This is a genomic window from Nocardia brasiliensis ATCC 700358 (genome assembly GCF_000250675.2).
GTDB classification, from domain to species: Bacteria; Actinomycetota; Actinomycetes; order Mycobacteriales; family Mycobacteriaceae; genus Nocardia; species Nocardia brasiliensis_B.
In genome coordinates this window covers 3,787,274-4,710,019 of record NC_018681.1, presented here as the reverse complement: position 1 = coordinate 4,710,019, position 922,746 = coordinate 3,787,274, and the positions used below count along the sequence as shown (strand labels likewise).

At 67.9% G+C, this 922,746-nt stretch carries 768 protein-coding genes, 1 tRNA gene, 3 rRNA genes, 6 pseudogenes and 3 riboswitches (1 of these 781 running past the window's edge); of the genes and pseudogenes, 406 read left to right on the top strand and 372 right to left on the bottom strand.

Annotation, left to right across the window (positions count from 1 at the left end; translation table 11 throughout):
- The first annotated feature begins 59 nt into the window (after positions 1-59).
- Positions 60-197, top strand: coding sequence for a hypothetical protein (locus O3I_RS46385; protein ID WP_014984976.1), 138 nt, complete (start codon positions 60-62; stop codon positions 195-197).
- A gap of 223 nt (positions 198-420) precedes the next feature.
- On the opposite strand, the gene O3I_RS20965 is transcribed toward O3I_RS46385, so the two are convergent.
- The gene (locus O3I_RS20965) at positions 421-972 is read right to left on the bottom strand and encodes a TetR/AcrR family transcriptional regulator (protein ID WP_014984975.1); all 552 of its coding nucleotides are present in this window, start codon (positions 970-972) and stop codon (positions 421-423) included.
- Between the two features lie 577 nt (positions 973-1,549).
- Positions 1,550-2,437: an alpha/beta fold hydrolase gene (locus tag O3I_RS20960; protein ID WP_014984974.1), complete on the bottom strand. Its 888-nt coding sequence runs from the start codon at positions 2,435-2,437 to the stop codon at positions 1,550-1,552.
- Positions 2,438-2,562: 125 nt separating this feature from the next.
- Here O3I_RS20960 and O3I_RS20955 point away from each other — a divergent pair, with 125 nt between their 5' ends.
- Positions 2,563-4,416 (top strand): Na+/H+ antiporter, encoded by a 1,854-nt coding sequence (locus O3I_RS20955; RefSeq protein ID WP_014984973.1) that lies wholly within the window; start codon positions 2,563-2,565, stop codon positions 4,414-4,416.
- Positions 4,417-4,419: 3 nt separating this feature from the next.
- On the opposite strand, the gene O3I_RS20950 is transcribed toward O3I_RS20955, so the two are convergent.
- Complete coding sequence (locus O3I_RS20950) at positions 4,420-4,968, bottom strand: TetR/AcrR family transcriptional regulator (protein ID WP_014984972.1); 549 nt, start codon at positions 4,966-4,968, stop codon at positions 4,420-4,422.
- Positions 4,969-5,205: 237 nt separating this feature from the next.
- On the opposite strand from O3I_RS20950, the gene O3I_RS20945 reads away from it, so the two are divergent.
- Both O3I_RS20945 and O3I_RS20940 read left to right on the top strand, forming a co-directional pair.
- Positions 5,206-5,844 (top strand): TetR family transcriptional regulator, encoded by a 639-nt coding sequence (locus tag O3I_RS20945; RefSeq protein WP_014984971.1) that lies wholly within the window; start codon positions 5,206-5,208, stop codon positions 5,842-5,844.
- Between the two features lie 9 nt (positions 5,845-5,853).
- The gene (locus O3I_RS20940; protein ID WP_014984970.1) at positions 5,854-6,513 is read left to right on the top strand and encodes an enoyl-CoA hydratase-related protein; all 660 of its coding nucleotides are present in this window, start codon (positions 5,854-5,856) and stop codon (positions 6,511-6,513) included.
- A 68-nt stretch (positions 6,514-6,581) separates the two neighbouring features.
- On the opposite strand, the gene O3I_RS20935 is transcribed toward O3I_RS20940, so the two are convergent.
- The 7 genes and pseudogenes from O3I_RS20935 to O3I_RS20905 form a co-directional block, all read right to left on the bottom strand.
- Positions 6,582-7,832 carry an MFS transporter gene (locus O3I_RS20935; protein WP_014984969.1) on the bottom strand — a complete coding sequence of 417 codons (1,251 nt, stop codon included), beginning with the start codon at positions 7,830-7,832 and terminating at the stop codon, positions 6,582-6,584.
- 8 nt (positions 7,833-7,840) lie between these two features.
- Positions 7,841-9,004: an AI-2E family transporter gene (locus tag O3I_RS20930; RefSeq protein WP_014984968.1), complete on the bottom strand. Its 1,164-nt coding sequence runs from the start codon at positions 9,002-9,004 to the stop codon at positions 7,841-7,843.
- 614 nt (positions 9,005-9,618) lie between these two features.
- Entirely contained in the window at positions 9,619-10,338 is a 720-nt protein-coding gene (locus O3I_RS20925; protein WP_014984967.1) for a dienelactone hydrolase family protein, read from the bottom strand.
- Between the two features lie 460 nt (positions 10,339-10,798).
- A pseudogene (locus O3I_RS20920) lies at positions 10,799-11,326 on the bottom strand (HAD-IC family P-type ATPase); the annotation flags it as partial.
- A 614-nt stretch (positions 11,327-11,940) separates the two neighbouring features.
- Complete coding sequence (locus O3I_RS46380) at positions 11,941-14,538, bottom strand: FHA domain-containing protein (RefSeq protein WP_014984965.1); 2,598 nt, start codon at positions 14,536-14,538, stop codon at positions 11,941-11,943.
- On the bottom strand, positions 14,535-14,978 hold the full coding sequence (locus O3I_RS20910; protein ID WP_014984964.1) for a hypothetical protein: 444 nt from the start codon (positions 14,976-14,978) through the stop codon (positions 14,535-14,537). Before O3I_RS20910 ends, O3I_RS46380 begins: the two co-directional genes overlap by 4 nt.
- A 4-nt stretch (positions 14,979-14,982) precedes the next feature.
- The gene (locus tag O3I_RS20905; RefSeq protein ID WP_014984963.1) at positions 14,983-16,524 is read right to left on the bottom strand and encodes a hypothetical protein; all 1,542 of its coding nucleotides are present in this window, start codon (positions 16,522-16,524) and stop codon (positions 14,983-14,985) included.
- A gap of 160 nt (positions 16,525-16,684) precedes the next feature.
- Here O3I_RS20905 and O3I_RS20900 point away from each other — a divergent pair, with 160 nt between their 5' ends.
- The 14 genes from O3I_RS20900 to nuoN all read left to right on the top strand — a co-directional run bounded on the left by O3I_RS20900 (position 16,685) and on the right by nuoN (position 33,491).
- Positions 16,685-17,080, top strand: coding sequence for a hypothetical protein (locus tag O3I_RS20900; protein WP_014984962.1), 396 nt, complete (start codon positions 16,685-16,687; stop codon positions 17,078-17,080).
- A 561-nt stretch (positions 17,081-17,641) separates the two neighbouring features.
- Positions 17,642-18,010, top strand: a complete 369-nt coding sequence (locus O3I_RS20895; protein WP_424769573.1) for an NADH-quinone oxidoreductase subunit A — start codon at positions 17,642-17,644, stop codon at positions 18,008-18,010.
- A 50-nt stretch (positions 18,011-18,060) separates the two neighbouring features.
- Positions 18,061-18,615 (top strand): NuoB/complex I 20 kDa subunit family protein, encoded by a 555-nt coding sequence (locus O3I_RS20890; protein ID WP_014984960.1) that lies wholly within the window; start codon positions 18,061-18,063, stop codon positions 18,613-18,615.
- 101 nt (positions 18,616-18,716) lie between these two features.
- Positions 18,717-19,433 (top strand): NADH-quinone oxidoreductase subunit C, encoded by a 717-nt coding sequence (locus tag O3I_RS20885; RefSeq protein ID WP_041564097.1) that lies wholly within the window; start codon positions 18,717-18,719, stop codon positions 19,431-19,433.
- Positions 19,433-20,812: an NADH dehydrogenase (quinone) subunit D gene (gene nuoD, locus O3I_RS20880; protein ID WP_014984958.1), complete on the top strand. Its 1,380-nt coding sequence runs from the start codon at positions 19,433-19,435 to the stop codon at positions 20,810-20,812. The genes O3I_RS20885 and nuoD overlap by 1 nt, the downstream gene beginning before the upstream one ends.
- On the top strand, positions 20,809-21,537 hold the full coding sequence (gene nuoE / locus O3I_RS20875) for an NADH-quinone oxidoreductase subunit NuoE (RefSeq protein WP_014984957.1): 729 nt from the start codon (positions 20,809-20,811) through the stop codon (positions 21,535-21,537). Before nuoD ends, nuoE begins: the two co-directional genes overlap by 4 nt.
- Before the next feature lies 1 nt (position 21,538).
- The gene (nuoF, locus tag O3I_RS20870; protein WP_014984956.1) at positions 21,539-22,849 is read left to right on the top strand and encodes an NADH-quinone oxidoreductase subunit NuoF; all 1,311 of its coding nucleotides are present in this window, start codon (positions 21,539-21,541) and stop codon (positions 22,847-22,849) included.
- Positions 22,850-22,924: 75 nt separating this feature from the next.
- A complete protein-coding gene (locus tag O3I_RS20865; RefSeq protein WP_014984955.1) occupies positions 22,925-25,435 on the top strand; it encodes an NADH-quinone oxidoreductase subunit G in 2,511 nt (836 codons plus the stop codon).
- A complete protein-coding gene (gene nuoH, locus O3I_RS20860; protein ID WP_014984954.1) occupies positions 25,428-27,263 on the top strand; it encodes an NADH-quinone oxidoreductase subunit NuoH in 1,836 nt (611 codons plus the stop codon). The genes O3I_RS20865 and nuoH overlap by 8 nt, the downstream gene beginning before the upstream one ends.
- Positions 27,260-28,069 carry an NADH-quinone oxidoreductase subunit J gene (locus O3I_RS20855; RefSeq protein WP_014984953.1) on the top strand — a complete coding sequence of 270 codons (810 nt, stop codon included), beginning with the start codon at positions 27,260-27,262 and terminating at the stop codon, positions 28,067-28,069. The genes nuoH and O3I_RS20855 overlap by 4 nt, the downstream gene beginning before the upstream one ends.
- The gene (nuoK, locus tag O3I_RS20850; RefSeq protein WP_014984952.1) at positions 28,066-28,365 is read left to right on the top strand and encodes an NADH-quinone oxidoreductase subunit NuoK; all 300 of its coding nucleotides are present in this window, start codon (positions 28,066-28,068) and stop codon (positions 28,363-28,365) included. The genes O3I_RS20855 and nuoK overlap by 4 nt, the downstream gene beginning before the upstream one ends.
- A gap of 1 nt (position 28,366) precedes the next feature.
- Complete coding sequence (gene nuoL, locus O3I_RS20845; protein ID WP_014984951.1) at positions 28,367-30,253, top strand: NADH-quinone oxidoreductase subunit L; 1,887 nt, start codon at positions 28,367-28,369, stop codon at positions 30,251-30,253.
- Positions 30,250-31,866: an NADH-quinone oxidoreductase subunit M gene (locus O3I_RS20840; RefSeq protein ID WP_014984950.1), complete on the top strand. Its 1,617-nt coding sequence runs from the start codon at positions 30,250-30,252 to the stop codon at positions 31,864-31,866. The genes nuoL and O3I_RS20840 overlap by 4 nt, the downstream gene beginning before the upstream one ends.
- Positions 31,863-33,491 carry an NADH-quinone oxidoreductase subunit NuoN gene (nuoN, locus tag O3I_RS20835; RefSeq protein WP_014984949.1) on the top strand — a complete coding sequence of 543 codons (1,629 nt, stop codon included), beginning with the start codon at positions 31,863-31,865 and terminating at the stop codon, positions 33,489-33,491. The genes O3I_RS20840 and nuoN overlap by 4 nt, the downstream gene beginning before the upstream one ends.
- Before the next feature lie 177 nt (positions 33,492-33,668).
- Here the strand turns inward: nuoN and O3I_RS20830 are convergent, their stop codons facing one another.
- Positions 33,669-34,649 (bottom strand): NAD(P)/FAD-dependent oxidoreductase, encoded by a 981-nt coding sequence (locus O3I_RS20830; RefSeq protein ID WP_014984948.1) that lies wholly within the window; start codon positions 34,647-34,649, stop codon positions 33,669-33,671.
- Positions 34,650-34,761: 112 nt separating this feature from the next.
- On the opposite strand from O3I_RS20830, the gene O3I_RS20825 reads away from it, so the two are divergent.
- Positions 34,762-34,941, top strand: coding sequence for a hypothetical protein (locus O3I_RS20825; protein WP_041562747.1), 180 nt, complete (start codon positions 34,762-34,764; stop codon positions 34,939-34,941).
- 9 nt (positions 34,942-34,950) lie between these two features.
- Here the strand turns inward: O3I_RS20825 and O3I_RS20820 are convergent, their stop codons facing one another.
- Complete coding sequence (locus O3I_RS20820; protein ID WP_014984947.1) at positions 34,951-36,639, bottom strand: SMI1/KNR4 family protein; 1,689 nt, start codon at positions 36,637-36,639, stop codon at positions 34,951-34,953.
- 304 nt (positions 36,640-36,943) lie between these two features.
- On the opposite strand from O3I_RS20820, the gene O3I_RS20815 reads away from it, so the two are divergent.
- The 4 genes from O3I_RS20815 (at position 36,944) to O3I_RS20800 (ending at position 41,514) form a co-directional block, all read left to right on the top strand.
- Positions 36,944-38,668, top strand: a complete 1,725-nt coding sequence (locus O3I_RS20815) for a hypothetical protein (RefSeq protein WP_014984946.1) — start codon at positions 36,944-36,946, stop codon at positions 38,666-38,668.
- A 232-nt stretch (positions 38,669-38,900) separates the two neighbouring features.
- Positions 38,901-39,488 carry a TetR/AcrR family transcriptional regulator gene (locus O3I_RS20810; RefSeq protein WP_041564093.1) on the top strand — a complete coding sequence of 196 codons (588 nt, stop codon included), beginning with the start codon at positions 38,901-38,903 and terminating at the stop codon, positions 39,486-39,488.
- Positions 39,485-40,336: an alpha/beta fold hydrolase gene (locus O3I_RS20805; RefSeq protein WP_014984944.1), complete on the top strand. Its 852-nt coding sequence runs from the start codon at positions 39,485-39,487 to the stop codon at positions 40,334-40,336. The genes O3I_RS20810 and O3I_RS20805 overlap by 4 nt, the downstream gene beginning before the upstream one ends.
- Before the next feature lie 185 nt (positions 40,337-40,521).
- Positions 40,522-41,514: an aldo/keto reductase gene (locus tag O3I_RS20800; RefSeq protein ID WP_014984943.1), complete on the top strand. Its 993-nt coding sequence runs from the start codon at positions 40,522-40,524 to the stop codon at positions 41,512-41,514.
- A 761-nt stretch (positions 41,515-42,275) separates the two neighbouring features.
- On the opposite strand, the gene O3I_RS20795 is transcribed toward O3I_RS20800, so the two are convergent.
- On the bottom strand, positions 42,276-42,836 hold the full coding sequence (locus O3I_RS20795) for a TetR/AcrR family transcriptional regulator (protein ID WP_041562746.1): 561 nt from the start codon (positions 42,834-42,836) through the stop codon (positions 42,276-42,278).
- Positions 42,837-42,940: 104 nt separating this feature from the next.
- On the opposite strand from O3I_RS20795, the gene O3I_RS20790 reads away from it, so the two are divergent.
- Positions 42,941-43,426, top strand: a complete 486-nt coding sequence (locus O3I_RS20790; protein ID WP_014984941.1) for a DUF4383 domain-containing protein — start codon at positions 42,941-42,943, stop codon at positions 43,424-43,426.
- 9 nt (positions 43,427-43,435) lie between these two features.
- Here O3I_RS20790 and O3I_RS20785 read toward each other — a convergent pair whose 3' ends face one another.
- The 5 genes from O3I_RS20785 to O3I_RS20765 all read right to left on the bottom strand — a co-directional run bounded on the left by O3I_RS20785 (position 43,436) and on the right by O3I_RS20765 (position 47,394).
- Positions 43,436-43,738 (bottom strand): hypothetical protein, encoded by a 303-nt coding sequence (locus tag O3I_RS20785; protein ID WP_014984940.1) that lies wholly within the window; start codon positions 43,736-43,738, stop codon positions 43,436-43,438.
- A 64-nt stretch (positions 43,739-43,802) separates the two neighbouring features.
- Positions 43,803-45,056, bottom strand: coding sequence for a DUF418 domain-containing protein (locus O3I_RS20780; protein WP_051066990.1), 1,254 nt, complete (start codon positions 45,054-45,056; stop codon positions 43,803-43,805).
- Positions 45,057-45,172: 116 nt separating this feature from the next.
- Positions 45,173-45,919: a hypothetical protein gene (locus O3I_RS20775; protein ID WP_014984938.1), complete on the bottom strand. Its 747-nt coding sequence runs from the start codon at positions 45,917-45,919 to the stop codon at positions 45,173-45,175.
- 170 nt (positions 45,920-46,089) lie between these two features.
- Complete coding sequence (locus O3I_RS20770) at positions 46,090-46,692, bottom strand: DUF308 domain-containing protein (RefSeq protein WP_014984937.1); 603 nt, start codon at positions 46,690-46,692, stop codon at positions 46,090-46,092.
- A 90-nt stretch (positions 46,693-46,782) separates the two neighbouring features.
- Entirely contained in the window at positions 46,783-47,394 is a 612-nt protein-coding gene (locus O3I_RS20765) for a maltokinase N-terminal cap-like domain-containing protein (RefSeq protein WP_014984936.1), read from the bottom strand.
- Positions 47,395-47,563: 169 nt separating this feature from the next.
- Between O3I_RS20765 and O3I_RS20760 the strand changes: the two genes are divergently transcribed.
- Entirely contained in the window at positions 47,564-49,045 is a 1,482-nt protein-coding gene (locus O3I_RS20760; RefSeq protein ID WP_041562745.1) for a dolichyl-phosphate-mannose--protein mannosyltransferase, read from the top strand.
- Positions 49,046-49,054: 9 nt separating this feature from the next.
- Here O3I_RS20760 and O3I_RS20755 read toward each other — a convergent pair whose 3' ends face one another.
- A complete protein-coding gene (locus tag O3I_RS20755) occupies positions 49,055-49,489 on the bottom strand; it encodes a VOC family protein (RefSeq protein ID WP_041564092.1) in 435 nt (144 codons plus the stop codon).
- 128 nt (positions 49,490-49,617) lie between these two features.
- On the opposite strand from O3I_RS20755, the gene O3I_RS20750 reads away from it, so the two are divergent.
- Together O3I_RS20750 and O3I_RS20745 are read left to right on the top strand one after the other, a co-directional pair.
- Positions 49,618-51,063 carry an amidase gene (locus O3I_RS20750; protein WP_014984933.1) on the top strand — a complete coding sequence of 482 codons (1,446 nt, stop codon included), beginning with the start codon at positions 49,618-49,620 and terminating at the stop codon, positions 51,061-51,063.
- 84 nt (positions 51,064-51,147) lie between these two features.
- On the top strand, positions 51,148-52,038 hold the full coding sequence (locus tag O3I_RS20745) for an LLM class flavin-dependent oxidoreductase (RefSeq protein WP_041562744.1): 891 nt from the start codon (positions 51,148-51,150) through the stop codon (positions 52,036-52,038).
- Between the two features lie 125 nt (positions 52,039-52,163).
- Here O3I_RS20745 and O3I_RS20740 read toward each other — a convergent pair whose 3' ends face one another.
- A complete protein-coding gene (locus O3I_RS20740; RefSeq protein ID WP_014984931.1) occupies positions 52,164-53,114 on the bottom strand; it encodes a hypothetical protein in 951 nt (316 codons plus the stop codon).
- 520 nt (positions 53,115-53,634) lie between these two features.
- On the opposite strand from O3I_RS20740, the gene O3I_RS20735 reads away from it, so the two are divergent.
- Both O3I_RS20735 and O3I_RS20730 read left to right on the top strand, forming a co-directional pair.
- Positions 53,635-54,132, top strand: coding sequence for a GNAT family N-acetyltransferase (locus O3I_RS20735; protein WP_014984930.1), 498 nt, complete (start codon positions 53,635-53,637; stop codon positions 54,130-54,132).
- 102 nt (positions 54,133-54,234) lie between these two features.
- Positions 54,235-55,497 (top strand): hypothetical protein, encoded by a 1,263-nt coding sequence (locus O3I_RS20730; RefSeq protein ID WP_014984929.1) that lies wholly within the window; start codon positions 54,235-54,237, stop codon positions 55,495-55,497.
- 39 nt (positions 55,498-55,536) lie between these two features.
- Here O3I_RS20730 and O3I_RS20725 read toward each other — a convergent pair whose 3' ends face one another.
- Complete coding sequence (locus O3I_RS20725; protein WP_014984928.1) at positions 55,537-56,388, bottom strand: LysR family transcriptional regulator; 852 nt, start codon at positions 56,386-56,388, stop codon at positions 55,537-55,539.
- A gap of 152 nt (positions 56,389-56,540) precedes the next feature.
- Between O3I_RS20725 and O3I_RS20720 the strand changes: the two genes are divergently transcribed.
- Both O3I_RS20720 and O3I_RS20715 read left to right on the top strand, forming a co-directional pair.
- Positions 56,541-57,368: an EamA family transporter gene (locus O3I_RS20720; protein ID WP_014984927.1), complete on the top strand. Its 828-nt coding sequence runs from the start codon at positions 56,541-56,543 to the stop codon at positions 57,366-57,368.
- 51 nt (positions 57,369-57,419) lie between these two features.
- Positions 57,420-58,688 (top strand): alpha/beta fold hydrolase, encoded by a 1,269-nt coding sequence (locus tag O3I_RS20715; RefSeq protein WP_014984926.1) that lies wholly within the window; start codon positions 57,420-57,422, stop codon positions 58,686-58,688.
- Positions 58,689-58,711: 23 nt separating this feature from the next.
- Here O3I_RS20715 and O3I_RS20710 read toward each other — a convergent pair whose 3' ends face one another.
- Entirely contained in the window at positions 58,712-59,908 is a 1,197-nt protein-coding gene (locus O3I_RS20710; RefSeq protein ID WP_014984925.1) for an FAD-dependent oxidoreductase, read from the bottom strand.
- A 154-nt stretch (positions 59,909-60,062) separates the two neighbouring features.
- On the opposite strand from O3I_RS20710, the gene O3I_RS20705 reads away from it, so the two are divergent.
- From O3I_RS20705 to O3I_RS20690, 4 genes are all read left to right on the top strand, one after another.
- Positions 60,063-60,644 (top strand): TetR/AcrR family transcriptional regulator, encoded by a 582-nt coding sequence (locus O3I_RS20705; protein ID WP_014984924.1) that lies wholly within the window; start codon positions 60,063-60,065, stop codon positions 60,642-60,644.
- Positions 60,645-60,906: 262 nt separating this feature from the next.
- A complete protein-coding gene (locus O3I_RS20700; RefSeq protein ID WP_014984923.1) occupies positions 60,907-61,710 on the top strand; it encodes an SDR family oxidoreductase in 804 nt (267 codons plus the stop codon).
- A gap of 240 nt (positions 61,711-61,950) precedes the next feature.
- Positions 61,951-62,844 carry a helix-turn-helix transcriptional regulator gene (locus O3I_RS20695; protein WP_041562743.1) on the top strand — a complete coding sequence of 298 codons (894 nt, stop codon included), beginning with the start codon at positions 61,951-61,953 and terminating at the stop codon, positions 62,842-62,844.
- 280 nt (positions 62,845-63,124) lie between these two features.
- The gene (locus tag O3I_RS20690) at positions 63,125-63,862 is read left to right on the top strand and encodes an SDR family oxidoreductase (protein WP_014984921.1); all 738 of its coding nucleotides are present in this window, start codon (positions 63,125-63,127) and stop codon (positions 63,860-63,862) included.
- Here O3I_RS20690 and O3I_RS20685 read toward each other — a convergent pair.
- Positions 63,849-64,769 carry a LysR family transcriptional regulator gene (locus O3I_RS20685; protein ID WP_041564090.1) on the bottom strand — a complete coding sequence of 307 codons (921 nt, stop codon included), beginning with the start codon at positions 64,767-64,769 and terminating at the stop codon, positions 63,849-63,851. The genes O3I_RS20690 and O3I_RS20685 overlap by 14 nt on opposite strands.
- Positions 64,770-64,827: 58 nt before the next feature.
- The gene (locus O3I_RS20680; protein WP_202804988.1) at positions 64,828-65,286 is read right to left on the bottom strand and encodes a DinB family protein; all 459 of its coding nucleotides are present in this window, start codon (positions 65,284-65,286) and stop codon (positions 64,828-64,830) included.
- A gap of 183 nt (positions 65,287-65,469) precedes the next feature.
- On the opposite strand from O3I_RS20680, the gene O3I_RS20675 reads away from it, so the two are divergent.
- Positions 65,470-65,832, top strand: coding sequence for a DUF1062 domain-containing protein (locus O3I_RS20675; RefSeq protein WP_014984918.1), 363 nt, complete (start codon positions 65,470-65,472; stop codon positions 65,830-65,832).
- A gap of 131 nt (positions 65,833-65,963) precedes the next feature.
- On the opposite strand, the gene O3I_RS20670 is transcribed toward O3I_RS20675, so the two are convergent.
- Positions 65,964-66,524, bottom strand: a complete 561-nt coding sequence (locus O3I_RS20670) for a hypothetical protein (RefSeq protein WP_014984917.1) — start codon at positions 66,522-66,524, stop codon at positions 65,964-65,966.
- A gap of 54 nt (positions 66,525-66,578) precedes the next feature.
- Complete coding sequence (locus O3I_RS20665) at positions 66,579-67,838, bottom strand: alpha/beta hydrolase (protein WP_014984916.1); 1,260 nt, start codon at positions 67,836-67,838, stop codon at positions 66,579-66,581.
- A gap of 94 nt (positions 67,839-67,932) precedes the next feature.
- On the opposite strand from O3I_RS20665, the gene O3I_RS20660 reads away from it, so the two are divergent.
- Complete coding sequence (locus O3I_RS20660) at positions 67,933-68,373, top strand: MarR family winged helix-turn-helix transcriptional regulator (protein ID WP_014984915.1); 441 nt, start codon at positions 67,933-67,935, stop codon at positions 68,371-68,373.
- Between the two features lie 818 nt (positions 68,374-69,191).
- Here the strand turns inward: O3I_RS20660 and O3I_RS42800 are convergent.
- The 3 genes from O3I_RS42800 to O3I_RS20645 all read right to left on the bottom strand — a co-directional run bounded on the left by O3I_RS42800 (position 69,192) and on the right by O3I_RS20645 (position 72,400).
- Positions 69,192-70,691 (bottom strand): hypothetical protein, encoded by a 1,500-nt coding sequence (locus O3I_RS42800; RefSeq protein ID WP_014984914.1) that lies wholly within the window; start codon positions 70,689-70,691, stop codon positions 69,192-69,194.
- Positions 70,673-71,002, bottom strand: coding sequence for a hypothetical protein (locus O3I_RS20650; RefSeq protein WP_141691940.1), 330 nt, complete (start codon positions 71,000-71,002; stop codon positions 70,673-70,675). Before O3I_RS20650 ends, O3I_RS42800 begins: the two co-directional genes overlap by 19 nt.
- A gap of 219 nt (positions 71,003-71,221) precedes the next feature.
- Positions 71,222-72,400 (bottom strand): citrate/2-methylcitrate synthase, encoded by a 1,179-nt coding sequence (locus tag O3I_RS20645; protein ID WP_014984912.1) that lies wholly within the window; start codon positions 72,398-72,400, stop codon positions 71,222-71,224.
- Between the two features lie 88 nt (positions 72,401-72,488).
- Here O3I_RS20645 and O3I_RS20640 point away from each other — a divergent pair, with 88 nt between their 5' ends.
- Positions 72,489-73,703 (top strand): citrate synthase, encoded by a 1,215-nt coding sequence (locus tag O3I_RS20640; protein WP_014984911.1) that lies wholly within the window; start codon positions 72,489-72,491, stop codon positions 73,701-73,703.
- Here O3I_RS20640 and O3I_RS20635 read toward each other — a convergent pair.
- A complete protein-coding gene (locus tag O3I_RS20635) occupies positions 73,670-74,164 on the bottom strand; it encodes a GNAT family N-acetyltransferase (protein WP_014984910.1) in 495 nt (164 codons plus the stop codon). The two genes, O3I_RS20640 and O3I_RS20635, sit on opposite strands and share 34 nt — an antisense overlap.
- Positions 74,165-74,229: 65 nt before the next feature.
- Here O3I_RS20635 and O3I_RS20630 point away from each other — a divergent pair, with 65 nt between their 5' ends.
- Positions 74,230-75,054: an aminoglycoside adenylyltransferase domain-containing protein gene (locus O3I_RS20630; protein WP_014984909.1), complete on the top strand. Its 825-nt coding sequence runs from the start codon at positions 74,230-74,232 to the stop codon at positions 75,052-75,054.
- Between the two features lie 241 nt (positions 75,055-75,295).
- On the opposite strand, the gene O3I_RS20625 is transcribed toward O3I_RS20630, so the two are convergent.
- Complete coding sequence (locus O3I_RS20625) at positions 75,296-76,342, bottom strand: hypothetical protein (protein WP_141691941.1); 1,047 nt, start codon at positions 76,340-76,342, stop codon at positions 75,296-75,298.
- Between the two features lie 270 nt (positions 76,343-76,612).
- Between O3I_RS20625 and O3I_RS20620 the strand changes: the two genes are divergently transcribed.
- Positions 76,613-77,821, top strand: a complete 1,209-nt coding sequence (locus O3I_RS20620) for a site-specific integrase (RefSeq protein WP_014984907.1) — start codon at positions 76,613-76,615, stop codon at positions 77,819-77,821.
- 161 nt (positions 77,822-77,982) lie between these two features.
- Here the strand turns inward: O3I_RS20620 and infA are convergent, their stop codons facing one another.
- From infA to O3I_RS20605, 3 genes are all read right to left on the bottom strand, one after another.
- Positions 77,983-78,216, bottom strand: coding sequence for a translation initiation factor IF-1 (infA, locus tag O3I_RS20615; protein WP_014984906.1), 234 nt, complete (start codon positions 78,214-78,216; stop codon positions 77,983-77,985).
- Entirely contained in the window at positions 78,213-78,992 is a 780-nt protein-coding gene (locus O3I_RS20610) for a GNAT family N-acetyltransferase (protein WP_014984905.1), read from the bottom strand. Before O3I_RS20610 ends, infA begins: the two co-directional genes overlap by 4 nt.
- A gap of 209 nt (positions 78,993-79,201) precedes the next feature.
- Positions 79,202-79,621, bottom strand: coding sequence for a VOC family protein (locus tag O3I_RS20605; RefSeq protein ID WP_014984904.1), 420 nt, complete (start codon positions 79,619-79,621; stop codon positions 79,202-79,204).
- 187 nt (positions 79,622-79,808) lie between these two features.
- Between O3I_RS20605 and ligD (O3I_RS20600) the strand changes: the two genes are divergently transcribed.
- The gene (gene ligD, locus O3I_RS20600) at positions 79,809-80,753 is read left to right on the top strand and encodes a non-homologous end-joining DNA ligase (protein ID WP_041564085.1); all 945 of its coding nucleotides are present in this window, start codon (positions 79,809-79,811) and stop codon (positions 80,751-80,753) included.
- A gap of 305 nt (positions 80,754-81,058) precedes the next feature.
- Positions 81,059-81,370: a hypothetical protein gene (locus O3I_RS20595; RefSeq protein WP_014984902.1), complete on the top strand. Its 312-nt coding sequence runs from the start codon at positions 81,059-81,061 to the stop codon at positions 81,368-81,370.
- A gap of 77 nt (positions 81,371-81,447) precedes the next feature.
- Here O3I_RS20595 and O3I_RS20590 read toward each other — a convergent pair whose 3' ends face one another.
- The 3 genes and pseudogenes from O3I_RS20590 to O3I_RS46365 all read right to left on the bottom strand — a co-directional run.
- Entirely contained in the window at positions 81,448-81,795 is a 348-nt protein-coding gene (locus O3I_RS20590) for a hypothetical protein (protein WP_014984901.1), read from the bottom strand.
- A 278-nt stretch (positions 81,796-82,073) separates the two neighbouring features.
- Complete coding sequence (locus O3I_RS46370) at positions 82,074-82,556, bottom strand: SRPBCC family protein (protein WP_041564084.1); 483 nt, start codon at positions 82,554-82,556, stop codon at positions 82,074-82,076.
- A gap of 3 nt (positions 82,557-82,559) precedes the next feature.
- Positions 82,560-82,898: pseudogene (locus tag O3I_RS46365) on the bottom strand (ArsR/SmtB family transcription factor); the annotation flags it as partial.
- A 217-nt stretch (positions 82,899-83,115) separates the two neighbouring features.
- Here O3I_RS46365 and O3I_RS20580 point away from each other — a divergent pair.
- The 4 genes from O3I_RS20580 (at position 83,116) to helR (ending at position 89,278) form a co-directional block, all read left to right on the top strand.
- Positions 83,116-83,865, top strand: a complete 750-nt coding sequence (locus tag O3I_RS20580) for an alpha/beta fold hydrolase (RefSeq protein ID WP_041562742.1) — start codon at positions 83,116-83,118, stop codon at positions 83,863-83,865.
- Positions 83,866-84,667: 802 nt separating this feature from the next.
- Complete coding sequence (locus O3I_RS20575) at positions 84,668-84,865, top strand: hypothetical protein (RefSeq protein WP_014984898.1); 198 nt, start codon at positions 84,668-84,670, stop codon at positions 84,863-84,865.
- Between the two features lie 952 nt (positions 84,866-85,817).
- Positions 85,818-87,053, top strand: a complete 1,236-nt coding sequence (locus tag O3I_RS20570; RefSeq protein ID WP_041562741.1) for a glycosyltransferase — start codon at positions 85,818-85,820, stop codon at positions 87,051-87,053.
- 29 nt (positions 87,054-87,082) lie between these two features.
- Positions 87,083-89,278 carry an RNA polymerase recycling motor ATPase HelR gene (gene helR / locus O3I_RS20565; protein WP_014984896.1) on the top strand — a complete coding sequence of 732 codons (2,196 nt, stop codon included), beginning with the start codon at positions 87,083-87,085 and terminating at the stop codon, positions 89,276-89,278.
- On the opposite strand, the gene O3I_RS20560 is transcribed toward helR, so the two are convergent.
- A complete protein-coding gene (locus O3I_RS20560) occupies positions 89,275-90,168 on the bottom strand; it encodes an alpha/beta fold hydrolase (RefSeq protein WP_014984895.1) in 894 nt (297 codons plus the stop codon). The genes helR and O3I_RS20560 overlap by 4 nt on opposite strands.
- A 338-nt stretch (positions 90,169-90,506) precedes the next feature.
- The gene (locus O3I_RS20555) at positions 90,507-91,085 is read right to left on the bottom strand and encodes a winged helix-turn-helix transcriptional regulator (protein ID WP_041562740.1); all 579 of its coding nucleotides are present in this window, start codon (positions 91,083-91,085) and stop codon (positions 90,507-90,509) included.
- A 92-nt stretch (positions 91,086-91,177) separates the two neighbouring features.
- Here O3I_RS20555 and O3I_RS20550 point away from each other — a divergent pair, with 92 nt between their 5' ends.
- On the top strand, positions 91,178-92,392 hold the full coding sequence (locus O3I_RS20550; protein ID WP_014984893.1) for a pyridoxal phosphate-dependent aminotransferase: 1,215 nt from the start codon (positions 91,178-91,180) through the stop codon (positions 92,390-92,392).
- 12 nt (positions 92,393-92,404) lie between these two features.
- On the opposite strand, the gene O3I_RS20545 is transcribed toward O3I_RS20550, so the two are convergent.
- Positions 92,405-93,178: an SDR family oxidoreductase gene (locus O3I_RS20545; protein WP_014984892.1), complete on the bottom strand. Its 774-nt coding sequence runs from the start codon at positions 93,176-93,178 to the stop codon at positions 92,405-92,407.
- Between the two features lie 89 nt (positions 93,179-93,267).
- Here O3I_RS20545 and O3I_RS20540 point away from each other — a divergent pair, with 89 nt between their 5' ends.
- Positions 93,268-93,552, top strand: coding sequence for an ArsR/SmtB family transcription factor (locus tag O3I_RS20540; RefSeq protein WP_041564082.1), 285 nt, complete (start codon positions 93,268-93,270; stop codon positions 93,550-93,552).
- Between the two features lie 3 nt (positions 93,553-93,555).
- On the opposite strand, the gene O3I_RS20535 is transcribed toward O3I_RS20540, so the two are convergent.
- From O3I_RS20535 to O3I_RS20525, 3 genes are all read right to left on the bottom strand, one after another.
- Positions 93,556-94,419 (bottom strand): NAD-dependent protein deacetylase, encoded by an 864-nt coding sequence (locus O3I_RS20535; RefSeq protein ID WP_014984890.1) that lies wholly within the window; start codon positions 94,417-94,419, stop codon positions 93,556-93,558.
- A 23-nt stretch (positions 94,420-94,442) separates the two neighbouring features.
- Complete coding sequence (lexA, locus tag O3I_RS20530) at positions 94,443-95,093, bottom strand: transcriptional repressor LexA (protein ID WP_014984889.1); 651 nt, start codon at positions 95,091-95,093, stop codon at positions 94,443-94,445.
- Positions 95,094-95,166: 73 nt separating this feature from the next.
- Positions 95,167-95,547, bottom strand: a complete 381-nt coding sequence (locus tag O3I_RS20525; protein WP_014984888.1) for a VOC family protein — start codon at positions 95,545-95,547, stop codon at positions 95,167-95,169.
- Positions 95,548-95,867: 320 nt separating this feature from the next.
- Between O3I_RS20525 and O3I_RS43390 the strand changes: the two genes are divergently transcribed.
- Together O3I_RS43390 and O3I_RS42795 are read left to right on the top strand one after the other, a co-directional pair.
- The gene (locus O3I_RS43390; protein ID WP_141691942.1) at positions 95,868-97,109 is read left to right on the top strand and encodes a matrixin family metalloprotease; all 1,242 of its coding nucleotides are present in this window, start codon (positions 95,868-95,870) and stop codon (positions 97,107-97,109) included.
- Between the two features lie 154 nt (positions 97,110-97,263).
- Complete coding sequence (locus O3I_RS42795) at positions 97,264-97,809, top strand: hypothetical protein (protein ID WP_051066693.1); 546 nt, start codon at positions 97,264-97,266, stop codon at positions 97,807-97,809.
- A 29-nt stretch (positions 97,810-97,838) separates the two neighbouring features.
- On the opposite strand, the gene O3I_RS20510 is transcribed toward O3I_RS42795, so the two are convergent.
- Complete coding sequence (locus tag O3I_RS20510; protein ID WP_014984885.1) at positions 97,839-99,011, bottom strand: epoxide hydrolase family protein; 1,173 nt, start codon at positions 99,009-99,011, stop codon at positions 97,839-97,841.
- A gap of 174 nt (positions 99,012-99,185) precedes the next feature.
- Here O3I_RS20510 and O3I_RS20505 point away from each other — a divergent pair, with 174 nt between their 5' ends.
- A complete protein-coding gene (locus O3I_RS20505) occupies positions 99,186-99,770 on the top strand; it encodes a CGNR zinc finger domain-containing protein (protein ID WP_041562739.1) in 585 nt (194 codons plus the stop codon).
- Between the two features lie 65 nt (positions 99,771-99,835).
- On the opposite strand, the gene O3I_RS20500 is transcribed toward O3I_RS20505, so the two are convergent.
- Complete coding sequence (locus O3I_RS20500) at positions 99,836-102,115, bottom strand: molybdopterin guanine dinucleotide-containing S/N-oxide reductase (RefSeq protein WP_041564078.1); 2,280 nt, start codon at positions 102,113-102,115, stop codon at positions 99,836-99,838.
- Between the two features lie 74 nt (positions 102,116-102,189).
- Positions 102,190-102,828 (bottom strand): nitroreductase family deazaflavin-dependent oxidoreductase, encoded by a 639-nt coding sequence (locus O3I_RS20495; RefSeq protein ID WP_237748338.1) that lies wholly within the window; start codon positions 102,826-102,828, stop codon positions 102,190-102,192.
- On the opposite strand from O3I_RS20495, the gene O3I_RS43895 reads away from it, so the two are divergent.
- Entirely contained in the window at positions 102,827-103,402 is a 576-nt protein-coding gene (locus O3I_RS43895) for a nitroreductase/quinone reductase family protein (protein WP_014984881.1), read from the top strand. The genes O3I_RS20495 and O3I_RS43895 overlap by 2 nt on opposite strands.
- Before the next feature lie 23 nt (positions 103,403-103,425).
- On the opposite strand, the gene O3I_RS20485 is transcribed toward O3I_RS43895, so the two are convergent.
- Positions 103,426-103,902, bottom strand: a complete 477-nt coding sequence (locus O3I_RS20485; protein ID WP_014984880.1) for a hypothetical protein — start codon at positions 103,900-103,902, stop codon at positions 103,426-103,428.
- Positions 103,903-104,171: 269 nt separating this feature from the next.
- Between O3I_RS20485 and O3I_RS20480 the strand changes: the two genes are divergently transcribed.
- The 4 genes from O3I_RS20480 (at position 104,172) to O3I_RS20465 (ending at position 109,408) form a co-directional block, all read left to right on the top strand.
- Complete coding sequence (locus tag O3I_RS20480) at positions 104,172-106,487, top strand: MMPL family transporter (protein ID WP_014984879.1); 2,316 nt, start codon at positions 104,172-104,174, stop codon at positions 106,485-106,487.
- Between the two features lie 87 nt (positions 106,488-106,574).
- Positions 106,575-107,513 (top strand): TIGR03621 family F420-dependent LLM class oxidoreductase, encoded by a 939-nt coding sequence (locus tag O3I_RS20475; RefSeq protein ID WP_014984878.1) that lies wholly within the window; start codon positions 106,575-106,577, stop codon positions 107,511-107,513.
- 372 nt (positions 107,514-107,885) lie between these two features.
- Positions 107,886-109,211: a family 1 glycosylhydrolase gene (locus tag O3I_RS20470; protein WP_014984877.1), complete on the top strand. Its 1,326-nt coding sequence runs from the start codon at positions 107,886-107,888 to the stop codon at positions 109,209-109,211.
- Positions 109,208-109,408: a hypothetical protein gene (locus O3I_RS20465; RefSeq protein ID WP_014984876.1), complete on the top strand. Its 201-nt coding sequence runs from the start codon at positions 109,208-109,210 to the stop codon at positions 109,406-109,408. Before O3I_RS20470 ends, O3I_RS20465 begins: the two co-directional genes overlap by 4 nt.
- Positions 109,409-109,414: 6 nt before the next feature.
- On the opposite strand, the gene O3I_RS20460 is transcribed toward O3I_RS20465, so the two are convergent.
- A complete protein-coding gene (locus tag O3I_RS20460; RefSeq protein ID WP_014984875.1) occupies positions 109,415-110,113 on the bottom strand; it encodes a TetR/AcrR family transcriptional regulator in 699 nt (232 codons plus the stop codon).
- 164 nt (positions 110,114-110,277) lie between these two features.
- On the opposite strand from O3I_RS20460, the gene O3I_RS20455 reads away from it, so the two are divergent.
- Entirely contained in the window at positions 110,278-111,999 is a 1,722-nt protein-coding gene (locus tag O3I_RS20455) for an FAD-dependent oxidoreductase (protein WP_014984874.1), read from the top strand.
- Between the two features lie 99 nt (positions 112,000-112,098).
- Here O3I_RS20455 and O3I_RS20450 read toward each other — a convergent pair whose 3' ends face one another.
- Genes O3I_RS20450 through O3I_RS20420 form a run of 7 tightly spaced genes read right to left on the bottom strand, consistent with a single transcriptional unit; the run spans position 112,099 to position 124,356 of the window.
- Positions 112,099-112,404 (bottom strand): hypothetical protein, encoded by a 306-nt coding sequence (locus O3I_RS20450; protein WP_014984873.1) that lies wholly within the window; start codon positions 112,402-112,404, stop codon positions 112,099-112,101.
- Between the two features lie 28 nt (positions 112,405-112,432).
- On the bottom strand, positions 112,433-113,242 hold the full coding sequence (locus O3I_RS20445; RefSeq protein WP_014984872.1) for an ESX secretion-associated protein EspG: 810 nt from the start codon (positions 113,240-113,242) through the stop codon (positions 112,433-112,435).
- A complete protein-coding gene (locus tag O3I_RS42790) occupies positions 113,239-115,794 on the bottom strand; it encodes a hypothetical protein (RefSeq protein ID WP_014984871.1) in 2,556 nt (851 codons plus the stop codon). Before O3I_RS42790 ends, O3I_RS20445 begins: the two co-directional genes overlap by 4 nt.
- Positions 115,787-121,738 carry a hypothetical protein gene (locus O3I_RS20435; RefSeq protein WP_014984870.1) on the bottom strand — a complete coding sequence of 1,984 codons (5,952 nt, stop codon included), beginning with the start codon at positions 121,736-121,738 and terminating at the stop codon, positions 115,787-115,789. Before O3I_RS20435 ends, O3I_RS42790 begins: the two co-directional genes overlap by 8 nt.
- Before the next feature lie 12 nt (positions 121,739-121,750).
- Positions 121,751-122,245, bottom strand: coding sequence for a YbaB/EbfC family nucleoid-associated protein (locus O3I_RS20430; protein WP_014984869.1), 495 nt, complete (start codon positions 122,243-122,245; stop codon positions 121,751-121,753).
- Between the two features lie 34 nt (positions 122,246-122,279).
- Entirely contained in the window at positions 122,280-122,657 is a 378-nt protein-coding gene (locus tag O3I_RS20425) for a WXG100 family type VII secretion target (protein WP_014984868.1), read from the bottom strand.
- Positions 122,658-122,700: 43 nt separating this feature from the next.
- Positions 122,701-124,356: a hypothetical protein gene (locus O3I_RS20420; protein WP_014984867.1), complete on the bottom strand. Its 1,656-nt coding sequence runs from the start codon at positions 124,354-124,356 to the stop codon at positions 122,701-122,703.
- A 237-nt stretch (positions 124,357-124,593) separates the two neighbouring features.
- Between O3I_RS20420 and O3I_RS20415 the strand changes: the two genes are divergently transcribed.
- The 3 genes from O3I_RS20415 (at position 124,594) to O3I_RS42785 (ending at position 173,531) form a co-directional block, all read left to right on the top strand.
- A complete protein-coding gene (locus O3I_RS20415; protein ID WP_014984866.1) occupies positions 124,594-125,058 on the top strand; it encodes a YbaB/EbfC family nucleoid-associated protein in 465 nt (154 codons plus the stop codon).
- Between the two features lie 57 nt (positions 125,059-125,115).
- Entirely contained in the window at positions 125,116-172,653 is a 47,538-nt protein-coding gene (locus O3I_RS20410) for an ADP-ribosyltransferase (protein ID WP_041562737.1), read from the top strand.
- Between the two features lie 86 nt (positions 172,654-172,739).
- Positions 172,740-173,531, top strand: a complete 792-nt coding sequence (locus O3I_RS42785) for a hypothetical protein (protein WP_014984862.1) — start codon at positions 172,740-172,742, stop codon at positions 173,529-173,531.
- 188 nt (positions 173,532-173,719) lie between these two features.
- Here the strand turns inward: O3I_RS42785 and O3I_RS20395 are convergent, their stop codons facing one another.
- Complete coding sequence (locus tag O3I_RS20395; protein ID WP_014984861.1) at positions 173,720-174,628, bottom strand: helix-turn-helix transcriptional regulator; 909 nt, start codon at positions 174,626-174,628, stop codon at positions 173,720-173,722.
- Positions 174,629-174,922: 294 nt separating this feature from the next.
- Here O3I_RS20395 and O3I_RS20390 point away from each other — a divergent pair, with 294 nt between their 5' ends.
- Positions 174,923-176,089 carry a glycosyltransferase 87 family protein gene (locus O3I_RS20390; RefSeq protein WP_014984860.1) on the top strand — a complete coding sequence of 389 codons (1,167 nt, stop codon included), beginning with the start codon at positions 174,923-174,925 and terminating at the stop codon, positions 176,087-176,089.
- Between the two features lie 31 nt (positions 176,090-176,120).
- Here the strand turns inward: O3I_RS20390 and car (O3I_RS20385) are convergent, their stop codons facing one another.
- Positions 176,121-179,621: a carboxylic acid reductase gene (gene car, locus O3I_RS20385; protein WP_051066691.1), complete on the bottom strand. Its 3,501-nt coding sequence runs from the start codon at positions 179,619-179,621 to the stop codon at positions 176,121-176,123.
- A gap of 238 nt (positions 179,622-179,859) precedes the next feature.
- On the opposite strand from car (O3I_RS20385), the gene O3I_RS20380 reads away from it, so the two are divergent.
- The 4 genes from O3I_RS20380 (at position 179,860) to O3I_RS20365 (ending at position 185,398) form a co-directional block, all read left to right on the top strand.
- Positions 179,860-181,311 carry an MFS transporter gene (locus tag O3I_RS20380; protein WP_141691944.1) on the top strand — a complete coding sequence of 484 codons (1,452 nt, stop codon included), beginning with the start codon at positions 179,860-179,862 and terminating at the stop codon, positions 181,309-181,311.
- 216 nt (positions 181,312-181,527) lie between these two features.
- Complete coding sequence (locus tag O3I_RS20375) at positions 181,528-182,577, top strand: LLM class flavin-dependent oxidoreductase (RefSeq protein ID WP_014984857.1); 1,050 nt, start codon at positions 181,528-181,530, stop codon at positions 182,575-182,577.
- A gap of 15 nt (positions 182,578-182,592) precedes the next feature.
- The gene (locus O3I_RS20370) at positions 182,593-183,957 is read left to right on the top strand and encodes an NtaA/DmoA family FMN-dependent monooxygenase (protein WP_014984856.1); all 1,365 of its coding nucleotides are present in this window, start codon (positions 182,593-182,595) and stop codon (positions 183,955-183,957) included.
- A gap of 88 nt (positions 183,958-184,045) precedes the next feature.
- Complete coding sequence (locus O3I_RS20365) at positions 184,046-185,398, top strand: cytochrome P450 (RefSeq protein ID WP_014984855.1); 1,353 nt, start codon at positions 184,046-184,048, stop codon at positions 185,396-185,398.
- Positions 185,399-185,468: 70 nt separating this feature from the next.
- Here the strand turns inward: O3I_RS20365 and O3I_RS20360 are convergent, their stop codons facing one another.
- The 9 genes from O3I_RS20360 to O3I_RS20320 all read right to left on the bottom strand — a co-directional run bounded on the left by O3I_RS20360 (position 185,469) and on the right by O3I_RS20320 (position 194,592).
- Entirely contained in the window at positions 185,469-185,954 is a 486-nt protein-coding gene (locus O3I_RS20360) for a glutathione peroxidase (RefSeq protein ID WP_014984854.1), read from the bottom strand.
- The gene (locus O3I_RS20355) at positions 185,951-187,177 is read right to left on the bottom strand and encodes a cytochrome P450 (protein ID WP_014984853.1); all 1,227 of its coding nucleotides are present in this window, start codon (positions 187,175-187,177) and stop codon (positions 185,951-185,953) included. The genes O3I_RS20360 and O3I_RS20355 overlap by 4 nt, the downstream gene beginning before the upstream one ends.
- Positions 187,178-187,262: 85 nt before the next feature.
- Entirely contained in the window at positions 187,263-188,855 is a 1,593-nt protein-coding gene (locus O3I_RS20350) for a succinic semialdehyde dehydrogenase (protein ID WP_014984852.1), read from the bottom strand.
- A 110-nt stretch (positions 188,856-188,965) separates the two neighbouring features.
- A complete protein-coding gene (locus O3I_RS20345) occupies positions 188,966-190,570 on the bottom strand; it encodes an acyl-CoA synthetase (protein WP_014984851.1) in 1,605 nt (534 codons plus the stop codon).
- A gap of 24 nt (positions 190,571-190,594) precedes the next feature.
- The gene (locus tag O3I_RS20340; protein WP_041564068.1) at positions 190,595-191,839 is read right to left on the bottom strand and encodes a hypothetical protein; all 1,245 of its coding nucleotides are present in this window, start codon (positions 191,837-191,839) and stop codon (positions 190,595-190,597) included.
- 5 nt (positions 191,840-191,844) lie between these two features.
- A complete protein-coding gene (locus O3I_RS20335) occupies positions 191,845-192,393 on the bottom strand; it encodes a hypothetical protein (RefSeq protein WP_014984849.1) in 549 nt (182 codons plus the stop codon).
- The gene (locus O3I_RS20330; protein WP_014984848.1) at positions 192,393-192,599 is read right to left on the bottom strand and encodes a ferredoxin; all 207 of its coding nucleotides are present in this window, start codon (positions 192,597-192,599) and stop codon (positions 192,393-192,395) included. The genes O3I_RS20335 and O3I_RS20330 overlap by 1 nt, the downstream gene beginning before the upstream one ends.
- Positions 192,596-193,390, bottom strand: coding sequence for an SDR family oxidoreductase (locus O3I_RS20325; protein ID WP_014984847.1), 795 nt, complete (start codon positions 193,388-193,390; stop codon positions 192,596-192,598). Before O3I_RS20325 ends, O3I_RS20330 begins: the two co-directional genes overlap by 4 nt.
- A complete protein-coding gene (locus tag O3I_RS20320; protein ID WP_014984846.1) occupies positions 193,390-194,592 on the bottom strand; it encodes a cytochrome P450 in 1,203 nt (400 codons plus the stop codon). The genes O3I_RS20325 and O3I_RS20320 overlap by 1 nt, the downstream gene beginning before the upstream one ends.
- A gap of 300 nt (positions 194,593-194,892) precedes the next feature.
- On the opposite strand from O3I_RS20320, the gene O3I_RS20315 reads away from it, so the two are divergent.
- The 7 genes from O3I_RS20315 to O3I_RS20285 all read left to right on the top strand — a co-directional run bounded on the left by O3I_RS20315 (position 194,893) and on the right by O3I_RS20285 (position 202,196).
- Entirely contained in the window at positions 194,893-196,362 is a 1,470-nt protein-coding gene (locus O3I_RS20315) for an aldehyde dehydrogenase (protein WP_041562735.1), read from the top strand.
- A gap of 12 nt (positions 196,363-196,374) precedes the next feature.
- On the top strand, positions 196,375-197,124 hold the full coding sequence (locus O3I_RS20310) for an SDR family oxidoreductase (RefSeq protein ID WP_014984844.1): 750 nt from the start codon (positions 196,375-196,377) through the stop codon (positions 197,122-197,124).
- Positions 197,121-197,996, top strand: coding sequence for an NAD(P)-dependent oxidoreductase (locus tag O3I_RS20305; RefSeq protein ID WP_014984843.1), 876 nt, complete (start codon positions 197,121-197,123; stop codon positions 197,994-197,996). The genes O3I_RS20310 and O3I_RS20305 overlap by 4 nt, the downstream gene beginning before the upstream one ends.
- The gene (locus O3I_RS20300; RefSeq protein WP_014984842.1) at positions 197,993-198,397 is read left to right on the top strand and encodes a carboxymuconolactone decarboxylase family protein; all 405 of its coding nucleotides are present in this window, start codon (positions 197,993-197,995) and stop codon (positions 198,395-198,397) included. The genes O3I_RS20305 and O3I_RS20300 overlap by 4 nt, the downstream gene beginning before the upstream one ends.
- Before the next feature lie 11 nt (positions 198,398-198,408).
- Entirely contained in the window at positions 198,409-199,878 is a 1,470-nt protein-coding gene (locus tag O3I_RS20295) for an FAD-dependent oxidoreductase (protein WP_014984841.1), read from the top strand.
- A 24-nt stretch (positions 199,879-199,902) separates the two neighbouring features.
- Positions 199,903-200,481, top strand: a complete 579-nt coding sequence (locus O3I_RS20290) for a TetR family transcriptional regulator (RefSeq protein WP_014984840.1) — start codon at positions 199,903-199,905, stop codon at positions 200,479-200,481.
- Between the two features lie 128 nt (positions 200,482-200,609).
- Positions 200,610-202,196 (top strand): GMC family oxidoreductase, encoded by a 1,587-nt coding sequence (locus O3I_RS20285; protein ID WP_041562734.1) that lies wholly within the window; start codon positions 200,610-200,612, stop codon positions 202,194-202,196.
- 8 nt (positions 202,197-202,204) lie between these two features.
- Here O3I_RS20285 and O3I_RS20280 read toward each other — a convergent pair whose 3' ends face one another.
- Positions 202,205-202,552 (bottom strand): DoxX family protein, encoded by a 348-nt coding sequence (locus O3I_RS20280; protein ID WP_014984838.1) that lies wholly within the window; start codon positions 202,550-202,552, stop codon positions 202,205-202,207.
- 89 nt (positions 202,553-202,641) lie between these two features.
- Between O3I_RS20280 and O3I_RS20275 the strand changes: the two genes are divergently transcribed.
- A complete protein-coding gene (locus O3I_RS20275) occupies positions 202,642-203,556 on the top strand; it encodes a sigma-70 family RNA polymerase sigma factor (protein WP_014984837.1) in 915 nt (304 codons plus the stop codon).
- A 95-nt stretch (positions 203,557-203,651) separates the two neighbouring features.
- Positions 203,652-204,872: a PucR family transcriptional regulator gene (locus O3I_RS20270; protein WP_041562733.1), complete on the top strand. Its 1,221-nt coding sequence runs from the start codon at positions 203,652-203,654 to the stop codon at positions 204,870-204,872.
- 9 nt (positions 204,873-204,881) lie between these two features.
- Here O3I_RS20270 and O3I_RS44530 read toward each other — a convergent pair whose 3' ends face one another.
- Positions 204,882-205,685 (bottom strand): hypothetical protein, encoded by an 804-nt coding sequence (locus O3I_RS44530; RefSeq protein WP_141691945.1) that lies wholly within the window; start codon positions 205,683-205,685, stop codon positions 204,882-204,884.
- Between the two features lie 243 nt (positions 205,686-205,928).
- Between O3I_RS44530 and O3I_RS20260 the strand changes: the two genes are divergently transcribed.
- The 6 genes from O3I_RS20260 to O3I_RS20235 all read left to right on the top strand — a co-directional run bounded on the left by O3I_RS20260 (position 205,929) and on the right by O3I_RS20235 (position 212,611).
- Positions 205,929-210,008, top strand: a complete 4,080-nt coding sequence (locus O3I_RS20260; RefSeq protein WP_014984834.1) for an FtsK/SpoIIIE domain-containing protein — start codon at positions 205,929-205,931, stop codon at positions 210,006-210,008.
- Positions 210,001-210,906, top strand: coding sequence for a hypothetical protein (locus O3I_RS20255; protein ID WP_014984833.1), 906 nt, complete (start codon positions 210,001-210,003; stop codon positions 210,904-210,906). Before O3I_RS20260 ends, O3I_RS20255 begins: the two co-directional genes overlap by 8 nt.
- On the top strand, positions 210,903-211,124 hold the full coding sequence (locus O3I_RS20250) for a hypothetical protein (RefSeq protein ID WP_014984832.1): 222 nt from the start codon (positions 210,903-210,905) through the stop codon (positions 211,122-211,124). Before O3I_RS20255 ends, O3I_RS20250 begins: the two co-directional genes overlap by 4 nt.
- Positions 211,125-211,144: 20 nt before the next feature.
- Positions 211,145-211,408, top strand: coding sequence for a hypothetical protein (locus O3I_RS20245; protein WP_014984831.1), 264 nt, complete (start codon positions 211,145-211,147; stop codon positions 211,406-211,408).
- 3 nt (positions 211,409-211,411) lie between these two features.
- Positions 211,412-211,957 (top strand): hypothetical protein, encoded by a 546-nt coding sequence (locus O3I_RS20240; protein WP_014984830.1) that lies wholly within the window; start codon positions 211,412-211,414, stop codon positions 211,955-211,957.
- A 216-nt stretch (positions 211,958-212,173) separates the two neighbouring features.
- On the top strand, positions 212,174-212,611 hold the full coding sequence (locus O3I_RS20235; RefSeq protein ID WP_141691946.1) for a hypothetical protein: 438 nt from the start codon (positions 212,174-212,176) through the stop codon (positions 212,609-212,611).
- A gap of 12 nt (positions 212,612-212,623) precedes the next feature.
- Here the strand turns inward: O3I_RS20235 and O3I_RS20230 are convergent, their stop codons facing one another.
- Positions 212,624-212,902, bottom strand: coding sequence for a LuxR C-terminal-related transcriptional regulator (locus tag O3I_RS20230; RefSeq protein WP_014984828.1), 279 nt, complete (start codon positions 212,900-212,902; stop codon positions 212,624-212,626).
- 285 nt (positions 212,903-213,187) lie between these two features.
- On the opposite strand from O3I_RS20230, the gene O3I_RS20225 reads away from it, so the two are divergent.
- A complete protein-coding gene (locus O3I_RS20225; RefSeq protein ID WP_237748337.1) occupies positions 213,188-214,396 on the top strand; it encodes a TetR family transcriptional regulator in 1,209 nt (402 codons plus the stop codon).
- Here O3I_RS20225 and O3I_RS20220 read toward each other — a convergent pair.
- Positions 214,359-215,729 carry an alpha/beta hydrolase family protein gene (locus O3I_RS20220; RefSeq protein WP_014984826.1) on the bottom strand — a complete coding sequence of 457 codons (1,371 nt, stop codon included), beginning with the start codon at positions 215,727-215,729 and terminating at the stop codon, positions 214,359-214,361. The genes O3I_RS20225 and O3I_RS20220 overlap by 38 nt on opposite strands.
- A 74-nt stretch (positions 215,730-215,803) precedes the next feature.
- Here O3I_RS20220 and O3I_RS20215 point away from each other — a divergent pair, with 74 nt between their 5' ends.
- On the top strand, positions 215,804-216,265 hold the full coding sequence (locus tag O3I_RS20215; RefSeq protein ID WP_014984825.1) for a nuclear transport factor 2 family protein: 462 nt from the start codon (positions 215,804-215,806) through the stop codon (positions 216,263-216,265).
- 20 nt (positions 216,266-216,285) lie between these two features.
- Here O3I_RS20215 and O3I_RS20210 read toward each other — a convergent pair whose 3' ends face one another.
- From O3I_RS20210 to O3I_RS20195, 4 genes are all read right to left on the bottom strand, one after another.
- On the bottom strand, positions 216,286-217,368 hold the full coding sequence (locus O3I_RS20210) for a ThiF family adenylyltransferase (RefSeq protein WP_014984824.1): 1,083 nt from the start codon (positions 217,366-217,368) through the stop codon (positions 216,286-216,288).
- Entirely contained in the window at positions 217,365-218,801 is a 1,437-nt protein-coding gene (locus tag O3I_RS20205) for a phenylacetate--CoA ligase family protein (protein ID WP_141691947.1), read from the bottom strand. The genes O3I_RS20210 and O3I_RS20205 overlap by 4 nt, the downstream gene beginning before the upstream one ends.
- A 71-nt stretch (positions 218,802-218,872) precedes the next feature.
- Positions 218,873-219,994 carry an esterase/lipase family protein gene (locus O3I_RS20200; RefSeq protein ID WP_014984822.1) on the bottom strand — a complete coding sequence of 374 codons (1,122 nt, stop codon included), beginning with the start codon at positions 219,992-219,994 and terminating at the stop codon, positions 218,873-218,875.
- Between the two features lie 253 nt (positions 219,995-220,247).
- Positions 220,248-221,408 carry an esterase/lipase family protein gene (locus O3I_RS20195; RefSeq protein ID WP_041564063.1) on the bottom strand — a complete coding sequence of 387 codons (1,161 nt, stop codon included), beginning with the start codon at positions 221,406-221,408 and terminating at the stop codon, positions 220,248-220,250.
- Between the two features lie 322 nt (positions 221,409-221,730).
- Here O3I_RS20195 and O3I_RS20190 point away from each other — a divergent pair, with 322 nt between their 5' ends.
- Positions 221,731-222,750, top strand: coding sequence for an FAS1-like dehydratase domain-containing protein (locus O3I_RS20190; protein WP_014984820.1), 1,020 nt, complete (start codon positions 221,731-221,733; stop codon positions 222,748-222,750).
- A gap of 4 nt (positions 222,751-222,754) precedes the next feature.
- Here O3I_RS20190 and O3I_RS20185 read toward each other — a convergent pair whose 3' ends face one another.
- Genes O3I_RS20185 through O3I_RS20170 form a run of 4 tightly spaced genes read right to left on the bottom strand, consistent with a single transcriptional unit; the run spans position 222,755 to position 226,830 of the window.
- The gene (locus O3I_RS20185) at positions 222,755-223,777 is read right to left on the bottom strand and encodes an LLM class flavin-dependent oxidoreductase (protein WP_014984819.1); all 1,023 of its coding nucleotides are present in this window, start codon (positions 223,775-223,777) and stop codon (positions 222,755-222,757) included.
- 39 nt (positions 223,778-223,816) lie between these two features.
- Positions 223,817-224,854, bottom strand: coding sequence for an alpha/beta hydrolase (locus tag O3I_RS20180; protein ID WP_014984818.1), 1,038 nt, complete (start codon positions 224,852-224,854; stop codon positions 223,817-223,819).
- Positions 224,851-225,801 (bottom strand): acyl-ACP desaturase, encoded by a 951-nt coding sequence (locus O3I_RS20175; protein WP_014984817.1) that lies wholly within the window; start codon positions 225,799-225,801, stop codon positions 224,851-224,853. Before O3I_RS20175 ends, O3I_RS20180 begins: the two co-directional genes overlap by 4 nt.
- A 57-nt stretch (positions 225,802-225,858) precedes the next feature.
- A complete protein-coding gene (locus tag O3I_RS20170) occupies positions 225,859-226,830 on the bottom strand; it encodes a transcriptional regulator (protein WP_141691794.1) in 972 nt (323 codons plus the stop codon).
- A 536-nt stretch (positions 226,831-227,366) separates the two neighbouring features.
- Here O3I_RS20170 and O3I_RS20165 point away from each other — a divergent pair.
- Positions 227,367-228,914, top strand: coding sequence for an acyl-CoA carboxylase subunit beta (locus O3I_RS20165; protein ID WP_014984815.1), 1,548 nt, complete (start codon positions 227,367-227,369; stop codon positions 228,912-228,914).
- A gap of 208 nt (positions 228,915-229,122) precedes the next feature.
- Here the strand turns inward: O3I_RS20165 and O3I_RS20160 are convergent, their stop codons facing one another.
- The 6 genes from O3I_RS20160 to O3I_RS20135 all read right to left on the bottom strand — a co-directional run bounded on the left by O3I_RS20160 (position 229,123) and on the right by O3I_RS20135 (position 235,658).
- On the bottom strand, positions 229,123-229,707 hold the full coding sequence (locus O3I_RS20160; RefSeq protein ID WP_014984814.1) for an Rv1733c family protein: 585 nt from the start codon (positions 229,705-229,707) through the stop codon (positions 229,123-229,125).
- Positions 229,704-230,348, bottom strand: a complete 645-nt coding sequence (locus tag O3I_RS20155) for a TetR/AcrR family transcriptional regulator (RefSeq protein ID WP_014984813.1) — start codon at positions 230,346-230,348, stop codon at positions 229,704-229,706. The genes O3I_RS20160 and O3I_RS20155 overlap by 4 nt, the downstream gene beginning before the upstream one ends.
- Positions 230,349-230,406: 58 nt before the next feature.
- Positions 230,407-231,345, bottom strand: a complete 939-nt coding sequence (locus O3I_RS20150) for a helix-turn-helix domain-containing protein (RefSeq protein ID WP_014984812.1) — start codon at positions 231,343-231,345, stop codon at positions 230,407-230,409.
- A 106-nt stretch (positions 231,346-231,451) separates the two neighbouring features.
- A complete protein-coding gene (locus O3I_RS20145) occupies positions 231,452-232,519 on the bottom strand; it encodes a fused (3R)-hydroxyacyl-ACP dehydratase subunits HadA/HadB (RefSeq protein WP_014984811.1) in 1,068 nt (355 codons plus the stop codon).
- Between the two features lie 214 nt (positions 232,520-232,733).
- On the bottom strand, positions 232,734-234,188 hold the full coding sequence (locus O3I_RS20140) for a lipase family protein (protein ID WP_041562731.1): 1,455 nt from the start codon (positions 234,186-234,188) through the stop codon (positions 232,734-232,736).
- Between the two features lie 228 nt (positions 234,189-234,416).
- Positions 234,417-235,658, bottom strand: coding sequence for a lipase family protein (locus tag O3I_RS20135; RefSeq protein ID WP_141691793.1), 1,242 nt, complete (start codon positions 235,656-235,658; stop codon positions 234,417-234,419).
- 277 nt (positions 235,659-235,935) lie between these two features.
- Between O3I_RS20135 and O3I_RS20130 the strand changes: the two genes are divergently transcribed.
- A complete protein-coding gene (locus O3I_RS20130) occupies positions 235,936-236,178 on the top strand; it encodes a hypothetical protein (protein ID WP_014984808.1) in 243 nt (80 codons plus the stop codon).
- 179 nt (positions 236,179-236,357) lie between these two features.
- On the opposite strand, the gene O3I_RS20125 is transcribed toward O3I_RS20130, so the two are convergent.
- A complete protein-coding gene (locus tag O3I_RS20125) occupies positions 236,358-237,467 on the bottom strand; it encodes a lipase family protein (protein ID WP_041562730.1) in 1,110 nt (369 codons plus the stop codon).
- A gap of 183 nt (positions 237,468-237,650) precedes the next feature.
- Here O3I_RS20125 and O3I_RS20120 point away from each other — a divergent pair, with 183 nt between their 5' ends.
- The 4 genes from O3I_RS20120 to O3I_RS42780 all read left to right on the top strand — a co-directional run bounded on the left by O3I_RS20120 (position 237,651) and on the right by O3I_RS42780 (position 239,767).
- The gene (locus O3I_RS20120) at positions 237,651-238,181 is read left to right on the top strand and encodes a DUF2599 domain-containing protein (protein WP_014984806.1); all 531 of its coding nucleotides are present in this window, start codon (positions 237,651-237,653) and stop codon (positions 238,179-238,181) included.
- Between the two features lie 32 nt (positions 238,182-238,213).
- Positions 238,214-238,903 carry an SDR family oxidoreductase gene (locus O3I_RS20115; RefSeq protein WP_014984805.1) on the top strand — a complete coding sequence of 230 codons (690 nt, stop codon included), beginning with the start codon at positions 238,214-238,216 and terminating at the stop codon, positions 238,901-238,903.
- A gap of 34 nt (positions 238,904-238,937) precedes the next feature.
- Entirely contained in the window at positions 238,938-239,240 is a 303-nt protein-coding gene (locus O3I_RS20110) for a putative quinol monooxygenase (protein WP_014984804.1), read from the top strand.
- A 359-nt stretch (positions 239,241-239,599) separates the two neighbouring features.
- Positions 239,600-239,767, top strand: a complete 168-nt coding sequence (locus tag O3I_RS42780; protein ID WP_237748336.1) for a hypothetical protein — start codon at positions 239,600-239,602, stop codon at positions 239,765-239,767.
- Between the two features lie 442 nt (positions 239,768-240,209).
- On the opposite strand, the gene O3I_RS20100 is transcribed toward O3I_RS42780, so the two are convergent.
- Positions 240,210-241,097 carry a helix-turn-helix domain-containing protein gene (locus tag O3I_RS20100; RefSeq protein ID WP_014984802.1) on the bottom strand — a complete coding sequence of 296 codons (888 nt, stop codon included), beginning with the start codon at positions 241,095-241,097 and terminating at the stop codon, positions 240,210-240,212.
- Positions 241,098-241,185: 88 nt separating this feature from the next.
- Positions 241,186-241,407: a DUF397 domain-containing protein gene (locus O3I_RS20095; RefSeq protein ID WP_029899630.1), complete on the bottom strand. Its 222-nt coding sequence runs from the start codon at positions 241,405-241,407 to the stop codon at positions 241,186-241,188.
- 858 nt (positions 241,408-242,265) lie between these two features.
- On the opposite strand from O3I_RS20095, the gene O3I_RS43880 reads away from it, so the two are divergent.
- From O3I_RS43880 to O3I_RS20080, 3 genes are all read left to right on the top strand, one after another.
- On the top strand, positions 242,266-242,502 hold the full coding sequence (locus O3I_RS43880; RefSeq protein WP_014984799.1) for a hypothetical protein: 237 nt from the start codon (positions 242,266-242,268) through the stop codon (positions 242,500-242,502).
- Between the two features lie 206 nt (positions 242,503-242,708).
- Entirely contained in the window at positions 242,709-243,971 is a 1,263-nt protein-coding gene (locus O3I_RS20085; RefSeq protein ID WP_014984798.1) for a PucR family transcriptional regulator, read from the top strand.
- A gap of 91 nt (positions 243,972-244,062) precedes the next feature.
- Entirely contained in the window at positions 244,063-244,497 is a 435-nt protein-coding gene (locus tag O3I_RS20080; RefSeq protein WP_014984797.1) for a CBS domain-containing protein, read from the top strand.
- 19 nt (positions 244,498-244,516) lie between these two features.
- On the opposite strand, the gene O3I_RS20075 is transcribed toward O3I_RS20080, so the two are convergent.
- Positions 244,517-244,939 (bottom strand): pyridoxamine 5'-phosphate oxidase family protein, encoded by a 423-nt coding sequence (locus tag O3I_RS20075; RefSeq protein ID WP_014984796.1) that lies wholly within the window; start codon positions 244,937-244,939, stop codon positions 244,517-244,519.
- Positions 244,940-245,105: 166 nt separating this feature from the next.
- Between O3I_RS20075 and O3I_RS20070 the strand changes: the two genes are divergently transcribed.
- The 10 genes from O3I_RS20070 to O3I_RS20025 all read left to right on the top strand — a co-directional run bounded on the left by O3I_RS20070 (position 245,106) and on the right by O3I_RS20025 (position 256,637).
- Positions 245,106-246,371, top strand: a complete 1,266-nt coding sequence (locus tag O3I_RS20070) for an aminotransferase class V-fold PLP-dependent enzyme (protein ID WP_014984795.1) — start codon at positions 245,106-245,108, stop codon at positions 246,369-246,371.
- Positions 246,368-247,657: a heavy-metal-associated domain-containing protein gene (locus O3I_RS20065; RefSeq protein ID WP_014984794.1), complete on the top strand. Its 1,290-nt coding sequence runs from the start codon at positions 246,368-246,370 to the stop codon at positions 247,655-247,657. The genes O3I_RS20070 and O3I_RS20065 overlap by 4 nt, the downstream gene beginning before the upstream one ends.
- On the top strand, positions 247,654-249,141 hold the full coding sequence (locus O3I_RS20060; RefSeq protein WP_014984793.1) for a decarboxylase: 1,488 nt from the start codon (positions 247,654-247,656) through the stop codon (positions 249,139-249,141). The genes O3I_RS20065 and O3I_RS20060 overlap by 4 nt, the downstream gene beginning before the upstream one ends.
- Positions 249,141-250,466, top strand: a complete 1,326-nt coding sequence (locus O3I_RS20055; RefSeq protein ID WP_041564061.1) for a pyridoxal-phosphate dependent enzyme — start codon at positions 249,141-249,143, stop codon at positions 250,464-250,466. Before O3I_RS20060 ends, O3I_RS20055 begins: the two co-directional genes overlap by 1 nt.
- A gap of 108 nt (positions 250,467-250,574) precedes the next feature.
- Entirely contained in the window at positions 250,575-250,982 is a 408-nt protein-coding gene (locus O3I_RS20050; RefSeq protein ID WP_014984791.1) for a hypothetical protein, read from the top strand.
- Between the two features lie 126 nt (positions 250,983-251,108).
- The gene (locus tag O3I_RS20045) at positions 251,109-251,738 is read left to right on the top strand and encodes a TetR/AcrR family transcriptional regulator (RefSeq protein WP_014984790.1); all 630 of its coding nucleotides are present in this window, start codon (positions 251,109-251,111) and stop codon (positions 251,736-251,738) included.
- A 101-nt stretch (positions 251,739-251,839) separates the two neighbouring features.
- Positions 251,840-252,010, top strand: a riboswitch (M-box (ykoK) riboswitch).
- A gap of 319 nt (positions 252,011-252,329) precedes the next feature.
- The gene (locus O3I_RS20040) at positions 252,330-253,049 is read left to right on the top strand and encodes an MgtC/SapB family protein (RefSeq protein ID WP_041562729.1); all 720 of its coding nucleotides are present in this window, start codon (positions 252,330-252,332) and stop codon (positions 253,047-253,049) included.
- Positions 253,046-254,782 carry an ABC transporter permease gene (locus O3I_RS20035; protein ID WP_014984788.1) on the top strand — a complete coding sequence of 579 codons (1,737 nt, stop codon included), beginning with the start codon at positions 253,046-253,048 and terminating at the stop codon, positions 254,780-254,782. Before O3I_RS20040 ends, O3I_RS20035 begins: the two co-directional genes overlap by 4 nt.
- 85 nt (positions 254,783-254,867) lie before the next feature.
- Positions 254,868-256,205, top strand: a complete 1,338-nt coding sequence (locus tag O3I_RS20030) for an AAA-associated domain-containing protein (protein ID WP_014984787.1) — start codon at positions 254,868-254,870, stop codon at positions 256,203-256,205.
- Between the two features lie 66 nt (positions 256,206-256,271).
- Complete coding sequence (locus O3I_RS20025) at positions 256,272-256,637, top strand: hypothetical protein (protein ID WP_041562728.1); 366 nt, start codon at positions 256,272-256,274, stop codon at positions 256,635-256,637.
- A 28-nt stretch (positions 256,638-256,665) separates the two neighbouring features.
- Here O3I_RS20025 and O3I_RS20020 read toward each other — a convergent pair whose 3' ends face one another.
- From O3I_RS20020 to O3I_RS42770, 3 genes are all read right to left on the bottom strand, one after another.
- Positions 256,666-257,283 (bottom strand): Uma2 family endonuclease, encoded by a 618-nt coding sequence (locus O3I_RS20020; protein ID WP_041562727.1) that lies wholly within the window; start codon positions 257,281-257,283, stop codon positions 256,666-256,668.
- A 238-nt stretch (positions 257,284-257,521) separates the two neighbouring features.
- The gene (locus O3I_RS42775; protein ID WP_014984784.1) at positions 257,522-260,782 is read right to left on the bottom strand and encodes a tetratricopeptide repeat protein; all 3,261 of its coding nucleotides are present in this window, start codon (positions 260,780-260,782) and stop codon (positions 257,522-257,524) included.
- Positions 260,783-260,812: 30 nt separating this feature from the next.
- Complete coding sequence (locus O3I_RS42770) at positions 260,813-263,845, bottom strand: tetratricopeptide repeat protein (RefSeq protein ID WP_081594045.1); 3,033 nt, start codon at positions 263,843-263,845, stop codon at positions 260,813-260,815.
- Positions 263,846-264,069: 224 nt separating this feature from the next.
- Between O3I_RS42770 and O3I_RS20005 the strand changes: the two genes are divergently transcribed.
- The 5 genes from O3I_RS20005 (at position 264,070) to ligD (O3I_RS19985) (ending at position 268,078) form a co-directional block, all read left to right on the top strand.
- Complete coding sequence (locus O3I_RS20005) at positions 264,070-264,303, top strand: hypothetical protein (protein WP_014984782.1); 234 nt, start codon at positions 264,070-264,072, stop codon at positions 264,301-264,303.
- Between the two features lie 19 nt (positions 264,304-264,322).
- Positions 264,323-265,423, top strand: a complete 1,101-nt coding sequence (locus O3I_RS20000) for an SPFH domain-containing protein (protein WP_014984781.1) — start codon at positions 264,323-264,325, stop codon at positions 265,421-265,423.
- Between the two features lie 34 nt (positions 265,424-265,457).
- Positions 265,458-265,862, top strand: a complete 405-nt coding sequence (locus tag O3I_RS19995) for a cold-shock protein (RefSeq protein ID WP_014984780.1) — start codon at positions 265,458-265,460, stop codon at positions 265,860-265,862.
- A gap of 135 nt (positions 265,863-265,997) precedes the next feature.
- Entirely contained in the window at positions 265,998-267,080 is a 1,083-nt protein-coding gene (locus O3I_RS19990) for an ATP-dependent DNA ligase (protein WP_193364896.1), read from the top strand.
- Positions 267,077-268,078 (top strand): non-homologous end-joining DNA ligase, encoded by a 1,002-nt coding sequence (gene ligD, locus O3I_RS19985; RefSeq protein WP_014984778.1) that lies wholly within the window; start codon positions 267,077-267,079, stop codon positions 268,076-268,078. The genes O3I_RS19990 and ligD (O3I_RS19985) overlap by 4 nt, the downstream gene beginning before the upstream one ends.
- A 47-nt stretch (positions 268,079-268,125) precedes the next feature.
- Here ligD (O3I_RS19985) and O3I_RS19980 read toward each other — a convergent pair whose 3' ends face one another.
- Positions 268,126-268,896 carry a DUF4190 domain-containing protein gene (locus O3I_RS19980; protein ID WP_014984777.1) on the bottom strand — a complete coding sequence of 257 codons (771 nt, stop codon included), beginning with the start codon at positions 268,894-268,896 and terminating at the stop codon, positions 268,126-268,128.
- Positions 268,897-269,149: 253 nt separating this feature from the next.
- Here O3I_RS19980 and O3I_RS19975 point away from each other — a divergent pair, with 253 nt between their 5' ends.
- Positions 269,150-269,509, top strand: coding sequence for a hypothetical protein (locus tag O3I_RS19975; RefSeq protein WP_014984776.1), 360 nt, complete (start codon positions 269,150-269,152; stop codon positions 269,507-269,509).
- 21 nt (positions 269,510-269,530) lie between these two features.
- Here the strand turns inward: O3I_RS19975 and O3I_RS19970 are convergent, their stop codons facing one another.
- The 3 genes from O3I_RS19970 to O3I_RS19960 form a co-directional block, all read right to left on the bottom strand.
- Positions 269,531-270,184, bottom strand: a complete 654-nt coding sequence (locus tag O3I_RS19970) for a TetR/AcrR family transcriptional regulator (RefSeq protein WP_014984775.1) — start codon at positions 270,182-270,184, stop codon at positions 269,531-269,533.
- Positions 270,168-271,313 carry an acyl-CoA dehydrogenase family protein gene (locus tag O3I_RS19965; RefSeq protein ID WP_014984774.1) on the bottom strand — a complete coding sequence of 382 codons (1,146 nt, stop codon included), beginning with the start codon at positions 271,311-271,313 and terminating at the stop codon, positions 270,168-270,170. The genes O3I_RS19970 and O3I_RS19965 overlap by 17 nt, the downstream gene beginning before the upstream one ends.
- A 105-nt stretch (positions 271,314-271,418) precedes the next feature.
- Entirely contained in the window at positions 271,419-272,105 is a 687-nt protein-coding gene (locus O3I_RS19960; RefSeq protein ID WP_041564057.1) for a TetR/AcrR family transcriptional regulator, read from the bottom strand.
- Between the two features lie 172 nt (positions 272,106-272,277).
- Between O3I_RS19960 and O3I_RS19955 the strand changes: the two genes are divergently transcribed.
- The 6 genes from O3I_RS19955 (at position 272,278) to O3I_RS19930 (ending at position 277,797) form a co-directional block, all read left to right on the top strand.
- Complete coding sequence (locus O3I_RS19955) at positions 272,278-273,207, top strand: alpha/beta fold hydrolase (protein ID WP_014984772.1); 930 nt, start codon at positions 272,278-272,280, stop codon at positions 273,205-273,207.
- A gap of 61 nt (positions 273,208-273,268) precedes the next feature.
- Positions 273,269-273,484, top strand: coding sequence for a hypothetical protein (locus tag O3I_RS19950; RefSeq protein WP_014984771.1), 216 nt, complete (start codon positions 273,269-273,271; stop codon positions 273,482-273,484).
- Positions 273,481-275,004 carry a hypothetical protein gene (locus tag O3I_RS42765; protein ID WP_014984770.1) on the top strand — a complete coding sequence of 508 codons (1,524 nt, stop codon included), beginning with the start codon at positions 273,481-273,483 and terminating at the stop codon, positions 275,002-275,004. The genes O3I_RS19950 and O3I_RS42765 overlap by 4 nt, the downstream gene beginning before the upstream one ends.
- A gap of 45 nt (positions 275,005-275,049) precedes the next feature.
- A complete protein-coding gene (locus tag O3I_RS19940; RefSeq protein ID WP_014984769.1) occupies positions 275,050-275,856 on the top strand; it encodes a hypothetical protein in 807 nt (268 codons plus the stop codon).
- A gap of 97 nt (positions 275,857-275,953) precedes the next feature.
- The gene (locus tag O3I_RS19935; RefSeq protein WP_014984768.1) at positions 275,954-277,384 is read left to right on the top strand and encodes an SDR family NAD(P)-dependent oxidoreductase; all 1,431 of its coding nucleotides are present in this window, start codon (positions 275,954-275,956) and stop codon (positions 277,382-277,384) included.
- Positions 277,385-277,407: 23 nt separating this feature from the next.
- On the top strand, positions 277,408-277,797 hold the full coding sequence (locus O3I_RS19930) for a DUF2784 domain-containing protein (RefSeq protein WP_014984767.1): 390 nt from the start codon (positions 277,408-277,410) through the stop codon (positions 277,795-277,797).
- A gap of 28 nt (positions 277,798-277,825) precedes the next feature.
- Here O3I_RS19930 and O3I_RS19925 read toward each other — a convergent pair whose 3' ends face one another.
- Positions 277,826-278,593, bottom strand: a complete 768-nt coding sequence (locus O3I_RS19925) for a thioesterase II family protein (RefSeq protein WP_014984766.1) — start codon at positions 278,591-278,593, stop codon at positions 277,826-277,828.
- Positions 278,594-278,639: 46 nt separating this feature from the next.
- On the opposite strand from O3I_RS19925, the gene O3I_RS19920 reads away from it, so the two are divergent.
- Positions 278,640-279,986 (top strand): CoA transferase, encoded by a 1,347-nt coding sequence (locus O3I_RS19920; RefSeq protein WP_014984765.1) that lies wholly within the window; start codon positions 278,640-278,642, stop codon positions 279,984-279,986.
- Positions 279,987-280,388: 402 nt separating this feature from the next.
- The gene (locus tag O3I_RS19915; protein ID WP_014984764.1) at positions 280,389-281,984 is read left to right on the top strand and encodes an MFS transporter; all 1,596 of its coding nucleotides are present in this window, start codon (positions 280,389-280,391) and stop codon (positions 281,982-281,984) included.
- A gap of 21 nt (positions 281,985-282,005) precedes the next feature.
- Here the strand turns inward: O3I_RS19915 and O3I_RS46810 are convergent, their stop codons facing one another.
- A complete protein-coding gene (locus tag O3I_RS46810; protein ID WP_014984763.1) occupies positions 282,006-282,590 on the bottom strand; it encodes a TetR/AcrR family transcriptional regulator in 585 nt (194 codons plus the stop codon).
- Between the two features lie 97 nt (positions 282,591-282,687).
- Here O3I_RS46810 and O3I_RS19905 point away from each other — a divergent pair, with 97 nt between their 5' ends.
- Together O3I_RS19905 and O3I_RS19900 are read left to right on the top strand one after the other, a co-directional pair.
- On the top strand, positions 282,688-283,734 hold the full coding sequence (locus O3I_RS19905) for a nucleoside hydrolase (protein WP_014984762.1): 1,047 nt from the start codon (positions 282,688-282,690) through the stop codon (positions 283,732-283,734).
- 11 nt (positions 283,735-283,745) lie between these two features.
- Positions 283,746-284,633: an amidohydrolase family protein gene (locus tag O3I_RS19900; RefSeq protein ID WP_014984761.1), complete on the top strand. Its 888-nt coding sequence runs from the start codon at positions 283,746-283,748 to the stop codon at positions 284,631-284,633.
- A gap of 3 nt (positions 284,634-284,636) precedes the next feature.
- Here the strand turns inward: O3I_RS19900 and O3I_RS19895 are convergent, their stop codons facing one another.
- Complete coding sequence (locus O3I_RS19895; RefSeq protein WP_014984760.1) at positions 284,637-285,278, bottom strand: NAD(P)-dependent oxidoreductase; 642 nt, start codon at positions 285,276-285,278, stop codon at positions 284,637-284,639.
- Positions 285,279-285,385: 107 nt separating this feature from the next.
- Between O3I_RS19895 and O3I_RS19890 the strand changes: the two genes are divergently transcribed.
- The 3 genes from O3I_RS19890 to O3I_RS19880 all read left to right on the top strand — a co-directional run bounded on the left by O3I_RS19890 (position 285,386) and on the right by O3I_RS19880 (position 286,758).
- Positions 285,386-285,880, top strand: coding sequence for a MarR family winged helix-turn-helix transcriptional regulator (locus O3I_RS19890; protein ID WP_041562725.1), 495 nt, complete (start codon positions 285,386-285,388; stop codon positions 285,878-285,880).
- An 82-nt stretch (positions 285,881-285,962) separates the two neighbouring features.
- Complete coding sequence (locus tag O3I_RS19885; protein ID WP_202804950.1) at positions 285,963-286,298, top strand: type II toxin-antitoxin system Phd/YefM family antitoxin; 336 nt, start codon at positions 285,963-285,965, stop codon at positions 286,296-286,298.
- A gap of 7 nt (positions 286,299-286,305) precedes the next feature.
- A complete protein-coding gene (locus tag O3I_RS19880; RefSeq protein WP_014984757.1) occupies positions 286,306-286,758 on the top strand; it encodes a type II toxin-antitoxin system VapC family toxin in 453 nt (150 codons plus the stop codon).
- Here O3I_RS19880 and meaB read toward each other — a convergent pair.
- From meaB to O3I_RS19865, 3 genes are read right to left on the bottom strand one after another with little or no spacing between them, the layout of a single operon-like run.
- A complete protein-coding gene (gene meaB / locus O3I_RS19875) occupies positions 286,717-287,796 on the bottom strand; it encodes a methylmalonyl Co-A mutase-associated GTPase MeaB (protein WP_014984756.1) in 1,080 nt (359 codons plus the stop codon). The two genes, O3I_RS19880 and meaB, sit on opposite strands and share 42 nt — an antisense overlap.
- Positions 287,793-290,072 carry a methylmalonyl-CoA mutase gene (scpA, locus tag O3I_RS19870; protein WP_014984755.1) on the bottom strand — a complete coding sequence of 760 codons (2,280 nt, stop codon included), beginning with the start codon at positions 290,070-290,072 and terminating at the stop codon, positions 287,793-287,795. Before scpA ends, meaB begins: the two co-directional genes overlap by 4 nt.
- Entirely contained in the window at positions 290,072-291,928 is a 1,857-nt protein-coding gene (locus tag O3I_RS19865) for a methylmalonyl-CoA mutase family protein (RefSeq protein ID WP_014984754.1), read from the bottom strand. The genes scpA and O3I_RS19865 overlap by 1 nt, the downstream gene beginning before the upstream one ends.
- Positions 291,929-292,110: 182 nt before the next feature.
- On the opposite strand from O3I_RS19865, the gene O3I_RS19860 reads away from it, so the two are divergent.
- Positions 292,111-292,791, top strand: coding sequence for a TVP38/TMEM64 family protein (locus tag O3I_RS19860; protein ID WP_014984753.1), 681 nt, complete (start codon positions 292,111-292,113; stop codon positions 292,789-292,791).
- 71 nt (positions 292,792-292,862) lie between these two features.
- On the opposite strand, the gene O3I_RS19855 is transcribed toward O3I_RS19860, so the two are convergent.
- Together O3I_RS19855 and O3I_RS19850 are read right to left on the bottom strand one after the other, a co-directional pair.
- Entirely contained in the window at positions 292,863-293,813 is a 951-nt protein-coding gene (locus O3I_RS19855) for a S1C family serine protease (RefSeq protein ID WP_051066685.1), read from the bottom strand.
- Positions 293,814-293,869: 56 nt separating this feature from the next.
- On the bottom strand, positions 293,870-294,157 hold the full coding sequence (locus tag O3I_RS19850; protein ID WP_106387040.1) for a hypothetical protein: 288 nt from the start codon (positions 294,155-294,157) through the stop codon (positions 293,870-293,872).
- A gap of 290 nt (positions 294,158-294,447) precedes the next feature.
- Here O3I_RS19850 and O3I_RS19845 point away from each other — a divergent pair, with 290 nt between their 5' ends.
- The 3 genes from O3I_RS19845 to O3I_RS19835 are packed head-to-tail and all read left to right on the top strand — an operon-like array spanning position 294,448 to position 297,802.
- On the top strand, positions 294,448-295,326 hold the full coding sequence (locus O3I_RS19845; RefSeq protein ID WP_014984750.1) for a metal-dependent hydrolase: 879 nt from the start codon (positions 294,448-294,450) through the stop codon (positions 295,324-295,326).
- On the top strand, positions 295,323-296,861 hold the full coding sequence (locus O3I_RS19840) for a flavin-containing monooxygenase (RefSeq protein WP_014984749.1): 1,539 nt from the start codon (positions 295,323-295,325) through the stop codon (positions 296,859-296,861). The genes O3I_RS19845 and O3I_RS19840 overlap by 4 nt, the downstream gene beginning before the upstream one ends.
- The gene (locus O3I_RS19835) at positions 296,858-297,802 is read left to right on the top strand and encodes an SDR family NAD(P)-dependent oxidoreductase (protein WP_014984748.1); all 945 of its coding nucleotides are present in this window, start codon (positions 296,858-296,860) and stop codon (positions 297,800-297,802) included. The genes O3I_RS19840 and O3I_RS19835 overlap by 4 nt, the downstream gene beginning before the upstream one ends.
- A 1-nt stretch (position 297,803) precedes the next feature.
- Here the strand turns inward: O3I_RS19835 and O3I_RS19830 are convergent, their stop codons facing one another.
- The 3 genes from O3I_RS19830 to O3I_RS19820 are packed head-to-tail and all read right to left on the bottom strand — an operon-like array spanning position 297,804 to position 299,717.
- Positions 297,804-298,523: a TetR/AcrR family transcriptional regulator gene (locus O3I_RS19830; protein WP_014984747.1), complete on the bottom strand. Its 720-nt coding sequence runs from the start codon at positions 298,521-298,523 to the stop codon at positions 297,804-297,806.
- Between the two features lie 57 nt (positions 298,524-298,580).
- Positions 298,581-299,525, bottom strand: coding sequence for a CorA family divalent cation transporter (locus tag O3I_RS43875; protein ID WP_014984746.1), 945 nt, complete (start codon positions 299,523-299,525; stop codon positions 298,581-298,583).
- 3 nt (positions 299,526-299,528) lie between these two features.
- Positions 299,529-299,717, bottom strand: a complete 189-nt coding sequence (locus O3I_RS19820; RefSeq protein ID WP_014984745.1) for a hypothetical protein — start codon at positions 299,715-299,717, stop codon at positions 299,529-299,531.
- Positions 299,718-300,165: 448 nt separating this feature from the next.
- Between O3I_RS19820 and O3I_RS19815 the strand changes: the two genes are divergently transcribed.
- Positions 300,166-300,510, top strand: coding sequence for an ArsR/SmtB family transcription factor (locus O3I_RS19815; protein ID WP_237748335.1), 345 nt, complete (start codon positions 300,166-300,168; stop codon positions 300,508-300,510).
- Positions 300,511-300,614: 104 nt separating this feature from the next.
- Positions 300,615-301,136 carry a DUF3558 family protein gene (locus O3I_RS19810; protein ID WP_014984743.1) on the top strand — a complete coding sequence of 174 codons (522 nt, stop codon included), beginning with the start codon at positions 300,615-300,617 and terminating at the stop codon, positions 301,134-301,136.
- A gap of 16 nt (positions 301,137-301,152) precedes the next feature.
- On the opposite strand, the gene O3I_RS19805 is transcribed toward O3I_RS19810, so the two are convergent.
- The 7 genes from O3I_RS19805 to O3I_RS19775 all read right to left on the bottom strand — a co-directional run bounded on the left by O3I_RS19805 (position 301,153) and on the right by O3I_RS19775 (position 306,641).
- Positions 301,153-301,746, bottom strand: coding sequence for a DUF4291 domain-containing protein (locus O3I_RS19805; RefSeq protein ID WP_014984742.1), 594 nt, complete (start codon positions 301,744-301,746; stop codon positions 301,153-301,155).
- Between the two features lie 56 nt (positions 301,747-301,802).
- Positions 301,803-303,524, bottom strand: a complete 1,722-nt coding sequence (locus tag O3I_RS19800) for an urease subunit alpha (RefSeq protein WP_014984741.1) — start codon at positions 303,522-303,524, stop codon at positions 301,803-301,805.
- A gap of 73 nt (positions 303,525-303,597) precedes the next feature.
- Complete coding sequence (locus O3I_RS19795; protein WP_014984740.1) at positions 303,598-303,912, bottom strand: urease subunit beta; 315 nt, start codon at positions 303,910-303,912, stop codon at positions 303,598-303,600.
- Between the two features lie 15 nt (positions 303,913-303,927).
- Positions 303,928-304,230 carry an urease subunit gamma gene (locus O3I_RS19790; RefSeq protein WP_014984739.1) on the bottom strand — a complete coding sequence of 101 codons (303 nt, stop codon included), beginning with the start codon at positions 304,228-304,230 and terminating at the stop codon, positions 303,928-303,930.
- Positions 304,231-304,311: 81 nt separating this feature from the next.
- Positions 304,312-304,758 carry a PaaI family thioesterase gene (locus tag O3I_RS19785; protein WP_014984738.1) on the bottom strand — a complete coding sequence of 149 codons (447 nt, stop codon included), beginning with the start codon at positions 304,756-304,758 and terminating at the stop codon, positions 304,312-304,314.
- A 43-nt stretch (positions 304,759-304,801) separates the two neighbouring features.
- Positions 304,802-305,584 (bottom strand): carbonic anhydrase, encoded by a 783-nt coding sequence (locus O3I_RS19780; RefSeq protein ID WP_014984737.1) that lies wholly within the window; start codon positions 305,582-305,584, stop codon positions 304,802-304,804.
- A gap of 346 nt (positions 305,585-305,930) precedes the next feature.
- Positions 305,931-306,641: a hypothetical protein gene (locus tag O3I_RS19775; RefSeq protein ID WP_014984736.1), complete on the bottom strand. Its 711-nt coding sequence runs from the start codon at positions 306,639-306,641 to the stop codon at positions 305,931-305,933.
- A 109-nt stretch (positions 306,642-306,750) separates the two neighbouring features.
- Between O3I_RS19775 and O3I_RS19770 the strand changes: the two genes are divergently transcribed.
- The 13 genes and pseudogenes from O3I_RS19770 to O3I_RS19710 all read left to right on the top strand — a co-directional run bounded on the left by O3I_RS19770 (position 306,751) and on the right by O3I_RS19710 (position 321,642).
- Positions 306,751-307,797 (top strand): FecCD family ABC transporter permease, encoded by a 1,047-nt coding sequence (locus O3I_RS19770; protein WP_014984735.1) that lies wholly within the window; start codon positions 306,751-306,753, stop codon positions 307,795-307,797.
- Positions 307,794-308,879: a FecCD family ABC transporter permease gene (locus O3I_RS19765; RefSeq protein ID WP_014984734.1), complete on the top strand. Its 1,086-nt coding sequence runs from the start codon at positions 307,794-307,796 to the stop codon at positions 308,877-308,879. The genes O3I_RS19770 and O3I_RS19765 overlap by 4 nt, the downstream gene beginning before the upstream one ends.
- A complete protein-coding gene (locus O3I_RS19760) occupies positions 308,876-309,751 on the top strand; it encodes an ABC transporter ATP-binding protein (protein ID WP_014984733.1) in 876 nt (291 codons plus the stop codon). The genes O3I_RS19765 and O3I_RS19760 overlap by 4 nt, the downstream gene beginning before the upstream one ends.
- Positions 309,752-309,822: 71 nt before the next feature.
- Entirely contained in the window at positions 309,823-310,212 is a 390-nt protein-coding gene (locus O3I_RS19755; RefSeq protein WP_029899854.1) for a BlaI/MecI/CopY family transcriptional regulator, read from the top strand.
- Between the two features lie 40 nt (positions 310,213-310,252).
- Entirely contained in the window at positions 310,253-311,191 is a 939-nt protein-coding gene (locus tag O3I_RS19750; RefSeq protein WP_041562723.1) for a M56 family metallopeptidase, read from the top strand.
- A gap of 220 nt (positions 311,192-311,411) precedes the next feature.
- Positions 311,412-312,824 (top strand): annotated as a pseudogene (locus O3I_RS19745) (DEAD/DEAH box helicase); the annotation flags it as partial.
- A 299-nt stretch (positions 312,825-313,123) separates the two neighbouring features.
- Positions 313,124-313,969: a DMT family transporter gene (locus O3I_RS19740; RefSeq protein ID WP_014984729.1), complete on the top strand. Its 846-nt coding sequence runs from the start codon at positions 313,124-313,126 to the stop codon at positions 313,967-313,969.
- Positions 313,970-314,093: 124 nt separating this feature from the next.
- Complete coding sequence (locus tag O3I_RS19735; RefSeq protein ID WP_014984728.1) at positions 314,094-315,530, top strand: GuaB1 family IMP dehydrogenase-related protein; 1,437 nt, start codon at positions 314,094-314,096, stop codon at positions 315,528-315,530.
- 293 nt (positions 315,531-315,823) lie between these two features.
- Positions 315,824-317,257, top strand: coding sequence for a hemolysin family protein (locus O3I_RS19730; protein ID WP_014984727.1), 1,434 nt, complete (start codon positions 315,824-315,826; stop codon positions 317,255-317,257).
- Positions 317,250-318,314, top strand: coding sequence for a hemolysin family protein (locus tag O3I_RS19725; protein ID WP_014984726.1), 1,065 nt, complete (start codon positions 317,250-317,252; stop codon positions 318,312-318,314). Before O3I_RS19730 ends, O3I_RS19725 begins: the two co-directional genes overlap by 8 nt.
- A 31-nt stretch (positions 318,315-318,345) precedes the next feature.
- Positions 318,346-319,233 (top strand): hypothetical protein, encoded by an 888-nt coding sequence (locus O3I_RS19720; protein ID WP_014984725.1) that lies wholly within the window; start codon positions 318,346-318,348, stop codon positions 319,231-319,233.
- Between the two features lie 172 nt (positions 319,234-319,405).
- Positions 319,406-320,980 (top strand): LVIVD repeat-containing protein, encoded by a 1,575-nt coding sequence (locus tag O3I_RS19715; protein WP_014984724.1) that lies wholly within the window; start codon positions 319,406-319,408, stop codon positions 320,978-320,980.
- 2 nt (positions 320,981-320,982) lie between these two features.
- The gene (locus O3I_RS19710) at positions 320,983-321,642 is read left to right on the top strand and encodes a DUF305 domain-containing protein (protein WP_014984723.1); all 660 of its coding nucleotides are present in this window, start codon (positions 320,983-320,985) and stop codon (positions 321,640-321,642) included.
- Between the two features lie 93 nt (positions 321,643-321,735).
- On the opposite strand, the gene O3I_RS19705 is transcribed toward O3I_RS19710, so the two are convergent.
- Positions 321,736-322,494, bottom strand: a complete 759-nt coding sequence (locus O3I_RS19705) for an NAD(P)H-dependent oxidoreductase (RefSeq protein ID WP_014984722.1) — start codon at positions 322,492-322,494, stop codon at positions 321,736-321,738.
- A gap of 150 nt (positions 322,495-322,644) precedes the next feature.
- Between O3I_RS19705 and O3I_RS19700 the strand changes: the two genes are divergently transcribed.
- Positions 322,645-323,379: a PaaI family thioesterase gene (locus O3I_RS19700; RefSeq protein WP_014984721.1), complete on the top strand. Its 735-nt coding sequence runs from the start codon at positions 322,645-322,647 to the stop codon at positions 323,377-323,379.
- Positions 323,380-323,387: 8 nt separating this feature from the next.
- Here the strand turns inward: O3I_RS19700 and O3I_RS19695 are convergent, their stop codons facing one another.
- Positions 323,388-324,422 (bottom strand): chitinase, encoded by a 1,035-nt coding sequence (locus O3I_RS19695; protein ID WP_237748382.1) that lies wholly within the window; start codon positions 324,420-324,422, stop codon positions 323,388-323,390.
- 153 nt (positions 324,423-324,575) lie between these two features.
- Between O3I_RS19695 and O3I_RS19690 the strand changes: the two genes are divergently transcribed.
- A complete protein-coding gene (locus tag O3I_RS19690; RefSeq protein WP_141691790.1) occupies positions 324,576-325,715 on the top strand; it encodes a hypothetical protein in 1,140 nt (379 codons plus the stop codon).
- A gap of 63 nt (positions 325,716-325,778) precedes the next feature.
- Here the strand turns inward: O3I_RS19690 and O3I_RS19685 are convergent, their stop codons facing one another.
- Positions 325,779-327,869, bottom strand: coding sequence for a phosphocholine-specific phospholipase C (locus tag O3I_RS19685; protein ID WP_014984718.1), 2,091 nt, complete (start codon positions 327,867-327,869; stop codon positions 325,779-325,781).
- Between the two features lie 75 nt (positions 327,870-327,944).
- Entirely contained in the window at positions 327,945-328,832 is an 888-nt protein-coding gene (sigJ, locus tag O3I_RS19680) for an RNA polymerase sigma factor SigJ (protein ID WP_014984717.1), read from the bottom strand.
- Between the two features lie 106 nt (positions 328,833-328,938).
- Here sigJ and O3I_RS19675 point away from each other — a divergent pair, with 106 nt between their 5' ends.
- Positions 328,939-329,517 (top strand): NADPH-dependent FMN reductase, encoded by a 579-nt coding sequence (locus tag O3I_RS19675; protein ID WP_014984716.1) that lies wholly within the window; start codon positions 328,939-328,941, stop codon positions 329,515-329,517.
- A 10-nt stretch (positions 329,518-329,527) separates the two neighbouring features.
- A complete protein-coding gene (locus O3I_RS19670; protein WP_014984715.1) occupies positions 329,528-330,019 on the top strand; it encodes a nuclear transport factor 2 family protein in 492 nt (163 codons plus the stop codon).
- Between the two features lie 129 nt (positions 330,020-330,148).
- Here the strand turns inward: O3I_RS19670 and hrpB are convergent, their stop codons facing one another.
- The 3 genes from hrpB to O3I_RS19655 all read right to left on the bottom strand — a co-directional run bounded on the left by hrpB (position 330,149) and on the right by O3I_RS19655 (position 334,330).
- On the bottom strand, positions 330,149-332,590 hold the full coding sequence (gene hrpB / locus O3I_RS19665) for an ATP-dependent helicase HrpB (RefSeq protein WP_014984714.1): 2,442 nt from the start codon (positions 332,588-332,590) through the stop codon (positions 330,149-330,151).
- A gap of 70 nt (positions 332,591-332,660) precedes the next feature.
- Complete coding sequence (locus O3I_RS19660) at positions 332,661-333,320, bottom strand: response regulator (protein WP_014984713.1); 660 nt, start codon at positions 333,318-333,320, stop codon at positions 332,661-332,663.
- Positions 333,317-334,330, bottom strand: coding sequence for a sensor histidine kinase (locus O3I_RS19655; protein WP_014984712.1), 1,014 nt, complete (start codon positions 334,328-334,330; stop codon positions 333,317-333,319). Before O3I_RS19655 ends, O3I_RS19660 begins: the two co-directional genes overlap by 4 nt.
- A gap of 177 nt (positions 334,331-334,507) precedes the next feature.
- Here O3I_RS19655 and O3I_RS19650 point away from each other — a divergent pair, with 177 nt between their 5' ends.
- From O3I_RS19650 to O3I_RS45575, 5 genes are all read left to right on the top strand, one after another.
- A complete protein-coding gene (locus O3I_RS19650) occupies positions 334,508-334,780 on the top strand; it encodes a hypothetical protein (RefSeq protein ID WP_014984711.1) in 273 nt (90 codons plus the stop codon).
- Positions 334,781-334,818: 38 nt separating this feature from the next.
- Positions 334,819-335,277: a CBS domain-containing protein gene (locus tag O3I_RS19645; protein WP_014984710.1), complete on the top strand. Its 459-nt coding sequence runs from the start codon at positions 334,819-334,821 to the stop codon at positions 335,275-335,277.
- Between the two features lie 29 nt (positions 335,278-335,306).
- The gene (locus tag O3I_RS19640; protein WP_014984709.1) at positions 335,307-336,590 is read left to right on the top strand and encodes an SLC13 family permease; all 1,284 of its coding nucleotides are present in this window, start codon (positions 335,307-335,309) and stop codon (positions 336,588-336,590) included.
- 212 nt (positions 336,591-336,802) lie between these two features.
- On the top strand, positions 336,803-338,008 hold the full coding sequence (locus tag O3I_RS19635; protein ID WP_141691789.1) for a hypothetical protein: 1,206 nt from the start codon (positions 336,803-336,805) through the stop codon (positions 338,006-338,008).
- 127 nt (positions 338,009-338,135) lie between these two features.
- Positions 338,136-338,273, top strand: coding sequence for a hypothetical protein (locus tag O3I_RS45575; RefSeq protein WP_167829157.1), 138 nt, complete (start codon positions 338,136-338,138; stop codon positions 338,271-338,273).
- Between the two features lie 22 nt (positions 338,274-338,295).
- Here the strand turns inward: O3I_RS45575 and O3I_RS19630 are convergent, their stop codons facing one another.
- From O3I_RS19630 to O3I_RS19600, 7 genes are all read right to left on the bottom strand, one after another.
- A complete protein-coding gene (locus tag O3I_RS19630) occupies positions 338,296-339,885 on the bottom strand; it encodes a flavin-containing monooxygenase (protein ID WP_014984707.1) in 1,590 nt (529 codons plus the stop codon).
- Entirely contained in the window at positions 339,882-340,436 is a 555-nt protein-coding gene (locus tag O3I_RS45570) for an SRPBCC family protein (protein ID WP_337587891.1), read from the bottom strand. Before O3I_RS45570 ends, O3I_RS19630 begins: the two co-directional genes overlap by 4 nt.
- A 103-nt stretch (positions 340,437-340,539) precedes the next feature.
- Positions 340,540-342,102 (bottom strand): flavin-containing monooxygenase, encoded by a 1,563-nt coding sequence (locus O3I_RS19620; protein WP_041564040.1) that lies wholly within the window; start codon positions 342,100-342,102, stop codon positions 340,540-340,542.
- Positions 342,103-342,130: 28 nt separating this feature from the next.
- Positions 342,131-343,165 (bottom strand): alpha/beta hydrolase, encoded by a 1,035-nt coding sequence (locus tag O3I_RS19615; protein WP_014984704.1) that lies wholly within the window; start codon positions 343,163-343,165, stop codon positions 342,131-342,133.
- On the bottom strand, positions 343,162-344,706 hold the full coding sequence (locus tag O3I_RS19610; RefSeq protein ID WP_014984703.1) for a flavin-containing monooxygenase: 1,545 nt from the start codon (positions 344,704-344,706) through the stop codon (positions 343,162-343,164). The genes O3I_RS19615 and O3I_RS19610 overlap by 4 nt, the downstream gene beginning before the upstream one ends.
- Positions 344,707-344,714: 8 nt before the next feature.
- Entirely contained in the window at positions 344,715-345,575 is an 861-nt protein-coding gene (locus tag O3I_RS19605) for an SDR family NAD(P)-dependent oxidoreductase (protein ID WP_014984702.1), read from the bottom strand.
- The gene (locus O3I_RS19600; RefSeq protein ID WP_014984701.1) at positions 345,572-346,429 is read right to left on the bottom strand and encodes an SDR family NAD(P)-dependent oxidoreductase; all 858 of its coding nucleotides are present in this window, start codon (positions 346,427-346,429) and stop codon (positions 345,572-345,574) included. The genes O3I_RS19605 and O3I_RS19600 overlap by 4 nt, the downstream gene beginning before the upstream one ends.
- A 212-nt stretch (positions 346,430-346,641) precedes the next feature.
- On the opposite strand from O3I_RS19600, the gene O3I_RS19595 reads away from it, so the two are divergent.
- The 4 genes from O3I_RS19595 to O3I_RS19580 all read left to right on the top strand — a co-directional run bounded on the left by O3I_RS19595 (position 346,642) and on the right by O3I_RS19580 (position 349,917).
- Complete coding sequence (locus tag O3I_RS19595) at positions 346,642-347,316, top strand: TetR/AcrR family transcriptional regulator (RefSeq protein WP_014984700.1); 675 nt, start codon at positions 346,642-346,644, stop codon at positions 347,314-347,316.
- The gene (locus O3I_RS19590; RefSeq protein ID WP_237748334.1) at positions 347,228-348,763 is read left to right on the top strand and encodes an AarF/UbiB family protein; all 1,536 of its coding nucleotides are present in this window, start codon (positions 347,228-347,230) and stop codon (positions 348,761-348,763) included. Before O3I_RS19595 ends, O3I_RS19590 begins: the two co-directional genes overlap by 89 nt.
- 110 nt (positions 348,764-348,873) lie before the next feature.
- The gene (locus O3I_RS19585) at positions 348,874-349,164 is read left to right on the top strand and encodes a hypothetical protein (protein ID WP_014984698.1); all 291 of its coding nucleotides are present in this window, start codon (positions 348,874-348,876) and stop codon (positions 349,162-349,164) included.
- Between the two features lie 219 nt (positions 349,165-349,383).
- Positions 349,384-349,917: a hypothetical protein gene (locus O3I_RS19580; protein ID WP_141691788.1), complete on the top strand. Its 534-nt coding sequence runs from the start codon at positions 349,384-349,386 to the stop codon at positions 349,915-349,917.
- 52 nt (positions 349,918-349,969) lie between these two features.
- Here the strand turns inward: O3I_RS19580 and O3I_RS19575 are convergent, their stop codons facing one another.
- Together O3I_RS19575 and O3I_RS19570 are read right to left on the bottom strand one after the other, a co-directional pair.
- Positions 349,970-351,454 carry an amidase gene (locus O3I_RS19575; RefSeq protein ID WP_014984696.1) on the bottom strand — a complete coding sequence of 495 codons (1,485 nt, stop codon included), beginning with the start codon at positions 351,452-351,454 and terminating at the stop codon, positions 349,970-349,972.
- Between the two features lie 59 nt (positions 351,455-351,513).
- Complete coding sequence (locus tag O3I_RS19570; RefSeq protein ID WP_014984695.1) at positions 351,514-352,155, bottom strand: TetR/AcrR family transcriptional regulator; 642 nt, start codon at positions 352,153-352,155, stop codon at positions 351,514-351,516.
- Between the two features lie 110 nt (positions 352,156-352,265).
- On the opposite strand from O3I_RS19570, the gene O3I_RS19565 reads away from it, so the two are divergent.
- Positions 352,266-353,072, top strand: a complete 807-nt coding sequence (locus O3I_RS19565; RefSeq protein WP_014984694.1) for an SDR family NAD(P)-dependent oxidoreductase — start codon at positions 352,266-352,268, stop codon at positions 353,070-353,072.
- A gap of 63 nt (positions 353,073-353,135) precedes the next feature.
- On the opposite strand, the gene O3I_RS19560 is transcribed toward O3I_RS19565, so the two are convergent.
- The 3 genes from O3I_RS19560 to O3I_RS19550 form a co-directional block, all read right to left on the bottom strand.
- On the bottom strand, positions 353,136-354,119 hold the full coding sequence (locus O3I_RS19560; RefSeq protein WP_014984693.1) for an NADP-dependent oxidoreductase: 984 nt from the start codon (positions 354,117-354,119) through the stop codon (positions 353,136-353,138).
- 376 nt (positions 354,120-354,495) lie between these two features.
- Positions 354,496-354,858: an STAS domain-containing protein gene (locus O3I_RS19555; RefSeq protein WP_051066983.1), complete on the bottom strand. Its 363-nt coding sequence runs from the start codon at positions 354,856-354,858 to the stop codon at positions 354,496-354,498.
- A 142-nt stretch (positions 354,859-355,000) separates the two neighbouring features.
- On the bottom strand, positions 355,001-355,435 hold the full coding sequence (locus O3I_RS19550; protein ID WP_041562719.1) for an Hsp20/alpha crystallin family protein: 435 nt from the start codon (positions 355,433-355,435) through the stop codon (positions 355,001-355,003).
- Positions 355,436-355,566: 131 nt separating this feature from the next.
- On the opposite strand from O3I_RS19550, the gene O3I_RS19545 reads away from it, so the two are divergent.
- Positions 355,567-355,920, top strand: a complete 354-nt coding sequence (locus O3I_RS19545) for a MerR family transcriptional regulator (protein WP_041562718.1) — start codon at positions 355,567-355,569, stop codon at positions 355,918-355,920.
- A 120-nt stretch (positions 355,921-356,040) separates the two neighbouring features.
- On the opposite strand, the gene O3I_RS19540 is transcribed toward O3I_RS19545, so the two are convergent.
- The 4 genes from O3I_RS19540 to O3I_RS19525 form a co-directional block, all read right to left on the bottom strand.
- Positions 356,041-357,267: a DUF2201 family putative metallopeptidase gene (locus O3I_RS19540; RefSeq protein ID WP_014984689.1), complete on the bottom strand. Its 1,227-nt coding sequence runs from the start codon at positions 357,265-357,267 to the stop codon at positions 356,041-356,043.
- A complete protein-coding gene (locus tag O3I_RS19535; protein WP_014984688.1) occupies positions 357,264-358,469 on the bottom strand; it encodes an AAA family ATPase in 1,206 nt (401 codons plus the stop codon). The genes O3I_RS19540 and O3I_RS19535 overlap by 4 nt, the downstream gene beginning before the upstream one ends.
- A gap of 48 nt (positions 358,470-358,517) precedes the next feature.
- Positions 358,518-359,900 (bottom strand): hypothetical protein, encoded by a 1,383-nt coding sequence (locus O3I_RS19530; protein WP_041562717.1) that lies wholly within the window; start codon positions 359,898-359,900, stop codon positions 358,518-358,520.
- Between the two features lie 169 nt (positions 359,901-360,069).
- A complete protein-coding gene (locus O3I_RS19525) occupies positions 360,070-360,711 on the bottom strand; it encodes a TetR/AcrR family transcriptional regulator (protein WP_014984686.1) in 642 nt (213 codons plus the stop codon).
- A gap of 108 nt (positions 360,712-360,819) precedes the next feature.
- Here O3I_RS19525 and O3I_RS19520 point away from each other — a divergent pair, with 108 nt between their 5' ends.
- The 4 genes from O3I_RS19520 to O3I_RS19505 all read left to right on the top strand — a co-directional run bounded on the left by O3I_RS19520 (position 360,820) and on the right by O3I_RS19505 (position 364,262).
- Complete coding sequence (locus tag O3I_RS19520; RefSeq protein WP_014984685.1) at positions 360,820-361,866, top strand: medium chain dehydrogenase/reductase family protein; 1,047 nt, start codon at positions 360,820-360,822, stop codon at positions 361,864-361,866.
- 63 nt (positions 361,867-361,929) lie between these two features.
- A complete protein-coding gene (locus O3I_RS19515; protein WP_014984684.1) occupies positions 361,930-362,532 on the top strand; it encodes a hypothetical protein in 603 nt (200 codons plus the stop codon).
- A 231-nt stretch (positions 362,533-362,763) separates the two neighbouring features.
- Positions 362,764-363,660 carry an NAD(P)H-binding protein gene (locus tag O3I_RS19510; RefSeq protein WP_014984683.1) on the top strand — a complete coding sequence of 299 codons (897 nt, stop codon included), beginning with the start codon at positions 362,764-362,766 and terminating at the stop codon, positions 363,658-363,660.
- Positions 363,657-364,262, top strand: coding sequence for a CPBP family intramembrane glutamic endopeptidase (locus tag O3I_RS19505; protein ID WP_014984682.1), 606 nt, complete (start codon positions 363,657-363,659; stop codon positions 364,260-364,262). The genes O3I_RS19510 and O3I_RS19505 overlap by 4 nt, the downstream gene beginning before the upstream one ends.
- Before the next feature lie 48 nt (positions 364,263-364,310).
- On the opposite strand, the gene O3I_RS19500 is transcribed toward O3I_RS19505, so the two are convergent.
- The 4 genes from O3I_RS19500 to O3I_RS19485 form a co-directional block, all read right to left on the bottom strand.
- Entirely contained in the window at positions 364,311-365,687 is a 1,377-nt protein-coding gene (locus tag O3I_RS19500) for a cytochrome P450 (RefSeq protein WP_014984681.1), read from the bottom strand.
- A gap of 116 nt (positions 365,688-365,803) precedes the next feature.
- A complete protein-coding gene (locus tag O3I_RS19495; protein WP_014984680.1) occupies positions 365,804-367,201 on the bottom strand; it encodes a pyridoxal phosphate-dependent decarboxylase family protein in 1,398 nt (465 codons plus the stop codon).
- 23 nt (positions 367,202-367,224) lie between these two features.
- Entirely contained in the window at positions 367,225-369,222 is a 1,998-nt protein-coding gene (gene asnB / locus O3I_RS19490; RefSeq protein ID WP_167829156.1) for an asparagine synthase (glutamine-hydrolyzing), read from the bottom strand.
- A gap of 47 nt (positions 369,223-369,269) precedes the next feature.
- Positions 369,270-370,580, bottom strand: coding sequence for a glutamine synthetase family protein (locus O3I_RS19485; RefSeq protein ID WP_014984678.1), 1,311 nt, complete (start codon positions 370,578-370,580; stop codon positions 369,270-369,272).
- A 232-nt stretch (positions 370,581-370,812) separates the two neighbouring features.
- Between O3I_RS19485 and O3I_RS19480 the strand changes: the two genes are divergently transcribed.
- Together O3I_RS19480 and O3I_RS19475 are read left to right on the top strand one after the other, a co-directional pair.
- Positions 370,813-372,300, top strand: coding sequence for a cytochrome P450 (locus O3I_RS19480; RefSeq protein WP_014984677.1), 1,488 nt, complete (start codon positions 370,813-370,815; stop codon positions 372,298-372,300).
- A gap of 5 nt (positions 372,301-372,305) precedes the next feature.
- Positions 372,306-373,646: a glutamate-1-semialdehyde 2,1-aminomutase gene (locus tag O3I_RS19475; RefSeq protein WP_041562716.1), complete on the top strand. Its 1,341-nt coding sequence runs from the start codon at positions 372,306-372,308 to the stop codon at positions 373,644-373,646.
- 25 nt (positions 373,647-373,671) lie between these two features.
- On the opposite strand, the gene O3I_RS19470 is transcribed toward O3I_RS19475, so the two are convergent.
- Positions 373,672-374,670 carry a GlxA family transcriptional regulator gene (locus tag O3I_RS19470; protein WP_014984675.1) on the bottom strand — a complete coding sequence of 333 codons (999 nt, stop codon included), beginning with the start codon at positions 374,668-374,670 and terminating at the stop codon, positions 373,672-373,674.
- 72 nt (positions 374,671-374,742) lie between these two features.
- On the opposite strand from O3I_RS19470, the gene O3I_RS19465 reads away from it, so the two are divergent.
- Complete coding sequence (locus tag O3I_RS19465) at positions 374,743-376,140, top strand: MFS transporter (protein WP_014984674.1); 1,398 nt, start codon at positions 374,743-374,745, stop codon at positions 376,138-376,140.
- 10 nt (positions 376,141-376,150) lie between these two features.
- Here the strand turns inward: O3I_RS19465 and O3I_RS19460 are convergent, their stop codons facing one another.
- A complete protein-coding gene (locus O3I_RS19460; RefSeq protein ID WP_202804986.1) occupies positions 376,151-377,281 on the bottom strand; it encodes an epoxide hydrolase family protein in 1,131 nt (376 codons plus the stop codon).
- Between the two features lie 352 nt (positions 377,282-377,633).
- On the opposite strand from O3I_RS19460, the gene O3I_RS19455 reads away from it, so the two are divergent.
- The 6 genes from O3I_RS19455 to O3I_RS42755 all read left to right on the top strand — a co-directional run bounded on the left by O3I_RS19455 (position 377,634) and on the right by O3I_RS42755 (position 390,588).
- The gene (locus tag O3I_RS19455; protein ID WP_014984672.1) at positions 377,634-378,590 is read left to right on the top strand and encodes a zinc-dependent alcohol dehydrogenase; all 957 of its coding nucleotides are present in this window, start codon (positions 377,634-377,636) and stop codon (positions 378,588-378,590) included.
- 73 nt (positions 378,591-378,663) lie between these two features.
- Entirely contained in the window at positions 378,664-381,750 is a 3,087-nt protein-coding gene (locus O3I_RS19450) for a type I polyketide synthase (RefSeq protein ID WP_014984671.1), read from the top strand.
- Positions 381,747-388,166, top strand: a complete 6,420-nt coding sequence (locus O3I_RS42760) for a type I polyketide synthase (protein WP_014984670.1) — start codon at positions 381,747-381,749, stop codon at positions 388,164-388,166. Before O3I_RS19450 ends, O3I_RS42760 begins: the two co-directional genes overlap by 4 nt.
- Positions 388,163-388,606, top strand: a complete 444-nt coding sequence (locus tag O3I_RS19440; protein WP_014984669.1) for a DUF3291 domain-containing protein — start codon at positions 388,163-388,165, stop codon at positions 388,604-388,606. The genes O3I_RS42760 and O3I_RS19440 overlap by 4 nt, the downstream gene beginning before the upstream one ends.
- Positions 388,607-388,609: 3 nt before the next feature.
- Complete coding sequence (locus O3I_RS19435; protein ID WP_014984668.1) at positions 388,610-389,797, top strand: acyl-CoA dehydrogenase family protein; 1,188 nt, start codon at positions 388,610-388,612, stop codon at positions 389,795-389,797.
- Between the two features lie 11 nt (positions 389,798-389,808).
- Positions 389,809-390,588: a thioesterase II family protein gene (locus O3I_RS42755; protein WP_081594038.1), complete on the top strand. Its 780-nt coding sequence runs from the start codon at positions 389,809-389,811 to the stop codon at positions 390,586-390,588.
- Positions 390,589-390,716: 128 nt separating this feature from the next.
- Here O3I_RS42755 and O3I_RS19425 read toward each other — a convergent pair whose 3' ends face one another.
- From O3I_RS19425 to O3I_RS19410, 4 genes are all read right to left on the bottom strand, one after another.
- The gene (locus O3I_RS19425; RefSeq protein ID WP_014984666.1) at positions 390,717-391,955 is read right to left on the bottom strand and encodes an MFS transporter; all 1,239 of its coding nucleotides are present in this window, start codon (positions 391,953-391,955) and stop codon (positions 390,717-390,719) included.
- On the bottom strand, positions 391,952-392,542 hold the full coding sequence (locus tag O3I_RS19420) for a winged helix-turn-helix domain-containing protein (protein ID WP_014984665.1): 591 nt from the start codon (positions 392,540-392,542) through the stop codon (positions 391,952-391,954). The genes O3I_RS19425 and O3I_RS19420 overlap by 4 nt, the downstream gene beginning before the upstream one ends.
- Positions 392,543-392,605: 63 nt before the next feature.
- The gene (locus tag O3I_RS19415) at positions 392,606-393,103 is read right to left on the bottom strand and encodes a hypothetical protein (RefSeq protein ID WP_014984664.1); all 498 of its coding nucleotides are present in this window, start codon (positions 393,101-393,103) and stop codon (positions 392,606-392,608) included.
- Positions 393,104-393,178: 75 nt separating this feature from the next.
- Positions 393,179-394,108 (bottom strand): LysR family transcriptional regulator, encoded by a 930-nt coding sequence (locus tag O3I_RS19410; RefSeq protein ID WP_014984663.1) that lies wholly within the window; start codon positions 394,106-394,108, stop codon positions 393,179-393,181.
- Positions 394,109-394,228: 120 nt separating this feature from the next.
- Here O3I_RS19410 and O3I_RS19405 point away from each other — a divergent pair, with 120 nt between their 5' ends.
- Positions 394,229-395,500, top strand: coding sequence for an MFS transporter (locus tag O3I_RS19405; protein ID WP_014984662.1), 1,272 nt, complete (start codon positions 394,229-394,231; stop codon positions 395,498-395,500).
- On the opposite strand, the gene O3I_RS19400 is transcribed toward O3I_RS19405, so the two are convergent.
- Positions 395,416-396,921, bottom strand: a complete 1,506-nt coding sequence (locus tag O3I_RS19400) for a YfcC family protein (RefSeq protein WP_014984661.1) — start codon at positions 396,919-396,921, stop codon at positions 395,416-395,418. The two genes, O3I_RS19405 and O3I_RS19400, sit on opposite strands and share 85 nt — an antisense overlap.
- A gap of 250 nt (positions 396,922-397,171) precedes the next feature.
- Between O3I_RS19400 and O3I_RS19395 the strand changes: the two genes are divergently transcribed.
- A complete protein-coding gene (locus O3I_RS19395) occupies positions 397,172-398,761 on the top strand; it encodes an ABC-F family ATP-binding cassette domain-containing protein (RefSeq protein ID WP_014984660.1) in 1,590 nt (529 codons plus the stop codon).
- A 48-nt stretch (positions 398,762-398,809) separates the two neighbouring features.
- On the opposite strand, the gene O3I_RS19390 is transcribed toward O3I_RS19395, so the two are convergent.
- On the bottom strand, positions 398,810-399,862 hold the full coding sequence (locus O3I_RS19390) for an alpha/beta fold hydrolase (RefSeq protein WP_014984659.1): 1,053 nt from the start codon (positions 399,860-399,862) through the stop codon (positions 398,810-398,812).
- Positions 399,863-399,990: 128 nt separating this feature from the next.
- Entirely contained in the window at positions 399,991-402,702 is a 2,712-nt protein-coding gene (locus O3I_RS19385; protein ID WP_014984658.1) for an AAA family ATPase, read from the bottom strand.
- Positions 402,703-402,834: 132 nt separating this feature from the next.
- Between O3I_RS19385 and O3I_RS19380 the strand changes: the two genes are divergently transcribed.
- From O3I_RS19380 to O3I_RS19320, 14 genes are all read left to right on the top strand, one after another.
- Positions 402,835-403,263 (top strand): hypothetical protein, encoded by a 429-nt coding sequence (locus O3I_RS19380; protein ID WP_014984657.1) that lies wholly within the window; start codon positions 402,835-402,837, stop codon positions 403,261-403,263.
- Positions 403,264-403,326: 63 nt separating this feature from the next.
- Positions 403,327-403,449: a hypothetical protein gene (locus O3I_RS46805; RefSeq protein ID WP_272944300.1), complete on the top strand. Its 123-nt coding sequence runs from the start codon at positions 403,327-403,329 to the stop codon at positions 403,447-403,449.
- Positions 403,450-403,503: 54 nt separating this feature from the next.
- Entirely contained in the window at positions 403,504-404,697 is a 1,194-nt protein-coding gene (locus tag O3I_RS19375; RefSeq protein ID WP_014984656.1) for a PucR family transcriptional regulator, read from the top strand.
- 156 nt (positions 404,698-404,853) lie between these two features.
- A complete protein-coding gene (gene lpdA, locus O3I_RS19370; protein ID WP_014984655.1) occupies positions 404,854-406,302 on the top strand; it encodes a dihydrolipoyl dehydrogenase in 1,449 nt (482 codons plus the stop codon).
- A 9-nt stretch (positions 406,303-406,311) separates the two neighbouring features.
- Positions 406,312-407,403: a pyruvate dehydrogenase (acetyl-transferring) E1 component subunit alpha gene (gene pdhA / locus O3I_RS19365; RefSeq protein ID WP_014984654.1), complete on the top strand. Its 1,092-nt coding sequence runs from the start codon at positions 406,312-406,314 to the stop codon at positions 407,401-407,403.
- Positions 407,404-407,439: 36 nt separating this feature from the next.
- On the top strand, positions 407,440-408,423 hold the full coding sequence (locus O3I_RS19360; RefSeq protein WP_014984653.1) for an alpha-ketoacid dehydrogenase subunit beta: 984 nt from the start codon (positions 407,440-407,442) through the stop codon (positions 408,421-408,423).
- A gap of 2 nt (positions 408,424-408,425) precedes the next feature.
- Entirely contained in the window at positions 408,426-409,772 is a 1,347-nt protein-coding gene (locus tag O3I_RS19355) for a dihydrolipoamide acetyltransferase family protein (protein ID WP_014984652.1), read from the top strand.
- Positions 409,773-410,104: 332 nt separating this feature from the next.
- Positions 410,105-411,445 (top strand): DegT/DnrJ/EryC1/StrS family aminotransferase, encoded by a 1,341-nt coding sequence (locus O3I_RS19350; protein WP_014984651.1) that lies wholly within the window; start codon positions 410,105-410,107, stop codon positions 411,443-411,445.
- Positions 411,442-412,602 (top strand): MFS transporter, encoded by a 1,161-nt coding sequence (locus O3I_RS19345; RefSeq protein ID WP_014984650.1) that lies wholly within the window; start codon positions 411,442-411,444, stop codon positions 412,600-412,602. Before O3I_RS19350 ends, O3I_RS19345 begins: the two co-directional genes overlap by 4 nt.
- The gene (locus tag O3I_RS19340; RefSeq protein ID WP_014984649.1) at positions 412,599-413,534 is read left to right on the top strand and encodes a sulfotransferase; all 936 of its coding nucleotides are present in this window, start codon (positions 412,599-412,601) and stop codon (positions 413,532-413,534) included. The genes O3I_RS19345 and O3I_RS19340 overlap by 4 nt, the downstream gene beginning before the upstream one ends.
- A gap of 2 nt (positions 413,535-413,536) precedes the next feature.
- Positions 413,537-414,343 carry an SDR family NAD(P)-dependent oxidoreductase gene (locus tag O3I_RS19335; protein ID WP_014984648.1) on the top strand — a complete coding sequence of 269 codons (807 nt, stop codon included), beginning with the start codon at positions 413,537-413,539 and terminating at the stop codon, positions 414,341-414,343.
- A gap of 37 nt (positions 414,344-414,380) precedes the next feature.
- Positions 414,381-415,256 carry a family 3 encapsulin nanocompartment shell protein gene (locus O3I_RS19330; RefSeq protein WP_014984647.1) on the top strand — a complete coding sequence of 292 codons (876 nt, stop codon included), beginning with the start codon at positions 414,381-414,383 and terminating at the stop codon, positions 415,254-415,256.
- A gap of 9 nt (positions 415,257-415,265) precedes the next feature.
- On the top strand, positions 415,266-416,567 hold the full coding sequence (locus tag O3I_RS19325; RefSeq protein ID WP_202804948.1) for an NAD(P)/FAD-dependent oxidoreductase: 1,302 nt from the start codon (positions 415,266-415,268) through the stop codon (positions 416,565-416,567).
- Positions 416,564-417,289: an aspartate/glutamate racemase family protein gene (locus tag O3I_RS19320; protein ID WP_014984645.1), complete on the top strand. Its 726-nt coding sequence runs from the start codon at positions 416,564-416,566 to the stop codon at positions 417,287-417,289. Before O3I_RS19325 ends, O3I_RS19320 begins: the two co-directional genes overlap by 4 nt.
- Positions 417,290-417,321: 32 nt before the next feature.
- On the opposite strand, the gene O3I_RS19315 is transcribed toward O3I_RS19320, so the two are convergent.
- Both O3I_RS19315 and O3I_RS19310 read right to left on the bottom strand, forming a co-directional pair.
- On the bottom strand, positions 417,322-418,317 hold the full coding sequence (locus O3I_RS19315) for an alpha/beta hydrolase (protein ID WP_014984644.1): 996 nt from the start codon (positions 418,315-418,317) through the stop codon (positions 417,322-417,324).
- A gap of 186 nt (positions 418,318-418,503) precedes the next feature.
- Positions 418,504-419,934 carry a CYTH and CHAD domain-containing protein gene (locus O3I_RS19310; RefSeq protein WP_014984643.1) on the bottom strand — a complete coding sequence of 477 codons (1,431 nt, stop codon included), beginning with the start codon at positions 419,932-419,934 and terminating at the stop codon, positions 418,504-418,506.
- 131 nt (positions 419,935-420,065) lie between these two features.
- Between O3I_RS19310 and O3I_RS19305 the strand changes: the two genes are divergently transcribed.
- Both O3I_RS19305 and O3I_RS19300 read left to right on the top strand, forming a co-directional pair.
- Complete coding sequence (locus O3I_RS19305; RefSeq protein ID WP_014984642.1) at positions 420,066-421,076, top strand: DNA topoisomerase IB; 1,011 nt, start codon at positions 420,066-420,068, stop codon at positions 421,074-421,076.
- Positions 421,077-421,086: 10 nt separating this feature from the next.
- Complete coding sequence (locus O3I_RS19300; RefSeq protein ID WP_014984641.1) at positions 421,087-422,193, top strand: glutamate--cysteine ligase 2; 1,107 nt, start codon at positions 421,087-421,089, stop codon at positions 422,191-422,193.
- Positions 422,194-422,203: 10 nt separating this feature from the next.
- On the opposite strand, the gene O3I_RS19295 is transcribed toward O3I_RS19300, so the two are convergent.
- The 6 genes from O3I_RS19295 to O3I_RS19270 all read right to left on the bottom strand — a co-directional run bounded on the left by O3I_RS19295 (position 422,204) and on the right by O3I_RS19270 (position 427,356).
- Positions 422,204-422,848, bottom strand: a complete 645-nt coding sequence (locus O3I_RS19295; protein ID WP_014984640.1) for an endonuclease — start codon at positions 422,846-422,848, stop codon at positions 422,204-422,206.
- 11 nt (positions 422,849-422,859) lie between these two features.
- Positions 422,860-424,203, bottom strand: a complete 1,344-nt coding sequence (locus O3I_RS19290; protein WP_014984639.1) for an NAD(P)/FAD-dependent oxidoreductase — start codon at positions 424,201-424,203, stop codon at positions 422,860-422,862.
- A 39-nt stretch (positions 424,204-424,242) separates the two neighbouring features.
- Entirely contained in the window at positions 424,243-424,704 is a 462-nt protein-coding gene (locus O3I_RS19285) for an SRPBCC family protein (RefSeq protein WP_014984638.1), read from the bottom strand.
- Positions 424,705-424,782: 78 nt separating this feature from the next.
- Entirely contained in the window at positions 424,783-425,421 is a 639-nt protein-coding gene (locus tag O3I_RS19280) for a UdgX family uracil-DNA binding protein (protein WP_014984637.1), read from the bottom strand.
- Between the two features lie 12 nt (positions 425,422-425,433).
- A complete protein-coding gene (locus O3I_RS19275) occupies positions 425,434-426,891 on the bottom strand; it encodes an aminotransferase class I/II-fold pyridoxal phosphate-dependent enzyme (protein WP_014984636.1) in 1,458 nt (485 codons plus the stop codon).
- A 66-nt stretch (positions 426,892-426,957) separates the two neighbouring features.
- On the bottom strand, positions 426,958-427,356 hold the full coding sequence (locus tag O3I_RS19270) for an STAS domain-containing protein (RefSeq protein WP_167829155.1): 399 nt from the start codon (positions 427,354-427,356) through the stop codon (positions 426,958-426,960).
- 362 nt (positions 427,357-427,718) lie between these two features.
- On the opposite strand from O3I_RS19270, the gene O3I_RS19265 reads away from it, so the two are divergent.
- The gene (locus O3I_RS19265) at positions 427,719-429,062 is read left to right on the top strand and encodes an alpha/beta fold hydrolase (protein ID WP_041562713.1); all 1,344 of its coding nucleotides are present in this window, start codon (positions 427,719-427,721) and stop codon (positions 429,060-429,062) included.
- Positions 429,063-429,131: 69 nt separating this feature from the next.
- Here the strand turns inward: O3I_RS19265 and O3I_RS19260 are convergent, their stop codons facing one another.
- Positions 429,132-430,322 (bottom strand): alcohol dehydrogenase catalytic domain-containing protein, encoded by a 1,191-nt coding sequence (locus tag O3I_RS19260; protein WP_014984633.1) that lies wholly within the window; start codon positions 430,320-430,322, stop codon positions 429,132-429,134.
- Between the two features lie 98 nt (positions 430,323-430,420).
- Positions 430,421-431,032, bottom strand: coding sequence for a flavodoxin family protein (locus tag O3I_RS19255; RefSeq protein WP_014984632.1), 612 nt, complete (start codon positions 431,030-431,032; stop codon positions 430,421-430,423).
- Between the two features lie 163 nt (positions 431,033-431,195).
- Here O3I_RS19255 and O3I_RS19250 point away from each other — a divergent pair, with 163 nt between their 5' ends.
- Positions 431,196-431,660, top strand: a complete 465-nt coding sequence (locus O3I_RS19250; RefSeq protein WP_041564026.1) for a CinA family protein — start codon at positions 431,196-431,198, stop codon at positions 431,658-431,660.
- A 5-nt stretch (positions 431,661-431,665) separates the two neighbouring features.
- On the opposite strand, the gene O3I_RS19245 is transcribed toward O3I_RS19250, so the two are convergent.
- From O3I_RS19245 to car (O3I_RS19235), 3 genes are all read right to left on the bottom strand, one after another.
- A complete protein-coding gene (locus O3I_RS19245) occupies positions 431,666-432,598 on the bottom strand; it encodes a cytochrome c oxidase assembly protein (RefSeq protein WP_014984630.1) in 933 nt (310 codons plus the stop codon).
- 177 nt (positions 432,599-432,775) lie between these two features.
- Positions 432,776-433,024, bottom strand: a complete 249-nt coding sequence (locus tag O3I_RS19240; RefSeq protein WP_014984629.1) for a hypothetical protein — start codon at positions 433,022-433,024, stop codon at positions 432,776-432,778.
- A gap of 295 nt (positions 433,025-433,319) precedes the next feature.
- On the bottom strand, positions 433,320-436,817 hold the full coding sequence (gene car / locus O3I_RS19235; protein WP_014984628.1) for a carboxylic acid reductase: 3,498 nt from the start codon (positions 436,815-436,817) through the stop codon (positions 433,320-433,322).
- Between the two features lie 235 nt (positions 436,818-437,052).
- Between car (O3I_RS19235) and O3I_RS19230 the strand changes: the two genes are divergently transcribed.
- Positions 437,053-437,874: an LLM class F420-dependent oxidoreductase gene (locus O3I_RS19230; RefSeq protein WP_014984627.1), complete on the top strand. Its 822-nt coding sequence runs from the start codon at positions 437,053-437,055 to the stop codon at positions 437,872-437,874.
- Between the two features lie 8 nt (positions 437,875-437,882).
- Here the strand turns inward: O3I_RS19230 and O3I_RS19225 are convergent, their stop codons facing one another.
- A complete protein-coding gene (locus tag O3I_RS19225; RefSeq protein ID WP_014984626.1) occupies positions 437,883-438,680 on the bottom strand; it encodes an SAM-dependent methyltransferase in 798 nt (265 codons plus the stop codon).
- A 214-nt stretch (positions 438,681-438,894) separates the two neighbouring features.
- A complete protein-coding gene (locus O3I_RS19220; RefSeq protein ID WP_014984625.1) occupies positions 438,895-439,758 on the bottom strand; it encodes an alpha/beta fold hydrolase in 864 nt (287 codons plus the stop codon).
- A 101-nt stretch (positions 439,759-439,859) separates the two neighbouring features.
- Between O3I_RS19220 and O3I_RS19215 the strand changes: the two genes are divergently transcribed.
- The gene (locus O3I_RS19215; RefSeq protein WP_014984624.1) at positions 439,860-440,864 is read left to right on the top strand and encodes a hypothetical protein; all 1,005 of its coding nucleotides are present in this window, start codon (positions 439,860-439,862) and stop codon (positions 440,862-440,864) included.
- A 4-nt stretch (positions 440,865-440,868) separates the two neighbouring features.
- Here O3I_RS19215 and O3I_RS19210 read toward each other — a convergent pair whose 3' ends face one another.
- Positions 440,869-441,657, bottom strand: a complete 789-nt coding sequence (locus O3I_RS19210; protein WP_014984623.1) for an IclR family transcriptional regulator — start codon at positions 441,655-441,657, stop codon at positions 440,869-440,871.
- A gap of 127 nt (positions 441,658-441,784) precedes the next feature.
- On the opposite strand from O3I_RS19210, the gene O3I_RS19205 reads away from it, so the two are divergent.
- The 3 genes from O3I_RS19205 to O3I_RS19195 are packed head-to-tail and all read left to right on the top strand — an operon-like array spanning position 441,785 to position 445,547.
- Positions 441,785-443,347: a bifunctional 3-(3-hydroxy-phenyl)propionate/3-hydroxycinnamic acid hydroxylase gene (locus O3I_RS19205; RefSeq protein ID WP_014984622.1), complete on the top strand. Its 1,563-nt coding sequence runs from the start codon at positions 441,785-441,787 to the stop codon at positions 443,345-443,347.
- A gap of 20 nt (positions 443,348-443,367) precedes the next feature.
- Positions 443,368-444,312: a VOC family protein gene (locus tag O3I_RS19200; protein ID WP_051066980.1), complete on the top strand. Its 945-nt coding sequence runs from the start codon at positions 443,368-443,370 to the stop codon at positions 444,310-444,312.
- Positions 444,309-445,547 carry an MFS transporter gene (locus O3I_RS19195; protein ID WP_014984620.1) on the top strand — a complete coding sequence of 413 codons (1,239 nt, stop codon included), beginning with the start codon at positions 444,309-444,311 and terminating at the stop codon, positions 445,545-445,547. Before O3I_RS19200 ends, O3I_RS19195 begins: the two co-directional genes overlap by 4 nt.
- A 262-nt stretch (positions 445,548-445,809) precedes the next feature.
- On the opposite strand, the gene O3I_RS19190 is transcribed toward O3I_RS19195, so the two are convergent.
- The 8 genes from O3I_RS19190 to O3I_RS19155 are packed head-to-tail and all read right to left on the bottom strand — an operon-like array spanning position 445,810 to position 457,240.
- Positions 445,810-447,525 carry a fatty acyl-AMP ligase gene (locus O3I_RS19190; protein ID WP_014984619.1) on the bottom strand — a complete coding sequence of 572 codons (1,716 nt, stop codon included), beginning with the start codon at positions 447,523-447,525 and terminating at the stop codon, positions 445,810-445,812.
- The gene (locus O3I_RS42750) at positions 447,522-448,280 is read right to left on the bottom strand and encodes a 4'-phosphopantetheinyl transferase family protein (RefSeq protein ID WP_014984618.1); all 759 of its coding nucleotides are present in this window, start codon (positions 448,278-448,280) and stop codon (positions 447,522-447,524) included. The genes O3I_RS19190 and O3I_RS42750 overlap by 4 nt, the downstream gene beginning before the upstream one ends.
- Complete coding sequence (locus O3I_RS19180; RefSeq protein WP_014984617.1) at positions 448,259-449,017, bottom strand: thioesterase II family protein; 759 nt, start codon at positions 449,015-449,017, stop codon at positions 448,259-448,261. Before O3I_RS19180 ends, O3I_RS42750 begins: the two co-directional genes overlap by 22 nt.
- Positions 449,014-450,081, bottom strand: a complete 1,068-nt coding sequence (locus tag O3I_RS19175; protein WP_041564021.1) for an HAD-IIIC family phosphatase — start codon at positions 450,079-450,081, stop codon at positions 449,014-449,016. Before O3I_RS19175 ends, O3I_RS19180 begins: the two co-directional genes overlap by 4 nt.
- Before the next feature lie 35 nt (positions 450,082-450,116).
- Positions 450,117-451,241 carry an acyl-CoA dehydrogenase family protein gene (locus O3I_RS19170; RefSeq protein ID WP_014984615.1) on the bottom strand — a complete coding sequence of 375 codons (1,125 nt, stop codon included), beginning with the start codon at positions 451,239-451,241 and terminating at the stop codon, positions 450,117-450,119.
- Positions 451,241-451,504 carry an acyl carrier protein gene (locus O3I_RS19165; RefSeq protein WP_014984614.1) on the bottom strand — a complete coding sequence of 88 codons (264 nt, stop codon included), beginning with the start codon at positions 451,502-451,504 and terminating at the stop codon, positions 451,241-451,243. The genes O3I_RS19170 and O3I_RS19165 overlap by 1 nt, the downstream gene beginning before the upstream one ends.
- 40 nt (positions 451,505-451,544) lie before the next feature.
- Complete coding sequence (locus tag O3I_RS19160) at positions 451,545-452,387, bottom strand: 3-hydroxyacyl-CoA dehydrogenase family protein (protein ID WP_014984613.1); 843 nt, start codon at positions 452,385-452,387, stop codon at positions 451,545-451,547.
- The gene (locus O3I_RS19155) at positions 452,384-457,240 is read right to left on the bottom strand and encodes a type I polyketide synthase (RefSeq protein WP_167829154.1); all 4,857 of its coding nucleotides are present in this window, start codon (positions 457,238-457,240) and stop codon (positions 452,384-452,386) included. Before O3I_RS19155 ends, O3I_RS19160 begins: the two co-directional genes overlap by 4 nt.
- A gap of 470 nt (positions 457,241-457,710) precedes the next feature.
- On the opposite strand from O3I_RS19155, the gene O3I_RS19150 reads away from it, so the two are divergent.
- The 10 genes from O3I_RS19150 to O3I_RS19105 all read left to right on the top strand — a co-directional run bounded on the left by O3I_RS19150 (position 457,711) and on the right by O3I_RS19105 (position 468,635).
- Complete coding sequence (locus O3I_RS19150) at positions 457,711-458,937, top strand: 4-hydroxyphenylacetate 3-hydroxylase N-terminal domain-containing protein (RefSeq protein WP_014984611.1); 1,227 nt, start codon at positions 457,711-457,713, stop codon at positions 458,935-458,937.
- Between the two features lie 36 nt (positions 458,938-458,973).
- Positions 458,974-459,987, top strand: a complete 1,014-nt coding sequence (locus O3I_RS19145; protein ID WP_014984610.1) for a methyltransferase domain-containing protein — start codon at positions 458,974-458,976, stop codon at positions 459,985-459,987.
- Positions 459,980-460,960 (top strand): arginase family protein, encoded by a 981-nt coding sequence (locus O3I_RS19140; RefSeq protein WP_014984609.1) that lies wholly within the window; start codon positions 459,980-459,982, stop codon positions 460,958-460,960. The genes O3I_RS19145 and O3I_RS19140 overlap by 8 nt, the downstream gene beginning before the upstream one ends.
- Positions 460,953-462,071 (top strand): pyridoxal phosphate-dependent aminotransferase, encoded by a 1,119-nt coding sequence (locus O3I_RS19135; protein ID WP_014984608.1) that lies wholly within the window; start codon positions 460,953-460,955, stop codon positions 462,069-462,071. Before O3I_RS19140 ends, O3I_RS19135 begins: the two co-directional genes overlap by 8 nt.
- Positions 462,058-463,194, top strand: coding sequence for an ATP-grasp domain-containing protein (locus tag O3I_RS19130; protein WP_141691786.1), 1,137 nt, complete (start codon positions 462,058-462,060; stop codon positions 463,192-463,194). Before O3I_RS19135 ends, O3I_RS19130 begins: the two co-directional genes overlap by 14 nt.
- Positions 463,195-463,278: 84 nt before the next feature.
- Complete coding sequence (locus O3I_RS19125; RefSeq protein ID WP_014984606.1) at positions 463,279-463,875, top strand: GNAT family N-acetyltransferase; 597 nt, start codon at positions 463,279-463,281, stop codon at positions 463,873-463,875.
- Complete coding sequence (locus tag O3I_RS19120) at positions 463,856-465,148, top strand: cytochrome P450 (protein ID WP_014984605.1); 1,293 nt, start codon at positions 463,856-463,858, stop codon at positions 465,146-465,148. Before O3I_RS19125 ends, O3I_RS19120 begins: the two co-directional genes overlap by 20 nt.
- Complete coding sequence (locus O3I_RS42745; RefSeq protein WP_014984604.1) at positions 465,148-466,101, top strand: NAD(P)-dependent oxidoreductase; 954 nt, start codon at positions 465,148-465,150, stop codon at positions 466,099-466,101. Before O3I_RS19120 ends, O3I_RS42745 begins: the two co-directional genes overlap by 1 nt.
- Before the next feature lie 21 nt (positions 466,102-466,122).
- Positions 466,123-467,319: an MFS transporter gene (locus O3I_RS19110; protein ID WP_014984603.1), complete on the top strand. Its 1,197-nt coding sequence runs from the start codon at positions 466,123-466,125 to the stop codon at positions 467,317-467,319.
- A complete protein-coding gene (locus O3I_RS19105; protein WP_014984602.1) occupies positions 467,319-468,635 on the top strand; it encodes a cytochrome P450 in 1,317 nt (438 codons plus the stop codon). Before O3I_RS19110 ends, O3I_RS19105 begins: the two co-directional genes overlap by 1 nt.
- A 97-nt stretch (positions 468,636-468,732) precedes the next feature.
- Here O3I_RS19105 and O3I_RS19100 read toward each other — a convergent pair whose 3' ends face one another.
- Positions 468,733-470,646, bottom strand: a complete 1,914-nt coding sequence (locus O3I_RS19100; RefSeq protein ID WP_014984601.1) for a M61 family metallopeptidase — start codon at positions 470,644-470,646, stop codon at positions 468,733-468,735.
- Positions 470,647-470,886: 240 nt separating this feature from the next.
- Positions 470,887-471,480: a cysteine hydrolase family protein gene (locus O3I_RS19095; RefSeq protein ID WP_014984600.1), complete on the bottom strand. Its 594-nt coding sequence runs from the start codon at positions 471,478-471,480 to the stop codon at positions 470,887-470,889.
- A 109-nt stretch (positions 471,481-471,589) separates the two neighbouring features.
- Between O3I_RS19095 and O3I_RS19090 the strand changes: the two genes are divergently transcribed.
- A complete protein-coding gene (locus O3I_RS19090; protein ID WP_014984599.1) occupies positions 471,590-472,039 on the top strand; it encodes a TIGR03618 family F420-dependent PPOX class oxidoreductase in 450 nt (149 codons plus the stop codon).
- A gap of 48 nt (positions 472,040-472,087) precedes the next feature.
- Here O3I_RS19090 and O3I_RS19085 read toward each other — a convergent pair whose 3' ends face one another.
- Together O3I_RS19085 and O3I_RS19080 are read right to left on the bottom strand one after the other, a co-directional pair.
- Positions 472,088-472,309 (bottom strand): hypothetical protein, encoded by a 222-nt coding sequence (locus O3I_RS19085; protein WP_014984598.1) that lies wholly within the window; start codon positions 472,307-472,309, stop codon positions 472,088-472,090.
- A 392-nt stretch (positions 472,310-472,701) separates the two neighbouring features.
- A complete protein-coding gene (locus O3I_RS19080) occupies positions 472,702-473,127 on the bottom strand; it encodes an Hsp20/alpha crystallin family protein (protein WP_014984597.1) in 426 nt (141 codons plus the stop codon).
- A gap of 237 nt (positions 473,128-473,364) precedes the next feature.
- On the opposite strand from O3I_RS19080, the gene O3I_RS19075 reads away from it, so the two are divergent.
- A complete protein-coding gene (locus O3I_RS19075) occupies positions 473,365-473,730 on the top strand; it encodes an MmcQ/YjbR family DNA-binding protein (RefSeq protein ID WP_014984596.1) in 366 nt (121 codons plus the stop codon).
- A 4-nt stretch (positions 473,731-473,734) separates the two neighbouring features.
- Here the strand turns inward: O3I_RS19075 and O3I_RS19070 are convergent, their stop codons facing one another.
- The 9 genes from O3I_RS19070 to O3I_RS19030 form a co-directional block, all read right to left on the bottom strand.
- Positions 473,735-474,508, bottom strand: a complete 774-nt coding sequence (locus O3I_RS19070) for an ATP-binding cassette domain-containing protein (RefSeq protein WP_014984595.1) — start codon at positions 474,506-474,508, stop codon at positions 473,735-473,737.
- A complete protein-coding gene (locus O3I_RS19065) occupies positions 474,505-475,326 on the bottom strand; it encodes an ATP-binding cassette domain-containing protein (RefSeq protein WP_014984594.1) in 822 nt (273 codons plus the stop codon). Before O3I_RS19065 ends, O3I_RS19070 begins: the two co-directional genes overlap by 4 nt.
- On the bottom strand, positions 475,323-476,219 hold the full coding sequence (locus O3I_RS19060; protein WP_014984593.1) for an ABC transporter permease: 897 nt from the start codon (positions 476,217-476,219) through the stop codon (positions 475,323-475,325). The genes O3I_RS19065 and O3I_RS19060 overlap by 4 nt, the downstream gene beginning before the upstream one ends.
- Positions 476,216-477,166, bottom strand: coding sequence for an ABC transporter permease (locus O3I_RS19055; RefSeq protein WP_014984592.1), 951 nt, complete (start codon positions 477,164-477,166; stop codon positions 476,216-476,218). The genes O3I_RS19060 and O3I_RS19055 overlap by 4 nt, the downstream gene beginning before the upstream one ends.
- Before the next feature lie 10 nt (positions 477,167-477,176).
- A complete protein-coding gene (locus O3I_RS19050; RefSeq protein ID WP_014984591.1) occupies positions 477,177-478,736 on the bottom strand; it encodes an ABC transporter substrate-binding protein in 1,560 nt (519 codons plus the stop codon).
- Between the two features lie 108 nt (positions 478,737-478,844).
- A complete protein-coding gene (locus tag O3I_RS19045) occupies positions 478,845-479,861 on the bottom strand; it encodes a TauD/TfdA family dioxygenase (protein ID WP_014984590.1) in 1,017 nt (338 codons plus the stop codon).
- Between the two features lie 18 nt (positions 479,862-479,879).
- A complete protein-coding gene (locus O3I_RS19040; RefSeq protein ID WP_014984589.1) occupies positions 479,880-481,151 on the bottom strand; it encodes a hypothetical protein in 1,272 nt (423 codons plus the stop codon).
- Complete coding sequence (locus tag O3I_RS19035) at positions 481,138-482,751, bottom strand: NAD(P)/FAD-dependent oxidoreductase (RefSeq protein WP_014984588.1); 1,614 nt, start codon at positions 482,749-482,751, stop codon at positions 481,138-481,140. Before O3I_RS19035 ends, O3I_RS19040 begins: the two co-directional genes overlap by 14 nt.
- A complete protein-coding gene (locus O3I_RS19030) occupies positions 482,748-483,179 on the bottom strand; it encodes a hypothetical protein (RefSeq protein ID WP_141691784.1) in 432 nt (143 codons plus the stop codon). Before O3I_RS19030 ends, O3I_RS19035 begins: the two co-directional genes overlap by 4 nt.
- A 326-nt stretch (positions 483,180-483,505) precedes the next feature.
- On the opposite strand from O3I_RS19030, the gene panC reads away from it, so the two are divergent.
- The 3 genes from panC to O3I_RS19015 are packed head-to-tail and all read left to right on the top strand — an operon-like array spanning position 483,506 to position 486,274.
- Positions 483,506-484,354 (top strand): pantoate--beta-alanine ligase, encoded by an 849-nt coding sequence (gene panC, locus O3I_RS19025; protein ID WP_014984586.1) that lies wholly within the window; start codon positions 483,506-483,508, stop codon positions 484,352-484,354.
- Positions 484,355-484,378: 24 nt separating this feature from the next.
- A complete protein-coding gene (locus O3I_RS19020) occupies positions 484,379-485,386 on the top strand; it encodes a hypothetical protein (RefSeq protein ID WP_014984585.1) in 1,008 nt (335 codons plus the stop codon).
- A gap of 12 nt (positions 485,387-485,398) precedes the next feature.
- The gene (locus O3I_RS19015) at positions 485,399-486,274 is read left to right on the top strand and encodes a P1 family peptidase (protein ID WP_041562709.1); all 876 of its coding nucleotides are present in this window, start codon (positions 485,399-485,401) and stop codon (positions 486,272-486,274) included.
- Between the two features lie 16 nt (positions 486,275-486,290).
- Here O3I_RS19015 and O3I_RS19010 read toward each other — a convergent pair whose 3' ends face one another.
- Genes O3I_RS19010 through O3I_RS18975 form a run of 8 tightly spaced genes read right to left on the bottom strand, consistent with a single transcriptional unit; the run spans position 486,291 to position 502,543 of the window.
- Positions 486,291-487,013: a response regulator transcription factor gene (locus tag O3I_RS19010; protein WP_014984583.1), complete on the bottom strand. Its 723-nt coding sequence runs from the start codon at positions 487,011-487,013 to the stop codon at positions 486,291-486,293.
- A complete protein-coding gene (locus tag O3I_RS19005; RefSeq protein WP_014984582.1) occupies positions 487,010-488,425 on the bottom strand; it encodes a cation:proton antiporter in 1,416 nt (471 codons plus the stop codon). Before O3I_RS19005 ends, O3I_RS19010 begins: the two co-directional genes overlap by 4 nt.
- A 56-nt stretch (positions 488,426-488,481) precedes the next feature.
- Positions 488,482-488,958: a PaaI family thioesterase gene (locus O3I_RS19000; RefSeq protein ID WP_014984581.1), complete on the bottom strand. Its 477-nt coding sequence runs from the start codon at positions 488,956-488,958 to the stop codon at positions 488,482-488,484.
- Positions 488,955-489,755 carry an alpha/beta fold hydrolase gene (locus O3I_RS18995; RefSeq protein ID WP_014984580.1) on the bottom strand — a complete coding sequence of 267 codons (801 nt, stop codon included), beginning with the start codon at positions 489,753-489,755 and terminating at the stop codon, positions 488,955-488,957. The genes O3I_RS19000 and O3I_RS18995 overlap by 4 nt, the downstream gene beginning before the upstream one ends.
- On the bottom strand, positions 489,752-491,542 hold the full coding sequence (locus O3I_RS18990; RefSeq protein WP_051066676.1) for a long-chain-acyl-CoA synthetase: 1,791 nt from the start codon (positions 491,540-491,542) through the stop codon (positions 489,752-489,754). The genes O3I_RS18995 and O3I_RS18990 overlap by 4 nt, the downstream gene beginning before the upstream one ends.
- Before the next feature lie 2 nt (positions 491,543-491,544).
- Positions 491,545-492,462, bottom strand: a complete 918-nt coding sequence (locus O3I_RS18985; RefSeq protein WP_014984578.1) for an SDR family oxidoreductase — start codon at positions 492,460-492,462, stop codon at positions 491,545-491,547.
- 21 nt (positions 492,463-492,483) lie between these two features.
- Positions 492,484-494,061, bottom strand: coding sequence for an NAD(P)/FAD-dependent oxidoreductase (locus O3I_RS18980; protein ID WP_014984577.1), 1,578 nt, complete (start codon positions 494,059-494,061; stop codon positions 492,484-492,486).
- Positions 494,062-494,086: 25 nt separating this feature from the next.
- A complete protein-coding gene (locus tag O3I_RS18975) occupies positions 494,087-502,543 on the bottom strand; it encodes a type I polyketide synthase (RefSeq protein ID WP_014984576.1) in 8,457 nt (2,818 codons plus the stop codon).
- A 726-nt stretch (positions 502,544-503,269) separates the two neighbouring features.
- Here O3I_RS18975 and O3I_RS18970 point away from each other — a divergent pair.
- The 4 genes from O3I_RS18970 (at position 503,270) to O3I_RS18955 (ending at position 508,107) form a co-directional block, all read left to right on the top strand.
- A complete protein-coding gene (locus tag O3I_RS18970; RefSeq protein ID WP_014984575.1) occupies positions 503,270-503,854 on the top strand; it encodes a hypothetical protein in 585 nt (194 codons plus the stop codon).
- Between the two features lie 777 nt (positions 503,855-504,631).
- Entirely contained in the window at positions 504,632-505,174 is a 543-nt protein-coding gene (locus O3I_RS18965) for a hypothetical protein (RefSeq protein WP_014984574.1), read from the top strand.
- Between the two features lie 3 nt (positions 505,175-505,177).
- Positions 505,178-506,389 carry a DUF6545 domain-containing protein gene (locus O3I_RS18960; protein WP_014984573.1) on the top strand — a complete coding sequence of 404 codons (1,212 nt, stop codon included), beginning with the start codon at positions 505,178-505,180 and terminating at the stop codon, positions 506,387-506,389.
- Between the two features lie 203 nt (positions 506,390-506,592).
- Positions 506,593-508,107 (top strand): flavin-containing monooxygenase, encoded by a 1,515-nt coding sequence (locus O3I_RS18955; RefSeq protein WP_014984572.1) that lies wholly within the window; start codon positions 506,593-506,595, stop codon positions 508,105-508,107.
- 57 nt (positions 508,108-508,164) lie between these two features.
- Here the strand turns inward: O3I_RS18955 and O3I_RS18950 are convergent, their stop codons facing one another.
- The gene (locus O3I_RS18950) at positions 508,165-509,142 is read right to left on the bottom strand and encodes an LGFP repeat-containing protein (protein WP_014984571.1); all 978 of its coding nucleotides are present in this window, start codon (positions 509,140-509,142) and stop codon (positions 508,165-508,167) included.
- A gap of 61 nt (positions 509,143-509,203) precedes the next feature.
- Entirely contained in the window at positions 509,204-509,464 is a 261-nt protein-coding gene (locus O3I_RS18945; protein WP_014984570.1) for a hypothetical protein, read from the bottom strand.
- Positions 509,465-509,837: 373 nt separating this feature from the next.
- Here O3I_RS18945 and O3I_RS18940 point away from each other — a divergent pair, with 373 nt between their 5' ends.
- Both O3I_RS18940 and O3I_RS18935 read left to right on the top strand, forming a co-directional pair.
- Positions 509,838-510,281 carry a hypothetical protein gene (locus tag O3I_RS18940; RefSeq protein ID WP_141691783.1) on the top strand — a complete coding sequence of 148 codons (444 nt, stop codon included), beginning with the start codon at positions 509,838-509,840 and terminating at the stop codon, positions 510,279-510,281.
- A gap of 71 nt (positions 510,282-510,352) precedes the next feature.
- Positions 510,353-511,480: a serine hydrolase domain-containing protein gene (locus O3I_RS18935; RefSeq protein WP_041564008.1), complete on the top strand. Its 1,128-nt coding sequence runs from the start codon at positions 510,353-510,355 to the stop codon at positions 511,478-511,480.
- Between the two features lie 8 nt (positions 511,481-511,488).
- On the opposite strand, the gene O3I_RS18930 is transcribed toward O3I_RS18935, so the two are convergent.
- From O3I_RS18930 to O3I_RS18920, 3 genes are read right to left on the bottom strand one after another with little or no spacing between them, the layout of a single operon-like run.
- Complete coding sequence (locus O3I_RS18930; RefSeq protein ID WP_202804985.1) at positions 511,489-512,508, bottom strand: SIS domain-containing protein; 1,020 nt, start codon at positions 512,506-512,508, stop codon at positions 511,489-511,491.
- Between the two features lie 53 nt (positions 512,509-512,561).
- Positions 512,562-513,464 (bottom strand): N-acetylglucosamine kinase, encoded by a 903-nt coding sequence (locus O3I_RS18925; RefSeq protein ID WP_014984566.1) that lies wholly within the window; start codon positions 513,462-513,464, stop codon positions 512,562-512,564.
- Positions 513,461-514,864 (bottom strand): sugar porter family MFS transporter, encoded by a 1,404-nt coding sequence (locus O3I_RS18920; protein WP_014984565.1) that lies wholly within the window; start codon positions 514,862-514,864, stop codon positions 513,461-513,463. The genes O3I_RS18925 and O3I_RS18920 overlap by 4 nt, the downstream gene beginning before the upstream one ends.
- Positions 514,865-514,985: 121 nt before the next feature.
- Between O3I_RS18920 and O3I_RS18915 the strand changes: the two genes are divergently transcribed.
- Positions 514,986-515,711 carry a GntR family transcriptional regulator gene (locus tag O3I_RS18915; RefSeq protein WP_014984564.1) on the top strand — a complete coding sequence of 242 codons (726 nt, stop codon included), beginning with the start codon at positions 514,986-514,988 and terminating at the stop codon, positions 515,709-515,711.
- Positions 515,712-515,779: 68 nt separating this feature from the next.
- The gene (locus O3I_RS42740; protein WP_014984563.1) at positions 515,780-516,439 is read left to right on the top strand and encodes a GNAT family N-acetyltransferase; all 660 of its coding nucleotides are present in this window, start codon (positions 515,780-515,782) and stop codon (positions 516,437-516,439) included.
- Here O3I_RS42740 and O3I_RS18905 read toward each other — a convergent pair.
- The 4 genes from O3I_RS18905 to O3I_RS18890 all read right to left on the bottom strand — a co-directional run bounded on the left by O3I_RS18905 (position 516,367) and on the right by O3I_RS18890 (position 519,615).
- A complete protein-coding gene (locus O3I_RS18905; protein ID WP_014984562.1) occupies positions 516,367-516,747 on the bottom strand; it encodes a low affinity iron permease family protein in 381 nt (126 codons plus the stop codon). The two genes, O3I_RS42740 and O3I_RS18905, sit on opposite strands and share 73 nt — an antisense overlap.
- Positions 516,748-516,866: 119 nt before the next feature.
- The gene (locus O3I_RS18900) at positions 516,867-517,781 is read right to left on the bottom strand and encodes a bile acid:sodium symporter family protein (protein WP_041562707.1); all 915 of its coding nucleotides are present in this window, start codon (positions 517,779-517,781) and stop codon (positions 516,867-516,869) included.
- A 173-nt stretch (positions 517,782-517,954) separates the two neighbouring features.
- Positions 517,955-518,992: a hypothetical protein gene (locus tag O3I_RS18895; RefSeq protein WP_014984560.1), complete on the bottom strand. Its 1,038-nt coding sequence runs from the start codon at positions 518,990-518,992 to the stop codon at positions 517,955-517,957.
- Between the two features lie 155 nt (positions 518,993-519,147).
- A complete protein-coding gene (locus tag O3I_RS18890; protein WP_337587885.1) occupies positions 519,148-519,615 on the bottom strand; it encodes a helix-turn-helix domain-containing protein in 468 nt (155 codons plus the stop codon).
- Between the two features lie 398 nt (positions 519,616-520,013).
- Here O3I_RS18890 and O3I_RS18885 point away from each other — a divergent pair, with 398 nt between their 5' ends.
- Together O3I_RS18885 and O3I_RS18880 are read left to right on the top strand one after the other, a co-directional pair.
- Complete coding sequence (locus O3I_RS18885) at positions 520,014-520,853, top strand: MerR family transcriptional regulator (RefSeq protein ID WP_014984558.1); 840 nt, start codon at positions 520,014-520,016, stop codon at positions 520,851-520,853.
- A gap of 2 nt (positions 520,854-520,855) precedes the next feature.
- Positions 520,856-521,320 (top strand): DUF1707 and DUF4190 domain-containing protein, encoded by a 465-nt coding sequence (locus O3I_RS18880; RefSeq protein ID WP_014984557.1) that lies wholly within the window; start codon positions 520,856-520,858, stop codon positions 521,318-521,320.
- Positions 521,321-521,360: 40 nt separating this feature from the next.
- Here the strand turns inward: O3I_RS18880 and O3I_RS18875 are convergent, their stop codons facing one another.
- The 9 genes from O3I_RS18875 to O3I_RS18835 all read right to left on the bottom strand — a co-directional run bounded on the left by O3I_RS18875 (position 521,361) and on the right by O3I_RS18835 (position 530,540).
- Positions 521,361-521,846: a pyridoxamine 5'-phosphate oxidase family protein gene (locus O3I_RS18875; protein WP_014984556.1), complete on the bottom strand. Its 486-nt coding sequence runs from the start codon at positions 521,844-521,846 to the stop codon at positions 521,361-521,363.
- Positions 521,847-521,895: 49 nt separating this feature from the next.
- Entirely contained in the window at positions 521,896-523,356 is a 1,461-nt protein-coding gene (locus tag O3I_RS18870; protein ID WP_014984555.1) for an alpha/beta hydrolase, read from the bottom strand.
- A gap of 184 nt (positions 523,357-523,540) precedes the next feature.
- Positions 523,541-524,161 (bottom strand): response regulator transcription factor, encoded by a 621-nt coding sequence (locus O3I_RS18865; protein ID WP_014984554.1) that lies wholly within the window; start codon positions 524,159-524,161, stop codon positions 523,541-523,543.
- Positions 524,158-525,291, bottom strand: a complete 1,134-nt coding sequence (locus O3I_RS18860; RefSeq protein WP_014984553.1) for a sensor histidine kinase — start codon at positions 525,289-525,291, stop codon at positions 524,158-524,160. The genes O3I_RS18865 and O3I_RS18860 overlap by 4 nt, the downstream gene beginning before the upstream one ends.
- Positions 525,292-525,296: 5 nt before the next feature.
- Complete coding sequence (locus O3I_RS18855; RefSeq protein WP_014984552.1) at positions 525,297-526,112, bottom strand: ABC transporter permease; 816 nt, start codon at positions 526,110-526,112, stop codon at positions 525,297-525,299.
- Positions 526,109-527,086 carry an ABC transporter ATP-binding protein gene (locus O3I_RS18850; RefSeq protein ID WP_424769572.1) on the bottom strand — a complete coding sequence of 326 codons (978 nt, stop codon included), beginning with the start codon at positions 527,084-527,086 and terminating at the stop codon, positions 526,109-526,111. Before O3I_RS18850 ends, O3I_RS18855 begins: the two co-directional genes overlap by 4 nt.
- A 113-nt stretch (positions 527,087-527,199) precedes the next feature.
- Positions 527,200-528,339: a hypothetical protein gene (locus tag O3I_RS18845; RefSeq protein WP_014984550.1), complete on the bottom strand. Its 1,140-nt coding sequence runs from the start codon at positions 528,337-528,339 to the stop codon at positions 527,200-527,202.
- A complete protein-coding gene (locus O3I_RS18840) occupies positions 528,339-529,418 on the bottom strand; it encodes a hypothetical protein (protein ID WP_014984549.1) in 1,080 nt (359 codons plus the stop codon). The genes O3I_RS18845 and O3I_RS18840 overlap by 1 nt, the downstream gene beginning before the upstream one ends.
- Before the next feature lie 111 nt (positions 529,419-529,529).
- Positions 529,530-530,540, bottom strand: coding sequence for a heavy-metal-associated domain-containing protein (locus O3I_RS18835; protein WP_065652195.1), 1,011 nt, complete (start codon positions 530,538-530,540; stop codon positions 529,530-529,532).
- 199 nt (positions 530,541-530,739) lie between these two features.
- Here O3I_RS18835 and O3I_RS18830 point away from each other — a divergent pair, with 199 nt between their 5' ends.
- Positions 530,740-531,063, top strand: a complete 324-nt coding sequence (locus O3I_RS18830) for a hypothetical protein (protein ID WP_014984547.1) — start codon at positions 530,740-530,742, stop codon at positions 531,061-531,063.
- Positions 531,064-531,107: 44 nt separating this feature from the next.
- Here O3I_RS18830 and O3I_RS18825 read toward each other — a convergent pair whose 3' ends face one another.
- The 4 genes from O3I_RS18825 to O3I_RS18810 form a co-directional block, all read right to left on the bottom strand.
- Positions 531,108-531,494 carry a VOC family protein gene (locus O3I_RS18825; protein WP_014984546.1) on the bottom strand — a complete coding sequence of 129 codons (387 nt, stop codon included), beginning with the start codon at positions 531,492-531,494 and terminating at the stop codon, positions 531,108-531,110.
- Positions 531,495-531,506: 12 nt separating this feature from the next.
- Positions 531,507-531,851, bottom strand: coding sequence for an ArsR/SmtB family transcription factor (locus tag O3I_RS18820; protein ID WP_014984545.1), 345 nt, complete (start codon positions 531,849-531,851; stop codon positions 531,507-531,509).
- A complete protein-coding gene (locus O3I_RS18815; protein ID WP_014984544.1) occupies positions 531,838-532,272 on the bottom strand; it encodes an SRPBCC domain-containing protein in 435 nt (144 codons plus the stop codon). Before O3I_RS18815 ends, O3I_RS18820 begins: the two co-directional genes overlap by 14 nt.
- Positions 532,273-532,370: 98 nt before the next feature.
- On the bottom strand, positions 532,371-534,572 hold the full coding sequence (locus tag O3I_RS18810; RefSeq protein ID WP_237748331.1) for an MMPL family transporter: 2,202 nt from the start codon (positions 534,570-534,572) through the stop codon (positions 532,371-532,373).
- A gap of 344 nt (positions 534,573-534,916) precedes the next feature.
- Here O3I_RS18810 and O3I_RS18805 point away from each other — a divergent pair, with 344 nt between their 5' ends.
- Positions 534,917-541,261: a type I polyketide synthase gene (locus O3I_RS18805; RefSeq protein ID WP_014984542.1), complete on the top strand. Its 6,345-nt coding sequence runs from the start codon at positions 534,917-534,919 to the stop codon at positions 541,259-541,261.
- Positions 541,258-542,652 carry a condensation domain-containing protein gene (locus O3I_RS18800; RefSeq protein ID WP_014984541.1) on the top strand — a complete coding sequence of 465 codons (1,395 nt, stop codon included), beginning with the start codon at positions 541,258-541,260 and terminating at the stop codon, positions 542,650-542,652. Before O3I_RS18805 ends, O3I_RS18800 begins: the two co-directional genes overlap by 4 nt.
- Positions 542,653-542,657: 5 nt before the next feature.
- On the opposite strand, the gene O3I_RS18795 is transcribed toward O3I_RS18800, so the two are convergent.
- The 3 genes from O3I_RS18795 to O3I_RS18785 form a co-directional block, all read right to left on the bottom strand.
- On the bottom strand, positions 542,658-543,104 hold the full coding sequence (locus tag O3I_RS18795) for a nitroreductase family deazaflavin-dependent oxidoreductase (RefSeq protein ID WP_014984540.1): 447 nt from the start codon (positions 543,102-543,104) through the stop codon (positions 542,658-542,660).
- A 78-nt stretch (positions 543,105-543,182) separates the two neighbouring features.
- A complete protein-coding gene (locus O3I_RS18790) occupies positions 543,183-543,863 on the bottom strand; it encodes a hypothetical protein (protein WP_014984539.1) in 681 nt (226 codons plus the stop codon).
- Between the two features lie 138 nt (positions 543,864-544,001).
- A complete protein-coding gene (locus tag O3I_RS18785) occupies positions 544,002-545,066 on the bottom strand; it encodes an alpha/beta hydrolase (RefSeq protein ID WP_014984538.1) in 1,065 nt (354 codons plus the stop codon).
- 290 nt (positions 545,067-545,356) lie between these two features.
- Between O3I_RS18785 and O3I_RS18780 the strand changes: the two genes are divergently transcribed.
- The gene (locus O3I_RS18780) at positions 545,357-547,462 is read left to right on the top strand and encodes an AMP-binding protein (protein WP_014984537.1); all 2,106 of its coding nucleotides are present in this window, start codon (positions 545,357-545,359) and stop codon (positions 547,460-547,462) included.
- On the opposite strand, the gene O3I_RS18775 is transcribed toward O3I_RS18780, so the two are convergent.
- Positions 547,455-548,876, bottom strand: a complete 1,422-nt coding sequence (locus tag O3I_RS18775; RefSeq protein WP_014984536.1) for an MFS transporter — start codon at positions 548,874-548,876, stop codon at positions 547,455-547,457. The two genes, O3I_RS18780 and O3I_RS18775, sit on opposite strands and share 8 nt — an antisense overlap.
- Complete coding sequence (locus tag O3I_RS18770; RefSeq protein ID WP_014984535.1) at positions 548,873-549,883, bottom strand: alpha/beta hydrolase; 1,011 nt, start codon at positions 549,881-549,883, stop codon at positions 548,873-548,875. The genes O3I_RS18775 and O3I_RS18770 overlap by 4 nt, the downstream gene beginning before the upstream one ends.
- Positions 549,884-550,118: 235 nt before the next feature.
- Here O3I_RS18770 and O3I_RS18765 point away from each other — a divergent pair, with 235 nt between their 5' ends.
- From O3I_RS18765 to O3I_RS18735, 7 genes are all read left to right on the top strand, one after another.
- The gene (locus tag O3I_RS18765; RefSeq protein ID WP_424769585.1) at positions 550,119-550,535 is read left to right on the top strand and encodes a Fur family transcriptional regulator; all 417 of its coding nucleotides are present in this window, start codon (positions 550,119-550,121) and stop codon (positions 550,533-550,535) included.
- Between the two features lie 35 nt (positions 550,536-550,570).
- Entirely contained in the window at positions 550,571-552,796 is a 2,226-nt protein-coding gene (gene katG, locus O3I_RS18760) for a catalase/peroxidase HPI (protein WP_014984533.1), read from the top strand.
- A 132-nt stretch (positions 552,797-552,928) separates the two neighbouring features.
- Positions 552,929-553,930, top strand: coding sequence for an Acg family FMN-binding oxidoreductase (locus O3I_RS18755; protein ID WP_014984532.1), 1,002 nt, complete (start codon positions 552,929-552,931; stop codon positions 553,928-553,930).
- 90 nt (positions 553,931-554,020) lie between these two features.
- Positions 554,021-555,529: an alpha/beta hydrolase gene (locus O3I_RS18750; protein ID WP_041562705.1), complete on the top strand. Its 1,509-nt coding sequence runs from the start codon at positions 554,021-554,023 to the stop codon at positions 555,527-555,529.
- A gap of 112 nt (positions 555,530-555,641) precedes the next feature.
- Entirely contained in the window at positions 555,642-556,289 is a 648-nt protein-coding gene (locus O3I_RS18745; RefSeq protein WP_014984530.1) for a response regulator transcription factor, read from the top strand.
- A gap of 79 nt (positions 556,290-556,368) precedes the next feature.
- On the top strand, positions 556,369-558,126 hold the full coding sequence (locus tag O3I_RS18740; RefSeq protein WP_014984529.1) for a GAF domain-containing protein: 1,758 nt from the start codon (positions 556,369-556,371) through the stop codon (positions 558,124-558,126).
- 67 nt (positions 558,127-558,193) lie between these two features.
- Positions 558,194-559,273 carry a PQQ-dependent sugar dehydrogenase gene (locus O3I_RS18735; protein ID WP_014984528.1) on the top strand — a complete coding sequence of 360 codons (1,080 nt, stop codon included), beginning with the start codon at positions 558,194-558,196 and terminating at the stop codon, positions 559,271-559,273.
- Positions 559,274-559,284: 11 nt separating this feature from the next.
- Here the strand turns inward: O3I_RS18735 and O3I_RS18730 are convergent, their stop codons facing one another.
- The 4 genes from O3I_RS18730 to O3I_RS18715 all read right to left on the bottom strand — a co-directional run bounded on the left by O3I_RS18730 (position 559,285) and on the right by O3I_RS18715 (position 564,015).
- Positions 559,285-560,676, bottom strand: a complete 1,392-nt coding sequence (locus O3I_RS18730) for a PQQ-binding-like beta-propeller repeat protein (RefSeq protein WP_041562703.1) — start codon at positions 560,674-560,676, stop codon at positions 559,285-559,287.
- Positions 560,673-562,019 carry a hypothetical protein gene (locus O3I_RS18725; RefSeq protein ID WP_014984526.1) on the bottom strand — a complete coding sequence of 449 codons (1,347 nt, stop codon included), beginning with the start codon at positions 562,017-562,019 and terminating at the stop codon, positions 560,673-560,675. The genes O3I_RS18730 and O3I_RS18725 overlap by 4 nt, the downstream gene beginning before the upstream one ends.
- Before the next feature lie 193 nt (positions 562,020-562,212).
- The gene (locus O3I_RS18720) at positions 562,213-562,584 is read right to left on the bottom strand and encodes a hypothetical protein (protein ID WP_141691780.1); all 372 of its coding nucleotides are present in this window, start codon (positions 562,582-562,584) and stop codon (positions 562,213-562,215) included.
- A gap of 174 nt (positions 562,585-562,758) precedes the next feature.
- The gene (locus tag O3I_RS18715; RefSeq protein WP_051066668.1) at positions 562,759-564,015 is read right to left on the bottom strand and encodes an ROK family transcriptional regulator; all 1,257 of its coding nucleotides are present in this window, start codon (positions 564,013-564,015) and stop codon (positions 562,759-562,761) included.
- A 101-nt stretch (positions 564,016-564,116) separates the two neighbouring features.
- On the opposite strand from O3I_RS18715, the gene O3I_RS18710 reads away from it, so the two are divergent.
- Entirely contained in the window at positions 564,117-565,646 is a 1,530-nt protein-coding gene (locus O3I_RS18710) for a carboxylesterase/lipase family protein (RefSeq protein WP_014984523.1), read from the top strand.
- Between the two features lie 5 nt (positions 565,647-565,651).
- Here the strand turns inward: O3I_RS18710 and O3I_RS18705 are convergent, their stop codons facing one another.
- Together O3I_RS18705 and O3I_RS18700 are read right to left on the bottom strand one after the other, a co-directional pair.
- Positions 565,652-566,044, bottom strand: a complete 393-nt coding sequence (locus tag O3I_RS18705) for a VOC family protein (RefSeq protein ID WP_014984522.1) — start codon at positions 566,042-566,044, stop codon at positions 565,652-565,654.
- A 47-nt stretch (positions 566,045-566,091) separates the two neighbouring features.
- A complete protein-coding gene (locus O3I_RS18700; protein ID WP_029900973.1) occupies positions 566,092-566,505 on the bottom strand; it encodes a VOC family protein in 414 nt (137 codons plus the stop codon).
- A gap of 101 nt (positions 566,506-566,606) precedes the next feature.
- Here O3I_RS18700 and O3I_RS18695 point away from each other — a divergent pair, with 101 nt between their 5' ends.
- The 3 genes from O3I_RS18695 to O3I_RS18685 all read left to right on the top strand — a co-directional run bounded on the left by O3I_RS18695 (position 566,607) and on the right by O3I_RS18685 (position 568,223).
- The gene (locus O3I_RS18695) at positions 566,607-567,491 is read left to right on the top strand and encodes a sigma-70 family RNA polymerase sigma factor (protein WP_014984520.1); all 885 of its coding nucleotides are present in this window, start codon (positions 566,607-566,609) and stop codon (positions 567,489-567,491) included.
- Complete coding sequence (locus tag O3I_RS18690) at positions 567,488-567,907, top strand: VOC family protein (protein ID WP_014984519.1); 420 nt, start codon at positions 567,488-567,490, stop codon at positions 567,905-567,907. Before O3I_RS18695 ends, O3I_RS18690 begins: the two co-directional genes overlap by 4 nt.
- 233 nt (positions 567,908-568,140) lie before the next feature.
- Positions 568,141-568,223, top strand: a tRNA-Tyr gene (locus O3I_RS18685).
- Positions 568,224-568,233: 10 nt separating this feature from the next.
- On the opposite strand, the gene O3I_RS18680 is transcribed toward O3I_RS18685, so the two are convergent.
- From O3I_RS18680 to O3I_RS18660, 5 genes are all read right to left on the bottom strand, one after another.
- Positions 568,234-568,479: a hypothetical protein gene (locus O3I_RS18680; protein ID WP_014984518.1), complete on the bottom strand. Its 246-nt coding sequence runs from the start codon at positions 568,477-568,479 to the stop codon at positions 568,234-568,236.
- Positions 568,480-568,644: 165 nt separating this feature from the next.
- Entirely contained in the window at positions 568,645-568,890 is a 246-nt protein-coding gene (locus O3I_RS18675) for a hypothetical protein (RefSeq protein ID WP_014984517.1), read from the bottom strand.
- Between the two features lie 11 nt (positions 568,891-568,901).
- Positions 568,902-570,440 carry an ADP-ribosyltransferase gene (locus tag O3I_RS42735; protein ID WP_014984516.1) on the bottom strand — a complete coding sequence of 513 codons (1,539 nt, stop codon included), beginning with the start codon at positions 570,438-570,440 and terminating at the stop codon, positions 568,902-568,904.
- 37 nt (positions 570,441-570,477) lie between these two features.
- Complete coding sequence (locus O3I_RS18665) at positions 570,478-572,121, bottom strand: M14 family zinc carboxypeptidase (protein WP_014984515.1); 1,644 nt, start codon at positions 572,119-572,121, stop codon at positions 570,478-570,480.
- A gap of 202 nt (positions 572,122-572,323) precedes the next feature.
- Positions 572,324-572,665: a MazG nucleotide pyrophosphohydrolase domain-containing protein gene (locus O3I_RS18660; protein WP_014984514.1), complete on the bottom strand. Its 342-nt coding sequence runs from the start codon at positions 572,663-572,665 to the stop codon at positions 572,324-572,326.
- A gap of 122 nt (positions 572,666-572,787) precedes the next feature.
- Between O3I_RS18660 and O3I_RS18655 the strand changes: the two genes are divergently transcribed.
- Positions 572,788-574,227 (top strand): FAD-binding oxidoreductase, encoded by a 1,440-nt coding sequence (locus tag O3I_RS18655; RefSeq protein WP_014984513.1) that lies wholly within the window; start codon positions 572,788-572,790, stop codon positions 574,225-574,227.
- A 153-nt stretch (positions 574,228-574,380) separates the two neighbouring features.
- Here the strand turns inward: O3I_RS18655 and O3I_RS42730 are convergent, their stop codons facing one another.
- The 3 genes from O3I_RS42730 to O3I_RS46355 form a co-directional block, all read right to left on the bottom strand.
- The gene (locus O3I_RS42730) at positions 574,381-575,049 is read right to left on the bottom strand and encodes a DUF6304 family protein (protein WP_141691779.1); all 669 of its coding nucleotides are present in this window, start codon (positions 575,047-575,049) and stop codon (positions 574,381-574,383) included.
- 115 nt (positions 575,050-575,164) lie between these two features.
- On the bottom strand, positions 575,165-575,650 hold the full coding sequence (gene coaD, locus O3I_RS18645; protein WP_014984511.1) for a pantetheine-phosphate adenylyltransferase: 486 nt from the start codon (positions 575,648-575,650) through the stop codon (positions 575,165-575,167).
- The gene (locus O3I_RS46355; protein ID WP_014984510.1) at positions 575,650-576,060 is read right to left on the bottom strand and encodes a hypothetical protein; all 411 of its coding nucleotides are present in this window, start codon (positions 576,058-576,060) and stop codon (positions 575,650-575,652) included. Before O3I_RS46355 ends, coaD begins: the two co-directional genes overlap by 1 nt.
- Before the next feature lie 114 nt (positions 576,061-576,174).
- Here O3I_RS46355 and O3I_RS18635 point away from each other — a divergent pair, with 114 nt between their 5' ends.
- Positions 576,175-576,642, top strand: a complete 468-nt coding sequence (locus O3I_RS18635; protein ID WP_141691778.1) for a hypothetical protein — start codon at positions 576,175-576,177, stop codon at positions 576,640-576,642.
- Positions 576,643-576,674: 32 nt separating this feature from the next.
- On the opposite strand, the gene O3I_RS18630 is transcribed toward O3I_RS18635, so the two are convergent.
- Entirely contained in the window at positions 576,675-577,640 is a 966-nt protein-coding gene (locus O3I_RS18630) for an alpha/beta hydrolase (RefSeq protein ID WP_014984508.1), read from the bottom strand.
- 242 nt (positions 577,641-577,882) lie between these two features.
- Between O3I_RS18630 and O3I_RS18625 the strand changes: the two genes are divergently transcribed.
- The 5 genes from O3I_RS18625 to O3I_RS18605 all read left to right on the top strand — a co-directional run bounded on the left by O3I_RS18625 (position 577,883) and on the right by O3I_RS18605 (position 582,602).
- Positions 577,883-578,761, top strand: coding sequence for an ATP-grasp domain-containing protein (locus tag O3I_RS18625; RefSeq protein ID WP_014984507.1), 879 nt, complete (start codon positions 577,883-577,885; stop codon positions 578,759-578,761).
- 54 nt (positions 578,762-578,815) lie between these two features.
- Complete coding sequence (locus O3I_RS18620) at positions 578,816-579,637, top strand: acyl-CoA thioesterase (RefSeq protein WP_014984506.1); 822 nt, start codon at positions 578,816-578,818, stop codon at positions 579,635-579,637.
- 90 nt (positions 579,638-579,727) lie between these two features.
- Positions 579,728-580,747, top strand: a complete 1,020-nt coding sequence (locus tag O3I_RS18615; RefSeq protein WP_063632334.1) for an alpha/beta hydrolase — start codon at positions 579,728-579,730, stop codon at positions 580,745-580,747.
- Positions 580,748-580,910: 163 nt separating this feature from the next.
- Positions 580,911-581,366, top strand: a complete 456-nt coding sequence (locus O3I_RS18610; protein ID WP_014984504.1) for an RrF2 family transcriptional regulator — start codon at positions 580,911-580,913, stop codon at positions 581,364-581,366.
- 9 nt (positions 581,367-581,375) lie between these two features.
- Positions 581,376-582,602, top strand: a complete 1,227-nt coding sequence (locus tag O3I_RS18605) for a globin domain-containing protein (protein ID WP_014984503.1) — start codon at positions 581,376-581,378, stop codon at positions 582,600-582,602.
- A gap of 10 nt (positions 582,603-582,612) precedes the next feature.
- Here O3I_RS18605 and O3I_RS18600 read toward each other — a convergent pair whose 3' ends face one another.
- From O3I_RS18600 to O3I_RS18555, 10 genes are all read right to left on the bottom strand, one after another.
- The gene (locus O3I_RS18600; RefSeq protein ID WP_014984502.1) at positions 582,613-583,980 is read right to left on the bottom strand and encodes an L-serine ammonia-lyase; all 1,368 of its coding nucleotides are present in this window, start codon (positions 583,978-583,980) and stop codon (positions 582,613-582,615) included.
- The gene (gene glyA / locus O3I_RS18595; protein ID WP_014984501.1) at positions 583,977-585,299 is read right to left on the bottom strand and encodes a serine hydroxymethyltransferase; all 1,323 of its coding nucleotides are present in this window, start codon (positions 585,297-585,299) and stop codon (positions 583,977-583,979) included. The genes O3I_RS18600 and glyA overlap by 4 nt, the downstream gene beginning before the upstream one ends.
- Before the next feature lie 42 nt (positions 585,300-585,341).
- Positions 585,342-585,438, bottom strand: a riboswitch (glycine riboswitch).
- A 201-nt stretch (positions 585,439-585,639) separates the two neighbouring features.
- Positions 585,640-586,425 (bottom strand): IclR family transcriptional regulator, encoded by a 786-nt coding sequence (locus tag O3I_RS18590; protein WP_014984500.1) that lies wholly within the window; start codon positions 586,423-586,425, stop codon positions 585,640-585,642.
- Positions 586,426-586,437: 12 nt separating this feature from the next.
- Complete coding sequence (locus tag O3I_RS18585) at positions 586,438-588,279, bottom strand: putative nucleotidyltransferase substrate binding domain-containing protein (RefSeq protein ID WP_014984499.1); 1,842 nt, start codon at positions 588,277-588,279, stop codon at positions 586,438-586,440.
- A gap of 7 nt (positions 588,280-588,286) precedes the next feature.
- On the bottom strand, positions 588,287-589,843 hold the full coding sequence (locus tag O3I_RS18580; RefSeq protein WP_014984498.1) for a GMC family oxidoreductase: 1,557 nt from the start codon (positions 589,841-589,843) through the stop codon (positions 588,287-588,289).
- On the bottom strand, positions 589,836-591,365 hold the full coding sequence (locus O3I_RS18575) for an APC family permease (RefSeq protein WP_014984497.1): 1,530 nt from the start codon (positions 591,363-591,365) through the stop codon (positions 589,836-589,838). The genes O3I_RS18580 and O3I_RS18575 overlap by 8 nt, the downstream gene beginning before the upstream one ends.
- A gap of 62 nt (positions 591,366-591,427) precedes the next feature.
- On the bottom strand, positions 591,428-592,909 hold the full coding sequence (locus tag O3I_RS18570) for an aldehyde dehydrogenase family protein (RefSeq protein WP_014984496.1): 1,482 nt from the start codon (positions 592,907-592,909) through the stop codon (positions 591,428-591,430).
- 6 nt (positions 592,910-592,915) lie between these two features.
- Entirely contained in the window at positions 592,916-594,067 is a 1,152-nt protein-coding gene (locus O3I_RS18565; RefSeq protein WP_014984495.1) for an aromatic ring-hydroxylating oxygenase subunit alpha, read from the bottom strand.
- The gene (gene solA / locus O3I_RS18560) at positions 594,064-595,212 is read right to left on the bottom strand and encodes an N-methyl-L-tryptophan oxidase (RefSeq protein ID WP_014984494.1); all 1,149 of its coding nucleotides are present in this window, start codon (positions 595,210-595,212) and stop codon (positions 594,064-594,066) included. Before solA ends, O3I_RS18565 begins: the two co-directional genes overlap by 4 nt.
- Before the next feature lie 5 nt (positions 595,213-595,217).
- Positions 595,218-597,671, bottom strand: coding sequence for a GcvT family protein (locus tag O3I_RS18555; RefSeq protein WP_041562700.1), 2,454 nt, complete (start codon positions 597,669-597,671; stop codon positions 595,218-595,220).
- Between the two features lie 195 nt (positions 597,672-597,866).
- Between O3I_RS18555 and O3I_RS18550 the strand changes: the two genes are divergently transcribed.
- The 3 genes from O3I_RS18550 to O3I_RS18540 are packed head-to-tail and all read left to right on the top strand — an operon-like array spanning position 597,867 to position 600,468.
- The gene (locus O3I_RS18550; protein WP_014984492.1) at positions 597,867-598,214 is read left to right on the top strand and encodes a bifunctional 3-phenylpropionate/cinnamic acid dioxygenase ferredoxin subunit; all 348 of its coding nucleotides are present in this window, start codon (positions 597,867-597,869) and stop codon (positions 598,212-598,214) included.
- Entirely contained in the window at positions 598,211-599,374 is a 1,164-nt protein-coding gene (locus O3I_RS18545) for an NAD(P)/FAD-dependent oxidoreductase (protein ID WP_014984491.1), read from the top strand. The genes O3I_RS18550 and O3I_RS18545 overlap by 4 nt, the downstream gene beginning before the upstream one ends.
- An 8-nt stretch (positions 599,375-599,382) precedes the next feature.
- Positions 599,383-600,468 (top strand): S-(hydroxymethyl)mycothiol dehydrogenase, encoded by a 1,086-nt coding sequence (locus tag O3I_RS18540; RefSeq protein WP_014984490.1) that lies wholly within the window; start codon positions 599,383-599,385, stop codon positions 600,466-600,468.
- 6 nt (positions 600,469-600,474) lie between these two features.
- Here the strand turns inward: O3I_RS18540 and O3I_RS18535 are convergent, their stop codons facing one another.
- The gene (locus O3I_RS18535; RefSeq protein WP_141691777.1) at positions 600,475-601,041 is read right to left on the bottom strand and encodes a hypothetical protein; all 567 of its coding nucleotides are present in this window, start codon (positions 601,039-601,041) and stop codon (positions 600,475-600,477) included.
- 296 nt (positions 601,042-601,337) lie between these two features.
- On the opposite strand from O3I_RS18535, the gene O3I_RS18530 reads away from it, so the two are divergent.
- Together O3I_RS18530 and O3I_RS18525 are read left to right on the top strand one after the other, a co-directional pair.
- The gene (locus O3I_RS18530) at positions 601,338-603,419 is read left to right on the top strand and encodes a hypothetical protein (protein ID WP_014984488.1); all 2,082 of its coding nucleotides are present in this window, start codon (positions 601,338-601,340) and stop codon (positions 603,417-603,419) included.
- A 23-nt stretch (positions 603,420-603,442) separates the two neighbouring features.
- Positions 603,443-604,423, top strand: coding sequence for a hypothetical protein (locus O3I_RS18525; protein ID WP_014984487.1), 981 nt, complete (start codon positions 603,443-603,445; stop codon positions 604,421-604,423).
- 50 nt (positions 604,424-604,473) lie between these two features.
- Here the strand turns inward: O3I_RS18525 and O3I_RS45565 are convergent, their stop codons facing one another.
- Positions 604,474-604,629, bottom strand: coding sequence for a hypothetical protein (locus O3I_RS45565; protein ID WP_167829153.1), 156 nt, complete (start codon positions 604,627-604,629; stop codon positions 604,474-604,476).
- A gap of 633 nt (positions 604,630-605,262) precedes the next feature.
- Between O3I_RS45565 and O3I_RS18515 the strand changes: the two genes are divergently transcribed.
- Complete coding sequence (locus tag O3I_RS18515; RefSeq protein WP_014984485.1) at positions 605,263-605,889, top strand: peptide deformylase; 627 nt, start codon at positions 605,263-605,265, stop codon at positions 605,887-605,889.
- A gap of 31 nt (positions 605,890-605,920) precedes the next feature.
- Here O3I_RS18515 and O3I_RS42725 read toward each other — a convergent pair whose 3' ends face one another.
- Both O3I_RS42725 and O3I_RS18505 read right to left on the bottom strand, forming a co-directional pair.
- Positions 605,921-606,973: a JmjC domain-containing protein gene (locus tag O3I_RS42725; protein ID WP_237748330.1), complete on the bottom strand. Its 1,053-nt coding sequence runs from the start codon at positions 606,971-606,973 to the stop codon at positions 605,921-605,923.
- 134 nt (positions 606,974-607,107) lie between these two features.
- Positions 607,108-607,641: a hypothetical protein gene (locus tag O3I_RS18505; RefSeq protein ID WP_141691776.1), complete on the bottom strand. Its 534-nt coding sequence runs from the start codon at positions 607,639-607,641 to the stop codon at positions 607,108-607,110.
- 115 nt (positions 607,642-607,756) lie between these two features.
- Here O3I_RS18505 and O3I_RS44860 point away from each other — a divergent pair, with 115 nt between their 5' ends.
- From O3I_RS44860 to O3I_RS18495, 3 genes are all read left to right on the top strand, one after another.
- A complete protein-coding gene (locus O3I_RS44860; RefSeq protein WP_014984482.1) occupies positions 607,757-608,110 on the top strand; it encodes a hypothetical protein in 354 nt (117 codons plus the stop codon).
- 19 nt (positions 608,111-608,129) lie between these two features.
- Positions 608,130-608,441 (top strand): hypothetical protein, encoded by a 312-nt coding sequence (locus O3I_RS18500; RefSeq protein ID WP_141691775.1) that lies wholly within the window; start codon positions 608,130-608,132, stop codon positions 608,439-608,441.
- Between the two features lie 631 nt (positions 608,442-609,072).
- Positions 609,073-609,555 (top strand): DUF3558 domain-containing protein, encoded by a 483-nt coding sequence (locus O3I_RS18495; protein WP_014984480.1) that lies wholly within the window; start codon positions 609,073-609,075, stop codon positions 609,553-609,555.
- A 101-nt stretch (positions 609,556-609,656) separates the two neighbouring features.
- Here the strand turns inward: O3I_RS18495 and O3I_RS45560 are convergent, their stop codons facing one another.
- Both O3I_RS45560 and O3I_RS18490 read right to left on the bottom strand, forming a co-directional pair.
- A complete protein-coding gene (locus O3I_RS45560) occupies positions 609,657-609,812 on the bottom strand; it encodes a hypothetical protein (protein ID WP_167829152.1) in 156 nt (51 codons plus the stop codon).
- Positions 609,809-610,018: a heavy-metal-associated domain-containing protein gene (locus O3I_RS18490; protein WP_014984479.1), complete on the bottom strand. Its 210-nt coding sequence runs from the start codon at positions 610,016-610,018 to the stop codon at positions 609,809-609,811. Before O3I_RS18490 ends, O3I_RS45560 begins: the two co-directional genes overlap by 4 nt.
- Positions 610,019-610,316: 298 nt before the next feature.
- Here O3I_RS18490 and O3I_RS18485 point away from each other — a divergent pair, with 298 nt between their 5' ends.
- From O3I_RS18485 to O3I_RS18470, 3 genes are all read left to right on the top strand, one after another.
- Positions 610,317-611,684: a PepSY-associated TM helix domain-containing protein gene (locus O3I_RS18485; RefSeq protein WP_424769584.1), complete on the top strand. Its 1,368-nt coding sequence runs from the start codon at positions 610,317-610,319 to the stop codon at positions 611,682-611,684.
- On the top strand, positions 611,681-612,289 hold the full coding sequence (locus O3I_RS18480; RefSeq protein WP_041562697.1) for a DUF5134 domain-containing protein: 609 nt from the start codon (positions 611,681-611,683) through the stop codon (positions 612,287-612,289). Before O3I_RS18485 ends, O3I_RS18480 begins: the two co-directional genes overlap by 4 nt.
- Before the next feature lie 262 nt (positions 612,290-612,551).
- Entirely contained in the window at positions 612,552-612,755 is a 204-nt protein-coding gene (locus O3I_RS18470) for a hypothetical protein (protein ID WP_014984476.1), read from the top strand.
- Positions 612,756-613,158: 403 nt separating this feature from the next.
- Here O3I_RS18470 and O3I_RS18465 read toward each other — a convergent pair whose 3' ends face one another.
- Positions 613,159-615,753 (bottom strand): cation-translocating P-type ATPase, encoded by a 2,595-nt coding sequence (locus O3I_RS18465; protein WP_237748329.1) that lies wholly within the window; start codon positions 615,751-615,753, stop codon positions 613,159-613,161.
- A 307-nt stretch (positions 615,754-616,060) separates the two neighbouring features.
- On the opposite strand from O3I_RS18465, the gene O3I_RS18460 reads away from it, so the two are divergent.
- Genes O3I_RS18460 through O3I_RS18450 form a run of 3 tightly spaced genes read left to right on the top strand, consistent with a single transcriptional unit; the run spans position 616,061 to position 618,237 of the window.
- Positions 616,061-616,975 (top strand): universal stress protein, encoded by a 915-nt coding sequence (locus O3I_RS18460; protein WP_014984474.1) that lies wholly within the window; start codon positions 616,061-616,063, stop codon positions 616,973-616,975.
- A 42-nt stretch (positions 616,976-617,017) separates the two neighbouring features.
- Positions 617,018-617,890 (top strand): universal stress protein, encoded by an 873-nt coding sequence (locus tag O3I_RS18455; RefSeq protein WP_014984473.1) that lies wholly within the window; start codon positions 617,018-617,020, stop codon positions 617,888-617,890.
- Positions 617,891-617,901: 11 nt separating this feature from the next.
- Entirely contained in the window at positions 617,902-618,237 is a 336-nt protein-coding gene (locus tag O3I_RS18450) for a spore germination protein GerW family protein (protein ID WP_014984472.1), read from the top strand.
- A gap of 21 nt (positions 618,238-618,258) precedes the next feature.
- Here O3I_RS18450 and O3I_RS18445 read toward each other — a convergent pair whose 3' ends face one another.
- On the bottom strand, positions 618,259-619,962 hold the full coding sequence (locus O3I_RS18445) for a SulP family inorganic anion transporter (RefSeq protein ID WP_014984471.1): 1,704 nt from the start codon (positions 619,960-619,962) through the stop codon (positions 618,259-618,261).
- A gap of 124 nt (positions 619,963-620,086) precedes the next feature.
- On the opposite strand from O3I_RS18445, the gene O3I_RS18440 reads away from it, so the two are divergent.
- The 14 genes from O3I_RS18440 to O3I_RS18375 all read left to right on the top strand — a co-directional run bounded on the left by O3I_RS18440 (position 620,087) and on the right by O3I_RS18375 (position 634,702).
- Positions 620,087-620,521: a hypothetical protein gene (locus O3I_RS18440; RefSeq protein WP_014984470.1), complete on the top strand. Its 435-nt coding sequence runs from the start codon at positions 620,087-620,089 to the stop codon at positions 620,519-620,521.
- Between the two features lie 10 nt (positions 620,522-620,531).
- The gene (locus O3I_RS18435) at positions 620,532-621,059 is read left to right on the top strand and encodes a flavodoxin family protein (RefSeq protein ID WP_014984469.1); all 528 of its coding nucleotides are present in this window, start codon (positions 620,532-620,534) and stop codon (positions 621,057-621,059) included.
- A gap of 116 nt (positions 621,060-621,175) precedes the next feature.
- Positions 621,176-622,087 (top strand): universal stress protein, encoded by a 912-nt coding sequence (locus O3I_RS18430; RefSeq protein WP_014984468.1) that lies wholly within the window; start codon positions 621,176-621,178, stop codon positions 622,085-622,087.
- Between the two features lie 39 nt (positions 622,088-622,126).
- Positions 622,127-623,002, top strand: coding sequence for a universal stress protein (locus O3I_RS18425; RefSeq protein ID WP_014984467.1), 876 nt, complete (start codon positions 622,127-622,129; stop codon positions 623,000-623,002).
- Positions 623,003-623,023: 21 nt separating this feature from the next.
- The gene (locus tag O3I_RS18420; protein WP_014984466.1) at positions 623,024-624,097 is read left to right on the top strand and encodes a zinc-dependent alcohol dehydrogenase family protein; all 1,074 of its coding nucleotides are present in this window, start codon (positions 623,024-623,026) and stop codon (positions 624,095-624,097) included.
- 26 nt (positions 624,098-624,123) lie between these two features.
- Complete coding sequence (locus O3I_RS18415; protein WP_014984465.1) at positions 624,124-625,044, top strand: universal stress protein; 921 nt, start codon at positions 624,124-624,126, stop codon at positions 625,042-625,044.
- 14 nt (positions 625,045-625,058) lie between these two features.
- Positions 625,059-625,682 (top strand): DUF2267 domain-containing protein, encoded by a 624-nt coding sequence (locus O3I_RS18410; RefSeq protein WP_041563986.1) that lies wholly within the window; start codon positions 625,059-625,061, stop codon positions 625,680-625,682.
- Between the two features lies 1 nt (position 625,683).
- The gene (locus O3I_RS18405) at positions 625,684-626,346 is read left to right on the top strand and encodes a hypothetical protein (RefSeq protein ID WP_014984463.1); all 663 of its coding nucleotides are present in this window, start codon (positions 625,684-625,686) and stop codon (positions 626,344-626,346) included.
- 19 nt (positions 626,347-626,365) lie between these two features.
- Positions 626,366-629,554 carry a beta-phosphoglucomutase family hydrolase gene (locus O3I_RS18400; protein WP_014984462.1) on the top strand — a complete coding sequence of 1,063 codons (3,189 nt, stop codon included), beginning with the start codon at positions 626,366-626,368 and terminating at the stop codon, positions 629,552-629,554.
- 108 nt (positions 629,555-629,662) lie between these two features.
- Positions 629,663-630,394, top strand: a complete 732-nt coding sequence (locus O3I_RS18395; RefSeq protein ID WP_014984461.1) for an SDR family NAD(P)-dependent oxidoreductase — start codon at positions 629,663-629,665, stop codon at positions 630,392-630,394.
- A 32-nt stretch (positions 630,395-630,426) separates the two neighbouring features.
- A complete protein-coding gene (locus O3I_RS18390) occupies positions 630,427-631,317 on the top strand; it encodes an ABC transporter ATP-binding protein (protein WP_041562695.1) in 891 nt (296 codons plus the stop codon).
- A 6-nt stretch (positions 631,318-631,323) separates the two neighbouring features.
- Positions 631,324-632,118 carry an ABC transporter permease subunit gene (locus O3I_RS18385; protein ID WP_014984459.1) on the top strand — a complete coding sequence of 265 codons (795 nt, stop codon included), beginning with the start codon at positions 631,324-631,326 and terminating at the stop codon, positions 632,116-632,118.
- A gap of 19 nt (positions 632,119-632,137) precedes the next feature.
- Positions 632,138-633,544: a wax ester/triacylglycerol synthase domain-containing protein gene (locus O3I_RS18380; protein ID WP_014984458.1), complete on the top strand. Its 1,407-nt coding sequence runs from the start codon at positions 632,138-632,140 to the stop codon at positions 633,542-633,544.
- A gap of 72 nt (positions 633,545-633,616) precedes the next feature.
- Positions 633,617-634,702, top strand: a complete 1,086-nt coding sequence (locus O3I_RS18375; RefSeq protein WP_141692114.1) for a hypothetical protein — start codon at positions 633,617-633,619, stop codon at positions 634,700-634,702.
- 70 nt (positions 634,703-634,772) lie between these two features.
- On the opposite strand, the gene O3I_RS18370 is transcribed toward O3I_RS18375, so the two are convergent.
- From O3I_RS18370 to O3I_RS18365, 3 genes and pseudogenes are all read right to left on the bottom strand, one after another.
- A complete protein-coding gene (locus tag O3I_RS18370; protein ID WP_014984456.1) occupies positions 634,773-636,305 on the bottom strand; it encodes a carboxylesterase/lipase family protein in 1,533 nt (510 codons plus the stop codon).
- 283 nt (positions 636,306-636,588) lie between these two features.
- Positions 636,589-636,805 (bottom strand): annotated as a pseudogene (locus O3I_RS43865) (Tn3 family transposase); the annotation flags it as partial.
- A gap of 105 nt (positions 636,806-636,910) precedes the next feature.
- A complete protein-coding gene (locus O3I_RS18365) occupies positions 636,911-637,435 on the bottom strand; it encodes a hypothetical protein (protein WP_014984454.1) in 525 nt (174 codons plus the stop codon).
- A 170-nt stretch (positions 637,436-637,605) separates the two neighbouring features.
- Between O3I_RS18365 and O3I_RS46955 the strand changes: the two genes are divergently transcribed.
- The 6 genes from O3I_RS46955 (at position 637,606) to O3I_RS18340 (ending at position 641,766) form a co-directional block, all read left to right on the top strand.
- On the top strand, positions 637,606-638,016 hold the full coding sequence (locus O3I_RS46955; RefSeq protein WP_081594028.1) for a transposase: 411 nt from the start codon (positions 637,606-637,608) through the stop codon (positions 638,014-638,016).
- A gap of 430 nt (positions 638,017-638,446) precedes the next feature.
- Positions 638,447-639,010, top strand: coding sequence for a nitroreductase family deazaflavin-dependent oxidoreductase (locus tag O3I_RS18360; RefSeq protein WP_014984452.1), 564 nt, complete (start codon positions 638,447-638,449; stop codon positions 639,008-639,010).
- The gene (locus O3I_RS18355) at positions 639,010-639,606 is read left to right on the top strand and encodes a carboxymuconolactone decarboxylase family protein (RefSeq protein WP_014984451.1); all 597 of its coding nucleotides are present in this window, start codon (positions 639,010-639,012) and stop codon (positions 639,604-639,606) included. Before O3I_RS18360 ends, O3I_RS18355 begins: the two co-directional genes overlap by 1 nt.
- A 70-nt stretch (positions 639,607-639,676) precedes the next feature.
- The gene (locus O3I_RS18350) at positions 639,677-640,057 is read left to right on the top strand and encodes a winged helix-turn-helix transcriptional regulator (RefSeq protein WP_014984450.1); all 381 of its coding nucleotides are present in this window, start codon (positions 639,677-639,679) and stop codon (positions 640,055-640,057) included.
- Positions 640,051-640,863: an NADPH-dependent F420 reductase gene (locus tag O3I_RS18345; protein ID WP_014984449.1), complete on the top strand. Its 813-nt coding sequence runs from the start codon at positions 640,051-640,053 to the stop codon at positions 640,861-640,863. Before O3I_RS18350 ends, O3I_RS18345 begins: the two co-directional genes overlap by 7 nt.
- A gap of 33 nt (positions 640,864-640,896) precedes the next feature.
- Positions 640,897-641,766, top strand: coding sequence for an SDR family NAD(P)-dependent oxidoreductase (locus O3I_RS18340; protein WP_051066657.1), 870 nt, complete (start codon positions 640,897-640,899; stop codon positions 641,764-641,766).
- Positions 641,767-641,787: 21 nt separating this feature from the next.
- On the opposite strand, the gene O3I_RS46350 is transcribed toward O3I_RS18340, so the two are convergent.
- Positions 641,788-642,216 (bottom strand): excalibur calcium-binding domain-containing protein, encoded by a 429-nt coding sequence (locus O3I_RS46350; RefSeq protein WP_081594027.1) that lies wholly within the window; start codon positions 642,214-642,216, stop codon positions 641,788-641,790.
- Positions 642,217-642,472: 256 nt separating this feature from the next.
- Between O3I_RS46350 and O3I_RS18330 the strand changes: the two genes are divergently transcribed.
- Both O3I_RS18330 and O3I_RS18325 read left to right on the top strand, forming a co-directional pair.
- Positions 642,473-643,489: an Acg family FMN-binding oxidoreductase gene (locus O3I_RS18330; RefSeq protein WP_014984445.1), complete on the top strand. Its 1,017-nt coding sequence runs from the start codon at positions 642,473-642,475 to the stop codon at positions 643,487-643,489.
- The gene (locus tag O3I_RS18325; RefSeq protein WP_014984444.1) at positions 643,486-644,508 is read left to right on the top strand and encodes an Acg family FMN-binding oxidoreductase; all 1,023 of its coding nucleotides are present in this window, start codon (positions 643,486-643,488) and stop codon (positions 644,506-644,508) included. The genes O3I_RS18330 and O3I_RS18325 overlap by 4 nt, the downstream gene beginning before the upstream one ends.
- 9 nt (positions 644,509-644,517) lie before the next feature.
- Here the strand turns inward: O3I_RS18325 and O3I_RS46345 are convergent, their stop codons facing one another.
- Positions 644,518-644,967 carry a hypothetical protein gene (locus O3I_RS46345; RefSeq protein ID WP_237748327.1) on the bottom strand — a complete coding sequence of 150 codons (450 nt, stop codon included), beginning with the start codon at positions 644,965-644,967 and terminating at the stop codon, positions 644,518-644,520.
- Positions 644,968-645,578: 611 nt separating this feature from the next.
- On the opposite strand from O3I_RS46345, the gene O3I_RS18315 reads away from it, so the two are divergent.
- The 5 genes from O3I_RS18315 to O3I_RS18295 all read left to right on the top strand — a co-directional run bounded on the left by O3I_RS18315 (position 645,579) and on the right by O3I_RS18295 (position 651,581).
- Positions 645,579-647,114 (top strand): AAA family ATPase, encoded by a 1,536-nt coding sequence (locus O3I_RS18315; RefSeq protein ID WP_014984442.1) that lies wholly within the window; start codon positions 645,579-645,581, stop codon positions 647,112-647,114.
- 27 nt (positions 647,115-647,141) lie between these two features.
- Positions 647,142-647,789 (top strand): response regulator transcription factor, encoded by a 648-nt coding sequence (locus O3I_RS18310; RefSeq protein ID WP_014984441.1) that lies wholly within the window; start codon positions 647,142-647,144, stop codon positions 647,787-647,789.
- A gap of 78 nt (positions 647,790-647,867) precedes the next feature.
- Positions 647,868-649,634 (top strand): GAF domain-containing sensor histidine kinase, encoded by a 1,767-nt coding sequence (locus tag O3I_RS18305; RefSeq protein ID WP_014984440.1) that lies wholly within the window; start codon positions 647,868-647,870, stop codon positions 649,632-649,634.
- 121 nt (positions 649,635-649,755) lie between these two features.
- Positions 649,756-650,673 (top strand): universal stress protein, encoded by a 918-nt coding sequence (locus O3I_RS18300; protein ID WP_014984439.1) that lies wholly within the window; start codon positions 649,756-649,758, stop codon positions 650,671-650,673.
- A 29-nt stretch (positions 650,674-650,702) separates the two neighbouring features.
- Positions 650,703-651,581 carry a universal stress protein gene (locus O3I_RS18295; protein ID WP_014984438.1) on the top strand — a complete coding sequence of 293 codons (879 nt, stop codon included), beginning with the start codon at positions 650,703-650,705 and terminating at the stop codon, positions 651,579-651,581.
- Here the strand turns inward: O3I_RS18295 and O3I_RS18290 are convergent, their stop codons facing one another.
- The 3 genes from O3I_RS18290 to O3I_RS18280 form a co-directional block, all read right to left on the bottom strand.
- Positions 651,582-652,925, bottom strand: coding sequence for a wax ester/triacylglycerol synthase family O-acyltransferase (locus O3I_RS18290; RefSeq protein ID WP_014984437.1), 1,344 nt, complete (start codon positions 652,923-652,925; stop codon positions 651,582-651,584).
- A 27-nt stretch (positions 652,926-652,952) separates the two neighbouring features.
- Positions 652,953-653,765 (bottom strand): hypothetical protein, encoded by an 813-nt coding sequence (locus O3I_RS18285; protein ID WP_014984436.1) that lies wholly within the window; start codon positions 653,763-653,765, stop codon positions 652,953-652,955.
- 72 nt (positions 653,766-653,837) lie between these two features.
- Positions 653,838-654,260: an Hsp20/alpha crystallin family protein gene (locus O3I_RS18280; RefSeq protein ID WP_014984435.1), complete on the bottom strand. Its 423-nt coding sequence runs from the start codon at positions 654,258-654,260 to the stop codon at positions 653,838-653,840.
- 346 nt (positions 654,261-654,606) lie between these two features.
- Here O3I_RS18280 and O3I_RS18275 point away from each other — a divergent pair, with 346 nt between their 5' ends.
- From O3I_RS18275 to O3I_RS18250, 6 genes are all read left to right on the top strand, one after another.
- Positions 654,607-655,194: a phosphatase PAP2 family protein gene (locus O3I_RS18275; protein ID WP_014984434.1), complete on the top strand. Its 588-nt coding sequence runs from the start codon at positions 654,607-654,609 to the stop codon at positions 655,192-655,194.
- A gap of 90 nt (positions 655,195-655,284) precedes the next feature.
- Positions 655,285-657,675: a lysylphosphatidylglycerol synthase domain-containing protein gene (locus O3I_RS18270; protein ID WP_014984433.1), complete on the top strand. Its 2,391-nt coding sequence runs from the start codon at positions 655,285-655,287 to the stop codon at positions 657,673-657,675.
- 71 nt (positions 657,676-657,746) lie between these two features.
- Complete coding sequence (locus O3I_RS18265; protein WP_041562692.1) at positions 657,747-660,311, top strand: cation-translocating P-type ATPase; 2,565 nt, start codon at positions 657,747-657,749, stop codon at positions 660,309-660,311.
- A 53-nt stretch (positions 660,312-660,364) separates the two neighbouring features.
- The gene (locus tag O3I_RS18260) at positions 660,365-660,937 is read left to right on the top strand and encodes a flavodoxin domain-containing protein (protein WP_237748325.1); all 573 of its coding nucleotides are present in this window, start codon (positions 660,365-660,367) and stop codon (positions 660,935-660,937) included.
- A 129-nt stretch (positions 660,938-661,066) separates the two neighbouring features.
- The gene (gene ppsA / locus O3I_RS18255; RefSeq protein WP_014984430.1) at positions 661,067-663,343 is read left to right on the top strand and encodes a phosphoenolpyruvate synthase; all 2,277 of its coding nucleotides are present in this window, start codon (positions 661,067-661,069) and stop codon (positions 663,341-663,343) included.
- 45 nt (positions 663,344-663,388) lie between these two features.
- Complete coding sequence (locus O3I_RS18250) at positions 663,389-663,667, top strand: hypothetical protein (RefSeq protein ID WP_014984429.1); 279 nt, start codon at positions 663,389-663,391, stop codon at positions 663,665-663,667.
- 10 nt (positions 663,668-663,677) lie between these two features.
- On the opposite strand, the gene O3I_RS18245 is transcribed toward O3I_RS18250, so the two are convergent.
- The 4 genes from O3I_RS18245 to O3I_RS42720 form a co-directional block, all read right to left on the bottom strand.
- Positions 663,678-665,132 carry a serine hydrolase domain-containing protein gene (locus O3I_RS18245; protein ID WP_014984428.1) on the bottom strand — a complete coding sequence of 485 codons (1,455 nt, stop codon included), beginning with the start codon at positions 665,130-665,132 and terminating at the stop codon, positions 663,678-663,680.
- Positions 665,133-665,308: 176 nt separating this feature from the next.
- Positions 665,309-666,208, bottom strand: coding sequence for a universal stress protein (locus tag O3I_RS18240; RefSeq protein ID WP_014984427.1), 900 nt, complete (start codon positions 666,206-666,208; stop codon positions 665,309-665,311).
- A gap of 20 nt (positions 666,209-666,228) precedes the next feature.
- Complete coding sequence (locus O3I_RS18235; RefSeq protein ID WP_014984426.1) at positions 666,229-666,516, bottom strand: SHOCT domain-containing protein; 288 nt, start codon at positions 666,514-666,516, stop codon at positions 666,229-666,231.
- Between the two features lie 4 nt (positions 666,517-666,520).
- Entirely contained in the window at positions 666,521-667,117 is a 597-nt protein-coding gene (locus O3I_RS42720) for an Rv1733c family protein (protein WP_141692115.1), read from the bottom strand.
- A 242-nt stretch (positions 667,118-667,359) separates the two neighbouring features.
- On the opposite strand from O3I_RS42720, the gene O3I_RS46950 reads away from it, so the two are divergent.
- Complete coding sequence (locus O3I_RS46950) at positions 667,360-668,226, top strand: DUF302 domain-containing protein (protein ID WP_014984424.1); 867 nt, start codon at positions 667,360-667,362, stop codon at positions 668,224-668,226.
- Positions 668,227-668,332: 106 nt separating this feature from the next.
- Here O3I_RS46950 and O3I_RS18220 read toward each other — a convergent pair whose 3' ends face one another.
- Entirely contained in the window at positions 668,333-668,689 is a 357-nt protein-coding gene (locus O3I_RS18220; protein WP_014984423.1) for an Rv2640c family ArsR-like transcriptional regulator, read from the bottom strand.
- A gap of 101 nt (positions 668,690-668,790) precedes the next feature.
- Here O3I_RS18220 and O3I_RS18215 point away from each other — a divergent pair, with 101 nt between their 5' ends.
- From O3I_RS18215 to O3I_RS18200, 4 genes are all read left to right on the top strand, one after another.
- Positions 668,791-669,315 carry an ArsI/CadI family heavy metal resistance metalloenzyme gene (locus tag O3I_RS18215; protein ID WP_014984422.1) on the top strand — a complete coding sequence of 175 codons (525 nt, stop codon included), beginning with the start codon at positions 668,791-668,793 and terminating at the stop codon, positions 669,313-669,315.
- A gap of 182 nt (positions 669,316-669,497) precedes the next feature.
- Positions 669,498-669,767, top strand: coding sequence for an ArsR/SmtB family transcription factor (locus O3I_RS18210; protein ID WP_237748381.1), 270 nt, complete (start codon positions 669,498-669,500; stop codon positions 669,765-669,767).
- Positions 669,764-670,855: an ACR3 family arsenite efflux transporter gene (gene arsB, locus O3I_RS18205; protein ID WP_014984420.1), complete on the top strand. Its 1,092-nt coding sequence runs from the start codon at positions 669,764-669,766 to the stop codon at positions 670,853-670,855. Before O3I_RS18210 ends, arsB begins: the two co-directional genes overlap by 4 nt.
- The gene (locus O3I_RS18200) at positions 670,852-671,280 is read left to right on the top strand and encodes an arsenate reductase ArsC (protein WP_014984419.1); all 429 of its coding nucleotides are present in this window, start codon (positions 670,852-670,854) and stop codon (positions 671,278-671,280) included. The genes arsB and O3I_RS18200 overlap by 4 nt, the downstream gene beginning before the upstream one ends.
- Positions 671,281-671,319: 39 nt before the next feature.
- On the opposite strand, the gene O3I_RS18195 is transcribed toward O3I_RS18200, so the two are convergent.
- Both O3I_RS18195 and O3I_RS18190 read right to left on the bottom strand, forming a co-directional pair.
- Positions 671,320-672,306: an Acg family FMN-binding oxidoreductase gene (locus tag O3I_RS18195; RefSeq protein WP_014984418.1), complete on the bottom strand. Its 987-nt coding sequence runs from the start codon at positions 672,304-672,306 to the stop codon at positions 671,320-671,322.
- Positions 672,307-672,404: 98 nt separating this feature from the next.
- Positions 672,405-673,580 (bottom strand): 1-phosphofructokinase family hexose kinase, encoded by a 1,176-nt coding sequence (locus tag O3I_RS18190; protein WP_141692116.1) that lies wholly within the window; start codon positions 673,578-673,580, stop codon positions 672,405-672,407.
- A 78-nt stretch (positions 673,581-673,658) separates the two neighbouring features.
- Between O3I_RS18190 and O3I_RS18185 the strand changes: the two genes are divergently transcribed.
- Entirely contained in the window at positions 673,659-674,030 is a 372-nt protein-coding gene (locus O3I_RS18185; RefSeq protein WP_014984416.1) for a hypothetical protein, read from the top strand.
- Between the two features lie 106 nt (positions 674,031-674,136).
- Here the strand turns inward: O3I_RS18185 and O3I_RS18180 are convergent, their stop codons facing one another.
- From O3I_RS18180 to O3I_RS18165, 4 genes are all read right to left on the bottom strand, one after another.
- The gene (locus tag O3I_RS18180; protein WP_081594026.1) at positions 674,137-675,792 is read right to left on the bottom strand and encodes a SulP family inorganic anion transporter; all 1,656 of its coding nucleotides are present in this window, start codon (positions 675,790-675,792) and stop codon (positions 674,137-674,139) included.
- Positions 675,793-675,794: 2 nt separating this feature from the next.
- Positions 675,795-677,627, bottom strand: a complete 1,833-nt coding sequence (locus O3I_RS18175; protein ID WP_014984414.1) for a phosphoenolpyruvate carboxykinase (GTP) — start codon at positions 677,625-677,627, stop codon at positions 675,795-675,797.
- Positions 677,628-677,714: 87 nt separating this feature from the next.
- The gene (locus O3I_RS18170) at positions 677,715-678,014 is read right to left on the bottom strand and encodes an ArsR/SmtB family transcription factor (protein ID WP_014984413.1); all 300 of its coding nucleotides are present in this window, start codon (positions 678,012-678,014) and stop codon (positions 677,715-677,717) included.
- Between the two features lie 248 nt (positions 678,015-678,262).
- Positions 678,263-680,440, bottom strand: a complete 2,178-nt coding sequence (locus O3I_RS18165; protein WP_014984412.1) for a malate synthase G — start codon at positions 680,438-680,440, stop codon at positions 678,263-678,265.
- 245 nt (positions 680,441-680,685) lie between these two features.
- Between O3I_RS18165 and O3I_RS18160 the strand changes: the two genes are divergently transcribed.
- The 4 genes from O3I_RS18160 to O3I_RS18145 are packed head-to-tail and all read left to right on the top strand — an operon-like array spanning position 680,686 to position 684,441.
- Positions 680,686-681,426 (top strand): SDR family NAD(P)-dependent oxidoreductase, encoded by a 741-nt coding sequence (locus O3I_RS18160; RefSeq protein WP_014984411.1) that lies wholly within the window; start codon positions 680,686-680,688, stop codon positions 681,424-681,426.
- Positions 681,423-682,472: an alcohol dehydrogenase catalytic domain-containing protein gene (locus tag O3I_RS18155; RefSeq protein WP_014984410.1), complete on the top strand. Its 1,050-nt coding sequence runs from the start codon at positions 681,423-681,425 to the stop codon at positions 682,470-682,472. The genes O3I_RS18160 and O3I_RS18155 overlap by 4 nt, the downstream gene beginning before the upstream one ends.
- Positions 682,469-683,149 carry a TetR/AcrR family transcriptional regulator gene (locus O3I_RS18150; protein ID WP_014984409.1) on the top strand — a complete coding sequence of 227 codons (681 nt, stop codon included), beginning with the start codon at positions 682,469-682,471 and terminating at the stop codon, positions 683,147-683,149. The genes O3I_RS18155 and O3I_RS18150 overlap by 4 nt, the downstream gene beginning before the upstream one ends.
- 2 nt (positions 683,150-683,151) lie before the next feature.
- Positions 683,152-684,441: an acyl-CoA dehydrogenase family protein gene (locus tag O3I_RS18145; protein ID WP_014984408.1), complete on the top strand. Its 1,290-nt coding sequence runs from the start codon at positions 683,152-683,154 to the stop codon at positions 684,439-684,441.
- Positions 684,442-684,516: 75 nt separating this feature from the next.
- Here the strand turns inward: O3I_RS18145 and O3I_RS18140 are convergent, their stop codons facing one another.
- Complete coding sequence (locus O3I_RS18140; protein WP_014984407.1) at positions 684,517-685,206, bottom strand: winged helix-turn-helix transcriptional regulator; 690 nt, start codon at positions 685,204-685,206, stop codon at positions 684,517-684,519.
- Positions 685,207-685,296: 90 nt separating this feature from the next.
- Here O3I_RS18140 and O3I_RS18135 point away from each other — a divergent pair, with 90 nt between their 5' ends.
- Together O3I_RS18135 and O3I_RS18130 are read left to right on the top strand one after the other, a co-directional pair.
- Positions 685,297-686,427: an acyl-CoA dehydrogenase family protein gene (locus tag O3I_RS18135; RefSeq protein WP_014984406.1), complete on the top strand. Its 1,131-nt coding sequence runs from the start codon at positions 685,297-685,299 to the stop codon at positions 686,425-686,427.
- 386 nt (positions 686,428-686,813) lie between these two features.
- Positions 686,814-687,356, top strand: coding sequence for a DM13 domain-containing protein (locus O3I_RS18130; RefSeq protein WP_041563974.1), 543 nt, complete (start codon positions 686,814-686,816; stop codon positions 687,354-687,356).
- An 11-nt stretch (positions 687,357-687,367) separates the two neighbouring features.
- Here O3I_RS18130 and O3I_RS18125 read toward each other — a convergent pair whose 3' ends face one another.
- Complete coding sequence (locus O3I_RS18125) at positions 687,368-688,123, bottom strand: DeoR/GlpR family DNA-binding transcription regulator (protein WP_014984404.1); 756 nt, start codon at positions 688,121-688,123, stop codon at positions 687,368-687,370.
- A 77-nt stretch (positions 688,124-688,200) separates the two neighbouring features.
- Here O3I_RS18125 and O3I_RS18120 point away from each other — a divergent pair, with 77 nt between their 5' ends.
- The 4 genes from O3I_RS18120 to O3I_RS18105 all read left to right on the top strand — a co-directional run bounded on the left by O3I_RS18120 (position 688,201) and on the right by O3I_RS18105 (position 692,274).
- The gene (locus O3I_RS18120; RefSeq protein WP_337587884.1) at positions 688,201-689,367 is read left to right on the top strand and encodes an MFS transporter; all 1,167 of its coding nucleotides are present in this window, start codon (positions 688,201-688,203) and stop codon (positions 689,365-689,367) included.
- Between the two features lie 278 nt (positions 689,368-689,645).
- On the top strand, positions 689,646-690,191 hold the full coding sequence (locus O3I_RS18115; protein WP_014984403.1) for an HNH endonuclease: 546 nt from the start codon (positions 689,646-689,648) through the stop codon (positions 690,189-690,191).
- 24 nt (positions 690,192-690,215) lie between these two features.
- On the top strand, positions 690,216-690,491 hold the full coding sequence (locus tag O3I_RS18110) for a WhiB family transcriptional regulator (protein WP_014984402.1): 276 nt from the start codon (positions 690,216-690,218) through the stop codon (positions 690,489-690,491).
- Positions 690,492-690,603: 112 nt separating this feature from the next.
- Positions 690,604-692,274, top strand: coding sequence for a substrate-binding domain-containing protein (locus O3I_RS18105; protein ID WP_041562690.1), 1,671 nt, complete (start codon positions 690,604-690,606; stop codon positions 692,272-692,274).
- A gap of 124 nt (positions 692,275-692,398) precedes the next feature.
- Here the strand turns inward: O3I_RS18105 and gcvP are convergent, their stop codons facing one another.
- The 7 genes from gcvP to O3I_RS18070 form a co-directional block, all read right to left on the bottom strand.
- Entirely contained in the window at positions 692,399-695,221 is a 2,823-nt protein-coding gene (gene gcvP, locus O3I_RS18100) for an aminomethyl-transferring glycine dehydrogenase (protein ID WP_041562689.1), read from the bottom strand.
- Between the two features lie 152 nt (positions 695,222-695,373).
- A riboswitch (glycine riboswitch) is annotated at positions 695,374-695,466 on the bottom strand.
- A gap of 252 nt (positions 695,467-695,718) precedes the next feature.
- Positions 695,719-696,312 carry a MerR family transcriptional regulator gene (locus O3I_RS18095; protein ID WP_029901342.1) on the bottom strand — a complete coding sequence of 198 codons (594 nt, stop codon included), beginning with the start codon at positions 696,310-696,312 and terminating at the stop codon, positions 695,719-695,721.
- A gap of 224 nt (positions 696,313-696,536) precedes the next feature.
- Positions 696,537-697,010 carry a bifunctional nuclease family protein gene (locus O3I_RS18090; RefSeq protein ID WP_014984398.1) on the bottom strand — a complete coding sequence of 158 codons (474 nt, stop codon included), beginning with the start codon at positions 697,008-697,010 and terminating at the stop codon, positions 696,537-696,539.
- 248 nt (positions 697,011-697,258) lie between these two features.
- A complete protein-coding gene (locus tag O3I_RS18085) occupies positions 697,259-698,059 on the bottom strand; it encodes a MerR family transcriptional regulator (protein WP_014984397.1) in 801 nt (266 codons plus the stop codon).
- A gap of 100 nt (positions 698,060-698,159) precedes the next feature.
- On the bottom strand, positions 698,160-698,639 hold the full coding sequence (gene garA / locus O3I_RS18080; RefSeq protein WP_014984396.1) for a glycogen accumulation regulator GarA: 480 nt from the start codon (positions 698,637-698,639) through the stop codon (positions 698,160-698,162).
- A gap of 168 nt (positions 698,640-698,807) precedes the next feature.
- A complete protein-coding gene (gene gcvH, locus O3I_RS18075; protein WP_014984395.1) occupies positions 698,808-699,206 on the bottom strand; it encodes a glycine cleavage system protein GcvH in 399 nt (132 codons plus the stop codon).
- An 82-nt stretch (positions 699,207-699,288) separates the two neighbouring features.
- Positions 699,289-699,885, bottom strand: a complete 597-nt coding sequence (locus tag O3I_RS18070) for a CDP-alcohol phosphatidyltransferase family protein (RefSeq protein WP_029901340.1) — start codon at positions 699,883-699,885, stop codon at positions 699,289-699,291.
- 229 nt (positions 699,886-700,114) lie between these two features.
- Between O3I_RS18070 and O3I_RS18065 the strand changes: the two genes are divergently transcribed.
- From O3I_RS18065 to O3I_RS18055, 3 genes are all read left to right on the top strand, one after another.
- Positions 700,115-701,818, top strand: coding sequence for a GMC oxidoreductase (locus O3I_RS18065; RefSeq protein ID WP_014984393.1), 1,704 nt, complete (start codon positions 700,115-700,117; stop codon positions 701,816-701,818).
- A 120-nt stretch (positions 701,819-701,938) separates the two neighbouring features.
- Positions 701,939-703,336 carry a DUF2252 domain-containing protein gene (locus O3I_RS18060; RefSeq protein ID WP_014984392.1) on the top strand — a complete coding sequence of 466 codons (1,398 nt, stop codon included), beginning with the start codon at positions 701,939-701,941 and terminating at the stop codon, positions 703,334-703,336.
- A gap of 101 nt (positions 703,337-703,437) precedes the next feature.
- The gene (locus O3I_RS18055; protein WP_014984391.1) at positions 703,438-704,331 is read left to right on the top strand and encodes a nuclease-related domain-containing protein; all 894 of its coding nucleotides are present in this window, start codon (positions 703,438-703,440) and stop codon (positions 704,329-704,331) included.
- Between the two features lie 27 nt (positions 704,332-704,358).
- Here the strand turns inward: O3I_RS18055 and O3I_RS18050 are convergent, their stop codons facing one another.
- Positions 704,359-706,725 (bottom strand): ATP-binding protein, encoded by a 2,367-nt coding sequence (locus tag O3I_RS18050; protein ID WP_014984390.1) that lies wholly within the window; start codon positions 706,723-706,725, stop codon positions 704,359-704,361.
- Positions 706,726-707,046: 321 nt separating this feature from the next.
- Between O3I_RS18050 and O3I_RS18045 the strand changes: the two genes are divergently transcribed.
- The 3 genes from O3I_RS18045 (at position 707,047) to O3I_RS18035 (ending at position 709,444) form a co-directional block, all read left to right on the top strand.
- Positions 707,047-707,682, top strand: coding sequence for a phosphatase PAP2 family protein (locus O3I_RS18045; protein WP_237748324.1), 636 nt, complete (start codon positions 707,047-707,049; stop codon positions 707,680-707,682).
- A 79-nt stretch (positions 707,683-707,761) separates the two neighbouring features.
- Positions 707,762-708,526 (top strand): SDR family oxidoreductase, encoded by a 765-nt coding sequence (locus O3I_RS18040; RefSeq protein WP_014984388.1) that lies wholly within the window; start codon positions 707,762-707,764, stop codon positions 708,524-708,526.
- Between the two features lie 72 nt (positions 708,527-708,598).
- Entirely contained in the window at positions 708,599-709,444 is an 846-nt protein-coding gene (locus O3I_RS18035; protein ID WP_014984387.1) for an LLM class F420-dependent oxidoreductase, read from the top strand.
- A 236-nt stretch (positions 709,445-709,680) separates the two neighbouring features.
- On the opposite strand, the gene O3I_RS18030 is transcribed toward O3I_RS18035, so the two are convergent.
- The 3 genes from O3I_RS18030 to O3I_RS18020 are packed head-to-tail and all read right to left on the bottom strand — an operon-like array spanning position 709,681 to position 712,900.
- Complete coding sequence (locus O3I_RS18030; protein WP_014984386.1) at positions 709,681-711,315, bottom strand: ABC transporter permease; 1,635 nt, start codon at positions 711,313-711,315, stop codon at positions 709,681-709,683.
- Complete coding sequence (locus O3I_RS18025) at positions 711,312-712,247, bottom strand: ABC transporter ATP-binding protein (protein ID WP_014984385.1); 936 nt, start codon at positions 712,245-712,247, stop codon at positions 711,312-711,314. The genes O3I_RS18030 and O3I_RS18025 overlap by 4 nt, the downstream gene beginning before the upstream one ends.
- Entirely contained in the window at positions 712,247-712,900 is a 654-nt protein-coding gene (locus tag O3I_RS18020; RefSeq protein WP_014984384.1) for a TetR/AcrR family transcriptional regulator, read from the bottom strand. Before O3I_RS18020 ends, O3I_RS18025 begins: the two co-directional genes overlap by 1 nt.
- Positions 712,901-713,005: 105 nt before the next feature.
- Between O3I_RS18020 and O3I_RS18015 the strand changes: the two genes are divergently transcribed.
- Together O3I_RS18015 and O3I_RS18010 are read left to right on the top strand one after the other, a co-directional pair.
- The gene (locus tag O3I_RS18015; RefSeq protein WP_014984383.1) at positions 713,006-714,943 is read left to right on the top strand and encodes an acyl-CoA dehydrogenase; all 1,938 of its coding nucleotides are present in this window, start codon (positions 713,006-713,008) and stop codon (positions 714,941-714,943) included.
- 109 nt (positions 714,944-715,052) lie between these two features.
- Positions 715,053-715,523 carry an iron chaperone gene (locus O3I_RS18010; protein ID WP_014984382.1) on the top strand — a complete coding sequence of 157 codons (471 nt, stop codon included), beginning with the start codon at positions 715,053-715,055 and terminating at the stop codon, positions 715,521-715,523.
- Between the two features lie 12 nt (positions 715,524-715,535).
- Here O3I_RS18010 and O3I_RS18005 read toward each other — a convergent pair whose 3' ends face one another.
- From O3I_RS18005 to O3I_RS17995, 3 genes are all read right to left on the bottom strand, one after another.
- Entirely contained in the window at positions 715,536-716,246 is a 711-nt protein-coding gene (locus tag O3I_RS18005; protein WP_237748323.1) for a lysophospholipid acyltransferase family protein, read from the bottom strand.
- Between the two features lie 123 nt (positions 716,247-716,369).
- Positions 716,370-717,842 (bottom strand): MDR family MFS transporter, encoded by a 1,473-nt coding sequence (locus O3I_RS18000; RefSeq protein WP_014984380.1) that lies wholly within the window; start codon positions 717,840-717,842, stop codon positions 716,370-716,372.
- 287 nt (positions 717,843-718,129) lie between these two features.
- Positions 718,130-718,780 carry a TetR/AcrR family transcriptional regulator gene (locus O3I_RS17995; protein ID WP_014984379.1) on the bottom strand — a complete coding sequence of 217 codons (651 nt, stop codon included), beginning with the start codon at positions 718,778-718,780 and terminating at the stop codon, positions 718,130-718,132.
- A 68-nt stretch (positions 718,781-718,848) separates the two neighbouring features.
- Between O3I_RS17995 and O3I_RS17990 the strand changes: the two genes are divergently transcribed.
- Positions 718,849-720,534: an FAD-dependent oxidoreductase gene (locus O3I_RS17990; RefSeq protein WP_202804947.1), complete on the top strand. Its 1,686-nt coding sequence runs from the start codon at positions 718,849-718,851 to the stop codon at positions 720,532-720,534.
- On the opposite strand, the gene O3I_RS17985 is transcribed toward O3I_RS17990, so the two are convergent.
- Positions 720,531-721,499: a LysR family transcriptional regulator gene (locus O3I_RS17985; RefSeq protein WP_014984377.1), complete on the bottom strand. Its 969-nt coding sequence runs from the start codon at positions 721,497-721,499 to the stop codon at positions 720,531-720,533. The genes O3I_RS17990 and O3I_RS17985 overlap by 4 nt on opposite strands.
- 126 nt (positions 721,500-721,625) lie before the next feature.
- Here O3I_RS17985 and O3I_RS17980 point away from each other — a divergent pair, with 126 nt between their 5' ends.
- The 3 genes from O3I_RS17980 (at position 721,626) to O3I_RS17970 (ending at position 725,276) form a co-directional block, all read left to right on the top strand.
- The gene (locus tag O3I_RS17980; RefSeq protein ID WP_014984376.1) at positions 721,626-722,876 is read left to right on the top strand and encodes an MFS transporter; all 1,251 of its coding nucleotides are present in this window, start codon (positions 721,626-721,628) and stop codon (positions 722,874-722,876) included.
- 112 nt (positions 722,877-722,988) lie between these two features.
- The gene (locus tag O3I_RS17975) at positions 722,989-724,521 is read left to right on the top strand and encodes a threonine/serine ThrE exporter family protein (protein ID WP_014984375.1); all 1,533 of its coding nucleotides are present in this window, start codon (positions 722,989-722,991) and stop codon (positions 724,519-724,521) included.
- Positions 724,522-724,619: 98 nt separating this feature from the next.
- The gene (locus O3I_RS17970) at positions 724,620-725,276 is read left to right on the top strand and encodes a heme oxygenase (biliverdin-producing) (RefSeq protein WP_014984374.1); all 657 of its coding nucleotides are present in this window, start codon (positions 724,620-724,622) and stop codon (positions 725,274-725,276) included.
- 4 nt (positions 725,277-725,280) lie between these two features.
- Here O3I_RS17970 and O3I_RS17965 read toward each other — a convergent pair whose 3' ends face one another.
- On the bottom strand, positions 725,281-726,792 hold the full coding sequence (locus tag O3I_RS17965) for a sugar transferase (RefSeq protein WP_014984373.1): 1,512 nt from the start codon (positions 726,790-726,792) through the stop codon (positions 725,281-725,283).
- A 489-nt stretch (positions 726,793-727,281) separates the two neighbouring features.
- On the opposite strand from O3I_RS17965, the gene O3I_RS17960 reads away from it, so the two are divergent.
- From O3I_RS17960 to O3I_RS17935, 6 genes are all read left to right on the top strand, one after another.
- Complete coding sequence (locus tag O3I_RS17960; protein ID WP_051066972.1) at positions 727,282-728,568, top strand: class I SAM-dependent methyltransferase; 1,287 nt, start codon at positions 727,282-727,284, stop codon at positions 728,566-728,568.
- Entirely contained in the window at positions 728,565-729,341 is a 777-nt protein-coding gene (locus O3I_RS17955; RefSeq protein WP_014984371.1) for a sugar phosphate nucleotidyltransferase, read from the top strand. The genes O3I_RS17960 and O3I_RS17955 overlap by 4 nt, the downstream gene beginning before the upstream one ends.
- A complete protein-coding gene (locus tag O3I_RS17950; protein WP_014984370.1) occupies positions 729,338-729,988 on the top strand; it encodes a PIG-L deacetylase family protein in 651 nt (216 codons plus the stop codon). The genes O3I_RS17955 and O3I_RS17950 overlap by 4 nt, the downstream gene beginning before the upstream one ends.
- Before the next feature lie 2 nt (positions 729,989-729,990).
- Positions 729,991-731,037: an NAD-dependent epimerase/dehydratase family protein gene (locus O3I_RS17945; protein ID WP_014984369.1), complete on the top strand. Its 1,047-nt coding sequence runs from the start codon at positions 729,991-729,993 to the stop codon at positions 731,035-731,037.
- Complete coding sequence (locus tag O3I_RS17940) at positions 731,021-732,178, top strand: methyltransferase domain-containing protein (protein WP_081594024.1); 1,158 nt, start codon at positions 731,021-731,023, stop codon at positions 732,176-732,178. The genes O3I_RS17945 and O3I_RS17940 overlap by 17 nt, the downstream gene beginning before the upstream one ends.
- Positions 732,179-732,371: 193 nt before the next feature.
- The gene (locus O3I_RS17935; RefSeq protein WP_141692119.1) at positions 732,372-733,010 is read left to right on the top strand and encodes an MspA family porin; all 639 of its coding nucleotides are present in this window, start codon (positions 732,372-732,374) and stop codon (positions 733,008-733,010) included.
- A gap of 47 nt (positions 733,011-733,057) precedes the next feature.
- On the opposite strand, the gene O3I_RS17930 is transcribed toward O3I_RS17935, so the two are convergent.
- From O3I_RS17930 to O3I_RS17920, 3 genes are all read right to left on the bottom strand, one after another.
- A complete protein-coding gene (locus O3I_RS17930; RefSeq protein WP_014984366.1) occupies positions 733,058-733,897 on the bottom strand; it encodes a glycosyltransferase family 2 protein in 840 nt (279 codons plus the stop codon).
- 3 nt (positions 733,898-733,900) lie between these two features.
- Positions 733,901-735,280, bottom strand: a complete 1,380-nt coding sequence (locus O3I_RS17925) for a polysaccharide pyruvyl transferase family protein (RefSeq protein WP_014984365.1) — start codon at positions 735,278-735,280, stop codon at positions 733,901-733,903.
- Positions 735,281-735,406: 126 nt separating this feature from the next.
- Positions 735,407-736,102, bottom strand: coding sequence for a TetR/AcrR family transcriptional regulator (locus O3I_RS17920; protein ID WP_014984364.1), 696 nt, complete (start codon positions 736,100-736,102; stop codon positions 735,407-735,409).
- Positions 736,103-736,203: 101 nt separating this feature from the next.
- On the opposite strand from O3I_RS17920, the gene O3I_RS17915 reads away from it, so the two are divergent.
- From O3I_RS17915 to O3I_RS17855, 13 genes are all read left to right on the top strand, one after another.
- Positions 736,204-738,009, top strand: coding sequence for a hydroxysqualene dehydroxylase (locus O3I_RS17915; RefSeq protein WP_041562686.1), 1,806 nt, complete (start codon positions 736,204-736,206; stop codon positions 738,007-738,009).
- Between the two features lie 150 nt (positions 738,010-738,159).
- Positions 738,160-739,230, top strand: a complete 1,071-nt coding sequence (locus O3I_RS17910; protein WP_014984362.1) for a glycosyltransferase family 4 protein — start codon at positions 738,160-738,162, stop codon at positions 739,228-739,230.
- The gene (locus O3I_RS17905) at positions 739,227-740,408 is read left to right on the top strand and encodes a glycosyltransferase family 4 protein (RefSeq protein WP_014984361.1); all 1,182 of its coding nucleotides are present in this window, start codon (positions 739,227-739,229) and stop codon (positions 740,406-740,408) included. The genes O3I_RS17910 and O3I_RS17905 overlap by 4 nt, the downstream gene beginning before the upstream one ends.
- The gene (locus tag O3I_RS17900) at positions 740,401-741,774 is read left to right on the top strand and encodes a lipopolysaccharide biosynthesis protein (RefSeq protein ID WP_014984360.1); all 1,374 of its coding nucleotides are present in this window, start codon (positions 740,401-740,403) and stop codon (positions 741,772-741,774) included. The genes O3I_RS17905 and O3I_RS17900 overlap by 8 nt, the downstream gene beginning before the upstream one ends.
- A complete protein-coding gene (locus O3I_RS17895; RefSeq protein ID WP_014984359.1) occupies positions 741,771-742,775 on the top strand; it encodes a CgeB family protein in 1,005 nt (334 codons plus the stop codon). The genes O3I_RS17900 and O3I_RS17895 overlap by 4 nt, the downstream gene beginning before the upstream one ends.
- Before the next feature lie 12 nt (positions 742,776-742,787).
- Positions 742,788-744,173, top strand: a complete 1,386-nt coding sequence (locus O3I_RS17890) for a hypothetical protein (RefSeq protein ID WP_014984358.1) — start codon at positions 742,788-742,790, stop codon at positions 744,171-744,173.
- Positions 744,164-745,444, top strand: a complete 1,281-nt coding sequence (locus tag O3I_RS17885) for a protein tyrosine kinase (RefSeq protein ID WP_014984357.1) — start codon at positions 744,164-744,166, stop codon at positions 745,442-745,444. The genes O3I_RS17890 and O3I_RS17885 overlap by 10 nt, the downstream gene beginning before the upstream one ends.
- A gap of 40 nt (positions 745,445-745,484) precedes the next feature.
- On the top strand, positions 745,485-746,852 hold the full coding sequence (locus O3I_RS17880) for a glycosyl hydrolase family 28-related protein (protein WP_041562685.1): 1,368 nt from the start codon (positions 745,485-745,487) through the stop codon (positions 746,850-746,852).
- 5 nt (positions 746,853-746,857) lie between these two features.
- Positions 746,858-748,234, top strand: coding sequence for a GNAT family N-acetyltransferase (locus tag O3I_RS42715; RefSeq protein WP_014984355.1), 1,377 nt, complete (start codon positions 746,858-746,860; stop codon positions 748,232-748,234).
- A gap of 116 nt (positions 748,235-748,350) precedes the next feature.
- A complete protein-coding gene (locus tag O3I_RS17870; protein ID WP_014984354.1) occupies positions 748,351-749,232 on the top strand; it encodes an SDR family NAD(P)-dependent oxidoreductase in 882 nt (293 codons plus the stop codon).
- 90 nt (positions 749,233-749,322) lie between these two features.
- Positions 749,323-749,793: a winged helix-turn-helix domain-containing protein gene (locus O3I_RS43385; RefSeq protein ID WP_014984353.1), complete on the top strand. Its 471-nt coding sequence runs from the start codon at positions 749,323-749,325 to the stop codon at positions 749,791-749,793.
- A 158-nt stretch (positions 749,794-749,951) separates the two neighbouring features.
- Positions 749,952-751,322, top strand: coding sequence for a glutamate-1-semialdehyde 2,1-aminomutase (locus O3I_RS17860; protein ID WP_051066970.1), 1,371 nt, complete (start codon positions 749,952-749,954; stop codon positions 751,320-751,322).
- A gap of 166 nt (positions 751,323-751,488) precedes the next feature.
- A complete protein-coding gene (locus O3I_RS17855) occupies positions 751,489-752,598 on the top strand; it encodes a glycosyltransferase (RefSeq protein ID WP_014984351.1) in 1,110 nt (369 codons plus the stop codon).
- Between the two features lie 3 nt (positions 752,599-752,601).
- Here O3I_RS17855 and O3I_RS17850 read toward each other — a convergent pair whose 3' ends face one another.
- Positions 752,602-753,078: a hypothetical protein gene (locus O3I_RS17850; protein ID WP_141692121.1), complete on the bottom strand. Its 477-nt coding sequence runs from the start codon at positions 753,076-753,078 to the stop codon at positions 752,602-752,604.
- Between the two features lie 133 nt (positions 753,079-753,211).
- The gene (locus O3I_RS17845) at positions 753,212-754,270 is read right to left on the bottom strand and encodes an endonuclease/exonuclease/phosphatase family protein (protein WP_237748322.1); all 1,059 of its coding nucleotides are present in this window, start codon (positions 754,268-754,270) and stop codon (positions 753,212-753,214) included.
- 177 nt (positions 754,271-754,447) lie between these two features.
- On the opposite strand from O3I_RS17845, the gene O3I_RS17840 reads away from it, so the two are divergent.
- Entirely contained in the window at positions 754,448-756,151 is a 1,704-nt protein-coding gene (locus O3I_RS17840) for a bifunctional metallophosphatase/5'-nucleotidase (protein WP_051066969.1), read from the top strand.
- A 316-nt stretch (positions 756,152-756,467) separates the two neighbouring features.
- Entirely contained in the window at positions 756,468-758,492 is a 2,025-nt protein-coding gene (locus O3I_RS17835) for an SDR family oxidoreductase (protein WP_014984347.1), read from the top strand.
- Between the two features lie 54 nt (positions 758,493-758,546).
- Here O3I_RS17835 and O3I_RS17830 read toward each other — a convergent pair whose 3' ends face one another.
- The 3 genes from O3I_RS17830 to O3I_RS17820 form a co-directional block, all read right to left on the bottom strand.
- Positions 758,547-758,765: a hypothetical protein gene (locus O3I_RS17830; protein WP_014984346.1), complete on the bottom strand. Its 219-nt coding sequence runs from the start codon at positions 758,763-758,765 to the stop codon at positions 758,547-758,549.
- Between the two features lie 186 nt (positions 758,766-758,951).
- A complete protein-coding gene (locus O3I_RS17825) occupies positions 758,952-759,608 on the bottom strand; it encodes a cutinase family protein (RefSeq protein ID WP_051066968.1) in 657 nt (218 codons plus the stop codon).
- A 163-nt stretch (positions 759,609-759,771) separates the two neighbouring features.
- Positions 759,772-760,797, bottom strand: a complete 1,026-nt coding sequence (locus O3I_RS17820) for a zinc-binding alcohol dehydrogenase family protein (RefSeq protein ID WP_041563962.1) — start codon at positions 760,795-760,797, stop codon at positions 759,772-759,774.
- 214 nt (positions 760,798-761,011) lie between these two features.
- On the opposite strand from O3I_RS17820, the gene O3I_RS45915 reads away from it, so the two are divergent.
- The 3 genes from O3I_RS45915 to O3I_RS17805 all read left to right on the top strand — a co-directional run bounded on the left by O3I_RS45915 (position 761,012) and on the right by O3I_RS17805 (position 764,223).
- A complete protein-coding gene (locus O3I_RS45915; protein ID WP_014984343.1) occupies positions 761,012-761,653 on the top strand; it encodes a TetR/AcrR family transcriptional regulator in 642 nt (213 codons plus the stop codon).
- Positions 761,650-763,341 carry an FAD-binding dehydrogenase gene (locus tag O3I_RS17810; protein ID WP_014984342.1) on the top strand — a complete coding sequence of 564 codons (1,692 nt, stop codon included), beginning with the start codon at positions 761,650-761,652 and terminating at the stop codon, positions 763,339-763,341. The genes O3I_RS45915 and O3I_RS17810 overlap by 4 nt, the downstream gene beginning before the upstream one ends.
- Before the next feature lie 147 nt (positions 763,342-763,488).
- On the top strand, positions 763,489-764,223 hold the full coding sequence (locus tag O3I_RS17805; RefSeq protein ID WP_014984341.1) for a hypothetical protein: 735 nt from the start codon (positions 763,489-763,491) through the stop codon (positions 764,221-764,223).
- Positions 764,224-764,230: 7 nt separating this feature from the next.
- Here the strand turns inward: O3I_RS17805 and O3I_RS17800 are convergent, their stop codons facing one another.
- Entirely contained in the window at positions 764,231-765,157 is a 927-nt protein-coding gene (locus tag O3I_RS17800) for an expansin EXLX1 family cellulose-binding protein (RefSeq protein ID WP_014984340.1), read from the bottom strand.
- Positions 765,158-765,388: 231 nt separating this feature from the next.
- On the bottom strand, positions 765,389-766,528 hold the full coding sequence (locus O3I_RS17795; RefSeq protein ID WP_014984339.1) for an acyl-CoA dehydrogenase family protein: 1,140 nt from the start codon (positions 766,526-766,528) through the stop codon (positions 765,389-765,391).
- Positions 766,529-766,663: 135 nt separating this feature from the next.
- On the opposite strand from O3I_RS17795, the gene hemC reads away from it, so the two are divergent.
- Complete coding sequence (hemC, locus tag O3I_RS17790) at positions 766,664-767,593, top strand: hydroxymethylbilane synthase (RefSeq protein ID WP_041562682.1); 930 nt, start codon at positions 766,664-766,666, stop codon at positions 767,591-767,593.
- A gap of 39 nt (positions 767,594-767,632) precedes the next feature.
- On the opposite strand, the gene O3I_RS17785 is transcribed toward hemC, so the two are convergent.
- On the bottom strand, positions 767,633-768,469 hold the full coding sequence (locus O3I_RS17785) for an IclR family transcriptional regulator (protein WP_014984337.1): 837 nt from the start codon (positions 768,467-768,469) through the stop codon (positions 767,633-767,635).
- A gap of 355 nt (positions 768,470-768,824) precedes the next feature.
- Here O3I_RS17785 and O3I_RS17780 point away from each other — a divergent pair, with 355 nt between their 5' ends.
- A complete protein-coding gene (locus O3I_RS17780) occupies positions 768,825-769,823 on the top strand; it encodes a serine hydrolase (protein ID WP_041563959.1) in 999 nt (332 codons plus the stop codon).
- A gap of 5 nt (positions 769,824-769,828) precedes the next feature.
- Positions 769,829-770,278: an ArsR/SmtB family transcription factor gene (locus O3I_RS17775; protein WP_041563958.1), complete on the top strand. Its 450-nt coding sequence runs from the start codon at positions 769,829-769,831 to the stop codon at positions 770,276-770,278.
- Between the two features lie 59 nt (positions 770,279-770,337).
- Here the strand turns inward: O3I_RS17775 and O3I_RS45555 are convergent, their stop codons facing one another.
- Positions 770,338-770,595 carry a three-helix bundle dimerization domain-containing protein gene (locus O3I_RS45555; protein ID WP_167829151.1) on the bottom strand — a complete coding sequence of 86 codons (258 nt, stop codon included), beginning with the start codon at positions 770,593-770,595 and terminating at the stop codon, positions 770,338-770,340.
- A gap of 150 nt (positions 770,596-770,745) precedes the next feature.
- On the opposite strand from O3I_RS45555, the gene O3I_RS17765 reads away from it, so the two are divergent.
- The 3 genes from O3I_RS17765 (at position 770,746) to O3I_RS17755 (ending at position 775,076) form a co-directional block, all read left to right on the top strand.
- Complete coding sequence (locus tag O3I_RS17765) at positions 770,746-771,228, top strand: nuclear transport factor 2 family protein (protein ID WP_014984333.1); 483 nt, start codon at positions 770,746-770,748, stop codon at positions 771,226-771,228.
- Positions 771,229-771,247: 19 nt separating this feature from the next.
- Positions 771,248-774,361: an ATP-binding protein gene (locus O3I_RS17760; RefSeq protein ID WP_014984332.1), complete on the top strand. Its 3,114-nt coding sequence runs from the start codon at positions 771,248-771,250 to the stop codon at positions 774,359-774,361.
- Between the two features lie 76 nt (positions 774,362-774,437).
- A complete protein-coding gene (locus tag O3I_RS17755) occupies positions 774,438-775,076 on the top strand; it encodes an MBL fold metallo-hydrolase (protein ID WP_014984331.1) in 639 nt (212 codons plus the stop codon).
- Positions 775,077-775,130: 54 nt separating this feature from the next.
- Here O3I_RS17755 and O3I_RS46335 read toward each other — a convergent pair whose 3' ends face one another.
- The 3 genes from O3I_RS46335 to O3I_RS42710 all read right to left on the bottom strand — a co-directional run bounded on the left by O3I_RS46335 (position 775,131) and on the right by O3I_RS42710 (position 779,390).
- Entirely contained in the window at positions 775,131-775,307 is a 177-nt protein-coding gene (locus tag O3I_RS46335) for a DUF6011 domain-containing protein (RefSeq protein ID WP_014984330.1), read from the bottom strand.
- Between the two features lie 72 nt (positions 775,308-775,379).
- On the bottom strand, positions 775,380-776,138 hold the full coding sequence (locus O3I_RS17750; RefSeq protein WP_014984329.1) for a DUF2071 domain-containing protein: 759 nt from the start codon (positions 776,136-776,138) through the stop codon (positions 775,380-775,382).
- A gap of 165 nt (positions 776,139-776,303) precedes the next feature.
- Positions 776,304-779,390 carry a tetratricopeptide repeat protein gene (locus O3I_RS42710; RefSeq protein ID WP_167829150.1) on the bottom strand — a complete coding sequence of 1,029 codons (3,087 nt, stop codon included), beginning with the start codon at positions 779,388-779,390 and terminating at the stop codon, positions 776,304-776,306.
- 72 nt (positions 779,391-779,462) lie between these two features.
- On the opposite strand from O3I_RS42710, the gene O3I_RS17740 reads away from it, so the two are divergent.
- Entirely contained in the window at positions 779,463-782,300 is a 2,838-nt protein-coding gene (locus O3I_RS17740; protein ID WP_014984327.1) for a tetratricopeptide repeat protein, read from the top strand.
- A 58-nt stretch (positions 782,301-782,358) separates the two neighbouring features.
- Here O3I_RS17740 and O3I_RS17735 read toward each other — a convergent pair whose 3' ends face one another.
- The gene (locus O3I_RS17735; RefSeq protein ID WP_014984326.1) at positions 782,359-782,613 is read right to left on the bottom strand and encodes a hypothetical protein; all 255 of its coding nucleotides are present in this window, start codon (positions 782,611-782,613) and stop codon (positions 782,359-782,361) included.
- Positions 782,610-783,125, bottom strand: coding sequence for an HNH endonuclease family protein (locus O3I_RS17730; RefSeq protein WP_202804945.1), 516 nt, complete (start codon positions 783,123-783,125; stop codon positions 782,610-782,612). The genes O3I_RS17735 and O3I_RS17730 overlap by 4 nt, the downstream gene beginning before the upstream one ends.
- Before the next feature lie 403 nt (positions 783,126-783,528).
- Between O3I_RS17730 and O3I_RS17725 the strand changes: the two genes are divergently transcribed.
- A complete protein-coding gene (locus tag O3I_RS17725) occupies positions 783,529-784,578 on the top strand; it encodes an aminotransferase class V-fold PLP-dependent enzyme (RefSeq protein WP_014984324.1) in 1,050 nt (349 codons plus the stop codon).
- 3 nt (positions 784,579-784,581) lie between these two features.
- On the opposite strand, the gene O3I_RS17720 is transcribed toward O3I_RS17725, so the two are convergent.
- Together O3I_RS17720 and O3I_RS17715 are read right to left on the bottom strand one after the other, a co-directional pair.
- The gene (locus tag O3I_RS17720) at positions 784,582-785,433 is read right to left on the bottom strand and encodes a fumarylacetoacetate hydrolase family protein (protein WP_014984323.1); all 852 of its coding nucleotides are present in this window, start codon (positions 785,431-785,433) and stop codon (positions 784,582-784,584) included.
- Positions 785,430-786,311, bottom strand: a complete 882-nt coding sequence (locus O3I_RS17715) for an amidohydrolase family protein (protein ID WP_237748321.1) — start codon at positions 786,309-786,311, stop codon at positions 785,430-785,432. The genes O3I_RS17720 and O3I_RS17715 overlap by 4 nt, the downstream gene beginning before the upstream one ends.
- 41 nt (positions 786,312-786,352) lie before the next feature.
- Here O3I_RS17715 and O3I_RS17710 point away from each other — a divergent pair, with 41 nt between their 5' ends.
- Positions 786,353-787,021 (top strand): FadR/GntR family transcriptional regulator, encoded by a 669-nt coding sequence (locus O3I_RS17710; protein ID WP_014984321.1) that lies wholly within the window; start codon positions 786,353-786,355, stop codon positions 787,019-787,021.
- 65 nt (positions 787,022-787,086) lie between these two features.
- On the opposite strand, the gene O3I_RS17705 is transcribed toward O3I_RS17710, so the two are convergent.
- Genes O3I_RS17705 through O3I_RS17685 form a run of 5 tightly spaced genes read right to left on the bottom strand, consistent with a single transcriptional unit; the run spans position 787,087 to position 792,950 of the window.
- The gene (locus tag O3I_RS17705; protein WP_014984320.1) at positions 787,087-788,007 is read right to left on the bottom strand and encodes an aldo/keto reductase; all 921 of its coding nucleotides are present in this window, start codon (positions 788,005-788,007) and stop codon (positions 787,087-787,089) included.
- 2 nt (positions 788,008-788,009) lie between these two features.
- Entirely contained in the window at positions 788,010-789,041 is a 1,032-nt protein-coding gene (locus O3I_RS17700) for an ABC transporter permease (protein ID WP_014984319.1), read from the bottom strand.
- The gene (locus O3I_RS17695) at positions 789,041-790,534 is read right to left on the bottom strand and encodes a sugar ABC transporter ATP-binding protein (protein ID WP_014984318.1); all 1,494 of its coding nucleotides are present in this window, start codon (positions 790,532-790,534) and stop codon (positions 789,041-789,043) included. The genes O3I_RS17700 and O3I_RS17695 overlap by 1 nt, the downstream gene beginning before the upstream one ends.
- A complete protein-coding gene (locus O3I_RS17690; RefSeq protein WP_014984317.1) occupies positions 790,531-791,625 on the bottom strand; it encodes a sugar ABC transporter substrate-binding protein in 1,095 nt (364 codons plus the stop codon). The genes O3I_RS17695 and O3I_RS17690 overlap by 4 nt, the downstream gene beginning before the upstream one ends.
- Complete coding sequence (locus O3I_RS17685; RefSeq protein ID WP_041563952.1) at positions 791,622-792,950, bottom strand: enolase C-terminal domain-like protein; 1,329 nt, start codon at positions 792,948-792,950, stop codon at positions 791,622-791,624. Before O3I_RS17685 ends, O3I_RS17690 begins: the two co-directional genes overlap by 4 nt.
- A 212-nt stretch (positions 792,951-793,162) precedes the next feature.
- On the opposite strand from O3I_RS17685, the gene O3I_RS17680 reads away from it, so the two are divergent.
- Both O3I_RS17680 and O3I_RS17675 read left to right on the top strand, forming a co-directional pair.
- On the top strand, positions 793,163-793,942 hold the full coding sequence (locus tag O3I_RS17680; protein ID WP_014984315.1) for an SDR family NAD(P)-dependent oxidoreductase: 780 nt from the start codon (positions 793,163-793,165) through the stop codon (positions 793,940-793,942).
- A complete protein-coding gene (locus O3I_RS17675; protein WP_041562680.1) occupies positions 793,939-795,171 on the top strand; it encodes an alpha-hydroxy acid oxidase in 1,233 nt (410 codons plus the stop codon). Before O3I_RS17680 ends, O3I_RS17675 begins: the two co-directional genes overlap by 4 nt.
- On the opposite strand, the gene O3I_RS17670 is transcribed toward O3I_RS17675, so the two are convergent.
- Entirely contained in the window at positions 795,153-796,235 is a 1,083-nt protein-coding gene (locus O3I_RS17670; protein WP_041562679.1) for a diacylglycerol kinase, read from the bottom strand. The genes O3I_RS17675 and O3I_RS17670 overlap by 19 nt on opposite strands.
- A 1-nt stretch (position 796,236) precedes the next feature.
- Positions 796,237-797,028, bottom strand: a complete 792-nt coding sequence (locus tag O3I_RS17665; protein WP_014984312.1) for an SDR family oxidoreductase — start codon at positions 797,026-797,028, stop codon at positions 796,237-796,239.
- Between the two features lie 117 nt (positions 797,029-797,145).
- Between O3I_RS17665 and O3I_RS17660 the strand changes: the two genes are divergently transcribed.
- Entirely contained in the window at positions 797,146-798,015 is an 870-nt protein-coding gene (locus O3I_RS17660) for a helix-turn-helix domain-containing protein (protein WP_014984311.1), read from the top strand.
- 638 nt (positions 798,016-798,653) lie between these two features.
- On the opposite strand, the gene O3I_RS17655 is transcribed toward O3I_RS17660, so the two are convergent.
- From O3I_RS17655 to O3I_RS17615, 9 genes are all read right to left on the bottom strand, one after another.
- Complete coding sequence (locus tag O3I_RS17655) at positions 798,654-799,238, bottom strand: class I SAM-dependent methyltransferase (RefSeq protein WP_041562678.1); 585 nt, start codon at positions 799,236-799,238, stop codon at positions 798,654-798,656.
- Positions 799,239-801,233: 1,995 nt separating this feature from the next.
- Positions 801,234-802,367: a hypothetical protein gene (locus O3I_RS17650; protein ID WP_141692278.1), complete on the bottom strand. Its 1,134-nt coding sequence runs from the start codon at positions 802,365-802,367 to the stop codon at positions 801,234-801,236.
- A gap of 161 nt (positions 802,368-802,528) precedes the next feature.
- Positions 802,529-802,645: ribosomal RNA gene (rrf, locus tag O3I_RS17645) — 5S ribosomal RNA — on the bottom strand.
- Positions 802,646-802,828: 183 nt separating this feature from the next.
- Positions 802,829-805,963: ribosomal RNA gene (locus tag O3I_RS17640) — 23S ribosomal RNA — on the bottom strand.
- Between the two features lie 318 nt (positions 805,964-806,281).
- Positions 806,282-807,800: ribosomal RNA gene (locus O3I_RS17635) — 16S ribosomal RNA — on the bottom strand.
- The 16S, 23S and 5S rRNA genes sit together here, the layout of an rRNA operon.
- Positions 807,801-808,363: 563 nt before the next feature.
- Positions 808,364-809,359, bottom strand: coding sequence for a TAXI family TRAP transporter solute-binding subunit (locus O3I_RS17630; RefSeq protein WP_041562677.1), 996 nt, complete (start codon positions 809,357-809,359; stop codon positions 808,364-808,366).
- A gap of 106 nt (positions 809,360-809,465) precedes the next feature.
- On the bottom strand, positions 809,466-810,461 hold the full coding sequence (locus O3I_RS17625; RefSeq protein WP_014984307.1) for a TAXI family TRAP transporter solute-binding subunit: 996 nt from the start codon (positions 810,459-810,461) through the stop codon (positions 809,466-809,468).
- Positions 810,458-812,485: a TRAP transporter permease gene (locus O3I_RS17620; RefSeq protein ID WP_041563951.1), complete on the bottom strand. Its 2,028-nt coding sequence runs from the start codon at positions 812,483-812,485 to the stop codon at positions 810,458-810,460. The genes O3I_RS17625 and O3I_RS17620 overlap by 4 nt, the downstream gene beginning before the upstream one ends.
- A gap of 66 nt (positions 812,486-812,551) precedes the next feature.
- Positions 812,552-813,517: a helix-turn-helix transcriptional regulator gene (locus O3I_RS17615; protein WP_014984305.1), complete on the bottom strand. Its 966-nt coding sequence runs from the start codon at positions 813,515-813,517 to the stop codon at positions 812,552-812,554.
- A 62-nt stretch (positions 813,518-813,579) separates the two neighbouring features.
- Here O3I_RS17615 and O3I_RS17610 point away from each other — a divergent pair, with 62 nt between their 5' ends.
- The 5 genes and pseudogenes from O3I_RS17610 (at position 813,580) to O3I_RS17590 (ending at position 819,872) form a co-directional block, all read left to right on the top strand.
- Positions 813,580-815,865 (top strand): ATP-binding cassette domain-containing protein, encoded by a 2,286-nt coding sequence (locus O3I_RS17610; protein ID WP_041563950.1) that lies wholly within the window; start codon positions 813,580-813,582, stop codon positions 815,863-815,865.
- Between the two features lie 25 nt (positions 815,866-815,890).
- The gene (locus O3I_RS17605; RefSeq protein WP_237748320.1) at positions 815,891-816,778 is read left to right on the top strand and encodes a glycosyl hydrolase family 32; all 888 of its coding nucleotides are present in this window, start codon (positions 815,891-815,893) and stop codon (positions 816,776-816,778) included.
- A gap of 42 nt (positions 816,779-816,820) precedes the next feature.
- A complete protein-coding gene (locus O3I_RS17600) occupies positions 816,821-818,314 on the top strand; it encodes an FGGY-family carbohydrate kinase (RefSeq protein ID WP_014984302.1) in 1,494 nt (497 codons plus the stop codon).
- Between the two features lie 59 nt (positions 818,315-818,373).
- A pseudogene (gene trxA, locus O3I_RS17595) lies at positions 818,374-818,730 on the top strand (thioredoxin); the annotation flags it as partial.
- Between the two features lie 113 nt (positions 818,731-818,843).
- Complete coding sequence (locus O3I_RS17590) at positions 818,844-819,872, top strand: glycoside hydrolase family 172 protein (protein ID WP_014984300.1); 1,029 nt, start codon at positions 818,844-818,846, stop codon at positions 819,870-819,872.
- On the opposite strand, the gene O3I_RS17585 is transcribed toward O3I_RS17590, so the two are convergent.
- Entirely contained in the window at positions 819,848-820,351 is a 504-nt protein-coding gene (locus tag O3I_RS17585) for a hypothetical protein (RefSeq protein WP_014984299.1), read from the bottom strand. The two genes, O3I_RS17590 and O3I_RS17585, sit on opposite strands and share 25 nt — an antisense overlap.
- A gap of 124 nt (positions 820,352-820,475) precedes the next feature.
- On the opposite strand from O3I_RS17585, the gene xylB reads away from it, so the two are divergent.
- The 4 genes from xylB (at position 820,476) to O3I_RS17565 (ending at position 825,047) form a co-directional block, all read left to right on the top strand.
- The gene (gene xylB / locus O3I_RS17580; RefSeq protein WP_014984298.1) at positions 820,476-821,879 is read left to right on the top strand and encodes a xylulokinase; all 1,404 of its coding nucleotides are present in this window, start codon (positions 820,476-820,478) and stop codon (positions 821,877-821,879) included.
- 101 nt (positions 821,880-821,980) lie between these two features.
- A complete protein-coding gene (locus tag O3I_RS17575) occupies positions 821,981-823,705 on the top strand; it encodes an N-acyl-D-amino-acid deacylase family protein (RefSeq protein ID WP_014984297.1) in 1,725 nt (574 codons plus the stop codon).
- Positions 823,706-823,850: 145 nt separating this feature from the next.
- A complete protein-coding gene (locus O3I_RS17570; protein ID WP_014984296.1) occupies positions 823,851-824,501 on the top strand; it encodes a maleylpyruvate isomerase family mycothiol-dependent enzyme in 651 nt (216 codons plus the stop codon).
- Positions 824,502-824,525: 24 nt separating this feature from the next.
- Complete coding sequence (locus O3I_RS17565; protein WP_014984295.1) at positions 824,526-825,047, top strand: DinB family protein; 522 nt, start codon at positions 824,526-824,528, stop codon at positions 825,045-825,047.
- A 7-nt stretch (positions 825,048-825,054) separates the two neighbouring features.
- Here O3I_RS17565 and O3I_RS17560 read toward each other — a convergent pair whose 3' ends face one another.
- On the bottom strand, positions 825,055-827,340 hold the full coding sequence (locus O3I_RS17560; RefSeq protein ID WP_065652229.1) for an ATP-binding protein: 2,286 nt from the start codon (positions 827,338-827,340) through the stop codon (positions 825,055-825,057).
- A gap of 78 nt (positions 827,341-827,418) precedes the next feature.
- Positions 827,419-828,750 (bottom strand): annotated as a pseudogene (locus O3I_RS17555) (2-isopropylmalate synthase); the annotation flags it as partial.
- Positions 828,751-828,990: 240 nt separating this feature from the next.
- Between O3I_RS17555 and O3I_RS17550 the strand changes: the two are divergent.
- The 5 genes from O3I_RS17550 to O3I_RS17530 all read left to right on the top strand — a co-directional run bounded on the left by O3I_RS17550 (position 828,991) and on the right by O3I_RS17530 (position 832,669).
- Complete coding sequence (locus tag O3I_RS17550; RefSeq protein ID WP_014984292.1) at positions 828,991-829,662, top strand: FadR/GntR family transcriptional regulator; 672 nt, start codon at positions 828,991-828,993, stop codon at positions 829,660-829,662.
- The gene (locus O3I_RS17545) at positions 829,659-830,465 is read left to right on the top strand and encodes an ABC transporter ATP-binding protein (RefSeq protein ID WP_014984291.1); all 807 of its coding nucleotides are present in this window, start codon (positions 829,659-829,661) and stop codon (positions 830,463-830,465) included. Before O3I_RS17550 ends, O3I_RS17545 begins: the two co-directional genes overlap by 4 nt.
- A gap of 123 nt (positions 830,466-830,588) precedes the next feature.
- A complete protein-coding gene (locus tag O3I_RS17540; protein WP_014984290.1) occupies positions 830,589-830,894 on the top strand; it encodes a hypothetical protein in 306 nt (101 codons plus the stop codon).
- 115 nt (positions 830,895-831,009) lie between these two features.
- Positions 831,010-831,360, top strand: a complete 351-nt coding sequence (locus tag O3I_RS17535) for a YciI family protein (RefSeq protein WP_014984289.1) — start codon at positions 831,010-831,012, stop codon at positions 831,358-831,360.
- A gap of 13 nt (positions 831,361-831,373) precedes the next feature.
- Positions 831,374-832,669, top strand: coding sequence for an RNA polymerase sigma factor (locus O3I_RS17530; protein ID WP_014984288.1), 1,296 nt, complete (start codon positions 831,374-831,376; stop codon positions 832,667-832,669).
- On the opposite strand, the gene O3I_RS45550 is transcribed toward O3I_RS17530, so the two are convergent.
- From O3I_RS45550 to O3I_RS17510, 4 genes are all read right to left on the bottom strand, one after another.
- Complete coding sequence (locus O3I_RS45550; RefSeq protein WP_167829149.1) at positions 832,663-832,827, bottom strand: hypothetical protein; 165 nt, start codon at positions 832,825-832,827, stop codon at positions 832,663-832,665. The genes O3I_RS17530 and O3I_RS45550 overlap by 7 nt on opposite strands.
- Before the next feature lie 125 nt (positions 832,828-832,952).
- Positions 832,953-833,717, bottom strand: a complete 765-nt coding sequence (locus tag O3I_RS17520; RefSeq protein ID WP_171904483.1) for an alpha/beta fold hydrolase — start codon at positions 833,715-833,717, stop codon at positions 832,953-832,955.
- Positions 833,718-833,783: 66 nt separating this feature from the next.
- Entirely contained in the window at positions 833,784-834,302 is a 519-nt protein-coding gene (locus O3I_RS17515; protein WP_014984285.1) for a hypothetical protein, read from the bottom strand.
- Complete coding sequence (locus O3I_RS17510; protein WP_014984284.1) at positions 834,299-834,667, bottom strand: hypothetical protein; 369 nt, start codon at positions 834,665-834,667, stop codon at positions 834,299-834,301. Before O3I_RS17510 ends, O3I_RS17515 begins: the two co-directional genes overlap by 4 nt.
- A gap of 21 nt (positions 834,668-834,688) precedes the next feature.
- On the opposite strand from O3I_RS17510, the gene O3I_RS17505 reads away from it, so the two are divergent.
- Positions 834,689-835,297, top strand: a complete 609-nt coding sequence (locus O3I_RS17505; protein ID WP_014984283.1) for a TetR/AcrR family transcriptional regulator — start codon at positions 834,689-834,691, stop codon at positions 835,295-835,297.
- Positions 835,298-835,309: 12 nt separating this feature from the next.
- Here O3I_RS17505 and O3I_RS17500 read toward each other — a convergent pair whose 3' ends face one another.
- Positions 835,310-835,966: an HAD family hydrolase gene (locus tag O3I_RS17500; RefSeq protein ID WP_041562674.1), complete on the bottom strand. Its 657-nt coding sequence runs from the start codon at positions 835,964-835,966 to the stop codon at positions 835,310-835,312.
- Positions 835,967-836,118: 152 nt separating this feature from the next.
- Here O3I_RS17500 and O3I_RS17495 point away from each other — a divergent pair, with 152 nt between their 5' ends.
- Positions 836,119-836,793, top strand: coding sequence for a PaaI family thioesterase (locus O3I_RS17495; protein ID WP_014984281.1), 675 nt, complete (start codon positions 836,119-836,121; stop codon positions 836,791-836,793).
- A gap of 46 nt (positions 836,794-836,839) precedes the next feature.
- Here the strand turns inward: O3I_RS17495 and O3I_RS17490 are convergent, their stop codons facing one another.
- From O3I_RS17490 to O3I_RS17480, 3 genes are read right to left on the bottom strand one after another with little or no spacing between them, the layout of a single operon-like run.
- Positions 836,840-838,003, bottom strand: a complete 1,164-nt coding sequence (locus tag O3I_RS17490; RefSeq protein ID WP_014984280.1) for a sulfotransferase family protein — start codon at positions 838,001-838,003, stop codon at positions 836,840-836,842.
- Between the two features lie 46 nt (positions 838,004-838,049).
- Positions 838,050-838,826, bottom strand: coding sequence for an SDR family oxidoreductase (locus O3I_RS17485; protein WP_014984279.1), 777 nt, complete (start codon positions 838,824-838,826; stop codon positions 838,050-838,052).
- Positions 838,826-839,989: a hypothetical protein gene (locus tag O3I_RS17480; RefSeq protein ID WP_014984278.1), complete on the bottom strand. Its 1,164-nt coding sequence runs from the start codon at positions 839,987-839,989 to the stop codon at positions 838,826-838,828. Before O3I_RS17480 ends, O3I_RS17485 begins: the two co-directional genes overlap by 1 nt.
- A gap of 99 nt (positions 839,990-840,088) precedes the next feature.
- Here O3I_RS17480 and O3I_RS17475 point away from each other — a divergent pair, with 99 nt between their 5' ends.
- The 13 genes from O3I_RS17475 (at position 840,089) to O3I_RS17420 (ending at position 854,675) form a co-directional block, all read left to right on the top strand.
- Positions 840,089-840,988: a helix-turn-helix domain-containing protein gene (locus tag O3I_RS17475; protein WP_014984277.1), complete on the top strand. Its 900-nt coding sequence runs from the start codon at positions 840,089-840,091 to the stop codon at positions 840,986-840,988.
- Between the two features lie 49 nt (positions 840,989-841,037).
- Entirely contained in the window at positions 841,038-841,970 is a 933-nt protein-coding gene (gene cysD / locus O3I_RS17470; RefSeq protein WP_014984276.1) for a sulfate adenylyltransferase subunit CysD, read from the top strand.
- Positions 841,970-843,805, top strand: coding sequence for an adenylyl-sulfate kinase (gene cysC / locus O3I_RS17465; RefSeq protein WP_014984275.1), 1,836 nt, complete (start codon positions 841,970-841,972; stop codon positions 843,803-843,805). The genes cysD and cysC overlap by 1 nt, the downstream gene beginning before the upstream one ends.
- Before the next feature lie 144 nt (positions 843,806-843,949).
- On the top strand, positions 843,950-845,071 hold the full coding sequence (locus tag O3I_RS17460; protein ID WP_014984274.1) for a CaiB/BaiF CoA transferase family protein: 1,122 nt from the start codon (positions 843,950-843,952) through the stop codon (positions 845,069-845,071).
- Between the two features lie 76 nt (positions 845,072-845,147).
- Positions 845,148-846,944: an acyl-CoA dehydrogenase gene (locus O3I_RS17455; protein WP_014984273.1), complete on the top strand. Its 1,797-nt coding sequence runs from the start codon at positions 845,148-845,150 to the stop codon at positions 846,942-846,944.
- A 45-nt stretch (positions 846,945-846,989) separates the two neighbouring features.
- Positions 846,990-847,616, top strand: a complete 627-nt coding sequence (locus tag O3I_RS17450) for a QsdR family transcriptional regulator (RefSeq protein WP_051066965.1) — start codon at positions 846,990-846,992, stop codon at positions 847,614-847,616.
- Between the two features lies 1 nt (position 847,617).
- Complete coding sequence (locus O3I_RS45545; protein ID WP_014984271.1) at positions 847,618-847,758, top strand: hypothetical protein; 141 nt, start codon at positions 847,618-847,620, stop codon at positions 847,756-847,758.
- 188 nt (positions 847,759-847,946) lie between these two features.
- Entirely contained in the window at positions 847,947-848,732 is a 786-nt protein-coding gene (locus O3I_RS17445; protein WP_014984270.1) for a GntR family transcriptional regulator, read from the top strand.
- Positions 848,733-848,960, top strand: coding sequence for a 4Fe-4S dicluster domain-containing protein (locus tag O3I_RS17440; protein ID WP_014984269.1), 228 nt, complete (start codon positions 848,733-848,735; stop codon positions 848,958-848,960).
- A gap of 12 nt (positions 848,961-848,972) precedes the next feature.
- Positions 848,973-850,394 (top strand): ABC transporter substrate-binding protein, encoded by a 1,422-nt coding sequence (locus O3I_RS17435; RefSeq protein ID WP_014984268.1) that lies wholly within the window; start codon positions 848,973-848,975, stop codon positions 850,392-850,394.
- Positions 850,391-851,257, top strand: coding sequence for an ABC transporter permease (locus O3I_RS17430; protein WP_014984267.1), 867 nt, complete (start codon positions 850,391-850,393; stop codon positions 851,255-851,257). Before O3I_RS17435 ends, O3I_RS17430 begins: the two co-directional genes overlap by 4 nt.
- Positions 851,254-851,991, top strand: coding sequence for an ABC transporter ATP-binding protein (locus O3I_RS17425; protein ID WP_014984266.1), 738 nt, complete (start codon positions 851,254-851,256; stop codon positions 851,989-851,991). Before O3I_RS17430 ends, O3I_RS17425 begins: the two co-directional genes overlap by 4 nt.
- On the top strand, positions 851,988-854,675 hold the full coding sequence (locus tag O3I_RS17420; RefSeq protein WP_014984265.1) for a fumarate reductase/succinate dehydrogenase flavoprotein subunit: 2,688 nt from the start codon (positions 851,988-851,990) through the stop codon (positions 854,673-854,675). Before O3I_RS17425 ends, O3I_RS17420 begins: the two co-directional genes overlap by 4 nt.
- Positions 854,676-854,720: 45 nt before the next feature.
- On the opposite strand, the gene O3I_RS17415 is transcribed toward O3I_RS17420, so the two are convergent.
- A complete protein-coding gene (locus O3I_RS17415) occupies positions 854,721-855,341 on the bottom strand; it encodes a TetR/AcrR family transcriptional regulator (protein WP_014984264.1) in 621 nt (206 codons plus the stop codon).
- A 106-nt stretch (positions 855,342-855,447) separates the two neighbouring features.
- Between O3I_RS17415 and O3I_RS17410 the strand changes: the two genes are divergently transcribed.
- Both O3I_RS17410 and O3I_RS17405 read left to right on the top strand, forming a co-directional pair.
- On the top strand, positions 855,448-856,140 hold the full coding sequence (locus tag O3I_RS17410; RefSeq protein ID WP_014984263.1) for an SDR family NAD(P)-dependent oxidoreductase: 693 nt from the start codon (positions 855,448-855,450) through the stop codon (positions 856,138-856,140).
- A gap of 62 nt (positions 856,141-856,202) precedes the next feature.
- A complete protein-coding gene (locus O3I_RS17405; RefSeq protein ID WP_041562673.1) occupies positions 856,203-857,351 on the top strand; it encodes a MarP family serine protease in 1,149 nt (382 codons plus the stop codon).
- Between the two features lie 36 nt (positions 857,352-857,387).
- Here the strand turns inward: O3I_RS17405 and O3I_RS17400 are convergent, their stop codons facing one another.
- Together O3I_RS17400 and O3I_RS17395 are read right to left on the bottom strand one after the other, a co-directional pair.
- Positions 857,388-857,972: an NAD-dependent epimerase/dehydratase family protein gene (locus O3I_RS17400; protein WP_014984261.1), complete on the bottom strand. Its 585-nt coding sequence runs from the start codon at positions 857,970-857,972 to the stop codon at positions 857,388-857,390.
- A 48-nt stretch (positions 857,973-858,020) separates the two neighbouring features.
- Positions 858,021-858,566 carry a hypothetical protein gene (locus O3I_RS17395; protein WP_014984260.1) on the bottom strand — a complete coding sequence of 182 codons (546 nt, stop codon included), beginning with the start codon at positions 858,564-858,566 and terminating at the stop codon, positions 858,021-858,023.
- Between the two features lie 165 nt (positions 858,567-858,731).
- Between O3I_RS17395 and O3I_RS17390 the strand changes: the two genes are divergently transcribed.
- The 4 genes from O3I_RS17390 to O3I_RS17375 all read left to right on the top strand — a co-directional run bounded on the left by O3I_RS17390 (position 858,732) and on the right by O3I_RS17375 (position 862,086).
- A complete protein-coding gene (locus O3I_RS17390) occupies positions 858,732-859,193 on the top strand; it encodes a hypothetical protein (RefSeq protein ID WP_014984259.1) in 462 nt (153 codons plus the stop codon).
- Between the two features lie 219 nt (positions 859,194-859,412).
- Positions 859,413-860,147, top strand: a complete 735-nt coding sequence (locus O3I_RS17385) for a DUF6882 domain-containing protein (RefSeq protein WP_014984258.1) — start codon at positions 859,413-859,415, stop codon at positions 860,145-860,147.
- A gap of 224 nt (positions 860,148-860,371) precedes the next feature.
- A complete protein-coding gene (aspS, locus tag O3I_RS17380) occupies positions 860,372-861,664 on the top strand; it encodes an aspartate--tRNA(Asn) ligase (RefSeq protein ID WP_014984257.1) in 1,293 nt (430 codons plus the stop codon).
- Positions 861,665-861,729: 65 nt separating this feature from the next.
- Positions 861,730-862,086: a hypothetical protein gene (locus O3I_RS17375; RefSeq protein WP_014984256.1), complete on the top strand. Its 357-nt coding sequence runs from the start codon at positions 861,730-861,732 to the stop codon at positions 862,084-862,086.
- Here O3I_RS17375 and O3I_RS17370 read toward each other — a convergent pair.
- Entirely contained in the window at positions 862,083-862,457 is a 375-nt protein-coding gene (locus O3I_RS17370) for a hypothetical protein (RefSeq protein WP_041562671.1), read from the bottom strand. The two genes, O3I_RS17375 and O3I_RS17370, sit on opposite strands and share 4 nt — an antisense overlap.
- 349 nt (positions 862,458-862,806) lie before the next feature.
- Here O3I_RS17370 and O3I_RS17365 point away from each other — a divergent pair, with 349 nt between their 5' ends.
- Positions 862,807-863,301, top strand: a complete 495-nt coding sequence (locus O3I_RS17365) for a phosphoribosyltransferase (protein WP_014984254.1) — start codon at positions 862,807-862,809, stop codon at positions 863,299-863,301.
- Positions 863,302-863,320: 19 nt separating this feature from the next.
- Here O3I_RS17365 and O3I_RS17360 read toward each other — a convergent pair whose 3' ends face one another.
- The 6 genes from O3I_RS17360 to O3I_RS17335 form a co-directional block, all read right to left on the bottom strand.
- Entirely contained in the window at positions 863,321-863,857 is a 537-nt protein-coding gene (locus tag O3I_RS17360; RefSeq protein WP_141692031.1) for a MarR family winged helix-turn-helix transcriptional regulator, read from the bottom strand.
- A gap of 35 nt (positions 863,858-863,892) precedes the next feature.
- Complete coding sequence (locus tag O3I_RS17355) at positions 863,893-864,885, bottom strand: pyridoxal phosphate-dependent aminotransferase (RefSeq protein WP_014984252.1); 993 nt, start codon at positions 864,883-864,885, stop codon at positions 863,893-863,895.
- A 12-nt stretch (positions 864,886-864,897) separates the two neighbouring features.
- Positions 864,898-865,920: a 3-oxoacyl-ACP synthase III family protein gene (locus O3I_RS17350; protein WP_014984251.1), complete on the bottom strand. Its 1,023-nt coding sequence runs from the start codon at positions 865,918-865,920 to the stop codon at positions 864,898-864,900.
- A complete protein-coding gene (locus tag O3I_RS17345) occupies positions 865,920-866,576 on the bottom strand; it encodes a hypothetical protein (protein WP_014984250.1) in 657 nt (218 codons plus the stop codon). The genes O3I_RS17350 and O3I_RS17345 overlap by 1 nt, the downstream gene beginning before the upstream one ends.
- On the bottom strand, positions 866,573-868,441 hold the full coding sequence (locus O3I_RS17340; RefSeq protein ID WP_237748319.1) for a thiamine pyrophosphate-binding protein: 1,869 nt from the start codon (positions 868,439-868,441) through the stop codon (positions 866,573-866,575). Before O3I_RS17340 ends, O3I_RS17345 begins: the two co-directional genes overlap by 4 nt.
- A 198-nt stretch (positions 868,442-868,639) precedes the next feature.
- Entirely contained in the window at positions 868,640-868,918 is a 279-nt protein-coding gene (locus O3I_RS17335; protein WP_041563941.1) for a hypothetical protein, read from the bottom strand.
- A 497-nt stretch (positions 868,919-869,415) separates the two neighbouring features.
- Here O3I_RS17335 and O3I_RS17330 point away from each other — a divergent pair, with 497 nt between their 5' ends.
- Positions 869,416-870,237 (top strand): SAM-dependent methyltransferase, encoded by an 822-nt coding sequence (locus O3I_RS17330; RefSeq protein ID WP_014984247.1) that lies wholly within the window; start codon positions 869,416-869,418, stop codon positions 870,235-870,237.
- A gap of 30 nt (positions 870,238-870,267) precedes the next feature.
- Here O3I_RS17330 and O3I_RS17325 read toward each other — a convergent pair whose 3' ends face one another.
- On the bottom strand, positions 870,268-871,287 hold the full coding sequence (locus O3I_RS17325; RefSeq protein ID WP_014984246.1) for an NADP-dependent oxidoreductase: 1,020 nt from the start codon (positions 871,285-871,287) through the stop codon (positions 870,268-870,270).
- 109 nt (positions 871,288-871,396) lie between these two features.
- Here O3I_RS17325 and O3I_RS17320 point away from each other — a divergent pair, with 109 nt between their 5' ends.
- The 9 genes from O3I_RS17320 to O3I_RS17285 all read left to right on the top strand — a co-directional run bounded on the left by O3I_RS17320 (position 871,397) and on the right by O3I_RS17285 (position 879,161).
- Positions 871,397-872,143 (top strand): LGFP repeat-containing protein, encoded by a 747-nt coding sequence (locus tag O3I_RS17320; RefSeq protein ID WP_014984245.1) that lies wholly within the window; start codon positions 871,397-871,399, stop codon positions 872,141-872,143.
- A gap of 98 nt (positions 872,144-872,241) precedes the next feature.
- Positions 872,242-872,979, top strand: coding sequence for an LGFP repeat-containing protein (locus O3I_RS17315; protein ID WP_014984244.1), 738 nt, complete (start codon positions 872,242-872,244; stop codon positions 872,977-872,979).
- A 16-nt stretch (positions 872,980-872,995) separates the two neighbouring features.
- Positions 872,996-873,889: a class A beta-lactamase gene (gene bla / locus O3I_RS17310; protein ID WP_424769583.1), complete on the top strand. Its 894-nt coding sequence runs from the start codon at positions 872,996-872,998 to the stop codon at positions 873,887-873,889.
- 33 nt (positions 873,890-873,922) lie between these two features.
- Entirely contained in the window at positions 873,923-874,414 is a 492-nt protein-coding gene (locus O3I_RS17305) for a glycosyl transferase (protein ID WP_014984242.1), read from the top strand.
- A 33-nt stretch (positions 874,415-874,447) separates the two neighbouring features.
- A complete protein-coding gene (locus tag O3I_RS17300; RefSeq protein ID WP_014984241.1) occupies positions 874,448-875,302 on the top strand; it encodes a MerR family transcriptional regulator in 855 nt (284 codons plus the stop codon).
- 501 nt (positions 875,303-875,803) lie between these two features.
- Positions 875,804-876,262 carry an SRPBCC family protein gene (locus O3I_RS17295; RefSeq protein ID WP_014984240.1) on the top strand — a complete coding sequence of 153 codons (459 nt, stop codon included), beginning with the start codon at positions 875,804-875,806 and terminating at the stop codon, positions 876,260-876,262.
- 39 nt (positions 876,263-876,301) lie between these two features.
- Positions 876,302-876,832: an O-acetyl-ADP-ribose deacetylase gene (locus O3I_RS17290; RefSeq protein WP_014984239.1), complete on the top strand. Its 531-nt coding sequence runs from the start codon at positions 876,302-876,304 to the stop codon at positions 876,830-876,832.
- Between the two features lie 1,222 nt (positions 876,833-878,054).
- Positions 878,055-878,264, top strand: a complete 210-nt coding sequence (locus O3I_RS43850) for a hypothetical protein (RefSeq protein ID WP_014984238.1) — start codon at positions 878,055-878,057, stop codon at positions 878,262-878,264.
- 300 nt (positions 878,265-878,564) lie between these two features.
- Positions 878,565-879,161: a DUF6636 domain-containing protein gene (locus tag O3I_RS17285; RefSeq protein ID WP_237748318.1), complete on the top strand. Its 597-nt coding sequence runs from the start codon at positions 878,565-878,567 to the stop codon at positions 879,159-879,161.
- 19 nt (positions 879,162-879,180) lie between these two features.
- Here O3I_RS17285 and O3I_RS17280 read toward each other — a convergent pair whose 3' ends face one another.
- Positions 879,181-879,900, bottom strand: coding sequence for a haloacid dehalogenase type II (locus O3I_RS17280; RefSeq protein ID WP_014984236.1), 720 nt, complete (start codon positions 879,898-879,900; stop codon positions 879,181-879,183).
- 350 nt (positions 879,901-880,250) lie between these two features.
- Positions 880,251-880,649 (bottom strand): NUDIX hydrolase, encoded by a 399-nt coding sequence (locus tag O3I_RS17275; RefSeq protein ID WP_041562670.1) that lies wholly within the window; start codon positions 880,647-880,649, stop codon positions 880,251-880,253.
- A gap of 166 nt (positions 880,650-880,815) precedes the next feature.
- On the opposite strand from O3I_RS17275, the gene O3I_RS17270 reads away from it, so the two are divergent.
- A complete protein-coding gene (locus tag O3I_RS17270) occupies positions 880,816-881,607 on the top strand; it encodes a DsbA family protein (protein ID WP_014984234.1) in 792 nt (263 codons plus the stop codon).
- A 79-nt stretch (positions 881,608-881,686) separates the two neighbouring features.
- Here O3I_RS17270 and O3I_RS17265 read toward each other — a convergent pair whose 3' ends face one another.
- From O3I_RS17265 to O3I_RS17255, 3 genes are all read right to left on the bottom strand, one after another.
- Entirely contained in the window at positions 881,687-882,058 is a 372-nt protein-coding gene (locus O3I_RS17265) for a hypothetical protein (RefSeq protein ID WP_014984233.1), read from the bottom strand.
- 11 nt (positions 882,059-882,069) lie between these two features.
- Positions 882,070-882,507, bottom strand: a complete 438-nt coding sequence (locus O3I_RS17260; RefSeq protein WP_014984232.1) for a roadblock/LC7 domain-containing protein — start codon at positions 882,505-882,507, stop codon at positions 882,070-882,072.
- Between the two features lie 66 nt (positions 882,508-882,573).
- The gene (locus O3I_RS17255) at positions 882,574-882,891 is read right to left on the bottom strand and encodes a hypothetical protein (protein WP_014984231.1); all 318 of its coding nucleotides are present in this window, start codon (positions 882,889-882,891) and stop codon (positions 882,574-882,576) included.
- A 450-nt stretch (positions 882,892-883,341) separates the two neighbouring features.
- Here O3I_RS17255 and O3I_RS17250 point away from each other — a divergent pair, with 450 nt between their 5' ends.
- The gene (locus O3I_RS17250; protein ID WP_081594021.1) at positions 883,342-884,238 is read left to right on the top strand and encodes an aromatic prenyltransferase; all 897 of its coding nucleotides are present in this window, start codon (positions 883,342-883,344) and stop codon (positions 884,236-884,238) included.
- 100 nt (positions 884,239-884,338) lie between these two features.
- Positions 884,339-884,539 carry a hypothetical protein gene (locus O3I_RS17245; protein WP_014984229.1) on the top strand — a complete coding sequence of 67 codons (201 nt, stop codon included), beginning with the start codon at positions 884,339-884,341 and terminating at the stop codon, positions 884,537-884,539.
- Positions 884,540-884,689: 150 nt separating this feature from the next.
- Here O3I_RS17245 and O3I_RS17240 read toward each other — a convergent pair whose 3' ends face one another.
- Positions 884,690-885,085, bottom strand: coding sequence for a nuclear transport factor 2 family protein (locus O3I_RS17240; protein WP_014984228.1), 396 nt, complete (start codon positions 885,083-885,085; stop codon positions 884,690-884,692).
- 244 nt (positions 885,086-885,329) lie between these two features.
- On the opposite strand from O3I_RS17240, the gene O3I_RS17235 reads away from it, so the two are divergent.
- Positions 885,330-885,836, top strand: coding sequence for a hypothetical protein (locus O3I_RS17235; RefSeq protein WP_014984227.1), 507 nt, complete (start codon positions 885,330-885,332; stop codon positions 885,834-885,836).
- A 4-nt stretch (positions 885,837-885,840) separates the two neighbouring features.
- Here O3I_RS17235 and O3I_RS17230 read toward each other — a convergent pair whose 3' ends face one another.
- Genes O3I_RS17230 through O3I_RS17175 form a run of 12 tightly spaced genes read right to left on the bottom strand, consistent with a single transcriptional unit; the run spans position 885,841 to position 911,493 of the window.
- A complete protein-coding gene (locus O3I_RS17230) occupies positions 885,841-886,632 on the bottom strand; it encodes an ABC transporter permease (RefSeq protein ID WP_014984226.1) in 792 nt (263 codons plus the stop codon).
- Positions 886,619-887,578, bottom strand: a complete 960-nt coding sequence (locus tag O3I_RS44835; protein ID WP_063632258.1) for an ABC transporter ATP-binding protein — start codon at positions 887,576-887,578, stop codon at positions 886,619-886,621. Before O3I_RS44835 ends, O3I_RS17230 begins: the two co-directional genes overlap by 14 nt.
- On the bottom strand, positions 887,541-889,088 hold the full coding sequence (locus O3I_RS43845; protein ID WP_014984224.1) for an SDR family NAD(P)-dependent oxidoreductase: 1,548 nt from the start codon (positions 889,086-889,088) through the stop codon (positions 887,541-887,543). The genes O3I_RS44835 and O3I_RS43845 overlap by 38 nt, the downstream gene beginning before the upstream one ends.
- On the bottom strand, positions 889,085-889,333 hold the full coding sequence (locus tag O3I_RS17215; protein ID WP_063632255.1) for an acyl carrier protein: 249 nt from the start codon (positions 889,331-889,333) through the stop codon (positions 889,085-889,087). The genes O3I_RS43845 and O3I_RS17215 overlap by 4 nt, the downstream gene beginning before the upstream one ends.
- The gene (locus tag O3I_RS17210) at positions 889,323-891,062 is read right to left on the bottom strand and encodes an HAD-IIIC family phosphatase (RefSeq protein WP_014984222.1); all 1,740 of its coding nucleotides are present in this window, start codon (positions 891,060-891,062) and stop codon (positions 889,323-889,325) included. Before O3I_RS17210 ends, O3I_RS17215 begins: the two co-directional genes overlap by 11 nt.
- Before the next feature lie 2 nt (positions 891,063-891,064).
- A complete protein-coding gene (locus O3I_RS17205) occupies positions 891,065-892,021 on the bottom strand; it encodes a hypothetical protein (RefSeq protein ID WP_014984221.1) in 957 nt (318 codons plus the stop codon).
- Positions 892,018-893,784: a fatty acyl-AMP ligase gene (locus O3I_RS17200; protein WP_014984220.1), complete on the bottom strand. Its 1,767-nt coding sequence runs from the start codon at positions 893,782-893,784 to the stop codon at positions 892,018-892,020. Before O3I_RS17200 ends, O3I_RS17205 begins: the two co-directional genes overlap by 4 nt.
- Positions 893,781-899,420, bottom strand: a complete 5,640-nt coding sequence (locus O3I_RS17195) for a non-ribosomal peptide synthetase (RefSeq protein ID WP_014984219.1) — start codon at positions 899,418-899,420, stop codon at positions 893,781-893,783. Before O3I_RS17195 ends, O3I_RS17200 begins: the two co-directional genes overlap by 4 nt.
- Complete coding sequence (locus O3I_RS17190; protein WP_014984218.1) at positions 899,413-902,391, bottom strand: type I polyketide synthase; 2,979 nt, start codon at positions 902,389-902,391, stop codon at positions 899,413-899,415. The genes O3I_RS17195 and O3I_RS17190 overlap by 8 nt, the downstream gene beginning before the upstream one ends.
- On the bottom strand, positions 902,388-907,421 hold the full coding sequence (locus O3I_RS42700) for a non-ribosomal peptide synthetase (protein WP_014984217.1): 5,034 nt from the start codon (positions 907,419-907,421) through the stop codon (positions 902,388-902,390). Before O3I_RS42700 ends, O3I_RS17190 begins: the two co-directional genes overlap by 4 nt.
- Complete coding sequence (locus tag O3I_RS17180) at positions 907,405-910,716, bottom strand: type I polyketide synthase (RefSeq protein WP_081594019.1); 3,312 nt, start codon at positions 910,714-910,716, stop codon at positions 907,405-907,407. The genes O3I_RS42700 and O3I_RS17180 overlap by 17 nt, the downstream gene beginning before the upstream one ends.
- A 15-nt stretch (positions 910,717-910,731) precedes the next feature.
- Positions 910,732-911,493 carry a CPBP family glutamic-type intramembrane protease gene (locus O3I_RS17175; protein WP_167829148.1) on the bottom strand — a complete coding sequence of 254 codons (762 nt, stop codon included), beginning with the start codon at positions 911,491-911,493 and terminating at the stop codon, positions 910,732-910,734.
- A 771-nt stretch (positions 911,494-912,264) separates the two neighbouring features.
- Here O3I_RS17175 and O3I_RS17170 point away from each other — a divergent pair.
- Positions 912,265-913,689, top strand: a complete 1,425-nt coding sequence (locus tag O3I_RS17170) for an MDR family MFS transporter (protein ID WP_014984214.1) — start codon at positions 912,265-912,267, stop codon at positions 913,687-913,689.
- 24 nt (positions 913,690-913,713) lie between these two features.
- On the opposite strand, the gene O3I_RS17165 is transcribed toward O3I_RS17170, so the two are convergent.
- Positions 913,714-914,700, bottom strand: coding sequence for an endonuclease/exonuclease/phosphatase family protein (locus O3I_RS17165; protein WP_014984213.1), 987 nt, complete (start codon positions 914,698-914,700; stop codon positions 913,714-913,716).
- Between the two features lie 218 nt (positions 914,701-914,918).
- Between O3I_RS17165 and O3I_RS17160 the strand changes: the two genes are divergently transcribed.
- Positions 914,919-916,880 (top strand): ABC1 kinase family protein, encoded by a 1,962-nt coding sequence (locus O3I_RS17160; RefSeq protein ID WP_041563929.1) that lies wholly within the window; start codon positions 914,919-914,921, stop codon positions 916,878-916,880.
- Here the strand turns inward: O3I_RS17160 and O3I_RS17155 are convergent.
- Complete coding sequence (locus O3I_RS17155) at positions 916,858-918,108, bottom strand: FAD-dependent monooxygenase (RefSeq protein WP_014984211.1); 1,251 nt, start codon at positions 918,106-918,108, stop codon at positions 916,858-916,860. The genes O3I_RS17160 and O3I_RS17155 overlap by 23 nt on opposite strands.
- 65 nt (positions 918,109-918,173) lie before the next feature.
- Here O3I_RS17155 and O3I_RS17150 point away from each other — a divergent pair, with 65 nt between their 5' ends.
- Positions 918,174-918,770, top strand: coding sequence for a TetR/AcrR family transcriptional regulator C-terminal domain-containing protein (locus tag O3I_RS17150; RefSeq protein ID WP_014984210.1), 597 nt, complete (start codon positions 918,174-918,176; stop codon positions 918,768-918,770).
- On the opposite strand, the gene O3I_RS43840 is transcribed toward O3I_RS17150, so the two are convergent.
- Genes O3I_RS43840 through O3I_RS17140 form a run of 3 tightly spaced genes read right to left on the bottom strand, consistent with a single transcriptional unit; the run spans position 918,753 to position 921,346 of the window.
- Complete coding sequence (locus O3I_RS43840; RefSeq protein ID WP_081594018.1) at positions 918,753-918,989, bottom strand: 2Fe-2S iron-sulfur cluster-binding protein; 237 nt, start codon at positions 918,987-918,989, stop codon at positions 918,753-918,755. The genes O3I_RS17150 and O3I_RS43840 overlap by 18 nt on opposite strands.
- Complete coding sequence (locus tag O3I_RS17145) at positions 918,986-920,323, bottom strand: oxygenase MpaB family protein (protein ID WP_014984209.1); 1,338 nt, start codon at positions 920,321-920,323, stop codon at positions 918,986-918,988. The genes O3I_RS43840 and O3I_RS17145 overlap by 4 nt, the downstream gene beginning before the upstream one ends.
- Positions 920,324-920,326: 3 nt before the next feature.
- Positions 920,327-921,346, bottom strand: coding sequence for an oxygenase MpaB family protein (locus tag O3I_RS17140; protein WP_014984208.1), 1,020 nt, complete (start codon positions 921,344-921,346; stop codon positions 920,327-920,329).
- Positions 921,347-921,393: 47 nt separating this feature from the next.
- On the opposite strand from O3I_RS17140, the gene O3I_RS17135 reads away from it, so the two are divergent.
- Positions 921,394-922,059, top strand: a complete 666-nt coding sequence (locus O3I_RS17135) for a TetR/AcrR family transcriptional regulator (protein WP_202804943.1) — start codon at positions 921,394-921,396, stop codon at positions 922,057-922,059.
- 55 nt (positions 922,060-922,114) lie between these two features.
- On the opposite strand, the gene O3I_RS17130 is transcribed toward O3I_RS17135, so the two are convergent.
- A protein-coding gene (locus O3I_RS17130) for an amino acid permease (protein WP_014984206.1) crosses the window boundary here: on the bottom strand, positions 922,115-922,746 show its final stretch. Its footprint extends 793 nt past the window's final position; the window shows 632 of its 1,425 coding nt (coding positions 794-1,425); its start codon lies off the right edge, out of view — the gene reads right to left on this strand; the stop codon is at positions 922,115-922,117.

Here is a 922,746-nt window from a genome sequence, read left to right as displayed (position 1 = left end):
GCAACGTGCGACGACGCACGACGGCCGCAGCCTCCGTCACGTGCTCGGACAAAGCGCTCGTGTTCTTCGCGGTGCACCAGGGACTTTTCGGCCTGTACATGGGCTGCATCTTCGCCCCGAACCACGAGGGGATGCCGACCCTGACCACGCGCTATGCTGCGCTGCCTGCCCGGATGCAGGACTTTGCGACCACCTGAACGGGCACGGCGCGCGGGTAACCGAGCACGGCGAAATGGGCAGCCGTTGGGATGGCGCGATAAACCGCAGGCGGGGTGCTTGCCGCGGTCCGATGCCAGGCGGGCAGCACCGACCGTAGGTGTGGCGCGGCCGTCATCAGATGCGGGGCGGGGCCGCGATGACCGCACGTGTTGTGCGGCTGTCATCAGGTGCGGGGGGCGGCTGCGACGACTTCGGCCGTCGTCAACTGCTGGGGCGGGCCGCGACGAGTAGGTCGTGTAGTTCCTGGACGATGTCGTCGAGGGGGGTCAGGGTGCGGCGGGCGCGGCTCAGGGCGATCGCGCCTTCGAACGAGGTGACGGTGAGGGTGGCGAGGCGGGCGGCACGCGCTTGCGGGATGCCGTCGCGGACGAGCATGCCGGCCAGGGCGCGTTGCCAGCGGTCGAAGGAGTCGGCGGCGGCACGCGCGAATTCGGGGGCTTCGTCGTTGGTTTCGACGGCGACCGCGAACACCGGGCAGCCGGCGCGGAAGTCGCTGTCGAGCAGGGTGCGCCGCCACATGTCGGCGAACTGTTCGAGCGCGGAGGTCGGGTCGTGTTCGAGGGTGAGGCGTTCGATGTATTCGGACATGAACGTGCCCGCCGCCACCACCGCGTCGTTGATCAGCTCGGTGCGTCCGCCGGGAAAGTGGTGATACACCGATCCGCGCGGTGCGCCCGTGCTGGCGAGCACCCGATCCACACTGGTCGCACTGGCCCCCCGTACCCGCAGCGAGTCGATCGCCCCCTCGACCATCCGGCGTCGCGCATCCCCGGGACGCGGACGGACGGAACCTTCACCTCGAGCTCGGCGTGTCGCTGCCATACCGCCATGTTATGGGACGTGCCATAAACCCGGCACATCCCCAGCCCCCAGACGCATGCACCGCGCGTTCCGCTGGACGCGTGGGTGCGCTCCGCAGTGAGCAGGCCCCGATCGAGACTGCCTGCGCATGCCGATCAGCAGGATTGCACGGTGTGCCGATTCGTGCCGTTGCGCAGTCCGCGGACCTTGCCGACCAGTCCCGCGCCGCGGCCCTCGACCCAGACCAGGCAGCCGTACTCGCCGCAGCTCGTGTACGACGTACTCGGACGTTACTGCGCCGTCGACCAGTGGCGCGCTCCCGGTTATCCCAGGCCGGCCACCTCGGCCATCGGACCGTGTCCTGCTCAGCGCCACGCCTCGAACCGGACGGGCCGGTGCGCTCCGCAGTAAGCAGCCCGCGATCGGCACTGCCTGCCACATTGCGTCCAGTGCTCGACGGCGCGGGTGACGACTTCGTCCCGGGCGGATCTGCACTCTCGGCCGTGAGGGCCGGCGTCCCGCCCCTCGCCTATTTCGTCGCGTGGGTGTGGAAGTCGAGGAAGGCGTTGAGGGTGTCGGTGGGGGCTTCCAGTTGCGGGTAGTGGCCCACCTCGAGTTCGACGATGTCGGGGTTGGGGATGAGTTCGCGGTAGCGGCGGGCCATGTGGGCGCCGGAGACGGGGTCGCGCAGGCCGTCGATGAGCCGGATCGGGACCTGGGTGTCGCGCAGGGCGCCGACCCAGCGTTCCCGGTACTTGCGCCGCTCGCCCATGTAGCGGATCAGCTTGTGCCCGTTGCGTTTACCGTGCCGGCTACACCACAGCAGCCAGAACTGGTTCATTTCTTCTTCGCTGGGGCGGGTGTCGGGGCCGAACACCGCGGCCAGGCTGGCGGCGAAAACGCGTTCGGTGCCGAACACGCCGGCCAGCGGTCCGAGGGGTCCGGCGAGCAGTCGTTGCGCGGGACGGGCCCGGTGCGTCTCGGGGAACAATCCACCGTTGAGCAGGCACACCGAGGCGATGACCAGTGATTCGTCGCCGGCGGCGCGGCGTTCGGCATCGCGGGCCAGCAGTTCCTGGGTGACGGTGTCACCGTAGTCGTGGGCCAGGATGTGAAAGCGGTCGATCCCCTGCCCCCGTAGCAGGGCTTCGTGCAGATCGGCCTGGTCGGCGATCGTGTAGGTGTAGCTGAGCGGTTTGGCCGACCAGCCGAAGCCGATCATGTCCGGCGCGAGTACCCGGGTGAACCGCTCGCACAGTCCGGGCCAGAGCCGATGCCAGTCCCAGGACGCGGTCGGGAAACCGTGGATGCAGAGCAGTGTGCCGTCGGCTCCCGAGCCGCCGTCGCGATAGAAGATCTGGTGGCCGCGGTGGGTGAACCGTCGGCCGTTGGCCCGCCAGAACGCGAATTCCTCCATGCCTACCTCCCTGTCGCCGACAAGCATGGACCCTCGACCGGTCCGGCACAGGAAATCCGTCGACACCGGACACATCATCTACCGCGGGCCAGGTTGCCGCACATGCGCTCTGCGAGAATGCGACGGTGCATGTCGCGATCGGCTTGGTGGTTCTCGTGGCGTCGGCGGCGGCGTTGGCGGCGCTGGCGCGCCGGTTCGGATTGTCCGAACCGCTGGTGCTGACGCTGGCCGGGGTGGCGGCGTCGTATCTGCCGTTCGTGCCCGAGATCCATCCCGATCCGGAGATCATCCTGCTGGGTCTGCTGCCGCCGCTGCTGTACACGGCCGCGATCCGGACCTCGCTGGTGGATTTCCGCGCGAACGTGCGGGCGATCGTGTCGCTGTCGGTGGGGCTGGTGCTGTTCACGACGTTCGCGGTCGCGGCGGTGGTGTGGTGGCTGCTGCCGGTGCCGTTCGCGGTGGCGGTGGCCGTGGGTGCGGTGGTCGCGCCGCCGGACGCGGTGGCCGCGACCGCGGTGGCCCGCCGGATCGGGATGCCGCGCCAGATCGTCACCATCCTCGAATCGGAGTCGCTGTTCAACGACGCGACCGCGCTGGTGGCGTTGCGGACCGCGATCGCGGCGTCGGCCGGTGCGGTGTCGGTGTGGACCGCGGGCGGCGATTTCCTGCTCGCCGCCGGCGGTGGCGCCGCGGTGGGTGTGGCGGTCGCCTATCTGCTCGCGCTGCTGCGCCGCCGGATCAGCGACCCGGTGCTGGACACGACGCTGTCGTTTCTCGCGCCCTTCGCCGCCTATCTGCCCGCCGAGGGGATCCACGCCTCGGGTGTGATCGCGGTCGTCACCTGCGGGATGATTCTCGGTCACGGCGCACCGGTGTGGCAGAGTGCGGCGTCGCGGATCGCCGAACGCACCAATTGGCGCACCATCCAGTTCATTCTGGAGAGTTCGGTCTTCGTCATCATCGGATTGCAGGTGCGCGCGATCCTGGAGGGGGCGTGGAGCAGCGGGCTCGATCACCGCACCCTGGTGATCACCGCGGTGGCGGTGCTGGTGACGGTGATGCTGGCGCGGCCGCTGTGGATCTTCCCGTGGTCGTTGCTCGTGCGCCGGCTCGGGCGTTCGGGCACTGTGCCGCTGGAACATTCGACGGTCGTGTCCTGGGCGGGCATGCGCGGGGTGGTCACCCTCGCCGCGGTGCTGTTGCTGCCCGAGGACACCCCGCAACTGCCGGTACTGAAGTTGCTGGCCCTGGTGGTCGTCGCGGGGGCCCTGCTGATGCAGGGTACGTCGCTGCCGTGGCTGGTGCGCCTGATCCGGCTGCGCGGACCCAGCCGCGCCGAGGACGCGCTGCGCAAGGCGAGCCTGCTCCAGCAAGCCACCTCCGCGGGACTGGCCGCCCTCGACGAGGCGACCACTCCCGACACGCCGCCGGGAGTCGTGCAGCAACTGCGGGACCGGGTGGCATGGAAGGCCAATGCCGCGTGGGAGCGGTTGGGGCGCGCGGAATCCGAATCGGTCACTCCCACCGCCGAATACCGCCGACTGCGCCTGGCGATGCTCGCCGCGGAACGGGAAACCGTGCTGCGCGTACGGGATTCGGGCAGTCTCGACTACGAGATCCTGCAACATGTGCTGGCTCGGCTCGACCTCGAGGAATCGATGATCGACCGCTACGACGAAGCCGACGACGAGCGCGTCGAACCCCTCGCCGTCCCGATGGCGGACAGCTGCGCGCATCTGCGGGCCGCGCCGCTGGTCATGAACCCCGACGAGCCCGACGAATGCGCCGAATGTCTGGCCGAAGGCCTCAGCTGGGTGCATCTGCGAATGTGCCTGGCGTGCGGGCACATCGCGTGCTGTGACTCCTCGGAGGGCAATCACGCGACCAAGCATTACGCCGGCAGCGGGCATCCGGTGATGCGCAGCGTGGAGCCCGGTGAGGCGTGGCGCTGGTGCTACGTCGACGAGCTGCTGGGTTAGGTGTCAGCGGCGTGCGTGTGAATAGATCAGCCGCGCGTACTCGGTGAGCAGCTTGTCCAGCGAGACGTCCTCGCCGCCCGCGGCGATCTGCTGGTAGCCGATCAGCATCGACATGCCGAGCGAGGTGACGGTGGCGGCGGTCTCCTCGTCGCCGACCACGCCCATGATCGCCTTGTGGACGGTGCGCCTGCGGGATTCGTCGACCCGCTTGAGCGCGAGGTTCACCGATTCGTCGTTGGCGGCCCAGGCGCGGATCGCGGCCTCCGCGGCATGATGCAGGCCCGCGGCCAGGTCGGACATGGCGCGGATGTCGTCGTCGGGATTGCCCTGGTTGAACTTCAGCGTGCGCAGGATCAGCACCTGCCGGTTCTCCCAGTGCTCGAGCAGCGCGTCCACGAAACCCTGCCAGCTGCCGAAATGATGGTAGAACGACCCGCTGGTGACACCGAGCCGACGGCACAGCACACCGATGTTGAGACCCTTGAACCCCAGTTCGGCGAGCACCTCCAGAGCGCTGTCGAAGTACTGCTCCTTGGTGACCACACGTGACATGCCGGGCGCCGTTCTGTTCGTTCGGGCAAGGGTGGGAGGACCGAACAGTACCCCATTGCCGGGTCGGCGCGTACGCGGATATCCGAAGGACGGAACAGCCTGTTCCAGCGACCCGCAGTAGCTGTTACCGTGCGAAATACGTAGTGCGCGTGGGTAATCGGCGCATGCGGTCAGGGGTGAGCCGGGTCGAACGCCATCGCCCGAGTAACAGAGCGAACGCTCTGTTACGATGAACGCGTGCCCCGCCCCCGGACCCACGACCCCGACGCCGTGCTCGACGCCACGGAGTCGCTGGTGGTGCGCTCCGGGCCGGCCGCGGTCACCACCCGCGCGGTCGCGGCGGCCACCGGGATGTCCAACGGCGCGATCTATCACACCTTCGGTTCGCGCGCGGAACTGCTCGCACGCACCTGGTTACGTGCCGCATACCGCTTCCAGGCCCTGCAAACCGGCCTGGTCGACGCGGCGCTCGGCAGCGCGACTCCCGATGCGGTCGAAGCGGTCCTGGCCGCCGCCGAAGCACCGCTGGACTTCGCCGGACAGTTCCCGACCTCGGCGCGACTGCTGCTGATCGTCCCCCGCGACGAACTGCTCGGCCAGGCCCCCGGCACCGTCGCCGCCGAGCTGGCCGCCGCCGACAAGGCGCTGGTGGATTTACTGATCCGGCTGACTCGTCAGCTCTGGGACCGGCGCGACCGGCGCGCCGTCGACGTGCTCACCCTGTGCCTGGTCGACCTGCCGACCGCGATCCTGCTGCGCCGCGACCGCCTCACCAATCCCATTGCCCGCGAACAACTTCGAGCGGCGGTCCGGGCTGTGCTCGCGATCGGCCCGCCGCCCGGTGCCACCGACCGTCCGGTAACCCGCAACAGTTAGGAACCCTCGATGCCGAGCCTGAGCTACCACGACAAGATCGCCGTCCTCGATCTGGGCGACAACGAGAACCGTTTCTCACCGGAGTTTCTCGTCGAGGTGAACACTCACCTCGACGCTGCCCTCGACGCCGACGCGCAAGGGCTGGTCACCACGGCCGGTGGAAAGTTCTACTCCAACGGTCTGGACCTGGACTGGTTGAGCGCCAACAGTGATCGCGGCGACTGGTATGTGGCCCAGGTGCAGGCGCTGTTCACCCGGGTGCTCACCCTGCCCGTGCCGACCGCCGCCGCGCTGCCCGGGCACGCCTTCGGCGCCGGCGCCATGCTCGCCATCGCGCACGACTACCGCGCCATGCGCGCCGACCGCGGCTACTTCTGCTTCCCCGAAGCCGATATCCGCATCCCGTTCACCCCGGGTATGGCGGCGCTCATCCAAGCCAAGCTCACCCCCAAGGCCGCGATCGCGTCGATGACCACCGGCCGCCGCTTCGGTGGCACCGACGCACTCGCCTACGACATCGTCGACGCCACCGCCGCCGAGGGCGCGGTCACCGACGCCGCCCTGGCTATGCTCGCCCCCTTGGGCGGTAAAGATCGCGGCACCCTCACCGCCATCAAGAACACCATGTTCGGCCCCGCCATCACCGCCCTCGCCGCAGGCCGCGCCTGACCGCATCCGGCTCGAGGGCGCCACTGCCCGGCGCCCTCGGATCGGACAGCACGATTCGGCCGCACCGTCTATCGCTGACCCTCCTCGGCCGCCTCATGTCCCCTGGCCACGCGGGCAGCCGCAATCGAGTGGTCGGCGAACGTGCGCCAGGCCAGCAGGGTGAACACCACCGCGCAGACGACCCCCAGCCAGAGGGGTGCGGCGAGACCGAACCGTCCGGCCAGCAATCCGCCCAGCGACGCACCGAGGAACAATCCGCCCGCGCCGATGAGGCGATACGCGCTGTGCACCCGCCCGAGCAACTCCGGCGGCACGAGCGACTGACGCAGCGAGGCGCCGATCGTGGAGAACACCGACAGGTGCACAGCGAAAGGCACGAGGATACCCACAGCGACGACAACGCTGTGCGTCGAAGCCATCCCGGCATAGGCCGCGATCTCGATGAGCAACCCCACCCGCAACGTCGTGCCCGGCCCCAGCGCGGCAATGATCCGCGGCGCGGTCAAGCCGCCGCAGACACCGCCGAGCGCGGCAGCGACGAGCAGCACCGCATAGCCGGTGTCGCCGACCCCCAAACGTTCCTGCGCGATCAGGACCAGCAGCGAAAAGATCGCGCCGAGACCGATATTGGACAGTCCCACGGTGAGCGTGAGGGTGCGGATCAAGCGATGCCGCCACAACCAGCGCGCCCCGTCGGCGACCGCGGCAGTGAGCCGAGGCCGGCCACTGTCGGGCACGCGTCGGCCGACGGCCGCCGGGAGCGTGCCCGCCAGCACGGCGACCGCGACCAAACCCGCGGTGTCGACCACGAACGGTGTCCACGCGGTGATGCCGAACAACACGACACCGAGCGGGCGCGCGAGTACCTGTTCGATGACCGCCCGGGTCGCTTGCATGCGTCCGTTGGCGCGATCGAGATGTGCGGGTGCGACCACTGCGGGAATCGCGGTGACCGAAGCGTTGTCGAAGACCAGGCCCGCGCAGCCCACCACGAAAAAGGCCGCATAGAGCAACGGTAGTCCCGCATGACCGGTCGCGACCGCGACGCTGACCGTACCGAGCACGGCGATGCGGACGATCGTCGCGAGGGTCATCAGCCGCCGTCGATCGAACCGGTCCACCAGCACGCCGCTGGGCAGACCGAACACCAGGAACGGCGTCACCTGGGCGATCATCAGTCCCGAGACCGCGATCGGGTCGCGGGTGATCGACACCGCCAGCAGGGTGGCGCCGATCTGGGTCACTCCGTCGCCGAAGCTCGAAATCGTTGCCGCCGACCACAATCGGGCGAACGCGGCATCGAGGCGGTCAGCGGGCATCGGCGGGGTTACTCGGGGGCGGGTCGGACTTCGTCGTCGGATTCGGGCGGTGCGGTGGTGACCACGTCGATCTGTTCACCGATGTAGCGGACCACGACGGCGACGATCGCGGCGACCGGCACGGCCAGGAACGCGCCGACGATCCCGTACAGCGACCCGCCCGCCGTCACCGCGAGCAGCACCACCACCGCGTGCAACTGCATGCTGCGACTCTGCAGCACCGGTTGCAGCACATTGCCTTCCAGCTGCTGCACCGCGAGCACGATGGCCAGCACGATCAACGCCGTGGTCAACCCGTTGCCGACCAACGCGACGAGCACCGCCAGCGCACCCGCCACGAACGCGCCCACGATCGGCACGAACCCACCGATGAACGTGATCACCGCCAGCACCAAAGCCAACGGCACACCCAGGATCACCAGACCGGCGCCGATGAACACCGCGTCGATCAAGCTGACCAGCGCCTGCGTGCGAATGAATCCGCCGAGGGTCACCCACACCCGGTTCAGCACCTCTTCGACGTGGCGTCCGCTGCGGCTGCCGAGCACGGCGTGCAACCAGGGCAGCAGGCGCGGGCCGTCCTTGACGAAGAAGAACGCCAGCACGAGCACGAGGAACAGGGTGATCAGGGCCGAGGTCGCGGTGCTCACGCCGGTGAACACGCCGGTCGCGATCTGCTCGGCGCTCGACTGCAACCGGGACACGATCGCATCGACCGCCGAACTGAGCTGTTCGTCGCGGATACGCAGCGGCGGGCCCTGCAACCAGTCGCGCACCTTGTTCACGCCCGCGGTGGATTTGTCGGCCAGCTCCGGCGCCTGATCCACCACCGAGGGCACGATCAGCGCGATCACGCCGGCCAGCGCGGCGATGAAGCCGACCACGGTGATCGTCGCGGCCAGGCCCGGCTTCAAACCGTGCTCGACCAGCCAGCGCGTCGGCGGCCACAGCACCGTGGCGACCACGATCGCCAACGCCACCGGCAGGATGACCACCCACAGTTTCCCGATCAGATACAGCAGCACCCAGCTGCCCGCCGCGATCGCGACGATGCACAGCGCCCACTTCGCGAGCCACAGCAGACCCGACCCGATCACCTCACCGCGATCCCTGCCCGGCCGCCGACCACGGTCCGCGGGGATCTCCTCCGCCGTTTCCTTCGGCTCACTCATGCCTGCGCCTCACTGCTCCTCGACTCCAGCACCGGTGCGCCTTTGCTCGACGCTGCCCGTCATGCGGCCACCGACGCCGCCGGACGTTGCCGCCCGAACGATGCCGACGCTCGATCACGGGCACAGTCTCGCACGGCACCCCACGTCCGACGCGTCCACAACGCGCCGGAAACCGGTAGGAGCCCGTCACACTCGGCGGAGCTGTGCGCGGTCGTCCGAGCACAACACTCGAACTGGTCGAGTGGTCACCAGGTGTAAAGGTCGCGGAAGCCTCTCGGCCGAGGCCGCCACCATTACCTGGTGATCAACTGACCAGCGCGTGCCGCCGGGGCGGTGTGTGAGGGATGTGTTCCCAGCGGCGAAATCCCGTCCCGCTCACCGGGATCCGGGCAGTCGTGGTGGACGCGCCCGGTAGGTTCGCGTGACCGACCTCGAAGGAGGGCCCTCGTCCGCCGCCACCCTGGAACGCCCGGGGCTATATCGCCGTCATCACGTTGAACCGTCCCGAGGCGATGAACGCCGCGCTGGCCACCGACCCGCAGCTGCGGTCGGGGTGATTACCGGTGCCGGGCGCGCCTAATGATCCGCGCGCGATGCATCGCAACGCCGTTGACCTACGAGGATTCGGCGACCGGGGGTTTGTCGGCGGACAGGTGGGTGTCGAAGAAGGCGAAGATGCGCTGCCATGCGTCGCGGGAGGCGTCCTCGTTGTAGCCCAGGCCGGTGACGCGCAGGACCGGGTCGGCCGCGGTCAGGTTGGCGAACGCGTGGGTGACGCCGGGGTAGACCTTGATGTCGTGCTCGACACCGAACTCGGTCAGGGTCTGTTCCAGTTTGGCGGCCTTGCCGATCAACACGGGGTCGCGCTGGCCGAAGCTGGCCACCACCGGGCAGGCGCCGTCGAGCACGGACCGGTAATCGGCGAACAGTGACGGATAGAACGGCGCCGACGCGTCGAACCCCTTGGGCGCCACCAGCAACGCGAACCCGCCGCCCATGCAGAATCCGACGACGGCGGTGCGCCCGGTGCAGTCCGGTTGGGCGACGAGGTGATCGCGCGCGGCCAGCACGTCACGCACCGCCGGTCCGTCGCCGGTGGACACCAGCGCCCGGTAGATCGAGCGCACGCACCGTACCCGGCCGCGGGAGAACAGGTTCGGCGCGACCGCCAGATACCCGTAGTCGGCGAGCATGCGCATCGTGCGCCGCAGATCGGCGCTGAACCCCACCGCATCGTGGATCACCACGACCCCGGGCCACGGGCCCTGTCCCGACGGCCGGGCGATCATCGCCTCCAGCCGTCCATCGGGGGTGGTGAGTTCAATCGTGTCCATGACCACCGAATCTAGGCCAGTGTCTCAGACATGTACAGGGCGGTTTGTCTGTGCACAGGCCGGTCGATCGTCAGGCTGTGGCGGCGTGGAACCACGGGCACTGACGTCAGGCGCAAGGGAGTCGGTGCGCAGACTGCCGCGCACTTCTCGTCGTCCCGCGCGCATGTCGGTCGGCTGACACGCGCGCGGGGTGACGAGAAGTGCGCGGGAGCGCGCAGTCGGTGGCGGCGTCGCGGTGGGCGGCGCCTATCTCGGCCGGCGCCCGCTCACCACCACTCGGTGCCGCGGGCGAAGCGCCATGGTGGCGCGCTGTAGTTGGTGGGGTGCAGCGGCCGACGGCGTGGGTCCTGCCGCCGCAATCGCGGAGGCGGTCGTGACGGTAAGCCGGGCCGATAATCCACGCCGCCCCAGATCCGTTCCAGCGGCACGTGACCGGTCGGCCGGAACGATCCGCGGGCGATCAGTGATGGGCGGGGCGCTCCTCCGCTGACTGGGCCGGACTCTGTCCCGGCAGTCGAAGTCGCTTGAGCGACACCGCATTCAACGCCACGATGATACTGGAACCCGACATCGACATGGCGGCGATCTCCGGCCGCAGCGTGAACCCGAACGCCGGAACGAACACGCCCGCCGCGATCGGCAGCGCGATCGTGTTGTAGCCGACCGCCCACGCCAGATTCTGGTGCATCTTGCGCAAGGTGCCGCGACCGATGCGCAGAGCGGTCGGCACATCCAGCGGGTCCGAACGCATCAGTACCAGATCGGCGGTCTCGATCGCGACGTCGGTGCCCGCACCGATCGCGATCCCCAGATCGGCCCCCGCCAGCGCGGGCGCGTCGTTCACACCGTCGCCGACCATCGCGACCTTGCGGCCCCCGCGTTGCAGCTCGGCGATCTTCGCCGCCTTGTCGCCGGGCAGCACCTCCGCGATCACCGTGTCGATGCCGAGCCCGGCCGCGATCCGCTCCGCGGTGCTCGGGGAACGCCCGCACCGCTCCGCCCACCATGACGAGATCGAACGACTGGTTCGCCAGCAGCTTGCGGATTTCGGATTCAGCTTCCGCGGGTGAGGTGTGGACCATGCACGGCGTGACGTCGAATTCGGTGTTCTGTAGAGCGGCATTGGCGACGTCGACCCTGGACGTGAGTTGTGCCTCGTCCAGATCGGGGAAACGACTGTAGTCCATGGCCCGTGGGTGCAATCCGATGGTCAGTGCGCGCAGGCGTGCGGCTGGTTCGGTCACTTGTCTCTCCTCCATGAAGGGTTGCGCCCGCCCGCATGGAAAGGCCGACCCTGTTCATCTTGATATAACTTTGAAAGCAAAGGTATTTTAGAGAGAACGGTATGTCAACGGAGGACGGGCTATCCCTGGACGACCTGTTCGGGCTCGGCAACCAGATCTGCGACTGGGCAGACCCGTTCGGCAAGCTGTTCGTGCGAAACCCTCGCCATGGTCGCCGAATTCGAGCCGACCTCGGCCATCTGCGCACCCGCGAGGGCGTGGGCCGAAGCCCGCAGACCTCCTCGAGTGGTCTCGATGGCGGCACTCGCGAGTTAGCCGGGACCTCGCGCCGTGCCCGGTGCGGTGCTCCCGATTGCACCTAGAGTTGGCCGTGTTGGGAGTCGAAAGTTACTACGCGGCTGCCTAATTGGACTTGGGCGCCGGGGATGAGTTTGACGGGGTGGCCGGGGATGGCGCGGGACCAATCCTGGTGGCCGGGTTGGCGGATGTGGGTGCCGTTGGTGGAGCCGCCGTCGACGACGGTGACATCCCAGTCGACCAAGCGGATCTCGGCGTGCGCGCGAGACATGCCGCCGGAGCGATCTTCCAGGCGGACCGGGCGGGCTCCGCGCGAAACCGCCTCGGCGTGTTCGGGTTCGCGGCCGAGGACGCAGTCGGCATCGAGAACATAAGAGGTGCCGTCGTCGAGCAGTAGCAGTCCCAAGGGTGGGCGCACGCCGTCGGTCAGCACACAGGTGAGCTGATCCATCCGAATGCCGCACACCGCGCAGAACGACACCCGCGGATCGTTGAGATGGTCACGGGCACACTTGAACCCCTTGATCACCACCCCCGGATCGCTCGACTCCACCTCGGGTACGCGCGGAGTCCGCGCCGAGGTCGGCACCATGGTCTCCTGCATATCGATGTCCGACGCCGCACCGCCGTAATGCACCGGCCCGGAACCCCGGTCGTGCACCACCCGCTCCTGCGGGTCCGTGCTCGACGGACGCCCTTCTTGCGGCGCAACCACATTCGGCTTCACCAGACGCGGCGGCGTGACACCTGCCGGCGGCATATACGACGTCGGCCGCTCATCGGCCACCCCGGAGTCCTGGCCGGCGTCACCCAAGACGGTCGACGCCCCACTGTCAGCACCGCCGCCAGCGACCGCATCACGTTCTCCGACCGCCCCGCTGTCACCACCGCGACCCATAGCACCTGCGTCGGTGCCGCGCGTCGCGCTATCCGCCGACGCAACGTATTCGGCGGGGGCATCATCCGCAGAGGACCTCCGTCGGTGCTCGTCTCCCCCGGGCGCGACACTTAGCCCCGACCCGCGAGAACCACGCAGGGCAGAGCCGATCGCCCCACTGTCGACATGTTCCGTCGGCGCGTCCCCGCCGCCCGCCGCTCCGCCCCCGGCTCGCTCGTCTCGTTCCGGACCGCCCAGGGCAGACTTCACCGCTCCACTGTCCGCATATTCAGTCGGGACGTCACCACCTGGCGGTGACATCGACGTCCCGGGGCGCCCGTCACCGCTCGGCGCGACGCCCTCCATCGAATTACGCTCCGCCGCAACGTATCCCGACGGCACGTCCCCGTCACCCGGCTTGCTATCTCGGGCCGCCCCCTCACTGCGACTCGAACCGCGTGGCACGGCATCACTGTCCACGTAATCCGCCGGAGCATCACTACCCGACGACGGCATATCCTTCGAAGGCCGCTTACCGCCCCGAGGCACCACACTTCCCGCGAATGCTGACAAACCACCATCAGCAGCCGCGACATACTCCGTCGGCGCGTCACCGCGCCCGGCCACCACGTCACTGCGATCCGTACTACGCCCCGCACCCCGTACTCCACCGGGCGCAGCACTTTCACTCCTGGCAGGCGGCATGTATGTCGTCGGCCGCTCATCGTCGCCGGACGCACCGCTCCCCATAGCCGCGGCTGTCCCGCTCTCAGCGGACGCGGCGCGATCGCTGCCTGCAGGCGGCATGTACCTGGTGGGACGATCGTCTGCACCGACCGCACCGCGCGGCACGAAGCCGGACGAGCCCGCGCCCGATGCCGAACTTTGTGGGGCACCGCTGAATCCGTCTACCGGCCCACTGCCCGAATCGGATTCGGGTGCAACTCCTGCCGGATCGCCACCCGCAGCCGCGCCGCGGGACGCACCGGCACCGGTCGCGCCATCGCCTGCCCCGTGATCGCGCGCTGGATCGGGGTGTTTGCTGAAGTCTGTGGCGGTGGGCCGGGCCACTCGCGGTGCGGTGCCGGGCCGGACGTCCTTGGGCGGGTGGGTAATTCCGGTCGGAACAGGTGGGGGCTGGGCTGCGCCGGCCGGTGCGTCTCCGAGGGCGACCGGCAGTCCGGTGTGCCGTGCGGCAGCGGTCTCCGCCGCACCTTCCGCGTGCGGGACACCAATACTGCCGAGCGCCGCCTCGTTCGCGCCGAACCACAGGACCGCTCCAGCCCCCGGTGTCGTCCCTTCGGTCAACGTGAAAACCCCACGGGTCGGCAAGGTTTCGATATCGAGGCCGACTTCGTCGACGAACAACCCCGCACCGACGGACGGGGCGGGTAGCACCACGCGGTCGACGGTGAATCCGGCTTCACGGCCGCGCAGTATTTCGGTCCGCGGACCTGCGTCCAGGACGGCGCTCACCCCGCCGTGCAGGAAGACCGCGACGCCGGTGTCGGTCGGTGTGAGCACACCGAATTCGACGTCGTCCTCGTCGCCGTTCTCCAGGCTCATCAGCCAGTTGGTGGCCAGCCGCGCGACGGTTCGCCCGCTGCGGCGGGGTTCGTCGGCGGTGACCCGCCGGACGATCCCGAGCAGCGCCGTCATGGTGCGGCCCGCGATCGATGCGGGGGTCACCGGTGTCACGGACCGGTGGGCGACGACAACGACCACGCCGCCGGCGCTCGCCACCAGGTGCGCGCCGGGAAGGACCTCGATCTGCCTGTTCACAGGAACCTGCCACCTTGGAATCGCCAACGATGGAACGGCACCCGCAGCGGCCCGTTCACGATGAGCCAGAACACCATCCAGGTGAGGACGAACTGGATGAGGAACGCGGTGAGCGAGGGGTGCAGGTGCTCGGGGAGCACGAGGGTGGTGCGGTCTACGAGCACCCACATGAGTGCCCCCTCGTTGATCACGGTCAGGAAGCCGAACAGCGTCGGCCAGTCCTTTTCCCAGCGGAACTGTTGCAAGAAATGGTAGAGCAACTCCCACAGCACGCCGACCAGAACGGTGGCGAGCAGCACCGACAGCGTCACCCGGTAGGCCTGGCCCAGGCTCAGCGAACCGGTCGGCAGCAGCGGCGTGATGAGCACAGCGACGAAGGCGCCGATCACACTCAACGCGAGCACACGGGTCTGGATACGCCCGTTCAAAGTTGGCAGCATCAGCTCAGATCTTCTTGTTCGTAACCCATGACCACCACTGGCTCGTCGAGCGCAGCGGACCCATCCGGCGGCAGAACCCCAGCGCCGCAAGATCGTCGGCGATCTCCTGCGCGGCGATCTGCAACCCGAGGAACGTGTCGACGCCGATGAACGGCCCGCCCAGTGTCGCGCTACCGGATGCATAGATGCGTCCGGTGCCACTTCGGGTGCCGATCAATTCGAAGGTGGTGTCGACGTCCAACCGCCCGACCGGATTACGCCCGGCCCCGGTGTGATCGAGCAGATCGGCGAGCAGGCGATGTTCCCGGATATCGGCTTCGAGTCCGGTGCAGTCGATGATGTAATCGACCGTCGTGTCGAACGGCTGGGTCGGCGGTGGCACCGGCAATTCGGCAGTCACGTCCGGCATGATCGTCGCGACCACACCCTGACGTCCTGCGGCGGGCCGCGGCGCGCGCATGGTCCCGGCCATTACCTGATACCACCCTTCGGCCCGGCCGCGCCGCAGCTGTTTCTGCCACGAATTCCGGATCGGGGTGTTGGTTCCCGAGATCTCCTTGTAGGCCTCGGCTCGTTGTTCGCCTTGCAGGTTGCGGATCTTCTGTTTGAGCTGTCCGCCCCACACCGATTTCGGATAGTTGAACCCTTGATACGCCCAGCCGTGCGAGCCGGGTCGCCGGTTGAACACATTCTTGCCGTGCGCTTTGGCGACGTAGGTCCGGAACAGATGCAGGATCTGCGTATTCAGCTGGAGCCGGTCGCGATCGTCGATGAGCCGCTGCAATACCCGGCTCGCGACGATCCCGCTCCCGCGGATCATCACTGTCCCCGGTCTGCGCTGCAACGCCTGGTAGACGTGCTCGTGCGGCTCGTAGGCGTTGACCACGCGGGTGGGATCGCGATGGGTCTCGCGATATTCCTGGAGATCGGGCAGCAGCTTGAGCCCGGGATATCCCACGGCCACATGCACATAGGTGCTGCGGAACGCGATCCGCTTGGTCGGCGTGGAATCCGCGGGCGGGGTCAGGATCGTGAAATAGCCCCCGCCGTGCCGTTTGCGCACCATGCGAACATGCCCGCGATGCAACGAACTCGCGTACCCGATGCGATGGAATTCGCGTTCCATCCCCACGAACGCCTGCCCGGCCCGCGGCGTGTAATAGTTCGCGAAGATGGGCTCCACGAACACATTCCACAGCGGCTTGATCGACTTGTCCGCGATCGCCTCACGCACCGCGTACGAGGGAAAGCCCCACATGTTGTCCGGCTCGGACGCGGAATCGCTGCGCAGTCGCTCGCCGCGCGGAATCTGCGAGACCCGGGTGAGATATTCGTAGGAGGACCACGGATGTTGCTGCGGCCCGAGCACGGCCATCGCCTGTGCGGGCACCCCGAAGATGCGCAGCGTGTCGTAGGTGACGAACGAGCCGATCCCACTGCCGATCGTCACGAACGGCACATCGATCACCGGTATCCCGGCACTGTTCAGCATGTCATCGGTCCACACGTCGGTATCGACGAGGACCTGTGTGAGATCGCCCCGCATTGCGGGGATGCTACCGGCCGATTCTTATGGACAACTTGCGATTACCCTGCGGGCGCAAGCACTCCCGGCGACGCGCGGTGCGGGCTGTACGACGCGCGAGAAACCCCGGATCTGATCGAAGATGCCACGGGGGTGGGCTCGGCGGAAGTAGCATGCGGTCGTGGCCGACTCACTGCGGGTCCTCGTGTACAGCAACGACGCCGATACGCGGCGCCAGGTGATCCTGGCGTTGGGTAAACGGCCGCATCCGGAGCTACCGGCGTTGGACTACCTCGAAGTGGCCACCGGCCCCGTGGTGATCCAGCACATGGACGCCGGCGGCATCGATCTCGTCATCCTCGACGGCGAGTCCGCCCCGACCGGCGGGCTGGGTATCGCCAAGCAACTCAAGGACGAAATCGAGCACTGCCCACCGGTGCTCGTGCTCACCGGCCGCCCCGACGATGCCTGGCTGGCCAATTGGTCGCGCGCCGAGGCGGCGGTCTCGCATCCGATCGATCCGATCCGGCTCACCGAGGCCGTGGTCGGGCTGCTGCGCAACCGTTCGGCAGCCTGAGCGGTTCTCCCGTACCACTTTCAGTGCGAGCATTGATGCATAGCCTGCATTAATCGAAAACCGGCCTGCCGCTGCGTAAGACGACTCCCGGTTGCGGACTTATCGCCGACGTCGCTTATCGGCCTCCCGTCCAGGTCGGGCGGAGTGATGGATGTTGGGGTGAGGCTCACCTAAGAGCAAAAGCCTGGCCACCACCCGAAACATGCTCCGAGGAGCGGTTTTTCGCGACACCGACTGACCGGTCGACCAACGTCACGTGACAGGCCTTGCGATTACCACCGTTTCAGTCATGAATCCGCGTCACGAATTAGATCAAACGCAGCAGTCAAAGCTGCGGCACCCAGACATATCGGTTGTAGGCTGTGCCCTAGCTCACAGGTGCGCGGGCACAGCCATCACCCCGCGCCGAGCTGGCCATGGGGCGAGTCTGGCCGAGGCGGACAACGACGTCAGCCCGCCTCGGAAGCTGCCGTCCGGCTAACGGACGGCCCACCCGCAGGCTCCAGCCCACCAGGAAGGGGCCGGCTCACACCAAGGGAGAGGGCAGTCGTGAATATCGAAATGCCGACTCTTGTACTAGGCGCGGTCGCTGCGGCGTTCGCGGTGTTCACCATCGTCATGGCGGCCCTCGTCGGCCCGAAGCGGTACAACCGGGCCAAACTCGAGGCCTACGAGTGCGGTATCGAACCGACCCCGCACGCCGTGGCCGGCGGCCCGGGAAACGTGACGGGCCAACGCTTTCCGGTGAAGTACTACCTCACCGCCATGCTGTTCATCATCTTCGACATCGAGATCGTGTTCCTCTACCCGTGGGCAGTCCACTTCGATGCACTCGGTCTCTTCGGTCTCGCCGCGATGGCGCTGTTCATCTTCAACGTGTCCGTGGCCTACGCCTACGAATGGCGGCGCGGCGGACTCAGTTGGGACTGACTGCCGCACAGCGTGTTCGGGCGACGAGTGGAAGTGAAGGTTAGTCGGATATGGGACTCGAGGAAAAACTGCCCAGCGGCTTTCTGCTGAGCACGGTCGAAGATTTCGCCGGATATCTGCGTAAGGGCTCACTGTGGCCCGCCACCTTCGGTCTGGCCTGCTGCGCCATCGAGATGATGGCCACGGGCGCAGGCCGTTTCGACATTGCCCGCTTCGGTATGGAGGCGTTCCGCGCCTCGCCGCGGCAGGCCGATCTGATGATCGTCGCGGGCCGGGTCAGCAACAAGATGGCGCCGGTGCTGCGACAGGTCTACGACCAGATGACCGAACCGAAATGGGTTCTCGCCATGGGGGTTTGCGCGTCATCGGGCGGAATGTTCAACAACTACGCCATCGTGCAGGGCGTCGATCACGTGGTACCGGTCGACATCTACCTGCCCGGCTGCCCACCGCGGCCGGAGATGCTGTTGAACGCGATCCTGACGCTGCACGCCAAGATCCAGGAAATGCCGCTCGGGGTCAACCGGGAGGAGGCCGTGCGTGCCGCCGAGCAGGCGGCCCTGGCTTCGACACCCACCATTCGGATGGAGGGGCTGCTGCGATGAGCTCAGCGTCGCAAAGCGACTCGATGAGGGGTGGTGGCCGGGTGGCGGGCGGGCCGTTCGACTCCCCCGACGACAACACCACCACCGCGGCGCACGACGAGATCGATGCCGCCGCGACGGCGGGCCCGGAAGGCACGCGGCCGATCCCGGAACAACCCGACGAGGTGATCGGCACCCGGCACGGCATGTTCGGCGTGCGCGGCAGCGGCGACACCTCCGGCTACGGCGGGCTCGTCCGCCCGGTCAGCCTGCCGGGCAGTTCGCCCCAGCCCTACGGCGGCTACTTCGACGAGATCGTCGACGCGCTGCGCACCGCGCTCGATCAGGGCGGCCTGCGGCTGGAGACGGCGCTGGAGAAGGTCGTCGTCTTCCGCGGCGAACTCACCCTGCACGTGCGGCGCGAACACCTCGTCGCCGTCGCGCGCGCGTTACGCGACACGGCCGCACTGCGTTTCGAGCTGTGCCTCGGCGTCAGCGGGGTGCACTATCCGGACGACGCCGACCGCGAACTGCACGCCGTGTACCCGCTCATGTCGATCACGCACAACCGGCGCCTGCGCGTGGAAGTGGCTGCGCCGGACGCCGACCCGCACATCCCGTCGCTGTACGACGTGTATCCGACCACCGACTGGCACGAGCGGGAAACCTACGACTTCTTCGGCATCCTCTTCGACGGGCACCCCTCGCTCACTCGAATCCTGATGCCCGACGACTGGCGCGGTCATCCCCAGCGCAAGGACTACCCGCTCGGCGGGATCCCGGTCGAGTACAAGGGCGCGCGGATACCGCCGCCCGACGAGCGGAGGGCGTACAACTGATGACTGCATCGCACAACGATTCCGTGCGCAGTGGCGGCCCGGTGACGGGTGAGGCGCACGAGACCGAGATCGAACCCCGCGCCGCCGGACCCGAACCCACCGTGGTCACCGTCGCCGGACAGGACTGGGAAGAGGTCGCCGACTCGCTGCGCGGCGCCGGCGAGGAACGCATCGTCGTCAACATGGGCCCGCAGCATCCGTCCACGCACGGCGTGCTGCGCCTGATCCTGGAGATCGAGGGCGAAACCGTCACCGAGGCGCGCTGCGGCATCGGCTATCTGCACACCGGTATCGAGAAGAACCTGGAATTCCGCAACTGGACCCAGGGCGTCACCTTCGTCACCCGGATGGACTACCTGTCCCCGTTCTTCAACGAGACCGCGTACTGCCTCGGAGTGGAGAAGCTGCTCGACATCACCGACGCGATCCCGGAGCGGGTCAACATCATTCGCGTCATGCTGATGGAGCTGAACCGCATCTCCTCGCACCTGGTGGCGCTGGCCACCGGCGGCATGGAACTGGGCGCGCTGACCCCGATGCTGTTCGGATTCCGGGAGCGCGAGCTGATCCTCGACGTCTTCGAGACGATCACCGGCTTGCGGATGAACCACGCCTACATCCGGCCCGGCGGCCTGGCCCAGGATCTGCCCGACGACGGCGTGACCAAGGTCCGGGAACTGCTGGCGCTCATGCCGAAACGGTTGCGTGACATGGAGCAGCTGCTCACCGCCAACCCCATCTGGAAGGCCCGCACCCAGGACATCGGCTACCTCGATCTGCAGGGCTGCATGGCGCTGGGGATCACCGGCCCGGTGCTGCGCGCCACCGGCCTGCCGCACGACCTGCGCAAAGCCCAGCCCTACTGCGGGTACGAGAACTACGAATTCGACATCCCCACCACCACGGGCTGTGACTGCTACGGCCGCTACGTGATCCGGGTGGACGAGATGAAGGAGTCGCTCAAGATCGTCGAGCAGTGCCTGGACAAGCTGCGGCCCGGCCCGGTGATGGTGGACGACAAGAAGATCGCCTGGCCCGCCGATCTGCAGATCGGCCCGGACGGACTCGGCAACTCCCCCAAGCACATCAGCAAGATCATGGGCAGCTCGATGGAGGGCCTGATCCACCATTTCAAGCTGGTCACCGAGGGCATCCGGGTGCCGGCGGGTCAGGTGTACACCGCCGTCGAATCGCCCCGCGGCGAACTCGGCGTGCACATGGTCAGCGACGGCGGCACCCGGCCGTTCCGGGTGCACTACCGCGACCCCTCGTTCACCAATTTGCAAGCGGTGGCGGCGACGTGTGAGGGCGGCATGGTCGCCGACGTCATCGCGTCGGTCGCCAGCATCGACCCCGTGATGGGCGGAGTAGACCGATGACGGAAATCTTGTTGAAGCTCAGCACGCGGCCCGAACCGTTCCAGCCGTTCATCCGGGAGCGGCTCGAACTCGACGCCAAGCAGATCATCGCCCGCTATCCGGAGCCACGCTCGGCCCTGCTGCCGCTGCTGCACCTGGTGCAGGCCGAGGAGGGCTGCGTCACCGGCACCGGCATCGACTTCTGTGCCGACCAATTGGGTTTGACCGGCGCCGAGGTCACCGCCGTCGCCACCTTCTATTCGATGTACCGGCGCACCCCGACCGGCGACTACCACGTCGGCGTGTGCACCAACACGCTGTGCGCGGTGATGGGCGGTGACGCCATCCTCACCGCGCTCGAACGGCATCTGGGCATCGCGCACGGCGACACCACCGCGGACGGCAAGATCACCCTCGAGCACGTCGAATGCAACGCGGCCTGCGATTTCGCCCCGGTGATCATGATCAACTGGGAGTTCTTCGACAACCAGACACCCGAATCGGCGCAAGCCCTCGTCGACGCGCTGCGCGCGGGGCAGCAGGTGACGCCGACCCGGGGCGCGCCGCTGTGCACGTTCAAGGAAACCGCGCGCATCCTCGCCGGCTTCCCGGACGAACGGCCCGGCGTGCTCGACGGCGCGGCGGGGCCGGCCACCCTGGCCGGACTGGAAGTCGCGCGGGAGCAGCGCATGACGGCCCCCGATCCCGCGCAAACCTCGGTACTGCCACAGGATTCGGAGGCCTGACATGACGTTGACCCCCGTACTCACCCGGTACTGGGACGACCCGCAGTCCTGGACGATGGACACCTATCGCCGCCACGACGGCTACCAGGCGCTGCGCAAGGCGCTGGCGATGCAGCCGGACAACGTCATCCAGACCGTCAAGGACGCCGGGCTGCGCGGCCGCGGCGGCGCGGGCTTTCCCACCGGCATGAAGTGGAGCTTCATCCCGCAGGGCCCGGGCCCCGACGGCGTCACCAAACCGCACTATCTGGTGGTCAACGCCGACGAGTCGGAACCCGGTACGTGCAAAGACATTCCGCTGATGCTGTCGAGTCCGCACGTGCTGATCGAGGGCGTCGTCATCGCCGCCTATGCCATCCGCGCCGCCCACGCGTTCATCTATGTGCGCGGCGAAGTGGTCCCGGTGCTGCGCCGCCTGCAAGCCGCCGTCGCGCAGGCCTACGAGGCAGGCTTTCTCGGCACCAACATCCTCGGTTCCGGCTACGACCTCGAACTCATCGTGCACGCGGGCGCGGGCGCCTATATCTGCGGTGAGGAAACCGCGCTGCTCGACTCGCTCGAAGGCCGCCGCGGCCAGCCTCGATTGCGGCCGCCGTTCCCCGCCGTCGCCGGGCTGTACGCCTGCCCGACCGTGGTGAACAACGTCGAATCCATTGCCAGCGTGCCCTCGATCATCCTGCACGGCACCGAGTGGTTCCGCGCGATGGGCACCGAGAAATCGCCGGGCTTCACGCTCTACTCGCTGTCGGGTCACGTGCATCGCCCCGGGCAGTACGAGGCGCCGCTGGGCGTCACGCTGCGCGAATTGCTCGGCTACGCCGGCGGTGTCCGCCACGGCCACAAGGTGAAGTTCTGGACGCCCGGCGGGTCGTCCACGCCACTGTTCACCGCCGCCCACCTCGACGTGCCACTGGACTACGAGGGTGTCGCCACCGCCGGATCCATGTTGGGCACCAAGGCATTACAGATCTTCGACGAGACCACCTGCGTCGTGCGCGCGGTGCTGCGCTGGACCGAGTTCTACGCGCACGAATCCTGCGGCAAATGCACCCCGTGCCGCGAGGGAACCTACTGGCTGGTGCAACTGCTCGAACGGATCGAACAGGGCCGCGGCACCGAGGCCGACCTGGACAAGCTGCTCGACATCAGCGACACCATCAACGGCAAGTCGTTCTGCGCGCTCGGCGACGGCGCGGCCAGCCCGATCATCTCGTCGCTGAAGTACTTCCGCGACGAATACGTCGACCATCTGCGGCTCGGCGGTTGCCCGTTCGACCCGGCGCGGTCCACCGCCTGGGCAAAGGAGGCATAAATGACTGCATCACAGAGTGATTCGATGCGGGGTGGTGGCCGGGCGGCGGGTGGGCCTGCATCACAAAGTGATTCGATGCGGGGCAGCGGCCGGACGACGGGTGCGCCCGCAGCCGAGGACAAGAGCGCACCCGCGGCTGTGCCCGCGGATCTGGTGTCGGTCACCATCGACGACGCGACGGTGAGCGTGCCCGCGGGCACCCTGGTGATCCGGGCCGCCGAGCTGATCGGCATCCAGATCCCGCGCTTCTGCGATCACCCGCTGCTCGATCCGGTCGGCGCCTGCCGTCAGTGCATCGTCGAGGTCGAGGGCCAGCGCAAACCGGTCGCCTCCTGCACCATGACCGTCACCGACGGCATGGTGGTACGTACCCAGCTCACCTCGCCGGTCGCGGACAAGGCGCAGGAGGGCGTGATGGAGCTGCTGCTCATCAACCATCCGCTCGACTGCCCCGTCTGCGACAAGGGCGGTGAGTGCCCGCTGCAGAACCAGGCGATGTCCACCGGCCGCGCCGAGAGCCGTTTCGAAGGCGAGAAGCGTACGTATCCCAAGCCGATTCCGCTGTCCAGCGCGGTGCTGCTGGATCGGGAACGGTGCGTGCTGTGCGCGCGGTGCACGCGGTTCTCCCAGCAGGTGGCCGGTGACCCGTTCATCGAACTGCTGGAACGCGGTGCGCTGCAACAGGTCGGCACCGCGCAGGCCGAACCGTTGGATTCCTACTTCTCCGGCAACACCGTGCAGATCTGCCCGGTCGGCGCGCTCACCGGCACCAGCTACCGGTTCCGGGCCCGGCCCTTCGATCTGGTGTCGAGCCCGAATGTGTGCGAGCACTGCGCCTCCGGCTGCGCCCAGCGCACCGACCACCGGCGCGGCAAGGTGCTGCGCCGCCTGGCCGGGGACGATCCGCAGGTCAACGAGGAATGGAACTGCGACAAGGGTCGCTGGGCCTTCGCCTACGCCACCGAACGCGACCGCCTCACCACCCCGCTGGTCCGCGGCTGGGACGGCAATCTGGCCCCCGCCTCGTGGTCCGAGGCGCTGGCCGCGGCCGCGGAAGGTTTGGCCGCCGCGCACGGCAGCGCGGGCGTGCTGGTCGGCGGCCGGGTCACCCAGGAGGACGCCTACGCTTACGCCAAGTTCGCCCGAATCGCGCTGGGCACCAACGATATCGACTTCCGGGCCCGGGCCCACTCGGCGGAGGAGGCGGACTTCCTCGCCGCTCGCGTCGCCGGGCAGGGCATGACGGTCGGATACGACGATCTCGAGACCGCCCCGGTCGTGCTGCTCGTCGGATTCGAACCCGAGGAAGAGTCGCCGATCGTCTATCTGCGGTTGCGCAAAGCCGCGCGGCGCCGCCGCCTGCCGATCTATTCGCTGGCCCCGTTCGCTTCCCGCGGCTTGGAGCGGATGGCGGGCAAGCTGGTGCGCGCGATGCCCGGGGCCGAACCCCATCTGCTCGACGCCGTGCGCGGCGGCGAAAACGGCACGCCGGGAACCGATCCCGGGCAGCTCGCGGACCTCGCACGGTTGTTGCGCATACCCGGCGCGGTGATCATGGTCGGCGAGCGGATGGCAGGCATCGCCGGTGGGCTCTCGGCCGCGGTTCGTCTCGCCGACGAGACCGGGGCCGCGCTGGCCTGGGTGCCGCGGCGGGCCGGCGAACGCGGCGCGGTGGAGTCGGGTGCGCTGCCCGGCCTGCTGCCCGGCGGCCGGCCGGTTGTCGATCCGCTTGCCCGGCAACAGGTTCGGGCCGTCTGGAACGTGGCGGACCTGCCGTCCGCGCCCGGCCGGGACACGGCGGCGATCCTGGAGGCCGCGCCCGGTCTCGGCGCCTTGGTGATCGGCGGCGTGGACGTCACCGATCTACCGGACCCGGACGGCGCCCTCGCCGCCATCGACGCGGCCCGGTTCGTGGTCAGCCTGGAACAGCGGCACAGCTCGGTGACCGAGCGCGCCGACGTGGTCTTCCCGGTGGCCACCGCGATGGAGAAGGCCGGCACCTTCCTCACCTGGGAGGGCAGAGCGCGTCCGTTCGCGGCGGCACTCGGCGACGACATGGTGCGCCGCCAGTCCGCGCCGCTGTCGGATCAGCGGGTGCTGCAAGCCATCGCGGAGGAGATGAAGGTCGTGCTCGACCTGCCCGACACCGACGCCGCGCGTGCCGAACTCGCCGAACTCGGCGTATGGGACGGCGCACCGGTCGCCGCGCCCGCGCATCGGCCGCACCCGCTCACCCAGCCGGCCGCGGGCACCGCGGTACTGGCCAGCTGGCGGATGCTGCTCGACGACGGCCGGATGCAGGACGGCGAACCCGACCTTGCGGGCATCGCCCGCCCGGCGGTGGCCCGGCTGTCCGCCACCACCGCCGCCGAAATCGGCGCGGTCACCGACGATCTGGTGACCGTCGCCAGCGCACACGGCAGCATCACGCTGCCCCTGATGATCAGCGACCTGCCCGACCGGGTGGTCTGGGTACCGCAACACTCCCCCGGCAGCGCGATCGCCGAACAGTTGGCCACCCAGCCCGGCGGCATCGTCACCCTGCGACGCGCCGACGAGCGGATGAAGGAGCACCGGCATGAGTGACCTCAGTCTTTTCGGCCACGATCCGTTGTGGCTGGTGATCGCGAAGTCCCTCGCCATCTTCGTCTTCCTGCTGCTCACTCCGATGATCGCGGTCGTCGCGGAGCGAAAGATCGTGGCGCGCATGCAGATGCGCATCGGCCCGAACCGGATCGGGCCGTACGGGATGTTGCAGAGTATCGCCGACGGCGTGAAGATGGCGCTCAAGGAAGACATCATCCCGGCGATCGTGGACAAGCCGATCTACATTCTGGCGCCGGTCATTTCGCTGATCCCGTCGGTGATGGCGTTCGCGGTGATCCCGTTCGGGCCCGAGGTGTCGGTGCTCGGGCACCGCACCGCCCTGCAGCTGACCGACCTGCCGGTGGCGGTGCTCTACATCCTGGCGATCACCTCGATCGGGGTGTACGGGATCGTGCTCGCCGGCTGGTCGTCGGGCTCCACCTATCCGCTGCTCGGCGGGCTGCGCTCGACCGCGCAGGTGATCTCCTACGAGATCGCGATGGCGCTGTGCTTCGCCACCGTGTTCCTGCTCGGCGGCACCATGGCCACCTCCGGCATCGTCGAGGCGCAGGAGGGCACCTGGTATGTCTTCCTGCTGCTGCCCTCGTTCCTCATCTACTGCGTGTCCATGGTCGGCGAGACCAACCGGGCGCCGTTCGACCTGCCCGAGGCCGAAGGCGAACTCGTCGGCGGCTTCCACACCGAGTACTCCTCGCTGAAGTTCGCCATGTTCATGATGGCCGAATACATCAACATGGCAACGGTTTCCGCGCTCGCGACCACCCTGTTCCTGGGTGGCTGGCACGCGCCGTGGCCGCTGAACATGTGGGACGGCGCGAACAGCGGCTGGTGGCCGGTGCTGTGGTTCACCGCCAAGGTGTGGATGTTCCTGTTCGTGTTCATCTGGCTGCGCGGCACCCTGCCCCGCCTGCGTTACGACCAGTTCATGAACCTGGGCTGGAAGCTGCTGATCCCGACCTCGCTGCTGTGGGTGATGCTGGTCGCAACCGCCCGCGTGCTGCAAGCCGAGGGCTACGAGGTGCAGACACCGTTCCTGGTGATCGGCGGACTACTGCTCTCCGGGCTGATGATCGGCCTGTTCCTGCGGGCGGGTCGCCGCGGCGGCGCGGCGCCGCCGGTCGAGCCGGAACCCGCTGTGCCCGCGCCGGATTCGGCTGTGTTCCTGGGCTTCCCGACACCGCCGCTGCCCGAACGGCCGCGTGAACCCGCCAAGGCCGGCCTGCTCGATCCGCTGGCTGGGTTCGCGGTCACCGCGGCGACCATGTTCAAGAAGCCCAACACCGAGTTCTATCCGGAACAGAAGGTCCCGACGGCGCCGCGCTATCACGGGCGACACCAGCTCAACCGGCACCCGGACGGACTGGAGAAGTGCATCGGCTGCGAGCTGTGCGCCTGGGCCTGCCCCGCCGACGCGATCTTCGTCGAGGGCGCGGACAACACCGAGACGGCCCGCTTCTCGCCCGGGGAACGGTACGGGCAGGTCTATCAGATCAACTACCTGCGCTGCATCGGCTGCGGTCTGTGCATCGAGGCGTGCCCCACCCGCGCGCTGACCATGACCAACGACTACGAGATGACCGACGACAACCGCGCCGACCTCATCTACGAGAAGGACCGCCTGCTCGCACCGCTGCAGCCCGGCATGACCGCGCCGCCGCACGCGATGTACCCGGGCACCGACGAGGGCGACTACTACCGGGGCAACGTGCCGGGCAACGCGTCGGAAACCAATGGGGCGCACGCGGTCGACGGCTCCGACAGTCCGAAGCAGCCCGCCGTCGCGGGCGTGGAAGGAGGGGCGCGGTGAACGAATTCATCCTTGCCGCAGAGCCACTCACCCGCACCTCCACCGGCGAGGCGGTGAACTTCTGGGTGCTCGCCCCGCTGGCCACCGTCGGTGCGCTGGGCATGGTGTTCGCCCGCAAGGCGGTGCACTCCGCGATCTGCCTGGCCGCGACGATGGTGATCCTGGCCGTGTTCTACATGGCGCAGGACGCGCTGTTCCTCGGCGTGGTGCAGATCGTGGTGTACACCGGCGCGGTCATGATGCTGTTCCTGTTCGTGCTCATGCTGGTCGGCGTCGACTCCGCGGAATCGCTGAAGGAGAATCTGCGCGGCCAGCAGCTCGCAGCGGCCGCGGTGGGTCTCGGGTTCGGGCTGCTGCTGATCAGCGGTATCGCCCGCGGTATCCGCGACTCCGGAATCACCTTCCCGGCCACCGGTTTCGCCGGGCGCGACGTGATCGGCGAACTGGCCGAGCTCATCTTCGTCCGCTACGTGTGGGCGTTCGAACTCACCGGCGCGCTGCTCATCACGGCCACCATCGGCGCGATGGTGCTGGCGCACCGCGAACAGTTCGGGCCGCGGATCGGGCAGCGGGAGATGTCGATCCGCCGCTTCCGCGAAGCCGGGCACCGGGCCACCCCGCTGCCCACCCCCGGCGTGTACGCCAGGCACAACGCGGTCGACATCCCGGCCCGGCTGCCCGACGGCTCCTTCGAGGAACTCTCGGTCAGCACCATCCTGCGGCACCGCCGCACCCGGGCGTTGACCGAGGCGGCAGTCATCTCGGTCGGCGCCGAGACCCCGAGCGACGAGGAAGGCAAGCGGTGAATCCGGAGAACTACCTGTTCCTGTCGGCCCTGCTGTTCACCATCGGCGCGGCGGGAGTGCTGTTGCGGCGCAACGCCATCGTGGTGTTCATGTGCATCGAACTGATGCTCAACGCGGTGAACCTCGCGTTCGTCACCTTCGCCCGATTGCACTCGAACCTGGACGGGCAGGTGTTCGCGTTCTTCACCATGGTGGTCGCGGCGGCCGAGGTCGTGGTCGGCCTGGCCATCATCATGACCATCTTCCGTGCCCGCCGCTCGACCTCTGTCGACGCCGCCAACCTGCTGAAGTTCTGACATGGACACGACAGCACTCTGGCTGCTGCCAGCACTGCCGCTCGCCGGCGCCGTCGTCCTGCTGCTGAGCGGACGGCTCAGCGACAAATGGGGGCACCTGCTCGGCACCGCGATGGCGCTCGGGTCGTTCGTGGTCGCGGGCATCGCGTTCTTCGGCATGCTGGGTCGCGACGGTGACCAGCGCGCGGTACACACCGACCTGTTCCAATGGGCGCCGGTGGCGGGACTGCAGGTCGACTTCGGCTTGCAACTCGATCAGCTCTCGATGTGTTTCGCGTTGCTGATCACCGGCGTCGGCTCGCTGATCCACATCTACTCCATCGGTTACATGGCCGACGATCCGGGGCGACGCCGGTTCTTCGCCTACCTCAACCTGTTCCTCGCGGCCATGCTGCTGCTGGTGCTGGCGAACAACTACCTGGTGCTCTATCTCGGCTGGGAGGGTGTGGGCCTGGCGTCCTACCTGCTGATCGGGTTCTGGCACGAAAAGCCTTCGGCGGCAACGGCGGCCAAGAAGGCGTTCGTCGTCAACCGGGTCGGCGACATGGGGTTGGCGATCGCCATGTTCGTGATGTTCGCGACCTTCGGCTCGATCGACTTCGGCACCGTGTTCGCCGGGGCGCCGCAGGCCGGGGAAGGCACACTCACCGCGATCGGGTTGCTGCTGCTGCTCGCCGCGTGCGGTAAGTCCGCGCAGGTGCCGCTGCAGTCCTGGCTCGGTGACGCGATGGAGGGCCCGACCCCGGTGTCCGCGCTCATCCACGCGGCGACCATGGTGACGGCCGGTGTCTACCTGATCACCCGTTCCGGTCCGATCTTCGACCTGTCGCCGGACGCGCGGCTCGGCGTGGTCCTCGTCGGCGCGGTGACCCTGCTGTTCGGTGCGATCATCGGCTGCGCCAAGGACGACATCAAGAAGGCGCTCGCCGCGTCCACCATGAGCCAGATCGGCTACATGATGCTGGCCGCGGGGCTCGGGCCGGCCGGTTACGCGTTCGCCATCATGCATCTGCTCACGCACGGCTTCTTCAAGGCGGGGCTGTTCCTCGGCGCCGGTTCGGTGATGCACGCGATGGACGACGAAACCGATATGCGCCGCTACGGCGGCCTGCGCACATTGCTGCCGGTCACCTACATCACCTTCGGGCTGGGCTATCTGGCGATCATCGGAGTGCCGCCGTTCGCCGGGTTCTTCTCCAAGGACAAGATCATCGAGGTGGCGTTCAACCAGGGCGGCACCAGCGGTGTGGTGCTCGGCACGGTGACCCTGCTCGGCGCGGGCCTCACCGCGTTCTACATGACGCGGGTGATGCTCATGACGTTCTTCGGCGAACGACGCTGGAAACCCGACACCCACCCGCACGAATCACCCGCCGTCATGACCGGACCGATGGTGCTGCTGGCCTTCGGCTCGGTCGCCGCCGGCGCGCTGTTCGTCTTCGGTTCCGCGCTGCAGAACTGGCTCGAACCGGTGGTGGGCGCCCACCACGGCGAGGAGACCGTCCCGGCGGCCGTCGTGACCGCACTCGCGCTCGTCGTGGTCGCCGCCGGCGTGGGCTTCGCCTACTACCAGTACGCGCAGCGCACCATCCCCGAGACCGCACCGCAGGCCGTGTCCGCGCTGACCGTCGCGGCCCGCAAGGACCTCTACGGTGACGCGCTCAACGAGGCCGCCTTCATGCGGCCGGGCGGCTACCTGACCCGCGCGCTGGTCTTCCTCGACAACCGGGGCATCGACGGAATCGTCAACGGCACAGCGGCTTTGATCGGCGGGCTGTCCGCACGCATCCGCCGGGTGCAGTCCGGGTTCGTGCGTTCCTATGCCCTGTCCATGTTCACCGGCGCGGCCCTGGTGGCTGCTGCCCTGCTGGCGGTGAGGTTGTGGTGACGGACTTTCCCTGGTTGACCATTCTGTGGTTGGCGCCCGCACTCGGCGCGGTGGTGGTGCTGATGCTGCCCGCCGGGCAGCGGCTGTTCGCGCGGATACTCGCGTTGAGTGTGTCGGTGGCGGTGCTGATCCTCGCGGTGGTGCTCGCCGTGCGCTTCGATCCCGGTGGGGCGCAATACCAGTTCGTCGAGGACCACGAGTGGATCCCGGCGTTCGGCGCGGGCTACACCGTCGGACTCGACGGCATCGCACTGGTCCTCGTGCTGCTCACCACGGCCTTGGTGCCGCTGCTGATCCTGGCGGGCTGGCGCGACGACCGTGAGGTCGGCAGCGGCCGCCGGGTCGCGCACACCTACGTCGCACTGACCCTGGTGGTCGAGGCGATGGTGCTGATTTCCTTTGTCTCGCTGGACATTCTGCTGTTCTACGTGTTCTTCGAGGCGATGCTCATCCCGATGTACTTCCTGATCGGCGGCTTCGGCCCCCGATCGGCCGACGCGCAGCTGCGACAGCAGCGTTCGCGCGCCGCGGTGAAGTTCCTGCTGTACAACCTGTTCGGCGGCCTGATCATGCTGGCCGCGGTGATCGGGTTGTACGTGGTCACCGCGCGGGACGGGCTCGGCGAGGGCGGCTCGGGCACCTTCGACTTCCGCGTCGTGGTGGCCGCCGCGAACTCCGGACAGCTCGGCGCGGCGCCGGCGGTGCTCAACGCGCTGTTCCTCGGGTTCATGTTCGCGTTCGCGGTGAAGGCGCCGCTGTGGCCGCTGCACACCTGGCTGCCCGACGCCGCCGTCGCCGCGACACCGTCGAGTGCGGTGCTGATGATGGCGGTGGTCGACAAGGTCGGCACCTTCGGCATGCTGCGCTACTGCCTGATGCTGTTCCCCAGCGCCTCGGACACCTATGCGCCACTGGTGATCACGCTCGCGGTGATCGGCATCATCTACGGTGCGCTGCTCGCGATCGGCCAGACCGACGTGATGCGGTTGATCGCCTACACCTCGATCTCGCACTTCGGCTTCATCATCCTCGGCATCTTCGCGATGACCAGCCAGGGCCAGACCGGGGCGACGCTCTACATGGTCAACCACGGCATCTCCACCGCGGCACTGTTCCTGATCGCCGGATTCCTGGTGTCGCGCAAGGGCACCCGGCTCATCGCCGACTTCGGCGGTGTGCAGAAGGTGGCGCCGGTGCTGGCGGGCACGTTCCTCATCGCGGGCCTGGCCACCCTCTCGCTGCCCGGACTGGCGCCGTTCGTCAGTGAATTCCTGGTGCTGGTCGGCACGTTCAGCCGCTACCAGTTCGCGGCCGTAGTCGCGACCGGTGCGCTGGTGCTGGCCGCGGTGTACGTGCTCTGGCTCTACCAGCGGATGATGACCGGGCCGGTCAAGGAGGGCAACGAGCGCCTCTACGACCTGGTGCCCCGCGAACTCGCGGTGGTGGTGCCGCTCATCGCGGCACTGCTGTTCCTGGGCGTCTATCCGAAACCGGTGCTGAACTTCATCAATCCCGCGGTGAGCCAGACGTTGACGACCATCGGCAAACACGACCCCGCGCCGACCATTCCTGAAGCGGGCAAAGCCGATCAGCCCGGAGGTGTCCACAAATGAGTCAGCTGACCTCCCACGGAACCTCGCTCGCCGCGATACCGGCGCCGAGCATCGAGTACGGCTACCTGTCGCCGATGCTGATCGTCTTCGGTGCGGCCGTGCTCAGCGTGCTGGTCGAGGCGTTCGCCGGGCGGCGCTTCCGATTCGGCGGCCAGGCGCTGCTGAGCCTGGCCGGGCTGATCGTCGCGTTGGTCGCGGTGATACTGCTGGCCGGCACGAACGCCACCGCCATCGGCGGTGCCGTCGCGGTCGACGGGGTGACGCTGTTCCTGCAGGGCACCATCCTCGTGGTGGCGATCCTCGGCGTGCTGTTCATGGCCGAGCGCGGTGCCGATCGACCGGCGACTCAGGTACGCAGTGGGCCGGGCACCTGGAGTGCGGCCGCGGCCACCCTCGGGCGCGGCGTGGACGCTTTCACGCCGCAGGCCTCGTCGGTGCCGGGCAGCGCGAGCGAAAAGGTCGCGCTGCGCGCGGGTATCGCGACCACCGAGGTGTTCCCACTGACCCTGCTCGCGGTCGGCGGCCTGCTGTTGTTCCCGGCCGCCAACGACCTGCTCACCATGTTCGTCGCGCTCGAGGTGCTCTCGCTGCCGCTGTATCTGCTGTGCGGGCTCGCGCGGCGCAAGCGGTTGCTCTCCCAGGAAGCGGCGCTGAAGTACTTCCTGCTCGGCGCGTTCTCCTCGGCGTTCTTCCTCTACGGTGTCGCGCTGCTGTACGGGCAGGCCGGGACCGTGAAACTGGCCGGGATCGCCGATGCCATCGCGGCGCACCCGGACAACGCGCTGCTCGCACTGCTCGGCGTCGCGTTGCTGGCCGTCGGGCTGCTGTTCAAGATCGGCACGGTGCCGTTCCAGTCCTGGGTGCCCGATGTGTACCAGGGCGCGCCGACCCCGGTGACCGCGTTCATGGCGGCCGCGACCAAGATCGCCGCAGTCGGTGCGCTGTTGCGCGTGCTGCACATCGCGGTGCCCGGGCTGCGCGATGACTGGCGACCGGTGCTCGGCGCCATCGCCATCGCCACCATGGCGGTCGGCGCGGTCATGGCCATCACCCAGACCGACGTGAAACGGATGCTCGCGTATTCCGCTGTCGCCCATGCCGGTTTCATCCTCACCGGGTTGGTCGCCGCCAACACCAAGGGCGTCGCCGCGGTGCTGTTCTATCTGGTGGCCTACGGTCTCGGCACGCTCGGTGCGTTCGCGCTCGTCAGCCTGGTGCGCGACGCCGCGGGCGAGGAAGCGACCGCACTCAGTCAGTGGGCCGGGCTCGGGCGGCGCTCCCCCTGGTTGGCCAGTGTGTTCGCGCTGTTCCTGCTCTCCTTCGCGGGACTGCCCCTCACCAGTGGATTCGTCAGCAAGTTCGCGGTGTTCGAAGCCGCGGCCGCCGGGGATTCGACACCGCTGGTGATCGTCGGTGTCATCTGCAGTGCGATCGCCGCGTTCTTCTACGTCCGCGTGATCGTCCTGATGTTCTTCACCGACCCGCCCACCGACGCCCCCGTCGTGGTGACGCCGTTCCTGACCACCGCCGTCGTCACCTTCGGCGCCGGCGCCACCGTCATCCTCGGCATCTTCCCCCAGGTCCTCCTGGACCTCGCCGACCGCGCCGCCACCTTCGCCCGCTGATCGACCCACCCCGAGCCGCACACCTGCACCAGGTGTGCGGCTCGGTCGTTACTGCCCTGGCGGTGCAGCCACCCCGAACCCGCACGTGATCGTCTCGACCGACTCCGTTCTCGGCACTTCCCTTGTCACCGACCACCACCCGACCTAGCACCTGAGACCCAACCGCAGCCCCGGCGGCTAGGTGACTTCACGCTCCCTCTCCGTCGAGAACGGTGTTCCCGTGACGGCACGGCGTACGTCTTCATCGACCAGGTCGATGTTCATCATCGCCGCGGTAAGCCCGCCCTGCGCAGCCGCGTCGATTACCTGTGCGCGGTGGCCGCGAACGTTTCCTGCCGCCCAAACTCCGGGAACGGCGGTCTTCCCCACCTGGGTGTCGGCATTCAGGGTCGCGCCGATGACCTGACCATCCATCTCCTTCTGCTCGGCCTCCAGCCCCAACTCGGTTAACAGGTCGTCCACCTTCGCCACCGAAACCGGGAAGACGACCGCAGCCTGAACAGCGGTGACATCGTCACCGACCCGGATGCCGCCGAGCTCGTCGTCGGTGATCTCGATGCCAGTGACCCGGCCAGGAACCACGGTGATCTGGCGCGCCGCGAGTTCGGCCCGCTGGGGCTCGGTCAGTTCGACCGCCTCGTTCGTGAACAAAGTGACCTTGTCGCTCCACTGGCGCCACAACTGCGCTTGGTGAAGTGAGGCGACCCCACTGGCGATGAGGCCGATGGCTTTGTCTCGCACCTCGTATCCGTGGCAGTACGCGCAGTGCAACACGTCGCGGCCCCAGCGGTCGGCCAGCTGAGGAATGTCGGGTAGTTCATCTACGACGCCGGTGGCGATGAGCACCCTCCTGGCGTCGAGGGTCGTGTTGTCCGAGAGGGTGATCTTCAGGGTGGATTCACTGACTCGTTTCACGCCCACCGCGGTTCCGCTGCGCACGACGCCGCCATACTGCTCGACCTCTGAGCGGCCGATCGCCAACAGCTCGCGTGGGTCGATACCCTCACGGCCGAGGTAGCTGTGGACCGCTGTGGCGGCCGCGTTACGAGGCGAGCCTGCGTCGACGACCAGGACCTTCCGTCGGGCACGGCTCAGGGTCACGGCTGCCGCGAGCCCTGCAGCACCACCCCCGATAACGACAACATCGAATTCATGCATGCGGCGATGCTGCGTGTCCTCGGTCGCTTCCGGCAAGGAAACTTGCCGAAATAGCAAATCCCAGTGTCCAGGGAACGGACGGCGAGTTCGTCGAATCTGGTCCCCAGCCTCGTTGCAGTCCGCAGTCCGCCGGAACCGGATCGAAGACACTGTCGGGGCCTACCGTGCCCTGCTCGACACCGGCAGGGATCCCGCGACCATCGTCTTCGCCGGCACCCTGGACGAGGCGGACGAGGCCCTCGATCGCGCGGCTCTGTTTCTCGCCCAACACATTCGCGCCGGGCAGCGGTAGGTCAGGCTGCTACGCGCCGGACTCCGGCTCTCGGCGCAGTTGGAGCAGCAAGTTCCAGGGAACGTCCGCTACGACGTCGGCTATCCGCGCTTCCGAGTCGTCGGGCTCGGGTTGTGGCCGGACTCGAATTTCGGTGAGGGTGCCGCGGATGACGGGCAATTCGGCACATTCGGCGCCGAAGGTGCCGGCCCAAGCCGCTTCCTCTGCGAACGAGGCGTCTCCGGCCAACTCCGCTGCGGCGAGATTCGCGGGGACGGCGTCGAGTTCGCGCAGCCGACGCCACTGCCGCAGGTTCGCCACCAGGACGCGGAGATCCGCCAGTTCGGCGATGATCTCCGGATCGGCGATGTCGATTTCGGAGATGTCCAGTCGCTGCAGGTTTTTCAGCGCAGCCAGCGGCGCGATGCGCACCGGATGCTGCGCTCCGGCCAGGTGCACGTCCCACAGCACGGGGTGGCCCGACAGCGGCTCCAGGTCGATGTGCGGGGCACTCGCCGACAGTGATTCGAGAGGGATATCCTGCGGCACTGCAAGATTCAAGGTTCGGATGCCGTCGATCCGCAGCCGGCGCAGCAGCGGCAGAGCCGCGAGTTCGGCCGCATCGAAGGAGTCGCGGGAGCGGAGGTCGAGTTTCTGCACGGCGAACTTGTCGGGCAGATCTTCGATCGTCTCGGCAGGGTCGTGCAGTCGACGAGTGTGGGCGGGTTGCGCTGTGTCGTAAAGACTGTCGAAGTTCTCCTGCGCCCGCTGCGACTCGATCGACTTCTGCAGTGCCTCGGTGACGGATTCGGCCCAGCGCGTGGCAGACTCGTACCCGAGGCCGACTTCGATCAGCTGCCCGCGGCGACCGGCCGGGCCGGGATCCAGGTCGACCGCGTGTGCGTTGCGGTCGCTGGTGCCGATGAAGACCCACCCTGCACTACGCGAGATCCGTTGAATCGTGCTGTGCGGCCAGCCTTCCAACACCACCCGGTCGCCAGTGAACAGCGAGTCGTCCCCCACGGATCGACTGTCCGCCGACAACCCCATCACCGTCGGATTGTCGGACAGATGACTCGCGGCGACATCGCTGAGCGGCGACAGGCGACTGATACCGAGCACGCCGCGGTCGTCGTGGTCGTAGCCGACCAGCCGGTACAGTGCCCGCAGATCTTCCGGCAGTCGCCGGCCGATCCGCGCCTCCGCCGCGGCGATGTCGCCCTCGGCCATGCCCGCCGCCAATTCGGGTGCACGCGAATGGGCCGCCGTGTAGGCATCGATGTACTCGCGTACCAGCTCACGCACTGTCGCCAGGACCGCCGGGTCGGTGCGCCGGTCGTCGGGCACCGTGTCGGCCGCGGCGATCGGTTGCTGATGGCCCGGATACCGATAGTCGGGGTCGAAGACCAGCCGTCGCACGGCGTCCCAATAGTGCTCGCTGGAGCCGGGGGTGCACTGATATTGGAACTCGTAGCTGTCGCCCGCCAGCCGAAGCCGCATTTCCACTACGCCGTCCATACCGACGCCGAGTTCGGAGCGCACCGCGTGGGCCAGTTCGCGTCTGCCGGTCACCCCGTGCACCCGATCGGTGCCGACCACGTATGACGGATCTATTCCGTTGCTCCACTGGCTGTGGTGCATGCGCAATGTCCCGCTGGTCGCGCCGGATTCCGCGAACTCTTGCGCGAGGCGTTCGACCCTTTCGGCCAGCTCCGTCATGTCCTCGACACTGTGCGAAGCGGCGCACGAGTTCCCTGCGTTGGGAAACGCCGTCGGAGCGCGCATGCCACGCCTGACCCGCCAGCCGACTTCTGCCGTCTGGGTCGCAGGATCCGTGCGGGTACGAAAGTTGTTGAAATGCACTAGGTGGGCGGCGATCTCCTGACAAATGCACCAGTGACGCGGAACACGGTGGGTGGCAACGTGACTAACCGTGGCAAGAGCGACACGGCGTCTCGGACGGCCGGAACAGCAGGGGCGGGGGCGCGGCGGGCGCCGAAACGGTTGGGCGGCAACGGTAGCGATGACGGTGGTCGCCGCCGGTCTGCTACCGCCCGGCTCGGCGGCGGCCGACAATCCTCCCGCCTCGGCGGCTACGGACCGGCAGGAGCAGCAGATCGCGACCCGCGACGGTATCGCGGTCTCCTACGTGAGCTTCCTGCTTCCGCTACCGGCAAACGCCGCACCGCATCCGGGGTCGTGCGAGCGCACGGGATATCTGCGTTACCGCGCGGTGGGCAGTCCGCAGGACGCGCGGGACGCGGACGCCGTGGTGGTGCAGCAGGGCGGAATGATCGGCGGCGCAATCAATTCCGACGGCGTCGCGGCGAACACGGTGCGTTCGGCGAAATCGCTCGGTCGCAACGTCGAATTCTGGGCGCTGGCCCGGCGCGGCTCCTGCTTGGATGAGACAGTCGGCTTCGACTACGCACTGCAGTCGGGCAACTATCTCGACGCGGTCGACTACTACTTCAACGGCAAACCGCTCGAGGGCCGCACCTTCGCCGGATTCAAGGCGTCGGCGGATCTGCCGATCCTGGATGCTTTCGGCCTGGAGCGAGTGGTGCGCGACCAGTACGAGATCATGCTGCACGAGCTCCCGGATCAAGCTGAGCGGCAACGGAAATACATCTGCACCGGTATCTCGATGGGCGGGTTGGTCACCGGGTTCTTCTCGGACTGGGATTTCGACGGCAACCCGGGCACGCAGGCCGACGCCGGCTACAACCAGTGCGCCGCGTTCGCCGCGCAGGACTCGATGGTGTCCTCGGATCCGGCCGCGATCCAGAACACGCCGTTCTTCCGCGATGTCACCGAAGCCATCACCGGACCCACCAACGGGGTGCTCAAGGCCGGCTTCGACAGCGGTGTGCTGCCGATGCGCACACTCGGCCCGATGCCGGTGATCGGCACCAAAGCCATGATGCTCTACCGGTTGGCCGGGCTCGCCGCGCATCTGGAGCCGGACGCGGAAAGCCAACTGCTCGCGCACATCCACGATCCCGATATCGAGGCGACGCTCACCACCCTGTTCAGCCCGAGCTGGGCGGCCGCCGTCACGGGCGGCGCGAACGGTGAGGGCACCATCCGCGACTACCGGTTCACCAATGCGGCGTTGCTCGGCACGTTCATCGACAACAACTCGGGCAACTTCGCGCTGCTCCAGCAAGGTGTCGGAGCGTTGGCGGGCGGCCCGGTGGCCGAGAAGACGTTCCCGAATCACGGTGGGCTGACCCAGGTTCCGGTGCTGGGCAACTATATGCGGATGAGCGCCGGACCGCAGACCCGGGTGGGTCCCACCGATCGCACGGCGCTGTATTCGTGGCGCAACTACAACGACGTCGTCGGCGTCCCGTGGACGGCGCCGAACCGGGAGATCGCCGATATCCACGAGGTGGCAAGGCAATTGGGCACCGGCTGGCCGACGGCGTACTGGGAGACATACTTCCCGTTGCGGATGATCATCGATATCGGCGCCGGTTTCGGCGGCGCGCGCACCGGCGACATGGTGAACCTGCGCTACCACAACATGAGTCGCACGAAGCCGAACTTCATCGCCTACGCCGGTGACAGCGTCGTCCAATACGGCGTCGGCACTTGGCTTCCCGCGCCGCCGACCGCACAGGTGGAGCAGCTGCCCGGCTACACCCACGTGGATACGATCGGGGCGGCCGCGGTGCAGAACAACGGAAAGCCGGACTACAGCGGGCAATATCTCGCCGAGTTCATCCGGGGCTTGACCCCGTAGGCGTTGGTGATCGAGGCGCCGGACCGCCTCGATCACCAACGCCGGGCGCCTTCGTCTCGGGCCGCCCGGTGCTCGTCCTGGGCGGCGGTGAGGGCAGCGCCGCCGCCCAGGTACCGGGTCCAGCCGAACCGCGGCCCGGTCTCACAGCGCACCTTCGACTATCGCCGGTTGCGAAACCTAATATTATTAGGTTATAAACTAGGCGACCTAGTTTTGAGGAGGTATGCCGGTGATGGCACGAGCGGGTTTGAGCGCGGAACGGATCACGCGCGCGGCCGCCGATCTCGCGGACGCGATAGGCTTCGACGGCGTCACCATGTCGGCGCTGGCCAAGCAGTTCGGCGTCAAGGACGCCAGCCTCTATTCGCACGTCAAGAACCTGCAGGAACTGCGGGCGCGGGTGACGGTGCTCGCCGCGGCGGAGAAGACCGAGCTGATCGCGGCCGCCGTCGCGGGACGCGCGGGCCGCGACGCCCTCGCCGCATACGCGCACACCTGGCGCGACTACGCCCTGCGCCACCCCGGCCGCTACGCCGCGACCCAGTCACCGGTGCCACCCGGTCTGGTCGACGCCGGTCCAGGCGCGGCCCGCGCCGTCGAACTCACCTACGGCATGTTGCGCGCCTACGGGTTGACCGAACCGGACCTCACCGACGCGGTTCGCTTGCTGCGCAGCACCTTTCACGGCTACGCCGCGTTGGAGGCCGGCGGCGGTTTCCAGCACTCCCGCGATACCGCCGCCTCCTGGGAACGCATCATCGACGCCTTGCACGTCGCGCTGGAGCAGTGGCCGTCACCCGAGAAGAAGGATGAATCATGAAGTCCGGTACGCTGAAAGTCCCCGGCGCGACACTGTTCTACGAAGTGCGCGGCAGCGGGCCGCTGCTCGTACTGCTGCCCGGCAGCGGCGCGGACGCGGCGATGTTCGATCACCTCGCGGAACTGCTGGTGCCGCATTTCACGGTGCTGGCCGCCGATCCCCGCGGTTATTCGCGCAGCCCGCTCGACGGTCCGCCGGTGGATCAACAGGTCGAGGTGATGAGTGAGGACATCCACCGCCTCATCGAAGATCGCGCTCCCGCAGGCGAATCGGTGTATGTCTTCGGCGCCAGCGGCGGTGCGGTCGTCGCGCTCGACTTGCTCGCCCGGCATCCCGATCGGCTCGCCCTCGTTGTCGCCCACGAACCGCCTTCGTTCGGCCTGCTGCCCGACGCGGCCGACCATCGCGCGTTCGTCGACGAGGTCTACGAGCTGTTCCATCGGGAAGGCGCGGCGGTCGCCGGTGCGCACTTCGCCGCCGGCGTCGGCGCACAGATGCGGGGCCTGCCGGACCCGGCGACGCTGCCGCCGCGCACCGCCGACATGGTCGCCCGCGTCATGGCGAACCTGCCGATCATGCTGGAACACGAACTCCGCCAGATCACTTCGTATCTGCCCGACGAAGCGGCCCTGGCCGCGGTCGCCGACCGCCTCGTCCTCGCCGTGGGCGCGGAATCCCCCGGCACCCTGCCGTACCGCCCGGCCGCAACGCTGGCCGAACGCCTCGGCATCCCACTGGTCGAATTCCCCGGCGGTCACGGCGGACTCAACCAGCATCCGGAAGCCTTCGGCCGCAAGCTCTTCGACGTCCTGCAGTCCGCCCGCGCGAAGTCCAGCGCCGTGGACTGAATCCCGCCCGAGCACGCTGCTCCGCGAATACCGGTGCGCGCCTGCGCTATCGCTCAGCGCTGACCGAGGGCAACCCCCGGCCGGTCCGACGGCTTGACTTGGAGTGCACTCCAAGTCCTAGTGTCGAGGCGGTCTTCAGGTTTCGAGGTACCGCCCGGTCCGCCAGGCAGGAGGAGGATCTGCGCATGATCACCCGAACCACGCTGAACTCGCCCGGTCTCACCGTCAGCGCGATGGGGCTGGGCTGCATGGGGATGAGCGAAAGTTACGGCGCCGCCGATTGGGACGGCGGCATGGCCACCATCGACCGGGCCCTGGAGTTGGGCATCACGTTCCTGGACACGGCCGACGCCTACGGCACCGGGCACAACGAGGTGCTGGTGGGCCGGGCCATCCACGGTCGCCGGGATCAGGTGCAGCTGGCCACCAAGTTCGGCATCGACCGCAGCGCCGGCGACCGGTCACGCCGCATCCGCGGCGCCCGGGACTTCGTGCTGCGTTCCTGCGACGCCTCGCTGCTGCGGCTGGGTGTGGAGGTGATCGATCTGTACTACGCGCACCGCCCGCCCCAGGATGTGGAGATCGAGGAGACCGTCGGGGCGATGGCCGAGCTGGTCGAGGCGGGCAAGGTCCGCCATCTGGGACTGTCCGAGGTCGACGCCGAGCTGCTGCGCCGGGCGCACGCGGTGCACCCGATCACCGCGGTGCAGAGCGAGTACTCGCTGTGGACCCGCGACGTCGAGGCCCTCACCCCGGTGATGGCCGAGCTGGGGGTCGGGTTGGTGCCGTACTCGCCACTGGGGCGGGGATTCCTGACCGGCACCCTGGACCGCTCCACGTTGGGCGAGAAGGACTTTCGGCGCAGCAACCCGCGGTTCGCCGGCGCGGCGGGCGAAGCCAACGAGAAGATCGCGCAGACCGTGCGCGAGGTGGCCGACCGGCTGGGCGCCACCCCGGCCCAGGTGGCGCTGGCCTGGGTGTACGCCCAGTCCGAGCGGCTCGGGGTGGCGGTCGCCGCCATTCCGGGCACCCGCAGCCCGGCCCGGCTGGAACAGAACGCGGCCGCACTGGAACTCACCCTGGACGCCGAAGCCCTGGCCACGCTGGACCCGCTGAGCGACCAGGTGACAGGCGAGCGCTACACCTCAGCGCATACCGCCGAGGTCGCTCGGAGCTAGGCTCCGTCTCGAAGTCCCATCCGCGCCTGCCTAGTCCGGTATACCTGCTGCGGGAGTTACCGGGATAGTGCTGAGCACGTCGTGTGCCGTACCCGGCTTTAGGTGCGGGTCAGGTGCGCGGGGTGGGGTTCCGGCGTGGTCATCTGGCTGTGGTGGCGTCTCGAGCGGCTTGGGAAAGACAGGGGCGGTTGGGTAGCGGGCCGGGTGGTGTGGACCAAGCGACAGATAGGTTGGGGTCACAGAGTTTTCGTACTGCTCACAGGGGCTGTAGCTGCTGTGAACCGTACGGAAGGTCTGTGACCCCGCGACTCACCCAGCAAAACACGCCGAGCCACAACCCCACCCACCCGAAACCGCTGACACCTCGTCAAGGAACTCTCGAAAACAGCACCACAGCCAGACGACCACGCCGGAACCCCACCCCGCGCACCTGACCTGCGCCTAAAGCCGGGAACCCCACCTGACGCGCCCAGCACCATCCCTGTAACTCCCGCGGCAGGCACACCAAACTGGGAAGGTCACACTTCGGCAGCCAGCCGACAAGCCCGAACGCGAGCAAACCAAGCGACAGTTAGCCCCGTGCCGACACGCGAAAGCCACACATCTGCAAATGGCCCCGCCTCACCACTCCGAGACAGAACCAAGCCGGTCGAGCGTCGTGCCCGGCATCGAGGACGCCACGCTCGACTTCTGGGCACGAGTGATCGTGGTCAACCAGACCGACCCGCTGGCAGTTGCCACCGCAGGACCGGTGCGAAACTTCAGCGCGCCAACGCGTATTCGAGTGCCGCCGCCACCCGGTCGATCGGCTCGGTAGTCCCCTCGGCGCGACAGAGCACCAGCGCCCCTTCCATGCCCGCGATCAAGAGGGTCGCGAGATTCTTCGCGTCGCTTTCGTCGAAACCGTTGCGCTGCAAGCAGTCCTGGAACGGCTGTTGCCACCGCCGGAAGATGGCGCGGGTGGCCTCGTGCAGGGAGTGGTCGTCGGGTCCGGCGCCCAGGGTGACGGCGGCGACCGCGCAGCCGGGCGGTTGCTCGCCGCCCGCCATCACGACCTTGGCTCCGGCCAGGATCGCGTGCATGGCCGGTACGGGTTGCTGGTCGGCGCAGACCGCGGCGATGAGCGGGCTGACGGTGGTGTCGAGGTAGGCGAGCACCTCTTCGGCGAGTTCGGTCTTGCCGCGCGGGAAGTGATGGTAGGTCACTCCCCGGTGGGCGCCGGCCGCGGCGGTGACTTCACGTAATCCCGTTCCCGCGTAGCCCTGGCCACGGAACAGCAGCGTCGCTTTCCGGATCATCCGGGCGCGGGTATCGCCTGCCACCTGCGGTCCACCTTTCTCGGCCCTTGACTAAGCCGATCGGCTTAAATCATACTCACCGTACTTTCTAAGCCGATCGGCTTAGAACCGACGAGAGGCCGATCCCGATGCTCGACACCGCCCGTGGCGCCCTGACGCGTTACCTCGCCGATGTCCGGCGCACCCCCGGTCAGCTGTTGTTGTTGCTGCTGTCGCTGTGGTTCGTCAGCAACGGTCCGGTCGCGTTCGCGATGTGCTCGAGTTTCTCGTTCGGGGCGCACATGAAGTCGTGCACGGTGATGGTGTTCGGGTTCATTCCGGTCACCGTCAACGGCTGGCACGCGCTGTTCCATCTCGTCACCGGTGTCGCCGGGTTGTTCCTGGTGCGTACGCCGCGCAAGGCCTTCGCGTACGGGATCGGTTGCGGCTGGTTCTATCTCGTCATCGCCGGCTTCGGATTCTTCGGCGGGGACAACGTCCTGCGCTTCATGGCCGTCGACACCTTCGGCAACTATGTGCACGCAGTCGAGGGCGGCCTGGCGCTGACCATCGCCGCGCTCATCGCGTTCGGCACGCAACTGCGCACCCGGCCCGGCACGGCGGCGGTGCGCTGAGACCGAGCCTCAGATACGCCGCGCGCCGGTGACGTGGACCGCCGGAAACCGTCCGGTGGCGCACGTTCCGCTCATGCGGTCCCCCTCGGTGGTCATGGCGAAGGCGAGGTCGAGGCGCATCAAGCGGCGGGTGAGGGTTTGACGCCAGCTCAGCAGTTCACCGTCGAACTCGAGGTCGTCGAGCGGCCGCTTCTTTCCGGAGGCGCGCGCGGTACCGGTGAGCACCCCGTTGTCCTGCTGGATTTCCAGGACGACTTTGATGTCACCGAGGCGGGTGGCGATGGTCAGGTCCCAGATCCCTGCTACAGACATGCTTCGCTCGTCCTTCCGACGGACCGGTACCGCAGGCACGCTATCCCGTGCCTGATCGTGAACCCTAGCGACGCCCGGTATCGTCCGGCTGTCGCGCGAGTCTTTCCTGGTGTGCGGGAAAGGATTCCGGGGTCCGCCGCCACGCCGGGATCGACAGGTAGGTGGCGGCTCGGAGCAACCACTCCACCGGGCCGTAGCGGTGACCCCGCAACCACCAGTGGCTCAGCAGCACCTGCACGGCAAAGGTGAGCAGCGCGATGCCGATGACACCGGCGGGCGGCACCTTGTCGATGAGCGCGAACCCGTAGCCGGTGTAGACGACCATGAGCACGATCGATTGGAAGATGTAGTTCGAGGCGGCCATGCGCCCGGCCGGCGCGAGCCGGCCGATCCAGGGCGCGGTGCGCGCCCATCTGGTGAGGCAGATGATGCCCGCGACGTAGGCGAAGGTCATCAACGGATTGACCAGTTCCTGGATCCCGGCCCAGTAGAAGGGCGGCACGAACCAGTTCTGGGCGGCGGCGAAGGTCACCGCCGAGACCGGCAGGCCGACGGCGAACCCGCCGATCAGCACGCGAGGCGCCCAGCGCCGCAAGGTATCCGGATCGTCGAACAGTTGCCGTTTGCCCGCCGCCATGCCGATCAGGAACATGCCGAGGCTGGTCGCGCCCTGGGTGAACCAGATCAGGCCGATGAAGATCGGCGCGATCCACATCTGGTTGGCGAAGGTGTCGCCGAACGATCCGGCGTATCCGTCGTGCATCCGCTGCAGGTCGAAGAAGATGTTGAGCCCAGACAGGTCATCGCCTTCGCTGCCCGGGATGAACATCCACCCGCACCACACGATGTAGAGCACCGCGCCGGTGATCACCGCCGTGCGCGGCTTCAGCTTCTTCAACGTGATCAGGATCAGGCACAGGAACGCGTAGAGGGTGAGGATGTCGCCGATCCACAGCAGGAACACGTGCGCGAGCCCGACGATCAGCAGTGCCGCGCAGCGCCGGAGCAGTCGCGCGTTGGCCGACACCCCGGCCCGCTGCGCCGCGGCGATCTGCAAGGTGAACGAGTAGCCGAACAGGAACGCGAACAGCAGATAGAACCGGCCGGTGAAGAAGGCGTCGACCAGACCGCTCACGACGTGGTCGACCGGCCCGTCCCAGCCCGGTCGCGGATCGTCGGCGGGTCCGGTGAACGACCACAGGGTGGTCGCGACGATCACATTGGTGATGAGGATGCCGAACAGCGCGAAGCCGCGCAGGATATCGACCTCGGCGATCCGTCGATTCGAGGTCCCGGCAGGGGCAACCGATTCGGACATACTGTGAAAGTAGACGTCCGTACCGGTTCCCGCGTCCGCCACCGGATCTATCGGGGTGCTGAACCGGACATACCGTATCCGCGACCTCCGGCGTATTGACATCCGCCATTGGTCGGTCACACCAGGTCGCCGACCTCCAGATAGATCTGGCGCCGGACCGTGATCTCGGCCAGGAAGCCTTGTGCGCCACCGGGAAACGCCGCGACGGCCAGTTCGCCCGCCCGCAGCCGCGCGCCGGTGAAGTCGCGCTGCCCGAGCAGGATCGGCTGAGCGTGTTCGAAGCCGCGGCGCGCGACGTCGTCGGACAGCGCGGCGCCGAGCAGGTCCGTCACGGTGCCGGGCACCAGCTCGGCCGCGACGATCTGATCGAAGCTGGGGCGCCGGATGATCCGGTGCGCCAGATACATCCGGTCCGGCCGCCCGAAGCACAGGTGCGTCACGGTGCCGCCGTCGCCGTCCCGTTCGAGCGCCGCGAAATGCAGGACCCGGCTGACCGTGACCCGCACATCGTCGGCGATCGCGATGCCGCCGCGTTCACCGCGTCCCCGGATCAGCCTGCCGCGGAAGGACCGCCGGGGGTCGGCGCGGCCCGGATCGAGGTCGGCGATCGGAAAGTCCTCCGGGTCGAAGGTGTGGATGCCGGTGTACCCGACCCGGCGGTCCGCGCCGAGCGCGCGACGCCCCCGCTCGTCGAATTCGACCGCGAGCAGCACCTGAAAGTTGTAGGGGGCGTCGAACGTGGGCCGGTAGGAGAGGTAGCAGTCGAGTCCGGTCCCGAAAACCACCATGCCGTGCATGCCTGCGCCGCCTGCCAATTCGGGCCGATGGTGTGGTCCCGGCGCGCGCAGGTGTGCGATCTTCACGACGCCACCTCGCGGGTGCGCGGTCCGGTCTCGGCCGTGTCGTAGGTTCGCTCGAACATCTCGAGCTCCTTTCTCGCCACTCCTACAGTGGCCAGAACGAAGCCCGATGCCACGAGTGTCCGGCTACTCGAATCCCGCCGGACCGGCTACTCGATCGTTCTCGGTGCGGCTCAGGGGTCGAGGCGTACCGCGCGCGGCCGCGACAGCCCGGACAGATCGAGCACGCCCTGCCGGACCGCGGCGACGCTGAGCACCTCCATCGTCGCGATCACGATCAGCAGCAGGCCGACCACCAGTCCGAGCACGTCCAGCGAGTCGAACGGCAGCACGCCGACCACGAGACCGAGGAGCAGGGTGAACAGGCCGAACACCTCCTGCCTGCCGCTGCCGCGCAGCTCGGGCGCCCACACCGCGACGGTGGCGTGACAGATGCCGCGCACCGACCAGGCCAGGCCGACCCAGAACGACAGCAGCAGTGCCGAATTGCCGCCGCTGAAACACAGCACAGCGAGCAACGTCGAGATCAAGCCGCTGACGAAGACGAGCACGCGCAGGGCGGGCGCCATCCGCGCGCTGAACGCGATGATCACCTGCAACCCGGCATTGACCAGCAGATACGCGCCGAGCAGCAGTTCCGCGGTCGGCAGCGTCTTGTGTGGCCATACCGCTATGACCACACCCAAGATCATCGAGCAGGCACCGGACACCAGGATCGCCTGCCGGGCTGTCCCGGCCAGTGGGTCCGCACGCCCTTGAAGCTCGTCTTCGGGCATAGCTCCATGATATGAGCGCACGCCTCGGTTAGCCGGGTGTTTGCTTTCACTCGGTGCGGCGAGCAGGAATGGCCGAACGGCAGTTGCCGACTATGTCCCGGAGATGGCGGACAGCACCACGCTGCGAACCGACGTGCCGTCGGCCGATTGCCATGGCGCGCTGACCTGCCCCGCGCTCGGCGCACCCGCCGGCTCCAGCACGCGGTGCACCCGCAGCACTCCCCCGATATCGGTGTGCGCGCTCGCATCCACCGCCGTCGCCGCGCCGGGCAGTGCGAGTTCGGCGGGCGTGACCTGGATCGACGGATCGGGTGTGCCGCTTTCGTGCTGCGCCTGGGGCTCGGCGGTACCGGCGAGCAACGCCACGAGTTGCGCTACCACCACCGGGTCGCGGGTGCCGTCGTAGAGCCAGCGCTCACCGAGGACGCCGTGCATCGACGTGCCGACGAGCGCCTCCTCGGCGCCGTCGAGCGGTGCCCCGCGGTACGCGAACGGCACCAGATAGGCGACGGGCTCGGCGGCACTGTCCACGATCACCACGAACTCGATCCCGACCGCACCGGCGGGGTCGTCCAGGCGGAACCCGCCTGCGCGCCGCAGCACCGGCCGATCCGTGCCCTGGTACCACGTGCGGGTGGGCAACCACGCGGTCAGCAACTCCAGTTTCGTCGGCACCATCGTCGTCTCGTGGATGACAGCCATCCGCGCGTCCTCCTTCACCGCCCGGCTCGAACCGCCGGACGCTCCGCTCGAGCATAAGCGAGCACACTCGATGAACTATCGTGCGCCCATTGCCTTTCCACTTCTCCCGTAAGGTCGTGACGTGCTGGGTTCGGGGAGTGGATTGCTGTCACGGCCGCTGGTCGCCGGGATGACCGCGCAGCGAGGTGTCGACGAGGGGCCGCGCGACACCGCGCGCGGCTGGTGGGTCACGATCTTTCTCACGCTGGTGGCCGCGGTGCTGCGGTTCGCCGGTCTCGGCACGGCGACCGAGGGCGGCACACCTGTCTTCGACGAGAAGTACTACGCCCTGCAGGCGTGGGAGCTGCTGAACAACGGGATGGGCATCGAGGACAATCCCGGCTTCCCCGTCATCGTGCATCCCCCGTTCGGCAAGATGCTGATCGCGACGGGTGAGGCGTTGTTCGGCTTCACCCCGCTCGGCTGGCGGTTCGCCGCGGCGCTGGCGGGCACGGTACTGGTGTTGCTGGTCGTGCGGATCGTGCGCAGGCTGGCCCGCTCGACACTGATCGGCGCGATCGCCGGGATCCTGCTGATCGCCGACGGCGTCACCTTCGTCTCGTCCCGGATCGGCATGCTGGACATCTTCCTGACCGTGCTGGTCACCGGCGCGTTCGGGTGTTTGATCGTCGACCGTGACGAGGTACGGGCCCGGCTCGCGCGCGCCGCGACGACCGGCACACTGTGGGGTCCCCGGCTCGGCGTGCGGTGGTGGCGCTTCGGGGCGGGCGTCCTGCTCGGACTGGCCTGCGCCACGAAGTGGTCCGGGTTGTATTTCGTGGTGGCCTTCGCGATTCTGTCGCTCGGTTTCGATGCCACCGCGCGACGCGCGTACGGCGTGCCGCACCCGTTCGCCGGCACGATGATCCGGGACGCGTTACCGGCCACGTTCGCGCTGCCGTTCGTGGCGCTCGGGGTCTATCTCGCGTCGTACGCCGGCTGGTTCGCGAGCGAGTCCGGGGTGAACCGCCACGCGGTCGGCATCCAGGTGGGTCCGGACGGCTTCTTCTCGTTCGTGCCGGATGCGTTGCGGGCGTTGTGGTTCAACCATTCCAGAGTCCTGGATTTCCACACCCACCTCACCAACTCGGCGGGCAACCACCACGCCTGGGAATCCAAGCCGTGGACGTGGCCGATGGGCTTGCGCCCGATGCTGTACTACTACCCCGAAAACGCCCACGGCTGCGGGCAATCCGAGTGCGTGCGGGCGATCATGCTGATCGGCACCCCGGCCGTCTGGTGGTTGGCGTTCCCGGTGCTGGGCTGGGCGCTGTGGCAGTCGGCGACGCGGCGCGACTGGCGCTATCTCGCCGTGCTCACCGCGTACGGCGCCGCATGGCTGCCGTGGTTCGGGGCGCTGGACCGGCAGATGTACTTCTTCTACGCGACCGTCATGGCGCCGTTCCTGGTCATGCTGCTGGCGCTGGCACTCGGCCAGATCCTCGGGCGCGCAGCGGAATCCAGGGAACGCCGCGGCACCGGACTGCTCGCGGTATGCCTGTATCTGGGCTTGGTGGTGGCCAACTTCATCTGGCTCTATCCGATACTGACCGGCCTGCCGATCACACCGGCGAGCTGGCAGCACCATCTCTGGCTGCCGAGTTGGCGATGAGCGAGTAGTTCAGTCGAGGCAGAACTCGTTGCCCTCGATGTCCTGCATCACCAGACACGACTCGTTCTCCTCGTCGGCGAGCAGCAGTTCCAGCCGGGTCGCGCCGAGCGGGAGCAGCCGAGCGCATTCGGCTTCGAGCGCGGCCACGCGTTCCTCGCCAGTCAGTCCCGTGCCGACCCGCACATCGAGGTGCACACGGTTCTTCACGACCTTGCCCTCGGGCACGCGCTGGAAATACAGGCGCGGACCCACACCCGCGGGATCCATGGCAGCGGCCCCCGCGTTCTGGCGTTCCGGCGGCAACGTGCGGTTGTATTCGTCCCAGTCGGCGAAGCCCTCCGGCGCCGGCGGCACGACGTATCCCAATACCTCGCACCAGAACCGGGCGACGCGCTCGGGATCCGCACAGTCGAAGGTGACTTGAACCTTTTTCACCGATGCCATCGGCTCACCATAGAGGCGTGGCAGGTCGTCGCGCACATCTATTACGACAAGGCGCCGTTCGCGGGGACATTCGGGACGAACCCGCTCACGGGATCGAGGACTTCCGCGGCGTCGGTAGGGTCGCGGTCATGGAGCGGAGTTTTCATTCGGCGGAACAACTTTTGGCCGCCCTGCGTGCGGGTGCGGTGACGTCGGTCGAGTTGACCGAGGAGGCGATCGCTCGAATCGAGCGGGACGACAAGACGATCAATGCCATCTGTGTGCCGGACTTCGACCGGGCGCGGGCGGCGGCGCGGCGAGCCGACGAGGCGCGGGCACACGGCGAGGACCGTCCGCTGCTCGGTGTCCCGGTGACGGTCAAGGAGTCCTACGACATCGCGGGTCTGCCCACGACCTGGGGTGTGCCCGCGTATCGCGACTACGTGCCCGCCGAGAACGCGGTGCAGGTGTCGCGGATCGAGGCAGCCGGTGCAGTGGTACTCGGAAAAACCAACGTGCCGTTCATGTTGCAGGACATCCAGAGCTACAACGACATCTACGGCACCACCAACAACCCGTGGGATCACAGTCGCACACCGGGCGGATCCTCCGGCGGATCGGCTGCCGCCTTGGCCGCCGGCTTCGGCGCGCTCTCGCTCGGCTCCGATATCGCCGGATCGCTGCGCACGCCCGCGCACTTCTGTGGCGTCTACGCGCACAAGCCGACCCTCGGGCTGGTGGCCAGTCGCGGCATGGTCGCGCCACCGGGGCCTGCGCTGCCCACCGAGCGTGATCTCCCGGTGGTCGGTCCGATGGCCCGCACGGCCCGCGACCTCGCTCTCCTGTTGGACGTGATGGCGGGGCCCGATCCGCTCACGCACGGCATCGCCTATCAGCTGGCGCTGCCGCCCGCCCGCCACGAGCGCCTCGCCGACTTCCGTGTGCTGGTTCTCGACGAGCATCCGAATATTCCGACCGGGACCGCGGTGCGCGCAGGGCTACAGCGGGTCGCCGACGCGATGGTCGCCGCCGGTGCGCACGTGGCGCGGCAGAGTCCTTTGCTGCCCGACCTCGCCGAGGCTGCGACGCTCTACACCCAGCTGCTGGTGTCCGATCTCGCCGCGCGTTTCCCGGCGGACAGGTACGAATTGCTGCGCGCCGCCGCGGCCGGACTGGACCCGCACGACGACAGCTATCAGGCGGTGTGGCAACGCAGTGCGGTATTCAGCCACCGCGAGTGGATCGAAGCGAACAACCGCCGCGAACTACATCGCCACGGGTGGCGGCAGCTGTTCGCGGAGTTCGACGCGGTCGTGTGCCCGATCACGCCGACACCCGCGTTCCCGCACGACCACACGGGTCTGGGTGAGCGGCGCATCGCCATCGACGGCGTCGACTATTCGTTCAACGACCAGTTCGTCTGGGCGGGTCTGGCCACTATGCCAGGTCTGCCCGCCACCGCCATCCCCGCGGACCGCACCGACGCCGGACTGCCGGTCGGCGTGCAGCTCATCGGCCCGATGTTCGAAGACCGCACGCCGCTGCGGCTGGCCGAGCTGCTCGAGCAGGAGATCGGCGGCTTCCGCGCACCGTGACGGACAAGCGCGGGTTTCGCTGCCGGCAGGCCGTTCGGTCGCATCAAGATCATCCGCTGCGCCGGCGGGTGGCATGATCGCGAGGTGAGTTTGCGATTCGGTATTCAGTGGGCGCCGACGGCGACCGAACTGCCACGGCTGCGCGCGCTGGCGAAGGTGGCGGACCGGGAGGGCCTCGATCTGCTCGGCATCCAGGACCACCCGTACTCCGGCGGGCTGGCCGACACCTTCGCGGTGATCGCCACCGTGTTGGCGGAAACCGGACGGCTGCGGGTGTTTCCGGACGTGGCGAGCCTGCCGCTGCGCGGGCCGGCCATGCTCGGCAAGCAGGCGGCGACCCTGGACCTGCTCAGCGGCGGACGCTTCGAACTCGCGCTGGGTGCGGGCGCGTTCTGGCCCGCCATCCGCGCCATGGGCGGCCCGACCCGATCGAATCCCGAAGCGTTGCAAGCGCTCGAAGAAGCCACCGCCGTCATCCGCGCCATGTGGCAGCCCGGGACGAAAGCGAACGTCGACGGCACGCACTACACCGTGCACGGCGTGCAATCCGGCCCCGCGCCCGCCCATCCGGTCGGGATCTGGTTCGGCAGCGTCGGCCCGAAGGCGAACGCGCTCACCGGGCGCATCGCCGACGGCTGGGCCGCACCCATTCCGCACTACCTGCCCTACGAGAAATGGCAAGCGACGCAAGACATCATCTCGGCCGCCGCCGTCGACGCGGGACGCGCGCCGACCGACATCACCCGGATGGCGCAACTCGTCGGCACCATCACCGACGCGCCCGGCCCGGTCACCCTGCGCGGTGAAGAGAAGATCCGTACCGACGCCGCCGGCTGGGCCCGCATCCTGGCCGACCTCGCCACCGAAACCGGCTTCGACACGTTCGTGTACTGGCCGGAGTCCGAGGACGAAACCCAACTCCGCCGCTGGATCGGCGACGTCGTCCCGGCTGTCCGGGCCTTGTGCGGCGAGTAGGTGGCGCGACGACCGCCGCACGCTCCTTTCGAAATCATGCTGACGAGGTGCCGGTGACCCCCGCAAGGGTCGCCACCGACACTCCGGTTACGGAGCTCCCGCCCAAGTGGCCACTGGCATAGCGGCTACGAGGCGCCCGCTCGCGCTGGGCGGTCGGTGACCGGGCGACGGGCTTCGGCGAGTAGTTCGTCCAGTTGCGCCTCGGCGCGTTCGGCGCGCGCGAGTGTTTGCGCGCGAGCCTCGTCGAGTGCGTCGATTCGCTGGGCGGCTTCGGTGCGGACCTTCTCTATTGCGGCACTGGATTCGGCGCGGGCCGCCGCGATGTCAGCGGCAGCGGTGCGGCGGGTTTCGGTGAGTTCGGTGCGGGTGCTGTCGAGTTCGACGCGGACCCGGCGCCATTCTTCGCGCGCCTCGTTGGCGGCTTCGATCCGTTCCATCGCCGCCTGCTCGGCGCGTTCGGTCGCCCGTTCGGCGTCGGCGGCACGCTGCACGGCGAGGTCGCGCTCGGAGTGCGCGGCGCCGACCTTGGCCGCCGCTTCCCGTTCCGCGTGCGCGATGTCGGTGGCGGCCCGCCGTTCGGCGCGCTCGACCTGTTCGGTCGCCTCCTGTCGGATCCGTGCGATCTCCTCCGCGGTTTCGCGGCGCGCGGTGCGGACCTCGGCTTCGGCGTCGCTGCGCGCCGCGAACACGTCGTCGGCAGCCTGACGCGTGGCGCGTTCGACCTCGCGTAGTGCGTCGTCGCGGGTGCTGTGCGCGTCGGCGATCGCGGCTTCCGCCCGTTCGGCCGCACCGGCGGCGTCATCGGCCGCGGCTTCGGCCAGCGCTCGCGCTTCCTCGGCTTCGCGGCGCGCCTGTTCTGCCGCGACAGTAGCCATTTCAGCTTCCGCGATCCGGCGCGCCGCATCGGCTTGCACCGCCTGGACCTGCGCCTCGGCCACCGAGGGATCGCCGAGCGTGGACAGTTCGGCGACGGCGGCGTTCAGCGTATTACCCAGTTGATCTGCGAGACCACGGAATTGGGTGAGCAGCTCATCCGCGCGTAATCGAGCCACGGTGACCGGCCCCTGCTGCGTCACAGTGACGGAAGCGTCGGCTACCTCCGACTCCTGTTGTAGCCGTTGCCGTTCCCGCCACGCGCGCCATCGCGTGTGCTCCGGGTGATCACAGTATTCCGAAGGGCGGCCGGGCCCCCCGCCACGCGTGATGGGTCGAGCACAGCCCGGGTAGTTGCAGACGTTGGACACTCGAAAATCGTAGCGTTGGTTTCGTCAATAGTGACGTATTCATACGAAACGAAAGAGTTCGTGTCGCAAGAAGACTCGGTAATCGACCAGCAGTCCTGACCTCCGATAAGTGAACATTATCGGGGGTCAGGACTCGAGGCGGTCGCCCAACTCCCCTGCCCTCATTACGTTTACGTTTGGTTGGTGAACACGAAACGAAACTGCTACTAAACCCATCGAAAACTGGGCACCCCTGTACGCCGGTACCAATTCGGTGTTTCCTCGCGAGCCGTCCGAGTGGCGCGACGAGCCGAAGCCGGTACGAGTGGGAAGCAGGCGGAAGTCCTCCCCCGCCGCATGATGGAATCGGTGCATGGACGAGATCATCTTTCGGTCCGCGACGATCGAGGACCTGCCGGCGCTGGTGCGGATGCTTGCTGACGACACGTTGGGTAGTGCCCGTGAATCGGTGGACGATCTGAGCCCGTATCGCGCGGCGTTCGCCGTGATCGATGCCGATCCGCGCCAGGAACTGCTGGTAGCCGAACACCACGGTGCCGTAGTCGGCACCGCGCAACTCAGCTTCCTGCCGGGTCTTGCCCACAAGGGTGCGGTGCGGGCGCAGATCGAGGCGGTGCGCGTGGATCGGCCGCTGCGTGGCAACGGCCTGGGCGCACAACTCATCGAGGAGTGCGTGCGGCGGGCGCGGGCGCGCGGTTGTGCCCTGGTGCAGTTGACCTCGCACGGTAGCCGCACGGACGCGCACCGTTTCTACGGCAAGCTCGGCTTCGAAGCCAGCCACGTGGGTTTCAAACTGGCACTGGCCGAACAACATCCGCTGCCCACCTCGCCCCCGAAACCGGGGTGTTGAACGCGCCGACCGGCCGTGAAAAGGTTCACGACATTCCATGCTGCGGCAGTGTCCGTGGCCGGTGACCGCCCGTCACAGTGACACCATGAATCGAGTGATCTCGTGCTCGCCGAAGAATCGAACGACCGCAAGCGTCGTGGCACATTCGATTGGTACTGGCTCGCCTACTGTGGCGCAGCCTGCCTCGGTGTACTCGTTCCGCTGGTGCTGTTGTTCTCCGACGCCTGCTTCTACCTGGAGTGCAGCGAAGGGACGCGGTCGTTCGCTGCGCCCGCGATCGCCATCGGCGTCGCCGTCACACTGCTGGTGGCGGGGTGGATTCTCCGCTCGGACCGGCGGGGCAGTAATCGCCTGGCCGGGGTGGTGATAGCCGTGGTCGGGGTGCTCGCCTCGTCCTGTACCGGTTATGGCGTAGTGAATTTCGTCTTTCCCGGTAGTCGAGCACCCCTGGTGCGGGAGGCGGCCGAAACGCGAACCATGCTCGACCGGATGCCGGGAGTGCACGAGGTCACCACCCGTTCCGGGGACACGTTCTCGGTGGTCGTCGTGCTGACCGCAGACGCTTCGACCGATCAGGTCGCGCAGGTGGTCCGCGCGTTCCGCGAGCAGGTGACCGACGGACCGGACTTCCGCGAGTGGCAGGTGGACCTCGAGATTCGCCGGCCGGACACCGACAGCTCCTTCAAATCCGGTCACAAGGGTTTCGGCGATGCGCCCGGGCACGCGGCACGCTGGCTCGAGCTGAGTCGCGCGTTTCCCGCCGACCGGGTGCGCTGGACCACCCAGACCTGGACCTACTACTTCGCCTCCTTCATGAGCGACGGCGCGCCGAAGGGCGACATCGGGATGGGCGATATCACGGTACGGCTAACGGGCACAACCGATCCCGCCGCAGTCAGCGACACCTACCGACGGTTGGTGCGCGAGTTCCCGGATCTGTCGACAGCTCGATGGGACATCGGCACCTCGGCCAGCGACACCGGGGTGCTCAGTACCGCCGACTACTATCCGAGCGAACTGGAACTCTCGGTGTGGGACCGCGTCAACGCGGACCGGAATCCGCGCCGCACGGTGCTGATGCATCCGCGGTACGGCGTGGTCGAGCAACTCCACGCCCCGCGCGAGGGCGACGCGGAACGACTGGCCGACAAGCATTTTCCGATCGTCGGGGAGCTGACCCGGCCGGTCCGCTACCTGGTCACCGATATCGGCGACACCACCGTGAACCCGCGCTCTCCCTTGCACCACCCCATCACTCCTCTCGGAGCCGGGCCGATCGGCGAGACCGTCAGCCGCTGCACATCGCCGACCCAGACCCGCAGCGTGACCCAGCAGCGATTGCTGGATCGTCACGAGGTCTGTTGAGGGCCTTGACCCGACCGTTCGCGGTGTGGGTTTCGAGCTTCATGTGCGGTAGAGCTCGGTGAGCAGCTCGAGCACGGTGCGGGTGGCGGGGTGGGGGTCGTCGCGCCACCAGACCAGTTGTACGGCTACGGGTTCGGCGTCGCGTACCGGCAGGTAGGCGATGCCGGGGCGGGGATATTGGTCGACAACGGATTCCGCGGTGACTCCCACACAACGGCCGGTGGCGATGACGGTGAGCCAGTCGTCGATGTCGCGGCTCTGCTGTTCTGCGGGGCGCGCGTGGGCGGGCCACAGATCCGTGGTGGTCGTTCCGGTGCGCCGGTCGACGAGCAGGACGCGGTTGCTGAGGTCGGCCAGGCGTACGGAGCGGCGTCGCGCCAGGGGGTCGGTGGCGGCGAGCGCGCACCAGCGTGTTTCCAGGCCGATGATGGCGCTCTCGAAGCGGCGGTCCGTCAACGGTTTGCGGATGACTCCGAGGTCGGCGGTGCCCTCGGCCAGCCCGGCGCTCGGGGAGTTGATGCGGAGCAGGTGCAGTTGGGTTTCCGGGTGTGCTGCCTGCCAGCGGTGCTGAAAGGCGAGTGTGCGTCGGCCGAGTGCTGACCAGGAGTGACCGATACGTAGTTCGACGTGGCCCGATGTCGCTTCCTGGACCAGGTTTTCGACCTCGCTCAGCACGCGCCGGGCGTGCGCCACAACGCGTAGTCCGATCGTGGTCGGCGCGGTTTCGCGGGACGTGCGCCGCAGCAGCCGTACGCCGAGGCGCTGCTCGAGCGCCGAGAGGGTGCGCGAGACGGCTGCCTGTGAGACGCCGAGAGCGATTGCGGCATCGGTGAACGTGCCTTCGTCGACGATCGCGACGAGGCAACGCAACTGACGCAGCTCGATATCCATAACCAGATCGTATAGTTGGTGTGCGCCATGCATTTTGCGAATGTGCGGCGGCGGCACAGGATCGGTGGGTGCAAGCAGACCCCACTCGCCCGGCAGAGCTTGCCGTCCTGCCCGCGAAACCCGGTGCCGTGTCGATTGCCGGAGTCTGCACGATGCTCGCCAGCGGCCTTTCGAACCAGCTCGGTGCCGCGATCGGGTCGCTGGCCTTCCCGGTGCTTGGCCCGGTCGGCGTCGTCGCGGTCCGTCAGTGCGTCGCGGCGGCGGTGCTGCTCGCGGTCGGCCGGCCGCGCTTTCGGTCCTTCACGCGACGCCAGTGGGGGCCGGTGCTGCTGCTCGCGATCGTCTTCGGTGTGGTGAACCTGTCGCTCTATACCGCGATCGACCGGATCGGTCTCGGCTTGGCGGTGACCCTGGAGTTCCTCGGTCCCCTCACGCTCGCGCTGGCCGGCTCGCGCAGACGCGTGGACCTGGGCTGTGCCGTGCTCGCCGTCGCGGGGGTCGTCGTGCTGATGCGCCCGCGCCCCACCGCCGACTATCTCGGCATGGGGCTTGCGCTGCTCGCCGCTGCCTGCTGGGCAGGCTACATCCTGCTCAACCGTTCCCTCGGACAGCGCTTCACGGGGGCTCAGGGCACCGCGGCCGCGGCGGGGCTGTCCGCCTTGATATACCTGCCGCTCGGAGTGGGTGTCGTAGTGCATCACCCGCCTTCGATCGGTGCGGTCGGTGCGGCTGTCGCGTGCGGCATCCTCGCCTCGGCTGTGCCGTTCCTTGCGGACCTGTTCACGCTGCGTCGCGTTCCCGCTGCGGCGTTCGGGTTGTTCATGAGCGTCAACCCGGTGCTCGCCGCGGTCGTCGGTGCGCTCGTGCTGGGTCAGCGGCTCGACGTGGCCGCCTGGTCGAGCATCGCGGCGATCATCGCGGCCAATGCCATCAGCATCGGCACGAAGCCGAGTTCGACGCGGCGACAATGCTCGACGTAAGCCGAAACAACGCCCCTACCAAGATAACTCGTTGCCGCAAAGGAGCTTTCCATGCACGGTGTAACGCTGACCGACCACCACTTTTCCGTCCCCCTCGACCATGATCAGCCCGATGGCGAGCACCTCGAGATCTACGCTCGCGAGGTCGTGGCCACCGGACGCGAACGCGAGCAGCTGCCCTGGCTGCTGTTTCTGCAAGGCGGCCCCGGCATGGTGCCGCCGCGTCCGCTCGGCCGGGATTCCTGGCTGGACCGCGCGCTCGACGACTACCGCGTCCTGCTGCTCGACCAGCGCGGCACGGGCCGCTCCAGCCCGATCACCCGGCAAACGCTCCCCGCCCGTGGCGCGTCGGCCGCCCAAGCCGACTATCTCACCCATTTCCGTGCCGACGCGATCGTCCGCGACGCCGAACTGATCCGGCGAACACTGATCGGCGAACCATGGTCGGTGCTCGGCCAGAGCTTCGGCGGCATGTGCACCGTCACCTACCTCTCGTTCGCGCCCGAGGGTCTGCGCGAAGCAATAATCACCGGCGGTCTTCCCGGTTTGCGCGTCACCGCCGACGAGGTCTACCGCGCCACCTATCCGCGCGTGCACCGCAAGAACACCGCCTACTACCGCCGGTACCCGCAGGACGTCGCCGCGGTCCGGCGCATCGCCGCGCACCTGATCGAGCATCCGGCGCCGCTGCCCGACGGATCCTTGCTCACCGTCGAGGCATTCCAGTCGCTCGGACTGATGCTCGGTACCCGCGACGGCGCGGACGTGCTGCACTACCTTCTCGAAAACTCTTGGGCTGGAACAGAATTATCCGACAGCCTGCTCGCCCGCATCGCGGGTTTCCTCAGCTACGCCCAACTGCCGCTGAACCCGCTCATGCACGAACTCACCTACGCCCAGCGCTTCACCGGTGCCACCAACTGGGCGGCGCAGCGAATACGCGGCGAGTTCCCCCAGTTCGACGCGCGCGCTGCGCTGGCCGGGGACGATCCGGTGTTGTTCACGGGTGAGATGACCTACCCGTGCCACTTCGACCAGCCCTGCCTCGAGCCTCTGCGCGCGACCGCCGAGCTGCTGTTCGCCCGCGCGGACTGGCCCGACCTCTACGACCCGCAGCGCTTGGCCGCGAACGAGGTCCCCGTGGCCGCCGCCGTCTACCTCGACGACATGTACGTCGACGCCACATACTCGCTGCAAACCGCCGAGACCATCAAAGGTCTACGGCTGTGGGCGACCAACGAACACGAGCACGACGGACTGCGCACCAGTAGCGGACGCGTCCTCGACCACCTGCTGCGCATACTGCACGACCAGATCTGAACCGGAGCGCCCTGGTTTCCCGCCTATGAATTCTGTTGCCTGCGTCGATATTCGGCCGCCCGGGCCTGGTAGTTCTTGTGTTCCTGCGCATGGTCCGGGGGAAGGTGCGGCGTATCGGGGGATGTCGTGGCGAAGAACCGTGTGAGCGCGGAGTTCGAGCTCACGGCGAGTTCCCCGGATCGGGGGAACATCGTCGTCTCGTAGCGGGCGATCGCGTCGTCGAGATCGTTCTCTTTCGCGAGGGCGTGCGCGAGCTCCGCGCCATCGAGTAACGCGAGGTTCGTGCCGTGGCCGCCGAAGGGTGCCATGAGGTGGGCCGCGTCGCCGATCAAGGTGACACCCGGGACGTGGTTCCAGGTCAGCGGAGCGGGCAGGGCCCAGAAGCTGCGTGGAATGTAGTCGCCGTCGTTGTCGGTGATCAGTGGGCGCATGAGCGCGGACCATCGGCTGAATTCCCGCAGCAGGAAGGCCCGGACGGCGGCGCGGTCGGTGACGTCCACGACGGCCGTGACGTGCCAGTCGAGTTCGGCGCGGAACGCCACGTAACCGCGCATCACACCGTTGCTGTTGCGCTGGACGATCACCGCGCGGCCGTCGCCGTCGGTGGCGAACATGTGGCCGTCACCGACGATCTCGGCGATCTCGGGGTGCCTGGTGTCCACGTCGTCGAATCGGGCGTCGAAAAAGCTGACGCCGAGATACTGCGGGACCGCGGCGGTGAGCAGCCGGCGAACCGGCGACCACGCGCCGTCGGCACCGATGACGAGGTCGGCTTCCGTGCTCGCGCCGTTGGCGAATTCCAGTCGGTGCGTACCGCTTTCGAGCGGGGTCACGTGCACGAGTTTGTGTCCCCAGGCGACCGTGCCGGGCCGCAGGTGCGTATGAAGCATGGTTCGCAGTTGGCCGCGGTCGATCTCGGGCGCCGCGTCGTCGCCCGCGGCGGGAGTGAACTCGGCCAGGACGGTGCCGTGCTGGTCCCGGCGGCTTTTGGCTTGGCCCTCGACCCGCGCCAACGCCCGGAAGGCGTTCATCAGCCCGGCGTCCTCCAACGCGATCTGGCCGCTGTCGGCATGTAGGTCGAGCGTCCCGCCCGGGTCGCGGGCGTCCACGGCGGCGTCCGCGTCGTACACCGCGGGCTCGATGCCATAGCCCTGCAGCACACGGGCGCACATCAAACCCGCGGGGCCGCCGCCGACGATCGCGATACGGGGTGTGGTCATGGGGTGGATCCTTTCCGAACTTGTTGCGGCGGTGTGGTTGTCGCCGCTGGACGCAGGCCGGACGGTCTGGTCCGAACCAACGTAACTGATATCGTTCGAAAAGTATATCGGTTCTACTTATCAACTGGTTCTACCCATGCGCTAGGGTGAGCATATGACCGAACCGGGACGCCGCGAGCGCAAGAAGGCCGCCAACCGCCGAGCCTTGGCGGACGCGGCGCTGCGGCTGTTCCTGGAGCGCGGCTACGACGCGGTCGGCGTGCGGGAGATCGCCGACGCCGCCGATGTCTCGGTGGCCACGCTGTTCAAGCACTTCCCCGGCGGCAAGGAGGCCCTGGTGTTCGACCAGGACACCGACCGCGAGGCGGCGCTCGTCGCCGCCGTTCGCGAACGCCCGACCGGCCAGTCCATCCCGCAGGCGCTGCGCACACTGCTGCGCGACGAGCGCTCTCGACAGGTCCGCACCGACCCTCGCTTCCCCGACTTCCTCCACCTGATCGACACCACGCCGGCACTGCGCGAGCATGCGCGGCGCATGTGGTTGCGTCACGAAAACGCCCTGGCCGCAGCGATCGTCGCCGACGCCGGGCTACCCGACAACGACCCCGCCGCGCAGGCGCTGGCCCACTTCGCCCTCGAAGCAGTCAGCCTCGTCCACGGACGAGACGCCCCCGAGCAGGCGCTCGACCGGATCTTCACGCTCCTCGACACCGGCTGGACAGCCACGACGCAGTAGTCCACAAGTCGCGACAGCGCCTGACCGCACTGTCCGTTAGGGACGGCGTTCTTTGGATTGCCGGCGAGCCCAGGATGGGTACGGCGCGGGCCGATGCCGGATCGCACTACAGATCGCGAAAGTGGCTGTGCAGGAATGATTGTGGCAGGGTCATGCGAAAGGGGGTCGCGCAGTACCTGTATTGCCAGGCTCTCCCAGACGTCCGAAATGCCTGTCAGCCTGGTGGAGTCACATTCTTCCACGGCAGCAGGGACGGAGATCCATGTCGGACAACCAATTCACCACCCACGCAGAGCTTTTCGATCTGAGTGGGAAACGCGCCCTTGTCACGGGCGGCACCGGCGGCATCGGAATGATGATCGCGCGTGGCCTGCTCCAGGCGGGTGCCCACGTCCTCATCAGCTCGCGCAACCCGGACACGTGCGAGCGGGCGCAGCGTCTGCTGTCCGAATTCGGCGACGTTCGAGCAATCCCCGCCGATCTGTCCAAGCACGACGAATGTCGTCGCCTCGCCGATCTGGTCGAGGCCGACTCGCCACGCCTGGACATTCTCGTCAACAACGCGGGCGCGATGTGGCGCGAGCCGCTGGCGACGTTCCCGGACGAGGCCTGGGACACGGTGCTCGACCTCAACCTCAAGACGCCGTTCTGGCTGGTGCAGGCGCTGCTTCCCGCACTTCGCAAGGCGGGCGTCGCCGACGATCCCGCGCGCATCATCAACATCGGCAGCATCGCCGCCATCCACGTCGCCGAATCGCCCAACTATTCCTACGCCAGCAGCAAAGCGGCACTGCATCAACTCACCAGGGTGCTTGCCAGGGAACTGGGCCCCGAACACGTCACGGTGAACGCGGTAGCCCCGGGTCCGTTCCCGTCGCAGATGATGGCGTCCACCCTCGAGGCCGTCGGCGACACGATCGCGGCCAAGGCTCCGCTGCGCCGGCTGGGCCGCGACGACGATATGGCGGGTGTCGCCGTGTTCCTCGCCAGCCGCGCCGGGGCCTACCTCACGGGTGCCGTCATCCCGGTCGACGGCGGTATCGCGACGACCGCAACGGGTACCTAGTACCTGCGCGAAGCCTTCCGTCCAACGAGCACCACTGGATGCTGCCGAGTTCGATATCCCTGGTGAGATGGTGGGCTCAGCGACGGAGGTCGATTGCGGCAGTCTCGCGGATGACGCCCAGGACCGGAAAGGGTCTGGGCGCGGCGCCGATGACCGCGCCCCGAATCCCGGTCGCAACGCAGTCGTCAGGGGTACCCGCAGTGCCTCCCTCGAACTGCGGGACGGGCCTACGGTGAAAGGATGGCCACGATGGATCTACGCACCGACATCCGGGAGTTTCTCAGCTCGCGTCGCGCCCGGATCACACCAGAGCAGGCGGGCCTGCCCGCTTACGGCGGCAATCGTCGGGTCAAGGGGCTGCGTCGCGAGGAGGTAGCGCTGCTGGCTGGAGTTTCGGTCGACTACTACGTGCGCATGGAACGCGGCAGCCTCGCCGGTGCGTCCGATGGCGTGCTCGACGCGGTGGCCGCAGCCTTGCAACTCGATGAGGCCGAGCGCGACCATCTGTTCCACCTCGCGCGCCGATCCGCGACGTCCAGCGGTCCCCGCCGGCGCAGGTCTGCCGTGCCGGTGCGCTCGACGCTGCAGCAGATGCTCGACGCCGTCTCTGCCGCGCCGGCCTGGATCTGCAACGGCCGTTATGACGTGCTCGCCACGAATCAACTTGCCCGTGCGCTGTTTTCACCGATACTGGCCGACCCGCGCCGACCCGCGAACACCGCACGGTTCGTCTATCTGGCTCCCGAGGCAGCCAGAGATTTCTTCGTCGACTACGACCGGATCGCCGTTGACGTCGCCGCGAAACTACGGATGGAAGCCGGCCGCGACCCGCACAACGAGGACCTGATCGCGCTGGTCGGTGAATTGTCGACGTGCAGTGAGCTGTTCCGGCAACGGTGGGCATCTCGAGACGTGCGCCTGCGCCGATCCGGACGCAAGCGGCTGCACCATCCGATCGTCGGCCGCCTCGACTTGGACGTCGAATCCCTGGAACTCCCGGCCGAACCCGGCCTGCACCTCACCATCTACACCGCACCCCCGGGCACCCCCACCGCCGACAATCTGACGCTCCTGGCATCCTGGGCCGCCACCCGGCAGACACCGGCCACCGAACTCGAAGAACACCACGACTAGCCCTTACCCGCACTGGTCATTCGGTCGTGCGCCCCGGCTGGCCGAGCGCTGTCGTCGCATCCGCGCCTGTTGGGGCCGCATAGGAACTTTCTATGGTGCCTGCTGCTTATTCGTCTTTGCCGGTGGCTGTTTCGGCGGCATACGGTGAAACAGCTCGACGCGGTGCGCTCCGAAAGTCTTCGTGAATGCGCTCCGATCCTTGTTCGCCGAGTGAATACCCCTGTGGCCGAATGGGCAAGTTTCGGCGGCCGGTCCGACGACGATATGAAGGAGAACCGACATGTACCACGGCAAGACCGCGGTGATCACCGGTGGTAGCACCGGCATGGGCTTCGCGATGGCGAAGCTGCTGGTGGACGGCGGTGCGCGCGTGGTGCTCACGGGACGTTCCCAGGCGACGCTCGACACCGCACAGCAACGGCTCGGCGAGAATGCGATCGCCGTGCGCGGCGACGTCGCCGCACTGACCGATCTGGACGCGCTCGCGGATCGTGTGCGAAGCGAATTCGGCACGCTCGACGCGCTTTTCGTCAACGCGGGCATCGCAAAGGCCATGCCCTTCGAGTCGACGACCGAGGAATTCTACGACGAATTGTTCGCGATCAACGTCAAGGGTGTCTTCTTCACCGTGCAGAAGTTGTCACCGCTGCTGAGCTCGACGGCAGGCGTCGTGCTCACCACCTCGAACGCGAACGTCATGGGCATGCCCTCGGCGGGCGTCTACTCGGCGGGCAAAGCGGCGGTGCGTTCCATGGCCCGCAGCCTGGCCGGTGAGCTGCTCCCCCGCGGGATCCGGGTGAACGCGGTCAGCCCCGGCCCGGTCGATACCGGAATTCTGGGCAGCGCGATGACCGCCGAGGCCGCCGCGCAATTCAAGGCGGAGCGGATCGCGGAGAATCCGATGCGCCGTTTCGGCACTCCCGAAGAGATCGCCAGAGCCGCAGTGTTTCTCGCTTTCGACGCCACCTACACCACGGGTGCCGAGCTGGTGGTGGACGGCGGCGCTACCCAGCTCTGAGTTCGTCTGTTCGCACCGGCACGAACGATGCGGACTTGTGCCACGTTTCTCGCCGCAGCAGCTCGAGCAGGGCCGTTTCGGCCGGGCCGGCGTTGTGCCGGACAGCGGCGAGAATAGGCTGCGACACCACCGGGAACACCGGCCGGGCCAGGTGCTCGTAGCCCTGCGGCACCGCGGAGGCCGGGACCAGCGTCACCCCGAGTCCGTGCGAAGCCCAGCGCACCGCCGTCGCCGCCTGGGTAACCCGGGCGGCCGTGCTGGGAGTGAGTCCGTTGTCCCGCAGCACATCTCGGAGCACCGCATCCAGGGCGCTGTCTCGATCGAACCGCACCCACGGCTCGTCCGCCAGTTCGGGTAACTCGACCCGATCACCCGCGAGCAGACGGTGGCCGGTGCCCAGCACGACGACGAATTCCTCGTCGCCGAGGTGATGGGCGTCGGCCGAGCTCTCGTCGCAGGGCGCGGTCAGCAAGACGAGGTCCAGCACGCCACGCCGGCCCATCCGTTCCAGCTCGGCCGGATTCGGCTCTTCGAAGACGGTGACCTCGAGCCGTGGGTAGCGGCGGCGCAGCGCGGCCAGGGCACTCGGCAATTGCCGCGTGCCCAGACCCAGCTGCGCCGCCACGAGCAGTTCGCCCTCGAGTTCCTCCGCCCCGGCCCGGGCGGTCGCGCGCGCCCGGCGCGACGCGTTCACCGCGACCTCAGCCTCCCGCAGGAACGCGCGACCGACGACGGTGGGCACCAGCCCGGTCGGTGTGCGGGCGAACAGCGTCACGCCGAGTTCGCGTTCCAGGGCACGGATCTGCTGGGACATCGAAGGCTGTGCCACGTGCAGCAGTTCGGCGGCCGCCGTCACCGAGCCCACCTCGGCGACGGCCAGGGCGTACTCGTATTGCCGTAACGTCATCGACGCGCGTCCCTTCCTGCGGTGGACCGCGGTCCACATCGCGGCACTCGTGTCGATCCTAGGCTCGTTCGCCGTGGGCCGGTTCGCGCGCCTGGTCGATCTGTTCGCGCAGGATGTCACCGTGACCTGCGTGCCTGGCGAATTCCTCGATCATCGCGAGCAGGGTCCAGCGCATGCTGACCTTGCCTTCACGGGGATTGTCCTTGGTGTCGTCGAGATCGAAACGGGCGGCGATCTCGCGGGAGCGCCGGCTGGCCCGCTCGAATTCGGCGATGACGTCGGCCAGCGACTCGTCGTCGGCGACGGCGAAGGTGCCTTCGTCGCGGCGCGAGTAGCCGTCGCAGTCGGCCTCGCCGAGTCCTGCCCAGAACCGTTGGAACCAGATCCGTTCCGCGCCGGCGGCGTGCTTGATCAACGAGATCGGTGTGGTCAACGACGGGACGAGCTTGCGCCGGGCGTCCGCCTCCGACAGACCGCGCACGGTATCGATCAGCGCCTCACGGTTGCGGTCGAGCATGTCCTCGATGATCGCGCGCTCGTCACCATCGGTTATTCGGTTGATAGTCAAGGGTTTTCACTCCTTCTCAGGGCGTGCTCAAGGCACACGTAGCATGGGCACGGCACATGGCCGCGAGTCGGGGATTCGCGAAACGTCCGGTGTCGGGAGACAACCGGGAAAGAGAGGCTCTCGCCGCGAAGAATGCGGACCGAGCGTGGTGCGGGCCTACCGCACCGCAGATCCATCCAAGGACCTGCTGCCGATAACAGTACTCGATGCCGGGCGGCCCGTCTCGACGATGCGCGGGTCCGGCAGATCGACCGTAATCGCCTCTCCCTCGACTGGGACCAGCCCTGGCGTCTCGTCACCGACGGGTCCGACTACCTGAACCGCGCGGTGCACTTCGCCGCGCGTATCCCCGTCCGACCGGTTCGGTTGATCGCGCAGGGGTGCGGCCTGCCACGAGCCGAGGTCGAGCGGCTGCTCGGCGACGGACGGCTCGTCTCGGCAATTCGATTGAGCGGCACGGTCTCCGACGATTTCACCTTCACCCTGAAACGCTGAGCCCTGCCCTGCGGCATGGTCCTGCCCGGCGGTAGGGCCATGCCGCCGACTTATTTCCGGTTACGGAGGATCGATGTCGTTGCGGGACAACATCCTTGTCGATCACCAGCGAAGTATGCGACCGCGAGCGATCAGCCCCGGGGCGGGTCCGCCAGCAGCACCACGCGGTCGACGGCGGGGTCGAAACCCAGCACCGGGTGGTCGAAATCGCCCTCCGGGTTCATAGTCACCGGCTTGCCGAGTCGGCGGCCGAGTGCGCGGAGAAAGCCACACAGCGCGTCTACTCCCGCTTGGCCGTGTAGCTCACGTAGATCGACGTCGAAGTCGATCTCCGTGGCCGAGGCGGGCCGGAAGACGGCGTGCACCGCAAGGTCCGGCTGGACACGAAGCAGAACGTATTCCGCGTCGGCGGGCCGCGACAGCACTTCCGCAGCAGTCGGCAGCCGTCTCGGGACCCCGCCCGCGGAGAACTCCCAAACCCAGCCGCGGGAACGGACCAGGTCGAATACCGCCTGCCAGTCCTCGACCGTGGTGTCCGCGACCGAGCAGTCCGGCAATGCGCCCATCGAGTCGGGGTCGAAGAAACTCTCGACTTCGCTCCACAACAGATCCGGCACCGCCGTATTCTGCCGCGCGGCGATATCGGAGCGCAGCTCGATTTCCCGGCCGGAGGCGGCTTTTCGCGGTGTCACCGCCCAACGCTATTGCCGCACAGCAGCTCCTGGCGAGCGATGTTTCGCTGACGACTACTGGCCGGTGCGCAGGTCTTCGAGGGCGGAAGGGACTGCGCCGGACCACCATCGGGGGTCGGCGGTGCCGTCGGTGGTGCGGCCGTCGCGGTGGACGTAGTGGCGCACGTCGCGGCCGGCTTCGGCGAGTTCGCCGGAGAGGGCGCGTTCGAGCCATTCGGCGCCGAAGCGGAACACCTCGGCCGCGACACCGCCGAGGGGGTGGAATTCGCCCTCGTAGACTCGAATCTCCTTGGGCGCCTTGACTAGTTCATAGTTGGCCAGCGCCTGCTCCAGCGGGGTCAGCTCATCGAATTCGCCGAGGCCGAACAGTACCGGGCAGGTGATGTCGCCGACCGACCCGCCGAGCGGCATGCAGGAGGCCAGTTCACGGTCGAACGCCTCCTCGTCCTGATAGCCGGCCATGTACATGAAGTTGTTCTTGAAGGTCGGCTGGGCGCGCTCGAAGATGGTGCGGAAATCGCCGGTGGGCGCCTCGAAGGCGGCGAGCGCGGCCAGCCGCCGGTCCACCGCGGCCGCACGCGAACCCCAGTAGCCGCTCATGCTGATCCCGAACATTCCGATCCGCTGCGGATCCACCTCGGGCAGCTCGGTCAGGTAGTCGAGGTAACGGCCGACGGCGCGTTCGTAATTGGTGAGGTCGACGGTCAGCCCGTTGGCCCGGGACTCCCCCTGCCCCGGTCCTTCGATGGACAGCGCGACGATCCCGCGTGCGGTGTAGTAGCGCTCGGCCGCGTGGATGTAGTCCTCTTTGATCATGTCCATACCGGGGCCGAGGATCACCGCGGGCGCGGCGCGCACCACCCCTTCGGGCAGGTGCAGCAGCGCGTAGATCTGCTTGCCCTCGAAGTCGAGGACCACCCGCCGGACCAACCCGCCGCGCAGGGCCCCTAGCCGCTCCACGCAGTGATCGGCACGCGTGCGGAAGGCGCGTTTGCGCGGATCGGCGGCCTCGAAGATCGAGTACTGCGCCCGGCCCCACATCACCGCGGCCCGGTTGTACAGGTCGGCGGCGGTGCGCGCGAAACCGTGTCGCTCGTGGTGGGCGGCGCGCTCCTCGGCCTGCGCGGCGACGGTCGCCCACGCTTTCGGCAGCATCGCCGCGCTCTGCACCAGGTCGAAGACCTTGTCGAAGTCGGTGTGGTCGTGGCCGAGCTGTTCCATGGTGCCCTTGGCCGCCGGATGCAGAGCGTCGAAGCCGCCCTGGGCCAGGGCGATGTCGAGGGCCCAGCTCTGTCCGATCGAACGTGCGGTCATATCCTTCGATCCTCTCCATTAGCTAAGTACTTATCATTTAAGTACTTAGGTTAAGCTGTCGTCAACCCCATACGCCTCGCCGAAGGAGACGACCTTGCCGACGCGCGATACGGCCCTCGACCAACTCGCTCGCGCCGCCTATCGCCTCAGCGCGGCGGACTCCCGGCTACGCGGCCGCGCCACCCGCAGCCCGGACGCCCTCTCTCTCACCCACGCTCGCGCGCTGCGCGTACTCGCCGATCAAGGCCCGCTCACCATCGGCCAACTGGCGGCCGGTACCGAAACCACCGGCGCCGCAACAACCCAGCTCGTCGACGGCCTGGTCGCCGCGGGTTACGTCACCAAAAAGCGCTCACCCGAAGACAAACGCTCGGTCCTGGTCACCCTCACCGAAGCCGGCCGCACCCGCTGCGGCGAACGCATGGCCGCCATGCACACGGCCCTGCAGGAGGAACTGGCCGATCACGACACCGCCGCACTACATTCCGCGACCGAGGTGCTGCACAGATTGGTCGCGATCTATGACCGACTGTGACCCTTGTGACACATAGTCATCGACCCGAAGTGTCCGCCTCCTACGCGTCGCACGGGATCCGGTGGCGCATTCAGGATGGGCCGTATGACTTCGGTTCCGCTAGGTTCCGTCTCGAAGTGGTGAGGCGGGGCCATCAGCATCTGCACCACTTCTCGGTATCTTCACCCGTTCTGGGCGTCTGGAAGGAGTGTTGATCCCGAGAAGTGGTGCAGGTGTGCGGCTTTCGCGTGTCGACACGGGGCGAACTGTCGCTTGGTTTGGTTACGTTCGGGCTTGTTGGCTGGCTGCCGAAGTGTGACTTTCCCAGTTTGGTGTGCCTGCCGCGGGAGTTACAGGGATGGTGCTGGGCGCGTCGGGTGGGGTTCCCGGCTTTAGGCGCAGGCCAGGTGCGCGGGGGTGGGGTTCCGGCGTGGTCGTCTGGCTGTGGTGCTGTTTTCGAGAGTTCCTTGACGAGGTGTCAGCGGTTTCGGGTGGGTGGGGTTGTGGCTCGGCGTGTTTTGCTGGGTGAGTCGCGGGGTCACAGACCTTCCATACTGTTCACAGCAGCTATAAACCCTGTGAACAGCACGAAAACTCTGTGACCCCCAACCTATCTGTCGCTTGGTCCACACCAACTGGCCCGCTACCCAACCGCCCCTGTCTTCCCCGAGCCGCTCGAGACGCCACCACAGCCAGATGACCACGCCGGAACCCCACCCCGCGCACCTGACCTGCACCTGAAGCCGGGTACGGCACACGACGTGCTCAGCACTATCCCGGTAACTCCCGCGGCAGGTACACCGAACTAGGCAGGCGCGGATAGGACTTCCAGACAGAACCTAGCGGGGTGGTGGCGGCGGTTCCGGGGTGCGGCCCGGCGGCGCCGGGACGGGCTCCTTCTCCTCCGGCGGGGGTGGGGGTGAATAGGGTTCCACCACTACGACTTTCGGTGGGTTGTCGACCGGACCGGCGACCGTCGGATAGTACGGTGGCAGGTGTTTCGGGCTGCTGTCGGTCGGCTGGGCCGGATACGACGACATCGGGGTGGGTTCCACCGTGCCGACCTTGACCGTGGGCGCGGGCAGATCCGTGGCCGCCGCCCATTCATCGGTGGACGCGCGCCGGTCGACCAGTTGAGTGGTCGACCCGTCGGAGCGGTAGTGGTACGCCTCTGTGCTCGGGTACTGGGTGACCTGTCCCCCGGCGACGACATCGTTGCCGTGACGGGTGATCGTCATGTCACCGTTCACTGTCGCAACGGGTTTGGCGATTTCCGGGGCGAAGGGGTCCACCGCGGAATAGTGCACCTTCAGTGAGCCGTCGGAGCCCTGGGCCACCCGGACGTCGGGAACGCCGGCCCCGGCTTGCCTGCCGTCGACCGATACCGTCGGATTCTGCCGGGCGATCAGGATGCCGTTTTCCATGTCGACGTAGAGCGAAACCCGCGAGGCTTCCACCGAGGCGTCGGCGGACGGACCGCGATTGTCTCCGCGCATCGGATAGACGAGCCGGCCCTCGAGCCAGTCGTTGATATTGAGCGCGATGTTGTTGACCTGGTCTACCGGAATGTACATGTTCTGCCGGTACAGTCCCGCTCCGGTGACCGGGTCGAACCGTACCGCCACGATATTGGCGTCGACGCCTTGATATTTGGGGTCGTAGGTGTGCGGGTCGAGCGCTTCGGCCATCCGCCAGTCGTTCTCGGACACCGGATCACGGTGATACACGGCGCGAAACGCGGCGATCTGGTTGGCGCGTTTCTGATCGGCCGTGCTCTGTATCGGGGCGACACCGGCGAACTCGGCATTCAGCGCGGCGCGGATGCCCGAGAGTTCTTGCTGGATCCGCGTATCCGCGGCCGCGACGGCATCGGCGGCTTCGACGATCCGGCGCTCCCACACGCCGCGGGCGCCCTCACGTTCGAGCGTCGGAACGGTACCCGGCGGATGGGTCACGGACACGGGTTTGGCGACGAACATACCCATGAACCCGCCCGGCACCACGAAACCGTCGCGCTCGGCGGAAGCGATGAGACTGCGCGCGGTGTTCAACGGCGCATGAATGTCCCAGTAGCCCTGCTCGAGTCGCCCCGCCGCGCCTTCCAAGGCATCCACCAGCGCGAAGGCCTTCTTACGGTCGCTCACCGCACGATCGTGCGCCGCCTCGGCGGCTTTGCCCCGCCACTCGGTATCGGTGACGACGGTGACGTAACGTTCGAACAGGCCCTCTATTTTCGTGCCGCAATCCCGCAGCCCGCCCGCGATGGTGAGCAGGGGCTGCGGGTCGTAGTCGTCGAGCTGGCGCCTGGACGGTGTTCCGGTCACCTCGGCGCCCCCCATTCGCCGGAGTCCTTGGTATAGGTCGCCGCCAAGATCTCCGCCGCGTTGTCCGCCTCGGCTTCCCGGAATTTGATCGTGGCCTGATGCATGAGGCCGCCGATCTCCCGCAGGCGCCCCGTCACCGCGGTGATCAAACGGTCTTCGACGTCGCCGGCCAGACCCTTCGCTTCGTCGACGGCGCGCAGTTTCTCGCCCCAGGAAAGCAGCGGAAGCATTCCGTCTGCTACTTCCAGCCGTGCGGCCTCGTCCCCCAATCCGTACATCTGATTGGACTTGACGCCCAGCTTTTCCAGATCGACCTGCAAGGTCATCGACATCCCCGTTTCGCCATCGGGGACGTGACGCTCAGCTGCCCCCAGCTGAATAAAGAACAAGCCGAACGGTATTCACGACGGCATGCAACTTGGCCGCAATGTTAGCCACCTGGAGGACATCTTGCCGAAATGTTGTGCGGATATGTCAAATTCGATGCTCGGACCCCCGAATTCTGTGGTCTTGTTCCACGATCCGCACCGTTGCGCCGGAGCAGATCACGCTCTCGACGGGATGGGTTGCGGCGCAGCCGGTCCCACGTACCGTGCGGACGGACGGATGATCTTCCCGGTTTCGGCTTGCTCGAGCATGTTCGCCGTCCAGCCGACCACTCGGCTCGTCGCGAAAGTGGGCGTGAACATGGTGCGCGGAATACCGCACAGTTCCATCACGACTCCGGCATAGAACTCGACGTTGGCGTACAGGTGGCGTCCGGGTTTGAGTTCGGCGAGCAGTTCGGTCACCCGCCGCTCCACGGTTGTCGCGAATTCGACGAGTTCCCCGCCCATTTCGGTGGCGATCGACCGAAGAAGCACCGAGCGCGGATCTTCGGTGCGGTAGACGGCGTGCCCGAAGCCCATGATGCGGTCACCCGCGGCGATCTTGCCGCGCACCCAGCTGTCGATGCCCTCGACACTACCGATCTCGTCCAACCCGTCGAGGGCTCGATCGGGCGCCCCGCCGTGCAGCGGCCCGCAGAACGCCCCGATGGCGGCGAGAACGGCTGAGGCGAGGTCTGCCCCGGTCGCGGCGACAACGCGTCCCGCGAAGGTGGAGGCATTGAAGCCGTGGTCGATGGTGGCGATCAAATACTGTTCGATCGCCCGCGCCGCGCGCGCGTCCGGCACCTCGCCGGTCAGCAGATACAGCCAGTTCGCGGCGGTGGACAGGTCCGCGCGCGGGGTGAGCGGCGCGAGTCCGCGACGCAACCGATGCAGTGCCGCCAGAATGGTCGGCGTCACCGCGCAGATCAGCAATGCATCGCCTGTGCGCTGGGCGGGGGCGCTGTCCCACATCGGCGGCAGATCGCGGAGACCGGCCAGCAAGGACAACGCCGTGCGCAATCCGGCCATCGGCCGGAACCGATCCCCGGCCGCGGCGATCGACGCCAACATCGGCGACAGGTCCGCGGGCAACGTGCGCAGCCGCGCCGTCTCGGCGGTGAACGCGGCCAGCTCCGCCGCATCGGGCAGCCGGCCCTCGAACAACAGAAACCACACCTCTTCGAAGGTGCACGTGGTCGCCAAGTCGATCGCGGAGTACTGGCGGTAGTGATAGAACCCCTCACGCCCGCGCACATCACCGAGCCGGGTATCGGCCGCGACAACATGCCGCAAACCGGCAGGTACCTCGATCAACTCAGCGATGTCGGTCAGTTCAGCAGCGTTGCTCGTCATCTTCAGACCTCCTCTTGACTGAACTGTGCGAGCACGGTCAACTAGAGTCAATATTGATCCAGTCAACATGAGGGCGGAGGGGCAGGTCGTGGCCGAGAAAAGTGACGCACGTTACCTGAGCACCGCCGAAGTGGCGGACCGTCTGGAGATCAAGCCCGCGACGGTCTACGCCTACGTGAGCCGCGGGTTGCTGACCAAGGTCCCGGCGGCGGACCGGCGCGGCAGCCTGTTCCGCGAGGACGAGGTGTCCCGCCTCGCCCGCGGCCGCCGCCGCGGCACCGGTCACCGCAGCACCATCGAAGACGTCACCACCGCGATCTCGGCCATCGACGAGGACCGGCTCTACTATCGAGGCCGCGATGTCGCCGAGCTGGCGGCCACGCATCCGGTCGAATCCGTCGCCGGGCTGCTCTGGACGGGCGAGGCGGTGGCCCAGGAATTCCGCGCGCCTGCAACGCTTCTCGCGACCACCCGCGCCGCGGTGGACGCGCTCGATCCCACGGTGCGGCTGACCGATCGCCTGCGGGTCGCGGTGACGGTGGCCGGCGCGAGCGACCCGCTGCGCTTCGATCTGTCCACGCCCGGCGTACTGCGCACCGCGCGTATACTTCTCGCCGTCGAGACAGCAGGACTCGGTGCGGCCCAAGATGATTCGGCAACGCTCGTCGAACGGATCACGCCGAGCCTGACCGACGCCGCCGTGCCGCCCGAGTTACTCGACACGACACTGACATTGCTGGCCGATCACGGGCTGGCGGTCTCCACGGTGGCGGCTCGGGTCGCGGCGAGCGCGCGCGTGCATCCCTACGCCGTGGTCTCGGCGGGCCTCGGTGCCCTCGACAGCCAATACCATGGCACCGCAAGCACTCTCGCCTACCGGTTCCTGGCCGAGGCGATCGCCGATCCGCTGGGCGCGGCGTCCGAACGCCTCCGCCTGGGTGCCGGGCTGCCCGGTTTCGGGCACCTCGTCTACCGGGCCGCCGATCCGCGCGCCGAAATCCTCTTGGACCGGCTGCGTGCGATACCGGCGGCGGCCCCGGCCCTGGCCGCCGTCGACACCATCACCGAGCAACTCGGCGCACCGCACACCACCGTCGCGAACATCGACCTGGCGCTGGCCGTACTCATGCACGCATACCGGATGCGTCCCGACGCGGGCGAGGCCCTCTTCGCCCTCGCCCGCACCATCGGCTGGATCGCGCACACGCTGGAGGAGTACACCGAGCCCCCGATGCGCTTCCGCCCCACCCGAACTCCCCCGGCCCGGAACTACGACGAGACCGGCAACATCGCCACCACGTAGGCGACGGGGCGCCCGTCCTGGATGCAGGAGTGTTCGGCACACTCGGCGAACCCCAGCTGGCGGACCAGCTGCCGACTGCGGGCGTTCCACGCCTGGATGACCGCGCGGACGGGCGTCGACGGGTGGTCGCGGCGGAGTTCGGTCAGCACCGCGCTGCCGAACTGTTTGCCGTGCCCCTTGCCGACCCAGTGCGGGTCCATGCCGACCCCGAGATCGAGGATGCCTGGATCCGCGGCGATGCCGGGTACCCGCGCTTCGGGACCGGTGCAGAAAAAGCCGACGAGGCGTCCGCTGCCCGCGTCGGCCACCGCCATGTACCCGTCGGCGGCGCTGGGTAGCTCGTCGTCGGCGGTCAAGTTGTAGATCTGCCACGGTCCGCCGTACTGCCACCCGACCACCTGGCGGGCATCGTCGACGGTCAAGGGACGCACCACCAGGTGATCGGACCATCCATCACTCATTCGATGATCGTCTCGCAAACTTGCGGCGTGTTCGATGCGTTTTCCGTTTCCGGCAGACTCGAACCATGCCGCTGCCCCCGCTCGTCGCACAAACCATCGACTCGTATCTGGCCTTGGCGGACGCCGAAGCGCCGGGACTGATCGAAGGCCTGTACTTGGAAGGCTCTGTCGCACTGGACGATTACCGTCCCGGCGCGAGCGATATCGATTTCATCGCCGTCACCGCCGCGCCGCCCGATCCCGCCGCGATAGCCGCGCTGGAACGGGTCCACGCCCGGCTCCGGCGGCAGCAACGTCGTCCGTTCTTCGACGGCAGCTATCTCACCTGGGCCGATCTCGCCGCAGGTCCGGACGCCGCGACCGGGCGACCGAGCATCCTCGAAGGAAAGTTCCAGCCATGCGGCACACACCAGACTCCGGTCACCTGGCACACCCTCGCCGGGCACGGCGTCACCCTGCGCGGGCCGGACAGCACCGAACTCGACATCTGGACCGACGCCGCGGCTCTGGCCGCCTGGCAGAACACCAACCTCGATGAATACTGGGCCCCCGGACTGGCCGCGGGTGCCCGTTTGGCGAGCAAGCACGGCCTCGGCCTGTTGACCGACTACGGCACCATCTGGACCGTCACCGGCATCGCACGCCTGCACTACACGATCGTCACCGGCGCCATCACCTCCAAGGACGGCGCGGGCCGGCACGCCCGCCAGTACTTCCCCGACCGCTGGCACCGCGTGATCGATGAAGCCCTGCGCTTGCGCCGCAACGACTCTCGTCGATCGCTCTACCGGAGTCCGTTCGCCCGCCGCCGCGAGATCCTCGACTTCGGGCACGCGATGATCGCCGACGCGCACGCCGTGTATGGGGAGCGGTGGGGCGTGGGCGGATGATCACCAGGTAATCCTGGCGGCATCGCCCGAGAGGCTTCCGCGACCATTACCTGGTGATCAATTGACCAGCAGCGCTCAGGCCGTCGGGGCTTGTTGGGCGGGACTGCGTGTGGAGGTGGGCCATGACGCACCCTGCGCGGGGGTTCGGTGCAGGTCGTCACCGAGGTCGGCAGTGCGGCTGGTGCATTGCGCGGGCGGCCTTCGCGCCAGGAACGAGCGGGTCTCCAGGAACGAGCGGATCTCAGGGGGCGATCGGCGCCTCCTCCGGGTCCGGACGGGCGGTCTGTATACCGAATTGTGTTGCCAGCCGGGCTTGTTCGTGCTCCAGGGCATGCCAGTTGTGTAGGTAGCCGGGGTGGTCGGCCACCTCGAGCAGCACCGCGTTACCGAACGCCGGGTGGGTTTGCGCGGCGCGGACCGTGGTGCGGCCGCCGCGCAGGTTGGCCTGCCCGCGCAGCACGAACAGGTGGGAGTCGACATGGAGTTCGGTGCCGGGAGCCGGTACGGGCGCCGGAACCCAGCCCTCGGACAACTGGCGGGCGGCCCGTCCGCCGTCGTCGCGCACGCGGAAGCGAACCTCCAGTCCACGCCCGCCCTCGGGGACCGACCAGCACACGTTCAGTCCCGCACCGGACGGGTCTTCGTGCAGGTCCGCCACCCCGACAGCGATCAGCACATGACCTTGCCCGGTCAGTTCCGCGCATGCCTGCGCGACATCCTCGACATAGGTGTCGCCGGGAAAGGTGAATTCGTAGTGGTGCATGTCGTTGATGGTGGACAGCACCGCCTCGACCGGAACACCCTTCGCGACCTCCCGCTCGACCAGCCGCTGCATATCGCCGACGCCGATGAGGGAATCCGGCGCGTCGGCGGGTTCTTCGAACAGCCGGTCGGTGTCACCGCGCGCGATCATCACCGATTTGGCGAGGAATCGGGCCGCGCGGGAGCTGACCTGATATACCGCCTGCGCCGGGTCGGGATCGTCGCCGCGGCCGAAGGTTTCGGCGATCGCCCGGCACAGTTCGTCCTCGAGCGGCACGCAGCGTGCGGCGATCTCATGGGTCTGGTCCTGCAGTGCCCGCGCATCACCGCTGTCGGGCACCTGTGTCTCGGCGAGAAACAATTCCAGCACGCGGTCGAGGATCATCAGCCCCTCAGCACCGCGAATCGGGATGTCGAGCACATACGCCAACCGATACGCCCGAGCCGCCGCTTCCTGCTCACCCAGCACCGCCGCACTCGAATAGCCCAACACCGCTGCGACCACACCCGCGTTGTCCATACCCACCTCTGCTCCTCGCGATCCCGATCGCCGCGAACCCCGACACCGTATCCGGCCGCTACGCTCCGCCGCGGTCCCAGCGGCAAAAGCCCTTGTCCGCACGGCGATCGCGGTGCGGCGTATTCCACCGCCACCCGCGTTCGCGCCCTCTCCGCTGCGGATTCACCCGAGGTATTACGGCCGTGTGGCGCTGCCCGACGCGCGGGGCCTGAGCTACCGCGAATTCGACTGGGGCGGCGGCAGAATGGGGGCGGTCGACGGACAGGGAGTTGATCGATGGAAGAGCGGTCTGCCGTGGTCGCCGTGCCGGAGTCGGTGCGTAACGAATTGCGTCGTGGTGTGCGCAGTGTCCTGGTGGACGCGGCGGCGTTGCGGTTGGTGCGGGAACGGTTCGATGACGTGCAGGCCGGGTCGCTGCGCCGCTACCTCGAGGCATCGCAGTCGGCTAATACGTTGCGCGCCTATCGAACCGACTGGATCGCGTGGTCGGCGTGGTGCCTGGCCGAGAGCAGGCAGGCGATGCCCGCCGATCCGCTGGATGTCGCCGTGTATCTCGCGGCTGCGGCCGACGCCCGCCGCGACACGGGCGGCTGGGCGTTCAGCGCGGCCACCCTGGAACGGAAGTCGGCCGCCATCGCCGCCGTGCACGCGGCCAACGGACTGCCCTCACCGACCCGTTCCGATGTGGTCCGCCTGACCCTGCGCGGTATCCGTCGCACCCGTCGCACCCAGCCCACCCGCAAACGCCCGGTCCTGCTGCACACCCTCGACCAGTTGCTGGCCGGGCTGCCCGAACCCGGTTGGCCGAACGAACCTGCCCGCCGCCGTGACGCACTCATGCTGTTGGTGGGGTTCGCCGGAGCGCTGCGGCGTAGCGAGTTGGCGGGCCTGCGGATCGCCGATGTGGAGGTGCGCGTCGATCACGCCACGGGCGAACCGGTGCTGCTGGTGCGGTTGCCGACGACCAAGACCGACCCCACCGGCGTTGCCGAACAGCGTGTCGCGCTGCCGCGGGGTCAACGCCCGCGCACCTGCCCGGTGTGCGCATTCGCCGACTGGGTGCGACTGCTCGAAATACTTGCCGCCGAGGGCACCACGGGCTTGCGGGCGTGGATCGCCGACGGCGGCGACACCGATCCGGCCATCCACCGCTGTCACGGTTTCACCGGTACCGCGCTCGCCGCCGATCCGGATCTTCCGTTGTGCCCCACCATCACTCGGCACGGCACGGTCGGCACCGATCCGATGTCGGGCCGGGCAGTCGCAGAACTCGTCAAACGGTATGCGGCTCGCGCGGGACTGGACCCCGACCTGTTCTCCGGGCACTCGTTGCGCGCCGGCTTCGCCACCCAGGCGGCGCTCGGTGGCGCCAGCGACCGCGAGATCATGCGTCAGGGCCGCTGGTCCAATCCGCGCACCGTGCACGGCTACATCCGTACGGCGAACCCGTTGGAGGACAACGCCGTAACCAAACTCGGGCTCTGAACGCAGCTGTCCCGAGCGCGCCCATCACAGCCGCGTGGGCCCGGTGCCTGTGCTCCGTGCCCTTCCTCGGCGTGCGACACATCGGCAGTTCGGATCGGCCGGGGTATCGCCGAAGCGCGGTGGATCGGTGCGGGTAGCACCGATCCACCGCGGCATCGAGGTTATGTTCTGTACCGGAACAGGATTCGACCGCGGGTGAGGTCATAGGGACTGACCTCCACCAGCACTCGGTCCTGCGGCAGGATCTTGATGTAGTTCTTCCGGATCTTCCCGCTGATGTGCGCGAGGACGGTGTGCCCGTTCGGAAGTTCGACCTTGAAGGTGGCGTTGCGCAGGCACTCCACCACCGTGCCCTCGATCTCGATGCCCTTGCCGGACTTTCGGGCGTTGGTCATCGCAGCACCAACTCCAGGTTGCTGCCCGCGCGGCGTGCCCCGCCGAGACTGTCGAACAGCGCGATCGCCGCGGTGGCGGTTTCGTCGACGAACGCGGAGACCGCGTCGATCCCGGACCGGTGCAGCGCGTCGAGCGCCTGGGCGAGCAGAGCACGTGCGATACCGCGTCTGCGGTGCGCGGCGCGCACGGCGAGCAGTTCGATCCGCGCGTGTTTGCGGCGCGTGGCGGTTCGCAGCAAACCCACATACTCCTGATCGGAGACAGCGACGGCGAAGTGCCCGCAGTCGAACGGGCGGTCGATGATCTCGGCGGGCATGGTGTCCCACCCGGCGGTGGCCTCGATCTCCGCGCGGATCGCCGCATACGCCGCGCGCAACGGAACCTGTTGTGCCGCACCGAATGGCAGTAACGTCACCCCTGCAGGGACCGCTGCCGATCCGAGCCCGATGTGCTGCGGATCCGCGGGTATCAGGTATTCCCACTCGCGGCGTCGGGTGGTGAAACCGGCGTGTTCCCAGCGCGACCGCAGATCCGCTTCCAGCTCGTCGACCACCGTGTGCAGCGGCGCCGGCAGATCGTTCAGTATGGCCGCGGCGAGGCGGTCGAAGACGGTGTCGTCCCAGGAGTCGATGCTCACGAAGGTCCGGCCGTCGGGGCGCCGTGCGGCGTCGGCGTGGCCGAGTACTCGACCGTCCGCGACTGCCTGCCATCGGGTGGGGGAAAGCCGCGTGATCTCGGGATCGCCCGGGTGCGCGGCGGGATGTAGTGCACTCATTGTACGTCGCCTTTCGGAATTGCCTTGTGACACAGGCACTCCCGGCGACGGCTACAGTGTTCGCCCAACCATGACGGCGAGCGGGAGGCCCCATGTCGAAACAGTGTTCACGGGTCTCACCTCCTCGGCTTGTGTCACGGTCTGCGCGAGACTAACAGTCCGAACCTGCTCGCGCCCAACCCTTTTTTGCGATCACGCCGCCGCAACTTTCAGGCGACGCAGAATTCGTTGCCTTCGGGGTCGGTCATGGTCACCCACTGGGAGGGGCCTTCCTTGCCTTCGTACACGACCTTTGCGCCGATTCCGGTCAGCCGTTCGACCTCGGCCGCTCGTTGCGCGGAGTCGACGCGGATATCGAGGTGCATCCGGTTCTTCACCGTTTTGGCCTCGGGCACCAACTGGAACAGCACGCGCGGGCGGTCGGCGTGGCGGATGGCGGCGCCGATCTTCCATTTCAGTTTGCCGTTATGGGTCGTGGTGTCCTCGTCGGTGGCGTGGCCCTGAGCGATCATGCTGCGGATGAAGTCCTCGTCCTGCGGCTCGACCTCCCACCGCAACGCCTCGGCCCACCAGTCCGCGAGCGTATGCGGGTCGGCACTGTCGACGACGACCTGAAATTCGTATCCCATGCCCAGGACCCTAGCCACGAGGTATGACAAGCCGCCGGACTTTCGAACCACAATCGATAACTGACCGATCACTGATCTGATCGAAATTGCGGCGGCTCAGCGGGAGGTTTGCAGTCTATGCACGTCAGATCGGTTTCTATCCAGATGCTGCGGATATGCTGATCTTGTGCAGTCTGTGCCGGCGCCGATGCTGGCCGTCTCCGGACGGCCACCGGTCGATCTCGGCCGCTGGGCGATCGAAATGAAATGGGACGGGATCCGCGCGGTCACCGTCACGCGGGATCGGCAATGCCGCTTCTACAGCCGCAACAATCGCGATATCAGCGCGTCTTTCCCGGAACTGACCGCCGCGTTCACCGAATTGCTCGGCGACCGCGAACTCGTCCTCGACGGCGAGATCGTCGCACCGGAACCGAGTACCGGGGCGCCCTCGTTCCGTCGGCTACAGCGACGCATGCACGTGCTGAACCCCGGGGCCGAATTGCTGCGTGAGGTTCCCGTGCAGTACCTGATATTCGATCTGCTCGACGACGGGACCGCGCTCACGTCGCTGCCGTATACCGAGCGCCGCGCGCGCCTCGACGAATTGGCACTCGACGCGAAATTGATCCGCACGCCGCCCTATTACACCGATGTCGACGCCGGCACCATGCTCGGTATCGCACGCGAACACGGCCTCGAAGGCATCGTCGCGAAACGCCTCGACTCCACCTATCAGCCCGGTCGACGGGCGCCGGTGTGGATCAAGACCCCGCTGCGGCGCACCACGGAGATCGTCGTGGCGGGGTGGCTGCCCGGCAGCGGACGCTTCACCGGGATCTTCGGTTCGATCGTGATGGGGGCCTACGACGACGCGGACCGCCTCGTCCATGTCGGCAACGTCGGCACGGGTTGGACCATGCGCGACCGTCGTGCCCTGCAAGCCCGGCTGAACGAAATCACGCGCCCGGAACCGCCTTTCGACGTCCCGCCGCCGCGTCAGGTGGCGAACGCGGCGCACTGGGTCGCACCCGAACTGGTCGCCGACATCGAGTTCCGGGAGGTCAGTTCCGACGGGCTGCGCCATCCCAGCTGGCGTGGGCTACGTCCCGACCGTGACCCCCGTGAAGCGAAGGTGCCCAGTCCGGACTGACTGGTACCGACGCATCGTGGGTGGCGTGGTCGAAGTCTGGCCCGAGCGACGGTCGTCGGCGACCACGCTGTTGCCGTGCAGCACCATCCGGATTTCGCTGGTGACGCCCAGCCGTCGACCAGGCGGAGTCGGCGCTACGAGTTGCCCCTCGGCAAGATCGGTGTAGGGCAGGATCCTTCGCCGTGAGGTGGGCGTTCGTGGGTGCCGCCGGTTTTGGTGGCTTTCGCCCGTTCTGCATAAAGTGTGCGCTTAGGGGTCGCGACCAGCGTGGTCGCGGATCTTCCTGCTGACACCGTGAGGGAACGTTGTACAAGATCTTTTCTGCCGCTCTGCTGACCGCCGCGGCCGTCGGCTCACTGGTGCTCGTGCCCGCTACGGCACACGCCAAATCGCCGGCCTGCGACACCGCCATCGCCTGGATCAACGCCGCCATCGACATGTCCCCCGACGGCAATCTCGATGCGGCCACCCTGCAGTCGCTGTCCGCGCGGTTGTCGGGGCTCCCGGCCGTCGGCGAGGAGAAGGCGGCGATCGACGCGTACGCGGCCGCCCTGCTCGACGACAGCGCCGACATGGACGCTGCCACCGACGCGTTCAACGCCGTCTGCGCGAGCTGACCGGTCGCCGCAGAGCGGGACCCGCGTAGTTCCCGCTCTGCGGCGGCTGGCCGCTTCGTGGACACCTGAGTGGCAGTTCAATACCGGAATTCACCGGTGTAGCCATCGGGCCGGACGACGTGCGGCGCGTCCTCGGCAGCCATGTCGCGCCGCGCGATCACCGCTTGCTCCAGCAGATTGCGTTGTCCGAGAAGCTTTTCGGTCTCTTCGACGACCATGGCCCACTGACTCGGCCGGACGACGCCGAACACATTCATCGTCTCGTACCCGATATCGTTGCCGTCGATCACGCCGAGATCCGCACGCGCCAAAGCTGTTTCGAGCGCGACTTCCAATCCCTGCAGGACGTCGATGTCGCCCCCGGCTCCCGTTCTGGGGAGCTGCACGATCAGCTGCCAGCTCTGCTCTTCTTCGAACTCGTCCACGCCACGGATTGTGCACGTCCGGTCCGCTGCCGCCAAGGGCCACCGCAACTCGAGTGGTCACCCCATCGAGTGCATAGAACGCGCTGAGTCACCACCGTTCTGGGACGTGCGCCGGGCCGCGCCAGATCAACGACGGGTTTGATGCGACGCAACGGAGATCGGCGACCGGCCCTTCGGGGCATGTCCAGGTAGACCGGCAAGGGCGCCGGGCTGCGCGGCCACGGCATCGCGTGACCGAAGAGCGAACAGCATTCGGTCACAACCATTCTGGGGCGGCGTCAAGCTTCCCGTCCGACGACATCGACATAGCGCTGCAGGTACAGCGGCCAGCCCGCATCGGTGCCGACGCCCGCGCGTACCGCGTCACCGGTGTCGCCGTGCCGGTCGAGATGCCGGTGTTCGAGGTCGACGCGGGTGCGGTCGGGGGTTTCGGCGGTGAAGCGGACCTCCACTTCGGACGTCTTGTCCGGGTCGGTCTCGATTTCCCAGCGGCCGTTGATATCCCAGCTGAACACCACCCGGTTCGGCGGTTCGTACGCGAGCACCCGCGCCCACCGGCATTCGCTGCCGTCTTCACCACGGTCGTAGATGTGCCCGCCGACCCGCGGTTCGAAGACGGTCTCGGCGATCGACACCGCCAGCAGGTTGTGTTCGCGCGGTTTGATCACATCGAAACGTGTTGTGAACAGCGTGAACGCGCGCTCGAGCGGCGCGTCGACCACGATCTGCAACCGCACGGGTTCGGTTCGGGTGTGGGTCATGACTTCTCCTGAATCTTGTTCGACCAGCTCCTGATACGTGGCGAGGGCGCGTCCCCAGAACCGGTCGAGTTGCGCGCGCAGCGCACCCATCCCGTCCGGATTCAACTGGTAGATCCGGCGTGTCCCGACTGCGCGGTCCAGCACCAGCCCCGCCTCCTTGAGCACCTTCAGGTGTTGCGACACCGCCGGCCTGCTGATCGGCAACGCTTGCGCGAGTTCGCCGACCGCCTGCGGTTTCTCCGCCAGACGCTCCAGAATCGTGCGCCGCATCCGATCGGCGAGCGCACCCCACTCATCTCCTGCTCGGTAAGTATCTACGAACCGTAAGTTTCCACTTACCAAAGGGTCCTGTCAATGCCGCACTTCCACCCGGGTACACGCAGACCGGAACCGGCACTCGATCCGACCGATCACCGGGTGTAATGCGGCATTGCCGAGCCTCGAGTGCGCGGCACTTCGGCTCGGCAACCGCGGCGCCGGACTGTTCCGCGGCCGTCGACCGGCCGGAGGGATCCCTGTTGCGTGGACTCGGGTGGGTCGGTGCACACATACTGCTCGGGTGAGTGAGCTTGTGGTGCGGGCGAGCGGGGCTGGGCCGGTGGTGGCGTTGGTGCATGGTGGGGCCGGGCCGAAATCGACTTGGGCGGGCCTGGATTCGCTTGCCGAGCGTTGGACGGTGCTGCACGTGTATCGGCGCGGATACGATCCGAGTCCTCCGCCGCCGGACGGACGGCAAGATTTCTTCGTGGACGCGACCGACCTCGGCGAGATCTTCCGGACCCATCGCCCCCACGTGGTCGCCCACTCCTACGGAACGCTGGGATCGATCCTCGCCGCGGCAGCAGATCCGCACACCGTCCGTTCCCTCACCCTGATCGAACCACCGTTGTACGTCGTCGCCCCCGACGATCCCGAAGTACTCCACCTGAAACGCCTCGGCGACGCGGTCCTCACCAACGGTCTCGACGCCGACCCCGAGGTGCTGCGCGAATTCCTGGTGCTCTCCGGCGCACCCGGCGTCGACGCGGGCCAACTCCCCGAAGCGGCGATCGCCTCGGTCCGCCGCGCACTGGGCGGCCGCCTCCCCGGCGAAGCCCACCCCGATTGGAAAGTCCTGCGCGCAGCCCAGATCCCCGCCCTCGTCGCGTCCGGCGGCCACACCCCCGCCCTCGAACGAATCTGCGACGCCCTCGCCGACCTCCTGAACGCCCAGCGCATCATCGCCCCCGGCGCAGGCCATTTCGTCGCCGCCGCCCCAGGTTTCGCCCACCAGCTCACCCGTTTCCTGGCGGCCCACGACGCCAGGTGAACCCGCCCGATCACCTAGCCGGACGTCCGTAGCAGCCCAGGCGCGGATCACGGGCGCCGCGGCACGGTGCAAGCCTGGGGCCAGGTAGGCCATGGCTCGGATGTCGTCGTCCGGGTCGCCCCGAATAGTGATCCGAAAGCCGCAGCTCAACGCCACCTCCGAGCACCAACGACGCTCGCCCACGCTGGTCACCCGATCAGGAGGAAAGGGTGGCGGTATCGCCCGAGAAGCCCCCGCCCCCCTTGCCTCCTGATCACTCGCCCAACATCCCGAGCGAGTGTCGCTCGGCGTGTCGGAGACTTCGGCCACCCGGAACAGCTCACTAGTGTCGTCGCCCTGGCTCAGGACGGGGCTCTGGGCACGGCTGCGCGCGCCACCGCCCAGTGCAGAACGGGTCGCTCTGCACTGGGCGTGCGGGCCGCCGCCACCGAGCTGCCAGGCGAACCGACGTCAGCGGCCCGCACGATGCGTTCCAGCCCCTGCCGCCCGCGCTGGCGTCCCGATTCACCGTGCAGCGCAAGCTCGGCAGCGGTGGCGAGGCGACGGTGGCTGTGCCGGGCCACCCACGGGCACGACTTCGCGATCAAACTGTTCCACCATGTGCCCCGCTACCGCGTGGATTTCGAGGCGCCGCAGTATCGGGACAGCTTCCAAGCCGAACGTTCGCAGCTCGGAGCGTCGCGGACGGTGTGTCGACGCCGACATGCAGAGCGGGCTCGCCAGAGACATTGCTGCCCAGCGTTGGACAGGCGGCTCGACACGACTGCGGTGCGAGCATCCGACCCACACTCGTCGCGCTGCCGTGAACACCGCCGAGGCTTCGCCGGAACTGCTGGCGCCGCACACCAGTGTCGACGCCGACGTCATCCGTGAGCTGGCGCGGGCGCACGCGAGCGCGCGTTTGCCGCACATGCGCTCCGGCGAACCCTGGACGATCACTCAGCCGAGTGCCGATTACCTGGTGACAGGTAACTCAGCGCCAACGCATCGCTGCTCCTGAAACCGATTGGCGCAAATCTCGCGCCCCCGCGCACTTTTCGTGGTCCCGCGCGCGTGTCGGTCAACTGACACGCGCGCGGGACGACGAAAAGTGCGCGGGATGGCGAAAAGGTGCGCGGCACGCCACCTGCTGACCCTTGCGGCTACTCGAAGCGGGTGGCGGCGGAGACCATTGCCGTCTCTCGAGGCGGGGGCACAGCCTCGCGAGCTGCGGCGTGCGGACGACGCACCGGTAATTGCAGAATTTCGTGCGGCGATTGCTGGTTTGCGGCCCTACGAACTGGGGTCGGTACGGTCGGCAGCCGTCGACCCGACGATCTCGAGGCGCCACGGTCAGCCAAGCCCTGCCAGTGCCGCGCTTGTCCAACACCTCGAACGAGTACCGCTCGGCAAGCCGGTGACTGCGGGCCGCTCGGCAAGCCGGTGACTGCGGCCCGCTCGGCAAGCCGGTGACTGCGGCCCGCTCGGCAAGCCGGTGACTGCGGCCCGCTCGGCAAGCCGGTGACTGCGGCCCGCTCGGCAAGCCGGTGACTGCGGCCCGCTCGGACCTACTCGAAGGACCTCGCCGAATACATCGGCCGCTGCGGGCGAGACGCCGAAGTTCCGGCAGACACCACAGCCCGGCACCCGTGCGCCATGATTCGGTTGTGCGACGGGCCACATGAACACGCATGAAACCGCGAGGCTCTCCGCCACCCCCGACCATCCCCCGCAGTAAATCCCCAACCCCCACCCCACCCGAACCCCCTTGCGCGCCAACACTTCACGCACGCACAGCCCACCAGCACGTCAATAAAACGAGAGGTTCTGAGTCCACCAGGGACCGGAAGCGAAAGAGATTCTTCTCTTTCCGCTATCTATTTTATATCGCACCCCCGGTCTTGCGGCAAGGCCGGGGTGATGCCGCACAATCGTCGGCCTGAGCTGTTGTCCATCGAATCGGGGGTAGGAATTTGCGGGTGTTGTTGTCGAGTTTCGGTTCGCGTGGCGATGTCGAGCCGATGGTCGGTCTGGCTGTGCAGTTGCGGGCGCGGGGCGCGCAGGTGCGGGTGTGCGCGCCGCCGGATTTCGCGGGGTTGCTGGACGAGGTGGGGGTGTCGTTCGTGCCGGCCGGTCCGTCGGTGCGCGGAATCACGGCGGGGCCCGATCGGTGGCAGCCCGCCGATATCAGGCAGCGCGCGACGGAGTTGCTCGCGATGCAATACGACACGGTGTGCACCGCGGCCGCGGACTGCGACGCGGTGGTGGCGACCGGTTTGTTCCCGGCGACGGCGGGTGCGCGGGCAGTGTCGGAGAAACTGGGCATCGGCTTCGTGTTCGTGAGCTTCTTCGCGACCTTGTTGCCTTCGCCGCATCATCGGCCGCACCCGTGGCCGGGTCGCCCGCTGCCGCCGGAGGTGACCGACAACGACATGCTGTGGGAGTTGAACGCGCAGCACATGAACGAGCTGTTCGGCGAGGTGGTCAACGAGCACCGCGTGACGGTAGGTCTGCCCGTCGTCGAGAACGTGCGCGATCACGTGTACACCGACCGTCCGTGGCTGGCCGCGGATCCGGTCCTCGGCCCGTGGCCGCACAGCGCGGATCGGCCGGTGGTGCAGACCGGTGCGTGGATCCGCCCGGACGACCGTCCGCTGCCTGCCGACCTGCTGGCGTTCCTGGCTGCGGGCCCGCCTCCGGTGTATGTGGGTTTCGGCAGTATGCCGATGCTCGCGTCGGCCGATGTCGCCGCGGTGGCGATCGAGGCGGTGCGCGGGCGTGGACGCCGTGTCGTTCTGTCGCGTGGTTGGGCCGATCTGTCGTTGGTCGATGACCGCGACGATTGTTTCGCGGTCGGTGAGGTCAATCAGCAGGCGCTGTTCGGCCGGGTGGCCGCGGTGGTGCATCACGGTGGCGCGGGCACGACGACGACCGCCGCCCGCGCGGGTGCACCGCAGGTGCTGGTGCCACAACTGGTGGACCAGCCGTATTGGGCCGAGCGGGTGGCGGATCTCGGCATCGGCGCGGCGCTGGCCGGCCCGGTGCCGACGGTGGCGTCGCTGTCGGCCGCACTGGAGACAGCGTTGGCCCCCGAGACCCGCAGCCGGGCCGCGGCGGTGGCGCACACGATCCGCGCGGACGGTGCCGCCGTCGCCGCACACCGGCTGGTCACCACCTTCAGCCGGGATATGCCGCCGGTATCGGCATGACTCACGTTATCCGAAAAAGTAAGGGGCACATGTCAACTCAGGGTTACGACGCGGAACTGGCAGCCGAGCGCGGCTATGTGGCCGAACTCTACGCGCGGCTCGACGCCGAGCGCGCCCGGGTCAAGGGTCAGTACGGTGCCGCGCTGCGGGGCCGGGAGGTGACCGCGATGGAGCGCGAGGATCAGGTGCGTGCGCTCGCGAAATCGGTGCAGCGCTACGACGTGGCGGACAACGGCCTGTGCTTCGGCCGGCTCGACACCTTGACGGGTGAACGTTCCTATATCGGCCGTATCGGGTTGTTCGACGAGGCGAACGAGTTCGAGCCGCTGCTGCTGGATTGGCGCGCGCCCGCCGCGCGCGCGTTCTATGTCGCTACGGCCGCGAATCCGGAGAACATGCGCCGGCGCCGCCAGTTCCACACGCGCGGAAGGCAAGTCGTCGATTTCACCGACGAGGTCCTGGGTCGCCCGGAAGGCGCCGAACGCGGTGACGCGGCACTGCTGGCGGCGGTGAACGCGCCGCGCGGGCCGGGGATGCGCGACATCGTGGCGACGATCCAGGCCGAACAGGACGAGATCATCCGCCACGAGCACCAGGGCGTGCTGGTGATCGAGGGCGGTCCGGGCACGGGTAAGACCGTGGTGGCCCTGCACCGGGTCGCCTACCTGCTCTACACCCAGCGGGAACGGATGGAACGTCAGGGCGTGCTCGTGGTCGGGCCGAATCCGGCGTTCCTCGACCACATCGCGCACGTGCTGCCCTCGCTGGGCGAGACCAACGTGGTGTTCACGACGACCGGCGACCTCGTGCCCGGGCTGCGTGTCACCGCCGAGGACGGCCCGGAAGCCGCACGACTCAAGGGATCACTGAAGATCCTCGACGTGCTCGCCGCGGCCGTGGCCGATTGCCAGCGACTCCCCCGGGAGCCGGTGCCGATCGAGTTGGCCGACGCGACGGTCCGGATCGACGCCGAGACCGCGGAGTGGGCCAGGGACGAGGCGCGTGCGAGCGGGTTGCCGCACAACGAGGCCCGTAAGGTGTTCCAGGAGATCGTCTCGTGGGTCCTCACCGAACGAGCGATCGCCCGGATCGGCAAGGGCTGGCTGACCCGCTCGGACAAGCAAGCCTGGGAGCAGTTGCGCGAGGATCTGCTCGAGGAACTCGCCACGCACGACACGTTCACCGCGACCCTGGACGAACTCTGGCCGATTCTCACGCCGGAATCGGTACTGGCGCAATTATATTCGTCGCACGACCGGCTCCGTGCGGCGGATGCCGGTGCGGCGCTGTGGCGGTCCGACGGTGCGGCGTGGACGGTGTCGGATGTGCCGTTGCTCGATGAGTTGTTCGATCTGCTGGGCCCCGACAGGCCCGTCGACGACAGCGCCGAGCGGGAACGCCGGCAAGAGGCCGAATATGCCGCGGGCGTCCTGGATGTCATGGTCAGCCGCGAGGACATGATGGACGACGAGGACCACCTCTTCGCCCAGGACCTCCTCTACGCCGAGGATCTGGCCGACCGGTTCCTCGAACGCGACACCCGCGATCTCGCCGAACGCGCTGCCGCGGACCGGGATTGGACCTACCGCCATGTCGTGGTCGACGAGGCCCAGGAGTTGTCCGAGATGGATTGGCGGGTGCTGATGCGACGCTGTCCGGGCAAGTCCTTCACGGTGGTCGGCGATCTCGCGCAACGTCGTTCGGCGGCAGGGGCGAGTTCGTGGGCGAGCATGCTGGAACCGTATGTGCCCGGACGCTGGGTCTACCGTTCGCTGACGGTCAATTACCGCACCCCGGCGGAGATCATGGCGGTCGCGGCTGCGTTGCTCGCCGAGTTCGCACCCGAGGTCCAGGCGCCGGAGTCGGTGCGGGCGTGCGGCGTGCAACCGTGGTCCAGGCTCGTCACAGATGACGAATTACCCTCTGCCATCGACGCATTCGTGCGTGATGAAGCCGACCGGGAAGGAACCAGCGTGGTGATCGGTCCGCCGGGCGTGCCGGGCGCGGTGCCCGCCTCGGAGACGAAAGGCCTGGAGTACGACGCGGTGCTGGTCGTGGCGCCGGAGCAGATCCTCGCCGACGGTCCGCGCGGGGCCGCCGAACTCTACGTCGCGCTCACCCGCGCGACGCAGCGCTTGGGCGTCCTGCATCAAGGTCCGCTACCGCAGGCCCTGTCCGGGCTCCTCGAAACCGGTGCGCCTGTGGGGAATCATCTGCCCGCCTAGCGGTTCCGTTCGACGCGGTGCACGAGGCCCGCGATGTGCTCGGCCAGGGTGGGCCACAACTCGCGAGACATGCTGTGGCCCATCCCTTCCACGACGACCAGTTCGGCGCCGGGGATGGCCTCGGCGGTGGCCCGGCCGCCACTGAGGTCGAAGGCGCGGTCCTCGGTGCCGTGGATCACCACGGTGGGCACGTGGACCGATTTCAGTTGCGCGGTGCGGTCGCCGGAGGCCAGGACCGCGACGAACTGGCGCATCATGGCCTCGGCGGAGAACCCGCGGTCGAAGCCGCGTCCGGCGCGCTCGATCGCGGCGGCCTCGTCGAAGGCGAACGCGGACGCGCCCACCGCCCGATTGGCGGCGACCCGCCAGGCGATGTAGTCGGCCCGTTCGGTGGGCGGCGCACCGGCTCGGCCGAAGGCGGCGGGATCGCTGTGCCCGACGTCGGGATTGCCGGTGGTCGACATCATCGACGTCAATGACCGTGCCCTGCTGGGGTATTCGATCGCAATCGTCTGGGCGATCATCCCGCCCTGGGAGGCGCCGACGAGGTGAGCACTGTCCAGGCCGAGCACGTCGAGCAGGCCGACGGTGTCGGCGGCCATATCGGAGAGGGTGTAGGCGGCCGAGGACACGTCACCGGACATGGCGGCCGCGATATCGGGTGCGGGTCCGCCGGTGATGTAGGAGGAACGGCCGGTATCGCGGCTGTCGAACCGGATGACGTGCAGCCCGCGTTCGACCAGTTCCGCGCACAGACCGTCCGGCCAGTCGATCAGCTGGCCCGCCGCGCCCATCATCAACAGCACCGGCGGCTGCCGCGGGTCACCGAGCCGCTCGTACGCCACGTCGATCTTCGACGGGCCTACCTTCGACGCCAGTTCCTCTGCCATTGCGCACTCCGTTCCGCTCGTCCGGCACAGCCCGTCCCCGCGCTGCCCTAGCGGCCCAGGAAACCGCTCAGACCAGCGATTATGCGGCATAGTCGGGCCCTTGCCACAAGCCCACCCGCGCGGTGTATGTTCCAGTGGGGAGGAATTCAACCGGCTCGCCGCGCCCACTCCTCGGCGGAGGAATTCGCGTTCCGGCAGGCCAACCGCCGACGGTTCACCCATCGCGGCCATCAGATCTCCATCGTGACGGCAGCTCGGGAGCCGACGGCACACTGCTCTGCACCCACGGTTCCCGACCGCGACCCAGGACCTGCATCGCCAGCGTCGCCACCCGGCGGTCAGCGACTCTCCGCGACCTCGGCCAGCGGCACGGCTCCGATGGCGACGGCGGTCGCGGTGTCCAGGTCGAGGTGCAGTGCGCGACCGGGTTCGGCAGCCGGGCCGTCGTGGTGTGAAACGTGTCCCGCGTCGTCGACGGTGACGTGAAATACCGTGTCGCCGATGAAAACAGTGACCGTCTCGTCCGGGAAGTGTTGTGCGACAGCCCGTCCCAAGGGCAGCGCGAACCAGTGGGCGCGCACCGCGTCGGTGGCGCGGCGTTCCCCGAGCAACGGTGTCCCCCACACCGACAGCGCGTCCAGGACCGGGCGTAATGCGGTTCCGGTGGCGGTGAGTTCGTAGACCGCGGTGCTCGCGCGCGGGCCGACCCGCTGCCGGGTGAGGATGCCGTCGCGTTCGAGGTCTTTGAGCCGGGCCGCGAGGATATCGGTGCTGATGCCGGGCAGGTCGGCGAACAGATCGCTGTATCGGCGTGGGCCCGAAGACAATTCGCGCACCAGCAGCAGGCTCCAGCGATCGCCGACGACATCGAGGGCGCGGCTGACGCCGCAGTAGTGGTCGTAGCTTCGGTGTGGCACGCCACCCACTGTAGCTTGCTACTTGGAAAATCCAAGTGCAGACTTGGATTTTCCAAGTACAGTGGTCGCAGTCGCCGCGAGAAGGGAAGTTCATGCAGGTCAAGCAGTCCAGCAAACTGTCAGGGGTGTCCTACGAGATCCGCGGACCGGTGGCCGAGCAGGCGGCGCGACTGGAGGCCGAGGGGCACCACGTGGTGAAACTCAACACCGGCAATCCCTTGCTGTTCGGATTCGAGGCGCCCCCGGAGATCTTGCAGGACATCGTGCGCACGCTGCCCGCCTCCAGCGGCTACTCCAGTTCCAAAGGCCTGCTGCCCGCCCGGCGCGCGGTGGTGCAGTACTACCAGACCCTCGGGCTCACCGAGGTCGACGTCGAGGAGGTGTTCCTCGGCAACGGCGTCTCCGAACTGGTGATGATGGCGATGACCGCGCTGATCGAGAACGGTGACGAAGTCCTCGTTCCCGCACCGGATTTCCCGCTGTGGACCGCCGCGACGACGCTCAACGGCGGCCGCGCCGTGCACTACATCTGTGACGAGGCCGCCGACTGGTATCCCGACCTGGCCGATATCGAAGCCAAGATCACCGACCGCACCCGGGCCCTGGTCATCATCAACCCGAACAACCCGACCGGCGCGGTGTACCCGCCGGAAGTGTTGCGCGAGCTGCTCGAGATCGCCCGCAGGCATCAGCTGATCGTGTTCGCCGACGAGGTCTACGACAAGATCCGCTACGACGGCTCCACCCACACCGCGGCCGCCGCCCTCGCCCCCGACCTGCTGTGCCTGACCTTCTCCGGGCTCTCGAAGTCCTACCGCTGCGCGGGATTTCGTTCCGGCTGGCTGGTGGTCTCCGGGTCCACCCAGCACGCGGGCAGCTACCTCGAGGGACTGACCATGCTGGCCGGGATGCGCCTGTGCGCGAATGTTCCAGCGCAGCAAGCGATTCAGGCCGCGCTCGGCGGGCACCAGAGTATTTTCGATCTCACCATGCCCACCGGGCGGCTACGCGAACAGCGTGACCGGGCCTGGGAGGCGCTCAACGCGATCCCCGGCGTCAGCTGCGTCAAACCCCAGGGTGCGATCTACGCGTTCCCGCGCATCGACCTGGACATGTATCGGATCAAGGACGACGAGCAGTTCGTGCTGGATCTGTTGCTGCAGGAGAAGATCCACATCGTGCAGGGCACCGGCTTCAACTGGCCGCACCCCGACCACTTCCGCATTCTCACCCTCCCGCACGCCGACGACCTGGAGGCGATCATCGAACGCATCGGACGCTTCCTGGCCGGCTATCGGCAGTACTGACCGCCCGATTACTCAGAGTTCCTTGCGCATGCCGCCGTCGATGACGAGATCGGCGCCGTGGATATTGGGTGCCGATCCGCCGGCCAGGAACACCACTAGGGCGGCGATCTCGGCCGGTTCGGTGATCCGGCCGGTCGACATGCCGAGGGTCGCGGGCAGGACGTCGAGGAATTCCTCGCGCGAGAGTCCGGCGCGGGCGGCGAGCGCGTCGCCGGTACTGCCGGGCTCGGTCCACACCGACGTCCGCACCGGCCCCGGCGAGATCGTGTTGACCCGCACTCCGCGTGGGCCGAATTCCTCGGCGAGCGCTTTGCCGAGCGCGGCCAGCGCGGCTTTGGCGGCGGCGATGTCCACCAGGTGCGGCGCCGGGCGGCGCGCGTTGATCGAGCCGATGTTGATGATCTGACCGCCACGCTCCAACAGGCTGGGCAGCGCGGCCCGGGTCGCGCGCACGGCGCTGAGCAGGGTCAGGTTCAGGGCGTGGTGCCAGTCGTCGTCGGTGACGGACAGAAATCCGCCCGGATGCGGGCCCGTGGTACCCGCGACGTTGTTGACCAGCAGGTCGATGCCGCCGAGTTCGCCCAGTGCGGCATCGATGAGCCGGCCGGGGCCGTCGGGAGTGCCCAGGTCGGCGGCGACGGCGAGCGAGGCGATGCCGGCCAGTTCGGTGCTGACCGATCGCGCGCAGGCCACCACCCGATAGCCCTGCTCGCGCAGCGCGGTGGTCACGGCCAGGCCGATGCCCTTGCTCGCGCCGGTGACGACCGCGTTCTTACCCTCAGGCACTGCTGCCCCTTCCTGGGAGATGTCGATCCCCCTGCCGATAGATACATCAGTATTCACTGATGTGTTCGGGAATGTATCATTGGCCACTGATGGATGACAATGACCCCGAAGATCGACTGTTCACACTCGGCCGTGCGCTGAGTTGCCGTGTGCGCCTTGCGGTTCTACAAAATCTGGCACGCGGCGACGCCTCCGTGGGCGAGCTGGTCGAACACACCGGGGCCACGCAATCCAACATGTCGAATCACCTGGCCGTGCTGCGCACCGCCGGGTTGGTCACCGCCGAACGCGAGGGGCGGGTGGTGCGCTACCGGCTCGCCTCGGCGACTGCCGCGGATCTGGTGCGCAGTTTGACCGTGCTGGCCGACCGCTGAACCCTATGTTCCAGCGAAAACCCTTACGCCGCCGAGGGTTTGCGCGAGCGCGGGCAGCGCCTCGGAGCACCCGGCGTCCAGGGTGCAGGTCGCCAGTTCGTCACCGCGGGTGACGCCCCGGTTGATGATCACCACGGGTTTGCCGTGCCTGGCCGCGTGCCGCACGAATCGCAGTCCCGACATGACGGTCAGCGACGAACCCGCGACCAGCAGCGCGTCCGCGGCGTCGACGAGGTCGAACGCGGCAGCCACACGGTCCTTCGGGACGTTCTCGCCGAAGTACACGATGTCGGGTTTCAGCATGCCGCCGCAGCGCGCGCAATCGACCATCCGGAAGCCCGCGGTGTCGGCGACCACCGCGTCGGCGTCCGGCGCGACCTCGACCCCGTCGGTCGTGACACCGTCGGCGAACCCGGGATTGGCCGCCTCCAGTTGCTCGGCCAACGCCATCCGCGACATCAAGGCCGCGCACCCGAGGCAGCGCACCTGCGCATAGGTGCCGTGCAGGTCGATGACCCGGCGATGCCCCGCCTTGGTGTGCAGCAGATCGACGTTCTGGGTGATCAACCCGGTCACCACGCCCATGCGCTCCAACTCGGCCAGCGCGCGATGCCCGGGGTTGGGCCGCGACGCGTCCATCCGCCGCCAGCCGACGTGGTTACGCGCCCAATACCGCTGCCGGAACACCGGATCGCCGACGAACTGCTGGTAGGTCATCGGGTTGCGCGGCGGCGAGGCCGGACCACGATAGTCGGGGATGCCGCTGTCGGTGGACAACCCGGCCCCGGTGAGCACGACGATCCGGCGGCCGGCCAGCACCTCGGCCGGCCGTCCGACGTCCGCGCGAAGTGACGTGCTGTCGGGCATGCAGTTCAGGGTACGTCGGGTGCTCAGACCCGCCGCATCACCGAGACCACCTTGCCCAGCACGACCGCCTCGTCACCGTCGATGACCTGGTAGGCGGGGTTGCGCGGCTCGAGGTAGACGTGCCCGTTGCGCCGCCGGTACACCTTCACCGTGGCTTCGCCCTCGATCATCGCGGCGATGATCTCCCCCGAATGCGCCTCGTTCTGTTTACGCACCACGACGATGTCGCCGTCGCAGATCGCCGCATCGATCATCGAATCGCCGCGCACCCGCAGCCCGAACACGGTGCCGCGGCCGACGAGCTGACGCGACATGGTCACCATGTCGTCGGAATGTTCCTCGGCCAGGATCGGCGTGCCCGCCGCGATATCGCCGACCACCGGCACCGCCACCGAATCCTCGTTCGTTTCCCGCGGCGCGCTCGCCTGCAGGAACATCCGCACATCGATCGGGCGCGACATCGTCTCGCTGCGCCGCAGGAACCCTTGCTCCTCGAGGCTGTTCAGATGTTTCGACACCGACGACGAAGACCGCAGCCCCACCGCGTCACCGATCTGCCGGGAGTTCGGCGCGTACCCGTGCCGCACCACCCAATCCCGGATCGTGGCGAGGATCCGCTGCTGCCGCTCCGGCAGCCTGGACGTGTCGAGATGCTCGAGGTCGTCGTAGGTCACGCGGGAATCCTAGAGGTCACCGCCGATCCGTCCGCCGCACAGGCCGATTCAGGGAGTGTCGGCCCCGCCACGGTCAGGCCGTGCCGCCACGTTCGGATGTGCTTCGCTCGACACAGAATTCGTTGCCCTCGGGGTCGAGCAGCGTCACCCAGCCCAGACCGTCCGCGGTGCGGTGATCCTCGTAGAGCGTCGCGCCGAGGGCGAGCAACCGGTCCACCTCCTCGTCGCGGGTGCGCTCGTCCGGCAGCCAATCGAAGTGGACGCGATTCTTCACCGTCTTGCCCTCCGGCACCTGAATGAACAGCAATCCCGGCACCGGAGCAGGCGCTTCGAGCAGGACTTCGTCATCACCCGCCTGATCCGCGTCGGACACCGGCCACCCGGTAGCGGTTGCCCAGAACGTCGCAAGCTTGTACGGGTCGGCGCAGTCGATACTCACATGCCGCAGGATCATGCGCGCGAGCCTAACGGTGCACCGAGTGCCATTGCAGCCCAATAATCTTCACCCGGTAGGCGTACAACGACGGCACCACAACCTCAACGGTCATATCACCGAACGCAACACCGCACCTGCTGCAAGCTATGAGTTCGAGATCGCCGCGCTCGGAGTCTGCTCAACCCGGCTCTTCGAACCCAGCAGCGGGCGAATCCTGCTCGGCGAAGCGTCGTTCGGATTGCTCCCCACTCGACGCTCTCCAGTCAATTCCACTGTCGCGGAACACCATCTTCCTGGTCCCATTGGACTTGACCGACGTAGGCAAAACGGGAGGGGCCATGGTCTTTGCTTGCAGAACGAACGTCAGAAAACGGCGCGATCAGCACCGCTACACTCGAATTGCGGCCATCCTCACGACGATCACAGCACTCGTTGCCGGTATGGCAGCTGTCGCCGCGAGTCCTGCGTTCGCCGACCCCCGGTGCCCGAACGACGACCCCTGGTACGGCCATTGCGTCGGAGGGGCCATACTCGCCGAGTTTCGCGCTGCCGGAGATTTTCCATTCTTCGGTAACGCGACCGATCCCGAGTCCGACGCCGCGCGCGGGGGACGGTGGCAAGCGTTCGAAAGAGGCAGTTCGATCTACTGGCACCCGCGCGTCTCGGATGGGCGAGCAAACCAGATCGGTGGCGCCATTCGCGATAAATGGGGCGAACTCGGCTGGGAGAACGGAGCACTCAGGTATCCGACAACACGCGAACTGCCAACCCGTAAACCTGGGCGCTTCAACAATTTCGAAGGCGGCTCGATCCACTGGTCCGGCCCGACCGGTGTGCACCCGACGTGGGGCCTGATTCGAGACAAGTGGGCGCAGTCGGATTGGGAGAACGGAGTGATGGGCTTCCCCAAGTCTGACGAGTACGTAACGAAAAATGACGGCCGTGGCCAAGGGTTCGAGGGCGGTCTGATCTATTGGCATCCAACGACCGGTGCTCGCATCGTCCGCACCCCGATCGCCGAGTACTGGGCACGGTCCGAATGGGAAAACGGTGTATACGGCTACCCGATCGAGGACACTCAGCAACCGGGCTGTGGTCAGTACGCGCAGAGATTCCAGGGCGGTATCCTGGTCACCGGCATCGAGGGATACCAACTGCCTTATAACTCGGTTGACGGACGGGAGATCGCGTATTCCGCCGCGTTCACCGATCAAAGATCGATCGATGCATGGCGCGGCGCCGTCGCTGAGTGGAACACCATGAGCGCGATCAACGTCAAACAGTCCGGCGCAGTGGGATACGACCTGACCGTCAACGAGGTGAACCTTCCGGATGAGACCTATTCTGGGCAGTACCAGAACTTCGGAGCGCTACCCGACCAGATCAAACTCAACCGCGCGTACACGGATCGATACAGTGATACCCAGCGCCGAGTGGTACTGATCCATGAGCTGGGACATGCACTGGGACTGGATCATTCGTGTGATTCGCAAATCATGGGGCCATCGGACGGCACCAGGCAGGTCAGCACGCTGCAGGGGCTCGACAAGGCTGTATACCGTTACAAGTGGGGGTGGTGAAGTGATCGGAAAGAGTGGTCGGCGTTCGGCGGGACGGGTGTCACTTGGAGTGCTCGCGGTCTTGGGAATGGCGGTAGCCTGTTCGCCGGAGGAAGGGCCGCCTCTGGTCCCGGGCGCGTCTCCGCCGTCCACCTCGTACCTCCAGTCCAGCAGCGTGATCGACCGTGATGATCCGGCGGCGGTTGCGGGGGCGGCAACCGACATCTTCTTCGGGCGGGTGGTCGAGTCGATCGGGTCGACCGAACGCCGGGGGCAGCTCGAGTCGCAGTTCTCGCTCGAGGTGAGCGAGCGACTCAAGGGCGACGTCGCCGGCCGTGTGACGGTCAATCAGCGTGGTGGGCTGAAGGATCGGACGATCGTGGTGGAGGCAGGAGACGAACTGCTGGTGCTGGGGCAGTCCTATTTGATCGCGGCGCGCTACAGCAAAGAAGAAGACTGGTACACGCTCATTCCGGTCGCCGGGGACATCCCCGTCACCGGCGACAGCACGCCACGTTCCGCCCTGCGTCGGCCACCTGAGGATCGGGACGCGGTGCGCTCCCGGATGAAGGACGCGATCGCACACCAGATTCCGCTCGGATCGACGAATAGTTCCCAGCCTCCCACGCCGTCGCGCGGGCCGACACCGCGTTCCCCGGAACACTCGAGCACCGTCGCGCCGACGACGTCGCAGACCCCCGGCGGCCGACCGCCGAGTTGACCCCGTGGGCGAACGGGTTCGGGGAAAAGTCAGCGGCTGGCGGCCAGGACTGCGGCGAGGCCCTGTTGCAGGTCCTTGACGAAGAAGTCGGGGACTTCCAGGGAGGGGAAGTGGCCGCCGGAGTCGGGGATCCGCCAGCGGACGATCTGGCGGTACCGCTGCTGGGCCCATGGGCGGGGGCACTTTTCGATGTCGCGGGGATAGATGGTGATGGCCGCGGGCACGTCGACGCGGAGTTCGGGGTCGAGCGAGTGGTGGCTTTCGTAGTAGATGCGGGCCGCCGACGCACCGGTCCTGGTCAGCCAGTACAGGGTGACGTCGTCCAGAATCCGGTCTCTGGACATCGTTTCGAACGGGCTGTCGTGGGTGTCGGTCCATTCGGCGAATTTGTCGAGGATCCAGGCGAGCAGGCCCACGGGTGAGTCGACGAGTGAGTAGCCGATGGTTTGCGGCCGGGTCGCCTGCTGTTTCGCGTATGCCGCGCGATGACGCCAGAAATCGCGGGTCTCCTCGGTCCATGCACGCTCGGTCGCCGTCAGCCCGTCGGCGGTCGCCCCGGGCGGCGCCTGTGCGAGGGTGGTGTGGATGCCGAGGACGTGTCCGGGGAACCGCCCGGCGAGGACGGTGGTGATCACGCCGCCCCAATCGCCGCCGTGCGCCACGAATTCGGGGTAGCCGAGCCGGTCCATCAGTTGCACCCAGGCGGCCGCGATCTTTTCGATGCCCCACCCGGTGTCGGCGGGCTTGTCGCTGTACCCGAAGCCGGGCAGCGAGGGGGCCACGACGTGGAAGGCCGGCGCGCCGGGATCGGTGGGATCCGCGAGTTCGTCTATCACATCGACGAATTCGGCGATGCTGCCCGGCCAGCCGTGGGTCATGATCAAGGGCGTGGCATCCTCGCGCGCCGAGCGCCGGTGCAGGAAGTGGATGCCCAGATCGTCGATGGTCGTGCGGAACTGGCCGATCCTATCGAGGCGCGTTGCGAACGCCTGCCAGTCGTAGTCGGTGCGCCAGTAGTCCACGATCTCGGAGAGGTCGGCGAGGGGCACGCCCTGGTCCCAGCGGTCCGGGCCGGGCGCGGCGCGATGGACGGTTTCGGGTTCCGGCAGCCGCGCCGCCGCGAGGCGTGCGCGCAGCTCGTCTAGCTCGGCCTCGGTGGTGGGTGCTTCGAACGCGTGCACGTCGCTGCTTCGACGGTTCATGCGACCACCCCCGCGACGTGAGCTGCTGCGCGGACGCCGCCCGATGCAGGGCCGGCCGCAGAACGATGTGTGGGCATGAGACCTCCTCCTAGAACCTGCTATGCCGGTTCTCGAACCGGCTAAGACGGTTCTAACATGCGTCGAACGAGCACCGCAACCGTCTATGGTGGTTCCATGAGCGCTCGGTTCCCGGAATTCCGTCTCGGTAACATGCTGGCAACCAGCTTCACGGGGACGCTGACGGAACGCCGTGGCGAACCCGTGGAACGCATTCCCACGCCGCGCAGACTCGTCGACTGGCTGGTGGTGAACGGTCTCCCCGTGGAGTCCTGCACCCCCAGCGAACACGAACTCGCCCGCGAACTACGCGAAGCGATTCACGCCGCCGCGACCGCGGCCGCACTGCACGAGGCGCTCCCGGCGCCCGCCCTCCGAATCATCAACGAGCGCAGCACACAGGGCCGGGCCACCGCCGTCCTGACACCCGAGGGCACTCGGCAGTGGCGACTCAGCTCGCCCACGAGCGTCACCGACGCCCTGGGCGTGATCGCCGCCGACGCGATCAGCATCATCGCCGGTGCCCGCGACGGAAAGCTGGCCCTGTGCGCATCACCGACCTGCCGCGCCGCGTTCTTCGACACCAGCCGCAGCCGCACCCGCAGATGGTGCGAGATGAACACGTGCGGGAACCGCGAGAAGAAGGCGCGCTTCAACGCCAACGAGCGCAAATCGCCGCAGCGGCAACACAACAGCGAATAGCCGCGAACCAGGGTGCTGTCCCGCCGGGCTCCTCGGCCACGCCGTCACAAAACCTGTCGCACCGCTTACCGAACGATGGCAGGCGCCTGCGTGACACTCAGCGGCGGGAGCGCACCTTCGTAACGTTCGACCTGCACCAGAGACAACTGACCGGTGCAACCTTGGGACAGGGCCGAGGAGGGCCGGTCCGGCGTCAAGGCGTTCGGATTGCCGTGCCGGCAGAAGGTCGAATCGGCGGGATCGGGGTCGTACCAGGCACCGGTCGACAGCTGCGCGACACCGGGCCGGACCGCGTCGTCGACGACGAGCCCGGCCAGGCAGCTGCCACGGCGACTGACGAGGCGGACCACGTCACCGGAACGCAGGCCGCGCGCGGCGGCGTCGTCCGGGTGCAACCGAACCGGTTCGCGCCCAGCGACTTTCGTGGACTGACTGAACTCGCCGACATCGAGTTGACTGTGCAGCTTCGACCGCGGCTGATTCGCGACCAACTGCAACGGGAATTCCGCGGCGTCCGGAGCCCCCAACCATTCCTCGGGTTCGAGCCACACCGGATGCCCAGGGCAATCGGCATACCCGAAACCGGCGATGGTCTCGGAGCAGATCTCGATCTTGCCGGTGGGCGTGCCCAGCGGAAACCGCTCCGGATCGGCCCGGAACTGCGCCCCGAGCACCTGGTCCGGGTCCGGAATCGGCAACTCCAATTGCCCACTCGCCCAGAAGGTGTCGAAATCGGGCAGCGCGTGCTCGGCGAACCGCAGCCGCCACTCCTCATACAGGTGCCGCAACCACTCCTCGACCGTGCGCCCCTCACCGAACTCCTTGCCGACCCCGAGCCGCTCGGCCAGGTCGGCGAAAACGGCGTAGTCGTCGCGCGCCTGACCGTGCGGCCGGGTGAGCGCCTTCATCGCGAAGAACACCCGGTCGTTCTCGCCCGCACCGTAATCGTCGCGCTCGATCGACATCGTCGAGGGCAACACGATATCCGCGTGCCGGGCGGTCGCCGACCAGAACGGATCGTGCACCACCACCGTCTCCGGCCGGGTGAACGCCTCACGCAAACGAGCCAGATCCTGGTGGTGGTGAAAGGGATTCCCGCCGCACCAGTACACCAGCCGGATATCGGGATAGACCAGACGCTGACCGTTGTAATCGAACGGCCGACCGGGCTCGAGCAGCATGTCGGCGATCCTGGCCACCGGGATGAACGTCGTCACCGGGTTCAGTCCCTGCGGCAACCGCGGCGGCGAGAACGCCCGCGCCGGCTCCCCCAGACTCGCCGCCGAACCATACCCGTGCCCGAAACCACCACCGGGCAAACCGATTTGGCCCAGCATCGCGGCCAGCACCACGCCCAACCACAGCGGCTGTTCCCCGTATTGTGCTCGTTGCAGCGACCAGCTGACCGTCACCAGGGTCCGCGCCGTCGCCATCTCCCGCGCCAGCGACCGGATCCGCTCGGCCGCCACCCCCGTGATCGGCGCGGCCCATTCCGGCGCTTTGACGATCCCGTCCGTGTCCCCGCGCACATAGCCGATGAAGCGGTCGTAGCCGACGGTGTACTTGTCCAGGAACTCTCGATCCGCCGACCCGTCCGCGTCCAGCACCTGCGCCAGCGCCAACATCAGCGCCGCGTCACTACCGGGCCGGGCCGCGATCCACTCCGGCTGCGCCTCGGCCGGAATATCGTCACGCAACGGCGACACCGACACGAACCGGCAGCCGCGCGTCCGCGCGGCCCCGATCCACCCCTTCGTATTGTGCCGAGACACCCCGCCCGGCGAGACCGCCGCGTTCTTCGGCGACAGCCCACCGAACGCCACCACCAGCTCCGAGTGTTCGGCCAGCACCGATTTCGAGGTCGCCTGCTGCATCACCCAGCCGAGATCGCCGATCACATACGGCAGCAGCACCTGCGAAACACCCAGGCTGTAGCTGTTGACGTGATATACGTACCCGCCGAGGCAGTTGAGGAACCGGTGCACCTGACTCTGCGCATGATGGAACCGTCCCGCGCTCGCCCACCCGTAGGACCCGCCGTACACCGACTCCGCCCCGTGCTCGCGATACACCCGGCCCAATTCGCCGGACAACAGCTCGAGCGCGGTCTCCCAGGACACCGGCACGAACGGCTCCGCGCCCCGCCCCGGCGCGCCCGGCCCGTGCTCGAGCCACCCCTGCCGCACATACGGTTGATCGATCCGCGTCGGATGATGCTGTGCGGAAGCCACATTGTCGATCAACGACATCGGCTCCGGATCCTCGCGCCACGGCCGCACCGCCGTCAGCCGCTCACCGTCGCTGTCCGCCTCGAAGGCTCCCCAGTGCGTCAGATGCGTGGTCATCACCTCACCGTAGCCGGGCCCGCCGCCGCACGGCATGCCACCGAATCCACCGGCGACACGCCTTCCGAGGCGAATCAGCGGCGACGCAACAAGAACATCCGGAACTGCCGGCCACCCGACAGCTCGTACTCCATCTCGTACCCCGGCCAGAACTCCACCGCCAGATCCCACGCGGGTTTGCGCTCGACACCGGTCAGCTCGGTGACCGTCACCTCGAACTGCTCACCCCGATGCCGGACCGTGGCCGTCGTCGCGGCGCGCAGATTCGCCGACCAGACCGGATGTTTCGCACTGCCCCAATTCGAGCCGATGACCAGGAAATCCGCGCCCAGCGGCACATACAGCAGCGACGTCGTGCGCGGGATACCGGTCTTTCGACCCGCGACGGTGATCTCGATCGAGGGCAACCCGGCCAGATCCAGCACGCCCTTACGTCCGCCGGTCCAGCGCCGAATCGTCCGCTCCACCGGCAACACGACCGGCGCGCCCCGCATCACCCAGCGTTGGCGGGCCAACTGTCGAGCGAACGACGGCAACGGATTCGACACCATCCTCGAATCCTGACACGTCTTCGTCCGGCACCGGCCCCGGCAGGCCGCGACGAGGGCGATCTCACATCCGCCCAGGCCCGCAAAGACGTTGACGGACAACACCGCCCGCCGATCGCCGAATCCGGCCCGAATCCCCGGCCCGGAGCGCACGATGGTAACCATGGACGACTCCGCCACCGGTCCCGCCGCGGCGGACAGCGCGCGCCGACACGACATCCGACGCGCCGCGGCGGCCGAAGCCGGTAAACACACCGTGCTCATCCGCACGCAACGCTCGGGCCGCATCCTCAGCGCCATGATGATGCCGTGGTTCCGGCTGCGTCCGCCGCGGGGCTACGGTGTCCTGACCACCACCGGCCGCAGTACCGGCAAGCCGCGAGCCAAATGCGTGCGCGTGTTCCGCCACGACAACCGGGCCTATCTGGTTCAACTCGTGCCGCCGCACCTGGCCGTCGATCGCCCCGCGGCCGCCAGCGGCTGGCTGCTCAATCTGCGCGCCGACCCCCGATGCCGACTTCGCCTGCCCGACGGCGTCTTCGACGGCACCGCCCGCGACATCACCGACCCCACCGAGCGGGTCATCGCCCGCACCATCCTGTGCGAACCGGTCACACCCACCGATTACGGCGAATGCGCCGTGCATCGGCGTGGCCTGCCGTCTCGCACGAAAATCCAAGCGCTGCACCGGTACTGGTTCGACACCGGCAACCCGATCGTGATCGAACTGCATCCCTGAGGGGCCGGGGCGCAGGCTCATGATCAGATCAGGGCGATCGCGGCGGTCAGTCCGCCGAGCGCGATGGTTTGCAGCGCGACCCGAGCGGGGATGACGCTGTCCCACTTGTCTTGCAGCGCACGCGCATTCGGCGGAGTGGTACCGGCCTGCGCGGCCGCGGTCTGCACCGTGTTGACCGGCTTGGCGACTCGCACGTAGACGAGCAACCAGATCACCAAGGCGGCCACCGCGATTCCCGCCGCGACCGCCGCGGCGAACTGGCCACCGATCGCCGCCAGCACGACCGTCAGCACCGCGGTGATCACACCGCCCGCACCGAACACCGGCATCCGGCGGTCGCCGTAGTAGTGCCCCCAACCCGCCGACGCCGTCAGGGTGCTGTCGTCCATCCGCGCGTACACCGCGCGCGTGACCAGGGCGTAGCACGCGTCGGTGCCGTAGATGACCGCGTTGGCGAGCACCGAGACGATGGCGACGACCTGGGCGACTGTGCTGAACATGAGTGGACTCCGTCTGTAGATCTAGCGTTGCTAATCAATCTAGCATCACTAGATCATTGCTGTGCAACCCAGAATCGAAAAGACGTCGGAGACACCACCTAGCTACCATCCGGCAACCACTTTCCGGCGAGCAGTCCCGCACCGCCGGTACTTTGGAGAGCGCGCACATCGGGCGCGACCCACCGGAAAGGACCCAGACACTTGACGATCGGTGCCTCGAGGCCGCACACCACCCACCCGTCCGGCCGGCACCGCCGGAGGGGCTGCTGATGTTCGCACGCTGGGGGGACCTCGTCCATCGATTCCGGTTCATCGTCATCGCCGTCGTCGGCGCGGGCATGCTCGCCCTCGGCGCCTACGGCTACGACCTCGGGAACCATCTCGGCGCCAGCGGCTTCGACGACCCGACCTCGGAATCCGCGCACGCCGCCCGCACCGCCGACGCGGCATTCGGCCGCGACCACAGCGCCGACGTCATCGTGCTCTACACCGCGCCACCCGGCGTATCACTCGACGATCCGGACTTCAGCGCAAAGATCATCGACAACCTCAACCGGCTCCCCCGCGAACATCCGCAGATCGACCGGGTCAACGGCGCCTACTGGCAAACCGAGAACGCGCCGGCCCAGCCGAGCTTCTTCGGCAAGCCGGAGAAAAACCGCGCCTTCGCCTCCATCGCCATCAAAGGCGAGAACGACACCGACATCGTCAACAACTTCCGCGCCGTCAAAGACGCCTTCTACATCCCCGGCGTCGACGTCCAGGTCGCCGGGCTGCAACCGGTCGCGGGCGCGCTCACCGACACCCTCGCCGACGACCTGCACCGCATGGAGCTGCTCGCCCTGCCCGCCGTCGCGATCCTGCTCTTCTTCGTCTTCGGCGGCCTCGTCGCCGCCGCGCTGCCACTGGTCCTGGGCGGCCTCACCATCATCAGCGCGAACGGCATCGTCCGCTTCATCACCGAATTCACCCAGGTCAACTCGTTCGTCTCCAGCGTCGTCACCATGATCGGCCTCGGCCTGGCCATCGACTACGGCCTGTTCATCGTCAGCCGCTTCCGCGAAGAGATCGCCGAAGGCTACGACACCCCCACCGCTGTGCGCCGCACCGTGATGACCGCCGGCCGCACCGTCGTCTTCTCCGCCACCATGATCGTCACCAGCCTCGGCGGCATGCTCTTCTTCCCGCAGGGCTTCCTGCGCTCGCTCGCCTACGGCTCCATCGCGACGGTCTCCCTCGCCGCACTCTCCGCGATCACCATCCTGCCCGCGATCCTCGGCATCCTCGGCCCGCGCGTCGATCTGCTCGGCGTCAAACGTTTCAGCCGCAGCAAAACCGCCGACGAAGTCGAGAACGGGCTCTGGGGCCGCAGCACCCGCTGGGTCATGCAGCACCCCACCAAGATCGCCATCCCGATCAGCATCGGCCTGCTCATCCTGATCATCCCGGTCAAGAACATCGCCTTCGGCACCTTCAGCGAAACCTACTTACCGCCCGACCACGCCACGCGCATCGCCCAGCACGAATTCGACACCACCTTCCCGCTGCGCAAATCCGACCCCGTCCAACTCGTCTTCGTCACCGAGGACACCGACGAGAACCGTCAAGCGCACCGCAACGCCATCGGCGCGGTGATCAAACAGGCGAGCCAGGCACCCGGCCTCGCCGAGCAAAGACCAGGTGTGCCAGGCCAATTCGCCACCCCGAAAGCCTCGACCAGCCAACCTGGTGTCTACCGCAGCGAAGCGACACTAGCCGACTCCACCGACACCGCCGCGGCCAACGCCACCATCGACTACCTGCGCTCGATGGACGTACCCGGCGACATCACCGTGCTCGTCGGCGGCCAGCCCGCGATCAAGAAGGACACCATCGACGGCATGCTCGGCCGCATCCCGTTCATGGTCGTCGTGGTGCTACTGCTCACCACCCTGCTCATGTTCCTGACCTTCGGCTCCCTGGTGCTGCCGATCAAAGCCGCACTCATGAGCGTGCTCGGCCTCGGCTCCACCCTCGGCATCCTCACCCTCATCTTCATCGACGGCCACGGCGCGAGCCTGCTCAACTTCACCCCGCAACCGATCCAAGCCAACGTGCTCATCCTGATCATCGCGATCATCTACGGGCTCTCCACCGACTACGAGGTATTCCTGTTGTCCCGCATGGTCGAAGCGCGCGCGAAGGGCGCCACGACCACCGAGGCCATCCGGATCGGCACCGCGCACACCGGCGGCATCATCACCGCCGCCGCGCTCATCCTGCTCGTCGTCACGGGCGCCTTCGCCTTCTCCGACCTGGTGATGATGCAGTACATCGCTTACGGCATGATCGCCGCGCTCTTCATCGACGCCACCATCCTGCGCATGCTCCTCGTGCCCGCGGTCATGAAACTGCTCGGCGACGACTGCTGGTGGGCACCGGCCTGGATGAAACGCCTCCAGCAACGCGTCGGCCTCGGCGAACCCGTTCTCGACGACGAACATCCCACCACGCGCGGCATGGCCGACCTGGTCGAGACCACACCGGTGACCGACCCGGTCACGGTCCGGCTCCCCGTCGTCGAGGCCGACCAGGTCCGGCGCTGACGACCCGAATCTGCTGTCAGCAGACCGACGTTCGGTTCGCGCGCGCGTCGAATTAGCGTGGGCACCCTTCGAAAAGGGAGGTCGAGTATGCCCACACCGATCAAGTTCTCCATGGCCGCGGACGTGGCCGGCATCGACTCGCTGCCGGACTTCGCCCGCGGCTGCGAAGCCGACGGTTTCGACGCGTTGATGGTCCCCGATCATCCTGGCGCGTTCGCCGCACCGTTCGTCGCACTCGCCGCCGCAGCGACCGCCACCGCGACGATCAAGCTCGGTACCAACGTCGTCAACGCGGGCATGTGGGAACCGTTCCTGCTGGCCGGCGAGGTCGCCACGCTCGACCTTCTCTCCGGTGGGCGCGCGGTCTTCGGGATCGGCGCCGGGCACACCCCGGCGGAATGGACCATGCAAGGCCGCGAACACCCTTCCGCGGCAGCGCGAGTCGCGCGGATGATCGAGGTCGGCGACACGACCAGGCGGCTGCTCGCCGGTGAAACGGTCACCTTCGCCGGCGAGCACGTGCGGCTCCAGGACGCGGTGCTCGACCGGCCGCGCCCGATCCAGGCGCCGATCCCGGTCCTCGTGGGCGGCAACGGAGACCGCGTCCTGCGCTACGCCGCCGACATCGCCGATATCGTCGGCTTCTCCGGGCTCGGCCGCACCCTGCCCGACGGGCACCGGCACGAAACCCGCTGGAGCCGGGCAGAGATCGACGCGCAGGTAGCGAAGGTGCACGAGGCCACGGCCGCGAACGGGCGCACACCCGCCCTCGAAGCCCTTGTGCAACACGTCGAGATCACCGACGACGCCGAGGCCGCCTGCGCGCGCTTGGCCGCGGAGATACCGACCACGACGGCCGCCGAACTGCTGAGTGCCCCGTACGTGCTGATCGGCACGGTGGACGAGCTGGTCACCGAGCTACGTGGCCACCAGCAGCGTTGGGGTTTCGATCGATTCGTGATGCGTGCGCCCGCACGAGAGGCTGGTGCACAGCTGTTGGCGGCGCTCGCCGCGAAGGCAAGTTAGCAGGCGGCCGCACCTCCTTTTCTGTGCTGGTGAGGTTGTGTGGGAGGTGCGGTGCGCTGGTAGGTGGTGTGTGGCGTCGGTTGAATGAGTGGCTTTATATGTTTAGATGCGCATATCTACGTAAGTAGATGTTTTTTCAGGTCTATAACCAGAGGTGCTCGCTCACTCATTCATTCGAAAGGATCGCCGGCCCAACACGCGCCTTCCGCCCAAGGAACCCCCTTCCTCCCCTGGCCCGCCGACCGACCCGACTGCTGCCCGCACTCCCCCACCACGGCTTCTACGACGGCGATCACCCCGAAACGGACATTCGACCAGTTACGCTGTCCCCCAAGGTTCCCAGCGCCCCCATCGCGTTGAACAGGAGTTCTGATGCGAGCACAGCGTCGTCGCTTCTCGGCCGGCCTGATCGTCGCCGCCGTCGCCCTGCTCGTCGCGGGCACGGCCACCGCAGGCGCCCGGCCGGAACCACCGGCACGGATCGCTCCGCTGGACGCCGAGTTCCTGTGGGGCGTCGCCGCATCCGGCTATCAGGCGGAGGGTCATGCTCCCGACAGCAATTGGTCGCGCTACGTCGCGGAGGGCAAAACCGCTGACCCGTACGGTGATTCGATCGACTTCTACACCCGGTACCGGTCGGACATCGCGTTGGCGGCGCAGCTCGGCGTCAAGGTGTACCGGATCGGCCTCGAATGGGCGCGCGTACAACCGCGGCCCGGCACTTGGGATCCCGCGGGTCTGCGTTTCTACGACGATGTCGTGGCCGCCATCGTCCAAGCCGGTATGCGGCCGATGCTGACGATCGATCACTGGGTGTATCCGGGCTGGGCGGTAGATCGCGGCGGCTGGCGCAATGCGGGCATCGTCGAGGACTGGCTGGCCAATGCGCGCGCCCTGGTCGATCGCTACGCGGCGCGCGACCCGCTGTGGGTCACCTTCAACGAGCCGACCTTCTACATCGTCAACGAACTGCGCAAAGGCGGGCTGTCGCCGCTCGACGTGCCCGCGATGCACGATCGAATCGCGCGGGCGCACAACGGCATCTACGACTACATCCATCAGGTGCAGCCGGGCGCGCTGGTCACCAGCAACGTCGCGTACATCCCCACCGGCGAGGACCTGATCAACAAGCCGCTCATCGATCGCATCGGCGCCCGCCTGGATTACATCGGCATCGACTACTACTACGGCCTGTCCCCGGAGACACTGCTAGCTGGCCCGCCCGACTTCGAGCGGCTCTGGACACAGCCGCTGCAGCCGGAGGGCATCTACTACGCTTTGCAGCACTACGCTCGGCAGTTCCCGGGAAAGCCGCTCTACATCGTCGAGAATGGCATGCCGACCGAGAACGGCGCCCCGCGCGCCGACGGGTATACCCGCGCCGACAATCTCCGCGACACCGTCTACTGGCTGCAACGCGCGAAAGCCGACGGCATGAATCTCATCGGCTACAACTACTGGAGCCTCACCGACAACTACGAATGGGGCTCCTACACAACGCGATTCGGCCTCTATACCGTCGATGTCCGCACCGATCCCACGCTCACCCGCAAGCCGACCGACGCGGTCGCCGCCTATACCGCCATCACCGGCGCCGGCGGAGTGCCACCGGACTACCGGCCCACCCGAGCACCCAAACCCTGCTCGCTCGTCGACGCCCTGGCCAGCTGCACCGACCCGGTCACGCTCCCCCGATGACCGAAACCCCGGATCCCACTTCGACTCTGCGCCGCTGGGCAGATTCCGGCGCGATCTGGCGGGTGCTCGCGCGCACCACCACACGGGTGACCGTCGGCCTGTTCGAGTGCACCGGTGGCCAAGAGGTCGACCGCATCACCTCCACCGACCCTGCCCTGCTGCGCTTCCTCGGCGATCGCTGGAGCAGCGAAGACTGACCTCGCTCAGCGCCGGTGGCCGAGCATGTCGAGCAGCGCGTCCACCTGCTGATCGAACAGGTCGGTGCGGTCGGTGAAGGTGTCCGTGCCGTACATGTCGAAGACGTCGGCGCTCACGGCACCGAAGAGGCTCGCCCAGAAGGTGATGCCGCGGGCGAACAGCCAATCCGGCAGGGGCAGTTCGAATTCACCGCGGATCCGGTCGAAATCGGCTGCGAGGGTGACCGATACGGTGGGCTCGGGCCGCGGGGTGGTCAGCTGACCGGCCAGGTAGGCGCGGGCGAACAGACCCTGCAAGGTGGTGATCACCCGGGTGCCGGGCGTCATCGTCTGCTCGGCGGGCGCGTCGTAGCCGGGCACGGGCGTGCCGAAAAGCAGTCCGTAGCGGGCGGGTTCGGCATGCGCCCAGCGGCGCACCGAGTGGCACAGGGTGCGGATCTGTTCGATCGGGTCGTCGGGCGCCGCCGCCAGGTCGGCGTCCACGGCGTCGCCGAGCGCGTTGTAGCCGTCGATCACCAGCAGCGTGAGCAGTTCGTCGCGGCTGCGCACATAGCGATAGACCGCCGAGGACACCACGCCCAGATCGCGCGCGACAGCACGCAAGGACAAGGCCGCGGCGCCCTCCGAGGCGAGATGCTCGCGGCCGATGCGGACTATGTCGTTCATGGTCTGCGCTCTGGCACGCGCACGCGGGGTCGTCGGCATACCCCACCGTGCAATATTCCGAGAGCACTGTCAACAACAGCGAGCGCCGCTCTGCAAAGTACCGGGCGCGGGGACGAATCGGCCGGACCCGCCCTGGTTCGGCGCACAAGCTACTCGGTAGTAGTGTTAGCCGAGTCACTGGCGACACTATCGAGGAGTTCACCATGGACCAGCGGACGACGGATTTCGACGTCCTCATCGTCGGCTCCGGCTTCGGTGGCAGCGTCACCGCACTGCGGCTGGTCGAGAAGGGCTACAAGGTCGGCGTACTGGAGGCGGGCCAGCGGTTCGCCGACGACGAACTGCCCAAGACCAGCTGGGAACTGAAGAAGTTCCTCTGGGCGCCCAAACTCGGCTGCTACGGCATCCAGCGCATCCACCTGCTGCGCGATGTCCTGATCCTCGGCGGTGCGGGCGTCGGCGGCGGCTCGCTGAACTACGCCAATACGCTCTACGTGCCGCCGGCGCCGTTCTTCCAGGACGCGCAGTGGCGCGAGATCACCGACTGGCAGGCCGAGCTGGCGCCGTACTACGAGCAGGCACAGAAGATGCTCGGCGTGGTGCGCAACCCGCACATGACACCGGCCGACGAGGTGTTCAAACAGGTCGCCGAGGACCTCGGGGTCGGCGACACCTTCGTGCAGACGCCGGTCGGCGTGTTCTTCGGTGAGCCCGGAAAGACCGTCACCGACCCGTATTTCGGCGGCGTCGGCCCGGAGCGCACCGGCTGCATCGAATGCGGCGACTGCATGGTGGGCTGCAAGTACGGCGCGAAGAACACCCTCGTGAAGAACTACCTCTACCTCGCGGAAAAGGCAGGCGCGCAGGTCATTCCGATGACCACAGTGACCGATCTGCGGCCACACCCGGACGGCACCTGGGACGTCTCCACCGCCCGCACCGGTGCCTGGCTGCGCAAGCAGCCCAAGACCTACACCGCCGCCAACGTAGTACTCGCCGCGGGCACCCGGGGCACCCAGAAGCTGCTGTTCGAGATGCAGGACAAGGGCGCGCTCACCGAGCTGTCGCCGCGCCTCGGCCAGCTGACCCGCACCAACTCCGAATCGATCGTCGGTGCCGCGACCAAAAAGGTCACGCCCGGTGTCGATTTCACCAAGGGCGTGGCGATCACCTCGTCCATCCATCCCACGCCGGACACCCATATCGAGCCGGTCCGCTACGGCAAGGGCTCCAACGCCATGGGCCTGTTGCAGACGCTGATGGTGGACGGCGGCGGCCGGATTCCGCGCTGGCTGCGCTTCCTGGGCCTGGTGCTGCGGCATCCGATGAACCTGCTGAGCTTCCTGAGCACCAAGAACTGGAGCGAGCGGACCATCATCTCGCTCGTCATGCAGCACTTGGACAATTCGATCACCACCTACACCAAGCGCGGGTTGTTCGGCCGCAAGATGACCAGCAAACAGGGCCATGGCGAACCGAATCCGACGTGGATTCCGATGGGCAACAACGTGACCCGGCGGGTGGCCGAAAAGATCGGCGGCATCGCGGGCGGCAGCTGGGGTGAGATCTTCAATATCCCGCTCACCGCACACTTCCTGGGCGGCGCGGTGATCGGCGCCGACGCCGAGCACGGCGTAATCGACGGTTACCACCGCGTGTACGGTTACCCGACCCTGAGCGTCGTCGACGGCGCGGCGGTATCGGCGAACCTCGGCGTCAATCCGTCGCTCACCATCACCGCCCAGGCCGAACGCGCCGCCGCCTACTGGCCGAACAAGGGCGAGCTCGACATCAGGCCGCCGCTCGGCGCCGGCTACCGGCAGATCCCCCCGGTCGCCCCCGCCAAGCCGGTCGTGCCCGCGAACGCCCCTGCCGCACTGGTACTTCCGATCGTGCAGATCAGGGAGACGCCGGCCGCGGGCTGAGGCTCCCCCGGACGCGCCGTCCGGATGCCTGATCCCACCGTGGATCTCTGCATCCGGACAGCGTGGCCCGTCAGCGCTCGTGCGCGAGCCGAGGCGCGATCACTTCCCGCCGTCCATGTCGTCCATCTTGGTCGCGGCGTCGCGCATGCCCTTACTGAACTTCTTCGCGGAGTCGGCCATGTTGTCGCCGCCGGTCAGCAAGTTCTTCGAGGACGTGCCGTAGCCCTTGTCGCCCTTGACGAATTTGTCGCCGTAGTCGTCACTGCCCCACGGTTCGCCTTGGGCGTTCAGGTTGTTCCGCAGGGTGGCGATGATGTCGCCGGTCTTGCCGCCGACCCCGTCCATTTTGGTTGCGGCCTGCCGTAACAGCGCGGTGTCCACGCGGATTCTGCGATTCTCGGTCATGATGCTCTCCTGCCTTGCTGCTCCGAACTCAGTATCGGTCCTCGGGACGTCCTGTTTCCCAATGTGATTCGACACGTTCCATCAGGTTGTCGATGTCCTGCTGGATCCGCCACGCCAGTAGCCGTCGGCTGATGGCGCGCGCGACCGGGTTCTCGTCCAGCGACATCACGTACCGGCCGTCGCCGGTCACGTCACGCCACATCACCGTCGTCTCTTGAATTCCGCGCGGACCGTACTTCGAACGGCCCTGCGCCACTGTGATCACACCGGTCAGGTCGGCCCGCTGTTCGAAGAATTGCTGGGTGCGGTACACCGGCCGATCCTCGATATCGTCCTGGACGAAGCTGCGCCCCCAGCTCGGTGCGATGTGCTCCTGCGGGTCGGTGACGATTGGAATGTCCGGCAGGCGACCGGCTTCCACATTCGGCAGGGAACGCACCACCGCGACGCCCAACGATTGCGGATCACACTCGGTGACCACGACCATCGGCGAGTCGTAGGTGAGATCACCCAACGCCTGTTCGAACACGAACCCGTGCAGACCTGCCCGTCCGGCATGCACGCGCAACGCCTTGCTCGTGTCGTTGGCGTCGTGCTCGTCCCAACTACGCGCCAGCACATACAGTTCGGGCGCGCTCAGCACCTGGACCACACCGTTGAACGAGCCGTCCAAACGACGCTGCAGCTCTTGCCACACCACGCGTTTACGGCGCTCCAACTCGTCGGTCATCATCGTCTCGTCGCTCTGGAAAAGCAGCGGCCGCGGCATCGAGCCACCGCGATACTGGTCGCACAGCACCAGGAATTCGAGCGCGGTGAACTTCCACTGCTGCGTCACGGCTCGATCACCGGCTTCGATCGCGCGATGTCCGGCCCGAGGGCGTCATCCATGTTGTTCACCGAATCGAGGAACTTGCCCCGCTTGTACTCCCCGCCCGCGCCCTGACCGCCGGGCCCAGGCCCAGGGCCCATGGGCATGCCCGCAGAGGAGGCACCGGGTCCGGGCGCGGATTGCGCCATGTTCACGCCGGGGTTGATCGCCGCCCGCGGGAACAACTTCGACGAATCGGCCGGGTTGGCTTGGGTGTGCGCGTTGAGCGGCGTATTGATGTCGCCACCGGGGCCGGGCCCCGGGCCGCCACCGCCGGCGAGTCCGGCACCGTTCTTCAGCAAGGTCGACAGATCGCTCGGGACCGCGTCGCTGTAGGACGCCATACTCATCGGCTGCAGTTCGCCGAGACCCGGGATGCCGAGCATGCCGTTGGACGCCAGTCCGGCGATCATCTCGGTGCCGGTCTTCACAACATCGCCGATCGTCTTCGTGATCCCGCTCAATCCGTCGGCCAGCGCCTTGATCAGGTCCGCGCCGCCCGGCGTCTGCGGCAGCACCCGGCCGAGATCGCGCAACGTTTCCGGGCTCAGGTTCCGCAAGGTCTCCGGATCCAGGTTCTTCAAGGTTTCCGGGTTCAGGTGCTTCAAGCCCTCGGGGCTGAGACCGTTCATGATGTCGGCCCCGAACCGCTTGAGGTCCTCCGGACTCATCCCCTTCAGCAGATCGGAACCCAGCTTCTGCAAGCCCTCCGGCGTCATCTGCTTGAGCAGTTCCGGGCTCAGGCCACCGAGCAGCCCCGCGCCGATCTTCTGCAACGCCTCCGGACTCAGATCCTTCAGCGGATTCTCGCCCCGGAGCAGCTTGTTCAGCAGGTCCTCGGGCGAGCCCTTGGGCGGCTGGACACCGTTCGGCTGCTTCGTCGGCGGATAGTCGGGCTTTCGTTGTTCCGGGACCTTCTGCTGCGGCTCCGGGATATTCGGGATGTTGTGGTTCGTGGGTCCGGGTCCGCTGCTGCCGCTCTGGCCCGAATTGCCGCTGCCACCGGAATTGTTGCCCGAGCTGTCCTTGCTGCCATCGCCGCCACCGTAACCGGAGGGGTTGACCTTCTTGTTCTCCGGACCCGGCCCGCTCGACCCGCCGCTGTTCTGGCCCGCGCTGTCGCCTAGCCCCTGCTTGTGACCGTCTTCGTAGCCGCCCTTGTAGTTGGGGCTGTTCTTGTCGATGTTGCCGGGACCACCGCTGTTGCCGCTACCCCCGCTGTTTCCACTGCCGCCGCTGTTGCCACTGCCACTGCCGTTGCCGTTCCCGTTGGCCTTGGCTTTGGCATCCTCCTGCCCCTGCTTGTAACCGTCCTGGTAGCCGGCCTTGTACTCGGGGCTGTTCTTATCGATATTTCCGTTGTTGTTCCCGTTGCCGTTGTTGTTGCCGCTGCCGTTGTTGTTGCCGCTGCCGTTGTTGTTGCCGTTCCCGTTGTTGTTGCCGTTGTTGTTCCCGTTACCGCCACCTTCGTTCTTCTTCTCCTCCGGCTTCTTCTCCTCCGGCGGCGGCTCCTTGACCTTGCCGACCCCGACCACCGGCGGCATCGCCTTCACCGCACCTTCGATGCCCGGCCGGTAGACGGCCGCGTAGGTCGCGCGATAGCCGTCGAGCCAGCCCTCCCGCTTGCAGTGTGGGTGGGAGCCCCCCCACGTATGACTGGGGGTGTCGTTGTACATGGCGTAGATCCACTTCGAGCAATACACCAGATTCGTGCTCAGATTCGTCATCGTGTCGACCAGAGCCTTGGAACCTTCGGTGAAACGCGTCACCGCCTTCATGGCGAGGTCGGCACCGTCACCGGTCCACATCTCAGCCTTGACCTGCTTCAGGTAGCCGTTCAGCTCCTCCAGGTCATCGCCGAGTTTCTCCGCCAGCCAGCTATACCGGAAACCGGCGTTGTATGCCGTGTGGTCACTACCTTCGAGCGCTTGGTGGAATTCATGGAACTTATCCCAACCCCAGCCTTCACCCGCCTCGATCGCAATCGGGTTGCCGCTGTCCGCGCTCGGCGGCGGTGCTGGAGCGGTGGGATGCTCGCCGCGTCCGGGCGGGCTCAGATTGCTCGGCGGGTCCGCCTTCGGCGCGATCTTATCGACCTTCTGCAGGTCACCGATCTTATCGAACCCGGCCTTGTTGGTGTCCTCGGTCGACAAGTAGAACTTGCACGAACGGATGAACGTGTCACCCATGTCCTCCATGGTCCATTTCATGAGATCCATGGCTTCGATGACATCGGTGGCCTTCTGTTCGAAACGTCGCGTCAGCGACTTACCACCGGATTCGTTGGAAAAGTCCCGCATCTTGTCCATGTACGAGTCATGGATGTACTGCTTGTACCAGTCGAGCTTGCCGATCATGTCGTGGCAGGCCTGCGCGCACAGGGCGAAGACTTTGGGGTCGAGCCCCACCGTGTTGGCCTTCAACCCGCCCGCGTCCGCCTTCGCGCGCAAGTCCTTCCAGTCCTGACGACTCGTCTTGCTGTCGTCGTCGATCGTCGAGCCCTTTTTTTCGTCAGCCATCTGTGGTGCTCCTTGTGGTCTTCGTCGTCGTTCGCGTGTCGATCACCGGTTCGGTTACCGCGGCCGAAGCCCCCAAAGTGAAGGGGACATCGGCGGTTTCGTCGGGTCCGGCACGCTGCTCGGGTGCCTCGAATGGCGAGGGCAGCAGAAACGGTTTCGGTGCTTTGCGCTGTTTGTCCTTCTTGCGCGGCCGGCGGGACTGTTTCGGCGGCGATCCGGCGGCATTGCCGGAAGATGCCGAGCCGGGCGGCGTCGCCCCCGGTGGCGTCATGCCGGGCGACGCCATGCCTGGAGACGCCGGAGTCCCGGTGGGCGAAGAAGATCCCGACTGCGCATGGCCGTCTTGCAGCGGGGACGCGGGCGGGCGCAGCGGTGTCGTCCCGTGCGTTCCGTCCCGCTCCGATGCGGAATCTCCGTGCTGCTCCGGGATTTTCGAATGCTCGGGTCCAGACGTTTGATCCGAGTTCCGCGCCCCGCCCGCATCGGTTCCGTGCGCGCCCGATCGCTCACCCGAGCCCGGTGTGTTCGACTGATCGCCACTACCGGTGCGCCCGGACGAGTCCGCGCCATCCTTCGTGGTCGAGCGATTGTCGGCCCCGGAGGCGTCCGCGTTGTCGCCGACACCGGAGTGCTTGCCGGGCGCATTCGAATTGCTCTCGCCACCAGTGTTTCTCGAATCACCGGGCTGTTGCCGATCCGAACCATGCTGCGCACCGGTGCGATCCGACGTCTTGCCGCCGTCGGTCGTGCCCGATCGCTCCGACGCACCCGTCCGGTCGGCGCCGGTCGAATCGTGCTGTTGGCCTGAGTTGTTTCCCGTGCCGGGGCGGTTCGAATAGCCCGACTGATTCGCTCCTCGCTGCTGGCCTGTCCCGTCGGTGCCCGCGCCGCCGGTACCCGCACCTGTCCCGCCGGTAACCGCACCGTTCAGGCGGTCGAGAGCGGCGCGCAGTGCGGACGGGTCAGGCCGGACCGGGCCGTTCGCGCCGCCGGCGGATGGCGAACCCGAATCGCCTTGGGAACCACCGAAGGGCGATTGCATGCCTGTTCCGGACCCCAGCCGCCAGAAGTCCGGCGACGGCCCGTCCTGCCCCGTCGTCTCCTCGCCCGAACCGGTCTGCTCCGACGGCCCGAGCGAGCCCTCCCCGCCCGGCGGCAGCATCCCGTCCGCGCCGTGCAGGTTCTGCAGCATCCGCGACAACATCTCCGGGTCCAGTTGCGGAGGTTGCTGCTCCTCCGGCGGCGTCTGGTCGTCGCCCGACGAGTCGCGATCGGCACCGCCGTCTCCGGATACCTCGCCGTCACCGGAATCGCGCGGACCGTCGGTGTTGGAACCGCCTCCGTCGCCCGATCCGCCGGAGGAACCACCGACGTCACCGGAACCACCGCCATCCCCCGACTGCCGGCGGTCGTCGTTCCTGCCCGGTCCAGAACTCCGAACGTGCTCCCCCGGACCAGGATTCACCGCCCCGTCGGCACCCGACGGCCCCTGCACCTCCGTGTTCGGCGGCCCCGACTCATTCCGATCCTGCGGCCCCCAGTAGTACTCGTCCGACGGACCCCAATAATCCTGATCCGGCGAACCCCAGTAGAACTGCTGCGCCGAATCCCAAGGGAGGTCGTCCGGCGGCACCTGCATGCCCTTGTACTTCAGCTCGTCCTTGTACTCCTGCGGAATCCAGTCTTCGGTGTCCGGCGCGGTCGGCGCGTTATAGGGATCGGGCATCGGATCGTTCTCGGTGATGCGAGGCGGTCGTGGTTTGGCAGTGAGGTCCTGGCCCTGGACGTAGCCGCTCGGCGGATCGGCCGGCGACGCGACGGTGCCGTCCGGATCGGCGACGTGCACCTTGTTCTTGTCGTCGACCGTCCAGGTGGTGCCGTCCGGCCTGCTGCCCCACGCGGTCTGGTTCTCCGTAACCCGGACCGCTCCGTCCCCGCGAATCTCGCACACCTCGGTACCGTCGACGAAAGCCGTTCCGTCCCTGCGAATCCCACGCACGGTGCCGTCGCCATCGGTAAAACGGACGCCGCGGGGCCCGATCTCGGAGACAGACCCGTCTTCGTGCACGACTCGCAGACCCTGCGGCGTGCGTTCCAACTGCGCGCCGTTCGACAGCTCGATCGGTTCGTTCAACGGTCGCGACTCGGTCTGTCCGTTCGGCGCGGTGACGCGCACCGAGCCACGCGGTCCCCGCTCGTACACCGTGCCGTCGCTGTCGAACACCTTGGTGCCCTTGGGCGAAGACTCGAAGCCGGTACCGTCGGGCCGGTCCATCTGGATGGTGCCCTGTTTGCGGGGGCCGTCCTGATCGAACCCGCCGAGCCGATCGCGCAACCCGATGTTCAGGGTGTCGTTCTGGTCGTAATGGAGAACTGTTCCGTCGGGATGCTCGGTGCGCCCGCCGCCCTGCACGTCCCTACCGTCGAACACCACATGTTTGGTGTTGTCGGGCAGTTCGACCGTGACGGCCCCATTGGGTTCGACGGTCTGCTTGGTCCCGTCCGGGCCGGTGATCACGGTGGGCCTGCCGGGCCCGGACTCGACCACGGTGCCGTCCACCTTGTACACGGTCTTCTCACCGGTTGGCGAGAGGAATTCCGTTGTACCGTCCGGCTTCACGGTTGTGGTCCAGCCGTCCGGCGACTTCGTCCGCACCGAGCCGTCCTCGAACAGGGTGTGCGAGACCTGATCCGGCCGGGTGAAGGTCGGCGACTGGATGCCGCCGCGCTCCCCTGCCTTGCCGCCGGTGCGGTCCGCCGGGCCGGTGCCATCCGGGCCGACGAACACGATCCCGTACTCGGCACCGATCTTCATCAGCTGCGGATCGTCGGGGCGACCCACCAGGATCGACCCGTCCTCGCCGATGACATGCCGGGTGCCGTCCGGCGAGGTGACGACGACGTTGCCGTCCCCGTCGCGTTCCCGACCGGCCTGGTCGTTCGGCACGACGTACACCGTGTCGTCTGGCTTGGTGACCACGGTCGGGCCGTCCGGGCGGGTCTGCACGCTGGTGCCGTCCGGATCGATCCGGGTCCGGTCGTCCCACGGCGAACGGAACTCCGCGCTCCCGTCGCGGTTGACGGTCGTCGTCGACCCGTCCGGTGCGGTCGTGCGCACCGAGCCGTCGGGCAGCACCGTGTGCTGGGTGCCGTCACCGCGGCCGAAACCGAACTCGCTGCGGGACGGCCCCTTCGGCGCATCGGACCGCGGACCAGGTTCTGCCACAGTGCGATTGCCGTTGTTGGGCACGAACTCGACCGAATTGTCCGGCCCGATCTTGACCAGGGTCGGGTCGTCGGGACGGCCGATGACGATGTTCCCCTGCGCGTCGACCCGATGTTCGGTGCCGTCGGGTGAGGTGATCCGCACCTCGTTCCCTTCGCGCACCCAATTGGGGTGTTCCCCATCGCCTTCGAAGACCCGGTCGCCACGGGCATCCGGGACATCGGTGTCGTGCCCGCGCGGTCCACCCGGGTCCGAAAGCTGGTCCGGTCGAACGGAGGGCCGCGGTGTGGGGCGGTCGCCCTCGGGTGCCGGAGTCGGGCGCTCGCCCGGCCGCTGCGCCGAACCGCTCGCCGACGAATCGGCATCATGCGATCGAGGCGACACACCCGCGCTCACGTTCGGCTCCGGCCCACGCCGCACCGGCGGCGACTGATCGCCGGGGCCAGGGTGCGGTAGTGCGGGACGCGGCTGCTTCGGGATGTTCGAATTCGGCTCCGAGGCGGGCGAACGATGTTGTTGCCCTTCGGGGTTCACGCCTACGGTGCGCCGTGGCGGCTGATCCGACCCGCTCGAGGTCTCCGAGCCGGCGGACGACCGCGGCGACTGACTCGAACCACCCGAACCCGATTCTGCGGCAACAGGTGACCGTGGCGGCGTATTGGTCGAGCCCGCTTCCGCAGCGACAGACGAGCGCGGCGGCTGCCCCGTACCACTCGAACTCGCCTCCGAACCGGCAGCGGACCGCGGTGGCTGACCCGACCCGGTCGAACTCACATCCGACACCGCGGACGACCGCGGCGACTGACCCGAACCCACCGAACTCACATCCGACACCGAAGCAGGCGGACGCGGCGGTTGGCCCGACCCGACCGAACTCACATCCGACACCGCGGACGACCGCGGCGACTGTCCCGAGCCCACCGAACTCACGTCTGACACAGCGGAAGACCGCGGCGGCTGTCCGGAACCCACCGAACTCACATCCGACACCGAAGCGGGCGGGCGCGGCGGTTGTCCCGAAACACTGCCCGTTTGCGAGGACGCCCCCGACGAAGACCGGCTGCCGTCCTCCGACGGCAGGCGTTGCCACTGCGACGAACCATCGCCACCGAGCACCGGACGTGCACCGAATTGGCCACCGCCACTGTTTCCGGAACTGCCCACCGACCGTTCGCTCGGCGGGCCGATCACCGACGAATTGCGGCTGTCGCCGGACAACGAGCCCGACGAGGACGAACCCGAGGGCGACGAGCCGTTCGAGACGGACGAATTACCGTTGTGCAACAACGGAGTCGAGGATGCGGGGAACGCACCGCGGCCGTCGCCGGAGCCGAACGACCGGTTCGTCGACGAACCCGACGACTGCCCGTCACCGTTGCGGCCGCCCTGGGATCCGTTGCCGGAGGACGTCGAGCCGTTCCGACCGGAATCGCCGAAACCACCCGGCTGGCTACCGTTGTGGGTATTCGCCGGGTATCCCTGCCCGTTGGTCCACGAGTTGCCGTTCGAGTCCCTGCGCAGGTCACCGTCCGGCGACGGATCAAGCGGTCCCCCGGTCCTGCTGTCGGACGACCCGGCGGGGAAGGTCGCGGGCGGCTCGTCGTAGCGCGATCCGTTCCCGCCGGGCCGCGGCTGGGACGAGGTACCGTCGCCGCCGAAACCATCACGGACACCGTTGTTTTCGAACCTGCCGGGGTCGAACGAGGAACCGTCGCGCCCGGGCACATGGCCCGCCCCGCCCGGAGACTTCCAATCGATCTCGAAGCTCCGGTTGTCGAGCCGGTTGATGCCGACGAAACCCTTGAAGCCGCCCGTGATCCCGCCGCGGGCGGCGCCGCCGACCCAGCCGGCCGGGTTGCCGAGCGTCCCCGCCCAATCACCGGTGACCACTGCGGCACCGATACTGCCGAAGCCGTATTCCACGGTGCCGGAACCGATTCCCACGACCGCGCCGTTCAAGCCCCGCACCCAGGGGTTACCGATCTTGTCCCCCGCGAACTTGATCGTGTATTTGTTGATGCCGTTGGCCGCGATCCGGCCGAACGGCGCACCGGCGCCGCCGGAGACCACCGCCGCGCCGAACTGCTCCCAGCCGAAATGCTTGCGATGCCCGGCGGCCATCTGACCGAGTTGCACGGCGGCGTCGATCCCGCCGGAGATCAGCATGGCCTCGAGGATCTTCAGGATCCAGTTCTTGCTGAGTCCGGCGAACTTCTCGCCGAAGACCGACAGCACCTTCGCCAGGATTCGATTCTGCAACTGGGTCCGCACGCGGCGTAGGGCGGTTTGGGTGGCCACTTGCGCGGCCGCCTCCTCTATCGGTGCGGTCGGCGGAAACCTCCACGCCCAAGCGATTTCGATGACCAACGCGATCAACGAGATGATCGTGGTGAGCTTCGCGGCTTCGATCTGCGTGCCGAAATCGAAGGTGGCGTCGGAGATTTGATCCATGAACTTCGCCAGCGACTCCATCGACTGATCACCGACGAGCATCTGGTCGAACATCGCGGCGATCTTCTCCCCGCCCGCGCCTTCGGGATAGGCGGCGACCGCGGTACGTTTGGCGTCCTCGATATCCGGAATCACCGTTCGCAGCGCGGTGGCGGCGTCCTTGTAGGCGTCCGAGACCGCCCAGACCTTGTCCTCGTCACCCTCGGGCCACGTACCACCGGCGATCCAACCCAACCAGCTCAACTCTGGCGGCAGATACAGACTCATCCCGCAACGACCTCAATCGTCGAGATCACTGACCACCGACCGGCGCCCGCGCGGCTGCACGTCCCCGAACACCGTGCCCTCGTCGTCGTACCGGCGTTCCGGGGAATTCGGCGGTGCGGTCGACACCACCGGTGGGGTCGGAATCATCGACCTGGTATCCGGGACACCCTCGATCAGGTCCGACAGGTGCGGCAACCTGGCCTTGCGCTCGCGCAACGGCTCCATCAGCAGTCGGCCCTGCTCGTGCACCTTCTTGGCGGCGGCCTGCACGGCCTCGGTCATCGCCCCGGCGATCTCGCTGTGGCTCAGGTCGCCGATATCGTCGGCGAACTTGGTTTCGATCAGAATGCCATCGGCATTGACGGTCACCGTGATCCGCTTGTCGCACGCGGTCACGGTCGCGGTGAGCCGGGCACGGTCGCGATGCAGCTTCGCCAGACCCTGCATCTGTTCCGACATCGCCTCCATCATCATCGCGGCATCGGCCCGCAACCGCTCATTCGCCACCAGAAGCCTTTCGATCGTTTCGGATCACGTCCGCCTAGCCGCGTTCCATTCGATCGGGCTGCGTCTGCCGCATGAGCGAGACCATTCGTTTGGCCCGCGGCCGCAGGTTGTCGGCCATTTCCTGCTCGTTCTCCTCATACAGTTTCGCCGAATCCCGCAGATTCCTCGCGTTCGCTTCGAAAACCTCGGCGACCTTGGCGATGGATTCGAAAATGCTGTCGCGGTTCTTCTTGTATCCCTTTTCGCCGTCGGCGAATTTCTTACCGCTCTTGTCGTTACCCCACGCCTCACCCTTGCTGCCGGTGGTCGACTTCAGCGTGTCCAGCAGGTGCTTCGTCTTGTCGGCGACGTCCTCGAATTTCGCAGCGGAAGCGCGCAGCCCGGTTACCTCGATCTTGACGGGTTTGGTCATCATGCTCCTTTGGTTGCGACGTCGTCGTGGGTCTGGCCTTCTGTCAGCTCATGAGAGCCAGGCCCGTCCTCGTCTGCCGCTCCATGAAGCGTTGTTCGAACCCTTCGGAGTAGACCGACGGTGGCATCGAGGAGGACGACTGTTCGATCACTCCGTCGTCGGCGATGTAGAAGAGGGCGCGGCCGATGGCGATCTCGTCCGGTTCGGTGGGCACGAAGACCATCCAGCCGACCTCGAGGCGCTCCGCGGTGAGCTGATCGAGCGGATAGCCGGTGGTATCGACACCGAGGCCGAGGATGTGCGCCCGCACCAGCGAGATCGCCCGGTCCTGCGGCAATCGCTCGATCACCGTCGCGGTGAGGCCGGCCAGCGACAGCTGGTACATGGCGCCGTCGATATTGTCGCCGGACCCATCGAACAGGGCGGTGAGGGTATCCCGGGTCACCACACCGGCTTCGGCGGCCGCGACGAGGGTGATCGCCGCCTGCCGCTGCTGCTCGGTCGGTTCGTCGACCGCCACGCCGCACACGATGTCGGCCACGGTCTGCGTCGTCCACACGCCCGGCACGGCGGCGCTGATCTGCTCGGCATCCGGTGAATCCGCGCGATGCCAACTGCCATTGGACCACCAGTAGCAAAACGACAGCATGCCTTGCGCCGCACGGGCATTGAGTACCTGATTGGCCACCCAGTCCGGCGCGCCCGCATACAGGTCGGGCAGTTCCGCGCCGTCGTTGTACGCCGCGTCGAGTTCGGGCGCGTTCCACACCCCGCCGGAGAGCACCGCCCGCCCGCCGGGCAGCACGAACAGGGTGGAGCCACTGCGCGCGGCGCCTTCGAAGATGCCGAGCGAGGGGCGAATTCGCGGGCCGAGCCCGGAGCCGACGGCGACGAAGGCCGCGGCGATCGTCGCCCAGCGGGCCCACAGCACCGGCAGCGGCGGCAGGTCGTCCCGCGAGAGCACAGCGGCGATGTTCGCGTCCCGGTCGGCGCGGGCCTGCGCGGCGGCCTGCTCGGGCGAACGCCACTGGCGCTCGTCATGGTAGACGTAGGCGGCCAGCCACACCGGGATTCGCTCGCGCGGAAACGCGGCGAGGTCGGCCTGATACGCCTCGGCGGTCAGCAGTTGATCGTCCGGGAACGGGTCGTCTCCATAGTCATAGTCGACCTCGACCTCGCCGGTGGCCTCGAGCTGGACCACCATCCGCCACCAGGGCCCGTCACCGAGCTGCGCGGAGACATCACGATGCAGCAGAACGAGTTCGGTGACCGCGGCAGGCGGCTCGGCGCGGGACACTTGCTCGTCGTCGTCGTAATACAGCACGTAAGCCACACCACCGGCGACCGTGAGCGCGAAGACCGCCTCCAGCGAGCGCCACCCTTCCGGGCCCGCCACGCCGAGTTCGCGCGCGATGCGGTGCGCGAGTTCGACCGCTTGCTCCTCGACGGCTCGCTCCGCGAGCGCCGCCGATTCGGTGGCCTGCTCTTCTTCGGCCGACCGCGCAGCCGCCGGCTGCGTCGCGTCGCCCGGGTCCGGTTCGGGTACGTCGGAATCGGCGGGCGGCTCGTGCCCGTCGGCCCCTGGTACGACGGGACTATCGGCCGCCTGCGCGCTGGGCGGGACAGCCCCGCCCAGCCGGAAGCCGACGTCGACAGCGTCGCCTTCCCCGGCCTGGTTCTGCTGCTGGGGATCGTTCATGTGCTGAATTCTTTCTCCGCAACGCCGCGTCGAGCATGTGCCACTGTTGGGATTCAACACCATGAAGGTCAGTCCGGAATAATATCCGCGTAACAGCGCACAGCCAGGGCATAACTATTACCTCATAAGGACATAATGGCGGTATTTCCGACAACACGTCGTGATAGGTTCACGCAGTAATCGATGCGTACCCGCGTATCGCGAACTCACATTTCTTCGCGGCAGGAGGAACTCGACGTGCACAACGAGCGAATCAAGGGCGACGTCACCGACCTGCTCGATACGGTCAATCAACACATTCGCTCGATCGCCGAGGTGCAGCAGAAGCGCGTCGAACTCACCGCCACCGCCACGGCGGGCAAGGGCCGGGTACGGATCACCGTCAACGCCGACGGCGTCGTGATCGACACCGAGTTCAGCGACGACATCGACGATTTGGACTATGACGAGATCGCCGACGCGGTCACCGAGGCCACCCAGGATGCCGCCGCCGAGGTCGCCCGCAAGGCCGAGGAGCTGATCGCGCCGATCCGCGATACCCGTTCCCGGCTGCCGAGCTTGTCGTCACTGGTGGAAGGCCTGCCCGACGTTCGGACGAAAACGCCGGAGCTGCAACGGGCGTCGTTCGAATCGCTCGCCGCGCGGCAGGAGCGTGCGGCCGAGCCGCAGGCCGGGCCGTGGTCGGTCACCGACCACGACTGAGGGTGGCCGGTTGTCGTCCATGACCGCGCGCACACGCGGCGCCGAAAGCGCTGATCGATGAGCATCGAGATGCCGGCTGAGCTGCAATGGCTCAGCTACCTGGCGGGTGCCGCGTGGCCGGAAGGCGACGAGGACAAGATGTTCGCGCTCAACGACGACTACAAGTCGGCGGCGGACACCCTCGACGCCGCCCTCGACCTCTTGCGCTCCGCGTGCGACACCGCGACCGCCAGTTATTCCGGCGACGGCGCGGACAAGATGAAAAGCCAGTTCGACCAATTCTTCACCGGAGAACAGTCGATCCCGAAGCTCATCGACACGATGCGCCAGGTCGGCAAGTCGTGCCGCGCGATGGGCGCCGAGATCGAGCACACCAAGTTGCAGGTCATCATCACCCTGGCGATCCTGGCCGCCGAGATCGCGTACGCGCTGACCACCTGGTTCGGTGCGGTGGTGATCCCGGCCCTGCAAGCCGAGACCGCCGGGATCATGGCGGTGATCGGTCGCACGCTGGCCACCCGGCTGGAATTCCTGGTCAACCATGCCGCCAAGATCGCGGCGATGCCGATGTGGAAGCTGGCCGCCATCAGCGGCGGGGTGCAGGGTGTGATCGGCCTGGGCACCGAGTTCGCGGTGGAGGCAATCCAGAAGAGCAAGGGGCACATCGACGACTTCGACCTGAAGCGGATTTTCGTCGCGGGCGCCGTGGGTGCGGTGTCCGGTGCGGTAGCGGCGCCGGTCGCCAGCATCATCGGTAAAGGGCTGGCCAACTGGGTCGGCAAGGAATCGATGACGTGGTGGAAGTCCGGTGGCATCGCGATCGGCGCCGGTATCCCTGGTGGATTGGTCGGCGCGGGTGCGGGTTTCGTCACCGGTGGCGCGCTCACCGGAGAGTGGGAATTCGACCCGGCCATGCTCGCCGGCGCGGTGGGTGGTGGCATCCTCGGTGGTCTGCACGGTTCGATCGGTCATGCGCGGGCCGGGGCGATGGTGAACGTCAAGGCAGTGACCGCCAAATCCGACCTGTCGCTTTCCGACGGTAGCTCCATTTACTCGGCGTCGGAGAAGGACGGCGGGGGCGCAGGCGCGCCGCGCGGTTCCGGCGACCGCACGGACAACGGGCAGCAGACCCGGGCGATGTCGCACACGGGCGACACGGGCAACGGCAACGGCCGGTCCACGACCTCGGGATCCGTAGGTGCGGAAGGCAATTCGCGTGCCGCATCGGTGCACGGCAACGGAAATGGCAGCGCGAATACCAACGGCAACGGCAACCGCGGCGCCAACGGCAACGCCAACGGGTCGACTCGATCGGCTTCTGTGCGCACCGGCAGCATTTCTGCGGCAAGCGTGCTACGGCCGCGCACGGACTCGATCAGTTCGAGTGCCAGCGACGGGTCTGTGTCGCGCGCGACGTCTGTGTCGGGCGGATCCTCGCACACCTCGATGACATCGTTCTCGGATGCCAAGGGCAGCGACGCGGCGCCGCGGACTGCCCATACGTTCGACGGCGCGTCGGAATCGGCCTCCGGTCCGGTATCGCGCGCGTCTTCACCGGAACCGCAGGGTATGCACAACCTCCGGACCGATGGGCTGCCGCAGGAGAAGATTTCGGCTGGACCCGAGAGCCTTTCGGGTGCATCCGTTTCCGGGAACTCGAGTCGCGAATCGGCGCAGCTCTCGGCAGGCCCGGACGCGCGGACGGTCTCGGATCAAGCGTCGAGGATCTCGGCGACCGACACCGGTAGCTCGACGAATCTGCGCGACGTCCGTCCCGTGACGGGAGCGTCAGGCGGCGAGAGTCGAAGCGGCAGCGAAACACCGTCGCGGTCGGGCACGCCCGATCCCGAGGCACGCGGCCGCTCGGCGGCGCCGAGTACTTCCTCGTCGGTGGGCGGCGGGTCACAGACCCGTATCTCCGCGGGGCCCAACGAGTCCGGGCCGCCAGGACCGCGCACAGTGACTGGGCGAGAAGATCAGTCGGTGTCGGGCTCGTCGTCACGGGCGGCCTCGCCGGAGCGCCCCCCCACTCCCCCGGCTGCGCGGTCCGAAAACCTGGCAGCGCACGATGGATCCAGCCCGGACGGTCTCGCTCGGTCGAAATCCGGCGACGACAGCGGTCCACATCCGGAAACCACCGGGCCGGAGCGCAAGAACGGCCAGGACGAAACCGGCGACCAGTCGATTCGGCGGCCCCGGGCGCACCTGACCGAAAACCCGGACACTCCAGCGCTTCCGGAACAACCCGGACGACGAGCGGCCGAAGAGCCGACGGACACCCGGGTGACGGAATTGCGAAACCGCTTGCGGGACAGCGACGAGGTCCAGGACCACCGCGACGTGACCGCGACCAGGGAGCGACTGAAGACCGCCGAGGCGGAGTTCGAGGACACTCGCCGCCTGGTAGAGCACGACCAGTCGCCGAAGGAAGGCGCGTCCGCGCTCGCGCTGCGCGAAATGCATGACGACGCCGCGACACAGCTGGAGCAAGCGCGCACGGCACACGATGCCGCGATCGATCGGGCGGTCGACGAGCGGTACGCGCAGTTGCAGGCCGAGGCCGACCAGGCCATCCTGACCGCGGACCGGGAAGCCGACACCGTACACACCGACACCGCGCGTCGGCTGCAGGAGGCGCAAGACAGCTTCCGCGACGCGCGGCAGCGGTGGGAGAACAGCCGCGACGAATACAACGCCGCGGCGGCCAACCACGAGGCGCGCGCGGACGGCGAACTGGTCAAGAGCATCACGGAGGCGCACAACCGGGTTCGCGAGGCGAATCAGGGGTTGGTGCAGGCCCGGCGGGAATACAACGCCGAAGCCCGCGCGTCCGAACCACGCGCGCAACGCCTGTCCTGGCTGCGAAACGACATCGAAGCGCGCACCCAAGGATTGCGCACCGAGCTGGTCGAGCGGGAAGCGTTGCTGCGTGCCGCCGCGAAGCACAATGCCGCGCTGAACGACGCCCGGGCAGAGCGGTGGGCGTTGGACCCCAACGAAAAGTCGAGCGTGGCAACGAGATTGCTGAACTGGCTGCAGTCGGGGTCGGGCGAGGGTGTCCGGACCGGGAAGGTGATCGGTGATCCGCGCCAGTTCGAGGCCGACGTCAGGACTCGGGCGCGCTCGCTGCAGGACGAGTTCGACAGCAAGGACTCGGCCGCGCGGGCCGATTCGTCCTTGGCGGAACTGAAACAACAGTTGGCGGACAGTACCGCTTCGTATCAGGCTGCGCGCGATCACCTTTCGGAGGTCGGTCTGCAGGCCATCGGCGACCGGACGGTGGTGCTGCGTAACGCCGGACTAGCGGACAAGGCGGCGTTCGATGGCGGGCTGGCCGAACGAGGTCCGGCGTTCGAGGCGATCGTGCGCAAGCAGATGGCCGCGGCCCGCGATGTGCTGGATGCGATTTCGGCCTACGACCACCAGCTGTTGTCCAAGGGACGCCCGGACGATCCGGTGACGGTGCCGCTGTCGGGTGAGCAACTGCGCAAGGTGATCGCCGAAGGCACGCCCGAGGAACGGCTGGCGCACCTGCGTGCGTTCGTGAAGATGACGCATCCCGAGGGCTTCGAGCCGCGGGAGAATCAGATGCTGGGGTATCTGCTGCGCGTCGGCAATCTGGGTACCGGTCAGGGCAAAGAGATGCTGATGGCGATGCGGTTGTTCACCGACGCCGTCGAGCAGGGCACCGCCTACGGGACCACGAGTAGCGACAACCTGGTGTCCTCGATGGTGGATCTGGTCAAGGCGTTCGCCAACTCTCGGTACGGGGACCTGCAGATCTCGGTGTCGCGGATGACCGATGAGGGGCCGATGCCCACCGGCGGTGTGATCATCGGGACCAAAGAGGACTTCGTATTCGCGGCATTGCGGAAGGCTCAGGCGGTACTGGATCGGATCGGCGCGGCGGGCGCGCCGGTGAAAGAGGTGAACGAGCTGCGGGATTGGCTCAACAACGAGCGCCCGAAGCTGGACGAGATGAAGCAGCGGCTGGACGCGGTGCTGGACAAATACAAGATCGGCGAGAAGTTCGAGCCGTTTCCGAAGGGGCCCTACACCGGCGACGAGTTCGACGCCGCGATGTTCGACGGGCAGGAGGGGGTGCTCACCCCCGGTGGGCAGCACGACGAGTTGCCGGCGGAAGCGCGCAGGATCGAGCAGGAGATGTATCGGGTCCTGGCGGCGGAGAAGCTGCACGGTTTGACGGCCAAGGACTTCGGCAGACCGGAGTTCACCAGGGGAATGTGGCGTGCGGAGCTGAGCGAGACCGCGATCGAGAAACTCAATCGTGTCCCCGGCGAACCGGTGACACCCCAGCAGGCCGAGTCGTATAAGAAGGCGGCACTTGCGCTTTGGGGCAAGCGACGCAACACCGACTGGATCAAATCGTTCGACCCCGACAATTCCAGCGATCCAGGCCGCACCGGTCTGCTCGCCGCCGACACCAACGACAAACTGATGGTCGACCGCACCAAAGGCAGCGCCAACGTCCGCGAGAACCGCCTTCAAGGCGTCGGGCAGTACCTCGACGTCCTGGCCGGGGTGCCGGTACGAGCCAATCACCCCGAAGGCACGCTGTACATGAGTTTTGACCAACTCATCGGCAGCAGCTACCTGCACTCACCATCGGGAGTGTCGGGGACGTTGAAGCAGGTGGAGAACGCACTATACGACCGCCACGGCATCGGTCCGGTACCCGAGATTCCGAACTTCTACAGAGACAAGATCGAAGATGTCCCCGACGCGGAATTCAAGACTCGCGAGGGAAAACTCGAGGCTATGGGGCTGTCGATCTTCGACGACCTGGTCAGGCCCGACGGCAAGATCGAGCTCATCGTCAAGGACGGTACGGTCGTCGGCGCGAAGCAACGCGGGCGCCCGCACTGGGTGGTGATGACCGACAACCGCGATATCGCCGGCGATGATGTGCGCATCGTGCGCGGTGACGACGGACGCGTCGTCGAGGAAATTCCCCTGAACTCTTGGAAAGACAAGAACCCCGAAGAATACGGAGTCGCCGACTGGATCAACAGGATCACCGAAGAAGAGATCCACGCCGAGGCTGCGGCCGCCGGACTGCCGGTGGCCGAGAAGATCAAACTCGACTACACCATGCGCGACGCGCGGTGGTACGAACTCCACGGCAATGGCGTCAAGGCCGAAGTACTCGCGAACGAGCAAACCAAGCAATGGGGCGCACCCGGCAGTTTGCACATCGGGCACAAGGCCGACGGACGCGGCGCGAGCCCGAAACCCACCCCGGAATCGGTCGAAATCGGTGGCACCGCAGTCAAATCCAGCGGCGGCCCGGCCTACGGAGAACGCAACCACATTCAGATCCGCGGCCGTGCACAGCGCGGCGGCGTCGGCGAAGACCACGAGAACGGCGGCTTCCCCGGCACCTTCCAGCGGTTCTTGTCCGAGGAAGACTATTACGGTGCGGTGGCCGATCACGGTGTGCGCGAACAGGTCATCCGATTCCACCGAGCGGTCGAGGAACACGAACAGGCGATTGCCGATCATCGGGCCGACGACACCCCCGAGACCCGCGCCCGCCTCGACGAAACCGATCAAGCCGTACGGCAAGCCGTACAGACCCTACGCGAGCAGACGGCTCCCGCTGTCGAACGTGCGGCAGAGCAACAACTGCTCTCGTCCGGGCGGCATGGCGGCTACCGAGCCAACGCGCCCCCGGTGCTCGACACCGGGCATGTCCCGCCGGGCATGGACTTCACCACCCCACCGCCCGCGGTGCAAACGCCCGACGTGGAAGCCGTCACACCGCCGCAAGATGCTGCCGACAGCCGCCAGGACACGGATACGCACGATGATCCGGATCGGCAGGCCGACAGCACGCCGAAGCGCACTCCGGGGGCACCGTCACTGCCGCCGCGGTTGGACGGCTCGGCGGATACCCTGTCGCCCAACCGATCCGACGCGTCGGGGCGTACCACGGCGAAGTTCGCGCCGCAGGTCGGCCCGGACAAGATCTTCGATGCGGCTGACTCGTACTCGGCGGCGCCCTCCGAGGGGCGAGCGATCCGTCATTCCGAGGGCAACGATCGCTATCCGGGCTTCGTCGAGACGTTCGAAGACGCCGAGCCGCGGCTCGGCCTCGGCCCCGACGACAACCGGGTCGATCCCAACGCGCTCCTCGAAAACCTCGTGGCCGAGAAGGTTTCGGAGGTGGGACCGGAGGCTCCGGTCGATGTGTTCGATTGGAGCACGTTCCGGGACAAGTTCTCCACGGTCGACTTCCCGGTGGGGACACAATTCGAATTCATCGACGGTGCCGGCGGAGTCGATTACGTGGCGTCGGTAGAACCTTCGGCAGATGGCACGCAGGTGCGGCTGATCGGTGCCGGCGATGTCGAGAATACGGGCGGACATGTGGTGGTCGGCGCCGAAGCCTTCCGCGAAGGCTTGCGTTCCGGATTGCCAGAACTGGGCCGCGGCAGTGTAGTCCGAGTCGTACAGCCCAGCCCGGAGCCAGGCACACACCACGTGTGGGAGACGGCTCGATTCCTGTTCGCGCTGGATGAGGGGGACCTCGGTGCGGGTACGCAGGTGTCGTGGCGCGAGCCCTCGGAGAACGGCGAGCAAGTGGCGTCGGCGGTGTTGCGCCCTGACGGCGGATTCGCTGTCCCTGCGAATGGTTCGACCGTGTCGGTGCCGGAATTGTCGGAACGACTGCGGGGTGTGGGGGCAGTAGAAGTGGTGACGACCCAATCCGGGTCGGCGCGGACGAGCACCTCGTCAAGGAATACGGGCTATGTATATTTCGGCCGAGAACCGAACACCGGTAAACCAGCTTTGTTCACTCCGAGCGAGATGGACCTGCTGACCCGGATTTCGCGACTCGGCCCCGGCCAAGGGCCGAAAGACCGCAAGGATATTGCCAAAGAATTGCGCGCAGCCGGTGACTCGCATGCGGATGGAAAGAAGGTGCAACAGCGGATCAACTCGCTGTGTGACAGGTTGTGGACGCTCGACCGTAGCCTGATCGAATTGGCACGAGCAGCTCGCCTATGGGGTTTGACGGCTAGGCAGCCGGAGTTCGGCGACGTGGATTACAAACTTTTCGGCTGGAATCCATCTGGCGAGCCGGTCCAGTTCTCGCTCGCTCAGGTGGATCTTCTGCAGCGATATGCACAGCGCAAACCGAACATGCAGCGAAAACAGGCAACCGATATCATCGCTGAACTCGAATCGATCGGCTACCTACGAGCCAACACAGTTTTGGCGCTCAAAGGGCGCCTCGTGCAACTTTACGATACATTACGGCTTGTCGGCGACGACCGTAACATTGTCGGCGCGGTTCGAGCGGCCCGTGCGTGGGGAATTCTGTCACCCCTGCCTGTGCCAGGTGATCTAGATTTCGAGCATCAAGGATTCGACCCGGTAACGAAGGCCCGTGTGTCTCTCACCGATGATTACATGAGTTTGCTCATCCGGCTTGTACGACCGCGACCGCGCGATGCGCCAACGATAGAAACAGAACTCGGCATATCCCGCCCAACCGTCGACAAGCGCATCACGGCCTTGTTCGCCGAATTTAATGTGGCGGAAAGTGCCGGTGTCGCCGAGTTGCGCCGGGTGGCACGGAAATTCGGGTTGCCGCCCCCGACGACCGACAAGGGTCGACTGAGCCTCGGTCTCGAAAAAACAGACACCTCGGTGGACGACGCCCGGGTCTACCGCCATACCGAGGAATTCTTCGACGCACTCACCCGCCACATCCACGCCCAGCAAACGGGAGCATTCCGCACCTACCTGCCCGGCACCCGCATCGACATCATCGACAGCCACGGACGACTTCGGCTGAACATCAACAACGACAACACATTCGCCCCCCAGTACCGCAGCGACCAAGACCCCGACAACGTCCTCCCGGGGCCACCCGTCAACGGCAACGACATCCTCACATTCCTCCGCCACCACATCGGCTACCACACCGTTACCTCGATCGTCGAACACCGCCCACATCCCGACACCTCCGGCCCTGCTACACACACCACTCCTGAAATTCAACTCCAGCACGCCACCGGATCACAAACCTTCGCCCGCACCGAATTCCGAGGGGCCGCAGCCACGGCAGCGCAGGTTCAGCTCCCGGCCGCCGCCGAGCTGGGCCCGGAGGCACTCCCACGAACCACCTTGACAACCACGCAGAAGGATGTGCTACACCGCGTCATTGCACGCTACAAAAATCAACAAATCGTCACTGATCTCAATCTCACTTACGCGGCGCTCGAACTAGTCTTGATTACCGCCGCCCACGATCTCGGACTCGGCGCGACTACACACCCCTTCGCCCGCCGTACCGACATAGCGAATACAGCCCTGCAGAAAGGCCGACTCGACCAAAACGCCATCAATTCTCTCGCGCCACCCACACTGCCCGAACGCCGTCCAGTCAAACTGGGCGATGATGCGGTTGAAGTAATACATTCCATTGCCGCAGGTTTCTTGACACCCTCTGACATAGCGAAGCATCGACCGAGGCCGGGAAATGATATCCCTACTGGAGGATCCTGGGCAGCGGTTGCTACCCAAAGAATCTACACCAAATTAGGTATCGCCGCCGGAAGGGGTATCAGCGACTTTTCGGCTGTCGTTGCACTCGCGTACGACTTGGATCTGCTCACACCTGACGCTGTCGCCGCGCGCGCAGAGTACATACCTCGCCCGCAACTCACCCAATCTCAAGTGACCCTCCAGCTCGTTGCGGCTGATATTACGGAGCCTCTTCATATCTGGGTCAATCTCAAGGAAATCTGGCCAAAAGCCTCTCAGAATTGGGTTTCATACCTAGCACGGCAGCTCTTCGAACTCCTTCCCGAGCACACCGCACCCGTTGTCGGCAAGGAAAAATGGCTGGTCGCCGAATTACATGAACAGGCACGGCGAGGTCAACTCGACAAGCACACCTTCCTCGCACTCATCACACCTTTTTCCGCACCACAAACCCGCCCCACCACCGACGGCAGCACCGCCTACCAGCCACCGCTCAGCCCTCGAGCCGGACCCTCCGGACTCGGCCTCATCCAAGGCGCAACCGCCGCGGACGGAAGCAACGACTGCGTCCGCCTCGCGTGCGTCGAAACCCTCAGCGACGGCGACACCACCGATACCCCCGTCACGATCCCCGACACACCAGCAACTCTGGCCGGACGCAGCGACGCCGAACTCGAACACCACGCCGGAGCACAACTGCAACCCCAACGAGACCACGACGAAATCCGCGACCGACTCCTCCGACTCGGCCACGGACACAAAGCAATCGTCGTCGACAACTATGCAGGCGAGCCCGATGGCCACGGCATCGGCGGACACGTCTACGTCCTGCGAAACGTCCACGGCACCATCCAGGTAGCCGACCGAGCACGACGGCGCTACCACCCCTACCCACCCGTACCCCTCCGCGAACTCTCGCACATCCGAGCCATCTACTTCACCCCCGACAACCAACCCATCCCACCCACCACACACACCACGCCCCGCCCCGGCAGACCAGGCAAACAACTCGGCCTCAGCACCCCAGAGGCCGAGGACGCGATGGAGGACGACACCTACGCCCCGAACCACGACGCCGAGAATCAGGGCCGGCTCGTCAACGGTGTGCGCGTGTTCGACACCGACGCCGCAGGAGCGAGCTTCGGCTTCCACCAGTTGCGCAATTGGGATGAGCTGTCCGACAGCCAACATCAATCGCTTTTCGCGTACGAGGACTCGGTCATCGTCAACTTCGCGATGCGGTTCTACCCTGATCCAAACGAACGATCCAGCTGGTTCACGCAGATCGAGCACAATGCCGCACTCGAAAATGTCGTGGCCGAGACCAATGGCCCTGAAGCAGACACCGCGACACTCAGCGATCGCTTCTACAGCGTGCAGGCCAGGGGCATTCACAACGCGGCGGAGGCCCGGGAAATGCAGGTGCTCAACAGCATTCTGAGCAGTGACGATCCGGACGACCTGTGGGAGGAGATCCAATTCGACGGCCGTCACTATCGCTCACTGGAACACCTGGCCGAGGAGTACTTCCACAACCAATTGACCCCACGCGAGGTCCTCGAGCATATGATCGAGGACCTGCGCCGCGCGACCGCGCGACCGCTGCGGCTGACCGAGCCGATCCAAGTCCGCCGTTCACTCCAAGGCATCGAATTCATGCTCGATCGAGACGGCCACCCGCTCGGCGAGCGCACCGATCTGAGCGTGCTGTCGAACGCTCAGCAAATTGACCTCGGATGCATGTCGACCTCCCTCACCGCCGAGACCGTCGACTTGAACGGCGAAGATCCCTACCTGCTGGTCCTCTCGGTCATGCCCGGCGCCCACGGCGCCTACATCGGCCACGACGCCGCCTTCCCCTGGCAGAACGAACTCATCCTGGCCGCAGGCACCGTCTACGTGATCACCAGCTACGACCAGGTCGACGGCATCACCAGACTCTTCGGTCACGTCGTGGTAGCCCCCGAACCGCGACTCGGCCTCGAAGAGGGGAACGACCCGCCCGACTACCCCACCACCGGCGCCGCCGCCCTCGGCGGTGTCAACATCGGTGCGGGCAGCCAAATCGAGGACGCCCGCGGACCCGCATCCGCGCAGCCCGAATCCGCCATGGGCACGACCGTGGATGCGCTGTCGTTCGGGGATCCGCATTCATCCGCTCTCCCCGATGAGCAAGTGCGTACTGATGGTCTTGGCGATACGGACGCGATGGATGGTGTGTTGTTCGCGGATTCGAACGTCGCTCAGGTCGTTCGAGTCACGGATGATCTCTCGGGTGGGGGGCTGTCGGCTCGGCAGCCAGAACCTGGCGATGTGGATTCTGGTGTGCAGCTTTTGGACCATGAGGTGGATTTGCTGCGACGGTTCTCTCGGCGCAAGCCCAACATGGAGAGAAAGAGTTACAAAGATATCTTGGCCGAACTGACCTCGGAAGGCACCCAGCTCACGAAAGAAATAGTCGGCCACCGTGTCAATCGCATCACCGACCAGCTACAACTTGTCGGGGATAACCGCAATGTTCTCGGTGCGGTGCGGGCGGCTCGCAGACGGGGGATACTTGCTCCCAACCCCGAGCCAGGTGATCTGGACTTCGAATACCACGGATCCGACCGGGTTTCGGGTGCTAGCGTCTCGTTCTTTGATGATCAGATGAGTGTGCTCGTCCGGCTCAACCGGCAACCGCCACTGGACAGAACTGCGATCGCTATAGAACTTGGCATTAGCCGCAAAGCTGTCAAGAACCGCATCGACACAATGCGTGCCGCGTTGCGATTGCCGGCAAGCGCGAGCATGACCGACCTGGTGGCGGAGGCACGGCGCTGGGAACTGCCGTTTCCGGCGCCCGGTGACCAATCACGCGACATCCACGCTCGCGAAGTACCCACGACTGGGGTTGAAGGTCGCATCCACGCCTTCCACGAGGAAGCAGAGGGGGGCGTTCGGGTTGATCCTGGTGTGCGGCTGAGGACTGTGCTGGATGAGAAGCGTCGAGAGGTCGGTGCGCAGGTTCGGGTCGATGTGTGGGGTCGGGGGGTGTTTCGAGACAAGTTCTCGGCGGTTGATTTCCCGGTGGGAACTCGATTCGAGTTCATCGATGGTGGCGGCGGGGTGAGTTATTCCGCGGTGGTGGAGGTTGCGGTGTTCCGAGAGACTTTGCGCGCGGCGTCACCGCAGTTGGGTGCTGGCGGTTGGGTGCGGGTTGTGCAGCCTGGTCCGGAGCAAGGGGCTTATCAGGTGTGGGATGTGGCTCGGTTCTTGTTCGCCTTGAACGCGAATGCCTTCGGGGCTGGAACACGGGTGTCGTGGCGTGAGCCTACTGACCACGGCTGGCGCGTGGTATCGGCGGGCTCCGATGGCATGTTCATCGATGAGGCTGGCGCGACGTTGTCGAAGTCAGGGCTGCTGGACCTTCTGCGCGATGTAGGCGCAGTAGGGGTCGGAACTGTCGGGCCGCGGTCGGAGATGTCGCAACTGGAACTGTTGCCCGGGAGCGCGGACTATTACGGTCGGCATCCGGGGACCGGTTCGCTGGTGGCGTTCGAGCCCGATGAAATGGATATCCTTTACCGGGCGTCGCGGTACGGGCCCGGCCTGATGCCTAAAAGCCATGGGGATATCGCCGAGGAATTGCGCGCGGCCGGTGACGAGCGCACTGACGCGAATTGGATGACAGCCCGGTTTTGGTCGATGGCCAAAAAGCTGGGGGTAAGGTCTCATCTCGATCTGCTCGGGGTCGTACGAGCGGCTCGGGAGTGGGGGTTGTTGGCTCGGCAGCCAGAAGCCGGCGATGTGGATCATGGATATTCCTTCAAGAATCCCGGATCTGATGTGCTTGTGCAGTTTTTGGACTATGAGGTGGATTTGCTGCAACGGCTCTCTCGGCGCAAGCCCACTATGGAGAAAAAGGTTTTCAAGGATATCTTGGCCGAACTGAAATCTGCCAGATACACCGAAATCACGGAAAGAGCAACCAGCAAGTATGTAAACAACATCTACACGAAGCTACAACTTGTCGGGGATAACCGTAATCCTCTCGATACGGTCCGGGCGGCGCGCCTCTGGGGGATACTTGCTCCCAACACCGAGCGAGGTGATCTGGACTTCGAATACCACGGATCCGATCCGGACTCGGATGCTCGCGTCACATTCTTCGACGATCAGATGAGTGTGCTCTTCCGGCTCAACCAGCAACCGCTACGGAGCCTGAATTCGATCGCTACAGAACTCGGCATTGCCCCCCTAACTGTCACGACCCGCATCAAGGCAATGCGTGCCGCGTTGCGATTGCCGGCAAGCGCGAGCTTGACCGACCTGGTGGCGGAGGCGCGGCGCTGGGAACTGCCGCTTCCGGCGCCCGATGACCAATCACGCGACACCCATACTCCCGAAGTGACAACGACCACGGTCGAAGACCACACCCACACTTTCCCTAACCCCGGCTTGTCTTCAGCTGCCCACGAGAGTGAGCAAGATTCTGATCTCGTTGTCGACGATATGGTTGGTGTGGTGTTCGCGGATCCTACGGACGCCGCGGTTGTTTCCGTGGCGGATGATTTCTCGGTGGATGGTGTGCGGTCTGTCGGCAGTTTGGAGCAATTATTCTCTCAGGTCGAAATTGATGTGCTGCTTGTTGAGGCGGGTGAGACGCAGACGCTGCGGGTGGGTAGTGTGGTCCGTATTCATGGCGAGGCGGGAATGCTGGAGCTCATCGTTGCGGGTGACCTCGATTTCACTATATTTTATGTCGAAGGAAGTAATGTTTCTGGGGTGGGGGAACCCGTTACCTTCGGTAGCGCCCGAGGGCGGGTGGAACATTTTTTCGGTGCAATGCCTGATGTTTCGTCGATAAAAGTGTGGCATGGTCCGGGTTCGTTGCAAGGGCGGGGTGAGGATTATCGCCTGGTAGGGGCGTTGGATTCGCAGTTGCCCGGTGCGCGTTCGGTGGGGACGGGTTTGCCTGGATTCCCGGGAGGCACCGAGATTTCTCTGGTCGATAATAACGGTGGGACTCTGCGGCTGCTGGTTACGGATGCAGGCGGTTTGTTTCCGCAGTATTCTGCTGCTGCTTCCAGGGATAGCCTTGACGGGCCCGTGTTCGAGGGCTTGCAGGCGCGGAATTTGGTAATCAACCATATCTCGAATTCGGCGCGAATGATTACTGGCGTGTCGGTGGATCGCCCTGTGTCCGGCCGCCCATACGAAAGTCGGGGTGGTGCTGCGGCTCTGGACTCGCGGGGTGCTGGAGCCGGGAATGATCGGTCGCCTTTCGGTCGGCTAAACGAGGATCAGAAGGAGTTGTTCACTTACCTCGCTTCCGGTTTCGGTTGGCATCGCGCACTGGTAGCTCTGGGGAGAACCACCCCAGCTGCAACTAGAATCGTTGAGCGCATGTATAGACGGCTCGGGGTCGGAGGGCTTCCTAGTGGGGAGAGGTTGTCGGCAGCGTTGGCGCTGGTGAGCTCTGCCCCTGAGTTTATGAAGATGATGTTGGAGGTTAAGTATCCGTCGAAAATTTGGACAGATGATGAGAGGCAGACCTTTTGGTTGGCAGTACGAGGCTACTCACCTGCACTGATAGGCGAATACCTGGGTTTCGAAACTAGCACGGCTAATACACATCTCGCCTCTATCAGGAAACTATTCGGTATCGAAGTCGACGTCGATGACCGGCGGTTCGGTTCGGTGTTGAAGAAGTATGCTGTGGCGCGCGGGGCATTGACCAATGCTGATTTGGCAGCGGTACAGGAAATCGCGCCATCGCCCCTGTTCACGAAAAAAGAAAGAACTATTCTTCTGACTCTCCGGGCGAATCCCGCCATGACGATGAAAGATGTATCCGAGTTACACGGCGGGACTACACGGGATGTAGGATCCCGGCAATTTGTTGGCAGGACGGTGCGGCGGATCGCTCGCCGTTACGGCATTGAAATGGGCGATAGAGAGCATATCAGTGAAGAAAAGGTCCGTCTGATTTTGGCTGCTGCCGCAACTGATTTGGCGGCGGGTGAGGCTGAGGCGCAGGCGTGGGGGGATGGTAGTGCTGCGGTCCCCGAAACTCCTCGTGGCGGGTCGGAGTGGACGAGGCCGGTCGTCGCCGAGCCTGGACCGCGCGCCAATGATTGCGCGCAACGGGCGCTGCGGCGCATCGCGGTCGGGACCTTCAACCGCGATCTCGTCAACTCGGCGCATCGAATCACCCCGCCCGAGGAACCGGTCGGCTTGGCAGGTATGAGCACTCATGCCTTCGAGGAGGCGGCCGGTGGGCGGCTGCAGCAGTTCGATTACTACATCGAGATCGCCCGTTTGCTACGCGCTTACGGTCCCGGATACTTCGCTGGTGTGGTCTACGGTGTTGCAAGCATCGACATCGAGCACAATATCGGCGCGCACACCGTCGTGTTCTATACGAAGCCGGTACGTTCCGAAGACCCATCGGTAGGTCCTAACGATAAGGCTGCCGGAGTGCAGGTCAGGGCTTACAACCCGGCGACCGAGGACGACCTGCCGATCGAAAGCAGCGACCGTGAGCAGTTCCCGACCTACTACCATCCTGCCGACGCCCATTCGCTCACCGCCATATTCTTCGCCCCGCCCACAACCGACGCTCACGGCATCGCATTCACCGCCCCCGGCTACCCCACCACCGGCGCCGCCGCCCTCGGCAATGTCAACATCGGCGCGGGCAGCCAAACCGACGACAACCGCGGACCCGCATCCGCGCAGCCCGAATCCGCCATGGACACGACCGCGGATGCGCTGTCGTCCATGGATCCGGCAAGTGTTCCGTTCATTTCCGCAACGGACGATCTCTCGGCGGGTGCGCCCGGAAGGGCCGCACACGTGGCGACCGGGTCGAACACCGAGAGAGCATTCTTCGGCCTCGGCCCTGATGATCCGGCTGGCATAGGCCCGGCTGATCATGAGTGGCGTGGAGGGGACGGTCTACCCGGTACGAACATCTTTACAGACGGCGACAGTTCGGTCGGCCCGGTCAAGGCAATCGATAATCTCGATTTATTGCTTGCCGACCTGGACTTCGACGTGACTTTTGCCGGTGGCGGGGCACTCCCGACATATTTGCCGGGTTCGATTATCAGTATCACTGATGCGACAGGGGGCGCGCTCGGGCTCGTTTACCCTGGTGGCAGCGAATTTGTTGCCTATTACCGCGGTGGCGGCGGTGCTGATTCGCGTGATAGGGATGCCATCGATGTCTCCCGCATCCGTGCCTATGTGGAAAACCATGTCCATGACGGGAATCGTTCTGTAACCGGAATTTTGGTCCGCAAGGGCCTGGGCTGGGCGGAACTGGATCAGCTTGTGGCGGCGGTAGAGTACGCCGGGACCGGGGCGGAGGAAGGGCTGCCCGGCTTCCCTGCTGGTACCGAGATATCTATTGTCGACGGCGATGGCGGAGTGCTGGAGGTGTGGGTCACCGATCGGGGTGGTCTGTTCCCGCAATACCGGTTCCCGCAGTACCGTGCGGAGAGCGCCTCGAACGCCAGCTTCGATGGACCTGTCTTCACGGAGAACGACGCGCGGCGACTCATCGTCGATCATTTGACGAATCCGCAGCGGGCCATCACAGAAGTATTCGTCGAACGTGCCGCTCTCGCCGTCTCGCACACGCCCGCGCGGGAACCGGCCTTGTTCGGCAGCCTGATCTTTGAGATGCAGCGGGCGCTGGTTCACGCCGCTTCGGGCTATAACTCGATACAAGCGAAGCTCGCCACGGACGACAGGTACGACTATTGGCTGAGGACCGCCTATGCGCGGCTCGGTGTCGATTCGCTCGAGCAGGCGCTCGAGAAAGTTGGTTCCGACGACGCTTTCAAGGGCATGAAGCGTAGCGTACGGCACCCGGTCAACTATTTTTCGGATATTCAGAAGAAAATCTTTCGTCACGCGGTCAGAGGCTACTGGCCAGGGTATATCAGCGAAGTCCTGAAAATAGATATGAGACGCAGCGGGCCATTTGTGTTCCGCTTGAGAGATTTGTTCGGCATCGATGTTGACGTAGATGATTGGAATAATTTCAGCCGTGCCCTGAAGAAGCGTGCTGTGGTGTCGGGTGCGCTGAGCAACGAAGACATAGTGGAGATACAGAAGATAGCGCCACCAGAGCTGTTGTCCCCTGAAGAACAAACGATCGTGCAGCACTACGCCGCAGGGTACAGCACCCTGGCCATAGGCCGTCTGATAGGCGTGTCCGGCCCGACCGTTGCGGGGCGTGTCAAAAATATCGCAGCACGCTTGGGCGTCGCGGTGGGCCGGGAGATCACCGCAGCGGTAGCCGACCAAATCGTGGCGGCAGCCGGGCCTGCGTTGGTGCCCGAAGCAATCGAGCGGTTGCGGGCGCAGCGTGTCGCCGCAGGCCGATCGGCACCGGACGTTTCCGGCTACGAGTCACGGCTGGCACCGTCCGAACCATCGGTGCCCGAGGGCGACGCCGGCGCCCCGGTACAGCACCTAGGCGACGATGCCCCCGAAGCCGAGTCCGTAGGCGTCTCCGCGATCGAAATCGAAGCGGCAGAATCACTTTCCCTCAGTGAGCAGGAAGAGGCAGCGGACTACTTCGCCGGTCCCGACCCAGAGGCCGCGGCCATCGCGGCGCAGTCTCGGCGCCTGGCCGCAGCTGAGCTGGCACTCCCACGAACCACCTTGACAACCATGCAGATGGACGTACTGCACCGCGTCAGCGCAGGCTACAACAATCAACAAATCGTCACTGCTCTCGATATCACTTACGCGGCGCTCGAACTAATCTTGATTACCGCCGCCCACGATCTCGGACTCGGCGCGACCGCTCACCCCTTCGCCCGTCGTACCGAGATTGCGAAAACGGCCCTGCAGAAAGGACGCCTCGACCAGAACGCCATCGGTTCCCTCGCACCACCACCCGTACTTCCCGAACGCCGTCCATTCGAACTGAGCGACGACGCATTTGAAGTGCTGCATTCCGTTGCCGCAGGCTACTCGACGCCCGCTGAAATAGCGAAGCATCGACCGAGGCCGGGAATGACAAAGGCTATCGGGACGTCGTGGGTACAGAGGGCTGTCAGGGAAATCTACGCTGCATTGGATATCGAAACCAGAAAAAGTGTAGGAAGTTTTCCGGCGTTCGTTGCACTTGCGTACGACTTGAATCTGATCGCACCTGACTCTGTCGTCACTCGCGCAGAAGGCGTGCCTCGCCCGCAACTCAGCCAATCGCAAGTGGCCCTCCAACTCTTTGCGGCGAATATTACGGAGCCCGGTGATATCTTGGTGAAGCTCAGGGAAACCTGGCCAGGTGTCACTGCGGCGAGCGTTTCAGAATTGTCCCGGCGGCTCTTCAAAAACTATCTCGAGCACAGAGTGCCCGTTGTCGGCAAGGAGACATGGCTGGTTGCCGAATCACACGAACTGGCACGGCAAGGACAACTCGACAAGCACACCTTCCTCGCACTCATCACACCTCTTTCCGCACCACAAACCCGCCCCACCGCCGACGGCAGCGCCGCCCATCAGCCGCCGCTCAGCCCTCGAGCCGGACCCTCCGGACTCGGCCTCGCCCAAGGCGAGATCGAAAGGTTGCGGGAGCAACGTGGGGGCGCAGGCCGATCGGCACCGGACGTTTCCGGCTACGGGTCACGACTGGCACCGTCCGAATCGCCGGCGCCCGATGGCTACGTCGGCACCCCGGCACAGCACCTCGGCGCCGGTGCCACCGAGGCCGAAGTCGTGTCCGATACCGAAACCGAAGCGGCGGAATCGCTTTCCGGCAACTACGCGGAGGACCCCGCTCCCGAGGAGCCGCGCCCCGGCCCCCTCACCTTCTCGGTGCCGCCGGATCTGGGTGTGCAGCAGGTGGGCATGATCGGAAACACCGGGAACACGGTGCTGATCGCCCGGAATGGTCGAGATGCGGTGGTGGTCGGCCCGGGCGACAGTATCGAGCTGGACAGAATCAGCCGGGACAACGCGCAGATCAGGGTGAGTTCAGACCCGCAGGTGACATACCGGGTGCATCCCGAACTACTCGGACGCGACTTCTGGGACTGGACTGAGGATCCCGCGGGCACGTGGGTGGGCACGCCACGGCGCGTGGATAACCAGCAGCGGACGCAGCTGTTGTTCTACCACGAGAATGCAGTCGTCGAGGTGGGTACAGGCGAGCTATTGGGGATCCAGCCGAAAGCCGACGGTGCGGTATCCGTCAAGAACCTCAGTTGGCGGGTCACGCTGGCGTCGAACGCTGTGCACGCGTTGGGTTTGGGTGCCCCCGCCGCGTCGATGGTCCCGCATACCGGCCCGGTGTTCGCGACGCGGAACTCGCAGCCGGTGCCTTCGGATGCTCGGGAGGGGACCCGGGCGGACTATGCGGTGCTGATGAACAACCTGAGCAGGGAGGCCGAGCGGGACCCGCAGGCCTTGGCGGAAATGTTCCATGAGTACCCCGACCAGACGGTCGCGGTGCGGTTCTTCATCGACGGTCAGCCGGAGTGGGTACGGGTCGATCGGACTCTGCCGCACGAGACGTCGCAGTCGTCCGGAGAGCCGATGCATGCCGGGCATACCGATGGTGAGCCGATGTGGGCGGCTTTGGCGCAGAAGGCATTCGCGTTACTGCGGCCTGATATCAATGGCACTGCCACGGTATCGATCCGCCCGTTCGGCGCGCCCGCCCATCCGTCGCCGATCGCCCCGATGCCGGGCTCATCGATCACCGCACCGGCGGGCCGGTTGAGCATCGTCGATCAGAATGGTGAGCTGCTCAGCGTCCGGCCTGGTGACGAGCTGCACGGCACGGTCGATCCAGCGAGCCCGGATCTGCTCACGGTGTGGATCGGTGACGAACCAACGGCCGCGCGGCACTCGGTGCACCGGAACCTGCTCGGTGAGCTGACGGTGTTTCCCCCCGAGAGCGACGGCATCTACCACTGGACGACGCCGACTACGCCGGCAGTCGAAGTCACCGGACTGCGCTGGCTGTCGCCGAGCAACGCTGCACGCCATGCGCCGGTCGGCGGGCCGGTGTCGCTGCGGGTCGGCAGCTGGGGTGATCTTCTGCTGGACGGGAACACCCGGGTTTCCCCGCCGGCGCTACAACAGCTCGGGCGCTCGATAGCGCGCGCGTCCGGTCCTGTCTTCGGTAGCGCGGGCCCCGTGCCCGCCGATGCGACCCAAGGCCAGGCCGGGGACTGCTATCTGATCGCGCCGCTGATGGATATCGCCGAGAACAACCCGCAAGCCATCAGGGACATGATCGTCGAATATCCCGACGGCACCGTTGCCGTGCGCTTCTTCACCGCACTCGGCGTACCACAGTGGGTACGGGTCACCAGAGACTTCTACACCGACGCACAGGGCCGGATGATCTACGCGGCCAACGACGCGCGTAACCCGTTGTGGCCCGCCTTGATCGAAAAGGCCTACGCGATCTGGCGCGGCGGTGACTACGCCATGATCAAGGGCGGATTCGCTGCGCACGTGATGGGCCAGTTGCTGCCGCCCTACGAGCTGAACGCGACCGGAACCGCTCATCAACCCGTCCGCGGCCTCGACCTGGCCACCTTCCTGCACCCGATGCGGTTCGGTGTGGACACGATCTATGACCTGATCATGGAACAGCTCGGTGCGAATGCCGATGCGGATACGGTATTCGCGTTCGCGCAACGACTCGGCCAACTCGAGCCGGTCTGGGACCGAGCCGACGTCGCCAGAAAACTCGACATCGAACACTTCCGGAATTTCCTGGGCTACCACCTGCAACCGGAGGAACAGGCGCAATGGCAGCCCGAGATCACCGCCGTGCTCGCCTATGTCCGCCAGATCAACGATCCCGCGCAACCCATGACCAGTTCTGTTGTCCAGCAACACTTCTCCGACCTGGTCCGGTTCCTGCGCAGTCGCGGCGATCAGATTCTGCTGAACACTCTCGGCTTCGGCACGGGCGCGGAGAACATAACCAAATATCCAGGGCTGGTGGGCATGCACACCTATGACGTGGTGGATGTGCGTTCTGCCGTCACCGGCCGTATCGAGATCGTGTTGCGCAATCCGTGGGCCGACAACCCGGCAGTGCCGCAGACGATCGATGGATTGACCTACGGCCCGGACCGCACCGTCATCCTGGATGCCACACATTTGACCAAATTCTCGCGTCTGTCCAGCCGCGGTACCGGCACACGCTTCGCATTCGGAAACACCACCGAACTACCGCCGGACAACAACCCCGCGCCCGCAACCAGCCCGTCTGCCGCACCCACGACACCCGACCAGCCCGCCGCTCGGTCGGCAGACAGTCCGGTCGACCACGAGGGTATGTCGTCGGCCGATGAGGCCAGCGAAAGCGATGCTGATCGCTTGTCTGTGGGTTCGTTTGTCAGTGAAGTTGCTGGTGAGGAGGGGGCGGATGTTCCGGGTCCGGTAAATGTGACTCGTCGTGCGCGGGTGGTTCATGAGACGTTGGAACTTCATGATCCCGATGCTCAAGGTCGTGTCCGCGATGACGGTGTTCGTGTTTTTGATTCCAATGAGGCTGGTGCTAGTTTCGGGTTCCATCAGCTCCGTACTTTTGACCGGCAGACGCCGGAGGAACGTGCCGCGTTGTCGGTTTATGTGGAACATTCTTTCGTCAACAACTTGTTGAGGTTGTCCGAGACCGAACGTGACGAAGCCCTTGCCCAGATCGCGCAGCACGCGAAGATCGAGACAGTGGTCATGACGGTGGGTACGGACGGTGATTCTCTCGATTTCGAGGCTTTGCAGGCCCGTCGAGACAACCTACGAGCCATTGTCGATCGGACGGAGGACGAATCAGCGGAACTGGGCGCGCTCGACACGCTGCTGAATCACCCGTACCCCGATAGTTACTGGACGACGATCCGCGACGACGCGAACTTTCATCGCCTGTGCGTGAACTTGTATCAGCACTATTTCCAGGAACCGTTCAATAGCGATACTGTTCGCGAGCACATCAGGCTCCTCGATCAGGCGACGGGGCAGCCCCTGCCGTCGACCGGACCGTTCCGTGTCTGGCGTGCGGTCGAGGATATCGACTTCCTGCTGGACCGGGACGGTGAACGGCTCGACGGAGGCGATCCGAGTGAGGCGCTGGGCGTCGTTCAGTCCGCTGACGCCTTCATGTCGACCTCGATTACCGAAGAGCCCGTTCATATCCACGACGACCCCGAGTTCTACCTCGACCTCGTCGTTCTGCCAGGGACGCGGGGTGTGTATCTGGGCCACGACGCACCTATGCTCTTGAACGAGCTTGTGTGCGCCCGCGGGACTTCTTTCGTTCTCGACTCCATCAGCGCACACCCCGACGATCCCGACATCACCGTCCTGCACGGCCGGATCGGACCCACGGTGACAACCACCACCGAACCACACATCAGTCCGGCGCCCGACCACGACAACAACGACTCCGACGAAACGGACGGGGCCAGCTACGTTTCGGGCACAACCGGTGAGTCGGAGGTGACCGGCTACGAGTCACGACTGGCACCGTCGGAATCGTCGGCGCCCGATGGCTATGCCGGCGTCCCGACACCGTACCTCGGCGCGGGTGCCACCGGAGACGCGGCCGTGTCGGGCACCGGAAACATAGCGGCGGAAGGGATTTCGGGCAACCGCGCCGGCCCGGCGCACTCTGGCGGCCAGGGCAAGGTCGATCCTGACGAAGAGCCCAAGTTGTTCTCGGCGCCGCCGGAGATCGACACAAACACCGAATCTGCCCCTGCGGCGCAGAGTTCGACATCCACGGCGCTGATCCAGACCACTTCGGCGAGCACCGGGCAGGTGAATCACATTGTCCGGGATCTGGGTTCGCAGCGCGACGGCCTGAAGGAAATCGTCGATATCGTCCCGGTGCCGGATACGACCGCCCAGTGGCTGCGCGAGCAGCTGTACCGGCAGGTGGTCGGAATCAACGGCGAGGACAAGAAGTTCCGGGCCGAGCTGAGCCGGGTACTCACCCCCCGTCTGATCAGCAGCGAGTGGTCGCGGCTGCTCACCAAGTCGGGCTTGCCGCTGCGCGTGACCTACCGTGGCCGCCTCTTTCCCGTTTCGATCCGCCTGCGTCTGCGCAACGCGCGGCCGGCCGCGGAGCAGCTGCCGCCGGTCGGCGACCGCGACGCCCCGGGCAACGGTCCGCCGGTCGTGCTGTGGCATTACGCGCGTGGGTGGAGCTCGATCAGCAACAGCGCCAGTGAGCACGATCTGCGATCGCTCTCGGGTTCCTACGGTGCGAAATGGCCGATGTACGAACGGGGCTTGCGCAGTCTCGATGGCACACCGCAAGCTTCGGTCATCCTGAACCAGTACGCCACGCGCATCGAGGCCGGCGCGACGGTCGAGTCGACGGTCAAGAAGTTGAGCAAGGGCCCGACCATTCCGCATACCTACGAACAGGAATGGCAGTTCAGCCTGAATCAGGGTATCGACGATATCCTGCCGACCGATAGCACAGCGAAAGTGTGGCATGATATCGCCGGGGCGGCGCCCGACCTACTGTTGATCTGGATTCCGAAATTCCTGGTCGACAATACCGAACTGCCACGCGTCGATCCCAATAATTTGGAAACGGTTCCGGCGGTCTTCCATCCCGAGCAAACCCAGGAAACCGCGCCGTCGTTGTCGAAGTTCCCTTTCTACTCGGCACTCAGCATGCCGAACCACGACGAACTGCTTATCGACGTATTCCAGGGTTTCCGCGAACGACTCGTAGGCATCTCCGACAATTCCCTCGGCGACCTGATGGATTTCTTCAAGGAAGAGAACATTCTGGGCAATATTCCATTGATGCTGGACGGGTGGCTGCCTTCCCCCTCCTGGCTGGACTCGGAGAACAAATCGCTCGGCTTCTTCTTGATGCAGGTCGATTTCGAAGGCGGCACCGAACTCACCGGACCTACCCATGAGAAATTCGGCCTGGAAGTCTATACACTCCGCGAGCTGGGCGTTACGGGCAAGTCGACGATCAGCAACGAGTCCGGTACGCACCCGGCATTCACCACAACCCTCGGTGCGGGGCCTTCCTTCCCTGAGACCAAATACCCCAGGCGCGGCGGCCAGATCACTTTCCCCCGAGGTGGCGTAGCCGACCACTCCAGTCATTCCCTCAGCTACGGCAGGAAGGCGCACACCTCTCGTTCGCTGCGTCTGCACGACGATATGCTGCACACGACACCCCGCATGCGCGTCCATCTCGTTCTGGTCCGGGACGGCAAGCGTTTCGGGCCCACTGCGGGAACACCACTGGCCAACGGGAGAACGTACCCGACCAACATGCTGGTGCCGTCGAAGGGAGCGCTGGGCACGAAGCCGACCGCGACGCCGCCTCCGCCCGCGAAGGAACCTCCGGCCGAGCAACCGACCGGAACCCGCTCTCCGGAACCGAAGGAAACCCCGGATAAAAAGCCGCCGCCCATTCGGTACCTGTCACCGAAGCTGTTGCATTTGCGTCAACTGAGCCTCGACACCACCCCGTTCAGGGTCACCGGTACCGCTCCCTTGTTCGCCGGTGCCGAAAAGTTCCTGTCCGAGACCGGCTTTTTCTCGAGCGAACACGATGACCCGGGTGTGCTGGACCTGGTCGAACAGAAGGCACTCGCGACCGCCCGCGAAACCAATATCGCCGCATTCGAGCGGATGAAGGCACAGTCCGACCTGGACGCCACTTTCCCGGAGATGATCGACGGCGAAGTAGACGAAACGAACCTCACGCTCGAAGGCGGTGCCATCCAATGGTTCAAAAAGCCCGGCCGATTCGGCACCGAGAGCATTTCGATCAGGATTGTCACGAAGCGTTACTACGCTTCCCCGGACCGTCCGAACGACGGGGTCAGCCATGACCTGACGCTGCCCAAATTCCAGACACAGAACCGGGCAGGGATCAACCTGCCCGGCAGCACGCAGTCCGACGCCACCTCGCTGCAGGCGAATTGGAACGGCGGCGGAAATGTGGCGATCACCAACCCGTTCGATGTGCCGAGCAATCAAATCCTTGCCAGCGTGACGCCGAGCTATGTCCACGCGTACCACTCCTCGGCGGGTGCGACATATGGTTTCGACACCGGCGCCACGAATATGATCATCAGCCCCGCCGACGACGGCACACAAAACTTCACCGTACCTGTCGTGCATTGGATGGAGATCTCCTACAGCGATGGCGAGGACCCGGACTTGATGCGCAGCGCGGGCGTGGTCCACCTCAATGTGCCCACCTATCGCACGGAGGACCAAGAGCCGACCGACCCGTCCCCGCCTCCGGTCGCGACCATTCGCAAGATCACGGACGAGGACATCGACCACCTCGCTGCACCGACCCGAGGCCTTCCCGAGCAGGCGGTCGTCCTCGACGCCGGCTCCAGCACAAAAATCCGCCAGGCCGTTTTCGCTCTCATCAACGGAACGAGGCTCGATACCGAGCAGGTCGAGCAGACCGAGCAGGTCGAGCAGGCCGTATCGGGAGCATTCCCAGTCGATCCCGAAGAGGATGCGGTCCTTCCGCGGTGGAATCCGCAACCGGCAGCCGAGCCCGAGCAGACCAGCCCGCCGACCTCCGACCTCCCGTCCTCGGAAATTCCCACGGTTGTCGTCACCGATCCATCCGGCGCGCTGCACACCGTTCTCCCGGTACCCGATACCGAGACCGCGCCTCCGCCCACACAGATACCCGGTGCATTCCCCGTCGAGTCACCCGAGCAAACCACGCCTCGCCGGACCGACACGCTGCCATCCGACGTGCCGGCGATCATCGTCACCGATCCCGCGGGCGCGCTGCACGATGCGTCGCGGGCGCTCAGCGACCCCGAATCGGAACCCGACGTACGCCCAGGCTGGGTCGAATGGGGGATCAACAAGATCGCCGTCGGCGGTAACTGGGTCTGGGAACAAACTTTCGGCGGACGCACCGCCAACCCGGAGTCAGCGCCGTACCAAATCATTCACACCGCCTTCTCTCCGCAAGCTCAGCTGGCGACGCTGGTGCAGACCTCACATGGCTCCGACGAGATCGAGGGCATCGGCACCGCGGGCGTCGTCGCGGGCACCGACTACATCGTTCGACTCGAGTCGTACCTCACCGACATTGTGGTGCTGCCGAAGTCGGCGAAGATCAACACCGAGAACTGGTCGCCATCCCAGGACCATGCGGACGAGAAGTCGCAAACTGTGCACAGCGACCAGTTCGGCCTCAGCGAGACACAGCGCTTCGGCGCCGAAGCCGACCACAGCACCATTCCCGGCGGAACCTACCAGCACGCGTTCTCCCGCCCGCGGCATGCCACGGCCGCCGAATCCATCGGCACCAATCGGATAACGACGATCGCCGCCAACGCGGCCGGAACGAACCCGGCGGGACCGCGCGGCGAGGCCTATCGGTTCACCGCGCGGGTCGTGCACGTGGTCACCGTCGAAACCGGTACCCGCAACCTCATCACAGGTACTGGGAAAGATCTCGCCGCCATGGTGCACCGCCGCTCCAAAGTGGCGAGATATCTGACCGACATGGCGCGAATCCTCGTTGGAGCAGCGGAGCCCACTGCCTACGGCGACAACACCCTCGTCGTCGACGACCCCGGCGGGACCGAATTCCTGTTGTACGACAAGGATCTACACCTGCATCCGCACCTCGCCCGCCTGGTCCGGGAGAGCGGCGTGCACAAGATCGTCAAGCAGCAGCGGGCCGATCTGTTCCTACCGATCGGCTACGTCCTGAGCAACGGCGCCCTCACCTACGGCAACGTCGTCAAAGCGAACATCGAAGGCGGACACAACGACTTCAAAGTGGCTACCAAGAAATTGGTGGAGTCGGTGGCGCCAGGTGTGCTCGATCCCAGCTCGGCCAATCACTTCCGCGGCGTCGTGGCGCAAATCAACAAGCACACCTCGATTTTCGGCACCCGCACCCTCGCCAACGGACCGGGCACCAAGTCGTTCGCGTTCGTCGACCGCAGCTACCCGTTCGTGCCGCGCCTGGTCGAGGTGGCCTTCGAAGCGCGGCCACATCCCAAAGCCGATCTCGACCGGATCCGCGGTCGGCGCCTGCCCAATGGCGTTGCGCTGGAGACCAATTTCCTGCACACGACCGCCAACGGCAACGCGCTGGGCGGCAAGGATACGGCGGTCGGCGCCGGCCGAAGCGGTGACGATCAGTGGAGCTTCAACCCCAGTTTCCAAGTGGAAGGCGGCGTACGCCCCACCTTCAGCTTCGCCGTCAAAGGCACCGGAAGCGCCAGTGGCACCAGGGATTCCAGCCGAGTGCTGAGTACGTGGCTGCGCGGCGACCACACCGCGCGATTCCCGGTGCCCTACGTGTACACGGTCACGGTCAGATGGTGGCTCCTCGAAGGTGCGCATGCGACCTACCTGACGCGCCTCGCCGCATCGACGGCGGGAATCCTGCTGGGACTGGATACCTCGCAATGGGGCCGACCGAACAGCTCCGTCTCGAAGTCCGTCAATTCCGTCAACCACATCCAGTTCCATGTCGACGACGCGAGAACCGCCGGCGACAGCGACACCGTCCTGCGCCGCGTCAGGCCCGACATCTATAAAGCCGATCCGTCGGTCCCCCGCCCTTCCCCGCCCGCGGGAAGTATGGCGATCGAGATGGAGAGGCCGGCCGGGCTCGGCCCGTTGCTCGCGCAGCCGTGGGTGCCGAGCAGACCGATCCAGGTCTACTGGTTCGACGCGATCGATCAGCTCGACCGAGCGCTGCGTGCCGTTGCCCCCTCGGTCGAGGCCAACCACCGGACCCGGTCCGTCGAGAGCGCGCTCCAGGTCTTGAACACGCTCGCCTGGACCGGTCTGCCGACCGTGCTCGGCCCGGGGTCCATCGCCGCATTCCTCGACAATATCGACGCATCGGACCGAATTCTGCCGATCCCGACGGCACACCCCCGTGGTCGGCGGGTCACCGACATCACCGCCGAGGTGACGCTCTACTCGCCAGAGATCGACCGAACCAGCGGGACAATCACGCTCGACGGCATGGAGGTCACGGCGGAGAGTTTCGAGTCCGAGGCAAGCCAGACCAATACCTTCATGCCCACTATCGGTGTGAGCGTCCCCGCCACCGCGGATGCGAGCAACCGCGGCGCCCCCGCGGGCTTGCCCCTGGGTGGCGGCGCCAAAGGCCACGGCATGTCCAGAAAGGTCGGCAACCAACGCCGCGCACTCACCCGCATCGGCACCGCGGCACTGAACGCCGACGGGCTCGGCTCGGACAACCATCGCGCATGGACCATCCTGCTGATCAAGCTCATCGGCCCCAAGGGCACCCTGTGGGTCATCGGCAACGCCGTCACCCGCACCACCGGTGCGTTGCACACACCCTTAGAGCCGGCTCCGGCCCCCGCCATCCCCGAGCAGTCCACCGCCCCGGAAACTGCGAAACAACCGGATCAGAGCATCGAGCCCACCGATTCTGCTGTGCCACTTGACCATTCGGTCGAATCGACGAGTCGGCCGGCAACTCCGGATGCGCCCAACGCCGAGCAGGAAACCACGGAGCCCGATCCCGCACCGAAGCTCGAAGCCAAGTCGGCGCAGCCCACCGACACCCACGAATCTGCGAAGCAGTCCGCGCAGAGCACCGATCCTGCTGTGGCACCGGACTCGTCCGAGCCGACGGATCGCCCGGTGGTACCGGATACTCCCGTCGCCGCGCAGCACACCACGGAGAATGAACGCGGTGCGGCACCCATCAATGACGTCACGTCCTCCCCCGGCGTCCGGTGGCGCGGACCGCGATCGGCCGTGGTGAACGGCATCCGTGCACCTGCCGGGCACGTCTGGGAATCCATGCGCGACGACGGCGACTGCCTGCCGCTACTGCTCGAGCGCATGGTCTACCCGAACGACCCGCCGTCGACACAGAAGATCATGGACCAGCGGCTCGCCGCGTTGCGCGCGGAGATCGCGACCGAGATCGAGACGAACGCGGACGACTACTTCGAGCAGTTCGTCGCCCTTGTCGACGCGGCCTCAGTAGCCCCACCCGAGGCGCCACTGCTCCGCTCCGAAGAAGTGGCTGCGCTGCAAACCGCGCGAGACAACAACCGGCTCCGCGCCGAGTTCGACCGGCAGGTACAGGCGATCAGGACACCGCGGGTCTGGCGAAACGCGGCCAGCCATTTGACTTCTCGGGCCGCGGGCACCACGTTGCAGCGGCGCGGACTCTTCCTGGCGTTGTACAACGATGAATACAGAACTCGCCCTGTGATACTCGGCGTGGAAACCACCGAGGCGGCTTCAGCCACCGCCCTGAACTACCGCAATCACTTCTACCTCGCGGTACCGCACGCACCCGACTCTTCGCTTCCGTCGCGCACACCCTTGTCGCCTGCTGCGCCACAACAGCGGGCGTCGGACGACAGTGCGAAGACGCCCAGCGACGAGACAGGACTCGAGCGCACCGAGGCGGACCGGTCGGACGTCGAAACCCCTGCGGCAGTACCGATCATCGTCGTTTCGCCGCCACAGGACGAAGCGCAGGTGACCCCGGACCGTCCAAACACGCCACCCACCATCACGATTTCCACTCCCGAGGGCACCACCCGGTCCGCCGTCACTGTCGAGGACGTAGCGCCGACCGAGTCCGAAACACCCATTCCCGCAATCGAATCGGTGCCGGAGCCCACGCAGACACTGTCCGCACCCCCGAGCCCACCGGTGCAACCGATCGCGCGCCGGTCGGAGTCGGTATTGTCGCGCGCCGCCGCGGAATTCGAGGGCATCTTCGACCGCCCGCGTACGTTGGCGGAGTTGTACCGCACGCTGCTGCCCGAGTGGCCGGACCTGTCGTTCGAGGACCTGGCAGAGCTGCGAACACACAGCTACGCCCACAACGGACAGCAAGCCCCCACCGTGTCGCGGGAAAATCTGGACGAGTTCCTGCATGCCATCTGGGCTGAGCGTGAGTCGATCGCGACCGCGAATCACATCTACAACGCGTATCTGAGTCGGGGCGCCGGAGATCGACCCGAGAACCCCCGCGCGTTCAGAAACGACATCGCGTGGGTCCTCACCCAGCGCACCCCCGGACCGGCGCAGCAGGGTTTCCTGGCGGAGGCCGGTGTGCTCACGCCGGACAATGCGGACCGCTGGGCGCCCGAAAACATCCCGGTCGTGCACTTCGACCGGCAGAACCGGCCGGACCTGCCCGCCGACGACAACGGCTTCAAGATCTACTTGAATGCCACGGGCGCCGCACGTTCCGACGTGGTGGCGCGTGTGGTGCACAAGGTGCTCGACAACCCCGAGCGCTTCCCCGGGGTCGGCGAGGTAAAGGTCTTCGGCCCGCTGGAGCGCCGAGCGGACGGGATCGTGGTCTACGTCAGCGATTTGGACACGGTGCAGCGGGTCGTCGCGTGGTTGCGGGAGTTCCAGGACGAGCACGCCGAAATGTTCCATTGGGACGTGCCCGCCGGGTCCGAACAGGTCTTGGCCGGTGTGGGCTTCGGCGCGGAAATCAAGCCAGGAGGTTTCGGGGCGAACCGCGCCATCGCGCTGTTCGACGCGCTGAACCTGCACCGCCACAACACGTTCGACGACTTCGTCGCCGAGGTGCGTGCGCAATTCCGCAGCCGCGGCATCGATCCCGAACAGGTACACCTCAACCTGCCCGCGCTCCGAACAGACGACCAGCAGACAGACCCCGCACCGGCTACCGAACAACAAATCCTGGAAGAGCCGGAACCGGCCGAGCAATCCCAGCTGCACGACGAGCAGCCCGTCGACCAGACGGCCCCATGGCAGCAGGAGATGCTCGACGCGCTCGCACGCGACCAGCTCAGCGCGACAGCGCAGACGGACACCGGAGACCGAGGGGACTCGACCGAGGCACCGCGGGGTCCGCCGTCGGAGATCATCCGACCCTCTTCGCCCACCGGCTCTGTCGAATCCACCGGCTCTGTCGAATCCACCGGCACCGTTCGGTTCGCACCGCTGCTCGACCAGGAGCCGCCGCACTACATCGACGAGACGGACTCCGATACGGCGTCCCGGCCCGGCTCACCGGCCGACAATGCGTCGATCTACAGCACCGACGCCGATCACCCTGCACGGTCCCAGGACTCCCCCGCCCACGAGCCGATCACAGACGAGCAGACGAGCCCGGTGATGCCGGTCAGCCTGGCGAACATCCGCCCCGCATTGCGCTGGGACGACGACGAATCCGTGCACAGCACCGACGAGCCGGACCGTGCGCCCGTTGCGTCCGAAACCATCGGCCAGAACAGGCTTCCCCGCACGTTCACGGTCGATATTCCGGGAAGGGGTGTCTCCGAGCCGCGGGAACAGCAGGACGAGCCCGCCGGGCGGAAGCGGTTGTCGTCCGGATCGCGAGTGCGGGCCGCAATGCCCGACACCTTCGACCTGTCCGGTGCTGGATGGGACGCGCACACCCTGGGCCGCTCGAAGAGCGACCCCGGCATCCGCACGCACGACCAGGGCGGCGAAACATCGAGGCCGACTGCGCAATTGGGTCCGGACGAGATGACACGCCACGTCGAGATGACACACATGACCCGACCGCCGGGGCAGTTCGAGGACGTCGCCGATCTCGTCCACGACGCGCCCGAGCTCGAACCGGCGGCACGCACCGACCAGGTTGTCGCCACCCCGCACACCGGTGACGCTTCCCAGTCACAAGACAGCACAACAACGTCCGCCTCCGAGCGGCGAAACTCATACGCTGGAACCGACGGCAGCACATCCGCCCATCCCCAGGCCGAGCGAGCTTCTCGCAGGTCCCAAGCGCTGCAACGGATGCGGGGCTTCGTCTCGCGCCTCCGTGAGCACGGCGATCCGCGCGACGCTACGACAGCGCCGCGCACAACGTCGACCGAAGGCAGCACAGCCCGTCAGCTCCGCACGGTCTTCCACCGGCTCGTGCGCCGATCGGCCAGCAGTGCAACGACTTCGGCCAGCCGTGCTACCGGGAGCGCTATCGCCGGCGACGGCACGGCTGCCCACACGGTTGCTTCCGACGCACCAGCCATCGCCGCCTACAGTTCCGAGCCTGACTTCGACTGCCTCACCACCGCACTCACCGACATCCAGCACGACAACAACAGTCGCGCGATCCGGCCGGATTACCGGTCGACCGCACTGCCTTTCCGCTCGAAGCGACACTTGCCAGGCCGCTCCCGGCGCGAAGCCGAGAAGGCCGCGGGCGGCAGACTGCGCGGCTACGCCGACGAACACCGGATCGCCAAGCAACTGCAAATTCTCGGCCCCGGCGCCCAAGCCCTGGTCGTCGGCGTGCATCCGGCCATCAACGCGAACGGCATAGGCGCACAAGCCTATCGGATGGTCAACGACCGCGGCGTCATCGTCGTCCGTGACGCCGCCGATCCGGCGCACCGCCTCCCTGGACAGGGCCGCGCCGCCCGCGTCTTCGCCGTCCTCTACTCCCCCACCGGCAACCAGACCCGGCCCCTTCGGCTGCGTGGCGAAGCGATCCCGGAGTTCCCGCGGGACATCCGCATCGGCGCACCCTACGAGGCGACCGGCACCCGGCGACCCGGCAGCCCAACGGCCGGTCCCACCCGCGCCGCCGACACGACACCGCGCCCGGCCGGGCGCGGCACCCCGAACACCGACGGCAGCACATCAGCCCACACCGGCGACGCGTCGCGCATCACCGGCGTACGGCCGCACGGCGACGGATACCGGATCGAAGCCGAAGTAGGCTCCAGCGCAACCGGTTCCGCGCCCGCACGCCGGTCGACGGACACTGACGACACAGACCACATCGAGGACGGCACCCGCGAGTTCGACACCGACAGTATCGTTTCGGCAGATTCCGACGCCTCGGCGGCGTGGCCCGGCGCGATCCGCGAAACGCGAACTTTCGACGGCGATACCGCCGACGAAGGCCGTATCGATGACGACGGGGTGCGCGTATTCGATACGGACACAGCGGGTGACCGGTTCGGAACGAACCATCTTCGGACCCTTTCGTGGTACGAACACGCCGAACCCGCGCGCAATGCGCTTGTCGCCCACGGCCAGAATTCGGTGCTCAACAACATTGTGCGGAGCCTGTCGGATATCGAACTCGACCAGCTCTGCGCGCGCATCGAGCACAGCGTCGCCCTCTATCGCGCGATCGTCGCGGAGTACGGCACCGAATTCGCCTTCGGAGCGCTGCGCACCACCCGCGACGAACTGGCGGGCCGAGCCGACCTCGACGAACGTGAAACGAAGCTGCTGGGCGCTCTCACCGAGATCCTGGGCAGTGAAAACCCGTTCCGCCGTTGGCAAGACATCACCGCCGATGCCTACATCCACCAGGACGCGTCCGGTCTCTATCGCCGTGCCTACGGTGCCGAGTTCGGCCCCGAGGTCGTTCGAAAGCACAGAGATTCGCTCGACCGGGCGACCGGCCGCCCGCTGCCCTCGACCGAACCGTTCCGCGTCCTGCGCACGCTCGAAAGCGTCGATTTCCTGCTTGCCCAGGACGGTGCACCGCTGAACGGGCGCAATGTCGCCCTCGCGGTCGGTGTTTCGCATCGAGACCCCGGTTACCTGTCGACGTCACTGACCGCCAACCCGATCCAGGTGTCGCGGTTCAACAGCAATTTCGTCCTCGAACTCGAGGTGCCGCCCGGGTCTCGCGGCATCTATGTCGGCAGCGACGGCGGTCTCCGGCAGAACGAACTGCTGTTCGCCCGCAATACCCGCTACCGGATCACCGGGATCGGCCCGACCATCCACGGCGTCACCATCCTGCGCGGTCGCATCGAGCCCGACGAAACAGCCGCCCGCCACCCGGACTGCGCGCCGCTGGCTTTGCGCTACGTCGCCGACCAGAACCCCCGTGCGCCGATCACCGCGCCGGCGCAGCACTCCGTCGGGCTCGACGGGATGAGCGCCGAACAGTTCAACCGCCATGCCGGAGGCGAACTGCGCACCTTCACCAGCCATGCCGAGATCGAGGACGAACTCCGGCAACTCGGCGCGGGAGCGTTAGCCCTCGTCGTCGACGCCTATCACGGTCCGGTGGACGTGCACGGAATCGGCGCGCACACAGTGGTTTTCGAGAACAACCAGATGATTGTCCACGGGTACGACCCGATCACCGAGGACTACTACCCGATCGACCGCCACCCGACCGCCAACGTTCGCGCGATCACCGCCATCGTCTACCGCCCGGACGGAACCGTGTACACCGCCGATCGGGAAGCCGACGGCGCGGCAGTCCTCGGCGAGACCCGCATCGGCGCGCCGGACCGAGGTGCGGTGGCTGCCGACAATCGTGCAACGGAGCCGATGGCTCCCACAGAGAAGCGCGACCACTTCGACATAGCAACCTTCCTCGGAAGTTTCGGCGGCGCGGCTTATTCACCCGGTACGAAGCTGAGTTTCCAAGCCACCGACCGCACCATGCACGCCGAGTTCGGTGCCACCGGGGTCGCCCTGTCCTGGACGGGCACCCGCGCGACGCCTGCACCATCCGAGCATCCCCTCGGCGAATTCTGGCATCTGCTCCGGACCGGTTACGAGCCGCTGGGATTCACTGTGGTGCGGGTGGCTCAGCCGCCGTTCCACGCCGCCGCCACCGCTCGGATACTCAGCACCCCCGAATTGCGAAATGTGCTGACCGCCAATGGTTTGGACACCGAAACCGAAATACATTTCCAGGACGGTGCCGACCATCGCGTAGCGGTGGTGCGGCGGGACGGGAACCTCGCGGTACGCGATCCGCACACCGCGGGCGATCTGCCACCCGACCCGCGGGCGATCATCAGCCGAGCGGAATTCCTGCACCGACTCGGCGAGCGCGGGACATGGCATGTCCGGGTCGCTGTTTCGACGCCACTGGAGTGGCATCGCATACCGTCCATCGGGCCGGACAACCTTTATCCGACACTGGCGCGGATTCTCACAGTAGATGCCGAAGTGATACGGCAAAAGACCGAGCGGAGGATGGCAGCGGCGAACATCGACTCCGCACTCGAGGCGGCAGCCCAGGAATACGCCCTCAATATCGTCTTCGAACGTCCGGGCGAACCTCGCACAACCCTCGTGAACAGTCCGAAGCTGCCGAAATTCTTCCTGCGCCAGACCCTTACCGGCTACGAAATCGGCATCACCGCCACCGGCCATTACGCCACCGTCGTCACACCGGACCTCGCCGCCGCACAGGTCAGCGTGCCGCGCGAGCAGATCCCGGCACCGCGGACCACCATACTGGCCGGCGGGCCGGAACCACCGCTGGAAGGCGCGGCGGTGCGCCGGAACTACATCCCGGAACGGGGGCCGGTCTCCGCGCGAGCCCCGGAGCCCGCAGTAGTCAAGAAACCCCGGCGGAAGCGGACGACCTGGATCCGGCACCGCACGGTCCCCGCCGCCAAACTCGCAGGACGCAACGTTCAGTCCGCGCATCTGCCTCGGCCGACCTTCACCGACCCCACACCGGTGCACTACATGGACGAGGTGGAGCGCGAAGCCCACCGGCTCTACGTGGACGAAACCGGCCGACTCCGGCACGCCCGCGACGGGTCGCTGTTCCAAGCGGAACGGAACGAGGATTACCTCGGCGATCGCAAGTACATCTTCGTCATGGACGAATTCGGCAATCTGTATGCGGGCGAGAAGATCAAAGGCCTGATCCAGCATTCGTCGTTCCTCGGCGGCCGGATCGTCACCGCGGCCGGGGCCATCTCGGCCAAGGACGGCATCGTCACCAGGATCGTGGACAGCAGTGGGCATTACGCGCCCGACGAGCAGACGAACGACTACGCACTGGCGTTCCTGGAAGCACAGGGTCTGCGCTTCTCCGATGATTTCCAGCGAGTCTATTATTCGAACAACGATCAGTTCCTGCTCCGGGCGCCGGCGGTCCAAGAACGCGTCCGCGCCGCCGCACTCGCGCGGGTACAGCGCATCCTGAACGAGGGGCCGACCTTCACCGCACCCTTCAAGGTCTATCGCACGGAAACAACGCAGAGGTACCTCTCCTGGCGTGATTTCCCACCCGGAACGACAATCGCTTTCCAGGACGCGCTTTTCGACACCACGGCCACGGTCACCGAGGACCTGACCTTCCGAGTGTTCGCCCGCAGTATCGATGGTTCGCAACCCGACCGTGCGCACGAACTGGACGGCGAGGCGTTGCGGGAGCTGGTGTTCCGGCTCGACGTGGGGTCCGTCCGGGTCGAGCGACCGGAAGTTCCGGTCTACACCTACTACGGCGAGGACCTGCTGCGCCGAATGGCGCAGGGCGAGGCAGACTTCCACGCCGACAACGCCATCCCGACGCCTGGCGATCAACGAGCGCCGCCGTCCCACCATGACCGACCAGTGGTGGACCGGACGATGCCGTCCCGCTGGGAGCCGGTACAGGTCCCCGGTGATCCAGGATTCGCCGCGATCGCGCAACTATTCGGGATATCCGAGGTCGCTCGGGTCCGCAGGCGCATTCTCGATCACCTCCGCGAAGAAGCGACGATCGAGCACGAACGCCGCGAGGACGTCGACGACAGCCGGGTGGCCGGCGACATCGACGACACGGAGTGGGGGGACGAGCTGCGGGACCGGCACGAGTTCGACCGCTGGCGTTCGACCGCGTACTGGGACCTGGTCGATCCCACCGCTGTGTGGCAGACACCGGATTTCGATGCCGGAGATCGCCTGCTCCGGCTGGTGGCGGCCGCCTACGAGGTGAACGTCGTCAGCGTGCACCCGGACGGTCAGGTGCGCGAAATCATCCATTCCGCCGAACGATTGACGGTGTTCCTACGTCGCACTGCGGCAGGGCATTTCGAGATCGGTGCCACCGCGACCGGCACACCGTTGGTGGAATGGCCGCAGCAGCGAGTGTGGGACGCACTCGCCACGCCTGGCGGACGGGTGCCCAGGAACCAGATCCCCGAACCCCTGCGGCTCGAGTTGACCAAGCCGCACATTCCACTGCTCTCCGCCGCCTTGCCGAGCAAATTCTCCGAGGAGGGGTCCGCGCGACCCGTCCATTACATGGATGCCGACGAATTGGAGTCGCATCGGCTGTTCCTCGGCCCGGACGGCCGACTGCACCGGGCCTCCGACGGGTCGCGGTTCGACACGACCAAGCTCCTCGATTGGCCGGGCGACAGCCGCATCATGCTGTTCGTGATGGACGAGTTCGGCAACCTCTATGCCGCCGCCACCGAACCGAGTGGCCGAATCCAGCACGCTTCGTTCTTGGGCGAGGGTGCGGTGACCGCCGCGGGCGAAATCGGGGCGGTCGACGGCATGCTCGACGAGTGGTCCGACAGCGAACGCCAAGGCCCGCCGCACCCTGAGCACAATGATTTCGCGCTGGATTGGCTGCGCCGCCGCGGTCTCGCGTTGGACCCCGGCTTCCGCAGGACGGACGCCGATGCCGAATCCCGCGATCGGGTCGGCGAACCGATGCGGCAACGCACGCAACTCACGTACCGCCGGATACTCGCCGACGCCACCGACAAAGCGTTGCACCGCATCGAAAACGCGCCGGCGCAGAGCCCGGCGGCGCGCGCGGTGGCGCAGGTCGCCCGCGAGCAGCTCGCCACCGAACAGCGACGGCTGCGCCGCTGGCAGCAACTGTTCCAGGTGCGCCGAATCTCCAAGACCGAGCAGATCAACTCGTTCGCCCATCCCCTACCCGTGGGCGCGCACGATCGTCTCGTGCCGCCCGGGTCGATCGATGCCCTGCGAAACGCCGAAGGGTCCGCCGGTGCACGCGCGGCCTGGTGGGTACAGCACGGACGCGCGTGGTGGGCGGCGCTACAGTTCGCGGACCTGGCACCGGACTATCAGGAGCGCCTGCTCGCCGATTTCCCCGGTCTGCGCAATGGTGACGGAATTCCCGCCGAGGTACGAAACACCCTGAACCGCAGGTACATTCTGCTCGAGAGTGCCCGCCTGAAGCAGGCTGCTGAAGCCGGCGTGCAGATGCCCTCCCAGCAACGTCGATCGCACAACCTCGAGACCACACTGGTCGCCTTGCACGGCGCGGAACTCGAAGCCGCCATAGCGGCACAACGATCCGGGGGCGTAGTCGCCACGGTGCGGTTGCTGTCGTTCCACCAAGACCTGCAAGGCCGCGCCGCCAAGGTGGCCATCGCGTTCGGTCCGGTGGACACCGCGGCGACCATCGACCGGCAGCAGACCGACGACGCCTCCGTCGGGTCATTGCTTCCGGCCGTACCCCCGATTGTGCGAGTCCACCAGCAAAACGCCGGTGCCAGAACGGATCACGCGACAGTTCTCACCCTCGGCCAAGACGACCTACCGAAATTCGACACTCTCGCAATAGGCGGCCCCGCCGCCTACGGCCTTTACGGACCCGAAACCCCCACCAGCGCAGAATCTTCCGCGTCGGCTACCGCAACAGGCCACACCGCGCCGCCCCCCACCGACCCCGGCCGCCCCGGCCCGAGCCGGACCGGCAACGCGACACCGGAGCTCGCACCGACAACCGGTGCCGCGCGCGCCGATCTGCGCCCGCCCGCCGGGTTCGACGATCCAGCGATGTCGGGTTCTTGGTGGCTTGATGTCGGTGAAACCTGGTGGAAAGAACTGCATTTCGATGAACTGCCGGACGCCGAACAGCTGCGTCTGCTGACCGAATTCCCGGCTTTGCGGGAGATTGTTCCCTTCCCGATCGATTATGAACTCGACCAGCGGATCTTTGTACTCGAGCTGAGCAGGCTCGAGGCGCTGGCGGGCGACAGTGGCGAGCTTTCGCTGGATGTGCTGCGGCAACTGGACGAGCTCGATTCCCCGTATACTTTTCCGGGGACCGGCCGAACGTGGTGGGACAACCTGCTTATCGAGCGCTGGATCAACGAGGACCGGCGCAAGCTGCTCGACAGGTTCCCCGCTCTACGTAACAGCGCGGTCGTCCCTGCCCCGCTCCGGCACGCACGCCATATCTCGCATCTCGCGGTCAGGAAGTGGTGGTTCCTGGAGTTCGAAGATGATTACGAGAATGGGTTCCCACCGGATCTGTTGCAGGTACAGCAAAACCTGAGCATTCCCCGTGCTTTCTTGCGCGCCGCGGTCAGGAACGCCGAGGTGGCCGCCGATCGTTCCGACGGCACGCCGGCGGCAGTACATCTGTTGTTTTTCGTCGATGACGATCTGGGTCGGCGCGGTACCATCGCCATCGGTTACGGACCCATCGATTCCGCGTCGACGGTGGACTGGTACGCGTATTCCTCCTCGTCTCCAGATTCGCTGTACGACATGGCGGGCCGGGTCGCGGGACTGCACGCCGACACCGTGCGCACCACTCCCGGCGCGGCGAGCGTCGTCTGGCTCGACTACGGCTCCGCGGTCTCCGATGATTCTGCCGGGCGCCTGAGTGCGGCGATCACCGAGTTCACCACATATCGTCGCGGCGCACCGCACATTCGCCTTTTCGCCACCGCAGAACTCACCGCCGCCTTGCCGGATACTGATTCGTCGGCGGTGGCGGTGCATCTCTCGGTGGTCGATACCCTGCTTCCATTCAACGGTGTGCGGGTGTTCACCAGCGACCAGGACGGTGCCGACTTCGGCCACAGCGTGCTACGCACGTGGCCTGAGTGGTCGACTGAAGTGCACACCGCGTTGCGGAATTACCAGAAGACTTTTGCCATCAACCTGATACTGCGTACTGCGGGCGGCAACTTCGACGAAAGATACGACCAGCTCCGGCAGCATGCCGGTATCAGTAAAATGCTCACCGAGGGGTTCGCTGAGGCACCCGATGCCAGTGCACTGGAAAATCTGCGCGAATCCCTGAACGAGAAAATGAGCAGCGGGGAAACTCTTGACGATTCAGAAACTCGGAAACTTGCCGCGCTGGAAGACATATTCAACCCTGGCGCCCAACGCTCCGACGAGCGTTGGAAGCAGATCTGGCAAGACGGAGAACTCTACAAAGACTTCATTGAAGATTATGAACGTTTCTTCAAGGTCTCGCCCACGCGGGACCTTGCCCGACGGTATCTCGAACTTCTCGACTTGGCGACCAGCCAGCCACTGCCGGCAACCGAACCGTTCCTCGTCATCCGTTCCCTCGAGAGTGTCGACTTCATGGCCATCGACGGACACGGAAACACCCTCGACGGCCGCGAAGACCTCAGCCTTATACTCAATATTCTTCAGCAGGAGTCCGCCCTGCTCTCCACATCGCTGACCGCCGAAACAGTGTCGTTCGACAAGATCAAGACAAAGTTCCGCCTCGAACTCGTCGTACCGCCCGGGACACGCGGCGTCTACATCGGTGCGGACGCGGACCGCAGAATGCGGGAACAGAACGAACTCGTCCTCGCGCGTGACACGTTCTACAGAATCACCGGAATCGGAACAGACCCCTTCACTCCCTCCGTCATCGTCCTGCGCGGACACGTCGAACCATCGACCCCACCAGCCACCTCGCATCCGGGCATCCCGAACCCCGCCCACACCCACACCGGTGGCGTGCGGCACGGCGACATCGACGGCTCGGCCGCCCAACTGCTGGGCTGGGAGCCGGACGTGGCGTTGCCCGCCGATGCCCCCGACTCACCGCGCACCGCCGTCCGCCCAGGCCGGCTTCCAAGCGACCGATCGCCCAGCGCCCCTTCGGGAACGGTCGGCACCGCCCGCACCAAGCCGTCGTTCGAGCCCGAGGGGGACGACACCTACTTCGGCGCCGATTTGCTGGCCTCGCTGCAGTCGGACCCGTACGAACGCTACGGCCTGACGCCGCGCACGCGACTCGACACCGGCGATCTGCGACCGCCGACCCTTGCGGAACACCGGGAATACCTCAAAACGCATGAATTTCCGACGATCCCGCTTCCGATCGCTACCAAGCGCATTGTCGATTCCGATGGCAAAGCCGCTCTCGTCCTGGTGAACGGTGACGGCGAGGTCGTCACGCTGTCGGCTTCCGGTCGTGCGGAAGCGGATCTGGTCGTCGCCGCGGATGGGGCTGCTCCTTACTACGACTTGACCATGCCGGACGGCAAGCACGTCACGGTTCCCGAGGCGCTGGCTCATGGTTTCGAATACCAGCCCGGCACTGCTACGACCCGCGGCACGGTGGCCTGGGATACCACCGGCGAAATCCGCATACTCGGTAATGACGGCCACGGCGACGAGGGGGTCATCACAGTGGCCGGCGGAAACGACCTCATCGTTTTTCCGACGTCGGATGGTTCGCGGGTTATCGGAAATCCGGAAAAGCTCATGTGGTGGCTGGCCGAAGTGCCGCACAACGTACTGCCCGAGACGCCGGAACTCGCCGACCGCAGCGCGGAGAAGTTGTTCGGACCATATGGACCGCAACCCCAAGACGCGCAGCAAGGAGAGGCCGGCTATTGCTCATTGATCGCGCCCCTACAGCGGATCGCCCAGCGTGACCCGCAGTTGATCGAAGAGATGCTGCACGACAACGATGACGGCACTGTCTATGTGCGGCTCCGCATAAACGGCCGCATCCATTGGGAACTGGTCAGCAAGGACATCGACGTCACGCCCGGCACCGACATCGGGCACTACGTCTATCATGTGCCCGGACAACCGTTGTGGCCCGCCATCATCGGAAAAGCGTTCGCACAATGCTTCGGCGGGATTCTCGGTTACTACGCGAGTCGCACCTCGGTCATGAGCGCGATGGACGTTCACACCTACCTGGACAAGCGGTACTACCGTTCCGGCGACGGCGCGTTGGCGCAACCCTCGCGCGTTGTGACGGATGCCTTCTACCCGGTCCATCTCGACTCGGAGACGCTCGGGAGCATCATCGGTGGCGACCCTGACTTCACCGCCCTCGCCGCCGAGGTCCTCGATGACCTCGAATCCGCTTGGCGGACAGTGCACGATGAGGCGCGGAATACGATCATGGCGGCTCATCCCGACAACCCAGCCGACGATCCGGACGTCCGTGCCCGCAGTGACGCCGCACGCGCGGCGGCGTGGGACCAGTTCGAACGCACCGAGGATCTGCGGTCGCCCGCGGGTTTCCGCCGTTATCTCGACAGTCGGTTCCCCGGTCGGTGGGAAACCGAGAAAACGGCTCTGGCAAGCTATTTCACCGCGATATATGGCGGACCGGCCGAACGCAGGCTGCTTCCCGCCCGCTACAGATTCGTCGCTGAAACCATCGCCGCCCGCATCGCCTGGGCGCTGCGGCGCGGTGTGGTCACCATCGGCACCTCCCATTTCGGGCAGGGCCGCGAAAACGCGACGGCTGTACCGGGTCTGGAGGGCGGTCACGCATACGGGGTCCTGGACGTCCTGCGCGACGAGCACGGCATACCGACCGGGCTCTTGCTCAGCAATCCCTGGGGATACAACGGTGACTACCCCACCCCTGTGTCGGGTGTCGAGTACCGTTTGCCCCCGACCGGATCCCGCTACACCACCCGCTCCGACGGCACCCGCGTCCGCGAGGATCAGGACGGCGGCCAGGAGCGGTTCTCCAAAGACTCCGGCAGATACTGGCGCGACGCGGACGGCGAGCAGCGCTGGACTTCCAAGGCCGGCATCAAGATGCGCAAACCCGCGGGCAGCACCAGTTGGCAGTATGACTGGAACCGCAAGGATCCGCCCGATGGCACGATTCCCGACTACGGCATCATCGCAGTCGATCTCATACACATACCGAAATTCGACACTCTCGCAATAGGCGGCCCCGCCGCCTACGGCCTCTTCGGGGCCGAAAAACCCACCAGCACAAAGGATGCCGCCCCGGCCCCGACGGACGGGCACGCTGCGTCACCCCCGGCGGGGAGACCCACACGGTTCGGTCCTGGCGGTGTGCCATCGGAATACACCTCGGCACCCGGGCACTTCATACCAGCACCCGTGCCAGGCGATGGATCTTCGCAGCCGTACCGCGAATCGAATCCCGGTGATCGCGGCCGGGATCCGCAGCAGCCACCGAACAGTGACGTCGGAAGGCGTCACGTCGCTGCCGACAAGGAATACTGGATCATTCATGGTATCGCCAAAGGCTATACAGATTGGGATATTCTGGAACATCTCAATCGCAACGGATTTCCCGATCTGAACATCGCGGAAGTCAGCTTCCTCGTTAATTCTTCCTACGCTTCGGCGGGAATCGAGCGCACGGCAAGTGTTGCCCGTGATCCGGGAACGGTACTCGAAGCGCTCATGGCGAGTTTCGGGGGGCAGATCGATCAAGAAACGCTCGACGCGCTTCCGCTGCGGTTGAGTCCACTGGAAAAGGCCGTATTCAAATACATTTACGACCATTCGGACGACGATGCATCCAGCGTGGATTTCTTTGATGAGGTCGGCACAGCTGTCGAGGGTCAACGCATAGACGGTAAAACGCTCGCCCGGGTATCCAAAGACACGGCGAAGACCGCGGGCAGGTCGATACTGACCAGGGCTGGGATTTTCCGGAGTGAGTGGAAGCGCGACAGTCGTGGGCGGCATAACCTGAGGGAGACTGTCGTGGCGCTCGCGCACAGTCTCGGGGGGCGGATCGATGCCGAGACGGTCGCCGCGTTCCGCAGGGCCGGTGGGGCTCGGCAATGGCGGGCACCGCCTGGGCCGCGTCCGGCGCGCGTGGTTGGCGGACGGAATATCGACGGCAGTAGCGTTCATCCCGGTGGTATTGCGGGCTCGCGGCCGGTCGGTCCGGTGGTCTCTGGTTCGGGTTCCGGTGTCGGTGGTCCGATCCGGCCGTCGCCAGGGGGTTGCGGAGTGCGGGCCCTCGAGTATGCCGCCGGGTTGAATCCCGCTGCTGGGATTCGGTCACCGGGGGTGTCGGTCGGGTTGTCCGGTATGACTGGCCCCCAGTTCGAGTTCGGTGCCGGTGCGCGACTGCAACCGTTCAGTACTCTCGTTCCGGCCGTCGGCCGGCTTCGTATGCTCGGTCCTGGTTCGTTGAGTCTTGTGGTGGGTGCGCATTTCGGTGTCGATGCGCGGGGATTCGGTGCCCATGTCATCGTGATGCACAATCGCGGCGGGGCGCTGTGGGTTTACGATCCAGAAACTCGGATCGATCAACCTTTGGAACAGCATGTCTTCGCCGAGGCTCGGGCATGGCTCGTGATCGTGTACGGCCCGGGCAGCGGCCCGCAGCCCATCGCGGGTCATCCCGACGACGGTGCCCTCGTTCTCGGTGACGCTCTGATCGGCGCGCCATTCGGTGCCGCAGCACCCCAACCAGGGATCGGTGCTCCAGATCTCCACACCACCTCGGCCCCCGCTGCGGGCAGCCCCCGCGGACCGATGGATTTCGCGATGGTGCCTCACCAGCCTATCGGCAGCCAGTTGCGTGAATGGGAGGAACTACCGGTCGAGCAGCAGGATGCGGTGCGTACGCACGTTGCGGAATATGATGTGGTGCAACGGGTTCTGGCCGAGCGAGGCGTGGCGGCGGAACAGCTGGAAGATCTGAACGCCGAGGGCCTTCGCGCCGAACTGGACGCGCACTTCCACGACCGGTTCGGGCGGCCATTCGATCTCGACGCGTTCCGGCGACGTGCCCAGATGGTGAGTGCGTTGATAGACAAACCACTATCGATCACGAAGCAGTTGTACATAGTGCACGATCTGGATACTCTCGATCTCCTGCCGTCGGATCCACTTCTTCATTCCGCAGCGATCGGTACCACGGTCCGGCGGCCAGCCCTCACCGTCGGCGCTCTCGCGGATTCGGCGCCCCCACAACAGACTCGGCACCGGCTCGAGCTGACCGTGCGCCCCGGGGCCCGCGGCCTGCTTTTCTCCGATTCCGATGATGCACAGACATTGTTCTCCGCCGTCGCCGGGCAGCCGCAGATCATGCTGTTCGGCGACGCCACCCATCCGAAGATGCTGCTGCCGCACGACTCGCCGCTGCACATCACCGGCATTTACCCGGACGGTGCCGGCTTCCGGGTGCAGGCCGAGGTGGGGCCGGATACGGAGAACCAAGGCCGTATCGACGAAAACGGCGTACGCATATTCGACACCGACGAGGCCGGCGCCAACTTCGGCTCCCACCAACTGCGCCGCTGGGACGACCTGCCGCGCGAGCAGCAGGTCGCGCTGCGCGCGTACGAGGAATCCCAGCACACCAACGACATTCTGCGGCATTTCTCGGACGACGAGCTCATCGAACAGTTCAACCGATTGCGGCACCATGCCGAAATCGAAGAATGCGTGAACCCGACCCACCGGCCGAACCTGAATGTCGTCCTGCTGCGGGCCCGCCGTAACGCGCTGCGCAGCGCATCCGACCGCACCGAGGCCGAATCGCGGGAACTGCTGATGCTCGACGAGATCCTCGCCGATCCACGCGCCGCGGCGCGCTGGGATGAGATCCGCGCCGACGCCGACCAGTACCGCGAGTTCAACGAGTACTACCAGGAATATTTCCAAGTTCCCTGGAGCCCCAAAGCCATTCGGGATCATATCGCCCTGCTGGACCTCGCGACCGACCGGCCGCTGCCGCTGACACAGCCGATTCGTGTGCTGCGCGCGCTCGAGGACATCGACTTCCTGCTCACCCAAGACGGCACCCCGCTCGGCGACAGGCAGGATCTCACCCTCCTGCCCGGCGGGTCCCAAGTGGAGCCCGCCCTGCTGTCCACGTCGATAACCGCGGAAACGGTACACAAGAGTCGTGTCATCAAATTCCGGCTGGAATTGATCGTGCCGCCCGGAACACGCGGGATCTACATCGGCAAAGATGGTGATTACCCACACCAGAACGAACTCGTGTTGGCGCGCAACACGCGCTACCGAATCATCGAGGTGGATCAGTCCGACCCCACCGTCACCGTCCTGAAAGCCGTGGTGGAACCCGGCGAACAACAGCGCTTGACCGCGGCGCAGGCGCGGCCGGTCGAGCGGCCGTCGGGCGGGGAGCCGGACGTCGAGTTGCTCACTGACACACCGGCGTTGCTGCGTATCGAGGACCCGTCGGAAGTCGGTGCCTACGCCGCGGCGGTGTGGCACGCTCCGTCCCCACAGGCCGCGCTGGCTATGGTCGCACGGTTGGACCCGCGCACGGTGGCGGCGGTGCGCGCCGCGTATCCGGGCAAGGACTTGGTCGCGGATCTTCATACCGGGCTGCCGGACGAAGCCGACTACATCGACCACGTATTCGCCGCTGCGCCGGACGAATCCGCGGCACCGCCGATGGAGCGGGAGCGTGGTGCCGCTGTTGAGGACGGGTCTGCAGCGTATGTCTCGGAGTCCGGCACGTCGAATGCTCGCGGAAACTGTGGGCCATTGGCTCTCCGGTACGCCGCGAACAAGAATCCCGACACACCGATTCGGCCGTCAGAGGTGAGTGTCGGGTTGTCCGGTATGCGTGGTGAGGATTTTGTAGACGCCGCTGCCGCACCGTTGCAACCGGTCGGCTCGCTGGCGGGCGTGGTAGCCGAACTTCGTATTCTCGGACCTCGCGCTTTGAGTCTTGTCGTCGATGTCCATGGCGATCCGGCTGCTCGCCGCATCGGTGCGCATGCCGTGGTGCTCTACAAGCAGGACGAAGAGCTATGGGTGCATGATCCGAAGACCGGCGACCACGCTTTGGCGGACCATCCCATCGCGCGTAGTCGTTCGCTGCTTGCGATCGTGTACAACGATGACGGGCTTGTGCGAACTCTGGCGCGTTTCTCGAACGACGGTGTGCGCGTCCTCAACGAGGCGCTGATCGGTGCGCCACCTACCGAGGACGGTATGGGTTACTCGGCGGGCCTCGAATCGGGCAGTTATCCGGAGTCGGACGGGCAAAGCGGGCCGCACGTCGAAGTATTCCACGGCAGCCCTGCGGAGTTTCCGAATAATTTCCGATTCGACGCTGAATTCGGTATATATTCGCCCGGCACTCTCGTTCATATCACCGACGATGCCGGAACTCTGCTGCTCACTGTTACTGGGAACGGCTTGGTCACCGCGAATTATGGGGACGGCGGTAATTCGGGGCAATGGGTGCAAACGTTCGAGGGCGACATTCAAAACGCTGCGGAATATTTGATCGGGTACCTGTCGGAGGTTCCGCCCACGCGAATCGAGATCCATCACCCGACTCCGCTGACCGCAGCCGCAACAGGGGCGTCCGCCGAGGAGTACGACACGGCTGGGTCCTTTGCCCACAGCGGGGCGCCACTCGGTGGGGACCACACCGACGCGCCGCCTGCCGGCACTCGCGCCGATCTGGAAAGCTGGGTAGCCCACTGCATCATCCGGGGTTACACGAATCAGGACATACTGGATCACCTCAAGGAAAGCGGATTTCCCGATCTGAGAAAGACACAGGTGGACGCCTGCGTGCAGGCCGCGTACGCATCCGCGCGAGTCGAGTTTCGGCTCGTAAGGGGTACAAGCAAAGGAATGCAGATAGAAATTTTCGCCAGGAATTATCCGGGTTACATCGATCAAGGCAGGCTGGATATCCTACCTCTGCGTGCGAGGCGCCTGGAGCGGGCAGTGTTCGCACATTTTCGGGACCACCCGAACATTGCGACGCCGAATAAAGAATATTATAAAGAAGTTGCCATCGCCCTGACTGGCGCAGAAGTGGACGGCGAGGTCCTCGGGAGCATATCCTCGGATATGGTCGCCATAGCTGTCTTCGAGCTACTGGCGAGAGCTGGGATCCCCAGGTCCCACTGGGTCAAGGATCCTGTACGCGATAATCCGGACCCGAGGGCTACACTCGCCGCGTTGGCGTATCGGCTGCGGGGTCAGGGGCGGCTCGACCGGGTCGCTATCGCCGAGTTCATGACGTCTGGTGGTCCCGCACAGTGGTCGAATCGGATGGGGCGGGCCCGCCCGAATCTCGCGAAGGAGATTTTCGAGTACCTTTACGAGAATCGCAATAATCACTTTAATGTCGGATATGAGAATATCAGCGCCCATCTAGCGAACAAGGGCCTCGGGAGCCTTTCCAGGTCGGCGGTGAACAACGCCATTTTCGATATACTGAACAAGATCGACGTGCCTTCCGGAGCCACGGAGTTCGTCGCCGCCGGGTGGCCGGCCGACAGGTTCTTGGAAATCGCTGCGCGGTGGCCTGCTGCCGTCGAGGCGTACCGGGTCTCGCGTAGCCGGTCGTCGACTGACGGACGTTTCGACGGCAGTAGCGCGCATCGTGGTGGCAGCGCGTAGCCAGCCCCGACCCGACTATGTCCTGCCTCGTATCCCGGAGGCCCTGCGCCGACAAAGGAATCCGCTATCGCTACATCGGAGCAAGCATGACCGGAACCCCGACCGCCTACAGTCGCTGGACCCGCCGCGCCGTCACCTACCTGCCCGTGCATCGGCAGGGCATGCTGATCGGCTATCTGTGGGCCTCGGTCGACCATTACGCCGCGGGCTTCGAACGCCATCTCGCCACGGCCGCTGACGATCTGGACTGTCTGCTCGTCTGGGAACGGCGGCTCGAAGACGCGGCCCGGCGCGGCCGCACACCGCAGGAGGCGGTCCAGGAGTGGGTCGGCGCACCCGAAGACGCGGTCGCCGGTGCGATTCCACCCGGCGTCAGGCACGGCGGCGCATCGGATCTGGCCGAACTGTGGGACCGGCTCAACCCCGACGGGCCACCCCTCGGTGACGGACCGCTCGTCCAGGACGGCGCCTATCCCGACGGCACCCCGGCGGACCGGCGGGACGGGTGGGGACCGTTGCACAGTGTTCCGTTGCGGACGTATGCCGACGACACCGATGCCCCCATCCGCTATCTCCCGGTCCGGATCGACGCCGCCGTGGTCGGCTATCTGTGGGCCGCCGCCACCGGAGAGGCCGGCGGCTACCTGCCACGAGCCGACGCGGGGCGGACCGGACAGATCGCTGCCGGACTGTGGCAATCGCGTTTCAGCGACGCCTATCTCGCCGGGCAACCCGCCACGACCGCACTGGCCCGCTGCCGCGATTTCCCCGCCGATCGGCTCTCGGGGGTCGTCGAGGCCAGCGACACCGAGCGTCAGGCACACGCCCTCGCCGAACTGCAACGCCTGGCCGCGGGAGCCGCCGACGACTCGCTTTGACGGGTTGGTACGACATCCGCATCACCGGCGTGTATCCGGACGGCGAGAAATGTCCGGTTCACCGCCGAAACACGGCCGGTCAGCACCGATTCCGGGGCCGAACTCGAGGCCGACCTCGCTCAGCTCCGCATCTCGGAGGAGCCGCGGGACGGCGATACGGGCGGATTACCGTAGTACCGACCCGAAACTCAGCCGGCCGCGGCGGGGGCGTGGTAGCGCTCGCGGTGCTCGATCCACGGCCGCTGCTGTTCCTCCTTGCTCATCGCGAGCAGCGCATGCAGTTGCGCCCACTGGGTTTCGTCGGTCGGTGTGTAGATCTGCACCCATGCGCCCTGCACGGCGGGCAGCGACATGCTGGTGACGAACATTTCCAGATCGCCGACGGCGAGATGGCGGATCTGTTTGATCCGCTTGTTCGGCACCGCGACGTCGTTGCGCGCCCACAGGGTCGCGAAATCGGCACTCTCGGTGCACATTTCCTCGATGAACTGCTGCCAGCTCGGATCGTCGAGGTTCTTCGCGTACGCCCCGCGCAGGTAGGCGACCATGCGGCGCAGGTCGTCCCAGCTGTGCCGGTAGGTGTTGCAGCACTGCGGCGTCATGAACACGAGGCGCGCGACATTGCGCTCCCCCACCAGGAAACCGGGGCACAGCGCCTCGTAGGCGGCGTTGTAGGCCAGCATGTCGTAGCGCGCGCTGAGCAGTGCGGCGGGCAGCGGCACAAGATGGTCGAGGATGGTCTGCATCTCCTCGGGCAGTGCGCTGTTCGTGTGCGCGTTCGGCACCGTCGGCACTTCGGCCAGCCGGTACAGGTGCGCCCGCTCGGCGTCGTCGAGGGCCAGCGTGCGTGCGACCGCGTCCAGCACCTGCACGCTGACGTTGATCTGCCTGCCTTGTTCGAGCCAGGTGTACCAGGTGACCCCGATGCCGGACAGCTGCGCCACTTCCTCGCGGCGCAGGCCGGGCGTGCGGCGCCGCGGCCCCGGGGGCAGCCCGACGTCGTCGGGCGAGATCTTGGCCCGGCGCGATTTCAGGAAGGTTCCCAGCTCCGCGCGGCGTGCTTTGCGCACCGCCCGAACGTCCAGCACATCGGTCATCGTTCGATCGTGCCCTATGCGGTTAACCGTATCCAGGTGCTGCTGGTACCCGTTTCAGCCGGGCCGCGCGGGCCGAATCGACCCCGTCCGAGCGCCGATCCACGCCCCGGCATGTCGCCCGAAAAATTGCTGTTACCAGCGGCGATTCACGCCGGTACCGGCCCCCGACAGTTCGGGTCATGCTCTGCGCGGACTTATTCTGTAAGTTACTCGCTTGTGCGCAAATCCCGGCAGCTGGACTTTCCACGCTCGGGCCCAACGCTTTTCATACTGACCGCAAGCGCGGTCCTAGCGGTGATCCTGCTGTTCACCACGGTCGATCCGTGGCTCGATCGGGCGGGCATCCTGGCCGGTGGGCTCGATGTACATGTGTATCGGGATGGCGCGTGGCGCATCCTGCACGGTCTTCCGCTCTACACGGAGCCGACGGTGGCGGGCCTGCTCTATACCTATACGCCCTTCTCCACCCTGGCCTTCATCCCCATCGTGTTGGTGCCGTGGTCGGCCGTCAACTACACCGGCATGGTCTTCAACCTGGTGGTGCTGTTCGGCTGTGTGCTGCTGAGCTGGCGGCTGCTCGGATACCGCAGCACCGCAAGGCTGGCCCTGATCAGCGCACTGCTGGCATTGACCTGCGCGTTCCTCGAACCGGTACGGACCACGCTGTTCTACGGGCAGATCAATCTGCTGTTGATGCTGCTCGTCCTGTGGGATTTCGCGCGGGCCGATCGCAGCCGGCTGCGCGGTATCGGCGTCGGCCTGGCCGCGGGCATCAAGCTGGTCCCGATCTATTTCATCGCACAGTTCGTGGTGCTGCGACAGTGGCGCGCGGCCGTGACCGCGGGCGCGGCGTTCGCCGCCACCATCGCCGTCGCCTGGCTCGTGCTGCCGACCGATTCGCGCGAGTACTGGACCTCCACCTTCTTCCAGTCCAACCGCATCGCCGACGATATGCATCCGTCCAATCAGTCCGTGCGGGGTGTGATCGCGCATCTGACCCACCATCCGGCGCCCATGTGGCTGTGGCTGCTCATCGCCGTCCCGCTCGCGCTGGTGAGCCTCGTACTCGTGGCCGGACTGTACGAGCACGGCGAACACCTACTCGCGGTCACCCTCGCCGGGCTCACGGCGTGCGCGGTGTCGCCGTTCTCCTGGGACCACCACTGGGTCTGGTACGTCCCGCTGCTCGTCTACCTGGTGCACCGGGCGCAGACGCGACCGGTCTGGTGGCTGGCCGCGGCGGCGCTTTTCGTCTCGGTCGGCGCATGGACCTGGGAGTACGACCCGAATTACGTTGTGGTCGGCCTGTTCCTGTTCCCGCCGTGGTGGCCACTGGCCCAGGTGCTGATCAACAGCTTCGTCGTCGTGTACGCCGTCGTGTTGCTCGGCACCGGGCTCCTGCTGCTCCGCCTGCGCCGCACCGGATCCCGGCACACCGAGCCGGAGCCGGCCGTCCGGTGACCGCCGCGCGACTACCTGTCCGATCGACGTCTCAGAGCAGGCCGAGGTGGCGCAGGTCGGTGACGTACTTGTCGATCAACTGCGGGGAAAGATGCGGGATGTCCTGATCGGGGCCGATCCGCGCGGACTGCACCGCCGCCTGGAAGTTCTTGGCGGGCAACAGCGAACCGCGCACCGCGCGCAGTGGCCGCCGGTGTGCGTCCAGCAGCGGTAGCAGCGAAGCATCGCGCTGCTTTTCGGGCAGCGCGCGGATCGCGGTCTCGAAACGCCGGAACCATTCGTCGTAGTCGTCGATCCGCTGGATCGGCACGCCGAAATCGCCGAGCCAGTCGACGAATTCGTCCAGCGAGATGCCGTCGTCGTACGGGTTCCACACGTCGTAGGTATGGAACCCCGACTCGGCTCGCGCGCCGAGGGTGGTGATCGCCTCGGCGACGAAATCGGCGGGCAGACCGTCGTAGTGGGCCCGCCTGCGCTGCCCGGCGCTGTCCGTCCCGTAGAACGAATACGGTGCGATGCCGGTGAGCGCCAGGCTCAGGATGAGCCGGGTGAACACATCGGGGACGTTGAGCTGACCGACGTATTTGCTGTGCGCCAGGATCATGTCCGAGCGGAACACGGCGACCGGCAGCCCGCACAGATCATGGGCCTCGCGCAGCAGCACCTCGCCGGCCCACTTGCTGTTGCCGTAACCGTTCGCGTACCCGGCGTCGATGGAGCGCACCGCGCTCATCTCCCGGATATCGCGCTCCTCGTCGAAGCCGGCGGGATCGACCTGTGCGGCCACCGCGACCGTCGACAGGTACGTCACGGGCTTACGGCGCTCGGTGATGGCCAGCCGGATGATCTCGGCGGTGCCGACCACATTCGGCCCGAACAGCTGGCTGTACGGCAGCACATGGTTGACGAGGGCGGCGGGGTGCACGATCAGGTCGACGGTCGCGGCGAGCCGCTGCCAAGTCGCTTCGTCCAGGCCGAGATTCGGGTCGCCGATATCGCCCGCGAGCACCTCGAGGTGCTCGGCGGCCAGCTTCCGGTAGTGGTCGAGCAGCTCCGGATCACCGCTGTCGAACACCGCATCCAGGCGCTTCCGCGCGGCGGCCGCGTCGGTACCGCGCACGATGCAGACCAGCGTGCCGCCGGTCTGGTCCAGTCGCTGCAGCCATTCCAGGCACAGGAAGCGGCCGAGATAGCCGTTCGCCCCGGTGAGCAGGACGGTCTGCGCCTGGGCCGGCGCGGCCGGAACCGCTTTCGCGGCAGCGAGGGTGCGCTCGTCGATGAACTTGTCCAGGGTGAGATCGGCGGCACGGATCTCGGTGCCGGGACCGTGCACCGAGATCAGGCTCGGCCGCCGCACCCCCGAATGCCGTTCGGCCTCGATGTATTTCGCCAGATCGGCGAGCGAGTTGGCGGGGCTCACGATGACACCGACCGGGACCTCGACCTCGAGCATGTCCTGCAGCAGGGTCGAAAACGACAGCGCGGACAGTGAATCACCGCCGAGATCGGTGAAATGCGCGTCCGGCCGCAACTCCGACGCGGCCAGTCCGAGCATCGAACGTGCAGCCCGCGTGACGGTTTCGAGCACCGGCAGCTCGGCCGCGGTGCGCCGCAGCTCGATCAGCTCGTCGTTGCGGTTCGCCTCGATATCGCGGTACAGCTGCTCGAGTCGCTCGCCGTAGTGCTCCTTGAGCTTGGGCCGCAACAGTTTCGCGATACCGGAGAGCAGACCGTTCTCGACGGTGAACGGTTCGGTTTCGACCAGGAACTCGCGCGGCAGCTCATAGGATTGCAGCCCGGCTTCTTTCGCGAGCTGTCGCAAGGATTCGGTCAGCGCCGTGTTCAGCGCGTCGGTGACACCGTCGGCCAGCGCGTCCGCGGTGGGCACGATCACCGCCAGCAGGAACGAGCGCTCGCTGTTGCCGTAGATGTAGATCTGCCGGATCAGCGGACTGGTCGCGAACACCGCTTCCAGATGGGCGACCGTGACGAACTCGCCCTGGGCCAGTTTCAGCACATTGTTGCGGCGGTCCAGGTAGATCAGCCGATCCGGTTCGAGTTCGGCGACGATGTCACCGGTCCTGTAGAAACCGTCCTCGTCGAAGATCTCCGCGGTCACCTCGGGCCGCCGGAAGTAGCCCGGAATCATCCCTTCGGTTTTCAACAGCAACTCACCGCGGGGATGCGGCTGGTCCGTCCGGAAGTAGCCCAATTCCGGCACGTCGACGAGCTTGTAATCGATGACCGGCGGACGCTGGACGATATTGTCTTGCAGTACGCCGATACCCGCCTCGGTCGAGCCGTAGCCGTCGTGCAGTTCCAGATCCAGCAGCGACTCCATGAACTCCCGCATCTCGGCCGACAGCGGCGCGCTGCCCGCGATCGCCCCGAGTAAGCGGTCCCCGACCGCGGACAAGCGCAGTTCGGTCTTCAGTTCCTGCTCGAGTTCCGGGCTCGCGGCCGCGGCGGGCGCGCGCCGCGACAGTTCGGCCTGATAGCGCTGGAAGATCATGTCGCACACGCGCGGGACGAAGAACATCTCGGTCGGCCGCACCAGGGCCAGATCTTCGAACAGCGTCGACATATCGCTGCGGGCGGTGAAGTAGACCGTGCCGCCGCGGGCCAGCACACCGGCGAACGAGGCCCGCCCGGCAATATGACTCATCGGCATGTAGCCGAGCGTGAGGCCGACGCCTTTCGCCCCGCTCAGCCACGTCGTGCGGTTCAGTCTTTCGGTGTACATGGCGCCCTTAGGCGTGCCGGTGCTGCCGGAGGTGTAGATGAGCAGAGCCAGCGGGTCCTCGTCCGCGGCGGGAACGAACAGCGGCGCGGCCGGCAATTCGCTGCCGCGGGCGCGGACCGCGTCGAGCGTCTCGACCACCACCGCACTGCCCGCGTCGCTCAACCGTCTGCGCGCGGACTCGAGCGCCGCCCGGTGATCGTCGTCCGCGGGGCGGTAGTCGAATACCACCAGCCGTTCCGGCGAGGCTCCCCCGGTCAGCAATTCGACGGCGATATCGAGATGGTCGGGTGTCGCGGCCAGCACCCGGGGCGTGGTCTCGGCCAGGATCGCGGCGAGTTGCGGGGCCGTGGCGCCGGATTGCAGCGGCACCGTGACGAGGCCGAGATGGATGTTCGCGAGATCGAGGGTGCCGTAATCGATGCCGGCGAAACCCAGCAGAGCAACGAAATCCCCGGCCCGCAAAGGCCTTTCGGCATCTCCGTGCCACGCGGCGGCCACCGCGCGGACGCGCGCCCACAGCTCGCGGTAGGTCAGGGTCTCGAATTCCGGGAGCAGCCGGAAGGTGGTGCGACCGCTCTCGGTGACCGGCTCGCTCGCCCGCTGTCCCACCGCGGGGCGGTCCGCATAGCGCTCCATCACGGTGGCCATGATCTGTGCCAGGCGCAGGCCGGGCGCCCGGATCGCCTCGACCACCTCCTGGTCCGGCACCGCGGCTTTCACCTGCTCGTCCTCGGCGAACAACTGTGCAATTCGACGCCGTAGCCGATCGCTTCGCGAATCAGTCGCCATGTCGCAAGTCTCCCTCGTTCGCATGTAGGAAAGCCCTGTATCCGCAAAACACGTTAGCCTATCTAAGTATTCCGCCGAACCCCGTCCACCACCGATAACTCCAGTGGCATTTCCCACAGCAGCCGGAATAATGTAGCGAAATTCGGACTATACGGACCGATCGGTTATCCGGGTGTTGCCGATACCAGTGTTATCGGGCTCCTGTTACCCGTGCCGCCGGGACCGCAAGATCAAAGCCATGACCCAGATCCTGTCGCCGGATTCGGCAGCGTCCCCCGCTGCCGCTTCACCTCCGGCTGCCCCACCTGCCGCGTACGGTGCGCGGCGCACCCTCGCCATGCTCGCCGTGATCCTGACCGGGCAGTTCATGGCGGTGCTCGACGCCTCCATCGTCAATGTCGCGATTCCGTCCATTCGCAGTTCGCTGCACACCTCCGGCGCCGCGCTGCAATTGATCGTCGCCGGGTACGTCATCTCCTACGCCGTGCTGCTGGTGACCGGGGCACGCCTCGGTGATCGATTCAGCCAGCGCCGCATGTTCATCGCCGGGCTCGCGGTCTTCACCCTCGCCTCGCTCGTCTGCGGGCTGGCCTGGAACGAGGTGTCGCTCATCGTCTTCCGGTTCGCGCAGGGCGTGGGCGCGGCGGCGATGGTGCCGCAGATCATGACGCTCATCCAGCGCAACTTCACCGGCAACGCCCGCGCCAAGGCGCTCAGCGTGTACTCCGCGATCATCTCTGGCGGCATGGTCGCCGGCCAGGTGCTCGGCGGGCTCATCGTAAATGCCGATGTGCTGGGCAGTAGTTGGCGCGGCGTGTTCCTGGTGAACGTGCCCATCGGCGTGCTGCTGCTGGTGGTGGCGCCGCGCATCCTGCCGACCGTGACCGAGCGTTTCGACCGCAAGCTCGACCTGGCCGGGCTCGGCATGCTCACCGCCGCGGTCCTCGCCCTGGTGCTGCCGCTGGTACTCGGCCGGGAGCTGGATTGGCCGCTGTGGTCCTGGATCTCGCTGGGCGCCTGCGTGTTCGGTTTCGCGGCCTTCGCCGGTATCGAGCGGGCCGTCGCACGCCGCGGCGCGGAACCCCTGTTCTCCCACCGGGTGCTGGCCGCGCCGGGCCTGCTGCTGGCCGCCGCGACCTTGTTCGTGATCATGGCGACCTTCGGCGGCTGGATGTTCGTCATGGCCATCCACCTGCAGAGCACCCTCGGCTACAGCGCGCTGCACGCCGGCCTGCTGTTCATTCCCATGGGCGTGACATTCGCGATCACCGGCCTCAACTGGGAACGGATCCCGCATCGCTGGCACGCGGCCATGATTCCGGCCGGTCTCGTGCTTGCCGCGGCGAGCATGGTCACGGTGGGCGCGCTGCTGCGCGACGGCGCCGACGTCGGGGTGCTCGCGTTGGTGCTGCTCGGGGTGTGCGGCGTCGGCAACGGGCTCGCATTCAGCCCGCTGATGACCAAGACCCTGGCGAAAGTCCCGATGCGGCTGGCCGCGGATGCCAGCGGCATCCTGGTGACCAACGTGCAGCTCGGCATCGTGGTCGGCATCGCCACGTTCGGCACCCTGTTCCTCGGGCTGGCCGGTAGCACCACACTGTCCGCGGCGCACGCGCTCGGTGGCACCGCAATCGCGGAGGGCGTCACGGTGCTCGTCGCCGCGGCGCTGTCCGTCCGCGCGGCCCGGTAGGAGCGGGTGCGCATCCCGGGATCTGCACGGCGGACCCGGGATTCGTGCCGCGGGCCTGGGATTCGTGCCGCGGACCCGGGATTCGTGCGGTCATCCTTCGAATCAGGGCGAGGCAAACCATCGCGCCCGGCGGGCGGCGGCAGCAAGCTCGAGGGGGCTGCTTCGCCCCGGCCACCGGGCGGCGGCGGAATTCTCGGAGATGGAAGTAGGTGCCGGATGGGCGTTTTCGCGCTCGGCGTAGAACTCGACGGCGAAGGTTTCCATCCCGAGGCGTGGCGTCACGCCGCGCACACGCCGGATCGGCTGCTCACCGGCGATACGGTCCGCGAGCGGGTCGCCACCGCCGAGAACGCGGGCTTCACCCTGGCGACCTTCGCGGACTCCATCCTGCCGCCCGAGCAGGTCGCGGGCCGGATCGACGCAGTCACCCGCGCGTCGTTCGTGGCCGCGACCACCAGCACGATCGGCCTGGTGCCCACCGTCGCCACCACCTATGCCGAGCCGTTCCACACCTCGTCGCAGATCGCCACGCTCGATTACGCCTCCCGCGGCCGGGCGGGCTGGATCGCCGAAGGCGTCGACGACCCCCGCGCCGCACGCGCGTGGGGGCGCGCTCAGGTAACCGGCGCCGCCGAATTGGCCAGGGAGCAACAGGATTCCATCGAGGTCGTGCGACGACTCTGGGACTCCTGGGAGGACGACGCGGTGATCCGCGACTACCCGAACGGCCGCTTCCTGGACCGGAACAGGCTGCACTACATCGACTTTCGCGGCGCGACCTTCTCGGTGAAAGGTCCGGCGATCGTGCCGCGACCGCCGCAGGGGCAACCGGTGGTCTTCGGCGCGGACGGCGAGGTGGACGTGCGGCTGCTCGCCGCCGATTCCGTCGCGGCCGCGATCGATGCGGCGCAGCGGTCACGGTCGGCAGGCACACCACTGTCCTTCGCCGAAATCGACGTCACCCTGGACACTCCCACCGCGACGGCCGAGCAGCGCTTCGGCGCCGCGCCGTCCAGTTCCCCTGCCCGACTGGCCTTTTCCGGTTCCGCGGCGGCGCTGGTCGAGCTGCTCACCCATCTCAGCGGCCATCTGGACGGCGTGCGCCTGCACCCGGCGGTCATCGACGAAGACCTGCCGGTGCTCGCCCGGCAGGTGCTGCCGGCACTGTTGCGGACCGGTGTCGCGCATCGGCCGGTCCCCGGCTCGACCCTGCGCACCAACCTCGGGCTGGGTCGCCCGGTCAACCGCTACGCCGCGACGAAATAGACAGGAACCAACGCGATGACAGTCCCGCCGCGCCCGGACGCCCAGGTCCACTTCGGTGTGTTCTTCCAGGGCGTCAACCACACCACCATCTGGTCCGATCCGGCCAGCGGTTCCCAGATCGACTTCGAGACCTTCCGCCGGGTCGCGCAGACCGCCGAGCGCGGGCTGTTCGACGCGTTCTTCCTCGGCGAGGGCCTGCGCCTGCGCGAACAGGACGGCCGGATCCTGGAACTCGACATCGCGGGCCGGCCGGACGCGATCACACAGCTGGCCGCGCTGGCGGGTGTCACCAGGCATATCGGCCTGGTCACCACGCAGAACACCACCTACAACGAACCCGCCGATCTCGCGCGGCGGCTCAGCGGACTGGACTTGATCTCCGGCGGTCGCGCCGGATGGAACGCGGTCACCACCGACAACGCGTGGACCGGCGAAAACTTCCGGCGCGGTGGCTATCTCGACCACGCACTGCGCTACGAGCGGGCGGGTGAGTTCCTCGCCGCCGCCCGGGCGATCTGGGATTCCTGGCGCGACGGCGCGATCGCCACGTCACCGCAGAGCCCCGGCTGGGCGGCGACGGACGCGGTGCACCTGGTCGAACGGTCCACCGATCATTTCCGCGTCTCGATCACACCCACCCTGCCGCGCAGCCCGCAGGGGCATCCCGTGATCTTCCAGGCAGGCGATTCCGCGACCGGGCGGGACTTCACCGCCGCCCATGCCGACGTCATCTTCTCCAGGCACGGCACCCATTTCGACGACGCGCTCGCCTTCGCGAACGATATCCGCGCCCGGCTGCGCACCGCGGGCAGGCCGGAGGACGATATCAAGATCCTGCCCGGCACCCAGATCGTGCTGGCGGAGAAGGAATCCGAGGTCGAGGAGAAGGTCCGCTGGGTCAAGGACGGCCAATACACCGGGCAGACCGCACTGTCACTGGCCGGTCAAGTGTGGGGCCGGGACCTCTCGCACCTGGACCCGGACGGCCCGCTGCCGAAGGAAGATCCGCAACCACGCCCCATCTCGGAGACCCGCGGCGCGCCCCGGCACGGCCAAGACCCGCAAAGCATCGCGCGCGAATGGCGCGCTCGCGCGGAAGCCGAAAACCTCTCGCTGCGAGCGGTGGTCATTGCGTCCACCGAGCGTTCGGGTTTCGCGGGCACGCCCACGCAGGTGGCCGACAAACTGGCGCACTGGGTCCGACAGGGTGCCGTGGACGGCTTCAACATCTCGCCCTACCTGGTCCCTGGCGGGCTCGACGAGATCGTCGACTGGCTGGTGCCGGAACTACAGGAACGCGGCGTCTATCGCACTGAATACACGGGCACCACACTGCGTCACCACCTCGGCCTGCGCGCTCCCCTCACCCGTCGCGGTTGACGCACAGTCTTGTCGGCACCCGACGGTCGTAGTACTGTCCAGACAGGTGTCCACATGAATAGCGGGCCATGCGCTTCGGAGGGTTCCCATGAGTCTCATTACTCCGCAACGGGTCTCGGGTGGGCAGGGCGAGCACGGTCATCTCGACGAGTTCCGGACCGATCCGATCGGTTTGATGCGGCGGGTGCGCTCCGAGTGCGGCGACGTCGGGGTGTTCGACCTGGCCGGGCGCCGGGTGATCCTGCTGTCGGGAGCCCTGGCCAACGAGTTCTTCTTCCGGGCCGGCGACGACGAACTCGACCAGGCCGCGGCGTATCCGTTCATGAAGCCGATCTTCGGCGAGGGCGTCGTGTTCGACGCGCCGCCGGAACGGCGCAAGGAAATGCTGCACAATCAGGCCCTGCGGGGCGAGCAGATGCGCGGGCACGCCGCCACCATCGCGCGGGAAGTAGCCCGAATGCTCACGGGCTGGGGTGAATCCGGCGAGATCGACCTGCTCGACTTCTTCGCCGAACTGACCATCTACACCTCCTCGGCGTGCCTGATCGGCCCCAAGTTCCGCGACGAACTCGACGAGCGATTCGCCCGGCTCTACCACGATCTCGAACGCGGCACCGACGCGCTGGCATACGTCGATCCATACGCGCCGATCGAGAGCTTCCGGCGGCGCGATGCGGCGCGCGTCGAACTCGTAGCACTGGTGCAGCAGATCATGGACCGCCGCGCCGCGAATCCGCCTGCGGGCAAGGAAGACCGCGACATGCTCGACGTGCTGATCTCGATCAGGGACGAACACGGCGCGCCCCGCTTCGGCGCCGGGGAGATCACCGGCATGTTCATCTCGATGATGTTCGCGGGCCACCACACCACCTCGGGCACCGCCGCGTGGACGGTGATCGAGCTGTTGCGTCACCCCGACTGGCTGCGCCGGGTGGTCACCGAACTCGACGAGCTGTACGCCGACGGCGCCGATATCAGTTTCGGTGCACTGCGCCGTATTCCGCAGCTCGAGGCGGTCGTCAAGGAGGCGTTGCGCCTGCATCCGCCGCTCATCGTGCTGATGCGGGTGGCCCGCGCGGACTTCGACGTGTGCGGGCATCGCATCGCACCCGGCGATCTGGTGGCCGCCACACCCGCGGTGTCCAACCGCATCGCGGCCGACTTCCCGCAGCCGGACCTGTTCGATCCGGCCCGCTACCTGGATCCCCGGCAGGAGGACATCGTCAATCGGTGGACCTGGATTCCGTTCGGGGCCGGGCGGCATCGCTGTGTCGGCGCGGCGTTCGCGCTCATGCAGCTGAAGGCGATCTTCTCGATCCTGCTGCGGGACTGGGAGTTCGAGATGGCGCAGCCTTCGGACAGCTACCGCAACGACCACAGCAAGATGGTCGTGCAGCTGCTGCAACCCTGCACCGTGCGCTATCGCCGCCGCTCGCGCTGAAACCACCGCCCCCGAACATGATTCGAGGCCCGGTCGCGCGGCGTGCGCGGCCGGGCCTCGAACAATGCACTCAGAGCAAGGATTCGATGCCCGCGACGAGCGCGGGAGCGTCCGGAGTGACGGTCGGCCGGAACCGGCCCGCCACCTTGCCGTCCCGATCGATCAGGAACTTCTCGAAGTTCCACTGCACCTCGCCCGCCGCGCCCTCGGCATCGGCGGTCTGCACCAGCGTCTCGTAGAGCGGGTGCTGCTGCTCGCCTTTCACGTCGGCCTTGGCCAGCAGCGGGAAATCGACCCCGTAGGTGGTCGAGCAGAATTCCTGGATCTCCGCGGCCGTACCGGGCTCCTGACCCATGAACTGATTACACGGCACGCCGATCACCGTGAAACCGCGCGGCGCATAGGTCTGCTGCAACTCGACCAGCCCGGAATACTGCGGGGTCAGCCCGCATTTGGATGCCACGTTGACCAGCAGCACCACCTTGTCCCCGGCCAGTTCGGCCAGTGTGGTCGCCTCACCGTTCAGCGTCTGCAACGGTACGTCTCGAAGAGTCATTCGTATCGGACCTGCCAATTCTTGATTCCGTTGATCCACCCCGACCGCAACCGTACCGGATCGGCGACCTGGGTGATCTCGGGCATCGCGTCGGCGATGGCGTTGAACATCAAGTCGATTTCCAGCCGGGCCAGGTTGGCGCCCACGCAATAGTGCGCGCCGGTGCCGCCGAAGCCGACATGTGGATTCGGGTCCCGCAGCACGTCGAAGGTGAACGGATCGGTGAACGCCGCCTCGTCGAAGTTGGCCGAGCCGTAGAACAGCCCGAGGCGTTCACCGCGACGGATCGCCTGGCCACTGATCTCGGTGTCCGCCGTCGCGGTGCGCTGGAAGGAGCTGACGGGGGTGGCCCAGCGCACGATCTCGTCGGGCGCGGTGCGCGGCCGCTGCTGCCGATACAGCTCCCATTGCTCCGGATTGTCCACGAAAGCTTTCATGCCGTGCGTAATGGCATTGCGTGTCGTTTCATTGCCTGCCACCGACAGCAGGATGACGAAGAAGCCGAATTCGTCGGAGCCCAGTCCGGCGCCGTCGACATCAGCGTGCACGAGTTCGGACACGATATCCCCCGCCGGATTCGCCCGCCGCTGCTCGGCCAGGTGCCACGCGTACCCCAGAATTTCGGCGGAGGCGAGCGCGGGATCACCGTAATCGGGGTCGTCGTAGCTGAGCATCTGATTGGACCAGTCGAAGAGTTTGCGCCGGTCGGCCTGCGGCACCCCGAGCAATTCGGCGATGGCCTGCAACGGCAGTTCGCAGGCGACCTGTTCGACGAAGTCGCCGCCGCCGGTTTTCCGCGCCTCGTGCACGATGGCGTGCGCGCGTTCGGTCAGCGCCGCGCGCAGGCCCTCGACCGCGCGCGGGGTGAAACCCTTCGTGATGATCTTGCGGAATTTCGAATGCTTCGGCGGGTCCATGTTGATCAGCAGCACGCCGTTCGCGGCCTGCTGTTCCGGGGTGATGTCGTCGCGCAGCCGGATGATCGAGCCGTTGCGTTCGGAGGAGAACAGCTCCGAATTGCGGGAGATCTCTTTGACGTCGTACAGGGTGCTCACCACCCAGTAGCCGCCGTCACGGAACCCGCCGGACTGTTCGTCCGGTTGCGGGTTCCACCACACCGGCGCGGTCCGGCGCAGCAGCGCGAATTCCTCGACGGGTCTTCGCCGCTCCCACAGCCCGGGATCGGTGAAATCGAATCCGGCGGGCAACGAAGGCGTCACCATGGGTACCTCCCTCAACGGCCGACCGCGCCGCGGCCGAATCCGGGCCCGGCCGAACGCATCTGCCCTCGACCGCGCCGGATCCGGCTCAGCGCAGCCTGGTTCGGCGCATCAGCCGCAGCGACATCAGCGTCGTCTTCACTTGCTTCTCGTAGGGCTGCCCCGCACGAGCGGCGAGCACCTGACGTTTGAGCACACCGACGTTCACCGTGTCGGTGTATTTGAGCAGCCCTTGATCGCCGTGCCGGGTGCCGACACCGGACTGCTTGAGCCCGCCCGACGGCGTCGCCTTGGCCGCGTAGGTCGCCACGAAACCGTCGTTGATGTTGATATTGCCCGCTTGCAGTTGCGCGGCAATCCGGTTGGCGCGGGCCAGGTCCCGGCTCCACACGCTGGCGTTCAAGCCGTAGTCGGTGGCATTGGCGAGCCGGACGGCCTCCCGTTCGTCGTCGAACGGATAGACGCTGACGACCGGTCCGAATGTCTCCTGCGTCGCATGCGCCATCTCGGGCGTGACGCCGGTGAGCACAGTCGCCTCGTAGAACGCCGGGCCGATGTCCGGGCGCGCCTTGCCGCCGACCAGGACGGTCGCGCCCTTCGCGCGGGCCTCGTCGACGTGCGCGGCCACCCGGTCGCGATGCTGGGGCGATACCAGCGAGCCGAATTCGGGTGTGTAGTCGTAGGCGGCGCCGATCTTCGTGTTCAACGCCGCGGCGGCGGCGACCAGGCCGCGCACGAAATCGTCGTACCGGCTGCGGTGCACGTAGATCCGCTCGATGTGCATGCAGGCCTGGCCGGAGTTGGCGAACACCGCGAACGTCGCGCCGGCGATCGCCTCGTCCAGGTTCGCGTCCTCGAGCACCAGCATCGGATTCTTGCCGCCCAGTTCCAGACTGCACCCGATCAGGTTGCGCCCGGCACGCTCACCCACCACCCGGCCGGTCGCGGTCGAACCGGTGAACACCACGAAATCCACGGCATCGATCAGGCTCGGCCCGATATCCGGCCCCTCCCCGCAGACCACCTGGACCAGCCCACGCGGCAGGCCCGCCCGATGCAGCAGCTCCACGCCGAACAGCACGCAGAGCGCGGTCTTGTTGTCCGGCTTGAGGATTACGCCGTTGCCCGCGATCAGCGCGGGCATCGCGTCGGAGAGCGCGATGGCGAAGGGGAAGTTCCACGGCGCGATGACCGCAACCAGACCTTTGGGGCGATGCTCCTCGGTCGAGGTCGTGAGCAGTGGCAGGGCGCCACCGCGCCGCTTCGGCCGCAGCACCCGGCGCGCGGTTTTCAGGTAGTGGCTGATGACCATCGGCACGTCACAGGATTCCTCGACCGCCATCCGGCGGGTCTTGCCGCAGCCGATCTGGATCAGATCGGCGATGGTCTCGACCTCGCTCAGGATCAGTTCGTGCGCCCGCTCGAACACCCGCAGCCGATCCCGCAGTGGCAGCGCGGCCCATTCCCGTTGCGCGGCACGGGCACTCACCCCGGCGACGCGGACGTCGTCGGGCGTGGACTGCGGCAGCTCGCCCAGCGCCGCACCGGTGTAGACCTCCGTCATCGGATACGGCGCGGCGGTGCCGTCGGCGGCGATCGAGCCGGTGAGGCGCTCGATCAACGCGGCGGTGATCCGGGCGGGCAACGCCGCCGCCGGGGTGTGGGTGGTCTCAGTGGTCATCGGGGCTTCTTCTCCATGACGTGCGTAAGCGCCGCAGTAGTCCGGCCGGGTGCGATCCTCGAATTAGAACACGTTCTTGTCTGGTGTCGTGGCGGTTCGGGGCACACGATTCAGTCCGCCCGATGGTCGGGCGCATGCTCCTCGGTGTGGCGCAGCGCCCAGTGGTAGTCGGGTTTGCCGCTCGGCGTCCGGCCGACCGCATCGACCAACCAGAGCTGCTTGGGCACCTTGTAGCCCGCCAGATGGCGGCGCACGTGCGCGTCCAGCGCCGCGAAATCCAGCGGTCCCGTCACCGACACCACGGCCGCGACCTGCCGTCCCCAGCGCTGGTGCGGTACACCGACGACCACCGCGTCATAGATCCCGGCGTAGGCTTTCAGCACACCTTCGACCTCTTCGACGAACACCTTCTCCCCGCCGGTGTTGACCACCATGTTGCCGCGCCCGAGCAGCGTGACCGTCCCGTCGGGCTCGACCCGCGCCCGGTCGTCGGTGACCACGATCCGCGCGCCGTCGACCGTCTTGAACAGCTTCGCGGACTTCACCGGATCCTTGTAGTAGCCCAGCGGCACCGAGCCGGACTTCGCCAGCCACCCCTGCTCGCCCGGCCGCACCGGCCGCCCGTCGTCGTCGACCACGAGTGAGCCGCGCCCGGTACGCACCCGCGGTCCCTGCCCCGGGTTGTCGTCCTTCTGCGCGAAACCGATACCGCCGAAACCGGTTTCGGACGAGCCGATCGAATCCGTCACAACCAGCGACGGAAACAGCTCCAGCATGGCGTTTTTCACCGGTTGCGAGAGCAACGCCGCGCCGGAACCGACCGCGAGCAGGCTCGACGCGTCGACCGGAGCCGCCCGATACGCGTCGAGCAAGGGCCGAGCCATCGCGTCGCCGGTGATCACCATGACCTGCGGACGGTCCCGGACCACCGTCTGCCACACCCGATTCGGATCGAAGCGCGGTTCGAACACCACCGCGTTGCCCGACCACAGCGCCGTGAACGTCGGCATCATGGCGGCCGCGTGGATCAGCGGCGGCAGTACCAGCCACCGGCTCTGCTCCCCCTGCGCCCCGGCCCTGGACTGTGCGTACTCGTCGGCGACCGGGACGCCGGTATTGAAATCGATCCCGCCGCCGAGCACCCGCCACATGTCCTCTTGGCGCCACATCACGCCTTTCGGCAAGCCGGTGGTGCCGCCGGTGTACATCATGAACAGGTCGTCGGCGCTGCGCTCCAGATCGACCCGGGCGGGCGCGCCCGCGGCCACCGCGTCCGCGTAGTGCACGGCGTCCACGGGCGCGTCGGCGTCCGCGCTACCGTCCGGGACCACGATCCGGTGGCGCAGCAAGGGAATCCGGGCCGCCGCGTGCTGCACGGCCTGCGCGTAGCCCGCGTGATAGACCAGGGCCTGCAGGTCCGCGTTCCGGTAGACGTAGTGCAGTTCCTCGACGCCGTAGCGGTAGTTGATGTTGATCGGCACGGCCCGGATCTTGAAGCAGGCCAGCAGCGTTTCCATGGTCTCGATGCCGTTGTGCATCTGGAAGCCGACATGGGTGCCCCGCCCGATGTCCACCGACGTCAGGAATGCGGCCAGCTGGTTCGCGCGGGCGTCCAGCTCGGCGAAGGTGCGGTTGCGCCCGCCTTCGAGCAGGGCCACGCGATCGGGCATCGCGTCGACGGCGTGCTCGAACAGGTCGGCGAAGTTACGGGCCACGGCAATTCACTCTCTCGATACGGGTTACACCACCGTCAGCGGCAGGGGTGTGCCGCGCTCGGCGAAGACGAAGGCCGCGCCGGTGCTGATCCGGGTCAGTGCGACCTCGGTCGACTCCCGGAACGGATGGTCGGCCCGGGAGAACTCGACGACCAGCGCGTCCGCCGTCACATCGGCTGCGCGCGCGACATATCGAGGGTTCACTCCGCGCGCGATCGCCTCGACGGCCGCCAAGTGCTCGGCGTCGATCAGCGCGGGCCACACGCCATCGGACATCGCGGCGCTGGAGCGGGGAAGCACAAGACGCACACCGGATTCCGCGTCGGCGACGTGCACGCCGGTGTAGGCCACCGGATTCCAGGCCGGGTGCAGCCGCAGCACCGTGGCGAGCGCGGCCGCGTCGTCGCCGAGATCGAGCGCCCGGCGTAGTCGTTCGGCGGTGAGCCCGGCGATCCCCGCGAACTGCTTGCGGCACAGCGCCGTCGCCGCGGCCGGATCGAGCCGGGAGCGCACGGCGATCACGAAACCGAGGGTCAGCAGGTGATGTTGCAGGCACACTTCCTCGGCCAGCCGCACCAGAGCGGACTTCGAGAAGTCGGCGAAGCGCAGATCGCTCAGCAGCGGCCCCGCGTAGTCCGCGCGTCCCTCCTCGTCCGGGTCGATCTCGGCCAGCGGAAGCCGAGCGGCGGCAGAACCCGCCACCAACTCGGCGTGCTGCGGTATCGGCGGCGGCGTATGCGCGGGATCTATGGTGACCGTCCACGCGCACATAGGTTTCCGGTCGGCGGGCGAGCGCGGCGGGCGATGGATCGGCCGCACCCGCGCGTGCGGGTTGGTGGCCAGCGCGGTCGCGTCGAACGTCGGATCCTCGATGTCATGACACATCGCCACTACGAAATCGGGGCCCAGCGGCTCCACGTCCATCAGCGCACCGCAGTGGTCGAGCCAGAACTCCCCGTGCGCGCTGTCCGCGACGCGGAACCGGAAATCCATGAATTGCGGCGGTGCGCCGATATCCAATTGCAGCCCTTTGAAGATCGTCGGCACATCCTCGCCGGCGAAGCCCAGTGCGCGTTGCATCCGTCGGGTGTAGACGGGGCTGGCCAGTTGCCACTCCTCGATGGCGACGGCGGTCATCCCGTCCTTGCCGAAGGCCGCGATGGTGTGTGCCATGCCCGATCGATCGATCAGGTGCCCGCACAGCAGCAATTCGGGCACCAGCACGGCGAGCTGCGCCCTGGTCAGCTGCGCGAAGTTGCTCTCCGGCATCGCATTCACCACAGGGCCGCCGGAGCTTCGCCGATGCGATACCAGCCGGGCAGCGGACCCGCGACCGACCGCTGGATGCGCTGCTGCATGCCCTCGGTGAGCGCGTTGTCCCCGATCATCTCCAGGAACATCTGCGAGACGTTGCCGTAGTCGAAGAAGTCACGCTGCCAAGACCATTGGAAGTCCCCGCCGTAGCGGAACCAGCTGCCGCCGATGCCTTCGGGTGAATAAGGCCGTCCATCGGGCCGTTTCGCCTCCGACACCTGTTTCCAGAAGCCGATGACGGTCCCGCTGCGATCGTCGACCACGAATTCCTGGTACGGATAGGTCCAGCCGTCGAGGCCCTGCATCTCCTGCCCGAGGGCGAGTTCGCGGATCTCGGCGCGGCCGACCGCCATGAATTCCTGTGCGGGGCCGTAGTTCCAACCGTAGGTCGCGTCCTCGGTGTACATCTCGGCGAGCGGCCGCCAATCGCCCAGTTCCTCGCAGCGCCGGTTCTCCAGCAGCCAGCGGCGCACCATCTCGTCCAGTTCCGCCCGGTCGAATCCGGCCATCACGACTCCTCTTTCGTCGACTCGATGGACAGCGCCCGGGTCGGGCAATACCGAACAGCGCGCTCCACCTCGGCGCGGTCGGCCGCGGTCAGGCGGTCGGCCAGGATTTCCACCTTGCCGCGTTTGGGAACCCGGAAGGCTTCCGGCGCCTCGTCCTGACACACCGCGTGGCCCTGGCACAGATCCATGTCCGCGACGACTCTCACTGTCGTTCCTCATCTCTCGGGCGCACCGGCGCTTCCGGCTGCACCTCGACGAGCACCAGGTGCGCGCCCCGCGGCGCCGAGACCACCGCCGCCACCGCGGCCGCGAGATGCTGCGGGCGCAGCATGTTCGGATGCCGGGCGAAACCCCAGTCTTTCCAGGACTCGAGCAGCGGTCCGACCACCTCCGGCGTCGAATCCATCCCCATGCCGGTGAGGGTCGGTCCCGGCCGCACCAGGGACGCGCGAACCCCCGTGCCCTCCAATTCCATGCGCAGCTGGGTGACCATCGCCTCCAGGCCCGCCTTGGCCGCGCTGTACGCGCCGGTGCGCGGGCGCGGTTCGGGCGCGCAATCGGAGCTGATCACGACGATGTCGCCGCGCCGGCGCGCGAGCATTCCGGGCAGCATCCGATGCACCAGCCGGTGCGCACCGCCCAGATGTACCTGGACCTGCCGCAGGAATTTCTCCGGATCCATCTCGTGTACCGGCGAGAACTCGATATCGCCCGCGCTGGAGACCAGGATCTCGATGGGGCCCAGGGCTTCTTCCGCAACCTGCACGAATTCGTCGACCGAGGCGGCGTCGGTGACGTCGAGCGGGTGGGCGAAGGCCGCGCCGCCGTCGGCCCGGATCTTGTCCGCCAGTTCCGCGCACCGGTCGGCGCGGCGCGCACCGAGCGCCACCGGATGCCCGAGCTCGGCCAGCGCGACGGCGGTGGCCGCGCCGATCCCCGAGGACGCCCCGGCCACCAGCGCCGGGCGCCGGACCGGATGCGCTTCGAAACGAGCCACTACCGCACCTCCACCGCGATCGGCAGCTGCGCGAAGCCGCGCACGTTCGACGAATGCACCCGCACCGCACCGGCCTCGTCCACCGTGTACGACCGCACGCGGGACGCGAACTCGCGCAACGCGACCGCGGCTTCCAGCCGGGCCAGGTGCGCGCCGAGGCAGTAGTGCACGCCGGCACCGAAACTGGCCAATCCGCCCTTGTCCGCGCGATCGATGCGGTAGCTGTCGCCGTCGGCGAACACCGCGGGATCGCGGTTGGCCGCGCCGATCAGCAGCAGCACTTTGGCGCCGGCGGGCACGGTCGCGCCGTGATAGTCGAGGTCGGTGGTGGCGGTGCGGGCGATCACCTGACTGGAGGTGTCGTAACGCAGGGTCTCCTCCACCCAGTCCGTGACGTGGGCCGGTTCCGCCGCGACCTTCGCGTACTCCCCCGGGTTTCGCGCGCCCCAATACAGCGCGTTGCCCAGCAGTTTCGTCGTCGTCTCGTTGCCCGCCACCACCATCAGGAACAGGAAGCCGATGATCTCCGCGTCCGACAGTGTGTCACCGTCGATTTCGGCGTCCAACAGCGCCGAGGTGAGATCGGCGGTGGGCTTGCGCCTGCGCTCGGCGACCATCTCGGTGTAGTAGGTGAGCAGCTTGATCGAGGCCTCGATCGAGGCCTGCGGGATATCGAGCACGCCGTCTTCGCGATGCACCACCAGATCCGCGAGCCCGCGGATATCGGCGCGGTCGATCTCCGGCACGCCCATCAGCTCGGAGATCACGTCCATCGGCAGTTTGCCCGCGACCTCGTCGATCCAGTCGAACGCCCCCGCGTCCAATGCCGGCTCGAGGTAGGAAAGCGTCAATTCCTCGATCCGGCCCTGCATTTCGGCCACCCGCTTGGGCGTGAAGCCCTTGTACACCAGCCTGCGCATGCGCAGGTGCCGCGGATCGTCCATCGCCAGGAACGACATCACCCGGTGCGCGTGCGGACCCCAGGCGGCCGGGTCGAGGGAGACCCCGTTGGCGCTGGAAAGCCTTGCGCTGTCCCGGAATCCGGCAGTGACGTCGGCGTGCCTGGACAGTGCCCAGAAGTCCAGGTCGGCGTTGTAGTAGAGCGGCGCCTCGGCGCGCAGCCGCCGGTAGGTCGGGTACGGGTCCTCGTGGAAGCGGTAGTCGTACGGGTCGAACGTCAAGGGTTCCAGGGCGGCAGTCATCGAGACCGCCGCTCATTCGAGAACAAGTTCCCCCGACCGATACGCTCCGACACAGCCACCGGAAACACATAACTGGACATGTGTCTGGACAGTACCATCGGCACCCACCTCCGACAACGGTTCCGCTGGAATACCACCACCATTGCGCACCGAGACGCCGACGCGCCCGAGAACGGCACAGATTTCGCGACACGGCCGTACCGGGTCGCGCAGAATGGTCGAAATAGAACGGGTTCTTGCCCATGATCGACGGTTCAGCTTATATTCCGTACACCTGTCCAGACAGCATCGGAGCAATGCATGAACAGCCTTATGCCCGGGGCCGGGACACGGCAGCTGATCGGCGGCAAGCTGGTCCCGGGCGGTAACGGGGTCTTCAGCACGGTGAACCCGGCGACCGAGCAGGTCCTCGGGCAGGCCGCCAATGCGAACGCCGCCGACCTGGACGCCGCCGTCGTCGCGGCCCGCACCGCCTTCGACGAGACCGACTGGTCGCGCGAGCACGGATTTCGCGCGCACTGCCTCGAACAGCTGCGCACCGCACTGCAATCCAGAATCGAAGACCTGCGCGAACTCACCATTGCCGAGGCGGGCGCGCCCGCCATGTTCACCCGGGGACCACAGCTGGAAGGGCCGATCGCGGACCTGACCTACTCGGCGGCGATGGCCGAAACATATTCGTGGGAAACCGATCTCGGCGCCGCCGCGCCGATGGGCATCAAGACCCGCAGGGTCCTGCGGCGTGAGCCGGTCGGCGTGGTCGGCGCGATCACCCCCTGGAACTTCCCGCACCAGATCGTCTTCGCCAAACTCGGCCCGGCCCTCGCCGCCGGGAACACGGTGGTGCTCAAGCCCGCTCCCGACACCCCGTGGTGCGCCGCGGCGGTCGGCGCGATCATCGCGGAGCAGACCGATATCCCCGCCGGCGTGGTGAACATCGTGACGTCGGCGGACCACGGTCTCGGCGCGCGACTCACCGAACACCCGCTGGTGGACCTGATCAGCTTCACCGGCTCCACCCAGACCGGCCGTGCCGTGCTGCACGGCGCCGCGGCGACACTGAAGAGGACTTTTCTGGAGCTGGGCGGCAAATCGGCGTTCGTCGTGCTCGACGACGCGGATATCGCGGCCGCCTGTGCGGTGGCGGCGTTTTCGGTGTGCGTGCACGCCGGACAGGGCTGCGCCATCACCACCCGGTTGCTGGTGCCGCGCGCCGCCTACGCCGCGGCGGTGGACGCCGCCGCCGCGACGCTCGCCGGGATCAGACCCGGCGATCCGGCCGATCCCCGCACGGTCTGCGGCCCGCTCATCTCCGAGCGGCAGCGGGCACGCGTGGAGCACTATCTGGAGATCGCGCGCGCCGAGGGCGGCCGCGTGGTGATCGGCGGCGGCCGGCCGCGGGACCGCGCACGCGGCTTCTACTTCGAGCCGACACTCGTTGCGGACGTGCCGAATTCGGCCACTGTCGCGCAGGAGGAGATCTTCGGCCCGGTCCTGGTGGTGCTGCCGTACGACGGTGACGAGGACGCCGTGCGGATCGCGAACGACTCCCCCTACGGCTTGTCCGGTTCGGTGTGGGGCACCGACCCCGAACGCATCCGCCGCGTCACCGAGGGGGTGCGGACCGGGACGCTGAGCGTGAACGGCGGCGTCTGGTATTCCGCCGACGCACCGTTCGGTGGCTACAAGCAGTCCGGCATCGGCCGCGAGATGGGCGTGGCCGGGTTCGAGGAGTACCTGGAGACCAAGCTCATCGCCACCGCCGGATAAAGGAGCACAGTCATGACCCGATTCACGGGAAGGTCCGTCATCGTCACCGGTGCGGCCCAGGGCATCGGCGCGGCCTATGCCGCGGCGCTCGCCACCGAGGGCGCGAAAGTCGTTGTCGCCGACAAGAATGCCGAGGCGGGCCGGGCCACGGCGGAAAAGATCACCGCCGACGGCGGCACGGCGGTCTTCGGTCAGGTCGATGTGGCCGATCCCGAATCCGCGGCAGCGCTGGCGGAATTCACTGTCGCGGAGTTCGGCGGCATCGACCACCTGGTCAACAACGCGGCGATCTACGGCGAAATGAAGGTCAACCTCCTGCTGACCGTGCCGTGGGACTACTACAAGACCTTCATGAGCGTGAACATGGACGGCGCGCTGACCATGACCAGGGCCGTCTGGCCGCACATGCGCAAGAAGGGCGGATCGATCGTCAACCAATCGTCTACGGCCGCATGGATGTACTCGAGTTTCTACGGGCTGGCCAAGGTCGGCGTCAACGGTCTCACCCAGCAGCTCGCGTTCGAGCTCGGCGGTTCGAAGATCCGGATCAACGCCATCGCCCCCGGACCGATCGACACCGCGGCGACGAAGGCCGTCACGCCGGAGCCGATCGTGTCGGAGATGGTCAAGCGGCTGCCGATCCAGCGCATGGGCACACCGGCCGATCTGGTCGGCGCGTGCCTGTTCCTGCTCTCCGACGAGGCGGGCTGGATCACCGGGCAGATCTTCAATGTCGATGGCGGGCAGGTGTTCCGGTCATGAATCAGCCCCGGATCGGCTTCATCGGGCTGGGCGCCATGGGCGCGCCGATGGCGCGGCGGCTGCTCGCCTGGCCGGGTGGACTGACGGTTTGCGACGTGCGTCCGGCGGCGGTACAGCAGTATGTCGAGGCCGGTGCCGCCGTGGCCCGGACCGCGGCCGAACTCGCCGAGCAGGCCGCCGTGATCTCGGTGGCGGTCGTGGACGACGATCAGGTGCGCGAGGTGCTCACCGGCCCCGACGGGGTGCTGCGCACCGCCGCGCCGGGCACCGTGGTGGCCGTGCACTCGACGATCAGTGACCAGACGGCGGAGCAGCTCGCCGCCGAATGCGCCACGCACGGTGTCGAATTCGTCGACGCGCCGATCAGCGGCGGTGCGCCCGGCGCGGCGAAGGGCAGGCTCGCGGTGCTCATCGGCGGCAGCGAAACTGCCTACGCCGCCGTGCGCGAGCCGTTCGGCTGCTTCGCCGATCTGATCGTGCACGCCGGGCCGGTGGGTGCCGGAACGCGAATGAAGCTGGCGCGCAACATACTCCATTTCGTCGCCTTCACCGCCGCCACCGAGGCGCAGCGGCTCGCCGAGGCGGCGGGCCTCGACCTCACAACCCTGGGCAAGGTGGTCCGCCACTCCGACGCCGTCACCGGCGGTCCCGGCGCCATCATGCTCCGCGACCGCACCGCCCCGATCGCCGAGGGCGACTTCTGGTTACCCATCCTGCGCCACGTGCGCGATCTCGGCGAGAAGGACCTCGGGCTCGCGCTCGAGCTCGGTGCCCGGCTCGACGTGGCGCTTCCGCTGACCGAACTCGCCCGCGCGCACCTGGGGACCGGGCTGGGCGTCGGCGCTTCGACCTCCGAAAGGGAATCCGCATGACCGACAACGGTTCCGCCGAGACCACGCGCCGGCGCGGCCTGGCCAAGATGGCCGAGGTCTACGGCACCGAATTCCAGGACTACCCCGGCAGTCACTTCGCCGTCACCGCCGACCATCTGTTCGCCGACATCTGGTCGCGCACCGCGCTGTCGATACGGGACCGCAGGCTGTTGCTGCTCGGCGCGCTCACCGCGCAGGGCGCCATCGACACCGCGGGCATCCAGATCGGCGCCGCGCTGCGCAACGACGAACTCACCGAGGAGCAGTTGCACGAGATCGCGGTGTTCCTCTGCCACTACGTCGGGTGGCCGAACGGCACCAAACTCGACCTGTTGGTGGGCAAGATTGTGGCGCAGCAGCAGAAGGCCGCCCGCGCCGAGCACGACGACCGCACCGAGTGAAGGAACGAAACATGACCGATGCCAATGCCCTTCGCCCCCTGCGCGCGAGCGCGGTCACCGAATGGGACCTGCGGGCCGACGTCGTCGTCGCCGGATACGGCATCGCCGGGGTCTGTGCGGCGATCGAGGCGGCGCGCGCGGGCGCCGAGGTGCTGATCCTGGAACGGACCGGCGGCTGGGGCGGCGCGGCGGCAATGGCGGGCGGATTCATCTACCTCGGCGGCGGCACCCCCTTGCAGCAGGCGCTCGGCTTCGAGGACACGCCGGAGAACATGGAGACCTTCCTGCTCGCGGCGCTGGGCCCCGGCGTGGACCAGGCCAAGATCGCCGACTACTGCCGGGGCAGCGTCGAGCACTACAACTGGCTGGTGGCCAACGGAGTGCCGTTCCGCGAAGCCTTCTGGGGCGAGCCCGGCTGGGAACCGCCGCACGACGAGGGGCTGATGTATTCCGGCGGCGAGAACGCCGCGCCGTTCAATGCCCTCGCCAAACCCGCGCCACGCGGGCATGTTCCGCAGATGGCGGACAAGAAGATCGGCCGCAAGAGCGGCGGCTACATGTTGATGAAGCCGCTCGCGGAGACCGCCGAATCCCTCGGCGTCCGAGTCGAATACGACCTGCGCATCGGCCGGTTGGTGGTGGACGACGACGATCGGGTGGTCGGGGTGATCGCCCGGCGTTACGGCAAGGAGGTGGCGATCCGCGCCGAGCGCGGACTCGTCCTCGCCACCGGCAGTTTCGCCTATCACCAGCAGATGATCGAGGGCTACGCGCCGCGGCTGATCGGCCGACCGGCCGCCGCGATCGAGGAGCACGACGGCATCGGCATCCGGGTCGCCCAGGCGCTCGGCGCGGAGCTGGCACACATGGACGCGACCGAGGTGGCGTTCTTCGGTGACCCGCAGTTGCTCGCGCGCGGCATCCTGGTCAACGGTCGCGGGCAGCGGTTCATCGCCGAGGACACCTATCCCGGCCGGATCGGGCAGGCGACGCTGATCCAGCAGGAGAACCAGGCGTTCCTCGTCATCGACGAGACGGCCTACGAGGCCGGACTCGCCACCGAGACGTCTACCCCGTTCTTCCGCCAACCCCCGACCTGGGCGGCGGAGACGGTCGCGGAACTCGAGGCCGACATGGGTCTGCCCGAACTCGCCTTGCAGGCGACGGTCGACTGCTACAACCTGCACGCCGCTTCGGGCAAGGACCCGCTGCTCGGGAAGAAGCCGGAATGGGTACGGCCGCTACGCGGTTCGCTGGCCGCGTTCGACATGCGGGGTTTCACCGCGGGTTTCACCCTCGGCGGGCTGCGCACCGACCTGGATTCGCGGGTGCTGCACGTCTCCGGCGCGCCGATCCCCGGGCTCTACGCCGCGGGGCGGTGCACCTCGGGGCTCTGCGCGGGCGGGTACGTGAGCGGCGCGTCGCTGGGTGACGGCAGTTTCTACGGCCGCAGGGCGGGTCTGGCCGCGGCCAAGAACTGACCGGCCGTAGTAGTATCCGGTCACATGTCCGAACCCGAGTCCATCACGCTCGAGGCGACCCGGCGCAGGTTGTCCGGGAAGCAGGCCGACACCGTCGACAAGCTCACCAGGTCGGCGGTGGAAGTGCTTGCCCGCGAAGGGTTTGCAGGCATGACCATCCGGTTGGTCGCGGCCGCCGCGGGAGTCGGGGCCGCGACCGCCTACACCTACTTCTCCTCCAAGGAGCACCTCGTCGCCGAGATCTTCTGGCGGCGTTTGATGTCGGCGCCCTCGCCCGCGAGCGAGGACCAGGACGCGACCGTTCGGGTCGTCGCCGAACTGCGCAACATCGCCATGCTGGTCGCCGACGAGCAGGAGCTGTCCGGCGCGGTCACCAGCGCGTTGCTCGGCCGCGACCCCGACGTCGAGCACCTGCGCGGCCGCATCGGCGCCGAGATCCGGACCCGGATCATCCGCGCTCTCGGCCCGGACCCGGACCTCGACGTCGTGGAATCTCTGGAACTGCTGTACGCGGGGGCACTGGTGCGCGCGGGCATGGGGTACGGCTCCTACTCCGAGATCGCCGACCGGATCGAGAAGTCGGCTCTGCTCATCCTGCGCTGAGTCCGGCACAGGTCGACGCATGCCGTCGGCCGCGCCGGTGTGACTTGGCTCCGGTTATAGCGAAATCGAACCCCGCGTCCCGTGTTGCTCGTATCTTGCTCATAGGCAGCGCGGATCGGAGTGGGACAGTGCAACCAGGTGGGCTTACTGCGGATTACGTGATCGTCGGTTCCGGATCCGCGGGGGCGGTGCTGGCGAACCGGCTCAGCGCCGACCCGGGCGTCTCGGTGGTGCTGTTGGAAGCGGGTCCGCGGGACAAGAACAAATTCGCGCACATCCCGGCCGGATTCGCGAAGCTGTTTCGTTCCAAGGTGGATTGGGACTACCTCACCGAGCCGCAACCGGAGCTGAAGAACCGGCAGATCTACTGGCCGCGCGGCAAGATGTTCGGCGGCTCGTCGTCGATGAACGCGATGATGTGGGTGCGGGGCTTCCGCGCCGACTACGACGAGTGGGCCTTGCTGGCCGGCGACGAATGGGGATTCGCGGCCGCCGTCGACCAGTTCCGGCGGATCGAAAAGGTCGAGGACGCACAGTATCCAGACGAGGGCGCCGACGGCCTGATCCACGTCTCCCGTCAGCGCAGCCCCCGCGCCTCCACCGCGGCTTACCTGACCGCGGTGCAGGAGGCCGGATTCGGGGTCGAACCGGCGAATCGGCCGGAGCCGGAAGGCTTCACCCAGACGATGGTCACCCAGCGCGGCGGCCGGCGGTGGAGCACCGCCGACGGCTATTTGCGCCCCGCGCTGCGCAGGCCCAACCTCACCGTGCGCTCCGAAGCGCTCGCCACCAGGGTGCTCTTCGACGGAACCCGCGCGACCGGCGTCGAATACCACCAGGGCGGCGGGCCGCACACGGTGACCGCGCGCCGCGAAGTGGTGCTCTGCGGGGGCGCGATCAACAGCCCGCAGCTGCTGATGCTTTCGGGCATCGGCGACCGGGACGAGTTGGCGCGCCAGGGTATTCGCGCGCTACATCACGCTCCGGAGGTCGGCGCCAACCTGCAGGATCATCTCGTCGCGGGCATCGGTTACGGCGCTGCGGGCGATACCCTGTTCGGCGCCGAGAAGCCGCGGCAGCTGCTCGACTACTTCCTCCGCCATCGCGGCATGCTCACCTCGAATGTCGCCGAGGCGTACGGCTTCGTCCGCAGCACACCGGATCTCGACATCCCGGACCTCGAGCTGCTCTACGCACCCGCGCCCTTCTACCACGAAGGTCTCGTCGACCCGACCGAGCACGGCGTCATCTTGGCGACGGTGCTGCTGCGCCCGCACAGCCGGGGCCGCATCACCCTCTCGGCGCCGGATCCGGCCGCCAAGCCGGTGATCGACCCGCGCTATCTCTCCGACAGCGCGGGCGCCGACCGGGCCGCGATCATGGCGGGGCTGCGCATCTGTGCCGATATCGCCGAAACCCCGGCAATGCGGGCGGTACTCGGCCCGCTGATCTATCCGCCCCAGGCGCCCAGCGACCTCGAGGCCACCCTCGAACTGACGCTGAACGGCTACTCGCACACCCTGTATCACCCGGTCGGCACCTGCCGGATGGGCACCGACGCCGCCAGCGTCGTCACGCCACGCCTGGAAGTGCGTGGCGTGCAAGGACTTCGCGTGGCGGACGCCTCGGTGATGCCGATGCTGATCCGCGGGCACACGCACGCGCCCGCCGTCTTCATCGGCGAGCAAGCGGCGCGGTTCATCCGCAACGGCTGAGCGGCGGGTCAGCTCAGCGCGTAGAGCGCGACCGAACCCGCGGCCAGCGCGAGATACGGCAGCGGGTAGCCGACATCGGCGTATGCGCGGGCGCGCAGCACGGTCGCGAGCGCGCCGAGGAAGTAGAGCACCAGGCAGATCCCCGCGGCCAAGCCCAGCGGCCGGAACACGAACCCGGCCAGCAGCCCCAGCGCACCGGCCGCCTTGATCGCCGCCAATGGATAGAGCGTCCACTCCTGCAAGCCGTAACTCTTCATGTTGGCGCGCACCCACTCCGCGCGGAACACGTCGATCCCGCCGGCGATCAGCATGGCCGCCGCGGCGGCCAGGGTGACGAGGACATAGGCAATGGACATGGTCGGACCCTCCTGTTTTCGGTGCGGGATCGGTCTGCGATCGTGGATCCCTCGAGCATGTGACGAGTGCCGGAACGGAAAGGTGACCGATGCCTAACCAGGACGTGCTGGCCCGGCGCTTCGAGTCGCACCGCGCCCGGCTCGGCGCGATCGCCTACCGCATGCTCGGCTCGGTCGCCGAAGCCGAGGACGCGGTGCAGGAAACCTGGCTGCGCCTGGTCAAGGACGACGCCGTGCAGCCCGACAACCTGATCGCCTGGCTCACCACGGTGCTGTCCCGGATCTGCCTGGACATGCTGCGTGCCCGCGCCACCCGCCGCGAGGACCCGCTGGATCTGCGCGCCGAGCTGGGCGATACCGCCTACGACGCCGATCCCGAGCAGGAAGCCCTGCTGATCGATGCGGTGGGCCGGGCCCTGCTGGTGGTGCTGGATACGCTGCACCCGGACGAGCGGGTGGCGTTTGTGCTGCACGATCTGTTCGCCGTCCCGTTCGAGCAGATCGCGCCGATCGTGGGCCGCACGCCCGCGACGACGAAGAAGCTGGCCAGCCGGGCCCGGCAGCGCACCCGCGGGGAAACCCGGGCGCCGGCAACCGAACTCGCCGAGCAGCGCCGCGTGGTCGAGGCCTTCCTCGCCGCCGCGCGCGAAGGTGACCTGGGCGCGCTGCTCGCCGTGCTCGCCCCCGATGTGGTCCGCGTGGCCGACCCGGCCGCGTTGCCCGCGGGCATGGCGGCGATCGTGCGCGGCGCGCAGGCGGTGGCGCGGGAAACCGTACTGCTGCAACGCCGTTCCCGGGTGGCGGCGCTCGCGCTGGTCGACGGCGCCGTGGGCCTCGTGGTCGCGCCGCGCGGGCAGCTGCTGCTCGCGCTCGTCGTCACGGTGCGCGCCGAACGGGTCGCGGGTTACGAGGTGATCGCCGATCCGGCGCGCCTGCGCGCCCTCGACTTGGGCGTATTGCCCGCTTGTGACCCGTCACAACCACCGACCGACCAGTCTCTGTGAGACGTAGAGAAGACGGCGATTCGTTCCGCTACCAGCATCGAACGATTAGTGTGAATGCGCCGCACAGCTATATCCGGGGGCGGAAGGAGTCGTCAATGTCGATCGACAGTTCGGCCCGGCAGAGCCTTACGCTCGCCGGGAAGCCGATGTCGTCCCCACTCAAGGACGTTCGCGCGTTATCCCGTCAAATGGTCGGCCACTTCGTGGCCAACGTCATCCCCTGCGGCACGTTACCCTCCGATGCCATCTCCGGCGATGTCACGACCATCACCCGGGTCTGCCTGGAGTTCGCGGTCAGCATGCTCGACGGCCAGGACATCCCGGAGAAACTGCAGCGGATCCAGGACGCCGCGGCGGGCTGGGCACGCGAGGGCGTGCCGATCGACACCATCCACCACTCCATCCACGAGGGCTTCAAGATGGGCCTGGACCTGGTGGTCTCGGACGCCTCGATCAAGGACTACGACAGCCTGGTCGACGGCGCCAAGATGGTCCTGGAAATCCTCGACATGATCAGCTCGGCGATCTCGGTCGCCTACATCAGGGAACTGCGTTCGGTGGTCAGCGAGCACCACACCGCGGTGCACACGCTGACCTCCGCGCTGCTCGGCGGGCATAGCACCTCCACCATGGCCCGCGAATGCGGGATCGCCATCGCGCCCTCGTACGCCGTACTCGCCGTGGCGATTCCGCCGCACCGCGAGGAACAGAACCCGATGATCGACAACCAGGTGGTGGCCCGCCGCAAACTGCGCCGGGTGCAGGCCGAGCTCGCGACCCGCTGTGGCGAGAGCGCGCTGTCGCTGCTGAGCGTCGACGGCGGCACCGTGCTGATCCCCTCGGCCACCTTCGACAACGAAGGCTATGACACCCTGGTGAACCAGCTGACGCACGCGGCGCAGGTCGGCATCACCGCCACCATGGTCGAGGCCACGCCCGAGCAGATCCCGAACGCCGCCGATCAGGCCCACGAACTGCTCGACATGGTGCAACGCCTGGAAGCGGTGGCGGGGCTGTACCGGTTCGACGAACTCGCGCTCGAGTACCAGCTCACCCGGCCCGGGCCCGGCCGCGAATACCTCGGGCAACTGCTCGACCCGCTCGACGAACACCCGGAACTGCTGGAGACGCTGCAGCGCCACATCGGCAACAACCTCAACCGGCAACGGACGGCGCGGGTGCTGCACGTGCACACCAACACCGTCGACTACCGGCTCAAACGGATCGGCCAGCTCACCGGCTTCGACCCGTCCCAACCCTCCGGCCTGTGGTACCTGCGCTCGGCGCTGGTGGCGCGCAGTTACCGGACGACCTGAGGCAGTGCCTCACTGATATCCGGTACTCCCCTCTACCGGATGGGTGGTGCTGATCAGCTTGGCGTAGCAGTGGTCGCGGTCGAATCCGTGGCCGGCACACCAGCTGATCGCACCACCCGCAGTCGGGAAGCCGATGCCGATGACGGTGATCCAGAAGTCCGGATAACTGAAGGTCGACCACGCGCCCGACCACAGCAGCCGCGCCCTCGGATAGCGGGCGCGCAATTCCTCGTGCTCGCGCAGGATTTCAGCGTGCCGCCAGGTGATGCCCTCGGCCACCAGCCCGTACCGCTTCGAACTCACCTGCGGCACCCACCGCTCGCCGAGATCGCGGGCGACCACCGGCTGGTCCGCCGCCGCCCGCGTCTGTAATCCGTTCAGCCCCGCCGTTTCCGGATCGACGCTGCCCGTGGTCGTCCCCACCCGTACCCCTGCCACCACCGAAGTCTCGACCACAACCGAACCTGCCGCGCTGTCCCCCCGCCCCTGATCCCGCACCCACAACACCACCGGCACCGCAAGCATGAGCGCGGCCACCAGCAACCCGACCAGAAGCCCAGAAGGTCTGCGCCGCAGATCCGTTCGAGGAGCGAAGGTCAACCGCGGCCCCGTCGGCACCGCCACGGGCGCATCGATACGCCCACTCTCCGGAAACGCCCCGGACGGCCCCGTCATCCGCGCCGCGACACCGGCACGGACCTGGGACGGTCCACCCGGGTCGGGCATCAACGGTGCCGATTCGGGGTGGGGCGGGGTTTTGTCCAGGGTGACGCGTGGTCGAGACGGGTTCGACGGGTCGCTGAGATCTTGCATGCGTTCCCCTCGGGTGCGCGCACGGAGCCGGGTGTTCGGCGGCCGCACTTCTATGTCTCGATGCTATGGGGAGCGCGCGGCTGCCGGTGTCGGTCGATCGCCGGACAGAGTGGTGCCGAATTGCCCTGGTCGGCAGCGTTGTCCGCTGTTCAGCGGACAGCCAGCACGGGTGCCGCCACCCGATAATCGGCAAGAACAACTAGGTGGTGTCCGCGAATCCGGACGCGCGCAGAAGGAGTCACGATGCAGCTGGCGAAGGGACAGAACACGCCGCTGCACGGCACCGCCGTCGATCTGCGGCTCAGCAGCGAGTCCGGCACCCCCGCACTGTATGTCGCGATGCTCGGTACCGACGACCGCGTCGCCACCGCCACCGACTTCCGCTACCCCGGCTCCCCCGATCCCGGACCGGTCTCTTTCGCCGAGTCGGCCGTGCACCTCGACCTCCTCGCAGTACCGAACCCGGTGCAGCGCATGGTGGTTCTGGCAGCGATCGCCGACACACCCCTACCCGCCCTCGAACTCACCGTGACCGGCCCCGCCGGCGCCACCGCCGCGACCTTCACGATGCCCCGCGCCACCGCGGAAACCGCGATCATCGTCTGCGAGGTATACCGCCGCAACGGACAGTGGAAACTCCGCGCCGTCGGCCAGGGCTACGAATCCGGATTAGCTGGCGCAGCATCAGATTTCGGCTTCGACGCCACCATCGCCCCACCCACCGAAGCGACAGACCGACCGCACACGGTCGACGCCGACACGCCACAGAGCCGCCTCGGGCCCGCGGCCGCCGCTCCCGTGCCTCCGTCTGCGACACCGACGACACCCGCAGGCACGACTATGCCCGCCACGCAGCCTCGCCGCGATCGCAGTAGCCGCGGGCTCCGCGCGACCGAGCGGCACGCATCCACCGCTGCGGCACTCTCGCCGTCCAGCGCGGCACCGCGAACGTCGATGACGCCGCCACCGCCCGCAGGGGCGTATGCCTCGGCAGCTTCGGGGGCAGCGTGGCAGGGGCACACGCCGGTGGGTGAAACCTTGGATGCGGCAAGGGTTCCCGTGCTGGCTCGGCGCACCGAGCTTGCGCCCGCGGTCGATCAGGTCAAGGGTGATGCGGCGGCTTCGATCGCGCGGTTGCTGCGCACCGTCGTCACGAATGCGGTGTCGAGTATGCCGTCGACGAGCAATGGGGTGCAGCGGATACAGCACGAGCTGGCGCAGGATCGCGAACTGCTGTGGAACGCGTACGAAACCGTGCGGGGCGACGTGCTGCACAAGTACCGCACGCAGGCGTTCACCAATCTGCTTCCGGCGAACTGGTATGAGCGCGAGCCGGCGCCGCGGCCCGGCTATTCCGGTAACCCGGAGGTCAGGGCCGAGCACTGGCTGATCGATGCGGCCGCGGCGACCGAGGCGGTGCGCGGCGCGGGGATCCGGGTGACGTCGAACGGCCGCGCGCAGCAACGCCGGGAGCTGATCGACACCGCCGCGACCGTGCTCGGCCGCTACGACGCCGCGGTCCGCGACGCCGAACTGACCGCGCAGCACAAGACCGCCAAGTTGTTCACCGACGTCTTCGCCCAGTTCCGCAGGCAGATGAGCGTCGCGATCACGCGCATGACCGATCAGTATGTCGCCGTCGAACTCGGTGCGATCACCCCGTGCCCCGGCGAGGCCACGCCCGTCTGGCAGGCGGTCGCGGACGCGACCACCATCGCGCCGTCCCCGCCGACCCGAATGGTCTTCCCGCTAGGGCTGATTCGGCTGACGCAGGCGCGCATCCACACCGAGCTGACGGTCCCGGCACCGCCGGGCGGAAAACACGAACACACTTTCACCCTTCCGCTGGAGGAGTCGACGCCACCGATCCCGGTGCTGCTCGATCTGGACGACACCGGCGGGATCGTCACGGATTCGACTGCGGTCGTGGAGAACCTGACCTTGGACATGCTCGCGACACTGCCCGCGGGCCGGTTGAAGATCGATGTGGTCGATCCCATGAAGGTCGGCGCGTCGATGAACTTCCTCTACGGCGTCGGCGAGGCGGGCGAGAAGATCTACGGCCAGAAGGTATGGGGCTCACACAATGTCAACGAGCTGCTCACCGAGCTGGAGAACCACGTCGCTTTCGTCACACAGAAGTACCTGCAGGGCACACACGAAACCCTGACCGCCTACAACCGGGCCGCGGGCGAGGTCGCCGAGCCTTACCGGTTGCTGCTGCTGTTCGATCATCCGCACGCGTTCACCCGCGACGGCCGGATGTACGACGACGAGTCGCTCAAACGCCTCGAACGCCTGGCGACCGTCGGCCGCCGCGCGGGGGTCTTGATCGCCGCCACCACCGATTCCGCCACCACCTCGCTCGATTCGCTCGCGACCGCGTTCACCGGACGCCAGGACACCGGGCTGGTGGCGCGGCTGCAACTGCCTACGGGCGTGCGACCGGCCCAGTACGTCACCCGCGGCGAACTGGACTGGCGGCTGCGCCCGTATCCGCTGCCGTCGGATCAGGTCCGGGCCGAGGTGCTGGCCCATATCGAACGCAGCCTCGCGACCTCGGGTGACACCCAGGTCGCGCCCAAACGCGTGCACGAGCTCGCGGTACAGGCGATGGAACGCGCGGTGGCCAGGGGCACGCAGGCACCGGAACTCATCGCCGATCCGCACGACCCGGCGACCTGGTGGCAGTCGAGCGTCGACGATCGGGTCGTCGCGCGCTTCGGCCGGATGGGCGCCACCGACGTCGCCGAGCTCCGCCTGGACTCGGGCGCACTGTCGAGCGCTCTGATCGGCGGGCGGACCGGCTCGGGCAAATCGGTGCTGCTGCACTCGATCATCCTCGGGATCGCGCTGCAGTACTCGCCGGCCGAGGTCGAGTTCTACCTGATCGATTTCAAGGAGGGCGTCGAGTTCAAGCCGTACGCTACGCCGGGCCTGCCGCACGCCAAAGTCGTTGCGATCGAGACGAACCGGGACTTCGGCATCAGCGTGTTGGAGAGCCTGGACAGCGAGATCGCCCGGCGCGCCGCGTTGTTCAAGAACGCCGGGCAGGGACAGATGGAGATCGGGCGCTACCGGCAGAGCACCGGCGAGCCGATGCCGCGCATCGTGCTGATCATCGACGAGTTCCACATGCTGCTCGAGCAGGACGACGCCACCGCGACCCGGGGCGCGGGACTGCTCGATCGAATCATCCGGCAGGGCCGCGCCTTCGGGGTGCACACGCTGCTGGCGTCGCAGTCGGTGTCCGGTGGCGGGCAGAAGATCCGCACCGCGCTCAACCAGATTCCCAATCGCCTGGTGCTGGCCAGTTCCACCCAGGACTCCGAACAACTGCTCGCGGAGGGCAATGCCGACGCGCAACTGCTGTCCAAACCGGGCGAAGGCATCATCAACGATCACGCGGGTCAGGCCGAGGCGAACAATCGCTTCCAATGCGCGTACTGGCCTACCGAGCTGCGCGCGACCTTGATCACGCAGTTGCGCGATCGAGCCGACGCGCACGGTTTCACCGGGCGCCCCGCGGTTTTCGAGGGCGATATCGCGGTAGCGCCGCAGGACTACCCGCTGGAGATATTCACCCGATCCGACCCCCGCAGCGCATTGGTGCTGCCCATGGGCGCGCCCATGTCGCTGGACCCGCCCCTGGCCCTGCGACTCGGCCGCGAGCCCGGCAACAACCTGCTCGTGGTCGATCCCAACGCACTCTCGAGCCTCGCATTGCAGATCGCGGTGCTGCGCGCGGCCGACATCCGGGTGGAGTACGTCGATTTCGCCGCGATCGAGCAGCACAGCGAGGCGCTGTTCGCCCGGCTGTGCACCGCGGGCGCGGTGGCCTGTCATCGGCGCAAGCTCGGCGATGTGCTCGACTCGCTGCTCGGCGAGCTCGCTGAGCGCACCGAACTCGACGAGTACCACGGACCCGCGCGTGTGCTGTTCCTCGTCGGTCTGCACCGTGCCCGGGAGCTGAACCCGGACGCCTTCGACGAAGACAGCGAGAGCGCCAAGCTGGCCCGCCTGCTCCGGCACGGACCGGAGGTCGGGCTGCACGTGGTCGGCTGGGCCGACCGGTACGCCTCGCTACAGCGGCGGCTCGATCCGGATGGGTTGCGCCAGTTCGGTTTCAAGGTGCTCGGACCGGCCAGCGAGGACGACTCCCGGGTGCTGATCGACTCGGAGGTGGCGGCGAACCTGACCGCCAACCAGTTCGCGGTGGACGATTACGACAACGCCCGCACCGATATCGTCCGGCGCTTCGCCGACCCCGGACCCGAGTGGCTCGACCTGCTGCTGCGAACCGAGCGCGGCCACGATGGCTGATACCGCACGCAACGATCCGCAGGTCGTGCGGCAGCTCGCCCGCGACCTCGACAAGTATCTGCGCGACGTCGAATCCAGCGAGCGCACCGCCGGTTACGCGCAGCGCCGGGTCGAACAAGAACTCGCCCAGGAGAACCGCGCACGTGAGCGCAAGCTGCGCGAGGCGCAGGCCGCCTACGACGCCTGCTGCCGCACCGAGGACGCGGACTGCTCCGGACCGCGCAGGGCGCTCGAACGTGCCGAGCGCGCGCTGGCCGCCGTCCACCGGGCCGAACGCATGTACGCCGCCGCCACCGCCGAATACTCCGCGGCCGCAGGGCGATTCGCACGGGTCCGGGTCGCGCTGAGCCTCGAGACGACGCAGCTGCTCGGCCTCATCGCCAAGGACCTCGACGCCTACAATCGCGCTTCGTCCGCGGTGGGCACCGTGCCCTCCGGCAACGGACCCGCGGTATCGGCCCCCAGCGGCGGCGCGGTCACCCCGACGGGCGCGACCGAACGCATCGCACTCGATACGCCCGCGGGCTTCCCCGACGGCTACGCGATGATCCCGCTCGCCGCGCTGGACACCGCCACGACCGGCGGAGCAAAGCCGCTGCCCGCCGACGTGTCGAAGTCCGATCTCGAGTGGGCGCTCAACGCCTTCCACACCGTGATCGTCCCGGCGCTGCGCCTCGGCAAGAATATCGAGTACTTCCGCGCCCGCGATCAGGACGAGCGGCGTTGCGGCGCGCGCAGCTACGCGGATACCTATACCTGGTTTCTCGGCAGCGACGAAGCCCTGCAGGTCGGCCGGCGGCCCGACGGCGGCTTCACGGTACACAACGGTTTCCACCGGATCGCCATCGCGCGACAGCTCGGCCTGGCGAGCGTTCCGGCCAGGGTGGTGGACGCATGAGCCGATTACGCCGGGCCAGAGACGAATTCGACGCGAACCGGCGCGCCAGGACCGCCGCCGAGCAGCGCGCGGGCCAGGTGTGGAACGACACGGTGCTGCGCAGGCTGTCCGAGCGCAAACTGCAACCCCTGGCCGACGAGGAACGCCGGTTCGTGCAGGCGCTCACCGCCTACGACATGGCCATCGACTTCGTGCTGACCGAGCTCTCCAACTACTGAGAACCCGACAAGGAGAAACGATGAGTTCCATTCAGGCGAACCCGGATTCGCTCAAGAAGCTCAAGGGCGATATCGATCGGTCGCAGCGGGAGATCAATCAGGCGATCACCCGGGTGCGCTCCTCGCTGCGCGGCGCCGAGTGGCGCGACAGCGTCAAGGACCAGTTCGAGCGTGATCTCGAACAGGTGCTGCGCTCGGTCGCCACCTTCGACAACAACGCGAACGTGCTGAAGCGCTACTTGGACAAGAAGATCCAGATCCTACAGAGCTACCAGGGGCGATGAGCGATGGCACTGTTCGGACACCGGCCGCGGACCGCACATCCGAGCACCGGACCCGGCCGGGTCGCGCTGCTCGATCCACGCGACGAGGGCAATCCCAAGCAGGCCACCTTCATCGGGCTCGATCAGGCCGGGCTCAGCCTCCTGATCTACGGCCCCGGTGATATCCGGCGCTGTTTCACGGCTCTCGCCGACGCGGCCCCCGCCTTCCACACCACCCGGCTCGCCTCGGAATCGCCGTATGTCGGCTGCTTTCCGGGCCGCAGCGCGATCATGTGGATGGCCTTGGACGGGCCCGGCGGATCAGCGGTCGCCGTCCACTGCTTCCCGCACTGCGACACCGATTTCACCACCACGCAGATCGCGAAGCGGGTGAGCGGGCCGCAGGGCGCCCTGCGGCCGCCGTGGCAGTTCGGTATCGGCACGGTGGGCGCGCGCGTACCGGTGGGTTTCGCCGACGTCTTCGTTGCCGCCCAAGCGATTCCGCTCGGCACGCTGCCCGGCCTGGAGCGGTTGCCGACACCGGTCACCGAGGGTCACGCTCCCCGATAACCCGAGCGGCGGTGTCGGACATTTGACCGACAGACAACGTTGCCGAATAGTGACAACGTCAAGTGTTAGCGGACGAAACGGAACGGGCATCCGGCGAGGACCGCACCGTCGTTGCAGACCAACGGCGCCCAAGGAATTCCCAGGGCATTGTTTATTCTGAACTCGGTCGCCGGGCCACTATCAACGCGACCGCAGGCGGAAGGTTTGGGCACCGAGGTGAACCGTCGACAAACGTATGAGGTGGCAGTTGCCGCCGCGGCGCTCAGCGAGCTCATTCTCGCGGTACACGCCGCCGCCGGACAGGCGGGCGGGCAGACGGGGCGCCGATGGCACTACGGCAACGTCGTCGGGATCAGTACGCCGCGGGTCCGGGATCTCACCCTGGCGAAGGTGCACGCCAAACATGTGATCGGCCGCCGGGCGATCGCCGCGATCACCGTCGCCGCACAGCGCGAGGTGGCCGTCGACGTGGTCTTCGGACTGGACGACAAGGTGGCCTCGGCTCAGTTCTTCTGCGCGACAACGCAGTCCGAGACCTTCGTGGAGCAGGAGAGCTCCTGGGCCGAGTATCTCGCCGCGTGCACGTCGGCGACGCTCACCGCGACCGATATCGCCGCGACGATGTCGGCGCAGTGCGCGACGATCACCGAGTGAAAGACGAGGTGCTCACAGATCATCGATATCGATGAGGCCGTCCTGCAGGGCGCGGGCCACCAGCGACGCTTTGGTCGGCGCGGGCCGGCCTGCCGCCGCGTACTTGTCCCTGATCCGGGACAGGTGCGTGTTCACCGTACCGAGCGCGATGAACAGCTGCGCCGCAACGACATTCTTCGAGTCCGCGTGGAACCAGGCGAGCAATACCTGGGTTTCGCGACTACTCAGCAACGGAGTGGTCTCGGCCGCGGCACGCTGCGGTTCGTTCTCGTTTCCGGCCACGGTACGCATCGCTCGTTCCTTCGCTTCACTATCCGAAATCCCCCGGTACACAACGAATCCATGGGGGCACCGCCTATGTAACCGCGCAATGATCCGCACGTCACTGCCAGCGCGCGGACCGATCGCCGTCACTCGAGAGCGATCACTCTCAGGTGTGGCGTAACGGCTCGCCGGTGTGTCCGGATCAACCCACCGACACCTCCGCGTCTCGCGACCGCGGGACAGCCAGTCAGGAGCACACTCATTCCCGTCGATGACCGCGCGGCTGCCGAACTCGTCCACGCCGGCTTGCAGGTGCTGCTCGAGCAGCCCGCCAAGCTAATGGACGGCGGGCTGCGCATCGAGGAGGTGATCGACCGCGCGAACTCCTCGAACGCCACCTTCTACCGCAAGTTCGCCACCAAATCCCGGTTCCTGGTCCGGGTGCTCGACCAACTGATCGACGACGCCAGGGTCCGCACGGCCGACGTCTGCGAGTGCGCGCGCCAGGCGCTCGACGCCGCGGACGGCGACCGCATCCGCGCGGTCCGGGAACTGGTGATCACTCATTTCGACGCCGCGTGTTCGGACCGGAATGCGACCACCCGGCTGCTCGCGCACACGCTCGGGCCGACCGCACCGCGCGGCGGCCTGCAGGCGACCTATCGGCACACCGATCAGCTCATCCTGGCGATCTTCGAGGTACTGTTCGCCAAATCCGGTGCGACACTGCGTAAACCGCTCACCAAAGAGAGCTTCTGCGTGGTGTTGTCCGCGCTGCTGGAGGGGTTCCTCATCCGGCGTCGGGTCGAGCCGGCGGCGGTACCCGCCGAACTCGTCGCCGCGGCGGTGCTCGGCGTGCTGAACGTCGCGGTGGACACCGAGCAGCGGCACGAGCACATCGAGGACGCGCTCACCGCGCTGGCCGCCGCACCCGCTTTGCCGACCGCATTGCCGAGCGAACCGCGCGCGGCGTTGCTGAGCGCCGCCCGGACGGAGTTCACCAAACGCGGCTACTTCATGACCGGTATCGAGGCGATCGCGACCGAGGCGCGAGTCCCGCTGGACAAGGCCAAACGGATCTTCCCGACCAAGACGCAGCTCATCCTGGACGCGCTGAAACCGGCGTACGCCTCGCTGCGACTCGATATCGCCGACGACGCGGCGATCGGCTACGACGCGGTGGCGATCGTGCACCGCCACTTCGTCCGCTGCGCCCGCCTGGTCGCCGCCGAGCGCGCGTTCATGGACGCGCTGATGGCCGCGGTCGCCCACGACACCTACGCCGAGGAGGACGGGTTGATCTCGATCCGGCGCGAACTCGACTTCCCCGGCCTCCTCGTCCCGATCCTCACCGAGGCCCAGGGCACGGGCGTGTTCGCCGACGATCAGCCCCCGCAGGAACTCGCCGCGCTCCTCACCAACACCCTGTTGCTGCGCTGTTTCACCCGCCGGTCGGTCGACCCCGACGCGAACGCCGAATTCGTCAGCACACTGGTGCTGAACGGGCTTCGGCGCCGATAGCGGGCTGTCCCACCCCGAGGTGGGCGGTCAGCCAGTGCAGGGCCATGTCCAGCCACTCCACGAAATGCGCTGGGGCACAGTGGTCGTCCCCTGGATACAGGCGCAAGGTGGCGTTCGGGACCGCGGCCGCGAGTTCCCGCGCGTCCCCGCTGTCGACCACCTTGTCGCAGTCACCGCCGATGACCAGCATGGGTATCCCGATGTCGGCATACCATCGGCGCAGCGACAGCGTGGCGAGCTCGGCCCCGATCCGGCGCAGGGTTCGCGCGCCGAGCGCGACGCCCATGGCCCGTAGCACGGGCTCCGGCACCCCGAACGCGCCGGCCGGGCCGAACGCGCGGTGCGCGGGTGCGCCGGAGCACACCACACACCGCACCCTGGCGTCTACGGCGGCCGTCCGTGCCGCCCAGTAGCCGCCGAAACTCATGCCGAACATCGCGATTCGGCCGGCGGCCACTCGACGGTGCGCGCTCAGATAGTCGAGCACCGCGCGGTAGACCTCGGGCGCTGCCACCGGACCCGGCCGCGCACCGGCGTAACTTCCCGGTTGTTCCATGATCAGCAAGCCGAGCCCGGTGTTCCGATACTTCAGCAGCGGCAGTGCCAGCTCCCCCACGGTGCCGTCCAGACCGTTCGTCACGAGCAACACCGGGCAACGCCGCGTGCCGCGCGGGAAAATCGTTACGGCACGGACGCTTTCGTTCCCGGCCGATATCTCGATTACGGCGATGTCCAGCCCGAGCGCGGGCCCGACCGCCGTGAGCAACAGTTCGGAGAGCGAGCGTGCCCGTCGATACGCCCGCAGCCGCGCCGGTGTCGCACCGGGCCAGGCGGCGACGATCTGGAAGGCGATGGCCTGCAACAAGCTGTCCAGCGCGATGATTCGCGCCGCATCGAGCGGCGCGGCCGCCTGCAGCGCCCCGTCGATCACGTCACGCCGCGGCGCAGGCCCCCGATCGCCGACGAACTCCGCGACCGGCCCCACCAGCCTGCCGAGTTGCTCGGCGCTGCGCGCGGCCCCGTGCCCGAACAGCATGAGCGGATCCGGCAGCCGCTCCCCCTGCTCCGCGGCCACCGTCGTCAGACCTCGGTACGCCGCCGCGAGCCGCTCGTCGGCCAGCCGCTGCCAGTATGCGGTCCACCGCACGTCGTCGAAGGCCCGGACCGCCGCGAGCTGCGCGGTGAACACCGTGGCGTCGAAACCGCCCAGCGCCGCGAACCGCGGGATCAGCACCTCGGGCACGAACCAGCGCGCGCCCGTGTACCCGGCCACCAGGTCCGTGGTCCGGGTGAGCGCGCAGGCGGTGATCACCGCGCGCCGCAGCGCGTTCATCGCCGCACCCCGCGCCGCGACCGTTGCGGACAATTACCTCGACGCGACCGCCCGGACTGCACTAGTTTGTCGACATGACGTCGAATGCCCGGCGTATCGAGGACCTGCTCGACCGCGCGGAACTGCACGATCTCGTCACCGCGGTCACCCAGTGCCTGGACACCAGGAACTTCGACGGCCTGGCCGCGGTGTACACCGCCGACGCGACGCTCGAGACGCCCGCGGGCCGGTCGAGCGGCGCCGCCGCGATCATCGAGCTCGCCCGGCGCAACCACGAGATATACGCGGCCACCCAGCATTTCGTCTCCGGACTGGTGATCGACGCGGACGGCGCCGCGGCGACGGTGACCGCCGACGTGCTCGCGGTGTTCGTCCCCGTGGGCGAGCGGCCCGACGAGCACCGAATGCTGGGCAGCCGGTATGTCTTTCGAGCCGAACGCCGCGAGCACGGATGGCGGATCAGCCGGCACGCCATCACGCCCATCTGGATTCACGGGCACACCGGCACGATGCCGCCGGTCGAGCCCGAAGACTGAACGCGCACACCGCCACTCGGTCACGATCGCTCACCTCCGCGCGCCATCGCGGCCCGAAACGCGGGCTCGCTCAGTTCGTTCCAGTTCCCGGCTGCCTCGGCGCCGCTCCCGAGCAGCGCCCGGTCGAGGTCGATCCGGTAGCGCCCGGACGGTAGCGGGTGCCCCGTGGCCACCAGCCGCGCGGCGTACGCGGCCGCCGCACCTGCCACCGCCGCGGCCGTGCCGAGCTGGGGCCACGAGTTGAGCGACCGGCCCACCTCGGTCAGCGAGAAGCGGGTGCGCGGCGTCAGCTCGGTGCCCACGATGCGCTGTGCCACGCGCGCCCGGGTGGCCGGGTCCGCGAGGTCGGCAGCGGTGAGGTCATCGAGGTCGCCGACCCTGCCGTGGAAGATCGGGTACCGCGGCTCGAGATCGAACCGTTCTATGTCGAGGATCGCGTTGTCCCCGTTGTCGGTGGCCATGACGACCGGAATGCCCGCGGCCCGGGCGCGCCGGCGGATATCGATCTTCGCCGGGAGATCGTCCATCTCTTCCACCAGCACAGTCAGCGGTTCCGCATTCGGCGCGGTGCCGAGGAATTGCGCGGCCGCCGCCGGGGTGTAACCGTCCGGAAAGGCGGAAACCTCACTGTACGGGTCGATTTCGAGCACCCGGCGGTGCGCGATGGTCAGCTTCGGCACCCCGAGATCGCACACCGACGCGGGCAGCCGGTTCAGGTTGGTGACCGACAGCCGATCGTGCTCGGCCAGCCGGAAGCGGCGCGCGCCGGTCAGCGCGCAGGCCGACAGGGCCGACCAGCCGACGCTCAGACCCGCGACGCCGACCAGCGCGGCCGACCAGGCACGCTGTTCGGGTTCGTCGAGCAGATACCGATTGCGCGCGGTACGCAGCCGCCAGAACGCCGCCGACTCGGGCAGGCGCACGATGGTGCGCCGCCACGGATAGACGACGAATCGGGTGGTGAGCGCCGCCGCGGCGGGGTCGATCGCGGCGAGCTCGGCCGCGGCCGCCGCGTGTGCGTCGACCAGGTGGTAGCGCGCGGCGGGCCGCAGCAGGTGCGCGATCCGCGCGGTATCGGCGAAGGGGTCCAGGATCTCGATCATCGGTTCTGCTCCAGGTACTTGTGCTTGGCGGTGTACCGGAAGGCGGTGCCGCCGAAGGGCTCGAGGGTGACCACGGGGTCGGCGGCCGTCCCGAGAACGGCACGCAGCCTGCGGTATTCGCTGTTGCTGCGTTCCAGTTCGGCGATCACGAGCTGCCGGAGGCGGGTGGTGAAATCGGCACCGGCTGCGGCCGCCGCCCGCAGCTCGACCCGCAGGGTCAGCGTCTGTTCGAAGGCGGCGCCGGTCACGGTGGCCAGCACGAACTTTCCGGTCACCTGCGCGGCGACCTCGGGCTTTTCCAGTGCCGCGCGGATGCTTTCCGGGTAGAGCTTCACGGCGTAGAAGCTGGCCGCGACGTCTCGCCGCCGGTGCAGTGCGAGAAAGCCCGCACCGATGGTGTTGGTGCGCACCGGAATCCGATGCCCGCAGCGCCGCAGCGCCGCGGCGACCTGCCACGGGGTCAGGATCGACCCTTCGTCGTTGATCCGGTACCGCACCAGCGGCAGGGCGCCGTCGACGGTGAACAGGAACCGGCCCTGCGCATCGGTCTCGGTGTAGCGCAGGTGCGGGTCGTACTCGACGAAGGTGGGCAACGCGGGATCGTCGTCGCCGAAAAGCGCTGCGCGCAAGCGGGCGTCGGTGCGCGCGAGCCGCCGGATGGCGATGGTGGTCGGCGTCTCGTGCCCCATCACGCCCGCGTCGGCGGTGCCGTAGATCGCACAGGTGCGATCCGGCCGATCCGGTTGCCCGGTGCGGGCGAGCACGTGATCGCGCCACGCCTCGGTGATGTTCTCCCCCGCGAGCAGCAGCGCGGGCTTCAGCGCGCGCACCTCGGCCGGCGCGTGGTCCAGCACGTCCTGGGCGAACGGCGGGTACGCGGCGAGCACCACCTGGTCGTAGTGCGGGCCGAGATCGGCCATGGTGGCGAGCACCGCGTCCACATCGATGCCGGGCGTGGCCACCGAGACCCGATGACCCCGGCGGCGCGCTTCGAGCACGCCGTGATGGGTGTAGGTGCCGCCGATCCACGTGCCCATCGCGAAACCGTTGACCAGCAACGTCGTCCGGCCCGGCGCGTCGAACGCGCGCAGGATGCGGTCGTAGTACTCCCGGCTGTGCTGCAGCGACAGCAGCTCCCGCGGCCAGTAGGTCGGCTTCCCCGTGGAGCCCGAACTGCTGGACCAGGTGCCCGCCTCGCTGACGTCGCCGTGCGGCATCAGTTCCGCGAGCGCGTGCGCCTTCAGGTAGTTGTCCTTGGTGACCACCGGCAGCTCGGCGAAATCCGCTGGAGTGCGGATGTTTTCGGGATCGATGCCGTGGCGGGCCAGATGGGCCGGGTAGGCCCGCACGTGCCGGACCGTGCGATGGAAGGTCGCCAGTGCCCCGCCGAATCCGGGCGGACCGTCGGGGACGAGCGACAGTGGTGCGGTCATGATGTGCTTCTCCTTCGTGAGCATCGGACCGGAGTCCTGTGCTCGGAGAAGCGATCCCCCGCGGGTGGGGTTTAGAGGCCGCCGCCACCGCCGATCAGCCACGGGTTGAACGTGCAGACGAGATCGGGGTGCCCGGCGGGGTCGAGCGCGCGCAACACGATCGAGAGCGCGCGCGGCGAATACATGAGCGTCTGGTGATCGGAGAGATCCTGCTCGCAGCCGTCCTGCAGGGTGATGTCCGCGACCGACGCGCCCGCGACCGGGCGCAGGAAGGTCGACTGGTAGGGCGTGACGATCTCGTCGTAGCGGGTGCCGACCACGGTGTAGTCGATCCCGGGCACCGTGTCGCCGTCGGCGTTCAGCCGTCCGACGAAGTTCGAACCGACCGTCTGCTGGATCGCCGCGTCGCCCACCACGACCCCGGCCGCGCCGATCACGTTCAGGCCGATGTTGTTGATCATCCGGCCGAGCAGGCCGATGCCGTCGAGCGTGGTCCCGTGGTGCGTGCCGCCGAAGCTGACCAGATGCCCGACTTTGTCCGCGCCGCCCTCGAACCTGGTGTACCAGTTCGCCATGGCCGCGCCCTGCGAGTAGCCGACGAAATCGACCTGCGCCGCGCCGGTGGCCGCGCGCACCCGGTCCACGAAACCGGCCAGCTGCCGGGCCGAATCCGCGATGTCACCGGTGCCCATCACGCCGGGCAGCAGCGGCGGCACGCCCCCGCCCTGGATCGGTCCGGAACGGCCGTAGTTGAAGGCGAAGGTGCACAAGCCCGCGTCCTGTAGCGGCCTGCTCATGTACGCGAAGCTGTTGTAGGCGTTCATCCAGGTGCCGTGCAGCAGCACGACCGGACGTGGATGCGCCGCGGTCGGCCGGCAGCTCCAGTCGTTGCTGCCCGGCGGGGCCGCGTCCGGATGGAACAGGCCGTAGCCGAAAGCCGCCAGGAACGAACGTTGCGGCGGACCGTGACCGACGGTGTCACTGGCGAATCCGCCGGACAGGCCGGAGATGCCGTCGGACGCGGCGATCGGTGCGGGCCGCCCGCGCACACCGATCAGCTCGGCGAGCCGCGCCGCCACCGACGGATCGGGCGGTGCGGCGCCCGCGGCCGGGGCCGTCACCCCGAGCACGAGCATCGCGACACCGACCAACACCGCGGCGATCGGCCACCGACCGGCGGACCTTCGTCTCATCACACGCCTTCCACTGCACACCTCGCCGAGAACTGCCGCACAACAACGCGATCCGGTGCGGGCGGGCCCGGATCCCCTGCACGTGGTCCCGGACCTGCCCGCACCGGATCGGCGCGACTTCGAGCAAAACAGCGCTCGATGGAGGCGATGCGACAGCCCGGCCAATGGCCGGTGAATCTCGTTCAGGTGCCCTACAACGAGTACAGACCGAGCGGCGCGTGCGATCGCCGCTCGGTCCGTCACCCGTGCGTTGCTACAGCGAACCGCCGCCGCCGACCACCCACGGGTTGAATGTGCACTCCAGGTTCGGATGACCGACCGGGTCGAGCGCGCGCAGCGCGATGGACAGCGAGCGCGGCGAATACATCATCGTCAAATGGTCCGAAAGGTCCTGTTCGCAGCCGTCCTGCAGGGTGATGTTCTGCACCGTGGCGCCCGGCCCGGGCTGCAGGAACGTCAGCGGGTACGGGTTGGTGACCTCGTCGTAGCGGGTACCGACGATCGTGTAGTCGACGCCGGGCACGGTGTCGCCGTTGGCATTGAGCTGATTGACGAAGTCCGAGCCGATCGTCTGCTGGATACCCGCGTGCCCCACGAAGATCTCGATGAAGCCGAGGATATCGATGCCGAGGTTGTTGATCGCCCGGCCGAGCGCGCCGATGCCGTCGAGCGAGGTGCCGTGGTGGGTGGCGCCGTAGGTGATCAGATTCTTCGTCTTCTCGGCCCCGCCTTCGAACTTGGTGTACCAGTTCGCCATCGAGCCGCCCTGCGAGTGCGCCACGATGTCGACTTCACTGGTGCCGGTGGCCGCGAGCACCCGGTCGACAAAGACGGCGAGCTGCTTGGCGGAATCCTGGATGTAGCCGGTGCCCATCACGCCGGGCAGCACCGCGCCGAGTCCGCCGCCCTGGATCACGCTGGAGCGGCCGTAGTTGAACGTGAAGGTACAGAAGCCCGCGTCCTTGATCGGCTGGCCCATGTACGCGTAACCGTTGTAGGCGTTCATCCAGGTGCCGTGCAGCAACACGACCGGTCGCGGATGCGCGGCGGTCGGCTTGCAGTTCCAGTCGTTGGCGCCGGGCGGCGCGGCGTCGGGATTGGCCAGGCCGTAGCCGAAGGCGGCCAGCCAGGAAGTCATCGGCGGTCCGTAACCGACTGTGTCACTGGCGTATCCGCCCGAGAGCCCCGAACTGCTCCCCGATCCGCCGTAGCAGTTGCCGGAGCCGTTGCCCGACCCCGCGCCACTGCCGGAGTTGCACGCGGAACCGGACGAGCTGCCCGAGTCCGCGACCGGCGCGGCCTTGCGGCCCGCCGCGATGTAATCGGCCAGCTCTTGTTCGGTCGGTTGCGCGGTGGGTTCGGCGTTCGCGCCGACACCGCCGACGCCGAGCACGAGCACCGAAACACCCAGCATCACCGCCGCCGCGAGCGACGAACGGCCTGAGGTACTTCGCTTCATTGCATACCTTCCTATTTCGAGCAAAAGAGTTCGGACGCGCTGCCGAATTCCGCTCGACAGCGTGGAAACTGCGCCAACGCTAAATCCGCCGGAAAGTGCGACCTAGCTCACGACGGGGTATCTGGACAGCTCACCAATGTCCTTGTCGGGCTTAGGTAAACGGCACAGTTCGCCGGTGCCGGAGCATTTCCCAAACACACCGGCCCGCGGATCGTGAATTCTCCAGAAAAGCTGCCGACCAGCAGCCTTCGGCCGCGCGCGGGCCGAGTATGGGCCGATGATCGAGGTGAACACGTGGACCCTGGCCGACCAGCGGTGCCGGGCGACGACGCCCTATCTGGTCGATGCCGCCCGGATTCGCGAATTCGCCCGGGCCGTCCAGGATTTCCATCCGGCGCACTGGAGTGCCGACGCCGCCGCCGAGCTCGGATTCACCGGCCTGGTCGCGCCCGCGACATTCGCCTGCGCCATTCTCGGCGATGTCCAGAGCGAATTACTGGATGCGGTGCTCGCCGACTATCGGCCGACCCGAATTCTGCACGCGGATCAAGTGTTCGACGCCATGCGGCCGTTGGTCGCGGGCGATCGCCTCACCGGCGATCTCATGGTCGAATCATTTCGGCAGTTCGCCGATTACGACGTCCTGACGATCAAGAGTGTGCTCACCGACCAGCACGGCGCGCCGGTGCAGACCGGCGCCACCTCGCTGCTCGCGCATACCGGGTCCAACGGCCCGCGCCTCGCCGAGACGGTCCGCGCGATCGGGACGCGTGCGCAGTCCTCGCCTCGCCCCCGGCCTACCGACCATCGTGTGCCCGCGCCGCGTCACTCTCCGCGTCGAACGTCATTTCCGCTGCGCCACAATACTTTCCATCCGTTGCGCGTGGGCACCAGACTGCCCGCGCAGACGGTTCGGCTCTCCCGCGACGACATCGCAGACTTCGCCGCGATCGTCGGCGACCGCGCCCCCGACACCCCCGGCGCAGCGTCGGCCACGGACTACACGCTGCCCGCGAGCACCGCACCGAGCATGCTGAAACTCGGCCTGGCCGCGGCCTTCGTCAGCGCACGTCTGGGCGACCCGGCCGCGATCACCGGGCTACGCGCCCAGTTCGCGCACTACACGCACTATCTGCGGATCGCACCGGCGACGACCTGCGAGATCGAATTCACCGGCCGGGTCACCGCGGTGGACGCGCGGCGCCGCCGTGCCACCATCGCCATCGACGCCCGGTCCCGCGGCCGCACGGTATTCGGCTATGCGGCCGCCGAAGTCGCGTTGCCCCAGCCCGACTGAGTGTTCAGGCGGCCGATTCCGTTCGCGCTGTGGTCAATCCGGCCACGCTGGCCAGCCGCCGGTGTGATTCCAGGCGCGCGGCGCGGTCGAAGGTGCTGGTGTGCACCAGGATCTCGTCGGCGCCGGTGGCCCCCACCCATTGCTCGAGTTGTTCGGCGACCTCGTCTTCGGTGCCGTGCACGTGCCCGGCCAACGAATCCTCGAAAAGCCGGCGTTCCCGTTCGGTCATGCTGATCGCCTCGATCTCCGCGGGCGGGATCAGAGCCGGGAACTCCCCGCGCGTGCGCGAGTACGCGGCCGACCACGCCTCCGGCAGCAGCAACCGCCGCGCCTGCTCGGTGGTATCGGCGATCACGACCGAGCCCGAGACCATGACGTACGGCTCGGCACCCCACGCGGTGGCCTGGAAACCGCCCCGGTACCGGGCGATCGCCTCGATCATCCGGTCCGGCCCGCCGACCGCCGCGATCACCAAGGGCAACCCGAACCGGGCCGCCCGCTCCGCTCCCGCCCCGGTGGCCAGCAGGAACGCCGGGACCCGCAGCCCCTCGGCCGGCCAGCCGTGCACACCGTCGCGGCCGTGGGTGAAGTAGTCCAGCACCTCGGTCAGCTGCGCGTCGAAGTCGTCGGCGTCGCGTTTGCCGTGCCCGAGCGCGCGCCGGACCCCGTCGGTGAAGCCGACCGAGCGGCCCAGACCCATGTCGATCCGGCCCGGATACAGCGATTCCAGCACGCCGAACTGTTCGGCGACGATCAACGGCTGATGGTTGGGCAGCATGACCCCGCCGGTGCCGATCCGGATGCGCTCGGTCGCCGCCGCGGCGGCCGCGGCCAGCACCGTCGGGGCCGACCCGGCGACGCCGGGCACGCCGTGGTGCTCCGACACCCAGAATCGGTGATAACCCCATTCCTCCGCGAGCCGCGCGAACTCGATCGTGTCGCGCAACGCCGCGGGATGGCTCTGGCCGCGCCGGACGCGGGAGCGGTCCAGGATGGAGAACCGGACGGAGGGAAGGGCCGAGGTCATACCTGTCTCAACGCGCGCGCCGAGCGGTGATTCCCCGGGTCATTTCGGCGACGGCAGCGCCAGCGCCTCGGCCAGTACCCGCCAGGCCCGCGGCAGCTGGGCTTCGAAATCAGGCCAGGTGTGCATGCCCTCGGGCGCGTACTCGACGACGGCGGGGATCTTCAGCTCGTCCAACCGGCCCGCGAAGCGTTCGGTGCAGGTGCGCGCCCCCGCTTCCAGCGCGGCGCCGCCGCCCGCCAGCCGCAGCGCGTCGGCGATCGACGGCGACTGCGCGATCGACACCAGATCGGCGCCGGTCGGCGTGCCGGTGGCGGCCGACAGATAGATCGCGGTGCCGCGCAGCGCCGACGCGCCGAGCAGGCTGTCGTGCGCCGCCCACTCCGGGGAAGTCGGTGGCCCCCAGAGGTTTTCGACATTACCGCCGCGCGAGGCCACGGTGATCGTGGTGACCGCGTGGCCGAGCGGGTCGGCGGTGGAATAGCAGCCGCTCATGCCCGCGACGGCGCGGTAGCGGCCCGGATGGCGCTGCGCCAGCATCATCGCCGCCTGCGCGCCCATGGACACGCCCGCGATCGCCCGGCGTCCGTCGGCCTTCAGCAGCGATTCCACGATCGGCGGCAGTTCCTCGGTCAGGAAGGTCTCCCACCGATTGAGTCCGAGCGCGGTGTCGTGACGGACCCAGTCGCTGTACATGCTGCCGGTACCGCCGCTGGTCAGCACCACGTCCACCGGCTTGTCCGCGAAGAACTCCGCCGCGCCGCCCTTGCTGAGCCAGCCCGAGGTGGTCTCACCGTCGACGCCGTCGAGCAGGTACAGCGTCGGGCGCGGCGCCGCGCCGGTGCCGCGCAACACGTCCACCTCGATCACCCGGCGCATGGCCGCGGACGCGATCTTCAGGTGGTCCCGCTGCGGTCCGGCGCTCTCGATGGACAGCAGACCAGTCCGGGTCATGGCGGGATCGATCGCGGGCGGCGGCGCGCTCGGCACACCGGGCACGTCGTCCGCCTGCGCGGGCACACCGGCCAGCACGGCGATGGCTACCATCGCCGCCGCGGTGATCGGCCCTCGGGTACTCATTGCGCCGCGGCAGCTCGTTCTGCCTGTCTGGCCGCTGCCCGGTCTCGGTGCTCCTCGAATCGCGTTGCCTGCTGCGCCAATTCGTCGAGGTAGGCCGCCAGCTCGTCGCGTGCGCGTTCGCCGTCGCCGGACAGATCGGTGCGCTCGAACACGCGCCACGCCCGTAAGACCGGCTGCACCACTGTGTCCAGGTGCTGCCGGAGGTCGTAGATGCCGTGTTTCGCCAGCACGACGGCGTTACGGCGGAAGTTCGGCTGGGTCAGGCCCGGCATCTGGAAGCGCGTGACGATATCCGTGACGGCACGCAGCATCTCGTTCGGCAGCAGATCGAGTGCCGCGGCGCTGAGGTTGCGATAAAAGATCATGTGCAGGTTTTCATCGGCGGCAATACGTTGCAGCATACGCTCGGCGACCGGCTCATTGCACGCGATACCGGTGTTCCGATGACTGATTCGAGTGGCCAATTCCTGGAGTGTCACATAAGCGACCGAACGCAGAAACTGCGGCCCTTTAACGGGTTTCGCGATACCGGTCGTCATGTGCGCCATCCTGGCCTGCTCCAGCGCCACCGGATCCACCGCGCGGGTGACCACCAAATAGTCGCGCATGACAATGGCGTGCCGGTTCTCCTCGGCGGTCCACCGCCCCACCCAGGTGCCCCACACTCCGTCCAGGGAGAACGATTCCGAGATCTCCCGGTGATAGGAGGGCAGATTGTCTTCGGTGAGCAGGTTGGTCACCATCGCGATCCGGGCCACCTCGGTGAGCTTCGATTGCTCGGGCGCCCAATCGATGCCGCCGAGTGCGGCGAAATTCCGCCCATCATCCCAGGGCACGTAGTCGTGCGGATGCCACGCCTTCGTCTTGCGCAGATGATCATTGAGCAGACGCTCGGCGACGGGTTCCAGTTCGCGGAGAATATCCGTATCGGTCGACGCGGTGGTCACTCGCACTCCTCTGCCCGGCGCGGTGTGCGCGCCGAATTCGACGATAACGCGGAAATATCAGGCGGAACGGCCTATTTCGTGATCATTGGCGGAAGTGACGACCGGCCCCCGGCCGTGCTGTTCCGCGTCACAATCGGGCGCGGCCACCGGCTCACACACGCGATAGAGCCCGGGCGGACGGCCCGCCGCGCGCATCCGGTCCAGCAGATCGTGGGTGTGCGCGGCCAGTTCGGGGATGCACGCCGTCTCGCCCGTGGCCACCACCGCGGTCAGCGACACCTCCGCGGCCTCGCTCAGCAGGGTGAGCACGTCGGCCGTCATCGCGGGCGCGCCGACCCGGGCGTGCGGGGCGTCGACCGGGACCAGGATCGTGCCGCCCGCCGCCGAGAGCAGCGGCAAGGCCCGGGAGCCGAGCGGATCGGCCAGCGCCGCCTGCAACCTGCGCAGTTTGCGCCGCGCGGCCACGGTGCCGGCACCCGGTCTTCGCTCGTCCGGGTGCGCCGGGATATGCAGCGCGACCACCTGATACCGCGCGGCGATCGCGATCCCGGTCTGCGCCGCCAGCTCCCCCAGCGCGTGCCCGCCGAGCAGCGCGGCGACCAAAGTCTGCGCGGCGGTCTGATGTTCGCGGGCCACCAGCCGATGTTCGTCCACGTAGGCGGTCGAGGCGGTGAGCGTGACCATTTCCAGTACCTGCAAGATCAATTGTGCGCCCGCGACCACCTCGTCGTTCTCGGCGCCGGCCGCGACGAATTCGAGGCCGGAACGGATTTCGTCGTGGTAGGCGCCGAGCACCGTTTCCAGTGCGACGCCCTCGCGCGCCGATCGCGTTGCGATACCCGCGATTTCGGGGGGTTCGCCCAGTGCCGCCTGCCACCGTGGCGTCCGCCGCTCCACCGCCGCCACCACGCAGTTGCGCGTGGTCCGCGCGACGTCGCCGTGCAGACCACCACCAGTGTGCTGCGCCAAGTAGTCCAGCAGTTTCGCCGCGAGACTCTCGGTGCCCGAACTCATCCGCATAGCCGTCATGACTGACAAAGGCTAGCGACGAATCGTGATCGAATCGGGATACGCCGGTGGAATCAGGTAAGTCATCAGCCTTCGCCGCTCTCATTGGGCGAAATCACAAGCCTGCGAGTGATTTTCGACATACCGGTCGCTTCGCGGCGGATTTCTTCTGTTGACCGGCAACACAATACGTTCACCGCGATATCCGGCCGATGCCCGATCCCCCTCGGCGCCAAAGTATGACGCAGCGCCGACCGCGCATTCCGGCGCTGCGTCGAGCCCACCCTAGAACCCGCCGCATGCCCTTCAAAAGGTGAAGCCGCGGCTGTCATGAACACTCATCGCAACCTGCGGCGGCGACTGGTAGTTCGCACAACTCGCGCCCGGGTACGCAGGTCGCACCGAGGCCGGCCGGACCGGAGCGGGAGCCGGATAAACCTGTGCACTGTCCCATCGGTAACGACCGGCAGGTGTGCAGCGACACGGTCCACGGATACCATCGAGCGCTGCGCCCCCGTCCGGCGACGCGGCAAAGTTTTCGAAGGGCTACACCACATATGAGCGGTACGCGAGACAAGCTGGAAGAGCTGCGGGGGATCCTGGAGCTGGCCGAGGAACCCGCGGGCGAGACCGGCATCGCGAAACGCAAGGCCAAAGGCATACCCAGCGCCCGGGAGCGGGTGCGCGCGCTGCTCGACAACGGCAGTTTCGTAGAGATGGGCAAGCTGGTCCGGCAGCCGGGCGCGAACAACGCGATGTACGGCGACGGCGTGGTCACCGGCCGCGGCACCATCGACGGACGACCCGTCGTGGTGATCGCGCACGACCAGACCGTGCACGGCGGCTCGGTCGGTGAGATGTTCGGCCGCAAGGTCGCGGCCGCGATGGAGTTCGCCTACGAGAAGGCCTGCCCCGTGGTCGCGATCAACGACTCCGGCGGCGCCCGCATCCAGGACGCCGTGACCTCGCTGGCCTGGTACGCGCTGATGTGCCGGCGCCAGGAGGAGCTGTCCGGGTACGTGCCGATGGTGGCGATCATGCTCGGCAAGTGCGCGGCCGGTTCGGTGTACGGCCCGGTCAACATGGACGTGCTCGTGGCGACCGAGAAGTCGTACATGTTCGTCACCGGCCCCGAGGTGATCAAGGCGGTCACCGGCGAGGTGGTCAGCGCCGAGGAACTCGGCGGCGCGGCCGTCCAGGCCGTGAACGGCACGCTGCACCACGTCGCGCCCGATGAGCAGGCCGCGTTCGACTGGGTGCGCAACTACCTGAGCTATCTGCCCACCAGCTGCCTGGAACAGCCGCCGCTGGTGAACCCGGGCCTGGAGCCGGAACTCACCGCGCACGACCTGGAGCTGAACTCGATCATTCCGGACTCGGACAAGGTCGGCTACGACATGCACGAGATCCTGCTGCGGATGTTCGACGACGGCGAATTCCACGAGATGGCCGCGGCCACCGCGCAGAACCTGATCACCGGCTTCGCCAGGGTCGACGGCCGCAGCGTCGGCGTGATCGCCAACCAGCCGCAGGTGCTCGGCGGCGCGCTGGACGCACAGTGCTCGGACAAGGCCACCCATTTCATCCGGTTGTGCGACGCCTTCGGTCTGCCGCTGGTGTTCGTCGTCGACACCCCGGGCGTGCTGCCCGGGGTCGAGGAGGAACGCAACGGTGTCATCAAGCGCGGCGGACGGTTCTTCCGCGCGGTGATCGAGGCGACCGTGCCGATCGTGACGGTGGTGACCCGCAAGGCCTACGGCGGCGGCTACGCCGTGATGGGCTGCAAGCAACTCGGCGCCGATATCAGTCTCGCCTGGCCGACGGCGCGGATCGCGGTGATGGGCGCGGAGAGCATGGTCGGCATCATCGGTCGCAAGCAGCTCGAGGCGACCCCGGTGGCGCAGCGCGCCGCCGCGCGCGAGCAGATGATCGACTTCTACAACGCGACCATCGCGACGCCCTGGATCGCCGCCGAACGCGGGTATGTGGACGCGGTCATCGAACCGGCGCAGACGCGCCTGGAGATTCGCAAGGCGCTGCGGTTGCTGCGGGAGAAGGACACGGCGAAGCCGAATCCGCGCAAGCACAGCCTGATGCCGGTGTGAGTTGACGTCCCCGGTTGTGTTGTCTCACAGCACAACCGGGTCTTCCTTGGTCAGATTTCCGGGGATTGTCCGGCCGGATTCCGGGGCGGCCGACCGCCCCTTAATGTCTATTTCGTGCCCGGTCGTCGTTCGCCGCGATGGAACCCGGCACCGCAGCGGGCCCGTCGCCTGCACCCTACCCTCGTCGGCGGGCGCGCTGCACTTTCGTTCAGCTGTGGCTACCCCAGCGCAGATCGGCTGTGGCCCATTCCATTTCCCACATCCGCAGGCGCTTGCGATCGAGGCGGTGACGCAGTGCGAGGTAGCACCCCACGAGGACCGTCACCGTGCCGAAGAGAGCGCCGCCGGTGAGCAGCACCGCTTTGCTGAGGGCCTGGGTTTCCGACGGCGGCTCGACGATCCGCCCGGCGCCGTTGAGCCAAATCGTCACGTTCTGACCGGGTTCCACCACCGTGGTGGATTGATAGTCCTCGGTGTGCGCGATGCCGTCGGCGTCGGTCCAGGCCACCTTCGCGGGCATGATCGGCGCGTACAGCGGCGCCTTGCCGGTCGCGGTCACCACCGCCTCGACCCGGTGCAGTTCGGCGATTTCCGCTTGCACCGCAGTGGTTTCGGTGCGGTACACGGTGGCGCCGACGGTCAGCACCAGCAGCGGCACGAGCAGCACGAACAACAGCAGCAATCCGGCGGCGACCCAGGTTTGCACGCGATCTTCTCTGCGGCGCATCGGGTTTCGATCCAGCCCGACGCGGCGGCAGGTCCTGCGGTACATATTCACCGACCCTGTGGTCATGACGGTGACTCCTCGTTCCGGAATTCGGTGGTGAGTGCGACCAGGGTGTCGAAGTACCCGTCGATCAGGTCGGGCAAACGATCCGGATCGTCGCCGGCGGCCCAGGTCTGCAATGCCGCCATCAACAAGCCCGCGCCCGCGGCGACCGCGGCGGCCGGACGCAGGTCGTGCACCGGGTCGACACCGAGCCGTCCGGCGATGATCCGCACCGATTCTCGCTGACCCTCGACCCGGATTCGCTGATATCCGGCGAACAATTCGGGCTCGTCTTCGAATCGCTGGAATAACGTCCACCGCCGGGCCAGCCGCGCCGACCGCGCGCCGCCGTATTCGGCGTCGAACCAGTCGTGCACGGCGTTGCGATAGGCGGCCAACGGCGATTCTGCGAGCGGGCGACGGCAGAGCGCCTCGTTGAAGATGTGCACGTCTTGATCGACCTCGCCCAGCACCGCCTCGGTGATGGACGCGAAATGCCGGCTGAAGGTGCGCCGGGTGACACCCGCCCGTACCGCGATGTCCTCGACGGCCACCGCGTCCAGACCCCGCTCGTTCAGCAGGTCGAACGCGGCGCGCGACAGCGCTTCCCGGCTGCGCCTGGTGCGCAGCCTACGGCCATCGAGATCGACACCGGTGTCGCTCATACCCGCAGCTTACCACCTTATTGTCCCGCCGAGACAATACTTCGCGGTCGGTTGCGGATCAGGCCGGACCCGCGGGCTGATCGAGAATCCGCGGCTGCCGCCTGCGCAGTGCCTCCAGCAGGCCGACGGTGTACTCCGGCGGTGCGGCATGCACCGAAAGCTGGTTCGCCACAGCGCGATACGCGTCCAGGTCGACCTGCTTCTCCAAATAGAGCGCGCTGGTGAGCTGCTGCAGATAGACGATGTCGGGCAGATCCGATTCAGCGAAGCGCAGCATGGTGAACGCGGCCTCGGCGAGCGCCGGGCCGCCGACATGGTCGGCCAGCACCTGCAGGGTGACATTCGGCCGGGTCACCGCCCGCAGCAGATGCTCGATCTGAGCGTTCCACACCGCGGAACCGCCGATCGGGCGGCGCAGCGCGGCCTCTTCCACGACCACCCACAGCTGCGGCGGATGCTTGCGGTCCAAGATCTCCTGCCGGCCCATGCGCAGCGCGACCCGTCGTTCGATCGCGGCCTGCGGCTCCCCCGAATGCGCCAGCGAGAGCAGCGCACGCGCGTAGTCCGGTGTCTGCAACAGTTCCGGCACCGCCCGCGGTTCGTACGAGCGGACCAGTGTCGCCGCCTGTTCCAAGCCCAGGTAGGTGTCGTACCACTTGGGCAGCCAATCACTGTCGCGATGCCACCAGCCCGACGCGTTCGCCTGCCGCGCGAGTTCCAGGTACTCGTCTATTTCCGCCGGATCGGTGACCTGGTAGAGGTTCAGCAGATCGATCAGGTCCCGCTCACGGAAGCCGGTACGGCCGAGTTCGAGCCTGCTGATCTTCGAATGCGAACCGCGAATCGCCTCGCCCGCGTCCTCCCGGCTGATGCCGGCCGTCTCGCGAAGTTTGCGCAGCCGACCGCCGAGCACCATGCGCAATACGGTGGGTCCGCCCGCCGGCGTCGCGCCGGCGCGCGACGTATCGGTCGACTGTCGTACCTCCGCAGCACGCATTCACCGAGTCTGCCATGTGAAGCTTGTCAGTTTCTACTGACCAAAGACCCTGGCGCTACTACGGCGAGTCGTGCTCGATTTGCGACGGATGCGCTGCGCCGATCCGTCAGCGTAGCGCGACGTCGGCAGTCGCACGGCCGAACAGCTTCCGGCCGTCACAGGTGGCGGTGAGCGCGATGGTTGCCGTGCGCCGTTGCGCGTCGAGATCTTTGATCTTGCCGCGGAATTCGAGCACGCTCGCCTTGGTCGCCGCGACGGGCGCGAACCCCGCGAACCGCACGCCGTATCCGGTGACGGCGGCCGGGTCGCCCAGCCACGAGGTGAGGTATCCGGCGCCGAGGCCCATGGTCAGCAGGCCGTGCGCCACCACATCGGGCAGCCCCGCGCTGCGCGCGACCTCGTCGCTGAAGTGGATCGGATTCGAATCACCGGACACGCCCGCGTAATTCACCAGATCGCCGCGCGAGAGCAGGACCGAACGGGGCGGCAGTTCCATGCCCACCGAGAGGTCCTCGACGCGGGGCACGGTGCGCGGGGTCCGGGCGCGATCGCGCGGATCGGCCACGGGCGCTTCGTCGAAGCACTCGACGATGCCGGATTCCTCGCCCAGGCTCGCCCGCCGCGCGGCCGCGTCCAGCCGGTCGGCCCCGGACTGCCCGGTCATGATGACGCCGTCGACGGCGCTGCGCAGCTCGGTGGCGATCGCCACGCCGGTCTGCGCCACGGCGGTCGAGGTCGCGGTCTGCAGCAGTTCCTTGTGCTGGTTGGTGAGCACGTTCTTGGTCACCATGAAGTCTTTGTCGCCGAACTGCCGGAACGACTCGATATACGACACGCACTCGAGCCGGTCGCCCGCCAGGACCGGCCGATGCACCTGGATCGCCTGCTCGGTCTGCAGCACCTGGCCGATGTCGTAGGCGGTCAGTACCGACTCGAACATCTTGCGCTGCATCAACATCAGCATGATCGAGGTGAAGGTCATCGGCGCGAGCAGGCCGTCGTAGCCGAGTTCGGCCGCGGCTTCCTCGTGCCAGTGCGCCGGATGCTGCTCCTGGACCGCCCGCGCGAACTCGCGGATCTTCTCGCGCCCCACCTCGTAGTGCTCGGTCATCCGATAGTGGCGGCCCACCAGGGCCTGTGCCTGTTCCGACGCGGTGATCATGATGTCGTTCATGTGCCTCTTTCGCGAATCCGAAGCGTCTAGCTCGCCCGGACCGGCCAACACTACCGAAACCGCGGCCGAGGCGCACAGCGCGGGCGGTGGGTCCGGACGCCGCCCGATCGCCCCCGTGGGTTGTGGGTCGTCCGTCATACATCGCGGCCGCGGCCGTGATCTGTAACAAAACCGTTCAGGGGGCTGGACAGCCCCTCGCTACCGCGGCAAACGTTCAGCACTCGTTCGGGGCGCTGATGCCTTGGAGCCGTTGATCCAGCCAGTGCATCGCCTCCGGGTAGCCGAGCCCGGCCGCGATGATGTGCTCGCCCGGCACGCTCCGATATACCGCCGGCACGCCGAGCGCGCACTGCTCGCGGTAGAGATTGCGCGCCCCCTCGGCGGGGATCCAGAACTCCTGTTCTCCGTTGTAGATGTAGAGCGGTGTCGCCGAAGGCATCCCGGACATCCTCGTCACCCGGTAGATCTCGGTCGCGAGCGCGGAATGCAAGGGATCAGGGATGTTCGCGGCGATATCGATCGGCAGCATCAGCACACCGATCGCCCCGTACGTGCTGCCGCAGGCGTTCTTCAGCGGCGAAGTAGCCACCCACTGCGCCAGATTGTTCATTCTGGTGAGGATTTCCGGTCGTTCGCGGCCGATCCCGAACACCGCGGCCAGGAAGACCGCCGAGGCGAGATTGCCGTTCATGCTGCGCGCGAGGATCTCGTAGTCGGCGGGCACCCCGCCCAGCGCCGCGCCGACGACGCGGTCGGTCAGCTCCGGCGCGTACCCCGCGATCAACTTCACCGCGCCGTGCGTCGCGATGGCGCCGCCCGAATAGCCGGTGAGCCCGAACCGGCTGGCGCCGAACTCTTCCGGCAGCAGCGCACGCACCGCACGGATCGCGTCCAGCACGGCATGGCCCGCGGTGACCGGCTCGGCATAGGCCATCCACGGACCCTCGTGATCCGGGATGAGCACCGCGTAGCCGCGCAGTGCCGCGACATGGGTGGTGGGCGGAATGAAATCGGTGACGCTGGTTTCCGAGTTCAGGCCGTGGGCCAGCGTGTATCCGGGCGTGCAGACCCGGCCGAGCGCATCGATCGGCAGGTTGTTCACCACCACGGGCCGCGGACCCGGACCGGGCCACGCCGCCGCGGGCACCACGAGGGTCGCGGTGGCGAAGGAGGGATTGCCGTGGGCGTCGGTGGTCCGGTACTTCAGCAACTGCGCGCGCTGAATCGGCAGCACCAGCAGGGGTGCGGTGGTCGCGGTGACGTCCCTGACCTCGATGACCTCGCCGAGCGCGAGGTCCGCCAGGTTCGCCGGCCACGCGTCGAAGATCGGATCGCCCACGTTCTCCGGCCGCACCGCGGCCCGCAACGCGAGCACCGGCGCCGGCGCGCCGGTCGCCTCCCATACCGGCGACGGTTCGATCGGCGCGGCCGCGATCGGCGGCGGCGGAATCACCTGATCGATCAATTCATGCAGGGGCACAGGCGCGTTCGGCGGCGGCGCGTCCGGCAGTGGCACGTCCAGAAGCTGCGGGAAGAGTTCGGGCAGCGACGGCAACTGCGGCAACGCGGGCAGGCCGGGTGGGGCAGGCGGCGGCTCGGCGGCCGCCTGTCCCGTCATGGCCGGATACATCAGCAGCAGTGCCACGGCAATGGCAGGAAAGCATCTCATGGCACGCGCCTTTGGGTGCGAACATCGGGTAACCCTGGCGCCCGGAGATGCGACCTTCGGCCCTCGGAAAGTCCCCTTTGCTACCGAGGCCAGATGGTCAGGCTAACCCGCCCGGTCCACGCGGTCCCCGCAATGCGGCCGAGTCGTAGGAGACACGTGGCCGAACCGCAACAACCGAGCCGAAGACCCGTTCCGGCACGGGCGTTCGGCTCGGTCGCGGCCGTTCGTTCAGCAGTTGCTCGGCGCCCGTTCCCCGCGGAAGCGTGCGTCCAGCCAGCCCAGCGCCGCCGGTATGCCCAGCACCGCCGCGGTCAGGTGATCGGGCACCGGAATCTGCTCGGACTGCACGGTCGCACCCGCTGCACACCAGCGCCGGTCGGTGTTCACCACCGCGTCCACCGGGATCAGGCCGTCGATCGGCGAATGCCACTCGAACACCGGCGTTTTCGGCACGCCGTCGTAGAGTTCCAGGCTGTTCTCCTCGACCACGCCGCGCGCGGTGCTGTCGTTGATCATCGAGGTGGTCTTCGCGAAATCGAGCGCACCGCGACCGGCACCCGCTGCCAAGATGTCGTTGGTGCAACTGTTCGCGATCTGCGCGCGGGCCGCGAGGCCCCGCTCGTTCAGCTGGTCACTGAGCGGAAAGCGGTCGGGGTATTCGCGTTCCAACCCGAGGCCGGCCGCCAGTGCCAGACCGAACACCGGATGCGAACTGAGCCCGAGCGCTTCGAGCATCTTGACCAGGTTCATCGGCACGCCGCCCATCGCGGCGCCCGCCAGCTCGAGCTCCGGCGCGTACTTCGGCGCCAGCGCGGCCGCCCACGCGGTGGCCATGCCGCCGCCGGAATAGCCGACCATCGCGGTCTTGCTGTGCCGCACACCGAGTTCGGCGACCTGTTTGATGGCACGGATGCCGTCGAGGGTGATCTGCCCGCCGAGTTTCGCGGCGCCGTAGGCGAAGTTGGGACCGAGATGGTCCGGTAACGCGACCGTCCAACCGCGCTGCAGCAGCACATTCCAGCCCGGCGCCTCCCGCACGACCAGGTTCGGGTCGCCGGTGTAGAGGACCTTGGACACCGAGCACTCGGCGCCGAGCCCGTTGATGATGTGCTGGAACGAGAGCAGCGGCCCGTCCGGCACGTGCGCACGCGGCGTGAGCACCGTGGTGGTCGCGGCGATGGGCTTGCCCTCGGAACTGGTGGAACGGAACCGCACCAGGGTCACCGTGGTGTCGGGGAAGATCGGTAGCGGCGGCATCGCCTTGGTGGCGAGCACATCGCCCGGCTGCCGGTCCGCGATATCCGCCGGTGTCGCGTAGAAGGGATCGGGATCGGGGGCCGGATAGAGCGGCGCGCTGTGGCCCGCTCCCGCCATGGTCGCCACCAACAGCACACCGGCGGCCATGGCGCCGAATGCGCGCCCGAGTCGGGTGCGGGACGCTCCCCCCGCCGAACGTGGGGCCTGGCTCATCGATCGGTACCTCTCGAATGGTCCAACGTTGTGATCATCCTCGACAATTTCTCCGTCGAGCGGCACCGGCTGCGGAGATCGTGTGGAGAATTCACAAGTTTGGAGCGACCGGTCTGTGAGGTGGCGGCGCATTCGCTCGTGACGGAGCCCCACCGGCCCCGGTCGCCCCTGTGACATGTCCAGCCAATAAGACGGAACATGTTCTAAGCCATGGTGTCCCCTTACCTTCACACTTACCGGAGCGGTTACCCGGCCGGCGGAAGAAGGAGACGGTGGCATGGACGGCACTGCACACAGAGTCGCTTACGACACGCACGTCGAGGAGGCGCCGACGCGGCGGGTCACCGTCTACTTCGACGGACCGACACCCGACGACGCGTTGATTCTCGAATACGCCGCGAGCAACACCGAAGCCTGGGAGTTCACCTCGGCCGCCCTGCATGCCGGACTCACCGTCACCGTGGACGGCAAAGTGCGCCCTGGATTACGCCGACTCCCCTGCCGATCCCTGTGGCACTGAATATCTTCCGCACCGAAACGGCCGGAAATTCGCCTTTTTCAACATATTCTGCGCATTAGCACGGTGTGCATCCGTGCACCGCGCGCACTTATTCCTCACATTTCCGTGAATTCCGAACATGGAAACGCGCAACGACCGCGCTCGAGTTCGAGCGCGGTCGTTGCACCCGGTGCGGATTGTCAGGCCGGATCGAGGACCCGATGCAGGAACGCCAGCGAATCGGGCAGCGAGGTCCGAGCTGCACCGAGATGGTCACCGGGATAGACGTGGGTCTCCAGGTCGGTGCCGGACAGAGACAGCTCGGCGATCAGCTTCGCGGTCAGCGGGGCGGGCACCTCCATATCGGTCAGGCCCTGGCCGATGAACAGCGGGACGGTGTAGCCCGAGGTCGGAATCTGCAACATGGCCCGGGCCGCGGACCACAGCGCCGGATCGTCGAGCGGCTTGGCCAGCATCGCCCCGATCGGCACCTCGGCCAGCCGCGCATTGGCGTCGGTGATGCATTCGGTCTCCACCACCCGCAAAGCCGCCAGACCGGTCGGTGTCAGATAGCTGTCGACGTCGAGTTCCGGTGCGCTGGCGCGCAATCCGGCCAGCAGCATCGCCACGTAGGCGGGCGTCTTCTCCAACGGCAGACGCGGAATCCACGGCCCCGCGATCGCGATCGCCAGCTCGAGATTCGACGGCGGCCCGGTGGCCGCGGCACCGCGCAGCTGCAGTTCCGGCGCGTCGGCCGGCGCGAGCGAGGCGGTGAACAGGGCCGCCTGCGCACCCTGCGATTGGCCGAGCGTCGCCCATTTGGTGCCGAGTTCCGGCCGGATCGATTTCGCGGCGCGGACCGCATCGATCACGCTGCGCGCCTGCGACGGTCCGTCCAAGTAGGGATGCGTACCGGGCGTACCGAGCCCGACGTAGTCCGTGATCACCACCGCGTAGCCGGCCCGCAGCAACGCGGGGTACAGCGTATCGAGATAGTAGGGGCGGGGTTCCAGGGTGAACGCGCACTGGTCGGCGATACCCGTGGTGCCGTGCGCGTAGGCGACGATCGGCCAACCGCCCGGCGGCATCGGTCCCGGGGGCAGGTAGACCACCCCGGTGCTCTCCATCGGTCCGCGCGGCCCGCGAGACCAATAGGTCAGCCGTTGCGCGGTCGCCGCGCCGTCCACTCGAAATCGCCCGGTGAGTTCCGCCAGTTGCGTCACCGTTCCCGGTGCCTCGCCTGTCCCCGCCGTCGCCGGCGTTGCCAGCGCGACCGCCACCGAGACCACGACTCCAACCGCCCCAGCCATGATCCGTGTACACATCATCGACCGACTATCCCCACCCGGCCGACCGACGGCAAGCCACCACAATCAGTGGCCTGAGCGGGGCTTCGAGCTCAGCGACTGTCGAAGGTACCGGGTGGTCGCTAGGCTCAAGTGGTCAGATAGAAGGACGCGACGGCCTTCGGCGCCGATGCGGAAGGAGCCCGAATGGAGTGCCCGGACCGGTCGGTTCGCGTCCACCGTCACACCGGCCCGGCACGTCGGGCCCGTGCCCTCGCGCCCCTCTGCGTCGCACTGCTGCCGGTTCTCGCGGGCTGCGGCTCGGACGCCCCGGCCGCGCTATCGCCAACCACCACAACAACTCCCCCGGCCGGCACACCGAGCCCGCCCCGCACACTCGCCGCCACGCCGACCGTCGATCCCTATGCCGGGCTGCCGCTGATCGACCACGTCACGTGGACCGACACCCTCGACGGCGCGCGGCTGCTCGTCGTCCCCACCGAGGCCGGCCGCAAGACCACCGCCGCCGACGCCGAGGCTCGGGCTTGGCACGAGGTGCTTACCCGATCGCCCGAAGCGGGTACTCCCGGAATGGACGACCAGTTCCGCTGCCATTGGATCTGGGCCCGCCTGATCCAGCCGGACAAGCCCAGCTGGAATTTGGAACCGTGGCGACCGGCGGTCGGCTACCAGGCCACCGTCGACGCCCAGTGCAACCCGGGCGGCCCCGAACGCTGAGGCGGACCGCTCGCTACCGAAAGGACGCAGGCATGCGCGTTGTCATCGCAGGTGGACACGGCAAGATCGCCCTGTTGCTCGCCCAGCTGCTCACCAGCCGTGGCGACCAGGTCGCGGCCCTGATCCGCAAGCCGGAGCAGGCCGACGACATCATCGCGACCGGTGCCGAACCCGTCCTGCTCGACCTGGAGCGGGCCGCGCCGGACGACCTGCTGGCCGTCGTGAACGGTTCGGACGCAGCGGTTTTCGCGGCGGGCGCCGGGCCGGGCAGCGGCGCGACCCGTAAGTACGCGGTGGATCGGGACGGCTCGGTCCGGCTCGCCGAGACCGCCGAACGCGCCGGCACCCGGCGCTTCGTGCAGATCTCCAGCATGGGCGCCGGCCAGCCGCCGGCGGCCGGTACCGACGACGTCTGGGCGGCCTATATCGACGCGAAGACACAGGCCGAGGACGACCTGCGCGGGCGCGAATTGGCTTGGACCATCTTGCGCCCGGGCCGCCTCGTCGACACCGCCGGTAACGGATTGGTCACGCTGGCCGGACCGCCGGTTCCCCGGGCCGATATCCCCAGAGCCGATGTCGCGCAGGTCATCGCCGCGCTACTGCCCGCGAGCCACACCGCGGGCGCGACGCTCGAGCTCGTCGCGGGCAACACGCCAGTTGACCGTGCGGTGGCCGCGCTCGCCGGGGGCGCGAACGGTGGTGCCGCCCTTACCGATTGACGTTGCAGTCGACGTTCTCGATAGGAGAGGAACTGTGTTCAGCCGCATCGTGTCCATGAAGATCCGGGAGGGCGCACGCGCCGACTTCCTCGACGCCATCTCGCGCAGTGCCGTGTCGTCGGTCCGCGACGAGCCCGGCTGCCTGCGCTTCGACGTCTGCGCCGACCGCCTCGACCCGCACCGCTTCTTTCTCTACCAGCTCTACACCGACGACGAAGCCGCCGAGGCGCACCGTTTCACCGAGCATTTCCTGGCCATGAGCGCCGCGGCCGATCGTTTCGTCGAGCCCGGCACGCAGATCGACTACAGCACCGATGTCGTTTTCGGCGCGAGCTGATCAATTCCGCGTAACCGCCGCTTCAGCAAACTTTCAGAAGCTAATCATGCACGTGCGCTTGCAAATCGATCGTGCAGATGTACTTGCATATGAAAGGTACAGCGACCTAAACTCAGTCCCGCAACGCTTTACAGGGGACAACCAGGGGAGGCCGCATGGGCGAGCCGAAGGCCGAAGTCGCCGTGGGTCCGCTGCCGCCAAACGTCAGGGGCGTTCGAATGAACCAACCACTTTCCGGCGTCCGGTTCGGCATAGCCGATGTCGCACTGGTCGACCAGCCAGCGAACGGTACAGAAATGATGAGCACACCGTCGGCCCGGAGCGGCCACAGGAACAGCGCATACTCCCGGGAGACCGCCGTGGCGTTCGTCATCGACGCCGTCGAGTCCACCGGCGCGGCCACCCGGCACGATTTCGATATCGACCGGATCGTCACCACCGCGCACGATGTCGTCGACGACTGGGATTTCCACACCATGCAGCCCGCGACGTTCTGGCGGATCGCGTCCAGTTTCATCCGGCAGTAGCTCCACCGGGCGGCTCGGCGCGCCACGCATGCCGAAATGCCTTGTCCCGCAAGCCCTGAGCCATCTTGCTCCACTGGCGATGATTCACCCTCGGGCACAGGGCTTGCGGCGCAAGGCCTTGCGGTAGGTAGTGCCGCCGAGCCGACCGACCCAGTTCGGACCGAGCAGCCCCTCGCTCGTGCCGAAACACGTACCGGCGCTCGCATCGATACCCTCGATGCGGGCGCTGCGTCGTTCGGCGCGCGCGCCGAATCTTGCGGCACCCGAGGCGAACAGCCGGGCCCGACTGTGATCACGTAGGCCGGCCGTGGATCGTCACGTGACAACACCCCCGCCGTGCTCGGCAACCGCCCGACACCGCGACCAGGGCCCTGAAAACCGGAAAACCACGCCCGTCCTCGTGGCGGTGCGTGGCGTTCTGGAAACCCCGGCGCGGGGTGGCTCATAGTTCTGCGGCGTAACCGGCGAGGATCTCCATCGACTTCTCCGGCCGCTCGGCCTGCACGCTCAGCCGGTCCATCACCGACAGGTACAACGCCAGATCCTGCCTGCGGTCCAGGTACAGCGCGCTGGTCAGATGCTCCAGGTACACGATGTCCGGCAGCTCGGCCTCGGCGAAGCGCAGAATGCTGAACGAGCTACCCGCGGCGGCGTGTTCACCCGCCGAATAGGGCAGCACCTGGACGGTGACATTGGGCAGCTGGGCCAGTTCGATCAGGTGCTCGAGCTGCTCGCGTTGCACGCGCGGCCCACCGACGGGCCGATGCAGCGCCGCTTCGTCGATCACCGCCCACACGACCGGCGGATCGGTCCGGTGCAGGATTTCCTGCCTGCGTTGCCGAACCTGAACCCGCCGATCGGTGTCGGCGTCCTCGTACCCGAGCGCCACCACTGCCCTGGCGTATTCGGGTGTTTGCAGGAGTCCCGGAACAAGATGCGCTTCGTACGTGCGGATCTTGCTCGCGGCTTGTTCGAGGCCCAGGTAGGTGCCGAACCACTGGGGCAGCAGGTCGCTGTAGCGATGCCACCAACCGGGCTCGTTCGCCTGCCTGGCCAACTCGAGGAACCGCTGGCGCTCCTCGGCGTCGGTGACACCGTAGAGGGTCAGCAGATCCCGGATATCACGTTCCTTGAAACCGGTGCGGCCCAACTCGAGACGGCTGATCTTCGCGTGCGAGCCACGGATAGCGTCGCCAGCGGCCTCGCGGGTGATGTTCTTGCTCTCCCGGAGCTTGCGCAGCTGACCACCCAACGCGATACGTAGTACCGTCGGGCCTCGTTCTGCGACAACGGCATCGACCTGACCATCGTCATTGGGTTCAGCGATCATTGAGTTCGTCTCCGATACTCGAGGTTGCCCACAGTGTGTCACAACCACCTGTCGCGAAACACACCGCACCGATCGCTAATGCTACCGCTCAGCTCGTCAAATAGTCGAACTCCCCCGCCTTCGCGCCGCGCACGAACGCGTCGATCTCCGGACGGGTGTAGAAGAGCGTGCCGCTCTCCGGGTCACGCGAGTTACGCACTGCGACCTGGCCGTTGGTCGCCTCGGCGACCTCGACGCAGTTACCGCTGGGGTTGCTGAACGAGCTCTTACGCCAGGTTCCGATGACCTTGTTCATGGCTGTATCCGACATGTTCCCCACTCCTCAGTATCGCCAGTTGTTGCAAATCGGTTCGTGCATCTGCACTCTCAAACGTTCTTGCATTTGCACCAACAGTTTGGACGATAGCACGATGTTCGCCGCCGCGCCTCTACTAATTCGGACCACTCGGTCCGAGATCTGAGGCAAGCCTGTTTCGACCCGGCGGTACGGACCGCGCCACTCGGCGCACACCCGCTTGACCTGCATGAATCACCAACGGCCACCAGGCGGATGGGTCCGATGGGACATGCACGCCAGAGCACGAATCGACCGCCCCGAGGCGCCGCCAGGGGCGTGCCAGGTCGCTTCACCCACCCACGGGAGCCATCGCCGGCCCAGTCTCCGCGCTCCGGGCGTCTCCGGTCTGAGGCACACCCGGAGCTACCGGACACACGGCGAAGACCGTTCCGTGATCAATCGGATCACGGGGCACCGACGACCGATTCGAGGCGGCCCCTTATATAGAGGACGGCCCGATCGAGCGGCCCGATCGCCGCAAAGTCCCCCGTCAGGTCCACCATCGACCCGCCGCGCCGGCTCGGCGGCCCGCCGACATCCAGAACAACCGACGTCGACTCGCCGCCCCGCGCGTCCGCGCGCCGGTGCCATCGAACAGCTATCGACACGGCCAATTCGCCCGATATGCCCCCAGGGTTCGCGACAGTTCGTCGCGAAGGCGTTTTCCGTCCCGTTCCCCCATGTTCATCGGCGGCGTCCGTGCAGATGTACTTGCATCTGTAAGCGACGGCGGCCTAGACTCGGTGCCATATCGGGGAGGTACGCAGGGAGTTCGAGCCGGCGGCGCCTACACAGCAACCTCCCCACACGCCACACGCGAGGGGCGGTCGAATGAGCCAGCCATTCCGGACTCCCCGCCGGGTCGCCGTCATCGGCGGCACCGGCGTCGAGCTGCCGCGGCAATGTCCAGCACCGGAGTTCCCGGTGTCCGACTGCGGTGTCGAACCGCCGGGCCTCACCTATCGACTGGCACGTGACATTTTGTCGGCCCATGAAGTTCATGGCCCGCAATGCCGGCAGTGGCTCGCTGCCGCCGCATACCTTTCCGCCGGGCTGGACGACGAGTAGCAGCCCGATCAATTTCCGCCAGAGTAGCGTCGTGACTGCCAAATGTCTTGTGCACTGTGCCAGGTCATGACCAGATGCCTCGATAATGTCGTAGGCTCCCAATAGATCTCATCGATAAGCCACCACGCGCAGCACCCTTTCGTATAGTGAGCCGAACGATTCGGGCACCGTTCTTTTCCGCCCGACGTGGCAATGGAGCGACCCGAATGACCTTCTCCGCGCTGGATCTTTCCGCTGATTCGTCCGACACAGCGCTCGAAATCGGCGGCCGGCCGGCCTCGATGCCGCTACAAAATACCGACCGGGTTGCTTCGCGAATGGTGGGATATTTCGCCACCTGCATGGCACCGTGTCGCACCCTGCCCGGCGAGCAATTACGCGGGGACGTCACCAAACTCACCCGCAGCTGCCTCGGCCTGGTCGCGGAAATGTTCGATCGCCGGGCCGTGCCCGGTGACGAACGGCTCGGCGAGGTCCGCGAGGCGGCCACCCAGTGGGCCCGGGAAGGCGTGCCGCTCAGCACCATTCTGCGCGGCTATCACGAGGGCGTGCGGATCGCGTTCGGTCTGGTCACCGCGCCCGCGAAGGCCGACGACGTGCGCGAGCTGCTCGTCGCCAGCGATCTCATGCTGGAACTGCTCGAGGCGGTCACCGCCGCGGTCGCCGACGCCTACGTCGAGGAACAGCATCTCGTCGCCAAGGAGCACCAGACCGCCACGCAGACGCTGGCCTCCGCGCTGCTCAGCGGACGCGGCAGCTCCGCCCTCGCCCGGCAGGCCGGCATCCCGATCGCCGACGCGTATCAGGTTGTCGCGCTGTCGCTTTCGGAACACGCCGACGAGCGCGACCCGCGGGTCGACGCGCATGTCGCGGCCCGGCGCAAGCTGCGCAGGCTGCAATCCGCGCTGGCGACGGTGTTCGCCTCGCGCGCGCTGGCGCTGCTCAGCACCAAGGGCGGCACCATGCTGGTCCCGATCGGCGAAGACGGCGAAACCACCATGACCGCAGAGACATTGGCGCGGCTGGCCGAGGCGGCCGAGGTACCGCTCACCGCGACCGTCGTGGCCAGCGACACCGACGAGGTGCCCGAATCCGCCGACCAGGCCCACGAATTGCTCAATCTGGTGCGGGTCGGTGGCAAGCCCCCTGGCCTCTATCAGATGGCCGACCTCGCGGTGGAGTACCAGCTCACCCGCGGCGGTCCGGCCACCCGGCGCATCGCCACCGTGCTCGCCCCGCTCGACGCCCACCCCGAGCTGTTCGAGACCATGCGCGCCTACCTCGGCAACGATATGAACCGGCAGCTCACCGCACGTCAGCTGTACGTACACCCGAATACCGTCGACTATCGGCTGCGCCGGATCGCCCAGCTCACCACGATCGATCTGGCCACCTCCGCGGGGATTTCGCAGGCCGCGATCGCCCTGCTCGCCCGCGATCTGGACCGCAGCGTCACCCGTCGCCTGTGACCCCGGCGTGACCCGTAACGGATTCGTGCTGGCCACCGGGACCTCGACTTGGGATCCTGAAACTGCCGCGCGGACGTCTGGATGGTGAAGCATGCGAATAGCCGAGATCTTGCGTAGAAAAGGATGCGACGTGGCCACGGTCGCACCCGACACGACGGTACGGAGCCTGCTGGCCACGCTGGCCGAGCACAATATCGGCGCGGTGGTGGTGACGCCCGACGGTGAGGGGATCGTCGGCATCGTCTCCGAACGGGACGTCGTGCGCACGCTGCACGCGCGGGGGGCCGAACTGCTGGACACGCCGGTCGCCGACATCATGACCACGGACGTGCGCACCTGCGGTCCCGACGACGAGGTGGACAGCCTGCGAAACACCATGACCGAGCACCGGATTCGACATCTGCCGGTGGTCGGCGAGGGCAGGCTGGTCGGCATCGTCAGCATCGGCGACGTGGTGAAGAGCGCGATCTCGGAGCTGGCCACCGAGCGCCAGCACCTCGTCGAGTACCTACAGGGTAAGTACTGACCCGAGCGCGAGACCGGGGCTAGATGCTGCCGAGGTCCTTGGACAGCCAGTGCTCGGGTCGCAGATAGACCACGACCTGTTCACCGAAGTTCGCGGCCTGCTTCAGGTATGCGTCGACCGCGTCGCCGCTCAGATAGCGTTCGACCATCTCGTGATGCAGCGCGTCGGTGATCGGGGTGATCCTGGCGACCGGCCCCTCCACCGTCACGTAGCGCACGCTCGGCTCGGTGCGCTGCACCATCAGGGTGAACCGCCCGGCCGCGTCGATGGCGCTCATCTTCTGCGAATCCGCCCCGGTGAGCAGCCACGGCTCACCGCCGGGTGTGTACTGATACCAGACGGGCACGGTCAACGGGCCGCGATCGGGACCCGCGGCCACCGACAACGCCGCGATATGCGGCTCGGCGAGGAACTCTTGACGCTCTTTCAAGGTCAAAGCCATGACGCCCAGACTAGCCGGAAACCGGTGGCGTGAAAGGCATTGCCCACGAGAAACCTTCGAGACCTCAGGAAAAGTGCGTATCGTTGGGGGCGTCCCAGCGCATCCGGCTCAGCCCTTTTTCGGAGGGAGCGTCACGTTGCGATCCCACGCCTCGCGGTCGCATGTCGTGCGACCACCGGCTGAGCGGTCCGCCGCCGCGCCCGCACAGGTCGCGGTCCGCAAGCTCTTTCCCGCGCTGGCCGAATCCACCGAGGTGTACCTGGACAGCGCGGCCACCACGCAGAAGCCGCGGCCGGTCATCGACGTGATCAACGACTATCACAGCTCGCGCACCGCCAACGCCGGTCGCGGCACCTACCCGTGGGCCACCAGCCTGAGCGGGCGGATCACCCGCATCCGGCAGCGCGCGGCCGCTTTCATCGGGGCCGCGCACGCCGACGAGGTGGTCTTCACCGGCGGGGCGACGGCCGCGCTCAATGCCGTGGCGCTCTCCTGGGGCCTCGCGGTGCTCGAGGACGGCGACGAAATCCTCTACAGCCCAGATGATCACGCGTCCAATGTGCATCCGTGGCATCACCTGCGCGGCCTGCTCGCCCGGTTCGGGCGGCGGCTGGAGCTGGTGCCGTATCGGGTGACCGCGGCGGGTGCGGCCGACACCACCGACATCCTGGCCAAGGTCGGCCCGCGCACCCGGCTCATCACCACCAGCCATCTGCATCACGTGTACGGCGGGCTGACCACCCTGGAAGAACTGCGCGGCCGGCTCGACCCCGAGATCCTGCTGTGCTTCGACTGCAGCCAGAGCGGCGGGCATCTGCCGGTGGACGTAACCGAGCTGAACGCGGATTTCGCGATCTTCGCCGCGCACAAGATGTTCGGCACGCCGGGCACCGGAATCCTGTACTGCCGCAGGCGGGTCCACGATCGGCTCGTGCCGTTCCTGCCCGGCGGTAATTCCGGGGTGCGGGTGAGCGCAGCCGGCCTGGTGCCGGCGGCGATGCCGGCGCTGCTCGAGGGCGGCACGCACAACATTCCCGGCATCCTCGCGCTCGGCAGCGCGCTCGAGGTGCTCGAATCGTTCGACGTCGCCGCCATCGCCGCGCACAATCGCATGCTGACGCTACGCCTCATCGAGGGCCTGCAGCCGATCCGCGGGCTCGAGTTCCGGCCGGGCCCCGCCTACGCGCCGGACCCGGTCGGTTACGGCATCGTCTCGTTCACGCTGGACGGGATCTCGGCGGCGGACCTCGGGTTCGTGCTGAGCGAGTTGGGCTTCCTGGTCCGGACCGGCCTGCACTGTACCGTCGCGCCCGAGGAGCACCCCGCGGGCCACGACGACTCGGTCCGGGTCAGCACGCACATCTACAACACCGCCGACGAGATCGACCGGTTCACCAAGTGCGTCATGACGATTGCCGAGGAGGTCACATGACCATGGACACCCCGCGCTACGACCGCAGGGCCGCGTCCCGGGTGCTGGCGGGTCTGGCCCAGCCCGGGCTGTTCAGCACGCCGGTACCGCTGCCCGATCGCCGCCGCTTCGAATACACCTGCACCGCACTGCATACCGAGCCGAACAGTCATCTCACCTACTCCCAGCGGCTGTACCTGGAGCGGTTCATGCGGCCGTGCCGGCCCTATCAGGTGACCAGTGCGACGCACCGGATCACCTGGACCGACAGCGACGGTATTCCCAACACCGGCCACTTCCGCGCGGACGGTCTCGGCCCGCTGGTGCCGATCGCCATGCGCGAGGCCGTGCTCGCGCTGTGGCACGCGTTCGAGGCGAATACCGCCTTCGCCGAACGTGTCTCGGCGCTGGGCCCGCGCGAGCACGCGGTGCTCGACGGGACCACCACCGACCACGAACCGACCGATATCTTCCGGGTCGGCATCGAGGCGGCGGGCCGCGCGCTCGCCCAGCACGCGCTGCTGGCCAGGCAGACCCCCTATCGCGGTGCCGCCGAATTCGCCAGGGGCGTCCACGAATCCGGCCTGTTCGCCGCGGTCGCGACCCGATGGTATTGGGAACTCCAGGCTTCCACGTACCGGCGCGGCATGATCCCGGTGACGCTGATCGCCCAGCCCGACGGCACGGTCCGGTACTCCGCGGAGACCGTGGCGACGCTGCGGGCGATGAAGGACGCCACCATCTCCGACGCGCACACGGTGATGCGGCGCGCCACCCACGTCGAGGGTCTGTCCATTCCCGAGGCGATCGCCAAATACCACGACGACCTCGACCTCATCTCCCGCCAGTACGCCCTGCTGCCCGCGGGCACCAGACCCGCCTGCCTGGCCGCGATGCCGCACCATCTCGGCGGCGGGCACTACAGCATCCTGCCGGTGGTGGTCGACCGCTTCGTCGCCGTGTTCGAGCAGCTGGTCGATCGCTGCGAGCTGGTCGAGGTGAGCGCCGAACCGAACGAGGCGACCGCCGACCGGGCGGCGACCGCCGAGGATCAGGTGTTCTACGTCCCGGACATGACCTGCAAGCACTGCGTGCGGACGATCGGCGGCGTGCTCGAATCGATGGACATCCGGGTGGTCGAGATCGATCTGATCAGCAAGCGCGTGGTGGCCGAGTTCCGTAGCCCACGCAACCGGGCGCGGGCGTTCGAGGCGATCCGCGACGGCGGTTACAACCCGGTCGCCGAGCAGCCGCAGAACTCGGCCGAAGACGCTGTCGCCGCCCAGCCGTCGGAATCCGCGGTATGACGGCAGCGCCACCGGCGCTACCCGCGAAGATCCATCCGCTGGTACGCGCCTATCTCGACACTCCCGGTGCGGTCACCGACACCGTGCGCCGGTTCGGCTCGCCGGTGCACCTGCTGTTCCCACAGGTGTTCGCGGAGAATCTGGAGCGATTCCGTGCACTGCTGGCACAGCGGCTGCCGGGCCATCGAATCTGCTACGCGCACAAGGTCAATCAGTCGCAGGCGTTTGTTCGCACCGCCGAGCGGGCGGGAATCGCCGTCGACGTCGCGTCGCCGCAGGAGCTGGCGAGCGCTGCCGGTGCCGGCTTCGGGCCGATGCGAATCGAGGTCACCGGGCCGAAAGGCGAAGTGTTCCTGCGTGATCTGATCGCCCGCGGTGTCACGATCAACGTGGACAACGTGTGGGAGCTGCGGCGGATCGTCGAACTCACCGAACCGCAGGCGGCCGTCCCGGTGCTGCTGCGCGTTTCCGGGTTCCACGACGCACAGGTCAGCCGATTCGGCGTGCCGCTGCCCGCGGTCGCGGACGCCTTCGACCTGCTCTGTGCGCACCAGGATCGAATCACCTTCCTCGGCTTCGCTTTTCATCTCGACTCGGGGGACGCGGGGGAACGCGTCCGGGCGATCGACGCCTGCCTGACGCTGATCGAGGAAAGCTACGCGCGCGGCCTGACGCCCTCGGTGCTCGATATCGGCGGCGGGTTCCGGCAGGTCTTCACGGCCGACGCCGATCGTTTCGACGAGTACGTGCAAGCGTTGCGCGATGCACTGCTCGGCCTGCGGGCACCGATGAGCTGGGGCAACAACACGTTCGGATATCACGTGGCCAACGGTGCGGTGCACGGGATCCCGGTATTCCACAAGTACGCCAACGCGATTCCGGCGACCGCGATGCTCGAGGACGTGCTCGCCGCCCCGCTGGAGCGGCACGGCGGACGCACCGTCGCCGAGATGCTCTCGGACAATCTGCTCGACCTGTGGCTGGAGCCGGGAAAGGCGCTGGCCGATCACGCGGGGGTGACGGTGGCCGAGGTGGAGTTCGTCAAGGAGATCGCCGACGGCAGTGTGCTGGTGAACCTCGATCTCAGCCGGGACTGTGTGACACCGGCGGACCAGGAGGTGATGGTCGATCCCGTGATTCTGCCCGGCGCCGGCCGGACCGCCACCGAAAGTGCCTCGGTGGGTGTGTATTTCGCCGGACGCCTCTGCCTGGAGCGCGATCTGATCACCAATCACCTGGTGTGGCTTGCCGAACGGCCGCAGCCCGGTGATCTGGTGGTGTTCCCGAACACCGCCGCCTACCACATGGATCTGTCCGCGGCGACCGCGTCCATGCGCCCACGCCCGGAGAAGCTCGTCGTGACCCACGACGACAGCGGTTTCCAGGTGTGCCACGACGCGGACTACCGCCCGGCACCCGCCCACACCCCACCGCGCGGGTCCCGGCCGTCGCCGGCGCCGCGCCTGAGCACCGAGGCGCGCTGATGCGCTACGACCACATCACCGAACTCATCGGCAACACTCCCCTGCTGCGCCTCGACCCGGCGGTCCACGGTCTGCGCAATGTCGAGTTGTACGCGAAGCTGGAGTCGCACAACCCCTTCGGCTCGGTCAAGGATCGGGTCGCGTGGGGCATGATCCGCGACGAACTCGACGATATCGTGGCGCGCGGCCAGAGCTTCATCGAGGCGTCGAGCGGCAATACCGCCAAGGCGTTGCGCATCCTGGGCGCGGTGCACGGCATCGGATTGCGTGCGGTCACCAATCGGATCAAGGTCGCCGAGGTGCGCGAGCTGCTGCAGCTGTTCGGCACCGAGATCGTCGAGCTGCCCGGGCTTTCCGAGTGCCCCGACCCGACGACGCCGAACGACGTCTACGCGGTGATCGAGGCGACCATGGCGCAGCGGCCCGGCGCGTACCACCACGCCTCGCAGTACACCAACGAGAAGAACATCGAGGCGCACCACCACGGCACCGGCCGGGAGATCCACGAGGATCTCGCCGCCGACGGGATCACCCGGGTCGACTACCTCATCGGCGGACTCGGCACCACCGGCTCGACCAGGGGCACCGCCACCTACCTGCGCAAGCACAATCCCGAATTGCGCACTGTCGCCGTGGTTTCCGAGCGCGCCGACTTCATCCCCGGGATCCGCTCGGAGAGCGAGATGTGGGAGGTGGGCCTGTTCCAGCCCGGCTTCTACGACAGCATCGTGACCGTCGAGGCCGCCCGCGCGGTCGACGCCACGCTGCGCCTGGCCACCGGCTACGGCGTCCTGGCCGGGCCGACCAGCGGCGCGAGCTACGCCGCCGCACTGGATACCCTTGCCGCCGAGGCGGATTCGGCGCGGCCCGCGGACGACCCGATCGTCGCGGTGTTCATCGTCTGCGACCGGCTGGAACCGTACCTTTCCTACATCAAGAAGCGCAGGCCCGACCTGTTCTCACCCGCCGCGCGCGCCGCCGCCCCGACCCCGGCCGATCTGACCGCGACGCCGACCGTGTCCCCGGACGAACTCGCCGAACTGGACCGCACGGGCAGGCCGACCATCGTCGACACCCGGGGCGCGATGGCCTATCGGATCGGGCATGTGCCCGGCGCGCTCAATATCCGTGACGATCAACTCGATGACATGTTCGCCCAAGGCATTCCGTTCCCGCGGTCGCGGCCGCTGGTGTTCGTGTGCCCGGTCGGCGAGCTTTCGCTGCGGTTCGCGGCCCGCGCGCGGCAAGCCGGGTACGACGCCACCAGTCTGGCGGGCGGGGTCGCCGCGTGGCGGGCCGCGGGCCTGCCGCTCGAGCGCGGCTGATCCATCGGCCGATTACGGGCGTGTCCCGCGGCCATCGCAGGCAAACTACCGGTGAGCGCAGCACCGTGCTGCAATTTCTCTGCCAATGCCCGAAAGAGATGGTTCATCATGTTCCGCTCGAACAAATCCATCGCCGCCGCCTTGACCTCGTTCGGCGCCGTGTCCGCGGCGCTGGTGGTCGCCGCACCGGCCGCGACCGCGACGGTCAATGCCGTCGGTGTGGCGCCCGGACTGAGCTTCGGCAGCTCCACCGCCTTCGGCACGAGTTGCACCTACATCGCCACGGCCACCGCCACACCCGGCGACGTCGTCGGCTTCTTCGACCCCACCGGCACCTTCGATCCCGGCGGCTGGATCACGGTCCCCAGCTCCGGCACCGTGACCGCGAAGTGGACGCCGCTGGCCCCCGGCAAGCACACCGTCTATGCGGTCCGCAACGAGGGCGAGTTCGTCTCGACGGAGGCGACCGTCGGCACCGGTGTCAACCTGGGCTTCGCGTGCCTGGTGCTGCCCTGATCGAACCGTGCGAGTCGCGGCGGTTACGCACCCGCTGACGACCGGCGCACCGATACCGGTATGCCGGTCGTCCTGCCGCGTCGCGGGTCGCCGTTGCCGGGAGCGACCAGGCACTAATGTGGTGCCGTGCAATCAGGCCAGGAATCAGACGACGACGCGGGCCCGCGGATCTGGGGCGGCACGACCCTCACCGAACGCCGGGAGGCGCGCCGCGGCGCGCTGCTCGAGGCCGCGCTCGATCTGATCGGCGAGGCGGGCGCGAGCGGGGTGACCATGCGCGCGGTCTGTCGCCGAGCCAATCTCACCGACCGCTATTTCTACGAAAGCTTCAGCAGCCGAGACGAACTGCTCGACGTGCTCTACCGCCAGGTCGCCGAGGAATTCCTGCAGCCGATGACCGCGTTCGCCGCGGCCGACGAGCCGTCCCGGGATCGCGAGCTGGCCCAGATCCTGGTCGACAAGGTGCTCGCCGATCCCCGCAAATCCCGGCTGTTCCTCGTCGAGCCGTACTCCAGCACCGGCCTCGGGCAGACCACCATCTCGGTGATGCCCGAATTCACCCGGTTGATGCAGGACCACCTGTTCGCCCACATCGACGACCCGGTCAAACGCAGGCTCGCCGCGGTCACCATGGCCAGCGGCAACGCGGGTATGTTCTCCGCCTGGCTGAACGGCTCGCTGCGCGCCACCCGCGACGAGATCGTCGACCACTGCGTCGCGGTGCTCACCGCGTACCGCGCGATGTACCGCGACTGAATCGCCGCGTGCGCGGCTCAGGCACAACGGGATTCGGAACTGCGACCGCGATCACATCGGGTTGCCAACGTTTCCATTCGGGTGTTTACTTGCCACCGCAAGGTGCCGATCGTTCGCTGAGGCTCCTTCACGGAAACAGGCCAGCGACCCCGAACGTCGAGAGACGCCCCGGGTCAGGACAGATCTCCCCGGCTTAAGGGGTGATCCCGATTGGCTCCCGGTCCGCCGGGTTCACGCCGTGAAGTGCCAAAGGTCTTACGAGGAGGGGTGCCCACCGGCGTTTTTGCCGGGTTCCCCTGCTGTGCTCTGCAACGATCAAGTCGTGACGCTCGGTGGATGCCGTGTGCCGAGAGGCGAGGGAGGTGAGCCGGATGCCCGGCGGTAACAGTCCGAATACCAGTTTGCCCATTATTCACCCAGCGACCACCCGGCCAGCGTTCCGAACGCGGCCACCGCGGCATACCCTCGCGCGATACCCGGCGCACGGGTGCCGGCGAGTACGCCACGTGGACAAAGCAACCTCGTGACCTAGCCGAACGTCGGCTCGGCGCGGGCACGAGCGGGCGGCGCTGATTGTTCAGGAGTGCGGTCATGACAACAGTGGAAATGATCCTCCGGCTGCTCACCGGCGTCGGTCTGGGCGCGGCCATCGGCTTCGAACGGCAATACCGGGCCCGCATGGCGGGCCTGCGCACCAACGCGCTGGTCGCCGCGGGGGCCACCCTGTTCGTGCTGCTCTCGGCGCACGGTTTCGCGGGCGGCACCGCCGACCCGACCCGGGTGGCCGCGCAGATCGTGTCCGGCATCGGCTTCCTCGGCGCGGGCGTCATCATCCGCGACGGGCTCAATGTGCGCGGCCTCAACACCGCGGCCACGCTCTGGTGCGCGGCCGCCGTCGGCGCGCTCGCCGGCGCCGGGATGTACAGCACGGCCGCGGCGGGCACCGTGGCGGTGGTGGTGGTCAACATCGCGCTGCGCGCCGCCGGACGCGCCGTCGACCGGCAGCCCGAAGCGGGCGGCGAACAGCCCGCGTCCTACGCGTTCGCCGCCGTCACCAACGACGACAACGAGGCGCACGTCCGGGCATTGCTCGTACAAGCGTTGACGCGCACCGACTTTCAGCTCGTCTCGATCTCCAGCGCGAACACCGGCACGCCGGGCCGGGTCGAGGTGCGCGCCGAACTGTTCGGCGATCAGCGCGACGACCGGCAGATGGAATCCGCGGTCAGCAGGCTGAGCCTGGAGCCGTCGGTGACCAGCGTCGGCTGGCACATCGCGGGTGCCGCCGAGGCGAAGGGACCGCAGGCATGACGCTGTTGCGCTCCTACTCCACCGGGGCCGCGCTCGACCGGCCCCGCAACCGGTACGCCGATGTCGTCGTGTTCGTCGGGGCGGCGGTCCTGGTCTGGCTGATCGTGCGCGTCTCCGCCAGTGCGAACGTGCCGTTCGACCAGGCCGCAGCGCCCGCCACGGTGTCCACCGATCCCGATCAGCTCCCCTACTACGCGGCCCGGTCGCTGCTGCGCATGTTCGCCGCGCTCGGGCTCTCGATCGTGTTCACCTTCGTGTACGCGACCGCGGCCGCCCGGCTGCGGCGGGCCCGCACCGTGCTGCTGCCGCTGCTCGACATCTTGCAGTCGGTGCCCATCCTCGGCTTCCTCTCGATCACCGTGGCCGGGTTCATCGCGCTGTTCCCCGGTTCGCAGCTCGGTCTCGAAAGCGCCTCCGTCTTCGCGATTTTCACGTCGCAGGCGTGGAACATGGCGTTCGCGTTCTACCACAGCCTCGCCGCGCAGCCGCGCGAGCTGGACGAGGCGGCGCGCAACCTGAGACTGTCGCGCTGGCAACGGTTCTGGCGGGTCGACGCGCCCAGCGGCATGATCCCGCTGGTCTGGAACGGCATGATGAGCTTCGGCGGGGGCTGGTTCTTCCTGGTCGCGTCCGAGGCGATCAGCGTCAACAACCACGAGTACGCGCTGCCCGGCATCGGCTCCTATGTCGCGACGGCGACCTCGGACGGCGACCTCGGCAAGGTGTTCATCGCGATCGGCGTGATGGTCCTGATGGTGGTCGGGGTGAACTTCCTGTTCTGGCGGCCGCTCACCGCCTGGGCCGAACGCTTCCGGGTCGAGGACACCGGCGCGGCCGACGCACCGCGCAGCATCGTGCTGAACCTGTTGCGGCGCTCGCATATTCCGCTGCTGCTCGGCAGGGTGTTCGGTCCCCTGGTCGCACCGCTGGATCGAGTGATGAGCATATTCGGGCTCGCCGAGTATCCGCTGCACAGCTCGCCGCTGCGGCGTCGGGCCGGTGATCTGGTGTTCGCCGCGGTGATCGCGGCCGCGGTCGCCTACGGGGGCTACCGGGTGGTCGGCTATATCGACTCGACCGCGGGGTTCGGCGAGGTCGGGCACGCGTTCGGACTCGGTTTCCTGACCCTGCTCCGGGTGGTGGTGCTGCTGGTGCTCGCGACCGTGGTGTGGGTACCCATCGGGGTGTGGATCGGGTTGAACCCCAAGGTTTCCCGGCTCGCCCAGCCCGTGGTGCAGGTACTGGCCAGCTTCCCCGCCAACTTCCTGTTCCCGTTCATCACCGCCGTGCTCGTCTGGAGCGGAGCCAGCCTGAACTGGGCGGGCACCCTCCTGATGGCGCTCGGGGCGCAGTGGTACATCCTGTTCAACGTCATCGCCGGGGCCAGCGCGGTGCCGACCGATCTGCGCGAGGCCGCCGCCAACCTGCAACTCCCGCGAAAACTGTGGTGGCGCAGGCTGATTCTGCCCGCCATCTTCCCCAGCTATGTCACCGGCGGGATCACCGCCGCCGGCGGTGCGTGGAACGCGTCCATCGTCTCCGAGGTCGTCGACTACGGCTCGACCACCCTGGTCGCCGCCGGACTCGGTTCCTACATCCACGAGGCGACCACCGTCGGTGACTCGCCGCGGATCCTGATCGGCGTGCTGGTCATGAGCATCTACGTGGTCGGCATCAACCGGCTGTTCTGGCGGCGGCTCTACGCACTGGCGGAGCGGCGGTACTCGCTGTGAGCACCGCACGGACGCTTGATCTTTCACCGGCTCGCCCACGGGATCACCTGGGCCGGTTCGCTCTTCGCTCGACAGGAGGTCGCTCATGACCACGTCCACCACGTCCGAAGTACTGCTCGACATCGCCGCGGTCGGCAAGCGGTTCACCGGCGCCGCGGGCGACGAGCTGCGCGTGCTGGACGGTATCGACCTGCAACTGCGCAGCGGTGAAATCGTTGCGCTGCTGGGCCGTTCGGGTTCGGGCAAGTCCACGCTGCTGCGCATCATCGCCGGGCTCATCGCGCCGTCCGACGGCGAGGTCCGGTACCGGGGCACGGCCCTGAACGGCAGCAATCCCGGTGCGGCACTGGTCTTCCAGTCGTTCGCGCTGATGCCGTGGCTCACCGTGCAGGACAACGTCGAGCTGGGCCTCGCGGCACGGAATGTGGCGCCCGCCGAACGCAAGCAGCGTGCGCTCGCCGCCATCGACATGATCGGCCTCGACGGCTTCGAATCCGCCTATCCCAAGGAGCTTTCCGGCGGTATGCGCCAGCGGGTCGGGTTCGCCCGCGCGCTGGTGCTCGAACCGGATCTGCTGCTGATGGACGAGCCGTTCTCCGCGCTCGACGTGCTGACCGCGGAGAACCTGCGCACCGAGCTCGTGAACCTCTGGGCCACCGCCGATTTCCCCACCAAGGCGATCTGCGTCGTCACGCACAACATCGAAGAGGCGGTGCAGCTGGCCGACCGGGTGCTCGTGCTCGGCTCCAACCCGGGACGGATCATCGCCGAGATCGCGGTATCGCACCCGCGTCCACGCGATCGGCGGGCGCCGTGGTTCGAGGCCATGGTCGATCAGATCTACGGGCTGCTGACCGGGCGGGATACCGAACCGGTGGTCACCGGACCGGACAAGGCCACACCCACCGCCCAACCGCTGCCCGACGCCTCGGTCGGCGGGCTCGCCGGCCTGGTCGAACTGGTCTATGCCGGCGGCGGGCGGGCCGATCTGCCCGATATCGCCGACGAACTCAACTTCGAGATCGACGATCTGCTCCCGCTGGTCGACGCCGCCGAGCTGCTCGGCTTCAGCACCGTCGAGGACGGCGATGTCCTGCTCACCGATATCGGCACCGCGTTCACCAGCGCCGACATCCAGGAGAGCAAGCGCATCTTCGCCGAGCAGGCCCGTCATCGCGCCCCGCTGGTCCGCACCATCTGCAAAGGCCTGGCGGGCAGCTCCGACGGCAGCCTGCGCGCCGGCTTCTTCCTCGACCTGCTGCGCCGCGGCTTCGGCCCCGACGACGCCCGCCGCCAACTCGACATCGCCATCGACTGGGGCCGCTACGCCGAGCTCTACGACTACGACACCGACTCCGACAAGATCACCGCCGACCCCGCCGCGAAGGTCTTCGCCGGCGTCCGCGGCCGCTGGACCGCATAGGGTCGTCCGGGTCGATTACCTCGGAGGTAATCGACCCGGTGCGGGTGTGCGGGGCAGGCTCGGGGTATGGGAATTACTAGTGCGCTACGCGGTCTCGCGGTGGGCCGGATTACCCTCGGGGTCGCGGCGCTGGCCGTCCCCGGGCCGTTCGCGAAGGCGTTCGGGATTCGGCCCACGCCGGAACTGACTTACATGACAAGGATTTTCGGTGCACGGGCAATCGCGCTGGGACTGGGGTATCTCGGTGCGGCGGAGGCGGAGCGGACGCGGTGGCAGCGGCTGGCGTTGCTGGTCGACCTCATCGACACGACGCACGGTGCCGCACACAGCGTGCGCGGCGACCTCCCGCGACCGGTCGCACTCACCATGACCGCCCTGACCGGCAGCTACTTCGTGGTCGGGGCCACCAAACTGGCCCGCGACCTGCGCTGACGGCGCGCGTTCCGCGCCGTGGACCGGATCAGGCGGGAAATCCGCGATCCAGCTGCGCCCAGGTCACCGTGATCTCCAGCGGATCGGACGTTTGCACGGCGAACAGATCCCGGTCGCGAATTGCCGAGCCCCCGCTGACATAGACCTGGTCCGCAGACAACCGAAGCCGTTCGACCGATACCGCGATTCCGTCATCGCCTGCCATTCGAATTATCCAGTAGTGCGGAATCCCGGCCTTCGCATACAGCTTGCGCTTCGTGATGAGGTCTTCGGTGATAGTCGAAGCAAAGACGACCTCGGCGACTACGACGACATCACCGGCGATCGGCTTGTCCTTCCAACAACCTCCCCGATCCCTCGGAACGCAGCGGTAGACAACCACGTCAGGCCGCCGGTAATTGAACCTCGGTACCTCGGCGAACAATACATCGAGCTCACCGTTGACCTCGTGACAGCTGTGGTTGTCCCGATCGTGCTTCTCGGTCGCGTCCAGCACCGCTTGAACCAGATTGCGCGAGATGCGTTGATGGCTCGGGCTCGGCGACTCGCAGTGAATGATCCGGCCATCTTCGACCTCGATCTGTCGAGACAGGTCCTCGGGCAAGTCGAGATACGAATCCAGCGTGATCTCCGGTACGGCGGTCACTTCCCGCAGCCAAGACCAATCGAATGTCTCGGACATATGCCTCCACACTCACCGCGGGCTGGTTCCCGCTGTCCTGCGGGCCCGTTCCCGCTGGCCGACGGTCGTCCGACGGCTGGTCTCAGCATACAAACCGCTGCTCGCTCGGAGGCCGAGCGACTCCTATGGGCCGAGCGATGCGCGGAGGTCGCGTCGTGGTCGGGGCGACCGAGCCGGCCGGGATCTGCGCTGATGTCCGCGGTCAGGGCGCGGGGCGGGACAGCCAGTGGGTGAGGTTTTCCCGGGTGCGGACGGTGTCGGGGTGGTCGGGGCCCAGGATGCGCTCGCGGTCGCCGAGCAGTGCGGTCAGTTCGGCGACCGCGCCCGGCACGTCGCCATTCCTGGCGCGATAGGCCGCGAGGTTGTTGCGGGTCAACAGGGTTTGCGGATGTTCGGGGCCGAGGACGCGCAGCTGATCCGCGAGCAGCGCCCGGCTTTCCGACTCCGCGGCCGCCACCTGCCCGGCCTTGGCTCGGAAGGCCGCGAGATTGCCGCGGGTGACGAAAGTGTCCGGATGGTCGCTGCCGAGGACCCGCAGCTGATCGGCCAGCACCAGCCGCGCCTCGCGCAGTCCGCTGTGCAGGTCGCCGTTCTTCGCCCGCAGATACGCGAGATTGCCTCTGGTGTAGAGGATCTCACGGTGATCAGGCCCCAGCACCTTGATCCGCTCGGTCAGCGCGCCGTACAGCTCCTGGATCGCCGCGTCCAGGTCCCCGCCGCGCGCCCGATAGCCCGCCAGATCGGCTCGGGTGCGCAGGGTGACGGGATCCTCGGGGCCGAGCACGCGCACCTGATCGGCCAGTAGCACCTCGCCCGCCGCGATCGCCCCCTCGGTATCGCCGCCACGGGCTCGCGCGGTGGCGAGTTTGGCCCGGGTGAGCAGCACGCGCGGATCATCGGACGGCAACACCCCCAACTGCTCAGCCAGCAGCGCCTGTAGCTCGCCGACGGTTGTGGCCGAATCACCGCCCATCACCCGGTATCCGGCGAGATTGCTCCGGGTCGCCAGGGTCTCGGGATGCGCCGGACCGAGCACTCGACGCCGAATCGCCAGCAGCTCTTCGGTTTCGGCGATCGCACCGGCCACATCGCCCTGTACCGCGCGCAATGACGCCAGCTTGCCGCGGGTACGCAGCGTATCCGGATCGTCCGCACCGAGAACCCGGCGCTGGTCCGCGAGCACGTCTTCCAGTTCCGCCGCGGCGCCCGCCGGATCGCGGATCTCCCCACGCGCGGCCGCGAGCCGATACCGGGTCGACAGGGTGTTGCGATGGTCGGCGCCGAAGATCGCGATCTCGTCGGCGAGCACCCGCTCGTAGTCGGCGACCGCTCCGCGAAAGTCACCGCTGTCCGCGCGCCGCGTCGCGAGATACTCCCTGGCGCGCAACGTATCCGGATGCCGATCGCCGATCACGGCCGCGATCGAGGGCACCCACGCCGCCCACATGTCCCGATTGTCGGCGGCGCGAACGGTTTCGAGTTCGACGAGGTGATCGACCGCCCGGCGGCCGTCGCCGCCGGCGAGGTAGTGCCGCGCGCCCGCCGCACGGGCGTACTCCGCGCTCCGCTCGCCGCCGCGCGTCCGGATCGCCAGCAGGATCGCCGTGTGCGCGTCCTCGATGCTCGCCTCCAGCGCATCGCAGGCCGCCGTCAACCCCGCGAGGAGAGCGTCATGGGCGATGCCGAGCGTTTCGTCCGCCGTCCCGGGACGGCTGCGCGTGAGCAGGGCACCGAGTCCGACCGCGGCGTCCCGGATTCCGGCGGTGCGCAGCGGCCGCTGCCATTCGGCCAGCGCGGTTTCCAGCACCTCGATGGGCAGGACCGGGCCCACGCCCGCCGCGACGAGAATCGCGACCATCCGGCCGATGGCGTCCGCGACCTCCGGTGCCGCCGACGCCGCGGCGCGCCGAAGACGTTGCGCGGCAAGAGTATCGATGCCGGCGCGCGAGGACAAGCGGGCGCTCGCGCTCGGATGGAGTTCACGGAGCAGCTTGGCCAGCAGCCAGCCGGCCGGAACCCGGGGATCGTCGGCGGGCCCGAGATCCCCGGCCATGTAGTCGATGCCCAGGTAACCGGTGTCGGCGGAGTAGGCCGGTCGATCGCCGCGCTGCACCTCGGCGGCGATCTCGCCGACCCCGGGCCCGGTGACGGCGATCGAATGCATGTGCCCCAGCCGGGGATCGGCCTGCGCCGCCGCTGCGGCCCGCACGCCGACGATGACGCGGACGTGCGGCAACTCGGGCCGTTCGGTCAGCTCGGCGACGGCGTCGATCAGCAGATCCCGGCTCCCCGGCTCCGGCAGATCGAGCCCGTCGAACACGAGCGTGATCCGCTGCCCCGCCCGGCGCAACCGGGCCAGCGGGGCGGCCAGTTCCAGCTCGAAGATGTCCGGCTCGCCCGTCCCGGTCCAGGGCACGCCGGCGGCCTGGACATACCCGGGCAGCCGATCCGACAGCTGCGCCGCCAACTCTCCGACCGCGGTCTCGAGCGAGCTGCTCGCGGTGAGAAACACTGCCGCGGTGACGTATTCGGGCACGATCGGCAGCCCCTCGGCCACACTCGGCCGGATCAGCAGTGCCAGCAGCGTCGATTTGCCCGACCCGGCCGGCCCGACCACCCCGCGCAGGCGCCGCCCGCCCGATTCGACGAGATCGATCAGGCTTTCGCGCAGCGCGTCGGTCACCACCACATCCCGCGTGAGCTGATCCAGCAGACCGGCCGCGGGCCGCCCGGTCAGCGCGTCGCGCCGCCGAGCGGCGTTGGGCACCAACCACAGTCCGGGATCACCGCCCGGCGTGCCGGACACCGCGCCCGCGGTGAAGGACAGGTGCTGCGGTTCCTGGAGCCGGCAGCTGCGCGCGATCGGGTCCACCAGATCATGGGCGAGCAGGGTTTCGCCGCGCAACGGCAGGCCGGTGTCGAACGTCGCCAGCACCGTGCGCGTGAAACATCCGGAATACGCGGGCCCGGCCCCCGACGCCACCAGCAGCTCCATCCGGCCCGCGGCGTCGGCGAGCAGATCGGTCCATCTGGTGGCCGCGCCCCGGACGCCCTGTTCGGTCTCGCAGGCGTCGATCAGCACGATCAGTCCGTCCAGCGTCGACTCGTTCAACCGTTCCCGGATGCCCTGGGCGAGGTGAAAGGCGTTGTGCGAGCGCGGCACCGCCGGGGAATCGTGCGCGAGCAGGAAGAAATCCCCGGCACCGGTCGCGACGCCGTGACCGATGAACGCGACGAGCAGGGTCGCCCGCTGCTCGGAGGCGACCCGGAACGCCTCGTCCATCACCGACACCAGTTCGGCGGCAGTGGGATTCAGCACCGGCCCGGTCGTACCGGTCGCCGCCGACCATCCGCCGGACCGGCGCAGGCCGCTGTACAGGTCGCCGGCCAGCGCCGCGGTGAACCCCAACTCCCCCAGCGCGACACACTCCGACCCCACCACCAGTGCGAGCCGTCCTCCCATGCAAGCAAGATACCCGGCGGCCGGATCGCGCTATCCCGCGAGACGAGCGCGCCAGTGCGCGAGGGTGGTCTGCGTACGGATCGTCGCGGCGTGGGTCGGACCCAGGGCGCGCAGTTCGGCCACCAGCAGGACTTCCAGTTCGGCGATCGCTTTGCCGAGGTCGCCGTGTTCGGCCTGCCGGGAGGCCAGGTCGTTGCGGGTGGCGAAGGTGTCGGGATGATCGGGACCGAGCACCCGCAGCCGATCGGCCAGCAGCTGTTCGAGTTCGGCGATGGCGCAGGGCAGATCACCCGCGTCGGCGCGATACGAGGCCAGCGTGCTCCGCGTGGTGAGCGTGTCGGGATGATCCGCCCCGAGCACGCGGAGCCGGTCGTCGAGCAGGTGCGTGAATTCGGCGCGCGCACCGGCGATATCGCCGCTGCGGGCGCGAAATGCCGCGAGATTGTCGCGGGCGCTGAGGGTGGCGGGATGGTCCGGACCGAAGATGCGCAGGCAGTCGGCGAGCAGCTGCTCGAATTCGTGCCGGGCCGCGGCGACGTCGCCGTGCTCACCGTGCCAGTAGGCGAGGCTGTTGCGAGTGCGCAGGGTTTGCGGGTGGTCGGGGCCGAGGATGCGGGCGCGGTCTGCGCGCAGGGCCTCGAAATCGACGATCGCACCGACCAGGTCGCCCTGGTCGGCACGATTGGACGCCAGGTCGTTACGGGTGCGCAGGGTATCGGGATGGTCGGGGCCCAGCAGCCGGATCTGATCGGCGAGCAGGCGCTGGTAATCCGCCCGGGCGCCGGGGTAGTCACCGCAGCGGGCGCGATAGGTGGCCAGATTGGTGCGTGTGCCAAGGGTTTTCGGATGATCGGGGCCCAGCACCCGGAGCCGGTCGACGAGCAGCTGCTCGAAAGCCGTGATGGCGCCGAGGTAATCACCGCTCTCGGCCCGGTGATAGGCCTCGCGGCTGCGGGTCGTCAGGGTGTCGGGATGATCCGGACCGAGGGTCTCGACGAACGCGGGCACCCAGGCCGCCCACAGGTCCCGGTTGTCGGCGGCGCGCGCGGTCTGCAACATCTCCAGGAAGTGCAGCGCGCTGGTGGAATCCCGGTAGGCCAGGCAGTGCCGCACCGCCGAACCGCGGGCATAGTCGGCGCCGCGATCGCTCTGACTGTGTTTGATGGCCGCGACGATGGCCCGGTGCGCGTCCTCGATCTCCACGCCCAGCTGTTTGCATTCCGCGCGCAGTCCGGGCAGCAACGCGCCGTGCGTCACGCCGATCGATTCGCGCAGCGTGCCGGGGTGACTGCGGGTGACCAGCGCGCCGAGCGCCACCGTGATATCGCGGATCCGGGCGATGTGCAGGTCGATGCCGAGCGAGGTCAGCGCCGCGTCGGCGAGCTCGAGCGGCAGCACCGGCCCGACGCCCGCGGCGATGAGCACACCGAGGTAGGTGCCCGCGGCGCGCACGGTGTCGGGCTGCATGCCGCGCAGCGCCGCGTCGACGCGCAGGGTGACGATCCGGTCCAGGCCGATCCCGGCGGCCACCGCGCCGTCGGTGATGCTCGGGGCCACCTCGAGCAGCATGCGTGCCAGCAGCCAGCCGCCGGAGACCACGTGGGTGTCGTCCTCGACGGCCGTCGGTGTTTCGGACAGCAGGCCCTGGATCCACCGCACCCAATCGGCGGGGTCGGCCGGCGCACCGGTGCCGCGCGCCGATCCCACGACGGTGGCGATGTCGTCGGCGGCGGGCTCGCCGACCTCGATCCGGTGCATGTGCGCCAGGGTGGGCTCGTCCTCCACGCCGGTTCCGTCGCGCACCCCGGCGATCACCCGAACATGGCGCAGGTCTTCGCGTTTCGTCAGATCGCAGATGGCGGCGCAGAGCAGGCGCCGGGTGCCCGGCTGGGGCTGGTTGAGCCCGTCGAACACCAGCGTCACCCGGCGGCCCGCGGTGGACAGGCGCGCCAGCGGATGACGCACCGCGATATCGAAGATGTCGAACTCGTCGCGCGATCGGTGCGCGCGTACGGACCGGGCGGCATCGGCGAAACCGGGTAGCCGCGCGCTCAATTGGGCGGCCAGCTCGGCCGCGACCGCCTCGATCGAGCTCGCGGCGGTGAGAAACACTGCCGCGGTGATGTATTCGGGGGTCACCGCCAGGCCTTCGACCAGGCTCGGCCGAATCAGCATGGCCAGCAACGTCGATTTGCCCGCGCCGGTCGGTCCGATCACCACGCGCAGGCGATGCGACCCCGCGTCGACGATGGCGTCCAGGTGTTCGCGCACGTCGGGGGTCACCAGCAACCCGCGGGTCAGCTGATCGACGAATCCCGCTGCGGAGCGCCCGCTCACGGCGTCACGGTGCCGGGCGGTGTTGGGCACCAACCAGAGTCCCGGGTCGGCACCGTGTTCCACCGACACCGCGCCGGAGGTGAACGAAAGATACTGCGGCTGTTGATGAACGCACTCGCCCGCGATCGGATCGACCAGATCGGCGGGCAGCAGGTTCTCACCGCGCAGCGGCAACCCCGCGCCGAAGGTGGACAGCATGGTCCTGGTGAAGCACCCGGAGAACGCCGGGCCGTCGCTCGCCGCGACCAGCATCTCCATCCGCCCCGCCGACTGCGCGAGCAGATCGGTCCACCGGCGCGCCGCGCCGAGCACGCCCTGCCCGGTCTCGCAGGCGTCGACCAGCACCACCAGCCCGTCCAGCGCCGACTGGTTCAGCCGCTCCCTGATCTCCTGCGTCAGATGAAAGGCATTGTGCGAGTTCGGGTTCGCGGGTGAGTCGTGGCCGAGCAGATAGAAATCCTCGGCGTTGGTCGCCACGCCGTGACCGATGAAGGCGAGCAGCAACGTCGCCTGCCGCTGCGCGGCCGCCGCGAACGCCTCGTCCACCGCCGTGACCAGTTGCGCCGCTGTCGGATTCAGTACCGGACCGTCCTCGTCCGTCGCCGCGCGCCACCCACCGGCCTCGGTCAGACTCCCGTACAACCCCGTCGCGAGTTCGCCGGTGAAACCCAGCTCCCCCAGCGCCACACATTCGGACCCGACCACCAATGCGAGCCGTCCTCCCATGCAAGCAACATACCCGCGCGCCCCTCGGCATACTGAGACACCCGCAACCTGGTCGTTCAGCCCCTACGCCCGCGCGCCGCGGCCGAGGCGACCGCGGCGGGCACCGGCGCGCGGAGCAACCGCCGCGGTCACGAACCGGATTCACCCGGCGCTGTCGCCTGGGAAACCCGCTGCCCGGGACGTAGTGTGGCCACTCGGAGTGTCAGTGGGAGGAGATCGGTGCGATGAGCGACCCCGTGGTCGGTTTGACGGGTACGCTCACCTCGCCCATCCGGGGTGCGGGCAGGTTGGGGGAGGTCTTGGTGGCGATTCGCGGGGGCAAAGAGCTGTACATCGCCCGTGCGGCCGAAGCGATTCCGGCCGGCGCCGCGGTGCTGGTCATCGAGGTGCACCCCGGACGCGTCGTCGATGTGGTGCCCTGGATCCCGCTGACGCCGGATCCGGCCGAAGGAATTTGAAACAACAAGGGAGACAACCGTGCTGGGCTACCACGTACCCGACCCGGACGAGGCGATGCTGATCAGCGGCGCCAAGAGCAAGGACAACACGCCGTTCAAGGTGGTGATCGGCCGCGGCAGCTGGGTGGTGCCGCTGTTCCGCAAAGTGCGCTACCTGTCGCTGGCCATGTTCGAGGCCGAGATCAAGGAGCGCTGCGTCACCAAGCAGGCGATCCAGCTCGAGGTGCGCGCGGTGATCGCGTTCAAGGTCGCCAACGACACCCAGTCGATCGTCAATGCGGCGCAACGCTTCCTGTCCGAACAGGAAAAGGAGATGTCGGTGCTCACCGGCCGCATCTTCTCCGGTCACCTGCGCTCGATCGTCGGCTCGATGACGGTCGAGGAGATCATCCGGGAACGCCAGAAGCTGGCCGACGAGGTCCTGGTCGCGTCGAAAGTGGAGATGGGCAATATCGGCCTGTGGGTCGATTCGTTCCAGATCCAGTCCATCGACGACGGAAATCTCGGCTACATTCAGGCGCTGGCCGCACCGCACAACGCCAGCGTGCAGCGGGACGCGCAGATCGCCCAGTCCCAGGCGGCACAGCTCGCGGCCCAGGCCGAACAGGAGTCGCTGCGCAGGCAGGCCGAGTACCAGCGCGAGACGGCGATCCTGCGCGCGCAGTACCAGCGCGATATCGACAAGGCGAATGCCGAAGCGGCACAAGCCGGTCCGCTCGCCGAGGCGATGGCGCTACAGGAGGTGCTCACCGCGCAGGCCGAGCAGGCGCGCAAGGAGGCCGAGCTGCGCGAGCAGCAGTTGCAGACCGAAGTCGTGAAACCCGCTCAGGCGGAGGCGGATCGGGTACGGATCCTGGCCGAGGCCGAGGCCGACCGCACCCGGATCCAGGCCGCCGCGGCGGCGTCGAACAACCGGATCGCGTTGGACCAGTTGTTGATCGAGCAGCTGCCCGAAATCGTGAAGCAGGCCTCCAACGGGCTGGCGAACGCCAATCTCACCGTGCTCAACGGGCCGGACGGCGTCGGCGAACTGGTGAACGGAATGGTCGGTCAAGGACTCACGGTTTTCAATTCATTGCAAAAGGCGCTTTCGTCCAACGACGAGGATAAGGCGGGCTAAGGTGACCGGGTAGTGACCGCGTGGCGAGGAGTGGGTGTTGGTGTCCATCGGGAAATTGGTCTCGTTCGACAGCTCTCGGGGATTCGGTTTCATTCGACCGGAGGACGGCGGTCCGGACGTATTCGTGCATGTCAACGACATCGGCCTGGATGAGGACGAGTTACGCCAGGGCCGGGTATTCGAATTCGACATGACCGAGGGCGATCGCGGGCCGAAGGCGGTGAACCTGACCGTCGTCGGCGGTCAGCCGAACCCGCCGGTGCTACCGCACAAATCGAAACACCGGTCGAACTCCGGGCACCTCACGGTCGCCGAACACAAACGCCTCATCACCGAGTTGCTGCTGGACGCCAGTCCCGCATTGACCGCCGGGGAGATCCTCACCATCCGCGACCGGCTCACCGCCTTCGCCGAGCAACACGGTTGGCTGGACAACTGACCCGTGTTCCGCCGCAGCCGCCAATTCCCGATCTTGTCGGCTGCGGCGCCTACGATCATCGGCAAGTGCCGATGAATTCTGCTCGAACATGCCGTCTGCATCGGTAAGGAACACGAACCGAGGAGGGTAGTTCGCGTGGACTTACCGGTGATGCCACCAGTCCGGCCGATGCTGGCCAAAACCGCGCCGGGCGTGCCCCGTGAACCCGGGCTCAGCTATGAGCCGAAATGGGACGGCTTCCGCTGCATCGTCTTCCGCGACGGTGCCGAGGTGGAACTCGGCTCCCGCAACGACCGCCCGTTGACCAGGTATTTCCCCGAGGTCGCCGAGTTGTTGCGGCAGGCGCTGCCGGACCGGTGCGTGGTCGACGGCGAGATCGTGGTGGTCACCGATCAGGGCCTGGACTTCGACACGCTGCAGAACCGGCTGCATCCCGCCGCGTCCCGGGTCAACAAGCTGGCGGTGGAGACGCCGGCCAGTTTCGTCGCGTTCGATCTGCTCGCCCTCGGCGACCGCGACCTCACCGAGGAGCCGTTCGCCGAACGCAGGCGACTGCTCGAGACCATCCTCGATACCAAACCCGCTCGGGTGCACCTGACTCCCATCACCCAGGACCCCGACGTCGCCGAGGACTGGTTCACCCGGTTCGAGGGCGCGGGCTTCGACGGCGTCATGGTCAAGGCCGACGGGCTGGCCTACCTGCAGGACAAGCGCGTGATGCTGAAGGTCAAGCACGAACGCACCGCCGACTGCGTGGTCGCCGGCTTCCGCTGGCACAAGGACGGCGAAGGCGTTGGCTCGCTGCTGCTCGGGCTCTTCGACGACGAGGGCAATCTGCACCACGTCGGCGTGGCGAGCAGCTTCACCGCGGCCCGGCGCAAAGAACTCGTCGGCGAACTCGCGCCGCTGCGGGAGAACGCGCTGGAGAACCATCCATGGCGCGAATGGGCCGACGCCGCGGCACAGGCCAGAGCCGACGGCAAGATGCCCGGCGGGGTGAGCCGCTGGACCGGCGGCAAGGACCTCTCGTGGGAGGCGTTACGCACCGAACTGGTCGCCGAGGTCCGCTACGAACACGTGCAGTCCGGCCGGCTCCGGCACGGCGGCAGGCTGGTTCGGTTCCGCACCGACCGCACCCCCGAGTCGTGCACCTACGCACAGCTGGACGAGGCGCCGCCCGCCGAGCTGAGTGAGATCTTCAGCGAGGCGAAATCATGACCGAATCGGTCGATATCGAGGTCGACGGCCGGACCGTCACCATCAGCAACCCCGGCAAGGTCTATTTCACCAAGCGTGGTGAGACGAAGCTGGACCTGGTCCGCTACTACCAGGCGGTGGCCGAGCCGTTCCTGAGTGTCGTCGGCGGGCGCCCGCTGCTGTTGGAACGGTATCCCGATGGCGCGTCCGGGAAGTCGTGGTTCCAGAAGCGGGTGCCCAAGTCGGCGCCGGACTGGTTGCACACCGTCGAGGTGTCCACACCGAACGGCACCACCAGCGACGCGCTCGTCGCGCACGACCTCGCGCACATCCTGTGGGCGGTGAACCAGGGCTGCCTCGGCTTCCACGTGTGGCCGAACCGGGCGGACAATCTGAAGATCGCCGACGAACTGCGCATCGACCTCGATCCGTCGCCCGGCATCACGTTCGACGATCTCAAACAGGCCGCCGTGCTCACCCGCGACCTGTGCACGGAACTGGGCATCGAGTCGCGGATCAAGACTTCCGGTTCGCGCGGCCTGCACATCTATGTCGCGCTGGAACCGAATTGGGACGGCTATCAGGTGCGTGCGGCCGCCGTCGCGCTGGCCAGGGAGCTGGAGCGCAGGCATCCGGACACGATCACCGCACAGTGGTGGAAGGAAGAGCGCGGCAATCGCGTGTTCGTCGATTTCAACCAGAACGCGCCGCACAAGACCGTTTTCGGCGCGTGGTGCGTGCGCCCGAAGGTCGGCGCGCAGGTGTCCACGCCGATCACCTGGGACGCGTTGGCCGAGGTGGTGCCCGACGAACTCACCATCGCCACCGTGCCCGCGCGGCTGGCCGAGTTCGGCGATCCGTGGGCCGGCCGTGCGCCGCAGTCGATCGCGCCGCTGTTGGCGATGTCGGAGCGGGATATGGCCTCGGGTCTGCTCGACGCGCCGTGGCCGCCGCAGTATCCGAAGATGCCGAACGAACCGCCCCGGGTCCAGCCGAGCCGGGCCAAGAAAGAAGAGTAGACCGGGCCGGGGCTATTCAGTGGTCCCCTGCTATTCGGTGGTCCCCGCTATTCAGTGGTCCACAGCGCCCAGGTGCCGTTGCGTCCGGGGTTCTCGCAGATCAGCGCGCGGCCGTCGGCGGTGCGGGCCGTCTTGCCGGTGGTGCCATCACATTTCGTGCCCGGCTGCTGCGTCGTCGTGGACACGTTGACCGGGCCGGACCACTGGTAGCTGCTCGCGTTTTGCAGGCAGAGCAGCGTCGTGCCGTCCGCCCCGGTGCCGATCTGCCCGGCCTGCGACTCGGTACAGGCCGAGCCCTTCTTCAGGTTGCTCTGACTCGCCGAGGTGGCGGTCACGCTCGGGGCCGCGGACGGCGGCACCACAGTGGTGATCGTCGTGGGTGGTGGTCGATCCGTCGTCGCCTGCGCCGACAGGTTCATTGTCGGCTTGTTCGCCCGGGTCACGCTGTCCGGCAACACGTTTCCGGCCAGCACGAAGAAACCGACCAGGGCCGTCACCTCGGCCACGCCGATCAGCAGTGCGAACAGCGCCATCACCCGGCCCCGCGGATGGGAGAACGCGATGAAACCGAACACGATGGCGACGGGGAACAATCCGAGCAACGCCGCCACCAGCGCGACGATCGCGTAGGGGTTGACGATGGGCGGGATCTCCACCCGCAGCCGTCCGGTGCGACGCCGGCTCGGCGCGGGCTCCTGCCACCGTTCGTCGGGGTCGGGTTCGGCCCAGCGCTCCTCCTCCGCCGCCTCCGGCCACCGATCGTCCTGCTGCGCTGCCGCAGGCCAGCGTTCCGTTTCACGGCGTTCAGCCCGTGCCATGCCAGGTTCCCTCTCCACACCACACACCGCGCAGGAACCTCGGACACTCCGGACCCGCCCCGATATCCCGACCCACAATAGGGGTCCGACGGCGGCCGGATCATCCGAAAGGTCGAAATACGGTGCGGCAACCGAAATAACGAACCGACAACGTTGCGCGCGGTTTCGTGCGACGACGGTTCATGCTGAGCACACCGTGCGGTCTCGCACGCGCTCCGTGTCACTGATCTTGCGCTGACTCCCAGGAGGAACCATGCTCGGTAGCACCGACCCCGACGGCCGCGACGAGCGGCCGTGGCATGCACAGGCCGGCGATCTGCTCGGCGACAACTACTACGTGCCCGGTTTGATTCTGTGCGCACTCGGCATCGTCGCGATGGCGTGCACGCTCACCGCGGCGGGGTACGGATTCAGCGAATGGGTCCAGATCGGCGCGATCGCGACCGCGACATTCTGGATCCTCGGTGTCGGCGCGCTGTTGGTCGAACACCGGCGCTCGGAAGTCATCGAACTGAAGTACGGGCGGCAGGGGCACGCGCCGGGCAGCCGGCGGCCGGTGCGCTACAGCGCGGCACCCCTGGCCGCCGAGGTAGCCCCCGAAACCGGCGGCTGATCCGCGCGACCGCGGGCACGCTCAATGCCTGCGGTCCACCCGCGGCAGCGATTCGGTGACCAGGGTCATCAGCATGTCGGCGAGCAGATCGTGCACCTGCGGCCGGGTCAGCGTGGCGCGGGTGATCCATTCGCGCCCCGCCACTTTCACCAGCCCGCCGTACGCGCGGACCATCGCGCGCAATGCCGCACTGCGTGCCGAATCGGCCAGGCCGATCATGAGCAGCAGCCGCTCGGCCGCGGCGTCGTCGGCCTGGTCGAGGATCTGCTGCACCTCGGGGTCGTCGCCGACGCCCTCGTGGCTGGTCACCTTCACCCAGGTGCTGCCGTGTTCGGCGATGGTGTCCAGCAGCCAGTGCACACTGGCATCGACCCGCTCGCGCTCCGTGCCGGTGGGCACGATCATGTCGTCCAGCTTGGGCAGCGTCACCATCCGGCGCACGACCGCGAGATACAGGTCGCGCTTGTTGCCGAAGTAGTGGTTGATCAGACCGCGCGCGACACCGGCCCGCTGCGCCAGCTCGGCGGTCGAGACCGCGGCGTAGGGCCGCTCGCCGAACATGTCGATCGCGCACGCGAGGATCTGCGCGCGCCGCTCGTCGGGTTCGAGCCTGCGGCGGCGCGGCGACGCAGCACCGTCCGCGGTCTCACTCGTGGTATCAGAGAGACCGGGCAATGAGATCCTTCATCACCTCGTTGCTACCCGCCAGGATGCGCAGGACGCGGGCGCCGGTGTAAAGCTGCGAAATCGGATACTCCGTCATGTAGCCGTAGCCGCCGAACAGTTGCAGGCAGCGGTCAACCACGATACCCAGCTGATCGGTGAGCCAGTACTTCGACATCGCCGCGGTGGGGATGTCCAGCTCACCGTGCAGGTGCTGCACGATGCAGTCGTCCAGGAACGTGCGGCTGATCTTGGCGAGGGTGGCGCACTCGGCGAGCTCGAACTTGGTGTTCTGCATCGCGAACAGCGGCTTGCCGAACGCCTCGCGGCCCTTCGTGTACTCGACCGTGAGCTGCACGGCCTGCTCCATCATCGCGACCGCGATGATGCCGGTGACCAGGCGTTCCTGCGCCAGCATCTGCATCATCTGATAGAAGCCGAGGCCCTCGGACTCGCCGAGCAGGTTCGTCGCGGGTACCCGCAGGCCGTCGAAGAACAGCTCGGCGGTGTCCTGCGCCTTGCCGCCGATCTTGTTCAGGATGCGGCCGCGCTTGAACCCGGGAGTGTCGTCGGACACGTCGGCGTAGATCAGTGAGACCCCGGCCGCACCCTTGGTCGGGTCGGTCTTGGCGGCGATGATGATGCCGTCGCACAGCCAGCCGTTGGTGATGAAGATCTTCGAGCCGGTGATGACGTACTCGTCGCCTTCGCGCACCGCGCGGGTCTTGATGTTCTGCAGGTCGGACCCGGTGCTCGGCTCGGTCATGCCGATGGAGAGCACGATCTCGCCCGCGGCCGCCTTGGGCAGCACGCGCCGCTTGAGTTCCTCGGTCCCGAATTCCTTGATGTAGGGCGCGATGATCGACGTGTGCACGGGCATGCCCAACGCGCCGTCGCCCGCACGGGTCTGCTCCTCGATGATCGCCGCCTCGTGCGCGAAGGTGCCGCCGCCACCGCCGTATTCGGCCGCAATGGCGGTGCACAGCAAGCCCAGCTCGCCCGCGCGGTTGTACAGCGCGCGGTCCGGGTGACCCTGCGCGACGAACTTCTCCTCGTGCGGGACCACCTCCCTTTCGAAGAACGCCTTCGCCAGGTCGCGAACCGCCTCGACCTCGTCGTCACTCCACGCGGCGCGTGCCATCTCGGATCCTTTGCTCGTTCTGTGCTTCTGCATCAGATTCGCGCACTATTGGCACACTGTCAACAAGGCTGGCACACGGGTGTGCCGGGGGAACACGAGACGCGATCAGCCCGTGGGCCGCTGCGCCTGATTGACGGCGGTGAGCGAGGCGAGAATCGGCGTGTCCGGATCCGCGGAGATGCCCTGTCTGCGCAGGAAGCCGTCGATCAGGCCCCACACGAATTCGGTGGCCTGATCGACGAATTCCGCGGTGCGCGTCGACGGCGCCGGATCGGCCAGCCAGAGGTCGGTGATCGAGACGACCACGCCGACCACCGCGCGCGACAGGTATTCGATGCCCGCGGTCTCGATCGGAATGGACTCGGCGATCTCGCGCGCCTGCCGCGCGAAACGATCCGAGGCGGCGCGGCCGAGGTCGAATTGCAGCACGGTGCCGTCGGACTGCTGGGTCACCTGCGCCTGGCCGAGGAAGCGAAAAACATTGGGATGCTGCAGAATACTGTCGGCATAACCCGTCAGCACCCGGCGCAGCGCGGCGCGCGGAGGCTGCAGCATGAGCGTCAGATCGTTACCCGCCGCGGCCGCCGCGGACTTCGCCATCCGGTTGCCGATCTCGGTGTAGAGATCGGCCTTGTCGGCGAACTGCCGATACAGGCGTGGCTTCGTCATCGCGGCTTCGCGAGCGATGTCGTCCATGCTCGGCCGCGGCCCGGCCCGGTCGATCACCCGGATCGCGGCATCGACGATCTCCGCGCGGGAGGTCGCCGAAGGACGAGAGCTGGGTCGGGGCACGACCGCAGCATACACGTACCGCTAGTACGGTTATCGGCGTGAGGTACGCCATAGTCTGGGCGTACCCCTCGCCTTGCCCGGGATTACTTCGTACTGTCGGTATCGGAAAACGTACTGGCGGTACGGCACCTGGTGACCGACCGGCAGCTCGCCCCCGAACGAGGCTGACAACATGACCAACCTGATCGACACCGATACGCCGCGCCCGGACCGCCAGTGGACGGTGACCGCCGACGGCGCCGATCTCGCCGTTTTCGAATGGGGCGACCCTGCGGCCGAACCACTGGTTCTCGTGCACGGCCTCACCGACACCCATCGCGTGTGGGCCACCGTCGCCGCGCTGCTGAGCGACGGCTTCCGGGTGATCACCTACGACGTGCGCGGGCACGGCAGATCGGATACTCCGGCCGTGCTCGCGGACTTCCGCCTGGACCGGCTGGCCGCCGACTTCTTCGCGGTGATCGACGCGGCGAGCCCGAAGCAGCCGGTGCACACCTGCGGCCACGGCTGGGGCGCGGTGCAACTGTGGGAGGCGGTGTGCGATCCGCGGGCCAACACCCGGATCGCTTCGTTCACCGCCATTTCCGGTCCCAACCTCGATCATCTTGGACTGTGGCTGCGCGCGGTCGCGCCGCACGCCAAAGGCATGCTCGGCGATCTCGGCTGGTGGCTGCACGGCGCACGCTGGACGTTGCGGCCGATCCCCGTCGCACGGCGGCTGTACCCGCCGCGGGTGCGGACGCTGCTGGTGGAGCGGCTCGGCGGGCTCTCGCCGATCCCCGCGCGGATCGCCCGCACCTGGCGCACCGACCTCGTCTCCGGCGGCCGAATCGCGCACGCCAACCTGCTGCATCATCTGCGCCGCCCGCGACTGCGGCGCACCGCGGTGCCGGTGCAGCTGCTGGTCGACTCCACCGATCCGTTCGTGCCCGCCGCCATCTACGACACCTCGACCCGCTGGGTGGATCGGCTCTGGCGCTGTGCCGTGCCCGCGGACCACTGGCTGCCGGTCACCGAACCGCTGCTGGTCGCCGAGGCGATCGCCAACTTCGTCGACGACCTGCGCGCCGACCGCGCCGCGATCACCCCGCGCCGCAGCTGACCCGCGCGCCCGCCGGAACACGGCCGCGCGCAACACAATTCGAAACCGATACGGAGATGCCATGCCGGACCCGGCGCACCCGCTGACCCAGACCCTCGGCGCACCGCTGCCCGACGAATTCGGCCGGCTCACCGAGGCCGACCTCGCCGAGCTCGACCGCCTGCTGCGTACCGCCGTCAGCGCCCGCGGCGAGCGCCTCGGCGCGGCGGTCGAATCCTCGCTGCAATTGATCCCCCGGCTGATGCGACCGGCCGTGAAGAAGGCGCTCGGCTTATGAGCGCACAGCTGATGGTGCGCGCGGAAACGACGAAACTCGCGCGACTGCTGGATATCGCCGACCCGGCGGATCTCGCGTTCCTGCACAGCCTTTCGCCCGAGGCGATCCGGGCGTTCCGGGAACGCGCCACCGACCTGCTCTTCGATCGCGACGCCGCGCGGATGCGGCGGGTCGCGGCGGCGACGAAATTGGTGCCGACCGTGATCAGCGCCAAGGCCGCCGAGCGCGCGTTCGGACCGGTGCTGTGCGCGGCCGTCGCCGGATCGGTCGAACCGGCCCGCGCGATCGATATCGCGAAGGCGCTACCCGCGCGCTTTCTCGCCGAGACCGCGGCCCAGCTGGACCCGCGGCGCACCGCCGACATCATCGCGTCGGTGCCGACCCGGCTGGTTGCCGACGTTGCCCGGGAACTACTGCGGCTCGACGACCACGTGACCATGAGCAGGTTCGTCGGCGTCGTGCCGGAGGAATCGATGCGCGCCGCGGCACCGGTGCTCGGCGATGCCGATCTGTTGCGGGTCGGATTTCTCATGGAGGACAAGTCCGCGCTGGACCGCCTGATGGGTTTGTTCACCGACCGCCTCGCCGGGGTGATCCGGGCCGCGCACGAACAAGACCTCTGGGCAGAGGGTCTCGATCTGCTCGACAGCGTCGGTCCCGAGAACCGGGCCGCGCTCGGCGATCTCGCGGCCGGACTCGGCGGCGCGGTGCTGGACGGCCTGATCGAGGCCGTCCGCGCGCTGGACGCCTGGGACGCGCTGCTGCCGGTGACCAGCGCGATGAGCCCGGACAGCTTGCGGGCTTTCGCCGAAAGACCTGCGGTACAGGAGGAATCGGTGCTCGCCTCGATCATGGACGCCGCGTTGCAGAAGGGCTTCTGGCTGGATCTGCTGCCGCTGGCGGTGCACCTGCAACCGGATCAGCTGGCCATCCTGGCCGCGCGCCTGGCCGACAAGCCGGACGACGAACTCGGCGAGCTGGTCGGCCGAGCCGACGCCGCGGGCCTGTGGAACGCGATGCTCCCGATCGCCCTGGCGATGACCGACACCGACCGCAGGCGCATGGCGGGCCTGCCGATCATGCAGGACCCGGACGTCCTGCGCGCGGTGATCGGCACCACCGCCGAACACGAACTCTGGTCCCAGGCTTTGCCTTTGGTCGACGCGCTGCCGGCGACCGCGACCCCGATCCTGGCGTCCTGCATCGGCGATCTGAGCCGCGCACAACTCTTGGCCGCGGTGCTCGTCGCGGCGCGCAGCGACAATATCGACACCCTCGTCGAGATCGCGCTCGCGCAGGATGCCGCCGGCCGCGCCCGGGTGCTCGACATCATCGACGGCATGGACGATCTCGACGAGTTCCTCGTCGCACTCACCGCGGACACCCCGAAAGTGGTGTGGGACGGGCTGATCGAGGTCCGCGCGGAGATCCCGGCACCGTTGCGCGCCCGTCTCGCCGAACGCGCGGACCAGCTCGGCCGCACCGCCGCTGCGGAAGAACTGCGCACCGGCCGACCCTGATCCGAACTTCCCCGGGACCTCGGACGAGGTGATATTTTCGGGGCGATGACGGGATCGGGGGGTTCGGGGCCCTCGCGCCCCGACTACACGGGCTGGCTGGACCAGCCGCTGACTCCGGCGGCACCACCACGGCCTTATCCGGACGGCACGGTGCCGCCACGACGCGCGCTGACCTGGCGCGGGTCCACCCACGGCAAGAGCTGGCAGTGGGCACTGGGCGCCGCGGCGGCGGTCTCGGCGCTCTGGTTCGTCGCCTCGCTCGATACCTCCGGTACCGACCGAGCCACCCCCGCCGCGCCCGATCTGCGGGGCTATCACCACGTCGACAACCTCTGCGCGATCACCGATACCGCGCCCTATCTGCGCGCCGGGTTCGCCCTCGCCCCCACGAGTGCGGCAGGCCCGAAATACCCACTGCACCAAACCCTTCTGCACCCGGCCGTGGACACGATGACGTGCACGATCCGGTTCAGCACGCCCGGCGCGCTCGATCGCGGCGACGACAGCACGGTGAAGGTGCGGGCGGTGGTGCACAAGCAGACCGATCCCGGCCCCGAATTCACCGCTCGGTTCCAGACCTGGACGCAGGCCCGGCTGTCCGAGGACGACGAGATCACCGCGCTGTCCGGCCTCGGCGACGAGGCGTATCTCGTACAACGCAAGAGCGCGGGTGGCACCCGGCCCACCAGCGTCACCCTCGCCGTCCGCCACGGGTGGACCACCTACGAGATCAGCTGGCTGCGCCTGTCCTCGGTCACCGCCACTCCCACCAGCAGGCCGCCGACCACCGCCGAAGCGATCGAGCTGCTGCGCGGGACCGCGGACACGACGCTGCGGCTGCTGCGCGCATAACCGCCCGAGCAGGCAACCGGGCGGCAACCCGGTTCACGCGTTTGCGACAATGAGCGGGTCGATTTCCCAGCTCAGCAAAAGGATGCCTGTACCACCGATGGCCGAAAGCATGATTGATCCGGACGAGCTCGCGACCTGTCTGCGCGTACTGGACGAGGCCGGGCAACTGGAGAAGGACCATCCCGACTCGGTGGCGGTGCAGCGCGCGGTCGGCCACATGTTCAAGAAGCTCAAGCAGCGGCGGCGCACCGAGGCCAGGGCGGCGGTGTCGGCCGCCGATCGCGAGGTCGTCGCCGCGACCGCGACCGGCTCGCCGCAGCGGATCGACGACGAGACCGCGGGCATCCCGCTCGCCTCTAACGCGGCGGGCGCCAGCGCGGGCACGCTGATCCGGCCGCGGCCCTGCTACATCTGCAAGCAGAAGTACACCCAGGTCGACGCGTTCTATCACCAGCTGTGCCCGGAGTGCGCCGCGCGCAGCCACGGCAAACGGAACGCACGGACCGATCTGAGCGGGCGGCGCGCCCTGCTCACCGGCGGCCGGGCCAAGATCGGCATGTACATCGCGCTGCGGTTGCTGCGCGACGGCGCGCACACCACGATCACCACCCGGTTCCCGAACGACGCGGTCCGCCGCTTCGCCGCGATGGAGGACAGCGCGGACTGGCTGCACCGGTTGCGCGTGGTCGGCATCGACCTGCGCGATCCCGCCCAGGTCGTCGCGCTCGCCGACGACGTGGCGGCGCAGGGCCCGCTGGACATCCTGATCAACAACGCCGCCCAGACCGTGCGCCGCTCCCCCGGCGCCTACAGCGCGCTGGTCGACGCCGAATCCGGGCCGCTGCCCGCGGGCCTGCTGCCCGAGCTGGTCACCTTCGGCAAGACGATGCAGGCGCACCCCACCGCGCTCACCGCCTCGCTCACCCCGACGCTGTCCGCGGCCGATATCGCCGAACTCGCGCTGGTCGCGGGATCGGCCACCCCCGAACGCATTTCGCGTGGCGTCGCGATCGACGCGGGCGGACTGGTGCCCGACCTCGCGCACACCAACAGCTGGGTGCAGACCGTCGCCGAGGTCGATCCCACCGAGCTGCTCGAGGTGCAGCTGTGCAATTCGGTCGCGCCGTTCATCCTGGTGTCGCGGCTGCGGCCGGCCATGGCCGCGGCCGCCGCGCGGCGCAAGTACATCGTCAACGTGTCCGCGATGGAAGGCCAGTTCTCCCGGGCCTACAAGGGCCCCGGCCATCCGCACACCAATATGGCCAAGGCGGCGCTGAACATGTTGACCCGCACCAGCGCTCGCGAAATGCTCGAGGCCGACGGCATCCTGATGACCGCGGTCGACACCGGATGGATCACCGACGAGCGCCCGCACTACACGAAGATGCGCCTCGCAGACGAGGGCTTCCACGCTCCGCTGGACTTGGTCGACGGCGCCGCCCGGGTCTACGACCCGATCGTGCAGGGCGAGCAGGGCACCGACCTCTACGGCTGCTTCCTCAAGGATTATCAGCCCTCACCCTGGTGAGGCGGAATCGCTAAGCTGGTGGTGTGCTGTATCGGTTGCTCGCCGATGTCACCGCCGCCGCGCATTTCGTGTTCGTGGCGTACGTGGTGATCGGTGGATACCTGGCGTGGCGGTGGCCGCGCACCCTCTGGCTGCACGTGCTCGCGTTCGGCTGGGGATTCGGCACGGTGCTGTTCGGCATCGACTGCCCGCTCACGCATCTGGAGAATTGGGCGCGCCACCGAGCGGACGAGGCGGGGCTGCCACCGAGCGGTTTCATCGACCACTACATCACCGGGGTGATCTATCCGGAGCACGCGCTCGGCGCGGTCCGGGTGCTCGTCGCGGTGGTCGTCGTGCTCTCCTGGGTGGGCTACGCCGTGCTGCGGCGACGGGCGGCCGGGCCGGCCACCCGCCTTCCGGCCGCTCGCTAGTTCCTTCCGCGGCAATACTTCTCGGCTATCACGCGGGCGAGCGATCTTCGCCGAGCCGGGCCGCGACGACCTCCGCCACCGCCGCCGGGCGTTCGTCCACGAAGAAGTGGCCGCCGGGAAAGGTTGTGCGCTCGAAGGTTCCGCTGGTGACCTCGCGCCACTCGTCGGCCTGCTCCGGTCGCATGGTGGGATCGCCGGTGCTGACGAGCGCGGCGATATCGACGGCCAGTGGGTCACCCGGCGTGTACCGATAGGTTTCGACGGCCTGGTAGTCGCCGCGAACGGCGGGCAGCACCAGTTCCGCGAGACTCGGTTCGTCCCGCAGCATTTGGATCGGCGCGGGGTCGGCGGCCAGGCGTTCCAGATCCTTGATCAGGTCTTCGTCCGACCCGAGGTGCAACCGCTGCGTCTCCACGAAAGCCGGTGCGGGACGGCCGGACACGAACAGGGCCGTGAGCGCTCGGCCGCCGCGCTCGAGCCGCCGCGCCGTTTCGAACGCCACCGTCGCGCCCATGCTGTGCCCGAACAGCGCGAGCCCGTCGAGGTTCCCGTGCCGCAGCACCTCTTCGGCAATCAGGTCCGCGAGCGCGCACAGATCCGTGATCGGCGCCTCGCCGAGGCGGTCCTGCCTGCCCGGATACTGCACCGCCAGCACCGCGGTGCCCGCGCCGAAACATTGTGCGAATTCACGATATGCGGTGGCGGGACCGCCGCCCGGCGGCAAACACAGCAGGTAGCGCCGGGGAGCCGGGTCGGCACGCAGCACCCGCAGCCACTCGCCCGACTCGATCTTCATGCCCACGTAGATCTCCTTCTCAGCTGGAACTATTACGCTCGTTCGCGTGAACGCGCACACACGGCTGGTCCACGACTACGAAGCCGGAATCGGTGTCACCCCCTCCGCCATTACGCCTGCCCCCGACCCCGGCAGCAATCTCGCTGCGACACTACCGGTCTGGGCACTGGCCGCCGGATCGGTCGCCGCGCTCACCGCCGCGGCCAACCGCCTGCGCACGATCCGCGGCCTCGATCCGGTGGCGCACCGCATCGACCCCGTCCGGATCACCGCCGCGTTCTCCAGCGAACGCCTGCTGCGCTTCCACGGTGCGCCCGCGACCATGTTCGCCGACCTGTCCGGGTTCTTCCCGACCTATGACGGATGGGTCCGCACGCACGCCAACTATCCGCACCACCGCGACCGATTGCTCACCGCGCTCGGGCTGCCGATCGACGCGCCCGTGGACCTCGCGGTCGCGCAGATGGCGATGAGCCGGGCCGTCGATATCGAAGACCACGCCGCCGCGCACGGCGCGATCGCGGTGCGGGTGCGCACCGAACAAGAGTGGGCGCAGAGCCCCGCGGGCCGCTCCGCAGCGGCCGGGCCGGTCGTCGCGATCGAACGCCGCCCCGACCGCGGCGAACCCGGATTGCCCATGGGCGCAGCACCTTTCCAGCCGCTGCGCGGCCTGCGCGTGCTCGACCTGACCCGGGTGATCGCCGGGCCCGTCGCCACCCGGACCCTCGCCCTGCTCGGCGCGGAGGTGCTGCGGGTCGACCCGCCGCACCTGCCCGAGATCCCGTGGCAGTACGCCGACACCGGGCAGGGCAAGCGGTCCACGCTGCTGGATCTGCGGGACCGGCTGCCTCAGTTCAACGACCTGCTCACCGCCGCGGACGTGCTGGTCACCGGCTATCGGCCCGGCGCGCTCGCGCACGCGGGCGTCACCGCGGCCAGACGCCCCGGGCTCATCCACGGGCGCGTCTCGGCGTGGGGCGAGTTCGGGCCGTGGGGTGGCCGGCGCGGCTTCGACAGCATCGTGCAGGCGGCCTCCGGCATCGCGATCGCCGAGGGCTCGCCCGCGGTGCCCGGCACACTGCCCGCCCAGGCGCTCGATCACGCGTCCGGCTACCTGCTCGCGGCGGGCGTGATCGACGCGCTCACCGCGCGCGCCACCGACGGGATCGGGCGCGACGTGCGAGTCTCCTTGGCGCGCACGGCCTCCTGGCTGCTCAACGCCCCGGATCGCACGCCACGCCATCCGCAGGCGGCCGCACCCGACCCCGCTACCGCGGTCTATCACGGGGAAGCGTGCACCGCCGCACCGGCGATCGCGGAGTACCCCGCGTATACGTGGCCCGCCCCCGCCTATGGCAACGATCGGCCCGCCTGGCCGTTGCGGACGCATTAGCCGCGGGGGTAGCTGTCAGACGGTCGGCGCTCGGTCGCCGCGGGCGGTGCGGGGCAGTCGCGGGCGACAGTCGGAGGCGGCAGTCGCGGTCGGCGCTCGGCAGTCGGAGGCGGCAGTCGCGTCGGCAGTCGGCAGTCGGAGGCGGCAGTCGCGTCGGCAGTCGGCAGTCGGCGGGCACGGTCGGCGCTCGGCGGGCACGGTCCGCGCTCGGCGGGCACTCGACACGCTGCGGGCTGCGGGCTGCGGGCTGCGGGCTGCGGGCTGCGGGCTGCGGGCTGCGGGCTGCGGGCTGCGGGCTGCGGGCTGCGGGCTGCGGGCTGCGGGCTGCGGGCTGCGGAAAATCGTTTGCGGTTTCCGGTCGGTGACCGATGAGATGGGACTGCCTGTTTCGTCAGAACAGGCATGACGCTCCTGGACATCGCAGCAGAAGGGCCCGACCCCGTGGACAGCACCCTCGACCGCCCACCGGGCGCGGCGCTGCCCCGAGCCGGGCGACGTGAGTGGATCGGGCTCGGCGTGCTCGCCCTCGCCTGTCTCGTCTACGCGATGGACCTCACGGTGCTGCACCTGGCCGTGCCGATGATCAGCGCCGACCTGCACCCCACCAGCTCGCAGCTGCTGTGGATCATCGACATCTACGGTTTCATGGTGGCCGGATTGCTGATCACGATGGGCACGCTCGGCGATCGCATCGGACGCCGCCGGTTGCTGCTCGCGGGCGCCGCGGCCTTCGCGGTGGTTTCGGTGATCGCCGCCTTCGCGCCCACCGCGGAGACCCTGATCCTGTGCCGGGCGCTGCTCGGCATCGCGGGCGCGACCCTGGCGCCGTCCACGTTGTCGTTGATCTTCAACATGTTTCGCGATATGCGGCAGCGCTCGGTCGCGGTCGGCGTGTGGATCGGCGCGTTCTCCGCGGGCGGCGCGGTGGGCCCGCTGTTCGGTGGCGTGCTGCTCGAATACTTCTGGTGGGGTTCGGTTTTCCTGCTCGCGGTGCCGGTGATGGCGCTGCTGCTGGTGATCGGGCCGAAGGTGCTGCCGGAGTTCCGTGACGATGCCGCCGCCACACTGGATCCGGTGAGCGCGGCGCTGTGTGTCGCGACCATGATCGCGCTGGTGTTCGGCATGAAGAAGATCGCGCAGGACGGCATCGGCGGCACCGCGCTGCTCGCGCTGGCGGCCGGCGTCGCGGCGGGAATCGTGTTCGTGCGCAGGCAGTTGCACCGGCCCGACCCGATGCTCGACCTGCGGCTGTTCCGGCTCGGCACGTTCCGGATCGCGTTGCTGATCAACGTGGTCGGCATCTTCGTCGCCTTCGGCTACTTCCTGTTCGTCGCGCAGTACTTCCAATTGGTGCTCGGGCTCTCCCCGCTCGGCACCGGTATCGCGATGGCGCCCTCGGGCCTGGGTTTCATCGTCGGTTCCCAGCTCGCGCCGCGCATCGTGCGGGTGGTGCGGCCCGCGTACGTGATCGGCGCCGGCATGGCCGCGACCGCGGTCGGCATGGTGATGATGACGCAGCTCGCCGTCACGGGCGGCCTCGCGCTCGCGGTCGCCGCGTCGATCGTCAGTTCGCTCGGGATGGCGCCGGTGTTCGGCATCACCACCGAGCTGATCGTCGGCTCCGCGCCGCCGGAGCAGGCCGGGGCGGCCTCGGGTGTGTCCGAGACCGGCGCGGAACTCGGCGGCGCACTGGGCATTTCGATCCTCGGCAGCATCAGTATCGCGCTGTACCGCGGCGATCTGGCCGAGAGCTTGCCCGCCGGACTGCCCGCGGAGGCCGGCCGCTCGGTGCGCGACACCCTGGGTGCCGCGGTGGAAACGAGCGCGGGGCTGCCCGGCGAGCTCGGCGAGGCGGTGCTGCTCGCGGCGCGGGCGGCGTTCCTGCACGGCGTGCACGTCACGGCGGGGATCACCGCGGTCGCGGCCGTTGTCCTCTCGGTGATCGCGGTGCTGCGGCTGCGACACGTCCCGGCGGGCGTGCTGAACGAAGAGCACTGAGCACCAGCGGGTTCCGGCCGGTCATGCACCTGCGGCGCGGTCGCCCGCGATCGCCGTCAGGGCTTCGGCCAGCCGGTTCCCGTCCGGCAGTGCGCCGTTCGGCGCGATGACCCAGAGCACGCCGAGCCCTTGCGCCAGCACGAAATACAGCTGGGCGATCGACTCGGCCTGCTCCTCGGTAAGGTTCGGGTGGGCCGTCCGCAGCGCCGCGCCCATCTCGCGGTAGATCGCCGGCAGGCTCTCGGCGTAGAAATCCTTCGCCTCGCTCGACCGCGCGACCCGCACGATGTTCTCCATGCTGGCGACCATGCTGTCCCGGTTCTGCGCGAACACCTCGGGCATGCCGTTCCACAGTTGCGCGAATCCGGCGAGCAGCGGGACACCGCTGCTCTCCCGGATCATCGACTCCATGTTGTCGCCGATCGCCGTGCCGAGCGCGTCGGCGAGCGCCTCGGTGATCAACTGTTCCTTGGAACCGAAGTGGTAACCGATCGCGGCCAGGCTCACGCCCGCGGCGGCCGCGATATCCCTGGCCGTGGTCTTGGCGACGCCGCGCTCGACGATGGCTTTGCGCGCACCCGCCAGCAGATCTTCCCGGTTTCCCATCCGGCCAGGTTACAACGTGATCAGACATTTGTGCCAGACGCATGTGCCAGCGGTCCCGGGCGGCGAGCGCGGGGCGCAGCGAGGCTAGTCTCGTGGAGTGCGGCAGAAGATCATCATGGATGTCGATACCGGGGTCGACGATTCCCTCGCGCTGCTCTATCTGCTCGCCTCTCCCGAGGCGCAGATCATCGGCATCGCGTCGACCGCGGGCAACGTGCCCGCGGCACAGGTCGCGGCGAACAACCTCGCCTGGCTCGACGTGTGCCGCGCACCCGAGATCGAGGTCGCGCTCGGCGCGCCGGCACCGCTCGCGATCCCGCTGCGCACCACCGAGGACACCCACGGTCCGCACGGTGTCGGCTATGCCGAACTGCCCACGTCTGATCGCACACTGTCGCCGCGCAGCGCCGCACAGATGTGGGTCGATCTGGTGCGCGCCCACCCCGGCGAGATCGTCGGACTCTGTACCGGCCCACTCACCAATCTGGCGCTCGCCCTGCGCTTGGCGCCCGACCTGCCGGCCTTGCTGCACCGCCTGGTGATCATGGGTGGCGCGTTCAACCACCCCGGCAACACCACGCCCACCAACGAATGGAACGTGCACGTCGACCCCGAGGCCGCGAAGGAGGTGTTCGACGCGTTCTCCGCCGCCCCGCCCGACCGCAGGCCGATCGTGTGTGCGCTGGACATCACCGAAACGATCGAGATGCGCCCGAAGCACCTGGCGTTGCTCGCCGAGCGCGCGGGCAGCCAACCGGTCGAAGCGGTTTCGCCCACCGATCCGGTCGGGACCAGGTCGGCGGCGAGCAATCCGATCGTCCGGCACGTTACGGACGCGGTCCGGTTCTACTTCGACTTCCACCAGCTCTACGACCTCGGCTATCTCGCGCACATGCACGACCCGTTCGCGGCGGCGGTCGCGCTCGACCCGGCTTCGGCCGTCACCCGGCCCGCGACCGTCGACGTCGAACTCGCCGGAACACTGACCCGCGCGACGACGGTGGCCGACTGGGCGGGCATGTGGGGCCGGGAACCCAACGCGGACATCGTGATCGGCACCGACCAGGACTTGTTCTTCGATCGCCTGATCAGCCGGATCGGCGATTTCGCGCGGGCGATCCACCCGCCCGCGCCCGAGCAGTGACAGGAGCGACCGTGAGCGGCGACCAAGACGACACCGCGTATCTCGCCGAGTTCCGCGCGCGGCTCGGCCTGCCCGGAATCATCGACGTGCACACCCATTTCATGCCTGAACCGGTGATGCAGAAGGTGTGGGCTTACTTCGACGCCGCCGGTCCGCTCACCGCCCGCGCCTGGCCCATCACCTACCGCGACGACGAGCAGGTGCGGTTGAAGACGTTGCGCGGCTTCGGTGTTCGCGCGTTCAGCGCGCTGGTCTACCCGCACAAACCGGAGATGGCGGCCTGGCTCAACGAGTGGACCGCCGAATTCGCCGAGCGCACACCGGATTGCCTGCACACCGCGACGTTCTATCCGGAGCCCGGCGCCGAAGTCTACGTGCGCACGGCGCTGGAGCGCGGTGCGCGCCTGTTCAAGGTGCACATCCAGGTCGGCCGCTTCCATCCCGGCGATCCGTTGCTCGATCCCGTGTGGGCATTGATCCAGGAGTCCGCGACACCGGTGCTGATCCATTGCGGCTCCGGGCCGGTCCCCGGCGAATTCACCGGGCCCGCACCCATTGCCGCACTGCTGCGCCGCTTTCCGCGGCTACGGCTCATCATCGCGCACATGGGTGCGCCGGAGTACACCGAATTCTTCGATCTGGCCGAGGAATACCCGCGGCTCCGGTTGGACACGACCATGACGTTCACCGATTTCTTCGAAGAAGTGGATCCGTTTCCCGACGCCGAACGCGGCCGCATGCAGGCCCTCGGCGACCGCATTCTTTTCGGCAGCGATTTCCCGAACATTCCCTACACCTACGACCACGCCGTGTACGCGCTGGAACGACTGGATATGGGCGATGATTGGCTGCGCCGGGTCTGCTACCGCAACGCGGCGGAACTGTTCGACCTCGAATAGCGGTCAGACGGCGGAGACGGTGAAACGGGCGCGCCGGTGCGCGGGGCGTTCCGCCTCGTCGAGCAGGGCGACCGCGAAATCCTCCATCGAAATGGTCGACACACCATCGGCGCGGGCGAGCAACTCGTCGGCACCGAGGCGATAGACGCCCGTGCGCTCGCCCGGCACGAGTTCCGCTGGCGGACTCAGATAGGTCCAGTCCGCGACCTCTTCGGCGTGCACCAGCGCGAACTGCTCGGCGCAGGCCTGCGCGATCGGTCGCAATTCGGCGGGGAAATCCGGGGTTTCGTGCAGCGTGACGTCATCGGCGCCGGGTACGCGCAGCGTCGAGGCGCCCCCGACCACGAGCAGCCGGACCCCGACGTGCGCCAGCGCCGTCAACAGCACCGAGGTGAGCGCGGGCAACTCGTGCTCCTGCCCCACCGGCGGGCGGGTCGCGGTGATCACCAGATCCTGTCCGGCACTGAGTGATACGACGTCGTCCAGGTTGCTCGCGTCACCGACCCGGACCTCGGCGGCCGAGGGCACGGCGGCCGCCTTCGCGGGATCGCGGACGACCGCGAGCACCTCATGCCCCCTGGCCAGGGCCTCGGCCACCACCCGGCTGCCGACGTCACCGGTCGCGCCGAACACCGTGATGCGCATGATCTCTCCTCCACCTCGGATTGCTTAGCTCTAAGAAATCTAACTTAGGGCTAAGCAATCCGGGCTATGAAGTATCTCACCGCTGAGGTATTCGCTAGAGTGCGAGAGTGACCGATCACGTCGACCGAGTGCTCGCGCAATGGCAGGCTCAACGCCCTGACCTGGATGTCTCTCCCATGTCGGTGTTCGGGCGGCTGTCCAGGCTGACCCAGCTCACCGGCGTCGAACTGCGCCGGACCTTCGCCGCCCACGACCTCGACCCGGCCTCCTTCGACGTCCTGGCCACCCTGCGCCGCAGCGAGCCGCCGCATACCCTGACCCCCACCGAGCTGATGCACTCCGCCATGGTCACCTCCGGCGCCATCACCCAGCGCCTGGACCGCCTCGAAGAACGCGGCCTGGTCCGCCGCTCCCGCAGCGAATCCGACGGCCGCGGCGTCCGCGTCACCCTCACCGCCGCCGGCCACACCCTCATCGACGCGGCCCTCCCCGACCACGTCTCGACCGAAGAGCGCCTACTCGCCCCCCTGTCGACCGCACAACGCGACCAGCTCGCCGCCACATTGCGCATCCTTCTCGAATCCCTGGGCGACGCAAGCTGATTCGCCACACCGCGAGATGCGCCCACCCAAACCGGCAGCCACACCACTCGACAGCCCTACTGTCTATGTCTAGACTGTCTAGATGCAGCCGATGACGATAGAGGCAGGAGACAGCACCATGCAGTGGCAGGTTCAGGAGGCGAAACAGCGTTTCTCCGAGGTGCTACGCGCCGCGGAGACGGAGCCGCAGACCATCACCCGGCACGGGGACGCGGTGGCCGTGGTCGTCGACATCAACGAATACCGCAGGCTCACCCGGCCCGACATCAGCTTCGTCGACCATTTGCTCGTCACCTTCGCGGGCCTCGGCGACGAGGTCGCCGATGTAATCGACGAGGTCACGGCCGACCGGCAGCACAGCAAGCCCCGCGACGTGGATCTGTTCGACGCACCCACCCCCGACTCCGCGGCCGGGTGATCACCGCATGACCTACCTGCTCGACACCAATGTGCTGTCCGAATTGATGCGCCCGAAACCCGCTCCCGCAGTACTCGACTGGTTCCGTGCGACACGACAAGCCGACCAGTGGCTCAGCGTGATCACCCTCGGCGAACTACGCCGCGGCGTCGCCCTCTTGCGCCGACGCGGCGACAACGCACGCGCAGACAAATTCGACACCGCCATCTCCGACATCGAATCCCGCTACAGCGACCGCATCCTCCCCGTCACCGCCGACATCGCCCGCACCTGGTCCCGCCTCAGCGCCCCCTCGATCGACATGGCCGACGGCCTCATCGCCGCAACCGCCCTGACCCACGGCCTCACCGTAGTAACCCGCAACGTCAAGGATTTCGAAGACACCGCGGCAATCGTCGTCAACCCGTTCGCAATACGCTCAGCGGGTGTCGAAGGCGCGCAGGAGTTGTTCGGCGGCTAGGGCGGCGGTGAGGGTTCCTTCGCGGACTTGGGCTTCGACTTCGGTGCGGATGGCTTTTACGTGGGGGTTGTCGGCGAGGCGGCGCAGGAGCTGGTCGTGGACCATGGTCCAGGTCCAGTCGATCTGCTGGCGGCGGCGTTTCTCGTCGAATTCGCCCGCGTCGGTGAGGACGCGGCGGTGCTGCAGGACGGTGTCCCAGAACTTGTCCAGGCCAACGCCTTCCAGGCCGCTCATGGTGAGTACCGGTGGGCGCCAAAGCGCGTCGTGCGGATGGATGAGGCGCAGGGCACCGGTCAGCTCGCGGGCGGCGGCTTTCGCCTCCATCTCGTGCTTGCCGTCGGCTTTGTTCACCGCCACCAGATCAGCCAGCTCCAGCACACCTTTTTTGATGCCCTGCAACTGATCTCCGGTGCGCGCCAGGGTGAGAAAGCAGAACACATCGACCATGTTGGCGACGGTCACCTCGGACTGGCCGACGCCGACGGTCTCCACCAGGATGACGTCGTAACCGGCGGCCTCGAGCAGCACGATGGTCTCGCGGGTCGCCTTCGCCACGCCACCGAGCGTGCCCGCGGTCGGTGAGGGCCGGATATAGGCGTTGCGCTCCACCGACAATCGCGCCATCCGGGTCTTGTCGCCGAGGATGGAGCCACCGGTGCGGGTGGACGACGGATCGACCGCGAGCACCGCGACGCGATGCCCCTTGCCGATCAGGTCCATGCCGAGCGCGTCGATGAAGGTCGACTTGCCGACACCCGGAACACCGGTGATACCAACCCGATTCGACACGTTCGCGGTCGCCGAACTGTGCGCGTCGGGGGTCAGCCGCAGCAGCAGCTGCTGGGCGAGGTCGCGGTGATCCGAACGGGTCGATTCGACCAGGGTGATCGCCCGCGCCAGCGCGGCACGCTCGCCGGCCTGGATCGACTTCGCCAACGCCTCGACATCGATCGCCCGACCGCGCGACGGACGGCGACCTTCGGCGGGCGAACCCGCCCGAAGGTCGCCGGCGGTCGCGGGAGTGTCCCGACCGGTCATTCGGTGGCGGCGGATGCGCCGGCGCCGCTGCCGATTTCGTGGCCGAGCTCGTGCGCGAGCTTCTTCAGCAGGTCGATCGCGGCATCGGCGATCACGGTGCCCGGCGGGAAGATCGCCGCCGCGCCCGCCTCGTACAGCGCGGCGAAATCGTCCGGCGGGATGACGCCGCCGACGATGACCATGATGTCGGGTCGCCCCGCCTCGGCCAGCGCCTGCCGCAGAGCGGGCACCAGCGTGAGGTGGCCGGCCGCCAGCGACGACACACCGACGACGTGCACGTCGTTGTCGGCCGCCTGCTGCGCCACCTCTTCGGGGGTCTGGAACAGCGGGCCCACGTCGACGTCGAAGCCGAGATCGGCGAAGGCGGTGGCGATCACCTTCTGACCGCGGTCGTGGCCGTCCTGTCCCATCTTCGCGACCAGGATGCGCGGACGACGACCCTCCGCCTCGGCGAACTCCTCGACCAGATCGCTCGCGGTGGTGATGTTGGTGACCTTGCCTGCCTCGTCGCGGTACACACCGGAAAGCGTACGTATCTCCGCCTGGTGCCTGCCGTACACCTGCTCCAGCGCGTCGGAGATCTCACCGACCGTGGCCTTGGCGCGGGCGGCGTCGATGGCCAGGGCGAGCAGGTTGTTCGCCATTCCTCCCTCGGAAGACGCCGCGGCCCTGGTCAATTCGGCGAGCGCCCGCTCGACCTCGCCCGAATCCCGTTCGGCGCGAAGCCGGCGCAGCTTCTCGATCTGCTCGGCGCGCACCCGCGAGTTCTCCACCTTGAGGACCTCGACCTGCTGATCCTCTTCGGCCTGATACTTGTTGACCCCGATCACCGGCTGCTGACCGGTGTCGATCCGGGCCTGGGTGCGGGCCGCGGCCTCTTCGATGCGCAGCTTCGGGATGCCCTCGCCGATCGCCTGGGCCATGCCGCCGTGCGCTTCCACCTCTTCGATGTGCGCACGGGCCCGGTTGGCCAGCTGATGGGTCAGCCATTCGACGTAATACGAACCGCCCCACGGGTCGACCGGACGGGTGGTGTTGGACTCCTGCTGGATCAGCAGCTGGGTGTTGCGCGCGATGCGCGCGGAGAAGTCCGTCGGCAGGGCCAGCGCCTCGTCCAGCGCGTTGGTGTGCAGCGACTGGGTGTGCCCCTGGGTCGCGGCCATCGCCTCGATGCAGGTGCGGGCCACGTTGTTGTAGGCGTCCTGCGCGGTGAGCGACCAGCCCGAGGTCTGCGAATGTGTGCGCAACGACAGCGATTTCGCGCTCTTCGGCTCGAATTTCGCGACCAATTCGCTCCACAGCAGCCGTCCGGCGCGCAGCTTGGCGACCTCCATGAAGAAGTTCATGCCGATCGCCCAGAAGAACGAGAGCCGCGGCGCGAACTTGTCGACCGCCATGCCCGCGTCGATACCCGCCCGGATGTACTCCACACCGTCGGCGAGGGTGTAGGCCAATTCCAGGTCGGCGGTCGCGCCCGCTTCCTGAATGTGGTAGCCGGAGATGGAGATCGAGTTGAACTTCGGCATCTTGGCGCTGGTGTAGGCGAAGATGTCGGAGATGATCCGCATCGAGGGCTTGGGCGGATAGATGTAGGTGTTGCGGACCATGAACTCTTTCAGAATATCGTTCTGAATGGTTCCGGCCAGCTGCTCGGGCGCGACGCCTTGCTCTTCTGCCGCAACGACATACAGCGCGAGGATGGGCAGCACCGCGCCGTTCATCGTCATCGACACGCTGACCTGATCCAGCGGGATGTGATCGAAGAGCTGACGCATGTCGAGAATCGAGTCGATGGCGACACCGGCCATACCGACGTCGCCCTGCACGCGCGGGTGATCGGAGTCGTAACCGCGGTGCGTCGCGAGGTCGAAGGCGACCGAGAGGCCCTTCTGCCCGGCCTGCAGATTGCGGCGGTAGAAGGCATTCGAGTCCGCGGCGGTGGAGAAGCCGGCGTATTGACGGATGGTCCACGGCTGATTGACGTACATCGTCGGGTACGGCCCGCGCACGAACGGCGCGACGCCCGGCACGGTGTCGAGCGGATACCCTTCGGCCACAACGGCATCCCGGTCGGCCCTGGTGAACACCGGTGGCACGTCGATACCTTCGGGCGTAGACCAGGTCAACTGCTCGGGCGCGTAGTGGTTCGCCGTGGCCGCCTCGCGCACGTAGGCGTCGACCTGCGCGGCGTCCACCGCGGCGGGTGCGGCGGCCGGGTCCGTCAACGGGACCTCTGCGAAACTGCCTACCACGTGTTTGATTTCCCTGGTCGTCATCAGGCTCCCACCTTCTCCAACAGGCCGGACAGCGCGGCGACCGCATCGATCTTGGCCGCGAGGAATCCATCAGGTCGTTGCGCGTCACTCAAATCCGCGACCGCCTTCGCGGCACCCGCCAGCAACACCGTTTCCACCCCGGCGGCGCGCAATTGCTCCACCGCCGCACCGGCTTCGGTGCCGTAGCGCTTGTCCGCACCGCAGAGCACCGCGATCGGCGCACCGGCTTCGGTTGCGGCGGCGGCGATTCCGTCGATCGCCAGCGGTCCCGGATTGATCGATTCGATCCCGCCGGAGGCCAGCAGGTTCGCGATGAACGTCACGCGCACATTGTGCTCGGCGACCGAACCCAGCGGCACCAGCAGCGCTTTCGGCCGGGCGCCGTGCGCGGCCAGGTAGGCGTCGGAGCGGTTGCGCAGCTCCTCGAACGCCGCGCCGTACCGGGCGACGCGACCGGGCTGCCGGGCGGCTTCGGACAGTGGCTGCTCAGCCAGGTTCGGGAATTCGTTGACCCCGGTGACGGCCGTCTTCCGGTGTGCGACATCGGCATCGCGGGCCGCCTTGGTGGCCGCGATGCGCTCGGCCAGCAGACCCGAGTCCAGCGCGGCGAGGTATCCGCCCGCGGCCTCGATCTCCTGCATGAATTCCCAAGCCTTCGCGGCGAGTTCACTGGTGTAGTCCTCGACGTACCAGGAGCCCGCCGCGGGGTCCTGCACGAAGCCGAGCCGCGACTCCTCGAGCAGCAGCAGCTGGGTGTTGCGCGCCATGCGGTCCGCGAACGACTTCGAGACGCCGAGTTCCCCGGTGGGCAATGCCGAATCGAACGGCAGCACGGTCACCGAGTCGGCGCCGCCGACTCCGGCGCCGAAGGCCGCGAGGGTGGTGCGCAGCAGGTTCACCCACGGGTCGCGCTGGGTCATCATGGCCGCGGAGGTCACCGCGTGCTGCGGTGCGCCACCGAAATCGGGCGCACCGCACACGTGCGCGACCCGGGCCCAGAGTTGCCGCGCGGCACGGAACTTCACGATCGTGGCGAACTGGTCGTCGGTGGCGGCGAACCGGAAGGCCAACTGCTCCAGCGCATCCGCGATGTCCAGGCGCTCGGTGAGCGCACGCAGATACGCCAGGCCCGCGGCGACGGCGGCACCCAGTTCCTGTGCGTCCGAGGCGCCCGCGTCGTGGAAGGCGGTGCCGTCCACGGTGATCGCGCGCACCGTCTCCGTACGGCCGGCCGCGGTCTCGGCCAGCGTTACCGTCTCGGTCAGGCCGAGATCGCCGCGCTCGGCGAAGCGACTGGTCAACGGTGCGGCGCCGAGCGAGACGCGAATGTCCGCGCGGTCGGTCGCGTCGTAGCCGTCCAGCGCCGCGAACACCTGCGCGGCCGCCTCGGCCGTGACCTCGCCCGCGTCCAGGGCGAGCGGCGCGAGGTCGAACAGCACACCGGAAAGGGCGGCGGGCAGGTCCGCGACCGCGACGCCACGCTCGCCCACGCCGAGCCACAGCGCGCTGATCCCGCTCTCCAACCCGGCCATGATCTCGCGATTGACCGCTGTCGCGTCGGAGCCGCCGAAGTAGGCGCTCACGTGCCAGCCGCGGTGCACGTCGCGGGTGGCGTCACCGCCCCGCACGAACGGGTACGTGCCGGGCAGCGGCTGTTCCGGCCGTTCGTTCCGGCGCGTGTACAACGGCGCTATCGTCAGCCCGTCATAGGTGGTTTCGTCGAGGAGCTGTTCGGGCTCCTCGGGCAGATCGGCGATCTCGACGCGCCGGATCTTCGCCAGCACCCCCGCCACACCCTTGCGCCACGCGGCATACTCGGGCACCGGTTCCGTCCCGGGCTCTGAAGCAATCGGCATAGCTTGCTGTTCCTCTTCCACTCGACTGCAGGCGCACCCGTGGTTTGGGCCGAAACCTCCGCGTTCGCCCTGTTCAGCGACCACTTTGGTTAACGAGCATTCGTCCCGTTTCTTCTGATGCTAGCGGCACCGGCCGCACGCGTTGCTCCCTAGTACCACTACCACCCGGTAATCTGGCCCCGGTGACCAGGCTGATCCGTGACCCGCGAGTGCTCGCGCTACTCGTCGGCGTGGCGGCGCTTTTCGTCGCGGCGCTGCTGGTTCCGCTGCCGAGTCCGCAGCAGATCCAGGACTGGGCAGGCTCGGTCGGGCCGGTCTTTCCACTGCTGTTCTTCGTGGTGCACGCGCTGGTGACGGTCGCGCCGATTCCGCGCACCGTGTTCACGGTCAGCGCCGGGCTGCTGTTCGGTCCGGTGCTCGGCATCGCCCTCGCGGTCGGCGCGACGACGGTCAGTGCCGCACTGGCCATCCTGCTGGTGCGGGCGCTGGACCGCGAACAGGTCGCGTCCCGGCTCACCCATCCGGCGGTCCGCGCCGTCGACGACCGGCTGCGGCGGCGGGGCTGGCTCGCGGTCGGCTCGCTGCGGCTCATCGCGGCCGTACCGTTCTCGGTGATCAACTACTGCGCCGGATTGTCCTCGATCCGCTTCTGGCCGTACATGATCGCCACCCTGCTCGGCGTGCTGCCCGGCACCGTCGGCACGGTGATCCTCGGCGACGCGCTCACCGGCAACACCCACCCGGCGATGATCGTGTTCTCCTGCGTCCTGATCGCGATCGGTATCGCGGGCCTGGTGATCGACGCCCGGATGACCACCGAGCCCATACCGGAACCGGAACCGGTCGCTGCGACCGCCGACTAGCCGCACTCCCACCGCGTTCCCGCACCCGCTCCGGCGGGCCAGCAGGAGTGCGGGAAGACGGAATCGGTGCGTCAGTCGACGGTGAGTTCGATGGGGACCGCGATCACGTCGACCATCGCGCCGTTGCGCAGCACCGTGACGGGGAGCTTGGCGCCGATCGCGTCGGCGAACAGCTGGCGTTGAATGCCTTGCGCGTCACGGACTTCCGCTCGCGCGACACTGAGCACCAGATCGCCGCGGCGCAGGCCGGCGGCGTCGGCGGGGCCACCGCGTACCACCTCCATGATGCGCACGCCGGCGGCCTGGCCGGTCCGCTCCGCCACCGGCGCGGGCAGCGGTGCGGGCATGCCGACGAGCCCGAGATACGCGCGGCGCACCCGCCCTTCGGTGTGCAAGGTGCCGATGATGCGGCGGGTGGTCGCGTTGATCGGAATGGCAAGGCCCAGACCGATACCGGCGACCGCGGTGTTGATGCCGACCACGCGACCCGCCGAATCCGACAGCGCCCCACCGGAATTGCCGGGATTGAGCGCGGCATCGGTCTGGATGACGTCTTCGATCACCCGCCCGGCGCGCCGGGACGCCACCGGCACAGCCCGCCCGAGCGCGCTCACCACCCCCGCGGTCACCGATCCCGCCAGGCCGAGCGGGCTGCCCACGGCGACCACCAGCTGCCCGACGACGAGTTCGTCCGCGTCACCGAGTTCCACCGCACCGGGTGCGCCGCTGCGCGAGCGCAGCACGGCGAGGTCGGAGAGCGGATCGATGCCGACCACCTCGAATTTCGCCTCCACACCGTCGGCGAAGACCACCTCGCCACCGGCGGCCGACCCGATCACGTGCGCATTGGTCAGCATGAACCCGTCATCGGTGAACACCACCGCCGATCCACTCCCCCGGCGCGTCCGCACACTCGCCACATGTGGCGTCACCGACGCGGCCACCGAGATCACCGTGCGTGAATAGGCATCCATCGCGGCATCGTCGTCCACGGCAGCCACCACCCCTGTCCAGGTCTGCATCAACCCTTACAGGATGCCCGCAGATCGCCGCGGCCGCACCGGCTTCGGGCGCGATCCTAGGTGCGCGGAGCTACCGTCGCGCCTTCGAAGAACTCGGCCTGGGTGATGGCGAGGCGGTTGGTCACCAGCTCGAGCGCCAGCTCTAGGACCTCGTGGGCGGTGGGCGCGACCACCTGGGACTGCTCGAGGCGGCTCGTTCCGCATTCGACGCGGACCCGGCAGCGCCAGCCCGCCCCGGCGGGATAGGGCTGCGGCCGGCCGATCGTCACGCCGAAGCGCACGCCGTCGCGCAGGAATTCATTGGTGGCCAGCAGGTCGTCCTGCGGCGTGATCATCATGGTCATGCCGTTCACGCCCTGCCATGGAGCAATGTTGCAGCTACAAGTCGGTTCCTCATCAGATGCTCCCGGGACTTCTCGAAAAGCTAGGGCACTTACGACTATCCGTCCTGGACGAACGTAACCCGTTTTCTGGAACTCTGCAACCTCTCAGCAAACATTTACCCACGGCCGCATCGCTCGGCGATTCCCGGCGGCGGACAGTCGGTCCCGAACACCTCTTGCCCAAACCGTCTGAGACGGTATCGTACTAGTAGTACCGCATACTGACGGTACCGAGCTCAATGAGGTGCGAAATGACCGAGCAACGGGTGCGCACAGCGCAACGCACAGGCAGCGGCTATCCGAAGGCACGGCGGATCAGATTCCGCTTCGGCGAGCCGGTACCGATGGCCAAGTACTACGCGGGCGGCGACATGGTCTTCAGCCATTTCATCGCCGGGCTCTCCGCCGGTTTCCCGCCCGGCGAGGAATCGTTCATCCGCTCGGTACGGCGGTTCGCCGACCAGATCACCGATCCGGTGCTGAAAGAGCGAGTGTCCGGATTCATCGGGCAGGAGGCGACCCACGGCCGGGAGCATCGCCGGCTCAACGACCGGCTCGTCGACATGGGCTATCCCATCAAATGGCTAGACGCCCCGAGCGTGATCGAACGGCAGAAGCGTTTCGAGCAGCGCATCCCCGCGCATCTGCACCTCGCGGCCACCGCGGCGGCCGAGCACTACACGGCGGTGCTCGCCGAACGGGTACTGTCCAGCCCGGAGATCCAGGCCCTGGCCGGTGACGAAGAAGTGCGAAACCTGTTGAACTGGCACGCTTTCGAAGAGCTGGAGCACAAGTCGGTCGCCTTCGACGTCTACCGCGCGGTGGGCGGCACCGAGACGATGCGTATCCTCACCATGGCCACCCTGGTCGCGCTCACCGTGCCGTTCACCGCGGTCAGCCTGACCCTGTCGCTCAGTCGCGACCCGGATGCCCGGCGGTATCCGCTGAGCCTGGTCAAAGAGGCGTTCACGCTGTTCCGCGGCCCGGTCTTCCGCGGCCTCGGCCGTGAACTGGTGCTGTATCTGCGACCCGGTTTCCACCCCGACGACATCGACTCGCGCGAGCTCTTGCAGCGCTGGCAGCAGGAGCTGTTCGGCGCCGAAGGCTCCCTCGTCGGCCACCTCCGATGAGCGCGGGCGGACCCGACCACGAGGTGATCGTGGTCGGCGCGGGCTTCGGCGGCATCGGCACCGGTATCGCGCTGCAGCGCAAGGGTATTCACGACTTCGTCATCGTGGACAAGTGGGATCGGGTCGGCGGCACCTGGCACGCCAACACCTATCCGGGTGTCGCGGTGGACATCCCCTCGTTCATCTACAGCTTCTCCTACGAGCAGCGCGGCGACTGGTCGCGAATCTTCGCACCCGGCACCGAGTTACGCGACTACGCCGAAGCCATGGTGGACAAGTACGGGCTGCGGCCCAAGCTGCGACTCAGCACCACCATCGTGTCCGCGGTGTACGACGAGGGCGACCGCGTGTGGCTGCTCGGCACCGACGGCGGGCGCACCCTCACCGCCCGCCACGTGGTGATGGCGATCGGCGGGCTGGAACGGCCGAAGCTGCCGGATATCCCGGGCCTGCACGAGTTCGGCGGCACCCTGATGCACACCGCGCTGTGGGACGACGATGTGGCGTTGGCGGGCAAGCGGGTGGCGGTGATCGGCACCGGTGCGACCGCGCTGCAACTGGTACCCGCGATCGTCGACGAGGTGGCTCATCTGAGCGTGTTCCAGCGCACGCCGATCTGGGTCTTCCCGAAAACCGATGCGGCGGTGGGCCCACTCGGCCGCGCGGTCCTGGGACGGCCGTGGTTGCGCTCGGGCATCCGCGTGCTCGGCACGGTCGCCACCGAGGTGGGCATGGGCGGGATGGTCGTCGGACCCACCTGGCTCTCGGACGCGGGACGCAGGCTGGCCGAGATCCCGGCCCGCCGCTGGATGCGCGCCCAGGTACACGATCCGGTCGTCCGGGAGAAGCTGATACCGGCCTACGGCCTGGGCTGCAAGCGCCCGTCCATGTCCAACGAGTACCTCGCCACGTTCAATCGCCCCGACGTCAGCCTGGTCACCGAGCCGATCGGCTTCATCGGCGAACGCGGTATCACCACCGTCGACGGCAACGAACACGCGATCGACGTGCTGATCTGCGCCACGGGATTCAAACTGTGGGAAAAGGATTCGGTCCCGCCCTTCCCCGTGACCGGCCGCGACGGGCGCGATCTCGGCGAATTCTGGGACCGGCACCGGTTCCAGGCCTACCAGGGGGTGTCGGTGCCCGGGTTCCCGAACATGTTCACGATCACCGGACCCTACGGTTTCGTGCTCGGTTCCTACATCTGGATGATCGAGGCCACCGCGGCGCACCTGAGCCGCGCCATCGCCGAGACCAAACGGCGCGGCGCGACCGAGTGCGAGATCAGTCAGCAGGCCCACGACGCGTACTTCGCCAAATGCCTGCGACGACAGGAGAAGAACTTCCTGTTCACCTCCGCCTGCGCGGGGTCGAACACCTATTACATCAACAGTCACGGCGATTCGCCGTTCCGCCCGTCCACGCACGGTGAGATGTACTGGCACAACCGGCATTTCGATCTCGACAACTACCACTACCGGCAACCCGCCCCTGCCCGGCGAACGGGCGCGATCCTCGAGGAATCCGCATGAGACGCACCAATATCCGGCCCGAACTGGTCGTGGTGACCGGGGCGGGCAGCGGCATCGGCCGGGCGATCGCGCTCCGTTTCGCCAAGGCGGGCGCACACGTCGTGGTCAGCGACCTCGACCCCGATTCGGCCCACGCCACCGCGGCCATGATCCACGCTCTGGGCAGGCGAGCCAGTGCGGCCGAACTGGACGTGACGGATCCGGACGCCTGGGAAACGTTCGCCCGCAACGTCTTGGCCGACCACGGCGTGCCCGATGTGCTGGTCAACAATGCGGGCATGCTGGTCAGCGGCGCGTTCGTGGACCTGTCCCCGGCCGACTGGGAACGCCAGCTGAGCGTGAACCTGTTCGGCGTGGTGTACGGCTGCCGGGTGTTCGGCAAGCAGATGATCGACAACGGCACCCGCGGCCATATCGTGAACATCGCCTCGGCGGCCGCGTTCACGCCGACGCCGGTGATGTCGGCCTATTCGGTGTCCAAGGCCGGGGTGAAGATGCTCACCGAATGTCTGCGACTCGAATTCGGGCCCAAGGGCATCGGCGTCAGCGCGATCTGTCCCGGGGTGATCAACACCAATATCGGCGAACACGCCGTGACGGTCGGCGTCGATCAGGAACTCGTCACGCGCGGAAAGGAACTGGCCAGGCAGGTCCAGGAGGTGGTCGCCAAACTGCCCTTCTCGCCGCTGAGTCCGGATCTGGTGGCGCGGGCGGCACAGCGGGCGGTGCGCTACGACCTCGCGGTCGTGCCGGTCCGGGCCGAGGCGTGGCTGGGTTACTTCCTGCTGCGCATCGCGCCGGGCGTGAATCGGCGGATCGCCCAGCCCCTGGATATCGCGCGGATGGAACGGATCGGGCGGCGGGCGTTGCGCTTGCTCGACCCAGGGCGCGCGACTCCGGCTGCCGCGCAGCAGGTTTCGGCACCGGTCGAGGTGTCGTGACTCATTCGGTCCGGAACGCGAGGTGCACCGGCTGATCGATGTCGATCGGCAGGTTGTTCAACCGGGCGACGCCGTCGAGCATGCCCTCGGCGATGATGCTGACATGGTCGGCGAACCGCTCGGTGGACATCACCTCGGTGCGAGCCCGGTTCGCGCCGAGCCACCAGTCGGTGGCCGAGCCGACCGCGCCGAAGATGGCGTACGCGGTCAGCTCCAGGCTGCCGGTGTCGACGTCCTGACCCACCAGGCGCTCCTCGATCAGCTGCGCGGCCAGCAGGGCCGAGCGCTGCGCCACCTCGATCGCACGCTCGGGCTGCTCGGCCTGCTGGGCCATCCTGCTGTGCACCAGGAAGCGGAAGACGTCGGGCTGTTCCTCGACCACCGCGACGTACTCGGCGATGGCGGTGTGCAGCAGGTGGGCGAGGGTATCGGTGGTCAGGCTGATCCGGGCCAGCACGCGCTCCCACAGTGTGCTCTGCACCCGTTCGAGGATCGCCAGGTACAGATCCGTCTTGTCCGCGAAATGCCGGTACAGCTTGGGTTTGGCGCAGCCGGCCGCCCGCGCGATATCGTCCATGCTCACGTCGGGCCCGTGCTCGGCTAGCGCCCGGAAGGCGGCATCGACGAACTCGCCGCGCACCTGCTCCCGGTGCGCACGCCAGCGTTCGGTCCTGGCGTCCGGGCGCGGCGCCGCGGGCGAGCTGCTACCGGCGGCCGTCATGCTTGTCATGATATGGAACGACGGGCCCGACCACGGCATTCAGGCCGGGAGCCGCGCTCAGCGCAGCCAGCCCTTCCGTTTGATGTAAGCCAGCGGGATCACGGCGGCCACCAAGGTCATCAGCGTGGTCGCCAGGAAGCCGTGCTGCCACTCCAGCTCCGGCATCCAGGTGAAATTCATGCCGTAGAAGGTGGCGATCAGCGTAGGCGGCAGGAAGACCGCGGTGATGATGGTGAACACCTTCACGATCTGGTTCTGTTTGACGTCGAGCCAGGTCATCACCGACTGCTGGAGATAACGCACCTTGTCGTGCTCGAAGCCGGCATGCTGCTTCACGCCGTCGATATCGGCGATCAGGATGGCGATCAGGCTCTCCAGCTCGGCGCTGTGCACGGCGATATCGGCCATCAGATGCCGTGCCGCACGGGCCAATTGGAGCTGGGTCTCCTGCGTGCGCGAGACGATCTCCTCCGCTGCGTTCATCCGGGACATGGTCCCGCGCATATCGGCGACGCCGATCTCGCGGCCGCGCTGGTCGTAACCGTTGGTGGCCATCTCGATCTCGTCGTTCATCGCCTCCAATGCGTCGCTTGCGTAGTAGATGACCCGCTCGGACGCCTCGTTGAGCGCCCACAGCAGGGCGTACATGACACCGTGCGCGGAACCGGTGAGCGCCGGATTGCGCCGCATCTTCGCGATGGCCTTGTCGAACGGCACGAAATGCTCGGCCGGTTGCAAGGTCACCAGGAACTCGGCGCCGAGCGCGAACACGATCGTCTCGCGTTCGATCGCGTCGCCGCGCTTGTAGTTGGCCACCACGGGCAGATAGAGGAAGTTGTCGGTTTCCCAGACCCGCTGGCGCGCGGCGGCGAAATCGACGCCGAGCCGCTCCCGCAGCACGGCGGCGGTGTCCGCGTCGGCCGCCGCGAGCGGGATCCAATGTTGTTGCAGGACTTCGGTATCGAAACGGTCGGCGGCCGCGACGCCGCTGGTGGGCCGCATCGGTCAGCGTCCGTAGGAGGAGTGGGCGGGCGAGACCGACGAGGAACCGACCGGCCCCTGCGGGTGCGCGTAGTGCATGGTCAGCAGTCCGACGCTGATCAGCAGGTAGAGCCCGATCGTGAACCAGATCGCCTGACGCTCCAGATTCGGTGCGCGGTGCGGTGTTTCGGCCCTCTTGAACATGGTCGCCATGGCGAACTCCAATACCTCGTGACGTCTGGTGTGGCTGCGGCCCGCTCCGCGCGAGTCCGGCGCCCGCGCGCACGCGGCATCGAGTCGCGCCCGGGCCCGGCGCGGCCGCGGGAGACGGACGCGCCTACTGCACAGGTCCGCGCACCATGCGCCGACCTGTCGGTCGAAGAATGTCGAAATCCGGTGCCGCGCCGGGCGATCGGGCGGCCGCTACCGGCCAGGATCGCGCTGGCAGATCAACGACGAACCGGCACAACCCGTTTCGCCGAGGCGGTCCGGCTGGAGACGTCGATACTGTCAACCGGCATCAGCCGCTCACCCCGCTTCGTTGGTTGCTCATCCACGCAGAATTGCGCATCCATAATTAGAAACCCGGTGACCGGTGTTCGTCAATCAGTTGCGCAAGTATTCGACTCCGTGCCACGCTACGGTCAGGTTGGAGGCGGACGTGACCGAACACGGCGAGCCGGACCTCATCCCGGCGGCGGAACTACAAGACGCGGCAGCGGTTTTCGGCATGCTCGCGGCTACCGCCCGGCTGCAGATCCTGTGGCTGCTGAGCCAGGGCGACCGCGATGTCGGCACCCTCGCCACCGAGATCGGTCAAACCGTACCCGCGGTCAGTCAGCATCTCGCAAAACTCCGACTGGCCGGTTTGGTGAATATGCGTAAAGCGGGCAGACGCAATGTCTATTCGATCGCCGATTCCGGCATCGCCGATATCGTGCGCCTCGCGTTCCGGCATCACCGGCTGCGCGGCGGCACGCTGCCGGGCTCCGCGACCCAGGGCTGACCGTACGGAGTGAGCAAGATCGCCCCTGCTCAGGTGGCCACGCTCGGCGTGTCTCGGTACCGTCACCTGGTCCGACCCGAGATCGATCCAGAAAAGGGGCGGTGATGAAGCCGTTCGCTGCCCGCATCGCCGGACTCGCCGCGCTCGCCGGCGTCCTGGCCGCATGCGGTACTCCCCCACCCGACGCCGCCCCCGCCGTCGCCGCCCACCCGTACGCCGACTGCGCGCCGGTGACCACGGATCAAATCCGCGACGCCGTGCGGGCCACCGCGCTGCTCGCCCACCACACGCCGCAGGCCTGCCTCTGGGACGCCCAGATCGGCGACGGCGACGCCGGTGTCAGCTTCACCTTCTCGGCCCGCGATTCGCTCCAGCAGATCTGGGACCGCGCCCGCGCCGACGGCTTCGAGACCGAGCACATGGTGATCACCAAGCACGTGCTCGGCACAGTGACCGCCACCGCCTTCTACATCCGCAACCCGCACGACCCCGGCGACTGCGCGGTCGCCGCGGCGGCCAACGGCGCCATCGTCTGGCGCATCCAGAACCGCACCCACTCCACCCAACTGAACCCTTGCGCCGCCGCCCTCCAACTGGCCACCCTCATGGTCGACCTCTCCCCCTAGAAAGATGATCGAGTCATCACGGACGAAGGTGGCTCAGCAGTTCGTCCGTTGCCGGGTAGGGCCGCTCCTGCGGCAATAGCCGGGCAGCAGAGTCGAATTCGCCGGCGCCGACCAGTCTGTGGATCTCGTGCGCGAGCGGCGTCACATCATCGATGGCGACCGTCCACTCGTCCGCGTAGAGCCGTGCGGCCTCCCCGCTGAGTCCGAGTTGCAGCGACCGATACGGCAGGGGCCGCAGGGACAGATCCCGTTCGGGATCCCATTGGACCCGGGCGGGAGCGCGTTTCAACTGGCTTCGCCAGGTGTCGAGGTCGGGATACCGACCGGGCTGATAGCTCGACAGGCACGCGTGCCGTAACGCCCATTCGAAGCCGCTACGCGAGATCTCCACGGCGAGAACGGTTTCCTGATCCCGCTTGGTACCCCAACCGCAGCGGTACATCATCCACAGAAACGACGGCTTGATCCATGTCATCCGATCCCGCTGCCATGCCGCGGGGAAGCGCCCGTCGCGGGCGGCGGGGCCGCCGATGGCAGGCGAGTACGCCTGATAGACAGTGATGGTGGATTCCGTGTGCAGCGCGCGGATCTCGCGCTGTGGTGCTTCCATGCCGTAGAGCGTGCCGTCGGACGACTCCGAGTGCGAGTGAATTTCGATGGACGCCCTCAGAAGAGGAAATAGCGTTGGGCCATGGGGAGTTCGGTCGCGGGTTGCTCGGTCCAGACCTCGCCGTCGATGCGGACGGTGAAGGTGTCGGGGTCCACCTCGATGCGCGGCATGGCGTCGTTGTGCGGCATGTCGGCCTTGGTGCGAGCGCGAACGTTCTTGACCGGGGCCAGTTTTCGGTGCACGCGCAGGCGGTCGGCGAGGCCGTCCTCGATCGCCTGCTCGGAGACGAAATGCAGGGAGGTGGCAGCGGCGGCCAGCGGGGCGGCGCCGAACATGGGGCGCGGCAGCACCGGCTGCGGGGTCGGGATGGACGCGTTCGCGTCACCCATCGCGGCCCAGGCGATCGCGCCGCCCTTGAGCACGGCGTGCGGGCGCACCCCGAAGAAGGCGGGCTCCCACAGCACCAGATCGGCCAGCTTGCCGACCTCGACCGAGCCGATCTCGTGGTCCAGTCCGTGCGCGACGGCCGGGCAGATGGTGTATTTCGCGATGTAGCGCTGCACCCGGGCATTGTCGGCGGCGCCGTCGCCGGGCAGCGCGCCGCGGCGGCGTTTCATCACGTGCGCGGTCTGCCAGGTGCGCAGCACCACCTCACCGATGCGGCCCATCGCCTGGGAATCGCTGCCGATCATGGAGATCGCGCCGAGATCGTGCAGCAGATCCTCGGCGGCGATGGTGGACGGCCGGATCCGGCTCTCCGCGAACGCCAGATCCTCGGGGATGGACGCGCTGAGATGATGGCACACCATGAGCATGTCGAGATGCTCGTCGAGGGTGTTGACCGTGTGCGGGCGGGTCGGATTGGTCGAGCTGGGCAACACGTTGAGATGCGCTGCGACCGTGATGATGTCGGGCGCGTGCCCGCCGCCCGCACCCTCGGTGTGATAGGCGTGGATGCCGCGGCCGGCGATGGCGCCGAGGGTGTCCTCGACGAACCCGGCCTCGTTCAAGGTGTCCGAGTGCAGCGCCACCTGCACCCCGGTGGCGTCGGCGACCCGCAGGCAGGCGTCGATCGCGGCCGGAGTGGAGCCCCAATCCTCGTGCAGCTTGAACCCTGCCGCGCCGGCGCGCAATTGCTCCCACATGGCGTCGGCGCTGACGGTGTTGCCCTTGCCGAGCAGCACGATGTTCAGCGGCCAGCCGTCGGTGGCCTCCAGCATGCGGGCCAGATGCCAGGCGCCGGGCGTCACGGTGGTCGCCTTGCTGCCTTCGGCCGGGCCGGTGCCGCCGCCGATCAGGGTGGTGATGCCGCCGCCGAGCGCCTCGTCCATCAGCTGTGGGCAGATGAAGTGCACATGGCAGTCGATCGCGCCCGCGGTGAGGATGCGTCCGTTGCCGGAGATGATCTCGGTGGACGGGCCGACGACGAGGTCGGGATGCACACCGCTCATCGTGTCGGGGTTGCCCGCCTTGCCGATGCCGCAGATGCGCCCGTCACGAATGCCGATGTCGGCCTTGATGATTCCCCAGTGGTCGATGATCACCGCGCCGGTGATCACGGTGTCCGGCGCCCCGTCGGCGCGGGTCGCGCGGGACTGTCCCATCGACTCGCGCAGCACCTTGCCGCCGCCGAACACGGCCTCCTCGCCCGCGAGACCCGGTCCGCCGCTGCGGTCTTCGGTGATCTCGATCAGCAGATCGGTGTCGGCCAACCGGATCCGGTCACCGGTGGTCGGCCCGAAGAGTTCCGCGTAGCGGGCCCGGCTCAATTCGGTCACGATGTCTCCCCTGCCCGGCGCGCATCCGAGTAGACGGGCGAATCCTGGTGCGGCACAGCCTCGATGTCGTTGCTCACTGCGCGTCCAACCGGCCCGGCGGGTTCGCGCTGATACCGTGCACCTCGCGCGTGCCACCCAGCGGCACCAATGAAACACGCTGCCCGAGACCGGGTTCGAAGCGCACCGCGGTGCCCGCCGGGATATCGAGCCGGTGGCCGTGCGCCGCCGCCCGGTCGAAGCGCAGCGCGGCGTTCGCCTGCGGGAAATGCACATGGCTGCCGACCTGCACCGGCCGGTCGCCGGTGTTGACCACGTCGAGTTCGATCCGCACCGCACCCGCGTTCAACGCGATAGTCCCCGCCGCGCAGAGGTATTCACCGGGAATCATGCTTTGCGCGTCCTTCTAGGCGATCGGGTGGTGGACGGTGACGAGCTTGGTGCCGTCCGGGAAGGTGGCCTCGACCTGGACGTCGTGGATCATCTCCGGCACGCCGTCCATCACGTCCGCGCGCGCGAGCACCGTGCGCCCGGAGGACATCAGTTCGGCGACCGAGCGACCGTCGCGCGCGCCCTCGAGCACGTGGTCGGTGATCAGCGCGACGGCCTCGGGATGGTTGAGCTTGAGTCCACGCGCCTGCCTGCGCCGGGCCAGTTCGGCCGCATAGCTCAGCAGCAGCCGTTCCTGCTCGTGCGGGGACAGGCGCATCCGGGCTCCTCACCGGGTCGGGTTCCAAGGGTGACGGTCATTCTGGCACGCCCGTTCCGGCGGCGCGGCGTGAGCGCCCGCTCAGCGCTCGGCGGGCAGGTTCTGCAACCGCACCTGGCCCCGGGCGACCACCCGCTGCTGGTCGTCGGTGATCACCACGACCCACAGCTGTTGCAGCCGGCCCCGGTGGATCGGCGTCGCTTCGCCGTAGAGAACGCCCTCGCGCACCGCTCGCAGGAAGTCGGTGTTGTTGTTCACGCCGACGACGGTGCCACGCCCGCCGTACCAGATGCCGCCGCCGACGCTGGCGAGCGTTTCGATGATCGTGCAGTACACGCCGCCGTTCTGGATGCCGGCGGGCTGGTAGAGCCGCGGCGCGACGGACCACTCGCCACGGACTCGGTCCGGGGTGGTCTCGGTGTAGCGCAGGCCGATCAGGTCGGTGAAGGTCCCCTCGCTCACCTTCGTCATCAGCTCGGGGGTGATGTCCGCCATGAACTCGCCCATGGTGGTCTGCTGCTCTGTCATGACGTCCACTTTTGCACAGCGGTTGCCGGAGATCTCCGCTGGCTCAATTGCCCGCCAGCGTGACGGCCCGGCCGTACAGCGGCTGCGTCGGACGGTTGCTGTGTGCGAACAACATCCGGTAGCGATCGACACCCGCGGACCCCACCGCGACCGGATGCTCGAGCACGGTCCAGGAGACGCCTTCACTACAGGGCGGCGTGGTGAGCGAGCCGCGATACCGGAACTGGTCCAGATCGGCGGGCAGCAGAGCGCGCAGGTCCAGACCGGCGGCCGCGGCCGGAACACCCGCCGCCGGTGCGGCCGCGAGGATCTGATCGAGGGGCGAAGGGCCGGCCCCGGCCTGCAGCAGCACGCCGAGTACCGCCAGGGCGCCCGCGCCGTTCTTGTGCACGAGGTGCAACTCCATCGCGGTGCCCGCGCCGTCGACGGTGTGTTCGCTCGGCAGGTGGAAGTGGAATTGGGCCAGTTCGAACTCCGCACCCCCGATGACGAGCCGATTCCCGTTGCCGGCGGGCAGATTCGCCTGGACGGTGTGCCCGTTGTTGATCAGTTCGAGCGCGGGCACGGTCGCGTAGTGGATATCGATGTGCTCGTCCGGTTCGAGCCGGGTATGGCTCGGCAGGTCGATCGGCGACTGTTCGTGGCCGTTCTGACAGGTCCGGTAGGCGTGGTCGAGGTCGGCCCAGTGGTCGGGGCCTTCGGCGTCGTAATCCCAGTGCGGGGCGACCGCCGGACCGCTCGGTGCCGCCACGTGACTGCGCAATCGGGGGTCGTGGCCACCGCACGCGGATACGAGCAGCAGCGCCGCTGCGGCGGTGAAACCCACGAGACAACGACGACGCGAGAATTTTCGGACGAGCACCCGGCACACTCCTCGGCACGCGATGAGTAGCCGAGAAGGTTTGCGGGACAGCGCAAACGGACGGTCGGCGACTCGAAATCGGACGAATCCCCCAGGGGTTCAGGAGAATTCACGTCCGTGACGGCGTCCGACACTAGACCTGAGAATTCGCGCCACGCCAGAGGCGAACCGAGCGACATAGGTCACAGCAGACAGAGCTGAGGGCCCCACCCGAAGGTGAGGCCCTCAGCGGCAATGGATCGGGGGTCACCGCAGCCCTCGGGACTCTCGCTCAATCCTTACGCCGGTTATGAGTATAGGTCAGGCTTACCTAAGTAAGCAAGCCCGTCGTGCGACGCACCGGCAAGCCCCGGCGCTCCAGCGCCGCCAACAGGCCTTGACCTCGCCGGGTGCCGACAACCGCGTCGGTCCGGGCCAGGTCCGGCACGTAAGTCGAAGCGCCCGCGATGGATTCGCCGACGAGCTGCCAGAAGCGCCGCGGGGTCAGGCCCGAGCACCGCGCCATGCTCGACTGGATGAGCGTCAGCGAGGGTTCACACCGATGCGCGAGCCAGACGTACATCGCACCCTCGCACGGCAGCGCCACCACACCCGGCTCACGCGCCAGATCGTCGCCGTCGACCACGCGAATCGTGGTGTCGCCCAGGCCCGCCCAATCGATGCCGCCGTCGTTGTCGGTGTGGATCCACAGGTTCTCCAGTCCCGGATCCCAGGCCCGCCCCTCCGACACCAGCAGCGCGGTCACCCGGCCGACCACCGCATGGATGAGCGCGGTGGCCACCACCTCCGCCGCCACGTCGGCGCGGATCATCTCGGCCGCGTGCCGCCGGTACATCAGCTCGATGCGCCCCTCACGCACCCCGTCGGCCAATCGCCACCAGCGCCGCTTGCCCTGCTCAGCCATCGCCGCCACCGCGTACACGCGCGGATGTTCAGGTTGCAACGCGCGCAACCTGGCACAGGCGTGATCGAACGCCATGGTCGTATGGCGTGGCGGGCAGGTGGTCATGAGCTCGGGCATTGCGCGAACCTCCTGAGGGGTTGGCCGTCGCGGTGGGTACAGCAAGATAGGTTAGGCTTACCAGACCAACCAGTACTGTGCCAGACCGAATCAGGAGTAGTTCGTCACCGTGACCACGCTTGGGACCGCACGGCGGCGGCGACTGACCGGACTTCTCGTCCTGACCGCCCTGCTCCTGCTCACCATGATCGCGAGCGTCGCGATCGGGACCAGGTCGCTCTCGCCCGGCACCGTCTACGACGCCGTGCAGCACGCCCTCACCTGCGCGGGCGGCCCGTTCAGCTGCCCCGCCGGATCCACCGCCGAGGAAATCGTACGGGGGCTCCGGCTGCCGCGCACGGCGCTGGCCCTCGCCACCGGCGTGGCGCTCGGCATGGCGGGCGCGCTGATCCAGGGCTACACCCGCAACCCGCTCGCCGATGCCGGTTTGCTCGGATTGAACGCGGGCGCAGGCTTTTTCGCGGCGCTCAGCATCTACCTCTTCGGCTTCACCACACCCAACCAGTACATCTGGTTCGCGTTCGCCGGGGCGTTGGTCGCCGGCGTCGTCGTGTTCGGCGCCTCGGCCGTCGGCGGCGGCAAGGCCAGCCCGCTGAGCCTGGTACTGGCCGGCGCGGCCGTCACCGCCTTCCTGCAAGCCATGACCCAGGCCGTGGTCCTGCTCGACGCCACGGCCCTGGATACCTACCGCTTCTGGGTGGTCGGCACCATCGCGGGCCGCGACGCCACGGTGCTGTGGCAGGTGCTGCCGTTCCTCGCGTTCGGCGTCCTGCTCGCCGTGATCGCCTCGCCCGGTTTGAATCTGCTGAGCCTCGGCGACGAGGTGGCGCGCGGACTCGGGGTGAACATCGGCCGCAGCCGTGCCCTCGGGCTGGCCGCGGTGGTGTTGCTGTCCGGCGCGGCCACCGCGGCGGTCGGGCCGATCGCCTTCCTCGGTTTGATCGTGCCGCATATCGCACGCGTCGTGACCGGACCCGACTTCCGGTGGATGATCCCCTACTCCGGGTTGATCGGCGCGATCCTGCTGATGCTTGCCGATATCGTCGGGCGGGTGGTCGCCCGGCCCGGCGAACTCCAGGTCGGCGTCATGCTCGCCGTGCTCGGCGCGCCCTGCTTCATCGCGTTCGTGCGCCGTCGAAAGCTGGTGAGCCTGTGACCGTCTCGTTGAAAACCCGCAGCGCGCGTCCGGCCCTGCGCGTCGGTCCGGTCTCGCTCGTGCTGCGCCCGGCCATGGTGCTGATCGTCGTCGCGCTGGCCGCGGCGATGCTGGTGCTGTTCTGCCTCGATATCGCGACCGGCGACTCGCACATTCCGCTCGGCCGGGTGCTCGACGTGCTGTCCGGCGGTGGCACCCGATCGCAGCGCTTCATCATCCTGGACTCGCGCCTGCCGCGTGCGCTGACCGCGCTGGTCGTCGGTGCGGCCCTTGGCCTTTCGGGCGCGATCACGCAGTCGATCCTGCACAATCCGCTGGCCGCGCCGGACATGCTCGGCATCACCACGGGCGCCAGTCTCGGCGCGGTGACGGTGCTCGTCGGCGCGGGCGGCACCGGCCTGGCCGCGACCATCGGCGCGCCGCTGGCCGCGCTGACCGGTGGCCTGCTCACCGCCGCCGCCATCTATCTACTGGCCTGGGGACGCAGTCCGACCGGCGATCAGGGCGTCACCGGCCTGCGGCTGGTCCTGATCGGCGTCGGCATCAATGCCGTGCTGCTGGCGGGCATCAGCTGGTTGATCACCCGGGCCACGCTGCAGGACGCGCAGCTGGTTCAGTTGTGGCTCAACGGATCGCTCAACAATGCCGATCGATCCCGTTTGCTCCCAGCGGCATTCGCGCTCGCCGTGGTGGTAGTGGTCGCGCTCGGTTCGGCGCGCACGCTGGCGGCCCTGCGGCTCGGCACCGACACGACCCGCTCGCTCGGCGTGCGCATCCAGACCCAACAGGCCATCCTGATCGGCGCGGCCGTGGTCAGCTCCTCGGTGGCGACCGCGGCGGTCGGGCCGGTGACCTTCGTCGCGCTGGCCGCGCCTCAGATCGCCCGGCGACTGCTGCGCACCCCCGGCGAACCGCTGATCGGGTCGGCGCTCGTGGGTGCCATCCTGGTGGTCGGCGCGGATATCGCATCCCGGTCGGTGTTCCCCGCCGACCTGCCGGTGGGCATCGTCACCGCCGGGCTCGGCGGTCCGTTCCTGCTCTATCTGCTCGTGCGAATGAATCGGAAGGCGACGCTGTCATGACCACAGAAGCCGCGGACGGCAGGCAGCCGGCGCCGACTCGGCTCGCCACCGTCGATGTCAGCCTCGGCTACGGCGACCGGGTGATCGTCGACGGACTCACCCTCGATATCGCTCCCGGCGTGATCACCACCGTGATCGGCCCGAACGGGTGCGGCAAGTCGACCCTGCTGCGTTCGCTCGGCCGGCTGCTGCGTCCGCAGCAGGGCCGAGTGCTGTTGGACGGCAAGGCCATTTCCACGATGAAGACCAAGGATGTGGCGCGGGTGATCGGCATGCTGCCGCAGTCGCCGATCGCGCCGGAGGGCCTCACCGTCGCCGATCTCGTCGCGCGCGGCCGGCATCCGCACCAGTCCTGGTTCCGGCAGTGGTCAGTGGACGACGAGGCCGAGGTGATGACCGCGCTGGAGCAGACCGGCATCGCCGATCTCGCCGATCGCGCGCTCGACGAGTTGTCCGGCGGCCAGCGCCAGCGCGCGTGGATCTCGATGGCGCTCGCGCAGGGCACCGACATCCTGCTGCTCGACGAGCCGACCACCTATCTCGACCTCGCGCATGCGGTGGACGTGCTCGACCTGGTCGACCGGCTGCATGCCGAGCTGGGCCGCACGGTGGTGATGGTGCTGCACGATCTCAACCTGGCGATCCGCTACAGCGACGAGCTGATCGTCATGCGCGACGGCCGGATCGTCGCGCAGGGCCGTCCCGCCGACATCATCGACGTGCAGTTGCTGCGCGAAGTCTTCGATCTGGATGCCTCGGTGCTGCAGGATCCGGTATCGGGGCGGCCCATGATCGTGCCGATCGGCACCCGGCATGTGGTGGGTAAAGCAGGTGGCCCTGCTATGTCCAAATCCGCCGCATATGACAAATGACACACCAGCTATTCCATAGTTACGACACCGTGTAGTACGCATCGGCGTCGTTGAGTCCCTAAAATTGTGGGATGGCAGGACTTGGTGAACTCGAGAAAGCGGTCATGGACCAATTGTGGTCAACCGACGAACCGCAGACCGTCCGGCAGGTGCACGAGGCATTGGCCGCACGCCGCGAGCTCGCGTACACCACGGTGATGACAGTGCTGCAGCGACTCGCGAAGAAGAACCTCGTGGTCCAGCAGCGCGACGACCGCGCGCACCGGTACGCGCCGGTGCACACCCGCGACGAGCTCGTGGCCAGTTTGATGGTCGACGCGCTGCAGCAGGCCGACGCCGCGGGCAGCCGCGCCGCGGCCCTGGTGCACTTCGTCGAACAGGTCGGCAAGGATGAGGCTGCCGCGCTGCGGGAGGCACTCGCTAAGCTCGAAGCATCCGAGGACACACCGCCACCGCAGTAGACTCCTCGCGACCTTGCCCCCAACGCAGTGAGCTGAGTCGATGAACGCAACCGCGCCGGTATTCGCCGGTCTCGCATTGCTTCTCGCGGGGCCTGCCCCGGCCCTGCTCAGCCGGGCGACCTGGACATACCGGACGCCCCGCGCAGCAGTCGTGCTCTGGCAGGCGATCGCGCTGGCCGCCGTACTCAGCGCGTTCGGCTCCGGACTGGCCATCGCGGCCGAACTGCTCGTACCGGGTTCGGACGGCCGGCCCACCACCTCCCCCACCCGAGAGATCGACGCGCTCGGTCTGCCGTTGTGGCTCGCCTACGTTTTCGTGTTCATGCTCACACTGCTGGTCGGTGCGCGGCTCATCTACGCGATCGTCCGGGTCGGTGTGCACACCCGCCGGCGTCGCGCCCGGCACCGGATGCTCGTCGACCTGCTCGACCAGAGCGGCCCGCACCGGCGCGCCGCCGATATCCGCGTGCTCGCCGCCACCGAGCCGATCGCCTACTGCCTGCCCGGCCTGCGCCAGCGCGTGGTGATCAGCGAGGGCACGCTGACCAACCTGGACGACGCCGAGATCACGGCGATCGTCAGCCACGAACGTTCGCACCTGCGCGCCCGGCACGACCTGGTGCTCGAGGCGTTCACCGCGGTGCACGAGGCGTTTCCCCGGGTGGTGCGCAGCAAGGCGGCGCTCGGTTCGGTGAAACTGCTGATCGAACTGCTCGCCGACGATTCCGCGGTGAAGGTGACCGGCCCCAAACCGCTGGCCCGCGCGCTCGTCGCCTGTTCCAAGTCGACCGCGCCGCAGGGCGCGCTCGCCGCGGGCGGACCCACCACGCTCATCCGCATCCAGCGGCTGACCGGGCGGATCGGGGACGTGCGCGTCGCCAGCGCCGCCTACCTCGGTTCCGCGGCCATTCTGGTCGTGCCGACCATGGCCGTCGCGGTACCTTGGCTGGTCGAATTGAGTCGGCTGTTCCGCGGCTGAACTCATGGGACGTATCCTGGACACTTGGCCTACCGAACGGTCGGCCGCATCGCCCCTTCGCGCTGCACCCTGAAACCCTCTGTCCGCAGCGCGCGCTGCACCGTAGCGTGCACCGCCCCGACCCACTCTGAACAGCGTGTTCTGCCCTGCGAACGCGCCGTCTTACGAAAGGCACACACCACTCGTGACCCCCTCGACCACCGTCGCCGCGGCGCCCACCGTGTCATTTACGGACCTGGGCCTGCCCGCCGTGCTCGTACAGGCACTGCGGCGCGACGGCATCGAGGCACCGTTCCCCATTCAGGCCGCAACGGTGCCGGACGCCCTGGCGGGCAAGGATGTGCTCGGCCGCGGCCCGACCGGATCCGGCAAGACCCTCGCCTTCGGACTGCCCATGCTGGCCCGCCTCGCCGGCGCCGCCTCTCAGCCCGGCCGCCCGCGCGGTCTGGTGCTCGTGCCCACCCGTGAGCTGGCCGCGCAGATCGAACGTGCGCTGGACGCACCGGCGCTCGCGCTCGGCCTGCGGGTCGCCTCGGTGGTCGGCGGCGCGCCGATCAAGCGGCAGGCCGACCGCCTCGCCCGCGGCGTCGATCTGCTGATCGCCACCCCCGGCCGCCTCGCCGATCTGGTGATGCAGCGCTCCGCCTCGCTCGCCGACGTGCGGATCACCGCCCTCGACGAGGCCGATCACATGGCCGACATGGGCTTCCTGCCGCAGGTCACCAAGCTGCTCGACCAGACCCCGAAAGACGGCCAGCGCCTGCTGTTCTCGGCCACACTGGACGGCGAGGTGGACAAGCTCGTCAAGCGCTACCTGCGCTCGCCCGTCACGCATTCGACCGCGCCGCCCGCCGCGTCGGTCGCGACGATGACCCACCACCTGCTCTTCGTGCGCGACAAGCTCGCCAAGCGCGCCGTCGCGTCCGAGATCGCCGCGCGCGAGGGCCTGACCATCATGTTCGTCCGCACCAAGCACGGCGCGGACCGGCTGGCCAAGCAGCTGCGCGGGGTCGGTATCCCGGCCGGTGCGCTGCACGGCGGCAAGGCGCAGAACAACCGGACCCGCACGCTCGCGGCCTTCGCCGACGGCTCGGTGCCGGTGCTGGTCACCACCGACGTCGCCGCGCGCGGCATCCACGTCGACGGCATTTCCCTTGTGGTGCACGTCGATCCGCCCGCCGAGTCGAAGGCCTACCTGCATCGCGCGGGCCGGACCGCGCGGGCCGGCGAGGACGGCGTGGTCGTCACGCTGGTGATGGACGAGGAGCGGCGCGACGTCGAATCGATGACCCGCAAAGCCGGCGTCGACATCAAGGGCATCGCGGTGCGCCCCGGCGACCGCACCCTGATCGAGATCACCGGCGCGCGTCAGCCCTCCGGCGTTCCGGTCGCCGCGCCTGCACCGCCGAAGCAGGCTGCGGCGGAAGGCGGTTCGACCACCGGACGACGGCGTTCCGGCGCCACAGGCCGCCGTTCCGGCGCCGCCGACCCCGCGGGCCGTCCGGCCCGTGCCGGCCGCTCTGGCGCCGGCTCGGGGCGCGGCACGGGCGGCCGGAGTGCCGGTGCCGCCAAGGGTTTCCGCGACGACGCGACGTCCGGCGGGACGAACAACAGCCGGAACGAAGGCTCCGGCAAGGGTTTCACGCGACGTGACGACGGCACGACCCGCGCCAACGCGGGTGCCACCGGGCGTGGCGCGGCTGCGCGCGGCGGGTCCACCGGCCGCGGCGCGGCCTCGGCCAAGATCGGCGCAGGTCGTGGTGCCGCACCCGCGAGCGCGGGCCGCACTACCGCGGGCGCGGCCGGATTCGCGGGCACCGGTGCCCGGTCCGGCGGCAACAGCACCGGCGACACGCCCGGCAGGGCACGGCGACGCGCCGTGCGCCCGGAACGTGCGCCGAGCACCCGCAATCACGGGGCAAACTAGCGCTCGTGACCGGCCATCCGGCGGGCGCCGTCGCCTGCGCACTGCTCGCCGCGCTGTTCTTCGCGGTGGCGGCGGTGGCGCAGCAGCGGGCGGCCGCGGCGGTGCCCGACGAGGTGCCGCTCGTCCGTGCGCTGCTGAGCAATCCGCGGTGGTGGGCCGGTGTGGTCGGCGATATCGGCGGTTACGCGATGCAGGTGGCCGCGCTCGCCCTTGGCGCGGTGCTGCTCGTGCAGCCGATCCTGGTGAGCGCCTTGGTGTTCGCGCTGCCGCTGGCCGCACGGCTGAACGAACGCCGAATCTCGGCCCGCACCTGGGCGATCGCGCTCGCGCTGGTGGGCGCGCTGGTCGTCTTTCTGGTCGTCGGCAACCCGTCCGAGGGGAATACCACTGCGCCGCTGCGTGATTGGCTGATCCCGTTGATCGCTCTGGTGGCCCTGGTCGGCAGCGCGGTCGGTATCGGCCTTCGATCGGCCGATACCGGCAGGCGCGCACTGTTGCTCGGCGCCGCGAGTGGTGCGCTCTACGGCTTGGCCGCCGCGCTCACCTCGTACGTCACGGATCTGTTCGAACACGGCCTGCTCGAGGTGCTGACCAGCTGGCAGACCTGGGCGCTGGTCGCCGCCGGGATCACCGGGGTCTACCTACAGCAGAAGGCATTCCAGGCCGGTTCGCTCGCGGCATCGCTGCCCGCGGTCACCATCGCCGAGCCGCTCGCGGCGGCCTTCGTCGGCGTCACCGTGCTCGACGAACGCTTCCGCACCAACGGTTTCGGGTTGCTGGTCACCGCGCTGGCCGTGCTCGTCATGTGCGTCGCGACGATCAGCCTGTCGCGCGCGCAGGCGGCCGCCTGACCCAGGCACAGCTCACACCGCCCGGACGCACCGCGACACGCCCGAGCCGCGGGCTGTGAGGTTCGTCTCGGCCGAATGCCGGCGGATTGCGCACCACCGCCCGGACTTGGTTATCATCGGTTAAGTGCAGTTTCTCCCTGGCCATCAGCCGCCGTATGACCTGACCTACGACGACATCTTTCTCGTCCCCAATCGGACGGACGTCGCCTCCAGGTTCGATGTCGACCTCTCCACCGTCGACGGCACCGGCACCACCATTCCCATCGTCGTGGCCAATATGACCGCGGTCGCGGGACGTCGGATGGCCGAGACCGTCGCCCGTCGCGGCGGCATCGTCGTGTTGCCGCAGGATCTGCCGATCAGCGCGGCCGCCGACACCATCGCCTTCGTCAAGAGCCGCTCGCTCACCGCCGACACCCCGGTCACCCTCGACCCGGAGCGCTCGGTGTCCGAGGCCGTCGCCTTGATGCACAAGCGCGCCCACGGCGCCGTGGTCGTGGTCGACGCGGGCCGCCCGGTCGGCGTCGTCACCGAGGCCTCGTGCACCGATGTCGACCGCTTCGCCCGGCTGCGGGACGTCGCGATCACCGATTTCGTCCAGGCCCCGGTCAGCACCTCGCCGCGCGACATCTTCGAACTGCTCGAGGCCAAGCATGCCCAGCTCGCGGTGCTCACCGCCGCGGACGGCACCCTGGCCGGCGTGATGACCCGCACCGGCTCGGTGCGCGCCGGGATCTACCAGCCCGCCGTCGACGACCGCAACCAGCTGCGCGTCGCCGCCGCGGTCGGCATCAACGGCGACGTGGTCGCCAAGGCCAAGGCCCTCGTCGACGCCGGCGCCGACGTGCTGGTCATGGACACCGCGCACGGCCACCAGGCCAAGATGCTCGAATCCCTCAGCGCCGTGCGCGATCTCGCCCTCGGCGTGCCGCTGGTGGCGGGCAACGTGGTCTCCGCGCAGGGCACCCGCGACCTGGCCGCCGCGGGCGCCGACATCATCAAGGTCGGGGTCGGCCCGGGCGCCATGTGCACCACCCGCATGATGACCGGCGTCGGTCGCCCGCAGTTCTCCGCGGTGGCCGAATGCGCCGCCGCCGCAAAGGAACTCGGCGTGCACATCTGGGCCGACGGCGGCGTGCGGCACCCGCGCGACGTCGCCCTCGCGCTGGCCGCGGGCGCGTCCAACGTGATGATCGGCTCCTGGTTCGCCGGCACCTACGAGTCCCCGGGCGATCTGCGCGTCGACCGCGACGGCAACGCGTACAAGGAAAGCTTCGGTATGGCCTCCAAGCGCGCGGTGGCCGCTCGCACCGCCTCCGACAGCGGCTTCGACCGGGCCCGCAAGGCGCTGTTCGAGGAGGGCATCTCCAGCTCGCGGATGCGGCTGGACCCCGAACGCCCCGGTGTCGAGGACCTGATCGACCACATCTGCTCCGGCGTGCGCAGTGCGTGCACCTACGCGGGCGCGCGCAGTCTCGCGGAATTGCACGACAAGGCCGTGCTCGGTGTGCAGTCGGCCGCCGGGTTCGCCGAGGGCCGGCCGCTGCCCAGCGGTTGGTGAACGCCGTTTCCTGATCCACCTGCCCGGCACGGCGTCCGACACGCCCGTGCCGGGACACCCACCGGCCCACGCGTCCACGACGTGGGCCGGTAACATGGGGGTTGCCGGCCTCCGGCAGCACATCACCGGCTTCGCGAAAGGATCCAGTTGTCACCCGCGTCCAAGGGCGCAGCACAGGAGGGCTCCTCTACCGAGCCGGGTGACAAACCCGGCGTCCTCCTACTCCCCCGCGTCCTCCGAGTCCGAGCTCCATTCCCGATCGGCGGGTCTCCGGCCATCAGGTGGTGCCGACGATGACCGTCGCGCTCACCGTGCTCAGTTTGCTCGGATTCATCGCTCTCACGGCAGGCACGGCGCTCTTCGTCGCCGCCGAATTCTCGCTCACCGCCCTGGAACGCAGCACCGTCGAAGCGCACGCGCGCGAGGGTGACGTGCGGGCCCGCATGGTCCGCCAAGCGCATCGCACGCTCTCGTTCCAGTTGTCCGGCGCCCAGCTCGGCATCACGATCACCACACTGATCACCGGCTATATCGCCGAACCGGTGCTCGCCCGGCTGCTCGATCCGCTGTTCACCGGCCTCGGGCTCAGCGACGGCGCCGCCCGCGGCCTCTCGCTCGCGCTGGCGCTCGTACTGGCCACCTCGCTGTCGATGATCTACGGCGAGCTGGTGCCCAAGAACATCGCCATCTCCAAACCGCTGGCCACCGCGCGCGTCACCGCAGCGCCGATGGTCGCGTTCTCCGTGGTGTTCAAGTGGCTGATCCACTTCCTCAACAACACCGCCAACTGGGTGGTGCGCCGCTTCGGCGTCGAACCCGCCGAGGAATTGCGTTCCGCGCGTTCGCCGCAGGAACTCGGCTCGCTGGTCCGCACGTCCGCGCTGCGCGGCGCGTTGGACTCGCGCACCGCGCAGGTCATCGACCGCTCCCTGCAGTTCGGTGAGCGCAGCGCCGAGGAACTGATGACGCCGCGGGTGAAGATCGAATCGCTGGACAAGCTCGACACGATCGCCGATCTCATCGACGCCGCCGGCCGCACCGGCTACTCGCGATTCCCGGTGATCGACGGCGATCTGGACAACACGCTCGGCGTGGTGCACGTCAAACAGGCGTTCACCCATCCGGCGGGGGTCCGGCGGACCGTCCCGCTGCAGATGCTGGCCCATCCCGTGCCGATCGTGCCCGCGAGCCTGGACGGCGACGAGGTGCTGGAGCGAATCCGCGCCGACGGCATGCAGGTCGCGCTGGTGGTCGACGAATACGGCGGCACCGCGGGCATCGTCACCATGGAGGACATCATCGAGGAGATCCTCGGCGACGTCCGCGACGAGCACGACGAGGAAGAACTCGACGTGCGCCGCGTCTCCGACGGCTGGGACTGCTCGGGTCTGCTGCGCATCGACGAGGTCTCGCGGGCCACCGGATACGACGCGCCCGAGGGCGAATACGAAACGCTCGGCGGCCTGGTGCTCACCCGCCTCGGCCGTATCCCGGAGCCGGGCGACGAGGTGCTCTTGCCCAATCCCCGTTCCCAGCAGTGGTCTTCGGAGGATTCCCCGGCTTCGGGTGGCTGGATCGCCCGGGTGGAACGCATGGACGGCCGTCGCATCGACCGGGTCCGGTTGATCCCGGTCGCCCCGGAAGAGCTTGCGCTGCGGCGCTTCCAGCACGAAGAAGCCGAGTCCGGCACGGCGGCGGATCGCGAACAGGAGCACAGTCATGGGTGACCTGTTCGGCGTGCTGCTCACCGTGGTGCTGCTCGCCAGTAACGCCTTCTTCGTCGCTGCGGAATTCGCCTTGATCTCGGCCCGCCGGGACCGGCTCGAAGCACTGGCAGCGCAGGGAAAACGCAACGCCAACACCGTGATTCGGGCAGGCGAGAACCTGTCGATGATGCTCGCCGCGGCACAGCTCGGCATCACCATCTGCTCGATCCTGCTCGGCCGGGTCGGCGAGCCGGCGGTCGCGCATCTGCTGGAGGGCCCGTTCGAGTTCCTCGGCTTGCCCGAACAGCTGTTGCACCCGGTGGCTTTCGCGATCGCGCTCGCCATCGTGGTGATCCTGCACATCCTGTTCGGCGAGATGATTCCGAAGAACATCGCGCTGGCGGGTCCGGAACGCAGTGCCCTGCTGCTGGTTCCGGTGCACCTGATGTGGTTGCGCCTGGCGCGTCCGCTCATCGCGGTCTACAACCTGGCCGCGAACCTCACGTTGCGCATGTTCCGGATCGAGCCCAAGGACGAGCTGGAGGCGACCGTCTCCTCCGTCGAACTCGCCGAGATGATCGGCGAATCCCGCTCGGAGGGCCTGCTCGACGAGGAGGAGCACCGCCGGCTCACCCAGGCGCTCGGCACCAGCGACCGCGTGGTCACCGATGTGATGGTGTCGCTCGCGACCACCCGCACAGTGCCGTTGCGGGGCAGCGGAACCACGCTCGGCGATATCGAATCCGCGGTCGCCGAAACCGGTTTCTCCCGCTACCCGGTCCAGGCGAGCGACGGTTCGCTGGTCGGTTACCTGCACGTCAAGGACGTGCTGGACAAGGTCGCCGACGAGACGGCGGGGCCGGAGACGCCGATACCCCGCACCGATATCCGGCCGTTGCCGACCGTCAGCATGCACACACCGCTGTACGAGGCGCTGGCCCGGTTGCGGCGCACCAACAGTCACCTGGGGCGCGTCGTGGACACCCGCGGCAACACCACGGGCATCGTGGCGTTGGAGGATCTGGTGGAGGAGTTCGTCGGCACAGTCCGCGACGGGACGCACCGGATCATCGAATGAGTTCGCGGTACGGCATTTTCGGGGTTCGGCGATGAGCACGGGGGCGACGGCGGTGCTCGCCGAGCACGAGTGGCGCGCCCGGGCGGCCGCGCACCTCGACCGCCTCGATGCGCTGGTGGGCCCGTATCTCGAACGGCGCGCGTCGGGTTCGACGCATCCGGTGATCGATTTCTTGTTCACCTACTACGGGCACAAACCCGCGCAGTTGCGCCGCTGGCATCCCGGCTTCGGCGTCACACTGGCGGGCGCCCGCGAGTACGACGGCGCCCGCGGCTACCACCGGGTCGGCGCGGCGCACACCGCCGACCCCGGGTATCTCACGCGCCGCCGCGACACCCTCGAGTTCATCGCGAAGTTGTTGCGCGCCACCGCGGCTCGTCCCGCTCAGCTGTCCTGCTTCGGGCTGCACGAGTGGGCGATGGTCTACCGCACCGACGACATCCGGCACCAGCAGGTGCCGCTGCGGCTCGGCCGCGCGGGCACCGACGCCGTCGTCGAGTCGATGTCGTTGCGCTGCACCCATTTCGACGCGTTCCGCTTCTTCACCCCGGCGGCGGTGGGCCGCAATGCCGAACCGCTCACCCGCGCCGATCAGCTGCGCCGGGAGCAGCCCGGCTGTCTGCACGCGAACATGGACCTCTACAAGTGGAGTTTCAAACTGGCCCCGCTGGTCTCGTCCCAGCTGATGCTGGACTGCTTCGAGCTGGCCTGCGCCGCGCGCGAACTCGATATGCGGGCCAGCCCCTACGATCTGTCTGAGTACGGCTACGCCCCGGTGCGCATCGAGACGCCGGCCGGGCGCGCGGAGTACGCCAGAGCCCAGTCGGCACTGGCCGACCGTTCGGCCGAGTTACGCGGCATTCTGCTCGACGTCTGCGATGCGCTGCTGACCCAGGAAACGCAGCTCACCAGCAGTTGAACACCCGTACCAGATCCCACGTTCCGGGACGGCACGCCGCGCGCCCTGCCAATTTCCGCGAAACCCTTCCCATAAGTTAACGGTAGTTACTACCATTCAGTCAGTTTGGTCGGCTGTCCCAGTCAGTTCGGTCGACCACGTAACAACTTGCTGAAGGTTGGGGAGTTCGACGATGCGCTCACTGCCACGCCTGCGCGGCACCAAACCGCTGGTCCTCGTCATGGTCGGGCTCGCGGCCGCCCTCATGGTGCCGAGCAGTGCGTCGGCCGACCTGCAATCCGATATCCAGACCGCCGTGCAGGAGTTCCTCGACGTCGGCCGCACCGCGGTCCCGCGCGCCGACTGCGGACCGGGCGCGGCGCCGGAGAACGGCATGCAGGGCGACGTGACCGCCGCCGACCGGGACAGCGGACGCAGCACGCAGGGCTACCGCTGCAACATGTCGTTCGTCGGCGGCTTCGCCGGCCGCGGCGCAGGCATCACCTCGACCAGCTTCGAACACTGCGCCTACATGGGCTCGTTCTTCCCCGGCGACCTGATCAGCGAGGGGCGCGGCGTTCAGGTGCTCGACGTGTCCGACCCGGCACACCCGCGGCCGACCGTCACCCTCACCGAACCCGCCATGCTCGCGGGCACCTGGGAGAGCCTGAAGGTCAACACCGCACGAAAACTGCTGGTGGGCACCGGCGTTCCGGTGGGCACCGGCGTCGGCTACCTGTCGGTCTACGATATCTCCGACTGCGCGCATCCGCGCCTGCTCAACCCCGGGCCCGGCACGAATATGCTGATGCCGCTGCCGATCACGACGCACGAGGGCGGCTTCTCGCCGGACGGCAACACCTATTGGGCCTCGGGCATCGTGCCCGGTTTCGTCAGCGCGGTCGACCTCACCGATCCGGCGAACCCGCGCGTCGTGTGGCAGGGGCTCACCGGTATCGAAGCGCACGGTTTCGGGATCAGCGCCGACGGCAACCGGATGTATCTGTCCGCGCTCGGCGGCTTCACCGTGCTCGATATCAGCGCGGTGCAGCGCCGCGACCCGAACCCGCAGGTGCAGCACATCGGCCGGGTGTTCTGGACCGACGGCTGGGCCACCCAGCACAGCATTCCGGTGACCTACGGCGGCAAGCCGTATCTCTACACGGTCGACGAAGGCGGCTCCGGCGGTGTGAAACTCATCGATATCGCCGACGACACCGCCCCCAAGGTCGCCGCGAAGATCAAGCTGGAGATCAACCTGCCGCAAAACATCGACGCCAATATCGGGTCGTCCATGGGCGGTTCGGCGTTCGCCTACGAATCGCACTACTGCACCGCCGATCGCCGCGACGATCCGACGGCGCTGGCGTGCGGGTGGATCTCCTCGGGCATTCGGGTTTTCGACATCCGGAATCCGCGCGATATCCGCGAGATCGCCTATTACAACCCGCCCGCCCGCACCGGGCAGAACCTCAGCCTGTGGAACTCGCCGCACGCGCTGGCGTCGATCATCGGTGTGCCGCTGATGAGTACCCCACCGGCGCTGCGCGCGGTGCTGGAGGGCCAGTTCAATCCGCTGGACGCGCTCACCCCGCGCACCGGCAGGCTCGCCTTCGGCGACGTGTCCACCGACTGGTGCCTCTCGCCGCCGGAATGGCGTGGCTCGCAACTGTTTGTCACCTGCTCCGACAACGGATTCATGGTGTTGCAGCTGGACAACGACGTGTATTCGCCGCCGGCGGACCAAGAGTCGATCGTCGGGTCCTAGCCGTGCCGCGCTGGATCCGGGGTGCCGCGTTCCTCTCCGCCGCCTTCGCCCTGCTCGTGCTCGGCGCCGCGTTGCGGCCCCTCGTGCTGCCGGAGAAGCACACGGCGACACCGGTTCTCAGCGCGGTGGAGATCGGTTTCACGCAGGACATGACCGCCCACCACCAGCAGGCGCTGATCATGGTGCAGCGGCTCGACCCGGGCGTCGACCCGACCGTCCTGCGGCTGGCCCAGCAGCTCGACAGCACCCAGCGCCTCGAGATCGGCACCATGCTGGGCTGGCTGCGGCTGGCGAACGCCGCCCCCATGTCGGCCCGTCCGATGGCGTGGATGCACGCGGACGAGACTGCTACGCATCAGCATTCGCTGCCGGTGGCGCAGACCGAGCCGAAAGCGCCGCCCGGCACCGGGATGCCGGGAATGGCGACGACCACCGAACTGGACGCGCTCGCCACGGCGCGTGGACGCGACGCCGAAATCCTGTTCCTGCAGTTGATGTATCGCCATCATCGCGGCGGCATCGCGATGGCGCAGGCGGCCGACCAGCTGCTCACCGCGGGCCCGGTGAAAGAAACCGCGCGCTCGATGATCCACGGGCAGGCGCAGGAGACAGGACTCATGGGGATGCTGCTCGCCGAGCGGGGTGCCGCTCCCCTGCCCTGATCAGTGCATCAGGTCGCGCCGCGAGTCCGGTCACGGCGCAAGCCCGGTCACGACGCGAGTTGCGTAGCGGCGCGAGCCCGGCCGCGACGCGAGTCAGCGCGCAATGTGCAGCTCGAATCCGCTGGCCCCGTTCGGCTCCCGCCCCGGCTCGAGCCGCAGGCTGCGGTCGTAGTCCCCGCCGCCCTGCGGCCGGAACCCGATCGGCTCGGTCTTCGGCAACTCCGTCATACGGGCGCGCAGATCCGCGGCGACGGCATCGAAGCGGGCCGAATCGAGCCGAATAGTGCCGTGCACCAGGAACGGCGGCAGTACGTCCATCCCCGGGTAGTAGAGAATGCCGTGCTGGATCGGAAACAGCAGATCCTCCACGGGGCCGTTGATACCGCGATCCGAATACGACGGCTCTTTGCCGCCGATCGACACCACGAGCATCGCGCGCCGTCCCGCGAGCACACCCGCGCCGTACCGCGGCAGCGCCGTGCCACCGGCCCCGTAGGCGAAACCGCAGGTGAAGACCCGATCCACCCATCCTTTCAGGATCGCGGGCATGCTGAACCACCACAGCGGAAAGTGCAGCAGAACGGCATCGGCCCAGAGCAGTTTCTGCTGCTCGGCCTGGATATCGGCGCTCAATGTGCCCTGCTGATACGCCGCACCCGAGGCGAGCATGAAGTTGGTTTCGGACACCGCGCCGAAATCTTCGGTGTCCGCGTGTGCCTTCCAGCCCATCGCGTAGAGATCGCTGATCCGGACCTCGTGCCCGTCGGCCCGTAACTGGTCGACGGCCACGTCTTTCAATGCACCCGAGAGTGAGTCCGGCTTCGGGTGCGCGTACACGACAAGTACGTTCATTCCTGCTTTCTTCACGTCCCGTGGCAACACACGGGCATCCGGGCTGATTCCGGCGCACCATTGCGCCGCAGCTCACGACGGGTACGCAAGGTGGATCGACGCGACGCCGGTATCGTCTACCCGGCAGCACGACGGAGGGGCGCAGATCACATGATTCGAACGGACACGATCGTCGTGCCGGAGCACGTGCACGGGTATCCCGGCGTCGCGTTCGGCGGGTATGTCGCCGGTTTGCTCGCGGCACAGTCCGGCGCGCCCGCCGTGCGAGTCGACTTCCGCCGCCGCGTTCCGGTCGAGACGCCGGTGACCATGCGGCGCAACGACTCCGACGGGTTGCTCTTGACCGATCTCGAGGGCCTGCCCCTCGTCGAAGCCGTGCCTGCCACCTTGACACTCACCGCGCCGCCCGCACCGTCCTGGGACGAGGCGCTCGCCGTCACCGCGTCCGCGGCGCCGCTGCGGCACGAATCCGACTGCTACGGCTGCGGTTCGCTGTGCGCGCCGGGGCAGGGCCTGCGCCTGTTCCCGTGGCCGGAACGGGAGCAGAACCGCGTCGTCGCCGCCTGGACACCGGACGAGAGCCTCGCCACCGACACCGGCGACCTACCGACCGAACAGGTTTGGGCCGCCATGGACTGCCCCGGTGGGTGGGTGGCGATGGCGCTGCACACGCTGCGCCACGGCACCGTCACCGCCGCGCTCACCGCCACCCAGCTCGCGCCGGTGCGTGCGGGCGAGGACTACATCTCCTACGCCTGGCCGATCGCCGAGGCGGGCCGCAAATCCACGGTGGGCGTGGCTCTCGCCGCTCGCGACGGCGCGGTGTGCGCCCTCGCCGAAGCCCTGTGGATCCATCCGAAACCCGCTCCCGGCCATCGCGATTGACGTTCGGCTCAGCGGCCCTGCAGCGATTTGACGTTGTCGCCGAAGGTCCAGCCGCGCGATCCGTCCCAGTTGAGGGACCACGTCATCAAACCCTTCAGGCTGTTCGCCGCACCGGTGCCGTAGTGCTTCCACGCCTGGGACACCAGGCTCGGTGACATGTAACCGCCCCCGGCACCGGGCTGCGCGGGCAGGCCGGGGACCTGCTTGTCGTAGGGCACTGTGATCGTGGTGCCCTGGATGTTCAAACCCTTTGCCAAGCAATCGGTTTGCGCGGTGAAGCCCTGCACGGTTCCGGCCTGATACGAGTCGCCGGCACAGCCGTACATGCTCCCGTTGTAGTACTGCATGTTCAACCACCACAGGCGGCCGTTGTCCGCGTACTTCTTGATGATCGGCAGGTAGGCGCCCCAGATCGAGCCGTACGTGACGCTGCCACCGGTGACGTAGGCGGTCTCGGGCGCCATGGTCAAGCCGAATCCCGCCGGCATCTGCGCGAGCACGCCGTCGATGATCCGGATCAGGTTGGACTGCGATGCGGACAGGGTCTTGATGTTGCCCGAGCCGGTGAGTCCGGTCTCCAGATCGATGTCGATGCCGTCGAAGTTGTACCGCTTCAGGATCGGCACGATGGTCGCGACGAAACGGTCCGCGACCGCGCTCGAACTCAGATCGATACCCGCCGCCGCGCCGCCGATCGACATCAAGATGGTCGCTCCCGCGGCCTTGGCCTGGCACATCTCGGCCGGAGTCGCGACCTTCACGGTCCGGTCCATGCCGTCCTCCCAGCGGGCAGTACCGTTCGACTCGATCACCGGGAACGCCGCGTTGATCACGTTGTGGCCGTGCGCCGCGATCCGCGGATCGGTGATCGGGATCCATCCCATGCCCGGGTGCACCCCGTTCGACGCACCGTCCCAGTTCTCCCAATACCCTTGCAGCACTTTGCCGGTCGGCTTCGGTTTGGTCGCACACGTGTCCGCCGCGGGAGCCGCGTGCGCGGCCGGACCGACCCCCACCGCCAGCGCGCCCACCACCCCCACCACAGCCAGCAAACTCCGCACCACTACCGACCGACGCCCCCCACCTGAGCCATTTGTCCATTTCATATCCAAGTAGAACCACACCTACGAGATCGAACTCGACCACCGACAACTGGGGACGCAACCCGCCCACCTTGAACAGCCCCACCCCCACCGATGGGGAGATCGACCTCACCCGAAACCACGGCGCACCACAGCAACACCACACATCTCTCACGGCGACACTCCGGCGCGAAAACGCCGCCCAACCCACTCCCGGTTACCAATTGGAACCCTCCGGTCAGCACCTTCTGGAACCTGTCCATTTTCCTCACACTTTCCATAGCCATTCCATATGAATCCTCATCCGGCATCGGTAACGTCGCGCCCATGCCCTCCTCGGAGCACGAAGCACTCATCGAATTGTTAAGGCGCAGACCTGAATTCGTCACGGAACTACTCACCGACGTGATCGACACCCCACTCCCGGAGTTCGATGAAGCACGCCTGGATTCCGGCGACCTACCCGATATCCAACCCACCGAATACCGAGCCGATCTCGTGGTCACACTGACTGCCGCGACCGCCCCGGTCCTCGGCATCGTTATCGAGGTACAACTCCGGCACGACCGAGACAAACACTGGAGCTGGCCCGTCTATCTGACGACATTGCGCGCCCGACTCCGATGCACGGTTCTCTTGGTCGTGCTGTGCCCGAACGAGCGCGCCTCGAATCGTTGCCGCATGCCGATCACCGTCTCCCCTGGATTCGTCCTCGTACCCCTTGTGCTCAGCCCAGCCAACGTTCCCGTGGTCACCGATGTCCACACCGCCGAAACCAACCCCGATTTGGCCATCCTGTCCGCCATCGCCCACCGCGGGCACCCCGACCACGCCTCGATCCTCAACACCGTCGCCGAGACGATGCACCTGCTTCCTGCCACCGGCGAGTACATTGACCTCATCACGTCCGCACTCCCCACGGGTGCGACCCGGCACTTCTTGGAGATGCTGAAAATGACGAAAACCGGCCCCTACATGAGCGACTACTTCAACAAGATGCACTTCAAGGCCGAGGCGGAGGGCCGCGCCAAAGGCGAAGCCGAGGGCCGCGCCAAAGGCGAAGCCGAGGGCCGTGCCAAAGGCGAAGCCGAGGGCAAAGCCGAAGCGCTGCTCACAGTGCTGGGCGCCAAGCGCCTAGAAGTGACTCCCGCGCTCGAGGCGAGAGTCATCAACTGCACGGACGTGGATCAACTCGATACCTGGATCGTTCGCGCTGCGAAGTACGACTCGATCGAGGAGGTTTTCGCGGACTGATCTGCGGCGCGCCACACCGAGGCCCGCTTGGTCCAGCGGGCATGGTCGGGCCTCGGTGGTAATTCAGTCGACCTCGACGGCGGGGGGTTCGATACGGCCGGTTAGACGGCGGCTGAAGGTCGGGTCTTCGGTGCATGCGACGGTGAGGTCGTACCAACCGTCGTCGGTCGGCCAATCGACGGATTTGGTGGTGCCGGGCGGCAGGATCACTTCGTGCCGGGTCGCGGTGCAGCGGCGGGACGAGAGAGTCAATGTGACCTCGTCTCCCCCACCGTTGGCCAGGTCGACCGATAGGCTACCGCGGCGGATCAGTTGGCGGACAACGATATCGGCGGCTGCGCCCGAGGTGTTCCCGCGCAGTTCGTGCCAGAAGCGATTCGGGCCCTGTACGGCAACGTCGTAATCCCCTGCGACGGTGACGATTTCGGTTGCCTCGTGCACGACATCGAGGTGGACCGGGAAGCCGGACTCGCCCGCATAGCTGTAGAGGGCGAAGTGCGCGGGTCGCGCACCAGTGTTGCGCAGCGTCACCGCCAGCCGGGTGGGCGAACGCAGCACGGCCGACACCGTCGGCTGATAGGGCAACGCCCGCGCCGGTCGGCGGCCGGGCTCCTGTTCCGGAACCGATTGCGCGGGTGGCGGATCCGGCATCCACCGGGTGACGGGCGCGGGCACCGGTCCGGGACGGTGCAGCGTCGGCGGCCTGCCGGGGTTCGTGAAATCGAAGGCCGAGGTCAGGTCGCCACAGGCGGTGCGCCGCCACTCACTGATATTCGGTTCGGCGACGCCGGTCCAGGTTTCCAGGAAGCGCAGCACCGAGGTGTGGTCGAACACCTCGGAGTCGACGAAACCGCCGATGGTCCACGGCGAGACCACCACCATCGGCACCCGCGGTCCGAGCCCGATCGCCTGTCCCTGGTACCAGTCGTCGCCCTCGCCGTCCGCGGGTCGCGGCGGCACGGGCGGCGGCACGTGGTCGAAGAAGCCGTCGTTCTCGTCGAAGGTGATGAACAGCGCTGTCTTCGACCAGGTTCCGGGGTCCGACGCGAGGACGTCGAGCAGTTCGTAGATCAGGTTCGCGCTGGCCACCGGCGTCGAACCGGACGGATGTTCGCTCAGCGCCTGCGGCGGCACCAGCCACGTCACCGCGGGCAGGGTGCCCGCGGTGACGTCGGCGCGAAAACGTTGCAGCAACGTTCCCGGCGCGCTGCGGTACATGGCACGGTCGAACAGGCTGCGCTGCTGCGCCGTCAGCCCGCCGAGTGCCGCGTCCAGCCGGCCGAGCAGCCGCTGCCGGTCGGCCTCGGGCAGGGTCAGCAGCGCGGTGTACAGCTGTTCGGTGGTCCGGTATCCCCCGTCGACCTCGGCCAGCAGTCGCGTGCCGATACGTTTGAACGGCAGGAAGTATTCGACGGGGTTGTCGGTGAAGTTGTCCCACTCCTGATAGATCTGCCAGGACACGCCCGCCGCTTCCAGCCGCTCCGGATACGTCGTCCATGCATAGCCGGGATGGTCGATCTCGTAGGCATCGTTGGCGACCGCCCGTTTCCGGGTGCCGGGCTCGAATCCGGTGGTTCCGGTGAAGAAGTAGTTCCGATTCGGGTTGGTCCCGCCGAACAGTGAGCAGTGGTAGGCGTCGCAGATGGTGAACGTCTCGGCCAGCTCGTATTGCAGCGGAATGTCGCGGCGCTCGTAATAGGTCATCGTGGCGGGCGTCTTGGCCGGGATCCAGCCGTCGTACCAACCCTGCGCCCAGGCCGCGGTACTGCCGTACCACTCGTGGTTCAGGGCGTCGAGATACTCGATGTCGCTGTCCGGCCGACCGGCCCTGGCCGCCGCGGCGCGCAGCGAGAACGGCAGCACCTCCGCGTCCGGTGCGGGAAACTGTCCGGGCGGCGCGGGCTGCGGTTGGTGGAACACCGAACGCCCGGTGCGCAGCCGCAACGGGGACTCGTCGCCGAATCCGCGCACCCCGCGCAGCGTCCCGTAGTAGTGGTCGAACGAGCGGTTCTCCTGCATCAACAGCACCACGTGCTCGATCTCCGCGAGGCCGCCGCGGCGCATGGGCGCGGCCATGGCGCGGTGCAGCGAAGGCGGCAGCAGCGACGCCGCCGCAGCCGCCGCCATGGAGCCGAACAGGTGTCGACGGGACATCGGGACCATCTCGGGGATGCTAGTGACCGCGGTTTACCGGGGCATGAACAGAGCAAACGCTACCGCGACGAGGGGTCACTCGGTCCAGGGCCGCAGCTTGTCCGGGTTCCGGATCACCCAGATGCGCGTGATCCGCCGATCCGCGATGTCGAAGGCGTACACCGAGACGATGGTCCCGGCGACGAGCGCCACCAACCCGGGCTGACCGTTCACCGTGCGTTCGATCAGCGTCACCTCGGGCGCCCGGGCGGCGATCTCGAGCCACGCGGCGGCGATCCGGGCACCGCCGCTGATCGGCTGCCGGAAGGCCGGAGCCAGTCCGCCGCTGTCGGCGGTCGCGATCGCCTGCGGGTCCAGCAGGCCGACCAACGCCTCGATATCGCCGGTCTCCCAAGCCTTCTTGAAATCCTGCACGACCTCAGCGCGTTCGGTGAGAGTGACGTCGCGGGACGTGCGGATCCGGCGTCGCGCGGAGGAGGCCAGCTGCCGGCAGGCCGCCGGGGTGCGCCCGACCACGTCGGCGACTTCGGCGAAGGAGTAGCGGAACACGTCGTGCAGGACGAACGCCACCCGCTCGGCCGGGGTCATGGATTCCAGGACCACGAGAAACGCCATGCTGATCGACTCGTCCAGGGTGACCCGGTCGGCGGGATCCGCGGGCATCGGCCCGCCGAGCCATTCGGAGCGTCCCGGCACCGGTTCCGGAATCCATTCGCCCACATACCGTTCCCGACGGGCGCGGGCCGAACCGAGCAGATCCAGGCAGATGCGCCCGGCGACGGTGGTCAGCCAGGCGCCCGGCTCGGCCACGGCCTCGCGTTGCGCGTCGGACAGCGCGTACCAGCGCGCGTACGCCTCCTGCACCACGTCCTCGGCCTCGGCCAGCGAGCCGAGCAGCCGGTAGGCCAGGTTGATCAGCTGACGACGTTCGCTGAGCACCGGCCGCGGTTGCGGATCAGTCATGGTGGTCGGCTCCTTCGGTCGATACGTTCCTTACCCAGACTGACGAAACAGCGACCCGGAATGTGAGCCGGCCTGACATTTCGCCCGGGTACGTCGTCGGTAGGGCATGACAATCAGAATCGGCATCATCCTCGGCAGCACCCGCCCGAACCGGAACGGCCCGCAGGTCGCGCAATGGGTGCTGGATACGGCGGCGGCTCGCGCCGACGCCGAGTTCGACCTCGTCGACCTGCGCGAGCACCCGCTGCCCCACCTCGACGAGCCGGTGGCGCCCATGTTCGGCCCGTCGGTGCACGCGCACACCCGCGCCTGGGCCGAGCGGATCGCCCCGTTCGACGGCTTCGTGATCGTGACGCCCGAGTACAACCACGGCGCACCCGGTGTGCTGAAGAACGCCATCGACCACCTGTTCGCGCAGTGGGCCGACAAAGCGGTCGGCTTCGTTTCCTACGGGGCCGGGGGCGGTGCGCTCGCGGTGGAGCAGTTGCGTCAGGTGTGCAGCGCCCTCGGCATGGCCGACGTGAGCCCGCAGGTCACCATCTCGGTGCTCACCGATTTCGAGAACTACACCGCTTTCCGCCCCACCGAGCGGCACACCGTCGCCCTGGACAAACTGCTCGAGAAGGTCGTCGCGTGGAGCACCGCGCTCGCTCCCCTCCGCCAGTCCACCCTCGTCACCTCCTGAGGAGTCGAACATGCTGATACCGAACGACTTCCGCGCACTCGCCGACCGCATCGAAATCGCGGCGCTCGGTGCCGAGTTCAGCGACGCCGTGATGATGCGCGACCCGGATCGCCTGCTCACCCTGTTCACCGACGACGCTGTGCTCCGCATCCCGGACGCGCAGATCGAACTCACCGGTCGCGCCGAGTTGCAGCACGCGCTGCCGCGCATGCAGGCCGCCTGGGAGTACTTCATCCAGCACACCCATGCCGGGGTCGTCGAGCTCGACGGCGACACCGCTGCCGGCCGTGCCCCCATCCTCGAACTCGGCCGATTGAAAAGCGGCAGTTCGCATTCCAACTACGCGATCTACCACGACCGCTACCGCCGCACGCCGGACGGGTGGAAGTTCACCGAAAGGGTCTACGAGATCCGCTATCTCGACAACTCGCCGCTGCCGGGTGCGCCGCCCGGCGAACACGGGTTGGACGTCGACGTCTCTGCGGCGCGCCTGCAGGGTTGAGCGGGCTGCGGCACTCTACCGCTGCCCGCGTTCGCCTCCCGGCGCAGCCGGTCGGGTCCCGGTGCGCACCGCCGCTCCCCGGGTGAGCCGACGGTTCGCCTGCCGAAACAGCAAGCACCCCAACAGCACTCAGTTGCCGCCCGCGTTGCGCGCGGTCCCGCGATGGGCGGGCACGGTGGTGGGGTCTTCCGGCCAAGCGTGTTTGGGATAGCGACCGCGCAAGTCCGCGCGCACCTGTAACCAACCGGCTTGCCAGAACGAGGCCAGGTCCGCGGTGACCGCCACCGGGCGCTGCGCGGGTGAGAGCAGGTGCAGCACGATCGGGACGCGCCCGCCGGCCAGGCGCGGCGCATCCGCCCAGCCGAATATCTCCTGGACCTTGACCGCGAGCACGGGCGGGTCGGCCGAGTAGTCGAGGCGGGGACGACTACCGGACGGGACCGTCAGCCGTTCCGGTGCCAGTTCGTCCAGCTGGGCGGCCTCCGGCCAAGGCAGTAGCCGACGCAGTGCCGTTCCGGCGTCGACGCGGGCGAGGTCGGCGCGATTGCGGGCTACCGCGAGTTCCGGGCCGAGCCAGAGTTCGGCGTCGGCGAGCAACGCTGCGTCGTCGACCGCGGGCCACGGCGCGCCGAGGGTGCGGTGCAGGAAGTCGAGGCGGTGGCGCAGCGAGACCGCCTCGGCATCCCAGCGCAGCACTTCGAGGCCGCGCTCCTGCAGGCCGCGACACACTGCGGCACTGAGCAATTCACGGTCGGGATCGCGAATCGGCCGCTCCGACAGCACGATCGCCCCCAGGCGTTCGACCCGACGGGCCACCACGTCGCCGTCCACCCAGTCGACCTCGTCCACGGTGCTCAGCAGGCTCGCCGCCGCGCGGCGCGCCAGCTGTTCGTCGGCGACTGCCGCCAGCCGGATCTGTCCATCGGAACGCCCTGGATCACGCGTCGCCACGCCGACCGCCAACCATTCCGCATCGCCCATTCCCGAACCCGGCGGCAACGTGACCGCGGTACCACCGGCCATGAGGTAGCTGGTCGAGCCCGGCGCGCGTCGCCGCGCGAGCCGTTCCGGATAGGCCAGTGCCACCACGAAGGCCGGTTCGTCGCGACCGTCCGGCGCAGCCACTGCGCGGGCCAGCCGAGCGACTTCGCGCTGCCAGCGACCGGGACGCGCACGGCGCAGCGTGCGCAGACCGGACACGAGATCGACACCGGACAGCAGGGTGTCGTCGTCGAGCACGGTCACCACCTCCGCGGCGGCCCGCGCGCCCACCTCGGCCGCACCGTCGAGCAATGCGCGCGCCAACCGGGGATGCAGACCGATCCCGGCGATGCGCCGCCCGCGGTCGGTGACCGTACCGTCGTCGTGCACAGCGCCCAACGCGCGCAACACTTCCCGGCCCGCTGCCAGACCACCGGGCGCGGGTGCGTCCCACCAGGCCAGGCCATGGCCGTCGGCCGTGCCCCAGCACGCCAATTCCAACGCCAGCCGCGTGAGATCCGCCGTCCGGATCTCCGGCTCCGGATACGCGGGCAGAGTGGCGTGCTCGTATTCCGGCCAGCACCGCCATACGTGGCCGGGGGCTTCGCGGCCGGCGCGGCCCGCGCGCTGTTCGGCGACCGCTGCCGAAACCCGCACTGTCGCAAGCCCGGACAGTCCGCGCCCCCGATCGATGCGGGGCACCCGGGCCAGCCCCGAATCCACCACGGCCCGTACGCCCGGCACGGTCAGACTCGATTCCGCCACGGCGGTGGCCAGCACTACGCGCCGCCGAACGCCGGGCCGCAGCACGGAATCCTGTCCGGCCGCGGAGAGCCTGCCGTGCAACGGGACGACGTCCACCTCGCTCAGATCGGCGAGAAGCGCTGTCGTCCGGCGGATCTCGGCCGCACCGGGCAAGAAGACCAGCACATCGCCCTCGGTGCCGACGAGCGCGGCCCGGACAGCCCGCGCGACCTGAGCTTCGACCCACTCGCGGGGCAACGGCGGCACATACGTCGTCCGCACCGGGTACGTCCGCCCGTCGACCTGCACCACCGGCGCCCCGCGGTCCGGATCGAGCAGTGCCGAAAGCCGTTCGGCCGCAACGGTTGCCGAGGTGGCGAGCACGCGCAGGTCCGGCCGCAGCCCCGCCCGGGCGTCGAGCAGCAACGCCAGCAGCAGGTCCGCGTCGAGGTGCCGCTCGTGACACTCGTCGAGCATCACCACGTCTACCCCCGGCAATTCGGGGTCGCCTTGCAACCGTCGCACCAGCAGTCCGGAGGTGACCACCTCGATCCGGGTGCCCGGTCCGACGCGCCGGTCTCCGCGCACCGAGTATCCGACGGTCTCGCCCACCGGCTCCCCGAGCAATGCCGCCATCCGCGCCGCAGCGGCCCGCGCGGCCAGCCGCCGCGGCTCGGCCACCAGCACCCGCCCGGTGCCCGCCGCCGCCAAGGCCAGCGGCACCAGGGTCGTCTTCCCCGTCCCCGGCGGCGCGACCAGCACAGCGGTCGCCCGCTCGGCCAGCGTCTCGACGAGACCATCGAGAGCGGGGCGGACCGGTAGCTCGGGCAGTTCGGGCAGTTTCATCGGCAACCAGTCTGCCGTCGCCGCGCCTCGGCGCGCGCAACCACCCACCCGGTCCGGCCCGTGCGACGGTTCAGGGTTCGATCAGCCCGGCCCGGATGGCGTAGCGGGTCAACGCGAGCCGGTCCCGCAGGCCCAGCTTCTGCATGACGTTGGCCCGGTGCCGGTCGACGGTCTTCACGCTGATGAACAGATCACCGGCGATCTCCCGCGAGGAGAACCCCTCGGCGACGAGTTTGACCACCTCCTCCTCACGCGGCGTGAGGATGCTGCGCGGCAACGCCTCGCCGTCGCGTGCGCGGTGCAACCAGTCGCGGATCAGCGAATTGACCGCGCCCGGATACAGATACGACTCGCCGCGCAGGGTCGCCCGGCAGGCTTCCAGCAGGTCACGATCGGCCACAGACTTCAAGACATACCCGGAGGCGCCGACCCGCAGGGATTCGAAGAAGTACTGCTCGTTGTCGTACATCGAGAGCATGAGAATCCGCACCTGCGGGTTGCTGCCCGCGATCTCGCGGGCGGCCTGGATCCCGGTCAACCGCGGCATCGCGATGTCGAGGATCGCCAGATCGACCGGTGTGGCGGCGATCTGCTGGATCGCGTCGTAGCCGTTGGCCGCCTCGGCGACCACGGTGAGATCGGGTTCGGCGTCGAGGATCAGCCGCAGACCCGAACGCACCAGGGCATGGTCGTCGGCGAGCAGGATGCGGGCCGGGGCCGCGGTCGTCACGAGCTACCTCCTGAATGGTGCTGCGGGATGGTCACGCACACCTCGGTGCCGTGTCCGGGCGCCGAATCGATCACCAGCGTGGCGTCCACCAGCAAGGCCCGCTCGCGCATGCCACGGATGCCCGCACCGTCCTCGACCACGCCGCCACGTCCGTTGTCGCGGACCCGCAGCACCAACGTGTCGTCCCGCGCGGACAGGCTCAGGCGCACCGCGGTGGCCTGCGCGTGCCTGGCGATATTGGTCAAACTCTCCTGCGCGATGCGATAGCAGACCAGCTCGACCTCTTCCGCGAGTCGTGGCAGATCGCGATCCACCGTGCGCGCCACCGTGATTCCCGCCGTGGTGGCGAATTCGCCGCACAGCGCGGCGAGCGCGCTCGCCAGCCCCAGGTCGTCGAGCACGTCCGGGCGCAGCCGCCGGGCGATGTTGCGTACCTCGTCGAGACACCCGCGCACGGTCTCCTGCGCGCCGTGCAACACCTCGGCCACGTCGGCGGGCGAACGATCGGCGGCCCGTTTCATCGAAAGCAGTGCGACGGTGAGGCTCTGGCCGATCTCGTCGTGCAGTTCACGGGCGATCCGGCGCCGTTCGCCCTCCTGCGCGGCCAGCGCCGACGCGCTCGCCGCGGTGCGTTCGGTGGCCAGGCGATCGACCATCGCGTTGAACGTATCGATCAGGCGGGACAGATCGCCGTTGCCGCGGTCGTCGAACCGGCCGCTGCGGCGCAACGGATCCACTCGATCCATCGAGGCGATCAATCCGTCCAGCGGCGCCAGGCTCGTCCGCAGCAGCAGCGCGTTCGCGGCCAGGATGACCGCGAGGCCGATCAGCAATACCGGGACCTCGGTCAGCCGCACCCGGGCCGACACCGTCGCCGGGGACAGCGCCAGCACCAAGGTGCCGAGCGTGAAGACCGCTCCGTTGATCAGGAAAATCCGCCGGTACAGGGCCTGGGCCGGCGTGCGCGGCCCCCGCCGGAACAAGCTGGCGGCACTGTCCGGTCGGTCCATCCTCCCAGTCTGTCCGGCGGTGCACGCCGGTGTCCATGGGGTCTGACACCCATTCCGCGACCGGCCGACTACATAGCCGTCACCTGCAGAGATGAGTAGCAGCACCGATGGTCGGCGAGCCCGGTGCCGACCGAGACTGAGGTCGGAAACCACGGGACCGCAGGAGGAGTATCCGGCATGGATGTCGATCGCACGACGGTGCCGGGACGAGGCACCGTGCACCATTTCCTGGCCCGCGGCGGTGCGCGTTTCGCCCTGCTCACCGCGTCCGACGGCGACAAGCACGTGCTCGTCTACGACGACACCGGCGACGAACCGGTGCAGATCGTCGCGCTCGAACCCGACGAAGCCGACCAGTTCGCCGCACTCCTGCACAGCGCCCCGCTCCCCGATCGGGTGGCCCGCCTCGAACGGCTGCTCGACACCCTCGCCGACGATCGGAACCGGTGATGCCCACCTTTCCCCCGCACGCGCAACGGGACCTAGCCATGCAAGCACGTGAGATCGCGATCCAGTTGCCCACCGTCCGGGTGGCCGACCCCGTCGCCAAGGCCATGCGGCTGATGGTGGTCAATCGACTACCCGGAATGATCGTCGTCGACGACGCGGACCGGCCGATCGCCGTGCTGCCCGGCACCCAGGTGCTGCGGCTGGCCATCCCGAGCTCGTATCAGAACGACCCGGCACTGGTCCGCACGATCGACGAGCTGCACGCCGAACTCTTCTGGCAGGAACCCGGCCGCTGGACCGTCGGCGACTGCCTGCCCGAGACGATCGCCAAACCCGCCACCATCCGCCCCGACGCCACCCTGCTCGAGGTCGCGGCGCTGATGGCGCAGAAGCACAGCCCGCTGGTCGCGGTCGTCGACCGGGATCGCACGCTGCTCGGCGCGGTGACGCTGGAGCGGCTGCTGCTGAGCCTGGCCATCGCCGGACCCGAGGACTGAGCCCGCCGGGGCCGCACGAGGTGATCGGCGTGACTCAGCTACTGGCCCTCACTATTTTCGTCGGCGCCTTCTGGTGCATCGCCACCGAGCGCGCCGACAAGGTCAAGATCGTGCTCGTCGCGGCGGGCCTGATGACGGTGCTCGGGTTGGTGCCGGGCGAGCAGGTGTTCTACTCCGCGCACAACGGCATCGACTGGAACGTCATCTTCCTGTTGCTCGGCATGATGATCATCGTCGGCGTCGTCAAACACACCGGACTGTTCGACTTCCTGGCGATCTGGGCGGCAAAACGTTCCCGCGGCAAGCCTTTCCGGCTCATGGTGATGCTGATGGTGATCACCGCCGTCGCCTCGCCGCTGCTCGACAACGTCACCATCATCATGCTCGTCGCGCCGGTGACGATCGTCGTGTGCGATCGGCTGCGGCTGCCCGCGCAACCCTTTCTCATCGCCGAGATCCTCGCCGCCAACATCGGCGGTGCGGCGACCCTGGTCGGCGACCCGCCCAACATCATCATCGGCAGCCGGGCCGGGCTGAGCTTCAACGATTTCCTGGTGCACATGGCACCGGCCGTCACCGTCATCTTCGTGCTGTTCGTGCTGTTCACCCGCTGGTTGTTCCGCAAGCATCTGCGCCACGATTCCGCGCACATCGAGGTGGTGATGGCGCTGCACGAGCGCCGCGCCATCACCGACCCCAGGCTGCTCGCCCGCTCCCTGCTGGTGCTCGCCGCCGTCGTCCTCGGTTTCGGGCTGCACTCGGTGTTCCATATCGCGCCCTCGATCATCGCGCTGCTCGGCGCCGGTGCGATGGTGCTGATCTCCGATCTCGACGTGGGCGATATTCTCCGCGAAGTCGAATGGGGCACACTGGTCTTCTTCATGGGACTGTTCGTCATGGTGGCCGGGCTGGTGCACACCGGCGTGATCGACCGCATCGGCGACGCCGCCGTCACCGCTTTCGGTGACAACCCGCTACTGGCCTCTGCCACACTGGTTTTCGGTTCCGCCGTGGTCGCCGCGTTCATCGACAACATCCCCTACACGACCACCATGGCGCCCGTCGTCGAAGGCTTGGTCGCCGAGACGCCGAACCCGGTGCACGGGCAAGCACTCTGGTGGTCGTTCGCGTTCGGCGCCGACTTCAGCGGCAACGGCACCGCGGTCGCCGCCAGCGCCAACGTCGTCGCCCTCGATATCGCCCGCCGCGCCGGCCACCCCATCACCTTCTGGACCTTCACCAAATACGGCATCCTCGTCACCGCCCTCAGCACCACCTTCGCCTGGATCTACCTCTGGGCGCGCTACTTCTGAACGCCACCGTAATCGCCCGGATCTGACTACCGCGCGCATTTCCCGCGAACTAACGTCGTTGCAGACGGTGCTTAAATACGTTGCGCCGAGACCTTTTTCGCGTGTTTAGCTGCGGCTTATAGTTTGCGCATCGGCGCGTTTCCACCAGTACTGTCGACGCCGCCGGGCCGTGTCGTGGAGCCCGTTCGCTGATATTCGGAGGTCTTCAGGTCATGCTTGATGTGGGCAGTCGTCGCTATCGGGGGAAGCATCGGATTGCGCAGGCGCCGGGGAATGGGCGGCCCCGGCTGTTCGCCACGTTGCTGGCCGGAGCGTTGCTCACGCCTGCGGGGTTGAGTCTGAGCGCGACGACCGCCGGGGTTGCGCAGGCGGCGAGTTTCGACTTTCGGGCGAAGATTCAGGGGTACGACAAAGACGGCCGGGCGATCATTCACTACAACAACAAGATTCATGATCCCGGGATCGAGAACGCGGTCAAGCATCTGAACGCGACGCCCGGTCTGAACATCGTGCTGAAACCGGGAACGGGAAATGGCGCGATCGATATCAGCAACGAACATTTCCAAGGCGATGTCGCAGGCCTGGGTGGCTGGGACAACGGTCCGTTCGTCAAACTCGACCCCAAGAACAGCGGCTTCGACCCGGCCGACCGCACCGAGATCGCCGGACACGAACTGCTGCACGCCATCGGCCTCGATCACAACGACAGCGGGTGCAGCATCATGGCCAGCGTCGTCAACAGGTGCGGTGACGGGCCCAGCCCGCTGGGCAAAAGCGAAGTCGGCGAACTCAACAAGATGTATCAGCGTGGAAAGCCGGACAACGCGGAGTCGCCGTCCGACAGCACCCCGCAAAAAGGTGACCCCGACGATCGGCCGAACCGTCCGGGCGCACCTCGGCCGAAACCGGAGAAACCGAGCGGCGACGATCAGCAAACCGCGCCCGGCGACGGATCGGATTGGTTCGGCGACGACCAAAGCGGCGATACTTCGCAGCCGGATGATCCGTTCGGCGACAATTCTTTCGACGGCGACGACCCGTTCAGCGGCGATTACACCGACCTGTTCGGCGATGGCAGCGATTCGTCAGGCCCGGACGAGGCGGGCGATGGATTCGACTGGCTCGGTGATGGTCGAGACGACGCCTCCGGTGACCCCTTCGGTGATCTGTTCGGCACCGGCGACCCGTACGGCAGCGACCCGTTCAGCAGCGACGACAGCTTCGATTGGTTCGGCGACAGCGGCTGGGACAACGCCTCCGACGTCACCGACATGATCGGCGGCGACGGCGGCCAGACCTTCGATTGGTTCGGCGACAGCGGCACCCGCACGTTCGGCGCCGACGACACGTTCGGCAACGCCGAGTGGTTCAGCGGCGGCAGCCGGTTCGCCGACCTCGCCGGTGCGGGCCTGTTCTGACACCGCGACCCCGGTCCGGGACGGTCGGCCCACAGCACTGGACACAAGTCACATCCGTCGATGTTTGACCCTCGCGCAACAGGGAATCGCAGCAATACACCACGCCCGATTACCGGAGGTCAATCTCATGGCAGTATCGCGCACCGACCGCAACGAACCGGCCCTCATCGACAACGTGCCCGGAATGCTGTTGGCGCTGCTGCTGGTGGTGGTGATCGCCGCGCTCGGGCTGAGTTACTCGCTCACCGCGGCGATCCCTGCGTGACGCGCGCACACGTCTCGTCCGGCTACGACAGTTCGGCCGCCGCCAGTTCGATATCCGGCGCGACGATCGGGTCGGCGTCACGCACTGGACTGCGGTAGCTGTAATCCTCGCGGTCGAAACGAGTCGCTCTGCGATAGGTCTTCAGCAGCGACCACGGCCGCAGATACGGGGACTTCCCCTGCGAGTTGATGAAGTAACTGTTCGACCCCTCGCACCGAGTTTCCAAGTAATAGGACAGGTTTCGGCCGCTGCGCAGCATCTCTCGGTGGAAGCGTTCCTGGGCCTGCGGCCGCACCTCCACCACCGTGGCGCCGCGCCGGCGGGTCTCGTCGATGACCGTCGCGATGTGCCGCATCGCGTTCTCCACGAAATAGTGGAACGCGGTACCGGTCCACGAGTACGGGCCGATCATGATGAACCGATTCGGCACACCGGCCACCGAGGTGCTGTAGTAGGCCTTCAACTCCTCGGTGTTGTAGAACACCCCGAGGTCGAACCCGGCACGACCGAGCACCGTGCCGGGCTTGTAGCTCTCCGGATCGGAGAACACCTCGTAGCCGGTGGCCAGCACCAGCGCGTCGATCTCCCGCTCGACACCGTCCGCGCTGCGGATCGCGTGCGGCGTGATCTCGCCGATGCCCGCGGTGATCAGCTCGACGTTGTCGCGGTTGAGCGTGGGCAGGTAGTCCCCACCCGCGCCGCCGCGGATGCACACGATGCCGAAGTCCGGCCGCAGCTGTTTACGGACCTCCTTGTCCCGCACCTTGATTCGCACCCATCCCGCGTAGGCGTTGCGTCCGGCCGCATCGACCAGGCGCGCGCCCAGCTTCCACAGCGGCGCGGGAGTGAACACCGCCACCCGCAGCGCCGAGTCGATCACGCCCTGAGCGAGCCCGTTGACGAGCGCCGAACCACCGGGCAGCGCGAGCATCCGCTGCATCCACGGCCGCAGCACGAAGTCCGGCTTCGGCAGATACACCTGTGGAGTGCGCTGATAGATATCCAGGCGTTCGACCTGAGCGGCGAGTGTCGGCGCGATCTGCATCGTGCTGGCGCCCACGCCGATGATGGCCACGCGCTTACCGGTGAAGTCGTAATCGTGGTTCCAGGTCGCCGGATGCATGGAAACCCCTGCGTAGGAGTCGAGTCCGGGGATATCCGGTGTGGTCTTCGCGTTGATGTAGGCGCCGACCGCACTGATCACGAACCGGGCCGTGAGCACCTCACCGGAGTCCACGTGCAGCCGCCAGAGGGCGTCGCGGTCGTCCCATTCCTCACGAACGATGGTGGTGTGGAACCGCATTCGCCGCGGGAGGTCGTAGTCGGCGGCGACCTCCCGCAGGTACTCGAGGATCTGATCGCGCTTGGCGAACAACCGGTCCCAGTCGGGTTTGCGGGCGAACGAGAACTGGTAGGTGGTGCTGGGAATATCGCAGCCCGCGTCCGGATAGCTGTGGCTGTACCAGGTGCCGCCCAGTCCGCCGACGCGGTCGACGATCAGGAAGTCGTCGATCCCGATCTCCTGCAGCTTCACCCCGGCACAGATGCCGCCGATGCCCGCACCGATCACAATGACTTCGTATTGCGGTGTGGCGCTCTTGGTTTCGGTCATTTCACGTCCTCTTCGGCGCGCTGCCCGGTCAGTTCGGCGGCCGGTCGCCCGTTGGCGGAGATCGGCCACACCGGTGACGAACTCGTCTGCGCGACCTGCGCGACGCGACGGGCGAACAGCGGGCCGACTCCGCCGATCCGGTACGCGGCCCGCCACAGCGGCGGGAACCAGGTGGAGAAGCGCAGCGGCAGCCGCGGAGTGACCGCCACCGTCCACACGACCCTGGTGCGATCGGCGCCGAGATCGGTGAAGGTCATGTCCTCGGCGTACTGCCGGACCAGCAGGAACTGCGACCAGTTTCCGCTCACCACACCGAAGGTGATGCGGTGCCCCGGCTCGTGCCGCCAGAACCGCTCGCGCTCCACCCACCCGAAGCGGAGCGGATCGAACACCGATCCCATTTCGCGGATCACGCCCGCCCCACGCTCGGGCGAGTCGTAACGTACGCCCACACACGGAATCGGCAACCAGCGCCAGGCCTGATCGTCGTCCAGTGCGGTCCACACCGCCCAGCGGGGTGCGTCGAGCACCCGCTCGACGGTGAAAACCAGTGCGGCCGTGTCGAAGACGGAATCATCGACCGGTGTCGCCGCGGCGTGTTGGGTGTGCAGGAACGAGGTGATACTCGTGATCGTCTCCGATGCTGGATTGGGCTCAGTGCGTGACGATGCTCTGGCGCGCCGGGGCGTCGCCGGCGGCAGGCACCATCCGGGAAGTCGTGTATCGGTAGTGGTCGAGCGGGAAATGCCGGTTGCTCCAATACATTCCGAGCTGCGTGGTGGCCCGGAAGGCCGGTCCGTCGCCCTGGTAGTTGATGTAGTACGTGCGGGATTCCGCACAGCCCTGCTTGAACAGATAGGTGTTCTTGTTGCGGGCATACATGCGAGCGAAGTACTCCTCGTGTGGCTCCCGGCGGATCTCGGCCCGGGTCGCACCGCGGCGCAACGCCTCCGCGATCACCCGGCTGCTGTGGGCGGCGGTGGCTTCGATCAGCGGGATCACCGAACCCGGCGCGTAACCGTAGGGCCCGAAGATGTGGAACATGTTGGGGAATCCGGGCACCGACACGCCCTCGTAAGCCTGGTATCGATGGGTGTCCCAGTACTCCCCCAATTCGGTGCCACCACAGCCATGTACGGGATATGGCGGCGTAGCACCCTTGTCCATCACCTGGAATCCGGTGGCGGTCACCACCATGTCGAACTCGCGGTGTGTGCCGTCCGCGGTGACGATGCCCTGTTCGGTGCAGCGTTCGATTGCCGTGGTGACCAGGTCGACGTGGGGCCGGGTATACGTCTTGAAATAGTTGTTGGAAATTGAGGGACGTTTGCACCCCAGCCGATAGGTCGGGGTCAGGGCGCGGCGCAGGCCGCGATCACGCACCTGGGTGAACAGGTAGGCCTTCAGCGCCGCTTCACCCGCGCCGAGCACCGCCGAGGTCAGGCGCGGATAGTCCGACAGCGCCAGGCCGATCCCGAGGAACGCGTTCACGGCGGCATTGCCGATCAGCCGGATCGCCTGCTGCGTCGGCGGGAAGTCCAGCGCCCGATGACCGATCCGGCCCAACGCGAAATCGGGTTTGGGCGCCACCCAGATGGCGGTCCGCTGGAAGACCGTCAGCTGGTCGGCCTGCTCGGCCAGCCGCGGAATCACTTGCAGCGCGGTCGCTCCGGTGCCGATCACCGCAACGCGTTTGCCGCGGTAGTCATAGGAGTGGTCCCACCGCGCGGTATGCATGAGCGTGCCCGTGTACCGGTCGAGTCCGGCGATGGCGGGCGGCTTCGGCTGTTCGAGCGCACCTACGGCGCTCACCAGGAAGCGTGCGGTGATCTCGTCCCCGTCGGTGGTCAGCACCCGCCACTGATCGGTGGCCTCGTCGAACCGCGCCCGCATCGCCCCGCAACCGAGCCGCAGTTTGTCACGCAGGCCCTGCCGATCCGCCACTTCCTCGGCGTAACGCTGGATTTCGGCGCCCGGCGCGAAGAACCGGGACCACCGGGAGCGCTGCTGGAACGAGAAGTTGTAGATCGGCGACGGAACATCCACGGCCACACCGGGATAGGTGTTGGCGTTCCAGGTACCGCCGACCCGCTGCCATTTGTCGATGATCAGAAAGTTGTCGATGCCCGCCCGGCGCAGCGCCGCGCCGGTGCCGAGGCCGCCGAATCCCGCACCGATGACGAGCACGTCGAAGTCGGGTGTGCTGGTGGAGCTCATGGGAACCTGCTCGTGGTCGTGCGGCCGGTCAGGCCGCGGTGGTCCGGTCGGTGCCGCGGCCGGCGGCCGCGGTGTCGAGCGCGCGCCGCACGAACGCGCCCAGCTCGGCGACGGCGGCACGGGCATCCGGCAGCAGGTCCGCGCCCGCGTGGAATACATGAATCGCGTTGTCCCAGACCTGCAATGTGTGTGGCACGCCCGCCGTGGCGCAGCGCCGGGCGAGCGCCTCGGCATCGGGCAGCAGCACCTCGAGATTGCTCACCTGGATCAATGTCGGTGGCATGCCGGTGAAGTCGTGATTGATCGGCGACCACAGCGGATCGAGCACGCCGTCGCGCGCGAAGCCGAGCAGTGCGGGCACCGCCAGCGCCCGGGCCGACAGCAGCGCGTCGTGCCGATCGTTCGGGTGCGCCCGCCGGATTGCCGGGTCGAGGTCGGCGAACGGCGCGATCGCGGCGATGGCGGCGGGCAGCGGCAGCGCCCGGGCCCGAGCGGCGAGTGCGGCCGCGAAAGTCAGGCCTCCGCCCGCCGAATCACCGGCGAAGACCACGCGGTCGGGGGTGAATCCGCGGTCGAGCAGGTACCGGTAGGCGGTGACCGCGTCGTCGACCGTGTCGGTGAAATGGCCCTTGGGCAGTTGGCGGTAGTCCACGTTCAACAGCGCGACACCAGCCGCCCGTGCGATCCGTGCGGCCAGCCGGCGGTGGCTGTGCAACCCGCCCGCCAGGAACCCGCCGCCGTGAAAGTAGAGGATCGCCGCGCCCTGCGCGGTGTCGTCGGGGCCGTGATCGTCCCGGTGCCAGAGCCATTCGGCGCGAAAGTCGGGGAACAGCACGGCGCGTCGCCGCGTACCCCGCGCCGGGCGCAGCGGAATGGCCAGCAGGTCCGCGAGATTGGCGATCCGGAAGGCCCGAGTGCCGCGCAGCGGTCCGCTTTCGGCGAGGACGCACAGCCCGTCGACGGCCGGACGCAGCGTGGCACGCAGGAGCGCGTGCGCAACCCGCAGCCGAAGGCCGGCCCGGCTCGCGAATTCGACCTGCACCGCGGCCGCCGCGCCGGTCATGCCGGAACTCCCGCCGGGACCTGCACCTCGTACCGGTAGTCGTCGAGCGGAAACCGGCGATTGCCCCGCCGGGCCTCGAAGAACCCCGACGGCCGGACATAGGTGGTGTCCCCCTGCGAGTTCCGGTAGTAGGTCGGCACATGGCCGTTGAGTTCGGCCAGGTAGTAGCGCAACGACTCACCCCGCCGGTACACCGTGCGGTGATATGCGTCCGCCGCTTCCTTGCGCACCTCGCACCAGAGCGCACCCCGCCTGCGCGTCTCGGCGATCGCGCGCACGGCGTGGTCGGCGGTCATCTCCACGAACGCGTGCCAACCCGAACCGGTCCACGAGTACGGGCCGACCAGGGTCCACCGATTCGGCAGGCCGTGCACCGAGACGCTCTGATACGCCTGCAAACCCTCTTCGCGATAGAACTTGGCCAGGTCGAATCCGTTGCGGCCCAGTATGGTTCCCGGCCGGTACGTCTCCGGGTCGGAGAAGACCTCGTAGCCGGTGGCCAGAATGAGGGCGTCCAACCGATGCAGCGTCTTGTCGCCGGTGCGGACTCCCGTCGGCGTGATCTTCTCGATCGGCGTCGTCACCAGGGCCACGTTGTCCCGGTTGTAGGCCCGCAGGTAGCTGTTCGACAAGGTGGGCCGCTTCGCCACCAGACCGAAATCGGGCGTCAACGCCGTCCTGGTCTGCGGGTCGGTGACCACCCGCGCCAGATAACGCCGGTACAGCGCACGGCAGCCGGCATCGAAACGGTCCATCGCCGGATGCACCACGCCCCCGGGCAGCCCGACCACCGCACGCAACGCGAGATCGATCACCACCAGCGCCCCGCCGTGCAACACGGGCTGAATTCCAGGTACCGCCAGGACCCGTTGCAGCGCACCGGGAATACGAAAATCGGGCTTCGGCAACGACCAGACCGGAGTGCGCTGGAAGACCGTCAGCTTGCCGACCTCCGGCGCGATGGACGGAATGATCTGCACCGCACTGGCACCGGTGCCGATGATGCCCACCGTCTTGCCCGACAGATCGTAGTCGTGATCCCAACTACTGGGCCGCAGGACCTTTCCCTTGAAGGCACGCACACCGGCGATGCCCACCTCGGTCTTCGGCCGGACGAACGCGCCCACCGCGCTGATCACGAATCGTGCGCTGACGATGGACCCATCGGCGAGGAACAACCTCCAGTAGCCAGCGTGTTCGTCCCACTCCTCCCGCTCGACCTCGGCGCCGAACCGCACTCGAGCACGCACGCCGAATCGCCGCGCCACGTCGATGTGGTACTGCTCGACCTCCGCGCCGTGCGGAAAGACCCGGCTCCAATTCGCTTTGCGGGCGAAGGAATACTGGTAGGCCAGCGCTGGGATATCGACGCCGAGCCCCGGATAGTGGTTCTCGTGCCAGCTGCCGCCGACCTCGTCGGAGCGCTCGAGCACGATGAAATCGTCGATGCCCGCCCGGCGCAGTTTCACACCCGCGGCGATACCGCCCGGACCCGCCCCGATCACGGCGACCTCGTACAGCGGCGCTGCTGTCTCGTTCATGTCTTGTCTCATTTCGTGATCCGGTTCAGCAATGGCCGCAATCGGGGCAGCAGCGCGTCGGCGAGCGTGAAGGATCCGAGGCTGCCCACTACGCGAGTCAGACTGGGCGACAGGCGAAACGCGCCGTAACCGAGCCACGCCTCGAGGTTCACCGGCACGATCGCGTGATCGCGCCGGATCGCCCGCTCGATGGCCCGCGCGACTTTGTCCGGTCCGGCGAACGCCAGACCTTGGACCCGCCCGATCTCCGTCCGCCAGGCCGCCTGCTGGGCCGCGTCGAGACCCGCTCGCTCACCGTGCGCGAGCAGATCGGTCCGGATCGCGCCGGGACAGATCGCGCTCACTCCGATTCCTTTGGGCCGCAGCTCGACTCGCAACGCCTGGGTCGCCATCAACACCGCGGCCTTCGCGGTCGCGTAGGCGGGAATGTATTTGGCCGGGAAAAAGGCCGCACCCGAGGAGACGTTGACGATATGGCCGGGGATACCGGCATCGATCATCTGCCGGGCGAACACGCGAGAGCCGTAGATCACGCTCATCAGGTCGATGTCGACGGTGCGTTGCCATTGCGCCGCAGTGGTTTCGAAGAATCCGCCGGTGTCCATCACCCCCGCGTTGTTCACCAGCACATGGGCGGGGCCGAATTCGCCGCTGACCCATTCGGCGCACTTGTCCCACTGGGACTCACTGGCCACGTCGAGCCGATACGGATGGGCCCGCCCGCCCGCCGCGCCGATCTCGTCGGCCGCCGCATGCGCACTGTCGGCATCGATATCGGCGATCACCACGCGATATCCGGTGCGCGCGAGCAACAGCGCGGTTTCGCGCCCGATGCCCGCGCCGCCGCCGGTCACGATCGCTGTTCTCATCGCCTGCCTCCCAGTACCCGATCCGACAGCTCGACCGCCTTCTCCGCCAACGGCATCTGCGCCAGGCCCGAGAGTCCGCGCAGCACCCCCGGCGACAACCGCGCCAGGTACCAGCCGGCCCAGGCCTCGACCCCGACCGGCACGGTCGACAGATTCCAGCGCACCGCGCGTTCGACCGCGGCGGCGACCCGATCCGGCGACCGCCCGAAGATCCGTTGTCCGCGTGCGAGTTTCGCGCCCCAGTCGGCCGTCGCCCGAGCGTCGGCTCCCGCTAGCGTCCCGTTCGCGGACAGCTCGGTATCGATCAATCCCGGACACACGGCGCTGACCCGGATGCCGCGATCGGCGAATTCGGCGCGCAACGCCTGGGTGCCCATCCACGCGCCCGCCTTCGCGGTCACATAGGAGGGAGCCAGCGACGTGGGTAGAAACGCCCCGACCGAGCAGATATTGACGATGGCGCCGTGCTTGCCCGCCTCGACCATCTGCTGCACGAACAATCGCGAGCCGAGCAGCGGGCCCAGCATGTTGATCGCGATCATGCGCCGCCAGTCGTCCCCGCTCTGTTCGAGGAATCCGCCGGAGATCAGGATGCCCGCGTTGTTGACGACCACGTCGGGAACGCCGTGGTCCCGTGCGACCCGAGCGGCGAACTCCGCCAAGGCCGTTGCGTCGGAGACGTCGAGCGGAGAGAACTCCGCCCGGCCCCCTGCCGCCCGCACCAGCGCGACGGTCTCCTTCCCGCCACACTCATCGATATCGGCGACGAGCACGGTAGCGCCGCGCCCGGCGAACCGCAGACTGATCGCCCGCCCGATGCCGCTGCCCGCACCGGTCACCACCACCACCGTCATAACCGACGGGCCGATCGTGGATTTACAGCCAGAAGTTCCGAAATCATGCCGCGACTCCTGTGTCGTCGGTGCCCGAAAGAGCAGATCTACCACCCGTCAATTAAGCGACGGCCGTGTCACTAAAATAAACTGTCTGAGACGCTGCCGCAAGCCCCAGGCGCAAGCGGCGATGCTCGACGGGCAGCACGACCAGGGCGCATACGATGTGCTGGATGACCGAACCAGCCAAACGCGGCCGCGGCCCGGGTCGGCCGCGCGACCAGCAGAACACCGAGCGGCGCAGGCGCGAGCTGATCGCCGCCGCCTATCACGTGTTCACCACGAAGGGCTACGCCGCGGCCTCGACCGCCGACATCACCGCCGAGGTCGGCATCGGGTACGGCACCTTCTATCGCTATTTCGACAGCAAGCGCGCCATCCTCGACGAGGTGGTCGACTACGGCCTCGACCGGATCCTCACCGAGATCGCGGGCGAGGTGTTCGTGCCCGAGCCGGTGCACCGCGAGATCACCGTCGACTGGCTGGTGCGGACCTGGTCCGGCGCGGTCGAGCGGATGTGCCGGATCGCCGAATCCGATCCCGCCCTGATGCAGGCGCTGCTGTTCGAATTGCCCGGCATCGACGACGAACTCAACACGCGCCTGCTCGGCCTGGGCGGGATACTGGCCGCGACCGTGGACCGCTTCCTGACCCGCGCCGTCGACGCCGGCGTGCTCCGCGCCGACGTGCACACCGCCGATGTCGCGTGGATGCTGATGGCGCTGACCATCCCGCCGGTGATGCGCACCCTGCAAGGCGGTGGCGAAGCGGACCGGCGCGGCTACACCGACACCGTGCTCGCCGTCCTCACGTCCGGCCTGCAGTCGCCCGGCCAGGCGAAGAATTAGCCGACTGGAAGGTTGTGCGATGGCGAAGGACATACCCACCTCACGGGTACGACGCGGCGCCACCTTCGGCAAACTCGTTGCCGGACAGGCAGTTCGGGGTGCCGGCGTGACGCTGTCGATGGTCGGCGACACCGACGCGCAGCGCACCGCGCGCACCGAACGAGCACTGGCCGACGCGGCCGAGGACATCGTGACCGTGCTGGGCAGCATGAAGGGCCTGGCCATGAAGGCCGGCCAACTGCTGTCGATGTTCGACCTGCTCGCCGCGTTCGGCATCGAGACGATGCCGCCGGCGCAGCGCGAACGGTTCCAGCGAAAACTCGCCGCCCTCTACGATCAAGCGCCGAGCCTGCCGTTCGAGCGTATGCGCACGGTGCTCGAAGCGGACTACGGACGACCGCTCGCGAAGGTTTTCGCGGAGTTCGAGGCCACACCGATCGGCACCGCCTCGATCGGTCAGGTCTACCGCGCCCGCCTGCACGACGGTCGTACTGTCGCGGTCAAGGTGCAGTATCCGGGGATCGATATCGCGATCCGAGCCGACCTGAAGAATCTCGGTCTGGTGTTGCGGATGCTGCGCACCATCGCGCCCGCAGTCGCCGACCACGCGCTTTTCCGGGAACTCACCACGCATTTCGCCGACGAGACCGACTATCGCGCCGAAGCGGCGCACCATCGGATCGTCGCCGACAGCTATCGCGATCACCCCTTCATCCGCATTCCCGAGGTGGTGACGGAGCTGTGCACGGCACGGGTTCTGGTCACCGAACTCGTCGAAGGACTGCGCTTCGACGAGATCGTCGCGTTGCCCGATGCGGACCGCGATCGCGTCGGGGAGATCGTGTACCGCTTTTACGTCGGCACGATGGCACGCGAGCACTGTTTCTCCGGCGACCCCCATCCGGGCAACATCCTGCTCGCCGCCGACGGCAAAGTGGCCTTTCTCGACTTCGGCCTGTTCAAGCACATGGACGACGCCGCAGTCGAATTCGAATTGGACTGCGTCCGCGCCGCCGCCGAGCATCGCGGCGCCGAGCTACGCGGGCTACTGACGGAATACGGCGTGCTGGAAGAGGATTCGCCCGCGACCGCGGACGAATGCCTGCGTCTGTTCTACGAGGTCTCCGGCTGGCTGCTCACCGACGCCGAGATCCGGATCGCCGCGGACGCCGCACCGAATGCCATTCTCACTTTCGTCGACCCGCGCCGCGGCTATTTCGACCGGTGGCGACGCGAATACGCGCCCGCCGAGCACGCGTTCGCACGACGCGTCGAATACGGCACCCTCGCGCTGCTCGGCAAGCTGCGCGCCGCCGGCAACTGGCACCGGATCGCGCGCGAGTGGTGCTACGACGAGCCGCCGCGCACCGAACTCGGTGTGCTCGAACACGATTGGCTCGCCACGCGCGGCCGGGACGCGCAGGGCGACCCGCGCCACCGCCACTGAGCCGCCGTTCGCCCCTGTCGTTCAATCGGACTACAGAATTCCGTTGTGCGCCACCATGTCCCACGTTCGGCCGATACCGGCGGCGCCGCCCGGGTGACACCGTTGTGCGCATGGACGCAACTCTCATCGGCCTCATTCTCGGCCTCACCTACATCACCGCCGGGATCATCGTCTGCAAGATCTACTACCGCAAACGGCACGGGGTGCCGCTGAAGGTGATCAACGGCGGCCCCGCACTGTTCTTCACGCCCGCTTACTATTTGGCCTGGGTCTGGCCACTGGCCTTCGTGCTGCCCAATCTGAAAGACCCGACCCCGTGCACCCACGTCGCGCACATCGAGGCCCGCGCCCGGATCAACGCGGCCGCCGAGATGTACGAGGCGGAACGACGGCGCCGATGACGCCGCGCGGCCCGGAACCGCACAGTCCTACTTCAAACGCATAACTTTTCGGGTCTTGCCGGGTATACCCGGGTTGCCGATAGTGTCAGGACGCCGACACCAGAAGTGGTGTGGCGCAGGGGAGGATCCTCCCCGTCTCGCTGCGACGAACGATCTGATTCCGCGCGAAGACCATCCCGGCACCTATCGCCGCACTCGAAAAACCTTGAAGGAGTTGTTGTGCAGAGAAGTAGACTCATGCTCATCCTGGCCGCCGTAGCGGCGTTGCTCGCGGTGTCGGCGCCGGCCGGTTCAGCACAGGCGCCCGCGGGACCGGACGCACTGGCCGGCGGAATACCGCGAGAGTTCACCATGATCAGCCAAGGCGCACCCAACGGCCCCGCCTGCATCTATTACAACGAGGCGGCGGCCGGGCGCGGTCCCGCCGAGAACGAAACCACCTGTCGCGCAGACCAACCGCACATCTTCACCAGGCTCACGCAGTCCTCCGGCTACGTGCGCTTCGAACTGCTCGACTTCTTCGCCAAGTGCCTCATCGGCGACACCGCCACCAGTCCGGGGGTCCTGGTCGTCGGGTCCTGCGACGATCCGCGCGCCGATTGGGGTGGTGGCGGCACCATCGATCCGCCGGTGTGGCACCTGTACCCGCGCTCGAACCCGAGCATGTACCTGCGCGACACCGGCAGCGCGATCGTGCTGCAGAACACGCCGGAGCCGTGGAACACACCCGGGTACACCTGGCGACTGCTGTGAACCGGTGGCGGACCCGCATTCGTGCTGCCGGGTCCGCCACGGCATGCGCTCGTTACGCGGGCTCGGGCGGCTCGAGCTGGGCCCACGGCTGGGCCGTCTCGAGTTGCGCGGCCAGTTGCAGCAGCAAGAACTCGCTGCCGAGAGCGCCGACGAATTGACTGCCGAGTGGCAGACCGTCGGCCGTGCGATGCAGTGGCACGCTCATCGCCGGCCGACCGGTGACGTTGGCCAGCGGCGTGAACGGCACCGGGGCCAGGTTGGCCCGCACGATCTTGCGGTAGACCGGACTACGCGTAATCGCCGGGCCCGCACCGACTTCCAGCAGCCCTCCGAGGATCTTCGCCAGCGCCGCAGGAGGTTTGGTCTGGCCGATGCGCAGCGGCGGCGCGGCGATCGTCGGCGTGAGCCACAGGTCGTAGCTGTCGTGGAACGCGGCCAGGGCTCGTCCGTGAGCGTTCCAGCCCTCGTGCGCTTCGAGCAGAGCCGTCACGGTCTGTGCGCGCCCGGCCGCCGCCGCGGCCCGCGTGGTGATGTCGAACGCGGAGTCAGGCGCACCGCTGATCCGGCGGGCCTTCGCCAGTTTGGTCGCGAGATTGGCGGTCCACACGGCCATGAAATCGTGGGCCAACTGCTCGCCATCGATCCGCGGCGCGGCGGGCTCCACGTGATGACCCAGCTGCTCCAGCAGGGCCGCGGTGTGCTCGACCGCCCGCACAGCTTCGGCGTGAACCGGTGTGCCCAAAGGTGATTCGGAGCTGAACCCGATACGCAGCGGTCGCGGCGAGGTGCTCACCGCCGTGGCATAGGGCTGCTCGGCCCGCGCGGACAGGTAGGGGCCGCTCGGATCGGGGACACTGAGCACATCGAGCATGACCGCCGTGTCGCGGACGCTGCGCGACAGCACGCCGCTGGTGGAGGCGCCGAAGATGTTCTCGCCCGCGTCCGGACCGGCCGGCACCATCCCGCGCCCCGGTTTCAGGCCGAACAGTCCGGTGCAGGCCGCCGGCACCCGGATCGAGCCCCCGCCGTCACTGGCGCCGGCCATCGGCACGATCCCCGCCGCGACCGCGGCCGCCGCGCCGCCGGACGACCCGCCCGGCGATCGGTCGAGGTCCCAGGGATTCCGGGTCGCGCCGAAGGTTCCGGTCTCGGTGACCGCTACGGCCCCGAACTCGGGCGTGGTGGTCTTGCCGAAAATGACCAGGCCGGCATCGATCCACCGCTGCACCACGATGCTGTGGTGGGAGGCGTCGATCTCGCGCAACGGACCGGTGCCCGCGGAGGTCGGATACCCTGCGAAATCCTGGCCCAGATCCTTGAGCAGGAAGGGCACCCCGGCGAAGGGCCCCGTCGACGGCGCGGCCGCTGCCGCCCGCCCGGCCTCGGCCATCAGCAGGCTCACCGCGTTGACGGCCGGATCGACCTGAGCGCAACGGTCCAGTGCGACCTGCAACAGTTCGGCCGGTTGCACTTCGCCCTTGGCCACCAGCTCCGCCAGACCGACTGCGTCATATGTCCGATATTCGTTGTACCGCATGGGTTTTCCCTTCCGCCGTGCACACCATCGGTGACCGGACAATAACGTGTTCGACTACCTCACGCCGCACCGAGGTGAGCGAGCGCGGTAATGAGCCGGTCCGCGATGTCCGCGGGCCACGGAAAGGACGGCGCGACCACCCGCTGATGCGCGAGCCCGTGCAGTCCGAGCCACAACGCCACCGCGTCCGCGGCCGGATCGGTACTGCTGGAAACTCCGGCGGCGACACAGTCGGCGAGCGCCGCGGCGAGCAGACGCAGGCTCTCGTCCCCGAGAATCGCCATCTCGCTCTCCGACACCGAACTGTCGCCGAGATCGGGCACCCAGACCCCGCCGAACATCGTGCGATAGGGCCCGGGCCGAGCCTGCGCGAAGTCGAGATACCCGTGACAGACCGCGGCGAGTCGCGCACGGGGCGACTCGCCCGCGGCGTCGAACGCGGCACGCAGCTGCCGCGCCATCTCCTCGAAGGCGTCCTGCACCACGGCCAGCATGATCGCCGGCTGATCCGGGAAATGCCGGTAGATCGAAGGAGCCGCGATGCCCGCGCGACGCGCGACCGAGCGCAAGGTGATGGCGCTCGCGTCACCGGTTTCGTCGAGCAGCGCGACCGCCGCCGCCACGATCTCGTCCCGCAGTCGCGCGCCCGCACCGCGCGGATTGCGGGCTCGGACAGGTGCCGAAGTCTCGTTCTTGCCCATACGCTTCACCTTACAACATAAAACTTACAGACGTTAGCCCTTGCGTTAGTTAACTAACACTCGTAGCCTTACGTCCGTTAACTCATGATTGCGGCACAAGGACGGATCGTATGAGCAAGGTGTGGTTCATAACCGGCGTTTCCCGCGGGCTCGGCCGGGAGTGGGCGGCAGCCGCGCTGGAACGCGGCGATCGGGTCGCGGGCACGGCACGCGATCTGACGGCACTGGCCGGGCAGGCGGGCGAGTTCCCGGGGACCTTCTTACCGTTGCGGCTGGACGTGACGGACCGAGCCGGTGTGCACGCCGCGGTCGAACAGGCCGTACAGCATTTCGGGCACCTCGACATCGTCGTGAACAACGCCGGATTCGCGCAGTTCGGCATGGTGGAAGAGCTCACCGAGGAGCAGATCCGCGCCGAATTGGAGACCAATCTGCTCGGGCCACTGTGGGTTACCCAAGCGGCACTCCCCTACCTGCGCGCCCGCGAGGCCGGGCACATCATTCAGGTCTCCAGCGTCTGGGGGCTGCTGGCCGCGGCGAACACCGGCGCGTACAGCGCCTCGAAGTGGGCGCTGGAAGGGTTGTCCCAGTCGCTGGCCGACGAGGTCGCCGGGTTCGGCATCCACGTCACCGTGCTCGAACCCGCAAGCTACGACACCGGGTTCGCGCTTACCCAATTCACCACGGCGAACGCGGTTTACGATGCCGCCCGTGCGGCCATCGACTATTCGGGTCAACCGCTCGGCGCACCGCGGGCGACCCGATCCGCGCTGCTGGCCGTCGTCGACGCCGACAAGCCACCGCGCCGGCTGCTGCTCGGGCAGGGGGCGTTGCGCTACGTCACCACGGAATACGAAGCGCGCATGGCACAGTGGCGCGAATGGGCCTCGGTCAGCGAAGCGGCGCAAGGTAATTGACCAACGCCCGGCGGGCCCCTCCCGCTGCAGGTTCGCGGGCGGGGCCTGCTCGGTGCCGGTGCTTTACGGAATCAGCACCAGTTTGCCCGGCCCGTGCCCGGCGAGCCCGGCCTTGTGCGCCTGCGCCGCTTCCGACAGCGGATAGACGCTATCGATCAGGATGTCCACATCGCTTGCGCGTGCGACGAGTTCGGCCCGGGCGGCATTGCGGAACTCGGTGCCCGCATCCTGGCCCGGTCCATAGCCGAGCACCTTGATGCCGGCGGCGACATGCCGGTCACCGCCCGCGATCGAGACGATGCGCTGCCGATCGGCGACGACCGTCAGCGACGTGTCGAACGCCTCGTCGCTGCCCGCGCAGTCGATCGACGCGGTGACGGCGCCGGGCGCGGCGGCCCTGACCCGGTCGAGCAGTCCCGTGCCGTAGGTCACCGGAATCGCGCCGAGCCGTTGCAGCAGTGCGTGATTGCGGGCGGCGGCGGTGGCGATCACCGTCGCGCCCGCCGCGATGGCCAACTGCACGACCAGCAACCCGACCCCGCCCGAACCGCCGTGGACGAGCAGCGTGTCACCGTCGTGCACACCCGCGGCGTGCATCGCATGCATCGCGGTCAGGCCGGCCAGCATCAGGGCTCCGGCCGCCGGCCAGTCCAGCTCGGCGGGCTTCGGGATCAGCGAACTCACCGGCGCCGTAACGTAATCGGCGTAAGCGCCGGTGACCGGGTACACGATGACCTCGGCGCCGACCGCCACCTCCGTCACGGCCGGGCCGACCGCTGTGACGACACCGGCGCACTCGAGCCCGAGCCGGGGCAGGTTCTGGGCGAGCCCGGCCGCGTCCTTCTCGTCGTCGTCGACCTCATGGAAAGAACCGCTGTAGATCTTCCAATCGATGGGGTTCACCCCGGCGGCCCGCACCCGGACCACGACACCGTCGGCATCCGGTTGCGGCACTTGCGTTTCGACGACCTCGAGGACCTCCGGCGATCCGTACTTGCTCGGCCGCACGATCCTGCCCACGGCCACCGATTCCTGATTGCTGTTCATGAACCCAGTCTCGAAGCAGCCCGGATTGATGTCTACTGCAATCTCTGCAAGGAACACTTGCACCCAGCGCACATAACGTGCGCCGAAGCTCAGCTGCCGAAGAGCAAGAACGGACTGATCACCGCGGCCATGGGGAGCAGCATCGCGCCCATGACCCAACCCGCGATCGGAAGAGCGATGGAGAGCACCGTGGCAGCGGCCATGAAAAGCAGAACCGAGAGAGGCCACATCATCTATGTGGGGGCAGGATGCGCGAATACCTGCCAGATGGGTGCCGCGACCCATGCTAAGTGAGCGTTGGCCCGAAATAGGCGTTTCACAACTTTTGCGCTTTATGGGCGGGCGGCGCGATCAGAAGCGCATCGAGGTCGTGAATTCACGCGACGCTCGGGTCTTCATCGGGTGACAACGCGCCGTCCAGGGTGTCGAACACCGTGAGGACCTGGTCCAGACCGGTGATCTCGATCGGACGTCGCACCTGCGGCGACGCGACGACGCGCAGTTCGCGACGGGGCGCGGCCTCCAGCGCGAACAGCAGTGCGCTGAGTCCCGCGGAACCGAAGAACCCGACGTCGGAGAGATCCAGGACGAGCATCTCCGGCCCGGCGCCGAGCGCCTCCTCGATCCCGGCGCGTAACAGCGGCACCGACGCGGCGTCCACTTCACCGCCGACGGTCAGTACCGCCGTCGCCGCATCCTGTTTCACATGCGTTCGCAATACTCGCGATTCGGTACTCATCGAGTAACCGCCGGCGCGGTGCCACCGCACAACTCGGCAGTGCGCATGGTCATGAGAAACCTCCTCGCACAGATGTTCTGACTATCGTCGGGCGGGCCCGGGCTACCGGGCCCGTCCGGGGGAAAGGTGTTGGGCCGGACGGTCAGGCGTCGATCGCCTGCCGCCGTTCGCCGTGTTCGATTTCGATCTTGCGCGGCTTGGCTTTCTCCGCGACCGGAATCGCCAGACGCAGTACACCATCGGTGTAATCGGCCCGGATGTGCTCGGTATCGAGACCTTCGCCGAGGAACAGCTGGCGGCTGAACACGCCGCGCGGACGTTCGGCGGCGATCATCGAACGCCCCGAATCCAGTTCCTGCCGAGCCGCTTTCACGGTCACCACATTGCGTTCGATGTCCAGATCCAGCGATTTCGGATCGATCCCCGGCAGGTCGAACTCCACCAGGAATTCGTCACCGTCGCGCCAGGCGTCCATCGGCATCACCGCGGGTCGCGCCGCTGTGCCGAACACCTGCTGCGTGAATCGGTCCAGATCACGGAACGGATCGGTACGCATCAGCATGGTCGCCACCTCCAACACACTCCATTCTTCTTCATCGGTTCAGATAACCTCTGTCATCTGACATAGATTTGTTTTAGCACTCTCGACAGATGAGTGCAAGTGGTTAGAATAGAAAACCTCGAGAGCACCAAGAGATCAGGAGCGCGATGCCGCAGGAGCCCCAGCAAGAATTTCACCTACCCCCGTCTGGCCAGGCCGTATACGGGATCTCGGTGGCCGCCGACCTGGCCGGGATCGGGGTGCAGACCCTGCGGCTCTACGAACGCCACGGTCTGCTGACACCCGCCCGCAGCGAGGGCGGCACCCGCCGCTACAGCGGTGACGACATCGCCCGCCTGCGGCGGATCACCACCCTCGCCGCCGCGGGCGTGAATCTGGCGGGCATCGGCCGCATCCTCGACCTGGAAGACGCCAACGCCACCCTGCACACCGACAACGACCGTCTCCGCGACGACAACACCGCGCTGCGCGAGTCGGGCCGGCACGACGCCGCCGGTTAGCCATCCGACGGGTGGCACCCCGTCACTCGGCCGAATCGACCGGGCCCACAACGCACATCGCGACAGGCAGCCCGCAAGCGGGCGCCAACCTGGCCATGGTCGACGGCGCCGTCCGTTGATTCAGCCGATCTCGACCACGCGGGCCCAGTCCGGCGGGGTGTCCGGAACGTAGTCGGCATCGTGTTCGAGGTAGGACCCGCCGTAGCCGCGACGGAACAGTCCGACGACCGTTCGGCACGGCGGACGGCTTGCGGGCCAAGGGGTTTGACCGTCGGTGAGGACCACGACGACATCGGGGCGCGGCCTGCTGCGCAGGGCGGCGGTGAAGCCGGTGCGCAGGTCGGTGCCGCCGCCGCCGAGCAGCGGGATCTGCTCGGCGGCGCAGAGCGGATGCACGATGGTGGCCGCGGCATCGCAGGGCAGCACGCTGACCAGGTCGCGCCGGCCGCCCAAGGCCCGGCCGATGGCGGCGACTTCGAGCAGCGCACTGCCCAATTCGGTGTCGCTGACCGAAGCCGACGTGTCGATGGGCACCGCGACTCGCGGTGGGGTACGACGCAGACTCGGCAGCACGATGCCGGGCAGCGCGGCGGCACGTCGCGCGGGTCGTCCGTAGGTGTAGTCCTCGCCGACGCCCGGCGCACGGACCGCACTCCGCACCGCCGCGCCCAGCAGATCGCGCCAGGGCTGTGGCGGATGCAGTGCCTCCTCGGCCCAGCGCCGCCATGCTCCGGACGCGTTGCCCGGCCGCCCGATGATGCCCTGGGCCACCTTGAATCGGATTGCGTCCCTTTCTTGTTCGCTCAACCCGTCCGCACCGTCGGGTCCGAGGTCCCACTCGCGCTCCGCGCCGTCGGCGCCGCTGCCGCAGTCGAGCCAAGCCATGCCGTCGGTGTACGGCCCGAGCCGGAACTTGCCCAGGTAGTCCTCCATGAGTTCACCGGCGGGCAGTTCCAAAGTCGCGGGCAGTACCGCACCCGCGGGCTGGATCAGACCGTCGCCGAACGCGTCGTCGTTGATCTCGCAGTCCGCGGCGATGTTCATCCGCAACCGTTCGCCCGGCCCGGTGAGGTCGTGCAGCCGGGCGTATCGGTCACTGCGCCCGTGGTGGTCGCGCAGCAGATGTGACACCTCGTGCACCCACACGGCCGCCAGTTCCGCGGTGTCGGTCTGGTCCACGAAGCGTGGTGAAACGTAGCATCGCCAATATCGGTCGACCGCCATCGTCTGCACCCCAGCGCTTTCCACGACGTGCAGCGCGAACAAGGCGGTGGCGAGGTAGGGCCGCGCCCGCGCGGCATGCAGTCGTGCGGCGAAGAGCTTCTCCCGGTCCAACGGCGCGGTCATCGCCCCGCCGCCGCGGCATGATCGGCGCCCTGCGACACCGCGACCACTCCGGCGAGCTCCTCGATCGCCGCCGGCACCGCCCAGTCACCCTGTCGCAGCGTGGCCAGCGTGGTCGCAGGCACGACGACGAGATCGGGCGCACCGGTCTCCAAGGCGCGCACCAGGATCGCCCACGCGGCAGCCCAGCGCGCCTGCTCGGGGCGCTTGCGCACCGCCGCCACCACCCCGTCGAGCACCGCCTGCCGCAGGTCGCCACGTTCGGGCAGCACCGCACCCGCCGGGTCGGCGAGCAGCGTTTCCGGGTCCGGCAGGTCCATCCGGTCCAGACTCGCCAGCAATTCGAAGCCCGGTCCGTCGCCGACGGTGCCGCGCACGAGCTGGGAGAGCACGTCGCGGGAGGAACCCGCCGCGGTGGCAAAGGCGATGAGCCGCAACGTCATCTCCCAACTGCGCGGCGACGGCCACGGACCGCCCCGGCGCGTCTCGCTGCTGGGAAGTTGATGTACGAGGGCGGGTCGCGCCGCCAGCAGCACGCACACCGCGCGCCGGGCGAAAGCGACGGCCTCGCTCAGCCGCTCAGGCGCCAGTCTGGGCAACACCGCGTGCGGCCAGACGCCCCCCAGACCGCGCACGACGACGTCGTGGTCGTGCGTCCATTGCAGGTGCACGAACCGATTCGCCAGTGGCGGACCGAGTTCCCAGCCGTCGGCCGCGGAGGAACGCGGATTCGCCGCCGCGACGATCCGCACGCCGGGCGGCAACTGCAAGGCGCCGATGCGCCGCTCCAGCACCAACCGGAGCAACGCGGCCTGTACCGCCGGTGGCGCAGTGGACAATTCGTCCAGGAACAGCAGCCCGCGCCCGGCCCGCACCAGCCGCACGGCCCAGTCCGGCGGCGCCAGCGGGACGCCGTGCGCCGCGGGGTCGGCGCCGATGACGGGCAGACCCGAAAAGTCCGACGGCTCGTGCACACTCGCGATCACCGTGGTCAGCGGGAGGTCCAGATCGGTCGCGAGCTGGGTCAGCGCCGCGGTCTTGCCGATCCCGGGCTCGCCCCAGAGCAGCACCGGCAGATCGGCGGCCACCGCCAAAGCCAGTGCCTCCAGCTGATTGTCGGCGCGCGGTTCGGTGGTCGCTTCGCGTAGCAAAGTCAGCAGGTCCTCGGCGACGTCGAGTTGTGCGAGTGGACGGGTAGCAAGCATGGGTGATCACCTCGGGGAATCGGTGTGGTCGGAGGGAAAGTCGTTGAATCAGTGCAGAGTTGCGTTGCGCGGATGCGCACGACGGTCGCGACGCCGGTCCCGCCCGGTGGGGACACGCGCCGAAACGGCCTCGGACAAGCCGGACCTGAAGAGCCCGTAGGTGATCCGCCGCCGCGCGGCGGCTTCGAGTTCGTCCCGCAGTGCGCCGTCGCGCAGCAGCGCACCGGGACCGAGCAGTCCCTCGACCAAGGCCAGCGCGCCCGCGATATCGCCGTGGTGCAATCGTTCCCGGATGCCCGCCAGGCAGTCCGGTGCACGGTGTGCCACATCGATGGCCTGCAAGCACGGCAACGGCGTCCCCGACAGCGCGGCCAGCAGTTCCTCCCGCCGGAGTTCCATCGGGTCGTGGTCGAGCGCGGACAGGACACCGTCGACGAAACCGATGCGGTGCTGTTCGCCGCGGCAGGTCACCAGGCGCGGTCCGGCCACCGCGTAGGTCTGCTGCACCACAGCGGAGCCACCGGGTGCCAGTGCCGCCGCGACCAGCGGGTGCAGCCGATCGGACGTGATCGCACCGGCACTTAGCAGGGTCAGGTCGGGCAGCGTCCAGGTCGCGGCGTCTGGCAGCACCGGTAACGCGGTGACGCCGCCCGCCGGATAGCCCGGCGCGAGCCGCACGGTGGGCGGTCCCCCGCCGTCGACCCGCAGCACCAGTCGTCGCCGACCCCCGAGCCGTACGACGAACGCACTGCCGCAACACTTCTCGGCGTCCAGTAGCAGCCGCGCTTCGACCGCCCAGGTCTCGGCCGCACACCCGCCGGACGGGGGCAAGAGCACGAGGAGTTCGGGATCGGGACCGGCAGGTGGTTCCCCGGCCCCGCACCGTGCCCGCAACTCGTCGGTGCGCCGCGCGTCCCAGAGGTGGCGGTGCAGATCCAGGCGATACCGGCGGTCCGGCCGAGGATGCGGATGCGGTTGTGCCGCCGCCGTTTTCGCAGAACCGTCGGATAGCGCCAGGCTGATCCGCTGGCCCGCGTCCGCCCAGGCGGGCGCGGTGCGCACCACGAGTTCGAGGCCCGGCGGGCTGCCGCGTTCGTGCCCTGCGTGCGGGTAGCGCGCGAGGGTGCTGGTCAACCCGGGTCGCAGCAGCCCATCCGGCGCGATCCGCGGTAGGTGCCAGCGCAGCAGGTCCGGCGCCAGATATCGCAGGTCGGACCGGATCCGCGCGGCGAGTTCGCGCCCGCGGGTCCGCGCTGTCGAGCGCAGGTCGAGATCGATATCGAAGCCTGCCGCAGCGCATGCGCCGGCCCAATCACCCCGCAGGCGACGGGCGGTGGCAGTCTCGATCATTCCTGGCGGCACGGCGAATTCACGTACGCGCGACCAGAAGGAGAGGCGGGAAAGGTCCCCATTCGCAGTGTCGGTGGGCATCAGCGCTCACCGTGCACGAATGGAACCCCCAATCTTTCGACAGAATGAGTAGTCATCTCGCAGAGCATATCCCCCAGCGTCCACACCGGCCACCCGAGGGGCCGGTAGCGGCCCTGCCGCTCCCCGAACCCGTTACATCGCAATGCGTTTCACCTCGACCGAGGCACACTCACGGAGCGGTCAGATGCGCGAGCGTGCTGACGAGACGTTCGACGATCCCGGCGGGCCAGGGGAAAGACGGCGCGACCGCACGCTGATGTGCGAGGCCGTGCAGCCCGAGCCACAGCGCCACCGCGTCCACCGCCGGGTCCGCGCTCCGAGCCTGGCCCGCGGCAACACAATCGGTGAGGGCCGCCGCCAGCAATCGCAGGCTCGACTGCCCCAGGACTGCCATTTCACCCTCGGAGACGGCGCCGTCGTCGCGGTCGGGCACCCAGCCACCGCCGAACATGATGCGGTAGCGCCCCGGACGAGCACGGGCGAACTCCAGATAGCCGAAACACACTGCGGCCAAACGATCCCGGGGCGAGTCCCCCGCGGCCCGCACTGCCGCCCGCAACTGGGCGTCCAACTGCGCGAAGGCGTCGCGCACGACCGCGGGCATGATCGCCGATTGGTGCGGGAAATGCCGATAGATCGAGGGCGCCGCGATCCCGGCCCGCCGCGCCACCGACCGCAGGGTCAGCGCACTGCCGTCGCCCGTTTCGTCGAGCAGCGCGACGGCCGCCGCGACGATCTCGTCCCGCAGCCGCGCGCCCTCGCCGCGCGGGTTGCGCACGCGGATGTGCGTCGCCCTGTTGGCCTCGTTCATGACCAAAACCTTACAGACAAAAACTTACAGCTGTTAACCCTTGCGCAACCTCACCTAACAGCCGTAGCCTTACATCCGTTAGCTCAACCGGATCGGATCGGACACACCATGAACAACAGCACCGCCACCATCACGGCGATCGTCCTGCCGGACAGGGTCGAGCCCGACGGCCTGCAGGTCACCACCCGCGACCTGCCGACACCCGCCGCCGGTCAGGTCGTCCTGGGCATGGAGGCGACCGGCGTCTCGTTCGCCGAACAGCAGATGCGCCGCGGCAAGTACTTCGACCAACCGTCGTTCCCCTTCGTGCCGGGCTACGACGTGGTCGGCACGGTCACCGCGACCGGACCGGGCGTCGACACCGGATTGATCGGCTGCCGCTTCGCCGCCGTCACCAAGGTCGGCGCCTGGTCCAGCGCCCTCGTGCTGGACGCCGCGGATCTGGTCCCCGTGCCGGACGGGGTGACCCCGGCCGCCGCCGAGACGGTGGTCGTCAACGGACTGACGGCCTGGCAACTGTTGCACCGGACGGCCCGGGTCCGCACCGGCGCAACGATTGTCGTGCTCGGCGCGAACGGCGGTGTCGGCTCCACGCTCGTGCAGCTGGCCCGGCAGGCCGGGATCACCGTGATCGGCACCGCCGCCCCGCGCCACCACGCCGCGCTGCGCGAGCAAGGCGTGACTCCGGTCGACTACCGCGACCCGGACATGTACGCCCGGATCCGGGAGGTCGCGCCGGACGGCGTCGACGCGGTGTTCGATCACGTCGGCGGGGCCACCGTGGTCGATTCGTGGCGGCTGCTGCGCCGCGGCGGCACGCTCGTCTCCTACGGCACCGCGGCGACGAAGAACGCGGACGGCAACCCGAAACTGCCCGTGCTGAAACTGTTTCCGCGACTGCTGCTGTGGAACCTGTTGCCCAACGGCAAGAGCGCGCGCTTCTACAACCTCTGGGCGGGTCAGCGCCGCCTCGACATCTTCCGCAGGCAACTGCGCGAGGACCTCACCCAGGTGTTCCGCCTGCTGGCCGAGGGCGCGCTGACCCCGCAGATCGCCGCGGAGTTCCCGCTTTCCGAGGCGGCCGCGGCCCTGACCCTCGCCGAATCACACACCGTCGCAGGCAAAGTCGTCATCGTGCCGGACGCGCACCGCTGACGCCGCAGACCATCGCACCGCTCTCGTACCCCCACCCACACCGTTATCTCGGAGGCTCCTGTCATGACCACCGCACAACTCGCCGCCCCGCTCGCCCCCGCGCCCGTGCGCTCCCGCAGCGGCGACGTCGACAATCGTTCCACCTACGTCAGTTTCGGACTCGCCTACATCCTGGGACACGGTGCCGCCGCGCTGTCCCGGGGCGCCGATCCGCTGCTGGCACTGCCCGCATGGCTGCCGCTCGCACTGTTGGGCATGGGTTTCGCGGTCGGCACGGTCAGCGCCACCCGTGCCGCGCTGCGCGCTCAGCGTGGCGCCGCCGAACCCGACGTGCGGACCGGACAACTCCTCGGACTGTCCTGGGCGGTGGGCTTCGGGGCCCTGTTCGTGGCCATCACCGGACTCACCGCCACCGCGGGCCTGCCCGAGCTGCAGTCGGTCCTGTGGCCGGCCGGTTCCGGACTCGTCGTCGGCCTGCTGTACCTCGGTGAGGGCGCCGCACGCCGCAACGTCCTGCACTACGGCCTCGGTGCCTGGCTCGCCCTGGTCTCGACCGCCGCGCTCTTCGTCGGCATGCCCGGCTTCTTCGCCATCCTCGCGATCGCCGGCGGCGGCGGTTACGCGGTGGCCACCGCACTCGAGTACCGCCGCCTCGCCCTGCACTGAACAACGAAACCCGCTCGCCCGCTACCGAATACGATCGGTGGCGGGCGTTGTCGTGCTGGTCGTCCGGCGACGAAGGTCCTCGACATGGCCACCGCCGGCGGGTCCGGCACCTCGGCAGGGGCGCGCCCCGGTCGGCTGCGGGTCGACCAGCGGGCGTCGCGGGCTCGAGTAGCCTGGCGGAGAAAGGCTCACCACCCCGGCACCACCCACCGCGACGGAGAGGATGCGCCCATGACCGTGCTCGTCGCCGGATCGACCGGCTTCGTCGGGCAGCGACTGTGCCCGGAACTGGCGGCGACCGGACGGCCGGTCCGCGCCATGACCCGGCACCCGGAGTCCTATCGCGGCAGCGGCACACCGATCGGCGCCGATGTCGGCGACCCCGATTCGCTGCGCGCGGCGCTGCGCGACTGCGACGCCGCGTACTACCTGGTCCACTCGCTGGCCGAAGCGGACTTCCGACGCCGCGATGCCGCGGCCGCACGCAACTTCGGCCGTGCCGCGGCCGACGCCGGGGTGCGCCGGATCATCTATCTCGGCGGCCTCGGCGACGATACCGACGACCTGTCCGCGCACCTGCGCAGCCGCCGGGAGGTCGAGGGACTGCTCGGCGCCGCGGGCGTGCCGGTGACCACGCTGCGCGCGGGAATCATTGTCGGACACGGCGGCATCTCCTGGGAGATCACCCGGCAGCTGGTCGAACACCTGCCCGCGATGGTCACGCCGCGCTGGGTACGCACCCGAACGCAGCCGATCGCCGTCGACGACGTGGTGCGCTACCTGGTCGGGGTGTTGGACAACCCCGAAACCACCGGACGCACCTTCGAGATCGGCGGCCCCGACGTCCTCGAATATCTCGACATGCTCCGCCGGGTCGCCGAGATCGAAGGCCGCCCGCTGCTCGTGCTGCCGGTGCCGCTGCTCTCGCCGCGGATGTCCTCGCTGTGGCTGTCACTGGTGACCGATGTCGACACCACCACCGGTCGCGCCCTGGTCGACTCGATGACCAACGAGGTGGTGGTGCGGGACAACAGCATTCGCGAACTGGTGCCGTTCGACCCACTCGACTACGACGCCGCCGTCCTGCGTGCGCTCGGGGAACGCGCGAAAGCGGCACGCGCCGCATGAGTTCCGCCGGTCTGCTCGCACGCCGCCGCCGGGTGGCGGTCGTCGCCCTCGCGGGCACCGGCCTGCTCGGCGCCTCGTTCGCCGCCGAGCCCGATTCCGCGCGGTTCTACCGGCTCACCCTCGCCACCGCGGCGACCTGGACGCTGGGCGGTCGCACCCCACCCGACGGCGAGCGGCCCGCGCCCGTGCTCGCCCCCATCGCGCTCGGTGCGGCCACGTTCGCCGTCTTCTACGGCTGCGGATTGATCGCCCGGCGAATCCCCTTCCTGCGCAAGGCGATCACCGGCGTGCTGCGCTACGCCGAACGGGGACCCACCCCGCGGGTGCTGCTGATCACACTGGCCAACGGCGCCGCCGAGGAGATCTTCTTCCGCGGTGCCGTCTACGCCGTGGCGGGACGACATCCGGTCCTCGCCTCCACCGGCGTCTACGCCTGCACCACCGCCGCCACCCGCAATCCGGCCCTGGTGCTGGCCTCGGTCCTCATGGGCACGCTGTTCGGTCTGCAACGCCGCGCCACCGGCGGCGTCCAGGCACCGATGCTCACCCACCTCACGTGGTCCACCCTCATGGTCCAGTATCTACCGCGCCTGTTCCGCTGACGCCTCGTATTCTGCGAATCAGCCACTGACACAGTGGTTCTCAAACCCTCAGACCAGTTGCCCCGGTTCCTCGGCCCGCGCGCTGCGCGGCGTGCGGGCGGTGGCCCGCATCCGCAGTCGCCGCGGTTCGGGCACCACGGCGAGCGTCGGCCGGATATCGGTACCGCGCAGGCTGCGCAACCGCCAGCGGGTGGCGATGGTGGCCAGTGCCAGGGTGGCCTCGGTCAGCGCGTACCGGTCCCCGATGCATTTGCGCGCGCCCGCCGCGAAGGCCAGCTGCGCGTCGCGCGGCGGCTCGGGCCGAGCCGGGTCGAAACGGTCGGGATCGAAACGTTCCGGGTCGGGATAGAGGTCGGGGCGGTGCTGGATCAGGTACGAACTGAAGATCACCGTGCTGCCCGCGGGCAGCGGGTGACCGCCGAGCTCGGTGTCCTCGGTCACCGTGCGGGTCGACAACCAGGCCGGCGGACGCAAGCGCAGGGTTTCGGCGATGACCTGACCGGTGAACGGCAGGCGCGGCAGATCCCCGTGCCGCGCGGCGGCCCCCGCCAGGACGGCATCGACCTCGGCGTGCAGCCGGGCGGCGACCTCCGGATGCCGGTCGAGCTGGATCAACGCCCACGCCAGCGCCGTCGCGGTGGTGTCGGTGCCCGCGAAGAAGAAGGTGAGCACCTGATCGACGATCTCGCCGTCGCTCAACTGCCCGCCGTCGTTGTCGCGGGCCATGACCAGGGCCGAGCAGAGATCGCCGTGGTCGACGCCCTCGGCGCGCCGGGCGGCGACCAGCTCACCGAGGATGGCGCGCGCCTCCTCGGCAGCCCGCAGGCAGGCGCGGTTGCCCAGGACCGGCCAGCGGCGCACCCATTCCGGCATCATCGCCTGCCGGATCACGCCGGCGAAGACCACCTCCACATCGCGCAACAGCCGCTGCTGGTCGGATTCCGGCATCGCCTGCCCGAACAGCGTCGCCGCGGTCACCTTGGCCGCGAGGGTGTGCAGTTGCGCTTTGACGTCGATCACCTCGCCGTCGCGCCAGGAATCGACCATCTCGGTGATCTGGTAGGTCATCATCGGCGCGTACCCGGTGATCCGATCGGCGTGGAAGGCGGGCTGCAACAGCCGCCGTTGCCGCCGGTGCATCGCGTACGGACAGGTGGCCAGGCCGTGGCCGACCAGTTCCCGGCCGCGGTCGAACTGCGGGCCGCCCTTGTCGAAGATGCGGTCCTGCCGCAGCATCTGCTGGGTCAGGTCGGGGTCGCAGACCACCACGGCGGTGACCGGCCCGAGACCGATCCGGACCAGGTCACCGTGCGCGGGCAGCGACGCCATGAAGCCCAGCGGATCCCGCAGCAGCGACAGCAGGTGCCCCAGCACCGGCAACCGATGCGGCGCCGTCGCGACCACGGCCGCGCCCTGCTCACCCATGACGTGTCTCCCTCCCGTACGAGAACGACCTGTCTACAGTGTCCGCCAACCCGGCGGCGGGCACAGCCACTTCGGCCAGACCGGGAGCACGAGATGCCATGTCCCACAGCGGAACATCACACGGCGGCGACCTTCGTGATCACCTCCAGGAGCTGGTGCAGCGTCTCTCGGTCGGTGGTCGGCGACATGAGCGACGCCCGCAGGTACGGGCGACCGCCCAGCCGGAAGGACGACAGGTAGAACCGGCCGTCCTGGATCAGCCGCGCCCGCAGTTCGAGCTGCCGGTCGCCGCACGGTTCGTAGCGGAAGCAGAGGATGTTGCTCTGCGGCTGATACGGCGCGGTGAAATCGGGACGTTCCTGGATGAGCTCCCACAGCTCGGTGGCCAGACCGTACTGCCGCTCGACATAGGAGCGCAACGATGCTTCGCCGCGATAGGCGAGGGTCAGCAAGACCTTCAGACCGAGCGGTGCCTTGGATGTCTCGAAGGTGTACTGGCCGGGATCGACGTCTTCGGCTTCGGGCCGGTACAGGTAGCTCGCATCCTGCTTGAACATCGTGTCGAGATAACGCTTTTCGCGGAACAGCACACCCGTGCAGAGAGCCGAGGTGCGCAGCATCTTGTGCCCGTCCCATACCGTGGAGTCCGCGCGTTCGAGGCCGGCGAGCAGACCGCGCAGCCGCGGCGAGAGCAGCGCGGCCGCACCGTGCGCGCCGTCCATGTGCAGCCACAGTCCGTTGGCGTCGCAGAACTGTGCCACCTCGGCGATCGGGTCGTACAGGCCCGTCCCGGTGGCACAGCCGTTGGCCACCACGGCGACCGGCCGCAGGCCCTGGGCCCGCACGTCGGCCAGCGCAGGGGCCAGCCCCGCCGGATCGATGCGGCCGAGCGCGTCGGTGCGCAGCGGGTAGACGCCGTTCACCCCTAACCCCATGACGGCAGCCGCTTTTCGCACCGAGTAGTGACTCGTGGCGGGCGCCAGGATGACCAGATCGCCCGGCGTTCCCCGCTGCCACGCGGTCGTATCGGCGTGCGAGCGCGCCGCGAGCAGCGCGGTCAGATTGCCCAGCGTGCCGCCGTTGGTGATGGCGCCGAGGCCGGTCTCGCCCCAGCCGACGTGGTCGAGCATCCAGCGGCACACCGCCCGGTCCACCGCCGCGGCGGCCGGTGCCAGCTCGTAGACCAGGGGAATGTTGTTGGTCACCGCTTGCAGCAGGTCGGCGACCACACCGGGGGTATCCGAGGGCGCGATCTGATGGCCCATGTATCCCGGATGGTGATGGCTGGCCGAGATATCGCTGTAGGTGGTGACGAAGGAGAGCAGTTCGGGCAGGGTCATGCCCCCTTCCTCCACCCACCGGCGCAGCTCCAGCCGCTTGGACACCGTATCGATATCGGCCGCCGAGACGACCTCACCCGAACCGGCCCGGACGGATTCGACATGCGCGACAAGGGCTTCCAGGACCGCCGTCCCGACCTCTCGCACATCGTCGACCAGGTCGACGTGGGACATGATGGATCCTCTCTTGGCTGGCGTCAGCGCGCGGCCGTGCCCACCGGGTCGTGGTCCCCGTCGATGTCGCGCATCATGATGCGGTCGATGTCGACCTCGGGCACCTGGAAGTCGTGGATCAGGAACTCCTCCATCAGCAGCACGCTGAGCAGGTGCACATAGGCGTCGCCGAACGGATACGGCACCCGGGGCGACCGCGATCCGGTCACCCGGTCGACGAGCCGGTCCACCGCCTCGGGCACCAGGAACCCGACCCGCTTGATCGTGGACGGGCTCAGCACCGCGGCGACCCAGTCGTCGCCGTCGGGCAGCAGCGCCTCGGCGCCGGGCAGTCGCATCCCGAACTTCGGCCGGTTGACGATGCCGTGCGGCAGCCGATCGGAATAGGCCTCGCGCAGAATATGTTTCGCCCGCGCGCCGTTCAGCTTCCAGTCGACCGGCAACGCTGCCGCGTACTGCACTACGTGCGAGTCCATGAACGGGTAGCGGCCTTCGACGCCGTAACCCGTGCCGGCTCGGTCACCCAGGCACGTCATCCCGTAGCCGATCAGGAACGTGTGCATGTCGACGAGCATCGATCGGTCGATCGCGGGCCGCCGGTCGAAATCGGGGAACTCGGTCCGCAACCGGCGCAGCAGCACCGCGTGGTCGTCGTAGACGTCGCCGGTCGCGGCGATGAGCTGGTCGACCGGCTCGGTTTCGAAGCGCCGCAGGTGGGCGCCGAGGGTGAAGTCACGGTCCGCGCGGTCGGCGTAGAAGCGCAGGATCGCGGCGGCATTGGTGGCATCGCTGTAGCGCATATCGTTCAGCGCCAGCTCCAGTTCCTCCGCCGCGCCCGCGAAAGACCCACCGCGCAAACACCGTTCGAGGATCGTCGCCTCTTTGGCCACGTCGTAGCCGGCGAACAGTTCGTCGGCGCCCTCGCCGCCGAGGATGATGCGCACCCCGGCCAGCCCCACGTGCTCGGCCATCACGCCGTAGGCCACCGGCGCGGTGAAATGCAACGGTTGCTCGCACTGCCGCACGACATGCGGGAACCGTTCCCGGACCTGCGCACGCGATACCGGTATCCGGGTGTGCCTGCTGCCCAGCCGGTCCACCATGGCCTGCTGGTACGGCGACTCGTCCACCGGACTGTCCGCTGCGTCGATGGAGAACGTGGTGAGCGGCTCCCCGATCAGCTCGCTCATCACCGAGGAGATGACGGCCGAGTCGATGCCGCCGCTGATGTAGGTGCCCAGCGGATAGTCGCCGCGCAGCCGCAGCCGCACCGAGTCCCGGATCACCTCCCGCAGCCCGCTCTTGGCCTCCTCGAAGGACTTCGGCGGCGCGACGGCATCCTGGCGCGCGATGCCGTGGTAATACTTCGACAGCTCCGCCTGCCCGTCCCGGACGGTGAGGATGTGTCCCGGCGGGATCGCGTCGATGCCGGTGAAGCAGGTCTCCCCCGGGACCGGGCTCCAATACCGCATCGCGCGCCGCACCTTGTCCGCGGCCAGCTCGCGCGGCACCCGCGGAAACGCGAACAGTCCCTTGATCTCGGACGCGAAATAGAGCGTGCCGTCTTGCTCGGTGTAGAACATCGGCCGCTCACCGAAGCGGTCCCGGCCCAGGATCAGGGTCCGTTCCCACTTGTCGTAGAACACGAAACCGTATTGGCCGTTCAATCGGGACAGCGCGTCGAGGCCCCAGTAGGCGAAGGAATGCAGCAGCACCTCGGTATCGGAGTTCGTCCGGAAACGAACGCCGTAGCCCTCCAGTTCGCTGCGCAGTTCGAGATAGTTGAACACCTCGCCGTTGAATCCGGCGATGTACCGCTGATCCGGCGTGACCATGGGTTGCTGGCCGAGCCTCGGGTCGATGACCGAGAGCCGGACGGTGCCGAGGGTGAAATCGGCGCTGTCGTAGAGGCCTACTTCGTCCGGACCGCGATGCGCGATCGCCCGGATCCCGCGACGCACCAGGTCCAGCCGCTGGTCTTTCCGTAATCCGCTGTCGATGAATCCGACCACACCACACACGGGTATCTCCTACTTCCTGACGATCGAAAAGGTCGGAGCGACCTCGCCTACACCGAATCCAGATACCGCGCGCGCTCCCATTCGGTCACTTCTCGCTGGCCCGCCGCGGCCTCGCTGCGCGCCACCTGGTACAGGTTCTGCACGGTCCCCGTGCCGAGGGCCCGCCGGGCGAATTCGCTCTCGCCGAAAAGCGTTGCCGCCGCCCAAATGTTTGTCGGCAGCGGCGAATATTCTTCCGACACATAGGAGTTCGCGGCGGGCTCGGCCGGCGTCAGCCCTTCGGTGACGCCGGCCGAGCCCGCCGCGAGCTGGGCTGCGGCGAGTAGATAGGGATTGGCGTCGGCGGCGGCGATCCGCGTTTCCACCCGGGTGCCCTTGGCATCCCGGATCAGCACCCGCACGGCGGCGCACCGATTGTCCAAACCCCAGGACAGGTTCGTCGGCGCGAACGAATGGTCCGTCACCCGCTTGTAGCCGTTGGGCGTCGGCACCGCGACGAGTTGCAGCTCCGCCGCGTACTTCAGCAGTCCCGCAACATAATTGCCGCCGACCGCACTCAATCCGCCGGTCCGCGCATCCCAGAACGCGTTGCTCTTGTCTTGCCCCCACATGCTCTGATGGATGTGCAACCCGCTGCCGGACAGATCGCCGAACGGCTTCGCCATGAACGTGGCGCGATACCCGTGCCGCGGTGCGAGCTGCTTGACCGCATAACGGAAGAACAGCAGGCTGTCGGCCGCGGTGACGGGATCGGAGGGGGTCAGGTTGATCTCGACCTGACCGGGCGCGTACTCGGCGCCGCACGCCTCGACCTCGACGTCGGCGCTCAGCAGCATGGCGCAGATCTCGTCGAGAAACGGCTCCAGGTAATGGTTGTCGTGCAGGCTGTAGACCGGGTTGCGATCTCCCCGCGCGCGCAGCGACTCGCCGTCGAGCGCGTAGAACTCGGTCTCCATCGCGATATACGGTGCGAGCCCGGCGTTTTCGACATCGGCGACCACGCAGCGCAGGACCTCGCGCGGCGCGATCGCGGCCAGTTCGCCTGCTGCGTCCACCACGTCACAGAAGACCAGCGCCGTCTTCGGCTTCCACGGCACCAGCCGCAAGGTCGCCACGTCGGGCCGCAGGAAGATATCGGGATATCCGTTCGACCAGCTGTAGTCGGCGGTCTCGATGACCTCCATCCGGTAATCCCAGGCCAAAACCGCCGAGGAAAGACCGACCCCGTCCGACATTCCGTTGGCCAGAAAGGATTCGACCGGGATTCTCTTTCCGCGAAGGGCGCCGGTCATATCGGGGGTGGCGAGTTCGACCATCGTGATCGAATTCTCTTTCAGGAATTGCTCTACCGCTTCCATCTGGATCCTCTCACTCCCCACGGACCGTCTCACTGCGCAGCCCATGCGGGTGCGCGACCTGTTCCGAAAGGCAGGCTTCGACAGTCGTTGTCGCCCATCAGGCCAGTCTGGCAGAGGAACTCGTGGTCCGGGATGCCCCGGATGGGGGGTTGAAATTCGGGCGAACACCCCTGATCTTGGACGAACAACACCGATTCAAATCTCCCCAAAAGCATTACGGGAAGCGACGACCGTGACCGAAGCCCCACCGCTCATCGATACCGCGGCCGAGCCGGCCCGAGCGCCCGGACCGACGGGCCTGGACGCATTCCGGGTAATGACCAGAATCCGCCGAGATCCATGCTCCGCATTCCAGGAACTCGTCGAGCGTTACGGCAACATCGTCCGAATAGACGCCTCGGGGCAGCAGTTCTTCCTCGTGAACGACCCCGATCTCGTCGAAGCCGTCTTCGTCGCGCGGCAGAGCAACTACGGCAAGACCCTCAATGCCAAGGTCGCGGCGATGGCCCTGGGCAACGGACTGCTGACCAACGAGGGCGAGTCCTGGACCAGGCAGCGCCGGATCATGCAGCCGCTGTTCGCCCGCAGGCAGCTGGACCGGTTCGCCGAGTCCATGATCGACGCCGCGGAACGTGCCCTGGCCCGCTGGGCGACCCGTCCCGACGGCGACCGGCTCGATGTCTCCGTCGCGATGAACGCGTTGACGCTCGACGTCACCGGCCCCGCGCTGTTCGGTGGCGACCTGTCCGATGACGCGGCCCGGGTGCACGAGGCGCTCGTCGAGATCCTGCGCTGCGTCGGCAAGGCGATGACCTCGCTGCTGACCTGGCTGCCGCTGCGTATCCCGGGCATCACCCCCGATTCGGCGTTGCGGTTGCAGGCACCGCGCTGGCGCAAGCTGGACGCGGCGGTCGGGGTGCTGGACGACGTGGTCGCCCGGCTGATCCGGGAACGACAGGACGACCGTCGCGACGAGCGGCACGATCTGCTCGGTCTGCTGCTCGACGCGCGGGACGAGGCGGGGGCGGCGGCGATGAGCCCGCGGCAGGTCCGCGACGAACTGAAGACCTTTCTGCTGGTCGGGCACGACACCACGGCCTATTCGCTGGCCTGGACCCTGCTGCTGCTGTCGAATCATCCCGAGGCGCGCGAGCGCCTGATCGCCGAGGTCGACACCGTGCTCGGCGGCCGCCGTCCTACGCCCGCCGACCTCGACCAGCTGCCGTGGACCTCGGCCGTCATCGAGGAGGCGATGCGGCTGTATCCGCCTTCCTGGCTGATCGAACGGCAAGCCATCGCCGACGACGTGCTCGGCGGCTACCACGTGCCGGCGGGCGCGACCGTGTACGTGGCACCGTATCTCCTGCACCACGATCCGCGATCCTGGCCCAATCCCGAAGGTTTCGATCCGCGCCGATTCCTGCCCGAGCACCGGCAGTTCGTCTTCCCCGCGGCCGACGCCACCGCGAATCCTCTTGTCCGCCCACGCTTTTCCTATCTTCCCTTCGGCGCGGGTCACCGCCAGTGCATCGGCCTGGGTTTCGCCCGCATCCAGGCCAAACTCATCCTCGCCATGCTCACCCAGCGCTACACCTTCGACCTCGCCGCGGGCGCCCGGGTCCTCCCCGAACACACCCTGACGCTGCGCCCTCGCGACGGCCTCCCCATGGTCCTGCGCCGCCGCGCCGCGGCCGCCGACTCGGCGGCTCCCCTAGGCTGAGGGGTATGGCTGCTTCTACGAGCAACGAAATTCAGTTCGATCGTGCGCGGCAGGTTATTCCGGGCGGGGTGAACTCGCCGGTGCGCGCTTTTCGGTCGGTCGGGGGCGCGCCCCGGTTCATAGTGAGTGCGGCGGGGCCGTATGTCACCGACGTGACGGGACGCGAGTACGTCGATCTCGTAGCGTCTTGGGGGCCCGCCATTCTCGGCCATGCGCATCCGGAAGTCGTTGCGGCCGTGCAGGACGCGGCGGCGCGCGGGTTGTCGTTCGGCGCCAGCACGCCGGCCGAGACCGAGCTGGCCGAACTCGTCGTCGCCCGGCTCGGCGGCCCCCGCGCCGGGGGCGGGCTGATCGACGAGCTGCGGCTCGTGTCCACCGGCACCGAGGCGACGATGACCGCGATTCGGCTGGCCCGCGGGTTCACCGGAAAGCCGTTGGTGGTCAAGTTCGCCGGCCACTATCACGGTCATTCGGACGGCCTGCTCGCCGCGGCGGGCTCCGGCGTGGCCACCTTCGGCCTGCCCGCGTCGGCCGGGGTGCCCGAGCCGATCGCCGCGCAGACGATCGTGCTGCCGTACAACGACATCGCCGCGGTGCACGCCGCTTTCGCGGCGCACCCGGGACAGATCGCGGCCGTCATCGTCGAAGCCGCCGCCGCGAACATGGGTGTCGTCGCGCCCGGCGACGGATTCAACGCCGCGCTGGCCGCCGTCGTGCACGAACACGACGCGCTGCTGATCCTGGACGAGGTGCTCACCGGGTTCCGGGTCGCGCCGGACGGCTACTGGGGCCTCGAAAGGTCGCGTTCGACCGCACCTTACGACGCCGACCTGGTCGCGTTCGGCAAGGTGATCGGGGGCGGCATGCCGCTGGCGGCGGTCGGTGGCCGCCACGACGTGATGGCGTGTCTCGCGCCGGACGGGCCCGTGTATCAGGCGGGCACGCTGTCCGGGAACCCGCTCGCCGTCGCCGCGGGCCTGGCCACGCTGCGGCTCGCGGACCAGAAGACCTACGACCTGCTGGACGAAACCAGCAGCACGATTCAGACCGCCACCACCGCTGCCCTCACCGAAGCCGGTGTCGCACATACCATTCAGTCCGCGGGCAACCTGTTCTCGGTGCTGTTCTCCCCCACCCCGGCCCGCGACTACGCGGCTGTGCAGGCGCAGGACACCTTCCGGTTCCCGCCGTTCTTCCACACCATGCTGGAACACGGTGTGGCGCTACCGCCGAGTGTCTACGAGGCCTGGTTCGTCACGGCCGCGCACGACGATCGCGCGCTCACCACGATCCTCGACGCGCTCCCGCACGCCGCCAGGGCGGCCGCGGCGGCGCGCCCCGAATAATGCTCCAGCACAATAGAACAGCGCACTACTGGCCGGGGTGGTAGTCGCGTCGATACTTCGTCGGCGACAGACCGAGTTCGCGGGCGAAGTGGGCGCGCAGGTTGGGCGCGGTGCCCAGGCCGCTGTGCGCGGCGACGAGATCGACCGGCAGGCCGGTGTGTTCGAGCAGTTCGCGCGCGCGGGCGAGGCGCTGCACCAGCAGCCAGCGGCTCGGCGTGGTGCCGAGTTCGGCATGAAACCGGCGGATCAGCGTCCGCACGGACACGCCTGCCTCGGCCGCGAGGTCGCCCACACCGGTCGGCTGATCGAGTCGTGCCATCGCCCACTCCAGCACCTCGCCGAGGCCGGAGCCACCGCGCGGGGCGGGCACAGGTGATTCCAGGTACTGCGCCTGACCGCCCGCACGATGCGGCGGGACGATCATCCGGCGCGCTACCGCGTTGGCGGCGCGGGAGCCCAGGTCCGCGCGAATGACGTGCAGGCACAGGTCGATCCCGGCCATGAGTCCGGCACTGGTGAGCACGTCGGGTTCGTCGGTGTAGAGAATGTTCGGGTCCACCCGCACGGCCGGGAAACGGCTCGCCAGCAGGGCGGCGTGTTCCCAGTGACTGGTGGCGGTTCTGCCGTCGAGCACCCCGGCCGCGGCCAGCACGAACGCGCCGGAGCACAGCGAGACCATCCTGGCGCCGCGCGCCCGCGCGGCGCGGATCGCGGCCAGCGCCGCCGCAGGCGGATCCGTACGCACGTCACCGGTTCCGGGGACGAGCACCGTATCCGCGGTCGCCAGGTCGTCGAGGCCGTGGGTGGCGCACATGCCGAACGAACCGGCGGGCCCAGCGTGACCGAACCAGGCCCGCAGGCCGACGTGCGCACCCGCACCGTCGACGCCGCACAACCGCAGGTCGTACCAGTCGCCCACGTGGTCGTGTGGGGGCGTACCGAAGGCCTGACACGCGAGCGCGACCTCGATGGCGGCCTGCTGCGACAGCAGCAGCACCGCGAGAGTGCCTGGGACACTGGGCATGTCACAAAGCTATCGAATGATGGCAAGCACGGCACTCGTGGCCGCCGCGACGGCTCTGTACGGTGACGTGACGTGACAGCCCACATCCCGGACAACCCTGCCGTCCTGCCGGTCGACAGCCGGCGGTGGCGGATTCTGGCGGTCGCCTCGGCCGCCCAATTCCTCGCCATCCTCGACCTGTTCGCGGTCAATGTCGCCTTCCCCGCACTGGAGCAAACGTTCCACGGCAGCACGCTGGCTCAGGTGTCGTGGGTGCTCAACGCGTACACCATCGTGCTCGCGGCCATGCTGGTGCCCGCGGGGCGGATGGCAGACGACATCGGCCGCAAGGCCGCGTTCCTCGTGGGTATGACGTTGTTCGGGGTGGCGTCGCTGGGTTGTGCCCTCGCCCCGACGCTCGGCGTGCTGGTCGCCGCGCGGGTGGTGCAGGCCGTCGCGGGCGCGATCCTGATCCCGACCTCGCTCGGCCTCGCCCTGCCTGCCTTCCCGCCGCGCGAACACGCCAAGGTGATGGGCATCTGGACCGCCGTCGCCGCGGCCGGCGCCGGCAGCGGCCCGGTGGCAGGGGGTCTGCTGCTGGCCGCCGGCTGGCGGTGGATCTTCCTGATCAACATTCCGGTCGTCGTGGTCGCGGTGCTGGCCGGGCGCCGGGTGCTGCCCGCCGCGGCGCGCGGCACCCGCAAACGCCTGGATCTGCTCGGCGCCACGTTGGTGCTCTGTACCGCGGCCGGGCTGACGACCGTCTTCGTGCAGGCCCCCGAGTGGGGCTACGGCTCCAAGGCGATCCTCGGCTGCGCGCTGGCGACCGTGCTACTCGCGGCGCTGACCGTGCGTCATCTGCGCCGAGCGCCCGACCCGGTGGTCAGCTTCGAACTCTTCCGGCACCGGCTGTTCACGGTCGCGGTCGGCGGATTGTTCCTGTACTACCTGGCCTTCGCCGCGATGATCCTGGCGGCCACGCTGTTCCTCACCGGTCGCTGGCACTATTCCGTCGTGACCGCGGCGCTCAGCATAGCGCCCATGCCGCTGAGCACCATGACGACGGCACTGCTGTACGGCCGGATCGTGGCTCGGGTCGGCGCGCGGATCGCGACCATGCTCGGTGGCCTGGCGCTCGCGGCCGGCTGCGGCTGGTGGGCGCTCACCGCGACGGACCGGCCGCAGTATCTCGTCGTGTTCCTGCCCGGCGCCGTGCTCGCCGGCATCAGCACCGCGCTGTTGCAGCCTGCGCTGTTCGGGTCGGCGGCCACCCTGCCGTCGGAACAGACCTCGCTGGCCAGCGCGGTGCTCATGATGTCGCGGCAGCTCTCCTCCGCGCTCGGCGTCGCGATCCTCACCGTGCTCCTCGGCCACCAAGCGTTACGCGACTTCCGCATCGCCTGGCTGGCGATGGCCGCCGCCGCACTGGCCGCCGCCATCGCCGGCTTGCGCTTTCGCGACAATTCCGCTGGGCGCGAACCGGTTCGGTGACCGTCGCGGCTCAGCGCAGCCCGCGGAACGTGGCCCTGACCTCGTCGACGAACACGGCGGGCTGCTCGAGGGCGGCGAAATGCCCGCCCCGGTCGAGTTCGTTCCAGTGCCGCAGATCGGCGAACTGCGGCTCGGCCAGTCGGCGCGTCGGCCGGTAGATGTCGGCGGGGAAGACCGAACACCCGGTGGGCACCGTAATGCGGCTGTCGTCGCCGGTCGCGGTGGCGAAACTTTCCCAGTAGAGCCGTGCGGCCGAGGCGCCGGTGGCGGGCAGCCAATACATCAAGAGGTTGTCGAGCAGCTCGTCTTCGGTGAAGACGGTGCCGGGATCGCCGCCGCAATCGCTCCAGGCTTCGAACTTGTCGATGATCCAACCGGCCAGCGCCGCAGGCGAATCCGTCAGGCCATAGCCGATGCTCTGCGGTCGAGTCGCCTGGATGGCTGCATACGCCGAGCCCTGGGCGCGATGTCCGGCGAGCGCGGCCACGGCGCGACGGTCCGCCTCGGTGAGGTCCTCGGCACCCACCGGCGCACGGAACGGCACCATGTTCAGGTGGATGCCGATGACCTGCTGCGGATGCCGTCTGGCCAGCGCCATGGTGATCCGCGCACCCCAGTCGCCGCCCTGGGCGGCGTAGCGGGCGTAACCGAGCCGGCGCATAAGCTGGTCCCAGGCGTCGGCGATCCGTTCCGCGCCCCACCCGGTCCGCTCCGGCTTACCGCTGAAGCCGAACCCCGGCAGCGACGGGCACACGACATGGAACGCGTCGGAGGCGTTGCCGCCGAACGAGACCGGATCGGTGAGGGGTGCGACGACCTTCTGGAATTCGGTGACCGAGCCGGGCCAGCCGTGCGTGATCAGTAGCGCGATCGCGCCGGGGTGCGGCGACCGGGCGTGCACGAAATGGACTGGCAGTCCGTCGATCTCGGTGCGGAACTGCGGGAACCGATTCAGCCGCCGCTGGGCGGCGCGCCAGTCGTAATCCTCCAGCCAGTACCGGCACAGCCCGCGCAGATAGGCCGCGGGTGTGCCCTGGGACCAATCGCCGACCGTCTCGGGCTCGGGCCATCTGGTGCGGCGCAGGCGCTCCCGCGCATCCGTCACCACGGATTCCGGGATCTCGACTTCGAACGGCACGATGGCCGCGGACTGTCCGGGCATGGGCACACTGCCTTCCGCTTATGGCTCGCATTGTCCGAGGCTCAAAATACTTGATGCACTTACCCTTTGCGAGCGGAAATCTAGCGACCCAGGTCAGGAATGTCCGAATTGTCCTGAGGCCCAATCAGAGGTGACACATTCTTTCCGAACAGAAGTGACAAATCCGACTTCCGGCAAACCGGTAGTGCCTCGAATTACGTTGCCTACCTGCTGTTTTCATCCACCCTTCACCCTTCCTTCATTTCACTCGGAGCGTGGACACCGTACGGAATGTCCCCCTATAGTCGGGAAAATGCGGACAGCGAGACTTCATGGAATCGCGGACCTGCGGGTGGGGAACGAACCACCGCCGGCGGCGGCTGCGGGCGAGACCCTGGTACGGGTCACCGCGGTCGGCATATGCGGATCGGATCTGCACTGGTACGAAGACGGCGCGATCGGCGACGCGAAACTCGGGGAGCCATTGATACCCGGCCACGAGGGCGCGGGTGAGATCGTCACCGGACCGCGGCGCGGCGAACGGGTCGCGATCGATCCGGCGATCCCTTGCGAGGCCTGCCGCGCCTGCCGCGACGGTTATCGAAATCTTTGCTATCACGTGCGATTCGCCGGCCACGGCGTGACCGACGGGATGCTCCGCGAGATCCTGCCGTGGCCGACGCATCGCTTACATCCGTTGCCGGACAACGTATCCGATGCTGCAGGAGCCCTGCTCGAGCCGCTGGCGGTCGCCCTGTGGGCGCTGGATCTCGGCCCGGTACCGTTCGGCGGTACCGCGGCGGTCGTGGGCTGCGGGCCGGTCGGACTGCTGCTGATCCAGGTGCTGCGCGCCGCCGGGGTATCCCGCGTGCTCGCGGTCGAGCCGCTGGCACACCGGCGAGACGCCGCCGCGAAATGGGGCGCCGACGAGATTCTCGATCCCTACCCCGCCGCGGACCCGCCCGACTTCGCCGCGCACGGCGTCGATGTCGCCTTCGAAATGGCCGGAAACGACGACGCGGTGCACATCGCCATGGCGGCCACGCGACCGGGCGGGCGGGTGGTGCTCGGCGGTATCCCCGGCTCGGACACCACGACGTTCCGGGCCTCACTCGCCCGCGGTAAAGAGCTGACCATCGCAATGGTGCGGCGCAGCAACGAGACCCACCCGCGCGCGATCGATCTGGCGGCGCGCGGCGTCGTCGAACTCGACCCGCTCGTATCGTCGCGGGTTCCGCTCACCGAGGCCCCCGCCGCGTTCGCCGACGCGCAGCGCCGCACGGGGCTGAAAGTCATCATCACGCCGTAACGGCACCGACAAGACGAATTCGACACTGCGATCTACTCGGCCGCCGTTGCGGCCGTCTTCGGCGAGGGGGATCATGTCCGCGTTCACGACACACAAAAGGGCAGCGGAACCGATCGCCATCATCGGTATGGCCTGCCGGTATCCCGGCAATTCTGTTTCGCCGCAAGCATTCTGGGATCTCTTGTCCGCCGGTGCGACGGCCGTCACCGATTTTCCGGCCGACCGCGGCTGGGACCTCGACCGGCTCCGCGCCGATCCCGCACGCGCCGGGGCCAGTGCGGTACATCGCGGCGGCTTCCTCGACGCCGCCGCATTCGACGCGGCGTTCTTCGGCATCTCCCCCCGCGAGGCGGCCGCGATGCATCCCGAGCAGCGACTCCTGCTCGAAGTCGCTTGGGAGGCTTGCGAACACGCCATGGTCGACCCGCACTCGCTGCGCGCGACGAATACCGGCGTGTACGCGGCGCAGCTGTCCACCGCGTACGGCCCGCCGCTGCATCTGGCACCGGATGGCGCCGCCGGGCTGATGCTGACCGGGAACATAGCCGCCGCGATCAGCGGCCGGATCGCCTACACGCTCGGGGTCACCGGTCCCGCGATCACGATCGATACCGCCTCTTCGGGTTCACTGGTCGCCATTCACCTTGCGGTACAGGCACTTCGCGCCGGTGAGTGCGACCGCGCACTGGCCGGCGGCGTCTCCGTGATGCCGACGCCGGGATTCTTCACCGAATTCACCAGGCAGCAGGGGCTCGCGCCGGACGGCAGGGCCAAGCCGTTCGCCGCCGACGCCGACGGCACGGTCTGGTCCGAAGGGGCGGGCATGATCATGCTGGCGCGGCTGTCGGACGCGCAGGCGACCGGACACCGGGTGCTGGCGGTGATCCGCGGCTCCGCGGTCAATTCCGACGGCGCGAGCGCCGGTCTCACCGCGCCGAGCGCCACGGCACAGCAACAGTTGATCACGCGCACGCTGGCCGACGCCGGACTATCGGCCGCCGACGTGGATGCCGTCGAGGCCCACGGCTCCGGTACCAGAGCCGGCGACCGAGCCGAAGCAACGGCCCTGGTCGCGACCTACGGTGTCGATCGGGCACGGGACCGGCCGTTGCGGGTCGGGAGCGTGAAATCGAATATCGGCCATGCCCAAGCCGCCGCGGGTGTGGCCGGGCTGATCAAGTCGGTCCTGGCGTTGCAGCACGAAAAGCTCCCCGGCCTGGTGCATTTCGGCACGCCGTCGCCGGAGGTGGACTGGGCGGCGGCCGCGGTCCTGCCACTCACCGAGACCGAGCCATGGCCACGCGGTGAACGCCCGCGACGTTGCGGGGTGTCCTCCTTCGGCGTGGCCGGCACCAACGCGCACGTGATCGTCGAGGAGGCACCGGAATTCGAGACGGCCGACCCCGCCGCGCCCGCCCCGGCGGACGTGCTGCCGTGGGTGATCTCGGCCCGCAGCGAGACAGGCCTGCGGGCGCAAGCGGCGCGATTGCGGACAGCCGCGGACACCGAGCGGCCCGCGGACATCGGGTACTCGCTGGCCGTCACGCGGTCCCGCTTCGACCATCGGGCAGTGATCGTCGGTACCGACCGGGCGGAGCTGATGTCGGGCCTCGAAGCGGTAAGCCGCGGCGTACCGGCGGCGCAGGTGGTGCGGGGCACGGCCTGGCCCGACCCGCGACCGGTCTTCGTCTTTCCGGGGCAGGGCGGGCAGTGGCCGGGAATGGCGACCGCACTGGCGAAATCGTCGCCGGAGTTCGCCGGGCACCTGGCCGACTGCGCGGCGGCGCTGCGACCCTACCTGCCCTGGTCGCTGCCGGATGTCCTCGACGGCGTCGCGGGCGCGCCGAGCCTGGAGCGCGTCGACGTCGTCCAACCCGTGCTATGGGCGGTGATGGTCGCCCTGGCCCGGGTGTGGCAGGGCTACGGTGTCGAACCCGCTGCGGTGGTGGGACATTCGCAGGGCGAGATCGCCGCCGCCTGCGTCGCGGGTGCGCTTTCCCTCGACGACGGGGCCCGGGTGGTCGCGCGCCGCAGTCAGGTGGTGCTGCCGCTGTCCGGGACCGGCGCGATGCTCTCGCTCGGGCTCGGGGCCGACGCGGCCCGAAAACGGATGGCACGGTACGGAACTCGGCTCGACATCGCCGCGATCAACGGCCCGGGATCGGTGGCGGTGTGCGGGGAGCCCGCGGCGATCGCGCAGTTACAAGCCGAATGCGAAGCCGATGACATCCGCGCCAGGCCGATCAATGCCGACTACGCCTCGCACAGCAGTCACGTCGACCCCGTCGAGCGCGAACTCCGTGAGGCGCTCGCGTCCGTACGGCCGCGCACGGGGGCGGCGCCGATGTATTCGACGGTCACCGGTGCGCCGATCCGGCACGAAACGCTCGACGCCGAATACTGGTGGCGCAACCTGCGCAGACCGGTCCAGTTCGAGGCCGCCACCCGTAGTCTGCTCGCGGCAGGCCACCACGTCTTCATCGAGATCAGCCCCCACCCGGTCCTCGCCTTCGGCCTCGAGGGCACGATCGAGGCCACCGGAGCCGACGCCGCGGTCCTCGCCACGCTGCGCCGCGACGACGGCGGTCTCGACCGCATGACCATGTCCCTGGCCCAAGCCGACGCCCACGGCGTCGCCGTCGACTGGCACACGTATTTCGCGCCGGCCCGGCCGCGCCGAATCCCCTTGCCCACCTATGCGTTCCAGCGCCGGCGCTATTGGCTCGACGCTCCCGGAGCCCCGGCCACCGCCGCTGTTCCGGTAGCGGTCACCGGTCCGGAGCCCGCCGCGCCGTCCGCCACCCCACGCGATATCCGGGATCTGGTGGTGCGCGAGATCGCCGCGGTGCTCGGCCTGGGCACCGCCGCCGAGGTCAGCGTTGACCAGTCGTTCAAAGCGCTCGGCTTCGAGTCCATGACCAGCGTGGAGTTGCGCAACCGGCTGAGCGTCGCGCTGGGGCGACGGCTGCCGACCACCCTCATCTACGACTATCCCTCCCCGCGGGCGCTCGCCGACCACCTCGCCGGACTCGGCGACGACCCGAGCGACAACCCGGACCGCGACGACGCCCAGGCGCCCACCGCCCGCGGTCCGCGCGGATTCGACGACATGGACGGCGCCGAGCTGGTGCGGCTCGCGCTCGGTAAGGAGGCACGGTGAACACATCCGTCGACGAACTGGTCGAGGCGCTGCGCGAGTCGCTGAAGGAGAACGAGCGGCTGAAAGCGCGGATCAGCGAACCGATCGCGATCATCGGCATGGCGTGCCGCTTTCCCGGCGGCGTGCGCTCGCCCGAGGAACTCTGGGAGCTGCTGGCCGCCGACGGTGACGCGATCGCGCCCTTCCCCACCGACCGCGGCTGGGACACCGGCACCCTCTACCACCCCGATCCGGAGCACCCCGGCACGACCTACGTGCGCGCAGGCGGATTCCTGCGGGACGCGGCGCTTTTCGACGCCGGGTTCTTCGGGATCACACCGCGCGAGGCCGCCGCGATCAATCCGCAGCAGCGCCTGCTGCTCGAATGCGCTTGGGAATCCCTCGAACACGCCGCCATCGATCCGACCGCCCTGGTCGGCAGTCGCACCGGCGTCTTCGCCGGCGTGATCTACCAGGACTACAGCCTGCCGCTGCAGGCACCGCCGCACGACGCCGAAGGATATCTGCTCACCGGCGAACTCGGCAGCGTCGCGTCCGGCCGGATCGCCTACACGCTGGGTTTGCAGGGCCCCGCGGTCACCATCGACACGGCGTGCTCGTCGTCGCTGGTCGCGCTGCACGCGGCCGCCGCTTCGCTACGTCGTGGCGAATGCTCGCTCGCGCTGGCGGGCGGCGCGACGGTGATGTGTCACCCGCGGGTGATCACCGAGATGTCCCGGCAGGGCGGGCTGGCGCCGGACGGCCGCTCGAAGCCGTTCTCCGACAACGCCGACGGGGCCGGGTGGGGCGAGGGCGTCGGCATGCTCGTCCTGGAGCGACTGTCCGACGCCCGCGCGAACGGGCACGAGATACTCGCGGTGCTGCGCGGCTCGGCGATCAACTCCGACGGCGCGAGCAACGGCCTGACCGCGCCCAACGGGCCCTCCCAGCAACGGGTCATCCGCGACGCACTGCACGCCTGCGACCTCTCCCCTGCCGAGGTGGACGCGGTGGAGGCGCACGGGACGGGCACCGCACTCGGTGACCCGATCGAGGCCGGCGCTCTCATCGCCGCCTACGGTGCCGGCCGCCCGGCGCAGCGGCCGCTGTGGGTCGGCAGCGTGAAGTCGAACATCGGTCATCCGCAGGCGGCCGCCGGCGTGGCCGGGGTGATCAAGATGGTGCTGGCGATGCGCCACGAAACCTTGCCCGCGCTGGTGCATTTCACGACGCCGTCCCGGCATGTGGACTGGGCTGAGGCGGGTGTCCGGCCACTCGCCGAAGCGGTGCCGTGGCCACGCGGCGAACGGGTACGGCGGTGCGGGGTGTCCTCGTTCGGTATCAGCGGCACGAACGCACACGTGATCCTCGAGGAAGCTCCGGTGGCGACGGCCGCCACCGAGCCGAGTGGCCCACCGGCCGAGGTGACGCCGTGGGTGGTCACCGCGCGCAGTGCCGCGGCCCTGTCCGCGCAGGCCGCGGCCCTGCTGACCGCAGCGGCGACCGAACGTCCCGAGGACCTCGGATTCTCCTTGGCGCTCAACCGCTCTCGGTTCGACCATCGGGCCGTGGTGGTCGGCGCCGACCGAGACGAACTGCTCACCGGACTCACGGCGCTCTCGCGCGACGAGTCCGCGCCGCAAGTGGTGCGCGGGACCGCCTGGCCGGACCCGCGTCCGGTGTTCGTATTCCCCGGGCAGGGCGGTCAGTGGCCGGAAATGGCAGCGGCGCTGGTGAAGTCGTCGCCGGTGTTCGCACAGAGCTTGGCCGAATGCGGTGACGCGCTGGCCCGATACGTCCCGTGGTCGTTGCACGATGTCCTCGACAATGTCGCGGGCGCACCGAGTCTCGATCGGGTCGATGTCGTGCAGCCAGTGCTCTGGGCCGTGATGGTCGCATTGGCACGGGTGTGGCAGGCCTATGGCGTCGAACCCGCTGCGGTGGTGGGACATTCCCAGGGCGAGATCGCCGCCGCCTGCGTGGCGGGCGCGCTGTCCCTGGACGACGGCGCGCTCATCGTGACGCGACGCAGCCGAGCGGTCCTGCCGCTGTCGGGCACCGGCGCGATGCTCTCGCTCGGCCTGGGCGCGGCCGCGGCACGGGAACGTATGGCACGGTTCGGCACTCGGCTGTCGGTCGCCGCGGCGAACGGGCCCGAGTCGACGGTGGTCTGCGGCGAACCGGACGCGATCGCGGAGCTACAGGCCGAATGCGCGGCCGCCGGCGTGCACACCCGGACCATCAACGCGGACTACGCCTCGCACAGCAGTCACGTGGACCCGCTCGAACCCGAGCTGCTCGACGCGCTCGCCCGGGTGCGGCCGCGCACCGGATCGGTGCCGATGATTTCCACGGTCACCGGCGCGCCGATCGAGCACACCGCGCTCGACGCGACCTACTGGTGGCAGAATCTGCGCAGGCCGGTCGAATTCGAGACCGCCACCCGTCAGCTGCTGACCGCAGGACATCACGTCTTCATCGAGATCAGCCCGCATCCGGTGCTCGCCTTCGGCATCGAAGGCACCGTCGAGGCGACCCGGGCGGAGGCGGCCGTGGTCGCCACCCTGCGCCGCGACGACGGCGGTCTCGATCGCATGACCACCGCCCTCGCCCAGGCGCACGCGTACGGCGTTCCCGTCGACTGGGACGCCTATTTCGCACCGACTCGACCGCGCCGAATCCCCCTGCCCACCTATGCCTTCCAGCGCCAGCGCTACTGGCTCACCGACGCGCCGCGCACCGGACCGGCCGACCTCACCGCGGCGGGGCTCGAACGGCCGGCCCACCCGCTGATCGGCGCGGGCGTGCAACTCGCCGACACCGAGGGGCACCTGTTCACCGCGAGCCTGTCGCTGGAGCGCCAGCCCTGGCTGGCGGACCACACGGTCGGCGGCGAGGTGATCCTGCCGGGCACCGCGATGGTCGAACTCGCTTTGCGGGCAGGCGAACAGGTGGGCGCCGAATGGGTGGACGAGCTGGTGCTCGAGGCTCCGCTGGTGCTGCCCGGCGACGACACGGTCCAGGTCCAGCTCACCGTCGGTGCGGTGGACGACACGGGCGGACGACGGGTCAGCCTGTACTCCCGGCGCGGGGGCCTCGGCGCGTGGACCCGGCACGCGCACGGCACGGTGTCCCCCACCTGGGAGCCGCCGGCCGACGGATTCGCCGAGTGGCCACCCACCGGCGCCGCACCGATGGACGTGGACGCCGTCTACGACCGCGCGGCACAGGCGGGTATGACGTACGGGCCCGCCTTCCGCGGCCTGAACCGGTTGTGGCGCAGCGGTGCCGAGTACTACCTCGAATCGCGACTACCGGACGAAATAGCCATGGACGCCGGGCAGTACGGTCTGCACCCTGCCTTGACCGACGCCGTGCTGCACGGCTGCCTCGCCGCCCTGGCCGACCGGAACGCGCTCACGCACGCGGCGGTCCTGCCGTTCACCTGGACGGGGGTCGGCCTGTATACGCTCGGTGCGGCAGCGGTCCGGGCCCGCATCACGCCTTTGGGCGACACCGAGTTCCGCGTCGATCTCGCCGACGACGCGGGCGAGGCCGTCGGCCAGATCGCGACGCTGAGCTTCCGGCCCGCCGGGTCTCTGCTACAGGGCGCGACCCAGGCACTGTCCACGGTCCGCTGGACCTCGCTGGCCGCACCCGCCGATACCGGACCCGGCGACGAGCTGTGGGTGCTCGGCGACGACCTCGCCCGCCAACTCGCCGACGCCGGAATCGAATTCGGTCGCTGCGCCGATGCCACCGCCGTGAACAGCTCGGGTCCGGTGTTGCTCGACGTCGCCCCGGTCGCCACCCCCGCCGGAGTGGCCCGTGCCGCGCTCGACCGCGTGCGGCAGGTGCTGTCCGATATCCGGGCGTGGCTCGCGGCCACCGGCGACCCGGCGGCACGGCTCGCGGTGATCACCCATCGTGCGGTCGCCATCACACCCGACGAGGACGTCACCGATCTGGCGAGCGCCGCGGTCTGGGGACTGATCCGCACCGCACAGGCCGAATACCCCGGCCGATTCGTCCTGGTGGATCTCGATGACGAACCTGCCTCCGCGCGGGCGTTGCCGTCGGCGCTGCGCACCGCCGAGGAGCAGCTCGCGATTCGCGACGGTCATCTGAGTACCCCGCGGATCGGCCCGCTGCGCACCGAAGCCACCGCGCCACCGCTGGCGGAACCCGACCACACGGTGCTGATCACCGGCGGCACCGGCGGACTCGGCGGACTCCTCGCGCGCCACCTCGCGACCGCGCACCACGTCCGGCACCTGCTCCTGGTCAGCCGGCGCGGCGAAACATCGCCCGGCGCAGCCGAACTCGTCGCCGAACTGACCGCACTCGGCGCCGAGGTCCGGGTGGCGGCGTGCGATATCGCCGACTACGCGGCCACCGCCGAGCTGCTGCGCTCGCTGCCCGCCGATCGGCCGCTCGGCGCGGTGATCCACGCGGCCGGGGTGCTCGACGACGGCACCGTCGAGACGCTCACCGACGCCCAGATCGAGCGCGTCATGCGCGCCAAGGTGGACGGCGCGGTGAATTTGCATCTGCTCACCGAGGGCCTCGAGTTGTCCGGCTTCCTGACCTACTCCTCGGTGGCGGGTGTGCTCGGCACGCCGGGGCAGGCCAATTACGCGGCAGGCAACGCCTTCCTGGACGCGCTCGTGCAGCACCGCCGCGCGCACGGCCTGCCGGGCATCTCGCTGGCGTGGGGGCCGTGGGCGAGCGACGCGGGCATGACCGAGGGTCTGTCCGAGGTGGACCACGCCCGCCTGGGCCGGTGGGGACTGCTTCCGCTCGACGCCGCGGACGGCTGCGCGCTCTTCGACGCGGCCCGCGCCGCGGACCGGCCGCTCGCCATTCCCTGCCGCATCCAGTTGACCAGAGCTGGTGACGCACAGCTTGTTCCGGCAATGCTGCGCGACATGGTCCGGGCCGCGCCTCGGCCCCGCCAGGCCACGAGCGCACCCAGGGCGGACGACACCGCACGCGAACGCGAGCAGCTGCGGGACCACCTGATCGGTTTGCCCGCGGTCCAGCGAAGAGAAGAACTGGTCCGGATGATCACCCGGCACGCCGCCGAGGTCGCCAATCTGGCCTCGGCCGACGAGGTCGCCGCCGATCTGCCGCTGATGGCGCTCGGTTTCGATTCGCTCGCCTCGCTCGAACTGCGAAATCGCCTGGTGCATCAGCTCGGATTGACCGGGCACCTGTCCGCGAACGCCGTCTTCCAGACGCCGACGCCGGCCGGCCTCGCCGCGCGGATCGCCACGATCCTGACCGGTGACGACGAATCCACCGCGGTCGAAGAACCGGTGCCGGACCAGGTGGGGTTGCCCGACGATATCGTGCCCGCCGCAACCTCCGGCCCGGTCGCCCTGGCCGCCGCCGCACATCTCTTCGTCACGGGCGCAACCGGATTCGTCGGCAGCTTCCTGGTCCGTGAACTGCTGGACCGGACGTCGTCGACCGTGCACTGCCTCGTCGAGTCGCCGAACGCGGCGCAGGGCCTGGCTCAGCTGCGGGACACGATGCGCGGCTACCGGCTGTGGGACGACGCGATAGCCGACCGACTGATCGTGGTGCCCGGCAGGCTCACCGATCCCCATTTCGGCCTGACGGAGAGGGAGTTCGATGCGCTGGCCCGCACCGTGGACGGCGTATTCCATTGCGCCGCAGTCGTGGACGAATCCGAGTCGGTGGACGGGATGGCGGCCGTCCTACGCCTGGCCGCCCGCCACCGGACGGTCCCGGTGCATCACCTGTCCACGTTCGCCGTCTTCGGGCCGCCGGACACCGCCGGGCCCGCACCGGCCGAGGACGCGCCGACCGGCCCGTCGGCCGCGCTGACGGACGAGTACGCGCAGGCCGGGTGGATCGCGGAGGAAATGGCCGCCCGCGCCCGCGAACGCGGGCTACCCATCTCGATCTACCGGTTGCCGCCGACCGATCTGCTCTGGCGCGTCGTCCAAGGGTGCATCCAGGCGGGCGTAGCGCCCGCGACCGAGCTGACCGGCGACATCATCCCCGTCGGCTACGCGGCGAAAGCCATTGCCGCCCTGTCCTGCGACGGCAAGGCGGCCGGCGCGACCTTCCACCTGTCCAGCCCGGAACCGGTGCCGTTCGCATCGATCATCGCCACGCTCGCCGCCCGCGGATACCCGCTGGCCGAACTCCCCGCGGGACTGTGGGCGGACATGATCGCCGGCGATCCAGACAACGCCGCTCATCCGGTGCTGCAAGCCTTCTCGGAGATCGCCTTCGAGCAACCCGACCACGGCCGCTCATCGTTCGAGTCCACCGCGACCCGGGCGGCGCTCACGTCGGTCGGCGTATCCGGTCCACCCGCGAGTGCCGCGTCACTGGCCGCGACCATCGACTATTTCATCGAGACGGGCCACCTGCCCGCCGCACAGGAGGCTTCGACACGATGAGCGGCGAATACCATCTCGCGCAGGCGAACATCCTCTACGCCGTCGACTCGCTGAAGTCCGAGACGCTCGCCGATTTCCACGAGCTCGCCTTGAAGATCGACGCGATGGCCCGCGCCGCACCGGGTTTCGTCTTCCGGCTCGAGTCGCTGTTCGATCTCCCCGAAGACCCCTACATGCTGAACATTTCGGTGTGGGAGGACATGGCGACGCTGCGGGAGTTCACCTATCGGGGCGAACACGCCGGTTCCCTGCGCATCCGCCGGAAATGGTTCAAGCCGCCGCGCGGTGCTCCGTCGGTGCTGTGGTGGCTGCCCGTCGGCAGCCTGCCCGACGTCGGCGAAAGCATGGCCAGGCTGGACCTGCTGAACGCGAAAGGCCCCACGCAGGAGGCCTTTACGTTCCGTCGCGCATTCCCGCCGCCCGTCACCGGAAAGGACTGATCAGTGCCTCTCTACGACCGGCCGCCGGCACCGGCGGAAGCGTTGCAAGCCGTCCGCGAGTTCGCGCGGACCACGTTGCTCGGCCACGACGCCGACTTCGATTCGGGCGCGGAACCGCCTCTGGCGCTGTACGAGCCCCTGCACAAAATGGGACTGCTGAACTGGTGGCTGCCCACCGAATACGGCGGCGCCGGACTCGGTCTCGCCGACAGCATCGACCTCGTCTCCGAACTCGCCTACGCCGACGCGGGTTCGGCCTTCACCCTGCTGATCTCCATCCTCAGCAGCTCGATGGTTTCGCTGTACGGGTCACCCGAGCTCAAAGAGCGATTCCTCACGGCGATGACCCGCGAGGGCGGCTACTCGGCCGCGCTGGGCAGCGAGCAGGCGGCCGGCAGCGAGCTGATCAATCTCGCCACCACGCTCACCAGGCGCGGTGACGACGTGGTGCTCAACGGCGAGAAGATGTTCTCCACCAACTCCGGCTTCGCCGACTACCTCGTCGTGTTCGCCAGGTCCGCCGGGGACAAGAAGGGCGCCACCTACCACGCGGTGCTCGTGCCGCGGGATACACCGGGTGTGCAGGTGGTCAAACGCTGGGACATGATCGGTCTCCGGTCGGCGGGCACCTACCAGGTGTCGTTCACCGACTGCGTAGTGCCGAGCGGCCATGTGCTGAACGGGCCGGGGCTCAAGATCATCGAGGTCGGCTTGAACTCGAGCCGGATCCTGATCGGGACCATCGCGCTCGGCGTGGCCAGGCGGATCCGCGATCTCTGCCTGGATTACGCGATGACCAAACGACTGGGCGGTCGCACCCTCATCGAGAACGCCGTGTTCGCAGGCAAACTCGGGCAGATGGAAATGCAGATCGACGTCATGCGCAACCAATGCCTGGCCGCGGCAACCGAATACGACGCCATCATGGCGACCGCCGACCCGGCCGCGGAATTCCTCCAGCGCGGCGCGCTGCGATCGGCCTTGACCACCAAGATGTTCTGCGGACAGACCGGCTGGCAGGTGGCCACGGTCGGCTCGGAGATGTTCGGCGGCCTCGGCTATACCACCGAGCTGCCCATCGCCAAGTACCTGCGCGATACCCGGGCCGTGACCATCGTCGAAGCAGGCGACGACGTGCTTCGTGAACTCGTCTTCCGGCGGTTCGTGCTGCCGGCCAATCGCAGGATCTGAGGTAACCGGGAATGGGTCAGCGAACAGTGAAGCAGCCGTCACCCTGGCTGCAGCATGTGGTGTCCGATGCCCAGCCGGGCACCGCCTGCCTGGTCTGCGTACCGCCGGCCGGGGGTGCCGCCGGTGCGTATTGGACTTGGACACAATGGCTGCCACCGCATATCGACCTGCTGCTGGTGCAGCCGCCGGGGCGGGAGGACCGCTACGCGGAGCCGCCCGAGTGGACGCTCGAAGACGTTCACGAGCAGTTCACGCACGCGCTGGCCGCGCTGCCGGAGGTGCCGTACCACGTGCTCGGCCACAGCATGGGCAGCCTGATCGGCACGCATATCGCGACCTGGCTGGCCCCGCACCGCGAGGTGCGACGGCTGATCGTCAGCTCCTACCGGCCGGACCCCAGCGAGAGCCGCTTCTCCCGAGTGTTCCCGAGCGGCCGCATCGACCAGATCGACCTCGCCCAGCTGGCCGCGCTCAGCGGCCTGGACGTGGCCGACTGGCACGCGCTGCCCGCAGAGTTCCGGGAGGGCCTGACCCGGCGCTGGTATGCGGATCTGGCGTTGTCCGCGGAGCTACCCGTCCCCACCGAACCGGTGCTGGACTGCCCCATCACCGCGTGGCTGGGCGACCACGACCTCATGTCCGCGGGCGCGCTCACGGCCTGGTCGAAACTCACCACCCGCACCTGCACGGTCGAAACCTGGCCCGGCGGCCACGATTACCTCTTCGCCCGGCCCACCCCGGTGCGGGAGCGCCTGCTCGAACTCATGGAAACCGACGCACCGCCGGCCTGATCATGCCCGCGCAGGGGGGACACGAGCGCCCACACCGGCCGAATGCGCGACAGTGCGGGGTCGGTCCGCGACAGTGGAGCGTATGCGTCACCGGTCGAACGGCGGGTGTACGCAGAACGCGTTGCGGGTCAGGGTAGTTCGGCGCGGCGGAGGGACGTGGCACGGAAGCCTAGGAGTGCGCCGAGGGCGACTATGGCGGCGCTGACGACGAAGACGGGGCGGGTGCCCCAGGCCGCGATAGCCGCGCCGACTACCGGATAGATGAGAGGTGCGAGGCCGAGGGTGACCAGGCCCGCCGCTGCGGTCACCCGGCCGAGATAGGCTGGGACGGTGGTGGTTTGGACGAGCGCCGCACACAGGGCGCCGCTGAGTCCCGCGGTGAGTCCGATGGCGATGCCGAGACCCGCCGCCGCCGGCAGCGCCGGGGCGTAGGCCAGCGCGCCGATCGCGACCGCGCCGAGCACCAGGCACACCGGCTGTACCAGTCCGGCCCGGGGTACCCGGCCGCCGACCGCGAGCAACAGTGAAGCGGCGGCCGCGCCCACGCCGAATCCGCCGATGATCCAACCGAGTCCCGTTGCACCCCAGCCCCGTTCATCGGCGAGCAGGGTGACGCCGATATTCAGCGGACCGGTGAAACCCAGCTCGCCTACGGCGAGGACGACGACCAGCGGTGCCAGCACGGGGTCGCGGCGGATGTAGCACACGCCTTCGACCAGATCCGCCCACGCGGTGCTGTGCTGTTCGGCCACACCGTCATCCGGCAGCGGCGCGATCCGGACGGCGATCAGCAGCGGCAGCGACACCGCGAACAACAGTGCGGCGGTGACGAATGCGAGCGACGGCCCGCCGGCCGCCAGTGCCAGTCCGCCGAGCGGAGAGCCGCCGATGAGCGCGGCGCGGGAAGCCAGCCCGCGCAAGCCCTGCACCCGGGCCAACTGGTCCGGCTTCGTGATGCGCGGCGGCAGCGCGCCGACCGCGGGCAGGAACAGCGCATCGATCACGCCGAACACCATCGCGACCAAGGCGAGCAGCCAGACGCCGGGTGTCGTCACCGCCAGCACACCCGCCGCGCCCAGGATTACCAGGCAGCGCGTCAGATCGCTGCCGATCAGCACCTTGCGCGGCCCGAACCGGTCGGCGATGACTCCCCCGCCGAGCATGAGCAGCACCCTGGGCACCGCCGCCACCGCCAGTACCAGCCCGGCCTGCGCCGGCGTGCCGACTTGAATCGCCGCCCAGGACAGCGCGAGAAAATACACGCTGTCCCCCAGCAGCGAGCAGACGAACGCGCCGAGCCAGCGCAGCACGTTCGCATCCCGATACGCCGGCGGCGCCGCTTCCGCCCGAACGGCTCCGGTACTCACGGCCGGGACGGAAATCCGTAGAGCTGCACCGCGACGTGCTCGCGGCCGTCGGCCTCGCCCGCCGCGACCGCCGCCTCGCCGCGGTCCTGCCAGCGACGGACCACGGCGGTGATCTCAGCCTCCAGCTCGGCCAGCTCGGCCGAGGTCAGCCGTGGCGTGTACTCGGCGCTGAAGGCCGCGTCGGTCCAGGCCTTCGGCCAGGCCGACTGCTGGTCGAGGTAGGCGCGGTACCGTTCGCTGCGGTCGGCCAGCAGCTGCCGGGTGACCTGTCCGACGACCATCGCGCCCTCGGGATCGGCGAGAAAGTCCGAGCTGCGAAAGCTCCAGCCCTTGTCCGACACCGGTTTCCACCAGCGCTCGCGGCCGTCGGTCCCCAATTCCGGTGCGGCCACGACGAATCCGTGCGCCGCCAGCTTCCGCAGGTGGTAGCTCACGAGCGAGACCGCCTCGTCCACCTGTTCGGCCAGCTGCGACGCGGTCGCGGAACCGGCGGTGTTCAGCGCGCGATACAGCGCTATCCGCAACGGATGCGTGAAGACCTTCAGCGCATCGAGATCGGTGATGGTCGGCGGCGCGGCGTCGGGCATGCCACCCAGGCTAGATACGAAAGGAAATTTGCGCAATTATTCTTTCGCATCTCGCGCGGCACTTCAGTCGTCGATCCGGAAGTACGTCAGATCGAAGTCGTGCTCCCACTCGACGCCGTCGGCCGACTTCTCCCAGGCACCGGATATCTGGTTCCCATCGGCGCTGAACGTGCCCGAATAACGTTGGGAGAAGCCGGGTTCCATCCGCCACATGTGCAGGACACCGCCATCCAGGCTCATCTGATAGGTGCGGCTGACACCACGCGAATCGTAGTGATGCCGGACGAACAAGCCATCCCGGTCGAGGCCGATGATCACGATCGTGTCCGGCGCCATCGGATTGTCGATGACCGAGTGCTCGACCAGGAACTGCTTGGTCTTCATCCATTCGAACGTCGTCGTGCCGCTGCGGTCCTTGACGGCCGGGGTGCCCGGGCCGAAGAAGCCCGGCGCGAACGACGCCTCCACCTGCCACCGGCCGACCAACGGTTCCAGCCGGTAGAGCGCGGTATCCCTGCTGTCCGGGATGTCCGATGGTTGCGGATCCTGGGTAGTGGTCATTGCGCCTCCTGCTCGTCGGTGTTCCCTCGAGTAGACGCCGCCGCGCACCGGAAATCATCGGTGCGGTTCCGCGTGTCACCGCACTGCCCAGGTCGGGCGCCAGGCATCCGCGGGGACCGGGGGCAGACTGCCGACGTGGTCGAGGACGCCGCGCAGTCCCGGATGCGGATTCGCCGCGGCCACGATGAGCGACAGCGGGTAGACGAGGGCCGGATTCGCGAGCGGGATGCGGCGCAGGTCGTAGTGCGCGGGCCAGAGGTACCGGTCCCGCGCGCCGACGAGGGTCGCCACGTCCGCCGAATCCGCCAGAATGTCGAGCAGTACCTCGTTGCCGAAATTCGGCCCGGCGGCGTCGATGCGCAAATCGAAGTGCGTGGCGAGCTGATCGTAGAAGTCCGCCCATTCGCTGCGCACCGCGATGCCCGGCACCCAGATCCGGTGCTTGCGCAACTGAGCCGGGGTCAGCGTACGTGCGGCGGCGAGCGGATGCCGCGGTCCGGCAAGCAGTTCCAGCCGCGAGTCGAAGGCGTGGATCATCCGCACGTCGTCCGGCAGGGTCGCGGGATCGGTGACCGAACGGAACGTGGCATCGATCTCACCCGCCCGCACGGCGGCCACCGCGACGCGCGGGTCGTCGACCTTGAGGGTCACGACGTCCAAGACGATTTCGGGGTGTGCGCGCCAATAGTCGTGCAGGACAACGGCTTGCGCCGAGCGCAGGCCGAGCACGTCGATCCGCAGTGCGCGCGATCCCGGTTCGATCGCGGCCACCGCCCGGTCGACGCTCGTGATGATCGTGCGCGCGTGCGGGAGGAAGGCCTGACCGTCGAGGGTCAGCTCGACGCCGCGTGCGGTCCGGGTGAACAACCGGACGCAGAGGGCGCGCTCCAGCGCGGCGATGCGCTTGGACACGGCCTGCTGTGTCACGCCGAGTTCGTCGGCCGCCTGCTGCAGTTGGCCGAGCTCGGCCGCGCGGACGAACGATCGGACCGCCTCGGTATCCATGAACCCACCCTAGGTGCACACAACTGCTGGTTGTGGCTCGCCGAAGCACCGGTTGTTTGATCTGCCGCGGCCCCGGCTGCTGTGATCCCAGACCCGAGGGCCGGTTGTCGAGGGAGTGAGATGCACGCACGGTTGGGACGCGATTTCGGTTGGCTGTGGTCGGCCTACGCGGTCAGCACCTACGGCACCTGGCTGGCGTTCGGTGCCTTTCCACTGCTCGCGGTGCGGGTACTGGACTCCACGGCCTTCGCCGTCGCGCTGCTGGAGGCGTCCGGGCTCGCCGTCGCGGCGGTCGTCGCGTTCGGGCTCGGGCCCTGGGTCGAGCATCGGAACAAGCAGCCGGTGATGATAGCGATGGACCTGGTCCGGTTCGGCGCGCTGGCCAGCGTGCCGGTCGCGTATGTCCTCGGCGCGCTGACCTACGGACAACTGCTGGTCGTATCGGTGGTCTCCGGCACCGCGGGCCTCGCTTTCGCCGCCGCCTCCGGGGCCTATCTGAAACATCTGGTGCGCAGCGATGAATTGCTCGTTGCCGGCAGCAGATTCGAAGGGACGAGCTGGGTGGCGACCGCGGTCGGGCCGCCGCTGGGGGGTGCGCTGATCGGGGTGTTCGGCCCGGTCGTCACGATCACCACCGACGCGGTCAGCTTTCTGCTGTCCGCGTGCGCCGTGCGCCGGATCCGTGGCGGCGATATCGCCACGCCGCGCGCCGAGCCACCGCGAACCGGCCTGCTCACCGGCTGGCGTTACATCCGACGGGACCGGGTCCTGGTGCGCTTGTTCCTCAACTCGATCTCGGTCAGCGGCTTGATCATGGCAGGCGTCCCGCTGCTGTCGGTCCTGTTGCTCGGCGAATATCACTTCCCCGCATGGCAATACGGTCTTGCTTTCGGGATTCCGGCACTCGGCGGTTTCGTCGGCGCGCGCCTGTCAGGCCACCTGGCCCGCCGCTACGGCGAGCAGCGGGTCATGCTCGTCTCCGGCTGGTTGCGGTCGGTCTTCCCGCTCGGCCTGGCCTTCGTCCAGCCGGGAATTCCCGGACTGCTCACCGTGATCGGCGTCGAGGCGCTCTTGATCGCGTGCATGGGTGTCTTCAATCCGCTCTACGCGACCGCCCGGCTGCGGCGCACACCCCGGGACCACGCCGCCCGCGTGCTGAGCACCTGGAATGCCTGCGCGAAATTGTTGCAGGCAACCCTGATGATGCTCTGGGGCGTGCTCGCCACCTGCACCGGCCCGCACACCGCGATCACGATCTCCGGCGTGCTGCTGCTCGCCACCCCGCTGCTGCTGCCCTCGGCCGCCGACTACCGGAGCAAGGCGCCGAGCGCGAGGAACCCACAGATCAGCACGCCCAAGATGCCGAGCAGCGGGGCCACGAACCGCACGTAGCGGTCGTAGCGCACCTTCGCCAGGGCGAGACCGCCGGTCACCACCGCCGTGGTCGGGGTGACCAGATTGGCCCAGCCCGACGCCGACTGCCACGCGGTGACCACAAGGGAGCGTGGCACATTCGCGAAATCGGCGAGTGGCGCCATGATCGGCATGACCAGCGTGGCATGGCCGGAGCTGGAGGGAATCAGGAAACCCAGCGGCACGTTCACCAGAAACACCGTGACCGCGAACACCGTCGACGAGGTACCGGTCACCAGGCCTTCCAGGGAATGCAGTGCGGTGCTGGTGATTTCGGTGTTGTTCATGATGACGGTCACGCCCCGTGCCAGCACGATCACCAGACCCGCGCCGACGAAGTCACCGAAACCCTTGCCGATGGCCTCGGACACCCTGTTCTCCCCCAGCCCGCCGACCAGTCCCACCACCACCGCGCCCAACAGGAACAGCGCGGTGAGTTCGGGGAAATACCAACCCAATTGCCAGCGGTAGCGCTCGGCGCCGGGTCCGTCGATCACCTCCGCCCACGGGATGATCGCGAAGATCATGAACGCGAAAGTCGCTGCCACCAACCAGAGCACCGCTTGCTGACGCCGGGTCAGCGGGTCAGGGCGATGGTCGTCGGCCGATCCTTCGCGGTCGCCGGGTTGCCAACCGGACCAGGACTTCGCCGGATCGCGTTTGACCCGCTCCGCGTACCGGAGCACATAGCCGACGGTGACGGCGGTGAGCACCACCAGCATCGCGAGCCGGAGCCCGATCCCCTCGCCGAGGGGCACGCCGGCCGCCGAGGACGCCGTGCCGGTGGCGAACGGATTCACCGTCGAGCACAGCATGCCGACGCCGGCGCCGCAGATGATCGTGCCCACCGCCGTCATCCGGTCGTAGCCGAGCGCCAGCAGCAACGGCACCAGCAGTGCGTAGCAGCCGAGCGTTTCCTCCGCGAAGCCCTCGACCGTGCCCGCGATCGCGAACACCAGCATGACGCCGACGATCAGCAGCGCGGACCGGTCACGTAGCCGATGGGCCAGTTGCCCGATCCCGCTGTCGAGGGCGCCGGTCGCGAAGGCGACGGTGATGAACGCGCCGACCGCCAGCACGAACAGGAAGACCGCGGCCGCGCCGTAGAGGTGACCGGTCAGGTCCGGACCGACCTGACCCGACCTGTCGTCCTGAATGCCGTAGAGACCGTTGACCGGTGCGAGGAACAGCTCCCGCAACCGCTCGCCGAACCCCTTGGCATCGATGACGCGGTGATAGGTCCCCGCGATCGGACGGCCGCGCGCATCGGTGTCGTAGGCCCCCGGCGGAATCACGAACGCCGCGAGCCACACCAGCAAGGCGACACCGGCGAGGATCGTGTAGGTCGAGGGAAAGAACCAGGTCTTCTGTGCCCGGCCGGCACGCACCGCTGGGTCCATGGCCGACATGGAACCATCCGCCACGGCCCCACCCCGGCAGCCGCGCCGGAAGCGTCGCTCGGGCGGCCGGCCCGCGACTGATAGGCTGAGCACGTGCTCATCGAGGTCGACAGACGCTAGCCGCCCGGTCGAAGGCGGCGCTCCTCATACACGTGCTCGTTCGAGTACGGCCGCGCCCTTCGCCGGCAGCCACAGGAATCTGTTCTCACCTCGCTGCCGCTCGCTCGCGAGCAGGAAGAGCCACTGACGCATGTCCATCACCTCGGCAATCGCTCTGCACCAACTGACGTTCGAATGGCCGGACGGCTCCGTCGCCCTCGCCGGCGTCGACGGCGCCTTCACCACCGGTCGCACCGGTTTGGTCGGCCGCAACGGCGCGGGCAAGTCGACCCTGCTGCGCCTGATCGCCGGACAACTCACCCCGACGTCCGGGCGCATCGAAACCACCGGCGATGTCGGATACCTACCGCAGACCCTCACCCTCGGACGCGACGCCACCATCGCCCAACTGCTCGGCATCGCGGACGAACTCGCCGCGCTGCGCGCCATCGAGGCGGGCGAGAGCGACGCCGCGCATTTCGACACGATCGGCGACGACTGGGACATCGAGGCCCGGGCCGACGAGGCGCTACACGAAATAGGTTTCGGCGCAGCCGATCTCGATCGCACCGTCGGTGCGATCTCCGGCGGCCAGGCGGTCCTCGTCGCGATCACCGGCCTGCGCGTCCAGCGCAAGCCGATCACGCTGCTCGACGAGCCGACCAACAATCTCGATCGCGAAACTCGCGCCCAGCTCACCGCGTTCGTCGACGCGTGGCCGGGCACCCTCGTGGTGGTGAGTCACGATCTCGAACTGCTCGAGCACATGGACGCCACCGCCGAATTGCACGGCGCGACCCTGGACGTGTTCGGCGGCCCCTACAGCGCTTGGCGCGACTACGTCGAGCAACAGCAGGCGGCCGCGACCCAGGCGGCCCGGACCGCCGAGCAGGCGCTGAAAGTCGAGAAACGCCAACGCATCGAGGCCGAGACCAAGCTGGCCCGGCGCGAACGCACGGGCCGCGCGACACAGCAGCACGGGGGTATACCGCGCATCCTGGCGGGCAACCGTGCCAGCAAGGCACAGGCCTCGGCCGGCGCCATGCGCACCACACTGGACGCCAAAGTTCGTGCGGCCCAAGAGGTGCTGGACGCCGCCGCGGCGCGGGTCCGCTCCGACGAGCACATCCACCTGGACCTGCCCGATCCCGACGTGCCCCGCAGCAGGCGCATCGCGGAACTGCGCGACGGCGATCGCGGCGTCACGATCCAGGGGCCGGAGCGGGTCGCCGTGATCGGGCCCAACGGCGCGGGCAAGTCCACGCTCATCGAGGATCTCGTGCACGGCCGGCGACCGGAGCGCGGCGTCCTGTTGACCGATCGCGTCGGATACCTCCCGCAACGCCTGGACGGCTTGGACGAGCAAGCCAGCGCGATCGAGAACGTGCACGCGGTGGCCGTCACCACCCCGCCCGGCACCATTCGCAATCAGCTGGCCCGGCTGCTGCTGCGCGGCGCCGCGGCCGAACGCCCGGTGTCGAGCCTGTCCGGCGGTGAGCGTTTCCGAGTCTCGCTGGCGCGCTTGCTGCTCGCCGACCCGCCGGTCCAGTTGCTGATCCTCGACGAGCCGACCAACAACCTCGACATCGCCTCTGTCGACCAGCTCGTCGAGGCCCTGGCCGACTATCGCGGCGCGCTCTTGGTGGTCAGCCACGACTATCCGTTCCTGCGGCGGATCGGCATCGACACCGTCGTCGCACTCGACGCCGACGGCCGTTTCCAGCCGCACGCCTCGCTGTAGCGCGCGGTGACCGGCGGTCTCGCGACCGAGGCCGCCGGTTCTACCGTGTCACAGTCGGTCGGCGTCGATGATCGCCTGCGCGAAGGGCTGTGGCGCCTCCTGCGGGACGTTGTGCCCGATGCCGTCCAGCACCCGGTGTTCGTGCTTGCCGATGTACTTGTCGCGGTACGGTTTTCCGTCCTTGGCGGCACCGTCGAAGTCGCTGCCGATGGTGATCGCCGGGACCGTGATCACCGGGCCGGTGGCGAGTTGCTGTTCGTACTCGTCGTATCGGGCCTCGCCGGAAGCCAGGCTCAACCGCCAGCGGTAGTTGTGGATCACGATCTCGGCGTGGTCGGGATTGTCGAACGCGGCCGCGCTGCGGTCGAAGGTGGCGTCGTCGAAGTTCCACTGCGGGGAGGCCCGCCGCCAGATCAGCTTGTTGAACTCGTGGCGATTGCGGGTGTATCCGACGCGACCACGCTCGGTCGCGAAGTAGTACTGATACCACCAGCCCAGTTCGGCTTCCGGCGCGAGCGGCTGCTGCTGTGCCGCCTGCTGGGTGATGAGGTAGCCGCTCACCGCGACGATCGCCTTGCACCGCTGCGGCCACAGCGCGGCGATGATGTCGACCGTTCTTGCGCCCCAGTCGAATCCGCCCAGTACCGCCTGATCGATCCGCAATGCGTCCATGAAGTCGACGATGTCGCGGGCGATCGCCGACTGCTGCCCGTTGCGCACCGCCTGCGGTGACCGGAAGGTCGTCGGGCCGTAGCCGCGCAGGAACGGGACCAGCACCCGATATCCGGCCGCGGCCAGCAGCGGTCCGACATCGGCGAAGCTGTAGGGGTCGTAGGGCCACCCGTGCAGCAGGATGACGGGTCGGCCGGTACTCGGCCCGAATTCGGCATAGCCGATGTTCAGGGCGCCTGCTTCGATTTGTTTGATCGGGCCGAGCGTGGTGTGGGCACCCGAGCCCGCCCGCAGCTCCGCGCCGGGCGACGCCGGCGTGGTGGCCGAGCTCGCGGCCGGATCGGTGGCGCAGGCGCTCAGCGTGGCCACGGCCAGGCTCGTCGCGCCCACGGCCAGCGCCCCACCGAAGAATCGTCTGCTGATATCCATCTGAGCTCCTCGTCCCTGGTCCGATACGCGGTCGGGACCAGGGCCTGCACCTCGGCACCGTCCGCATCGCCGACGTTAGGCAGTGCGCCGGTGCGGCGGCGAGCGTCAGATGACGTAATCGGTGTCGGTCACGTCTGATCGGGCGTGGTGTCGTTCAGGCCCGGGAGCAGTGCGGCGAGGTCGCCTCGTGCGCTGATGCCGAGCTTCGGGAAGATGCGATGCAGATGCGTGCTGACCGTTCGATGCGAGAGGAACAGCCGCTGCCCGATCTCCCGATTGGTCAGACCCTGCGCCGCCAATTGGGCGATGCTCAGCTCGTGCGGCGTAAGCCGTTCCCGGGCCGCCGGGCTGCGATCCGGACTCGATTCCCCGGCGCCGCGCAGTTCCACCCGGGCCCGTTCGCTCCACGCGGTGAAGCCCAGTGCGTCGAAAATGTCACGGGCCGTACGCAACTGGGTGCGTGACTCGACGATCCGGCGCTGCCGCCGCAACCATTCACCGAACGCCAGGTGCACCCGGCCCCGCTCACCCGGCCAGCCGGTGAGATCCGCGGACAGCGCTGCCGCGAACCGCTCCTCGACCGCTGCGGTCGCGAATACCGCTTGCGCGTAACGCATTCCGATCGCCAGCGCAGGCGACGGCGTCACCGCCGCAATCGGTGCCAACTCGCGTATCAGGTCGTGCACCGCCTCGACCCGCCCCGCCCGCACGGCCGCCTCGGCCAGCTCGGTCAGGAAGTACGCGCGCAAGAACGGCGCGTGCGCCGGGTCGCGCGGGTCGTGCAGCCGGAGCAGGTCGGCGCACGCGTCGTCGAATCGGCCCGTGCCGAGGGCGATGAGCCCGCGGGTGAGCTGCACGGTGGCCAGCACGGGACGCGCGCCCGCGGCGAGCCCGATCCGCTCCGCTTCCGCCACCAGTGCCGCCGCTTGCGGATGATCCCCACGCAGGGCGGCGATCTCGGCCTGCACCGCGATGGCCAGGCCGTGCATGAACGGCTGGCCGGTTTCGCGCGCCAGATCCACGGCCTCCGCGGCGACCGGGGCGGCTGCCGCGAGATCACCCAGCCGGGCCAGGCTCCAGGACTGCACGGTCAGCGCGCGCGGGAGCAGACCCAACTGCCCCGCGTCCCGCAGTCCGGGTGCGGCGGCCGCGGCGAACCGGGCGGCCAGGTCGAACGCGCCCACCTGCAGCGCGGCACTACCGAGAAACCGATCCACCTCCGGATCCCGGCCCGTGTGCGCCGCCAACCCGCGCAGCCGCTCGATCACGCGTGCGCCGCGATCGAACGGCGCCACATACGCGTTGATCGCGACCATGCGCGGATCCTCGTCCGGAATCGGCAGCGCATCGGCGACCGCGAGCAGGGCCCGGCGGGTCTCGGGGCCGGGCTCGACCCAGAAGCACCGCATGGCCGCGCCCCACAGAATCCGCAGGGCGGCGTCGGTGTACCCCGCAGCCGCGACAGTGGATGCGAGCGCAGCCAATTCGCCGACCCGCGCGGGGCTTTCGCGTACCCCGTCGTCGAAACCGCTGAGCAGCCAGTTGGCGGTGGCCTGGTGGCGCGGCGTCAGCGGTAACGCGCGAGCGGCCGCGACCAGCCGTTCGGCGCTATCGCGGCGACCGGCATCGACCGCCGCTTCGGCGGCCCGCAACAGCCGGTCCGCCCGCCCGCCGGGGGTATCGCTCAGTGCCGCGGCACGTTCCAGCGCGGCGACCGCGCCGGCGCGGTGCCGGGCCTGCTCGGCAGCCTGCTCCAGCTCGACCGCGAGGTGCTCGTCGGGGCCGAGCGTGCCCGCCGCTCGGTGCCGAATCCGCCGGTCCGGCGCGGCATCGAGCGCATCGGCCAGGGCGAGGTGGGCACGGCGGCGTTCCTGCGCCGAGGCCGCGGCGGCGACCGCCGACCGTTGCAGCGGATGCCGGAATGTCACCGTGCCGGAATCCATTTCGACGAGTCCGGCCGTCCGCGCGGGTGTGAGGATTTCGGGGTCGGCCGGGGATCCCGCCAGAATGCTTACGGCGGCCAATGTTTCGGCGATCGAGTCGCTCTCGTTGAGCGCCGCGACGAGCAACGCGGACCTGCTCTCGGGCGGCAGCTCCACACTCCGCGCGGAAAAGGCCCGCTCGAGGCGTTCCGTCAAGGGCATCGGCCCGGTCAGATCCACTGTCGCCGTTGCCAGTTCGCTCAGTGCGAGTGGATTCCCCTGTGCCGCTGCCAGTACTCGGCGGCGGACCGGCGCGGCCAGATCCGGTGCGGCACTGTCCAACAGTGCCGCGGCGTCGTCGTCGGCCAACCCGCCGAGCCGCATCGGGGTCAGCCCCGAGTCGGCGAGCGGGGTGCCGCCCGCGCGCGACGTCACGACCAGCGCGAGCGGCTCGGCCTCGATCCGGCGCGCGAGGAACGCGAGCACCTCGGCGCTGGCCGGATCGAGCCAGTGCACGTCTTCGGCGATGATCAACAGTGGACGATCGGCGGCCGCGTCCGCCAACAGCGTCAGCGCGGCCAGCCCGACCAGATAGCCGTTCGGCGCACCCGGGGCATCCGACATTCCGAGCGCGCTCGCCAGCGCCGCGGACTGCGGCGCCGGGAGTTCGCCGAAACCCCGGCGCAGGGGGTACAGCAGGCGTTGCAGCCCCGCGTACGCCGAGTTCAGCTCGGCCTCGGCCCCAGCGGTGCGCAATACCCGCAGCCCCGCCACGGCCGCGGCGGCGACCGTCTCCTCGATCAGGGCCGACTTCCCGATACCGGGCTCCCCCTCGACCAGGATGCCGGACTGCTCACCGGGCCCGTCCACGAGTGCGCGCAGCGCCTTCAGCTCGGTGTCTCGGCCGAACATCGGCATGCCGCGGTACCCCTTTCGCCAGGTCCGCGTCGATCCGCAGGCCCGCCCGCGACCCTACCGAACCGCGATTACGTCACCGGCAGCGTCATCTGACCGATTCGGCGACGCCGCCGCGACAGCCATCGTCGAAGCATGGCTATCGTTCGTTTCCACCTCCTGTCCACCCTGGCACCGGCACAGGTCCGGCATGTGCTCACCGATTTCGGGCCGTCCCGCCCACAGGCGTGGCCGAGCATCGACGCCGAGCATTTCGTCGTCCACGAGCGCGGCGACAGCTGGGCCGAGGTGACCGAGGGCACCGCCGCGGCCTGGGAACGCGCCCGCTACGAGTGGGATCCGGCGGGCGACACCGTCACCGTCACGACGCTCGACTCGAAGCTCTTCGGTCCCGGCGGCGGCTGGGTCTTCCGGCTCACCCCCGACGAGCACGGCACGCGCGTCGACGTCGAGCTGACCCGCACGCCGCACGCGTTCAAAGCCAAGGTCCTCGCCGCACTGCTCCCGCTGGTGGGCCCGGCCTCGCTGCGCAAGTCGTTCGCCCGCCCTTTGCAGGCCAGGTGACGACCGCGCGCACTGCACCCGCCCGGTCCGAAAGTTCGCTGTAAGACAACGGAGTTGATCGACATGCTTTTCGCACTGAAGCCCGACCTGTCCACCATCGCGACCGTTTTCACGGGTCCGGTCGCCGCGTGGCTCTGGGCCGAGACCGCCCTCCTCCACGGCGTGCCGCACCAAAGCACCTGGTGACTCGCTTCCGTGCAGCCGGAAAGGGTGCATACCGGGCGGCGTAGGTTGATGCCTATGGCAGCACCCAAGCACACCGGCCCGACGCCGGGCATCCGGCGACTGGCCGCGGTGTGCCGGACCGAGGTTCCGGTGCTGACGCGGCGGCTGATGGCGGCGATCTTCACCGATATCCCCGAGTGGACGGATTACTCACCCGTCAGCCGCGAGGATCTGCGCAACGGCTGCCGCAGCTATCTGACCCGGGTGCTGGACCTGCTCGCCGGCGATGTCACCGTGCCGGACCGTGACGATGTCGCCGCCGCCATCGGCCGCAACCGCGCGGCGCAAGGCGTGCCGCTGGAGGTGATGCTGCGGACGTTCCGGCTAGGCGGCCAGATCGTCTGGGAGGCACTGCTCGACCACGCCGACGACCTGGCACCGGGTGAGTTCCGCGAGATCGGCGCGGCGACCTGGTCGGTCATCGACGGCATGTCCTCGGCGCTGGTCACCTCCTACCGCAATACCGAACTCGAGCAGGTCCGCCGGGACGAGCGCCGCAGGCACGGGTTGATCGAAGATCTGCTGGCCGGCCGCGCACACGACGCGACCTTCGCCGCGCGCGCCGCCCGCGAACTGAACCTGCCCACCCACGGCGCCTACCTCATGGTCGCGGTGCGCGGCCGGCCGGCCGTGCAGCTCGGTACCGAGACCGCGTTGGCGGCGTTGGGTATTCGCTCGGTGTGGCACGATCGGGTGGACGCCACGGTCGGCCTGGTTTCACTCGAGCGGCACGACAGTTCCACTGTGCTGCAACAGATCCGGCCGCGGCTCCGCGGCGGGGCCGCGGCCTCGCCCCCGGTGCCGGGGCTGGCCCAGATCGATACCGCGCACGCGCTGGCGATGCTCGCCTTGGAGACATTGCCCACGGACGCACAGGGTTTGGTTCTACTCGAGGAGCGCTACCCCGAGGCGATGCTGTTGCGCTCCCCCGATCTCACCGAACTGCTGGTGACGCGCACGCTCGGACCGGTGCTCGCCCTTCCCGAGCGGGAACGCGAGATCCTGCTGGAGACGCTGGCCGCCTGGCTGGCCGAGAACTGTTCGGCCGCCAATGCCGCGCCGCTGCTGCACTGCCACCGCAACACCGTCATCAACCGGCTGCAGCGCATCGCCACGCTGCTGGGCCGTCCGCTCGAGGGCCAACGCGCCTATCTCGAGCTGTCGCTCGCGCTGGCGGCAGTCGAGCTGGGTGCGGCCGAATCGGACTGAGCGGCCCGCAGCGATTGTGCGCTGCGCCCATTTTCGCGCCCCGATTTCTGGGCTTCCGGCAAATTGCTTGGGCAATCGCGGCCCACAAGACTCGAGAGAACGACCCGCGCCACAACCCGGCCGGGTCGCTAATCGTCGAGATGAGGAGCACCACGAGTGCCGGAATTCGATCTACTGGTGATCGGCGGCGGACCGGGCGGCTACGTGGCCGCGATCCGGGGCGCGCAGCGCGGACTCCGGGTCGGCTTGGTGGAGAAGGAGCGCCCGGGCGGCGTCTGCCTGAACTGGGGCTGCATCCCGACCAAGGCGATGCTGCGTTCCGCCGAGGTCTTCCACACCCTCACCGCCGCAGCGGAATTCGGCGTCTACGCCGACAATGTGCGCTTCGACTTCGCGGCCGTGCGGCAGCGTAAGGACGGAGTCGTCAAGGAACTCACCGACGGCGTCGCCGGCCTGCTGAAGGCCAACGGCGTGACGGTCATCGAGGGCCATGCCCGGTTCGTCGGGCCGACCACGGTCGAGGTGCACGAGACCGGCGCGTCCCCCATCTTCGAGGGCGGTCCCCGCTACGCCGCCGCGCCGGGCGCGCCGGTGCGCCAGGTCAGCGCGCAGGACGTGATCGTCGCCACCGGCTCGGTGCCCGCGCTGCTGCCGATTCCCGGAGCCGACCTGCCCGGTGTCGTCACCTCCGACGGCGCGTTCGGGCTCACCGACGTGCCGCGACGCCTGGTGGTCATCGGCGGCAGTGCGGTCGGCGCGGAATGGGCCAGCCTGTTCGCCACGTTCGGCAGCCAGGTCACCGTGGTGGAGATGCAGGATCGCCTCGTTCCGCTGGAGGACAAGGAGATCGGCGACGCGCTCGGCCGTTCCTTCCGCAAACGCGGTATCACCGTGCTCACCGGAGCCACTGTCACCGCGATCGCGCAGGACGACGGATTGCGGGTCTCGGTCGCCGGACCGAAGCCGCAGGACATCCCCGCCGACGTCGTACTGGTCGGGGTCGGCCGCCGGCCCAACACCGCGGACCTGGGTCTGGACATCGCCGGAATCGGCACGGACGCACGGGGTTTCATCGAGGTCGACGACCAGCTCCGGACCGGGGTCGAGCACGTCTACGCCATCGGCGACGTCACCGGCCGGGCACTGCTCGCCCATGTCGCCTCGCACCAGGGCCTCACCGCAGCCGACGTGATCGCCGGGCACGACGCGCACATCGACTACACGGTGATCCCGGCGGCCACCTTCACCCATCCGGAGATCGCGAGCGTCGGGTTGACCGAGGCGGCCGCGCGGGCGGCCGGCCACGAGGTGATCACCGCCAAGTTCCCGTTCGCGGCGCTGGGCCGGGCGAAAACCTTCGGCGACACCGAGGGCATCATGAAGATCGTTGCCGGGCAACAGCATCGGGAAGTGCTCGGCGTGCACATCATCGGTCCGTCGGCCAGCGACCTGATCACCGAGGGCGCGCTGGCCATCGCCCTGGAGGCGACGCTCGACGAGCTGGCCGACACCATTCACGCCCACCCCACCCTCGGCGAGATCGGCATGGAGACGGCGCTGGCCGGGCTCGGACTGCCGGTGCACATCGCGCCGCGTAAGCGTTAGGAGCCGCAGATGACCACCACGAGCGCTCCGCGCAAAACCACGCGGCGAACCACCAAGTCCGCGCCCGTCACCGCCGAATCCGCCTTCGCCACCGAAGATCCCGCGATCCTGCGCGGCCTGTTCCGCGACATGCTGTTCGTGCGGCGTTTCGAAGAGCGCACCGCGCAGAGCTACCAGCAGGCCAAGATCGGCGGCTACTGCCACCTGAACCTCGGCGAGGAAGCCACCGTGGTCGGCCTCGGCGCCGCGATGCGGCCCACCGACTACCTGTTCACCAACTACCGCGAGCACGGTTACGCGCTGGCCAAAGGCATCGAGCCGGGCCGGGTGATGGCCGAGCTGTACGGCCGCGCCACCGGCACTTCCAAGGGCTGGGGCGGCTCGATGCACATGTACGACACCGCGACCCGCCTGCTGGGCGGCTACGCCATTGTGGGCGGCCAGGTTCCGCTCGCCATCGGCGCGGCCCTGGCCATCGACTACCGCGGCGGGGACGACGTGGTGGTGTGCCAGATGGGCGAGGGCACCACCAATATCGGCGCGTTCCACGAATCGCTCAACATCGCCGCGCTGTGGCGGCTCCCGGTGGTCTTCCTGGTGATCAACAACCAGACCGGCATGGGCACCACGGTCGAGCACTCCTCGGCCGAGCCGGATCTGTGGAAGCGGGCCGCCGCCTACCGCATGCGCGGCGAACGGGTGGACGGCACCGACGTGCTCGCCGTGCGCGATATGGCGAGCGAGCTCATCGAAGCCGCACGCCGCGAAGGGAAACCGGCGCTACTGGAGGCGGTCAGCTACCGGCTCAAGGGCCACTCGGTGGTCGACCCGGCCAAATACCGCAGCACCGAAGCGGTGGCCACGGCGCGCGAACACGATCCGATCGCGCTGTGGCAGCACCGATTGCTCGCCGCCGACGTGCTCACCGATCAGTCGCTGGCCGAGATCGAACGGGAGGTGACCGAAAGCGTAGCCGCCGCGGTGGAATTCGCCGATGCGAGCCCGCACCCGGACCCGTCGAGCCTGTTCGACTACAACTACGCCACGCCGGTCCCGAGCGACTCCCGCCGTCTGCCCGCCGACCCGCTCTTCACCGTCTGAGGACCAACTGTGCCTACCCATCCCCCAGCGCCTGTCATGACCTATCGCGAAGCGCTGCGCGAAACCCTGCGTGAGGAGATGCGCCGCGACGACGACGTCTTCCTGATCGGGGAAGAGATCGGCGTCTTCGAAGGCTCCTACAAGATCACCGCCGGACTGCTCGCCGAATTCGGCGAGAAGCGAGTACGCGACACTCCGATCGCCGAAGAAGGTTTCGTCGGCGCCGCGATCGGCGCCGCCATGCTGGGCCTGCGCCCCGTGGTGGAGATCATGACGATCAACTTCTCACTGCTCGCGCTGGACCAGATCGTCAACCACGCCGCCAAGATCTACGGCATGTTCGGCGGGCAGACCAGCGTGCCCATGGTCATCCGCACGCCGGGCGGCGGCGGCCAGCAGCTCGGCGCGACGCATTCGCAGAACATCGAGCTGTACTACGCCTTCGTGCCCGGCTTGAAGGTGGTGGCGCCGAGCACGCCCGCCGATGCCCGCGCACTGCTCAAGGCCGCGATCGAGGACGACGATCCGGTCCTGTTCCTGGAGAACCTGTCGCTCTACAACACCAAGGGCGAAGTGCCGGTGGACCTTCCGGCCGCGCAGATCGGCAAGGCCGCGGTCACCCGGGCCGGCACCGACATCACGCTCATCGGCTACTCCCGGATGGCCACCGTCGCCACCCAGGTCGCCGAACGCCTTGCCGCCGAGGGTGTTTCCGCCGAAGTGATCGATCTGCGCAGCCTGCGCCCGCTGGACCGCGAGACGCTGATCGCGTCGGTGCGCAAGACCGGCTGCGCGGTCGTCGGCGAGGACGACTGGCTCACCTACGGGATCGGCGCCGAGATCGCGGCCTCGATCTCCGACGGCGCGTTCGACTACCTCGACGCCCCGGTTCGTCGCGTCGCGATGGCCGAGGTTCCGCTCCCCTACGCGAAACCGCTGGAGAAGCTCGCCCTGCCGTCCGCGGATTCGCTCTACACCGCCGCGGTGGAAACCCTTGCGGCCGTCGGCCGGAGGTCCTGACCATGCCCGAAATCACCATGCCCCGGCTCTCCGACACCATGGAGGACGGCGTCGTCTCCGCCTGGCTCAAGCAGGTCGGCGAGCAGATCACCCGCGGCGAGGTCGTCGCGGAGATCGAAACCGACAAGGCGCTCATGGAACTCGAGGCGTACGAGGACGGCGTGCTCGAACAGATCCTCGCCGCGCCGGGGGTGCGCGTGCCGATCGGCGAGCCCATCGCGATCGTCGGGGACGGTAGCGGCACTGCGCCACAGGCGAATTCGGCGGCCGTGGCGCAACCGGCGGATTCGGCTGCGGCGGCACAACCAGCCGAGACCGCTCCGGCGCAAGCCCGTCCGGCCGACCCGGTCCAGGAAACGCCTGCGGCGCAGAGCGATCCCACTGTCGGCGCGGACGACCGCAAGAAGTCGTCTCCCCTGGCTCGCAAGATCGCGCGGGAACTGGGGGTCGATCTCGCCGCGGTCGTCGGCACCGGCCCCGGCGGCCGGATCACCCGTCAGGACGTGGAAGCCGCGCACCGCCGGATCGCCGCATCCGGCACCACCGCCGCGCCCAGCCCTGCTGCCGCGCCCAGCCCAGCGACCGAGGCACCCGCCGTACCGGCTGCTCCCGCGCCCGCACCGAGTGTCGTTACCGCACAGCCTGTCCTGGCGACGGTCGACTACGAAGAGATCCCGCTCACCAACATTCAACGGGTCTCCGCGGTCCGGCTCACCGAGAGCAAGCAGCAGGCCCCGCACATCTACCTGACCACCGCGATCGACGTGACCGACCTGCTCGCCTTCCGCACGCAGCTCAACACGACGCTGGCGGCCGCGGACGAGGGCAAGGTCAGCCTCAACGACCTGCTGGTCAAGGCGGTTGCCACCACACTGCGCAAGGACCCTGCGGTCAATGTCAGCTTCGCGGGCGACAAGCTGCTGCGGCACAACGGGATTCATCTCGGTGTCGCGGTGGCCACCCCGGCGGGTCTGCTCGTGCCGGTACTGCGCGACGCGGATCGCAAGAGCGTTTCCGAGCTGGCGGCCGAGACCAGGGACAAGGCCGTGCGGGCGCGCGAGCGCAAGCTCCGCGCGGACGAGATGTCCGGCGGCACGTTCACCATCTCCAATCTCGGCATGTTCGGGATCGAGCAGTTCACCGCCGTCATCAATCCGCCGGAGTCCGCGATCCTCGCGGTCGGTGCGGCGGCCGACGAACTGCGCCTCGCCGACGGGGCGGTGGTGACACGCAAGATCCTGCGCGTCACCCTGTCCGCCGATCACCGCGCCATCGACGGCGCGGTCGCCGCCCAGTTCCTCGCCCACCTGAAGGAGCTGCTGGAGCAGCCGCTCCGCATCATCGCCTGATCCCCGAACCGCCCGCATCCCGCGCGCCCACCCACCGGCCACCGCAGGATGCGGGCGTTTTCGTGTGTCCGGAAGCCTTTCGGCCGTGGCCGCTTTCGCGCTCTGGCGCATCCGCGTCATATCCGCGCGCTCTCATTTCGCCTGCCTGGGCAAGGCGATTTCGGTGACGTCTCAACAATAGACCGCATTGCTGGGCAATCGATTTCGGGTATCCGGAATGAAATTTCGGTGTACCGTTCCACGGACGTCCTACCATTTCCCCGGGGGAAACTCGACGGACGATGCGGTGGCGGCTCGCCGATGTTCTACTGTTTGTTTGGCAAGGAATTCCGATGGCGGATAATGAGATAGACCATTCGGCATCGACCCGGCAACTGCCGGGCGCACGGATAGCTACCGATTCGCGGCTGGCGCTGGACGGCGGCGTTCCCGTCCGATCGGCGCCCTGGCCGACCTATGACCGAGGCGCCGTGTGCGTCTATCCCGAAGACGAGGCGGCGGCGTTGCGCGCCATTCGCAGCCACCTCTATTTCCGCTACGACTACCGGCCCGCACACGAGACCGAGTGCGCCGGATTCGAAGCCGAACTGTGCCGCTATTTCGGCTGCAAGCACGCCCTGGCCACCTCCAGCGGCACCACCGCGCTGGCCTTGGCGATCATGGGCGCGGGCATTCCGCTCGGCAGCCTGATCGCTTGTCCCGGTTTCACTTTCGCGGCGACGCCCAGTGCGATCCTGCTCGCCGGATGCACGCCGTTTCTCGTCGACGTCGACGAGAACCTGCATTTGGACGTGGCCGATCTGCGACGCCGGTGGACTCCGCAGGTCCGCGCGATCATGGTGGTGCACATGCGCGGTTTCGCCGGCGATATGGCGGCCCTGCTCGAATTCGCCGACGAAATGGGCGTGCCCGTGTTCGAGGACGCCGTGCCCGCGCTCGGCGCGGAATTGGCCGGCCGCAAACTCGGCACCTTCGGCGTGGCGGGCGCGTTCAGCACCCAATCGGACAAGTCGCTCAACAGCGGCGAAGGCGGCTTTCTCGTCACCGACGACAGCGCGCTGTTCGCCCGCGCCACTGTGCTTTCCGGCGCATACGAAGGTCGATTGCGCCGGCATTTCCCGGACGGCGAGCCACCGATCGCCACCGATCTGGACCTGCCGCTGCTCAGTTTTCGCATGGACGAGATCCGCGCCGCGCTGTTGCGCGCCGAGCTGGCCCGATTGCCGGTGCGGCTGGCCGCGTTCCGGCGCAATTACGATCACGTCGCCGCGGCACTGGCCGACGTCGACGGAATCCGGATCCGGCAGCCGGTCGCGCCGGGCGCATATCTCGGCGAGGCCTTCATCTTTCGGGTGCCGAGCGGGCGCGCTCAGTGGTTCGCGCGGGCACTGTGTCACGAGGGCATCGAGGCGCGCAATCTCGGTTCCGACGCCGATCACAACATCCGGGCCTTCTGGAACTGGCGGTTCCTGTTCCGCGGCATGACGACCACCGCCATCCAGGAGCTGCTGCCCGCGGCGACCCGCTATCTACAGGGGGCCGTGGATATCCCGTTGTCCTCGACGCTGACGCCCGCGGACTGCGACGAACTCGTCACCGCGGTGCGCAAAGTCGCCGCCGCCGAACTCGGCACCGAAGAAGGCGCGGGCTCCGCAGCGGCCGGGCTGCGATGAGCGACGACGCCGGCGCGCTACCCCGGCTCGCCCTGGCCGGCGTGTTCGGCGGACTGTTCTGTGGCTATCTCGGCCTGTCCGCGGCGATCCCGGTGCTGCCCGCGCACGTCCGGGATCAGTTCGGGGCGAGCGATCTCGCGGTGGGTCTCGCGGTCACCGCGACCGCGCTCACCGCACTGCTCACCCGTCCGATCTTCGGTGGACTCGCGGATCGATACGGGCACCGCTCCGTGATGCGCTTCGGCGCGCTCGCGATCGCCGCGGGCGGCCTGCTGTACTTCCTCCCGGTGGGTCTGGCGGGCCTGATCGTGGTCCGGCTGCTGCTCGGCATCGGCGAGGCCGCCCTGTTCACCGCGGGCGCGGTCTGGACCGTGACCCTTGCCCCGCACAACCGCCGCGGCCAAATCATCGGTCTGTACGGCATCGCCATGTGGGGCGGCATTTCGCTGGGCACCGCGCTCGGTGCGGTGTTGCGGCACTTCGGCATCGACGCGGTGTGGGCGTTCTGTGCCGCCGTACCGCTGCTCGGCGCGGTCCTGATCAGCATCGTCGCGCCGCAGCCGCACGTCGCGGCGTCCAGTGGCCGTGGACTGCTGCTGCGGCCCGCGGTGCTACCCGGACTCGGCCTGGCATTGGGCGCCGCGGGTTATGTCGGCCTGGCCGCGTTCGTGATCAGCGGTCTGCAGGAACGCGGCATCGATGCGGGCGTCGTGGTGCTGAGCACCTTCAGCGCGGTGTACGCGGGCACCCGGTTGTTCATCGGGCATCTGCCGGATCAACTGGGACCGCGACGGGTCGCATCCTGGTGTGGCGCAGGCGAAGCCGCAGGGCTGCTGATCATCGCGTGGGCGCCGAATCTGCCGGTCGCGGTGCTCGGCGCCGTGGTCATGGGTGTCGGATTCTCGCTCCTGCACCCGTCTTTGGCGCTGATGGTCATGAACAACACCGAAAACACCAAGCAGGGCGCGGCAATCGGCGCCTACACCTCGTTCTGGGATCTGGGCCTGTTCGTCTGGGGGCCGGCGACCGGGGCCGTCGCGACCGGATTCGGCTACCCCGCCGTCTTCGTGGTCGGCGCGGCCTGCGCGCTCGCCGCCTCGGTGCTGGCCCTGACGATCCGGCAAGCGGTCACCACGGAGAAGGCAGTCGGCAGATGACGAACCCCACCCCGCTGAAGGTCCTGTGCATCACCGGATGGTGCCGCAACGGCAGCACCATCATCGGCAACATCCTGAACGAGATCCCCGGCTTCTTTCACGTCGGCGAGCTGGCCTTCCTCTGGAAGAACGCGGCCGGACGCGGCGTGAACCAGGAGTGCGGCTGCGGGCTCGAGCTCGTCGACTGCCCGATCTGGTCCACCGTGCTGCCGATCGGTCAGCCTGCCGATACGCCGTTCGCCGCGCACGCCGACGCGGTCATCCGGCGCCAGCTCGGTAGCGTCCGGACCCGCCACACCTGGCGGGTCCTGGGCCGCGGTGTGCGCAGCGCGCCGCTGCGCGCCCACGCCGCGCTGATGACCGAGGTCTATCACGCCGTCGCGGCACGCACGAACGCCCGAGTGATCGTCGATACCAGCAAGATTCCCGGCGAGGCGGCCCTGCTGCCGTATCTGGACGGCATCACCCCGTACTACGTCCATCTGGTGCGCGACCCACGTGCGGTCGCCCAATCCTGGAGCAAGCCGAAGGAATACGTGTACGCGATGTCGCCGGGCAAGAGCACCGGCTACTGGACCGGATTCAATCTCGCCACGCACGCGATCACCCGGCGCCATCCGCAACGCTCCCGGTTCCTGCGCTACGAGGACTTCATCGCCGCGCCCGAACAGACGATCGCCGCGATGCTGGCGCACTGCGCGTCCGATCCCGCCGCGAATCCGGTCACCGATCGCACGGTCGAGTTGCACACCAATCACACGGTGACCGGGAACCCGGATCGCTTCCGCACCGGGGCCACCGTCATCCGTCCGTCCGACGATTCCTGGCGGTCCGGGTTGCCGAAGCCGGCCCAGCGCACCGTCGCCGCACTGTCCTGGCCGCTCGCGCGCCGCTACGGCTACGAGCTCGGCACCACGAAAGCGAAGGGGTAGTCATGGATCTCGGGCTCGAGCACAAGGTTGCGCTGGTCGCGGGCGGGTCGAGCGGTATCGGGCTGGCCATCGCGCGAGAACTGGCGGCCGAGGGCGCGCACGTCGCGATCGGCGCGCGCGACACTGCCCGGCTGGCCGCGGCGGAGCGGGCGGTGAAGGAGGTCGCCCGGGCGCGGGTGCACGCCACCAGCGTAGACATCACCGACAGCGCGGCCACCCACCGCTGGATCGATGAGGTCGCCGCCGAATTCGGTGCGGTGCACGTCGTGGTGGTCAGCGGCGGCAGCCCACCCACGGGGAACGCGGCCCACTTCGCGACGGCGGAATACCGGGCGGCGATCGACGGCGTGCTGATGCCCGCGGTCGACGTGGCGCTCGCCGCACTCCCGTATCTGCGCAAAGCCCAGTGGGGCCGTGTGATTTTCGTGACCTCGGAGACCGCGAGCGTGCCGATCGGCGACCTGGCGCTGTCCGGTGTGACCAGGACGGCCATCACCCGTTTCGCCCAATCGCTGGCCGTCGAGGTGGGCCGCGACGGCGTGACGGTCAACGTGCTGGCACCCAGCGCGACCCGCACGCCCCTGCTGGAACGCGTTGTGGCGCAACGCACCGACCGGATCGACGCCGAGTTCGACACGCTCGGCCGGCACACCGCGATCGGGCGGATCGCCCAACCGGACGAAATGGCCGCCGTCGCCGCCTTTCTGGCGAGCGCGCGGTCCTCCTATCTGACCGGGACGGTCCAACTGGTCGACGGCGGCGCGAGCCTGCTCGGCCCGAGTTGGTCACACCCCGCCGAACCAGCGTGACCGGCACTGTCGCCGGCGACACGGAAGGAAGTAAGGCATGCTGCCCACCGATGGCGTGAAATCTACACTGGCGCAGGTCGTCCGGGATCGCGCGCAGGAACTCTCACCGGGACGGATGTTCGTGGAGTGCTGCGCCGAGCGGGGTCTGGCGGCCGCGGTCGAGTACGACGTGACGATCACCGACTCGCTGACCAGCTCGCGGCGCAAGCCGCGCCACCCCGCCCGCAATATGCTCAAAGCCATTGACCTGTCCCGGGATCCGCGTCAGTACTACTGGCACGAGAGCCCGCCCGGCGTGGCTGACGCCCCGATCGACGGCGCCGACGTCCGCCGCGAACTGGCCAGCAGGTTCCACAGGTCGCCGATCCCCGAACTGCTGCCCACCACCGCCTGGGTCCAGGTGCCGCCACAGCTGTGGGAGGACCCCGACACATTCGAATCCTTCATCAACTATCGCCTGATCGTGCGGCTGTGTACGGCGGAGAACTACACGATCATCGCGAGCGCGGGTGGCCTGCTCAACATTCCGGGCATCGAGCGGATGACCTCGGCCGGGCCGTTCAGCTCGACGATCCTGCGCGCCTGCAACGAGATCGAGCAGATGGGCGGCACCGCGGACGGCATGATCATCAACCCGGTCGACTACTACCGCGCCATGGGCACCGGGACCCTGATGACCGATCTGGAACAGAACGGCGTGTTCATCGTGCGTACCCGTCTGGTCGAGCCGGGCAGTGCCATCGTCGGCGACTTCGGCCACGGCGCACAGCTTTTCGACGCCGGACGCTCGGTGATCCGGTTCGCCGAACCACCGCCGGGCACGTTCACCGAACCCGGCGCGGCGGTGATGGCACAGATCTACGAGCGGGTCGTGGTGAATCTGCCGACGAACTTCTTCGTCGTCACCGTGTAGGTGGCGGCCGTGTCCGAAGAGCCGGCGCCGCCCGTGCGCGACGACCCGGACGTCGTGGTCGTCGGCGGCGGAGTCGCCGGCTTGTTCTGCGCCTATCACCTGCGCCGCGCCGGCGCGGCGGTCACCGTGCTGGAGCGCGGCGCGCTCGGCGGCCCGCAGTCGTGTTCCAGCGGGAACACGGGGTTCGTCGGCACGCACGGCGCCGCGCCCTTGGCGGAGCCGGGTATGCGCTCGTGGCGCTCACTCGCCATGCTGCATCCGGACGCCCCGTTCCACGTGCGTCCGCGCGCGGACCGGGCCTCGCTGCGCTGGCTCGGTCAATTCGGGCGGGCCTGCACACCGTCGGCCGCGGCCGCGGGATTTCGGACCCTGGCCGCGATGAAGCGGCGCAGCCTCGAGATCCTGCTGGAGCTCTGCGTATCGCAAAGGATCGCGGACACTTTCGCAACGCCCGGGATCGTCCTGACTTACCGCACCGCCCAGGGCTTTTCCGTCGCGCGCGCGGCCGTCGCCCGCACCGTCGCCAACGGGATCCCGTTGCGTGTCCTCACACCGGGCGAGCTGGACGAACTGGAGCCCAGGACGCGGTTCGCCGTCCAGGGCGCGCTGTACAACCCGGAGGGCGCGTATCTGCGGGTGCCGGAGTTCATGCTCGAGTTCGGTCGCCTGCTGCGCGCGCTCGGCGTCGAGATCCGCGAATACACCGAACTGACCGGCTTCGCGATCACCGCGGGAAAGATCAGTCGGCTCAGCACAACTCACGGTGACCTCCGTCCCGGTGCGGTGGTCCTCAGCGCGGGCGCCTGGTCGACCGAATGCGCGCGGATGGCCGGGGTCGAGCTACCGCTGCAACCGATCAAGGGCTACAGCGTCACCGTGGACATGCCGCCGAGCGGGCCGAGCCGTCCGATCCTGTTGAGCGAGGGCCGGGTGGCACTGGTCCCCCTGGGCGATCGCCTGCGCATCGGCGGCACCCTCGAGCTGACCGGGATGCACAACACCAGCTCCGACCGCCGGGTGCGGAGCATGCTGCGCACTGTCCGCGATTACCTGCCCGAGCTCGAACAGACGCACACCCGCGAGACCTGGAGTGGCTTGCGCCCCAGCACACCCGACGGCCTGCCGGTCATCGGCCGGGCCGGGCCGGGCAACCTGATCGTCGCCGCCGGATACGGCCATATCGGCATGGGGCTCGCGCCGGCCTGCGGTGAACTGGTCGGACACCTGCTCTCGGGCGAGACACCGATCACCGATCCGGTTCCCTTGCGCCCGAATCGTTTCGGCGGGCCACGCGACCGGCGGCCCGCATGACCGCGCACCCGAACACCCGGCGCGGCAGCACGATCGGTGTGCTGTGCCTCGACACCGCGTTCACCAAACTCCCCGGCCATATCCGGAATCCGTCGACCTTCGACTTTCCCGTCGTCTACCAGGTGGTGCACGGCGCGACACCGCAGCGGGTGGTGGCCGAGGCAGACCCGACGTTGCTCGCGCCGTTCGTCTCTGCCGCAAAGGAACTCGAAGCCCGCGGGGTGGCCGCGATCACCAGCGGCTGCGGGTTCCTCGTCCTGTTCCAGCAGCAGTTGGCCGACGCCGTGCGGGTACCCCTGTACAGCTCGAGCCTCATCCAGTTGCCGATGGTACGTCGCATGATCGCCGCCGATCGCGAGATCGGCGTCCTCGTCGCCAAACGGGACGCGCTGACCTGGCGGCATCTGCGCGCGATCGGCGCCGAGACGCTGCCGATCCGCGTCGCCGGAATGGACACCCGTCCCGAGTTCCGCGAGGTCGTGCTCGAGGGACGCCGGACCACGCTCGACGCCGACCGGCTCGGGCGTGAGGTGCTCGACGAGGTCGACCGCCTGGCCGCGGCGCATCCGGCGCTCGGCGCGCTGGTGATCGAATGCACCGACCTGGTGCCCTACGGGCACGCGATACAGCGTCGTCTCGGCATCCCGGTGTTCGACATCGTCACGCTCACCGAAATGGTGCATCGCAGCCTGTGCCACCGCCCTTTTCGCACCGGTCCGTAGAGCCCGGGGTGCAGGTCGCCGACCGCGCGGGCTCAGCCGAGCGTGCCCAACCAGTCGAGCACGGCCTCCTGATGGGCGCGGGCCTCGCGCGCGATCACCAGCGCATGTCCCGCGTCCGGCAGCACGTAGGTCCGAAGTCGCGCCGCGGGGGCGAAGAACGGCGCCTCGGCCGCGTACAGCGCCGCCGTGTCGGCGCACACCGAGCACAGCTTGTCCTCGCTGCCGTTGACGATCATCACCGGCACGCCGATCCGGCGGGTCATCGGTCCGACGGTGGTGACGAGACCGGTGACCATCTCGGCGAGGGTGAACGTGTCCTTCACCTCCGCCTCGTCGGCGGCGAGGACCGCCGGATCGGTGCCGGGCACCGCGAAACTCGCCGGCCGGGTGCCCGGGGCGGTGGTCAGATAGCCGGGATCGTGACCGGCGAAGCGCGGGTCCGGGTCGGCGGCCACCGAGCGGAACGTGACCGCGGCGGCCATGGTGCCCAACGGATTCACCGAGTGCGAATACCCGGTCAGCAGCAGGCCGTCCAGCTGCGCCCCGCCGACCGCCGCGAGCACCCCGATCCCGGAACTCAACGAGACGCCGCCGAACACCACCTTCCGGAACGGCGGGTGCCCGGCCATTCCGTCGCGGCGCAATCCGGCGATGATCCCGGTCACCGCGTCGGCCTCCCGGGGTGAGGTGACGCTACCGCTCGGCGGGCGCGAGCTGCGGCCGGTGCCGAACCGGTCCACCGAGACGACCGCGTAGCCCGCGGCGTTCATAGCGCGCCGGAAGCTGTATTTCTCCCCGACCGCGGGCCAATCCCAGTACCGGGCATTGGTCGCCGCGCCGGGCATCAAGACCAGCACGGTATCGGTGGCCCGCTCCGGCAGGCACATTCGGGCACCCAGTTCCCCATCGGGCACCCGCAGCAGCAGATCGCGGCAGCGACCCGGATCGGCCGGTGCGGCGTGCGCGATACCGGTCGACGCCAGCACGGCGGCCACCGCTATCGCGACGGTTCCTCGCACGAAATTCATACTCGCGCACGCTATCCCACGCGTCGGCCGAGGGGAACCGGAAAAGTCGTCGTTATGACGCGAATGTCCTTGTCACGCCACATCTTTCCGAACGGGAACCGATGAAGGGTCAACTTTGGAACCTGGAAAGTGTTCCGAATTCCAGTGCCGGATAAAGCAACTCACAGAGTTCCACACGAACCGCGACTAGCGGGCGATCTCGGCCACCAGTCGCCGCGCCCGCCCGGCGGCGTGCTGCTCGTTCGCGTAGAGCAGGCCGTAGGTGAAGCCGTTCTCACCACCGGTCGTGCCCGCCGCCGTCGCGAGCCGCCACAGCAGTCCGGCCGAGACCACGCCGTCGTTGTGGTCGCCGAGTACGCGTTGAATCTTCTTGTAGTACTTGATATTCGACTTCGCGGCAGTGCGCCGGTGCACCGGCTGGTGCACCTCCGCGGCGTACCGCGCGCGCTTGGCGGCCTTGCGCGCCCGGTGCAGCGATTCGTCGCGCTGGTCGCCCAGCGCCACCGCGAGCCGCTTGTCGGCTTTGCGTGCCGCCCGGCCCGCGCGCCGCACCAGTTCGCCCTTGCGCACCCGAACCGCGAACGGCGGCTGCGACTTCCACGCCTGCAGCGCCGCGAGCAGCGCCAGATATCGCGGCGAATCCAACGCCGCCGCGAGGGCGGCCCGGCTGGTCAGCTGCCGTTCGAGCAGGGTGGCATCGATCCGGCCGGCCACCGGGCCGAGGACGAGTTCCGGAGGCAGCTCCTCGATCTCGGCGGCCAGGCGCGCCCGCTGGACCTGGCAGTCCCGCACCTCGCCGAGCAGTCCGGCATACCACTTCAATTCGTCGGCGATGCCCTCGATCGCCGGACGGTCCAGCAGTCTCCCGAAGACGCGCAGCGTGCTGCGCAGGCGCCGGGTCGCGACGCGGGTGTCGTGGATCGGATCGTCGCCACGGCGCAGCGCGAGGTCTCCGGCGAAGACGACATCGATCTGCGCGTTCAGGTACTCCTGGATCGCCCGCTCCGCCGTCGAACGCGCGACGGCGGGTTCATCATTCGGCGCCACCGCACGCGAAAGCTTGGACGGATACTTCGACCGCGACGCACCCGCCGCGGCGAGCCGGTCCAGCAGTTCGGCGGGCGCGGCCGCGGTACGCGGGCCGAGTTCCACCTCGATTTCGCGCCAGGCCAGGGCGGGCGCGGATCCGTCGCCCGGCGTGGTCCGCACGGTGTCGTCATCGACCTCGACGACGAGTTCGCCGTCCGGCCCGAACACCCGGTGCCGGTTACGCAGGGTGTGAATCGTCGTGACCTCGTGCAGTCGCCTGCCGAGTGCGGCGCCGGTGACCACGTCGGCGAGTTCGTCCGGCAGTTCGTCGGACCACGCGGCGACCAGTTCCAGCCTGCCGTCGTCCTGCGGGATCTTCAGCTGCCAGCCGGACTCGTCGGTGCCGGCCCGGCGCCGCAGCACCAGATCGTGGGAGAGCAGATCGCGGTCGGTGGTGTCGAAATAGGTGCTGGTGAGCTCCACCGCCGTCGCCTCGACCCGCCCGCCGGGCACCAGGTCGTCGAGCGGTGGGAGGGCGAAGGCTCGATCGACCTCCCATTTCGTTTCACGTTCGAGAGTGTCCTTCATCCTTATGGCGTTCCCGGCGCACTCCGCACCAAACGGGCATCCGTCGCCGCGTGGGCGTCCTGTTTGTCTCCCTCCTCCTGGGGAACGTCCAGCTAGCCACCCATGACGGACGACCGAGGAGGTTCGCGGATATGCGGCTGCGACGCAGCACGCCGTACGGGCCCGGCCTGCGCCGAGTGGCGCGCGGACGTGGTTTCTCCTACGTGAGCACCGAGGGCGCCCGGGTCGCGGACGAGGCAGCGCTGGAGCGCATTCGTGGCCTGGTGATACCGCCCGCGTGGCGCAAGGTGTGGATCTGCCCGCACGACAACGGGCACATCCAGGCGGTCGGGGTCGACGCCGCGGGCCGGCGCCAGTACCTCTATCACGAACAGTGGCGCAAAGAGCGCGACGAGGAGAAGTTCGATCGCGTCCTCCACCTGGCCGCCGGACTACCGGAACTCCGCCGGCGCATCCACGCCGAACTGACCGAGCCCGGCCTGGGGCTGCGACGGGTGGCCGCGCTCGCCGTGACGCTGGTGGATCGGGGCGTATTCCGGGTCGGCGGTGAGGAATACGCGCAGGAGCACGGGACGCGCGGGGTCGCGACCCTGCTGCGCGAGCAGGTCCGGCTGTCCGGTGCCGAGATGTCGTTCGACTATCCGGCGAAGGGCGGTATCCAGCGCCGGGTGCGGATTCGCGACGCCGACTCGGCCCGCGTCGTGCGGTCGCTGCGCCGCTGCCGGCACGACTCGCCACGGCTGCTCGTCTACCGAAAGGGGTCGCGGTACTGCGAGCTGCATGCCGACGATATCAACGACCTGTTCCGGGAGTGGTCCGAAAGCGAGTGCAGCGTAAAGGATCTGCGCACCTGGCACGGCACGGTACTGGCCGCGGCGGGTTTCGGCTCGGTCGAGCGGCCGGACTCGCAGCGCGGACGCAAAGCGGTGGAGCGCACGGTGATCGCGGATGTCGCTGCGGCACTGGGCAATACCCCGGCCGTCGCGCGGGCGTCCTATGTCGATCCCCGCGTACTGACCGCCTTCGAGCGCGGGGCGACGATCTCGGCCGCCTTGCGCCGTGCGGCCCGGGGCGGTTCGGACGAGCAACGCCAGAACACGGTCGAGCGCGCGGTGATCCGCCTGCTGCGCACCACGAACTGAGGAGCCGTCAGTGCTGGACGCAAACACGATAACCGTCGGGGTCGAAGAGGAGTTCCTGCTCGTCGATCCGGCCACGGGCGCTCCCGTCGCGAAGAACACCGAGGTGGCCGCGGCCGCCGAGCAACGCGGCGTCGAGCTGCAACTCGAACTGACCGCGTGCCAGGTCGAGACCAGCACCGGCGTGCACACCGAGACCCCGGCGCTGCTGCGCGAACTCGCCGGGCTGCGGAGCAAGGTGGCCGAATGCGCGGCGCACGCGGGCACCCGCCTGCTGGCCGTCGCGGTGCCGCCTACCGTGCCCGAGCAGTTCCCGATCACCGATACCGAGCGCTATCGGCGCATCGCCGACACGTTCGGAATGATCGCGCACGAGCAGGGCTTGTGCGGTTGCCACGTCCATGTCGCGGTGCCCGATCGCGAGACGGCGATCCAGGTGAGCAACTATCTGCGGCCGTGGCTGCCCGTGTATCTGGCGCTCACGGCGAACTCGTCGATCTATCGCGCGGCCGAGACCGGCTACGCGAGCTGGCGCAGCATCCTGTGGCGGCGCTGGCCGAGCGCCGGGCCGCCGCCCTATTTCGACTCCGCCGCCGACTACGCGGCCATGGTCGACATGATGATCGCGGGCGGCAACATCCTCGACACCAAGATGGTCTATTGGGACGTCCGGCCGTCCGAATCGTTTCCCACCGTCGAGGTCCGGGTCAGCGACGTGCCCGCCACCGTCACCGAGACCGCTCTGCTGGCCACGCTGGTGCGCGCCACCGCGATGATGGCTCGGGCGGCGCTGGAACGCGGCGAACGCGCGCCGGAAGTCCCCGGCGAGGTGCTGCGCGCGGCCTATTGGAACGCCGCCCGCTTCGGACTCGACGGCAACGGTCTCGATCCGGTGACCCGGCGCGTGGAACCGGCCCCGGCACGGCTGTCCGCGTTGCTGGAGCATGTCGCGCCCGCTCTCGACGAGCTGGGTGATCGCACCTTCGTGACGGATGCGGTGGCCACGGTGCTCGAGCGCGGCAACGGTGCCCGCCGCCAGATCGCGGCCTTCCGGAACAACCGCCAAGTACGGGATGTGGTGGCAGAACTCGCCGACGCCACGCTGGAGAAGTGCCGGTAGCCGCAGCCGCTCAGCGCGCGTCCGCGCGGATCTGCTCGGCGAATTCGTCGTCCAGCGCAACGCGCACGAGCGCCGCCGCCAACGCGCCGACGCGGCCGTCCGGTGCCAGCGCGGCGAGTTCGTCGGTGTCGGTAGGCAGGTCGACCTGCTGGGCGCCCTTCTTGGCGCGCTCGTCGAAATACGGTCTCGCCCAAGTCCATACGTCTTGGACCTCCCGCAGGAAGATATCGCTGCCGGTGGGCCCGATCCCCTGGAATTCCTGGAGCAGCTGCGCCGCGCGGGCCCGGTCTTGTTCGGCAGCCTCGCCCAGCTTTCGTAGATCACCGCCGTATTTGTCGAGCACCAGGTTCGCGTTTGCTCCGAGCCGGGTCGCGGTGCTCTCGTCGTAGCGCTTGTAGTGCGCGCGGCCCAGCGCATCCACGAGTTCTTGCCACTGCGCGTCCGCGATCCGTTGCGGGGTGCGGTATCCGGTGGAGATCAGCTCCTTCGCCGCGGCGACGGCGATATCCGCCGAGATCCGGGTGCTCAGCAGCTCGGCGAGCACGAGCAGCTGGAACAGGGGCGCGGGTTTGTCGGCCAGATCGATACCGGCCTGCGCCGCATAGCCGTCACCCGCTCGCTCGAGCAACGCGTGCACGACATTTCGCTTGCTCATTGCGCGACCTCCTACTTCGATGCCGGTTGCTTGTCCGGAATCCCTTCGCTGCCACCGAAACTGGCTTCCTCCGGACTCACCAGGCCGAGCAGGGCAAGCGGGCGCGGAGTCACCGCGTTGGTGGCGTACGCCAACGAGATCGCCCACCGATTCACGCCTCTGGGCACCGCATACGTGTGATAGGCCCGGGTCACGACCTTGGCGAGTCGGCCCGACAGATGGATGCCCATCGGGTTGGCGACGGCGAAGCCCGGACCCAGATCGACGACCAGTCCCATGTCGCGGTGCTTGTACGGTGCGGCGGCGCCGATGCCCAGACTCGCGGCCACATTGCGCGCCAGGGTTTTTCCCTGACGCGTCGCATGCTGCGCGGTCGGCGGGGTGATCTGGCCCGGCTTGGTCAGATCCGGGACCGCCGCCGCATCGCCGCCCGCGAACACGTCAGGATGGCCGGGCACGCCCAGCTTCGCGTCGACCACCAGGCGGCCGCGTTCCAGGGGCAGATCCAGAGTGCTCAACAGCGGTGCACCGGTCACGCCGGTCACCCAGGCCACCGTGTGGGTCGGGATCACGCTGTCGTCGGTGAGCACGACGTGGCCGTCGCTCAGTTCACGCAGCGAGGTCTGCAATCGAATGTCGATTCCCCTGCCTCGCAACACCGTCAACACCTTGTCGCCGAGTCGCTCGCCCACCTCGGGCATCACCCGGTCGGCCATGTCCAGCAGCACGAAACGGACCTCGGCGGGGTCGAAACCGCGGCGGTGGGCGTAGGCGTCGGCGAGCGCGCGCAACTGTGCGATCAGTTCGGTGCCCGCGTACGAAGCGCCGACCACCACGACGGTGCGTCGGGCCCGGCGTAGCTCGGGATCGTCTTCGTGGTCGGCCAATTCGAGCTGCCGGAGCAGCTGCTCCCGCAGATACAGTGCCTCGGCAATGGTTTTCAGGCCGCGCCCGTGCTCGGCCAGACCCGGCACGTCGAAGAGCCGGGTCACCGACCCGGGCGTGAGCACCAGCCGATCCCACGACAGTTCCCGCGCCGGGTAGTACTCGCTGCGCACGGTGATCGACTTACGTTGCAGGTCAACGGATTCGGCTTTGCCGACCACGAGGCGCACCCGGGGTAGCGCGTCGGCGAGCGAGATCACCACGAATCGTGGATCGATCAAACCGCCCGCCACATCCGGCAGCAACGGCGTGTAGAGCATGTAATCGTCGGGCGTGACGAGCACGACCTCGATGTCGCGGCCCGCCTTCGCCAGGCGGCGGCACAGTTTCGCAGCGCAGGTGAAGCCGGCGAAGCCGCTGCCGACGATCACCACCCGCTGCGGGCTCTCGGTCTCGGCTACCGGCACCACCGGCACCTCCTCTGTCTCTGGTCGGGCCTCGGACGGCGATCAGGCGTCAGGACGCTCGATATCCCCGCGCCACGCGCCGGTCTCGTGCTGCCTGCTCTCGATGAACTCCTTGAACCGCTGCATATCGCCGTTCACCCGGTGCTTCAGCACGCCGAGACGGTCGGCGACGGTCTCCACGAAGCCGTCCGGATCGACGTCCATCTGCGCGGTGATCCTGGTGTGCGTGTCATCGAGCCGGTGGAAGGTGATCACCCCCGCGTGCTGGGGGCCGGAATCGGACTTCCACGCCACCCGTTCGTCCGGGTGCTGCTCGGTGATGGTGGCATCGAATTCGCGGGTCGAGGGCCCGACGTGGATACGCCAGTGGGTGTGCCGGTCGTCGAGCTGCTGCACCGCCTCCACACCCTCCATGAACTCGGGGAACGACTCGAATTGCGTCCACTGGTTGTAGGCGGTGCGGACCGGTACCTCGACATCCACGGTGGCGGCCAACGTGCTCATGTGAACCCCTTTCGTTGCTGTCGCGTTGCGCGACTCGGTCAGGGGCGGCATACCCGGGCAACCGGAGCAGAAACAGGCTCAGCCGGGCCGGAAACCGGCTTTCCTGGCGATGATTCCGAGATCGTCGACGAACGCCTGGTAGGCCGCGGTCCGGTCTGGCGCACGCAGCACCGCGGCGGGATGCACGGTGGTGATCACGTCGTAGTCGCCGTGCGCGATCACCTCGCCACGGCGCTCACTGACCTTGAAAGTGTTGCCCAGCAACGCTTTGGCGGCGATCGCGCCCAAGCCCACCACCAGCTTCGGGTGCACCAGGGACAGCTCCGCACTCAGCCACGCGGAGCACGCGACGATCTCGGTGCGACCGGGCTGCTTGTGAATCCGCCGCTTGCCGCGTTCGGTGAACTTGAAATGCTTCACCGCGTTGGTGAGATAGACCTGGTCGCGCGGTATGCCCGCCTCGGCCAGCGCGCGGTCCAGGAGACCGCCCGCGGGTCCGACGAAGGGATGCCCCTGCACGTCCTCCTGATCGCCGGGCTGCTCGCCCACCATCACGACGGCGGCCGCGGCCGGTCCCTCGCCGAACACCGTCTGGGTGGCATCCCGGTACAGATCGCAGCCGTGGCACCCTTGCGCGGCCGCCCGCAGGGTTCGCAGCGAGAGACGCCCGCCCGGCACGAACTCGGCGGCCCCTGGCGGCGAATCACGACCGGGCACAACGACTCCCGTTCACTCGGCGACCACGCGGATGGTGTGCAGTTCGGGATCGGCGGGATCGGGCACGTTCATCCCGGAATCCAGCCCCGTGCGCAGGTATTCGACGACCGCCTCGTCGATCCGCTCGCCGGGGACGATGACCGGGATACCCGGCGGGTACGGCGTGACCTGCTCGGCCGCGATGCGTCCGGGCGCCTGCGTCAGCGGCACCGCCTGCACCTGACCGAAGAAGGCATCCCGCGGCAACATCACGGTCTCCAGCTCCAGTTCGTCCGGGGACGGCAGCCGGATATGATGCGGCGCAGGATCTTTCACCTGTTCCCGCCATGCGGTGAGCGCCGCGACGAGACGGTCGGCGGTATCGTCGTCGTCGGCGAAGGACAGTGTGGCCAGGACGCGCCGATGGTCGCTGAGCCCCACATCGACGTGCCGCTCCGCGCGCAACCAGTCGGCGACCTCGTAACCTGTTGCCCCGGTATCGGATACATCCATCAGCACCTGCATGCGATCCAGGTCGTGCGAGGCTTCGACACCGAGCAGCTCCTTCTCCATCACCTGGATGCCCGGTATCCGCGCCAGCTCGGTGCGCAGCCGATCCGACAGGCGCAGCGCGTCGTCGAGCAACCGGTGACCGTGCTGCACCATCTGCCGGCGCCAACCGTCGATCGCGGCGTAGATCAGGACGTTCGGGCTGGTGGTCATCAACAGGTCCGCGCAAGCGCTCAGGCGCGCCCGGTCGATCAGGTCGCCTTGGACGTGAAAGACCGAACCCTGCTCGAATCCGGCGCCCATCTTGTGCACGCTCACCACGCAGACGTCGGCGCCCGCGTCCATCGCCCAGGTCGGCAGCTCCTCGTGGAAGGGCAGATGCGCCCCCCACGCCTCGTCGACGATGAGCGGCTTGCCGCGACGGTGGCACACTTCGGCGATCCCGGCGATATCCGCGCAGGTCCCGTACGGGCTCGGACTGACTATCAGCGCACCGGAGGCGTCCGGGTGCCGCTGCCACGCGTCCTCGATCTGCTCGACCGAGGGCGGATGGGAGAAATGCCGTTCGGCGTCCCAGCGCGGGGTCACCCACCGCGGCAGCAGGCCGGCGAAGATCAGTCCGGCGACAATGGATTTGTGGCTGTCCCGCCCGAGGATCAGCCCGCCGTCGCCACCGCCGGCCACGGCGAGCATCGCGGCCTTCACCGACAGCGAACTGCCGCAGGTGGAGAAGAACGCCATCTCGGCGCCGACGGCGTCGGCCATCAGATCTTCGGCGTCCGACAGGTACTCGCCGCGGGCGCGCCGATCATCGAGCCCGCCGGAGGCGAGCACATCGCTGCGGAAAGCGTCGCCGAGTATCTGCAGTACCCGGTCGTCGATGCCGCGCCCCTGTCGATGGCCGGGCGGTGTGAAGCCGTACCGGCCACGCCGCCGGTAGTCGTCCAGTGCGTCCAGAATCGGTGCTCGTAGTTGGTCCATCCCCTGTCGGCTACCCCGCAGCACGCGGATCATGCACCACCGCGGCGTTCCGGGCCCGCCGCTTGCTCAGCTTTCCGAGACCGCGTCCAGCGCGCTGCCCAAGCGGGGATAGCACCTGATCCAGGCGGCGGCACCGGACAGGTCGAACGCCCGCTGCGTGGGCCGTGACGACACGACCGCGGCGAATTTCCGGTCGCCGTCCTCGGCTCGTTCGGCGGCGAGGATGAGCACGTCCACCCCGGCGAAGCCGAGGAAGGCGATCCGGCTGGTGTCCACCACCGTCGCGGGGAAGTGCTCACCGGCGCGCACGACCTGGTGTAGCAGGGGCGCGGTGGCGAGGTCGAGTTCGCCGATGACGGCCAGCACCCGGACGCCGGGCAGGGCGTCCACCCGGATGCGCAACTGGCCGCGGGCGTAATCGCGCGTTCTCGAATGCTGCGGATGCGACAACAGTCGACGAGACATGCGGGGTTGGCGCGGACTTAGTTGATTGGTCATGCTCAACGCTCCGGTTCACCGCCGAACGGACATATCGCCCAGCATGTTTCGGTGATAGGCCGGGCCGAGTGCGGCGACGCCGAGGGAGCCGTCTCGAGGCGGGGACTACCGTCGGCTCGTGTCTGAACCTCCTTGAAACGTACTCCACCCCGGCAGGCAGCGCCATTCCCCCCTGCTCTTCGACCGGCGTCCGCTTCGGTACCGGCGCACAACAAGAGGCGCCACGCCGTTGTGAAGGTTCGCAATTCTCACCGGGAGCGCCCGCCCGCGCGGCGGCCGGTGGCACGATCACAACTGGACGCATGCCCAGTTCAACCGGAGGTGCCACGGTGGCCAGATCAGCGCGTTCGACCACCGCGCGCCGAATCCGAGTCCAGGTGGTGACCGCCGCGGACGGCGGCAGGTTCCGCTTGACGCGGGTCGGGGCCGGACTCGGCACACCGGCGGTGCTGATACCCGGCATGTTCGACAACCGACGCTGCTACCTCCGGCCCGGCGGCGGATTCGCCGCCGCGCTCGCCGATACCGGATTCGATGTGTGGATCGTCGAACGCCGCGGCACCGGCGGCGTCGCGACCGCACCCGGCGCGCGGGCGGGCTGGTCGGAGACAGTTCGTTTCGATCTCCCTGCGGCGCAACGCATCATCGCGCAGACGGCGCCCGGCCCCGCCTGCTGGATCGCGCATTCGTTCGGCGGCGTGGCGCTCATGCGCGCCGTCGCGACGACACTGCGCGCGACACCGCCGGCCTGTCTCGTGTTGTTCAACTCCGCGGCCGACATCCCGCTGCTGGCCAACCGGGTGATCGCACGCTGGACATGCGCTCCGCGGTGGCGCGGCACTTTCCCGTCCCGGCTGCTGCGCCTCGGCCCGGAAGACGAGCCGGTCGCCGCGCTCCAGGACGCGATCGCCTGGGGCGCAGCGGATCGAGACCGCACGCTGTTCACCGAACATGCTGTAACCGGCGACAACGCGGTGCCCGTACTGGCCTTGGCCGGCCCCCGCGATATCGTCGCACCACCCGGTCGATGCGCGCGCTTCGCCGCGGCGCTGGGCGGTTCCGAGCACCGGGTACAACTGCTGGCGCGCCGCAACGGATTCCGTCGCGATCACACCCACGACTCCGCACTACTCGCCCCGGACGCGACACGAGACGTGTTCCCGTTCGTCATCGACTGGATCTCCTCGCATGTCGCACAACACCTTCCGGAGCCGCGCAGTACGCATTCGGTGTCCCGGCGACTCCGAATGCACTACACGGGTACCTTGCCCGCAAGCCCGGAGCGGGTTTTCGAGATCCTCACCCGGGAGTGGGCCGCGCTGTGGCCCGCCACCCAGCGACGGGTCCGCGACGGGTGCGGCGATCGGGACGGGTTAAGCGCGGTCCGCGCGCAACGAGTCGCCGGGCTCTGGCCGATCCGCGAGGAAATCGTTACGCACCAACCACCTCGGCTGATCGAGTACCGCACCGTCCGCGGCCCCATCCGCGGGCACCACGGCCGGATCGAGCTGACCGCGGTCCGCGGGGGCACCGAACTCGACTACCGGATCTGGTTCGACACCGCATTCCCGCTGCCGAGCGCCCTGCTGGCCCGGGCACTCGAGCTGATCTGGCGCCGATGGAGTCTGCCGGCACTGATCGCACGCTGCGAGCGAGCGGGCGGTACGCGCTGACGCACGAGCGGACGGAACGAGTCCGGGTCGGCGGCGGCCCGGTCCGCGGCCTCACCCCTCCTCGCGCGCTCACTCTCGGCCGGGTGTCAGTACGACCTTCACCATACCGTCGGACTTCTGCTGGAACCGAGCGTAGGCGTCCGGTGCGTCGGACAGCGGGAGGTGGTGCGTCGCAAACGAATCAACGCCAAGGGGGTCGGCGTCGTGCAGCAGCGGGAGAATGTCGTCCACCCATCGCTTCACGTTGGCTTGGCCCATGCGCAGTTGGATCTGCTTGTCGAACAGCACCCGCATCGGCAGTGGATCCACCATGCCGCCGTACACGCCGATCAGCGAGATGGTCCCGCCGCGGCGCACGATGTCGATCGCGCTGTACAGAGCCGCCAGCCGATCGACGCCCGCGGTGTCGTTGACCTTCTCGGCGAGCGCGTCCGGCAGCAGCGCGGCCGCCTTCTGCGCCATCGAGGTGACCGGCGAGCCGTGCGCTTCCATGCCGACGGCATCGATCACCGAATCGGTGCCGCGTCCCGCGGTCTTCTCCCGCACCATATCGGCGAGGTGCCGCCCGGCCACCTGGAGATCGATGGTTTCGATGCCGCGCCGCGCGACCCGGTCCAGGCGCTCCGGCACCAGGTCGACGCCGATCACCCGGAATCCGCGCTGCGCCGCGATCCGGCAGGCCATGTCGCCGATCGGCCCGAGCCCGAGCACGGTCACCGACCCGCCCTCCGGGATTGCGGCGTACTCGACCGCCTGCCAGGCGGTCGGCAGCACATCCGACAGGTAGAGGAAGCGATCGTCGGGCGGACCGGTCGGGACCTTGACGTGGGTGAATTCGGCATGCGGCACCCGCAGATACTCGGCCTGCCCACCGGGCACCTGGCCGTACAGCTTCGAATAGCCGAAAAGCGCCGCGCCGCTACCACGTTCACGGACCTGAGTGGTCTCGCACTGGGTGGTCAAGCCTTGGTCGCACATGAAGCAGTGGCCGCAGCTGATCTGGAACGGCACCACCACCCGATCGCCTTTCGCCAGGTTCGTGACCCCGGCCCCGGTTTCCTCGACGATGCCGATCGGCTCGTGCCCCAGCACATCTCCCTCACTCATGTACGCGCCGAGGACTTCGTAGAGGTGCAGGTCCGAGCCGCAGATCCCGGACGACGTCACCCGGATGATCGCGTCGGTCGGTTGCTCGATCCGCGGGTCGGGTACCTCTTCCACCCCGACCTTGCGCTTGCCCTGCCACGTCACTGCTTTCATCACTGCTCCTTCATCGAATTCTCGCCCGCACCAGCGCTACTCCGGATCTCCCGTCGAAACTTGGACGGTCGCAGCGCCTTCAGGGCACAAGCGCAGGCCTATTCGTAGGCCGGGTAGTTCTCGGCGTTCAGCACCCGCGCGAGGTGGGCGGCGTTGCGCGCCATGGCTTTCGTGGCCGAAGCGGTCGAGTCCGGGACTGCGTCGAGATCCTGATAGTCGGTGCCGCCCATGGCTTCGCCGTTCCAGTACGTGCACCCCTGCGCCGGGATGGAAAAGCCGATGTCGTTGAGCCCCTGGAACAGGTCGGCCACGATCTTGTGTGCGCCGTCCTCGTTGCCCACCACGGCGGCGACGGCGACCTTGCCCACCATGGACGGCCGTCCAGCATCGTCGGTTTCGGACAGTTCCGCGTCGAGGCGCTCGAGTACACGCTGCGCGACCGAGGACATGTGGCCCACCCACGTCGGGGTCGAGACCAGCAGGATGTCCGCCGCCGCGATGCGGGCGCGGATCGTCGGCCACTGATCGCCGGAGCCTTCGTCGGCACGCACACCGGGATGCACGTCGTAATCCACTACCCGCAGGATCTCGCCTTTGACGTCGTGCTCCGCCAGCGCGTCGAGCGCGTGCCGGGCGATGAGTTCGCTGCTGGACGCGGCGGGCGATTTCTGCAAGGTGCAGACCAACGCGACGGCGGTGGGAGCGGTCATGATCTTCGTCCTCCTGTGCGGGCCGGGAATCGAACTGCCTGGACGGGGTGCGGCGCACGGACGCCTGTCCACCGCATACCCGAGGACCGCGGCGCAAACATCGCCGAACTCCCCGGTCCTGCCGCGCGCCCGCTACCGCACGGGCGACTGGTATGAAGAAGCGATGGGGATCAGTAACCTCGCCGAGCAGATCGCCGCTGCCGCGCAGCGCACCGGTCGCACCGTCGCGGTCGCGGAATCGCTGACCGCCGGTCGACTCGCCGCCGCCTTGGGCGCGGCCCCCAGCGCGGGCAGCTGGTTCCACGGCGGTGTGGTCGCCTACTCGCGCTTCGTCAAACACAGCGTGCTCGATGTGCCCGAGGGGCCGGTGGTGTCGCAGGTCGCGGCCGAGTCGATGGCACGCACGGTACGCAAGCTGACCGGCGCGACGATCGCCTGCGCGGTCACCGGCGCGGGCGGGCCCGACCCGCAGGACGACCAACCTCCGGGCACGGTCTGGTTCGCTGTCGCGACCGAGGATTCGACCACGACCGAGCGCCGGCATTTTGCGGGCGATCCCGCCGCGGTGCTCGACCAGACGATCACGCACGCCCTCGAACTGGTGCTCGACGCCCTACCCGCGCAGTAGCCGTCCTACTTCCGCAGCTGGGCCAGATAGTCGTTGTAGGCGCGCAACTCGGTGTCGGCACTGCGGTTCGCGCGTTCCCGCGCGGCCGCCGAGCGTTCCTCGTCACGCCGCCAGCGGATCGCGAAGACCACGACGATCAGGAACGCGACAGGTTCGCCATAGGACCAGGCCAAGGCACCGGCGAGCTGCTGGTCCGACATCGGGTCCACGTTCCACGACGCGGGTGGGTGCGCGAACCGTTCGATCATCGGCGTGGTCGCCATCATGATGATCACGCCGAAGAAGGCGTGCAGCGGCATCTCCAGGAAGAGGTCGAAGAATCGGCCGATGTTCGTCTGCCGCACCGGCAACGGGCCCACGGACAGCACCGGAACGATGAACAGGATGCCCGACGCGAGGAAGAACACCTCGAGTCCCAGATGGCCCGCCGTCGTCCCGCCGACGGTGTCCACCAGGGACGTCAGGTACACGCCGTAATAGCTGAACAAGAACAACGCGATGGTGCACGCATGGCTGAGCAGAATGCGCGCGGCCCGGCTGCGCAGACCGGCGAGCGCCGCACGCAGGACGAACCGGCCGATGCCGTGATGCGGGGTCGCGCGCAAGAGCAGCACACCGGGCGAACCGAGCACGAGCAGCGGCGGGATCGCGATCGAGAGCGTGAGGTGCTGGAACATCCACGCACTGAACAGCCGATATCCGTAACCCTCCACCGCGAGCCCGGTGACCCCGAGCAGCAGCACGCAACCGCCGAGAAAGCAGGCCGTCCGCCACCACGGCCAGACCCGCCCGATCCGGCGTAGCTGCCGCACGCCGAGCAGATAGACCACAGCGGCCACGACGGCGACCGCGGGCAGCAGTGGTACCGGCTGCGGCGCCCACCCCAGCATGGCGCCGATCGACGGCGGCGCCTCGGGCACATTCGCCACGAAACTCATTGCTGACCGGCGCGTCTCGTACGCACCACCGAGCAGGCCACCAAACAGCGCGATTCATATTCACACATAGGCATCAGACGATATATAAAGGAGGCTTCTCATGGCAGCCCCACCGTCGCCGATAGTGACGTGGATCGCACTCGCACGCGCCGACTCTTGCCGATTTTCCGGCAGGAATCACGAGCAGTCGGCCTCGCGGGCCGGAAGTGGCTTCAGGATCGGGAGGTCCGAGTCCGGGATATCGAGTTCGGCCGGCGAAACGAAATAGGCGTCGATTTCGCGCACATAGTCCCCGATGTCGTCTTGGCCGCCACAGAAAAACCCGCTGCCTGCCGTCAGCGATCCGTCGGCGGCCAATCGGTGTAACCGAATTCGGATCTCGTGCAGCAGGGCCGCGGTGTCCGGGCCGATTTCATGCTCGAACAAGGAATGCTCGACGCGGGGCGGCGGCCGATCGAACCGGACCAGGAATCTTCGCAGGCCAGCGGTAAGACCCGACCGAAACGGCCGTCGTCGTGCATCCATCGGTACCTCACGCGTCCCGGCGCCGACCCGGCCGAGGAACTGTGGCCGAGTCGGGCTGGAACTCACCGTAACCGCACGAGCACTACCCGGAATATCGGTTGATCGATGGACTCGGATCAACCAAATTAGTTCGGCGAGCGAAGAATACGAGTGGGGTGCGGCCGCCGGCCACACCCCACTCCGTTCCTCGAGCGCGTCAGAGCAGGCCGAGGTGCTCCAGGTTGGTGATGTATTTCAGAATGGTCGACTCGGTGAGGTGTGGGATGTCTTTGTCCGGGCCGATATTCGCGTCCTGCACCGCGGCGCGGAAGCGGTCGGCCGGGGCGACGCTGCCCTCGACCGGCGGCTGCGGATGCGCGTAACTGTGCAACAGCGGCAGCAAGGAATGCTTACGCTGCTGTTCGGGCAGCGCACGCAGTTTCGTGCCGAACTGCTCGAGCCACGTCTGATAGTCCGCGACCCGGGCGATCGGATAGCCGGCCGCGACCAACCAGTCGACGAATTCGTCGAGCCCGATGCCGTCATGGTGCGGATTCATCACGTGGTAGGTCGAGAAGCCCTCGCGCACACCCAGTTCGGTGACCGCCTCGGCGATGAAGTCGACCGGTAGCCCGTCGTAGTGCGCGCGCTGCCGCTGCCCGGCGGCGTCGGTCTGGTAGAACGAGCCGGGCGCGACGCCGGTGGCCACCAGGCTGAGCATCAACCGGGTGAACATGTCGGGCACGTTCAACTGGCCGACGTAGCTGCCGTCCACCATGATCATGTCGCATCGGAACACGCTGACCGGCAACCCGTATCGCTCGTTCGCCTCGCGCAACAGCACCTCCCCCGCCCATTTGCTGTTGCCGTAACCGTTGGCGTAGCGCTCATCGACCGACCGGGTCGCGCTCATCGTGCGGACATCGGCGTCCTCGACGAACTGCCCGGCCGCGATCTGATCGCCGACGCCGACGGTGGAGATGTAGTCGAAGATCTTCTGTTTTCCGGTGAGCGCCAACCGGATCAGCTCGGCCGTGCCCACCACGTTCGGCCCGAACAGCTGGCTGTAGGGCAGCACGTGATTGACCAGCGCGGCGCAGTCCACGATCAGGTCCACGCGCTCGGCCAGCCGCTGCCAGGTGGCGCGGTCCAGCCCGAGATCGAGGTCACCCTTGTCGCCCGCCACCACTTCCAGGTGCCGCTCGGCCAGCCGCTGGTAGTGCGTGCGCAACTGTGGGTCGCCGCTGTCGAACACCTCGTCCAGGCGCTTGCGGGCGGCCGCGTCGTCGGTCGCGCGGACCAGGCAGATCAGCGTGCCGTCCACCGGGCCGAGCCGTTCCAGCAGGGCCAGCGCGAGGAACCGGCCGAGGAAGCCGGTGGCGCCGGTGAGCAGCACGGTGCGCACCGCATAGTTCGGCGCGGGCAGGGTGGCAGCTCCGTCGAGCGTCGCGGTGTCCAGGAACTTCTCCAGGGTGAGGTCGGCGGCGCGCACCTCGGTCGCCTCCGGTCCGTGCACGCTCGCGAACGTCGGCCGCGTCGCCTGCGCACCGGACTCCAGGAAGGCGGCCAGGGCGCGCAGATCGGTCGCCGGACTGACGATCACGCCGACCGGCACCTCGACGCCGAGGATGTCGTGCAGCGCGTTGCCGAAGGTCAACGCCGACAACGAGTCTCCGCCGAGCTCGGTGAAATGCGCCGCCGGGTGCACGTCGGCGGCGGCGATGCCGAGCAGCGCGGCGGCCACCCTGCTGACGGTCTCGAGCACCGGCCGGTCGGCCGCGCCCGTGCGCAGCGCGCGCAACTCCTCGGCCTGCCCGTCGGACAGCCGCTGATAGAGCTGCTCGAGCAGCTCGCCGTAGCGTTGCCGCAGCTTCGGCCGTGCGAGCTTGCGGATACCGGTGAGCAGGCCGTTCTCGACGGTGAACGGCGTTGTCTCGACCAGGAAGTCACGCGGGATCTCGTAGGACTGCAAACCGGCTTCGGCGGCGACCGCACGCAACGCCTCGGTGAGCAGCGGGCCCGCCGCCTCGATATCGCCGGAAACCCGTTCCAGCACTGCCTCGTCCGGGACGATCACAGCCAAAAGGTAAGGGCGGGAGCTATTGCCGTAGATGTAGATCTGCTGGATCAGCGGACTGGCACCGAAGGCCGCCTCCAGCTTCGACACCGTGACGAACTCGCCCTGCGACAGTTTGAGCACATTGTTGCGCCGGTCCAGATAGCGCAACTCGTCGGGCTGCACCTCGGCGACGATATCGCCGGTCCGGTAGTAGCCGTCCGGATCGAACACCTCCGCCGTCACCTCTGGCCGGCGGTAGTAGCCGGGAAAGATGTTCTGTGTCTTCACGAGCAGCTCACCGCGCGGGTGCGGGCGGTCGGTGCTGTAGTAGCCGAGTTCAGGGACGTCGGCCAGCTTGTAGTCCAGCACCGGCGGCCGCGCCACCTTGCCGTCGACCGTGATGCCACCGGCCTCGGTGGAGCCGTACCCGTCCGGTAGGTGGAAACCCAGTAGTGCGTCGACGAATTCGCGCACCTCGACCGAGATCGGCGCGGACCCGGTCACCGCGCCCAGCGCGCGCCCGCCGAGCAGGTCACGGCGCAGCTCCGCGAGCAGCTCGGGTGCCCGCTCGGACCGCTCGTCGGTGCCGATGCCGTCGAGTGCCCGCTGGTACTCCTGGTAGAGCAGATCCCACACCCGCGGCACGAATTGCAGCTGCGTCGGCCGGACCAGCGCGAGATCCTCCAAGAAGGTCGAAAGGTCACTGCTGGCAGCGAAATACGCGATACCGCCGCGGGCCAGCGTGCCGTACAGCGTGTACCGGCCCATGAGATGGCTCATCGGCATGAAGTTCAGCGTGATCCACGGTCCGGCCGCGTACGGGCCCTCCCCCAGGCCGAATTTGCCCTGCCACAGGTTCGCGACCAATCGCTCCGAATACATTGCGCCCTTGGGCGTTCCGGTACTGCCGGAGGTGTAGATCAGCAGCACGATGCGCTCGCTGTCCGCCGCGTCCGGCACGACCACGCCGGCCTTCCCGCTATCGGCAAGTTCGGCAAGCGTTTTCAGCGCCACCCCGGTCCCGGCGAGGCGCGCGGCGGCCGCCTCGTACGCTTCGCGATGGGCGTCCACCTCCGCCCGGTGGTCCAGCACCACGATCAGCCCCGGCCGGTGCTCGCCGTCCGCGAGATCGAGCGCCTCCGCGAGCTGGTCGACGCCCGCCGCGAGGACGCGCGGTTGCGTCTCGGCCAGGATCGGGCGCAGTTGCGCCGCAGGCGCATTCGACTGCATCGGCACGGCGACCGCGCCCGCCAGCGTCGCCGCGAGGTCGAGCACGGTGTATTCGACGCTGGTGAAACCGAGCATCGCCACGTGCTCGCCGGGACGCACCCAGCCGCCGTCCGCCGCCTCGCCGCGCAGTCCGGCGGCCACCGCCGCCACCTGCTGCCCGAGTTCGGCGTAGGTCATCGTTTCGTATTCCGGCAGCACATGCAGCGTCGTGCGGCCGGTCACCGGATCGGCGACCAGGCGGGTGGCGCGGGCGCCGACCGCCGGGCGGTCACCGTAGGCGGCGAACACGATGCGGATCAGTTCCGCGAGCCCTACCGCAGGATCTTGAATTCGGGCGTTGACTGCCGGATCGGGCAGCGCACCCGCGAGCACCTCGTCCGTGGCGGACAGGTCGTCGATTCGTCGAGCTACCTCTACATCTGTCATCACATGTCTCCCTGACCAGCGGTTTGGCAAAGCAGCAATGTCTTTAGTTCTGGTAACTATCTACCTGGGACAGGTTACTCCCCCGCTGCCCAACTGAGAAGACGCTCGTCGCGCCGGGTGCAACAGCGCGCAACGCGAACACACATCCGACCGCATCGATCAAGGATTGAACTCGAGCAGCGCCGAAGTCGGCCGCGCCGGAATTTCTGCCGGATCCCGGGAGTTGCATGCGGGCATGCAGATTGGGATCATCACTTTTCTCACCGACGAAGGCATCAGCGGTAAGGCATTAGGTCCCGCGCTGGAGGATCGCGGCTTCGAATCCCTGTTCCTGGCCGAGCATTCGCACATCCCGGCGAGCAGGAAGACACCGTATCCGATGGGCGGCGACCTGCCCCGCCGCTACTACCGCACGCTCGATCCGTTCGTCGCGCTCAGCGCCGTCGCCGCGGTGACCGAGCGATTGATCCTGGGCACCAGCGTAACCCTGCTGATCCAGCGCGACGTCATCCACACGGCCAAGGAGGTGGCGAGCCTGGACCTGATCTCCGGCGGGCGCGTCGTCTTCGGCGTCGGCGTCGGCTGGAATCGCGAGGAAATGGCCGACCACGGCACCGACCCGCGCACCCGCGGCGCATTGCTGGACGAGCAGCTCGAGGCGATCCGCGCGATCTGGACCGAGGAACTCGCCGAATACCACGGCCGTTTCATCGATTTCGATCCGATGTACTCGTGGCCGAAGCCGGTGCAGCGGCCGCACCCGCCGATCTTCGTCGGCGGCGAGACGGCCGCACTCGAGCGCGCCATCCGGCACGGCGTGGGCTGGGTGCCCAATGGCGCGGCCACGGCGGCCGAGGTCGCCGCGCAACTGGCGCCGTTCGCCGGGAACGACCTGCCCGTCATGGTCGCGCCGACGCTCCCCGACCCGGCGATCCTGGACGCCTACGCCGAGGCCGGGGTGCAACGGGTGGCGCTGTCGCTGGCGCCGCTGCCGGACGCGGACGCGCTACGCAAACTGGACAGCTTGGTCCCGTTGGTCGAGCGCTACCACGGCTGACCCGTCGCTCAGGGCTTGCGAGCCACCGCGCCGTACGCGGAGATGGGCCGGGTTTCGCCGACCTGCGTATCACCGGAGCGCCACTCGGTGATCGAGACGAAACCCGGCTCGACCAGTTCCAGATCGTCGAAGACCGCGCGGATCTGGGCTTGCGGCCGCGGCACGTAGGGCACGCCGCCGCTGTTGGTGTAGTTCTCGCACAGCGTGACGTAGGCCTTGCTGTCGTCGGTCCCGTCCCACAGGATCAGGTAGCTGCCCGACGGCACCGCGTCCACCACGGTGCGCACGATGCGCAGCATGTCCTCATAGGTCTTGGCGTGGCCGAGCACACCCATGAACATGACGCCGATCGGCTTGTCGAAATTCAGCACGTTGCGAGCGTCGGCGATGATCTGCTCGGGGTCGTGGTAATCGCAATCGACGTAGGTGGTGACACCTTCGTTGGTGGTGCTGTTGAGCAACGCCCTGGCATAGGTCAGCACCAGCGGATCGTTGTCCACGTACACGATTTTCGACTCGGGGGCGATCCCCTGCGCCACCTCGTGGGTGTTCTGCATCGTCGGCAGGCCGGTGCCGATATCGAGGAACTGACGCACGCCCGCTTCCTGCGCCAGATAGGTCACCGCACGGATCAGGAATTGGCGCGACTGCACCGCCATGGTGCTGATGTCCGGATCGACCTGCAGGCTGGCTTCACCCACGACTCTGTCGACTTCGTAGTTGTCCTTGCCGCCCATCCAGTAGTTCCAGATGCGCGCGGAATGCGGGATGTCGGTCCGGATCTGCGGGGTAAGGTTCTCGGACATGGTTTTTCGGCTCCTCAGCGAACGCGAACAGCGGGGCACCGCCGACCAGCGACGGCAGGGTATTGACAGGTTGCATCCGATCTGCCAGTGACAGTACAAGCTTCAACCTCGCCAAGGGTCAAGTTAGCGAAGAGCTGTCCGAGATCGTAACCGGCCGTCCATATACGGCGTACGGTCTCGCCGATCTCGCGCACCCGGCCGATTCGCCCGATCGTCAGGTTTGTCCGGGATGCCGGGAAAGGAACTGTCCGACAAGGGCATTCACCACATCGGGAACTTCGGCGGCAGCCAGGTGCGCGGCATCGTCGAGGACGACCAGTTCGGCGGCCGGGATCGCGCGGGCCATGGTCTCGAGTTCGGCCAGCGGAAAAGTTTTGTCTTCCCGGCCGGCCACGACAAGCGCCGGACAGGCGATGGCAGCGAACAGTTTTCGCTGGTCAGGCCTGCGCAGCACTACCGAGCGGACCGCGTACGAGGCGGAGGCCACCTCGTTGCGCTGGGCGGTGGCGAGCACCTGGCGCACCGCGTCGGGTCGCGTCGCGCGGCTCGTCGGGCCGAGGAAGGCGCGTAGCACTCCACGGGTCAGCGGCGGCCTGATCCCCCGCAGCAGTCGCGCGAGCACCAGCAGCGCACTGAATTCCAGCCGCTGCCGCAGCGGCGCCACGGAAGCGGTGCCGTTCATCAAGACCACGCTGTGCACCCGATCGGGATAGGTCGCCGAGAATGTGCCGCCGACCATCGCCCCCCACGAATTCCCGACGAAATGCGCCCGCCCCACCTCCAACCGATCGAGCACCGCCACCACACACCGCGCACATTCGGCAAAGGTGAACACCCGAGTCAGCGGCGCCGACCGCCCGTGCCCCGGCGGATCGATCGCAATGGTGCGATACCCCGCAGCGAAATGCGCAACCTGCGGCTCCCACAACCCCGCATCCATCAACAGACTCGGCCAGAACACGATCCCCTCCCCCTCCCCCGCAACCGAAACATGCAGCTCCCCCAACTCGGTGGGCACGAAGACATGAGTGGGGTCCACGGAATTCACCGTATCGACGGCGTACCTGATGTACGCCATTCGAAGGACACCGGCCGGAGTCGAACCTCGGTACGGTCGGGCAAAGCAGCGACGGTCCCGGCGGGGCCACCTAGCCTGGGCCACTGCCGGAGGGCGCGTACATGGCAGATTCTGTTGAACATCAATTCCTTTCCCAGCGGGTGGTCGACGTGCTGAGCGACATGGCGAAATCCCGCCTCTATTCCTACACCGAGGCCGAACGACGCAAGTTCGACTTCGCCTGCGAGCTCCAACGGGATTGGTCCCGCCCCCTCGTCGGCCAGACCCTGTGGAGTCATCACTCCGGAATAGACAAAGATCTGCGCACCATGCTGCTCGACACCGAAGCGGAGATCTGCGTCTACGTGGCCAAAGATACCGTGCACCATCGCCGGTTGTTGTCCGAGGCGATGCGCGACTACCGGACGAGCGGCCTGCCTTTCGCGCCCCATCGGTTACGGGTGTTCTGGATACCGCCCGACTTCGATGCCGATGACGACGAGCAGCGCCGGATAGTCGGCGACGTGTTGACCGACAATGTCGTTCGCGATGTGCTCATGAATGTCGTCTTCGGCAATCTCACCGCCGAGGATGTGCGTTTCTTCGTCCGCACCGGCGGTCTGGCCGGGCTCCACGTCGCGGTGCTCGTCTCGATTTCGACCGCGCTCGAACCTTATCGACGTCCCGGCGATATCGGCGAACAACTAGGCGTCTCGCCCGGCGCGATCCGTGAACGCTTGCTGCGCCTACTGGGGTGCGGCTTTCTCACGCAATTCGGCGGTGGTGCGACACGCACTCAGGCGACGCTGAAAGGCCGGGTCTTTCTCGACCTGTGCGCCCAACTCTGGCGGCAGCATCAGACCGGCACTCTGGATGCCGAGATGACGCACATCCTCCGGCTGCTCGACCTGCGGTACGACCTCGAGGCGATCGAAGAATCAGCGCGCACACTGCATTTGGCAGGCCCGTTGCTCACCGAGGTCCCGAAGATGGCCGCTGGCCGGCTGATTGCCACGATCGCGGCGGCGGTCGAGCGCTGGGGCATCGATTTCGAAACCATAGAACACGTGGTGCCCCAGCACAGTGTGAAGTTGCCCGCGTGGTGGCCGGACAATCCGGCCGAATAACCGGTCAGCCGTTGAGGTTTGCGGTGATCTCGGCTGCGGCGGCGAGGACGGCGACGGCGAGGTCCGGGACGCGGGTGTCGGGGACGCGGGTGGAGAGGGCGGCGATGCTTACCGCGGCGACCACGTCGCCGTCGGCGCCGTGCACGGGGGCGGCGATGCCGAGCACGTCGGGGTCCAGTTCGCCGCGGCTCACGGCATAGCCCTGCTCGCGGGTCTGTTGCAGGCGAGCGAGCAGCGCGCGCTTGGTCACCGGGGTGCGTGCGGTGAAGCCTTCCAGGTGGGTGGTGTCGAGGATGTCGTCGACCGCGGCGTCGGATAGCCAGCTCAACAGGCTGAACGCGGACGCTCCCGCGTTGATGGGCAGGATCTCGCCACGCTCATAGGTAATTCGCACAGCCCGGCTGCCACTGTCTTCCCGCTCCAGACAGATGACGCGGTCACCGGTGAGCCGGGTGAGCAGGACGGTTTCTCCCACGGTGGTCGCGAGGCGGCGCATGATCGGCCGGGCGATCTCGGAGAGGCCGAAACCGCGACGAGCCAGGCGCGCCAGCTCCATCACCCGGGATCCCAGGCGGTAGCCACTGCCGTCGGCGTCCTCCAGGAATCCGGTCTGGGTGAGGCTCTGCAGATACCGGTAGGCGGTGGAGCGGCCCACCGCGAGATTGGCGGCCACCTCGGCCGCCGTCAACACCAGATGCCGCTCGTCGAACATCAGCAGGATGTCGAGCGCGCGGTCCGCGGTGGTATTGCGCTCGCGGTACCCGCTGTTGGATGTAGATATATGTCCCGCCATGTAGGACATTCTAGGGTTCCAGTCTGGAACCTTGGCCGAATTCGTCCCGTTTCTCAGGACTTCGGTCCCTATATCCGGGACGCGCACTTAGAGTGGACTCGAGCAGTCTTCCGGAAGGAGCGTTCGAGTGCAGGGTGGGGTGATCGAAAGCGATGTCGTGATCGTCGGCGCGGGCCCGGTGGGCATGACCGCGGCGGCACTGCTCGCGGCCCGCGGCGTGCGGGTCCAGGTGCTCGAGCGGAACACCGAGACCAGTGACGCACCGAAGGCGATCAGCATCGACGACGAGGCGTTGCGGGCCTACCAGTGGGCCGGTCTGGCCGAGCGGCTGCTGCGAATCATGGTGCCCGGCACCGGTACTCGCTATTACGACAGCCACGGCAGCCCATTGTTCCACGCCCGCGCCGAGCAACCCCGGCGCTTCGGCTATCCGTTCAAGAACCCGTTCGCCCAGCCGGACCTGGAACGCGAACTGGCACAGCACCTTCGACAGCAACCAACGGTACGGCTGCGCATGGGCACCGAGCTGACCGATCTGATTCCGGACGACGACGGCGTCACCATCCGTTGCGGCACACTGCGACTGCGGGCCCGCTACGTCCTGGGCTGCGACGGTGGCCGCTCGACGGTGCGCGACCGGCTCGGCATCGGCATGCGCGGCCACAGCCATCCGGAGACCTGGCTGGTCGCCGATGTGCTCGGCGATCGGCACGATCAGCGGTACGGGATGCATCACGCCGATCCCGCGCGCCCGCACGTCATCATCCCCGGCAGCGGCGGCCGCTGCCGGTACGAATTCCTGCTGCATCCCGGCGAAGCCGAACTGCCGGAGCTGGAACTCGTGCACCGGCTGCTCGCGCCGTACCGCGAGATCACCGACGACCAGGTGGAGCGCGTGGTGACCTACCGGTTCCACAGCCTGGTCGCGGATCGGTGGCGCATCGGCCGGGTGTTCCTGCTCGGCGACGCCGCGCACATGATGCCCCCGTTCGCGGGCCAGGGCTTGAATTCGGGCATCCGGGACGCGGCGAACCTCACCTGGAAGATCGCCGACGTGCTGTCCGGCCGGCTGACCGACGCCGCGCTGGATTCCTATGAGAGCGAACGTAAACCACACGCCCTCGCCACCGTCGCTCTCTCGGAGCGGATGCGGCGGGTGGTGATGACGACCGATGCCAGGCTGGCCCGGCGGCGCGACGACTACCTGCGCCGCGCGGTCTCGACACCGCATGGCAAAGCGTTTTTCGAGGGGATGCGCTACCGGCCCGCCCAGGTCTATTCGACAGGTTTGATCGCGGCCGCGACCGCGCCCGTCGGAATCGCGATCGGACAGCCGGTGGTCTTCGAGGCGGGCACCGGCCGGATGCGGCTGCTCGACGAAATCCTCGGTCTCGGTTGGGCGCTGCTCGGCGTCGGCGGCGACGCGGCGGTCCTCGCGGCCGAGATGCGCCACGCACAATCGTTCGCGCCGGTGGTGCTACATGTCCCGATCGATGACCGGATGCCTTCGTGCGCACCGGGTATCGGCTCGATCGTCGACCTCGACGGCCGGCTCGCCGCCGACCTGGCCGCGTATCGCGGGCACAGTGTGCTGCTGCGCCCGGACCGGTTCGTCGCCGCCGCCTGGCAACCGGGCCGTGCCCCGGCCCTGACCACGGCGCTGTGCGCCGCCGACCCCGTTCCCGCATGAGTACGGAGGCGAAGGACCGCATGACTGCCCCGACATCGTTGCCACGCAACGAATCTCAGCACAGCGGTGCGCTACGCCGTACCGCAGTGTCGCACCTCGGGCTGCGGGTCCCCGAGGTCGGCCCGGTGGCCGAGTTCTACGGCCGGGTCTTCGGCCTGGTGCCGCACGGCGAATTGTCCGGCGGCGGGATGCGGCTGGGCTGGAGCTGCGGACATCACGTGCTGGATCTGCTGCCCGGCGCGCCCGCGCTGGACCATCTGGGTTTCGAGGTGGCCGACCCCGGCGGACTCGATCTGCTGGACAAACGACTGCGGGCGGCGGGCCACTCGGTCGACGCGCTGGACGAGCTGTTCCTGGACGAATCGGTCGGCACCGCAACCGGTCTGGGCACTACCGATCCGGAAGGCAATATCGTGCATTTCCACGCACCGGTGCACCGCACCGGTGAGCGCGGGGCCGATACCGGGCAGCGGCCGATCCGCTTCCAGCATCTCGCCCTGGGCAGTACCGATGTCCCGGCGATGATCGAATTCTATTGCCATACAGTCGGTTTCCAGATATCGGATCAGTTGTCCGACGGCACCTTCGCCTGGTTGCGCAGCAACCGCGACCATCACACCCTCGCGGTCGTCGCCGCCGAGCGGGCCTGCCTGGACCACTACTCGTTCGACCTCGCCGAATGGGACGACTTCAAGCGCTGGTGCGACCGCCTCACCGAGCAGGGGGTGGACGTCGTCTGGGGTCCGGGCCGGCACGGGCCCGGCAACAACCTGTTCGTCTTCGCGGACGATCCCGCCGGCAACCATGTCGAACTGTCCGCGGAGATGGAGAAGTTCCACGACGATCGCGCCACCTACTCTCCGCGGCAGTGGGATCCGGTGCCGCGCAGCGTGAATCTGTGGGGCGGCCAGCTCGCGAGCTGGCGGCGCACCGGGGAGCCGGGACCGTACGGAGCGCAGCCGTGATCGCGGGCAGCGGGACCGCCCGCGACCGCCTCCCGGCGGCCGGTGTCATCGGGCTGTGTGCGCTCATCGTCATCGCCGAGGGTTACGACCTCATCATGTACGGCGCGATGTTGCCTGCGTTGCTCGACGAAAACGGTTGGGGGATGACCAAATCCACCGCGGGCACGGTCGGCAGCATGGTCTACGTCGGGATGACCGCCGGGGCGCTCACCGGCGGCAGGCTGGCCGACCGGTTCGGGCGGCGGCGTCCCCTGCTGGTCGCGGTCGGCTGGTTCACCGGCTGGACCGGGGCCTGCGCACTGGCCGGCTCCGCGGCGCAGCTGGGCGCGTTCCGACTGCTCGCCGGGATCGGCATGGGCGCTGCAGCCGCGGTCGCGTTGGCGCTGGCCAAGGAGTACACCGCGCCCGGCCGCACCAGCCTGACCGTCACCGTGCTCATGGCCGGTATCCCGATCGGCGGCATCACCTCCGCGCTCGCCGGGTTGCTCCTGCTGTCCGAGCACGGCTGGCGGCCGCTGTGCTGGATCGGCGCGATCGGCTCCGCGCTGGTCCTGCTCATCGCGATCGGCTTGCTGCCCGAGTCCAGGGAATTCGCGCGCACCCACAGCCCGAGCCGGGTACGCGAACTGTTCACCGCGCCACGCGGACCGATGACGATCCTGTTCGCGGTGGCGGCGTTCGCCGAATTGCTCACCTGGTACGGGCTGAATACCTGGATCACCACGCTGATGCGGGAGCTGCGCTATCCGATGACGTCGGCTCTGCAATTCTCGCTGACGCTCAACAGCGGCGCGGTCATCGGATCGTTCGCGCTCGCCGCGGCGGCCGTGCGATGGGGCGCGCGCCCGGTGGCGAGTGTGAGCGCGTGCGTCGCCGCGGCCATGATCGCGGCCTGTGCCACGGGGCTGTCGGACCGGCTGCTGCTGCTCGCCGTCATCGCGGTGCTCGGTGCGGCCGCGCATTCGACCTTGAATCTCATCAATGCCGCTGTGGCAGACGCCTATCCGGCCGACCTGCGCGGTAGCGCGCTCGGTTGGTCGAACGGCGTCGGCAGGCTCGGCGCGGTGGCCGCGCCCACCCTCGGCGGCTGGGTGTTGGCGGCGACCGGCCCGCTGCAGGTCTTCCAGACGTTCATCCTGACCTCGGTCTGCGCCGCCCTGGTGCTGGCGGCGCTGACCCGCACCGGTAGAGCGAGCCGACCGGCTCCCGTCGATCGAGCGCGGGTGGCCGGATGAACACGGCACCGCATCCCCTGTGGGTCGGACCGCGGCGGGGGCGGCCCGACCCACACGCCCAGCGCGCCCCACCGTGCGCGCGTCGCCGGCTCCGTCGCCGCATCGAGGGGTTGCGGTGCGAGTGGCCGGCACCGAGACGGCGTCGGGCGATCGGCGGCGCGCGGACGGCGGAGGGAGGACCGCTGCCGCGCCGCCCGGCTCGATGCCCCAACCAGCCGACATCCCTTGCCCAGCAGGGGATGTCGGTGTGTATTCGGCCGGTTCAGGCCAGCGGGGACAGGGCGTTGTCGCGGTATTGCTCGCGGACCGCGTAGCGACGGACTTTGCCGCTCGAAGTTAGCGGGATGGAGCCGGGGGTGATCAGGACCACGTCGGTGAGGCGCAAGCCGTGATGTTCGCCGATCGCGGTACGCACGGCGGCGGCTATCTCGGCCCTGGCGGCGGCGTCGGCCGGATGATCGCGGTTCAATTCGGCCACCAGCACCAACTCGGGGTCGTCGTGGTCGAGCAGCTGAAAGGCGGCACAGCGGTCGGGCCGCAGGGCCGGATGGCTGTCCATCGCGGTGGCTTCGAGGTCGGAGGGATAGTGGTTGTAGCCGTCGATGATGATGAGGTCCTTACGACGGCCGGTGACGTAGAGCTGTCCCTCGTGCACGAACCCGAGATCGCCGGTGCGCAGGAAGTTTCCGGCGTGGCCGGGGACGGTCGCGCCGAAGGTCTCGCTCGTGGCTTCCGGCGCGTCCCAGTACCGGACGCCGACACTGTCTCCGCGCAAACAGATTTCGCCGACCTGCCCGGCCGGTAGCGGGATGAGCGTATCGGGGTCGGCGAGCACGAACTCGTAGGCGTCGTTGAGTTCACCGCTGGCCACCAACCTGCGGCCGCCGCTCGGCACCGGTTCCACCCGACCCTTGGCCAGTGCGGTCGGGTCGACCTCGACGGTGGTGAGGCCACTGCCGCGTGGGCCGCCGGTCACCAGCAGTGTCGCCTCGGCAAGGCCATAGCACGGGAACAGACTGGCGGCGTCGAAGCCCGCGTCGCCGAAATGCTCGGCGAAGGCGAGCATCGTGTCCACCCGGACGGGTTCCGCGCCGCAGAGTGCCACCCGCAGCGGCGCGAGGTCGTACTTCCCGACCTGCGGGGCCGACACCCGCCGCACCGCGAGCGCGAAAGAGAAGTTCGGGGCGACCGTGTGGGTGGCGCCGAAGCGCGACATCGCCGCGATCCAGCGCGCCGGCCGTTGCACGAAAGCCAAGGGGGACATGCTGATCACAGAGGAATCGCTGTACACCGGATAGGTCACCATGCTGAGCAGGCCCATGTCGTGGAAGGTCGGCAGCCACGCCACGCCCACTCCGGCGCCGATCTTCCCGGTGACCAGTCGCAGATTGGCGAGCACGTTGCCGTGGGTGAGCACGACCCCTTTGGGCTCGCCGGTCGAGCCGGACGAGTACTGCAGGTGCGCAACGGTTTCGGCGGTGATGCCCGGATCACGGTACCGGTCGGCCGTCACCGGGTCGACCTGATCGGTGACCACGGTGCGCAACTGGGTGAACCCCTTGGTATGCGCCAGCACCGGTGTCAGCAGCGGTTCGATATCGGCGCTGGTGAGCAGCAGCCGCGCCCCGGAGTTGGCGGTGATCGACGCCAGCCGCGCCAGCGAGTCGGCCAGTTTGTTCGGCTGCGGCGGCGCCACCGGCACCGCGACCACACCGGCGTACAGGCAGCCGTAGAAGGCGACGACGAATTCCAGCCCGGGCGCGTAGAGCAGCAGGGCCCGCTCCCCCGGCCGGGTGACCTCGGCCAGCCGCACCGCCACCGCGCGGGCCGCCCGGTCCAGATCCGCGAAAGTCATTGCCGCGCTGACCTCGTCACCGTCGCCGAGATGGCGGAACCGCACCTCGTCGGGTCTGGCCGCGGCCCGCATGGTCAGCATCTGCACGAGGGTGACCGGCTCTACCGGGAAGAAGGTTGTCATGCTTGCACTCCTGCGCTACGACGACCGAAATTTGCTCTGGCCCCAGCTGATTCGGCGGGCCGCAGTGGAAAGCGCCGCGCGGGCCGGTGACTGACGAAGGCGCCGACGTGGCGCGGGCTCAGACCGAAGCGATGGACGTAGCCGACCGGCAGTTCGACGCCGTCGACGCCCGTGACCACCGTGCGCCCGGACGCATCCGCCCCGAGTTCGAGGGTATCGGGCGATATCGTCAGCCCGCTGCCCAGCCATTTCAGGTAGCTCTCCTTGGCCACCCAGTGGTGCAGGAACCGGCGCCGGTCGGCCCGGACCAGGTCCGCCTCGCCGCGGGTGAGCACTCGCGCGGCGAGCGCCACGTGGTCGAAGTCCGCGTCCAGCGATTCGAGATCGACGCCGACCGCGCCCGATCCGGCGATCGCGACGACAGCGCAGTCGGCCGTGTGCGAGAGATTGAATTGCAGTGCGTGGCCGGGCAATTCCGGCTTGCCGTGCACTCCCGCGGTGAATTCCAATGCTTCCGGGGCAATTCCGGTATAAGCGGCGAGCACGCGACGCAGCGTGGCCCGGATCCGCACGAAATCGTTCGCGAAACCCACCGTGCCGAAGCGGGTGCGGCGCTCGAGCTCCGCGGCGGACAGTACGCGGCGATCGTCCGGCGCGCACTCCCCCGTCAGCGCCGTCCACCACAGTTCGACGTCGTCCGGCGCGATCGTCCGGCGCGGGGCCGTGCCGCCGATCACGGCGACCCCGTCAGGCACTGGCGCACCCGCCTTAGCACGGCGTCGCGGTGGGTCACCGGGAAGAAGTGCCCGCCGGGCACGAGCCGGATATCGACTCCGGCCGAACCGCATTCGGCCCACGGCTCGAGTTCGGCCATGGTGACGTGCGAATCGGCGCTCCCGCTCAGCACGGTGATCGGCACGTCGAGCCGCGGGTGCGGCCGATAGTGGTAGGTCTGATCCACACCCAGATCGGCGCGCATCAGCGCGAGCACCTGGGCGCGCATCTGCTCGTCCGCGAGCACCTCGTCGGGTGTGCCGCCGAGCCGGTAGACGATCTCCAGCAGCGTCGCGTCGGAGGCCATGCGGACCCACGGCAACCGCGAAGGATGGTGCGGCGCACGACGTCCGGACACGATCAGGTGCACCGGACGCGGCCCCGCGCCGGCGGCGAGCCGCCGGGCCAGCTCGTAGGCGACGAGCGCGCCCAAGCTGTGCCCGAACAGCGCGAACGGCTCCTGCCACGCGCCGTCCAGCACCGCGAGCAGGTCGTCGAGCAGCGCCCCGAGGTCATCGAACGGCTGGTCCCGCAGCCGCAGTTCCCGGCCGGGCGGTTGCAACGGGACCACGTCGACCTCGGGACGCAACTGCTTACGCCACGGCAGGTAGGTCGAGGCGCCCGCGCCGGCGTGCGGCAGGCAGTACAGCGTGGCGGCCGCGCCACCGGCCCCGGGATACGGCATCCATTTACCCGCGGCGATCGTCGGCGCACTCATCGGCGGACCCCCGCTTCGGGAGTCTCGACCGTGAGGTACGCCGGTGGCGGCGGAGGCGGTTCGGTCGGCGCGGCCAGAAGCGTGACACCGTCGTGTTCGCCCGCCTCGGTGAACCCGGCGAACCGATAGGTGATGTACATGATGCGATTCCGTTCCGTGGCAACGTATTCGGCGAGCAGTCGGGCACCGTGGTCCTGCGCGAGCCGGAGCACATGGTGCAACAGCACCGTTCCGACACCGCGGGAGATCACGCGACACGACATCAGCAACAGCTTCAGCCGCCAGTCCTGGGCTCCTCGTGCCACCAGCGCGAGGCCGACCTGCCCATAGCTGCCGTAGCAGTCCTCCAGTTCCGCCATCAGCAGCAGATACTCGTCGGAGGTCGCACAGGCGGCCAGTTCCTCGGCCGAGTACATGATTCCGGTGGAGTTCAGCTGGTTGGTCCGCACGACGAGTTCCTCGGCCCGGCCGAGGTCCGCCGCGGCGGCCGGACTGATCCGGAACCGCATGCCGAGGGTGGCGAGGAATTCCTCGTTGGTGCCCGGAAAGCGCTGCTCGGCGACGCTACGTTCGATGCTCGCCCGGTACATGTGCCGCCGCTGCCGCGAGTCCGCGGTCACGTGCCGCGGCTGGAACTCCGGCCGATCCGCCAGGGACGCAATCTCTTCGGCGTCGAGGCAGAGCACCTCGGGGTGGGCGAAGGCGACCTCGTCGCGTTCCATCGCCTGGTCGTCGACGAAGGCGAGGGTATCGATCCCGATATCGAGTCGCTGCGCGATGGCGGCCACCGACGCCGATTTGTTGTCCCAGCCGATCTGCGGGTGCAGGAAGTAGTCGGCGATCCCGAGTTCGGTCAGTTTCGCGAGCGCGAGTTCGGGATCGTTGCGACTGGCGATCGAATGCAGTATTCCGCGTTCGTCCAGCGTGGCGATGGTCTCCCGGACGCCGGGCTTCAAGTCGGTGACGGTGGCCTGCTCGAGCAGTACGCCGTCCCACAGCGTGTGGTCGAGATCCCAGACCACGCATTTGATCTGACGGGGGCGCTTGCGCTCCTCAACGTTCATCGAATCCCCTTCCCGCTGCGCAGATCCGGCCGGCATCAATCAATCGCGACGACCCGCGCCCGATTCAGGCACGCGTCGGTGGCGATCAGGACGTGTTGCAGCTGGGTGCTGCCTTCGATGATCTCCATGACCTTGGCGTCGCGCAGATACCGCGCGACGGGATACTCGTCGCTGCAGCCACGCGCGCCGTGCAGCTGCACCGCGTTATTGGCGGCCGACACCGCCGCGGTCGCGGCGAACTGCTTGGCCATGCAGGTCGCCATGATGGTGTCGGGACTGCCCGCGTCCTTCAGCCGGGCGGCCTGCCACACCAGCAACCGCGCCGCCCTGGTGTCGGTGGCGATGGTGGAGATCATCTGTTGCACCAGTTGGTGTTCGCGCAACAGCGCACCGCCCTGACGACGGGTGCTCGCGTAGCGCACGCAGGCCTCCAGGCAGGCCTGCAGGAGACCGACACAGCCGGCGGCCACGCTGAACCGGCCGATATCGAGGACGCCGGTGGCGATGGCGAGCCCCATCCCCTCGGGTCCGACCATCGCGTCCGGCCCCACCCGGCAGTGCTCGAAGACGATCTCGGCGACCTGACTGCCGCGCGTGCCGGTGACGTGCTCGACCGGGCTGCGCCGCACGCCGGACTCGGCGGCGTCCACCAGGAAAGCCGCGGGACCTTTCTCGGTGCGGGCGAAAACGAGCAGCACGTCGGCGAGTTGGCCGCCGGTGACCCAGAGCTTGTGCCCGTCCAGCACCCACCCCTCGCCCGCGCGCACAGCTGTGGCTCGCAGCGCGGCGAAGTCGCTGCCCGCGTCCGGCTCGGTGAGACAGAACGCGCCGAGCGCGGCCCCCGCGACCAGATCGGCCCGCCACCGGCGCCGCATGGCCTCGCTGCCCCAGCGGTCCAGTGCGTAGAGCACCATCGAGTGCACGGTCAGCAGGCTGCGCATGGCCGCGCAGCCGCGGCCGATCTCCTCGTGCAGTTCGGCCAGCGCCGTCATGCCCGCACCGGTGCCCCCGTCGGCTTCCGGCAACACCGCGCCCCACAGACCACGAGCGGCGAACTCGCCCACCATCTTCCCGTCGATCCGGCCCGCGCGATCGAACTCGGCGGCCCGCGGCGCCACCACCTCGTCGACGAACGCGGTGATCTCCGCCCGCAGCCTCATCACGCCACCTCGGTCGCCGCATCCCGGCCGCCGAGCCGGCCGACCAGCGCCAGCATCCGGTCCACCGTGCGGAAATTGTCCAGCATCAGTTCGTCGTTCGGAATTCGTTCGCCCAGTTGCTGTTCGATGAACATGACCAGCTCCATCGCGAACAGCGAGTTGACGAAGCCGCTTTCGAAGATGTCGCGGTCGTCCTGGAGCTCACCGGCGGGAAAGCGCTTGGCGACGAATGCGCGGAGTTCGGAACGGGCATCGGAGAACATGTCTGCGGTCCTGTCGGTTGCGGGGGCAAGGAGGCTGCGCTCAGGAGTACGAGAAGAAGCCCTGACCGGTTTTACGGCCGTGCAGTCCGGCGTCGACCATCTTCTTCAGCAGCGGACAGGGCCGATACTTGCTGTCGCCGTAGAACTCCTGGAGTCCTTCGATGCTGTAGAGGATGGTGTCGAGACCGATGAGATCCGCGGTCTCCAGCGGACCCGAGGCGTGCCCGAAACAGGAGCGGAAGATCTCGTCGACCTCGGCCGCGCCCGCCACGCCGTCCTGCAGCAGGAATATCGCCTCGTTGACCATCAGCATCAACACCCGATTGGACACGAAACCCGGCATGTCGTTCACGACGATGCCGCGCTTGCCGAGCCCGTCGAGCAGTTCCCGCGCCGTGGCGATGGTGGACTCCGAGGTGTGCCAGCCGCGGATCACCTCCACCGTGGACTTCATCGGCACCGGATTCATGAAGTGCATGCCCAGCACCCGGTCGGGCCGGGTGGTCGCCGCGGCGATCTTGGTGATCGGAATGCACGACGTATTCGCCGCGAACACCGTTTCGGGCGGGCAGATCCGGTCCAACCGCGGATAGATCTCGGATTTCAACGCCCAGTTCTCGGTGATGTTCTCGATCACGAACTCCGCGGCGCCGACATCGGCGAGATCGGTCGTGTAGGTCACCCGCTGGGTCAGGTCGCCGTATTTCTCGGTGTCGTGGCCGAACAGGCGACCCGTGCGGTAGTACCGCAGCACCTCCGCCGCCGCACGGTCGAGCTGTTCCTGCGAGCGGTCCACCAGAACCACCGAAAAACCGTGTGCCGCAAGGTCTTGCGCGAGGCCGCTGCCCATCACGCCCGCACCGATGACGCCGAGCGATTTCATGTCCGTGACTTCCTTTCCGACGAGGTCGCGGTGAGCAGGTAGTCGGCCATCTCGGCGACCGTGGGGGCCTCGAACAACGCGACGGTCGGGACGACGACGCGGAACTGTTTCTTGATCGTGTTGATCAGTTGCAAACCGACCAGCGAATTGCCGCCGGATTCGAAGAAGTTCTCGTGCAGGCCCACCTGGTCGACCCCGAGGGCCGCCTGCCACAACCGGGCGAGTTCGCGCCGGTAGTCCTCGACCGTGTGATCCGGTGCCGCCGCCGGTGGCGCGGCGGCGCTATCGAAAGGATCGCCCGCGTGCGCCCACGACTCGAGGCGTTCGCGCAGTTGCCCCGCGGCGACGACCGCGCGCCGCGGCCCACCCGCGATCAGCCGGTCGAACACCGCGAGCGCGTCCGCGGGCGGGAACGAATAAGTGTCCAATGACGCTGCGATGCCCGGCTTTTCGCTGTGCCGCACGGTCTCCTGCCAGGTGTCCCAGCATGCGGTGCGCCACGCGGACCCACCCGGCAGCCCGCGCAGGTTCACGAATTGGTCCTGGAAGGCGTTGGCCGCCGCGTAGGCCGTGAAGCCGATGCCGCCGAGCACCGCCGACATCGAGGACAGCAGGACGACGAAGTCGGGTCGCTCGTCGCGCAGCGCATGGGCCAGCGCGAGGGTGCCGTCCACCTTGGCCCGGAAATGCGCCGCGATGAGTTCCGGCGTCGTCTCCTCGATCGTGGCGAAGGCGTCCGGCGTCAGCACGCCCGCGGCGTGGATCACGCCGTCGATCGGACCGAACCGCTTGCGGGCGAGCGCGATTGCGGCCACCGCTGCCGCGCCGTCACCGATATCGCAGGGCTGCACCAGTACCTGCGCACCCGCGCGAACCAGCTCGCGCACCGCGACGGCACGTTCGCGCGCCGTCACACTCGCATCAGCCAGCGACGCCGGATCGTCGAGATTCGGCAACGGAGTCCGGGCGAGCAGCACGAATTTGAGCCCGGACCCCGCCGCCACCAGATGGGCGGCCATCTGGAGACCGATACTTCCTGTTCCACCTGTGATCACGTAGACGCCGCCGTCGCGTACGTAGGATTCGGGCTCGCCGAGCGCGCGCGGATGCAGACGTCGAACGAGTCTGCGCCGCCCCCGCCGGGCCACGACGGCAGCCGAACCGCGCCAATCCAGCTCGGCGACCACCGATTCGGCGAGTTCGCTCCACGCGGCGGACACGTCCTCGACCGGGGTGAGGACGTCGAACGTCCGCACCGCCAAGCCTGGATATTCCTGTCCCACGGTGAGCGCGGGCCCGGCGAGGGTGGTCTTGCCCGGATACAGTTCGTCTTCAGGGTCGCAGGTCTGCGCGTGATCGGTGACGACCAGGATCCGGCAGCCGTCGGCGCAGTGGCGGCTCAGGGGCCCGGCCAGCGCCAGCAGGCTGTCGAACCCGAGCCGCCGATGCGCGCCGACAGCGTCGAGGGACACCGGATCGTCCTGCCAGCCCTGCACCGACCACAGGTGAACCACCGTGCGGGGTAGCAGGTTCCGGTCGGCCAGCGCCGTCAGCAACTGGGCGTAGTCATCGGCGGCACCGGGCCGGAGCTGATATCCTCCCGCCGTGGTCGTGGCGAATTCCGTTCCGGGAGAAGCGGTTACCACGTCGGCGCCGCCGAGCGCCTTGACGAGGTGCCGGGCCAGCTCGGCGCCGCACGTCTCGGGGTCGGTGAAGACCAGGTAGGGACCGCTGCGCTCGCTCACACCGCCGGCGACTCGGGTACCGACCCACTGCGGTTCCAGCACCTCGATGGTCTCGGTACCCGCCGGGACAGGCTGGTGGACGGGGCGGGCCTCGCGCGCGTCCGGCCAGAACTGCTGATGCTGGAAGGAATACGTCGGCAACGAGACCGACGCACCCACCGATCCGACCTCGGACCAGTCCACGTCCACCCCCGCCGCCCACAATCGGCCAAGGGTGCGGGCGACCACCTGGTCGTCCGGCTCGCGCAGCGATGCGGCGCGCAGCGTCGGCAAGGTCACCGCGCCATCCGAGTGCGCCAGGGTCTGCGCGGCCAAGCTGGCGAGCTGGCCCGCCCCGAGATCCACCAGCACACACGGATCCGAGCCTGCCAATGTGCGCACCCCCTCATCGAAAACCACGGTGGCGCAGAGATGCTCGGCCCAATAGTGCGGGTCGCGCGCCTGTTCGTCGCTGATCCACGTACCGGTCACGTTGGACACGAACGGAATTCGCGGGGCACGCAGCTCGATGCCGTCGAATAGCTCGATCAGTGCCGCGCGCAGCGGGTCCAGCAGGTGCGAATGCATAGCGCGGGTGGTCGGCACGCGCAGCGCCGCGATCTCGTCGGCCGCGAGGCGTTGCGCGAGGGCGGCGACGGCGGCCTCGGAACCTGCCACGACGACTGTGTTCGGACTGTTGACCGCGGCGCAGGACAAATCCGGCCCGAGGTAGTCCGCGAGCCGGTGCTCACCCATGGCCACGGTCAGCATGGCACCGGGTGCGGCGGCCGCGACGAGCTGGGCACGCCGCACCACCAGCGGCAGCGCGATTTCGACCTCGAACACCCCGGCCAGGCAGGCGGCGGTGTACTCGCCCAGGCTGTAGCCGAGCAGACCGGTGGGCTCGATGCCGCGACCGCGCCAGAGCCGCGCCGCGGCGTAACTCAATGCGAACACCGCCGCGTGCGCGAGGTCGGTCCGGGACACCAGTTCGTCGGCCGGGGACGTGGTCGTGCCCCGGTTACGCAGGGCGGCAAAGGGATCCGCCGGCGCGGGTGCCGAGTCCGGGTACAGGACCGTCCGCAGGTCCATACCGAGGGGCACGGCCGCGATCTCGGCGCAGTGGTCGAGCGCGGCGCGGAAGGCGTGGTCCGCACGGTAGAGGTCGCGGCCCATCCCGGCGAATTGATCACCGGTACCGGGCAATACGAAGCGCACCGTCGGCGCCTGCCCGTGCGGCACCGCCGTCACCGGCACACGGCGTCCGACCTCGTCGAGCGCCTCGGCCGCCTCGAGCAGCGTCTCGAACGGGACGGCAGCCCGATACGGCAGCACCGAGCGGCCGGTCTGGAGGGTGGCCGACACGTCGGCCGGGTGCAGGCGCGGATGGCTGCGCAGGTGCTCGGCCAGCGCATGCGCGGTGCCGGTCACGGCCTGCGGCGACCGCCCCGACAGCGCCAGAATGTGCCTGCGCGCATCGTCGTCCGCGCGCACCGGCGCGGGTGGTGCGGACACGACGACGTGGGCGTTGGTGCCCGACCAGCCGAACGAGCTGACCCCGGCGGTCGGGGTGCGCTCGTCCGCGTCCGGCCACGGAATGTTCTCGTGCGGCAGGCGAGCCGGGCTCGCCGCCCAGTCGATCGCCGGATTCGGTTCGCGCAGGTGCAGATTCCGCGGGATGGTCCGGCGGCGCAGCGCGAGCACGGTCTTGATCAGCCCCGCCATCCCGGCCGCGCCGGTCAGGTGGCCGACGTTGGTCTTCACCGCGCCGACGTACAGCGGCCGCCCGCCGGCCCGCACGGTGCCGAAGACCTCGGTCAGCGCGGCGATCTCGATCGCGTCGCCGAGCTGCGTGCCCGAGCCGTGCGCTTCGACGTAATCGACACTGCCGGCGTCGATTCCGGCGTTGCGGTGCGCCGCCCGGATCACCGCGACCTGCGCGGCGCGGTTCGGCGCGGTCAATCCGTTACTCGTGCCGTCCTGGTTCACGGCCGACCCGCGCACCAGGGCGAGGGCCTGGTGCCGGCGTGCTCGGACGTCGGCCAGTCGCTCGACGACGACCGCACCGCATCCTTCGCCGAGCAGGAAACCGTCGGCTCGGGCGTCGAACGTCTTGCAGCGCCCGTCCGCGGCGAGCATCCGCATCTTGCACGCCTGCAGGTAGGTATCGGGGTGCACGATCGCGCTGACCCCGGCGACCACGGCGCGATCGCATTCGCCGTTGCGAATACTGTTGATCGCCAAGTGCAAGGCGACCAACGAGGACGAACACGCGGTGTCCACCACCATGCTCGGCCCGCGCAGATCGAGCAGATAGGACAGCCGCCCCGCCACCACACTGGTGGCGCTGCCCAGCCCCACATAGGGGTCGTCGAGTTCGCCGGGACCGCCGCGGTCCACCAGCAGGTGCGCGTAGCGGCTGTCGGCCATCATGCCGACGAAGACACCGGTCCGGCTCTCCCGGATCCGGTCCGCGGGGATCGCGGCGTCTTCGAGTGCCGCCCAGGCGGTTTCCAGCAGCATCCGCTGTTGCGGGTCCATCCGCAGGGCCTCGCGCGGCGAGATACCGAAGAACTGCGCGTCGAATCCGGCGAGGTCGTCGACGAACGCGCCGCGGGTGGTGTAGGCCGTTCCGGGCGCGTACGGGTCGGGATCGAAGTATCGCCGGGCGTCCCAGCGCGCGGACGGCACGTCCGTCGCGGCGTCGACGCCGTCGGCGAGATTGCGCCAGAACAACTGTGGTGTGTTCGCTCCGGCCGGGAACCGGCAGGCCATCCCGGCGATGCAGATCGTGTCCTGCTCGACGGGTGGTCCACCGGTAGCACGGGCGGCCACCGGCAGTTCGGGTGTGCTCGTCCGGGTGGGGCTCGTCTCGGCAAGCGCCGCACCGAGTTGCGCCACCGTCGGGTGCTCGTAGAGCAGGGTTTCCGGGAGCTTGCGGTCGAGCCACTCCTCCAGTTCGCCGGAGAGGCCGACCGCGTCCGAGGATGTCAACCCGTATGCGGCGAAGGTGGTGGTCCGATCGATCGTCGCCGGATCCGCGCCGACGATCTCGCCTATTTTTCCGGACAGCCATTCTTCGATCGCCGCTCGATCGATGGCACCGGCCCCCACCCGATTCGTCTCCACCAATACCGCCCTTCAACCATCGGGGTTCATGGCCAGGCCCGCGCGCGTCGGTTACCGGCCGAATTTGTCACAAGCTTTCGCCGGACACCCGAATCAGGGAAAGCTCAGCCCCCGTCGGCCCGAATCTAGCACCGACACACCCACCTCGCAACGCTGCCGGGCGCATACTCCTGACAAGCTGGTGTTGAATGAGAGGCGTTGCGACAGAAGTTATTACACGCGCGGGCGGGCTGGCATTCTCGTCGTTTCGGCGATATCGGCAACCCCCCGATCAGGGGGTTTTCATCACTCTCGCGAGCGAGGCATGCTACAGGTTGTCCATCTCGAGAGCGGGGGGTTTCTATGCATTCAACCTGATTCATAGGGGTATACACACCGCTCGGGCCGCAGCACAGATAGCCGCAAGGTTACTCATCTGCCCGGACACCACGTCAACGGTAGTTATCCGGGTTGCAGGCTAAGGAAATCCATTGGAAACTCAGCAGCTCACCTGCTCGACCGACAGTATTTCGACGGCGCCCGCGGCGACCGATCGCACGCCATTTGCAAAGACCCTGGACGGGCTACGAACCAATCCGGAACTGAAATTGTTCTGGGACTGCATCTGGACGCCGCCGACGACCCGAGATCAGTTCTTCGAGTACGCCGGACAACTGCGCCGATTCGCCACCTACAGCGGTGGACTGCTCGGGCGCAGCCCCGATTTCCTGGCCGGTATCGTCTCCGCGTGGGCCGCCAATGCCACTCATTTCGGGAAAAACGCCGAGCGCGTGCAGGAGTTCCATCGCGGGTGCCGCGCGGCCAATTCGATCCTCACCCATGCGATTTCCGATATCTCCGAACGCGGGCGCATTTCCGAGGATCATCTGCTGCGGGTCGTGGCACGGGATTCGGACGGCATCTATCTGAGCGGTTTCAAGCAGCTGGCCACCCTCGCGCCGTACGCCGACGTGCTGCTGATCTACCCCTACCGCATGCTGTCGCAGAGCGAGGCGTCCACCGCGCTGTGCGTCGCCATCGCGCCGGGCAGCGCCGGCGTCAAGGTGCACGCTCGGCCGGGCTTCCGTGGGGCACAAGAGATTCCGGACGAATCCATCGACGTGCTGGACGAGCAGGACGCGATCATCGAGCTCGACCGCGCCTTCGTGCCCAACGCCAACGTGTTCATCGACGGCTCGGTCGAGCAGTGCAATACGTTCCGGGCCCGCACCGGCATGACCCACCCCGCCTGGGTGCAGGCGCTGGCGCGGATGTCGGCGAAGGCGCAGCTGTATCACGAACTCGCACAGCGGGTCCTGGACGGCGGCCCGACCTCGGCCAAGGAGCCCGCGGTGCTGCTGGCGAAGCTGCGCCGGTTCGCCACGAGCACCGAGCGGGATTTCGCCGCTGCCCTCGAATCCGCGACTTTCGATGAGCGCTACGGCTTCTGGGCCGCCGATCGCACCACGCTGCTGCAGGGCATCGGCAACTTCACCGAGCGCATCGAGGGCGCGGCGACGCTGCTGTCCCAGATCGCCGGATTGGACCTCATCTGTCCGAAACCCGGTCGGACCAGCGGGCAGGGCCTGTTGCCCGTCGCGCCGCAGCTCTCCGATTGGACGCTGTTCACCAACTTGTCCTCGGGGGCCTACGGATACCGGCAGAACAAGTACGAACTCGCGTTCGTCGGGGATCCCGATCGGCTCGCCGCTGGCTGACCCGCGCAGAACTACCGCAAGAGAGGTATCAACCACATGCTCACCCGGAATCGCCTGATCGAAGCGCTGGAACCGTTCAGCGGATTCGTGCAGTCGGCTGTGCTGTACAACCTGATCGAGCACGGCATTCTCGAACAGATCGTCGTGAACGGTGTCCCGGCCCGCAAAGCGCTGGAGTCGGTCGTCACGACGCCGGAGCGGGTCGAGGCGCTGCAACTGTTCCTGCGCACCGCGGGATACACCGAGAACGATCGCGCCACCGACAAGCTGGTGCAGATCTGGGAGGCCCGCGGCTGGTATCAGATGATGATCGGCGGCTACGGGCGGACCTTCCTCGAGATCGGCCGGGGTTTCACCGATCCGGCGGCGGTGCCCCGGGACGGCCGGATGGTCGGGGTCGGCAGCTGCGCGATCAGCGTGCACGACGCGATCCCGCTGATGTACCGGGTGCTCGATCAGCGTGGGAAGACCTACCGCAGCGGCATCGACCTGGGTTGCGGCAGCGGCATCTTCCTGACCACGCTGGCCGAGAAGTATCCGGACATGCGGCTCACCGGGATCGAGCCGAGCCCCGAAGGCGCCGCGGCCGCAGTGGAATTCGTCGCAGGTTCGCTGCACGCGGACCGGATCGGCATCGTGAACGCGGACGCGATCGGCCATCTCGAGCACACCGACTCGCACTACGACTTCGGCATCATCAGCTTCGTCATCCACGAGATCCTCGGGCAGGAGGGCGAAGCGGGCGTGCGGAAGTTCCTGCGGACCCTCTTCGACAACAATCCCGGCCTGGAGCTGCTCGTCATCGACATCGACTACTGCTGGGACAACGCGGAGTCGATGAAGGACCCGCACCGCACGAACTACTACAACCACTATTTCCTGCTGCACCCGTTCACCGACCAGCGCCTGGCGACCAAGCAGTATTGGCTCGGCCTGTTCGACAGCGAAGGGCTCGAGGTGGTGGCCGCGGACGTGGACACGCCCGGCCTCGACGAAACCGGGATCGTAACGGCACTCCTGTTGCGGTCCAAGGAATCCAACGATGACTGACTACACCGACAGCCAGGCGGTCTCCCGGTTGAGCTCGGGCCCGCGCACCTTCTTCCGGCTCCCCTATCGGCCCGTGCGCGAACTCACCGCCGGTGACGGCGTCGACGCGGTCATCCTGGGGGTGCCGATCGACGGCGCGACGGGCTATCGCAGCGGCGCCCGATTCGGTCCGGAGGCGGTGCGGGCCGCGAGCACGCTCGCCCGGTTGGGCAGCCGGGAACGCGATCTGGTGATCACCGACCTGCTCTCCGTCGTCGATGGCGGTGATGTGCACGTCATTCCGGGGTATCACCTGCAAACCCTCGAGCTGATCGAGCAAGGCGTCGACGCCGTGCACGAAATCGGCGCACTGCCGATCTTGGTGGGCGGCGACCACAGCCTGGCGATCGCCGAACTGCGCACGGCGGCACGGCATCACGGCCCGCTCTCGCTGGTCCAGCTGGATGCCCACCGGGACGTGCTGGACAACTACTTCGGCGTCGAGCACTTCCACGGCACGGTCTATCGCCGAGCGGTCGACGAAGGGCTGATCGATCCGACGACCAGCGTGCAGATCGGCATGCGCGGCAGCGTGCCGCGCGAGGACCTGGCCCCGGATGGCATGGGGTTCACCGTGATCCACAGCGACGAGGCGCTCGCGCTCGGCGGCCGGGAACTCGGCCGGATCGTGCGGGACAAGGTCGGCGACAACCCGGTCGCCCTCACCTTCGACATCGATTTCGTCGATCCGTCGTGCGCGCCCGGCACCGGCACTCCTGAGGTCGGCGGCCCCTCCTCGGCCTTCGCGCTGCAACTGCTGCGCGAACTCGAGCTGCCGAACATCCGGACCGTCTCGCTGGTCGAGATCGCACCGCCCTACGACTCCGCCGACATCACCGCACATCTCGGCGTCGCGGTGATCTTCGAGATCATGGCGCTCGCCGCGGCCGCCCGGCGGACCCGGATACAACAGGATGGTCGTCTGCATGCCTGACAACATCACCGACCTGGAGGTCAGGGCGCTCGTCGACGGTGTCAACCTGTCCGACGGGCACCCTCGAATGTCGCTGTCCACCAGCCAATCCGAGATCATCGCCGCCTTCCCGGAGGTCTTCGCGCACACCCGCAAGCTGCCGGTGGACGTGGTCGAGAAGAGCGCGCGGGCCGCGTTCCTGTCCTCCCTCGGGCAGCACAGCGCGCTCGACGAGGAGATCAGCTTTCGCAGCTGCTACTCCTCCTCCACCGCCATCGACATGATCGGTAAGGCGATTCGCCTCGCCGGTCGCCCGGTGGCCATGGTCGAGCCGACCTTCGACAACCTGCACGACCTGCTGGCCGGCCACGGTCTGCGGATCCGCTCGGTGGCCGAAACCGCCCTTGCCAGTGGCCCGCTCGACGACATACCGCCGCCGGGCGGGGTGCTGTTCATCGTCTCGCCGAACAATCCGACCGGCACCGTGCTCGCGGCGGAACGGCTGCGCGATATCGCGGCCGCGTGCGCCGAGCGCGGTACCGTGCTCGTCATCGATTCGTGCTTCCGGGCACAGGATCTGCGCGCGCAGTACGACATGTACGCGGTGCTCGGAGACTTCGCGCTCGACTGGGTGATCATCGAGGACACCGGAAAGCTCTGGCCCCTGCAGGAACTCAAGACCGGGTTCCTGAATTGGAACGCGGGCAACCCGCTGCCGCTGGCCAGGATGTATTCCGACCACATGCTCTCGGCCTCGCCGTTCATTCTGCGGGTGGTCGAACTGTTCGCCGAAGACGGCAGGCACGGCGGCTACGACCAACTGCGCGACGGCATCCAGCGTAACCGCGCCCTGGCCCGCGACAACATCAATCTGCCGCCCGCCTATCCGGACTCGCGGATCTCGGTCGACACGTTCCGGCTGCCCGCGGGCGTCGCCGCCAACGCGCTGTATACCGACCTGGGCGAGGTCGGGGTACACGTGCTGCCCGGCGAGCTGTTCTACTGGGAGCAGCCGAATCTCGGCACCGACCTGATCCGTATATCGCTGGCACGCGATCCGGAAGCCGTCGTCACGGGCTGCCAGCGCGTCGACCAGCACCTAGAGGCATGGAGGCGTGTTGTCATCAGGTGAGCGCGCGACGGTGGTCCTGCTGCAGGCGAAGCAATCGCTCGGCAGCGAAGGGCTGGCCGACTTCGGAGCGGCCGTAGCGGCGACGGGCGCCCGGCTACGGATCCTGCGGACCGGCGAGGTGCCGCTGGTCCGCGATGCCGAAGTGACCCTGGACGATCTCGGCGAGCAGTACATCGCCGAGATCGGCGAATGGCGGTCGCTGCTCCCGGACGAGACGAGCGCCGTCGTGACCAACGACGAATACCTGCTGGGCCTCGCGGCGCAGCTGTGCGGGGAACGCGGCCTGCCGACACCGGTACCCGGCGCACTGGAGAACTACCGGCACAAGGGGCGGATGCGGCGCGCGCTGGAAGCCGCTGCCGTCCCGGTGCCCGAGTCGCTGATCGTGGCCGCGGGCGCCGTCGAAACGACCGCCGTTTTCACCGGGTTCGGCGACGACGAGCTCGTCATCGTCAAACCGGCCGCGGAGGCCAACCTGCGCGGCATCCGGATCGAACCGTTCGGCGCCGTCGATCCGGTCGCACTCGGCGACGGCCTGATCGAACGGTTGCTCGGTGGACCGCAATATCATTCGGAAGTGCTCGTGGTGAACGGCACTGTGACGCACCTGTTCTCGGGGCTCTACATCCGCTCGCTGCTCGACCTGACCACGGGCGGGCCCTCCGGCTCGGCCCGGGTCGCACCCGAACTCGAGGCCCGGCTGGCCGATCTCGCGATCCGCACCTGCACCGCACTCGGACTCGACGGGACCTTCACCGCGCACGTCGAATACCTCTCCAGCGGACCGGCGTTCGCCGATGTGGTGGTCAGCGAGGTGTGTGCGCGGGCGTCCGGCGGCGAGGTGCCGTTCCAATCCAGGATCATCACCGGTATCGATCTCGAGCTGCTGAATCTGCGGATCCAGGCCGGACTCGATTGGTCCGAGCCGAAGGTGGACGCCGACGCTTCGGGCGGCTGGTTGTGGCGCGTCGGCAGGCCGATCGAGGGCGCCGACCGTATCGACGCGCTGCCCGTCGACGCGACGTTCGATCACATCCGCCTCGGCGGGCGGGCCCGGCTCAGCGGCCGCACCGACGCGGTCCTGACCGCACTAGAACTGCTGGCGGTCGCGAATGAGGGGTGAGCAGTGGCAAGCAGGCGACAACCCATAGATCGGTCCCGGCGCCGCGGGAAGCCGCTGACCGACTTCGCCTTTCAGGAATGGAAGGTGCCGACGCTGCCATCGCCGTGGGAGCTGACCCCGGTCACGCCGGACACCCCCGCGGAGATCGACCAGGTGGTCCAGTGGATGGCCCGACCGCACGTGCAGTTCGCCATGCACAAGGACTGGGATCGGGCCGGCTGGCAGGCCGAGATCGAATTCCAGTTCTCCGACAGCAAGACTCGGCCGTTCCTCGTCGGGCAGCACGGGCAGCGCGGCGGCTACGTCGAGCTCTACCGGGCGGCGCTGGACGTGGTCGCCGACTATTACGACACGCCGGACCTCGACATGGGTATGCACGGATGCATCGGCGAACCCGACTATTTCGGGTACGCGCTGCCGTTCTGGGTCGCGCTCATCGCCGGTGTCTTCGAGACCTATCCGGAGTGCACCGGGGTGATCTCCGACCCGTCCGCCGCCAACCAACTGGTGCGTGCGCTGGACCGCGGCGTCTGCAAGGTGGTGGACGGCCACGAACTCGGCGAGGTGGACCTGCCGCACAAGCAAGCCGCGCTGTTCCGCTTCGAACGCGAAAACTTCTATGCCGCAATGCAACGACAAGGGGGTGTCGACGTTGTCCTCCGTGAGCTCGGTGGTCACTGATCCGATTCGCTGGTTTCTGCTGCACGGCCCACTGCGGTTGCTGCCCGATTCGATGCTCGGCGACGGCAACGACGTGGGCCGGCTCTTCCTGCGCCCGCCGGAGAAGGGTGATCCCTATCGGGCGATCCTCACCAAGATCGGCGCGGACGCCGGCGTGCACGACAGCGCCGCGGGCCTGGTGGTCACCGGATACGAAGAGAGCGAAGAGATCCTGCGCAGCACCGACTGGTCCGCCGACCAGCCGGTGGCGATTCCGCCCGCCGCGGGGCTCTACCGCTGGCTGACCCGGCGTTCCGTGCCGATCGCGCTCGACGCTCCCGCCCTGGTCTTCATGGACCCGCCCGAGCACACCCGGTTGCGCAAACTGGTCTTCCCGATGTTCACCCATCGCGCCGTGACGGCCTCCATCGACGTGATCACCGGCCACACCGCCGCCGTGCTCGCCGAACTCGAGGGCCGCGAACAGATCGACCTGGTCGCGGATTTCGCCCGCAAGATCCCCATCCGGGTGATCTCCGACTTCCTGGGCATTCCGGACCTGGGCGAGGACATGCTCGACGCGCTGGGCGGGCACGGGGCCAAACTGCTCGACGTCGGGATCACCTATCCGGATTACCGGCGCGGCATGACGGTGGCCCGCAAGTTCACCGATTTCGTGCTCGACTGCCGCACCGACCCGGACCAGCTCCGCGACGGGTTCCTCAAGGACTGCGTGCATATGCACCTGGCCGGTGAGCTGACTTTCCCGGAGTTGCTGACCCTGGTGGGTTTCGTGTTCGCGGCAGGGTTCGAGACCACGGTCAGCTTCATCGCCAATTCGATTGTCACCGTGCTCGAACACGGTCTCGGCGGCGAGGTGCTCGAGGACGGCCGTTTGACCGACCCCTGGTTCGAGGAGCTGTTGCGTTACGACTCCCCCATCCAGCTGACGCACCGCACCGCACGGGTGGAAACCAAGGTCGGCGACCGGGTCGTCGCACCCGGCACCGGCGCGCTGATCTGGGTCGGCGCCGTCAATTATGACACTCGCGCGTACCCGAACCCGGGCAGGCTCGACGTCGGCAATGTGGCGGCGCGCACCAGCATGAGCTTCTCCACCGGCGTACACCGTTGTCTGGGGGCGTCCTTGGCGAAGGTGCAGGGACAGGTGGCGGTCGGCAGCTTCCTCTCCGCCTACCCCGAGGCCCGGTTGCTGCCGGGCCGCCAATGGCGGGATTCTGTTGTGCTGCACGGGCATATCCGCGTTCCACTGGCGTTGACCGCCGGACGCTGATGCGCCCCGTCACGGTGGATCGGTCGACGCTCTACTGCCTGGGCGCGTCGACCGATCCCGCCACGATCGCGGGCCCGCTGCGCGATGCGCGGGTGCGCGTCGAAACGGTGCCGCCCGGAACCCCGCTCGCACACAACATGGTCGCGCTCGCGGCACACGACCTCACCGCCGCGGAACTGGCCGAAACCGCCGCCGCGACACGGGATTGCTGGGTGCACCTGGTCTCCTCCGCGCCCGCCTACCCGCACGTTCCGGCCCTCGCGCGCGACAATCTGGTGACGCGCAGCGCCAGAGCGTATGCCCCGGCACTCACGGAGTATGTGATCACTCAGCAGGTGCTGCACTGCGCCGCAGGCACATTCGAGGACATGCCCAAACCGTTCCACCGGCGCGCGGCGCTCGTCGTGGGATACGGCGCCTTCGGGCGCACCGTCGCGCAGACTCTGGCCGGACTCGGTGCCGCGGTGACGATAATCCGTCCGCGATCCGGTGCCGCACAACCGCTCGGCACCGGGGCGGCCGTGCCGCTCGACCGGTTGCCGAAACGCTTCGCGCACCTGATGGTCGTCGCGTTGCCCGGACTTCCCGAACTGGACGACTTCATCGACGACACCCTGTTCGGTTTGCTGCGCGACGACGGGCATCTGATCAATCCCGCGCGCTCCGCACCGGTCGACGCCGACGCGCTGGTGCGCTGGCTGGCCGCAGGCACCGGGCGGCTCACCAGCGACGTCGAGACCGACGAGCGCACCGAGCTGTTGCAGCCGTGGATCGACAAGGGCCGCGTCGCGCTGACACCGCATATCGCCTGGCGGCCCTGGGACGGCGATCCGCTCTATCACCGGGACTGGTCGGCGATCTTCGCCACGGGAACCTCTGATCGATCGACAATGGGCGAGCGGTCGCTGCGCCTGGACCCGGACAAGATCGCCACGGACTTTCTCGTCCCCTGACCACCCGCCCTTGGAGGCCCGATGCCGTTCTGGTTGATAGCGATCACCTTCGCCGTATTCGTCTTCTACACCGACGACTACATGATCGCCGGTGTGCTACCCGAGCTGGCCGCCGATCTCGGCATCTCGGAATCCGCGGCGGGACAGCTCGTTTCGATCTATTCGCTGGTGCTGGTGATCGGTGCGCCGCTGATCGCGTTCGCCACGGCCCGGCGCAGCCGCTTCGGCGTCTTCGTCGCCGCCTCCGCCGTGTTCGTCATCGCGAATCTGCTGGCCGCCCTGGTCGATTCGTTCTGGCAGCTGATGCTGCTGCGGGTGCTCGCCGCGGGTGCGGCCGCCGCCTGCCTGCCCGCCATGTTCGCCCTCGCACCCATGCTGGCACCACCGGAGAAGCGCAGCTCCTATATCGGCATCGTGTCCACCGGCATCGTCGGCGCGCTGGCGGTCGGCGTGCCCTTCGGCACGTTGTGCGCCAGCGTGTTCGGCTGGCGCGGCAATTTCGTCGTGTTCGCCGGGCTGAGCGTGCTGTCGACAGCGCTGCTGTTCGGGGTCCGCGCACACCTCGACAAGCCCGGCGAATTGGCCTCGGCGCGAACACATCTGCAGGCGCTGTCCAGTCGTCCGGTGGTCACCGTGCTGCTGGGCAACACCATCCTGCTCGGCGGCGCGCTGATGATGTTCACCTATTTCGGCCCGTTCGCCGCCGACTTCTCCAATTCGTCACTGCGCCAACGCGGTCTGTTGTTCGCGGTGGCCGGCGTCGCGGGACTGCTCGGTTCGGTCGCGGGCGGCATCTACGTGGACAAGAAGGGGGCCTCGGCGGCGCTGCGGATCGGTTTCGGACTGTTCCTCGGCACCATGGTCGTCTTCTCCGTGCTCACCGCGTTCGCCCCCATCCCGCTGCCGGTGCTCGTGCTGCTGACGCTGGTGTGGTCGCTGTCGCTCTACTGGAACGCACCGGCCATGCAGACCATGCTGCTCGATTCCGCGCCCGATTCGGCGACCCAGGTGCTGGCGCTCAATTCGTCGTCGACCTACCTGGGCGTCACCCTCGGCAGCATCGCCGGCGGCGTCACCCTCTCGTTGTTCAGCCCCTTCGCCCTGCCGATCGCCGCCGCGGCGCTCAGCGCCCTCGCCTTCGTCGTCATCGAAGGCTATGCGCGGCGCGCGGGCGCGGCGGGGCGGCCCCAGCCCGACTCGGCGGAAAGGACCACCTGATGACCGGCGAATATCCACCGGCACCACGACTACCGCGGCTACTCCAGACGGTGTTGCACACCAAGCGGCACGCCCAGTTCCTCGGCGCGCAGGCGCGGCGCTTCGGCGATGTCTTCACGGTGCGGCTGCTGCCGCCCTATCCGGACCGCATCGTGGTGTTCTCCCGGCCCGACCACATCAAAGAGATCTTCGCCGCCGCACCGGCGGATCTGCATGCGGGCGAGGCGTATCGGGAGCTCGCGATGATCATGGGCGAGCATTCGGTGCTGCTGACCGACGGCCGCGAACACGCCCGCGCCCGCCGGTTGCTGATGCCCGCCTTCACCGGTGCGGCCCTCAACGGTTACCGCGCCCTGGTCGAGGACATCACCAAAACCCAGGTGGAACGGTGGACCGCCGGATGCACCGAGCACCTGCTCGCACGCATGGAAGATTTGACGCTGGACGTGATCACCCAGGTGGTCTTCGGCGTTGCCGACGAGCGCCGCCGAGCCGAGCTGACGCCGCAGCTGCGCCGCGTCACCGCGATCAGCCCCGTCGTGCTGCTCGGCTGGAAATGGCCGTGGCTGCGGCGTTTCGGGCCGTGGCGCCGCTTCGCCGAGACGCTCACCGCGATCGATGACCTGCTCTACGCCGAGATCGCCCGCCGCAGAACCCAACCCGACGCCGACCAGTACGCCGACGTGCTGTCCCGGCTGCTCGCGGTGGGTTCCGGTGACGATCCCGCGACCGAACCGCTCAGCGACGCGGAACTGCGCGACCAGCTCGTCACGCTGCTGCTCGCCGGCCACGAGACCACCGCGTCCGCATTGTCCTGGGCCTTCCACGAATTGGCCGCCGCGCCCGCGGTGCAGGACCGGGCGCGGCAGGCGAGCCGCGACGGCGACGACAAATACCTCGAAGCGGTGATGAAAGAGGCGCTGCGCCACCGCATGGTGATCGGCCGGGTACAACGCCAGCTCACCCGCGACCTCACCATCGGCGGCGTCGCCCTGCCGCGCGGCACCAGAGTGTCGACCTCGATCGTCCTGGCCCACCAGAACCCGGCCAATCACCCTGAGCCGCAACACTTCCGCCCCGAACGCTTCCTGGACGGCGACGTCACCCCGCAAACCTGGCTGCCCTTCGGCGGCGGCGTACGCCGCTGCCTCGGCGCAGGTTTCGCACTGATGGAAGGTGCGGTAGTACTGCGCGCCGTCCTCACCCGCTACCAGCTGACCCTCCCCGGCTCCCCGGAACCCGGCCGCGTCCGCAACATCACCAACGTCCCCGCCCGCGGCGCCCGCCTGGTAGTGACGGCCCTCGCCGACCGCTAGCGGCCGCTCCCGCGCACATTTCAGCGTCCCGCGCGCGTGTCAGCCGAAAGACACGCGCGCGGGACGCCAACAGGTGCGCGGCAGGTCACTGCCGGGCCTAGTTGCGGGCGGCCAGGATCTGGGTGAGGTAGTCCGGGGTGCCTTCGATGCGTTGCAGGTGGGGGAAGCGGAGGCCGTCGTGATAGTTCAGTTCGACGGTCCGGGTTTGGTCGAAGTCCTTCACCTGCAGCCGAATCGGGGCCGGGTTCGTCTTGGCCGCCTCGATCGCGGCTTCCATCGTGGCCTGGGAATAGGGGGCGTCGTTGACCGACACCACCGTCATCCCGGTACCGACTTTCGCCTTGAACGCGGGTCCGTCCCAGCGCACGTCGGTGACCTTGCCCGCGCCGGACACGTTGAGACCGATCGAGTAGGTGTAGTTGACGGCACCTTCGGCCGTTTTCATCTGAGCCGTGAGAAGGGCACCCGGATTGTTGTCGTAGACCAACTTCCAGCCCGTCTTCTCGACGCTGGAGGCGAACGGTTCCTTTCCGTCGAGACGATCGCGCAGGTATTTCGCCCAATCGTCGGCGACTACGCCGTTCAGCGTCGAGACGACGTCATCGAAATCGTAGGTGTTCTGGGACTCCCACTTGCCTTCGTCGACACCGAAGAACGCGCGCGCGAAATCATCGAGCGATTTCGTGTTTCCCGACAGTTCGCGGATCCGCGCGTCCACGCCCAGCCATACCAGTTGCCCGCCCTGGTAGTAATCCTCACTGAGCTGCCACGACCGATACGGCTTCGTGCGCCGCTGCGCGATGATGGGATCGTTGGTGGTGTCCTGCACGGTACGCCAGGAGAGTCCGGGCCGGTTGTCGGTGTAGGCGGCGACTACCGAAGCCAACGCGTCACGCGAGACTTCCACGGGCCGCAAACCGGACCGGCCGGTGAGCACATTGCCCCAATACTGCGTCTGTCCCTCGTAGACCCACAGCAAACTGTCTTGCATCGGGACGTTGTAGTTGGGTGTCCACAGGTCCGCCGGGCGCCGGAACTTGCCGTTCCAGGAATGGGTGTACTCGTGCCCGAGCAGATCGGCGCTGCCGACCGCGGGATTCCACCCGGTGAAATAGTCGGTGGGTTGGCCGTTCTCGCTGGACCGCTGGTGTTCCAAGCCGTTGGAGCTGAGCTGATCCGACAACGACAGCAAGAAGTCGTAGTGGTCGTAGTGTTGCGAGCCGTACAGTTTCACGGCCTGTTGCACCAGCGCCTTGTGCAGCTCGAGGTGCTCGGGCTTGGCTTCGAGCTGCTCCGGCGCGTCGGCGAATACTTGCAGCCGCACCGGGGGTTTCGCGCCGGGAGCCAGATCGAACTCCTTGTGATAGCGGCCCGCGTACACAGGCGAATCGACGAGGATGTCCAACGGAACAGTCTTGTAGTTCACGGTGTCGCCGTCCTTGCCTGCGACATCCAGCGCGGTTCCGGCTTCGAATCCCGGCGGGTAGGTGACACTCGCGGTGAAGGGGATCTCACTAGCGGGCGGGCCGGCCGGATAGAGGACCACCGCATTCCACTGCAGATTCAGCATATTCGGGGTCATCACCACGCGCCCCTGCGAGGAGTCGGTGGGAGTCAGGTACTGGAAGCGGGCGTCGATCGAGTCCACGCCGTCGGGCACCGCGACCTTGAACGCATACACGTTCTTCGGGTCACGCTTCCACTCCAGCTTGTTCCCGGCGTTCGTGAAAGTGATGCCACCGATCTTGTCAATCGGACCGGACGGCGAGTGGTTGCCGGGCAGCCACTGCGGAAACAGCAATTCCACCTCGCCCGACTGCACCGGGATCGTCTGTTTCACCTGAATCACACGCTGCGGCAGATTGGTCATATCGACCGCGACCGAGATCGCTTTCTGCTTCGCCGGCGCGTCATCGGACTTGTCGCGCAAGCCGAAGTACAGCGAGCCGGCCAGAATAAGAACAACGACGACGCCGACAGCGCCGAGAATACGAACCTTCGACAACGACACTCCCCGAGTCACACAAACAATCCTCGGCGGATGGTGTTCGTCGGCCAAGGATGGGACCTACCGATTTCACTTATAGTGCGACCGCCTGCCCCATCCCCTCCTCCCACATCAAAGCTTCGAACAGGTCGTCCGTCGCTGCGAACGCCCTTCCAGGTGCTGAGCTGATTGTCGATACTACGAGGGTTGGTATCACGGCGTGTGCCGAGCGAGTGTGGGCTACGTCATACCTACTGTCCCGCTTCACCGCCTGTCCGGGTTCGGGGTGGCGTGGATCAGGTGGGTCAACTGGGCGGCGGTGATGAGCTGATTTTCGCCGATCAAGCGGGCGAGGTGGCGCAGGGCGGAATCGTGCATCTGTTGGGCCGAGTGGCGAGTTGCGTTGGACGCCACCGCGTCTCGGACGACCCACGGGACGTATCCGTGTTCGAACGCGTCCAGGGCGGTCTTGAGCACGCAGGCGTCGGTGGCTATGCCGCAGAGGATCAGATCGGTGACGCCCAGTGCGCCGATCAGCCGCGAGCCCTCGGCGGTCAGGGCGGTGTACACCGTCTTGTCGAGCAGGTGCGACTTCGGGCGGGCGGTGAAGGGAATCAGCTCGTCGATGAGGTCGGTTTCCGGTGGTCCGTGCAGCGCACGCCAGCCGAGCAGTCGCTCCCAGGGTGAGTTCGGGTAGTTCCGGTATCGGGTGAAGACGGTCGGCCGGTTGTCGGCCGACCAGTCGGCCACCAAGTCGACGATCACGGGCACTGCGGACGCCGAGCCCGCATTCACGAACCCGTTCTGTACGTCGATCACCAGCAGGGCCGCCGCGCCCATGTCGATGGTTGAATACATAAGCTCCCGCTCCCCACTTGAACTTATATCCGACCCCGGGGCTTGCCGCAAGACCAGGGTGACACCGCAGAATGGCCGCTCGTTGCGATTCCACCGAGAAGGAGCGTCTGTGACCGATTTGAAGTCCTTCGCCGAACTGGTGCCCGTCGATTCCGGGCTGTGCGTCGCCGTCACCTTGCGCGCGGACGGCACACCGCAGGCCACCGTCGTCACCGCCGCGGTGCTGCCGCACCCGGTCACCGGCGCCGACACGGTCGTGTTCGTATCCCCCAGCGCCACTGTGAAACTCGCGAATCTGCGGGCCGATCCGACCATCGCGCTCACCATCCGCGCCAGCTGGCATTGGGCCACCGTCGAAGGAACGGCACAGCTGGCCGGACCCGACGACCCCCATACCGGCATCGATGCCGAACGACAACGGCTGGTGATCCGCGACATCTTCGCCGCCGCCCGCGTCCCGCAGGACTGGGACGCCTACGACCAGGTGATGCAGGCCAAACGCGGCACCCTCGTTTTCGTCACGCCGCACCGCATTTACACGAATGCCGCCGCGCTGTGAGCCGTCCATCGGACGGCACGAGGGTCAGCGGCCGCGTCGGCGTGCGCGTCAATAAGCGAGGCAGTAGTAGTCATCGTCGAAGGGGGCGGGGGTGATCCAGTTCTGGTCGATACGGTCGGCGATGTCGGCGGCGTCGAACGCGGCGCGGATACGTTCGGCCACGGGGTGCACCGCGGTGGTGTCGAGGCCGAGGTCGCGGTCGCGCTCATCGGCAAAGGCGTGCTGTCCGGCGCGGTCGACGTCGCCGCCGGCGGGAATGAAGGGGGTCATCGCGATCTCCTTTCTCGTGCCGAGGGTTTCGCACCATCTCGCCGGGCCGCCCGGCAAGAAGCGTGAAGGACCGGTGGGCCCGCGCGCAGTGCCCGTGCGGGCCCACCGGTCGGAGGAAGAGATTTCGAAAACGTGATGGTCTTGCTCAACTGCTCGGTGGGGGCCCGAGTGTCGCAGCGCCTGCTGCCATACAAGGTGGCCAGGCACCCGTCGCGGTTACGTCGGTCCTGACGACGCGGTGCAAGGGTGCAGGCCCGGGGCGACACGGCCGCGCCCCCAACCGAGAAACCAGTGGTTGCGTGTTTTGACAGGCATCACCTCGCTTTCATCAGTTGCCAACCAGGAGAACACGGTTGGGCGGTCCACGCCGGCACGCGCGTGCCGGGTTCCGTTCAGGCGTTGATGGCCTGACGATCGGCGGTTTCGCTGCGGATGACCTCGATCTTGCGGGGCTTGGCTTTTTCCGCGACGGGCACGATCAAGCGCAGCACCCCGTCGCGGTAGTCCGCGCGGATCGCATCGGTGTCGAGGTTCTCGCCCAGAAACAGCTGGCGGGCGAACACGCCGCGGCTGCGTTCCGCGGCGATCATCGAACGGCTCTGATCCAGTTGCGGGCGGGTGGCTTTCACGGTCACGACATTGCGTTCGACGTCGAGGTCGAGGGAGTCCGGGTCGATACCGGGCAGGTCGAATTCGACGAAGAACTCATCGCCGTCCCGCCAGGCGTCCATCGGCATGGCCGCCGGTCGCGCAGGTGTACCGAAGACCTGATGGGTCAGGCGATCCAGGTCACGGAAGGGATCGGTACGCATCAGCATGGTCGCCACCTCCAACTCACTCCATTCTCGATCGGTGGGATCTCAGATAACCTCTGTCATCTGACATAGATAACATTTAGCACTCGCCACAGGAGAGTGCAAGTAGGATCCAGAGATAATCTTCAGCAAATGAAGCGAGGCTGCTGGTCCGGAGTGCCGCCTGCCGACCCCACCGATGAGTTCGGGACTGGTTCCCCGTCGATACTTCTGGATGGATCAGAAGACAGGAGTTCGGCTGTGGCAGTGATCGAGGACGTCAGCTCCCTGGGGACCGAACTGGAGCGCTCCTACCAGGTCTACGTCCGTGGCAGGTTGAAGTTCCGCGTCAAACAGATTGTCTACGTGGCGTTCTCACTCGATGAGACCATCATGGGCTTTGCCTTCCCCAAGGAGGAACGAGCGGCGCTGGTCGCGAGCGAACCACACAAATTCCACCTGCCCGCGGCAGCGGATATGCGCTTCAACTGGGTGCACGCCGACCTCGCTGCCCTGGACGCGGCCGAAGCTCGTGAACTGGTGGTCGATGCCTGGCGCATGGTGGTCCCCAAGAAACTCGCCCGCGCCTACGATCTCGCCCACCCGCACGGTCCCGCACGCAGCTGAGCACTCAGAACGGCAGCATCGGCACGGCGTCCAGCAGCGCCCGGGTGTACGGGTGTTCGGGGTGGGCGAGAACCGTGTCCGCGGGGCCGCGTTCGACGATCTCCCCGTCTTTCAGCACCAGGAGTTGATCGCACAGTTGCTGGACCACCCCGACGTCGTGGGAGACGAGGATCAGCGACAGACCGAACTTTTCCACGAGATCGCCCAGCAGTTCGATGATCTGGGCGCGGGTGGGGGCGTCGAGGGCAGAGAAGGGTTCGTCGCCGACGAGCACCTTCGGGTTCGGCGCGAGGGCGCGGGCGATCGCGATGCGCTGGCGCTGCCCGCCGGAGAACTCGTGCGGATAGCGTGCTGCCGCATCGGGTTCCAGGCCGACCGCGACGAGCAGTTCCGCTACGCGATAGTCGTGGTTGCCCGGGATCCGCAGGCACTCCAGGGGTTCGGCGATCGAATCGCCGACGATCATCCGCGGGTCCAGCGAACTCAGCGGATCTTGCAGTACCACTTGGACTTCCCGGCGAAACCAGGTCAGGTCACGGCCGCGGACCGGCTTACCCTGATAGCGAACCTCACCGCCATCGGGACGATCGAGGGCCAGCAGCAGGCGCAGCAACGTCGACTTCCCGGAACCGGATTCGCCCACGATGCCGAGATGGCTGCCCTCCGCCAGTGTCAGGCTCACCGCACGCACCGCGTCGCGCCGCGGGGCGTGGCCGAACAGCCTGGTGCGCGGCAAGCGGAACGAGCGGCTGAGGTCGTCGGCCTCCAGCAGGATCACGAAACCACCTCCGCCGAACCGCTGTTCACGCTCGCTGTACCGCGCCGGAACGAAGACGCGCGCGCGAGTTCCAGCAACGTACGCAGATACGGATGCTTCGACTCGCGCAGGGTCTGCGCCAGATCACCGTCCGCCAGCACGCGCCCCTCCCCCAGCACCAGCACCCGCTGCGTCACCTGCGCGAGCACCGCAAGATCGTGCGTGATGAACAGCAGCGCCGAACCTTCCGCGGCCACCAAATCCGCTAGCAACGCCAAGATTTCGGCCTGCACGGTGACATCGAGCGCCGTCGTCGGCTCGTCGGCGATCAACAGGGCCGGTTTCGCGGCGAGCGCCATCGCGATACCGACCCGCTGCCGCTGCCCGCCGGAGAGCTGGTGTGGGAAGGCGCGCACGATATGCGCCGGGTCCGGCAGGCCGACGCGGGCCGCCAGCTCGATGGTCGCGGCGTCGGCGGCGCGCCGGCCCATCTTCTGGTGCAGCCGTAGCGGTTCCGCGATCTGCTTGCCGACGCGCATCAGCGGATTCAACGCCGACAGCGGTTCCTGGAACACCATCGCCATCCGGCTGCCGCGAATCTTGGACAGCTGGCGGTCGCCGCGCCCGAGCAGCTCCACACCGTCGAGGGTGATGCTGCCACGCACCCGCGCCTCCTCCGGCAGCAGGCCCATGATCGCCAGGGCGAGCAGCGATTTCCCGGATCCGGACACACCGATCAGGCCGAGCCGGCCGCCGGCCGCCATTCCGAAGTCGACGGCGTCGAGCAGCACCTGGTCGCCGATCTCGACCGTCAGCCCGGTCACCTTCAGCAGTGTCATCGAGTCGGCACCCCTTTGCGCAGCCGCGGGTCGGTGACGCTGCGCAGCGCGTCACCCAGCAGATTGAAGCCGAGCACCGTCAGCGCCACCGCCAGGCCGGGCCACACCACCAGCAGCGGCCGCACCTTGATGTAGTCCTGTTGCGCGCGCAGGATGCCGCCCCAGGACGGCGCCGAGGGCGAACTGCCGTAGCCCAGGTAGGTCAGCGCCGCCTCGGCGAGCACGGCGAGTGCCATCACCCAGGACAGCTGCACGATGAGCGTGGGCGCGATGGCGGGCAGCAGATGTTTGACCACGATCCGTCCCGTCGACGCCCCGGCGGCCCGGGCCGCGAGGACGAAGTCACTGGTCAGCACGCGCGCCACCTCGGCACGCGCCACCCGCGCGACCGCGACGCCCGAGCTGATGCCGATGGCCACCGCCACGGTCAGCATCGACCCGCCGTACACCGCGGCCAGCACCATCGCGAGCAACAGCGCCGGGAACGCGATCATGATGTCGATCAGCTGCACCACCACCGAGCCGACCGGGTGCGGCGTCAGCTGCGCGGCCATCGCGAGCAGGAGGCCGAGCGTGCCGGCGATCGCGGCGACCACCAGCGCCACCGCGAGCGTCTGCCACGCACCGGCCAGCACCTGGCTGAACACGTCGTGCCCGACCCGGTCGGTGCCGAGCAGGTGGCCCTCGCGCAGCGGCAGCAGCCAGGCCCGGCCCGGGTCGGTGGCCTGCGGATCGTAGGGCGTCCACCACAGCGACACCACACTCGCCACGACCAGCGTGCCGACCATGGCCAGTCCGAAAGCGCCACTGGGCTTCCGGATGAGGGCGGCGAGCACGACCTGTATCGCGCGGCGCCTGCGCCGCCACTTCGGCCGCTCGACGGCTCGGATCACAGCGTCGCCTCCACCCGTGGATCGATGAGCCGGTGCAGGATGTCGACCGCGAAGCCGATCACCAGCACCGCGCTGACGATCAGCAGCACCTCGCCCTGCACCTTCACCAGGTCGCGGTTCGCCACGTCGGACAGCAGCATGCTGCCCACGCCCGGCAGGGTGAACACCCGCTCGATCACCACCGCACCCACGATCAGCACCGCGAACTGCAAGCCGAGGATCGAGACCACCGGCGGCGCGGCATTGCGAAACCCGTGCCGTACCAACGCCTGGGTGCGGGTCAGTCCCTTGGCCCGCGCGGTGCGCAGATACTCCGAATACAGCACACCCAGGATCGCCGAACGCACGAACCGGAACAGCACCGCGCCCTCGGACAGCCCGAGCGTCACGCACGGCAGGATCAGGCTGCGCATCGCATCGCCCGGCTCGGCCCAGCGATCGGCCGGAAACCCCTGTGCGGGCAGCACTTTCAGCTCCACCGCGAACACCAGGATCAGCAGCATCGCCAGCCACAGTCCCGGCACCGCAATACCGAGCTGCGACAGGGCGTTCGCCGCCTCGCCGGTCCGGCTGCGATGCCGCAGCGCCGCCCAGGTGCCCAGCGTTACCGCCAAACACAGTGCGATCAGCAGGGATCCGGCGATCAGCGGGCCGGTGACGGCGAGCTTCTGCTGCAACTCGGGGCCCACCGAGGTTCCGTTGAGCTGGGAATGGCCGAAATCACCGTGGAACACCCCGCCGATCCAGGACAGGTACTGCTCCGGCAGCGAACGATCCAGACCGAGATCGGTGCGGATGGCGGCGATCTGCTCCGGTGTCGCCTGGAGCCCGGCGACGGTCGCCGCGACGTCGCCGGGCAGCAAGCGCAGCAGCGCGAAGACGAGCACACTCGCCACCGCCAGGGATACCAGGAGCAGCCCGGCTCGCTGGATCACATACCAGAGCAAAAGACCTCCGTCACTTGGCGACCGCCAGCTTCGTCAGCGGAAACCGGTTGTTGGTCTCGTGCTGCGGCACACCGTAAACCCCCTTGCGCACCACCGTATTCAGCTCGACGAGGAACAACCAGTCACACGGCGCGTCCTCGGCGATCTGCCGGGTCATCTTGCGCAGCAAGGCATTACGCGCGTCCTCACTGTCCGCGGTGCGCGCTTCCCGATACCACTGCTGGACCTGCTTGTTGTCGTAGCCGAAGTAGTAGTCGGCGCGCGCGTAGTTGTTCACGTCCCGCGCCTCCGCGTGATTGACCACGCTCAACTCGTAGTCGTGGTTCTTGTACACCTTCGACAGCCAGGTCTGGAACTCCACCACCCGGACGTTGAGCGTGATGCCGACGTCCTTGAGATTGGAGACCAGAATGTCGCTCAGCGCGGTGACGTAGTGGTTCGGATATTCCACCGACAGCGTCAGCCCGTTGCCGTATCCGGCCTTGGCGAGCAGCTTCTTCGCGTTCTCCGGGTTGTATTCGTCCAGCGCGGTGAGGTCCTCGTACCAGGGATCCTGCGGCGGCACCGGGCTACCGATCTGGATCCCCGCACCCACCGCCTTGATGATCGCCTTCTTGTCCAGTGCTTGCCGGATGGCATGGCGCACATCCGGATTCGCCAGAATGGGATTGGCTTCGTTGAAGGCGAGGGTGTATTCGTCGGTGCTCGTCCCCCGCAGCACGCTGAACTTGTCGCTGTCGGTGAACGGTTGCAGCAGAGTCGGATCGGTCGCGGTCTGGACGTCGAGCTGGCCGGTCAGTTCGGCATTGTTCGCAGTGTTGGCGTCGATGATGTAGTGGAACACCACCTTTGCGACCTTCGGCTTCGGACCCCAGTAGTCGTCCCACCGCGTCAGGGTGAGGGTCGAGCCGCGGTTCCACTGCGCCAGCCGGAACGGTCCGGAGCCGTTCTCCGCACCGTCGAGGGCGGCGAAATCGGTGCCGGTCTTGTAGACGATGCCGCCGCGCTGGGTCAGGTTCCACAGCAGGTTGGTGTCGCGCTGCTTCAGCTGGATCGTCACGGTGGCCGGGTCCGGGGCAGACACCGACGCGATGGACGCGAGCTCGGCCGCGCGCAGCGACTTGGAGCCCGGTGCGATCTGCTGCTGCAACGACCACACGACATCGGCGGAGGTCAGCGGCGAGCCGTCGTGGAACTTCGCGTTCTGCACCAGGCGGAAGGTGTAGCTCAACCCGTCCGGCGACTGTTCCCACGAGGTCGCCAGGCCGGGCACGATCTTGTCCTGCGCACCGGCGTCCACCGTGACCAGGCCCTGATACACGTTGTCGAGCAACGCCTGATCGAGCGCGACGCCCGCGGTGGTGAAGGTGTTCAGGCTGACCGGCTCCAGCGCGAAGCGGACGTTCGCCGTCGCATCGAGGTTCAGCTGATCGTCCGGGGGTGTCGCGGCCTGGGTGGCCTTGCTCGGGTCCCCGCCCGGCACCACGTCACCACCGGTGCCGCAGGCCACGCCGGTCAGCCAGACCGCGAAGACGAGCGCGACGACGGCGACGGGACGTGCGCGCCTCAACGGATGCCCCCCAAGGTGCGCACCGTCATTCTCCGAGACTGCAATTCAGCACTCCTGACTTCGTTTCGACGCCGATCGAGCCAGATACCCATGACACGATATCTCCGATCAGCGAATTTGTTTCAGTGGCATACCTTCACGGAACGCCGCGTGTCCGGGCGGCGGCGTCGGCGCACCGAACGGGTTGAGCCAGAGCCGAAGTAGCTCACGGGCGATCTGATCGGTGTCGATGAACGCGGTGCGGGCGTGCACGATCACATTGTTGTTGAGGAACTGGATATCGCCGGGCCGAATCCGCATGGTGATCTTGTTCTCCGGCCGGGCGGCGATCGCCTCGAAGGTGTCGAGCGCGTACCGCTCCACCGGGGACAGGTCCAGATCGAATCGCTCGTGCGCGGATTCGACGAATTGCCGCAGGTAGTACCGGCAGCTGAGCCGTCCCTCGTGCCAGGCGTACACGGAATTCCGGTAGTACGGCCGCTCACCGTCGACCTCTTCGTCGCGCCGGTCGTAATAGAAACCGGCGTAGTAGAGGCCGAGCAGTTCCCGATGCTCGCGGAGCAATTCGTTGTGGATGGTCACCGAACTGGTGAGGCTGCTGTAGCCACCCTCGCCGGCGGAGTGCAGGCAGAGCAGGCCGACGATATCGGAACTGTCGGTGTGGAACGGCAGGGCCTCGTTGGTCTGGTAGCCGCGGGTCGCCGCGTTCAACAGGCCGCCGTTGCCGTAGTTCTTGACCGGCACCAGAATGTCGCCGCGGGCGTTCTGCGTCACCGCGGGCCCCAGGTGCGCGCTCAGCCCCCAATACATGAGTTCGATATCGGAGCGCGGAATATCGGCCGTGATCGGAAACCCGCTCAGCACGGCGAACCCGCGCCCGGAGACGAGGGTGTCCGATACCGCGGCGAGCTTGCGCGCCAGGCCGTCCAGCGGAAAGTCCTCGCGGGTGATGTCACCGAGATCCTTGCCGGTCCGGCGGCAGTGCTGCAGCGCGGCGAACAACTCGCCGACGTCATCGGTGGTCAGCGGCGTCGTCCACTGGTCGGGATCGGTGTAATCGCTGCTGCGCCACGCGGCGGGGCCGGTGATCGGCTGGGTGCAGAGGGGAAGAGTTGCGTGAGTCATTTCGTTCGCTCATTCCTGTCACAAACGGAGATTGGTCACGAGTGGACGTTTATCGATGCCCGCGGGCATCGTGAGATCGGCGCTGCGGCCGTAGTCGCAGGTGACCAGCAGTTCCAAGGCGAGGTCGCGTTGCACCATGCTGCCGCCGACGCCCACCACGGCGGGCAGGACGGAAATCAAACGCCGCACGGCCTGTTCGGGATTCGACTGGCAGTAATAACGGAAACTCTCCGCCACACCGACCGCGGTGCGCCGGGTGCCGATCAGATGCGCGGCGATATCGGTTGCCTCCGCGCCGATTTCGTTGGCCAGCTGCTCGGCGAGTTCGTGCCGGTCGGCCCCGATGATCGCCAGCAGCACGTGCAGATCGACGAACGCCGAATTCGAGGCCACGCGAATTTCCGGCGCCTTGTCCGCGACCGCCGTGAAATCGTCCGGCCCGGCCCGCCCGGCCAGCCGCAGTCGCCACAGCAGCGATACGGCGTCGCAGAATTGCATGGCCGAGCATTCGGCGCCGAGCACGCCGGTCACCTCACCGGTGAGCCCGACCAGCGCGTCGTGATCGGAACCCGCCATCGAGTTCAACGCGTGATGCCAGCTCAGATGCGTACGCAGCAGGCAACTTTCGGCGTTCCAACGAGATCTGGTGGCGGACAGCAGATCCGCGACCCCACCGTGATCCCTGGTTTCGAAGAGGGCGTGCGCGCACGCGTGCACCGCCCACGGATTGTCGTCCGGGGCGAGTTCCAGCGCCCGGCGGCCTGCGGCGTGCGCCTCGGCGAATCGATTGTTCTCCCCCAGCGCGAAAGCCAGCATGGCCAACAGGTACGGATACGACTCGGTCGCACCTTCGTTCAGCAGCGGACTCGCGGACAGGCGAGCGAGCAACGTCTCGGTGGCGCCGGTCAGGAAGTCGACCTGATGCCCCGCGGCCAGCGCCAGTTCGTCCGCGGGGAACTGCCGCGATATCGCCAGCAGGGTGGCGCCGGCCGCGCCGAAATCACCGCGCAGCAACTGCCGGATCGCGTCGAGATGCGCCGATTCCAGTGCGGTGATCGCGCCCTGGTCGATATCCCGCAGGGCCGCAACGACTTCCACCGGCGGCCGGACCCCGCCCAGCAGATACAGGTAGGCACGCAGCATCACGATGACCGGCTGCGCGGCATCGTCGGGGTCCAGCGCGTCCAACGACGTGACCATGGCGCGGTCGAACCTGAGCAGCCCGTTCAGGGAGCCGGACACCGCGGCCGAGACCCGGTCGTCGTACGAGGAGAGATCAATCGGATTCATCTGCACCCAACTCTGGCGATGCGGGCAGTCCGCCGAGGTAGAGCTCACGGATCCCCGGCCGGGCCCGGCGGGCCCAGGCGACCGCGCTGGCCACTTTGTCCATGTCGATATCGAAGTAGGGCTGGGACATGTCGGTCAACCCGAAGGACGGTGGCACGAAATCGACCGCCGCGAACAGCTTTCGGAACTCCGACACCGCGGTGTCGCGGCTGGTCTCCCGGCTCCAGTAGGCCGTCATGATCTGGTCCGACTTCCGATAGAAGGCATCGATGAAGCCGTCGAGCCCGGTGCCGGGCGCCGCGTCGGCCTGCTGCGACGGTTCCTTCCCAGCGGCTCGCGCGGCGGCGAGCGCGGTGACGTGCCGCAATCGGTTCTCGGTGCGCATGGTGCCCGTCACCTGATTGACCTGCCAGACCCGGAACCACGCGTTCCACAGTTCGTAGTCGGTGAACGAGCGGAACGCGTTGCCGACCAGGAAGTCGTTCTCCTCGATCAGGCTGGACTGCATCTGTTCGATGTCGTCGAAGGTCTCCGGCGTGAAGCCGCCCCGGAATCGGGCGATCAGCCGCTCGGCCAGCCGATCCACCACGACCGCCGTGTTCTGCATGCCACGGGAGAACAGCGGGTCGATGAAGCCGGCCGCGTTGGAGGTGAGACACCATCGATCGCCGACGGTTCGGGTGGCCGAGTATTGCAGCCGGCCCGCGCTGATCCACGATCGCGCGTTCTGCGCGTGCTCGAATTGCTTGCCGATCTCCGGGTACGTCGCCAGGAAGTCGGCGAAGGCCTGCTCCGGGTTCGGCAGCGGCGCCTCGTCGCCGTCGTCGATGCGCCAGACGACGCCCACGCTGCACAGCGGATTGGACGATTTCTCGTTGTTGTCGAACGGGATCACCCACATCCAGCCGCCGTCGAAGACGTGATGCAGTGTCCCCGTGTGCCATTCGCGCGGGCCGTGCACGGCGGTGATCTCGTCGAACGGGGTCACGCCGGTCATATGGGTGAACACGGATTTCGAGGTGGTGCGCAGACCTTCGGTGGTACGCAGCCCCAGCGCGGCCGCGACGGGTGAGCCGCGCCCACCCGCGTCGACCACGTAGTCGGCCGAAATCCGCGTTCCCTCATCACCTTCGAAGAACACGCCCGCCTCGGTGATGTCGAGCCGGCGGGCACCCACCCCCTCCAGCAGGACGGCACCGTAGTCACGGGCGCGCAGCGCCAGCCAGTGATCGACATCGGCCCGGAACAGATGCGACTCGGTTTCCACGATCTCCGACAGCGGGAACTGATGGGCGCGCCGGGCCGTGGTACCCGGTTCGTGGTAGATGAAGCCGAAGTTGTTCTTCATGCCGCAGGTGCCGACCGACCCGATGAGGTTGTCGAACGACGACAGCGCGGCCAGCTCCGGCACACCGTATTTGATGCTCATCAGCTTGTAGAGCTTCGAGGTGTTCGGGATCGTCGATTCGCCGATGGCGAATCGAGGATGCGTCTTCGGGTCGACCATGCAGGTACGCAAACCGGACGCCTGCAGACACAGCGACAACGTGCTCCCGGAAAGGCCGGAACCCAATATCAGAACATCGTAATCGGTACTCATCGCGAAACTTCCTCGACCGATCCCCGGCGCAACGGAGTCTGCTGGTGGTATTGCATGAGCCAGCGATTGTCGCGGCGTATATACACCGTAGAAATTGCGGCATAGATACCGTCGAGCCCCACCCGCTTTTGATACATCTCGTAAAACACGATATGCGCATCCGGCCCCAGGGAACGCTCATGGAACTCGAGTATCTGATAAGCCTCGATCGGCGGTGCGGTACCGACCGCGTTCAACATGATCCGCCGGGACAGCGAAGCATGCGGAGAAGGCACCGCGAACACCGCATCGGCCGCCGTGGCGTGGTCATAGAATTTCGCACCGTCACCCGCGCTCAGCGCACGCCACTGCAAAAACTCTATTTCGGTCGGACTCGGATCGGCCGGATTCCCGTCAACCGGGTGACCGGTGTTTTCTGACGCATGCATGACCATTGAGTACCCGTCTGATTCCCAAGCGGAGAATGCCAGGTCGCCGGCACCCTCCCCAGGGCCGTCGATAATTTATGTTCCGGAAGGAACAATATCACGGTGCGCACACCGGCGGCAACGTTTCGGCGGATGTACCGCGAAACCAACACGCTTGATCTACAACGGATCTCGATTACGTCAACAGCTGCGTCGGCGACCCGGTTCCGGTACCGTCGAAGTGATCTATCAACACGCCCGTTGCCGCTGCCGAAAGCGCGTTCGGAGCGAACCGGAGAGGAGAATCATTGAAGCCACCGGATGTCACCAATTATGCACAAGGAGCATTGACCGTCCAGGAAGATCCGGCGGCGATCTCACACATTTCCGCGGAACTGCGGGCGCAGGGTCGCGAGGTCACTTTCGTGCCCACCATGGGCGCCTTACACGACGGCCATCTCGCGTTGGTCGAAGCGGCCCGGAAAAACGATGCCGAGTGCATTGTCTCCATCTTTGTCAACCCATTACAGTTCGGGGCCTCGGAGGATCTCGACCGCTATCCGCGGACATTGGCGGCCGATCTCGATCGGCTGCGCGCCGCGGGCGTGCGGCTGGTGTTCACGCCGACCCTGGCGGGGATGTATCCGAACGGGCCTCGGACCACCGTCACGCCCGGCCCGCTCGGCGCCGAACTCTGTGGCGCGACAAGGCCGGTGCTCTTCGGCGGCATGCTCACCGTGGTGGCCAAGCTGCTGCAGATCACCCGGCCCCATGCCGCGTACTTCGGCGAAAAGGACTATCAGCAGCTGATTTTGATTCAGCAGATGGTGCACGACCTGAACTTCGACATCCGGATCGCCGGCGTCGCGACCGTCCGCGAGCCGGACGGCCTGGCCCTGTCCTCACGCAACCGCTACCTCGATGCGACCGAGCGGATTTCGGCCACGGCGATCCCCGCGGCGTTGCAGGCGGGTGCGCGCGTGTGCGACCGGGGCCCTGCCGCGGTACTCGACGCGGCGCGCGGGGTACTCGACGCCGCCGCGGGCGTCGAGGTCGAATATCTGGAATTGCGGGATCCCGATCTCGATCCTGCCCCTTCGTCGGGCCCGGCCCGGCTGCTGGTCGCCGCACACGTCGGCCGAACCAGGCTGATCGACAACATCTCGTTGACCCTGACCGACCTTCGGGAAATGTGAAACGGAAACACCATGTGCACCTGTATGTTTTTCCTGGACAGCGCCGGCGAGCGCTTCGTCGCCATCGAATCCCGGGACCATTCGATTTATCGGCCGCATGGTTTCGAAGCGGCCCGCAAACTCGGGCTGAACCAACCGTCCTCGTACGGCACGCATTGGCAGGACAATCCGGATCTCCGCAAAAAAGTGTGGACCGTGCAGGCGGCGGACAATCCCGAATCGGCCGACGTGGTGGGCGGCCTGGATATCGACGGCGGCTCGTGGCTGGCCTTCCATCGGCGCACCGGTGTCTATTGCCGCGTCTTCACGCCGGAATGGGACGACCATACCCGATCGGACTCGACCGGGAATTCCGCCGCGGCCGAATTGATCGCGCCGGGCGGGCTGAGCCTGGATTGCGCGACCGCCGCATCCGCGGAGCACGCGGTCGAGCTGCTGCGTTCGCGACTGGTGCCCGCTTTGGGCGATTCCGGCACATTGCTCCCCTTTCACATGGTGATCGCCGATCCACATCACGCTTTCGTGGTCGCGTTCGACGGTCGCGAGACCGTGACGGCAACCGAGATGGCTGATGGCCGACCGCACGTACTGACCACCGCGGCCTCGGCGGGCGAAGAGGAATTCGGCCGCAGCCTCCAGCAGCGCGCGGAAACCGCCGAGGCACCCGGCGAGAAATTGACGTCGTGGGCGCCGTGGTTGTCCGTTTTCGCCGGTATCGAACCGAAGGCGCCGGATTACTCGGCGACGGGGTGGACCGCCGATCGGTATTCGGCCATCCGGCCGCCCTATCGCGCGGGCGCCGACGCGGACCGGTACAAGAATGTCACACTTTTCCCGGTGACCGATCCGCGCCAGATAGCGTGGACGAAGAGTGTCTCGATATACTCTGCCGGACAGACGGGGGCGGAGTTGTTCGCATACAACGAGCGGCAATTGTTCGAGTACCAGCCGGTGCCGGCCGATGTGCGGCGTATGGGCTTCCCCACGACTCCGGATGACTTCTTCGTCGTGATAGCGAATACGAATTCTTGAGCTGAGGTGGGTATGACGATAAGCATTCCCGGCGTACGGGTCGGGCACTGGTCCGATCCGCACGGGGAAACCGGATGTACGGTGCTGATCCTGCCGGAGGGCACCGTCGCATCCTGTGAGGTGCGCGGCGGGGCGCCGGCCAGCCGAGAATTGGAGGTGCTGGCACCGGACAAGACCGTGCCGTTCATCGACGCGGTGGTGCTGACCGGCGGCTCCGCGTTCGGCCTCGCCGCCGCGGACGGCGTCATGCGCTATCTCGAGGAGCACGATCGCGGCGTGCCGACGCCCGGCGGGAAGGTACCGATCGTACCCGCCCTCGCCCTGTTCGATTTGAGCGCAGGCGATCCCAAGGCGCGCCCGACCGCCGAGCGCGGTTACGCCGCGGCGCACGCGACCACCGGTGAGCAGGTGCTCGCCGGCCGCGTGGGGGCGGGCACCGGCGCCTACACCGGGCACTGGCGCGGGCCGGGCGCCCGCCGGGCGGGCGGCCTCGCCTACATCGAACGGCGCTGGAACGATCTCGTGGTCGGCGCGCTCTGTGTGGTCAACGCGTTCGGCGATATCGACGACGGCGCCGCGGAGATCGCGTTGGATTCGGTCACGCAATTGGATCTGGTCATCTCCGCGGCGTCCGCGGCGCGGATGCACACCACCATCGGCACCGTGATCACCAACGCCAAGCTGGACAAGGTCGGCTGCCACATCGTCGCGCAGGGCGCGCACGACGGTCTCTCGCGCGCCCTCACGCCACCGCACGGCCGCTTCGACGGCGACGGATTCATAGCCGCCGCAACGGGTTCCGTCGATGCCGACGTCGATCTGGTGCGCCTCATGGCGTTGGCGACGGTGACCGACGCCATTCGCTCGGTCGCCGCGGCGGCGCAGTAGGGCACGCACCCACCGGCTACCAGTCGCCACTGTCGTACTCCGCGCGGACCGCGGCCACCGCGGCCTCGATCCGGCTGGTCACCTCGAGCTTCGCGAGAATACGACTGACGTACTCCTTCACCGTGTCCGGGCTGATGAACAACCGAGAGCCGACCTCTCGGTTGGACAGCCCGTCCACGACCAGCCGCAGGATCTCCCGCTCCCGCTTGGTCAGCGTGGAAAGGCGTTGGCGCGCCTTGTAATCCATCGCCAATCCGCTGTGCATCCGACTCGGCTGCGGCGCCATCGCCAGCACCGCACCCGAGATCAGCACCTCCAGCACCTCCAGCACCGCCAGCACGCCGCGGTCCTTGGCCACCACCGCGTCGACCTGTTCGATATCCGCCTTGGCGGCGCCGTGTTCCACCAGCAGCGTGATCATCGGCGGATGATCCGTATCCCGCAGCCGCGCCACGGTCGCGGCCAGCCCACCGAGCCGCGCCACCGAGGCGTCCAGCACGATCACGTCGGGACGCAACCGCGCGGACCGATCCACCACCTCCCGCCAGGAGCACGTGCCCGCCAGGGCGAAGCCGTCGTGTACGGCCACCGCGTTCTCGAAATCCGTTCGGGCGAACGGGAAATCGGACGCGACGAGCAGACTGCGCCGTGGCACGACACTGGAACTGCACCATTCGACCGGGCGGCGGCGACCGGTGCGCACCTGGCTCTCCTGATCCGAGCCGAACCCGACGGTCATGGCGGGCCGTCGGCCGCGTCGACCCGCTGGTGCCGCAACGCCTGCTCGGGTATTCGGGTCGGTTCCGGTATTCGGGTCTGGAGTGACTCGCGGCTCTCCTCACCAGACGGGCCGAACACGACGCCGTGCTTCCATCCGCTGCGTTCGAACATCCGCATCACCGGTGTGGCGACGAAGGTCGTCACGATCGTCATCAGCGCCAGGATCGTGTAGAGCTGGCCCGAGATCAGACCGGCGGTGAGGCCGATATTGAGCAGGATCAGCTCCATCAAACCGCGTGCGTTGGCGAGCGCCCCCATCGCGCCCGCCTCCCGCCAGCTCATCCCCTGCCACCGGGCCACCAGGCCGATCGCGCCGAACTTGCTGGCGAACGACACGATCATCACGATGACCGCGACCAGCAGCACCTTCGGATCGAAGATCAGGCTGAGCTTGGTGTTGAGGCCCGAGTAGATGAAGAACGCGGGCAGCAGCAGATAGGCCACCAGGGGTTCGAACCGGTCCCGGATGACGTCGAGCAACTTGCCGCGCGGCATCACCGTGCCCGCGACGAACGCGCCGAACACCGAGTAGATCCCGACGTAGTCGGTGAACCAGCTCGCCAGCAGCACGACCAGCAGGACAACCGTGAGCGGAACGATGGGAATACCACCGCTGCGTTCGGTGTCACCGCTACTCGGGGTCCAGCTCTCGAGCCGCTTCAAGGCGGGACGCGCCACGACGACCATGAACGCCAGATAACCCAGGCCGCCGCCGATCGCGAGCACCGCGCCCGACATGCTGTCCTTCGTCGTCGCGACCACGGTAGCCAGCAGCACCCAGGCGCAGGCGTCGTCCACCGCGGCGCACGACAGCGACATGGTGCCCAGCCGGGTGTTCAGCAGACCCGACGCGTAGATGATCCAGGCCAGCATCGGAAACGCGGTGATGGCCACCGCCGAGGCCACGAACAACCCGCCCTGCCAGGTGCCGACCTTCTCGGTGAAGTATTCGCCCTGGCTCACCATCCATACGCCGACCAATCCGCCCAGCACCAGCGGCACCGAGATGCCGGCCAGCGAGGTGGCTCCGGCCTTGCCCAGATGTGATCGGAGAATGTCGAGCTTGAACGAGGCGCCGACCAAGAACATGTACAGCACCAGCCCGAGCTGGCCGACGACATAGATGGCCGTGAGGTTCGGGTGCGTGATCGACGACCCGCCCACCGCCAGCGTCGTGGGAAACAGCCACTCCTGCCCCGTCGGCCAGATCAGGCCGAAAACCGATGGCCCCAAAACGAAGCCGGCGGCCATGATCGCCACCACCTGGACCTGGCCGAGCCGCTGGAACAGCGGCCAGAGCAGGCGGCAGGTCACGAGAATGATCGCGACCTGCAGAAAGAAATGTGTTGTGACTTCGAGCAATGAGGGCATCGCTAACCTCGCTGAGAAAGGTGTCCACCTTCGCCGTGGCGAAGGTGGACCGTCGACTACGGAGTCGGCATCGACAGAACTTGAACCGTGGACACCGCTGTCGCCACCAGCTTTCCGTCCTCGCTATGCGCTTCCGCGGCAAGATAGATCGCCGTGCGCCCTGCCTTGCGCACCACGGCGGTCAGCCGCAGCCGCTGCCCGGGGAACGTCTGGCGCATGAAGTGCGTCGTCAGTTCCAGGGTCGTCGTCGGGCCGCGCGCGGTCAGGTAGCTGAGCGGGCCGATGAGGTTGTCGAACATGGCGGACAGGAACCCGCCCTGCACGATGCCGACGGCGTTCGCATAGCTGGGCGGCGCCGCCACCGTCGCGGTCAACGAGGTGCCCGGCACGTACTCCTCGAACTGCATGTCCATTTCCTTCGCCGAGGGCGGCGGCAGCTGCAGGGTCACGCCGGGCGGGGTGAAGCTGCGAAAGAGCTCGACCGTGTACTCGAGCACCTTCTCATGGCCGTGAATCGTTGCGTCATCACTCATTTGGTGCCTCCTCGTCCATTGCCGCGGCTCTGTTCCGCGGCTGTCAGAAATGTTTCCAGCATCGTGTTGAATCCGGGGGCATGTTGGACGGCATGACCCGCACCGGGCAGGTGGACCCGTTGCGCGTCGAGGTGGGCGGCTACCGCATCGCAGACCCGTTCGAGGGCGGGGTTGTGCTCGCCGGAGCACACCAGCACCGGTACGCCCGCCTCGGCGATCGTTTCGAATCGGGGTTCGGCTTCGCGCGGTGAACGCAGCTTGCGTCCGAATTCCAGCGCGTGCCGGACCTCTTCGCCCACATCGGCGAGCATCGCGGGATCCACACCGGCCACCGCGAAGAACTTTCGCTCGGCCTCCGCGTCGTCCGGGTGCTGCGCGTATTGATCGGACAGGTCGGCCAGCTCGCGGACGTACTCGTCCTCGGCCGCGGCGTTCCAGAGCGGCGCCTCGATCACGGTCAGCGACCGCACCAGGTGCGGCAGCCGCTCGGCCACCAGCAGGGCGCCGATACCACCGTACGAAAAGCCGATGAGGTGCACTCCCCCAGGCACTTCCGTGATGAGTTCCGCCAAATCATCCGCGTCGGCGCGGAAGTCCTGCCACCGCGCGGCCGGGCTCGGCGGAAATCCGCGCCGGCTCGGCACGATCAGCGACCAGCGCTGCGCGAGCTCCTGCTGGGCGGCCCAGGTCATCGGCGCGGGCATCCCACCGTGCACCAGCACGATCGGCGGGCCGGTACCGGAGCGTTCGATGGCCAGCGGCGCCTCGGCCCGCTCGTAGGTTTCTTCGAGTGTCATTGGCCCTCAGTTCTTTCCAAGGTCACCGACGCCCGCTCATCGCGCATGATCGCCGCGTAGCGCTGCGGCGTCAGCTCCTGGTAGGCGGCGTCCCCCGCATCGCGGATATAGATGGGCTCCCCGTCCCGTGGCGTGAAACCTTCCCGTTGCAGCGCGAGTTTGGCCAGCTTCAGCGTCGCCGTGGTTTCCAGCGACGGACACACGCGAATGAAAACCGGTCGTGCGTAAGGGGGTAGTACCGCGTCGAGATACGACGCGAGTTCGACGCCGTCGAAGCGTGAGCCACGAGCCAGCACGATGGCCGCCATGCCGGCCCGGCCTTCGCGTCCGGGCACGCGCACGCCGTAGACGTTGGCCGCGGCGATGCCGGGCCAGCGCACGAGCTGCTCCTGCACCTCGGTGGTCGACACGTTCTCGCCCTTGTAGCGGAAGGTGTCGCCGAGCCGGTCGACGAAGAACAGATTCTTCTCGGCGTCGATCCGGAACATGTCGCCGGTGTTGAACAGCGCGTCGCCGTCCCGGAAGGCATCGGTGACAACCTTTGCGCGCGTGGCGTGTTCGTCCCGGTAGCCGCCGAACGGGGTGCGCTTGCGAATCGGCCCGAGCAGCACCCCGACCTCACCGGGACGGCAATCGACCAGACGAGTGCCGTCGCGGGCGAAATCGTCGCGATCGAAGTCCCATTTCGCCAGCCTGCCGCCGAGGCGCAGCTTGCCGACCGAGCCGACCGCACCGGAGAGATTGAGCGTCGCGATGTTGCCCTCGGTCGAGGCGTACAGCTCGACGATCCGGGGGATCTCGAACCGCGCCTGCAGCGTCGCCCACACATCGGCTTGCAGTCCCTGGCCGACGATCACCCGGACCCGGTGTCCGACATCGTATTCCGTCGGGGCGGTGTTGATCAGGTAGCGGCACATCTCACCGATGTAGTTGAACCCGGTCGCCTCGAAACGGTGCATGTCGTGCCAGAACGCACTCGCGGAAAACTTGCGCCCCAATGCAAGTGTGCAGCCGTGCGCGATCACACTCGACAGCGCGATCACCAGCGCGTTGGTGTGGAACAGCGGAAGACAGTTGTAGATCACGTCTCCCGGCTCCAGCCGCCACGCCAACGCACCGGTGACCCGGCCGACCGAGGTCAACCGCTGGTAGCTCATCACCGCGGCCTTGGGCAGGCCGGTCGTGCCGCTGGTGAAGATGTAGGCGCCGGTGTCGGCGAGCGAATGCAGCGCCGTCTCGGGCGGATCGGTGCTGATCTCGCTCGGCACGAACCGCACCAGTCCCGCGACATCGCCTGCCGCCGAAGCCTTTTTGTCCTTGTCCACCCGGCAGCGGTCGACCAGCTCGGCCGGTACCCGGTCGCGCACGGCGAGAAACGCGGGCAGACATTCCGAACCGACGGTCAGCTGCTTAGCGCCGCACGCCGAGAGCGCGTGCACCAAACCGTCGCCACGGGTCTGCGTGTTGATGAAGGCCACGACGACACCGAGCTTGCCCGCCGCCAGATAGTGCCAGATGAACTCCGGCCGATTCTCCATCAGCAGGGCGAGCACGTCACCCTTGCTCAGGCCTTCTTCGCGATACGCGTGGGCGATCCGGTTGACCCGGCGATTGGCCTCCGCGTAGTCGAACCGCTCGTCGGCGTACAGCAGAAAGGGTTGCGTCGCGTGCTCGGGGCGCCCGCTGCGCCGCTCGAACTCGAGCGCCAGCGTACGATTCGAGCCCGCACCTTCGAGCATGCCCCGCGCGAGAACCCCGTACGACCGGATGCGTTGGGTCAACGACACGGCTACGCGCCTCCCGACAGTTTCGCGGCGGCGGCCGGATCGGCGGCCAGCACGGCGGCGAAATACTGCTGCCGCGCTTCGTCGGCGAGCCGATCCCAGCGCTCCCACGTCATCGGCGTCGGCTCGTGTTCGGGCACCATCCGGTAGCGCGACAGATCGTCGATGCCCTTGAACCGCGCCAGGATCTCGTCGTCCACCAGCGCGTTGCCGGTGAACTTCGCCGGATCCTGTTCCAGCACAGCCAAGATGGCGTCGACGACGATGTCCTCGGTGCGCCAGTCCTCGGGGCTGCCGAGGCCGAGGTTCTGCGTCGCCAGCGTGCCGATGAGGGTGCGGGTCCAGATCGCGTTGCACGCGATCCCCGTGCCCGCCAGCTCCTGGGCCAAGCCGAACGCGAGCAGCGTCGCGTTCAGCTTGGACGCCATGTAGGCGACCTTCCCACCGACATGCTCGAGCACGTCGGGGTCCAGCGGCGGACTGAGGTTGATGATGTGTCCCCAGTTGCCTTTGCGCATATGCGGAATGCAATAGTTCGCCAGCAGGAACGGTGCGCGGGAGTTGATGCTCATCACGAGGTCGTACCGCTTCTGCGGGGTGGCCTCGACCGCTTGAATCCACATCGCGCCCGCGTTGTTCACGAGAAAGTCGACTCGACCGAATTCGGCCACCGTCCGCTCGACGACGTTCTGCAGATCCTTGTCGTCGCGCACATCGCAGCGCAGGCCGAGCGCACGCGCACCGAGCGCCTCGATCTCGCGCACGGTGTCGGGCACGCTACCGGGTAGCCGGCCACCGCTTTCCATCGTCTTCGCCGCGATGACGACCGCGGTGCCCCGGCGCGCCAGCGCCAGGGCCAGGGCCTTGCCGATACCGCGACTGCCGCCGGTGATGATCGCTACCCGGCCTTCGAATTCGGTCAAGTTCGCCACTCTCCTCGCTCGCTACTGCGCCGTCGCCTGCAGCGCCGCCTCGGCCGGATCCCGCTGCGGCAGGTCGATCCTGGTGGCGATTTCCTGTTCGAACGAATCCGCCCACGCTTCCAAGCGGTCCACATTGCGCCGCATATCCGCGAAGGTCTGCGTGGCGGTCTTGTCGGTCAGCAGGTCCAGATGCAACTGCGCACAGATCGGCACCTTGCTGTATTCGACGAACAGGTACTTCTCCGGCTGCGGCGCCTGCGCCGCGAAGGCCCGGAAGTTCGCCTGCATACGCGACTGGATGCCGAAGAACCGCGACGCGATCGGATGGAACTCCGCCGCCGCGTCCGGGCTGGTGAGCAGCCCGCGGAACAGCATCTGCGAGGGCAGCGCCCAGTAGAACGAGGTATCCCACATCACCTTGGTGAACATGGCGGGCGCGTGCCCGAAGATGCTGTAGTTGTCGTGATACATCTGCAGGTAGTTCGGCCACAGGTCCTCGAGCAGCAACCGGTTGTAGGACTGGGCTACGTCCTCGGTCAGCCTGCCCTTGCGGTCGAGCTCGATGAGCCGGGTGGTGATCGTGTTGGTGTAGGCGATGTAGTCCGAGCCCGGGCTGTAGAACGCGTCCAGGAAGACCGCCGCCTCACCGACACAGGCCCACCGGTTGTGCGAAAACGCTTGCGTAGAGCTGTAGCTCGCGTTGCGCAGGACCAGGAAGTCGAGCAGCTCGGCCTGCTCGGTGAACTTCGCCAGCGTCGGCTCGTGCTCGGCGATCCACTGCCGCGCTTTGGTTTCGGTCGAGTACGTGCGGAACGGGTGGTAGCGCTCGTCGGTGACGATGCCGATGCTGGTGTTGCCCGACGACAGCGGGATCATCCACACCCAGTAGCCGGTGCCCATCAGGTGGTTGGTCGAGAACCACCGGCGCTCTTGGGTTTTCGGACGCCAGGTGGGGCTGGTCGGTCCCGCCATCTCCTCCACGTCGTACTCGCCGCGCAACCGCCACCAGGCCGCGTTGATCTTGTGCGGGCTCGGCGCACCGAGGCCCAGCTTGCGCTGGATCAACTTGCCGCGCCCCGAGGCGTCGGCGACGAAGCGCGCCCGCACCGAGCGCTCCTCCCCACCGGCCACCTCGTAGGTGATCACGTGATCGTCGTCGCCCTGCGCCAGATCCACGTCGACGACCTTGGCCTGTTCGATCAGGTCGATGCCGAGATCCTTTGCGCCACGGCGCAGATCGCGCTCGAAGATGCCGCGGTCGATCTGATACGACGGCACCCGGGCGAACCGGCGCGCGCCGATCTCCGGCCGTGCCTCGAAGGGACCGTGCTGGTCGCCGAAGAACAGGCGCAGTCCGAGCTTGTGCAGGTGGTGCTTGTTGAAATAGCCGGTGAGGCCGAGCTGTTCGGTGAAGTAGTGCGCGCCGCCTTCGACGGTCGCCTCCCCCACCTTGTACGCGCCGTCGGGGATATCGCCGCCGGTGCGTTCCAGCACCAGCACCGAGAGTTCGGGCATGGTCCGCTTGAGCTGCCTGGACAGGGTGAGCCCCGCCAGGCCACCGCCACAGATCACGACGTCGTATCGGTCAATCGGTTTCATAGCATTTCTCCGTTCGAGCAGCTGCTCAGTGCCCATCCATGAGACTGGTGAAGCTCGGGTAGTGGTCCTCGGCGGACAGTTCGTCGGCGATCGTCCGCATCACCTGTGCGCTGGGGTTCTGGATGAACAGGTGCCCGCCCGGGACCGTGGTGAGCGAGAACCGGCCGCTGGTCAGCTTTTCCCAGCCCTGCAGTTGGTCGGCCTCGAACAGGGGGTCCTCGGCGCCGCGCAGCACCGTGATCGGGGCCCGCAGCACCACACCGTGTTCGAATCGGTAGTCGCCGAGCATCTTCAGGTCCGCCCGCACCGCGGGCATCATCGGCTTCACCGAGGCCTCGTCCTCGACCGGGATGTTCAGCAGATCGTTGTCCCGCAACACTTCCAGCACCCGGCTGTCCGTTTCGCGGTCCATGTCGAAGCCGTCGCGAATGTGCTTCAGGTTTCGCACATAGCTTTCGACCAGCGCCGGCGACGGCCACCCGCCGATGATAAGTTTCAGCGGCACTTCGGCGTACTGCTGTTCCAGATATTTGGTGAGCTCGTAGGCCAGCAGGCTACCCATGCTGTGCCCGTAGATCGCGAAGGTCCGATCCAGGTGCGGCAGCATCGCATCGGCCAGTTCTTCGATGAAGGCGGGCATGGATTCGAACGGGACCTCGTTCACCCGGTCTTCGCGACCCGGATACTGAATACCCACCACTTCCACCGTGTCCGGCAGGAAGTTCGGCCACGGCGTGAACACCGAGGCGCCGCCGCCGACGAACGGCATCGCGAACACCCGCAGCGAGGCGGTACTCGACCGGCCCTTCACCGTGTGGATCCAGCGTTGCGTGCCTGCGCTTTCCGACGCGACCGGCAGCACGCCGTTGGCCTCGCCGAAGACCTGCGCGAGCACCTCGTCGGTGAGCTCGACCAGCGTCGGGCCACGCATCAGACCCATGGTCGGGAAGTCGATGTCGAGATGCTTGGCCAGCGCGTTGCGGATCTGCCCGGCCATCAGCGAGTCCATGCCGAGGTCGGTCAGGGCCACATCGTGCGCGAGCCGGTCGATCGGCATGTCGAAGATCCGCGAGATCTGTTGCGAGAGTGCCTCGATCAGCCGCGGCTGGCGCGCGGACTCTTCGAGCTCGAGCAGTTCGGCGCGCAGCCCTTCGGTGCCACCGCTCGCGGTGACGCCCGCACTCTCGGCGAGCGCGAGATGCGCCAACCGCGGCGAGCTCCGGATGATCGGCATGACCTGATTCATCTTCGACCAGTTCACGCCGAAAACGCTGGTGCTCGTGACACCTTGGGCCAGGCACCGCCCGATGAAATCGAGGGCGTGGTCCGGGATGATCGGTGTCCACCCGAGCCGGGCCAGGGTGTCGAGCTTGGTGCGTGCGACGAAGCCGACCTCGGCGAGCGCACCCCAGTTGACGGTCAGGGCGGGCAGGCCGTGCGCGCGCCGATGCTTGGCGAGCGCTTCCAGGAACCCGTTGGCCGCAGCGTAATTCGCTTGGCCGGGGGTGCCGACGTTCCAGCTCATCGACGAGTACATGACGAACGCGTCGAGTTCCAGCTCGCGGGTGTGGTTGTGCAGGTGCCAGGCGCCGTCCACCTTGGGCTGCACGGTCCGCAGGAACTGCTCCTCGGTCATGCCGGCCAGCGGGCCGTCCGCAAGCACCATCGCGGCGTGGTAGATGCCGCGCAGCGGCGGCAGCTCCGCGATCCGTTCCAGCAGGCCGACCACGTCGGCCTCGATCGACACGTCGGCTCGCTCGAGCACCACGTCGACGCCCTTGGCCCGCATCTCCTCGATCGGCGCCTCGTTCTCCTCGTCGATCTGGGCCCGGCGGCCGACCAGCACCACCGTGCGCGCCCCGTTCTCGACCAGCCACTGCGCGGTGCGCAGACCGAAACCGGAGTAGCCGCCGGTGATCAGGTAGGCGCCGTCCGCGTCGAAGGCATGGTCGCCGGTCACCGTCGGATGCACGAGCACCTCGGTGTCCGCGTCGAATTCGACGACGACCTTGCCGATCTGCTTGGCCGAGGCCATGAACCGGAACGCCGACGCCACCTCGACCGCGCCGAAGGCGGTGTGCGGCAAGGCAGGCAGCGTATCGGCGGCGATGCGCTGCAACACCTCCACCATCGCCTCGCGGCACAGCTCGGGATCTTCCAGCAGCAGCCGGTCGATATCGATCGCCGCGTAGCTCAGGTTGTTGCCGAACGGCTTCAGGCCGAGCTTGTAGTTGTCGTAGATGTCCTTCTTGCCGATCTCGAGGAACCGGCCGCGCGGACGCAGCAACTCGAGACTCTTCGGAATCGTCTCGCCCTGCAGGGAATTCAGCACGACGTCGATACCGTCGTAGCGCTCCCGGATCTCGTCCGCGAAGGCGAGCGAGCGCGAGTCGAAGACCGCCTCGATGCCCAAGGCCCGCAGGTATTCCCGCTTCTCGTCGCTGCCCGCGGTAGCCAGCACGGTCGCTCCGAGAGAGCGGGCGATGTGCACCGCGGCGAGCCCGACACCACCGGCGGCGGCGTGCACGAGCACCCGCTGCCCCTTGCGCAGCCTGCCCACCTCGACCAGCGCGTACCACGCGGTCAGGTAGGCCATCGGCAGCGTCGCGGCCTCGGCGTCGGACAGCCGCGACGGCGCCTGGTAGACCCGCCGGACATCGGCGACCACCAGCGAACCGAAACAGCCACGGGCGAAGGCGATCACCCGGTCGCCGGGTGCGAACCCGTCCACCCCGGGCCCGACCTCGGTGATCACACCGGCGCACTCGACGCCGAGGTTCTTCTCGTAGAAGCCGCCGAAAGTCGCACCGTCGGAGAGCATGCCGAGCGAGAGCATGATGTCGCGGAAGTTCAGGCCGGTGGCCAGCGGCCGGATGGCCACCTCACCGGCGCCGAGCACCGGCACCGCCTGCCGCTCGTAGCGCAGCTGTTCGATCTCGGGATCGGCGGGCACCGACAGCGCGAACGGGGTCGGGTCCGAGATCCGGGCCGGCGTCGCGACCGAGGCCTCGAATTCGGCGAGCGACACATGTTCGAGCCGGTCGATGAACCGGGTCTCGCCGCGGAAGGCGATCTCCTCGTCCGCCGCGTCCACGTGCAGCAGTTCCTGGAAGAGCTGCGCCGCGCGCTGCGGCGCCGCGGCCGCCGGGTCGAAGTCGAAGATCTTCGCCCGCAGGCTGCTGTGCTCGCTCAACAGCACCCGCAGGATGCCCCAGCTGGGCACCTGGGTGAGTGCGACGTGCTCGGCGCGGTCGAGTACCTGCGCACCGGAGGTCGCCACCCACAATCGCGGCGCCTGCTCCCAATCCAGTTCCTCGACCGCCTGCGCCAGCGCGATCACGCTGTAGGCGCCTTCGGTTTCGACGGCGGGCAGCATCTCGGTGGTGAGTTCCGTGCCTGCGTAATCCAGGTTCCACAGATGCAGCACACCGGCGATCTCCCCGGCCTGCGCCCGCACCTGCTCGAGCACCCGCTGCAGGTCTTCGCTGCTGTTCGGCCGCACCCGGAAGGTGTTGGCGTCGATCTCCTCGAACTCGGTGCCGCGGCTGACCACGACACCGGCCGCACCGCCCTCGGTGAGCAACGCGATGTAGCGATCGCCGACCCCGGCTTCGTCCGCGAGCACGACCCAGGAGCCCTGCTCGATCCGCGGCTGATGCGGTTCGAGGTCGATCGCGGGGGTGCGCGCCAGGATCACCGAGTTGCCGGTCTGCTCCGGTGTCGCCATATCGGAGAAGATCTGCACGTTCTCGAAACCGATGCTGGGCAGGAACTCCCGCCACTTCGACTCCGCCATCAGCGGGTAGTCGGGCCGGACGTCGTGATCGCTGAACGCCCACCAGCCCTCGGTCATGCCGAAGGTCAGATCGACCCAGTGCGGCGGCACCGTCGCCTCCACGACCAGCAGCATGCCCTGCGCGGTCAGCAGGCGCTGCACGTTGGCGAGCGTGGCACTCAGACTCGCGGTGGCGTGCACCACATTCGAGGCCACGACGATGTCGTAGTAGTGCGCGTCGAAGCCCTGGGCCTCGATGTCGTGTTCGATGTCGAGCACGCGATAGTCGACGAACTCGAATTCGGCGAAGCGATGCCGCGCCTTGCCCAGGAACAGCTGCGTCACATCGGAATACACGTACTCGGCCCGGTCCGCGGGCAGCTCGGGCAGGACATAGCCGGTGGTGCCGCCGGTACCCGCACCGATCTCCAGCACCCGGATCGGCCGGTCGCCGGGCAGGGCGCGCACGCATTCGCCGACGATCTTGCTGACGATGCGATTGGCCTTACCGAACGAGAACGAGGGGCCGTAAAGGTCTGCGACCGACTGGAATTCGTCCTCGGGGAAGATCAGCTCGATCGGGTTCACGTCGTCGCGCAGCACCGCGGCCTGCTCGGTGCCACAGCGGCCGAGCACCGCCAGTTCGGGCTCGCATTCGGGATGCAATTCCTGCAGCCTGGCCAGTTCCGCACGGGTGTCGACCCGCTCGGGGACTGTCAGCAGCCGCCAGGCGTCGCCGTCCTTCTCGGTAACCCCGTGCCGCGCAAGCAGTGCCAGCAGCCGAGCGAGGTAACGCCGGTGCTTGTCGTGCACCCGCATCTCGCCGGCGAGTTCGTCGAGGGTGACCGTGCGGCCCACCGAGAACTCCAGGCCCAGCTGGTAGAAGGCCTCGGTCACGAACGCGATGCACAGCGCGTCCATCACCGCCTCGGTGCTCGCGTGGTACTCGCGGTTGACCGACCAGTTCTGCAATTCGTCGATCAGCGGCGCCACCGCCGCGTCGAGCGTGGCCGGCTCGGCCAGTGCGGCGGGCATCCGGGTCTTCGTGCGTACCGGCGCCTCGTGCCAGCGGAACTCGTAGAGCCACTGCAGCAGCGCGTCGCTGTCCTCGGCGGTCGTGGTGATCGACTTGCCCCGGAAGCCTTCGAGTTCGGCGACGAGCGTGCCGTCCTCGTTGACGATCCAGAGATCGCCGAAGCAGTAGTTGATGTCCTCGCTGACCTGCGCGCGTCCGTAGCAGTAGACGCGACCGCTCGCCTTGGCGTAGAAGCTGAGCCGCTTCACCTCGACCGGCAGGTAGAGCGTCTTGTCCTCGTTGTTCGGGTCGTTGCCCATCGAGATGGACAGCGACTGGAAGCAGGAGTCCAGCACGGCCGGATGGATCGCGTGGCGCGGCGCCTCGTCCGCGAGCGCGGCCGGGGTGTCGATGCGACCGAGCGACTTCAGGTCGGCGTACCCGAGCTTGGTGATCGCCTTGAACGTCGGGCCCAGCATCAGACCGTTGTTGCGGAGCTTGGCGAAGACCTTGGCGGGCTCGATCTCGAGTGGGCATTCGGCGTCGAGTTCGGCGAACGGGACCGGCAATTCGGTGTCTGGCGCGCCGCGACGCAGCGTCCCGACCGAGTGCAGGGTCCAGTCCTTGTCACCGTCCTGCCTGCTGTACACGGAGTAGTCCAGCGACGGCGTCAGCACCACCTGGACGACGGGCGCGGGACGATCGTCGAAAACGAACAGCGCGCGCCGGAATTCGACGTTCTCCAGCGAGTACCGGTCGGCGCCGAACGCGTCCTCGGCACAGCCGAGCACCATGTCCAGGTATGCCGCACCGGGGAAGACGATGGGACCTTGGACCCGATGGTCGTCGAGCCAGGGGAAGCGATCGGGATCGAGCACGATCTCCCAGACGTGCTTGTCCGGCTCGTCCGCGACCCGGCCGACCTCGCCCACGAGCGGGTGATGCAGCGCCGGGAAGCGCCGATCCCGCGCGGAAGGTGTTTCCAGCCAATAGGTTTCGCGCTGCCACGGATAGAACGGCACCTGCACCCGGGTGGCCGCACCGTCGAACAGAGCCGCCCACGACGGCTCGAAACCGGCCGTGTAGAGCGCGGCGAGCGAGGACAGCAGGGTGGCCCGATCGCTCTGCTTGCGATGCAGCGACGGGACCGCGATCCCCTCGGCGCGGCGCTGTTCGAGCAGCTCGCCGATGGCCGTCGCGTGGATCGGGTGCGGGCCCAGCTCCACGAACGCCAGGTGCTGATCCTCGATGAGGCGATCGATGGTGGGCGCGAACCGCACGGGCTCGCGCACGTTCTGCCACCAGTATTCGGCGTCGAGCCCGCCGGTCGGCACGATCTCGGAGGTGACCGTGGAATACATCGGCACCGTCGCCGGACCCGAGGTGAGCCCCTCGAGCGAGGAGAGCAGTTCGTCGTGCAGCGGATCCATGTGGTGGCTGTGGAAGGCCACGCTGACCTGGAGCATCCTGGCGAAGATCTTCTCCGCGCCGAGCGCACGCTCGATCTCCTCGAGCGCATCGGGATCGCCGGCCAGCGCCACCGATTGCGGGCCGTTGAGCGCGGCGATGGCGACCCGGCCGCGATATCCGGCGACCCGCTCCTCCACCTCGCTCAGCGGCAGACCGACCGCGAGCATCTTGCCCTTACCCGACGCCTGCTGCTGAACCCGGCTGCGGTGGAAGATGACTCGCACCGCGTCCTCGAACGACAGCCCGCCCGAGACGTAGGCGGCCGCGACCTCACCGATGCTGTGGCCGACCACGGCGGCGGGCTCGATGCCCCAGCTCTGCCACACGGCAGCGAGGCCGACCTGCACCGCGAACACCGCGGGCTGGGCGATGAACGTCTCGCCGATCCGGCTGTCGGCCTCGTCGCGCCCGAGTTCCTCGGAGACGGTCCAGTCGGCGTATTTGCTCAGTTCCGCGTCGACGCGCTGCACGGTCTGCCGGAACACTTCGTTCTGTGCCAGCAGTTCCCGCGCCATGCCCCACCACTGCGGGCCCTGACCGGAGAACACGAACGCGATCTGCTGTGCCGCAGGTGCTTTCACACCGGTTCGCACGGATTCCGGTGCCGCGCCACGGGCGACCTCACGCAGCGCGTCACGCAGTTCGCCGGTGTCGGCGCACACCACGGCGAGCCGATGGTCGTAGTGTGCCCGGGTCTGCGCCTGGGTGGCCGCGATGGCCGGCAGGCTCGCCGCGGCGGGCGGCTCCTCCAGGTATTCCGCGTAGCTCTCGGCGTAGGCCCGCAGCGCGTCCTTCGTCTTCGCGCTGAGCGCGAACACCACCGGCTCCTGCGTCTCGACCGCAGTCGCCTGCCCGTTCGCCTGCTCCGGCACCGCGGTTCCCGCGACCTCCGGCGGGCCCTCCAGGATCACATGGGCATTCGAGCCACCGAACCCGAAGGAGTTCACGCCCGCCAGTCGGGGCCGGTCACCCGGCCACGGCTGGCGGGACTGCGCCAGTTGCAGGCCCAGCTCGTCGAACGGGATGGTCGAATTCGGCACCTCGGCATGCAGATTCGCGGGGATCTCCCCGTTGGTGAGCACCAGGCACGCCTTGATGACGCCGGCGATGCCCGCCGCCGACTCCAGGTGGCCCAGGTTCGATTTCACCGCGCCGACGATGCACGGGCCGTGCCCGTTGCGCCCCTGCGCCAACGCCTTTCCGAGGGCACGCGCCTCGATCGGGTCGCCGACGGAGGTACCGGTGCCGTGCGCTTCCACATAGCCGATATCGGCCGGCGCCACGCCGGCATCACGACAGGCGTCGGCGATCATCTGCGCCTGGGCTTCCTCGCTCGGCACGGAGATGCCGTTGGTGCGGCCGTCCTGATTCGTCGCACTGCCCCGGATCACCGCGTAGACGCGGTCACCGTCGGCGAGCGCCGCGGACAGCGGCTTGAGGATGATCGTGCCCGAACCCTCGCTGCGCACATAGCCGTCGGCCGATTCGCTGAAGGATTTGGATCGCCCCTCCGGCGAGAGGAAGGTGCCCTGGCTGAAGCCGATGGTCGCCTCGGGGATGAGCAGCGTGCTGACGCCGCCGACGATGGCCATCGACGCCTCGCCCGAGCGAATGCTGCGGCACGCGAGGTGGATCGCGATCAACGAGGACGAGCACGCGGTATCCACCGTCATACTGGGGCCGCGCAGGTCGAGCAGGTACGAAACACGGTTCGCCACAATGCAGTTCGTGACGCCGGTCATCGTGTGGCCGCCGATGAGGTAGCGGTTCTCCGGGTTGAGCTGGATGATGCCGTAGTCGTGCCCCGAAACACCCGCGTACACAGCGGTTTTCGTGCCCGCGATACTCTCCGGCACGATGCCCGCGTCCTGCAGCGCCTCCCAGGTGGTCTCCAGGAAGAGGCGCTGCTGCGGGTCGATCCGCGCCGCCTCGTGCGGCGTGATGCCGAAGAAGTGCGCATCGAAGGACGTGACGTCCTCGAGGTAGCCGCCCGCCCTCGTGCGCAGGTGGCCCGGCCGCGCCGCATCCCGATCGTAGAACGCCGCGCCGGACCAGCGGTTCTCCGGAACCTCACGGACGGCGTCCTGCTCACCGAGCAGCAGTTGCCAGAAATCACCCACGTCGGAAACCCGTCCGGGGAACCGGCAACCGATTCCCACGACGGCTATGCCCTCGTGAGCGGTCGACTCGGTCTCGATCGATGAGCTGTGCACAGAATCCATCGCATTACCTTCGTTTTGTAACCACACGTCTATCGACCGGGCGAGACAACCGCTCAGTTGGTGTCGTCCAGTCGATCAGGATCCGTATCGACCATTCGCGCTTCGCCTGCGCGAAACGCCCCACCACGCCTTCGATTCCAGGTACGCGGTGGCATCGAGCAGGCTGATTTGATCGTCGAGTTTCCGACCGTCACTTGCCGAAATCGAGCCGGCGGTCATGTTCCCCCCTCGAGGACCATGACCGCCGATGCGAAATGTCCACCCGCCGAACGCTTTTCGGTGGACCGCCGGACGGCATGAAGCTCCCGGCCGGTGCCTACTCCCCCCGAACGAGACCTCGGCGGTCGGACCGAGTCGTTCGGACGCCGGACAGCCGGCGATACATCGACACTGAGGCGGTTGAGCTGGGTGGCACAGGGCGGCACATCATCAGGGGTCGTGCTGATCGTGCTGAACGTCCACATGATTTGTGCCCACCTCACGCCCGGTGCCCAGATCCGCACCCATGGTCAGAATTTATCGACCACGAGCAGTCATGTCAACACATCGGTGTGCATTCGTGTGCATCCAAGATCCCTGTCATGCGCACGCTCGTGCAGTCTAACCCGACCCTCTGCGTGACGTCGGGCAATGATCTTGCTAAGGTGCTCGTTCGCGACCGGACATGAGAGGACATGCACGCGCATGATGACCAGCTCTGCACAGCCAAGTGGTATGGTGCTTGCCATGGGCGACGAGTTGGGCGCCAGCGAGACCGTGAACCGTGCGAGAGTCGAGTCGGCTGGACAGCGGTTCGGACGGCAGCTGAAGGCGTTCCGGCAGCGAAATCTTCCCGATGAGCTGATCACGCACCAGCACATCCATGACCTCGGGGGTCCTACACGAAATGTTCAGTCCCGAATCGAGAGCGGGCAAGTCGACACGATAAGCGCCACCACGGAGGCGAAGTACAACCGCGCCCTCGAAGCACTGGGCCTGGCGGCCGGAAGCGCAACCGCCGCACTGCATCACGGCGGCACCCTCGGGGCTCCCCCGGTCGACGAACCCGTCGAGACCGGCGTGCCCGACGATGTCGAGAGCGGTGTGGACGCGTTGCAGAACCTGGCCCGCAAGCACCGGTCGGTCGTGGACCTCGTGACCGAGCTCGACCGGCTCGGCATCGAGTTGAAACGCGCCCGCAGCCACACCGAGGGCTATCAGCTGGTCTTCCCGAAGACCGCGATCGATCGCCTGTTACAGGCGCTACAGAACACGGCCGAACCCGCACAGCCTGGGCGCGAGTCCGACCGAGACGACCATCCGCAGACCTAGCCTTCGAAGCAACGGGTCATGGACATACGCACCCTCGAGACATGCCGGACGACCCGAGGATGCGGATCGGGGGCCGTCCATGCGGGTCGCGCAACGCCACAGTGGTTGAAACACAAAGTATTTCAGCGAACCAAGGGCGCCGGCGCCCGGTATCGCGCACGCGCGGAACGGTTCCGGCGGCCGCCCGGCCGCGCGGCTGCCCGCCTACGGCCGTCACCGCTGAAATCCGGTCGGCATCGCGATGTTTCGTGGTCCGGCGAAAACTACCCCGTACCCTGCCCTGCCGCCCGCGGCCGAGCCGTCGCCGACCGTGCCACCAGGACCGATCGCGTCCTTCCGACGGTGCCGATGCCGAATCTTGCGTTACTGTTCACCCATATCGGCCCAGGTCAAAGTGACAATCTGCAACTTCTGACCGCGGAATTACAGCTACGCGAAGCCCGGGTGACAGGTAGGGTATATGCCAGCCCGGCAAGTCGACGATGGTGAGTCGATGTGTGTCGACATGCCGGTCCGCTGAAGCCATCCGGGACGATGGACGACGTCGCACTCCCGTCGAAACGGACGACTTCGACGAACAAAATCGCGCCGGTGGCAACGATGCCGCTGCGGTGCGCGATAACAAGGTGGGATCTCCAGGTGCTCGGGGGAGGAAATCGTGAACGCATACGATCTGCATTCCACCGGCCTCGACGCAGCAGCTCTTACCAGCGGTAATGCCGACGGGTCGGACCTCACTGACGCGGATCGCCTCACTCGAACGAGGAGGCAAGTGACATGTTGAAACTGTTCCGGCGCAAGGCCTCCACCCTCACGTGGAAGCCCACTCGCGGCAAGACCTCCACGCGGGCTCGCCTGCAAGCGCTGGTCGACAGTCTCGAGTTGCCGACGGACTGGACCATCGAGGAGTTCATCGCGTGCGTCGAACGCACGCGCGGGCGGCGCATCGTGCGGTTGCTGCTGCCGCCCACCGCACCGGTGGGGCTGTGCGGACTGTGGCTGGCCTGCAAGGACTACGACGTGATCTTCCTCAGGCAGTCCTCGGACCCGGCGGTCGAACTGCACGTGGCCCTGCACGAGGTCAGCCACATGCTGCTCGGCCACGGCCAGGACACCTCGCTGTCCTCGGTCGAATGGAAGACGCTGACCAGTGAGGTCGCGTTGAACGACGCCATCGACCTGTCCATGGTTCGCGCCGCGCGCGGCGCCTCGAGCTACGCCTCGGTCGAAGAGTACGAAGCCGAGCTGCTGGCGACCTTGATCAGCTTCCGCGCGCGGACCGTCGGACCGCGCCGCGACCCGATGTTGAGAGAGTTGTGACGCATGTGGCCGAACACCCAGCTGTCGCCCTGGATCACCATCTCGGCAACGGTGTTCATCGTCGCCATCACCCTGATCCGGCTGGCGTCGACCCTGCACACGACGCTGTTCGGCCGCTTGATCAACACCCTGCTCGGCTTCGACGCCGCGGCGGCGCTGCTGCGTGAGCCGATCATCGCACGGCAGGTGGCGAAGGTCGTGCCCGGCGGCCTGCCCACGGTGTTCGACGCCTGGCACTGGCTGACGGTGACCGCCTGGGCCTTCGGTCTCGGGATGGCGCTGCTGCACGAGAACGGCCCCGTCCGCTACCGCACCCGGTTCAAGGTCGTGCTGGGCCTTTCCGCCGCGATCGGCCTGATATTCTTCGCGCTCAGCGCGCCCGCCCGCGCCCACGGCCTGACGTCCATCGCCGAATACGGCGGCTGGCGTTTCGGCATCTACATCGGACTGTATTCGGCCCTGCCCGTGATCGTTTCCGGGTACTACTACGTGTTGAAGGTTCGCGGCACGGTATGGCGGACGAACACCCTGTGGGAACGATTCACCGTCGCCGCGCTCGTCTGCTTCGGTGTCGCCAGCTCACTGCCTGTCTTCCTGATGGCGGTCGCCGCGGCGGCGGATGCCATCGGCGTGGGCAATACGTTCACGCGCGGCACCTTCCAGCTCGTCGCCGACGGATTCACCTCCGGCGAGCCCGGGCTGTTCGTGTTCGCCGCCCTGGTCATGGTGTATGTGCCGTCCTCGGCGCAGGCGATCGTGCAGTTGCTGCGGCTCGATCGGGAATCACGCGCCGCGCGCCGGGTGTATCCGATCTGGCGCGACCTCACCGCCGCCGCGCCGCAGGTGGTCTTCCGGCTCAAACGGGCGGACAGCTGGAATGTCTCGCCGCAGGAACGATTGCACCGCAGGCGAATGGAAATCCACGACGCGGCCGAAATCGTCGCTCGATATGTCCTGCCGCTGCCGGCGCCGGTCGACGAATTGATCGAGAACACCGTCGTCGAAGACGAACAGGAACATATCCGAATGGTCGCCGAATTGGTGCTGGCCGCGCGCCGGCTCGCCGACGGTACCGAGACGGCGGGCGAGCCGACCGCGCGCGGCACCGACGTCCCCGACGAGCAGACCCTGGTCCGGCAGTGGCAGCACGCGAAATCGCTGCTGCACGCCACGGACCTCACCGCGACGATCCGAACACCAATCAGCACACCATGATTCGCGATGCGGGGTGCCGAACCGAGCCCACGACCACGCGCGCGATTCGACATGCGGCAGGCGGCGCGCTGTGGTGTAATCGGTCCATCCCGCAGCCGAATCATTCGTCGGCAGTGCGCATTCCGAGGGTCGGCACATCGTCGGAAGGTCGACCGCGCAGGTCCCGCACCCGGACGCGGCCCTCAGTCGAGTAAAGGTGAACCATGGCATCGAACGATCAGGTGAGCACGGCGTCCCCGAATGTTCTCATCGTCGGCACCGGATTCGCCGGTGTCGCGATGGCGATCAAGCTGCTGGAGGCGGGCGAACGTGATTTCGTCATCCTCGAGAAGGCCGACGGCGTGGGCGGGGTATGGCGCGAGAACACCTATCCGGGCTGCGGTTGCGACATCATGTCGATGATGTACTCGTATTCCTTTGCGCCGCACACCGGTTGGAGCCGAATGTATGCACCGCAACCGGAAATCCTCGACTACATCAAACGAGTCGTCAAAGACTACGGGATCGAACCCTATATCCGCTTCCGATCCGAGGCGGTGTCCTATGAATTCGACGCCGCCGCGGACCGGTGGGTGGTCCGCACCGCCGACGGCGAGGAGTATCGGCCGCGGGCCGTGGTCGCCGCACACGGTGCGCTGCACGTGCCGAACATCCCGGAGTTCGCCGGGCGAGAGAATTTCACCGGCCCGGTCTTCCATTCCGCGCAATGGGATCACTCGGTGGACCTCACCGGCAAACGGGTCGCGGTGATCGGCACCGGCTCCAGCGGCGTGCAGCTGGCGCCCCAGATCGCCGGCACCGCAGCCCATGTCGAGGTGTTCCAGCGGTCCGCGCACTGGGTGATGCCGAAGATGGACCGTCCGGTCAGCAACGTCGAACAGCGCATGTTCAAGGCCTTCCCCGGGCTCATGAAGATCTACCGCAACTTCGCCTTCTGGCTGCACGAGGCGCCGGTCTACGGTTACTTCCACCCCCGCTGGAACTTTCTGCTGAAGTTCGTGGCGCTGCACCATCTGAAGAAGCAGGTGCCCGACCCCGAACTGCGCGCCCGGCTCACGCCCACGCACACCTTCGGCTGTAAGCGAATCCTGTTCTCCAGCGACTTCTTTCCGGCGCTGCAACGACCCGATGTCAGCCTGGTGACCGCGGGCATCGAGGAATTCACCGAGGCCGGAATCCGCACCACCGACGGCGTGCTGCACGAGGCGGACGTGATCGTGCTCGGCACCGGGTTCGCCACCGACAACCGGTGCGCGACCGAACACATCGTCGGTCGCGACGGGCTCACCATCCAGGACGCCTGGCGCGACGGCATGCAGGCCTACCTCGGCATGACCGTGGCGGGCTTCCCGAACTTCTTCATGATCATGGGCCCGAATTCCGGTGGTGGCGCCCAGTCGATCGTGTTCCTCATCGAGGCGCAGGTCCGCTACATCGTGCAGTGCCTGCGGCTGATGCAGAACCGGGGTGCCACCCGGATCGAAGTGAGCGGCGCGAAACAGGACGAGTTCAACACCTGGTTGCACGGCAAACTCGACCGGTCCGTGTGGGTGTCCGGCGGCTGCCACAGCTGGTTCCTCGACCACACCGGCCATAACCGACAGTCCTGGGCGGGCACCGGCACGAGCTACTGGCGTGCGACGCGCAAGCCCGAACCCGCGGCCTTCGAGTTCGCCGCCGCGGCACGAGCCGATCGGGGCACGCCTGCGGCCGGATAGCGAATACGCCTGGGCTCCCGGGGGTTTCGTCCCCGGGAGCCCACGGCGTGCCCGCGATCAGGGATTGCGGGTGGTGCCCATGCGGGTATGCGCCTCCTCCGGGGTGGCGACATGCGATCCGCCACGGGGGCGTGCCGCGGCCGCGCTGCCCGCCGCCACCGGCGTGCCCCGGCCTCGCCCGGACGCGGTGTGGCCGGATCCGCCACGGCCCACCATGGCCGCGAGCGCACCGGCGATCGCCGCGATCACCAGACCGATCGGCAGCGCCCACCACTTGGCGTTCGAACTCGACCCCGAATCGGAATCGGACTTGGCCTCGGTCGCCGGCTCCGGATTACCGCCGGACACCACCGAACCGGGGGCCGCACCGGGCGCCGACACATCCAGCCCGCTCAACTGACCCGCGATCTCGGGCGGCACGGTGGCGAAACCGTCGGCCTTGCTCCAGCGGATCTGCACCGGGTTGCCGTTCTGGCCGCTGAAGGTCTGGGTGTAGACGCCGTCGGCCACCGTGGTGTCGGAGGTCGGGCTACCCAGCGGACCGTCGGTCGCCTTCAGATGCGACCACGCGCTCCGGATCGGGCCGCGCACCAGCCACGCCCCGTTCTGCGGGCTCCACTGGATGGTCGCACCGTCCGCGGCGGAGAACTCGCTGTAGCGCGCGGTGCCCGCGACCGGAGCGTCGGACTCGTCGTTCACCGGATAGCCGATATCGGTGCTCGCACCGCCGAGCGCGAGATACTTGTCCAGGATCGCGCCGTACATCACCTTCGCGCCGGTCTCCGGCGAGTAGACGATCTTTCCGCCGCGATAATCCTGTGCGGCCCCGTCCGGCCCGAAAGCATAGACGGCGCCGACCTTTTCCCCGAGCGGCGTGGCTGCGCCGCCCTTCTCGTCGTAGTGCGCGGTGATCGCGGCGTCCGCGTCGGCCGGCTGCGCGCCGGCGCTCGGGCTCAGCAGCACACCGGCGCCGAACGTCGCGATCAATCCGCCGGCGAACGCGATGGCGGATAGGGATTTCTTCAAGCTCTTCATCGAAAGACTCCTCACAAGGGGCGACAGGGCTAGCACTTGCAGGCAATCTCGAAGCTGTCGGTCAGCGAACTTCGCCGGCCTTCGGTTTGGTGGCCACGCCGATGATCGCGGACAGCACGGCGCCCACCACACCGCCGCCGGCGACCTGGGCGAGGATCTGCCCGAAGTCCAGCCCGCTACCTGTCGCGGCCTGGATGATCCCGCCGGTGATGCCGCCACCGACCGCACCCGCCGCACCGTTCACCACGGGGCCGAGCGGGTTCTTCGAACCACCGATCCCGCCACCGACCACCCCGCCCAGTAATCCCAGAAGCCATTCCATGGGTTTCCTCCTTCGCAATGCCACGGATGTTGCGTACATCGAGACAAACAGCTGTTGTGGAAATCATCGAGTCCGGCGTCAAGACCCCATAGTGCTCCTTTGATCTACCCGGCATGATCGATTTCAATCGCAACCGAGTATTTACGCGGAAAATGCCACCGTATGCGGCGGTAATGCGCGACGGCTGGCGAGCAAACGGGGAACCCGCAGGTCGGGCGCATCGACCGGCGACCGTGGCAACTGATCTCGACGGCGCCCCGGGGACAGTGTCGGTGGCACTTAACTCGTTTACAGAAACGCTAACATTTCTGGTCCGAATCGATTGCGCTCCATAAACTCTCAGACCCGACGGGTATTCGAGGGAAAGCAGCCGATGGGTAGACACCGCGCACCACGAAAGTCCGAAGTCACGATGCAGTTCGCCGTGGTCTCTACCGCCGCTGTACTCACCGCGCTGGTCTGCACCCACCGCGACGGACCGCCGGCCGGTCGTTCCGCCACGAGCCAGGACCACACGACCTCGGGTCTGTCCGGCCGTCCCCTCGTGCCACCGCCGGTCAGCGGGCCGGAAGCCGTACCGGAGCCGCCGATCTACGAGGCCCCGCCGGCGCCCGTCGAACCGCCCGTTTCTCCCTGGACCCCGCCCGCACCTGCCGCGCAAGCGGCCGAACCCGAGGCCCCGGCGCCGCGCGACGTCGTCGGCGGCATGACGGCGGCCTGGGTCTCCGGCACCCAGCAGGGCTACGACTGTCTCACCAGGATCGAACAGCACATCGCCGCGCACGTGCGGTCGGTCATGGACCAGCGCCCCGTGTGATACTCCAGTTCGAGGCACCGTAGTACTGCGGTGCAATGTGCCTGCGGGCCTTGGGTTCCTACGGTCGGACCATGTGGTTTCGAGCCTTCGCCCTCCCGATCTGCACTGTGTCGGTGCTGCTGTCCGCCTGCACGACGGCCTCGGTCGCGCCGACCTCCGCGCCTGCCGTTGCCGGCATCGACGCGGACCGGGTGCGTGACGACCTGGACGCGCTGATCGGTTCCGGCGCGATCGGAGCCGTGGCCACACTCACCGGCAACGATGTCAGCACGGTCCTCACCGCCGGTGTCGCCGACAACGCCGCGGCGGCGCCGATCGGCACCGATCGTCCGCAGTTCATCCGGGTCGGCAGCATCACCAAGACGTTCACCGCCGCTATCGTGTTGCAACTGGTCGCCGAACACCGGGTCGACCTCGAACAGTCGATCGACACATATCTGCCGGGATTGCTCACCGGGGACGGTATCGATGGACGCGCCATCACCGTCCGCCAAGTCCTAGGCCACCGCAGCGGACTGCCGCAACCAGCAGAATCCCCCGACATCAACGAGTACACGGTGGCGCGCGACGGCCGCACCTTCACGCCCGCGGAGCAAATCGCCCTGGTCTCGGCTCATCCCGCGCAGTTCGCGCCGGGCACCCGATTCGAATACACCAACACCAATTACCTCGTCGCCGGAATGCTGATCGAAGCGGTGACCGGGCACCGCTACGCCGACGAACTACGCGATCGGGTCCTGACGCCGCTGGGCATGTCGGACACTTATCTGCCGGCGACGGGCGAAACCGGCCTGCGCGAACCGCATCCGAACGGCTACGCCACGATCGACGGCGTCGTCACCGACACGACCCGCGTGGAACCCTCGGCGCTGTGGACCTCGGGCGCGCTGGTCAGCACCGGAGCCGACCTGAACCGCTTCTACACCGCATTGCTGAGCGGAGCGGTGGTCCCGCCGGCACTCCTGCCGCAGATGCTCGACGGTGTGGACATGGGATCCGGCGACGGCATGTCCTACGGCCTCGGCGTCGGCTACACCCAACTCCCTTGCGGCACAAAGTATGTGGGCCACGTCGGCGGCATTGCGGGCTTCTCGACCATCGCCGGCGCCACCCCCGCCCGCGCGATCACCATCGCCTACACCGGCACCCCCACCACCGTCGACATCCGCGCTCTGCTCACCCACGCGCTGTGCGAATGAGCGGCGACTCAGAGGGTTTCGGTCACCTTTTTCAGGCCACGGGGGCGGTCCGGGTCGCCGCCGCGGGCGATCGCGAGGTGCAGGGCGAGCTGTTGCAGCGGCAGGATTTCCACGAGCGGGGACAGCGGTTCGGGGATGCCGGCCGGCAGGGTGACGCCGCCGGACAGCCCGGCCAGCGCGTCGGCCGTGCCGACACCGAATACGTCGGCGCGCAGCTCGGCGAGCCGGGACAGCACGGGCAGCATCGCGCGTCCGCCCACGCCGTCCGGCACGATCGCCAGCACCGGCACCGACGGGTCGACGGTGGCCAGCGGGCCGTGCAGCAGATCCGCACCGGAGAAGGCCTGCGCCGAAAGATACGACGTCTCCATCAGTTTCAGCGCCGCCTCGCGCGCGGTCGGATAGGAGTACCCGCGCGCGGAGGTGATGAGTCGCTGGGCGAACCGGTAGCGCTGGGCCACACCGGCCAGGGCCGCACCGGAATCGAGCACCCGGCTGCCCAGGCCGGGCAGCTCGGCGGTGCCCGCGCCGTCGCCGCCCCGCGCGTAGTCGAGCAGCAGATACAGCGCGAGCAGTTCCGCGGTATAAGACTTGGTCGCCGCGACCGCGCGTTCCGGACCGGCCAGCACGTCGACGTGGATCTCGGCGGCAGCGGCCAGCGCGGAGGCCGGGTTGTTGGTGAGCGCCACGGTCAACGCGCCCTGGCGCCGCGCCACCTCCACCGACTGCACCAGATCGGGTGAGCCGCCGGACTGGCTCACCGCGACGAACAGCACGTCTCGCAGGTCCGGGGCGCTGTCGTAGATCGTCATGGTGGACGGCGAGACCAGGCCCGCGGGTAACGCGTGCTGAATCTCCACCAGGTACTTGCCGTACAGCGCGGCGTGATCGCTGGTGCCGCGCGCGACGAACAGCACGAATCGCGGCTGGTACTCCGCGATTCGGGCGGCCGCGCGCCGGATGGCGTCGGTGCCCTCGGTGAGCAGCCGCTGCCACGCCGCGGGTTGTTCGGCAATCTCGCTCGCCATCAGGGCGCCGGGATTGTCCTGGTCGGTCATGTCACTCCTCGAAGTAGAAGGCTTTATCCGGGCAGGGCCGTCGCGCTGCGGGCCGGCAGCTGCCGCGCCAGTCGCACCGCGCCGTGCACCGGGTCGACGTCGAGCACGCGCACGTCGTCGAGTCCGCGCCCGGCGAGCGCGCGCCGTAGCTCGGCTTGCAGCAGCGGCTGGTGCACCGCGAGCCCGCCGGCCACGATCACCGGCCCGGCGTAGGACAGTCGGTCGGCGACGGTGCCGACCAGGTCGGTCAGATCGGCGACGGCCGCGGCCAGGATCTCCCGGCCGACCGGATCGCCGGTCGCCGCCATGTCGATGACCACGCGAGCGCGCCGAGCCCAGTATCTGCGGTCGGTGTGGTCGTAGAAATGGTCGAGCAGTTGTTCGGTCGAGCGCAGCCCGCATTCGGCGGCCAGCGCCCGGCCCAGCGGGTCGGCGGGCGCGCCGCGATCCACCGCGGCGAGTGCCCGGCACACCGCCTCGCGCGCCACCCAGTAGCCGCTGCCTTGATCACCCAGCAGGTAGCCCCAGCCGCCCGCGCGGGCGGTCCGGCCCGCGTGCCTGCCCCACGCCACCGAGCCCGTGCCCGAGATGAGCGCGATGCCCTCGTCGAGCCCCGCGGCCGCGAGGACGAGTTCACTGTCGTGCACCACTCGAATCATCGCATCGGGCAGGCGTTGCGCGAGCAGATCCTGCAGGCGCGCGCGACCCTCCGGGGTGTCGGCCCCCGCCGCGCCCGCGCACACGGCCCGGATCCCGTCGCCGCCGACGCGCTCGAGGATCAGGTCGAGCTGGTGACCGGCCGCCGCCGCGCCGACCGAGGCCACGTTGGCGCTGCCCGCCCGCGCCTGGGCGACCACGACCCCGTCCTCGGTTCGCACGGCCATCGTTTTCGAGCCGCCGATGTCCAAGCCCAGCACCGCGGTCATGCGCGCACGTCCTGCTCCCGCGTGACCGCGGGCCAGCGGCCGCCGTTGGCCCAGTAGTACTGGATCTCCTCGAGTTGGCGGCCCTTGGTCTCCGGCGCCAGCCGGTACACGAACCCGAAGCCGACGATCGCGAGCGCGCCGAACACCGCGAAAGTGCCCGCGCCGCCCAGGGATTCGAGCATGGTCAGGAACGCGCCCGCCACGATCGCGTTCGCGACCAGATCCGAGGTGAGCATCGCGCTCGACCCGGTCGAGCGCAGCCGCGCCGGGAAACTCTCGCCCGCGTACACCCACACCAGCGCACCGAATCCGAAGGTGAAACCGACGGTGAACAGCAGCACGCCGACGAACCCGAGCACGGTCAGCACCCCGCCGAAATCGGAGCCGGCCACGAACACCGCGATGAGCAGCGCGTTGGCCGCGATCATCATGCCGATCCCGGACAGCAGAATCGGCCTGCGACCCAGCCGATCGACGAGCACCAGCGCGACCAGCACCGCCGCCAGAGCGGCCACCTGCACCAGTGCGGGCAGCACGAGCAGGGCGAAGTGGCCGCGGAAACCCATCGCCTCGAACAGCCGGGGGCTGTAGTAGACGATCGCGTTGATGCCGGTGATCTGGATGAAGAAGCCGAGCCCGACCACGAAGACCGTGGCCCGCAGATACGGCTTGCGCAGCATCTCCCGCAGCGCGCCGCCGGATTCCTCGCGCAGCCCGTGCTCGATCTCGGCGAGCTGGGCGTCGGCGTCGAGGTCCGGCTCGACGCGGCGCAGCACCTGACGAGCCTGCTCGATCCGGCCCTTCATCACATACCAGCGGGCGGTGTCGGGCAGCCGCAGCAGCAACACGGTGGTGAGCACGGCGGGCACCGCCGCCAGCCCGAGCATCCAGCGCCAGCTCTGGGTACCCGCCAGCAGATACGCCGCGAGGTACCCGATGATGATGCCGATCACCGTGGCGACCTGGTATGCCACCAGCAGCGCGCCGCGCACCCGGGTCGGCGCGGACTCCGCGACGAACACCGGCACCACGACCACGGAGATACCGATCGTGATGCCGAGCGCGAGCCGCGCCGCCATCAGCATCGGCAAGGCCGTCGAGCACGCGGCCAGCACCGCGAACGCGCCGTAGGTCGCCGCGACGAGCACCATCGACTTCTTGCGGCCGATCCGGTTCGCGAGCACGCCGCCCCCGATCGCGCCCGCGATCTCGCCGATCACCACGGCCGTGGTGAGCAGTTCCTGCTGCCGTGTGGTCAACCCGAACTCGTCGGTGATGAACAGCAACGCGCCCGCGATGTTGGACAGGTCGTAGCCGTAGATCACCCCGACGCTGGCGGCGGCTACGCCGACCACCACCCCCAACCGGGACGACGCCCGCAGCTCGGCCACGAACCCCATGTTTCTTCGCCTCTCACCGTTGATCAGGGAAGTAATTGGTGTACACCAATTTGCCGGTGACGAGATTGGCATACACCAATTCCGGCGTCAACTCCGGGGGCGGCGCGGTAGGTTCGGCGGCATGGGCAACACCACCGGAACCGCTCCGGACACCACGCAGCAGCCGCGCTACTACGGCACCAAACTGGCGCTGCGCCAGCTCATCAGCACGCTGGAATCGTCCACCGCGCTCCCACCCGAACGGGTGCTCGCCGAACAGCTCGCCACCTCGCGGACCACGCTGCGCAAGGCCCTCGCCGAACTCGCGGCCGAGGGACTGCTGCGGCGCGTGCAGGGCAGCGGGACGTTCGTCGCGCCGCCCAAGGTGGTGCACCTGCAGCAGTTGACGTCGCTGACCGACGACCTCGACGCGCAAGGGCTGCAAGTAGATTCGCGCATCCTGGAGCTGACGAAGGTGGCGGCGGACGAGGTGGTCGCCGGACGGCTCGGGATCGCGCCCGGCGCCCGGATCCATCGCCTCGAACGCCTGCGCTCGGTCGACGGCGAACCGCTGGCGATCGAGATCGCGCACCTCGCCGACAAGTTGCCCGACCTGCGCCGACGGCTGACCGATAAAGGCTCGCTCTACGCGACCCTGCGCGACTGCTACGGGATCGAGGTGGCCGGCGTGGAGGATACCGTCGAAACCGCGCTCACCACTCCGGCGGAGGCGGCCCTGCTCGATGTCGCGGTCGGCTCCCCCACCCTGCTGATCCAGCGCCGCGCCTGCGATCCCGCGGGCCGCCCCATCGAGTGGACCCGCTCGATCTACCGCGGCGACCGCTTCCGTTTCGTCGCCCGCACCTGAATGCGGCGCGGTCCGGTGGATGGACCGGATCCGGGACGCGCGCCCGGCACGGCGGCACGATGGTCGCTATGACGGAAATCCGGCCGATGCAGCGCACCGACCTGGCCGCGGCGTGTGACGTACTCGGCCTGGCCTTCGCCGACAATCCGAACGCCCTCGCGGTGACCCGGGGCGATCGGGCGCGCGCCGCGCGCTTGATGCGCGCCGGAGCCCGGCTCGGCAAACTCGGCCGGGCGGCCGCCACGGTGCTGGTGGCCGAGCGCGCCGGACAGGTGGTCGGCGTGCTGAATGCCGCGCCGTGGCCGCGGTGTCAGTTCAGCGCCGCCGAGCAGCTGCGCCTCGCACCACGCATGATCGTCCTGCTCGGCACCAGACTGCCCCGGGCCGTCACCGCCCCGCGCGTGATGGCCGGACACGATCCGCGCCAACCGCATTGGCATATCGGGCCGATCGGCGTCCGCCCCGATCAGCAGGGGCAGGGCATCGGGCGACGGCTGCTGACCGCGTTCCTGGCGAAGGTCGACGCCGAGCGAATGCCCGCGTTCCTGGAAACCGACGTAGCTCGAAATGTGTTGCTATACCAGAGTTTCGGCTTCGAGACCATCGCACGCGCCCGTATCCACGACGTCGACAACCACTTCATGTGGCGTGCCGGTCAAGCCGATTCGCGGTTCTCCAGGCCGACCGCGTCGGCGAGTTCACGGCGGTGGCGTTCGAGCTCCGGGTGATCGCCGCTCAATTCGCCCATGAAGTCGGCCAGCGCGTCGGCGATCGCATTGAGCTTCTGCTGCACCGCTTCATCGGAGCGCGACTGCGTGTTCTGCAACAGCGCCACCAACAGGAACGTGATGATCGTGGTCGCGGTGTTGATCACCAACTGCCAGGTGTCGATGCTCGGCAGCACCAGAAACGTCGGTGCCCACAGCAGCACCAGCAGCACACAGAAGACGAAGAACCCCGCCTTCGCGGTGAGCGCCGCGGCCCCGGTGGCGAAACGATCGAAGATCGTCAACTTCCCCCGCACGTCCGACGGCATTGTCCTACTACCCCCACCGCGTTGCGCCGTATCCCGCATGACTCATCCCATCCTCGAACACCGGTCCCCCTCGGGTTAGCCCGGTTACGCGCACGCAAACAGGGATGCGCGCGGGCGGGTCAGCGGGTGGTCTCGGCGGGGTCGCCGCCGCGGTCGACCGCGGCGGTGCGGGGGCGTTCGGGGTGGTTGCGGGTGACCAGCCAGCCGAAGCCGGCGGCCAAGGGGAAGATGGCGACGCCGTAGACGGCGGCGGGGATGGCCATTTCGGTGCTGCCCAGCACGCTGATGGCGATGGTGATGGCGATGACGCCGTTGTGGATGCCGACCTCCATCGAGCAGGCGATGGCCTGGCGGTCCTCGACGCCGAGCACGCGCGGGACGAGATAGCCCACGGTCAAACTGATCAGGCAGAACAGGATCATGGCGACGCCGATGGCGCGCACATACGCCACGACATCGCCGCGCTGGTCGATGATCGTCGCGGTGATCACGAGCGTCAGCGTGAGCGCGGAACCGATCCGGACGGGTTTGTCCATCCGGTCCGCGAAACCCGGTGCGAACCGGCGCACCAGCATGCCGAGCATGACCGGAATCAGCACGATCGAGAACACCTGCACGGTCTTGCCGAACTGCAACCCCACCGTGCCCGACTCCCCCGGATCGAAATAGCCGAGGGCGAAGTTCGTCACCAAGGGGACGGTGACCACCGCGATCACCGAATTCACCGCGGTCAGCGACACATTCAACGCGACATCGCCGTGGAAGAGATGGCTGAACAGATTCGCCGCCGTGCCACCCGGCGAGGCCGCGAGCAACATCACCCCCACCGCCAGATTCGGTGACGGATCGAACAACAGCACCAGACCGAACGCGATCGACGGCAGCAACAGCAGCTGGCAGGCCAGCGCGATACTGACGACTTTGGGGTTCTTGGCGATTCGCGTGAAGTCGGGCACGGTGAGCGAAAGCCCCAGCCCGAACATGATCACGATCAACACCAGGGGCAGACCCACGGAGACGAGCGGAGAGTCCATGGTGTCCTCCAATCGCAGTCACCGGCTTGTTCCGGCGCGCGCGGATAAATCCGAACCTGCCAGAAGTGTTCAGGGGACGCAAGATAACGTCACGCCCATAGAACTACGGGCCCGGCCGGTTCGCCCCGGAATCGGCGATATCACCGCGGTCGGCACGGAAACGCCCGCCGCGGTCAGAATTCCGGCGATGCTCCGCCGCCGCACAGAGTGATGTGGCGGCCGAGGCCGGAATCCAGACAGGAAGCCATGTCCTGCACGTACTGGTGCACCAGCCCTGGTCGATTCGGCCAGTAGGAGCCACCGACGAAGTGCCCCAGCACCTTTCCGCTGTGCGCACCGCTGGTGCCGAGCACGAGACCGCCCGAGTCGCCGAGGGCGAGCAGGTAGGACGGGCCGAGCTGCCAGCAGGCCGACCACTGCCGGGCAGGGTCGCCGAGTTGGGTGAGCGCGCCGATGATCTGGCCGGCGCGACGGCCCGAGATCGCGCCGTAGGCGGTCACCTCGATCGGCGCGTACGGCGGCCGTGGCGTCCCAGCGGGTCCGGTGTGATGCAGGCCGAGGATCTGGTCGCGCTGGTCCCGCAGTTCCACCACCGCATAGTCATAGCCCGCGCCGCCGGTGACCGCAGGATCGGACCAGTGGCTCACGATGCCCTCGATCCAGCTCGGTGTCCGCTGACCGGACGCGTAGATCTGCACTCGAGCGCCGACGCCGGTGACGAGGTGCCCGGCCGTGACGATCGCGGGTGTGTTCGTCGCGGTACGGATGCACGACACCCCGGCGGTGGCGGTCCGGTTCGGTACCGCGTTCTCGCGGACCAGGTCCCGCGGCTGTACCTGCGCGGCGGCGGGCAGCGGACGGGTGGTGACGTCGATGAGCGTCGCCGGACCGATCCGCCAGTCGATCAGCAGTTGCAGGGCGGGTGCCTCCGCGAATCGCCGCTGTGCGCGCGGATCCACCCGCTGGAGCAGCTCGAACGCGGTGTAGCGACCGACCGTGATGCCGCTGTCGGGGCCGAGCGCGCCGCATTCGACGAGCACGAGTTCGTTGTTCCAGCGGCCGCTCGGATCCGGCGCACTACCGACTCCCCAGACCAGTTGCGGGGTGCGGCCGTTCGCGACGGCATCCAGATGGTCGCGATAGCGGGTGGTCAGCGTGTCGACATTGCGGCGCAGGGTTTCCGATTCTTCGTCGACCGGATTCCACCACATAGCCAACATCCCCAGTCGAATGACGCGATGAATCGTCTGCGCCGAGGCCTCGGCGGATCATCATCTTACTTCGAATACGTTCGGGTACAGCGGAAATGCGGCCCACAGCGCCCAGGGACGAGAACCGGCGCGTGCCGGAATCGCGCGAGGCGCGGTCAGGCCGGCTCGGCTGTCGCCGGCGCGTGTTCTTCGCTGATGCGCAGTCGTTCGGCCAGCGCGGTGAGCAGTTCCTGCGATTCGTCGGACAGGTCGGCGGCCAGGTCGAGCAGTTTGCGCAGGCTCTCGTTACACAGCCCGGTGAGCAGCGGGCGATCGCCGGACGCCGCGTCCGGTTCGACGCCGCCGTAGAAGTAGTCGAGCGGCACACCGAAGAATGCCGACAGTGCGGCCAGCAATTGTTCGGACGGATTGCTCCGGACTCCTGAACGTAGTTGCGACAGATAGGAGTTGGAGACGGGGCAGCCGGCTGCCTGCAACGCGGCGGCGACGCGCGCGTAGGTGTAGGGCTTGCCGATCGGATCGCGCACCGTGTGGAACAGCGCGTCGAGCCGCGCGGCCAACGCGTCGGCCGTGTCGTCACAGGTCCCCGGCGGGGCTGCTTCCTGTCCCGAAATCGTCTTCACCAGTTCACCCACCCCACAAGAGAGCGATCCAACCGTGCACGTAACTTTTCCCAGAACAGCAGACCGTCCATGATCTCCGCAATCACTCAGCTAACAATGTGACCGAGGTCACTCAGGTAGGTATTACCTTCAACCACAGCCGTTTTCACGTCCGCATCTTCTGGCAAACAAGAATCGAGGTGCGGTGCCGCGGCCGATAGGGCCATCGGCAATCCATCCGCAGGACCAAAGTCCCCGATCCGGAACCACCTCGCCGGATCACGGTAGATGAGCATCAATCCCGCGCGGCAACCCCTTTGCCGCACAGGAACCTGCGCTGAACTGCCGAAATCAGACACGTTGTGAGCATTTACTAGAAGAGTGTTGACTAGCCGACTCGACACTGCAACGCTGGAACCGTGCGAACGAAGAGCATCGACCTCACCGTGGAAGACCTGGCCGCGCGCGCCGGCGTGCCCACCAGCACCGTGCGGATGTATCAGTCGAAAGGACTGCTGCACGCGCCGCGCCGCGCCGGACGCACCGCGCGCTACGACAGCTCGCACCTGCAACGGCTCGAATTGGTGCAGCGCCTACAGGATCGCGGTTTCTCGCTCACCTCCATCACCGAACTGCTCACGGCCCGCGAACAAGGCGCGACGGTGGCGGATCTGCTCGCCCTACCCGGCGGCCCGGAGGACTGGGTACCGCTCGGCCTGCGCGAGATCCGGGTGATGATCAAGGCCAAGGAGCTGCGACCCACCCTGCTGCGCAAGGCAACTCAGCTCGGGCTGGTCCGCTGGCGGCGCGGGCGCCCGCAGGCCCGGCGCTGGGCGCTGACCAGCGGGATGCGGGTCGCCGACCTCGATATCCCGCCCGCCGAGGTGCTCGACCAGGTGATCCGGCTGCGTGCGCACACCGATCAGATCGCGGCGGACTTCGGCGATATCTTCGAACGCACCCTGTGGCCGCGCATCCAGGCCGACAGCACCGAAACCGACCAGCTCGACCGGGTCCGCGCCCTGCTGGAGGAATTGACCGGCCTGGCCGAGGGCGTGGTGGTCAGCGCGTTGCGCGAGTCGGTGCGCCATCTCGCGGAAGAGTTCGCCACCCGGCACGAATTGCTCCCCGCCGAAGGCGAACTCCCCGCCTGGCTGGACCGTCCGATCCCCGTGCTCAACGAGCGCCTCCTCGAACCCGCCGACGACGGTATCGAGGCGGTGGACAAATTCCTGGCCGTCGATCAATCTCCGGAGTAGCGATGCATCCCTACCTCAACCCCGATCTGCTTGCCGCGGACGCCGATCGCGAACGCGTGGTCGCCGCACTGGCGCACAACTTCCGGGAGGGGCGCCTGGGCCCGCCCGAATATTCGACCCGCGTAGGACAGGCTCTGAGCGCCAGGACCGTGCGCGACCTGCAGACCACCCTCACCGATCTCCCGCCCATCGCGTGGCCCGCTCTCGCCCCGCCCGTCCCGATTTACGCACCCGCGCAACTCAATCGATCGAATCCGGTCGCGACCGCGGCGCTGTGGCTGGGCATCTTCTCCCTGATCGGTTGCGGATTCCCGGCGCTGCTCGCCGTCCCGCTCGGACTCGTCGGCCTCGCGGAGGAAAATCGGAACCCGCAACCGCGCCCGACCACCGCCTACGTCGGCATCGCCCTCGGTGTCGCGGGCGCGATGCTGTGGCTGACCATCTACCTCATGAACAAGGTCGGATAACCGACTGCGCCACAAGGCGACCGGGCGTACCGAACGCACGCTACGGCTTGCCCAACCGGGCGATGCGCGGCGTGAAGTTCGTCGGGAAACCGGCGCCGTCGAGTACCTGGATCCGGTCGGGATCCAATCGCAGCAGCGTGAACTGCGGGCTCTCGGGCCCGGCGGGGGCGAACATGCTCAGGTCGTAACCGACCGGCGGCGGTGTCGTCTGGAACAGATCCCACACCCGGCGCTTCTGCGCCACATCGTCCACCCAGGTGGCCACGGCCTCACCCTGCACGACGTGCTGGGCCGGGCTCCAATACGAAAACGCCACAACCGGATTGGCGGCCAGGTGCCGCGCCTTCACCGGCGTCTTACCGGTCGCGACCCAGCCGATCGGGCGACCCTCGCGCACCTCCCACAGCGGGTGCAGGATCCGCGACCGCGGGCGGCCCTTGCCGTCCACCGAAGTGACTGTGCACCAGACGATCTCCTGCGTGAACCGAACGAAGTCGGCTTCGATCGCCTCGAATGTTTCTGCCATGCGGCACCTCCTCGGCTCGATCGTAGTGCGAGATCACGACAACAACGGCTCAGCGTCCGCCCGCCGGTGCCGCCGCGCAGGCCACGTCGCGTTCCGGCCGTTGCCCGGTGGTCAGGAACGTAGTAACGGCGTCGTTCAGACAGGTGTTGTCCTTGAACAGGTAGGCGAGGTGGCCGCCCTGATCCGCGGTCACCAGCCGGGCGCGGTCGCCGAAGGCCTGCTCGAGTTCCCGCGCACCGGACAGCGGCGTCGCCGGATCCCGGAGATTCTGCACGATCAGCACATTCGACGGGCCGCGGTCGCCGATCCGCACCGGCGGTTCCACCGGGTCGGACGGCCAGTACGCGCACGGCCAGACATTGGCCGCCGCCGCGCCGAACATCGGGTAGCGGACCCGGTCGATCGCGACGTCGGCCTGATAGCTGAGATCCGAACGCGGCCAAGCGGTGTCGTTGCACAGCACGTGCAATTGGCTGGACAGGTAGTTGTCCAGGTCGGGCTGCTCGGCGTCGGCCGCCGGCGTCTGTTCCAGCTCGCCGGTACTCGCGGCCCGCCACAGCTCGGCCAGCGCAGGCAGGTTCTTGTCGTAGTAGAGCAGCGCGAAGGTGACTTGCCGGAACTGCGAACCGTAGCCGCCGCCAGCCGGATTCGGTATCGCGTCGAGCTGTGCCGCCAGTTCGAAGTACTTCGCGGTGACCTCTCCGGGGGTGTCCCCGAGACCGTATTCGGGATGGTCTGCCGCGAACGCCGCGAAATCCGGGAACCGGTCCTGGAACCCCTCGCCCAGCCTGCGTGCATGCAGGCTGTCGAAACCGCCCGGCCCGACGGCACTGTCGAGCACGACGCGGTCGGTGCGCTCCGGGAACAGCGACGCGTACACCGCACCGAGATAGGTGCCATAGGAGATGCCGTGGTACGACACCGTCTGCTCCCCCAGCGCCGCCCGGATCCGGTCCATGTCGCGCGCGGTGTTCGCGGTGCTGACGAACGGCAGGGTCGCCGCGGACGCGGACGTAGCGCATTGCCGCGCAATATCTTTCACCACCCCCGCCCGCTGCGCCACATCGATCGGATCACGCGCGTAGGGCGGAATATTGCTCGTCTGCTGGGCCGGGGACAGTGCACACGTGACCGGTGCGCTGTGGCCGACTCCGCGTGGATCGAAGCCGATCACGTCGTAGCGGTCGAGGACGCTCTGCGGCAGCCCGAGCTTTTTCAGGTCCGCGGGAAAACTCAGCCCCGCTCCGCCGGGACCGCCGGTGTTGGTCAGCAGCACGCCTCGGCGCTGTGCCGGGTCCGCACTGCGCAACCGGGAGATCGCGATCTCGATCTGCGATCCGTCCGGGTTCCGATAGTCGAGCGGCACTTCGAGCACCGCGCATTGCAGGGCGGGTGCGGTGACGTCGGCCGGACAGGCGCCCCACGCCAAGCCGGGCGCCGCGGTCGCGACCGCGGGCGCCATCGAGGCGGCCACGAGCGCGGCGAGGACCGGCAACAAAGTCTTTCGCATGATTTCTCCTGATTCTGAGCGTGCTTCGAGCAGCCGATCGGCGACACGGGGGCGCAAGACCACGGCGCCGGCGCCGATCCGCCCTATGCTGGGTCGTGCCGTGAGGCGTGGCGGCGTCCACACGGTGCACGGGGAAGCGACCCGCCCAGTAGTACTGCTGGGCGGGTCTTCCGCGCCCGGCCCCTTAGATCCAGCCCTTTTCGCGGGCTTTGAGTGCCGCTTCGTAGCGGTTTGCGACCCCTAGTTTCGCCATCGCCGACGACAGATAGTTGCGGGTCGTGCCCGGTGACAGGTGCGCGCGACGCGCGATGTCCTCGACCGACGCACCGTCGATGGCGTATTCGAGCACATCGGCCTCGCGCGCGGTGAGCAGTGTGTCGCCCGCGCTGATGGCTTCGGCGGCCAGTTCCGGATCGACGTAGCGGCCACCACCGTGCACGGTGCGGATCACCGCCGCCAAGGTCGCGGCCGAGGTCGTTTTGGGCAGGAAGCCCCGCACGCCCGCGGCCAGGGCGCGTTTCAGATAGCCCGGCCTGCCGTGACTCGTGACGATCAAGGTGGCCGCGCCGGGCGTGAGGCGTTGCAGTTCGACGGCAGTCTCGATGCCATCAATGCCGGGCATCTGCAGATCGATCACGGCGACGGCGACCGGCGCGCCCGCCTCGCTGCGCCGCCGCCACGCGGCAACGAGTTCCTCGCCGGAGCCGACATGGTCGATCACCTCGAGATCGGCTTCCAGGTCGAGCATGGTCGCCAGCGCGGCCCGGACGAGCGTTTCGTCATCGGCGAGAAATACCGGAATCATTCTTTCTCCCAACGTATCTCGAGGATGAACTGCTCGTCGGAGGCGAGCACGTCGAGGGTTGCGCCGATGGTCGCGAGCCGCTCCGCGACCCCGCGCAGCCCCGAACGCTCCCCCGGCGCGCCGTGCGGACGATCGTTGCGCAGCGACATTCCGGCCGCCCCGAGCGCGAGCACCGCCGTGGTCGCCGCGGAGTGCTCCACGATATTCGTGGTGCCCTCCCGCACCACCCAGGCGGCGACCTCGTGACAGCGCGCCGGAACGTTCGCCGGATCGCCTTCGACGTCCAGACGGCAGCCCACCGCCGACAGCAGCGACCGCGCCCCCGCCACCTCGTTCATCAGGTCGATGCCGCGGTAGCCGCGGACCAGTTTGCGCATCTGGTCCATGGATTCGACGGCCAGCGTCCTGACCTCGTCCATCTCGGCGGCCGCCGGTTCGGCCTTCCCGGACCGGGAAAGTACCGCGGCGAGTTCACTTTTCACCGCGATCGCGGAAAAGCTGCGGCCCACCACATCGTGCAGATCCCGCGAGAAGCGCAAACGCTCTTCGGCGACCTGCAATTCGGCTTCGACCCCCTTGGCCCGATCCAGCTCTTCGACGACCCGCAGACCCCACAGCGTGAGCAATGTCGTTCCGACAAGGACGATTCCGGCGAGGTAGGTGCCGCCCGCGAAGCCGAGCACCGCCAGCGGCGACGATCCGTAGAGCAGTCCGGTGACCAGCGCGATCCCCAGGGTCGCCCACCATCTGTGCCGAATGAACGACACGAGCGAGTAGGTGGCGAGGATGGCCGCGTAGAGGCCGGTCACCGCCGCTCGATCGGTGACCTCGTCGTCGGTCGCCCACCGAGCGATCACCGCGAACGTCAGCAAGATGCCGATCTGCACCGCGACCGCGACCGGCAGTACCCAGCGCCGGGAAATCCATTCGGTCGACCCGGCGAACTCCGGCTGCACCTCCAGCGCGAGGATCGCGATGAGGCCGGCGGCCAGCACCCCGGCCACCGCCCACGGCGCGCGCACGGTGAACGCCATCACGACGACCACCGCGGCCACGCTCGACTGCAGGGTGAGCCTGGTGTAGAGCCGGAACTTGGCCGGTCCGGACAGCTCGTGCCACCAGGTGCTCATCCGGTTCAACCGCGGTCGTCCCAGCGGAAGCTCTTGCGGGTCAGCGCGAGCGCCAGGACGGTCCATATCGCCAGTGTGGCAAACGGGCGGCCGAGTTCGGCGCAGGTGCCCGCGAAGTCGAGCGCCGGATCGCCGGTACCCGCGGTGGCCAACCTGCCCGACGCGCCGAGCGAGACCAGGTCCGAGACGGCCGCGAACGGTGTCCAGTCGGCCAGGTCGGCCAGCCGGTCCGGCAGCACCTTCCGGATGGAGGCGAGGCCGAGCATCGCGATCGTCATCACCGGCAGCGAGGTGATCTGCGCGGCCTCGGCATTCTTGGTCACGGCGCTGGTCGCCAGAGCCAGCAGGGAGAACAGCACGATCCCGCCGAGCAGCGCCAGCACGATCGCCGCCGGATTGACCGGCGCGGGTGCGCCGGTGCCGTACACCACCGCGGCGACGACCACCGTGCAGGCCAGCGTCGCGAGCGCACCGGGAACGGCCGGGGCGAGCATGATCTGCCAGTCCGCGGACTCGCCGGTGCGCAACCGTTTCAGCACACCCTCGCTGCGGCGGGTCGTCACCATCGACAGCACCGAGTAGTACTGCACGAACAGCAGGGCCGACAAGGCGAGCAGTTCGAACGTCACCGCCGCGGTGGACGTGGTCGGCGCAGTGTCCTTGATCGCGATGAAATACAGGGCCAGCGGTATGCCGACCGGGAACAGCGTCGCCATGTACATCAGCGTCTTGTTCCGCCGGAACTGCAGGTACTCCGCCTTCGCGAGCGCGGCCAGCGGGCGGCGGCGAAAGCCGGTGTCGGCGGTCGTCAGGGTGGTCATCGGGCTGCTCCGATCAGTTCGGGGGTCGCGGCGGCGACCGGTTCGTCGGCGATGTCGAGGAACACCGATTCGAGCGAGGCGGCGCGGGCCTCCAAACCGCCCAGCTGCAAGCCGTGCGCCCGCGCCCAGCCGAGCAGTTCGAACAGGTGCCCCTGCAGATCGTGTGTGGTGACGGTGACGCGCGCCTGCGCGTCGAGCTGCGCGCCGGGCAACGGTGGCAACGGCAGGCCGGGGTGATCGAAGACGATCCGCGCCGGATGACCGTCGACTATCTCGCGCAGCGTGCCCGCCCGCGCGACCGCACCCTTGTGCATGATCGCGATCCGGTCGGCCAGCGCCTCGGCCTCGTCCAGGTAGTGCGTGGTGAGCACCATGGTCACGCCGGACGCCTTCAGGTCGGCGAGCAATTTCCAAGTGCCCCGGCGGCTTTCGGGATCGAGGCCGGTAGTCGGCTCATCGAGGAACAGCAGGCGCGGCTGTCCCAGTAGTGCGCACGCCAGATCGACGCGGCGCTGCTCGCCACCCGAGAGCGAACCGACCCGGACATCGGCCCGGTCCGCGAGATCGACGAGCTCGAGCACGGTGGCGCTGGTCGTCGGGTTGGTGCACGTGCCGCGCCACATTTCCAGCGTTTCGCGAACGGTCAGCTCCGCGGGCAACCCACCCGACTGCAACATGATGCCGACCTGCGCACGCACCTGTGCCCGGTCCCGGCGCGGATCGAGGCCGAAAACCTCTACGACACCGTCGGACGGCGCGGCCAGTCCCTCCAGCATGTCGAGCGTCGACGTCTTCCCGGCGCCGTTGGTGCCCAGCAGGGCGAACACCTCCCCTTCGGCGACACGCAGATCCACCCCCTTGACCGCCTCGAATGCCTTCTTCCCCTGACCATAGGTGCGGCGCAGTCCCCGAGCGACGATAACCTCGTCATTCCGATGCAGCCCCGGCCGCGCCCCAAACATTGCACTGTTCATGCCTTCAACGATCGCGAACCCGGCCCACCCCCAGTAGTAAGCCCAGTCACCGAATCCCGTGCATTCCCCCACGAACCCGCCATGACAAATGTCATCGTCCTTGGGGCGACGCCCTACCCCAGCAATTCGCCGAGCTCGTCCCAACTCGCCGCGGCCGTCCAACGGCCCCGCATCCCGTGCACGTTTTCCACAGCGAGACAGCCGATTCGAAGCAACACCGGAATGTTCACGTGCCGCACCGCCAGCCAGCGCCGTTTGTCGTCCAGCGTGACGAACCGAGCGACAGTCTTCCCCGCTGACGCGGCGCCGACCAGCGCATGCGCCGCGAGCAGGAGTTCCTGTCGCAACGACTGCCGCCTGGCATCGAGATCAGCGCTGCCGGTCACCGCGTACGCCTTGGCGTGCACGTGGGTTCGAATCACCACTTCGGTCGCGAGCACGCTGAGCGACGGTGTCAGCAGGCCCGACCGCAGGTTCAGGCCGTTGCCCGCGGACGGCCCGAGGTAGACGGCATGCGCGAACTTCCTGAGCTCGCGGTTGTCGAGTTCGTACAGCAGCGATGATCCGGGCAACGGGAGGCTCATCGGCGTGACGAAGTCCGCGGCCAGATGTTTCACCCACAGCACCAGCGCTTCCGCGCCCGACTCGACGGTACGAAAACGGCCGGCGAACGATACGGACTCCATCTCCCCGTGATCCCAACGCACGCCCCGGAATTCGCCGGTGCGGATCTGCCGCAACGCCTCGAAGGGCCGGGCGAGATCGTGTCCGGCCGACCGGACTCGATGTGCCCGCCCGCCGAACCCGGGCCCGGTGTAGTCGATCGGCAGGCGCTTCGCGGCACGTTCCCATCGGCGCATGCGCTGTGTCCGGCCGACCGATCCGAGCGCGTTCGCGACACCCTGGTCTATCGTCGAGTCGAACCACACCCCCAGTGCCCCGATCAGGCCCGCGATGCCGACCGCCACGAGATCGTCTCGCTCCCAGGCGATCCGCTGCCGGGTTCGCCACCGCTCGAATTCGGCCCGCTGGGCCGCGGTGAGCGCGGCATCGAGATCGATCTCGGACCAGCCCCGTGCTGACCGCAGCCGATCGTTCGAGTCCGTCATCTCCGCATACGACGCGACCGCCGGTACCGCGGCGACGGGCAATGGCGCCGAGTCATCCTCGCGGAGTGCTTGTTCGGTGGCCTCCTCCAGTTCGGCCAACCGCCGGCGGATGGTGTCGAGGTTGCGGTCGATCGAGTCGTCCATCAGCCCGCGGCCGCCTCGGGCACCCGGCTGAGTACGACTTCGAGTGCGCCCGCCGATATTTCGGCCTGCTCGCTGCGTTCCTGGAGTTCGTCCCGCAAACGCCGGTTCTCGGCCGAGAGCTTGGCCTTGTCCGCGTTGAGCTGACGGATCCGGGCGATCAGTCGCGCGCGATCGGCGACCACCTCGTCCAAACGCTGTTGCAGCGCCAGCACCACCCGGCGGCGCATTTCGTCCTTGTTCGTCTCTTCGGCGAGGACGACCCGGTTGATGAGGTCGAGTCGCATCGCGCCCGCCACGATCTGCCCGGCCGTCCAGGGGGTCCAGCGCGCGCCGGTTGCGGCGACGCCTGCTGTTGCGATACCGCCCAGTCCGGTGACGAGTGCTGTGCCACCGGCTACACCGAATCCACCGGCAGCGAGCGAGCCACCGCCGAGGGTTGCCAAACCGGCCGAAGTCGCTGCGGCGCCGGACAGCCCCGCCGCGGTGCCGATCGCAGTACCGATGAGTGGGGCGGCCCAGCCGGCGGTCGCGACGCCGACACCGAGACCGACCGCACCCGCCACCGCCACGCGTCCCCAGCGAATGTTCTTCCGCCGCAATCGCCGCAGGAGCCCTTTGTGCTCTGCCAGCATTGTCGCGAGGTCGGTCTCGTCCGCTTCCGGAAAGCGAGCGGCGAACGCCTGCAGCAACTCTCGGCGGGTCTGCTCGTGCCAGTGCAGTTTGCCCGGCCACGGATCGAAGATCACTAAATCGATCAGCATCAACAACGAACTCTTGCGAGACACCGACTGCCGCGGCGCTTGCGTGGCATGATCGGCCACCCGTGCTGCGGCGGCTTCCGGCTCCTCGTCCTCGAGCAACGCCACCAGATCAGCGATGAAAGACAAGCCTTCCCACCCACTTTCGACCTGCTCCACCGTCACCCGCAATCGACCCACCGCCTCGTCGCGAACGCCGCGCTTCGCCGCCGTGTCGCGCTCGACCCGCGTAGCCGCCAGATCCGCCTGCATCAGCGCGATCTGCATCGTCGCCACGGCGACCGACTCCACCCCACTCACCCCGAACTCTTCGTCGCCCACCTGCGCCCCTCCATCGATTCGACCACTTCGAGAGACGGTATCCGGCGGAGCGCCGATGCACAGTCGATCGAATGCCGGACAGGGGGTCCGGTCAGGGCACGTTCGGCTGTTTCATCTGGGGCATTTGCCGTAGCGGTCTACGAATGGCTGTTCGGCTGGGCTGGGTGGGCGGTCGGTGTATTGGCAACCGCCGATGGTGATCCGCAGCTCGTGATCGGGGTCGTAGCTTCGCGAGCCGTCTGTTGTGGCGAAGTAGTCGACGTCGGGTGCACCCAGCTCTGCCGCGATCGGGATGTGCTGTTCGGTCAGCCGTTTCACCTCATCGAAATTCTGCGACCGCAGTCGCATAACAATCGAAGGACGTTGCGGATAATGACGTCCCTCGGTTCTCGTTGTCATCTGGACGCTGTGGGGCACGGATTGGTCCTGGTTGAGGCGGTGCCAGACCGAGAGTTCCGTCTCGCTGGGGTACCGGTTGTCCACCCGCAGTAGGCCGCCCTGCCAGCCCCACGCGCCGATCTCCCATTCGGCATCAGCGAATTCGGGGAATTCGCCCATCATGCGCCGATACGTTGCGCTCACCGCACGAAAGTCCTCGGCTTCCGGTTTCACCGAAATATCACCCACCCCGGTGTATCCCTTCTGGACGAGGTCGCCCGGACCGAAGGCGTCGCAACAGAATTCGGCCCACTGGTAGGTCCACACCACCTCGTCGCGCGGAAACGCCCGGCTCAAGCTGTACCACTGCGCAGCATGCTCCGGTGCGGTCGCCAATCCGTCCCGTCCTGCCTTGAACGAGCTGTCCCGCTCAGGCCAACGTAGCTCGATGTCCACCCGTCGGCGTGGCAAATTCGTTGCGGCCGTTATCTGCTCACGAAAAGCCTCGATCACCGCCTTGACCTGCTGGGCCGACGCGTCCCCGGTCAGCACGACCACAGTCGAGAAATTCGCCTCGATCTCGGTCGAAACCTGCTGCACACCCGGCAGCCGGGCGAGCGCAGCCTCCATATCCTTCTGCTCTTGCGTCTTTACGCTGCACGCGCAGAGAAAGACGCCGACCAGCGCGATCACGGCCCACCGCCACCGCCGGCGCCCAGCACGGTCGCGCACCACCGCGAGCACGGAAGAAGCGAAGTCCCGTCCCACTAGCAGACATTCCGAATAGCGAACAGGCACCGCACAACTGGGCCTCAGATAGACCATCCCGCGAAGATAGCGACACCGCGACGATCTCGCATGCCCCCTGAACTATCGGTGTGCTCTGGTGGAGACAGCACCGAGTGCACACGCTCATACTGGCGGTGTGCGTAGCTTCGAACCCGTGGACGCGTTGGCCGAACCTCTCCGTCACGCCAGCCACGGTGCGGATCCGCGCTTGGCCGGTGATCTCGTGGTCGCGGCCAGCGGTGGCCGGCCCAGCGCCGAGCTGGCGGTCATTGCCGAAGCCGCCCTCGCGTCGGGCATCGATCTAGGAGAGGTTATCCGAGCCTGCGCTGCGGCACGTCTGCGAATCAGAACGCGGGCAGGGGCCGTACAAAACTACGACGATCCCGCAGAAGACTATGTGCTGGATCTCCTGGATCGCCTCACCGGATGGTGTGGCCCCGGTGGTGCGCTGTCCGGTGGTCCCGCTGTCGGCGAGTGAGCCTGCTGTGCACCGGGTTCGGCGGCGGACGCAGACTGGCGAGGTCAGTCGCGGTCCGGCAGCCGCACGATGTGCGGGACGCCGGCCGGGTTGCTGATCCAGTGGGCATCCATGCCCGCGGGCAGCGGTTCCAGTTCGTCCTGCACGGCGACACCTTGGGCGGCAAGGTATTCGGTCGCGCGATCGACGTCGTCGGTGAACAGTTCCAACCACAGGTCGGCGTGGGCGTAGTTGTCGACCCGGTCGAGCCACAGGGTCACGGGACCGAACCGGACTGCGGCGCTTCGGATCACGCCCTCGGCAACGGGATCGCCGCTGTGGTCGTTCACCTCCATACCCAGAACGTCGCGATAGAAGGTGACGGTCCGCTCGAACTGGGCTTTGGGGAGTTTCATGGCGATGTTGTGTCCGCCACGGAATTGAGGCGTCATGGTGCTGTTCTCCTATATCCGATCGAGGTGCTCGTGCAGCGCGCTCAGGCGGCTGTCCCAGTTGTGGGCGAGTGCGGCGAGATACGACTGGGCCACGGCCATCGGCCGGGTTTGCAGGCGAAAGCGGATCCGGCGTCGCTCACCGGGTTCGGCGCGGACGAGTTCGGCCTCGGCGAGCAGGCCGAGATGCTTGGTGATCGCCTGGCGCGAAATGGGCAGGCGGGCAGCCAGATCGGTCGCGGTCGCCGGGCCGTGCGCGGCGAGTTCGGCGAGCAGCGCGCGCCGGGTCGGGTCCGCCAGGGCGGTGAAAACCGCCTGGGCGATGAGTTCGGTTTCGAGATCCTCAGGCTGCGGCATCGAGGTACTCGGTCAGCTCGGTCAACTCCGCCGCCCACCCCTTGAGGTTGCCGTCGTACGCACCGGCCAGATCTTCGGGCAGCTGAGCAAAGCCGGTTTCGGTTACCGTCAGCCTGGTGCCGGTCGCGGTCGGCGCCAGCGCGAATTCCACGTGCGTCCGACGGGAATCGCCGCTCGGCAACCCTTCGATCGCCCAGGTGAACGAGAACCGGCGCGGCGGCTCGACGTGCTGGATCCACAAAGTGTGCGGGCCGTCCGCCGCCCACCACACACGCGCTGTGCCACCGGGGCGCAGCTCGTCGATTTCGGCTCGGGATCCGAACCAGCCACCGAGCCCTTCCGGCGTGGTCAGGGCGTGCCACACCTTCTCGAGCGGATGGTGCAGTTCGAGAACACGCTCGATGCGATCAGGCAGGGGCATTACGGTCTCCAGATATAGCAACTAATAGGTTGCCACACTATATAGTAACCAATGGGTTGCAACAACCGTTGCGCGGCACTCCGGTGCCGTGCACAGACTCAGCTGCGGTCTTCGACAGCCGTGAGGATCTTCTCGTCGAGGATCCGATTGGTAGGCAAGGGTTTCGGAGCGCGAGCGGGCGGCCACCAGCAGATGTCGCCCAGCAGTTTCATGGTGGCGGGGACCAGCAGCAGACGGAGGATGGCGGCGTCGATGAGCAGCGCCGTGACCAGACCCAGGGCGATATATTGCATCATCACCAGGTCGGAGAGGGCGAAGACACCGGTGACCACGATGAGGATCGCGGCGGCCGCGGTGATGATGCGGCCGGTGTGCGCGACGCCGGTGCGGATCGCGTCGGCGGTGGACTCCCCCGCGCGGCGGGCCTCCACGATGCGGGCCAGCAGGAAGACCTCGTAATCGGTGGACAGACCGTAGATCACGGCGACGATCAGCATCAGGACGAGCGGCATGATCGGTTGCGCGGTGAAGCCCAGCACACCAGCCCCGTGTCCTTCGACGAAGACCCAGGTGAGGACGCCGATGGTGGCGCCGAGACCGAGCAGGTTCAGGGCCGCCGCCTTGAGCGGCAGCACCAGCGAGCGGAAGGTCAGGAACAGCAGCGCGGTCGTCGCGAGGAACACCAGCGCCAGCATGAGCGGCAACCGGTGCAGCAGCGCGTCGATACTGTCGCGCTGCGCGGCCGGCTGACCACCCACCAGTAGCGTTGTCCCGCTGGGCAATTCCATCGAGCGCAGATAGTCGATCGCCGCATCCGCCTGGTCCGGACCTGCCAGGACGGTGTCGGTGGTGTAGACGAATGGATCGGCCGGGCCCGGCAGCGGTGCGGGGAACGGCGCGGCCAGACCCGGCGCCTGATTCGCGCGCGCGAGTACCGTCTCGATGTCGGCCGTGCGGTAGGTGATCATGACCAGCTGGATCGGATCGATCCGCCGCAACGGAAAGATCTCGTCGAAGTGCTGCTGCGCCAACCGGGTCGGGTCCGTCGGCGGCAGGAACTTCTCGGTGATACCACCGAACGTCACGTGTTGCACGGGAACAACGAGCAGCAGCAGCCCGGCACACACCGACACCGCTACCAGGAGCGGTCTTTTCATCACTGCCCCGGCAATTCTCCCCCAAACATTTTGCCGTACCTCGCCTCCGGTCCTGGACCGGCGAAACCTGCCGAATCCCAGCGCATCCACACGCCGGCCGAGCACCGCGAGCAACGCGGGCAGCACTGTGAGCGCGGTCAGCGCCGCCAGCGTGACGGTGACCACCGCCCCATAGGCGAACGAGCGCAGAAATCCCTGCGGGAACAGCAGGATCCCCGCGGCCGCGGCCACCACGACGGTCGCCGAGAAAGCCACCGTCCGACCGGCCGTCGGCACCGTCCGCCGGACCGCCGCGGGCCCGTCGTGGCCCGCGGCGAGTTCGTCCCGGAACCGGCTCACGATGAACAGCCCGTAGTCGATGGCCAGACCTAGTCCGATCATCGAAACCACCGGCGAAACAAACGAATTCACCTCGACCACCGCGGTGATACCGCGGATCACGCCCCAGGCCGCAAGCACGGTCAGGCCGCCGACCACGAGCGGCAGCGCCGCCGCGACCACCCCGCCGAAGAGGAAGAACAGCAGCACCGCGACGATCGGGATCGCGATCAACTCCAGCCGCCGCTGGTCGCGCACCATGGTGTCGTTGAGCGCGCCCGCGACGGCCTGCCCGCCCGCGACCTCCATGTCGACGCCCGGAATATTCAGTCGCCCAGCCACTTTCCCGTAGTTGCGCAGCAGCGTGGTGTCATCCCCGCCACGCACCGCGACGGAGGCGAACGCGTGCGTGCGGTCCGCGGAACCGAACAGGTCCGGCAATGTCAGGCCGGTTTCGGTCGGCCAGTACGTACCGTTGATCTTCGCGATCTCGTCTGGAAAGCGCTGCGGTAACTCGTTCAGTCCCGCCACGATCGCACCGGCGAACGCGGGATCGTCGATCGTTTTTCCGGCAGGTGCGTGGAACAGCAGCAGCAGGTCACCGCTGTGGTCACGGCCGAATACCTCGGCGCGCAGCCGAGTGGCCTGTGCGGATTCCGAAGTCGGATCGTCCCAGCCGCGCGCGCTGAGTTCGTCACCGAGCCCGAGGCCGTACACACCCAGCGCGAGCATGGCGAAAACGACGACGCCGAGCACCGCGAAACGCCGCCGGACGACGAAATCTGCCCACTGTCCGAAATCGGCGAACAAACGCCGCCTCCTCATCTGCGCGTGAATTGTTCGACTCGACGGAGCCGCCTGGAACGTACCAATGGCCATGCGTCCCGGATACGGAACACGCCGAAGTTCCGACAGCGCACAATTATCTCCGCGAACTCCTGTGATCCATACCTATGACCGCACGAAACCGCAGCTGAACAGCCTGGTCAGCAGGCCGGATTAGGCTGGTTCACAAATAATCTCACACCCATTTGCAGCGATCTCCAGACTGTTCCGGAGCACTACTCGCCGCCGATATACTCGACCAGGCTCACTATTGTGTCGGACTTTGTTATACGTATCGTCGATTTGCCCGGCGATAACGAATGGCCGTATTCGGGAGGACCTGCATGTCGGATATCGCTATTGTCGGTATCGGTTGCCGATACGCGGGCGGGATCGATTCGCCCGAGACATTCTGGGATTTCGTCCTCGACAAACGAGACGGCGTCGTGGAGGTGCCGCCGGACCGCTGGGACTATCGCCGGTACTACGATCCCGAGCCCCGCACGCCTGGCCGTAGCTACACCAAACACGGCGCGTTCATGACGATCGACCCGTGGGAGTTCGATCCGGACTTCTTCGGCATCTCGGCCCGCGAGGCGACCGTGCTCGACCCGCAGCAGCGCCTGCTGCTCGAGGTGACCTGGGAGGCGCTCGACGACGCGGGCCTCGCCGGCCGCACCGCGGGGACCCCGGTCGGTGTGTACGTGGGCGGTTTCGTGGTGGACCAGTCGGTGATCGGTGTGGTCGGTCCGGCCCTGTTCCACACCGATATGCACACCCCGGCCAGCGCCTCGTACACCATGCTGTCCAACCGGATCGCCTACGCGCTCAACCTGACCGGTCCCGCGCTCACGGTCGACACCGCGTGTTCGTCGTCCCTGGTCGCCTTCCATCTCGCCTGCCAGGCCCTCGACAACGACGACTGCCACGTCGCGGTGGCCGGCGGCGTGAACGTCATGCTGCAGCCGGAGACGTTCGTGCTGATGTGCAAGGGCAGCTTCCTCGCCGCGGACGGCCGGTGCAAATCCTTCGACGCCGCCGCCGACGGTTACGGCCGGGGCGAGGGTGCGGGCATGGTGGTGCTGAAGAAGCTCGACGACGCGGTACGCGACGGTGACCGCGTGTACGCGGTGGTCAAGGCCACCGGCGCCAATCAGGACGGCCGGACCACCGCGATCACCGTGCCGAACGCGGATGCCCAAGAGTCGCTTGCCCGTACAGTGTGCACCCGCGCGGGCCTGACCCCGGACGCGATCACCTACGTGGAGGCGCACGGCACCGGCACCCTGGTCGGCGACCCGGTCGAATTGCGGGCGCTCGGCCGCGCTTTCGGCGCACCGGCGGGCCGCACCGGAGTGCTGGGCGTCGGCTCGGTCAAGGCCACCCTCGGCCACACCGAAGCCGCGGCGGGCGTCGCGAGCGTCATCAAGGCGGCGTTGGCCATTCGGCATCGGGTGATTCCGCCGCAGGGCTGGCTCGACAAGCCGAATCCGGACATCCCGCTCGACGAGCTGGGCCTGCGCATCCAGGTGGACGCCGAACCACTGCCGCCGCACGCCGATCCGATGACGATCGCGGTCAACGGCTTCGGCTACGGCGGCACCAACGCGCACGCGATTCTCCAGGAGTACCGCGCGCAACCGGCGCACCCCGGCCCCGAGCCCGCCCCGCGGCACTACGGAATCCTGCCGCTGTCCGCGCGCAGCACCGGCGCGGCGCGCGCCATCGCGGGCCGCTTCGCCGATCTGCTCGACGCGGGCGCCGATCCGGACCGGTTGGCCGAGGCCGCGTGGACGCGCTCGGCGCATCACCAGTTCCGCACCGGCGTGCTGATCGGCGACTCCGACGATGTGCTGCACCAGTTGCGGCAGTTCGCCGCGGGCGAGGGCCGTGACGCGGCGCGCACGGTCGCGGCCCACACCGCCGAACCGGTCTTCGTGTTCTCCGGCATGGGACCGCAGTGGTGGGGCATGGCCCGCGAATTACTCTGTGCCGGTGGCGTCTTCGCCGAGACCGCGGCGCGCATCGATGCCGAGTTCGGCAAGCTGGCGAACTGGTCGATCATCGACGCGCTCTTGCAGCCCGAAGCGCAGTCGCGCGTCTCGCGCACCGAGGTGGCGCAACCGGCCAACTTCCTGGTTCAGGTGGCGCTGGTGAGCGAGCTGGCCCAGTACGGGATCACCCCGGCCGCGATCATCGGACACAGCGTGGGCGAGGTGTCGGCGGCCTGTGTCAGCGGCATGCTCTCGCTGCGGGAGGCCGTGCGGGTCGCCTACCACCGGGCCCGATTGCAGGCGAGCACCGCGGGCTCCGGCGGCATGCTGGCCGTCGGCCTGCCGCTCGAACGGGCTCGCGAACTCGTCGCCGACGACCCGCGCGTCGATCTCGCGGCGATCAACAGCGCGAGCTCGCTCACGTTGTCCGGCGACCCGCAGCGCCTGGACGAGATCGCGGAAAAGCTCACCGAGGAAGCCGCTTTCGCGCGCCGGCTCCGGGTGGAGGTGCCGTACCACAGCCGGTTGATGGACCCGATCCTCACCGAGCTGCGGACCGAACTCGCCGACCTCGCGCCGAAAGCGCCCACCGTGCCGCTGTATTCGACGGTGACCGGCGAACTCGTCACCGAGGGTCTGTGGGACGCCGAATACTGGTGCGCGAATGTCCGTCAACCGGTGCGCTTCTACGACGCGGTGGCGAGCGCGATCGGCGCGGGCAGCCGGGTGTTCCTCGAGGTCGGCCCACATCCGGTGTTGTCCGGCAACATTCGGGAAGCCCTGGTCGAGGCCGATGTGCACGGCACCACGGTGCCCACGCTCGATCGCAAGGCCGCCGATTCCGCGAGCATCCGCCGCACCCTCATCGGCCTGTACAGCGCGGGAGTGCTCGACCCGGAGCAACTGTTCCCGGCCGCCGGTCCCCGGACCGCACACGTCCCGCTCCCCCGCTACCCGTGGCAGCGCACCCGATTGCATTCGACACTGCCGCTTTTCGAGCAGGCCAGGCTCGGCTCCCCGGATACCTACGCCATGCTCGGCGATCCCGATGTGGAGGGTCGCGCGGACTGGCTGCTCCAGGTCGGCACCGAATTGCTGCCGTGGCTGGCCGATCACGTGGTCAACGGCGTCCGGATCATGCCGGGCGCCGCGTACCTGGACGCGGCACTCAGTGCGACGGCCACCCGGCTCGGCGTCAAACGCGTTGCGCTGGAGCAGGTCCGCTTCGTCGCACCGTTGATCATGGCCGCGCCGGATGTGCCGCTCATGGCGCTGAGTGTCGAGGAGTCCAGCGGCCGCTTCCTGATCCGGTCCCGCAACGCGACCGGAACGGCCTGGACCGTGCATGCTTTCGGGCGCACCCTCACCGGCAGTCACCTGCCCTCGAAAGCAGTGGTTCCGGCGATCGAGGTCGGCATCGACATCGACCCGGATATGTTCTACACCGGGCTGTCCGCGGCCGGGCTCCAGTACGGTCCGTCGTTCCGCCGGGTCACCTCGATGCGGGTCGGCCGGGATACGGCGGTGGCCACCGTCGACGGCACGATCGCCGCGGACTCCGGCCATCTCGCGCACCCGGCGGTGGTGGACGCCGCCATGCAAACGGCGGCACTGCTTTTCGCCGACGAGCGGATCAACGAGGGCGTCATGGTGCCCGTCGGTGTGGCCGCCGTCCGGTTGCTCGCCCCGATACCCGAGCAAGCCACAGTGGTCGCCCGCCGCGACCCCAAAGCACGGTTGCGTGCCGACGTCGACGTGCTCGACGCAGAGCACAATCTCGTCCTGCGCTTGACCGGACTCCAGATCGGCGCGTTGAAGCCCGGCGACGATCCGCTGCACCGGATGGCCGAGTTCTACTATCGCGAAACCATCGAGCGACGCGACCCCATCGATATGACCGCACTGCCGCACGCCGGCGCGGCCACAACCTTGGTGATCGCCCTCGGAAACAGCACTCGCGCCGAACAATTGGCGGCCGCGATCCCGGGTGCCCGGTACTACCTCGCCGGACCGGATCTGGAAACGACGCTCGTCGAGCAGTTGCGACAAGCCCGCACGGCCGAAGCCACCCGGCTGCACGTGTGCGTGGTCGCCGGTTCCGGCACCGACGATCTGGCCGATCTGCGAACGTTGCAGCGCATCGCCGTCACGGTGCGCGAATTCGCCGATCCGACGACCGACGAGCAGACACCGCAGTCGGTCTTCGGCGACGGATCGGTGCACGTCACGCTGATCACCGAGCGCGCATTCACGGTGCCGGACAGCACGATAGCGCCGAATTCACATCAGTCCGCGCTGGCCGGGGCACGGCGCGTGCTGCTGAACGAACAGACCTCGTTGCGCTGGCGGCTGATCGATGTGGCCCCGGAGACCGGTATCGCCGAGATCGTCACCGAACTCGCGATACCGGGCGCGTTCGCCTACGACAACACCGACGAGGTGCTGCTGCGCGACGGTCAGCGCTGGGCGCCGGTGGTGACCAAGCCGCTGCCGGACCGTCTCGCGGCGCACGACACCGCGGCACCGCTGACCGACCCGGAGGCGAACTTCGAGCTGGAACTCCCGCGCACCCGGCTGCTGTCGGCACTGGCCTGGCGCGCATGCCCGCGCCGCGCACCGGGACCCGGGCAGGTGGAGGTGCGGATGCAGGTCATCGGGTTGAACTACAAGGATCCGCTCAAGGTCATCGGGCTGCTCGGCGAAAGAGAGCTGGCACCAACCTATTTCGGCACTGTTCCCGGCATGGAGGGCGTCGGCACCGTGGTGCGGGTCGGCCCGGGCGTCGACGGTCTCGGCGTCGGCGATCTGGTGGCGGTCGCGGCCAAGGGCATGATGCGACGCTTCGCCCTGATCGATCGGCAACTCGTCATTCCCCTGCCGGCCGATACCGACCCCGGTTATTGCACCAGCGCCATCGCTTTCGCGACTGCCGAATACGCCCTGCTGGAGCTGGCGCGGCTGGAGCCGGGCGAGACCGTCCTGATCCACGGCGCGGCCGGCGGTGTGGGCACGGCCGCCATCCAGGTCGCGAAGGCCCGGGGCGCGCGCATCATCGGCGCGGCCAGTACCGACGAACGGCGACGGCACATCCTGGATCTCGGCGCGGATCACGCGGTGAACTCGCGCTCCCTCGACTTCGTCGACGACGTGCTCGCGCTGACCGGCGGCGTCGGCGCAGCGGTGGTCCTCAGCAGCGCCCCCGGGGAGATCTTGCGGCAGAACTTCACCGCCGTAGCCGAATTCGGGCGCATCGTCGAGGTCGGCAAGGCCGACATCTACACCGGTGGCCTGCTGGAGCTGGCCAACTTCGACAAGAACGTGGCCTACTACTCGATGGATCTCGACCGCCTGGTCGCGGTACACCCGCAACGACTGGCCGGCCTGCTGCAGCGGGTGTACGAGCAGGTCGTGGCGGGCGTCTACCGGCCGCTACCGTACAAGATGTTCGAAACCCACGAGGTGGGAACGGCTTTCGAGGAGGTCATCCGCTCGACCGGACTGGCGCGGATCGCGTTGCGCATCGATGCGCCGCAACCGCCGGTGCGGCCGCACCTGCCCGATATCGAGATCCACGAACACGCAAGCTATCTCGTGACCGGCGGGTTCGGCGGTTTCGGCATGGCCACCGGACGCTGGCTGGTGCTGCGCGGCGCGCGCAGGCTGGTCCTGCTCGGCCGCAGCGGCGCGAGCACCGACGAGGCCCGGCGGCAACTCGCGGCCTGGCGGACCGTCGGCGTCGAGGTGATCGAGGCACTCGTCGATGTCACCGACACCGCGGCCGTCGCCGCGGTGCTCGCCCGGGCGCACACGGCCGAACACCCGCTGCGCGGTGTGTTCCACGCGGCGGGCGCGGTGTCCGACAACCGCATCGAGCTCATGACACCCGAGCAACTCGCACAGGTGTATCGGCCGAAGGTGCACGGCGCCCGGGCCCTGCACCGCGCGGTCACCGAGGCGGGCATCGAGCTGGACATGTTCGTGCTGTACTCCTCCGGCGGCTCGATGTACGGCATCTACGGTCAATACAACTACTGCGCGGCCAATGTCGCGGTCGAGGCGCTGGCCGAGGAATGGGTCAGGGCAGGCGAGCGCGCGCTGTGCGTCGGCTGGGGTCACCTCTCCGGCGCGACCGGTGGGATGGCCGCCGACGCGACCGCCACCAAGTATCTCGACCTGGTCGGCTTCGGCCCGATCGATATGGCCGACGCCACCGCGTATCTGGAGCAGACGCTGCGACTGCGCGACACCAACGCCGCCATCATCCCGACCGACTGGGCCAAACTCACCGGCACCTTCCCACAGCTGACCCGCACCGGCCGGACGATCGAGCTGGCCAAGGCCTCGGCCAAGGACACCTCCGAATTGGCCCGCCTGCGCGCCGAACTCGTCGAACTCGACGACAGCAAGCGCGGGCCGTTCATCGCCCGCAAGATGGCCGCGGAACTGGCCGTGGTGATGGGCGTGCCGGTGGAGTCGATCGATATGACGGTGCCGGTGCCCGAACTCGGCCTGGATTCGCTGATGGCCGTGGAACTCGGCGCGCGGGTCACCAAAACGCTCGGCATCGACCTGATGTCCTTGCAGATGGGACGATCGTTCAGCCTGGAACAGGCCGGGCCCAAGGTCGCCGAACTCGTGCTGGCCGCCGAACCCGGTCGGCCGCAACCGATCCCCGAGCCGGTGGCGGCGCCGTGATCGACCTCGGACTGATCGACGAGTGGAACCCGCCGCCCGGCCGCCTGGTGACCTGGGTCGCCACTCCGGCGGCCGTGGCGCGGGCCGCCACGGCCCCGATACATCCCGCGCCGCCCTCGCACCAGCAGGAAGAGTACCTGCGGCTGGCCGACCGGCACGCGGCCGCGGACTTCCGCTATTCGGGCCTGTGCCTGGTGACCGCCGAAATACCTACGCGCGACCTCGATTACGCGGCGATGACGCGCAGCATCAACGCGTTCCTGCTGCGGCACGACACCTTTCGCACCTGGTTCGCCCTGGAACCCGACGGCACAGTCCGGCGGCACCTGGTACCCGAAGAAGTAGTCGACTTCGCGCCGATCGACTACGGCGAACTCGATGACGCGGCCGCCATCCGCGAGCACGTGCAGAAGACGACGCCCGGCCCGTTCCAATGGGATTGCTTCTCCTTCGGCGCGATCGCGCACGGCGATTCGACCACGGTCTACCTCGCAGTGGACCATTTACACACCGACGGCCTCGGGCAGTACCTGTCCTGCGCCGACCTGGCCTACCTTTACGCCCGGGAGGCCTGGCAGGTCGGCGACCTGCTCGACCCCACCGCCAGCTACCTCGAATACTGTTGCTCCGAACGCGAACTCACCGCCCGCCTGACCCTCACCTCACCCGGTGTGCAGAAGTGGCTGGAGTTGATTCGTGGCAACGACGGCGAATTGCCGTCCTTCCCGTTGGATCTCGGCAAACGCACCGATGGCTACAACCGCAGCGCGCATCGCACGTGTGCACTGCTCACCGAAGCCGAAGCACGCCGTTTCGAGCAGGTCTGCCGCAGCCACGGGGCGGAGTTCGTCGGCGGGATCTTCGCCGCGGCGGCCCTCGCGGAGGCCGAACTCACCGACAGCGACTACTACTTCGGCATGACTCCGATCAGTACCCGCACCACGCCCGCCGAACGGGCCTCGGTCGGTTGGTATGTCGCGCTGGTACCGGTCGCCTTCCCGATCACCACCACCGCCTTCCCCCGGGTGGCGACGATCGCGCAACGTGCCTACGAGAACGGGATCCGGCTCGCGCCCACGCCCTTTCATCGCGTGCTCGAACTATTGCCCGCCGACACCGACGTCAAGGTGCGGCCGGGTTGGGCGACGCCGATGATCTCGTTCGTGGACGCGCGCGACTTCGTCGGCCACGAATTCTTCGACCTGGTGCACGGTGGCATCTTCGCCAACCGTGCCGCCTCCGAGGAAGTGCTGGTCTGGATCAACCGGATGCCGTCGGAAACGACGCTGAGCGTCATCTACCCGGATACACCGGTGGCGCACGAGTCCGTTCGCCGCTACGTCGAGGCGATGCGGACGATCTTCGCCGCAGTGGCGGAGCGATCGTTATAGACCCTCTACCGGCGCAAGGGCTCCAGCACGAAGACCGGAATCACCCGCTCGGTCTTCTGCTGGTACTCGGCGTACGGCGGATACGCGGTGAGTGCGCGCGCCCACCACTCGGCCTTCTCGTCCCCCGTGATCTCGCGGGCCGTCATCTCCTGGCGGACGGCCCCGTCCTGGAGTTCGACGTGCGGATCGGATTTGAGGTTGAAGTACCACACCGGATGACGCGGGTAGCCGGCCTTGGAAGCCACGGCGGCGTAGCGCCCTTCGTGCTCCACGCGCATCAGCGGGATCTTGCGGATCTTGCCGCTCTTTCCGCCGCGCATGGTGACGATGACGACAGGCAGGCCGGTATCCCAGAGCGTCGTACCCTGTGTGCCGCCTGACCTTTCGTACAGCTCGACCTGTTCGCGTATCCACTGCGCCGGGCTCGGCCCGTACTCGCCCTCGAACGGCATCGCATGCACCCCCGGTCGTCGCGTACCGATCATGGTACGCACCTGGACAAGAGCAACCTCGGGAATCCAACGGGCAAGCTAGGCGACCAACTCCATCACCCCGCGCGGAGCGGCGGCGGGCTCGGTCGGAAAGCCGAACCGCACCAGCCGATGCGGCGGGTCCACCTCGAAGTGGGCGGTAGAGGCGGGCAGGAACCCGCCGATCATCTTGTCCAGCATGGTGTTCACGTGCGCGAAGCCCGGCCGCAGGTGCACCGGCCAGCAGCGCACGCGTCCCGCGGGCACCTCGACGGCGGTCTGCTTCTGCACCCGCGCGAGCACCGGCCAGTGCACAGAGAAGGCCAGCCACAGGTCCAGCGACAGCTCCGCGCCCTCGTAGAAATCCAAGCCGCGGAGCAGGGTCAGGCCGCCGAGGAACGGCACGACGTCCGACGGGAAAGGCGCTATGCCGCTGCCGAATTGCAGGTGCGTGGTGTCGAGGAAGTGCGCTTCTTCGCGGGACACCACGACGTCCTGCGACCGCGTTTCGGCCCGGTAGTCCGCCGCGCGCAACCAGCCGCCCGCCCGGCTGAACCGCTGTTCGACAGTCACCGTGGTCGTTCCCTCGCCGGTCCGCAGTTCGAGCGTCGAGTGGTAGTCGAGTTCGGCCCTCGTCACCACGCTGGTCACCTCGAACGACGGTGGCTGATCGGCGACTCCCCCGGTGTAGACGGACTTCTCGCCATCGGGAATCACGGGATCACGGAACGTGGCACCCACATTTCCTCCTTGGTGGCCGGAACAAACCTTCGATATTCCCCATTCAAATGCGTTCCGGCCGAACGCTCTGCTCGAATTCACCGGCGCTACGACGACTCACAAAATGAGCGCGGCCCTGAGTGGGGCCCGCACAGTCGGTCACGGGCCGAGCGCCGCACGCAGCAAGGGCCAGGAGTTGTGCAGGTCCTGCTGCCAGTAACCCCAGGAATGCGTGCCTTCCCGCAGATCGAAGGTCGCCGGAATATCCAACTCCAGCAACCGGGCACGCAGTTGCGCCGTGCAGGCCGACGCGACGGCGTCCAGCAGGCCGCCGACCGTGAGCTGATCCAGCAGGGTCAGCGGATTCGCCTCGATGCCGGGCCCGTCCAGCGTGTCGAGCGGCCCAGGGCGGCCGCTCCCCGTCGACACGTAGATGGTCGTGCCGCGCAACCGGTCCGCGTGCAGGTAGGGATCATTGGCCGCCCACGCGGGATCGGTGGGCGGACCCCACAGGTTCAGCGGGTTGCCCTGCTTGCCGAGCACCACCGCATCGACCATCGCCTGCCCGAACGGATCGCTGGTGCGCACACAGCCGCTGTAGGAACCGATCGCGCGAAACCGGCCGGGTGCCGCCAGGGCCAAGCGGAACACCGCCGAACTCGCCATCGAGGGTCCCGCAATGGCATTCGCGCCGGTGCCGCGGAAAGCCGAATCGATGATCGCGGGCAATTCCGCGGTGAGGAAGGTCGTCCACTGCTGTTTGCCGAGGGTCGGATCATCGGCGCGCCAGTCCGCAAAGAAGCTGCCGCCCCCGCCGACCGGCATCACCACCGTCACCTGCTGGTCGGCGAAGAAGCTCTCCGCATCGGTCTCGGTCAGCCAGTTCCCGCCGTCGCGCCACCGCCCGTGCTCGCCGCCGCCGTCGATCCCGTTGAGCAGATACAAGATCGGTGCGGGATTCGAAACATCTACGGCCGGAAGCACTTCGACCGGGATCGCCCGGTCCATCGCCACGGAGTGCACCGTGAGTTCGAGCACGCGTCCCGGACCGGGCCGCACGTCGATCAGCCGCGACCCGTTCGCCGACGGCCGCGCCGCCGCCGACGCCTGGGCCGCGATCGGCGCCGCCGGATCCGCGAAAGCCGCGCCGCCGGAGCACAGCACGACCGCTACGGTGAGCAGCGCAGCTACCCGACGGCCGAGTTGTTCGTCCCCGCCGCCCATTCCGCACCTCCGCGCACCACCAGGGGGTAATCGCCCGACGGTAAGCCGCTTTCGTGGCTGTGAGCCGCAATCCTGGTGCGGATTGGGTGGATTCACATCGCTGTCGGTGCACCGTTGGGCAGCGCACACAATGTAGGAGTAAATGGTGAGCAACAGGGCAGATCAGCCCCATACTGGGAGCGATTGCAGGTTGCCGGTCCGCTGACGCATCGGCGCGACGGGTGACCCGCGGATCGAGGGGCACCCGCCGGCCCCGAGCTGTTCGAACCGGCCGACGAGAAGTGCGTGAGTTGGTTACCGACGTCATCGATGTGGGGGCGGACTTCCCGGTCGCCCGTAAAGCGCTGTGGGATCTGTTCCTGGAACCGCAGACCTATCCACGGTTGTTCGCCGGAATCGGCGCCTGCGAGCTCGTGGAGGAGAGTCCGGACAGCCGAATCGTGCGGGTGCGCATCGGCACCGCCGAATCCGGCATCCGCACCCATCAGCTGCGCCTCACCGTGCGCCGCTGGTACGAGAGCTTCGAACTGCAGTGCCCGGGTACCGGCAGCTTCGTGTCGGTCCGCCTGCGCGGCGACGAGGAGCGCACCAAGATCGTCGTCACCGTGTTCGCCCCGGGCCGGTTGCATCCCGGCATCGCCGAGGGGTCCAATGCCGCGGTGATGTCCTGGGTGAACGCCGGTCTGCGGCGCGCGGTGGACGTCATCCGCGGCGCCCGGACCTCGACCGTGGTCAACGCCGAGAACTCGCCGCTGCGCCGGCAGGTGAGCGTCGCCAAGCAGATGGTCACCGTCGGCGTCGGGCGCACCAGCAGCCTGGCGACCGGCGTCAAACAGGCCCGCTCCCTTGCCAAGTGGGGCTTCAACCTGGCGGGCGGCTACGCCACGGCGGCCGCGTACGCACCAGACCGGATCGCGATCATCGACGAGTCCGGCACCCGCACGTTCGCCGAGATGCACACGCGGACAAGCGCCTTGGCCGGTGCGCTGGCCGCGCTCGACCTCGGCTTCGGCGACACCATCGGGCTGCTCGCCCGCAACCACGCCGGCATGGTCGAATGCATGGTCGCCGCGGGCAAACTCGGCGTCGACGTGGCGCTGTTGAACGTCGGACTGTCCGGCAGGCAGATCGAGGACATCGTGCAGCGTCACCGGCTCGCCGCGCTGTTCGTCGACGGCGACCTCGAGCAACTGGTCCACTATCTGCACGCCGACCTGCCGCGCTTCAACACCGACGGCCGCCCGCCGGTGCCGGGGCGGGCCACCCTCGACGATCTGATCGCCGAGGGCGAGCGGCCGTGCCGGCTGCCGAACCGCGCGGGCAGGCTGATCGTGCTGACCTCCGGCACCAGCGGCACCCCCAAGGGCGCGCGCCGCCCGGAACCGAAAGGCTTCGGCACCATCGCCGCGCTGCTGTCGCGGATTCCGCTGCCGATGGCGGAGCCGATGCTCATCCCCGCGCCGCTCTTCCACACCTGGGGCCTGGCCGGTTTGCAGATCAGCACGCCGTTGCGGGCCACCGTCGTGCTGCCGGAGCGCTTCGACGCCGAGGACTGCCTGCGGCTGGTCGCCGAGCACCGCGTCGCCAGCATGATCGTGGTGCCGACCATGGTGAACCGGATCCTCGATCTCCCGGCCGCGGTACGCGCCCGCTACGACACCTCGAGCCTGCGGGCCGTCGTCAGCTGCGGCGCCCCGCTGGCCGGTGCGACGGTGCTGCAATTCATGGATGCCTACGGCGACATCCTCTACAACGTCTACGGTTCCACCGAAGTCTCGTGGGCCACCATCGCCACCCCCGACGATCTGCGCACCGCGCCGACCACCGCGGGCAGGCCACCGCTGGGCACCCGCATCGCGGTGCTCGGCCCCGATCAGCGGCCGGTGCCGCTGGGCGTCACCGGACATATCTTCGTGGGCAACCACATGCTCTTCGACGGCTACGTGAACTCCGCGCCGCCCACCGAGGCCGACGGCATGCTCGACACCGGCGATCTCGGCTACCTCGATGTCTCGGGCAGGCTCTTCATCGCCGGGCGCGACGACGAGATGATCATCTCCGGCGGCGAGAACGTCTTCCCCCGCCCGGTCGAGGAGGCCCTGGCGCATCTGCCACAGGTCAGCGAGGTCGCCGTGGTCGGCGTACCGGATCAGGAATTCGGCCAGCGGCTCGCCGCGTTCGTGGTGAAACGCGAAGGGGCGGGGTTGGATTCGGACATGATCCGGTCCTATATCCGGCATCGCCTGAGCCGTTTCTCGGTGCCGCGCGACGTCACCTTCCTGCCGACACTGCCGCGCGGTGAAACCGGCAAGATCATCAAACATCTGCTCACCGGCGGCCCGCCCGCGGAGGGTTCGGTGCAGTCCCCGCTCGGCGGGCCCCATCTGGTCACCTGAGCTTGTCCGCCGGATCGGGCAGCGCCAGGGTCGCCGCGGCCATGGCGAGTGCCCCGATCGCGATGGCCGACAGCATCAGCACGCTGCCGCTCAGCGTGTGGACGCGAAAGAACATGACGCTGAGCAACGCCAGCCCCACCGCGTTGCCGATCTGCTCGATGGTGGGCAACTGGCCGGACGCCTCGGCCATCTGACGCTCCCGCAGTCCCGACAGCATCAGCGGTTGCAATTGCACCCCGAACAGACCGACTCCGAGTCCGGACAGGAAGACCGGGCCGAGCGCCAGCGCCAGATTCACCTCCCCGTTGGTCAGGCGCAGATATCCCGCACCGACCGCGACCAGGCTGCCGTACCCCGCGATCCCGCCCGCGAGTACCTTTACTCCCCAGCGCTTTACGAGAAACGGCGAGGCGAGCGCACCCGCACCTGCCCCGAGCGCGAACGGTGTCATCGCGAAGCCGGTGCGCAGCGGCGAGAAGTGCAGGATGTCCTGCAGGGTGATCGAGACGGTGAACACGAACGCGGTGAACAGCCCGAAGAAGCACGCCACCAGTCCGGCGCCGATCGCGAAACCCCGGTCGGCGAACAGATCCAGGCGCACCAGCGGGCTGCCGCCGCGCCAGACCAGCCTGCGCTCGTACGCGAGGAACACCGCGCCCAGCGCCAGTGCCGCCGCGAGCACCGCGAAAGGCCCCGGACGCCAACCGTTCTGCTGGATATCGGCGAGCGCGGCGAGCAACGCGAACAGGCTGACGGTGGACAGCACCACCCCGCCGAGATCGAGCCGATCGCGTTCCGGCGGCCGGCCGAGCCGCAGGTACCGATACCCGAGCGCGAAGGCGAGCAGCCCGATCGGCAGATTCATCAGGAACACCGAATGCCAACCGAGACCGGCGATATCGGCCGTGACCAGCGCTCCGCCGACGATCGGGCCGAGCATGCCCGCGAAGCCCGCGGTCGCGCCGTAGAGCGCGAACACCAACTGGTGCCGGCTGGGCGGGAAGCTCGCGATCAGGATGGCGATGGTCTGCGCGGCCATACCGGCGCCCGCGGCGCCCTGGAAGATGCGCGCGATCACCAATTCCAGCGCGCTGGTGGACATTCCGCACCACACCGAGAACACCGTGAAAGCCGTGACCGACACCAGGAATACGACGCGACGCCCCAGGATGGCACCGATCCGTGCGGCGGTCAGCAAGGTGCACGCGAAGGCCAGCGAATAGCCGGACACCACCAGCAACTGCTGTGCCGCCGAGGCGTTCAGGTCGGCGGTCAGCTCCGGCAGCGCGGTATTGACGATGGTCACGTCGATCATCTGCATGAACACCGCGATCAGGCAGCCGGTGAACGCGAGCCACGCGTCGAGGCCGCCCGCGAGCCGGATATCGGGCAGCCGGGCGCCGAGGGCCCTCACCGGTTCAGCGCCGCACTGAAGATCGGCCAGGAGTTGTGCAGGTCCTGCTGCCAGTAGCCCCACGAGTGCGTGCCCGTCGCGCGCAGGTCGACGGTCGCCGGAATACGCAACTCCCGCAACCGGTCTCGCAGTTGCCGGGTGCAGACGTGCGCGATGGCCTCCAGCGGTGCGCCGAAGATCAGCTGATAGGTCAGTTGCAGCAGATCGCCGCGGACACCGTCGACGGTATCGTAGGGGCCCGGACTGCCGTTTCCACTGGCCACGTATATCGCTGTGCCACGCAGCTTTTCGGCGTGCAGGTAGGGATCGTTGGCGGCCCACGCGGGATCGCTCGGCGGTCCCCACATGTTCACCGGATTGCCCTGCTGACTGGCGACCACCGCGTTGACCACGGCCTGACCGCGCGCGTCGCTGGTACGTACACAACCGCTGTAGGAACCGATCGCGCGATACACCCCGGGCGCGGACAGGGCCAGCTGGAACACGGCCGTGCCCGCCATCGAGATGCCCGCGATCGCGTTCGCGCCCGTCGTGTCCAGCGTGGCGTCGACGATCGGCGGCAGCTCGCGCGTGAGAAAGGTGGCCCAGCGCTGTTTGCCCAGCGCCGGATCGTCGGCGCGCCAGTCGGTGAAGTAGCTGCCCTCGCCGCCGAACGGGATGACGATGTTGACCTGCTTGTCGGCGAAGAACTCCGCGACATCGGTCGCGTCGGCCCAATTTCGATCTATCCCGCCGTCCGCGCCGTTGAGCAGATACAGTGTCGGCGCCGGTTTCGAATCATCCGGTGCCCGAAGCACTTTCAAGGTCACCGGTTTTCCCATCACCGCGGAGTGGATGCTCATGTCGATGCCTGCCCGACCCTCGGCGAAGCTCAGCACGCGCGAGCCGTCCGGGGCCGTCGCCGGCGGCTCGGCGCGCGCGGTGCTCGTGAGCAGCGCGCCCACCAGCACCGCGGTCGCGCACCGCACCGCGACCACCGACGCGCCCCGGAAGATCCGATCGACCACGCGGCACCTCCGGCCACTTCGTGCACTCGTCCGATGTGCGCAGACGCTAACCGGCCCCGCTGGCCCCGGCCCGGCCTTCCCGGATTCCTTGGGAGACCTGACCGACCGTCACCGCGGGCTCCTGGTGTCGATCACAACGGGCGCGCACCCGGATTCGACCGGCGGCAAATGGTTGACTCATTCCAGAAAACGGACAAGACTCTCGTTCGTGCCGACGGCCATGGAATTCCAGCAGATGCTGCGGGGAGTTTCGCTGCGCGTGACCGCGCCCCGGGTCGCGGTACTGAGCGCCGTGCACGAGCACCCGCACGCCGACACCGATTCCATCATCCGGGCCGTGCGCTCACGCCTGTCCGCGGTGTCGCACCAGGCGGTGTACGACTCGCTGCACACCCTCACCGCCGCCGGCCTGCTGCGCTGCATCCAGCCGTCCGGTTCGGTGGCGCGATACGAGACCCGGGTCGGCGACAACCATCATCACGTCGTGTGCCGCCACTGCGGCCGGATCGCCGACGTCGACTGCGCGATCGGCGAAGCGCCCTGCCTGTCCGCGTCCGACGACAGCGGCTTCGCCATCGACGAGGCCGAAGTCATCTACTGGGGCCGCTGCCCCGACTGCGCGGCGGCGACCGCCGCTCCACCACGTCCCTGACCACAGCCCGCACTACTCATCAAGGAAGGAATACCGTGACGTCCGACAGCCGTCCACCGACTCCTGATACCGAAACTCGCAGCGCGAGCGAGAGCGAGAACCCGGCGATCCCGTCCCCGACGCCGCAGACCGACCACCGCCCCCGCACCAACAAGGACTGGTGGCCGGAGCAGATCGATCTCTCGGTGCTGCACGCGCATTCGTCCAAATCGAACCCGCTCGGCGAGAACTTCAACTATGCCGAAGAGTTCGAGAAGCTCGATGTCGAAGCGCTGAAGGCGGACGTCGCGGCAGTCCTGACCAACTCGCAGGACTGGTGGCCCGCCGACTACGGCAACTACGGCGGCCTGTTCATCCGGATGAGCTGGCACGCCGCGGGCACCTACCGCATCGCCGACGGCCGCGGTGGCGGCGGGCAGGGCGCGCAGCGGTTCGCCCCGCTGAACAGCTGGCCCGACAACGCGAACCTGGACAAGGCGCGCCGCCTGCTGTGGCCGGTCAAGCAAAAGTACGGCAACAAGATCTCCTGGGCCGACCTGCTGGTGTTCGCCGGCAACGTGGCACTCGATTCGATGGGCTTCCAGACCTTCGGTTTCGGCTTCGGCCGCCCCGACATCTGGGAACCGGAAGAGGTCTTCTGGGGTCCGGAGGACACCTGGCTCGGCGATGAGCGCTACAGCGGTGACCGTGAGCTCTCGGGCCCGCTCGGCGCGGTCCAGATGGGCCTGATCTACGTGAACCCGGAAGGGCCGAACGGTCAGCCCGATCCGGTCGCCTCCGCACGCGATATCCGAGAGACGTTCGGCCGCATGGCGATGAACGACGAGGAGACCGCCGCGCTCATCGTCGGCGGCCACAGCTTCGGCAAGACGCACGGCGCGGGCAACCCCGACCTGGTGGGCGCCGAACCCGAAGCGGCGCCGATCGAGCAGCAGGGCCTCGGCTGGAAGAGCGCCCACGGTACCGGCAAGGGCAAGGACGCCATCACCAGCGGCCTGGAGGTCGTCTGGACGTCCACGCCGACCCAGTGGGGCAACGGGTTCCTGCAGAACCTGTACGGCTACGAGTGGGAGCTGACCAAGAGCCCCGCCGGCGCGTGGCAGTGGAAGCCGAAGGACGGCGCGGGCGAGGGCACCATCCCCGATCCGTTCGACGGTCCCGGCCGCACCCCGACCATGCTGACCTCGGACCTGGCCCTGCGCGAGGATCCGATCTATCGGGAGATCACCAGCCGCTGGCTGGAGCACCCCGAAGAGCTGTCCGTGGCATTCGCCAAGGCCTGGTACAAGCTGCTGCATCGCGATATGGGTCCGATCAGCCGCTACCTCGGCCCGTGGGTGCCCGAACCGCAGCTCTGGCAGGACCCGGTGCCGGCCGTCGAGCATGCGCTGATCGATGCGCAGGACATCGAGGCGCTCAAGAGCAAGGTGCTCGAGTCGGGCCTGTCGGTGGCGCAGCTCGTCAAGACTGCCTGGGCGTCCGCGTCGAGCTTCCGCAGCACCGACAAGCGCGGCGGCGCGAACGGCGCCCGCATCCGGCTCGAGCCCCAAAAGAGCTGGGAACTCAACGAACCCGCCGAACTGGCCAAGGTGCTGCCGGTGCTGGAGCAGATCCAGCAGGACTTCAACGGCTCGGCCGCCGGCGGCAAGCAGGTCTCGCTGGCCGACCTGATCATCCTCGCCGGCTCCGCGGCGATCGAGAAGGCGGCCAAGGACGCGGGGCACGCCGTGACGGTGCCGTTCGCCCCCGGGCGCACCGACGCGACGCAGGAGAACACCGATGTCGAGTCGTTCGCGGTGCTCGAACCGCGGGCCGACGGTTTCCGCAACTACGTGCGGGCCGGCGAGAAGGCCCCGCTGGAGCGGCTGCTGCTCGAGCGGGCATACCTGCTCGATGTCACGGCGCCGGAGCTGACGGTGCTCGTCGGTGGCCTGCGCGCGCTGGGCGCCAACTATGGCGGCAGCGAACACGGCGTCTTCACCCAGCGGCCGGGCACGCTGACCAACGACTTCTTCGTCAACCTCCTCGATCAGAGCGTCGAGTGGAAGGCCTCGGAGTCGGCGGAGAACGTCTACCAGGGTGTCCGCGCGGGTCAGCCCACCTGGACCGCGACCGCCAACGACCTGATCTTCGGCTCGCATTCGCAGTTGCGCGCGATCGCCGAGGTCTACGCCCAGCAGGACGCGGGCCAGCGGTTCGTCGACGACTTCGTCGCCGCGTGGGTCAAGGTCGTCAACAGCGACCGGTTCGACCTCGCCTGATCCTCGATCGAAAAACAGGCCGCTCCTTCGGGGGCGGCCTGTTTTTCGTGCTGCCCGCGAGTGACTTTCGGCCTTCCGAGTCGGGTCCGAGTCCCGTATCGGCGGTCGGCTCGCGCACCGGACACTCGGGACATGACCGCAAGCGACGCACTCCCCCGGACACTCGCGCCGGATCGGCCGACGCTCACGGCGGCCGTGCGACTGGCGGGGCGGGCGCCCTCGGTGCACAACACGCAGCCGTGGCAGTGGGTGTTCGACGGCACCTATCTGCATCTGCATCGAGACGACGACCGGCTCCTCGGCGCGACCGACCCGCGCGGCAGGCAGCTGGTGATCAGCTGCGGGGCGATGCTGCATCATCTGCGCACCGCGCTCGCCGTGCGTGGCTGGCACACCGACGTCGTCCGGCTGCCTGATCCGGCCCGGCCCGATCGCCTGGCGACGGTCTCGTTCCGCCCGTGGCCCGATCCCCCCGCCGGCGTGCATGCCAGGGCCAGAGTCATCGAGCTACGGCGGACCGATCGGCTGCCGATGCTGCCGCCGCGGGACTGGCCCGAATTCCTGCACGCCGCACGGTTGCTCACCAATCCCCATCACATCGAACTCGACGTGCTCGGCCCGGCGGCGAACCCGCGCCTCGCGCTCGCGGCGCAGCGTACGACCGCACTGCATCGGTACGACATGGAGTACCAAGCCGAATTACATTGGTGGACCGGGCATTCCGATCTGGCCGACGGGGTGCCGCGCAGCGCCGTGATCTCCCGCGAGGAGTCCGCCCGCGTGCCCGTCGGGCGCACGTTCCCCGCCGCGGCGCAGTCCGAGCGCCGCGCGGCGATCGAGGACCGCGCGCGGCTGGTGGTGCTCAGCTCCGCCGCCGACTCGGTCCGCGAGTGGTTGCACACCGGCGAGGCGCTCTCGGCGGTGCTGTTGGAAGGCACCGCGGCGGGACTGGCCACGTGCACGCTCACCCACATCACCGAAATGACCACCGCCCGAAGGACGATCGCGAACCTGCTACCCCACCCCGGCACCCCGCAGGTCGTGCTCCGGATCGGCGTCGCACCCGACGGCGAGGTGCCTGTCCTGTCGCGCCGCCGCCCGGTCCCCGAGATCCTGTCGTTTCGTCAGGGATAACGGCAGGACCAATCCGGCGCCTGCCAGGTGGTCTGTTCTGTCGTGTTGCGGCAGAATGAATCCTGGTGGGATCGGCGATGGGGGTAGGCCATGCGTATCCGGGCACGCAGGATCGGGATGATCTCGGCGGCCGCGGCGCTGCTGTTCAGTACGGCGTGTGGCAGCTCCGAGCGGACACCCGACGCGCTGGACAAGTTCTACCGGCAGTCGCCGCAGTGGGTTTCGTGCGCCGAATTCCCGGGCACCGACGCGATCGCCGATGCGGGATACCAGTGCACCCATATCGAAGTGCCGCTCGACTATGCCGAACCCGCCGGTGCCACGGCGCGAATCGCCATCTCCCGTCGCCCCGCCGCCGGCGACCGGATCGGTTCACTGCTCACCAATCCGGGCGGGCCGGGCGCCCCCGGCCTGACGTATCCGGAAGCGTTCGCGAAAACGCCGCTGGCCCAGCGCTTCGACCTGATCGGCGTCGATGTGCGCGGACTGGGCGCGTCCATACCGCAGGTGAAATGCCTGACCGCGGAAGAGTTCCAGGCCCAGCGCAGCGACCTCGACCTCGACGTCTCCCCGGCCGGTATCGCGCAGACCGAGCAGGAACACCGGGACTACGTCGCGAAATGCGTCGAACGAACCGGCCTCGACGTGCTCGCACACGTCGGAACCGCCGATGTGGCAAGGGATTTCGATGTCATCCGGGCAGTACTCGGCGATCCGAAGCTGACCTATTTCGGCGGGTCGTACGGCACGCGGCTCGGCTCGACCATGGCCGAGCTGTTCCCGGACCGCATCCGTGCCATGGTCTTGGACGGCGGCGTCGACCCGGCGACGAACATGATCGACCCGGTCACCTTCTCGGCCGGATTCCAGCACGCGTTCGAGGCTTTCGCGGCCGCGTGCGTCACGTCGCCGGCCTGCCCGATCGGTGCCGACCCCGATCCGGCACGAGTGCGAATCTCGTTGCGCGCGTTGCTGGACCCCCTGATCGAGCGACCAGCGGCCACCTCAGACCAGCGCGGGCTCGGTTATACCGATGCCTTCGCGGGGATCGTCAATTCGCTCTACTCGCCGGAAGCATGGCCGCGGCTCACCCAGGGACTCACCGAACTCACGCAGGGTCGCGGCGACACCCTGCTCGCGGTCGCGGATTTCTTCGCTCGTCCGGACACGGTGGCACGCGATCTCCACAACGCCGTGTTGTGCCTGGAGGAGGTCCGAGTCACCGATCGCGCCGCGGCGGCCGATCTCGATCGCCGAATGCGCGCCGCCGCACCCATATTCGACGACGGGCGGGCGAGCGGGCAAGCGCCGCTGGACCTGTGCGCGTTCTGGCCGTTGCCACCCGCGTCGCAACCACACGTCCCGGACGTGACCGGGTTGCCCCCGGTGCTCGTCGTGGCCGCCACCGGAGATCCCGCGACACCGTATCCGGGCGGGGTAGCGCTCGCCCGCGCCCTGCACGCCCCGCTGATCACCTACGACAGCGTGCAGCACAGCGCGTTCGGGTACGGCGTGGCCTGCGTGGACGAGCCCGTGCTCCGCTATCTGATCGACCTGGCACCGCCTCCCGGGGAGGTGCGCTGCGCGCACGTAGGGTGAGCAGCGATCGCGTTTGTCAAGGGACTTCGGTCACCGATTCGAGGCCCGACGCCGAGCCTGCGGCGGATAAATCTTCGTAGGCTGAGGTAACGGCCCAGGAAGGTGCAACGCAATGGTCACAGTGTTCTTGGTGGACGATCACGCGATCGTGCGACGCGGGGTCGCCGACCTGATCGACGCCGAACCCGACCTCGAGGTGATCGGCGAGGCCGGCACCGTGTCCCAGGCGATGGCGCGCATCCCGGCCCTGCGTCCGGACGTCGCGGTCCTCGACGTGCGGCTACCGGACGGCAACGGCATCGAACTGTGCCGCGAACTACTCGACCAGCATCCCGGCCTGCACTGCCTCATCCTGACCTCGTTCACCGACGAGCAGGCGATGCTCGACGCGATCCTGGCCGGCGCCAGCGGATACGTGGTCAAAGACATCGGCGCCCTCGAACTCGTCGACGCCATTCGCGAGGTCGGCTCCGGGCACTCGCTGCTCGACAATCGCGCCGCCGCCGCGCTCATGGCGAAACTCCGGGAAGAGGCCGCGGCCAGAACCGGCCCACTGGCCGGCCTCACCGAACAGGAACGCACCTTGCTCGAACTGCTCGGCGAAGGATTGACCAACCGGCAGATCGCGGGGCGCATGTTCCTGGCCGAGAAAACGGTGAAAAACTACGTCTCCAGGCTGCTCGCCAAGCTCGGGGTCGAGCGGCGCACGCAGGCCGCGGTGCTGGCCTCCAAACTCAATGCACCGCCGAAGGGCGAATGACCCGCAAACCGCCGACCGGCCCGGGAGCGGTTGGCCGGTGCGGCGGGCCCGCGCGCTCGCACGTGCGAAAATGACCGGCATGGCAGGCAGCGAGCCCGGCGATCCGGGTCAGAGCCCGGTGCTCGAGACCCTTTCGCAACTGCGCCTGCGCGAGTTGCTCGCGGAGGTCCAGGAGCGCATCGCCGAGATCGTCGGCGTGCGCGACCAGATGGATCGGCTGATCGAGGCGATGCTGGTGGTGACCGCGGGCCTGGACCTCGACAACACACTGCGCACCATCGTGCACACCGCCATCGAACTGGTCGACGCCGGTTACGGCGCGCTCGGCGTCCGCGAAACCGAGAAGGACGACCTGCCGCTCGCCGAGTTCGTCTATGAGGGCATCGACGACCGGACCCGGGTGTCGATCGGCGATCTACCGCGCGGACACGGTGTGCTCGGCGTGCTCATCGAGGACCCGAAACCCATACGGCTGCGCGATCTTTCGACCCACCCGGCGTCGGTCGGGTTCCCGGCGAATCATCCGCCGATGCACACCTTCCTCGGCGTTCCGGTGATGGTGCGCGACGAGGTGTTCGGCAATCTCTACCTCACCGAAAAGGCCGGTGGCCAGGAATTCACCGAGGACGATGAGGTCGTCGTGCAGGCGCTCGCCGCCGCGGCGGGCACCGCGATCGCCAACGCCCGGCTCTATGAGCAGTCCCGGATCCGCCAGCAATGGCTCGAGGCCACCCAGGATGTGGCGACCGAGCTGCTGGCCGGCACCGAGCCGGGCGACGTACTCGAGTTGGTCGCCGATCGAGCGCTGCGCCTCACCCGCTGCGCGGTGGTGTTCCTCGCGCTGCCCGAGGACCCGGCCGTCCCACGCGACGAGGTCACCGAGCTGCTGGTCGTCGCGGCCGCCGGTACGGGCTCGGAAAAGCTGCCCGGACAACGTATTCCGATCACCGGATCACATTCCGGCGCGGCCTTCCGCACCGGCCGGGTGGTGGGTGGCGAACAACTGATGTTCCAGCCCGAGTTCGACGGGTCCGCCGAATACGGTCCCGCACTGGTGCTTCCGTTGCGGGCCGAGCACACGGTGATCGGCGTGCTGGTCACCCTGCGCCCACCCGGCGCGCGACCGCTCGGCGCAGCGGCGCAGGCGATGATCACGTCCTTCTCCGACCAGGCCGCGCTCGCTTTGCAATTGGCGGCGACGCAGCGGCGGATGCGTGAACTCGACGTGCTCTCCGATCGCGACCGCATCGCCCGCGATCTGCACGATCACGTGATCCAGCGCCTGTTCGCGGTCGGGCTCTCGCTGCAGGGCACGGCGAAACGCGCGGGCACGCCCGAGGTCGCCGCCAAACTCACCGAAACCATTCAGGACATCCAGTCCATCGTGCAGGAGATCCGGCATTCGATCTTCGACCTGCACAGCAGCACCGCCGCGGACGCCCCGACGCTGCGCAAGCGCCTGCACGCGGTGATCGCCGAAATGACCGCGGACACGGGCCTGCGCACCACGGTCCGGCTGGCCGGACCGGTCTCGGTCCTGGCGCCGCCGCTGTCCGAGGACGTGGAAGCGGTACTGCGCGAAGGTCTCAGCAACGTCGTCCGGCATGCGGCGGCGACCACGGTGTCGGTCCGGCTCGCGGTCGGTGACGACGTCACCATCGCGATCACCGACGACGGCACCGGCATACCCGGCGAGTCGCCGCGGCGAAGCGGGCTGGCGAACCTCGCCGCCCGCGCCGAACAAGCCGGCGGCACCTTCGAGATCAGCCGCAACGACCCGCACGGTACCGTCCTACGCTGGTCGGCGCCCCTGCCCGAGCAGCCGCCACGGTCCTGACACCGCGCCGCTCTCCCCACTTCCGTCGCCAGTCGAGCCGGACGTCCGGATGTGGTTCTACTTAGTCATGACTTCGGCACTTCGACGTGCGGCACGTTACGCGGGTGCCGCGGTGATCTTCTTGGTGGCAACGGCTTTCGTGGCCACGCCCGGTTCGCTGGCGGAGCGCTCCGCGGGCGTGCCCGACCTCAGCGCCCCGCAGGAGGTAGCGCGCGATATCGCCATCCCGTGGGGTCTGGCGTTTCTGCCGGACGGATCGGCCTTGGTCGCGCAGCGCAATACCGGTGTGATCCTGCGCATCTCGTCCGGCACGAAACCGGTTCAGGCGTATCGCGTTCCGGGTGTGGTGGCGCGCGGTGAAGGCGGGCTGCTCGGCCTCGCGGTGTCGCCGCAGTACGCCGAAAACGGGTACGTATACGCCTATTTCACCGCCAGCGCGGACAACCGGATCGTCCGCTTCCGGCTGAACGGCCAGCCCGAAGCGGTCTTCACCGGAATCGCCAAGGCGAGCACGCACAACGGCGGCCGGATCGCGTTCGGGCCCGACGGCATGCTCTACGCGGGCACCGGCGACGCGGGACAGAAACCGCGGTCGCAGGATCCGGCCAGCCCGAACGGCAAGATTCTCCGGCTGACGCCCGAAGGACGGCCCGCACCGGGCAATCCGACGCCGAACTCGCCGGTCTACACCCTCGGCCACCGGAACGTGCAGGGCTTGGCCTGGGATCCGACCGGACGGCTCTATTCGACCGAATTCGGCCAGGACACCTACGACGAGGTCAATCGGATCGAGGCGGGACGCAACTACGGGTGGCCGGTCGTCGAGGGCAAGGGCGACACCCAGGGCGGCAAGTACACCAATCCCCTGGTCACCTGGACCACCCAGGAAGCGTCGCCGTCCGGGCTCGCGATCACCGCGAACACGTTGTACGTCGCGGCTTTACGCGGACAGCGGCTGTGGACCATCCCGCTGCGCACCGACGGCACGCTCGGCCAGCCCGTCCCGCAACTGCGGGACCGTTTCGGCCGGCTGCGCACCGCGCAGGTGGCGCCGGATGGCTCGCTCTGGGTCAGCACATCCAACACCGACGGGCGCGGCACCGTCCGCACCGGGGACGACCGCGTCGTCCGGTTCCCGGCGCGCTGAGCGTTCGCTCGTCAGAGTGGCCGCAACGCGATCAGGGTGCGGGCAGAGGCGTACAGGAAGTGGCCCGCCGTGCGGGCGCGCAATTGCCCACCGTCGCTCAGCGCCGCGGGCGTGGCGTCCACCGCGGTGAACGGGATATCCCAGACCGTCGCGCCGGTTGTCGGGTCGATCGCCCACAGGCCGGTGGCATCGGACAGCACGACGACCTTTCCGTCCCAGGCGGCAGCCGTGCCGTAGCGCTCGGCACGGACCTGCCACAATCGGCGGCCCGTGCGCATATCCAGTCCGGTCATGGTGTGCGCCTGATCATCTCGGAGCAACGCGGCCTCGCCCACGACGGCGATCGCGGTACCCGTGGTGGAGTCGCCGGACTCGGTCGCTCGCGGTGCGGTGACGAGATCCGGGCCGGTCCAGGCGACCGCACCGGTGCGGCGATCGCGGGCACTGTCGGCGAGCAGCACCGGAACGCTGTCGTCGGCCGGGCTATCGATCGAAAGAGACTGGGTGGCCCCGTGATCGGTCGTCGCGATCACCCGGCCGGTGCGGTCGAGGAGGTCGGAGCCGGTGACCCGATACCCCGCGCAGTCGGTGTGCACCCGCAGAACCACTGCGCCGCGCATGCTCGATGCGCGAGAGCATCCGTTCAGTTCCGCCGTCCACGTGGGCGCGCCGGTGTCGAGATCGAATCCCGCGAGCCCGGCACCGAGGGCGAACACGCCCTGGCCGTCGGTCACCGTCAGGGCGTCGCCCGGCAGGTCCTCCCAGGCCGTTCCCATGGCGAAGTCGCGGGACCAGTACGCCTGCGGGTCCGCGAACGTTCCGGCGTGCACCCGCACGTCGTCGGATTCGACATCGCCCTCGGCGACATACACGCGATCACCGGTGGTCGCCAGCGCGAAGACCAGCCAGGGCGTCGACGTGCGAGTGATCTTTCCGCTGCCGATGTCGTAGCCGACCAGCTCGGAGGTCGCGGAAGCGTTGGTGTAGCACACAATTCGGCCGTCGACCGGGGCCGCTGAGCAACCCCGCAGGCCCGGGGCGGGCTCGCGCCAGCGCACCGCGCCGGACCTCGCGTCGATGCCGGCCAGCATCGGATCCCGCAGCGCCATATCGCCGTTCGCGACGCCGGTCACCACGATCAGGGTGTCGCCCGCGTCGATGAATCCCGGGCCGCCGACATCGAATTCGGTGCCCGCGACAGGGTTACGGAACTCCAGCCCGCCGTCGCCGAGGGTGGCGGCGGCGACGGACCAGGCCAGACCGGGCGCCGCGGCCGCGGTGCCGGTGATCTTGCGGACACCGTCCTCGGGCTGGGTCAGCACGTAAACCGCACCCGCCGTGGTGAGTACGGCCGCCACCGCGGCGAGGATCAGCCCGCGCAATCCGGGAACGGAGCGCATCATCGGACCTCTAGGCCTGGTGTCAGAGCGATCGCCTCGAGCTTCTCGAACGGCAGGGCAGGGGTGGGCTCGTCTGCGGTAGTGCCGACGCGAACCCGGGCGCCCGACATGCGGATGACCGTGACCGAGCGCATGAGCTGCGGAACAGGTTGCGCCCCAGGCTGCGTCGACATTGTCGTGAAACGCGATTCACTCGTCTCGACGATGGTTCCGTCCGGCAGCCGGCGCGAGGTCACGCGCTCGCCGTCCGATGCGGAGGCCGAAGGGTCCGGCGGACGCTGCCCCGTGAGGACGGCGACCTCCAGCCGCGACTGGTGCCCCGGCGTCGTGATCCGGACCGCCTGGCACACCCCGTTGCCGCCGAAGTCCGCAGGGCGCAACTGCCCCAGTGGCCGGTCCAGGGTGAGCCCGTCGAGCGGGATCTGGGCCAGCACGGCGTCCAGCCTGCGAGCCGTGGCCTGATCGATCGTGCCGCCGCCGTCGGTCTCGCCATTGCAGGATTCGGGCACGTCCGGCGTGCGGGGTGGCACCGGTGCGCCGACGCGCAAGCCCGGTGCCGTCACCACGGCGACCAGCTCGTCGAGGCTCAACGGCACTGTGCCGGAATGGTTGACGCCATCGGTGTCGGTGGTGGTGGCCGTGGCGGCGGTACCGTCGGCCAGATAGGCATGCGCGGTGCGCGACAGGGTGCGGACGCCGTCCACTTCGTACCAGGTGTCGTCGACGTCGACGACACCGTCCGCCAGGTGCTTGCGTTCGTCGAGATCGCCTGCCACACAAGGCGGGACCGCCGCGGTGGAGCGCCGCACCGAGAGGTTGAGACCTCCCGTCGCACTGCCCCGGCGCAGGATGGCGTCCGCGCTGGTCCAGCCGCCGAAGCCGGACGGCCCGCCGGAGTCTTCGGGATCCGTGATGGGACGGAAGCGCAGCGAATGCGCGACGGCGGCGAAGGCCAGCTCGACCCCGCCGGGCAGCGCATCCTGCGCCGCCTGCGACATCGCGACCGCCTTGGGGCCGGAGAACCACGGATACGCCGGGTTGTCGTAGCCGGACTCGGCCGACTCCACGAAGGCCATCGATGTGCCCTCGCGCGGCGGCTCGACGGTGGCGCAGCCCGGAATCGCCGCCGGAAACACCACCGACGGGGTGACATAGGACCGTTCGCGCGACGGCTCTTCCGTGCTGGACGCGGGCGCCGGCGCGGTCGTCAGCTCCGGTTCCCGCTCGTGGAGCAGCCCGCCGACGATGACGCCGCTCGCCACGATCGCCACACAGATCAGTGCCACTGTCCACCCGGTCACCGCGCGCGACGGCTCGGCCGGGTCGGTTTTCTCACCGCTGTCCACGCGTCACGCCCTCCCTAGCCCGTCGACATTCCAGGGGGATGTCTACCAAACGCGGCACGAGGTACATCGCGCAGGCGGGCCCGGCGCTACTCGGGCCGACGGCGGATTGCGAGCGCGACCAACCGCATGAATGCCGGACTCGCTCGGCACAACCCGCCCGGCACTGGTGCGCCACGGCCGGCGAATCGTCGAGCTACCAAGCGCCGATGAAGAATTCGAGCACCGCCAACGCGACGGCCGCCAGCACTGCCGATCCCGCCGCCGCGCCGAGCGTGAGGATTCGGGCACGGCGGCGGTCCGCACCGGCCACCCGAACCGCGACGACACCGCCCACCACCCCGAGGATCGCGAGCACCGGCGCGCCACCGAGGATCAGATAGAACAAGCTGCCCAGCGCCGCATCCCCCGCCCCACCGAATCCGCGGGCGTAACCCGACAGCGGCACCGGAAACCGGTACACGATCGCGACCAGCGCGGCCGCCACAGGTGCCAGCGCGACCGCGACCAAGGCCCCCAACCCCGCCATCCTCGTGACGCTCGCACCATCCGCCGCAGAATCAGCCATCCCTGCAGCTTATGGACCCCACCGCACTGCACCGCCCCGGCCCCGTGCCACGGCACCGGCTCCCGACAGACCTCCGTTCGGCTCAGCGCTCCTTCGGGCTCCACCGCGCCACTTCAATCTGTCGTAGGCAGCCGCACACCTCTGTCGACCAGACCGGACTTCTGTCAAGGTTCATCAGGTCGGGTGACCCGTCTCAGCCCGGTGCGCGACGGGCGGGCGGGGCAGGCGCGGGACGGTGGCAGGGTCGGACAGTGCTGCGCGGCGGGCGAATTCGACTACGCCGAGTAGGGCGGCGTCGGAGCCGAGGTGCGCGGGAGTGACTTCCGGTGCGAGCGTGGGCACGAGGGCGCTGCGGCCGGCGAACTGCTGTCCGATGATCGGATCGAGCCACGGAAACCATTGCGCGAGTGTGCCGCCCAGGACCACCTCGTCGATGTCGAGCAGCGCGGTGATGGACAGGATCGCCGCCCCCAACGCGCGCCCGGCGCTCGCGATCGCCACGAGGGCGCGCTCGTCACCCCGCTCCAGCGCCGCGACGAGTTCCGCCGCGGCGGGTGCCAGCCCGGTGCGCCGCAACAGATCACCGAGACCCGCCGCGCCGAGCACCGCCTCGGGACCGGCATAACACACCAGACAGCCACGGGCGCCACAAACACACAGCGGCCCCTCGAAGGCCACCGGCATATGTCCCGGTTCGCCCGCCACCCCATGACTGCCGGTGTGAATGACACCATCCAGCACCACGCCCCCGCCGATTCCAGTGCCCGCCGCGAGGTAGACCATGGCCCGCGGCCGTCCGGGATGCGCGTGGTATTCGGCGAGCGCGGCGGCGTTCGCGTCATTGATCACGTCGATCGGGCAGGACAGATCCGGGAGCCGCCGATCGATCAGCGCACGCAGGCGAACCGGACGCAACCAGCCGAAATCCGGTGCGACGAGCACGGTTTGGGCGGCGTCGGCAGCGACCGGCCCGGCCATCGCCACCGCGACGCGCACCAGTTCCGCGCCGGGCGCCGCGGTTCGGGCCCGTCGTACCGCGTCCGCGATCCGATCGGCCAGCGACGCCGGGACACCGGCGGTGCCGTCGTGCGGTGACATGTCCTGCCACACAAGGGTTCCCGCGAGATCGGCGAGAGCAACGCGCACGTGCTCGGCACTGACCTGCACGGCGACCGTCATCGCACGCCGCGCCACCAGCCGGAGCAGACGCCGCGGCCGCCCACGTCCGCCGAGACTTCGTACCCCGTCTTCACGCACCAGTCCGCGCACCGCGAGATCGGCCACCATGGTGGTGACCGAGGCGTGCGACAGGCCGGTCGCCACCGCGATCTCCGTGCGCGCGCACGGGCCGTGCTCGGCGATATACCGCAGCACCGCACCCAGGTTGCGTCGCCGCACCGCCACCGAATCGTGTGCCCCACTACTCGCCACCTCTCCGAGACTATGCAGGTCACGAATTTTTTCAACCCTTGACTGATTCACCCTCGACTCGCGAACATACCGAGGTCCCACGAACCGAATCGAGGTCTGCCATGTCCACTGCGCGCATCCGGCGCCGCGCCGTCCTGCTGGGCGCGGGCGCGCTCGCGGTGGCGGCGGCCTGCGCCACCGAGCGCTCGCCTTCGGACGTCGTCCGGACGACCTACGGCCCCGTCCGGGGCATGCGCCGGGACACCGGCCTGGCCTTCCTCGGCGTGCCGTTCGCACAACCGCCGGTCGGCGAGTTGCGGTTCGCCGCGCCCGTCCCACCCACGCCCTGGACCGAAACGCTCGAATGCACCGCTTACGGACCCACCGCACAGCGCAGATCCTTGGCCGCGGTGACGACCATTCCCGAGCCGAGCATCCCCGGCGACGCCATCCTCAGCGTGAACGTCTTCACCCCCGATCCGACCGCCCGCGGGCTGCCGGTGCTGGTGTGGATCCACGGCGGCGGCTTCGTCGCGGGCAGTCCGGCCAGCCCCTGGTATGACGGGGCCTCGTTCAATCGTGATGGCGTGATCGTGGTTTCGGTCGGTTACCGGCTCGGGATCGACGGGTTCCTGCGCCTGGACGGCGCCCCGGACAATCGGGCGGTACTCGACTGGATTGCCGCCCTGCGCTGGGTCCGCGACAATATCGCCGCCTTCGGTGGCGATCCCGGCAAGGTCACCGTCGCGGGCCAGTCCGCAGGGGGCGGCGCGGTCTGGGCGCTGCTGGCCACGCCCGCCGCGCGCGGGCTGTTCCGGGCCGGCATCTGTGCGTCCGGGGCGGTCACGCAACCGAACGACCTCGCCGCAGGGCATGCGGTGGCCGAGCTGTTCACCCGGCGCACCGGTGTGCCGGCGACCGCGGCGGCCCTGCGCGCGGTGCCCGAGAACACGCTGCTCGATATGCAGGACGCACTGCAAGCGCCCGGCCCCGGCGGCGAAGCTGTGCCGATGCTCGGACTCGCACCGTTCGCCGACGGTGCGCTGATCCCCGAAGCCACCCCCGAGTTGTTGAAAAACGGGGCGGGCGGCGATGTTCCGCTCCTGCTCGGCTTCACCAGACACGAATTCAACATGGCGGCGACCATGGCCGCTCAGCAGCCGGACGCAGCCGCCGCGAGCCCGCTCGCCCAAGCGGGCCGCGGCGTCGATCCGGACGCGCTGCGCGCCGCCTACCCTGGCGCGAACCCCATCGAACTCGCCGGACAGGCCATCAGCGACACGATCATTCGTGGCCCCTCCTACCGGCTCGCCGAGGCGCGCGCCACCCGGAACCTGCCCACCTGGCTCTACGAATTCCAGTGGACCGCAACCTCTCCGAGCTATCAGGGCCTGGCGGCGCACTGCCTGGACCTACCCTTCGCCTTCGATCTGCTGCACGCGCCGGGCGTCACCGAAGCCGAGGGCGCCGCACCGCCGCAAGCCCTGGCCGACGCCATCCACGCCTCCTGGGTCGCCTTCGTGAAAGAGACCGACCCAGGCCGGGATTGGCCGCGCTACACCGTCGAGCAGCGACAAGTCATGATCTGGTCGGAGCACAGCCAGGTCCGCGCCGACGCCTTCGCCGCCCAACGTCGGCTCTGGCGGCCCTGACCCGATCACGAACCGGCGGTGGTCACCTTCCACAGGTAGCCGTCCGGGTCGCTGAAATAGCCGTAGTACCCGCCCCATTCGGCCGGACCCGGATCTTTCACCATCTCGGCGCCCGCGGCGACGGCGGTACGCATGATCTCGTCCACCGCCGCCCGCGAGTCGGGGTTGATGTGGAACGAGGCACCGCGGAAACCGGAACCCGCCGCGGGCACCCCGGCATCGGCTGCCGCTGCGTCCCATTCGTAGAGTGCCAGGTTCAATGCCCCGTCGTTCAACCGCAACGCGACGAATTTGCGGGTGTCCTTGTCGATTTCGCAGCCCAGGCCCTCGGCATAGAACTGCTTGGCGCGGTTCAGATCCCGCACGCCGAGCATGAAGGCTTTCAGTTGTATCGGCACGTTTCCTCCTTCGAGGCCGGTACTCGTCAGATCTCCTGCCGCAGCGGCTATTCCGCGTACGGCTGGTCGGTTCCCTCGGCGCTGTAGCCGAGACTCCAGATGTAGCCGTCCGGATCGGCGAACGAACCGCCGTAGCCGCCCCAGGGCAGTGCGCCCGCAGGCTTGAGCACGGTGGCTCCTGCCTTCTCGGCCTCGGCGACGATCTCCGCGACTCGCTCTTCACTGCGGACGACGTAGGTCAGGACCAGTCCGCTGAAGCCGCTGCCCTCCGGACTCGTACCCACCTGACCGGCCAACCCTTCGCGGCCGTAGAAGCCGACCCGGGATCCGCCGTCCGGCTCGAAGAACACCGAGACGCCGTAGTCGTCCTTGATCTTCCAGCCCAGCCCGTCGACATAGAACTGCTTGGACCGCTCCAGATCGGCGACGCCGAGCAGGATCGAACTCACATGCGCTTTCATACTTCTCCCTGGGGATTCGAGGCGTGGACCGGCGGGTTGTCACATCGGTGTGGTGTGGCCGGTCAATAGGTATGACAGCCCCGGACGAAGGAACGTGACAGATGGCCGAGCAGGACTGGTTGAGCGAACAGTTCACCGAGCACAGAGACCGGTTGCAGGCGGTGGCGTTTCGCATGCTCGGCTCACCCGAAGAGGCTCAGGACGCCGTGCAGGAGGCGTGGCTGCGGGTCGGGCGGGCCGACACCGATCAGATCGAGAACCCGGCCGGGTGGTTGACGACGGTGGTCGCCAGGGTCTGTCTGAACATGCTCGAGGCCCGGCGCGTCCGTCGTGAGGAGTCGGCCGGCGCACTTCCGCCCGAACCTTCGGCGCCGGCCGCCGATCTGCGGCACACGGCATCGAACGGTCCGGAAAACGAAGCGCTGCTGGCTGATTCGGTGGGGGTCGCGCTACTGGTGGTGCTCGATGTGCTGACCCCGGCCGAGCGGTTGGCGTTCGTGCTGCACGACATCTTCGCGGTGTCGTTCGGCGAGATCGGCGAGATCATCGACCGCACCCCGGTGGCGGCACGCCAGCTCGCCAGCCGGGCCCGGCGGCGGGTGCAGGGCGCGGCGGAAGCCTCCGGAGCCGCGCGCTCGCGCAAGCGGGAGGTCGTCGCCGCGTTTCTCGCCGCGTCCCGGCACGGGGATTTCGAGGCTCTGGTCGAGTTGCTCGATCCCGATGCCGTGGTCGGCGAGATCCGCGGTGGTACCGCGGTCGCGGCGTTCTTCTCCGGGCGCGCGCAGGCCGCGCGGCTCGCGCTGGTCGACGGCGTCCCCGCGGCGGTGTGGCTGCACCGCGGACAGGCGCGGGCGGTCATCGGCTTCACCGTGCGCGACGGGAAGATCACCCGCGTCGACGTCGAAACCGACGCCCAGCGGATCACCGGCTCGACCATCGTCTTTCTCGTCGACCCGGCCGCCGGCCGCAACGCGGACGAAGCATGACCGACCTGGATCTGCACCTCACGACCCTGCGCCTCACCGTCCACGACCTCGGCCGGGCAGTCGACTTCTACCGCGACGTGCTCGGTCTCGAGGTACACGGCGAACCCGACGGAAAGCTGTCACTGCACGTCGGCCCGTCCGCGCAACCACCGGTCCGGATCGTTCTCGAAACACCGGACGCCGTCCCCGGCATCTCACCAGCCGACCGCCGAGCGATCGAGGACCTGATGACCGTCGGCCTACTCGGTCGCCTGGAGTTCCGAACCACCGACTGCGACAGCACCTTCGAGCGTCTCGAAGCCGCCGGCACCGAAGTCATCCAGGAACCCATCACCCACCCCGACCACACCCGCGACTGCGCCTTCCTGGACCCCTCCGGCAACCTCCTCCGCTTCACCCAGCAGCCGCACCCCTGAACCCACGCCGTCACTCCCCCCGATCCGCGTGCAACGCAACGAGTTCGGCGACGGAGCGCACCAAATCCGAGCTCGGCAGGAGCGAAAATGGGTTGGAAGGGGTGGCTCGGTTTGGCACGATGAGACCAAAGACTTGAAAGGGCGAAGGAGGGCGGGCGTGCGGGTGGTGCGATATCGCCGTGTCCGACCGTTCGACCGGTCGCGCTGAAACGCAGTGCGCTGTCGAGCGATTCGGGGCGGCGTCGACGTTGGAGAGTCGGGCTCGGCTGTAAACCGAGTGCCACGCGCTGAGTGGGTTCGAATCCCTCCCGCCCCACGATGAGGGCCTACTCGTCGGCGGGCGGCGCGGGCGGCGCATACCGGGTGCTGTCGTCCCAATCGGCATCATCGTTCCAATCCTCATCACCGAACCGGCTCGACAGATGGATCCGCTTCTCGGGCGGCACGGCCTCGCGCCGAGCGTTGAACTCGGCCCATCCCGCCGCGATTTTGGCGGCTCGCTCCGGGTCACGTGGCGGCAGTCCTTCCTCTTCGCGGCTGCTGAACTTGCGGCCCTTGTAGTACTCAGCCATCGGTTCCTCCTAAGGGATCTCGATCATGTAGATGCCGGTGTAGTCCCGCAGCGCGGCACGGTCGGCGTCGGACAGCAGCGACCCTGGCGTCGGATCGACCTTGGGTTTGAGCCGTCCGGGGGTCGACGGCCGGTTCGCCGGTAACCATCAGCGCCCGCCCTCGCCCTACTCGTCGGCGGGCGGCGCGGGCGGCGCGTATCGGGTGCTGTCGTCCCAATCGGCATCATCGTTCCAGTCCTCATCACCGAACCGGCTCGACAGATGGATCCGCTTCTCGGGCGGCACCGCCTCGCGCCGGGCGTTGAACTCGGCCCATCCTGCGTCGATTTCTGCGTCCCGCTCCGGTGAGGGCGGCGGCAACCCTGCCTCTTCCCGGCTGGTGAATTTGCGGCCCTTGTAGTACTCGGCCATCGAAGTTCCTCCTAGGGGATCTCGTTCATGTAGATGAGGATTCGCCCGCTCGGGTCGTTCTCCACGACTTGGCGGACCTCGAAGTTGGTTCCGGACTTGAACAGCACCTCTTGCTCGCTCGGTCGGCGCGCGAACTCCTCTACGGACTTCCCGTGCTCACTGAAGATGCGGAATTCCACCGGACGGTCGAACGCGGCCTCTGGCGTCCGTGACGCGGAGGTGAAACCCGCCTCGGTGACCATGTCGCGTCCGACGGCTGCCTCGCGGTAGCGGGCCAGATCCTCGGCGCTCAGCTCCACGCGGCGTGTGACATGACCTTGGTAGTCGGGCAGCCTGTCGAGCGCGGCGTTGATCTCCCCTTCGCGCATCTGCTGATACCGGCTGATTCCACCGTGCCGCAACTGCCAGTTCAGCGCCTCCGAGCCGCCGGGACCGGTGTAGTCCCACAGCGCGGCGCGGTCGGCGTCGGACAGCAGCGACCCTGGCGTCGGATCGGCTTTGGGTTTGAGTCGTCCGGCCGGACCCAATTCCTCGAGCCGTTCGCATTCGCGCACGTGGCGGGCAAGGTCGGCGTCGAGCTTCACCCCGGCGGCGATCCGGCGGTTGGTGAGCCATTGTTCGATGATCGCCCGCATCGGGCGCGCGTAGCGCGCGCAGATGGCTGCGGCACCCGCGACACCGATAGCTGCCCCGGCACCGAAGGTGATGAACGAGGAAGCGACCGAGATTGCGGCGGTGATCGCCAACTCTTGGATCAGTGCGTCGCGCACCATTTCGAGTTGCTGTTTGAGCAGCTCGCGCAGTTCATCGAGGGCGGCACGATGATCCCGGCACGACTGAGCCAGATCCGCCATCGCGGTGAGCGCGGCCTCGGCGGCCGCTTTCAGTGCGCGCAGATCCTCATCGATGAACTCGACCTCCGGCGCGACCACATCGGCGAACGCGACCGCGGCGGCCTCGAGAATCGCCGGGAACCCTGCCGCCCCTTCGGCGGTGCGTGTGGCGTCCCAGGTGATCGCGGCGTTGGAAATGGTGGTGGCGTTGCCGTCGGGCACGGTGAGCCCGATCTTCTCGACCAGGCCCAATCCCTCATCGATCAACCCGTTGCCGGGGCCGCCCGCGGACGGGAGCGGAACTCGGCAATTGAGGACCGGGTACATCGGCGTCGGAGGTTTGACCGGGGCTGGGCCCGCATCGATAGTCGCGCCGTGCTCGGCCAGCGCGCGTTCGTAGCCGCAATTGTTGAGCACCACGGCGTAGGCGTGTGCGGCGCTCGCGACCTTGGTGACCATGGACAAGATGTCTTTGGCACGCTGGTCGTAGGACTTACCCCACTCCTTGGCCTCGGAGTACGACCCGGTCATGTTGGTGGCCTTGGCCAGTTCCGGCCAGCGCGCATCGATGGCCGACCACCACGCGGACGCACCAGCCGCGATTCTGGTAGCGGTGTCGTAGTAGACCGCGGTGTCGACGTCGAGCAACGATCCGGTCAATGAACGGCCCGCCCGGCCGACACGGCTCCGATCACTGCTGTCGTCCCCTCCGGTCATCCCTCCTGAACGATGCAGATCTTAATAGCTGCGGAACCTAGCTTTTCAAGGCTCGGCTGATCGGGCTGCCTACCGATTGTGTCGCCAAGGCGGTCAAGGCTTCCAGTGCAGGTTGGGCTTCGGGGACAGCCTGGGCGAGGTAGGCCGCGACCGGGGTGAGGTCGGTGATCGCCTGCTCGTCGAGGACGGGGTCGTGGTCGTGCGCCGACCTGTCGGCGAGTTGTGCCAGGGCCTTCGCCGCGCCGGCCCGCATGTCAGGCTCTGCGGCCAGCGCTTCCATCACCCGAGGCGACAGGCTCATGAGGTGGTCGTAGGCAGCGCGGACAGCGCCCGTTTCGGGCAGGTGGCGATCGAGCGTGGTGCGCATCGCGGCCGCACCGCGACCGGGGCACAGGACGCTGAGGCAGAACTCGATCAGCGCCGGTCCGTTCTCGACCATGACCTGTCGAGCCTCCTCGTACACGGGCTGGAAACCGCGGAGTTCCTCACCTCGCGGCACCGGCTTGGAGGTCTCGATGGTGATGGACCGAACCTTGCGCTTGGCCGGGTCGATGAAGTTGCGGGAGTAGGCGTAATCGTCCACCGACGCCGAAACCGGATAGAGCAGTGGCGGTGAAACACTTTGCTGCACTGTGTAAACGCTGCCTCGCACCCTGGTGATGGCGTCGCGCATCAAGCCCGCGGTGCGCCGGTACCAGTCCAGATCCTCGGCGGGCATGTACTCGCGGTAGAGGTTGTCGTTCGGGGTTCCGCGGTCGGGATGCGGAACCCGGAAATTCATTGCCGGGTCGGTGGTCTGGTTGTCGTCGTCACCCCACGGGTAGGCGATGATCTCGCCGAAGGAGTGCACGTCGACCATGCCGATGATGTGCGGGAAAACGTCGAGCAGCCAGCGGATGTTCCGGGTCTCCGGTTCCGAGAACGCCTGCGGCCCACGGTAAGTCTGATAGTCGCACGGGAACGCGGTGGTGCCGATACCGCTGTCGAACAGGAAGTCGTAGTTGCGGTTCACATCGACGCCCCGGCAATCCGATCCGGGATTGTAGGAGCGATTCTTGCGCCACATCCGGTCGGCGGACATCACGAATTCCCGCCCGTCCGGGTTCACCAACGGCACGATGAAGATGTCCAACGAGTCCAGCAGCAGCCGCACGGTGCTGTTGCTGTAGGCGACCGGCCCGAAGGTGAGATCGGTGTCCTTCCGGTAGGCGGAGGTCAGGTGATACATCCAGTGGCACAGCAGATCTGGATTGATCAGTTCACGGGCATGTGCGCCGCCGAGCAGCAGGACCCCGTCCCGCTCGGCCCGGTCTCCGGCGCGGATGCGCAGCGCACTGATGGGTCTACCCTCCACCGAAGTCAACGGCAACTGCACCCTCGTACAGAAGGCTGGACTGAGCCGCACCATCGAGGAAATCCAACCCTCGATCTGACTGTAGGGCAGATAACCGGCTGGGACAGAGAACGTTTCGACGTCTTGCGCGGCTATCGCGGAAACCTTCGGCGGCGCGATCTCCAGCGGCGGGGTTTCGCGCACGGCCTGGACCGTGACGGTGTAACCGTCCTCCGCGAGACCGCCGATCTCCGCCACCGAAAGATATCCCGCAATCGTCACCCCGTCGTCGGCTCCGGCCACGGTCGCCCGGAACAGATCGAGCCCCCGTCCCGACAGTGCACGCATAGCGGTCGCACTTTCCGCCGAAACCTCTACGAAGTAGCGCTGAACACGCGGTTCCTGATCTGCCATCACTCCCCCTGGGACACCCGAGTCTTTCCCTCACCCTGCCCGGAAATCCCCGCCGAGCCAACACCCCGGTCCACCCAGCGGTCCCCGCGAACCCGTGGCGCACGATTCGTGCTCAGAGTGCGCTCGCTCGTGCAGTTCACCCCTGGGCGGAAGGATCCGTCAACCGTGCCGAAATGGTGCTCTTCAGCTCAGCCATAGTCTTGGTGAAAGCAGTTTCGATGTCGACGTCGTAGCGATGAGCCAGAATCAGAACTGACCAAAGGCAGTCGGCCAGTTCATGTTCCAACGCTGCCCGACCGCCCGGCATGGCGCGGGTGCCTTCCGCCGCCATCACGAGCTTGGCGAGATCTCCTACATCACCGACGAAGCCCAGCATGAAGTCCTGCCGAGTCCACGTCCTGCCCCGTGCAGCGAGGTTCAATTCGTCGTAGAGGTCGTGCACTTCAACGGCGCGCGCCTGGAGATCCTGGATGTCCACACACCAAGGTCTACCAAGACAACCTCCGCCTGCACAGACAAAACGCTTCAGAGAATTCACTGGTAATCCGGGATTGCTGTTCGTATGCTCCTTCGGTTCGATTGAGGTGTGAGAGAGGTGCGGTGAGCGTGGGTGAGGCGGCGTGGCAGACGCTGGCGGAACGGATCGCGGGCCGGTTGGTGCGCCCCGGCGACCCCGGCTACGACGATGCCCGCGCCCTGCAGATAAGGGAATTCGACGCGGTACGACCCGCGGGCGTGTGCTACTGCATGACGGTGGACGATGTGCGCGAGGCCGTGTCGTTCGCTCGGGCGCACGCGCTGCCGGTCGCCGCTCGTTCCGGCGGGCACAGTTGCGCCGGGCATTCCACCACCGACGGACTGGTCATCGATGTCACCGGGATCGCCGGGGTGCGGCGGGAAGGGACGCTGATCCGGGCGGGTGCGGGCATCCAGACGATCGATCTGCTCGACGAAACGGTCCCCGACGGCTGGGTCATTCCGGCAGGCACCTGCGCCACCGTCGGGCTGGCCGGGCTCACGCTCGGCGGCGGCATCGGGATCGCCACCCGCAAGTACGGGCTGACCTGCGACCGGGTGCGTGAGATCCAGGTCGTTGTCGCCGACGGCAGCGTCCTCACCTGCGACGAGCAACGGCATGCCGATCTGTTCTGGGCGTTGCGCGGCTGCGGCGGCGGCAACCTGGGCATCGTCACCGAACTCGTGCTGGAGGCGGTTCCGGCGGCCCCGGTCACCAGCTACAGCCTGAGCTGGGACTGGTCCGACGCGGCGCGCGTATGGGATGCGTGGCAAGGCTGGGCACCGCATGCGCCCGACGATCTGGCCTCGAATGTGCGCTTCGCGCTGGAACATCCGAAAGCCGGCGAGCAGCCGGAGGTGATGGTGCTCGGTGCCTGGCTCGGCGACCCGGGCGAGCTGCCGGTGCTGCTGGACGATCTGCGGCGCACAGTCGGCCGAGAACCGGAAGCGGAGTTCCTGCACACCGGTTCATACGACGACACGTTGCGCACGTGGATGGGATGCGCGGAACTCACTCGCGCACAATCACATCGAGTCGGCACGAATCCGGAAGCACGGTTGCCCCGTGATGGCTGGCATCGGGAGCGTGGACACTTCGTGCCCGAAACCATTCCCGCCGAGGGCATTCAGCAGATCCTGACCGCGTTCGCCGACACCCCGGCGAGCGATCAGATCCGCGCGCTCGAACTGGGCGCGATGGGCGGGGCATGCAATCGCGTCCCCGCCGACGCGACCGCTTTCGTGCATCGCGACCATCTGTACTACGCCGGTCTGGTGGTGGAGTCGCACGGCGAGATCACCGACGAACTGCGCGTGAGCGGGTCCGCGTGGATCGACACCTGCGAACCGATCCTGCGCCGCTGGTCCTCGCCATACACCTATCAGAACCTCCCCGACCCAGCCCTGACCGACTGGCGCACAGCCTATTACGGCTCGAACTACCCCCGCCTGGCCGAGATCGCGCACCGCTACGACCCTGAGGGATTCTTCCGACGCCCTCAGTCCCTCAGCACACCGGAATGACCCTCTCCTGTCACCGACACCGTGCTCGCCGACTGAGAAACCGGCGCAATCCACCGTCCTGATGCCGACCGCTGAGGATCGCAGCAATCGCGCGGCCGGAGCGATGGCCGCCACACAGCCGAGAAGCGTTGTCCACCTTCGGACCTCGACGACTCAACCGCGATATCCCGTGCCGCGTACTCGACGCTGGTATTCCGAGCACAGGTAGGTTTCCGGAACCCACTCCGTGCGCCGAAGACGCCAGATGTCGAATTTCGACCTGATGGCCAGATACTGTTCTTTATCGTCGCGGAAGCACGCTATCCCCATCGCCTGCCCACTACTCGGCATATAGTCGGAGTACAGGCAGGTGAAACAGCACATCAGGGAAACGCCCGCCGGCAACGCGTCAGCAAGTCGCGGCAGTCCGGTTTCCAGTGCATCACAGTCGGTTTCGTACTCTTCACCATCCAGGGACAGCGCGAGGTGCATCATGTCGTGCTCGGGATACGGATGCTGCGCGTACGTGAATCGGATGACCTCCGCCCGCCGAACACCCGATACCTCCACGGTGCAGGGCAACTCGCCGGTCACCGTGTACCGGGCGAGGTTGCCGGACCGGCCGTCCAGTGAAAAGATTTCGCGTGCGTGGGTATCGGCAGAATACGGTGTCAGGTCCTCGAGATCGCCCCGGACCCGGACACCTCTGATCACCGCTTCGAGGTCGAACAGTTCTCGTGAATCCGACACCTCATCCGGCTCGATTCGCCATTCGACCGGCTCCGCACCACGATCGTCTTCGTAACCGCCGGGAAAGGACCACGCCCGCATCCGATCCACCATGAAACCCATTGTCTCGCTGCGTGCGCCGCCACACCTAGCATTGCCGAATCTCATACCTCGGCACGACCGCACCACGAGATCGCTTGTCGCATCGAATATCGCGCGACAAGGACGTTCAGGCCCTGCTTTCCACCAGTCTCTGCAACAGCTTGTCGCGCACGACCGCCGGCAGTAGGCCGACCGTCTCTCCACCGGATGCGGCGATTTCCTTGACCAGCGAGCTGGACAGGGAGCCGTAGGCCGGGTCGCTGGCGATGAAGAAGGTGTCCACGTCGGTGAGGGTGCGGTGGGTTTGCGCCATGGACTGTTCGTAGTCGAAATCGCCGCGGCGCAGGCCCTTCACGATCGCGGTGATCCCCTGTCCGCGCGCGAAATCCACCAGGAGACCCGACCACGACGCTACCCGTACGTTGCCGAGGTGGGCGGTGACCTCGCGCAGCATCTCGATGCGCTCATCGAGGGTGAACATGGTGGTCTTGGTCGAGTTGACCATCACTGTGACCACGAGTTCGTCGAATTGGGCGGCGGCCCGCTCGAATACGTTGATGTGACCGTTCGTCACCGGGTCGAACGAGCCGGTGCACAGGGCTTTCGACCGCACTAGAGGTGCAGGGCGACTGGGCCGGAGTCGGTCTTCCAGTATTTCCGGTTCAGTTGTGCGGTGCCGGTGCCTTCGGTGTAGGGCACGAGCACGGGCATGCCGTTGGTCGGCTTCAGCACGACGGACCAGGTTTCGACCCGGCCGGTGCACTGCAGGGTTGCCCCGGGTGGGGAGCTGGTCAGTTGGATCGTGCCGCTGCCGTTGGTCTCCATCTGCGCGGAGACGTCGAGGAAACCGATGCCGGCCTCGCATAGGTAGGTACCGGTGGCCTGCAAGCCCTCCGGAGCGGGCGTGACCACGGAGTTCAACGTGATGAACTCGTCCTCGGGGCCGGCATTCGCCGGGATCGTGCACAGCACCGTGGCCGCGGCACCCACCACCGCCACCAGCGCACCTCTGCTACCGAGCATTGCGGTCCTCCTGACCGACGCCACGAGAATTCGACCTCGATCGTAATCCGCCCCGCCCCCGCCCGTGCCGATTCCCGCAACTGGCCCCGCCCTGATCCCCTTACAGTGGCGGGCATGTCCGAGGGTGAACGCAGCGCAGGTCAGGTCGAACTAATCGGGCCGGTTGCGGGGGTGTTCACGTATGCGGTGGCGGCCGCACTCGTCGCGGCAGGACCTGTCATCGCCCTGGCCGGTGATTCGTTGTGGAATGGGTTGTGCCCGGGCATCATCACCATGCCGATCGGCCTCGCGCTTGCGGTGACCACTTACCAATGGCGTTGGAACGCTAGACGATTCGACAAGGTGGCGGTCCCCGCGACCGCGGAGATCATCGCGGTGCGGATCGTCGCAGGCGGCGAGAATCCGGACGTGGCCGAACTGAAAGTCCGGATCAGCGGCCCCGGTTTCGACACTTTCGAAGCGGACTGCGAGATACAGACCGGCGTCCCGTACCCGCAGCCGGGTGATCGCCGCCACGTGGTCGTCGATCCGTCCGACCGAACCTTCGCGATCGGCTATGACCATTTGTTCGAACCGGAGTGACACCGGCGGCGCCTCCGGCGGTCGAGGTCCGGTCAGTCCAGCGCGGACGCCCACTCCGTGAGCACCTCGAAGTATCGCTCCGGCTCGGGGTCGTGCATCGTGTGCGGCGCGTCGAGAGCGGTGAAGGTGACCGGTTGACCGGTCGCCGCCAGCAAGCGACGGGCTTGCTGCGCCTGAATATCCGTCATCGCACCCATGAGCTGTCCGGTGTCCGGGTCCGTCAAGTGGAAGTGGTGGGTCAGCAGGACCGGAACCCGATTCTGCGCGAGCATCGTGGCGTGGTCGCAGCCGGCGTTGGCGACGTCGGTGGCCCAAGCCTGCGCCCATTCGGGGTCGTACTCCTTTAGATGCTGCGGCGGCGTGGCCGCGGCACCCTCGCCGGTGCCGTCGCCGAACAGGAATGCGATACCCGGGTGCAGGAATTCGGGCAGTTCCCGCGGCGCGGCCGCGACCATGCCGTCCCAATCCCCGACCGACCATTGCGGTCCGAGCCATTTGGCCCACAACACGAAGATCGGGCCGAGGGTCTGCATGATGCCGGGACCATAGGGCGGGGCCGCTTGCGAGGCGAACAAGGGCGGATCCTCGAGCATCGCGCCCCGGATCTGCCCTGGTTTGGCGTAGGCGGCCAGCCAGGCTGCGATCACTCCGCCAGAAGAGTTGCCCGCCACCAGAGTCGGCCGTCCGATCACGAGATCGATGAATCGCTCGACGTCGTTACCCCAGGTGTTGAGGTTGTACCGCCCCGGCGTCCAGGTGGACCGCCCCTGCCCGCGCAGATCGATCGCGAAGACCCGAAAGTCGTTCGCCAGCAGGGTGATTGCGTTCTCATATCCCCACCAGGATTCACCCTGGGCAGGGATCAGCAGCAGCGCCGGCGATGTGGGGTCACCCGCGGCGACATAGTTCATGCGGATCTCCCCGAGATCCACGAGCTGCTCCTCGAACTTGTGCGCGACGAAGGTGTCAGCCCGGTCGGCGGCTTCGGAAATGCCCATGATCGTCGATCCTTTCTCAATGAATGGACCGAAAGTCCCACAGTCCGCACGCCGGCGCGCCGGTCCGAATGCTGGTGACCATCGGTATGAAACCCACCGTAGAACCCACCTAGGACAGTTTTTGCCCTAGGCGAAGACGAGGCCATCGCGGCGCTCGATTGCTGCCAGCAGGCCACTGCTCCGGTTAGTCCCGGCAGCGAAAAGCGGTTTGCCGGTTCGGGTCTTCGCAGCATGATGGCACTATGCTCAGCCTGTTGTCCTGCGCCGATCCCCTTGATCCGCACCGCACGGATCCGCATTTCGCGGCAGAAACGCTGGCCGCGCGCGAACTGGGCGCGACGGTCGGCCTGCTCGATCTGGACGCGCTGCTGGCCGGGGACAGCGCGGCGGCGGTGCGCAAGGTCCCGCGCGACAGGGGGCCCGCTTGGTATCGCGGCTGGATGATCCCGAGCCTCGCCTACGCGGCCTTGGCCGACGCACTCGCCGCTCGCGGCACGCCGCTGATCGTCGACGCCGCGACCTATCGGACGGCGCACGAACTACCCGGCTGGTACGCGACATTCGCCGCCGTGACGCCCGCGAGCCGATGGCTGCCGGGTCCGTGGGGCCGCGTCCCCGACGCAGCCGCGCTCGCCGAGCTGGCAGCTCCGCTCGGCAGCGGGCCGGGAATTGTGAAGGACTACGTCAAATCTGCCAAGCACCGGTGGGAAACAGCCTGCTACATCCCGGATCTCACCGATATCACCCGCATGCGCCGAGTCGTGGCCGCCTTCGTCGCCGAACAAGAAAAGTATCTCGCCGGCGGCATAGTCCTGCGCGCATTCGAATCCTTCGGCTCCGGCGCACACCGAGCGCCGGAGGCCCGGGCGTGGTGGCTGGACGGCACACCACTGCTGATCGGCGCGCACCCCGACACACCCGACGAGCACCCCGCACCCGCGCTCGCCCACATCACTGCGCACGTCGAGCGACTGCCCGCCCGTTTCGTCACCACCGACCTCGCCAGGCGCGCGGACGGCGTCTGGCGCGTCATCGAAGTCGGCGATGGTCAAGTCTCGGACCTCCCCGCCGGCGTGCCCTCGGAACTACTCCTCGAGCCGTTGCTCAACGCTCCACGGTGATCAGCGGGCACACGCGGAACCCGCACCACCGTGAATAGATACGCTGGGGCCACTATGAGTCAAACTCGCGTTGTCACCCAGCATCCCTTCGACGCCGCCGTCGAACTCACGCCCCTCGAGGTCGGGACGTTCGCCGGTCGGACCACGCCGGAGTACGCGAATATGGTCGGACCGTTCGGGGGGATCACCGCCGCCACGTTGATCCGGGCGGTGCAGCGGCATCCGGAGTGTCTCGGTGCGCCGCTGTCGCTCACCGTGAACTACGCGGGCCCGATCGCCGAGGGCCCGTTCGAGGTCAGCGCGATACCGGCCCGCACGAACAGGACGACCCAGCACTGGACGCTGGCGATCACCCAGGACGGCGTTGTCGCCACCACGGCCACCGCGCTCTTCGGTATCCGGCGGCAGACCTGGCAGCACACCGAGGCCGTCGCACCGCAGGCGCCGCCCCCGGCCACGGTGCCGCCGGGACCGGTGCCGGACTTCCTGGCCTGGGTCGAGAACTACGAAATGCGTTTCGTCACAGGTGGTCTCGTAGCGAAGGGCGACGCCCAACCGTCCTCGACGTCCACCCTGTGGGTGCGGGACAATCCGCCGCGGCAGCTGGACTATCCGGCGCTGACGGCACTGACCGACGTGTTCTTTCCGCGGGTGATGCTGCGCATCGGCCGATTCGTCCCGGCCGGCACGGTCTCGCTGACGGTGTACTTCCACGCCGACGACGAACTGCTCGCCGCGCAGGCCGACCAGCCGGTGCTCGCCACCGCGCGCGGTCGCCGCTTCGGCAACGGCTTCTTCGATCACGCCGCGGAACTGTGGACACCCGACGGGTCGCTGCTGGCGACGAGTCACCAGCTCGCATATTTCAAGGACTGACTCGCCCGCCGGACCAAACCGGCGGCCCGAGCGACGCGAATCCCTGGTAATGCCGCTGTGCACGGCGGCAGCTACGAGAGGATCCACAATTTGAGATCACGGCGATGGATACGACGAAGCGGCCTGCGCTGGGCACTGGCCACCACCCTGACCGCGGCGGGTCTGGCCGGCGTGGCCGGTACGGCGGCCGCAGCACCGGCGGGCGTCGTGTCGGTAACGGATATCAACGATCGGCAGCAGACCGTCATGGTGTATTCGCCCGCGATGGACCGCCCGATCCCGATCCAGATCATCCGGGCCGCCGACCGGACGACCCCGCGGCCCACGATGTATCTGCTCAATGGTTCCGGCGGCGGCCCGAACGAGAGCGGCTGGGATGTGCAGACCGACGCGGTGAGTTTTCTGCGCGGCAAGGACATCAACGTCGTCACGCCCTTCGGTGGCGCCAATTCCTACTACACCGACTGGGTCCGCGCGGACGCGGTGCTCGGTTACAACAAGTGGCAGACGTTCCTCAACGAGGAGTTGCCGCCGGTCATCGAGGAGTTCCTGGGCGCCAACGGAACTCGCACCCTCGCGGGCGTTTCGATGAGCGGCACCTCGGTGCTGAACCTGGCGATCGCCAAGCCCGGCTTCTGGAACAGCGTGGCCTCCTACAGCGGGTGCGCGCAGACCTCGGACCCGATCGGACAGGAATTCGTCCGGCTCACGGTGGAGAACTGGGGTGGCGGGCAGAGCGTCGAGAACATGTGGGGTCCGCGCAACGGGCCGCTGTGGCGCGCCAACGACCCGCTCGTCAACGCCGAACGTTTGCGTGGCACAGCCGTTTATCTGAGTTCGGGTAGCGGTATCGCCGCGGCTCCGCACGACACCCCCGGCGATCGCCGGGTGCAAGAGGGCCGAATTCCGTTGCCGGTGCAGATCGCGTTCGGCGGGCCGATCGAAGCGGCCATCCATTACTGCACGGTGAACCTGACGAACCGCTTGCGTGAGTTGAACATTCCGGTGACCTTCGACGACCGCCCGGTGGGCACCCATTCGTGGGGCTACTGGGAAGACGATCTGCGCACGTCATGGCCTTTCCTGGCGCAGTCGATCGGAATCGGCTGACCTACCCGGCCCGGGTGCTCCGCAATAGCTGGAATCGCTGTGCGGAGCACCGGGTTCACTTTTATTGCTGTGGCCTGGCTTACATAATCGGCGCGCAGCCGCGTATTAAACAGCACACCCGCTGCACGCACTTTTTCCCTGTGCGATTACGTACCGTGAAGTCATGCAGCTCGCCCGGTCCACCGATCTCGCCCTGCGGACCATGATGCGGCTGGCGGTCAGCGGATCGGCCGACCATCGCGTGACCGCCAAACTCGTTGCCCGCCAGGTCGATTCCTCGGAGCACCAGGTAGCGAAAGCCGTATCACGACTCGCCGAACTCGGTTTCGTGGCGTCCTACCGCGGACGTGGCGGCGGGATCTTCCTCACCGAAGCCGGCCGAGGCGCCACCGTCGGACAGATCATCCGGGCCCTCGAGGGCGACGCCGAAGTGGTGGCATGCCTCGGCGAACATCCGTGCCCATTGGCGACCGATTGTCGTTTGCGACGAGTTCTCCAGGATGCGAAAGAAGCCTTCTATCGCGAGCTGGACAACTACCACCTCGCCGATCTGGTGAGCCCCCGCATCGTCGAGCTGCTTCATCTGCCCGCCATCCCCCTGCCCGCGCACGAGAATTGAGGAGACGCCATGCCCACCGCGACCGGTTCGCCCAGCGATATCGCCCCGGAACTGGAACCCGCACATCAAGCGGTGATCCGCGCCACCCTGCCGCTGATCGGCACCCGGATCGACACGATCACGCCACTGTTCTACCGCAAGATGTTCGCCGCGCACCCGGAACTCGGCCGTGATCTGTTCAATCGCGGTAACCAGGCCCAGGGCACCCAGCAGCGCGCGCTGGCCTCGTCCATCGTCACGTTCGCCCGGCATCTGGTCGAACCGGAGCTGCCGCATCCGGTCGACCTGCTCTCGCGCATCGGGCACCGGCACGCCTCGCTCGGCGTCACCGCGGATCAATACGACATCGTGCACCGGCACCTGTTCGCCGCCATAGTCGAGGTGCTCGGCGCGGACGTGGTGACCGGGGCGGTCGCGGCGGCGTGGGACCGCGTCTATTGGCTGATGGCCACCGCCCTCATCGACCTGGAGGCGGGACTCTATAACGTGGCCGGGGTCGCGCCGGGTGATGTCTTCCGCCGCACCGTCGTGGTCGATCGCACCGAGGATCCGTCCGGGGTGGTGACTTTCGTCGTCGAGTCGGACGAACCCGGGCGCGCGCTGCCGGATTTCCTTCCCGGCAGCTATATCTCGGTCGGCGCGGACCTGCCCGACGGGGCGCGCCAGCTCCGCCAGTACAGTCTGATCGACGCGCCGGGCACCGGCTGCTACGCCTTCACGGTTCGCGTGGTGGCGGCCGAGCCGGACGCCCCCGCGGGTGAGGTCTCGTCCTGGCTGCACGACACCATCGGTGTCGGCGATCGCCTCGAAATCACCTTGCCCTTCGGCGATCTCACCCTCGACACCGCCGTCGAAACCCCTGTGGTGCTGATCTCGGCCGGCGTCGGCATCACACCCATCGTGGGCATCGTGGCCTATCTGGCGGCCAACACGCCGGACCGTCCCGCCACCGTGCTGCACGCCGACCGCTCCGCCGCCGCCCACCCGCTCCGCGAGCGCGTCCGTGCGCTGTGCGACGGACTTCGAAACGTCCGCCTGCACACCTGGTATCAGGACGAGGGACACGGTCGCGTCGACCTCGCCGACATCGTGTTGCCGGACGACGCGGACTACTATCTGTGCGGCAGCCACGCTTTCTTGCGGTCCGTGCGCGCACAGCTGCTTGCCGCCCGGATACCTTCCAGCCGAGTGCATTTCGAATCCTTCGCACCCACCGACTGGCTGCTCGGCGAATAGCGCATACCGCTCAGCACTCGACGACAGCGACAGCCAAGCCGCCCTGCGAAGTCTCCTTGTATTTGTCGAGCATGTCCGCCCCGGTGGCGCGCATGGTCTGGATGACCTGATCGAGCGAGACGTGGTGGTGCCCGTCGCCGCGAATCGCCATGCGCGCCGCGGTGATCGCTTTCACGGCCGCGATGCCGTTGCGTTCGATGCACGGGATCTGCACGAGGCCACCGATGGGATCGCAGGTCAGGCCGAGGTTGTGTTCCATGCCGATCTCGGCGGCGTTCTCGATCTGTGCCGGGGTGCCGCCGAGCACGGCGGCGAGTCCGGCGGCGGCCATCGCGCACGCGGAACCGACCTCGCCCTGGCACCCCACCTCGGCGCCCGAGATCGACGCGTTCTCCTTCATCAGCTGGCCGATCGCGCCCGCGGTGAGCAGGAACTCGACGACGCTGTCCTCGGCATCGGTGACGAACTGCTGAATGTAGTGCAGCACAGCCGGAATGATGCCCGCGGCGCCGTTCGTCGGCGCGGTGACGACCCGCCCGCCCGCGGCGTTCTCCTCGTTGACGGCCATCGCGTACAGCGTGACCCATTCCATGGCGCGCAGCGGATCGTTGTCCTCGGCTTCGGCGCGCAGCCGGTCGAACAGGGTTGCGGCGCGACGGCGTACCCGCAGCGTACCCGGCAGCACCCCGCTGCTCGACATGCCGCGCTCCACGCACCCCTGCATGACGGCCCAGATGGCGAGCAGGTCGGCGCGCACCTGATCGCCACTGCGCCTGGTCATTTCGTTGGCCAGGACGAGTTCGCTGATGGATCGGCCGGTGGCCGCGGTGAGCGAGAGCAATTCGTCCGCCGACCCGAACGAGTACGGCACGACCATCGGCGCTTCGGCCGCACGGCCGTCGATCTCGTCCTCGTCCAGGACGAAGCCGCCACCGATCGAGTAGTACCGGCATTCCAGCAGTACCCGTCCCGCCGCGTCGCGAGCCGCGAACAGCATGCCGTTGGTGTGGAACGGCAGCCTGGTTCGCGCCAGCAGCTCGATGTCCTCGTCCATCGCGAACGGGATCGGTTGCGCCCCACCGAGATGGATCCGCGCGTCGGCGCGCGCCTCGGCCACGATATCGCGCATCATGTCCGGATCGATCGACTCCGGGCGGGCGCCGGCCAGTCCGGCCACGATCGCCTCCACACTGCCGTGGCCCCGTCCGGTCGCGCCGAGCGAGCCGTACAGCAGCACCCGCAGCGCGGCCGTATCGTGCAGTACGCCGGTGCCTTTCAGCCGATCGACGAACGCGCCCGCGGCGCGCATCGGGCCGACGGTATGCGAACTCGACGGACCGATGCCGACCTTGAACAGGTCGAAGACGCTGATGGTCACGCGAGCTCCCGCGCCGTGTCGGCGGCCGACGGGAGGTGCTGGTGCATCCCGGCATAGAGCGGGAACTTCTGCGTCAAGACCTCCACCCGCACGCTGAACTCACGCCAGGGCCGCCCCACCCGCAGGGCCGTCGCGATGATGTCGGCGACCTCGACGAACGCCGCGCGGTCGAAGCCCCGCGCGGCCAGCGCCGGTGTGCCGATCCGGAGGCCGGAGCTGACCATCGGCGGCCGCGGGTCGAACGGAACGGCATTGCGGTTCACCGTGATTCCCACGCTGTGCAGCAGATCTTCGGCCTGTTTGCCGTCGAGTTCGGCGGCGCGCAGATCCACCAGCACCAGGTGTACGTCGGTGCCGCCGCTGACGAGTCCGATACCGGCGGCGCGGCAGTCCTCGGCGAGCAGCCGGTCCGCGAGCAGCCGCGCGCCGGTCAGGGTGCGTTCCTGGCGGTCGCGGAAGGCCGGCTCGGCCGCCATCTTGAACGCGACCGCCTTCGCGGCGATCACATGCTCGAGCGGCCCGCCCTGCTGGCCGGGGAACACCGCGGAATCGAGCTTCTTGCCCAAATCGGCGGTGGCGAGGATGAATCCGCCGCGCGGGCCGCCCAGGGTCTTGTGCGTGGTCGAGGTGACCACGTGGGCGTGCGGCACGGGCGAGGGATGCAAGCCGGCCGCGACCAGACCGGCGAAATGCGCCATGTCGACCATCAGGTACGCGCCGACCTCGTCGGCGATGCGCCGGAACTCGGCGAAGTCGAGGTGCCGCGGATAGGCCGACCAGCCCGCCACGATCAGCTTCGGCCGGTGCTCGCGCGCCAGCCGCGCCACCTCCGCCATGTCGATCAGCTGGTCTTCGGCCCGAACATGGTATGCCGCAACGTCGTACAGCCGCCCGGAGAAGTTGAGCTTCATGCCGTGCGTGAGGTGTCCACCGTGATCCAGCGCCAGCCCGAGGATGCGATCGCCGGGACGCAGCAGCGCGTGCATCACCGCCGCGTTCGCCTGCGCACCCGAATGTGGTTGCACGTTGGCGTATTCCGCGCCGAACAGCGCGCGCAGGCGAGTGCGGGCCAGCGACTCGATCTCGTCGACGTGCTCGCATCCGCCGTAGTAGCGGCGGCCCGGGTAGCCCTCGGCGTACTTGTTGGTCAGGACCGTGCCCTGCGCCTGCATGACGGCCAGGGGCGCGTAGTTCTCCGACGCGATCATTTCCAAGCCGTGCTGTTGCCTGCCGAGTTCGCGGCCGACCAATTCGGCGACGAGCGGATCGAATTCGTGCAACGGCACGTCGAGATCGGTGCGGAGGGCCGGGTCTGCCATAGGGAGCCTTTCGTCGACGCGGGTCGCGCGCGTGGGTGTGGCTCCTCCCGCTCTGTCCTATGGCCTGAGAGATTCACGCGGACCGCGCTTGCCCCGTCGGCGAGTGTCGATGCGGACACTACTTTTCAGAGTTGCCCGAGGCGCGGCGGTACTGGGCCTGAGAGATTCCCGGGAGGTGTTGCTCCTTCGGCTCTCCGTCACGAAGATGGAGATCTCCCGCCGCGTGTGAGGCGATTATGCAGTTGTTGCATATAGCGCAACAACTGCCCTATATGCGACTCAGTATTGTCGGCGAGCGCGCGCGTTGTCAACGCCGGAGCGCATCCGGAAACGCGGTCTGTCAGCCGTAGTAGCCGAGCCTGCGGCTGATTTCCGCGGCGCTCGCGATCGCCAGTTCCGCCATCGCGGCGAAACGGTCCGGGCCGAGCCGGTAGGACGGGCCGGACACGCTCAGCGCGGCGACGATCACGCCGTTGTTGTCCAGCACCGGCGCGGCCACCGCGTTCAGCCCGATCTCGAGCTCCTCGCACACGCTGGCCCAGCCGTTCTCCCGGACCTCGACCAGCTGGGTCGCCAGCTCCGCGACCTTGGTGACGGTATGCGGCGTGTAGGCCGTCAGCTTGGTGCCCACCCGCTTGCGCATATCCGCCGGTTCCAGACCCGACAGCAGCACCTTGCCGCTGGACGTGGCGTGCGCCGGGCAGCTCTGCCCGACCCAGGAGCGCAACGCGATCGAGCCGGTGCCCGCGGCCTCGACGATGTTGATGATCCGATCACCGTCCAGCACAGCGATATTCGTGGTCTCCCCCGATTCGGCGGCCAGTGCGTTGCACGCGCCCTGGCTCTGCCCGACGAGATCGACCTGGGCACTGGTGGATCCGGCCAGCCGGACGATGGAGAAGCCGAGCCGGTATTTGCCCCGATCGGACAATTGCTCGACGTAGCCGCGCGATTCGAGCACGGCGACCAACCGCGACACGGTAGATTTGTGCACGCCCAGTTCGGCGGCGATCTCCGTGACGCCGGCCTGCCCGAGCTTGGCGATGATCTCCATCACGAGCAGTGCGCGGTCGACGGACTGCACCGCGGCCGCCCGCCCTCGATCCTCGCCGTCTCGATTCGCCATGACACCGCCATTCTAAGCCGAGGTTGCTGCGCGGACACGGACGCGTCGCTGGACGGCGGCTGTCTCGCGCAGCGCCTCGTTGAGCAGGCTCCGATTCAGCGGCGACAGCTCCGACATCACCACCACGTCACCGGGGCGGTGGCCGGCGGACAATTGCCCGACCTGATGCACCATCCGCATGCGCTGCAACGTCACGAAAACCTCGGTGAGCAGGGTGGCGTCACGTTCGGAGAGCACCCCGGCCGCGGCGGCCGCACTGAGCCGCTCCGGTGTGCTCGCGGCGGTCAGGCCTGCGGCGAGGCCGCCCCAGCGGGCCAGGTTGACGATGGGCACCAGCGCGTGCGTCTTCAGATCGAACGTGCCGCCGCGCCGCGAGAGCACATCCCGCAGCGACCGGGCACGAACCTTCCCGGACAACGCGTCCAGCAATTGCAGGCGCAAGGCGTCGGGATGTTCGGCGGCCATCCGTCCGAAGGCCGCGGGCACCGCGCGCAGCCGGGGATCGCCCCACACCACGCGTCCGTCGATGAGCAGCGAGGACATGATGAGCCCCCGCCCGTGCAGCGGGTCGTCGAGCCAATGGGCCGCGGCCGTCGTCCATTCACGCTGCGAGCGGGCGAATTTCGGCTTGGCGGCGATCGCCCCGTTACTGTCCGCGGGTAGCCCGCACGCGTCCAGGATGGCGTGCGTGCGCTGTGCGATTGCGCGCAGTTGTCCACTCGCGGTGGACAACTCATCGACCCAGCACAGCGCGCTGTCCACATCCGAGGACGGCATCGCCTCGCGCCGGGCGATGCTGCCGAGGGTCAGCCAGGAGAATCCCCCGGCGGGGGCGTCCGCGAATTCGGCGCGCGCGAGCTCGAGCGCCTTGCGGATCACCGCATCGACAACGACCGACAGGATGCCGCTCGTCGCCGATGCTTTGGTGCCGTTGCGGAACAGATCCACGGTGGTGCCCGGGATGTCGCGAGCCACCCGTTGCAACTGCGCCGGTTCGGTCGCCGCGCCGATGGCCAGGCGTAGCGTGAAACTCTGCCGGGCCGAGGCCGCGAGCAGATCCGAGTCCTCGAGCACGCCTAGTACCTCGCCGCGCCGGTTGACGACCGGGAGGTGCCGCAACCCGCAGTCGAGCATCTCCATCAGCACGGCCTCGCCGGTCAGGTCCGCGGTGACCCGGCGGGCCGGCGCGCTCATCACGCGCGAGATCGCCACGTCGACCGGTAAGCCCGCCGCTACCACCCGGGCACGCAGATCCTGGTCGGTGAAGATACCGAAGTCGCCGTCCGGCAATCGGATCAGCACCGACGAGACGTGCCGCTCGGTCATCCGGACCACCGCGTCGCGAACGCTGGTCTCCGGCGTCACGAAAACCGGTGCGCTCGAGACGAGTTCACCGGCCGGACGGCTGCCGAGCGCCGGCGAGACCGGGGCGCGGTTGCCGGACCAGGTCTTCCAGTTCGACGAGGCCAGGAAGGCGAGTCCGTCCGGTTGCGCGAACCACACCCGGACCAGTTCGCCCGGGAGCCGGATCAGCAGACTGGGTTCGATGGCCTGCGCGATGAATTCGGCGCTGCCGCCGGTGAGCAGCGGCACGTAGCCGAAGATTCCGCCGCGCTCGACGGTGTCGATGATGCGATCACCGTCGGCGCCGCCGCTGGGCCGCAGCGCGACCCGCCCGTGCCACAGCATCCAGATATCGTCGGGTACCTGCGCCGAATAGTCGCGGATCACGGCGCCCGCCGCGAATTCGTGCACGGTCGAGGCCGCGGCCAACCGGTCGAGGTCGGCGCGCGGCATCGACTGGAACGGCGCGTGTCCGCCGAGGAACGCCGCTAGTTCGCCCTCCGCAGGCATGTCCGGCTCACGTCGCCCTGATGAGATCCGCGCACTTCTCCGCCATGGCCATGACAGTAATGTTCGGGTTCACCGCGGGCAATTTCGGCATCGCGGACGCGTCCACCACCCGTAATCGCGACACCCCCTTCACCCGTAGCTCGGGATCGAGCACCGCCATCGGGTCCTCCGGCGCGCCCATCCTGGCGGTGGCGGCCGGGTGATAGACCGTGTTGTGCGTGGCATGGATATAGCTCAGCAGTTCGTCGTCGGTGGTTGCCTCCGGTCCCGGTGCCAGCTCCCGGGCGATCCACGGCCGCAGCGGCGACTGCTCGGCGATCTTGCGCGCCAACCGGATTCCGGCGAGCATGACCCGTTCGTCGTGGCCGTCGGGGTCGGTGAAGTAGCGCGGATCGACCTTCGGGCGGTCCCGGAAATCCCTGCTGCGCAACCGCACCGTGCCACGCGAGCGTCCCTGGGTGACGTTGGGCGTCAGGCAGAAGCCGTTGTCGGTGGTCGGATAACCGTGGCGCAGCGTGTTCATATCGAACGGCACGCTGCCGTAATGCATCATCAGGTCCGGCAGGCGCAGGGTGTCGTCGGTGGTGGCGAAAAGACCGATCTCCCACCACTGGGTGGACGTGTCGACCATCGGCCGCGCCGCCTCCCAGAACACCAGTCCCTCGACATGGTCGTCGAGGTTGGCGCCCACGCCCGGAGCGTCGACACGCACCGGGATGCCGATCTCGCGCAGCTGCTCGGCGGGCCCGATGCCGGAGAGCAACAACAGTTTCGGCGTATCGATGGCGCCCGCGGTGACGACGACCTCACGCCGGGCCGAAACACTGTCGTAGCCGGTGCGATCGGGCCGCTGATACCGCACACCGGTCGCGTTGCGCGCGTCGTCGAACAGGATCTCGCTGACCCAGCAATCGGTGCGCACCACCAGATTCGGGCGCGAATCCAGCACGGGATGCAAATACGCGTGCGATGTCGACATGCGCGTGCCGTCTTCCGCGGCGTTGATCTGGAACCATCCGGCGCCGTTGCGCACGGTGGCGCCCCGGTTGAACTGCACGGTCGGCAGGCCCACCGCCGCAGCGGATTCGAGCACCGCAACCCCGCACGGGTCCGCGGGCGGCACATCGCGCAGCCGGACCGGACCGGTGCGGCTGTGCTGCGGGCCGGGGGCGTCGTTGTTCTCCAATCGTGTCACGTAGGGCAGTACCTCGGCCGCACTCCAGCCTTTCGCGCCGAGCGCGGCCCACTCGTCCAAACCCTCTGCGGGCGGCCAGAAAGCGATACACGAGTTGTGCGAGGAACATCCGCCGAGCACCTTCGCGCGGGCATGCCGCAGAAAACTGTTCCCGCGTTCTTGTGGCTCGATCAGGTAGTCCCAGTCGTAACCGGAATCCAGCAGGTGCATCCACCGGTCGAGTTCGAGGATGGCCCGGTCACCGACGTCGGAGGGGCCCGCCTCCAGCAGGCACACCGACACGTCGGGGTCCGCGCTGAGCCGCGCGGCGAGCACGCAACCCGCGGTACCGCCACCCGCGATCACATAGTCGAACACCGAGTCAGACATCGTTGCGCACCTCCGCGGCGTGTGAAGCAAGCGTTCCGATTCGTTTGCGGCCCTTGATCCCGTACCAGGCGAGTCCGGCCGCGAGGATCGCGCCGATATAGACGAAGGCACCCCAGGTGTTGTACCAAGGTGTGCCGTAGACCGATTGGCGCGGCCAGGCCAGGTTCAACGCCATGCCGACACCCCAGACCACGGCGACGATATTGACCACCATGCCCCAGCGTCCCATCGTGAAATACCCGCCCGCGGCAAGCTCTTTCGGCGGCCACTGCCCGCGCAACCGCCGCGTCAGCATCGGTCCGGTCACCATCAGGTAGGCCAGATAGATCATGATGATCGCGATCGAGGTCAGCACCGTGAAGATCTTCGGCTGGCCGATGTTGACCACCAGGATCAACGCGGCGAGCACGCCGATCAGGACGGCGGGGATCACCGGCGTCTGCGTCTTCGGATGCACCCGGGCCAGCTTCTCGCCGAACGGCAACGCGTTGTCCCGGGCCATCGCGAAGGTCAGCCGGATGGCGGCGGTGTGCACGGCCAGCGAGCACACCGTCACCGCGATCACGATGCAGCACAGGAAGATCGTGCCCAGCGGGCCCCACATCACCTGTTCCACGATGTATTGCAGGCCGCCGCTGGAACTGCCGATCTGCGGGTCGGCCAGATCGGGCGCCGCCATCACCGCGAAGGCCAGGATCGCGCCGCCGATCACGAACGAGGCCAGCACCGCCCGCAGGATCGCCTTGGGCGCCGTGCGCCGCGGCTCCACGGTCTCCTCCCCCAGCGAGCTCGCGGTGTCGAAGCCGTACATCACGTACCCGGAGGCGAGCGAGGCCACCAGGAACGCGCCGAGGTAACCACCGGCCTCGCCCGCGCCGTAGCCGTGCGTCGAGAAGAACACCTGCGGGCCCCGAGTCGCGTTGGCCGCCAAGATGATCGCGATCAGCACCGCCGCGATCAGCTCGATGAACACGCCCGCGCTGTTGATCATCGCCATCAGCCGCACGCCGAGCGCGTTCACCGTGGTGGTGAACACGATCATGAGGGTGCCGAGCAGGACCGCGTTGGTGGCGTAATCGTATTCACCGGAGCCGTCGCCGATGATCTGGAAGCCGCTCCACAGTCGCGGCAGATTCAACTGCAGCGCCAGCACCACCGCGGCCAGCGTCACGATCGAGGCGGTCAGCATCAACCAGCCCGAGGACCAGCCGACGATTCTGCTGCCGAGTTGCTTGGACCAGTTGTAGACCGACCCGGCGACCGGGTAGCGCGCGGCGAGTTCCATGAAGCACAGTGCGACCGCCAGCTGCCCGACGAAAACGATGGGCCACGACCACAGATACGCCGGACCCGCGCTACCGAATCCGAAATAGAACAACTGGAAGGTGCCGGTGAGTATCGAGATATAGCTGACGCCGGCCGCGAAGCTGGCGAATTTCCCGATACTTCGATCAAGTGATTCCTTGTATCCGAAATCTTCCATTCCGCTGTCGTCGGACACACTGCGTTCCGTGGCTACCATTGTCTACCGTGCCTTCCGCGGTTGGCCGTACGGGCTGTCCGGCCGAGATCTACAACTTGTGCTCAGACGCCCTTGAACCACTCCGCCGGCTTCGGTGCCGTGTTGTGCCAAATGTGTTTGATTTCCTGGTATTCGGCCAGGCCGGTCGGGCCGAGCTCGCGCCCGTTTCCGGATTTCTTGAAGCCGCCCCATTCCGCGGCGGCGGTGTAATAACCGAAGTCGTTGAGCCACACCGTGCCGTGGCGCAGCGCGCGCACCACCCGCTCGCCGCGGGCCGGGTCCGACGTACGCACCCCGGCCGCCAGACCGTACTCGGTGTCGTTGCCGAGCCGGATCGCCTCGGCTTCGGTGCGGAACCGTTCCACCGTCAGGATCGGGCCGAAGGTCTCCTCCTGCACGATGCGCATCGACCGGTCGCAGCGATCGAAGATCGTCGGCAGGTAGAAGCTGCCCGCCTGCAATGCGGGATCACTCGGCCGCGCCCCGCCGGTCACCAGCTTGGCGCCCTCCGAGATACCCAGCGCGACATAGGCTTCCACCTTCTCCCGGTGCTGCTCGGAGACCAGCGGCCCGGTTTCGCTGGCCGGGTCGAGGCCGGGGCCGACCCGGATCCGCTCGGCCCGGCTCGCCAGCTCGGCGACGAAATCGTCGGCGATCGTCTCCTCCACGATCAACCGGGTGCCCGCCGAGCAGACCTGCCCGGAATGCAGGAACACGCCGGTCAGCACCTGGTCGACCGAACTCGCCCAGTCGGCGTCGGCGAACACGAGGTGCGGATTCTTACCGCCGAGCTCCACCGCCACCTTGGTGACGTGCTCGGCGGCGACCTTGCTGATCGTGCGGCCGGTCGCTAGGCCGCCGGTGAACGAGATGAAGTCGACGTCGGGCGTGCCGGTCAGCGCCGCACCGAGCACCGCACCGCTGCCCTGGACCAGATTCAGCACCCCCGCGGGCACCCCCGCCTCCTCGGTGAGCCGCGCGAATTCGATCGTGCTCAGCGGGGTGACCTCGCTCGGCTTGAGCACCATGGTGCAGCCCGCGGCCAGCGCGGGCGCTACCTTCCACGACATCTGGAGCAGCGGATAGTTCCACGGCGCGATGAGCACGCAGACGCCGATCGGCTCGCGGACCACGCGGCTGAGCACCGCCGGGTCGCCCACGTCGATCAGCCGGTCGGCCTGCACCGCGATCGCGCTCGCGTAGTAGCGGAACACCGAGATCACATCGTCGATGTCGATCTCGCTCTCCACCAGGGTCTTTCCGGTGTCGGCGGTCTCCAGCCGGGCCAGCCGGTCCTTGTCGCGGGCCAGCAGATCGGCGATCCGCAGCAGCAGGGCGGCCCGCTCGGCGACCGGCGTCGCGGGCCAGCTGCCCGCGTCGAAGGCCGCGCGGGCGGCGGCGACGGCCGCCTGCGCGTCGCGCGGGGTGGCCTCGTCCACCGTCGCCACCACCGAGCCGTCGGCCGGATCGATGATCTGCCGCACGCCGCCGTCTTCGGCATGCGTCCATCGACCATCGATCAGCAGATCCGGATCACCGTTCATCTCACGTCACCTCACGTCACCGATACGACAGGACAACCACTCGTGGAACTCCGCGATGTGATGCTCGGCGGGCACGAGCACCCCGCCCTTACGGTAGGCGCGCGAGGACATGGTGGGTTGCGTTCGCTCGCATGCCGCGAAATCCTGCTCGTTCACCCGATGGAACAATTCGACGGAGCGGGACACATCTCGTCCCGCGGCGACCACATCCTTGGTGTACAACCAATCGCATTCGACGATAGTGCGGTCCGCGGACATCGGGAACATCCGGTGGAAAATAATGTGGTCCGGGACCAGGTTGACGAAGACCGTCGGCCGGATCGTGATGGCGAAGTAGCGGCGGTCCTGTTCAGGAGTAACCCCCGGCAGCCGATCGAAACCCGGTGAACCGTCGACAGTGAATCCGGCGATTTCGGCGCCGAATTCCGCGCCGTGACCGACGAACACCTGCGCGGCCAAGCCCTGCGCGAATTCGGGCAGCACCTCGGTGAGTTCGGGATGGATGGTCGCGCAGTGGTAGCACTCCATGAAGTTCTCCACGATGAGCTTCCAGTTCGCCGCCACGTCGTAGACCACCCGGCGGCCCACCGCCAGGGTCTCGATCTCGTAGGCGTCGATCGCGGCCGGGTCGCCGAGCCGTTCGGTGACCGCACCCACCACGTCGTGCTCGAACACCGGTGGGTCGTCGGCCAGGCAGACCCACGCGTAGCCGAGCCATTCGCGCAGCGCGACCGGGATCAGGCCGTAGGCGACCCGGTCGATATCGGCGCCGGTCGCGTCCTTCAGCGCCGCCATGTTCGGCGCGGCGACCAGTCTCCCGTCCAGGCCGTAGGTCCACGCGTGGTACGGGCACTGCAGGTTACGGCGCACCTGGCCCTCGTCCTCGGTGCACAGCATCGCGCCGCGGTGGCGGCAGATGTTCAGGAAGGCGCGCAGGGCGCCGTCGCGACCGCGCACGATCAGCACGCTCTCCCGGCCGACCTGCACCCGTTTGAACCGCCCGGCCTGCGCGAGATCCGCGGATCTGATGGCGCAGAACCACATTCGTTCGAACAACTGCTCCTGCTCGGCCGCGAAGACAGCGTCGTCGACGTACCACTTGCCACCGAGCGTCGGGATGAGCGCCGGGGTGGTCACCGGCGGCGGATCGGTCATCATGTGGTCACCAGCCTTTGCGGGTCGAAAAGCGCGATGGGGTGCGTGGTCGAGCCGTCGATGACCAGATCGGCCAGCACCTCACCCACCACGGGGACGAATTTGAAGCCGTGCCCGGAGAAGCCGCAGGCGATGGTGACCCGGGTCCCGCCGGGATGCCGGGCGATGACGAAGTGCTCGTCGGGGGTATTGGAGTACATGCAGGTCGCGGAGTGCACGCACGGCCCGGCCAGCGCGGGCAGCAACGCGGAGACCCGGGTCCGCATCTCCTCGATCTCGTGCGGGTGCACCACCCGGTCGATGGTGTCCGGGGTGCAGACGATGCCCTTGCGGAAGAACGCCATCTTCACCCCGCCCGCCGGGCCGTCGATGGCGGGGAAACCGTAGATCTGCATGCCGGAGGCGTCCTCGGCGATGTAGATCGGCTCGCCCTCGAAAGCCGCGGTCCCGCCGATCGGATCGAGCCAGTACAGCACCTGACGTTCGATGGTGATCGGAATGCCGAAGTCCGCCAGCAACTGTGGCGCCCACGCGCCGGGGCAGACGACGAGTTGCTCGGCGCGATACGTGGCGCGCGCCGTGGTCACGGTGACGCCGGAAGCGGTTTCGGCCCAGCCCAGCACCTCTTCGCCGAACGACAGTGTGGCCCCGGCCCGTAACGCCAGATCGATGTGCGCCTGCACCGTCACCTCGGGCCGGGCGAACCCGCCGTTCGCCTCGTACACCGCGATGTCGTCGTCAGCGGGCGTGAAGTTCGGGAACCGCCGGCGGATCTGCGCCGCGTCCCAGACCTCGTGCGGCAGTGACCATTCGCGGCTGGCCCGCAGGCTCCCCGCGACCGTGAGACTGTCCGGCGGGCCGAGGTACAGACCGCCGGTGAGCCGGAACACCTCTCGGTCGGCGTCGGCCGCCAGCTTCGCCCAGAGCTCGTAGGACCGCAGCAGCAGCGGCACATAGGCCGGGTCCTCGAAGTAGGACTGCCGGATGATGCGCGAACCGCCGTGGCTGGAACCGCGATCGTGCGCGGGGCCGAACTTCTCCAGTCCGAGCACCCGTTGCCCGCGGGCCGCCAGGTGATACGCGGCGGCACTGCCCATGCCACCGACACCGATCACGATGACGTCGTAACCCTTTGTCGCCGTGGTCATCACGCTCACCTCCTGATCCGGGACATCTCCGGGTCCACCACCGGTTCGGCGTGCACCGTCGCGGACCAGCGGGTACCGAGGTACTCGGCTTCGACCGGATCCCCCACACCCACGGTCGCGGGCAGCCACGCGTAGGCGATGGTGCGTTCGACGGTCGCCGAATAGCCCGCGCTGGTCACGTATCCCGCGCACCCGCCGTCGACGTACACCGGCTCCTTGCCGAGCACCACCGCGGCCGGACTGTCGAAGACGATGCTGCGCAGCACCATTGCCGGGGCGGGCGCCTGTTCCAGCGCGTCCCTGCCGACGAAATCGCCCTTGGTCATCCGCACCGCGAAATCGAGACCGGCCGCGGCGGGCCGGTGCTCCGCGGTCATATCGGTGCCCCAACTGCGGTAGCCCTTTTCGATCCGCAGGCTGTTGAACGCGATCCGGCCGGCCGCGATGGCCTCGTGCGCACTGCCCGCCTCCCAGAGCAGATCCCAGAGCGCGCTGCCGTATTCGGCGGAGGCGTAGATCTCCCAGCCGAGTTCACCGACGTAGGACACCCGCATCATGGTGACCGGAATCGCGCCGATATACGTCTGGAGTGCCCGGAAGTACTTGAACGATCCGTGTGCCAGGTCGCCGGAACACAGGGGCTGCACCAGATCTCGGGCGCGTGGTCCCCACACGCCGATACAGCAGGTGCCGCCGGTGATGTCCCGCAGCTGGATCGCCCCGTCGGCAGGCAGGTTGCGGGTGAACCAGTCGAAGTCCATCGGGCCGTTGGCCCCGACTTGGAACCGCTGCGGACCCAGCCGCGCCACGGTGAGATCGCTTCGGATACCGCCTGTTTCGTCGAGCAGCAGCGTGTAGGTGACCGAGCCGACGGTCTTGTCCAGGTTGTTCGTGGTGAGCCGCTGGAGCAGCTCGAGCGCCCCGGGGCCGGCCACCTCGTACCGGGTCAGCGGCGTCATGTCGAACAGTGCGACGTGCTCCCTGGTCCAGCGCGCCTCGGCGATCGAGATCGGCGACCAGAACCGGCTCGACCATGCGTCGCGCTCCGGGAACGGCACACCTTCGTCGCGAAGCCGTTGCGCCAGCCCGGCATTGGCCTCGTACCAGGCCGGGCGCTCCCAGCTGCCGCCCTCGAAGAAGAACGCGCCCAACTCCTGCTGGCGGGCGTAGAACGGGCTGGTGCGCAGGCCGCGCAGCTTCGTCCGGAACTGGTGCGGATGGATGATGTCGTAGACCTCGACGAAAGCCTGTGCGCTCGTCTCCAGAATGAACTGTTCGCTGCGTGCGACGTCCTCGAAACGGTAGAGATCGCATTCGTGCACGTCGGTGCTCGGCGCGCCCTCGATGATCCATTCCGCCGTCGCCTTCGCCACGCCTGCCGAATGGGTCACCCATACCGCCTCGGCGACCCAGAAACCGGCGAGGTCGCGGTGCTCCCCCATGATCGAGAAGCCGTCCGGAGTGAACGAGAAGATGCCGTTGAACCCTTCCTCGGGCTTCGAATCCCCCAGTGCGGGCAGCAGTTCCATCGACGCGCGCCACGCGGGCGCGAAATCCGCGTCGGTGAACGGCAGCATCGAGGGCATGGCCTCGCCCGCGGTCGCCGCGGCCAGGGTGGACATGTTCACCGGCATCGGCGCGTGGCCGTAGTAGCCGATGCCCATCCGGTCACCGTGCTCGCGATAGTAGAGGTCTTGATCCTGATGTCGCAGGATCGGCAAGGCGGCCGTACCCGGTGCGCCCGCGCGCTCGGCCAGGGTCGCCAGACTCCCGGTCTTGGCGTATTGGTGCGCCATCGGCACCAGCGGTACCACCAGGCCGGCCTGCTTCGCCAGCTCCGCACCCCAGAATCCCGCCGCGCACACGACAATATCGGCGGGAATGGTTCCCTCGGCCGTGACGACGCCGACCACCCGCCCGCCGCGCTCGGCGATGCCGAGCACCTCCTGGTCGGGCAGGAAGCGCGCGCCGCGTGCGGTCGCGGACCTCGCCTGGGCTTCCACCGCCCGCACCGCATTCGCCAAACCGTCTGTCGGAGTGTGGAATCCGCCGAATATGCGGTCGCCGTCGAGCAACGGATAGAGCCGCACGCATTCTTCGGCGCTCAGCAAACGCCCTTCGATACCCCACGATCGGGCCCAGCCCGCCTTACGGTGCAGGTCTTGCCAGCGCTGCGGCGTGGTCGCGACCTCGAGACCGCCGACCGGATCGAACGCGGGCCCGGCCGGGTGATCGAGTCCGCGGAATTTCTCGGTGGTGTAGCGGGCGAACTCGGTCATCGTTTTCGACGGATTGGTCTGGAACACCAAACCTGGTGCGTGCGAAGTGGATCCGCCGGTGACGAACAGTGGTCCGCGATCGAGCACGGTGATATCGGCCCAACCTCGTGCGGTCATTTCATCGGCCAGCGATGCCCCGACGATCCCGGCTCCGATGACGACAACTTTCCGGTGAGCCAAAGGGTGCCTCCGTTGTTGCTAGTAGCGCAACGAATTCGTATTACGCAACAAATAGTCCGCCTTGCACCGCGTGCTGTCAACCGCTGGAAACCGGCCGTTCACCGGGCGATTCCAGGGTTGACGCCTCCGCGACACCGATGCACACTGTTGCGTATCGCGATTTCTGTTGCGCTCTAAGCAACTCATGGAGGGTTTATGGAATCCCTTGCCAACCACACCGCGACCTCCGGGACCGAGCTGTTCGTCGCACACCTGACCGACCTGCCGGTCGGCGAGGCCGCCACCGTGCACCCCGACGGCGGCGCGCCGATCGCGGTATTCCACACCGAGAGTGGGCTTTTCGCGATCGATGACACCTGCACCCACCAGGATGCGTCACTGGCCGACGGTTGGGTGGAGAATTGCACGGTCGAATGCCCGTTGCACGAGTCATGTTTCGACTTGCGCACCGGGCAGGTCTCCGGCCCGCCCGCCAAAATCGGTGTGCGCACCTACCCCGTGCGGGTGCTCGACGGTGCCGTCGTGGTCGCGGTCGAGCCGTGAGCGTCGTCGTCATCGGCGCGTCGCTGGCCGGGTTCTCGCTGGTTCGCGAGTTGCGCGAGCGCGGCTATGGTGCGTCGATCACCGTCGTCGGGGATGAAGTGCACGCCCCGTACGACCGTCCGCCGCTGTCGAAGGAATTCCTGCGCGACGACGTCGATCTGACCCTCGGCGAGGTCGGTGACGATCCGGGGACCCGCTGGACCCTCGGTCGCCGAGCGGTCGAAATCACCCGGACCGCAACCGGTCCCGGTGTCACACTGGACGACGGAACAGTGGTCACCGGGCGATCGCTCGTGCTCGCCACCGGCGCCCGCGCGCGTCCGCTGCCCGGCACACCGGCGCTCGACGGAATTCACACGCTGCGCACCGTCGACGACGCCCGCGCGATCCGGGCCTCGCTGCGCGCCGCCCGCGCCGTCGTAATCGTCGGGGCAGGTCTCATCGGCTCCGAAATCGCCTCCACCGCAGCGTCTCTCGGCGTGCAGGTGACCGTAGTGGAGGTCGCGACCACACCATTGGCAGGCGTCTTCGGTCCGCTGCTCGGCGCGCTGTGTGCCGACCTGCACGCGGCCAACGGAGTGCACCTGCGTACCGGCGTCGCCGTCGCGGAGTTCCATGGTGGGAGCAGGGTCGAGGCCGTGCAACTCACCGACGGCACCGTGTTGCCCGCCGATACCGTGATCGTCGGCATCGGCGCGACACCCAATACCGAGTGGGCTCAGCATTCCGGACTGCGGATCGACAACGGGTTCCTGACCGATTCACGGTGCCGCACTTCGATTCCCGGCATCTTCGCCATCGGCGACTGTGCTCGCACTTACCACGACGCGCTGGGCGGGCACCACCGTAGCGAGCACTGGTCCAACGCCACCGCCCAAGCCCGGATCGTTGCCGCGGCCGTGCTCGGTGCACCCGCCGACCCAGCGCCGACCCCCTATTTCTGGTCGAAGCAGTACGGCCACATGATCCAATTCGCGGGCGAGCACCACGCGGGCGACACGCTCCGATTCCTCGACGGCGACCCCACGACTCCCTCGTGCACCGCGCTCTACGAACGCGACGGCGAACCGGTCGCCGTGTTCGCGATCGACAACGCCCGCCTGTTCACCCGCTACCGCAAACAGATCGAGCGGCGGCCCGCGGCCGTCGCCACCCCGTAGGAGGATTCGTGTCCGAAACCGTTCGCGGCGTCATCGCGCGCAGCAAGGGAACCCCGGTGGAACTCGTGGACGTGGTGATCCCCGACCCGGGCGCCCACGATGTCGTGGTGCGTGTGCAGGCGTGCGGGGTCTGCCACACCGACCTGCACTACCGCGAGGGCGGTATCAACGACGAGTTCCCGTTCCTGCTCGGGCACGAGGCCGCGGGCATCGTGGAAACCGTCGGCGACGCGGTGACCCATGTGGCGGCGGGAGATTTCGTCGTGCTGAACTGGCGGGCCGTCTGCGGCGAATGCCGGGCCTGTCGGCGCGGGCGTCCGTGGTACTGCTTCGCCAGCAGCAACGCGAGCCGGAAGATGACCCTCGCCGACGGCACCGAGCTGTCCCCCGCCCTCGGCATCGGCGCGTTCGCCGACAAGACCCTCGTGCACGAACGACAGTGCACCAGAATAGATCCCGGCACCGATCCGGCCATCGCCGGATTGCTCGGGTGCGGCGTGATGGCGGGCATCGGCGCGGCCATGAACACCGGCGCGGTCTCGCGCGGAGACAGCGTGGCGGTGATCGGGTGCGGCGGTGTCGGCGACGCGGCCATCGCGGGCGCGCACCTGGCCGGCGCCAAGTCCGTCATCGCGATCGACCGCGATCCGCGAAAGTTGGCCTGGGCGGCGGAATTCGGCGCCACCCACCGCATCGATGCCAGTACCGAGGACGTGGTCGAGCGGATCCGGGAGCTCACCGACGGCTTCGGCGCCGATGTCGTGATCGATGCGGTCGGCCGTCCCGAAACCTGGCAGCAGGCGTTCTATGGACGCGACCTCGCGGGCACCGTGGTGCTGGTGGGCGTTCCGACGCCGGACATGACCCTCGACCTGCCGCTGATCGACCTCTTCTCCCGCGGCGGTGCCCTGAAATCCTCGTGGTACGGCGATTGCCTGCCCGAACGCGACTTTCCGATGCTCGTCGACCTCTACCGGCAAGGCCGCCTGCCGCTGGACCGTTTCGTCACCGAGCGCATCGCACTGGACCAGGTGGAAAAGTCCTTCGAAGCCATGCACCGCGGTGAGGTGCTCCGCTCGGTAGTTGTCTGGTAGGCCGGGCTAAGACTCTTCGGTGAACCGGTACCAGTGCCCTTCGAACGGCTCGTATCCGATCCCCGGGGATTGCGGCGCGCCGAGATGCGGCGGCGCGGTTTCCGGGAAGTAGGCGAAACCGCGTTGCGAATTCGATTCTCCGCCTTGGGTGTAGAACAGGCAGCCGCCGTCGCGGCGGGTGACGAAGGTGATCGTGTAGACGCCGAGGCGGGTGCGCTGCCCGGGGTTGTTGCAGTCGACCGCCTGATCCTGCAGGATGCCGCGGGACAGCTTCCACCCCGTGTCCTCGGGAACGTTGTACCAGACGAGCGCACCGAACACGGCCAGCACGACCAGCGCGATGAGGCTGTAGAAGAACGACCGGTAGCGCACCAGGCCGAACAGTCCGAAGAGCAGCGCGACCGCGCCCAGCACGCCGATCGCCAACCACAACACGACTTTGGTGGGGAAGGTTCCTTCGGCGGCCAGCTGCCAGAACAGGGCTAGGCAGCACAGCAGGATCAGGGCGGTCAAGAGCCCCATCCAGAGTACGAACCAACCTGGCGTGCGACGCGCGGTCGTGGCGGTGCTCACGATGATCAAGATACGGGTGCGGGCGGCCACGGACAACGAAATCCCCCAACCCCCGCCCTAGCGCCGGCCGCTGACCATCGGTTTCGCCGCCGCTCGACTGCTGGCCCCCGCGCGTTCGTTTCGCGGCCGCCGTGTATGTGATGTGACCGGCGAATGCGGCCGAACGCGGGAATGCTGCGGAAATGAGGTAGTCCAGTACTCGTGTGACCCCCTCCTCTCCGCTCCACGATTGTTCTGGGCGGGGTGAGGAGGAACGACATGACGAAATCTCGAGTGCACGACAGCAGGCGGATGTCATGACCGGTATCCCCACGCAGTTCGCGATCGCCGATCTAGTGCTGGAAGCGCGGCGCGCCGCAGGAATGCCCGTCCCGGCGAGCGGTGATATGCCGTTCTTCTATTTGGGTGCCGTCGGCGCGAAACTCGGCGACTTCCTGCCCGCGCGAACAGAATTCCGTGCAGCCGAACCGAACAGCCGGGTCTTCGCCGCCTGGCTGCCCATCCTGGGTCTGCTCGCCGGAACACCCGCCATCCCGGGTACACCGGCCACCCCGACAACACCGGCGACCCCGGGAACACCGGCCGTCCCCGGTCTCTACGCGAACCTATCCATGCTGAGGCAACGGCTCGACTGGATCAGGGTGCTGACCAAGCAGGCCGACCTCCCGGCGAAGCTGGAACTCGCCGCAAACCTCGACAAGATCGAGGAACTAGACGGCACCATCACCGCAATGCGCACCCAGCTCGCGACGGTGGCGACCCTGGCACCCACGTTCGCCCTCGTCGTCCGTAGCGTCGGCGGCAGTGCAACCACGCCTGCCGGTCAGCGGTGGAAGCTACGGCCAGCCCGGCGATGGCGCGCTCGGGATACCTTGCACGGCAGCAAGACCGGGCTCTTCCTCACTGAAGTCCGCAGGCGGGCGGACGCGAGTGGCGACAGCAGGCTGCGGGCGTACGCGGACGGGATGATGGTCGCCTACGCCGCGCAGGCGTGCGGCAACCCGTTCCTCAACGGCATCGTCGGCGCTCCACGACGCAATCATTGGTGGCGGCACCAGTGGCTGTCGAATTATGTCGACACGTGGGTGTGGGGATATGTGGAGAAGCGTCGTCAGATTCGTGCGGCCGGAGCCGAGATCGTCTTCAACTCCGGTGGGAACGTGCCGAATCCGACTCTGCCGACCTGGGATAACGTCTGCTGCGCCGAACTGCACCGGCGCATCACAATGGGCGGCATCGATCAGAATTCTGTGTTCGCCGCGATCAGCGCCGGAACGCCGCTGCCACCCCGGCTGCCTGCCGCACTGATCACCCTCTGGTCGGACAGCTACCAAGCCGCCTACGGCACACCGGCGGCCGGGCTCGGTATCGACGCGGCGGGCATCCAGAGCGCGTATTCGCTGACCTGGCTCACCCTGTGGATGTCCACCTCGACCGGCTTCCTCAGCTGTCATCCGCCGGATCAGATCAACCTGCCCGACAGCTGTGGTTCCCGGCCGGACTGGGTGGCCATCGATGGTTCGGTGGTGCTGCCCGGCGGCACCGTCATCAGACCGCCGCAACCGTCGACCGGTAGCGTCTCGGCGCTGGAGACGGCCAGCGCCATTGCCGCGGCGGTGCTCGGCATCGCCAACTACGCGATCGGTAATGTGGCAGGCGGAGCCGCGATGCTGGCTGGTGCCGTCGCGCTGCTCGACGACGCCACCCCGCCCGACTGGGACAAGCTCAGCTGCCACGCCGAGTGGCTCGCGGTCTACTTCGCCAACTTCGAGAACGCCTTACGTGACCTGCTGGTCACCGCAGCATTGGTGCCGCCCTACACGGTGCAGTTGCCGCACAACGAGATTCAGCTCACGCCGATGGGCGGTGGCCAGGTAGTGCCGCCGACGGCCGCCCTCAATACCTGCCGTAGCAGGTCCGGGCTCGAACAGGGTTACCCTCGTTCCGTCTGGTCGCAGGCACCCGCGAATCCGAGCAACTGGACCCAGTACCCGACCGAACCCGTCGAAACACCGCGCCAGGTCTCGTATCCGGCGAATGCAGTGTGGCCCTTGCATTTCGTCGACGGCTGGACATTCACCGACAACAACGACGGGACATACACCTCGACCCAGGTGAACCCCCTAGTGCGCCGGAACATTACGCCCGCGCTACTCAGCGCCCAGGAGTGGCAGGAACGAGCCGACCGAGCGGTCAACGGAAACAGCCTCGAACGCGGGTTCGGCAACGCCGTCGACAACGCCCTCGCCCTGCTGTCCGCCGACCCGACGATGAACTTCCTGGACTGGGACCTGGACGCGGACCGCGGCATCGGCTGGCCGACGTGGACGTGGCGCGACCCCTCGGTACAGCCCGGCACGATCGAGCTCGAGCCATGACGCTCGAAAAGGACGGTACGACAATGCAAGAACACGACGACGAGCATCCCCCGCTGCAACCTGGTTCCAAGCTCGTGCTCGGATATGACTACTCCGATACCGGTGACGGACGCCCGCTCCCCTACGGAACCGTTTACTACTGTTCACCTTTCATCGCGCTGTCCACCACCGATCCGGTGACCGGCTGGGTACCACCCGATACTCCGGCAACCCTCACCGCGACTGTGCAGAACTTGTCCGGCTTGGGCACAGCTTTGGGCACAAAGCTGAACTTCTATTACGCCAGACCGAGTCTGGGCGCCCTGACCGACATCACGTGGATCGGTCAATCGAAACCGAAGCCGCTGCCGCCTGGCGCCGCGGAAACCATGGAGTGCACAACACCGTGGACACCGAGGTTGGATTTCGGTACCCATCAATGCCTGCTCGTGCATGCCGAAAGTCTCGAAGAGAAGGTCGAATTCCCCTGGCGGGCCGATCTCGATCGTCACGTTGGTCAACGAAATCTGGTCGTCGACCCGCCCGCGACCGAGGGCACCAAGATATTGACGGTCACCAACCCGTTCGACTTCGACGCAGTGACCTGGCTGACGCTGCGCAGCTGGCGGATCAATGGGTTGACCCCGCAGCTCACGCATGCGTTGGGAACAACTCTGGCAGACCTGTGCACGCACGTCGACGACCCGAAACGCCGTCGTCTGCTGCTCCGGTACGACGTCGAAGTCAGCGCAGGCGAACCGATCGGCGTCCACTTCGAAGGTTTCGGCAACGACGAGCCATTCGAGCCATTCGACGACCGAACCACCGAACAGCTGTTCCGGCGCCGCGGCGAGAGCTTCGACAGTCATGTGCTCGCGGAATCGACGCTCGCCCCGGGGTGCAAACGCGACGCCGTCTTTCACGTGGCGAGCCCGCGTGACGGGGCCATTTATGTACATCAGCTCACCCAGGTGATCGACGGCATCGAGATCGGCGGCTACACGGTCTTCGCCTTATCGGACTGACCCGGCGGCGTCGCCCCGAGTGCACGATGCAAACACTGTTGGCGCCGGCCTCACTCGTAAGCGGCTGTCCGCCTCGGATCGTGTGGCATCGGCACCGCGCAGACGACGGCAAGATCGACCAGGTACGGAAACCGTTGCGCAGCAGTGGTGATCGCGTCCGAGCAACGTTCTTGCTCGGTCAGCAGCGCGATCGCGCCGAGTGCCACCCACAGCACGACCTCGGTACGGAAGCCCCAACCCCGCAGCGATCTTGGGGCAAGCCTGCGAAAACACAAACGCCCCGGTCCACAGACCAGGGCGTTCGCGACTGCCGCGAAATCAGAGCGGCGGGAATCCGGACGAGCCGGTGGCCATCCAGTTCCAGAACATCGCCGCACGATTTGCGAGCAACGCGACAACGTCGAGAACAACGCTTCCCATAAAACTTCCTCACATCCGACAATCTCCAGTGCAGCGCCCAGGGTATCGGATCGGCGTGCCGCCGACCGGGCCGCGAAGCGCCGAGCCCCGGCCGCTGACCATTCAGATCGCCGAGGTGCCGCCGTCGACGGCCAGCTCCATACCGTTGACGTAGGACGAATCGTCGCGGGTATCGTGGCCGCATGAGCGAGAGCAGGGCATCAACGACACCGGCATGAACCAGCCCCCGCACGTGGCCGAGGTGTCGAAACGCACTGCGTACCGCACGGGCTGCTTGCCGCTTTCGACAAACCACCGTCGATACCGGCGGATGAGGTGACACCGCTGTGCCCGTTCATCGGGCGCCGAGCCGGCGCCATCGCCGCTGTCCTCATCGACCGCGCCCTCCCCGCAGAACCACCAGGACCAGAAAGGCCGCAATGAACGTCACCGACATGGTTGCCGAACTACTGGACAAGTATCGAGGCGGCGTCGCCCCCTTTGCCTCGATGGGTGATCCCGTGCTGCGCCGGCCCGCCGACCCGGTCACCGGACAGATCGACACCACCGTGCTGAAAGAGCTGAGCGAGCTCATGCTCGCGACCATGCATGCGACCCGCGGCGTCGGACTGGCCGCCCCGCAGATCGGAATCCCGTTGCAGATCGCCGTGATCGGCGACACCGCCGAAGTTCCGGCGGAGATCGCGACGGCGCGAAAACGAATCCCGGTGCCCGACTTCACGATCATCAACCCGTCGTACACCGCGGCAGGCGACCCGGTCAGCTTCTACGAAGGCTGCCTCAGCATGCCCGGCTACCAAGCCGTCGTCCCCCGACCCGAAACCGTTCAAGCCGAATACGACGACCTCGACGGCGTGCGTCACGTCGAACGAATCACCGGCTGGCCCGCCCGTATCTTCCAGCACGAAACCGACCATCTCGCCGGCACGATCTATATCGACAAGGCGCTCACCCGGTCGCTGGCGAGCAATGAGACGTACCTGTCGCGGTGGACGCAACCGACACCCGTCGACGCTGCTGGGGCACTTGGCTTTTCACTGTCATAGCACGGGAGGAAGGCAGCAGGCTCGGGGTGGGTCAGGCGACGGAAGTGCGGCGGATGAGCCTGGATTGTTCGAGGGTGGACAGGAGTTGCCGGGCGGCTATTTTGGTGAGGGCCGGGGTGATCCGGAGAAGGTCGGTGACATCGAGAACGGCCCCGGTGGGCAGGGCGGCTATCCAGAGCAGAGCGGGGAGCAGGTCGCGGCTGACTCGGGTGTGCGAGGACCGGGTTTCGCGGAAGCTGTAGGCGGTGACAGTGATTCGGGCGGAGGTTTCGTCGACGGCGTCGATGCCGAAGCCGCACTGGCCCGCTCGGACGAAGGTCGTCGCCGGTTCCACCGGATGCTCATCGAGCGCAGGACGGAATAGGTCGGCCGGATCGAGGCGGCCCAATGCGTCACCGACGCCTGCGATATCGGCAGCCAGTTGCGTTGCGGCAGTGCCGGTATCGCCGAAGTCGTACATCGCTCCCCGCCAGTGTTCGTCACGTAACAACTCACTCTTCAACGCGGCCAACAGCAGTTCGACACGCAACGGCGTGAGTAGCGCGAGATGTAGCGAAATCGAGTCGCCGGCGGAGTTGGTTTCGTGCCAGTAGCCGCGCGGGAGGTGCAGAACCGATCCCGGCTCCAGCACGTGTTCGGTGACGCCGTCCGGTATTTCCTCGGGCGGCAGCGCGGACGCGTAGTTACGCAACAGTGGGGAAACCGTCTCCAACGTCGTCCAACCGTCGAGTGGCGCGGGCGCGAACGCGTTGGGTGCGATCCGCCATGTCTTGCGGCCGGTGAGCTGGATCGTGATCACGTCGATCGCGTCGAAATGCGCCCGCGTTCCACCGCCCGCACGACTGCAGAACAACTGACATTTGACCGCGCCGGGCGCCAGCCGGAACGCTTCGGCGGTCTCCCGGACGAACGGCGCGAACTCCGGAATCGCCCGATACAGCAGAGTCGTACCGGCCGCGTAGAAGCGGTTCGCGGTCGCCGCCTCGATGGGCGCGGAGCCGAGCCTGCCGTCGAGATCATGGAACCAGGCATCCACGGTGACACCGGGTTTGGCGAAAACATCCTCGATCCCATTGATACCCACCGCGTTCCGTACTCGTTCGACCAGTTCCGGGCGCGGCGGTCCGGCAAACGGGCGTCGACCGAGAAGGGAGCCTGCGAACTCCTCCAGCGAGTGTGGTGCGAACCATTCAGCCAGCCCGAGCGTGCGCACACCGCTCATTGCGCACCCCATCGTTCGAGCGGATCCAGCCTGCGCTCAACCGCATCGGACTGCTGATCGCCATTCCATCGATCGAGCGGCTCGAGCATCCGCCCCGCCACGTCGCCACCCCATCGATCCAGCGGATTGTTCGCCCACCGCTGCAGCGGTTCGAGTTTCGCGGTGAAACTGGACAGCCCCTCCGCACCCGAGACCGTCAACGGACCGATCACCGCACTCGTCTCGGCGACCGGCCGGAACTGCGTTAGTTCGCCGCCGAAACCGACAACCGGCTCCGGCGGGTCGATCGGTCCGCGATCTGCCGAATCCCCGGCGATGCCGGTACTGACAGTGAAGGTCAGCGACCCGACAGCGGGTTCGTCAACCGGCTGAGCGTTCGGCGAAGGGTCCTCGATGGGGTCTGCAACTGATGCCCGTTCCCCCGCAACGACGTAGTGAATCGCAGGCGGCAGATCCGGATTGTCGATCATGTGAAACTCCTTGCCACAGAATTCAATTGAATCCTTGCCGCGAACCGCGAATTCGTACACCACCTGGTCCGCTGACCGGACCGATAGTCGGTCAAACGTCCGATACTGCGCGCGACTTCGAACCCGTAGCGTCAGTTGGCATTACACGCGTTTCCCGACCGCAAAGGAGTGACAGATGCGCAAACGGGTAGAAGATCTCGCATCCAATGTCCGAAGAATCGCCGTCACGGGTATCGCCGCGACCGGCCTCCTCTTGGGCGGCTTGGTCGTGGCTGGACCAGCACACGCTGGGGAGCTGGGCGGGCTGGACCTGATGCGGGTGTGCAAGGCACAGAACGGCAATGACGCATGGTGGGTGCCGGAGCTCGTTCCACCCCGCGGCCCCTACAACTGGCGTTGCTACAACGACCGGATTCATCAGGCACGCGGTATCGATATGAATGGCGGCTGCCGAATCCTCTATGGGAACGGCGCCTACGCCCGGCTGCATGACAGCAGGAACCCCTATGCCTGGCGCTGCTGGCGTTGACCCCCGGGAGGAAACAACCATGTACACAAGGCTTTTCGCGCGAATGTTGCTCGCGCTCACCCTCAGCGGTGGTGCGCTCATCGCCGGGGCCGGCGGAGCAGCGGCCGCAGCGCCAGTCGACATGCATGTCGCGTGCCAAGTCACCTACGGGCAGGTCGGATGGCGTGCCACCCTGGCCTACCCCCACCTCGGTGGGTGGGGCTGGCGCGGCTACCTGGTGGGCGGCGGCGGAGCCCTCAAGGGTGTCGACATCGAGAAGTACTGCCAGACGATCTACGGACTGCACGCTCGCGGCGGCTCCACCGCCTACAACTGGCGCTGCGACTACTGACCCGCCAACGTGATATGCACACTGTGCGCACGCCTTAGCAGCTGGTCGAACAGCTCAATGGGTACGGTTTCATCAACGTCGTTTATGCCGGGAAGGCACCTGATACCACCGTCCACAATCATCCATACACGACAATCCGAGGATTCGCCAATGGCTCACGGCGTGACTACTACCGAGACCCGAACGCACCCACAGCGAACAGCCTCGTCCCGGGCGGCTCGGCGCTGGTCACCGACGATCACGGCGCGATCTTGATGCAGCGCCGAGTTACCGGTGGCCAGATCCAAGTCAGCGACGAATCGACCGCAGTCCGGTTCATCAGCCTCACGGAGTCGGCGAAGAACGCGAAAGGATCCCGCCGGGGCGGGCGCGCCACCGGATCAAACATGGTGACTTTCAACGACGTCGGCAGTGCTGGCTGATGTAACGCCCCGGCCCCCGTAGACGTCAATGTGTTTGAGGGCCGGTCGTTTCGGTGCACTGCTGCGAGGGATCGATGCACTGGTCCGCTATCTGTTCATCGCGGAGGTCGGACATGAATTCGAATCACCTATCGTCGCTGCGAGCGATCCGAGGCCGCAGACCGAGCACGAAGATGCGACACCGAGCCATGCCGGTAGCTGTGGCGACCATGGTCGCCACGAGCCTGATTGCGTGCGGCGCCAACAACAACGAGATGCCGAGAAGTCCTGTGACGTTGTGGAATCCGTGCACCGAGATCTCCGACGATGTCCTCCAGTCCGTCGGCCTCCGCCCTGCGACCGAGGACAGCGGAATCACGCGACCGCTGCACTCCAGGCAGGAAATCTGCCGTTGGGACGCGCCTCGGTACGCCTACACGGTGACGGTGTACTCCACAGCCGAAACTGTGACCGAAACCGAACTGGAGCCGACACTCGTCGAATTCCAAGACGTGACGCTCGCAGAGCGCGCAGGGCGGCAATTCAGGATCGCCGGCGATTCCAAACCTTTCGGTTGCAACGTCGTGTTTGCGGCCGAACAGGGTGGATTCCAGATCCGCGTCTTCATCGATCCCAGCCTCGTCGAACGCGAAAACCCTTGCCAACGCCTGGATCTGGTCAGTCGATCGATCGTGCCGATACTACCGCGATAGCGCTGCCCCGCCGACCATCTGGCGGTGGTGCGCCATTCACGGGTGCTCAGCGGCGCCGAGCGTCGCTTACCTCGTTCCCTGCTACAGCACGATTGCGGACATCAGTCGGTATGACCGTGTTCGGTTCCGGGATGTTGCGGCGTCGGCTCGTCGATCGACACCGCGTGCCCGGCCAACCATGCCACCACGAAGACCACGATCAAGACCAGGAGAAATTGGACGATCCGAACCCAGGCCGGGAACCGGCCGACTTTCACGCCTGCGCCAACTCGTATCCGGCGGCCGCCAGCGCGGCACTGACCGATTGAAGCGACACCGGCGCTTGCTCGGTCACGGCGACGGTGCCGGAGTCCAGGTCCACCCGGACGTCACCTACGCCTTCGACGTCGGTCATTGCTTTGGTCACCGCGGTCACGCAGTGCGCACAGCTCATTCCGGTCACCTTGTACACGACTTCACCCACGACAGGTTCCTCCCAGCTCGACTCGGTACGGCCACGACTCGATACGTCGCCCTACCCCAGGAGTCGTTGCCGAACCGCTTCCAGTTCCCACCACCCCGATGGCCTTGCTCGCAACCAGTCCAGGTCCGCACGGCTCGGCGTTCCGTCCTGGTCACGAACATTACTCGCCCCTACGTCACCCCCGAACGGAAACAACATGTCCCGTGGGAACTTTCGGCGAGTCCGGTCCGACTATCTCTGCACGGAGTGCGGATGAGGTGCACCCGGAGAGTAAGGAGCCGGCGGGATGGTCGATCAACTGGCGGAGACGCCGCGCGAAGGCGACAGCAAACAACCTCCCCAGCCCACCGCCTGGGCGCGATGGCGACCGGTGCTGTTACGGCTGCACTTCTACGGTGGTGTATTGGTCGGGCCGTTCATCCTCATCGCGGCCGTCACCGGCCTGCTGTACACGTTCACACCACAGCTGGACGGGATCGTGTTCCGCCATGAAGTGACCGTCGACGGATACGCCCCCCAGACACGCAGCCTCGCCGACCAGATCGCGGCGGCGCGCACCGTTTACCCGGACGCGCCGATCACCAGCGTGAAGCCGCCCACGGTGGCCAGCGAGACGACCCAAATCGCTTTCGCGACAACGGATGTCGCGCTGGACTACACGCGCACCGTGTTCGTCAATCCCTACACGGCACAGGTGCAGGGCACCTTGACCACCTACGGGCAGTGGCTGCCGATCCGGGCATGGTTCGACGAGATGCACCGGACCCTGCACCTGGGTGTGCCCGGCCGGTACTACAGCGAGATCGCGGCGAGCTGGTTGTGGGTGATCGCACTGGGCGGCCTCGCCATGTGGATCGCGCACGCGCGCCGACGCGGTGTCCGCGGCCTCACGATTCCCAACCGTACCGGCACCCGCACCGGCTCGCGTGCGCGGATCTTGAATTGGCATGGCACGGTGGGCGTTTGGATCGTCATCGGACTGCTGGGATTGTCGGTGACCGGACTGACGTGGTCCCGATTCACCGGTGAACACGTCGAGACACTGCGTTCACAGCTGAGCTGGACCACACCGTCGGTGTCGACGGCATTGCCGGAGGCGACCACCGAGACCACCCTCGATCCCGCGGCAAGCGCCGACACCGTCCTGCGCAGCGCCCTCGACGCGGGGTTGCAGCCGCCGCTGTGGATGAAACCGCCCACCGCGACCGGTACCGCATGGCAGGTCTATGAACGTAAACGCGACCTCCCGACCCGATTCGACGCAGTCGCGGTCGACGGCCGATCCGGCGCGATCGTGGACGAGAGCCGCTTCGCCGAGTGGCCGCTGATCGCGAAGCTGACCAACTGGGCCATCGACGCCCACATGGGCCTGCTGTTCGGGCTCGCGAACCAGATCGCGCTGGCCCTGCTGGTCGTGTGCCTGATCACGGTGATCGTGCGCGGCTACCTCATGTGGTGGAAACGGCGCCCCACCCGAGGCGGATGGCCGACCGCGCCACGCCGCGGCTCGCTGGCGGGCCTGCGCCCCGCCGAAGCCGTCGTCGCGGTCGCGGTACTCGCCGGAATCGGCTGGTGCGCACCGCTGTTCGGCATCACCCTGGGCGCGTTCGTCCTGGGCGACGTCGTCGCCGGCGAACTGATCCGGCGACGGAAGCAGGCGGCATGATCACCGACCCCTTCGTGTGCTGGGCCGTCACCGTCGGGTTCATGGTGACCGCGGTGTTCTGGGCGACCCGGGCCGCTGCGCGGTCCGCGACCGTTCCGGTCCGGATCACCGGCCTCCTGCACGTGGTGATGTCACTGGCCATGCTCGCCATGGTGTGGCCTCGGCTACCGAGCGTCGCCACGGTCGTGGGCACGACGTTCTTCGCCGTCGCGACCGCGGTGTTCGCCGCACTGCTCCTCGCGCGCCGAGAGCACCGGCTCGAACACGGCTACCACGCGCTCATGATGGCCACGATGGTGTGGATGTACGCCGTGATGGACTCCTCGATCGTTGGCAGCACACCCGTGACCTCCGCCGACGGCTCGATGAACATGGGCGGCGGCGTCACCATGTCCATGCCCGCGACGATGTCGATGCACCTGCCCTCCTGGGCCGGAAACCTGAACCTGGCCGTAGGCCTGTGCTACCTCGTGCTGGCCGCGATCTGGGTCGCCCACACCTATCGACGCGCCTCCGTGCACGACCTCACCCACCGCCGCCTCGGCGCGATGCACGCGCTCATGGCAGGCGCGACCGCGCTCATGTTCCTGTCCTACACCGGCTGAGTTCCTGGACAACGTCAACCTCGCAGTCCGGATCACCTCCGAACCAACCGCCCGACTCTCCCGTCGGCGCGGCGCCCGTGCATCTGCTCCGCGGCGCCCCCCACCACCTGCATCCCTCGGACCGAGCCATCGTCCGGCGGATGCAGCATGATCCCGACGCGGGAAGAGCCTTCGGCCCTGCTGGCCGGTTGTATCGCGGAAGTCGCGCGGGCGGTCTCAAGAATGTGCAACATGGCGTCAGCGTTCCAAATCCGAGGCCCTCGTGGACGACTACCTCGAACTGCCAAGCGAAGACCAGGGAGCAGTCGTGCGACGGATGCAGCGCGACCTCGACACCGGCCGAGCTTTTGGCATAGTCCGCCTGCTCACCAGAACTGGCGACTACGAACCGTTCGACGTCGTCGCCAAACTCATCGTCCTCAACCGCTCCACGACAGCGGCACTGATCACCGTGCGAAGGGCTTGATCGGGCCATGATCTGGCTCTGTTTGCGGCGCCGCGTGGACTCGGGAATGGATCGACAGGTCAGGTCGTGCTGATACGTCGGCTTCCATCCAGGCGGAACCTCTTGGATTTGCCAGGTTTGGCCACAACAGGTTTCGTCACCGTGAAGTCCGACGAACCTCGGGGCTCGACGTGCGGTTCACGTACATGACACTGTCCCACCATGACGCCAGTGGGCTCGGATCCGGCCAGTCCACCCGCTCTTGGCGCAGATCAGTCGGATATTTCGTAGTCGAGTCGATCATCGGGTCCTCCTGGGTACAGCCGCTGTAGCTGGCAGCGTCCATGCCGTCGTGTCCTTCCACGATCGCTTGTCGCGCCGGCACCTCACAGGGGCCGAAAGTCCACGGCCCGACCCCCGGATGTCACCCGGGCGCTACACGCGTGATCCGGCCCTTCCCTCGCCCTGCAATCGGGTGCCTCGCACGGTCGATCGAGCGGTCCAGTCGAACTCCCGCATAGCCCAGCACCGACACTGCGCAGACGGTGGCAAGATCGGCAACGTTCAGTGGCTCGGTGCCGAGCAGTCCGCGCAGCGGCGGTAAATACAGCCCGGCCAATTGCAATGCGAAGGCGCCGGCGACAGCGGCAGGCAACAGCGGGTTGGCCAGGGTCCACGGACGGGTACGGGAACCGAGTGCCACGCCCAATTGGGTTGCGCCCAAGGCGAAGAACGCCATGCTCTGCCAAGGACGCTCGGTGTGGTACGCCCACACCGCGACGCCCAGGGTTACCACCGTCAGGAGCACACCGATGCGCAGCACGCGCTGCCACAGGCCCGCGCCGAGAATGCTCTGGGTCGGTGGTCGCGGGGGTTGCGACATGACGTCCCGGTCGGCCGGCTCGCCACCGAGGGCCACCCCGGGCAGACCATGAGTCAACAGGTTGATCCACAGGATCTGCGCGGGCAACAACGGCAATGCGAGCCCGAGAAGCGGCCCCGCGAGCATCACCGAGATCTCAGCGACACCACCGGACAATCCATATACGAGGAAGCGCCGGATGTTGGCGTAGACCCGGCGTCCTTCCTCGACGGCGGCGACCACGGTACCCAGGTCGTCGTCGGCGAGCACCAGGTCAGCCGCCTGCCGCGCGACTTCGGTGCCGCGCCCGCCCATCGCTACGCCGATGTCCGCGCGACGCAAAGCGGGGCCGTCGTTGACACCGTCCCCATTCATCGCCACCACCTGCCCGTCGTCGCGCAGCGCTTGGATGATGTCCAGCTTCTGACCGGGGGTCGCTCGCGCGAACACGGTGCCGGTCGTCAGATCGGACGGTGTCAGATCGCGGCAGTCGATCACCGGCTCGGCGGCACGAATGATGTCCAGTTCGGTGGCGATCGCGTGTGCGGTGCCGGGATGGTCGCCGGTGATGAGAATCGGCCGTATGCCCGCCCCGCGGCACGCGGCCACAGTTCCCGCGGCGTCGGTGCGGGGCGGATCGTAGATCGCGATGAGGCCGAGCAGAGCCAATCCATGTTCGGGATCCCGATCCGGTCGCGGCTCGGCCGCATCGTCGCCCTGCGCTACCGCGAGCACGCGAAAGCCTTGCCGCGCAAGGTGTTCGGCTTCCCGTAGCGCTTGCCGCAGCAGTGCTGGTTCTTCGTGCAGCACCGCAGGTTCCAGCACCGACTCCGGTGCACCCTTACAGATCACCCGATACCGGCCGCCGGGCAGCCGGTGCACGGTGCTCATCCGTTTGCGTTCGCTGTCGAACGGCCGTTCCGCATATCGCGGGGTCTGCCGCTCCAGCTCGTCGCGATGAAGTCCTGCTTTTGCCGCCGCGGACAGCAGCGCGATCTCGGTGGGATCACCGTGCGCGGCCCACTCGCCGTCCTCGTCCACGAACAGCCTGGCGTCGTTACACATGGCTGCCGCCGCCAGCAGGTCGCGCACAGCAGGCACGTCATCTCTACCCAGAACCGTTGCACCCGATCGCACTTCGCCGTTGGGCGCGTATTCGGAGCCAGTGACGGTAGCCCGAGCCACCGGAGTCCAGAGTTCGTGCACGACCATCCGCCCCTCGGTGAGCGTGCCGGTCTTGTCGGTGGCCAGGACCGTCACCGAACCCAGGGTCTCTACTGCGGGAAGCCTGCGGATCAGCGCATGCCGCTCGGCCATCCGCCGCGCGCCGATGGCGAGGCTCAAAGTGACTACAGCGGGCAGTGATTCGGGCACAGCGGCAACGGCCAAACTGATCGCCGTCACCACCATCAGTTCCACTGGCTGTCCGCGAAGCAGTCCCAACACGAGCACGACAGCACACAGCACCACTGTCACACCGGCCAGTAACCGCCCGACATCCACGAGGCGCCGTTGCAGCGGCGTCGGTTCGATAGGCCGTTTCATCAGGTGCGCGATCCGGCCGGTCGCACTCGCCCCGCCCACCGCCGTGACCTGCGCTCGGCCGCGGCCCTTCACGACAACCGTCCCCGCGGACAGCGCCGGATCAGCAGCAACATCCTTGTCTACCGGAATCGACTCCCCGGTCAGTGCCGACTCGTCCACAAGCAACGCAGTCGCTTCTACCAGCACCGCGTCGGCCGGCACGATATCGCCCTCGCTCAGCACCAGCAGGTCGTCGACCACCACATCCGCCGCGTCGACCTGCCTCTGGGCACCGTCGCGGACCACCCGGGCAACCGGCGCGGTGAGCCGCGACAACGCCGAAATCGCCCGATCGGCCCTTACCTCCTGGCCGACCCCGACTGCGGTGTTTACCACGACGACCGCGAGGATCACCGCCATGTCGGTCCAGTCGGCGGTCACCGCGGTCAATCCGGCCGCCAGCAGCAGGACCACGATCAGTGGATCCCGGAGCTGACCGAATACTCTCTGCCACAGTCGAATCGGCGCGGGCTGCGGCAGTAAGTTCGCGCCGTCGCGGGCCAACCTTTCGGCGGCTTCGCCGGAGGAAAGGCCAGAAGTCGCGTGTGGCGTTGTCTGCGCACCGATTGTCACGGATCGAGCAGATCAGAATCGCCAGGCCCGCGAGTAGAGCCGCAGGGCCTTTCTGGCGAGGGCACTTCGTTCGCAATCGTAAGTTGTGACTGATGGACCTCGCGTGGGAGCCGGATTGCTCTACAGCCCAACACCGTACGCATCGACAGTGGATACACGCGATTCAATCCCTATCGAGGAGCCACCATGGACTGGCCCACCGCCGCCGTCATCATCGCCGTTGTCATCGCGCTGATGGTCATCGTTTCGACCTATCAGTCCACCCGGAAGCGTTGACCGAGCCGGATCACCTGAAGGGCGAAGCGCAATGACCGTTCAGCACAAAGAAATTCCGCACGAATCCGTCGCCGCGGCCGTAGTCGTCGGCGCCGACGGTTCCCCGGCGTCGGAGAGGGCTGTCCGCTGGGCGGCCGATATCGCGGCACAACGGGGACGTGATCTGCGTATCGAGCACGGCCTCGACCTGGTCGCGGTTCGCGCGGTCCTCGGCAACTACGAAATCATGTCGCCCGCTGTCACCGACACGATGCGGGCACACGGCGAGCAGGTGCTCACTGCCGCCGCCGAACTCGCGCACTCGGCGCATCCTGATCTCACCATCGCGACCGAGCTGTCCGAAGCCAATCCCGCCGAACTCCTGATCGCCCGTTCGAAGACGGCACACATGGTTGTGCTCGGTACCACCCCTGGCGTCGGCACCTTTGCCCACCTCGGTTCGACGCTGCTCGCCGTGACCGCACACGGGCACGGCTCTGTCGTGGTGGTGCGCGGTACCGAGCCGGAGGCACGCACGTCCGGTCCGGTCGTGGTCGGTGTCGACGGCAGTGCCGTCGGCGAGGCCGCGATCGGCGCGGCGTTCGCCGAGGCCTCGCTGCGTGGTGCCGAGCTCGTCGCGGTGCACGCGTGGAGTGACCTGTCTGCCGGCGAATTCGCGGGTGTGTCCTACCTGGACATACCCGTCGCCGATCTGGACGTCGCCGAGAACGCCCTACTCGCCGAACGACTCTCGGGTTGGCAGGAGAAGTTTCCGGACGTCACGGTCACACGAAAGGTCTATTCCGCAGGGCCGCGCAAACACCTCGACGAGTGGTCCGAGTCCGCCCAGCTGATCGTGGTCGGCAGCCGGGGACGCGGCGGGTTCCGCGGCCTGCTGCTCGGCTCGACCAGCAATTGGCTTGTGCAGCATGCCCATTGCCCCGTCATGGTCGTGCACCCCGAATAACCCGTTCGACAGCGCATTCCGCCAGATAGCAAGGAACTCACCATGTCCACCGAGCACACCAGACCGATCGTCGTCGGCGTCGACGGCTCCGAACCAGCGCTGGCGGCCGTCCAGTGGGCGGCCGCCGAAGCAGCTCGGCTGCATGCTCCTTTGGAGCTGCTGCACAGCACCGGCGTCCCCCTCGACTACCCGCCCACCATCGAATACCTGCCTTTCGACGCCGAACGATACCGTCGGGAGGGCGCCCAAATTCTCGACAAGGCAACGAAACTCGCGACCGACCTGTTTCCGCCGGACCGGACTGCGGAAATCGCCGCGCGCGTTATCGACGGCCCACCGATCCCTACCCTGATCGCCCGTTCCAAGGAAGCCAGGATGGTCGTGGTCGGCACCAACGGCATGGGCGCACTGGGGCGCGGACTGCTCGGCTCGGTGAGCACCTCGATCGCCAGGCACGCACACTGCCCCGTCGCCGTCATCCCGGCGGCCGCCGCCGACGCGCCGGACCGCAGCGGACAGCCGGTGGTGGTCGGTATCGACGGCTCGCCGAGCAGCCTGCGTGCGGTGGCGATCGCCTTCGAAGAGGCGTCGAACCGGGGCGTCGGCCTTGTCGCGGTGCACACCTGGTCCGAATTCTTCCGCTACAACTCCCGGGCCGACATGCAGCAGGAAGACGAGGAACTGCTCGCCGAATGCCTCGCCGGATACGCCGATCAGTACCCCGATGTGCAGGTGCGCCGGGTCGTCGTCGAGGAGCGTCCCGCACATCGTCTCGTCGCGGAAGCCGCGCACGCCCAATTGATCGTCCTGGGCAGCCATGGCCGCGGCGGGTTCGCCGGCATGACCCTCGGCTCGGTCAGCCAAGCCGTCCTGCACGGCGTCCACATCCCGATCATCATCGCTCGAACGAAATAGGTGAAACCACAATGAAAGCTACAGATGTCCTGGCAGCGGCGACCGATTCGATGAAAGCCGGCCGCGTGTTCGCCGAACCGGTGGAGCGCAACGGCACCACCGTGATCACGGCCGCAGCGCTGTCCGGCGGCAGCGGCGCAGGCGAAGGGTCCGACAACGAAGGACAACAGGGTTCCGGCGGCGGATTCGGTCTCGGGGCAAAGCCGGTGGGGGCCTTCGTGATCAAAGACGGTCAGGTGGCCTGGCAACCGGCGATCGATATCAACCGTTTGATCTTCGCCGTCGGAGTCGTCGCGGTCACCGCACTGATTGTCGGTGCTCGCATCGCACGGGCCTACGTGGAATAACGCTCCGGCTCTTTCGGAACATTACGACTCGGGCGGTCCGGCGTGCTGGTCCGCCCGAAAAGCCGCGATCGCCGTGGGCAACGTCGGGTAGAGCCGATCCGCACCGATCGCACCGGTCAGCCCGGACGCATCCAGATCGTCGCGCAGGTCCTGTTTGACCCGCGCCATCGCGAACACGATGCCCTGCGCAGCCAGATCGGCACGCAACTGCTCGACCGCGTCGAGTGCGGTCAGATCGACTTCGACGTTGGCCTCGGCATTGAGGACGAACCAGCGCACCGGTGCCCCACTCTGCCGCTCCCATGTCTGTACCGCGGCCAGTGCCCGCCGATGGAAGTCCTCTGCGTTCGCGAAGCAGAGCGGGGCGTCGTACCGGTAGATGACAAGTCCGGTAAGGGGTTTCGCCGCCGGATAGTCGTCGATGTCGTGCATGCCCGCGAGTCCGGGCACGAATCCGAGAATGGCGTCGTGGCCGCGGGCGATGCGCCGCAGCAGATCGAAGATCGACAAGGCGATCGCCACGAGCACGCCGTAGAGCACACCCAACGCCAGCACCGCGGCGACCGTGCCGAGCGCCAGCAGCAATTCACTACGTCGAAATCGGGCGATCCGCCGGAATTCTGGCACATCGACAAGTCGTAGCGCCGCGTAGATCACCAATGCGCCGAGTGCCGCAGTGGGAAAGGCGGCGAGTACGCCGCGTGCGCCGAACAATACGACGAGGATGCCGCAGAGCGCGACAACGGAATACAGCTGGGTCCGCGCTCCCATGACATCGGCGATCGTGGTTCTGCTGCCACTGCAACTCACCGGAAATCCGTGCGTCAAACCGGCCGCCACGTTGGTCGCGCCCAGCGCGGCGAGTTCGGTATTGGCGTCCACATGCTGACCGTGGCGAGCGGCGAAAGCTCTTGCGGTGAGAGCATTGTCGGAGAATCCGACGACTGCGATACCCACCGCGGGCAGCAGCAGCGCTGCCACGTCGGCGAAGGCGACCCCGGACAGACCCGGCACGGGGATACCGGAGGGAACCGTACCCACGACTCGAATCCCGAAGCGCTGCAATGAGAATGCGGCCACGACACCGGCCGAGAGCAACACGGCCAGCAGCGGACCGGGTATCCGGGGTGTGCGCCAGGCCAGCAGCAACAGTCCACCGAGCACGGATACCGCCAGCAGGCTGGTCTGCCAATGCCACTGATCGAGGTGGCGGACGAACGAGCGTAGTTGCGCGAACAGGGATTCGCCCTCGACCGAGATCCCGGTGACTCGCCCGAGTTGGCCCGCGATCATCATGCCCGCCGTCCCCGCGAGATAGCCCACCAGCACCGGCTTGGACAACAGGTCGGCCAGCACCCCGAGGCGGGCCGCCGAAGCCGCCAGGCACAGCCCACCGACCAGTAGGGCGAGTACCGCGGCCAACGCGGCGTATCGATCAGGGTCCCCCAGAGCGAGCGGGGCCAGCGCCACTGCGGTCAGCAGAGCGGTCGTCGATTCCGGTCCCACTGACAGCTGCCGAGACGTAGCCAGCAGCGTGTACACGGCCAGGGGCCCGATCGCTGACCAGAGACCGACCACCGGCGGCAAACCCGCCACCGTCGCGTAAGCCATCACCTGTGGAATCAGATATGCGGCGACCGTGACGCCGGCGACCACGTCGGACCGCAGCCACGCCCGTTGGTAACCCTCGAATTGCCGGAGCCCCGGCAGCCATCGTCTCAACACTGTTCCAGCATTGTGCACGGCGCACCGCCGCTGGACGGCGAAAGCCGCCGAACACGACTTCCGGCCCGGTGACCGGGGCCATCGGGCCCTGCCGCGCAGCGGCCCGCGGGCGAAGAGTAAGTGAATGGTACTCACTACTTACGTACGCAAAGCCGGCACGTTGCAGACCACGGTGTGCCTGGTGTCCGGTGTCGTCGCGATTTGGGCTTTCGCCGGATCGCTCGGCCTGATCACCGGGGTGATCGGTCTCGGCGCGGACCTCGATCAACGACTCCCATTCCGCAGTCCGGTCTTCGGCGGCCTCATGCTGGCCGTCGTTGTCGGCCTGCCGATGACCGCGGCCGGTGTGCTCGCGGCCCGAGACGACGAACGGACACCGATCTTCGCGATGGTGGCAGGCCTGGCCCTGATCGGCTGGATTGCGGTGCAGATAGCGGTAATTCGCGAATTCAGTGTACTGCAACCGATCTGTGTGCTCCTCGGCCTGATCGTCCTCGCTGTGGGCGCTGTGCAGTTCCGGGTCGGTCACAGGCATAGCAGCGAACCGAAACTTTCTTGAGGAGAACAAGATGCGATCACGAGTCGTCTACGAATCGATGTTCGGCAACACCGCTGCGGTCGCCGAAGCCATCGCCGAGGGCCTGCGCGAGTTCGGCACCGTGGAGTTGATCAATGTGTCCGCTGCCGCGAATGTGCCCGCACCGACGGTGGATCTGCTCGTCGTGGGCGGGCCGACGCACGCCTTCGGCTTGAGCCGGCGAAAGACCCGGCTCGATGCCGCGGCGCGCACCGAGGCGGCAGTGGCGGTGGACATCGGAATCCGGGAGTGGCTCGATGCGGCGCTCGGCGTGCCCGAGGGTCGCCGTGCCGCGGCGTTCGGCACAAAGGTGGCGAAGCCGCCGTGGCTGCCGGGATCCGCCGCGCAAGCAACCGGAAAACGTTTGCGCCGCATCGGTTACGAGCTGGCCGACGAACCCGTGGACTTCCTCGTCGACGGGATGACCGGACCGCTCGTCGCGGGTGAGCAGGCGCGCGCCCGGGCCTGGGCCGAGCGTCTAGCCCACACCGAATACGACCGCCTCGCACACCACTGCTGAACGGGGAGATTGCGGCCTTTGGGCCTCTGGGCTCGGGACCAACGACAGCCGCGCCGGGACCCTCCGCATTTCTAACGTACAAGTACCGCAACACAGCACCTTCGAAGGGCGAAGAAATGGCCACCCAGCTCACCGATGATCCGCACCGAATCGCCACGGCCCCAGTGGTGGCCGGCGTCGACGGCTCCGCGGCCGCCGACCACGCCGTGTGCTGGGCCGCCACCACCGCCGCGGCCCGCGGCCGCCGACTGCGGCTCGTCAACGGACTCGATATCGCCGCCAAGCGCGGCGTGCTGGGCAGCTATGACCTCATGATTCCCGCTGTGCTCGACTCGATTCGCCGCCAGGGTGCCGAACGGGTAGCCGCCGCGCGGGCGCTGGCCCTGCGCCTCGAGCCTAGCCTCGTCGTGGAAACCGAAGTATCCCAGTCGAATCCGGCAGAACTGCTGATCGATCGGTCCGCCGCGGCGCACCTCGTCGCGATCGGTGCGTCCGGCGAAGGCGCAACCATTCGCCATCTCGGATCCACCCTGCTGGCGGTGGCGAGCCACGGCCACGGATCCATCGTGGTCGTCCGTGGCACCGAGTGGTCTCCCGATTCCACCGCTCCCGTGGTGGTCGGTGTCGACGGGAGCGGGGCGGGCGAAGTCGCGCTCGGCACCGCCTTCGCCGAAGCGCGAGATCGAAACGCGCGCTTGGTCGCCGTGCACGTGTGGAGCGATCTGCATTTCGACAGGTTCGCCGGATTCTCGGGCACCATCACCGATCCCACCGTCGCGGCCGAGGCGCACGCACTGCTCGCCACGCAGCTTTCCGGGTGGCACGACAAGTACCCCGAGGTCGTGGTCACCAGCGAGGTGTATCTGTCCGGACCTCGGCACTACCTGCTCGAGTGGTCCAAAGCCGCGCAGCTCGTGGTCGTCGGCAGCCGTGGCCGTGGTGGATTCCGCGGTCTGCTACTCGGGTCGACCAGCAACGCGCTGGTCCAGCGCGCGCACTGCCCGGTCCAGGTAGTCCACGCGAGCTGACCGGCTCCCCATTCGCTCGCCTCGAAAGGCTGAAATCACGTGTCCAGCAACATCATCAACCCACCGGTGCTGGTCGGCACCGACGGCTCCCCCGCCGCCACCGTCGCCGTGCGCTGGGCCGCTCGGGCAGCGGCCCGACACGGCGCACCGCTGCATATCGTCTACGCGATCGACGCACCGATGGACTTCGGACCGGGCATCGCCTTCGCCCAGATCGACTACGACGCATACCGCAAGGCCGGTGCCGACATCACCGCCAAGGCCCGCGAGACGGCCATTGCCGCGGCGGGAACCCCAGATCTGGAGGTCAGCACCTTCGTTGTCGAAGCCCCCGCAATTCCGGTGCTGCGCGACCGGTCCGCACAGGCGCGCCTACTCGTCGTCGGCACCCATGGATACGGCGCAATCCGCCGAGGTCTGCTCGGCTCGGTGAGCACATCCCTGGCCCGGCACGCGAAGTGCCCGGTCGCGGTCGTCCCCGAGTCGACCGATGCCGCACCGGAGCGGGCCGGCGGTCCGGTGGTGGTCGGCGTCGACGGATCCGCCGGGGGTGCGCATGCGCTCGAAGTCGCTTTCGATGAAGCGGCGCGCCGCGGCGCGCCCTTGCTCGCGATCCTCACCTGGTCGGAATTCAACCGCTACATCCCGCGCACGGACATGCAGACCGAAGCCGAGACACTGCTCGCCGAGACGATCGCCGGGTACCAGGAAAAGTTCCCCGAGGTCGCGGTGTCGCGGCTCGTCAAGGAAGCGCGCCCGGCCAAAAGCCTGCTCGCGGCCGCCGCCACGGCGCAACTGATCGTGGTCGGCAGCCACGGCCACGGCGGCTTCCCCGGCATGACGCTCGGATCGGTCAGTCAGGCGGTACTGCACGGCGCCGACTGCCCGGTCATCATCACCCGCCCATCGAACTGATCCGACCAGAGGTGGATTCAGATGTACGCCATGACCTTTCGCGGCCCCGGTCAACCGAGCTGGGAGCAAGTCCCCGAACCGGTGATCCAGGACGGTACCGACGTGATCGTGCGCGTGGACGCGGTCACGATCTGCGGGACGGATCTGCACATCCTCAAAGGCGATGTCCCCGAAGTGACGCCGGGGCGCATCCTCGGCCACGAAGCGGTGGGCACAGTGACCGAGGTCGGTTCGAGCGTACGCACACGCAAAGTAGGTGACCGAGTTCTGATCTCGTGCATCTCGGCGTGCGGTGCGTGCCGATTCTGCAAGGAGGGCCGCTATGGCCAGTGTCTCGGTGGCGGCGGCTGGATCCTCGGTCACCTGATCGACGGCACCCAGGCCGAATTCGTGCGCGTGCCCTTCGCCGACCTGTCGACGCACGCGATACCGGCCGGCCTGACCGACGAGCAGATGTTGATGCTGGCCGACATCCTGCCCACCAGCCACGAGGTAGGCGTCCGCAACGGTGGCGTCCGGCCCGGCGATGTGGTCGTCATCGTCGGCGCCGGGCCCATCGGCCTGGCCGCGATCATGACCGCCCGCTTGTACAGTCCGGGCCATATCGTCGTCATCGACGTAACCGACAGCCGGCTGGTGGCCGCCACGAAGCTCGGTGCGGATATCACCCTCAACAGCAGACGCGACGACGTCCGAGCACGCATCGCGCGACTGACCGACGGGCTGGGCGCCGACGTCGTCATGGAAGCTGTCGGTACACCCGAAACCTTCGAGCTTTCCGTCGATCTCGTACGACCGGGCGGGCATGTCGCCAACATCGGCGTGCACGGCGCCCCGGCAACGCTGCACCTGGAACGGATCTGGATCCGCGATCTGACGATCACCACCGGCCTGGTCGATACGAACTCCACGCCCACGCTGATCCAGCTCATCCGCAGCGGGCAGCTCGATCCGGCACCGATCGTCACGCACCGCTTCGAGATGTCCGAATTCCCCAACGCCTATGACGTTTTCGCCCGCTCCGCGCAAACCGGCGCACTCAAGGTCATGGTCTCCCGATCCGCTGTCGGCGAATCCGCGCCCACCGCACCGTAATCCACCCGAGCACCGAGGAAGACGAGATGAACACTCCGGAGAACGCAACAACGCACCGCCTCGCATCAGCGCGCGTCGTCGTCGGCGTCGACGGATCGGCCGGATCCGACGACGCGCTCCGCTGGGCCGCGCACGCCGCGTCCCGCCGTCGCAGAGGACTGCACGTCCTGCACGGCCTCGACCTGGCCGCTACCCGCGCCAAACTCGCCAGACACGACGTCTTGACGGGCCCCATCATCGAGATGAGCTTCCAGCGCGGCCGCAAGGTCGTCGACGATGCCTACCGGCTCGCGCTCCAGGTCGACCCCGAGCTCAGTGTCACCACCGAGGTGTCCGACGCCAAGGCGGCCGAAGTTCTCATCCAGGCCTCGAGCGCAGCGCATCTGGTGGTGCTCGGGGCCACCGGCAACGCAGGCACATTCGCGCACCTGGGCTCGACCCTGCTCGCAGTCACCAGCCACGGCCACGGATCGGTCGTTGTGGTCCGCGGCAACGAATCCGGGCAGGTGCACGAACGGACCGGCGCGGTGGTGGTCGGGGCCGACGCGACCGCCGCGGGTGAGGCGGCCATCGCCGCCGCCTTCGCCGAAGCCTCGGATCGCGGCGTAGAATTGATCGTCGTTCACGCCTGGAGTGACTGGAACTTCTACGGATTCGCGGGTAGAGCCGATCTCGGACTCGTCGAGAGCGAGATCGAGAACTCCGAAGACGCGCTGCTCGCCGAACGTCTCGCCGGCTGGCAGGAGAAGTACCCGGACGTGCGCGTCACTCGGTTGGTCAGTTCCGGTGGACCGGTCCGGCCGCTGATGGAGCTGTCCGGCACGGCGCAGCTGCTCGTCGTCGGCACCCGCGGCCACGGCGCGTTCACCGGACTGCTGCTCGGATCCACCAGCAATTTCCTTGTCCAACACGCCCATTGCCCTGTCATGGTCACCCATCAGGAATGACCGAGGAGACCGTCATGTCGCACAAACGAGATCCTTTCGGCCCTGCCGTGCACTCCGCCAACGTCTGGCTGCGCCATGTCGCGGACGGCATGGCCACCGACGATCGCCTCTTCGCCTATCGAGCCACCCGAGCGTGGCTGCACACCGTGCGTGACCGGCTCGAACTGCACGCCGCCGCACATTTGAGCGCGCAACTGCCAGAACTGTTGCGTGGCATATTCTTCGAAGGCTGGGTGCCGGACCGCGCGCCGAAACGGCGCGAAGTGAACGATATGCTCGCCGATTTCGCGTCCGCGGCGGGCGTCACCGACGACGAAGCCGTCGGTTTGCTGTGGATCGTCACCGACGCGTTCCGCGATCTGTGCTCCCCCGGGTTGCTCGATCATCTGTTCTCCCGGCTGCCTGCCCCGCTGAACCGAATCCTGCTCGGCACCTCACCGGGACCGAATGACGAAGAGACAGTGGAGGATCGGCTCACCGAACTGTCCGACCGCGTACAGACGCTGGCCGAGGCGGTCGCGGTGCTCACCCGCGGACTGGAATATCGCCCCGATATCGAATCCGCCAGTACCCGATCCGAGATCGCCGCCCAGGAGGCCCACCGGTTACTCCTGGCCGAATACGCAGATGAGCCGTGAAATGCGAACGAAGACAGCACTCGTCGTGGGAACCGCGACCTATCTGGCCGGTCTGGCAGCGGGCTACCAGGTGCTCCTGCGCCGCTGGTGCCTGACCTGGGGCGCAACCGAGGACGAAGTCGCTCGTGAAATGCCGGGTGACGAATTGCTCACCGCGCCGGACGTCATTGCCACCAGGGCGATCACGATCGCGACGAGCCCGGGTGCGATCTGGCCATGGCTGGTCCAGCTCGGTCCCGGCCGCGGCGGCGCATACACCTACGACTGGATCGAGAACCTGCTCGGACTGAACATGCACAGCGCGAACGAGATTCTCCCGCAGTTCCAGAACATCTCTGTCGGAGACTCCTTCGCTCTCGGCACAAGCGGACCCCGCATGCGTGTGGCCGTTCTCGAACCCGAGCACACATTGGTCTTCGCGTCCGCGGACGGCAACTGGGTGTGGTCGTTCGGGCTGTACCCGACCGACGGAGGCACCCGGCTGGTGAGCCGCAACCGGATCGCCGTACCGGGCGCCCGCCTGCCGAACAGACTCTTCAACCGGCTCGTCATGGAGCCCGGCAGCTGGGTCATGGAGCGCAAGATGCTCCTCGGCATCGAACAGCGGGCCGAACGCAACAGCACGCCGGTTGCCGAGCGTCCGGTCGACGCTCGGACAGGCTAGCCGCGAAAGCCCGGCAGCTATGGCACACATCGCACCGTCCGGCCCGCTCGGCGCTCGGCCGCCCTACGACGCCGTATTGTTCGACATGGACGGAGTGGTCACCGACACCGCCACAGTCCATGCGGCCGCGTGGAAACAGTTGTTCAACAAAGTTTTACGCGATGACCGGCTCACCACGGCAGTGCCGCCGCGTCCGTTCGAGGATGCGGACTATCACCGTCTGATCGACGGCCGGGCCCGCACGGACGGAGTCACGGCTTTCCTGTCGTCTCGCGGCATCACCCTGCCACCGGGCAGCGACACCGACCCGGACGACGCGTGGACGGTTCACGGTCTGGCCAATCGCAAGAACTCGATCTTCCTGACACTGCTTGCCCAGCAAGGCGTCCGGGCCTTTCCCGGCACCGTCGACCTGGTGTGCCGGTTACGCAACGGAGGGGTGCCCGTCGGCCTGGTCACCGCGAGCCGCAACGCGCACGCGATCTTGACAGCCGCGGGTCTCACCGATCTGTTCGATGTCGTGATCGACGGTGATACTGCCGAAACACTGGCGCTGCCAGGCAAACCCGATCCCGCACTCTTTCTCGAAGCAGCACGCCGCCTCGGCGTCCCCCCGCAACGAGCGGCGGTGGTAGAGGACGCGCCCTCAGGTGTGCGAGCCGGCGTGGCGGGCGGATTCGGACTCGTCGTGGGCGTCGATCGCCGACTGCACCCGGACGGTCTGGCGGCCGCCGGGGCCGACTTCGTCGTGCGCGACGTCGCCGAGCTCGACCTCGGCGTGCTACTCACCGATCCCTGGCTGCTCAGCTACGGCGGTTCGGACTCCGCGCACGAGCGACAGCGCGAGGCCCTCACGACACTCGCCAACGGCTACTTCGGCACCCGTGGCTGCTCGCCCGAATATTTCTGTGGCCGAACGCATTACCCAGGAACCTATATCGCTGGTGTATACAACCGGCGTACTGGAACCCTCGCGCAGCGCGCGATCGAGGAGGAGCAGATCGTCAATGTCCCGAATTGGCTCCCGCTCGACATCCGCTTCGGTGGTGTCTGGTGGTCCGACGAGGCGGTGGCGGTCCGCAACGAACGCCGCGACCTCGACCTGCGCACTGGAATCTACACTCGCACCGCGCTACTGGTGGGGCCCCAGGGACGAACGCTCCTGGTCACTCAGCGCCGCCTCGTCTCGATGGCACGACCGCACGTGGCCGCGCTCGAGACGACCGTGGTCCCGCAGGGCTGGAGCGGCGAGGTGGACATTCGATCGGGTATCGATGCCGGCGTGACCAACTCCAACGTCGCGGAGTACCCCTCGTTCACCCACCGGCAGCTGACTCGGATCGAGGCCGATCCGGTCGACGAGCACACCTTCACGGTGCAGGCGGAGACGAGTTCGAGCCGCATCCGCATCGCCGTCGCGGCCCGGACCACCCTTCGCGGCACGATCGCAAGCCGTCCGGTCGCCGAAAACGATGGCGCAGAGCATTACTCCCAAGTGCTGCATGTCCCCGTACAAGACGGACAGCCCACCGTCGTCGACAAGGTCGTCGCGATCGTCACGTCCAGAGACCATGCCATCGCCGCGCCCGCCCTCGGCGCCGTGACCGAATTGAACCGTGCACCTGCGGGTTTCACCGGACTGTTCCTCGAACATCACGATGCCTGGACCGCGCTGTGGGACCAGCTGGCGATCGAACTCGACGGGACCGACACCCAGACCCGGCTCGTGCTGAATCTGCACCTGTTCCACCTCGCGCAAACACTCACCGAGCACACGGCCGAGCACGATGCGGGAATACCCGTGCGCGGTCTGCACGGGGAAGGCTATCGCGGCCACATTTTCTGGGACGAACTGTTCGTCATGCCGCTGCTCACCCTGCATCGGCCCGAGGTGGCCAAGGCCGCGCTCCGATACCGTGCCCGCAGGCTCCCCGCCGCCCGTTTCGCGGCGGCCGAACACGGCTGGCGCGGTGCGATGTTTCCGTGGCAGAGCGGTAGCGACGGCCGGGAGGAGACGCCGGCGCAACTGTTCAATCCCCGTTCGAAACGGTGGATGCCCGACAACTCGCGGCACCAACGCCATGTCGGACTCGCAATCGCTTACAACGCCTGGCAATTCTACGAATGCACCGGCGACCTCACCTGGCTCGCCGAACACGGCGCCGAACTGATCATCGAAGTCGCACGACTGTTCACCGCCATGACCCGCCACGACCGCGCCGCCGATCGCTACCACCTCGACGGGGTGATGGGACCCGACGAATACCACGACGGGTATCCCGACGCCCCCGGCGCCGGGTTGCGCGACAACGCCTATACCAACGTGCTCGCCGCCTGGGTGTGCGGCAAAGCGGTCGAAACGTTGGACCTCCTCGCCGGGCACGCCCGCGAAACGGTCTGCCGCCGAATGCATATCGCCGATCCTGTCGAACCCGGTCAGTGGGCGCGCCGCAGCCTGCGGATGGCGGTGCCGTTCCACGACGGCGTGCTCAGCCAGTTCGACGGCTACGGCGAACTCGCCGAACTCGACTGGGACAACTACCGGCACCGCTACGGCAACATCGGCCGGCTCGATCTCATCCTCGAAGCCGAAGGCGACACCACCAACCGGTACAAGCTCGCCAAACAGGCCGACGTACTGATGCTGATCTATCTGCTCGGCCCAGGCCGCCTGCTCGAATTCCTCGACCGTCTCGGCTACCCGTGCACCCGCGAAACCCTTGATCGCACAGTGGATTACTACCTACACCGCACCAGTGACGGGTCCACCCTGAGCCAGGTGGTACACGCCTCGGTGCTGGCCCGGATGCGACCCGAACGGGCCTGGGCGGTCTTTCAGCGGGCCCTGGTGGCCGATCTCGACGACACCCAGGGCGGCACCACCCAGCACGGCATCCACTTCGCCGCGATGGCAGGCACGGTCGACATCGTGATCCGCGCGTTCGCCGGCCTGCGCTGTTACCGTGATCGGCTGGTCTTCGATCCGCGGCTGCCACAGCAACTCTCGGGCGTCCGGTTCGGCCTGCACTACCGCGGGCACCGCATCGATGTCGCTCTCGATCACCATCGACTGCGCCTCACCAGCAGACCGGCCGCAAGTGCCGCACCGATCGATCTCGATGTCGCGGGCTCGTCCGCGACCCTGCACAGCGGCCAGACCCGGGAATTCGACCTCGCCCCGGCGGATGCCCGACTGCCGGTCGAGTAGCCGAGACAGAGTCGGATAGTCCTGTGCACTGAGGACTTTCGCCAGGCTCGCACGGAGGCCATGAGACGCCACGCTCTAGGGACACAAACATCAGGAGGGTTGTCGGCCATGAACAATTTCAGCGGACGAAGTGCCATCGTCACCGGTGGCGCGCGCGGCATCGGCGCCGCCATCGTACGAGCACTCGCGAAGGAGAACATCGCGGTCGTGGTCGCCGACCTGCTCGAGCGGGAAGGCACCGAACTTGCCCGTTCACTCGGGCCGAACGTCATGTTCCAACGCCTCGACGTCACCGACAAGTCGATGTGGCGCGACGTCATCGACCAGACCGCCGCCACTTTCGGGCCGCTCGCGATCCTGGTCAACAACGCGGGAATCCTCGATTTCGGCAGCATCGAGGACGAGTCACCGGCGATGTTCCGCCACGTCGTCGAGGTCAATCTGTACGGATCCTGGCTCGGCATGCACATGGCCGTTCCGCACCTGCGGGCCGGGGGCGGCGGTGTGATAGTCAATATCTCCTCGACGGCGGGGCTGGTCGGTTACGCGGGCATCGGCGGCTACGTCGCCAGCAAATGGGGTCTGCGTGGTCTCACCAAAGCCGCCGCCCTCGAGCTCGGCCGCGACGACATCCGGGTGTGCTCGGTGCATCCCGGCCCGATTCACACGCCGATGACCGCCGGTCTGGATGAATCGATGGCGGCCGCCCAGCCGTTGGCCCGCTTCGGCGAGCCGGACGAGGTGGCGGCGATGGTGCGCTTCCTCATCACCGAGGCCACCTTCTCCACCGGCTCGGAATTCGTCCTCGACGGCGGCGCGACCGCGGGCGCAGCGGGCTGAATCGGCCACCACCGCACGAAAGACGAACTGCCATGTCAGCGATAGTCAGTACCTCAGGGTTGACCAAGCTCTACGGGCACAAGCCCGCCCTGGTCGACGTAGATCTCGAAGTACCCGCCGGAGTCGTCTTCGGCTATCTCGGACCGAACGGCGCGGGTAAGACCACCACCATCCGGCTGCTGGTCGGGCTGATGCGCCCGACCAGGGGCAGTGTGACCATCGCCGGCGCGGACACGGTGCACCAGCGATCCGCAGCACAGCGCCATATCGGTTACCTGCCAGGTGAATTCGTCGGCTATCCCGATCTCACCGCAGATCAGTACCTCCGGTACCTGGCCAGCCTGCGCGGCGGCGTCGATGACAAGGTCCGCAAGCAGCTGATCGAACGGCTCGGCTTGGATCCCACGGTGCGCATCGGCGCGATGTCGCACGGTAACCGGCAGAAGGTCGGCCTCGTCCAGGCCTTCATGTCCGAACCCGATCTGCTCGTGCTCGACGAGCCCACCGCTGGACTGGACCCGCTGGTACAGCGAGAATTCCACGCTCTGATCCATGAGGTGAAGGCCGCGGGACGCACGGTATTCCTGTCCTCGCATGTGCTGTCGGAAGTCCAGGAGGTCGCCGACAGGGTCGGCATCCTGCGGCAGGGACGCCTGGTCGAAGTGCAATCGATCGGCGCGCTCACCGCACGGCCGCTGCGCCGCATCGATCTCGTATTCGGTGGTGCGCCACCGGATCTCGACCGGCTACGACACACCAGCGGAGTGCGGTCGGTCATGCGCAACAGCAAGGCGGTGCACATCGAACTCGAAGGTTCCACCGCGGCGCTGCTGCGTGCGGTGGCACCGTTCGAGGTCACCGACATCGTCAGCCACGAACCCGACCTCGAAGAGGTCTTCCTCAACTACTACGGACGGGGCTGAATCACCATGCTGCGCACCGTGTACACCAAGTCGTTGCGTGATCAACGCCGCGGGCTCCTCGGCTGGAGCATCGGGGTCGTGCTGCTCGTGCTGCTCGAATCCGCGATCTGGCCGACCTTCTCGGATATGTCCGGCATGCAGGAGTTCCTGAACAACTATCCCGAGGCCATGCGCAAGCTGTTCAACCTCGAGGAGTTCACCACCGGGACCGGGTTCTTGAATGCCGAGCTGTTCAGCATGCTGCTGCCGATTCTTTTCATGGTCTTCGCCATCGGTCGCGGTGCACGTGGCATCGCCGGTGAGGAAGAACGCGGCACGCTGGAAGTGCTTCTCGTGAATGGTGTTTCACCGATTCGGCTGACGCTGGAGCAGGCCGCCGTAGTCGTGACCGCCGTTGCGGTCCTCGGATCGGTGCTGTTCGGGTCCCTCGTCGTGTGCTCGGCCATTTTCGGGTTGGGCGTGACAGTGGGCGCTGCCGCGTCGGGGGCATTGTCGATGATGCTGCTGGGTATCGAATTCGGGTTGCTCGCCGTCGCGATCGGCGCCGCTACCGGCAGGCGAGTGCTCGCTCTCGGTGTCGCCTCGGTTCTCGCCGTTGCCGCCTACGTGCTCTACGTAGCGAGCAAACTGGTCACCGCGGTACAGCCGTGGGGACCGTGGTCACCGTTCCACCAGGCGGTAGCCGACGGACCGATGGGCGCCGGTCTTCCGCTCTCCTACCTATGGCTTGCAGCGGCCGGAATCTGCTGTGTCCTGGCCGCACTGCCGATTTTCGATCGCCGCGACATAGCGGGCAGTTGAGCCCGGTCACGGAGATCCAATGATGATCAGAGCACACGTACCCGGCGCGCCGGCGCGGTCCCGTCCACCGGTTATCGACCGCGCCAGTCCGACCGATCTCACCGTCATGGTCGATGACCGCGGGTCGACGCCCATGCACCTCGGCGCGATCCTGCTTTTCGACAGCACATGCCCGCCGGATCCGGCACGCCTTCGCGCACTGCTGGCCGAGCGGATACCGCGGATACCGCGATTCCGACAGACGTTGCGGCACACACCGTTCGGCTGCGGTCGGCCGATCTGGGTGGACGACCCGCACTTCGCCGTGGACCAGCACCTTCAGGTGATCGACCGACCAGCACAGGTTTCCGAGTCGGAACTCTTCGATATCGCCACCGACCTGCTCTGCACACCGCTGGCAAAGAACCGGCCACTGTGGCGGGCCGGGATGGTGCGCTCGCCAGGGCAGTGCGCGCTGGTTGTCGTCGCGCACCATGTCCTCACCGACGGTCTCGGCGGTTTGGCCGTGCTCGCGGCACTCGGCGACGAAGGGGTAGCACCCGCGCAATCCGATTTCCCTCGGCCGCCGCCGAGTGGGTGGGCGCTGGCGACCGATGCCGCTCGAACACGGCTGCGCGCCTTGAGCTCGATGCCACAGGAGATCCGGGAGTCAGCCGCAGGGCTGCGTGAACTCGGATTCAGCTGGACAATTATCCGGCCGGTCGAACGAATCTCCTTGAATCAGCCCACATCGCCGCGGCGCTGCCTCACCTGGGTGGCCGTCGGCCTGGCCGACGTCGTCGCCACTGCGCACCGCGCGGACGGCACCGTCAACGATGTCGTGCTCGCCGCGATCAGCGGTGCGCTGCTCGATATTCTGCGGGCGCGAGGTGAGCGGCCACGCCAACTGGTGATCTCGGTACCGATCTCAGGTCGCCGCGCGAGGGGACCAGCCGACCTCGGCAACGACACCGGTGTCCGGCCGATCTCGGTCCCCGCGATCGACGACGATTCGACGAGGCTCGCCGACATCACCGCGGTGACGAGCACCATGGGCAAGACGACCATCCGTGCTTCCTCAGCCGCACCGCTGGGTGCGGTCTTCCGGATGCTGCAACGAGTCGGACTGTTCCAGTCGTTCATCGCGCACCAACGCCTCGTGCACACCTTCGAGACAAACGTGCGCGGTTCGAGGGAGGCTCTGCACCTGGGCGGCAGCCGCATCGAGGGGATCATCCCGATGGTGTCGACGCCGGGCAACGTCGGCGTGACCTTTGCGGTGCTGTCCTACGCCGGCACGCTGGGCGTCACCGTCATCGCCGACCCGGACATCCTCATCGAGCAGCAGACCCTCAGCGCCGCGCTCGCCACCAGGTTCCGGCGTCTCGGCGCAACGCCCTTCGTCTCCGACCAGGCGCACAGTCAGGCCGATCGGACTTCCGACTGAGGGACCATCGGCAACCGGAACGAGAGCCGTTTGGGCCTGCCGACGGGCGTTCTCGCAGACGACCATAGAAATATGACGAGCACCACCCGATACGAGGCACCAGGCTTCGGCGCATCCGTGATCTCGAGGATGCTGCACTCGCCCATGACGGCCGGGCTGCGGCGGAATCTGACGGAACTGCGCTACCAGGGCCGACTTTCGGGTCGCCACGTCGCTCTTCCCGTCTCCTATGCCCGCTCGGACCACAATGTCGTCGTCCGAGTAGCCCGCGCCCACACAAAGTCGTGGTGGCGCAACTTCCGTACACCCCGGCCGATCTCGGTATGGCTCGACGGCCGGTGGCAATACGGTACGGGTCACGTGACACCTCCCGGATCGCTGGAACACGAAGAAGTGGCCGCGGTCTATCAGGCGAAATATCCCCGCATGGTCATCCCCACTACGGATCCCTTCGTCGTCATCGAATTGCAGGCCGCGCACAACCTCCCGAGCTCCGTGGCGGCCGAACCGAAGTATGTCGGCCTTTGGCGACGCTGGTGCATCAGCGTCACCCTCGGCGAGCTGTTCGGCTTCGCGGCACCCGCGCTGACAGGAGCTCTCGTGCGGGACGCCGCACCCGCGACCGCCGCCCTCGCACTGCTCGCCGCAGGCGCGATCGAAGGCACCGTCCTCGGCTGGTTCCAAGCCGGCGTACTCGGCTCCGTCGTACCTGGATTTCGTCGCGCCGATTGGATTCTCGCTACCGCACTAGGCGCACTGCTGGCCTGGTCCATCGGTGTGATCCCGGTAGTCGCCAGCAATGGGCTCGACTCCTGGCCGCCTGCTGTCGTCATTCCCGCCGCGACCATCGGCGTGGTCGTCATCCTGCTGTCGATCGGCGTGACGCAATGGTTTGCCCTGCGCCGCCACATACACCATGCAGGCCAATGGATTTGGGCCAATGCCGCAGCCTGGCTGGCCGCCCTGCTCGTCTTCACCACCGTCACCACCCCACTGTGGCAGCCCGGGCAGTCCACCGCCCACACTGCCCTGATCGGACTCTTCGGCGGGCTACTGATGGCGCTCACCATGGCCGCGGTCTCCGGTGTCTTCCTTCTGCGCATCCTCAGGGCGCAACAGGCCGCCCCGAGCGCCGCATTCCGCAACCAGGAGCGTTGATAGATGGCCATTCGAATGACCGTCGACCAAAGGGACCCAACATGAGCGCACGTTACAGCGCGAATTCACATCACCCGCGGTTGGCGAGAGCCTTCGATGCGCGGACCGCGGCGAGTTCGTCGGCCCGTGGTGTCGGCTCGACCGGGTTGGAGTCGGCGTCGAAGACCTTGACCGGGTTCGGGCGACTGAGGCTGACCGGCGCCCAACCGGGATCACCATGGGTGGCGAACGAGATCCAGGCGCGCTGCATCTCCTCGGTCAGCTGCATCGGTATGTCCTCGCCGAGCAACCCCATGGATTGGAAGACCTCGTAGGTTTCGAACAGGAACGGCAGCTCGGCACTGTGCCCGGCCACGCCCATCACCGGTGTGGCCCAAGCGAACTCGTTGAGGAACACCGTCCCGCCGGCTGCGGCGTAGTTCTCGGCGAGCGCCATGTAAGGCGCGCGGGCCAGGTACTCGGCGGCGATCGCGTAGAACAGCCGCTGCGCATCGCCGGCGGGCCGGTTGTGGCGAAACACCTCGAGCACGGCTGGGTCGTCCGCGCCGATCAACCCCAGCGCTCGCGCCAGGCTCGGATCCTCGCTCGGCGTGCCCGCCGCGGGTGCGATGGTCGCGGCGATCGCCTCGACCTCGCTGGTCGACTGCCCCAACAGCAGCGACACCCCGTGCGTGGCGCGCGAGGCGGCCGCCTCGACCGGGCGTTGTGGCAATATCTGCTCATCGAGCACCGGGATGAACGGCACGACACCGAAACCCGCGCGGATCGTCGCCGCACCCCACAGCCGGGCATCCAGGTTCGGGATGAAATCGAGAACGGCCGCCAGCTGAGAACCGATGACGTCCTTGCGCGACACTCCCGCCAGCGCGGCCCGTGTCGGCTCGACGCCCAGGCGTGTCGCCCAGGTGCGGGCGGCGAGGCGGGCCTCGTCGGGGTCGGCGACCACCACCGGGCCGGAACTCTGCGGGATCGCCCGATGGAACAGTCCCGCCGCGGCTGGGGAGGCGAACAGTAGCGCGCAACTCAGACCCCCGGCCGAGCTGCCGAAGATGGTGACATTGTCCGGGTCGCCGCCGAAGACGCGGATGTTGTCCTGCACCCACTGCAAGGCCGCGATCTGATCGCGCAGGCCCCGGTTACTCGGTGCCCCGGCGATCTCGGCGAATCCGGGCGCGCCGAGCCGGTAGTTGATCGCCACGACCACTACGCCACGGCGCGCCAGCGCGGCAGTGGTGGCGAAGCGCGACTCGGAATTGCTGCCCGCCTGGAAGGCCGAGGGATGAATCCAGACCATCACCGGCAGTCCGGACCCACCGACATCGGGGGTCGTCACGTTCAGATTCAGGCACTCGTTGTCCTCGGCCAGCGAGGACTCCAGCAGATCCGGACTCGCGATCGACACCCCTTGCGGCACCCACGGCCCCGGCGCCGTGCAATCACGCACGCCCGCCCAGGCCGGAGCCGGGCGCGGTACGTCGAACAAGAGCTCCCCCGCCGGAGCGGCCGCGTACGGAATGCCCTCGAACACCGTCACCGGACCATCCGCACGGCCCAGGACCCGCCCCGACCGGATCGTCACCACAGGATCGGTAGTGCTGTTCATCGTCGACTCCTTCCATCGCTGACCACGCCGCGAACCGCGGCACCGAACTACTCGTGAGCCACGCTAAAAGGCACCTAGGACATTCACCGCCCTAGCTCGAACCAGAAGAATGTCACCTGCACCACAATCCAACCAGCCACACCAACCACGCCGCGACCCCGACCCACACCCAGCCCGCGCACGTTCCACGCCCCCTGAAGAGCACTGCGCACAGCGCACAACATCGACATCCCGCCCGAGCCGAGCAAGGCGCTGCTTGGCGGCCAACCGGCTGACACACTGCTCAGAACGGGGTGTCGCGCACGCGCAGCGGCCGGTACCCGGTCGGGCCGAGCGCAGCCAGTTCGGCGTCGATATCGACCTCGATCGCGCCGAAGAAGTCGACGTTCGCCCTGTGCGCGGGCGAGATGGGCGAGCACCTCGTCATCGATGCGCCGGCCACTGCGGCGTCGCTGGTCCACCGCCAGCCCGTAGTACTCGGTCGTCCAGGCAATGACCGCGAGTTTGCGTTTGAGCTCCGTTGTGCGCGTGTGCTTTCCGGTGGCGTGGGTGAAGCAGTCCAGGTAGCCGCGCCACTTGGTGAGTCGAAACCACGTTTTGTTGCGCTACCCGACCCTGGCGACCACCTCAGCGAATGCCGCTCGTTCCCGCGCCGTCTTCTCGAGATCCACCTCGATGGGCCCCTCCAACCCTGGCCTCCAACGTTCTTCGTCCTCTCGCCTTTCGATGTAATCCTCGAAGTGCTTCCTCGCACGGGCCATGTTCTGGTTCTTGGATTCGTATCGGCCGAGCGCACCGTTCGCGACAGCAAGCGATACCGCGGCACGAGCTGCGGCGTTGTGCGCCTCGGACGGCACACCCATGAACCAACTCTTGATGCCCGTCGGTTTTGCTGCTTTTGCCAAGGCGGCCGTGTACGCGCCTTCCAGCTCACCCAACGCCATTCTCCGCTTGTCCTCTCGTTCACCAGCCGAGAGATGAAGGTTTTCGGATTCTTGCGCCAACCGCTTGGCGGTGTCTGCCCGATTCCTCCCGATGGCTTCGAGGAGAAGATCGTTTCGCGCGAGCGCTTGGCTCAGGGAATTCGCCATACTTATCGCGCGAGCGATGGCCACCCATTCCGCCGGCATGAAATACCTCCCGTGAACACCGCAGCAGTGCGAGACATCGAAGCTGCACATTTCAAGCTTACGAGCGCCGAACGGACTGGTCGTCCGCCTCCGTGGATTCCCTGGCGAAACGTTCCTTAATCATATAATCGGATGTTTTCAGCAACTTGCAGTCCGCACATATCCGAGAAATGCATTGCAGTGAGACTCCGGGCCGTGAGTACACGAAACGCGCCGTCGCTCAATGGCGAATAGCCGTTCTGGTCGGTCTAGTGCGTCACCATATGTGGCAGGTTCGCCAGGTTAACGGTCCTGGACCCACAAGCCCAGAAGGAGACGCCATGTCGCGGTCGGCGAGGTCGAGGATCCCGGTCGAGGACAAGCTGCGGATCGTCCTATCGGTCCTCCGGGGCGAGATGAGCGTGTCCGAGGCGGCGCGGCGACGGGGCGTGAGCGCGGTCGCGGTCTCGAAATGGAAGCAGGCATTCCTGGAGGCGGGCGCGAGGCCCTCGAACCGCGCCCAAATACTGCCTCGCCATCACGGTCACGACGACCGCGCGCGGACACGACGCGCTGAAGTGTCTCCGGCTCGCCGTCGCTGAAGCCGAGCATGTCCTGGATCTTGATGACCTACGCGACGACCGGGGAGTAGCCGAGGGCCTCGGGCCGGAGGGTGAGCCGGTCGGCGTGGCTGCGGCGCCGATCGCGGTGGTCTCCGACAACGGCTCGTGTTTCCGCGGCGAGGTCTTCAAGAGGCCTTCCTCGGCTCCGATCCGCTGCTGCAGCACCTTATCACCGTGCCGGTGCAAGAACCGTCGGCTGCATCGCGGCAGTCATCGCCTGGCGCAAAGGTTCGACGCGCTCCGGGCACCGGCTTCGGTGTCGCGGGCTACTTGTTTTCGGTGACCGTGGGTGTCGGGATGGCGGCCGACTGTGTGGTCATGCACCGATTGGTAGGCGTCAGAAGATTCATCCTGGTTGGTGGAAAGACCGTGTGGGTGCCGGAACTCGGCCGACGAAAGGTGGACTGTTATGCCGGAAAGCGACGACGTAACCGGGATCGTTTCCGATGAACAGGGTTATGAGAAGTTCGGGGCGAGCGCGAAGATGTGGTCGTGGCCGATCGAGGAACAGATCGCCTACAACCAACGATTCATGCGGGCCTTCCGCCGCAACGGCGGCGTCATCGACCGCTACTACGATCCGGAGAAAAAAATCGGCGGCGATTATCGCGGCAAAATTCCGCTGCTGATCCTGCACCACACCGGTGCGAAATCCGGCGCGTCGCGCCAGACACCGCTGTCCTATTACGACGATCACGGCAATCCCGTCGTCGTCGGCTCGGACAACGGCTCGGACAAGGCGCCCGCTTGGGTGCACAACCTGCGGGCCGATCCGCGGGTCCGCGTCGAACTCGGACGCGAGGTCCGCACGGCAACGGCGAAAGAGTTGTCCGGCAGTGAACGTGACGCCGTATTCGCTGAGCTGGTGCACGTGCTGCCGTTTCAGGTCGGCAACCAGGCCAAGACCGCGCGGACCCTGCCGCTGTTCCGGTTGATCCTGGACCCGCCCGCGGACCCCGCCGGGCGGCGGTGATGGCACGCATCCCCTACCCCGAACCCGCCGAGGTGCCGGCGTCGCTGGCACCGATACTGGCCGACCAGATCAACGTGTTCCGGATGGCCGGGCACTCACCGATCCTGCTGAGCTTGTTCTCGGTGTATTCCACGAGCCTGCTCACCCACACCGCGCTCGGCGCACGCGAGCGGGAACTGGTGATCCTGGCGTGCGCTCAGCTCTACGGTTCGGATTACGAATGGCGCCAGCACCTGCGCACCGCCCCGCAGACGGGCTTGACCGGCAGCCATTTCGACGCGCTCGCCGCGCGTCATTTCAGCGCACCGGTGTTCACCGAACACGAGCAGGTGCTGCTGGAGTTCGTCACCACCTGCGTGCACCGGCCACGCCCACCCGCGGCGGTTCTGAATCGGTTCCGTGCCCGGTTCAGTGATCGTCACCTCGTGGAGATCCTCGCCCTGCTCGGCAACTATCTGACGATCGCCCGGCTCAGCACCGTGCTCGAGGTGGAGGTCGATGTGCCCGAACAGGTCGACGCCGCGGCTTTCTGGGACCGGGCCAACGGGTTGGTCGATTCTCTCATCGACCGCATCGCCCGGCAGTGGGCGCCGTGAGCACCGGCCGCCAATGCACGCGATGGTGTCGCGCACCGAACGGTAGGAAACCGATATGCATGATTGCGGTATGAGCCCGAACATCGACCCCGAGGAACTGTTCGCGGACTGCCGTATCCGCACCGGTGCGGAATTGTTTTCCCATCGTTGGGACATGGTGGTCCTGGCCGCTTTGCACGACGGTCCGCACCGGCGCAGCGAGTTGCGTGAGCGGGTCGGCGAACTCAGTGACAAATCGTTGACCGAAACGCTGCGACGACTGACTGGTTTCGGGTTGATCACCAGTCACAGATTCGCCGAACGACCCCCTCGGGTCGAATACGAACTCACCGTTTTGGGCATGAGCCTTCTCGATGGTCCGGTGCGCGCACTGGGCCGCTGGATGTATGAGCACGGCGCCGCACTCGCCGACGCCGTCGACCCTGCTGGAAAGGAGTCACAGTTATGGTGAAAATCGGTGTGATCGGCGCGGGAATCCTCGGCGGCACCCTCGCTCGGCATCTTGCCGCGGTCGGGAACACGGTGCAGGTCGCCAACTCACACGAACCAGAATCATTGTCGGATCTGCTTGTCGACGGGATGAGTGCCGGGTGGGCCGCCGATGTGGCCGCCACTGCGGGCATCTTGTTCCTGGCTCTTCCCTACAGCGCACTGCCCACCGCAGCGAGATCGGTAGCCGAGCACGCCGGGCCGGAAACGATCATCGTCGACACCGGCAACTACTACCCGGGCCGCGACGGCATCCTGCCCGGACTGGGCGACACCGACACCCCGGAGCCGGACACCCTATGGCTGTCAGGGCTGATCGGACGCCCGATCTTCAAAGCGTTCAACAACATCACCTACGTGAGCCTGCGTGACGGCGGCCGCCCGGCGGGGTCGCCGCAACGGTTCGGGCTGCCGATCGCAGGTCCCGACGGAACCGCCAAACATCGCCTCAGTCAGCTGGTCGACCAGGCTGGATTCGACCCGGTCGACGGCGGCACCCTCGCACAGTCCTGGCGTCAGCAACCCGGCTCACCGGTCTATGCCACCGACCTGCCCGCGGCCGCGCTGCGCAAGCACCTCGATGCCGCGCAACCGCAGGACCCGGCAATCTACCGGGCCAACCGCGCCCAGTTCGACGACGTGACCGCCGCCGGATACGACACCATCCGCAGCTTGCGTGAGCAAGGGTTGAGCTTCGACCAGATCATCGACGCGATGGCCGCTGACACAGAAGACGCCGTGTCCAAAGTCCACGATGCCCAGAAATAACCTCCATCCCGACGATCAGAAAGGAGTAGACAGGTGGGGTCGAGAAATTGGTTCATCACCGGCGCCTCACGAGGTCTCGGACGCGAATGGGCCCTTGCGGCACTCGAACGGGGCGACCGCGTCGCTGCGACCGCCCGCACCGTCGCGACACTCGATGAACTGGTCGAACGCTTCGGCGACGCTGTAGTTCCGATTCAGTTGGATGTCGCCCAGCGAAGCGCCGGCGCTCGAGCCATCCAGTGCGCCCACAATGTGCTGGGCCGCCTGGATGTCGTGGTCAACAACGCAGGCTACGGACAACTGGGAATGGTCGAGGAACTCGACGACGCCCAAATCGACTCGGTGTTCGAAACCAACGTCTTCGGCGCGATACGGATCGTGCGAGCCGCGCTACCGATCCTGCGCGCCCAGCGATCCGGCCACATCATCGCGGTCTCCTCACTACTGGGGCAGATCGCCTACCCTGGCGCCGGAGCCTACGCGGCAACCAAATTCGCCCTCGAAGCCTTCCACGAAGCACTCGCCGCGGAGGTCTCCGCCTTCGGCATCGCGGTGACGATCATCGAACCCCAAGGATTCTCCACAGGATTCAACACCTCCATGCAACCCACCACCACGATCGAGGCCTATCGCGACATCCGCGACGCGACCACCACCGCCGCTGCCACTCGCTCCCCGGGTGATCCCGCCGCCACCCGAGCCGCGCTCCTCACCCTCGTCGACGCCGCCTCCCCACCACTGAGGTTGCTATTCGGCAACGACGGACTCGAACGCATCACCGCAGCGTACGAATCACGGCTGGCCACCTGGCAAGCATGGCATCAGGTATCCATCGCCGCCCACGGCAACAGCGCGAGCCACGTGCCAGGGGGACCCCGCTTCGACAGAGCCGACCACGCCTGAACTCCGCACCGCGGCCATCCGCTATTCGCAAGCAACTCCGTCGCCGTCACGATCCAGGCCCGGACGGTAGCCGGGTTCACCGCGATGCAGAGGAGCTGCGCCGGCCGCCCGGGCGGCGGCGCAGTTGGCGTAGTAGGTACTCGGTGCGGGGGGCGCCGAAGGTGTCGTCGGCTGCTCAGGAGCGGGCGCGGGCGGCACGAATCGCTGCGGTACCGCCACGGTCGTCGGTGGTGGCGTGACCGTGGTCGGCACGATCGAGGGAGTGGATACCGACGTGGTCGTGTAGGGGGTCCGGGTCGGCGTCGCGGTCGCCGGTTTGCTGAGAGTCGAGGACGGCGTCGGATGCACGGTGGGGGCGATCGCAGGAGTACGCCCGCAGGCTGTGGACCCGAGGGAAATTCCCGCGATCAGGAAGACGGCGGCGGCGCAGTGTCGCGGTGTTGTAGTCATGATGTGCCTTGTTCTGGTGAATTGACGCGATCGAGTGTTGATCCGAATGGTTCACTCCCCCGACGGAGTGATCGCGTACCACCGATGATTCGCCGTACCGACGCTGTGCTTCAGAGCCGAAGGGCCCTAATGGTTTCCACCTTCGGCCTCGTTACCCGCCATGACAGCACAGCGCCGGATCCCGGGTGACTTTGTGCCTTCCGGTACGGGCGGAAGTCCCGTAGTTCCTGCCATTTCGGCGGCGGACACTCGATGCATGACCGTAAGCGACGCACTTCCCGAAACATTCGTACCGGATCGGCCGACGATCACGGCGGCTGTGCGGCAGGCCGGGCGCGCGCCTTCGGTGCACAACACCCAGCCGTGGCGCTGGGTGTTCGACGGCACGCGCCTGCACCTGTATCGCGACAACGAACGCCTGCTGACCTCGACCGATCCGCACGGCAGGCAGCTGGTCATCAGCTGTGGCGCGGTACTGCACCATCTGCGCACCGTATTCGCCGAGTTCGGCTGGCACACCGATACCGTTCGATTGCCGAACCCGGATAGTCTCGATCACCTGGCGACCATCGAGTTCCGCCCGTGGCCGGATCCGCCCGCCGGGGTCCACGCGCGCGCCCGCGCTATCGAACGGCGCCGCACCGACCGGCTGCCCATGCTGGCACCACAGCACTGGGCCGAGCTCGTGCACGCCGCGCGGATGCTCGCCAATCCGCACGACATTCAGATCGATGTCCTCGACACCGCCGCCGGCGCGCGGCTGGCTGCCGCCTCGCAGCACGCGACGGCGCTGCGCCGCTACGACATGGAGTACCAGGCCGAATTACATTGGTGGAGTGGGCATTCGCATGCGCCAGAGGGCGTGCCCCGCAGCGCACTCATCTCGGACGCCGAGGCCGCCCGGGTCCCGGTAGCCCGTACGTTCCCCGCCGCACCGCATTCGTCGCGGCGCGCGGACATCGAAGACCAGGCCCACCTGATGGTGCTAAGTTCTACCGGCGACTCCGTGTCGGCGTGGCTACGCAGCGGCGAGGCACTGTCGGCCGTACTGCTCGAATGCACCGTCGCCGAACAGGTCAGTTGCGCGCTGACCCACATCACCGAACTACCGACCGCGCGCAAGGCCATCGCCGACCTGCTCGGCCACTCGGTAACGCCGCAGGTCGTAATCCGAGTCGGCACTGCACCGGACGATGACGAAGCCACTCCGATGTCGCATCGCCGACCGGTCTCCGACATCCTGTCGTTTCGCCGAGAGCAGCCGGAGCCATGACCGTGCCCGACGGCTCGACCACCCCCAGCCTGTCCGTGGTTCGCACCGCGCTGGCCCTCGCCTGCCGAGCACCGTCGGTGCACAACACACAGCCCTGGCACTGGGTATTCGACGGATCGAAGTTGTTGCTCTACCGCGATACCACGCGGCAGTTGCCCGCGGGAGACCCGCAGTACCGGCAGTCGATCATCAGCTGCGGCGCGGCGCTCGATCATGCTCGGCAAGCCTTCGTGTCCATGGGCTGGTTCGCCCATATCACTCGCATCCCGCAGCCGGGCTGCCCGGAACTGCTTGCCGCTCTGCGGTTTCGACCGTGGAGCGGTCCGTTGAACAGGACCGCGGCCCGAGTCCGCGCCATACCCCGGCGACATACCGACCGACTGCCGATGCTGCCGCCTGACCACTGGCCGGACGTGCTCGCGACCGCGCGTGAACTCGCTCGGCCGCACCAGGTGGTGGTAGACGAAATCACCGACGGCGACCGTCCTCGATTGGCCGAGGCCACACGTCACATTACCGCGCTGCGTCGATACGACACCGCGTACCAGGACGAATTGCACTGGTGGAGTGGATCGTCGGAGTCACGTGGGATACCCGCAAGCGCACTCACATCGTCGGCCGAAGCGGCCCGAACGCCCGTGGGACGGGCCTTTCCGTTTGCCCCGTACGCCAACCGGCGATCCGGTCTCGAAGACCGTTCTCGTCTGCTGTTGCTCAGTTCCGTCGGCGACTCGTTCACGCAATGGCTGCACACCGGGGAGGCACTGTCCAACATCTTGCTGGAATGCACGGCACGCGGTCTGGCTACCTGTGAACTGACCCACCTCACCGAACTCACCGCTACCAGATCTGTTCTGGCCGAACTACTTTCCCGGCCCGGTGCGGCGCAGGTCGTCGTCCGAGTCGGCAATGCCCCCGACGACACGACGGTCACCGCATCGCCGCGGCGCCCGCTGTCCGAAGTCTTCGACTTCCAGCCGGAGCACCCGAGAAATCGCACCCGAGACCTGATGATGTAGGTACCGCGTTCAGGACACCGCGCCGAACAGGTCGAGAACGTCGGACAGTTGGCGACGTGGGGTGACCGGGGGTGTGATGGTGTCGGTTGGCGCCCACCCGATCTTCACCACCGATTGAGGCTGACCTCGGCCGTTCAGGACCCGGGCGCGGACACACTGCCGAAGATCGGCGTCCCGCAGTGATTCGTTCAGCGCACAGGAGGCCAAACCGATGTTCGTCGCGGTCAGCAGCACTGCGCTGAGCGCCTCGCCGGCACACAGTTGCGCCAGCCGGTCGTCCGCCGCTGTGCTGAGCACCAAGAGTTCGGCACAGTCGGATTCGCTACCGTGCGCAGCCCAGTGACGGTCGGTGCCCGCGTTGCGCGCCGCAGCCGTGGCCAGCACTTCGACCAACTGCTCACGCTCTGTGCCCAGGGCCTGCCGGACAGCGACCCCGTGCGCCTGCGCCCGTTCACGCACGAGGCCCACACTTCCGGGTGGGATGAGCTCTGAACTGAAGCTGCGCCGGTCTGTCTGCCGGCGGGGAATCGCGTTACCGAGAGCCAACTCGATCATGGTCGGTCGATGCGGCACCAGGCGCAGCGAGGCCAGGTGGTCCGGATCCGCTGGGTTCGGCAACCGACGCACAACTGCCGACCACCCTGCGGCCGCCAACGCGATCCGAAGATGATGCAGTGCGGCACCACAACTCGAGACGGCGTCGCGTTGGGCCGAATCGGTCGGCGCCGGTACCTGGACCGCGTCGAGGTATAGGTCGATGCGGTGATCACCGACGCGGAATCGCCACGGTTGCGAATTGCGGACAGATGGCGCCCGTGTCGCGAGCACGACTGCCGCACGCAACGCATCATCCTCGGGCCATCCGTAACTCATCGTCGATCGTCCTTTCCTCGTCGGTGACCACGCTGCCAGTCACCCACGAGGCGGGTAAGAGCAGCAGGTCCTGAAGTCGAGGGACTTCAGGAAACGATCCGGAAGACCCACGGCATTCATGACCTTCGGCCATGCCGGGCGAAGCCACCACAAGCGATCCTGGCTACAGGAACGAATCCTCCGAAAGGCTGTGCCCCATGCCCGATTACGGACCGCGCGCAGAATTGCGAGAGACGCACACCGGGTTGGTGGTGCTCTTCGGCGACCGGGCGTACAAGGTGAAAAAACCAATACGCACCGACTTTCTCGACTTCAGCACTCCCGCGCTGCGCGAACTCGCGTGTGCCCGTGAGGTCGAACTCAACAGCAGGCTGGCACCCGACGTGTATCTCGGCGTGGCGCACCTCACCGATCCGGCCGGCGGGCCGGACGAGCCGATCGTGCTCATGCGCCGCATGCCGGAGCAGCGCAGGCTGTCGAACATCCTCGGGGATCCCGCGCTGTCACGTGCGCGATTGTCGGCGCTGGTCCAGGTGCTCGCGTTGTTCCATCACTGCGCTCGCCGCGGTCCAGAGATCGACACGGAAGGCGAACCGGACGCACTGCGCCGCCGCTGGAAAATTCTGCTGGACAGCCTCGCCGAGCAACCGGCAGCGGTGGCGGATTCTGCTCTGGTCAACCGGATCGACTGGCTGGCGATGCGATATCTGGACGGACGAGAGTCATTGCTGCTGAACAGGATTGCGGACGGCCGCATGGTCGACGGACACGGCGACCTGCTCGCCGAGGACATTTTCGACTTGGCCGACGGCTTCCGCGTGCTGGACTGCCTGGACTTCGACGACCGCTTGCGCTACGTCGATTGCCTGGACGACATCGCCTTCCTGGCAATGGATCTGGAGTTCCGCGGCTACTCCGTCCTGGGTGCGCAACTGCTCGACGACTATCTGCTGATCACCGCGGACCCGGCGCCGCGGTCGCTGCGTGATCACTACATTGCCTACCGCGCCCTGGTCCGGGCAAAAGTCGATGCGATTCGCTTCGACCAGGGAGACACTTCTGCGCGCGACCGGGTGCACCGCCACCTGGGTATGGCTGCTCGTCATCTCGAAGCCGGCGCCGTTCGACTGGTGTTGGTCGGCGGCCTGCCCGGTACCGGAAAATCCACTGTGGCCAAGGATCTTTCAGCGGCTACCGGTGCTGCCCTCTGTTCCAGCGACGAGGTACGCAAACAATTGCGTACCACCGGGGCGGTCCTGGGCGACAGCGGAACCTTCGAGGCGGGGGCGTATTCCGCGGCGAACAAGGCTCGGGTTTACGCCGAGCTGCTGACCAGGGCCCGCCGCCTGCTCTGCGCTGGGGTATCGGTGGTTCTCGATGCCAGCTGGATCGATGCGAGCGAACGGCAACGCGCCACGGAACTCGCTGTCGACGTCCACGCCGACCTGGTCCAGTTGTACTGCGTGTGCGCCCCCGAGGTGGCCGGTCGGCGGATCAGCCAGCGTGGGTCCAGCGACTCCGATGCCACACCACACATCGCCGCCGCGATGTCGGCAGCGACCGCGCCGTGGCCGCAGGCCATCGTCCTCGACACCGAACTGCCGCTCGAGGACACGATCGCCCGCGCATATCGGGCCTGGCAGAACTCGACCCCTACGGATATGTCAAGGGACTTTGGTCACCCATTGAAGGACCAAGTCCGCGACACGAGGGACAAAATGTTCGTAGGCTGAGTCAACTGCTCAGAGAGGTGCACCGGAATGGTCACAGTCTTCTTGGTGGACGACCATCACATCGTGCGACGCGGGGTCGCCGACCTGATCGACGCCGAACCCGACCTCGAGGTGATCGGCGAGGCCGGCACCGTATCCCAGGCGATGGCGCGCATCCCCGCACTGCGCCCCGACGTCGTCGTCCTCGACGTGCGACTACCCGACGGCAACGGCATCGAACTGTGCCGCGAACTACTCGACCAGCACCCCGGCCTGCGCTGTCTGATCCTGACCTCGTTCACCGACGAGCAGGCGATGCTCGACGCGATCCTCGCCGGCGCCAGCGGATACGTGGTCAAAGACATCGGCACCACCGAACTCGTCGACGCGATTCGCGAGGTCGGCGCCGGACGCTCACTGCTCGACAATCGAGCGGCGGCCGCGCTCATGGCCAAACTCCGCGAGGAAGCCGAGGACAAAGCCGGGCCCCTGACCGGGCTGACCGATCAAGAGCGCATCCTGCTCGAACTGCTCGGCGAAGGGCTGACCAACCGGCAGATCGCCGCACGCATGTTCCTGGCCGAGAAGACCGTGAAGAATTATGTTTCCCGACTATTGTCCAAGCTCGGGGTGGAGCGACGGACCCAAGCCGCCGTCATCGCCTCCAAGCTCAACACACCACCGCTGCGGGAATGAGTCGCTGCCTGCTAACCGAGGACGGAGTGCCTGGTCAGCCCATCGCGTCCGGCGGCGACGCGTGGAAAGATGACCCAGATGGAAGGCAAGGCACCCGCTTCTGAGACACCTGGGCAGAGCCCCGTCATCGAGACACTGTCCCAGCTGCGCCTGCGCGAACTGCTCGCCGAGGTCCAGGAACGCATCGCCCAGATAGTGGGCGTGCGCGACCAGATGGACCGGCTGATCGAGGCGATGCTGGTGGTCACCGCAGGCCTGGACCTCGACAACACCCTGCGCACCATCGTGCACACCGCCATCGAACTCGTCGACGCCGGCTACGGCGCACTCGGCGTCCGCGAAACCGACAGGGACAGCCTGCAACTCGCCGAATTCGTCTACGAAGGCATCGACGACCGCACCCGGGTACTGATCGGCGACCTGCCGCGCGGACACGGTGTGCTCGGCGTACTCATCGAAGAGCCCAAACCCATACGGCTGACCGATCTTTCGACTCACCCCGCCTCGGTGGGCTTTCCCGAACATCATCCGCCGATGCACACCTTCCTCGGCGTGCCGGTCAAGGTACGCGACGAAGTATTCGGCAACCTCTACCTCACCGAAAAAGCGGGCGGCCAGGAATTCACCGAGGACGACGAGGTCATCGTCCAAGCCCTCGCCGCGGCAGCCGGCACCGCCATCGCCAACGCCCGGCTCTACGAGCAGTCCCGCATCCGCCAGCAATGGCTCGAGGCTACCCAGGATGTGGCCACCCAACTGCTCGGCGGCGGCGACCCGGGCGAGGTACTGGAGTTGGTCGCCGACCGAGCGCTGGAGCTCACCCAATCGGCGACCGCGTTTCTCGCCCTCCCCGACGACCCCGACATCCCACACGACGAGGTCGGTGAACTCGTCGTCGTCGCCGCTGCGGGCAACGGGTCGAACAAACTCCATGGACAGCGAATTCCGGTGTCGGAGTCGCATTCCGGCATCGCGTTCCGGTCCGGTGAGGTGGTCGCCACCGATCAGCTGATGTATCGGCCGCTGCTGGAATTCGCCACCGACTTCGGTCCCGCGCTGGTGCTCCCGCTGCGCGCCGAGAACACCGTCATCGGGGTGCTGGTCACGCTCCGGCCCGCGGAATCGCAACCCCTTGACGCCGCCGGGCAGGCGATGATGGCTGCCTTCTCCGATCAAGCCGCGTTGGCGCTGCAATTGGCGGCCACGCAACGACGCATGCGCGAACTCGACGTGCTCTCCGATCGCGACCGCATCGCCCGCGATCTGCACGATCACGTCATCCAGCGACTCTTCGCGGTCGGGCTGTCACTACAGAGCACGGCGCAGCGGGCCCGCACGCCCGAGGTCAAGACCAGGCTCACCGAGACCATCCAAGACATCCAGTCCATCGTGCAGGAGATCCGGCACTCGATCTTCGACCTGCACAGCAGCACCAGCGCGGATGCGCCGACCCTGCGCAAGAAACTGCATTCGATCATTGCCGAGATGACCGAGGACAGTGGATTGCGCACGACGATACGGCTCGCCGGACCGGTGTCGGTGCTGGCACCGCCGCTGTCCGAGCACGTCGAAGCGGTGCTGCGCGAAGCCGTCAGCAACGTGGTGCGACATGCGGCGGCGACCACGGTATCGATCAATCTCGCGGTCCGCGACGACGTCACCATCGAGATCACCGACGATGGCGACGGCCTGCCCGCGGAACTGTCCCGCATGAGCGGGTTGACCAATCTCGCGACCCGCGCCGAGCAAGCCGGCGGTCGCTTCGACATCGAACGGGGTACCGATCGCGGGACGACCCTGCGCTGGTCCGCGCCACTGCCGGTGCAGCCCCCACGGGGAGCCTGACCAAGAGCGATATCTGCGGCCTTTGGACCCGCATAGTCGGGACCAACGACAGACGTGTCGACCCACGTCGGATTCCTAACCTACGGGTACCAGAAATACGGGACCCGAAGGGAATCCGCTCATGTCCACCTCCCCCACCCACGACCCACGGCGATCGGCCACCGCCGCCGTGGTCGTCGGCGTCGATGGTTCCGAAGCCTCCGATCTCGCCGTCCGCTGGGCCGCCGAGACGGCCTCTCGACACAACCGGCGGCTGCATATCGCACACGGCCTCGATCTGGCGTCGTCAGCGGAGTTGCTCGGGATCTACAACACGATGGTGCCCGCCGTGGTCGACAGAATCCGTCGGCACGGTAGCGATCTCGTAGTGTCCGCCCGTAGCCTGGCCCACCAGATCGATCCCTCGCTGGATGTGGAAACCGAAGTCTCCGAGGCCAATCCGGCACGCCTGCTGATCCGCCACTCGAGCAGCGCGTACCTTGTCGCACTCGGCACCTCCGGCAATCGCACTGCGCTCGGATATCTCGGTTCTACGCTGACCGCGGTAGTCGACCACGGTCGGGGCAGCATCGTGGTCGTCCGCGATACCGGCACCGAGCAGCAGACGCGCCGGGTCGGCCCCGTGGTCGTCGGCCTCGACAGCACCGCGTACAGCGAGCCCGCCGTCGCAGCGGCGTTCGCCGAAGCGAGTGAGCGTCGCACTCAATTGGTGGCCGTACACGCCTGGGGTGATCCGTTCTTCGACCGGTTCTCCGAGGTCCCGCATCGGCTCCCCAACAACGGCGTCCAGCTCGCCGGGCAGGCCGTTATCGGCGCGCAACTCGCGGGCTGGCCGGAAAAGTATCCGGACGTGCAGGTCATCCGCAAGGTGTACCCGTTCGGTCCCCGACGCGCCTTGATCGACTGGTCCGGCTCCGCCCAGCTCGTCGTCGTCGGCAGCCGCGGCCGCGACGGATTCCGCGGCTTGCTGCTCGGCTCCACCAGCAAGGCCCTGATACAGCGCGCGCACTGTCCGGTCATGGTCGTGCGGCCGAAGTAGATATTCCTTTTCGAGAAAGACGAAACTCCATGTCCACCAACAGCATCAACCCACCCGTGGTAGTCGGCATCGACGGATCCGGCGCGGCCGACGAGGCCTTGCGCTGGGCCGCCGCCGACGCCGTGCACCACGATGCACCGCTGCATATCGTCTACGCCGCAGGCGCACGGGCCGACTTCGGGCCCGGGGTCGACTTCCGCCGGATCGACCATGACGAGTACCTCGCCGCCTGCGGCACAACGCTCGCAGCGGCCCGCCGATTCGCCACGGCGGCAGCCGAAGCCGTCGATGAACTCGTCATCGAAACCTTTTTGGTCGAAGCTCCGCCGATCCCCGCTCTCCTGGATTGCTCGAAGGATGCGCGGCTACTGGTGGTCGGCACACGCGGCGCCGGCGCTTTTCGGCGCGGCCTACTCGGGTCGGTGAGTACCGCACTCGCCCGGCATGCGCACTGCCCGGTCGCGATCGTGCCCGAGCCCGAACGGTATTCGGCGCGGCGCGTGCGCGGGCCGGTGGTGGTCGGCGTCGACGGATCGCCGTGTAGCACCCGCGCCGTCGAGATCGCCTTCGACGAGGCGTTCCGCCGCAACGCGCCGGTCCGCGCCGTACTCACCTGGTCGGAATTCCATCGGTACCTTCCGCATGCCGAGATGCAGACCGAGGCAACCGCTTTGCTGTCGGAGGCGCTGGCCGGCTATGCCGATCGGTATCCCGACCTCGCGGTGGAACGGATTGTCGCCGAGGGGCAACCAGCCGAACGACTCCTCGAAGAGGGCGAACAAGCCCAGTTGATCGTGGTCGGCAGCCATGGCCGCGGCGGTTTCGCGGGGATGACCCTAGGCTCGGTCAGCCAGGCGGTCCTGCACGCGGCCGATTGCCCGGTCATCATCACGCGCCCGCCGAACTGATCAGGTCGGCGCGACTTCCCGAGCACGCTGCAGTAGGTGGTCGATGGCTTCCTCGATACGTGCGGCGAGCAGGGGCAGATCCGGAGTGCTGTCGTAATCGCCGGTGATGCCGAATCGCAGTTGATCGTTGTAGCTCAGGATGGCGATACCGGTGCGCACGCGCATCGCGATCGGCGCATAGGCCAGGATCTCCAGTACTTCCCGGCCGTAAAGGTACAGTCGACGCCGCGGGCCGGGCACATTCGTGGCCAAGCCCGAAATACCGCGCTGCGGATATCGGGACACCAAGCGCACGGTCCACGCGATGGAGGCGAATGGCAGCCAGCGGGCCAGGGTGAGGAAGGAGTTCGCGGCTGCTGCCTCACCGCTCGCCTTGTGTGCACTCATCCGGCTGTGCACCAGAGCCAGTTGCTCGACCGGATCGGCGGACTCGATCGGAAGCAGCGGCAGCATCGCCGAAACCCGGTTGTCGAGAATGCCTTTCGCGTCTGCAGCGCGCACCGACACAGGTGTGAGAATCCGCATTTTGTCCGCCGTCGGATCCTCGCCACGAGTCAGCAAAACGGTGCGAAAGGCAGCCGCGACGGCGGCCAGGATCACGTCGTTGACCGTAGCGCCGAAAGCCGCGCCGATTTCCCGGACCACCGGCAGCGTGGTGCGGGCGACGGCGTATCGCCGCTGCCGTCCGATCGAACCGTTCAGCGAAGACCCGGCGGCAGGCAACACCGCCGACAACACCAAAGGAACCGCTGCACGCAGCGTACGCACCACGAACCGTGGCGCCGCCGCGGGCAGTCGTAACGAGCTCAGCAGCAAGTGGCCCCAATCTGTGGACGCATCAGCATTGTTCGGCACAGCTGTCAACCGCCGACCGGCAGGAGCGTCACAGAGACGTTCGAAGAGAGTGATCCCCGAGATCCCGTCCACCATACTGTGGTGGGCCTTCACGATCATCGCCCACCGATCGTCGGCAAGACGCTCGACAATGATGCACTGCCACAGCGGATGATCACGATCGAGCCGTTCCTCCATGACCTCAGCGACCAATTCGCACAGTGCCGCCTCATCCGCCGGCTCAGGTAGGGCCATCCACCGAACATGATGCGCCAGATCGAAATTCGAGTCGGTAACCCACACCGGCGCAGCGATATCCAAGGGTGCGCGACGCACCTTCTGCTGGAGTCGGCGGTCGACGTTCAGTCGCGCCGCCAACCCCGCCACGAGTTCGGCCCGTGTCGGCGGTGATCCCGCGAGGATTGCGACAGCTCCGATCCCTACGCTCACATGCCGGTCGCCGTCTTCCAGTTCCATGAAACCCGAGTCCAACGGGCCTAATTCGGACATCGTTGCTCTTCCTGTTCCGGCTCCGCCTCAGCACTTGACGCCGGTCACGGCGAAACGCTCTATCTCGGCCACATGCCCACCGGTGGCGACCGCGACGGTCAGGGTGGCGGGGCAGATGGCGGTGAACGGCACGCTCACCGTCCACGGAGTATTCGTCCCACCCGCCGGGACCGGGGCGGCAGATCCCGCCGGTTGCGGTCCATTGCCACCGCGGACCTGAACCTGCAGGCTTTCGTCGACGCCGGTGATCCGGCCACCGACCTGCACTGGGGAACCAACCGACGCAGCGTATGCCGGTGTTGTCAGCGCCAGGGTCGTGTCCTCGGTACCGACCACCTCGCACGGTCCGTTCGGTGCAGTACCGATGCGGACCAGGTGCAACACGGCGGCTGTCGCGGGTGCGCCGTTCGGGTTTTCGAAACCGACACCGATCCAGGCTTGCTCGCCCTGGATCAACGAGCTGGTGACCTTGTCGAGACTCGTGTACCCGAGATGCTGCTGCGTGAACATCAACGCGACGGTGCCCGGGTCGTCGTGCCACGGCTGATGGCCGCCGGGACGCGCCTGCCGAACCCAGGCGTCGGCTTCTCCGGTGCCGGCGAAGGGAAACAAGGGTTGATAGGCGAAAGCCGCGGGCTCTGGCGATTTCGACGGCGCGGCAGTACCCGTAGCGGGTGATGTGGAGCCGGATGGCGTTGCCGTGGGCAGTGCGCCGGCCGGTGCACTCTCGTCGGCGCCGCGGGTGACCGCGACAACGAGTGCGATCGCGGCGAGCACGACCGCCGCTGCGGCCAAGACCACGATGGTCAACCAATGACGTTGCGGCGGCGTCACGTTCATATCTATCCCTACTTCGAGGAGATGCTGTCCACCGCCCGGGACGCCAGGCCGGAGGACAGCATCCTCCGTGAGCTACTCTGCCTCTTTGACCTCGACCTTCTTCGCGACTTCCTTGGGTTCACCGAGCGGAATGCTGACGGTGAGGATGCCCTTGGCGTAGCTCGCCTCGATACCGTCTTCCTCGGCGTTGTGCGGCAGCGTCACGGAGCGATAGAACGATCCATAGCTGAACTCCGAACGCCCCTTCTCCTCGTGCTTTTCGGTGCGCTCGGCCTTGATCGTCAACTGCCGGCCCCGGATCGACACCTCGACGTCCTTGGCCGGGTCGATCCCCGGCATCTCCGCGCGCACGACATAGCGCCCGTCCTCGACCGCGTCCTCGACCCGCAACAGGTGCGAGCCGAAAATCGGTGCCATCCCGGTGGGCGCGAGCGAGTTCCACAGATCATTCAGATCAGGCAGCAACGATTCGCGATGGGCGGGAAGCAGACTCATGGTTCCTCCTCGATGAAATGTCCTCGGACGCCATCGATTCCACCCGTTCAGGTCGGCAACAGGTAGAGCATCGGGTAACCGGTGGCACCTACCGTCGTCTGCCACGGAAAAGGACCAAAGCCACTAGAGCATCGGACCGTCTCGGACTCCGATCGGTGAGCACCACCAGCGCAGCCCGGTGCGAAAAGGACCGTTACTCCACCGCGTGAACAACTTTCGGCTCTTTGACGGGGGACCTGAGCGTCGGAAGCTGGTTCGTGGAATCACTTCCACCCGCGCCGAGCAAGACACTGAGGAGAACCTGTGGATGGACACGACAGTAGGGAAACGACGCCAGGCGAATGATGTGTGGCTCGTGCTCAGCGGCTCGGCCCTCACGACGCTCTGTGCAGCGGCCACCGCGTGGCCAGTGGCCGCGCAAGCCGACCGCGCCGCTTTTCTCCGTATCAACGCGCTACCCGACCTGCTCGAACCGCCACTCTGGTTCGCTCAATTGACGGGGGTGCTGGTCGCGCCCGCCGTCGTCGCCGCGCTCGCTTTCTCCACCGGTAGGTCCCGGCTGGCCATCGGCTTGCTGCTGTTGATTCCGGCGAAGCTCGTCGTCGAACGCGAGGTGTTGAAAGAGCTTGTGTACCAGCCTCGTCCGGGCGCACGGTGGCCGGAGACGATCCTGCGCGATGTGCCGACACTGGGGGCGGCGTTTCCGTCCGGGCACGCGATCATCCTGTTCGGCACGGTCGCGTTGCTGAGGCCGTATCTGCGACGCCGCGCCAGGATGACCGTGCTGTCGGTCGCAGTCGTCGCCGCTCTGGCACGGGTCTATCTCGGAGCCCACACACCGCTCGATGTGATCGGCGGCGCGGGTGCCGGTCTTGCCGTGGGCGGCTCGATCGACCTGGTGCTGGGCGTCCTGGCCAGACGCCGCGACCCGTAGGCCGATGGTCCTCGGCGGGCGAGCCGAAGTCCCCTGTTCGAGCGGTGTTCCGGCTTGCGACAGTTCAGGACACCGACGAAAGACGAAACGATGACGGCCGAAGCAGTACAGGCGCTCACCGCACAGACCCCGAGCGAGACCTACCCACGCATTGTTCAACGCCATCTGGGCGATGCCGTTCGTGTCGCGCTCGGTATTGCGGCACTGACCATTTCGTCACTCGTCGCACGGCACACGGAGGTGCCCGCGCTCGAGATCGACCTGTTCCGGGTGATCAATGATCTTCCCTCCTGGGTGATGCCGATCCTGTTCGTCGTCATGCAGTTGGGCACCATCGGCGCGGTCGGGGTGGCTGCCGTCGCGGCGCTGTGCACGCGAAGGGTCAGGCTGGCGCGCGACCTCGCCGCCGCCGGAACCCTGGCGTACCTGCTTGCGATCGAGATCAAGTCACTGATCGGCCGGGCACGCCCGGATGTCCTGCTCGATGAACTGAACCTGCGCACCGAACAGGGCGGCCTCGGCTTCGTGTCCGGGCACGCCGCCGTCGCGGCCGCGTTGGCCGCCGCGGCCGCGCCCTGGTTGCCGCGACCATGGCGCCGGATCGTCTGGGCACTCGCCGGTGTGGTCGCGATGTCGCGCGTCTTCGTCGGGGCCCACCTCATCCTCGATGTCTTCGGCGGTGCCGCCCTCGGCTGGACCGTGGCCGCAGTCTTGCACTTGCTCTGGGGCGCACCGGTGCACCGCACGGAGGCACCCGCCCTGCACCGTGCCCTCGCCGCCGCCGGGTTACGACCGCTGCATGTCGCTCCCGTGACACTGGACGCGCGCGGCTCACGCCCGTTCCTGGTGAGCACAGTGAACGGGGCCGGGGACCTGTTCGTCAAAGTCATCGGCTACCACGAACGCAACTCCGACGTGCTGTTCAAACTGTTCCGGCACTTGGTGTTCCGCGAGATAGAGGACGAAACCCCCTTCACGACACCCAAACAAGAAGCCGAGCACGAGGCCTTCATCGCCTTGCTCGCGCAACGAGCCGGCGTGCGCACCCCGACGGTCGTGTCGGTCGGTGTCACCCCCGACGGCGAAGGCTGGCTCGCCGAAACACGCATTCCCGGAAGGAATTTCGCACGCGCGGTCCCCGAGCCGGTCACTGACGAGTTGCTGTCCGACATCTGGTGCCAGCTCGCGCTGTTGCGGGCCGCCCGCATCGCCCACCGCGATCTACGGCTGGCCAACATACTCATCGATGAGCGCGGCACACCGTGGATCGTCGACTTCGGCTTCGGTGAATCCGGCGCCTCGGACCGTCGGCTCGCCGCCGATGTCGCCGAACTCCTCGTATCGATGAGCCTGAAGGTCGGCGCAAAACGCGCGGTGGATACCGCTCGCGCCGTCCTCGGCTCCGCTGCGTTGACCGAAGCAGCCCCCTTGCTACAACCGCTCGCGCTCGCGACCGCTACGCGTAGTGCCGTCCGGCACCGGCGCGGTTTGCTCGTAGAGCTGCGTACCGCCGTCGCCGATGCGACCGAAACCACCGTCGCGCCACCGGAGGTGCTGCTGCGGTTCCGCTGGCGCACTCTCGGGTGGATCGCCGCCACGATATTCGCGACCTACGTGTTGTTGCCGCAGATCGGGCAGCTCGGACAGACGGTGCGCACCATCGATGAGGCGCAGTGGCAGTGGCTGGCGGGCGCACTGGCGATGTCGGCCGCGTCCTACGCGGCGGCGGCACTGACGTTGCTGGGCGCCAGCCCGCAGCCACTCGCGTTCGGTCGAACGATGAATGTGCAGCTGGCGACGTCGTTCGCGAATCGCCTGATGCCCTATGGTCTCGGGGGTACCGCGGTCAACGAGCGATATCTGGAACGCTGCGGTCTGAGTAGGGCTACCGCGGTCGCAGCCGTGGCGCTCACGATCACGTCCGGGGTGGTGCTGCACCTCGTCGAATTGGCCGCCGTCGGTGTGTGGTTGGGGCAGACCCGGCTGCTGCTCACCGCGGCCCTGCCGTCGGCGTGGACGTTGCTGATCGCCTTCGTCGCGGTGATGACCGTACTCGGCATCGCGGTCGCAGTGCTGCTGCGTCGTCCTGGTTTGCTCGCCGACGTACGCACCGCCGCGCGGGACATGGTCAGCATCCTGCGCGAGCCGCGGCGTGCCGTCCTGCTCATCGGCGGACAGGTCGGCAGCAATATCGCCTATATTTCGGCGCTCGGTTTCGCCGTGCACGCCTTCGGGGGGCAAGCTTCCGCGGCGCTGGTCGCTGCGGTCTTTCTCGGCGGGTCCGCACTGGGTGCGGCAAGCCCGACACCGGCTGGTCTGGGTGTGGTCGAAGCGGCACTGGTCGCGGGTTTGATGGTCGGCGGCGTCGCGGGCCCGCCGGCAGTCGCGGGCGTGCTCGCCTACCGCCTTGCGACATTCTGGCTGCCCGCGGCGGCAGGCTTCATCTCCTTCAAATCACTGCGACACCAGCGGTTTCTATGAGAGACGTTGGTCCTGCTGACCCGGGTACGAGGGCTCTGACCCGCGCGAGTACAGACAGGCAGGCTGACACCATGCATCCGTCGACCCACACGCCAACTGCCGCTCGGTGTGGTCTGTCCGAGGCGGAGGCCGCCACACGACTACACCGGGACGGGCCGAACACGCTACCCGCTCCACCACGACCGAATCCGGTCCTGCTCCTGCTGACACAACTGACCCACTTCTTCGCCCTGATGCTCTGGGCGGCAGCCGGTTTGGCATTGCTGGCCGGTATGCCGGCACTGGCCGTGGCCATCGCGGTGGTCGTCGTGCTGAACGGTGGTTTCGCCTTCGCGCAGGAGTACCGCGCCGACCGTGCCGCCGAGCGCCTACGCGATCTGCTCCCGGTGCGCGCTCGGGTACGCCGGGACGACCGAGTACGGCTGGTGGAGTCGAGCGAAATAGTGGTCGACGACCTGATGGTGCTGGAGCCCGGCGATCGGATCTGCGCCGACGCCGAAGTCCTCGACGCACAACGTCTCGACGTAGACGAATCGATGCTGACCGGGGAAAGCAAGCCGGTACCCCTCGCTCCTGGCCACGGTGTGCTGGCCGGCACGTATGTCGTTGCCGGACAGGGGCAAGCGCGGGTGACGGCGACCGGCGGCGCGACCAGGCTGGCGGGCCTTGCCGCGGTCACCGAGCGGGCGGTGCGACCGCCGAGTCCGCTGACCCGGCAACTGCACCGGGTGGTTCGTGTGGTCGCGATGATCGCGGTGACCGTCGGTGCGCTGTCGTTCGGGGTGTTCACGGTACTCGGACAGGACACCACCGAGAGCTTGCTCTTCGCGATCGGCGTGACCGTGGCGTTGGTACCCGAAGGACTGCTGCCGACGGTGACCTTGTCACTCGCCCGCGCAGCACAGCGGATGGCGGGCGCACAGGCGTTGGTACGCAGGCTGGAATCGGTCGAGACGCTCGGTGCAACGACGTTCATCTGCACCGACAAGACCGGAACACTGACCCGCAACGAGATGCAGGCCGTCGAGGTGTGGACACCTCAGGGCATCACCACGGTTCGCGGTGCGGGCTACAACCCGGAAGGCACGCTGAACGGCGCGGAAGCCGCGGTCGCCGCCGCGCGCTGTGCCGCCGACTCGGCGGCGCGGTGTTCACCCGATGCGCACGCACACCAGCACGGCGGCCGATGGTTGCCGGTGGGCGACCCGATGGAAGTCGCCGTGCATGTACTGGCCACACGCGCCGGTGCGCGCCCCGCACCACCGGCCACGGCCCGGGAGTCCTTCGACACCCACACCCGTCGTGCGTCGGTCACCGACGCCGACGGTAAGCACATCACCGGCGCTTCGGAAGCGGTGTTCGCGCTCTGCGACCCCGCGGATCCTGCGGTCGCCGCAGCCGGCGCGCAGGTCGACCGCATGGCGGCACGTGGGCTGCGGGTGATCGCCGTGGCGGTCGCGGCCGATCCCGCCCGGCCCGCACGATTGCTCGGACTGATCGCACTCGAGGACCCGCCGCGGCCCGATGTCGCCGACGCGATCACCGCTTGCCGTCGCGCCGGCATCAAAATCGCCATGATCACCGGCGATCACCCCGCCACCGCAGCGGCCATCGCCGCTGAGGTCGGCCTGCTCGGGGCCGACCGAATCATAGTGGAAGGCAAAGACCTTCCGGCAGACGACGCGGATCTGGCGGCCCTGCTCGACCGCGACGGTGTCGTCGTCGCCAGGGTGGCGCCGGAACAGAAGTTGCGAATCGCGGTGGCGCTACAACGGCGCGGACACGTGGTCGCCATGACCGGCGACGGCGTCAACGACGGACCGGCGCTGCGCTCGGCCGATATCGGCATCGCCATGGGGGCATCGGGTACCGATGTCGCCCGGGAAGCAGCAGACGTGGTGCTGCTGGACGACCATTTCGGCACCATCGTCGCGGCGGTTCAGCTCGGCCGCGCGACGTTCGCAAACATCCGGCGGTTCCTCACCTACCACCTGACCGACAATGTCGCAGAGCTCGCCCCGTTCGCCGTGTGGGCCGCATCGGGTGGCGCAATACCGCTGGGGTTCACTGTATTACAGGTGCTCGCTCTCGATATCGGCACGGATATGCTGCCCGCCCTGGCGCTCGGTGTCGAACCATCGAACCCACGCACCATGTCCGGGCCCGCACGCACCGGCACCCTGATGGACGCGAAACTGCTGCGGCGGGTCTTCGGCGTGCTCGGCCCGGCCGAGGCGGGCCTCGGCATGCTCGCTTTCCTGCTGGTCCTCGGGGCGGGCGGCTGGCACCCCGGCGCCCCGGCCGACCCCGGGCTGATCGCGACGGCGTCCGGCACGTTGTTCACCGCGGTTGTCCTCGGGCAGTTGACCAACGCTTTCGCCTGCCGCAGCGAATCGCACTGGGTCGGGGCACGCGGCTGGCGAGGAAATCCGTTGCTGCTGTGGGCGATAGCGGCCGAGCTGGTGCTACTGGTCGCTTTCCTCTGGCTGCCGCCGCTACCGGGCCTGCTGGGCGGAGCTCCGCCGAGTTGGCTCGGTTGGTCGGTCGCCGCCCTGGCGATTCCGGTGCTCGTGCTCGCCGACACCGCGCACAAGGCGGTGCGCGCCCGCCACCGCAGCCGGACCGGCACACACTGAGGTCGTTGGTCCCTATCGCCCGGGTATCACGGCTCTGACCTGGCGATGGGCGGGTGAGCCACGCTGAAGGCATGGAAACGAAACCCATCAGAATCGCGGTCCTCTACGCGACCGCCCAAGGATCCACGCGCGATATCGCGGAGTTCATCGCTGCGGATCTGACCGACCGTGGGGCCGAGGTAGAACTCAGCGACGTCGAGCACGCACCCGAGCTGACCCGCTTCGACGGCGTGATCCTGGGCAGCGCCGTGCACAACATGGCCCTGTTGCCTGAAGCCGAGGCGTTTGTGCGGAACCATCGCGACGAGTTGCGTAAGTCCGATGTGTGGCTGTTCAGCGTCGGGCTCGGCCCGGCGTTGCGCGGCCCGGTCGGTCGACGTCTCGGTGCCATTGTGCCGAAAAAGATTGCCGCCCTGTGCGAAACGGTCAGCCCGTGGGACTATCGCCCCTTTGCCGGACACTATGAACGGGCCGGCATCTCGCTGCGGGCGCGGCTGCTCTATCGATTCATGGGCGGAGGCCGCTATGGCGACCTGCGCAACTGGCACGCGATCCGCACCTGGTCGACCATGATCGCCCAATCGCTCGGTCTGCCCAAAGCCAACACGGCAACCGTGCGCCCCTGACCGCCGCGATGACGGCCGCCGGACGAAACCAGGCCCAACGGCGCATCGGGTCGGGACCTTCGGCGGTAGTGATCGAACAGCGCTCCGAGAGACGCTGAGTACCAATCAGATACCGAGATCGGAGCCGAAATGGGCGACTATGTAGCCGGATTCAGCGAGTTGCGGCTCGCCGACGCGGACAAGGCCGGCGGCAAGGGCGCGAATCTGGGTGAGCTGGTGGCCGCCGCGCTGCCCGTGCCACCCGGTTTCGTCGTTCTGCGCTCGTGCTATGACGAGGTGATCACCGAAGGCCCGCACGGCGTCGAGCTGGACCGGCTGCACGCCGAGGCATTGGAGTCCGTCGACGCCCCCGCGCGAGTCACCCAATTGTGCCGCCGCATGCGCGAACTCGTGCACACCGCGAAAATCGACGGAGCGGTGGCCGACGCCATCCTGTCCGCGTACCACACCCTCGGCGACGAGGTGACGGTAGCGGTGCGCTCCTCCGCCATCGGCGAGGACGGCGCCACCTCCTCCTTCGCCGGTATGAACGTGTCCCGTACCAACGTGCGCAGTGACGACAAACTGCTGACAACCGTCATCGAGTGCTGGGCTTCACTGTTCAGCCCCCGCGTCGTGACCTATCGGGCCAGGCGTGGCATGCATCAGCGACCCGAGATGGCCGTCGTGGTGCAGCGTATGGTCGCCGCCCGGCAGTCGGGCGTGGCATTCACCGCCGATCCCGCCACCGGCCGCCGCGACCGAGTCGTCATCGACGCCGCGCGCGGGCAAGGCGAGGTGGTGGTGTCCGGCGCCACCGAACCGGACACGTATCTGTTCGACTCCGACGGACCCACATTGCTCGAAAGCCGTAGGGGGCATCAAACTTTCGAGATCGTCGCCGGCCCCGACGGCGATCGGCAGATCGATCTGACCGGGACCGACGCGCCGGTGCTGAACGACGCACAGGCAACCGCGGTCGCGCGTCTCGCACTCGCCGTCCCGCAGCACCACGACGGTAGACCTCAGGACGTCGAGTGGACTTTCGACGACCAAACCCTCTGGCTGGTGCAGGCGCGACCGATCACAATGCTGCCCGACAACCCCCAGCAGCCCATCGCAGGCCCGATCCCACTGCCGGTCCTTGTCCGTGGGCTTGCCGCCGCCCCGGGCTCCGCCACCGGTACGGTACGTGTCCTGTCCTCCCCCGCTCAGGGGCAGGCACTGCGCGACGGCGAAGTGCTGGTCGCACCGATGACCAACCCGGATTGGCTGCCCACCCTCACCCGTGCCGCGGCGATCGTCACCGACAGCGGGGGCATGACCTGCCACGCGGCGATCGTCGCGCGTGAGCTCGGTGTGCCCTGCATCGTGGGCGCCCGCACCGCGACCACGGTGCTCGGCAACGGCCTCGTGGTGACTGTCGACGGATCCGCCGGGGAGGTTCGTGCGGGCAAACCGACGTCGGGCACCAGCACTGTCACAGTTCAACCTGTCCCCATCGTTACCGCGGAGACGACGGCCACCCGAATCTATGTCAACCTCGCCTTGCCCGAAGCCGCCGAGAAGGTGGCGCAGACCGACGTCGACGGAGTCGGGCTGCTGCGCGCCGAAACCTTGCTCACCACCGCCCTCGACGGCCGGCACCCGCGTGATCTCGTCGCGCGTGGTGAGGAACAGCATTTCGTGGACCGGATGGCCGAATCGCTGCACCGGATCACCGCCGCCTTCCAACCACGCCCGGTCGTCTACCGCGCAACAGACTTGCGCAGCAACGAGTTCCGCGCGCTTACCGGGGGCAGCCGGTACGAGCCGGTCGAACACAACCCGATGATCGGCTATCGGGGCTGTTACCGCTACATCCGCGAGCCCGAACTCTTCGCGCTGGAACTCGCCGCCCTCGCCCGAGTCCGCGAGCAGACCCCGAACCTGCACCTGATGATTCCCTTCGTGCGCACCCGCTGGGAGCTGGAGGCCTGTCTCGAATTGGTCGACGCGAGTCCGCTCGGCAAGCATCGTGGCCTGCACCGCTGGGTGATGGCCGAAGTGCCGTCGGTGGTGCACTGGCTGCCCGAGTACGTCGGGCTCGGCGTCGACGGTGTCTCGATCGGCAGCAACGACCTGACCCAGCTCATGCTCGGCGTGGACCGCGATTCCGAGCAATGCGCCGAACTCTTCGACGAATCCGATCCGGCGGTCCTCGACGCCATCGCCCGTATCATCGCCACCGCCCGCCGCCTCGGCATCACCTCGTCCCTGTGCGGCCAAGCGCCGTCGAACCACCCCGAATTCGCCGAACACCTCGTGCGCATGGGGATTACGTCGATCTCGGTCACCCCGGACGCCGCTGCGGCAGCCCGCCGCACCGTCGCCGCGGCCGAGCGGCGGCTACTGCTCGATCGAGCTCTCAACGACGGGCGGGCGTAATCCGCGACCGCCGTCCACCATCTGACCACCAGTGAAGGAAACACGATGAGCGACAAGTCTTCCCGTATGCCGTACCACAGCAAGCCGGGCGAAAGTCTCGCCGACACCTACAACATTCCCGGCATCGCCTTGTTCCTGTGCGGAATCGTCGGGTTGGCCTGCACCCTCACCGCGGCAGGCTACGGATTCGCGGGGTGGGTCATTCTCGGATCCAGCGCGACCGCACTCTGTTTCGGCATCAGCATCACGTTGTTCCTGCTCGAACACGAACGGCTGCGCCGCCTCGCCGAGCGCCGTGCCGGACTGCCGCCCGCACAGCACTGATCGCACTACCCTACTTACGCTTGTACAGCGCCATCGGCAGTAGGTCTGCATGCAACGTCCTGCTGCCGGTGTACGCGTCTGTGCCGAATACCACTCGCGCAGAAGGTATCCCGAATGCGGACAGATCGATTCGGAACGCGTAAGCGTCCTTGTCGTCGTCGGGATGCAAGGGCAGCCCCCGCAGGAGGGCAGGGACCGGGGTCAGAATTCGCAATATCGGCCTACCGCTGCGGATTCGGACCTCGGCGCCGGCTCCCACCATCATCCGCGCGCGGACGTCGGTGAGCGCCCCGCGCATCCGATAGGAACCGCAGATCTCCGCCCAGATCGCGGGATCATGCGGAATGTCGGTGCGAACAGCGGCCGGTGCGATACCGAGCGCTTCCCCGAGTAGCGCGGACGTCTCGGCCGGCAGCCACAACAACGCTCGGTGCGCACCATTGGTGCACGCGAACACACCGACCCGAGCATCCGGCGCGAACCAGATCTGGGAGTTGAATCCCGGCAGTATGCCTTGATGTTCGAGAACCGTCTGGTTGCCGATCTCGTTGCGGAAGAAGGCCAGTCCCATGCCCGGCAGTCGCGGATCAGGTTGGTACTGCGGCGCGAACATCTGTGCCAGCGTTGCGGGTTCGAGCACTGTCCCGTGTTCGTTCGCTCCGCCTCCCGTCAGTGCCGAAAGGTATCGGGCCATATCCCGCGCCGTCGAGTAGGCCGACGACGCGGCAGCGGTGACCATCTCCCGGTCGATGACACCCCGCGCGCCGTTGGGACCGAGAGTGTATCCGGTGGCTCGCCGAGCCCGGTCGATGCGTGCCGGGTCCAGATCGGTGTCGGTCATGCCGAGCGGTCCGAAGATGTGCTCGCGCAGGTACCGTGCCAGCGGCACGCCGCTGACGTCCTCGATGATCTGGCCGACCGTGGCGAAGCCGTGATCGGTATAAATCCACCGCGTCCCGGGTTCGGCATTGGTGTGCAGTGCACCCCGGTAGAACTCGGCCGGCGTCGGCACCGGTCGCTGCTGTGCCACGCTCTCACCGAAGTCGGGACGCAATGCCTGTGCGGGCCGGACGATCTCGCTGATGCCGGAGGTGTGGGTGAGCAGATGCCGCAGCGTGGCGTCGCCGAGTTCCGGGCGGGCGGGAACCAGCCGGTATGCGCGCAGATAGGCATTCGCGGGCACGTCGAGGTCTACCAGCCCACGCTCCCACAGTTGCATGGCGGCGATCGCGGTGAAGGTCTTGGTGATCGACGCGATACGAAAGACGGTGTCTTCGGTGACCGGTCGGCGGGATGCGATATCGGCAGCTCCGTGGCCGACGAAAGTTGCCGATCTTCCGTCGCGCACGACCGCCGCCACGAAACCGACGGCTGGCCGCCGATTCAGCAACTCGGCGATTCGGTGGTGGGTCGGTCCGGCACTGTTCGCACTGGATGATGACTGGAAATCGTGCTCGCCGGACATAACGCCTCCGTGTCCCTGGCCGGAGCCTTCGCTCCACGATGCTCAGGAAATAGCGTGCGCCCGAGGACGACTCGCCCGATGGAGCCCATCGGAGGGGATTCGAGGGACTTTGGTCCCAGGCCCGGCCGTCTGCGCCGGTCCCGCGGTCGGGACCGGCGCAGGCCGGTGGTGCCGGGTCAACGTTCGCGGACGACGATCATCGGCGACTCGACCGAGTGCAACAGCGCGTTGCTGGTCGAGCCGAGCAGCATGCTCGCGAAGCCGCCGCGTCCGTGACTGCCGACCACAACCAATTGGGCATTCGCCGACTCGTCCAGCAATGAGCGAACAGGGCGGTCGGCCTTGACGATTCGGCGTACGGTGACATCGGGGTAACGCTCGGCGTAGCCGGCGAGACTTTCGGCGAGGATGGCCTCGGACGACTCCTGGGCGCCGTCCCAGCCTGCGACCGGCAGATCCATTCCGCTGACGTCGCTCCAGGCGTGCAGCGCGGTGAGACCTACTTTGCGGCGGGATGCTTCCTCGAAGGCGAACTCCAGTGCGGGCACGCTGTTGGCGGTGCCGTCCACGCCGACGAGCACCGGCAGGGTTGCCGAGACCGGGTCTATCGCCGAGATCCCGTGGATCACGGCGACCGGGCAGTGGGCGTGGTGGGTCGTGGCAGTGCTGACCGAGCCCAGCAGCCCGCGCTGGAACGCACCCATCCCGCGACTGCCGACCACCAGCATGGACGCGTGCGCGGACCGCTCGATCAGCATTGGTATCACCAGTTCGAACGACACTTCCGTGCTGATGACGGGTTCCTCGCCCGGCGCGGCCGTTCGAGCGATTCGCTTGGCCTCGTGCAGGATTCGTTCGCCGTCGCGCCGCAGCCACTCCAGATCGGATTCGCCCAGCGACATTCCCGGCCCGTAACCGGTCCGGATCGCCATAGAGGTCAACAGATGGAGTGGGCGACGATGCAGGGTTGCTTCGACAGCCGCCCACGCCGCCGCCTGGTACGAGCTCGCCGAGCCATCGACCGCGGCGATGATCGGGTCGGATCGTGTTGCCGACGAGACGTTTTCGGTAGTCATGGGATTTCAGCCTCTCGGGTTCAGTGCTGCGGGTGGTGTGCGTCGCCGTGTTTCGGCGCCGAGGTCGGGCGGAGCACGGCCAGTCGACGCCGGTACTCGGTCTCATCGAGTTCGCCGCTGGCGAAACGTTCGGCCAGCAATGCCTCCGGCGCCAGCCGCACGGGCCCCTGCGATTTCGGTTCCGGGGCGAGATCGCCCCTGCTGAGCGCAACGATCGCGACGACAACGGCGACCCACAGGGGCAGCGCGAACAAGATCATGAGCGCGAACATCCACCAGTGCACGGCGTCGCCATACCAATACATCATTTTCTCAGTCCTTACTGATCGGACGGCTGAGTTGCCGCCACTCATCGGCCCATCGGGCGTTGCGGTGCCGATCCAGCACCCATCCGGTGCCACGAACCAGGCACCAACCACACAGCCAGGTGCCGACGAGTACGACGACGCCCACACCGATCCCGGTCACGACGGCGGCTACGGCTTCCGGTGGCTCGGTGGTCGGCGAACCGTCCGCGCCGAGCCAGATCGTCACCAGGTCACCTGATTGCCGTCCGCGCGGCACCGGTACGACGGCAGTACCCGGATGTTCTGCGTCCATCCACTGAACGCGGGCCTGGTACTCGTACGCCGCGGTCTTGGTGGGGTTCTCCGTAAGTACCGCGCTGACACTGTGTTTCGTGTTTCGCTCGAGGTCGATCCGTGCGGCGCTCTCGGTGTAGGCCGATGTGCCGAGCGCACCCGCCACGGGCACCGCGACGAGCACGGCTAGTGTCGCGATGATCCGCACCAACGCCTCACAGCGATCCGAGGTGCGCAGCATGGGATTGGGGCTCCACGGCCGGGTCGACCACCAGCGGATCAGTCGAATCCATGACGTGTGGATCGGGATAATCGTGTGCTCCGACATCGCCGTTCGCCTCGCTTCAGTCCTGTGTTGTCTTCAAGGATCCCGCTCAGCGCCACCCGCGGGCAGGGAACAAGGTCCCTCGTCAGCGGCCGAGTGACCTGTTTCAGGGCTCGTCTCGGCAACCGCGGCCGAAAGTCCCTCCGCGCGCGTCGGTTCGGCACTAGTCGCGCGCCTCGACGGCTGCCTACCGTCGATACCGCACGCCGATCCCAGCCGGACCGGCGAACATCGAGGAGCAGGCCATGGCGTATCAGATCTCGGTCGACCATTCGACCCCGTACACCATCCTCGAACTGCGCCGCACCGTGCGCACCGACCAGGCCGGCGAAGACATCGGCAGCGGAATGGACGCGCTCTACGGGCTCGCCGCGGCCAACGGACTCGCGCCCGCCGGACCGCCGACCACCACCTATATCGGCGAATTCCGGCCTGGCGCCAAGGCCGAGGTCGACTTCGGGCTACCGGTCTTCCCGAATCCGATCGGCGGCGCCAACGAGGAAATGACGTTGCGGCAGACCGAACCTCAGACGTTCGCGCGCCTCACTCATCGAGGTTCCTACCACCTGATCGGGGACGCTTACAACGCTCTCTACGAGTGGCTGCGCGGCTCGCCGTACCAGCAGGCTGGGCCGCCCACCGAGGTATACATGGTCGCGCCGGACGAAGCGCTCGATCCACGCGACCTGCTCACCGAGATCCGCCTCCCCATCGCTGCGGCCGATCTCACCGTGCGCGTCTCGGTGCCGTTCGCCCAGGCCGTTTCGCTGGTGCGTGACGCACTCACCACGCAGGGCTTCGGCGTACTGACCGAAATCGACATCAGAGCAACACTTTTCGCCAAACTCGGGACAGACATGGAAGACTACGTCATCCTCGGCGCCTGCAACCCGAACCTCGCCCAGCAGGCGCTCGATATCGACCGCCAGGTCGGAAAACTGTTGCCCTGCAACGTGGTGGTACGCGCCGAGGACGACAGCATTGTCGTCGAAGCGGTGGACCCAGATCTGCTGCTGCGCGCGGACAACCAACCAGGACTGCGCCCCATCGCACAAGACGCGCGCTCGCGCCTGGCCGCGGCGCTCACCGTGGTGGCAGCCGGCGCGAGATAGGCTTATCGAGCGTCCACCCTTCGTGCCCGGCGAATCCGTTGAGCGTCAAAGTGCCGATGAGCACGCGCGGTCTCGGCTTCGTTCAGCCCAGTCCGGTTACTTCCAGTCAGCAGCAGTTGGGGTCGAGGACCAAGCAGAGGGCACTGAGTGCGTCGCGACGCGCGCGGTGGAAGGTGTTCATACCCCGGCGTTCGGATTCGATGAGCCCTGCGGTGCGGAGTTGACCGAGGTGGTGGCTGACCGTCGATTCCGATACGCCGACAGCGGCGGCGAGCTCGCCGCTGTTCTCCTCGCCCGTCGCGCTGGTCAGCAGCAGCGACATCAGCTTTACCCGGACCGGGTCGGCGATTGCCTTGAGCCGCAATGCCACTTCGAGTGCGGCGGCGTCGTCGACCGGTCCGGCCGCGACGGGTGGGCAGCAGACCGGGGCGGACATGTCGATCACGGGTAGCGCCTTGGGCATGGAACCAGACTACCCACTTCGTTGACATATGTCGAAAAGGTGAGGCACACTCGGTCTCGTCGGTTCTTCGACATATGTCTCACAAGTGGAGGTTCGTCATCATGTCCCGTGTCCAGCTCGCTCTCAACGTCGATGACCTCGACCAGGCGATCACGTTCTATTCGACGCTGTTCAACACCGAACCGGCCAAGCGCAAGCCCGGTTACGCCAACTTCGCCGTCGCCGAGCCGCCGTTGAAGCTGGTCCTGATCGAAAACGCCGGCCAGGGCGGCAGTATCAACCACCTCGGGGTCGAGGTCGAGTCCTCCGAGCGGGTGCACGGCGAAATCGCCCGGCTGTCGGAGGCGGGGTTGTTCACCGAAGAGCAGATCGCGACTACGTGTTGTTTCGCCACCCAGGACAAGGTGTGGGTCACCGCCCCCGATGCCGAGCGCTGGGAGGTCTACACAGTGCTGGCCGACAGTGAATCCTTCGGCACCGCACGCGAACTCGCCGAACCAGAGCGTGCCGATGCCGAAGCTGTGCAGGTGTGCTGTGGCACCGCCGAAGAGGCCGCGGCCGAGGGTGCGTGCTGCGGCAGCGCGGCCAGGGAGAAAGCTCTCGCCTCGGGCGCGAGCTGCTGCTGACCCACGCCCTCGGGTGGGCGAGTTCATCGGCTGTTCGTTTGCGCTCTGATATCGATAACTGTCAATATCGATACATGCCGAAGTCGGAGTTGCCGTTGATCGGTGTGCCCGCACCGGGCTGTGCGGGCACACCCCGGATCCGCCCACCCCTGGACGCGGACACCGCGACCGAAGTGGCCGTCATGTTCAAAGCCCTGTCGGATCCGGTGCGGCTGCGGTTGCTCTCCGCGATCGCCGCCCGCGCCGGTGGCGAGGCATGCGTGTGCGATGTGTCCGAGGGACTCGAGGTCAGTCAACCGACCGTGTCTCACCACTTGAAGGTGCTGCGCCAGGCCGGGCTGCTCACCAGCGAACGCCGCGCGTCCTGGGTGTACTACCGGGTGATTCCCGAAGCGCTGCAACGACTCTCGGGTCTACTCGCGATCGAAGCCGATGTGGCGGTGAGCGCGTGACCACCACCGCCGAACACCCCGACGTCGTCGGGAAACTCTCGCGGCTGGACCGGTTCCTGCCGGTGTGGATCGGCGCGGCCATGGTCCTCGGGCTGCTACTGGGCCGGGCTATCCCTGGTCTCGGGGACGCCCTGTCGGCGGTACAGGTCGACGGGATCTCGCTGCCGATCGCGCTCGGGCTGCTGGTAATGATGTACCCGGTGCTGGCGAAGGTTCGTTACGACCGCCTCGACGCGGTCACCGGCGACCGTCGCCTGCTGCTCGGCTCCCTTGTTCTGAACTGGGTCATCGGACCCGCGCTCATGTTCGCCTTGGCCTGGCTGCTACTACCGGATCTACCCGAGTACCGGACCGGGCTGATCATCGTCGGCCTGGCCCGGTGTATCGCGATGGTGATCATCTGGAACGACCTGGCCTGCGGCGACCGCGAAGCCGCCGCCGTCCTGGTCGCACTCAACTCGATCTTCCAGGTCGTCATGTTCGCCGTCCTGGGCTGGTTCTACCTCTCGGTGCTACCCGGCTGGCTCGGCTTGGCGCAAACCGAGATCCACACCTCGCCGTGGCAGATCGCGAAATCGGTGCTGATCTTCCTCGGCATCCCACTCCTGGCCGGATACCTCACCCGGCGATTCGGCGAAAAAGCCAGGGGCAGAACCTGGTACGAATCGAAGCTGCTACCCGCGCTCGGGCCGTGGGCGCTCTACGGACTGCTGTTCACCATCGTCATCCTGTTCGCCCTACAAGGCCGCCAGATCACCTCCCACCCCCTCGACGTCGTCAGAATCGCAGTCCCGCTACTGGTCTACTTCACGCTCATGTGGGGAGGCGGCTACCTGCTCGGCGTACTCCTGCACCTCGGTTACGAGCGCACGACCACGATGGCCTTCACCGCCGCAGGCAACAACTTCGAGCTCGCCATCGCCGTCGCCATCGCCACCTACGGCGCCACCTCCGGGCAAGCACTCGCCGGAGTCGTCGGCCCGCTCATCGAAGTCCCCGTCCTCGTCGGGCTCGTCTACGTCTCCCTCGCCCTGCGAAACCGCCTCCCGCACAGCACGACCCAGCATCGAACCGGAGACCCCGCATGACCGGCCGACCCACCCCCACCCTCGCGAGCGTGTTGTTCGTCTGCGTGCACAACGCCGGACGCTCCCAAATGGCCGCCGCGTTCCTCACCCACCTCGCCGCAGGCAAGGTCGAGGTTCGCTCGGCCGGCTCGACCCCCGCCGAGGCGGTCAATCCGATCGCGATCCAGGCCATGAGCGAGGTCGGCATCGACATCTCCACCGAAATACCCAAGGTGCTCACCGGCGACGTCGTCGAATCCTCCGACGTGGTGATCACCATGGGCTGCGGGGACGCCTGCCCGTACTTTCCCGGAAAGCGTTATCTGGACTGGAAACTCGACGATCCCGCCGGACAAGGCATCGATGCCGTGCGCCCCATTCGCGACGAGATCGAACACCGCGTGCGTGGCCTGCTCGACGAACTCGGCATACCCTCACCGCAATGACCACCGTCGACCTGTGCCTACTGGCGACGCGAAACGCGTTCAACCGATCGGAGCGTCGAAGGGGTCCAGAACGTCGTCGACAGCTCGACGTGGTGTCATCGGCAGTGGCGCCGCGCTTGTGGGCACCCAGCCGATTCGAATGATCGCCTGGGGGTAGGCGTTACCGTCGAGGACACCACGTCGAACATCGTGGCGCAGTTCCGCGATCTCGAGCGGTTCGGTGAGCACGCAGGTCGCCAGGCCGACATTGGTCGCGGTCAGCAACACTGCACTCAGTGCCTCACCTGCTTGCAATCGGGACATCCGGTCGTCGCCGGAGGTGGCGAGCACCAGCAGGTCCGCGAAATCCGGCTCATGGGCGGTGTCGCTCAGTTGCGGGGCGACGAACGTTCGAGCCGGCAATTCGTCCTCCGCCCGAGGAGCGGGCGCACTACGTGCAGGCACACCCTCGGCGGCACTGTGTCTGCCGCTCCAGTTCGCAAGTTCGAATCGGTACTCCGGATTCATCGCATGCTGAACCGCCGCGGCACGAGTAGCCGTGATCAGTTGTTCCCGTGAGCGATCCGTGGCCTGACGCAGGAGCGCCCCGAGCGCTGAGGCGCGTTCGGCGGCGAGTCCGAGATACCCGCGGGGGATCGGCCAGGAGGTGTAGTGCCTGCGATCGGTCTGCCGACGCGAGATGGCAGCGCTCAGTTCGACTTCCGCCGGCGTGGGCCGGTGACGCAGCAACTCGATCGACGCCAGATGGTTCGGATCGGCCGGGTTGGGCAGCCGATGCACCACCGCCGACCAGCCGAGCGCTGCAAGAGCGACACGCAGATGATGCAGTGCCGCACCACAGCTGAGCACCATCTCCCGTTGATCGGGGTCTGTGGCAGGCAGTGCTCGCGCGGGATCGAGGTACAGATGCACCGACCTGCTGCCGATCCGCCAGCGCCACGGTTGTGAGTTGTGCACCGACGGTGCCCGCACCGCGAGCGCCAGTGCTGTCTTGACGGTGTTGTCGTCGGGCAGTCCGTGGTCCATGGTCGTTACCTCCAGCTTGTTTCCGTCTACCGTCCCACCGAAGCAAGGTCGCGGATAAGGGCACGATGGCCTCCTGCCGAATCGAAAAGCCCTCGAACTCAAGGACCTTCGGCCGCCCGCACGCGCTCGGCGATGTCGCGCCGGTCGATCCGGTACGTGCGCACCTGCTCGACCAGCGCATCGACCGTCACGGCGGCGAAGACCTCGGTGCCCGGCCGCAGCACCGTGGCCGAAGCCGCCGCGACACCGTATTCGCCGGCTCGACGGCAGTCGGTGGCGAGCCGCGCGGTGAACGCGGCGACCAGGCTGTCGCCCGCGCAAGCATCGCTGCGCCGCGGCGATACCGACACGGGCGCAGAAATCCGATAATGCGAAGACTCATTCGAGTAGACAGCGCCCAACGCAGCCACAGTCGTGATCGCGTTGCCGGTGGCACCGATATCCAAGAGCAGGTCGTTGGCCGTCTGGGCGTCCTCGAAACACTCGATCGGACGGCCGAGCAGACCGGTCGCCTCACGACGGTCGAGCCGAATCGCGAATGAATTCTCCCCCAACACTTCTCGCAATTGCTGCCCGGCGATATCGAGTACGACACGGGTGGCGGCCGGATCGACGCCGTGCACGATCCGAGCACAGAAGTCGTCCGGCATACCGGGTGGAACGCTACCGGTAAGCACCAGATACGGAAACCGTTGCGCGGCAGTGGTGATCGCGGACAAGCAACGCTCCCGCTCGGCGGCGGTCAATTCCGCGCCCGGCGGCACCAGGTGATAGCTGTGCCAGACATCTGTCTCCGCTACCACGACAGCTTCCCGTGTGTCGGAACCTATCTCGATGCCACTGTGGGCAAGCCCCTCCTCGTCGAGCAGACGGTTCAACCGCGCCCCCACCTCTCGACCGAAAGTGTGCAAGGCGAACGCGGAACCGCCCAGCCTGCTCACACAGCGTGCGACATTCAACCCCCCGCCGCCGGCCTGAACCGATCGCACCGTCACTCGATTCTTGCCTTCGTCGCGCAGCCGACCGACTTCTAGGCTGATGTCCACGGTCGGGTTCAAGGTAACCGTCAGAATCGGCAGCGACGTCGGCATCAGTCCTCCTGGGCGGCGGGTAGCCATCCCAGCTTCGCGCGCCCGTACCGGATGACCACAGTGCCGAATGGCCTCGGTCAGCAGCCGCAGGTCCCGTCCGACCACTGCACTCCGAGACCGCGCCGTCCGACCTGCTTGATTGCAGAACATAGAAATTGCATACCTAATGGAATTCTTCAGCAATCGGCGGACAACCCCCGTGGCACGTAGGTAGCGTCTCGGCGCGCGAAGGTCTTCAAACCGCGCTAGAGAGGAATGACCATGGCGGACATGGACGTTGCGTTGAAGGACATGATGCTGCTGGACGGCGCGCTCGGCGCCGCTGTCGTCGACTACGGCAGTGGCATGCCGCTAGGCCACCTGGGTGGCTCGAAGGCATTGGACATCGAGCTCGCGGCCGCGAGCAACACCGAATTGGTCCGCGCCAAGATGCGCACGATCGAGCAACTCGGACTCGACGAAGGCATCGAGGATGTGCTGATCACCCTCGGCAGTCAGTATCACCTGATCCGCCCGACGCATGGCCGAAAGACCAGAGGGCTGTTCCTTTACCTCGCCCTGGATCGCGGCCGCGGCAACCTCGCCCTTGCCCGGCGGCGCTTGAAAGACATCGAGGAAGATCTCGAGGTCTGAACCGCCGACCGAGTTCGGCAGAGACAACGGGGTTCGCGCCCGGCAGCCGCTGGCCGATCACCAGCGGCTGTACAGCGGTGAAACAGATCGAACGGCAAGGCGACACTCACCGTCGCGCGCTTTCGACGCCGCTCGGCAGGTAGCCACGCGCGTGCACGATGGCTTCTCGGGTGTGCCCGAAAATGTGCGCGTCACCGCCGACCGGCAATGCGCCGATGGCGGCCAGACGGCGGCGGTGATCGGCGCGCAGGCCCGACATCAGAACGGTGATCTGCCGATGCTCCAGCTTTCGGATGACATCCGCGAGTACGAGCGCGCCGGTCGTATCCAACGCCGTGATGTGGGACATTCGCAGAATCACCACGTGCACGTCCGATATCTCGGCGAGCTCCAGCAGGAACCGATGCGCGGCGGCGAAGAACAGCGGCCCTTCGATCCGATAGGCGACGATGTGGTCGTGCAGCAGTTCACGCTCCGCCGTCCGGGATTCCTCGTCGTCGCTCCCGATGTCGATCGGAAATTGTTGCAGCCGAGCCTCTTTCGCCACTGATCGCACCGCGAGCAGCACCGCAGCGCCGACCCCCACCGCTACCGCGGTGACCAGGTCCACGGCGACCGTGACGCCGAAGGTCACCGCCATGATGACGGCGTCTCCCTTCGAGGCCCGTGCGATCGCCGCCAGGGAGGCCGTCTCCACCATGCGCACCGTGGTGGCCAGCAGCACACCGGCCAGCGCCGCCAAGGGCACGTCCGCAACCAAAGGCGCGGCCAGATAGACGACCCCCGCGAGTATGAGCGCGTGCGTGAGGGCCGCGAGCCGAGTACGCGCACCGGAGCGCACGTTGACGGCAGTACGGGCAATCGCACCGGTCGCGGGTACTCCGCCGAACAAGGGAGCCGCGATGTTGGCCAGCCCCTGCCCGAGCAGCTCCCGGTCCGGATCGTAGCGAGCGCCCACGGCCATCGCATCCGCGGCAGACGCCGACAACAGTGATTCCAGCGCAGCCAGTGCCGCTACCGCCAGGGCGGGCGCGACAAGCGCGCCCAATTGCTCCAGATGCAGAAATTCCCAACTGGGACAAGGCAATCCGGAGGGAATGGCACCGATCGGGGTGAGCTCGAGATGCATGATCCGTGCTGCCACGGTCGCCCCGGCCACGGCGATCAGCGCGAACGGCAACCTCGGTAACAGCCGACCGCCACCCAGCACAATGGCGGCAACCACGAACGCGGTGATCAGCGGCATCGGGTTCGCATGCGAGGCATACTGGCGGACCGCGTCGAAAGCCGACTGCCACACCTTCTCCCCGTCTGCGTGTGCGATCCCCAAGGCGGCCGGAACCTGTTGCAGCGCTATTACTGTCGCGATTCCCGCCGTGAAGCCCTCCAGCACGGGTGCGGGCAGGTAACGGACCGCGCGTCCCACTCGCGCGAAGGCCAGCATCACCAGAACGACGCCTGCCATCAGCCCGACGGCCAGCACGGCAGGTGCGCCGTGCCGGTGGAAGATCGGAACCAACACGACCGTCATCGCGCCTGTGGGTCCGGAGACCTGGAAGCCCGAGCCTCCGAACACCGCGGCGATCACCCCCGCGACAACGGCGGTGGCGAGCCCGGCCGATGCGCCGAGGCCCGAGGCGATGCCGAAGCCCAACGCCAGCGGAAGTGCCACCAGCGCGACGATCAAACCCGACAGTAGATCCGCACCCGGTGCGCGGACACCTGGACTCCAGTCCGACCAACTCGGCAGAAACGCACGCACGATCAGTGCGCCACGGCGAGACGAGCCCGGAGCGCGGCGAGCTGGACGCGCAGGGCGTCGGGCATCCTGTTCCCACCGATCGAGTCGTACCACTGCTCGATTGCCGCGACCTCGGCCACCCATTCCTCGACGTCCACGGCCAAGGCATCGGCCACCGAGTCGCGATATCCATCGGACAGACCTGATCGGTCCAAGTCCGCAGGATTCGGCACATAACCGATCGGCGTCTCGACCGCGCCGGCCGCGCCGTCGAGACGTTCCAGCGCCCATTTCAATACCCGTACGTTGTCACCGAAACCCGGCCACAGAAACTGTCCACCTGTGCCTCGGCGGAACCAGTTGACCTGGAAGATCTTCGGCAGCTTGGCGGGATCCGCAGCCGCCCCGAGCCGCAGCCAGTGCGCGAAGTAGTCGCCTACGTGGTAGCCGAGGAACGGCAACATCGCCATCGGATCGCGGCGCACGACGCCGACCTGCCCAGCAGCCGCGGCGGTCGTCTCCGAGGACAGCACAGATGCGGTGAACACCCCGTGTTCCCAGCTGAACGACTCGCTGACCAGCGGGATCGTCGTGGCACGGCGCCCTCCGAAAAAGATGGCAGAGATCGGCACTCCGGTCGGATCGTTCCATTCCGCGGCGACCGAGGGGCACTGTGCGATCGGCGTGCAGTATCGCGAGTTCGGATGTGCGGCAAGTGTTTCCGACTTCGGCGTCCAGTCCTTGCCACGCCAGTCGACGAGATGGCCGGGTGCGACATCGGTCAAGCCTTCCCACCACACGTCCGCGTCGTCGGTCAGCGCGGTGTTGGTGAAGATCGAATTGCCGACGTTGATCGTGGCGATCGCATTGGGGTTCGTCGTGGTACCGGTGCCCGGTGCGACTCCGAAGAACCCTGCCTCCGGGTTCACCGCGTACAAACGGCCATCCGCCCCGAAGCGCAGCCAGGCGATATCGTCGCCGATCGTCTCGGCTTTCCAGCCCGGCAATGCCGGTTCCAGCATGGCCAGATTCGTTTTGCCGCAGGAGGAGGGAAACGCACCCGCAATGTAGTGCGTCTTGCCCCGCGGGGACGTCAGTTTCAGTATCAGCATGTGCTCGGCGAGCCACCCCTCGTCACGACCGAGCACGGACGCGATGCGCAGCGCGAAGCACTTCTTGCCGAGCAGCGCGTTGCCGCCGTAGCCGGAGCCGTAACTCCAGATGGCGCGGGCTTCCGGGAAATGCGCGATGTACTTCGTCTTGTCGCAAGGCCATGCGACGTCCGCCTGCCCGTCGGCCAGCGGAGCACCGACCGAGTGCAGGCATCGGACGAATTCGGTGCCTGCGATGAGCTTTTCCCACACCGGGGCGCCGGAGCGGGACATGATCTGCATCGACACTGCTACATACGCCGAATCAGTGATCTGCACACCGAATTTCGGATCGTCGGCGGCCAACGACCCCATGCAGTAGGCGATCACGAACATAGTGCGCCCGACCATCGATCCGCGGTAGTGCTCAGTCATCACCGTGCGCATATCCACCGGATCGACCCAGTTGTTGGTCGGGCCGGCATCGTCACGATCCCGGGAACAGATGAAGGTTCGGTCCTCTACCCGAGCAACATCCTCGGCATCCGACACACACCAGAACGAGTTCGGCTTGCCGTCCAGCCGGACGAACGTGCCCTGGCGTACCAGCGCAGTGGTCAACCGGTCCCACTCCGCTCGGGATCCGTCGCAGAACACTATTCGATCCGGTGCGGTCAACTCGGCAACCTCGGCCACCCAGGACAGGACACCCGTATGGTCGGTCGGCACGGCGGAGGGCTGGATGGCGAGGGGGCGGTCGGACACGCGGTTCTCCTTCTTGACACACTAGATAGTTAGTTTAGAAATTATGCAATCAATGGGCAGCAGAAGACCCGCAGAAAGACCTCGAACTCAGGCAGGCTCTTCTAGCGCCTCGACCTGACCAGCGACAACGCCCGTGAGAATGGCCCGTGCCGTAGCCAGCAATTGGGCGACCTCCGGCGACGTGAGCTCGTAGGTCACCGACAAGCCCGTACGGCTGGCACGCACCAGACCGGCCCGGCGCAGAATCGCCAGCTGCTGCGACAAGTTCGCCGACTCCACGCCGATCTCGCTCAGCATTTCCGACACCGCGTGCTCACGTTCGCTCAGCAGTTCCAGCACTCGGATCCGCACAGGATGTCCGAGCGTCTTGAAGAAGTCGGCCTTCATCTGGTATAGCGGCCTACTCAACCCCGGCACGTGCCACACCCTTCCGTCGCAGCAGGAGTGGCGCCTCGACCGCTCCCAATTGCAGAGTTTAGCAAGCAGCGAAACAGGGCGCCGTCGCAAGCGGGCGAACCCGCGTTCGAGCCGATCTACGGTAGCGCAACAGGCCCCGCTCCGAACAGTGCCGGAGCGGGGCCTCGGGGTCGCGCAAATGCCTGCCCGCCACTACTTGTCGAGCACCGAGCGTCCGCCTACTTGCAGGCCGCCTTGGCTTCCCGACGACGCCGGTGCAGAATCGGCTCGGTGTAGCCGTTGGGCTGCTTGGTGCCTTCGAGGATCAGTTCCTTGGCGGCTTGGAAGGCGATGCTGCCGGCGAAGTCCGGCGACAGCGGGCGGTAGTTGCGGTCGCCGGCGTTCTGGCGGTCGACGATCGGCGCCATCCGTTCCAGGCTGGCCACCACCTCGTCGGCGGTGACAATGCCGTGGCGCAGCCAGTTCGCCATCAGCTGGCTGGAAATGCGAAGGGTGGCACGGTCTTCCATGAGCGCGACGTCTTCGATGTCGGGCACCTTGGAGCAGCCGACGCCCTGGTCGATCCAGCGCACCACGTAGCCGAGGATCGACTGGGAGTTGTTGTCCAGCTCCTGCTGCTTCTCCTCGGCCGACCAATTCGGGGCCGCGGCGAGCGGGATCTCCAGGATCTGGTCGACGGTGGCGCGCGGGCCGCCCTTGAGGATTTCCTGCTGCCGGTCGAGCACGTTGACCTGGTGGTAGTGGGTCGCGTGCAGGGTGGCGGCGGTGGGCGAGGGCACCCACGCGGTGTTGGCGCCGGCCTTGGGGTGGCCGATCTTCTGCACCAGCATGTCGGCCATCAGGTCCGGCATGGCCCACATGCCCTTGCCGATCTGTGCCTTACCGGGCAGTCCGGTGGCCAGGCCGGTGTCGACGTTCCAGTCTTCGTAGGACTTGATCCACTGCTGGCCCTTCATCTCGGCCTTGCGGACCATCGGCCCGGCCTCCATGGAGGTGTGGATCTCGTCGCCGGTGCGGTCGAGGAAGCCGGTGTTGATGAACACCACGCGTTCGGCGGCAGCCTGGATACAGGCCTTCAGGTTCACCGTGGTGCGGCGCTCCTCGTCCATGATGCCGACCTTGAGGGTGTTGCGCGGCACGCCGAGCACGTCTTCGATCCGGCCGAACAGCTCGTTGGTGAACGCGACCTCGTCGGGGCCGTGCATCTTCGGCTTCACGATGTAGACCGAGCCGGTGCGGCTGTTTTTCAGTTCGGTGTCGGCGCGCAGCGAATGCGTCGCGATGAGCGAGGTGATCAGGCCGTCGAGGATGCCCTCGGGCACCTCGTTGCCGTCGGCGTCGAGGATGGCGTCGCTGGTCATCAGGTGACCGACGTTGCGCACGAACAGCAGCGAACGGCCGTGCAGCACCAGCTCACCGCCGTCGAGCGCGGTGTAGACCCGGTCCGGGTTCATGGTGCGGGTGAAGGTCTGGTCGCCCTTGCTGACCTGCTCGCTGAGATCGCCCTTCATCAGGCCGAGCCAGTTGTGGTAGCAGAGCACCTTGTCCTCGGCGTCGACCGCGGCGACCGAGTCCTCGAAGTCCATGATCGTGGTGACCGCGGACTCCAGCACCAGATCTTTCACGCCCGCGGTGTCGGTGCTGCCGATCGGCGAGTCCGCATCGATCTGGATCTCGATGTGCAGACCGTTGTGCTTCAGCAGCACCGAGGTCGGCGCGTCCGAATCGCCGAGGTAACCGACCAGCTGCGACGGATCGGCGAGCCCGATCTCGGTGCCGTCCTCGAGGCCGACCTCGAGCTCACCGTCGACGATCTTGTACGAGGTGGAGCCGATGTGCGAGCCGGTGATCAGGGTCGCCGCGTCGTCGAGGAAGTTACGCGCCCACTCGATGACCTTGTCGCCGCGAACCTTGTTGTAGCTCTTGCCCTTTTCCGCGCCGTTGGCCTCGGAGATGGCGTCGGTGCCGTAGAGCGCGTCGTAGAGCGAACCCCAGCGGGCGTTGGCCGCGTTGATCGCGAAGCGCGCGTTCATCACCGGCACCACGAGCTGCGGGCCCGCGGTGGTGGCGATCTCGTCGTCCACATTCTGCGTGCTGATCTGGAAATCGGCGGGCTCGGGGCGCAGATAGCCGATTTCGCTCAGGAAGTTCTTGTAGGCGGCCTTGTCGTAGTTCGCGCCGGGGTGCTCGGCGTGCCAGGCGTCGACCTTGCCCTGGATCTCGTCGCGTTCGGCGAGCAACGCGCGGTTGCGCGGCGCGAGGTCGTTGATGACCTCCTCGGCACCGGCCCAGAACGCGGCGGAATCTACGCCGGTTCCGGGAAGCGCCTCGTTCTCGATGAACTCGTGGAGAACGCTGGCCACCTGAAGCCCGCCGACCTGAATCCGCTCTGTCATCTACTGCCTCACTTCTGAGAAAGCCGGGTGGGAAAAGACGCATCGATGTTACCCGTGGGTAGTGATACCACCCTGTTCCGGGTCGAACGTGGCGTCTCGCCGATATGTTCCGGCGCGCCGATGAAGCGGGGTAAATCACTCGGCGCGGCACAGCGTGTCGGCGGTCGGCCGAACATGCCCTTGATTGTATCGGCCGCGCGATTTAATGTACTGATCGGAACATTTTCTGATCGACGGGAGAGCGTGTGTCGCTCGAGAACAAGGTCGTCGTGGTCACCGGGGGCAGCCGGGGACTCGGCCGGGAGATGGTGCTCGCGTTCGCGGCGGCGGGCGCGGACGTGGTGATCGCCAGCCGCAAACTCGACGGCTGCGTCGCGCTGGCCGACGAGGTGCGCGACACCCACGGCAGGCGCGCGCTGCCGGTGGCGTGCAACGTCAGCGACTGGTCGCAGTGCGACGCACTGGTGGAGACGGTCTACGAGACGTTCGGGCGGGTCGACGTGCTGGTCAACAACGCCGGGCTCTCGCCGCTCTACCCGAGCCTCGATCAGGTGTCGGAGGCGCTGTTCGACAAGGTGATCGGCGTGAATCTGAAAGGGCCGTTTCGACTTTCGGCCCTGATCGGCACCCGGATGGCGGCCGACGGCGGCGGCTCGATCATCAACATCTCCTCGATCGAGGCGGCCCGGCCCGCACCGCACGCGCTCCCCTACGCGGCGGCCAAGGCCGGATTGAACACGCTCACGGTCGGTCTCGCGCAGTCCTTCGGACCGACCGTGCGGGTCAACACGATTCAGCCCGGCGCGTTCGCGACCGATATCTCGAAGGCCTGGACCCCCGAGGTCCGCGCGGCGATCGGCGCCGTCAACGCACAGCGCCGCGTCGGCGAACCCAGCGAAATCGTCGGCGCCGCACTGTTCTTCGCGGGTGCGGCGTCCGGATTCTGCACCGGCGCGACGCTCGCCGTGGACGGCGGCTGGCGATGAAGGCACTGACCTATCAAGGCCCGCGGGAGATCTCGTACTCCGACGTGCCCGACCCGGTGCTCACCGGACCGGACGGCGTGATCATCCGGGTCACCGCCGCCGGCATCTGCGGCAGCGACCTGCATATCTACGCCGGGCACGGGTTCACCGACGGGACCGGTTACAGCGTCGGACACGAGGCAGTCGGCGAGATCGTCGAAATCGGTTCGAATGTCCGCGGTTTCGCGGTCGGTGACCGCGTGCTGGTGCCCGCCTCCGCGGGGTGTGGCCGGTGCGCGAACTGCCGGATCGGCCTCGTCGCCGCCTGCGAGCGCACGCCTGCGGCGATCGACGCCTGCTACGGGCTCGGCGGCGCACTTCCGGGCGGCCAGGCCGAGTATCTGGCCGTCGCGCACGCCGAAGGCAACGTGGTGCGCCTACCCGTGGGGGTCGGCGACGATGCTGCCGTGGTCCTCACCGACAACGCGCCGACCGCCTGGTACGGCGCGCGCCGCGCCCGGATCGCGCCCGGGGAGACCGTGGTGGTGATCGGGCTGGGCCCGGTCGGGCTGATGGCGGTGCAATCCGCGTTCGCGATGGGCGCGTCCCGCGTGCTCGGCGTCGACCTCATCGCCGAACGCCGCAAACAAGCCGCCGAACTCGGCGCGGAACCGGTCGACGCCGACGACCCGAAGCTCGCGATCCGCGAACTGCTGGGTGGCGGCGCGGATGTCGCGATCGAGGCGGTCGGCGCCGATGCCACCATCAAACTCGCGATCAGCGCGGTCGGACACCGCGGGCGGGTCAGCGTGATCGGCGTCAGCCAGAACCGGGCTTACCCTTTCCATATGCCGCTGGCACAGATCAAGGAGCTCGAGTTCCATATCGGCCTGTGCTCGATCCAATACGAGCTGCCCACCCTGCTGCGGCTGACCGCCGCGGGCCGGCTGCGCCCCGAAGCGGTCATCACCCATTCGCTCCCGATGTCCGACGGCGCGAACGCCTACCGGCTGTTCGCCGAACGCGCGGACGGCGTGAGCAAGGTCGTGCTGGACCCCGCGCGATGAGCACCGCGTCGCGCAGCAGGGCGACGTCGGGTGACGCCGACGTCGCCCCCGCGCGGCGCCGCGGCCGCCCGCCCGCCTCCGCCGCCAACGCAGGCGACACCCGCGAACGCATTCTGCGGGCCGCACGGGAGTTGTTCGCGGAGAAGGGATTCCACGGCACCGGCGTCGCGGAGATCGGCGACCGCGCCGATGTCCAGCGCGGCGCGCTGTATTACCACATCGGCTCCAAAGAAGAACTGCTCTGGCAGATCCTGCACGACTACATCCAGCTGATGCTGGTCGACGCGGAACAGATCGTCGCGGGCGACGACGATCCGATCAGCCAGCTGCGCAAGCTGATCCACAGCCACGTCCGGCTGATCATCGAGCACCGCAGCGAGGTCGCGATCCAGCTGCGCGACGTCACCGCCCTCACCGGCGAGCGCGGCGCCCAACTGCAAGAGCTGCGCGATCGGGTCCAGCAGTGCTGGCAGCGGGTGATCGACACCGGTCACGCCGCGGGTCTGCTGCGCACCGACGACCACGTGGTCACCAACAGCGTGCTCGGCATGCTCAACATGGTGACCTTCTGGTATCGCCCGCACGGCGAACACTCCCCCGCCGAGATCGCCGAAATTCTCGCCACCACGTTCCTCGACGGCGTGGTGACCACCACCGAACCGCACACGAAAGGCTGACCATGGCTTGGGATTTCGAGACCGACCCGGACTTCCAGAAGAAACTGGACTGGGCGGCGGAATTCGTCCGCACCGAGGTCGAGCCGCTCGACTCGCTGTACCCGAATCCGTACGACCGCGGCAACAAAGAAGCCATGGCGCTGATGCGGCCGTTGAAGGAGCAGGTCAAGGAGCAAGGATTGTGGGCCTGCCACCTGGGGCCCGAGCTCGGCGGCCAGGGCTACGGGCAGATGAAGCTCGCGCTGCTCAACGAGGTGCTCGGCACGTCGTTCTGGGCGCCTTCGGTATTCGGTTGCCAGGCACCGGATTCCGGCAACGCCGAGATCCTCGCCCACTACGGCACCGAGGAGCAGAAGGCGAAGTATCTGGCGCCCTTGCTCGCCGGTGACATCGGCTCCTGTTATGTGATGACCGAGCCCACCGGCGGCTCGGACCCGACCACGTTCAAGACCCGGGCGGTGCGCGACGGCGACCACTGGGTGATCAACGGCGAGAAGTGGTTCAACTCGAACGCGCAGTTCGCCAGCTTCCACATCGTCATGGTGGTCACCAATCCGGATGTCAGCCCGTACCAGGGCATGTCGATGTTCATCGTGCCCGCCGACGCCCCCGGCCTCGAGATCGTCAAGAACTTCCACGTGCACGGGTTCAGCGAGCACGAGGGCCATCTGCGGTTCACCGATGTCCGGGTGCCCGCCGACCATCTGCTCGGCGCGGAGGGCCAGGGCTTCATCGTCGCGCAGACCCGGCTCGGCGGTGGCCGCGTCCACCACGCGATGCGCACGGTCGCGTTGGTGCGCAAGGCTTTCGACATGATGGCCGAGCGTGCCGTGTCCCGGCCGATGCGCAAGGGTCCGCTGGCCGGCCTGCAGATGACCCAGGAGCGCATCGCGGACAGCTGGATCGAGATGGAGCAGTTCCGGCTGCTCGTGCTGCGCACCGCGTGGCGCATCGACAAGGAACAGGACTATCTGAAGGTGCGCAAGGACATCGCCGCCATCAAGGTCGCCATGCCCAAGGTCATGCACGACATCGCCCAGCGCGCACTGCATCTGCACGGCGCCATCGGCGTCAGCACCGACCTCCCCTTCGTCGACATGATGAATTATGCCGAGGTGATGGCGATCGCCGACGGGCCCACCGAGGTGCACAAGATCACCCTCGCCAAGGAGGTCCTCAAGACCTACGAACCCGCAGATCCCGTCTACCCCAGCGGCTATCGCCCCACCCTCCGCGAAAAGGCGCGCGAGCACGTCGCCGAGCGCCTCGAGCACATCGTCGGCAACCTCTGACCCGCAGGGACCGCGCATCGACCTCGCGGGTCGGTGCGCGGGCAGGCACGGTTTCCGGGCCCCAACCGCACCCGATCACGAAGCGCGCGTGGTGAAGTCGACCGGCGCCGGAGTGACGTACGGGGCCATCGGGCTCAGCAGCAGCACCGAGGACATGCGGCGGGTCAGCGCGGTCGCGCCGATGAACGTCAGCCGGCCGGTCCGGACCGCCTGCGCCAGCGAGAGTTTGCCGAGCCACACCTGATACAGCGAACCGACGTCGGAGTTGATCGCCACGTCGACCGGATAGCCCGGGTCGGCGTCGCAGACCGACGGGACACCCGATTCGACGACGATCCAGAAGCGGTGCGGACGGTCGGTGAACCGGACGGCGAAAACCTGGCGTTTGCCGGGCAGCGCGGACGTGTCCAGGCGGGTATGCATCCACCACACCAGCACCGCCGGATCGAGTTCTTCCGGCCGCGGATCGCCGAAGCTCCAGCGGGCGCCCCACGCACCGAGGCCGAACAGGATCCGCTCCAGATCCCGGCCCGCGGCGGTCATCAGGTACTCCGAACCCACCTTGTCGAGCAGTCCGGCCCGCTCGAACTGGCGCAACCGCTTGGCCAGCAGGCTGCGGGACAGGCCGGGCAGGCCGCGCGCCAGATCGTTGAACCGGGTCGTGCCCAGCAGCAGGTCGCGCACGATCAGCAGCGACCAGCGCTCGCCGAGCACGTCGAGCGCGCGAGAGATCGGACAGTATTGGCCGTAGCCCGTTGTCGTCATGGTCACCTCGTGATCGGGGTCCAGATACTGGACCGGCAGGGTCCACTTTCTGGACTATTCGGTTATCGCGGCCGTTCCTACCTTCGAAACATGACGACAACCTCTTCCGGCATCCGCACCGACTGGATCGCCCGCGCCCGCGAGATCGGCGCCGCCCTGCGCCCCGACGTCGCGGCCAACGACCGCGCGGGCGAACTGTCCACCACCGCCTTCGACCTGCTGCGCAGCACCGGACTGTCCGCCGCGCTGGTGCCCGCCGAATTCGGCGGCGGCGGTGCCACCCATCGCGAAATGGGTGACATCCTGCGCGAACTCGGCCGCCACGACCCGTCCACCGCGGTCGCGTTCGCCATGCACACCCACCTCGTCGCCGCCCAGGTGTGGCGGCACCACCACGGCATCGACGCGGCACCGCTGTTCGGCAAGGTGGTCGACGGCGCGATCCTGATCAGCACCGGCGCCGCCGACTGGGTCGGCTCCAGCGGCCGGGCCGAGCGGGTGGAGGGCGGCTACCGAGTGCACGCGCGCAAATCACCGGCCAGTGGCGTCGAGGCGGGCACCGTGCTCGTTACCAGCATCCGGTGGGCGGACGCACCCGAGGGCCCGCACGTGCTGCACTGCGCCGTCCCGCTCACCGCGCCCGGTGTGCGGATCGAAAAGACTTGGGACACACTCGGTCTGCGTGCGAGCGGCTCGCACACCGTGATCCTCGACGACGTCTTCGTGCCCGATGCCGCGATCTCCCTGGTGCGCCGCGCCGACGCCTGGCCGCCACTGCTGAACGTGGTGATGGGCGCGGCGATGCCGCTGGTGATGGCCGCCTACCTCGGAATCGCCGACGGCGCAGTCGAACTCGCCGCCGCCCTGGTCACCGACCGGGACGACGCGCCCACCTTCCAACTGGCCGGTGAGATGGTCAACGCGCACACCACCGCCGCCGACCTCATCGACGCCATGTTCGCCGGTTCGGACAATCTGCGATTCGACAACTCCGATGCCTATGCCAGCCGCACCCTGAGCCGCAAGACCGCGGCCGCCGACGCGCTCATCCATACCGTCCGACTCGCCATCGAAACCGTTGGCGGACTGGGCTATTCCCGCACCTGCGAACTGGAGATGCGCTACCGCGACATCCACGGCTGCCTCTTCCATCCGCTGCCGCGAGCCAAGCAAACCCGATTCACCGGCCGCGTCCTGCTCGGCCACTCGCCGATCGGCTGACGGCGGACCCGGCAGTGCCCGGCGGCCCAGCAGTGGCCGACAGCCCAGCCCGGCGGCTCGACCCGGCGGCACGGCACCGCGGCAGCCCAGCCCGGCGGCACGGCACCCCGGCTCAGCGGCCGTGCGGCTCGGCGGCACGGCAGCCCAGCCCGGCAGCACGGCACCGCGGCCCGACAGCGCGGCTCGGCGGCCCTGCGACACGGCGGGACGCGGCGACACGGCGGGACGCGGCGGCCCTGCGGCACGGCTCGGGTGCCTCGGTACCAGCCGGTCGGGGCGGGAATCCGTCAGAGTTTGTTCACGTGTTTTCGGTCGTCGACGCGCGGGTCGGTGGTGGAATGCGGTGTTCAATGGTCGTATTGCTGGAACGGCTCGAGGGAGTTTCCATGGTGTCGGCTCGCAGGATTGCGCGGTCCCCCATCACGTGGACGTTGACGGTGGTGCTCGTCATCGGGCTCGGGGTGGGATTGGCGTTGTTCCAACCGTGGCGGCTGTTCACGAACACCACCGTCGACGAGGCTGCACCGTCGATCGCGGTGCCCGCCGGAGCCGCGCCACCGGGCGTCCCGGCCGAGCCGCGCGTCCTCGCCCGCGGCACGCTCATCTCCCATGAGCACACCACCTCCGGCACGGTCGCCATCCTCCAACTCCCCGACGGCAGCCGGGTCCTGCGCCTGGCGGACCTCGACACCTCCAACGGCCCCGACCTGCACGTGTGGCTCACCGACGCACCGGTCATCGAAGGCAGCTCCGGCTGGTTCGTCTTCGACGACGGCAGGCACCTCGACCTCGGCAGCCTGAAAGGCAACAGGGGCAGCCAGAACTACGCCATCCCCGCCGACGCCGACCTGACGCCCCTCACCAGCGTCACCATCTGGTGCGACCGCTTCAACGTCTCCTTCGGCGCCGCCGAGCTGGGCGCGGCCTGAACATCCGCGACTCACACGGTGAGAACCGTTGGGCCGGTAGCGCGTAGCGCGTCCACGGCGTCGGGGGTGGCATCGTGGTCGGTCACGACGGCGTGCAGGGCGGTGGCGGGGGCCGCGACGGCCAGGGCAGTACGGAAGAACTTGGCCGATTCCGTGACCGCGATGACCCGCCGGGACGAGGCGATCGCGGCCTGTTTGACCGCGGCGTCGTCGAGGTCGTGGGCGGTGAGACCATCGGCGGCGGTCAGCCCGCAGCAGCCGATGACGGCGGTGTCGAACCTGATCGCGGCCAACGACGCGAGGGTCAACGGACCGGTCAGCGCCAGTTCACCCGGGCGTGGCCTGCCGCCCGGCACCAGCAGGGTCACCGCGGGCGCCGCCGACAGCGCGTGCACCGCGTGCAGCGACAGCGGCATCACCGTGACCCGCCGTGCCGCCAGCAGGTGCGCGACCTCGACACAGGTGGTCCCGCTGTCGAGGACGACGGACTCACCGTCGGCGATCAACCCGGCCACGGCCGCGGCGAGCCGGCGTTTGGTTTCGAGCCCTTCCCGCACCCGCAGCGCGTACGGCGGTTCCTCGCCACGCAGCAGCAGGGTCCTGGCACCGCCGCGGTAGCGCTCGAGCACGCCCTGACCGGCGAGGGTCTCCAGGTCCCGGCGAATGGTCATCTCCGAGGCGCCCGTCAGTTCGGCCAGTTCGGCGACGCCGAGACTGCCGGCCGCGCGCACGGCGTCGGCGATCTGCGTAAGACGATCTGTGCTCACCACACTGCCATTCAAACATCAGTTATGTTCATAAATCAATATTTCACACAGTGATCGTGTTCGTTATGTTCGGAAGCATGCAAAGTACGTTGCGCGCCGCACGCCTGGCCACCTTCGCCTTCTTCGCCCTGAACGGATTCCTGATGGGCATGTGGGTCGTGCACATCCCGGCGATCGAACAGCGGACCGGCATCAGCCACGCGACACTCGGCTGGCTGCTCCTGCTTCTTGGTGCGGGGGCCTTCGCGGGCATGCAGATCGTCGGCCCGCTCGCCGATCGTTTCGGCGCCCGTGTCGTCGTCCCGGCGAGCGCCGCGCTGTGCGCGGTCGCCTTGGTACCGCCCGGGCTGGCCACCGACGGCTGGCTGCTCGGCGCGGCCCTGTTCGGACTCGGGCTCGGCAACGGCTGTCTCGACGTCGCGATGAACTCGCACGCCGTCCAGGTCGAACACGGCTATCAGCGCGCGGTGATGTCGGCGTTCCACGCCACCTTCTCGCTGGGCGGTGTACTCGCCGCGCTGATCGGCGCCCGCACGCTGAGCTGGGACTGGTCACCCGCCATCACGCTCGGCGTCGCGGCCCTGCTCGGGCTCGCTGTCGCGCTGTCCGCCGCACCGTCCCTGCTTCGGGCCGAAACCGCCGGCACCGCAAACACTTCCGCGACAAGCGGCAAATACAAAGCGACCCGGCGGATCTGGCTGCTCGCCGTCCTCGCGTTCCTGCTCATGCTCTGCGAAGGCGTCGCCAACGATTGGAGCACACTGCATCTGCGCGACGTGCTGTCCGCCTCCCCCGCCACCGCCGCGCTCGCCTACGGCGCCTTCGCCACCGCGATGACCGTCGGCCGCCTGCTCGCCGATCGGCTCAGCACCCGGTTCGGCCCGGTGGCCATCCTTCGCTACGGCGCGGCGACGGCGGCGCTCGGCCTGTCCACTGCCGCGCTCTCCCCGTGGATTCCCCTCGCGCTCCTCGGATGGGCATCTTCGGTGCGGGCATGTCCGGGTGCGTCCCGCAACTGTTCAGCGCCGCCGGTCACGCGGACCGAAACGCGGTGGGCGCCAACGTCGCCCGCGTGGCGGGCATCGGATATCTCGGCATGCTGGCCGGACCCGCGATCATCGGACCGCTCACCCACTTCGCCGCACTCGACGTCGTCTTCTTCCTGCCCGTCGCGTTCTGCGTGCTCGCCGCGGCCGCGGCCGGCATCCTGCGCACCCGCTCGACCAGCGCCGACGCGGCCCTGACCGGGCAGCACGCCGCCTGAGCCGAGCCGCGAAAAATGACCCGACAACGGTAGGTCCGTTATGTCACCATGGGATTCGACGATGATCACCGAGTAGCGGTGACGCCCGAGCACGTGGAGAGGAGGAGGTGGCGAATGCGCCCGACCATGCCGAACACCCATGCGGCCCAGCGCTTGTCGACCGTGAAACCAGGTCGCGAAAACAGCCGCCTCCAAGACGGTCGCTGACCTCCCCCTTCCGCCGCATCGCTCGACTCTTCCCGAAACATGGTGATTCCCATGCCCTTCCGCCATGCCGCCTACCCCGCGGCCGTCACCGCCGACAACTGGATACACACCGGCGTGCTGGTGCTCAACGCCTCCTACGAGGCACTCGACGAGATCAGCGCCGACCGGGCCGTGGTGCTGCTCATGGCCGGAACCGCGGAGTCGATCGCCGACCGGGTCCCGCACTTCACGATCCGGTCCCAACACGTCGAGGTGCTCCTGCCGGAAACCATCCGGCTGCTGCGCTACGTCTACCTCGAGCACAGCACCCGGGTACACGACGAGAGCCGCGCCACCTGGGCCGGTGTGCTGCGCCGGGACAACCACCGCTGCGGCTACTGCGCCGCCTGGGCCCGCACCGTCGACCACATCCGCCCGCGCAGCCGGGGCGGCCCGAACACCTGGAGCAACCTCGTCGCCTGCTGCGGGCCGTGCAACACGAGCAAGGCCGACCGCACGCCCGAGGAGGCGGGCATGCGGTTGCTCTGGGTGCCGAAGGCGCCCAACCACCGGGCCAGACAGCAGCGACAGATCTGGAAGCAGCTCGCACGGACCTGATATCCGAGAAAGGAGACAACCACGATGACCGTCCACACCGACACCGCCGCCGTCGTGCAGCTGACCCTGGCGGAGCTGCTCCCACTCTCGGACTCCGGCGAATGGCATCGGGCCGCCTGCCGCGGTGACCCGCATCACGAGGCCTGGTTCCCGTATCCGTCGCAGGACTTCGACTACGCGCGCGAGGTCTGCGCGGACTGCCCCATCCGCACCGCGTGCGGCGAATTCGCCGCGCGCACCGGCCAGTCCGGCGTCTGGGGTGGCCACGAGTTCGACCGGGGGCGGATGATCCGCCCCTGACCACCGGCGTCGTGCCCCGTCCGGGCACGACGCCGGGCGTTTCGACACGGCACGCCGACGAGCAGGAGACTCGCCGAGCCCGCAAACCGCAGGTGAACATACACTGTGCACCGTGGGCACTCATCGCAGCGGAACCAGGTCCCGTGGCGTCAGTAAAGGTCCGGTTCTCGCGATAGTGGCCATCGTGCTGCTGGTCGCGGGCGTCTTCGGCTGGTTTCAGTTGCGAGACCGGGCCGCGGACGAGGACAGCGCCGCCGCGGCCGAATGCGTCTCCGGCGCCGCGACGCTGTACGTGACGGCCGATCCGGATATCGCACCGCAGGTCAGAGCGGCCGCGGACCGCTACAACGCGACAAAGCCGAAGGTGCGCGACCACTGCGCGCAGGTGTCGGTGACCACCCAGCCGTCCGCCTCCATCGTCGCCGCCTTCACCAGCGGCAAGCCGTGGGATCAGCATCTCGGCCCGCAACCGGTGCTGTGGATCCCGGACTCGACCCGCTCCATCGAAGCCATGCGCGTCCCCGGCCTCATCGAGGGCACACCCGCGCCGATCGCAGCGAGCCCGATCGTGCTCGCGGTGCCCGACGAATTGCGCGGCGCCCTCGAAGAAGCCAAGTCGTCGTGGTCGGATCTGCCACGCCTGCAACAGGGTTCGCTCGGCGATATCGGCCTGTCCGGCTGGGGCGGCCTGCGCATGGCACTGCCGCCCGGCGACGCCACCCTAGCCGCCGCCATCGCGGTCGGCTCCGCGGTCTCCGGCGCGGACCCACTCACCGACCCCGCCGCGCAGTCGGGCCAGGTCGTCTCGGCGATCTCCGGACTCGCCGCCGAAGCACCCGAGGTACCCGACACCGCCGCCGCCTTCAGCGCGCTCGCGGGCGCGCCCAAGGACGCCACCGTGCACGCCGTCGCCACGACCGAGCAGCAGATCAAAAGCCAACCTGGACTTGCTGTTTACCGTCCGTCCGGGGCCGCACCGATCGCCGACCACCCCGCGGCGCTGATGTCCGGGCCGTGGGTCGACAAGACCCAGAACCTGATCGGCGGTCTGTTCGCCGACTTCCTGCGCACCCCGGAGACCGCGCAGACGTTCGCCGCGGCCGGGTTCACCGCAGGCCCGCCCGCCACCGCACCCGCACCGCCGCGCGCGGTCCTGGACAAGGTCGCCGGCACCCTCGCCAACCCGGTGCTCGGCGTGCAATCGACTGTGCTGGTGGACGTCTCGGCGTCGATGTCGACCGCCGACGGTTCCACCACCAGGCTCGCCAACGTGATCGCCGCCCTCAACTCCACGATGACCGTCATGCCGCCCGACTTCGGCCTCGGCATCTGGACCTTCGGCAAGAACCTCGACGACACCAAGCCCTACAAGGTGCAGGCCGCCACCGCGCCGCTCACCGACGCCCAGCGCACGAAGGTCAGCAGCGCACTCGGCGCCCTGCGCGCCACCGACGTCCGCGCCGATCAGGCCTACCCCTCCTTGATCGCCGCCTATAAGAACGCGGTCGCCAACTACACTGCGGGACGCACCAATTCGGTGCTGCTCATCACCGACGGACCCGATGACGATTCCTCGGTCACCGGCGCGAAACTCGCGAGCGATATGGCCGCGGCGATCGACAAGGCGCACCCGGTCCGCGTGGACATCATCGTGATCGGCGGCCCCGGCACGCAGACGCTGAAGAGCATCTCCGAACAGAGCGGCGGCACCTACACCCGCCTGGCCACCTCCGACGATCTCACCTTCGCCTCGGCGATCGTGCAGTCGCTGACGACCCCGTAAACACCGAAAGCCGCACCCCTTCCGTCGTCGCGCACCCCCTCTGGTATCTCAGAACGGGTGCGCGACAACGGAAGTGGTGCGGCGAGCCAGAACGGGTGCGCTCAGCGCACCCGGCCGGGCTACCTCAGTCGGCGTACGCCTCCAGCGGCGGGCACGAGCACACCAGGTTGCGGTCACCGTACGCGCCGTCGATGCGGCGCACCGGCGGCCACACCTTCGCGCGAGCGTGGCCGAGACCCCGTGGGTACACCGCGGTTTCGCGGCTGTACGGGTGCTCCCACTCGCCCACCAGGCTGGCCGCGGTGTGCGGCGCGCCGCGCAGCGGGTTGTCGGTGACCGGCCAGACGCCCGCGGCGACCTGGTCGATCTCCTTGCGGATGGCGATCATCGCCTCGATGAAATCGTCCAACTCGGCGAGGTTCTCGCTCTCGGTGGGCTCCACCATCAGCGTGCCGGCCACCGGGAAGCTCATCGTCGGCGCGTGGAAACCGTAGTCCGCCAGACGCTTCGCCACATCGTCGACGGTGACGCCGGTCTGCTTGGTGATCTCGCGCAGGTCGAGAATGCACTCGTGCGCGACCATGCCGTGCTCACCGGTGTAGAGCACCGGGAAGTACTCGTCGAGCCGGCGGGCGATGTAGTTCGCCGAGGCGATCGCGGTCAGCGTCGCGCCGCGCAGGCCGTCCGCGCCCATCATCCGGATGTATGCCCAGGTGATCGGCAGAATCGACGCCGAACCGTACTTCGCCGCCGACACCGCGTGCGAATCGAGCTCGAGCGGGTCGCCCGGCAGGTACGGCGCGAGATGCGACCGCACCGCGACCGGACCGACGCCGGGCCCACCGCCGCCGTGCGGGATGCAGAAGGTCTTGTGCAGGTTCAGGTGGCTGACGTCGCCGCCGAACCGGCCCGGACGGGCAAGGCCGACAAGCGCGTTCAGGTTCGCGCCGTCCACGTACACCTGACCGCCCGCGTCGTGCACCAGCGCGCACAGCTCGGCGACCTCGTGCTCGTACACGCCGTGCGTGGACGGGTAGGTGATCATGATGCAGGCCAGCCGGTCGGCGTGGTCGGCGATCTTGGCGCGCAGGTCGTCCAGGTCGACGTCACCGTTGTCGCGGCACTTCACCACCTCGACGCGCAGCCCCGCCATCGCCGCCGACGCCGCGTTGGTGCCGTGCGCACTCGACGGGATGAGGCACGTATCCCGATGCGTGTCACCACGATCCAGGTGGAAGCGCCGGATCGCCAGCAGCCCGGCGTACTCGCCCTGGCTGCCCGCGTTCGGCTGCAGGCTCACCGAGTCGTAGCCGGTGATATCGGAAAGCCACTGCTCCAGGTCGTGGATCACCTGCAACAGCCCGGGGGCGTCCTCGACCGGCGCGTACGGGTGCACGCGGGCGAAGCCGGGCCAGGTGATCGCTTCCATCTCCGCGGTCGCGTTCAGCTTCATGGTGCACGAGCCGAGCGGAATCATGCTGCGGTCCAAGGCGATGTCCTTGTCCGACAGCGACCGCAGGTATCGCAGCATCGCGGTTTCGGTGTGGTACTTGGTGAACGCCGGGTGCTCGAGGAACGGCGAGGTCCTGGTCTCGATCGTGGCGGCGGGAGCTGGTTCGCGCTGCTCGGAAGACAGTGCGGTACCGAACGATTCGAGCACCGCGGCGACGTGCGCTGCCGTGGTCGCCTCGTCGCAGGCGATGCCGACGTGATCGGCGTCCACCAGCCGCAGGTTGATCCCCCGCGACTTCGCTTTGGCGACAACGGCTTCCGCGCCGCCGGGCACATGCGCGAGTACGGTGTCGAAGAAGGTGTCGTGCACGACCGCGCCGTCCAGCCCGGCCGCGATGGCGGCCGCGTGTCCGTGCACCCGCCGCGCGATGGCGCGCAGGCCCTCGGCACCGTGGTAGCTCGCGTACATCGCGGCCACGATCGCCAGCAGTACCTGTGCGGTACAGATGTTCGAGGTGGCCTTCTCGCGGCGGATGTGCTGCTCGCGGGTCTGCAACGCCAGCCGGTAGGCGAGGTCCCCGTCCGCGTCCACCGATACGCCGACCAACCGTCCCGGCAGCTGCCTGGCATACGCCGTGCGCACTGCCAGATAACCCGCGTGCGGGCCACCGAAGCCGAGCGGCACGCCGAAACGCTGGGTGGTGCCGAAGCAGACGTCGGCACCTTGGTCGCCGGGCGAGGCGATCAACGTCATCGCCAGCAGGTCCGCGCCGACCGCGACCAGCGCGCCCCGCTCGTGCGCGGCGGCGATCAGCGACGTCCAGTCCACTACCCGCCCGGACGCGCCGGGCGCCTGCACGAGCACGCCGAAGAATTCACCCTCGGGCAGTTCGCCGCCGGACAGGTCGGCCGGCACCAATTCGATGCCCAGCGGCTGCGCCCGGGTGGTCAGCACGGTCTTGGTCTGCGGGAACAGATCGGTGTCGACCACCAGGCGGACCGACTTGGATCGGCTCGCGCGGTGCAGCAAGGTCATGGCCTCGGCCGCGGCGGTGGCCTCGTCGAGCATCGAGGCGTTGGCGACGTCCATGCCGGTCAGCTCCGACACCATGGTCTGGAAGTTGAGCAGCGCCTCGAGCCGGCCCTGGCTGATCTCCGGCTGGTACGGCGTGTAGGCGGTGTACCACGCCGGGTTCTCCAGCAGGTTGCGCACGAGCACCGGCGGCGTCAGGGTGTCGTAGTAGCCGAGGCCGATCATCGAGGTGGCGACGGTGTTCGAGTGCGCGAGGGCGGCGAGTTCGGCGAGCACCTCGTGTTCGGTTGCCGCAGCGGGCAATCCGGCCAGTCCGGAACCGTCCAGGATGCTGGCGGGCAACGCCTTGGTGGCGAGCTCGTCGAGCGAGCCGACGCCGACGACGTCCAGGATCCGGGCGAGTTCTTCCCGGTCGGGTCCGATATGGCGGTCGGCGAATGAGCGAGTCACGGCAGCTCCCATGGGGTCGGGCGGGTCGACGTCGGTCGACGGGTACCAGCCCTCTCCCTCTGTCGGGGCGCCTGAGAGATTCGGTTGCCGCGACCTGAGCCGAGCCCCTTTCCCCGTGGGCGGGCGACTCCGCTCGTAGCAGGCCACCGCTTTCCAGAGACGTCGAAGCCCGTACGGTCCTTTTGCCTGAGAGATTGACGGAGAGGTGCTGCTCCTTCGGCGTCCGGGGTTACCCGGAACTCTCCCGCACGGCGGCGACGCGCCACCAGTTTATGCCGACGCCACGCCGATGTGCGCCACCGGCTCCCTTCCCTGCCGTGTCGTGCTGGTCACGTGCTGTTCGTGCCCGACTCGCTTTGCGGCACATTCATCGTTAGATGCGCATATCTGCGTATCCTGATGTTTTTGAATCAACCAGCCCTGGCGCTTCGAAAATTCAAGTGCCACACAGCACAACACCCCGCTACCCTCGATGACGGGGAGGCGGGGTGTTGTGTCGGCTTTATCTCTTAACCGGTCTTGCGGTTCATTCGCGCCTTGCGACGGTAGGACAGCTCGTCCTCCGGCCGCTCGGTCACCGCGGACGCGCGTTCTGCCGGGAAATTGGCGATGGCACCGGTGAGTTCGTGCATGGCGCCGCTGATGGCGATACCGAAGACGCCCTGCCCACCCTGCAGTAAATCAACGACCTCCTCGGGCGAGGTGCACTCGTACACGGAGGTCCCGTCCGAGAAGAGCGTGATGCCCGCGAGGTCCTGCACTCCCCTGCTGCGGAGATGGTCGACCGCGATCCTGATGTTCTGTAGCGAGATGCCCGCGTCGAGCAGCCGCTTCACGATCTTCAGGACCAGGATGTCCTTGAAGGAATACAGCCGCTGGCTCCCCGAGCCGGCCGCGCTGCGGATGGAGGGCACGACCAATCCGGTCCGCGCCCAATAGTCGAGCTGCCGGTAGGTGATCCCGGCCACCTGGCATGCACTGGGTACCCGGTAGCCGACTAGATCGTCAGGAACCGAGTCGTCCGGGAACAGGCCTGGCTGTACCACATCCTGCGATTGCTCTGCCACTGACCACTCCCTTGCTTCGCCGACGGCTAGCCTCATCGATGACCCGGCTCCGTTTCGACCACTGCGGTACTGCCGAACACTGCGGTACTGCCGAACTGGCCAAAACGGACGTGGCCCAACTATCGAGATTACTCCCCTAGATTGTCCAGGGAGCACCATCGTCGAGCCAAACGCGACGCGCGGTCAAAGTCTCAAGCTCTAGTTCAGAGCTGATCCCCCGGTCATCCCGGGAAAACGCCGGGATGCCGGAAAGATCCTGGTCAGCTGTCGGTGGCCTTGAAATCGTCGGGTGACACCGACTCGAGGAACTCCTTGAACTTCTCCACCTCGTCCTCGCGCTCGTCCGGCATGACCAGCCCGGCCTCCTCGAGCACCGGTTCCTCGGCATAGATCGGGCAACCCACCCGCAAGGCGATCGCTACCGAATCCGACGGCCGTGCCGACACGTGCAGATCGTTGTCGAACACCAGATCCGCGTAGAAGGTGCCCTCCTGCAGATCGACGATGCGCACCTCTTTCAGTGTGTGCCCGAGCTCGGTGATCAGGATCTTGATCAAATCGTGGGTCAGCGGCCGAATCGGCGTCACCCCCTCCTGCTCCAGCACGATCGCGGTCGCTTCCGCCTGCCCGATCCAGATCGGTAGATACCGGTCCCCCGACACCTCACGAAGCAACAGCACGGGCTGATTCTGTGGCTGTTCGACACGAATGCCGATAACCCGCATTTCACTCATGGCTGCGCCTCGCTCCGCTCAGCTCCGCCACGCGCGAAGCACGCTGCAACATGATTCGCTCGCTTCGCTCACTCATCGCACTGCCTCCCATTTCGCCAGGCCGCCCGGCACGACCACCGCAGAGCTCGCCGTACCACGAGTCTAGGCGAACGCGGACGGGTGCAGCGATGCGTGTGCACAGCCGAAATCGGCGTGTTGGCCGACTGAAACCTGACACTTCAGCCCGGCCTGGTGATTCGCCGGGATGTTCAGCCGCCCAGCGACGTCCGCACCGACGACTTCACCAGACAGGCATGCAACGTCAACGACAGCGCCGCCAATTCCCGCACGGTTTCCTCGGCGCGCGCGCGAGCGCCGGCATCGCGGCTCTTCGCGATCGGCGCGGCGATCTGCGCGACCAGCGCGGCCTCGCGGTCGGCGGCGAGTTTGAACGCACGCAGATGCCGTGCCTCCAAACCGAATTCGGCCATCGCCTTGGCGGTCTTGGCCAGGGTCACCGCATCACCGTCGAAGAAGCCGGCGGCGCCGGGGGTGATGAGGTTGGCCCGGATCAGATCGTTCAGGAACGCGTCGTCGATCTCGGCCTTCGCGAGCAGATCCGCGCGGGTGAGCCGGATTTCGTGATCGAAACGCAGATCGTCGGGGGAAATCTCGCTGGGCACCACGCCGAGCCTCCTCGGCGCCGCGGCACCGTTGCTGTTCCCGCCGGACGCGGCAGGGTGCCCGGAGGCCGATCCGGTAGTGGTCGGCTCCGCGGCACCCGTGCGGCCGGAGTGCGCTCGGGCACGGGCTTCCCGTACCCCGAGCGACGCCGCACCGCTGTCGATCGCTTCGAGTTGTTCCTTGATCACCTTCAGCGGCAGGTATTGATCGCGTTGCGCGGTCAAGACGAACCGCAGCCGTTCACAATCGGCGACGGAGAACCTGCGATAGCCCGAGGGCGTTCGCTCCGGCCGAATGAGGCCTTCCGCCTCCAGGAAACGGATTTTGGAGATGGTGACGTCCGGAAAGTCCGGGCGCAACAGGTCGAGCACGGAGCCGATCGACATGCCTCCGCGTGCCCATTGCGCCGCGCCCGTCACAGTGCCCTATCCCTCGACACAGCACACACTCTCATGACCCCGAGCCCTTCGACCCGACGCCGCGTGCTCATAGGCTCCCTGCACCCGTTTCGCTCACCGACGCCTTCGGTCCGGTGAGGAACACCAGACGGAACTTGCCGATCTGCACCTCGTCGCCGTTCTGGAGTTCCGAGGAGTCCACCGGCTCCCGATTCACATAGGTGCCGTTCAGGCTGCCCACATCGACCACCTGGAACGAATCGTCGTCCTGACGGAACTCGGCGTGCCGACGGCTGACGGTGACGTCGTCGAGAAAGATGTCACTGTCGGGGTGGCGACCGGCCGACGTGGTCGGCTGATCCAGCAGGAACCGCGAGCCCGCGTTCGGACCGCGCTTGACGACCAAGAGGGCCGCACCAACGGGCAGACCCTCGACCCCTTGGACCGGCTGTTCACCGGTCGGCTCTCCGGAGCGCGACGCGTCGACCTCGTTCAGGAAATCCGCGCGGAAGACCGACGTCGTCTCGGCCGCGGTCTCCCCGTAACCCGGGTCTTTGTTCTCGCTCACCGTTTCTCTCCTCCTCGAACCTGATTATCCATGCAAGCAGGTGATACCTGTGGCACCACGACCTGCCGTCGAGTCCCTAGATTCCCGGCAACGACTGCCGGCGGATCTGTTGGCATTGACCGTACCCTGCCAGGGCGTGCCCGTGCAGGTAGAACCGGGAAGGCTGATTCAGCCCCCGATAACTCCTTGATAACCTGCCGCATCCAGCAGTTCACCCAGCGTCGCGTCGAGGCCGGCAGCGTCGGCGACCTCCAACTCGAACAGCCAGCCGTCACCGTACGGATCGGTGTTCAGCGTCTCCGGCTGCTGCACCAATTCCTCGTTCACCGCAACAACTTTCGCGCTCAGCGGCGCGTAGATGTCGGAGACGCTCTTGGTCGACTCGACCTCGGCGATGCTGTCTTCCACCGCGACGTCCTTGTCGGTTTCGGGCAGCTGCACGAACACGACGTCACCGAGCTGCGACTGGGCGTAGTCGGTGATTCCCACCCGAACGCGGGTAGGGCTGAGTCGCCGCACCCACTCGTGCTGATCGGTGTAGCGCAGGTCCTCGGGGGTCTGGGTCACAGCCCGTCCGTCCTTTCCATCGTGATCGTGTGTGCGCAACTCTATGCGAGGGTCGGCCGAGAGTCCGACCCGGCGCTGCACCTTACGTGGACCGGTGTGGCACAGCCGGTATCGCGCGTGCGACCGCGATCGCTTTGCCGGTGTAGAGCAGGCCGGTCCATACATACACTGCCGTGCCCCAGACCAGTAGTGCCCCGCCGAAGGCCCGTCCGAAACCATCGAGTGCCCAATCCATCTCCCCGGCCAGCAACCAGGGCAGCGCGGACATCAAGGCGAAGGTGGCCGCCTTGCCCAAATAGATGACGTCGGGCGGCGGTAGATCGCGCCGCTTGTAGATGGACAACGTCAGCGCGAGCACCGCTTCGCGGCCGATCAGCAGCACCGCGACCCACACCGGGAGCAGACCGCGGATCACGAAGGCGGCCAGCGTCGTCACGAGGTAGAGCCGGTCGACGAACGGGTCGAGCAGCGCGCCGAGCCGGGACGACTGATCGAGCAGGCGGGCCAGTTTGCCGTCCAGGAAGTCGGTGACGCCGCTGGCGATCAGCAGCGCGAACGCCCAGCCGTCGGCCCGCTGCACCAGCATCAGCCACAGCAGCAGCGGAACGCCGAGCAGGCGCAGCACGCTCAGGACATTCGGGACGGTGAGGATGCGATCGGCGAAGATACCGCCGAGCACGCCGTCACCGGCGGCGCGTTCCTCTGGTTCCGTGGTGCCCGATTCGGTTGTCACGCCCCGTGCTTACCGCACCGACCCCGCTCGACGCCATCCAGGCGCGCCGCGTTCGGCGATATCCGCATGCGACGATGGTGTGCACCACAGCTGGTCGATGAAAGAATGAGTATGAAATTATCTCATCCATCGGCGCGGTGCGGACCTGCCGAACGGTTGGTGACGAGAGGAAGTCATGCCCACATTCGACTACGACGTGGTGGTGATCGGATCCGGTTTCGGCGGCAGCGTGAGCGCGCTCCGGCTGACCGAGAAGGGGTATCGGGTCGGCGTGCTCGAGGCGGGCCGGCGGTGGAACGCCGAGGATATCCCGAAGTCCAATTGGAATGTCCGCAAATCCATCTGGGCGCCCCGGCTCGGCCTGACCGGGCCGCAGCGGATCAGTGTGCTCGGCAAGTGCGCGGTGTTCTCCGGCGCCGGCGTCGGCGGCGGCTCGCTCATCTACGGCAACACCCTCTATGAGCCGCTGCCCGACTTCTACACCGACAAGCAGTGGGCGCACATCACCGATTGGCGGGCCGAACTCGCGCCCTACTACGACCAGGCGCAGCGGATGCTCGGCGTGGCGCCGAATCCGCGGCTGACCCCGGCCGACGACGTGATCCGGGAGATCGCGAGCGACCTCGGCGTCGGGCACACCTTCCACCCGACGAACGTCGGGGTGTTCTTCAACGAGGATGATCCGGGCACCGAGGTCGACGATCCCTACTTCGGCGGCGTCGGGCCGCGCCGGCGCGGCTGCGTGCACTGCGCGCAGTGCTTCACCGGCTGCCCGCACAACGCCAAGAACACCACCACCACGAACTACCTGTACCTGGCCGAACAGGCCGGCGCCGAGGTGCACGAACTCACCACGGCCACTGCGGTGCGCCCGCTCCCCGAGGGCGGCTACGCGGTCGAGACGCAGCGGTCGGACCGGTGGATTCGCAAGCAGCGCAAGACTTTCACCGCCGAGCAGGTGGTGTTCGCGGGCGCCGCGCTCGGCACCCAGAAGTTGCTGCACAAAATGCGCGACGACGCGGTGCTCCCCCGGCTCTCGCCCCGGCTCGGCGAGCTCACCCGCAGCAATTCCGAGGCGATCCTCAACGTGGTCAGCCGTGCGCGCCGGGACTTCGCCGAGGGCATCGCGATCACCTCCTCCATCCACCCGGCCGAGGACACCCACATCGAGGTGTGCCACTACGGCAAGGGCCAGAACGCGCTGTTCCCGATGTCGGTGCCGATCGTGGACGGCGGCGCGTTCCGGTTCCTGCGCTTCCTGCTCGCGATCGTGCTGCATCCCTTGGTCTTCCTGCGCAGCCTCAACGCCAGGCACGCCTCGGAGAAGTCGGTGATCCTGCTGGTCATGCAGTCGCTGGACAATTCGCTGACCTCGTTCCGCAAGCGCGGGCTGTTGAAGACGAAACAGGGCACCGGCGAGCCGAACCCGACCTGGATCCCGATGGCGCACGACATCGGCCGCCGTTTCGGCGAGAAGGTCGAGGGCGATACGCACGGCCTGGTGATGGACGTGTTCAACATCCCGGCGACCGCGCACTACATCGGCGGCTGCGTCATCGGCGACACGGCCGACACCGGCGTCGTCGATCCATATCAGCGGGTGTTCGGCCACCCCGGACTGCACATCGCGGATGGATCCGCGGTGACGGCGAATCTGGGCGTCAATCCCTCGCTCACCATCACCGCGCAGGCCGAGCGGGCAATGGCGTTCTGGCCCAACAAGAACGAGCAGGACCCGCGCCCCGAACTCGGTGCGGCCTACCGGCGGATCGTCCCGGTGGCGCCGAAGCACGCCGTCGTGCCCGCCGCCGCGCCCGGTGCGTTGCGCCTGCCGATCGTCCCGGCGGATGCGGCGCAGCCGCCGGTCTCGGCCACCTGAGCGACCGGTCGAACCAGCACGGTGGGAATCGGGCCGGGATCGCCCCGCGCGATCTCGGCCCGAGTGACGTCGACCATCGGGGGTGCCCAGGATGGCAGTTACCCGCTAGCGTCAGTCCTTGTGTCGGAGAACGGTATCGATTTGCGCTCGTACACCCCCGCTGCGGAGGTACGTGCGCGCGGACGGGCGATTCGCCAGCAAGTCCCGGTGATCGCGCGCGATCGCGAGGCCACCAGCGTGCGGCGGCCGGAGGTGCTCGACTTCATCGAGGCGAGCAATGCGGGGCGCCTGCCGCATCTGGTGCCGCTGCGGATCGGACGGATGATCACCTCACCGTTCACCTTCTACCGCGGCGCGGCGGGGCTGATGGCCGCCGATCTGGCCGGCGGACCGGACAGCGGGCTGGCCGCACAGATCTGCGGTGACGCGCACGCCGCCAATTTCGGCCTGTACGGCACGGCCCGCGGCGAAATCATCATGGACATCAACGATTTCGACGAAACCGTGGCCGGTCCGTGGGAATGGGATCTGGAGCGGCTCGCGGCCAGCCTGGTGCTCGCGGGCCGGGAAAGCGGTGCGGACGAGCAGGATTGCCGCCGGGCGGCCTGCGACGCCGCGCGCGCGTACCGCCTCGCCGCCGGTCAACTCGCTGATCTGCCGTTCATGACCTCGTGGACCGCGCTGCCCGACGAGTCGATCCTGAGCGCCGCGAAGGCCGAGGACCTGATCGACGATTTCAAGAAGGCCGCCAAGAAGGCCCGCAAGAACACCAGCGCCAAAGTGGTCGCGAAGTGGACCGAGCACCTGGAAGATCACGAGACCGGCATCCGCAAGCACCGATTCGTCAGCGACCCACCGATTCTCACCGAGGTGGACGAGCACGTGGCGGCGGCGTTCACCGGTGGACTGGAGCGCTACGCGGGCACCCTGCGGGAGTCCCGGCGTCATCTGCTCGCGCGATTCGCGGTGTCCGACATCGCGTTCCGGATCGTCGGCACCGGCAGTGTCGGGCTGCACAGCTATGTGGCGTTGCTGCACGGTAACGAGGGCGAGTCGGTGGTTCTGCAGATCAAGCAGGCCAACCCGTCCGCGCTCGCGCCCTATCTGCCCGCCGTCCCGGCACGCCACGAAGGCGAGCGAATCGTGCAGGGCGCCAGGCACGTTCAATCCGAGACCGATATCCTGCTCGGCTGGACCAGCGTGGACCCGACCGGCGACGGCGTCGAATTGCCGTTCATCGTGCGGCAATTCCGCAATCTGAAGGGCAGCATCGACCCGGCGGAACTGTCCGCCGACGATCTCGACGACTACGGCAGGCTGGCCGGGGCGCTACTGGCCCGCGCGCACTCCCGCTCGCTCGATCCCCGCCTGCTGGCAGGCTATCTCGGCGACGACGAGCGGTTCGAGGAGGCGGTCGCGGCGTTCGCGGTCCGCTACGCCGATCGCACCGAAGCCGACCACGCGGTGCTGGTCGAGGCGGTGCGCAGCGGCAAGATCGCGGCCGAACCGGCGGAGTGAGTGCGCACCAACACGCCGACTGTTGCCATGAGGGCGACGAACCCGGCGCCGGACCTCGTATCCTGTGAGCTGTCGAGTGTCGACGTGAAGGGCGGTCGTCAATGCTGGTGCGAGTGCAGAACGCCGCGGGCACCAATGCCGAGCGCGCGCTGATCGATTGGCTGCGCACCTGGAAGGACCCGGGCAGCCCCAAGGGCGTCGCCACGATCAACTGCAGTCTGTTCCACAAGGATCGGCTGCATCAGTTCGACGCGGTGATCTGGACGCCGACCAGCTGCGTGGTGATCGAGGCGGAGGCGTTGGTGGCGCGGCAGGACGGCGTGCTGGAGATCCCGCTGAACGGCGCGTGGACGATCAACGGCGAGCCGGCCGCCATGGAGGGGCGCGACCGGCGCACGCCCCTGGAAAAGTCGCGTGAGCACACATTCGCGTTGCAGAACTGGCTGGCCGATCGCGGGCTCGGCCAGCGCGCGGTGCACGGGCTCGCGCTCGTCGTCCCGCTGCGCGGTGCGCAGCTGAAGATCCAGCAGGCCTGGAGCGACCCGAGCTTCGACGTGATCCTCGGCGAGGACCCCGCGCGGCTGCGGCACTATTTCGATGTGCTGGCCGAGCAGGAGAAGCACCTGTGGACGGCGAACGATGTCGCGGTCGCGTTCCGTGGCCTCGGCATCCTCCCCTACCTGCCCGCCCCGCAGGAACTGCTCAACGAGGGCTTCCTCGGCCCGATCGACATCACGCTGTGGCACGGCGGCCCGAATCAGGCGCAGGCGGAGGCGTACGCGGAGGAACTGGCCCAGGCCGAGCGGGAGGCGAGCAAGCCGATCTACGCGGTCGAGGCGCCCTGGTACAGCCCGTGGAAGCTGTATCCGCGGGAAACCCGGGACATGGACTTCGGCCGGGCCTTCATGCGCATCACCCTCGCGGTGGGCATGTTGATCGCGTTCGCGTGGCTCCTGTGGTTCGTCATCAGCGCGGTGCTGACCTACGGCCCGTAATCGTTGGTCAAGGCTTACGGCCACACGTCACGGCTTGCGCGCCAACGCGATTCGGGGCGCCTCCGGGGCCGGATCGCCGAGTTGCGCTTCGCGTTCCACCACCAGTGCGACGTGCAGCCGGGACGGGCAGTCGAGCTTGAGCATCACCTGCCGGACGTGGTTCACCACGGTCCATTCGGAGATCCGCAACTGGGTCGCGATCATCCGGTTGGTCATCCCGGTCGCCACCAGTGTCGCGATCTCGCGCTGCCGGTTCGTCAGGGCGGCCAGCGGGGAATCTTCCGGGTCGGGCAGCGTGGGCGCGTTCCGCGCGTAGGCGACCGCCTCGGTCAGGGTCGATTCCGCCGCCAGCCGCTGGATCTCACGGAACTTGCTCTCGCCCACCGCGTTCCGGTTCTCCGCCAAGCGGGGCGCGGGATCGCCCGCGCCGAGCAGCGGGATCCCGTGCGTGGCCCGCAGGTGACGGGCCGCGAGGAGCAGGGTCAACGTCGGTTCGGCATACTCGACGCCGACCGCGTCGTAGGCGCGAGCACAGCCTTCGAGCGCGACGATCGTCTGCAGCACATGGGTGGACAGGTCGTTGTTCGCCAGATTCTCCCGGTACAGCGACTGGGCGCGATCCGCGGTCAGCGGCCCGATCTGTGTGCGCGCCAAGGTGTTCAGTCCGATCAGGCGCGCGGTGCTGTCCAACTGCCGGATCCGATCCCGGATCTCGGACCAGGCCGCGGTATCGCGCCGCGGCGGATCGGGCAGCGTCACCAGGCGCAGGGACAGTTCGATCCGCATCGGCCACGGACCGCCGAGTTCGTCGCGGTAGCGCGCCGCCATTCGCAACAGGTCCCGGGCGGTGTCGTGCTCCCCCACCGCGGCCAGCGCCACCGCCAGCGGCACCGCCGTCCGGGCCGCGTCCAGGGGACGGTCGAAACGCCGGTATGCGGCAACAGAACTCGTGAGCAGATCGACGGCCCGGCGCAGCCGGCCCGAGCGACCCGCCCAGACGCCGAGCACCTCGAGGCACAGCGGCGCCGTCACGCCGGGCGTGAGCGTCGTCCGGTCGCTCATCTCCAGCGCCTTGGCCAGCACCGACTCCAGCTCGGCCTGATAGCCGTGCTGGATCCACGCCGATTCCAGCACCGCCGCGAGCCGGACCGCCTGTTCGGGTTGGCCGGTGTCGATCAGATAGTGCAGTGCGGCAAGGAAGTCCGCGATCAGGCGGCCCGCGGTGGCCAGCGCGACACCGCGCTGCTCGTGCTGCTCGAACTGCGGGCCGATGGTCTCGGCGAGCCGACCGAGGCGGTGTACCTGGTCCGCACGAATCTCCTCGGCCCGCGCCGGGTCCGCGCGCAACGCGTGCCGGCAGTAGGCGCGCACCGGCGCGAAGAGCCGGTAACCGTTGCCTCGCGGGCCACTCACCGTGTGGTCGAGCAGGCTGCGCTGCACCAGGTCGGCCAGCGCCGCCGCGGCCTGCTCCTCGCCGATACCCACTGCGAGACAGGCGGTGTCGGTATCGATCACCGACTCGTACAGCGAAAGGCGCAGCAGCAGCTCGAGCGCCTCGGGCGCGAGGTCGCGCAGACCCCACTCGACCGCTCCGGGCAGGGACCGATGCCGGGCCGGGACGTCCACATACCCGGGTGATTGCAGCTCGCCGCCGGCTTTGATCTGCTGCAGGGTGCGCACCGGGCCGATCCGGGCGATGGTGCCCGCGGCCAGCTCGAGCGCCAGCGGCACCCCGTCCAACTCCGCCACGATCTCGTCCACGACCAGCCGATCCGCCATGGTGGCCGACCCGCGGTAGTGACTGTCGATGCTGTCGAGCAGCAGTTCCGCGGCGAAGGAGGAGCCCGGGTAGTAGTCGCCACTACCGGTGTCGGTGGGCAGCGGACGCACGCACAGCACGCATTCGCGGTAGAGCCGGAACGGAATCCGGCTGGTCGCCACGACGATCAGGTTCGGGCAGCACGCGAGCAGGCGCACGAGATCGGTGGAGATCCGCTCGACTACTCGATCGCAGTTGTCCAGCAACAGCACCAGGGGGTGCTCGCCGAGCCGATCCACCAGCACGTCGAACGCGGTGTCGCGTCCGGGTGTCGCGGCGGCCGAACCCGGCAGTACCCGATTCGCCGACGCCAGCACCGCCTGCCAGACGCCACCCGGGTCGTCGCCGTCCACGAGATCGACCGCCGCCCGGCGACGTCCGTCGAGTGTGGTGTCCGACAACGCTTCCCGGGCCAGCACGGTCTTGCCGACGCCGGCCGTTCCGGTGAGGGTCAGCAGCCGAACGCGCGGATCGCTGAGCAGACGCCCCATTTCGGCCAGCTCGGCCGCCCGTCCGACCACCGTCGGAAGCCGATAGGTGCCAGCCAGCGACGGCTGGACATCATCGCCCACCATGGGTACCTCTCAGTCACTGCCCCGGCACCGACGACCATCACGAATACGCCAGAGCCACATTGCATCCAGGCCGACCGAGCCGAGATCCTCGATCTACGAACCCTTTTGTTCGCCGATCGAACACGACGATACCAAGCCCGCGCAACCCTGCGGGCGGTTCAGCGCATCTTGCCCGGTTCCGTCGAGTTCGCCTGCCGCCGTTCCGGTTTCGGGCACAGCACCATTACGGGCAGGTTGGGTCGAGTGACCATTGACATCCGGGGCGGCTGTGGATATCGAGCCGTCCACCGGTGCGATCCTGTCACTGTCTATCGTCGATCGGTGCCAGGATCGCGACAAGACGTCATTCCACGGGGCGTACCCACCCTCGGCGGTATCGCGGTGGGCGCCACCGTGGCCGGCGCGCTGCCCGCGACGTTTCCACCCGACGGCGGCCCCACTGCGCTGGACCGCGCGCTGGCAACCCCGATCCGTGCCGCGCTCGACGCCCGGCCCGGTCTCGCGGAACTCTTGGTCGTCCCGAGCAACGCCTATATCTTGCTGCCGCTGCTGGCCATCGCCGCCGGCTGGTTCGCCTACCGACGGCACTGGCGCAGCGCGGCCCTCATGCTCGCGGTCCCCGGCTCGGCGGTCGCGCTCAACGCCTGGGTGTGGAAACCGCTGTGGCATCGGCAACTCCACGACTATCTGGCCTATCCCAGCGGCCACACCGTGCATCTGGTCGCGATCGCGACCACGTTCTTCGTGCTCGTCGATACCACGCGCGCACGCCTGAGCACGGTCGCCGTCGCGATACCGGCGCTGCTCGCTGCGGCAATCGGCATGATCGGACTGGACTATCACCTGCCCACCGACATCATCGGCGGCACGGCGGCCGCGGTGGCCATGGTGCTGACGTTCTGCTGGGCGGCGCGACTGTTACCGGGCGATACCGCGCCCCAACGCAATTCGCCCTGATTCCGCCCGAAGGGATTGCACACCGGACAAATCCGGCTAATCTCTACTACCAACGGTAGTAGTCATCCGAGGGGATCACATGAGCAAGCTGCAGGGCAAAGCCGCCCTGGTCACCGGATCGAGTCGCGGCATCGGGCGCGGGATCGCCCGCCGCCTCGCCCGGGACGGCGCGTTGGTGGCGGTGCACTACTCGGCCGATGAGGTGGCGGGCAAGGAAACCGTGCGGCAGATCGAGAGCGCGGGCGGCTGCGCATTCTTGGTCCAGGCCGACCTCGCCACCACGGAGGCGATACCGGAGCTGTTCGCCGCGCTCGAGGTGGAACTACGGGTGCGCGCCGGCGCGCCGACGCTCGACATCCTGGTCAACAACGCGGCGCATACCGGCTTCGAGGTCGCGACACCCGAAGACGTCACACCCGAACTGTTCGATCGCACCATCGCGGTGAACGCCCGAGCGCCGTTCTACCTGACCCTGCGCGCGCTGCGGCTGATGCCCGAGGGCGGGCGGATCGTCAACATCTCCTCCGGCCTGACCCGCACCTCCTTCCCGTCGCAGATCTGCGACGCGATGAGCAAAGGCGCGCTCGAGCAGATCACCGTGCAATTGGCCCGCTACGTCGCGCCGCGCGGGATCACGATCAACACGGTCGCGCCCGGCGTGACCGATACCGGCGGGCCGGTCTTCGCCGATCCCGCCGCCGTCGCGGAACTCGCCGAATGGTCCGCGTTCAACCGGGTCGGCGAGGTCGGCGATATCGCCGACGTGGTCGCCTTCCTCGCCTCCGACGACGCCCGTTGGGTCACCGGCTCGTACATCGACGCCACCGGCGGCACCCTGCTCTGACCCCGTTCCCATGGTGCGCGCCGGAAAAGGATGGTAGAACTTGTTCTAGTTTCGGCGATGGGAGCGCGTACGGTGCGGTACGGAATTGTGTTGTTCACCAGCGATCGGGGCATCACGCCCGCGGAGGCGGCGGTGGCCGCCGAAGGTGTCGGTTTCGATACCTTCTACGTACCGGAACACACGCACATTCCCGTGGTGCGGGCCGCGGCGCACCCGCGGACGGGTGACGCGAGCCTGCCCGACGATCGCTACCTGCGCACGCTCGACCCCTGGGTCGCGCTGGGCACCGTCGCCGCGGTCACCAGCCGGATCGGGCTCTCGACAGCGGTCGCGCTGCCCGCCGAACATCATCCGATCACCCTGGCGAAGACCATCGCCTCGCTCGACCACCTTTCCGGCGGACGCGTCAGCCTCGGCGTCGGATTCGGCTGGAACACCGACGAACTCGCCCATCACGGCGTCCCCCCGAACAAGCGCCGGACCGTGCTGCGCGAACACCTGGACGCGATGCGCGCCATCTGGACCGAGGAAGAAGCCAGCTTCGCCGGCGAGTTCGTGCAGTTCGGCGCGAGCTGGTCCTGGCCCAAGCCGGTGCAGAAACGCATCCCGGTGCTGCTCGGCGCGGCGGGCACGGAGAAGACCTTCGGCTGGCTGGCCGACCACGCCGACGGGTGGATCACCACGCCCACCGAGGACGGGCTGGACTCCAAAATCGCACTGTTGCAGCGGGTCTGGCGCGAACACGAGCGCGCGGGTAACCCCGAGATCGTCGCCCTCGCGGGCCGCCACAACGCGGAGCAGTTGGCGCAGTGGGCCGACTTCGGCGTCACCGAAGTCGTTTTCGGCATGCCGGATCGTTCACCCGAGGAAGTGCAGGCCTACCTGGCGCGGCTTGCGGGAAAGCTCGGGATCGGGTGAGCACTGGGACGGTGCACGCCCTCTGATCAGCCGCACGCCTTCCGCGTTCCCGCACGTCTTCCGCGTTTCGCGCACGTCTTCCGCGTTCCCACACCCGCTGTGCCAGTCCACAGCGGGTGCAGGAACGCGGAAGGCGTGCGCGAATCGTTACTAGCTCGGGCGCGCGCACCGGCTTCGGAGCGCTCGTGGGGATGCTCGGCCCGCGCGGACCTCCCGCGCGGGCCGGGCACACCGGTTCAGCGCAGGTCGCGGCGGCGGAAGGCGAGCAGGCCCGCCGCGAGCAGCGCGGCCGCGATGCCCAGCAGCCAGAGCACGGGCGCGATCTCGAACGGCGCGCCGGGCAGTTTCGGCGGATGCACGAACGGCACCAGATCCACCACCCATTGCGGCAGCCCGTCGAGCGAGCCGACGAAGAAGATGACGACCAGGACGCTGAGCACACCCCAGGCCACCGGAGTGAAGCGCGGCGCGAAGCCGTACAGCGCCACCGCGATGCCGGTGCACACCCACACCGCAGGCACCTGGACGAGCGCCGCGCCCAGCGTATCGGCCACCTTGCCGAGCAGATCACCGTCCGTTGCCCCGTACACCACCCCGATCGCGAGACCGGCCACGGACAGGAGCAGCACCGGACCGAGCAGCGCGAAAGCGATGTGGCTCAAAGCGTATCGCTCGCGGCCGACCGCACCGGCGAGGGTGGACTCGACCCGCTGACTGGATTCCTCGTCGTGCAGCCGCAGCGTGGCCGAGAGCGAGTAGGCCGCGGCGCCGGCTGCGAGCAACGTGAGCGCCAGCGTGACGAACGAATCCTGCAGCATGGTCGAACCACCCATCCGGGTGATCGCGTCGTGCACGGTGTCGTTGTCGCCGAGCATGTCCCCGACGCTCTTGATCGCACCGCCCATCAGCAACCCGTACAGCAGGAACCCGATGGCCCAGAACACCATCGACCCGCGCTGCAGCCGCCAGGCCAGGCCGAGTGGGCCGGCCAGCGACGGTGCGGCGCTCGGCGGCCCGGGCCGCTCCGCGACCAGCCCCGAGCCGGTATCGCGGCGACTCAGCAGCAGATACGCGGCCGCCACGGTGAGCACCGCGAGCAGCAGCAGCGGAATGAGCACCCACCAGCGTTCCTGTGCGAACGCGCGCATCTGGATGCACCATCCCAGCGGCGAAAACCAGGACAGCACACCGTTTCCCGCATCGCCGATGGCACGTAGCGCGTACGCCGCGGCGAGTGCGCCGAGGGCGATCCCCCGCGCGATCCGCGAGCTGGTACTCACCTGCGCGGCCGCGGCGGCCACGCCGGCCCAGGCGAGCCCGGAACCGGCCAGCGTCGCCGCGTAGGCCACCGAGCCCGCGATCGGCAGATCGTTGCTGTACAACATTGCGGCAGCGATGATTCCGACCAGCACACAGCCCGCGGTGGTCAGCACCAGCGCGGCGGACAGGCCGGCGTAACGCCCGATACTGGTCGCGCCCACCAGTTCTGCCCGTCCGGTTTCCTCTTCGACCCGGGTATGCCGGATGACGGTGAGGACGGTGGCGATCGCGATCATCGCGAAGAACGGACCGGCCTTCCACAGGTACATCGAGCCGGGCTCCGTGCTGAACACCGGACCGTACATGGCGATCAGCGCGGGGCTGTCGGTGATCGTCTTCGCGTAGTTCGCCAGGTCGGCGGCCGAGGAGTAGACGCCTTTGGTCGCCGAGACATAGAACGCGGGCAGCATGCCGAACGCGATCACCCACAGCGGCAAGACGATTCGATCACGGCGCAGGTACAACCGCAGCAATTGGCCGGTGCCGGCGAAGTCGGCCGAGCCACGCGCGGCGGGGGCGGCGTAGTGCCTGCCCGCGGCAACGGTCGTCATGCCCGCACCTTCTCCCCGCTCTGTGCCGGGTCGGCTGCCGAGTCGTCGGCGCCGACGTGATAGTGGCGCAGAAACAGTTCCTCGAGCGTCGGCGGAGCGCTGGTCAGGCTGCGCACGCCGGTATCGCCCAGCACCCGGATCAGTTCGCCGAGATGCTCACCGTCGACCTGACAGCGCAAGGTCTTTCCGTCCCACTGGATATCACCGACGCCGGGCAGCCGATCGAGATCACCCGGGTCGCCGACCAATTCGGCCGTGATCGAAGTCCGCGACAGATGCCGCATCTGCGAGAGCGTGCCGCTCTCCACGGTCCGCCCCGAACGGATGATGGTCACCCGGTCGCAGAGCACTTCGACCTCGGAGAGGATGTGACTGGACAGCAGCACCGTGGTGCCGCGGTCCTTGGCCTCCTGCACGCATTCGCGAAAGACCTGTTCCATCAACGGATCCAGGCCGGAGGTCGGCTCGTCCAGCAGCAACAGGCGCACATCCGAGGCGAGCGCGGAGATCAGCGCGACCTTCTGCCGGTTGCCTTTGGAGTAGGTGCGCGCCTTCTTGCGGGGGTCCAGGTCGAAGCGCTGGATCAGCTCCTCGCGGCGTTCGGCGTTGATACCGCCGCGCATGCGGGCGAGCAGGTCGATGGTCTCGCCGCCGGACAGCGACGGCCAGAGCGTGACATCGCCTGGCACATAGGCTAATTCGTGATGCAGGGCGACCGCATCGGCCCACGGGTCGCGGCCGAGCAGCTCGGCGCGCCCGGCGGTGGCGCGCAGAATGCCGAGCAGCACCCGGATGGTGGTCGACTTGCCCGCGCCGTTCGGGCCGAGGAAGCCGTGGATCTCTCCTTCTCTGACGGTGAGATCCAAGCCGTCGAGCGCGGCCACATGGCCGAACGTCTTACGGAGATCAGCGATTTGAATGACCTCGGACATCAATGCTCCTTGGTGAAGGTGTCCAAAAGCGTGGGGTCGGTGAGAATGCCCTGGGTGTAGAACTCCAGGGCCGGAGGGGTGAGCTCTTCGGTCAGCTCACGAATGGCCTTACGGAAATCGAGCTTTTCGCCGGGCTCCTGGTGCATCTGCATCCAGAGCAGCGTCGCGCCGACATTGAGCGTCATCAGATACCTGGCCCGCGCCGCGGGATCGCGGCTCGGCTTGATCGCGCCCGCCTCGACGCCCTGCTGGATGTAGACCTCGGCGTCCTCGACCATGTGCTCGAACAGCGACCTCGCCATCGGGCCTCCGGCCTGCAGGCTGCGGACCATGTAGGCGACCAGCGGCGCGTACTCCTCGATCTCGGCGAGGGCGGCCAACATGCCCTTCGCGACGCTGCCCGCGGTGATCGTCTGGACCTTCTTGTCGCGAATCAGCTGCTGCACCCGCGCGTCACAGGCGGCGCGCAGACCGTCCTTCGAGCCGAAGTGATGGTTCACCAGGCCCGGTGACACGCCCGCCGCCTTCGCGATGGCTCGCACTCCGACCTGGAAGCCCTGGTCGCCGAAGACCTCGATCGCGGCGTCGCGTATTCGGGCCGCGGTGGTCAGATCCGTGGCGGGTCCTTGCGATAGGGACTGTTCGTTAAACACATGTTCAATATACTAAACACGCGTTCAATCAACCACAAGAGTCTGCCCGGAATGTCGTGTCAACAGTCACGGTTTGCCCGGCCCACATCGGGCTAATGTCGAGTTATGACTACCGGCACCGGCACCGCAACGACGGCAGATCACCTACGCGCAGCGCTCGACGGACCGTGGGGCGAGATCCGGGAGCAGGCTCGCGTCCAGCTCGCGGACGACAAATTCGCCGGAGATTCCTACCTCGACTACAAGGCGGCGCGGGCCCGGGTGCTCGAGCAGATGCGGGCCATCGCGACGATGGGCTACGCCGAGCGCGGCTTCCGCCGGGAGAACGGCGGCACCAGCGAACCGGGCGCCGCGGTCACCGGACTCGAGATGCTCGCCTACGCGGATCTGTCGCTGTGGGTGAAAGCCGGTGTGCAGTGGGGATTGTTCGGCGGCGCGGTGGAGAACCTCGGCACCGAGCGCCACCGCGAGTACATCAAGCGACTGCTCTCGCTGGATCTGCTCGGCTGTTTCGCGATGACCGAATCCGGGCACGGCAGCGACGTCGCCAACCTCGAGACCACCGCGACCTACGATCCCGAGACCCAAGAGTTCGTGGTGCACTCGCCCACCCCGTCGGCGCGCAAGGACTACATCGGCGGCGCGGCCGAACACGCGCGGATGGCAGCGGTTTTCGCGCAGCTCATCACGCAGGGCAAGAACCAGGGCGTGCACTGTCTGCTGGTGCCGATCCGGGACGAGGCGGGCGCGGACCTGCCCGGCGTGACCACCCTCGACGACGGCCTCAAGGGCGGGTTGCCCGGTGTCGACAACGGCCGCATCGTGTTCGACCACGTGCGGGTGCCGCGCGAGAACCTGCTCAACCGCTACGCCGACGTCGCACCGGACGGTACCTACAGCTCCGAGATCGAGAATCCGAGCCGCCGCTTCTTCACCACGCTCGGCACGCTGGTGCGCGGGCGGGTCAGCGTGGGCGGCGCCGCCGCGGCCGGTGCGCGGGTGGGGCTGAGCATCGCCGTGCGCTACGCGGAAAAGCGCAGGCAGTTCTCCGATCCGGACAGCGGCCAGGAAACCGTGCTGCTCGATTACCGCAGCCATCAGCGCCGGTTGCTGCCGCTGGTCGCGAAGTCCTACGCGCTCGCCTTCGCGCAGAACGACCTCGTCCGCCGCATGCACCTGGTGCAGACCGGGCAGGACCTCAACCCCAGCTCGCAGCGCGCGCTGGAGAAGCGCGCCGCGGGCCTGAAGGTCGCGCAGACCAGGCACGCCACCCGCGCCATCCAGGAATGCCGCGAAGCCTGCGGCGGTGCAGGCTATTTGACCGAGAACCGGCTCGTCACGCTGAAGGCCGACACCGACGTGTTCACCACCTTCGAAGGCGACAACGTGGTGCTCACCCAGCTGGTCGCCAAGGAACTGCTCACCGCGTACTCCGACGAGATCCGCGACCTCGACGCGCTCGGCTGGGTCAAATTCGCCGCCACCATGGCGCGCGACGAGGTGCGCAAGCGCTCGGGCGTACGTCAGCTGATCCAGACCCTGCGCGACGGCTCCGACGATACGGTCGACGACGGCGACCTGTCCCGCCGCGCGGTGCAGCTGCAACTCTTCGCCGACCGCGAGGACTACCTGGTGCGCACCGCCGGTCACCGCCTGCGCGCCCGCGCCGAGGACACCAGCCCGTTCGAGGCCTTCAACAACGCGCAGGACCACATCCTCGCGGCGGGCACCGCACACATCGATCGGCTCGTTCTGGAAGCGTTCATCGAAGGCATCGAGGATATCCACGATCCCGACGCGCGCACTCTCGCCGAAACGGTATGCGACCTCTTCGTCTACTCGACGCTGGAGGAGAACTCCGCCTGGTACATCATGCATCGCTTCATGTCCGTCGAGCGGGCCAAGGGCGTGCGCCGCGGGGTCAACGAGCTCGTCGACCGGTTGCGGCCCGACGCGCTCACCCTCATCGAAGGCCTGGGCGTGCCGGAGTCGATGCTGCGGGCCGCGATGCTCGACGACGCGAGCGTCTACGAACGCGGGTGAACCGGCTGCTCATCGGATGCGCTGCGACTGATCAGTTTTCGAGAAGCGTTGCCCAGTGCCTGCTTCATAGCATGGGAAACAACGCAACACCGATCAGGAGGAACATCCGATGAGCACCACCACCGCCCAGGTCACCGCCCCCGCCACCAAGTCCTACGAGGGTTTCACCGCCGAGGAACGCGACGCGATGAAGCAGCGCGCCAAGGAATTGAAGTCGGCTGCCCGGCGCACCTCTCGCGGGGCCAAGGCGGACGGCGAAGCCGAAGTGCTCGCCAAGATCGCGGAGATGCCGGACGCGGACCGGGCGACGGCCGAACGAGTGCACGCGCTCGTCAAGGCCAACGCGCCCGCGCTCACGCCGCGGCTCTGGTACGGCATGCCCGCGTACGCCGCGGACGGCAAGGTCGTCTGCCATTTCCAGCCCGCGGCGAAGTTCAAGACCCGCTACTCGACCTTCGCGTTCAGCGATCCGGCGCACCTCGACGAGGGCACCATGTGGGCGAGTTCCTTCGCGATCACCGAGCTGACCGCCGAGGACGAGGCGATGCTGGGCGCGCTGGTGCGCAAGGCCGTCAGCTGAGCGTGGGGCCGGTCAGTCCGCGCGGAGTTCTTCGATCCGCTGCCGCAGTTGGTCGAGCAGCTTGTCGGGATCGTCGAAATCCGCCGGATCGATCGGGTCACCGAAATGGATGGTCACCTGCTGGCGGCGGTCGAAGGCCGGGCGGTCGCCGCGCGTGCGCCGCATCGGCAGCACCCGGTCGGTGCCGGTGGTGCCGACCGGAATGATCGGAACACCGGTCGCCAGCGCCAGTTTCGCCACACCCGGCTTGTAGGGCTCGTGCTCGCCGGACGCGACCAGCCGTCCTTCCGGATAGATGAGTAGCACGCCACCGTGCCGGAGAATCTGCTCGGCCTGCGACAGCGCGGCCTGCCCGGATTCGCTGTTTCGCCGCAGCACCGGAATATGGCCCAGCCGACGCACCAGCCAGCCGACCACCGGCCACGACCACAGCTCCGCCATGGCGATCGCGATCGCCCGGCGGCGCAGCGCGCCCCACAGGAATACCGCGTCCAGCATCGAGATGTGGTTGCTCGCCACGATCACCGGACCCGACTTCGGTATCGACTCGCGGCCGAGCACCGTGACGCGCACGAACCGCGACCAGGCCAAGCCGCGCAGCACCCGGCGCACCAGCTTCGTGGTCACCCACGCGCGTTTTCCCAGACCCCGCGGCCGACGCTCGCCCTTGTCCATCTCCACCCCGCGATCTTCATCGAACTCGTCCAGCCTACCGACGCGCACCGACAGGTCGGTCGCTGGTGAATCAACGGCCACTGTGCGGCGATGACCGGTGTATACGTGCTCAGCGACGAGGAAACCCCCGGCCTCGGCCGGGGGTTTCGTCGTCGGATTATCGAATCGTGCTCAGCCCTTGATCAATTCGGGGGCCGAGGGATCGGTCTCGTCGACCGGCGTCTCCGCCACATGGTCGGCGGCGCGACTCGGCAGCAGCACCGCCATGACGATCACGACCACCGACACCGCAGCGGAGACGAGGAACGCCAGCCGCATCCCGTCGAGGTGCGCGGTGGCGATTTCGACACCGTCCTCGACCAGCTGGCTGCTGCGCGCCGACATGATCGTCACCACGAGTGCGGTGCCGAAGGCCGCGGCCACCTGCTGCAGGGTGCCCAGCATCGAGCTGCCGTGCGAGTACAGGTTGTGCGGCAGCGCGCCGAGGCCGAGGGTGAAGACCGGCGTGAAGGTCGCGGCCAACGCCACCATCAACAGCACGTGCAGAGCGATCAGCTGCCAGTACGGCATCGACATCGAGATCTGGGTGAACCCGGCCAGCGCGACGGTGATCGCGATCGAACCCGGGATCACCAGCCAGCGTCCACCGAACCGGTCGAACAGCCGGCCGACCGTCGGTCCGAGCAGACCCATCGCCAGACCACCGGGCATCACCAGCAGGCCGGTCGCCAGCGGGCTCAGACCGCGCAGGTTCTGCAGGTACAGCGGCAGCAGGATCATCGAGCCGAGCATCGCCATGAACGCGACCGACATCAGCACCAGCGCCTTGGTGTAGGTGCCTGCCAGCAGCACCCGCAGGTCGAGCAGCGGGGTGCCGTTGCGCTGCAGCCGCAGCTGCCGGAAGACGAAGGTGGCGATGAGTGCCGCGCCGGCGGCCACGATCAGCGCGGGCTCGGCGAGATTGTCGGCCTCGAACTTGCTGAGCCCGTACACCAGGCCGCCGAAACCGAGGGCGGCGAACACGACGCTGGACCAGTCGATGGCGCCGGCTTCCGGTTCTCCGACGTTCTCCAGCTGTCGCAGGCCGAGCCAGGTAACGACACCGGTGATCGGCAGCACCAGCACGAAAAGCCAACGCCACGAACCGACCTGGAGCACGAGCCCGGAGATCACCGGACCCATCGCGGGCGCCACCGAGATCGCGAGGGTGACGTTGCCCATCACCCGGCCGCGGTCCTGTTCGGGCACCACGGTCATCAGCGTGGTCATCAGCAGCGGCATCATCACCGCGGTGCCGCCGGCCTGGATGATCCGGCCGATCAGCAGCACCGCGAACGACGGCGCCACGGCCGAGAGCGCCGTGCCCGCGAGGAACACGCTCATCGCGACCGCGTAGGCCTGCCGGGTCGTGACCCGCTGCAGGAACCAGCCGGTGGTCGGGATGACGGCCGCCATCGTGAGCATGAACGCGGTGGACACCCACTGCGCGGCGCGCTCGGTGACTCCCAGATCGGCCATCAGACGCGGGATCGCGTTGATCATGATGGTCTCGTTGAGGATCACCACGAAGGTCGCGAGCACCAGCACCCGGATGACCAGCGGCGTCCGTCCTTTCGAGACGGAAACGGATGGGGCGGCGGGCATCGATACCTCCGGTGGGGCTTGGACAGTGACTGAAGACAGGTGGCGGAGGCTGTTCGAGCTTCGGTGCCACAGTGATGGAGACGGAACCGGTAGCTCGAACTAATCGGCCGCACATGAGTATTCCGGTCGGCACCGACACAAATCACCCGAATTTCTGGCGGGGCGAGCCATCGCATAGCGCAAACGCGCAGTTCAGAGTGGTCTCCGAGCGGCGGTCAAGATCGAATCGTGACCCTGGTCACCCTGCCGAGCCCGCACGGCGGCACCGTTTGCTCCGCGGTGCGACCTCAGCCCGCGTTCTCCCCCAGCGCCCGGACGAACAGGGCGATCTGGTCGGCGTAGTGGGCAATGAATTCGGGGCTGCGCGGATCGGTCCCGCAGACGCCCTCGAGCACGTGCGGCAGTGTGGTCGGCGCCATCGCCGCCGACATGAGCATCACGAGCAGGCAGGCCGGGTCCAGCGCGGCGGGCAGGCGGCCCGCGGCTTGCAGCTCGCGAATCTCGGCGACACTCTGCTCGAGCGTTCGTGCCCGCGCCGCATGGTCGGCATCGCTGTCGGGGCCGGTGTATTCGAGCCCGCCCCAGGCGAGCAACCGGACCCCGTCCGGGTTGTCCCGTGCTTCCAGGGTGTAGCGGCGCAGCTGTTCGGGCAGCGGCGTGCCGGGCGGGACCAATGCGCCGCGGCGCTCCTGCCAGCGCTGCGACATCGCTTGGTAGAGGCCCTCTTTGCCGTCGAAGTAGTACGAGATCAACTGCTGATTGACGCCTGCGCGGGTGGCGATGGCGGCCGTGCGCGCGCCTTGGAATCCGTGCGCCGCGAACTCGGCCTCGGCGGCGTCCAGGATCAGCTGCCGCGTGCGCTCGGGATCGCGTTTACGTTCCTGAGGCTGCGGGGATCGGCGGGGTTTGGCGGACGGCACGGGAACGATCGTACCCATGCATAGCAGTGTCACTCATCAGCACGAGTTAATCAATCAAACGATTGACACAGTTTCTCAATCGATTGATGATGGGTCGGTCATCCTCGCTGCGCAGAAAGAAGTCCGCCGTGCAAGCACAGCCCGATATCGAGCAGACCCCCGTTCTCATCGTCGGCGGGGGCATCACCGGCCTGTCCACCGCGCTGTTCCTGGCCAGGTCCGGGATCCGGCCGCTGCTCGTCGAGCGGCACCCGTCGACGGCGTTGCAGCCACAGGCGCGCGCCTTCAACCCGCGCACCATGGAGATATTCCGTGCGCTCGGCCTGGAGCAGGAGATCCGGGCGCGCGCGTCGATCCTGACCGAGCTGCCCGAGATGATCGGTGCGCAGACGCTGGCAGGCCCGGAGCGCTTCCGCGTCGACATCCTGTCCCAGGTCCGGCCGCCCGCGACGCTCAGCCCCACCGACTGGGCGATGATCGACCAGGACGAGTTGGAGCGCGTGGTGCGCGCCGCGGCCGAAAAGCACGGTGCCGCCATCCGATTCGGCACCGAGGTGCAGTCCGTCCAGCCCACCGGCGAAGGCGTGTCCGTCCGGGTCCGCGACCTCGCGAGCGGTGCCGATCACGATATCCACGCCGAGTACGTCGTGGCCGCCGACGGCAATCGCGCGGGCATCCGGACCGGGCTCGGCATCGGCGCAACCGGACCCGGCGAGCTGATCCACGTCGCGAACATCCTGTTCGACGCCGACCTGAGCGCGACCCTGCGCGAGCGCCGATTCCTGCTGGCGTACTTCGATCAGCCGACGAAGGGCACCGCGCTGGTGCCGAGCCGCGAATTCGGCCGGTGGTCGCTGGGTGTGCCATTCGGGCCCGAATCAGGCACGAGCGCAGCGGATTTCACCGAGGAACACTGCATCGAGCTGACCCGCCGAGCGATCGGCGACCCGAACCTCGCACTGACCCTGGTGGCTCCGGTCGCCGGGTCGGCACAGAAGATCACGACCACCCGGATCGGCGGCTGGGTCGCCGACGAATACCACTGTGGTCGTGTCTTTTTCGTCGGCGATGCCGCGCATGTCGTGCCGCCGACCGGTTCGTTCGGCGCGAACACCGGTATCGCCGACGCCCACAATCTGGCGTGGAAACTCGCCGCGGTACTCAAAGATCAAGCAGGACCAGCGCTTCTGGATACCTACGCGGCAGAACGACGCCCGGTCGCGCTCGTCACGCTCGACCAGGCGATGCAGCGGTTGCACGGCAGGCACGAAGGGACCGGCGACGACGCGGCCACCATCGACGACCTGACCATGATCTTCGGCTACCGATACCGTTCCGCGGCAATCCATGCCGAGTCCGAGATCCCAGACGGTCCGGTCGCCGACCCCCGCTACCCCACCGGCTGCCCGGGGCTGCGCGCACCGCACGTCCGGTTGGGCAAAGCGGGCGCGACCCTGCCCACCCTCGATCTGTTCGACGGTGACTTCACCCTGCTGGCCGCCACAGGTGGCGGAGCGTGGTTGGAAGCGGCCGAAACAGCCGCCGAGGCAATGGCTCTCGACCTTCGTGCGCACCACATCGGCACCGAATTCGATGATCTCGACGCCCGCTTCCCGGCGGCTTACGGTCTCTCGGCGACCGGTGCCACCCTGGTCCGACCAGACGGATTCGTCGCATGGCGCGCGCCGGAACTTCCCGAACACCCGGAACACGCTCTGCAACAGGCACTTACACTGCTGCTCACCGCCGATTCCAGCGTCGGCCGAACCTAGGCGGGCGATTCCAGCCCGACGATCCGCCCGTCCGGATCACGCACCGTCACCGCCTTCTTCGCGTAGGGACCGGGGTCGGCGGCGTTCAGTGCTTCGATCATCATGGTCGCCAGAACGTTTGCGGCGGTGGGGGGTTCGCGGTCTCGGGGGGTTGCGAGGTGCATGCGCCAGGTGAGGTCGGTTTCGGCGAGAGGGAGGGAGCGGACCCGCCGGTCGGTGCCTTCGTAGGCTGCGGGGACGATCGCGACGCCGAGTCCTTGGCGCACATAGTCGACTACGACTCGGCCGTCGCCCAGTTCGATGGCGACGTTGCGGGTGCGGTCGGCCGCCGCGAAGGCCCGGTCGACCACGGCCCGGCTGCCGAAACCCTGGGGCAGGTCCACGAAGTTCTCGCCGTCGAGTTCCGTCAGCGCGACGCTGCGCCGACCGGCGAGCGGATGGGCGGCCGGGACGAGCAACCGCATCGGGAAGGACTTCAGTTCGGTCAGCCGCAGCTTCCGGCCGAAGGGGCCCGGATCGGAAAGGATCGCGAGATCCAACTCCCCCGCGACCACGGCGGCGGCGAGGTCGTGCGAGCCGCCGGCGCGATGACTCAACCGCAGCCGCACCTCGGGATGTTTCGCATGCATTCTGCCGAGCACCGTGGGCAGGTCGAACCACGGCACCGAGGACATCAACCCGAGCCGGACTTCGCCACCGACGACGCCGCGGACCGCGTCCACCGCGTCCACCGCCTCCCGCACGCCGCCGATGATCGCCCGTGCGCGTGGCAGCAGAACCGCACCGGCTTCGGTCAGTGCCACCTCGCGGGACGTACGCCGCAGGATCTCGGTACGCAGCTCTCGTTCCAGCGTTTTGATGGCCGCGGACACCGCGGACTGGACGACGTGCAAGCGTGCCGCCGCCCTGGTGAAACTGCGCTCCTCGGCGACCGCGACGAAGTACTCGAGATACCTGAGTTCCATCCGTCAACTATCGCATTTGGTGATAGCTGGAAGAAGAATCAATCGTTGGACGTGAACGTTCCAGCGCTCGACCATGGAATCCGGTGGCCGGACCCGGCCACGACACCACGGAAGAGAGTGCACGCGATGACGACCACGTCTGTCGATACCCGCGGGAAGACCCGCACCGATCCGCCCGACTCGCGGCGGCACGACACCGGCTTCTGGTTGGTCACCGTGGCGTTCTGCGCGGCCGTCGCGCTCGCGATGGTGCCGACACCGCTGTATCCGCTCTACGCGCAGCAACTCGGGCTCTCGCCGCTGACGATCACCGTCGTCTTCGCCGTCTACGGCACCGGCGTGATCGTCAGCCTGTGCACGGTCGGGCACGTGTCGGACTGGATCGGCAGGCGGCAGGTGCTGACCCTGGCGATGTCCACGGAGGTGCTGGCGGCTCTCCTCTTCATCCTGCCGCCCCAGCTGCCCCTGCTGATCGCCGGACGGTTGATCACCGGCCTCGGGGTCGGCGCGATCACCGCGACCGCGACGGCCTACCTGCACGAATTGCACGTGCTGGCCCGGCCCCGCGACAGCGCGAAACGCTTCGAAATCGCCTCCCCCGCAGCCAATATCGGCGGACTCGGGGTCGGCGCGCTGGTGGCCGGCGCACTCGCCCAGTGGGCACCGTGGCCGCTGCGGACCACGTATGTCGTGTTCGTTGTGGTCCTGGTGCTGCTCATCGCGGCACTGCTCCGGTTCGTCCCCGAGACCGTGTCCGTGCCACGCTCGCTGCGACCGACGTACCGGCCGCAACGCGTGTCCGTCGTCGGGTCCCGGCTGGGCTGGACCGTCGCGGTGGTCAGCATCTTCGGGGCGTTCGCCACGTTCAGCCTGTTCGCTTCCTTGACCCCGGCTTTCCTCGCCGGGACGCTCGGCCAGCCGTCACGCCTGCTGGCGGGCGGCGTGGTGTTTCTGGTGTTCGGCAGCGCGCCGGTCGCCCAGCACGCGGCCATGGCGTTGACGGTGTCCACCCGGCTGCTGTCCGGCCTGCTCGGCGCCCTCGCCGGGCTCGTGCTGCTGGTCGCGGCCATGCTGCTGGGCAACCTGCCGCTGTTCCTGGCGGCCGGCATCGTGACCGGTGCGGGCGCGGGCGTCCTGATCCAGTCCGCCGTCGCCCGCACCGTGCGCACGGCCGCCCCGGCGAACCGGGGTGGTGCGGTGGCCGGACTGTTCCTGATCGGCAACGCGGGACTCGTCTTTCCCGCGATCGGCATGGGCATCGCCACCCAATTCGTCGACACCCGAGTGGCGATGACCGGTTTCGCGGGCGTGCTCGTCGCACTGCTCTGCGGTGTCGTGGTCGGCGCCCGCAGGATGCGCGGGACCGAGGGACATTGAGCCGCATGCGGCGGGCGCGAAGGCCGGGGATTCGCGCCCGCCGGCACGCGGTGAGCGAACTCATTGCCAGCCCGGATGCGAAGGTCGCCGGAAGGTGACTACGTTCGCGTGCATGGAATCAGACACGCTCCCGGGAGGCGACAGCACGGAGACGCGGGTCGATCACCTCGGTCGGCGGCGTCTGTTCCGCCGGGGACGGCGGGTGCCGGTGGTGAGCCAGGCGGTCGGTCTGCTGGTCGCCGACCGGCAGGCCATCGCCGACACCATCGTCGCGGCGCCCGCACCGCTGCAGCCGATCGATCTGACCGACGACGCGCGCGTCGCCGAGGTGCTCGACCTCGCCGTGCGCGTCGGCGAGGTGGTCATGGCCTCCGGCACCGGCGTCATCGACACCACTACCCAGGTCCAATTCATCGCCGCCACCTATGGTCTGGCGCGCTGCCATGTCGATGTCACCTACGACGCGATCAGGATCTCCGCGGACCGCGGGCCCCGGCTGCCGCCGGCGAGCACGATGCGGATCGTGCAGTACCGCTCGCTCGACTTCACCCGGCTCGCGGCGGTGGACCGGCTCACCCGGCGCATCCGCAACGAAGTGGTCGACCCCGAGGAAGCGCGCGCCGCGCTGGACGCGATCACCTCGGCGCCGCATCCGTATCACCGCTGGATGGCCACCTTCGGCTGGTCGCTGCTCGCGGCCGCCATCGCCGCGCTGCTCGGCGGCGGGATCGTCGTCGCCGCAGTCAGTTTCGGCACCACGCTGGCGATCGACCGGGTGAACCGGGTACTGAACCGCTACGGCCTGCCGTTCTTCTTCCAGCACATGGTGGGCGGCGCGATCGCGGCGACCCCGGCCATCGTGCTGGCCACCCTGGCCGAACCGCTCGGCATCGAAGTGGATCCGTCACTGATCATCGCGGCCGGAATCACCGTGCTGCTCAGTGGATTACAACTGGTCGGCGCGGTGCAGGACGGGATAACGGGCGCGCCGATCACCTCGACGGCGCGCATGCTCGAGGTGCTGATGATGACCGGCGGCATCATCGCGGGCATCGCGCTGGCGTTGCGGATCGGCGACACCATCGGCGCGACGGTGCCGCAGATCCAGCTGACGCCGGGGCCGGATCTCACCGACCTGCCGATCAAGATCATCGCCGGTGCCGTCGCGGCCCTCGCGTTCGCGCTCGCCTGCTATGCGGAGAAGCGCGCGCTCGCCGCCGCGGCGGGCAGCGGTGCCGCGGGCACGATCTGCTTCCTGCTCGTGCAGCAGGCCGGGTTCGGCCCGGTGCTCGCCTCCGGCGCCGCCGCGACGGTGATCGGCATGGCCGGTGGTCTGATGGCCCGCCGGGCACTCACGCCCCCGCTGGTCGTCGCGGTCGCGGGGATCACGCCGCTGCTGCCCGGCCTCAAGCTGTACCGCGGGCTCAATGCCGTGCTCAACGATCAACTCGCGACGGGCGCGAACCAGTTGCTCGCGGCCTTCGGCGTCGGTTGCGCCCTGGCCGCGGGCGTCACGCTCGGCGAGTGGTTCGACCGCACGGTGCGCCGGCCGCGCATCCTGCGGCGCTTCGGCGCGCTGCGCCGCCCGACGGTGCGGCGCATCCGGCCCGGCGGACGGTGGCGCAGGCCCGCACCCACTCAGTGAGGCAAGCACCTGCATCTCGGGAAGAGAACCGGTATGGTCGTACCAAGTTAGGGTAGCCATACCTGGCCGCCCGGGTGCCGAAGTGAGGTGGTCCGGTCATGTCGGAAGCGACACCGTTCTCGACGCAGATCCGTAGCGCCACGGCGCGCCAGCACGCCGACGCGGAGAACTCACGGTTCCTCAGCGACATGCTAGGCGGTGTGCTCGGCGTCGACTCGTATCACCGTTACACCGGCCAACTCTGGTTCGTCTACCGCGCGCTCGAGGCGCGGTGGGACACGCTTGCCGACGATCCGATCGCCGGCCCGTTCATCCGCCCGGAACTCGCCCGCACCGCCGAACTCGAACGCGATCTGGCGCACCTGATCGGCCCGCAGTGGCGCGACGCACTGACGCCGCTCCCCGCGACCGCCGCCTACGCCGCACGGATCGATGAGTGCGCCCGGGACTGGCCCGCGGGCTACGTCGCGCATCACTACACGCGCTACCTCGGCGATCTCTCCGGCGGGCAGGTCATCCGCGGCACCGCCGAGAAGCTGTGGAACCTGCCGCATCGCGGCGACGGCGTGCGCTTCTACGTGTTCGACGGCGTCGGCAATCCCGCCGTGTTCAAACGCGAATATCGCGGCCTGCTGGATCAATTGCCGCTCGACGACCTGGCACGCCGCCGGGTACTCGACGAGGGGCAGCGGGCGTTCGCCATGAACGCCGCGCTGTTCCAGGAGCTCGCCGCGGAGTTCCCCGCCGCGCAGTAGCCGCTCAGTACGCGCCCGCGCCGCGGGTGACCGCGCCGATCGTGCGCGCGATGAGCAGCAGGTCGAGCACCATCGACCAGTTCTCGACGTACGAAAGGTCCAGTCGCACAGAGTCTTCGAGCGAGAGATCGGATCGTCCGCTGACCTGCCACAGCCCGGTCACCCCGGGTTTGACAAGCAGCCTGCGCCGCATCTCGCCGTCGTAGCTGTCGACCTCGCGCTGCACCTGCGGACGCGGCCCGACCACGCTCATCTCGCCGCGCAGCACGTTGAAGAACTGCGGCAGCTCATCCAGGCTGAATTTGCGCAGCACTTTGCCGATGGGGGTGATCCGCGGATCGTCCTTCATCTTGAAGAACACCGGGTTGCCGCCGTTGCGTGCGATGAGCGCGTCCACGGCGGTATCCGCCTCGACGTACATGCTGCGGAACTTGATCATCCGGAAAGGCTTGCCGCCCCGCCCGATCCGTTCGGAGAGGTAGAACACCGGGCCCGGGCTGGTCAGCTTCACCGCGAGCGCGATTCCCAGCATCGTCGGCGCGATCGCGAGCAACACCGCGGCCGCGAACACCACATCGAAAACCGCCTTGCCGGTCGACTTCGCCCGATCGTATTGCGGTTTCGCGATGTGCAGCATCGGCACGCCCGCCACGAACCGGTTGGTCAGCCGGGTGCCCGCGATATCGACCACGCCGGGCGCGACGATCAGCTCCACCCCCAGCGGGTCGAGTTCCCATGCCATCCGGCGTAATTCGATCGGACCCAGATGGTCGGTCGCGGTGACCGCGACGGTGTCCGCCCCGCTGCGGCGGACCGCGTCGAGCACCGTGCGGTCGTCGCCGACGACCGAGAACAGATGGTCCGACGGTCCGCGCAGGTACTCGGTGATTCCGTTGAGCCCGTCCGGAATACACACACCGACCACCCGGTACCCCGATGCCGGGTCGGCGGCGAAGGCATTGGCCATCGCCTGGGCCGCCTCCGCACATCCGACCACGAGCACCGAGGTGCGGTATTCCCCGCGCCCGCGCAACTGGCGCGCGTGGATCCGCCACAGCAACCGGCTCAGCATCAGCCCGAACAGACCGAGCGGTAGCGCTATCGCCAAATAGCCTCGGGCGAACTCGATCTGGAACACCAGCGACAAGATCGCCAGCACCCCGAACAACCGCAGCGTGGCCGCGACCAACCGGCGGTACTCCTCGCTGCCGCTGCCGACCACCTGCGGCGACCGGGTGTTCCCGACGGCGAGGAAGCCGGCCCAGGTGAGCGCGAGCGCGCCGGAGACCACCGTGTAACCGATCTCGTACGGCAGATGCCAGGCCAGCGGCGGCGCCGCCGGCCCGCCGAAACGGATGATCTGAGCCAACGCCATCGCCGCCACGATCACGCCGAAATCCGTTGCGCTCAAGCGCCGTATGTATTCAGCCTGCCAGCGTTCCCGATCGGAACGCGGCCTACTGTGCGGCGATCGACGGATCTCCAGATCGTCGTCGTCGGCGAGCTCGAAGCTCATGAACACGCACCTCCCCGTGGGAGAAAAGAAGAAGCCCCCCGATCCGCGCTGACCGGTCCCCGCTGCACGATCCCGACCGCCCCGGGTGTCCCCTCATTCGGCTGTCAGATGCAGATTGTTACAGAACACAATCCGTTTCACATGTCGAATCAACAGGGCGCCAAAGTGTTCCACGGAGTAGCCAACAAAGGGGCGGTCGGTATTTCGCCCAGGTTTGTTTACGTCCGCTCGTAACCATGGGCGCAGGTCACGAACCCTCGCTACCCACAGGCGAATTCGTCCCACCACGGTGAATCCACCAAACCCGTGGATAGCCGCCCGGAAGCTGCCATCGAAAACAGGTTGAAAAGTACCGGAAATTACTTCGAGCCCAGTCGATTTCACCAACGCCACGCGGGACTTTCGTTGTAACGTCTCACTGGATCGGGTCGACGTCAGGGGTGCGCCGACAATGTGCCGGTTATTCGACTCTTGGCAAAGGTGGGCTTCGTGCTATGTCGTCTGTGTGACTCCGAGCGATTGACGAGCGTGCTCGATCTCGGAGCGACACCACCGTGTGAAAAGTTCCTCGCCGCAGCCGAACTCGATCTTCCGGAATCAACTTACCCGCTGCATCTGCGGTTGTGTGCGGACTGCATGTTATTGCAGATTCCCGCGTTGATCACGCCCGAGGACACCTTCACCGAGTATGCCTACTTCTCCTCGTTCTCCGACAGCTGGGTGCGCCACGCCCGGACCTTCGTCGGCGAGGCGATCGACCGGCTCGAACTGGGCGCCGACTCGTTCGTGGTCGAGGTGGCCAGCAACGACGGCTACCTGCTGCGGCATCTGGTCGCGGCCGGGGTGCCCTGCCTGGGCATCGAACCGTCGGTGAACGTCGGCGACGCCGCACGCGCGGCCGGCGTGCCCACCGAAACCGCGTTCCTGGACCAGGAATACGCGGCCCGGGTGCGCGCCGAACACGGGCCGGCCGATCTGGTGGTCGCCAACAACGTCTACGCCCACGTGCCCGATCTGCGTGGCTTCACCAGCGCGCTGCGTACCCTGCTGGCCGACGACGGATGGCTGTCCATCGAGGTGCATCACGCGCTGAACCTGTTGCGGCTCGGCCAGTTCGACACCATCTACCACGAGCATTTCCAGTACTACACGCTGCATTCGGCACAGCGTGCGCTCGCGACCGCGGGCCTGGCGGTGGTCGACGTGGAACTGCTGGCCTCCCACGGCGGTTCGCTGCGGGTGTGGGCCCGGCCGGTCACCGTGGCCGCCGCGCCGAGCCGCCGCGTGGGCGAGGTCCTGCGCCTGGAACGGCATGCGGACCTGGATCGGGTCGAGGGCTACCGCCAACTCCGGCCGCGCACCGAGGCGGTCCGGCACGACCTGCTCCGGTTCCTGCTCGACCAGCGTGCCGCCGGTAGGCGAGTGGTCGGCTACGGCGCACCGGGCAAGGGCAACACGCTGCTCAACTACTGTGGCATCCGGCCCGACCTGCTCGAGTACACCGTGGACCGAAACCCGTACAAGCACGGGCGATTCACACCGGGCACGCGGATTCCGATCCACCCGCCGGAACGGATCGAACTGGATCACCCCGATGTCGTGCTCGTGCTGCCGTGGAACCTCGAGGCCGAGATCACCGAGCAGCTGCGCCATATCGCTTCTTGGGGCGGTGAATTGGTGTATCCGCTACCGGCACTGCACCGTGCCGACCTCACCGGTCACAACGACGTGCACAACACACTGAATTCCGAAATGACAGGGAGGGGAGCACGATGAAGGTTGTGCTGTTCTGTGGTGGCTACGGCATGCGGATGCGCGACGGCACCGACGACATGATTCCCAAACCGATGCAACTGGTCGGTCCGCGACCGTTGCTCTGGCACGTGATGCGCTATTACGCGCACTACGGTCACACCGAGTTCATCCTGTGCCTCGGCTACGGCGCCCAGCACATCAAGAATTTCTTCCTCACCTACCAGGAGTCGGTGTCCAACGATTTCGTCATCCGGGACGGCCGGGTCGAAATGCTGAGCTCCGATATCAGCGACTGGCAGATCACTTTCGTCGATACCGGGCTGGAATCGGCGATCGGTGAGCGGTTGCGCAGGGTGCGCGAGTATCTCGGCGACGACGAACGCTTCCTGGCCAACTACGCCGACGTGCTCACCGACGCGCCACTGGACGAGATGGTCGCGAAGTTCACCGCTTCCGGCGCGGCCGCGTCGATGATGGTGGTGCCGCCGCAGTCCTCGTTCCACTGCGTCGACATGAAACCCACCGGCGAAGTCAAGGAGATCATGCCGGTGTCGCGAATGCCGTTGTGGGAGAACGGCGGCTACTTCGTGCTCAGCCAGGAGATCTTCGATCTGCTGCCGCCCGGCGGCGATCTGGTCGCCGACGCCTGCGCGACGCTGGCCGGACAGGGCCGTCTCTTCGGCTACCAGCATCTCGGCTTCTGGAAGCCCGCCGACACCTTCAAGGAGCGTGCCGAACTCGATCAAGGCTATCGGTCCGGTTCCCGGCCGTGGATGGTCTGGGAGCGGGTGTGATCGGTCTCAGTGTCGGTGTGGTGCGCGAGATCGCTGTTCTCGGCGCGCATTGCGACGACATCGCCATCGGCTCGGGTGCGACGCTGCTGACGCTGGCGCGCGCCCAGCCCGGCTTGCGGGTGCATGCCCTGGTGCTGTCCGGCGGCGGCACCGAGCGGGCCGCCGAGGAGCAACGCGCGTTGGCGGCGTTCTGTCCGGGCGCGCAGGTGCGGCTCACCGTGCTGGACGTCCCCGACGGTCGCGCACCGGCGCACTGGGACCGAATCAAGACCGAACTCAACAGTTTTCGAGCCGAGTGCACCCCTGATCTGGTCTTCGCGCCGCACCGCGGCGACGCGCACCAGGATCATCGGCTGCTGGCCGAACTGGTGCCGACCGAGTTCCGCGACCAGCTGGTGCTCGGCTACGAGATCCTCAAGTGGGAGAGCGACACTCCCGCCCCCGTCGTCTTCCATCGGCTCAGCGCGGAGCTGGCCGAGGAGAAGGCGATGTTGCTGCTGAAACACTATCCGTCCCAAGCACATCGGGACTGGTTCGACCAACAGGCGTTCACCGGTCTCACCCGGCTGCGCGGCGTGCAGTGCCGGGCCGGACATGCCGAGGCGTTCCTGCTCGACAAGGCCGTCATCGATTTCGGAGGTTCGTAGCCATGCGGGTGTTGCTCACCGGACACCAGGGATATCTCGGCACGGTCATGGTGCCAGTGCTGCGCGCCAACGGGCACGAGGTGATCGGGCTCGACGCGGGCTTCTTCGCCGACTGCGTGCTCGGCGAACCGCCGGACGATCCACCCGGCCTCGCAGTGGATCTGCGCGACGTGACCGTCGAGCAGCTGCGCGGGTTCGACGCGGTGATCCATCTCGCCGCGCTGTCGAACGATCCACTCGGCGCGCTCGCGCCCGAGATCACCTACGCCGTCAACCATCACGCCTCGGTCCGGCTGGCCCGGCTCGCCAAGGAGGCGGGGGTGCGTCGTTTCCTCTACGCCTCCACCTGCTCGGTGTACGGTGCGGCGGGCGCGGATCTGGTGACCGAGGACGCGCCGCTGCGTCCGATCACGCCGTACGCGCAGAGCAAGGTACGGGTCGAGGACGATGTGGCGGCACTGGCCGATTCCGGCTTCGCGCCGGTATTCCTGCGCAATGCCACGGCATTCGGCTTCTCCCCGCGGTTACGCGCCGACATCGTGCTGAACAACCTCGTCGGGTACGCCACCCTCACCGGTGAGGTGAAGGTGCTCTCCGACGGGACGCCGTGGCGGCCGCTGGTGCATGCCCGCGATATCGCGTGGGCCTTCGCCAACTGCCTCACCGCGCCTCCCGACGCGATCCACTGCCGCGCTTTCAATATCGGCACCGAGGCAAACAACCTCACCGTCGCCGATCTCGCCAAGGCGGTCGTCGAGGCGGTGCCCGGCTCGCGGTTGAACATCACCGGCGAGAGCGGCGCCGACCCGCGCTCCTATCGCGTCGACTTCTCGGCGGCGCGCTCCGCGCTCGGTTTCCGCGCGCTCTGGACCGTGCAAGCGGGCGCGGACGAGCTGTTCCAGGAGTACACCGCCCGCGGGCTCACCTACGACGATTTCTTCCAGAAGTTCACCCGGCTGCCGCACCTGGAGCGGCTGCACCGGACCGGGGTGCTCGACGCGACGATGCGCCGGATACCCACCGGAACCACCCATGTCCCCGCAAGCTAGCCAGGACACCCCGGCCCAGCGTTGCGCACCGGTGTGCGCGGCACCCGAGCACTCCTGCCGCGCCTGCCGCGGCAGCGCACTCAGCACCGTGCTCGACCTCGGAACCGTGCCCGCGGCCGACTTCTTCCCGCCCGCCCACGCACCGGTCGGCCTGGCCGAGTCGGCGCATCCGCTGCGGATGCAGCTGTGCGCCCACTGTGGCCTGGCACAGCTCGCCGAGGACGACACCCGGGCCGAGGAGCCGCGCGGCATCGAGCCGGCGGCCTTGCGCGCACAGGCGGCCGATGCCGTCGGCAAGGTCGCGGCCGCCGGGCTGCTGCGCGGAAAGACGGTGCGCGAGTTCGGCAGTCCGCACGGCGGCACCTGGCTGCCGTTGCTCACCGAGCGTGGCTTCTCCCCCACCGAGGCGGCAGCCGAGGTGGTGCTCGACTGTTTCGGCGTCATGCACGAGCCGGACCAGCGTGCCGCCTTCGCCGCGCGCGCCGCCGCGACCGCGCCGGACGGTGTGCTGCTCGTCCAATACCACGCGCTCGCCGCCATCGTCGCCGGCTCCCAGTGGAACGCGTTGCGGCACGGCCACTTCGCCTACTATTCGCTGGCCGCGCTGCAACGACTGCTGCGCGCCGCCGGGATGAGCCTGGTCACCGCGTGGCGGTTCGACCTCTACGGCGGGACGGTGCTCGCCGCCGCCCGGCACGGAAACCACCAGCCGGACCGCGTCGTACAGGAAATACTCACGCGCGAACGAGAATTCACCGCGCCCGCCGCAGTCCGCGGGCTGCAACGCGCCGCCGACACGCACGCCGACGCACTGCGCCGCTGGCTCGAACGCCATGCCGCACAGGGTGATCGGGTCTACGCCTACGGTGCGGCGTCCCGGGCGGTCGCCGTGTTCAGCCTCGCCGGTGTGCACCGCGGGTTGATCGCCGGTGTCGCCGATGCCGCCGCGGGCAAACAGGGCAGGCGGATGCCGGGCACCGACGTGCCGATCATCTCGCCCGACGAGCTCGTCGCCGCCCGGCCGGATCTCGTGCTGCTGACGTTGCCCGATCTACTACCCGAGGTCCGGGCCCGCTATCCGGAACTCGACGGCTGCTGGATCGTCGACGACCCGGCCGAGCCCACCGCGGAAGGCGGCTGACATGCCTCGGATCCGCTGTCCACCAATGGCTTTGCCACCTGTTTCCGCCACGCGCTTGATCTGACATGATTCGAATACCGAGCACCTGACCGCCCTGATGACGGACGAGTTTCGTTGCTCCCGCGTGCCGGGGAGCGGGCCGCCGAGCGAACAACCACGCCCGGCCGGGTGCGTGCAGAAGGGGATGAACCAGATGAGGGACTTCACGCAGCAGCGCGGCCGAGACCTGCGCATGCTCGCGATCACCACCGCCGTCGCGACCGGCCTGATCTTCGGCGCGGGCGCCGCGGGCGCCGTCGTCGACAGCACCAACCAGATCGTCGATCAGAAGGATCGGTCGATCGAGGCGATCCAGTCCGATACCCGGATCGACTTCGTGCCGCCGTTGGACGGAAATCCGTTGACGCGCGAGTGGTTCCACAACGGTGAGGCGTCGTTCAAGGTCGCGGGCCCGCACGCGGAGGACTGGAACGGGCACATCACCATCGGCTACCAGGTCGGCTATCCCGCGACGCTCAGCGGGCGACTGAAGTTCGGCTACTCGACACCCGGACTCGGCGTCGACCTCGGCGGCGGTGACGGCGGCATCCTCAAGCTCGACGGGCTGATTCCCCGCGCGGGCGTGGAGATCGAGGTCGGTTTCGGCCCCGGCATCAAGACCGTGGAGTGCGCCGGCGGCGATATCTCCGGCACCTCCGGCTTCATCCGGATGTCCGGGTTCCACGGCACCGTGACGGGCGTGATCGGGCCGACCACCATCCGCCCGTTCGTGCGGGTGGTCAGCGCCAGTGGCGACACCGTCATCACCTACGGGCGGATCTGGACCCTCTGAGGTCCGGCCGGTGTGGCGCCCCGGGGCGAGCGCCACACCGCCGGTGGTCAAACCAGCAGGTCCGGACGCTTGCGAACCGTGGCCACGGTCCGAACCCGCAACCGGTACAGCGCCGCTCGGGCCAGCCGGGTGTCACCAGCGAGCACATCGCCGCGGCTCACCAGGTTCGGGTAGTCGCCCGCGATGCGGTGGTGGAACCGATACATATCGGTCAGCTTGCTCACCGTCGAGGTGCGGCTGCACAGGTTGAACGACGAATTGCGCCAGGCGGCAAGTATTTCGGTCATCCCGAAGAACACACCGAACGACGACGCCCGCGCGAACAGGTCCACGTCCATCGGGAACACCAGATCCCCGCGCAGGCCGCCGACCAGGTCGAAATGCTTGCGGTAGAACATCGCCGCCGCGGTCGGCCCGAAATCGGCGGGCCCGCGCCGCACGATGGCCCGCGCCAGGGCCCGCGCCGTCTGCCTGCCGAGCAGTCCCGGCAAGCCGAGTCCGGTCTCGAGCAGCGCGCCGTCCTCGTCGATCACCTCGAATCGGCTCGACGAGATCGCGATGCCCGGGTCACCGGCCATCACCGCGAGTTGCGCGGCCAGCGCACCGGGACGCAGCACGTCGTCGGCGCAGACCACCTTGACGAGGTCGCCACGGGACGCGCGGATCACCTTGTTCCAGTTGTCCCCGATCGGCAGCACGGCATCGTTGTGCAGCACCCGGATCCGCGGGTCCTCGAACGAGCGCGCGATCGCGCCGGTGTCGTCGGTGCTGGCGTTGTCCAGCACCACGAGCTCGAACTCCGCGTCCTGGTCGAGCACCGAACGCAGCGTCGTGGCGAGCGTGCGCGCGGAGTTGTACGCCGGAACACATATCGACAGGCTGGCCATGAGTCATCCCCCTAGCTGATGGCCCGGACGTACCGGGCCGCTGTCCACCAGCCGGAATACCCGCTCGAGCCCGGCTCTGCTGGCGTCGATCTGCTCTATCGCCTTGCGCTGCAAGGGCTCCCGCACCAGTGGCGCGTCGTCCCAGGACCGCTGCACGGCCTCGGTCAGCTGCGTCTCCAGCGCGGGATCGTTCAGGTGCACGATCCGCAGTCCGGTGCCGAACATCTGCGCCAGACCGTGGAACTTGTCGTCGTAGTACTCCGAGGCGGTGATGCCCACCGCTGGAATGCCTTGCGACAGCGCGAAGACCGCGAGGTGGTAGGCGCTCGTGACGAGCACCCGGCAACCCGCGACCTGACGCGCGACGTCCTGCGGCGTGCCGCCACGGCCGACGGCGGGCCGCGCGAGCTGCGCCCCCGCCATCAGCGGCAGCGTGGAAAGCCGGTCCTCGGAGGCGTATTCGGAAATGATCAGCGGAACCACCCCGGCTCCATGGTGGGCCGCACAAGTGCGCACCACCCGGCCGAGCGTCTCCTGCGCGGCCACGCCGACCGGTGAGTAGTCCGCGACCCGCAGGCACAGGCCGATATCCGCACCGATCCGGGCCTGACGCAACCGATAGGCGAACTCGACCGCGTCGTCCCCGGTGACGAGCACCCGCTCGGGCGCGACACCCATGCGCGACAACAACTCCGGGCCCCGCCGCCGCTCGCGCAAGGCCACGAAGTCCACGCCGGGTAACACCTCGCCTGCCCGGCGTAGCAGCTCCGGATCGCGTAGCGGACCGAGGCCCTGGCCGACGAGGGCGGTCGGAATGCCGCGGGCGCGGGCGTATTCCAGCAGATTCAGCGTGCGGTGCGCCTGATAGCGGTCGACGTCGGTCATGTAGCCACCGCCGAGCGCCAGCACCAGCGATGCCTGTTCGACCGCGGCGGGTATTTCGACAGGGAAGGCGCTGTCGGCGGGCACCGTCACGTGTTCGGTGATGCCGGGGCCCGCGGTCCGGCGTTTCGCCGCCGAGCGCAGCGCGCGTAACCGGTCCTTGGGTCCGTCGGTGGCGGCCCGCCAGTGCAGCGCCGCCGGACCGCCCAGTTTCGTTGCGGCCCTGCGGGATAACCGCGCCGCCCACCCGTCACCGCGCCACGACCAGTCCGGGCCGCAGAGCGGTTCCGCCGTCGGCAACAGCGCGCGCAGGATGCCGGGTTGGTGGGTGAGCACCCCGATCCGGGCGCGCGGCCATCGGGCCCGCAGTCGTTCGACCGTCACCGCCATCATCGCGATATCGCCGCGGTTGCGCAGCCAGTATTCGCCGTTCTCGACCAGCACCCGAATATTGCCCTCGGCAAGTTCGGCGCGCTCGGCCGCGGAACCTTCGGTCCCCACTGTGCATATCCTCCCGCCAGCCCCCTGCCGGGTCGGCCCGTGCCGAGCACGAACTCGTTGTGAAATCTACCCCACGCTATGCATCGCGGCTACCGTACCGGGAGTTACCGGAAAACCGCGCGCTACTCAATCGCTTGTGCGGGAACGCCCTTCGGGCCGACCGGACTGTTTGGTTATCCGCCCCGCGTAGAGCGCCGCCAGCGACGCCGCGGCGAATGCCGTGCAATAGTCGACGAGTTCGTCCATCGGTACGTCCAGCCGCCCGCCTTCCTTCTCGACGAGCACGCGTTCGAGCATGCCGACCACCGACAGCGCGTAGATGTCCACCAGCTCGGCCGGCGGCTCGGTCTCCGGCCGCGCCGCGGTGGCGGTGCGGGCCACCAGCCGGGCGAAGCGCCACAGTGCCTCGCGCATCCGCTGTTCGGCGCCGGCCCCGGCGGGCTCGACGAACACGATCCGCATCTTGCGCGCGTCCTCGGCCAGCGCGGTGAGGTACGTGCCGATGCCCGCGCGCAGCTTGCGGGTGCCGGTGGCGGGAGCCGCGTCCACCGCCACGACCACCGCCGCGAACAGCTCGTCGATCACCTGGTCGAACACCGCCGCGAACAATTCCGCAGTGCCGCCGAAGGATTCGTAGAAGTACCGGTCGGTGAGTCCGGCGGTGCGGCACAGGTCCTTCACGCCGGTGGCCGGATAGCCCCGGGTTCCGAACAGCTCCAAGCCTGCTGCCAGCAGTTTGCCGCGGCGTGCCGCCACCCGGTCGGCCGCGCCGACACCGCCGTAGGGCCGCACCGGGCGACGCTGTTTCGGCGTGCCGGTCATCGTTCGCTCCGCCTCGTCATCTACGCATTGTCTCCCATCACGCGCGGCCATCTGCTAAAGATGACTATCATAATAGTCAGTTTTGCGAACGGGGTCGGGCAGTGACACCTCACCAACGGAACAGTGCGGTCAGCAGGCGTTCGGTCTTACGTGGCGCGGCCGGCCTGGCCGGTGCGGCCGGCTTGGCAGCGAGCGCGGGTACCGCGGCGGCGCGCGAGCCCCGCCGGCGAAACGGGCCCGCGCGCAACACCGTCGCGGTACTCGGCGCCGGCATCGGCGGACTCACCGCGGCACACGAATTGGCCGAGCGGGGTTTCGAGGTGACCGTCTTCGACCGCAAAGAGCTCGGCGGGAAATCCCGCACCATTCCCCTGCCCGGCACCGGGATCGGCGGCCGGGCCCCGCTACCGGGTGAGCACGGAGCGCGCGGGTTCACCTCGTTCTATCACAACGTGCACGACACGATGCGCCGCATTCCGCTGCCCGGCACCCGGAACACCGTCTACGACAACCTGATCCCGTTCTCGGTCAACGACCCCCGATACCCCAGGGCAGGCAATCTCCCCGACGGCTTCCCGCTGATGTTCGGCTTCTACTTCGATCCGCGCCAAGCACTCACCCCGGAAGGGTTGCAGCGCATCTTGATCGAGGTGTTCATGAAGAACAACCTCATCCCGCTGCCCGAGGCGATCCACATGGCCGGGCGGGTCATCACCTATCTCACCTCCAGCGAGGAGCGTCGCTTCGCGCAGTGGGAACACCTCAGCTGGTGGGACTTTGTCGGCGCGGCACAGCGCTCCGCGCAGTTCCAGGCCCTGGCCGCAACGGGTTTGACCCGGGCACTGGTGGCGGCGAAGGAGTATGTCGCGAGCACCCGGACCATGGGCAACATGATGGAGAGCTTCTTCATCGCCCTGCTGCAGGAACTCGCCGGCGGCCCGAAGGTCTATCAGGTGCTCAACGGCCCGACCAACGAGGCCTGGCTGGATCCGTGGATCGCGCTGCTGAGCGAGCTGGGCGTGCGGTTCCTGCCCGGGCACGCCCTGGACGGTTTCGAGGTCGCGGGCGGGGAGATCGGCGGCGCGCGGATCCGCAGATCGGACGGCTCGACCACGCTGCACCGAGCCGACTGGTATGTCTGTGCCGTGCCGACAGATCGGGCGCAGCGCCTGTGGTCGCCCGAGATGCGCAGTCTCGAACCGAGTTTGGCGCGCATGGACGCGCTGACCGTCGACTGGATGACCGGCATGCAGATGTTCGTCAGCGAGAAGCTGGAGCTCGGCGCGGGCTACAACATCTATCTCGACGCGCCGTGGCGACTGACCTCGTATACGCAGCGCGCGTTCTGGGACGTCGACTACGCCGCGAAATACGGCGACGGCCGGGTCGTCGACGGTCTCACCATTGATATCGCCGACTGGGATACCCCCGGCATCCTGTACGGCAAGACCGCCAAACACTGCACCCGAGAAGAGATCTACCAGGAGACCTGGGCTCAGCTCACCGCCGCGCTCAACGACGACGGGCGTGTCCAACTGAAGGACGGCATCGTGCGGGACTGGCTGCTCGATCCCGGTATCAGCTGGCAGGACGGCCAGAACCACAACGACGAACCGTTGCTGGTCAACACCGTCGGCTCGTGGGCCGCCCGGCCCACCGCGCACACCGGGATCCCCAATCTGTTCCTCGCCGCCGACTATGTGCGGACCAACTTCGATCTGGCCACCATGGAGGGCGCCAACGAGGCGGCTCGCACCGCGGTGAACGCCTTGCTCGACGCGGCCGGCTCCCCCGCCGCTCGCGCCCAGTTGTTCACCCGCGCCGCGATACCCGCGTTCGAACCGCTGCGCCAGATGGACGCCGCACGCCTGCGCGCCGGGCAACCGAACCTGTTCGATCTGGGTTGACGAATTGTTGCTCGCCGACTGGCCGACCAGAAGGCCCCCGGTCCCCTAGACTGCTGCGGGAGAGGCGAGTTCACCGACAGCGACTCGTCCCGCCATCACCGCCAGTAGGGGGCATGGGTGACGGGAAGTTCCGGGATAGTTCGGGTCCACATGACGGGATCGGAGTGGTTCACGTCCGCGCCCGGCGGGCTCAATCGGTACTTCACGGAGCTGTTCCACGCCCTCGCACGGCAACCGGGGATCGCGGTGTCCGCGGCCGCCTTCGGCACGGCCGCGCCGGACGCCGTGAACGCCCGATCATGGGGCGGCACAGGCGGTTCCACGCTGCACCGGACGCGCGCCGCGCTGCTCGACCGCGCCGAGTTGGACCCCGGCACGGTGCTGGACCGCCACTTCTGTCTGTACGGACCGGTCGCTTTGACTCGACGAGGCCGCTTACCGCTGGTCGTCCACTTCCACGGCCCGTGGGCGGCGGAGAGCCGGATGACCGGACAGCACCCCGCTGCGGTGCGCGCCAAGTATCTGCTCGAACGGATCCGGTACCTCGGCGCGGACCGATTCGTGGTGCTGTCCAACCACTTTCGTGAGGTACTACATACCGACTACCGGGTTTCCCCCGATCGGGTCGCGGTCATCGCACCCGGTGTCGACCTCGATCGTTTCCAGCCCACCCCGATCCCCGCCGACACCGCGACGCGCTCGGTGCTGTGCGTGCGCAGACTCGAACGCCGCATGGGCATCGATACGCTGCTGCGCGCGTGGCCCGCCGTGCTCGCCGACCATCCGGACGCCCGGCTCGTGCTCGTCGGCACCGGCACCGCCGAGCACGAACTCCGTTCGGCGGCAGCGACTCTGCGCGATACCGTCCAGTTCGCCGGACACGTCGACGACAAACGGCTGACCGAACTGTACGAACTCGCAACGCTGACGGTGGTGCCCACCACGGCGCTCGAGGGTTTCGGGCTGATCGCGCTCGAATCGCTCGCGGCGGGCCGCGCGCCGATCGTGACCGACTGTGGCGGACTGCCGGATTCGGTGCACGGCCTCGACCCGTCCCTGATCGTGCCCGCGGGCGACGCCGAGGCCCTCGGCGCGCGGCTGGTCAGCGCCCTGCACGGCGACCTGCCCAGCCCGCAACGATGCCGGGCGCACGCCGAGACGTTTTCCTGGGATGTCACGGCGCGGCGGCACCTCGCGCTGTACCGGGAGGTCAGCCGATGACCAAGGCGCTGTTCCTCGCGCACACCGCGGCACCGTCGGGCGCCGAATTGGCCACGCTGCGCCTGCTGTCCGCGCTGCGGGACCTCGGTCGGGCGGATATCGCGATGGCGTATACCGAAGATGGTCCGATGGTCGAGCGCATGCGCGCACGCGGGGTCGAAACCCTGCTGCTGCGTGGTCGTTTCGAGAGCAGGGCGATGACCATCGGCGCGGGGCCGGTACGACTCGTCGCCGGATTCGCGGCGCTGCTCCGACTGGGCTGGACGGTGGGCGGCGCCGCGCGACGGGTCGGCGCCCGCGTGCTCGTCGCGGAGAGCAGCAAAGCGCTCGTGATGGGGATCGTCGCCGCGCGGCGCGCCCGGATTCCGCTGGTCTGGCAAGTACACGACCGGATCGCCGCCGACTATTTCGGCCGGCTGCCCACGTTCGTGCTGCGCCTGCTGGGCCGCTGGTGCTGCGCCGGTTACCTCGCCAACAGCCGCACCACACTCGACACCTTGCCGGTCGGACGCAAACCCGCGCTCGTCGCCTACCCTGTCGTCGAACCCGCCATCGGCACAACGCGTTCCACGCAGCGCCCACCCGCCGAGACGGTGGTCGCCATGCTCGGCAGGCTCGCCCCGTGGAAGGGGCAGGACGTGCTGTTGCGTGCCCTGGCCGCGACGAAGACGCGCCCGCACCGGGTCTACCTGATCGGCGGCACCTTCTTCGACGAGCAGGCCTATCGCACCGAGCTGGAACGGCTCGCCCAAGACCTCGCACTTCCGGTCACGTTCACCGGTCACATCGACGATCCAGGCGAATACCTCTGCGACACGGACATTCTCGTGCACTGTTCAATCCTGCCGGAGCCGTTCGGCCAGGTGATCGTCGAAGGCATGCAGGCGGGCTGCGCCGTGATCGCCGCCCGGCCGGGCGGTCCCGCGGAAATCATCACGCCGGACGTCGACGGCCTGCTCGTCGACGGCGGGTCCGCACACCAGCTCACCGCGGCCCTGGACACCCTCATCGCCGACGCCGCGCTACGCACTCGGCTCGCCGACGCCGGGCGGCTGCGCGCCGCGGACTTCGGCAGCGCCGCGACGGCCGGCCCGGTCGCGGCCTTCCTCGATGACATCGCACAACGCAACGACGCCGCGGGCACCCCCTCTTCTTCGGAGCGAAACCCGTATGGCTGAACACGCCGCGCCGAACGCACCCGACCGGTCGCCCGCCGGCGGCGGCTCGCATCGTCGTAACCCCCGGCCGCGCCACGGTTTTCTCGCGATAATCCGCGATATCGGTTACGTCAGCTTCGGCAAATACGGGCAGTACGTCGTCACCATCGTCACTGTGCCGCTGATCGCCCGGGTACTCGGCACCCACGGTCTCGGCCTGCTCGCGATCGGCATGTCCGCCTACTTCATCGGCTCGCTGCTGGTCGATCTCGGTATCACCTCGTATCTGGCGGCGCGGGTGCACGACACCAACTCCTCCGAACTCGGCAGCGACCGGTTCCGGCACGTCAACCAGCTGCGCGGCGACTATCTGGCGATCCGGGCGGGCACACTCGGCGTGCTCGGTGCCGCACTGTTGCTCAGCTATGCCGTCGGCGCGCCGGAACATCTGGAGATGATCCTGCTGGGCTTGTTCGCCGGCGGCTTCTGGTCGGTCTCCGAGGACTGGCTGCTGATCGGTCAGGGCCGCTTCGGCGCTTCGACCGCCTATCAGGCGGTCGGCCGCATCGGCTATCTCGTGCTGCTCGTCGCCGTGCTGCCCCGGCTGCCGAGCGCACAGGTCGCGCTGCTCTGCCTGCTCGTGTCGTCGGTGCCCACCGTCGCGCTGACCTGGTGGGATTCGCTGCGCACCTTCGGGCGCCCGGCCCGCCCCCGCGGCATCCGAACCGTGTTACGTACCGGCGCCCCGGTTTTCACCTCTCGGCTGCTGGTCACGTCGTACGGACAGGGTGCGGCGGCGGTGTATTCGGCGGTGCTCGACGCGGTATCGCTCGGCCTCTACTCCGCCGGGGACCGACTGGTCCGTGCGATCCAATCCACCTTGGATCCCATCGGTTTCGCGCTGCTACCCCGCATGGCGCGCAAGAGCGCCGACGACAACTTCTGGCGCCACGCCATGCAGGCGCTGCTCGCCTGCGTCTGCACCGCGACCGTGGCCGCGGCCGCGGTGTGGCTGGCCGCGCCGATGTTGATCCACCTGGTGTTCGGCAAGGATTTCACGGCCGCCATCGGACTGTTGCGGGTGGAGACCTTCGTGCTCCCCGCTACCGCTATCACCTCGTTCGTCACCACGGCCGTCCTGCCGGTGCGCCAGGACACCACCGGGGTGCTGATCGGGGCGGTGCTCGGCACCGCCGTAGCGGCCACCGCACTCGTGATCGCGTTCCGTACCCACTCGGTGTGGACGCTCGTCTACGGCACCGTCGTCGTCGAATTCACCGTCGCCGCCTGGTATCTGCTGCGCATCCGGACGCTCATCCACCGTGAGCGGGTAACGACCGCCGACGGTCCCGCGATTGTGCTGATGCGGGAGGAGGGCGGGTCATGAGAATTCTCTACCTCGGCGACGACTGGGTCGGCAGCAACGCCCGATCGCTCGCGGACGGCTTCCGGCAGGCCGGGCACGACGTCGTCGTCCTCGACACCACCCGGGTCACCTTGCCGCGCAGGCTTTCTCCGCCGTGGCTCTACGCCAAGCTGAATCAACGCCGGGCACCGTGGGATATCGCCGCGCTGCACGATGAGATCGACCGCGCCGCCGCGGCGCTGCGCCCGGATCTGGTCTTCGTCTTCAAGGGCATCCATCTCGACCAACGCAGGCTGCTCGACGTGCCGGCGCCCGTGCACGTGCACTACAGCCCGGACGACGTCGCGAACCCGGCGAACATCAGCCCGGAATACCTTGCGCACGAACACGAGTGGGATCACGTCCTCACCACGAAGCGGCACAATGTGGCGGAGCTGCGCAAGCGTGGCGCCCGCGGCGTCGTCTTCGTGCGCAGCGCCTACGACCCGGCCTGGCATCACCCCACCGCGCGGCGGGGCACCCGGCAGTTCCTCGTCGGTTTCATCGGGGTGTGCCGGCCGGACCGCCGCGCCGACCTGGTCGCCCTCGCCCGTACGCACGGCGCCCGGATGCTGGTGCGGGGACCCGGCTGGCGGCGGGTGCCCGAACTGCACACCACCGGCGCGGTGGTCGGCGGCGCCGTGTACGGCCAGCGGTACTCCGAGATCGTCGCGAGCATCACCGCCAACCTGGTCCTGCTGAACTCCGACAACCGCGACACCCACACCTGCCGCACCTTCGAAGTGCCCGCGGCCGGTGGGCTTTTCGTCGGCGAACGCACCGACGAACACGCGGAGCTGCTCACCGACACCAGCGAATGCTTCCTGTTCTCCGACACCGGCGAACTGCGCGAGATCCTCGACTGGTGCGCGGCCCATCCCGACAAGGCCGCCGCGGTCGCCGCAGCGGGATACCAGCGCATCGTCGACGGCCACCATCGCTACGTCGACCGGGCCAGGGAGATCATCAATGCGATCGCGTGAACCGGCGCCGTCGTGACCGCCACCACCGAGGTACTGCTGATCGCCCTCGCCCTGCTCACGATCGTGGTCGCGGCCACGGCGATTCCCGGGGTGGCGCGGGTCTTTCTGATCGCGCAGGCCGCGTTCTGGTCGCTGTCGTACCTCGGGCGGCCGCTGGTGCTGCTGCATGTGCAGCCCGAACCGCACTACGGCGACAACGTGCCCGATCCCCGCCTGGCCGAATTCGGGTACGACCGCGGCATCGCGCTGGTGCTCGAGCACGTCGTGTTCGGCCTCTGGATCTACGCGGGACTTGTTGTCGCCTATGCGCTTCGGTCCCGCCGGCAGCCGCCGCCGCAACAGCCGGCGCTGACCCGCGACCCGGACTTCGTGCCCACCCTCGCCGCCATGTACGGCGTCGGACTGTTCGGCCGGGCCGCCTCGGTCGCCACCGGATCCATCGGCGGCGCGGGCGATGTCGACAGCGCCAATCCGATCCTGTCCTTCGTCGCCATCCTCGCCACCATCTCCGCGCTCGGACTGATCATCTTCATCCGCCCGGCACAGCCGAAGACCACCGCGCTGATCATCGGCGGCCTGCTGCTCGGGGAACTCGCCTGGACCGCGGTCGTCGAATCGAAAACACCGATCATCGGTGCGGCACTGGCCATCGCGATCCGCTTCGCCCTCCTCGGCTGGACCAAGACCAAAGCGTTCTCCGTCGCGGCCATCGGCGTGCTGGGCATCGGCGGGTTCGGCTGGCTGCAGTCGTTAAAACAGACCGAAGTGGCCAAAGCCGAAGCGGCGGTGATCGATTCGGGCTACCCGCCGCTGGTGCAGCCGTTCCTCAGCATCCTTCGCCGGTTCGATCTGCTGGAGGCGGCCACCGACGCCTACTTCCACGGCCCCGGTCTGTGGCTCACCCCCGCCGAGGCGCTGCGCCACGCCACCACGAGCTTGATCCCGGGCCAGTTGCTCGGCAGCCAGAAGTTCCAGTCCGGCACGGCATGGGCGCAGGACGTACGCGGCGCGTCGGTCGACATGACCAAGGTGTCGGTGTCGCTGGCCGAAGGCAATGTCAACGAGGGGTATGTGCTCGGCGGCTACGCCGGGGTGCTCGTCTGCGCGGTGTTCACCTTCGCGCTGCTGATCGCCTGGGCCAGAGCGCTACATTCCCGCTTCTTTCCGATCGTGGTCCTCGGGCTGGCCATGACCGGCGCCTCCGCGCTGTTCGAGCGCGGAATCCTCGGCAGCATGGAGAATCTCGGCAAATTTCTCCAGGCGGCCGTGCTCGCGTGGCTCATCTCGCTGCTGGTGCGTGCGTACCGGCGCCGAGCCGCACCGGTTCCGCCGCGCGCGGAACCAGACCTTGTCGGGGCTGTCCCTCTTACCGAGAAAGCGTCCACCCCATGGGATTGATCGACTATTGGCATATCGCGCGCCGCCGCTGGGTCATCATCGTCGCGGCGGTGGTGGTATGCCTGGCGGCGGCGGGCGGCTACGCGAGCACGCTGCCGACCACCTACCTCGCCGCCAGCAGCATGTACGTGTCGATGGCGACCGGCACCTCGGTCAACGACTCGTACCAGGGCGGCCTGGCCGCCCAGCAGCGCGTCCGCTCGTATCTGGACCTGGCCACCAGCGCGACCGTCGCCAAGCGGGTCATCGACGACCTCGGACTACCGATGTCGGTCGGCGAGGTGCAGAGCAAGATCAAGGCGTTCTCCCCGCCCGCGACCACCAACCTGGTCATCACCGTCGAGTCCGGCACCGCCGAGGGCGCGCGCGATCTGGCCAATTCGGTGGTGGCCCAATTCCGCAGGCTCGTCGACGAATTGGAGACGATCGAGCGGGACGCGGCGCCGGCCGCGCGGGTCGCGGTGGTCGACCGCGCCGAACTGCCGACCGCGCCGAGCGGACCGCAGACGAAACGACTCCTGGTACTGGGCGTGCTCGCCGGGCTCGCGCTCGGCTGTGCGGGCGCGTTCATCCGGGACCGCACCGATCGCACCCTGCGCACGTCCAACGATCTCGAAGCGCTGCTACCCGTGCCGATCCTGGGGATCATCGACGCCGGGCGACCCGGCGCGCCCGACGAGACCCGGCGGCTGCGCACCCGGCTGCTGCGCGACAACGACTCCGGGAGTGTGCAATTCACCAGCCTGTCGTCCCGGTCGGAGCCGGAAGTGGCGGCGGCCCTGGCGAAATCGCTGGCCGACACCGGCAGCAGTGTGCTGCTGATCGACGCGGACACCTCCGGCAACGGCAGCTCCGGCACCGTCCCGGAAGCGACACTCGGCCTGGCCGAGGTGCTGCGCGACGGCATCCCGGTGGCCGAGGCGCTCACCGCGCTGCCGGACACCGCGGTGACGGTGTTGCCGCTGGGCGAGGCCGACGCGCAGACCCCCGACCTGCTCGCCTCGGACCGATTCGTCTCGATCGTCGCGAAGCTGCGCACCGAATACGACCACCTCATCGTGCAGACCGCACCGGTGACCCGGGCCGCGGACGCCATCGCGCTCGCACCGCTCTGCGGCCGGACCATCGCCGTCGTCCCGCTCGGCAGCACCACCGCGCCGCAATTGCGCGGTGCGCTGGCCACTTTCGGCGACAACAAGCTGACCGGCGCGGTAGCGTACAGCAAGCCGGGCAACCGGCTGCAGCGGCTCGGCGACAGGCTGCGGCTATGAATGGGCGCATGACGGATCCCAGCGTTGGCGAGGCAGGGTCATGAGCAAAGAAGCAGTCGGTCGGCGGGGTATGTTGGCGGCCGCCTTCGGCGCGGTCGGCGCGGTGCCGGTACTGGCCGCGTGCAGCAGCACACCCGAGGTGGGGCCGCCCACCATCGAATTCCGTTCGCCGCACGTCACCGACGCACCCGCAGCGCGCAACGTCCGCGACTTCGGCGCCGTCGGCGACGGTCTCGCCGACGATACGGCCGCCATCGCGGCGGCGGCCGCCGTCACGGACAAACCGCTCGTCATGTATCTACCCGCCGGCCACTACCGGGTGACGGCGTGGCCCGAATTGAGTGACTACGCCACGGTTCTCGGCGACGGCGCCGACGTGACGGTGATCAGTTGCGAGACCGATACGACGCTCATTCACCTACGTCAGCGCAATCGGGTGCGGTTCGCCCGGATCGGCTTCTATCTGGCCGGGCCCAAGGCGACCGGGATCGTGCTGTCGGAATGCTTCCGGTGCTCGTTCGATTCGGTGGTGATCCGCGGCAATCACCTCAGCGACAACCATCCGCGCTACCTGGCCCAGCGCGGCGTCGTGCTGGAGGGCAACACCGGCGGCACCTCGTTCGTCAACTGCGACATCAATAATTTCGGCTACGGCATCGTCACGTCCTGCATCCAGAATTACGTCACCTCGTCCAAACTCACCAGCAACTTCATCGGCGTGCTCGGCACCGGCAACGATCACAACGCCGGATTGGCGCTCACCAACGTCGAATTCGTGTCCGACGCCGATCCGCGCACCACCGATCGGCACATCCTCGTCGACGGTGCGGCCAACGACTGGTGGCTGACCAACGTCTGGTTCGAGGGCGCCGAGGTCGCTCTTTCCATCGGGCACGCCGACCGGGGCGGTCCCGCGCAGTTCGGCATGATCAACTGCAAGGTGGCCGCGCGCAGCATCGGGCTCGACCTGATCTATTGCCGCCAGCCGTATCTCGCCAACGTGCAGTTCGACAAGGATCTGGACCGGCCGCCGACCGAGCTGCGGATAGATCCGGCAGGCTGCCCCGAGGGCACCGCGGTGAACCTGATCTCCACCGCCGCGGACGATCTCAACCCGGCGGTGTTCCCCGACCGCTGGCATGTGCTGGGGCGCACCAGTATGCACACCCCCGCCTTCACCGGCACGGTCGTGATCAAGGCCGGGCGCAGCGACGCCGACGTCTTCCAGACGCAGTCCGCCGACGGCTCCGTGCGCGCGGCCGTCCTGGGCAGCGGAACTTGGCTCTCCGAGCACAGCGAAGGAGGTCTCGTGCTCAAAGACGCGTCCGGGACATACTGGCGGGTGTCCATCTCCACCGAGGGCGCCTTGAAGACCATGCCCTTGGGTAAACAGCGGCCGCGCGAGTAGCCGCCATGACCCGACCGAAATCGTTGGCGCGCAGCAGACTCGGGCCGGTGTCGTTGCGCGGCAGCACGGTCGTGCTGCGCCCGCCCCGGCTCGCCGACTACCCGTACTGGCGCCATATCCGGCTGCGCGACCGGCGGCATATCGAGCCGTTCTGGTACAGCTCGGCGCTGGACTGGGACGCGCGGCACTGCGGAACCCATTGGGTACGAGAATGTCTGATGATCCGCGCGGAGGCCCGGGCCGGTCGCCGGCTGGCCACCGTCATCGAGGTCGACGGGCGGTTCGCGGGACAGATCGAGCTCGGCACGATCGACACCGCCACCGGCGCCGCGGAAATGGGCATCTGGGTCGACGCCACGGTGGCCCGGCACGGCATCGGCGGGCTGGCGGCGGCCATGCTGCTCGACCACGGCTTCACTCGGCTCGGGCTGCAGCGGATCACCGCGCCGATCTCCCCGGCCAACGTCGCCGCCGCCCATGGCGCCGCGGGGGTCGGTTTCCGCCGGGAAGCGTTGATGGGCAGGTACTTCGACGTGGGCGGGGCGCGCCGTGATCACGAACTCTGGGCGGCCACGGCGGGCGATCGCCCGCCGGACGGGTTCACCGGGCACTGGCTCGCGCGTCACGACGCGACCGGCAGCGCGCCGCTGCCCGCTCCCGCCGATCCGGTGCCGCCGGGCCTGCCCAAGCTCGCCATGGTGATCGCGGGCGCACGCTTCTACGTGGGACGCGCGGTGCACCTGTTCGATCCGCTCGGCGCACCGCCGCCGATCCGGCTCGCCGATCCGGACCATCCGGAGGTCGTCATCCGGACCCGCAGGCCCACCGACTGGCGGCGCTGGCGGGCCGCGCGGTCGCGCTGCCGGGCCACGCTGGATCCGGACGCGTCGGCGCCCGAGCCGACCTGGGCCGTGCAGCACTCCTGGTGGCAATGGGTACGGCAGTACCTGCGCACCCGAGCAGGGCTCCGCTCGCCGGGCGGCCTGGTCCTCGCGATCGAGGTGGACGGCGCGTACGTCGGCGAGGCCCGCCTGTTCGATCGGGACATGTTCGATCGCAACGCCCGCATGTTCGTCTGGGCCGATCCGGCGCACCCCGAGCACGTCCGCGTCGCGGCCACCAGGGCGTTGCTCACCCTCGCGTTCGGACCGCTCGGTCTGTGCCGGGTCGCGACCACCATCGCGCCGGGCGATCAGGTCGCGGCCGAGATCGCCGCCCGGGTCGGCATGGCACACGAGGGGCAGATGCGCGACTCGGTCGACGCCACCGGCCGCCGCGCCGATCACGACCTGTGGGCGATCACCACACCCAGCCCGCCGGAACACACCTCGGCACCGTCCCTGTCCACCGATCCGTCACCCCGAAGCTCCGGGAAGCAGTGAGCGCGACACTCGGGCTATAGGCGCTCGATCGAGCCCCTCGGGGTCGGATTGGGCACGCGGACAATCTTTTCGCCGATTCCCGCCAACCCGCTATTAGAAAGCGATCGTTCTCTATTATGGCCTCGGTGAACCCGAGAACGAGTGGAACGCGTTGGCTACAGGGCAAAGTCGCGGTGGTGACCGGCGCGGGCTCCGGTATCGGCGCCGCCACCGCGGTGGCGCTCGCGCGCAGCGGCGCGGGACTGGCATTGGCCGATATCGACGAAACAGGGATGAAGGAGACCGCCGGTCGCATCGCCGAACTGGGCGGCGAGGTGAGCACGCATCTCGTCGACGTCGGGAGCCGGGACACGATCTACGCCTTCGCCGCGGCGGTCGAACAGCGCTGGGGCCGCGCGGATATCGTGGTCAACAACGCCGGTGTCGCGGTGCTCGGCGACGGTGTCACGGTCAGCGACGAGAGCCTGCGCTGGATCGTGGACATCAACTTCTGGGGCGTCGTGCACGGCACCCGGGCGTTTCACCCGCTGGTCGAGCGCTCCGGCGGCGGGACCATCGTCAACGTCTCCAGCGTGTTCGGCCTGCTCGGCATGCCGTGCCAATCCGCATACAGCGCAACCAAATTCGCGGTGCGCGGATTCAGCGAGTCGGTGCGGATGGAACTGCGCCTCGCCGGGTCGCCGGTGCGGGTGCTGACCGTGCATCCCGGTGGGATCCGCACGAATATCGCGCGCTCCACCAGATTCGACGGCACCGGCATCGCTCGCGCCGACACCCCCGAGGCCAATGTCGCGACGTTCGACCGGCTCGCGCGGCTCACCCCGGAGCAGACGGCCGCCGCGATCGTCAAAGGAATCCGGGGCAACAAGGCGAAGATTCGCATCGGCACCGACGCGATCGTCATGGATATCGTCCAACGCCTGTTCCCCGTGGGCTACCAGCGCATCATGCTGACCGTGCTCAGACTCGGTCTCCCCCGGACGAGCCGAAGCAGCTGAGAGACAACAGGTCCCCTTTTCGATCTCCGCTCGACCGGCTCGCGCGCCTACCCTCGAAGGCGACGCACCGCTGACGAAGGGATCGACCCGATGGCCGAACCGGCCCACGCCACCGTCGCGGCCGAGTACGCACGGCAGATCCGTGCCGGTGTCCTCGCCGCCGGTGCCCGGCTACCGAGCCAGGCCGAATTGGCCGCGCGGCACGGCGTTTCCCGCGTCGTCGTGCGACGGGCGCTCGAGCTGTTGCGCGAGCAGCACCTCGTGCACACCGTCGCACGGCGCGGCACCTTCGTCGGCGACGGTTCCGCCCGCCGCGCCGCCGAACCGGTGGACGACGATGTCGACGAGATCCGCGCCGTGGCCCATCCGATCCGGCGCGCACAGCTCGCCGCCAGCCTCATCACGCACTACCAGCTGCGGATCGCCGAGCTCTCCGGTATCCGGCAGACCGCGATCGAGGACGCGCACGATCAGGGCATGAGCCTCACCGATATCGGCGCCCGCCTCGGCCTGACCGACGGTCTGCGAGATCGGATGAGCCGCGCCGACCGCTTCGGCTGAGATCCCTGCGGACACACCGACCGGCCGCTTTGTGGCCTGCGCGGCACTGCCGTCGTTTGCGCGGACAAGCCCGGTGGCCCGGACGTACAGTGAGGCGCAGAACCCGTCGCGGACCGGAGGATTCGCACGGGTCGGTGCCGAACCGCGGGGAGATCATCATGGAGCCCGATCCCGAGCATCCGGCGATGCCGCACGGCCGGTTCGCCCGGAGCAACGAACTCCAGGCGCGGCTGCACGAACTCGTCCCGGGTGGCGCGCACACCTACGCCAGGGGCGCGGATCAGTATCCCGAACACATGGCCCCGGTGCTGGTGCGCGGCAACGGCTGCCGCGTGTGGGACGCCGACGGCAACTGCTACGTCGAATACGGCATGGGACTGCGCTCGGTCACTCTCGGGCACGGATTCGCACCGGTGCTCGACGCCGTGCGCGCCGCGATCGCCGACGGGGTCAGCTTCAGCAGGCCGACCGAGCTGGAACTGCTCGCCGCGCAGGACTTCCTCGCCTTGGTGCCGGGCGCCGACATGGTGAAGTTCGCCAAGAACGGCTCCGACGCGACCACCGCCGCAGTACGTCTCGCTCGTGCCGCCACCGGCCGGACCGCGCTGGCCGTCTGCGATCAACCGTTCTTCTCGGTCGACGACTGGTTCATCGGTACCACCGCGATGCACAGCGGCATCCCCGCCGAAAGCGCGGCCGGCACCCTGCGTTTCCGCTACAACGATCTCGATTCGCTGGCGGCGGTGCTCGATTCGGGGCGCGTCGCCGCGGTGATCATGGAGGCGGCCACCGCACTGGCCGAGCCCGCGCCGGGTTACCTGAAAGGCGTTCGCGCCCTCTGCGATCGGCATGGCGCACTCCTCGTCTTCGACGAGATGATCACCGGCTTCCGCTGGTCGGCCGGTGGCGCGCAAACGGTCTACGGCGTCCGGCCGGACCTGTCCTGCTGGGGCAAGGCGATGGGCAACGGGTTCCCGCTCTCCGCGCTGGCCGGCAAGCGTGAGTACATGGAACTCGGCGGGCTGCGCACCGACGACGATCGGGTGTTCCTGCTGTCCACCACGCACGGCCCGGAAACGGCCTCGCTCGCGGCCTTTCGCGCGGTGGTGCGGGAGTACCGCACCGGCGACCCCATCACGCGCATGGAGCGCGCCGGTCAGCGCCTCGCCGACGGGGTCAACCTGATCGCCGCCGACCTCGGCATCGCCGACCACCTCCAGGTACTCGGCCGCCCTTCGTGCCTCATCTTCGTCACCCGCGACCCGAACGGCCGCCCTTCGCAGGAGTTCCGCACCCTGTTCCTGCAGGAGTTGCTGCAACGGGGTGTGCTCGGTCAGTCGTTCGTCACCTCCGCCGCGCACACCGACAGCGATATCGACGAGACCGTCGCGGCCTGCTGCGAAGCCGCCGCGGTGTACCGCAAGGCGATCGACCAGGGCAGTGTGGACGGCCTGCTCGCCGGCCGTCCGGTCGCGCCGGCCATCCGCCGTCACGCGGCACCGCGCCGGATTCGGCGGGACGACGAATGACGCAGCCGAGCAAGGCGATTCGAGCGCCGAAACACCTGCCGGAATGGCACAGTGTGCACGTTTGCAGTCATGGCAGTCCGGCAGTCGGTGCGACACGGCACGCGACGCACGCCGCGGCCGTGCGGCTCAAAGCCCTTGCCGCACCGCGCTTCCCCTGGCCGAACGGATGAGCGGCCCGCGCGTCGCGGTGGTGCACGAACGCTTCACCGAATTCGGCGGTTCCGAGGCCGTTGTCGGCGAGCTGGCCGAAACCTGGGAGCGCACGGAGGTTTTCGCGCCGATCGTCGATCCGGCGGGCGTGCGGGCGCCGCTGACCTCGGTGCACGATACCTGGCTCAGCCGTGCGTATGCCGTCACCGGCCGCCGTTCGCACGCTCCGCTGCTGCCCTTCGCACCGCGCGCGCTGCGCCGCCTCCCCCTCGCGCACCGCTTCGACGCCGTCGTCATCAGCCATCACGCGTTCGCCACCCAGGCTGTGTTCGCCGCCGACGTACCGGTCCTCGCCTACGTGCACAGCCCGGCACGCTGGGCGTGGGACAAGGACTTCCGCGCGCAGGAGGCGGGCGGGCCGGCGGGCCGGCTCGCCCTGTCCGCGCTGGGCAGGTTGGCTCGGCACGCCGAATTGCGCGCCGCCCCTCGGCTGTCCCGGATCGTCGCGAATTCCCGCGCCGTCGCCGCGCGGGTGCACGACTGGTGGGGACTGCCCGCGACGGTCGTCTATCCGCCGGTGCGGATCGACAGCTTCACACCCGACGCTGCGGTACCGCGGGAGGATTTCTTCCTGTTCGCGGGCCGGCTGGTCCCGTACAAACGGCCGGATCTGGCCATTCGGGCCGCGCAGCGCGCGGGCCGCAAGCTCGTCGTGCTCGGCGACGGCCGCTTCCGCGCGCAACTGGCATCCTTGGCCGGGCCGGAGACCACCTTCCTGGGCGCGACCTCACACGAGGTCCTGGTCGACGCATACCGCCGCTGTCGCGCCTTGCTGATGCCGGGCGTCGAGGATTTCGGCATCGTCCCGGTGGAGGCGATGGCCTGCGGCACCCCGGTGATCGCGGTCGATCGCGGCGGCGCGCTGGACACGGTCCGGCCGGGCGTGACCGGCGAGCACGTCGCGCACGGCGCCGACGAGGCCGTCGTCGACCACTTGGCCGCGGCGATGCGCGGCTGGACCCCCACCGACTACCGGACCGAGATCATCCGCGCGCACGCGGAAACCTTCTCCCCCACCGCCTTCCGCGCCAACATGGCCGACGCGGTCACGGAACTGCTGCGCTGACCTTCAGGCCAGGCAGGTCGGCGCCGGCGGTTTCGGCGCATTCCAGTCGTTCACCGTGATCCACTGGAACACCGCGGATCGCCGCTTCATATAACGCAGCAGGCCTTCGTTCGTCTCACACAGTTCGTGCAGATTTCCGACCACGTAACTCTCGGTGATCAGGGCCTGGAGTTTTTCGTTATAGGCCGCCTCGCCCGCGCACATGGCGTTTCGCGTGTCTTTGTCGAATACCGGATTTCCGTAGAGCGCACGCCGCGTTTCGGTGTGCACCGGTTTGTCGAAGATCAACGGCGAGAGCTCCAGCCACTCGCTGATCTCCTGGTACCAGCGGTCGTCGTGGTCGGCGCCGTCGCACATGTGCTCGTCGGCTTCGATCGCCACGCCGAAGATCACCGCATCGGCCCGCGCCGCCGGTCCGAGCACCAGCAGCGCGGCACCGAGCGCACAGGTCACCATCGAGGTCGTGCGTGAGAATTTCAAAGACCCGAGCCCTCCAAAATTGTCGTGAACTTCAGACTGCTCCTCGGCTACGCAGTATTACATTCACCAACCGGTCGCTCGGGAAACTCCCGTACACCACGGTGCGCCGTGTCGAAAACAGCGCGGTCAGGTTCTATGTGAGCTGATATGTCGCCAGGACGGCCTTGTGGTCGGTGACCCATTTCTGCGGCGACGCCAGAAAATTGTCCTGGGTATTCTCGTCGCGCCGGGCATTGCGCACGATCGAGCCACGCGGTCCCACGATGCCCACGTCGGCGAGCCGCAGCGCGGCGCCCGGCCCGGCGAAGATGTAGTCGATCCGGTCGCGTTCGTCGGCCTCTGGCGCCCAGGTGAGCTGCGAGACCGGCGCGTCGGGATTGCTCGCCGGCCAGGTGAAGCCCGGATGCGTCACCGGATCCGGATAGCGGGAGCGGTAGGCGTCGACGAAACCGGCCTGCTGCAGTCGGCGGGTGCTCTCCCACGGCAGCACCACGCCGTTGTGGTCGAACAGGTTCGCCGCCGCGGGCGTCCAGTCCAGCGCCGACGGTTCGTTGAAGTCGCCGCCCATGAGCACCGAACTACCCGCCGCCGCTTCTGCTTTCGCGTCCTCGAGGAAGGCCCCGATCGCTTCGGGACGCTTGGACGCGACGTTCACCCGCTGCACTGCCACCGGATCGGTCACCGGCCCGCCCGGCAGCTTGTTCCAGCCGAATTCGGAGTACTCCCCCGGCGCGGGCACGCCGGCGCCGTAGCCGCGCGGCAGATAGGTGGCGTACCAGCGATATTCGAGATGCGCGGCGTAGGCGGTGACCCGCTTGTCGCCGACGCTCAACCGGGCCTTGACCATCCAGCCCAGGTCCGCGCTCTCCTCGACCGGGAACGCCGACAGCACACCGGTATCGCCCGAGGCGACCGCCTCGAACTTCTGGCCTTTCTTTTCCAGCGCCGCCGCGATCGCCTTCGTCGCCTGGTTCGCCTCCGACAGCAGCACCACCGAGGCCCGCGTATCGATGATCAGATCGGCCACCAGGCCGATCCCGCCGGGAATCTTGCTCGCGCCCATCCAGATGTTGATCGCGAGCACCCGGAGCTCGTCGGCCGCGGGTGCGGCGGTGGCCAGGGGCATCGCCGCGCCGACGGCGAGTGCACCGCCCGCCGCACCGAACCATTTCATCGCATCGCGTCGTGTCATCGAACTCGTCATGGTGACCATCACTCCGATCGTGGGCACAGCGGGACAGAGGTGTTCATTTCCTGGCTATCCACCCAATCGGAATATCCCGTGAACTCGGCGAGAGCGCAGAGCGAACAGCGACGGCGGCACGCGCGAACGGTGGCCTCGGCCGACCCCGCGTGGCACAGTCAGCACATGAACGCGCGCCGTCGCTTTGCCGTAGTCGTTGCCGGACTCGTGAGCGCGGTGCTCGTCGCCGGGTGCGGCACGGGGACCGAGCCGGGCAGCGGGCCGGTCACCTCGACCGTGCCCGGCGTGGTGCCGCTGATCTCGACCGACGACCTCGGCCCGGCCGGAACCGACGAAGTACACCTGTTCGGTCTCAACGACCTGCACGGCAATCTGCAGCCGCCGGCCGGCTCGACCGGCAAGATCGCCGGGCACGACGCGGGCGGAGCCGCGTATCTGGCCACCCACCTCGCCCGGCTGAAAGCCGCGTATCCCGCCAGCGCGGTGGTCGCGGCCGGTGACGATATCGGCGCGAGCCCACTGATCTCCGGTCTCTTCCACGACGAACCGACCATCACCTTCATGAACAACATCGGGGTGGCCGCCTCGTCGGTGGGCAATCACGAATTCGACCGCGGCGTCCTCGAATTGGCCCGCATCCAGCAGGGCGGCTGCGCGCCGGACGGTTGCTCGCCCGGCGCACCGTTCACCGGCGCGAAGTTCCCCTACCTGGCCGCGAACGTGACCGACGCCGAGGGCAAGTTGCCGCCCGCGCTACGGCCGTGGACCATGCTGGAAATCGGCGGGCACAAGATCGGCGTGATCGGCACGGTCACCCCGGACACCGTCAATCTTGTACTGCCCGCGGGTATCCGGGGGTACCGGTTCGACGACGAGGCCGCGACGATCAACCGCTACGTGCCGGAGCTGAAGTCCGCGGGCGCCGAGGCGATCGTGGCACTGATGCACGACGGCGGTATCCAGCAGCCGCCGAAGGACGTCCCGATCGACTACAACGGGTGCGCCGACATCAGCCCGAACGTGACGGGCCTGGCCAAGGCGATCGACCCGGCGGTACAGGCGCTGTTCACCGCGCACAGCCATCAGTCCTACGTGTGCACGATCGAGGGCAAGGTGGTCACCCAGGCCGCGTCCTACGGCAGGCTCATCACCGATCTGACGCTGCGTTTCACCCCGGACGGCGTGCGGGCGGCCGCGGCCAATCGGGTGGTGACCCGTGAGGTGACGCCGGACGGGCCCACCACCGCGCTCGTCGATTTCTACGCCGAACAGGCGCGGCCGCGCACCGCCCGGGTGGTCGGCACGGCCACCGCGGTGCTGTCGCACGATCCGGGACCGTCGGGCACTTCACCGCTCGGCGACGTGATCGCCGATTCGATGCTCGCGGCCACCGCCGGACCGGCGGGTGCGGTCGCGGCGTTCATGAACCCGGGCGGGGTCCGCGCGGACATCAAGGCGGGCCCGGTGACCTACGGCGATATCTTCACGGTCCAGCCGTTCGGTAACCAGGTCGTCACGCTCACGCTCACCGGAGCGCAGGTGCTGCGGCTGCTCGAACAGCAGTGGACCAACGCGAGCAAGCCCGCCGTGCTCTCCCCCGCCGGTATCACCTACGCCTACACCGAATCCGCGCCGAAGGGCGCGAAGGTGGCGGCCGAGAGCGTGCGGATCGGCGGACAACCGCTCAATCCCGTTGCGACGTACCGGATCACGACGAACAGCTTCCTCGCCTCGGGCGGCGACGGCTTCGCCGTCTTCACCGAGGGCACCGACAGCGTCCCCGGCCCGACCGATCTGGACGCCTTCGAGGCCTATTTCCGGGACCACGCCACCGTGCAGCCGCCGGCCGCCCGCGTCGAGCGGCGTTAGCCAACCGGATGCCGGTGGACTACTGGTCAAATGACCAGTGAAGGTATACCTGGAAATTGTTGTAACACTTACCCTTTGACCTGCGCATACGGGTGACCAGTCCCACAGCCGCAGACCGACCGGAACGCTTGCCGGGGTCGCGCGGAATCCATTACTGTTTCCTATAAGTCAGGACGAAGGGGTTCCTACTTTCGGCCCGACCGCTGTTACCGCGTCAGGGGGCACGTCGCGGCCGGACCAGTATCTCCGCATTCACCGTTGCATGCCGGATTACTTTGTGCGACAACACGGTTCGAGTGAACAGCAGGAGGCGACGATGGCTACCTACATCGTGACGGGCGGTACCGGATTCTTGGGACGACGAGTCGTCCAGGAGCTGCTGGACCACGATCCCGACGCCGTGGTCCATGTGCTGGTGCGCGAGGGCTCGCTACAGAAGTTTGCTGACCTGGCGACCGCGTGGCACGGCGGCGAGCGGGTGTTCTCCCTGGTCGGCGACCTCACAGCGGACGAACTCGGGCTCACCCGTGAGGCGCCCGCGGCCGATCACGTGATCCATCTCGGCGCCGTCTACGACATGACCGCGGACGAGGACACCGCGCACGCCGCCAATGTCGCGGGCACCCGCTCGGTGATCGCGCTGGCCCGCCGGATCGGCGCTGTGCTGCACCATGTTTCGTCCGTCGCGGTGGCCGGCGACCACAAGGGCAAGTTCTTCGAAGAGGACTTCGACCTCGGTCAGCGGCTCACCTCGCCCTACCACCGCACCAAGTTCGCCGCCGAGCAGCTGGTGCGCGAGGCGCAGGGCTTGCGCTGGCGGGTGTACCGGCCCGCGATCGTGGTCGGCGATTCGCGCACCGGCGAGATGGACAAGATCGACGGTCCCTACTACTTCTTCTCCGCCATCGCCAAGCTCGCCGCGCTGCCCGCGGAACTGCCGATGCCGCTGCCCGATCTCGGCGCGACCAACATCGTCCCGGTCGACTATGTCGCCGCCGCCATGGCCACGCTGATCCGCCGGCCCGGGCTCGACGGGCGCACCTTCCACCTGGTAAACCCGGAGCCGCAGCCGTTCAGCGCGGTGTACGGCGCGCTCGCCGCGGCGGCGGGCGCCCCCACCGGCATCGGCGTCGTGCCGGGCAGCGCGCTGGCGCTGACCGGGCTGGCGCAGTTGCCCGGCGTCGCGTCGGTGCGCGATTTCCTGTTGGAGCAGTTGGGCATTCCCGCGGCCGTCGCGCCGCACACCTCCTTCGCCGCGGAGTTCATCTCCGATTCCACCCGGGCGCAGTTGCGCGGCTCCGGGCTGAGCGTGCCGCCGTTCGAGAGCTACGCCGAACGACTCTGGAGCTACTGGCGCGCGCATCTGGACACCCATCGCGACCGCCCCGAGCTGACCGACGATCCGCTCAGCGGCCGGATCGTGCTCATCACCGGCGCCTCCTCGGGCATCGGGCTGGCCACCGCGCACGCGGTCGCCCGGCGCGGCGCCACCGTGCTGATGGTGGCCCGCGGCAAGGACGACCTGTCCGACGCCGCCGACTCGGTGCGCGCGGAAGGCGGTGTGGCCCACGACTATCCGTGCGACATCACCGACGCCGACGCGGTCGAGTCGCTGGTGCGCGCCGTGCTCACCGAACACGGCCACGTCGACTACCTGGTGAACAACGCGGGCCGTTCGATCCGTCGCTCGGTGCTCAACTCCACCGATCGCATGCACGATTTCGAGCGGACCATGGCGGTGAACTACTTCGGCGCGGTCCGGCTGATCCTGGCCCTGCTGCCGTCGATGCGGGCCCGGCGCTTCGGCCACGTCGTCAACATCTCCTCGATCGCCGTGCAGACCAAGGTGCCCCGGTTCGCGGCCTACGTCGCGAGCAAATCGGCGCTGGACAATTTCAGCGAGATCGCGGCGGTCGAGAACCGGGACGCGGGCATCACTTTCACCTCGGTGCGGATGCCGCTCGTGCGCACCCCGATGATCGCGCCGACCGATCTCTACCGTTCGCTGCCGGTCCCCGATCCGGACCAGGCCGCCGCCATCGTGGTGCGCGCACTGGAGGATCGCCCGCACCGCATCGACACCCCGGTCGGCACCTTCGCCCAGGCGGTCGATCTGCTGATGCCGTCGGTGAAGCGGACGATCCTGCACCAGGGCTTCCGCTTGTTCGGGGAATCCCATGCGGCACAGGGCAACAAGTCCGTCGCGCCCGCGGCGGCCGAGCCGTCCGGCGAGCGCGGCCGCAGCCCGCTGACCGTGCTCGCGCCGGTACTCATGCCGCTGATGGCGCTGCCCGGCCCGGCGGCGCGGGTGGCCCGGGTGGTGCCCGGATTGCAGTGGTAGTCACCGGGTTTTGAATTCCGGTGGACTCGTGTGCGCAAATTGCGGGCGACCGGTTCAGACGCGAGCCTGACGGTTCGGCACGATATCGGGATACCGATAGTGTATTCGCGCGATGCAGTGCCGAACCGTGTGCATCTCCGCGTGCAGTTCGCGCAGCCGGTGCGTTTGGAAAGTCCGTTCGGCGGTACTGATTGCGCGGGCGAGCCCGCGCGCGTGGGTGGCAAGCAAGTCGAGAAATACCCGGGCTTGTGCGATGTCGGGATCATCGGACATTCGCTGTTCCTATCACGCCCGCTCGCGGCCACACCACTCGAACTCCGCGCGTTCCACGGGATTTCGCCGCACCGTGTCCGAATCGAAAAGGACTACCGGCGTTTCAGAGAAATTGCGGCGCCCGGCGCGGAAATGCCGGTGCGGTGGGGCCGGATCGGCCCCACCGCGGATTTCCCGGCGGGGAACTCACACTCGGTCCGCCGCGAACCAGGCGGCCGGCCACATGGCCCAGCCGTAGTTGCCGTGCTGCGCCGGGTCGAGACCACCGCCGCAGACCGGATCGCCACCCGTGCAGTAGTTTCCGGTGCGCCAGGCGTACTCGCCCGGCACGTTCCAGCCGATCAGCCGGACCGGATCACCGAAAAGCAGCACCGCGGCCACCCGCGAGGCAAGTTCGCCCGGCAGCACCGCCATGCCGCCGAGTGCCGTCACCGCACCGGTGCCGAGGACACCGTGCGTGACGATCGCACCCTGCGAATAGCCGACCAGGATGAACCGCTGGTCCGGGCACGCCGCCGCCTGCCACAGCAGGTGACCGGTCATATCGTGGGTGCCGCGGCTCACCGAGGCCGGATCCAGCAGGTCCGCAGGATAATTCACGCGATACGCGGTGGAGCTCACCGGTAGCGCCTGCAGCAACGTGCCGTAGAGCGGGTCCCCGACCGCGGCGCCGAGGTAGCCGGGTTCCTGCGTTCCCCGTGCGACTACCACATCGATCGCGGCGCAGGGTGACGCCCATGCGGGCGATCCCGTCGTCGCTCCGAAACCCGCGGCCAGCAGTAGCACGATGAATACTCGCACCACCCGCCACTTTTCGAAATGAATTACCTTCCGGTTTGCCATCGTGATCACCCACTCACGCCGTTGTGAGAAGCCGAGTGACACTTGTCAGCGACAAGTGCCACTCGGCTATATCTGCGAAGGTAAGAACGGCTGAGTAGGTCGTCAAGGAAGTCGACCCGAACGATGCGGACTCAACGCCGAATCGTGTCCTGGCTAATCTTTTCTACGGAACGAGAACCGCTGCGCCAGTGAAACGTCCGTGGGCGAGATCGGCCAGGGCCTGATCTGCCCTGCCGAGGGAGTACCCACGGGTGGTCACTTCTATGCGGTGTTCGCCTGCGAGCGCGAGAAATTCACGCGCGTCGGCCCGGGTGTTCGCGGTGACCGAGCGAATTTCCCGCTCCTGGAACAGATGCCGCTGATAATTCAGCACCGGGATGTCGCTCAGATGAATACCCGCGACGGCCAGAACGCCGCCGCGGTCGAGCGCGGCCAGCGCCGGCGGCACCAGCGTGCCCACCGGCGCGAACAAGATCGCCGAATCGAGTTGCACCGGAGGCGGATCCGCCGCGCCCTGCGCCGACGCGGCACCGAGGGCGCGCGCCAGCTCCTGCGCGGCCGGATCCCGGGTCATCACATGCACCTCGGCGCCGCGCGCGAGCGCGACCTGCGCGGCGATGTGCGCGCTGCCGCCGAAACCGTAGATCCCGAGGTGACCACCGGGCGGCAGCTGCGCGCGCTGCAGTGATCGATAGCCGATGATGCCCGCACAGAGCAGCGGCGCCGTCTCTTCGTCGGTGTAGTTCTCCGGCAGGCGCAGCGCGTAATCGGCTGGCACAGTGGCATATTCGGCATAGCCGCCGTCCGCGTCCCAGCCCGTGTACATCGAACGGGGACAAAGGTTCTCGAGTCCGCGCAGGCAGTACTTGCAGGCGCCGCAGGTGTGCCGCAACCAGGCGATGCCGACCCGGTCGCCCACGGCGAAACCGTCCGCGGGACGCTCCTCGGCACTCGCGCCGACCGCCGAGCCGACCGCGACCACCTCCCCGACCACCTCGTGCCCGGGAACCACCCCGGCGCGATGCACGGGCAGATCCCCCTCGGCGACATGCAGGTCAGTCCGGCAGACACCACAGGCCAGCACCCGCACGAGCAGTTCGTCGGCGGCGGGCTCCGGCACGGGCTCGCGCACCCGTTCCAGCGGCCCCGTATCGATCGGCGCCGGGCGACGGACTCGCCATCCGGTCATCGATCCCGACCGCGCAACCTCGTTCATGCTCAACTCTCCTTGTCCCCAGGACACCCGGCCGAGCCGCACTGACAATTCGATGCTGCGTGCGACCCTACTCAACCGATTTCCCCCTGTCGTCGCACCGGTTCTGATACATTTATGTATTGAATACATTCTTGTATCGAATCGACCGGCCCGCCACCCGCGGCCGGTCCCGCCCGAGGAGGTGCCCATGGCGTCGTCCACCCCACCGGGAACCGCGACGAACCGGGTCACCCGCCGCCGCGCCGAAACCCGCGATCGGCTGCTGACCGCCGCCTACGAGGCCTTCAGCGAGGAGGGCTTCGGCAAAGCCACCGTGGAACGGGTCTGTGAACGCGCCGGCTTCACCCGCGGCGCCTTCTACTCCAATTTCGTCTCGCTCGACGAGCTGTTCCTGGCGATGTGGGAACAGCGGTCGGCCGCCATGCTCGCCGATATCAAGCGCGTCCTCGACGACATGCTCATCGGCGGTGACGACGACCTGCGCACCGCGATCGAACGGATGGCACGCGCGGTGCCCATCGATGAGGGCTGGTATCGGATCACCGCGGAGTTCACCGCCCACGCGCTGCGCAACCCCGAACTGCGCCGGGTGATGGCCGCGCGCGAAGAGGCGATCAGCGCCGCCCTGATGCCGGCCGTAGTCGCGGGGCTGGCCCGGATCGGCCGCGCGGTCCCCGATCCCGCGGCGCTCGGCCAGGCCCTCGTCGCGGTGCACGACGGCACCAGCGTGCAGGTCCTGATGGAACCGCGCAGTCGGGCCGTGCGCAAGCGCCGCACCGAACTCATGTACCACGTCGTGCTGGCCTACAGCACCGAATCCGAAGGATGAAGATGACCGACAGCACCACCGAATTCGCACAGCAGGCCGACGTCATCGTGGTCGGCGCCGGACTGGCCGGCCTCGTCGCGACGCACGAGCTGGCCAAGGCCGGCCGCAAGGTGCTCGTGCTCGATCAGGAGAACCGCAACAATCTCGGTGGGCAGGCGTTCTGGTCACTCGGCGGGCTGTTCATGGTGGACACCCCCGAGCAGCGCCGGCTGGGGATCAAGGACTCCTACGAACTGGCGCTGCAGGATTGGCTCGGCTCGGCCGGTTTCGATCGCGACGACGAGGACCTGTGGGCACGGCAGTGGGCCCAGGCCTACGTTCGCTTCGCCGCCACCGAAAAACGGGACTACCTCCACGAACTCGGTCTGCGGATCACCCCCGTGATCGGCTGGGCCGAGCGCGGCGGCGGTTTCGCCGACGGGCACGGCAATTCGGTACCGCGGTTCCATCTCACCTGGGGTACTGGGCCGGAGGTGGTACGAGTGTTCGCCGAACCCGTGCTCGAAGCAGAACGGCGCGGGCTGGTCGGCTTCGGCTTCCGCCACCGCGTCGACGAATTGATCGTCGAGGACGGCGCGGTCGTCGGCGTCCGCGGCGGGGTGCTGGCGCCGAGCGACCTGGCGCGTGGCCAGGCGTCCTCTCGAAACGTAGTGCGCGAGTTCGAGTTCCGTGCGCAGGCGGTGATCGTCACGTCCGGCGGCATCGGGCACAATCACGAGTTGATCCGGCGCAACTGGCCGGTCGAGCGGCTCGGCAAATGCCCGGAGACCATGATCTCCGGCGTGCCCGCGCACGTGGACGGACGGATGCTCGGCATCACCGAGGCGGCCGGCGGCGCGATCGTCAACCGGGATCGCATGTGGCACTACACCGAAGGCATCGTCAACTGGGATCCGATCTGGCCCGATCATGCCATCCGGATCATTCCCGGCCCGTCCTCGATGTGGTTCGACGCGAACGGAAGGCGTTTGCCCGCACCGTGTTTCCCGGGATTCGATACCAACGCGACAATGAAGGAAATCCTGTCCACCGGCTACGACTACTCCTGGTTCGTACTGACCCAGTCGATCATCGAGAAGGAGTTCGCGCTGTCGGGTTCCGAGCAGAACCCCGACATCACCGGCAAGGACCTCAAACTCACCCTCAAGAGCCGCATCGCCAAGGGCGCACCGGGTCCGGTCGAGGCGTTCAAGCAGCACGGCGTCGACTTCGTGGTCGCGGACACGCTGCGGGAGCTGGTCGCCGGGATGAACAAGATCACCCGCGGGCCACAGTTGGATCACGACACGCTGGAGCGGCAGATCGTCGCGCGGGACCGCGACGTCACCAACAAGTACTCCAAGGACAGCCAGCTGATGGCGATCACCAACGCGCGCCAGTACTTCGGCGACAAGGCGGGACGCGTCGCCAAGCCGCACCGGATCCTCGACCCCGCCGCGGGCCCGCTCATCGCGGTGCGGTTGAATATCCTCACGCGAAAGACGCTGGGCGGCTTGCAGACCAACCTCGACTCACAGGTGATCCGGCAGGACGGCAGCGCTTTTCCCGGCCTCTACGCCGCGGGCGAGGTGGCCGGTTTCGGCGGCGGGGGCGTGCACGGGTACAACGCGCTGGAGGGCACCTTCCTCGGCGGCTGCATCTTCTCCGGGCGGGCCGCAGGTTTGGCGCTGGCCGCGACACTGCGGTGATCGGCGCATAATCGGCAGATCATCTCGCAGGTCACGGTGGTTGTCCGCCCCGCGCGGCACCCGTAGGCTCGGGCAGCCTTCGGCGGCGATTCCCGGTGCAGGAGCCTCGTCGGCGAAGGACAGTTCGAACAGAACGAGGCCAGGGAGATGTGGAGAAAGTGCGATCGGGGCCGGCGGCGGGGGCCGGCGCCCAGTAAAACGATCGGCCGGAGAGAGCAACAGCGCCTCCCCCAGTTCGAGCCGGACGACGACGAGCGACACCGGCGCCAGTGGCTGGCGTCGCTGCAAGCCTTCGCCGATGCCTACCGGGCGGCCGAGCTGAACGGCGCACCGGTGCTGCAGGTTTCGCATTCCGGCTGGCGCCCGGGCGCGCGGATCGCACCGGGCACGACCGAGGGCAGGTTGCTCGCCTACCACGACTCGGGTGATGAAGCCGACTTCGTCTTCCGGGAGGGCGGACTCACTCTCTTCAGCATCACCACCGCGGGCGGGCACCGGGAGGATTTCACGCAGCGCCCGTTCGCCATCCGCTGGGTGATGCTGGCCGGATTGTGCGGGGCGGTGGCGCCGGGCGTCACCCGGGTCGAGGTCCGCGACGGCGAAGGCGTCGCGGTGCCGGTGGATCTCGTGGCCCATACCTTCGCCGCCACAACCGATCTCGAACTGCCGTACCTGCGCACGATGAACCGGCTGCGGGCGGCCGGAGCACGGTCCGACGAGATTCTGGACGTGCTGTTCCGCAGTGACCGGCGCGGTGAGGAGTACGCGGCTACCCGGCACCTGACCATCCGGGTCTACGGCGCCGACGACACTCCCCTGTACACCGGTCCGATCTTCACCGACAACCGATTCCGACAGTTGCGCAAGAGCATTCGCGACTGAGCGATGGTCACGGCTTACAGCCCGCCGGGGTCGCGTTCGACGCTGATGGCGGCAGCGGCGCGGCAGCCAGGCTGGTCGGTGAGACAATCGGCGGCTCGGTCGGCTCGGGCGCGACCACGGGCGGCGTCTCGGAGTAGAGCCGCGCACCGGTCGGTCGCACCCCCGGTTCCACCGTGATGCCGGTGATCTCGGCCTGGTTGCCGTGGATATCGGTGAGACGCGCGGCGAACGGACCCGTCCCCGCCCGGGAGATGGACCAGTAGTTGTCCATGCCGCGGGTCAGGGGCTGCCACGGCCCGCCCGTCGCGGGCCGAATCGCGACCTCGCGCAACGGATTCCCGGTACCACCGAACAGAATGGCGAACCAGGCGGCGGTGGCATCGGGTTTCACCTCGTAGGTCAGCTCCGCCACCGGCTCCGGATTGCGCACCACGTGGTAACGAACCTTCGCGACGCCGTCGGACAGGTCGGCGATCTCGGCGAACGCGGCCGTGCTCAAATCCAGTTGTCCCGGAGCACATCCCGGGCAACGGTCGACGATCTGCACCCGCACGCTGCCCTGCGGGCCCTCGACGTCCAGGTAGGCCCCGCACGGATCGGCGGTGCCGTACTCCGATGTCGACATGCCCACGAAGAAGCCGTCCAATGGAAGGTCGGGGTACGAGCACGAGACCCCCGGACCGAACGAATAGAACCGCGCCTCGCCCGACACGACGGGCTGCGGTTCCGGTAACGGGCTGGTGGACGGCCAAATACTGTTGGCGGTCAACGGATTCGACGGTGTCGCCGATTGGGCCATCGCGTTCGGTACGTCACAGTGCACCGGCTCCGGCCGGGTCACCCACACCGCTACGCCCGCAATGGCCGCCAGGCCGATCGCGGACCACAGCCACCCCGAACGGACGTGTCGCTGGTTGATCGGTATCCGGTGCATCGCTCCCGACTCCGGTTCACCTGCTCATGGACTCTCCATCCTGACGTCCATAGGAAAGCAGCCGAACGGCACGCGCACGCGGCGAACGAAAAATCTACACAGTGAAAGGCGCACACTTCAGCAAGCGTGAGGCAAATCCCCAGCATCCTCCTGGACACTCCTGCAGCCTGCCGGAAATCATCCGGTGTGCGTGCCCCTGCGTAATGCCACGCACCCCAGCGCAATACGGCGCTACGCGAAGCCGTCCATCAGGGACAGCACCCGCAACATGACCTCGTCGGCACCGCCGCCGATGCTCAGCAGCCTACTGTCGCGGAAGGCGCGCGAGGTCCAGGTCTCCGTCATATAGCCCATGCCGCCGTGCACCTGCAGGCACCAGTCCGCCACCTGCCGGGAGAGCCGCCCCGCCTCCAGTTTCGCGATGGTCGCCATTCTGGTGACGTCCTGGCCGTCCTGATAGGACCGGCCGGTGGTCTCGGTGTAGACGCGCAGCAGGTCCGTCCGCGCCGCGAGCTCGGCGTAGGTGTACTGCAGATACTGGTTGGCGGTCAGCGGTTGCCCGAAAACCTTGCGCTGCTTGGCGTAGTCACGGGTCAGCTCCAATTGCATGGCACAGCTGATCGGTGCACTGTACGCGGCGAACATACGCTCCATCACGAACTGCGACATCTGCTGCTGGAAGCCGCGGCCGATCTCACCGATGGTGTTGCGCACCGGAACTCGCACATCCTCGAAGGTGAGCAGGCCGGTGTCGGACGCGCGCATGCCCAGTTTGTCCAGCTTGCGGTCGACGCGGAAACCCGGTGCGTCGGTGGGAATGATGATCTGACTCATACCGCGATAGCCGCCCTCCGGGGAGGTGCGGACCAACGTGCACAACCAGTCCGCCTGAACCGCGTTGGTGATGAACATCTTCGAGCCGTTGATCACCCAGTCGTCGCCGTCGCGACGTGCGTGGGTTCTGATGCCCGCCACATCGGACCCGGCCTCCGGCTCGGTCACCGCGACACCGCAGACGGTCTCGCCGCGCATGGCCGGGGCCAGATACTCCTGTTTGAGTTCCTCGCTGCCGTGCGCGTGCAGCGAGGGCGTCGCCATCGCGACGTGCACGCCCAGCGCCATCGGGAACGATCCGTGCGTGACCCGGCCCAGTTCCTGGCAGAGCACCACGGTGAACAGATGGTCGGCGCCCTGCCCCGCGTAGGCCGGGTCGTATTCGAGACCGAGGATGCCGAGCTTCGCCATATCGGCGAAGATCTCGTGCAGCGGCATCATCTCCGTCTGTTCCCACTCGTCGACGTGCGGGTTGATCTTCTGCTCGAGATAGCGCCGGACCATGGCCCGGAACTCCTGATGTTCGTCGCTGTACATGCCCTTATTGTCGCCTTGCCAACGCCGTGTGGGCGGATAATCAGCACACCGGGACCGCCGGGTCCGACGTGTGGCAGGTCACGCCGGGCGAGGCTCGGCGATCAACGGATTTCGGCCGGGAGTAAGGTGCCGAACATGTCGCGTACGCGCATTATTCGGATCGCCACCCGATCCAGCCCCATGGCGTTGGCCCAGGCCGAGCACGTCGCCGAGTTGCTCGAGCGGCTCGGCGTGCAGAGCGAGCTGGTCAAGGTCACCACCGCCGGTGACCGCTGGATGGGTGACCTCTCCAAGCTCGGCGGCAAGGGCGCCTTCGTCAAGGAGATCGACCACGCGCTGCTCGTGGACGACGCCGACCTCGCGGTGCACTGCCTCAAGGACATCCCCGGCGATATCCCGGTGCCCGAGGGTCTGGCCTTCGCCGGGTACCTGGCGCGCGACGACGTGCACGACGCCGTGATCACCGGCAACGGCGCCCCGCTCGCCGAGCAGCCCGCCGGGACCGTGGTCGGCACCAGCTCGGTGCGCCGGACCGCGCAGCTGCTGCTGCACTATCCGCACCTGACGGTGCAGCCGTTGCGCGGCAACGTCAATACCCGGCTGGCGCGCCTCGAAGAGGGACACGTCGACGTGCTGATCGCCGCCGTCTCCGGTCTGCATCGGGTCGGCCAGCAGCACCGGATCACCGAGACGCTCGACCTCGAGACCATGTGCCCGCCCATCGGCGCGGGCATCATCGCGCTCGAATGCCGCAGCGGCGACAGCCAACTGCGCGATCTCGGCGCCCAGCTCGATCACGCCGACACCCACCGCCAGGCCGATGCCGAACGCGCGATGCTGCACGCCCTGCAGGGGCACTGCAACTCCCCCATCGCCGGCTACGCCACCACCGACCGCACCGGCCGACTCACCTTGCACGGCAAGGTCTTCAGCGCAGACGGCGCGCAGTGGCTCGATTCCAAACACTGGGGCGTCCCCGAAGACCCGCAAGCCCTCGGCTTCTTCGTCGGCGCCGACCTGCTCCGCCAAGGCGCCCGAGCCATCATCGACGCCATCCCGCACTGATCGTCACCCGCACCATCCCGGTGCGGGGTATCGGGGTGCTCAGCGCCAGCGGGCGTGGCGGGGGAAGAGGGAGCGACCCGCTTCGTGGGCTACTTCGATGAGGACACGGGCGAGGCGGGTGGTGTCGAGGGACTTCCGTTCGCCGTCGAGGTAGGCGGAGAGGGAAAGGGCGGCTACGGCGGCGCCGCGACCGCGGATCGGGACGGCGACACAGGCGATGCCGGCGACCGACTCCTCGTTGTCGACCGCCACGCCCTGCCGCTGCCTGATCTTGCCGAGCTCGCGATGCAGATCGGTTCTGTCGCAGATGGTTCGGGCGGTCAGCTGAGGTAGTCGATCACGGAACGAGGTCTCGACGATGCTCGGTTCCAGCGAGGCCAGCAGCGCCTTGCCGAGCGCGGTGCTGTGCGCGGGCATCCGGCCGCCGAGCCGGGTCGGGACGTTCGCCGCGAAACGGCCGCCCGCCTTGTCCAGGTAGAGCACTTCGCGTCCGTCCAGTACACCGAGATGCCCGACCATGCCGGTGCGTTGACAGAGATCGTGCAGCAACGGGCTGACCACGTCTCGAATCTCGTTGTGGTCGGCGGCAAGTCCGCCGAGTTCGAGCGTGCGCAGGCCGAGCCGGTAGCCGCCCGGCGCGTGCGCGAGCCAGCGCAGCCGGATCATCTGGTCGAGGATGCGATGCACGGTGGAGCGCGGCAGACCGGTGCGTTCGGACAGGCCGAGCAGGGTCAGGGTCGGCGTGGAGCCGTCGAAAGCGTCCAGTATCAGCGTCATTCGCTCGATCATGGACACCGGTGGCCGGGCGGCGGGCGCCGGCCCCGATCCCGTCCACAATGCTCCGGACTCGGGATGGGTCACCGCCTCGACCGTCATAGCTCACCTCCACCACGTGCTCGCCTAGAGCTTAGAAGTACATCTATTAGGCATGTGCGTTTCCGGCACACCACTTTGTGTCGCCCATCACAGTGCCTCGAGCGGGCCGTTCGGTGGAATCCCGGAAACTACGGAGACGACTACGGATCTTTTCTCCCCTGGTCATACGCCAACCCAGTCAATAGCTTTCGCCAATGGGGTGGCACCACTACACGGTGTCACCCCACCGCTCGCTGGAATACCAGACCAGTCCGATGTTCTCGTCGAACGGGACTCGATGGCGCCGACGTGGCCGGACAGCTACCATCACAGTAGTTCGTTATTACGGAATTACGGATTTACGGAGGGTGGGATGATGCGACGCAGACTTGCCGTCGTGCTGGCCGCGGTTTTACCGCTGGTTGCCGGATGTTCGAGTACCGCGACCAGCGCGGCGGCAGACGTGACCACGGTCGAGGGGTGGTTGTCGTGGCTCGAGCAGGACCCGGACAACGTCGCGTTCGTCGTCGACGACGGGCTGGGACATACCGCCGAACGGCGCGCCGATGAGCAGCAGCCGCTCGCGTCCGCGGCGAAGGTGGTACCGCTCGCGGCATACGCGCGGGCAGTCGCGGCGGGCACGGTCGATCCGCAGGAGCAGATCCCGGTCGCCGAATGGGAGCGGTGGTATCTGCCGAAAGCAGATGGCGGAGCGCACGAACAGGCGCGCAAACGGCTTCCCGGCGACACGGTCACCCTCGATCAGCTGGTGAGCGCGATGATCCAGGAGAGCGACAACGCCGCCCCCGACTACCTGCGGGACCGTCTCGGCGACAAGGCGCTGATCGAGGCCGCCGCGGCCGGAGGTTGGCACGACTACATGCTGTTCTCGCCACTGGGCAGCATGCTTCGGCTGGCCGAACCGGACATCGCCGACGAATGGGCCGCGGCTCGACGCTATGCGGCCGATCCGGCGTATCGCGCGGCGATACTGTCGAAATCACCGCCGTCCTACACCGATCAAGTGGCGTGGGCGGAAACCACCTGGACCGGTTCGGCACGCCAGCTCACGTCGCTGTATCGCGCGTTCGCCACCGGAAGTTTCGGGCCCGGCGCCGAAATCGCCCGCGCACACCTGGAATGGCAACCCCCGCCGACCGGGTTCGTCGGGCTCGGCTTCAAGGGTGGTGCGCTGGCGAGCATCCTGACCGAGGCGATGTCGCTACGCCGCGCCGACGGTACGGTCGCGACCGCGGTGCTGCTCAACCGCCGCATGCCCGAGTCCACCTGGTCGGCCGCGCTGAAGAGCTTCCGTCATCAAGAACTGCTGTTCCGCGCCATGACCGAGCCGGAGATGCTGCACCGGTTACCGTGATCGGCATGACGGATGTCGAGGGCAAGCTCGCCGAACTGGAGGCGCGGATCGAAGCGCTGGAAGGGCGTCGCGACGACGACCCGGCGCGCGGTTTCATCGACTACCGCGGCGCGGTCGATTTCGACGGCGAGATCGACTGGACCATCCGCTACAGCGCGGCCGCGGTGCTCCGGCTGCCTGCCGCAGCGCGCGTGGAAGTGCTTGCCGCGCTGGGACATCCGGTGCGGCACGCGCTGATCCAGGAACTGCTCGACGGTCCGCGCACCGGCGCCGAACTGGCCGAGGCCCTCGGCCTCACCTCCACCGGCCAGCTATACCACCATGTGCGCGCGTTGTCGTCGGCGAAGCTCATCGAGCAGAACCGCCGAGGCACCTATCGCATCCCTGCCCCGAAGGTGGTCCCGATACTGGTCCTGATGACCGCGGCCGCCGATATCGCCGAGGTGTTGCACTAAAGTCCGGCCGGCGCCACCGCTGAACCGCGGCGGCGCCGGTCGAGACTCCGCGACCGGGCCTAGGCGCGGTCGCTGTGCTGATCGACCAAGGCGTACAGCCACTCTCGCGTGTAGCGCTCAGCGAGCAGCGGCAGGAAATTGTCGATCGTGGCGTGGTCGGCGACGTGCTCGTAGGCGGAATGCAGGAATTGTTCGATGGCGTCGTCGGCGACGACGCCGTCGAATTCGTCCTCCAAGCGGACGGCGGCGGCGCGCAGGGCGACGGCCTGGTCGAGGGCGAGATCGGTGGCATGAACCGAGGTGACCGGACTGTTCACGGCGGACTCCTGTGTGGTGGTGCGGCATTCGGCGCGTTGAGCGCGTGCGCTGGTATCGGCACGCCTCATTACTTCGGGTACCCAGCGAGCCGCGCGGGACACCCGTCGCCGGTTGTTGTCTGCGACGCACGCCCGTGCCACGCTGATGCCATGGATCTCGACGCCATAGAAGCCGTCCGGCAGCTCAAGTATCGGTATTTCCGGACCCTCGATCTCAAACAATGGGACGAGTTCGCCGACACCCTCACCGTCGATGTAGCCGGGCGCTACGGCACGCACGCGCTGGGGGAACCGCTCGTCTTGGACGGCCGCGCCGCGGTCACCGAGTTCATGCGCGAAAACCTCGGCCCCACCGTCGTCACGGTCCATATCGCGAACCACCCGGAGATCACCGTCGACGGGGAAACCGCCGTCGGCTCTTGGGCTTTCGAGGACACCGTGCTGGAGACCAAATACGGCCTGAAAATTCGCGGCGCGGGCTACTACACCGATACCTATCGGCGCGACGACGACGGTCAGTGGCGGATCGCCTCGACCGGCTATCAGCGCATCTACGAATCCATGCAGTCGCTCGTAGACACCCCGAGCTTCCAGCTCCTGACGAACATGTGGGCGGCACCGGCTCCGCAATGACACCGGAGAGGAGGCAGGCGTGCCGGCAACGCGGCTGATCGGCCGGGACCATCACGCGGCACTGCTGCGGGAGGAGTTACGGCGCACCACCTCCAGCCATGGCGGGCTGGTGCTGGTGACCGGCGAGGCGGGCATCGGCAAGACGGCGTTGCTCAGCGAGGTCGTCGGCGGGCCGGCCGCGCGCGACGCGCTCGTGCTGACCGCGACGGCCTGGAGCGGCGACGGCACCCCCGGCTTCTGGCCGTGGGTGCAGGTGGTGCGCGGTTTGCGCCGCGCCGCGACACCCGAGCAGTGGGCCGCGGTGGACGCCGCCGCGGGTAATGCGTTGTCCTTCTTGATCGGTGACGTGGAACTGCCGAAAGCGCCGCAGGGCGCGCTGTTCCGGATCGCCGACGCGGTGACCGAGGCCCTGGTCACCGCCTGTGCGCTGCGCCCGGTGATCGTGGTGATCGACGACCTGCATCGAGCGGACCCGGAATCGCTGACGGTGCTGGCGTTCGTCGCGCGGCACTCGTGGTTCGAGCGACTCACCATCGTCGCGGCCGCGCGGGACAACGACATCGACGTGCCGGGCCATCCGTTGCGAGAAGTGTTCGGCGAGTTGACGACTGCCGCGCGCCTGATCGAGCTGACCGGGCTACCGGTCGAGCACGTCGCCGAGTTCGTGCACGAGACGACCGGCATGCGCGCGCCGGACGAGATCGCCCGTACGGTGCACACACTCTCGGGGGGCAATCCGTTCCTGGTCGAGCAGGCGGCACGCCTGTGGCAGACGGGCAGCGCGCTGGACACGCTAACCCCGGGCGTGCGCGAAACGCTCGACGCGCGACTGACCCCGCTGCCTGCCGCCGCACTGGACGTCCTGACCACCGCCGCGCTCATCGGCCGGGAGTTCGCCGCCCAGGTGGTGGCCGCCGGTTCGGGTCGCGATCTCGGCGAGGTGCTCGACCTCGCCGCGCTCGCGGTGCGCGCCCGATTGCTGACGACGCCGCGCACGGACCGTTACGCGTTCGTGCACGACCTGGTGCGGGAGAATCTGATCGGGCGGATCGGCGACACCGAGGCCAGGAAGCGGCACGCGGCCGTGCTCGGCGCGCTCGAACGGTTGCCCAGGGAGGTATCCGGGGCGACCCCGAGCGAGCTCGCACATCACGCGTACCTGGCGGCAGACGCGATCGACCCGCAGCGCACGCTGCGGTATCTGCTGGACGCCGCCGCGGACGCCTGCGGCCGGCTCGCCGCGGGCGAAGTCGCCGTCCACTATCAGCGTGCCCTCGCCCTGCTCCCCGCGAACCAGGCCGAGCTGCGCGGCACCGTCGGATTGGGTCTGGCCGCGGCGCAGAGCGGTTCCGGCGAACTCGCCGCGGCGCGGCGCACTTACGAGGCCCTGCTGACCACGGCCAGAACCCGCGCCGCCGCCGAGCTGTTCGCCGAGGCCGCCCTCGGGCTGCACGAACTCGGCATGCCGGATCCGGAACACCAGGCCGAGCGCGAGATCGACCTGATGGACCAGGCGTATCGCATGCTGCTCGCCGAACGCCCGCCCACCGACCCGCTGGCGGTCCGGGTGCGCGCCGCGGCGACCCGGGTGCGAGTGCACACGGGACGGGCCCGGCACGGCGCGGCCGAGCACGTCAGCGCCGAAACCGTCCGAGCGGCACGCGCATCCGGCGACGACACCGCGCTGGCCGCGGCCCTGCTCGCGCGGCACGACGCGATCTGGCGGCCCGGCACCGCGGCGGAGCGCTTGTCGCTGGCCGGGGAACTCGCCGCCATCGGCCACCGTGACCACGGCGACGAACTCGAATTGCAAGGCGTATTACTGCGTTTCACCGCGTTGCTCGAACTGGGCGACCCCGCGGCGCATATCGAGCTGGCCGCCTTCGGCGCACACGCGGACCGGGCGCGGCTGCTCCGGTTCCGTTTCATCGCGCTGTCGCGCACCGGCGCACTCGCCACCCTCACCGGGCGATTCGCGGACGCACGCAACGCCATCGACGAGGCGTACGCGCTCGGCGAACGGCTCGGCGAGGTCGATCTGACCCCGCTCTGGCTCGAACAACGCTGGGCGCTGGCGCTGCTCGCGGGCGATCTGGCGCAGGCCGAGGCGTTCGTCGAACGCTATCGCGACACCGCCGTCGCCTATACCGCGGTCCCCGAACTGATCACCGCCGCCCGCCGCCGCGACCTCGACCGGGTGCGCGGCCTGGTCGGCGATATCCAGGCCATGTACGCATTGCACCCGCGGCACTTCCATCCGTCCATCCTGGTCGCCCAGGCGTATGCCGCCCTCGTGCTGGACGATCCCGAACTCCGGGAGACGGTGCGCGCCAGGCTGATTCCGCTGGCCGCCTGGTGGGCGGTGGTCGCGGGCGGCGGCGCGGTCTACGGACCGTACTCCTACTGGCTGGGCCGGCTCGCCGCCGCCTCCGGGGACCACCCGGCCGCCGTCGAATACCTCACCGCGGCAGCGGATTCGGCGCACCGGCTGCGGGCGCGGCCGTGGGTCGACGCGGCGCGACAGCAGCTGCACCTGCTCGCACACCGCACACAACCCGCGCCGCGTACACCGATCATGCCCTCGGACAACGAGTTCCGGCACGACGGCGACGTCTGGACGCTACGCTTCGCCGAGCGGACCGTGCACCTGCCTGACGCCAAGGGCCTGCGCGACCTGCACGTGCTGCTCGGCCATCGGGACAGCGACATCCCCAGCCTGGAACTGTTCGGCACCACCGATCCCAGCGCGGTGGTGCAGGCCGCCAAGTCCTTCGGGGCCGACCCGGTGCTCGACGACGAGGCAAAGGCCGCTTACCACCGGCGGCTGACCACCCTCGATGCCGAGATCGACCGCGCGGTCACCCTCGGTCGCGACGACCGCGCCGCCGAACTGGACCGGGAGCGCGCGGCGCTGCTGGACGAATTGCGCCGCACCGCGGGCCTGGCCGGACGCACCCGCCACCTCGGTGACGACGCCGAGCGGGCGCGCAAAACCGTATCCGCCCGGGTGCGCGACACCCTGCGCCGGATCGACCGGATCCATCCGGAACTCGCCGAGCACCTGCGCGCGACCGTCTCGCTCGGACTCGTCTGCCGGTACCAGCCGCAGCGCGACATCAGCTGGCGACTGTGAATGCGCGACGCCCTAGCGTCGCGAGATCGGATCTCGCGCCTTCCAGGTGACAGACCACGCACGGAAGGAACAGACGATGCACCAGATCACCGCGAACCTGTGGGAGACCGAGACCTTGAGCCCCTTCCCCGGGTTGAACACGCACGCCTACCTCTGGACCACCCCCGACGGGAACGTGCTGTTCTACAACACCACGCTCACCGAGGAATTCGACAAGATCGCCGAACTCGGCGGCGTCGCCCAGCACTACCTGAGCCACCGCGACGAGGTCGCCTCGTCCCTCGCGCTCGTCCGCGAACGCTTCGGCGCGCAATTGCACATCCACCGCGCGGACGCGGGCGAGGTCACCGCCACCACCGTCGACGACCCGTTCGACACCCGGCACACCGCGATCGCCGGACTCGAGGTGATCCCGACGCCCGGCCACACCGCGGGCAGCGCCTGCTACCTCGCGACCATCGACGGCAAACGCCATCTCTTCACCGGTGACACCCTGATCCTCGGCGAGAACGGCACCTGGTGGGCCGGTTACATCGAGGGCCACAGCGACCGCGAAACCCTGCTCACCACCCTCGACCTGCTCGCCACCCTCACCCCGGACGTCGTCGTCTCCAGCGCGTTCATGAGCGACAAGGGCGTCATCGAACTCGACCGCCCCTGGGCAGAGTGCGTCGCGGAAGCCAAGAAGGCCCTGCTCGCCGGCGCCGAGGCGTAACGGCTGCCGCAGCTCCCTGGCCGGGGCCGTCTGCGCCGATACCTCTCGCCCCGGTCAGGCTGCGATGTCGAACAGGGTCAGTTCTCGGTTCGCACGTTGTTCGGCACGTTCGCGAACGGCACAGGTCGGCCCGATGCCCTGGGCTACCGAATCGGCCGAGACGAGCCAGCCGTGGCAGCGGCGGCAGTGTGTGACGAGTCGGACCGTGGCACGGTCGTCGGTATCGGCCATATCGTTCCCCTCCGGCCGTCGAACGCTGGTACTTCCCCAGCGTGACACGGGGGTCCGACAAACTGGGACGTGCTACCGGTTCGGGCCGCGCGCCGCGAGGGGCAGTGGCGCGAGCGGGTGCCAGGTGACCGGCACGTCGCGCATGAGCAGCGCGCAGTCGAGGTGCGCGCTGCCGGGTGGGAAGACGTTCGCGTCGTCGAAGAACGTGGAGCGCACCGCGGCGACCTCGACCGGTTCGACATGCCAGGCGTCCGTGCGCAATTCGAGTCCGGCCAGCTCGGCTCCGCCGCGGGTCGCGGAATACCCGGCCGAGCCGCGGCGGAAGAACTCCGAGGCCTGCGCCAGATCAGTGAACAGCTCGCTGCCCGGCCACCGTGTCGTCCGCCGGACATCCACGTGCACCTTTGTGGCCGAGTCTCGGCTCGCGAAGGCCACCTGTAAATCGTCGGCGGTCTCGCGCACCCGGAACCGCGCGTGCTCGTGATCGCCCGGGAAGAGCCGACCGCCGACCAGCACGTTGAGCGCCGAGCCGGTGTCGCGGCGTGGAATGTAGACCCCAGTCTCGCGCCCGCGCGGACCGTCCCATTCGACCGCGACGCGATGCGCCGCGTTCTCGCTGCGCAACCCGACCCAGCGCGGCAGGCCACGCGGCCGCAACCGCCCGAGCCGGATCAAACAGATCCCGGCCACCGCCCAGTCCCCGACCAACTGCGGGCGCAACGGCGCGGGCAGCACCTTCGCCACGACAGCCGGGTCGACCCGGTAGTTCACCAGCAACCGCCGCTCGATGACACCGGCCAGCTCGGGGAACCCGCCCCGCACCGTCGGCACAACAGCATCTCTCGTCCACACCCCACCAGCGTCCCAACATCCACTCAACGAGTCAAGACTCTTCTAGTAAATGCTCGAACAATCATGGTCCGTGCAGGTGGATTGCCGATTCTGCCACCCTTCGGCCGTTGACGTTGCGGCACACGTTGATCAGCGTGCCGCTGGTCACTCCCGGGGTAGCCGGCGATGCCAGAAGGTCAGTTCATTCCTGGTGGCTCTGGTCTCTGGATGATCGTGGCCCAACACTCGTCGCTGATGATCGAGCAACTGCTGGAGATCGGTCATCGCTAGCACCGGATCTCCTTGCATACCGAGCCAATGCGCGAAATGACGGCGGACGGCCAAGGTCTCCGGATGGTCCGGCCCGAGGACCCTCAGATGGTCCATGAGAAGTTCGTCGAACTGAACCCGCGCGGCGGTCGGATCGTTGCTGCGGACCGTCCACCGGACGACCAGTTGCCGAGTTATCAACGTATGCGGGTGGTTTCGGCCCAGTACGCGAATCATGTCCGCCAGCAACGCGGTCAACTCCGCGATCGCGCGCTCCCGGTCGCCGCCCTCGCCACGCCATCGGGCGATGTGGTGCCGTGTCGCCAACGTGTCGAGGTGGTCCGAGCCGAGCACCCGCAACTGCTCGAGCAGTAGCCGCTCCGCGTCGTCGACCGCCCCGGTGACGTCACCACCGAGACCACGGCATCGAGCAAGGTGATAGCGGGTGGCCAGAGTTTGCGAATGATCTGGTCCAAGTACCCGTATGCGGTCTTGCAGCAGCGCCTCGAGCACCGCGATCGCCGTCCGTACGTCGCCGCTGTCCGCCTGCCACCGCGCGATATTCTGCCTGGTCGCAAGCACGTCGGGATGATCGGGTCCGAGCACCCGCACCCGGTCGATCCGGATCTGATCGAATAGGCGTGCCGCCGTAGCGGATTCGCCGTTCTTACCGCGCCAACGGGCGATGTTGTGCCGGGTGCTCAGCGTCGCCGGATGGTCGGCTCCGAGAACACGCAATTGATCGGCCAGCAGTCGTTCGAATTCCGCGATGGCGCCGCGGATGTCACCGCGGTGGCCATGCCATCGGGCGAGATCGAACCGAGTATTCAGGGTTTCCGGGTGTAGCGGACCTCCCCGCTGAATGCGTGCGGCCAATAATGCCTCTAACTCCGTCACCGCGGTATGTGGGTCACCGCTTTCGCCGCGCCAGTACGCAAGACGATGGCGAGCGATGAGGGTATCCGGATGATCCCATCCGATTTGCGCGGTGAACGACGCCAACCATGTTGCCCACAGGTCGCGGTTGTCCGCGGCGCGCGGTGTCTCGTGCCGCTCCAGGAAAGATATGGCCGCCGCCGATTCCTTGTTGGCGAGGTAGTGGCGAACCGCCGAACTGCGGGCGTACTTCATGGTGATATCCGTCGTGTGATGGTCGATGGCCCGTGCGAGCGCGTGGTGCGCGGTCGCCACCGATAAGCCTTGATTTTCCTGCTCGGTCTGCATCGGCGCGACGAAATCTTCGTGGACGAGACCGAATGTTTCCTCGTCGGTGCCGGGATTCCCGCGGCTGACGAGGACCCCCAACTCGACCACGAGATCGCGGATTCGCGGTGTGCGCAGCGTGATGCCGAGAACGCGGAGTGCGGCGGCCAAGATTTCCAGCGGCAGTACGGGCCCGGTTCCGGCTGCCGCGATCAAGCCCGCGATCGCGACGATCGCGCGCACGGAATTCGCTCCGGCCGCACGGACGGCCTCGCGAATACGTTGTGTCACAAGATTATCGATACTGATCGCGCCCTGCGTTGCGATCCGATCGATGTCGGTGAGTTCGATCAGCAATCGCGCGAGTAACCAACCTCCGGCCGTGGTTTGCCGCAGCAGCATCTCGGTACGCTCGATCCAGACCGGTGTGTAGGGGACCGAGGCTGCGGCAGGCGTTGACTCTCGGAGAACCTCGACGATCTCGGACGCAGTGGGCGACAGCAACGTCGTCCGATGCTGGTGCCCCAGCCTTGGTGACTCGCCCGGTCCGGCACCCTGCCGGACCCCGACGATCACGCCCACATGCGCGAGGTCACGACGCGTGGTAGCCCGTGCGATCGCGTCGACGAGTAGTTCGCGAGTGCCCGGCTCGGGCTGGTCCAGTCCGTCGACGACGATGGTTATCCGCCCGAACAGCGGTTCGACTCTGCTCAGCGGTCCCAAGACCGCGCGCTCGACCAAATCCAGCTCCGCGGAGCCGAATTCGTCCGGGTCTGCCCCGATATCGGCGAAACCCGCCACCCGGCGCCGCAGTTGCGAGGTGAGTTCGGCAACCACATTCTCGATGGTGCTGCTGATATCGAGAAAGACTGCGGCGGTGACGTATTCAGAGGTGAACGGCGCACCGTCGAGCAAGCCAGGGCGGATCAGCACGGCCAGCAACGTCGACTTACCGCAACCTGCGGACCCGGTGACCACGCGCAGGCGCTGCTTGTCGGCATTGAAAACATCGGCAACCCCGGCCCGCAATGCCGGTGTGGTGGCGAGCCCATTGGTCAGCTGGTCGACCAGACCCGCAGCCGGGCTGCCGCGCACCGCGTCATTGCGGCGAGCCACATTCGGCACCAGCCACAGCCCGGCATCGCCGCCCACGGCGGAACTCAGTTGCCGGGGAATCTGGCGACGACACCGCGCGGCGATCGATGAACGCAGGTCCGCCGGAAGCAGATTCGCGCCGTGCTGCGGCAGGCCACGATCGAAAACATCGAGCATGGTCCTGGTAAAACAGCCGTCATAGGCCGACCCGGTGTCCGCGGCCACCAGAAACTCCATGCGCCCGGCAACCGGATTCAGCAGATCGATCCAGCTGTGCGCGGCGCGCGCACCGATGCCTGCCTCGCAGGCGTCGACGAGGACGACGAGTCCGTCGAGGTGGACGGCGGCGAGCCGCTCCAGTAGAGCCGGTCCGAGGTTGTAGGCGGTTTCGGAATCCGGCAGGTCACGAGGTGAGTCCTTGGCGAGCAGATAAAAGTAGCGATCCGCGACCGCGACCCCGTGGCCGATAAAGCTGATCAATAGGGTCGCCTGCTGGTCGGCCGCTGCGGCGAAGGCCTCGCGGATAGCTGATTTCAGCTCAGCGATCGTCGGATCGAGTAGCGGCCGACCCGAACTCGAAGTCGGCTCCCAGCCGCCGAATCGGTGCAGCGCGGAGCACAGGCGAACCGCGAGATCGGCGGTGAATCCGAGTCGCGGCGCGGCGTCGCATTCTGAACCGATCACCAATGCGAGCCTCCCGCCCATGGTTGTGGACGTTACTCCCACCGCGCGGCCACCGGGCGCTACCGTGGCCACGTGTACGACGTCTTCCTCTGCTACAACTGGGATTACAAGTCCTGGGCAGATGAGCTGCACGCAGCACTGCGGGCGCGCAACGTATCGGTCTTCCAGGACGACAAGGACATCAGACCGAACCGCAGCCTGGCACCGGCGCTCGAGGCCGCACTGAACGGATCGCGCATGCTGGTGCCGCTGATCGGACCCACCTTCCATCAAAGCCCGAGCTGCCGGGTGGAATTGCACACCGCGCTTCGCGCTGCCTACTACCTGGAGGAAGGTCGAACTGAGCGAGTCCTGCCGATTACCTGGCGGGTATCTCCAGGAGAGTTGCGTCCCAGCCAACTCAAGCGCGCGCGGCTCACCAAGCGAGAAACTCTCGACACGGACGCACAGGCCGACCTGATCGCAGAGCGGGTGACCGAACTGGCCCGACTCGACTCGCGGCGGCTCGGTGATGCGCCCGCGGGAAGGGATCCCGAATGGCTCCCGCTGCCGCTGCCCGGCAACAAGCAGTTCTACGGACGGGAGCTGGAGCTGTGGCAGATTCACGATGCGCTCGAGGTCAAGGCAAAGCCCGGAAACCAAGGGCACCCGGTCGTCTCGGTTCGGGGCACTGCCGGAGAAGGTAAGACGGCTGTGTGCGAGCAGTTCGCCCGGCTGTTCGCTCGGGACCATCCGGGCGGGGTGTTCACCATTCGGTTATCCGGCAACGACCGGACGACACGCGCGGATCCGTCGCTGGTGTCGAGCACATTTCATCAGGAACTGCGTGCCATCGCCGAACGGCTGCAGATCAACGCAGCCCGCCTCGATCTGCACACGTTGATCGCCACGATCGGCAACTACCTCCGCGACCGAGCCCCGTACCTCTGGATTGTGGACGACGTGCCGGCCACCGGCATCGATGAATCAATCCTCAGGACACTTCAGGCACCGACCGGCAACGGCAAGACCCTGCTCACCACTCGTGGTCAGCTGTCGAATCTCGTCTCGTCGGAAATACAGCTCGCAGCACTGGATCCCGGCGAAGCCGTCGCGGTACTGACGCACCGGCACGCGCTGCCGGAGGGTCGCTCTGCCGAGCGAGACGCCGTGCGGCAGATCGTCGAAGACCTGAACGGTCACGCGCTCGGATTGAAACTCGTTGCGGGGCTCACCACTCTGCCGACGTTCACCACCTATGCCACGCTGCGCGACGAGCTGAACCGCACTGACTCCGACCTCTTGGAGAACACCGACCACATGGCGGACGAGCTGCCGCTCGGCTATTCGAAGTCGTTCAGCGCGATAATGATTCGCAGCACGTCCGCCCTCGACGATGCCGGTCGAGAAGTTCTCGCGCTCGCCAGCGTCCTCGCCGCGGCACCGATACCGGCCGAACTCGTGGACGCCGTCCTTGCGGTGCGCGCGAGTTCCACCGGACCGCAGGGCCTGCGAAATCTCGAGGAACGCGGACTCGCCGACTACCTCGGTGATGGCAGCTATCTACTGCACGTGTTGACGGCACGCGCCGCGCGCTTCCGCTTTCCGGCGCTGTACCGAAAACAGTTCCACGACACCGCAGCCGATGTGATCGGTGACGCGCTCGAGTCGGGACGTGACCATGTCGATCTCACCCGAGCACTGTCCCGCTATCTACCACACGCGCGCGCTCTGGCGACGACACCCGAATGGCAGTCCGGTCGAACCGAGTGGCACATGCTCAGCGAAGCGGGCCGAGCACACTACGAACTCGGTGACCCCACAGGTGCTCTCGTGGCCTTCGAATACCTCCATGAGCTGTGCGAAAAGTCGCCTGACGCAGACGAAGACACCCGCGTCGCTATCCTGGTAAACCTCGGCGCCGCCTACTTCGGACACGATAAACTGCCCCGAGCCCGCGAGCTGCAAGAACAAGCCGTCGAGCGCCTGACCGCATCGAAGGGGATCCGCCACGGCGATACGCTGCAGGCACAGGACAATCTTGCCAACACCCTGTCGGCGCAGGGTGACTACCTCGCTGCCAAAAAGCTCTTGGAGCACGTCTACCGACTGCGCAGGGAATCCGAAGAGGGAACCACCCGCAAGCGCCTTATCACACTGAACAACCTCGTGATTGTCCTCAGCAGACATGGATCGCGGCGGCACGCTTTGCGACTGGGTCTTGCGGCCTGGGCGCTGTGGCAGCGGTCGGCAGGTCCCGACGCTCCCGAGACCTTGGAAGCCGTTGAGAATCTGGCCAACACCATGCTGCGACTCGGGCAGCATCAGTATGCCGCGGACACCTACGCCTACCTCGCGGATCGGCGCAGGATAGTGCTCGGCCCCGGCCATCCGGACACCATCGACGCCACCGAGAACCTCGCGACTGCTCGGCTGGATTCGTACTGGGCGATCTATGCCGACCGATTGCGGGAGCATGGACCCGAGCACCCCGACACCCGGCACACACTACGTCAGCTCATCCGCACAGATCTGAATCGAGTGCATACCGATCCGGACGAGCCCGAACTGCTCGTGGATGTGCCCGCCGATCTGCCGCCAGATACGACGAAGTTGGCTGACGAGGATGCCGAATGGCTTTCGGAGCTGGTCGTTTCTGCGATCGAACTGGACGCACAAGTCTCTTCTGAATATCGAGCCGAAGACCCGCGGGCGCTGCGCGTCCGAGTTCTCCTCGCCCACGCGCTGGCGCTTGCCGACCAGTACGAAGATCAAATCGATGTCGCGCGGAACCTGGCTACCGATGCCCGCGATGGACTGGCCGAAGCCGTTGAACGAACCCCCGACGAGGTCGAGGATTTCGACCTGCCCACCGCGAGGGCCATCCACCGATGGATTGTTCGCCTGTCGGGCGAGGAGTCCACCTATTGATCCTGGGTGACGACCGCGCCGGTGCACTCCCTGCCTCCGGCAGATGAGCGCAGTCTGCCTACTGTTCGGGTCCGAGGTACTTGGCGACCAGTTTGGTGTGGTAGATCGGGAGTTCGGTGGGCGAGCCGAGGTGTTCGGCGGCTTCGGTGATGGTGTACCACTCGTCGGCGCCCGCGTAGCGGGTCTGCGCGCGGGCCTGGCCGGCATCGGTGACGGTGGAGCGGATCTCGACCTCGCCGGTGATGACGCCCACCTCGTCGGTCATGATGCCGCCGGGGGCCGCGGTCAGGGTCGTCGTCATTTCGTTGCTCATGAAGCACATCCGTTCAGGAGTTGTTGCAGAGCGTTCTTTTCCGCCTGTTGCGCGGAAAGCTGCCAGGCCGACTTCGAGGCGATCCATATCTTCGCATAGGTGCAGCGATAACCCGTGGTGGGCGGTAACCACTGGGACGGATCCTGATCGCCTTTGGATCTGTTCGACGACGCCGATACGGCAATGAGCTGTGGGTGATTCAGGTCGTTGGCGAAATCCTGGCGGCGCTGCGTGGTCCACCCGGAAGCGCCCGAACGCCACGCTTCGGCCAGTGGCACGACGTGGTCGATATCCACCGCGCCGGGATCGGTCACGGTCACACCGTCGTAGGCCGAATGCCAGGAGCCTGCGGTCGGATAGCAGTCCGCGCCGACCTTCACGCCGGTGCCGTCGCGCATCAAAACCGTTTCCCTGGTTGTACATTGGCCGGAGACGGTGATCCAGTGCGGAAATTTCTCCCGCGAGTATCCGGTCATCGCCCCCTCCGGCGCGACGGCGATCCCGTCGAGCATCGACTGCGCCGCGGCCTTGGTCGGGATATTCGGCGGCGTCGCCGACGCCGCACCCGCGGCCAAAGCGGTCGAGGTAATTCCCACGGCGACAAGGGAAATGCTGACTAGGTACCGATTCGATCGTTTCGTGGTTCGCATGTGCCAACGATCACCGGAAATTGTCTGTCCTGACCGATGACAGGCCGCGCCGTGCGACGAATTCACCGATCTTTCACACAGGTTTCGACGGTACACCGATTCGGCGAACGGCCGAATTCCCCAACAGGACAACACGACACAGAACGGTCGAATACGGGAAAACGGATTTCGCCAACCTGTCCGGAGGTACCGGTGGGCCCGCGATCGGTCCAGTTTCGGGGTGCTGGCGCTGGACGGGGTCGACGCAACGGCGCAGGCTACGGATATGTCCTCGCTTGCGCCCGAAGAGTTCTCTCCTGAAGTCACCTACCTGAACACCGCGTCGTACGGGTTGCCGTCGGAGCGCGCGCTGGCCGCGGTACGGGACGCGAGTGCGCGATGGGCGACCGGCCGGGGCGGGCCGATGACGCAGGACCACTTGGTGCCCGGACTGCGAGCCGCCTACGCCCGGCTGCTGTCGGGCGCGACCGCCGACGATATCGCGCTCGGCAGCGGCGCGGGCCCGTTGATCGGCCCGGTCGCGGTCGCGTTGCCGGCCGGGGCCGAGGTTCTGGTCGCCGAGGGCGAATTCTCCTCTGTCACCATGCCTTTCCGGTATCGCGGCGATCTCGCGGTGCGGACGGTGCCGCTGGAGCGCCTGGCCGAGGAGGTGCGCCCGGAGACCGCGCTGGTCGCGGTGAGCGTGGTGCAGTCCGCGGACGGGCGCACCACGGACCTGTCCACGCTGCGCGCGGCGACCAACGCCTACGGCGCCCGCCTGCTGGTGGACGCCACGCAGGCGGCGAGCTGGCTGCCGCTGTCCTTCGCCGACGCCGACTATTGGGTGTGCGCGACGTTCAAATGGCTGATCGGCTCACGTTCGGTGGCCTTCTTCGCCGCCGGGCCGGAGGCGACCGAGTCGGTGCGTCCGGTCGGGCCGAGCTGGTACGCCGCAGAGGATCGGTGGGCGGAGCTGTACAACCCGGTCGCCTTGCCGAAGACCACCCGCCGCTTCGACTCGACCCCGGACCTGCTCGCCATCATCGCGGCGACCGCGGGCATCGGGCTCATCGAGGAACTGACCGTCGAGCGGATCGGCGCGCACAACCTCGCGCTGGCGGACCGTTTCCGAGCCGGGCTCACCGAGCTGGGCCTCGACTACGTCGCCAAACAGTCCCCGATCGTCACGGTGCCCGGTGCGGGCGAGGTGCAGGCGCGACTGGAAGCCGCCGATGTCATCACCTCCGCGCGCAACGGCGGCCTGCGCTTCTCGTTCCATCTCTACAACAGCGTCGACGACGTGGACCGTGCACTGGAAGTCCTTGCGACGAAATAGGTTTCACCACTCGGCGGCACGGCAGCGCTGAGCGGCTCTGCCGATGCCCTCGATCTCGACCTCCACCAGGTCACCGGCACGCAGGTACGGGTACCGGCCGGACAACGCCACCCCGGCCGGCGTGCCGGTATTGATGACGTCGCCCGGTTCCAGCACCGCGTACTGCGAAAGATGCCAGACCAGATATCCGACATCGAAGATCAGGTCCGCGGTGCTGGAATCCTGGCGCGCCACGCCGTTGACGAAGGAGCGCAGGCGCAGGTTCGCCGGATCGAGCCGATCGCGCGGGACGAGGGCGGGCCCGAGCGGGTTGAAGGTCTCGCAGCACTTGCCTTTCGACCACTGGCCGCCCGACTCCTCCAGTTGGAACGCGCGTTCGGAGACGTCGTTGGACACCGTGTAACCCGCGACGTAATCCAGCGCCGCCTCGACCGAGTCGAGATAGCGGGAACGCTTCCCGATCACCACCGCGAGTTCTACTTCCCAGTCGGTCTTTTCGGAGCCCCTCGGGATCAGCACATCGTCGTACGGCCCGATCACCGTGTTCGGCGTCTTGAAGAACACCACCGGGGTCCGCGGCGGCGCCGCACCCGATTCCGCGGCATGGGCGGCGTAGTTCATGCCGATACACCACACCGCCTGCGGCCGTGCGATCGGCGGGCCGATGCGCTCGCCCTCGATCTGGACGCGCGGCAGTTCACCGGCCGCGAGCGCGGCGGCGGTGGCGGCGATGCCGTCCGCGGCCAGGAACTCGCCGTCGATGTCCCGGGTGAGCGGGGTCAGGTCGTAGGCCTGCGCGCCGTCCACCACCACCGGTCGCTCCGCACCGCGTTCGCCGATGCGCTGCAACTTCATTCGGCAGCTCCTTCGGTCATCGAGGCCGGGGCGAGCGGCAATCGGTAAGTGCGCCAGGCTACTTCGGTCAGAATCTGCCTCCGATCGGGCTGGTCCAGCGCGGCCAAGGTCGCCAGAGTCGTTTGCCATACGGTCCGATACGACGCTGCGGTCAGCGTGAACGGCCAGTCCCCGCCCACCATCAACCGTTCCGGGCCGAAGACCGCGAGGGCGTGATCGACATAGGGTTGCCAACGCGCGGCGCTGATTTCGCTGCCGGACACCGTCGCGAGGCCGGAGATCTTGGCGATCACGTTGGGGGCGGCCGCCGCGTCGGCGAGCAGGTCGGCCCACGGCTGCCGAGCGCCCGTGGCGATCGGCGGCTTACCGAGATGGTCGAGCACGATCGTCAGATCCGGGTGCTCGCGCGCGATCATCGGGACCTGGGCCAGCAGATCCGGCCGCTCGGCGACCGCGTCGAAGACCAAGCCCGCCTCGGCCAGCAATGTCAGGCTGTCCGAAACCTCGGGCCGCAGCAGTAATTTCGGATCCGGATCGCGGTGGATCATGTGCCGGACGCCGACGAACTCCGGATGCGCGCGGAGCCGGGGTAGTTCGGCGGCCACCACCTCGGGCTGATGCAACGGCAGCCAGCCGACCACGGCGGCCGGGTACGGCGTCGCGGCGGCGGCCGCCAGCAGCGCGCGGTTCTCGGCCGGCGAATCGGACGCCTGAACCAGCACCAGCGCACCGATCCCGTGCTCGGCGAACTCCGGCTGCACATCCGGTAGGTCGTAGTTACGGTACAAAACATCGGATGTTTCGGTCAGCCAGTCGTACTCGACGTCGAATTCTCCCCCGTCTACCCGCCACACATGCATATGGGCGTCTACAGTCATCGGAGGCATACGTTCACATCCTCGAGGTCGAAGGAAACAGGGTGTCGGTCACCGACGATGCGATAGCGAAGATCAAGGCGATGATCATCTCGGGCGATCTCGAGCCCGGCTCCCGGCTGCCGCGCGAAGCCGACCTCGCCGCCGAACTCGGGGTCTCGCGCAACTCGCTGCGCGAAGCCGTCCGCGCGCTCTCCCTGGTGCGCATCCTGGACGTGCGCCAGGGCGACGGCACGTATGTGGCCGGCCTGGAACCCAAGTCGCTGCTGGACGCGATGAGCTTCCTGCTCGAATTCCACCAGGACGACTCGGTGCTCGACATTCTCGGCGTGCGGCGCATTCTCGAGCCCGCCGCCACCGCCCTTGCGGCACAGTCGATGTCGGAGGACCAGATCGAGCACCTGCGCACCCTGGTGGTGCCCGAGCACTCCTCGGTCACGGATCTGGTCGCGCTCGATCTCGAGTTCCACGCCGCGATCGCCGCCGCCTCCGGTAACAAGGTGCTGGCCTCGCTGCTGGAATCGCTGTCCATGCCGACCATGCGGGCCCGGATCTGGCGTGGCATCACCGAGGAGGGCGCGTTCGAGCGCACGGTCGCCGAGCACCGCGGTATCTGCGACGCGATCGCGGCCCACGACCCCGAACTCGCGCACGCCCGCGCCCTCGCCCACGTGGCGGGCGTGATGGAGTGGTTGCGCCGCGCCGCGCCCTGACGCGATAGCTCGCACCCGCTGCGCATGGCAGAGCGGGTGCGCGAGGGCGGCGGGCACGCGTCGGATCATCCGCGCCCCGCCAACGCGTCCCAGAGTGCCTCGGGGACAGGGTGGTTCAGCATCGCGACGGTGTCGGCGACCTGGTCCGCGGTGCTCGCGCCGACCACCGTGCGGGTGACGGCCGGGTGCCTGCGCGGGAACTGCAGCGCCGCCGCACGCAGCGGCACTTCGTATTCCGCGCACAGCCGCGCCATCGCACGTGCCCTGCCGATGATTTCACCGTCCGCCGGGCGATAGTCGAAGGTGGCCTGACGTTCCGGATCGGCCAGAATGCCGCTGTTGAGCACGCCGCCGACCAGCACCCGGATGCCGCGCCGGTCGCATTCCGGCAGCAGCTCGGCCTCGGCGCCACGATCGAGGAGGGTGTAGCGACCGGCGATCAGCACATGGTCGATCGGAGCCGCGCGGACGAAGCGCAGCGCGAGATCGACGAAATTGACGCCGACGCCGATACCGGAGATCAGGCCTTCGTCCCGCAGCCGGACCAGCTCCGGCACCGCTGCCGAGAACGCCTCCGGCTGATGATCTTCCGGATCGTGGATGAGCAACAGATCCACTCGGTCCAGGCCCAGCCGGGTCAGCGAGTCCTCCAGGGACCTGCGGATCCCCGCCGCCGAATAGTCCCGCCGCCGCGAGCGCTTCGGGGTGCCGTAGAAGCCGTCGGCGCCGTCGGCGGCCTGCGGATCGTCGTAGAGCAGACGACCGGCCTTGGTGGACACGGTGAATTCCGCGCGCGGGTGGGTGCGCAGGAATTCGCCGAGGCGTTCTTCGCCGCTGCCCACGCCGTAATGCGGTGCGGTGTCGAAGGATCGGATGCCCGCGTCCCAGGCGGTGGACAGCGCGGCGTGCGCGTCCGCGGGGTCGACCGCCCGGTACAGCCCGGCGTATCCCGCACCGCCTAGCACGATGTCGGTCAGGTCGGTCATCCTCACTCCTGTCGCCGGCCGCTGGCGACGCGGGTGATCACGAGGGCGACGAGGATCAGCGCGCCGTTGATGAACTTCAGCGAGTCGGCACTGACCCCGCCGTAGGACAGCAGCTTCTGGATCAGCGTCAGGATCAGCACGCCGAAGAACGCGCCGAGTACCGAGCCGCGGCCGCCGTTCAGCGCGACACCGCCGATGACGCAGGCCGCGAACACCTGGAAGATCATGCCGTCGCCCTGGCTGACCTGCACGCTGGCGAACTGGCCCGAATAGATCAGCCCGCCGATGGCGGCGAGCCCGCCCGCCACCACCAGCACCGCGATCACGACGTGATCGGTGCGGATGCCCGCGGCCCGCGCGGCGGCCTCGTTGCCGCCCACCGCGTACAGCGCGCGCCCGGCCGTCGTATAGGTGAGCACGAGATACCCCACCAGGAACAAGAGCAGGCACAGCGCCACATCGACCGGGACGCCGAATACCCTGGTGTTGCCGAGCCATTCGACCGACGGCGGAATCTTGGTGAGGGTGAAGCCTTCGGTCAGGAAGGTGAGCAGACCGCGCAGCGCGATGAGCATCGCCAAGGTCACGATGAACCCGTTCAACCCGAATCGGACGATCAGCACCCCGTTCACCGCGCCCACCGCCAGTCCGACGAGCAGGGCCAGCGGAATGGTCATCCACGGCGAAGTCCAGGTGAAGGCACCGACTTTCGCGGTGCCCATGGTGGCCCAGATGGCGACGCCGGGCGCCAGCCCGAACGTCGACTCCAGCGACAGGTCCATCCGTCCGACCACCAGCACCAGCACCTCGGCCAGCACCAGCAGGGCGATACCGCTCATCGTGGTGAGCACATTGGTGAGGTTGGCCGGTGAGACGAAGCTGGCGTTGATGAAATAGCCGACCACCAGCACGAGCAGGATCGGCGGCACGAGCAGGAAATCGCGCAGCGCGCCCCAGCGCACGGTGACCGGCGCACCCCGGCGCGCGGTGGCCATGCGGGTCGCCGGTTCCTGGCCGGTCGTGGTCGGGGTCATCACAGTCCTTCCATGGCGGCGACGAGTTCCCGGTCGCCCCAGCCTTTCTCGAATTCCTGAGCGATCCGGCCCTGCACCATCACCAGGACTCGATCGCAGTCGCGCAAGTCGTCCAGCTCGTCCGATACCACCAGCACCGCGGTCCCCCGGTCGGCGGCGGCGCGTACCACGCCGCGCAGGGTCTGCTTCGATCGGACATCGACGCCCGCGGTCGGCGTGATCAGCACCAGCACCGCCGGATCGGTGGCCAGCGCGCGGGCGAAGACCACCTTCTGCTGGTTGCCGCCGGACAACTCCGCGACGCTCTGATCCGGCCCGGATGTCTTGATCCCGAGCGCGTCGATCGCGGTGCCCGCCACCGCGTTCCGGGTCCGGCGGGACAGCAGCCCCAGGCGGCCCACGCGCCGCGGCACCGTGAGGGTGGCGTTGTCCGCCACGCTCATTTCCGGGATCAGACCTTCCTCGTGCCGGTCCCGCGGCACGAACCCGATACCGGCGTCCAGGGCCGCCCGTACCCCACCGCGGCGCGGCAACCGCCCGGACACCAGCACGGAACCCGCTGCGGCCTTGCGTAATCCGACGATCGTCTCGGCGACCTCGATCCGCCCGCTGCTACCGCCGCCCGCCAGGCCGACGATCTCGCGTGGCGACACCTGGAACGTCACCTCGGTGAACTCCCCTGCGCCGCTGAGTCCCTCGACCAGGAGCGTGGGTGTCGCAGCGGTGTCGGGGGCGGCGCGCGGGGCGGCGGTCTGCAGCTCCACCGAATCACCGGTCATGGCCGCGATCAGGTCCTGCTTGCCCAGTTCGGCGGCGGGTGCGGTCAGCACGTGCTCGGCGTCCCGGAAAACCGTGATGTCCTGGCAGATTTCGTAGGTCTCGTCGAGGTGGTGGGAGATGAACAGAAAGGTGACGCCTTGTGCCTGCAGATCCCGGATCCGGTTGAACAGCCGCTTGATCGCCGGTCCGTCCAGCTGCGCGGTCGGTTCGTCCAGGATGATGAAACGCGCGCCGTACGACAGTGAACGGGCGATCTCGACCAGTTGGCGGTGCTCGACCGAAAGGTCACGGGCGACGGTGTCCACGTCGACGGGCACCGACCAGGTGTCGAGCAACTCCCGGGCGCGGCCACGAAGCTTGCGCCAGTTGATGATCCGACGGTCCAGACCCTGTCTGTTGATGAACAGGTTCTCCGCCACCGACAGGTCGGGGATGATCGTCGACTTCTGGTACACGCACGCCACCCGGGCGCGCCACGCGTCCCGGTCGGCGGGCGCGGGCGCCGGGCGGCCGTTGAACCGCACCTCCCCCTCATCAGGAGTTGCGAGCCCGGTCAGGATCGACACCAGCGTCGACTTCCCGGCGCCGTTGCGGCCGACCAGCGCGTGCGTGCGACCCGCCGCCACCCGCAGGCCGACCAGGTTCAGCGCGATCACGTTGCGGCCGAAGCGCTTCGAGACCTCGATCGCCTCCGCGATCGGTTCGCCGCTCATCCGCCGTGACCCCACAGGCCCGGCGCGGTGGGCGGCACTGTGTCGAGTTCGCCCACCTTGCCCCCGGCCCGGGTGACGACCGGCGCGGGCAACTGATCCTCCAGTGTGCCGCCGACGCCGGTGTCGATGATGGTCGAGCCGTGATCGGTCGGCCCCGGCGTGAACTTGCGGCCGTCGATCGCGGCCTTCGCATAGAACGCTGCGTATTGCGCGTAGAGGTCGGCGGGCTGGGAGATGGTCGCGTCGATCTCGCCCGCCGTGATGGCATCCAACTCGGCCTTGATGCCGTCGTTCGAGACGATCGTGATATGCCCTGGCGCACCGGCTTTCACCAGTTTTCCGCTGCGCCGCAGCAGCGCCAGCGTCGGCTGTAGGAAGACGCCGCCCGCCTGCATGTAGATGCCGTTGATATCGGGATCGGTCAGCAGTTTGTCCTGCAGACCCGACACGGCACGATCGCCCTTCCAGTCGGTCGGGATCTCGATCACCTTGATCCCGGGATAACGCGTTTTCATGCAGTCTGCGAACGCTTCCGAACGATCGCGCCCGTTGATCGAACTCAGGTCGCCTTGGAATTCGACGACTTTGCCGGTGCCCTTCAGGGTTTCGCCCAGGTAGATGCACGATTTGGTGCCATAGGCCCGATTGTCGGCTCGGACCACCATGTACACGCCGCCGCTGTCGGGCCGGGTATCCACGCTCACCACGGGCACGTTCTTCGCGGCGGCCGCGGCCAGAGCCGGTTTCACCGCGGCCGTGTCCTGCGGCGCCATGATGATCGCCGCGACGTTCTTCGAGAGCAGCGTGTCGACGTTGGATTTGAGCCGGTTGGCGTCGTTGTCGGACGAGGTGTTCTCCAGCTTCACCCCGGCCGACGCCGCCTTCGGGCCGAGGTAGCCCGCGTAGGCGCTCCAGAAGTCGGAATCCGAACGGGGCTGGTCCGCGCCGACCAGCACCCCGTTGTCCGCACCGCTGCCCACGGTGACGGCCGGACCGGTCTCGGTGCCGATCGATTCGCGCGAGCACGCGGCACCCGAGACGATGATCAAGGTAGCGCCCAGCGCGACGCCGACAAGGCTGGCGGTTCTCATGAATTCTCCTGGTGGTGTGCGGACGGCGCCGCGCGCCAGGCGGCTCCCGTCGGGTATTCGTAATCGCGCAGCGAAGCGGGCAGCAGCTCGGCGCTGAAACCGGGTTCGCGCGGTGCGAGGTAGTGCCCGCCCACCACGCGCACCGGAAATCGGAAGTGTTCGTGCAGGTGGTCGACGAACTCGATCGCGCGACCCTCGACGCTCCCGGAGACCACGACGTAATCGATCATCGCCAGGTGCTGCACCAGCTCACACAAACCGACACCGCCTGCGTGCGGCACGACCGGGATCCCGAACTTGGCCGCCAGCAACAGGATTGCCAGGTTCTCGTTCACACCGGCGACCCTGGCCGCATCGATCTGCACGATGTCGACCGCGCCGGCCTGGAATAGTTGCTTGAACAGGATGCGGTTCTGGCCGTGCTCGCCGGTCGAGATCCGCACCGGCGCGACGCGACGGCGAATCTCGGCGTGCCCGAGGATGTCGTCCGGACTCGTCGGCTCCTCGACCCAGGCCGGGTCGGCGGGTGCGAGGCGAGCGATCCACTGCACCGCGGCGTCGACGTCCCAGCGCTGATTCGCGTCGACCGCCAGACCGATATCCGGCCCGATCGCCGCCCTGGCGATCTTCAGCCGGTGCACGTCCTCGTCCACGTCGCGGCCGACCTTGATCTTGATGGTGCGGAAACCGTCGGCCACCGCCTGACGGGCGAGCCGGGCCAGCTTCTCGTCCGAATAGCCGAGCCACCCCGGCGAGGTGGTGTACGCCGGATATCCGGTCGCGAGCAGCCGGTCCATCCGCTGCCGCCGGCCCGGTTCCGCGCGGCGCAGCAGTGCCAGCGCTTCCTCCGGGGTGAGCGCATCGGTGAGATACCGGAAGTCGAGCAGGTCCACGATCTGCTCCGGCGACATCTCGGCGACCAACTGCCACAACGGTTTTCCGGCCAGCTTCGCCACGAGATCCCACGCGGCGTTGATCACCGCCCCGACCGCCATGTGCATGACGCCCTTTTCCGGGCCGAGCCAGCGCAGTTGGGAATCCGCGGAGAGTGCGCGGGCGAATCCTCCGAGGTCCCCGGCGATCTCGGCGACCGAACGACCGACCACCAGCGCGGTCAGCGATTCGATCGCGACCCGCTGGACGTCGTTGCCGCGGCCGATGGTGAACGCGAAACCATGCCCCTGCGGTCCGGCCGGGTCGTCGGTGCGCAACACCACGTAGGCCGCGGAATAGTCGGGATCCGGGTTCATCGCGTCCGAGCCGTCCAGCTCGCGCGACGTCGGGAACCGGACGTCGAAGGTGTCCAGCGCCGTGAGGTGCGCCATGGGATGATCCTCGCTCCAGAAAGTGATCTGGGTCACGACTATACATCGGATGTCTTTTGATGCAAGGGGGTGTGGCTATTCGTCAATCCTGGTTTATCCGTGGCAATCTGGCGCGTTCCGGCGCGATCGGTGTTATGTTCGCCAGGGGTAAACATCGGACCTGTTCGAGGCGTGCCATCGTCTCGGAAACGAGGCGAGAGCGAGGGGTCGGTATGTCGTCGCACGACGAGTTCGACGGACTGGTGGCCGTGGTCACCGGTGGTGCGTCCGGAATCGGGAAGGCCGTCGCCGAAACGCTCGCGGCGGCGGGCGCGCGAGTCGCGGTGCTCGATCGGGCCCCCGGTGCCGCTGCGCCGTCCGGGGGAATCAGCCTGTACTGCGATGTGGTCGACGACGCGTCGGTGCGCGCCGCTGTCGCGCGGGTGCACGAAACGTTCGGCCGCCTCGATATCGTCGTCAACAACGCCGGTATCGGCGCGCAGGGCACGATCGAAGACAACAGTGACGACGAATGGCGAAATCTGTTCGAGGTCAATGTCTTCGGTGCGGTGCGCGTCTCCCGCGCGGCGCTCCCCCACCTACGCCGGTCGCCCTCGGCCGCGATCGTGAACACCTGCTCGATCGCGGCGACCACCGGGCTGCCCAACCGGGCCGCCTACGGCGCGAGCAAGGGCGCGATCCTCTCGCTCACCCGCGCCATGGCCGCCGACCACGTCGGCGAGGGCATCCGGGTCAACTGCGTCAACCCCGGCACCGTCGATACACCGTGGGTACAGCGACTCCTCGCGGCCAGCGCGGATCCCGCCGCCGAACTCACTGCGCTGCGTGCTCGTCAGCCGCACGGGCGGCTGGTGACGGCCGAGGAGGTAGCCGCCGCCGTCGCCTTCCTGGCCGGGCCCGGGGCCACCTCCATCACCGGGACCATGCTCGAGGTCGACGCCGGCATGCACTCGCTGCGGCTACGCCCCGCCACCCAGGCCGCCACGCGATGACCGCGCGCAGGCTGCCGCGGCCCCGGGAACTTGCGCCATTGCTCAAATTCGAGCGTCCGTTCGGCGGCCGTGCGCGCAAACTGGCACGCGCCCAGACGATCTGGGATCTGCGCGAGCTGGCCCGCAAGCGCACGCCGAAGGTCGCGTTCGACTACACCGACGGCGCCGCCGACGCCGAGATCAGCCTCGACCGGGCCCGAGAAGCGTTCGCGGACCTCGAGTTCCGGCCCACCATCCTGCGCGACGTCAGCTCCGCCGATACCTCGGTGCAGGTGCTCGGGCGCACCGCCGCGCTGCCGTTCGGCATCGCGCCGACCGGATTCACCCGAATGATGCACACGGCCGGCGAGGCGGCGGGAGCGCGGGCCGCCGAACGGGCGGGCATTCCGTTCACGTTGTCCACCATGGGCACCACCGCCATCGAGGACGTCGCGGCCCTGACCGGTCCCGACGCGCGCAACTGGTTTCAGCTCTACATGTGGACCGATCGGGACCGTTCCATCGCACTGGTCGAACGCGCCGGGCAGGCCGGCTTCGACACCCTCGTCGTCACCGTCGACGTGCCGGTGGCGGGCGCCAGACTGCGGGATGTGCGCAACGGAATGACGGTGCCGCCCTCGATCACCCTGTCCGGCGCGCTCGACGCGCTGCGCCGCCCATGGTGGTGGTGGGATTTCCTCACCACCGAACCGTTGTCCTTCGCCTCCCTGGACCGCTGGGCGGGCACCGTCGCCGAACTGCTCGACTCGATGTTCGACCCCACCGTCACCTTCGACGACCTCGCCTGGCTCCGGCAGCAGTGGTCCGGACGGCTACTGGTCAAGGGCGTGCAGACCGTCGACGACGCGAAACGGCTCGCCGGTCTCGGCGCCGACGGCATCGTGCTGTCCAATCACGGTGGGCGCCAACTCGATCGCGCGCCGGTGCCGCTGCATCTGCTGCCCTCGGTGGTCCGCGAGGTGGGCGACGATATGGAGATCCACCTCGACACCGGCATCATGCACGGTGCCGATATCGTCGCCGCCCTCGCGCTCGGCGCCCGCTTCACCCTGATCGGCCGCGCCTACCTCTACGGACTCATGGCGGGCGGCGAACCCGGCGTCGACCGCGCCATCGACATCCTGCGCACGCAGGTGCTGCGGACGCTGAAGCTTTTGGGCGTGACCAGCATCGAGGAACTCGAACCGGCACACGTCCGGCTGCTCGAACGCTACCGCTCCCGCGAATGACGTTGGGCCGGTGCCGTGATCAGCGGCAGATCCAGTGCGGTCATGATGCCCGCGGGCGCCTGCACCACCGCCGGGATCGCATTGACGATACGCATGGCGGTGGCTACCAGGGTGGCGTAGTTGTGGTCGCCGTTGCGGCTAGAGGTGACCAGGTCCAGCGCGTAACTCGGTTCGCCCGTTAGTTCCACTCGATACGAGCCCTCCCGGTGCGCCGGCTGCGGCCAGTCCGGGCAGAGGTCGGGGTGCAGCCGGGTGATGTGTTCGAGCACGGTGACCGGGGTGTCGCCGACCATGCCGCGTACCTCGAAACGCAGTGCGGCAGCTGAACCTTCGGGGATGTGGCCGGTGACGATATCGAAGGCATGCGGCGCAGGGATACGCTCGTAGGTCTCGGTGACGGCGTCCAATTCGACGCCGATGCCCGCGGCCAGCTGGCGGACCACGCCACCCCAGGCGAGCGACAAGACGCCTGGCTGCAACAGCATCGGGATGTCGTCGAGCGGTTTGCCGAAACCCATGATGTCGAACATGACTTCACGATTGTCGTAACTGGCGTAGTCGACGATCTCGATACAGCGCAGCTGATCGATGCGCAGACAGGTACCGGCCAAGGCCAGGGGCACCAGATCGTTGGCGAAACCAGGATCGATACCGTTCACCCAAAGGGTCGAATTACCCTGTGCCGCGGCCTCTTGCACCGGCTTCAACAGTTCATCAGGGACTACGCCGTACGGGTATTGGAAGAACACCGGTGCGCACGCGACGACATTGACGCCCGCGCGGAGAATCCGCTGCAGATCCTGCACGGCTTCGAACAGGCGGTTGTCCGTCATCGAGCAGTAGACGACACAGTCCGGCCGGGTGGCCAGCAATGCGTCCGCGTCGGTCGTCGCCTGCACCCCCACCGAATGTTCCAGCCCGGCCAGCGTTCCCGCGTCCACGCCCGCCTTCGACTCGCCGGACACCCAGACGCCGGTCAATTCGACGTCGGGATTGGCGATCACACCGGCCAGCGCGTGCCGGCCGACATTGCCTGTACCCCACTGCACTACGCGATAAGTCATGTCACAGATCCGGAATCGGGAGATGGAGGTTCGGCACGATCAAGCCACCGTCGGGTTCGATGACCTTGCCGGTGAGATATTTGCCCGCGGGGGACACCAGATACAGGGCGGCCGCGGCGATGTCCTCGGGGTCACCGATTCGTTGCAGCGGCGTCTTGGTCTCCAGTTCGGTGCGCATCGCCTCGTTGCCCGCGACGATCTCCAATGCGGAGGTCAGAATCGAACCGGGCGCAATGGCATTCACCCGGATGCGCGGATTCAGGTCCAGCGCAGCAAGTTTCGTGTAATGCGCCAGCGCCGCCTTGGCGGTCCCGTAGGCGGCGAACGCGCGACCGGGCAGCCTGCCCATGGTCGAGGTGATATTGAGAATCGAACCACCGCCCGCGGTCTCCAGCATGCGCGGAACGGCGGCGCACACCAGTGCGTGCGCGTTGGTGACATTGAAGTTGAACGCGTCGACCAGGGCCTGCGGCGTCGTATCGAGCAGCGTGCACGGCATCGCGCCGCCCACGTTGTTCACAACGATATCCAGCCTGCCGAAACGTTCCACCGCGGTCGCGGCCAACGCCGCGGTGGTGTCGAGATCGCTCAGGTCGGCCGGGACGACATGCGCCTGCCGTCCCGTCGCGGCCACCCGCTCGGCCACCTCGTCCAACTGGCTCTTCGTGCGGGCCGCGATCACCACATCCGCACCCGCCTCGGCGAAGGCCAGGGCGATCGCCGCACCCAGGCCGCGCCCGGCGCCGGTCACGATGGCGACCTGCCCGTCTATCCGGAACCGATCCAGGATCATTCGCGCTCCCTCCGATGCGGGGTCGCACCCGCCGCGTATGTCGAATATTCGACACTCGGTGATCTAATATTCGACACATCGTAGGTTGCCTACCCGAGCAGAACAAGAGGATCCGTCATGCCGGAACGATCCGCGTCGCCGCCGACCCGCCGGGTCGTCGACATCGTTTCGCTGCTCACCACTGCGAACGAACCGATCGGTGTCGCGGGCATCGCCGAACGCCTCGGCATCGCCAGAGCCACCGCCACCGCGATACTCACCGAACTCGCCGCGGCAGGCTGGGTGCGCCGAGACCCGCAGCGCGGCTACACCATCGGCCCGGAGCTGGCCGGATTATCCAGTGCCACACTGCCGCCCGGCGTCGGCGAAGTACTCGCCGCACTCGCCGCCCGCACCGGATTCGGCGCCACCTTCAGCCGCATCGAACCCGATCGGCTCACCGTCCTCGACATCCGGCACGGACACACCCGCGTCGTCCCCGGAATCCCGGTCGGACACCGCATTCCACTGCAATTCCCGGCCGGTGCCAGCGTCATGCCGTGGCGTCCGGCCGCCGAACAGAACACCTGGATCCGCACCGCCACCGGCCCCGACCGCCGCAATGCGGGCGCACTGCTCACCCTCGTCCGCGCCCGCGGCGTCGCCGTCTTCCGTCCTCGCGCCGACGACGCAGGCTTGGTCGACCTTCTCGCCGACCTCCTCGGCGCCGTCGGAACCGAACTCCTGCAACCACATCTGCGCACCCGCGCTCTACGCCAACTGGCCGAACTCACCGCCCGCCCCTTCACCCAACCCGAACTCGACTCCCCCGACCCCCTCCCCCTCAGCTACCTCGCCGCCCCCGTCTTCGACCCCGCCGGCACCGCCACCCACGAAGTCCAACTAGGCCCCCTCCAACCCTCCACCACCAAATCCGAACGCGACGAATACATCTCAGCCCTAACCCAAGCCGCCCACCACCTGACCGCCGTCCTCGCCGGCCCCTGACCCCACGAGCACACCCTCCCCACAACCTTGCTGGTGCTGCGCTTGGGTTCGGCCCGTGAACAGCTCCGTCGGCCCCAGGACCACGCAGACGTGGACGGCCGCATCGCCGCGCCGCGCCGCATCGCAAGGCCGCAAGGCCGCAAGGCCGCAAGGCCGCAAGGCCGCAAGGCCGCAAGGCCGCAAGGCCGCAAGGCCGCAAGGCCGCAAGGCCGCAAGGCCGCAAGGCCGCAAGGCCGCAAGGCCGCAAGGCCGCAAGGCCGCAAGGCCGCAAGGCCGCAAGGCCGCAAGGCCGCAAGGCCGCAAGGCCGCAAGGCCGCAAGGAGACGAGCCTGGCACAGCAAGCCACCTCCGCGAAACTGGCCACACTCGACGACGCGACCACCCCGACACGATCGGGGTCGTACAGCAACTGCGTGACCGAGTCACGTAGAAGGCCATCGCCGCATGAACGGATAGGGCGCGCGAAATCCAATCGGCCACCCCCACCGCCGAATACCTCACAGACCTTCCGTCCGGCTCACAGGGGATACAGCCGCTGTGAACCGTATGAGCTCTCTGCGAGCATCGACCTATCTGTCGCTTGGTCCACCCATTGCTCCCGGCGTTCGACGCGGGGGCGGGTGTTCTGTGGGGCTCGTTCAGGTTCGGTGGATGGTGGCCAGCCAGGCGGAGGCGCCGGTGGGGTGGAAGGTGGTGTGGATTCGGGTGGGGGCAATGGTCGCGATTGTCCAGTTGGTGGCGAATGCGGTGGTGAGGGCTTCCTGGCTGATGGGGTGGGGGCCGGGGTCGGGGCCGGTGTTGCTGAAGCAGAGGATGTAGAGGGTGCCGCCGGGAGTGGTCACCGAGGCGAGACTGGCGGCGTAGCGGAGTTGCTCGTCGGCGTCGCAGGTGTGGAACATTCCGCTGTCGAGCACGGTGTCGAACATGCGGCCCAGGCGGCTCAGCTCGAACGCGTCGGCCATGGCGAACTCGACGGCGAGCCCACGTGCAGCGGCCTTCCCGCGGGCGATGGCCAAAGCGGTTTCGGCCACGTCGACTCCCAGCACCGACAGTCCCAGCGCGGCGAGGTGCAGGGCGTTCTCCCCAGACCCGCAGCCGACGTCGAGTACCGCCCCGGAGAATCCGCCGGACGCGGCGACCTCAACGATCGCAGGCTGCGGGCCGCCGATATCCCAGGGCGCGGGGCCGTCGTGATACGACGCGTCCCAGGGCAGGCCGGTCATCCGCTCGTGGCTGGTCGGCGCACGACCACCGAACGGATCCTCTGCGCGGCTATCCGACACGCGCCCTCCTCGAGGCCGAAGCTCGGCCCCTCCGAGACCGATGCCGTCCCATCGTGACACGCCCCCCTGCGCCACGCGCCGTATCGCCACCACCAACCTCCTCGAACGGTGCCGAGTAGTTCCCGGCCCAGCCGTAGGTGAGCAACGCCGACCTGGTCCCACGCTTCTCGCCCTCTCGCGCACTTCAGCATCCCGCGCACCTTTCAGCGTCCCGCGCGCGTGTCGTTCGACTGACACGCGCGCGGGGTGACGAGAAGTGCGCGGCAGCGCTCAACCCAGACACCCGAGCGAAGTGATCTCGGCGGCGCAGGCGGCGCGCACGCGCCCAACCGTCCCGCACGAACTTCAGCATCCCGCGCACATCTCAGCATCCCGCGCGCGGCGGTACTTCAGCCCAGACACCCGGGCAAGGTGACCTCGGCGGCGCACGCGGCGTGCACGCGCCCAACCGTCGCACGCCGCAGCGTCCCATGCATTCCGCGGACCTCTCAGCGTCCCGCATTTCTCAGCGTCCCGCGCATCGCAGCGTCCCGCACGCGTTTCTGCGTCCCGCACGCGTGTGGTTCGACCGACACGCGCGTGGGGTGACGAGAAGTGCGCGGCAGCGCTCAGCCCAGACGCCTAGCAAGGTGATCTTGGCGGCGCAGGCGGCGTGCACGCGCCCTGCCGTCCCGCGCCGCAGCGTCCCGGCGCGTCCCGCGCACTTCTCAGCATTCCCGCGCGCACTTCAGCGTCCCGCGCGCGTGTCGTTCGACTGACACGCGCGCGGGGTGACGAGAAGTGCGCGGCGGTACTCAGCCCAGACGCCTAGCAAGGTGATCTTGGCGGCGCAGGCGGCGTGCACGCGCCCTGCCGTCCTGCGCCGCAGCGTCCCGGCGCGTCCCGCCTACCTATCAGCGTCCCGCGCACCTTTCAGCGTCCCGCGCACCTTTCAGCGTCCCGCGCACCTTTCAGCGTCCCGCGCACCTTTCAGCGTCCCGCGCGCGTGTCGTTCGACTGACACGCGCGCGGGGTGACGAGAAGTGCGCGGCAGCGCTCAACCCAGACACCCGAGCGAAGTGATCTCGGCGGGGCGGGCGGTGGTGTCGCGGGTGCGGGTGGCGGGGATGGTGTCGATGCGGTCGAGGACATGCAGACCGGCGGCGGCGATGCGGGCCCAGAAGTTCGGGTCCGGGGGGTCGGCGGCGGTGCGGGCCTGGAAGTTCGGCCCCGGGGTGTCGTCGGACTCCGCATGCGGCGATGCGGGCGGGGTTCGGGCCGGGTGCGCTGGCCGAGCCGTTCGGCGAGGTCGGGGGCGAGCCAGGCCTTGTCGGTGGAGGGGGCTCGCCGTGGAGTGGGCGGCGGGGGGAGGTGCTCGGCGCGGGGACAGTGATCGCCCAGTTCGTCGATGCCGTCGTGCGTGGCCGGGAACCTCGGGGCAGGTGGGCGGGGAAGCCTGCGAGGAACTGGCGCAGCATCCGGTGTTCGCGTGGTGGTGTCATCGGACTTCGTGTGGGCGATGGTCGACCTCTCCGAGACTGACGCTGCCCCATCGTGGCAGGCTCCCTGCGGCAGCGAGATCCCGCTTGTTCTTCGACCTTCTCGAACCGGTGTCGGAACGTTCCCGCTCCAGCCGTAGGTTGAGCGAGAACGGACTATGCGGTTGTTGTCACCGGACCGCGAATGCCTCCGGCAGCGGCACCGACGGACACGCCGCGCCGGGCGAAGGCTGGTGCTCGGTCCCTCTCGGACGATGCGTCTCGTGGTAGCACACCGGTGTGCGGCACGCGTCGGATCGCTTGCCCTATGGCCTCCTCGAACGGCGTCGGACCGTTCCTGCTCGAGCCGTAGGTTGAGCGACTGCGTGGTGGTGTCATCGGAATACGGATAGGTGATGCTCGATCCCTGTGGTACCGATGCCGTCTCGTGGTGGCTCTCCTGCGGCGCGCTGGATCGCTATCCTTCGATCTTCTCGAACGGGGTTGGGGCGTTTCCGGTCCAGCGGTATAGGTGGGCGACGGCGGATTGTTTTGGGGTGCCGTCGGATTTCGAGGTGCTCGAGGTTGCGACGTAGTAGCGGCCGTCGCCGAGGGCGATGAGACCGTAGGGTGCCGTGAATTTCCAGCCGCGCGTGCCCGACCGCTCGTCCTGTAGACCGCCTGGTGCCAGGGGCAGTACCGAGCCTTGCTCGGGTTGCGGCTGGCCGGCGAGGTCTTGGGGCTGGGGTTGAGCGGCGGCCTCGATCATGAAGAACGGGTAGTTCGGGAATTGCGGCTTCTTGCCGGGATACACGGCGAGGAACCAGTTTCCGGTGTGGCTGTCGAATTCGAGGTTCTGCACGCCGTAGGTGGTGTTGCCGGTACGGACGAAGAACTTTCCATCCGGAGCCTGCGGTCCACTGGTGTGCGGGGCGCGCTGGGTGAGCGGGCGCTCGTACGCACGCCAGTTCGTGGTGTCGTATTGCAGGAGCACCTGATAGTCGTTGTCGGTGCGACTGTTGTTGGAGTAGATCCCGTAGGCGACAGTGAGTTTCGGCGCACCATCGCGACTTCCGAACGCGGGACCGAATGCCACGCCGTCGATACCGCTGCACCCGTATCGGTGATCCGCGGTCGCGGCGACGTCACCGTCGAACTTCCCGTCACCGTTCATGTCGGCGGTGTAGTCGGCCACCACTTCCCGCAGATACACGGTGCTGACGATGCCTGTGGCTTCGGCGTCCATGTTCTGCCGGGTGATCCGGTCGACGTCGATGATCGCGATATAGAACGCGGAAGCGGCCTTGTATTCGAGGGAACCGTAGACCCGGCCGTCCCGTTCGTCGAACGCCAGATCGCCGAGATGGCCGGTGAATCCTGTCACGGTGCCGATCACCGCGCCGTTCAGATCTGTTTTCACCAGCAGATCGGTGAACGAGAAGTACATGAAGCCCTTGCGGGTATCAATCGCGATGCCTTGCACATGACCGGATTTCCAAGTCCCGCCGGATATTTCGGTGGGCAGATCCGCGTCGGCGTGCGCTGCCGGCAGCGCGGGCAGCGAAATGGCGAGCAACAGCAGGAACCCGAGACGCAATACGTTTGCCCACACCGCACAACCTCCGTAGCCGGACGACGTCGAGAGCACGCACGCTACGGACGCGAACCAACGGCGAATCGACCGCGGAGAGAACAGCATCCGACAGGTGTATGTGGGAAGGGTCGGAAAACGACGAAAGCCCCCAGCGATGCTGGGGGCTTTCGTGAAGGATGTTCCGGCGGTGTCCTACTCTCCCACACCCTGTCGAGTGCAGTACCATCGGCGCTGGCAGGCTTAGCTTCCGGGTTCGGAATGGGACCGGGCGTTTCCCTGCCGCTATGGCCGCCGTAACTCTATGAAACTATCCACATACCCATGTTCACTGAGAACGAAGAGGTTCTCAGGGGGCTACGCCCCCTGAAACCCCCGGACTCCGAAGAGGGAAACCCCCGAACAGGGGACCTCACACTCTCGTGGAACGCAGGTATCTGTGTGTTGTTTCAGATACTGCACAGTGGACGCGTAGCTTCTTTGTTGGTAAGTCCTCGGCCGATTAGTACCAGTCACCTACACCCGTTACCGAGCTTCCAGTTCTGGCCTATCAACCCCATGGTCTGTGGGGGGCCTTAACCCTTCAAGAGGGTGAGAAACCTCATCTTGGAACAGGCTTCCCGCTTAGATGCTTTCAGCGGTTATCCCTTCCGAACGTAGCTAACCAGCGGTGCTCCTGGCGGAACAACTGGCACACCAGAGGTTCGTCCGTCCCGGTCCTCTCGTACTAGGGACAGCCTTCCTCAAGTTTCTGACGCGCGCGGCGGATAGAGACCGAACTGTCTCACGACGTTCTAAACCCAGCTCGCGTGCCGCTTTAATGGGCGAACAGCCCAACCCTTGGGACCTACTCCAGCCCCAGGATGCGACGAGCCGACATCGAGGTGCCAAACCATCCCGTCGATATGGACTCTTGGGGAAGATCAGCCTGTTATCCCCGGGGTACCTTTTATCCGTTGAGCGACACCGCTTCCACTTGCCGGTGCCGGATCACTAGTCCCGACTTTCGTCCCTGCTCGAGCTGTCGCTCTCACAGTCAAGCTCCCTTGTGCACTTGCACTCGACACCTGATTGCCAACCAGGCTGAGGGAACCTTTGGGCGCCTCCGTTACATTTTAGGAGGCAACCGCCCCAGTTAAACTACCCACCAGGCACTGTCCCTGAACCAGATCATGGTCCGAGGTTAGAAGTCCAATACGATCAGAGTGGTATTTCAACGATGACTCCCTCGACACTGGCGTGCCGATTTCACAGTCTCCCACCTATCCTACACAAACCGTACCGAACACCAATACCAAGCTATAGTGAAGGTCCCGGGGTCTTTTCGTCCTGCCGCGCGTAACGAGCATCTTTACTCGTAATGCAATTTCGCCGAGTCTGTGGTTGAGACAGCAGAGAAGTCGTTACGCCATTCGTGCAGGTCGGAACTTACCCGACAAGGAATTTCGCTACCTTAGGATGGTTATAGTTACCACCGCCGTTTACCGGGGCTTAAATTCTCAGCTTCGCAACCCGAAGATCGCTAACCGGTCCTCTTAACCTTCCGGCACCGGGCAGGCGTCAGTCCGTATACATCGTCTTACGACTTCGCACGGACCTGTGTTTTTAGTAAACAGTCGCTTCTCTCTGGTCTCTGCGACCCAACCCAGCTCAGGCAGCACGTGCCATCACCAGACCGGGTCCCCCTTCTCCCGAAGTTACGGGGGCATTTTGCCGAGTTCCTTAACCACAGTTCTCTCGATCGCCTTAGTATTCTCTACCTGACCACCTGTGTCGGTTTGGGGTACGGGCCGTGTACCAACTCACTAGAGGCTTTTCTCGGCAGCATAGGATCACTGAATTCGCCTCAATCGGCTACGCATCACCTCTCAGGCGCATGAGACGCGGATTTGCCTACGTCTCGCCCTACAGGCTTACACCAGTACAACCACTGACTGGCCCAGCTACCTTCCTGCGTCACCCCATCGCTTGACTACTACAGCCAGGGTCCCATGCAGCCCCCTCCAGCTTCCCGAAGGAAGTCTTTTGGGTTTTGGATGGTTAGCACAACTGATTCGCCATTGGGCGCGGATACACGGGTACGGGAATATCAACCCGTTGTCCATCGACTACGCCTGTCGGCCTCGCCTTAGGTCCCGACTCACCCTGGGCGGATTAACCTGGCCCAGGAACCCTTGGTCATTCGGCGGACGAGTTTCTCACTCGTCTTTCGCTACTCATGCCTGCATTCTCACTCGCACAGCCTCCACAACTGGATCACTCCGCTGCTTCCATGGCTGCACGACGCTCCCCTACCCATCCACACCACTGCACCACCCTCCGTAGAAGATGGCGGATGTATTGTGTGAATGCCGCGGCTTCGGCGGTGTACTTGAGCCCCGCTACATTGTCGGCGCAGGATCACTTGACCAGTGAGCTATTACGCACTCTTTCAAGGGTGGCTGCTTCTAAGCCAACCTCCTGGTTGTCTTCGCGACCCCACATCCTTTTCCACTTAGTACACGCTTAGGGGCCTTAGCCGGCGATCTGGGCTGTTTCCCTCTCGACTACGAAGCTTATCCCCCGCAGTCTCACTGCCACGCTCTCACACACCGGCATTCGGAGTTTGGCTGATTTCGGTAAGCTTGTAGGCCCCCTAGACCATCCAGTAGCTCTACCTCCGGCGTGAAACACGTGACGCTGCACCTAAATGCATTTCGGGGAGAACCAGCTATCACGGAGTTTGATTGGCCTTTCACCCCTACCCACAGCTCATCCCCTCAGTTTTCAACCTAAGTGGGTTCGGGCCTCCACGACGTCTTACCGTCGCTTCACCCTGGCCATGGGTAGATCACTCCGCTTCGGGTCTAGAACATGCGACTCAAAACGCCCTATTCGGACTCGCTTTCGCTACGGCTACCCCACACGGGTTAACCTCGCCACATGCCACTAACTCGCAGGCTCATTCTTCAAAAGGCACGCCATCACCCACAGTGACAAGTCACTCGCAGGCCCTGACGGATTGTAAGCGCACGGTTTCAGGTACTATTTCACTCCCCTCCCGGGGTACTTTTCACCTTTCCCTCACGGTACTAGTCCGCTATCGGTCACCAGGGAGTATTCAGGCTTACCGGGTGGTCCCGGCAGATTCACAGCAGATTTCACGGGCCCGCTGCTACTCGGGTATCTTCCACGCAAGCCGTTGAGTTTTCGTCTACGGGACTCTCACCCTCTACGACAGGCCGTTCCAGACCACTTCGACTAACCCAACGGTTTCTGACTCACGCCCAATCCGGCAGAATTGAGAAGAAAGACCCCACAACACCGTCCAGACAACCCCTGCCGGGTATCACATCTGAACGGTTTAGCCTCTTCCGCTTTCGCTCGCCACTACTCACGGAATCACTATTGTTTTCTCTTCCTGTGGGTACTGAGATGTTTCACTTCCCCACGTTCCCTCCACACACCCTATATATTCAGATGCGGGTAACACGACATCACTCGTGCTGGGTTTCCCCATTCGGAAATCCTCGGATCTCAGCTCGGTTGACAGCTCCCCGAGGCTTATCGCAGCCTCCTACGTCCTTCATCGGCTCCTGGTGCCAAGGCATCCACCGTACGCTCTTAAACACTTACTAACAAAGATGCTCGCGTCCACTGTGCAGTTCTCAAACAACACACAAAACTCAGCCCACCTGCAGCACCAGCCGAGGAACCCTCGCGGTATGACTGCGGACCAAGTCCTGTCGTTATCTTGCCTGGAAAGAACGTCTGTTCTTTCAGGACCCAATAGTGTGTCGGTATATCACCGCGGACCGAAGACATGGCTCCGATCACGATGCGATGAGCTTGTCAGCGTTCCACCCATGAGCTCCGCCGGACCACATATGAGTCCGAAACGGCTCTGCCAGAAGCAATCTCGACTCTTCGAGACACTCACTGGAGATGCTCCTTAGAAAGGAGGTGATCCAGCCGCACCTTCCGGTACGGCTACCTTGTTACGACTTCGTCCCAATCGCCAATCCCACCTTCGACGGCTCCCTCCCACAAGGGGTTAGGCCACCGGCTTCGGGTGTTACCGACTTTCATGACGTGACGGGCGGTGTGTACAAGGCCCGGGAACGTATTCACCGCAGCGTTGCTGATCTGCGATTACTAGCGACTCCAACTTCACGGGGTCGAGTTGCAGACCCCGATCCGAACTGAGACCGGCTTTAAGGGATTCGCTCCACCTCACGGTATCGCAGCCCTCTGTACCGGCCATTGTAGCATGTGTGAAGCCCTGGACATAAGGGGCATGATGACTTGACGTCGTCCCCACCTTCCTCCGAGTTGACCCCGGCAGTCTCCTGCGAGTCCCCGGCATAATCCGCTGGCAACACAGGACAAGGGTTGCGCTCGTTGCGGGACTTAACCCAACATCTCACGACACGAGCTGACGACAGCCATGCACCACCTGTACACCGACCACAAGGGGGCCTACATCTCTGCAGGTTTCCGGTGTATGTCAAACCCAGGTAAGGTTCTTCGCGTTGCATCGAATTAATCCACATGCTCCGCCGCTTGTGCGGGCCCCCGTCAATTCCTTTGAGTTTTAGCCTTGCGGCCGTACTCCCCAGGCGGGGTACTTAATGCGTTAGCTACGGCACGGATCCCGTGGAAGGAAACCCACACCTAGTACCCACCGTTTACGGCGTGGACTACCAGGGTATCTAATCCTGTTCGCTACCCACGCTTTCGCTTCTCAGCGTCAGTTACTTCCCAGAGACCCGCCTTCGCCACCGGTGTTCCTCCTGATATCTGCGCATTTCACCGCTACACCAGGAATTCCAGTCTCCCCTGAAGTACTCAAGTCTGCCCGTATCGCCCGCAAGCTTGGGGTTGAGCCCCAAGTTTTCACGGACGACGCGACAAACCGCCTACAAGCTCTTTACGCCCAGTAATTCCGGACAACGCTCGCACCCTACGTATTACCGCGGCTGCTGGCACGTAGTTGGCCGGTGCTTCTTCTACAGGTACCGTCACTTGCGCTTCGTCCCTGTCGAAAGAGGTTTACAACCCGAAGGCCGTCATCCCTCACGCGGCGTCGCTGCATCAGGCTTCCGCCCATTGTGCAATATTCCCCACTGCTGCCTCCCGTAGGAGTCTGGGCCGTGTCTCAGTCCCAGTGTGGCCGGTCACCCTCTCAGGTCGGCTACCCGTCGTCGCCTTGGTGGGCCGTTACCCCGCCAACAAGCTGATAGGCCGCGGGCCCATCTCGCACCGATAAATCTTTCCACCCAACAGCATGCACTGAAAGGTCATATCCGGTATTAGACCCAGTTTCCCAGGCTTATCCCGAAGTGCGAGGCAGATCACCCACGTGTTACTCACCCGTTCGCCGCTCGTGTACCCCGAAGGGCCTTACCGCTCGACTTGCATGTGTTAAGCACGCCGCCAGCGTTCGTCCTGAGCCAGGATCAAACTCTCCGTTGAAGACTCTCAACCAACCCCCAAAAGGGGTCAATCAGAAGTATCGAAACTAGAGTCCGAAAACCCAGCAAAACAAAACGCCAGCAAAAAGATTTGCTGACTAAATGTCCAACCTCACCCAGACGGGGGTCCAGAGAGGCCGGAACCAATAAATAATTGGCACTGACATTCATCGACACACTATTGAGTTCTCAAAGAACACACGCACACACCATCGCCCGGGCTTCAACCCGCTTGATCAGTGAGGCAACTTATCCAGCTTAGCTCAGCCGCTCCCCCGAATCCAAATCAGGGTCTCGATCAAGCTAGTGTGAGCGTCAGGCGCTCCTCGTACTACCTCGTTTCCCAGGCCCTCCGCTCAGCGTCTCCGCTTGCTTCTCGGCTCCGGGTCGGTGTCCGTGTCGCTCTGACTCGAACTAAGTTACGCGCCGGAGAACGCCACGTCAAATCGCCTGCGCAGCCCGAGAATTCGCAGGTCAAGGGGCCTGGCATCGGCCCCTTTCCCAGACGAATCACACGAATGTGACTCAGGCCACCGCGAAGTTCTCGAAACCGGGCATCCGGTCCTAGTTCTCCAGCGCGTGCTCGGCGCCGCGGTGCAGCGGCACCGGGTCCGTCGCGCGGGCGGTGTCCCGGACGATCCCCTTTGCCGCGGAGTTCGCCTGTTCCAGCTGGGGCTTGCGCTCGAAAAGGGTTTTGGTGAGCACACAGGCCACATCGGCGTCGAGGTTGTCGCGGACGAGCAGCACATTCGGCACGACGATCGCGGGCACGTCTTCTGCCAGTCCATAGGCCGCCGCGGGGATGGTGCCCAATTCGTACGCGGGGCTGAGCACGCGCATGCCGACCATCTGGTCGGAGGTGTCGAGGAAGCGGAACTCGCCCCTATTCGATTTGAACAGCTCGCTGAGGCCCGGGGTCGGCAGACCGCCGACGAAGAACAGTGCGTCCAAGGAACCGTCCTTCATCCCGGCGACGGCCTTACCGAGGTCCAGCCGATTCACCGCGATATCGCTGTCCGGGTTGAGCCCGCCGGCCCGCAGCACACGACGCGCCACCACTTCGGTGCCCGAGGTGGGCGAGCCGGTGGATACGCGTTTACCGCGCAGGTCGGCGATCGTGGTGATGTCGGAGTCCGCGCGCACCACGACCTCCACGTAGCTCGGGTAGAGCCGGGACAGTGCTTGCACCGGCTGCTTGTTCCCGTCGAAGGTGCCGATGCCGAGCACCGCGTCGGCCGCGGTGTCGGCTTGGGCGAAGGCCACCTGATACTTGCCCGCCACGAGCTGCTGGATGTTCTGCACCGAGGCGAGGGTTTCCGCGGCGGTGGCCGTCACCTTCCCGTTGGTCGCCAGGGAGATCTGATCGGCGAGCGCGGTGCCGAGTGCGGAGAAGACGCCCGTCGCGTTGCCGGTGGCGATGCCGAGCTCGGTCGATTGCCGCACCTGACAGGTGACCGGGCCGCCGGCGTCGGTCGGCACTTTTCCGGCGCCGTCGCCGCATCCGGTGAGCAGACCCGCCGATAGCGAGCCGACCGCGAAAACTACGACCACTCTTCGCATCTCATCCTCTCTCGACGAACGGAGCGACCCTGCTCCGCCGCAGAACGAGACGATATCAACGCGGCGCGGCACGCAGGCAGCTAACGGCACAGCTATCCGCCGGCGGCTACTTCATGAACGCGTGTTCGGCGCCGCGATGCAGAACGACCGGCGCGGTGTTGGTGGCCGCGTCACGGGAGATGCTCTTCGCCGCGGAGTTTGCCTGCTCCAGTTGCGGTTTGCGATCGAACAGCGTTTTCGCGAGGACGCACGCCAGGTCCGCGTCGAGATCGTCCCGAACAAGCAGGACATTCGGCACGACAATGGTTTTCGCGTCGGCGGGCAGCCCGTAGGTCGCGGCGGGGATGGTGCCTTCCTCGTAGACCGGGCTCAGGTTGCGCATGGCCGAGAGCTGCGGGGTGATGTCGAGGAAGCGGACTTTGTCCTTGGCGGAGGTGAACAGGTCGGTGATGCCGGGGGTGGGGAGTCCGCCGGAGAAGAACATGGCGTCGATGGTGCCGTCCTTCATGCCGTCGACCGTTTTGGTGAGATCCAGACGCTGGGCCGAGATGTCGCTGTCCGCGTTCAGGCCCGCGGCCTGCAGCACCCGCTGCGCGATCACCTCGGTGCCCGACTTGGGCGAGCCGGTGGAGACCCGTTTGCCGCGCAGGTCGGCGACGGAGTTGATGCCCGCGTCGGCCCGCACCACCACCTGGGTGTAGTTCGGGTAGAGCCGCGAAAGCGCCTGCACCGGTTGCTTCTTCCCGTCGAAGCTGCCGGCGCCGGTCACCGCGTCGGCCGCGGTGTCGGCGAGCGAGAACGCGACCTGATAGGTGCCCGCGACCAACTGCTGGATGTTCTGCACGGACGCACCGGTTTCCGCGGCGGTCGCCTTCACCTTGCCGTCGGTGGCCTGCGAGATCTGGTCGGCGTAGGCATTGCCGAGCGCGAAGTACACGCCGGTCGCGTTGCCGGTCGCGATGCCCACCCGGGTCTCCTGCTTCACCTCGCAGGTGATCGGGGCGCCCGCGTCGTGGTGTGGTGCGTCGCGACGGCCGCCGCAGCCGGCGAGCAGTCCGGCCGACACCACGGTGACGGCGAAAACTATGGCGACTCTTCTCATGTCGTTCTCCTTCGAGTGAGCAACGTGACCCCGATGGCCGCGATCAGCGCGACCAGTCCGGCGATGAGGGCGCCGGTTTCCAGATACAGCAGCAGCAGGCCGCCGACCGCGGCGAGTGCACGGGCGATCGGCCCGGCCGGGCCGATGCCGAGGATCCAACCGCCGGTGGCGACGGACAGCGCGGCGACACCGAGGCAGGCGACGAGGGTGGCCCAGATGATGCCGAGCACCGGTCCGCGACCGAGCAGATATTCGCCCGGTTCGGTCAGCACGAACACGACCGGCACCAGGAACGCCGGTAGCGCGTACTTCAGCGCCTGCCACATGGTCGGCACGGTGCGCGCGCCCGTGACCGCGGCCGCGCCGACGGCGGCGAGCGCGGTCGGCGGCGTCACTTCGGACAGCACCGAGTAGTAGAAGACGAACATGGCCGCCGCGGGCGCGGGCACGTCGAGCGCGAGCAGGGCGGGGCCGATGATGACCCAGCCGATGATGAACGACGCGGTGACCGGCACCGCGAGGCCGAGCAGCGCCAGCGCGATCGCCGCGAGCACGACGGTGCAGGCCAGCACCACGGTGTGGTTGTCGGACAACGATTTCGCGAGCCGCACGAGCAGCGCGGCCAGCTGCGAACCGAGGCCGGTTTTGGTGGTCATCGCGGTGATCACGCCCGCGGAGGCGCACACCGCGACCACCGGCAGCGCCGCCCGCACACCGCTGCCGATCGCCTGGAAGACGTGGCGTGGTGAGCGCGCCAGCGCTCGGGTGCGCTTGTCGAGGAAGGCGAGCACGAAAGCGAGTGCGGTGGCGTACACGACCGCGCGCGTGGCGCTGACGCCGATCAGCAGCAGCACGACGATCGCGATCAGCGACAGGAAGTGGTATCCGAAGCGCAGCAGCAGCCGCCCGGCGGAGACGCCGTCGAACTCCACGCCGGTGGTGCCGAGCCGGCGGGCGTCGATCTCCACGGCGAGCAGGATGCCGAGGTAGTAGAGCACCGTGGGGATCAGCGCCCAGCCGAGCACCGTCACGTACGACACCTCGAGGTACTCCGCGACGATGAACGCGGCGACACCCAGGGTGGGCGGCGACAGGATCGCTCCGACACCGGCCGCGGCGAGCATGCCGCCCGCCTGTTCCGGCGGGTATCCGGCCCGCCGCAGGATCGGCCAGGTCACCGCGCCGATGGTCACCGCGGTGGCGGTGCCCGAGCCCGAGACGGTGCCGAGCAGGAAGCCCGAGGCGACCGCGGTGCGTCCGGCGGCGCCGCGGGAACGGCGGAACGCCGCCACCGACAGATCTACGAAGAACTGTGCCGCGCCGGAGAATTCGAGCACCGCGCCGTACAGCGTGAACAGCACGATGTAGGTGGCCGCGACGTCGAGCGGGGTGCCGTAGAACCCGCTGCCGGAGTTGTACAGCGCGTCGACGATCTGCCCGAAGTCCAGCCCCGCGTGCGCGACACTCCAGCCTTGCGGCAGGTAGCCGCCGTAGTACCCGTAGGCGAGGAACACCACGCACACCGCGACGAGCACCCAGCCGGTGGTCCGCCGGCACGCCTCGAGCACCAGCACGAGCAGCACCGCGCCCATCCCGACGTCGACGGGATCGAGCAGGCCTTGCCGGTCGAGGAAGGAGTTGTAGCCACCGCCGCCGGAGCCGATCGTCCACGGCAGCACGGGATACAGCGCTACGAACACCGCGAGCACGGCCAGCGACCAGTCGGCGATGCCGGGACCGCCGTCCCGATCCAGGAAGCGCAGCCCGGATCGATAGGAGAGGAACACCAGCGGCAAGGTCGCCGCCAGGAAGATCACCAGGTAGTACTGGCTGCCCTGTGGCAGCGGCCGGAACACCTGCCACACCACCAGCAGCGCGACCGCGAACGCGGTCACCGCGACCACCCGCTCGGCCCAGCCGGTCAGTTCCCGGGCGGGCCGTTCCTCGTCGTCGACTTCCAGCAGGGACGACCGATCTTCCACGGACGCCTCGGTCGCCAGCTCATCGGGGCCCGTCTTCGGCATGGCGGAACGATAGCAACGCACGACCGTCCGCATGTCCGAATCGAAAGCAAGGGAATTGGTCGCTTTTCAGTTATTCCCGGCCGCGCGAGCGAGTTTCGCGCCGAGGTCGCGCAACAGCTCCCGCATCTCGGGCGGCTCACACACCTCGAAGTCCAGGCCGAGGTGGGCGATCCGCAACGCGGTCCACTCCAGCGAGTCGGCGGCGGTGCGGATCAGGCAGGTCCGCGCGTCGATCGGTTCGACCTCGTCGGGCCGCACCCGGAAGGTCTCGGCCAGCTCGGCCGCGCCCGCATGGACGAGCAGGACGACCCGGCGCACCGGACGCGAGCGGGCGAGCTGCTCGGTGACGAACGCCGCAGGATCTGTGGCGGGCAATTCCCTTGGCATACAGCGCATTCCGGTACGGAACGGTGCATCGATCCGATCGATGCGAAAGGTGCGCCAATCCTCCCGCTCGATATCCCAGGCGACCAGATACCAGCGCCGCCCGGCGGAGACGAGGCTGTGTGGCTCGGCGAATCGCTTGCTCTCCTGCTCGGCTTTGTCTCGATAGCGGAACCGGATCCGCTCGCCGTCCCGGGCCGCACCGGCCAGGACGACCAGCGTCTCCGGATCCACCCGCGGTCCGGCGGCCGGACCGCCGAGCGACACGGTGGCGGTGTCGATCGCATCGACGCGGCCGCGCAGCCGCGAGGGCAGCACCTGCTGGAGTTTCACCAGGGCGCGCGCGGCCGATTCCTCGATGCCCGCGACCGAGCCCTGCGCGGCGCTGCGCAGCCCCAGGGTGATGGCGACGGCTTCGTCGTCGTCGAGCAGCAGCGGGGGCAGCGCGGTGCCCGCTTCCAGTCGGTAGCCGCCGATCGAGCCGAGGCTCGCGGACACCGGATAGTCCAGGTCACGCAGCCGCTCGATATCGCGGCGCACCGTGCGCACGGTGATGCCGAGCCGCTCGGCCAGTTCGGGCCCGGTCCATTCGCGGCGGGTCTGCAGCAGGGACAGCAGCTGGAGTAGTCGCGCGGCGGCGTCGGTCATAGTTCGAGTATTCCCCGCAATGAGGACCGGAACCGTCCGCATTGCGCCATACCGTCGTCGGCGTGAGTACAGACCGAGACACCATCCAGATCGTCGGAGCCCGCGAGAACAACCTGCGCAACGTCTCGCTGGCCATTCCGAAGGGCAAACTCGTGGTCTTCACGGGGGTGTCCGGCTCGGGGAAGTCCTCGATCGTGTTCGGCACCGTCGCGGTCGAGTCGCAGCGCCAGCTCAACGAGACCTTCACCTGGTTCATCCGGAATCGGCTGCCGAAATACGAACGGCCCGAGGCCGACCTCATCGACAACCTCGCCCCGGCGGTGGTGATCGATCAGAAGGCGATCGGCGGCAATTCGCGCTCGACCGTCGGCACGATGACCGATATCCAGTCGATCATCCGCGTGCTGTTCTCCCGGCACGGCGTGCCGAGTGCCGGTGAGGCGTCGCGCTATTCGTTCAACGACCCGCTCGGGATGTGCCCGGAGTGCGGTGGGCTCGGCCACGTCGTGCGCGCGGACCTGGACAAGCTGCTCGACACCGATAGATCGCTCAACGAGGGCGCGATCACGTTCGGGCCGTTCGCGATCGGCACCTTCCAGTGGCAGCTGTATGCGCAGTCGGGCCTGTTCGATCCCGACAAGCCGCTGCGCGATTACACCGCCGAGGAATGGCAGCTGTTCTTGCGCGGCAACGGCTTCCGGGTGCCGCGCCCGAACAAGACCGGGTCGATGGGTAGTAACGCCTATGAGGGCCTGCTCGAACGCCTCGATCGGCTCTACATCAAACGCGATCTGAGTTCGTTATCGGAGAAGAACCGGGCCGCGGCGCACGAGGTCGTCACCGAGGAGATCTGCCCCGACTGCCGCGGCGCGCGCTTGAACGCGGCCGCCCTGGCCACGAGGATCGACGGATTGGGCATCGCCGACTACGGCGAACTCGAGGTGTCCGACCTGATCGGCGTGCTCGGCGCGATCGACGACCGGGTGGCCGCGCCGATCGCCGAGTCGGCGATCGCCCGGCTGCGCCGGATCGAGGAGGTCGGTCTCGGCTATCTCTCACTCGGCCGGGAGACTTCGACGCTGTCCGGTGGTGAAGCCCAGCGGCTCAAGGTGGTTCGGCATCTCGGTTCGAGTCTCACCGGCATGACCTACATTTTCGACGAACCGAGCGTCGGCATGCATCCGCGGGACGTCGGCCGGTTGAACAGCCTGCTGATCCAGTTGCGCGACAAGGGAAACACCGTGCTGGTCGTCGAGCACTCCCCCGACGTGATCGCGGTTGCCGACCATGTGGTGGACATGGGGCCGGGTGCGGGCGGGCACGGCGGACAGGTGGTGTTCGAGGGCTCGCTCGAAAAACTGCGCGCCTCCGGCACTTCGACGGGCGAGCGACTACGCCGGATACGGCCGGTCAAGGACCGTACGCGCCGGCCCACCGGTTGGCTCACCGTCGCCGAGGTCGACCGCTACAACCTGAAGAACGTCACCGCGCGGTTCCCGACCGGCGTGCTCACCGCGGTCACCGGGGTGGCCGGTTCCGGGAAGAGCACGCTGGTCTCGGGCGCGTTCTTGGCGGCGCATCCGGGGGCGATCGCGGTGAACCAGTCGGCTATTCACGCGTCGCGCCGCTCCAGCCCAGCCACCTACATCGGCATCATGGAGCCGCTGCGGCAGGCGTTCGCTCGCGCGCACAACGTCAAGCCGGGGCTGTTCAGCTTCAACTCCGACGGCGCGTGCGCCGAATGCGGCGGCGCCGGCGTGATTTTCACCGACCTGGCGTACATGGACCCGATCACCACCGTGTGCCAGACCTGTCACGGCAGGCGCTATCGCCCCGACGTGCTCGGCTACACCGTGCGCGGTGTGTCCATCGCGGATGTGCTGGAGATGACCGCCGAACAAGCGCTGGATTTCTGGGACGGGCACGGCGACAGCAAGATTCGCCCGCCGCTTCGCGCGCTCAACGAGGTCGGGCTCGGCTACCTGACGCTGGGCCGCTCGCTCAGTTCGTTGTCCGGCGGGGAACTTCAGCGCATCAAACTGGCCGATCACCTGCACCGCAGCGGCGGGATCTACGTGCTCGACGAACCGACCACCGGGCTGCACATGGCCGATGTCGACACGCTGCTCGCCCTGCTGGACCGATTGGTCGACGGGGGCAACACGGTGATCGTCATCGAACACGACCTCGATGTGGTCAAGCGCGCGGACTGGGTCATCGACCTGGGGCCCGACGGCGGCAAGCACGGCGGCGAGATCGTGTTCACCGGAACGCCCGCGGCGCTGCTCGACGACCCGCAGTCGATCACCGCGGACTACCTGCGCCGCAGTTTGATGCCACACGACTGAGCGATTCGCGAGGATGATGGTGGATATGGCGATGCGCGAGGTGGTGAGCGCGGGACCGTTCACGCGAATCTATGATCCCGGCGCCGGGGCAGCCGAGGACTGGTACATCAACGACCACACGATCATTCGGGGTTCGGAAGGGCGGCTGCACCTGTTCGGCATCACGCATCCCGAACCCGCGGATCCGTTCGACGAAACCGAATTCGCTCACGCGACGGCGCGCGAGCTGCTCGGCCCGTGGGTGAAACAGCGCCCCGCCCTGCACGTCGATCGTGACTACGGCGAAACCCATCTGTGGGCCCCGTTCGTCGTCGAAGCCCATCGGCGGTACTACATGTTCTATGCCGGTGGCGGCGCCGACCGGACCGCCGCGGCGATCAACCTGGCCACCTCGACCGATCTGTTCCATTGGGTGCGAAGGCGTTCGGGGCCGCTGTTCCGGGACGGTTACGACGCCCGCGACCCGATGGTGACCAGGGTGGGCGACCAGTGGGTGATGTACTACTGCGCGACCAGCACCCCCGCCGGCGGGCATCACGTGGTCGCCTATCGCACCAGCAGCGATCTGGTGCACTGGGGGCATCGGCACATCGCCTACACCGATCCCACGACCGGCACCGAGGCCGGAAACACCGAGTCCCCCTTCGTCGTCCAGCAGGACGGCTGGTGGTATCTGTTCATCGGCCCGCGGCCGACCTATGTCGGCACCGACGTCTTCCGTAGCGACAGCCCGTTCCGGTTCCGGATCGGGGACAAGATCGGCCATATCGCCGCGCACGCCGCCGAGGTGCTGGCGGACGCGGACCGCTGGTGGATCACCAGCGCGGGCTGGGGCCAGGGCGGGGTGCACCTCGCGCCGCTGCGGTTCCCGCGTCCGCGCGAGCCGCACACCGCGAAAGTGGTGCCACGGTAGGTTCGGGTGATCGCTGCGGCCCACTCACGGGAGGTCTCGGGTATGGCTGGTCCCCTGTTTCTCGGCGTCGATATCGGCACCGCCAGTTCGAAGGGTGTGCTCACCCGCGCGGACGGCCGCGTGGTCGCCAGATCCGAACGGGCGCACAGGGTCTCGACGCCGAAACCCGGATGGGTGGAGCATGACGCGGAAACGGTGTGGTGGGCCGATTTCACGGCCATCGCCGGCGATCTCGTCGGCGCGGCCGACGGCGCCGCACTCGCCGGACTCGCGGTGTCGGGCATCGGGCCCTGCCTGCTGCCCGCCGACGCGAACGGCACACCGCTGCGACCCGCCATCCTGTACGGCGTCGACACCCGGGCCACCGCCGAGATCGCCCAGCTGGAAGCCGAGTTCGGCACGCAGGCGGTGCTGCGCCGGGCCGGCTCGCCACTGACCAGCCAGGCGGTCGGGCCCAAACTGCGCTGGCTGGCCGCACACGAACCGCACGTCCGCGCCCGCACCGAGTTGCTGCTGATGGCCAGTTCCTTTCTGGTGCACCGCCTCACCGGCCGCTACGTGCTGGACCATCAATCGGCGAGCCAGTGCGTGCCGATGTACGACCTGCGGCTGCGCGAGTGGGCCACCGACTGGGCCGAGCAGGTGGCACCCGGCCTGCGGCTGCCGGAGCTGGCCTGGCCGACCGAGGTGGTCGGCCGGGTCACCCCCGCGGCCGCCGCGAGCACCGGTCTGCCCGTGGGCCTTCCGGTCACCACCGGCACCGTCGATGCCTGGGCCGAAGCCGCCGCCGTCGGCGTCCGGGCGCCCGGCGATGCCATGATCATGTACGGCACCACATTGTTCCTGGTGCAGGTGCTGACCGAGCCGAATCCGCATCCCGGTCTCTGGAGTACCTGCGGAACCTGGCCTGACACATACACTCTCGCAGCGGGCATGGCTACCGCGGGCGCGGTGACGGACTGGCTGCGCGAACTGATCGGCGGCGAATTCGCCGACCTCATCGCGGCGGCTGCCGACGTGCCCCCGGGCAGCAACGGACTACTGGCACTGCCCTATTTCGCGGGCGAGCGCACCCCGCTGTTCGATCCGGATGCCAGGGGTATCGTCGCCGGACTCACCCTGCGCCACGGACGCGCGGAGCTGTATCGGGCGGTGCTGGAAGGCATCGCGTACGGGGTGCGGCACAATCTCGCGGCGATGGCCGAGGCGGGCGGCCGGGCGGAGCGGCTGGTCGCGGTCGGCGGCGGCACCAAGGGTGGTCTGTGGACGCAGATCGTCTCCGACGTCACCGGACTGCCTCAGCAACTGCCCGCCGACACGATCGGCGCCTGTCTCGGTGACGCAATGCTGGCGGCCGAGGCCGCCGGGGTGGACACCCGCGACTGGAATCCGATCGTCGGCACAGTAGAGCCGCGGCCCGGGCACATCGCCGACTACGATTCCTACTACCAGCACTACCGTGAGCTCTACGAACGCAATACCGATATCGCGCACTTCCTGGCGAGCGAACAACACCGTACCGGGGCGAGTTCCTGATCTTCGCGCGCTGTGCGAAGATGCACGGTTGCTCTGTCGGACACTTATGCGAGGACCACATGCCCACCCAGACCCTGACCCAGCAGAACTTCGACTCCGTGATCACCGGCAATCACATCGTGCTGGTGGACTGGTGGGCCGGCTGGTGTGGTCCGTGCCGACAGTTCGCGCCGATCTTCGAATCGTCCGCGGAACGACATCCGGACATCGTGCACGCGAAGGTGGACACCGAGTCCGAGCAGGAACTCGCCGCGCGGGCCCAGATCACCAGCATCCCGACGGTGATGGCGTTCCGGGAGGGCCTGCTCGTCTACGCCGAGGCCGGGGTGCCCGCGCCGGGCACACTGGACGAATTGATCGAACAGGTCAGATGGCTGGACATGGACCAGTTCCGCCGCGAGGTGGCCCGGCACCAGCAGGAGCAGCAGCCCGAGTACCCGTCGACCGCGGTGCCTGCTGCCGCGGGCGCTCCCGCCTCCCGAGCGGCCGGACTGGCGCCGACCGCGAGCAAGTACGGCTGGCCCGGGCTGTGACCCCGCCGCGCCGGTCGGAGCTGTGGCTGCTAGACGATACGCGGACGCGGTCGGTCAGCGCCGAGAATCCCACCGGCGCGCCCGGCGGGGGCGCACGCGCGACGACCGGTACCGGCGCGCACGCGGCCCGGCTGCTCGGCCCCGGCTGGAAGATCTCGCCGTCGATCGTGCTCGGCGACGGTGAAACCGCCACGCTGGCCGACGTTTCCGGCCCCGGCGTGCTGCGGCACTGCTGGCTCACCACCGACCGTGCGGCCCTGCGCGAGCTGACTCTGCGCATGTACTGGGACGACGCGGCCGAGCCCGCGATCGACGTGCCGCTCGGCGATTTCTTCTGCAACGGCTGGGACGAACTGGCACTGGTCGATTCGGAGATGGTGGTGGTCGCCCCGGCCGGTGGCCTGAACAGCTACTGGCCCATGCCGTTTCGCCGGCGGGCGCGGATAACACTGGAAAACCACTGCGGCCGTTCGGTTCCGGTGTACTACCAGATCACCTACGGCGAAGAGGACGTGCCGGGCGAGGCCGGGTATCTGCACGCACGCTGGTCGCGCAGTGCGCCGCTGGGCAGTCCCGCGGTGCACACCCTGCTCGACACCGGTCCCGCGCGCGGCCGATATGTCGGCACCTACCTCGCGATTCGGCCGGGCGCACCCCGCTGGTGGGGCGAAGGCGAAATGAAGTTCTATCTCGACGGCGACGACGAATATCCGACGCTGTGCGGCACGGGCACCGAGGACTACTTCGGTGGCGCATGGAATTTCGATATGGACGGGAAATACCGGACCTACTCGACCGCGTATCTCGGCCTGCCCCAGGCGTTGCCCGCCGACGAGATCTACCAGGCACACCAGCGTTTCGGCATGTACCGCTGGCATGTGCACGACCCCATCTGCTTCCATCGCGAACTGCGCGTCACCGTGCAGGGGCTCGGGTGGCGCGACAGCGACACCTATCTACCGCTCGAAGACGCGGAGATCGCGACCACCGTGTGGTGGTATCAGGAAGTACCGCCGTCCGGCTGATCGGTGGGGTCGTCCACGTCCGCGAGCAGTTCGTCCGCGCGCGCCAGCGCGTCGTCCATGCTCGACCCGAGATCGTCGAGCACCGACAGTCCGCCGAGCAGATCGTCGAACTCGCGCAGTACCGACCGGACCTCCTCCACCGCCGGGTCGACGCGGTACCAGGCGACCGACTCACGCCACCATGGGTTCTCGTCGATCCAGGCGAACATGACGTCACGGAGCATGCGGGCGTCGGAGGTGTACATCTGGAAGATCTCGGTCGCGTCGCCGGCGCAGTATTCCAGTTCGTACATGCCGTCGGGGAGCAATCGCGCCCGGAGGTAGTCGTGCGGACCGCGTTCGAGTTCGAGGGACGGGTCTTGCGGAGTTCGCGGTTCGTCGAGAATCTCCGTGAGCAAGGCGTCGGTCAACTCCGGCACCGGCGTTCCGGCACCGGTCCGGACATGCACGTCGGCAGGTCGGTCCGGATCGTCAGTCACCGAGCCAGTGTGCCCGATCCCGGGATCGAATACCCGAAATGCCTCGTGCGAAGCCGTTTCGGGTGCACAGTGGACTGATGTGTGCCGTGGTGATCGAGGATGACAGCGGGCGGGGACAGCACCGATGACGCTGGTCGCGGGGGTGGACAGCTCCACCCAGTCCTGCAAAGTGGTGGTCTGCGACGCCGCGACCGGCGAAGTCCGGCACGAGGCGCACGCGCCGCATCCGGACGGTACCGAGGTCGCGCCGCAGGCCTGGTGGCACGCGTTGTGCGCGGCGGGCGCCGGACTGCTCGACCAGGTGGCGGCGGTGGCGATCGCCGGTCAGCAGCACGGCCTGGTCGCCCTCGACGCCAAGGGCGATCCGGTGCGCGACGCGCTGCTGTGGCACGACGTCCGCTCTGCGGCGGCGGCAGCCGAACTCGTCACCGAATTGGGTGGGCCGCAGGCTTGGGCCGAGGCCGTCGGCAGCGTTCCGGTGGCCGCGTTCACCGTGGCCAAACTGCGCTGGCTGGCCGATCACGAACCGGACCGTGCCGACCGGGTCGCCCGGATCATGCTCCCGCACGACTATCTCACCTGGCGGTTGCGCGGCGGCGGAGGCGCCGAACCGACCACCGACCGGGGTGACGCCTCCGGCACCGGCTACTGGTCGGCGGCGACCGGCGGATATCGGAAAAACCTGCTCGCCCTTGGCTTCCGGGGGCGCACGCCGGAACTCCCCCGCGTGCTCGGCCCGGCCGAAGCCGCCGGGCGGACGCCGTCGGGCGTGCTGGTCGCGGGGGGCACCGGCGACAATGCCGCGGCCGCACTGGGACTCGGCATCGGAGACGGCGATGTGGTCGTCTCGCTCGGCACCAGCGGCACGGTCTTCGCCCGCGCCGAACGGCCCAGCGCCGACGCCACCGGCGCGATCGCCGGATTCGCCGACGCGACAGGCGCTTTCCTGCCGCTGGTGTGCACGCTCAACGCCGCGCGCGTGCTGAGTGCCACGGCGGATCTGCTCGGCGTCGATCTGCCCGCGCTCGAAGCGCTTGCGGCGCAGGCGCCTCCGGGCGCGGACGGCCTGGTCCTGCTCCCCTACCTCGCCGGCGAACGCACGCCGAACCGGCCGGACGCGACCGGTAGTCTGCACGGCCTGCGCGCGGCGACCATGCGTCCCGGCCATATCGCCCGTGCCGCCTTCGAAGGCATGCTCTGCAACATGGCCGAGGCGCTCGACGCGATCCGCGCCTCCGGTGTCTCGCCGCGACGCGTCCTCCTGATCGGCGGCGCGGCGCGCTCCCCGCTGGTCGCCGCGATCGCGGCGCAGATCTTCGCGACGCCGATCACCGTGCCCGAACCCGGCGAATACGTCGCGCTCGGCGCGGCGCGACAGGCGGCGTGGGCACTGGCGGGCACGCCACAGCCACCCCGCTGGCCCGCTCGGACCGCAGGCACAGTGCCGTCCTCGGCCGACGACGCCGCGACCGGTGCGGCGATCCGCGCCCGCTACCGGCAGGCGCAGGCCGCGCTGTACGGCGGCTGAGCAGGAGCGGGCCGCCCGCAGGTGAGCGACAGCGGCAAACGTGCAACCATGTATCCAATACCCGCAGTAGCAGATACTGGGTGCTGGTCGAAGGAGCTCAGATGACGGCGTGCGACTTGGTTATCCGTGGCGGATCGGTGTTCGACGGCACCGGAGCACCGCCCCGCACCGCCGATGTGGGCATCACCGCGGGCAAAGTCGTGACGATCAGTGCCGCCCCACTGCCCGACGGCGCGCGGAACGTGGACGCCACCGGCAAGTGGGTCATCCCGGGCATGCTCGACGTGCACACCCATTACGACGCGGAGGTGCTCGGCAGCCCCGGCCTCGGCGAGTCGGTGCGCCACGGCGTCACCTCGGTGGTGATCGGCAATTGCTCACTGTCCACGGTCTATTCGACGGCCGAGGACTGCGCCGACATGTTCGCGCGGGTGGAGGCGCTGCCGTGGGACGCCGTGCATTCGGCCGTCAAGGAGCACAAGGACTGGGAAAGCCCGCTGGCATACCGGGACTCGCTCGCCGCGCGGCCGCTGGGCGCGAATGTCGCGGCACTGCTCGGACATTCGGACATCCGCGTCGCCGTGATGGGACTCGGCCGAGCCACCGACGCGACCGTCACGCCGACCCCCGACGAGCTGAATCGCATGCGGCACATGCTCACCGACGCGCTGGACGCCGGTTTCCTCGGCCTGTCCACCATCCGCAGCTCGTTCTCCAAGCTGGAGGGCGCCCGCTTCCCGGCCCGGCAGTTGCCGTCCACCTATGCGAGCTGGCGGGAGTACGCGGCACTGAACAAGATTCTGCGGCAACGCGATCGGATCCATCAGAGCACGCCGAATCTGACCTCCCGGCTCGAGATCGCCCGCTATTTCGCCGAGAGCGCGGGCCGGTTCCGGAAGCCGCTCAAGACCACGCTGATCGCGGGCATGGACGTGAAGGCCGATCGCACCACCGCGCGGGCCGCGGCGACCGCGGCCTGGATCGCGAACACGGTCGGCGGCGCCGCGTTCCGCTGGCAGCACCTGCCGGTGCCGTTCGAGGTCTACGCCGATGGTGTCGATCTGGTGGTCTTCGAGGAGTTCGGTTCGGGCGTCGCGGCGCTCAACATCCGCGACGTGATGAAGCGCGGCGAGCTGCTGGCCGACGAGTCCTATCGGCGACAGTTCCGCAAGGATCTGGCCAAGAAGTACGGCCCCAGGGTCTGGCATCGCGACCTCTACGACGCCCAGATCGTGGCCTGCCCGGAGGCCGAGGTGGTCGGCAAGTCGTTCGGCCGGGTGGCCGACGAGCGCGGTATCCATCCGGCGGACGCACTGCTCGACCTGGCCGTCACGCACGGCACCGGGCTGCGCTGGCGCACGGTCATCGCCAACGATCGAGAAGAGGTGCTCGACCGGCTGCAACAGTCGGCGGTGATGCAGGTCGGCTTCGCCGATTCCGGTGCGCACCTGCGCAATATGGCGTTCTACAACTTCGGGCTGCGCATGCTCGAGCGGGTGCACCAGCGCGGCTTCATGCCGGTCGAGCAGGCCGTGCACCGGCTGACCGGTGAGCTGGCCGACTGGTACGGCCTGGACACCGGACGTCTGCACGAAGGCGCGCGCGCCGACCTGGCCGTGCTCGACCCGGCGGGTTTCGACGGGTCCAGTGCGGCCTACGCGGAAGCTCCGGTTCCCGGCATCGCCGGCTTGGATCGCATGGTCAACCGCAACGATCGGGCCGTCGCGGCCACCGTGGTCGGCGGCCATCTCGTCTATGAATACGGCGAGTTCGCGCCCGGGTTCGGCAGCACCTTGCGCGCGGGGGCCTTCCTCACCGCGCAGTAACCGGGCCTCTTCTCCGGTGTCTCTCGCGACACGCCGTGCGACACACGGACGACTACTTGTCCGCAACGTCCCATTAGACCGACCAGTTTCGTGATTGGGTGACGTCTCAGGATGTGGGAAGGACGGTCGCGACGAGGAGACGGCGATGGCGGAGGTGCGCAGGGCGATCATCGACGAGCGGGCCGAGCTCGCCGAATTGCTCACGGGTTTCGATCGCGCGGCCTGGGACGCGCCGACGCTGTGCCGCGGCTGGCGGGTGCGCGAGGTGGTCGCCCACATCACCGTGCCGTTCCGCCTGACCGGCACCCGCTTCGCCGTCGAATTCGTCCGTGCGGGCGGCAATTTCGACCGGATCGCCCACCGCATCGCACGCGTCGACGCCGCCGCGATGCCCTCGGGCGAGCTGCTGAAATCCCTCTGGGACAACGTCGGACATCCGTGGCGGCCACCGGGGTGCGGGGCGGTGCACGCGCTGGGGCACGACATCGTGCACGGCCTCGACATCACCGTGGCGCTGGGGCTGGACCGCAAGGTGCCCCACGATCGCCTGCGCCTGGTCCTGGACCTGATCAACCCGCGCTGTATCGAGTTCTTCGGGACCGACCTGACCGGTGTCGAGCTGCGCGCCGACGATCTGGACTGGAGCTACGGCACCGGTGCGGTCGTCACGGGCAACGCGCAGGATCTGCTGCTCGTGGCATGCGGACGGACGTTACCGGCCCGGCGGTTGCGCGGGGACCTCGCGGCCCGGTTCACCCGTAGCCGGCGCCGGGCAAAAAGGAGGCGCCGCCGCTGACCGTGCCGGGCTACAGTCGGCCGGATGAACTGGATCGCGCCCGAAGTGCCCCGAACCGCGGCCCCGCACGTCGCCGACGAGCGATCGATGTTGCAGGGCTGGTTGGACTTTCACCGCCGCACCCTCTTGGCGAAATGCGCGGGCCTCGACGACGAGCAGCTCCGGCGCCGTGGCGCCGAGCCGTCGACGCTGACCCTGCTCGGCCTGGTCCGGCATCTGACCGAGGTGGAACGCGGCTGGTTCCGGCTCACCGCGGCGGCTATGGACGTGCCGTACGCCTACGGCAGCGAGGACGATCCCGACGGCGACTTCGATCTGCGCACAGCCGACGCCGCAACGGATTTCGCCACCTTCCTGCGGGAGATCGAACTGTCCGACGCCGCGGTGGCCGAGCTGCCGCTGGACCACACCTTCCGGCACCCGCGGCGGCCCGAACTCGAATACAACCTGCGCTGGATCTATCTGCACATGATCGAGGAGTACGCCAGGCACAACGGCCACGCCGACCTGCTGCGCGAGCGCATCGACGGAACCACCGGCGCCTGAGCGGAATTCACAGCCGACGCGCGCTGACCCAGGACGCGACCTGCGCCCGTGAGGTGAACCCCAGCTTGGTCAGGATGTGGTCGACGTGGCTCTCCGCGGTACGAACGGAGATGACCAGCTCCGCGGCGATCCGCTTGTTGCTGTAGCCGGCCGCGACCAGCCGGGCGACATCGCGTTCCCGGCGGGTCAGTGGCGCGGCCGCCGCCGCTTGCGCTTGCGGTTGCGCCGGCGCTTCGGTGCCGAGGGCGAAGCGGACCGCCTCGTCGAAGGTGAGCGCGCCACCGCTGTCGAAGGCGGACCGGAAACTCCTGTCCCCCAGCGCGTCGCACACCTGCGAGCGGACCCGCTCGCCGATCGTGTCGGTCATCGCGTGCGCGAGATGCTGGGTGCTGCCGCTGCGTACCGTCGCCGCGGCGCCCATCAGCCGCGCGGCGCGGGGGTGGTCCCCCACCGCGGCCGCGGCCCAGGCCAGGCCGTCGAAGGCCGAGGCCGTCCACACGCACCGATCGAACAGCCGCAGCTGTTCCACCGCGCGGCGCAGTTCCGCGATCGCCTTGTCCGCGTCACCGTTTCGCCAGTGGTCGGTGCCGACGGCCCACGAGGCGAGCCCGCCGAGCAGGTGCGACCCGTGCTCGGTGGCCTTGCGCAGGAATCGCTCGGCCAGGCCGCTCGCCCGGTCGTCGGACAGCACCATCGCGCAAACATAGGCGAACGCAAGGCTTTCCATCTCTGTGCCGTGATGGGCGCAGGCCCGGGCGCGCACGGCGGCGGCCTCCGCGAGTTCCAGCGCACCGCCCGGGTCGGCGTCGGCGAACGCGAGCACCGAGGCGAGCAGCATGGCCTCGACGAGCACCTCCTCGGCGGCCAGTTCCGTCGCAATCGCGACGCATTCGTCCAGGAAACCGTGCGCCACCGCAGGATCGGCGAACATGGCGGCGATCACCGAGGCGGCGGCCAGCGCGCGGGCCCGGTCCACGGTGTGCGCGAGATCCTTGCCGAGGGCGTCGGTCAGCCAGCGATAGCCTTCGCGCAGGAAGCGGTAGTGCTCCCAGAACGGCCGCAGCTCCGACGCGATCTGCAGACCACGGTGCACGCCCTGCGGGTCGGCCAGCGCGAACTGCAGTGCCGCACGCAGATTCGCGTGTTCGCGGGTGACGTCACGGAACCAGCCGACGTCGGCGTCGCCCCAGTATTCGACGCGGCCGCGCTGGGCGATCCGGTAGTAGTGGTCGCGGTGGCGCAGCCGGACGCGGTGCTCGTCCCCGCGGGCCACCAGGCGAGCCAGCGCGAACTGCCGCAGCGGTTCGAGCATGGTGTATCGGCCCGCGCCGTCGTGGCCCTGATTGCCGAAACTCAGCACCGATTTGTCGACCAGACCGGTGAGCGCGTCGAGCAGGGCGCCCGGCGATTCGAGCGCGCAGACCGCCTCGGCGGCGATGAGGTCGAAACCGCCCGCGAAGACCGCCAATTGCTCCCACAGGTGCTGCTCGTCCGGGGTGCACAGGTCGTAGCTCCAGCGGATCGTCGCCTCCAGCGTCTGCTGCCGCTCGGGGGCGGTGCGCAAGCCCGTCGTGAGTAGGCGCATGGTGTCGTCGAGCCGTTCCAGCACCTGCGCCGGGGTGAACGCGCGCAGCCGCAACGCCGCCAGCTCCAGGGCCAGCGGAATACCTTCCAGGCGTGCGCAGATCGCCGCCAACGTACCGAGACCGGCTGCGGTGGCCTGGAATTCGGGATTCGCCGCAGAGGCACGATCGATCAACAGCCGCAACGCGGCGTTGTCGGCGGTCTGGACGGCGCCGGACTCGTCGTCCGGCTCGGGTACCGGCAGCGGCGCCACCGGCAGGATCTGCTCCCCCTCGACGCCGAGCGGCTCCCGGCTGGTCGCGAGCACCCGCACGTCCGGGGTGCCCGCGAGCAGCCGATCGACCAGCGCCGCGCACGCGCCGATGAGGTGCTCGCAGTTGTCGAGGATCAGCAGCAGGTGCTTGTCGCCCAGATACTCGATCAGCCCCGCCACCGGCAGGCTGGTGTCGTCGCGCAGGCCGAGCGCCTGTGCGACGCTCGGCGCCACCAGCTCGCCGTCGTTGACCGGAGCCGCCTCGACCAGCCACACCCCGTCCGGGAATGCCCGGCGCACCGCGTCGCCGACCCGCCGGGCCAGCCGGGTCTTGCCGACACCGCCCGGCCCGGTGAGCGTGAGCAGCCGGGTACCCGACAGCAGTTTCCTGGCAGTGGCGACTTCGCTGCCCCGCCCGACGAAGCTGGTCACTTCGGCCGGGAGGTTACCTGTCACGTGCCGCGCCACGCCGATTACCTTCGCACGGACGGCCGCGACCGCCGGGCGCTTTGCCCGAAGATGCGGTCACCGCGGGGCCGGGTACACCGCCTCGTACAGCTCGCGCAGTTGCGCCGCGGTGATCTCCGCGCCGGTCGCGTCGGCGTGTGCCTGCACGTGCCGGGCGAAGTCGATCTGCAGGTGCCGCGGCAGGTCGATGCCGTATTCGGTCTGCAACAGATAGGCGATACCGCCCTTGCCCGACTGCGAGTTCACCCGGATCACGGCCTCGTAGCTGCGGCCGAGATCGGCGGGATCGATCGGCAGGTACGGCACCTGCCAATCCGCTGCGCGCTCCGGGATGCCCGCCTGCTCCGCACGCACCCGATGCGCCGCCATGCCCTTCTTGATCGCGTCCTGGTGGGTGCCGGAGAACGCGGTGTGCACCAATTCGCCCACGTACGGATGGCGTTCGGGCACCCGCATGCGCGTGCAGTATTCGACGGTCGCCCGGATTTCGTCGATATCGGAGAAGTCGATCATCGGATCGACGCCCTGCGCATACAGATTCAGCGCCAGCGTGGCGAGATCGACGTTGCCGGTGCGTTCACCGTTGCCGAAGATGCAGCCTTCCACGCGTTGCGCACCGGCCAGCACCGCGAGTTCGGCGGCGGCGACGCCGGTGCCGCGGTCGTTGTGCGGGTGCACGGACAGGATCACGCTGTCCCGGCGGGCCAGGTGACGATGCATGTACTCGATCTGGTCCGCGTACACGTTGGGGGTCGCGACCTCCACTGTCGCAGGCAGATTCAAGGTCACCGGCCGCTGCGGGGTGGCGTCCCACAGCGTGGTCATCCGGTCGCACAGGTCCAGTACGTAGTCGGGTTCGGTCAGGTTGAACACCTCGGGCGAGAACTGGAACCGGACGTGCGGCAGGTCGGCGGCGAATTCCAGGACGTCGCGGCCGCCGGCCAGGATCAGCTCACGCAATGCGGCACGGTCCTTGCCCAGCACCGTGTTTCGCCATGCGGGCGCGGTCGCGGTGTACATGTGGATCACGACATCGCGCAGGCCGCGAACGGAGTCGACGGTGCGCTCGATCAGATCCCTTCGGGCGGGGGTGAATACGACGATCGTCACGTCGGCGGGCACCAGATCGGACTCGGCGAGCAGCCGGACGAAATCGAAATCGGCCCGTGAGGCGGACGGGTAGCCGACCTCGATCTCCTTGTAGCCCATGGCGACCAGCAGTTCGAAGAAGCGGCGCTTGCGCGCCGGGTCCATCGGTTCGGCCAGCGCCTGGTTGCCGTCGCGCAGGTCCACCGGCACCCAGAGCGGAGCCGCGGTGATCCGCGCCTGCGGCCAAGCACGCTGGGTGTGTGGCACTTCCACGCGATCGTAGACATCGCGGTAACGGTGGAACGGCATCTGCGAATGCCGCTGCCGATTCCAGGCGGGCGCGGATTCCGGTACGGCACCCTGCGGGGTGTTGATCATGTTGCGGTCTGCTTTCTGGCCGGACGGACGTCACGAACGAGGTGACCGGCCACAACGAAGCCCCACGGCGGGGGGCCGGTCGGTCAGGCCCCGCCGTGGCGGCTAAGCAGAAGCATGGTGCGCATGATGGCTAGACTATACACAACTCCTCAGACAAGTAGAGAGGTTGCGATGGTCGCGCAGGTACGCAGGCATCCGCTCGCCGCGCAAGCGGCCGAGCTGCTGCTGACTCGGATCAAAGCGGGCGAATGGCCACTGGGACACCGACTTCCAGGGGAAACGACCCTGGCCGCGCAGCTCGGCGTCGGCCGCTCGACGCTGCGTGAAGCGATCCGCGAGCTGGCCGGCAAGGGCGTGCTCGACAGCCGTCAAGGTGCCGGGGTGTTCGTGACGGCGCTGGACGCGAAGCAGGACTGGGACATCGTGCTGCGCCGGGCCACCATCGCCTCGGTCATCGAGGCGCGCATCGCCATCGAGGCCGAGGCCGCCGCGCTGGCCGCACACCGCCGGACCCGGGCCGACCTGCGCATTCTGCGCACCACGCTGGCCGCCCGGGCGGCGCACGGCGAGCCGGTCGCCGAGCACGTGGACGCGGACATGGCCTTCCACCGCGCCGTGCTCGTCGCCGCGCACAACGAGGTGCTCGTCCAGCTGTTCGACACCTTCCTCCCCCGGCTGCGGCTCGCGATGATCGACATGCTGATCATCCGGCCCGTCCCGTCCGAGCCGGCCGACCACGCGGCGCACGAACAGCTGGTCGAGGCGATCGTCGCCCGAAATGCCACGGCGGCAGCGGAATTCAGCCGCACCCATCTGACGAGCCTGAAGGAGGCCTTCCAATGACCGATGCACCGGTGCTCGAACTGACCGACGTGACCTTCCGCCGCGAGGGCAAGAAGATCATCAACGGCATCTCGATGACCGTGCACGCGGGCGAGCACTGGGCGTTGCTCGGCCCGAACGGCGCGGGCAAGAGCACGCTGCTCGGGTTCTGCGGTGCCGTCACCTTCCCGACCACCGGCACCGTACGGGTGCTCGGACAGCAGCTCGGCCGCGTCGAACTCCAGCGACTGCGCCATTCCATCGGACATGTGAATCCGCGCCATCCTTTGCAGTACCCGCTGACCATCCGCGAGGTGGTGCTCACCGGCATCACCGCGACCATCGACACCCCGATGCGCTGGACGCCGACCCCGGAGCAGCTGGCTCGCGCCGAGGCGATGATCCACACCGTCGGACTCACCGGCAAGGCGGACGAGATCTGGCCGACGCTGTCCCAAGGCGAGCGCGGACGCACTCTGATCGCCCGCGCGCTCATCGCCGAGCCCCGGTTGCTGCTGTTCGACGAACCGTCCACCGGCCTGGATCTCGCCGCGCGCGAACAGCTCCTGGAAACCCTCGACACCCTCGGCGACACGCACCCCGACGTCGCCTCGATCCTGGTCACCCACCACCTCGAAGAACTCCCCAGCAGCACCACGCACGCCATGCTCATCGCCGACGGCCACACAGTCGCCGCGGGCCCGGCCACTCAGACCCTCACCACCGAGACCGTCACCGCCGCCTTCGCCCACCCGGTCGAGGTCCGCTACGACGGCCGCTGGACCGCCCGCGCCGCCCACACCCGCCCCGCCTGGCCCAGCTGACTCCTCGGCCACAGACGGGGTGCAACGCCGTGACCAGCAGCAACGACATAGCAAGTGGGTTGCCCCGGAACCCACCGGGCAACCGACTCGGCGTCGCACGGCGCACCGTCACGGAGGTTGTCCATGTCCAAGCTGACAGAAGTACTGGTGATTTGCGGGTTCGTTCTCGTGGTCCTCGTCGGGGTCGTCCTGGCGCGGGCCATAACGACAGACCGGGAGAAACGCGGGCTGTCCCCGACTCTGGTCAAAATGTACGGACTGCTCAGCGTCGCGGGCTTCGCGCTGCTGCTCGCCACCCTCGAGGTCGATACACAGGTCAAGACCGCGACGTACACGCTGCTCGGCATCATCGCGGGCTACCTGGCCGGCGCTCGGGTCGACAAGGAACCGGCCGAGGCTCGCGATGAGCACGCCGCCCGGCCGACCTGACTTCGGGGGATGTATGCGGAAGAATTTTCGGAGGGATGTCGATTCGGGGGGTGGCCGTTCGATGCAGTGAGGTGAGGGTCGGCCGATCCTGACGACGACGAGCAAAGGACGCGCTATGCGCTACATGATGTTGATCCGTCTCGACCCGAGCACCTCGCCGGAACCCGACGAGGCGTTGATGGAGCAGGTCGGCAAGGTGATCGAGGAGATGACCAAGGCGGGCGTGCTGCTCGACACCAACGGCTTGCATCCGATCGCCGAGGCCACCCGGATCACCCAGGCCGGCAGTAAGCAGACGGTGCTCGACGGACCGTTCACCGAGACGAAGGAGATCGTCGGCGGGTACTGCATCCTGCAGACCAAGTCGAAAGACGAAGCGGTGGAATGGACCTCGCGATTCCTTGGCGCACACGGACCGGAGTGGGAGATCGAGGTCGAACTCAGGCAGATCGCGGAGCAGGGCTGAGCGAGCACCGCGGATGAGCCCCGACCGGTCGCCGGAGCAGGCCCGTCGCGCCGTGGAAACGGTGTGGCGGATGGAATGGCCACGACTGGTCGCGGGGCTCACCCGCGTGGTCGGCGATATCGACGTCGCCGAGGAACTGGCGCAGGACGCGCTGGTCGCCGCGCTGGAACAGTGGCCGCGCGACGGGGTGCCGCCGAACCCGGGCGGCTGGCTGATGCTCACCGCCAAGCACCGGGCGATCGACCGGATCCGGCGCAATCAGACCTTCGCTCGCAAGCTGGCCCTGCTCGGGCACGATCTGTTGAGCGCGCCAGAGCACGCCGAGCAGGCCGAAGCCGTCGAGGACGACCTGCTGCGCATGATGTTCACCGCCTGTCATCCGGTGTTGCCGGAGCAGGGCCGCGTGGCGTTGACCTTGCGGTTGCTGGGCGGGTTGACCACCGGCGAGATCGCCCGCGCCTTCGTGGTACCCGAATCGACGGTGGCCCAGCGCATCGTCCGGGCCAAACGCACCATCGCGGCACGCGCCCTGCCGTACGAGGTGCCCGGGGCCGACGAACTGACCGACCGGCTCGATTCGGTCCTCGCGGTGGTCTATCTGATCTTCAACGAGGGGTACGCGGCGACCGCGGGCGCGGACTGGGTGCGTGTCGAATTGTGCCAGGACGCATTGCGTTTGGCGCGCATGCTGGCCGAGCTGCTGCCGAGTGAACCCGAGGCGCACGGGTTGGTCGCGCTGCTCGAACTGCAGGGCTCCCGGCTACCCGCGCGCACGGGTCCGGCGAAAGACGTTGTGCTGCTGGCCGACCAGGATCGGTCGCGCTGGGACCGGCTGCTGATCCGGCGTGGTTACGCGGCGCTGGGCCGAGCCGGCTCGGTCGCGCGGGAGCGCGGACTGCCGCCGGGCCGCTACGCCCTACAGGCCGCGATCGCCGCGGTACACGCCATGGCGGCCGTGCCGCAGGAGACCGACTGGCGGCGCATCGCCGGACTGTATGCCGTTCTGGCCGAACGCTTTCCGTCCCCCGTCGTCGAGCTGAACCGCGCCGTCGCCGTCGGTAAGGTACACGGCCCCGCCGCGGCCCTCGACCTGGTCGACGCCCTCGTCGCGGCCGGCGCCCTCGACGCCTACCACCTGCGCAGCGCCGTTCGCGGCGACCTGCTCGCCCAACTGGGCCGCCGCGCCGAAGCCCACGCCGAGTTCACCCGCGCCGCCGACCTCACCGCCAACCGCGCCGAACAAGCCCTCCTGCGCGCTCGCGCCGCCGAATGCGCCTCCGCTGACCGGCTCGACAGCGACGATCAGTAACCGTTGGGCAAGCCGCCGACGATGCGCGGTAGTTCGATGGTGTCGTCGTCGCGGCGGGCGGCGTGAGCTTGCGCCAGTTTCTCCAGGAACGCTTCCGCGGAGCCGAAGCGGGCGGCGACCTGCGCCAACAGCTCCTCCGCCGGTTTCATGAAGTCCATACCGATCAGCATGACCGGTGTGGCGACCAACCTGATCGTCGTTCGCTCACAGTTTGCCCAAATGTCGCGCGACAGCAAGGACCCGCGGACTTCTGCCATCGCCGCGCCACATGCAGAACACTTGTTCAGGCGCGCCGGATGGGCTGCCAGGTAGGTGTCGCGTCGATGGCGAGGAAGTTGCCGACGAGGCGGTAGACCTCGGCGGGCTTCTCCACGACGAGCAGATGCGACGTGCCGGGCACGATCGCCAGTTCGGACTCGGGAATCGCCCGGTAGAGCGCGATCGTGTGCTCCAGGCTCATCGCGTCGTCGTCGGCGGCGAGGACAAGGGTGCGTGCGGCGATCCCGCCGAGTTCCTCGACCGTCAGCGTGGGCTCGGCGTTGGCCATCCGGAGCAGCTTTTCGGCGACGACCGGGAAATGGTCCACGCCGTCCGGGGAGACCTCGCCGTAACGAGCGGCCAAGCGCTGCATGGGTTCTTCGTGCGCGAAGCCGTCGAGCACGCCGGGCAGCAGGCCGTGGTGGTGGAAGTTGCCGCTGATCGACACGAGTTTGCGGACGAGATCCGGCCTGCGCAGCGCGACCAGCAGTGCGACGACCGCGCCGTCGCTGTAACCGACCAAGTGGGCAGGACCGCCGATCACCGTGTCCAGGAACGCGATGGTGTCCTGGGCCATCAGGTCATACGAGAGCGGCCCGGCGACATCGGGGGTCCGGCCGTGCCCGCGCCGATCTGTCCGGAACACCTGGAACTGTTCGGCGAGAACAGGAACCGCGGCATCGAACGATCGCGAATCCACGAACCCGCCGTGCAGCAGCAGCACCGGCTCACCGTCACCGGTTACGTCATACCAGGCCCGGACCTCGCCGAGCTGAACATGTTTCGCCATGGGGATGATCATGCTCCACGGGCGCGCTGCGCCCATCGGCCTGTGCGGCGCGACACATCGAACGGCTCAGTTCGGCAAGGCGGTTCGGCCGCGCGGCTCGGCGCGATCTTCCGCTTCGGCGAGTTCTTTCAACGTCAGCAATTGCTTGCGCATCATCGGGAGGTCGCCGAGCGCGAGCAGGCGGCCGATCAGCCACGGTGCGCCGATCCGCATGCGGACGACCAGGCGGGTACCCAGACCTTCGGGCCGCACCGCGTAAGTGACGCAGACCTTTCCGGCGACCAGCGTGAGGTGCTTCGCGTCCTCGAAAGCCACCAGCTCGAACTGCGACATGAACCGTTGCCCGAGGGCCAGGTCGGCCAGTTTCGGATCGCGACGCTTCGGACTGGGCCGCCCCCAGTTGTCGAGGAGGTCGTAACTGTAGGGCGCTACCCGCAATTGGCAGAGCCAGGCGAACACCAGGCCGTGCGGTGCGTCGATGCTGATGGCGCGATCGGCTTGCACGCCACCGGGTTGCCGCTTGTCACAAGGCAGTTCGTCCGCGCGCTCCGCCGCGGTCGCGCCCCAGACCAGTCCCGTGTTCATGCCGCTGCCTCGATCCGGCGGAGCAACCGGCGCACCACCAGCCGGTGACCGCCGCTGCCGATCACCAGGGCCCGGTAGATTTTGCCGTGCAGCCCAGGGAAATTCGCCAGTGATCGGGCGCGGACGCGGGTACGGTTCGCGTCCTGCTCGTCGAGTTCGAAGATCAGGGCGTAGCGAGAGAACCAGTGCTGCCCGCTCAGCGCCAGCCTGCTCGGGGCCTCGGCGGCGTCGAGCACGAATCCCGCGGGTACCGTCGCCGGGTCCGCCGGGTCTTTGCAGACGACGTTCAGCAGCGCTTGCCAGACCCGGTCGCGGTTCGCGGCGATCGATCTGGCATGCTCGTCAATATAGGATAAACGCTCCATATAGAAGGAACGTACTAGTAGATGGCTCCGCCCCGCAAGCACGACACCGACGTGATCCTCGACGCAGCCCGCGCCCTCGTCCTCGCCGACGGGCCGCGCGCCGCCAGCGTGGCCGCGATCGCCGACGCCAGCGGTGCGCCGGTCGGCACGCTGTACCACCGCTTCGGCAACCGCAACGGGGTGCTCACCGAGGCGTGGCTGCGGGCGCTCGCCCGCTTCCAAGCCGGCGTGCTCGCCGCCGCGGAACACCCCGATCCGGTCGAGGCGGGCGTCGCCATGGTGCGCGCCGCGGTCGTCTTCGGCCGCGAATTACCCGATGACGCAAAGCTTCTGCTCAACCTGCGCCCCAGCGATCTGCTGGACGGCGGCCCCGACGACGAATTCCGCGCCCGGCTGGCCGAGATGAACGCACCGTTGCTCGACCACCTGCGGCGCATCGCCACCGGCGCCTTCGGCCGGGCGGGCCACCGCGAGATAGACGCGGTCAGCCGCGCCGTGGTCGATCTCCCCTACGCCGCCCTGCGTCGCCACGCACACAGTCCCGAATTACCGGACTGGCTGGACACCGACCTGTCCGCGGCCGCGCGGACGTTGCTCACCACACCGTTGCCCGAGCCGGCCGCGGACTGAGCCCGCGCAGGGCTACGCCGTACCGCCGACCAACTCGGGCGTCAGCTGCGCGAGGTCATCGATCACGTGCGCGGCCAGGGCGAGCGCGTCGTCGGCCGGTGGGTACTCGGGGCGCGGCGCGGCGATCACCCGCAGGCCGGCGGCGTGCGCGGAGCGCATGCCGTTACTCGAATCCTCCACCGCCGCACAGTCGGCCGGGCGCTGCCGGAGCAGGCCCGCCACCGCCAGGTAGACGTCGGGGGCGGGTTTGCCGCGGTCGACCTCTTCGGTGGACAGGGTGCCCGTGAAGAACTCGATCAGGCCGGTGCGCCCCAGGACCACGTCGATCAGGGACTGCGGCGACGAACTCGCGACGCCGAGCGGCCACTGCTCGCTCATCCGCTGCACGGCGTCGATCGCGCCGGGCAGCAGCGGCACCGCACGGTCGTAGTGCGCCACCATCTGGTCGATGACGTCGCGCGCCACGGTCTCCGGCGATTCCCCGACGCCGAGATCGGTACTGAGGTATTCCGACCATTCCCGGGTGCTCATCCCCATCAGCCGCTGCTGGGTATCGGGCAGCCACCGCCCGCCCTTGTCCGCGACGTAGGCGCGGCGCACCTGCTCCCACACCGGCTCGGAGTCGATCAGCACGCCGTCCATGTCGAAGACAACCGCCGTAATACCCATCTACCCTTAGCCTTTCGCCGCCGGACCGGTCTACCCGCCGGGCGACCGGCCTGTCCCGGCCGGCGCCGTCCACCGCGGACCAGCCTAGGCCACGCAACCCGCCGAGCCCCTGCGGCGCGAGCATTCCGACGGCAACCTATAACGTGTTCCTTATGAACGAAGAGCAGGCCGGTGCCTCGCTGCCGAACAAAGAGCATCATGAGGGCGCGTTCCGGCCGATGACCGAGCTGATCAACGCGCGCGAAGAACAGGGCGCCGATATCGAGCGCGGCGGACCGCACTACGGGGAGTTCGTCGAACAGGTGCGCGGGCTGATGGACCGCGTGCGCCTGGCCTGCCCGTCGGACGAACTCGCGGTGGAGACGATCGGCCTGCTCAAGCAGCTCAACGACAAGCTCGACGCGGCCCGGGTGGACGAGTGGTCCACGCCGAACTGGACCCGGCACGATCTGCCCGCCCGCGGCAACATCACGCTGCCGCCCTACGTCATCGATCACGCGGGCAAGGACGGCGTGGACGCGCGCGTCACGTTCCGGACCTTCCACCTGGGCGGCAACAGCGCCGCACACGGCGGGCACATCGCACTCAGCTTCGACGACCTGCTCGGCATGGCCGCCGCGATGCACGCTCGCGCGGTGACCCGCACGGCGTCGCTGACCATCGACTACCGCTCGATCACGCCGCTGAACACCGAACTGAAGGTGCACGCCTGGGCCGAGCGTCAAGAGGGGCGCAAGGTCTACGTCCGCGCCACGCTGCACGACGGCGAGCGACTCTGCGCCGAGGCGCACGGCCTGTTCATCGTGCTGAAGCCCGGTCAGCCGTGACGACACCGCCGCCACCGTCCCGGAAGACGGTGGCGGCGTGCCGAATTCAGGCCTTCGGAAAATGTTCGGCCCGGTAATCGGCGAACCGGGCGTCGACCTGTCCGGCGGTCAGGCCGAAATCCTCGAGCGTGTACCGATGCGCCGGACGCGCTGCGCCGGAGGTGCTTTCGGCGTGTAGCGCGGTCATCGCCGACGTGGCCTGCGCGGTCAGCGGCAGATCGAAATGCCGGTAGATCCCGGCGACGGTGCCGATCGGGTCCGCGACGAAATCGTCGTAGTACACGTCGCAGAACTGAGCGGCGTTGTGGCGCTGACGATCCGCCAGGAAACGGTCGGCCCCGCGAGCCCAGAGATCGAGCTGCGCGGCGCCCACCACCGGGCCGCGGAACTCGTCCGACCAACCGGCCGAGGCCTGTTCGTTGAGGCTGCACACCGAGGCGATGATGGTGCGCGGATCGCGGTGCATCTGAATGATCAGCGCGTCCGGGTACACCTCGAAGATGGCGTCGAGGGCGAACAGGTGGCTCGGGTTCTTCAGCACCCAGCGCCGTCCGGCGTCCGGCAGCCCGATCAGTTGCAGGTTGCGACGATGCCTGCGGTAGGCCGGAGTCCAGTCCTGGTCGCGCAGCCATTCCGAGTAGCTCGGTAGATAGCCCAGGCACTCGTAGGACACCGACATCGCCGACTGGCGCAGCAGCTGCCAGCACTCCTCCACCTGATCGGCCGAAATATGGTGCACCCCCATGAATTCCGGGTGTTCGACGTGGTGCTTCTCGAAGGCCGCCTCGATCCGCTGATAAACCGGGTTGCTCGCCCAGGTGTCCCGGGGCGGGCGCGGCTGCGGCATCTCGGTCAGCCACATCTCCAGGCCCTGGTGTGCCGGGTCGGCGTTGAGCAGCCGGTGCACGGCCGTCGTCCCCGAGCGCGGCAGGCCGGTCACGAAGACCGGACGCTCGATCGCGACCTCGGCGTGTTCGGGAAAGCGTTGCCACGCCGCCTCGCTGAGCAACCGCGCGATCAGCGCCCCGCGCAGGAACGCGCGATTCACCTTGTTGCCGAACGGGGTCAGCTCCGCGTCCTTGGCATAGGACTCCAGCAGGACCTCGAGCCCCGCGCGGTAGTCGTCGGCACCGAAATCGTCCAGCCCGACGACCTTGGTCGCCGAGGCGTGCAGATCGTCGATGGTGCCGACGTCGTCCCTACCGATCACTTCATCTCCTCTGTATCGCCGCGAGTCCGTGTTGCCACGAGTCCGGCTAGTGGTGGTACTCGCCGCCGTTGACGTCCAGGCACGCGCCGGTGATCGCCCGCGCCATGGCCGAGGCGAAGAACACGACCGCGTCGGCGATCTCGTCGGGCTCGGGCAGCTTGCGCAGGTCGATGGTCTTCGCCGTCTCGGCGTACACCTCGTCGGCGGTGATGCCGCGCTGCTCGGCGAGGTAGTTGAAGTACCACTTCAGGTTGTCGGCCCAGATATAGCCCGGGGCAATGGTGTTCACCCGGATGCCGCGCGGGCCGAGCTCGGTGGCGAGGCTCTGCGCCAGCGCGAGCAGGCTCGCCTTGGCCATCTTGTAGGGGCCGAAGGTGCGCCGCGAATGCCGCAGCACCGCCGAGTTGATCATCACCACCGAGCCCTTCGACTCGGCCAGCGCGGGCACGAACAGCCGCGTCAAGCGCAGTGCCGCAAGCACATTCGTCTCGAAGCCGGCGCGCACCTGGTCCAGGTCGACCTCGGCGAGGTCGGCGATCGGCGGAATGGCGAAGGCGTTGTTCACCAGCGTGTCCACCCGGCCGAACGCGCTCTGCGCCGTCTCGACCAGATTGATCGCGGCCGCTTCGTCGTTGATGTCGGTGGGCACCACGACTGCGCGCCTGCCGAGTTCGGTGATCTCCTTGGCCACCTCGGTGAGCCGCGACTCGGTCCGGGACGCGAGCACCACGTCGGCGCCGGCCTTCGCGCTCTGCACCGCGATGGACCGGCCGAGCCCGGGACCGATACCGGAGACGACGACAACTTTGTCCTGCAACAACATCAGCCGAGCATCCTTTCCGCGACCGCGGCCTGCCGGGCCGCGATTCGTGCGCGCCATTCGTCCGGCGTGACGCGCGCCTGGTCATAGAACGGAAGTCGTTGTCCCAGTTCGGTGACCGGGACCACCTCCACCGTCGGGCCGTCCTCCGGTTTCATCTCCCGGGCCAGCCGCTGCCACCGGAACTGGAGGTAGCCGCGGTCGTGCCCGGTGCGTTCGATCCAGTTGGCCAGCCCGGGATCCCGCTCGCTGACGACGAGGCGGATCATGCCGTCCGGGTCCACCCGCGCCTGATCGGCGGTGAGGCTGGTCTGGTGGTTGATGTAGTCCAGCGACAGATACCACATGCTGCCGAGCTGGAAACCCTGATACGGCGCATCGGATTTGGGCACCGTGATGATCATCGCCTGATCGTCGCTCAGCTCGTAGTGCCCGGCAGAGGAGAACTGGGTGGTGAGACCGCCCGGCGTGGAACGGGGTTCGGTCATCGTGTTCACCGGCAGGTTCAGATAGAACCATTCCGGAAAGGCGAGGAAGGTCTGCAGCCGCGAGATCAGCATCTTCCCCGCCACGCCGTAGCGCTTGGTCAGCAGGTCTCTGGTCAGCGGCGGCGGGGCGTCGCCGAGGCCGTCGACCCGGGCGATCCGCACGGTGCCCGGACGCTCGTTGCCCCAGTCGCTGTAGACCTCACGGATCACCAGCATGGCGGAGTCCGCCGCGAGGTGGACGTAGCCGGGCCGCGCGGGACCGGGGCCGAGCCGCACCTCGTAGGACCCGTCCGGCGCCACCTCGAGCGCTCGGTCGTCGAAGGCGGTGAGGCTGTCGGGCACGTCCACCGGGGAATAGTTCCCGTTCAGCACCTGAAAGCTCAGATCTCTTGTGGTGCCGCGCTTTCCGGTGACCACGTATTCGGCGTCCGGGCGCAGGTAGGAGTGGAAATAGAGCGTGTCCGGGTTGTCCAGACCCATTTTCGTATACGGCCCGGTGGACCTGACGAAGAACGGGAAGTCCCGCTCGTAGGCCCACGCCATCTGCAGGGCCGCGCGAATGCTGCCCGCCAGGTAGTCGTAGCCCTCGACGAGGTCCTGCTCGGTCCGGATGTGCGCGGCTCCGGTGATGATCTGCTCGGCGGCGGCGATGGCGTCCGCGAACGGCTGTGTCAGCAAAAGGCTCTCCGTTGAATCACACGCTGTGGTGTTCCAAATATGTACCGCTCTGGTACATTTCCTCTCAGCTGAGATTAGAACGTGTTCTAGGAGTGGTCAATGGTCGGCCGTAGATCCGCACCCACGGTGCGCGTGGTGCAGGTGCTGGATTTCTTCGTCGAGCAGCGCGGCAAACGCTTCGGCCTGTCCGAACTCGCCCGCACGCTCGACCTGGCGAAACCCACCTGCCTCGGCATTCTCACCGAGCTCACCGCGGGCGGCTACCTGGTGCGCGATGCCGATGCCCGGACCTACGGCCTCGGCCCGGCACTCATCGCCGCCGGCCGGGTCGCGCAGGACAGCTTCGCGATATCCGCGCTGGCCCGGACGGAACTGGAACGACTCACCGCCGAATACCGCACGACCTGCACCGCATCGGCCGTGGTCGGCGACCGGATCATGGTGCTGGAGAGCACCGGCCCGGGGATGGTCAAGGTCGGCGCCGCCTACCATTTCGCGCCGCCGGTCGGGCTGATGTACGTGCTGTGGGATACCGACGCGGCTTTCGACGCGTGGCTGGCCCAACCGCCGACCGTGCCGCTGCACCAGGATGAAGCCCGATTGCGCCAGGTGGTTGCCGAGTGCCGCGAGCGCGGCTATCTGGTGGAGAGCCTGACCGCCGCGGGTCGCAGGCTGTACTCGCTGCTGGCCGGCTTCGCGGCCCGCGATCTGCCCGATGACCTGCGCGAATTGGTGGGCGAACTGGTGACCAGTCTGGGCGAACGGGTGTACCTGGGCACGGATCTGCGACCACGCAAGGAACATCCGGTGAGCCTGCTCGCCGCCCCGACCTACGGCGGCGACGGCAGGCAGAACATGGTGCTCACGATGTATGTCGGCAAGTCCATCACCGGCGCCGAAATCGATAGGCGCGGAACGGCTCTCATCTCCGCCGCGGACGCGGTCACGGCGGCATCGGGTGGCCGGAAGCCAGTCGCTCGACCGGCATCGCACGGTTGACGCCCGCGCACCCATTGCCAATAACCGAAACGTGTTCTAGTTTTGCGATGTGAGCCAGTACGCGAAGTCGACGGCGAGCACCTACGAGCTGCCTCATCTGGACGCGCTCGAGGCCGAGTCGGCACACATATTCCGAGAAGTAGCGGCGACCTTCGAGCGACCGGTGCTGCTGTTCTCCGGCGGCAAGGACTCGGTGGTGATGCTGCACCTCGCGGCGAAGGCCTTCTGGCCCGCGCCGCTGCCGTTCCCGGTGTTGCACATCGACACCGGGCACAATTTCGACGAGGTGATCGCCTACCGGGACGAGACGGTCGCGCGGCTGGGACTGCGCCTCGTCGTCGGCCGGGTGCAGGACGATATCGACGCGGGCCGGGTCACCGAGGAGACCGGGCCGCGGGCCTCGCGCAACCGATTGCAGACCGCGACGCTGTTGCGCTCGATCAAGGAGGGCGGCTTCGACGCCGTTTTCGGCGGCGCGCGCCGCGACGAGGAGAAGGCACGCGCCAAGGAGCGCGTGTTCAGCTTCCGCGACGAATACGGCCAGTGGGACCCGCGCAGTCAGCGCCCTGAGCTGTGGAACCTGTACAACGGCAAACACCGTGCGGGCGAGCATATTCGAGTGTTCCCGCTGTCGAACTGGACCGAGCTCGACATCTGGACCTACATCGCCGCGGAGGGCATCGACCTGCCGCCGCTCTACTACGCGCACCGCAGGCCGGTGGTGCAGCGCGACGGAATGCTGCTGGCGCACACCAGGTTTCTGCAACTGCTGGACGGTGAGCAGCCTTTCGACACCACGGTGCGGTTCCGCACGGTCGGCGACGCCACCTGCACGGGCTGCGTGGAATCCACCGCGGCCACCCCCGCCGAGGTGGTCACCGAGGTGGCCGCCGCCCGGGTCACCGAACGCGGCGCCACCCGCGCCGACGACCGGATCTCCGAGGCGGGCATGGAAGATCGCAAACGAGAGGGCTACTTCTGATGACCGCCACCCTGCTGCGCCTCGCCACCGCGGGCAGCGTCGACGACGGCAAGTCCACCCTCATCGGCCGGCTGCTGTTCGACTCCAAGACGATTTTCACCGACCAGCTCGCGGCCGTCGAGCGCACCAGCCGCGACCGCGGCGACGACTACCCGAACCTGGCGCTGCTCACCGACGGGCTGCGCGCGGAACGGGAACAGGGCATCACCATCGACGTGGCGCACCGCTATTTCGCCACGCCCCGACGGAAATTCATCATCGCCGACACCCCCGGCCACATCCAGTACACCAGGAACATGGTGACCGGGGCGTCCACCGCCGATCTCGCGCTGATCCTGGTCGACGCGCGCAAGGGGGTGGTCGAGCAGACCCGCAGGCACGCCTTCCTGGCCGGCCTGCTCGGCATTCCGCACCTGGTGCTCTGCGTCAACAAGATGGACCTGGTGGACTGGTCGCAGGCCCGGTTCGAGCAGATCCGCACCGAATTCGCCCAGTTCGCCTCGAAATTGGACGTCTCCGACCTGACCTTCGTACCGATGTCCGCGCTGCACGGCGAGAACATCGTGCACCGCGGCGCGAGCATGCCGTGGTACGAGGGCACGCCCCTGCTGCACCACCTCGAGGAGGTGCACATCGCCTCCGACCGCAACCTCATCGACGCGCGCTTCCCGGTGCAGTACGTGACCCGCAGGCACGCCCAGGATTTCCGCGGTTACGCGGGCACGGTCGCGGGCGGTGTCTTCAAGCCCGGCGACGAAGTGGCGGTGCTGCCTTCGGGATTGACGAGCACCGTGGCCGCGATCTGGGGGCCGGGCGGCACGCCCGTCGCGGAAGCGTTTCCGCCGCAGGCGGTCACGATCCAGCTCGCCGACGAGATCGATGTCTCGCGCGGTGACATGATCTGCCGTCCGAACAACCGGCCGATCGCGGGGCGCGACCTCGACGCGATGGTGTGCTGGTTCGCCGACGACAGTCAGCTCTCCCCCGGCGCGACCTACACCATCCGGCACACCACCCGCACCGCCACCGCCGAGGTGCGCAGCCTCGACTACCGGCTCGATGTGAACACGCTGCACCGCGACGAGAGCCCGGAATCGTTATCGCTCAACGAGATAGGCCGAGTCCAGCTGCGCACCCGGCAACCGCTGCTGTTCGACCCGTATCGGCGCAATCGGCTCACCGGCAGCTTCATCCTGGTCGACGACACCACCAACAACACCGTCGCCGCGGGCATGATCACCGGCCCGACCCTGCCGTCGTCGCGGGTCGTCTGGCATTCGACCGCGGTCGGCCGGGACGAGCGCGCGACGCGGGGCCTGACGGTCTGGCTGACCGGCCTGTCCGGCTCCGGAAAGTCCACCGTCGCAGTAGAACTCGAGCGTCGGCTGGTCGCCGCGGGGCGCCCGGCCTTCCTGCTCGACGGGGACAACCTGCGACACGGTCTGAACGCCGATCTCGGCTTCAGCGCCGCCGACCGGGTCGAGAACGTCCGCCGCGTCGGCGAAGTCGCCCGGTTGTTCGCCGACGCCGGTGTGGTGGCGGTGGTCTCGCTGATCAGTCCGTACCGCGCCGACCGCGACCGGGTCCGTGCCGCGCACCTCGCGGCGGGTATACCGTTCGTCGAGGTCTTCGTCGACACGCCGCTGGAGGTCTGCGAGGCCCGCGACCCGAAAGGCATGTACGCCAAGGCCCGTGCGGGCGAGATCAGCGGCTTCACCGGAATCGACGACCCTTACGAGGCGCCCACCGACGCCGAACTCGTGCTGCGCCCGGACCACGGCGACCCCGCCGCCATGGCGGCCACCATCCTCGCGCGATTGTCGCGTCTGGACTGAGCGTGAGCGCTGCGGTCACGGTTACTCGAGCGCGACGGTCATTGGCCGCGGGCCGAGCCGGACCTACGGTCGGGGCACCGACCGGACGGGCGGGGGTTCGGCCGTGGCCGCATGCCCGCGTCGAGGACGACAGAGAGCGGAGACATGGGACCACTGCACGGAGTGAAAGTCATCGAGATCGCCAGCCTCGCGCCTGGCCCGTTCGGCGCGATGATCCTGGCCGATCTCGGCGCGCAGGTGCTGCGGGTGGACCGCGGCGGCAAACCCGGTGCGGGCATCGTCTCGCCGGAGGGCCCGCTGGACCGCGGCAAGCACAGCATCACCCTCGATCTCAAGGACCCCGACGATCGGGACACGCTGCTCGCGCTCGCCGAGCACGCGGACGTGCTGATCGAAGGGTTCCGGCCGGGTGTCACCGAACGCCTCGGCATCGGCCCCGCCGATCTGGCCGCCCGCAACCCGCGCCTGATCTACGGCCGGATGACCGGTTGGGGCCAGGAGGGTCCGCTGGCGCACACCGCAGGCCACGACATCGACTACATCGCCGTCTCCGGTGCGCTCGGACTGGTCGGGCGCGCGGGCGAGGCGCCGGTGCCGCCCGCGAACATGCTCGGCGACTACGCGGGCGGCGGTCTGCTGCTCGCGCTCGGCGTGCTCGGCGCGCTGTACGAGCGGGAGCGCTCCGGCCGAGGCCAGGTGGTGGATGCGGCCATGGTCGACGGCGCCGCGCTGTTCACCGCGTCCATGCACGGCCTGCACCACCTCGGGCTGTGGAACTTTCCGCGTGGGGAGAACATGCTCGACGGCGGCGCGCCGTTCTACGACACCTACGAATGCGCCGATGGGCTGTACCTCGCGGTCGGCTGCGTCGAGATCCCGTTCTACAACCAGATGCTCGCGATCCTCGGCATCGACGACCCCGAACTGCCGTTCCAGCTGGACAAGAACGGCTGGCCGCAGCTCAAAGAGGTGCTCGGCGCCAAGTTCAAGGAGCGCACTCGCGACGAGTGGACCGAGCTGTTCACCGGTTCCGACGCCTGCGTGGCCCCGGTGCTGAGCCCCTGGGAAGCCCACGAGCACCCGCACAACGTGGCCCGCAACGCCTTCATCACGGTGAACGGCGTCCTGCAGCCCGCGCCCGCACCACGCTTCGACCGCACGCCCACCGAGGTCCCGGCGCCGCTCTCCGCCGACCCGCAGCAGGTGCGAAAGCTGCTGTCCGGCTGGGGCGTTCCCACCGACGACCTGGATCGCCTCGGTACCTGACGCTACGATTTCCGGGAAGCGGGCCGGGCCGCAGCGTAAGATACAGTAGATTGCACATGTCTCGAAAGGATGGGTGATGCGGTCTACGTTGCTTTCCCGGCGCGATCTCGACTTCCTGCTGTACGAGTGGCTGCACGTCGAGGAGCTGACCAAACGTGGGCGGTACGCGGATCATTCGCGGGAGACCTTCGATGCGGTGCTGGACCTGAGCGAGCAGCTGGCGACCAAGTACTTCGCGCCGCACAACAAGCTCAACGACGCGCACGAGCCGACCTTCGACGGCGAGCGCGTCACCCTCATCCCGGAGGTGAGCGTGGCGCTCGACGCGTTCGCCAAGGCCGGATTGCCCGCCGTGGCAATGGATTACGAGTTCGGCGGCGGACAGCTGCCGGTGACCGTCGCGCAGGCGAGCTACGCGTGGTTCCAGGCGGCCAACCCCGGCACCGCGGGCTACTCGTTCCTCACCGTCGCCAACGCCAATCTGCTGCTCGCCCATGCCGGCCCCGCGCTCGGCGAACGATTCGTGCGGCCCATGCTGGAGGGGCGTTTCTTCGGCACGATGTGCCTGTCCGAACCGCAGGCCGGGTCCTCGCTGGCCGATATCGTGACCCGCGCCGAGCCGCGCGAGGACGGCACCTATCGCCTGTTCGGCACCAAGATGTGGATCTCCGGCGGTGACCACGAGCTCGGCGAGAACATCGTGCACCTGGTGCTCGCGAAGATCCCCGGCGGCCCGGCGGGCACGAAGGGTATCTCGCTGTTCGTCGTGCCGCGCTTCCTGGTCGGCGAGGACGGCGCCCTCGGCGAACGCAACGATGTCGCACTCGCCGGACTCAACCACAAGATGGGTTTCCGCGGCACCGTCAACACCGTGCTCAACTCCGGCGAGGGCAAGTGGACACCCGCGGGCGCGCCCGGCGCGATCGGCTACTTGGTCGGCGAGCCGCACCGCGGCCTGAGCTACATGTTCCACATGATGAACGAGGCACGGATCGGCGTCGGCCTGGTCGCGACGGCACTCGGCTACACCGGATACCTGGAGTCGCTGGACTACGCGCGCACCCGCGCCCAAGGTCGCGCGAAGCTGCCCGCCGACCCCACCGCCCCGCAGCGGCCGATCGTCGAGCACGCCGACGTCAAACGAATGCTGCTGGCGCAGAAGGCTTATACCGAAGGCGCGCTGGGCCTCGTGCTCTACTGCGCGCGACTGGTCGACGAACAGCGCACCGCCGATTCCGACGAAGAGCGCAAGGCGCTCACCCTGCTGCTCGACATCCTCACCCCGATCGCGAAGAGCTGGCCCTCGCAGTGGTGCCTGGAGGCGAACAATCTCGCGATCCAGGTGCTCGGCGGTTACGGCTACACCCGCGAATACAACGTCGAGCAGCACTACCGGGACAACCGGCTGAATCCGATCCACGAGGGCACCCACGGCATCCAGGGCCTGGATCTGCTGGGCCGCAAGGTCACCCAGCAGGGCGGTGCCAGCCTGCTCGCGCTCGGCGGCCGGGTGCAGGCCACGGTCACGGCCGCGCAGGCGGTCGGCGGCGAGGCGGCAGAGCTTTCCGCGCAACTGGATTCGGCGTGGCAGCGGTTGGTCGAGGTGACCGCGGGACTGTTCGCTTCGGGCGACTTCGAGGCCGCACTGGCGAACAGCTCGGTCTATCTCGAGGCGTTCGGCCACATCGTGCTGGCCTGGATCTGGCTGGAGCAACTGCTGGCCGCCGGCGCGCACACGGGCGACTTCTACGACGGCAAGCGGCACGCCGCCCGGTTCTTCTACCGCTTCGAGCTGCCCAAGACCGCGCCGGCGCTGGATCTGCTCGCCCGGCTCGACACCACCACGCTGGACATGCGCGACGCCTGGTTCTGAACACAATCGGTTCGGTACATACATGGAACGATGTACCATATTCCGATGACCTCTCCCAGCCAGCGGACCACCCGCCCGCCCGGACGACCGGCGTCTGCGACCAGGGCGGAGGTCATCGATCTCGCCCGCCGCGCGTTCCTGGCGGGCGAGCGGGTCGACATCCAGGCGATCGCCGGGCAACTCGGGCTGAGCCGTGCCTCGATCTACCGCTGGTTCGGTTCCCGCGAGGGCGTGCTCGGCACGGTGCTCGCGGGTGAGTTCGAGGCGCTGCTCACCCGGGCCGACGCGCGCAGGCGTTCGGCCGGGGCGCGGCGCATCCTGGACGTGCTGTACCGGGTGAACCGCTGGATGACCGACAACGAGCCGTTCCGGCGGTATTTCGAGAACGAGCCGCTGGCCGGATTGCGCATTCTCACCGCGAGCGACGGACCGGTGCAGCCGCTGGTGGTCGCGACGGTGCGCGAACTCATCGCCCGCGCCGAACGCGAGGACGACTATCGCCCGCCGCTCGAGCCGGATCTGCTCGCCTACGCGCTGGTGCGGCTCGGCGAGGCGTTCCTCTACAACGACAATGTGGCGGGCATCAGCGGCGATGTCGACCGCCTGCACGAGGTGCAGGCGGCGCTGCTCGGCATCCCGGAGGCGATCACCAAACCGCGTACGGACCGCTGACGTGTCCTCGGATCCCCTACTGCACCAGCGCTTTCCCGAACTCGCCGACACGCTGCCGTTCCTGCGGCTCGGTACCGCGCCGACCCCGATCCGCCCGCTCGACGTCGGACCGGTGGTGTTCCTCGACACCTACGGCCCCTGACAGCCCGCCGCATTCGAATCGACCTGATCGAAATCCGGTCCGCGCGTATCGAAGTGGCGTAATAGCGGGCCGGGCGGTCATATCGCCAGGTCGCGGCCGGGTAGCGCACGGCGGAATAACATCCCCTCATTTTCCGGCGTCGCCGCGGCGTGATCCGGCCGTCCGATTCCGCACTATCGTCACCTTCCATGCAGGTCAGCAGCGGAAAGACGGAGGAGGTGGCAGCCGAACCCACGCCGGTGCGACGGCTACGCGCCGATCAGGCGCGGCGGGTGGCCGACCTGCTCCGCCATCAAGTGCACGACGGGGCATTCGATGCGGGACTGCCCGGCGAACAGCAGTTGGCCGCCGAATTCGACGCGTCCCGCAATACCGTTCGAGAAGCCCTCACCCTGCTGCGCGACGAAGGATTGATCGAGCGGGCGCCCAAGATCGGGACCCGGGTCGCCACCCGCAAATACGACCACGGCCTCGACGCACTGCTCGGCTTGCAGGAGACCTTCAAAGGGCACGGCACCGTGCGCAATGAGGTGCGCGCGGCGATGCACGTCGCCGCGCCCGCGGCGGTCGCCCGTCGGCTGCACCTCGCGCCCGGTGAACGCGTCGTCTATCTCGAACGCCTGCGCTACCTGGCCGATCTGCCGCTCAGCCTCGACCTCACCTACCTCGTCCCCGACATCGGCACCGAGCTGCTCGGCCACGATCTCGAGCACACCGACATCTTCGTGCTGCTGGAGCAGATCAGCGGGCAGTCGCTCGGGCACGCCGACCTCGCGCTCGAGGCGGTGCCCGCCGACCCGCACACCGCCTCCACCCTCGACGTCCCCGGCGGCGCGCCGCTGCTGATGCTCGAACGACTCACCCGCCTCGACGACGATCGCCCGGTCGACCTCGAATACATCCGCATGCGCGGCGACCGAATCACCATGCGCGGCAGCCTCACCCGCAGCACCCCCGAATGGAAGGTCCGCTAGATGGCACTCGTGAACCAACGCACCGACATCCCGGTGACCATCGACGAATCGTTGTGCATCCAGGGCTGCACGCTGTGTGTCGAGATCTGCCCGCTCGACTCGCTCGCGATCAATCCGGACAACGGCAAGGCGTTCATGCACGTGGACGAATGCTGGTACTGCGGCCCGTGCGCGGCCCGCTGTCCCACCGGCGCCGTCACCGTCAACATGCCCTACCTGCTGCGCTGATCTGGAAGTCCGATGAAAGTACGTCTCGTTCCGCTGCTGCTCGCCGCGACGCTCGCGGTGGCGGGTTGCTCGCTGGAAAGTTCGAACGACACCCCGGCCGGCACCGTCAGGGTGGTCGTCGGTTATCAGTCCAAGACCATCAACACCGTCACCGCGGGCACGCTGCTGCGTGCGCAGGGCTACCTGGAGCGGCGGCTCCAGCAGATCACCGACCGCGGCGGCGCCGCGTACCACGTCGAATGGCAGGACTACGACACCGGAGCGCCGATCACCGCGCAGATGGTCGCGGAGAAGATCGATATCGGCTCGATGGGCGACTATCCGTTGCTGATCAACGGGTCTCGCACCCAGGCCGGCGAACGCGCCCGCACCGCCCTCGTCTCGGTGACCGGGTACAACCCCAAGGGCGCGCTGAACATGGTCGTAGTCCCGCCGGGTTCCCCGGCCACGAACCTCAAAGATCTGGCGGGACAGCCGATTTCGGCGAGCGTCGGTTCGGCCGGACACGGCACCCTGGTGCAGGCGCTCAGCCGGGCGGGCATCGATCCGGCCGAGGGCGTCGAGGTACTCAACCAGCAGCCGCAGGTCGGCGCGACGGCGCTCGAATCGGGTCAGGCCAAGGCGCTGTCCCAGTTCGTCGCGTGGCCGGGCCTGCTGGTCTTCCAGAACAAGGCCCGACTGCTCTACGACGGTGCCGAACTCGGTGTCCCGACCTTCCACGGAGTCGTCGCCCGCCGTGCGTACACCGCGGCACATCCCGAAGTGCTGCAGGCGTTCCTCGCCGCGCAGCTGGACGCGACCGAATTCCTGCGCGGCAAACCATTCGAAGCCGCCGGGATCGTGGCCGCCGGTTCGGGACTGCCCCAGGAGGTCGTCTATCTCTACAACGGCCCGGGCGGAACGAGTTTCGACCCCACGCTCAAGCCGAGCCTGATCGAAGCGCTGAAAGGCGATGTGCCGTACCTGAAGTCCATCGGCGACTTCGCCGAACTCGACATCGACCAGTTCGTCGACAGCGCGCCGCTGCGCCAGGCCTACGAGGGTCGCGGCGACTACGCGGCGGCGCTGGCGTCGACGGTCAATCCGAGCCTCGTCAGCGGCACCGACCCGATCTGCGGTCGCGCAGTGGACGGTTCGGCGCAAGCGGGTGAACTCTGGCTCGACGGCGCGGACCGGCCCCAACCCGCCGCCGACGCCACCTGCCTGCTGCGCGCGGTGCAGACCGCCAAGGCGCAGGGGAAAACCATTCGGGCCGCGTACATCCCAGACGCCGAACTGGGCACCCGCTGGTTCGCGGACAAGGCGATCTGGGTGCGCGACGGCGCGACGTATCTGCCCTTCACCACGCAGGCCGCCGCCGCCCGTTACCGGCAGGGGCATCCGGCGGCGACCGTGGTTCAGTACGAGCAAGCCGTCACGGAAGTCCGCGGATGACAACAGAACTCGTCGCCGTGCCGGGCAACGACACCCGATCCGAGTCGGCCGCTGCCGCGGTCGCGCCGAGAAAACCGGCCACCTCCGTGGCCGCGTGGCGGTCCCGGGCGATCCGGGTCCTGTCGGTCGGCGCCGCGGTCGGCACCTGGCAGTTGCTCACCGCCAACAATATTCGGGCCGGGCTGCGCTTCGACACCTTGCCCACCGTCACCGAGATCATCGCGCAGTTCGGCGAGCAGCTCGGCACCCACCAGTACTACCTCGACATCGCCCAGTCGCTGATCCGGATCCTGACCGGGTTCGGACTGGCCGCGGTGGTCGGGGTGCTGGCGGGCATCGGGCTCGGCCGCTCCCGGCTGCTGGCCGACATCTTCGGGCCGCTCACCGAACTGGTCCGGCCCATACCGGCGATCGCGTTGGTACCGGTGGCCATCCTGATGTTCCCGAGCGACGAGTCCGGGATGGTGTTCATCACCTTCACCGCCACGCTGTTCCCGGTGCTGGTCAGCACCAGGCACGCGGTCCGCGCGCTGCCGACCATCTGGGCGGACGCCCTACGCACGCTGGGCGCCTCCCGCTTCGATGTGCTTGCGCGCGTGACCTTTCCGGGCATCCTGCCGAGCGTGTTCAGCGGTCTCTCGGTCGGCATGGGCGTGGCCTGGATCTGCCTGATCTCCGCCGAGATGATCTCGGGCCGGCTCGGCGTCGGCTACCGGACCTGGCAGGCCTACACGATCGTGGACTACCCGGCGGTGTTCGTCGGCATGATCACCATCGGCGTTCTCGGCTTCGGCACCTCGGGACTCGTCGAGGTGCTCGGCCGCCGGATCACCCGCTGGCTACCGAGGGAGATCAGCACATGACCGTCACCGCACCGCCACGCACGGCGGGAATGCGACTGAGCCTCGACGGACTCCGCGTCAGCTACGGCGACCGGACCGTGCTAGATCGTCTCGATCTCGAGATCGCACCCGGCGAAATCCTGGTCCTGGTCGGCAAATCCGGCTGCGGCAAGTCGACGGTGTTACGCGCCGTCGCCGGACTGCGCACGCCGCAGTCGGGCACGGTGCGCGCCGACGGCGCGGTCGTGACCGGTCCCTCCGCCGATCGCGCGCTGGTCTTCCAGGACGACGCCCTGTTGCCCTGGCGCACCGCGCGACAGAACATCGAACTGGCCCTGCGCCTGCGCGGCCTGTCCCGCGCCGCGCGCCGGGACCAGGCGCTCCACTGGGTGGACGAGGTCGGCCTCACCGGGTACGCGGATTTCCTGCCGCGCGACCTGTCCGGCGGCATGCGGCAACGAGTCCAGTTGGCGCGCAGCCTCGCCGGCGCGCCGCGCGCGGTACTGATGGACGAGCCGTTCGGCGCGCTCGACACGCAGACCCGGGCGACCATGCAGCACCTGCTGATCGACACCTGGCGCGCGCACCCCACCACGATCGTGTTCGTCACCCACGATCTGGACGAGGCGCTGCTGCTCGGTGACCGCGTCGCCGTGCTCGGCGGCGGCACGCTGCGTGCCGTCGTCGACGTACCGAGTCCGCGGCAGGCGGCCGACCGCCGCGCGGTGCTCGCCGAGATCCTGGAGAAACTGTGAACATTCCGGAGTTGTCCGAGCACGTCCGGCTGGACTGCGATGTGCTCGTCGTCGGCGGCGGCACCGCGGGCACCATGGCCGCGCTCACCGCCGCGGAGGCAGGCGCCGACGTGCTGCTGCTGGAGAAGGCGCACGTCCGCCATTCCGGCGCGCTGGCGATGGGTATGGACGGCGTGAACAACGCCGTCATCCCCGGCAAGGCCGAGCCGGAGGACTACGTCGCCGAGATCACCCGCGCGAACGACGGAATCGTCAACCAGCGCACCATTTATCAAACCGCCACGCGCGGCTTCGCCATGGTGCAGCGGCTGGAGCGCTACGGCGTGAAGTTCGAGAAGGACGAATACGGCGAGTACGCCGTGCGGCGCGTGCACCGCTCGGGCTCCTACGTGCTGCCCATGCCCGAAGGCAAGGACGTGAAGAAGGCGCTGTATCGCGTACTGCGGCAACGGAAGATGCGCGAGAAGATCCGGATCGAGAACCGGCTGATGCCGGTCCGGGTGCTCACCGACGGCGGACGCGCCGTGGGTGCGGCCGCATTGCACACGCGCACCGGCGAATTCGTGGCCGTCGGCGCGAAATCGGTGATCCTGGCGACCGGCCCGTGCGGGCGGCTCGGCCTGCCCGCTTCCGGCTACCTGTACGGCACCTACGAGAATCCGACGAACGCGGGCGACGGCTACGCGATGGCCTACCACGCGGGCGCCGAGCTCAGTGGGATCGAATGCTTCCAGATCAACCCGCTGATCAAGGATTACAACGGTCCGGCGTGCGCCTATGTGGCCAACCCGTTCGGCGGCTACCAGGTGAACGCCGAGGGCGAGCGCTTCGTCGACTCCGACTACTGGTCGGGCCAGATGATGGCGGAGGTCAAGCGTGAGATCGAATCCGCGCGCGGGCCCATCTATCTCAAGGTGTCGCATCTGCCCGACGAAACGCTCAGCACGCTCGAGGGGATCCTGCACACCACCGAGCGGCCCACCCGGGGCACCTTCCACGCCAACCGCGGGCACGACTACCGCACCCACGACATCGAGATGCACATCTCCGAGATCGGCCTGTGCGGCGGCCATTCCGCGTCCGGCGTCTGGGTGGACGAACACGCGCGCACCACGGTCCCCGGTCTCTATGCGGCCGGCGATCTGGCTTGCGTGCCACACAACTACATGATCGGCGCCTTCGTCTTCGGTGATCTGGCCGGTGCGCACGCAGCGTCGACGCTCGGCGAGGTAGCCGCCCCCACCGCACTGCCCGGCGACCAGCTGGCGGCCGCGCACGCGTTGATCTACGGCCCGCTGCGGCATCCGGAGGGACCACCGCAGCCGCAGGTCGAGTACAAACTGCGCCGGTTCGTGAACGACTATGTCGCGCCGCCGAAGACGGCCGCCAAACTCGCCATCGCGGTGGAGACCTTCGACCGGATGCGGGCCGAGGTCGCCGGGATCGGCGCGCGCACACCGCACGAGCTCATGCGGGCGGTCGAGGTGTCGTTCATCCGGGACTGCGCGGAAATGGCCGCGCGGAGTTCGTTGACCCGCACCGAATCCCGCTGGGGTCTCTATCACGAGCGGGCCGATCTGCCGGACCGCGACGACGTCGAGTGGCGCTACCACCTCAACCTGCGCAAGAACCCTGACGGCAGAATGGAATTCTACAAGCGCCCGGTCGCGCCGTACCTCGTTCCGGTTCCCGGGCTCGACGACCTGACCTGCGCGGACCCCACGGTCGTGCCCGCGCACGAGCCCGCCCCGCGCGGCGGCCGGGCGCCGCAGCACCTCGGGGCCGCCCGGCCGGTCCGGGAAAACGCCACTCCCCCGTCGCCCCGGCTCGTTTCGTTGCTCGCCCTGGACGCGCCGACCGTGGACGAATTGTCGAGCTACCTGACCGACGCCGACGAAGATGTACGGGTCGCGGCGCTGTCCGTGCTCACCGAGAACACGCCCGACGGGTTCGCGGCGATTCTCGTTGCGGCGCTGGACGACCCGGCGGCCGCGGTGCGGCAGGCCGCGGCGGCGAGTCTGCAAGAACTCGTCGAGGTGCTGCCCGCGGCGCACGGCTTGGCCGATCGACTCGGCTCGGCGGATCCGGTCGTGCGGGCGACCGTCATCGATCTGCTGCGGGCGCTGCGCGCCGGTTCGATCGCGCAATACACTGCGGCACTGTCGGATCCGGATCACCGGGTGCGCATCGCCGCGGTCCGCGCGCTGGTGTCGCTCGATGCTCGATCCGCGGTGGCCGCCCTGGTGGGCGACGATATCCGCGAGGTCCGGATCGCGGTCGCGCAGGGGCTCGCCGCGATCGGCGATGGCGGGACCGAGGTGATCCGGGTGCTCGCCCACGACTTCGACCCGCTGGTCCGGGCGGCCGCGCTGACCGCCTTCGCCGCGCTCGGCGCCGAACCCGCGGACGTCACGGAACTGACTGCCGCGCTGCGTCATTCGGCCTGGCAGATCCGGGTCGGGGCGGCGCGCGGCCTGGCCGGCGCCACACCTCGGCTGGCCGTCCCGCCGCTGACCGAAGCGCTGCTCGATCCGCATCTGGATGTCCGCAAAGCGGCGGTGCTCACCTTGACCGGCTGGCCGGACGACGGCGACGCGCACGACGCGGTGCGCCGCGCGGTGGACGATACCGACGCCGATGTCCGCGCCTACGCCCGCCGGGCGCTGGCGCAGCCCACCGCCTGACCACGAATCGCACCGGTCGCCGAATCCGTTTGTCCGCCTTCGGATCTACGCGAGCGGGCCGGGCCGCTCACCCGGCGCCGGTGCGAGCAGGCGGTCGACGAGGGTGTCCACCAGCTCGCGCGGAATACTCGCGCCGGTCATGGCGCGATAGACGAGCGGCCCCACGAGTGCATCGAGCACCGCGTCCAGGCCGAGCACGGGCGCGATCTCGCCCGCGTCGACGGCGCGGGCGAGCAGGTCGCGCTCGGCGGCCCGGCGCGGACCCAGATAACGCGCCTGGACTCGCTCGGCCGTGCCCGGATCGTGCTGGGCCTGAGCCAGGAGCGCGAGCAGCACCTTGCCCGCCGGATCGCGGGCGACGAAACGCGCGAAATCGCGCAGGTACGCCCGAATGCCCGCGGCCGTCGGCTTGTCCACCGGCACCGGAAAGTGCTTGGCGCTGTCCTCGATCAGCGTGTCGAGCAGGATCTCGACCTTGGACGGCCACCAGCGATAGATCGTCTGTTTGGCAACCCCCGCCCGGCGCGCGATGGCCTCGACGGTCAGCGCCGCGAAGCCGTGTTCGACGAGCAGATCGTCGGCGGCGTGCAGCACGGCCAGGCGCGCGGCTTCGTCGCGCTGATTGCCGGAGCGCACCCTGCGGATCGGCGATTTCGCGTCGGGCATGCAGGACACCCTATCCGTCCGCACGGATGTGCCGGTGCACTCGACCTGCTACTGTCTAGACGCAACGTCTAGTCTAGACAAATTGCTTTATTGCCAAGGAGTACACATGTCCGACACCACCCCTCATGCCCTCGTCCTCGGCGCCGCCCGCGGCCTGGGACTCGTCCTCGTCGACGAGCTCGTCCGCCGCGGCCGGCAGGTGATCGCCACCACCCGCAGCACCGGCGGCGAACTGGCGGCGCTCGCGCAGACCTCGCACGGGCGAGTGCGGATCGAGACCTTGGAGATGACCAGTCCGGAACAGCTCGCCGCGCTGCGCGCCCGCCTGGCCGGCTGCCCGCTCGATCTGCTGTTCGTCAATGCCGCGATCGACCGCGGCGATCTGCCGATCAGCGCGGTCTCCACCGAGATGTTCACCGAGGTGATGGTCACCAACGCGCTCAGCCCGCTGCGCGCGGTCGAAGCGCTGCGCGACCTCGTCGTGCCCGGGGGCACCGTCGCGGTCATGTCCTCCGAACAGGGCAGCATCTCGCAGAACACCGAAGACGGCTACGAGCTGTACAAAGCGAGCAAAGCCGCGCTGAACCAGCTGATGCGCAGCTACGCCACCCGCAACGCCGACGACGGGCACACGAAACTGCTCATCGATCCCGGCCACAATCGCACCGAGCTCGGCGGACCCGACGCGCCGCTCAGTCCGAAGGAGAGCATCCCGGCCGTGGTGGACGTCCTCGACGCCCAGGCGGGTGCGCCCGGATTGCAATTCCTGGATCGGCACGGCGTGCCGGTCCCCTGGTGATGCCGGACAGTTGACGAACCACGGCACCCGGTGCGCCGGCGAGCAGTCGCTACCTTGGAGGCGTGCCCTTGCCGAACTGGCTCGACCTCGCCGTACTCGCCGCGACCGGACCGGCGGCCGTGCTCGGTTGGCGCCGCGGCGCGCTCGCGGCGGTGATCGGCGTGCTGTGCGTCGTCGCGGGCGCGGTGGCGGGCGCGTTCATCGCGGCGGCGACGCTCGCCCAGCTGCCGCCTGGCCCGACCCGGCTGCTGATCGTCCTGTGCCTGATCGTCGGCATGGTGGCGCTCGGCGAGACGGCCGGGCACCGGCTGGGCCGGGCCGCGCGGCGCGCGATCCGCGGCCGCCTCGCCCAACGCGTCGACGCCGCCGGTGGTTCGTTCGTGCACGCGGTGGCGGTGCCGCTGGCGGTGTGGCTGCTCGCCGCCCCGCTCACGGTGTCGACGCAGCCGGGACTGCTGGCGGCCGTACGGGATTCGGTGGTGGTGCGCTCGGTCGACGAGGTCGCGCCGTACTGGCTGGCGAGCCTGTCCACGGTCGTCACCGCCCCGATGGTGGCGGCGGGGCTGGTGTTGCCGCTCCCGCCGCCCGATCCGCGCATCCTGCAAAGCCCGGTCCCCCACGACCTCCAGCAGAGCGTGCTGCGGATCCACGGCGAGGTACCGGCCTGCGGTATGCAGGAGACCGGTTCCGGCTTCGTCGTGGCGCCGGAACGCGTCCTCACCAACGCGCATGTCGTCGCGGGTACCACCGACCGCTGGGTCGACACACCCCGCGGACCGCTGAAAGCCACTGTGGTGCAGTTCGATTCCGTACGCGACGTGGCGGTGCTCGCGGTACCGGGCCTCAGCGCGCCGTCGCTCACCGTGGCGCCCGAGCCGGGCGCGCCAGGCGCCGACGCCATCATCCTCGGATACCCGATGGGCGGGCCGTACACGGCCGCCGCCGCGCGGGTGCAGCAGCGCGGCGGGCGCTCGGTGCCCGACATCTACCACCGCGGGACGAGCGATCGCGCGACCTACACAGTGAACGGCCCCATCCAGGACGGGAATTCCGGTGGACCGCTGATCGACCCGCAGGGCCGGGTGCTCGGCATGGTGTTCGGCGTCGACCCGGACAACGGCACGGTGGGGTACGCGGCGAGCCTGCCCGAACTACTCGACGGACTCGCGCTCACCGGTCCTGCCGTGGACACGGGCCCCTGCCTCCGGTGACGCCGATGCCCGGTGGAATTCCGGAAGCGGATCGGTTCAGGCGTTCTCGGCGATGATCACGACACCACCGGCCGCTTCGAGCAGCGGAATCGTCTGCGCCGCGGCCTCGTCCACGTGCACCCGCGGATGCGCGGGCAGCTCCGTCTCGTAATAGGTTCCGGGACCGTAGAACTGGCCGTATCGCACGACCACGCCGCCGATGTCGAGCACGGCCGCCTCGTGCTGCCGGACGACCTCGCCGCGGCCGCCCGCGGGTTTCCACGCGATGCTCTGCGCGACAAATCGTTTCGCGCCGGCGGCCTGCGCCGCGGCGATCAGATTGCGGGTGCCCTCGGTACGGATGCGGGAATTCGCCGCACCGGATTCGGGCAGCAGCGCGGCATCGTCGGGCAGGTCGGTCAACTGATGCAGCACCAGATCAGGACCGAAGTCCCGGACGGCCGCGGTCAGTGCGTCCGCGTCGTACACGTCGCAGATCACCGGTTCCGCACCGGCCGCGCGCACCTGCTCGGACTTGCCCGCCGATCGGGTCATCCCGGCCACCTCGTGCCCGGCCGCGATCAACAGCGGCACCAACCGTGTCCCGATGACGCCGGTCGCACCGGCCAGAAAGATCCGCATCGCCCCACCATAGCTAGCCGGTCCCGCACGTCGCGGCGCGCGGCCGGGTCACCAGACGAGCGTCACGTCGTGCACGCGCACGCTGCCGAAGAACCGCTTGCCGATCTCGGGGCCGTCCCGGTTGTAGCTGTCCATGATGTCGGCCAGCGCGGCGGCGAGTTCGCGCAGCGCCGGGGCGACGGTCTCGATCCCGTCCGCACACGACCATCCCCACTCGAGCGGGACACCCTCGATGCCGATGACGATCCGGCCGTAGGACGGCGACTCGACCGAATAGGTGATCCCGGCCGGAGCGTCGCGGATCGGGCTGCGGAGTTCGAGTTCCGCGGTCTCCCCCGGCACCGTGAAACGTTGCGCGAAATCGAGGTCCGCGCGGATCATTTCGACGATGCGGGCAAGATCGGCATGCCGCCCGCCGCGGTCGTGCCTGGCACCGTAGGACCGCCGCACGGAACCGGCCCTTGCGCTGGTACCGGACTTGTGCAGGATGCGGTCGAGCATCCGTTGCGCCACGGCACGTTCACCGGCCCCGGTACCCGGATGATCGATCAGCGCCCGCAACCGGGCGATGCGCAGTACGCCACCGGATGCCATGAACCACCCTCCTCAGCCGGGCCGACCTGCCCCGGGCTCGATCATGCCACCCTGCCGCACCGCACGGCCGAAACGCCCGCTCCGCAGGTTGCGCGCGGTTGCCGTGCGCGACTGGGGAATAGGTGAACGATTACGTTCGCTGACCTGTCTGAGTAGCGTAGAAGCATGCGGAAACCGCGATTTCACCGCAGGCGAGTACTGGCGGCGGCCTTCCCGATCGGAGTGGCCGCGGCACTGCTCGGAGCCACCGGCTGTGGCTCGGAATCCAGCGGTCGAGCACCGGACCCGTCCACCGCCGCGACCACCTCCGCGGCGGTGCGCATCGAACTACACCAGACCGGTGGCATCGCGGGGGTCCACGACATCTACACCGTCGACAGCGCGGTCGCCGACCAGCGACGCGGCCAATTGTTCGACCTGGTCGGCAGCCAGCAGTTCCGCACCCTCAGCGACAGCTATCTGGGACCGGACGAATGTCTCGACCAGTTCTACTACGAAGTGGTCGTGACCTACGCCGACAACACGACGAAGAACGTGAACACCGACGACTGTAGCCAGGCACCACAACTGCTGACCGACGTCCGGGCGCTCACCAAGCAGATCGGCGTACAAACCAGCCACCGGTAGTCTCCGCACGCGAACACATCGTGCACACCGGTCGGTTCTCCGGGGCATCGGAGCACATCGGGGTATATCCACGCGCACGCCACGCCGACGACATCGGTTCCGGCGGGCGTAATTTCATAATCATCGGATCACCAGACGCTCATAACGACAGGCGAACCGCTATGGACGCCAATTCTAGGGGGATGCGTCGTGTATGAAAATCGATCAGGATTAGCTGTCGTGACGGCTTATCTCCGCAGTGAATCGCCAACCCTCGAACAGTTGCTCGATGACGCGGCATTAATGTCGTATGAACATCAAGAGCGCAGTATCGAAGTGCTCGGCGCGCACCGGTGGCATGTCACATATGAGCCGCCATTATTCGAGTTCTTCGGCGATCATCCGTTGGCCTGCACGCGGTTTCACGTCCTCGGCACGGCCGCGCCCGGCCCGCGCAGCTGGCTGTGGAGCTGGGCCAACTATGACTGGTACCCGCCGGAGGTCACCGAGCTGGCCCGGTCGGTGCGCGATTACGGTCTGCGCCACGGGATCCCGGAACTGCACACCGCCGAGATCCCATTCGCGAAGCTGCCCGGCGCGCCCACCGAACCGAACCGGGTCACCTGGCTCATCGGCGAACTGTGCAAGGCGGTCTCGGGCAGTTGGACGTGGTACAGCTGCGATGTCGGCGGCGGCACCCGGCTCGCGGTGCTGATCGAACACCCCGACCTGACCCCGCCCGCGCTCGATCTGCTCAGCCTCATGCACGTGCTCAACGGCGTCTTCCGGCTCGAGCTGCCCGACCACCGGCGGGCCATCCACAGCTACGCGGTGCAGCGCGGGCTCGCCGCGACCTTCACCGACGACGCGAGCAAACTGCTGCTCGCCGGCCCGGGTCTGGAGGTGGCCATCGCCTTCGACGCCGCCGGGCGCGTCACGACCATGTCGTCCTCGCGGGCGGACAGCCTGGCCTGAGTCACCGGGCCGCGCCGGGTAAATGACTGGCGCGGCCGCCGGGGGTCACTATCATCGAACACGCGGCGCCGACGAGCGTGACGAACTCCGAGCCGCGTCGGCCGGTCACCGATTCTCGAAAAGACCAGCAGAGGCGGCGCGCCACGCGCCGCGAAGGTGTGGTGGCACCGCGACATACCCGATCGCCCACACCTCCCGGGGACGACAACCAGGAGGTGATTTCGATGCCACGTACGCTCTGTTCCGCTCTGCCCGCAGCCCTGCGACAACCGGATCCGGTGACCATCGAGGGCTGGATCCATCGGCGCAGACAACTCGCGAGCGTGACCTTCGTCGTGCTGCGCGACCGCTCCGGACTGGCCCAGGCGGTGGTCACCGATCCCGCTGTGCGGCAGCAGGTTTCGGAGCTACCGGAGGAGACCGTGATCCGGCTGACCGGCACCGCGAGCCGCAACGCCAAAGCGCCGGGCGGGGTCGAGCTGGTCGACCCGGCCGTGCACGCGCTGAGCGCACCGGCCGCGGCGTCGCCGTTCGAGCTGTGGCGCCCCGAACTCGGCGTCACCCTGCCGGTCGCGCTGGACCACGCCGCGCTCAGCTGGCGCCACCCCACCCGGCGGGCGGTGTGGCAGATCGCCGCCGCCTCGCTCACCGGGTTCCGGCGGCACCTCGACGGTGCGGGCTTCACCGAGGTGACGACTCCGAAGATCGTCGGGCAGTGCGCCGAATCGGGTGCGAATGTGTTCGCGCTGGACTACTTCGGTGTGCCCGCCTACCTGGCGCAGTCCCCGCAGTTGTACAAGCAGATGCTCACCGGGGTCTTCGAGCGGGTATACGAGGTCGGTCCGGTCTTTCGCGCCGAACCGCACGACACCGCCCGGCATCTGGCCGAATACGTCTCCCTGGACGTCGAATTCGGGTTCGTGCGCGACCATCGCGATATACTCGCGCAGCTCCGTGCGACACTCGCGGCCATGCTCGCGGCCATCGCCGAAAATGCCTCGGCGGCAGTCGAAACCGCGGGTGTGCGGCTGCCCGTCGTGCCCGAGGAGATCCCCGTCGTGCATTTCCGCGAGGCGCTCGAACTGGTCGGCGCAGCGGCCGACGAGCCCGACCTCGCCCCCGAACACGAGCGCTTCCTCGGCGCGTGGGCGAAGCGGCGCTACGACTCGGATTTTCTTGCCGTGGAAGGCTATCCAGCGGCCAAACGCCCCTTCTACACCCATCCGCAGCCGGACGATCCGCGCTGGACCAACTCCTTCGACCTGCTGTTCCGCGGGCTGGAACTGGTCACCGGCGGGCAACGCCTGCACAACCATGCCGACTACCTCGCCGCGTTGGCGGCGCGCGGCGAGGACCCGGCCGCGTACGACGCCTACCTGGCCGCGATGCGGCACGGCATGCCGCCGCACGGCGGTTTCGCCATCGGGCTGGAACGGTGGGTGGCGCGCCTCACCGAGGCCGACAACATCCGCCGGGCGGCACTGTTTCCCCGGGATCGCCACCGCCTGCAGCCCTGAGGTCCGGCCCGCGGCGCGTCCGGCGGGTACGGTGGGCTGAACAACCGACCGCAGCCGGGGGAAATATGAAAAGCGACAGGGCCATTCGCCGGTTCACGCCGGACGCGCAGGAAACACGGGTTTACGGCGAACCTTATGAAACCGCCGACGGGTCGACGATCGTCACTGTCGTCAGACCCGGCGGCGGTCCCCGCGCGGCCGCGCCGCTCGGGATTTTCGTCGTGCACGACGGCCAGGTGAAATGGGAGCCCGTCGTCGATACCACCCGTCTCGCGCTGTTGGGCGAATTCATCGGGCTGGCGGCGGCGGTGATCACGACACTCGCGCTACTGCGCCGCCCGCCGTGGCCCGATCTGTCGGTCGCCGGTCTGCGCGCGATGCGCGGACTGCACGACTCGTGGCAGGATCGCCGCCGGGACTAGCCGCCCAGCGCGCCTTCGTAGACGTAGCAACCGAATCCGTCGACCTTCGCAGGCAAGGTCGCCTCGCCGAAGGCCTCCTTGCTCTCGCCTTCGCAGACCGCGATCATCTCCGGCTTCGGCGCCACGCCACGCTGGTGCAGCTTGAACTTCTGCTTGATCGGCCCGGACTCCGGAGCGCCGTTGCGCGCCTGGCAGTTCCCGGTCCCGACCGCCCCCACCTGCTCCGGCTCCTCGATGTCGTCGCACACGTAGGTCCACGGTTCCTCGGCGCCCGCGATCGCGGCCACGGAGGTCAGGCCGGCTACCGCCGCGATGAACAAGACTGCGAGGACCGCGATCCGGACCGGGGACAGGCGCATGACAATCCTCATTTCTCTAGTGCACGGGAGACAGGAAAGGGGTCGAGGTGAGACCCGATAGCGCGAACCGTAGCCGAAGCCACAAACGTTTTGCCCGATTTCAAACGGGTGTCGTCCAGGTATCGGCACCCTCGGAAAAGCCGGACGCAATTCCGGCGGAAATAACACAGCGGGAATGCGTCACGCCGTTTGGCGAGGCCGCGAATCGGGTAAAGGGCTTTCTCCACGGAAATCGAGCCGAGCGGCGAGCACCCGCCCGATGCACCTGTGTGGCCGATCCGAACGCGGACCGTGCGGGCGGACACAGTGCTCGCCCCTCGTATGCTCGGTGCGCAGTCGCGACGAGGGAGATGGAGGATCCATGGCGGATCGGGAAGTGCTGACCTGGGAACTGTTCGGTTCGGCGAGTCGGGAATTGGCGACCACGATCGCGGACGACGGGTTCGAGCCCGATCTGATCCTCTCGATCGCCCGCGGCGGGTTGTTCGTGGCGGGCGCGCTCGGTTACGCGCTGGACGTGAAGAACCTGCACGTGATGAACGTCGAGTTCTACACCGGCATCGATCAGCGCCTCGACCTGCCGGTGATGCTGCCACCGGTCCCGCAGGCCGTGGACCTGGCGGGCGCCACCGTGCTGGTCGCCGACGACGTCGCGGACACCGGGGCCACACTGAAGCTGGTGCGCGACTTCTGCGAACACCACGTCGCCGAGGTGCGGTGCGCGGTGATCTATCAGAAGCCGCGCTCGGAGGTCGACTGCGAATACGTGTGGAAGCGCACCGATCGCTGGATCAACTTCCCGTGGTCGACCGAACCGCCGGTGGTGCAGCGGCAGGTCAAGGTGCTCGACGCCTGAGTGCTCGGCGTTCGGGCGGTTACCGCTCCTTGCGCTCGCCGGTCAGCGCGTCGAGCCGTTCGCCGAGCGCGTTCACCTGGTCGCGCACGGCGATGAGGGTGTCGAGGGGGTAGCCCACCGAGGCCATCACGGACTCGATCATTTCGCGGGCCTGGCGCTGCAGCGCGATACCGGCCTCGGTCGCGCGCAGTTCGACCGAGCGGCGGTCGTGCGCGCTGCGCACGCTCTCCACGAAACCGTGCGCCTGTAGTCGCTGGATCAGCGGCGACACGGTGCCGTAGTCGAGGCGTAGCTGTTCGCCCAGTTCCTTCATGGTCATCCCGGGCCGCTCCCACAGCGCGAGCAGCGCGAGGTACTGCGGATACGTGATGTGCATCGCGTCGAGGAACGGCCGGTAGGCCGCGGTCATCGCGCGCGAGGTCGAGTACAGGGCAAAACACAGCTGGTTCGTCAGCGAGAGCAGGTCGTGGTCGGGATCCCCGGCGGTTGCGACGGTGCCGTGTGGTGCGGCCGGATCGACACGCACCGCTGCGGTGGGATGCGCTTGTTCGAACATACCCTGCACTGTACGCATGGTGGACAGGGAATTTCTCACCGTGCGGCCGCGATCACCGCCTCGGTTGCCGCGGTGTCGCCCACCGTGATCCTGATACCGGTGGCGCAGTGTTTCACCTGGATCCCCGCACCGGCGAAACCCCCACGCAGCCGGTCGAGTTCGAGCGCATCGCAACCGGTGAGATAGACGAAGTTCGCGCTACTGGCCGGCACCTGATAGCCCAGCTCGCGCAGCCCCGTCGTGAGCCTGTCGCACTCGCGGGTGATCGTCGCGGTGCGCACCGCCAGTTCCGCCTCCGCCGCGTAGCAGGCACGCACCCCCGCCTCCGCTAGGGCGGTCATCCCGAAAGGCAACTGCCAGCGCCGGATTCGGGCCATGATCGGCACCGAGCCGAGCGCATAACCGACCCGAAGCGCGGCCAACCCGTACGCCTTGGAGAAGGTGCGCATCACGATCAGGTTCGGATGACGCGCGAGTAGCTCGGCGGTGCGCACCCGCTCGCTCGGCCGCACGAAGTCGACGTAGGCCTCATCGAAAACCACCACGACCGACCGAGCGGTATGTTCCAGGAATTCCGCGAGTTCCGCGTGCCGGATCGCGGTTCCGGTCGGATTGTGCGGGCTGCACAACACGACGACGGCCGTCCGCTCGTCGACGGCCGCGGCCAGCGCGGGCAGATCCTGGTGCCCGGTCGGCGTCAAGGGGACTTCCACCACCCGGCCGCCGACCGTCGCGGTCAGCAGCGGGTAGCCGTCGAAGGTGGGCGTCGCCAGCACCACCCCCGCACCCGGCGGCACGAACTCCTGCAGGATGTGCATGATCACGCCGGTCGCGCCCGCACCGACCACCACCTGCTCCGGCGGGTAGCCGAGCCGCCCCGCGATCAGCTCGGGCAGCCTGCGCGGCAGGAACTCCGGATACCGGTTCGCCGCGCCGAGCGCCCCGGTCAGCGCCCGCCGCACCGAAGGCAGCGGGCCGTACGGGTTTTCGTTCAAGGACAGCCGATGGCCGCGTTGCGCGGTGTGCATCACCCGCGGCCCTCAGCGTCCACCCCAGCGCACCGCGGCGGCCGCCGCGAAATCCCCGGCATGCGCGAAACCGGCGAGCAGCAGCAGCGATCCGGCGGGCACTTTCCCGGCGCGCACCGCGTGATCGAGCGTCACCGGGATGCCCGCGGCGAACAGGTTGCCGCACTCGTCGAACGTGTCGGGATGCCGGTCGACCGGAAGTTGCAGTGCGTCACGCCAATTGCGCAAGAAGGCACGGTTCGGCTGGTTCGTCACGAGCAGGTCCAGCTCGTCCGCCCGTACGCCGATCCGCCCGCATACCGCGTGCGCCACCTCCGGCACGATGCGATTGCCCCGGGCGAGGACTTTCGCGATCTTCGACTCGGTGAAGCCGACATGCATCTGGCCCGGGCCCGCCTCCCAGTATTTGCGCGGCGGATCCGCGAGCACCGTCATCTGGCCCGCGTACCCCGGCAGATGCCGGGCTTCCACGTCGAGAATCGGTGACTCGCCGGACTTCACGAGCAGACCGACGCCCGCGCCGTCCCCGGGAATGGCGGCCTGCGGCTTGGGCCGCACCTGCTCCTGGGTGAAGATCTGGCCCGCCGCGTTCTGCACGGTGACGATCAACGCGGCACGCGCGGCACTGCTCAGCAGGAGCTGCCTGGCGATCTTCATCGCGTAGACGAACGCCACACACCCGCCGTTGTGCAGGTCGATCAGCCACTCCGGGGCGAGCCCGAGCCGCGCGGCGACCTCTCCCCCGTTACCGACGATGCCCAGCTCGGGGATCTGTGTGTGCACGATGAGAACGTCGATCTCGCTGAGGAATTCGCTGCCCCGGCGTTCGAGCATCGGCGCGATCGCCTGCTCCGCCATGTCGGCCGGCGTCTCGCCGGGCGCGATGTGGTGCCGGAACGGCGGGGACTTGAACATCGCGTTCGAGGTGTTGTCCGCCGGATCGGCGTAGCGGGCGAAATAGTCCGCGGTGACCCGGTTCTTCGGCAGATAGCTGGAAACGTCTGCCAGGCTTACGGTTTCGGTCGTTGTGCCCATCAGTCCATCCATTTCGGCTTGACCGGTTCGCCTTTGGCGTGGCGGTGCTCGCAGATCGCTTTCAGGTTCCGCAGTTCCAGCAGGTGACCCGCGTAGAAGAGATTCCAGAAATCCCCGACCCAGACCGGGCGATCCGGCGGCGCGGTGTCGGGGTAGCCGTTCTCGTCGTAGAACGGGTGGTGACAGTTGGTCCACACGACCACCGACCCCGGCTTGTTCAGCACCACCTGCGCGTCGAGCACGCGCATCAGATAGATCATCCAGAGGTGCTCGGATTGATCCCAGGCACAGTGATAATCGACGGTTCGTGCCGCGGCGTTGGCGACCGTGCGGGTGTAGATGCGGGTGTGTTCGCCGATCCGATCGTCGGACACCCACAGGTCCGGTTCGGCGGTGCGCTCGAAACCCCGCATGCTGTAGGTCCATTCGCACAGGCTGCGGGTATCGGACAGGTACTCGAACACCTCGTCCGGCGGCGCGGCGACGAACTCGTTCACGGTGCAGAACTGCCCGTAGACCTCGTCGTGCGGATACACCGCGCGGGTCATGTCCAGGACGATCGGCATGCCTTCTTTGACGCTGATGTTCTCGATCCGATAGACGCCCGGCACTTCGACATCCGGGACCTCGATCGGCGCGGCGGCGGGTTCGGTCATGCGTACAGCTCCTTCAGGAAGGGGGCGAAGGGTGGGATTTCGTCTGGGTCGCAGCGGATTTCGAGGAAGACCGGGCCGGTCGCGACTGCGGTCGCGTCGAGTGCGGCCTCGAACTCGGCCCGCGTGTCCGCGGAATATGCCGGCAGCTGCGGGAACATGGCGGCCACCGCCGCGCCGATGCGCGCGGGCCCGAACCTGTTGTAGGTGTAATCGCCGGAGTAGTAGAGCTGTTCGCGGGTGACGCACATGGCGTGCGCGTTGTTGTTGAAGATCACGAACGTGACCGGCGCGTGGTACTCGACCGCGGTGTGCACCTCGTGACCGTGCATGAAGTAGGCGCCGTCCCCGGCGAGGACGAACGTGCGCCGCCGCCGGCCCAGCGCGCTGCCGATGCCCGCGCCGAACGCGTAGCCCATGCCGCCCATGCCCAACGCGATCACGAAGCGGCCGCCCGGCGGTACGGGCAGGTGATGGACCGCGGCCGCGCCGGTGTTGCCCGCGTCGACCACCACGTCGGTGCCCGGTGTCAAGCGTGCGGCGATCGCGTCGACGGCGTCGCGGTAGCGCACGCCGGGGCCCGCGGCATGCGGAACCCGCAGTGGCGCAGGCACGATCGGTGCCCGGGCGATCGCATCGGTCGCCGCCGACGCGGCCAGCTCGGCCAACCGGGTCCGCAGTGGACCACACAGCCATGCGTCTGTGCGCACGAACGCGCGATCGGTGCCGATATGCCATATCCGCGGGCACGCGGCGAGCGCGGCCTCGAGCCCCGCCCTGGCGAGCAAGGGCAGCGGAGTGCCGACCACAACGCACAACTCGGCACCGGCCAAAACCTCCGCCACCCGCGGATGCCCCATGCTCCCCACGATCCCCGCGAAGTGCGCGTGCCCGTTGGGAAAGGTGTCTTTGGCGTCAGGCGTCACCGCCACCGCCGCCCCCAAGGCCACTGCGGCAGCGAGCAATTCCCCTCGCGCGTCGGCCCGCGCCACCTCGGGTCCCGCGATGATCACGGTGCGCCACACACCCGCACGCACCGCGCCGTCGCCCCGCACCCCGTCGTGCGCGTGCAGGCCATCGCCGGGCACGGCCGAGTTCGGTTCGGACACAGCGTCGCCGAGCCGAGCCGCGCGAGCACGGGACTGCCCGCCATCGCTCTCCGCCACACACTCGCGCGGCCCCGCGCCGTCAGGCTGCGCTCCGCCTCTACCCCGCTTCGCACCGTTTCCGTATGGTTCACCGACAACGCGGGCGAGTGGCCTCGGTCCAGGGTCGATCGGCCGAGTTTCTTCGTCGGGCGCCTGTTGCGCCTGAATGTCTTTGGGGAGCAAAAGGACTGCTGGGCCGCCCGCCTGTGCGGCTTCGATCGCTCGGGCGACGACCTCGGTGACGCCCTCGGCTCGGTCCAGGCGCAGACAGATTCGTGCGACGGCGCCGAACAGGCGTTCGGCGTCGATGCGGCCGTGGCCGCCACCGGTGTCCTGGAAGGCGCCGTGGCCTTCCAGCGAGCGCGGCGGCTGACCGACCAGCGCCAGTACCGGTATCCGCGAGTCGAACGATTCGCCCAGCGCGGCAACGAGATTCAGGGCTCCACCGCCGGATGTCGCGACCACGACGCCCAGGCGATTGGTGGTGCGGGCATAGCCGTCGGCCATGGTCGCGGCACCGAACTCGTGTTTCGCGACGACGCCGGTGAGGGGCGCGGCGCTGCGGTGCAGCGCGTCGTAGACGTCCTCGATGTTCGCGCCGCCGACGCCGAAAACATGGTCGGTGTGCGCGGCGATCAGCTCGATGATGCGGTCGGCGACCGTTTTCCGGCATTCGACGGCGATGCCGTTCACTGTCGAGATAGATCGCGTGCGATTCATCGCACACAATGTATCTGGGACAGTTGGGCATCACAATGTGATCTAGGCCATATTCCAAGCGGAATTAGATTGCGGCACAACATCTTTGAGCAAGCGTCCAATTGTTGTGCCGATGCCCAACGGGCGCTGTGCGAGTGACAGCTGAGTCCGGCTCAACGAGATCCACTCGCCGAGCCGGTGATCGAGATCGGTACCTGGTCAGCCGATAACGGAGTTCATGATGGTGCCTGCACTCGTCGCCACCGCACCGCCGGCCATCGCGCTGGCGATCATCTTGGGCGACTGCAAACCGCCGCCGCTCCACTTCTCCCACGCGAACCGGCCGCCGCCGTAGGTGATGGCGGTGATGCCGGACAGTTGCACCAGCCAGGTGAAGTAGCGACCCATTTGCATCAACTTGTCCGCCAGCGGCGGGGCCTCCGGTGACGGATTGCTGACCTCCGCAAGAACGGTGTCGTGTAGCGCGGCCAGAATCATGCTCACGTTCGTTGCTCCTTTTCGCAGGCTGAGGTGGGGTCCGGACACGAGGAAATCGCGCTGTCGTGCGCGATTCGACCAACCGAAGAAATGCGCCGGCACAGAATTCGCCGACACCACTGGCACGACGGAGCTATCTGCCGCTACGGACTCGTGCCATGTCGCTCCCGCTTTCCGCTCGTTGCCGGAAAAACTCGTGACCTGCGCAATTGAACCTCACCAAGATCACGCGTGGTCTACGACACACCGAAAATTCGACACACCGAAGCAAGACCGTGATCTGACCCGAGGACGACCCACAAACGTGAGCGGAAAAGTTCGCCGAAACCGGATGCCTGCCCGAAAAACCACCCGCATCCGGCTGAATCATCCGCATGCCAGGGGTTCGCTGGAATACGCTGACCGGGCAGGAACCGCAGTGGAAACCGCCCCGTCGCGGGCGGCTCGGCAGTCGCTGGACACAGCCTTTTCCGTGACTGCCACAGGAGGGAATCACCATGACGGACAGCCACTTACCGCCCGCCCTGTCGACCAAGATCGACACCGGCGTCGCGCACGAAGCCAGGGTTTACGACTACTGGCTCGGCGGTAAGGACAACTACCCCGCCGATCGCGCGCTCGGCGACGCGATCGCGACGCACATCCCCGCCATTCGCACCATGGCCCGGGCCAACCGCGCCTTCCTCGGTCGGGCGGTGCGGTACCTGGTCACCGAGGTCGGCATCCGGCAGTTCCTGGACATCGGCACCGGCATCCCGACCGCCGGCAACACCCACGAGGTGGCCCAGCGGCTCGATCCCGCCGCCCGGGTGGTTTATGTCGACAACGACCCGATCGTGCTCGCGCACGCCCGCGCCCTGATGGCCAGCAAGCCCCAGGGCAGGACCGCGTTCATCCACGCGGACCTGCACGATCCGGACACGATCCTGCGCGACGTGTCCCTCGCCGCCACACTCGAGCTGGACCAGCCGGTCGCCATCATGCTGGTCGCGATCATGATGTACTTCCGCGACGAGGACAAACCGCAGGAGATCATCGAGAATCTGCTCGCAGTGGTGCCCTCCGGCAGCTATCTGGTGATCAGCCATCCGACCGCCGATTTCGACGAGCGCGCCATGGACCGCGTGGTCGCCTCCGCCGAGCAGGCGGGCATCACGTTCCACCCGCGCAGCCGGGTCGAGACCGAAGCTCTCTTCGCCGGCGCCGATCTCGTCGACCCCGGCGTGGTGCCCGTGGTCACCTGGCATCCCGACGCCGGCGACACGGACGCCGACGCCGAATCCGCCTGGTACTGGGCAGGTATCGGCCGGAAACCCTGACCGCGCCCAGCCGCTCGATGAATGTCGTTGCTAGTCGGCGACTTTCACCACGAGCTTGCCGAAGTTGCGGCCCTCGAGCAGGCCGATGAAAGCCTCGGGCGCGTTGTCCAGCCCTTCGACGACATCCTCGAGGTAGCGGATGCGCCCTTCCGCGATCCAGCCGGAGACCTCACGCAGGAAATCGGGATACAGCTCACGGACGAACTCGGTCTGGATGAAGCCGCGGACGGTCAGGCTCTTGGTGAGGATGCGCGCATAGAAGGCCGGGAAGCGGTCGGGACCGTCGGGCCTGCCGCTCGCGTTGTAGTTCGCGATCATGCCGCAAACCGGCACGCGCGCATAGGTATTCAGCAACGGATACACCGCGTCCGCGACGTGGCCGCCGACGTTCTCGAAATAGATGTCGATGCCGTCGGGGACCGCCGCCCGCAGTTGATCGGCGAAGTCCGGGGCGCGGTGATCGAGCGCGACGTCGAAGCCCAGTTTGTCGCGCAAGGCCGCACACTTCTCGGGTCCGCCCGCGATACCGATCGCGCGGGCTCCCTTGATCTTGGCGAGCTGCCCGACCGTGGCACCGACCGGCCCGGTCGCCGCGGCGACCACGAGCGTCTCCCCGGCCTGCGGTTGACCGATCTTCAGCAGTCCGGAGTAGGCGGTGAAGCCCGGCATACCGAGCACGCCGAGCGCCGTGGAGACCGGGGCCTGGTCCGGATCGAGCTTGCGCAGGGTCGACGCGGACGCCACGTCGGCGCTCTGCCAGCCCGAGTAGGCCAGCACCACATCGCCCTTCGCGAACCCGGAGTCGCGCGAGTCGAGCACCTCCGCGACCGTGGCGCCGACCATCACCTGGCCGAGCTCGACCGGCTTCGCGTAGGACTCCGCGTCGCTCATGCGCCCGCGCATGTAGGGATCGAGCGACAGGTACAACGTTCGCAGCAGCACCTGCCCGTCCTCGAGCGGTGGCAGTTCCGTGGTTTCGAAACGGAAGTCCGCGGGGGTGGGCGCGCCCACCGGACGGGATGCAAGCACGATTCGCGTCGACTCGACCATGCGGCCAAGCGTAGTCCTCGGCTAACGACCTCGCCGGTACCGCCGATAGGGCTGATGTCGGATTGCGCGACACCGTTGTCTCGTACTCACCAGCACCCCGGGAGTTCTTTTGGCACGTCTATCTCGCACCCCTCGCCCGCACGGCCGCGTCGCGCTGACCGCGGCCACCGCCACCGCGCTCGCGGCACTGCTCACAGCGGGCCCGGCAGGCGCCCGGCCGATCGGGCCGTTCGATGTCGGCGGCGCGATCGAGGTCGAATACGACCAGGCGGGCGGCGGCGCCGTGTTCGGCGATCCGGTCACGCCGGAATCCGACGCGGGCCGCGGCGGGAAGTTCCAGGCCTTCGAACGCAACGCCTCCATCTACTGGCATCCCAGCACCGGCGCGAACGCGGTCGGCGGCGCGATCCGCGACAAATGGGGCAACCTGGGCTGGGAGAACGGCGTGCTCGGCTACCCGGTGACCAGGGAAGAGTCGACCCCGTCGAAGCCGGGGCGCTACAACCACTTCCAGGGCGGGTCCATCTACTGGTCCGTCGGGACGGCCGCCCATCAGATCGGCGGCGCCATCCGGGACAAGTGGGCCGCCTACGGCTGGGAGAACAGCCCGCTCGGCTTCCCGATCACCGACGAGGCGGCCGCGAAGAACAACGGCCGCTACAACCTGTTCAACGACGGCGCCATCTACTGGTCCCCGAAGTACGGCGCGCACGTCGTCTGGGGCGCGATCCGCACCACGTGGGAAGCACGGGCGGGCGCGAACGGCGGCTACGGCTACCCCACCAGCGACGAATACGACTACCAGGGCGGCAAGGCCCAGGACTTCGAAGGGGGACGTATCACCTGGCAGCCGTGAGCGCAGCGCCGGGTCGGCGGGTTCGACGCGGTCGCGGCGTGTCATCATCCTCGGCGACGCTGTCTCGTCATCGAGGATCGCCGAACCGAGGAGTTTCATTGGCACGCCTGTACCGGATTCTGCCCGGATCGCATTCGACCGCACTGGCCACCGCCGTGCTCGCGGTAGCCCTCACCGCGGGAGTCGCGCACGCCCGGCCGATCGGACCGTTCGAGGTCGGCGGCGCCATCGAGGTCGAATACGACGCGGCCGGCGGTAACGCGGCGCTCGGCGACCCGACCACACCCGAGTCCGACGCCGCGAACGGCGGCAAGTACCAGGACTTCGAGCGCAACGCCGCGATCTACTGGAACGCCGCAGTCGGCGCGCACCAGATCGGCGGCCCGATCCTGGAGAAATGGCGTGGCCTCGGCGCGGAGTCCGGCGCGCTGCGCTACCCGGTGACCCGGGTGGAGCAGACACCGGTGAAAGCGGGCAGCTTCAGCCATTTCCAGGGCGGTTCGATCTACTGGTCGGTGGGCACCGCGGCGCATCAACTCGGCGGCGTGATCCGGGACAAGTGGAACTCGCTCGGATCGGAGAACAGCCCGCTCGGCTTCCCGATCACCGACGAGGCGGCCGCGAAGAACAACGGCCGCTACAACCTGTTCAACGACGGCGCCATCTACTGGTCACAGAAGACCGGTGCCCACGCGGTATGGGGCGCGATCCGGCTCACCTGGGAATCCCGTGCCGGGGCCAACGGCGCCTACGGCTACCCCACCGGCGACGAATACGACTACGAGGGCGGCAAAGCCCAGGATTTCGAAGGCGGTCGCATCACCTGGCAGCCGTAGCATTCATCGGATGACCTTGGGTGACAACCGCATCAGCCGTCGCACGCTGCTCGGCGCGACCGCACTGCTGCCGCTGACAGCCTGTTCGACAAGCACGACAACGGAATCCGCGCCGACCACGCAGGCACGGCACGACCGGCTCTCCGAGTTGGAACGAAAGTTCGACGCACGCTTGGGTGTCTACGCTCTCGACACCGCGAGCGGTGCGATCATCGCGCACCGGGCAGAAGAGCGATTCGCGTTCTGTTCCACCTTCAAGGGACTGGCCGCCGCCGCGATGTTGCAGCGAAACCCGCTGTCGCACTTGGACACTGTAGTTCGGTACACCGAGGCAGACCTGACCAAGAATGCCGCGATCACGCCGCAGCATGTCGCCACCGGCATGACCATCCGCGACCTGTGCGACGCCGCCGTGCGATACAGCGACGGCACCGCGGGCAACCTGCTGCTGCGCGATCTCGGCGGACCCGCGGAACTGACGGCCTACCTGCGCGGGCTCGGCGATCCGGTCACTCGGATGGATCGGATCGAACCCGCGATCACCGAGGCGACGCCCGGCGATCCGCGCGACACCAGTTCACCACGCGCACTCGGCACCGACTACCAGCGGATCGTGCTCGGCGACGCACTGCCCGACGACAAGCGTGCGTTCCTGCGAGATCTCTTGGAGCGCAACGCGACCGGCGCGGGTGCGTTGCGCGTCCGGGCGGGCGTGCCGCAGGGCTGGAAGGTGGCCGACAAGACCGGGACCGGGGATTTCGGCACGCTCAACGATATCGCCATCGTGTGGCCGCCGGATCGTGCGCCGCTGGTCATCTCCCTCATGTCCAGCAAGGCGACCGCGGATGCCGAATACGACCAGGCGCTGCTCGCCGAGGCCGCCGCGTACGTGGTGAGTGCGTTGGCTTGACCCTCACGTCGCGTGAGGCTCCACGATCAGGGCATGAACGAATACCTCAGCCCGGTTCCCGTGCCCGCGCTCGACGCGGTCGCGCCCGAGGTCTACCGCAGTTACTACGGCATGCCGATGTTCATCACCGTGCCCACCGCCGATTTCGCCGCCTCCGAAGACTTCTGGCTGCGCGGGCTCGGGTTCATCGACATCTTCACCATCCCCGGTCAGCTGATCCACCTGCGGCGCTGGGCATTTCAGGATGTGCTGCTGGTCGCCGGGGAGCCGGCCGACGCCGCACCGGCCATGCGGGTCGATTTCTCCTGCGTGCCCAGTCAGATCGACGAGATCGCAAGCCGCTGCGAAGCACTCGCGCCCGGCTCCACCAGCGGCCCCCGGGAGATGCCGTGGAACGCCCTCGAATTGACGGTGATCACTCCGGAACGCGCGCACGTCGTCATGACGGCGGCGCGGCCGATCGACCCGCGCAGTCCGCAGGCGGACGCCCTGCGGGCCGTCGGATTCCCCGTACCGGAAGCGTGACCGGGGCTTCGCCCGCGATCCGAGGTGGTAATCATGCGCGATACTGACCTGATGACACGAGGGGCCCGCGACGCACCGGCCGGGACGGGCGAGCCGATCGACCCCGACGGCGCCACCGTCGGCCGCACCGCCGCGCTCGTCGGGATCAGCGTGCGCACGCTGCACCACTGGGACGTGATCGGCCTGGTCCAGCCGAGCGGCCGGACCTGGGCCGGTTACCGGCTGTATTCGGCCGAGGACATCGCGCGGATCCACCGTGTACTCGTCTATCGGGAGATCGGGCTGCCGCTCGCCGATATCGCCCGAGTCCTCGACGATCCAGCCGCCGACGCACGCGACCACCTGCGCAACCAACGGTCCCAGTTGGTCGACCGGATCGCTCGCCTAGAAGAAATGGTCGGTGCGGTCGACCGGATGCTGGAATCCTTCCGCTCCGGCATCCGGTTGACACCGCAGCAGCAGGTCGAGATCTTCGGCGACCAGTGGCGCAGCGAATGGGTCGAGCAGGCCGGACAGCGCTGGGGCGACAGCCCGCAGTGGGCGCAATACGCCGAACGAGCCGCGCACCGCTCGGCGGACGACTGGCGCGAAATCGCCGCCGAAACCGAGCAGTTGTACGCCGACTTAGCCGCCGCGAAACTGGCCGATATCGCCCCCGGATCCGACGCGGCCAACACCCTCGCCGAACGGCATCGCGCCCTCCTGTCCCGCTACTTCGACTGCCCCCACGCCCGCCACGTCTGCATCGCCCGCATGTTCGTCGACGAACCCGGCTACGCCGAATACCACGACGCCATGGCCCCGGAACTCACGCAGTGGTTGCGCGACGTGGTGTTCGCGAACGCCCGCGTGCACGGGGTGGAGCCGGAAACGGCTACGTGGGATTGAACGTCGGGGTGTGAGACGGTGCGGTCGCCGTCAACCGCCGGCCGCGACGCCCGGTCATCCGGCCTGGCCGGGTGGTCACGTCACCGGGCGCGCACGGCGCATCGGCCGCTACCCACCTTCGACGGTAAAGCGGTCGCGCAACCGAGCGCAGCCGCGAAGGCACCCGGACTCAGACGCTCGTGCGCGTTGGACGATCGGCATCGCGCAACCGAGCGGGCACAACTGCCGGCCCACGACGGCAGGCGCTGGCGCAACCAAGCCCACAGCCGCCAAGACACGCGCCTCCGCCGAACACGCGCGCTACTCCCCCTCGACGGCAGGCAGTCGCGCAACCGAGCACACAGCCGCGGGAAGTACAGGCATCTGCCGAACGCAGACGCCGTTCCGCTTGACGTAGGCGGTCGCGCAACCGAGCGCGCACAGCGGCGGCGGTGCGCACGTCTGCCGGACGCGGGCAGTTTGGGGGTGCGGGATGGGTGCGGAGATGTTTCGATCGGAAGCATGACAGAGACCGATGATGTCGCGCAGGTGGTACAGGCCAGCCGGGAGATCGCCGCGGGGGCGGACACGATTTTCGAGTTGATCGCCGACCCGGCGCAGCAGCCGCGCTGGGACGGGAACGAGAATCTGGCCGAGGCGCCGACCGGCCAGCGGGTGCGTGCGGTCGGGGACGTGTTCACGATGACGCTCACCATGGGGGCCGTGCGGGAGAATCACGTGGTGGAATTCGAGGAGGGACGCCGAATCGCTTGGCGCCCATCCGAAGTCGGGCAGGAGCAGCCGGGACACCTGTGGCGCTGGGAGATCGAACCGATCGACGATGCGCGCACCCGGGTGACGCACACCTACGACTGGTCGGAGCTGACCGACGAGAAGCGGTTGGTCCGGGCCCGCGCCACCACCTCGGACAAGCTTCTGGCGTCCGTCGACCGCCTCGCCGAACTCGCCGAGAAGCCCTGAACCAGCCCACTTCTCGGCGCACCCGCTACCGTCGGGCCCATGACCGCTGAATCGCACCGGACCGCCGCCATAGTGCTGCTGCGCGGGGACATCACCCGGCAGTCCGTCGACGCGATCGTCAACGCGGCCAATTCTTCCCTGCTCGGCGGTGGCGGGGTGGACGGTGCGATCCACGCGGCGGGCGGCCCCGAGATCCTCGCCGCCTGCCGCGAGTTACGCGCCACCCGATACCGGCAGGGCCTACCCGTCGGACACGCCGTCGCCACCACCGCCGGCCGCCTCTCCGCCCGCTGGGTCATCCACACCGTCGGCCCGATCTGGTCACCCACCGAAGACCGCTCCGCCCTCCTCGCCTCCTGCTACCGCGAATCCCTCCGCGCCGCAACAGCACTCGGCGCCCAAACCATCGCCTTCCCCGCCATCTCCACCGGCACCTTCGGCTGGCCCCTCGACAACGGCGCCCGAATCGCCATAGACACCGTGCGCAGCACGAAAACCACCGTCCGAGAAGCACATTTCGTATTGTTCGACGAACAGGGGTACGAGGCGTTCGCCGCCGCCGCAGGATAGGTGGTGCGCGCACCACCGGGCAGGCGGCACACACCGGCTGCGAAGGCAGTACCCGCACCCCACGGGCGGACAGCATTCGCTCCAACGGAATGAACAGATCCCACGGAGACGTGCTTGTAGCACTCGCCGCAACCAGGCAGGCAGCTCTCGTGCCGACGGGTGGGTAGTTCTCGCGAATGGTCGGGGGCGTCGCGTTTGGGCTTGTTGGCTGGCTGCCGATTTTGGCGGGCTCGAATTGTGCGCCTGCCGCGGGAGTTACAGGGATGATGCTGGGCCCGTTGGGTTGGGTTCCCGGCTGTAGGCGCGGGTATGGAGCGCGGCGTCTGGTTCCGGCGTGGTCGTCTGGCTGTGGTGCCGTACCGGGGATCCTTTTCAGGGATGGGCCAGCGCTGTCGAGGGGCGGCAGGCGGTGTGTGCCCTTCTCGAAATCCACACCCCTTCTCGGGATTTGCACCACTTCCGTGCGGCCAGAGGCGGGCGGATCCCGAGAAAGGGTGCGGCTGCGGGGGTTCCGCGTGTCGACACGCACCTATCTGTCGCTTGGGTTGGACATGCGGGGTTCGCGCGGCTGCGCGGTAGGTTGCACAGACTTTCTGTACGCCTCACAGGGGTTATAACCCCTGTGAGGCGAGTGCACGCTCTGTGAACCCGAACCTATCTGTCGCTTGGTTCAGACCGAACGGCACCGCCCCTCCTCCCGAGCCGCCCGACAGGCGACCACAGTTCGTCCCGAGGCGCTCGAGACGCAACCACAGCCAGACGACCACGCTGAAACTGGGCGCCTACCGCCTGACGTGCACCTACAGCCGGGTACGGCAGGCGACGCGCCCAGCATGATCCGCGTGCAAACCTGGGACGGAGTAGACCTCGACGGGTAGCGCGCACCTCCAAAGCCCCAACCGCACAACCGGACCCGGGACACTCACCACGACGCGCACACACGGGACAGGCTGCACCTCGACGGGCAGCGCGCACCTCCAAAGCCCCAACGCGCACATATGGGACGGGCTGCACCTCGACGAGCAATCCGCCACGACCAGACCCCATCGAGCCCAGCGCCTCTTCCGGTGTGGTCTGCACCAGTTGCCAACCAAGGCGACATGAAGCTACTATCCAGCAATCCGTGATCAGTGTTCTCTATTTGAACAGCGATTCGAAAGGCACTCCGCCTGCGGGCACAGCGTCTTCTGCCCAGGTCAAGCCGTAGAAGGAAGGAACACCAATGCGAAAGTTGCTGCTCTCGGGCGTAGCCGGGGCGATCATCGCGTCGACGTTGATAGCGGCGGCTCCGGCTCAAGCCTCTCCGCCACCGCCCTCGCTGCTGTGCTCGGCGTTCACCTGGCCGGCGGTGTTTCTGATCGAGATCACAGGCGGGAAGAATGGGCCCGTGAGCCCGCTGCTGACTCCGCTTCAGCCGTTGTTCTGCGGCTGACTCCTGCTACAGCACGGGACACCCACGCGGGGCCGCGGTGCAGGGTCGGCCACCCAACCGGTGCACAGCAGCCATACCGACGCGTACAACGCCATCGCCACGCGTGCGGTGCACGAGGCAACGAGCACGAGGTCACCGAGCGCTAACAGCATCACACCATGGTGTCGGAGCTGACCGGCATGGACGTCGCCGACGCCCCCGCCTTTGCGGTCACAGGTCCGGGATGCGTCGTAACAAGCCGGTCGGTCGGGTCGATGGAAAGCTCAGTTCGTTGGGGTGGAATCGACTGTGGGAGACGGCATGAAGACGTTGATATTGGCTTTTGCTCTGCTGGCTGCGGTGGGTGGTGCGGCCGGATGTACGGACAGTTCGAAGTCGAGCAGTGATGGCACCTCTAGCGCGCCGAGCGCGGCGCCGGGGGTGTCACCGCGGCGCAGTCCGGATACGGCGGGGACGCCTGCGGCGCCGACGAAACTGCCGTCGCGCGAGGACGCGACGGTCGATGCTCGGGACTACCAGCAGGAGGGCTACTACTACTTCCAGTCACCGAGCAAGAACATCAAGTGCGGGTTCATCGAAAGCAACGGGCTAGGCACCGGATGCCAGTTGAAGAACGCGACGGTGATTCCGGCGGAACTGCCCGACTGCGGGACGCGGCCGGATCGGGCGGTGGCGGCGCAGGTCGTTGGTGGTGAAGGCAAGTACCTTTGCTTGAATCAGGGTGTGTTCGTGGGTCCGCCGGTCGACGGCGGTAGCGAAGGCGGCGGCAAGGTGCTCGCGTACGGCGAGACGATCGTCGTCAAGGGGACCGCGTGCACGTCGTCGGAGGCGGGCATCCAGTGCAGTCAGGCCGGGCACGGGTTCTTCCTCGCGGCGGACAAGCAGTCACTGTTCTGAGCCGGTCCGCGAAAAGCGCTCAGCAGCCCAGGATTTCGGCGAGTTGAAGGAAGTCGGAGGCCGTCAGATCGCTGACGGTGTCCGCCGGGCGATCGGCCTGCCGATGCGGGCCCTTCTCCCCCGGACGTTCCACGAAAGCGGTGCGCAAGCCCGCCGTCCGCGCGCCGTCGATGTCCCAGCCGTGGGTTGCCACCATCAGTACGCGATCCGGGTCGACATCGAGCAGTGTCGTCGCGGTGCGGTACACCTGCGGTGCCGGCTTGTAGGACCGGGCCAATTCCGCGGACAGGATGCAATCGAACGGCAGCTCAGCAGTTTTCACCAGGCGGGTGAGCAACGCCATGCCGCCGTTGGACAACGCCGCGACGGTGTAGCGGGTCCGCAGCCGGGCCAGCCCGGCGGCCGCGTCGGGCCAGGCGGGCAGCACGTGCCAGGATCGGACCAGCCGGGCGCGAGCCTCGTCGTCGAGGGCGACACCGTGCCGCTCCAGCAGACTGTCCAGCGATTCGCGATGCAAGGTGTCGAGATAAGCCCACGACCGCTCGCCTTCGCGAACCCGTTGCATCGCAGGCAGATACATGTCCCGCCAGTCGTTGGCGAACACCTCTGCGTCGAGCCGCACCTCGGCCGCCGCGAAGATCTCCGCCGCCTGCTCGCTGACCCCGCTGAACCAATCCACGGTGGTGCCGAAAATGTCACACAGGATCACCTGCACCGCATCCCGATCGAACCCGGACATTCGGAGTCCCTTCGAGTGACGGTGCCGCAGCCCGGCATTCTCCGAATCTCGCAGCCGAGCGTAACGCGTGCGGCGCGCGGCCGGCTTCAGACCGTATCGATCCCGGTGACCGACAACTGCATCCGAGCCACCTCGCTCCCCCGCGCCACCTTCACCGCAACCGGCCTACGAACCATGCAGCGTCGCATCCACCGAGCCGAACGCACCAGCATCTCGCCGCCACCTCGCTCCCCGCGGCGACCTTCATAGCAATCGGATCGCGTAACGTCCCATCGACGTCGCCACGGCGATACCCGTGCCGACCACCGACAGATCTCGAATGGCATTGCGAGCCCGCATTTCCCGCGGACCTACCAGTCGACGAAACCCAGCTCGTGCAACTTGCGGAAGACCAGCATCGAGCCGGGCGCGACGTGATCCATTGCCGCGTACTCACTTACCGTGAAATAGCGCAGCTCGGCGATTTCGCTGGTCGGCCGGGGCTCGCCGTCCAGTTCCGCGGTGAAGCACGTCATGTGCAGCTGGGTGCCGGCCGCATGACCGTACGCTTCGGCTTCGAACACACCGAGTTCGTCGCAGGACACGACGCCGACGCCGAGTTCCTCGCGCACCTCGCGGTGCAGCGCGCCGACGGGCGTTTCGCCGGGATCGATCTTCCCGCCCGCCATGTAGAAGACTTCCTTGCCGATCGATCGCGCCTGCAGCAGACGACGATCCCTGACGTGGGCCAACGCAGCTGTCCGTATCACCGGACCACCCTACTTTTCCGCTCCGGTGACGGGTCAACCGAATATGCACTAGCCGCCGATCATCCGCGCGCCGAGTGCTATTCGCCGGTCGGCGATACGAAACGCGGTCGGCGACACTAATGTGTCGGAGCGAACCTGTTCGATCGGCGAAAGGCATGGGGGAACGATGAACACCAGTCGGAGTGGGTGGCCCAGCCTGCCGCCGAGCGGGGACCGCAATCGCACGGTGCTGGCCTGCATGGTCGCGGGTGCCCTGCTGTTCGCCGTCGTTTCCGGGGTCAGTGTCGTGATCGTGGCGCAGGACCTGAGCCGGGATTTCGTCGGCACCGCGGTCGCGGCGCCGCAGGCGCAGCAGCCCGCGACCGGCCAGCAGCCCGCCGCCGAACAGCAGCAACCGCTGGCCGCGACCCCCGCCAACGTCACCGCCAACGGCGCCATCCCGATCGGGGATCCCGCCGCGAAAAACGTCGTCCAGGTGGTCGCCGACCTGCAATGCCCGGCTTGCCAGGCGTTCGAGCAGGCCAACGCCACCGCGCTGGAGGACGCCGCGACCCGCGGTTCCGCGCTGATCGAGTACAACATCATCTCGTTCCTCGACCGCGCCTCCACCACCCAGTACTCCTCACGCGCGGGCAACGCGGCCTACTGTGTCGCCGAAGCCGACCCGGCGAAGTTCCAGGGCTGGCTGGCCACCATGTTCGAGCAGCAGCCCGCCGAGGGCGGCGCCGGACTGCCCGACACCGAACTGATCGCGATCGCCCAGAGCGCCGGCTACACCGAATCCACTGTGGCCCAATGCATCACCGACCGCCGCTACGACACCTACCTGCGCACCAAATCCAAGGAGATCATCGACGGCGGCATCCGCTCCACCCCCACCGTCCTGATCAACAACCACCCCGTGGCCGACCCCAAACAACTCTTCACCCCCAACGGCCTCGCCCCCACCCTCCGCTGAGTAATCGCGTTGGGCGCCTACGGCTTCGGCCGGTAGGCGCCCGGGCGGCGAGGGGCCGCCGCGCCGGCGCTACCGGGGGTCAGACCTCGAGGTCTTCTTCTATGCCTTTTAGGCGGTGGCGGGCGAGGGCGAGGTTGGCGCGGGTGCGGTCGAGGGCGAGGTAGAGGAACAGGCCCTTGGATTTTCGGCCGCTCATGGGGCGGATGATGTGGTACTGGCCGGAGAGGGAGATGAGGATGTCCTCGATGCCTTCGTTGAGGCCGAGCTGTTCGATGGTGCGCATCTTGGCGCGCACCACCTCGGTGTTGCCGGCGGCGGCGACCTGCAGATCGAGTGCTTTGGAGCTGCCGAGCGTGCCGAGCGCCATCCCGCTGTTGTAGTCCACGACCGCGGCGCCGAGCGCGCCGTCGATCACCATCATGTCTTTCAGCGACAGATCCAGATTGGACATGTCTGTTCCTCTCATTCGGTGTGTGTTGTCTGGTCTGTGCCGAAGTCGTTCGCCAGCATGTGGTCGGCGATGGCGCGGGCCACCGGCCGTGACTCCAGGTGCAGCCGGCCGACATTCACGTCGGGCCCGGCCAGGACGGTCAGCGAGGTCCACCCCGCCGCGTAGATCACCACGTGTCCTTCGCTGCCGCGCACCACGACCTCGTGGAACCCGCCACCGTGCGCGGTGGTCGTCAGCCGATAGGACAGCGACAGTTGCGCGGCCGCCAGAGCCGCCATACCGCCGGGCTCGATGTGCGGCGGTAAATCGTGGGCGACGAGCAGCCCGTCGCTGGATGCGACTAGCGCGCCGGTCAGCTGCGGGACCCGCTCGCGGAGCAGCTTCAACTCCCCCAGTACGGTCGTGTTCAGTTCCGGTGCGGTCATCGCCACCTTGGTCAACCTTCCCATCAAATCTCCGAGCAATTTCCTTCGCGCGGTCACGGGTCCTCCCAAGCTGCCCCTCGGACTTCCGTCTCAACGCTCATGATCGTCCGCAGCGAATTCCGCGAGAATTCCCCGCAGCCGGTATCGGGCCAACGCCAGATTTCCGGTGTCACCATCGAACAGGACGTGCACGAAGAGCTGCCCGGCGAAATCTCCGGGCAGCGGATTCAAGAGGTGATAGGCGTGCGTTCCGCACACGATGATCTCGGTGTCGTCGGATCCGGTCGCGAGCGCCGCGCAGTGCAGCACCGAACGCACGATATCGGTTGTGGCAGCGGCATCTTCGTGTTGATCGACCAGGTCGTGCCGACCCGCCGCAGCGATCGCGAGACCGCTCGTACCGTCCACAAGTGTCGTACTGCACGCACCGGGTATATCCATAATGCGCGCAAGGCAGCCGTCGATATCGAGCACGCGCTCCTCGCCTGTTCTGTAAGGGTTGAGGATTCCAGACGCTACACACCGTCTCCGCGTGTTGTACGGCAAACGCGGGGGGAATTCGCAGCAGCGCGACATTTACCGAGGATACGTCCTAAATATACCTCACAGTATTTAATACCCAGCAGTTTCAATACCTTTCGGTATTGCCCCGGACAGCGAAAAGGTACCTTTCGGTTTCCTGCGCCCGGCGCCGGTGTCGCCGCCCGCTCGGTCAACGCTTCAACTTTCCTGCCTACTTCGCCGTATCCTGCGCCGAGACCGACTATCGTGTCCCCTCGGACGTAGTGTCGGTCCATCCGTTCCCACAGCCATCGGCGGCTCGGGCAGCCTGTGGCGGTTGCATATTCGAGGTGACTGATGAGTTCTACCGCAGTGGTGACGCTCGACAACCTGCGCCGGGATCTGCGCGAGTACGCGCGCCTGGCCGAGGTCGGTTACGACCCGGCGGTCGTGGACCCGGTACTGGAGCCGCTCGCCGACCTGTGGACGAATTCCGTTGTCGCCGTGCGCACCACCACGCATCCGGTGCCCGAGCGCGACGTCAATGTGCGTTTGATGCACGCGGGCGAGCCGACCGGACTCGTCACCACCCTGCGTGACGCCGGGCTGATCACCTATACCGGACATCCGATGGAAGAACTGCTGGCCGCGGTCAGCGCGGCCGTGCCCGCGCGGGCCGGTGTCGACGTCGCCCTGTCCGAAGGTGTCCAGAAGATCTGGCTGATCTTCCCCGAACTGCTGAGCGTGGAACGGATGCTCGCCTTTCCCGGGGTACCGGAGGCGGCCCGCGCGCACGCCGCGCACCTGTCCCGCTACGGCGGCCGGATCGGTATCCTCGCAGTCGATTTCGCGGCCCGCACGATGAATCTGTACTCGAACGTGTTCGAACCGGGCAGCCTCGGCTCGGCCGATATCGCCGAGATCCTGGCCGACCTCGACTTCACGGCGGCGACCGAGGAGGAGCTCGCACTACTCGGCCGCACCTTCAATATCTACCGCACCTTCTCCTGGACTTCCGCACGCATGCAACGCATTTGCTTCCCGCTGCGGGTGCAGGCCGCGAACTTCCCGGCCCACCTGCACCCGGTGCTGGCCCGTTTCGTCGAGGGCGCGCCCTTCGTCGACCCGGACACGCGCGGCTTCGTCTTCTACGCCGCGTATGGCCCTACCGATCGCTACTACAAGGTCCAAGCCGAATACGCTACCGGCCAGCCGGTCACCTTTCCCGGCGGCACCGCGCCTCGCGTCAACTGACGCCCTGCGCAACAGCGGCGGCGACGCTGACAATCCTTTCGCCGCAAGGTGTCCGGCGAGTTGCCGAAACGAGTGAGCGTCGCGCCGCGATGGGGAAAGTATGCGTAGCGACGTACTCACCTGCAGGGAGCGGCGGCAGGTCGTGCGACGGCTCGTCGCCCTGTGCCATCAGATGAACGAGCTCATCGATGTGGCGGAGGCCGAATCGTCGGAGCTGCTGCTCGCCCAGGCGCACACCACCTGCCGACTATTGCAGGATCTGGTCCTGGACTTGGTCGCAGCCGAGAGCAAGATCCGCTGAGCGACCGGACCGCGACGAGATCGCCGAGATTGTTTCGGCGTGTCGACAATCCGCGGGGGTGACCAAACCGAACTCAGATGTGTAGGCATCGATGTTTCGGAACGAGGTCATCATGCGCACACATCGGGAGCGCCCGGTATCGCGACTTGCTCAGGCGGCCAGCGCGTCGCGCCAGCACCAGGTATCGGTGTACTGATGCAGCGCGCTGATCTTGCCGTCGGCCACGCGCCACAGATGCGCGAACTCCGCGAGCACGGCTTTGCCGGTCGCGCGCGCCGTACCGCGGTAGTGCCCGGTGACGAGTACCGCGCCGTCCTCGGTGTCGTACCAGGCCTCGGCGTAGGGCGCGATATCGAAGTCCCGGCCGACCGGTCCCCACACCGTGGCCAGCGCGATCTCCGGACCGCGTGGCGCGAAGTCGATGACGCTGGGCATGCCCGGCGCCACGGCCGCCTCGAACCGCGGGTGCAGCGCGGCCAAGATCGCGGCGCCGTCGTTGGCCTGGGTCGCCAGATAGAACCGATTCACCACATCTCTGTTGCTCATGTCTTCACATTAGAGGGATCATTCTAAATCGACCAGAGAGGCGGCGGTGATCACAGGCACAACCAACTTCGCGCCGAGATCGATTGCGGGCCATAGCCAACACGCATATCGCATCGGACGATTCGCGCGGCGTTTGCGGTGCCACGATGACACCGTGCGGCTATCATTTGGTTAATCGTTCCGTGTACCGGGGGTCGGGTGGTGCCGAGGAACGGCTCGGCGAGGCAGACAAGGCAGGGGTTGAGTGGCCACGATCGCGCAACTGAGGGCAATTCTGGCAGTACTGCACATCGACCCCGGCGACATCGATGCCCTCACCACCGAGAACAACGACCCGGCGGTCGAGCGCGCCAAACTGGCCGCGCTGTTGCAGCGGGTGTTCAGCAGCGAACTGCGCAGCGCGGTGACCAACACGCCGGATCAGCAGGAGCTGGCCCGGCGCTGGACCGCGGCGAGCACCCAGCCCGCGCTGGACGGCGAGAACGCCACCGAACAGGCACATTTCGACGCGCACTGGCTGCACAACCGGATCGACGCGCTGGCCCCGCGCCATCTCTCCGATCAGGCCCCGGTTCTGCTCGACGCCGCGGCCCGCGCCGCCGAGGCCGCCCAGGTGCTGTTGTCCCTGAGTAGCGGAAACCCGCACGGCGACGGCACCGAATCACTCTGGCAGACCGCCCTGGACGACCTGGCCTCGGCTTTCCATCTGATCAACGACGAGCACAACGCGATCACCCAGCCGATCGAATAGCGCCTCAGCTGCGGCCGACCTTGCTGTGGCTGAGCCGGAACCGGAACAGGGCGACCAGTCCGCCGACGACACCGACCCCGAGCAGAATGAGGCAGGGTTCGACGATGTCGGCGAACCCGGCTCCGCGCAGGATGACGTCCTGGTAACCCTTCAGCGCCCAGTACTGCGGCGTGAACGGCGACAAGGCCTGCGCCCAACCGGGCAGCGTGTCGCGCGGCGTGATCGTGCCCGCCAGCCCGCCGATGGCCAGCGAACCGACCTGCGCCATGATCGAGAGCTGGTCGATGGTGCGGCACAGCGAGACGAGCGCGATGCCGAAGCCCCAGGTCGCGACCATGAGCGAGGCGCTGATCGGGAGCAGCAACCAGACCGAGCCCTTGCTCTGCAGGTCCCACAGTGTGAAGGCGACCAGCCACAGGATGCTCAGGTGCACCACCGAGAACAGCACCGACGGGAGCGATTTGCCGAGGATGATCTCGCCGGCGCGCACGGGCGCGGCACGCAGCCGATCCCAGGTTCCCCATTCGTGCTCGCGGAAGAACGAGGCGCCGAGCAAGGTCGTGATGAAGAACGCGAACATCACGATGGTGCCCGGCCCCGCCTGTTCGATGCCGCTGGCGTTGGGGAACCCGCCGAAGAAACGCAGCTGCGCCTTGTTCGCCGGGGTCAGGAACGCCATCATGCCGATGGGCAGCACCGTGAGCACGATGAGCTGGGCCGGGTCCGACCGGATGCGGCGCAGGTCCGCCCAGGACAAGGCGCGCACCCGATCGACGGCGGAGTCATGCAACAGCATCTCGGATCCCTTCCACGGGCTGGTCGTCGCCGGCCGCGGCCGCGCGCATGATCGCCAGGTAGGCGTTCTCCAGATCGGGGTGCTGGATCTCCGCGGCAAGCAGTTGCTCGGTATCGGTGTCCAACGTGGTGAACAACTGCGCGAGCAGTTGGCCGGGCGCGTTCGTCGGAATATTGAGCCGGCGCGCTTCGACCACCGCGGCACCCGGCGCGGCGAGGAACCCGCCGAGACTCGCCGGGATCTCGGTGGCGAATTCGAGACTCACCGCCGCCTGCGCGTGGCGCTCGATCAGCTCGGCGGCACTCCCCTGCGCCAGGATTCGGCCCTGATGCAGCACGACCACCCGGGCCTCGAGCACCTCTAGTTCCGGCAGGTAGTGGGTCGCGTACACCACTGCCGCGCCCCGATCGGCGAGGTTGCGCACCTCGTCGAGCAGGTCTTGCCGGGCCGAGACGTCCGCGCCCACGGTCGGCTCGTCCAACCACAGCACGTCCGGCTCGTGCAGCAGCGCCATCGCGGTGTGCAGCCGGCGCTGCTGACCGCCGGAGAGCTGGTGCGCCCGGGTGGTGAGGAACGGGGTGATGCCGAGCCGCGCGGCGACCTCGTCGATCCGCGCGGGCAGTTCCTTGCGGCCCACGCCCATCAGCTTGCCGAAGAAGGTCAGATTCTCCCGCGCGGTCAGCGTCGGGTACACGCCGAGTTCCTGCGGCGCGAAACCCAGTTTGCGCCGGGCCTGGCGCGGCTCGGCCGCGAGGTCGATGTCGTCGATCCGGACCGTGCCCGAGTCAGCGGGTGTGAGGCCCGCGACGATGGCGGCCGTGGTGGTCTTGCCCGCGCCGTTCGGGCCGAGCAGGCCGACGATCTCGCCGGGTCGCACGAGCAGGTCGACTCCGGTGAGCACCTGTTTCTTACCGTACGACTTGTTCAGATCGCAGATCTCCAGCATCTCGCACCTCCTCGTGCAGCAGTGGCCAGGGCGCGCCCCATCCGGCCGCGCCGAGCACCGAAACTTCTCCGGCGACAACGTCTTCGGCGGAAAAGGCGTTGACGATATCGGCGGCGACCGGCGCGATGGGGTTGCTCACCGCGCGCCCGCCCGGGGTGTTCGTCAGGTCGGTCCACAGCCGCGGCGGGCGGACCACCACGACATGCCACGGATGGTGGCGCGCAACGTATTCCGCGAGCCCCTCGACCGCCGCCTTGGCCGCTGCGTAGTGCGGCCACCAGCGGGGCGGGGCCAGCACCGCCTCCGACGAGATCAGCACCACGGTGGCGCCCTTGTCGAGCCGGGGCACGCATACCGACAGCGGCGCGAAGACCAGCCGGGTGCTCGCCGCCATGAACTGCGCGGCGGTCTCGACCGCGTCCGGCGCCAGCGGCAGGGTCGGGATCGCCGGCGCCGCGAGCAGCACCACGCCGTCGAGCGGACCTTCCGGCAGGGCGGCACCGAGCGCATAGCCGTCGCTCGCGTCGGCGAGCACCGGCCACAGCCGATCCCGGTAGGCGTGTGAGGCCGCGGCGAGCACCTCGGGCGCACGGGTGCAGCTCACCAGCACCCGCGCACCCTGACTCGCCAGGCCCAGCGAGACGGCCGCGCCGAGCCCCCGGCTGCCGCCGACGACCAAAATGGTGCGGCCCGCGAGCCGCTCCGAAGGCGGCAGCACGGCGGCCAGTTCCTGCGGGTCCGGCCCGGGCACCGATTCCCGGATCAGGCTTTGCACGGTGACGTCGGCACTGGCGCCGCACCGCATACCGGCCGCCAGGGTGACCAGCCCCGAGCGCCGGTCCACCTCGGGCGCGGCGGTGTCGAATTCCACTGCGCCGGAACCGGACCCGTGCAGCACGATGGTCGTCGCAACGAGCAGCGCGTCCCGGCCGGGTGTGCACATGCCGGTCCAGTAGCTGGCCCAGCCGAGCACGGCCGCGACGTGTTCGGGCACGCGGCCGCCGATCACCCGCGAGACCAAGGCGGCGATCAGCGGGTAGTCCACCGCGTACGTCCCGTGTTCGGCCCCCGGCGCCCGCGCGGAATCGCCTGCCACATCGGCCAATTCGAGCACGCGCGGGGTATCGCGGCGCGGGTGATCCGCGGCGGCGGGGCCGCACCACGGCAGCACCGAACCCAGCCGGCACCGGACGCCGACCACCTCGATGCCGCCGAAGCTGACCCGGCCGCGGGCCTCGCTCTCCGACACCGTCCAATCGACCTCGTAGCGGCGGCCCGGAATCGTCGGCTGCCGGAACGTCGCCCGGATATCGCGCACCGCCATCGGATCGGTGGTCTCGGCGAGCGCGGCCAGCGCCAGGGTGACCACGAGCGCGCCGTGCGCCACCGGTCTGCCGTACGGCGAGCGGTGGCCGAAATCGTTGTCCACGTGCAGCGGATTGCGATCACCGGTGGCGGCCGCGTAGGTCGCCACGTCGGTGTCGGTCACACGGAACACGCGGGCCGTCATGACACCCGCTCCCGCCGTGCGGTCACCACGGCCGCGGCGAGTTCGGCGAGTGTGGGTTCCGACGTGAGCGTGCTCTCCGGAAGTTCCACCGCGAACGCGCGTTCCACCGCGTACACCAACCGGACCTGGGCCAGCGAATCCCAGGTGTCCATATCGGCGCGCACCGTGTCGGGGCCGTGGGCGGCCGGCTCGCCGACCACTTCGGCGAACAGCTCGAGCAACTGCTCCATCACATCAGTAGCCATGTTGGGTCTGCGCCTCTCGCACGTGCGGGCTGCGCGCGGGCGCGCCACCCGTCAGGTCGAATCCGTATACCGCCCCCTGGGCCGACTCCGCCTCGAGCGCGAAACCGTGCTGGGGGTACAGCTCGCGCACCAGCGCGTTGCGGGCAGTCGGCAGATACCGGCCCACCAATCGCGAACTGCCCTGTGCCAACGCCCATTCGGCGGCCGCGGCCAGCAGATTGTTCTCCGCGTTCCGGCCGATCACCCGGCAGCTGAGCAGCAGGGTGTCGATCTCGACGGCACCGTCGCGGTCCTCGGCGAGCAGCACGCCGACGATGCCGTGATCGGCGAAACGGTCCCGCAGGCGCAGGATCGCGGCGAACCACCGCGGATCCTCGGCCATCTTCCGGACCTGGCTCTGGGTGTGCCTGCGGGTGGTCAGGTTGAACTGATTCGTCTTGGCGATCAGCTGGGCGGCCCGGTCCAGGGTGGTGCTGTTGATCGGCTCGATGGTGGCGACCATGTCCAGGCTCGCGAGGAACTCGTCCAGGTTGTCCGTCACGATCCGTTCGGCGGCGGCCAGCGCCTGATAGGAGCGTTGCCGCGTGAAGTCCTCACTCGACAGCGCCCCCGGATGCAGCCAGGGCAGCGCGGCCAGTGCGGCGCGGAACTTCGCGGGCGCCGCGGGCAGACACAGCGCGCGCACCTCGGGATGCGCGGCGACGACCTGGGCGCACTCGGCCGGATTGTCGTCGACGAACGCGATGCTGCCGGGGCCCAGCCGGATCTTCTGCGAGATCTCCTGGAGCTGTTCGGATTTCGGCCGCCAGTCGGCGACGATATGAGTGAAGTCGGCGGCCCGCAGCACCATGCCCGGCGCCTCGTTGATAGCCCGCAACGCGAGGTCGCGATCGTTCTTGCTGGCCACCGCGAGCAGCACGCCGCGCTCGGTGAGCGCCCGCAGATAGCGCTGGAAATCGGCGAACGCCTCGCCCTCGGCGCCGGTGCCGACCCGGATGCCGTCGATGCCGTCGTCGCCGAGGACGCCGCCCCACAGGGTGCCGTCGAGGTCGACCACCACGCACCGCGCGGACCGGCCCCGGTCGGCCGCGACCGTGTCGGCGATCGCCGCGGCCAGCCACGGCAGGCTGTCCGGCGCATACGGTTGCCGCACCCGATACCAGCTGCGCGAGTCCTCCCACTGCCGCAGACCCACCTGGGCGGCAAGCTGTTCCACGTCGACGAACAACACGCGGCCCGCCGCCTGTTCGGCGAGCCGCGCGTTGATCTCGCGCACCCGATGCGAAAGCGACTGCGGGGTACGCCAGGCGGCCGCGCCGTACGCGTCGACCGCGGGCGGCGCGAACCCGAGCTGCACCACGCGCACGCCGGCGCGCGCCGCGGCGTCCCACAGCCCGACCCAGCGGTCCACCGTCTCCTCGACCGTGCCGGTGACATCGTGGTGGGTACCCGCCAGCACGACGTAATCGCCTTCACGGAACGGCGTTTGGGGCGCGAGCAGGACCTGTTCGACCTGACCGAACGGAAACTCGAGCAGCTCCGGGGTCACCCCGGCGCGAGCGCAGGCCAGCGGCAGCAGCTCGGTGAGGAAGTCGGTCGTGTAGGTCGCCAGCACGGCCAGACGGACGGCGACGCCCGGCGGGTTCGGTTCGCGGGCGAGCGTTTTCGCGTGCTGAGTCCACGCGACATACCCGTCGGCGGGTGCGATCCGCACCGCGATATCGGCCATCGCTACGCTCCTTCCGCTCGGCGGTGCGCGAAGGCCAGGTGCCTGCCTTCGTATTCGGCCAGGGCGAGCAGGGTTTCGGCGATGCGCGCGGTCTGCACGGTGCCGCCCGCGGCGGCCCGCATCCGGGCGTGCATCAGCAGGGGCGGTAGTTTGCGCCACAGGGTCACCGCGCGCTCCCAGTGTTCGCGGCCCGCGTCGTCGAGCACCTCGTCGTCGAATTCCGCGGCCCACAGCAGCAGTTCACGCTGGCGCAGGGCCTGCCAGAGGTCATCGATCTGGGTGAAATCACCCGGGGTCGTGGCGAATTGGTAGCGGCTCGCCAAAGCCACCAACGCGTCCGCACCCACCAGCCGGTCTGCGCGCGGCACGAGCAGGTCCACAGGGCGGGCCTGCAGCCAGCGATAGGTCCGGCCAGCCTGGATGTCCGAGGTGCCGGCCATCGCTTGTTCGCGCAGCAGCGCGACCGTGTCACCCGAGCCGAGGCTGACCGACCACTCCCGCAGTTCGGCGGCCGAGAGCACCGGAACCCGTTGCCCGGCTTGCAGTCCGAGCTCGGTGGTCATGGTGAGCGGGTCCTCCACCACCCAGCCGTCGACAGTGGCCACGATGGCGAGCCAGTGCGGCGCGTGCCATTTCTGATAGCCGTGCTGCCAGGGCAGGTGGAAGATGTCGGCGAGCAACACGACCGAACCGTGCGCGGCCACCTGCTCCTCCAACGCGTGGTACGCCGTGGCCCAGTCGTCGTCGCCGTGCACGCCGAACCCCAGCGCGGGCAGCGGGGCGGTGGCGTCGTGTTCGAACAGCAGCAGGTCCTGCTCGGCGGGGGTCACCGCCAGGGTCGGGCCGCCCGCGAGCAGCGGCCGCCACCACCGGGTTTCGCCGCGAGCCAGCAGCGTACTCGCCAGCGCCGCGGTGAAGCAGGTCAGTTTGTCGCCATGAGTGGACAGTGCGGTGGTCATTTCTCGCCTCGTACCCGGAGCGTGCCGTCGAGGTAGGCGGTGCGGGAGGCCGAACGCTGGATCTTGCCGCTGGACGTGCGGGGAATCCCGCCGGGGCTCAGCAGCAGCACCTCGTGCACGCCCACGTCGTGCACCCGGAAGATGGCTTCGCGCACGGCATTGCGCAGTTCCTGCGCGGTCGTGGTGTCGTCGGCCGGAATCCTGGCCTCGACCAGCACCACGATCTTCTCCTGCACGCCGACTTCGATGGAGAAGGCCGAGCAGCGCCCCGGCAGCACCAGCGGATGTGCCTGCTCCGCAGCGTCTTCGAGATCCGGCGGGTAATAGTTGCGGCCGTCGATGATGATCAGGTCCTTGAGCCGGGTGGTCGGATAGACCTCCCCGTCGTGCAGGAAACCGATGTCGCCGGTGCGCAGGTAGTACTTGCCGTCGCGCGGCGAGAGTTCGCCGCGGAACGTCGCTTCGGTCTCCGCGGGGCGGTTGAAGTAGCCGGAGCAGAGCGAGGGCCCGTGCACCCAGATCTCGCCGAGCCGGTGCTCGGGCAGCGGCTCCCTGGTGTCCGGATCGACGATCTGCACCGCCGTGCCGGGTGCCGGAGCGCCGCCGCTCACGATGTCCGCGCCGTCCGGCGCGACCACCACGGACCCCGCGGCCAGCGCCGTGCGGTCCACCGTGATGGTCTGCACGCCGGACAGGGTGCGCCAGTTGACCGAGACCAGCAGTGTCGCCTCGGCCAGGCCGTACCCGGCGATCAGGCTCGACTCGGACAGGCCGTGTCCGGCGAAGGCGGCGTAGAACTTTCGGATCGTGCTGACCCGCACCGGCTCGGCCCCCGACAGGGCGTACCGCCAGCGGCTCAGGTCGATGCCGTCGAGGTCGTCGGGGCCGACCCGTTCGGCGCACAGTTCGTAGCCCACGTTCGGGGAGGCGGCGAAAACCTGCGCGGGATGGTCGCTGATCGCCCGCAACCAGCGTTGCGGCCGGCGCAGGAACGAAGTGGGCGACATCTGAACCACGCCGTGGCCGTTGATGATCGGCATGATGACGCCGACCATCAGGCCCATGTCGTGGAACAGCGGCAGCCAGCTGACGAAACCGACCTCGTCCTCGGGCCCCACCCCGACGTGGTACATCATCTGGTAGGTCTGCCTGGCGTTGGCGAGCAGGCCGCGGTGCGGCACCATCACGCCCGCCGGGGTGCGGGTGGAGCCGGAGGTGTACTGCAGCAACGCGATCTGTTCCCGATCGACCAGCACCGGCTCCCAGTCGGTCGCCAGCCGCGCGTTCACCTCGCCGGTGGTCACGATCAGCCGCGTCGTATCGGTCGGCGAATTGTCCAGCCACGCGGTCACATTGGGTAGCGCGTCGTCGGTGGTGACGAGGCAGGCCGGGTCGGCGTCGACGCAGACCGCGTCGATCCGGCCGTTGGAATTGTGCGCACTCGGCGGATACAGCGGCACCGCGATGATGCCGGCGTACAGGCAGCCGAAGAACGCTTTCACGTACTCCAGGCCCGGCGGCAGCAGCAGCACGGCCCGGTCCCCCGGGTGCGCCACCTGGAGCAGCGTGGCCGCGTAGGCCCTTGCCGCACGGTCGATTTCGGCGTAGGTGAGCGACTCGGTGACACCGGCCGTGGCGGTCGAATCGGGATAGCTCAGGAAGCTGTAGGCGAGCCGGTCCGGATGCTGGGCGGCCTGTCTGGTCAACGCGCGCACCAGCGTGTCGTATTCGATATCGCCCCCGGTGAGCAGTGTCGTGGTCATACTCCGACCTCCTGTGGTGACGGCGCGGCGAGGAAGCCGACCTTGCGGAAGTAGTCCAGGTAGCGGGTGAACAGGTCGTGCGCGACCGGCGGGCAGTGCACGCCGGCCTGCGCCAGCGCGGTGACCGCGTCATCGACCTCGAACTGGATCGACGGCGTCAGCCCGTCACCGGCGTTCAACAGGCTCAGCACGCGGTAGGACGCCGAGCCCGCGCCCGCCTCGGCCGCGTGCGCGGCGATCGCGGCACGCCACTCGTCGAGGGGCACCAGCCGCACCGGCGTGCCGCTCGCCCGCAGCCAGCCGACGGCTTCGGCGAACGAGCCCGGCGCGGGGTTGCGCACGTGATAGATGTGCGTCCCGGGCCGGGTGTTCCGGGCCAGTTCGACCATGGCGGCGCCGGTGAAGTCGGCCGGCGCCAGATCCACCGCGAAATCCACCTCGGGTGCGCGGCCGACCTCCTCGCTGGCCTTGACGAGCAGCCAGAAGAAGTCGCTGGTCTGGCAGGCGCCGGTGCGGCTGTCGCCGCCGATGCGACCGAGCCGGAACACGTTGACCGGCACACCGCGCGCACCGGCCGCGCAGACCAGCCGTTCGGCGACCCACTTGCTTTGCAGGTAGCCGAGGGACAGTTGCGACGGGTCCTGCGCGGGCCGCCGTTCGGTGACCCGGCCGTCCACCGCGTCGCCGGGACCGAGCACATACAGCGAGGACACGAAATGCAGTGGCGCACCGCTGTTCCTGGCCAGGGTGAGGAGTTCGTCGGTGCCGCGCACGTTGGCCGCCGCCAGCACCTGGTACGGCAGCGCGAAATTCACGTGCGCACCGTTGTGGTAGATCGCATCTATCGTGCGGCCGAGCAGCAGGAACTGCTTCTCGCTCAAACCGAGTCGTGGTTCACCCAGATCACCGAGTACCGGCACGACCCGGTCGAACGCGGTGCGCGGCAGTTCGTAGGCGTCGAAGGTCGCCGCGAGCCGGGCCAGGCCCGCCTCCGTGGTGTCCGCGCGGACCAGGCAGTGCACCCGGGATTCGGTGCGCTCCAGCAGTTCCCGCAGCAGGAACGCGCCGACGAAGCCGGTCGCGCCGGTGAGCAGCACCTCCCCGGTATCCGGCCGGGCGGTGGTCCACGGTCCGGCGGGCCAGGAGTCGATGACGGCCGCCACCTCGGCGGCCAGGTCGATCGCCGCCTCCGTCGACGTCTCCCCCGCCAGCAGCGCCACCACACCGGCGACCGTCGGCCGGGCGAACAGCGAGCCGAGCGGAATGTCTTCGCCGAAGGTCTCTTTCAGGCGCAGGATGAGCTGCGCCGCGAGCAGCGAGTGACCGCCCAGATCGAAGAAGTTGTCGTCCCGGCCGACCCTGGGGCTACCGAGCACCTGCGCGAAGACGCCCGCGACCCGCTGTTCGAGCGGCGTGCGCGGCGGCTCGTAGGCCACCGGGTTCCGCCGCAACACCGGTGCGGGCAGCGCGCGACGGTCCAGTTTTCCGTTGGTGGTCAACGGGAATTCGTCCAGCACCAGCACGGCCGCCGGCACCATGTGCTGCGGCAGCTTGCGCGCCAGGTGGGCCCGCACGTCGACCACGAGATCGTCGCGCGCCTTGACCCGCAGCGGATCCGAGACGATGAGATCGCCGGGCCATTCGGCGGCCCGCGCCGGCGCACCGGACAGCGCGACGTCCCAGCCGGTCGCCACGACGTCGTAGCGCCCGCCGGGGCGGCGCAGCGCCTCGATCCGGTACGGCGCCCGCTCGGCGAGCGCGAGATAGTCCTCGGGGCTCACGCCGCCGGAATCGGCCAGCACGGCGCGGATCTGGGCGGCCGTCGCCCGGCCCCGTCGCAGCTCCTCGACCACCGCGAGCGGTCCGGCGACCCGGGCGTCGAGCACATCGGTGACAAGCACGGCCGCGGGCCGATCCTGTTCCAGCACTTCGGCCAGTCGCTGCGGTGTCGTCGTCGCGTCGAGCACCTTGGGCCGCACCGGAAGTCCGCGGGCGCCCGCGTACAGCACGGCGTCATAGCGGAATCGGGACATCTCGTTGAGCCGCACACCGCGCTTGAGCCGGCAGCGGCTGCCGGTCAGCACCGGGCTCGCGGCGACGAAATCCTCGAAATACTCGGGCGAGATCACCAATTCGGCGTCCCGGTCCAGCGCGGCGCGGACCGCGGGCGCGAGTTCGCTCGCACCGGCGGACGGTGCGTTGGTCGCCTCGACCGTCGCGTGGAACGATTCGCTGAGCACCAGATCGCGGACGTCGCCGACGAACAGCACGCCCTCGGGAGCGAGCAGCCCGGCCGCATCCTGCAGCACCCGGCTGAGGTAGTCGGCGCTCGGGAAGTACTGCACCACAGAGTTGATGAGCACGACGTCATAGGAACCGGTGAGGTCGGCGGGCAGTGCGTCGGCGGCGCACAGCTCCAGCCGGACGTGCGCCAGTTCGGGATCGGGGCCGACGATCTTCGCCCGGACGTTCTCGATGGCGGACGCGGACACGTCGGTGGCGTCGTAGACCTCGCACAGCGGTGCCAGGCGGGACAGCAGTAGCCCGGTGCCACAACCGATTTCGAGTATGCGGCGCGGTGCGAGCGACCGCACGGCCGCGACCGTCGCCTCGACCCACTCCCGCATGTGCTCTTCGGGAATGGCGGCATTGGTGTAGGAGCTGTTCCAGCCGGAGATGTCGAAATCGGCGTCGCCTTCGCGACCCTGCCGATAGGTGCTGTTGAACACGACCTGCCAGGTGGCGACCTGATCCTGTTCCGCGCCCGCCGCGTCGGCCGTCACGTCGCCCGGCGTGAAATAGGCGACCAGCGAGACGTTTCCGCCGGTGTCCTTGCGCGCCAGCACGACCGACTGGTCCACGCCGGGGTGCGCGGTGATCGCCGCCTCGATCTCGCCGAGTTCGATCCGGAAGCCGCGAACCTTGACCTGCTGATCGATCCGGCCCAGGTATTCGAGGTCACCGTCGGCGCGGCGGCGAGCCAGATCGCCGGTGCGATAGACGCGGCGACCGTCCAATACTGGACTCGCCACGAACCTTTCGGCCGTGAGTTCGTCGCGGCCGAGGTAGCCGCGGGCGACGCCGGGGCCGGACACCAGCATCTCCCCGGCCACACCGTCGGGGACGGGGCGCCCGGCGGGGTCGACGATCAATACCCCGAGGTCCGGCAGCGGCACACCGATCAGGCTGCCCGCCGCCGATTCCACGTCGGCCCTGGTGAGTTCGCGGTAGGTGACGTGCACGGTGGTTTCGGTGATGCCGTACATGTTCACCAGGCGTGCGGCCTGGCCGAACCGATCGAACCAGGGGGTAAGCGTGGCGAGGTCGAGCGCCTCGCCACCGAAGATCACCCAGCGCACCGCGAGTTCGGCGCCCGGCGCGCTCTCCAGCGCACGCAGCAACTGGGTGAACGCGGACGGGGTCTGGTTCAGCACCGTGACCTGCTCGCGCGCAAGCAGTTCCGCGAACTCGGCGGTGGACCGGCTCACCGACCCGGGCACCACCACCAAGCGGCCGCCGTGGAGCAGCGCGCCCCACATTTCCCAGACCGAGAAGTCGAAGGAGTAGGAGTGGAACATCGTCCACACGTCCCGCGCGCCGAAGTCGTACCAGCGGGCGGTGGTCGAGAACAGCCGCACCACGTTGGCGTGCTCGATCACGACGCCCTTCGGCACTCCCGTCGACCCGGAGGTGTAGATGACGTAGCACGGGTCGTGCGGTCCGGCCTGCGCCGGCGGGAGATCCGGCGCGGATTCCGCGGGCAGCTCGTCGATCAGCAGCAGCTCCGGACCCGCGCTCTCGGTCGCCGAGATCAGCGAGCTGTGGCTGATCACCAGGCGCGCACCGGAATCGCCGATCATGAACTCGATCCGGTCCGCCGGATACATCGGGTCGAGCGGTACGTAGGCGGCGCCGGCGCGCAGCACGGCGAGGATCGCCACCACCACATCGGCGGAGCGCTCCAGGTGAATGCCGACGAAGGATCCCCGATCGACGCCGCGGCCCCGCAGCCGGCGGGCCAATCCGTCTGCGGCGGCAGCCAGTTCGGCATAGGTCAGCGCGCTGTCGCCGAAGGTGAGCGCCACCGCCTCGGGCGTCTTGATCGCCTGAGCCGCGAACAGCTCGTGCAACGTGAGCTGAGCCGCGGCGGCGGGCGCACACGGCAGCGCCGCGGCGAGCGCCCGCTGGCGTTCGCCGGATTCGAGGAAGTCCAGTTCTGCAAGCGCGGTGTCCGGTGCCGTGACCACCGCGGTCAGCAGCGCGACGAAGTGCCGGGCGATCGCGGACACGGTCGGCTCGTCGTAGAGGTCGACGTCGTATTCGAACGCGCCGGCCAGTTCGGCGCCGACCTGCCGCAGGGTCACCAGCACGTCGAATTTCGTGGTGCCCGAATGCACTTCGACGTACTCGGCGTCGAGGCCGGGGATGGTGAGTTCGGGCAGGCTGGTGTTCTGTAGCACCACGGCGGTGCGGAACAGCGGCGAATGGCTGAGTTCCCGGTCGGGGCGCACGTGTTCGACGACCAGGTCGAACGGGGCCTCCTGGTGATCGAACGCGTCGAAGACCACCCGCTGTTCGCGGGCCAGCAATTCCCGGAACGTCGGCGCCCCGGACAGGTCGGTGCGCAAAGCGAGCGCGTTGACGAAGAACCCGATGAGCGGCTCGACCTCGGGCCTGGTCCGGCCCGCGATCGGCGTGCCGACGGTGATGTCCTCCGCGCCGGTGTAATACCGCAGCAGCGCTTTGAATCCCGCCATCAGCGCGATGAACAACGTTGCGGGACGGTCGTTCACCCTGACCTCGTCGGCCAGGCGGCGCAGGCCGGCCAGCACCGGCGCCGGGATCGTGAACAGCACCCGCGCCCCGCGGTTCGCCGGTTCGAGCGCACGGGGCCGATCCGGATGGAACGTCACCAGCGGCGGCTCGTCGCCGAGCACGCCACGCCAGTAGTCGAGATCGGCGCCGAACTTGTCGCGCTGCGCGAGATCCTGTAACCAGACCGCGTAGTCGGGGTACTGCAGCGGCAGTTCCGGCAGCTCCGGCGCATGCCGCCCCGCGGTGAGATCGGCATAGGCCGACATCAGCTCGGTGGCGAACACGCCGAGCGACCACCCGTCGGAGATGATGTGGTGCATCGCGACGGCGAAGATCGCGTCGTCCGCGCCGAGCCGCACCAGCAGCACCTCGACCAGCGGACCGGACAGGTCGAACACCGTCCGGCTGAACCGCTCGACCTGTGCTATCGCGTCGGCGAGCGGTCGCGCCGGGTCCAACTGTGCCGAGCTCACCACGGTCATCGGCAGCGGGGCCACCGGCCCGACCACCTGTACCGGAACCCCCTCGCGCACTTCGATACTGGTGCGCAGCGATTCGTGCCGCGCCACCACCAGCGACAGCGCGCCCTGCAGGGCAGCAATATCCAAGTGGCCGCGCAGGCGCAGCGCCAGCGGCATCGTGTACGTCGCCCGGTCGGGGAACAGCTGCTCCAGGAACCAGATCCGCTGCTGCGCGGCCGAAAGCGGCGCGGCCGCGGCGGGATCGGGCCGGCGCGGAATGGCCGCGCGCGGCGTATTGCCCGCGGCCCAGCGCCGCAGCAACTCGCGGCGGGAGGCGCCGGTATCGACGAGTTCAGGCATTGTTGCTCCGTTCTTCGGCCGCCCCCGGCTGATTCAGCAGCAGTTCGACCTCGCTGTCGGACAGCTCGTCCAGCCGTCGCATCAGGTGCGCGGCGATGGTCTCGGCCATCCCCGCGACGGTCGGGCCCGCGAACAGTTCGCCCAGGGCGAGTTCCAACGGGAAGACGGCGCGCAGCTGGGTGGCGACGTGCACCGCGAGCAGCGAATCGCCGCCCAGCTCGAAGAAATTCGCGTCCACGCCGACCGCGTCCACGCCGAGGGCGGCACACCACACGGCGCGCACGCGCTGCCGCACCGCCGCGACGAACTCATCCTCTTCGGCACCCGCGGTATCGCTCGCGTCGGTGGCGGCAGGCTCCGGGGAGTGCTCCACCGTGCGGACGCGGGTAGCCGCGGTCTCCGGCGGATCGACCCAATAGCGCTTCAGCGCAAAGGGATACGTGGGCAGGGCGACCGCCGCGGGCGTCCGGTCACCGTAGATCGCCTCGAAGTCGACGTCCACGCCGGACAACCACAGGCGACCGGCCGCCTCGACGATCGCCGATTCCGGCGCACCGGCCCCGAGGCCGACGCCGAGCGTACCGACCGTGGCCGACCCGCGATCGGCGGTGCGCAGGAACGAAACCAGCGATTTGCCCGGGCCCACCTCGAGCGCGACGGTGGCCAGATTGCGGGCGAGCAGCCCGAGGGCCGCCTCGCGGAAGCGAACCGTGCTGGTCATCTGCCGGGCCCAGTACGCCGGGTCCACCGCTTGCTCGGCGGTGATCGGGGCGCCGGTCACGTTGGACCAGAACGATGTTCGCGGCGACCGGCGGGGTACGCCGCGCACCAGCTCCGCGAAACGCGCCGCGGCTTCGTCCATCAGCGGCGTGTGGAAGGCATGCCCGACCGGGAGCAGCGAGCTCGCCGCGCCTTCCGTGGACAGCTCCGCCGAGAGCCGGAGCAATGCCGCGGGGGCGCCCGCGACCACACAGCGGGTCGCCGAATTGTCCGCGGCCAGCCACACGTCCTCCGGCAGGCGTGCGGCGACCGCGTCCGCGCCCTGGGAGATCGCGAGCATCCCGCCGGGCGGTGCGGCCGCCATGATCCGGCCGCGCGCGACCATCAGGCGCAACGCGTCGGGCAGTTCGAAGACGCCGGCGAGGGTGGCGCAGACCAGTTCACCGAGGCTGTGCCCCAGCAGCTCCGTCGGCGCGACGCCGAACTCGCGCCACATGCCGGCCAGCGCGTACTCCACCGCGAACAACGCGACCTGGGTCTGTTCGGTGCCCTCGGCCTGTCGTATCGCCGCGTCCAGGTCGAATCCGTCCGCGCGGAGCAGCTCCGTGCATTCGCGCAGGCGGCTGCCGAACGGACCTACGGTGGCCGCGAGTTCGAGTACTGCCGCGCCGAGGGCGACCCCTTGCCCGGGGAACAACCACGCCACCGCCGGTGCGGGCACCGCCTCGCCCACCGCGGGCTTGCGCAGCGCCGTGGCCGCCTGCGCCGTCGTGCTCGCCACCACCATGCGGCGATGCGGGAACCGGCGGCGGCGATGCGCCAACGTATGTGCGACAGCGGCCAATTCGACGTCGGTGTCGTCGAGGTGGTCGGCCAGGCGCGTCGCCGCCCGGTCGGCGTCCTGCGGCGTGCGTGCCGAGATCAGCAGTGCGCGTGGGCCGCCCGCCGCCGCGACGGGTGCGGGCACCGGCGGCTGTTCCACGATGACGTGCGCGTTGGTGCCACCGATACCGAACGCGCTCACCCCGGCCCGGCGCACCTCGGCGGACCACTCTTTCAGCTCGGTGTTCACGTAGAACGGGCCGGACGCGAAGTCGATCTCGGGATTCGGCCTGGTGTAGTGCAGGCTGGCCGGAATGCGGCCGTCGCGCACCGTGAGCACCGCTTTGATGAAACCGGCGACGCCGCCCGCGGAATTCAAGTGGCCGACATTGGTTTTCACCGAACCCAGCGCGCAGTACTGCGTGGCTGCCGTGTGCTCGCGATAGGCGGCGCTCAGCGCCGCGATCTCGATCGGGTCGCCCAGTTTCGTTCCGGTACCGTGCGCTTCGACGTAGCCGATGGTGTCGGCGCCGATCCCGGCCGCCGACAATGCCTCTCGGACGACGGCCCGCTGGCCCGCGATGCCCGGCGCCGTGTAGCCGATCTTGTCGGCGCCGTCGTTGTTCACCGCGGAACCGAGGAGCACGGCGTGCACCCGGTCGCCGTCGGCGAGCGCGTCGGCTAGCCGTTTGAGCACGACGACGCCTACGCCGGAACCGAATACGGTGCCGCCGGCGTCGGCGTCGAACGCCCGGCAGTGCCCGTCCGGGGAGAGGATCGAGCCCTCCTCGTAGATGTAGCCGGCCTGCTGCGGCACCTGCACGCTCGCACCGCCGGCCAGCGCTACATCGCACTGGAAGTCCAGCAGGGCTTGCGCCGCCTGGTGAATCGCAACCAGCGAGGTGGAGCACGCGGTCTGCACCGCGAAACTCGGTCCGGTCAGGTTGAGCTTGTAGGAGACCTTGGTGGCCAGGTAGTCCGAGGCGTTGCCGTGCAGGGCGTGCAGTTGCGAACTCGGGGTCTGGAACAGGCTCGCGTGCCCGGCCAGATTGCGCAGCAGATAGGTGCTCAGGCCCGCGCCCGCGAAAACACCGACGGAGCCGGGGTTCTCGGTGGCGAGGCGGCCGCTGTCCTCCAAGGCTTCCCACGCGCACAGCAGGAACAAGCGCTGCTGCGGGTCGGTCAGCTGGACTTCCCGCGGGCTCATGTCGAAGAACTCCGCGTCGAACTTGTCCGCGTCCGGTAGCAGCGCGCCCACGTGCACATAACCGGCGGGCGGGTCGGCGGGCATGGTCTCCGGCGCGAGCGGGCGCACCGATTCGCGGCCCTCGCACAGGTTGCGCCAGTACTCGGTGACCGTGTCGGCCCCCGGGAAGCGGCAGGCCATGCCGATCACGGCGATCCGGAAATCGTTGTCGTCGTGCGTCATCGCGGCTCCCCGCTCTCGTCGTCGGACAGGTGCGGCGGGGGCGACCCCGCGCTCTGGCGGTGTGCCCGCCGGCGCGCCGCGGCCGCGCGCCGGTCGAGCCCGCGGTCCCCCTCTTCCGGCGCGCTCGCCCGACCGGCCAGGGTTTTCGCGAGTCCGTCGACGGTCGGCGCGGCGAACAGGTCGGTCATCGCCAGTTCGATGCCGAGCCGCCGCTCCAGCAGGCCGCGCACCCGAGCCACCGCGAGCGAATGCCCGCCCAGATCGAAGAAGTTCTGCCCCAGGCCGACCTCCCGGTCGAGCACCTGCGCCCACACCTCGGCGACGACGCGCTCCAGCTCGGTGCTCGGCGCGACGTACACCGGCGGCGCGGCCGGGGCGATCTTGGGCAGCTTGGCCCGGTCGAGCTTGCCCGTGAGACCACGCGGCAGCCGGTCGAGCACCATGTAGGCCGACGGAATCATGTAGTCGGGCAGCCTGGTTCGCAGGAACGCCGACAACTCCAGGTAGTCGGGCTCGAGCGGGCCCTCCTGGGTGAGATAGGCGACCAACCGCGGCACCTCGGCGTCGGCGTCGAGCACCACGGCCGCCTCGGCCACCGTCGGATGTGCGCGCAGGAAGGTCTCCGCCTCCCCCGGTTCCACCCGGTGGCCGCGGATCTTGACCTGCCGGTCCTTGCGGCCGACGAAGACGAGCTTGCCGTCGGGTAAGCGCCGGGCCAGATCGCCCGTGCGGTAGTACGGCACGCCGTCGCGGCCGGTGCCGAACGCCCGCTCGGTGAGTTCCGGTCGATGCCAATAGCCGAGGGCCACATGGGAACTGCGCAGGGCGATCTCGCCGTATACCTCGGTGGGGCGGCCCGCGGCATCCACCAGGTCCACCGCCACCCCCTCGACCGGACGGCCGATCGGTACGCCCGCGCGATCCGCATCGGCGGGAGAAACGATGTGCTGCAACGCCACCGAGCACTCCGACGGGCCGTACAGACTCACCAGCCGGCATGCGGCGGTGAAGTGCTTGCCGAAGTCGATGACGTCGCCGCGGACCACCTCCTCGCCGCCGAGCGCGACCAGGCGCAGCGCCTGCGGTGCCCACGGCCCGTCGGCGTCGCTCAGCAGATAGCGGAAAAGCGTAGGGGTGCAGTGCAGGACGGTGATCCCGGCCCGTTCGATCTCCGCGCGTAGGGCGGCCGGACCGTAGTTGTGCGGGTCGATGACGGACAGCTGCGCACCCGCCACCGCCGCGCCGAACGAATTCAGCACCCCGGCGTCGAAGGTGTAGCGCGCGGGCGCGGCGACGACGTCGTCGGGGCCGAGGCGCAGCCGCCGCGCGTAGGTCACCGCGTGCGCCAACGCGTTGCCGCGGCTCTGCGCCACGCCCTTAGGGCGACCGGTGGACCCGGACGTGTGCAGGATGTAAGCGAAATCGTCGGCGCTGATATGCGATTTCGCCCACGTCGACAGGTCGTTGGTGGGCACCGCGCCGAGCGCGGGGTCCGGATGGTCGGCCCGCGCCGCGACCGGGAACACGTGGGCGCCCCCCGCGACGGCCCGCGCCAGCGCGGTCAGCGACGGATCACACACCAGCGCGGACACATCGGCCTCCTCGAGGATCTCGATCAGCCGTGCCTCGGGAGCCCGCGGATCGAGCGGGACGTAGGCCACGCCCGCGCGCAGCGCCGCCCACACCGCGACGAAACTCTCCGGCGTGTGGTCGTACAGCAGCGCGACCCGGCTGCCGTCCAACCCGGCGCCGATGAGCTGCTTGGCGATCGCGGCGGTGCGCAGGTCCAGTTCGGCGTAACTGGTGACGCGCTCGCCGCCGCGCACCGCCGGTGCGCCGGCGCGCACGTCGATCACCGCGTCCAACCGATCGATCAGTCGCTCGCCCGGTGCGGCCGCGGGCACGAGCGCGGTTCCGGGCAGCTCCCAATCCGGCTCCCCCGCAGCCGGTTCCGTCGGCTCCAGCGCGATCGCGCCGACGAGCTGTGCGGGGTCGGCCACGATTCCGGCCAGCGCGGTCGCATAGTGGCGCAGCGCCCGGTCGGCGCTGGGCTCGTCGTAGAGGTCGAGGCTGTATTCCAGGGTCAGCTTGGCGGTGCCGTCGGTTTCGTCGACGGTGAGATCGAAGTCCATCTTGGCGGTCGCCCGTGGGGCGTCGACCAATTCGACCTCGAGTCCGGCCATGTCGAGCGACGGCGGCGGCGTGTTCAAGTAGTTGAACATGACCTGGGCCAGCGGGGTCCGGCTCATATCCCGGTGTGGCACCATCGCCTCGATGACCTTCTCGAACGGCAGGTCCTGGTTCGCGTGCGCCGCGAGCACGGTCCGGCCGACGCGGGCGACCAAGCCGGTGCAGATTTCCTCCGGGTCGACCCGGGTGCGCAGCGCCAGCGTGTTCAAGAAGCAACCGACCAGCGGCTCGACCGCCGAGCGGGTCCGTCCGGCGATCGGCGCGGCGACGATCAGATCCTGTTGGCGCGTATACCGATTCAGCAGCGTATAGAACGCCGCGAGCAGCACCGCGAAGGTCGTGACGCCCTGCCGGGCGGCGAGCGCGCGGACCTGCGCCATCACCTGGGGGTCGATCGTGTGGCGTGCCACCGCACCACGCGAGGTGCGCCGGGCCGGACGCGGACGGTCGCCGGGGATCTCGGTGACCGTCGGGTCGGCGAGCTCGGCGCGCCAGAAGTCCAGTTGCCCGGCCAGACTCGTCGCGCTGCCGCGCTGCCACTCCGCGTAGTCCGCGTACTGCACCGTCAGCGGCCGCAGCGGCGCGGAGTCCCGGTCGGTGCGGGCGCGGTAGTGCGCCGAGACCTCTTGGCTCAGTACCGCGATCGACCAGGCGTCGCACACGATGTGGTGCAGCGCCAAAGCGAGCAGGTATTCGTCGGGGCCGGATTTGATCAGGCGGTACCGCCAGACCGGGCCTTCCGCCAGATCGAACGGCGCCCGGTACACCTGGGCCGCGAGGTCTGCCGCCGCGCCGGGCCGGGCCTCGGCCGGTAGGTCGCTCAGATCGGTAACCTCCAGCGGCCGTGCGCTATACGGGCGGATCAGCTGGCGCAGCTGTCCGTCCGCGGTGGTCCGGTAGACGCTGCGCAGCACCTCGTGCCGCTGCTCCACCTGTGCCAGTGCGTGTTCCAGCGCGGCGACGTCGAGCACGCCGCGCAGCCGCAGCCCGCCGGGCATGATGTAGGTCGCGTTGCCGGGATCGAGAGTCTCCAGGAACCAGAGCCGCTCCTGGGCATAGGAAACCGCGAGCAGCGCGTCCTCGGCGCGTGGCAGCGCGCGCAGCGGCGGCAACGACTCCTCCTGCGCGGCAGCGGCTTCGATCAGACGCGCCGCCGTGACGATGGTCGGGCTCTCGAACAACTCGCGCAGCGAGACGCTCACGCCGAACTCGTCGAGGATCTGCGAGATCACCCGGGTCGCCGCGAGCGAGGTGCCGCCGAGCAGGAAGAAATCGTCGTGGCGGCCGATCTCGGGCCGGTCCAACGCCGCGGACCACAGTGCGGCCAGCCGGATCTCCCGCTCGCCGATCGGCGCTTCGAACGGGGCGGCCTCGGCGTCGAGCGAATCCTGCTCGCCGGCGATGTCACGCACCGCGTACGTCCGCACCGGGAGGGCGGTGAGCAACTCGTCGACCTTGGTCGTCGGCGCGGCCGCGGCCGCGGCGGCCGCCAGCGTACGGAAGTCCAGCGCGAGATCGGCGGCGGCGGTCGCGGTCAGCAGCGCCGAGTTGTAGGTGAGCTGCACGACCAGCTCCGAGCCCGTCTCGGCGACGTGCATGACCAGGTCGTACAGCGTCGCGCCGGTATCGATGGTGTGCCAGTCGACGGTCAGCCCCCATTCGCTCAGGTCGGGGCGCTCGAGCATTTGCTGGACGAACAGGGTCTGGAACACGGGGCTGTAGCCCGGATCCCACGGCCCGCCGATCGCTTCGACGATCCGCTCGAACGGCACGGTCTCGTCGTCGTAGGCCGCCATCGCGGTGTCGCGGGTGCGGTGCAGCAGCTCCAGGAAGGTCTGGCCGGTCGCGACATCGGCGCGCACCGGCACCGTGTTCACGAAATGCCCGATGGTCTTGGCCAATTCGGCGTACGGCCGGGCCGCCATCGGGATGCCGACGCAGAAGTCGAATCGACCGTAGCGGTGCGCCAGGATCAGCTCGTAGCAGGCGAGCAGGAAGACGAACGGCGGCACACCGTTGGCCGCGGCGGCGGCGCGCACCGCCGCGGTCACCTCGCGCGGAAACGAATCCTCGACGCGCGCACCGTTGTTCCCGACGCGCCGGGGTCGCCGGCCGATCGCGACATCCAGTGGCGGCGCCCCACGCAGGAGCGCGGCCCGGCGCTCGGCGGCGGCCGCCTGCGTGGCCGGGGCTCCGTGTTCGGCGCTCCACACCGCGTAGTCGGCGTACTGCCGCGGCGGTGCGGACAACACGGTCTCCGCACCGCGGCGCAGCGCGCCGTAGGCCAGCCAGAGCTGATCGAACAGCAGCGCGATCGAAAGTCCGTCCAGGACCAGGTGATGCGCGACGACCGCGAGCAGCCACTGCTGGTCGGCCAGCCGAATCAGCGCCCAGCGCACCGGTGGCCGCGTCGCCGGCTCGAACGGCGCGGTCGCCAGCGACTCGAGCAACTGATCGACCGCCGCCGCCCGGGATTTCGCGGGCACCAGCCGCAGATCCGGGGCCTGCCAATCGGCGCCGTCGGTCTCGACGATCTCGGCCCGCAGGCCGTCGGGTGTCTCCGTGAAAATCGTGCGCAGCGCGTGGTGCTGGCTCGTCACGGCGTTCGCCGCCGCCCGCAGGGCCGCCGCGTCCAGCGGTCCGTCGATCCGGATGCCGAGCGGCACATGGTAGATCGCGGGATGACCGGCCAACTGCTCGTGCAGCCAGATGCCGCGCTGGGCCGGGGTGACCGGGAACGGGCCCGCGCCCTCGCGCAGCGGTACGGTGGTGGTGGCCAGGCCCGCCGCGCGACGTTCCCGCAGGCGCGCGAGGGCCAGGCTGCTAGCTGGTGAGTTCATGAGCGGTCTCCAAAAGGGCATCGGCCTGCTCGACCATGAGTTCCTCCAGGGCCGCGGCCACCTGGGCGACGGTCGGCTCCAGCAACATGCGCCGGAGGGCGAACTCGATCTCGAACAGCTCGCGCAGCCTGCGCACGAACTGGGTCGCGGCCAGTGAATGACCGCCGATGCGGAAGAAGTTCTCGAACACGCCGACCTGCTCGAGACCGAGCAACTCCGCCCACATCTCGGCCACGACCTGTTCGTATTCGGTGCGCGGGGCGACATAGTCCGCGTCGGCGGCGAACAGCTCGGTGGTCCGGGTCACCGGAGTGGACTGGATGCTGGGCACACCGTCGACCACCCGATACGACTTGCGGTCGTACGGATACAGCGGCAGCCGTGCCGCCGGCCGGTCCACCGGATCCACACCGGCCCAGCGGATCTCGTGCCCGCGCACGTGCAGTTCGCCGGCCGCGGCCAGCAGCACCGAGAGGTCGTCGATGTCGCGAACCAGCGACGGCACCGCGATGCCGGGCCGATCGTGGTGGCGGAGCAGGCTTTTCAGCATCCCGTTGAGCGCGGGATGCGGGCCGATCTCGACGAAGGTGCTGACGTTGGCCTCGATCATGGCACCGACCGCCGCGGCGAACTCCACCGGCCGCACCACCTGGTCGGACCAGTACAGGCCGTTCAACCGGGTGCCGTCGATCCGATCGCCGGTGACTGTCGAGTAGAACGCGATGCTGCCCGAACTCGGCTGGATGCACGGCATGTCGGCGACGAACTCCGGCAGGCAGTCCAGCATCAGCGGCGAGTGGAAGGCGTAGCGCCCCGGCAGCCGCCGGGTCATCACCTGCGCGGCGTCGAGCCGGGCGAGCAAGCCGTCGACGGCGGCCGTGTGCCCCGAGATCAGGGTCCACTTGGGCCCGTTCGTCCCGGCCAGGTGCACGCGCGGCGGCAGTTCCAGTTCCCCGGCGGGCAGGTTCACCACGGCCATGCAGCCGTTGTCCCGCAGGCGCGCGGTCGCTGTGGCGCGCGCGGCGATGATCTGTGCGGCAGTGCGCAGATCGATCGCACCGCTCACGTGCGCGGCGGCGACCTCGCCGACACTGTGCCCGACGACGGCGGCGGGGACGATCCCCCACGACCGCCACAGGGCGGCGAGCGCGACCTGCAGGGCGAACAGCACCGGTTGCGCGGTGCCGGTGTCGGCCAGGGCTTCGGCGTCGCTGCCGCGGTCCAGCACCGCGAAGGTCGACCAGCCCAGTTCGATCCGCAGCTCACGATCGACCGCCAGCAGCGCGTCCCGGAACACCGGCTGCTGCCGAATCAACTTGCGGCCCATGCCGACCCACTGATTGCCCTGACCGGTGAAGACGAACCCCACCTGGCCGGGACCACTGCGCGGGACCCGGCCCGCCGCCGCGCCCAGCGGCAACGAACCGGCGGCGATCGCGGCGAGCTGATCCGTGAGGTCCGCGTGATCGCGGGCGGGCACCGCGATCCGGAAGGGGTGCTGGGCCCGGCGCGCGGTGGAGGTCTGCGCCAGGTCGGCGACCGGCGGCGCCGAACCGTCGCGCAACAGTGCCAGCCAGCTGTCCACCAGCGCCAGCGTCGACTGCTCACTGCGCCCGGAAAGGCTGACCAGATAGGGCTTTTCGGGCTGGGCCGGCGGTGGCGTCCGAACCGGCCCGGTGGGCGCAGCGGTGAGCACCGCGTGCGCGTTGGTGCCGCCGAAGCCGAACGAACTCACCCCGGCCAGCGCGCGGCCGGCGTGCGCCGGCCAATCCCGGCTCGTGGTGGGCACCTCGAACGGCAGGTCCGCGAAAGCGATGTGTTTGCTGGGCGATTCGAAGTTCAGGTGGGCGGGCACCTGGCCGTGGTGCAACGCCAGCGCAGTCTTCACCAGACCGGTGATTCCTGCGGCCGCCTCCAGGTGGCCCACCACCGTCTTGGCCGAACCGACCAGGAATTCGCCGGTGCCGGTGCGGTTCTCGCCGAACACGGTGCCGAGCGCGCGGGCCTCGATGGCGTCGCCCAGGATGGTCCCGGTGCCGTGCGCCTCGACGTACTGCACGTCGCGCGGATCGACTCCGGCCCGCCGGTAGGCCCGGCGCAGCACCTCGACCTGGGACTGGAAGCTCGGCGCGGTGAGGCCGTTGGTCCGGCCGTCCTGGTTGACGGCCGAACCGAGCAGTACCGCGTACACCCGGTCACCATCGCGCTCCGCCTGGGCCAGCGGCTTCAGCACCACCGCCGCGCTGCCCTCGCCGCGGACATAACCGTCGGCGCGGTCGTCGAAGGTTTTGCAGCGTCCGTCGGCGGCCAGCATGCCCGCCTCGGCCAGCGCCCCGGTGATGTGCGGGTCGAGCGTCAGGTTGACGCCACCGACCACCGCGACGTCGCAGTCGCCGTCGTGCAGGCTGCGCAACGCCAGATGCAGCGCGACCAGCGAGGACGAGCACGCGGTGTCCACGCTCACGCTGGGCCCGCGCAGGTCGTACAGATAGGACAGCCGGTTGGCGGCGATGCTGGCCGCATTGCCGGTGACGGCGGCGATCGGCAACCCCGCGTGCGGGTCGTGGCCGGCCCCGCGGGCGTAGTCACCCGCGGTGATGCCGACGAAGGCGCCGGTCGCGGTACCGGCGAGCCGCTCGATCGGCACGCCCGCGTCCTCGAACGCGTCCGCGACGGTCTCGGCGAGCAGCCGTTGCTGCGGATCCATCACGGCGGCCTCGGCGTCGGCGATGCCGAAGTAGTTGGCGTCGAACGCGTACGGGTCGTCGAGGAAGGAGCCGAACCACGGAGTGCGGTGGTCGCCGGCGGCGTCGGCCTCCGCCGCACCCTGCGACCGGTCGTATCGACTGCGCGGCGCCTGGCCCACCAATTCTTCTCCGTGCCAGAGGGTTTCCCACAGCTGCTCGGGACCGCGCAGCCCGGCGTAGGCGCAGCCGATGCCGATGATCGCCACCGGCTCCTGGCCGGTGTGCGGGCGGGCGGGCGCGGTGGCCGCGGGCACCGGCTCGGCGCTGTCCTGCGGCAGCGGGGCCGGGCCGTCCTGTGCGGCCGCCAATCCTTCGGCCAGTGCGCGCACGGTCGGATATTCCCAGGGCAGATCCGGCGGCAGTGGCTTGCCCATCCAGGTGGAAATCTTGCCGACGAATACCAAGGCCACCGCGGAGGTGAGACCGAAACTGGAAAACGGCTCACTCAACGCGACATCATCGCTGGCAATATCGAGTAATTCACTGAGTGTTTCGGTGAGAAACATGCTGATTTCGTCGGCCGTCCGACGGGCCATTTCTGCAGACATCTAACGCTATCCCTACTACGTAGAAACAGAAGTACGAGACTCCACGGAGTTGTCAGGATTGTCCGCGCCGGCGGGGACATTCTGTTCGGCGAGGGTTTTCCCCGGAATCTCGGACAATCCCCGCGCGGCCAGGTTCCGGCGCGCCTGCGCCAGCGGGAATGCGAGAACGCGCAGGTCATGGAATAGCTTCACGGCGATCGTCGGCCAGATCGCGCCGGTCAGTTTGTACATGAGCGCGAGCGCGACGCCACCGAAAATCACCTGCGCGGAGACAGCCGGCCGGAAACCGTGCCGCAGGCCGTCGATGACGCCGCCCGCGAGGATGACCAGGACCCAGAAGGGCAGGTCCGGCCAGAGCAGCGCGACCGCGTAGAGGGTGAAGCCGCGGTAGACGACCTCCTCGGCGGGCGTGCTGAACGAGTTGGCCAGCCACCAGAAGCGTTCGATCGAGTTCTCCGGGGTGATGAACACGACGTACTCGATCTTGCGGGCGATCCAGTCTTTGCCCGCGCGCCCGCCGACCAGCGGAATCAATACGGGCCCAAAGAGATACGAGACGTAGACGGCGATGATGGCGAGGCTGATGATCTGCTCGGGCAGCGAGAAGCCACGGAAGATCGCGGTGTCGAAGTGGGTCAGGCCGAGCTCGCGCACCGAGGTGCCGCTGATCGCGAAGGCCACCAGGATGACCGCGAGCGTGGCCCAGGTCCGGAACACACCGCCCTGGTACAGGCGTACGCGCGCGTCGGACCGCTGCCCGAATTCACGGGTGAACACGCGGACGGAGAATATCTCGAAGAATGGCTCTGCGAACACGAGATAGACGAGCAGGACTATGCAGAATATTTCCATCGGGGAGCCCCGTTCACTTCCGGTCGGGTCGGTATTTGTATCTGAATGGAATGGGGTCGTCCGCGTCCTTGCGTTACAACTATTCCGTGGGAGACTCAGCGCACATCGGTGAAATTCGCTCTACTGCCCGAGCTGACGCATCACCTACTCGCTGGTCCTGAACACATCGGCCAGACAGTACGCCCGTACTGAGATAACTGTCTACAGCTTCCATCTGGAAGATCCTGTGAGGTGGACCACCGCCGATATACGGAGTAAATACCTCCGCATACCGGCGGTGCGGAAAGTCTGATTTGCGCCGTTTTTTCGCCCGATTGGGGCGAATTCGACGAGCCCGGTCAACCGCGCGGCGCGCGCTATTCAACTGCCCGATACTTTGCTCACCGACGCGCGCAACATCGCGTATCGGCAATATGATTGCCAATTGTTTGCCACCCCTGGAGCGAGTAACAAAGCCATTTGTGCCCGTCCCCAAATTGCCGCGGCGCGGCGGCGGCGTCGCATGCGCGAGTGTTCATGCGACGGCCATCCACCGGGACCGTGCCGCGCGTCTGCGCGTCGGCGGCCGTCCACCGCCGGGTCGCGAACCGGCACCGGCGTACCGAGTCGTGTCCGTGAAAATTCCCATGCGGGAATAGCTCGGCTGGAGATACGTTCGTTGTTGGTGGTTAGGTGAGCGAACGAGAGGGGCCGCGTGTGGCGACCGAGACCGTGCAGTCGTCCGTAGGTCTTCGTTCGGAGCGTGGCGCCATTCTCGGCTCGCTGATGCTCGCGACGGGTCTGGTCGCCTTGGATTCGACCATCATCGCCACCGCGGTGCTGACGATCACCAGCAGCCTCGGCGGATTCGCCCAATTCCCCTGGTTGTTCTCCATCTATCTGCTCGCGCAGGCGGTCACCGTCCCGATCTACGGCAAGATCGCCGACACGGTCGGCCGCAAGCCCGTCATTCTCTTCGGCGTCGCCGTGTTCGCGCTCGGCTCGCTGCTGTGCGGCCTCGCGACCAGCATGCTGGGACTGATCATCTTCCGCGCGGTGCAGGGCATCGGCGCGGGCGCGATCCAGCCGATGACGATGACCATCGCGGGCGACCTCTACACCCTGACCGAACGCGCCAAGGTACAGGGCTACCTGGCCAGCATCTGGGCGTTGTCGTCGGTGGCGGGCCCGCTGCTCGGCGGTATCTTCGCCGACTACGTCAGCTGGCGCTGGATCTTCCTGATCAATCTGCCGCTGTCCGCCGTGGCCGGGTGGATGCTGTTGCGCAGCTTCAAGGAGAGCGCGCCGCGACGCAAGCAGCAGGTGGACTATCTCGGCGCCGCACTGCTGACCGTCGGCGCGGGCGCACTGATCCTCGGCCTGCTCGAGGGCGGGCAGGCGTGGGCCTGGAGTTCGCCGACCAGCGTGGCCATCTTCGCCGGGGGTGCACTGCTGCTGGTGCTGTTCGGCCTGGTGGAACGGCGGGCCGCGAATCCGGTGCTGCCGCTCTGGGTGTTCACCCGCCGCGTACTCGTCGCGAGCAGCGTGGTGGGCGTGCTGGTCGGCGCGATCCTGCTCGGATTGACCTCCTACGTGCCGACTTTCACGCAAGGCGTGCTCGGCACCGGCGCGCTGGTCGCCGGGCTCACCGTCGGCGCGCTCACGCTCGGCTGGCCGATCGCCGCCGCCCTCGCCGGAAAGGTGTACCTGCGCCTCGGATTTCGAGCCACCGCGCTGATCGGCAGCGGACTGGCGACGGTGGGCGCCGCGACCACCCTGCTGATCACCGAGAATTCGACGCTGTGGCAGGTTGCCGCCTCGTGTTTCCTGATCGGCGCGGGCATGGGCTTGGTCGCCGCGCCCACGCTCATCGCCGCGCAGGCGAGCGCGGAATGGTCCGAACGCGGCGTCGTCACCTCGGCGAACATGTTCGCCCGCTCGATCGGCAGCGCGGTCGGCGTCGCGGTGTTCGGTGCGATCGTGAACGCACGTATCGGTGACACCGACCATCCGGCGCCGGCCACACTGTCCTCGGCGGTGCATCTGGTGTTCATCACGGTGACGGTGATGGCGGTCATCATGCTGCTCGCCTCGGCCTGTATGCCCGCGCGCAAATCCGTCGGCAGCGCGCCCGCCGAATGATCTCTGCGTCGAACTCGCTGCTGCTCAGGTGAATTCGAACGTAGCGACCACCGGGGCATGGTCGGACTCCGGGTACTTCTTGTCCGTCGCGAAGTCGGCCGACTCGTCGTGCAGCACCTCGTTGTGGATCTCGGTGCCACGATAATTGGCGAGCAGGTTGCGGGTGACGAGCAGGTGGTCCAGCATCGCGCCGCGGCCGTGGTGGAACAGCGTGTAGCGCGCGGGTTCGGGCACCGTGTGCTCGAGCGGTACCAGGACCCGGCCGGCGAGCGCGCCGTTGCCGGTGTCCTCCACGTCGCCGCGGATCGCGACCAGCGGCACCTCGTCGGCGGTCGCGTTGAAGTCGCCCGCGACCACGATGCGGGCCGCCGCGTCCCGGTCCAGGATCTGGTCGATGAGCCTGCGCACCTCGACGGCCTGGCTCATCCGTTTCATGCCGGACAGGAACGAGCCCTCGGCCATCGCTCCGGCGTCGCGCCAGGTGAAGCGGTCGGCCTTCTGGCCGGGGATATCGGTCGGCAGTTTCGACTTCAGGTGCACGACGATCACGTGCAGCGGGGCACCGAGCAGGTCCAGTTCGACGTGCAGTATCGGGCGCTCGATATTGATCGGGCGCGGTTGCGCCGCAGGCGGATTCGCGGTCAGGATCTGATACATCGGCGCCGCGACCAGATCGTTGAGCAGTTGCGTGCGCGCGGTGACGGGCAAGGAGGTGACCAGCACGAGATTTCGTTCGTCGAACACCTCACCGTTGGCCTTCTCCGTCGACACGACATTCCAGCCGGACAGTCGAGTGCCCTGCAGCAGATCGGCCAGCGCCAGCAGCGCCCGCGGCTGTCCCGAACGCTCCTGACCGTTCACCTCCTGCAGGCACAGGATGTCGGCCCGCAGCCGATCGATCTGCGGTCGCATCACCGCGATACGGTCGGCGAGGGTCGGCTCGAACGGTCCGGGATTCGGCGTCTCGTCGAAATTCTCGAGATTGAACGTCGCAATACGCAGGGTGACCATGTCCCACATCCTCATCAGGCCCCGACGATTCGAACGTCTCCATTGTCGCCCGGCGCAGCGGTGCGCATATAGGTACTCGACTACCCGAATTCCCGCCGGGAACCGTTCCGGGGCTGCGCGGAATCCCCGCTCCACCCTGAGGCATCAGGGTGATCCCCGATGGTCAGCGGACGGGGGCTCCGGCATGCTCGGCGCATGGCGAATCGCGGGTGGTCGTGATGACGGTGGTATCAGCGGTTTTCGTGCTCGTCGGGTGGGCGCTGCTGGTGTGGCTGATCGCGACCGTCGCCCGGCGGGTGATCGGGACGCCGGTGGGCTGGCCGCGGACCGTGCTGCTGTCCGCGGTGTTTCCGGTGGCGGGGTCGACGGCGGCGACCGCGTTGGCGCATCGGCTCGGACTGGTCGACGACGCCGGTGCGATCGCCGCGCCGTGGGGCGCGCTCACCGTGATCGTGCTGCTGTGGGCGTGGATCTTCGTGCTGCTGCTCGCGGTGCTCTACGTCGCCGAGATCATCGTGCCCAGCGGGTCGGTGCCGGGTCCGATCGCGCTGGTGCGGCGCTGGCGGCGGTCGCGGCAGGAGGCGATCCGGTACTGGCAGTTGCTCGGTGTGCTGATCCGGCACGGGCTGGGCGGGTTCCTGCTGCGCGGCTCGCGGGCACACCCGGACCGGACCAGCGCGGCGGCGGCCAACCTGCGTGACGCGCTGAACGATGCCGGTGTCACCTTCGTCAAACTCGGCCAAATGCTGTCCACCCGAAGGGATGTCGTCCCCGCCACGATCGCCGACCAACTGGCGACGTTGCAAACCGACGCGACGCCGCTGCCATGGGATCAGGTGGAGTTGATCATCGCGGCCCAACTCGGGCGTCCGGCCGCCGAGGTCTTCGCCTCGATCGAACAGGAACCGCTGGCCGCCGCGTCGGTCGGGCAGGCGCACGCCGCGGTACTCACCGACGGCAGCCGCGTGGTCGTCAAGGTGCAGCGGCCGGGGGCCCGCGTCCAGGTCGCCCGCGACCTGCAGATCATGGGACGGTTCGCGCGCAAGCTGGAGCGCGACGCGTCCTGGGCCCGGGAGATGGGTGTGACCGATCTCGTCGCGGGCTTCGCCGCCTCGCTGACCGAAGAACTGGACTACACCGTCGAGCTCGACAACATGCGCAATCTCGCTGGGGCGGCGCAGGATTCGGCGATCACGATTCCTGCGGCCTATCCCGAGCTCTCCTCGTCGAGCCTGCTCGTGATGCAGCGGCTCGACGGCGTGCCGGTCGGCTCGGCCCGCACGGTGCTCGACCGCTTGGACTCCCCCACCCGCGCGAGCGCCGCTGCCACGCTGCTGTCGGAAACGCTGCGGCAGATCTTGGTCACCGGGGTGTTCCACGCCGATCTGCACCCGGGCAACGTGCTCGTCGATGCGCAAGGGCGGCTCGGCCTGCTCGATTTCGGCGCGGTCGGCCGGCTCGACGAAACGGAGCGGCTGGCCATCGCCGCATTCCTCGTCGCCATCGACGGGGACGATTCGGTCGGTGCGACCGATGCCATGCTGCGGCTGCTCGGCGAGCCCGCGGCGTTCGACCGGCGCGCCTTCGAGCGCCGGATGGGGCAGGTCATCGTCCGGTTCCGGGGCGGGTTCGGTGCCAGCGGCAGCAAAGCGCTGTTCACCGAGATGATCGGACTGATCGCCGCGGCCGGGTTCGCCATCCCCGGCCAGGTGGCCGGGGTCTTCCGCACCCTCGCGTCGGTGGAAGGCACACTGCTGCTGCTCGATCCCGGCTTCGATCTACTGGTGGCGGCGCGGCGCACCGGCGACGACATCCTCGCGCCCCTGCTCTCGCCCGACCGCCTCGCCGTTCGCGCCAAAGGCCAGGCTTTGGCGGTTCTCCCGGTGCTGCAACGACTTCCGGGACGGATCGACAAGATCAGCGCGGACCTGGCGGCGGGGCGATTCAGCGTCGGCGTGCGCGTTTTCGAGCATCCGGCCGATCGCGCGTTCCTCTCCGAACTCGCCCAGCGACTGATCACCGCACTGTTCGCCGCGGCGTGTGTAATCGCCGCGGCGGTGCTCCTGGTCGCCGGGAGCGACGCCGAATTGATCGGCGGCGTAGCGGTTTCCGCGGTGCTCGCCGCGGCGCTGGGCTTGATCGGCGCGGCGCTGGGGATCAGGACGCTGCTGCGGAACTGAGTTCCGGGTACACCGGAAGCGACCAGTCACCACCCCGGTCCGTTGTCGCGCGCCGCGCGACGAGTTCGGGAATACGCAGCGCGCAGGCGGCCGCCGTCAAGGCATGAAACGCGTCGATGCCGAGTTGTGTCGACGGCATGCCCAACCGGAGCAGCCGCGGCTTCACCGCAGCCTGGATCTCGTCCACGAACGGCCGCAATGTGGTGTCGTAGTTCGCCAGTGCCGTCGGCAGATCCCCGGTATGCCGGTTGATCTCGCCCGCCAGCACGTACGCGCCGACCAGTGCACCGGACACACCCATGCCGCTGTAGGGCGAGGCGCAGTGGGCGGCGTCGCCGAGCAGCACGACGCGCCCGCCGGACCAGGTGTCCGTGCGCACCTGCAATGCCTCTTGCGAGTAGAAGCTTTCGGTGGTGCGCATGCCGTCGAGGAAACGCTCGGTCTGCCAGCCCGCGTCGAGAAATCGTTCGGTCCAGAACTGCTTTTGGCGCTCGACCGGTTCGCGATGCACCGCCGACGCCTCGGCGGAGGTCTCGCGCAGCATGAGGTAGACCTGCGTCTCGGCCGGATTGTGACTGCGACGCATGATCATTCGGCCGTGCGGTGCGAGATAGGTGTCGCGGATATCGCCGTCCGCGGCGATGCGCGGAATGAACCAGTAGGCCATGTGGATGCCCACCGGCCAGTAGGGGTCGGGCGCGCCGGTGGGCTGGATCGCGCGGCGGATCCGGGAGCCCTGACCGTCCGCGCCGACCAGGAGGTCGAATTCGCCGGAGCTGCCGTCGGAGAAGTGGGCGAGCACCCGCGCGTCGTCCTGTTCGAACCGTTCCACGGTGCGTCCGAAGAGGTACCGCACATCGTCCGCGGCCGCCTCGTGCAGGATGCGCACCAGGTCACCGCGCATGATCTCGTACTCGGAGGTCAGGGTCTGCCTGCCCTGGCCGGAAGTGTTGGCCATGATCGTCCCGCGCGCGCGGCCCCGCGCGTCCACGAACGAGACGCCGGCTTCGTGCACGAGTTTGCTCCGCACCGCATCGAGCAGGCCCATGCGTTCGACGGCGTCGATGCCCTGACCGCGCAGGTCGACTTGGGCACCGGTGGCACGCAGCGCCGGGAAGCGTTCCGCGACGACCACCTGGTGACCGCCGCGGGCGAGCCAGTAGGCCAGGGCTTGCCCCGCGATGCCGCCACCACAGATGAGGACCTTCAAGGAACGAACGGCCGTCATGACCACTCCAATCTATCAGTGATAGGTTCTGCTTCGAGGCTACCTATCGCTGATAGATTGTCAATATGGCAAAGCTGAACCGGGAAACGGTGATCGCCGAGGCGCTCGCGCTACTGGACGAGGTCGGACTGGACACGGTCAGCACGCGGCAACTCGCGAAGCGGCTCGGCGTCGAGCAGCCCTCGCTCTACTGGCACTTCCGCAAGAAGGAAGACCTGCTCGCCGCCATGGCCGAGGCCGCGATGGCACCGCACGCGACGGCCGCGCTGCCGACGCCCACCGACGACTGGCAGGACTGGTTCCGCGAGAACACCCGCAGCTTCCGGCGCACCCTGCTGCTGCGCCGCGACGGCGCGAGGCTGCACGCCGGCACCCATCCGGGCGCGGGAGATCTCGGCCGGCTCGAGCACAAGATGGCGTTCCTCGTCGCGGCCGGCGTGCCCGAACGGGACGCGCAGCTGGCGATGTTGACCGCGAGCCGGTTCACGGTAGGCGCGGTGCTCGAAGAACAGGCGGACGACGGCTCCGCGGCACCGGTACCGGATATCCCGCGCATCGATCACGAATCGGCGTTCGAGGCGGGGCTGACACTGATCGTGGACGGGTTGGCGCAGCGCGTCGAACAAGCTGGGGCACAGACGAACTCAGAGATCCAGAGTTAGTTGGGCGTCCTGTCCCGCCGTGGTCACACAGGGCCGGATGACGCGCGGCGGTGCGGCAAGAGCCACGGTCTCGCAGGTACCACAGATACCCGCCCGGCACAGGGACGGGATCGGGATGCCCGCACGCTCCAGCGCCTCCAGCACGGTGAGTTCGACTGGGACGGTGAGGGTTCGGCCGGAGCGTCGCAACCGCACCACCAGCGCGGGCGGGCGGATCATCGGACGGGACAGCGGTTGAGGCCCACGGCGGATTCGTCGTGCTGGTCGTAGGGCGTGCCGTAGATGCCGACCCGAGCCGCGAGCAGCTTCGCCACCTTGGTGTTGCGCCGCCAGACCGGGTCGTCGGCGGCGGCGCGGCGCGTCCGGCGCCGCCGGGCGCCCGGCAGCTTGTCGTCGAGTGCGCGCAGCCGGACGTCGAGCCCGGCCGCGACGCCGGTCAGCGCGGCCCACGGCTGGATCGGCACGCTGTGTAATGGTGTGTCGCGCAGCAGTTCTCGTACCAATCCTGGGCTGCTGAAGTAGGCCAGCAAGCCGACGAGCGGCGCCGTCGCCTGTACCTTCAGCCGATCGGCCAGGGTGGTGCCCGCGAGCCGGTGGGTCGCCGCGCCCGCCATGGTCGCGGTCCACTCCGGCGCCGTGCCCGCCGTCGCGACCATGTAGTCCGACATCTCCATGCCTTCGACGGCCGAGCGCGGGATGAGTTCATCGGCTACACCGAAGACGTAGGCGATGTAGGCCCAGTAGTGCATCACCGCGTTCAGTTGCCGCTCAGTGCACGGCCGTCCGTGCGCGTGGTCGAAACACATCGGGGACAGTCCGAACGTCACGGCGGCGCCCATCATGGTGCTGTTCGAGATCGGGTTGCCGTGCGCTGCGAAATGGTCCGCGCCCCAGGCCCGGCGCAGGCCCGCGCGCACCTGGGCGTGCATCAGCCGCACCCGCACGGTGTCCTTGAACACCGGTGACCAGCGTTGCATGCCGCCGCGCACGGTGACGTTGCGAAACCAGGTGGCGGTCTCCAGGTTTCGCCGGTACGGGTCGTTGACGAACCGCCCGGTGGCACCGGTCGCCGAGGCCACCTCGGCGCCGACGAACGTGCCCATGAAGTCCTGCACGCCCATCGCGAGTTTGCCGGAGGTCGAGACATTGATCCACAGGCGGCGGCCGTACTCCCACAGCTGCGGGTCGTACCAGTCCGGCGGGGTGTCCAGGCTCGCGAACAGCGAAACCAGTTCCGGCGGTGGGTCGTCCACCGTCTCGATGCCGTGGTCGAGCGCCTGGTCGAGCAGGCGCCGGCCCGCGGCGGCGCCGATCCGGGCGAAGGCGGCGACCAGCCGGTCCATCGGTTCGTCCCCCTGCCACAGATGGTCGGCCATCAGACGGGTGCGCGGCGTCTCGACCGGGATCGGCCGCACCTCCAGCCACGGCGACAGAATCGATTTCCTTGGCTCGTACCACAATTCGGAGGGCACGGCGCGCGGCGGAGCAGGTCGCAGCGGCATCCCAGGGCGGTAGTAGTAGTCGTAGGGATGGTCGGTGTGCACGTCGAGCATCGGTCAGAATCCTGTCAGTTGGCGGAATCTCGTCACCGGCGTGGTGCCGTGATCGGCGTGCACGGGGCAGTAGTGTTTGGGATCGGCGCGATGTTCCGGTGCGGGCCACAGCAATTCGGGGGCTTCCGGTGGCGCCAGCGTGGCCGGACGCAGGCCGCGGGCCCGACGTCGCCCGGCCCGGATCCGCGGGAAGAAATAGCGGATCTCGTCCGGCGTCACCCGATTCAGCGCGGTGAACAACGCGCACCACCGGTCGAACCAGAACTGATCCCGCGCGGTCCAGTCGAAGCCCATCGTGCGCCGGATCGCCGGATCGCACAGTCCGATCGTGACGAACTGGTAGAACCTGGCGCCCGCCGGGCGAAACAGCCTGTTCCACAAGGGTTCCGGCAACAGCTCCAGGATCGGGAACGGCGGCACCGGGGCCTGCTCGGCCAGGCGGTACACCTCCCATGCGGCCTTGGTCGGCTCCAAGACGTGCTCGCACATGTGCTTCCAGTACTCCTGGAACTCCGGCCAGCTCTTCGGCACGACCCGCATGCTCATCCCGTACATCTCGTACCACTGGTATTGCTCGCGCCAGAGCTGCTCGCGTTGTCCCGGCGTCAGCCCGCCCATGAAGAGCTCACCGGCCCGCAGGGTCTGCACGAAGAACACCGCGTGCGCCCAGTAGAACGTGCCCGGGTCGAGGGCGTGATAACGCCGCCCCCGGTCGTCGCGTCCTTTGATCGTGCGGTGATAGTCGACGATCTCGCGCGCGGTCTGCTCGGCGCGCGGGCCGTCGAAGACCACGCCGACGATCGGGTACGCCGACCGCAATACGCGCTGATAGAACTCGTCCTGGATCTGCGAGTGATACTCGACCCCTGCACCGAGACCTGGATGCATGTTCTGCACCATGCCGAGGAACAACCCGCTCGGTGCGAAGTACAGCGAGCCGAAGATCTTCCAGGTCAACGAGTCCGGGCCGAGCGGAACAGGTACACGGCGACCCTCGTGCACCACGTCTCTGTGTGCCACCATGAATCGATGCTGACACGAATAAATACTCGCGTTCAATTCGTCTTCTGATGCCGCCGAAGACCCGGAAAACACCGCAGCAGCAGCGGTCTCGCGCCATGGTCGCGCGCCTCGTCGACGCGGGCCAGGACGTGCTGATCCGGCACGGCTACGACGGCGCGTCCACCAATCGGATCGCCGAGGCGGCCGGTGTCAGTCCCGGCTCGCTGTACCAGTACTTCCCGGACAAGGACGCGATCGTCACCGCCGTGATCGACCGTTTCAACACCGAGGTCGCGTCCGTGGTGCACGGCAGCGTGCTGGCGAACCTCGCGGAGCCGCCCGAAATCGCCGTTCCCGCAGCGATTTCCGTGCTGCTCGAGGCACTCGGCCGGCATCCCGCGCTGCTGCGCGCGGTGATCGAGCAGACCCCGCGGCTCAGCGGCGCGAACACGGTGTTCGCGTTCGAGCAGCAGATCGGCGGCATCGCGAGAGCCGCGCTCGCCATGCACAGTGCCACGCTGCCCGACGACGTCGACTTCGACGCCGCCTCGTGGCTGCTCGTGCGCACCGTCGAACATCTGACGATCCGCTACGTGCTGGACCAGCCGCCCATCTCCCGCGAGCGGTTCCTGGCCGACATCACCCGGTTGATCCTGAACTTCTTCTATCCCGCGCCGAGCGGCCTACCTGCGAAGAGACCGACGCCGCGCCGGTCACGAGCAGAACGCGAGTAGCCCAGACGACAACGGGCACGCGCCCGCCCCGCGGCCGCGTGCCCGTTTCGACGCCCTAGTGCTCGGCGGCCTTCGCGCGCGCGCCGAACCGCGTCAGGCCCACATAACCGGCCGAGACCAGCACCGCCCACACCAGGCCGACCACGAGCGCGGTCCGTCCGCTTTCGGTCCAGAACAGCAGCACGACCACCAGCGCCAGGAAGGCCAGCGCCGCCACAGTGGTGTACGGCGCGCCGGGCAGACGATAGTCGCTGGCGGGCAGCTCGCCGCGCGCGACCTTGGCACGGTAGAGCAGATGGCAGACCAGGATGATGCCCCACACGAAGATGATGCCGATGGTGCTCACCGAGGTGATGTAGGCGAACGCCTTGTCCGGCGAGATGACGTTGACGATCACGCCGATCACCATCGCCGCCGCCGACACGCTGATGCCGACGTAGGGCACCTGCCGCGAACTCAGCTTCGCCAACGCCGACGGGGCTTCGCCGTGCATCGACAGCGTGCGCAGCATGCGGCCGGTCGAGTAGATGCCCGAATTGCACGACGACAGCGCCGCGGTCAGCAGCACGAAATTGATGATGCCCGCCGCACCCGGGATGCCGATCTGCTGGAAAACCTCGACGAACGGGCTCTTGCCCTCGTGGAAGGTGCGCCAGCTCGCCACCGACATGATCACCAGCAGCGCGC

Coding starts and splice junctions, on each gene's coding strand:
- O3I_RS20965 (WP_014984975.1), bottom strand. CDS start 972: ATGGTCGAGGGGGCGATCGACTCGCTGCGGGTACGGGGGGCCAGTGCG.
- O3I_RS20960 (WP_014984974.1), bottom strand. CDS start 2,437: ATGGAGGAATTCGCGTTCTGGCGGGCCAACGGCCGACGGTTCACCCAC.
- O3I_RS20950 (WP_014984972.1), bottom strand. CDS start 4,968: ATGTCACGTGTGGTCACCAAGGAGCAGTACTTCGACAGCGCTCTGGAG.
- O3I_RS20940 (WP_014984970.1), top strand. CDS start 5,854: ATGCCGAGCCTGAGCTACCACGACAAGATCGCCGTCCTCGATCTGGGC.
- O3I_RS20935 (WP_014984969.1), bottom strand. CDS start 7,832: ATGCCCGCTGACCGCCTCGATGCCGCGTTCGCCCGATTGTGGTCGGCG.
- O3I_RS20930 (WP_014984968.1), bottom strand. CDS start 9,004: ATGAGTGAGCCGAAGGAAACGGCGGAGGAGATCCCCGCGGACCGTGGT.
- O3I_RS20925 (WP_014984967.1), bottom strand. CDS start 10,338: ATGGACACGATTGAACTCACCACCCCCGATGGACGGCTGGAGGCGATG.
- O3I_RS20910 (WP_014984964.1), bottom strand. CDS start 14,978: ATGCTGCCAACTTTGAACGGGCGTATCCAGACCCGTGTGCTCGCGTTG.
- O3I_RS20905 (WP_014984963.1), bottom strand. CDS start 16,524: ATGCGGGGCGATCTCACACAGGTCCTCGTCGATACCGACGTGTGGACC.
- O3I_RS20895 (WP_424769573.1), top strand. CDS start 17,642: ATGCCGACTCTTGTACTAGGCGCGGTCGCTGCGGCGTTCGCGGTGTTC.
- O3I_RS20890 (WP_014984960.1), top strand. CDS start 18,061: ATGGGACTCGAGGAAAAACTGCCCAGCGGCTTTCTGCTGAGCACGGTC.
- nuoD (WP_014984958.1), top strand. CDS start 19,433: ATGACTGCATCGCACAACGATTCCGTGCGCAGTGGCGGCCCGGTGACG.
- nuoE (WP_014984957.1), top strand. CDS start 20,809: ATGACGGAAATCTTGTTGAAGCTCAGCACGCGGCCCGAACCGTTCCAG.
- nuoF (WP_014984956.1), top strand. CDS start 21,539: ATGACGTTGACCCCCGTACTCACCCGGTACTGGGACGACCCGCAGTCC.
- O3I_RS20865 (WP_014984955.1), top strand. CDS start 22,925: ATGCGGGGCAGCGGCCGGACGACGGGTGCGCCCGCAGCCGAGGACAAG.
- nuoH (WP_014984954.1), top strand. CDS start 25,428: ATGAGTGACCTCAGTCTTTTCGGCCACGATCCGTTGTGGCTGGTGATC.
- nuoL (WP_014984951.1), top strand. CDS start 28,367: ATGGACACGACAGCACTCTGGCTGCTGCCAGCACTGCCGCTCGCCGGC.
- nuoN (WP_014984949.1), top strand. CDS start 31,863: ATGAGTCAGCTGACCTCCCACGGAACCTCGCTCGCCGCGATACCGGCG.
- O3I_RS20830 (WP_014984948.1), bottom strand. CDS start 34,649: ATGCATGAATTCGATGTTGTCGTTATCGGGGGTGGTGCTGCAGGGCTC.
- O3I_RS20820 (WP_014984947.1), bottom strand. CDS start 36,639: ATGACGGAGCTGGCCGAAAGGGTCGAACGCCTCGCGCAAGAGTTCGCG.
- O3I_RS20815 (WP_014984946.1), top strand. CDS start 36,944: ATGACGGTGGTCGCCGCCGGTCTGCTACCGCCCGGCTCGGCGGCGGCC.
- O3I_RS20810 (WP_041564093.1), top strand. CDS start 38,901: ATGGCACGAGCGGGTTTGAGCGCGGAACGGATCACGCGCGCGGCCGCC.
- O3I_RS20805 (WP_014984944.1), top strand. CDS start 39,485: ATGAAGTCCGGTACGCTGAAAGTCCCCGGCGCGACACTGTTCTACGAA.
- O3I_RS20800 (WP_014984943.1), top strand. CDS start 40,522: ATGATCACCCGAACCACGCTGAACTCGCCCGGTCTCACCGTCAGCGCG.
- O3I_RS20790 (WP_014984941.1), top strand. CDS start 42,941: ATGCTCGACACCGCCCGTGGCGCCCTGACGCGTTACCTCGCCGATGTC.
- O3I_RS20785 (WP_014984940.1), bottom strand. CDS start 43,738: ATGTCTGTAGCAGGGATCTGGGACCTGACCATCGCCACCCGCCTCGGT.
- O3I_RS20780 (WP_051066990.1), bottom strand. CDS start 45,056: ATGTCCGAATCGGTTGCCCCTGCCGGGACCTCGAATCGACGGATCGCC.
- O3I_RS20770 (WP_014984937.1), bottom strand. CDS start 46,692: ATGCCCGAAGACGAGCTTCAAGGGCGTGCGGACCCACTGGCCGGGACA.
- O3I_RS20765 (WP_014984936.1), bottom strand. CDS start 47,394: ATGGCTGTCATCCACGAGACGACGATGGTGCCGACGAAACTGGAGTTG.
- O3I_RS20760 (WP_041562745.1), top strand. CDS start 47,564: ATGACCGCGCAGCGAGGTGTCGACGAGGGGCCGCGCGACACCGCGCGC.
- O3I_RS20755 (WP_041564092.1), bottom strand. CDS start 49,489: ATGGCATCGGTGAAAAAGGTTCAAGTCACCTTCGACTGTGCGGATCCC.
- O3I_RS20750 (WP_014984933.1), top strand. CDS start 49,618: ATGGAGCGGAGTTTTCATTCGGCGGAACAACTTTTGGCCGCCCTGCGT.
- O3I_RS20735 (WP_014984930.1), top strand. CDS start 53,635: ATGGACGAGATCATCTTTCGGTCCGCGACGATCGAGGACCTGCCGGCG.
- O3I_RS20725 (WP_014984928.1), bottom strand. CDS start 56,388: ATGGATATCGAGCTGCGTCAGTTGCGTTGCCTCGTCGCGATCGTCGAC.
- O3I_RS20720 (WP_014984927.1), top strand. CDS start 56,541: ATGCTCGCCAGCGGCCTTTCGAACCAGCTCGGTGCCGCGATCGGGTCG.
- O3I_RS20715 (WP_014984926.1), top strand. CDS start 57,420: ATGCACGGTGTAACGCTGACCGACCACCACTTTTCCGTCCCCCTCGAC.
- O3I_RS20710 (WP_014984925.1), bottom strand. CDS start 59,908: ATGACCACACCCCGTATCGCGATCGTCGGCGGCGGCCCCGCGGGTTTG.
- O3I_RS20705 (WP_014984924.1), top strand. CDS start 60,063: ATGACCGAACCGGGACGCCGCGAGCGCAAGAAGGCCGCCAACCGCCGA.
- O3I_RS20700 (WP_014984923.1), top strand. CDS start 60,907: ATGTCGGACAACCAATTCACCACCCACGCAGAGCTTTTCGATCTGAGT.
- O3I_RS20695 (WP_041562743.1), top strand. CDS start 61,951: ATGGCCACGATGGATCTACGCACCGACATCCGGGAGTTTCTCAGCTCG.
- O3I_RS20690 (WP_014984921.1), top strand. CDS start 63,125: ATGTACCACGGCAAGACCGCGGTGATCACCGGTGGTAGCACCGGCATG.
- O3I_RS20685 (WP_041564090.1), bottom strand. CDS start 64,769: ATGACGTTACGGCAATACGAGTACGCCCTGGCCGTCGCCGAGGTGGGC.
- O3I_RS20680 (WP_202804988.1), bottom strand. CDS start 65,286: ATGCTCGACCGCAACCGTGAGGCGCTGATCGATACCGTGCGCGGTCTG.
- O3I_RS20675 (WP_014984918.1), top strand. CDS start 65,470: ATGCGGACCGAGCGTGGTGCGGGCCTACCGCACCGCAGATCCATCCAA.
- O3I_RS20665 (WP_014984916.1), bottom strand. CDS start 67,838: ATGACCGCACGTTCGATCGGACAGAGCTGGGCCCTCGACATCGCCCTG.
- O3I_RS42800 (WP_014984914.1), bottom strand. CDS start 70,691: ATGGGGGGCGCCGAGGTGACCGGAACACCGTCCAGGCGCCAGCTCGAC.
- O3I_RS20650 (WP_141691940.1), bottom strand. CDS start 71,002: ATGACCTTGCAGGTCGATCTGGAAAAGCTGGGCGTCAAGTCCAATCAG.
- O3I_RS20645 (WP_014984912.1), bottom strand. CDS start 72,400: ATGACGAGCAACGCTGCTGAACTGACCGACATCGCTGAGTTGATCGAG.
- O3I_RS20635 (WP_014984910.1), bottom strand. CDS start 74,164: ATGAGTGATGGATGGTCCGATCACCTGGTGGTGCGTCCCTTGACCGTC.
- O3I_RS20630 (WP_014984909.1), top strand. CDS start 74,230: ATGCCGCTGCCCCCGCTCGTCGCACAAACCATCGACTCGTATCTGGCC.
- O3I_RS20620 (WP_014984907.1), top strand. CDS start 76,613: ATGGAAGAGCGGTCTGCCGTGGTCGCCGTGCCGGAGTCGGTGCGTAAC.
- infA (WP_014984906.1), bottom strand. CDS start 78,216: ATGACCAACGCCCGAAAGTCCGGCAAGGGCATCGAGATCGAGGGCACG.
- O3I_RS20610 (WP_014984905.1), bottom strand. CDS start 78,992: ATGAGTGCACTACATCCCGCCGCGCACCCGGGCGATCCCGAGATCACG.
- O3I_RS20605 (WP_014984904.1), bottom strand. CDS start 79,621: ATGGGATACGAATTTCAGGTCGTCGTCGACAGTGCCGACCCGCATACG.
- ligD (WP_041564085.1), top strand. CDS start 79,809: ATGCTGGCCGTCTCCGGACGGCCACCGGTCGATCTCGGCCGCTGGGCG.
- O3I_RS46370 (WP_041564084.1), bottom strand. CDS start 82,556: ATGACCCACACCCGAACCGAACCCGTGCGGTTGCAGATCGTGGTCGAC.
- helR (WP_014984896.1), top strand. CDS start 87,083: ATGTCAACTCAGGGTTACGACGCGGAACTGGCAGCCGAGCGCGGCTAT.
- O3I_RS20560 (WP_014984895.1), bottom strand. CDS start 90,168: ATGGCAGAGGAACTGGCGTCGAAGGTAGGCCCGTCGAAGATCGACGTG.
- O3I_RS20550 (WP_014984893.1), top strand. CDS start 91,178: ATGCAGGTCAAGCAGTCCAGCAAACTGTCAGGGGTGTCCTACGAGATC.
- O3I_RS20540 (WP_041564082.1), top strand. CDS start 93,268: ATGGATGACAATGACCCCGAAGATCGACTGTTCACACTCGGCCGTGCG.
- O3I_RS20535 (WP_014984890.1), bottom strand. CDS start 94,419: ATGCCCGACAGCACGTCACTTCGCGCGGACGTCGGACGGCCGGCCGAG.
- O3I_RS20525 (WP_014984888.1), bottom strand. CDS start 95,547: ATGATCCTGCGGCATGTGAGTATCGACTGCGCCGACCCGTACAAGCTT.
- O3I_RS43390 (WP_141691942.1), top strand. CDS start 95,868: ATGGTCTTTGCTTGCAGAACGAACGTCAGAAAACGGCGCGATCAGCAC.
- O3I_RS20510 (WP_014984885.1), bottom strand. CDS start 99,011: ATGAACCGTCGAAGCAGCGACGTGCACGCGTTCGAAGCACCCACCACC.
- O3I_RS20505 (WP_041562739.1), top strand. CDS start 99,186: ATGAGCGCTCGGTTCCCGGAATTCCGTCTCGGTAACATGCTGGCAACC.
- O3I_RS20500 (WP_041564078.1), bottom strand. CDS start 102,115: ATGACCACGCATCTGACGCACTGGGGAGCCTTCGAGGCGGACAGCGAC.
- O3I_RS43895 (WP_014984881.1), top strand. CDS start 102,827: ATGGACGACTCCGCCACCGGTCCCGCCGCGGCGGACAGCGCGCGCCGA.
- O3I_RS20495 (WP_237748338.1), bottom strand. CDS start 102,828: ATGGTTACCATCGTGCGCTCCGGGCCGGGGATTCGGGCCGGATTCGGC.
- O3I_RS20485 (WP_014984880.1), bottom strand. CDS start 103,902: ATGTTCAGCACAGTCGCCCAGGTCGTCGCCATCGTCTCGGTGCTCGCC.
- O3I_RS20480 (WP_014984879.1), top strand. CDS start 104,172: ATGTTCGCACGCTGGGGGGACCTCGTCCATCGATTCCGGTTCATCGTC.
- O3I_RS20475 (WP_014984878.1), top strand. CDS start 106,575: ATGCCCACACCGATCAAGTTCTCCATGGCCGCGGACGTGGCCGGCATC.
- O3I_RS20470 (WP_014984877.1), top strand. CDS start 107,886: ATGCGAGCACAGCGTCGTCGCTTCTCGGCCGGCCTGATCGTCGCCGCC.
- O3I_RS20465 (WP_014984876.1), top strand. CDS start 109,208: ATGACCGAAACCCCGGATCCCACTTCGACTCTGCGCCGCTGGGCAGAT.
- O3I_RS20460 (WP_014984875.1), bottom strand. CDS start 110,113: ATGCCGACGACCCCGCGTGCGCGTGCCAGAGCGCAGACCATGAACGAC.
- O3I_RS20455 (WP_014984874.1), top strand. CDS start 110,278: ATGGACCAGCGGACGACGGATTTCGACGTCCTCATCGTCGGCTCCGGC.
- O3I_RS20450 (WP_014984873.1), bottom strand. CDS start 112,404: ATGACCGAGAATCGCAGAATCCGCGTGGACACCGCGCTGTTACGGCAG.
- O3I_RS42790 (WP_014984871.1), bottom strand. CDS start 115,794: ATGGCTGACGAAAAAAAGGGCTCGACGATCGACGACGACAGCAAGACG.
- O3I_RS20435 (WP_014984870.1), bottom strand. CDS start 121,738: ATGAGTCTGTATCTGCCGCCAGAGTTGAGCTGGTTGGGTTGGATCGCC.
- O3I_RS20425 (WP_014984868.1), bottom strand. CDS start 122,657: ATGACCAAACCCGTCAAGATCGAGGTAACCGGGCTGCGCGCTTCCGCT.
- O3I_RS20420 (WP_014984867.1), bottom strand. CDS start 124,356: ATGAACGATCCCCAGCAGCAGAACCAGGCCGGGGAAGGCGACGCTGTC.
- O3I_RS20410 (WP_041562737.1), top strand. CDS start 125,116: ATGAGCATCGAGATGCCGGCTGAGCTGCAATGGCTCAGCTACCTGGCG.
- O3I_RS42785 (WP_014984862.1), top strand. CDS start 172,740: ATGACCGGAACCCCGACCGCCTACAGTCGCTGGACCCGCCGCGCCGTC.
- O3I_RS20395 (WP_014984861.1), bottom strand. CDS start 174,628: ATGACCGATGTGCTGGACGTTCGGGCGGTGCGCAAAGCACGCCGCGCG.
- car (WP_051066691.1), bottom strand. CDS start 179,621: ATGGCGACTGATTCGCGAAGCGATCGGCTACGGCGTCGAATTGCACAG.
- O3I_RS20380 (WP_141691944.1), top strand. CDS start 179,860: ATGACCCAGATCCTGTCGCCGGATTCGGCAGCGTCCCCCGCTGCCGCT.
- O3I_RS20375 (WP_014984857.1), top strand. CDS start 181,528: ATGGGCGTTTTCGCGCTCGGCGTAGAACTCGACGGCGAAGGTTTCCAT.
- O3I_RS20370 (WP_014984856.1), top strand. CDS start 182,593: ATGACAGTCCCGCCGCGCCCGGACGCCCAGGTCCACTTCGGTGTGTTC.
- O3I_RS20365 (WP_014984855.1), top strand. CDS start 184,046: ATGAGTCTCATTACTCCGCAACGGGTCTCGGGTGGGCAGGGCGAGCAC.
- O3I_RS20360 (WP_014984854.1), bottom strand. CDS start 185,954: ATGACTCTTCGAGACGTACCGTTGCAGACGCTGAACGGTGAGGCGACC.
- O3I_RS20355 (WP_014984853.1), bottom strand. CDS start 187,177: ATGGTGACGCCTTCGTTGCCCGCCGGATTCGATTTCACCGATCCCGGG.
- O3I_RS20350 (WP_014984852.1), bottom strand. CDS start 188,855: ATGACCACTGAGACCACCCACACCCCGGCGGCGGCGTTGCCCGCCCGG.
- O3I_RS20340 (WP_041564068.1), bottom strand. CDS start 191,839: ATGCCGGAGAGCAACTTCGCGCAGCTGACCAGGGCGCAGCTCGCCGTG.
- O3I_RS20335 (WP_014984849.1), bottom strand. CDS start 192,393: ATGGCCGGATTCGACCGGGCGGAACTGGACGAGATGGTGCGCCGCTGG.
- O3I_RS20320 (WP_014984846.1), bottom strand. CDS start 194,592: ATGACTGCCGCCCTGGAACCCTTGACGTTCGACCCGTACGACTACCGC.
- O3I_RS20315 (WP_041562735.1), top strand. CDS start 194,893: ATGAACAGCCTTATGCCCGGGGCCGGGACACGGCAGCTGATCGGCGGC.
- O3I_RS20310 (WP_014984844.1), top strand. CDS start 196,375: ATGACCCGATTCACGGGAAGGTCCGTCATCGTCACCGGTGCGGCCCAG.
- O3I_RS20305 (WP_014984843.1), top strand. CDS start 197,121: ATGAATCAGCCCCGGATCGGCTTCATCGGGCTGGGCGCCATGGGCGCG.
- O3I_RS20300 (WP_014984842.1), top strand. CDS start 197,993: ATGACCGACAACGGTTCCGCCGAGACCACGCGCCGGCGCGGCCTGGCC.
- O3I_RS20295 (WP_014984841.1), top strand. CDS start 198,409: ATGACCGATGCCAATGCCCTTCGCCCCCTGCGCGCGAGCGCGGTCACC.
- O3I_RS20290 (WP_014984840.1), top strand. CDS start 199,903: ATGTCCGAACCCGAGTCCATCACGCTCGAGGCGACCCGGCGCAGGTTG.
- O3I_RS20280 (WP_014984838.1), bottom strand. CDS start 202,552: ATGTCCATTGCCTATGTCCTCGTCACCCTGGCCGCCGCGGCGGCCATG.
- O3I_RS20275 (WP_014984837.1), top strand. CDS start 202,642: ATGCCTAACCAGGACGTGCTGGCCCGGCGCTTCGAGTCGCACCGCGCC.
- O3I_RS20270 (WP_041562733.1), top strand. CDS start 203,652: ATGTCGATCGACAGTTCGGCCCGGCAGAGCCTTACGCTCGCCGGGAAG.
- O3I_RS44530 (WP_141691945.1), bottom strand. CDS start 205,685: ATGCAAGATCTCAGCGACCCGTCGAACCCGTCTCGACCACGCGTCACC.
- O3I_RS20260 (WP_014984834.1), top strand. CDS start 205,929: ATGCAGCTGGCGAAGGGACAGAACACGCCGCTGCACGGCACCGCCGTC.
- O3I_RS20255 (WP_014984833.1), top strand. CDS start 210,001: ATGGCTGATACCGCACGCAACGATCCGCAGGTCGTGCGGCAGCTCGCC.
- O3I_RS20250 (WP_014984832.1), top strand. CDS start 210,903: ATGAGCCGATTACGCCGGGCCAGAGACGAATTCGACGCGAACCGGCGC.
- O3I_RS20245 (WP_014984831.1), top strand. CDS start 211,145: ATGAGTTCCATTCAGGCGAACCCGGATTCGCTCAAGAAGCTCAAGGGC.
- O3I_RS20240 (WP_014984830.1), top strand. CDS start 211,412: ATGGCACTGTTCGGACACCGGCCGCGGACCGCACATCCGAGCACCGGA.
- O3I_RS20230 (WP_014984828.1), bottom strand. CDS start 212,902: ATGCGTACCGTGGCCGGAAACGAGAACGAACCGCAGCGTGCCGCGGCC.
- O3I_RS20220 (WP_014984826.1), bottom strand. CDS start 215,729: ATGAACGCGCTGCGGCGCGCGGTGATCACCGCCTGCGCGCTCACCCGG.
- O3I_RS20215 (WP_014984825.1), top strand. CDS start 215,804: ATGACGTCGAATGCCCGGCGTATCGAGGACCTGCTCGACCGCGCGGAA.
- O3I_RS20210 (WP_014984824.1), bottom strand. CDS start 217,368: ATGATCGAGATCCTGGACCCCTTCGCCGATACCGCGCGGATCGCGCAC.
- O3I_RS20205 (WP_141691947.1), bottom strand. CDS start 218,801: ATGACCGCACCACTGTCGCTCGTCCCCGACGGTCCGCCCGGATTCGGC.
- O3I_RS20200 (WP_014984822.1), bottom strand. CDS start 219,994: ATGAGACGAAGGTCCGCCGGTCGGTGGCCGATCGCCGCGGTGTTGGTC.
- O3I_RS20195 (WP_041564063.1), bottom strand. CDS start 221,408: ATGCTGGGTGTTTCGGTGCTCGTGCTCGGCGTCGGCGGTGTCGGCGCG.
- O3I_RS20190 (WP_014984820.1), top strand. CDS start 221,731: ATGATCGAGGTGAACACGTGGACCCTGGCCGACCAGCGGTGCCGGGCG.
- O3I_RS20185 (WP_014984819.1), bottom strand. CDS start 223,777: ATGACCTCGGCCCTTCCCTCCGTCCGGTTCTCCATCCTGGACCGCTCC.
- O3I_RS20180 (WP_014984818.1), bottom strand. CDS start 224,854: ATGAGTACCCGAGGGCCGATCACCGCGGCGGCGATGGTAGCCATCGCC.
- O3I_RS20170 (WP_141691794.1), bottom strand. CDS start 226,830: ATGACGGCTATGCGGATGAGTTCGGGCACCGAGAGTCTCGCGGCGAAA.
- O3I_RS20165 (WP_014984815.1), top strand. CDS start 227,367: ATGAGCGGTACGCGAGACAAGCTGGAAGAGCTGCGGGGGATCCTGGAG.
- O3I_RS20160 (WP_014984814.1), bottom strand. CDS start 229,707: ATGACCACAGGGTCGGTGAATATGTACCGCAGGACCTGCCGCCGCGTC.
- O3I_RS20155 (WP_014984813.1), bottom strand. CDS start 230,348: ATGAGCGACACCGGTGTCGATCTCGATGGCCGTAGGCTGCGCACCAGG.
- O3I_RS20150 (WP_014984812.1), bottom strand. CDS start 231,345: ATGCGTGCTGCGGAGGTACGACAGTCGACCGATACGTCGCGCGCCGGC.
- O3I_RS20145 (WP_014984811.1), bottom strand. CDS start 232,519: ATGAACGACATCATGATCACCGCGTCGGAACAGGCACAGGCCCTGGTG.
- O3I_RS20140 (WP_041562731.1), bottom strand. CDS start 234,188: ATGAGATGCTTTCCTGCCATTGCCGTGGCACTGCTGCTGATGTATCCG.
- O3I_RS20135 (WP_141691793.1), bottom strand. CDS start 235,658: ATGAGCCAGGCCCCACGTTCGGCGGGGGGAGCGTCCCGCACCCGACTC.
- O3I_RS20130 (WP_014984808.1), top strand. CDS start 235,936: ATGGACGGCACTGCACACAGAGTCGCTTACGACACGCACGTCGAGGAG.
- O3I_RS20125 (WP_041562730.1), bottom strand. CDS start 237,467: ATGGCTGGGGCGGTTGGAGTCGTGGTCTCGGTGGCGGTCGCGCTGGCA.
- O3I_RS20120 (WP_014984806.1), top strand. CDS start 237,651: ATGGAGTGCCCGGACCGGTCGGTTCGCGTCCACCGTCACACCGGCCCG.
- O3I_RS20115 (WP_014984805.1), top strand. CDS start 238,214: ATGCGCGTTGTCATCGCAGGTGGACACGGCAAGATCGCCCTGTTGCTC.
- O3I_RS20100 (WP_014984802.1), bottom strand. CDS start 241,097: ATGATCGCTGAACCCAATGACGATGGTCAGGTCGATGCCGTTGTCGCA.
- O3I_RS20095 (WP_029899630.1), bottom strand. CDS start 241,407: ATGTCGGATACAGCCATGAACAAGGTCATCGGAACCTGGCGTAAGAGC.
- O3I_RS43880 (WP_014984799.1), top strand. CDS start 242,266: ATGAGCCAGCCATTCCGGACTCCCCGCCGGGTCGCCGTCATCGGCGGC.
- O3I_RS20085 (WP_014984798.1), top strand. CDS start 242,709: ATGACCTTCTCCGCGCTGGATCTTTCCGCTGATTCGTCCGACACAGCG.
- O3I_RS20080 (WP_014984797.1), top strand. CDS start 244,063: ATGCGAATAGCCGAGATCTTGCGTAGAAAAGGATGCGACGTGGCCACG.
- O3I_RS20075 (WP_014984796.1), bottom strand. CDS start 244,939: ATGGCTTTGACCTTGAAAGAGCGTCAAGAGTTCCTCGCCGAGCCGCAT.
- O3I_RS20065 (WP_014984794.1), top strand. CDS start 246,368: ATGACCATGGACACCCCGCGCTACGACCGCAGGGCCGCGTCCCGGGTG.
- O3I_RS20060 (WP_014984793.1), top strand. CDS start 247,654: ATGACGGCAGCGCCACCGGCGCTACCCGCGAAGATCCATCCGCTGGTA.
- O3I_RS20055 (WP_041564061.1), top strand. CDS start 249,141: ATGCGCTACGACCACATCACCGAACTCATCGGCAACACTCCCCTGCTG.
- O3I_RS20050 (WP_014984791.1), top strand. CDS start 250,575: ATGTTCCGCTCGAACAAATCCATCGCCGCCGCCTTGACCTCGTTCGGC.
- O3I_RS20040 (WP_041562729.1), top strand. CDS start 252,330: ATGACAACAGTGGAAATGATCCTCCGGCTGCTCACCGGCGTCGGTCTG.
- O3I_RS20035 (WP_014984788.1), top strand. CDS start 253,046: ATGACGCTGTTGCGCTCCTACTCCACCGGGGCCGCGCTCGACCGGCCC.
- O3I_RS20030 (WP_014984787.1), top strand. CDS start 254,868: ATGACCACGTCCACCACGTCCGAAGTACTGCTCGACATCGCCGCGGTC.
- O3I_RS20025 (WP_041562728.1), top strand. CDS start 256,272: ATGGGAATTACTAGTGCGCTACGCGGTCTCGCGGTGGGCCGGATTACC.
- O3I_RS42775 (WP_014984784.1), bottom strand. CDS start 260,782: ATGGGAGGACGGCTCGCACTGGTGGTGGGGTCGGAGTGTGTCGCGCTG.
- O3I_RS42770 (WP_081594045.1), bottom strand. CDS start 263,845: ATGGGAGGACGGCTCGCATTGGTGGTCGGGTCCGAATGTGTGGCGCTG.
- O3I_RS20005 (WP_014984782.1), top strand. CDS start 264,070: ATGAGCGACCCCGTGGTCGGTTTGACGGGTACGCTCACCTCGCCCATC.
- ligD (WP_014984778.1), top strand. CDS start 267,077: ATGACCGAATCGGTCGATATCGAGGTCGACGGCCGGACCGTCACCATC.
- O3I_RS19980 (WP_014984777.1), bottom strand. CDS start 268,896: ATGGCACGGGCTGAACGCCGTGAAACGGAACGCTGGCCTGCGGCAGCG.
- O3I_RS19975 (WP_014984776.1), top strand. CDS start 269,150: ATGCTCGGTAGCACCGACCCCGACGGCCGCGACGAGCGGCCGTGGCAT.
- O3I_RS19965 (WP_014984774.1), bottom strand. CDS start 271,313: ATGGCACGCGCCGCGTGGAGTGACGACGAGGTCGAGGCGGTTCGCGAC.
- O3I_RS19955 (WP_014984772.1), top strand. CDS start 272,278: ATGACCAACCTGATCGACACCGATACGCCGCGCCCGGACCGCCAGTGG.
- O3I_RS19950 (WP_014984771.1), top strand. CDS start 273,269: ATGCCGGACCCGGCGCACCCGCTGACCCAGACCCTCGGCGCACCGCTG.
- O3I_RS42765 (WP_014984770.1), top strand. CDS start 273,481: ATGAGCGCACAGCTGATGGTGCGCGCGGAAACGACGAAACTCGCGCGA.
- O3I_RS19940 (WP_014984769.1), top strand. CDS start 275,050: ATGACGGGATCGGGGGGTTCGGGGCCCTCGCGCCCCGACTACACGGGC.
- O3I_RS19935 (WP_014984768.1), top strand. CDS start 275,954: ATGGCCGAAAGCATGATTGATCCGGACGAGCTCGCGACCTGTCTGCGC.
- O3I_RS19925 (WP_014984766.1), bottom strand. CDS start 278,593: ATGAAGATCGAGTCGGGCGAGTGGCTGCGGGTGCTGCGTGCCGACCCG.
- O3I_RS19915 (WP_014984764.1), top strand. CDS start 280,389: ATGACGCTCCTGGACATCGCAGCAGAAGGGCCCGACCCCGTGGACAGC.
- O3I_RS46810 (WP_014984763.1), bottom strand. CDS start 282,590: ATGGGAAACCGGGAAGATCTGCTGGCGGGTGCGCGCAAAGCCATCGTC.
- O3I_RS19895 (WP_014984760.1), bottom strand. CDS start 285,278: ATGCGCATCACGGTGTTCGGCGCGACCGGTGACGTCGGCAGCCGGGTG.
- O3I_RS19885 (WP_202804950.1), top strand. CDS start 285,963: ATGCAGCCGATGACGATAGAGGCAGGAGACAGCACCATGCAGTGGCAG.
- O3I_RS19880 (WP_014984757.1), top strand. CDS start 286,306: ATGACCTACCTGCTCGACACCAATGTGCTGTCCGAATTGATGCGCCCG.
- meaB (WP_014984756.1), bottom strand. CDS start 287,796: ATGACCGGTCGGGACACTCCCGCGACCGCCGGCGACCTTCGGGCGGGT.
- scpA (WP_014984755.1), bottom strand. CDS start 290,072: ATGACGACCAGGGAAATCAAACACGTGGTAGGCAGTTTCGCAGAGGTC.
- O3I_RS19865 (WP_014984754.1), bottom strand. CDS start 291,928: ATGCCGATTGCTTCAGAGCCCGGGACGGAACCGGTGCCCGAGTATGCC.
- O3I_RS19855 (WP_051066685.1), bottom strand. CDS start 293,813: ATGCAGACCTGGACAGGGGTGGTGGCTGCCGTGGACGACGATGCCGCG.
- O3I_RS19850 (WP_106387040.1), bottom strand. CDS start 294,157: ATGACCATGATGATCACGCCGCAGGACGACCTGCTGGCCACCAATGAA.
- O3I_RS19845 (WP_014984750.1), top strand. CDS start 294,448: ATGACCGAGCAACGGGTGCGCACAGCGCAACGCACAGGCAGCGGCTAT.
- O3I_RS19840 (WP_014984749.1), top strand. CDS start 295,323: ATGAGCGCGGGCGGACCCGACCACGAGGTGATCGTGGTCGGCGCGGGC.
- O3I_RS19835 (WP_014984748.1), top strand. CDS start 296,858: ATGAGACGCACCAATATCCGGCCCGAACTGGTCGTGGTGACCGGGGCG.
- O3I_RS19830 (WP_014984747.1), bottom strand. CDS start 298,523: ATGACGGCCGCCGGTAGCAGCTCGCCCGCGGCGCCGCGCCCGGACGCC.
- O3I_RS43875 (WP_014984746.1), bottom strand. CDS start 299,525: ATGCGGCCCACCAGCGGCGTCGCGGCCGCCGACCGTTTCGATACCGAA.
- O3I_RS19820 (WP_014984745.1), bottom strand. CDS start 299,717: ATGGCGACCATGTTCAAGAGGGCCGAAACACCGCACCGCGCACCGAAT.
- O3I_RS19810 (WP_014984743.1), top strand. CDS start 300,615: ATGAAGCCGTTCGCTGCCCGCATCGCCGGACTCGCCGCGCTCGCCGGC.
- O3I_RS19805 (WP_014984742.1), bottom strand. CDS start 301,746: ATGGAAGCACCACAGCGCGAGATCCGCGCGCTGCACACGGAATCCACC.
- O3I_RS19795 (WP_014984740.1), bottom strand. CDS start 303,912: ATGATTCCCGGTGAATACCTCTGCGCGGCGGGGACTATCGCGTTGAAC.
- O3I_RS19790 (WP_014984739.1), bottom strand. CDS start 304,230: ATGCGCCTGTCCCCGCACGAGCAGGAACGGCTGCTGCTGAGCTATGCG.
- O3I_RS19785 (WP_014984738.1), bottom strand. CDS start 304,758: ATGACAGAGCAGCAGACCACCATGGGCGAGTTCATGGCGGACATCACC.
- O3I_RS19775 (WP_014984736.1), bottom strand. CDS start 306,641: ATGCCCGAGCTCATGACCACCTGCCCGCCACGCCATACGACCATGGCG.
- O3I_RS19760 (WP_014984733.1), top strand. CDS start 308,876: ATGACCACAGAAGCCGCGGACGGCAGGCAGCCGGCGCCGACTCGGCTC.
- O3I_RS19755 (WP_029899854.1), top strand. CDS start 309,823: ATGGCAGGACTTGGTGAACTCGAGAAAGCGGTCATGGACCAATTGTGG.
- O3I_RS19750 (WP_041562723.1), top strand. CDS start 310,253: ATGAACGCAACCGCGCCGGTATTCGCCGGTCTCGCATTGCTTCTCGCG.
- O3I_RS19730 (WP_014984727.1), top strand. CDS start 315,824: ATGACCGTCGCGCTCACCGTGCTCAGTTTGCTCGGATTCATCGCTCTC.
- O3I_RS19725 (WP_014984726.1), top strand. CDS start 317,250: ATGGGTGACCTGTTCGGCGTGCTGCTCACCGTGGTGCTGCTCGCCAGT.
- O3I_RS19720 (WP_014984725.1), top strand. CDS start 318,346: ATGAGCACGGGGGCGACGGCGGTGCTCGCCGAGCACGAGTGGCGCGCC.
- O3I_RS19715 (WP_014984724.1), top strand. CDS start 319,406: ATGCGCTCACTGCCACGCCTGCGCGGCACCAAACCGCTGGTCCTCGTC.
- O3I_RS19705 (WP_014984722.1), bottom strand. CDS start 322,494: ATGAACGTACTTGTCGTGTACGCGCACCCGAAGCCGGACTCACTCTCG.
- O3I_RS19700 (WP_014984721.1), top strand. CDS start 322,645: ATGATTCGAACGGACACGATCGTCGTGCCGGAGCACGTGCACGGGTAT.
- O3I_RS19690 (WP_141691790.1), top strand. CDS start 324,576: ATGGGGAGATCGACCTCACCCGAAACCACGGCGCACCACAGCAACACC.
- O3I_RS19685 (WP_014984718.1), bottom strand. CDS start 327,869: ATGTCCCGTCGACACCTGTTCGGCTCCATGGCGGCGGCTGCGGCGGCG.
- sigJ (WP_014984717.1), bottom strand. CDS start 328,832: ATGACTGATCCGCAACCGCGGCCGGTGCTCAGCGAACGTCGTCAGCTG.
- O3I_RS19675 (WP_014984716.1), top strand. CDS start 328,939: ATGACAATCAGAATCGGCATCATCCTCGGCAGCACCCGCCCGAACCGG.
- O3I_RS19670 (WP_014984715.1), top strand. CDS start 329,528: ATGCTGATACCGAACGACTTCCGCGCACTCGCCGACCGCATCGAAATC.
- hrpB (WP_014984714.1), bottom strand. CDS start 332,590: ATGAAACTGCCCGAACTGCCCGAGCTACCGGTCCGCCCCGCTCTCGAT.
- O3I_RS19655 (WP_014984712.1), bottom strand. CDS start 334,330: ATGGACCGACCGGACAGTGCCGCCAGCTTGTTCCGGCGGGGGCCGCGC.
- O3I_RS19650 (WP_014984711.1), top strand. CDS start 334,508: ATGGATGTCGATCGCACGACGGTGCCGGGACGAGGCACCGTGCACCAT.
- O3I_RS19645 (WP_014984710.1), top strand. CDS start 334,819: ATGCAAGCACGTGAGATCGCGATCCAGTTGCCCACCGTCCGGGTGGCC.
- O3I_RS19635 (WP_141691789.1), top strand. CDS start 336,803: ATGCTTGATGTGGGCAGTCGTCGCTATCGGGGGAAGCATCGGATTGCG.
- O3I_RS45575 (WP_167829157.1), top strand. CDS start 338,136: ATGGCAGTATCGCGCACCGACCGCAACGAACCGGCCCTCATCGACAAC.
- O3I_RS19630 (WP_014984707.1), bottom strand. CDS start 339,885: ATGACCGAAACCAAGAGCGCCACACCGCAATACGAAGTCATTGTGATC.
- O3I_RS19620 (WP_041564040.1), bottom strand. CDS start 342,102: ATGAGCTCCACCAGCACACCCGACTTCGACGTGCTCGTCATCGGTGCG.
- O3I_RS19615 (WP_014984704.1), bottom strand. CDS start 343,165: ATGACCGGCGCGGCGGCCGCGGTGCAGGTCGAATTCGCGAGCCGGGCC.
- O3I_RS19610 (WP_014984703.1), bottom strand. CDS start 344,706: ATGAACGAGACAGCAGCGCCGCTGTACGAGGTCGCCGTGATCGGGGCG.
- O3I_RS19605 (WP_014984702.1), bottom strand. CDS start 345,575: ATGAGAACAGCGATCGTGACCGGCGGCGGCGCGGGCATCGGGCGCGAA.
- O3I_RS19600 (WP_014984701.1), bottom strand. CDS start 346,429: ATGACGGTGGTGGTGGTGACCGGTGCGGGCAGCGGCATCGGGCGGGCG.
- O3I_RS19595 (WP_014984700.1), top strand. CDS start 346,642: ATGACCGAACCAGCCAAACGCGGCCGCGGCCCGGGTCGGCCGCGCGAC.
- O3I_RS19585 (WP_014984698.1), top strand. CDS start 348,874: ATGGACGCAACTCTCATCGGCCTCATTCTCGGCCTCACCTACATCACC.
- O3I_RS19575 (WP_014984696.1), bottom strand. CDS start 351,454: ATGCGGTACAACGAATATCGGACATATGACGCAGTCGGTCTGGCGGAG.
- O3I_RS19570 (WP_014984695.1), bottom strand. CDS start 352,155: ATGGGCAAGAACGAGACTTCGGCACCTGTCCGAGCCCGCAATCCGCGC.
- O3I_RS19565 (WP_014984694.1), top strand. CDS start 352,266: ATGAGCAAGGTGTGGTTCATAACCGGCGTTTCCCGCGGGCTCGGCCGG.
- O3I_RS19560 (WP_014984693.1), bottom strand. CDS start 354,119: ATGAACAGCAATCAGGAATCGGTGGCCGTGGGCAGGATCGTGCGGCCG.
- O3I_RS19555 (WP_051066983.1), bottom strand. CDS start 354,858: ATGAGTACCGAATCGCGAGTATTGCGAACGCATGTGAAACAGGATGCG.
- O3I_RS19545 (WP_041562718.1), top strand. CDS start 355,567: ATGCCGCAGGAGCCCCAGCAAGAATTTCACCTACCCCCGTCTGGCCAG.
- O3I_RS19540 (WP_014984689.1), bottom strand. CDS start 357,267: ATGACCGCGCCGTTGGACCGGGAGAAGCTCTTCGCCGCACGACTGCAT.
- O3I_RS19535 (WP_014984688.1), bottom strand. CDS start 358,469: ATGCTTGCTACCCGTCCACTCGCACAACTCGACGTCGCCGAGGACCTG.
- O3I_RS19530 (WP_041562717.1), bottom strand. CDS start 359,900: ATGCCCACCGACACTGCGAATGGGGACCTTTCCCGCCTCTCCTTCTGG.
- O3I_RS19525 (WP_014984686.1), bottom strand. CDS start 360,711: ATGAACGAGGCCAACAGGGCGACGCACATCCGCGTGCGCAACCCGCGC.
- O3I_RS19520 (WP_014984685.1), top strand. CDS start 360,820: ATGAACAACAGCACCGCCACCATCACGGCGATCGTCCTGCCGGACAGG.
- O3I_RS19515 (WP_014984684.1), top strand. CDS start 361,930: ATGACCACCGCACAACTCGCCGCCCCGCTCGCCCCCGCGCCCGTGCGC.
- O3I_RS19510 (WP_014984683.1), top strand. CDS start 362,764: ATGACCGTGCTCGTCGCCGGATCGACCGGCTTCGTCGGGCAGCGACTG.
- O3I_RS19505 (WP_014984682.1), top strand. CDS start 363,657: ATGAGTTCCGCCGGTCTGCTCGCACGCCGCCGCCGGGTGGCGGTCGTC.
- O3I_RS19500 (WP_014984681.1), bottom strand. CDS start 365,687: ATGGGTGAGCAGGGCGCGGCCGTGGTCGCGACGGCGCCGCATCGGTTG.
- O3I_RS19495 (WP_014984680.1), bottom strand. CDS start 367,201: ATGTCCCACGTCGACCTGGTCGACGATGTGCGAGAGGTCGGGACGGCG.
- O3I_RS19485 (WP_014984678.1), bottom strand. CDS start 370,580: ATGGAAGCGGTAGAGCAATTCCTGAAAGAGAATTCGATCACGATGGTC.
- O3I_RS19475 (WP_041562716.1), top strand. CDS start 372,306: ATGGCTGCTTCTACGAGCAACGAAATTCAGTTCGATCGTGCGCGGCAG.
- O3I_RS19470 (WP_014984675.1), bottom strand. CDS start 374,670: ATGCCCAGTGTCCCAGGCACTCTCGCGGTGCTGCTGCTGTCGCAGCAG.
- O3I_RS19450 (WP_014984671.1), top strand. CDS start 378,664: ATGTCCGCGTTCACGACACACAAAAGGGCAGCGGAACCGATCGCCATC.
- O3I_RS19440 (WP_014984669.1), top strand. CDS start 388,163: ATGAGCGGCGAATACCATCTCGCGCAGGCGAACATCCTCTACGCCGTC.
- O3I_RS42755 (WP_081594038.1), top strand. CDS start 389,809: ATGGGTCAGCGAACAGTGAAGCAGCCGTCACCCTGGCTGCAGCATGTG.
- O3I_RS19420 (WP_014984665.1), bottom strand. CDS start 392,542: ATGCCCGACGCCGCGCCGCCGACCATCACCGATCTCGATGCGCTGAAG.
- O3I_RS19415 (WP_014984664.1), bottom strand. CDS start 393,103: ATGACCACTACCCAGGATCCGCAACCATCGGACATCCCGGACAGCAGG.
- O3I_RS19410 (WP_014984663.1), bottom strand. CDS start 394,108: ATGGATACCGAGGCGGTCCGATCGTTCGTCCGCGCGGCCGAGCTCGGC.
- O3I_RS19405 (WP_014984662.1), top strand. CDS start 394,229: ATGCACGCACGGTTGGGACGCGATTTCGGTTGGCTGTGGTCGGCCTAC.
- O3I_RS19400 (WP_014984661.1), bottom strand. CDS start 396,921: ATGGACCCAGCGGTGCGTGCCGGCCGGGCACAGAAGACCTGGTTCTTT.
- O3I_RS19395 (WP_014984660.1), top strand. CDS start 397,172: ATGTCCATCACCTCGGCAATCGCTCTGCACCAACTGACGTTCGAATGG.
- O3I_RS19390 (WP_014984659.1), bottom strand. CDS start 399,862: ATGGATATCAGCAGACGATTCTTCGGTGGGGCGCTGGCCGTGGGCGCG.
- O3I_RS19385 (WP_014984658.1), bottom strand. CDS start 402,702: ATGCCGATGTTCGGCCGAGACACCGAGCTGAAGGCGCTGCGCGCACTC.
- O3I_RS19380 (WP_014984657.1), top strand. CDS start 402,835: ATGGCTATCGTTCGTTTCCACCTCCTGTCCACCCTGGCACCGGCACAG.
- O3I_RS46805 (WP_272944300.1), top strand. CDS start 403,327: ATGCTTTTCGCACTGAAGCCCGACCTGTCCACCATCGCGACCGTTTTC.
- O3I_RS19375 (WP_014984656.1), top strand. CDS start 403,504: ATGGCAGCACCCAAGCACACCGGCCCGACGCCGGGCATCCGGCGACTG.
- pdhA (WP_014984654.1), top strand. CDS start 406,312: ATGACCACCACGAGCGCTCCGCGCAAAACCACGCGGCGAACCACCAAG.
- O3I_RS19360 (WP_014984653.1), top strand. CDS start 407,440: ATGACCTATCGCGAAGCGCTGCGCGAAACCCTGCGTGAGGAGATGCGC.
- O3I_RS19355 (WP_014984652.1), top strand. CDS start 408,426: ATGCCCGAAATCACCATGCCCCGGCTCTCCGACACCATGGAGGACGGC.
- O3I_RS19350 (WP_014984651.1), top strand. CDS start 410,105: ATGGCGGATAATGAGATAGACCATTCGGCATCGACCCGGCAACTGCCG.
- O3I_RS19345 (WP_014984650.1), top strand. CDS start 411,442: ATGAGCGACGACGCCGGCGCGCTACCCCGGCTCGCCCTGGCCGGCGTG.
- O3I_RS19340 (WP_014984649.1), top strand. CDS start 412,599: ATGACGAACCCCACCCCGCTGAAGGTCCTGTGCATCACCGGATGGTGC.
- O3I_RS19335 (WP_014984648.1), top strand. CDS start 413,537: ATGGATCTCGGGCTCGAGCACAAGGTTGCGCTGGTCGCGGGCGGGTCG.
- O3I_RS19330 (WP_014984647.1), top strand. CDS start 414,381: ATGCTGCCCACCGATGGCGTGAAATCTACACTGGCGCAGGTCGTCCGG.
- O3I_RS19320 (WP_014984645.1), top strand. CDS start 416,564: ATGACCGCGCACCCGAACACCCGGCGCGGCAGCACGATCGGTGTGCTG.
- O3I_RS19315 (WP_014984644.1), bottom strand. CDS start 418,317: ATGAATTTCGTGCGAGGAACCGTCGCGATAGCGGTGGCCGCCGTGCTG.
- O3I_RS19310 (WP_014984643.1), bottom strand. CDS start 419,934: ATGAAGGACACTCTCGAACGTGAAACGAAATGGGAGGTCGATCGAGCC.
- O3I_RS19305 (WP_014984642.1), top strand. CDS start 420,066: ATGCGGCTGCGACGCAGCACGCCGTACGGGCCCGGCCTGCGCCGAGTG.
- O3I_RS19295 (WP_014984640.1), bottom strand. CDS start 422,848: ATGAGCAAGCGAAATGTCGTGCACGCGTTGCTCGAGCGAGCGGGTGAC.
- O3I_RS19285 (WP_014984638.1), bottom strand. CDS start 424,704: ATGAGCACGTTGGCCGCCACCGTGGATGTCGAGGTACCGGTCCGCACC.
- O3I_RS19275 (WP_014984636.1), bottom strand. CDS start 426,891: ATGGACCAACTACGAGCACCGATTCTGGACGCACTGGACGACTACCGG.
- O3I_RS19270 (WP_167829155.1), bottom strand. CDS start 427,356: ATGTCTCGTCGACTGTTGTCGCATCCGCAGCATTCGAGAACGCGCGAT.
- O3I_RS19260 (WP_014984633.1), bottom strand. CDS start 430,322: ATGAAAGCAGTGACGTGGCAGGGCAAGCGCAAGGTCGGGGTGGAAGAG.
- O3I_RS19255 (WP_014984632.1), bottom strand. CDS start 431,032: ATGACCGCTCCCACCGCCGTCGCGTTGGTCTGCACCTTGCAGAAATCG.
- O3I_RS19250 (WP_041564026.1), top strand. CDS start 431,196: ATGGGGATCAGTAACCTCGCCGAGCAGATCGCCGCTGCCGCGCAGCGC.
- O3I_RS19245 (WP_014984630.1), bottom strand. CDS start 432,598: ATGAGTTTCGTGGCGAATGTGCCCGAGGCGCCGCCGTCGATCGGCGCC.
- car (WP_014984628.1), bottom strand. CDS start 436,817: ATGACAGATGTAGAGGTAGCTCGACGAATCGACGACCTGTCCGCCACG.
- O3I_RS19230 (WP_014984627.1), top strand. CDS start 437,053: ATGCAGATTGGGATCATCACTTTTCTCACCGACGAAGGCATCAGCGGT.
- O3I_RS19225 (WP_014984626.1), bottom strand. CDS start 438,680: ATGTCCGAGAACCTTACCCCGCAGATCCGGACCGACATCCCGCATTCC.
- O3I_RS19220 (WP_014984625.1), bottom strand. CDS start 439,758: ATGGCGTACATCAGGTACGCCGTCGATACGGTGAATTCCGTGGACCCC.
- O3I_RS19215 (WP_014984624.1), top strand. CDS start 439,860: ATGGCAGATTCTGTTGAACATCAATTCCTTTCCCAGCGGGTGGTCGAC.
- O3I_RS19210 (WP_014984623.1), bottom strand. CDS start 441,657: ATGGCGGGACATATATCTACATCCAACAGCGGGTACCGCGAGCGCAAT.
- O3I_RS19200 (WP_051066980.1), top strand. CDS start 443,368: ATGACTGCCCCGACATCGTTGCCACGCAACGAATCTCAGCACAGCGGT.
- O3I_RS19190 (WP_014984619.1), bottom strand. CDS start 447,525: ATGACAACCTTCTTCCCGGTAGAGCCGGTCACCCTCGTGCAGATGCTG.
- O3I_RS19180 (WP_014984617.1), bottom strand. CDS start 449,017: ATGAGTGCGCCGACGATCGCCGCGGGTAAATGGATGCCGTATCCCGGG.
- O3I_RS19175 (WP_041564021.1), bottom strand. CDS start 450,081: ATGAACGTTGAGGAGCGCAAGCGCCCCCGTCAGATCAAATGCGTGGTC.
- O3I_RS19170 (WP_014984615.1), bottom strand. CDS start 451,241: ATGAGGCTGCGGGCGGAGATCACCGCGTTCGTCGACGAGGTGGTGGCG.
- O3I_RS19165 (WP_014984614.1), bottom strand. CDS start 451,504: ATGTTCTCCGATGCCCGTTCCGAACTCCGCGCATTCGTCGCCAAGCGC.
- O3I_RS19160 (WP_014984613.1), bottom strand. CDS start 452,387: ATGAAATCGCTCGGCGTCATCGGTGCGGGCGTGATGGGCAGCGGCCTC.
- O3I_RS19145 (WP_014984610.1), top strand. CDS start 458,974: ATGCTCACCCGGAATCGCCTGATCGAAGCGCTGGAACCGTTCAGCGGA.
- O3I_RS19140 (WP_014984609.1), top strand. CDS start 459,980: ATGACTGACTACACCGACAGCCAGGCGGTCTCCCGGTTGAGCTCGGGC.
- O3I_RS19135 (WP_014984608.1), top strand. CDS start 460,953: ATGCCTGACAACATCACCGACCTGGAGGTCAGGGCGCTCGTCGACGGT.
- O3I_RS42745 (WP_014984604.1), top strand. CDS start 465,148: ATGCGCCCCGTCACGGTGGATCGGTCGACGCTCTACTGCCTGGGCGCG.
- O3I_RS19110 (WP_014984603.1), top strand. CDS start 466,123: ATGCCGTTCTGGTTGATAGCGATCACCTTCGCCGTATTCGTCTTCTAC.
- O3I_RS19105 (WP_014984602.1), top strand. CDS start 467,319: ATGACCGGCGAATATCCACCGGCACCACGACTACCGCGGCTACTCCAG.
- O3I_RS19095 (WP_014984600.1), bottom strand. CDS start 471,480: ATGTATTCAACCATCGACATGGGCGCGGCGGCCCTGCTGGTGATCGAC.
- O3I_RS19085 (WP_014984598.1), bottom strand. CDS start 472,309: ATGACCCCCTTCATTCCCGCCGGCGGCGACGTCGACCGCGCCGGACAG.
- O3I_RS19080 (WP_014984597.1), bottom strand. CDS start 473,127: ATGCTGATGCGTACCGATCCCTTCCGTGACCTGGATCGCCTGACCCAT.
- O3I_RS19065 (WP_014984594.1), bottom strand. CDS start 475,326: ATGACACTGCTGAAGGTGACCGGGCTGACGGTCGAGATCGGCGACCAG.
- O3I_RS19045 (WP_014984590.1), bottom strand. CDS start 479,861: ATGACTCACGCAACTCTTCCCCTCTGCACCCAGCCGATCACCGGCCCC.
- O3I_RS19040 (WP_014984589.1), bottom strand. CDS start 481,151: ATGAATCCGATTGATCTCTCCTCGTACGACGACCGGGTCTCGGCCGCG.
- O3I_RS19035 (WP_014984588.1), bottom strand. CDS start 482,751: ATGAGTACCGATTACGATGTTCTGATATTGGGTTCCGGCCTTTCCGGG.
- O3I_RS19030 (WP_141691784.1), bottom strand. CDS start 483,179: ATGCATGCGTCAGAAAACACCGGTCACCCGGTTGACGGGAATCCGGCC.
- O3I_RS19020 (WP_014984585.1), top strand. CDS start 484,379: ATGTTTTTCCTGGACAGCGCCGGCGAGCGCTTCGTCGCCATCGAATCC.
- O3I_RS19015 (WP_041562709.1), top strand. CDS start 485,399: ATGACGATAAGCATTCCCGGCGTACGGGTCGGGCACTGGTCCGATCCG.
- O3I_RS19010 (WP_014984583.1), bottom strand. CDS start 487,013: ATGACCGTCGGGTTCGGCTCGGATCAGGAGAGCCAGGTGCGCACCGGT.
- O3I_RS19005 (WP_014984582.1), bottom strand. CDS start 488,425: ATGCCCTCATTGCTCGAAGTCACAACACATTTCTTTCTGCAGGTCGCG.
- O3I_RS19000 (WP_014984581.1), bottom strand. CDS start 488,958: ATGAGTGATGACGCAACGATTCACGGCCATGAGAAGGTGCTCGAGTAC.
- O3I_RS18995 (WP_014984580.1), bottom strand. CDS start 489,755: ATGACACTCGAAGAAACCTACGAGCGGGCCGAGGCGCCGCTGGCCATC.
- O3I_RS18980 (WP_014984577.1), bottom strand. CDS start 494,061: ATGAAACCGATTGACCGATACGACGTCGTGATCTGTGGCGGTGGCCTG.
- O3I_RS18975 (WP_014984576.1), bottom strand. CDS start 502,543: ATGGATTCTGTGCACAGCTCATCGATCGAGACCGAGTCGACCGCTCAC.
- O3I_RS18970 (WP_014984575.1), top strand. CDS start 503,270: ATGGGCGACGAGTTGGGCGCCAGCGAGACCGTGAACCGTGCGAGAGTC.
- O3I_RS18965 (WP_014984574.1), top strand. CDS start 504,632: ATGTTGAAACTGTTCCGGCGCAAGGCCTCCACCCTCACGTGGAAGCCC.
- O3I_RS18960 (WP_014984573.1), top strand. CDS start 505,178: ATGTGGCCGAACACCCAGCTGTCGCCCTGGATCACCATCTCGGCAACG.
- O3I_RS18955 (WP_014984572.1), top strand. CDS start 506,593: ATGGCATCGAACGATCAGGTGAGCACGGCGTCCCCGAATGTTCTCATC.
- O3I_RS18950 (WP_014984571.1), bottom strand. CDS start 509,142: ATGAAGAGCTTGAAGAAATCCCTATCCGCCATCGCGTTCGCCGGCGGA.
- O3I_RS18945 (WP_014984570.1), bottom strand. CDS start 509,464: ATGGAATGGCTTCTGGGATTACTGGGCGGGGTGGTCGGTGGCGGGATC.
- O3I_RS18940 (WP_141691783.1), top strand. CDS start 509,838: ATGGGTAGACACCGCGCACCACGAAAGTCCGAAGTCACGATGCAGTTC.
- O3I_RS18935 (WP_041564008.1), top strand. CDS start 510,353: ATGTGGTTTCGAGCCTTCGCCCTCCCGATCTGCACTGTGTCGGTGCTG.
- O3I_RS18930 (WP_202804985.1), bottom strand. CDS start 512,508: ATGGCGAGCGAGATTGCCGAACAACCCGCGGCGTGGCAGCGGCTGCTC.
- O3I_RS18925 (WP_014984566.1), bottom strand. CDS start 513,464: ATGACCGCGGTGCTGGGCTTGGACATCGGCGGCTCGAAAACGATGGCC.
- O3I_RS18920 (WP_014984565.1), bottom strand. CDS start 514,864: ATGGGGTTCGTGGCCGAGCTGCGGGCGTCGTCCCGGTTGGGGGTGGTG.
- O3I_RS18915 (WP_014984564.1), top strand. CDS start 514,986: ATGGGCAACACCACCGGAACCGCTCCGGACACCACGCAGCAGCCGCGC.
- O3I_RS42740 (WP_014984563.1), top strand. CDS start 515,780: ATGACGGAAATCCGGCCGATGCAGCGCACCGACCTGGCCGCGGCGTGT.
- O3I_RS18905 (WP_014984562.1), bottom strand. CDS start 516,747: ATGCCGTCGGACGTGCGGGGGAAGTTGACGATCTTCGATCGTTTCGCC.
- O3I_RS18900 (WP_041562707.1), bottom strand. CDS start 517,781: ATGGACTCTCCGCTCGTCTCCGTGGGTCTGCCCCTGGTGTTGATCGTG.
- O3I_RS18895 (WP_014984560.1), bottom strand. CDS start 518,992: ATGTGGTGGAATCCGGTCGACGAAGAATCGGAAACCCTGCGCCGCAAT.
- O3I_RS18880 (WP_014984557.1), top strand. CDS start 520,856: ATGCATCCCTACCTCAACCCCGATCTGCTTGCCGCGGACGCCGATCGC.
- O3I_RS18875 (WP_014984556.1), bottom strand. CDS start 521,846: ATGGCAGAAACATTCGAGGCGATCGAAGCCGACTTCGTTCGGTTCACG.
- O3I_RS18870 (WP_014984555.1), bottom strand. CDS start 523,356: ATGCGAAAGACTTTGTTGCCGGTCCTCGCCGCGCTCGTGGCCGCCTCG.
- O3I_RS18865 (WP_014984554.1), bottom strand. CDS start 524,161: ATGATTCCGGTATTTCTCGCCGATGACGAAACGCTCGTCCGGGCCGCG.
- O3I_RS18860 (WP_014984553.1), bottom strand. CDS start 525,291: ATGAGCACCTGGTGGCACGAGCTGTCCGGACCGGCCAAGTTCCGGCTC.
- O3I_RS18855 (WP_014984552.1), bottom strand. CDS start 526,112: ATGACCACCCTGACGACCGCCGACACCGGCTTTCGCCGCCGCCCGCTG.
- O3I_RS18850 (WP_424769572.1), bottom strand. CDS start 527,086: ATGAACAGTGCAATGTTTGGGGCGCGGCCGGGGCTGCATCGGAATGAC.
- O3I_RS18845 (WP_014984550.1), bottom strand. CDS start 528,339: ATGGACGACTCGATCGACCGCAACCTCGACACCATCCGCCGGCGGTTG.
- O3I_RS18825 (WP_014984546.1), bottom strand. CDS start 531,494: ATGACGCCTCAATTCCGTGGCGGACACAACATCGCCATGAAACTCCCC.
- O3I_RS18820 (WP_014984545.1), bottom strand. CDS start 531,851: ATGCCGCAGCCTGAGGATCTCGAAACCGAACTCATCGCCCAGGCGGTT.
- O3I_RS18815 (WP_014984544.1), bottom strand. CDS start 532,272: ATGCCCCTGCCTGATCGCATCGAGCGTGTTCTCGAACTGCACCATCCG.
- O3I_RS18810 (WP_237748331.1), bottom strand. CDS start 534,572: ATGAGGAGGCGGCGTTTGTTCGCCGATTTCGGACAGTGGGCAGATTTC.
- O3I_RS18805 (WP_014984542.1), top strand. CDS start 534,917: ATGTCGGATATCGCTATTGTCGGTATCGGTTGCCGATACGCGGGCGGG.
- O3I_RS18795 (WP_014984540.1), bottom strand. CDS start 543,104: ATGCCGTTCGAGGGCGAGTACGGGCCGAGCCCGGCGCAGTGGATACGC.
- O3I_RS18785 (WP_014984538.1), bottom strand. CDS start 545,066: ATGGGCGGCGGGGACGAACAACTCGGCCGTCGGGTAGCTGCGCTGCTC.
- O3I_RS18765 (WP_424769585.1), top strand. CDS start 550,119: ATGCTGCGGGGAGTTTCGCTGCGCGTGACCGCGCCCCGGGTCGCGGTA.
- O3I_RS18755 (WP_014984532.1), top strand. CDS start 552,929: ATGACCGCAAGCGACGCACTCCCCCGGACACTCGCGCCGGATCGGCCG.
- O3I_RS18750 (WP_041562705.1), top strand. CDS start 554,021: ATGCGTATCCGGGCACGCAGGATCGGGATGATCTCGGCGGCCGCGGCG.
- O3I_RS18745 (WP_014984530.1), top strand. CDS start 555,642: ATGGTCACAGTGTTCTTGGTGGACGATCACGCGATCGTGCGACGCGGG.
- O3I_RS18740 (WP_014984529.1), top strand. CDS start 556,369: ATGGCAGGCAGCGAGCCCGGCGATCCGGGTCAGAGCCCGGTGCTCGAG.
- O3I_RS18735 (WP_014984528.1), top strand. CDS start 558,194: ATGACTTCGGCACTTCGACGTGCGGCACGTTACGCGGGTGCCGCGGTG.
- O3I_RS18730 (WP_041562703.1), bottom strand. CDS start 560,676: ATGATGCGCTCCGTTCCCGGATTGCGCGGGCTGATCCTCGCCGCGGTG.
- O3I_RS18720 (WP_141691780.1), bottom strand. CDS start 562,584: ATGGCTGATTCTGCGGCGGATGGTGCGAGCGTCACGAGGATGGCGGGG.
- O3I_RS18710 (WP_014984523.1), top strand. CDS start 564,117: ATGTCCACTGCGCGCATCCGGCGCCGCGCCGTCCTGCTGGGCGCGGGC.
- O3I_RS18700 (WP_029900973.1), bottom strand. CDS start 566,505: ATGAAAGCGCATGTGAGTTCGATCCTGCTCGGCGTCGCCGATCTGGAG.
- O3I_RS18695 (WP_014984520.1), top strand. CDS start 566,607: ATGGCCGAGCAGGACTGGTTGAGCGAACAGTTCACCGAGCACAGAGAC.
- O3I_RS18690 (WP_014984519.1), top strand. CDS start 567,488: ATGACCGACCTGGATCTGCACCTCACGACCCTGCGCCTCACCGTCCAC.
- O3I_RS18680 (WP_014984518.1), bottom strand. CDS start 568,479: ATGGCTGAGTACTACAAGGGCCGCAAGTTCAGCAGCCGCGAAGAGGAA.
- O3I_RS18675 (WP_014984517.1), bottom strand. CDS start 568,890: ATGGCCGAGTACTACAAGGGCCGCAAATTCACCAGCCGGGAAGAGGCA.
- O3I_RS42735 (WP_014984516.1), bottom strand. CDS start 570,440: ATGACCGGAGGGGACGACAGCAGTGATCGGAGCCGTGTCGGCCGGGCG.
- O3I_RS18665 (WP_014984515.1), bottom strand. CDS start 572,121: ATGCGTGCACTGTCGGGACGGGGGCTCGATCTGTTCCGGGCGACCGTG.
- O3I_RS42730 (WP_141691779.1), bottom strand. CDS start 575,049: ATGGTGGATCGGATGCGGGCGTGGTCCTTTCCCGGCGGTTACGAAGAC.
- O3I_RS46355 (WP_014984510.1), bottom strand. CDS start 576,060: ATGCTCGGTAGCAGAGGTGCGCTGGTGGCGGTGGTGGGTGCCGCGGCC.
- O3I_RS18635 (WP_141691778.1), top strand. CDS start 576,175: ATGTCCGAGGGTGAACGCAGCGCAGGTCAGGTCGAACTAATCGGGCCG.
- O3I_RS18630 (WP_014984508.1), bottom strand. CDS start 577,640: ATGGGCATTTCCGAAGCCGCCGACCGGGCTGACACCTTCGTCGCGCAC.
- O3I_RS18625 (WP_014984507.1), top strand. CDS start 577,883: ATGCTCAGCCTGTTGTCCTGCGCCGATCCCCTTGATCCGCACCGCACG.
- O3I_RS18620 (WP_014984506.1), top strand. CDS start 578,816: ATGAGTCAAACTCGCGTTGTCACCCAGCATCCCTTCGACGCCGCCGTC.
- O3I_RS18610 (WP_014984504.1), top strand. CDS start 580,911: ATGCAGCTCGCCCGGTCCACCGATCTCGCCCTGCGGACCATGATGCGG.
- O3I_RS18605 (WP_014984503.1), top strand. CDS start 581,376: ATGCCCACCGCGACCGGTTCGCCCAGCGATATCGCCCCGGAACTGGAA.
- glyA (WP_014984501.1), bottom strand. CDS start 585,299: ATGGCAGACCCGGCCCTCCGCACCGATCTCGACGTGCCGTTGCACGAA.
- O3I_RS18590 (WP_014984500.1), bottom strand. CDS start 586,425: ATGGCGAATCGAGACGGCGAGGATCGAGGGCGGGCGGCCGCGGTGCAG.
- O3I_RS18585 (WP_014984499.1), bottom strand. CDS start 588,279: ATGCCTGCGGAGGGCGAACTAGCGGCGTTCCTCGGCGGACACGCGCCG.
- O3I_RS18580 (WP_014984498.1), bottom strand. CDS start 589,843: ATGTCTGACTCGGTGTTCGACTATGTGATCGCGGGTGGCGGTACCGCG.
- O3I_RS18575 (WP_014984497.1), bottom strand. CDS start 591,365: ATGGTAGCCACGGAACGCAGTGTGTCCGACGACAGCGGAATGGAAGAT.
- O3I_RS18570 (WP_014984496.1), bottom strand. CDS start 592,909: ATGAACGGTGATCCGGATCTGCTGATCGATGGTCGATGGACGCATGCC.
- O3I_RS18565 (WP_014984495.1), bottom strand. CDS start 594,067: ATGATGACCGATCCGCCGCCGGTGACCACCCCGGCGCTCATCCCGACG.
- solA (WP_014984494.1), bottom strand. CDS start 595,212: ATGACCACGGCGACAAAGGGTTACGACGTCATCGTGATCGGTGTCGGT.
- O3I_RS18550 (WP_014984492.1), top strand. CDS start 597,867: ATGGAATCCCTTGCCAACCACACCGCGACCTCCGGGACCGAGCTGTTC.
- O3I_RS18530 (WP_014984488.1), top strand. CDS start 601,338: ATGACCGGTATCCCCACGCAGTTCGCGATCGCCGATCTAGTGCTGGAA.
- O3I_RS18525 (WP_014984487.1), top strand. CDS start 603,443: ATGCAAGAACACGACGACGAGCATCCCCCGCTGCAACCTGGTTCCAAG.
- O3I_RS18515 (WP_014984485.1), top strand. CDS start 605,263: ATGAACGTCACCGACATGGTTGCCGAACTACTGGACAAGTATCGAGGC.
- O3I_RS44860 (WP_014984482.1), top strand. CDS start 607,757: ATGCGCAAACGGGTAGAAGATCTCGCATCCAATGTCCGAAGAATCGCC.
- O3I_RS18500 (WP_141691775.1), top strand. CDS start 608,130: ATGTACACAAGGCTTTTCGCGCGAATGTTGCTCGCGCTCACCCTCAGC.
- O3I_RS18495 (WP_014984480.1), top strand. CDS start 609,073: ATGGTCGCCACGAGCCTGATTGCGTGCGGCGCCAACAACAACGAGATG.
- O3I_RS18480 (WP_041562697.1), top strand. CDS start 611,681: ATGATCACCGACCCCTTCGTGTGCTGGGCCGTCACCGTCGGGTTCATG.
- O3I_RS18460 (WP_014984474.1), top strand. CDS start 616,061: ATGACCGTTCAGCACAAAGAAATTCCGCACGAATCCGTCGCCGCGGCC.
- O3I_RS18455 (WP_014984473.1), top strand. CDS start 617,018: ATGTCCACCGAGCACACCAGACCGATCGTCGTCGGCGTCGACGGCTCC.
- O3I_RS18450 (WP_014984472.1), top strand. CDS start 617,902: ATGAAAGCTACAGATGTCCTGGCAGCGGCGACCGATTCGATGAAAGCC.
- O3I_RS18440 (WP_014984470.1), top strand. CDS start 620,087: ATGGTACTCACTACTTACGTACGCAAAGCCGGCACGTTGCAGACCACG.
- O3I_RS18435 (WP_014984469.1), top strand. CDS start 620,532: ATGCGATCACGAGTCGTCTACGAATCGATGTTCGGCAACACCGCTGCG.
- O3I_RS18430 (WP_014984468.1), top strand. CDS start 621,176: ATGGCCACCCAGCTCACCGATGATCCGCACCGAATCGCCACGGCCCCA.
- O3I_RS18420 (WP_014984466.1), top strand. CDS start 623,024: ATGTACGCCATGACCTTTCGCGGCCCCGGTCAACCGAGCTGGGAGCAA.
- O3I_RS18415 (WP_014984465.1), top strand. CDS start 624,124: ATGAACACTCCGGAGAACGCAACAACGCACCGCCTCGCATCAGCGCGC.
- O3I_RS18410 (WP_041563986.1), top strand. CDS start 625,059: ATGTCGCACAAACGAGATCCTTTCGGCCCTGCCGTGCACTCCGCCAAC.
- O3I_RS18405 (WP_014984463.1), top strand. CDS start 625,684: ATGCGAACGAAGACAGCACTCGTCGTGGGAACCGCGACCTATCTGGCC.
- O3I_RS18400 (WP_014984462.1), top strand. CDS start 626,366: ATGGCACACATCGCACCGTCCGGCCCGCTCGGCGCTCGGCCGCCCTAC.
- O3I_RS18395 (WP_014984461.1), top strand. CDS start 629,663: ATGAACAATTTCAGCGGACGAAGTGCCATCGTCACCGGTGGCGCGCGC.
- O3I_RS18390 (WP_041562695.1), top strand. CDS start 630,427: ATGTCAGCGATAGTCAGTACCTCAGGGTTGACCAAGCTCTACGGGCAC.
- O3I_RS18385 (WP_014984459.1), top strand. CDS start 631,324: ATGCTGCGCACCGTGTACACCAAGTCGTTGCGTGATCAACGCCGCGGG.
- O3I_RS18380 (WP_014984458.1), top strand. CDS start 632,138: ATGATGATCAGAGCACACGTACCCGGCGCGCCGGCGCGGTCCCGTCCA.
- O3I_RS18375 (WP_141692114.1), top strand. CDS start 633,617: ATGACGAGCACCACCCGATACGAGGCACCAGGCTTCGGCGCATCCGTG.
- O3I_RS18370 (WP_014984456.1), bottom strand. CDS start 636,305: ATGAACAGCACTACCGATCCTGTGGTGACGATCCGGTCGGGGCGGGTC.
- O3I_RS18365 (WP_014984454.1), bottom strand. CDS start 637,435: ATGCCGGCGGAATGGGTGGCCATCGCTCGCGCGATAAGTATGGCGAAT.
- O3I_RS46955 (WP_081594028.1), top strand. CDS start 637,606: ATGCATTGCAGTGAGACTCCGGGCCGTGAGTACACGAAACGCGCCGTC.
- O3I_RS18360 (WP_014984452.1), top strand. CDS start 638,447: ATGCCGGAAAGCGACGACGTAACCGGGATCGTTTCCGATGAACAGGGT.
- O3I_RS18355 (WP_014984451.1), top strand. CDS start 639,010: ATGGCACGCATCCCCTACCCCGAACCCGCCGAGGTGCCGGCGTCGCTG.
- O3I_RS18350 (WP_014984450.1), top strand. CDS start 639,677: ATGAGCCCGAACATCGACCCCGAGGAACTGTTCGCGGACTGCCGTATC.
- O3I_RS18345 (WP_014984449.1), top strand. CDS start 640,051: ATGGTGAAAATCGGTGTGATCGGCGCGGGAATCCTCGGCGGCACCCTC.
- O3I_RS46350 (WP_081594027.1), bottom strand. CDS start 642,216: ATGACTACAACACCGCGACACTGCGCCGCCGCCGTCTTCCTGATCGCG.
- O3I_RS18330 (WP_014984445.1), top strand. CDS start 642,473: ATGACCGTAAGCGACGCACTTCCCGAAACATTCGTACCGGATCGGCCG.
- O3I_RS18325 (WP_014984444.1), top strand. CDS start 643,486: ATGACCGTGCCCGACGGCTCGACCACCCCCAGCCTGTCCGTGGTTCGC.
- O3I_RS18315 (WP_014984442.1), top strand. CDS start 645,579: ATGCCCGATTACGGACCGCGCGCAGAATTGCGAGAGACGCACACCGGG.
- O3I_RS18310 (WP_014984441.1), top strand. CDS start 647,142: ATGGTCACAGTCTTCTTGGTGGACGACCATCACATCGTGCGACGCGGG.
- O3I_RS18305 (WP_014984440.1), top strand. CDS start 647,868: ATGGAAGGCAAGGCACCCGCTTCTGAGACACCTGGGCAGAGCCCCGTC.
- O3I_RS18300 (WP_014984439.1), top strand. CDS start 649,756: ATGTCCACCTCCCCCACCCACGACCCACGGCGATCGGCCACCGCCGCC.
- O3I_RS18295 (WP_014984438.1), top strand. CDS start 650,703: ATGTCCACCAACAGCATCAACCCACCCGTGGTAGTCGGCATCGACGGA.
- O3I_RS18290 (WP_014984437.1), bottom strand. CDS start 652,925: ATGTCCGAATTAGGCCCGTTGGACTCGGGTTTCATGGAACTGGAAGAC.
- O3I_RS18285 (WP_014984436.1), bottom strand. CDS start 653,765: ATGAACGTGACGCCGCCGCAACGTCATTGGTTGACCATCGTGGTCTTG.
- O3I_RS18280 (WP_014984435.1), bottom strand. CDS start 654,260: ATGAGTCTGCTTCCCGCCCATCGCGAATCGTTGCTGCCTGATCTGAAT.
- O3I_RS18270 (WP_014984433.1), top strand. CDS start 655,285: ATGACGGCCGAAGCAGTACAGGCGCTCACCGCACAGACCCCGAGCGAG.
- O3I_RS18265 (WP_041562692.1), top strand. CDS start 657,747: ATGCATCCGTCGACCCACACGCCAACTGCCGCTCGGTGTGGTCTGTCC.
- ppsA (WP_014984430.1), top strand. CDS start 661,067: ATGGGCGACTATGTAGCCGGATTCAGCGAGTTGCGGCTCGCCGACGCG.
- O3I_RS18250 (WP_014984429.1), top strand. CDS start 663,389: ATGAGCGACAAGTCTTCCCGTATGCCGTACCACAGCAAGCCGGGCGAA.
- O3I_RS18245 (WP_014984428.1), bottom strand. CDS start 665,132: ATGTCCGGCGAGCACGATTTCCAGTCATCATCCAGTGCGAACAGTGCC.
- O3I_RS18240 (WP_014984427.1), bottom strand. CDS start 666,208: ATGACTACCGAAAACGTCTCGTCGGCAACACGATCCGACCCGATCATC.
- O3I_RS18235 (WP_014984426.1), bottom strand. CDS start 666,516: ATGATGTATTGGTATGGCGACGCCGTGCACTGGTGGATGTTCGCGCTC.
- O3I_RS42720 (WP_141692115.1), bottom strand. CDS start 667,117: ATGTCGGAGCACACGATTATCCCGATCCACACGTCATGGATTCGACTG.
- O3I_RS46950 (WP_014984424.1), top strand. CDS start 667,360: ATGGCGTATCAGATCTCGGTCGACCATTCGACCCCGTACACCATCCTC.
- O3I_RS18220 (WP_014984423.1), bottom strand. CDS start 668,689: ATGCCCAAGGCGCTACCCGTGATCGACATGTCCGCCCCGGTCTGCTGC.
- O3I_RS18215 (WP_014984422.1), top strand. CDS start 668,791: ATGTCCCGTGTCCAGCTCGCTCTCAACGTCGATGACCTCGACCAGGCG.
- O3I_RS18210 (WP_237748381.1), top strand. CDS start 669,498: ATGTTCAAAGCCCTGTCGGATCCGGTGCGGCTGCGGTTGCTCTCCGCG.
- O3I_RS18200 (WP_014984419.1), top strand. CDS start 670,852: ATGACCGGCCGACCCACCCCCACCCTCGCGAGCGTGTTGTTCGTCTGC.
- O3I_RS18195 (WP_014984418.1), bottom strand. CDS start 672,306: ATGGACCACGGACTGCCCGACGACAACACCGTCAAGACAGCACTGGCG.
- O3I_RS18185 (WP_014984416.1), top strand. CDS start 673,659: ATGGCGGACATGGACGTTGCGTTGAAGGACATGATGCTGCTGGACGGC.
- O3I_RS18170 (WP_014984413.1), bottom strand. CDS start 678,014: ATGAAGGCCGACTTCTTCAAGACGCTCGGACATCCTGTGCGGATCCGA.
- O3I_RS18165 (WP_014984412.1), bottom strand. CDS start 680,440: ATGACAGAGCGGATTCAGGTCGGCGGGCTTCAGGTGGCCAGCGTTCTC.
- O3I_RS18155 (WP_014984410.1), top strand. CDS start 681,423: ATGAAGGCACTGACCTATCAAGGCCCGCGGGAGATCTCGTACTCCGAC.
- O3I_RS18150 (WP_014984409.1), top strand. CDS start 682,469: ATGAGCACCGCGTCGCGCAGCAGGGCGACGTCGGGTGACGCCGACGTC.
- O3I_RS18145 (WP_014984408.1), top strand. CDS start 683,152: ATGGCTTGGGATTTCGAGACCGACCCGGACTTCCAGAAGAAACTGGAC.
- O3I_RS18140 (WP_014984407.1), bottom strand. CDS start 685,206: ATGACGACAACGGGCTACGGCCAATACTGTCCGATCTCTCGCGCGCTC.
- O3I_RS18135 (WP_014984406.1), top strand. CDS start 685,297: ATGACGACAACCTCTTCCGGCATCCGCACCGACTGGATCGCCCGCGCC.
- O3I_RS18130 (WP_041563974.1), top strand. CDS start 686,814: ATGGTGTCGGCTCGCAGGATTGCGCGGTCCCCCATCACGTGGACGTTG.
- O3I_RS18120 (WP_337587884.1), top strand. CDS start 688,201: ATGCAAAGTACGTTGCGCGCCGCACGCCTGGCCACCTTCGCCTTCTTC.
- O3I_RS18115 (WP_014984403.1), top strand. CDS start 689,646: ATGCCCTTCCGCCATGCCGCCTACCCCGCGGCCGTCACCGCCGACAAC.
- O3I_RS18110 (WP_014984402.1), top strand. CDS start 690,216: ATGACCGTCCACACCGACACCGCCGCCGTCGTGCAGCTGACCCTGGCG.
- gcvP (WP_041562689.1), bottom strand. CDS start 695,221: ATGGGAGCTGCCGTGACTCGCTCATTCGCCGACCGCCATATCGGACCC.
- O3I_RS18095 (WP_029901342.1), bottom strand. CDS start 696,312: ATGAGGCTAGCCGTCGGCGAAGCAAGGGAGTGGTCAGTGGCAGAGCAA.
- O3I_RS18090 (WP_014984398.1), bottom strand. CDS start 697,010: ATGAGTGAAATGCGGGTTATCGGCATTCGTGTCGAACAGCCACAGAAT.
- O3I_RS18085 (WP_014984397.1), bottom strand. CDS start 698,059: ATGTCGATCGGCTCCGTGCTCGACCTGTTGCGCCCGGACTTTCCGGAC.
- O3I_RS18065 (WP_014984393.1), top strand. CDS start 700,115: ATGCCCACATTCGACTACGACGTGGTGGTGATCGGATCCGGTTTCGGC.
- O3I_RS18055 (WP_014984391.1), top strand. CDS start 703,438: ATGCTGGTGCGAGTGCAGAACGCCGCGGGCACCAATGCCGAGCGCGCG.
- O3I_RS18050 (WP_014984390.1), bottom strand. CDS start 706,725: ATGGTGGGCGATGATGTCCAGCCGTCGCTGGCTGGCACCTATCGGCTT.
- O3I_RS18040 (WP_014984388.1), top strand. CDS start 707,762: ATGAGCAAGCTGCAGGGCAAAGCCGCCCTGGTCACCGGATCGAGTCGC.
- O3I_RS18030 (WP_014984386.1), bottom strand. CDS start 711,315: ATGACGACCGTTGCCGCGGGCAGGCACTACGCCGCCCCCGCCGCGCGT.
- O3I_RS18025 (WP_014984385.1), bottom strand. CDS start 712,247: ATGTCCGAGGTCATTCAAATCGCTGATCTCCGTAAGACGTTCGGCCAT.
- O3I_RS18015 (WP_014984383.1), top strand. CDS start 713,006: ATGACTACCGGCACCGGCACCGCAACGACGGCAGATCACCTACGCGCA.
- O3I_RS18010 (WP_014984382.1), top strand. CDS start 715,053: ATGAGCACCACCACCGCCCAGGTCACCGCCCCCGCCACCAAGTCCTAC.
- O3I_RS18000 (WP_014984380.1), bottom strand. CDS start 717,842: ATGCCCGCCGCCCCATCCGTTTCCGTCTCGAAAGGACGGACGCCGCTG.
- O3I_RS17995 (WP_014984379.1), bottom strand. CDS start 718,780: ATGGGTACGATCGTTCCCGTGCCGTCCGCCAAACCCCGCCGATCCCCG.
- O3I_RS17990 (WP_202804947.1), top strand. CDS start 718,849: ATGATGGGTCGGTCATCCTCGCTGCGCAGAAAGAAGTCCGCCGTGCAA.
- O3I_RS17985 (WP_014984377.1), bottom strand. CDS start 721,499: ATGGAACTCAGGTATCTCGAGTACTTCGTCGCGGTCGCCGAGGAGCGC.
- O3I_RS17980 (WP_014984376.1), top strand. CDS start 721,626: ATGACGACCACGTCTGTCGATACCCGCGGGAAGACCCGCACCGATCCG.
- O3I_RS17975 (WP_014984375.1), top strand. CDS start 722,989: ATGGAATCAGACACGCTCCCGGGAGGCGACAGCACGGAGACGCGGGTC.
- O3I_RS17970 (WP_014984374.1), top strand. CDS start 724,620: ATGTCGGAAGCGACACCGTTCTCGACGCAGATCCGTAGCGCCACGGCG.
- O3I_RS17965 (WP_014984373.1), bottom strand. CDS start 726,792: ATGAGCTTCGAGCTCGCCGACGACGACGATCTGGAGATCCGTCGATCG.
- O3I_RS17955 (WP_014984371.1), top strand. CDS start 728,565: ATGAAGGTTGTGCTGTTCTGTGGTGGCTACGGCATGCGGATGCGCGAC.
- O3I_RS17945 (WP_014984369.1), top strand. CDS start 729,991: ATGCGGGTGTTGCTCACCGGACACCAGGGATATCTCGGCACGGTCATG.
- O3I_RS17940 (WP_081594024.1), top strand. CDS start 731,021: ATGTCCCCGCAAGCTAGCCAGGACACCCCGGCCCAGCGTTGCGCACCG.
- O3I_RS17935 (WP_141692119.1), top strand. CDS start 732,372: ATGAGGGACTTCACGCAGCAGCGCGGCCGAGACCTGCGCATGCTCGCG.
- O3I_RS17930 (WP_014984366.1), bottom strand. CDS start 733,897: ATGGCCAGCCTGTCGATATGTGTTCCGGCGTACAACTCCGCGCGCACG.
- O3I_RS17920 (WP_014984364.1), bottom strand. CDS start 736,102: ATGACCGGCACGCCGAAACAGCGTCGCCCGGTGCGGCCCTACGGCGGT.
- O3I_RS17910 (WP_014984362.1), top strand. CDS start 738,160: ATGACGGGATCGGAGTGGTTCACGTCCGCGCCCGGCGGGCTCAATCGG.
- O3I_RS17905 (WP_014984361.1), top strand. CDS start 739,227: ATGACCAAGGCGCTGTTCCTCGCGCACACCGCGGCACCGTCGGGCGCC.
- O3I_RS17900 (WP_014984360.1), top strand. CDS start 740,401: ATGGCTGAACACGCCGCGCCGAACGCACCCGACCGGTCGCCCGCCGGC.
- O3I_RS17895 (WP_014984359.1), top strand. CDS start 741,771: ATGAGAATTCTCTACCTCGGCGACGACTGGGTCGGCAGCAACGCCCGA.
- O3I_RS17885 (WP_014984357.1), top strand. CDS start 744,164: ATGGGATTGATCGACTATTGGCATATCGCGCGCCGCCGCTGGGTCATC.
- O3I_RS17880 (WP_041562685.1), top strand. CDS start 745,485: ATGAGCAAAGAAGCAGTCGGTCGGCGGGGTATGTTGGCGGCCGCCTTC.
- O3I_RS42715 (WP_014984355.1), top strand. CDS start 746,858: ATGACCCGACCGAAATCGTTGGCGCGCAGCAGACTCGGGCCGGTGTCG.
- O3I_RS17870 (WP_014984354.1), top strand. CDS start 748,351: ATGGCCTCGGTGAACCCGAGAACGAGTGGAACGCGTTGGCTACAGGGC.
- O3I_RS43385 (WP_014984353.1), top strand. CDS start 749,323: ATGGCCGAACCGGCCCACGCCACCGTCGCGGCCGAGTACGCACGGCAG.
- O3I_RS17860 (WP_051066970.1), top strand. CDS start 749,952: ATGGAGCCCGATCCCGAGCATCCGGCGATGCCGCACGGCCGGTTCGCC.
- O3I_RS17855 (WP_014984351.1), top strand. CDS start 751,489: ATGAGCGGCCCGCGCGTCGCGGTGGTGCACGAACGCTTCACCGAATTC.
- O3I_RS17845 (WP_237748322.1), bottom strand. CDS start 754,270: ATGACACGACGCGATGCGATGAAATGGTTCGGTGCGGCGGGCGGTGCA.
- O3I_RS17840 (WP_051066969.1), top strand. CDS start 754,448: ATGAACGCGCGCCGTCGCTTTGCCGTAGTCGTTGCCGGACTCGTGAGC.
- O3I_RS17835 (WP_014984347.1), top strand. CDS start 756,468: ATGGCTACCTACATCGTGACGGGCGGTACCGGATTCTTGGGACGACGA.
- O3I_RS17830 (WP_014984346.1), bottom strand. CDS start 758,765: ATGTCCGATGATCCCGACATCGCACAAGCCCGGGTATTTCTCGACTTG.
- O3I_RS17825 (WP_051066968.1), bottom strand. CDS start 759,608: ATGGCAAACCGGAAGGTAATTCATTTCGAAAAGTGGCGGGTGGTGCGA.
- O3I_RS17820 (WP_041563962.1), bottom strand. CDS start 760,797: ATGACCGGATGGCGAGTCCGTCGCCCGGCGCCGATCGATACGGGGCCG.
- O3I_RS45915 (WP_014984343.1), top strand. CDS start 761,012: ATGGCGTCGTCCACCCCACCGGGAACCGCGACGAACCGGGTCACCCGC.
- O3I_RS17810 (WP_014984342.1), top strand. CDS start 761,650: ATGAAGATGACCGACAGCACCACCGAATTCGCACAGCAGGCCGACGTC.
- O3I_RS17805 (WP_014984341.1), top strand. CDS start 763,489: ATGTGGAGAAAGTGCGATCGGGGCCGGCGGCGGGGGCCGGCGCCCAGT.
- O3I_RS17800 (WP_014984340.1), bottom strand. CDS start 765,157: ATGCACCGGATACCGATCAACCAGCGACACGTCCGTTCGGGGTGGCTG.
- O3I_RS17795 (WP_014984339.1), bottom strand. CDS start 766,528: ATGTACAGCGACGAACATCAGGAGTTCCGGGCCATGGTCCGGCGCTAT.
- hemC (WP_041562682.1), top strand. CDS start 766,664: ATGTCGCGTACGCGCATTATTCGGATCGCCACCCGATCCAGCCCCATG.
- O3I_RS17785 (WP_014984337.1), bottom strand. CDS start 768,469: ATGACGGTCGAGGCGGTGACCCATCCCGAGTCCGGAGCATTGTGGACG.
- O3I_RS17780 (WP_041563959.1), top strand. CDS start 768,825: ATGCGACGCAGACTTGCCGTCGTGCTGGCCGCGGTTTTACCGCTGGTT.
- O3I_RS17775 (WP_041563958.1), top strand. CDS start 769,829: ATGACGGATGTCGAGGGCAAGCTCGCCGAACTGGAGGCGCGGATCGAA.
- O3I_RS17765 (WP_014984333.1), top strand. CDS start 770,746: ATGGATCTCGACGCCATAGAAGCCGTCCGGCAGCTCAAGTATCGGTAT.
- O3I_RS17755 (WP_014984331.1), top strand. CDS start 774,438: ATGCACCAGATCACCGCGAACCTGTGGGAGACCGAGACCTTGAGCCCC.
- O3I_RS46335 (WP_014984330.1), bottom strand. CDS start 775,307: ATGGCCGATACCGACGACCGTGCCACGGTCCGACTCGTCACACACTGC.
- O3I_RS17735 (WP_014984326.1), bottom strand. CDS start 782,613: ATGAGCAACGAAATGACGACGACCCTGACCGCGGCCCCCGGCGGCATC.
- O3I_RS17730 (WP_202804945.1), bottom strand. CDS start 783,125: ATGCTCGACGGGATCGCCGTCGCGCCGGAGGGGGCGATGACCGGATAC.
- O3I_RS17725 (WP_014984324.1), top strand. CDS start 783,529: ATGTCCTCGCTTGCGCCCGAAGAGTTCTCTCCTGAAGTCACCTACCTG.
- O3I_RS17720 (WP_014984323.1), bottom strand. CDS start 785,433: ATGAAGTTGCAGCGCATCGGCGAACGCGGTGCGGAGCGACCGGTGGTG.
- O3I_RS17715 (WP_237748321.1), bottom strand. CDS start 786,311: ATGACTGTAGACGCCCATATGCATGTGTGGCGGGTAGACGGGGGAGAA.
- O3I_RS17705 (WP_014984320.1), bottom strand. CDS start 788,007: ATGACCGACCTGACCGACATCGTGCTAGGCGGTGCGGGATACGCCGGG.
- O3I_RS17700 (WP_014984319.1), bottom strand. CDS start 789,041: ATGACCCCGACCACGACCGGCCAGGAACCGGCGACCCGCATGGCCACC.
- O3I_RS17695 (WP_014984318.1), bottom strand. CDS start 790,534: ATGAGCGGCGAACCGATCGCGGAGGCGATCGAGGTCTCGAAGCGCTTC.
- O3I_RS17690 (WP_014984317.1), bottom strand. CDS start 791,625: ATGAGAACCGCCAGCCTTGTCGGCGTCGCGCTGGGCGCTACCTTGATC.
- O3I_RS17685 (WP_041563952.1), bottom strand. CDS start 792,950: ATGGCGCACCTCACGGCGCTGGACACCTTCGACGTCCGGTTCCCGACG.
- O3I_RS17680 (WP_014984315.1), top strand. CDS start 793,163: ATGTCGTCGCACGACGAGTTCGACGGACTGGTGGCCGTGGTCACCGGT.
- O3I_RS17675 (WP_041562680.1), top strand. CDS start 793,939: ATGACCGCGCGCAGGCTGCCGCGGCCCCGGGAACTTGCGCCATTGCTC.
- O3I_RS17670 (WP_041562679.1), bottom strand. CDS start 796,235: ATGACTTATCGCGTAGTGCAGTGGGGTACAGGCAATGTCGGCCGGCAC.
- O3I_RS17665 (WP_014984312.1), bottom strand. CDS start 797,028: ATGATCCTGGATCGGTTCCGGATAGACGGGCAGGTCGCCATCGTGACC.
- O3I_RS17660 (WP_014984311.1), top strand. CDS start 797,146: ATGCCGGAACGATCCGCGTCGCCGCCGACCCGCCGGGTCGTCGACATC.
- O3I_RS17655 (WP_041562678.1), bottom strand. CDS start 799,238: ATGACCGGCCTGCCCTGGGACGCGTCGTATCACGACGGCCCCGCGCCC.
- O3I_RS17630 (WP_041562677.1), bottom strand. CDS start 809,359: ATGCGAAGAGTGGTCGTAGTTTTCGCGGTCGGCTCGCTATCGGCGGGT.
- O3I_RS17625 (WP_014984307.1), bottom strand. CDS start 810,461: ATGAGAAGAGTCGCCATAGTTTTCGCCGTCACCGTGGTGTCGGCCGGA.
- O3I_RS17620 (WP_041563951.1), bottom strand. CDS start 812,485: ATGCCGAAGACGGGCCCCGATGAGCTGGCGACCGAGGCGTCCGTGGAA.
- O3I_RS17615 (WP_014984305.1), bottom strand. CDS start 813,517: ATGACCGACGCCGCCGCGCGACTACTCCAGCTGCTGTCCCTGCTGCAG.
- O3I_RS17605 (WP_237748320.1), top strand. CDS start 815,891: ATGGCGATGCGCGAGGTGGTGAGCGCGGGACCGTTCACGCGAATCTAT.
- O3I_RS17600 (WP_014984302.1), top strand. CDS start 816,821: ATGGCTGGTCCCCTGTTTCTCGGCGTCGATATCGGCACCGCCAGTTCG.
- xylB (WP_014984298.1), top strand. CDS start 820,476: ATGACGCTGGTCGCGGGGGTGGACAGCTCCACCCAGTCCTGCAAAGTG.
- O3I_RS17575 (WP_014984297.1), top strand. CDS start 821,981: ATGACGGCGTGCGACTTGGTTATCCGTGGCGGATCGGTGTTCGACGGC.
- O3I_RS17570 (WP_014984296.1), top strand. CDS start 823,851: ATGGCGGAGGTGCGCAGGGCGATCATCGACGAGCGGGCCGAGCTCGCC.
- O3I_RS17565 (WP_014984295.1), top strand. CDS start 824,526: ATGAACTGGATCGCGCCCGAAGTGCCCCGAACCGCGGCCCCGCACGTC.
- O3I_RS17550 (WP_014984292.1), top strand. CDS start 828,991: ATGGTCGCGCAGGTACGCAGGCATCCGCTCGCCGCGCAAGCGGCCGAG.
- O3I_RS17545 (WP_014984291.1), top strand. CDS start 829,659: ATGACCGATGCACCGGTGCTCGAACTGACCGACGTGACCTTCCGCCGC.
- O3I_RS17540 (WP_014984290.1), top strand. CDS start 830,589: ATGTCCAAGCTGACAGAAGTACTGGTGATTTGCGGGTTCGTTCTCGTG.
- O3I_RS17535 (WP_014984289.1), top strand. CDS start 831,010: ATGCGCTACATGATGTTGATCCGTCTCGACCCGAGCACCTCGCCGGAA.
- O3I_RS17530 (WP_014984288.1), top strand. CDS start 831,374: ATGAGCCCCGACCGGTCGCCGGAGCAGGCCCGTCGCGCCGTGGAAACG.
- O3I_RS45550 (WP_167829149.1), bottom strand. CDS start 832,827: ATGGACTTCATGAAACCGGCGGAGGAGCTGTTGGCGCAGGTCGCCGCC.
- O3I_RS17520 (WP_171904483.1), bottom strand. CDS start 833,717: ATGGCGAAACATGTTCAGCTCGGCGAGGTCCGGGCCTGGTATGACGTA.
- O3I_RS17515 (WP_014984285.1), bottom strand. CDS start 834,302: ATGAACACGGGACTGGTCTGGGGCGCGACCGCGGCGGAGCGCGCGGAC.
- O3I_RS17510 (WP_014984284.1), bottom strand. CDS start 834,667: ATGGAGCGTTTATCCTATATTGACGAGCATGCCAGATCGATCGCCGCG.
- O3I_RS17505 (WP_014984283.1), top strand. CDS start 834,689: ATGGCTCCGCCCCGCAAGCACGACACCGACGTGATCCTCGACGCAGCC.
- O3I_RS17500 (WP_041562674.1), bottom strand. CDS start 835,966: ATGGGTATTACGGCGGTTGTCTTCGACATGGACGGCGTGCTGATCGAC.
- O3I_RS17495 (WP_014984281.1), top strand. CDS start 836,119: ATGAACGAAGAGCAGGCCGGTGCCTCGCTGCCGAACAAAGAGCATCAT.
- O3I_RS17485 (WP_014984279.1), bottom strand. CDS start 838,826: ATGTTGTTGCAGGACAAAGTTGTCGTCGTCTCCGGTATCGGTCCCGGG.
- O3I_RS17475 (WP_014984277.1), top strand. CDS start 840,089: ATGGTCGGCCGTAGATCCGCACCCACGGTGCGCGTGGTGCAGGTGCTG.
- cysC (WP_014984275.1), top strand. CDS start 841,970: ATGACCGCCACCCTGCTGCGCCTCGCCACCGCGGGCAGCGTCGACGAC.
- O3I_RS17460 (WP_014984274.1), top strand. CDS start 843,950: ATGGGACCACTGCACGGAGTGAAAGTCATCGAGATCGCCAGCCTCGCG.
- O3I_RS17455 (WP_014984273.1), top strand. CDS start 845,148: ATGCGGTCTACGTTGCTTTCCCGGCGCGATCTCGACTTCCTGCTGTAC.
- O3I_RS17450 (WP_051066965.1), top strand. CDS start 846,990: ATGACCTCTCCCAGCCAGCGGACCACCCGCCCGCCCGGACGACCGGCG.
- O3I_RS17445 (WP_014984270.1), top strand. CDS start 847,947: ATGCAGGTCAGCAGCGGAAAGACGGAGGAGGTGGCAGCCGAACCCACG.
- O3I_RS17440 (WP_014984269.1), top strand. CDS start 848,733: ATGGCACTCGTGAACCAACGCACCGACATCCCGGTGACCATCGACGAA.
- O3I_RS17435 (WP_014984268.1), top strand. CDS start 848,973: ATGAAAGTACGTCTCGTTCCGCTGCTGCTCGCCGCGACGCTCGCGGTG.
- O3I_RS17430 (WP_014984267.1), top strand. CDS start 850,391: ATGACAACAGAACTCGTCGCCGTGCCGGGCAACGACACCCGATCCGAG.
- O3I_RS17425 (WP_014984266.1), top strand. CDS start 851,254: ATGACCGTCACCGCACCGCCACGCACGGCGGGAATGCGACTGAGCCTC.
- O3I_RS17415 (WP_014984264.1), bottom strand. CDS start 855,341: ATGCCCGACGCGAAATCGCCGATCCGCAGGGTGCGCTCCGGCAATCAG.
- O3I_RS17410 (WP_014984263.1), top strand. CDS start 855,448: ATGTCCGACACCACCCCTCATGCCCTCGTCCTCGGCGCCGCCCGCGGC.
- O3I_RS17400 (WP_014984261.1), bottom strand. CDS start 857,972: ATGCGGATCTTTCTGGCCGGTGCGACCGGCGTCATCGGGACACGGTTG.
- O3I_RS17395 (WP_014984260.1), bottom strand. CDS start 858,566: ATGGCATCCGGTGGCGTACTGCGCATCGCCCGGTTGCGGGCGCTGATC.
- O3I_RS17390 (WP_014984259.1), top strand. CDS start 858,732: ATGCGGAAACCGCGATTTCACCGCAGGCGAGTACTGGCGGCGGCCTTC.
- aspS (WP_014984257.1), top strand. CDS start 860,372: ATGCCACGTACGCTCTGTTCCGCTCTGCCCGCAGCCCTGCGACAACCG.
- O3I_RS17375 (WP_014984256.1), top strand. CDS start 861,730: ATGAAAAGCGACAGGGCCATTCGCCGGTTCACGCCGGACGCGCAGGAA.
- O3I_RS17370 (WP_041562671.1), bottom strand. CDS start 862,457: ATGAGGATTGTCATGCGCCTGTCCCCGGTCCGGATCGCGGTCCTCGCA.
- O3I_RS17365 (WP_014984254.1), top strand. CDS start 862,807: ATGGCGGATCGGGAAGTGCTGACCTGGGAACTGTTCGGTTCGGCGAGT.
- O3I_RS17360 (WP_141692031.1), bottom strand. CDS start 863,857: ATGTTCGAACAAGCGCATCCCACCGCAGCGGTGCGTGTCGATCCGGCC.
- O3I_RS17355 (WP_014984252.1), bottom strand. CDS start 864,885: ATGCACACCGCGCAACGCGGCCATCGGCTGTCCTTGAACGAAAACCCG.
- O3I_RS17350 (WP_014984251.1), bottom strand. CDS start 865,920: ATGGGCACAACGACCGAAACCGTAAGCCTGGCAGACGTTTCCAGCTAT.
- O3I_RS17345 (WP_014984250.1), bottom strand. CDS start 866,576: ATGACCGAACCCGCCGCCGCGCCGATCGAGGTCCCGGATGTCGAAGTG.
- O3I_RS17340 (WP_237748319.1), bottom strand. CDS start 868,441: ATGAATCGCACGCGATCTATCTCGACAGTGAACGGCATCGCCGTCGAA.
- O3I_RS17335 (WP_041563941.1), bottom strand. CDS start 868,918: ATGATTCTGGCCGCGCTACACGACACCGTTCTTGCGGAGGTCAGCAAT.
- O3I_RS17330 (WP_014984247.1), top strand. CDS start 869,416: ATGACGGACAGCCACTTACCGCCCGCCCTGTCGACCAAGATCGACACC.
- O3I_RS17325 (WP_014984246.1), bottom strand. CDS start 871,287: ATGGTCGAGTCGACGCGAATCGTGCTTGCATCCCGTCCGGTGGGCGCG.
- O3I_RS17305 (WP_014984242.1), top strand. CDS start 873,923: ATGAACGAATACCTCAGCCCGGTTCCCGTGCCCGCGCTCGACGCGGTC.
- O3I_RS17300 (WP_014984241.1), top strand. CDS start 874,448: ATGCGCGATACTGACCTGATGACACGAGGGGCCCGCGACGCACCGGCC.
- O3I_RS17295 (WP_014984240.1), top strand. CDS start 875,804: ATGACAGAGACCGATGATGTCGCGCAGGTGGTACAGGCCAGCCGGGAG.
- O3I_RS17290 (WP_014984239.1), top strand. CDS start 876,302: ATGACCGCTGAATCGCACCGGACCGCCGCCATAGTGCTGCTGCGCGGG.
- O3I_RS43850 (WP_014984238.1), top strand. CDS start 878,055: ATGCGAAAGTTGCTGCTCTCGGGCGTAGCCGGGGCGATCATCGCGTCG.
- O3I_RS17285 (WP_237748318.1), top strand. CDS start 878,565: ATGAAGACGTTGATATTGGCTTTTGCTCTGCTGGCTGCGGTGGGTGGT.
- O3I_RS17280 (WP_014984236.1), bottom strand. CDS start 879,900: ATGTCCGGGTTCGATCGGGATGCGGTGCAGGTGATCCTGTGTGACATT.
- O3I_RS17270 (WP_014984234.1), top strand. CDS start 880,816: ATGAACACCAGTCGGAGTGGGTGGCCCAGCCTGCCGCCGAGCGGGGAC.
- O3I_RS17265 (WP_014984233.1), bottom strand. CDS start 882,058: ATGTCCAATCTGGATCTGTCGCTGAAAGACATGATGGTGATCGACGGC.
- O3I_RS17260 (WP_014984232.1), bottom strand. CDS start 882,507: ATGGGAAGGTTGACCAAGGTGGCGATGACCGCACCGGAACTGAACACG.
- O3I_RS17250 (WP_081594021.1), top strand. CDS start 883,342: ATGAGTTCTACCGCAGTGGTGACGCTCGACAACCTGCGCCGGGATCTG.
- O3I_RS17245 (WP_014984229.1), top strand. CDS start 884,339: ATGCGTAGCGACGTACTCACCTGCAGGGAGCGGCGGCAGGTCGTGCGA.
- O3I_RS17240 (WP_014984228.1), bottom strand. CDS start 885,085: ATGAGCAACAGAGATGTGGTGAATCGGTTCTATCTGGCGACCCAGGCC.
- O3I_RS17230 (WP_014984226.1), bottom strand. CDS start 886,632: ATGCTGTTGCATGACTCCGCCGTCGATCGGGTGCGCGCCTTGTCCTGG.
- O3I_RS44835 (WP_063632258.1), bottom strand. CDS start 887,578: ATGCTGGAGATCTGCGATCTGAACAAGTCGTACGGTAAGAAACAGGTG.
- O3I_RS43845 (WP_014984224.1), bottom strand. CDS start 889,088: ATGACGGCCCGCGTGTTCCGTGTGACCGACACCGACGTGGCGACCTAC.
- O3I_RS17215 (WP_063632255.1), bottom strand. CDS start 889,333: ATGGCTACTGATGTGATGGAGCAGTTGCTCGAGCTGTTCGCCGAAGTG.
- O3I_RS17210 (WP_014984222.1), bottom strand. CDS start 891,062: ATGGCCGATATCGCGGTGCGGATCGCACCCGCCGACGGGTATGTCGCG.
- O3I_RS17205 (WP_014984221.1), bottom strand. CDS start 892,021: ATGACCACCGCACTGTCCACTCATGGCGACAAACTGACCTGCTTCACC.
- O3I_RS17200 (WP_014984220.1), bottom strand. CDS start 893,784: ATGACCACGACACTGCTCACCGGGGGCGATATCGAATACGACACGCTG.
- O3I_RS17195 (WP_014984219.1), bottom strand. CDS start 899,420: ATGCCTGAACTCGTCGATACCGGCGCCTCCCGCCGCGAGTTGCTGCGG.
- O3I_RS17190 (WP_014984218.1), bottom strand. CDS start 902,391: ATGACGCACGACGACAACGATTTCCGGATCGCCGTGATCGGCATGGCC.
- O3I_RS42700 (WP_014984217.1), bottom strand. CDS start 907,421: ATGAACTCACCAGCTAGCAGCCTGGCCCTCGCGCGCCTGCGGGAACGT.
- O3I_RS17180 (WP_081594019.1), bottom strand. CDS start 910,716: ATGTCTGCAGAAATGGCCCGTCGGACGGCCGACGAAATCAGCATGTTT.
- O3I_RS17165 (WP_014984213.1), bottom strand. CDS start 914,700: ATGGTCACCCTGCGTATTGCGACGTTCAATCTCGAGAATTTCGACGAG.
- O3I_RS17160 (WP_041563929.1), top strand. CDS start 914,919: ATGACGGTGGTATCAGCGGTTTTCGTGCTCGTCGGGTGGGCGCTGCTG.
- O3I_RS17155 (WP_014984211.1), bottom strand. CDS start 918,108: ATGACGGCCGTTCGTTCCTTGAAGGTCCTCATCTGTGGTGGCGGCATC.
- O3I_RS17150 (WP_014984210.1), top strand. CDS start 918,174: ATGGCAAAGCTGAACCGGGAAACGGTGATCGCCGAGGCGCTCGCGCTA.
- O3I_RS43840 (WP_081594018.1), bottom strand. CDS start 918,989: ATGATCCGCCCGCCCGCGCTGGTGGTGCGGTTGCGACGCTCCGGCCGA.
- O3I_RS17145 (WP_014984209.1), bottom strand. CDS start 920,323: ATGCTCGACGTGCACACCGACCATCCCTACGACTACTACTACCGCCCT.
- O3I_RS17140 (WP_014984208.1), bottom strand. CDS start 921,346: ATGGTGGCACACAGAGACGTGGTGCACGAGGGTCGCCGTGTACCTGTT.
- O3I_RS17135 (WP_202804943.1), top strand. CDS start 921,394: ATGCCGCCGAAGACCCGGAAAACACCGCAGCAGCAGCGGTCTCGCGCC.